The sequence below is a fragment of the Sphingomonas faeni genome (genome assembly GCF_003053745.1).
In the GTDB taxonomy this organism is placed as follows: Bacteria; Pseudomonadota; Alphaproteobacteria; order Sphingomonadales; family Sphingomonadaceae; genus Sphingomonas; species Sphingomonas faeni.
This window is the reverse complement of the sequence record NZ_QAYE01000001.1, coordinates 169,633-1,050,751: the sequence shown is the minus strand read 5'-3', so window position 1 is coordinate 1,050,751 and position 881,119 is coordinate 169,633. Positions and strand designations below refer to the sequence as shown.

At 65.0% G+C, this 881,119-nt stretch carries 806 protein-coding genes, 11 tRNA genes and 2 pseudogenes (1 of these 819 cut by a window edge); 363 read left to right on the top strand and 456 right to left on the bottom strand.

Annotated features, from left to right (window positions below):
• Nucleotides 1-26: 26 nt before the first annotated feature.
• The 6 genes from tnpA to C8J25_RS04810 all read right to left on the bottom strand — a co-directional run bounded on the left by tnpA (nucleotide 27) and on the right by C8J25_RS04810 (nucleotide 8,841).
• Nucleotides 27-425, bottom strand: a complete 399-nt coding sequence (gene tnpA, locus C8J25_RS04835; protein WP_107952736.1) for an IS66-like element accessory protein TnpA — start codon at nucleotides 423-425, stop codon at nucleotides 27-29.
• A 156-nt stretch (nucleotides 426-581) separates the two neighbouring features.
• Entirely contained in the window at nucleotides 582-1,877 is a 1,296-nt protein-coding gene (locus C8J25_RS04830) for an McrC family protein (protein ID WP_107952479.1), read from the bottom strand.
• Nucleotides 1,874-4,477, bottom strand: a complete 2,604-nt coding sequence (locus tag C8J25_RS21035; protein ID WP_244186745.1) for an AAA family ATPase — start codon at nucleotides 4,475-4,477, stop codon at nucleotides 1,874-1,876. Before C8J25_RS21035 ends, C8J25_RS04830 begins: the two co-directional genes overlap by 4 nt.
• Before the next feature lie 487 nt (nucleotides 4,478-4,964).
• Complete coding sequence (locus tag C8J25_RS04820; RefSeq protein WP_244186744.1) at nucleotides 4,965-6,557, bottom strand: sensor histidine kinase; 1,593 nt, start codon at nucleotides 6,555-6,557, stop codon at nucleotides 4,965-4,967.
• Nucleotides 6,542-7,249: a response regulator transcription factor gene (locus C8J25_RS04815; protein ID WP_244186743.1), complete on the bottom strand. Its 708-nt coding sequence runs from the start codon at nucleotides 7,247-7,249 to the stop codon at nucleotides 6,542-6,544. Before C8J25_RS04815 ends, C8J25_RS04820 begins: the two co-directional genes overlap by 16 nt.
• Nucleotides 7,250-7,260: 11 nt before the next feature.
• The gene (locus C8J25_RS04810) at nucleotides 7,261-8,841 is read right to left on the bottom strand and encodes a DUF4153 domain-containing protein (protein WP_244186742.1); all 1,581 of its coding nucleotides are present in this window, start codon (nucleotides 8,839-8,841) and stop codon (nucleotides 7,261-7,263) included.
• A gap of 322 nt (nucleotides 8,842-9,163) precedes the next feature.
• Here C8J25_RS04810 and C8J25_RS04805 point away from each other — a divergent pair, with 322 nt between their 5' ends.
• The 4 genes from C8J25_RS04805 to C8J25_RS04790 all read left to right on the top strand — a co-directional run bounded on the left by C8J25_RS04805 (nucleotide 9,164) and on the right by C8J25_RS04790 (nucleotide 12,954).
• Nucleotides 9,164-9,784 carry an OB-fold-containig protein gene (locus tag C8J25_RS04805; RefSeq protein WP_107952471.1) on the top strand — a complete coding sequence of 207 codons (621 nt, stop codon included), beginning with the start codon at nucleotides 9,164-9,166 and terminating at the stop codon, nucleotides 9,782-9,784.
• Nucleotides 9,785-9,809: 25 nt separating this feature from the next.
• On the top strand, nucleotides 9,810-11,546 hold the full coding sequence (locus tag C8J25_RS04800) for a flotillin family protein (protein WP_244186741.1): 1,737 nt from the start codon (nucleotides 9,810-9,812) through the stop codon (nucleotides 11,544-11,546).
• Between the two features lie 4 nt (nucleotides 11,547-11,550).
• Nucleotides 11,551-12,246, top strand: a complete 696-nt coding sequence (locus C8J25_RS04795; protein WP_244186739.1) for a phytanoyl-CoA dioxygenase family protein — start codon at nucleotides 11,551-11,553, stop codon at nucleotides 12,244-12,246.
• 291 nt (nucleotides 12,247-12,537) lie between these two features.
• Entirely contained in the window at nucleotides 12,538-12,954 is a 417-nt protein-coding gene (locus tag C8J25_RS04790) for an HIRAN domain-containing protein (RefSeq protein WP_107952466.1), read from the top strand.
• Between the two features lie 24 nt (nucleotides 12,955-12,978).
• Here C8J25_RS04790 and C8J25_RS04785 read toward each other — a convergent pair whose 3' ends face one another.
• Nucleotides 12,979-13,737, bottom strand: coding sequence for a competence/damage-inducible protein A (locus C8J25_RS04785; protein ID WP_107952464.1), 759 nt, complete (start codon nucleotides 13,735-13,737; stop codon nucleotides 12,979-12,981).
• 51 nt (nucleotides 13,738-13,788) lie between these two features.
• On the opposite strand from C8J25_RS04785, the gene map reads away from it, so the two are divergent.
• A complete protein-coding gene (gene map / locus C8J25_RS04780) occupies nucleotides 13,789-14,616 on the top strand; it encodes a type I methionyl aminopeptidase (protein ID WP_056062665.1) in 828 nt (275 codons plus the stop codon).
• Nucleotides 14,617-14,618: 2 nt separating this feature from the next.
• Here the strand turns inward: map and C8J25_RS04775 are convergent, their stop codons facing one another.
• The gene (locus tag C8J25_RS04775) at nucleotides 14,619-15,017 is read right to left on the bottom strand and encodes a DUF1842 domain-containing protein (protein WP_107952729.1); all 399 of its coding nucleotides are present in this window, start codon (nucleotides 15,015-15,017) and stop codon (nucleotides 14,619-14,621) included.
• 200 nt (nucleotides 15,018-15,217) lie between these two features.
• Here C8J25_RS04775 and purL point away from each other — a divergent pair, with 200 nt between their 5' ends.
• The 5 genes from purL (at nucleotide 15,218) to bfr (ending at nucleotide 20,538) form a co-directional block, all read left to right on the top strand.
• Nucleotides 15,218-17,446: a phosphoribosylformylglycinamidine synthase subunit PurL gene (gene purL, locus C8J25_RS04770; protein ID WP_107952727.1), complete on the top strand. Its 2,229-nt coding sequence runs from the start codon at nucleotides 15,218-15,220 to the stop codon at nucleotides 17,444-17,446.
• Nucleotides 17,447-18,258: 812 nt separating this feature from the next.
• A complete protein-coding gene (locus C8J25_RS20635) occupies nucleotides 18,259-18,420 on the top strand; it encodes a hypothetical protein (RefSeq protein ID WP_167397657.1) in 162 nt (53 codons plus the stop codon).
• Nucleotides 18,417-19,667, top strand: a complete 1,251-nt coding sequence (locus C8J25_RS04765) for a DUF418 domain-containing protein (RefSeq protein WP_107952462.1) — start codon at nucleotides 18,417-18,419, stop codon at nucleotides 19,665-19,667. Before C8J25_RS20635 ends, C8J25_RS04765 begins: the two co-directional genes overlap by 4 nt.
• Nucleotides 19,668-19,748: 81 nt before the next feature.
• Nucleotides 19,749-19,919, top strand: a complete 171-nt coding sequence (locus C8J25_RS21030) for a (2Fe-2S)-binding protein (protein WP_082441433.1) — start codon at nucleotides 19,749-19,751, stop codon at nucleotides 19,917-19,919.
• 103 nt (nucleotides 19,920-20,022) lie between these two features.
• Nucleotides 20,023-20,538 carry a bacterioferritin gene (gene bfr / locus C8J25_RS04755; RefSeq protein WP_056486959.1) on the top strand — a complete coding sequence of 172 codons (516 nt, stop codon included), beginning with the start codon at nucleotides 20,023-20,025 and terminating at the stop codon, nucleotides 20,536-20,538.
• A gap of 70 nt (nucleotides 20,539-20,608) precedes the next feature.
• Here the strand turns inward: bfr and C8J25_RS04750 are convergent, their stop codons facing one another.
• The 10 genes from C8J25_RS04750 to secG form a co-directional block, all read right to left on the bottom strand.
• The gene (locus C8J25_RS04750) at nucleotides 20,609-21,049 is read right to left on the bottom strand and encodes an Hpt domain-containing protein (RefSeq protein WP_056062651.1); all 441 of its coding nucleotides are present in this window, start codon (nucleotides 21,047-21,049) and stop codon (nucleotides 20,609-20,611) included.
• An 84-nt stretch (nucleotides 21,050-21,133) separates the two neighbouring features.
• Complete coding sequence (locus tag C8J25_RS04745; RefSeq protein ID WP_279628722.1) at nucleotides 21,134-21,352, bottom strand: sulfurtransferase TusA family protein; 219 nt, start codon at nucleotides 21,350-21,352, stop codon at nucleotides 21,134-21,136.
• A gap of 5 nt (nucleotides 21,353-21,357) precedes the next feature.
• Nucleotides 21,358-22,743 (bottom strand): ribosome biogenesis GTPase Der, encoded by a 1,386-nt coding sequence (gene der, locus C8J25_RS04740; RefSeq protein WP_056062647.1) that lies wholly within the window; start codon nucleotides 22,741-22,743, stop codon nucleotides 21,358-21,360.
• 195 nt (nucleotides 22,744-22,938) lie between these two features.
• Nucleotides 22,939-24,264 carry an outer membrane protein assembly factor BamB family protein gene (locus tag C8J25_RS04735; protein WP_107952460.1) on the bottom strand — a complete coding sequence of 442 codons (1,326 nt, stop codon included), beginning with the start codon at nucleotides 24,262-24,264 and terminating at the stop codon, nucleotides 22,939-22,941.
• On the bottom strand, nucleotides 24,261-25,001 hold the full coding sequence (locus C8J25_RS04730) for a tetratricopeptide repeat protein (RefSeq protein ID WP_107952458.1): 741 nt from the start codon (nucleotides 24,999-25,001) through the stop codon (nucleotides 24,261-24,263). Before C8J25_RS04730 ends, C8J25_RS04735 begins: the two co-directional genes overlap by 4 nt.
• 72 nt (nucleotides 25,002-25,073) lie before the next feature.
• The gene (gene panB, locus C8J25_RS04725) at nucleotides 25,074-25,934 is read right to left on the bottom strand and encodes a 3-methyl-2-oxobutanoate hydroxymethyltransferase (RefSeq protein WP_056062638.1); all 861 of its coding nucleotides are present in this window, start codon (nucleotides 25,932-25,934) and stop codon (nucleotides 25,074-25,076) included.
• A gap of 48 nt (nucleotides 25,935-25,982) precedes the next feature.
• Nucleotides 25,983-26,417: a hypothetical protein gene (locus tag C8J25_RS04720; protein WP_244186737.1), complete on the bottom strand. Its 435-nt coding sequence runs from the start codon at nucleotides 26,415-26,417 to the stop codon at nucleotides 25,983-25,985.
• A 213-nt stretch (nucleotides 26,418-26,630) separates the two neighbouring features.
• Nucleotides 26,631-29,057 carry a TonB-dependent receptor gene (locus tag C8J25_RS04715; RefSeq protein ID WP_107952454.1) on the bottom strand — a complete coding sequence of 809 codons (2,427 nt, stop codon included), beginning with the start codon at nucleotides 29,055-29,057 and terminating at the stop codon, nucleotides 26,631-26,633.
• Nucleotides 29,058-29,336: 279 nt separating this feature from the next.
• Entirely contained in the window at nucleotides 29,337-30,971 is a 1,635-nt protein-coding gene (locus C8J25_RS04710; RefSeq protein ID WP_093399282.1) for a CTP synthase, read from the bottom strand.
• An 84-nt stretch (nucleotides 30,972-31,055) separates the two neighbouring features.
• Nucleotides 31,056-31,451: a preprotein translocase subunit SecG gene (gene secG / locus C8J25_RS04705; protein ID WP_056050855.1), complete on the bottom strand. Its 396-nt coding sequence runs from the start codon at nucleotides 31,449-31,451 to the stop codon at nucleotides 31,056-31,058.
• 246 nt (nucleotides 31,452-31,697) lie between these two features.
• On the opposite strand from secG, the gene C8J25_RS04700 reads away from it, so the two are divergent.
• The 8 genes from C8J25_RS04700 (at nucleotide 31,698) to eda (ending at nucleotide 39,112) form a co-directional block, all read left to right on the top strand.
• Nucleotides 31,698-32,042 (top strand): MarR family transcriptional regulator, encoded by a 345-nt coding sequence (locus C8J25_RS04700; protein WP_107952723.1) that lies wholly within the window; start codon nucleotides 31,698-31,700, stop codon nucleotides 32,040-32,042.
• Nucleotides 32,017-32,388 carry an SH3 domain-containing protein gene (locus tag C8J25_RS04695; RefSeq protein WP_244186734.1) on the top strand — a complete coding sequence of 124 codons (372 nt, stop codon included), beginning with the start codon at nucleotides 32,017-32,019 and terminating at the stop codon, nucleotides 32,386-32,388. Before C8J25_RS04700 ends, C8J25_RS04695 begins: the two co-directional genes overlap by 26 nt.
• The gene (gene argC, locus C8J25_RS04690) at nucleotides 32,385-33,308 is read left to right on the top strand and encodes an N-acetyl-gamma-glutamyl-phosphate reductase (protein WP_107952452.1); all 924 of its coding nucleotides are present in this window, start codon (nucleotides 32,385-32,387) and stop codon (nucleotides 33,306-33,308) included. Before C8J25_RS04695 ends, argC begins: the two co-directional genes overlap by 4 nt.
• 45 nt (nucleotides 33,309-33,353) lie before the next feature.
• Nucleotides 33,354-34,817: a glucose-6-phosphate dehydrogenase gene (gene zwf, locus C8J25_RS04685; RefSeq protein WP_056486098.1), complete on the top strand. Its 1,464-nt coding sequence runs from the start codon at nucleotides 33,354-33,356 to the stop codon at nucleotides 34,815-34,817.
• A 49-nt stretch (nucleotides 34,818-34,866) separates the two neighbouring features.
• Nucleotides 34,867-35,571: a 6-phosphogluconolactonase gene (pgl, locus tag C8J25_RS04680; RefSeq protein WP_056062623.1), complete on the top strand. Its 705-nt coding sequence runs from the start codon at nucleotides 34,867-34,869 to the stop codon at nucleotides 35,569-35,571.
• Nucleotides 35,572-35,573: 2 nt separating this feature from the next.
• The gene (gene edd, locus C8J25_RS04675) at nucleotides 35,574-37,388 is read left to right on the top strand and encodes a phosphogluconate dehydratase (RefSeq protein ID WP_107952450.1); all 1,815 of its coding nucleotides are present in this window, start codon (nucleotides 35,574-35,576) and stop codon (nucleotides 37,386-37,388) included.
• Nucleotides 37,389-37,535: 147 nt separating this feature from the next.
• Nucleotides 37,536-38,504: a glucokinase gene (glk, locus tag C8J25_RS04670; RefSeq protein WP_107952448.1), complete on the top strand. Its 969-nt coding sequence runs from the start codon at nucleotides 37,536-37,538 to the stop codon at nucleotides 38,502-38,504.
• Nucleotides 38,501-39,112, top strand: a complete 612-nt coding sequence (eda, locus tag C8J25_RS04665; RefSeq protein WP_107952446.1) for a bifunctional 4-hydroxy-2-oxoglutarate aldolase/2-dehydro-3-deoxy-phosphogluconate aldolase — start codon at nucleotides 38,501-38,503, stop codon at nucleotides 39,110-39,112. Before glk ends, eda begins: the two co-directional genes overlap by 4 nt.
• A gap of 187 nt (nucleotides 39,113-39,299) precedes the next feature.
• Here the strand turns inward: eda and mltG are convergent, their stop codons facing one another.
• From mltG to fabD, 6 genes are all read right to left on the bottom strand, one after another.
• Complete coding sequence (gene mltG, locus C8J25_RS04660) at nucleotides 39,300-40,268, bottom strand: endolytic transglycosylase MltG (RefSeq protein WP_107952443.1); 969 nt, start codon at nucleotides 40,266-40,268, stop codon at nucleotides 39,300-39,302.
• 71 nt (nucleotides 40,269-40,339) lie between these two features.
• On the bottom strand, nucleotides 40,340-41,602 hold the full coding sequence (fabF, locus tag C8J25_RS04655) for a beta-ketoacyl-ACP synthase II (protein WP_056486113.1): 1,263 nt from the start codon (nucleotides 41,600-41,602) through the stop codon (nucleotides 40,340-40,342).
• A gap of 121 nt (nucleotides 41,603-41,723) precedes the next feature.
• Nucleotides 41,724-41,960 carry an acyl carrier protein gene (locus C8J25_RS04650; protein WP_031393971.1) on the bottom strand — a complete coding sequence of 79 codons (237 nt, stop codon included), beginning with the start codon at nucleotides 41,958-41,960 and terminating at the stop codon, nucleotides 41,724-41,726.
• Between the two features lie 77 nt (nucleotides 41,961-42,037).
• On the bottom strand, nucleotides 42,038-42,775 hold the full coding sequence (gene fabG, locus C8J25_RS04645; protein WP_107952719.1) for a 3-oxoacyl-[acyl-carrier-protein] reductase: 738 nt from the start codon (nucleotides 42,773-42,775) through the stop codon (nucleotides 42,038-42,040).
• Between the two features lie 11 nt (nucleotides 42,776-42,786).
• Nucleotides 42,787-43,206 carry a GxxExxY protein gene (locus C8J25_RS04640; protein ID WP_107952441.1) on the bottom strand — a complete coding sequence of 140 codons (420 nt, stop codon included), beginning with the start codon at nucleotides 43,204-43,206 and terminating at the stop codon, nucleotides 42,787-42,789.
• A gap of 27 nt (nucleotides 43,207-43,233) precedes the next feature.
• A complete protein-coding gene (fabD, locus tag C8J25_RS04635) occupies nucleotides 43,234-44,193 on the bottom strand; it encodes an ACP S-malonyltransferase (protein ID WP_107952439.1) in 960 nt (319 codons plus the stop codon).
• A gap of 199 nt (nucleotides 44,194-44,392) precedes the next feature.
• Between fabD and C8J25_RS04630 the strand changes: the two genes are divergently transcribed.
• The 4 genes from C8J25_RS04630 (at nucleotide 44,393) to rplI (ending at nucleotide 46,176) form a co-directional block, all read left to right on the top strand.
• Complete coding sequence (locus C8J25_RS04630; RefSeq protein ID WP_107952717.1) at nucleotides 44,393-44,749, top strand: RcnB family protein; 357 nt, start codon at nucleotides 44,393-44,395, stop codon at nucleotides 44,747-44,749.
• A gap of 157 nt (nucleotides 44,750-44,906) precedes the next feature.
• Entirely contained in the window at nucleotides 44,907-45,341 is a 435-nt protein-coding gene (gene rpsF / locus C8J25_RS04625) for a 30S ribosomal protein S6 (protein ID WP_056050884.1), read from the top strand.
• Nucleotides 45,342-45,343: 2 nt separating this feature from the next.
• Nucleotides 45,344-45,568 (top strand): 30S ribosomal protein S18, encoded by a 225-nt coding sequence (gene rpsR / locus C8J25_RS04620; protein ID WP_031393978.1) that lies wholly within the window; start codon nucleotides 45,344-45,346, stop codon nucleotides 45,566-45,568.
• Nucleotides 45,569-45,579: 11 nt separating this feature from the next.
• Entirely contained in the window at nucleotides 45,580-46,176 is a 597-nt protein-coding gene (gene rplI, locus C8J25_RS04615) for a 50S ribosomal protein L9 (protein ID WP_107952437.1), read from the top strand.
• 422 nt (nucleotides 46,177-46,598) lie between these two features.
• Here the strand turns inward: rplI and C8J25_RS04610 are convergent, their stop codons facing one another.
• The 3 genes from C8J25_RS04610 to recR all read right to left on the bottom strand — a co-directional run bounded on the left by C8J25_RS04610 (nucleotide 46,599) and on the right by recR (nucleotide 49,675).
• Nucleotides 46,599-48,050, bottom strand: a complete 1,452-nt coding sequence (locus C8J25_RS04610) for a DNA recombination protein RmuC (RefSeq protein WP_107952435.1) — start codon at nucleotides 48,048-48,050, stop codon at nucleotides 46,599-46,601.
• Between the two features lie 455 nt (nucleotides 48,051-48,505).
• Nucleotides 48,506-49,030: a peptide deformylase gene (def, locus tag C8J25_RS04605; RefSeq protein ID WP_107952433.1), complete on the bottom strand. Its 525-nt coding sequence runs from the start codon at nucleotides 49,028-49,030 to the stop codon at nucleotides 48,506-48,508.
• Nucleotides 49,031-49,078: 48 nt separating this feature from the next.
• A complete protein-coding gene (gene recR / locus C8J25_RS04600) occupies nucleotides 49,079-49,675 on the bottom strand; it encodes a recombination mediator RecR (protein ID WP_056420182.1) in 597 nt (198 codons plus the stop codon).
• 52 nt (nucleotides 49,676-49,727) lie between these two features.
• On the opposite strand from recR, the gene fmt reads away from it, so the two are divergent.
• Complete coding sequence (gene fmt, locus C8J25_RS04595) at nucleotides 49,728-50,654, top strand: methionyl-tRNA formyltransferase (protein ID WP_107952430.1); 927 nt, start codon at nucleotides 49,728-49,730, stop codon at nucleotides 50,652-50,654.
• On the top strand, nucleotides 50,651-51,391 hold the full coding sequence (gene truA, locus C8J25_RS04590) for a tRNA pseudouridine(38-40) synthase TruA (RefSeq protein WP_107952428.1): 741 nt from the start codon (nucleotides 50,651-50,653) through the stop codon (nucleotides 51,389-51,391). Before fmt ends, truA begins: the two co-directional genes overlap by 4 nt.
• Nucleotides 51,392-51,460: 69 nt before the next feature.
• Here the strand turns inward: truA and C8J25_RS04585 are convergent, their stop codons facing one another.
• The 11 genes from C8J25_RS04585 to dapA form a co-directional block, all read right to left on the bottom strand.
• A complete protein-coding gene (locus C8J25_RS04585; RefSeq protein WP_107952426.1) occupies nucleotides 51,461-52,657 on the bottom strand; it encodes a class I SAM-dependent RNA methyltransferase in 1,197 nt (398 codons plus the stop codon).
• Nucleotides 52,654-54,132 carry an NAD(P)H-hydrate dehydratase gene (locus C8J25_RS04580; protein WP_107952424.1) on the bottom strand — a complete coding sequence of 493 codons (1,479 nt, stop codon included), beginning with the start codon at nucleotides 54,130-54,132 and terminating at the stop codon, nucleotides 52,654-52,656. Before C8J25_RS04580 ends, C8J25_RS04585 begins: the two co-directional genes overlap by 4 nt.
• A complete protein-coding gene (locus C8J25_RS04575) occupies nucleotides 54,129-54,497 on the bottom strand; it encodes a hypothetical protein (protein ID WP_244186732.1) in 369 nt (122 codons plus the stop codon). Before C8J25_RS04575 ends, C8J25_RS04580 begins: the two co-directional genes overlap by 4 nt.
• Nucleotides 54,498-54,516: 19 nt before the next feature.
• Complete coding sequence (ilvD, locus tag C8J25_RS04570) at nucleotides 54,517-56,238, bottom strand: dihydroxy-acid dehydratase (protein WP_107952422.1); 1,722 nt, start codon at nucleotides 56,236-56,238, stop codon at nucleotides 54,517-54,519.
• Between the two features lie 323 nt (nucleotides 56,239-56,561).
• Nucleotides 56,562-56,912: a response regulator gene (locus tag C8J25_RS04565; protein ID WP_093399563.1), complete on the bottom strand. Its 351-nt coding sequence runs from the start codon at nucleotides 56,910-56,912 to the stop codon at nucleotides 56,562-56,564.
• Nucleotides 56,913-56,971: 59 nt separating this feature from the next.
• Nucleotides 56,972-59,353, bottom strand: a complete 2,382-nt coding sequence (locus C8J25_RS04560) for a hybrid sensor histidine kinase/response regulator (RefSeq protein WP_107952420.1) — start codon at nucleotides 59,351-59,353, stop codon at nucleotides 56,972-56,974.
• A gap of 547 nt (nucleotides 59,354-59,900) precedes the next feature.
• Entirely contained in the window at nucleotides 59,901-61,949 is a 2,049-nt protein-coding gene (locus C8J25_RS04555; protein WP_107952418.1) for a M13 family metallopeptidase, read from the bottom strand.
• A 175-nt stretch (nucleotides 61,950-62,124) separates the two neighbouring features.
• Nucleotides 62,125-64,203 (bottom strand): M13 family metallopeptidase, encoded by a 2,079-nt coding sequence (locus C8J25_RS04550; protein WP_107952415.1) that lies wholly within the window; start codon nucleotides 64,201-64,203, stop codon nucleotides 62,125-62,127.
• A gap of 136 nt (nucleotides 64,204-64,339) precedes the next feature.
• Nucleotides 64,340-64,870 carry a DUF2062 domain-containing protein gene (locus tag C8J25_RS04545; RefSeq protein WP_425275450.1) on the bottom strand — a complete coding sequence of 177 codons (531 nt, stop codon included), beginning with the start codon at nucleotides 64,868-64,870 and terminating at the stop codon, nucleotides 64,340-64,342.
• A 24-nt stretch (nucleotides 64,871-64,894) separates the two neighbouring features.
• Complete coding sequence (smpB, locus tag C8J25_RS04540; RefSeq protein WP_055879372.1) at nucleotides 64,895-65,377, bottom strand: SsrA-binding protein SmpB; 483 nt, start codon at nucleotides 65,375-65,377, stop codon at nucleotides 64,895-64,897.
• A 159-nt stretch (nucleotides 65,378-65,536) separates the two neighbouring features.
• Nucleotides 65,537-66,421 carry a 4-hydroxy-tetrahydrodipicolinate synthase gene (dapA, locus tag C8J25_RS04535; RefSeq protein WP_107952711.1) on the bottom strand — a complete coding sequence of 295 codons (885 nt, stop codon included), beginning with the start codon at nucleotides 66,419-66,421 and terminating at the stop codon, nucleotides 65,537-65,539.
• A 102-nt stretch (nucleotides 66,422-66,523) separates the two neighbouring features.
• Between dapA and C8J25_RS04530 the strand changes: the two genes are divergently transcribed.
• The 4 genes from C8J25_RS04530 (at nucleotide 66,524) to C8J25_RS04515 (ending at nucleotide 70,461) form a co-directional block, all read left to right on the top strand.
• Nucleotides 66,524-68,509, top strand: a complete 1,986-nt coding sequence (locus tag C8J25_RS04530) for a lytic transglycosylase domain-containing protein (protein ID WP_425275444.1) — start codon at nucleotides 66,524-66,526, stop codon at nucleotides 68,507-68,509.
• 90 nt (nucleotides 68,510-68,599) lie between these two features.
• Nucleotides 68,600-69,076, top strand: coding sequence for a transcription elongation factor GreB (greB, locus tag C8J25_RS04525; RefSeq protein ID WP_107952411.1), 477 nt, complete (start codon nucleotides 68,600-68,602; stop codon nucleotides 69,074-69,076).
• 229 nt (nucleotides 69,077-69,305) lie between these two features.
• Nucleotides 69,306-69,686 carry a DoxX family protein gene (locus C8J25_RS04520; protein WP_107952409.1) on the top strand — a complete coding sequence of 127 codons (381 nt, stop codon included), beginning with the start codon at nucleotides 69,306-69,308 and terminating at the stop codon, nucleotides 69,684-69,686.
• Nucleotides 69,687-69,696: 10 nt separating this feature from the next.
• Nucleotides 69,697-70,461, top strand: a complete 765-nt coding sequence (locus C8J25_RS04515) for an NYN domain-containing protein (protein WP_107952708.1) — start codon at nucleotides 69,697-69,699, stop codon at nucleotides 70,459-70,461.
• Nucleotides 70,462-70,583: 122 nt separating this feature from the next.
• Here C8J25_RS04515 and C8J25_RS04510 read toward each other — a convergent pair whose 3' ends face one another.
• From C8J25_RS04510 to C8J25_RS04485, 6 genes are all read right to left on the bottom strand, one after another.
• Complete coding sequence (locus C8J25_RS04510; protein WP_107952406.1) at nucleotides 70,584-72,092, bottom strand: MATE family efflux transporter; 1,509 nt, start codon at nucleotides 72,090-72,092, stop codon at nucleotides 70,584-70,586.
• A 473-nt stretch (nucleotides 72,093-72,565) separates the two neighbouring features.
• Nucleotides 72,566-75,358, bottom strand: coding sequence for a valine--tRNA ligase (locus C8J25_RS04505; RefSeq protein WP_107952404.1), 2,793 nt, complete (start codon nucleotides 75,356-75,358; stop codon nucleotides 72,566-72,568).
• A gap of 134 nt (nucleotides 75,359-75,492) precedes the next feature.
• Nucleotides 75,493-76,056, bottom strand: coding sequence for a DUF2497 domain-containing protein (locus tag C8J25_RS04500; protein ID WP_167397656.1), 564 nt, complete (start codon nucleotides 76,054-76,056; stop codon nucleotides 75,493-75,495).
• Nucleotides 76,057-76,091: 35 nt separating this feature from the next.
• The gene (locus C8J25_RS04495; RefSeq protein ID WP_107952402.1) at nucleotides 76,092-77,621 is read right to left on the bottom strand and encodes a TolC family outer membrane protein; all 1,530 of its coding nucleotides are present in this window, start codon (nucleotides 77,619-77,621) and stop codon (nucleotides 76,092-76,094) included.
• 10 nt (nucleotides 77,622-77,631) lie between these two features.
• On the bottom strand, nucleotides 77,632-78,285 hold the full coding sequence (locus C8J25_RS04490) for a protein-L-isoaspartate O-methyltransferase family protein (protein WP_107952704.1): 654 nt from the start codon (nucleotides 78,283-78,285) through the stop codon (nucleotides 77,632-77,634).
• A 343-nt stretch (nucleotides 78,286-78,628) separates the two neighbouring features.
• Nucleotides 78,629-79,651 carry a helix-turn-helix domain-containing protein gene (locus C8J25_RS04485; protein ID WP_107952400.1) on the bottom strand — a complete coding sequence of 341 codons (1,023 nt, stop codon included), beginning with the start codon at nucleotides 79,649-79,651 and terminating at the stop codon, nucleotides 78,629-78,631.
• 220 nt (nucleotides 79,652-79,871) lie between these two features.
• Between C8J25_RS04485 and C8J25_RS04480 the strand changes: the two genes are divergently transcribed.
• Nucleotides 79,872-79,945, top strand: a tRNA-Cys gene (locus C8J25_RS04480).
• Nucleotides 79,946-82,034: 2,089 nt separating this feature from the next.
• Nucleotides 82,035-82,553: a general stress protein gene (locus C8J25_RS04470; RefSeq protein WP_146173293.1), complete on the top strand. Its 519-nt coding sequence runs from the start codon at nucleotides 82,035-82,037 to the stop codon at nucleotides 82,551-82,553.
• 204 nt (nucleotides 82,554-82,757) lie between these two features.
• Here C8J25_RS04470 and C8J25_RS04465 read toward each other — a convergent pair whose 3' ends face one another.
• From C8J25_RS04465 to C8J25_RS04450, 4 genes are all read right to left on the bottom strand, one after another.
• Nucleotides 82,758-82,994 carry a hypothetical protein gene (locus C8J25_RS04465; RefSeq protein WP_107952394.1) on the bottom strand — a complete coding sequence of 79 codons (237 nt, stop codon included), beginning with the start codon at nucleotides 82,992-82,994 and terminating at the stop codon, nucleotides 82,758-82,760.
• A 197-nt stretch (nucleotides 82,995-83,191) separates the two neighbouring features.
• Nucleotides 83,192-83,419 carry a hypothetical protein gene (locus C8J25_RS04460; RefSeq protein WP_082441427.1) on the bottom strand — a complete coding sequence of 76 codons (228 nt, stop codon included), beginning with the start codon at nucleotides 83,417-83,419 and terminating at the stop codon, nucleotides 83,192-83,194.
• Nucleotides 83,419-83,610: a hypothetical protein gene (locus tag C8J25_RS04455; protein ID WP_107952392.1), complete on the bottom strand. Its 192-nt coding sequence runs from the start codon at nucleotides 83,608-83,610 to the stop codon at nucleotides 83,419-83,421. Before C8J25_RS04455 ends, C8J25_RS04460 begins: the two co-directional genes overlap by 1 nt.
• Nucleotides 83,611-83,749: 139 nt before the next feature.
• A complete protein-coding gene (locus C8J25_RS04450; protein ID WP_107952390.1) occupies nucleotides 83,750-84,154 on the bottom strand; it encodes a BLUF domain-containing protein in 405 nt (134 codons plus the stop codon).
• A gap of 273 nt (nucleotides 84,155-84,427) precedes the next feature.
• On the opposite strand from C8J25_RS04450, the gene C8J25_RS04445 reads away from it, so the two are divergent.
• The gene (locus tag C8J25_RS04445; RefSeq protein ID WP_107952388.1) at nucleotides 84,428-84,751 is read left to right on the top strand and encodes a hypothetical protein; all 324 of its coding nucleotides are present in this window, start codon (nucleotides 84,428-84,430) and stop codon (nucleotides 84,749-84,751) included.
• Nucleotides 84,752-85,129: 378 nt separating this feature from the next.
• On the opposite strand, the gene C8J25_RS04440 is transcribed toward C8J25_RS04445, so the two are convergent.
• Complete coding sequence (locus C8J25_RS04440) at nucleotides 85,130-85,570, bottom strand: (deoxy)nucleoside triphosphate pyrophosphohydrolase (RefSeq protein ID WP_107952386.1); 441 nt, start codon at nucleotides 85,568-85,570, stop codon at nucleotides 85,130-85,132.
• A 31-nt stretch (nucleotides 85,571-85,601) separates the two neighbouring features.
• On the opposite strand from C8J25_RS04440, the gene C8J25_RS04435 reads away from it, so the two are divergent.
• Entirely contained in the window at nucleotides 85,602-85,805 is a 204-nt protein-coding gene (locus C8J25_RS04435; protein WP_056062427.1) for a Flp family type IVb pilin, read from the top strand.
• 126 nt (nucleotides 85,806-85,931) lie between these two features.
• A complete protein-coding gene (locus C8J25_RS04430; protein WP_107952702.1) occupies nucleotides 85,932-86,105 on the top strand; it encodes a Flp family type IVb pilin in 174 nt (57 codons plus the stop codon).
• Nucleotides 86,106-86,205: 100 nt separating this feature from the next.
• Here the strand turns inward: C8J25_RS04430 and C8J25_RS04425 are convergent, their stop codons facing one another.
• From C8J25_RS04425 to C8J25_RS21265, 4 genes are read right to left on the bottom strand one after another with little or no spacing between them, the layout of a single operon-like run.
• Nucleotides 86,206-87,153, bottom strand: a complete 948-nt coding sequence (locus tag C8J25_RS04425) for an acetyl-CoA carboxylase carboxyltransferase subunit alpha (RefSeq protein ID WP_056062425.1) — start codon at nucleotides 87,151-87,153, stop codon at nucleotides 86,206-86,208.
• A 31-nt stretch (nucleotides 87,154-87,184) separates the two neighbouring features.
• Nucleotides 87,185-88,084: a tyrosine-type recombinase/integrase gene (locus tag C8J25_RS04420; protein ID WP_279628716.1), complete on the bottom strand. Its 900-nt coding sequence runs from the start codon at nucleotides 88,082-88,084 to the stop codon at nucleotides 87,185-87,187.
• Nucleotides 88,081-89,916: a serine/threonine-protein kinase gene (locus C8J25_RS04415; protein WP_107952384.1), complete on the bottom strand. Its 1,836-nt coding sequence runs from the start codon at nucleotides 89,914-89,916 to the stop codon at nucleotides 88,081-88,083. The genes C8J25_RS04420 and C8J25_RS04415 overlap by 4 nt, the downstream gene beginning before the upstream one ends.
• Nucleotides 89,900-90,034 carry a hypothetical protein gene (locus C8J25_RS21265; protein WP_258191373.1) on the bottom strand — a complete coding sequence of 45 codons (135 nt, stop codon included), beginning with the start codon at nucleotides 90,032-90,034 and terminating at the stop codon, nucleotides 89,900-89,902. The genes C8J25_RS04415 and C8J25_RS21265 overlap by 17 nt, the downstream gene beginning before the upstream one ends.
• A 103-nt stretch (nucleotides 90,035-90,137) precedes the next feature.
• On the opposite strand from C8J25_RS21265, the gene C8J25_RS04410 reads away from it, so the two are divergent.
• The 3 genes from C8J25_RS04410 to C8J25_RS04400 are packed head-to-tail and all read left to right on the top strand — an operon-like array spanning nucleotide 90,138 to nucleotide 91,938.
• Nucleotides 90,138-90,701 (top strand): shikimate kinase, encoded by a 564-nt coding sequence (locus C8J25_RS04410; RefSeq protein WP_107952381.1) that lies wholly within the window; start codon nucleotides 90,138-90,140, stop codon nucleotides 90,699-90,701.
• Nucleotides 90,698-91,798, top strand: coding sequence for a 3-dehydroquinate synthase (gene aroB, locus C8J25_RS04405; protein WP_107952379.1), 1,101 nt, complete (start codon nucleotides 90,698-90,700; stop codon nucleotides 91,796-91,798). The genes C8J25_RS04410 and aroB overlap by 4 nt, the downstream gene beginning before the upstream one ends.
• On the top strand, nucleotides 91,798-91,938 hold the full coding sequence (locus C8J25_RS04400; protein WP_082444318.1) for a DUF2256 domain-containing protein: 141 nt from the start codon (nucleotides 91,798-91,800) through the stop codon (nucleotides 91,936-91,938). Before aroB ends, C8J25_RS04400 begins: the two co-directional genes overlap by 1 nt.
• 85 nt (nucleotides 91,939-92,023) lie before the next feature.
• Here the strand turns inward: C8J25_RS04400 and C8J25_RS04395 are convergent, their stop codons facing one another.
• From C8J25_RS04395 to radA, 7 genes are all read right to left on the bottom strand, one after another.
• A complete protein-coding gene (locus C8J25_RS04395; protein ID WP_107952377.1) occupies nucleotides 92,024-92,353 on the bottom strand; it encodes a DUF423 domain-containing protein in 330 nt (109 codons plus the stop codon).
• Entirely contained in the window at nucleotides 92,350-94,113 is a 1,764-nt protein-coding gene (locus C8J25_RS04390) for a monovalent cation:proton antiporter-2 (CPA2) family protein (RefSeq protein WP_107952375.1), read from the bottom strand. Before C8J25_RS04390 ends, C8J25_RS04395 begins: the two co-directional genes overlap by 4 nt.
• Nucleotides 94,113-94,556 carry an iron-sulfur cluster assembly scaffold protein gene (locus C8J25_RS04385; RefSeq protein WP_107952373.1) on the bottom strand — a complete coding sequence of 148 codons (444 nt, stop codon included), beginning with the start codon at nucleotides 94,554-94,556 and terminating at the stop codon, nucleotides 94,113-94,115. The genes C8J25_RS04390 and C8J25_RS04385 overlap by 1 nt, the downstream gene beginning before the upstream one ends.
• Nucleotides 94,553-95,134, bottom strand: a complete 582-nt coding sequence (locus C8J25_RS04380; RefSeq protein WP_107952371.1) for a CvpA family protein — start codon at nucleotides 95,132-95,134, stop codon at nucleotides 94,553-94,555. Before C8J25_RS04380 ends, C8J25_RS04385 begins: the two co-directional genes overlap by 4 nt.
• A gap of 67 nt (nucleotides 95,135-95,201) precedes the next feature.
• Entirely contained in the window at nucleotides 95,202-95,753 is a 552-nt protein-coding gene (locus tag C8J25_RS04375) for a YkgJ family cysteine cluster protein (RefSeq protein WP_107952698.1), read from the bottom strand.
• Between the two features lie 48 nt (nucleotides 95,754-95,801).
• Entirely contained in the window at nucleotides 95,802-96,134 is a 333-nt protein-coding gene (locus C8J25_RS04370) for a hypothetical protein (RefSeq protein ID WP_107952368.1), read from the bottom strand.
• A 365-nt stretch (nucleotides 96,135-96,499) separates the two neighbouring features.
• Nucleotides 96,500-97,870 (bottom strand): DNA repair protein RadA, encoded by a 1,371-nt coding sequence (gene radA / locus C8J25_RS04365; protein WP_093399340.1) that lies wholly within the window; start codon nucleotides 97,868-97,870, stop codon nucleotides 96,500-96,502.
• A 103-nt stretch (nucleotides 97,871-97,973) separates the two neighbouring features.
• On the opposite strand from radA, the gene C8J25_RS04360 reads away from it, so the two are divergent.
• Entirely contained in the window at nucleotides 97,974-99,125 is a 1,152-nt protein-coding gene (locus C8J25_RS04360; protein WP_107952366.1) for a glycosyltransferase family 4 protein, read from the top strand.
• A 138-nt stretch (nucleotides 99,126-99,263) separates the two neighbouring features.
• Here C8J25_RS04360 and C8J25_RS04355 read toward each other — a convergent pair whose 3' ends face one another.
• Both C8J25_RS04355 and C8J25_RS04350 read right to left on the bottom strand, forming a co-directional pair.
• The gene (locus C8J25_RS04355) at nucleotides 99,264-99,557 is read right to left on the bottom strand and encodes a DUF2218 domain-containing protein (protein ID WP_107952364.1); all 294 of its coding nucleotides are present in this window, start codon (nucleotides 99,555-99,557) and stop codon (nucleotides 99,264-99,266) included.
• Entirely contained in the window at nucleotides 99,554-100,141 is a 588-nt protein-coding gene (locus tag C8J25_RS04350) for a PadR family transcriptional regulator (RefSeq protein ID WP_107952362.1), read from the bottom strand. Before C8J25_RS04350 ends, C8J25_RS04355 begins: the two co-directional genes overlap by 4 nt.
• Nucleotides 100,142-100,447: 306 nt before the next feature.
• Here C8J25_RS04350 and C8J25_RS04345 point away from each other — a divergent pair, with 306 nt between their 5' ends.
• From C8J25_RS04345 to C8J25_RS20630, 4 genes are all read left to right on the top strand, one after another.
• A complete protein-coding gene (locus C8J25_RS04345; protein WP_107952360.1) occupies nucleotides 100,448-101,767 on the top strand; it encodes a replication-associated recombination protein A in 1,320 nt (439 codons plus the stop codon).
• Complete coding sequence (locus tag C8J25_RS04340) at nucleotides 101,764-102,105, top strand: MmcQ/YjbR family DNA-binding protein (protein WP_107952357.1); 342 nt, start codon at nucleotides 101,764-101,766, stop codon at nucleotides 102,103-102,105. The genes C8J25_RS04345 and C8J25_RS04340 overlap by 4 nt, the downstream gene beginning before the upstream one ends.
• Nucleotides 102,089-102,964 (top strand): hypothetical protein, encoded by an 876-nt coding sequence (locus C8J25_RS04335; protein ID WP_208622494.1) that lies wholly within the window; start codon nucleotides 102,089-102,091, stop codon nucleotides 102,962-102,964. The genes C8J25_RS04340 and C8J25_RS04335 overlap by 17 nt, the downstream gene beginning before the upstream one ends.
• Before the next feature lie 632 nt (nucleotides 102,965-103,596).
• A tRNA-Thr gene (locus tag C8J25_RS20630) sits at nucleotides 103,597-103,676 on the top strand.
• A gap of 45 nt (nucleotides 103,677-103,721) precedes the next feature.
• On the opposite strand, the gene C8J25_RS04330 is transcribed toward C8J25_RS20630, so the two are convergent.
• Nucleotides 103,722-103,949: a hypothetical protein gene (locus C8J25_RS04330; protein WP_107952356.1), complete on the bottom strand. Its 228-nt coding sequence runs from the start codon at nucleotides 103,947-103,949 to the stop codon at nucleotides 103,722-103,724.
• A gap of 335 nt (nucleotides 103,950-104,284) precedes the next feature.
• Here C8J25_RS04330 and C8J25_RS04325 point away from each other — a divergent pair, with 335 nt between their 5' ends.
• Nucleotides 104,285-104,710 carry a hypothetical protein gene (locus C8J25_RS04325; protein WP_107952354.1) on the top strand — a complete coding sequence of 142 codons (426 nt, stop codon included), beginning with the start codon at nucleotides 104,285-104,287 and terminating at the stop codon, nucleotides 104,708-104,710.
• A gap of 202 nt (nucleotides 104,711-104,912) precedes the next feature.
• Here C8J25_RS04325 and C8J25_RS04320 read toward each other — a convergent pair whose 3' ends face one another.
• The 25 genes from C8J25_RS04320 to C8J25_RS04190 all read right to left on the bottom strand — a co-directional run bounded on the left by C8J25_RS04320 (nucleotide 104,913) and on the right by C8J25_RS04190 (nucleotide 129,147).
• A complete protein-coding gene (locus C8J25_RS04320) occupies nucleotides 104,913-105,299 on the bottom strand; it encodes a hypothetical protein (RefSeq protein WP_107952352.1) in 387 nt (128 codons plus the stop codon).
• Nucleotides 105,300-105,303: 4 nt separating this feature from the next.
• Nucleotides 105,304-105,774 (bottom strand): hypothetical protein, encoded by a 471-nt coding sequence (locus C8J25_RS04315; protein ID WP_146173292.1) that lies wholly within the window; start codon nucleotides 105,772-105,774, stop codon nucleotides 105,304-105,306.
• Nucleotides 105,775-105,776: 2 nt separating this feature from the next.
• Nucleotides 105,777-106,127 carry a hypothetical protein gene (locus C8J25_RS04310; protein WP_146173291.1) on the bottom strand — a complete coding sequence of 117 codons (351 nt, stop codon included), beginning with the start codon at nucleotides 106,125-106,127 and terminating at the stop codon, nucleotides 105,777-105,779.
• Nucleotides 106,128-106,138: 11 nt separating this feature from the next.
• Nucleotides 106,139-106,819, bottom strand: coding sequence for a hypothetical protein (locus C8J25_RS04305; RefSeq protein ID WP_107952346.1), 681 nt, complete (start codon nucleotides 106,817-106,819; stop codon nucleotides 106,139-106,141).
• Nucleotides 106,816-107,088 (bottom strand): hypothetical protein, encoded by a 273-nt coding sequence (locus tag C8J25_RS20255; RefSeq protein ID WP_146173290.1) that lies wholly within the window; start codon nucleotides 107,086-107,088, stop codon nucleotides 106,816-106,818. The genes C8J25_RS04305 and C8J25_RS20255 overlap by 4 nt, the downstream gene beginning before the upstream one ends.
• Before the next feature lie 16 nt (nucleotides 107,089-107,104).
• Entirely contained in the window at nucleotides 107,105-114,478 is a 7,374-nt protein-coding gene (locus C8J25_RS20250) for a beta strand repeat-containing protein (protein ID WP_146173289.1), read from the bottom strand.
• A gap of 7 nt (nucleotides 114,479-114,485) precedes the next feature.
• On the bottom strand, nucleotides 114,486-116,126 hold the full coding sequence (locus C8J25_RS04280; RefSeq protein WP_107952340.1) for a phage tail protein: 1,641 nt from the start codon (nucleotides 116,124-116,126) through the stop codon (nucleotides 114,486-114,488).
• Nucleotides 116,119-116,565 (bottom strand): DUF6950 family protein, encoded by a 447-nt coding sequence (locus C8J25_RS04275; protein WP_107952339.1) that lies wholly within the window; start codon nucleotides 116,563-116,565, stop codon nucleotides 116,119-116,121. Before C8J25_RS04275 ends, C8J25_RS04280 begins: the two co-directional genes overlap by 8 nt.
• Nucleotides 116,566-116,590: 25 nt before the next feature.
• Nucleotides 116,591-117,262: a hypothetical protein gene (locus C8J25_RS04270; protein WP_107952338.1), complete on the bottom strand. Its 672-nt coding sequence runs from the start codon at nucleotides 117,260-117,262 to the stop codon at nucleotides 116,591-116,593.
• The gene (locus C8J25_RS04265) at nucleotides 117,262-117,756 is read right to left on the bottom strand and encodes a hypothetical protein (RefSeq protein ID WP_146173288.1); all 495 of its coding nucleotides are present in this window, start codon (nucleotides 117,754-117,756) and stop codon (nucleotides 117,262-117,264) included. Before C8J25_RS04265 ends, C8J25_RS04270 begins: the two co-directional genes overlap by 1 nt.
• A gap of 131 nt (nucleotides 117,757-117,887) precedes the next feature.
• The gene (locus C8J25_RS04260) at nucleotides 117,888-120,230 is read right to left on the bottom strand and encodes a hypothetical protein (protein WP_107952336.1); all 2,343 of its coding nucleotides are present in this window, start codon (nucleotides 120,228-120,230) and stop codon (nucleotides 117,888-117,890) included.
• Nucleotides 120,231-120,237: 7 nt separating this feature from the next.
• A complete protein-coding gene (locus tag C8J25_RS20245; protein ID WP_425275449.1) occupies nucleotides 120,238-120,537 on the bottom strand; it encodes a phage tail assembly protein T in 300 nt (99 codons plus the stop codon).
• Between the two features lie 29 nt (nucleotides 120,538-120,566).
• The gene (locus C8J25_RS04255; protein WP_107952335.1) at nucleotides 120,567-121,022 is read right to left on the bottom strand and encodes a hypothetical protein; all 456 of its coding nucleotides are present in this window, start codon (nucleotides 121,020-121,022) and stop codon (nucleotides 120,567-120,569) included.
• A gap of 1 nt (nucleotide 121,023) precedes the next feature.
• Nucleotides 121,024-121,443, bottom strand: a complete 420-nt coding sequence (locus C8J25_RS04250; protein WP_107952334.1) for a phage tail tube protein — start codon at nucleotides 121,441-121,443, stop codon at nucleotides 121,024-121,026.
• Between the two features lie 54 nt (nucleotides 121,444-121,497).
• A complete protein-coding gene (gp17, locus tag C8J25_RS04245) occupies nucleotides 121,498-121,860 on the bottom strand; it encodes a tail completion protein gp17 (protein ID WP_107952333.1) in 363 nt (120 codons plus the stop codon).
• A 7-nt stretch (nucleotides 121,861-121,867) separates the two neighbouring features.
• A complete protein-coding gene (locus tag C8J25_RS04240) occupies nucleotides 121,868-122,320 on the bottom strand; it encodes an HK97-gp10 family putative phage morphogenesis protein (protein WP_107952332.1) in 453 nt (150 codons plus the stop codon).
• Entirely contained in the window at nucleotides 122,317-122,640 is a 324-nt protein-coding gene (locus tag C8J25_RS04235; protein ID WP_107952331.1) for a phage head closure protein, read from the bottom strand. Before C8J25_RS04235 ends, C8J25_RS04240 begins: the two co-directional genes overlap by 4 nt.
• Entirely contained in the window at nucleotides 122,637-122,954 is a 318-nt protein-coding gene (locus C8J25_RS04230) for a head-tail connector protein (RefSeq protein ID WP_107952330.1), read from the bottom strand. The genes C8J25_RS04235 and C8J25_RS04230 overlap by 4 nt, the downstream gene beginning before the upstream one ends.
• Before the next feature lie 77 nt (nucleotides 122,955-123,031).
• Nucleotides 123,032-124,201, bottom strand: coding sequence for a phage major capsid protein (locus C8J25_RS04225; protein WP_107952329.1), 1,170 nt, complete (start codon nucleotides 124,199-124,201; stop codon nucleotides 123,032-123,034).
• Nucleotides 124,201-124,839: an HK97 family phage prohead protease gene (locus C8J25_RS04220; RefSeq protein ID WP_107952328.1), complete on the bottom strand. Its 639-nt coding sequence runs from the start codon at nucleotides 124,837-124,839 to the stop codon at nucleotides 124,201-124,203. The genes C8J25_RS04225 and C8J25_RS04220 overlap by 1 nt, the downstream gene beginning before the upstream one ends.
• Nucleotides 124,840-124,848: 9 nt before the next feature.
• Nucleotides 124,849-126,126, bottom strand: a complete 1,278-nt coding sequence (locus C8J25_RS04215) for a phage portal protein (protein ID WP_146173286.1) — start codon at nucleotides 126,124-126,126, stop codon at nucleotides 124,849-124,851.
• Nucleotides 126,127-126,151: 25 nt separating this feature from the next.
• Nucleotides 126,152-127,816 carry a terminase large subunit gene (locus C8J25_RS04210; RefSeq protein WP_107952326.1) on the bottom strand — a complete coding sequence of 555 codons (1,665 nt, stop codon included), beginning with the start codon at nucleotides 127,814-127,816 and terminating at the stop codon, nucleotides 126,152-126,154.
• A gap of 199 nt (nucleotides 127,817-128,015) precedes the next feature.
• On the bottom strand, nucleotides 128,016-128,420 hold the full coding sequence (locus C8J25_RS04200) for a hypothetical protein (RefSeq protein WP_107952324.1): 405 nt from the start codon (nucleotides 128,418-128,420) through the stop codon (nucleotides 128,016-128,018).
• Nucleotides 128,420-128,674, bottom strand: coding sequence for a hypothetical protein (locus tag C8J25_RS04195; RefSeq protein WP_107952323.1), 255 nt, complete (start codon nucleotides 128,672-128,674; stop codon nucleotides 128,420-128,422). The genes C8J25_RS04200 and C8J25_RS04195 overlap by 1 nt, the downstream gene beginning before the upstream one ends.
• Entirely contained in the window at nucleotides 128,674-129,147 is a 474-nt protein-coding gene (locus C8J25_RS04190) for a hypothetical protein (protein ID WP_146173285.1), read from the bottom strand. The genes C8J25_RS04195 and C8J25_RS04190 overlap by 1 nt, the downstream gene beginning before the upstream one ends.
• Nucleotides 129,148-129,384: 237 nt before the next feature.
• Here C8J25_RS04190 and C8J25_RS20240 point away from each other — a divergent pair, with 237 nt between their 5' ends.
• Nucleotides 129,385-129,669, top strand: a complete 285-nt coding sequence (locus C8J25_RS20240) for a hypothetical protein (protein WP_146173284.1) — start codon at nucleotides 129,385-129,387, stop codon at nucleotides 129,667-129,669.
• On the opposite strand, the gene C8J25_RS21360 is transcribed toward C8J25_RS20240, so the two are convergent.
• From C8J25_RS21360 to C8J25_RS04155, 10 genes are all read right to left on the bottom strand, one after another.
• Complete coding sequence (locus C8J25_RS21360; RefSeq protein WP_167397655.1) at nucleotides 129,632-129,898, bottom strand: HNH endonuclease; 267 nt, start codon at nucleotides 129,896-129,898, stop codon at nucleotides 129,632-129,634. The genes C8J25_RS20240 and C8J25_RS21360 overlap by 38 nt on opposite strands.
• A 109-nt stretch (nucleotides 129,899-130,007) precedes the next feature.
• A complete protein-coding gene (locus C8J25_RS20620) occupies nucleotides 130,008-130,256 on the bottom strand; it encodes a hypothetical protein (protein WP_167397654.1) in 249 nt (82 codons plus the stop codon).
• Nucleotides 130,257-130,309: 53 nt separating this feature from the next.
• Nucleotides 130,310-130,693, bottom strand: coding sequence for a hypothetical protein (locus tag C8J25_RS20235; protein WP_146173283.1), 384 nt, complete (start codon nucleotides 130,691-130,693; stop codon nucleotides 130,310-130,312).
• A complete protein-coding gene (locus C8J25_RS04180; RefSeq protein ID WP_107952320.1) occupies nucleotides 130,690-131,190 on the bottom strand; it encodes a TIGR02594 family protein in 501 nt (166 codons plus the stop codon). The genes C8J25_RS20235 and C8J25_RS04180 overlap by 4 nt, the downstream gene beginning before the upstream one ends.
• Before the next feature lie 22 nt (nucleotides 131,191-131,212).
• Nucleotides 131,213-131,545 carry a hypothetical protein gene (locus tag C8J25_RS20615; RefSeq protein ID WP_167397653.1) on the bottom strand — a complete coding sequence of 111 codons (333 nt, stop codon included), beginning with the start codon at nucleotides 131,543-131,545 and terminating at the stop codon, nucleotides 131,213-131,215.
• Nucleotides 131,546-131,906: 361 nt separating this feature from the next.
• Nucleotides 131,907-132,194, bottom strand: coding sequence for a hypothetical protein (locus tag C8J25_RS04170; RefSeq protein ID WP_107952318.1), 288 nt, complete (start codon nucleotides 132,192-132,194; stop codon nucleotides 131,907-131,909).
• Nucleotides 132,194-132,424 carry a hypothetical protein gene (locus C8J25_RS04165; protein ID WP_107952317.1) on the bottom strand — a complete coding sequence of 77 codons (231 nt, stop codon included), beginning with the start codon at nucleotides 132,422-132,424 and terminating at the stop codon, nucleotides 132,194-132,196. The genes C8J25_RS04170 and C8J25_RS04165 overlap by 1 nt, the downstream gene beginning before the upstream one ends.
• On the bottom strand, nucleotides 132,424-132,693 hold the full coding sequence (locus C8J25_RS20230) for a hypothetical protein (RefSeq protein WP_146173282.1): 270 nt from the start codon (nucleotides 132,691-132,693) through the stop codon (nucleotides 132,424-132,426). Before C8J25_RS20230 ends, C8J25_RS04165 begins: the two co-directional genes overlap by 1 nt.
• The gene (locus C8J25_RS04160; RefSeq protein ID WP_107952316.1) at nucleotides 132,690-133,166 is read right to left on the bottom strand and encodes a hypothetical protein; all 477 of its coding nucleotides are present in this window, start codon (nucleotides 133,164-133,166) and stop codon (nucleotides 132,690-132,692) included. Before C8J25_RS04160 ends, C8J25_RS20230 begins: the two co-directional genes overlap by 4 nt.
• 272 nt (nucleotides 133,167-133,438) lie before the next feature.
• On the bottom strand, nucleotides 133,439-134,284 hold the full coding sequence (locus tag C8J25_RS04155) for a hypothetical protein (protein WP_146173281.1): 846 nt from the start codon (nucleotides 134,282-134,284) through the stop codon (nucleotides 133,439-133,441).
• 360 nt (nucleotides 134,285-134,644) lie between these two features.
• Here C8J25_RS04155 and C8J25_RS20225 point away from each other — a divergent pair, with 360 nt between their 5' ends.
• The 4 genes from C8J25_RS20225 (at nucleotide 134,645) to C8J25_RS04135 (ending at nucleotide 136,807) form a co-directional block, all read left to right on the top strand.
• Entirely contained in the window at nucleotides 134,645-135,226 is a 582-nt protein-coding gene (locus tag C8J25_RS20225; RefSeq protein WP_146173280.1) for a hypothetical protein, read from the top strand.
• Nucleotides 135,227-135,407: 181 nt separating this feature from the next.
• The gene (locus C8J25_RS04145) at nucleotides 135,408-135,617 is read left to right on the top strand and encodes a hypothetical protein (RefSeq protein ID WP_107952313.1); all 210 of its coding nucleotides are present in this window, start codon (nucleotides 135,408-135,410) and stop codon (nucleotides 135,615-135,617) included.
• 95 nt (nucleotides 135,618-135,712) lie between these two features.
• Nucleotides 135,713-135,976: a hypothetical protein gene (locus C8J25_RS04140; protein WP_107952312.1), complete on the top strand. Its 264-nt coding sequence runs from the start codon at nucleotides 135,713-135,715 to the stop codon at nucleotides 135,974-135,976.
• 45 nt (nucleotides 135,977-136,021) lie between these two features.
• Nucleotides 136,022-136,807, top strand: a complete 786-nt coding sequence (locus C8J25_RS04135; RefSeq protein ID WP_107952311.1) for a DNA-methyltransferase — start codon at nucleotides 136,022-136,024, stop codon at nucleotides 136,805-136,807.
• Between the two features lie 2 nt (nucleotides 136,808-136,809).
• Here C8J25_RS04135 and C8J25_RS04130 read toward each other — a convergent pair whose 3' ends face one another.
• Entirely contained in the window at nucleotides 136,810-137,187 is a 378-nt protein-coding gene (locus tag C8J25_RS04130) for a hypothetical protein (protein ID WP_107952310.1), read from the bottom strand.
• A 245-nt stretch (nucleotides 137,188-137,432) separates the two neighbouring features.
• Here C8J25_RS04130 and C8J25_RS21355 point away from each other — a divergent pair, with 245 nt between their 5' ends.
• From C8J25_RS21355 to C8J25_RS04095, 7 genes are all read left to right on the top strand, one after another.
• Nucleotides 137,433-137,597 carry a helix-turn-helix transcriptional regulator gene (locus tag C8J25_RS21355; RefSeq protein WP_107952309.1) on the top strand — a complete coding sequence of 55 codons (165 nt, stop codon included), beginning with the start codon at nucleotides 137,433-137,435 and terminating at the stop codon, nucleotides 137,595-137,597.
• Between the two features lie 11 nt (nucleotides 137,598-137,608).
• Nucleotides 137,609-138,589 carry a hypothetical protein gene (locus C8J25_RS04120; RefSeq protein ID WP_107952308.1) on the top strand — a complete coding sequence of 327 codons (981 nt, stop codon included), beginning with the start codon at nucleotides 137,609-137,611 and terminating at the stop codon, nucleotides 138,587-138,589.
• A 24-nt stretch (nucleotides 138,590-138,613) separates the two neighbouring features.
• On the top strand, nucleotides 138,614-138,835 hold the full coding sequence (locus C8J25_RS04115; protein ID WP_107952307.1) for a hypothetical protein: 222 nt from the start codon (nucleotides 138,614-138,616) through the stop codon (nucleotides 138,833-138,835).
• A 115-nt stretch (nucleotides 138,836-138,950) separates the two neighbouring features.
• Nucleotides 138,951-139,328 carry a hypothetical protein gene (locus C8J25_RS04110; RefSeq protein ID WP_107952306.1) on the top strand — a complete coding sequence of 126 codons (378 nt, stop codon included), beginning with the start codon at nucleotides 138,951-138,953 and terminating at the stop codon, nucleotides 139,326-139,328.
• A complete protein-coding gene (locus C8J25_RS04105; RefSeq protein ID WP_107952305.1) occupies nucleotides 139,328-139,783 on the top strand; it encodes a helix-turn-helix transcriptional regulator in 456 nt (151 codons plus the stop codon). Before C8J25_RS04110 ends, C8J25_RS04105 begins: the two co-directional genes overlap by 1 nt.
• 146 nt (nucleotides 139,784-139,929) lie before the next feature.
• Nucleotides 139,930-140,277 carry a hypothetical protein gene (locus C8J25_RS04100; protein ID WP_107952304.1) on the top strand — a complete coding sequence of 116 codons (348 nt, stop codon included), beginning with the start codon at nucleotides 139,930-139,932 and terminating at the stop codon, nucleotides 140,275-140,277.
• 57 nt (nucleotides 140,278-140,334) lie between these two features.
• Nucleotides 140,335-140,811, top strand: coding sequence for a hypothetical protein (locus C8J25_RS04095; protein WP_107952303.1), 477 nt, complete (start codon nucleotides 140,335-140,337; stop codon nucleotides 140,809-140,811).
• Here C8J25_RS04095 and C8J25_RS20220 read toward each other — a convergent pair.
• Nucleotides 140,783-141,091, bottom strand: coding sequence for a hypothetical protein (locus C8J25_RS20220; RefSeq protein WP_146173279.1), 309 nt, complete (start codon nucleotides 141,089-141,091; stop codon nucleotides 140,783-140,785). The two genes, C8J25_RS04095 and C8J25_RS20220, sit on opposite strands and share 29 nt — an antisense overlap.
• 94 nt (nucleotides 141,092-141,185) lie before the next feature.
• On the opposite strand from C8J25_RS20220, the gene C8J25_RS04090 reads away from it, so the two are divergent.
• Nucleotides 141,186-141,443, top strand: a complete 258-nt coding sequence (locus C8J25_RS04090) for a helix-turn-helix transcriptional regulator (protein WP_107952302.1) — start codon at nucleotides 141,186-141,188, stop codon at nucleotides 141,441-141,443.
• Here C8J25_RS04090 and C8J25_RS04085 read toward each other — a convergent pair.
• Both C8J25_RS04085 and C8J25_RS04080 read right to left on the bottom strand, forming a co-directional pair.
• Nucleotides 141,426-142,577 carry a site-specific integrase gene (locus C8J25_RS04085; RefSeq protein WP_244186725.1) on the bottom strand — a complete coding sequence of 384 codons (1,152 nt, stop codon included), beginning with the start codon at nucleotides 142,575-142,577 and terminating at the stop codon, nucleotides 141,426-141,428. The genes C8J25_RS04090 and C8J25_RS04085 overlap by 18 nt on opposite strands.
• Nucleotides 142,578-143,117: 540 nt before the next feature.
• Nucleotides 143,118-146,141, bottom strand: a complete 3,024-nt coding sequence (locus tag C8J25_RS04080) for a TonB-dependent receptor domain-containing protein (protein ID WP_244186724.1) — start codon at nucleotides 146,139-146,141, stop codon at nucleotides 143,118-143,120.
• 294 nt (nucleotides 146,142-146,435) lie between these two features.
• On the opposite strand from C8J25_RS04080, the gene C8J25_RS04075 reads away from it, so the two are divergent.
• The 6 genes from C8J25_RS04075 to nagE all read left to right on the top strand — a co-directional run bounded on the left by C8J25_RS04075 (nucleotide 146,436) and on the right by nagE (nucleotide 154,752).
• Nucleotides 146,436-147,410 carry a glycosylasparaginase gene (locus C8J25_RS04075; RefSeq protein ID WP_107952694.1) on the top strand — a complete coding sequence of 325 codons (975 nt, stop codon included), beginning with the start codon at nucleotides 146,436-146,438 and terminating at the stop codon, nucleotides 147,408-147,410.
• Nucleotides 147,411-147,424: 14 nt separating this feature from the next.
• A complete protein-coding gene (locus tag C8J25_RS04070) occupies nucleotides 147,425-148,207 on the top strand; it encodes a copper homeostasis protein CutC (RefSeq protein WP_107952299.1) in 783 nt (260 codons plus the stop codon).
• An 81-nt stretch (nucleotides 148,208-148,288) separates the two neighbouring features.
• Entirely contained in the window at nucleotides 148,289-149,365 is a 1,077-nt protein-coding gene (locus C8J25_RS04065; RefSeq protein WP_107952298.1) for an SIS domain-containing protein, read from the top strand.
• Nucleotides 149,362-150,504 carry an N-acetylglucosamine-6-phosphate deacetylase gene (gene nagA / locus C8J25_RS04060; RefSeq protein WP_107952297.1) on the top strand — a complete coding sequence of 381 codons (1,143 nt, stop codon included), beginning with the start codon at nucleotides 149,362-149,364 and terminating at the stop codon, nucleotides 150,502-150,504. The genes C8J25_RS04065 and nagA overlap by 4 nt, the downstream gene beginning before the upstream one ends.
• 52 nt (nucleotides 150,505-150,556) lie before the next feature.
• Nucleotides 150,557-153,052 (top strand): phosphoenolpyruvate--protein phosphotransferase, encoded by a 2,496-nt coding sequence (gene ptsP / locus C8J25_RS04055; protein ID WP_107952296.1) that lies wholly within the window; start codon nucleotides 150,557-150,559, stop codon nucleotides 153,050-153,052.
• Complete coding sequence (nagE, locus tag C8J25_RS04050) at nucleotides 153,049-154,752, top strand: N-acetylglucosamine-specific PTS transporter subunit IIBC (protein ID WP_107952295.1); 1,704 nt, start codon at nucleotides 153,049-153,051, stop codon at nucleotides 154,750-154,752. Before ptsP (C8J25_RS04055) ends, nagE begins: the two co-directional genes overlap by 4 nt.
• 140 nt (nucleotides 154,753-154,892) lie before the next feature.
• On the opposite strand, the gene galA is transcribed toward nagE, so the two are convergent.
• Nucleotides 154,893-157,802, bottom strand: a complete 2,910-nt coding sequence (galA, locus tag C8J25_RS04045) for a beta-galactosidase GalA (RefSeq protein WP_107952294.1) — start codon at nucleotides 157,800-157,802, stop codon at nucleotides 154,893-154,895.
• 22 nt (nucleotides 157,803-157,824) lie between these two features.
• On the bottom strand, nucleotides 157,825-158,562 hold the full coding sequence (locus C8J25_RS04040) for a GntR family transcriptional regulator (protein ID WP_056062350.1): 738 nt from the start codon (nucleotides 158,560-158,562) through the stop codon (nucleotides 157,825-157,827).
• Between the two features lie 251 nt (nucleotides 158,563-158,813).
• On the opposite strand from C8J25_RS04040, the gene C8J25_RS04035 reads away from it, so the two are divergent.
• The 9 genes from C8J25_RS04035 (at nucleotide 158,814) to C8J25_RS03995 (ending at nucleotide 173,307) form a co-directional block, all read left to right on the top strand.
• On the top strand, nucleotides 158,814-161,135 hold the full coding sequence (locus C8J25_RS04035) for a beta-N-acetylhexosaminidase (protein WP_107952293.1): 2,322 nt from the start codon (nucleotides 158,814-158,816) through the stop codon (nucleotides 161,133-161,135).
• The gene (locus C8J25_RS04030) at nucleotides 161,135-163,720 is read left to right on the top strand and encodes a beta-mannosidase (protein ID WP_107952292.1); all 2,586 of its coding nucleotides are present in this window, start codon (nucleotides 161,135-161,137) and stop codon (nucleotides 163,718-163,720) included. Before C8J25_RS04035 ends, C8J25_RS04030 begins: the two co-directional genes overlap by 1 nt.
• A complete protein-coding gene (locus tag C8J25_RS04025; RefSeq protein WP_107952291.1) occupies nucleotides 163,717-166,251 on the top strand; it encodes a glycoside hydrolase family 3 C-terminal domain-containing protein in 2,535 nt (844 codons plus the stop codon). The genes C8J25_RS04030 and C8J25_RS04025 overlap by 4 nt, the downstream gene beginning before the upstream one ends.
• Nucleotides 166,252-166,262: 11 nt before the next feature.
• Complete coding sequence (locus tag C8J25_RS04020) at nucleotides 166,263-167,693, top strand: glycoside hydrolase family 125 protein (protein ID WP_107952692.1); 1,431 nt, start codon at nucleotides 166,263-166,265, stop codon at nucleotides 167,691-167,693.
• The gene (locus C8J25_RS04015) at nucleotides 167,690-169,987 is read left to right on the top strand and encodes a GH92 family glycosyl hydrolase (protein ID WP_107952290.1); all 2,298 of its coding nucleotides are present in this window, start codon (nucleotides 167,690-167,692) and stop codon (nucleotides 169,985-169,987) included. Before C8J25_RS04020 ends, C8J25_RS04015 begins: the two co-directional genes overlap by 4 nt.
• A gap of 18 nt (nucleotides 169,988-170,005) precedes the next feature.
• Nucleotides 170,006-171,928, top strand: a complete 1,923-nt coding sequence (locus C8J25_RS04010) for an alpha-L-fucosidase (RefSeq protein ID WP_107952690.1) — start codon at nucleotides 170,006-170,008, stop codon at nucleotides 171,926-171,928.
• 40 nt (nucleotides 171,929-171,968) lie between these two features.
• Nucleotides 171,969-172,262, top strand: a complete 294-nt coding sequence (locus C8J25_RS04005) for a DUF1330 domain-containing protein (RefSeq protein ID WP_056487012.1) — start codon at nucleotides 171,969-171,971, stop codon at nucleotides 172,260-172,262.
• Between the two features lie 128 nt (nucleotides 172,263-172,390).
• Entirely contained in the window at nucleotides 172,391-172,678 is a 288-nt protein-coding gene (locus C8J25_RS04000; protein ID WP_107952289.1) for a hypothetical protein, read from the top strand.
• A gap of 77 nt (nucleotides 172,679-172,755) precedes the next feature.
• A complete protein-coding gene (locus tag C8J25_RS03995) occupies nucleotides 172,756-173,307 on the top strand; it encodes a glycine zipper 2TM domain-containing protein (RefSeq protein WP_107952288.1) in 552 nt (183 codons plus the stop codon).
• A 110-nt stretch (nucleotides 173,308-173,417) separates the two neighbouring features.
• Here the strand turns inward: C8J25_RS03995 and C8J25_RS03990 are convergent, their stop codons facing one another.
• The gene (locus tag C8J25_RS03990; RefSeq protein ID WP_107952287.1) at nucleotides 173,418-175,544 is read right to left on the bottom strand and encodes a prolyl oligopeptidase family serine peptidase; all 2,127 of its coding nucleotides are present in this window, start codon (nucleotides 175,542-175,544) and stop codon (nucleotides 173,418-173,420) included.
• A gap of 58 nt (nucleotides 175,545-175,602) precedes the next feature.
• On the opposite strand from C8J25_RS03990, the gene C8J25_RS03985 reads away from it, so the two are divergent.
• Nucleotides 175,603-177,018 (top strand): MFS transporter, encoded by a 1,416-nt coding sequence (locus C8J25_RS03985; RefSeq protein ID WP_107952286.1) that lies wholly within the window; start codon nucleotides 175,603-175,605, stop codon nucleotides 177,016-177,018.
• A 341-nt stretch (nucleotides 177,019-177,359) separates the two neighbouring features.
• Here C8J25_RS03985 and C8J25_RS03980 read toward each other — a convergent pair whose 3' ends face one another.
• A complete protein-coding gene (locus C8J25_RS03980; protein WP_107952285.1) occupies nucleotides 177,360-179,099 on the bottom strand; it encodes a DUF885 domain-containing protein in 1,740 nt (579 codons plus the stop codon).
• Nucleotides 179,100-179,224: 125 nt separating this feature from the next.
• On the opposite strand from C8J25_RS03980, the gene C8J25_RS03975 reads away from it, so the two are divergent.
• Nucleotides 179,225-180,049, top strand: coding sequence for an alpha/beta fold hydrolase (locus tag C8J25_RS03975; protein ID WP_107952284.1), 825 nt, complete (start codon nucleotides 179,225-179,227; stop codon nucleotides 180,047-180,049).
• A 168-nt stretch (nucleotides 180,050-180,217) separates the two neighbouring features.
• Here the strand turns inward: C8J25_RS03975 and C8J25_RS03970 are convergent, their stop codons facing one another.
• Together C8J25_RS03970 and eno are read right to left on the bottom strand one after the other, a co-directional pair.
• The gene (locus C8J25_RS03970; protein WP_055878455.1) at nucleotides 180,218-180,544 is read right to left on the bottom strand and encodes an FtsB family cell division protein; all 327 of its coding nucleotides are present in this window, start codon (nucleotides 180,542-180,544) and stop codon (nucleotides 180,218-180,220) included.
• Between the two features lie 156 nt (nucleotides 180,545-180,700).
• Nucleotides 180,701-181,981, bottom strand: coding sequence for a phosphopyruvate hydratase (gene eno, locus C8J25_RS03965; RefSeq protein WP_107952283.1), 1,281 nt, complete (start codon nucleotides 181,979-181,981; stop codon nucleotides 180,701-180,703).
• A gap of 175 nt (nucleotides 181,982-182,156) precedes the next feature.
• Here eno and C8J25_RS03960 point away from each other — a divergent pair, with 175 nt between their 5' ends.
• The 5 genes from C8J25_RS03960 to C8J25_RS03940 all read left to right on the top strand — a co-directional run bounded on the left by C8J25_RS03960 (nucleotide 182,157) and on the right by C8J25_RS03940 (nucleotide 184,165).
• Nucleotides 182,157-182,645, top strand: coding sequence for a hypothetical protein (locus C8J25_RS03960; protein ID WP_056062308.1), 489 nt, complete (start codon nucleotides 182,157-182,159; stop codon nucleotides 182,643-182,645).
• A 4-nt stretch (nucleotides 182,646-182,649) separates the two neighbouring features.
• The gene (locus C8J25_RS03955; RefSeq protein WP_244186722.1) at nucleotides 182,650-183,003 is read left to right on the top strand and encodes a phage holin family protein; all 354 of its coding nucleotides are present in this window, start codon (nucleotides 182,650-182,652) and stop codon (nucleotides 183,001-183,003) included.
• The gene (locus tag C8J25_RS03950; protein WP_056062302.1) at nucleotides 183,000-183,272 is read left to right on the top strand and encodes a hypothetical protein; all 273 of its coding nucleotides are present in this window, start codon (nucleotides 183,000-183,002) and stop codon (nucleotides 183,270-183,272) included. Before C8J25_RS03955 ends, C8J25_RS03950 begins: the two co-directional genes overlap by 4 nt.
• Before the next feature lie 104 nt (nucleotides 183,273-183,376).
• On the top strand, nucleotides 183,377-183,856 hold the full coding sequence (locus C8J25_RS03945; RefSeq protein ID WP_107952281.1) for a PLP-dependent aminotransferase family protein: 480 nt from the start codon (nucleotides 183,377-183,379) through the stop codon (nucleotides 183,854-183,856).
• An 81-nt stretch (nucleotides 183,857-183,937) separates the two neighbouring features.
• Nucleotides 183,938-184,165, top strand: a complete 228-nt coding sequence (locus tag C8J25_RS03940) for a DUF4170 domain-containing protein (protein ID WP_056051043.1) — start codon at nucleotides 183,938-183,940, stop codon at nucleotides 184,163-184,165.
• A 405-nt stretch (nucleotides 184,166-184,570) separates the two neighbouring features.
• On the opposite strand, the gene C8J25_RS03935 is transcribed toward C8J25_RS03940, so the two are convergent.
• The 5 genes from C8J25_RS03935 to carA all read right to left on the bottom strand — a co-directional run bounded on the left by C8J25_RS03935 (nucleotide 184,571) and on the right by carA (nucleotide 190,667).
• Nucleotides 184,571-185,221, bottom strand: a complete 651-nt coding sequence (locus C8J25_RS03935; RefSeq protein WP_107952280.1) for a rhomboid family intramembrane serine protease — start codon at nucleotides 185,219-185,221, stop codon at nucleotides 184,571-184,573.
• Nucleotides 185,222-185,226: 5 nt separating this feature from the next.
• Nucleotides 185,227-185,703, bottom strand: a complete 477-nt coding sequence (greA, locus tag C8J25_RS03930; protein WP_056052861.1) for a transcription elongation factor GreA — start codon at nucleotides 185,701-185,703, stop codon at nucleotides 185,227-185,229.
• Nucleotides 185,704-185,778: 75 nt separating this feature from the next.
• Nucleotides 185,779-189,111: a carbamoyl-phosphate synthase large subunit gene (carB, locus tag C8J25_RS03925; RefSeq protein ID WP_107952279.1), complete on the bottom strand. Its 3,333-nt coding sequence runs from the start codon at nucleotides 189,109-189,111 to the stop codon at nucleotides 185,779-185,781.
• Nucleotides 189,111-189,347, bottom strand: coding sequence for a hypothetical protein (locus C8J25_RS03920; RefSeq protein WP_107952278.1), 237 nt, complete (start codon nucleotides 189,345-189,347; stop codon nucleotides 189,111-189,113). Before C8J25_RS03920 ends, carB begins: the two co-directional genes overlap by 1 nt.
• A gap of 3 nt (nucleotides 189,348-189,350) precedes the next feature.
• Nucleotides 189,351-190,667 (bottom strand): glutamine-hydrolyzing carbamoyl-phosphate synthase small subunit, encoded by a 1,317-nt coding sequence (carA, locus tag C8J25_RS03915; RefSeq protein WP_107952277.1) that lies wholly within the window; start codon nucleotides 190,665-190,667, stop codon nucleotides 189,351-189,353.
• Between the two features lie 140 nt (nucleotides 190,668-190,807).
• On the opposite strand from carA, the gene C8J25_RS03910 reads away from it, so the two are divergent.
• The 6 genes and pseudogenes from C8J25_RS03910 (at nucleotide 190,808) to C8J25_RS03885 (ending at nucleotide 197,924) form a co-directional block, all read left to right on the top strand.
• Nucleotides 190,808-191,260 (top strand): GatB/YqeY domain-containing protein, encoded by a 453-nt coding sequence (locus C8J25_RS03910; RefSeq protein WP_107952276.1) that lies wholly within the window; start codon nucleotides 190,808-190,810, stop codon nucleotides 191,258-191,260.
• A 211-nt stretch (nucleotides 191,261-191,471) separates the two neighbouring features.
• Nucleotides 191,472-191,795, top strand: a pseudogene (locus C8J25_RS03905) (GIY-YIG nuclease family protein); the annotation flags it as partial.
• A gap of 83 nt (nucleotides 191,796-191,878) precedes the next feature.
• Entirely contained in the window at nucleotides 191,879-193,741 is a 1,863-nt protein-coding gene (dnaG, locus tag C8J25_RS03900) for a DNA primase (RefSeq protein WP_107952274.1), read from the top strand.
• Complete coding sequence (gene rpoD / locus C8J25_RS03895) at nucleotides 193,741-195,768, top strand: RNA polymerase sigma factor RpoD (protein ID WP_056051057.1); 2,028 nt, start codon at nucleotides 193,741-193,743, stop codon at nucleotides 195,766-195,768. The genes dnaG and rpoD overlap by 1 nt, the downstream gene beginning before the upstream one ends.
• Nucleotides 195,769-195,875: 107 nt before the next feature.
• On the top strand, nucleotides 195,876-197,375 hold the full coding sequence (locus tag C8J25_RS03890) for an AbiV family abortive infection protein (RefSeq protein WP_167397651.1): 1,500 nt from the start codon (nucleotides 195,876-195,878) through the stop codon (nucleotides 197,373-197,375).
• Between the two features lie 9 nt (nucleotides 197,376-197,384).
• Nucleotides 197,385-197,924, top strand: coding sequence for a pseudouridine synthase (locus C8J25_RS03885; protein WP_107952272.1), 540 nt, complete (start codon nucleotides 197,385-197,387; stop codon nucleotides 197,922-197,924).
• 989 nt (nucleotides 197,925-198,913) lie between these two features.
• Here C8J25_RS03885 and rplS read toward each other — a convergent pair.
• Both rplS and trmD read right to left on the bottom strand, forming a co-directional pair.
• A complete protein-coding gene (gene rplS, locus C8J25_RS03880) occupies nucleotides 198,914-199,306 on the bottom strand; it encodes a 50S ribosomal protein L19 (RefSeq protein ID WP_031395442.1) in 393 nt (130 codons plus the stop codon).
• Complete coding sequence (gene trmD, locus C8J25_RS03875) at nucleotides 199,303-200,034, bottom strand: tRNA (guanosine(37)-N1)-methyltransferase TrmD (RefSeq protein ID WP_107952688.1); 732 nt, start codon at nucleotides 200,032-200,034, stop codon at nucleotides 199,303-199,305. Before trmD ends, rplS begins: the two co-directional genes overlap by 4 nt.
• Before the next feature lie 108 nt (nucleotides 200,035-200,142).
• Here trmD and C8J25_RS03870 point away from each other — a divergent pair, with 108 nt between their 5' ends.
• Nucleotides 200,143-201,048 (top strand): NAD(P)/FAD-dependent oxidoreductase, encoded by a 906-nt coding sequence (locus C8J25_RS03870; protein WP_107952271.1) that lies wholly within the window; start codon nucleotides 200,143-200,145, stop codon nucleotides 201,046-201,048.
• Nucleotides 201,049-201,075: 27 nt separating this feature from the next.
• On the opposite strand, the gene rimM is transcribed toward C8J25_RS03870, so the two are convergent.
• From rimM to ffh, 3 genes are all read right to left on the bottom strand, one after another.
• The gene (gene rimM / locus C8J25_RS03865) at nucleotides 201,076-201,642 is read right to left on the bottom strand and encodes a ribosome maturation factor RimM (protein ID WP_107952270.1); all 567 of its coding nucleotides are present in this window, start codon (nucleotides 201,640-201,642) and stop codon (nucleotides 201,076-201,078) included.
• 294 nt (nucleotides 201,643-201,936) lie between these two features.
• The gene (gene rpsP, locus C8J25_RS03860) at nucleotides 201,937-202,365 is read right to left on the bottom strand and encodes a 30S ribosomal protein S16 (RefSeq protein WP_056062272.1); all 429 of its coding nucleotides are present in this window, start codon (nucleotides 202,363-202,365) and stop codon (nucleotides 201,937-201,939) included.
• A 67-nt stretch (nucleotides 202,366-202,432) separates the two neighbouring features.
• Nucleotides 202,433-203,989: a signal recognition particle protein gene (ffh, locus tag C8J25_RS03855; protein ID WP_107952269.1), complete on the bottom strand. Its 1,557-nt coding sequence runs from the start codon at nucleotides 203,987-203,989 to the stop codon at nucleotides 202,433-202,435.
• 389 nt (nucleotides 203,990-204,378) lie between these two features.
• On the opposite strand from ffh, the gene C8J25_RS03850 reads away from it, so the two are divergent.
• The 4 genes from C8J25_RS03850 (at nucleotide 204,379) to C8J25_RS03835 (ending at nucleotide 209,218) form a co-directional block, all read left to right on the top strand.
• Nucleotides 204,379-206,004, top strand: a complete 1,626-nt coding sequence (locus tag C8J25_RS03850) for a putative bifunctional diguanylate cyclase/phosphodiesterase (protein WP_107952686.1) — start codon at nucleotides 204,379-204,381, stop codon at nucleotides 206,002-206,004.
• A 293-nt stretch (nucleotides 206,005-206,297) separates the two neighbouring features.
• Nucleotides 206,298-207,545 carry a tRNA (N(6)-L-threonylcarbamoyladenosine(37)-C(2))-methylthiotransferase MtaB gene (mtaB, locus tag C8J25_RS03845; RefSeq protein WP_107952268.1) on the top strand — a complete coding sequence of 416 codons (1,248 nt, stop codon included), beginning with the start codon at nucleotides 206,298-206,300 and terminating at the stop codon, nucleotides 207,543-207,545.
• The gene (gene ftsY, locus C8J25_RS03840) at nucleotides 207,542-208,477 is read left to right on the top strand and encodes a signal recognition particle-docking protein FtsY (protein ID WP_056051078.1); all 936 of its coding nucleotides are present in this window, start codon (nucleotides 207,542-207,544) and stop codon (nucleotides 208,475-208,477) included. Before mtaB ends, ftsY begins: the two co-directional genes overlap by 4 nt.
• Nucleotides 208,478-208,591: 114 nt before the next feature.
• A complete protein-coding gene (locus C8J25_RS03835) occupies nucleotides 208,592-209,218 on the top strand; it encodes a septation protein A (protein WP_279628720.1) in 627 nt (208 codons plus the stop codon).
• A gap of 119 nt (nucleotides 209,219-209,337) precedes the next feature.
• On the opposite strand, the gene C8J25_RS03830 is transcribed toward C8J25_RS03835, so the two are convergent.
• The 7 genes from C8J25_RS03830 to C8J25_RS03800 form a co-directional block, all read right to left on the bottom strand.
• Nucleotides 209,338-209,952 carry a superoxide dismutase gene (locus C8J25_RS03830; protein ID WP_107952266.1) on the bottom strand — a complete coding sequence of 205 codons (615 nt, stop codon included), beginning with the start codon at nucleotides 209,950-209,952 and terminating at the stop codon, nucleotides 209,338-209,340.
• Nucleotides 209,898-211,082 (bottom strand): energy transducer TonB, encoded by a 1,185-nt coding sequence (locus tag C8J25_RS03825; RefSeq protein ID WP_167397650.1) that lies wholly within the window; start codon nucleotides 211,080-211,082, stop codon nucleotides 209,898-209,900. Before C8J25_RS03825 ends, C8J25_RS03830 begins: the two co-directional genes overlap by 55 nt.
• 186 nt (nucleotides 211,083-211,268) lie before the next feature.
• Nucleotides 211,269-212,066, bottom strand: coding sequence for an SDR family NAD(P)-dependent oxidoreductase (locus C8J25_RS03820; RefSeq protein WP_107952264.1), 798 nt, complete (start codon nucleotides 212,064-212,066; stop codon nucleotides 211,269-211,271).
• Nucleotides 212,067-212,081: 15 nt separating this feature from the next.
• Complete coding sequence (locus C8J25_RS03815; protein WP_107952263.1) at nucleotides 212,082-212,846, bottom strand: SDR family oxidoreductase; 765 nt, start codon at nucleotides 212,844-212,846, stop codon at nucleotides 212,082-212,084.
• Nucleotides 212,847-212,962: 116 nt separating this feature from the next.
• On the bottom strand, nucleotides 212,963-214,006 hold the full coding sequence (locus C8J25_RS03810; protein WP_107952684.1) for a phosphotransferase family protein: 1,044 nt from the start codon (nucleotides 214,004-214,006) through the stop codon (nucleotides 212,963-212,965).
• A 17-nt stretch (nucleotides 214,007-214,023) separates the two neighbouring features.
• Complete coding sequence (locus C8J25_RS03805) at nucleotides 214,024-215,106, bottom strand: Zn-dependent alcohol dehydrogenase (protein ID WP_107952262.1); 1,083 nt, start codon at nucleotides 215,104-215,106, stop codon at nucleotides 214,024-214,026.
• Between the two features lie 130 nt (nucleotides 215,107-215,236).
• Nucleotides 215,237-216,520: an acyl-CoA dehydrogenase family protein gene (locus C8J25_RS03800; RefSeq protein ID WP_107952261.1), complete on the bottom strand. Its 1,284-nt coding sequence runs from the start codon at nucleotides 216,518-216,520 to the stop codon at nucleotides 215,237-215,239.
• A 156-nt stretch (nucleotides 216,521-216,676) separates the two neighbouring features.
• Between C8J25_RS03800 and C8J25_RS03795 the strand changes: the two genes are divergently transcribed.
• On the top strand, nucleotides 216,677-217,921 hold the full coding sequence (locus C8J25_RS03795) for a TetR/AcrR family transcriptional regulator (protein WP_107952260.1): 1,245 nt from the start codon (nucleotides 216,677-216,679) through the stop codon (nucleotides 217,919-217,921).
• A gap of 106 nt (nucleotides 217,922-218,027) precedes the next feature.
• Nucleotides 218,028-218,432: a hypothetical protein gene (locus C8J25_RS03790; RefSeq protein WP_107952259.1), complete on the top strand. Its 405-nt coding sequence runs from the start codon at nucleotides 218,028-218,030 to the stop codon at nucleotides 218,430-218,432.
• Between the two features lie 10 nt (nucleotides 218,433-218,442).
• Here the strand turns inward: C8J25_RS03790 and C8J25_RS03785 are convergent, their stop codons facing one another.
• The 3 genes from C8J25_RS03785 to C8J25_RS03770 all read right to left on the bottom strand — a co-directional run bounded on the left by C8J25_RS03785 (nucleotide 218,443) and on the right by C8J25_RS03770 (nucleotide 221,846).
• On the bottom strand, nucleotides 218,443-219,744 hold the full coding sequence (locus C8J25_RS03785) for a spinster family MFS transporter (RefSeq protein WP_107952258.1): 1,302 nt from the start codon (nucleotides 219,742-219,744) through the stop codon (nucleotides 218,443-218,445).
• 662 nt (nucleotides 219,745-220,406) lie between these two features.
• The gene (locus C8J25_RS03775) at nucleotides 220,407-221,138 is read right to left on the bottom strand and encodes a hypothetical protein (protein WP_107952256.1); all 732 of its coding nucleotides are present in this window, start codon (nucleotides 221,136-221,138) and stop codon (nucleotides 220,407-220,409) included.
• Nucleotides 221,139-221,231: 93 nt separating this feature from the next.
• On the bottom strand, nucleotides 221,232-221,846 hold the full coding sequence (locus C8J25_RS03770; protein ID WP_107952255.1) for a glutathione S-transferase family protein: 615 nt from the start codon (nucleotides 221,844-221,846) through the stop codon (nucleotides 221,232-221,234).
• A gap of 74 nt (nucleotides 221,847-221,920) precedes the next feature.
• Here C8J25_RS03770 and C8J25_RS03765 point away from each other — a divergent pair, with 74 nt between their 5' ends.
• From C8J25_RS03765 to C8J25_RS03745, 5 genes are all read left to right on the top strand, one after another.
• Nucleotides 221,921-223,498, top strand: coding sequence for a class I adenylate-forming enzyme family protein (locus C8J25_RS03765; protein ID WP_107952682.1), 1,578 nt, complete (start codon nucleotides 221,921-221,923; stop codon nucleotides 223,496-223,498).
• Nucleotides 223,495-224,274, top strand: a complete 780-nt coding sequence (locus C8J25_RS03760) for an acyl-CoA thioesterase (protein WP_107952254.1) — start codon at nucleotides 223,495-223,497, stop codon at nucleotides 224,272-224,274. Before C8J25_RS03765 ends, C8J25_RS03760 begins: the two co-directional genes overlap by 4 nt.
• Nucleotides 224,275-224,400: 126 nt before the next feature.
• Nucleotides 224,401-224,904 (top strand): EF-hand domain-containing protein, encoded by a 504-nt coding sequence (locus C8J25_RS03755; protein WP_167397649.1) that lies wholly within the window; start codon nucleotides 224,401-224,403, stop codon nucleotides 224,902-224,904.
• 68 nt (nucleotides 224,905-224,972) lie between these two features.
• On the top strand, nucleotides 224,973-225,692 hold the full coding sequence (locus C8J25_RS03750) for a response regulator (RefSeq protein ID WP_107952252.1): 720 nt from the start codon (nucleotides 224,973-224,975) through the stop codon (nucleotides 225,690-225,692).
• Between the two features lie 10 nt (nucleotides 225,693-225,702).
• Nucleotides 225,703-227,055, top strand: a complete 1,353-nt coding sequence (locus C8J25_RS03745; RefSeq protein WP_244186720.1) for a sensor histidine kinase — start codon at nucleotides 225,703-225,705, stop codon at nucleotides 227,053-227,055.
• 120 nt (nucleotides 227,056-227,175) lie between these two features.
• Here C8J25_RS03745 and C8J25_RS03740 read toward each other — a convergent pair whose 3' ends face one another.
• The 4 genes from C8J25_RS03740 to C8J25_RS03725 form a co-directional block, all read right to left on the bottom strand.
• Complete coding sequence (locus C8J25_RS03740; RefSeq protein ID WP_107952251.1) at nucleotides 227,176-228,465, bottom strand: MFS transporter; 1,290 nt, start codon at nucleotides 228,463-228,465, stop codon at nucleotides 227,176-227,178.
• Nucleotides 228,465-230,597: a M3 family metallopeptidase gene (locus C8J25_RS03735; protein WP_107952250.1), complete on the bottom strand. Its 2,133-nt coding sequence runs from the start codon at nucleotides 230,595-230,597 to the stop codon at nucleotides 228,465-228,467. Before C8J25_RS03735 ends, C8J25_RS03740 begins: the two co-directional genes overlap by 1 nt.
• Before the next feature lie 106 nt (nucleotides 230,598-230,703).
• Entirely contained in the window at nucleotides 230,704-230,886 is a 183-nt protein-coding gene (locus C8J25_RS03730) for a hypothetical protein (RefSeq protein ID WP_107952249.1), read from the bottom strand.
• Between the two features lie 47 nt (nucleotides 230,887-230,933).
• Nucleotides 230,934-231,650 carry a Crp/Fnr family transcriptional regulator gene (locus tag C8J25_RS03725; RefSeq protein WP_107952248.1) on the bottom strand — a complete coding sequence of 239 codons (717 nt, stop codon included), beginning with the start codon at nucleotides 231,648-231,650 and terminating at the stop codon, nucleotides 230,934-230,936.
• Nucleotides 231,651-231,781: 131 nt separating this feature from the next.
• On the opposite strand from C8J25_RS03725, the gene gntA reads away from it, so the two are divergent.
• Nucleotides 231,782-232,468: a guanitoxin biosynthesis heme-dependent pre-guanitoxin N-hydroxylase GntA gene (gene gntA, locus C8J25_RS03720; RefSeq protein ID WP_107952247.1), complete on the top strand. Its 687-nt coding sequence runs from the start codon at nucleotides 231,782-231,784 to the stop codon at nucleotides 232,466-232,468.
• Entirely contained in the window at nucleotides 232,461-233,048 is a 588-nt protein-coding gene (locus C8J25_RS03715; RefSeq protein WP_056051138.1) for a DUF1989 domain-containing protein, read from the top strand. Before gntA ends, C8J25_RS03715 begins: the two co-directional genes overlap by 8 nt.
• A gap of 9 nt (nucleotides 233,049-233,057) precedes the next feature.
• Here the strand turns inward: C8J25_RS03715 and C8J25_RS03710 are convergent, their stop codons facing one another.
• The 9 genes from C8J25_RS03710 to C8J25_RS21260 form a co-directional block, all read right to left on the bottom strand.
• Complete coding sequence (locus C8J25_RS03710; RefSeq protein WP_107952246.1) at nucleotides 233,058-233,729, bottom strand: cell wall hydrolase; 672 nt, start codon at nucleotides 233,727-233,729, stop codon at nucleotides 233,058-233,060.
• Between the two features lie 190 nt (nucleotides 233,730-233,919).
• Nucleotides 233,920-234,162, bottom strand: coding sequence for a helix-turn-helix transcriptional regulator (locus tag C8J25_RS03705; RefSeq protein ID WP_107952245.1), 243 nt, complete (start codon nucleotides 234,160-234,162; stop codon nucleotides 233,920-233,922).
• The gene (locus C8J25_RS03700; RefSeq protein ID WP_055879935.1) at nucleotides 234,159-234,401 is read right to left on the bottom strand and encodes a hypothetical protein; all 243 of its coding nucleotides are present in this window, start codon (nucleotides 234,399-234,401) and stop codon (nucleotides 234,159-234,161) included. The genes C8J25_RS03705 and C8J25_RS03700 overlap by 4 nt, the downstream gene beginning before the upstream one ends.
• A 446-nt stretch (nucleotides 234,402-234,847) precedes the next feature.
• Entirely contained in the window at nucleotides 234,848-235,033 is a 186-nt protein-coding gene (locus C8J25_RS03695; RefSeq protein WP_055879933.1) for a hypothetical protein, read from the bottom strand.
• The gene (locus C8J25_RS03690) at nucleotides 235,030-235,830 is read right to left on the bottom strand and encodes a hypothetical protein (protein WP_055879931.1); all 801 of its coding nucleotides are present in this window, start codon (nucleotides 235,828-235,830) and stop codon (nucleotides 235,030-235,032) included. Before C8J25_RS03690 ends, C8J25_RS03695 begins: the two co-directional genes overlap by 4 nt.
• 84 nt (nucleotides 235,831-235,914) lie before the next feature.
• Entirely contained in the window at nucleotides 235,915-236,127 is a 213-nt protein-coding gene (locus C8J25_RS03685) for a hypothetical protein (RefSeq protein ID WP_133018850.1), read from the bottom strand.
• A 50-nt stretch (nucleotides 236,128-236,177) separates the two neighbouring features.
• Nucleotides 236,178-236,531: a hypothetical protein gene (locus C8J25_RS03680; RefSeq protein ID WP_133018849.1), complete on the bottom strand. Its 354-nt coding sequence runs from the start codon at nucleotides 236,529-236,531 to the stop codon at nucleotides 236,178-236,180.
• Nucleotides 236,532-237,713: 1,182 nt separating this feature from the next.
• The gene (locus C8J25_RS03670) at nucleotides 237,714-238,118 is read right to left on the bottom strand and encodes a MerR family transcriptional regulator (RefSeq protein ID WP_235525811.1); all 405 of its coding nucleotides are present in this window, start codon (nucleotides 238,116-238,118) and stop codon (nucleotides 237,714-237,716) included.
• Between the two features lie 41 nt (nucleotides 238,119-238,159).
• The gene (locus C8J25_RS21260) at nucleotides 238,160-238,285 is read right to left on the bottom strand and encodes a hypothetical protein (RefSeq protein WP_279388701.1); all 126 of its coding nucleotides are present in this window, start codon (nucleotides 238,283-238,285) and stop codon (nucleotides 238,160-238,162) included.
• On the opposite strand from C8J25_RS21260, the gene C8J25_RS03665 reads away from it, so the two are divergent.
• The 6 genes from C8J25_RS03665 (at nucleotide 238,284) to C8J25_RS03645 (ending at nucleotide 245,629) form a co-directional block, all read left to right on the top strand.
• Nucleotides 238,284-238,850 (top strand): cation efflux transmembrane domain-containing protein, encoded by a 567-nt coding sequence (locus C8J25_RS03665; protein ID WP_243644042.1) that lies wholly within the window; start codon nucleotides 238,284-238,286, stop codon nucleotides 238,848-238,850. The two genes, C8J25_RS21260 and C8J25_RS03665, sit on opposite strands and share 2 nt — an antisense overlap.
• Nucleotides 238,851-238,869: 19 nt before the next feature.
• Nucleotides 238,870-239,205 carry a hypothetical protein gene (locus C8J25_RS20215; RefSeq protein WP_146173277.1) on the top strand — a complete coding sequence of 112 codons (336 nt, stop codon included), beginning with the start codon at nucleotides 238,870-238,872 and terminating at the stop codon, nucleotides 239,203-239,205.
• Between the two features lie 65 nt (nucleotides 239,206-239,270).
• Nucleotides 239,271-240,536 carry a TolC family protein gene (locus C8J25_RS03660; protein WP_107952241.1) on the top strand — a complete coding sequence of 422 codons (1,266 nt, stop codon included), beginning with the start codon at nucleotides 239,271-239,273 and terminating at the stop codon, nucleotides 240,534-240,536.
• The gene (locus C8J25_RS03655) at nucleotides 240,533-241,702 is read left to right on the top strand and encodes an efflux RND transporter periplasmic adaptor subunit (protein ID WP_055879912.1); all 1,170 of its coding nucleotides are present in this window, start codon (nucleotides 240,533-240,535) and stop codon (nucleotides 241,700-241,702) included. Before C8J25_RS03660 ends, C8J25_RS03655 begins: the two co-directional genes overlap by 4 nt.
• Nucleotides 241,703-241,705: 3 nt before the next feature.
• Complete coding sequence (locus tag C8J25_RS03650) at nucleotides 241,706-244,939, top strand: efflux RND transporter permease subunit (protein WP_107952240.1); 3,234 nt, start codon at nucleotides 241,706-241,708, stop codon at nucleotides 244,937-244,939.
• Between the two features lie 3 nt (nucleotides 244,940-244,942).
• On the top strand, nucleotides 244,943-245,629 hold the full coding sequence (locus tag C8J25_RS03645; protein ID WP_055879907.1) for a ZIP family metal transporter: 687 nt from the start codon (nucleotides 244,943-244,945) through the stop codon (nucleotides 245,627-245,629).
• 243 nt (nucleotides 245,630-245,872) lie between these two features.
• On the opposite strand, the gene C8J25_RS03640 is transcribed toward C8J25_RS03645, so the two are convergent.
• Entirely contained in the window at nucleotides 245,873-246,061 is a 189-nt protein-coding gene (locus C8J25_RS03640; protein ID WP_041394287.1) for a hypothetical protein, read from the bottom strand.
• Nucleotides 246,062-246,240: 179 nt separating this feature from the next.
• Between C8J25_RS03640 and C8J25_RS03635 the strand changes: the two genes are divergently transcribed.
• A complete protein-coding gene (locus tag C8J25_RS03635) occupies nucleotides 246,241-246,456 on the top strand; it encodes a hypothetical protein (protein WP_055879905.1) in 216 nt (71 codons plus the stop codon).
• Between the two features lie 56 nt (nucleotides 246,457-246,512).
• On the opposite strand, the gene arsH is transcribed toward C8J25_RS03635, so the two are convergent.
• From arsH to C8J25_RS03610, 5 genes are read right to left on the bottom strand one after another with little or no spacing between them, the layout of a single operon-like run.
• Nucleotides 246,513-247,271, bottom strand: a complete 759-nt coding sequence (arsH, locus tag C8J25_RS03630; RefSeq protein ID WP_055879901.1) for an arsenical resistance protein ArsH — start codon at nucleotides 247,269-247,271, stop codon at nucleotides 246,513-246,515.
• Nucleotides 247,271-247,594: a YnfA family protein gene (locus tag C8J25_RS03625; RefSeq protein ID WP_055879898.1), complete on the bottom strand. Its 324-nt coding sequence runs from the start codon at nucleotides 247,592-247,594 to the stop codon at nucleotides 247,271-247,273. The genes arsH and C8J25_RS03625 overlap by 1 nt, the downstream gene beginning before the upstream one ends.
• A complete protein-coding gene (locus tag C8J25_RS03620; RefSeq protein ID WP_055879895.1) occupies nucleotides 247,591-248,877 on the bottom strand; it encodes an arsenic transporter in 1,287 nt (428 codons plus the stop codon). Before C8J25_RS03620 ends, C8J25_RS03625 begins: the two co-directional genes overlap by 4 nt.
• On the bottom strand, nucleotides 248,877-249,305 hold the full coding sequence (gene arsC / locus C8J25_RS03615; protein ID WP_235525809.1) for an arsenate reductase (glutaredoxin): 429 nt from the start codon (nucleotides 249,303-249,305) through the stop codon (nucleotides 248,877-248,879). The genes C8J25_RS03620 and arsC overlap by 1 nt, the downstream gene beginning before the upstream one ends.
• Nucleotides 249,306-249,316: 11 nt before the next feature.
• Nucleotides 249,317-249,649, bottom strand: a complete 333-nt coding sequence (locus C8J25_RS03610; RefSeq protein ID WP_082463432.1) for an ArsR/SmtB family transcription factor — start codon at nucleotides 249,647-249,649, stop codon at nucleotides 249,317-249,319.
• A gap of 628 nt (nucleotides 249,650-250,277) precedes the next feature.
• Here C8J25_RS03610 and C8J25_RS03600 point away from each other — a divergent pair.
• The 3 genes from C8J25_RS03600 to C8J25_RS03590 all read left to right on the top strand — a co-directional run bounded on the left by C8J25_RS03600 (nucleotide 250,278) and on the right by C8J25_RS03590 (nucleotide 254,736).
• The gene (locus C8J25_RS03600) at nucleotides 250,278-251,192 is read left to right on the top strand and encodes an HNH endonuclease (protein ID WP_107952238.1); all 915 of its coding nucleotides are present in this window, start codon (nucleotides 250,278-250,280) and stop codon (nucleotides 251,190-251,192) included.
• Entirely contained in the window at nucleotides 251,189-252,931 is a 1,743-nt protein-coding gene (locus tag C8J25_RS03595; RefSeq protein WP_107952237.1) for a class I SAM-dependent methyltransferase, read from the top strand. Before C8J25_RS03600 ends, C8J25_RS03595 begins: the two co-directional genes overlap by 4 nt.
• A 410-nt stretch (nucleotides 252,932-253,341) precedes the next feature.
• Complete coding sequence (locus C8J25_RS03590; RefSeq protein WP_107952236.1) at nucleotides 253,342-254,736, top strand: MBL fold metallo-hydrolase; 1,395 nt, start codon at nucleotides 253,342-253,344, stop codon at nucleotides 254,734-254,736.
• A gap of 456 nt (nucleotides 254,737-255,192) precedes the next feature.
• Here the strand turns inward: C8J25_RS03590 and C8J25_RS03585 are convergent, their stop codons facing one another.
• Together C8J25_RS03585 and C8J25_RS03580 are read right to left on the bottom strand one after the other, a co-directional pair.
• Entirely contained in the window at nucleotides 255,193-258,660 is a 3,468-nt protein-coding gene (locus tag C8J25_RS03585; protein WP_107952235.1) for an ATP-binding protein, read from the bottom strand.
• The gene (locus tag C8J25_RS03580) at nucleotides 258,660-259,913 is read right to left on the bottom strand and encodes a metallophosphoesterase family protein (protein ID WP_107952234.1); all 1,254 of its coding nucleotides are present in this window, start codon (nucleotides 259,911-259,913) and stop codon (nucleotides 258,660-258,662) included. The genes C8J25_RS03585 and C8J25_RS03580 overlap by 1 nt, the downstream gene beginning before the upstream one ends.
• A 240-nt stretch (nucleotides 259,914-260,153) precedes the next feature.
• On the opposite strand from C8J25_RS03580, the gene C8J25_RS03575 reads away from it, so the two are divergent.
• The 3 genes from C8J25_RS03575 (at nucleotide 260,154) to C8J25_RS03565 (ending at nucleotide 264,604) form a co-directional block, all read left to right on the top strand.
• Complete coding sequence (locus C8J25_RS03575) at nucleotides 260,154-260,381, top strand: hypothetical protein (RefSeq protein WP_107952233.1); 228 nt, start codon at nucleotides 260,154-260,156, stop codon at nucleotides 260,379-260,381.
• Nucleotides 260,378-262,816, top strand: a complete 2,439-nt coding sequence (locus C8J25_RS03570) for an AAA family ATPase (RefSeq protein WP_167397647.1) — start codon at nucleotides 260,378-260,380, stop codon at nucleotides 262,814-262,816. Before C8J25_RS03575 ends, C8J25_RS03570 begins: the two co-directional genes overlap by 4 nt.
• A 129-nt stretch (nucleotides 262,817-262,945) precedes the next feature.
• On the top strand, nucleotides 262,946-264,604 hold the full coding sequence (locus C8J25_RS03565) for a VRR-NUC domain-containing protein (RefSeq protein WP_107952231.1): 1,659 nt from the start codon (nucleotides 262,946-262,948) through the stop codon (nucleotides 264,602-264,604).
• Between the two features lie 61 nt (nucleotides 264,605-264,665).
• Here the strand turns inward: C8J25_RS03565 and C8J25_RS03560 are convergent, their stop codons facing one another.
• The 5 genes from C8J25_RS03560 to C8J25_RS03540 form a co-directional block, all read right to left on the bottom strand.
• A complete protein-coding gene (locus C8J25_RS03560; protein ID WP_107952230.1) occupies nucleotides 264,666-265,133 on the bottom strand; it encodes a hypothetical protein in 468 nt (155 codons plus the stop codon).
• Between the two features lie 931 nt (nucleotides 265,134-266,064).
• Nucleotides 266,065-266,778: a hypothetical protein gene (locus tag C8J25_RS03555; protein ID WP_055879866.1), complete on the bottom strand. Its 714-nt coding sequence runs from the start codon at nucleotides 266,776-266,778 to the stop codon at nucleotides 266,065-266,067.
• Between the two features lie 19 nt (nucleotides 266,779-266,797).
• Nucleotides 266,798-268,063 carry a tyrosine-type recombinase/integrase gene (locus C8J25_RS03550; protein ID WP_055879864.1) on the bottom strand — a complete coding sequence of 422 codons (1,266 nt, stop codon included), beginning with the start codon at nucleotides 268,061-268,063 and terminating at the stop codon, nucleotides 266,798-266,800.
• 160 nt (nucleotides 268,064-268,223) lie between these two features.
• A tRNA-Leu gene (locus C8J25_RS03545) sits at nucleotides 268,224-268,308 on the bottom strand.
• Between the two features lie 57 nt (nucleotides 268,309-268,365).
• Nucleotides 268,366-269,802 carry a YifB family Mg chelatase-like AAA ATPase gene (locus C8J25_RS03540; RefSeq protein WP_244186716.1) on the bottom strand — a complete coding sequence of 479 codons (1,437 nt, stop codon included), beginning with the start codon at nucleotides 269,800-269,802 and terminating at the stop codon, nucleotides 268,366-268,368.
• Between the two features lie 889 nt (nucleotides 269,803-270,691).
• On the opposite strand from C8J25_RS03540, the gene C8J25_RS20210 reads away from it, so the two are divergent.
• The gene (locus C8J25_RS20210; protein ID WP_146173276.1) at nucleotides 270,692-271,039 is read left to right on the top strand and encodes a hypothetical protein; all 348 of its coding nucleotides are present in this window, start codon (nucleotides 270,692-270,694) and stop codon (nucleotides 271,037-271,039) included.
• An 866-nt stretch (nucleotides 271,040-271,905) separates the two neighbouring features.
• On the opposite strand, the gene C8J25_RS20610 is transcribed toward C8J25_RS20210, so the two are convergent.
• Together C8J25_RS20610 and C8J25_RS03520 are read right to left on the bottom strand one after the other, a co-directional pair.
• Entirely contained in the window at nucleotides 271,906-272,067 is a 162-nt protein-coding gene (locus C8J25_RS20610; RefSeq protein ID WP_167397646.1) for a hypothetical protein, read from the bottom strand.
• Nucleotides 272,068-272,817: 750 nt separating this feature from the next.
• A tRNA-OTHER gene (locus tag C8J25_RS03520) sits at nucleotides 272,818-272,888 on the bottom strand.
• 78 nt (nucleotides 272,889-272,966) lie between these two features.
• On the opposite strand from C8J25_RS03520, the gene C8J25_RS03515 reads away from it, so the two are divergent.
• From C8J25_RS03515 to C8J25_RS20195, 6 genes are all read left to right on the top strand, one after another.
• Entirely contained in the window at nucleotides 272,967-273,314 is a 348-nt protein-coding gene (locus C8J25_RS03515) for a hypothetical protein (RefSeq protein WP_107952225.1), read from the top strand.
• 104 nt (nucleotides 273,315-273,418) lie between these two features.
• On the top strand, nucleotides 273,419-273,682 hold the full coding sequence (locus C8J25_RS03510) for a hypothetical protein (protein ID WP_107952224.1): 264 nt from the start codon (nucleotides 273,419-273,421) through the stop codon (nucleotides 273,680-273,682).
• Nucleotides 273,683-274,185: 503 nt separating this feature from the next.
• Nucleotides 274,186-275,211, top strand: coding sequence for a hypothetical protein (locus C8J25_RS20205; protein ID WP_146173275.1), 1,026 nt, complete (start codon nucleotides 274,186-274,188; stop codon nucleotides 275,209-275,211).
• 139 nt (nucleotides 275,212-275,350) lie between these two features.
• Complete coding sequence (locus C8J25_RS03505) at nucleotides 275,351-276,268, top strand: hypothetical protein (protein WP_107952223.1); 918 nt, start codon at nucleotides 275,351-275,353, stop codon at nucleotides 276,266-276,268.
• A 515-nt stretch (nucleotides 276,269-276,783) separates the two neighbouring features.
• Nucleotides 276,784-277,182, top strand: coding sequence for a hypothetical protein (locus C8J25_RS20200; RefSeq protein ID WP_146173274.1), 399 nt, complete (start codon nucleotides 276,784-276,786; stop codon nucleotides 277,180-277,182).
• A 366-nt stretch (nucleotides 277,183-277,548) separates the two neighbouring features.
• Nucleotides 277,549-278,148: a hypothetical protein gene (locus C8J25_RS20195; RefSeq protein ID WP_146173273.1), complete on the top strand. Its 600-nt coding sequence runs from the start codon at nucleotides 277,549-277,551 to the stop codon at nucleotides 278,146-278,148.
• 101 nt (nucleotides 278,149-278,249) lie between these two features.
• On the opposite strand, the gene C8J25_RS03495 is transcribed toward C8J25_RS20195, so the two are convergent.
• The gene (locus C8J25_RS03495) at nucleotides 278,250-278,495 is read right to left on the bottom strand and encodes a hypothetical protein (RefSeq protein WP_146173272.1); all 246 of its coding nucleotides are present in this window, start codon (nucleotides 278,493-278,495) and stop codon (nucleotides 278,250-278,252) included.
• Nucleotides 278,492-278,836 carry a DUF6626 family protein gene (locus C8J25_RS20190; protein ID WP_146173271.1) on the bottom strand — a complete coding sequence of 115 codons (345 nt, stop codon included), beginning with the start codon at nucleotides 278,834-278,836 and terminating at the stop codon, nucleotides 278,492-278,494. Before C8J25_RS20190 ends, C8J25_RS03495 begins: the two co-directional genes overlap by 4 nt.
• Nucleotides 278,837-278,922: 86 nt before the next feature.
• On the opposite strand from C8J25_RS20190, the gene C8J25_RS20185 reads away from it, so the two are divergent.
• Together C8J25_RS20185 and C8J25_RS03485 are read left to right on the top strand one after the other, a co-directional pair.
• Nucleotides 278,923-279,702 carry a hypothetical protein gene (locus C8J25_RS20185; RefSeq protein ID WP_146173270.1) on the top strand — a complete coding sequence of 260 codons (780 nt, stop codon included), beginning with the start codon at nucleotides 278,923-278,925 and terminating at the stop codon, nucleotides 279,700-279,702.
• Nucleotides 279,703-279,915: 213 nt separating this feature from the next.
• Nucleotides 279,916-280,803, top strand: coding sequence for a DNA N-6-adenine-methyltransferase (locus C8J25_RS03485; protein WP_107952219.1), 888 nt, complete (start codon nucleotides 279,916-279,918; stop codon nucleotides 280,801-280,803).
• A gap of 168 nt (nucleotides 280,804-280,971) precedes the next feature.
• Here the strand turns inward: C8J25_RS03485 and C8J25_RS03480 are convergent, their stop codons facing one another.
• Complete coding sequence (locus C8J25_RS03480) at nucleotides 280,972-281,550, bottom strand: recombinase family protein (protein WP_107952218.1); 579 nt, start codon at nucleotides 281,548-281,550, stop codon at nucleotides 280,972-280,974.
• A 579-nt stretch (nucleotides 281,551-282,129) separates the two neighbouring features.
• Between C8J25_RS03480 and C8J25_RS20605 the strand changes: the two genes are divergently transcribed.
• The 4 genes from C8J25_RS20605 to C8J25_RS03465 are packed head-to-tail and all read left to right on the top strand — an operon-like array spanning nucleotide 282,130 to nucleotide 284,100.
• Nucleotides 282,130-282,303, top strand: a complete 174-nt coding sequence (locus tag C8J25_RS20605; RefSeq protein WP_167397645.1) for a hypothetical protein — start codon at nucleotides 282,130-282,132, stop codon at nucleotides 282,301-282,303.
• A 39-nt stretch (nucleotides 282,304-282,342) separates the two neighbouring features.
• The gene (locus C8J25_RS03475; RefSeq protein ID WP_107952217.1) at nucleotides 282,343-282,648 is read left to right on the top strand and encodes a helix-turn-helix transcriptional regulator; all 306 of its coding nucleotides are present in this window, start codon (nucleotides 282,343-282,345) and stop codon (nucleotides 282,646-282,648) included.
• A complete protein-coding gene (locus tag C8J25_RS03470) occupies nucleotides 282,638-283,561 on the top strand; it encodes a reverse transcriptase family protein (RefSeq protein WP_107952216.1) in 924 nt (307 codons plus the stop codon). The genes C8J25_RS03475 and C8J25_RS03470 overlap by 11 nt, the downstream gene beginning before the upstream one ends.
• 41 nt (nucleotides 283,562-283,602) lie before the next feature.
• A complete protein-coding gene (locus tag C8J25_RS03465) occupies nucleotides 283,603-284,100 on the top strand; it encodes a hypothetical protein (RefSeq protein WP_146173269.1) in 498 nt (165 codons plus the stop codon).
• A 236-nt stretch (nucleotides 284,101-284,336) separates the two neighbouring features.
• Here the strand turns inward: C8J25_RS03465 and C8J25_RS03460 are convergent, their stop codons facing one another.
• Nucleotides 284,337-285,998, bottom strand: a complete 1,662-nt coding sequence (locus C8J25_RS03460; RefSeq protein ID WP_107952214.1) for a recombinase family protein — start codon at nucleotides 285,996-285,998, stop codon at nucleotides 284,337-284,339.
• Nucleotides 285,999-286,298: 300 nt separating this feature from the next.
• Between C8J25_RS03460 and C8J25_RS03455 the strand changes: the two genes are divergently transcribed.
• The 10 genes from C8J25_RS03455 to dapE all read left to right on the top strand — a co-directional run bounded on the left by C8J25_RS03455 (nucleotide 286,299) and on the right by dapE (nucleotide 294,614).
• Nucleotides 286,299-286,601: a hypothetical protein gene (locus C8J25_RS03455; RefSeq protein ID WP_244186714.1), complete on the top strand. Its 303-nt coding sequence runs from the start codon at nucleotides 286,299-286,301 to the stop codon at nucleotides 286,599-286,601.
• Nucleotides 286,602-286,688: 87 nt separating this feature from the next.
• Nucleotides 286,689-286,823, top strand: coding sequence for a 50S ribosomal protein L34 (gene rpmH, locus C8J25_RS03450; RefSeq protein WP_031393806.1), 135 nt, complete (start codon nucleotides 286,689-286,691; stop codon nucleotides 286,821-286,823).
• Between the two features lie 56 nt (nucleotides 286,824-286,879).
• A complete protein-coding gene (rnpA, locus tag C8J25_RS03445; RefSeq protein ID WP_244186712.1) occupies nucleotides 286,880-287,218 on the top strand; it encodes a ribonuclease P protein component in 339 nt (112 codons plus the stop codon).
• A 180-nt stretch (nucleotides 287,219-287,398) separates the two neighbouring features.
• Nucleotides 287,399-287,644, top strand: coding sequence for a membrane protein insertion efficiency factor YidD (gene yidD / locus C8J25_RS03440; RefSeq protein ID WP_056062193.1), 246 nt, complete (start codon nucleotides 287,399-287,401; stop codon nucleotides 287,642-287,644).
• On the top strand, nucleotides 287,641-289,347 hold the full coding sequence (gene yidC / locus C8J25_RS03435; RefSeq protein ID WP_107952212.1) for a membrane protein insertase YidC: 1,707 nt from the start codon (nucleotides 287,641-287,643) through the stop codon (nucleotides 289,345-289,347). The genes yidD and yidC overlap by 4 nt, the downstream gene beginning before the upstream one ends.
• Before the next feature lie 59 nt (nucleotides 289,348-289,406).
• Complete coding sequence (gene yihA, locus C8J25_RS03430) at nucleotides 289,407-290,024, top strand: ribosome biogenesis GTP-binding protein YihA/YsxC (protein ID WP_056052878.1); 618 nt, start codon at nucleotides 289,407-289,409, stop codon at nucleotides 290,022-290,024.
• A gap of 178 nt (nucleotides 290,025-290,202) precedes the next feature.
• Nucleotides 290,203-291,654 carry a S41 family peptidase gene (locus C8J25_RS03425; RefSeq protein ID WP_244186710.1) on the top strand — a complete coding sequence of 484 codons (1,452 nt, stop codon included), beginning with the start codon at nucleotides 290,203-290,205 and terminating at the stop codon, nucleotides 291,652-291,654.
• 152 nt (nucleotides 291,655-291,806) lie between these two features.
• Entirely contained in the window at nucleotides 291,807-292,820 is a 1,014-nt protein-coding gene (locus tag C8J25_RS03420; RefSeq protein WP_107952210.1) for a phosphatase PAP2 family protein, read from the top strand.
• A gap of 10 nt (nucleotides 292,821-292,830) precedes the next feature.
• Nucleotides 292,831-293,502: a glutathione S-transferase gene (locus C8J25_RS03415; RefSeq protein WP_107952209.1), complete on the top strand. Its 672-nt coding sequence runs from the start codon at nucleotides 292,831-292,833 to the stop codon at nucleotides 293,500-293,502.
• On the top strand, nucleotides 293,499-294,614 hold the full coding sequence (gene dapE / locus C8J25_RS03410) for a succinyl-diaminopimelate desuccinylase (RefSeq protein WP_107952208.1): 1,116 nt from the start codon (nucleotides 293,499-293,501) through the stop codon (nucleotides 294,612-294,614). Before C8J25_RS03415 ends, dapE begins: the two co-directional genes overlap by 4 nt.
• Nucleotides 294,615-294,833: 219 nt before the next feature.
• On the opposite strand, the gene C8J25_RS03405 is transcribed toward dapE, so the two are convergent.
• Genes C8J25_RS03405 through C8J25_RS03395 form a run of 3 tightly spaced genes read right to left on the bottom strand, consistent with a single transcriptional unit; the run spans nucleotide 294,834 to nucleotide 297,449 of the window.
• The gene (locus C8J25_RS03405; RefSeq protein WP_107952673.1) at nucleotides 294,834-295,460 is read right to left on the bottom strand and encodes a Smr/MutS family protein; all 627 of its coding nucleotides are present in this window, start codon (nucleotides 295,458-295,460) and stop codon (nucleotides 294,834-294,836) included.
• Nucleotides 295,435-296,793, bottom strand: coding sequence for a murein transglycosylase A (gene mltA / locus C8J25_RS03400; protein ID WP_107952671.1), 1,359 nt, complete (start codon nucleotides 296,791-296,793; stop codon nucleotides 295,435-295,437). The genes C8J25_RS03405 and mltA overlap by 26 nt, the downstream gene beginning before the upstream one ends.
• 11 nt (nucleotides 296,794-296,804) lie before the next feature.
• On the bottom strand, nucleotides 296,805-297,449 hold the full coding sequence (locus tag C8J25_RS03395; RefSeq protein WP_146173268.1) for a Tim44/TimA family putative adaptor protein: 645 nt from the start codon (nucleotides 297,447-297,449) through the stop codon (nucleotides 296,805-296,807).
• A 168-nt stretch (nucleotides 297,450-297,617) separates the two neighbouring features.
• Between C8J25_RS03395 and secB the strand changes: the two genes are divergently transcribed.
• Genes secB through trpS form a run of 3 tightly spaced genes read left to right on the top strand, consistent with a single transcriptional unit; the run spans nucleotide 297,618 to nucleotide 300,739 of the window.
• The gene (gene secB, locus C8J25_RS03390; protein ID WP_056062172.1) at nucleotides 297,618-298,130 is read left to right on the top strand and encodes a protein-export chaperone SecB; all 513 of its coding nucleotides are present in this window, start codon (nucleotides 297,618-297,620) and stop codon (nucleotides 298,128-298,130) included.
• Nucleotides 298,131-298,156: 26 nt separating this feature from the next.
• Nucleotides 298,157-299,722: a murein biosynthesis integral membrane protein MurJ gene (gene murJ, locus C8J25_RS03385; RefSeq protein ID WP_107952206.1), complete on the top strand. Its 1,566-nt coding sequence runs from the start codon at nucleotides 298,157-298,159 to the stop codon at nucleotides 299,720-299,722.
• 9 nt (nucleotides 299,723-299,731) lie between these two features.
• On the top strand, nucleotides 299,732-300,739 hold the full coding sequence (gene trpS, locus C8J25_RS03380) for a tryptophan--tRNA ligase (protein ID WP_107952205.1): 1,008 nt from the start codon (nucleotides 299,732-299,734) through the stop codon (nucleotides 300,737-300,739).
• Between the two features lie 231 nt (nucleotides 300,740-300,970).
• On the opposite strand, the gene dnaA is transcribed toward trpS, so the two are convergent.
• The 3 genes from dnaA to mutM all read right to left on the bottom strand — a co-directional run bounded on the left by dnaA (nucleotide 300,971) and on the right by mutM (nucleotide 304,097).
• A complete protein-coding gene (gene dnaA / locus C8J25_RS03375) occupies nucleotides 300,971-302,485 on the bottom strand; it encodes a chromosomal replication initiator protein DnaA (protein ID WP_107952668.1) in 1,515 nt (504 codons plus the stop codon).
• Nucleotides 302,486-302,923: 438 nt separating this feature from the next.
• On the bottom strand, nucleotides 302,924-303,187 hold the full coding sequence (gene rpsT / locus C8J25_RS03370) for a 30S ribosomal protein S20 (protein WP_031394736.1): 264 nt from the start codon (nucleotides 303,185-303,187) through the stop codon (nucleotides 302,924-302,926).
• A gap of 94 nt (nucleotides 303,188-303,281) precedes the next feature.
• Nucleotides 303,282-304,097 (bottom strand): bifunctional DNA-formamidopyrimidine glycosylase/DNA-(apurinic or apyrimidinic site) lyase, encoded by an 816-nt coding sequence (gene mutM, locus C8J25_RS03365; RefSeq protein ID WP_107952204.1) that lies wholly within the window; start codon nucleotides 304,095-304,097, stop codon nucleotides 303,282-303,284.
• A 56-nt stretch (nucleotides 304,098-304,153) separates the two neighbouring features.
• On the opposite strand from mutM, the gene C8J25_RS03360 reads away from it, so the two are divergent.
• The 8 genes from C8J25_RS03360 (at nucleotide 304,154) to C8J25_RS03325 (ending at nucleotide 312,263) form a co-directional block, all read left to right on the top strand.
• Complete coding sequence (locus tag C8J25_RS03360) at nucleotides 304,154-304,918, top strand: class I SAM-dependent methyltransferase (RefSeq protein ID WP_107952203.1); 765 nt, start codon at nucleotides 304,154-304,156, stop codon at nucleotides 304,916-304,918.
• 292 nt (nucleotides 304,919-305,210) lie between these two features.
• Complete coding sequence (ubiB, locus tag C8J25_RS03355) at nucleotides 305,211-306,743, top strand: 2-polyprenylphenol 6-hydroxylase (RefSeq protein ID WP_107952202.1); 1,533 nt, start codon at nucleotides 305,211-305,213, stop codon at nucleotides 306,741-306,743.
• A gap of 4 nt (nucleotides 306,744-306,747) precedes the next feature.
• Nucleotides 306,748-307,890 carry a hypothetical protein gene (locus tag C8J25_RS03350; protein ID WP_107952201.1) on the top strand — a complete coding sequence of 381 codons (1,143 nt, stop codon included), beginning with the start codon at nucleotides 306,748-306,750 and terminating at the stop codon, nucleotides 307,888-307,890.
• A gap of 10 nt (nucleotides 307,891-307,900) precedes the next feature.
• Complete coding sequence (gene coaBC / locus C8J25_RS03345; protein ID WP_107952200.1) at nucleotides 307,901-309,088, top strand: bifunctional phosphopantothenoylcysteine decarboxylase/phosphopantothenate--cysteine ligase CoaBC; 1,188 nt, start codon at nucleotides 307,901-307,903, stop codon at nucleotides 309,086-309,088.
• Nucleotides 309,085-309,522 carry a dUTP diphosphatase gene (gene dut, locus C8J25_RS03340; protein WP_107952199.1) on the top strand — a complete coding sequence of 146 codons (438 nt, stop codon included), beginning with the start codon at nucleotides 309,085-309,087 and terminating at the stop codon, nucleotides 309,520-309,522. Before coaBC ends, dut begins: the two co-directional genes overlap by 4 nt.
• Nucleotides 309,519-309,944: a hypothetical protein gene (locus C8J25_RS03335; RefSeq protein WP_107952198.1), complete on the top strand. Its 426-nt coding sequence runs from the start codon at nucleotides 309,519-309,521 to the stop codon at nucleotides 309,942-309,944. The genes dut and C8J25_RS03335 overlap by 4 nt, the downstream gene beginning before the upstream one ends.
• Nucleotides 309,941-310,708, top strand: a complete 768-nt coding sequence (locus tag C8J25_RS03330) for a HesA/MoeB/ThiF family protein (RefSeq protein ID WP_107952197.1) — start codon at nucleotides 309,941-309,943, stop codon at nucleotides 310,706-310,708. Before C8J25_RS03335 ends, C8J25_RS03330 begins: the two co-directional genes overlap by 4 nt.
• A 262-nt stretch (nucleotides 310,709-310,970) precedes the next feature.
• Nucleotides 310,971-312,263 carry an exopolysaccharide biosynthesis polyprenyl glycosylphosphotransferase gene (locus C8J25_RS03325; protein WP_244186708.1) on the top strand — a complete coding sequence of 431 codons (1,293 nt, stop codon included), beginning with the start codon at nucleotides 310,971-310,973 and terminating at the stop codon, nucleotides 312,261-312,263.
• A 24-nt stretch (nucleotides 312,264-312,287) separates the two neighbouring features.
• Here the strand turns inward: C8J25_RS03325 and galU are convergent, their stop codons facing one another.
• The gene (galU, locus tag C8J25_RS03320; protein WP_107952195.1) at nucleotides 312,288-313,160 is read right to left on the bottom strand and encodes a UTP--glucose-1-phosphate uridylyltransferase GalU; all 873 of its coding nucleotides are present in this window, start codon (nucleotides 313,158-313,160) and stop codon (nucleotides 312,288-312,290) included.
• Nucleotides 313,161-313,269: 109 nt separating this feature from the next.
• Between galU and wecB the strand changes: the two genes are divergently transcribed.
• Together wecB and wecC are read left to right on the top strand one after the other, a co-directional pair.
• Nucleotides 313,270-314,394, top strand: coding sequence for a non-hydrolyzing UDP-N-acetylglucosamine 2-epimerase (wecB, locus tag C8J25_RS03315; RefSeq protein ID WP_107952194.1), 1,125 nt, complete (start codon nucleotides 313,270-313,272; stop codon nucleotides 314,392-314,394).
• The gene (gene wecC / locus C8J25_RS03310; RefSeq protein WP_107952193.1) at nucleotides 314,378-315,697 is read left to right on the top strand and encodes a UDP-N-acetyl-D-mannosamine dehydrogenase; all 1,320 of its coding nucleotides are present in this window, start codon (nucleotides 314,378-314,380) and stop codon (nucleotides 315,695-315,697) included. Before wecB ends, wecC begins: the two co-directional genes overlap by 17 nt.
• Here the strand turns inward: wecC and C8J25_RS03305 are convergent.
• Nucleotides 315,654-316,673, bottom strand: coding sequence for a M48 family metallopeptidase (locus C8J25_RS03305; protein WP_244186707.1), 1,020 nt, complete (start codon nucleotides 316,671-316,673; stop codon nucleotides 315,654-315,656). The genes wecC and C8J25_RS03305 overlap by 44 nt on opposite strands.
• Nucleotides 316,674-316,877: 204 nt before the next feature.
• Between C8J25_RS03305 and C8J25_RS03300 the strand changes: the two genes are divergently transcribed.
• Both C8J25_RS03300 and C8J25_RS03295 read left to right on the top strand, forming a co-directional pair.
• Nucleotides 316,878-317,672, top strand: coding sequence for a metallophosphoesterase family protein (locus C8J25_RS03300; protein ID WP_107952192.1), 795 nt, complete (start codon nucleotides 316,878-316,880; stop codon nucleotides 317,670-317,672).
• A 199-nt stretch (nucleotides 317,673-317,871) separates the two neighbouring features.
• Entirely contained in the window at nucleotides 317,872-318,105 is a 234-nt protein-coding gene (locus C8J25_RS03295) for a hypothetical protein (RefSeq protein ID WP_176501462.1), read from the top strand.
• A gap of 605 nt (nucleotides 318,106-318,710) precedes the next feature.
• Here C8J25_RS03295 and C8J25_RS03290 read toward each other — a convergent pair.
• Nucleotides 318,711-319,307, bottom strand: a complete 597-nt coding sequence (locus C8J25_RS03290; protein WP_107952191.1) for an FKBP-type peptidyl-prolyl cis-trans isomerase — start codon at nucleotides 319,305-319,307, stop codon at nucleotides 318,711-318,713.
• 126 nt (nucleotides 319,308-319,433) lie between these two features.
• The gene (gene rpsU / locus C8J25_RS03285; protein WP_055878578.1) at nucleotides 319,434-319,640 is read right to left on the bottom strand and encodes a 30S ribosomal protein S21; all 207 of its coding nucleotides are present in this window, start codon (nucleotides 319,638-319,640) and stop codon (nucleotides 319,434-319,436) included.
• A 177-nt stretch (nucleotides 319,641-319,817) separates the two neighbouring features.
• Here rpsU and cysS point away from each other — a divergent pair, with 177 nt between their 5' ends.
• On the top strand, nucleotides 319,818-321,251 hold the full coding sequence (gene cysS / locus C8J25_RS03280) for a cysteine--tRNA ligase (RefSeq protein WP_107952190.1): 1,434 nt from the start codon (nucleotides 319,818-319,820) through the stop codon (nucleotides 321,249-321,251).
• 243 nt (nucleotides 321,252-321,494) lie between these two features.
• Nucleotides 321,495-322,433, top strand: a complete 939-nt coding sequence (locus C8J25_RS03275) for a D-2-hydroxyacid dehydrogenase (RefSeq protein ID WP_107952189.1) — start codon at nucleotides 321,495-321,497, stop codon at nucleotides 322,431-322,433.
• Here C8J25_RS03275 and C8J25_RS20180 read toward each other — a convergent pair.
• Nucleotides 322,427-322,591, bottom strand: coding sequence for a hypothetical protein (locus C8J25_RS20180; protein ID WP_162236723.1), 165 nt, complete (start codon nucleotides 322,589-322,591; stop codon nucleotides 322,427-322,429). The two genes, C8J25_RS03275 and C8J25_RS20180, sit on opposite strands and share 7 nt — an antisense overlap.
• Before the next feature lie 204 nt (nucleotides 322,592-322,795).
• Here C8J25_RS20180 and C8J25_RS03270 point away from each other — a divergent pair, with 204 nt between their 5' ends.
• Nucleotides 322,796-324,169, top strand: a complete 1,374-nt coding sequence (locus C8J25_RS03270; RefSeq protein WP_107952188.1) for a class II 3-deoxy-7-phosphoheptulonate synthase — start codon at nucleotides 322,796-322,798, stop codon at nucleotides 324,167-324,169.
• Between the two features lie 84 nt (nucleotides 324,170-324,253).
• Nucleotides 324,254-324,328, top strand: a tRNA-Glu gene (locus C8J25_RS03265).
• Nucleotides 324,329-324,707: 379 nt separating this feature from the next.
• On the opposite strand, the gene yghU is transcribed toward C8J25_RS03265, so the two are convergent.
• The gene (gene yghU / locus C8J25_RS03260; protein ID WP_107952187.1) at nucleotides 324,708-325,601 is read right to left on the bottom strand and encodes a glutathione-dependent disulfide-bond oxidoreductase; all 894 of its coding nucleotides are present in this window, start codon (nucleotides 325,599-325,601) and stop codon (nucleotides 324,708-324,710) included.
• Nucleotides 325,602-325,832: 231 nt separating this feature from the next.
• Nucleotides 325,833-329,138 (bottom strand): TonB-dependent receptor, encoded by a 3,306-nt coding sequence (locus tag C8J25_RS03255; protein ID WP_167397644.1) that lies wholly within the window; start codon nucleotides 329,136-329,138, stop codon nucleotides 325,833-325,835.
• Nucleotides 329,139-329,366: 228 nt separating this feature from the next.
• Between C8J25_RS03255 and C8J25_RS03250 the strand changes: the two genes are divergently transcribed.
• Genes C8J25_RS03250 through C8J25_RS03235 form a run of 4 tightly spaced genes read left to right on the top strand, consistent with a single transcriptional unit; the run spans nucleotide 329,367 to nucleotide 335,261 of the window.
• Entirely contained in the window at nucleotides 329,367-330,869 is a 1,503-nt protein-coding gene (locus C8J25_RS03250) for a tryptophan halogenase family protein (RefSeq protein ID WP_107952185.1), read from the top strand.
• Nucleotides 330,866-332,266, top strand: a complete 1,401-nt coding sequence (locus tag C8J25_RS03245; RefSeq protein ID WP_107952184.1) for a tryptophan 7-halogenase — start codon at nucleotides 330,866-330,868, stop codon at nucleotides 332,264-332,266. Before C8J25_RS03250 ends, C8J25_RS03245 begins: the two co-directional genes overlap by 4 nt.
• Nucleotides 332,263-333,780, top strand: a complete 1,518-nt coding sequence (locus C8J25_RS03240) for a tryptophan halogenase family protein (protein WP_107952183.1) — start codon at nucleotides 332,263-332,265, stop codon at nucleotides 333,778-333,780. Before C8J25_RS03245 ends, C8J25_RS03240 begins: the two co-directional genes overlap by 4 nt.
• Entirely contained in the window at nucleotides 333,777-335,261 is a 1,485-nt protein-coding gene (locus C8J25_RS03235; protein ID WP_107952182.1) for a tryptophan halogenase family protein, read from the top strand. Before C8J25_RS03240 ends, C8J25_RS03235 begins: the two co-directional genes overlap by 4 nt.
• A 195-nt stretch (nucleotides 335,262-335,456) precedes the next feature.
• Here the strand turns inward: C8J25_RS03235 and C8J25_RS03230 are convergent, their stop codons facing one another.
• Complete coding sequence (locus tag C8J25_RS03230; RefSeq protein WP_107952181.1) at nucleotides 335,457-336,497, bottom strand: cupin-like domain-containing protein; 1,041 nt, start codon at nucleotides 336,495-336,497, stop codon at nucleotides 335,457-335,459.
• Nucleotides 336,498-336,726: 229 nt separating this feature from the next.
• Between C8J25_RS03230 and C8J25_RS03225 the strand changes: the two genes are divergently transcribed.
• A complete protein-coding gene (locus C8J25_RS03225) occupies nucleotides 336,727-337,239 on the top strand; it encodes a pyridoxamine 5'-phosphate oxidase family protein (RefSeq protein ID WP_107952180.1) in 513 nt (170 codons plus the stop codon).
• 36 nt (nucleotides 337,240-337,275) lie between these two features.
• On the opposite strand, the gene C8J25_RS03220 is transcribed toward C8J25_RS03225, so the two are convergent.
• Nucleotides 337,276-338,508 carry a polyhydroxyalkanoate depolymerase gene (locus C8J25_RS03220; RefSeq protein ID WP_107952664.1) on the bottom strand — a complete coding sequence of 411 codons (1,233 nt, stop codon included), beginning with the start codon at nucleotides 338,506-338,508 and terminating at the stop codon, nucleotides 337,276-337,278.
• Between the two features lie 162 nt (nucleotides 338,509-338,670).
• On the opposite strand from C8J25_RS03220, the gene C8J25_RS03215 reads away from it, so the two are divergent.
• Nucleotides 338,671-340,446 (top strand): ABC transporter transmembrane domain-containing protein, encoded by a 1,776-nt coding sequence (locus tag C8J25_RS03215; protein WP_107952179.1) that lies wholly within the window; start codon nucleotides 338,671-338,673, stop codon nucleotides 340,444-340,446.
• Here the strand turns inward: C8J25_RS03215 and C8J25_RS03210 are convergent.
• Entirely contained in the window at nucleotides 340,443-340,781 is a 339-nt protein-coding gene (locus tag C8J25_RS03210; protein ID WP_107952178.1) for a TfoX/Sxy family protein, read from the bottom strand. The two genes, C8J25_RS03215 and C8J25_RS03210, sit on opposite strands and share 4 nt — an antisense overlap.
• Before the next feature lie 109 nt (nucleotides 340,782-340,890).
• Here C8J25_RS03210 and C8J25_RS03205 point away from each other — a divergent pair, with 109 nt between their 5' ends.
• Nucleotides 340,891-342,048 carry a saccharopine dehydrogenase family protein gene (locus C8J25_RS03205; RefSeq protein WP_107952662.1) on the top strand — a complete coding sequence of 386 codons (1,158 nt, stop codon included), beginning with the start codon at nucleotides 340,891-340,893 and terminating at the stop codon, nucleotides 342,046-342,048.
• Here the strand turns inward: C8J25_RS03205 and C8J25_RS03200 are convergent, their stop codons facing one another.
• The 3 genes from C8J25_RS03200 to C8J25_RS03190 are packed head-to-tail and all read right to left on the bottom strand — an operon-like array spanning nucleotide 342,049 to nucleotide 345,039.
• Entirely contained in the window at nucleotides 342,049-342,348 is a 300-nt protein-coding gene (locus C8J25_RS03200) for a hypothetical protein (protein ID WP_107952177.1), read from the bottom strand.
• Between the two features lie 31 nt (nucleotides 342,349-342,379).
• A complete protein-coding gene (locus tag C8J25_RS03195) occupies nucleotides 342,380-342,676 on the bottom strand; it encodes a hypothetical protein (RefSeq protein ID WP_107952176.1) in 297 nt (98 codons plus the stop codon).
• Nucleotides 342,677-342,726: 50 nt separating this feature from the next.
• Complete coding sequence (locus C8J25_RS03190) at nucleotides 342,727-345,039, bottom strand: ribonuclease R family protein (protein WP_107952175.1); 2,313 nt, start codon at nucleotides 345,037-345,039, stop codon at nucleotides 342,727-342,729.
• Between the two features lie 52 nt (nucleotides 345,040-345,091).
• Here C8J25_RS03190 and glpD point away from each other — a divergent pair, with 52 nt between their 5' ends.
• Nucleotides 345,092-346,567 (top strand): glycerol-3-phosphate dehydrogenase, encoded by a 1,476-nt coding sequence (glpD, locus tag C8J25_RS03185; RefSeq protein ID WP_107952174.1) that lies wholly within the window; start codon nucleotides 345,092-345,094, stop codon nucleotides 346,565-346,567.
• A 66-nt stretch (nucleotides 346,568-346,633) separates the two neighbouring features.
• Nucleotides 346,634-346,903 (top strand): hypothetical protein, encoded by a 270-nt coding sequence (locus C8J25_RS03180; RefSeq protein WP_056486616.1) that lies wholly within the window; start codon nucleotides 346,634-346,636, stop codon nucleotides 346,901-346,903.
• A gap of 666 nt (nucleotides 346,904-347,569) precedes the next feature.
• Here C8J25_RS03180 and C8J25_RS03175 read toward each other — a convergent pair.
• The 4 genes from C8J25_RS03175 to C8J25_RS03160 all read right to left on the bottom strand — a co-directional run bounded on the left by C8J25_RS03175 (nucleotide 347,570) and on the right by C8J25_RS03160 (nucleotide 352,961).
• The gene (locus C8J25_RS03175) at nucleotides 347,570-348,289 is read right to left on the bottom strand and encodes an SPOR domain-containing protein (RefSeq protein ID WP_107952173.1); all 720 of its coding nucleotides are present in this window, start codon (nucleotides 348,287-348,289) and stop codon (nucleotides 347,570-347,572) included.
• Nucleotides 348,289-350,013, bottom strand: a complete 1,725-nt coding sequence (gene argS, locus C8J25_RS03170) for an arginine--tRNA ligase (protein ID WP_107952172.1) — start codon at nucleotides 350,011-350,013, stop codon at nucleotides 348,289-348,291. Before argS ends, C8J25_RS03175 begins: the two co-directional genes overlap by 1 nt.
• Nucleotides 350,014-350,262: 249 nt before the next feature.
• Nucleotides 350,263-351,417: a DUF1501 domain-containing protein gene (locus C8J25_RS03165; RefSeq protein WP_107952171.1), complete on the bottom strand. Its 1,155-nt coding sequence runs from the start codon at nucleotides 351,415-351,417 to the stop codon at nucleotides 350,263-350,265.
• 2 nt (nucleotides 351,418-351,419) lie between these two features.
• Nucleotides 351,420-352,961 (bottom strand): DUF1800 domain-containing protein, encoded by a 1,542-nt coding sequence (locus C8J25_RS03160; protein ID WP_107952170.1) that lies wholly within the window; start codon nucleotides 352,959-352,961, stop codon nucleotides 351,420-351,422.
• Between the two features lie 219 nt (nucleotides 352,962-353,180).
• Between C8J25_RS03160 and C8J25_RS03155 the strand changes: the two genes are divergently transcribed.
• Complete coding sequence (locus tag C8J25_RS03155) at nucleotides 353,181-353,474, top strand: hypothetical protein (RefSeq protein WP_244186705.1); 294 nt, start codon at nucleotides 353,181-353,183, stop codon at nucleotides 353,472-353,474.
• Nucleotides 353,475-353,675: 201 nt separating this feature from the next.
• On the opposite strand, the gene C8J25_RS03150 is transcribed toward C8J25_RS03155, so the two are convergent.
• The 20 genes from C8J25_RS03150 to C8J25_RS03055 all read right to left on the bottom strand — a co-directional run bounded on the left by C8J25_RS03150 (nucleotide 353,676) and on the right by C8J25_RS03055 (nucleotide 377,987).
• Nucleotides 353,676-354,860 carry a deoxyguanosinetriphosphate triphosphohydrolase gene (locus tag C8J25_RS03150; protein ID WP_244186704.1) on the bottom strand — a complete coding sequence of 395 codons (1,185 nt, stop codon included), beginning with the start codon at nucleotides 354,858-354,860 and terminating at the stop codon, nucleotides 353,676-353,678.
• On the bottom strand, nucleotides 354,857-357,007 hold the full coding sequence (locus C8J25_RS21025; RefSeq protein WP_244186703.1) for an SPOR domain-containing protein: 2,151 nt from the start codon (nucleotides 357,005-357,007) through the stop codon (nucleotides 354,857-354,859). Before C8J25_RS21025 ends, C8J25_RS03150 begins: the two co-directional genes overlap by 4 nt.
• A gap of 234 nt (nucleotides 357,008-357,241) precedes the next feature.
• The gene (ftsZ, locus tag C8J25_RS03140; RefSeq protein ID WP_107952168.1) at nucleotides 357,242-358,819 is read right to left on the bottom strand and encodes a cell division protein FtsZ; all 1,578 of its coding nucleotides are present in this window, start codon (nucleotides 358,817-358,819) and stop codon (nucleotides 357,242-357,244) included.
• Nucleotides 358,820-358,932: 113 nt separating this feature from the next.
• Nucleotides 358,933-360,195 carry a cell division protein FtsA gene (gene ftsA / locus C8J25_RS03135; RefSeq protein ID WP_107952167.1) on the bottom strand — a complete coding sequence of 421 codons (1,263 nt, stop codon included), beginning with the start codon at nucleotides 360,193-360,195 and terminating at the stop codon, nucleotides 358,933-358,935.
• 1 nt (nucleotide 360,196) lies between these two features.
• Nucleotides 360,197-361,171 carry a cell division protein FtsQ/DivIB gene (locus tag C8J25_RS03130; protein ID WP_107952166.1) on the bottom strand — a complete coding sequence of 325 codons (975 nt, stop codon included), beginning with the start codon at nucleotides 361,169-361,171 and terminating at the stop codon, nucleotides 360,197-360,199.
• A complete protein-coding gene (locus tag C8J25_RS03125) occupies nucleotides 361,168-362,106 on the bottom strand; it encodes a D-alanine--D-alanine ligase (RefSeq protein WP_107952165.1) in 939 nt (312 codons plus the stop codon). The genes C8J25_RS03130 and C8J25_RS03125 overlap by 4 nt, the downstream gene beginning before the upstream one ends.
• Nucleotides 362,103-363,107, bottom strand: coding sequence for a UDP-N-acetylmuramate dehydrogenase (gene murB, locus C8J25_RS03120; RefSeq protein ID WP_107952164.1), 1,005 nt, complete (start codon nucleotides 363,105-363,107; stop codon nucleotides 362,103-362,105). Before murB ends, C8J25_RS03125 begins: the two co-directional genes overlap by 4 nt.
• 83 nt (nucleotides 363,108-363,190) lie before the next feature.
• The gene (gene murC, locus C8J25_RS03115) at nucleotides 363,191-364,609 is read right to left on the bottom strand and encodes a UDP-N-acetylmuramate--L-alanine ligase (RefSeq protein WP_107952163.1); all 1,419 of its coding nucleotides are present in this window, start codon (nucleotides 364,607-364,609) and stop codon (nucleotides 363,191-363,193) included.
• Nucleotides 364,606-365,748 (bottom strand): undecaprenyldiphospho-muramoylpentapeptide beta-N-acetylglucosaminyltransferase, encoded by a 1,143-nt coding sequence (gene murG, locus C8J25_RS03110; protein WP_056486645.1) that lies wholly within the window; start codon nucleotides 365,746-365,748, stop codon nucleotides 364,606-364,608. Before murG ends, murC begins: the two co-directional genes overlap by 4 nt.
• Nucleotides 365,745-366,926, bottom strand: a complete 1,182-nt coding sequence (locus tag C8J25_RS03105; protein WP_060526809.1) for an FtsW/RodA/SpoVE family cell cycle protein — start codon at nucleotides 366,924-366,926, stop codon at nucleotides 365,745-365,747. Before C8J25_RS03105 ends, murG begins: the two co-directional genes overlap by 4 nt.
• Before the next feature lie 71 nt (nucleotides 366,927-366,997).
• Entirely contained in the window at nucleotides 366,998-368,374 is a 1,377-nt protein-coding gene (gene murD, locus C8J25_RS03100; protein ID WP_107952162.1) for a UDP-N-acetylmuramoyl-L-alanine--D-glutamate ligase, read from the bottom strand.
• A complete protein-coding gene (mraY, locus tag C8J25_RS03095; RefSeq protein ID WP_056051331.1) occupies nucleotides 368,371-369,441 on the bottom strand; it encodes a phospho-N-acetylmuramoyl-pentapeptide-transferase in 1,071 nt (356 codons plus the stop codon). Before mraY ends, murD begins: the two co-directional genes overlap by 4 nt.
• A complete protein-coding gene (locus C8J25_RS03090; protein WP_107952161.1) occupies nucleotides 369,442-370,833 on the bottom strand; it encodes a UDP-N-acetylmuramoyl-tripeptide--D-alanyl-D-alanine ligase in 1,392 nt (463 codons plus the stop codon). It abuts the gene before it with no gap.
• Nucleotides 370,834-370,966: 133 nt separating this feature from the next.
• Nucleotides 370,967-372,382, bottom strand: coding sequence for a UDP-N-acetylmuramoyl-L-alanyl-D-glutamate--2,6-diaminopimelate ligase (locus C8J25_RS03085; RefSeq protein WP_107952160.1), 1,416 nt, complete (start codon nucleotides 372,380-372,382; stop codon nucleotides 370,967-370,969).
• A gap of 10 nt (nucleotides 372,383-372,392) precedes the next feature.
• Entirely contained in the window at nucleotides 372,393-374,111 is a 1,719-nt protein-coding gene (locus tag C8J25_RS03080) for a peptidoglycan D,D-transpeptidase FtsI family protein (RefSeq protein WP_056486659.1), read from the bottom strand.
• On the bottom strand, nucleotides 374,108-374,797 hold the full coding sequence (locus C8J25_RS03075; protein ID WP_060526689.1) for a hypothetical protein: 690 nt from the start codon (nucleotides 374,795-374,797) through the stop codon (nucleotides 374,108-374,110). Before C8J25_RS03075 ends, C8J25_RS03080 begins: the two co-directional genes overlap by 4 nt.
• A complete protein-coding gene (gene rsmH / locus C8J25_RS03070; RefSeq protein ID WP_107952159.1) occupies nucleotides 374,794-375,744 on the bottom strand; it encodes a 16S rRNA (cytosine(1402)-N(4))-methyltransferase RsmH in 951 nt (316 codons plus the stop codon). The genes C8J25_RS03075 and rsmH overlap by 4 nt, the downstream gene beginning before the upstream one ends.
• On the bottom strand, nucleotides 375,741-376,268 hold the full coding sequence (locus C8J25_RS03065) for a division/cell wall cluster transcriptional repressor MraZ (protein ID WP_243643328.1): 528 nt from the start codon (nucleotides 376,266-376,268) through the stop codon (nucleotides 375,741-375,743). The genes rsmH and C8J25_RS03065 overlap by 4 nt, the downstream gene beginning before the upstream one ends.
• A gap of 421 nt (nucleotides 376,269-376,689) precedes the next feature.
• Nucleotides 376,690-376,929 (bottom strand): hypothetical protein, encoded by a 240-nt coding sequence (locus C8J25_RS03060; protein ID WP_093399599.1) that lies wholly within the window; start codon nucleotides 376,927-376,929, stop codon nucleotides 376,690-376,692.
• Nucleotides 376,930-377,018: 89 nt separating this feature from the next.
• Nucleotides 377,019-377,987, bottom strand: coding sequence for a cysteine synthase A (locus C8J25_RS03055; RefSeq protein WP_107952157.1), 969 nt, complete (start codon nucleotides 377,985-377,987; stop codon nucleotides 377,019-377,021).
• A 210-nt stretch (nucleotides 377,988-378,197) separates the two neighbouring features.
• Between C8J25_RS03055 and C8J25_RS20600 the strand changes: the two genes are divergently transcribed.
• From C8J25_RS20600 to aat, 4 genes are all read left to right on the top strand, one after another.
• Complete coding sequence (locus tag C8J25_RS20600; RefSeq protein ID WP_167397643.1) at nucleotides 378,198-378,347, top strand: hypothetical protein; 150 nt, start codon at nucleotides 378,198-378,200, stop codon at nucleotides 378,345-378,347.
• Nucleotides 378,348-378,472: 125 nt separating this feature from the next.
• On the top strand, nucleotides 378,473-378,856 hold the full coding sequence (locus C8J25_RS03050) for a hypothetical protein (RefSeq protein ID WP_056060259.1): 384 nt from the start codon (nucleotides 378,473-378,475) through the stop codon (nucleotides 378,854-378,856).
• Nucleotides 378,857-378,963: 107 nt separating this feature from the next.
• Complete coding sequence (locus C8J25_RS03045; RefSeq protein ID WP_107952156.1) at nucleotides 378,964-379,686, top strand: ParA family protein; 723 nt, start codon at nucleotides 378,964-378,966, stop codon at nucleotides 379,684-379,686.
• Nucleotides 379,683-380,414, top strand: a complete 732-nt coding sequence (gene aat / locus C8J25_RS03040) for a leucyl/phenylalanyl-tRNA--protein transferase (RefSeq protein ID WP_107952155.1) — start codon at nucleotides 379,683-379,685, stop codon at nucleotides 380,412-380,414. Before C8J25_RS03045 ends, aat begins: the two co-directional genes overlap by 4 nt.
• A gap of 35 nt (nucleotides 380,415-380,449) precedes the next feature.
• Here the strand turns inward: aat and C8J25_RS21020 are convergent.
• The 5 genes and pseudogenes from C8J25_RS21020 to C8J25_RS03015 all read right to left on the bottom strand — a co-directional run.
• A pseudogene (locus C8J25_RS21020) lies at nucleotides 380,450-380,683 on the bottom strand (DUF2155 domain-containing protein); the annotation flags it as partial.
• Nucleotides 380,684-380,880: 197 nt separating this feature from the next.
• Nucleotides 380,881-381,273: an NADH:ubiquinone oxidoreductase subunit NDUFA12 gene (locus C8J25_RS03030; protein ID WP_056060269.1), complete on the bottom strand. Its 393-nt coding sequence runs from the start codon at nucleotides 381,271-381,273 to the stop codon at nucleotides 380,881-380,883.
• A 355-nt stretch (nucleotides 381,274-381,628) separates the two neighbouring features.
• On the bottom strand, nucleotides 381,629-382,057 hold the full coding sequence (locus C8J25_RS03025) for a DUF192 domain-containing protein (protein WP_208622510.1): 429 nt from the start codon (nucleotides 382,055-382,057) through the stop codon (nucleotides 381,629-381,631).
• A gap of 68 nt (nucleotides 382,058-382,125) precedes the next feature.
• On the bottom strand, nucleotides 382,126-382,701 hold the full coding sequence (locus tag C8J25_RS03020; protein ID WP_107952153.1) for a cold-shock protein: 576 nt from the start codon (nucleotides 382,699-382,701) through the stop codon (nucleotides 382,126-382,128).
• A 93-nt stretch (nucleotides 382,702-382,794) separates the two neighbouring features.
• Nucleotides 382,795-383,490, bottom strand: coding sequence for a regulatory protein RecX (locus C8J25_RS03015; RefSeq protein WP_341871517.1), 696 nt, complete (start codon nucleotides 383,488-383,490; stop codon nucleotides 382,795-382,797).
• 98 nt (nucleotides 383,491-383,588) lie between these two features.
• On the opposite strand from C8J25_RS03015, the gene C8J25_RS03010 reads away from it, so the two are divergent.
• Together C8J25_RS03010 and C8J25_RS03005 are read left to right on the top strand one after the other, a co-directional pair.
• The gene (locus C8J25_RS03010) at nucleotides 383,589-385,352 is read left to right on the top strand and encodes a fatty acyl-AMP ligase (protein ID WP_107952152.1); all 1,764 of its coding nucleotides are present in this window, start codon (nucleotides 383,589-383,591) and stop codon (nucleotides 385,350-385,352) included.
• Nucleotides 385,353-385,510: 158 nt separating this feature from the next.
• Nucleotides 385,511-387,883 carry a putative bifunctional diguanylate cyclase/phosphodiesterase gene (locus C8J25_RS03005; RefSeq protein ID WP_107952151.1) on the top strand — a complete coding sequence of 791 codons (2,373 nt, stop codon included), beginning with the start codon at nucleotides 385,511-385,513 and terminating at the stop codon, nucleotides 387,881-387,883.
• 15 nt (nucleotides 387,884-387,898) lie between these two features.
• Here the strand turns inward: C8J25_RS03005 and C8J25_RS03000 are convergent, their stop codons facing one another.
• Nucleotides 387,899-389,188, bottom strand: coding sequence for a M20/M25/M40 family metallo-hydrolase (locus tag C8J25_RS03000; protein ID WP_107952150.1), 1,290 nt, complete (start codon nucleotides 389,186-389,188; stop codon nucleotides 387,899-387,901).
• A 168-nt stretch (nucleotides 389,189-389,356) separates the two neighbouring features.
• Here C8J25_RS03000 and C8J25_RS02995 point away from each other — a divergent pair, with 168 nt between their 5' ends.
• Entirely contained in the window at nucleotides 389,357-390,028 is a 672-nt protein-coding gene (locus C8J25_RS02995) for a PAS domain-containing protein (RefSeq protein WP_107952149.1), read from the top strand.
• Between the two features lie 12 nt (nucleotides 390,029-390,040).
• On the opposite strand, the gene C8J25_RS02990 is transcribed toward C8J25_RS02995, so the two are convergent.
• On the bottom strand, nucleotides 390,041-390,496 hold the full coding sequence (locus tag C8J25_RS02990; RefSeq protein WP_107952148.1) for a universal stress protein: 456 nt from the start codon (nucleotides 390,494-390,496) through the stop codon (nucleotides 390,041-390,043).
• A 135-nt stretch (nucleotides 390,497-390,631) separates the two neighbouring features.
• Here C8J25_RS02990 and C8J25_RS02985 point away from each other — a divergent pair, with 135 nt between their 5' ends.
• The 5 genes from C8J25_RS02985 to C8J25_RS02965 all read left to right on the top strand — a co-directional run bounded on the left by C8J25_RS02985 (nucleotide 390,632) and on the right by C8J25_RS02965 (nucleotide 395,875).
• Nucleotides 390,632-391,984: a pyruvate dehydrogenase complex dihydrolipoamide acetyltransferase gene (locus tag C8J25_RS02985; RefSeq protein WP_107952147.1), complete on the top strand. Its 1,353-nt coding sequence runs from the start codon at nucleotides 390,632-390,634 to the stop codon at nucleotides 391,982-391,984.
• Between the two features lie 10 nt (nucleotides 391,985-391,994).
• Nucleotides 391,995-392,225 carry a hypothetical protein gene (locus C8J25_RS02980; protein ID WP_243644020.1) on the top strand — a complete coding sequence of 77 codons (231 nt, stop codon included), beginning with the start codon at nucleotides 391,995-391,997 and terminating at the stop codon, nucleotides 392,223-392,225.
• 44 nt (nucleotides 392,226-392,269) lie between these two features.
• Complete coding sequence (locus C8J25_RS02975) at nucleotides 392,270-392,611, top strand: acyl-CoA thioesterase (protein ID WP_107952653.1); 342 nt, start codon at nucleotides 392,270-392,272, stop codon at nucleotides 392,609-392,611.
• Nucleotides 392,612-392,626: 15 nt separating this feature from the next.
• A complete protein-coding gene (gene lpdA, locus C8J25_RS02970) occupies nucleotides 392,627-394,021 on the top strand; it encodes a dihydrolipoyl dehydrogenase (RefSeq protein WP_107952145.1) in 1,395 nt (464 codons plus the stop codon).
• Nucleotides 394,022-394,450: 429 nt separating this feature from the next.
• A complete protein-coding gene (locus C8J25_RS02965) occupies nucleotides 394,451-395,875 on the top strand; it encodes a hypothetical protein (protein WP_107952144.1) in 1,425 nt (474 codons plus the stop codon).
• 18 nt (nucleotides 395,876-395,893) lie between these two features.
• On the opposite strand, the gene C8J25_RS21015 is transcribed toward C8J25_RS02965, so the two are convergent.
• The 4 genes from C8J25_RS21015 to C8J25_RS02945 all read right to left on the bottom strand — a co-directional run bounded on the left by C8J25_RS21015 (nucleotide 395,894) and on the right by C8J25_RS02945 (nucleotide 398,957).
• Complete coding sequence (locus tag C8J25_RS21015; protein WP_244186702.1) at nucleotides 395,894-397,000, bottom strand: RcnB family protein; 1,107 nt, start codon at nucleotides 396,998-397,000, stop codon at nucleotides 395,894-395,896.
• Nucleotides 397,001-397,126: 126 nt separating this feature from the next.
• Nucleotides 397,127-397,621, bottom strand: coding sequence for a GAF domain-containing protein (locus C8J25_RS02955; RefSeq protein WP_107952651.1), 495 nt, complete (start codon nucleotides 397,619-397,621; stop codon nucleotides 397,127-397,129).
• Between the two features lie 172 nt (nucleotides 397,622-397,793).
• Nucleotides 397,794-398,219: an alternative ribosome rescue aminoacyl-tRNA hydrolase ArfB gene (arfB, locus tag C8J25_RS02950; protein ID WP_107952143.1), complete on the bottom strand. Its 426-nt coding sequence runs from the start codon at nucleotides 398,217-398,219 to the stop codon at nucleotides 397,794-397,796.
• A gap of 21 nt (nucleotides 398,220-398,240) precedes the next feature.
• Nucleotides 398,241-398,957 (bottom strand): RluA family pseudouridine synthase, encoded by a 717-nt coding sequence (locus C8J25_RS02945; RefSeq protein WP_107952649.1) that lies wholly within the window; start codon nucleotides 398,955-398,957, stop codon nucleotides 398,241-398,243.
• Between the two features lie 63 nt (nucleotides 398,958-399,020).
• On the opposite strand from C8J25_RS02945, the gene C8J25_RS02940 reads away from it, so the two are divergent.
• Nucleotides 399,021-399,752, top strand: coding sequence for a M15 family metallopeptidase (locus C8J25_RS02940; RefSeq protein WP_244186700.1), 732 nt, complete (start codon nucleotides 399,021-399,023; stop codon nucleotides 399,750-399,752).
• Nucleotides 399,753-399,909: 157 nt separating this feature from the next.
• On the opposite strand, the gene C8J25_RS02935 is transcribed toward C8J25_RS02940, so the two are convergent.
• Nucleotides 399,910-400,392, bottom strand: coding sequence for a hemerythrin domain-containing protein (locus C8J25_RS02935; RefSeq protein WP_107952141.1), 483 nt, complete (start codon nucleotides 400,390-400,392; stop codon nucleotides 399,910-399,912).
• 379 nt (nucleotides 400,393-400,771) lie between these two features.
• On the opposite strand from C8J25_RS02935, the gene rpoB reads away from it, so the two are divergent.
• The 4 genes from rpoB to C8J25_RS20175 all read left to right on the top strand — a co-directional run bounded on the left by rpoB (nucleotide 400,772) and on the right by C8J25_RS20175 (nucleotide 411,944).
• Nucleotides 400,772-404,926: a DNA-directed RNA polymerase subunit beta gene (gene rpoB, locus C8J25_RS02930; RefSeq protein WP_056051380.1), complete on the top strand. Its 4,155-nt coding sequence runs from the start codon at nucleotides 400,772-400,774 to the stop codon at nucleotides 404,924-404,926.
• A gap of 131 nt (nucleotides 404,927-405,057) precedes the next feature.
• On the top strand, nucleotides 405,058-409,344 hold the full coding sequence (rpoC, locus tag C8J25_RS02925) for a DNA-directed RNA polymerase subunit beta' (protein ID WP_107952646.1): 4,287 nt from the start codon (nucleotides 405,058-405,060) through the stop codon (nucleotides 409,342-409,344).
• A gap of 429 nt (nucleotides 409,345-409,773) precedes the next feature.
• Entirely contained in the window at nucleotides 409,774-411,057 is a 1,284-nt protein-coding gene (locus tag C8J25_RS02920; RefSeq protein ID WP_107952140.1) for a glycosyltransferase, read from the top strand.
• A gap of 92 nt (nucleotides 411,058-411,149) precedes the next feature.
• Nucleotides 411,150-411,944, top strand: coding sequence for a hypothetical protein (locus C8J25_RS20175; protein ID WP_146173266.1), 795 nt, complete (start codon nucleotides 411,150-411,152; stop codon nucleotides 411,942-411,944).
• A 29-nt stretch (nucleotides 411,945-411,973) separates the two neighbouring features.
• Here C8J25_RS20175 and C8J25_RS02915 read toward each other — a convergent pair whose 3' ends face one another.
• Together C8J25_RS02915 and C8J25_RS02910 are read right to left on the bottom strand one after the other, a co-directional pair.
• Nucleotides 411,974-412,759: a metallophosphoesterase family protein gene (locus tag C8J25_RS02915; RefSeq protein WP_244186698.1), complete on the bottom strand. Its 786-nt coding sequence runs from the start codon at nucleotides 412,757-412,759 to the stop codon at nucleotides 411,974-411,976.
• Between the two features lies 1 nt (nucleotide 412,760).
• Nucleotides 412,761-413,855, bottom strand: a complete 1,095-nt coding sequence (locus tag C8J25_RS02910; RefSeq protein ID WP_107952138.1) for a catalase family protein — start codon at nucleotides 413,853-413,855, stop codon at nucleotides 412,761-412,763.
• Between the two features lie 122 nt (nucleotides 413,856-413,977).
• Here C8J25_RS02910 and C8J25_RS02905 point away from each other — a divergent pair, with 122 nt between their 5' ends.
• The 5 genes from C8J25_RS02905 to C8J25_RS02880 all read left to right on the top strand — a co-directional run bounded on the left by C8J25_RS02905 (nucleotide 413,978) and on the right by C8J25_RS02880 (nucleotide 418,867).
• A complete protein-coding gene (locus tag C8J25_RS02905; RefSeq protein WP_107952137.1) occupies nucleotides 413,978-414,652 on the top strand; it encodes a fumarylacetoacetate hydrolase family protein in 675 nt (224 codons plus the stop codon).
• Between the two features lie 44 nt (nucleotides 414,653-414,696).
• Nucleotides 414,697-416,316 carry an OFA family MFS transporter gene (locus C8J25_RS02900; RefSeq protein WP_107952136.1) on the top strand — a complete coding sequence of 540 codons (1,620 nt, stop codon included), beginning with the start codon at nucleotides 414,697-414,699 and terminating at the stop codon, nucleotides 416,314-416,316.
• 59 nt (nucleotides 416,317-416,375) lie between these two features.
• Nucleotides 416,376-417,269: an SDR family oxidoreductase gene (locus C8J25_RS02895; RefSeq protein ID WP_107952135.1), complete on the top strand. Its 894-nt coding sequence runs from the start codon at nucleotides 416,376-416,378 to the stop codon at nucleotides 417,267-417,269.
• A 246-nt stretch (nucleotides 417,270-417,515) separates the two neighbouring features.
• The gene (locus tag C8J25_RS02885; RefSeq protein WP_107952133.1) at nucleotides 417,516-418,649 is read left to right on the top strand and encodes a PepSY-associated TM helix domain-containing protein; all 1,134 of its coding nucleotides are present in this window, start codon (nucleotides 417,516-417,518) and stop codon (nucleotides 418,647-418,649) included.
• A complete protein-coding gene (locus C8J25_RS02880) occupies nucleotides 418,646-418,867 on the top strand; it encodes a hypothetical protein (RefSeq protein WP_107952132.1) in 222 nt (73 codons plus the stop codon). Before C8J25_RS02885 ends, C8J25_RS02880 begins: the two co-directional genes overlap by 4 nt.
• 63 nt (nucleotides 418,868-418,930) lie before the next feature.
• Here the strand turns inward: C8J25_RS02880 and C8J25_RS20890 are convergent, their stop codons facing one another.
• Nucleotides 418,931-419,587 carry a hypothetical protein gene (locus C8J25_RS20890; protein ID WP_208622493.1) on the bottom strand — a complete coding sequence of 219 codons (657 nt, stop codon included), beginning with the start codon at nucleotides 419,585-419,587 and terminating at the stop codon, nucleotides 418,931-418,933.
• Between the two features lie 112 nt (nucleotides 419,588-419,699).
• On the opposite strand from C8J25_RS20890, the gene C8J25_RS02870 reads away from it, so the two are divergent.
• Nucleotides 419,700-420,365: a response regulator transcription factor gene (locus C8J25_RS02870; protein ID WP_107952131.1), complete on the top strand. Its 666-nt coding sequence runs from the start codon at nucleotides 419,700-419,702 to the stop codon at nucleotides 420,363-420,365.
• A gap of 166 nt (nucleotides 420,366-420,531) precedes the next feature.
• Nucleotides 420,532-421,932, top strand: coding sequence for a sensor histidine kinase (locus tag C8J25_RS02865; RefSeq protein WP_107952130.1), 1,401 nt, complete (start codon nucleotides 420,532-420,534; stop codon nucleotides 421,930-421,932).
• Between the two features lie 2 nt (nucleotides 421,933-421,934).
• On the opposite strand, the gene araD1 is transcribed toward C8J25_RS02865, so the two are convergent.
• Together araD1 and C8J25_RS02855 are read right to left on the bottom strand one after the other, a co-directional pair.
• Entirely contained in the window at nucleotides 421,935-422,930 is a 996-nt protein-coding gene (gene araD1, locus C8J25_RS02860; protein ID WP_107952129.1) for an AraD1 family protein, read from the bottom strand.
• Nucleotides 422,931-423,093: 163 nt separating this feature from the next.
• Nucleotides 423,094-424,416, bottom strand: coding sequence for a sugar MFS transporter (locus tag C8J25_RS02855; RefSeq protein WP_425275438.1), 1,323 nt, complete (start codon nucleotides 424,414-424,416; stop codon nucleotides 423,094-423,096).
• Nucleotides 424,417-424,552: 136 nt separating this feature from the next.
• On the opposite strand from C8J25_RS02855, the gene C8J25_RS02850 reads away from it, so the two are divergent.
• Both C8J25_RS02850 and C8J25_RS02845 read left to right on the top strand, forming a co-directional pair.
• On the top strand, nucleotides 424,553-425,698 hold the full coding sequence (locus C8J25_RS02850; RefSeq protein ID WP_107952128.1) for an aldose epimerase family protein: 1,146 nt from the start codon (nucleotides 424,553-424,555) through the stop codon (nucleotides 425,696-425,698).
• 24 nt (nucleotides 425,699-425,722) lie between these two features.
• On the top strand, nucleotides 425,723-427,513 hold the full coding sequence (locus C8J25_RS02845) for an IlvD/Edd family dehydratase (protein ID WP_107952127.1): 1,791 nt from the start codon (nucleotides 425,723-425,725) through the stop codon (nucleotides 427,511-427,513).
• Here the strand turns inward: C8J25_RS02845 and C8J25_RS02840 are convergent.
• The 5 genes from C8J25_RS02840 to C8J25_RS02820 all read right to left on the bottom strand — a co-directional run bounded on the left by C8J25_RS02840 (nucleotide 427,507) and on the right by C8J25_RS02820 (nucleotide 433,456).
• The gene (locus C8J25_RS02840) at nucleotides 427,507-427,968 is read right to left on the bottom strand and encodes a MaoC family dehydratase (protein WP_107952126.1); all 462 of its coding nucleotides are present in this window, start codon (nucleotides 427,966-427,968) and stop codon (nucleotides 427,507-427,509) included. The two genes, C8J25_RS02845 and C8J25_RS02840, sit on opposite strands and share 7 nt — an antisense overlap.
• Nucleotides 427,968-429,887 carry an acetyl/propionyl/methylcrotonyl-CoA carboxylase subunit alpha gene (locus C8J25_RS02835; protein WP_107952125.1) on the bottom strand — a complete coding sequence of 640 codons (1,920 nt, stop codon included), beginning with the start codon at nucleotides 429,885-429,887 and terminating at the stop codon, nucleotides 427,968-427,970. The genes C8J25_RS02840 and C8J25_RS02835 overlap by 1 nt, the downstream gene beginning before the upstream one ends.
• Nucleotides 429,888-430,046: 159 nt before the next feature.
• A complete protein-coding gene (locus C8J25_RS02830; RefSeq protein WP_107952124.1) occupies nucleotides 430,047-430,529 on the bottom strand; it encodes a nuclear transport factor 2 family protein in 483 nt (160 codons plus the stop codon).
• A 4-nt stretch (nucleotides 430,530-430,533) separates the two neighbouring features.
• Nucleotides 430,534-432,135 carry a carboxyl transferase domain-containing protein gene (locus tag C8J25_RS02825; RefSeq protein ID WP_107952123.1) on the bottom strand — a complete coding sequence of 534 codons (1,602 nt, stop codon included), beginning with the start codon at nucleotides 432,133-432,135 and terminating at the stop codon, nucleotides 430,534-430,536.
• A gap of 154 nt (nucleotides 432,136-432,289) precedes the next feature.
• Nucleotides 432,290-433,456 (bottom strand): isovaleryl-CoA dehydrogenase, encoded by a 1,167-nt coding sequence (locus tag C8J25_RS02820; protein ID WP_107952122.1) that lies wholly within the window; start codon nucleotides 433,454-433,456, stop codon nucleotides 432,290-432,292.
• Nucleotides 433,457-433,564: 108 nt separating this feature from the next.
• Here C8J25_RS02820 and C8J25_RS02815 point away from each other — a divergent pair, with 108 nt between their 5' ends.
• Nucleotides 433,565-434,458, top strand: coding sequence for a LysR family transcriptional regulator (locus C8J25_RS02815; RefSeq protein WP_107952121.1), 894 nt, complete (start codon nucleotides 433,565-433,567; stop codon nucleotides 434,456-434,458).
• 44 nt (nucleotides 434,459-434,502) lie between these two features.
• On the opposite strand, the gene C8J25_RS02810 is transcribed toward C8J25_RS02815, so the two are convergent.
• Nucleotides 434,503-434,578, bottom strand: a tRNA-Ala gene (locus C8J25_RS02810).
• An 83-nt stretch (nucleotides 434,579-434,661) separates the two neighbouring features.
• On the bottom strand, nucleotides 434,662-434,988 hold the full coding sequence (locus C8J25_RS02805; RefSeq protein WP_031395784.1) for a TIGR02300 family protein: 327 nt from the start codon (nucleotides 434,986-434,988) through the stop codon (nucleotides 434,662-434,664).
• Between the two features lie 99 nt (nucleotides 434,989-435,087).
• Between C8J25_RS02805 and aroA the strand changes: the two genes are divergently transcribed.
• Together aroA and cmk are read left to right on the top strand one after the other, a co-directional pair.
• The gene (gene aroA / locus C8J25_RS02800; protein WP_107952120.1) at nucleotides 435,088-436,422 is read left to right on the top strand and encodes a 3-phosphoshikimate 1-carboxyvinyltransferase; all 1,335 of its coding nucleotides are present in this window, start codon (nucleotides 435,088-435,090) and stop codon (nucleotides 436,420-436,422) included.
• Between the two features lies 1 nt (nucleotide 436,423).
• Complete coding sequence (cmk, locus tag C8J25_RS02795) at nucleotides 436,424-437,059, top strand: (d)CMP kinase (protein ID WP_056486788.1); 636 nt, start codon at nucleotides 436,424-436,426, stop codon at nucleotides 437,057-437,059.
• 347 nt (nucleotides 437,060-437,406) lie between these two features.
• On the opposite strand, the gene C8J25_RS02790 is transcribed toward cmk, so the two are convergent.
• A complete protein-coding gene (locus C8J25_RS02790; RefSeq protein ID WP_244186695.1) occupies nucleotides 437,407-437,571 on the bottom strand; it encodes a hypothetical protein in 165 nt (54 codons plus the stop codon).
• Between the two features lie 277 nt (nucleotides 437,572-437,848).
• Between C8J25_RS02790 and rpsA the strand changes: the two genes are divergently transcribed.
• The 3 genes from rpsA to C8J25_RS02775 all read left to right on the top strand — a co-directional run bounded on the left by rpsA (nucleotide 437,849) and on the right by C8J25_RS02775 (nucleotide 440,204).
• Nucleotides 437,849-439,567 (top strand): 30S ribosomal protein S1, encoded by a 1,719-nt coding sequence (gene rpsA / locus C8J25_RS02785; protein ID WP_056060414.1) that lies wholly within the window; start codon nucleotides 437,849-437,851, stop codon nucleotides 439,565-439,567.
• 174 nt (nucleotides 439,568-439,741) lie between these two features.
• Nucleotides 439,742-440,020, top strand: coding sequence for an integration host factor subunit beta (locus C8J25_RS02780; protein WP_056060417.1), 279 nt, complete (start codon nucleotides 439,742-439,744; stop codon nucleotides 440,018-440,020).
• Between the two features lie 100 nt (nucleotides 440,021-440,120).
• Nucleotides 440,121-440,204, top strand: a tRNA-Leu gene (locus C8J25_RS02775).
• A gap of 7 nt (nucleotides 440,205-440,211) precedes the next feature.
• Here the strand turns inward: C8J25_RS02775 and C8J25_RS02770 are convergent.
• From C8J25_RS02770 to C8J25_RS02760, 3 genes are read right to left on the bottom strand one after another with little or no spacing between them, the layout of a single operon-like run.
• On the bottom strand, nucleotides 440,212-441,288 hold the full coding sequence (locus C8J25_RS02770; protein WP_107952119.1) for a patatin-like phospholipase family protein: 1,077 nt from the start codon (nucleotides 441,286-441,288) through the stop codon (nucleotides 440,212-440,214).
• Nucleotides 441,285-442,298, bottom strand: a complete 1,014-nt coding sequence (locus C8J25_RS02765; RefSeq protein ID WP_208622492.1) for an SDR family oxidoreductase — start codon at nucleotides 442,296-442,298, stop codon at nucleotides 441,285-441,287. The genes C8J25_RS02770 and C8J25_RS02765 overlap by 4 nt, the downstream gene beginning before the upstream one ends.
• A 5-nt stretch (nucleotides 442,299-442,303) precedes the next feature.
• Nucleotides 442,304-442,969 carry an HAD family hydrolase gene (locus tag C8J25_RS02760; protein ID WP_146173264.1) on the bottom strand — a complete coding sequence of 222 codons (666 nt, stop codon included), beginning with the start codon at nucleotides 442,967-442,969 and terminating at the stop codon, nucleotides 442,304-442,306.
• 547 nt (nucleotides 442,970-443,516) lie between these two features.
• On the opposite strand from C8J25_RS02760, the gene C8J25_RS02755 reads away from it, so the two are divergent.
• The 4 genes from C8J25_RS02755 (at nucleotide 443,517) to C8J25_RS02740 (ending at nucleotide 446,153) form a co-directional block, all read left to right on the top strand.
• Entirely contained in the window at nucleotides 443,517-444,689 is a 1,173-nt protein-coding gene (locus C8J25_RS02755; RefSeq protein ID WP_093400153.1) for a zinc-dependent alcohol dehydrogenase, read from the top strand.
• 80 nt (nucleotides 444,690-444,769) lie between these two features.
• A complete protein-coding gene (locus C8J25_RS20885; RefSeq protein WP_208622491.1) occupies nucleotides 444,770-445,228 on the top strand; it encodes a hypothetical protein in 459 nt (152 codons plus the stop codon).
• 83 nt (nucleotides 445,229-445,311) lie between these two features.
• Entirely contained in the window at nucleotides 445,312-445,827 is a 516-nt protein-coding gene (locus C8J25_RS02745; protein WP_107952117.1) for a ferritin-like domain-containing protein, read from the top strand.
• A 74-nt stretch (nucleotides 445,828-445,901) separates the two neighbouring features.
• On the top strand, nucleotides 445,902-446,153 hold the full coding sequence (locus C8J25_RS02740; RefSeq protein ID WP_056060437.1) for a hypothetical protein: 252 nt from the start codon (nucleotides 445,902-445,904) through the stop codon (nucleotides 446,151-446,153).
• 48 nt (nucleotides 446,154-446,201) lie between these two features.
• Here the strand turns inward: C8J25_RS02740 and C8J25_RS02735 are convergent, their stop codons facing one another.
• On the bottom strand, nucleotides 446,202-448,301 hold the full coding sequence (locus C8J25_RS02735) for a phosphocholine-specific phospholipase C (RefSeq protein WP_107952116.1): 2,100 nt from the start codon (nucleotides 448,299-448,301) through the stop codon (nucleotides 446,202-446,204).
• 346 nt (nucleotides 448,302-448,647) lie between these two features.
• Between C8J25_RS02735 and C8J25_RS02730 the strand changes: the two genes are divergently transcribed.
• The 5 genes from C8J25_RS02730 (at nucleotide 448,648) to C8J25_RS02710 (ending at nucleotide 453,014) form a co-directional block, all read left to right on the top strand.
• On the top strand, nucleotides 448,648-450,084 hold the full coding sequence (locus C8J25_RS02730) for an NAD-dependent succinate-semialdehyde dehydrogenase (protein ID WP_107952640.1): 1,437 nt from the start codon (nucleotides 448,648-448,650) through the stop codon (nucleotides 450,082-450,084).
• A 167-nt stretch (nucleotides 450,085-450,251) separates the two neighbouring features.
• On the top strand, nucleotides 450,252-450,542 hold the full coding sequence (locus C8J25_RS02725) for an I78 family peptidase inhibitor (RefSeq protein WP_146173263.1): 291 nt from the start codon (nucleotides 450,252-450,254) through the stop codon (nucleotides 450,540-450,542).
• Nucleotides 450,535-450,927, top strand: a complete 393-nt coding sequence (locus tag C8J25_RS02720) for a hypothetical protein (protein ID WP_244186693.1) — start codon at nucleotides 450,535-450,537, stop codon at nucleotides 450,925-450,927. The genes C8J25_RS02725 and C8J25_RS02720 overlap by 8 nt, the downstream gene beginning before the upstream one ends.
• 171 nt (nucleotides 450,928-451,098) lie before the next feature.
• Nucleotides 451,099-452,583 (top strand): ABC transporter substrate-binding protein, encoded by a 1,485-nt coding sequence (locus C8J25_RS02715; protein WP_244186691.1) that lies wholly within the window; start codon nucleotides 451,099-451,101, stop codon nucleotides 452,581-452,583.
• 5 nt (nucleotides 452,584-452,588) lie between these two features.
• Nucleotides 452,589-453,014, top strand: a complete 426-nt coding sequence (locus C8J25_RS02710; protein WP_107952114.1) for a DUF4112 domain-containing protein — start codon at nucleotides 452,589-452,591, stop codon at nucleotides 453,012-453,014.
• A gap of 135 nt (nucleotides 453,015-453,149) precedes the next feature.
• Here the strand turns inward: C8J25_RS02710 and C8J25_RS02705 are convergent, their stop codons facing one another.
• Nucleotides 453,150-454,604, bottom strand: a complete 1,455-nt coding sequence (locus C8J25_RS02705; protein ID WP_244186689.1) for a L,D-transpeptidase family protein — start codon at nucleotides 454,602-454,604, stop codon at nucleotides 453,150-453,152.
• Between the two features lie 170 nt (nucleotides 454,605-454,774).
• On the opposite strand from C8J25_RS02705, the gene C8J25_RS02700 reads away from it, so the two are divergent.
• The 10 genes from C8J25_RS02700 to C8J25_RS02655 all read left to right on the top strand — a co-directional run bounded on the left by C8J25_RS02700 (nucleotide 454,775) and on the right by C8J25_RS02655 (nucleotide 464,875).
• The gene (locus tag C8J25_RS02700) at nucleotides 454,775-455,500 is read left to right on the top strand and encodes an endonuclease/exonuclease/phosphatase family protein (RefSeq protein WP_107952113.1); all 726 of its coding nucleotides are present in this window, start codon (nucleotides 454,775-454,777) and stop codon (nucleotides 455,498-455,500) included.
• Between the two features lie 35 nt (nucleotides 455,501-455,535).
• Nucleotides 455,536-457,824 carry a patatin-like protein gene (locus tag C8J25_RS02695; protein ID WP_107952112.1) on the top strand — a complete coding sequence of 763 codons (2,289 nt, stop codon included), beginning with the start codon at nucleotides 455,536-455,538 and terminating at the stop codon, nucleotides 457,822-457,824.
• Nucleotides 457,825-457,907: 83 nt separating this feature from the next.
• Nucleotides 457,908-458,255: a lipopolysaccharide assembly protein LapA domain-containing protein gene (locus tag C8J25_RS02690; RefSeq protein WP_107952111.1), complete on the top strand. Its 348-nt coding sequence runs from the start codon at nucleotides 457,908-457,910 to the stop codon at nucleotides 458,253-458,255.
• A complete protein-coding gene (gene pyrF, locus C8J25_RS02685; RefSeq protein ID WP_056060463.1) occupies nucleotides 458,252-458,926 on the top strand; it encodes an orotidine-5'-phosphate decarboxylase in 675 nt (224 codons plus the stop codon). Before C8J25_RS02690 ends, pyrF begins: the two co-directional genes overlap by 4 nt.
• Before the next feature lie 176 nt (nucleotides 458,927-459,102).
• Entirely contained in the window at nucleotides 459,103-459,735 is a 633-nt protein-coding gene (locus C8J25_RS02680) for a phosphoribosylanthranilate isomerase (RefSeq protein ID WP_107952110.1), read from the top strand.
• Between the two features lie 97 nt (nucleotides 459,736-459,832).
• On the top strand, nucleotides 459,833-461,074 hold the full coding sequence (gene trpB, locus C8J25_RS02675) for a tryptophan synthase subunit beta (protein ID WP_107952109.1): 1,242 nt from the start codon (nucleotides 459,833-459,835) through the stop codon (nucleotides 461,072-461,074).
• A gap of 160 nt (nucleotides 461,075-461,234) precedes the next feature.
• Nucleotides 461,235-462,047, top strand: a complete 813-nt coding sequence (gene trpA, locus C8J25_RS02670; protein WP_107952108.1) for a tryptophan synthase subunit alpha — start codon at nucleotides 461,235-461,237, stop codon at nucleotides 462,045-462,047.
• Complete coding sequence (accD, locus tag C8J25_RS02665) at nucleotides 462,044-462,895, top strand: acetyl-CoA carboxylase, carboxyltransferase subunit beta (RefSeq protein ID WP_056486848.1); 852 nt, start codon at nucleotides 462,044-462,046, stop codon at nucleotides 462,893-462,895. The genes trpA and accD overlap by 4 nt, the downstream gene beginning before the upstream one ends.
• 115 nt (nucleotides 462,896-463,010) lie before the next feature.
• Nucleotides 463,011-464,330, top strand: coding sequence for a bifunctional folylpolyglutamate synthase/dihydrofolate synthase (locus tag C8J25_RS02660; RefSeq protein ID WP_107952107.1), 1,320 nt, complete (start codon nucleotides 463,011-463,013; stop codon nucleotides 464,328-464,330).
• A 68-nt stretch (nucleotides 464,331-464,398) separates the two neighbouring features.
• Entirely contained in the window at nucleotides 464,399-464,875 is a 477-nt protein-coding gene (locus C8J25_RS02655; protein WP_244186687.1) for a DUF6628 family protein, read from the top strand.
• Between the two features lie 7 nt (nucleotides 464,876-464,882).
• Here the strand turns inward: C8J25_RS02655 and C8J25_RS02650 are convergent, their stop codons facing one another.
• Nucleotides 464,883-466,214 (bottom strand): MFS transporter, encoded by a 1,332-nt coding sequence (locus tag C8J25_RS02650; RefSeq protein ID WP_107952106.1) that lies wholly within the window; start codon nucleotides 466,212-466,214, stop codon nucleotides 464,883-464,885.
• Between the two features lie 87 nt (nucleotides 466,215-466,301).
• Nucleotides 466,302-466,733 carry a response regulator gene (locus C8J25_RS02645; protein WP_056060487.1) on the bottom strand — a complete coding sequence of 144 codons (432 nt, stop codon included), beginning with the start codon at nucleotides 466,731-466,733 and terminating at the stop codon, nucleotides 466,302-466,304.
• 120 nt (nucleotides 466,734-466,853) lie between these two features.
• On the opposite strand from C8J25_RS02645, the gene C8J25_RS02640 reads away from it, so the two are divergent.
• A complete protein-coding gene (locus C8J25_RS02640; protein WP_107952105.1) occupies nucleotides 466,854-468,434 on the top strand; it encodes a pseudouridine synthase in 1,581 nt (526 codons plus the stop codon).
• Entirely contained in the window at nucleotides 468,434-468,976 is a 543-nt protein-coding gene (gene rsmD, locus C8J25_RS02635) for a 16S rRNA (guanine(966)-N(2))-methyltransferase RsmD (RefSeq protein WP_056060491.1), read from the top strand. Before C8J25_RS02640 ends, rsmD begins: the two co-directional genes overlap by 1 nt.
• 33 nt (nucleotides 468,977-469,009) lie before the next feature.
• Here the strand turns inward: rsmD and C8J25_RS02630 are convergent, their stop codons facing one another.
• The 26 genes from C8J25_RS02630 to rpsJ form a co-directional block, all read right to left on the bottom strand.
• Nucleotides 469,010-470,269 carry an MFS transporter gene (locus tag C8J25_RS02630; RefSeq protein ID WP_107952104.1) on the bottom strand — a complete coding sequence of 420 codons (1,260 nt, stop codon included), beginning with the start codon at nucleotides 470,267-470,269 and terminating at the stop codon, nucleotides 469,010-469,012.
• A 172-nt stretch (nucleotides 470,270-470,441) separates the two neighbouring features.
• Complete coding sequence (locus C8J25_RS02625; protein WP_167397642.1) at nucleotides 470,442-471,788, bottom strand: sensor histidine kinase; 1,347 nt, start codon at nucleotides 471,786-471,788, stop codon at nucleotides 470,442-470,444.
• Complete coding sequence (locus C8J25_RS02620) at nucleotides 471,785-472,477, bottom strand: winged helix-turn-helix domain-containing protein (protein ID WP_056050249.1); 693 nt, start codon at nucleotides 472,475-472,477, stop codon at nucleotides 471,785-471,787. Before C8J25_RS02620 ends, C8J25_RS02625 begins: the two co-directional genes overlap by 4 nt.
• A gap of 441 nt (nucleotides 472,478-472,918) precedes the next feature.
• On the bottom strand, nucleotides 472,919-473,569 hold the full coding sequence (locus tag C8J25_RS02615) for an adenylate kinase (protein WP_107952628.1): 651 nt from the start codon (nucleotides 473,567-473,569) through the stop codon (nucleotides 472,919-472,921).
• Nucleotides 473,570-473,621: 52 nt separating this feature from the next.
• Complete coding sequence (gene secY, locus C8J25_RS02610) at nucleotides 473,622-474,986, bottom strand: preprotein translocase subunit SecY (RefSeq protein WP_055872627.1); 1,365 nt, start codon at nucleotides 474,984-474,986, stop codon at nucleotides 473,622-473,624.
• Nucleotides 474,987-475,432: 446 nt separating this feature from the next.
• Nucleotides 475,433-475,975 (bottom strand): 50S ribosomal protein L15, encoded by a 543-nt coding sequence (gene rplO / locus C8J25_RS02605; protein ID WP_056047631.1) that lies wholly within the window; start codon nucleotides 475,973-475,975, stop codon nucleotides 475,433-475,435.
• 120 nt (nucleotides 475,976-476,095) lie between these two features.
• The gene (rpmD, locus tag C8J25_RS02600) at nucleotides 476,096-476,272 is read right to left on the bottom strand and encodes a 50S ribosomal protein L30 (RefSeq protein ID WP_055872633.1); all 177 of its coding nucleotides are present in this window, start codon (nucleotides 476,270-476,272) and stop codon (nucleotides 476,096-476,098) included.
• A 6-nt stretch (nucleotides 476,273-476,278) separates the two neighbouring features.
• Nucleotides 476,279-477,073, bottom strand: coding sequence for a 30S ribosomal protein S5 (gene rpsE / locus C8J25_RS02595; RefSeq protein WP_060524133.1), 795 nt, complete (start codon nucleotides 477,071-477,073; stop codon nucleotides 476,279-476,281).
• Nucleotides 477,074-477,076: 3 nt separating this feature from the next.
• Complete coding sequence (rplR, locus tag C8J25_RS02590) at nucleotides 477,077-477,433, bottom strand: 50S ribosomal protein L18 (RefSeq protein WP_031393749.1); 357 nt, start codon at nucleotides 477,431-477,433, stop codon at nucleotides 477,077-477,079.
• Nucleotides 477,433-477,966: a 50S ribosomal protein L6 gene (rplF, locus tag C8J25_RS02585; protein ID WP_056047628.1), complete on the bottom strand. Its 534-nt coding sequence runs from the start codon at nucleotides 477,964-477,966 to the stop codon at nucleotides 477,433-477,435. Before rplF ends, rplR begins: the two co-directional genes overlap by 1 nt.
• Nucleotides 477,966-478,361 (bottom strand): 30S ribosomal protein S8, encoded by a 396-nt coding sequence (gene rpsH, locus C8J25_RS02580; protein ID WP_031393751.1) that lies wholly within the window; start codon nucleotides 478,359-478,361, stop codon nucleotides 477,966-477,968. The genes rplF and rpsH overlap by 1 nt, the downstream gene beginning before the upstream one ends.
• 10 nt (nucleotides 478,362-478,371) lie before the next feature.
• Nucleotides 478,372-478,677, bottom strand: a complete 306-nt coding sequence (rpsN, locus tag C8J25_RS02575; RefSeq protein WP_056015537.1) for a 30S ribosomal protein S14 — start codon at nucleotides 478,675-478,677, stop codon at nucleotides 478,372-478,374.
• 65 nt (nucleotides 478,678-478,742) lie between these two features.
• Nucleotides 478,743-479,306, bottom strand: a complete 564-nt coding sequence (rplE, locus tag C8J25_RS02570; RefSeq protein ID WP_082441396.1) for a 50S ribosomal protein L5 — start codon at nucleotides 479,304-479,306, stop codon at nucleotides 478,743-478,745.
• 52 nt (nucleotides 479,307-479,358) lie between these two features.
• Nucleotides 479,359-479,676 carry a 50S ribosomal protein L24 gene (gene rplX / locus C8J25_RS02565; protein WP_056047623.1) on the bottom strand — a complete coding sequence of 106 codons (318 nt, stop codon included), beginning with the start codon at nucleotides 479,674-479,676 and terminating at the stop codon, nucleotides 479,359-479,361.
• Nucleotides 479,676-480,044, bottom strand: coding sequence for a 50S ribosomal protein L14 (gene rplN, locus C8J25_RS02560; protein ID WP_031393755.1), 369 nt, complete (start codon nucleotides 480,042-480,044; stop codon nucleotides 479,676-479,678). The genes rplX and rplN overlap by 1 nt, the downstream gene beginning before the upstream one ends.
• A gap of 267 nt (nucleotides 480,045-480,311) precedes the next feature.
• Entirely contained in the window at nucleotides 480,312-480,584 is a 273-nt protein-coding gene (gene rpsQ / locus C8J25_RS02555) for a 30S ribosomal protein S17 (protein ID WP_031393756.1), read from the bottom strand.
• A 10-nt stretch (nucleotides 480,585-480,594) separates the two neighbouring features.
• Complete coding sequence (rpmC, locus tag C8J25_RS02550) at nucleotides 480,595-480,801, bottom strand: 50S ribosomal protein L29 (RefSeq protein ID WP_055872644.1); 207 nt, start codon at nucleotides 480,799-480,801, stop codon at nucleotides 480,595-480,597.
• A 4-nt stretch (nucleotides 480,802-480,805) separates the two neighbouring features.
• Nucleotides 480,806-481,240: a 50S ribosomal protein L16 gene (gene rplP / locus C8J25_RS02545; protein WP_031393758.1), complete on the bottom strand. Its 435-nt coding sequence runs from the start codon at nucleotides 481,238-481,240 to the stop codon at nucleotides 480,806-480,808.
• Between the two features lie 15 nt (nucleotides 481,241-481,255).
• Nucleotides 481,256-481,963 (bottom strand): 30S ribosomal protein S3, encoded by a 708-nt coding sequence (rpsC, locus tag C8J25_RS02540; protein WP_055872646.1) that lies wholly within the window; start codon nucleotides 481,961-481,963, stop codon nucleotides 481,256-481,258.
• Nucleotides 481,963-482,340, bottom strand: coding sequence for a 50S ribosomal protein L22 (gene rplV / locus C8J25_RS02535; protein ID WP_056047621.1), 378 nt, complete (start codon nucleotides 482,338-482,340; stop codon nucleotides 481,963-481,965). Before rplV ends, rpsC begins: the two co-directional genes overlap by 1 nt.
• Nucleotides 482,340-482,615, bottom strand: a complete 276-nt coding sequence (gene rpsS / locus C8J25_RS02530; RefSeq protein WP_031393761.1) for a 30S ribosomal protein S19 — start codon at nucleotides 482,613-482,615, stop codon at nucleotides 482,340-482,342. The genes rplV and rpsS overlap by 1 nt, the downstream gene beginning before the upstream one ends.
• Before the next feature lies 1 nt (nucleotide 482,616).
• Nucleotides 482,617-483,456: a 50S ribosomal protein L2 gene (gene rplB, locus C8J25_RS02525; protein WP_055872649.1), complete on the bottom strand. Its 840-nt coding sequence runs from the start codon at nucleotides 483,454-483,456 to the stop codon at nucleotides 482,617-482,619.
• A 4-nt stretch (nucleotides 483,457-483,460) separates the two neighbouring features.
• Entirely contained in the window at nucleotides 483,461-483,775 is a 315-nt protein-coding gene (locus tag C8J25_RS02520) for a 50S ribosomal protein L23 (protein WP_056047618.1), read from the bottom strand.
• Nucleotides 483,768-484,394: a 50S ribosomal protein L4 gene (gene rplD, locus C8J25_RS02515; RefSeq protein ID WP_056047616.1), complete on the bottom strand. Its 627-nt coding sequence runs from the start codon at nucleotides 484,392-484,394 to the stop codon at nucleotides 483,768-483,770. The genes C8J25_RS02520 and rplD overlap by 8 nt, the downstream gene beginning before the upstream one ends.
• Before the next feature lie 2 nt (nucleotides 484,395-484,396).
• Nucleotides 484,397-485,143, bottom strand: coding sequence for a 50S ribosomal protein L3 (gene rplC / locus C8J25_RS02510; protein WP_107952103.1), 747 nt, complete (start codon nucleotides 485,141-485,143; stop codon nucleotides 484,397-484,399).
• A 288-nt stretch (nucleotides 485,144-485,431) separates the two neighbouring features.
• Nucleotides 485,432-485,740, bottom strand: a complete 309-nt coding sequence (gene rpsJ, locus C8J25_RS02505) for a 30S ribosomal protein S10 (RefSeq protein WP_007406109.1) — start codon at nucleotides 485,738-485,740, stop codon at nucleotides 485,432-485,434.
• Nucleotides 485,741-486,081: 341 nt separating this feature from the next.
• Between rpsJ and C8J25_RS02500 the strand changes: the two genes are divergently transcribed.
• A complete protein-coding gene (locus tag C8J25_RS02500) occupies nucleotides 486,082-486,705 on the top strand; it encodes a hypothetical protein (protein ID WP_107952102.1) in 624 nt (207 codons plus the stop codon).
• Nucleotides 486,706-486,955: 250 nt separating this feature from the next.
• On the opposite strand, the gene tuf is transcribed toward C8J25_RS02500, so the two are convergent.
• From tuf to C8J25_RS02475, 5 genes are all read right to left on the bottom strand, one after another.
• Nucleotides 486,956-488,149 (bottom strand): elongation factor Tu, encoded by a 1,194-nt coding sequence (gene tuf / locus C8J25_RS02495; protein ID WP_031393767.1) that lies wholly within the window; start codon nucleotides 488,147-488,149, stop codon nucleotides 486,956-486,958.
• A gap of 213 nt (nucleotides 488,150-488,362) precedes the next feature.
• Entirely contained in the window at nucleotides 488,363-490,459 is a 2,097-nt protein-coding gene (gene fusA, locus C8J25_RS02490) for an elongation factor G (RefSeq protein WP_056047600.1), read from the bottom strand.
• A 147-nt stretch (nucleotides 490,460-490,606) separates the two neighbouring features.
• Nucleotides 490,607-491,077, bottom strand: coding sequence for a 30S ribosomal protein S7 (gene rpsG / locus C8J25_RS02485; protein WP_055872660.1), 471 nt, complete (start codon nucleotides 491,075-491,077; stop codon nucleotides 490,607-490,609).
• A gap of 49 nt (nucleotides 491,078-491,126) precedes the next feature.
• The gene (gene rpsL / locus C8J25_RS02480; RefSeq protein ID WP_010164594.1) at nucleotides 491,127-491,498 is read right to left on the bottom strand and encodes a 30S ribosomal protein S12; all 372 of its coding nucleotides are present in this window, start codon (nucleotides 491,496-491,498) and stop codon (nucleotides 491,127-491,129) included.
• Nucleotides 491,499-491,925: 427 nt separating this feature from the next.
• Nucleotides 491,926-492,924: an alpha/beta fold hydrolase gene (locus tag C8J25_RS02475; RefSeq protein WP_244186684.1), complete on the bottom strand. Its 999-nt coding sequence runs from the start codon at nucleotides 492,922-492,924 to the stop codon at nucleotides 491,926-491,928.
• 181 nt (nucleotides 492,925-493,105) lie between these two features.
• Between C8J25_RS02475 and C8J25_RS02470 the strand changes: the two genes are divergently transcribed.
• The 3 genes from C8J25_RS02470 to nusG all read left to right on the top strand — a co-directional run bounded on the left by C8J25_RS02470 (nucleotide 493,106) and on the right by nusG (nucleotide 494,469).
• Nucleotides 493,106-493,182 (top strand) — tRNA-Trp (locus tag C8J25_RS02470).
• 539 nt (nucleotides 493,183-493,721) lie between these two features.
• On the top strand, nucleotides 493,722-493,919 hold the full coding sequence (secE, locus tag C8J25_RS02465; protein ID WP_056047594.1) for a preprotein translocase subunit SecE: 198 nt from the start codon (nucleotides 493,722-493,724) through the stop codon (nucleotides 493,917-493,919).
• A 13-nt stretch (nucleotides 493,920-493,932) separates the two neighbouring features.
• On the top strand, nucleotides 493,933-494,469 hold the full coding sequence (nusG, locus tag C8J25_RS02460; RefSeq protein WP_055872668.1) for a transcription termination/antitermination protein NusG: 537 nt from the start codon (nucleotides 493,933-493,935) through the stop codon (nucleotides 494,467-494,469).
• A 309-nt stretch (nucleotides 494,470-494,778) separates the two neighbouring features.
• Here nusG and C8J25_RS02455 read toward each other — a convergent pair whose 3' ends face one another.
• The 3 genes from C8J25_RS02455 to C8J25_RS02445 are packed head-to-tail and all read right to left on the bottom strand — an operon-like array spanning nucleotide 494,779 to nucleotide 497,307.
• The gene (locus C8J25_RS02455) at nucleotides 494,779-495,372 is read right to left on the bottom strand and encodes a hypothetical protein (protein ID WP_107952100.1); all 594 of its coding nucleotides are present in this window, start codon (nucleotides 495,370-495,372) and stop codon (nucleotides 494,779-494,781) included.
• 11 nt (nucleotides 495,373-495,383) lie between these two features.
• On the bottom strand, nucleotides 495,384-496,541 hold the full coding sequence (locus C8J25_RS02450; RefSeq protein ID WP_107952099.1) for a M48 family metallopeptidase: 1,158 nt from the start codon (nucleotides 496,539-496,541) through the stop codon (nucleotides 495,384-495,386).
• Nucleotide 496,542: 1 nt separating this feature from the next.
• Complete coding sequence (locus C8J25_RS02445) at nucleotides 496,543-497,307, bottom strand: hypothetical protein (RefSeq protein ID WP_244186683.1); 765 nt, start codon at nucleotides 497,305-497,307, stop codon at nucleotides 496,543-496,545.
• 575 nt (nucleotides 497,308-497,882) lie between these two features.
• On the opposite strand from C8J25_RS02445, the gene C8J25_RS02440 reads away from it, so the two are divergent.
• The 7 genes from C8J25_RS02440 to rplL all read left to right on the top strand — a co-directional run bounded on the left by C8J25_RS02440 (nucleotide 497,883) and on the right by rplL (nucleotide 502,613).
• Nucleotides 497,883-499,124 (top strand): EAL domain-containing protein, encoded by a 1,242-nt coding sequence (locus tag C8J25_RS02440; protein WP_107952098.1) that lies wholly within the window; start codon nucleotides 497,883-497,885, stop codon nucleotides 499,122-499,124.
• Nucleotides 499,114-499,398: a hypothetical protein gene (locus C8J25_RS02435; protein ID WP_107952097.1), complete on the top strand. Its 285-nt coding sequence runs from the start codon at nucleotides 499,114-499,116 to the stop codon at nucleotides 499,396-499,398. The genes C8J25_RS02440 and C8J25_RS02435 overlap by 11 nt, the downstream gene beginning before the upstream one ends.
• 172 nt (nucleotides 499,399-499,570) lie before the next feature.
• Nucleotides 499,571-500,002, top strand: coding sequence for a 50S ribosomal protein L11 (gene rplK, locus C8J25_RS02430; protein ID WP_056047586.1), 432 nt, complete (start codon nucleotides 499,571-499,573; stop codon nucleotides 500,000-500,002).
• Between the two features lie 4 nt (nucleotides 500,003-500,006).
• Entirely contained in the window at nucleotides 500,007-500,699 is a 693-nt protein-coding gene (gene rplA, locus C8J25_RS02425) for a 50S ribosomal protein L1 (RefSeq protein WP_056047582.1), read from the top strand.
• A gap of 324 nt (nucleotides 500,700-501,023) precedes the next feature.
• Entirely contained in the window at nucleotides 501,024-501,494 is a 471-nt protein-coding gene (locus tag C8J25_RS20595) for a GFA family protein (RefSeq protein ID WP_167397641.1), read from the top strand.
• A 164-nt stretch (nucleotides 501,495-501,658) separates the two neighbouring features.
• Complete coding sequence (gene rplJ / locus C8J25_RS02420; RefSeq protein ID WP_055879768.1) at nucleotides 501,659-502,174, top strand: 50S ribosomal protein L10; 516 nt, start codon at nucleotides 501,659-501,661, stop codon at nucleotides 502,172-502,174.
• 64 nt (nucleotides 502,175-502,238) lie between these two features.
• Nucleotides 502,239-502,613: a 50S ribosomal protein L7/L12 gene (rplL, locus tag C8J25_RS02415; RefSeq protein ID WP_056047577.1), complete on the top strand. Its 375-nt coding sequence runs from the start codon at nucleotides 502,239-502,241 to the stop codon at nucleotides 502,611-502,613.
• A gap of 465 nt (nucleotides 502,614-503,078) precedes the next feature.
• Here rplL and C8J25_RS02410 read toward each other — a convergent pair whose 3' ends face one another.
• Both C8J25_RS02410 and C8J25_RS02405 read right to left on the bottom strand, forming a co-directional pair.
• A complete protein-coding gene (locus C8J25_RS02410) occupies nucleotides 503,079-504,497 on the bottom strand; it encodes a hypothetical protein (RefSeq protein ID WP_107952096.1) in 1,419 nt (472 codons plus the stop codon).
• Nucleotides 504,498-504,783: 286 nt separating this feature from the next.
• Nucleotides 504,784-506,055 carry a Xaa-Pro dipeptidase gene (locus tag C8J25_RS02405; protein WP_107952095.1) on the bottom strand — a complete coding sequence of 424 codons (1,272 nt, stop codon included), beginning with the start codon at nucleotides 506,053-506,055 and terminating at the stop codon, nucleotides 504,784-504,786.
• 132 nt (nucleotides 506,056-506,187) lie between these two features.
• On the opposite strand from C8J25_RS02405, the gene C8J25_RS21255 reads away from it, so the two are divergent.
• The 3 genes from C8J25_RS21255 (at nucleotide 506,188) to C8J25_RS02390 (ending at nucleotide 509,205) form a co-directional block, all read left to right on the top strand.
• Nucleotides 506,188-508,569, top strand: a complete 2,382-nt coding sequence (locus C8J25_RS21255; protein WP_279628712.1) for a hypothetical protein — start codon at nucleotides 506,188-506,190, stop codon at nucleotides 508,567-508,569.
• 89 nt (nucleotides 508,570-508,658) lie between these two features.
• The gene (locus C8J25_RS02395) at nucleotides 508,659-508,889 is read left to right on the top strand and encodes a hypothetical protein (RefSeq protein ID WP_056047557.1); all 231 of its coding nucleotides are present in this window, start codon (nucleotides 508,659-508,661) and stop codon (nucleotides 508,887-508,889) included.
• A 28-nt stretch (nucleotides 508,890-508,917) separates the two neighbouring features.
• Nucleotides 508,918-509,205: a hypothetical protein gene (locus C8J25_RS02390; protein WP_107952094.1), complete on the top strand. Its 288-nt coding sequence runs from the start codon at nucleotides 508,918-508,920 to the stop codon at nucleotides 509,203-509,205.
• Between the two features lie 116 nt (nucleotides 509,206-509,321).
• Here C8J25_RS02390 and zwf (C8J25_RS02385) read toward each other — a convergent pair whose 3' ends face one another.
• The 5 genes from zwf (C8J25_RS02385) to C8J25_RS02365 all read right to left on the bottom strand — a co-directional run bounded on the left by zwf (C8J25_RS02385) (nucleotide 509,322) and on the right by C8J25_RS02365 (nucleotide 515,590).
• Nucleotides 509,322-510,821 (bottom strand): glucose-6-phosphate dehydrogenase, encoded by a 1,500-nt coding sequence (gene zwf / locus C8J25_RS02385; RefSeq protein ID WP_244186681.1) that lies wholly within the window; start codon nucleotides 510,819-510,821, stop codon nucleotides 509,322-509,324.
• Between the two features lie 83 nt (nucleotides 510,822-510,904).
• Nucleotides 510,905-512,452, bottom strand: coding sequence for a cation:proton antiporter (locus tag C8J25_RS02380; RefSeq protein ID WP_167397640.1), 1,548 nt, complete (start codon nucleotides 512,450-512,452; stop codon nucleotides 510,905-510,907).
• 247 nt (nucleotides 512,453-512,699) lie between these two features.
• Entirely contained in the window at nucleotides 512,700-513,248 is a 549-nt protein-coding gene (locus C8J25_RS02375) for a cytochrome b (RefSeq protein ID WP_107952091.1), read from the bottom strand.
• 21 nt (nucleotides 513,249-513,269) lie between these two features.
• Nucleotides 513,270-514,055, bottom strand: coding sequence for a SapC family protein (locus C8J25_RS02370; RefSeq protein ID WP_107952090.1), 786 nt, complete (start codon nucleotides 514,053-514,055; stop codon nucleotides 513,270-513,272).
• Nucleotides 514,056-514,117: 62 nt separating this feature from the next.
• Entirely contained in the window at nucleotides 514,118-515,590 is a 1,473-nt protein-coding gene (locus tag C8J25_RS02365) for an FAD-binding oxidoreductase (RefSeq protein WP_244186679.1), read from the bottom strand.
• 187 nt (nucleotides 515,591-515,777) lie between these two features.
• Between C8J25_RS02365 and C8J25_RS02360 the strand changes: the two genes are divergently transcribed.
• From C8J25_RS02360 to C8J25_RS02350, 3 genes are all read left to right on the top strand, one after another.
• Nucleotides 515,778-516,149, top strand: a complete 372-nt coding sequence (locus tag C8J25_RS02360) for a hypothetical protein (RefSeq protein ID WP_244186675.1) — start codon at nucleotides 515,778-515,780, stop codon at nucleotides 516,147-516,149.
• A gap of 376 nt (nucleotides 516,150-516,525) precedes the next feature.
• Nucleotides 516,526-518,220 carry a DEAD/DEAH box helicase gene (locus tag C8J25_RS02355; protein WP_107952088.1) on the top strand — a complete coding sequence of 565 codons (1,695 nt, stop codon included), beginning with the start codon at nucleotides 516,526-516,528 and terminating at the stop codon, nucleotides 518,218-518,220.
• 5 nt (nucleotides 518,221-518,225) lie between these two features.
• Nucleotides 518,226-518,744 carry a thioredoxin family protein gene (locus C8J25_RS02350; protein ID WP_107952620.1) on the top strand — a complete coding sequence of 173 codons (519 nt, stop codon included), beginning with the start codon at nucleotides 518,226-518,228 and terminating at the stop codon, nucleotides 518,742-518,744.
• A 583-nt stretch (nucleotides 518,745-519,327) separates the two neighbouring features.
• On the opposite strand, the gene C8J25_RS02345 is transcribed toward C8J25_RS02350, so the two are convergent.
• The 7 genes from C8J25_RS02345 to C8J25_RS02310 form a co-directional block, all read right to left on the bottom strand.
• A complete protein-coding gene (locus tag C8J25_RS02345; protein ID WP_244186673.1) occupies nucleotides 519,328-519,888 on the bottom strand; it encodes a glutathione S-transferase family protein in 561 nt (186 codons plus the stop codon).
• A gap of 216 nt (nucleotides 519,889-520,104) precedes the next feature.
• A complete protein-coding gene (locus C8J25_RS02340) occupies nucleotides 520,105-520,974 on the bottom strand; it encodes a dienelactone hydrolase family protein (RefSeq protein ID WP_107952087.1) in 870 nt (289 codons plus the stop codon).
• Nucleotides 520,975-521,008: 34 nt separating this feature from the next.
• Complete coding sequence (locus C8J25_RS02335) at nucleotides 521,009-522,073, bottom strand: MBL fold metallo-hydrolase (protein ID WP_107952086.1); 1,065 nt, start codon at nucleotides 522,071-522,073, stop codon at nucleotides 521,009-521,011.
• A gap of 454 nt (nucleotides 522,074-522,527) precedes the next feature.
• Nucleotides 522,528-523,205 (bottom strand): DUF1013 domain-containing protein, encoded by a 678-nt coding sequence (locus C8J25_RS02325; RefSeq protein WP_055873545.1) that lies wholly within the window; start codon nucleotides 523,203-523,205, stop codon nucleotides 522,528-522,530.
• A 99-nt stretch (nucleotides 523,206-523,304) separates the two neighbouring features.
• The gene (locus C8J25_RS02320) at nucleotides 523,305-524,327 is read right to left on the bottom strand and encodes a glycosyltransferase family 4 protein (RefSeq protein WP_107952084.1); all 1,023 of its coding nucleotides are present in this window, start codon (nucleotides 524,325-524,327) and stop codon (nucleotides 523,305-523,307) included.
• A 161-nt stretch (nucleotides 524,328-524,488) separates the two neighbouring features.
• Entirely contained in the window at nucleotides 524,489-525,373 is an 885-nt protein-coding gene (locus tag C8J25_RS02315; RefSeq protein ID WP_107952083.1) for a UDP-2,3-diacylglucosamine diphosphatase, read from the bottom strand.
• 356 nt (nucleotides 525,374-525,729) lie between these two features.
• A complete protein-coding gene (locus C8J25_RS02310) occupies nucleotides 525,730-526,761 on the bottom strand; it encodes an NAD(P)H-quinone oxidoreductase (protein ID WP_244186671.1) in 1,032 nt (343 codons plus the stop codon).
• Nucleotides 526,762-526,833: 72 nt separating this feature from the next.
• Here C8J25_RS02310 and C8J25_RS02305 point away from each other — a divergent pair, with 72 nt between their 5' ends.
• The 14 genes from C8J25_RS02305 to C8J25_RS02240 all read left to right on the top strand — a co-directional run bounded on the left by C8J25_RS02305 (nucleotide 526,834) and on the right by C8J25_RS02240 (nucleotide 541,218).
• Nucleotides 526,834-527,028 (top strand): DUF1192 domain-containing protein, encoded by a 195-nt coding sequence (locus C8J25_RS02305; protein WP_107952081.1) that lies wholly within the window; start codon nucleotides 526,834-526,836, stop codon nucleotides 527,026-527,028.
• Nucleotides 527,029-527,171: 143 nt separating this feature from the next.
• On the top strand, nucleotides 527,172-529,490 hold the full coding sequence (gene clpA, locus C8J25_RS02300) for an ATP-dependent Clp protease ATP-binding subunit ClpA (RefSeq protein ID WP_107952080.1): 2,319 nt from the start codon (nucleotides 527,172-527,174) through the stop codon (nucleotides 529,488-529,490).
• Nucleotides 529,491-529,775: 285 nt separating this feature from the next.
• Nucleotides 529,776-531,461 (top strand): GGDEF domain-containing protein, encoded by a 1,686-nt coding sequence (locus tag C8J25_RS02295; protein ID WP_244186669.1) that lies wholly within the window; start codon nucleotides 529,776-529,778, stop codon nucleotides 531,459-531,461.
• 61 nt (nucleotides 531,462-531,522) lie between these two features.
• A complete protein-coding gene (locus tag C8J25_RS02290; protein WP_107952079.1) occupies nucleotides 531,523-531,720 on the top strand; it encodes a hypothetical protein in 198 nt (65 codons plus the stop codon).
• Between the two features lie 73 nt (nucleotides 531,721-531,793).
• Nucleotides 531,794-532,033 (top strand): exodeoxyribonuclease VII small subunit, encoded by a 240-nt coding sequence (locus C8J25_RS02285; RefSeq protein WP_056060585.1) that lies wholly within the window; start codon nucleotides 531,794-531,796, stop codon nucleotides 532,031-532,033.
• A 13-nt stretch (nucleotides 532,034-532,046) separates the two neighbouring features.
• Nucleotides 532,047-532,937 carry a polyprenyl synthetase family protein gene (locus tag C8J25_RS02280; protein WP_093396812.1) on the top strand — a complete coding sequence of 297 codons (891 nt, stop codon included), beginning with the start codon at nucleotides 532,047-532,049 and terminating at the stop codon, nucleotides 532,935-532,937.
• Between the two features lie 22 nt (nucleotides 532,938-532,959).
• Complete coding sequence (gene coaD / locus C8J25_RS02275) at nucleotides 532,960-533,466, top strand: pantetheine-phosphate adenylyltransferase (RefSeq protein WP_056060588.1); 507 nt, start codon at nucleotides 532,960-532,962, stop codon at nucleotides 533,464-533,466.
• 223 nt (nucleotides 533,467-533,689) lie between these two features.
• The gene (locus tag C8J25_RS02270; protein WP_056060592.1) at nucleotides 533,690-534,418 is read left to right on the top strand and encodes a peptidylprolyl isomerase; all 729 of its coding nucleotides are present in this window, start codon (nucleotides 533,690-533,692) and stop codon (nucleotides 534,416-534,418) included.
• Nucleotides 534,419-534,425: 7 nt separating this feature from the next.
• Nucleotides 534,426-535,451 carry a tRNA preQ1(34) S-adenosylmethionine ribosyltransferase-isomerase QueA gene (gene queA, locus C8J25_RS02265; protein WP_107952078.1) on the top strand — a complete coding sequence of 342 codons (1,026 nt, stop codon included), beginning with the start codon at nucleotides 534,426-534,428 and terminating at the stop codon, nucleotides 535,449-535,451.
• 8 nt (nucleotides 535,452-535,459) lie between these two features.
• The gene (locus tag C8J25_RS02260; RefSeq protein WP_244186667.1) at nucleotides 535,460-535,915 is read left to right on the top strand and encodes an EF-hand domain-containing protein; all 456 of its coding nucleotides are present in this window, start codon (nucleotides 535,460-535,462) and stop codon (nucleotides 535,913-535,915) included.
• Nucleotide 535,916: 1 nt separating this feature from the next.
• Complete coding sequence (gene tgt, locus C8J25_RS02255; RefSeq protein WP_107952076.1) at nucleotides 535,917-537,065, top strand: tRNA guanosine(34) transglycosylase Tgt; 1,149 nt, start codon at nucleotides 535,917-535,919, stop codon at nucleotides 537,063-537,065.
• Nucleotides 537,062-537,259, top strand: a complete 198-nt coding sequence (locus tag C8J25_RS02250; RefSeq protein WP_197978314.1) for a hypothetical protein — start codon at nucleotides 537,062-537,064, stop codon at nucleotides 537,257-537,259. Before tgt ends, C8J25_RS02250 begins: the two co-directional genes overlap by 4 nt.
• Before the next feature lie 8 nt (nucleotides 537,260-537,267).
• A complete protein-coding gene (locus tag C8J25_RS02245; RefSeq protein WP_107952075.1) occupies nucleotides 537,268-540,099 on the top strand; it encodes a M16 family metallopeptidase in 2,832 nt (943 codons plus the stop codon).
• Between the two features lie 51 nt (nucleotides 540,100-540,150).
• Complete coding sequence (locus C8J25_RS02240) at nucleotides 540,151-541,218, top strand: cell wall hydrolase (RefSeq protein ID WP_425275437.1); 1,068 nt, start codon at nucleotides 540,151-540,153, stop codon at nucleotides 541,216-541,218.
• Between the two features lie 291 nt (nucleotides 541,219-541,509).
• On the opposite strand, the gene C8J25_RS02235 is transcribed toward C8J25_RS02240, so the two are convergent.
• The 12 genes from C8J25_RS02235 to uvrA form a co-directional block, all read right to left on the bottom strand.
• Nucleotides 541,510-541,740, bottom strand: a complete 231-nt coding sequence (locus tag C8J25_RS02235; protein ID WP_056060610.1) for a hypothetical protein — start codon at nucleotides 541,738-541,740, stop codon at nucleotides 541,510-541,512.
• 105 nt (nucleotides 541,741-541,845) lie between these two features.
• Nucleotides 541,846-542,058 (bottom strand): cold-shock protein, encoded by a 213-nt coding sequence (locus C8J25_RS02230; protein WP_031394996.1) that lies wholly within the window; start codon nucleotides 542,056-542,058, stop codon nucleotides 541,846-541,848.
• A 278-nt stretch (nucleotides 542,059-542,336) separates the two neighbouring features.
• Nucleotides 542,337-542,750, bottom strand: coding sequence for a glycine zipper 2TM domain-containing protein (locus C8J25_RS02225; RefSeq protein WP_156362209.1), 414 nt, complete (start codon nucleotides 542,748-542,750; stop codon nucleotides 542,337-542,339).
• 77 nt (nucleotides 542,751-542,827) lie between these two features.
• Entirely contained in the window at nucleotides 542,828-543,268 is a 441-nt protein-coding gene (locus tag C8J25_RS02220; protein ID WP_107952073.1) for a DUF3597 domain-containing protein, read from the bottom strand.
• Nucleotides 543,265-544,596 (bottom strand): hypothetical protein, encoded by a 1,332-nt coding sequence (locus C8J25_RS02215; protein ID WP_146173261.1) that lies wholly within the window; start codon nucleotides 544,594-544,596, stop codon nucleotides 543,265-543,267. Before C8J25_RS02215 ends, C8J25_RS02220 begins: the two co-directional genes overlap by 4 nt.
• Nucleotides 544,563-544,805: a hypothetical protein gene (locus C8J25_RS20165; RefSeq protein WP_146173260.1), complete on the bottom strand. Its 243-nt coding sequence runs from the start codon at nucleotides 544,803-544,805 to the stop codon at nucleotides 544,563-544,565. The genes C8J25_RS02215 and C8J25_RS20165 overlap by 34 nt, the downstream gene beginning before the upstream one ends.
• Before the next feature lie 547 nt (nucleotides 544,806-545,352).
• Entirely contained in the window at nucleotides 545,353-545,682 is a 330-nt protein-coding gene (locus tag C8J25_RS02210; RefSeq protein WP_107952071.1) for a hypothetical protein, read from the bottom strand.
• A gap of 106 nt (nucleotides 545,683-545,788) precedes the next feature.
• Nucleotides 545,789-546,082 carry a type II toxin-antitoxin system RelE/ParE family toxin gene (locus tag C8J25_RS02205; RefSeq protein ID WP_244186665.1) on the bottom strand — a complete coding sequence of 98 codons (294 nt, stop codon included), beginning with the start codon at nucleotides 546,080-546,082 and terminating at the stop codon, nucleotides 545,789-545,791.
• A complete protein-coding gene (gene relB / locus C8J25_RS02200) occupies nucleotides 546,060-546,236 on the bottom strand; it encodes a type II toxin-antitoxin system RelB family antitoxin (protein WP_107952070.1) in 177 nt (58 codons plus the stop codon). The genes C8J25_RS02205 and relB overlap by 23 nt, the downstream gene beginning before the upstream one ends.
• Nucleotides 546,237-546,395: 159 nt before the next feature.
• Entirely contained in the window at nucleotides 546,396-546,836 is a 441-nt protein-coding gene (locus tag C8J25_RS20160; protein WP_146173259.1) for a hypothetical protein, read from the bottom strand.
• The gene (locus tag C8J25_RS20155; protein WP_146173258.1) at nucleotides 546,833-547,516 is read right to left on the bottom strand and encodes a hypothetical protein; all 684 of its coding nucleotides are present in this window, start codon (nucleotides 547,514-547,516) and stop codon (nucleotides 546,833-546,835) included. The genes C8J25_RS20160 and C8J25_RS20155 overlap by 4 nt, the downstream gene beginning before the upstream one ends.
• 196 nt (nucleotides 547,517-547,712) lie before the next feature.
• Nucleotides 547,713-550,601 carry an excinuclease ABC subunit UvrA gene (uvrA, locus tag C8J25_RS02195; RefSeq protein WP_107952069.1) on the bottom strand — a complete coding sequence of 963 codons (2,889 nt, stop codon included), beginning with the start codon at nucleotides 550,599-550,601 and terminating at the stop codon, nucleotides 547,713-547,715.
• Between the two features lie 215 nt (nucleotides 550,602-550,816).
• On the opposite strand from uvrA, the gene C8J25_RS02190 reads away from it, so the two are divergent.
• Nucleotides 550,817-551,638 (top strand): energy transducer TonB, encoded by an 822-nt coding sequence (locus tag C8J25_RS02190; RefSeq protein WP_107952068.1) that lies wholly within the window; start codon nucleotides 550,817-550,819, stop codon nucleotides 551,636-551,638.
• Between the two features lie 102 nt (nucleotides 551,639-551,740).
• A complete protein-coding gene (locus C8J25_RS02185) occupies nucleotides 551,741-552,337 on the top strand; it encodes a hypothetical protein (RefSeq protein WP_107952067.1) in 597 nt (198 codons plus the stop codon).
• Nucleotides 552,338-552,402: 65 nt separating this feature from the next.
• Here C8J25_RS02185 and C8J25_RS02180 read toward each other — a convergent pair whose 3' ends face one another.
• The 12 genes from C8J25_RS02180 to C8J25_RS02125 form a co-directional block, all read right to left on the bottom strand.
• Nucleotides 552,403-553,554 (bottom strand): GGDEF domain-containing protein, encoded by a 1,152-nt coding sequence (locus C8J25_RS02180; RefSeq protein WP_107952066.1) that lies wholly within the window; start codon nucleotides 553,552-553,554, stop codon nucleotides 552,403-552,405.
• A gap of 1,078 nt (nucleotides 553,555-554,632) precedes the next feature.
• A complete protein-coding gene (gene lpdA / locus C8J25_RS02175; RefSeq protein WP_107952065.1) occupies nucleotides 554,633-556,039 on the bottom strand; it encodes a dihydrolipoyl dehydrogenase in 1,407 nt (468 codons plus the stop codon).
• A gap of 95 nt (nucleotides 556,040-556,134) precedes the next feature.
• A complete protein-coding gene (locus C8J25_RS02170; RefSeq protein ID WP_279628711.1) occupies nucleotides 556,135-556,422 on the bottom strand; it encodes a GIY-YIG nuclease family protein in 288 nt (95 codons plus the stop codon).
• A gap of 94 nt (nucleotides 556,423-556,516) precedes the next feature.
• On the bottom strand, nucleotides 556,517-557,764 hold the full coding sequence (gene odhB / locus C8J25_RS02165) for a 2-oxoglutarate dehydrogenase complex dihydrolipoyllysine-residue succinyltransferase (RefSeq protein ID WP_107952064.1): 1,248 nt from the start codon (nucleotides 557,762-557,764) through the stop codon (nucleotides 556,517-556,519).
• Nucleotides 557,765-557,890: 126 nt separating this feature from the next.
• Complete coding sequence (locus C8J25_RS02160; protein WP_107952063.1) at nucleotides 557,891-560,827, bottom strand: 2-oxoglutarate dehydrogenase E1 component; 2,937 nt, start codon at nucleotides 560,825-560,827, stop codon at nucleotides 557,891-557,893.
• Nucleotides 560,828-560,910: 83 nt separating this feature from the next.
• A complete protein-coding gene (gene sucD / locus C8J25_RS02155; RefSeq protein ID WP_056047458.1) occupies nucleotides 560,911-561,795 on the bottom strand; it encodes a succinate--CoA ligase subunit alpha in 885 nt (294 codons plus the stop codon).
• 55 nt (nucleotides 561,796-561,850) lie between these two features.
• Complete coding sequence (locus tag C8J25_RS02150) at nucleotides 561,851-562,147, bottom strand: GIY-YIG nuclease family protein (RefSeq protein WP_341871516.1); 297 nt, start codon at nucleotides 562,145-562,147, stop codon at nucleotides 561,851-561,853.
• A 75-nt stretch (nucleotides 562,148-562,222) separates the two neighbouring features.
• A complete protein-coding gene (gene mdh / locus C8J25_RS02145; protein WP_107952062.1) occupies nucleotides 562,223-563,185 on the bottom strand; it encodes a malate dehydrogenase in 963 nt (320 codons plus the stop codon).
• Between the two features lie 127 nt (nucleotides 563,186-563,312).
• Entirely contained in the window at nucleotides 563,313-564,404 is a 1,092-nt protein-coding gene (zapE, locus tag C8J25_RS02140; RefSeq protein WP_107952061.1) for a cell division protein ZapE, read from the bottom strand.
• Between the two features lie 97 nt (nucleotides 564,405-564,501).
• Nucleotides 564,502-564,957, bottom strand: a complete 456-nt coding sequence (locus C8J25_RS02135; RefSeq protein WP_107952060.1) for a PaaI family thioesterase — start codon at nucleotides 564,955-564,957, stop codon at nucleotides 564,502-564,504.
• A gap of 182 nt (nucleotides 564,958-565,139) precedes the next feature.
• A complete protein-coding gene (locus tag C8J25_RS02130) occupies nucleotides 565,140-565,922 on the bottom strand; it encodes a succinate dehydrogenase iron-sulfur subunit (RefSeq protein ID WP_107952059.1) in 783 nt (260 codons plus the stop codon).
• A gap of 133 nt (nucleotides 565,923-566,055) precedes the next feature.
• Nucleotides 566,056-566,637: a ClpP family protease gene (locus C8J25_RS02125; RefSeq protein WP_107952058.1), complete on the bottom strand. Its 582-nt coding sequence runs from the start codon at nucleotides 566,635-566,637 to the stop codon at nucleotides 566,056-566,058.
• 129 nt (nucleotides 566,638-566,766) lie between these two features.
• On the opposite strand from C8J25_RS02125, the gene C8J25_RS02120 reads away from it, so the two are divergent.
• On the top strand, nucleotides 566,767-567,018 hold the full coding sequence (locus tag C8J25_RS02120) for an AbrB/MazE/SpoVT family DNA-binding domain-containing protein (RefSeq protein ID WP_107952057.1): 252 nt from the start codon (nucleotides 566,767-566,769) through the stop codon (nucleotides 567,016-567,018).
• 7 nt (nucleotides 567,019-567,025) lie between these two features.
• A complete protein-coding gene (locus C8J25_RS02115) occupies nucleotides 567,026-567,343 on the top strand; it encodes a type II toxin-antitoxin system PemK/MazF family toxin (RefSeq protein WP_107952056.1) in 318 nt (105 codons plus the stop codon).
• A gap of 100 nt (nucleotides 567,344-567,443) precedes the next feature.
• Here C8J25_RS02115 and C8J25_RS02110 read toward each other — a convergent pair whose 3' ends face one another.
• Genes C8J25_RS02110 through sdhC form a run of 4 tightly spaced genes read right to left on the bottom strand, consistent with a single transcriptional unit; the run spans nucleotide 567,444 to nucleotide 570,329 of the window.
• Nucleotides 567,444-567,716: a hypothetical protein gene (locus tag C8J25_RS02110; protein ID WP_107952055.1), complete on the bottom strand. Its 273-nt coding sequence runs from the start codon at nucleotides 567,714-567,716 to the stop codon at nucleotides 567,444-567,446.
• Nucleotides 567,716-569,533, bottom strand: coding sequence for a succinate dehydrogenase flavoprotein subunit (gene sdhA, locus C8J25_RS02105; RefSeq protein ID WP_107952054.1), 1,818 nt, complete (start codon nucleotides 569,531-569,533; stop codon nucleotides 567,716-567,718). Before sdhA ends, C8J25_RS02110 begins: the two co-directional genes overlap by 1 nt.
• Nucleotides 569,533-569,919: a succinate dehydrogenase, hydrophobic membrane anchor protein gene (gene sdhD / locus C8J25_RS02100; protein ID WP_056484571.1), complete on the bottom strand. Its 387-nt coding sequence runs from the start codon at nucleotides 569,917-569,919 to the stop codon at nucleotides 569,533-569,535. Before sdhD ends, sdhA begins: the two co-directional genes overlap by 1 nt.
• The gene (sdhC, locus tag C8J25_RS21005; protein ID WP_263816927.1) at nucleotides 569,919-570,329 is read right to left on the bottom strand and encodes a succinate dehydrogenase, cytochrome b556 subunit; all 411 of its coding nucleotides are present in this window, start codon (nucleotides 570,327-570,329) and stop codon (nucleotides 569,919-569,921) included. Before sdhC ends, sdhD begins: the two co-directional genes overlap by 1 nt.
• A 267-nt stretch (nucleotides 570,330-570,596) precedes the next feature.
• On the opposite strand from sdhC, the gene C8J25_RS02090 reads away from it, so the two are divergent.
• From C8J25_RS02090 to C8J25_RS02075, 4 genes are all read left to right on the top strand, one after another.
• The gene (locus tag C8J25_RS02090; protein WP_107952610.1) at nucleotides 570,597-571,940 is read left to right on the top strand and encodes a methyl-accepting chemotaxis protein; all 1,344 of its coding nucleotides are present in this window, start codon (nucleotides 570,597-570,599) and stop codon (nucleotides 571,938-571,940) included.
• 109 nt (nucleotides 571,941-572,049) lie between these two features.
• Nucleotides 572,050-573,366, top strand: coding sequence for a methyl-accepting chemotaxis protein (locus tag C8J25_RS02085; RefSeq protein WP_244186664.1), 1,317 nt, complete (start codon nucleotides 572,050-572,052; stop codon nucleotides 573,364-573,366).
• Nucleotides 573,367-573,575: 209 nt separating this feature from the next.
• Nucleotides 573,576-574,265: an SDR family NAD(P)-dependent oxidoreductase gene (locus tag C8J25_RS02080; protein ID WP_107952051.1), complete on the top strand. Its 690-nt coding sequence runs from the start codon at nucleotides 573,576-573,578 to the stop codon at nucleotides 574,263-574,265.
• Nucleotides 574,255-575,190 (top strand): 50S ribosomal protein L11 methyltransferase, encoded by a 936-nt coding sequence (locus C8J25_RS02075; protein WP_107952050.1) that lies wholly within the window; start codon nucleotides 574,255-574,257, stop codon nucleotides 575,188-575,190. The genes C8J25_RS02080 and C8J25_RS02075 overlap by 11 nt, the downstream gene beginning before the upstream one ends.
• 241 nt (nucleotides 575,191-575,431) lie before the next feature.
• Here the strand turns inward: C8J25_RS02075 and phhA are convergent, their stop codons facing one another.
• The gene (gene phhA / locus C8J25_RS02070; RefSeq protein WP_107952049.1) at nucleotides 575,432-576,310 is read right to left on the bottom strand and encodes a phenylalanine 4-monooxygenase; all 879 of its coding nucleotides are present in this window, start codon (nucleotides 576,308-576,310) and stop codon (nucleotides 575,432-575,434) included.
• 22 nt (nucleotides 576,311-576,332) lie between these two features.
• Here phhA and C8J25_RS02065 point away from each other — a divergent pair, with 22 nt between their 5' ends.
• Complete coding sequence (locus C8J25_RS02065; protein WP_107952048.1) at nucleotides 576,333-576,998, top strand: TIGR02117 family protein; 666 nt, start codon at nucleotides 576,333-576,335, stop codon at nucleotides 576,996-576,998.
• A gap of 237 nt (nucleotides 576,999-577,235) precedes the next feature.
• Here the strand turns inward: C8J25_RS02065 and C8J25_RS02060 are convergent, their stop codons facing one another.
• Both C8J25_RS02060 and C8J25_RS02055 read right to left on the bottom strand, forming a co-directional pair.
• Nucleotides 577,236-577,514 (bottom strand): hypothetical protein, encoded by a 279-nt coding sequence (locus C8J25_RS02060; protein WP_107952047.1) that lies wholly within the window; start codon nucleotides 577,512-577,514, stop codon nucleotides 577,236-577,238.
• Complete coding sequence (locus tag C8J25_RS02055) at nucleotides 577,515-578,519, bottom strand: glycerophosphodiester phosphodiesterase (protein WP_107952607.1); 1,005 nt, start codon at nucleotides 578,517-578,519, stop codon at nucleotides 577,515-577,517.
• 141 nt (nucleotides 578,520-578,660) lie between these two features.
• Between C8J25_RS02055 and C8J25_RS02050 the strand changes: the two genes are divergently transcribed.
• The 6 genes from C8J25_RS02050 (at nucleotide 578,661) to C8J25_RS02025 (ending at nucleotide 586,521) form a co-directional block, all read left to right on the top strand.
• The gene (locus C8J25_RS02050; RefSeq protein WP_082441359.1) at nucleotides 578,661-579,224 is read left to right on the top strand and encodes a 2Fe-2S iron-sulfur cluster-binding protein; all 564 of its coding nucleotides are present in this window, start codon (nucleotides 578,661-578,663) and stop codon (nucleotides 579,222-579,224) included.
• Nucleotides 579,221-580,201 carry an FAD binding domain-containing protein gene (locus C8J25_RS02045; RefSeq protein WP_107952046.1) on the top strand — a complete coding sequence of 327 codons (981 nt, stop codon included), beginning with the start codon at nucleotides 579,221-579,223 and terminating at the stop codon, nucleotides 580,199-580,201. The genes C8J25_RS02050 and C8J25_RS02045 overlap by 4 nt, the downstream gene beginning before the upstream one ends.
• A gap of 2 nt (nucleotides 580,202-580,203) precedes the next feature.
• Nucleotides 580,204-582,435, top strand: coding sequence for a xanthine dehydrogenase family protein molybdopterin-binding subunit (locus C8J25_RS02040; protein WP_107952045.1), 2,232 nt, complete (start codon nucleotides 580,204-580,206; stop codon nucleotides 582,433-582,435).
• 208 nt (nucleotides 582,436-582,643) lie between these two features.
• Entirely contained in the window at nucleotides 582,644-584,848 is a 2,205-nt protein-coding gene (locus C8J25_RS02035; RefSeq protein WP_107952044.1) for a xanthine dehydrogenase family protein molybdopterin-binding subunit, read from the top strand.
• A 145-nt stretch (nucleotides 584,849-584,993) separates the two neighbouring features.
• On the top strand, nucleotides 584,994-585,917 hold the full coding sequence (locus C8J25_RS02030) for an XdhC family protein (RefSeq protein WP_107952043.1): 924 nt from the start codon (nucleotides 584,994-584,996) through the stop codon (nucleotides 585,915-585,917).
• A complete protein-coding gene (locus C8J25_RS02025; protein WP_107952042.1) occupies nucleotides 585,904-586,521 on the top strand; it encodes a nucleotidyltransferase family protein in 618 nt (205 codons plus the stop codon). Before C8J25_RS02030 ends, C8J25_RS02025 begins: the two co-directional genes overlap by 14 nt.
• On the opposite strand, the gene C8J25_RS02020 is transcribed toward C8J25_RS02025, so the two are convergent.
• The 4 genes from C8J25_RS02020 to C8J25_RS02005 all read right to left on the bottom strand — a co-directional run bounded on the left by C8J25_RS02020 (nucleotide 586,496) and on the right by C8J25_RS02005 (nucleotide 591,449).
• Nucleotides 586,496-587,704 carry an ABC transporter permease gene (locus C8J25_RS02020; protein WP_107952041.1) on the bottom strand — a complete coding sequence of 403 codons (1,209 nt, stop codon included), beginning with the start codon at nucleotides 587,702-587,704 and terminating at the stop codon, nucleotides 586,496-586,498. The genes C8J25_RS02025 and C8J25_RS02020 overlap by 26 nt on opposite strands.
• Before the next feature lie 163 nt (nucleotides 587,705-587,867).
• On the bottom strand, nucleotides 587,868-588,524 hold the full coding sequence (locus tag C8J25_RS02015) for an ABC transporter ATP-binding protein (protein WP_243643425.1): 657 nt from the start codon (nucleotides 588,522-588,524) through the stop codon (nucleotides 587,868-587,870).
• Between the two features lie 70 nt (nucleotides 588,525-588,594).
• Nucleotides 588,595-589,977 (bottom strand): efflux RND transporter periplasmic adaptor subunit, encoded by a 1,383-nt coding sequence (locus C8J25_RS02010; RefSeq protein ID WP_107952040.1) that lies wholly within the window; start codon nucleotides 589,975-589,977, stop codon nucleotides 588,595-588,597.
• On the bottom strand, nucleotides 589,977-591,449 hold the full coding sequence (locus C8J25_RS02005) for an efflux transporter outer membrane subunit (RefSeq protein ID WP_107952039.1): 1,473 nt from the start codon (nucleotides 591,447-591,449) through the stop codon (nucleotides 589,977-589,979). Before C8J25_RS02005 ends, C8J25_RS02010 begins: the two co-directional genes overlap by 1 nt.
• 640 nt (nucleotides 591,450-592,089) lie before the next feature.
• Here C8J25_RS02005 and otsB point away from each other — a divergent pair.
• Genes otsB through C8J25_RS01990 form a run of 3 tightly spaced genes read left to right on the top strand, consistent with a single transcriptional unit; the run spans nucleotide 592,090 to nucleotide 596,047 of the window.
• Nucleotides 592,090-592,869, top strand: a complete 780-nt coding sequence (gene otsB / locus C8J25_RS02000) for a trehalose-phosphatase (RefSeq protein ID WP_244186663.1) — start codon at nucleotides 592,090-592,092, stop codon at nucleotides 592,867-592,869.
• A complete protein-coding gene (locus C8J25_RS01995) occupies nucleotides 592,866-594,662 on the top strand; it encodes a glycoside hydrolase family 15 protein (protein WP_056060739.1) in 1,797 nt (598 codons plus the stop codon). The genes otsB and C8J25_RS01995 overlap by 4 nt, the downstream gene beginning before the upstream one ends.
• Nucleotides 594,659-596,047 (top strand): alpha,alpha-trehalose-phosphate synthase (UDP-forming), encoded by a 1,389-nt coding sequence (locus C8J25_RS01990; RefSeq protein WP_107952038.1) that lies wholly within the window; start codon nucleotides 594,659-594,661, stop codon nucleotides 596,045-596,047. Before C8J25_RS01995 ends, C8J25_RS01990 begins: the two co-directional genes overlap by 4 nt.
• A 123-nt stretch (nucleotides 596,048-596,170) precedes the next feature.
• Here C8J25_RS01990 and C8J25_RS01985 read toward each other — a convergent pair whose 3' ends face one another.
• On the bottom strand, nucleotides 596,171-597,244 hold the full coding sequence (locus C8J25_RS01985) for a mechanosensitive ion channel family protein (protein WP_167397639.1): 1,074 nt from the start codon (nucleotides 597,242-597,244) through the stop codon (nucleotides 596,171-596,173).
• Nucleotides 597,245-597,357: 113 nt separating this feature from the next.
• Here C8J25_RS01985 and C8J25_RS01980 point away from each other — a divergent pair, with 113 nt between their 5' ends.
• The 3 genes from C8J25_RS01980 to C8J25_RS01970 all read left to right on the top strand — a co-directional run bounded on the left by C8J25_RS01980 (nucleotide 597,358) and on the right by C8J25_RS01970 (nucleotide 600,483).
• Nucleotides 597,358-598,098 (top strand): phosphocholine cytidylyltransferase family protein, encoded by a 741-nt coding sequence (locus C8J25_RS01980; RefSeq protein WP_107952036.1) that lies wholly within the window; start codon nucleotides 597,358-597,360, stop codon nucleotides 598,096-598,098.
• A complete protein-coding gene (locus tag C8J25_RS01975) occupies nucleotides 598,095-599,207 on the top strand; it encodes a hypothetical protein (RefSeq protein ID WP_107952035.1) in 1,113 nt (370 codons plus the stop codon). Before C8J25_RS01980 ends, C8J25_RS01975 begins: the two co-directional genes overlap by 4 nt.
• Nucleotides 599,208-599,358: 151 nt before the next feature.
• Entirely contained in the window at nucleotides 599,359-600,483 is a 1,125-nt protein-coding gene (locus tag C8J25_RS01970) for a CDP-alcohol phosphatidyltransferase family protein (RefSeq protein ID WP_107952034.1), read from the top strand.
• Nucleotides 600,484-600,716: 233 nt separating this feature from the next.
• Here the strand turns inward: C8J25_RS01970 and asnB are convergent, their stop codons facing one another.
• Nucleotides 600,717-602,645 (bottom strand): asparagine synthase (glutamine-hydrolyzing), encoded by a 1,929-nt coding sequence (gene asnB, locus C8J25_RS01965; protein ID WP_244186662.1) that lies wholly within the window; start codon nucleotides 602,643-602,645, stop codon nucleotides 600,717-600,719.
• A 114-nt stretch (nucleotides 602,646-602,759) separates the two neighbouring features.
• Here asnB and C8J25_RS01960 point away from each other — a divergent pair, with 114 nt between their 5' ends.
• The 8 genes from C8J25_RS01960 to C8J25_RS01925 all read left to right on the top strand — a co-directional run bounded on the left by C8J25_RS01960 (nucleotide 602,760) and on the right by C8J25_RS01925 (nucleotide 609,201).
• On the top strand, nucleotides 602,760-604,112 hold the full coding sequence (locus tag C8J25_RS01960) for a lipopolysaccharide biosynthesis protein (protein ID WP_107952033.1): 1,353 nt from the start codon (nucleotides 602,760-602,762) through the stop codon (nucleotides 604,110-604,112).
• An 86-nt stretch (nucleotides 604,113-604,198) separates the two neighbouring features.
• Nucleotides 604,199-604,660: a DUF2141 domain-containing protein gene (locus C8J25_RS01955; RefSeq protein WP_107952032.1), complete on the top strand. Its 462-nt coding sequence runs from the start codon at nucleotides 604,199-604,201 to the stop codon at nucleotides 604,658-604,660.
• An 85-nt stretch (nucleotides 604,661-604,745) separates the two neighbouring features.
• A complete protein-coding gene (locus C8J25_RS01950) occupies nucleotides 604,746-605,837 on the top strand; it encodes a diacylglycerol/lipid kinase family protein (RefSeq protein ID WP_146173257.1) in 1,092 nt (363 codons plus the stop codon).
• Nucleotides 605,834-606,742, top strand: coding sequence for a hypothetical protein (locus tag C8J25_RS01945; RefSeq protein ID WP_107952030.1), 909 nt, complete (start codon nucleotides 605,834-605,836; stop codon nucleotides 606,740-606,742). The genes C8J25_RS01950 and C8J25_RS01945 overlap by 4 nt, the downstream gene beginning before the upstream one ends.
• Nucleotides 606,739-607,503 carry a nucleotidyltransferase family protein gene (locus C8J25_RS01940; RefSeq protein ID WP_107952029.1) on the top strand — a complete coding sequence of 255 codons (765 nt, stop codon included), beginning with the start codon at nucleotides 606,739-606,741 and terminating at the stop codon, nucleotides 607,501-607,503. Before C8J25_RS01945 ends, C8J25_RS01940 begins: the two co-directional genes overlap by 4 nt.
• A 93-nt stretch (nucleotides 607,504-607,596) precedes the next feature.
• Nucleotides 607,597-608,367, top strand: coding sequence for a 4-hydroxy-tetrahydrodipicolinate reductase (gene dapB, locus C8J25_RS01935; RefSeq protein WP_107952028.1), 771 nt, complete (start codon nucleotides 607,597-607,599; stop codon nucleotides 608,365-608,367).
• Between the two features lie 4 nt (nucleotides 608,368-608,371).
• Entirely contained in the window at nucleotides 608,372-609,073 is a 702-nt protein-coding gene (nth, locus tag C8J25_RS01930; RefSeq protein WP_107952027.1) for an endonuclease III, read from the top strand.
• A gap of 51 nt (nucleotides 609,074-609,124) precedes the next feature.
• Nucleotides 609,125-609,201: transfer RNA gene (locus C8J25_RS01925), tRNA-Arg, on the top strand.
• A gap of 4 nt (nucleotides 609,202-609,205) precedes the next feature.
• On the opposite strand, the gene C8J25_RS01920 is transcribed toward C8J25_RS01925, so the two are convergent.
• Nucleotides 609,206-610,297, bottom strand: coding sequence for a site-specific integrase (locus C8J25_RS01920; protein ID WP_208622503.1), 1,092 nt, complete (start codon nucleotides 610,295-610,297; stop codon nucleotides 609,206-609,208).
• On the opposite strand from C8J25_RS01920, the gene C8J25_RS01915 reads away from it, so the two are divergent.
• Nucleotides 610,250-610,987: a DNA adenine methylase gene (locus C8J25_RS01915; RefSeq protein ID WP_208622489.1), complete on the top strand. Its 738-nt coding sequence runs from the start codon at nucleotides 610,250-610,252 to the stop codon at nucleotides 610,985-610,987. The genes C8J25_RS01920 and C8J25_RS01915 overlap by 48 nt on opposite strands.
• A gap of 108 nt (nucleotides 610,988-611,095) precedes the next feature.
• On the opposite strand, the gene C8J25_RS01910 is transcribed toward C8J25_RS01915, so the two are convergent.
• The 20 genes from C8J25_RS01910 to rpiA form a co-directional block, all read right to left on the bottom strand.
• Complete coding sequence (locus tag C8J25_RS01910) at nucleotides 611,096-612,997, bottom strand: coiled-coil domain-containing protein (RefSeq protein WP_107952025.1); 1,902 nt, start codon at nucleotides 612,995-612,997, stop codon at nucleotides 611,096-611,098.
• On the bottom strand, nucleotides 612,994-613,509 hold the full coding sequence (locus C8J25_RS01905) for an ABC-three component system middle component 2 (RefSeq protein WP_107952024.1): 516 nt from the start codon (nucleotides 613,507-613,509) through the stop codon (nucleotides 612,994-612,996). Before C8J25_RS01905 ends, C8J25_RS01910 begins: the two co-directional genes overlap by 4 nt.
• Complete coding sequence (locus C8J25_RS01900) at nucleotides 613,506-614,507, bottom strand: ABC-three component system protein (protein ID WP_107952023.1); 1,002 nt, start codon at nucleotides 614,505-614,507, stop codon at nucleotides 613,506-613,508. The genes C8J25_RS01905 and C8J25_RS01900 overlap by 4 nt, the downstream gene beginning before the upstream one ends.
• A gap of 79 nt (nucleotides 614,508-614,586) precedes the next feature.
• A complete protein-coding gene (locus C8J25_RS01895) occupies nucleotides 614,587-614,829 on the bottom strand; it encodes a YozE family protein (protein WP_107952022.1) in 243 nt (80 codons plus the stop codon).
• Between the two features lie 350 nt (nucleotides 614,830-615,179).
• Entirely contained in the window at nucleotides 615,180-615,371 is a 192-nt protein-coding gene (locus tag C8J25_RS01890) for a DUF6771 family protein (RefSeq protein WP_107952021.1), read from the bottom strand.
• Nucleotides 615,371-615,592 carry a hypothetical protein gene (locus tag C8J25_RS01885; protein ID WP_107952020.1) on the bottom strand — a complete coding sequence of 74 codons (222 nt, stop codon included), beginning with the start codon at nucleotides 615,590-615,592 and terminating at the stop codon, nucleotides 615,371-615,373. Before C8J25_RS01885 ends, C8J25_RS01890 begins: the two co-directional genes overlap by 1 nt.
• A 315-nt stretch (nucleotides 615,593-615,907) precedes the next feature.
• Nucleotides 615,908-617,725, bottom strand: coding sequence for an AAA family ATPase (locus C8J25_RS01880; protein ID WP_167397638.1), 1,818 nt, complete (start codon nucleotides 617,723-617,725; stop codon nucleotides 615,908-615,910).
• Between the two features lie 260 nt (nucleotides 617,726-617,985).
• Nucleotides 617,986-618,699, bottom strand: coding sequence for a replication protein A (locus tag C8J25_RS01875; protein WP_107952018.1), 714 nt, complete (start codon nucleotides 618,697-618,699; stop codon nucleotides 617,986-617,988).
• Between the two features lie 295 nt (nucleotides 618,700-618,994).
• Nucleotides 618,995-620,128, bottom strand: a complete 1,134-nt coding sequence (locus C8J25_RS01870; RefSeq protein ID WP_167397637.1) for an acyltransferase family protein — start codon at nucleotides 620,126-620,128, stop codon at nucleotides 618,995-618,997.
• Nucleotides 620,129-620,525: 397 nt separating this feature from the next.
• Nucleotides 620,526-620,996: a YaiI/YqxD family protein gene (locus C8J25_RS01865; protein ID WP_107952597.1), complete on the bottom strand. Its 471-nt coding sequence runs from the start codon at nucleotides 620,994-620,996 to the stop codon at nucleotides 620,526-620,528.
• A 167-nt stretch (nucleotides 620,997-621,163) separates the two neighbouring features.
• Complete coding sequence (locus C8J25_RS01860) at nucleotides 621,164-622,933, bottom strand: DEAD/DEAH box helicase (RefSeq protein ID WP_056055171.1); 1,770 nt, start codon at nucleotides 622,931-622,933, stop codon at nucleotides 621,164-621,166.
• Nucleotides 622,934-622,989: 56 nt separating this feature from the next.
• Entirely contained in the window at nucleotides 622,990-624,162 is a 1,173-nt protein-coding gene (locus C8J25_RS01855) for a BaiN/RdsA family NAD(P)/FAD-dependent oxidoreductase (RefSeq protein ID WP_279628709.1), read from the bottom strand.
• Nucleotides 624,163-624,677: 515 nt separating this feature from the next.
• A complete protein-coding gene (locus tag C8J25_RS01850) occupies nucleotides 624,678-624,860 on the bottom strand; it encodes a hypothetical protein (protein ID WP_055881387.1) in 183 nt (60 codons plus the stop codon).
• On the bottom strand, nucleotides 624,860-625,327 hold the full coding sequence (locus C8J25_RS01845; protein WP_107952016.1) for a GreA/GreB family elongation factor: 468 nt from the start codon (nucleotides 625,325-625,327) through the stop codon (nucleotides 624,860-624,862). Before C8J25_RS01845 ends, C8J25_RS01850 begins: the two co-directional genes overlap by 1 nt.
• Before the next feature lie 4 nt (nucleotides 625,328-625,331).
• Nucleotides 625,332-626,075 carry an HAD-IIB family hydrolase gene (locus C8J25_RS01840; RefSeq protein ID WP_107952015.1) on the bottom strand — a complete coding sequence of 248 codons (744 nt, stop codon included), beginning with the start codon at nucleotides 626,073-626,075 and terminating at the stop codon, nucleotides 625,332-625,334.
• Nucleotides 626,072-626,887: a Cof-type HAD-IIB family hydrolase gene (locus C8J25_RS01835; RefSeq protein ID WP_107952014.1), complete on the bottom strand. Its 816-nt coding sequence runs from the start codon at nucleotides 626,885-626,887 to the stop codon at nucleotides 626,072-626,074. Before C8J25_RS01835 ends, C8J25_RS01840 begins: the two co-directional genes overlap by 4 nt.
• On the bottom strand, nucleotides 626,884-627,867 hold the full coding sequence (gene gnd, locus C8J25_RS01830; RefSeq protein WP_107952013.1) for a phosphogluconate dehydrogenase (NAD(+)-dependent, decarboxylating): 984 nt from the start codon (nucleotides 627,865-627,867) through the stop codon (nucleotides 626,884-626,886). The genes C8J25_RS01835 and gnd overlap by 4 nt, the downstream gene beginning before the upstream one ends.
• Nucleotides 627,868-627,994: 127 nt before the next feature.
• Complete coding sequence (gene tal / locus C8J25_RS01825) at nucleotides 627,995-629,119, bottom strand: transaldolase (RefSeq protein WP_107952012.1); 1,125 nt, start codon at nucleotides 629,117-629,119, stop codon at nucleotides 627,995-627,997.
• Nucleotides 629,119-631,209 (bottom strand): transketolase, encoded by a 2,091-nt coding sequence (tkt, locus tag C8J25_RS01820; RefSeq protein WP_107952011.1) that lies wholly within the window; start codon nucleotides 631,207-631,209, stop codon nucleotides 629,119-629,121. The genes tal and tkt overlap by 1 nt, the downstream gene beginning before the upstream one ends.
• A gap of 69 nt (nucleotides 631,210-631,278) precedes the next feature.
• Nucleotides 631,279-631,959 carry a ribose-5-phosphate isomerase RpiA gene (gene rpiA / locus C8J25_RS01815; protein ID WP_107952010.1) on the bottom strand — a complete coding sequence of 227 codons (681 nt, stop codon included), beginning with the start codon at nucleotides 631,957-631,959 and terminating at the stop codon, nucleotides 631,279-631,281.
• Between the two features lie 408 nt (nucleotides 631,960-632,367).
• Between rpiA and C8J25_RS01810 the strand changes: the two genes are divergently transcribed.
• The 7 genes from C8J25_RS01810 to C8J25_RS01775 all read left to right on the top strand — a co-directional run bounded on the left by C8J25_RS01810 (nucleotide 632,368) and on the right by C8J25_RS01775 (nucleotide 647,050).
• Complete coding sequence (locus C8J25_RS01810; protein WP_425275448.1) at nucleotides 632,368-633,603, top strand: efflux RND transporter periplasmic adaptor subunit; 1,236 nt, start codon at nucleotides 632,368-632,370, stop codon at nucleotides 633,601-633,603.
• A 6-nt stretch (nucleotides 633,604-633,609) separates the two neighbouring features.
• Entirely contained in the window at nucleotides 633,610-636,888 is a 3,279-nt protein-coding gene (locus C8J25_RS01805; RefSeq protein ID WP_107952008.1) for an efflux RND transporter permease subunit, read from the top strand.
• Entirely contained in the window at nucleotides 636,885-638,471 is a 1,587-nt protein-coding gene (locus C8J25_RS01800; protein ID WP_107952007.1) for an efflux transporter outer membrane subunit, read from the top strand. Before C8J25_RS01805 ends, C8J25_RS01800 begins: the two co-directional genes overlap by 4 nt.
• 74 nt (nucleotides 638,472-638,545) lie before the next feature.
• The gene (locus C8J25_RS01795) at nucleotides 638,546-641,200 is read left to right on the top strand and encodes an EAL domain-containing protein (protein ID WP_107952006.1); all 2,655 of its coding nucleotides are present in this window, start codon (nucleotides 638,546-638,548) and stop codon (nucleotides 641,198-641,200) included.
• A gap of 240 nt (nucleotides 641,201-641,440) precedes the next feature.
• Nucleotides 641,441-642,166, top strand: coding sequence for a haloacid dehalogenase type II (locus tag C8J25_RS01790; RefSeq protein WP_107952005.1), 726 nt, complete (start codon nucleotides 641,441-641,443; stop codon nucleotides 642,164-642,166).
• 118 nt (nucleotides 642,167-642,284) lie between these two features.
• Nucleotides 642,285-644,390, top strand: a complete 2,106-nt coding sequence (locus C8J25_RS01785) for a hybrid sensor histidine kinase/response regulator (RefSeq protein WP_208622488.1) — start codon at nucleotides 642,285-642,287, stop codon at nucleotides 644,388-644,390.
• 773 nt (nucleotides 644,391-645,163) lie between these two features.
• Nucleotides 645,164-647,050 (top strand): ribonucleoside-diphosphate reductase subunit alpha, encoded by a 1,887-nt coding sequence (locus tag C8J25_RS01775; RefSeq protein ID WP_425275435.1) that lies wholly within the window; start codon nucleotides 645,164-645,166, stop codon nucleotides 647,048-647,050.
• A gap of 139 nt (nucleotides 647,051-647,189) precedes the next feature.
• Here the strand turns inward: C8J25_RS01775 and C8J25_RS01770 are convergent, their stop codons facing one another.
• Nucleotides 647,190-647,450 (bottom strand): DUF2171 domain-containing protein, encoded by a 261-nt coding sequence (locus C8J25_RS01770; protein ID WP_107952002.1) that lies wholly within the window; start codon nucleotides 647,448-647,450, stop codon nucleotides 647,190-647,192.
• A 56-nt stretch (nucleotides 647,451-647,506) separates the two neighbouring features.
• Between C8J25_RS01770 and C8J25_RS01765 the strand changes: the two genes are divergently transcribed.
• The 3 genes from C8J25_RS01765 to C8J25_RS01755 are packed head-to-tail and all read left to right on the top strand — an operon-like array spanning nucleotide 647,507 to nucleotide 650,211.
• Entirely contained in the window at nucleotides 647,507-647,710 is a 204-nt protein-coding gene (locus C8J25_RS01765; protein WP_107952001.1) for a hypothetical protein, read from the top strand.
• Between the two features lie 60 nt (nucleotides 647,711-647,770).
• Nucleotides 647,771-648,826 (top strand): ribonucleotide-diphosphate reductase subunit beta, encoded by a 1,056-nt coding sequence (locus tag C8J25_RS01760; protein WP_107952000.1) that lies wholly within the window; start codon nucleotides 647,771-647,773, stop codon nucleotides 648,824-648,826.
• A 5-nt stretch (nucleotides 648,827-648,831) separates the two neighbouring features.
• Nucleotides 648,832-650,211 (top strand): ATP-binding protein, encoded by a 1,380-nt coding sequence (locus tag C8J25_RS01755; RefSeq protein WP_107951999.1) that lies wholly within the window; start codon nucleotides 648,832-648,834, stop codon nucleotides 650,209-650,211.
• Here the strand turns inward: C8J25_RS01755 and C8J25_RS20590 are convergent, their stop codons facing one another.
• From C8J25_RS20590 to C8J25_RS01740, 4 genes are all read right to left on the bottom strand, one after another.
• Nucleotides 650,212-650,364: a hypothetical protein gene (locus C8J25_RS20590; RefSeq protein WP_167397636.1), complete on the bottom strand. Its 153-nt coding sequence runs from the start codon at nucleotides 650,362-650,364 to the stop codon at nucleotides 650,212-650,214.
• A 52-nt stretch (nucleotides 650,365-650,416) separates the two neighbouring features.
• On the bottom strand, nucleotides 650,417-650,800 hold the full coding sequence (locus C8J25_RS01750) for a thermonuclease family protein (RefSeq protein ID WP_107951998.1): 384 nt from the start codon (nucleotides 650,798-650,800) through the stop codon (nucleotides 650,417-650,419).
• A gap of 92 nt (nucleotides 650,801-650,892) precedes the next feature.
• Nucleotides 650,893-651,906, bottom strand: a complete 1,014-nt coding sequence (locus tag C8J25_RS01745; protein WP_107951997.1) for a cupin-like domain-containing protein — start codon at nucleotides 651,904-651,906, stop codon at nucleotides 650,893-650,895.
• Complete coding sequence (locus tag C8J25_RS01740) at nucleotides 651,906-652,589, bottom strand: SapC family protein (protein WP_107951996.1); 684 nt, start codon at nucleotides 652,587-652,589, stop codon at nucleotides 651,906-651,908. The genes C8J25_RS01745 and C8J25_RS01740 overlap by 1 nt, the downstream gene beginning before the upstream one ends.
• A 323-nt stretch (nucleotides 652,590-652,912) precedes the next feature.
• Between C8J25_RS01740 and C8J25_RS01735 the strand changes: the two genes are divergently transcribed.
• The 5 genes from C8J25_RS01735 (at nucleotide 652,913) to C8J25_RS01715 (ending at nucleotide 664,118) form a co-directional block, all read left to right on the top strand.
• The gene (locus tag C8J25_RS01735) at nucleotides 652,913-655,906 is read left to right on the top strand and encodes a TonB-dependent receptor (RefSeq protein WP_208622501.1); all 2,994 of its coding nucleotides are present in this window, start codon (nucleotides 652,913-652,915) and stop codon (nucleotides 655,904-655,906) included.
• Between the two features lie 63 nt (nucleotides 655,907-655,969).
• A complete protein-coding gene (locus C8J25_RS01730; protein WP_107951995.1) occupies nucleotides 655,970-657,511 on the top strand; it encodes a tryptophan halogenase family protein in 1,542 nt (513 codons plus the stop codon).
• A 16-nt stretch (nucleotides 657,512-657,527) separates the two neighbouring features.
• Nucleotides 657,528-659,480, top strand: coding sequence for a sialate O-acetylesterase (locus tag C8J25_RS01725; RefSeq protein ID WP_107951994.1), 1,953 nt, complete (start codon nucleotides 657,528-657,530; stop codon nucleotides 659,478-659,480).
• Nucleotides 659,481-659,556: 76 nt separating this feature from the next.
• Complete coding sequence (locus C8J25_RS01720) at nucleotides 659,557-662,217, top strand: glycoside hydrolase family 3 C-terminal domain-containing protein (protein WP_244186658.1); 2,661 nt, start codon at nucleotides 659,557-659,559, stop codon at nucleotides 662,215-662,217.
• A complete protein-coding gene (locus C8J25_RS01715) occupies nucleotides 662,214-664,118 on the top strand; it encodes an NPCBM/NEW2 domain-containing protein (protein WP_341871515.1) in 1,905 nt (634 codons plus the stop codon). Before C8J25_RS01720 ends, C8J25_RS01715 begins: the two co-directional genes overlap by 4 nt.
• A 130-nt stretch (nucleotides 664,119-664,248) precedes the next feature.
• On the opposite strand, the gene C8J25_RS01710 is transcribed toward C8J25_RS01715, so the two are convergent.
• From C8J25_RS01710 to C8J25_RS01675, 8 genes are all read right to left on the bottom strand, one after another.
• The gene (locus C8J25_RS01710) at nucleotides 664,249-665,814 is read right to left on the bottom strand and encodes a glycoside hydrolase family 43 protein (protein WP_107951992.1); all 1,566 of its coding nucleotides are present in this window, start codon (nucleotides 665,812-665,814) and stop codon (nucleotides 664,249-664,251) included.
• Nucleotides 665,811-666,833, bottom strand: a complete 1,023-nt coding sequence (locus C8J25_RS01705; protein ID WP_107952587.1) for an alpha/beta hydrolase — start codon at nucleotides 666,831-666,833, stop codon at nucleotides 665,811-665,813. The genes C8J25_RS01710 and C8J25_RS01705 overlap by 4 nt, the downstream gene beginning before the upstream one ends.
• A 55-nt stretch (nucleotides 666,834-666,888) precedes the next feature.
• Nucleotides 666,889-669,243, bottom strand: coding sequence for a glycoside hydrolase family 95 protein (locus C8J25_RS01700; RefSeq protein ID WP_107951991.1), 2,355 nt, complete (start codon nucleotides 669,241-669,243; stop codon nucleotides 666,889-666,891).
• Nucleotides 669,244-669,250: 7 nt separating this feature from the next.
• Nucleotides 669,251-670,789, bottom strand: a complete 1,539-nt coding sequence (locus tag C8J25_RS01695) for an alpha-N-arabinofuranosidase (RefSeq protein ID WP_107952584.1) — start codon at nucleotides 670,787-670,789, stop codon at nucleotides 669,251-669,253.
• Between the two features lie 186 nt (nucleotides 670,790-670,975).
• On the bottom strand, nucleotides 670,976-672,427 hold the full coding sequence (locus C8J25_RS01690; RefSeq protein ID WP_208622487.1) for a family 43 glycosylhydrolase: 1,452 nt from the start codon (nucleotides 672,425-672,427) through the stop codon (nucleotides 670,976-670,978).
• Nucleotides 672,428-672,440: 13 nt separating this feature from the next.
• Complete coding sequence (locus tag C8J25_RS01685) at nucleotides 672,441-673,145, bottom strand: acetylxylan esterase (RefSeq protein ID WP_107952582.1); 705 nt, start codon at nucleotides 673,143-673,145, stop codon at nucleotides 672,441-672,443.
• Between the two features lie 26 nt (nucleotides 673,146-673,171).
• Entirely contained in the window at nucleotides 673,172-674,092 is a 921-nt protein-coding gene (locus tag C8J25_RS01680) for an alpha/beta hydrolase (RefSeq protein ID WP_107952580.1), read from the bottom strand.
• A 34-nt stretch (nucleotides 674,093-674,126) separates the two neighbouring features.
• Nucleotides 674,127-675,782 (bottom strand): carboxylesterase/lipase family protein, encoded by a 1,656-nt coding sequence (locus tag C8J25_RS01675; protein ID WP_107951989.1) that lies wholly within the window; start codon nucleotides 675,780-675,782, stop codon nucleotides 674,127-674,129.
• A gap of 219 nt (nucleotides 675,783-676,001) precedes the next feature.
• Here C8J25_RS01675 and C8J25_RS01670 point away from each other — a divergent pair, with 219 nt between their 5' ends.
• The 7 genes from C8J25_RS01670 to C8J25_RS01640 all read left to right on the top strand — a co-directional run bounded on the left by C8J25_RS01670 (nucleotide 676,002) and on the right by C8J25_RS01640 (nucleotide 687,465).
• Nucleotides 676,002-678,563 (top strand): glycoside hydrolase family 9 protein, encoded by a 2,562-nt coding sequence (locus C8J25_RS01670; protein WP_107951988.1) that lies wholly within the window; start codon nucleotides 676,002-676,004, stop codon nucleotides 678,561-678,563.
• An 8-nt stretch (nucleotides 678,564-678,571) separates the two neighbouring features.
• Nucleotides 678,572-680,215, top strand: a complete 1,644-nt coding sequence (locus C8J25_RS01665) for a glycoside hydrolase family 43 protein (RefSeq protein ID WP_107952578.1) — start codon at nucleotides 678,572-678,574, stop codon at nucleotides 680,213-680,215.
• 150 nt (nucleotides 680,216-680,365) lie between these two features.
• Nucleotides 680,366-681,514, top strand: a complete 1,149-nt coding sequence (locus C8J25_RS01660) for a glycoside hydrolase family 43 protein (RefSeq protein ID WP_107952576.1) — start codon at nucleotides 680,366-680,368, stop codon at nucleotides 681,512-681,514.
• Nucleotides 681,514-682,959, top strand: a complete 1,446-nt coding sequence (xylB, locus tag C8J25_RS01655) for a xylulokinase (protein WP_107951987.1) — start codon at nucleotides 681,514-681,516, stop codon at nucleotides 682,957-682,959. The genes C8J25_RS01660 and xylB overlap by 1 nt, the downstream gene beginning before the upstream one ends.
• Nucleotides 682,960-682,965: 6 nt before the next feature.
• Nucleotides 682,966-684,276 carry a xylose isomerase gene (gene xylA / locus C8J25_RS01650; RefSeq protein ID WP_107951986.1) on the top strand — a complete coding sequence of 437 codons (1,311 nt, stop codon included), beginning with the start codon at nucleotides 682,966-682,968 and terminating at the stop codon, nucleotides 684,274-684,276.
• Between the two features lie 113 nt (nucleotides 684,277-684,389).
• The gene (locus C8J25_RS01645) at nucleotides 684,390-686,519 is read left to right on the top strand and encodes a right-handed parallel beta-helix repeat-containing protein (protein WP_208622486.1); all 2,130 of its coding nucleotides are present in this window, start codon (nucleotides 684,390-684,392) and stop codon (nucleotides 686,517-686,519) included.
• A 145-nt stretch (nucleotides 686,520-686,664) separates the two neighbouring features.
• The gene (locus C8J25_RS01640) at nucleotides 686,665-687,465 is read left to right on the top strand and encodes a FadR/GntR family transcriptional regulator (protein ID WP_107951985.1); all 801 of its coding nucleotides are present in this window, start codon (nucleotides 686,665-686,667) and stop codon (nucleotides 687,463-687,465) included.
• A gap of 9 nt (nucleotides 687,466-687,474) precedes the next feature.
• On the opposite strand, the gene uxuA is transcribed toward C8J25_RS01640, so the two are convergent.
• From uxuA to C8J25_RS01615, 5 genes are all read right to left on the bottom strand, one after another.
• Entirely contained in the window at nucleotides 687,475-688,647 is a 1,173-nt protein-coding gene (gene uxuA, locus C8J25_RS01635) for a mannonate dehydratase (RefSeq protein WP_107951984.1), read from the bottom strand.
• Nucleotides 688,648-688,755: 108 nt separating this feature from the next.
• Nucleotides 688,756-689,553 (bottom strand): FadR/GntR family transcriptional regulator, encoded by a 798-nt coding sequence (locus tag C8J25_RS01630; protein ID WP_425275434.1) that lies wholly within the window; start codon nucleotides 689,551-689,553, stop codon nucleotides 688,756-688,758.
• 103 nt (nucleotides 689,554-689,656) lie between these two features.
• Complete coding sequence (locus C8J25_RS01625) at nucleotides 689,657-692,275, bottom strand: glycosyl hydrolase 115 family protein (protein ID WP_244186654.1); 2,619 nt, start codon at nucleotides 692,273-692,275, stop codon at nucleotides 689,657-689,659.
• A 261-nt stretch (nucleotides 692,276-692,536) separates the two neighbouring features.
• A complete protein-coding gene (locus tag C8J25_RS01620; RefSeq protein WP_107951982.1) occupies nucleotides 692,537-695,803 on the bottom strand; it encodes a TonB-dependent receptor in 3,267 nt (1,088 codons plus the stop codon).
• Between the two features lie 511 nt (nucleotides 695,804-696,314).
• Nucleotides 696,315-697,067: a dienelactone hydrolase family protein gene (locus C8J25_RS01615; RefSeq protein WP_107951981.1), complete on the bottom strand. Its 753-nt coding sequence runs from the start codon at nucleotides 697,065-697,067 to the stop codon at nucleotides 696,315-696,317.
• Nucleotides 697,068-697,308: 241 nt separating this feature from the next.
• Here C8J25_RS01615 and C8J25_RS01610 point away from each other — a divergent pair, with 241 nt between their 5' ends.
• The 5 genes from C8J25_RS01610 (at nucleotide 697,309) to C8J25_RS01590 (ending at nucleotide 704,225) form a co-directional block, all read left to right on the top strand.
• Complete coding sequence (locus C8J25_RS01610; RefSeq protein WP_107951980.1) at nucleotides 697,309-697,641, top strand: hypothetical protein; 333 nt, start codon at nucleotides 697,309-697,311, stop codon at nucleotides 697,639-697,641.
• 55 nt (nucleotides 697,642-697,696) lie between these two features.
• On the top strand, nucleotides 697,697-698,959 hold the full coding sequence (locus C8J25_RS01605; RefSeq protein ID WP_107951979.1) for a TolC family protein: 1,263 nt from the start codon (nucleotides 697,697-697,699) through the stop codon (nucleotides 698,957-698,959).
• Nucleotides 698,956-700,110 carry an efflux RND transporter periplasmic adaptor subunit gene (locus C8J25_RS01600; protein WP_107951978.1) on the top strand — a complete coding sequence of 385 codons (1,155 nt, stop codon included), beginning with the start codon at nucleotides 698,956-698,958 and terminating at the stop codon, nucleotides 700,108-700,110. The genes C8J25_RS01605 and C8J25_RS01600 overlap by 4 nt, the downstream gene beginning before the upstream one ends.
• A gap of 3 nt (nucleotides 700,111-700,113) precedes the next feature.
• A complete protein-coding gene (locus C8J25_RS01595) occupies nucleotides 700,114-703,338 on the top strand; it encodes an efflux RND transporter permease subunit (protein ID WP_107951977.1) in 3,225 nt (1,074 codons plus the stop codon).
• A gap of 233 nt (nucleotides 703,339-703,571) precedes the next feature.
• Complete coding sequence (locus C8J25_RS01590; protein WP_107951976.1) at nucleotides 703,572-704,225, top strand: outer membrane protein; 654 nt, start codon at nucleotides 703,572-703,574, stop codon at nucleotides 704,223-704,225.
• Nucleotides 704,226-704,307: 82 nt separating this feature from the next.
• On the opposite strand, the gene C8J25_RS20585 is transcribed toward C8J25_RS01590, so the two are convergent.
• The 7 genes from C8J25_RS20585 to C8J25_RS01565 form a co-directional block, all read right to left on the bottom strand.
• Nucleotides 704,308-704,481: a hypothetical protein gene (locus C8J25_RS20585; protein WP_167397635.1), complete on the bottom strand. Its 174-nt coding sequence runs from the start codon at nucleotides 704,479-704,481 to the stop codon at nucleotides 704,308-704,310.
• A 294-nt stretch (nucleotides 704,482-704,775) separates the two neighbouring features.
• Nucleotides 704,776-706,095 carry a sensor histidine kinase gene (locus tag C8J25_RS01585; protein ID WP_208622485.1) on the bottom strand — a complete coding sequence of 440 codons (1,320 nt, stop codon included), beginning with the start codon at nucleotides 706,093-706,095 and terminating at the stop codon, nucleotides 704,776-704,778.
• Nucleotides 706,092-706,766 (bottom strand): response regulator, encoded by a 675-nt coding sequence (locus C8J25_RS01580; protein ID WP_107952569.1) that lies wholly within the window; start codon nucleotides 706,764-706,766, stop codon nucleotides 706,092-706,094. Before C8J25_RS01580 ends, C8J25_RS01585 begins: the two co-directional genes overlap by 4 nt.
• A 160-nt stretch (nucleotides 706,767-706,926) precedes the next feature.
• Entirely contained in the window at nucleotides 706,927-711,450 is a 4,524-nt protein-coding gene (locus C8J25_RS01575) for an AAA domain-containing protein (RefSeq protein WP_208622484.1), read from the bottom strand.
• Between the two features lie 21 nt (nucleotides 711,451-711,471).
• Nucleotides 711,472-712,383 (bottom strand): hypothetical protein, encoded by a 912-nt coding sequence (locus tag C8J25_RS20880; protein ID WP_208622483.1) that lies wholly within the window; start codon nucleotides 712,381-712,383, stop codon nucleotides 711,472-711,474.
• Nucleotides 712,380-713,555 carry a M48 family metalloprotease gene (locus tag C8J25_RS01570; RefSeq protein WP_146173256.1) on the bottom strand — a complete coding sequence of 392 codons (1,176 nt, stop codon included), beginning with the start codon at nucleotides 713,553-713,555 and terminating at the stop codon, nucleotides 712,380-712,382. The genes C8J25_RS20880 and C8J25_RS01570 overlap by 4 nt, the downstream gene beginning before the upstream one ends.
• A 704-nt stretch (nucleotides 713,556-714,259) precedes the next feature.
• Nucleotides 714,260-714,352: transfer RNA gene (locus C8J25_RS01565), tRNA-Ser, on the bottom strand.
• A gap of 285 nt (nucleotides 714,353-714,637) precedes the next feature.
• Here C8J25_RS01565 and C8J25_RS01560 point away from each other — a divergent pair.
• Together C8J25_RS01560 and C8J25_RS01555 are read left to right on the top strand one after the other, a co-directional pair.
• Nucleotides 714,638-715,420: a DUF1134 domain-containing protein gene (locus C8J25_RS01560; RefSeq protein ID WP_107952566.1), complete on the top strand. Its 783-nt coding sequence runs from the start codon at nucleotides 714,638-714,640 to the stop codon at nucleotides 715,418-715,420.
• A gap of 182 nt (nucleotides 715,421-715,602) precedes the next feature.
• Nucleotides 715,603-715,950: a hypothetical protein gene (locus C8J25_RS01555; protein WP_107951974.1), complete on the top strand. Its 348-nt coding sequence runs from the start codon at nucleotides 715,603-715,605 to the stop codon at nucleotides 715,948-715,950.
• A gap of 129 nt (nucleotides 715,951-716,079) precedes the next feature.
• Here the strand turns inward: C8J25_RS01555 and pyrC are convergent, their stop codons facing one another.
• On the bottom strand, nucleotides 716,080-717,129 hold the full coding sequence (gene pyrC / locus C8J25_RS01550) for a dihydroorotase (RefSeq protein WP_107951973.1): 1,050 nt from the start codon (nucleotides 717,127-717,129) through the stop codon (nucleotides 716,080-716,082).
• A gap of 133 nt (nucleotides 717,130-717,262) precedes the next feature.
• On the opposite strand from pyrC, the gene ygfZ reads away from it, so the two are divergent.
• On the top strand, nucleotides 717,263-718,000 hold the full coding sequence (gene ygfZ, locus C8J25_RS01545) for a CAF17-like 4Fe-4S cluster assembly/insertion protein YgfZ (protein ID WP_244186652.1): 738 nt from the start codon (nucleotides 717,263-717,265) through the stop codon (nucleotides 717,998-718,000).
• Nucleotides 718,001-718,005: 5 nt separating this feature from the next.
• Here ygfZ and C8J25_RS01540 read toward each other — a convergent pair whose 3' ends face one another.
• The 8 genes from C8J25_RS01540 to queG form a co-directional block, all read right to left on the bottom strand.
• Nucleotides 718,006-718,818, bottom strand: a complete 813-nt coding sequence (locus C8J25_RS01540; RefSeq protein ID WP_107952564.1) for a shikimate 5-dehydrogenase — start codon at nucleotides 718,816-718,818, stop codon at nucleotides 718,006-718,008.
• 610 nt (nucleotides 718,819-719,428) lie between these two features.
• Nucleotides 719,429-720,550 (bottom strand): OmpA family protein, encoded by a 1,122-nt coding sequence (locus tag C8J25_RS01530; protein WP_107951970.1) that lies wholly within the window; start codon nucleotides 720,548-720,550, stop codon nucleotides 719,429-719,431.
• Between the two features lie 119 nt (nucleotides 720,551-720,669).
• Nucleotides 720,670-721,173 (bottom strand): DUF2793 domain-containing protein, encoded by a 504-nt coding sequence (locus C8J25_RS01525; RefSeq protein ID WP_107951969.1) that lies wholly within the window; start codon nucleotides 721,171-721,173, stop codon nucleotides 720,670-720,672.
• A 22-nt stretch (nucleotides 721,174-721,195) separates the two neighbouring features.
• Nucleotides 721,196-723,364, bottom strand: a complete 2,169-nt coding sequence (locus C8J25_RS01520) for a phage tail protein (RefSeq protein WP_107951968.1) — start codon at nucleotides 723,362-723,364, stop codon at nucleotides 721,196-721,198.
• A gap of 1 nt (nucleotide 723,365) precedes the next feature.
• Nucleotides 723,366-723,680: a hypothetical protein gene (locus C8J25_RS20875; protein ID WP_208622482.1), complete on the bottom strand. Its 315-nt coding sequence runs from the start codon at nucleotides 723,678-723,680 to the stop codon at nucleotides 723,366-723,368.
• Nucleotides 723,681-723,849: 169 nt separating this feature from the next.
• Nucleotides 723,850-725,103, bottom strand: a complete 1,254-nt coding sequence (locus tag C8J25_RS01510) for a DNA-packaging protein (RefSeq protein WP_107952562.1) — start codon at nucleotides 725,101-725,103, stop codon at nucleotides 723,850-723,852.
• Nucleotides 725,104-725,222: 119 nt separating this feature from the next.
• Entirely contained in the window at nucleotides 725,223-725,900 is a 678-nt protein-coding gene (locus tag C8J25_RS01505) for a hypothetical protein (protein ID WP_107951967.1), read from the bottom strand.
• Nucleotides 725,901-726,081: 181 nt separating this feature from the next.
• Complete coding sequence (queG, locus tag C8J25_RS01500) at nucleotides 726,082-727,260, bottom strand: tRNA epoxyqueuosine(34) reductase QueG (protein ID WP_107951966.1); 1,179 nt, start codon at nucleotides 727,258-727,260, stop codon at nucleotides 726,082-726,084.
• 44 nt (nucleotides 727,261-727,304) lie between these two features.
• Between queG and C8J25_RS01495 the strand changes: the two genes are divergently transcribed.
• The 4 genes from C8J25_RS01495 to msrB all read left to right on the top strand — a co-directional run bounded on the left by C8J25_RS01495 (nucleotide 727,305) and on the right by msrB (nucleotide 731,394).
• On the top strand, nucleotides 727,305-728,231 hold the full coding sequence (locus C8J25_RS01495) for an ABC transporter ATP-binding protein (RefSeq protein ID WP_107951965.1): 927 nt from the start codon (nucleotides 727,305-727,307) through the stop codon (nucleotides 728,229-728,231).
• Nucleotides 728,228-729,463, top strand: coding sequence for an ABC transporter permease (locus C8J25_RS01490; RefSeq protein ID WP_107951964.1), 1,236 nt, complete (start codon nucleotides 728,228-728,230; stop codon nucleotides 729,461-729,463). The genes C8J25_RS01495 and C8J25_RS01490 overlap by 4 nt, the downstream gene beginning before the upstream one ends.
• Before the next feature lie 141 nt (nucleotides 729,464-729,604).
• Nucleotides 729,605-730,843, top strand: coding sequence for a cytochrome P450 (locus C8J25_RS01485; RefSeq protein WP_107951963.1), 1,239 nt, complete (start codon nucleotides 729,605-729,607; stop codon nucleotides 730,841-730,843).
• Between the two features lie 62 nt (nucleotides 730,844-730,905).
• Nucleotides 730,906-731,394, top strand: a complete 489-nt coding sequence (gene msrB / locus C8J25_RS01480) for a peptide-methionine (R)-S-oxide reductase MsrB (protein WP_244186650.1) — start codon at nucleotides 730,906-730,908, stop codon at nucleotides 731,392-731,394.
• Nucleotides 731,395-731,765: 371 nt separating this feature from the next.
• Here the strand turns inward: msrB and C8J25_RS01475 are convergent, their stop codons facing one another.
• The 4 genes from C8J25_RS01475 to C8J25_RS01460 all read right to left on the bottom strand — a co-directional run bounded on the left by C8J25_RS01475 (nucleotide 731,766) and on the right by C8J25_RS01460 (nucleotide 736,883).
• The gene (locus tag C8J25_RS01475) at nucleotides 731,766-732,389 is read right to left on the bottom strand and encodes a CHAP domain-containing protein (protein ID WP_107951961.1); all 624 of its coding nucleotides are present in this window, start codon (nucleotides 732,387-732,389) and stop codon (nucleotides 731,766-731,768) included.
• 137 nt (nucleotides 732,390-732,526) lie between these two features.
• On the bottom strand, nucleotides 732,527-734,404 hold the full coding sequence (locus C8J25_RS01470) for a M1 family metallopeptidase (protein WP_107951960.1): 1,878 nt from the start codon (nucleotides 734,402-734,404) through the stop codon (nucleotides 732,527-732,529).
• A 206-nt stretch (nucleotides 734,405-734,610) separates the two neighbouring features.
• Nucleotides 734,611-736,059, bottom strand: a complete 1,449-nt coding sequence (locus C8J25_RS01465; protein ID WP_341871514.1) for an MFS transporter — start codon at nucleotides 736,057-736,059, stop codon at nucleotides 734,611-734,613.
• A complete protein-coding gene (locus tag C8J25_RS01460; protein ID WP_107951959.1) occupies nucleotides 736,056-736,883 on the bottom strand; it encodes an SDR family NAD(P)-dependent oxidoreductase in 828 nt (275 codons plus the stop codon). The genes C8J25_RS01465 and C8J25_RS01460 overlap by 4 nt, the downstream gene beginning before the upstream one ends.
• A 133-nt stretch (nucleotides 736,884-737,016) precedes the next feature.
• Between C8J25_RS01460 and C8J25_RS01455 the strand changes: the two genes are divergently transcribed.
• Complete coding sequence (locus C8J25_RS01455; RefSeq protein ID WP_056484752.1) at nucleotides 737,017-737,805, top strand: SDR family NAD(P)-dependent oxidoreductase; 789 nt, start codon at nucleotides 737,017-737,019, stop codon at nucleotides 737,803-737,805.
• Between the two features lie 156 nt (nucleotides 737,806-737,961).
• Here the strand turns inward: C8J25_RS01455 and C8J25_RS01450 are convergent, their stop codons facing one another.
• On the bottom strand, nucleotides 737,962-740,217 hold the full coding sequence (locus tag C8J25_RS01450; protein WP_107951958.1) for an NADP-dependent malic enzyme: 2,256 nt from the start codon (nucleotides 740,215-740,217) through the stop codon (nucleotides 737,962-737,964).
• A 220-nt stretch (nucleotides 740,218-740,437) separates the two neighbouring features.
• On the opposite strand from C8J25_RS01450, the gene mutS reads away from it, so the two are divergent.
• Together mutS and C8J25_RS01440 are read left to right on the top strand one after the other, a co-directional pair.
• A complete protein-coding gene (gene mutS, locus C8J25_RS01445) occupies nucleotides 740,438-743,017 on the top strand; it encodes a DNA mismatch repair protein MutS (protein WP_107951957.1) in 2,580 nt (859 codons plus the stop codon).
• A gap of 368 nt (nucleotides 743,018-743,385) precedes the next feature.
• Entirely contained in the window at nucleotides 743,386-744,345 is a 960-nt protein-coding gene (locus tag C8J25_RS01440) for a cation diffusion facilitator family transporter (protein WP_107951956.1), read from the top strand.
• 6 nt (nucleotides 744,346-744,351) lie between these two features.
• Here C8J25_RS01440 and C8J25_RS01435 read toward each other — a convergent pair whose 3' ends face one another.
• A complete protein-coding gene (locus C8J25_RS01435) occupies nucleotides 744,352-744,999 on the bottom strand; it encodes a hypothetical protein (RefSeq protein WP_107951955.1) in 648 nt (215 codons plus the stop codon).
• A gap of 121 nt (nucleotides 745,000-745,120) precedes the next feature.
• Between C8J25_RS01435 and C8J25_RS01430 the strand changes: the two genes are divergently transcribed.
• Nucleotides 745,121-745,567 (top strand): hypothetical protein, encoded by a 447-nt coding sequence (locus tag C8J25_RS01430; RefSeq protein ID WP_107951954.1) that lies wholly within the window; start codon nucleotides 745,121-745,123, stop codon nucleotides 745,565-745,567.
• Nucleotides 745,568-745,628: 61 nt separating this feature from the next.
• On the opposite strand, the gene C8J25_RS01425 is transcribed toward C8J25_RS01430, so the two are convergent.
• Nucleotides 745,629-746,945, bottom strand: coding sequence for an Nramp family divalent metal transporter (locus tag C8J25_RS01425; RefSeq protein WP_107951953.1), 1,317 nt, complete (start codon nucleotides 746,943-746,945; stop codon nucleotides 745,629-745,631).
• A 317-nt stretch (nucleotides 746,946-747,262) separates the two neighbouring features.
• Nucleotides 747,263-747,886, bottom strand: a complete 624-nt coding sequence (locus tag C8J25_RS01420; RefSeq protein ID WP_107951952.1) for a DNA-3-methyladenine glycosylase family protein — start codon at nucleotides 747,884-747,886, stop codon at nucleotides 747,263-747,265.
• A 60-nt stretch (nucleotides 747,887-747,946) separates the two neighbouring features.
• Between C8J25_RS01420 and C8J25_RS01415 the strand changes: the two genes are divergently transcribed.
• Nucleotides 747,947-748,264, top strand: a complete 318-nt coding sequence (locus C8J25_RS01415; protein ID WP_107951951.1) for a 2Fe-2S iron-sulfur cluster-binding protein — start codon at nucleotides 747,947-747,949, stop codon at nucleotides 748,262-748,264.
• A 162-nt stretch (nucleotides 748,265-748,426) separates the two neighbouring features.
• On the opposite strand, the gene rlmB is transcribed toward C8J25_RS01415, so the two are convergent.
• Nucleotides 748,427-749,170, bottom strand: coding sequence for a 23S rRNA (guanosine(2251)-2'-O)-methyltransferase RlmB (gene rlmB / locus C8J25_RS01410; RefSeq protein WP_056055070.1), 744 nt, complete (start codon nucleotides 749,168-749,170; stop codon nucleotides 748,427-748,429).
• Between the two features lie 161 nt (nucleotides 749,171-749,331).
• Between rlmB and C8J25_RS01405 the strand changes: the two genes are divergently transcribed.
• The 7 genes from C8J25_RS01405 (at nucleotide 749,332) to C8J25_RS01370 (ending at nucleotide 759,637) form a co-directional block, all read left to right on the top strand.
• Nucleotides 749,332-749,418, top strand: a tRNA-Tyr gene (locus C8J25_RS01405).
• Between the two features lie 185 nt (nucleotides 749,419-749,603).
• Complete coding sequence (locus C8J25_RS01400) at nucleotides 749,604-752,000, top strand: glycogen/starch/alpha-glucan phosphorylase (protein WP_208622500.1); 2,397 nt, start codon at nucleotides 749,604-749,606, stop codon at nucleotides 751,998-752,000.
• The gene (glgB, locus tag C8J25_RS01395) at nucleotides 751,997-754,159 is read left to right on the top strand and encodes a 1,4-alpha-glucan branching protein GlgB (protein ID WP_107951949.1); all 2,163 of its coding nucleotides are present in this window, start codon (nucleotides 751,997-751,999) and stop codon (nucleotides 754,157-754,159) included. The genes C8J25_RS01400 and glgB overlap by 4 nt, the downstream gene beginning before the upstream one ends.
• Before the next feature lie 90 nt (nucleotides 754,160-754,249).
• The gene (gene glgC, locus C8J25_RS01390; protein ID WP_425275447.1) at nucleotides 754,250-755,509 is read left to right on the top strand and encodes a glucose-1-phosphate adenylyltransferase; all 1,260 of its coding nucleotides are present in this window, start codon (nucleotides 754,250-754,252) and stop codon (nucleotides 755,507-755,509) included.
• Nucleotides 755,510-755,720: 211 nt separating this feature from the next.
• Complete coding sequence (gene glgA, locus C8J25_RS01380; RefSeq protein ID WP_107951946.1) at nucleotides 755,721-757,166, top strand: glycogen synthase GlgA; 1,446 nt, start codon at nucleotides 755,721-755,723, stop codon at nucleotides 757,164-757,166.
• Nucleotides 757,163-758,782, top strand: coding sequence for an alpha-D-glucose phosphate-specific phosphoglucomutase (locus C8J25_RS01375; RefSeq protein WP_107951945.1), 1,620 nt, complete (start codon nucleotides 757,163-757,165; stop codon nucleotides 758,780-758,782). Before glgA ends, C8J25_RS01375 begins: the two co-directional genes overlap by 4 nt.
• 18 nt (nucleotides 758,783-758,800) lie before the next feature.
• The gene (locus C8J25_RS01370; RefSeq protein WP_107951944.1) at nucleotides 758,801-759,637 is read left to right on the top strand and encodes an HpcH/HpaI aldolase/citrate lyase family protein; all 837 of its coding nucleotides are present in this window, start codon (nucleotides 758,801-758,803) and stop codon (nucleotides 759,635-759,637) included.
• Between the two features lie 138 nt (nucleotides 759,638-759,775).
• Here the strand turns inward: C8J25_RS01370 and C8J25_RS01365 are convergent, their stop codons facing one another.
• The 5 genes from C8J25_RS01365 to C8J25_RS01345 form a co-directional block, all read right to left on the bottom strand.
• On the bottom strand, nucleotides 759,776-760,066 hold the full coding sequence (locus C8J25_RS01365; RefSeq protein WP_107951943.1) for a plasmid stabilization protein: 291 nt from the start codon (nucleotides 760,064-760,066) through the stop codon (nucleotides 759,776-759,778).
• Between the two features lie 66 nt (nucleotides 760,067-760,132).
• A complete protein-coding gene (locus C8J25_RS01360) occupies nucleotides 760,133-760,714 on the bottom strand; it encodes an ABC-type transport auxiliary lipoprotein family protein (protein ID WP_107951942.1) in 582 nt (193 codons plus the stop codon).
• Between the two features lie 8 nt (nucleotides 760,715-760,722).
• Nucleotides 760,723-761,688 carry an MlaD family protein gene (locus tag C8J25_RS01355; protein ID WP_056484780.1) on the bottom strand — a complete coding sequence of 322 codons (966 nt, stop codon included), beginning with the start codon at nucleotides 761,686-761,688 and terminating at the stop codon, nucleotides 760,723-760,725.
• Nucleotides 761,688-762,596 (bottom strand): ABC transporter ATP-binding protein, encoded by a 909-nt coding sequence (locus C8J25_RS01350; protein ID WP_107951941.1) that lies wholly within the window; start codon nucleotides 762,594-762,596, stop codon nucleotides 761,688-761,690. Before C8J25_RS01350 ends, C8J25_RS01355 begins: the two co-directional genes overlap by 1 nt.
• Entirely contained in the window at nucleotides 762,596-763,705 is a 1,110-nt protein-coding gene (locus C8J25_RS01345; protein ID WP_056061063.1) for an ABC transporter permease, read from the bottom strand. Before C8J25_RS01345 ends, C8J25_RS01350 begins: the two co-directional genes overlap by 1 nt.
• A 62-nt stretch (nucleotides 763,706-763,767) precedes the next feature.
• On the opposite strand from C8J25_RS01345, the gene C8J25_RS01340 reads away from it, so the two are divergent.
• Nucleotides 763,768-764,472, top strand: a complete 705-nt coding sequence (locus tag C8J25_RS01340; RefSeq protein WP_244186648.1) for an HAD family hydrolase — start codon at nucleotides 763,768-763,770, stop codon at nucleotides 764,470-764,472.
• A 260-nt stretch (nucleotides 764,473-764,732) separates the two neighbouring features.
• Here the strand turns inward: C8J25_RS01340 and C8J25_RS01335 are convergent, their stop codons facing one another.
• The gene (locus C8J25_RS01335; RefSeq protein ID WP_243645430.1) at nucleotides 764,733-765,296 is read right to left on the bottom strand and encodes a TetR/AcrR family transcriptional regulator; all 564 of its coding nucleotides are present in this window, start codon (nucleotides 765,294-765,296) and stop codon (nucleotides 764,733-764,735) included.
• 122 nt (nucleotides 765,297-765,418) lie between these two features.
• Here C8J25_RS01335 and bdcA point away from each other — a divergent pair, with 122 nt between their 5' ends.
• Together bdcA and C8J25_RS01325 are read left to right on the top strand one after the other, a co-directional pair.
• Complete coding sequence (gene bdcA, locus C8J25_RS01330) at nucleotides 765,419-766,132, top strand: SDR family oxidoreductase (protein ID WP_107951939.1); 714 nt, start codon at nucleotides 765,419-765,421, stop codon at nucleotides 766,130-766,132.
• A 19-nt stretch (nucleotides 766,133-766,151) separates the two neighbouring features.
• Complete coding sequence (locus C8J25_RS01325; protein ID WP_208622481.1) at nucleotides 766,152-766,805, top strand: NADPH-dependent F420 reductase; 654 nt, start codon at nucleotides 766,152-766,154, stop codon at nucleotides 766,803-766,805.
• Between the two features lie 271 nt (nucleotides 766,806-767,076).
• Here the strand turns inward: C8J25_RS01325 and C8J25_RS01320 are convergent, their stop codons facing one another.
• The 3 genes from C8J25_RS01320 to C8J25_RS01310 form a co-directional block, all read right to left on the bottom strand.
• Nucleotides 767,077-768,345 carry a DUF445 domain-containing protein gene (locus tag C8J25_RS01320; protein WP_243643970.1) on the bottom strand — a complete coding sequence of 423 codons (1,269 nt, stop codon included), beginning with the start codon at nucleotides 768,343-768,345 and terminating at the stop codon, nucleotides 767,077-767,079.
• Between the two features lie 456 nt (nucleotides 768,346-768,801).
• Complete coding sequence (locus tag C8J25_RS01315) at nucleotides 768,802-772,023, bottom strand: efflux RND transporter permease subunit (RefSeq protein ID WP_107951937.1); 3,222 nt, start codon at nucleotides 772,021-772,023, stop codon at nucleotides 768,802-768,804.
• 4 nt (nucleotides 772,024-772,027) lie between these two features.
• On the bottom strand, nucleotides 772,028-773,218 hold the full coding sequence (locus C8J25_RS01310; RefSeq protein ID WP_107951936.1) for an efflux RND transporter periplasmic adaptor subunit: 1,191 nt from the start codon (nucleotides 773,216-773,218) through the stop codon (nucleotides 772,028-772,030).
• 207 nt (nucleotides 773,219-773,425) lie between these two features.
• Here C8J25_RS01310 and C8J25_RS01305 point away from each other — a divergent pair, with 207 nt between their 5' ends.
• A complete protein-coding gene (locus C8J25_RS01305) occupies nucleotides 773,426-774,166 on the top strand; it encodes an SIMPL domain-containing protein (RefSeq protein WP_107951935.1) in 741 nt (246 codons plus the stop codon).
• Between the two features lie 214 nt (nucleotides 774,167-774,380).
• Here the strand turns inward: C8J25_RS01305 and C8J25_RS01300 are convergent, their stop codons facing one another.
• The 3 genes from C8J25_RS01300 to C8J25_RS01290 form a co-directional block, all read right to left on the bottom strand.
• A complete protein-coding gene (locus C8J25_RS01300) occupies nucleotides 774,381-774,638 on the bottom strand; it encodes a GlsB/YeaQ/YmgE family stress response membrane protein (protein WP_056484797.1) in 258 nt (85 codons plus the stop codon).
• Between the two features lie 93 nt (nucleotides 774,639-774,731).
• Nucleotides 774,732-775,031, bottom strand: a complete 300-nt coding sequence (gene sciP / locus C8J25_RS01295; protein ID WP_056061087.1) for a CtrA inhibitor SciP — start codon at nucleotides 775,029-775,031, stop codon at nucleotides 774,732-774,734.
• Between the two features lie 103 nt (nucleotides 775,032-775,134).
• Nucleotides 775,135-775,362 (bottom strand): hypothetical protein, encoded by a 228-nt coding sequence (locus C8J25_RS01290; protein WP_056061089.1) that lies wholly within the window; start codon nucleotides 775,360-775,362, stop codon nucleotides 775,135-775,137.
• 195 nt (nucleotides 775,363-775,557) lie between these two features.
• On the opposite strand from C8J25_RS01290, the gene mnmA reads away from it, so the two are divergent.
• Nucleotides 775,558-776,679, top strand: coding sequence for a tRNA 2-thiouridine(34) synthase MnmA (gene mnmA / locus C8J25_RS01285; protein WP_107951934.1), 1,122 nt, complete (start codon nucleotides 775,558-775,560; stop codon nucleotides 776,677-776,679).
• 14 nt (nucleotides 776,680-776,693) lie between these two features.
• Nucleotides 776,694-776,942 (top strand): UvrB/UvrC motif-containing protein, encoded by a 249-nt coding sequence (locus C8J25_RS01280; protein ID WP_107951933.1) that lies wholly within the window; start codon nucleotides 776,694-776,696, stop codon nucleotides 776,940-776,942.
• Between the two features lie 179 nt (nucleotides 776,943-777,121).
• Here the strand turns inward: C8J25_RS01280 and C8J25_RS01275 are convergent, their stop codons facing one another.
• Genes C8J25_RS01275 through pdxH form a run of 3 tightly spaced genes read right to left on the bottom strand, consistent with a single transcriptional unit; the run spans nucleotide 777,122 to nucleotide 779,474 of the window.
• On the bottom strand, nucleotides 777,122-777,913 hold the full coding sequence (locus C8J25_RS01275) for a PhzF family phenazine biosynthesis protein (protein ID WP_107951932.1): 792 nt from the start codon (nucleotides 777,911-777,913) through the stop codon (nucleotides 777,122-777,124).
• Between the two features lie 38 nt (nucleotides 777,914-777,951).
• Complete coding sequence (locus C8J25_RS01270) at nucleotides 777,952-778,899, bottom strand: cation diffusion facilitator family transporter (RefSeq protein WP_056484804.1); 948 nt, start codon at nucleotides 778,897-778,899, stop codon at nucleotides 777,952-777,954.
• Nucleotides 778,896-779,474, bottom strand: coding sequence for a pyridoxamine 5'-phosphate oxidase (gene pdxH / locus C8J25_RS01265; RefSeq protein ID WP_107951931.1), 579 nt, complete (start codon nucleotides 779,472-779,474; stop codon nucleotides 778,896-778,898). The genes C8J25_RS01270 and pdxH overlap by 4 nt, the downstream gene beginning before the upstream one ends.
• Before the next feature lie 112 nt (nucleotides 779,475-779,586).
• Between pdxH and ku the strand changes: the two genes are divergently transcribed.
• The 4 genes from ku (at nucleotide 779,587) to C8J25_RS01245 (ending at nucleotide 786,908) form a co-directional block, all read left to right on the top strand.
• Nucleotides 779,587-780,468, top strand: a complete 882-nt coding sequence (gene ku, locus C8J25_RS01260; RefSeq protein ID WP_107951930.1) for a non-homologous end joining protein Ku — start codon at nucleotides 779,587-779,589, stop codon at nucleotides 780,466-780,468.
• A gap of 112 nt (nucleotides 780,469-780,580) precedes the next feature.
• Entirely contained in the window at nucleotides 780,581-783,106 is a 2,526-nt protein-coding gene (gene ligD, locus C8J25_RS01255; protein WP_107951929.1) for a DNA ligase D, read from the top strand.
• A gap of 309 nt (nucleotides 783,107-783,415) precedes the next feature.
• Complete coding sequence (locus C8J25_RS01250) at nucleotides 783,416-785,854, top strand: circularly permuted type 2 ATP-grasp protein (protein WP_107952555.1); 2,439 nt, start codon at nucleotides 783,416-783,418, stop codon at nucleotides 785,852-785,854.
• A 151-nt stretch (nucleotides 785,855-786,005) separates the two neighbouring features.
• On the top strand, nucleotides 786,006-786,908 hold the full coding sequence (locus C8J25_RS01245; protein WP_107951928.1) for a transglutaminase family protein: 903 nt from the start codon (nucleotides 786,006-786,008) through the stop codon (nucleotides 786,906-786,908).
• 117 nt (nucleotides 786,909-787,025) lie between these two features.
• Here the strand turns inward: C8J25_RS01245 and C8J25_RS20580 are convergent, their stop codons facing one another.
• Nucleotides 787,026-787,169, bottom strand: a complete 144-nt coding sequence (locus C8J25_RS20580) for a hypothetical protein (RefSeq protein ID WP_167397634.1) — start codon at nucleotides 787,167-787,169, stop codon at nucleotides 787,026-787,028.
• A 94-nt stretch (nucleotides 787,170-787,263) separates the two neighbouring features.
• Between C8J25_RS20580 and C8J25_RS01240 the strand changes: the two genes are divergently transcribed.
• The 7 genes from C8J25_RS01240 (at nucleotide 787,264) to C8J25_RS01210 (ending at nucleotide 792,050) form a co-directional block, all read left to right on the top strand.
• Nucleotides 787,264-788,205 carry a DnaJ C-terminal domain-containing protein gene (locus tag C8J25_RS01240; RefSeq protein WP_107951927.1) on the top strand — a complete coding sequence of 314 codons (942 nt, stop codon included), beginning with the start codon at nucleotides 787,264-787,266 and terminating at the stop codon, nucleotides 788,203-788,205.
• Between the two features lie 82 nt (nucleotides 788,206-788,287).
• Nucleotides 788,288-789,163: a YihY/virulence factor BrkB family protein gene (locus C8J25_RS01235; protein ID WP_247599659.1), complete on the top strand. Its 876-nt coding sequence runs from the start codon at nucleotides 788,288-788,290 to the stop codon at nucleotides 789,161-789,163.
• A 23-nt stretch (nucleotides 789,164-789,186) separates the two neighbouring features.
• Nucleotides 789,187-789,978: an enoyl-ACP reductase FabI gene (gene fabI / locus C8J25_RS01230; protein WP_056054995.1), complete on the top strand. Its 792-nt coding sequence runs from the start codon at nucleotides 789,187-789,189 to the stop codon at nucleotides 789,976-789,978.
• A 9-nt stretch (nucleotides 789,979-789,987) separates the two neighbouring features.
• On the top strand, nucleotides 789,988-790,248 hold the full coding sequence (locus C8J25_RS01225; protein ID WP_107951924.1) for a DUF4160 domain-containing protein: 261 nt from the start codon (nucleotides 789,988-789,990) through the stop codon (nucleotides 790,246-790,248).
• Nucleotides 790,217-790,471, top strand: coding sequence for a DUF2442 domain-containing protein (locus C8J25_RS01220; protein WP_208622480.1), 255 nt, complete (start codon nucleotides 790,217-790,219; stop codon nucleotides 790,469-790,471). The genes C8J25_RS01225 and C8J25_RS01220 overlap by 32 nt, the downstream gene beginning before the upstream one ends.
• Complete coding sequence (aroC, locus tag C8J25_RS01215) at nucleotides 790,468-791,535, top strand: chorismate synthase (RefSeq protein WP_107951923.1); 1,068 nt, start codon at nucleotides 790,468-790,470, stop codon at nucleotides 791,533-791,535. The genes C8J25_RS01220 and aroC overlap by 4 nt, the downstream gene beginning before the upstream one ends.
• A gap of 56 nt (nucleotides 791,536-791,591) precedes the next feature.
• A complete protein-coding gene (locus C8J25_RS01210; RefSeq protein WP_107951922.1) occupies nucleotides 791,592-792,050 on the top strand; it encodes a hypothetical protein in 459 nt (152 codons plus the stop codon).
• Nucleotides 792,051-792,107: 57 nt separating this feature from the next.
• Here C8J25_RS01210 and C8J25_RS01205 read toward each other — a convergent pair whose 3' ends face one another.
• From C8J25_RS01205 to C8J25_RS01185, 5 genes are all read right to left on the bottom strand, one after another.
• Entirely contained in the window at nucleotides 792,108-793,397 is a 1,290-nt protein-coding gene (locus tag C8J25_RS01205) for an adenylosuccinate synthase (protein WP_056061123.1), read from the bottom strand.
• A gap of 30 nt (nucleotides 793,398-793,427) precedes the next feature.
• The gene (locus C8J25_RS01200; RefSeq protein WP_107951921.1) at nucleotides 793,428-794,528 is read right to left on the bottom strand and encodes an ATP phosphoribosyltransferase regulatory subunit; all 1,101 of its coding nucleotides are present in this window, start codon (nucleotides 794,526-794,528) and stop codon (nucleotides 793,428-793,430) included.
• Nucleotides 794,525-794,878: an endonuclease domain-containing protein gene (locus C8J25_RS01195; RefSeq protein WP_244186646.1), complete on the bottom strand. Its 354-nt coding sequence runs from the start codon at nucleotides 794,876-794,878 to the stop codon at nucleotides 794,525-794,527. The genes C8J25_RS01200 and C8J25_RS01195 overlap by 4 nt, the downstream gene beginning before the upstream one ends.
• Nucleotides 794,879-795,003: 125 nt before the next feature.
• Entirely contained in the window at nucleotides 795,004-796,581 is a 1,578-nt protein-coding gene (serA, locus tag C8J25_RS01190) for a phosphoglycerate dehydrogenase (RefSeq protein ID WP_107951920.1), read from the bottom strand.
• Between the two features lie 126 nt (nucleotides 796,582-796,707).
• Entirely contained in the window at nucleotides 796,708-797,862 is a 1,155-nt protein-coding gene (locus C8J25_RS01185; protein WP_107951919.1) for a phosphoserine transaminase, read from the bottom strand.
• A 234-nt stretch (nucleotides 797,863-798,096) separates the two neighbouring features.
• Here C8J25_RS01185 and C8J25_RS01180 point away from each other — a divergent pair, with 234 nt between their 5' ends.
• The gene (locus C8J25_RS01180; protein WP_107952548.1) at nucleotides 798,097-798,750 is read left to right on the top strand and encodes an extensin family protein; all 654 of its coding nucleotides are present in this window, start codon (nucleotides 798,097-798,099) and stop codon (nucleotides 798,748-798,750) included.
• Nucleotides 798,751-798,796: 46 nt separating this feature from the next.
• A complete protein-coding gene (locus tag C8J25_RS01175) occupies nucleotides 798,797-799,681 on the top strand; it encodes an LOG family protein (RefSeq protein WP_056484830.1) in 885 nt (294 codons plus the stop codon).
• A 139-nt stretch (nucleotides 799,682-799,820) separates the two neighbouring features.
• On the opposite strand, the gene C8J25_RS01170 is transcribed toward C8J25_RS01175, so the two are convergent.
• Nucleotides 799,821-800,540 (bottom strand): c-type cytochrome, encoded by a 720-nt coding sequence (locus C8J25_RS01170; protein ID WP_107952546.1) that lies wholly within the window; start codon nucleotides 800,538-800,540, stop codon nucleotides 799,821-799,823.
• Nucleotides 800,541-800,686: 146 nt separating this feature from the next.
• On the opposite strand from C8J25_RS01170, the gene C8J25_RS01165 reads away from it, so the two are divergent.
• Complete coding sequence (locus tag C8J25_RS01165) at nucleotides 800,687-801,589, top strand: prephenate dehydratase (protein WP_107951918.1); 903 nt, start codon at nucleotides 800,687-800,689, stop codon at nucleotides 801,587-801,589.
• Nucleotides 801,590-801,732: 143 nt separating this feature from the next.
• On the opposite strand, the gene C8J25_RS01160 is transcribed toward C8J25_RS01165, so the two are convergent.
• The 3 genes from C8J25_RS01160 to C8J25_RS01150 form a co-directional block, all read right to left on the bottom strand.
• Nucleotides 801,733-803,043 carry a sensor histidine kinase gene (locus C8J25_RS01160; RefSeq protein WP_056485281.1) on the bottom strand — a complete coding sequence of 437 codons (1,311 nt, stop codon included), beginning with the start codon at nucleotides 803,041-803,043 and terminating at the stop codon, nucleotides 801,733-801,735.
• Between the two features lie 97 nt (nucleotides 803,044-803,140).
• The gene (locus tag C8J25_RS01155) at nucleotides 803,141-803,806 is read right to left on the bottom strand and encodes a response regulator transcription factor (protein ID WP_056061146.1); all 666 of its coding nucleotides are present in this window, start codon (nucleotides 803,804-803,806) and stop codon (nucleotides 803,141-803,143) included.
• A gap of 23 nt (nucleotides 803,807-803,829) precedes the next feature.
• Nucleotides 803,830-804,144, bottom strand: a complete 315-nt coding sequence (locus tag C8J25_RS01150; RefSeq protein ID WP_056061812.1) for a hypothetical protein — start codon at nucleotides 804,142-804,144, stop codon at nucleotides 803,830-803,832.
• A 121-nt stretch (nucleotides 804,145-804,265) separates the two neighbouring features.
• Between C8J25_RS01150 and C8J25_RS01145 the strand changes: the two genes are divergently transcribed.
• The gene (locus C8J25_RS01145; protein WP_107951917.1) at nucleotides 804,266-806,047 is read left to right on the top strand and encodes an ABC-F family ATP-binding cassette domain-containing protein; all 1,782 of its coding nucleotides are present in this window, start codon (nucleotides 804,266-804,268) and stop codon (nucleotides 806,045-806,047) included.
• Between the two features lie 98 nt (nucleotides 806,048-806,145).
• Nucleotides 806,146-806,388, top strand: a complete 243-nt coding sequence (locus C8J25_RS01140; RefSeq protein ID WP_082452997.1) for a hypothetical protein — start codon at nucleotides 806,146-806,148, stop codon at nucleotides 806,386-806,388.
• 43 nt (nucleotides 806,389-806,431) lie between these two features.
• Here C8J25_RS01140 and C8J25_RS01135 read toward each other — a convergent pair whose 3' ends face one another.
• From C8J25_RS01135 to C8J25_RS01115, 5 genes are all read right to left on the bottom strand, one after another.
• A complete protein-coding gene (locus C8J25_RS01135; protein WP_107951916.1) occupies nucleotides 806,432-807,235 on the bottom strand; it encodes a DUF815 domain-containing protein in 804 nt (267 codons plus the stop codon).
• Between the two features lie 62 nt (nucleotides 807,236-807,297).
• Nucleotides 807,298-809,241, bottom strand: a complete 1,944-nt coding sequence (locus C8J25_RS01130) for a tetratricopeptide repeat protein (protein WP_244186644.1) — start codon at nucleotides 809,239-809,241, stop codon at nucleotides 807,298-807,300.
• Nucleotides 809,242-809,311: 70 nt separating this feature from the next.
• Nucleotides 809,312-810,670 carry a PEP-CTERM-box response regulator transcription factor gene (gene prsR / locus C8J25_RS01125; RefSeq protein WP_107951914.1) on the bottom strand — a complete coding sequence of 453 codons (1,359 nt, stop codon included), beginning with the start codon at nucleotides 810,668-810,670 and terminating at the stop codon, nucleotides 809,312-809,314.
• Complete coding sequence (gene prsK, locus C8J25_RS01120) at nucleotides 810,667-812,706, bottom strand: XrtA/PEP-CTERM system histidine kinase PrsK (RefSeq protein ID WP_244186643.1); 2,040 nt, start codon at nucleotides 812,704-812,706, stop codon at nucleotides 810,667-810,669. Before prsK ends, prsR begins: the two co-directional genes overlap by 4 nt.
• A 19-nt stretch (nucleotides 812,707-812,725) precedes the next feature.
• Nucleotides 812,726-814,114: a TIGR03013 family XrtA/PEP-CTERM system glycosyltransferase gene (locus tag C8J25_RS01115; protein ID WP_056061161.1), complete on the bottom strand. Its 1,389-nt coding sequence runs from the start codon at nucleotides 814,112-814,114 to the stop codon at nucleotides 812,726-812,728.
• A 161-nt stretch (nucleotides 814,115-814,275) separates the two neighbouring features.
• Between C8J25_RS01115 and C8J25_RS01110 the strand changes: the two genes are divergently transcribed.
• Nucleotides 814,276-815,364: a mannose-1-phosphate guanylyltransferase/mannose-6-phosphate isomerase gene (locus tag C8J25_RS01110; protein WP_107951913.1), complete on the top strand. Its 1,089-nt coding sequence runs from the start codon at nucleotides 814,276-814,278 to the stop codon at nucleotides 815,362-815,364.
• Between the two features lie 448 nt (nucleotides 815,365-815,812).
• A complete protein-coding gene (locus C8J25_RS01105) occupies nucleotides 815,813-817,627 on the top strand; it encodes a DUF885 domain-containing protein (protein ID WP_107952541.1) in 1,815 nt (604 codons plus the stop codon).
• A gap of 478 nt (nucleotides 817,628-818,105) precedes the next feature.
• On the opposite strand, the gene C8J25_RS01100 is transcribed toward C8J25_RS01105, so the two are convergent.
• The 8 genes from C8J25_RS01100 to C8J25_RS01065 form a co-directional block, all read right to left on the bottom strand.
• Nucleotides 818,106-820,409, bottom strand: coding sequence for a glycoside hydrolase family 3 C-terminal domain-containing protein (locus tag C8J25_RS01100; RefSeq protein WP_107951912.1), 2,304 nt, complete (start codon nucleotides 820,407-820,409; stop codon nucleotides 818,106-818,108).
• Between the two features lie 86 nt (nucleotides 820,410-820,495).
• Nucleotides 820,496-824,035 carry a hydantoinase B/oxoprolinase family protein gene (locus tag C8J25_RS01095; protein ID WP_107951911.1) on the bottom strand — a complete coding sequence of 1,180 codons (3,540 nt, stop codon included), beginning with the start codon at nucleotides 824,033-824,035 and terminating at the stop codon, nucleotides 820,496-820,498.
• 8 nt (nucleotides 824,036-824,043) lie between these two features.
• On the bottom strand, nucleotides 824,044-825,105 hold the full coding sequence (locus C8J25_RS01090; RefSeq protein WP_107951910.1) for a PLP-dependent cysteine synthase family protein: 1,062 nt from the start codon (nucleotides 825,103-825,105) through the stop codon (nucleotides 824,044-824,046).
• Entirely contained in the window at nucleotides 825,102-827,138 is a 2,037-nt protein-coding gene (locus C8J25_RS01085) for a M3 family metallopeptidase (RefSeq protein ID WP_107951909.1), read from the bottom strand. The genes C8J25_RS01090 and C8J25_RS01085 overlap by 4 nt, the downstream gene beginning before the upstream one ends.
• Before the next feature lie 10 nt (nucleotides 827,139-827,148).
• On the bottom strand, nucleotides 827,149-828,555 hold the full coding sequence (locus C8J25_RS01080; RefSeq protein ID WP_107951908.1) for an L-serine ammonia-lyase: 1,407 nt from the start codon (nucleotides 828,553-828,555) through the stop codon (nucleotides 827,149-827,151).
• 55 nt (nucleotides 828,556-828,610) lie between these two features.
• On the bottom strand, nucleotides 828,611-829,489 hold the full coding sequence (gene nudC, locus C8J25_RS01075) for an NAD(+) diphosphatase (RefSeq protein ID WP_107952538.1): 879 nt from the start codon (nucleotides 829,487-829,489) through the stop codon (nucleotides 828,611-828,613).
• 5 nt (nucleotides 829,490-829,494) lie between these two features.
• Nucleotides 829,495-830,847, bottom strand: coding sequence for a serine hydrolase domain-containing protein (locus tag C8J25_RS01070; protein WP_425275433.1), 1,353 nt, complete (start codon nucleotides 830,845-830,847; stop codon nucleotides 829,495-829,497).
• On the bottom strand, nucleotides 830,844-831,893 hold the full coding sequence (locus C8J25_RS01065) for an A/G-specific adenine glycosylase (protein WP_425275432.1): 1,050 nt from the start codon (nucleotides 831,891-831,893) through the stop codon (nucleotides 830,844-830,846). Before C8J25_RS01065 ends, C8J25_RS01070 begins: the two co-directional genes overlap by 4 nt.
• 26 nt (nucleotides 831,894-831,919) lie before the next feature.
• Between C8J25_RS01065 and C8J25_RS01060 the strand changes: the two genes are divergently transcribed.
• The 7 genes from C8J25_RS01060 (at nucleotide 831,920) to C8J25_RS01035 (ending at nucleotide 840,649) form a co-directional block, all read left to right on the top strand.
• The gene (locus C8J25_RS01060; RefSeq protein ID WP_107952531.1) at nucleotides 831,920-832,483 is read left to right on the top strand and encodes a DUF721 domain-containing protein; all 564 of its coding nucleotides are present in this window, start codon (nucleotides 831,920-831,922) and stop codon (nucleotides 832,481-832,483) included.
• Entirely contained in the window at nucleotides 832,483-833,148 is a 666-nt protein-coding gene (locus tag C8J25_RS01055) for a thioredoxin domain-containing protein (RefSeq protein ID WP_107951907.1), read from the top strand. Before C8J25_RS01060 ends, C8J25_RS01055 begins: the two co-directional genes overlap by 1 nt.
• Nucleotides 833,149-833,174: 26 nt before the next feature.
• Complete coding sequence (locus tag C8J25_RS01050; RefSeq protein ID WP_107951906.1) at nucleotides 833,175-833,915, top strand: thioredoxin domain-containing protein; 741 nt, start codon at nucleotides 833,175-833,177, stop codon at nucleotides 833,913-833,915.
• 254 nt (nucleotides 833,916-834,169) lie between these two features.
• Nucleotides 834,170-837,556, top strand: a complete 3,387-nt coding sequence (locus C8J25_RS01045) for a chromosome segregation SMC family protein (RefSeq protein ID WP_107951905.1) — start codon at nucleotides 834,170-834,172, stop codon at nucleotides 837,554-837,556.
• A gap of 33 nt (nucleotides 837,557-837,589) precedes the next feature.
• Complete coding sequence (locus C8J25_RS20575; RefSeq protein WP_167397633.1) at nucleotides 837,590-837,766, top strand: hypothetical protein; 177 nt, start codon at nucleotides 837,590-837,592, stop codon at nucleotides 837,764-837,766.
• A gap of 218 nt (nucleotides 837,767-837,984) precedes the next feature.
• Complete coding sequence (locus tag C8J25_RS01040; protein WP_107951904.1) at nucleotides 837,985-839,229, top strand: putative DNA modification/repair radical SAM protein; 1,245 nt, start codon at nucleotides 837,985-837,987, stop codon at nucleotides 839,227-839,229.
• A gap of 34 nt (nucleotides 839,230-839,263) precedes the next feature.
• Nucleotides 839,264-840,649: a UdgX family uracil-DNA binding protein gene (locus C8J25_RS01035; RefSeq protein WP_107951903.1), complete on the top strand. Its 1,386-nt coding sequence runs from the start codon at nucleotides 839,264-839,266 to the stop codon at nucleotides 840,647-840,649.
• A 94-nt stretch (nucleotides 840,650-840,743) separates the two neighbouring features.
• On the opposite strand, the gene C8J25_RS01030 is transcribed toward C8J25_RS01035, so the two are convergent.
• Complete coding sequence (locus C8J25_RS01030) at nucleotides 840,744-841,541, bottom strand: aldo/keto reductase (RefSeq protein ID WP_107951902.1); 798 nt, start codon at nucleotides 841,539-841,541, stop codon at nucleotides 840,744-840,746.
• Between the two features lie 80 nt (nucleotides 841,542-841,621).
• Between C8J25_RS01030 and C8J25_RS01025 the strand changes: the two genes are divergently transcribed.
• A complete protein-coding gene (locus tag C8J25_RS01025; protein ID WP_107951901.1) occupies nucleotides 841,622-842,254 on the top strand; it encodes a DedA family protein in 633 nt (210 codons plus the stop codon).
• On the opposite strand, the gene C8J25_RS01020 is transcribed toward C8J25_RS01025, so the two are convergent.
• The 13 genes from C8J25_RS01020 to C8J25_RS00960 all read right to left on the bottom strand — a co-directional run bounded on the left by C8J25_RS01020 (nucleotide 842,245) and on the right by C8J25_RS00960 (nucleotide 851,761).
• Nucleotides 842,245-842,952, bottom strand: coding sequence for a DJ-1/PfpI family protein (locus tag C8J25_RS01020; RefSeq protein WP_107951900.1), 708 nt, complete (start codon nucleotides 842,950-842,952; stop codon nucleotides 842,245-842,247). The two genes, C8J25_RS01025 and C8J25_RS01020, sit on opposite strands and share 10 nt — an antisense overlap.
• A gap of 278 nt (nucleotides 842,953-843,230) precedes the next feature.
• The gene (locus tag C8J25_RS21000; RefSeq protein WP_244186642.1) at nucleotides 843,231-843,533 is read right to left on the bottom strand and encodes a DUF2306 domain-containing protein; all 303 of its coding nucleotides are present in this window, start codon (nucleotides 843,531-843,533) and stop codon (nucleotides 843,231-843,233) included.
• A gap of 439 nt (nucleotides 843,534-843,972) precedes the next feature.
• Nucleotides 843,973-844,491, bottom strand: coding sequence for a hypothetical protein (locus C8J25_RS01010; RefSeq protein ID WP_107951899.1), 519 nt, complete (start codon nucleotides 844,489-844,491; stop codon nucleotides 843,973-843,975).
• Nucleotides 844,492-844,553: 62 nt separating this feature from the next.
• Nucleotides 844,554-845,090 carry a demethoxyubiquinone hydroxylase family protein gene (locus tag C8J25_RS01005; protein ID WP_107951898.1) on the bottom strand — a complete coding sequence of 179 codons (537 nt, stop codon included), beginning with the start codon at nucleotides 845,088-845,090 and terminating at the stop codon, nucleotides 844,554-844,556.
• On the bottom strand, nucleotides 845,087-845,569 hold the full coding sequence (locus C8J25_RS01000) for a disulfide bond formation protein B (RefSeq protein WP_056061213.1): 483 nt from the start codon (nucleotides 845,567-845,569) through the stop codon (nucleotides 845,087-845,089). Before C8J25_RS01000 ends, C8J25_RS01005 begins: the two co-directional genes overlap by 4 nt.
• Before the next feature lie 20 nt (nucleotides 845,570-845,589).
• On the bottom strand, nucleotides 845,590-846,978 hold the full coding sequence (locus C8J25_RS00995; protein ID WP_107951897.1) for a S41 family peptidase: 1,389 nt from the start codon (nucleotides 846,976-846,978) through the stop codon (nucleotides 845,590-845,592).
• Between the two features lie 307 nt (nucleotides 846,979-847,285).
• Nucleotides 847,286-848,464 (bottom strand): murein hydrolase activator EnvC family protein, encoded by a 1,179-nt coding sequence (locus C8J25_RS00990; protein WP_244186641.1) that lies wholly within the window; start codon nucleotides 848,462-848,464, stop codon nucleotides 847,286-847,288.
• 3 nt (nucleotides 848,465-848,467) lie between these two features.
• A complete protein-coding gene (locus C8J25_RS00985) occupies nucleotides 848,468-848,890 on the bottom strand; it encodes a 23S rRNA (pseudouridine(1915)-N(3))-methyltransferase RlmH (RefSeq protein WP_056061222.1) in 423 nt (140 codons plus the stop codon).
• A gap of 18 nt (nucleotides 848,891-848,908) precedes the next feature.
• On the bottom strand, nucleotides 848,909-849,316 hold the full coding sequence (gene rsfS / locus C8J25_RS00980; RefSeq protein ID WP_056061225.1) for a ribosome silencing factor: 408 nt from the start codon (nucleotides 849,314-849,316) through the stop codon (nucleotides 848,909-848,911).
• Nucleotide 849,317: 1 nt separating this feature from the next.
• Nucleotides 849,318-849,932 carry a nicotinate-nucleotide adenylyltransferase gene (locus C8J25_RS00975; protein ID WP_107951895.1) on the bottom strand — a complete coding sequence of 205 codons (615 nt, stop codon included), beginning with the start codon at nucleotides 849,930-849,932 and terminating at the stop codon, nucleotides 849,318-849,320.
• Nucleotides 849,929-850,216, bottom strand: a complete 288-nt coding sequence (locus C8J25_RS00970; protein WP_107951894.1) for a type II toxin-antitoxin system RelE/ParE family toxin — start codon at nucleotides 850,214-850,216, stop codon at nucleotides 849,929-849,931. Before C8J25_RS00970 ends, C8J25_RS00975 begins: the two co-directional genes overlap by 4 nt.
• Entirely contained in the window at nucleotides 850,213-850,446 is a 234-nt protein-coding gene (locus tag C8J25_RS00965) for a CopG family ribbon-helix-helix protein (RefSeq protein WP_146173255.1), read from the bottom strand. Before C8J25_RS00965 ends, C8J25_RS00970 begins: the two co-directional genes overlap by 4 nt.
• A 52-nt stretch (nucleotides 850,447-850,498) precedes the next feature.
• Complete coding sequence (locus C8J25_RS00960) at nucleotides 850,499-851,761, bottom strand: glutamate-5-semialdehyde dehydrogenase (protein WP_107951892.1); 1,263 nt, start codon at nucleotides 851,759-851,761, stop codon at nucleotides 850,499-850,501.
• Nucleotides 851,762-851,838: 77 nt separating this feature from the next.
• On the opposite strand from C8J25_RS00960, the gene C8J25_RS00955 reads away from it, so the two are divergent.
• Nucleotides 851,839-852,948: a DUF3667 domain-containing protein gene (locus tag C8J25_RS00955; protein WP_107951891.1), complete on the top strand. Its 1,110-nt coding sequence runs from the start codon at nucleotides 851,839-851,841 to the stop codon at nucleotides 852,946-852,948.
• Between the two features lie 164 nt (nucleotides 852,949-853,112).
• Here the strand turns inward: C8J25_RS00955 and C8J25_RS00950 are convergent, their stop codons facing one another.
• The 7 genes from C8J25_RS00950 to ruvB all read right to left on the bottom strand — a co-directional run bounded on the left by C8J25_RS00950 (nucleotide 853,113) and on the right by ruvB (nucleotide 862,427).
• Nucleotides 853,113-853,490 (bottom strand): hypothetical protein, encoded by a 378-nt coding sequence (locus tag C8J25_RS00950; RefSeq protein WP_235518258.1) that lies wholly within the window; start codon nucleotides 853,488-853,490, stop codon nucleotides 853,113-853,115.
• Nucleotides 853,491-853,553: 63 nt separating this feature from the next.
• Entirely contained in the window at nucleotides 853,554-855,542 is a 1,989-nt protein-coding gene (ftsH, locus tag C8J25_RS00945; protein ID WP_107951890.1) for an ATP-dependent zinc metalloprotease FtsH, read from the bottom strand.
• A gap of 100 nt (nucleotides 855,543-855,642) precedes the next feature.
• Nucleotides 855,643-856,608, bottom strand: a complete 966-nt coding sequence (gene tilS, locus C8J25_RS00940) for a tRNA lysidine(34) synthetase TilS (protein ID WP_107951889.1) — start codon at nucleotides 856,606-856,608, stop codon at nucleotides 855,643-855,645.
• A gap of 193 nt (nucleotides 856,609-856,801) precedes the next feature.
• On the bottom strand, nucleotides 856,802-857,725 hold the full coding sequence (locus C8J25_RS00935; protein WP_107951888.1) for a tetratricopeptide repeat protein: 924 nt from the start codon (nucleotides 857,723-857,725) through the stop codon (nucleotides 856,802-856,804).
• Nucleotides 857,726-857,820: 95 nt separating this feature from the next.
• Nucleotides 857,821-858,789, bottom strand: a complete 969-nt coding sequence (locus C8J25_RS00930; RefSeq protein ID WP_107951887.1) for a helix-turn-helix domain-containing protein — start codon at nucleotides 858,787-858,789, stop codon at nucleotides 857,821-857,823.
• A gap of 108 nt (nucleotides 858,790-858,897) precedes the next feature.
• Nucleotides 858,898-861,171, bottom strand: coding sequence for a phosphoenolpyruvate--protein phosphotransferase (gene ptsP / locus C8J25_RS00925; protein ID WP_107951886.1), 2,274 nt, complete (start codon nucleotides 861,169-861,171; stop codon nucleotides 858,898-858,900).
• Nucleotides 861,172-861,401: 230 nt separating this feature from the next.
• The gene (gene ruvB / locus C8J25_RS00920; protein ID WP_056061260.1) at nucleotides 861,402-862,427 is read right to left on the bottom strand and encodes a Holliday junction branch migration DNA helicase RuvB; all 1,026 of its coding nucleotides are present in this window, start codon (nucleotides 862,425-862,427) and stop codon (nucleotides 861,402-861,404) included.
• Between the two features lie 53 nt (nucleotides 862,428-862,480).
• Here ruvB and C8J25_RS00915 point away from each other — a divergent pair, with 53 nt between their 5' ends.
• Nucleotides 862,481-863,389: a 2-hydroxyacid dehydrogenase gene (locus C8J25_RS00915; RefSeq protein ID WP_107951885.1), complete on the top strand. Its 909-nt coding sequence runs from the start codon at nucleotides 862,481-862,483 to the stop codon at nucleotides 863,387-863,389.
• Nucleotides 863,390-863,625: 236 nt separating this feature from the next.
• Here C8J25_RS00915 and ruvA read toward each other — a convergent pair whose 3' ends face one another.
• From ruvA to C8J25_RS00890, 5 genes are all read right to left on the bottom strand, one after another.
• Nucleotides 863,626-864,225, bottom strand: a complete 600-nt coding sequence (gene ruvA, locus C8J25_RS00910; RefSeq protein ID WP_107951884.1) for a Holliday junction branch migration protein RuvA — start codon at nucleotides 864,223-864,225, stop codon at nucleotides 863,626-863,628.
• A gap of 82 nt (nucleotides 864,226-864,307) precedes the next feature.
• Nucleotides 864,308-865,222, bottom strand: coding sequence for a hypothetical protein (locus C8J25_RS00905; protein WP_146173254.1), 915 nt, complete (start codon nucleotides 865,220-865,222; stop codon nucleotides 864,308-864,310).
• Between the two features lie 329 nt (nucleotides 865,223-865,551).
• A complete protein-coding gene (gene ruvC / locus C8J25_RS00900; RefSeq protein WP_056484899.1) occupies nucleotides 865,552-866,058 on the bottom strand; it encodes a crossover junction endodeoxyribonuclease RuvC in 507 nt (168 codons plus the stop codon).
• A gap of 201 nt (nucleotides 866,059-866,259) precedes the next feature.
• Complete coding sequence (locus C8J25_RS00895; RefSeq protein WP_107951882.1) at nucleotides 866,260-867,003, bottom strand: YebC/PmpR family DNA-binding transcriptional regulator; 744 nt, start codon at nucleotides 867,001-867,003, stop codon at nucleotides 866,260-866,262.
• 29 nt (nucleotides 867,004-867,032) lie between these two features.
• Complete coding sequence (locus C8J25_RS00890; protein WP_107951881.1) at nucleotides 867,033-867,578, bottom strand: DUF1003 domain-containing protein; 546 nt, start codon at nucleotides 867,576-867,578, stop codon at nucleotides 867,033-867,035.
• A gap of 112 nt (nucleotides 867,579-867,690) precedes the next feature.
• On the opposite strand from C8J25_RS00890, the gene C8J25_RS00885 reads away from it, so the two are divergent.
• Nucleotides 867,691-869,154, top strand: a complete 1,464-nt coding sequence (locus C8J25_RS00885) for a helicase HerA domain-containing protein (RefSeq protein WP_107951880.1) — start codon at nucleotides 867,691-867,693, stop codon at nucleotides 869,152-869,154.
• A gap of 4 nt (nucleotides 869,155-869,158) precedes the next feature.
• Here the strand turns inward: C8J25_RS00885 and C8J25_RS00880 are convergent, their stop codons facing one another.
• The 5 genes from C8J25_RS00880 to C8J25_RS00860 all read right to left on the bottom strand — a co-directional run bounded on the left by C8J25_RS00880 (nucleotide 869,159) and on the right by C8J25_RS00860 (nucleotide 871,259).
• On the bottom strand, nucleotides 869,159-869,602 hold the full coding sequence (locus C8J25_RS00880) for a nuclear transport factor 2 family protein (protein ID WP_107951879.1): 444 nt from the start codon (nucleotides 869,600-869,602) through the stop codon (nucleotides 869,159-869,161).
• Nucleotides 869,603-869,682: 80 nt separating this feature from the next.
• Nucleotides 869,683-869,982, bottom strand: a complete 300-nt coding sequence (locus C8J25_RS00875) for a DUF1294 domain-containing protein (RefSeq protein ID WP_244186640.1) — start codon at nucleotides 869,980-869,982, stop codon at nucleotides 869,683-869,685.
• On the bottom strand, nucleotides 869,979-870,407 hold the full coding sequence (locus tag C8J25_RS00870; protein ID WP_107951877.1) for a hypothetical protein: 429 nt from the start codon (nucleotides 870,405-870,407) through the stop codon (nucleotides 869,979-869,981). The genes C8J25_RS00875 and C8J25_RS00870 overlap by 4 nt, the downstream gene beginning before the upstream one ends.
• An 86-nt stretch (nucleotides 870,408-870,493) precedes the next feature.
• Nucleotides 870,494-870,736 (bottom strand): DUF2312 domain-containing protein, encoded by a 243-nt coding sequence (locus C8J25_RS00865; RefSeq protein WP_197942503.1) that lies wholly within the window; start codon nucleotides 870,734-870,736, stop codon nucleotides 870,494-870,496.
• A 214-nt stretch (nucleotides 870,737-870,950) separates the two neighbouring features.
• Complete coding sequence (locus C8J25_RS00860; RefSeq protein WP_107951876.1) at nucleotides 870,951-871,259, bottom strand: DUF1244 domain-containing protein; 309 nt, start codon at nucleotides 871,257-871,259, stop codon at nucleotides 870,951-870,953.
• 80 nt (nucleotides 871,260-871,339) lie between these two features.
• Here C8J25_RS00860 and pyk point away from each other — a divergent pair, with 80 nt between their 5' ends.
• From pyk to C8J25_RS00840, 4 genes are all read left to right on the top strand, one after another.
• Nucleotides 871,340-872,803 carry a pyruvate kinase gene (gene pyk / locus C8J25_RS00855; protein ID WP_107951875.1) on the top strand — a complete coding sequence of 488 codons (1,464 nt, stop codon included), beginning with the start codon at nucleotides 871,340-871,342 and terminating at the stop codon, nucleotides 872,801-872,803.
• Between the two features lie 554 nt (nucleotides 872,804-873,357).
• Nucleotides 873,358-875,412 carry a carbon starvation CstA family protein gene (locus tag C8J25_RS00850; protein ID WP_107951874.1) on the top strand — a complete coding sequence of 685 codons (2,055 nt, stop codon included), beginning with the start codon at nucleotides 873,358-873,360 and terminating at the stop codon, nucleotides 875,410-875,412.
• Complete coding sequence (locus tag C8J25_RS00845; RefSeq protein ID WP_107951873.1) at nucleotides 875,409-875,597, top strand: YbdD/YjiX family protein; 189 nt, start codon at nucleotides 875,409-875,411, stop codon at nucleotides 875,595-875,597. The genes C8J25_RS00850 and C8J25_RS00845 overlap by 4 nt, the downstream gene beginning before the upstream one ends.
• 5 nt (nucleotides 875,598-875,602) lie before the next feature.
• Complete coding sequence (locus C8J25_RS00840) at nucleotides 875,603-876,112, top strand: biliverdin-producing heme oxygenase (RefSeq protein ID WP_425275446.1); 510 nt, start codon at nucleotides 875,603-875,605, stop codon at nucleotides 876,110-876,112.
• 2 nt (nucleotides 876,113-876,114) lie between these two features.
• Here C8J25_RS00840 and C8J25_RS00835 read toward each other — a convergent pair whose 3' ends face one another.
• Nucleotides 876,115-876,417 (bottom strand): polyhydroxyalkanoic acid system family protein, encoded by a 303-nt coding sequence (locus tag C8J25_RS00835; RefSeq protein ID WP_107951871.1) that lies wholly within the window; start codon nucleotides 876,415-876,417, stop codon nucleotides 876,115-876,117.
• A gap of 9 nt (nucleotides 876,418-876,426) precedes the next feature.
• The gene (locus C8J25_RS00830; RefSeq protein WP_107951870.1) at nucleotides 876,427-876,846 is read right to left on the bottom strand and encodes a VOC family protein; all 420 of its coding nucleotides are present in this window, start codon (nucleotides 876,844-876,846) and stop codon (nucleotides 876,427-876,429) included.
• A 366-nt stretch (nucleotides 876,847-877,212) separates the two neighbouring features.
• Between C8J25_RS00830 and lnt the strand changes: the two genes are divergently transcribed.
• Nucleotides 877,213-878,745 carry an apolipoprotein N-acyltransferase gene (lnt, locus tag C8J25_RS00825; protein ID WP_107951869.1) on the top strand — a complete coding sequence of 511 codons (1,533 nt, stop codon included), beginning with the start codon at nucleotides 877,213-877,215 and terminating at the stop codon, nucleotides 878,743-878,745.
• A 58-nt stretch (nucleotides 878,746-878,803) separates the two neighbouring features.
• Nucleotides 878,804-880,021 (top strand): methionine adenosyltransferase, encoded by a 1,218-nt coding sequence (gene metK / locus C8J25_RS00820; RefSeq protein WP_107951868.1) that lies wholly within the window; start codon nucleotides 878,804-878,806, stop codon nucleotides 880,019-880,021.
• A 302-nt stretch (nucleotides 880,022-880,323) separates the two neighbouring features.
• Here the strand turns inward: metK and C8J25_RS00815 are convergent, their stop codons facing one another.
• Nucleotides 880,324-881,119, bottom strand: the 3' portion of a protein-coding gene (locus C8J25_RS00815; RefSeq protein WP_107951867.1) for an AI-2E family transporter. Its footprint extends 281 nt past the window's final position; the window shows 796 of its 1,077 coding nt (coding positions 282-1,077); its start codon lies beyond the right edge, outside the window; its stop codon occupies nucleotides 880,324-880,326.

Genomic DNA, 881,119 nt, shown 5'->3' with positions numbered 1-881,119 from the left:
TATCCGCGTCGATGTCGGCTGCGGGATCATCGGGTCAGCACGCCGATCACGCGCGACAGCGCCTCGGCGTCGACCGTGCCGTCGACGGTCAGTCGTACACCCGAAGGCAGCTCTATGCCGATCTGCCCCGCGGTCCGGGCGTCCGCTGACGCCTCGACGGGCGGCGCCGGCAGCATCATGGGCGGCTCGCTGATTTGGACTTCGGCAAATGCGGTCTGAGGCCGGGCCGGCACTCCGCTCAGTGCACCCGACATCGCCTGGCGCCGCCAGGTGTAGATCGCGCCGCTGCCGACCTCGTGACGCTCGACCGCCGCCCGGACCGACCCATCCGGCCCAAACGCATCGCGCAGGATCGCCAGCTTCTCCTCGACCGTCCAGCGGCGCCGGCCCGACACCCGCCCGACAATCTCGATACGACCACTCATACGACCGGTCGTATGAGTGGTCGCTACATCTGCAGCTGGTTCGATAGTCTCGTCCGACATCACGGCCCCGTTCAAAGAGCTGCCATCAACCCGTTGAACGCTCCGCCTACAAGGCGGCCCTCAGACCGCGCTTACGATAAAGCCCTGGTTCGGGCCTTAATTGCCGATATTTAATGCCGTTAGCGCGTCAGCGACCTGCCGTCCCGCTTCACGCCCACTTCGTGCGACGTCGACGGTTACGATGCTCAGGGTGTCGCTGCCGCCGCGCACTGCATAGCGCTGCGGTTCGTCGTCTGCGTTAACGCCAGCATGCCATGGGTATAGTAAAATCAGGTTCGAACAGTCGTAGAGCCTGCCGTACGCAATCATTTGATAGACGTCGGCTTGCGATACACCTTGCTTCGCGTCGTCGATGCGTGAGCTCAACCGTTTCCACTTTGTATCGATAATTGCGACGACGACGACGCCGCGCTTAATCAGGATGTCGGGACGCGTTTGAAAACGGTCTTTCCCCAATTGCCCATCACCATCCAATTCGGTGAGACAAAAGCGTAAGCCGCCTTGAGCTACGACACGCAACCCTGTCCCGAGCAGCTCTTTGGCCAAGACGCGTGCAATGTAGGCTTCAAATAGCACATGCATCTCGAAGAGCAGCGCGGTGCCTTCCTCCTTACCTGCGCTGGTCGTCTGGAAGCGATCTCCGAGCAGCAGCCGTGCAAGATCAATAAGGGGGCGCCATCGTCGATCGCTACGATCGAGATGAAGCTGGCTCCAAGGCAAACTGCGCCGCCCTATGGAGGCAACTTCATCATAGGCGAAGGCCAACTCGCCGAGCCGGCGTTGCGTCTCGGCGCCACGGGCCAACGCGCGAAGGCGGGTTACAACAGCTTTCATAATCCGGTTGAGCGGGATGTCTCGTGACAGCTCGTCGTAGCGGCAGGCGAGACGTGTCGGATCCGTCGCCAGTGCGGTGAACTGTCGCATGATTGCGAGCCGTCCCCGTAGTGCTGGAAGATCTTCCTCTCGCAGTTGATAGCGGCGCGGCAAACCAGCGCGCGCTGCATCGATCAGCCGATCTGCGAACAGCCTGATTAGGCGTTCGAGAAGTGTATCATCCTGTTCGCCGAGCGCTGCCGCCGCGCCTGTCGCCACGGGTAGGTCATATACTTCAGCGAGCATGTGAACGAGACGGTCCCGAACGCCGGCATCGCTTTCGACACCATCGATCTTCGGTAAGATCTCCAGCTGGCAATCACCGGCTGAGATAAGTCCGACGACTTGTCGTGTAGCGATTTCCGAACCAGCGTGAACGAGTATGCGTGTTCCCTCTTCGCCGCCAAGATCGGAAGCGCGCGCTGCTGCAAGAAGAGCGTCCGCACGGCCAGGCGTGAGGTGTCCTTCGCCAATCCTGAGACGCTCCCATTCCCGTAGTCGAATAAGGTGGCGGGTCATGCGTTCAGCAGTGGCAGATCAAAGGCCGGTCGGATCGTCCAACGCCACCGTTCGTCGCGCTGATCCTCAACGCCAGGCGGGGGGACCAGAATCTTTCGCGTTAGGAAACGCCCTTGGCCCGTCTTTACTGCTTCTCCGTCGCCGAGCGCCTGTGCGACTTTTTCCCAGTCCTCGTAAAAATACTCTTGAAGCAGTGGAATGACCTTACGGCGCAAAACAAGGTCCACATCGTTTCTCGTGATGCAGGGCATGAAAAAGGCGTGGCCTATCTGATGCTCGCGATCATGGAGATACTCGATCCGGTCGTTTATTGCACCGAGCAGGGCAACAAGATCTATACCGGTTCGCTTGGCAGCTTCCGCAAGCTTTTCTGGTTCTGGCATCAACTCCTTGAAATCGAACCGACGCCGAAGTGCTGTGTCGAGCAGCGCGATCGAGCGATCGGCCGTGTTCATCGTGCCCAAGATATGAAGGTTTGCTGGCACGCCGAAATCGCCTGGCGAATAAGGCAGCTTTACAGTCAATGCATTGGGTCTGCCCAACCGTTTGTCGGGCTCTATCAGCGTGATTAGCTCACCAAACACTTTGGAGATGTTCGCGCGATTGATCTCGTCGATTACTAGCACAAACTGATCCGGCGTCCGGTTGTCTGACCCATCGTCCGCACCGCCCAAGAGCCGTTCGAGGGCAGCGTGCCGGATGCGCGTGTCGTCGATCTCATACAACGTCCGCATCGTGAACTTGCCGTCGATGATCAGATCTAGAGGAAGCGGCTCGTCGAGCGTGAGTAGCCACCGTACCTGCCGGCGCTGGCTATAAGTACCAAGATCGCTTCGTTCGAAATAATATTCACCAGTGACTTGGCCAATCGCACGGAATGCAGTGTTGCCGTACGGAACGATGACGATGTCTCCGTCTTTCATCGCGTTTCGAAAGGTCCAGGTTTGTCCGGTCTGGCTCGGCTGCTGATCGTCTGGATGTTGATCTGCGGCAAAGTGCACCTGCCACTCGTCTCTCATCGCGTCGAGGCTTGAGAAACGAGGATCGCTCCAATCGAGGTCGCCGCCCCAGCCGAGTGCTACGAACTTGCCGTCTATACATGCTTGGTAGACATCATCTTCAGTGCCAATTGCACCAAGCCCCATTTTCCAAAAGCGTCGGCCGGCCAGATTTCCATCGGCAGCGCTATGGTGTTCGGATACACGCTTGCGCGCCTGCTCCGCCAGAGTCGCTATTTCGCGAAAACGTCCTGGCCGGACATCTAGCCGGAACCCCGGCCCTCCCTCAGCAGCCTCGCCCTCCGACGGGGGACGTAGGCCCTCTACGAAATCCTCATATGCATAGGATTGATGGAAGGTGACGAACGCAATCTGCTTGGTGCCAACGAGACGCTCATACTCCACCATCAGCGCAGCGCGCGCTACTGGGTCACTATCGTCTAACTCCATGCCCGTGCACAAGCGAACCGCCTCACGCGCAGTGGCGTAGGTCTTGCCGGTGCCAGGCGGGCCGTAAAGGATAAGATTGGTAGGATCAGGAGACCACGCAACTGATGCCTCAGCCAGTGCGAACCGAAAGCTGGTTGCGGAGCTCATTGGTTTGCCGATCCGAGTAGGGGGAGCGAGGGCAGCCATTTCGAGGAATTTGCGCCCTTCGAGAGCCTGACAGATGTTTGGCCACCCGTCCTTTAGGCCGAGCGCTTCGTTTACTGCGCGCACCCCGATAGTCACCGAGGCATTACCCCGCGCTCTCGCCGGCTCAATAAACTCTTCCAATGCATGTCGCCGGATGCGATCGGCATCGCTCCCACCAGAAGATAGCCGATCGCGCCAATATGGTCGCGCAAGATACCAAGCGTAATCTTGCTCCTCCCGATCTAGCAGAAAGGCAATCAGTCTTATGGATTGTTCATTTTCCGGGAGGCGCCACACCGTCTCGTTGTTGGTATAGAAAAACCAAGTCCGGGGCTCAGAGATCTCTTCCCAATCTACGGCAACCGATAGTCCATCATTTCGGTTCTGGGTTATCGTGCCTATGGCTCGGATGACCATCGAAGAAACGCCCGCACCGTTGGTTTCAAACGGTGGTTCGACCGAGCGCGACCGGTAATCCCGCATCACGATTCGATCACCAGGCTGCATCTCGCGAACTTTCTGGCTGTAGCGACCTTCGTAAACGAGCGACCATTCCCCTCTCTCGATAAAACCAGCGAGTCCATCTTGGTCACCGTGGCGAGCCGTAACGAGCCACACAGCTTCTTTCTGTGCATCTTCAGCATCGGGAACCGCAGGCTTGCCAGCAGCAAAGTCCCGGTAATTACGCAGCGCCGCCGCCATGCCCGTCAACCGACTTGACGGATTGCGCGATCCGCTCGGCAGGAGAATGGGCAGCGGTTCTCCGGGCGAGAGCGTCCGGCCTAGCGTTTGAAGCCGATTAAGAGCGCCTGCCAGTTCGTCCGCAGCGAAAGCATCGTCGAGATCGTTAGAAGCGTATCCCAGCGTCGTTAGCGCGCGTTCGATCCGCGTAGCTAACGAGCGACGGAGTGTCACTGTGGAGATGCCTTTAAGGCCCAGCCACTCCCCAAATGCTTCACGCTTCACGTTCGATCTCTCCTAGTTCGAGCATTCTGCCGTGGTGGCAGCCGTCACGGCAAACAGGGTCTGGATGCGTGGATACGAGATGGTGTCCGCAGCAATGGCAAGAGGTAGAGCTCTCGAAGCATCAGGGCGGGTGTCATCACCATGCCCTCATAGCGCCAACCAGCCTCTGGTTATATCAGGGTAAATTCGGGGCTATGGTCGAACCTTAATCATAGTGGTGATCGTTCCGCGCCTCGTTCGCAGGCAAGCACGACTAGTCGCAGCGATCTCGAGGCGTGCCGAATCCCGGTATCGTGCTGGTATCGCAGATACGTCGGTTTTGGCGTTTCGATGCCTATAATGCCGACAACAACCGACGGTTTTCTGCGGTTTTTGCCAGAAACGGTCGCATTCGTAATGCGGGGGCAAGGTGATCGATTAGCCCAAGAGCCCAGCCCAGGATTATTTTGGATGTTTGGCTTGTGGGTATAGTTTCGCTCGTCGTTTACTAATGCGCCAACGGAAGACGGATAACAAAGGTAGTTGCCTCGCCATCTAATATACTTAGACTGCCCTTTTGAACTTCAATCAGAGAACGGGATATTGCGAGTCCGAGGCCGGTCCCACCGGTATCTCGCTTCGTTGTGAAGAAAGGCTCGAACAGCCGTCCCCGATCGGCGAATGGAACACCGGGCCCGTCGTCATTCACGCGGACTTGCAATTGAGTATCCGTGATCGACAACTGGATCGTCACGGATTGGGCACCAGCCTGCCTACTGTTTTCCAGTAGAGTCCCGAGTACGACTTCCAAGGTCGTTGCTGGCACAGTTACAAAAGCCAGCACGTCCGAGCCCACGATTTCGATAGAGAGACCAGCCGTTCGCGAAGCATCTGCGACCCGCGTGACTACCTGGGCGGCATCGGTTCTTTCTTCACCCGGCTCAGCCATGTCGGCGCGTGCGAGATCGAGCAGCCGCGTTACCAGCAACGCGAGACGGCGGGCGTCCGCATCGGCGTTAGCCAGGAAGCGACGCCGGTCTTCCTCCGCCATGTCCGGGTGATCCTGAAGCAATTCCACCGCGCCGCGGATGCCGGCGAGCGGGGTCTTGAACTCGTGGCTGACCGCATGGGCGAAGTCGCGCAGATAGCGCGAACGACGCTCGATCGCCGCCGCCATCACCGCGAAATCGGCGTAGAGACCCTGAATCTCGATCGCCGCTGTCGGTGGAGGCTCTGGGACGCGACCGCGGCCGCTTGAGACTGCGCGTGTTACTGCGCCGAGCTGTTCGATCGGGCGCGTGACGCCGCGGGAGATGACGCCGCTCAGCACCACCAGCAACCCGAAGATCGCAGCGATCCCCAGCGCTATCTTGCCGCGGTCTTCATACAATCCCCGGAACAGCGCACGGGCGGAACGCGACAGCAGGAGCACGCCGACCACGCGATCGCCGACGATGATCGGGCGTGCGTAATGGACGCGGATCGCTGCGGCTCTGGACAGCCATTCGAAGCGGTACGTCGCGCGGTATGCCCCGTTACGGCGGAGCACGGTCGTGGCGCGGCCAGCAAGTGCAACGGCAACTTCGGGGAGTGCGGCGTAGCTGCCGACGGCCGAACTCCCGGCGACGATGGTGCCGTGGCGATCAAGGAGGATAATCGAGGCCAGCGTGGTGGACCGGGTCGCGTCCATTATCGGCGAAAGCCGCGCGCCAACGGTGACCGCATCGGGCGATGGTTTCGCGCCGGCCGCGACCGGTGGTCGTTCCACACGGATAGGCGTCGTGCTGAGGTCGATACCGGAAGATGGCGCATCCACGCTGTAGGGATGGTTCCCGGCTGAAACCTCGTGATGCGCAACCCGACCCGGCGGGGCGGCAGGCCAGAGCGCCGCCCCCGTCGCGGACAGCGCTGCACCCTGCGCGACCAGTTCCGCCTCGGTTTGCCGAACGAGCGTGTTCTCATAGACGCGCAGGAACACCGCGCCGAAACCCGGGAGCGCGGCGACCAGGAACAATGTCGCGAACAGGATCGTCCGCAAGCGCATCCGGGGCCAGTGGCGTTTCGCCCAGTCCTTGGCCCTGCCGATCACGCGCCCGTGCACGATCCGAGGCGATAGCCGATCCCGGCGCGCGTCTCGATCAGGTCGTCGGCGCCGGCTTTCGCGAACTTGCCGCGCAGGTTGCGGATGTGGCTGTCGATCGTCCGGTCGGTGACCGCGAAACCGGGGCCGTGCAGCCGGTCGATGATCGCGTCGCGGCTGAACACGCGGCCCGGCATCGATGCAAGCAGCCGGAGGATCTGAAACTCGGTAACGGTCAGCGCGATCTCGATCTCGCCCCATAGCGAGCGCCAGCCTTCCAGGTCGAGCCGCAACCGGCCATGCGACAGATCGCGCCCGTCCTCGGTGTTCGGTGCCCGCGCAGAAGTACGGCGCAGGATCGCCATGACCCGCGCTACCACCTCGCGCGGCGAAAACGGCTTCACCACATAGTCGTCGGCGCCGAGTTCGATGCCGAGCACTCTGTCGATCTCGTCGTCGCGGCTCGACAGGAAGAGGATCGGTATGTCCGCCCTGCCCTCGCCACCACGAAGGCGTCGACACACCTCCAGCCCGTCCATCCGCGGCATGTTGATGTCGAGCACCACAAGGTCGGGCGCATGCGTCTCGACAAGCGCCAGCGCGGCTTCGCCGTCCGCCGCCTCGATCGCGCCGAGCCCGGCCTTGTCGAACGCGAACACGAGCAGCTGGCGGATATGAGGATCGTCATCGACGACCAGGATAGTGCGGGGCATCGGGCACAGGATCATTGTTGGGCGCCCGGCGTCAACGGCTTTGGTGCCGGCGTGACAGGCGCGGGCATCTGCGGTGCTGGAGCGGACGGCGCTGCTGACGGAACCTCAACCATAGGAGGTGGCAAGATCACCCCGTCGCAGCGCCGTCCGTCCGGTGCGGGCCGCAAACGCGGCGCCTTGGTGCCGAACATCCCGCGGACGATCGCAAGCCGTCTCGCGTTGCGCGGCGTCCACAGGCGCCAATCGGCCTGCGCATCTGCCGTTTCGGTCTGATTTTCCCACCGCAAATACGTCAGACGTTCGCGCAGCCGCGGCTCGCGTGCATGCTGCTCCAGCGTCGCCAGCGACACGAGCGACGACGACCCCAGCCGTGCCATATAGCAAAGGTCGAGCGGCGGCCCCGCCCTACCCTTTGCGAGCGCTGTGCGGACATTCCACGCGGCTGCAACCGCGCCAAGATCGATGACGCTCGCCGTCACCAGCACCGTCGCAGCCGCCAGCGCATTGGCATTGATCAGCCATGACGCCGACCTATCCGCAAGCAATCGCCAGCCGATCAGCGCCAGCCCCGTGGCGACCAGGCCCATCCATGCGAGCGCCGACAGTCGCAACACCGTCATCCCGTAGGCGTCGACATAATCGAGCGTTCGCAGTGCACTCGACGCCACCAGCAGCAGGTTCTGCACGATCCAGACCGTCACCAGTCCTCGCACCAGCGGGCTCGCCGCGGCTGCGCTGCCCGGACGCAAAGCCAGCAGCACGAACACGCCGGCGAGCGCCGCGGTCACGATCAACGAATACGCGCCCCGATGCGCATAGTCCGCCATCGTCACGCCCGCAGGCAGTCCCGCACCGCTCCACAGGAACGCGATGTCGAGCGCATTCTCGACTGCGAAAATCGCATTGAACGTCACAAGCGAAAGGATCAGCGTCGCCACCCCCGGCTCGAATGCCATGCCGATCGAGCGTTCGTCGATACGCGATGCCCGCGTCGTGCGCCGACTTGGCCGCAAGCTTGCCCAGATCGTAACCAGCACACAGAGCCCGAACATCGTCCGCCATGTCACCGCCCACGGATCCGGCAGCACGATCCGCGAAAATGCCCGACCGATCAGCGGATTAGCGTTCGCGAACAGCCCAAGGAAAACCACGCCGCCCACCAAGGGCAACGCGACGACAGCCCCGATCGCGCGAATGCCGCCGGAGGACGGACCTCGACGCTGGCGGACCATCGACAGGCGCGCAGCATCCTTCAGCGGCGCAACGGCGGCGGACATCGCGTGCCAGCCAAGCCTGCGCATCCAGGCGAGCGCATCGTCGAACCCGTGGCGCGGCAGGAGTGCGGCAAGCGAGACAGCCGTCCAGAACAAAACCCATCCGAGGAAGCTTGGATCGTCGACGAGCACCGCCGCCAATCCGGCGCCGGCGACCAACGCCAGTCGCGCCGATCCGTCATTCCAGATCGCTCGTCGCGTCAGCAACAGGGCGGTGATCCAAGCGAAAGCGAACCCACCCACCACCGCGCCATTGCCATCAGCGATTAGTATCTCCGCCAGGACGATCAGCGCCAGGGCAGCGCCGATCTTGGTCATCAGTCTTCCATCACGGTTCATCTTCGCGCTCCCCGATTGTCGAGGACAGCTTTGTCGTGGTTCCGTGAGCGTCGGATCGCGAGGTTCGTGTGCAATCCGTTCGCTTGTCGTGCAGATCCTGTGCAGAGGATGAATCCAAACCCGGCCGGTTTCTCGCGACTTGCGTTGCGAACGCCTCGGGGTAGGACTAGCCTCGGTCCGGGGGGTATCGACGCATGGAGTGCAAAGACCGGATCGGCCGGCGTTTCGTAACGAAGCGTTGTCGTCTGTCCGTTACCCGTTCGCCGATGCGGAACCAGATTCCTCACCTTCGCTACGGCCCATGTTCGCGATCTTCCTGACGCCCGCCTACGCGCCGTTCGCGATCGCGTTTGTCATTATGATCGGAATCGGGCTGATAGAGGCGATCGGCCTTGGGCTCGGGCATCTCGATCTCCACGCGGACGTTCATGCCGAAGCGGATGGCGGCGGCGTGCTCGACTGGCTCGGGCTCGGCCACGAACTACCGATCCTTATCTGGCTCACCTCTTTGCTCGGCTGCTTCACGCTTTCAGGGATTGCCATTCAGCAGGGCGCGACAGCATTGACCGGCGACCCGCTGCACTGGAGCCTCGCCTCGGGTCTCGCCTTGATCGCCGGCAGCCTGCTCAACACGATTGCCGCCAACGGCCTCGCTCGAATCATGCCCGGCTTCGAAAGCAGCGTGATCTCGACCGACGACTTCCTTCGCCGCCGCGGTACGATTCTCGAAGGCACTGCCCGCCGCGGATCGCCTGCCCGCGCGAAGATCGTCGACCAGCACGGCCAAGCGCATTTCATCATGGTCGAGCCGCATGACGATGCCGACGCGATCGCCGCCGGTGAGACCGCGCTGATCGTCCGCCGCGACGGCAAACTCTTCTACGCACTGCCTGAGGCCAACGCGCTTCTGCGGTCGATCTAACCAACGCATAACCGGGGAGGGTTTTATGCCCGCACAGCTTCTGAACGTCCTGATCTACGCCGGCATCGTGCTGTTCGCGCTCGTCGTGATCGGCATTATCCTGACCCGGCTCTACCGCCGCGCGACCAAGGACGTCGCGCTGATCCGCACCGGCTTCGGCGGCGAGAAGGTCGTGCTCAACGGCGGCATCATGGTCATCCCGGTGCTCCACGAACTGATGCAGGTCCGCCTGACCACCGTGAAGCTGGAGGTGTCGCGCCTCAACAAGGATGCGCTGATCACGCTCGACAAGCTGCGCGTCGACGTCGTCGGGCTGTTCCACATCAAGGTAAAACCCGACGCGGAGTCGATCGCCGCAGCCGCGCAGACGCTCGGAGATTCGGTCAACAGCCCGGATGCGGTGAAGTCGCTGCTCGACGGCAAGCTCGTGTCCGCGCTGCGCTCGGTCGCCGCGACGATGACGATGGAGCATCTCCACGCCAACCGCGCCGATTTCATCCAGAAGGTGCAGGAGGCGCTGATGACCGATCTGGACATGAACGGCTTCCAGCTCGAGTCCGTCAGCATCACGCATTTCGACCAGACCGCGTTCGAGCATTTCAACGAGAATAACGCGTTCGATGCTGAGGGGCTGACCGTGCTCACCCGGACGATCGAGGAGCGCAAGAAGATCCGCAACGACATTGTCGCGACCAACCGCGTCGAGATCGAGCAGCGTAATCTCGACGCCAACAACCAGTCGCTCGAGATCGCGCAGGCCGCCGAACAGGCACGGCTGACGCAGGAACAGACGCTGTCCGCCCGCCGTGCCGAACAGGCGACCGCGATCGCCACCGCCGAAGCCGAGCAGACCCGCCTTGCGGAAATCGCCCGCATCACCGCGGGCCAAGCGCAGACGGTCGCGCAGACCGAAGCCGACAAGGTTATCCAGACCGCGACAATCGCCCGCGACGGAGCGATTCAGACCGCAACGATCGAACGCGACCGCACGATCGAAATCGCGCGCATCACGACCGCGGTGCAGACCGCGCAGAAGTCCGAAGAGGAATCGACCGCGACCGCCGCCGCCAACGAAGCGCGTGCACTCGCCGTCCGTGCGGAGGAAAGCGTCGCTACCGCCAAGGCAACCGAGATCGCCAACCGTAACAAGAACGTCGCGGTGATCGCCGCCACCCAGCGCGCGCAGGAAGAGGCCGTCGGCATAACCGTCGCGGCGACCGCGGAGAAGGAAGCTGCCGAGGCTCGCGCGAGCGCCCTGCGCACCGAAGCGACTGCCGAAGCCGATGCAGAGAAGGCCCGCGCGGAAGGTCGCGAGGCAGCGTTCAAGGTCGACGCGGCAGGTCAGGCATCGCTTAATGAGGCGACCAACCTGCTGAGCGACGCACAGACTGCGCTGCTGATCCGTCGCGCTATGCTGGAAGCACTGCCGGCGATCATCGCTGCGGCCAGTAAGCCGATGGAAAACATCGATAAGATCAGCATTCTCGATGCCCGAGGGCTACACGGTGACGGCGGCGGCGATGGAGCGCCCGCCGGCGGTCAGGGCAATCTCGCCGATGCCGCAGTGGCGGCGGCGATGCGCTACCGCGTCGGCGGCCCGCTGATCGACGGACTGATGGCGGAACTCGGGATGACCGGCAGTTCGTTGAACGGCATGCTTGCTGGGAGCAGCGCGGGTGCGACGCCCGCCCGAACCTCCTCCACCGATGCCCATAAACAGCCCGCTGCGCTCAACGGCGGATCGAGCAACCCGCCGGTCTGATCGAATGAACGCGAGGGCCCAGCCCCTGGAAATCGACCTGCACTTCGAGGAAGACGGCGCGCAGATGTTCGCCGGTGCTTTGGATACCGCCGCATGTCTTGCGATCGAACAGGCGATCGCAGACCTACCGAGCGACGTCCCAGGCGTGAGGATCGGGTCCGCCCCTGCCCTGCGCGCCATGCTCGCGGTCGACGGTCCCATTGGCAGCATTGCCGCATCGGCGTTGGGCCCAGATGCGCGCGCCGTTCGAGCCGTGCTGTTCGACAAGACGGCAGCCCGGAACTGGGCGCTCGGCTGGCATCAGGATCGCACGATCGTGGTCGATCAGCGCGCTGACGCCGATGGGTTCGGTCCCTGGACGGTCAAGGCTGGCCTCATTCAAGTCGAACCGCCATTTGAGATCCTAGAGCGGATGGTCACGATCCGCGTCCACCTCGACCCGGTCGACACGACGAATGCTCCGCTTCGCATCGTGCCCGAATCTCACCGGCTCGGCCGCTTGACGGAAGCAAGCATCAAGCGTGTCGTCGAGGATCGTGGCGAGCGCTTGTGCCTTGCGAACCGCGGCGATGTCTGGCTCTACGCGACGCCGATCGTCCACGGCTCACGCGCCGCCGATCCACCGCGTCGCCGACGCGTGCTCCAGGTCGATTATGCGGCCGTCGATCTGCCTGCGCCACTCAGCTGGCGCGGACTGTGAAAGTCCGCTCGGCCTGCCGTTCTCGGCCAAATCCGCGTATCGTACCCGTATCGTAAACAGCGCTTTCTGCCCCTCAATCCGAAAATCAAAGGGCAGAAATCAACGCTTTTCCGCCCTTTTCGAGTCACGCCCCTGCAATCGCACTGCAGAGGTCCGGGGTTCGATTCCCCGTGGCTCCACCACGCGGCACAGCACGTCGACGAGCATCCAACACGTCGCGTGCGTAAGCTGCACGCCGCGTCCGCCATGCGTGCGCCTTTCATGCGCGCAGTTACCACGCTATCGTGGGGCATGGACGAATTGACGTGCAACGTGGTCGGCATCGACTTCCCGAACGCGGACAAGAGCAAGAGTAACCGCCGGATGGAGTTGATGCTCTGCACTCCCGGCGAACCTGTCGACCTACGCCGCGAGCCGAAGAACCCGTATGATACGAATGCGGTGGCGGTGTTCAGCCAGCGCGGCGTGCAGATGGGCTATCTGTCCGCCGAACGTGCGCCGCTGATCGGGCGACGGATGCAGGAGAAGGAGCATGTCGCCATATTCCAGGCCCTGGTGGGCAGCTACGGCTATGTCCGCATCCGCTTCGGCGGCGGCGCACCGACACTGCCGGACCCCGAGGCATCCACGCCATCACGGTCTAGCCCAGCGTCGTTCGACCCGGACGCCTGCTTTCCCGACCCCGAGGGTCCCGAATGGGGCGCGTGACGCATCACCCCCGAATGGGATGAACTAGATACCCTGCGCGGTGACCACTCGCCCGGTCGCTTCGAGATCGCGCGTCAGGTCCGCGAGGCAACGATCGACCAGCGCCTCGTCCGAACTCCGCACGACGAAATTCGCGCCCGTCCTGCCGTCGCGAAAGAACGGATAGCTCCCGATCGCGACGCCCTCATGCGTCTTCTCCGCGTCGCGCAAGATATCCGCGACCTCGCTCTCCGCGACCCAGCAGCCGATCGTCTTCGACACCACCGGCCGCCCGCCCTCCAGCGTGCCGGTCAGCGCATCGAGCATCCCCGCGGTGATGTGCGGCACGCCCGCCATGATGAAGATGTTGCCGATCCGGATCCCCGGCGCACCCGACACCTTGTTGTCGATCAGGTCCGCCCCGACCGGCACCCGCGCCATCCTTGCGCGCGCCTCGGTCAGCCCGCCGCGCGTCGCGTAATATTCCTCGAGCACCGCCATCGCCCGCGGGTGATGCTCGACCGCGACACCCAGCGCCTCGGAGATTGCATCCACTGTGATGTCGTCGTGCGTCGGCCCGATCCCGCCCGTCGTGAACAGGTAATCGTTGCGCGCGCGCAGGATGTTGACCGCTTCGACGATCGCCTCGGTCTTGTCGGCGACCACGCGAACCTCGGCGAGGCGGATGCCCTGCACGTTGAGCCAGGCCGCGATCTGCGCGACGTTCTTGTCCTGCGTGCGGCCCGACAGGATCTCGTCGCCGATGATCGTCAGCGCGGCCGTCCAGATGCGTTCCTCTGTCATGCCCCTCGCATAGCCTCGCAAAACCGCGCCCGCCACGCTATATCGCGCGTCATGACCGAATATGTAACCGTAACCTCGGACCAGCCCGACGCGCGCACCGGCGCCATCAAGCTCCACGGCCCCGCCGCCTTCGAAGGCATGATGAAGGCAGGGCAACTCGCTGCCGAGACGCTCGACATGATCGTCCCGCACATGGTGCCGGGCGTGACCACCGCCGAGATCGACCGACTGATCTACGACTTCATCGTCGCCGGCGGCGGCGTGCCCGCGACGCTCGGCTACCGCGGTTACACGCACAGCGTCTGCATCTCGATCAACCACGTCGTCTGCCACGGCATCCCGAGTGAGAAGACGCTCAAATCGGGCGATATCGTCAACGTCGACGTCACGCCGTTGCTGGACGGCTGGCACGGCGACACGAGCCGGATGTACCTGATCGGCGACGTCCCCATCAAGGCGCGGCGCCTCGTCGAAGTCACCTACGAATGCCTGATGATCGGCATCGAGCACGCCAAGCCCGGCAACCGCATGGGCGACGTCGCCAACGCGATCCAGCGTCACGCGGAGAAGCACCGCTACGGCGTAGTCCGCGATTTCTGCGGACACGGCGTCGGCCGCCTGTTCCACGACGCGCCCGAGGTCGTCCACGTCGGCAAGCCCGGCACCGGCCCCGAGCTTCGCCCCGGCATGATCTTCACGATCGAGCCGATGATCAACATCGGTCGCCCCGACGTGAAGCTGCTCGACGACGGCTGGACCGCGGTCACGCGCGACCGCTCGCTGTCCGCGCAGTTCGAGCACTCGATCGGCATTACGGAAGACGGCTGCGAGATCTTCACGCTCAGCCCCAAGGGCTACACGCAGCCGCCTTACGTATAACGTCAGCTTGCGGAGACGTTCTTCACCGTACAGTCGGTGATGACGTGGCCGCTATATTCGAACGAACCCTTGCCGTTCCAATCTTTCGCCACGGCAAGCGCGGCGCTGAAGTGGGCGAGATACGATCCGATCCCCGGCGGTGGAACCGACACGACATATTGACCGGTGACGTGCACGAGCAAGGTGTCTTGCCCGAACCCGGTGTGCAGGATCGCACCCGTGACATGGGGAATGACGGTCGTGCCGTAAGGTGGTGGCAATGCTTGCGTGATTTGCGCCGATCCGGAGATTTGTCCGGTCGGTGCATTAACGCCGAGATCGAGATGAAGCGTCGGCGCGCCTGCAAATCCGCCATGCTTGACGTCCAGCTTTACTTGGTAATATCCAACCGGCTCGGTCATGAGTATTTCCTCCTCCGGATCCATCCTGATCCGTTACTGGAGTTCCTCACGGGACGACTGTCGAGTCCAGCGGGATTGGGTCCGAAACGAACCGGTCGAGACGCGTATGGACTGGCCCCGAAACCTTTTGCGCGGCTCTGCCGCAGGAATCTGACGTACAAAGGGTGACGCGGACCGCCGGCACCGCTATCTGCCGCCCCATGACCGAGATCACACCGCAGATCGTCGCCGACCACGGCCTGTCCCCAGAAGAATATGAGCGCGTCCTGCGCGCCATCGGCCGCGAGCCGAACATGGTCGAGCTCGGCATCTTCTCGGTGATGTGGTCCGAGCATTGCAGCTACAAATCCAGCAAGATCCACCTGATGAAGCTGCCCACCAAGGGCCCCCGCGTCATCTGCGGCCCCGGCGAGAACGCCGGCGTCGTCGATATCGGCGACAATCAGGCGGCGATCTTCAAGATGGAGAGCCACAACCACCCGTCCTACATCGAGCCGTACCAGGGTGCTGCGACCGGTGTCGGCGGCATCCTGCGCGACGTGTTCACGATGGGCGCGCGGCCGATCGCCAACCTCAACGCGCTCCGCTTCGGCCGCCCCGATCATCCCAAGATGCGCCACCTGATCTCCGGCGTCGTCCACGGCATCGGCGGCTACGGCAATTGCGTCGGCGTCCCGACCGTCGGCGGCGAGGTGAACTTCCACAGCGCGTATGACGGCAACATCCTGGTCAACGCGATGACCGTCGGGATCGCCGATCAGGACAAGATCTTCTACTCGGCGGCCAGCGGCATCGGCAATCCGATCGTCTATGTCGGCAGCAAGACCGGCCGCGACGGCATCCACGGTGCGACGATGGCCTCGGCCGATTTCGGCGAGGATTCGGACGCCAAACGCCCGACCGTCCAGGTCGGCGATCCGTTCACCGAGAAGCTGCTGATCGAGGCATGCCTTGAGTTGATGGCGACCGACGTCATCGTCGCGATCCAGGATATGGGCGCCGCGGGCCTTACCTCGTCCGCGGTCGAGATGGCGTCGAAGGGCGGCGTCGGCATCGAGCTGACGATGGACGACGTGCCGCAGCGCGAGACCGGCATGACGCCGTACGAGATGATGCTCTCGGAATCGCAGGAGCGCATGCTCATGGTCCTCAAGCCCGGCCGCGAAACCGAGGCCGAGGCGATCTTCAAGAAGTGGGAGCTCGATTTCGCGGTCATCGGCCGCGTCACCGACACCGGCCGCATGGTGCTGACCTTCAAGGGCGAGACCGTCTGCGACATCCCGCTCGGCCCGCTCGCCGACGAAGCGCCACTCTACGATCGCCCGCACGTGCCCACGCCCAAGCCCGCGCCGCTCGCCAACGCGCCGCACAGCAGCGACATCGCCGCCGACCTGCTGACGTTGATGGGCTCGCCGGACGTCGCCTCGCGCCGCTGGATCTGGGAGCAATACGACCACATGGTCGGCGCCGACACGGTGCAGCGCCCCGGTGGCGACGCCGCAGTCGTCCGCGTCCACGGCACGCAGAAGGCGCTGGCGATGACCACCGACTGCACGCCGCGCTATTGCTTCGCCGACCCGGTCGAGGGCGGCAAGCAGGCGGTCGCCGAAGCCTGGCGCAACCTGACCGCGGTCGGCGCGCTGCCGTTGGCGGTCACCAACTGCCTCAACTTCGCCAACCCGCAACGCCCCGAGATCATGGGCCAGATCGTCGGCTGCCTCGAAGGCATGAGCGACGCCTGTATCGCGCTCGACTTCCCGATCGTGTCGGGCAACGTGTCGCTTTACAATGAATCGAAGGCAACGGGCGGCGGCTCGGCCATTCTGCCGACCCCGGCGATCGGCGCGATCGGCCTGCTGGCGGATTGGCAGAAGAATGCGACGATCGCGTTCAAGGGCTCGGGCGACATCATCCTCGCAGTCGGCACGCGCGGCGGCCATCTCGGCCAGTCGCTCTGGCTGCGCGAATGCCACGGCCGCGAACAGCTCGACGCCGGCCCGCCGCCGCCAGTCGATCTCGCCGCCGAACGCCGCGTCGGCGACCTGATCCGCGAAGCGATCAGCCTGGGTCAGCTGACCGCAGTGCACGACGTCTCCGACGGCGGCATCGCGGTGACGCTCGCCGAGATGGCGCTCGCCGGCGGCATCGGCGCGATGATCGATCGGAAACAGCCGTTCGACTGCGCCCGCTCGTTCTTCGCCGAGGACCAGGGCGTCTACATCGTCACGGTCGACGATCATTCGCTGCTCGACTTCCTCGGCGCGGCGCATGCGGCGGACGTCGAGGCCGAACCCCTGGGTCGCACCGGCGGCAAGCGCCTGATCTTCGAACGCCCCGACCGCGACGACGTGATCGCGTTGGATACGTTGCGGACGGCGCATGAGGGGTTCTTCCCGAAGCTGATGGGGGTCGACGCCGCGCTGGCTTAAGGCAACGCGACGGCGGGCGAACTAGAACGCAGCCTCCTGCCGGCTACCGGCTACCGGCTACCGCTGCTTGCCACTGCCTGCCCCCACGAGCGCCACCCCGGCGAAGGCCGGGGCCCAGTTGGGAAGTCCGAGGTAACGGAGCACGGCGCTCATCATCGCCGTTCCCCAACTGGGCCCCGGCCTCCGCCGGGGCGGTGGATTGCGAGCGGGAATAGCTACAAAACACAGAATGTTTCCCCGCGAAGGCGGGGACCCAGTCTGGGCTCCCGCCTTCGCGGGAGAACAAGGATGCGAGAGATGTCGTCCGATCGAGCTAAAGCAGAGCTCGGCGACCTCCCCCTCTCCGTCATCCCAGCGAAAGCCGGCATCTCCCGCATCGGGCCACAGCGCTCGCCAACAGCAATACCCCAGCTTCCCCTAGAGTAACGGGAGAGGCGGGCGGCTCGGAGGACAACAGGCGAGGTGCGGCAAGGCATCGCGTAGAAACGACAGGCGGCCCAGTTCACCGACCGGATAGCGGATCCACCAAAACGACACGCCACGCTACCTAAGATACCCGTCAAACCGCCCTGTCCTACACCACCGCGATATGCCAGCGTCGAACCATGACCGCATTACTCTCCTACCGCGCTACCAAAACGCCGAGCCCGAACCCGAGTGTCGATCGAGCACTGCCCAGGTCCGTCCGACCCAGCCAACGCCGTCCGCTCCCAAAGTGCAGCCGAACGCGCCCCTGTCATCGCCCAACCCCTACAACGCCCCCGCGAAATCCTGCGCCAACGTCTGCACTTCGTGCACTTCCGGCGTTCCGCATGACCCCCGCCTTCTCCAAAATGGCCATGCCCGACGTCCTCCACGGCGCCGACGCGACGACCATTGCCGACGTCGAAAGCCCCGCATTCCCGCCAGCGCAACGCTCCCGCGAAATGCTGCGCCAGCGTCTGCACTTTGTGAACTTCGGGCGTTCCGCATGACCCCCACCCCCACCAGAATCGCCACGCTAGACCTCATCCGAGGCGTCGCCGTCATGGGCATCCTCGCCGCCAACATCGCCGCGTTCGGCTTCCCCGAATTCGCTTACATGACCCCCGCCTCAATGGGCGCGCCCAGCACGCCAGACCTGATCGCCTGGACCACCACCTTCATCGTCATCGACGGCAAGATGCGCGGGCTGTTCTCGTTCCTGTTCGGCGCGTCGATGCTGCTGGTCATCAATCGGGCCGAGGCGAATGACGAAGACCCGGCGACCGTTCACCTGCGCCGCATGGCGTGGCTGTTCGTGTTCGGGATCGCGCATTTGTACCTGCTTTGGTGGGGCGACATCCTCGCGCATTACGCGCTGGTCGGCGCGCTCGCCTACATGTTCGCGCGGTTGCCGGTCCGCTGGCTGATCGGCGTCGGGCTCGTCTGCATCGCGCTCCAGACGGTCGAACTGACGACGATCGTCGCCTACACGTTCGACCTTCACGCCGCCGCGCACCGGCCCGGCGCAACGGTGCGGATCATCGCCAACTGGCAATCGCTGGCGGATCAGTTCGGCCAGCCCTCCCCCGCCGGCGTCGCGCGCGAACTGGCCGTCGGGCGCGGCGGATGGAGCGATCTCGTCGCGTGGCGCTGGCAACACGCGGTCGGGCCGATCACGTCGCTGACTGCCACCGGCCCGGAAACGCTCGGCTTCATGATGCTCGGCATGGCCGGGTTGCGATCCGGCTTCCTGACCGGCGAATGGTCACGAAAGCGCTATGCCATCGTAGCCGCCACCGGCGTCACGATCGGCTGGGCCGCCTATGCCGCCATCGCGTCCTTCGACATCGCCCATGGGTTCGACGCACGGTACGTCGCCCTGTCGTGGCTGACGCTTGCAACCCCGCTGAGGCCGCTCACGATCATCGGCTATGCGGCCTCGATCATCCTGCTCGCACGACCCGGCGGCTGGCTGACGACTCACGTCTCCGCGGCAGGGCGCATGGCGTTCTCCAACTATCTAGGCACGACGCTGATCTGCACCACGATCTTCTACGGCTACGGCTTCGGACTGTACGGCGACCTCTCCCGCGCACAGCTCTATCTAGTCGTCGTGCCGATCTGGCTGCTGATGCTCCTCTGGTCGACGCCGTGGCTCGACCGCTTCCGCTACGGTCCGCTCGAATGGCTATGGCGCAGCCTCTCCCGCTTCGCATGGCAGCCGATGCGTGGTTCGGCATTCACGGCCAGCCGATGACGCTATTTGCGAATAAGACGCAAAAGGGCTTGCGAGTGGTTCGCATTATCCGTATCCCGTGCTTACAGCTAGGGAGTTCCCATGGTCGTCTGCGTTTGCAATGCCATACGAGAATCCGACGTCCGCAACTGCGCACGCGGCGGTTGCACTACACCGTGCCAGGCCTTCCGCTCGATGGGCCGGAAACCGAAATGTGGCCAGTGCACGTCGATAGCGCGAGCGATTATCGACGAGGAACGCGCCGCTGCATAAGCGTCGCAACAGCTAAGAAAGCCCGGAAAACCGCCATTTTTGGGGGTTGTGCTAATCTGTGTCAGCCCGCTACATGCTCCTCAGAGGTGACGGAGATATGGCCATGCGCGGCGACCCACAAGTAATCGAATTCCTGAACGAGGCGCTCAAGAACGAGCTGACCGCGGTCAACCAATATTGGCTCCATTACCGAATGCTCGAGCATTGGGGCGTCTACAAGCTCGCCCAGTACGAGCGGATGGAATCGATCGACGAGATGAAGCACGCCGACTGGCTGTCGGAGCGCATCCTGTTCCTCGATGGCCTGCCGAACTTCCAGCTGCTCGGCCGCCTTCGCATCGGCGAGACCGTCGAGGAAGTGCTGAAGTCGGATCTGGCGCTCGAAGTCGAGGCTACCGTCCAACTCAAGGGCGCGATCTCCTACTGCGAAGAGGTCAAGGACTATATCAGCCGCGACCTGTTCGCCCGCATCCTCGCCAGCGAGGAAGAGCATGTCGACACGCTCGAGCGCCAGTTCGAGATGATCGCGCGGATGGGCATCCACAACTACATCCAGCTCAACTCGATCTCGGAACATGATTCGCCCAAGGCCGGGGCTGCGCCGTATCTGAAGGGCTGATCCACCTCCCTGTCATCTCGCTGAAGGGTGAGATGACAGGGCTGCATTGTCCGCCAGTCTGGCGACGAATTTATTCCCCGCCGAACCCGGTCGGTACGGCGCGACGGCCAAACCCACCGCCCGCAACAGGCTTGCGCACTGCGACCGGATTGGCCTCGCGCTCCAGCAGCGTCAGCGTCTCGACGAACAGCGGCCGCAACCGGACGATATGCTCCAGCGCCTCATCGGGCGTGTCCTGCATTTCCAGGCAATCGCGCGCAATCGTCTCGATCGCCTCCGCCAGATCGGCAAGCGGCTCCGCCCCGAACTGCCGCGCTTCACCCTTGAGCGTATGCGCGGGGATCACCATCGCTGCCGCATTGAGCGCACGCATCGCCGCTTCGATCGCAGCAACCGACTTCACGCCGTCCTCACGAAAATATCCGAGGATGCGGCCAAATCCCGCGCCCAGTTCGTTGCGAGCCTGCACGAACGCAGGCCAATTGATCAGGGTGCTTCCCTCGAACGCCACTGTCGCCTTCTCCCGTTAAGCAAATAGCGCCATGAAGGTCAGAGCTGTATCATACATAACCTAGGTAAACACAGTGTTGTGATACTAACGACAAGTTACGACAAAGGTTGAATTAGATACATTCAAAACGATCTCTATTGTTGCATTGGCGGACGCCGAGACCGCCGCGATTTCGGTCGGGGCTTGAGGGTCGTCCGCTATCACCTCGACGCGGGTCGCACCGTCGCGCAACGCGCGGGCGAGCCGCACCGCAGGCCAAGGACAACGCATGCCCCTGGCGTCGATACGGACCTCGCCCGACACCACGCCTAGTGGCCGCCGCCGCCCTTGCCGTCGTCGTACGGATTCTTCGGCGCGCGGAACATCAACCGGACGGGAACCGCGCCGAAGCCCAGATCCTTGCGCATCGAATTGACCAGATAGCGCTCATAGCTTGCCGGGAGCTGATCGACGCGCGTGCCGAAGATGACAAAGCTGGGCGGGCGTGTCTTGACCTGCGTGACGTAGCGCATCTTGATCCGCTTGCCGCCCGGAGCCGGTGGCGGAGTCGCCTCGATCGCACGCTCGAACCAGCGGTTGAGCTCGCCGGTGCCGACACGCTTCGACCACGCGTCGCGCGTGTCGAAACAGGCCTGCAGCAACTGGTCGATGCCCTTGCCGGTCGCGCCCGAGACGGTCATCACCGTGACGCCCTTGACCTGGCTCAGGCCGTCTTCAAGCGCGCGCTTGACGCCGTTGAACAGCGACGACGCGCTCTCGGCGATGTCCCACTTGTTCAGCGCGATGACGAGTGCGCGGCCTTCCTGCAGCACCTTGTCGGCGATACGGAGATCCTGTGCCTCAAGACCCAGCGTGGCGTCGAGCAGCAGCACGACGACCTCCGCGAAGTCGACCGCGTGGAGCGCGTCCTCGACCGACATCTTCTCGAGTTTGTCCTGCACCTTGGCGCGCTTGCGCATACCGGCAGTGTCGATCAGGCGCACTTTCCGCGCCTCGCCACCGGTCGGATGCCAGTCGTAATCGACGCTGATCGAGTCACGCGTGATGCCGGCTTCGGGGCCGGTGATCATGCGATCTTCACCGAGAATGCGGTTGACGAGCGTCGACTTGCCCGCGTTCGGGCGGCCGACGATCGCGAGCTTCAGAGGGCCCTCATATTCATTATCGGGCTGTTCCTCGGGCGGCTCTTCCTTGCCTTCGAGTAGCGGGAGCAGGCCTTCGAACAGGTCGCCCATGCCTTCGCCGTGCTCAGCCGACAGCTGGACCGGGTCGCCGAAACCGAGCGCGAGCGATTCGAGGATACCGTCTTCGCCTGCACGACCTTCGGCCTTGTTGGCAACGAGAAGGACGGGAACGTCGGCGGTGCGCAGCCAGCGCGCGATCTCTTCGTCGAGCGGGACGATACCGGCGCGCGCGTCGAACAGGAACAGCGCGACATCGGCTTGTTCGACGGCGGCTTCGGTCTGCTGGCGCATCCGGCCGGGCAACGTTTGCGCGTCGTGGTCTTCATAGCCGGCGGTGTCGATGATGCGGAATTCGAGGCCGATCAGCGATGCGTCGCCTTCACGGCGATCACGCGTAACGCCGGGGCGATCGTCGACCAGCGCGAGCTTTTTGCCGACGAGGCGGTTGAAAAGAGTCGACTTGCCGACATTTGGGCGGCCGACGATCGCGACCACGGGGAGTTTGGACATGGCGTGCCCTTAGCGCGGGAACACGCTGGCGTCACTAAGTCCCTCGCCCCCCTGGAGAGAGGGAGGGATGAGCCTTAGGCGACGGAAGGGTGAGGGGTAGTTGGCGCGAGCGATCCTAGCCTCACTCCCCTCTCCCTTCCCACCGCAAGCGCGGCGGGCCCCTTCCCTCTCCCCGAAGGGGCGAGGGAGTCTACGTCACCTGTACGCGGTGACTTTACCCTTCTGGTCGAGCGTATAGAGCGTCGAGTTCGCCACGATCGGGGGCAGCGAGAAAGGCGTTTTCGTTTCGATCGTCGAGCTCACCGTGCCATCGGTCGGCGAAACGAAATTGATCTCGCCGCGCGAGTTGGTCAGGATGAGGCGGTTGCCGGCCAGGATCGGACCGAACCAAGTGACCGCGTTGCTACGCTTCTTCTCGTTCTGGAACCGCTTCAATTGAGCGATCCAGCGCGCCTTGCCATTCGAACGCGACAGGCAAACGAGCTTGGCATCGTCGGTGACCACGAACAGCCATTCGCCCGCAATCCACGGCGTTGAGATGCCGGCGAAGTTCTGCTCCCACAGACGCTGTCCAGTCGACAGTTCGAGCGCAACCATGCGACCGCCCTGCCCGACCGCATAAACGCGCCCGCCGTCGATGACCGGTGCGGCGTCGATGTCCGACAGGCTCGACACCGACGTCGTGATCGAGGTGCGCGACAGCGCATCCTGCCACAGGATACGGCCGTTCTCGTAGCGATAGGCGCTGAGCTCGCCGCTGGAGAAGCCGGCGACCACGGTGCCCTGGCTAACGGCGGGTGCCGCGACGCCGAACACGCCCTGCGTCTCGAGCGTGCCCGACTGGACCCACTGGACCTTGCCGTCGGTCTGGTTGAGCGAGAAGACCTGATTGTCCTGCGTGAGGACATAGACTGCGCCATTGGCGACGGTCGGCGAACCACGGAGCGGAGCGCCGGGCTTGGCGCGCCAGAGAATCTTGCCGTCCGCTGCGCTCATCGCGACGACGTCGCCGACACCGTCGGTGGCGTAAAGCTTGCCGTCGTCATAACTGACGCCGCCGCCGAAGCGTGCCGCCTTGTTGAGCTTGCCCTCGGTGATCCCCGCGCTCCACAGCGCGGCGCCGGTATCGGCGGTGAAGGCATGGATCGTCGCGGTAACGTCGGTGACGAACAGCTTGCCGTCGGCGACGACCGGCGCCGCGCCGAGACGTTCGCGATTCGAGCCGCCGTCGATCCCCGCCTGCCAGAGACGCTTGGGCTGGTCGCCAAGCGCGAGTTGGCCCATCGACTTGGCGGGGTTGCCGCCGGGCTGGGCCCAGGCGTCGTTGACCGCAGGCGCAGGCAACAGGACCTGGACGTCGGCGATCGTCTTGTCGGTCTCGACCTCGTTCTCCGACACCAGGATCGACACGCGGTCGCCGAGCGTCGGCGTCTTCTTGTTGCCGCCGCCCTTGAAAATCCCGCAACCGCTGAGCGCCACCAGCGCGGCGACGGCGACCGTCACCCGATATGTCTTCATCATTGCGCCTTGGTATCCTCGTTTGATGCAGCCGGAGTGATCACCCTGGCAGTAGCGCCCGTGCTGGCAACAGCGTCCACACCCAGTACGCCCGCCATCTGAACCGCGCGTTGACGGATCGTCTCGGGCACGCCGGTATCACGCGCGACTTGGCCGAACATGGTCCCCGCCTGGTGGCGCTGGTTCATGCGGAGATAGGCGATCGCGACCATTTCGCCCGCGCTGCCGAGCCACGGACCACCGGGCACGGCCAGCGGCCGAAGCCGCTCGACGACGACCTGGGGCTTCAGCGTATCGAACTCGGCCGAGGTCTGGCGAACCAGCGCGAGATCGCGGAACGGCTTTGCCAGCGACGTATCCGCAGCGATCGAACCTAGTTTGGCAGCCGCCCCCTTCAGGTCGTCCTTCTGGAGGAGGACGTCGGCCTGCGTGAACAGCGCAAGCGCGCGGTAGCCGTCGCGGTTCGACTTGGCGAGTTCGGCGAGCGGCCTCGACGCGGCCGCGGCGTTGTTCGCGCCGAGCGAATCGTAAGCGGCCTGAAGCTGCTCGCCCTCGACGCCGGCGGCCTCGCCATTGTGATGCTGCCAGTAGAGAAAGCCGGCGAGAGCCGCGAGCGCGGCGACGACGCCGACCACGACCCATTTGCCCCAGTTCGTCCAGAACCCGGCGAGCTGGTCGCGTCGGAGTTCTTCGTCGACCTCACGCAGGAATGCTTGATCGGTTTTCGGCGGGAGGGCCAAGGAATGCTCCGGAAATAGTGAGGGGGTGGGCGGCGCGGACCTTAGCCGCGCCGGAACCGAAACGGAAGCGGATCAATCCTTGGGTGCGTAGACCTGCTCAGCGCCCGGAAACGCGCGCGATCGGACATCGTCCGCATAGGTCTGCGTCGCGGAGGAAATCGTATCGGCGATGTCGGCGAACCGCTTCACGAACTTCGCGGTACGTTCGAACATCCCCAGCATGTCCTCGGTCACCAGCACCTGACCGTCGCACTGCGCGGATGCACCGATGCCGATCGTCGGGCAAGCGATGGTGTTGGTGATCTCGATCGCGATCGGCTCGACCACGCCTTCGATCACGAGCGAGAATGCACCTGCCTCTGCGATACCCTGCGCGTCGGCGACGATCTTGGAGGCTTCCTCGGGCGTCCGGCCTCGGGCGCCGTAGCCGCCGAGCACGTTGACCGCCTGCGGTGTGAGTCCGACATGCCCCATCACCGGAATGCCGCGCTCGGTCAGGAACTTGACGGTAGGCGCCATCGCGATACCGCCTTCGAGCTTCACCGCCGCTGCGCCGGTCTGCTTGAGCAGATACGCCGCGCTCTCGAACGCCTTTTCGGGCGAAGCTTCGTAGCTGCCGAACGGCATGTCGATCACGACCACCGCATGATAGCTGCCCCGCACCACCGCCGCGCCGTGCGCCGCCATCATGTCCAGCGTTACGGGCACGGTCGAGGGCAAGCCGTAGATTACCTGCCCCAGGCTGTCGCCGACCAGCAGCATGTCGCAGTGCGGGTCTAGCAACTGCGCGGTCCGCACGGTGTAGGCGGTGAGCATGACGAGCGGCGTCTTGCCCTTCTGGCGGCGGATCGCGGGGATCGTCAGGCGCTTGAGCGGCGCGGGCGTCGGGTTGGCGCGACTCGTCGCGGTGTCGAGGGTGTAGGTCGTGGACATGGCGGCGCTAATAGCGTGCGGCGTCACGCTCGCCCAGTGTCGTGCGCGTCATACTGCCCAACCCTTCAGCCGCGCATGGCCGACGAGCCAGAGCGTGAAGGCCGCGACCGCGATGATGACGAAAGGCAAGCCGAGCGTCTCGCTCGCGCCCTTGTGCGCGACGATGTCGGTCGAGGCGAACAGCCAGCCGAACTGCGCGATCGTCGCGACCAGCGATGCGATCAGAAACGGACGGGCACTGGCACGCCGCATGAACAGGAGCACCGCACCGATCAGGCCGGTAAGGACAGCGACGGCGAACAACGGATCATACCAGTTGGGCAACGCCGCATAGAGCGCGCGGTCATAGGCGCTGGACTGCCCCATCGCGTCGGCGCCGAGCCTAAGCTGTTGCAGGCACATGAAGCAGCCGACGAGCCCCCAGAGAACGAGCACGCCTGTCGTCATGCGAAACCACAAGGGCCCCTGTCGTACGAAGAACATGTCGCCGCCCCTGCCAGTTTCTTGGCAACAGACTGCGCGCAGTGGAGGCTACGCGCAAGAGCATGCGGGCATGCGGCAAGATGTCTTGGATCCGGAACCGGAGGGACATCGGGAGCTTCCGACTGCGACGTCCCTCCGGGCCGTATTCAACACCTATCGCGCCCAACCTGAACGCGTCGTGACGCAACGCGGGTGACGAAACGAGTGTCGCGATCAGAACGATCGCGACACGGTCAGGCCGTAGGTGCGCGGATCGCCGGGCTGCCCGACGACCAGGCCGGTGCTGCCGGACTGTAGCGCGAGCACTTCGTAGTAGTTGTGGTCGAACGCGTTACGCAGCCAGCCGAACACGTTCCAGCTGTCCTTCGCCTTGAATCCCAAGCGGAAGTTGCTGAGCGCATAGCCCTTGATGTCGGTGTAGAGCGAGCGCGACGGGTTCGACGAGAAGGTCGACCGGTAGCTGCCGTCATAGCCGAGATACACCTGACCATCGACGCCGCCGATCGTGGCCGGCAGGTCGTATTCGGCGCCGTAGGAAAACGCCCATTTCGACACGCCGGGCAGGCGCTGGCCGGAAATGTCGCAATTGGCCGGGCTGACCGTCCCCGTCCCTGCCGGACCAGGCAGGCTCGTCGCGGTAGGGGCAGAGCCTCCCGATAGCTCAGGCGGGCACGGCGCGTCGACGAACTTCATGTATTTCGCGTCGGTATAGGCTCCGTTCGCGTAGACGCTGAACCGTTCGGTGGGGCGGAAGGCCGAATCGAACTCCAGACCGCGAGTCCGCACCTTGCCGGCATTGGCGAGATAGCCGCGCAACACGCCGAGCTGGCCGTTGGTGACGGTCGCCTGGTAATCGCTGATCTCGGTCCAGAAGCCGGCGAGGTTAAGCGTCAATCGACGATCGAGGAACTGCGTCTTCAGGCCGAGTTCGTAGTGATTGACCTTCTCGGGCTTCACCGTGGCGGCCGATAGGATCGGATTGTTGCTACCGTCGAGCGGCAGGCCGGACAGGTTGATCCCGCCGGATTTGTAGCTCCGCGCGTAGGTCGCATAGGCGTGGATGTCGGAGGTCACGGTGTAGGCCGCCGTGATATCGCCCGACAGGTTCCAATTGTCGAAATCGGGCTGATAGCTCTGCGGCGCGAGCACGCCGCGCTGGTCCGCGGTCAGCGCCGTACCGGTGCCGTTGGTGACGACCGAGACATAGTCGCCCTTCTTTTTGTCGTAGTTGAGCCGCAGGCCCGGCGCGATCTGGAACCGGTCGCTGACGTTCCAGGTCAGCTTGCCGAACAGTGCGGCGCTGGTGTTCTTGAAGCCGATGGTGTTGCGCGCGGTCAGGCCGTTCAGTGTGGCCGGATTCTTTCCGCCCGTGCTGGTCGGGTTGAGCAGGAACGCGCTGGCCGCGGGCCCCTGGACCTGCAGGCCCTGCGTATCGATCGTCTGGTAGAAATAGAACGCGCCGAGCACGTAATCGAGCGTGTGCTTGCCGTTCGAGGCGATGCGCAGCTCCTGGCTGTATTGCGTCTGTTGCGACGGATTGGCGGACACGGTGGTGATGGGCAGGCCAATGAAATCGCGATCGTTCGACGGATCCCAATGCCAGAACCGCCACGCGCTGACCGAGGTGATCGTCGCCGCGCCCAAATCCAGATTGCCGAGCAGCGAGACGCCGCCCAGTTCCTGCTTCGCACGCAACGGCGTGTCGACATCGGTCACCCGGTCGAACGCGTTGGTCGACGGTACGACATAGCCTTGTGCCGCAGCGAGAGCGGCATATTGCCGGATCAGCGGCCGCTGAGTCGCGCCAGTACGGACATAATATTGGACGCAACAATCGGGGTTCTGCTGGCCGTAATCGCCCGACAAGGCGAAATCGAGCGTCTCGGTCGGCTTCCAGTAGAGCTGTCCGCGGACGCTCTTGTTGTCCTGCGCGTTGAGGTTCTTGCCGGTCACGACGTTGTGGATCGTGCCGTCGCGCTCGGTCACCGATGCAGACAACCGGATCGCGAGCTTGTCGGGGATCAGGGGGCCCGACACCGACGCCTTGGCCTGGATGAACTGATAGTTGCCCGTCGTGAGCTCGATCCGCGCCTCGGGCGTAAAGCTGGGTTTCCGCGTCGTGATGTTGATCGCGCCGGCCGTGGTGTTCTTGCCGTAGAGCGTGCCCTGGGGTCCGCGAAGGACCTCGATCCGCTCGGTATCGGTGAAGTCGAACGTCGCCGAGGCGATCCGGCTGTAATAGACCTGGTCGACATAGATGCCGACGCCCTGCTCGATCCCGTCGTTGGTCAGGCCGAACGGCGCGCCGAGGCCGCGGATGTTGGCGGCGGAATTGCGCGGGTTGGTCGAGTAGAATTGCAGCGTCGGCTGAAGCTGCGTCAGGCGGCTAACGTTGTAGGCGCCGGTCTCGGCGAGCGCGGTACCGCCGATGACGGACATCGCGATCGGGACCGTCTGGATCGTCTCGGCGCGACGACGCGCGGTGACGACGACATCGCCGCCACCGCCCTGCTGCTGGTTGCCGAGACGACCATTGGCCTGTGCGTCAGCCTGCTCGCCAGCGGCCGTCTCCGGCGGAACGGCCGGCGTTGATACGGTAGCGGCCTGACCGGCAAGCAACAGCGCAAGCGTAAGCGACATGAATGTTTTCCCCTGAACCTCGCCGCGCAAAGTCTAGCAATTCAGGGGATATTCAATGCGAGCATGTCTTGGGTGGCGGAAAGCGCGGCTTCGTGGCGTTCGTGGTTCAGACTTTCAGGCCGGAATGCGGAATTCAGGCTCAGGATCTGATCCTCCCCCGCCAGGGGGAGGTGGCACCGAAGGTGACGGAGGGGGAGGACCACGAAACAGAGGTTCGCTTACCGCCCCCTCCGTCTGGCAAGAGCCAGCCACCTCCCCCTTGCGGGGGAGGATCGAAAGTTAGACCAGGCGGCTCTGCTTGACCGCGGCTTCGATGAAGCTGGCGAACAGGGGATGCGGGTCGAACGGCTTGCTCTTCAGCTCAGGATGGAACTGGACGCCGACGAACCAGGGGTGGTCGGGGCGTTCGACGATCTCGGGGAGCGTGCCGTCGGGTGACATGCCGGAGAAGACGAGGCCGCCCTGTTCGAGCGCTTCCTTGTACCCGGTGTTGACCTCGTAACGGTGACGATGGCGCTCCGAAATCTCGGTGCCGCCATAGATCGACGCGACCACGCTGTTGCCGGTGAGCTTCGCGTCATAGGCGCCGAGCCGCATCGTGCCGCCCATGTCGCCCTCGGCCGCACGCGTTTCGAGGCCTTCGCGGCCCATCCATTCCGTGATCATGCCGACCACCGGCTCGTCGGTCGGGCCGAACTCGGTCGACGATGCATTGGGGATGCCGGCGAGATCGCGCGCGCCCTCGACGCAGGCCATCTGCATCCCGAAGCAGATCCCGAAATACGGGATCTTCCGCTCGCGCGCGAACTTCACCGACGCGATCTTGCCCTCCGCGCCACGCTCGCCGAACGCGCCGGGGACGAGGATCGCGTCGCACGGCTCGAGCTGGCCCGCGATGTCGCTTTCGGCATTCTCGAACAGCTCGGCGTCGATCCAGCGGACGTTGACCTTCACCCGATTCGCGATGCCGCCATGGACCAGCGCTTCATTGAGCGACTTGTATGCATCCTGGAGCCCGACATATTTGCCGACCACGCCGATCGTGACCTCGCCCTGAGGATTGGTCAGGCGGTCCATGATCTCGGTCCAGCGCGACAGGTCGGGCGCCTCGGCGGGTTCGATCCCGAACGCGCGCAGCACTTCGATGTCGAGGCCTTCGCCGTGATACTGAAGCGGCACTGCATAGATGCTCTTCGCGTCGAGCGCGGGAATGACCGCGCTCGCGGGGACGTTGCAGAACAACGCGATCTTGGCGCGCTCCGACGGCGGCAGCGGGTGTTCGCAGCGGCACACCAGCACGTCCGGCTGCACGCCCAGCGCCGCGAGTTCGCGGACCGAATGCTGCGTCGGCTTGGTCTTCAGCTCACCCGCAGCCGCGATGTACGGCACCAACGTCACGTGGATGCTGATCGCGTTGCCGCGACCTTCCTCGTTCTTCAGCTGGCGAATCGCCTCGATGAACGGGAGCGATTCGATATCGCCGACGGTGCCGCCGATCTCGCAGAGGATGAAATCGATGCCGTCGGTCTCGGCGCGCGCGAACGCCTTGATCGCGTCGGTGACGTGCGGGATGACCTGCACGGTCGCACCGAGATAATCGCCGCGACGCTCGCGCGTGATGATCTGCTGATAGATGCGGCCCGAGGTGACGTTGTCCGACTGGCGCGAGGGAACGCCGGTGAAGCGCTCGTAATGGCCGAGGTCGAGGTCGGTCTCGGCACCGTCGTCGGTGACGTAGACCTCGCCGTGCTGATACGGCGACATCGTGCCGGGATCGACGTTAAGATACGGATCGAACTTCCGAATCCTGACGGTATATCCGCGTGCCTGGAGGAGAGCGGCAAGCGATGCCGCCATGAGACCTTTACCGAGCGACGAAACCACGCCCCCGGTGATGAAAATGTACCGAGCCATGGGAAGAGTCTCGTAGCGTGTGTTGAGGACGAACGACAAGCACCCGCGGATCACGCAGGGTGCTTTTATCGGCGAAAGGAGTATTTAGTTGGCTAGCGGGACCGCGCCGTTGTCGGCTGGCTTGGTCGTGCCGGCGGGAACGCCGGCATTCTCGGCGCCACCGGCGAACGGAGCCGCATCACCCTTGGGCTGCGCGGTCGGAACGGCCGTTGCCGCCGCCGGGGTGCGGGCGAGCGACGTGTCGATCGTGGTGGTGCGGTGATTCGCCGCGAGAACCGCGAGCAGGATCGAGAACAGCACGAACATCGTCGCCAGGACGCCGGTCGCGCGGGTCAGGAAATCGGCCGCGCCGCGGGCCGACATCAGACCCGACGGACTGCCGCCCATGCCCAGACCGCCGCCTTCCGAACGCTGCATGAGGATCACCGTGACGAGGGCGGCCGCGATGATCGCGTGGATGACGAGCAGAAAGGCGAACATTGCGCGGAAAACCCCGGAACTTTTGCGAAGGCGCGCACATAGGCGACGTCGCGGTTTCGATCAACCGGGCGATCGACCGTGGCGCTGCCTCCGCATATCGCAAGCCAATCGCAAAACTACGGAAACATGACGTCCGGGCGGCGTTGTGAACCCGTAATGACGCTCATGACTGGGTATCGTGCACATAAATTCAGATGGCGGATCAACGCTGTGGCATCAATGGCAGCCAATACCTTATCGACCTGGATGACCGCTCTGGTGGATTACGTCCGCTCGGGTGAACCCGATCTGACCAATCGTCAGATGGCGCTTCTTCTGCTCGTTTATCTCAAACCGGGGCCGCACACGGTGCGTGGCCTTGCCCGTGCGCTCAACGTATCGAAGCCTGTCGTTACGCGCGCCTTGAACAGATTGGGTGCCCTCGGCTATCTGCGCCGGCAACGCGACGATAGCGACAAGCGCAACATCTTCGTCGCGCGCACGACCGAAGGGGCAGATTTTCTTGAAGAGTTCGGGCAATTCATCGGCGACGGCCCCGCCCCAGCCGGCGCTGGCAGTGGATCTGGTGGCCGGGCAGCCGCTCACGCTTGAGCCGTTCGACGACCAGGCCCGCACGAGCTTTTCGCTGACGGGCCGCTCGGTCGACCTCGACCCGCGTACGCACGCGGTTCGCCGCGATATCGCCGACATTCGCCTCGCCGAATACGTATTCGCTCCACACTATGCCGTGCCGATGATACGGCCCGTCGCGCGCACAGCTTTGTTGCGCAGCGGACGAGACGAAGCGAGCGATACGATGGTCGACCTCAAGCCCGGCGACAGTTTCGAAGTGCTGGAAATTGCCGGCGTTTCCGCCTGGGGCGTTGCGCGCCCGAGCGGGCTGGTCGGGTATGTTGCGGCGGAAGCACTCGATCTTTCGGCAACAGACACAGCATGACTACAGTCTTCATTGATGGCGCCGTCGGCACTACCGGCCTTGAGATCCGTGAACGGCTTGCCGGGCGGACCGACATCACGCTGGCGTTGCTGGCGGAGGATCGGCGCAAGGATCCGGCGGCACGGCGAGAGGCGCTCAACGATGCCGATTTCGTCATCCTCTGCCTGCCGGACGACGCATCGCGCGAAGCCGTCACGCTGATCGACAATGCGCGCACCCGCGTGATCGACGCATCGAGCGCACACCGGGTCGCTGCCGGCTGGACCTACGGCTTCCCCGAACTGCCGGGCCAAGCGGAGAAGATCTCGACCGCGATGCGCGTGTCGAACCCCGGCTGCTACCCCACCGGTTTCCTCGCGCTCGTCGCGCCTCTCGTCTCGGCCGGTCTCATCCCCGCCGACATCCCGCTGAGCGTCAACGCGACCTCGGGTTACTCCGGTGGCGGCAAGGCGATGATCGCGGCGTTCGAGAATGGCGAGCCGGCGACGGCCTTCCGGGCCTACGCACTAGGCCTCGCGCACAAGCATATCGCCGAGATGACGCAGCATGCGGGCCTAACGCACGCGCCTATCTTCGCGCCTGCCGTGGCGAACACCTATCGCGGCATGGTCGTCGAAGTGCCGTTGCACCTCCACGCCCTGCCCGGCCGCCCGACGCTCGCGGCGATCGAAGACGTACTGCGCGCTGCGTTCGATGGCTCGAAGCTAGTCTCGGTTGCCCCCGGCGACATCGGCTCTGTCGATATCGAGGAGAACGCAGGGACCGATCGGCTGACGCTGCGGGTCTGCGGCAATGACGCTGTCGGTCATGCGCGGCTGGTCGCGACGCTCGACAATCTGGGCAAGGGTGCCGGCGGTGCCGCGGTCCAGAACCTCAACATCATGGCCGGGGTCGATCCCGTAGCCGGCCTCGTTTTCTAGGACCGGCGTTTTCCGCCCGGTCCATCGCCAAATCCAGGAGCTTTCATGCACCGTAATCCCGTAGCCAAGCTGCTCCTGTTCGGCGCGACCGGCGATCTCGCACAGCGCATGCTGCTGCCGTCGCTCTATGGCCTGCACGCCGATGGGTTGCTGCCCGAGGAACTGACGATCACCGGCGCCGCGCGTCACGAGCATGACGACAAGGATTACCGCAAGTTCGCCAAAAAGGCGCTCGACGAGTTCCTGCCCGAGGATCGCAAGGACGAAGGCGCGATCGGGACGTTCCTCGACCGGATCTTCTATCAGCCGACCGACCTGTCAGACCCTGCGAGCTTCCAGCCGCTGGCGGACAAGATCGGCGATATCTCCGGCGGTCTGGCGATCTACCTGTCGACCGCGCCGTCGCTGTTCGAGGCCGCAATCGAGGGACTGCACAAGGTTGGGCTTGCTGGCGAGACCGTCCGCGTCGGCCTCGAAAAGCCGCTTGGCTACGACCTGGAGACGAGCCGCGAGATCAACGATTCGGTGGCGAAGGCTTTTCCGGAGGACCGGACCTATCGGATCGATCATTATCTCGGCAAGGAAACCGTCCAGAACATCCTCGCGCTGCGCTTCGGCAACTCGTTCTTCGAGCCGGTGTGGAACGCGCAAGGGATCGACAACGTCCAGATCACGATCTCGGAGACCGTCGGGCTCGAAGAGCGCGCAGGCTATTACGAGACCGCGGGTGCGTTGCGCGACATGGTCGCCAACCACATGCTCCAGTTGCTCGCGCTGATCGCGATGGAGCCCCCCGCGCGCTTCGAGGGCACCGACGTCCGCGACGAAAAGTCGAAGGTGTTCCGCTCGCTGCGCATGATCAAGCCCGAGGAAGTGCCGCACGTCACGGTCACCGGCCAGTACGGCGAAGGCGCGGTAAAGGGGAAGTTCGTCAAGAGCTACTCCGACGAACTCGGCCAACCGTCTACCACCGAGACGTTCGTCGCGATCAAGGCGCATGTCGACAACTGGCGCTGGCAGGGCGTGCCGTTCTACCTGCGCACCGGCAAGCGCATGGCCACGCGCCGCAGCGAGATCGCGATCCAGTTCAAGGCGGTCCCGCACTCAATGTTCGCAGGGCGTGGCGGGTTGCTCCAGCCCAACATGCTGATCATCCGCCTGCAGCCGGAGGAATATATCCAGCTGCTGGTGATGGCGAAGGAGCCGGGGCTCGACCGCGAGGGCGTCCGCCTCCGCGAAGTGCCACTGAACCTGAGCATGGATGCCGAGTTTGCAGGCTCGCGCCGGCGGATCGCGTATGAGCGGCTGCTGCTCGACCTGATCGAGGGCGACCAGACGCTGTTCGTGCGCCGTGACGAGGTCGAGGCGCAATGGACCTGGATCGATGCGATCCGCGAGGGCTGGAAGGCCAACGCGATGAAGCCCAAGAGCTATGCCTCGGGTAGCTGGGGCCCGTCGGCCGCGATCGCGCTGACCGAGCGCGACGGCGTGACCTGGCAGGACGACTGAGTTTTCGGGGAGGGAACACCCCTCCCAAAGGTTTTCAAGGAAAGATCGAATGACCGAAATCGAATGGTGGGAATATGACGACGCGGGCGAGCTCGCCAACGCGGTCGCAGGCGATATCCAGTTCGTCATTGAGAGCGCACTCGACGCGCGCGGCTCGGCGGTGATCGCACTGGCGGGCGGCAAGACGCCGTTCGCTGCGTACGAGAAGCTGGCGCAGGCGAAGCTCGACTGGAAGAAGGTCACGATCATCCCCGGCGACGAGCGGATCGTGAAGCTCGGCGATCCACTGTCCAACGTGACCGCGCTGGCGAAGATCTTCCTCCCCAAGGGTGCGCGCGTGAAGCCGATCGTCCCCGAGGCGATGTCGGACTACAAGGCTGCCGGTCGTTCGGCGGATGCGCTGATGCAGGACCTGCACTGGCCGCTCGACTTCTGCCTGCTCGGCATGGGCGGCGACGGACACACCGCGTCGATCTTCCCCGGCCCGGATTACGACGAGGCGCTGAGCGGTCCCAAGGAACGTCGTGCACTGGGTGTGATGCCCGATCCGCTCCCGCCCGAGGCGCCGCTGGCCCGCGTGACGCTCTCGGCGGCGGCGATCGCTTCGTCGAAGGCGCTGATGATCATGATCACCGGCGACGCGAAGAAGAAGGTCCTCGAGCAGGCGATCGAACAGGGACCGTCGTCGTCCTACCCGATCGGCCGCGTACTGGCTGAGGTCGAGCTGCCGGTCGACGTGCACTGGGCGCCGTGACGATGCTCAACGCCGTCGTCTCCGCGGTGACCGACCGGATCATCGAGCGCTCGCGCGACAGCCGCGCCGCCTACCTCGCGCTGATCGAGCGCGAGGCGGCGGCGCAGGTTCGGCGTCCCGGTCTCGGCTGCGCGAACCTCGCGCACGCCTATGCCGGGACCGAGGAAGATCGCGACGCGATGAAGGCCGATGCCGGCATGAACATCGGCATCGTCACCGCGTACAACGACATGCTGTCGGCCCACGCCGTCTACTATCGCTACCCGGAATTGATGAAGGTCTGGGCGCGTGAGGCCGGTGCGACCGCGCAGGTCGCGGGCGGCGTGCCGGCGATGTGCGACGGCGTGACGCAAGGGTATCCGGGCATGGAGCTGTCACTGTTCAGCCGCGACACGATCGCGCTGAGCACGGCCATCGCGCTGAGCCACGGCACGTTCGAGGGCGCGGCGCTGCTCGGGATCTGCGACAAGATCGTCCCCGGCCTGCTGATGGGTGCGCTGCGCTTTGGGCATCTGCCAATGGTGCTGATCCCAGGTGGGCCAATGCCGACCGGCTTGCCTAACAAGGCGAAGGCGGCGGTGCGCGAGAAATTCGCGGAAGGCCTAGTTGGGCGCGACGAGCTGCTCGAGGCCGAGATCGGCGCGTATCATTCGAAGGGCACGTGCACTTTCTACGGCACGGCGAACACCAACCAGATGATGATGGAGGTCATGGGCCTCCACATGCCCGGCGCGGCGTTCGTCAATCCGGGCACCAAGCTGCGCCAGGAGCTGACGCGGGCGGCGGTGCATCGGTTGGCGAAGATCGGTGCCCGCGGCGATTCGTACCGGCCGCTCGGGCATTGCGTCGACGAGAAGGCGATCGTGAACGCCGCGGTCGGCCTGCTCGCGACTGGGGGCTCGACCAACCATCTGCTCCATGTGCCGGCGATCGCTCGCGCGGCGGGGATCATCATCGACTGGGAGGATTTCGACCGCCTCTCCTGCGCGGTACCGCTCATCGCGCGCGTTTATCCCAACGGCTCGGCGGACGTGAACGCGTTCGAGGCGGCGGGCGGCATGCCCTATGTGATCCGCGAACTGCTCGGCGAAGGGCTGTTGCACGGCGACATCATGACGATCGGTGGCGAGGACCTGTCGGCCTATGCGAAGACCGCGGTGGTCGAGGGCGATACGCTCGGCTGGCGCGATACGCCGGACAGCGGCGACGAGACGATCCTGCGCCCTGCGACCGCGCCGTTCTCGCCGGATGGCGGCATGCGGATTCTTGCGGGCAATATCGGCCGCGCGTGCATCAAGGTGTCGGCGGTCGAGCGCGAACGCTGGATCGTCGAGGCACCCGCAATGGTGTTCGACGACCAGCTCGACGTGATCGAGGCGTTCAAGCGCGGCGAGCTGGAGAAGGACGTCGTCGTCGTCGTCCGGTTCCAGGGGCCTCGAGCGAACGGCATGCCGGAACTCCACAAGCTGACGCCGCCGCTGGGCGTGTTGCAGAATCGTGGGTTCAAGGTGGCGCTGGTCACCGATGGGCGGATGTCGGGCGCGAGCGGGAAAGTGCCGTGCGCGATCCATTGCTCGCCTGAGGCGCTGCTCGATGGTGCGATCGGGCTGATCCGTGATGGCGACATGATCCGGGTGGACGCGGTCAACGGTACGCTCGAGGCGCTCGTCGATGCGGACGTGTGGGCGACGCGTGAGATGGTGGCGATACCGCCACCGGTTAGCGGCATGGGCCGCGAGCTGTTCGGCATGTTCCGCGGGCTTGCCGACGAGGCCGAGAAGGGCGCGTCGGCAATGCTGGCGGGGGCTGGGCTTTAGAACGTCACAGGAACCGCCGTCGCCTCAGCCACACCCCCGTCATCCCGGCGAAAGCCGGGACCTCGCTCCACGGGGACGGAGTGTGCGGCTTGAGATCCCAGCTTTCGCTGGGATGACGGGGGACAATAATAATAGACGGAGGACGATATGGAAATCGTAGCGGCAGATATCGGCGGAACGCACGCCCGCTTCGCGATCGCCGAGGTCGAGAACGGCCGCGTCGTGTCGCTCGGCGAGCCGGCGACGCTGAAGACCGCGGACCACGCATCGCTCCAGACCGCGTACCAGGCGTTCGAGGCGGGGCTCGGACGCCCCCTCCCCCGCGCGCTCGCGATCGCAGTCGCGTCGCCGGTCGCGAACGACGTCATCCGGCTAACGAACAACCCGTGGATCATCCGCAAGTCGCTGATCACCGAGCGTCTGAAGGCCGACCGGTGGGTGGTGGTCAACGATTTCGGCGCGGTCGGTCATGCCGTCGCGCAGGTGCCGAGCAGCGACTTCATCCATCTCTGCGGGCCCGATACGCCGCTGCCGTCGGAGGGCATCACGACGATCTGTGGCCCCGGCACCGGACTCGGCGTCGCACAGCTGCTGCGGCGCAAGGACGGCTATCAGGTCCTTGAGACCGAGGGCGGGCATATGGACTTCGCGCCGCTCGATGGGATCGAGGATGCGTTGCTCAAGCGGCTGCGCAAGACCTTCACGCGCGTCTCGGCCGAGCGCGTCGTCGCAGGGCCCGGCATCGTCGCGATCTACGAGACGCTTGCTGCACTAGAGGGCCGCGCGGTTCCCAGCCATGACGACAAGACGATCTGGACCGAGGCGATCGACGGGACCGATTCGATCGCGCTTGCCGCGCTCGACCGGTTCTGCCTCGCGCTCGGCGCGGTCGCGGGCGATCTGGCGCTGGCACAGGGCGCGAAGGCAGTCGTGATCGCCGGCGGCTTGGGCTTCCGGATCAAGGATCGCCTGATCCGCTCGGGCTTCGACCAGCGGTTCGTCGCCAAGGGCCGCTTCCAGGGCATGATGGCGGCGATGCCCGTCAAGCTCATCACCCATCCCCAGCCCGGCCTGTTCGGCGCCGCGGCCGCCTTTGCACAGGAACATACGCAATGACCGCCACTATCGCAGACATCATGCAGACCAGCGCCGTCATCCCGGTGCTGGTGATCGAGGACGCCGCCCTCGCCCGTCCGCTCGCCGAGGCACTGGTCGCGGGCGGCCTGCGCGTGCTCGAGGTGACGTTGCGCACCGGCGCCGCGCTGGAGGCGATCGCCGAGATGAAGAAGGTGCCGGGCGCGATCGTCGGCGCAGGTACCGTCGTCAACACGCAGCAGTTCGCGCAGGTGCGCGATGCGGGCGCGGAATTCATCGTCTCGCCAGGGCTGACCGAACGACTCGCCACGCCGATCATCGAGAGCGGCATTCCGTTCCTGCCGGGGATCGCCAACGCGGCGGATATCATGATCGGGCTCGACCTGGGTCTGACGCACTTCAAGTTCTTTCCGGCCGAGGCGAATGGCGGGTTGAAGGCGCTGAAGGCCCTGGCCGCGCCGTTCTATCAGTGCAGTTTCTGCCCGACCGGTGGGATCACCGAGGCGAGTGCGCCCGAATGGCTGGCGTTCAAGCCGGTGCTGTGCGTGGGCGGGAGCTGGGTGACCGGCGGGACGATGGCGGAGATCGAGATCAAGGCACGTGCGGCCAACGCGTTGCGCCAGTCGTGATGCTGTTCGGTCTCGTTGCTTTGGTAGCGTTGTTTTGCTTTGCCAAAGCCGTGATCGATTTCAAGCAGCGGCGCTTTTGGTGGGGCGCAGCGGGTATAATGGCAGGGATCATCGCGATCTCTGCCATTATACCGGTGCAGCCGGTTAGCGTCACTATACCTGTCGCTCGATAGGAGCGACGGGCGGATCACATCTCGCCGCGGGTTTTGCGGATGGCGTACCATTTCTTCACGTTGGCGTTGTGTTCGGCCAGCGTGTTCGCGAACACGTGGCCGCCGGTGCCGTCTGCTACGAAGTAGAGCGCGTTGGTCTGCGCCGGGTCGAGCACCGCGTCGATCGAAGCGCGGCCTGGGTTGGCGATCGGGCCGACCGGCAGGCCGGCTTCGGCATAGGTGTTGTAGCCGTTCTTCGCGTGCAGTTCCGATCGCAGGATGCGGCGGCCCAGCGGGCGGCCCTTGGTGATCGGGTAGATTACCGTGGGGTCCGCCTGAAGCGGCATGCCGCCCCGCAGGCGATTGCCGTAGACCGCGGCGACGGTGCGGCGTTCGGACGGCTTGCCGGTTTCCTTCTCGACGATCGAGGCGAGGATGATCGCCTGTTCGGGCGTCGTCACCGCGATGCCGGGCTTGCGCGCGGCCCAGGCGGTCGCGAGGTAGGTCTTCATCGCCGACTGCATCCGCGCAACGACCGACGCGCGGGTGTCGCCGGCCTGGAAGGCATAGCTGTCGGGCAGGATCGAGCCTTCCGCCGGAACGGGCACCGTGCCGGTCAGGCCATCCGCCTTCGCCAGCGCGTCGTGGACGAGGACCGACGGATAGCCTTCGGGGACGACGACGAGGCGCTGGACGACCTTGCCGCCCTGCATCAGCTTGAGGATGTCGGACTGGCTGGTGTGTGGCGCGATGCGGTATTCACCGGCCTTGATCGGGTCGCCCGAGCCGAACACGCGGGCGTACAGACGGAAGCGCCGCGCCGAGGGGATCGCGCCGGCCTTTTCGAGTTCGGTGGCAGCGCCGGCCAGCGTGCTGCCTTCGCCGATCTGTACGGTCAGCGTGCGCGGTGCCGGGCCGGCGCCGCCCCAGCCTTGGACGACAAGGAACAGCGCGACGACTGCTACCAGGCCGACGATGAATCCGAAACAGCCGACCTTGCGCATTGGTACTCCTTGGATCCCCGCGAAGGCGGGGACCCAGTCTGGGCCCCCGCCTTCGCGGGGGAACAAGGTTTTTAGCGGACCTTCGTCATCACCAGCGACGCATTCGTGCCGCCGAAGCCGAACGAGTTGTTCAGCACCGCGCGGACTTCACGCTTCTTGGCGACGTGCGGGACGAGGTCGACCCCCACGCAGCTGTCGCTCGGATTGTCGAGGTTCAGCGTCGGCGGGACGATCTGGTCGCGCAGCGCGAGGATGCAGAAGATGCTCTCGACCGCGCCGGCACCGCCGAGCAGATGGCCGATCGCGGACTTGGTCGACGACATCGACAGACCCGAGATCGCATCGCCGAACAAACGGCGCACCGCGCCCAGTTCGAGCTCGTCACCGAGCGGCGTCGAGGTGCCGTGCGCGTTGATGTAGTCGATGTCCTCAAGCGCGAGGCCCGACTTCTTGATCGCCATCTGCATCGAGCGGAACGCGCCATCGCCTTCCGGATGCGGCGCGGTCACGTGGTACGCGTCGCCCGACAGACCGTAGCCGATCACTTCGGCATACATCTTCGCGCCGCGCGCCTTGGCATGTTCGTACTCCTCGAGCACCAGCACGCCGGCGCCCTCGCCCATCACGAAGCCGTCGCGGTCCTTGTCATACGGACGCGAGGCCTTTTCTGGCGAATCGTTGAAATTGGTCGACAGCGCGCGGGCCTGTGCGAACCCGGCGATGCCGAGCGGGCAGACGGTGCCCTCAGCGCCGCCCGCGAGCATCACGTCGGCGTCGTCCATCGCGATCATCCGCGCGGCATCGCCGATCGCGTGCGCGCCGGTCGAGCAAGCGGTGACGACCGCGTGATTCGGACCGCGCAGGCCGTATTTGATCGAGACCTGACCCGAAATCAGGTTGATCAGGCGACCATGGACGAAGTGTGGCGAGACGCGACGCGGGCCCTTTGTATGGAGCACGATCGATTCGCTCTCGATACCTGGCAGACCGCCGATGCCCGAGCCGATCGACACGCCGGCACGCCAGCTTTCTTCGAGCGTCATTTCGGTCAGCCCGGCGTCTTCCAGAGCCTGGCCAGCGGCGTCGATGCCGTAGATGATGAACGGATCGACCTGGCGCTGGACCTTGTGATCGACGCGTTTGGCGGGATCGAAGCCATATTCGTGGTCGGCCGGCTTCACCTCGCAGGCGATGCGGCACACCTGATCCGACGCGTCGAAGCGCGTGATCGGGCCCGCGCCCGACTTGCCGGCGAGGATATTCGCCCAGGCCGTTTCAACATCCGCCCCCAGAGGGGTGACCAGGCCTAGCCCGGTTACGACGACACGCCGCATGGCTTCAAACTCCGTCTGCTCTCAAAACGAAACGGCTCCCCGCCCTCTTTGCCCAAGGACGGGGAGCCGCTCAAATCACACCCTTCAGGGCAGGTCCAAAGGTTTGAACCCTAGACCCTGATCAGGCCTTGTGCTCGTCGATGTAGGTGATGGCGTCCTTAACGGTCGCAATCTTCTCGGCGGCATCATCGGGGATCTCAACACCGAACTCTTCCTCGAACGCCATGACGAGTTCGACGATGTCGAGGCTGTCTGCGCCCAGGTCGTCGATGAAGCTCGCGTCCTCGGTCACCTTGTCGGCTTCGACGCCGAGATGCTCGACGACGATCTTCTTCACGCGGTCAGCTGTCTCGCTCATGGTAGTTCCCTCTTCAAATCTGGGGGTTTTCGGTATTTCCTGAACGCACCTAGAACGCGGCAGTTCAGCGCGCAAGTTCAGATCATCGCCATCCCGCCGTTCACGTGCACGGTTTGTCCCGTGACGTAGCCGGCTTCACGGCTGGCGAGGTACACGATCGCCGCGCCGATGTCTGCGCCTTCGCCGAGCCGACCGGCAGGAATCTTCGCGGTGAGCGCGGTCTTCTGCGCGTCGGGCAGCGCGTCGGTCATCGGCGAGGTGATGAAACCGGGGGCGACGCAGTTGACGGTGATGCCACGGCTGGCGAGTTCCTGCGCCATCGATTTCGACATGCCGATCAAGCCGGCCTTCGATGCCGCATAGTTCGCCTGGCCAGGGTTACCGGTGACGCCGACGATCGAGGTGACCGAGATCATCCGGCCGAACCTTGCCTTCATCATCGGCTTGGCGGCGGCGCGCATGAGGCGGAACGCGGCTTCGAGATTGACGCGGATGACGCTGTCCCACTCGTCGTCCTTCATCCGCATCGCCAGATTGTCGCGGGTGACGCCGGCGTTGTTGACAAGGATGTCTAGCTTGCCGAGCTTTTCCACCGCCTGGGGGACCAGCGCGTCGACCGCGGCTGCGTCGGAGAGGTTGCAGGGGAGCGCGACGTGATCACCGCCGAGGCTGGCGCGGAAGGCTTCGAGCTTGTCGGCGTTGGAGCCGGATACGGCGAGGCGCGCGCCTTGGGCGGCAAGGGCCTTGGCGATCTCGGACCCGATCCCGCCGGATGCCCCGGTGACGAGGGCGGTCATGCCTGTGAGGTCGAACATTTTGGTCTCCATCAGATTTTGTTCACGCGAAGGCGCGATGGCGCGAAGGGGGTGTAGCCGTTGACGACCCGACGGAGCCCCTCCTTCAGCGTTTCGCCTCCGAAGTTGATCAGCAGCCCCAAGGGCTGTTTGGTTAGTCGCAGATAGGTCAGCAGTTGCTTTGCATGAACGGCATTCAGTCGCTCGACCGATTTGATTTCGACGAGCAGCCGGTTGCCGATGATGAGATCGATGCGGAATGCAGCATCGAAGCGCAGCCCTTCGAAATCGATCGAAACAGAGCGTTGCCGCTCGACTTCATATCCCAGACTGGCGAGCTTGCTAGCCAAGACAGTCTCGTAGACGCTTTCAAGCAATCCAGGCCCAAGCTCCCGGTGGAGGCGAAGCGACACATCAATAACGTGGGAAGCGGCAGCCTCAAGATCCATCATCTTCGCGCCTTTGCGCCTTCGCGTGAATCACATCTTCTTCACGAGTTCCTCGATGTCGTCCATCGTGATGACGCTCGTCGTTTCGGCGTCGGGGGTGATACGTTTGACCATCGGGCTGAGCACCTTGCCGCCGAATTCCACGAAGTGGTCGACGCCCGCCGCGTGCATCGCCAAAACCGATTCGCGCCAGCGGACCATGCCCGTGACCTGTTGCACCAGAAGGTGACGGATCGCGCCGGGGTCGGCGACGGCAGTTGCGTCTACGTTGGCGAAGACGGGGACGAGGGGCGCGCGGAGGTCGGCGTCTAGAAGCGCGGCTTCCATAGCTTCGGCGGCGGGCTGCATCAGGGGGCAGTGGAAGGGGGCGGATACGGGGAGCAATACCGCGCGCTTGGCGCCGAGGTCCTTGGCGAGCGTGATCGCCTTTTCGATGGCGAGGCGGTGGCCGGAGATGACGACCTGCGAGGGGTCGTTGTCGTTGGCGACGGTGCAGATGAGTTCGGGGCCACCTTCCGCGAGGATCGCGTCAACCGCGGCGCCGGCGATGACCTGCGCCTTTTCGAGATCGGTGCCGAGCAGCGCGGCCATTGCGCCCTCGCCTACCGGAACTGCCGCCTGCATCGCACGGCCGCGGAGTTTCAGGAGGCGGGCAGTGGTCGAAAGGTCGAGCGCACCGGCGGCACACAGCGCGGTATATTCGCCGAGGCTGTGGCCTGCGACATAGTCGGCCTTGTCGGCGAGGCGGATGCCGCCTTCCTTCTCGGCGACGCGCAGGGTGGCGATCGCGTTCGCCATGATTGCGGGCTGTGCGTTCTCGGTGAGGAGCAGGTCGTCGGCGGGCCCTTCGCTCATCAGGCGGAACAGGTGCTGGCCGAGCGCCTCGTCGACTTCGGCGAAGACCTCGCGGGCGGTGGCACTGGCGTCGGCGAGCGCCTTGCCCATGCCGACAGACTGGCTCCCCTGACCGGGGAAGATGAACGCGCGCATGGCCTCTCCTCTGTGTTTGGTTTCGTTCGAGCGCGGGGCCTATAAAGGTGCGTGCCGAGTTGCAACCTGAACAAACCTCGCGGCCTTGCGACAATATGCGACCATTTCACCGACCTTGCGACAAGCGCCTGCGACAATCGGCTCCCAGATTATGAACGACGCCGCAGCAACGGCGCCGTGTTTCAAACGGGAGATTATCATGAAGACGTTCATCCTCAGCGCGCTTGCCGCCACCCTCGTCGCCAGCCCACTCCTCGCAGCCGCTCCGGCCGAAGCGCAGCAGCGTCGCGAAGTGACCACCGTGCGCCACAACGACAATGGCCGCACCGTCGTCACCAAGCGCACCGTCGTCCGTACGCCGCAGTATCGCAACTGGCGCGCCGGCCAGCGCTTCGATCGTCGCCAGGCGCAGAACTACCGGGTCATCACGACGTACCGCAACTACCGTCTCGCACCCCCGCCCCGCGCGCATCAGTGGGTTCGCTCGGGTCGTGACGCGATCCTGATCGACGGCCGCGGCAACGTGATGCAGGTTCGTGGCGGCGCGTTCCGGTAAACCTGAACACCTTGCCTTTGCCTGATAATCGGCTAAGGCGCTCTGCAACCGGGGTGAGAGATTCGCGTCTCTCGGCCCTGTTTGCATTCTAGACGACAGCCGGAGGGGTGCACGCATGGGGCGTGTATCAGCGATCGGCCAAGACGAAGGACAAGACATGGCTCTTTACGAGCACGTGTTCCTTGCGCGCCAGGATCTGGCACAAGCGCAGGTGGACGCACTGGCGGAAATCGCCACCAAGATCGTGAACGACAACGAAGGTCGGGTCGTAAAGACCGAGAACTGGGGCCTGCGTTCGCTGGCGTACAAGATCGCCAAGAACCGCAAGGCGCACTATGTCATGCTCGAGATCGATGCCCCGGGCAGCGTGATCGCAGAGCTGGAGCGCCAGACCCAGATCAACGAAGACATCATCCGTTACATGACGGTCAAGGTCGACACCCTCGAAGAGGGCCCGACCGTGATGATGCGCAAGCAGGATCGTGACCGCGAGCGTCGTGGCGACCGTGAAGGTGGCCGTGAGGGCCGTCCCGATCGTGGCGATCGTCCGGACCGTGGTCCCCGTCGTGACCGCGAAGAGGGAGCTGAATAATCATGGCACGTCCATTCTTCCGCCGCCGCAAGAGCTGCCCGTTCTCCGCCAAAGACGCTCCCCGGATCGACTATAAGGACGTCCGGTTGCTGCAGGGCTTCGTGTCCGAGCGTGGCAAGATCGTCCCGTCGCGTATCACTTCGGTGGCCGCAAAGAAGCAGCGCGAACTGGCCCAGGCCATCAAGCGTGCGCGTCATCTGGGCTTGCTGCCCTACATCGTTAAGTAAGGAGCGCCCACATGGACGTCATTCTGCTTGAGCGCGTCGAAAAGCTTGGTGCTATCGGCGACGTGGTGAAGGTCAAGGACGGTTACGCACGTAACTTCCTGCTTCCCAACAAGAAGGCGCTTCGTTCGAACGAAGCCAACCGCAAGGTGTTCGAGTCGAACCGTGCGAAGATCGAATCGGACAACGCATCGCGTCGCAGCGATGCCGAGACCGAAGCGAAGACCTTCAACGACGCGACCGTGACCCTGATCCGTCAGGCGTCGAACACCGGTCAGCTCTACGGTTCGGTCGCGGTTCGCGATCTGGTCGATGCGCTGGTGGCCGACGGTCACAAGGTCGGCAAGTCGGCGATCGTGCTCGACAAGCCGATCAAGGCGATCGGTGTGTATACCGTCAAGGTATCGCTGCACCCCGAGGTGTCGGTGGCCGTCAAGGTCAACGTCGCCCGCTCGCCTGAAGAGGCCGAGATGCAGGCTTCGGGCGTCGACGTGATGTCGTCGATGTTCGAGCGCGACGAGGCTGGCTTCGTCGAGGATTACGATCCGAACGCAGAGCCCGGCGCTACCGCCGAAGCACCGCGCGACCAGGAGGACGAAGCGCAGGGTTGATCCCTTCGCTACCCTTCTAGCCGATACTGAAAAGGCCCGCCCGGAGTGATCCGGGCGGGCCTTTTCTTTTGTGCTTTTGCGGTGGAGGTCAGGGGCAGGTTACGCAGGCGCCGATCATGGCCGCGAAGGGGATGAGGGCGCAGAGGATGGGGACTAGGTGTTTCATGACCGGGTGACTCTTGGGGATGTTATCCGGTTAATGCGCGGGATTGGGAAAGGTTGCCGGGAGGTGAATGAATTTTGTACCGATCGGTTTTGGGAAATTGACTCTGCGGCATTTAAAAGTTTGCCGCTCCTCTCGGTATCTCACCCCGGCGAAGGCCGGGGCCCAATTGGGGGACGCAGATGGTTTGCGTTGCGGTTCATTATTGCCACCTTTCCAATTGGGCCCCGGCCTTCGCCGGGGTGGGATGGTGGTGGGGTCAGCTCTCAACGACCTCCGGCTTCTCGATCAGCGCAGGCCCCTCGCCTAGCGCCAGCGCGTCTACCGAGGACACATCCTCAAGATCCCGCGCACCCGTCTCGATGTTCAGGTCGCGGAACTTGCGGCCCGTCACCATCAGGCGGCCGTTGAACGAGTTGGTGAAGCCGTTGAAGTTCTTCACCGCGCTGTTGAGACCGACACCGACCTTCCGCAGGTCGTCCGCAACCTTGGCAAGGCGATCGTGCATTTCCTTGCCGAGTTCGCCGATCTTTCGTGCTTCGTTGGCAAGCTTTTCCTGGCGCCAGACCGCCGCGACCGTGCGGGCGATGGCGATCAGGTTGGTCGGGGTAGCGAGCAGCACGCGCTTTTCGAAGGCGAAGTCCCAGAGCGTCGGGTCGTGTTCGAGCGCCGCGGAGAGGAAGTGCTCGCCGGGAACGAACATGATGACGTAGTCGGGCGTGTCGGCGAACTGGCTCCAATACGCCTTGTTGCCGAGGCCGTTGACGTGTGCGCGCATCGACGCCGCGTGGGCAGCCAAGCCGATCAGGCGCTCGGCGTCGTCGACCGCGCCGAATGCGTCCTGATACGCGTTGAGCGAGACCTTTGCGTCGATCACCAGTGCGCGGCCGCCGGGGACGCGGATGATCGCGTCGGGGCGGAGGCGGGCACCGTCGTCGCCTACCGCTACCGAAACCTCGGTCTGGAAGTCGGTGTGCTCGCTGAGCCCGCAGGTTTCGAGGACGTTCTTGAGCTGCTGCTCCCCCCAGCGGCCGCGGGATTTGGGGGCGTTGCGGAGGGAGTTGACGAGCTTGGCGGCTTCGGTGGAGACCTTTTCCTGGCCGAGGCGCATCTGTTCGATCTGGCCCTTGAGGTCGCCGAACGCATCGCGGCGCTCGGCTTCGACCTTGGCGACGCCTTCCTCGTAGCGTTGTAGACGGTCGCTGACGGGTTGGAGCATCGACTTGAGGTTGAGGCCGGCGGATTCTTCGGACTGGCGGAAGCGAGCGTCGGCGCGTTCGAGGAAGGTCTTCTGCGCGTCGCTGAGCAGCTTGTTGGCGACGTCGCCGAACTGCGCGGCCATGACATCCTTCGCCTCGCGGAGTTCGAGCAGGCGGGCTTCGAACGCCTCGCCTTGCGCTTTCAGCGTGGCGATTTCGGTGCGGGCGGCGTCGCGGTCGGTGCGGATCGTGGCGAGGTCGAGGCGCAGGCGATCGGTGTCGGTGGCGCGTTCGGCGTTCTGTGCGCGGAGGGTTGCGAGATCCTGCATCGCGGCGTTGCGTTCGCGTTCGACCGCGTCGCGCGCGGTGCGGATTAGGTCGGCGTCGGCGAGCTTGGTTTGGGCGACGGCGAGTTCGCTGGCTAGGGTGGCGGCTCGGCGGGAGGCTAGCAGCCAGCCGAGGAGGATGCCGGCGGCTAGCGCGAGGACGGCGATGATGGCGAACTCAGCCATTTTGCACCCGCGAATTTAGCTGGAAGTGCACAAAGTGCAGACGCTGGCGCAGCATTTTCTCAGGGGAGAATGTGCGCCCGGGCGGCTGGGTTCGGGAAAGAGATGGAGACGTCATGCTTGGAACATACGTCGAACGGTTGATGTAGGACAATCGGAATATTATGTTCTCCCGCGGAGGCGGGAGTCCAGGGTTATGGGCGGTGGCGTTTGTGATCCTGGGCCCCCGCCTTCGCGGGGGAACTAGAAAGGGGGCGCTCCAACACCCTCGCCGAACAGTACCACCCCGGCGGAGGCCGGGGTCCAATTGGAAAGGTTTCAATAACGAGGGACTGCGCTCAGTTGGCGACGTTCCCCAATTGGGCCCCGGCCTTCCCCGGGGTGGTTATGTATTGGGTGAGTAAGCCGCGCTTTCAGGGACGCACTCTCAGCATAGAAAGCAGCGACGCCCCCGCCTCTCACCCCAGCTTGCGCTGCTTCGCTAGCTTCTTCAGCACCATGTCGCGCTTGAGGCGGCTGATGTGGTCGATGAACAGCACGCCGTCGAGATGGTCGATCTCATGCTGCATGCACGTCGAGAGCAGGCCGTCGAAATCCTCCTCATGCGCAGCACCGGTCTCGTCGAGCCACTTCACGCGACACCGCGCCGGGCGCGCGACTTCAGCGTACTGCTCCGGGATCGACAGACACCCTTCGTTGTACGTCGACATCTGGTCGCTGACCGACAGGATCTCGGCGTTGATGTACGCCTTGGGGTTCTTGATCGGCTTGTCGTCCTCGTCCTTCTCCTCCTGGAGGTCGATGACGAGGACGCGCTGCTGCACGCCGACCTGGGTCGCGGCGAGGCCGATGCCGTTGAAGTCGTACATCGTCTCGATCATGTCGGCGACGAGCGTGCGGGTGGAGTCGTCGACCGTCTCCACCGGCTCGGCAACGAGGCGCAGGCGGGGATCGGGGACTTCGAGAACGGTCATGACGGTCATAGCGCGTCCGCTAAGGTACGCGTGGGCATCACGTCAAGCCGATGGGCGTCAAGCCATTGGCCTTCTGGCCCTTAATGCCTGCGCCAAGGTGCCCTCGTCGAGATAGTCGAGTTCGCCGCCCACCGGCAGGCCGTGTGCGAGTTGCGTGACGCGGACCGGGAAGCGTTCGATGCGCTCGGCGATGTAGTGCGCGGTGGTCTGGCCTTCGAGCGTGGCGTTCATCGCGAGGACGACTTCGTCGATGCCGCCGGCTTCGATGCGGCGGACGAGGCTGTCGATGCTCAGGTCTTCGGGGCGGATGCCTTCCAATGCGGACAGGCGGCCGCCGAGGACGTGGAAGCGGCCGGGGAACAGGCGGGACCTATCCAATGCCCAGAGATCGGCGACCTCCTCGACGACGCACAGCGAACGCTGGTCGCGGCGCGGGTCGGCGCAGATTGCGCAAGGGTTGGTGGTGTCGACGTTGCCGCAGGTGGTGCAGTTCTCCAACCGCTCGTCGACCGCGGTCAGCGCCTCGCGCAAGGGACCCAGCGCCGCGTCGCGCTTCTTGAGCAGATGGAGCACGGCGCGACGTGCGGACCGGGGGCCGAGGCCGGGGAGCCGGGCCAGCGCCTGCGTCAGCGCCTCGATCTCGGGGGATGCCATAGGGAACAGATAGGGGGTTGCGCGGCTCCCCGCCAGCGTGTTCGAGAGGGGCATGTGGATCATCTTCATGGGAACGCCGGACTTCGCAGTGCCGGTGCTGGAGGCCCTCGTCGCGGCGGGGCATGACGTGGCGGCGGCGTATTGCCAGCCTGCCCGGCCAGGGGGGCGGCGTGGGCGCGAGCTGGTGCCGTCGCCGGTACAGGTTCGGGCGGAGGCGCTGGGGATCGAGGTGCGGACGCCGGTGTCGTTCAAGGCGTCCTTGCCGGAGGGGCTGGAGGCTCGCGACGCGTTTGCGGCTTTAGGCGCGGATGTTGCGGTGGTCGCGGCCTATGGCCTGATCTTGCCGCGCGCGGTGCTGGAGGCACCTCGGTTCGGTTGCGTTAACGTGCATGGGTCGCTGTTGCCGCGGTGGCGCGGGGCGGCGCCGGTGCAGCGGGCGATCCTCGCGGGCGATGCCGAGACGGGCGTCGGGATCATGCAGATGGAGGCGGGTCTGGATACCGGGCCGGTTCGGCTCGAGGGTCGGACGCCGATCGTCGGCAAGACCGCGGGGGATCTGACGTCCGAACTCTCCGCGATGGGGGCTCGGTTGATGGTCGAGGTGCTGGGCGATCTCGACGCCTACCCTGCCCGGCCGCAGCCCGAGGAGGGCGTTACCTATGCCGCCAAGATCGACAAGGCCGAGGCGCGGATCGATTTCGAGCGGTCGGCGGTCGAGATCGAGCGGCTGGTGCGGGCGATGAACCCGGCGCCGGGGGCGTGGTTCGAGCATGCCGGCGAGCGGGTGAAGGTGCTGGCGGCGGACGTGTTGCCGTTCTCGTTCCTTGGGTGCGAGGGGCTGACGGTCAATGCCGAGCTGACGATCGGGTGTGGCGACGGGGCGATCCGGCCGACCTTGGTGCAGCGCGCCGGGCGTGGCGTGACCTCGGCGGAGGAGATGCTGCGCGGGTTTCCGATTCGCTCGGGGACGCAGCTTTGACGCGGTTCGCGTTGACCGTGGAGTTCGACGGGCGGCCGTTCATGGGCTGGCAGCGGCAGAAGCACGGGCCGAGCGTGCAGGCGGCGCTGGAGGCGGCGGTGCTGAAGATGACCGGCGAGACCGCGTCGGTGCAGGCGGCGGGGCGGACCGATGCAGGGGTGCACGGGATGGCGATGCGGGCGCATGTCGATATCGCGAAGCCGCTCGCGGCGTTTCGATTGATGGAGGGGCTGAATGCGCTGGTGAAGCCGGCGCCGGTGTCGGTGTTGGCGTGCGAGGTGGTCGACGACGATTGGCATGCGCGGTTTTCGTGTGTCGGGCGGTCGTACGAGTATCGGATCGTCAACCGGCGCTCGCCGCTGACGTTCGAGGCTGGGCTGGCTTGGCAGGTGCCTCAGCCGCTTGACGCTGATGCGATGGCGGAGGCGGCGCGGGCGCTGGTCGGGCGGCATGACTTCACGACGTTTCGGTCGGCGCATTGCCAGGCGGATAGTCCGGTGCGGACTTTGGACCGGCTCGAGGTGGTGCGGGAGGGGGAGCGGCTGTTCGTCTATGCGGCGGCGCGATCGTTCCTGCATCATCAGGTGCGGTCGATGGTCGGGTGTCTGGCGTTGGTGGGTATGGGGCGTTGGGCGGTTGGCGATGTTGCTGCCGCGCTCGAGGCTAAGGATCGGGCGATGCTGGGGCTGAATGCGCCGCCTGACGGGTTGTTCTTCGTGAGTGCGGTTTACCCCTAAGTTTGTATCCCCGCGAAGGCGGGGACCCAGTCTGGGCCCCCGCCTTCGCGGGGGAACAATCTTCTTCGGTTAGCGGACGAACTTCGCGGCGAGTTCGACATGCGTTGACCAGCGGAACTGACCGACCGGCTGGACCCAGTCGATCCGCCAGCCCGCATCGCACAACTCCTTGGCGTCCCGCGCGAAGCTCGCCGGATTGCACGAGACATAAGCGATCACCGGCGTCTTGCACTCCGCTAGCGCAGTAGCCTGCTCGCGCGCACCGGAGCGGGGCGGATCGATCACCACCGCATCGAAGCGGTCAAGCTCGGCGACCCTCAGCGGCCGGCGGTAGAGATCGCGGTGCTCCGGGTACACCGGCCGCTGGGTGCGGTGCGCGGCGGCCTTTAGCGAGCCGAGCGCGTCGCGCGCGCCTTCGGCCGCATAGACCTTGGCGGGGATCGCGAGCGTGAATGTTCCGAGACCGGCGAACAGGTCCGCGACCGTCGCGGGCTTGCCGATCGCTTCGAGGACGGCGGCGGTGAGTGCGGCCTCGCCATCGGGCGTGGCTTGCAGGAACGACGCGGGCGGGAGCGGTACGGGGACGCCGCCCAAGGTGATCGTGACCGCGTCGGGCTCCCACCGCGTCTCGGGTCCGAGACCGTCGTCGAAGGCCACGCGGGCGATCTTGTGATCTTCGCAGAACTTGGTCAGTGCCTCAGCGGCAGGAAGGCCTTCGGGCGCGAACCCGGTGATCAGGATGTCCGCGCCCTGGTCGGCGAGCGTCAGGTGGATGTCGGCGCGGCGGCGGAAGTTGAGGCGCTTGAGCAGCTGGCGCAAGGGCTGGACGAGCGCGAACAGGCGCGGATCGAGGATCCAGCATTCCTTGATGTCGACGATCGTGTGCGCCTTCTCCGCCGTGAAGCCGAGCGTGATCTTGCCCCCCTTGGCCTCGGCGTGAAGCGTCGCGCGGCGGCGGCTGCGTTCGGGGGAGATGTGGGGTGGGCGGATCGGGGCCGCGAGGTCCTGGCCGTCGAGCGCGGAGGCGATGCGGTCGGTGACGAACTCGGCATAGGCCTGGTCGTCGAGATGCTGGAGTTGGCAGCCGCCGCAGGTCGGGAAATGCACGCAGGGGGGCGTCTGGTGATGCGGGCCGGGGATCACGGTGCCGTCGGCGGCGAGCGTGTCGCCGGGGGCCGAGAAGGCGGCGTGGCGTCCGTCGGCGGTCATGCCGTCGCCGCGCGCTGCGACGCGGACGATCATGTCGATATTCGATTCAGAGGTCATAGCGATGCTCTGGCGGACCGGAGTGCTTCCGCCAAGTCGTCGGCGATGAAAGCCGCGCCCAATCGGCGGGCAGCGTCACCGTGGAGCCACACTCCGGCGCAGGACGCGTCGAGCGGATCGAGCTTGGCGGCGAGCATCGCGCCGATCGCGCCGGCGAGGACGTCGCCGGTGCCGGCGGTGGAGAGCCAGTCGCTGGCCCCTTGCGCGATGCGGACGCGGCCGTCGGGCGCGGCGATGACGGTGTCGGCGCCCTTGAAGACGACGATCGCGTGGGCGCGGGTGGCGGCGTCGCGGGCTCGGGTGATCTTGTCCGCGTCGGATTTGCCGAAGAGCGCGTCGAACTCGCCGGCATGCGGGGTGAGTATGACGGGGACGTCCAATGCCTTGATCCGGTCGGGGTCGAGCAGGCGGAGGGCGTCGCCGTCGATGATCAGCGGGTGGCCGGAGGTCAGCGCGGCTTCCAGGCGAGCCTTGGCGGTGTCGTCGCGGCCGAGACCGGGGCCGATGACGAGTGCACCGATCCGGTCGTTGGCGAGCGCATGGGTTGAGAACGGTGCGCGAACGAGCGCGTGCGGGGGGCCTTGGCTGTCGCCGAGCAGGGTTACGTAGCCGGCGCCGGCGCGCATCGCGGCGAGGGCTGCGAGATCGGAAGCGCCGGACATGGTGCCGGCGATGATCGCGACCATGCCTCGGGTGTATTTGTGCGAATCGGGGCCGGGGGTTGGGAGGAGTGGGGCTTTGAGAACTTCCGCTTGGCTGGCAGTCGGAACGCTGATGTCGAGGAGGCGGATCTGACCGCAATAGCGCGCGGCGGGTTGGAGGAGGTGCGCTGGTTTTGCCGCGCCGAGCGCCAGGGTGAGGTCGAAGACCGGCGGCGTGCTGAGCGTCTTACCCGATTCAGTGGCGAGACCGCTGGGCAGGTCGACAGCGATGCTTAACTGCGCGGCATCGGCGAGTGCACGAAGACACTCGACCACAGACCGTTCCCCCGCGGACGCGGGGGCCCAGGATAGGCGGCTAGAAGTGCCCTTGGGATTTAGCTGGGCCCCCGCGTCCGCGGGGGAACTGCTTGAATGGGGAGCGGTGGCGAGCGGGCGGGTCAGGCCGGTGCCGAACAGCGCGTCGACCAGGATCGGCGCGGGTTTTGCCTCCGGCAGCGTTTCGACCGGGCCTAGCCACCCTGCCCTCGCCGATTTCGCCGCATCCGTCCTGGGTTCCGACAGCGCCGCGACGCGAACTGGCACACCCAGTTCCGCCAGCACTCGGGCTGCGACATAGCCGTCGCCGCCGTTGTTGCCGGGGCCGCAGAGGATCAGGACTTCGTTCGTACCCGCGAGCCGGCGGACTACCTCGGCAATCGCGGTGCCGGCGCGCTCCATCAGCGTTTCTACCGAGACGCCGGTGGCGATCACCGCATCCTCCGCTGCGCGCATTTCGGCGGCGGTGAGGACCGGCTGGCCTTCGATGCCGATCATGAGGGCTTCGTCGTACCCTTGACGGTGGCCGGGAGGCGATAGCGGTTGCCGCCGAGCGCGACCTCGATGCCGTCCGTGCCCGTGATCGTGACCTTCGCGACTTCGGCGCCGTCCGCGGCTATCACGCCGCGACCGTCCTGCGTTACCAGCAACCGACGGAAGGCTCCGTCGGGATGGCGGATCGTCAGGACTAGGCCGTTCTTGCCCTGCGCCTGCTCGATCGTGCAGGTCGACGCGAACGCGGTGTCACCCTGCGCGCAGGGGATGCGGGTGTCGCTCGCCGTTTCGGTGCGCTGCTTTGCCGCGACCTGTTCGCTGCCCGGCTGCCCCCGCCCGCACGCTGCGAGCGGGAGCGAGAGAAGCATCACAAGGCACCGGGTTTGCTTAGATATCCGCGTAGACATGGGTTTCGGCTGCCGCTCCAGGGTGCGTGACGGCACCCTTGTACGCGGGGCCGACGGTCTTCGCATAGCGCCAGAGTGCACCCGACCCGTAATCGTTGGTGCGCGGCACCCACGCGGCGCGGCGCGCGGCCATCACGTCCTCGGGAACGTCGAGGTCGATCGTCCCAGCTTCGGCGTCGATGTGGATGATGTCGCCGTTCTTGACCAGTGCGATCGGGCCGCCGTCCGCTGCTTCGGGGCCGACATGGCCGATGCAGAAGCCGCGCGTGCCGCCCGAAAAACGCCCGTCGGTGATCAGCGCGACGCTCTCACCCATGCCGAGGCCGTAGAGCGCGGCAGTGGTCGACAGCATCTCGCGCATGCCGGGGCCGCCCTTGGGGCCTTCGTAGCGGATGACGATGACTTCGCCTTCGTTGATCTCGCGGTTTTCGACCGCGGCGAAGGTGTCCTCCTCGCAATCGAACACTCGCGCCGGGCCCGAGAACTGGAGGCGGTGCATGCCCGCGACCTTCACGATCGCGCCATCGGGGGCGAGGCTACCGCGCAGGCCGACGACGCCGCCGGTGGGCGTCAGCGGGGTCTTGATGTCGTAGATCACCTTCTGGTCGGGGTTCCACGTCACCTGGCCGATGTTCTCAGCCAGCGACTTGCCGGTCACCGTCAGGCAATCGCCGTTGAGGAAACCGCCGGCGAGCATCGTCTTCATCAGCATGTAGACGCCGCCGGCCTCGTACATGTCCTTGGCGACGTACTTCCCACCGGGTTTGAGGTCCGCGATGTACGGCGTTGTCTTGAAGATCTCGGCGACGTCGAACAGGTCGAACTCGATCCCGGCTTCGGACGCCATTGCGGGGAGATGCAGCGCGGCGTTGGTCGAGCCACCGGTCGCGGCGACGACGCGGGCGGCGTTGATGAACGCCTCGCGCGTGCAGATGTCGCGCGGGCGGATATTGTCGGCCAGGCACTCCATGACCTGCGCGCCCGCCGCCACGGCGATCTGTTCGCGCGTGGTGTAAGGAGCCGGCACCATGTTGCTGTTCGGGATCGACAAACCGATCGCCTCGGCGACGCAGGCCATCGTGTTTGCGGTATACTGCCCGCCGCACGCGCCGTGGCCGGGACAGGCGACCTTCTCGATCGCGTGGACCTCGGAGAGCGGGCACGCGCCGGCGGCGTATTTGCCGACGATCTCGAACACGTCGACGACGGTGACGTCGCGGTCCTGATAGCGGCCGGGCAGGATCGAGCCGCCATAGACGAACACCGACGGGATATTGAGGCGGAGCATCGCCATCATCATGCCGGGGAGCGACTTGTCACAGCCCGCGAACCCGACGAGCGCGTCGTAGCAATGACCACGGACTGAGAGCTCGACCGAGTCGGCGATGACTTCGCGGCTCACCAGCGAGGCCTTCATGCCCTGATGGCCCATCGCGATGCCGTCGGTGACGGTGATCGTGTTGAAGCGGCGCGGCATGCCGCCGCCCTGGATGACGCCGGCCTGCGCGGCATCGGCCTGCGCGTCGAGCGTGGTGTTGCAGGGCGCGGAATTGTTGCCGGCGGACGCGAGTGCGACGAACGGGCGCGCGATCTGCTCCTCGTCGAGGCCCATCGCGTAGTAATAGCTGCGGTGCGGGGCGCGCTCCGGGCCGACGGAGACGTGGCGGCTCGGCAGGCGCGATTTATCGAATGTGCGGGTCATGGCGAACGCCTATGTCGCGGGAGAGGGTATTTGCGCAAGAGAGTTGCGTCGATTTTTGCGCCTGGATGCGGCGCAGTGTTTTGGATGAGACCGAAACCGGTCACCTCCCCGGCGAAGGCCGGGGTCCAATTGGAAAGGCCATGGTGACTGACGACCGACCGTCGTTACTGCCGTCCCCCAATTGGACCCCGGCCTTCGCCGGGGGGGGCGTCTTATGCGCGAAATATCTGTGCCAGACTCTCGCACGTATATTTACACAGCTTGGGCCTCACCCTTCCCACCGCTTTGCGGCGGGACCCTTCCCTCTCCTGGTCGAAAGGAAATCAGAGGCCTTCGAGGGCCTTAGCGACGCCGTCCATCGTGAAGGGCTTCTGCAATCGCGGGCGGTCGCGAAATTCTGGCGCGACGCCATCATCGCCGCCGCCGGTGGCGAAGACGAACGGGACGCCCTTTGCCGCCAGCGCCTCGGCGACCGCGGTGCTCTTCTCGCCGCCACGCAGGTTCACGTCGAGGATCGCGCCATCGACGCCGCCCTCTTCGATCCGCTTGAGCGCATCAGCGACGGTGTCGACGGAGCCCGCCACACCCTTGTCCAGCACTTCGAGAAAATCCTCGAGCATCATGGCGATCAACGGTTCGTCTTCGACGATCAGAATCTGCTGGGGAGCGGTCATGTCATGCGCATAGTCGGGATTGTTACGACTTGCCAACATCTTGTTCGGGTCAGCCCGGTTTAGGCTCGGTGCGTCGCCAGCACGTCTCGTGCCGCTTCGGCCAGTTCCTGGACCGAGAAGGGTTTCGGCAGGAACGCGACGTTGTCGAGGTCGATCGACTTGCGCAGCTGCTCCTCGGCATAGCCCGACATGAACAGGATCGGCAGGTCGGGGAATTTCTCGCGCGCGTGGCGGACCATCGTCGGGCCATCCATCTGCGGCATGACGACGTCGCTGATGAGCAGGTCGGGGCGGCCGTGTTTCTCCAGCACTTCGAGCGCGATCTCGCCGTTTTCCGCGGTCAGCACTGTGTATCCCTGCCGCGTCAGCGCGCGCTCCGCGACGGCGCGGACCATGTCCTCGTCCTCGACCAGCAGGATCGTGCCCGTGCCCCACAGGTCGACGGGCTTCGGCGCGGGCTTGATGACCACGGGACGAGTCGCGGCGGGCGCCGAATGGACCGGCAGGTACATCGAGAAGGTCGCACCCTGCCCCGGCTTGCTGTCGGCGAAGATGTAGCCGCCGGACTGCTTGACGATGCCGTAGACGGTCGAGAGGCCGAGCCCGGTGCCCTTGCCGAATTCCTTGGTGGTGAAGAACGGCTCGAAGATCTTGGGCAGCACGTCGGGCGGGATGCCGGTGCCGGTGTCCTGGACGATCAATGCGGTATAGTCGGCGACTGGCAGGATATCCGACGCCATCTCGCGCACTTCGGATGCGGGGACGGCGCGCGTCGTGATCGTCAGCACGCCGCCACCGCGCGCGTTCGCCGAGACGATCGCGTCGCGCGCGTTGACCGCGAGGTTGACGACGACCTGCTCGAGCTGGCCGGGATCGGCGCGGACGGGGCCGAGATTGCGGCCATGCGTCATATCGAGGCGGACGTTCTCGCCCATCAGCCGCTTGAGCAGGTTGGACACCTCCGACACGACGTCGGGAAGCTGGAGGATCTGTGGGCGGAGCGTCTGCTGGCGCGAGAAGGCGAGCAGTTGGCGGGTCAGGCTGGCGGCGCGGTTCGAATTGGTGCGGACCTGCTGGATGTCGTCGTAATCGCTGTCGCCGGGCGAATGGCGCATCAGCATCAGGTCGCAATGGCCGATGATCGCGGTCAGGATGTTGTTGAAATCATGCGCGACGCCGCCCGCGAGCTGGCCGACCGCCTGCATCTTGGTGGCTTGCGCGACCTCACGCTTCAGGCGGCTTTCCTCGCTATTGTCCTTGAGGCTGAGCAGCACGGCCGCGTCGCCCAATCCGCGCGCGCCGGCGATGGTGAGCGCGACCGGCTCGTCGGGGTGGTCCTTGAGGCGGACCGCCATGTCGGCGGAGTGCGTAGCGCCGTTCGCGAACTTGCGGATCGCATCGGCGACCGCGGCCTTGTCTTCGCGGACGACGAGATCGCCCGGATAGAGCGGTGGGGCGACCGCATTGACGCCGGCGGCGCGGAGGAACGAGTCGTTCATCTGCAGGAAGCGGCCGTCGCGATCGACCAACGCCATGCCGAACGGCATCATGCTGACGAGGCTGCGGACGTGCGCGGAGGCGCTGGCGCCGAGTGCGGGGGCGTTCTCCTCCTCGTCGAGCAGCGCGACCAGCACGGGGGCGTCGTCGCCGTCGAGGAACGGGATTTGGAGGACGCGAAGTGGCGTACCTTCGAGGCCCTCGCGTTCGAAACGGACGAGACCGCGGCTGTCGGTGATGAGGAAGCGGGCGAAATCGCGACCTTCGATCGAGTCGTATTCGTCGCCGCACGCCCTCGCGCGGAGGACACGGTTGGCGGTGCGGACGCGGCCGTCGGGGGAGAGCAACGCGGCCATGATGCCGCTGCCGCCGAGCCGGTCGCCGGTCGGGCCGGTCAGCAACGCAGCCAGCGTCTCGGCGAGGTCGTGTTCCTGCGCGGTGACGAAGCGCCAGACGAGCATGTCGGCGTCGTCGCCAGCGCGCGCGATCTGCGCGGAAAGGCAGACGCCGCGGGCATTGAGGCGGTCAACCTGCGCGGTGCCGTCGCGCCAGGCGGAGCGGCCGGCGTCGGCGAGCGCTGCGTTGCCGGCTTCGTCGAGCGGCAGGCCGGGGGGTGTCGGGAAGCCTTCGAACAGCGCTTCGTAGGCGTCGTTCGCGCAGACGAGCCGCCCGGCGCGGTCGGTGATCGCGAGCGCGTCGGTGCCGGCTTCGGCGACGGTGCGGGTGAGGTCCCAGTCGACCGGGCGCGGCGCGTCCTTGGCGACGGGATTGAGCAGGCGCCATGCGATCAGCGCGCCGATGACGATGACGGCCGCGGCGAAGAACCCGGCGGCGGCGATCCAGCTGCCGACGAGCAGCAGCACGATCGCGGCGGCGGCGACGCCCGAGGCTATGGCGACGAATGCTGCGTTGCGGGCGGGGGTGGGTAAAGCGAGCGATGCCATTGCGGGGAGTCATCCGCTGTTGCGGGGTTGGGCGTCAAGCGGGATGCGGTGGTGTTGGGGGGGTACTCGTATCGCAGGCGACCGTTCCCCAGAAGAAATCGCCACCCCGGCGAAGGCCGGGGCCCAGTTGGAACGGTGGTAGTAACGATGCGCCGAACGCCGTCAGCAACGTCCCCCAACTGGGCCCCGGCCTTCGCCGGGGTGGTCGTCTTGGATGGGGGCCGCAGGTCACTCCCCCACCGCCCCCCGCGCAAGCAGGGGTCCAGGGTTACGGGCGGTAGCGTTTTTGATCCTGGGCCCCCGCTTTCGCGGGGGAACTGGGTGTCACCGCCCCGCGACCGACGGCGGTCTTTCTGCTCCCCTCCCTGGAAGGGAGGGGTTGGGGGTGGGTCGGCCCGTTGGCGGACGATGCCCTCCCCAAGCGGCCGACCCACCCCCTGCCCCTCCCTGCCAGGGAGGGGGGATCGTTGGGGCCTGGGCTGCCTTGAGCGCTTTCCTCAGAAAGACGCGCCCAGTTTCCGCTCCCCCCGCTATCCGAGGGAAACTCTTACCAGATCCGAACGCGCTGCTCCGGCGTCAGGTACAGCTTCTGCCCTGGCGTCGGCTTGTACGCCGCGTACCAGGGGTCGAGGTTGCGCACGACCCACGCGCGCTGCTGCGACGGCGAGTGAGGATCGGTCAGCAAACGGTTGCGAAGGTTGGCTTCGCGGTAGTTGCGGCGCCAGACCTGCGCCCAGCCGAGATAGAAGCGCTGGTCGCCGGTGAAGCCGTCGAGGACGGGCGCGGTCTTGCCGCCGAGCGCGGTGTGGTACGCGTCGTACGCCACCGTGAGACCCGCGAGATCGGCGATGTTCTCGCCCATCGTGAGCTGACCCTTCACGTGCATCCCGGGGAGCGGTTCGTACGCGTCGTACTGCGCGCCGAGCTTGCCGGTCAGCGCCTTGAAGCCGGCGATGTCCTTGGCCGTCCACCAGTCGGTGAGCTGGCCCTTTGCATCGTATTTCGAGCCCTGGTCGTCGAAATGATGGCTCAGCTCGTGGCCGATCACCGCGCCGATGCCGCCGTAGTTGACCGCGTCGTCGGCCTTCGGATCGAAGAACGGCGGTTGCAGGATCGCGGCGGGGAAGACGATCTCGACCATGCCGAAATTGGCATAGGCGTTCACCGTCATCGGCGTCATGCCCCACTCCCAGCGCTGCAACGGCTTGCCGAGCTTGGAGATATTGTCCTGGTGCTGCCATTCGTTCGCGCGCCATTCGTTGCCGAACGCATCGCCGGACGTGATCGTCAGGCCGGAGAAATCTTTCCACTGGCTCGGATAGCCGATCTTGGGCGTGAACGCGGCGAGCTTGGCGTGCGCCTTCACCTTGGTCTCGGGCGCCATCCATTCGAGCTTGTCGATCCGGCGGCCCATCGCGGCGAGCACGTTCTTGACGAGCTTGTCGGCGGCGGCCTTGGTCTCGGGCGGGAAATACTGCGCGACGTAGAGCTTGCTGACCTCGTCATCGAGCGCGCCCGAGGTGAACTGGACGCCGCGCTTCCAGCGAGCTTCCTGCTCGGGCGTGCCGCCGAGGACGGTGCCGTAGAACGCGAACTGCTCGGCGTCGAACGCCTTGGGGAGGACGTCCGCATAGCCGTCGAGCGAGCGGAGGATCAGCTGGTCCTTGAGGACGCCGATCGGCGCGGTCGAGACGAGCTTGGCGATGCCGGTGATCGCGGAGGGCTGGGCGACGATGACGGTCGGGACGGGCGTGCCGATGCCCTTGAAATATGCGGCGAAATCGAAGCCGGGGGCGTGCTTGGCGAGATCGGCGACGGTCATCTTGTTGTAGGTCTTGGTGGCGTCGCGGCTGTCGACGCGGGTCCAGCTGACCTTGGCGATCTCGGCTTCGAACGCGAGCAATGCGGTGGCGCGGGCTTCGGCATTGGGTTCGCCGGCGAGGCCCAGCATCTTGACGATGTGCGCGCGGTAGGCGTTGCGCGCCTCGACCAGTTTCGGGTCGGTGCTGAGGTAGTAATCGCGGTCGGGGAGGCCGAGGCCGGACTGGCCTAGCGAGAGCGCGTATTGCTCAGGGAGCTTGTCATCCTGGCCGACGCCGCCGCCGAACGGGCCGCCGATCCCGGCGCGGTCTGCCTCGGCGAGGAGAGCGGGATAGCCGGCGCGGTCCTTCAGCGCGGCGATCTTCGACAGCCACGGCTTGATCGGGGCTAGGCCCTTGCCCTCGATCGTGCCGGTGTCGAGGAAGGTCGCGTAGGCGCGGCCGATCTTCGAGTTGGGGTCCTTGGCGGCGGTGTCTAGGATGCCGCGGGTGCGCGTCTCGGAAAGGTCGGAGAGGAGATTGAACGAGCCGTAGTTCGACTTGTCGGCGGGGATCGGGGTGTTCTTGGACCAATTGCCGTTGGAGAAGGTGTAGAAGTCGTCGCCGGGCTGGACGGTCTTGTCCATGCCCTTCTCGTCGAAGCCGAACGTTCCGTATTGCGCGCCGGTCGGGGCTGCGGGAGCGGCTAGCGTTGGCTCAGCCGTTTGCGAGATGGCGGCGGTGACGCCGGTGATGGCGGTTGCGGCGAGCAGGCCGGCGACGATGAAGGACTTCATGGGGTTCTCCTAGAATTTCGTTGGCATCACCCACCAACACGCCTCCCCGGCGAAGGCCGGGTCCAGTTGGAAAGGTCTCGGTAATGGGGGACAGTCCGCCGTTACGTCTGTCCCCCAACTGGGCCCCGGCCTTCGCCGGGGTGGTGCAAGGTCGGGGTATGCGGCGGGGTCGTCGTTACCAGATGCGGACGCGGTTGGCGGGGGCGAGGTAGCTGGCCTCGCCCGGCTTGGCGCCGAACGCGGCGTACCAGGGGTCGAGGTTGCGAACCGTGAGGACGCGCTGGTGGCCCGGCGAATGCGGGTCGGACAGCAACGCCTGCTGGAGCGCGGCGTCGCGGAACTTGCTGCGCCAGACGCCCGCCCAGCCATAATAGAAGCGCTGGTCGCCGGTGGTGCCGTCGATGATAGGCGCGGGCTTGCCGCCGAGCGACTTGTGATACGCGTCGTAGGCGACCGTCAGGCCCGCCAAGTCGGCGATGTTCTCGCCGAGCGTCAGGCCGCCCTGAATGTGCTGGCCGGGGAGCGGTTCGTACGCGTCGTACTGCTTCACGAGCGCATCGGTGAACACCTTGAAGCGCGCGACGTCCTGCGGCGTCCACCAGTCGGTGAGCTTGCCGTTGAGGTCGTATTTGCGGCCCTGGTCGTCGAAGTGATGGCTGATCTCGTGGCCGATCACCGCGCCGATGCCGCCGTAGTTGACAGCCGGGTCCGCCTTCGGATCGAAGAACGGCGGTTGCAGGATCGCGGCCGGGAAGACGACCTCGTTCATCGTCGGGTTGGCGTAGGCGTTGATCGTCATCGGCGTCATGAACCACTCGGCCCGATCGATCGGCTGGCCGAGCTTCTTCAGGTCGCGGTCGTATTCGAACGCGTTGGCTCGCGCGACGTTACCGACGAGATCCCCGCGCTGGATCTGGAGCGCGGAATAGTCGCGCCACTTGTCTGGATAACCGATCTTCGGCGTGAAGGCGGCTAGCTTGGCGAGCGCCTTGGTCTTGGTCTCGGGCGCCATCCATTCGAGGTTCCGGAGACGCTCGCCCATCGCCGCGATGACGTTCTTCACGAGATCGTCGGCTGCAGCCTTCGACTCGGGCGGGAAATACTTCGCGACATATTGCTGGCCGATTGCCTCGCCCATCGCGCCCGACACGGTCGAGACGCCGCGCTTCCAGCGGACCTGCTGCTCCGGCGTGCCCGACAGCGTGGTGCCGTAGAACGCGAAGTTGGTCTTGTCGAAATCGCTCGACAGATACGGCGCGTACGAACGCAGCACCTTGAGCATCGCATAGTCCTGGAGGACGTTGACGGGCGTGTCGGCGAAGACCTTCGCCTCGCCCGTCACCGCGCTCGGCTGCGCGACGAGGTAGAACGGACGACCGTTGACGCCCATCGCGGTAATGTACTGCGCCCAGGGGAAGCCCGGCGCCTTTGCAGCGAAGTCGGCGGCGGTCCATTTGTTGTAGGTCTTGTCGGCGTCGCGGCTCTCGATCCGCGTCCAGTGCGCGGTCGCGAGGCCCTTCTCCATGTTGAACACGGCGGCAGCGCGGGTGGCGGCGTTGGGCTCGCCGGCGAGCGTGAGCATCCGCGTGAGATACGCCTGGTACGCGGTACGGATCGTGGCGAGCTTGGCGTCGTCCTTGAGGTAATAGTCGCGGTCGGGGAGGCCGATGCCGCTCTGGCCGAGGCTCACGACGTAGGTGGTCGGATCCTTGTCGTCCTGCTGAACGCCGACGCCGACGAGACCACCGACACCCATGCGCTGGAGCTTGGCGATCTCGGTGACGAGCGCGGTCTTGTCCTTGGTCGCCTTGAGCGCGGCGAGCATCGGCTTGACGGGGGTAGCGCCCTTCGCGTTGACCGCGGCCTCGTCCATGAAGCTGGAATAGAAATCGCCGACCTTGTCGCCGGGCGTCTTTGCGGAGACGTCGAGAATCGTGCGGGTGCGTTCGAGCGACAGGTCCTGGAGGACGTGGAACATGCCGTAGGACGAGCGATCGGCGGGGATCGGCGTGGTCTTCACCCAGCCACCGTTCGCGTAATCGAAGAAGTCGGTGCCCGGCGTCACGCTGGTATCGCGGCCGGCCATGTCGAAGCCGAAATCGCCGATCTGCGGCTTGTTGGCATCCTTGGCGGCAACGGGGCCTTTCGCAGCCTTGGCGAGCGTCGGCGACGGCGCGCCGGGGCCCGGTCGCGTCTGGGCAAAGGCCGAGGCAGCGGACGCGAGCAGGATCACGGTAACAATCGACTTACGCATCAAGGAACCTCGATAAGGACTTCAGGATGCGTGTGTTTTACGCCGATAGGACGGTCCGTCAATTCGGCTAGATCAAGAATAGTGACGATTGTTACGACTTGTGATCGTTGTGACGTTGGTCGTGACGATGGTCGCGTCAGCGATCGTGCCGGTGCCGCCATTTGCGCGCAATCCACAACCGCCAGCCCAGCGCGCTGAGCGCATAGCCGCCAACCGAACCGACGATGGTTATGATAAGTAGCCCCAGCGCGGTGGCGGGGCCGGCCTGCATCAGCCACGGGATCCACTCGGTCTGCGCCGCGGCCTCCGCGACCGGCTGGCCGGGGACATGCTCGTCCAGCCGCAGCAGCGACGAACCGATCCAGTACGCGGCGATCCACAGCGGCGGGGTGGTCAGCGGGTTGGTGATGAAGGTGGTCAGCGCCGCCGTCGGCACGTTGGCCCGGAACGGCAGCGCGAAGATCGCGGCAACGGGCGTCTGCGCGACCGGGATCAAAATGCCCGCGACCATTCCAAGCGCGACGCCGCGCGGCACCGAGCGGCGGGTGAAACGCCACAGTTCGGGTGCGAGGACACGGTGCGCGACGGGACGGAGAAGGCGGTTCCGCTCCATCGATTCGCGGGTCGGCAGATTGCGACGCGACCACGCCGCGAGGCGCGCGAACAGACCGACCGGCGTGCTGGACACAGCCTATCCGCGATCGCGCATGATGCGGCCCTGCTCGCGCTTCCAGTCCTGTTCCTTCACCGAATCGCGCTTGTCATGGTTCTGCTTGCCCTTGGCGAGCGCCAGTTCGATCTTCGCGCGGCCCTTCGAATTGAAATAGATCATCAGCGGCACGAGCGTCATGCCCTGGCGCGCGACCGCCCCGAACATCTTGTTGATCTCGCGCTCGTGGAGCAGCAATTTGCGCGGCCGCTTAGGCTCGTGGTTGAAGCGGTTGCCGTGGCTGAATTCGGGGATGTTCGAATTGACCAGAACGACGTTCTTGCCCTTCACCTCGGCATAAGCCTCCGCGATCGAGCCTTCGCCGCCGCGCAGCGCCTTCACCTCGGTGCCGGTGAGCGCGATGCCCGCCTCGAACACCTGCTCGATATAATAATCATACCGCGCGCGCCGGTTCTCGGCGACGATCTTGGTCTTCTCGAAGGTCGGGGGTTTGGGACGTGCCATGGGACGCGCGATGTAGGAGGTCGGAGGGCTTAGGGGAAGCGGTGGGGTGCTATTGGCTGAAACAATCGCTGTTCTCCTGCGAATGCAGGAGTCCAGGGTAACACGCGGCTGTGTTCGCGATCCTGGGCTCCTGCTTTCGCAGGAGAACACGCAGGGGGTTCAGGCCAGGTCGGCGTGTGCCAAGGCAGCGTCGACCGCAGCGCGCGAGGCCTCACCGGCGGGGGTCATTGGCAGGCGGAGCGTCTCGGGGAAGCCCGCCCGCACCTTGGTCATCGCATACTTGACCGGGCCCGGCGAGGCGTCGGTGAACAGCGCTTCGTGTAGCGGATAGAGTTGGTCCTGATACGCCAGCGCCTTGACGAAATCGCCGGCCTGGCACGCCGCCTGGAACTCCGCGCAGAGCTTCGGCGCGACGTTGGCGCTTACCGAGATGCAGCCGGTGCCACCCATGACGTTGAACGCCAGCGCCAGATCGTCATTGCCCGACAGCTGGCAGAAATCCGGGCCGCATGCCGCGCGGTGCTGAGAAACGCGGGCGAGGACGCCGCTGGCATCCTTCACCCCGACGAACACGTCCGGGAACGCCGCGACGATCCGCGCCAAGGTCGCCGGCTGGATGTCCGTCACCGTCCGCGCGGGGACGTTGTAGAGGATGATAGGCAGCGGGGTCGACGCCGCGAGCGCCTCGAAATGGCGGAAGATGCCCTCCTGCCCCGGCCGGTTGTAATAGGGCGGCACCATCAGCGCGGCGTCGGCGCCGGCGTCCTTCGCGGCGCGCAAATTGGCGGATGCGACGCGCGTGTCGTTCGAGCCCGCGCCGGCGATGACGGGCACGCGGCCCTTCGCCTGATCGACGCACACGCGGACGACGTGGAAATGCTCGTCGTACGACAGGGTCGCCGCCTCCCCGGTCGTCCCGCATGCGACCAGCCCCGACGAGCCCTCGACGATCTGCCATTCGATGAAGTCGCGGTAGGCGGCTTCGTCGAAGCTGCCATCGGCGGCGAACGGCGTGACGAGCGCCGGAATAGATCCTGAAAACATGCGGTGGCCTGCGGTCCTGTTGCGCCGGATGTCTTGCAAAATCCGGATTTCGTTCAGGACAGATACGGGTTCGGGGCGTATGCTGTCCACATGGTAGCATCGATGTTTAAAACGAGCCTTCTCCTTGCAGTCGTGGCGGGGACGGTCGCCGCGTCGGGAGGCGGGCAGCAGACCCTGGATCGCTACAGCACGCAGTTGGCTAACATGGGCCCCAATGCGCAGCCGATGGCAACGGATGGCGCGATCGCCTCGACCATTGCGCAGTGGCGGGCGTTGCAGCAGACGGATGCGTTGCCGTTCGACAGCTATGCGGGCTTCCTGATGGCGCATCCGGGCTGGCCTAACGAGACGGCCAACCGGCGTGCGGCGGAGCGCAAGGCGGTGACCGGATCGCCGACCAGCGTCGTTGCGTTTTTCCGCCGCTATCCGCCGCAGTCCGCGTCGGGCGGTGTCGCGTATGCGCGGGCTTTGCAGGCGACCGGCGCGCGGGATCAGGCTTATGCGGCGGTGCGGACGGCGTGGCGGAGCGCCGGCCTGACGCCGACCGACGAGGCGATGGTGGTGTCGGGCTTTCCGGGCGCGCTGACGCCGGACGACCAGGATGCGCGGATGGATGCGCTGTTGTGGGCGGGCCAGACCGGCGTGGCGCAGCGGCAACTGGTCTGGACGAGTGCAGCGCGGCGGCCGATCTTCGAGGCGCGGCTCGCGTTCCGGACGAATGCGCCGAACGCGTCGGATATCTCGGCGTCGACGCAAACCTTGTATGCGAACGACGCGGGCTATGTCGCAGACCGGGCGCAGTGGTTGCGCAATTCGGGGGCGAGCCCGTCGGCGCGGGCGTGGTTGGCGCGGCCTCGGTCGCTGGTGACACGGCCGGGCAATGCCGCTGAGTGGTATGAGGTGCTCGTCACCAACGCAAACGGCGCGGCGAACGACGGGCAATATCAGGTCGCCTACGACATCGCGCGGCAGATCGACGATGCGTATCCGTATGGCGCGGACATCGCGGCGAAATCCTATGCCGAGCGCGACGAATATACCAATCTCGCCTGGCTCGGCGGACGGGTGGCGATGAAGCAACTCGGGCGGCCGGCAGATGCGATGACGCTGTTCGACCGGTATGCGCGCGGCTCGCGCTCGCCGCAGGTGCGGTCGAAGGGATATTACTGGGCGGGTCGCGCGGCGGAGGCGGCTGGCTTGGCGCCTCAGGCGGCGGCGTTCTACGGCCAGGCGGCGGGGTACCGCGATCAATATTACGGGCAGTTGGCGAACGAGCGCACCGGGCGCGCGTTGGTCGCGCCGCCGTCGGTCGCCTCGATCGTCGTGGATCCATCAGTGCGCGCGGCGTTCGATCGGCGCGAGACGGTGCGGGCGGTCAAGTTCCTCGGTCAGATCGGCGACTGGCAGGACCAGACCGCGTTCGTCCGCCAGATCGCGGCGGACGCTACGACCGATACCGATCATTTGCTCGCCGCCGAGCTTTCGAAGAGCATCAACCGGCCGGACCTCGGCGTGATGGTCGGGCGGAGTGCGCTGGCGAACGGCCTCAGCGATTATTCCGCGGTCGGCTTCCCGATGGTCGCGGTGCCGGCGGGGTACGAGGATAACTGGACGATCATCCACGCGATCTCGCGGCAGGAGAGCCAGTTCGATCGTGCCGCGGTGAGCCACGCCGGCGCGCGCGGGCTGATGCAGCTGATGCCGGCGACCGCGCGCGAGCAGTCGGGGAAGATCGGCCTCGCGTACAACCAGGCGGCGCTGACGACCGATCCGAACATGTCGATCATGCTCGGGTCGAGCTATTTCCAGCGGGTCTACGCCAATTACGGCAGTTATCCGCTGGCGGTGGCGGCGTATAATGCGGGCGGGGGCAACGTGAACAAATGGCTCCGCGCGAACGGCGATCCGCGGACCGGGACCGTGGACATGGTCGATTGGGTCGAGGCGATCCCGTACCAGGAGACGCGCAACTATGTGCAGCGGGTGCTGGAGAATGCGGTGGTGTACGACCTGCTGAACCCCGCGCGGGCGAAGAGCCGGGGGGCGGCTCGGTTGTCGTGGTATCTGGGGAAGAACCGGCCGGGTTGAGGTCGCGCTACCTCATAAAATTGTTCTCCCGCGAAGGCGGGAGCCCAGACTGGGCTCCCGCCTTCGCGGGAGAACATGGTAGGGCACCGCATGGATCGCCCCAACTACATCACCCCTGCCGGCTACACCATTCTTCGCGAGGAATATGAGCACCTGCTCGCTGGCGAACGGCCGAAACTGGTCGAGGTCATCTCGTGGGCGGCAGGCAACGGCGACCGGTCCGAGAACGGCGATTACATCTACGGCCGCAAGCGCCTGCGCGAGATCGACCGGCGGCTCGGCTGGCTGTCGAAGCGGATGAAGGCAGCGAAGGTCGTCGACCCGGCGGCGCAGGAAGATCGTTCGCGCGTGTGGTTCGGCGCGTGCGTGACGGTCGCGGACGAGGATGACGTCGAGCGGATTTTGACCTTGGTAGGCGACGACGAAACCGACGCGAGCAACGGGCGGATCGGCTGGAACTCGCCGTTCGCACGCGCCTTACGCGGCGCTGCGGTCGGTGACGTGCGGCGGGTAGACCTCCCCGCCGGCGAGCGCGAATATGAGGTGATGGCGATCGAGTATCCGTAATTTGCGATCCTCCCCCGCCAGGGGGAGGTGGCTGGCGCTTGCCAGACGGAGGGGGAGGTAAGGGAAACCGCTGTTCCGTGTCCTCCCCCTCCGTCACCTGCGGTGCCACCTCCCCCTGGCGGGGGAAGATCGTGAGTTGCCGGCGAACGATCCGTTTCGATTTACGCGAATTGACCTCCGCCCGTGCCCGTGGGACATTTCGTTTACGCAACGACTCCGAAGATACCCCATGCCGATACCCGCCACCTGGTCCGCCCGTCTGCTCAGCGTCATGCGCATCGTCGTCGCGCTGGTGTTCTTCAGCCACGGCATCTCGAAATTCTTCGGCCTGCCGCCCTTCCCGATGCCGATGAACCCGCTGCTGACGGTCGCCGGCGCGCTCGAAGTCGTCGGTGGCGGGCTGCTGATCATCGGCCTGTTCACGCGGCCGGTCGCGTTCGTGCTGTCGGGCATGTCGGCGGTCGCGTATTTCATGGCGCACATGCCGAAGGGCCCCTTCCCGATCGCCAATGGCGGCGAGGCGGCGGTGCTCTACTGCTTCGTGTTCCTGTACCTCGCCGCAGCCGGTGGTGGCGCGTGGAGCGTGGACGCGGCGCGCGCGCGGGGCTAACCTTGCGCGCATGATCGATACCACAACGCGCAATGTCGCCCTCCTGATCGACGCGGACAATGCGTCCGCGGCGACCCTCGACCCGGTGCTGACCGTCCTTGCCGAGCTCGGTACGGTCAACGTCCGGCGGGTCTATGGCAACTGGTCAAAGCCCGCGCTGAAGGCGTGGAGCGACATGTCGATCAAGCACGGCATCGAGCCGCAGCAGCAGTTCGACCTGACCAAGGGCAAGAACGCGACCGACATGAAGATGACGATCGACGCGATGGACCTGCTGTTCCGCGGGCGCATCGACGGCTTCGGGATCATGTCGTCGGACAGCGATTTCATGCCGCTTGCGACGCGCATCCGCCAGGACGGCATCCCGGTATACGGGTTCGGGACGAGCCGCACGCCGGAAGGGTTCCGCCAAGCGTGCACGCGGTTCATCGACGTGGGTGCGCTGAACGAGACGTCGCAGGCTATGCCCACGCCGGCGCCTGCTCCGGTGGCTGGCGAGAAGCCCGCTACGCCGGCGCCGGCCGCTCGGCCGAAGACCGCGCAACCGATCGACGAGCAGGTGATCAAGTTGCTGATCGATGCGTATAATGCGGTGAAGCGGGACGAGAAGGGGTATGCCAGCGTTGCCGAACTGGGGCAGTTGGCGGGGAACCGGTCGAGCTTTGATGCGCGTAATTACGGGTTCAACCGGCTGTCGGACCTGATCGAGACGATCCCGAACTTCCAGCACGAGCGGCGCGAAGGTGGGCGTTCGTTCGTGAAGCGGTTGCGGTAAACCTTCTCCCCTCACTGAAAGGGAGGGGTCGGGGGTGGGTCGGCTTCCGCATATCCGAACCGTGGAGACACGAGCCGGCCTACCCACCCCCCTCCCTTTCAGGGAAGGGAGCGCGTTTGGCCTCACCCGGTAGGCTGCAACCGCCCGCCCGGCTCGCTCAGCCCGTGCGCCTGTTCCTCGCTGTCATCCGGGACGACCAGCGCGCCCTTTCGCCAATTCCCGTAGCGGTAATACCCGACTGCGATCGCCAGCGTTGCGAGCGACCCTAGCGGAAAGCTCCACCACAACGCGTCCGCGCCGAGCCACGGTTTCGCCACCAACGCAAAACCGATCCGCACCGGATACAGCGCGACGATCAGCGCGATCAGCGGTGCGATCACCGCGCCGTTCGCACGGACGGTCGAGAACAGCACCATCGTCGCGCCGAACAGGATGAAATTCCAGCTCGCGATCAGCTGGATATGTCGTGCGATCGGCAGCGCGGGGCTCGCGCCACCGATGAACAGCGTCATGACCGGACGATCGAAAAGGATGACCACGCCGACCATCGCACCGGTCAGCGCAATGTTGAAGAGCAGGCCGTACTTCGTGATGTCGCCGACGCGGTCCCAGCGGCCTGCACCGATATTCTGCGCCGCCATCGAACTGACCGCCGCACCGATCGCCAGCGCGGGCATCTGGATATAGGTCCAGAGCTGCTGCGACACGGCATAGGCGGCCGCGGTATCGACGCCGAGCCGGTTGACCAGCCCGACCATCGCGAGGCCGGCGGTCGACATGACGAGCATCTGCGCACCCATCGGCAAGCCTTTCCGGACGATCGTGCCGGTCAGTGCGCGCTCGGGGATGAGGTAGCGGAGTTCGTTGCCGCGTAGCCGCAATGGCAGGTCGCGCTTGTAGATGTAGATAATCAGCCCGAGCAGCGAGACGTGGCTGGCGATCAGCGTCGCCATTGCCGAGCCGGCGATCCCCATTTGCGGGAACGGCCCGATACCAGCGATCAGCAGCGGGTTGAGGCCGCTGTCGAGCAGCGCGCTGAGCAGCATGAACCAGAGCGGCGTCATCGAGTCGCCGGTGCCGCGCAGGCCCATCATCAGCAGCACCATCATCATCGACGCGGGCAGCCCCAGGAAGATCACGCGCAGGTACGCGAGCGCGAGCGGCATCGCGTCGCCGGGGGTGGCGAGCAAGTGAAGGATTTCGGGCGCGAACACCCAGCCGAGCGCGGCGATCACGATCGCGCCGCCTAGGACCAAGCCGACCGCGGACCCGAACGCGCGGCGTGCGCCCTCCAGATCGTGGCGGCCGAAGCTCTGGCCGACAAGGATCGTCGCCGCCATGCCGAACCCGAACACCGCGCCGAAGGTGAGGAACATGATGATGTTCGCGTTCGACGTCGCGGCGAGTGCGCCTTCGCCTAGGTAGCGGCCGACCCAGATCGCGTTGATCGAGCCGTTGAGCGATTGGAGGATGTTCGAGCCGAGCGTCGGGAGCGCGAAGGCGAGGAGCGTACGGCCGATGTGTCCGGCGGTGAGATCGCGCTGGTTGGGTTTACCGCGGCGTTCGGGCTTTGCGCTGGAGGGGTCGCGGGGAACTGCGCGGGTCTCGACGTCGGGTGGAAGGTCGCTCACACAGTCTCTCCGTCAGGCCGAACTCGGTCCGGCAACCACCGGCGAACGGGCAGGCGCCTTGTCATGTCGAGTGCCTAGTCGCGGAGTGAACTCCGGAACAAGCCGGTAGGTCCCACGCGTGAACCAAGCGCGCCGTGTTTCCCCGCGAAGGCGGGGACCCAGACTGGGCTCCCGCCTTCGCGGGAGAACAAGATCGCGGTCGGATACTTTGCACGGCAGAGCCACCCCGCCTCGAACCGTCACCCCAGCGAAAGCCGGGCGTATCCCGTTATCGGCCGGCCGGGGTGGTTACTCACTGGGATACTCCAGCTTTCGCTGGGGTGACGGGTTGGGTTTGAGTGAGACGGCTGTACGACACACATTCCCCTCCCGCTTGCGGGAGGGGTCAGGGGAGGGCGCGACGTACGTACTGGCGTCCGGCTTTTGAGGCACGCCCCTCCCCCAGCCCCTCCCGCATGCGGGAGGGGAGTAGGTCAGCCCAGGCGGCCGAGTGCAGCCTGCAACCGGGCGGCTTCGGCGGCCTTGTCGGCGTGGTCGGCCTTGGCCTTTTCCACCGCTTCCGGCTTGGCACGTTCGACGAAGCTTGCATTGCCCAAGCGACCCGACAGCGCGTCGCGCTCCTTCTCTGCCGCCGCGATCGCCTTGGTCAGGCGGGCGCGTTCGGAGTCTAGGTCGATGACGCCTTCGAGGGGCAGGACGAACGTGGCCTCGTCGACCACGACCTGCGCCGCGCCGCCGGTGGCTTCGCCTTCGGCGTGCGTGACGCGGGCGAGACGCGCGAGCGCTGGCGCCTGGCGTTCGAGCCGCGCCAAGGTTGACGCATTAGCATCGCGGACGTGGAGCGGCAGGCGCGCGCCTGGCGGGACGTTCAGTTCATTCCGCGCGGTGCGGATTTCCTGAACCAGGCGGATCAGCCAGTCGACTTCCTTGCTCGCCTCGGGATCGAGCGCCCGCGCGTCCGCCATTGGCCATTGCGCGACGATCAGGTCGTGATCGCGCGGGCCCATCGCGTGCCACAGTTCCTCGGTGATGAACGGCATGAACGGGTGGAGCAGGACCAGGATCTGGTCGAGCACCCAGCCTGCTACCGCCTTCGATTCATCGTCGATGACGCCGCGCTCGTCGCCGACCATCTGCGGCTTGATGAGTTCGAGATACCAGTCGCAGAAGCGGCTCCACGCGAACTGGTAGATCGCGTTGGCGGCGCCGTCGAAGCGGTAGTCGGCAAGTGCGAGGTCGACCGTCTGGACGGTCGCGATCGTCTCGGCGATGATCCACTTGTTGACGGCGAGGTCCGCGCGCGGCGCCTCCAGCGTCGTGCTGGCGACGATGCCGTTGGCCTGCGCGAAGCGGGCGGCGTTCCACAGCTTGGTGGCGAAGTTGCGATAGCCCTCGACGCGCTTCTCATCCATCTTGATGTCGCGGCCCTGGCTCTCCATCGCCGCCATGAAGAAGCGCAGCGCGTCGGCGCCGTAGGTGTCGATCAGCCCGAGCGGGTTGACGACGTTGCCCTTCGACTTCGACATCTTCGCGCCGTCCGCCGCGCGGACGAGGCCGTGGAGATAGAGCGTGCGGAACGGCACGTCCTTCATGAAGTGCAGCCCCTGCATCATCATCCGCGCGTTCCAGAAGAACAGGATGTCGAAGCCGGAGACGAGGACGTCGTTGGGGTAGCGACCGCCCAACTGCTTCTGCCCCCTCTCCCCTGCGGGGAGAGGGTCGGGGTGAGGGGTCGTACCGGACGCTGCGCTGCTTGGCTGCCCCTCACCCTGGCCCTCTCCCCGCAGGGGAGAGGGAACGGCACCCTCCTCAGGCCAGCCGAGTGTGGCGAAGGGCCAGAGGGCGGAGGAAAACCACGTGTCGAGCACGTCGGGATCGCGCGTTAACGTCACGCCCTCACCCGCAAGAGCCTGCGCTTCAGCCTCGGTCTCGGCCACGTACGGCGTACCGTCGGGTCCGAACCACGCCGGGATCTGGTGACCCCACCACAGCTGGCGCGACACGCACCAGGGCTGGATGTTGTCCATCCAGTTGAAGAAGGTCTTCTCCCAGGTCTTCGGGACGATATCGATCGCGCCGGTCTGGACCGCCTCGATCGCGGGCTGGGCGAGCGTCTTCGCGTCGACATACCATTGGTCGGTCAGCCACGGCTCGATCACCACGCCCGAGCGGTCGCCATATGGCGTCTGGATCGTCCGTGGTTCGGCATCGTGCTCTTCGCCGTCCTTGTCGACGTGCGCGATGAGGAAGCCTTCGTCCTTCAGCCGAGCGACGACGGCCTTCCGCGCCTCCGCCGTCGTCAGTCCGAGCAGTTCGGCCGGGATTAGCCCGTCCGACACTTGGACGACACGCGCCTTCGCATCGAGCATGTTGAGCATCGACCCCGCGGCCATCCCTGCCCGCTTGCCGACCTCGAAATCGTTGAAGTCGTGCCCCGGCGTGATCTTGACCGCACCCGAGCCGAGTTCCGGATCGGCATGGTCGTCGGCGATGATCGGGATCAGGCGTCCGGTGATAGGCAGCTTCACCTGCTTGCCGATCAGCGCGGTGTAGCGCTCATCCGCGCCGTTCACGGCCACCGCCATGTCGGCGAGCATCGTTTCGGGCCGCGTGGTCGCAACCTCGATGAAGCCCGATCCGTCTTCGAGCGGATAGCGCAGATGCCAGAAGCTGCCCTTGATCTCGCGCGTCTCGACCTCGAGATCGCTGATCGCGGTGCCGAGGCCGGGATCCCAGTTCACCAGGCGCTTGTCGCGGTAGAGGAGCCCCTGCTTGTGGAGGTCGACGAACACCTTCAGGACGGCCTTCGAGAAGCCCTCGTCCATCGTGAAGCGCTCGTTCGCCCAGTCCATCGAGCAACCGAGCCGGCGGAGCTGCTGCGTGATCTCGCCGCCGCTCTCTTCCTTCCACGCCCAGACCTTGGCGACGAACTCCTCGCGCGTCATGTCTGTGCGCTTCTGCGGGGGATTGAGCGCGCCCATCTGGCGCTCGACCACCATCTGCGTCGCGATGCCGGCGTGATCGGTGCCGACCACCCACAACGCATCCTTGCCCTTCAGCCGCGCGTGACGCGTGAGGATGTCCTGCAGCGTGTTGTCGAGCGCGTGGCCGATGTGCAGCGAGCCCGTGACGTTGGGCGGCGGGTTGACGATCGTCCACGGCTCGGCGTTCGGACGGTCGGGGCGGAACTGGCCGCTCGCCTCCCAATGCGCATACCAGCGCGATTCGATGGAGGCCGGGTCGAAGGTTTTGGGAAGCTCGCTCATGCCAATGGCCTTAGCGAGCGTGTCGGGGCTAGGCCAGCCTTGGGAAGCGTGTGGGATTTGGAATCGGCGTTGCCGCGCTTCAACCGGCCTACCCACCCCCAGCCCCTCCCTTTCAGGGAGGGGAGCAGGTTGGTTTAGGGCTGCTGGTTCATGATCTTGGCGATTTCGCGCGAGACCATGTCCTCGACCATGTTGGGAAGGTTGGCGTCGATCCACTCGCGCAGCATGGGGCGAAGCATTTCGCGCACCAGGCCCTCAAGCGTGCCGTCATTGCCTGTCTCGGGTTTTACCATCATCCGCGTCAACGCCTCGAGCGGCGCGCGCGTTGCAGCGGCGGTGTGGCGCGAGACGATCGGCTCGGCCGCAGCATCGGTGGCCGGCTGCAGCTTGGCACTCGGCGCGACCTTCGGCGGCGCCATTTGCGGCGCGGCGTGGCGTGGTTCGGGCGGGGTATCGGCGGCATTGAGCACCGGGGACTTGGGCGGACGCGGCGTACGATCGGGCATGGGGTCGCTCAGTTCGAGAATCTCGTCGTCGTCATGGTCGCCGTCGAAATAGGCGGGATCGAGATCGACCGGCGCGGACGTCGCACGCGCAGGGCGACGCGACCGGCCCGGCGTGTCGCCCTCTTCCGCGATGATGCGTTTAATCGACGAGAGGATTTCCTCCATCGACGGCTCGCCGTTGACATCCCCCATCCGGACCATCCCAAACCCCGTTGCCCCGCGCGCCCCTATTGGCGGCTCGGCGCGTCCTTACCTGTCGTCAAGGCGGGGTTCCTGTCAACCGGCGTATCGAGCAACGGGTCGGACTGCGCCTGAACCGTGGCGTTCTGCGCGGGCGACTGCGCGGTGCGAGTGGCGACCGGCACGGGCTCGCCGTCGCCGCCGAAATCCCAGATCTTGTGGCGGACGCGGTTGTAGTTCGCGACCGGATCGTAGAGCACGCCGCCGTCGAGCCCGAGGTCGCGCGCCTCGGCCTGGCCCATGGCCGCCAGCAGCGCGAAGCCTGCGACATACGCATCGCGCCGCGCGGTCACGAGCGTGACCTGGCTGTTGAGCAATTCCTGTTCGGCATTGAGGATGTCGAGGATCGTGCGCGTGCCGACGCTGTTCTCGGCGCGAACGCCTTCGAGGCTAAGCTTGTTCGCGTTGACCGCGGTTTCGGATGACTGGATCACCTGCTCCGACGAGCGCCAGATGGCAAAGGCGGAGCGCGCCTGCGCGATGACGTTGCGCTCGGTCGCGGTGACGTTCTCGATCGCGCGCGACTGGTACGCCTCGGCCTGGCGAACCTGTGCGGCGGGGCGCCCGCCCTGGAACAGCGGCAGGGTCAGCGACAGCCCGGCCTGCACCGACTTGTTCACGTTGGGGAAGGTGATGGCGCTGCCGTCGGCATTCGACGCGGAGCCGAGATAGTTGGTGTAGCTGGCGCCCCCGACCGCACTGATCTGCGGCAGGCGGCTCGCGCGGGCGACGCCGACATCGTAGCGGGTCGCGTCGCGTTCCTTCGCGGCGGCGATCAGCACCGGGTTGTTGTCGATCGCCACGGTGACGGCCGAGGCCGGGCTGTCGGGGAGATGCGGCAGCGTCGGGGGGGCATCGAGCGAGCCGGGTGGCGTCCCGACGAACTGGATATAGCTTTCGCGGCTGGATATCAGATTGGCTTGCGCGGACTGGAGCTGTGCGCGGGCGAGCGCGAGGCGCGCTTCGGACTGCGCCACGTCGGTGCGCGTCAGGTCGCCGACCTGGAAACGGTCGCGGCTGGCCTGGAGGTTGACGTCGAGCACGCGGACGTTCTGCGTGTTCAGGCCAACGATCGCCTCGTCACGGATCACGTCCATGTACGCAGCGACGACGTTGGTGAACAGGTCGGCTTCGGTGCTTCGCAGCGTCGCGCGGCCTGCCTCGACGCGGGTCTTGGCCGCGGCGACCGAGTTGCGGACCTGCCCGCCCTGGTACAGCGGCACCGAGACATTGGCGCGCGCCGCGACCTGACGCGGCAAGGCGGTGAAGCTGTTCGCCGCGGTAACGACGAATTCGGTATAGTCGCCGGTGGCGTTGACGGACGGAAGTCCGGACGCGCGCGCAATCGGGACGTTCTCGTCAGTGGCACGCAGGGTTGCCCGCTGCGCCGTGATCGTCGGGTTGGTGTTGTACGCCTTGACCAGCGCCTCTCGCAGCGTCTCCGCGTGAAGTGGTGCAGCGCTATACGTCAGCGCAACACTCAGGAGCAGACTGCGGAGAAGTGCGGCGCGGGCCATGGTTTTCTGCTCAGAACCGGAAGGGTTTGGGGGCGTCGAAGCCAGGCAGGCTCACGCATTCGACATCGACGAACGCCGAGAGCGCAAACCCGCCATCGGTCTTGCGGCCCGATGCGAGCCGGGTCAGTCCGCGCTCGGCGATCCCTGCGGTCACGCGACCGCCCGACTTGACCTGCGCGACCAACGCGTCGGGCACGGTCTCGATCGCCCCATCGACGATCAGCACGTCATAAGGCGCGCCGGCGGCGTGGCCGTCCTGCATCGGTGCCTCGACGAGTTCGACGTTACCGGTTCCAGCAAGTGCCTCGCGGGCGATCGCCAGCAAGGCAGAATCGCTCTCGACCGCGACGACCGAGCCGACGATCTCGGCCAGCACCGCCGCGGTATAGCCGGTCGCGGCACCGATCAGCAGGACGCGGTCGGTCGCGGTCAGATATGCTTCGGTGAGCAGACGGCCGGTCGCCATCGGCAGGTTGGCGTAGCGTCCGCGTCCCAGCGGGATCGTCGCGTCGCGGTATGCGAGTGCGCGGACGTCGGCGGGCATGAACGCCTCGCGCGGCACGCGTGCCATCGCCGCCACGACGCGCTGGTCGTTCACCGCGTTGGTGCGCAACTGGCTCGCCACCATAGCGTGACGCATCGTATCGAACGCTGCGGGAGCCATGGACACGGTAGTCCCGCCGATCTCATGGGTATCGGCTGCGAGCGAGGGAGTATCGAGAGTCGTCGTCGTCATGGCGCATCCTGTCGCACAACTGTTTTAGCCACGCAATACACTTGTTTCGGATCGCTCCGATATCGCGCGGCCGGATATGGTCCGTCTGTTATCGCGTGGGCGCGGCAACGCCAAGCATCGGTTGGTCGGATTTCGCCACGTTTCACACGGGCGTCGGCGGCGCGCCCGCGGGGGACCGGGAGACGCCCCGCCCGCCCGTGTGACACCGAGATGCCGCGAACGGGGCGTCGAGGGCGCACGAGAAATCCCGGCAACACCTCTGCGCCCGTCCTTAGCACCCGATCGCGGAACCGTCCCGCGAAATGACCCGCTGTTGCGTCGCGCGGGTCGAGTCGCGCGGCTGCGCATCGCGGGCCGGCGCCTTTTCGATGTCGTGCAGCACCTGCGTCGGCGATCCCAGCACAGCGTTCCGCGCCTTGAGGCTTGCCTTCAGGAACGGCTTGGTCAGCGCCATGAACCGTCGCGGGGTCATTCCCAGGAACGTCGCCGAATCGCGCAGGAAATGTGAGGCATCGAAATACGAGCGGTCGATCGTCGTATAATCTGCCTCGCCGCCGGCCATCATCAGCCGGACGAACGACCGCAGGAACCGTGCGCGCAAGAGGAGCATCTTGGGCGGGAACCCGAAATGGCGCACTGACAGGCGGCGCAGCGCGTGCGTCGGGATGTCGAGTTGCGCGGCGGCGGACGCGATGTCGGTCGGGCCATCGGTCGCGAGTATCTCCATCAACTGCCGGATCTGCGGCGCATCGGCATGCGGCAACCCCAGCCGCGCGAGCAACATCGCATCGAGGATCGGTGCGACGGCGGCATCATCCGGGGCGCCCTGCAAGCCCGCCACCAGATCGCGCGTGAAGGCCTTGCCGAGCACGTCTTCCAGCGGCACGATGCGATTGCGGAAATCGCCGGCCGATCGCCGGAACAATCGCGCCCATCCCAGCGCGCTGATCCCGAAGCCGATCATCACGCCGCCATGCGTCACCGCCTTCAACGCCTGGTTGGTCGGCCCGAACAGACTGGCCGCAGGCAGCGGGTCGTAGGTCCGCCGGCCAATCGAGACCGCGATCGGCCCCGCATCGATCGCGATCCGCACGTTGGCGGTCGCCGGCAGGAACCAGTCCACCTGCCCCGCTTCGCTACCCGTGTCGGTTCGATAGACGTGATAGCCGGTGATATAGTCGGCGAGCGCGGCGGCGGGCCGGTCATACCGGATTGCCATGCCGGACGGCATCGCGAACACCTCGTCATCGACACCCGTCGTATTCGTGCCGCCCGCAATCCTGTCCGTCTTCAAGCGCCCGCCCCTAAAAGCCATTAACGTCCTTGCACTTAACCCTAAGCAAAGACGCTGACGTGTGCGAGTCACGATACGAGGCCAGGGACGGTAGCGCGCGCCGAAAACCGCCTGCGGCGACGTGCGAGTCGAGGCTAACCAGATTATTCCGCTGCGGACCGCAACTGCCGGTTGACCGCAGCGGAAAAACGAAGCATTTGCGCCGCCTTCACGCAATCGGGGCCCGATGGCGGAGTGGTGACGTAGAGGACTGCAAATCCTCGCACCCGGGTTCGATTCCCGGTCGGGCCTCCAAATTGTCTAACCGTTATCTTTTAGACACTTGCGTTGTCTAACTAGGCCTCATCGCGGATTCGGTTCACCGTTGCGGACGGGAATGTCTGAACGGAGAGGGAAGCGGACATTACCGGGGGTGCTCGCAACCCATTGCCCCCATGGCATTTTCAATCCACTTATCCCGAGTAGTTTGGGCGCTGCTCTGATTGTATTTGCCATCGCCTCCCTCACTTTAGGATCGCACGAGAAGTCGAGCGCAAGCCTACTGTTCCCGGTCGCGTCTAGCCATCGGACTTCGGCACCGTCAAAATCAGTCGAGAGTTCCGAGCATTGGGGTTGGTCATTTAGCGATAACGTGCCGTTTGGTCGGAAAGGGCTCAGGTTGTCCCGGAACTGCGCGAACGCCGTCACGTGCACACGACGTAAACTACGCTCGACGGTCCAGTCGCTGTATTGCCCCAACCAGTAGCCATGCTCGATCCAAACACGCCCGTCAGATGACGCGATAATTTTAACGTTATCACAGCGACCACAGAAGGGGCCGGGTCGATTTTCCAAGGTGATGAGTTGGCCATCGGGCGATGGAGGAGAGCGCGGCGGTGGTGCGAAATACGAGCAGCCTGCGAGGCCAATAAGAAGAAACGGCCACAATAGGCGACGGATGCATCTGAGAGCGGCCATAAAGCTAATATTGCTACAGCGAACGAATGTCCGCAATTGGGCGCTTCCTGCCGTGAAATTCAGAGCCGGGGTGGGTCCAACTCAGTCTGACCACGACAAGAGTGCGATCACGAAGAACAATTCTTGAAGTTGCTCCGCTTCTATCGGGCCGAACTCTCCGATTTTTTGTCGATCTTGCGCGCGATCCGTCGCCATTCGTACTTGGTATGGCATTCGGATTTACCGGTTGACTTGCGAACCAAGCACGTTCGCCCTTCTGACGACATAGCGAAATTGGGCGGTTGGACGCCGGGCCCGATCGGATTGAAGAGCACCCGCGGACTCGGCGCGGCGTTCGCGCGGATGCCCTGTGACAAGGCTGGCATCGCGGCGAGTGTAATCGCTAGAACTGCAAAACCAGTCTTCGACATGACGTACCTCTCTGACAAAATGCTTCGTTGAGTCGATATCGAACCAACCATTGTCTCTCGCTATGAGCAACGTTTAGCGCACGTCGAAATGGTCAGGTCAAGGCTTGTGAGGCGTAGATCGGTGGCGTGAATGGGCGATAGCGGCCGTCGACAACCACGAAGAACGGTTAGCCATCGTACGCGTCACAGGAGGGATATCTGTCGGCGGTTCCGACCAAGTTAGACAGACTAGGCTATTGCAGTGACTATTTGACCCAAGGCCCGGTCAGGCCTCCAGTGACTGTCGATTTTAATCGCAGACCGCCCAGGCTCTCATAACGAGCAGCAGGCAAATAGCCGCATAGGTCGCCCCCCACTTAGCTCGAATGGCGTTGCCTGTCTTCGAGAAGCGCCTCCGGCTCAACGGCGTTCCGTCATGGTGATCGTACGCATTTTTCCATAGATCGAAATGCCAGCATTCACCCTGGTGCCGGGGGCGATCGTCCAGACAGCGCGTCGCGACCCTTGTCATTTTAAAATGCCGGGCCTCCGCATCCAGGACCGGCAGCCCCGCGGAGCATGGCCGCAGCGGCGTTTCGATCTGGATGAACCGCAAAGTTTGTCCTGTTGTTCGTGGCCCAGCCTGAACAACGTTCGGACCCTGTGGCTGCGCCTTAAAGCTTCGCCGTGCGTTGAACCGGCGAGGAGATGACCATGATCGACGATCCGAAAACCGACGACTCAACCCCCGCCGAAGAGGCAGAGGAGATGGAAAAGGTACAGGAGGACGCCGCCAAGGAGCGTAAGGAAAACGGTGGCTACCAGTAGGCTTCGACATCCTGCCGGCAATCGCCTTACCCTCCTTGGGCAGCGATTGCCGCCGCCCTACCCGTCCGACCTAGCGACGCGATTCTAGTCGGCCACCTTACCCGCACCATTCGAAGTTAACGCGCCGCTAACTCTCAATTTCCGGAACGTTAGGCCTTCGACGCGGCTTTTACGCTCATCTACAACCCTGTCCCCGACTGGAACTGATGATGAGCACGAACCTGGTATCCGCGGTTTTCGATAATCATGCAGACGCCGAGCGCGCCGTGGCCGAGCTTCGCGCGGCTGGTATCAACGACAGCGCGATCTCCATCGTTGCCCAGCATGACGGCAAGAACACCACGACGGACGGCAACGGCGACACGCAGGAGTTCGTCGGCAAGGTAGCGGCCGGCGCCGGGATCGGCACGCTGCTCGGCATCGCCGCCCTCGCCATTCCGGGAGTCGGCCCCCTCGTCGCCGCTGGCGCGATTGCATCCGCCGCCATTCCAGGCGCTGCGATCACGGGCGCGGCGCTTGGCGGTGCCGTTGGCGGACTAGAAAAGGTTATGACCGATCACGGTGTCAGCCGCGTCGATGCCAGCTACTATGAAGGCCGTATCAATAAAGGCGGCGTGTTCGTTTCCGTCGATACCAGCGCCGCCGGGATCAATGCCGAAGACGCTGCCGACGTCCTCTATCGGTCGGGTGGGCACACATCCACGCGGACGAAGGTTTCAATGGCGTAATCGCCGACGTCTCCACACCGATCTAGCTGAAGGGGCGTTCCGATAACGGGACGCCCCTTCTGTTTTCGCTTGATAGATCGGTCATCCTGCCCTGCTCCAGACGCATTCTTGCGCCCTCGCGCCAACTTCTAACGTATCGACAATCCCATCCGATACTGCCGCCGATACGGCCCCACCGAACCGCCGCATGACGGCCAGCACCGTCTAGACCGCCATCCAATCGCTCTCGGCATCGTCGATCGCGGCAAAGGCGTCACCATCGGCCTGTTGCTTGCGCAAATGCGCGCGCACCGCCTCCGGATCGCCGTTCTTGGGAAAGGTCCGATCGGCACGCGCAGCATCGGCGATACCGTCGACCCAATCGCCGCGGTCGCGCTGCGTCAGCAGCCACTTTCCAAACGCGGGCTTAGGCTCCTGCTGGTCGTCGTTGTAATCGGCCATGATCGTGTCCTCGAATCGTTGGACCGCTCATCGCATCGGATTGATGTTCCTGCAATGTTCTTACGAGTCCAACTGGATCAGATTTGGCTAGGGAGACGCCACGACCGGCAACCGACAAGCCCGAAGGAAAGCTGCGGTCGGAGATGCGGTCCCCCAGCACGGGCGACCGACATCTCCCAAGTCACCTCGGCGTGCGCCTAGTTCACGCCCTGTTTGCGCGCGCCGACGATCATGCCCTTTGCGATCTTGCGCACGGCTTCATCGTCCTTGGTACCGTCGGTCGCCGGATCGCCGAGGTGGTCGAGGCTCTGTTCCATGAAATCGAGGAGCCCGGCGTGCCGCGCTTCGACATATTCCATGAGTTTGAACAGCAGATGCTCCGTGGCAATCTCGCGCTGGCGGGTCTGTGTCGCGTCGTCGGACATCACGACGCCTCCGTCGGCGTTGGCGCGCCCAATTTCTGCGCGACTCGCGCGACTTCTTCGTCTTTCGGCTCCTCCGGCAGTTCTTCGCCCGGCAAGAGTGCGTCATCGGGAATGCCCGGAGCCGTGCCGGCAATCGGTTCGTCGATGGCACGCTCGTTCGCGCCGTCCGTGATCTTCTCTCTCGCTACCATGTCAGTCTCCTCCGTTGCGTTCAAACGCACAACCAACGGTACGGAGCCACGTCATGACTACGGATCGTAGATAAGGAAGACCTAGAGATCGATGGCTTGGCGCGGCGCATGCAATCTTAAGCCGCCGGCATCGAGTGCTTCAGGCGGCGTGCTTCTTGGCGAACTCCGCAAAATACGCGTGCATGGTGGAATCGGCGATGGGCGCGATCAGCCTAGCCACATCTTCTGCAACTGCACCGTCACCGCACAAGGGTCTGCTAAGCTGATGGCCCATTGCCCAGTCGGGAAAGCTGCGCTTGGCAATCGGGCGATTGTCGAGTGTCACGGCGGCGAAGTGGCGTCCGTCGGCCTTGATACGGTCGTATGTCTGCACAACCGCATCCGCCGGTCCTTCGAGCGCCTGCAGGAACCGACGTCCGCCAACAACCAACAAGCCCGTCACGCCGACCGCCGCATTGTTACGGCGCGACGCGCGCAGCACACCCTCGAGCTCGGCCTTCGATAGCTCGGAGCGGGCGGTACTGATGTAGATGAGACGTATCAACGCGAACCCCTTCGAGTCCGACGTAACCGCCGAATCTAAACGTCAAATAAACAGGAATTGCGGCGGTGTGATCGGGATCGATCAGCGCAATTCTCCGTAGAAACATCGGTCCCGCACCGTCATCCGACCCACCGGACATGGTCACTTCCGACAGAAATCGAGTATCGACCACGGCGCGAATGGCTGTTTCTCGGTATCACGCCAGGCTCGAGACGATACGCGTCGCACGGCCTCATCCTTGCTTTTGATGCCGATCTCGGCTGTTGCCCGGCGATGGATATTCCCGCGCTGTATCATTCGCTTATTCTCTGGATCGGAGACGGCACCGGCCTGCCCGACGCGATCCTCCATATCCATGCCGGGCTCATCATCCTCATGCTCGTACGGCTCGTCAGCGGCCGGTCGTTGGGGACGCTCATCCCCTTGCTGGTCGTCGTTCTGGCGGAACTTGGCAACGAGACGCTCGACTACCTCAACTACGGCATGCGCTGGGCCGACACGCTTTCGGATATCGGCAACACGATATTCTGGCCCTTGGTCATCAGCCTGGGCGTGAGATTGCGCCCCATGGTGCGACGGGATCAGAGCGTGCGGTAAGAAACGCGGTGGTGAAATCCGACGGTGCATCGCGGTGGTTGGACCGAAGTAGGTGCATGGAGCCGGATCGTTCGAGATCGGCGTTCCGTCATCGACGGAAACGGCTCGCTCGAGAAAAGGGAATAACGCGCGCGAGCCGCAGTCCGGATGGCCGAATACGGTCTTGGGACGTAGCCGGCTCGAATTTTATGCGCCTGCAAGCGTCCGGGATCAAGCGCTTTTTTGAACTCGGAGTATGCCGACCCGCCTTGGTGACGAGCCAAAGATTACGACGAGCCGACATACCCGCCCATCAACCAACAAACGGACGTGTCGGACGCATTGTTATTGGCATTTGAATGCTTTGCAGCTTGTCCAGTCAACGAAGACGTGTCAGGATCAGAGCAGTGCATCCAATAGGCCGATCAACGGGCGATCGGCAGGGGGCATCGGTAGTGCGTGCATCTCGTTCGGCCTCACCCAGCGCAGCGCGGTCGCTTCGAGCGCGCGCGGCACGCCGGTCCATTTGCGTGTGATGTAGAGCAACAACAGCAAATGGCGATCGCCGAGCGGCGCGCTGGCGAACGTCGCGGGCGCGAGGCAGGCGTGCGGCACCGTGATCGCCAACTCCTCCTCGAGTTCGCGGATCAGGGCAGCCTCGGGAGTTTCGCCAGGCTCGATCTTGCCGCCAGGGAACTCCCAGAGGCCGGCAAGCGACTTGCCTTCCGGACGTTGCTGCAAAAGCACGCGGCCTTCGAGATCGACCAATGCGGCCGCTACTACCGGCAGCAGCAACGACGCGGCAGGGATCGGTCCCGATACGGACGGATCGTTGGTCATTCCTTAATTTCCCCGCGATTAAACCGCACCCATGAGCCCTATATCCGTCGCGACGCATGCCGTCATCCGAACGATCGCGCGCGTGATGCGCGAAAGACGGGGGGCGACCGCGATCGAATACGGGCTCATCATCGCGCTGGTCGTGATCGCGATGATCGCCGGCCTCACCGCGCTTGCCGATACGACGACGGGCATGTGGGGCAACGTCAACTCGAAGGTCGCCAACGCGCGCTGATCCGCAAAAGAAACGGCGCCCACCTTAAACCTTTCTCAACCAACCACTTGTATCCCTCAAATCGCTGATCCGGTCCGTCCGGTGCAGCCGGGTGACACAGAAGCAATCGAAACGATGGAGACCGGAATGACGACGATCCGCAAGTTTTTCAAGAATTCCAAGGGTGCGACCGCAATCGAATACGGCCTAATCGCTGCACTGATCGCAGTTGCCGCGATCGCAGCGATGCAGGGCCTCGGCACCAGCCTGACCAAGACGTTCAACAACGTCTCGACCAAGCTGAACACCTCGACCACGTAACCATCGCGCTGGAGAGCGGCGCATGCGCGACCGCTCTCCGGCACGACTTGCGAGTTCAAAGGGCGGCGGAACCTCGGTTCCGCCGCCCTTTGTGCGTGGGTCAGAGACGGCCCATCTTGAGGAACTTGGCCTGGCGGTCCTTGCGAAGTTCGCTCGGTGTGAGCGGGGCAAGGTCCCTGAGCGCAGACGACAGCGCATCAGCAAGCGACTCGATCGCGGCTGCACGGTCGCGGTGCGCCCCGCCCAGCGGCTCGGGTACGATATCGTCGATCACGCCGAACGACTTCAAGTCCTGCGCGGTGATCCGCATCGCTTCGGCGGCCTCGGGGGCCTTGTCGGCAGTGCGCCACAGGATCGACGCGCAGCCTTCCGGACTGATCACCGAATAGATCGCATGTTCGAACATCAGCACGCGGTTGCCCGCGGCCAGCGCGACCGCGCCGCCCGATCCGCCTTCGCCGACGATCGCCGAAACGATCGGCACGCCGGCGTTGAGACACGCTTCGGTCGAGCGGGCGATCGCCTCGGCCTGGCCGCGCTCTTCCGCCTGGATGCCCGGGAATGCGCCGGAAGTGTCGACCAGCGTGATGATCGGCAGGCCGAATCGGTTGGCGAGTTCGACAAGGCGAATCGCTTTCCGGTATCCCTCGGGCTTGCCCATGCCGAAATTGTGGCGGAGGCGGCTGGCGGTGTCGTCGCCCTTCTCGTGGCCGAGCACCATGATCTTACGCCCGCGGAACGTCGCGAAGCCGCCGATGATCGCCTGGTCGTCGCCGAAGGCGCGGTCGCCGGCGAGCGGCACGAACTCGTCGAACAGCGCGGCGACGTAATCCTTGAAGTGCGGGCGTTCCGGATGGCGGGCGACCTGCGTCTTCTGCCACGGGGTCAGGCGCGCGAAGGTATCCTTCAGCAGCTTGTCGGACTTCGCCTGCAAACGGGCGATGTCGGCGGCGAGGTCGACGCTGCCTTCGGCGGCGGTGTCGCGGAGTTCGTCGATCCGGCCCTGGAGTTCGGCGATCGGTTTCTCGAAGTCGAGGAAGCTTGGCATCAGCGGCGGTTACGGCGCGGGCGCGTCCGCGTCAACGCGGCGGCAAGTCCGCCAGCGGGTGGCGGGTGTTGACGAGCTCGACGAGGCGGCTCGAATCGACGTGCGTGTAGATCTCGGTGGTGGCGATATCGGCGTGGCCGAGCATCGATTGCAGCGCGCGCAGATCCGCACCGCCGGCGAGCAGATGCGTGGCGAAGGCGTGGCGCAGGACGTGAGGGCTGACGCGGTCGGGGGGAATACCTGCCTCGGCGGCGATCGCCTTCACGAGCTGATACAGGCGGATGCGCGAAAGATGGCCTTTGCCCGAGGGGAACAGCCAGAGTCGGTCGGTCGCGACGTGGGTGCGCCAGACCGCGACGGCGGCGCGCGCTCGGTCGGAGATCGGGACGAGCCGCTCGCGCCCGCCCTTGCCGCGCAGAATCAGGAATGGGCGATCGGGGTGAACGGCGTTGCGCGGCAGGCTGACGAGTTCGGTCGCGCGCAGGCCGGAGCCGTAGAGAAGCTCGAACAACGCGGAGAGTCGCAGGTCGTTGGGGTCGAGCGGGTCGCGAGCGGCGCGTTCGGCGATCGCGGCGAACAGGCGGTCGACGTCGGCGTGGCTAAGTATCTTCGGCAAGGTGCGTGCTGTGCCCGGCCGCGGGAGCGCCTTGCCGGGATCGTCAGCGCGGTGGCCTTCATCGGCGAGGAACGCGAAGAAGCGGCGGAGCGAGGCGGACTTCCGGCCCACGGTGGAGCGAGACAAGGCCGACCACCCGCTCGCCAGCTTGGCCAGCGCGTCCGCATCCGCGTCGGCCAATCCGCCTTCCAGCGCCTGCGAGGCAAGCGTCAGGTCACTGCGATACGCCGCCACGGTGTTGGCTGCGGCACCGACCTCCGCGGTCATCATTTCCAGGAACCGGTCGATCAGCGCGCGATCGCTACCGTGGCTCACGCGCGCGCGATTGCCTCGGCCGCGATCATCCGCGCCTCGCCGTCGAGACCGACGCCGCGCAGAGCGCCGACGATACGGTACAGTGCTTCCGGGGGGATGTCCTTCCAGCTCCCCGCCTGCATGCCGACCGCCGCGAGCAGGACGACCGTCCCGGCCTGGCCGTCGCGTGCCGCACGATCGAGCGCGCGGGTCCAGGCATTGTCCGCGCCGATCCGGACACCGAGCGACTGTGCTGCGCGCTCGATATCGCCTTGGTTGAGACGACCGAGGCCTGCCAACCCTGCGAACAACATGCGCTGCTTCAACGCCGAATCGCCTTCGCCACCGGTGTAGGACGCAAGGTCGGAATAGCTAAGGCGGCGATACGCGTCGGGATCGCTGAGCATTATCATCGCCCAGGCGTCGCTGCCGGCGGGTACCGAGCCCAGCCAGCGTGCTGCGGTGCGATCGAGCCCCGCAGACAGCATTGATGCGACCAGAAGATCGGCTTCGGCCTTCGCCAGCGCCGGGTTCATCCGTGCCGCCGCCCGCGCGGTCAGCACGAGCCGCGCATAGCTCGGGCGCGCGTTCGCACCGCCCCACAGCTGACGCAGCGCGGTGAGCCGCGAATCCGGGTTGCGATCGGCATAGGCCGTCTGGAGATCATTGGCGGTCGCGGTCGCGCCACTCTGCGTATCGTCGTCAGTCGCCGCCGCAGCGTAGAGATCGACGAGCGCGGCACTGGACAACACCCCCTGGCCCGCCGCAGCCTCGGCCGGGGCCAGTCGATCGCCGAGCGCAACGGAGGGCGACAGCGCCTGCCAGTATTTCACCTGCGGACCCGCCGTGCCGTACAGTTCGTCGGGTACCGTAACGCCGGTCGCCATCGCGAGCCCGAACCGCCACGCGGTCAGCCGGTCGACGCCGTCCCATTCGATCGTCACGGCCTGGCGCCCCTGCGCCCCCGCACCGACGACTTTCTGCGCCAGCAGCAGGTCGACACCGCTAGCGACGTTGCGGCGCTTGGCGGTCGCGATCAGCGGGCTCGCCTGCGCGGGATTGCCCGACAGCCCGGCGCACATCGCTTGCGCCATCGTCCAGCCGCGCGCCGGGGCGTAGCGCATCGCGCCCGTCACCAGCGGGCACAGGCCTGCCGGATCGCCCGTTGCCAACGCGGTGTTCATCGCGACCTGATAGAGTTTCGGCGTGTAATTGTCGGTGTCGACGTTCTGCGCGACCGCTCGCGCGGCAACCGATTCGCCCATACGCAGCAACAGCCACGCGCGCTCGGCAGCGAAGTCCGCGCCGTTCGTGCGGCTGGGCGTGTCGACATGCGACACCAGCGCACGCCGCAACAGGATCGACATCCAGCGCGACGGCAGCGGCGCACTGAGGCGGCGCATCAGCGTCTCGACATACTGGCCGTCCGCTTCACCGAAGGCATCGGTATCGAGACCGCCTCCGCTAGCCGTAACCGGACCGACCGTCGCGAGCGAGCGCCGTGCGGACGCCGGCATCTCGTATTGCGCAAGCACGGCCGGATCGACCGGCGCAGGCGTCGCGACAGGGGGCACCAGCGGCGCGTCGCCCGGCGTCGTGGGCGGCAGCGGCTGGATCATAGCGCCCGGTTGCGCGGGTGCCGGAGCCGGAGCGGTCGGTTGCGCTGGATCGGTCGGACGTGCCGCCTGCGTACCGGCAGGCGGTGTCGATCGCGGTGCGGGCGCAGGCGTCGGCTCGCCGAACCCCGGCGGCAGGATCGATTCGGGGCGATCCTGTCCGATCGCCGGTGCCAGCGCGACCAAGGCTCCGACGGCAACCGCCGCCGCTAAGGATACCTTAAGAGAGGTTCGCAAGCGTCACGGCCTTTTCGACGTGGCTCTGCGGACGCTCGGTCGCGCGGCCTGCCAACAGGAACAGGCCGCCGACCACGACCACAAGAACGACGACGACCGAGACGATGAAACGGGACATGCGACGTAACCTTGTAGTGGACGGGGGTAGTGAACGATCAGCGAAATATCGCGCGCCAAGAGCTTTTGCCCTCGCGCGGTGCCGCTGTATAGCGCGGGCTACGATGTTGCAAAGCCACAACCCTTCCGGCGGACCCTCGGGCGGTCGCCGCCCTGCCCCGATCGATCGCCCGATCGTGCTCGTCGGGTTGATGGGCGTCGGCAAGACCACCGTCGGCCGCCGCCTCGCGCTGCGCATGAACCTGCCGTTCGTCGATGCCGACCACGAGATCGAGGCTGCGTCGGGCATGACCGTCGCCGAGATCTTCGCCAAATACGGCGAGGACTATTTCCGCGACGGCGAGCGCCGCGTGATCGCGCGGCTGATCGACGGTACGCCCAAGATCATCGCGACCGGCGGCGGCGCGTTCATCAACGACGACACGCGGGCGCTGATCTTGCGCGATGCGGTGTCGGTGTGGCTTAGCGCGCATCCCGACATCCTGGTCGAGCGCGTCGGCCGCCGCGACAGTCGCCCGCTGCTCCGCAACCGCGATGCGGGCAAGGTGCTCACCGAACTGGCACGCGTGCGCAACCCGATCTACGCGCAGGCCAACATCCATATCGTCAGCAACAAGACACCGCACGAAGCGACCGTCGCTGCAATCCTGAGAGCGCTTGGCCGATGAAGACCGTTACCGTCGAACTGGGTGCACGGACCTATCCGATCCATATCGAAGCAGGATTGCTCGCGCGGGCGGGTGAGTTCCTTGCGCCGCTTGCGAAGGGGCGGCGGGTGGCGATCGTCACCGACGAGAATTTGTCGGTTCACCTCGCGACGTTGCAGGCTTCGCTGACTGCGGTGGGAATCGCGTCCGAGGCGATCGTTCTGGCACCCGGCGAGGGCAGCAAGAGCTGGGCGACGCTGGAAATGCTGTGCGACCGGCTGCTCGAACTCGGCGTCGAGCGCGGCGATCACGTCGTTGCGCTGGGCGGCGGCGTGATGGGGGATCTGGTCGGGTTCGCCTGCTCGATCCTCAAGCGCGGGTGCAACTTCGTGCAGATCCCGACGAGCCTGCTCGCGCAGGTCGACAGCTCGGTCGGCGGCAAGACCGCGATCAACACGAAGGCCGGCAAGAATTTGATCGGCGCGTTTCACCAGCCGGTGATGGTGCTGATCGATCCGCAGGTGCTCGACACGCTGCCGATCCGTGAGTTGCGCGCTGGCTATGCCGAGGTCGTGAAATACGGCTTGATCGACGACTTCGCGTTCTTCGAATGGTGCGAGGCGAACGGCGCGGCATTGCTCGCAGGCGATCTGGCGCTGCGCGAATACGCGATCGCGCACAGCGTTTCGGCGAAGGCGCGGATCGTCGCGGCGGACGAGCATGAGACGAACGGCATCCGGGCGTTGCTCAATCTCGGGCACACGTTCGGGCATGCGCTGGAGGCGGAGACCGGGTTCTCGCAGGCGTTGATCCACGGCGAGGGCGTCGCGGCGGGCTGCTCGCTGGCGTTCGGGTTCTCGGCATCGCAAGGGATTTGCTCGGGGCAAGATGCTCAGCGAGTAGCGGCGCATTGGCGCGACGTCAGACTTCCCGACGGTCTGGCTGCTGCGAAGGTTGGCGCAAGCGGTGCGCGGCTTGTCGACCACATGCGGCACGACAAGAAGATGGCGGCGGGCACCCTCCCCTTCCTGCTCGTGCGCGGGATCGGCCAGGCGTATCTCGACAAGACCGTCGACCTCGCCGACGTCGAGACCTTCCTCGACGCGCAGCCCCGCTGATGCCCAACGGTGTCGCCAAGCAAAACCTGCCGACGAAGGTGTGTCCGGCGTGCGAGCGGCCGTTCACGTGGCGGAAGAAGTGGGCGCGAGACTGGGACAGCGTGATCTACTGCTCCGACGCCTGCCGGAAGAAGCGGTAGCGCTCCGAAGACCAGCAAGAAGCTTGTTCACCCGCGAAGGCGGGTGCCCAGTCTGGGCACCCGCCTTCGCGGGTGAACAACGAGGTCAGGTGCGGGCCGCGCTCCAAGCCAGCCACAACCACCCACCGATCAACAACGCCCCACCGATCGGCGTAATCGCGCCGAACCAGCGCGGCGCGCCCAGCGCCATCGCGTACAACGTTAACGCGAAGATCGCCGCACCGATCACGAACAGCCAAGCTGGCCCGCGCGCCTCCATTCGAATCGCGACCAGCGCCGCAACCACGTGGACAAGCTGATACTGCGCGCCGGTCTTCAGCCACTCCGCCGCCGACCCGCTCGCGCCGTGCGCCCCGAACGCCCCCGCCGCGACCGCGATCGCGCCGGACAGCGCCGCCAAGATAGCGATAATCATTGCGTATCGTTCCCCCAGGGAAAGCGTTTCGCGGTCTCGGCACGCGCCGCGCGCATGTCGCCGGAGTCGATCTGCAACTGCAACCGCTCCTTGTCCCGCGCCCGGTATTGCTCCTCCGCGCGATCGATATCGGCCGGCGCGATCTCGAGCCCGCGCATGACCAGGCGCGCCATCTTCACCGCGGACTCCATCACTTCGCGCACCACCGCGGTCGCCGACGTGTTCTTCAACTTGACCAGCGCGCGGCGATCGAACGCGCGGACGTAGATCGCGGCGTCCGGGAATGCCTCGTGCACGCCCTCGATCGTGTCCGGATCGAGCTGGTCGCCGTCCATGCAGAAGCAGATGATCTCCGCCTCCGCTGCGCCAGCCTGTCGCAACAAGTCGAGCCGCGTGCCGTCGCCGTAATAGACCTTCGCGCCGAACTCGCCGGCGATGTCGATCATCTCGATATCGGTGTCGATCAGCGTCACCGGGATGTCCTGCGCCAGCAGCATCTGGCCGACCGTCTGGCCGAACCGCCCATAGCCGACGATGATCGCGTTCGCGCCGTCGACCTTGGGGCCGTCGCGTTCCTGCCCCTCGGCGATCGGCTCGGTCCGGAAGCGCCGCGTGATCCCCATCAGGAACGGCGTCGTCGCCATCGACAGCGTGATGATCGCGCCGAACAGGCTGGCCGCCTGTGGTTCGATCAGCAGCCCGGCCTGCGCCTGCGCGAACAGCACGAAGCCGAACTCGCCGCCCTGGCTGAGCAGCAGACCAAGCGCGAACGCCTGCCGCCACGTCATCTTGAACGCCATGCCGATCAGCATGATGACGCTGGTCTTGGTCGCGATCAGCGCGGCGGCCATCGCCATCACGAAGAACGGGCGTTCGGCGATCGCGCCCAAGTCGAGCACCATGCCGACCGCCAGAAAAAACAACCCGAGCAGGATCGATCGGAACGGCTCGACGTCTGCCTCCAGTTCGTGACGATACGGACTGTCCGCGAGCATGACGCCGGCGATGAACGCGCCGAGCGCAGTCGACAGCCCGAGCCATTCCATGATGGCGGCGCTGGCGATGACCGTGAACAGGCCGGCAAACACGAACATCTCGCGCTCGCCGAGATTGCCGATCAGCCGGAAGAACGGCCGCAGCAGATAGCGCCCGGCGACGACGAGCCCGACGACCGCCAGCACGGTGTAGAGCGCAAGCAGCCAGCCTGGCGGCGCGTTCGCGTCGGCCGGGTTGCGGCTCATTGCCGCGACGATCGTGATCAGGGGGACGATCGAGAGGTCCTGGAACAGCAGGATCGAGAAGGCGCGCTCGCCGAACGGCGTCTTCATCCGGCCGGACGAGCGCAGCATCGGCAGGACCTGTGCAGTCGACGACAGCGCGAGCGGAAGGCCCAGCGCGAGCGCGGCGGGGAGCGAAAACTTGGCGCCGATCCACACGATCGCGGTGATCGCGAGCCCGCAGACCACGACCTGCAACGCGCCGAGACCGAAGATCTCCTCCTTCATCTTCCACAGCCGCGACGGATTCAGTTCGAGCCCGACGATGAACAGCAGCAGCGTGATGCCGAGTTCGGCGAACCCGAGCTTCGACTCCGCGTCGCCGACCAGACCCAGCACATGCGGCCCGACGACCGCACCCGCGACCAGATACCCCAGCGTCGCGCCGAGCCCGAGCCGGCGGAACAGCAGCACGAACATCAGCCCGAACCCGAGCAATACGACGCCGTCGCGGAGCAGCGACGGGGCCGTACCCTCCGCCATCAGACTTTCGCCTTTGCAGCGGTGTCGGCAGCCTCGGCAGCCGCTTCCGATGCCGCTTCGAACGCCAGCCGGATCGACGGGTGGCGCGCGGTATAGTCGAGCGCGGGGGTGAAGATATCCATCCCCGGCCAATCGGGCGCATCGCCCTCGCGTGCAAGCCACGCCGTCAGCGCGTCGCGCGTCGCGGCGAGTTCGGCGGGGGTGCGACCGAGAATGTTCGACGCCAGCAGCGACGACGATGCCTGGCCGAGCGCACAGGCACGAACCAGCAGGCCGACCTCGCTGACCCGCCCCTCGTCGTCGACCGCGACGTCGATCGTCACGCGGCTGCCGCAGATCGGCGAGCGTTTCTCCGCGGTCGCCATCGGCTCGGGCAGGCGTTCATGGTGCGGGATCGTCGCGGCGAGGCGCAGGATCTCGGCGTTGTAGAGGGGCGCGCTCATGGTTTCGGCTCGCTAGCACTATCGGATCGGGAGGGATCGGATTTGGAAGGCGGCGTGGTTGCGCCGAAAACGGGCTTGCCGCGGCGGCGGCGGTCGACGAAATCGGCGATCCCCGCGCTGGTCGCGTTGAGCAGCGGATAAGTCCGCGATATCGTCATCCAGCCGGGGCGCCGCGACGGGCCGCCGCTCATCGTGTCGATGACGAGCGTCGCGAGCAGGAAGACGAGGCTGGCGAGGATAAGCCCCTTCAACGCGCCGAACCCGAAGCCGAGCGCCCGGTCGACTGGCCCCAAGATCGACGTCCGGGTCCGCGCGCCGATCGCGTTGGCGACCAGCCGCCCGCCGATATACGTCACGCCCGTGATGATCGCGAACGCGAGCACCGCCGCACCACCGACGGTACCGACCATCGGCGACAACGCGGCGGCGAGCGGGATGTGGAACAGCTTCAACATCGCCACCATCGCCACCCAGGCGAACATCGACAGCACTTCGGTGACGAACCCGCGCACGAGCCCCAACACCGCGGACCCCGCGACGGCGATCAGGACGACGATGTCTAGGGCGGTGAGGTTCATGGTCTCTGGAATAGGGACGTGCGGTGCGAACCGCTAGTGCGCGCGGCGACCGACGCGCTCTAGTGGTTCAACCGAACATACCGTAGCGCTCGCGCCACGCGGCGACTTCGTCCTGCAGCTGCGCGGGTGCAGCCTCGCCCGATAGGACGAAGCGAGCGACGTCGGTGTCTGGATGCATCAGCATTTTCCTCGATCCGTCGCTGAACCAGACCGGGACCAGCTGGTCGCACACGCTGTCGAGCACCGCGGCCGCCATGCCGTTCGCGATCGCGTCGCTGCCGGCGAGGACGCGGACATTGATCGAGACGCCTTCGAGGCAGTTCTGCGGTTCCTTGACGAAATTGAGCGACACGAGAAGCCCGGACCGGTCGGGCCGTGCCCCGTCAGGCAGGCTCGCGACCCGTCGCCACACGCAGAACCAGGTGCGACAGATGCGCGGGCGGACGGCGTGGATGCCGCACCCCTTATTGGAGAGGTGGATGCACGGCGTTCCCGCGGGCTTGGCGAACTCGGGCGTAGTCACCGTCAGTTCGGTGCAGCACGCGGTACAATCGCCGCACGCTCGATCGGGCAGGATCGGCCCGAGCAGCGCGGTTTCCACGTCGGTATGGGGTTGCATCTGCGTGCGCGCATCCGGCGGGGTCGGGGCGTCACGCCGATCCACGGTTCAATTTCCTTCGGAATCCACCGTGAAGACCATCGGCTTGCCCCGCGACATCGGCTCCCATCCCGCGGCCAACGCCGCCCGCACGCCGCGAGCGATCGTCGCGTCGTCGATCTGCAGCCGGCCGCGCGGCAACCCTTTTAACAGGCGTTTCGGCGCGGGGAACTCGAGCAGGGCTTCGCGTTTGGCGTCGTCCTGCAACAGCGAGATCGTCATGCCCTTCCAGCCTTCGGCATCCGTATGCTGCGGTTCGCGCTGGAGGTGCCAGTCGTATCGGGTGCCATCGACCTCGACGGTACCGGTATTGCTTTTCGTGTTCGCCATGCCGGCGGCCATAGCATGGCTGTCGCGAGAGGCCATGCGTTCGCCGCTTGGCCGAACCTGCCCGCCACGATGACGTCGTGTGCGGCTCGATCGACCTATGACCGATAACGGCCCTCACCACCCCACCCCGGCGGAGGCCGGGGCCCAATTGGAGAGGTCGTGGTAACGAAGCGCAGCGGCCGCCAGCAGCGTTTCCCAATTGGGCCCCGGCCCCCGCCGGGAAGGTGACTAGCCGGGACGTTAACAACGAACCGGAGCTATCCCCGTCGTAAAGGTATGCCTGACCCACCACCGTCACAAACGCTACCTTGTTCTCCCGCGAAGGCGGGAGCCCAGTCTGGGTCCCCGCCTTCGCGGGGAAACAAGGTTTGAAACGCCTACCCCCGCCCCATCATGTGATCGACGAACGACGCCAGCGTCTTGAACCCCGACAGCTTCATCCCGCTCTTCTCCCCCGTCATCGACGCCGGCACCAATGCGCGTTCGAAACCGAGCTTGCTCGCTTCCTTCAACCGCAGCGGCCCATGCGCGACCGGGCGGATTTCGCCCGACAGCGCGACTTCACCGAACGCCACCGCATCGACCGGCACGGGCCGCTCCGACATCGCGGAAATGAGCGCCGCCGCCACTGCGAGGTCCGCCGCCGGGTCCTGCACCCGGTACCCGCCGGCGATGTTGAGATAGACCTCGGCGTTGGAGAAGCTCAGCCCGCACCGCGCCTCCAGCACCGCAAGAATCATCGCGAGACGCCCCGAATCCCAGCCGACCACGGCACGTCTCGGCGTAGCGCCGGACGCCAGCCGCACGGTCAGCGCCTGAATCTCGACCAGCACGGGCCGCGTCCCCTCCAGCGCCGGGAACACCGTTGCCCCCGTCATCGCATCGTCGCGGTGCGTCAGGAACAGCGACGACGGATTGCCGACCTCCGCCAACCCTTCGGTCTGCATCGAGAACACGCCGATCTCGTCGGTCCCGCCGAAGCGGTTCTTGATCGCGCGGAGGATGCGGTATTGGTGGCTGCGCTCGCCCTCGAACGACAGCACCGTGTCGACCATATGCTCAAGCACGCGGGGGCCAGCGATCGAGCCGTCCTTCGTCACGTGCCCGACCAACACCACGGCGGTGCCGCGTTCCTTGGCGAACCGGATCAGCTCCTGCGCCGACGCACGCACCTGGCTGACCGTGCCGGGCGCGCCCTCGATCAGGTCGGAGTGCATCGTCTGGATCGAATCGATCACCAGCATCGCAGGAGGCCTGGTCTGCAACGTGGTCAGGATGTCGCGCGTCGAGGTCGCCGCCGCCAGTTGCACCGGCGCGTTGCCCAAGCCCAGCCGCCGCGCGCGCAGGCGGACCTGGTCCGCAGCCTCCTCGCCCGAAACATATGCGACCGACTGGCCGGCCAGCGCCATCTTCGCCGCCGCCTGCAACAACAGCGTCGACTTGCCGATCCCCGGATCGCCGCCGATCAGTGTCGCCGAACCCTCGACGAACCCGCCGCCCAGCGCACGATCGAGTTCGGCTATCCCGGTCGCCATCCGATCGGGCAGCTTGATCTCGGCATCGAGCCCGACGAGCTGGATCGCCCGCCCGCCGGTCTGGAGATTGTGCTTCGAATGGAACGGGGTGGCGGCGGTGTTCGCCTCCTCGACCAGCGTATTCCATTCGCTGCAATCGGCGCATTGCCCCGCCCAGCGGTGCGATACCGATCCGCAGGCCTGACACACGTAACGCTTCTGGGGTTTCGCCATGCCGCCGATGTACGAGAACGATACGGGAACATCAATGGGGCGCACGTGCGACAAGTTGCGGATTTAGTGGCGCTTCGGGAAACCCGGCGTTATCCGCGCGACGATGCAAGCCACCGACCTGCGCATCGCCCTGTTCAGCGGCAACTATAATTACGTACGCGATGGCGCAAACCAGGCGCTCAATCTGCTCGTCGGCCATCTCCTGTCGAAGGGCGCGACGGTACGTGTCTATTCGCCGACCAATGCCAAGCCCGCCTTCCCGCCGACCGGCGATCTGGTCGCGGTGCCGTCTTTGCCGCTGCCGGCGGGGCGTGGCGAATACAAGATGGCGCGCGGGCTGCCTGCCGCGATCCGGCGCGATCTGGATGCGTTCGCGCCGAACATCGTCCATGTCTCGGCACCCGATTTCCTCGGCCACCGCGCGATCAGCTATGGCCATCGCAACGGCATCGCGACGGTCGCGTCGCTGCACACCCGGTTCGAGACGTATTTCCGCTATTACAAGATGGCGTTCTTCGAGCCGATCATGGTGAAGATCCTGACGCGCTTCTACAACCGCGTCGACGAAGTGCTGGTGCCCGGGCGCGGCATGGCGGAGATCGTCCGCGACTGGGGCGTGACGACGCCGACCGCGATCTGGTCGCGCGGGGTAAACCATGACCGCTTCACGCCGACGCGCCGCGATCTCGAGTGGCGGCGCGCGCGCGGCATTGCCGATGGCGAGGTTGCGGTCGGGTTTCTCGGGCGGCTGGTGAAGGAGAAGGGTCTCGACGTCTTCGCCGACGTGATCCGGACGCTGGAACAGCGCGGCGTGCCGCACAAGGTGCTGGTGATCGGCGAAGGACCCGCGCGCGACTGGTTCGCCGCCCGCGTGCCGGGTGCGGTGTTCGCAGGGTTCCTGTCGGGCGACGATCTGGGACGCGCGGTTGCATCGATGGACGTGTTCTTCAATCCGAGCGTGACCGAGACATTCGGTAACGTGACGTTGGAAGCAATGGCGGCGGGTGTGCCGGTGGTCGCGGCGCGGGCATCGGGCGCGGTCGGGCTGGTCGACGACGGGGTCACCGGGTTCCTCGTGCCGCCGACGGACATCGGCGGGTATGCGGATGCGATCGCGCGGATCGTGTCCGAGCCGGGTCTGCGCGAGACGATGGGCTGGGCCGGGCATGACAAGGCCGCCGGGTATCTGTGGGATACGATCAACCAGACGGTGCTGGATACGTATCTCGAGGTGATGGCGCGGCGCGGTAAATAATGCCCTGACCTGCCCCCCTCCCTGAAAGGGAGGGGTTGGGGGTGGGTCGGCTTCCGCATGTTCAGGCGTAGATGGCTCGAACCGGCCTACCCACCCCCAGCCCCTCCCTTTCAGGGAGGGGAGCAGGTTGCACTATGCTTAGGGCGCGGTCACCCAGTCGAACGTCAACGGCGCTTCGCGGAAGGCGAAGCGGTCGAGGTGGCTCGATACCACCTCGCGCATCCGATCGACGTCGTCGCCCTCCGGCACCGTCAGCGCGACGTCGAGCGTTTCGCTGTCCGCACGCATCTCCAATACCGCGCCGTTCGGGAACGCGATGCGGCCCTCTTCCTTAGAGAAGGTGACCTCCATCTTGTGGCTCCAGTGCTTGGCGAGCTGCTGGAGATACTTGCTGGCCGAATGCGTCGGCACCCTCGCGACCGAGACGCTCACTTCAAGCGCTCGATCTTCTGCGCCGCCTCGTCGAGCAACGCCGCGACTTCGTGCAGCGTATCCTCGTTGACGTCCTCGCGCATCAGCCGGTGCTGGAGCACCTGCCGCAGATTGCCCATCGCCCGCCGGATCGGCGCGCCATCGGTCCGCTCGGACTCCGCCCCGACCGCAGCCAATCGCGCGAACAGGCCGTCCACTACGGCCGCATTCTCGGCCAGATGCGCGCGACCCTCGTCGCTCGCCGCAAAGCGCTTCTTCGCGCCTTCCGACTGCTGCTCCTCGATCAACCCCATCTCGTCGAGCATGCTAAGCGTCGGATAGACGACGCCCGGGCTCGGCGCATAGCCACCCCCGGTCAGCCCCTCGATCTCGCGGATCAGGTCATAGCCGTGGCGCGGCGCATCCGCGATCAGCTTCAGCATCACGAGTTTCAGCTCGCCGCCATCGAACAGCCGCCGCCGACCACCGGGGCCGCCGCGTCCGTGTCCATGTCGACCGTGGCCTTCGTGACCCGGCCGACCCCGGCCTTCGCCATCAGCCCGCGGGCCACCGGTCCAGGCTCCATATCCCATACCAAAACGCATTTGAGTGTTCTCCGATATATCTTCATTTATGATCTGAGATATATCGCAGAATGTTTCCAGTTCAAGAGGTGTGGCGAAAAGATTCGCCTTTCGCCCGTTTGTCATCCCCGCGGAGGCGGGAACCCAGACCCTCGGACCGGGCGAGCCTCCAATGCCGTCAGCCAATATGGATCCCCGCCTTCGCGGGGATGACGACGCTCGTGACGGCGACGATGCTTGGGAGGAAGACGGTACGTCTCGGGATGACGAGCGCACTGGAATGGCGGACGGATGGGCAAACCGGCCCCCCGACCCTATCTTGCCCGAATGGCCGATCTCTTCGCGGGCTTCGAACCCGCCGTCCCCACCGAAACGCATCCCGAAAACGCGCCGCTTGCCGACCGCCTGCGCCCGCGCACGCTAGGCGAGGTGGTAGGGCAGGATCACATCACCGGTCCCGAAGGCGCGATCGGGCGGATGGTGTCGGCCGGGCGATTGTCCTCGATCATCCTGTGGGGCCCGCCAGGCACCGGCAAGACGACGATCGCGCGCCTGCTCGCCGACGCGGTCGACCTGCGGTTCGTCGCGATCTCGGCGGTGTTCTCCGGCGTCGCGGACCTTAAGAAATCGTTCGCCGAAGCGCGCGAGCACGCCAAGATCGGCAAGCGGACCTTGTTGTTCGTGGACGAGATCCACCGCTTCAACCGCGCACAGCAGGACGGTTTCCTGCCGTACGTCGAGGATGGCACGGTGACCTTGGTCGGCGCGACCACCGAGAACCCCTCGTTCGAACTCAACGCCGCGTTGCTCAGCCGCGCACAAGTGCTGATCCTCGAACGGCTCGGCCGCGGTGCGCTCGAACAGTTGCTCGACCGCGCCGAGACGGAGACGGAGCGCCCCCTGCCCCTGACTCCGCCCGCCAAGGATGCGCTGATCGCCAGCGCGGATGGCGATGGCCGCTTCCTGCTCAACCAGGCGGAGACGTTGTTCTCGGTCAACCTGCCCGAGCCACTCGATCCCGCCGGGCTGTCGAACTTCCTGCAACGCCGCGTCGCGGTGTACGACAAGGACCGCGAGGGGCATTACAACCTGATCTCCGCGCTCCACAAATCGATCCGCGGGTCCGACCCGCAGGCCGCGCTCTATTATCTCGCGAGAATGCTCACGGCGGGCGAGGAACCGCTGTTCCTGCTCCGCCGGCTGACGCGCGCCGCGGTCGAGGATATCGGACTCGCCGACCCGCAGGCGCTGGTCCAGTGCATCGCCGCCAAGGACACCTACGACTTCCTCGGCAGCCCCGAAGGCGAACTCGCGATCGCGCAGGCCTGCGTCTATCTCGCCACCGCGCCCAAATCGAACGCGGTCTACAAGGCGCAGAAGGCGGCGTGGAAATCGGCGCGCGAGACGGGCTCGCTGATGCCGCCAGCATCGATCCGCAACGCGCCGACCAAGCTCATGCGCGATATCGGCTACGGCAAGGGCTATGCGTACGATCACGACGCGGAGGATGCGTTTTCCGGCTCGGATTACTGGCCCGACGAGATGAGCGCGCAGACCTTCTATACGCCGACCGAACGCGGGTTCGAGAAACGCCTGTCGGAACGGCTCGCCTATTGGGATGCCCTGCGCGCGGAAAAGCGGCCGTGAAGGATTGGGCTGCGGTCGCGGACTATGCACTGTCGCTGCCCGAGACCGAGGCGTCGACGTCGTACGGCCAGCCCGCGATCAAGACGCGCGGCAAGATGTTCGTCAGCACCGGCCATGTCGATGGCAGCTTCCACGTCCGCAGCCCGCATGACGAGAAGGCCGTCCTGATCGCGACCGATCCCGACAGTTTCTGGCAGACGGCGCATTATGAAACCTGGCCCGGCCTGCTGGTCCGCTACGGCACGCATGATCCCGAGCGCGTCGCCTGCGTGATCGCCCGCGCATGGTGGGATCAGGCATCCGCCAGGCAGCGGAAGGCGTATGGCGATCGCCCCTGACCGCTTCGGCCATTTCGCCGCGATCGACTGGTCGGGCGCGGTCGGTCCCCGGCAATCCGGGATCGCCTTGGCGATCTGCGTGCGCGGGGCCGCTGCACCGACGCTGATCGCAGCCGAGGGCGGCTGGTCGCGCACTGCCGCGCTCGACTGGCTGGCGAACGCGATGCCGCCGGATACGCTGGTCGGGCTCGATCTCGGGCCATCGCTTCCGTTCATCGACCAGGACGCCTTCTTTCCCGGCTGGGCCGAGAGTCCGGCAGATGCGCGCGCTCTGTGGGCGCTGGTCGAACGGATCTGCGCGGACGATCCGCATCTGGGGGCCAGAAGCTTCGTCGACCATGACGAGGTCGCGCGGCATCTGCGTCGCCACGGCGGGCGCAAGGGCGAATTCTTCGAAGGGTCCGGCCGTCTCCGCGTAACCGAGGAGGCACAACGGCGGCAAGGGCTGAGCCCGACCAGCAACCTCAATCTCGTTGGCGCGGCGCAGGTCGGCAAGTCGAGCCTGACCGGGATGCGCGTGCTGCACAGGCTGGCCGGCCACGTACCGGTCTGGCCGTTCGATCCGGCGCCGTCGCAAGGTCCGCTGATCGTCGAGATCTACACCACGATCGCCGCACGCGCCGCCGGCATCCGCAAGGGGCTCAGCAAGATTCGCGATGCCGCGGCGCTCGACGTGGCACTGGCCGCGATCGGCAGCGACCGGCATGCACCGCTTGCGCGCTACGACGACCACGCCACCGACGCTATCCTCACCGCCGCCTGGCTCCGCGCCAACGCCGATCGCCCCGAACTCTGGCACCCGGCGGCGATGACATCGCATATCGCGCAAACCGAGGGCTGGACCTTCGGCGTATCTTGAAGCATGGGGTCGCGACGCACCGGGCAGCGCCCGACGCAAGGGCCGGTTTAGCTCAGTTGGTAGAGCGCCAGTTTTGTAAAGCTTTGCTCTGGCCTTCGTCCGGTCGAGTAAAGCGGCAGAAAACCGCCGTTTCTTTGCTGTGCCTCGAAGTCGGTTTGTTGTCAAGGACACCGAAAGGACACTGAAACGCGATGCAAGGTCTTACATGCGGTTTCTGCAAGACACCGATCACCGGAACCCGCGCGAAGAAATACTGCAATAGCGTGTGCGCTGCCGCCCCTCGCAAAGCCGGTGCGGCGGAGATCGCGGGATGGCTGGCGGGAGAGATCGAAGGCCACACGGGCGCGTCACAGAAGCTGAAGCCATGGGTGCGGGAGTATGTTCTAGAGCAAGCGGATTACGCCTGTTCGGAATGCGGTTGGAACGAACGGCACCCCGACGATAACCGCCCGTTGGTCGAAGTCGATCATACGGACGGCGATGCATCGAACTCGCGCCCGTATAACCTACGCGTCCTGTGCCCGAACCATCACGCGATGACATCGACCTTCAGACGGCGAAACGCGACATCGACGCGGAACCGAACGCCAGCGGTTGCGGTGCTGCACTAGGGTTGATAATGGCGCGCTATCGCAGGCGTCGCATAGTGATCGATTGCACCGATTTTGTAAGTCGGAATACCACACCGTGGGTTTGAATCCCACCGCCTGCTCCCCCACTGCTCTGCGCTAAAGTTCGAAACCGACTGGCGGCACCGTTACCGCCGCACGGTCGGCACTGGCGAAATCGTCGCCACCCCTTTCTTCAAACAGCGCTTGCAGACCAGCCGCCGCTTCGCCCTGTCCACATGCTGCGGAATGCCGCCGAACATGGCGAAGACATTCTGAAACGGGACATTGATAATCCGCCCGCACTCGCACTGAATCCGCATATCGGCGCGGTGCGATGCGTAATCCAGCGTCGTAAAGTAAGCTTGGTCGCCCATAGGGCATATGAGAACAAAACGGGACCAAACGCAAGTGCTGTGGTTTGTGTGCCGCGCCCCACCACGCCGAAATGATTTTTCGTTCCGGTTTTACCCCCTTGCGTTTCACGAACACGGCTGAAGTCCACGCGTCGCGAATACGCCGTTCGGCCAACCCGCACCCGAATAGGACGAATCGAGCCTCGAACAAAAGCGTCAACCACTTGTCGTTCTCGTAGTTTTGTCACAATGTCTTGGGGTTGCGTTCGGGGGCGGACCCAATCGCTGGTAGAACAACCGGCGAGTTTGACGCTCAAAACACCTGTTCCGGTGAAAGGCTGTGCTGTGCCCTACGAATGCGGTTTCCCTTATTCGATCACTTTGCCTTCGCCAGCTACTTCGGCTGCTTGTTCGGCTACGCCAGTCCGTATGGCTGTTATTATGGTTATGTTGACGGTGCGGTCAACTATTATCGCGTGGTCGTTGCGATGGTCGTTGTCTGCGATGTTCCGTTGGCTGCTTACTCTGCACCTAACTGCGGTCTTATGTTCATTATTAGGTTCGATGGTCGATCCTGCGGTGGCTGCGGTGATTGCGCCATGAGAACCAACGAACCCGATGTTGCAAAGGCGTATATCGCTAAAGGCCAATATGGCTTTGCGTTTGGCGTTATGGTGCTGCGGCTCGTTGCTGTGGTGGCGATTGGCGTCTGCACCTCCACAGCCCTGCCCAAGACGATCACAGCCGCGTCAACCGCGTGGACGGCGCTTCACGCCCCCTAGTCGTCTATCCCGCGCTCTGACATCGCAGCCGCCAAGGCATCCTGCCACGGATCGCCCGCTTCGGCTGCGCTGGCAAGATAGGATGCGCGCAACTGCTTATCGTTCATTTTCGCGATTAGGTCTTGGAACTCTAACGCGGTTGCCTCGTGTTCGTGGTCCTGCATCACTCACCTTCCCGTTCGGTCTGAATCAACGCCCCTCGTTACGGCTTGTTCAGCCATGATCGCAGCGTGTCCTTAATCACGGTTAGCGCCCGCGACTTCGCCGCTTCGACCAGAGCAACCGCCCCTGCCCCTACGCCAAGCCCGGTGCCGAAGGCTTCCGTTAGGCCGGTGACATGCTCGAAGGCGTAGACCCCCGAACCCAACACAGCGATTGCCGATATCGATAGGTTGTAGACGGCAAGCTTGTTCTTGCTTTCCGACCAGATGAAAATGCGCACGAGGATGCAACCGACCACCGCGACGATAACGCGGGTCGGGATGTCGATCCCGGCGACGGTTGCTGTTCCATCGGCTGCATAAGCCGCAGTGGAGAATAGCGCCGCTGTTAGGAAGATCGCAGTATTGCGAAGAGCGCGGATACTCACCCGCTTAAACTTTCGAAAAGGCAAAGATCGCTGCTACGATGGCTACAAGGCCGATGCTGATAGAAAGTCGAACCGCCTTGTTCCGGTTGCGATCTACGGTGCTTACGCGAAGGTTGTAGATTAGGAACCAAGACATAACAGGAATCACGATAATCGCGTCCATGATATTCTTGATCGTTAGAAGGGTCGTTAGCGTGTCGGCGTTCACTTCGCCCCAAGCCATCTTATAGACGACTTCCATTATACAGCGCCCGCTTGCGCCCGTCGCGGCTAGCAACGCCATGACATGTTCCCAGCTTTCGCTCTTTCCCTTGTTCGCCACGATGTTTCGAGCCGCTACCGATACGGTGTAGAACCCGACCAATGCGATTAGCATAAGGCTGAAGAGCGCGAAGCCGTAACCCCACCCGCTGCCGTTGAAGCTTGGCGGGTAAGGGCTTTCAGCCATCTTGTAGATTATTTCACGCGGCTTCACGATTAAGCTTCCGGTGCGTCTTCTACCGGCTCGTTGACCGCTACCGGTTCCACGACTTCCGTAATCGCAACGCCAGCGGCATTGTAAAGATTGGGAAGAATATTGACGATAGCGTCAAGGTGAACGCGAATGCTCGCATTCTCTGGGTATTCGTCACCATTAAACGCATTGGCCAGCGGCACTAGCGAGTTATAGAACGAACGGCCACACTCGTTGTTTAGCGCGCTCTTCAGCGGTTCGAAGAATGCTTCTTTCTCTAGACGCTCTGCTTCCGCAGCTTCTGCGTCGGCGGCTGCAACTGCGGCACGCATTTCTTCGATCTGTTCGGGGGTGTATGATGTTCTTTTAGCCATGATGTATTTAGTTAGATACCCGTGACATCAACCGCTAGAATGCCACCGTTCGCTTGAACTCCATCGGCGTAGCAGTTGCCCTTAATCTCTTCGATATAGTAGCCGTCCGTTACAGAGCGGCAACCGGCGCTAGAACCATTGAACGCAACATCGCCAATATCACCACCGGATGAACCGGCTGGCGCTCGAAAAGATCGTATCATTGTTCCATACTTCATGAACGCGTATGTTCGACCACCCGGAAGCGCCCTACCCTCTGAAATCCCATCGTAGAGGTTCGTAACAGGGTGTTGAGCGATGATGCATAGCGGGCGGTATCCGGTCGAGTAGGTCAACCTACCTTGATCGTCTGTTATCTCGATACCCGCGCCACCGATCTTCGGAAGCTTTCTGAACATTCGAAACAGGTAATAGGTAACCACATGCGAGCCGCCGCGCGCGTTCACATACAACGATGTGATATCGTTGAACCCGACCACGCCCGGAATAACAGGCGCGGTCGTGCATGATAGCGCATAGGTGTCAAACGCGGGAAGCTTATCCTTAAAGCCGAGAGACCACGAACCGCCATAGGTTGGGTCGCTGATATCTCCCGTCGTAATGGTGCCCTTATCGACTAGGGCATAGTTCGATAGTTCAGAATCGAACTGGATTGTTCCCCTATCGTTGTAGCACTGAAAGCCAGCGGTCATAGGAGCATCACGCTAATGCGGGCGTTGTAATCACGATTGTTGCGCTTATTCCACGCAACGGTTCCCGTGTTACTAATCGTTACCTCTGGCGCAAAACCAAAGGTCGTATCAACAACCGGAACGGCAACATTCGTAGTGCTGGCAAGCATTGGAATGTTGACCGAACCGGAGTTGTCGAACGAACCGATATCAATCGCGCGTGGTAGAAGTGTGCTGGTATCAACGATTAGAACACCGTTGCTGTCCCAGACTTGAAGTCCTGAAGCCATATAGTATTTAGATGGCTTACCAGACTCCGAGCCTCACACGCATAGTTCCGTTAGCGTCATACACCCGGATTTGGTTAGTCTCGATTTCGGTGCGTGCGCCCGACTTGTTCAGACCAACCCGCAACTTACCAGCGAACACGGCTTCCCCGGAATCTACCGATAGCGCGGTAGTGTAACCGTTGTTCGCGCCGGGAGTGAGTAGCCGGATTTGGCTAGCCGCAAGATCGATATTAGACGAACCGGTTTGGCCATCCGCGCGAACGCTTACGATAGCCCGACCATCACCCGCCGAAACTTCCTGCGTAAGGTAGGCTTTAACCTTCCCGTCGATACCCGCCACTACGCTTTCGCTCTGCGTTACCCGTGCCGCAACCGCATTTAGAACAGCGCTGCCCGATCCGGGCGAATACGGGTTGTATTCGTCCTGATTAGGTCGTGCCAGACCGATGTAAGGACGCCAGAACCAAGCGTAGCTGTCACTCTGCCCCGCTACCGTGTCACTCTTCGATAGCGTCATGACAAGCTGCACAGCGTCGGAAGGTGCCTGCACGCTCTTGAAACCGAGCGGCGCAAACCCTGCGGCGGTGTTGCCCCCGCCCCCGGTCCACTGTTGACCCGAGTAGCTTACGCCAGCGCTGGAACCGTCTGCACGATACCATTCCGCTATGACTTCGTTCAAAGCGCGGTGCGAAGCCGACTGCACATAGATGCAGTAGTATGCGCCGCCCGTGATCGTCATGCGCTCGCTATGCCAACGCCCTTTCGTATCACCGCCAGCGCGGTTGCTCTGGTAGACACCCAAGACATTCTCGCCAACCGGGTGCCAGTTATCGCCCGCGAAGTTGACCGCCCAACCAAACACACCACCGCCGTAGTTCGAAGTAGACCAACCCGCTGTATTAGCGTTGGGGAAGATCGTGTTAGACAGTTGGTTACCACCCGCGAACGCGCGTGCTTCAAGCGTCGTCGCACGGCTCGCCAAAGCCTGCTGATTGCTCGCAACCGTGCTTGTCAGGGTAGAGATGTTCGCGGTGTTGGTGTTGCTCAAAGTCAGTGCAGCACCGCCCTGAATCTCGCCAGAGGTAGCGGGACGAACGCGGAGCGAATACCAGCGAAGATACTTCGGATCGACACCGCGAAAACCATCTTCCCAACCGTGCATACCGTAGAGGGTTGCTGCCGTCCCAATGTTGTTATTGTTCGTGAACATCTTGGACCAAGTGCGCACGGAACCCGCGCCCGTGTTGCTGCTAACAACGCCGTTCGTGTCGGGTTCGGACGCGAAGTGGTAGTTGAATACGCCGCTTACCGACATACCAGCGCCCGACCATGTTCCGCCGTCTAGCATAACGGTAGCTTCGACAACCCAAACACCATTGTGAATGGTGAAGGATTGCTGGAAACCGCTGTTCACATTGGGAACATCGTTAAGCGTCCGAATGCAATACGCACTGCCGTAACCCGGCTGGCGTTCAAAGCGCCAGTTACCGCCAGCCGTCCAAGTCGAGTAGCCAACCGGGTAGCTTGCCGCATTGGTCCAGTTCGCAAACTTGTCATTGATCGTAAACGAACTACCAGAGTAGCTAGACGAAATCGTAGCCGAAGTAGACGCCGATGCAGCCGAAGACGAAGCGTTGTTTGCGGATGTGCTGGCGTTCGACGCCGAAGTAGAAGCCGCGTCCCGATACGATGCCGCGTTGGAAGCTGCCGTGGTCGCGGTGGAAGCCGATCCCGAAGCTGCATCTGCCTTGGTCGAAGCCGTAGACGCGGAAGTCGCAGCCAAAGTTGCGCTTGCGCCCGCGTTCACTTCGCCGGTTACATCTACCAGTTCCAGCGCCATAACGCGGACAAGCGTAGAAGTGGTGCCCGAACCGTAGTTGATAATCAACTCGGGCTTTACCCAAGGATTATTGATTACATCCGCACCATCGAAGATCGCTTCAACCCATGTAAAGCCGTTCGCTGGCGTCGGACGATCCGCCGCAGCGTAGCTAATACGATTGCCGGTTGGTGCCTGCGTGGCATACGAACTAATGCGAAGCTGAACCGCAGACGCGATGCCGCTAATGTTCCCGACTTTGGCGCGGACCTTCCACTTCCCGACCTTGTTTGCAACACAGGTCTTCCACGAAACGGTTCCGTAGTTTGCCCCATCATTGTTACGGATCGTCCAAACACCACTGACATTCTCGAAGGTGCCGATTGGAACGGTCGAACCGCCATCGCCACCAAAGAACAACTCCTTCTGCTCGAAGGTCGTCGGGTGCATGTTCAGCGCCGTTGCGATAGCGGATAGGTTCGAAGTTTGAGCCGCGCTCGCGCTCGTGCCTGCGTTGGTCGCAGCGGTGCCAGCCGTTCCAGCGGAGGTGTTCGCTGCGTTTGCCGATCCCGCTGCGCCGTTTGCCGAGCCTGCCGCTAGACCAGCTTGGGTAGACGCGGTGTTAGCCGAGCCAAGGGCATTGGAAGCGCTTGTGGAGGCGTTAGAAGCCGAAGTGGCGGCTTGCCCTGCGCTCGTGCCCGCATTGGTCGCAGAGGTGTTCGCAGCGCTTGCGCTCTGCCCTGCCGCGTCTTTCGAAGCGGAAGCTGTGGAAGCCGATCCAGCCGAAGCGGTCGCACTGTCCTGCGCTGCGCGCTGTGCTTCCACATCCTCGATATACAGCAACGCCACTTCGGTTGGCGCTCCGCTAGAGCGATACATGACACGCATAAACGCGGTGCCCGTGGCCATAACAGCGGAACCGCCAACCCCATTGGTGGAGATGTCGCGAGATAGTTCTTTGAAGCCATCGGCAACCGTGAAGTTTGCGATCTGCTGAACAAGAACCGTGTTGCCTGCCAGTAGGTTTCCGTTGATATCCCAATAGGTGACATAGAGATTATGGCCTGCGGACTGTGAACCATCCGCAGTAAGTCGAACACGCGCATACGCACGGTAGCGCTTACCGTCTTGAACACGCATCGGCGCAACCGGGTGAACATGATATGCTCCCGAGTTGATACGAAGTTGACCGTTTACGGTCGTGAAGTTCGTATCATTCGACAAGCGAAGCAAAGGCGCGGTGTTGTTATAATCGTTATAGCTCCAAAGCGACATAGCCGCGCCGGGGCTTCGGCCATCATTCACATTATCAGCCGCACTATCCTTCGCAGTCGTAGCGCTTACGGTTGCAGACGAAGCCGCGCTATTGGCGGAACCAAGTGCATTCGATGCCGAGGTAGACGCCTGCGAAGCCGAAGTTCCAGCGTTGCCAGCGGAGGTGCTTGCAGCCGTTGCCGATCCCGATGCCGCCGAAGCCGACTGGCCAGCCTCGTTGGCCTTCGTGGTAGCTGTCGAAGCCGATCCAGCCGCAGCCGTTGCGCTTCCCGCTGCGTTCGTCTCGCCGGTAACATCCGCGAGTTCCAGCGCCATCACGCGGACGAATGTATCTGTTACCCCCGGCCCGTAGTTGATGACGATTTCGGGACGAACGAACGGGTTCGCGTTTACATCGGGTGCATCGAATACAGCTTCTACCCAAATGAAGCCGTCCGCTGGCGTTGCGCGTCCCGCACCTTGATAGCTGCTACGCGAACCGGGAACCGGAGCCTGTAGAGTATATCCAGCAAGACGGATTTCAACGCTCGAAGCGACGCCTTGAATGTTGCCAACGCGTGCGCGAACCTTCCACTTATTAGCAGGCTTGTTCACAACACAGGTTTTCCATGTCAAAACATCGTATGAGTTGCTGCTAGTGTTGCGGAAGACATTAACACCACCCGAGTTTTCGAGGGTCGCGCCGGGTGTCAAAGAACCACCGTCGCCGCCGAAGAACGAGATACCTTGCTCGAAGGTCGTCGGGTGCATGTTCACAGCGGTCAACACCGCAGCGGCTTGCGAAGACGAAGCTACGCCAGCCTGCGTGGTTGCGGTGTTCGCACTGCCAAGAGCGTTCGAAGCCGAGGTAGATGCATTGTTGGCATAGGTGCTGGCGTTACCCGCGCTTGTCGAAGCGTTGGTTTCGCTAGTCTTCGCAGCGGAAGCCGACTGGCCAGCTTCGTTAGCCTTCGTGGTGGCAGTTGACGCACTGGTAACGGCTGCGGCGGCTTGCGCTGCGGCTGTGCTGCTTTCCGTGATGTCTTCGACCAAGATAAACTGATACTGGAAGATGGTCGTAGCCGGGGCGGAAGCCGTGGTGTTCGTTGCGACATTGGCGCGAAGCCATACGCCGCCGTTAGCAATCGCGGCGGTCCCGTCGATAACGACGCTAGTATCTGTCCACGAGGTAGTAGCCGTTATACCGACGCTTACAGAAGCGCTTGGCGTGTAGCCATAGTTCGAGTTCAGAGACATAGCGTAAAGAACCGGTGCCGATCCTGCCGCCGCTGCCGTCACACGCGCGCGAGTGCTAACGCGATACTTCCGACCAGCTACAAGACGAATAACGCCGAAGTTTGCAGCGTTTACGCTTGCACCCGGTCCAACCGAGACTTGAAGAACGCGACCGATGCCAGAAACAGTCTGGTAGGAGAATGTCGAGTCCGCCGCCAACGAAGTGTTAGTGGCAGGATTGCCGCCAAAGTTTGCGGTGAAGAATCGACCATCTAGATTGAAATCGGAAGGCATCAACGCCGAAGCCGTCAAGGTCGCAGCGCCAAAGCTAGATGCTGCGCTTACAGCACTCAAGTTTGCAGCGGTTGCCGAGTTGCCCGCATTCGTGGCGGAAGTTCCCGCATTAGTCGCGCTCGTGCCAGCCGCAGTAGCACTGCCACCGGCTTGGCTTGCGGAAGTTGCCGCGTTCGTTGCCGATGTTCCAGCGGCGTTCTTTGAACCCAAGGCATCGCTAGCCGACGAAGACGCCGCGCTGGCACTAGTGGAGGCTTCGCCCGCCTTGGTGCCTGCGTTGGTTTCCGAAGTCTTTGCAGCCGAAGCCGACTGGCCAGCTTCCGTGGCCTTGGTCGTAGCGGTCGAAGCCGATCCAGCCGCAGCGCTTGCGTTCTTTGCGGGTGCCATACCGTCTGCACCCAAGACACGCACCGACAAGATACGAACCGCAGCCGATCCAGCCGCGCCGTTGTCGAAGTCGAAACGCAATCTAGTGGTAGTCGAGCCAAGCCAATCTGCTGAAGCAACGGAAGGCGCGCTATTGATATCGAAGATAAGCTGTGCGCGCTCACCAACCGCTACATCGGCCAAAGACTTGTTAAGCGCGGTTACTACATAAGTCCCCGACTCCCCATGATTGGCGTTGTTCCAATACATGTTGGCTTCCCAGTTTCCCGCAGTGCGTGCAGTTACGCGAACGAAATCGACAACTACGCGGGTGTATCGGCTACCGAGGATCGAAACGGTTGGCGTAACGAAGATTGGATCGGTGCCAGTGTTCGTAAGCAACGCACCATTCGCACCAGCCGTAAGCGTTGCACCGCCAGCACCGAAGCCGTTCAATGCTGAACCGGTGAAGTCCCATGCGTAGGCGACATCGAGATAGGACGCGCCCATAGCCGCAGAAGTTGCCGCTACATTCGCTGTGTTCGCAGCCGTGGCGGAGTTACCCGCCAGACCAGCTTGCGTGGTTGCCGTTCCTGCGCTCGTGTTCGCAGCCGTTGCCGATCCGCCTGCCGCTGTCGCACTGTTCGCCGCCTGCGAGGCCGAAGCCGCCGCAGCGTTCTTCGAGCCTAGAGCGTTGGACTCTGATCCAGCCGAGTTGCTAGCGGAAGTGCTAGCCTCCCCTGCCTTGGTGGAAGCGTTCGTTTCACTGATCTTCGCAGCCGAAGCCGACTGGCCAGCGGCATTCGAAGAAGACGATGCGGCGGAAGCACTGTTGCTCGCCGCTGTCGCGCTATCGCTGGCATTCTGTGCCTTGGTGGTAGCGGTGTTGGCAGAGCCGGTAGCCGAAGTGGCAGACGATCCAGCTTCGCTGGCCTTGGTCGTAGCAGTCGAAGCCGATCCAGCCGCAGCGGTTGCCGAGGTCTGCGCATTGTAGACTTCCGTGATATCGAGGAAGCGGAACGAAGCAATCTGCAACACACCGTCAAAGGACGCGATGTTGCCAGATGCGGCGGTTCCCGAAGCTACCACATACGGACGCGAGTAAACGACATTGACATTCTGTGCTAGAAGTGCCGAACCATCGAACTCGTGATAAAGGGTGGTCCACACACCAACGGTAGAAAGGCTATTACGAAGCCCGCCTGCATAATCCGTGGCATAAGCGAACGAACTATTATTAGCGCGCTGTGCAAGTGAAACGGTCGTGCCGGTCGTGGTGTTCACGCTTACAAGATTGACTATCGCTTCAGCGCGATATCTACGCCCTGCAACGGGTTGGAAGTAACCAACCGTGCTAACGCGCCCGCCGTATGCGCTACCGTTCGCGTTCATCTGGTAGATGACGCCATACTTTGAATCGGTCGGGAAACTATTGCTCGCGTCTGCGGTAATGCTGCTTACATTCTGCCCGTCATTGGCGCGCGTGAAGAACTGCCCAAGGCGCGAGAAATCGGACGGGAAAAGCTGTGCAGCCGTTCGCGTGGTGTTGGTGAAGGTCGAGGTCGCGTTAGTCGCGCTCGTGGCGGCTGCGTCTCGTGCAGTCTGTGCGGCGGTCTGTGCGGTCTGCGAAAGGCCCTTGGCGGTTTCTGAAGCCGTCTGTGCGGTCTGCGCATTGGTGCGAGCCGTCTCCGCAGCCGTCTTGGCGCTTTCCGCCGCAGTCTTCGCCGTGTTCGCGCCAGCTAGCGCCGTTTGAGCATCGTTCTTCGCACCCGTCGCCGTGTTGGCGTTGGTTAGCGCAAGCGCTTGTGCTGCCTGTGCGGCGTCTCGTGCCGTCTTGGAATCCGTGAAGGCTTGGCTCGCGTTGCTTGCTGCCGACTGTGCCACAGCCTGCGAAGCTGCCGCCGCTTCCGCGTTAGCCTTCGATGATGCCGTGTCGCCGTAGACGGTCTGAAGGTCGCTGATATCCCCTAGCAACTCCGTAACCGGCACGATCTGGCCAGCCGTGTTCTTCAGTGCATCTACCGCCGTCTGTGCGTTGCCCTTGGCGTTACCGATGTCGTTTAGGACTTCGGGAACCGGCTTATCCCCGATGTTCGTCCACTCGGGAGCGCCAACGGTTGCGTTATCGTCGGGGCGGTCGTCGCCAATGATATCTACCCAAGGCGTCTTAATCTCTGCCGTGATAAGGTCGATTTCATCGTAAGGACCGAAGACGCCAGAGATCATGCGATAGCGGGCGCGAACTTCGACTTCCGCGCCGGGTGCGTTCGAAGTAAAGGTAGTAACGCCGATAGCGGGATCGAGGGATTCCGCTACTACACTCCATGTTCCGCCGACGATGCGGCTTTCAATCTGTATGCCCGAAACGCGCCCGGAAGTTTCAGGCGTCCATCTTACGGTAATCTCACTTACTTGGCTCATATTGTATTTAGCCGCCAACCCCCGTGTAGGCGGTGCTAGTCGCGCTCAAACCTTCAACCGATACCGTCATGCTGGCATCGTATCCGGGTGGTCGAATGGTGGAGGGTAGCGGCTTCTCTTCGCGATCCCACGCGTAGACTTCGCTCGATTCTTCTCGAAGCGTCATCTGGTAAAGCATATCGTGAACTTCCTTCTGTTCCTGAACACGGAACAGCTTGCGGTTCCAACCCTGTGCGGGAAGGCTCAAAGACACGAGGGAACCGACTTGAACCGCGAAGGCGCGCGGTCCGAAGGTTGCACTGAAGAAGCCCGGTGTTTTGGCTTCGCGCATAAGGAACTGTTTTGCGATGCGCTGGCACTGCTCTGCGCTCGATACACAGCCGAAATCGAGGGATAGGGTGCGGTCGATACCATCCGGTAGCGGATCGGTTTCGATAGCCCCCCAGTCGGCAAGCTGGAACTGTTGCGAGGGATCGGCAAAGCGCCCGCGTGCGATGTTGTATGTCTCGCGCGACGGACCAGCCGGAACCCACGAGTAAGGAGCGGGTGCCCCTGTGCCGCCTACTAGATCATCGGCGTTGAAGTTTTGCTTCGGCCCTAGCGTGTCATCATAACCGCCAACCATGCCATACAAGCCGCCAACATCGGTAAACTTGCACGAACCCATTGCAGCGGTAACCGCGCTGATAACGCTTTCGTGGCTATCGGAAGTCGAGAAGATACCATCGCAGTAGTAGCGCTGCGTGGTTGCACCTGTCTGAAGAAGCACGCGCTCTTCACACACATTCGCGTAGGTTCGGAAGTTGTCGAAGTTGATGCGGTTCGACGGGATGCCCATCCCCCACATCGCCTTACCGTTGATCTTCCAACCGATGACATAGGTTAGCAGGCACAGTGCCGGGTTACGCCCTAGCTCTATGCCGTCGCGTCGATACTCCCATGTAGATTGGTCCGTGATGCGGTGCGGCCCGCTGCCGCCGTTCGTGCTATCAAGGCGTGGATCGTAGACCGGGCAACCTTCGACCAGCGTAGTAAGCTTCGAGGGAATGCCGCTAGGCCATGCCTTGCTATCGAACTTCCAATCAATCGCCAGATAGGCGCAACCGGTAAAGGTAGCTGAAGCGTTCCAGTAGCTACCGGACGCCAGCGCGAAGCCCTGCCCTGCCTTACCTTCCGTTACGGCTCGAATAGAAGTGATGCCGTCGCCATGAAGGAGAAGCGAGCCGTTCGACCATGTTAGTTCTTCTTCGGTGTAAAAGGAGTTGACCGCGTTAAGGCGATGGCTCGCAAGCGCGATCACCTGTGCGTAGCGATCCTTCTTCTTCCCGTAGAACTCGTAGAAGCGAAGGTCATTGCCTGCCGCTGTCTTACCGAAAACGATTTTACGCGGTGCAGTCGGGTTGATGCTGGCGGATAGACGGTCTGCAAGCGAGTTGCTTAACGATGGCGCTTTGCGGAAGAGCGAGCTTACCGCCGATAGGCCGATAGACAGACCAACGCCGATAACCGCCGATGTTACAGCGGCGATAGCTGCACTCGAAGCAATGCCAGCACCAAGACCAGCGATAGCGCCCGCGATAGGTGCAGCGAAAACTACGATAGCGGCTGCGATTGCGACAAGCGCAACGATCTTTACAACCTTACTCACCTTCGTTCGCCTCCAAGCTGAAGGGAACCGTGAAGGCGTATTTGCAATCCTTGGTCGGCATCGCGACTAGGCGTTGAAGCCCCTGCTCTTCACCGACGAAGTAGGAGAACTGCCCGACACAGATGCCGGTAGTGGTCGCATCTCGCATGACGACATCGCCACGCTGCGCAAAGTGCGGCGACTTCGTTTCACCGAACTTCGCCTTCATCGTTTTAAGAAGCGTGCCGTCGCCGTATTCGCGTAGAGCTTCAGCGGCACCTAGCCGCGTGTCATACTTCCCTCGAAAGTCTGCGACGACATCCGCGCCGGTCATCGCCTTTACGCAATCGGCTGCGAACAACGCGCAATCGTGCGTGCCCCACTGAAAGGGTTCTTCTTCTACGCGGTCAAGGTAAGTTCGAAGGCGATCTTCCCAATCACTAAAACGGCTAATCTGCATGCAGTATTTAGCCGGGTCGGTAATACTACCTGTATTGGTCGATAGTCCCGCCTACATCGATCTTCCCGTTGCTGCCGTAGATCGGTGTAGCACTCGCCTTGGTTGGACCCGGATCACCGTTAGCAATCGATACTGCATGCGCCTGCGATGTATCAGCCGCATCATAACGCTGTTGATCTAGATAGCTTTGGTTGGTCGCATTCGAAATCTGCGCTTGGTGGCTTTCGATTGTCAGCATGAAGTTATGCGACTGGCCATCGTTCTGGATTTCGACCTTATCCATTGCACCACTCCGAATGCGGCGGAACTGCCACACGGGAGGCGCAAGCGGATCGGCGGAAGGCATGCGAAGCGTTCGCCAGATAGTAGCCTGTCTAGACTGGTATTCGTTCGGGAAGACCGATGCAGCGGCAATCGCTGTGCTTGGTGCAGTCGGCACCGCTAGGACGACGGTTAGTTCTTCAGAGCCGTTATAGCTAAAGCTGTTCTCGCCAATATCGACCATGACGCCTGCCGCCAGCGGATCGAAGGCGTTGCCGTCTAGCAGGCTGTCGCCGGTCCCGTTCGGCTGGATCGGGTGCGCGCCAGTCCACAGAAACGCGGTTCCGCTCTGGAACTCTAGCCGAGCGAGATAAGCGGTTCTGATCTGCGTAGCCCCGATGGCGTCGAGAATGTCGCCGGTCATTGCGTCGCGCATTAGATCACCTCGCGCGCGGTGAAGCTGCCGAGATCGGGAAGCTTGTTTGGATCGAGCGTGTAGCCGTAGCCGTCGCTGATACTTAAACGGAACTCGCCAGCCGGGCTGGCAAAGTTCACAGGCGTGGCGGCTGCGATGTTCGCGCGTAGCGACGGCTCGAAGGAGATCGTAACCCTACCGTTGGCATCCGCGCCCGCGTTGGCGTCTACGATGCGTAGAAGCTGCTTGCCGAGTTGGAAGAACTGGCCTGCTCGAAGCCCGCTAGAGGCGTTTGCCGCCCACCCGGCTACCGAGATGGCATCGTTGCTCGCATAGCCCTGTATGGCCAGCGTTCGGCCCGTAAGGCCACTCGTTAGCGCCTGTCTAGGACGGTAGGTGAAGGTTCCGATCTGCCCCTTCAGCGATAGAAGCCACCCGGTAAGGGCTTCCGCCTTTACATGGGACATGATTGGCCAAGACCATTCGAAGGCCCACTGTGCAGCGGTATCGACCACTTGCACCGCGTAGGTGAAAGGCGATTCAGTCGCGCTCTGGCGACGGTTAAGCGTTAGCCGCTGCGTAGCGGGTGCCTGCGAAGGAAAGGGAATGGGGTAAACAAGAGCCATGCCTTATTTACCCCATCGGGTTACATCGTGCGCCGTCCCAGCTTCTTCATGGTCCGGTTCGTTGCTTGCTCTGAAATCGTCGGGATAGCTTGCGCGATGCCTTCGATTACCATTCTGCGAACCGCAACCGGATCGTTGCTTGTGATCGATCCGATAGAGATCGACGGACCACGATTGTTGTCGTTCGCGCCAGCTACGCCGCGAAGTGCGGTGTTCGACATGACATTAGCGCTAGCGCCGATACGCACGACTTCCGGCCCACGCTCGCCCACGAGGTAATCCCCCGCCTGCGTCATGCCGCCGTTAGCGCGCTTGCCGCTGATACCCTTCATGATCCCGCCGAACACGGAACCCAAGATACCACCACCTCCACCATCGCCACCGCCGAAGAGCAAGTTACCAAGCGGCTTGATAATCGCTTGCTGGATCGCGATGCGCGCCAAGCCGGATAGAACCGACTTCGTGACATCCCCGAACATATCGCCCATCGACTTCGTGCCGTCGATGATACCCAAGATACCTTCCTGCACCTTCTCCAAGCCTTCAACTTGAATGCTTTCCATCTGATCGCTGATTTCACCAACGGTGCCCGGAAGCGAATCCATGTAAGCGGCAAGCGGCCCTTGGGTTTGCTTGTTCGCACCGTCTACGGCTTGCTGGCGAAGCTTCGGCAAGATTGCCTTGCGTGCGGCTGCGATGTCCTTCTCTGCCTGTGAAGCGTCCTTCGAAGCGATGATGGCGTCTAGGGCAATCTGCTCTTGCTGATACTGAAGATCGACAAGCTTTAGGGCAATCTTTCGACGCTCTGAAGTTGACCGGGCAAGCGCTGCCTGCCCTGCTAGGTCGTCTTGTTCGTTCTGTAGTCCTGCCTGCGTTACCGCCAGACGATCCCTAGCAATCTCTGAATCACGATCCCGCATCGCAAGATCATACTTCGCGTTGAAGATTTCCTGCTCTTTGGCGTGAAGTTCCTGCGCCTGAAGCGCCGTGTAGCGCTTCTTACCTTCCGCGATCTCTTGATCGGTGCCGGTATCGTGATCGATTTCCGATGCCCGATAGGACCAATCATTCTGTAGACGCTCCACCTTCGCATCTGCCTGTGCGGTAGGCGTGTTAGTAAGGTCTGCCTGCGCGTCTCGAAGTTCGTTTTCGAGGCCAAGGAACTCGCGCCGCCAAACCAAATCGATTTCTTCAGCCGAACGAAGGTGCGGAGAGCTAGCCGCCTTCGCGGCATGTGCAGGCTTTGGCTTCGTCCCGCCGCCAGTGCCCGGTAGATTCACATGCTCTGCGGGTGGAATCTTATAAGCCAGTTTAGAACGCCGTTCTGCACGCGCGATGTCTTGACGCTCCATCGCGATAGCCTGCATATCCATGTCGTTCTTATTGCGACCCTTACCGATGTTCTCGTTATACTTTTTGGTAAGGTAGTCATGGCGCGCTTGGCGTCCCGCATGCGTCTTGTTCAACTGCTCGCGTGCTTCCTTCGCTAGCCCGTCCGAGTCTTGCCCTCGAAGCTTTGCCGAGATCACGGTAGGGATATCAGAGTTAATGTTTACGCCATTGGCGACGGACATTAGCTTATTGACATCCATCTGACTGAAGAAGTTTGCTGCGGCTGCGGCTGCGGACATGAAGCTATTAGCAAGCGTCATAAGCGCGTCTGCGTTTTGCACGATAGCATTCGCCATCTGCGCATCTAGAATCATCTTCATTGTGTCGAGCTTGTCGTTTACGACGCCTGCGTTCTGAAGAACACTGTCTTCAATAACGATGCCGTATGCCTGCGCAGCGGCTGCGAGCGTGTCGAAGCCCTTGCTACCCTGCCCTAGCAGTGGCGTAAGGTCGGCTGCGCTCTTGCCCATCATGCCGGTTGCAGCGGCAACCCGCATCGAAACCGTAGGAAGCTTGGCTACACCGTCCATGAACTGGCGAAGTGCCGGGTCTACGCCTTGTGCAATATCGACGCCTAGCGCCTTGAACGAAGCCGCCATGGCCTTGTTACCGGACTGTGCGGCACCAAGATTCTTCGAGAACTTCCCAATAGCTGCATCTGCGTTCTCGACCGAGGAACCCGAAAGCTGCGCTGCGTAGCGGAACTCTTGGATAGTGCGGGTCGTCGCGCCCGTAGCGGTCGAGATGTCAACGATGGCGTCTGCATAGTCGAATGCCGCCATCGTCTGACTTGCAAGGAAGTCTACCGAGAGAACGCCGACAAGACCGCCAATAGCGCCCTTTGCGATGTTCATAGCGCCCGCAATCGCCTTGCCGGTTGCGTTGGACTGTGCAGCGGCGTTGCGCATGCCCGCTATGAACTGCGCACTTTCGAGCGCAAGATTGACGAAGAGAGAACCTAGATTAGCCATATGGTATTTAGGCTTCTAGGTCCGTAGGTTGATCGATATCGGGAAGAACGATAGTTTCAGGCACGACGCGAGAGCCGAAGAACTCTTCTAGTTTGACTTCCAGCGTTCGTGCAGCATCAGCCTCTAGCCTCTTACGAAGCGTTTCTTCGGGATCACGATCCAACCAGTTAGGCTGCGTAGAGTTAGCCTTGGTAACCGAACTGAAATAGAGCGCATACATTTGCGCCCATCGTTCATCTTCAGCCGGTGCGCCCCATGGCTCGAAGTAGTAATAAGCCTCCCACTCCAAGAGTTCATCGAGGCTTATACGCGCGTCAAGTTCCGCTACTGTGCAGCCTAGCGCGAGCGCGAGCCGGAAGAGGAACCGCCTTTCCGGCGTGATACGGAACTTTTTTTTTGCTCATTGTAGGCGACGGTTGGCGTTTCCAGAATCTGCATCTGGCGGAAGATGTGAGTAAGCGTCGGAAGGCTCAAATCTTCGAATGCGCTGTAGTCGTCCATCGAGAACATCGGGTTTAGCTCTTCGTCTACGATGGCGAAGAGAACGGACATAATCGAGTTATCGAGCGGGTAAGCGGCTGCAAGGCCCTCGCGCTCATCTTCCGGTTTGGCCTGATCGGCTTCGTAAGCGTCTACCAGTGTCTGGCGTTCGTTGATCGCTTCGATAGCCTGCATGCGGGTCTTCGCCGAAAGGGAGCGGACCAAGATTGTCCCGCCCCACTCTGGCACTTCGACTTCACGCGTAGGAACCGGGGCGGCAAGGATCGCCGCCCGTGATAGCAACACCGCCATATTAGACCGTTGCCGCTTCCGTAACAGCGCCCGTAATCTCCAACCCGGTTGCGAGTTCGGTTACGGTATCAACGCCGCCAGTGATTTCGTTCGTCAGAACAAACGCGCTGAAGCTGTAGGTCTTTGCCGTGCCGCCGAGAACAAGCTGAAAATCAGCCGAAGTGCCTGCGCTGCGTGCGGTGCGAAGCGCGGTCTGGCCAGCATCGCCCGGAATGTAGTTGAAAGTGAACTTGGGCGAACCTTCGTCCATCAGACCGATAAGCTTTTCCTTCGCGGAAGAATCCAGCGAAGTTGCATCGAGAACAGCGGCAGAACCACCACCGATGCCGGAAAAGTCCTTTAGCTCTGCAATATTGATGAATGTGGAACCAGACTTGATTTTAAGCTTGGTGCCCTTTGAAACGGAAGCGGATGTTGCCACGGTCGAAATACTCCTAATGAAATCTAGAAGTATTTAGTCTCGCGTGCGTTTTGGTCAGTCGGTTACGAAGAACTTGTAGAAGGTCATGACTCGATATAGCTGCGTCTGCGTGGTGTTATCTACGCTACCCTGCTCATTCATGTATGCGACGGCTTGAACATCGTTATCTTGCCACGCCTTGAGATTGTTACGGATGGTGCGCGCAAGCGTCTTCGCCTCTAGGAAACTCGTGCTGTAGACATCGATCTGAAAGTCCATGAACGAAGTATTCTCTATGTCGTCATTGATGTTTCGCGTCGGGTCCACATTAACACAGTTATAGATGACGGCAGGCGACTTGTAGCCAAGCGGTGCCGCCAGCGGATACACATTGACGGCAACCGTCTTCAGGCGCGCGAATAGTTTGGTTTCGAACATACAGTATTTAGACGCCGCGCTTGATAAGCTGGCGTTCTAGGACGCGCTTCATTGCATCTACGATGGCCTGCTTATTCTGCTCGAATGCTGTGCGGAAGAACGGGTTCGGCGCGTTGTGGATTGAACCGAACTCTACGAAGGCTGCGTGATACCCCTTCGCGACATAAACCGAGTTTTGAACCTTGTCCGTGCTGTCGCTCTTCGTTTTCTTGATCTTGATCCAGTTCTTAATCTTGTGGTGCGTCTCTGTGACGACTTGCCCACCCTTGCGAACACGGTTGACGCTCGCGCCTTCCGCCAACGGACCATCGGGCGCGGTGTCTCTGATCTTTTTGGCCAGCACGGAAGCGCCAGCACGGTTAGCGATCTGGCCTGCCTTGGTGGCTTCCGCCTTGGATAGGCTGGCCATGCGCGCTTCTAGCTGGCGGAAGCCCGATAGATTGGCGGAAAAGCCGCTCATGCGACTTCCTCGACCGTCAAGATTAGGACGGCACGACGCGGGGGCGGTTCGTCCACTGCAAGGATGTCGTAGAGCTTCCCGTCTACCTTGACGCGCTGCCCGGTCGTAATGCCGGTGCGGTAGCGGATAAGGAACCGAGCGATAGAGAACGCATCGCGCTGGCCTGCCCTAGCGGCGTCCGTGGTGCGCATTTCGAGGCGTTGGGCATATGTGGTGGCGATCACGCCGAATGCCTCTGTAACCTGTCCTAGCGCGTCCTGCGTCGGTGTCCCGCTCATGATTTCTATGCGTCGATCCAGCGCGCCCGCGTTGACGATCACAGCCGCCCCATCCAGAAAGGACGGCACAGACGATCCACCGCCAACATTGCGGCATCGTCGGCCCCTGCCCGGTCATCGAAGTGCGCGGACACGAAAAGCGAGATCGCGTGCTTCAGCGATTCAGGAACCGTAGGCGTGATCTTCTCGATAGCGCCGGTAACCGCGTTCAACTGACTGTAAGGACGAAGAACGCGCCCGGTCTTATACTCGACCATATCGATTGCCGAGCTAACCAGCATGTTAAGCGTAGCCGTATCGGTGTTTGGATCGATACGAAGCCATTCTTGAATCTGTTCGGGAGTAATGATTTCCATGTTGTATTTAGACTAGGCATGAAAAAACCGGGGAAGGTTGCCCTCCCCCGGTTCATTCACTGCACTAGGCTTAAAGATTAAGCCGAAACCTTCATCGCAACGAAAGCCGCCTTGTCCTTGACCATTCCGCCAACACGCTTGGTGCTGTAGAAACCGACATAGGGCTTCTTCGAATACGGGTCGCGAAGGGTGCGAATGCCGATACGATCTGCGATCAAGTAGCCAACCTTGATGTTGCCGAAGACAACCGGGAGCTTACCAGCGGCGACTGCATCCATATCCTCGACTTCGACAATATCGAAACCGCCGATGGTCTGCGGAGCGCCAGCAACCAACGAAGGCTGCCAAATGTAGTTACCGGTCGTGTCCTTCATGGTGCGAACCGAAAGCTGCGATGCCGAAGCCATGATGAACTTCGCACCCGGACGGTAAGCGGCAGGAAGTGCGTAGATCATCTTCAGGTATGCGTCACCCGAAGTAGGCAGACCAGCCGCAACGCCAGAGTTTACCGTGGTAAGACCCGTGGTCGTCAAGATGCCCTGCGGCTTGTTCACGCCGTCGCCGTTGATGAACGCTGCGTTCTCCTTCTTTGCGAAGGCGCGTGCGGTCTGATCGACCATGTAGCCGTCGAGATCGAAGACAACATCGTCAAGGGCGCGCTGCGAAGCATGCGGGTTGGCGTAGATTTCGCCCATCGGCACGCGGACTTCACCAAGCGTGTTGGTAGCCGTCTCGGGGCGTGCGTCGGTTTCACCAACCCAGCCGCTATCGAAGGTGCCGTTGCTGTTCAGGTAACGGTAGTCATCGCTGGAAACCTGAACCGAGGTAGCTTCGGCACGGATCGGCGAAAGCGTCTCTAGTGCGGAGTAGATACCAGCCTCGTAGGTGCGCGGCATCAGCAAGCCGCCAGTGGCCAGCCCAGTAGCATCGGTGCCGGTGATCGTGACTGCCTTGCGCTCTAGAGCCTCTAGCTCATACTCGCCTGCACCCTTACGCGCCCAACGGTCCCAAGCATTCTTATGCTCGACTTCAGCCGCGTTGACTTCGGAACCGTTCAGGTTCGGACGCTGCGACTTCTTCTGAAGGTCGGTAAGCTCGTCATTGATACGCGCAATCTTTTCGTTGATTAGCGTATCTACAGAACCCTTCGTGGCAAACTCGGAAAGCTTTGCTTCGTTGGTGTTCTTCAGTTCGTTAAATGCAATCTGGATACCTTCCAGAGTGTCTTTCATGTTGTCGTCGCTCATTATGCTCCTTGAATCGTTGACAGAAGTTGTTTGGCGACGCTCAAACTGGCCGCTATTTTGTATTTAGTCTCGTGGTAGGTATTGAGGCTTTCGAGGAAGGTTTTTGCTTCTTCGATCTGCATGCCGCGTGAAACTAGCTCGCGCTCAAACTCGTTTAGGTTCGTGAAAGACTTCACATCCGCGATGCGTGCCTTCGCATTGGAAGGGATGGTGACTACCGATACTTCGATAAGGTCTACCGCCTTCAGGGTGCGGGCGGGTTCGTCGGCACTCTTGCCGTAAACGACATCGCGGGCGATGTAGCCGATGCTCAAACCGGAGATCGCGCCAGCCTTCGAAGCCGTGTAGACATCGTTGCCCGCTGCGGTGTCGAGAAACACGCCTTCAGCCTTCAAGCCGTAGTCGTCTTCCTCGAAGTGCGTCCACTTGCCGATAGGCAGGCTGTAGAGATCGTGGTTCAGGAACATCAAAGGCGTTTCGCCCGACTTCAGAGAAGCCTTGAATGCGCCCTTCGTGATAACATCGCCGTGCGAGTCCACATTACCGAAGACCGCGCCATAACCACTAAAGGTCTTGGTGCCAGTCGCATCGTCGGAAGCAAACTTTACTTCTTCCAGTGTGAATAGTTTCTTTTCCATATATTGTATTTAGCTAATCGGTGCCGAGCCGGTGCCGGTTGGACCAAACAAGTTTGCGGAAGGCGTAAGCTTGTCGGCTAGCGGGTCGTTCGAACGCTCTAGGCCAGCGTGTTCGCGACACTCGTTAATCGTCATCAAACCGTTTTGACGCATCGCGCCGTAGTAAGCCGCGCGATCATTCGAAGATGCGAGGGTGATGGTGCGTGAATCGATAAAGACACGGTAGCCCGCGCGCTGCTCTTCGAGCGTAAGAAGCGACACTTCCGCCGACTGCATGAAGCGTTCGTAGAGTGGCGCTAGCGTGTAGGTGTAGTGCGCTAGAAACTTCTGCTCTACGCTGGCGTAGGATGCGCTACCGACGCTTTGCGCAATCATCATCGGGTCTACGCCCATGATGCGGCAAATCTCTTCTGTCTGGTATCGACGGCTTTCGATGAACTGCGCTTCGTTGGCGCTTGTCTGCATCGGCTGGAACTTCAGACCGTTACCAAGCACGGCTGTTCGATGCGCGTTAGCGATGCCCGCTTGCTGCGCATTCCATGCCGTCATAAGCGATGCGCGCTGTTCCGGGCTTAAATCATTGTCGGTTGTGAGTAGGCCAGACGGCTTCGAACCATTCTTGAAGAGTTGGCTACCGAAGTCTTCGAGATCACCCGCCAGACCGATGGCGCGAGCGGCGATATGCTGGATCGACATCCCATCGATAGCGTTCCACGAACTACCCTTAATGTGCCAGATGTTCGCATTCGAGTAGATTGGCTGATCTTTGACATTAAGGCGGTAGGTAACTTCCCCGAACGAAGGCGTAAGGATCGATACCGAACCCTGCGGCAACGGGATTAGTTCGATTGCGCGGCCCTTGCTGTCGCGGGATACGAACAAGAATGCGTTGCCGAGTAGCGCAAGGTGGAAGCCGATCCACTCGCGTAGCTCTAGCGATGTCATCCAGTTGTTAGGCTTGCGGGTAAGGAGATCGTAAAGCGGGTGATCGCGGGCGGGTTCGTGCCCACCGGTCGCGCTTGCCCGCTGAAGGACGCAAGGAACCTGTGCCAAGCCGAGAGCTAGGACACGGGCGCAAGCGAACACCGCCGAAATCTGGAATGCAGATACGGTGCCGTAGCCGGTGCCCGCTTCGAGATCGCCCCGAATGTCCGAACTGCTACGGTTCGGAAGTTCCATTACTTCGGTAGTAATGACTGTGGTAGATTTTGATTCTCTAGGTGCTAGACCTGTTGCGCGGTCTAGTGCCGCAAGCATGCTGAAGATTCCCATGTCGTATTTAGGCACGGGTAAGATATCGAGCGGCGCTAGCTCACATGAACATCAGGAAAGGCTCTTGCTTCGGCGCTTCTACAGCTTCCGACTGCGCATAAGCCATCAATGCGGCTACCATACCGTCGATTTTCAAGTGATCTTGACCGGTTGGCTTCGTTGGCGACTTTAGCGGCCCCATCTGGCGAACCGATATGTTCGATGCCATCCAGTTAAGACACGGGTTATCGTCGTGAACGATGTTGCCGTTCATCAACTCCGCTTCGAAATCGATCATTGGTGCGGTAAAGTTCTTCGCAGTCTGGCCAAACTCTACGCATTCGATGCCATCCGCCTCTAGCCGCTGCATCATTCCTGCCGCTTGCCAGCTATCGAACAACACAGATTGAACCTGATAGTCCTTCTTCAGCGCCCTAATCATGTCTTCAACGGCTGCGTGATCGCTCGCACTGCCTTCCGTGGCGTGGATCGCACCCGAGGCGATCCAGTCTGTATAGGCTTTGGCGTTCTTCGAGCGCTCTAGCGCCCCCTTGGGAAGGTAGAGGAACGGAACGATAGCGCGCTTACCGTCTGGTAGCTCTTGCACCACCACGATAGCGGTAATGTCCGTCTTGGTGGAAAGATCAACGCCGATCCATGTTCGCGCTGTGGACGATAGCAGAAGACCGGGACTAGCCGCACTTGCCCAATCGCGTTGGTTCAACCAACCCGTTGCGGTGTTCGTCCAAACATTAAGATACTTCGTCTTACATGTGGCTTGGTGCGAAGGACTCTGTAGCGCCTTCTCATACTCGCTACGAAGGTGGTCTTCGTCTACCGACACACCGTAGTTCGGGTTGGCCTTCTGCCAAACCTTGAAGTCCGTCCAATCGTCCTTCGGATCGATGGTGTAGATAAGCGCAAACTTGCGATCATCCTTCATCGAACCCGATAGAACCGCCTCGAAGTATAGCTGCTCTTGGCGGCATACGCCTGCCACATTGGTTCCGGCTGTGGAGATAATCAGCAATAGGGGATCGCTGCCCCTGCGCTTGCCCATGCCGGTGCGGAACGCGTTAAGCTGCGTGTCGTCTAGAGCTTGGTGGAGTTCGTCGGCAATGGCGATCCACGGTAGGCCACCGTCCTTCGTCTTCGCGATCACCGGCTTAAAGCTGGAACCCGTCGATGTCTGGTAGATCGAACGCGCCGCGACTTCGAGGCCGTAGAACTCCGCTAGGTCTGGCGTCATCTCGACCATTCGCTTTGCCGGAATGAACACGGCTTCCGCTTGCTGCATCGATGTCGCGCCGCTCAAACCTTCAGCGCCACCCTGATTTTCGGCGAAGGTCATGTAGAGGCCGATGATAGCGGCGATGGTAGACTTCGCGTTACCACGAGGAAGGAGAATGAAGGCTTCCCGATAGCGGCGAAGGCGTGTCTTCGCGTCCAACCATCCGAAGAGATTAGCGAAGATGAAAATCTGGAAAGGCTCTAGCTCGATAAGCTCGCCGGTAAGCGGCCCGATGACATGCGGCAGTAGTTCCGCAAACTCGCAGACATGTTCGACGCGTTCGGGCGCGTAGACGATATCCTTGCGCTTGAAATCGTCCAGATAGCGCGCGCAAGCCTGTCGAACTTGGATACAAGCGGGGATTTTGCGTGCTTTTACTGCCTTTGCGTAGGCAATAGCGCGCTCTGAATAGTGGTCTAGTGTAGGTTTTGGCACACAGTATTTACTCTATGGCCAGATTAGGTGCCCCCACTTCAGGCGAAACAGTATCTCTTCGCCGTCATCCGTGGTCTCAAACACCAAGATTGTGCCCTGATATAGTAGCTCGAAGGTGCTTATTTCGGTGTATTTGCTGCACCATTCCGCCACTTCGGCTGCATTTTCTGTGATCCAGAATCCTTTCTTGCGCATATTCTTATACCGGTCGCTTGCTGAAGCCGCTTGTCGGCTTGTCTTGCGAGTTGCCGCGCGCGAGCCGGGAGCGGTGGCCAGCGATCCCGAGTAGTTCGGCATACTGGCGAAGTGCGGTCATCATCGCAGCCGTTACCGGCTCACCCTTTGCCGCCATCCCCCTGAACTCCGCTTCAGCGGTGCAGTATCGAGCAAGGAAGGAGCTATCAGCTTCCACACCACCGCAAGCGAGGATGCGGGGAAGCTCCTCCTCCCAAACTCGTTTTGCCTCCTTCGTCAGATAGTCGGGAGCTACCGGGATATCGCGCGGCGGCGTCACTAGCTCTACGATGTCGCCGTGCCGATCCGCACGGTAGGTGCCCATAAGCGCCTTCTTCGCGGGATCGGCTACTTTGCGTCCGGTGCGCATCAGCTAGCGTTGTCCGCGTCTTCGCGCTTAATCATCTCGATAAGCTTCCCCGTGCGCTCGACATCGCTAGCGTAGGCTTTGACCTGTGCGCGGTATTTTTCCACCACTTGCCTAGCTTCCTCCAAAGCGGCTTCGCTTTCCTTTAGTGCGTTCTGCCAATAGGCGTGATTTCGCTTCGAGTATTCGAGTTGCTTTTGTAGCGTCTCGTTTACCCGTCCGTTTATGGTGCGGCTTGGTTCGCTGAAGATATCCATTACGAAGCCCTCGTGCCGCTATCGGACTGGCAAACGATTTTGTCTGCGTTGGAACGGCAAACGATTTTATCTTCGATCTTACCATCTAGGACTTCGTTTGCGTTGACACGATTTGCAAGGATGTCCGCTTCCTTAACCTTTGTGCGCACTGCATCTGAACAGGTCTTCGACATCGCCGCGCGAATGCCGTCTCTGATAGCCTGCGCATGGTTGTATGGATCGTCCCTACCGAGCTTCAGCGTAAGAACCTTGGCGGTTCCGTTGTCGTCGTAGAGAACGCGGATCGGTCGCCCCGTTCGCGGGTCTGGAACCATGGCGACGATGAACGCACCGCCACTGCTTGTAAGTTCTTCGTTCAACCACGCTTCATTAGGATGCGGCTTTGTAAGATGCTCTAGCTCGCGCTCTAGTCCCCACTTTTTGGTAAGGTAGTCGTTCGGCGTAGTAGTCTCTTTGTCGTAAAATCCGTTCATTTTGTGTAACTCCATCTTGTGTGTGGAGTATTTAGTTTCGGGAGCGCCCCAAGCGCGCCCGCCGAAGGCCATCTAGAACCCCAAAGTGTTATTCTGACAAATCAAGAAAAAGACTGGGCGGTGGTTGGGGTGCTTTTCCTTCAATAATGTTTTTACCCGCCCCCCTCTATCGTTCGATTCCTCTTGACTTTTGATAGATAGGAAGTGCTTCTTCACCCCAACTATCGAGGTCTTCCAATGCTCATTGCTCTAGCCATGCTCGCCACCATGGGCGAAGTTGCCGCCAAGCCGGTGCGTTCTACCTATGCTGTCGCCAAGCCTGTGGCGGAGGTGCAGCGCTGCCTACTGCTCGCATCGCCGCTAGATGTCAGGGTGGTAGATGATAGCCCGAAGGTGATGCTTGGCTTCGCTGCACTGTCGAACTTCAAAATGGTTATTACCTTGATACCTTCCGAAGGTGGCACGACTGCCGAACTTCGAGGCGCTACGAACGCTGAAGAGTTGGGTTGCCTGCAAGCGTAAGCCATCTGCCTAGCGCGGGATCGCTGGCAACGAACCGGACATCGTGGCCAGCACGAAGGTAACGCTGCTCTGCCTTTGCCTTCTCTGTGTTGCAGTCGAGGCAGGCAGGCGCGAGGTTATCGGGATCGTTGGTGCCACCCAAGGCCAGCGCTATGATGTGGTCGAGGATGGTAGCCGCAACGATCTGGCCTTGCGCCTTGTGGTATCGGCATAGGGGTTCAGCGGTCATCAGGCGTTCGCGTAAGCGCTGATAGCGTGCGCTGGTATCTCGCAGCCCTGCACTGCCGCCTTGCTTCTGTGTGGCCTTCCTAGCCACCCTGCCGAAGGTCTTTGGCTTATCAGGCATACGGCTCGAATGCTGGATAGTCTGCATACAGACGCCCAGACCATGTAAGGTGGTAAGCTGCCGCGTGATCGATATCCGCGAACCACAACCTATCACACCCGATGTTCTGCCAGCCGGTAGCTGTTCCGAGTAGCATGCCGTGGTAGTAGTCGCGATGGTATTGTAGGTCGTGGCGTTCCAGCCATTCATAGCACTGTCGCATGATAGCATAATCGGGATCGTCCCAATCATCTTCCGTCATGCTGCATGGTGCATCGTAAGGACCATAGGGGAACGGTCCATATCGTTCGCCCGTCATCGCTGCCTCAACCTGTTAGATTTAGGCCAACGCTTCTTTGGTGGATCGACATAAGCATGGTCTAGGTAGAGGTCGGCTTGGGTGTTGGCATAGTTCATCATTAGGGTGCTCATTCCACTGTTCGAATAGACTTCGACACAAAGGCTTTCGAGCTTCCCTTGATTGTTGCGGATCGTCTGCCCCATCTCTTCAAAGTGTGGCTTCTGCCAGTTACGGATAACGCAATCGGTTAGGCAAACATAACAGCGGTGGTAGCACCACACTTCCGGGTTCTCGATTACATTCATGCAGCCGCGACAATCCCCGCCACAGTCGAGCGATAGCCAATCATCCGGGTTGTCTAGGACGCGGGCGCATATGCCACAGGTCTTGCGCGTCATGCCTCGTTCTCGCTTACCGATCCCTTTAGCGTGGATCGCACGGGACTACCGGTAACAGCCACGCCAGTAGGCCAGCGTTGGGCAACGCATCTGGCCTTGGCGATCTTCGAGACATTGACGGCGTTCGCTTGGTTGCCACCGAGAACGAAGTAGGTCGTGTCATCCTCACCGACATAGAAGCCGACATGGCCACCACCGGGACGCGAGAACACCAACACCGCGCCGGGTGCCAGACGATCTGCCCGAAGGTTAGCCCCCCATGTGGACCACGCGGAAGCACGCACTGGAACCTTGGGCGGCGTAATACCCGCCTGCACCATGCAATGCGTAACGAAGGTGCCGCACCATGCGGTATCTTCGTCTACGACGCTGATACCAAGGGTCTTGGAACCAAGCCGCTTGATCCATCCCATGATGGTTGGGTTGTTCTTCGGTCCCGGAACTTCCGATACACCGATAAGGTTCTTTGCTACATCGAGCCATACAGGGTTAGCCATATGGTATTTAGACGGCGCGACATCATAGCTTCATCGTCATACAGTAGTGGACTGTATCGTCTTCGCTTTCGAATCTTATCGAACCATCGCGGGAGATATACCAAGGCGTCTGCGGGAAGCGCTGAAGGTAGCGGCTTCGAAGGTGCTGCTCATACATCCGCTTCGCATCATAGATTGACTCGTCTAGCTTGTGGCTTTTTACTTCGTCCAGCGTTCTACCTGTGACATCGGTCCACATGTTAGGGCTGCTTTTGATGGCGCGATAACTTTCAATCACCCTATCGAGCTTACGAAGATATTCGGCTATCTCCCTGTCGGATAGCGCTAGCTTACTCTGTTGCCACATCACAGCCACCCAACTTGGTTAGCGACCTTCACGCTAGTCGAACCCTGCGGATGAACGACAAAAGATATTGAGTTAGCGGCTAGAGACATAGCACCAACGGCAGAAGCTGCGGCACTAGTGGCAGAAGCTGCGGCTTGCTTGGCATTGTTCGACGCGCATACATTCTTATAGGTTTCGGTGTGAACCCAAACCCTATCGCATATGTGGTGGTGCGAACCACTGAACATCATCTTCCAAAGAACCCAATCTTCATCGTTACCGAACGCGAAGGTGTTCGATAGATACGATGTCTCGGGAAGATTCTTATCGATCCAGTCGCACATGCGCTGGATATCGGGAGTGTGCGTGATGCGGATTACTATCGGCTTCATCACTTACCCGCCGTCGATAGCAGGAAGTGCATTCGCCATTCATCGTCCGTGATAATGATGCGGCCATCATAGTCTAGCGTGTAGGCAACTTGCGGATTGGCGCGAAGGTATGAAGCCGCCAACCACATAGGTAGATGTGTTCCGTCAACGGGCGGCTTCGCAGCTTCTAGGCGTTCGTCTGTTACCGATAGTAGCCACTTCCACATATTGCGCTTGCTGCTCCATTCCTCTTCTGGCGTCATAGGACGGCCCTCGACCATTCTATGGTTTTTGAAGTCCCATGCCATCACTTCACCTCGAAGCGTGGTGCCACTTCTACCAATCCGCCTTCCTTGACGATGTTATGTGTCGCGAAGCGAACAAGGTAGTGCCCCGCGAACAAACAACTGAAGTGCCCGCCGACCATTGCGGCAAGGTCAAGCGCCGCCTGTTCCTCCTTCAATGTTGCGCGATAGTAGTAGGTAACAGGTTTCTTGCTGAAGTCCGCGTTCTCGATTTCGTAGACTGCGTTGGACATCACTTACCCTCCTTCTTCGAGGAAGTTGGATTGGCAACGAATGCGAGGAAGTCAGCTTGAACCGTAGCGTCTTCAAACACTACGCGTCCGCTGCGGTCGTCGTCATACATCGGGAACTTCGCGGTAGGAAAGCGGCGCTTGTAATCGAACAGATACGGACGGAGCGCCATACGCTCTGCCATTCCGTGTGCGCTACCTTCTACGAAGTCTTTTGCCTTGCTGGCCAGCGTTACAAACGCCTCGCCTAGTCTGTTCATAGTCGTGTTCATTCTGCATCCTCCCATTCGTTGTATGTGTCCTGCACTGTTTCATCTTCGAAGATCACGCGCCCACGGTCGGCAAGCTGATAGACCGGAAACGGTGCATCAGGGTTCAAGTCCCGGTAGTATTGCAGGAAGGCCGTAGCCTTACGGTTGCGCACACGCCGCGTGTAAGGCGTGTCTTCGACCACCACTTCAGGCGGTCGGACAAGCGCGCGAGGCTCTAGCGTGTATACCGCGTAGATGTTGGTCTTGAAGAAATCGTTCAACCGTGCCGCCAGCTTGTGTGCGTGTGCGGGATAGGCGAAGGTCGAGTTCAGATACTTGTAGTGGCCAAGCGGCTTTAGCTCGTCCTTGGTCCGTAGCTGGATCGGATCGCCGTTGCGGCAGATGGCGTATCGAGCTTCCGGTTCTACGACTTCGATAGATTGCCACTTGGCGTTCGTGTGTCGTTCGATGATCGGTGGTGAAGGTCTTGTCATACTGTATTTAGTTGGAAAGCTCGGATTTTAAGCCCGCATAAAAACTATTTTTCTGACGCGGGATGCTTCCTAATCGAGGTAACGAGTTCTCTAGGATGCGATATCGAGCGGAGCGGGTCGGGTTGCCCGCTTGGGCAAACTCTATGCAACACCTACTTCGTTTCCCGCTCGACTTCATCGGGTTGCTTCGAGTAGCCCAAGTGGGCAAACTCTATGCAACCTTATTTTACATATATTATATTAGTAGAGGATGCATAGAGTTTGCCCACCTTTCAGGCGTCAACCTTGATGTCTCCTGTGCGCCAATCGAGCTTGTCGCCCCCTCGACTTCCGCGTGATTGCATAACGAACCCGCCACCCAACGCATTGCCCTTCGAGGTCAACTTGTCGAAGTGGGGAAGCTTCGCGACAACCTGTTTCCCGGCTGCATTAGACACCAACATCGCGCTATCGAGTTCGTGCGCCTCCAAGCCTACCCGGTCTGCCATGATAACCTGTCGATCCGAGAACGGCGTTCCCTCACCTTCCGTCCCGATCCGTAGACAACCGATCATCATGTCATGCGCGGTGGCCAGTGGGATAATGTCGCTCACAAGCCAATCGTGGTAGGTCTGCCCGATCCGCTTATCCTTCAGCATGTCGCGCGCGTCCTTCAGCATGCGTGCTGGCGAACGGAACTGCGCCCGCCCTGTCCAGCATGGCAAACTGATTTGGCTGCTCTTCGGCGTGGTAATCTGGATCGTGCAAGAGAACCGTAGCGCCGCGCGATCTTCCCGAACGCGCTGCTTCCCCTTGGGTGGCTTCGGTGCCCCCTTGTCATCGATCCCAACTTCTACGGTCTTCAGCTTCGATATGGGTAGCGCGACGATTGGCGCGGATTGCTTGAAGGGTGCCCGGTAGTCGAACTTGGCGGCTAGGCGCTGAAGATACGAAGGGTCGTTCTGCGCGAGTTCCACGAATGCCCGGTAGATGCCTTCGTTCGACAAGATCGCTGTAGAATCGTTGGCGACGGTTATCGGCGTTACCGATCCGATCCCGACATCGCGGCCCATCGTAATGGGAGGCGGCGGTAGATCATCTGCGAAAGGCGTGGATAGGCTGCGGTTTGCGTAAGTCATGGTGTTGTTTCCTCTTGGTTGAAACGAGATAGTCAATCTCGCCGTGCGGTATTTAGTCAGAGGCCATGGTAGCGCGTCGTGCCCACCTTCCGCATTATTCATCGAACAAAGAAAAACCCCCAAGCCACTGAAGACTTGGGGGTTCACTCAACCTTTGGAAAAACACGGAAGGAGACTAACCCTCCCGCGTAGTATTTAGCCACAAAGGCCATTCGAGCGCCATATCTTTCGACTAGGTTCAAGAATATCAAACTATTTTATTAAGTCCGCACTTATTCACGCATTCCGTTAGCTAAATAATAGGCGTGAGAAGTTCTCAACCAACTTCCTCGCATTTTGTTCAACTATCGGGAGAACCCAATGACTATTAGAAATACCTACCGTTCGGAATACTCTGCTCTAATCAATGCTATCCATCGTTGCCATAATCCATTCCATGAAGCTTACCCGAGCTACGGCGCGCGCGGCATTATCGTTGCCGATGTATGGCGCGGATACGACGGCTTCGAGCGCTTCATAGAACATATCAAGCCGAAGGCTTCGCCCGATCTGTCGCTAGAGCGGATCGACAATAACGAGGGATACATCCCCGGCAATGTCGAGTGGGCAACCCGCAAGGCACAGCAACGAAACATGCGGACAAGTCGGTATTCGTCCGATGTTCAGGACGCCATCGCGAAAGCCGCTGAAGAATCCGGTCTTGCTCTGAACACCATTCGCGGTCGAGTGGATCGCGGTTGGCCTTTGAGTGATCTCACACAGCCGCGCCGGATACCGCCAAACCGCAACGCCATCCCGGCACATGTCAAAGCTGCGAACGACATCCGTAACGCGAAGATCATTCGACTTCTCGAAGAAGGACACACCCGCCGCCAGATTGGCGTCATCGTTGGCCTTTCGCACAACCGGGTTGGCAAAATCATTATGGAGCTTCGCAAGTGAACCGCCTTGATGCAGCCATTGCAGCGTATCTGGCGACGCATGAAGAGCCGGGGAACATCGTTACCCCAGCGATCCAGCAAGCCCCTGTAGGGCGCTCTAAAGGCCCCTCTACGGCACGCGCTCGCTTCAGCGGGTCTAGCTCGAAATACGGACGCTTCACGCCCGGTAAGGGGAAGCTGTCATGATCGAACGGCACACCATCAGACACGAGATATCAGACAAAATGCTCGAAGATTGGTTTGCGTCAAACATCCCAAACTCGAAGATAGTGTGGCGCATTCCACATTACCCCCAAGCATTCTTTACCGTCACAACGCCTGATACACTCGATTTAGCCGAGCTTTACTTTGCGAATGAAGACGATGCTCTGCTTTTCAAAATGCGTTTCTAACCAAGTCAGGCGCTACCGGGACTAAATACACTGTGGCTAACTCCCACTTGTTGTGTTCCCCGGTAGCCCCTGCAAGCTACCGGGGATTACCTAAAATGATTTCAGACGAACACGCCGCCAGTATCGCCCTAGCCCTTCTAGAGGCAGGCGTAGAAGGCGCAGATGTCATCGCAGCCTATGTGGACCAGCAAACCGCGCTTGGTGATCTCACCGACCGCCAGCTTATCAGCAAGGCCCTAGAACGGTCCGACGCGGCGGCAGAGATGGCAGAGCGAGTGCGCACCGCACACGGTGCCCTAGTGCAAGACAACAAAACCATTTGGGCACGGTTGGAGGCGCTAGAACGGCACGCTCGATAGCCGATTAATATATTCCCGAGCTTCCCGCTCTGATACGATGTCTTCATGCATGGTTTTCTTCCGCCCGTTCCCGAAGCCAATCTTATCGATGGTGACTGTCTCGACCTACTACGCGAGATACCGGACGGTTCGGTAGATTTGGTGTTGGGTGATCTTCCCTACGCTACTACCCGCTGCGAATGGGATAAGCGCATTCCCATGGCACCCCTTTGGGATGAACTTCGCCGTGTCATCACGGACAAAGGCGCTATCGTGATGTTCGCCAGTCAGCCATTCACAACGGACCTGATTAACGCGGGGCGCGATCTCTACAAATACTCTTCGGTCTGGAAGAAGACCAACACCACCGGCTTCTTGAATGCCCATGACAAGCCGCTGAAGGCCCACGAGGACATCTTGATTTTCTCGAAGGGCACTACCTGTAGCGCAAAGCGATCCGCGCGCCGGATGACATACAACCCGCAAGGCGTGACGATGCGGGAAGGTATGAAGGTCAAGGACAACCGCGCATCGGTCCGCTTCCTTGGTCGCAACACCCGCCAGAATGAAGGCGCGACCTACACGGCTATGGAGAACTGCCCGACATCGGTTCTCGAATACTCGAAGGACGGGAACGCCCACCCGACACAGAAGCCGGTAGCGCTCCTTACCTACCTAGTGAACACCTACAGCAATCCGGGCAATCTCGTGCTTGATCCCACCATGGGGAGTGGATCGGCTGGCGTGGCTGCTCTTGGCTGTGGTCGTCACTTCGTCGGGTTCGAACGCGATCCCGAGTTCTTCGACATCGCGGAACGCCGCATAGCCGAGTGCGTGCGCGGAAGCCTGTAAGGCTAAACTGATTTTAGTTCGCCGCCATGCTTCAGCATGAAGTTCACAGCGTCGTTCTCGTGTGTGAACGCCACCCGGTAGATACGGGTAAACAGGTCGTCGGTCGTGTTGTCATCGATGGCGTGACCTTCCAAGACGATCCCGCCTTCGAGCGGTCCTAGAACCTGCGTCAGCGCGTCGTCATCGATTTGCATGAACATCGGGTCGTTATCGACATTGGCGTAGTAGATGCTTTCAAGCGCCGCGAAGCCTCCCGACTTCTCGACTTCGCTAGCAAGCTCACCTGATCCTAACCTATCGTTGTCCCAAAACGATATCGTGATATCCGCGCTCGTCTCGAACTCTTCGCCAAGGTGAATGTTTGCCGTCCGTATCGTCATTATGATGTCTCGTGCTGCATGCGCCTACCGTCTAGATACCCAGCGCAAGACGAAGCCGCAAGCATGTTCCCCGAACTTTATTTTTAGTCAAGTTAATAGCCGGTAGGATCGTTCGTATTGATTATGATTGCGGTGGCGGTAATCTATGAACGATCCAAACTTTCTTTTTAGCCTTGACAAGTTTTATATTTACAGCGTCGGTTAGCGATCTTTATCTAGGCTTATCCAACACGGAGAAAGCTTACATGACAACACTTACTATCAAGGAGGTCGCAGCCCGAACAGGCGTAAGCCAAAGCACGATCCGAACACTTGTGGCGAGAGGTCGTTTCCCAGCACCAAAGCGACCATCTCCCCGCCGTATCTTCTGGATCGAAACTGACATCATCGCTTGGCTATCAAACCTGTAAGGATTACGACTATGAACCGCCCCGATACCCGTATCTACGATACGATCTTTTCACCGAACACGCCGAACGAAACGCCTTCTTATCTTCGGACTGAAGCGCCGATTGCAGAGCAAAACTCGCAGCAACTGCTTCTATACAAGGGCAAGGACGGCTACCGGGTAATGATCCCTTTCCCCGACCAGTTCGCCACCCCCAAGGCAGACGCGTTGAAGCTCGTGCGAGACATCGCCGCTGCGTTCACGCCAGACCGGGCAAGCGCCTCTACGATCACTCCGCCAGAGTTCAGCAAGCCCCGCCCCATTCTGACTGTGAACAAGCCTGTAGCGCCCGTCACGGTCACGCCAGCGCCTGTGGAGGCACCCAAGGCCGTTATCACGCCTGAAGCCGCCCCTGTGGCTGCTACCGCCCCTGTGTCGGCTGGAACCGACACCTCCCGCTTGGTCTCGACTGCATCCCGTTGGCGGAAGCTCGAAATCAAACCCGGTTTCACCTACAACTTCCGCGTAAAGCCACGGTATCCCGACCTTGTTGAACGCATCGTCAAGCTTCGTAATCGCCAAATGACTTTTGCCCAAATCGCCGGGGAGCTTGGCGTAGAAATCGGCAAGATTGGCGTCATCGTCTACGCGGTAGAGAAGTATGCCGCGCGTTACGATGCGCTTCAGAAGCTGCTCGCTGCCGAAGAAGCGCCGGTTGTCGCAGCGCCCAAGGCTATGCCGCTTCCGATCCGCCAGTCGAGGCCCGTTCGCGATGTTAAGCCGGTCGAACCCGTTAGCGAACCAACCGGGCGCTTCGGCTTCTCCGAGAGCGAACACGAACTTCGCACCCTGATTAAGAGCTACCGTCGCCGCAAGCTTCCCTACACGAAGATTGCCAAGCTTACGGGTGCCCATCGGGATCGGATCGCGGATTATCTCTTGGCAGATGATTTCTTCGATGAAGAAGTTCGTATTCAGGCGGAGTGCCGCCGCGCCGGTCGCATGCGGGATTGACCCGTGCGGGCGATCCCAACGCTAGTGCGGGCGATCCTCGATAAGCACGGGATCGCCTACACCCCAATGCGCGGCGGGAAGCATGACAAGCTGAAAACCATTTTAGGTGGCCAGAAGGTCGTCTTCGTCATGTCTCGAAGCCCGAGCGATAGCCGCGCTCTTACCAACCAATACCACCAGACCCGGCAAAAACTGATTTCAGCCGGTGTAGCGTGGCAAGAGTGCAAAGAGCTTATTCACGACTGAACCGAAGGCATCGCGGGTGTTCCTCCAATGTTTTTCTTGTCAAGGAAAATGAAGTTTTCTTGACAGATAGACTGCCGCGAGACTAAATAGTCTCAACAAGATTGGAGACGCCGACATGGCAAAATATGATTTTCACCAACTGATTGTAGCGGCACACGAAGCGGCTCTTGAAGATACGCTAACCGACGCAATGCGCCTTGAGATTCTTGAGCAAGCGCAAATCATCAGAGCCGATCCAGATGCGTGGATCAATGAATGGAAAATGCCCAACGGAGGCTACTGTCATCCGTTAAATGCGAAAAACTCCCATGATGAAGCATACAGGCAGACCCATTCGCACATGATGTATTTTCGTAAGAAGAACCTTCCGAAGCTCGAAGCATACACTACCCGCTTTCCCGACAACGGCATTACGGTTGACGATTGGACGGGACAGTTCATCTTTCCAGATGACGACACGAAGATTCACTTTATGATGGCGACACCAAACTAATGACCGAATATCTTACCCTAACGGAGGTTGTCGCGCTGCTTCCAGTCAGCCGCGCAACCTTCTTCCGCACCACCCGCAACGATCCAAACTTCCCCAAGGCCGAGAAGATCGGTGCGCGGGAAGTTTGGCACAAGGACGAAATAGAAGAGTATGCTGGCCTGAAATGGTATGCGGTCGAGCTACCCGAAGAAGAACACGCCGATTACGACGATATCAATAGCTTCAATATCGATTTGTATGAACGCGAAACCGAACTCTACATATACAACCGGATGGCGGATGCGATAGCGGCAAAAATGAGTGCAGACGCCCCTATCCGTCTTGTAGACATCTCCCATCTGCGCAAGCAAATCGAAGCCGTCTTTGCCGCCCGCGAAAGCGAGGATGCAGACGACATCGCCGCTCGTGAAGGCGATCTTGACTACGCCTACTGCTCTGAACACGAGGAAGCGTAAGACGGTCAACCAAGCCACGAGGGTAAATACTCCACACACAAAGCGGAGTTTTACCCCATGGCTACCATCATCCTCTACTCTATCATCGCCTTTGCTCTTGGCTGCAAAGCCTCCACGGTTATCGAAGACACCAAGGCGAAGCGCTAATGGCTATCAGCGTTGCCAGTGCGAAGGCGAAGGGTCGCCTCTTTCAGCAAAAGGTTCGGGACGCGTTTCTTCGCCTGCACCCTACCCTCACCCTAGACGATGTTCGCTCGTGCCCCATGGGCAGTGGCGGTGCAGACCTTCAGCTATCGGCTGAAGCGAAGCGCCTTATTCCCTTCGACATCGAATGTAAGAAGCGCGCCAAAATCGGTTTGGTCTACGATGCCCTGATTCAGGCGCGACGGTCAAAGGACCGAACCCCACTGGCGGTGGTCGAAGCGGACCGTAAGCGCCCCCTTGCCGTGATGTATCTAGATGACTTCATGGTATTGCTCGCTTCTAAAACTTGACAAGAAACTTCAATGAGAGGAACGGCGAACTACCAGCCCTCGAAAGGAGTTCGCCCCTTGTCGTTTCTAGAAAAGCTTAATGCCCTCATTGACCCGAAGCTGAAGGAAACCTTCGAGCGCAAGGCTTACGATCCCGCGAAGGATCGCAAGTGGCTCGTTGGTCGGCTCGAAGCCTCGAAGACACAGTTTGGTTCGACCGAAACCACGCGCGGCGGTGGCGCGAAGTGGTGGAAGCTGGCGAACGGCGTTGTGGCGTTCAGCCCTACCCGCTCTGACAAAATGCCTTTGGTCGTGAATGGCCAGACCACGCTCTTCATCCCGAGCGAGCATTTTGTGACATTCGTAGATCACATGATCGCAGCCGTTAACGCGGGTGAGTTCGACAAGGAACTAACCAGCGACACCACCAACGGCACCACCGTCAAGGTTAGAGTGCCTCGCAAGGCCAAGGAACCGGGTGCAGAGCCTACAGGGTGGTCTGCCGAGCGCCGCGCGAAGTTCGATGCTACGATGGCCGCGCGCAAGGCCGGTTAAACGGCACCACATTATTCGAGCCTACCGGACCCGCATCGTTGTCACAGACGGTGCGGGTTTTTTCGTCCCATCGAAACCGGAACAGAAACATGTCATCCGGTGACATCGTGGCTTCGTAGTGGCGGATACGCCCCCGGTAGATCGTCGGGTTGATCGTTGCGTTGATGCCGACTGATACGCACCACTGGCGAACCGCGCTAACATCGATGTCATGATCTAAAATCATTTTGGCACCTCGAAGGTTGATGCCGCTGTATGAATCAACGCGCGAGCGGTTCAAAGTTCAATCTTTGTCAAGGCTATAAGACTTGAACCTAGTCCACTAAAAACTTGACATTTGGAGGCTACGAGGAACGCGTGCTAGGTGGTTCCGCATGAACTTCGAGAAGCGACAAAAAGCGGCTTTGGATGCCGCACAACGCCAAGCCATCTTCCGGGCAAACGCCTACAAGGAAGAAGGTTGGGTAACGATGCGGGAAGCTTGCGCGATCATGCGTTGCGGCAAGGACAAGCTCTACAAGCACATCAGGGAGAAGCCCGAAGGCTTCCCCACGATTATACGGTTCGGCGGAACGAACCTGTTTAAGCGTGAGGAAGTCGATTCGTGGATGGCATCACGCGCCTTGTGGTGACGGCATGCCGAGCTTATCGGCAACGCCTGCCTTGGTGGCGACTTCGATAAGCTTGGCTTCCCATGCTGCGAAGGCATCGCGCTTTTCGTCTAGCATGTCGTAGCCATCGTAGATTTCGATCAAGCCCCGCTTCTTATGGTTTAGGCAGGCTTCCGCGACTTCGAGCGGAATCTTCAACCGGGTGGTGTTAGAGCGGAAGGTGCGACGGAGATCGTGCGGCGTGAAGTGTTCGACATCGCACCCGCCTAGCTCTTCCATCTTCAACCGGATGCGCTCGATAACCTTTGGCCAGCCTGCCGTCATCGGACCGTTATCGAGGCGTGTAGAAGCTACCAGCCATTCCGAGTTGATCCCGGCGATAAGCGCCCGCCCCCATGCCGCCAGCGGCACGCGATGCGTAAGAGAGTTCTTCGTCCGTGCGCCGGGGATCGACCACAAGCCGTCTTCGAACTCCGACATCTTGCCTTCGAGGACTTCGTTCCTGCGTGCCGCTGTAAGGAGCAAAAGCCCTAGCGCGCGCCGGTAGATGCCCCCTTCGAGCGCCAGAGCCTGTAGGAACAAGGAAAGCTCATTACCCGATAGGAAGCGCGTGCGGTGCTTCTGCGCATAGTAGGAACCGGAAAGGGTGCGGCTTGGATCGTCGGCAAGGCCAACGCCTGCCTTCTTCCCGCGACGGCTGGCACACCAACTGAAGAACACCTTCATCTCTGCCGCCAGCCGGTTCGCTCGCGTGGTGGCTGTCTCGCCCTTCGTCTCGACAATCTCCCATAGGTCATCGTCGGTAACGGTGTGGATCGGCTTCGAGTGAAGCGCCGCCATATCGCGGGTGTAGATTTCCACCTTCTCTTTGATCGTGCCTGCCTTCAGCACCTTGCGTTCGCCCGAACGGACATAGGCCATGTAGAGCGCGTGCGCGTCCGCTACGGTCATTCCTGCCGCTGCCTGTGCCTTTGCATCGGCGCGTGGATCGATCCCGGCTTCTACCATCACATTGAACGCTCGTGCGGCTGTGCGCGCGTCTGCGATGTTGACCTTTGGGAAGGTGCCCAAGACCTTTTTGAAGACGAACGCCGTGCCCTGCACCTTGCGCTTGTAGCGCCATGTTTTGACGCCCCCGGCTGCATCGATGGTCAAGCCCGGTGTGATCGGATCGGTTAGCGCGCCCTCCTTCAGATTGTCGAGCGTGCGCGGTGTGAACGGTTGAACAGTAGCCATTGTATTACCTCCAAGCGGAGGTTTGGAGCGGACACCGGGAGGACACCAGACGGGCGACTGATACGGACCAAACCCGACCGAATCAGATAAAACCTTGCCAAGCTCCTTGTTGGTGGCACTCCATCCCTTCGCGCGCGCCACCGGTAAAAGTGGCTGTTTTTGAGGGACTTACGCCAAGGCTTCGCTTCGTTTGCTCGAATCGGGCGGGTGCCCGTCATCGAGTTTGTAAACTGGATGTCGCGGGTTCGATTCCTGCAACCGGCACCATTTTTTACAGGCACTTACGCGTAGCTGACAACATAGCTCTTCGGCTTGATTGAGCCTTCCCGCGTCGCATCGCCCCATATCGTCTGAGCTCCAACACCAACATCGCCGAACATAAAAAATCCCCCGCGCCCGAAGGCACGGAGGATCTTCGGCGTCCGTGGCTCGCGTCGACCGACACGAGCCAGAGTTGGATCAGAACCGGACGGTTGCACCCACCGCCAGGTTGCGGCCGAGCGAGTCGTAGCGCTGTGGGATCGTGTTCGTGCGCGCGAGGGCGACGTTGTACGAGTCCGGAACGATCGGCGCGCTCTTGTCGAGCAGGTTGTTCGCAATCAGGCGCAGCGAGAACTGCTTGTCGATCGCGAAGTTGAGCGCGAGGTCGAAATAGCTCTTTGGCGACACCCGGTAGTAGCTGGTCCGCGCGCGCGCGTCCGTGCCACCGATCGCCGGATCACCCGAATTGTCCGCGTTGGTCAACGACCCGACATAGCGCCAGTTGAACGACGCGCTGAAGCCGCGGTCAAGCGTGGTGTAGGTCGCGCGCAGGCCATGCGACCATTTCGGGATCAGCTGGCCACAACCGTTGCCGTAATACCCGGCGCAGTTGCGCTCCGGCTGGACCGGCGAGTCCTGACCGCCCGCGAACGTCGTCAGCGACCCGTTGAAGTTCCAGTCGATCTTGCCGGCGCTGGCGAGGTCGAGCGTGTACTGCGCCTGGAAGTCATAACCGCGTGCGATCGACGTGTAATAGTTCGTCGTGCCCTGGCGGATGAAGCCGGTGGTGGGATTGCTCCCGGCCGTCGAATACAGCGTGCCGGTGCCCGGATTCCGAACGATCCCCTGACAGAAGAACGCGTCGCCGTTCGAACGCTGGCAGCCATCGGTGTAATAGCTGAAGTCGTTATAGCCGAGCGAGTCGTTGATCTTGATCTGGTAGCGATCGACCGAGAACACCAAGCCCTTCACGAACCGCGGCTTCACGATCAGGCCGTACGTCTGCGTGTAGGCGGTTTCCGGATCGGCGGTATACCCGCCCGAGCGCACGGTGCACGCCGCCGAGCCGTTCGGCGCGGTGCCGTTGCTGCACAACAGCGTCTGGCTGCCGTAGAGCGCATCCGACAGGCCGGTTGCACGGCACACTTCGCGCGACGCGATCGGCGCGCCGTAGGTCACGCCGTTGGCGCCGTTGACGACCGTCGGTGCGCAGAAATCGTTGAACGTGCCTGCGCCGCCCGACGCGAAATCGACGTTGGTCGCCTGGCGGATTTCGGTCACCGTCGGCGCGCGCTGCGCCTTGTTGAACGAGGCGCGGAACGTCAGGTCGCTGACGGGGGCGTAGATGCCCTCGACCTTCCAGGTGTTGAACGTGCTCGGGTTGCTGCTGTACTTCGACACGCGGTAGCCGCCGTTCACCTGCAACAGGTCGGCGAAGCGCTTGTGCTCGACCAGCGGCGCCTGGACCTCGATATTGGCCTCCCAGACGTCCTGCTTCAGGTAGCTGTCGGTGCCGCCGAGGCCTGCACGATACACGCTGTCGGCGGTCGATTTCAGCGTATCCTTGCGATATTCCGTACCCAGCGCGATCGCGACGCCCTGCTCGGCGAACGGCGAGGTGATGCCGTATTTGCCGAGATCGCCGGTGACGTTGGCCTGTACGTCGTACAGCGTGCCGGTGGTCGCCGCCGTGCCCTGGTCATACAGATAGTCGATGAGGGCCGGATTGGTGTTGCCCGCGCTGAACGCGTCGAAGGGAACGCAGGCAGGATCCGTGGTCGTTGCGCAGGTCGGTGCGGCGCGGGTGCCACCTACGTTGATCGAGTTCCGCAGGTTGGTCGCGTTGACGAAGCTCGGCGTGTAATCCTGGTGGTTGCGGGCATAGACGCCGCCGACGTCATAGGTCCAAGCGCTGCCGACCTTGCCGCGGACGCCGCCGGTCAGGCGAACACCGGTGTTCAGATACGCATCCGGCTGATCGTTGCCCTCACCAAGACGATAGCGCAGGTCGATAGGCGCGGTCGCCACCGTGCCAGCCGCAGCACCGCAGATCGCGGTTGCCTGCGACGTCGACAGGAACGGGTTGTTGCAGTTCACCTGGACGGAGCCACCGGCGATCGCCGGGTAGTTGTTGTACGACTTGTCGCGGAACCAGATGCCCGACGCATACAGCTCGGCGTCGGGCGCGATGTCGAGGCTGACGAAGCCGCCGGCGTTCACGCGCTCGGATGGGCGCTGATACGCATAGTTGCTGAAATAGTTCGAGGCGTTGCCGGCACCCGGACCGAACGGCACGAAAGTACGCGTGCCGTTCGGGTTGTTGACGAGCTGCGCGTTGGCGTTCGCACCGCTGAGCGGCGTGATGAGGCCGCTGGTCGAGCTGCTCGGCGTCAGGCCGCACGACAGCGGCGCGTTCAGGCTGGTCTGCGTCAGGTAGCAGCCCGAGTTGGACCGTGCCGACAGCAGCACCTCGTCGGTATGCTTGTAGTTGACGAAGCCGTTGATCCGCAGCGCGCCGTCGAACAGCTTCTTGCCCGCGGTCAGCGTGACGTCGGCACGACCGCCATCGTTGGTCAGGCCGCGCGGGCTGCTGAAGCCCGACGAACGCGCCAGCGACGACACGACCGTGTCCTTGTTGTTGTGGTTGTAGAAATTATAGTTGCCGTCGAGCTGGATGCCTTCGAAATCCTTCTTCAGGACGAAGTTGACGACGCCCGCGACCGCGTCCGACCCGTAGACGGACGAGGCGCCGCCGGTCAGCACGTCGACCCGCTCCAGCAGCGACGGCGGGATGATACCGACGTCCTGGCCGTTCTGCGTGCCGAGGCGCTTGCCGTCGATCAGGACCAGCGTGCGCTCGAACCCGAGGCTGCGCAGCTTGATGCGCTGGCGACCGTCGGAGTCGTTATAGGTCTGCTGGCTGTCCGGCGCGATCTGCGGCAGGCGGTTCAGCACGTCCTCGACGTTGACCGCAGCCTGGGCGCGAATGTCCTGCGCGGTGACCGACGTGATCGGGGCCGCCGACGTCATGTTCGGACGCTGGATGCGCGACCCCGTGACGACGATCGTGTCTTCCTTCGGCATGTCGCGATCGACGGCGGTGGTTGCGGTGGTGGCATCCGCCTCGACCTTGGCTTCGGCGGGCGTGCTCGCGGCAGCCTGGGCGGGCGTCACGGCCTGCGCGGGCACGTCCTGTGCGAATGCCGTGGTAGCGGAAAACACGAGAGATCCGACGAGCGCGATCCGCGAAACAGAATGGCCGAAGTTCATACCTACCCCTAAAAAAGCCCGGTTGCGTGATAGCGCTATACCGGTTGCCCGTACTGGTTTGGTCAAAACACGTCGCCAGTCAATGCCGAAGCAATACCGGTCTAGAACATTTGCGTTGGAATGTTGCAAATCGGCGTCACTACTGGCGGTCGCTATCTCGTTGCGATAGCGTGTCCACAAGAACGCAAGGGGGATCTGATGGAGAACACGCGACGGTCGTTGCTCGCCGGCTTGGGCGGCCTGGGCATGATACCATTCGTAGCGACTCGGGCGGCTGCCCGATCGGGCGCCGCGACGGACGCTCCGGCGACGGGCGCGATGGTCCTGTCGACCTGGGACTTCGGCGCCGCCGCCAACGCAGTGGCCTTCGCGGAACTCGCCAAGGGTGGATCCCTGATCGACGCGGTCGAGGCCGGCGCGATGGTGCCCGAGGCGGATCCGACCAATCATAGCGTAGGCTATTCCGGCTATCCCGATCGCGACGGCCACGTCACGCTCGACGCGGTCATCATGGACGATGTCGGCGGCGTCGGTGCCGTCGCCGCGCTGGAGAACACGGTGCATGCGATCTCCGTCGCGCGTCGCGTGATGGAGCGGACGCCGCACACCTTTCTCGTCGGCGAGGGTGCGACGCGGTTCGCGCGCGACCAGGGGTTTCCGCAACAGTCGCTGCTCACCCCGGAATCGGAAAGGGCATGGCGCGACTGGCTCAAGACCGCGAAATACCAACCCGAAGCCAATAGCGAGAACCGCATCACGCGCACGCCCGGCGGCGCGCTGGATCATGACACGATCGGCCTGCTCGCGCGCACGGCCGACGGGCGGATGGCGGGTGCCTGCACGACCTCCGGCATGGCGTTCAAGATGCGCGGCCGGGTCGGCGATTCGCCGCAGGTCGGATCGGGGCTGTACGTCGAGGCAGGCGTCGGCGGTGCCACCTCGACCGGACTGGGCGAGGAAGTTACCCGCGTAGCCGGCTCGGCCCGCGTCGTCGCGTCGATGCGCGGCGGGTCGACGCCGCAACAGGCGTGCGAAGAGGTGGTCCGCCATATCGCCAAGCTGCGCGGCAATGCGATCCGCGGCGTCCAGGTCGGCTTCCTCGCGCTCGATACCAAGGGCAATGTCGGTGCGTTCTGCCTGTTGCCGGGCTTTACCTATGCAGTCACCGACGCGCGCGGCAAGACGACGGTGCTGAAGGCGCGGTCGCTGTTCCAGGCGTGAGCGTCGCGGAAGACATGGATCGTGGTTCGCGAACGATGCTCGAAGTCTGCGTCGAGGATCTGCACGGTATCGACGCGGCGATCGCTGGCGGGGCGGACCGCATCGAACTATGCGCGGCGCTCGGCGTCGGCGGCCTCACCCCCCCCGCGTCGCTGATCCGGGCAGCGGCGGCGGCGTCGGAGGCCTCCGGCGTACCCGTCCACCTCCTGGCCCGGCCACGCGAAGGCGGCTTCGTCTATACGCCGCGTGAGCAGGCGCTGATCGCCGACGACATTCGCACCGCAGCCGAAGCTGGATTGGCGGGAATCGTCATCGGTGCGCTCGACGCCGACCACCGGCTCGACGTGCCCGCCCTCGCCGCTTGGGTCACCCACGCCCGATCGCTGGGCGATGCTCGCGGACGCCCACTCTCGCTGACGCTGCACCGCGCCTTCGATCTGTGCCGCGACATGCCCGACGCACTGGAGTCCGCCGTCACGCTCGGCTTCGACCGGATCCTGACCTCGGGCGGCGCCCCGAAGGCGATCGACGGGGTAGAAATGCTGGCGGCATTGCACCGACAAGGCGCCGGTCGGATCATCGTGCTAGCGGGAAGCGGGGTCTCGCCGGAGACCTTGCCCGCGATCCTCGCGACCGGCGTCCGCGAAGTCCACGCTTCCTGTCGCACGCCCTCGACGACCGTCGCCGATCCCGCCGAACTACGCTTCGGCTTCGCCTCGCCAGAACGCGCAGCGACCAACCGCGACGCGGTAGAGCGACTGGCGAACATGGTGGCCGGACATCCGACGCTTGAATAATACCAATCCATAACTTACTCAAACCGGTCTGGGTCGGGGGGCCTCTCGCTCCTCGCCGAACGCCAATCGAAGCGAGCCGCCATGCACGACGCCACCCCGCCTCCGCTAACACCGCCTCCCATCGCGGAAACCGCGACGCTGATGTTCCGCGAGGCTGCGGAATCGTCCGAGGCCGTCGCGCGGATGCTCGCGACCAACGCCGCGGCGTTCGCGGCGCTCGGTGCGCGTCTTCGTAGCGCCCCGCCCGCCGTCGTCGTGACCTGCGCGCGCGGCTCCTCCGATCATTCGGCGGTGTACGGCAAGTATCTGATCTGGACGAAGACCGGCATCCCCGTCGCCGCCGCGGCGCCTTCGGTCGTGTCGATCTACGACGCACCGCTCGGTGCGCGGAATACACTGTGCATCGCGGTGTCGCAGAGCGGTCGCAGCCCAGACCTGCTCGCCGCGGTCGCCGCGCAGAAGGCCGCCGGCGCGCATGTCGTCGCGTTCGTCAACGACGAGACCTCGCCGCTCGCCGAAACCGCCGACACGCTGATCCCGCTGTGCGCCGGACCGGAAAAGTCGGTCGCGGCGACCAAATCCTATATCTGCTCGCTCGCCGCCTTCGCCGCTTTGACCGCGGAATGGGCCGACGACGACGCATTGCGTAGCGCCGTTGCGTCCCTCCCCGCCGACCTCGCACGCGCCTGGGCGCTCGACTGGTCGGTCGCCGTCGCACCGCTGCGCACCGCGACCAATTTGTTCGTGATCGCGCGCGGCATAGGCTTCGGCATCGCCAACGAGGCGGCGCTGAAGATGAAGGAAACCTGCGCGCTGCACGCCGAATCGTTCAGCTCGGCCGAGGTCCGCCACGGCCCGATGCAACTGGTCGAGGACGGCTTCCCGTTGCTGGCGCTCGCGACCTCCGACGCGGCAGGCGACGGCGTACGCGATGCGGCGCGCGAGTTCGCCGAGCGTGGCGCAGGCGTGTTGCTCGCCGATGCCGGTCTCGATGGCAGCAGCGACGACGGCGTCCTGCCCGCGTTGAAAGCGCATCCGGCGATCGAGCCGATCCTCATGATCCAGAGCTTTTATCGCATGGTCAACGCCCTCTCGCTTGCTCGCGGGTTCAACCCCGACGCACCGTCGCATCTCAGCAAGGTGACGCGCACGTTATGACGATCTTCCGGTTTTCGAATGGCCATGTGGTCACCCCCGCGGGCGTCCTGAACGAGGCGACGATCGTCGTCGAGGACGGTCGCATTACGCATATCGGCGACGCAGCCTCCGGTCAGGCTGCGGATCACGCGATCGATCTCGATGGCGGCTGGCTGATGCCGGGCTTCGTCGATACGCAGGTCAACGGCGGCGGCGGCGTGCTGTTCAACGATACGCCCACGGTCGAGGGCATCGCCGCGATCGGCGCGGCGCACCGCCCGTTCGGCACCACCGCGTTCCTGCCGACGCTGATCAGCGACACGCCCGACGTGATCGCGCTAGCGCTCGACGCGGTCGACGCGGCGATCCTCGCGGGCGTCCCCGGCGTGCTCGGCATCCATATCGAGGGCCCGGTGATCAGCCCGGCGCGCAAGGGCATCCACGACCCGACGCGCTTCCAGGATCTCGACGACGACCTGCTCGCGCTGCTGACCCGCCCCCGTCTCGGCCAGGTCATGGTGACGCTCGCCCCCGAGCGCGTGACCGCGGCACAGATCGCGACGCTGACCGCCGCCGGCGTGCTGATCAGCATCGGCCATAGCGATGCGGATCACGCCACCGCGAGCGCCGGGATGGCCGCCGGGATCACCGGCGTGACGCATCTGTTCAACGCGATGTCGCCGCTGGTCCACCGCGCCCCGGGCGTGGTCGGCGCGGTGCTCGACGACCAGGCGGTGTATTGCGGGATCATCGTCGACGGCTTCCATGTCGACGACGCCGTGTTGCGGATCGCGTTGCGCGCGCGGCCGCACGACCGGTTCATGCTGGTATCCGACGCGATGCCCTGCGTCGGTGCGGCCGAGAAGTCGTTCGTGCTGCAGGGCCGTGAGATCCATGTCGAGAATGGCCGCTGCGTCGGTGCAGACGGCACGCTGGCAGGCTCCGATCTCGACATGGCGGGTGCGGTCCGCAACACCGTCGACCGGCTCGGCGTCGCACCCGAAATCGCCGCGGCGATGGCAGCGACCTATCCGGCGGCGTTCCTGCGGTTGTCGCAGGAGCGCGGCACGTTGCAGGTCGGTCGCACGGCCGACTGGGTCGTTCTCACGCGCGACCTGCATCCGGTCGGCACATGGATCGGCGGGGCGAGCGCGGCCTGACCGCCTCATCCCTGCTTTTGAGCCCATCCCTTCTGGTATCGAGAACGCACCCATGGCCTCCATCCTCCTGACCGCGCCGATGCAGGGCTGGGCAACGCCGATCGACGAAGTCCCCGACGCGGTGTTCTCGGAGCGGATGCTGGGTGACGGCGTCGCGATCGATCCGACCGGCGACTGCCTCTACGCTCCCTGTGCCGGGACCGTACTGACGCTGTTGCCGAGCGGCCATGCGATCACGATCGCCACGCCCGAGGGTGCGGAGATCCTGATCCACATCGGCCTCGACACGGTCGCGCTCGGCGGACGCGGCTTCACCCCGTGCGTCGCCGTCGGCGACACGGTCGAGCGCGGTGCACCGCTGATCCGCTTCGACCTCGATCTGCTCGTGCGCGAGGCTCGCGCGGTCGTCACGCCGATCGTCATCGTGAACCCCGACCGGTTCAGGATCGTCCACGCCGTCTCCAGCGAACTGGTCGCGGTCGGCGATCCGCTGATGACGCTCGAACCCAGCGATGCGGTCGCACGCCGCGAAACGAACCAGGACGCCGCGACGCACACACGCACGGTCGTCGTGCCCCTCCCCCACGGTATCCACGCTCGCCCCGCCGCCCGCCTAGCGGCCACCGCCAAGCGCTTCGACGCCGACGTGACGCTCGCATCCGGCGACAAGACCGCCAACGTCCGCAGCCCGATCGCCCTGCTCGCGCTGGCGATCCGCCGCGACGAGACGATCGTCGTGACAGCGGCAGGTGCAGACGCCGCGGCCGCGCTTGCCGCGATCTGCGACCTGATCGAGAGCGGCATGGACGAGCCCGCCGAAGCCCCGGTCCGTGCGCCCACCGTCGCCCCCTCGCCAGCGCGCCCCGCAGCCGACGGCGCGCTCACTGGCGTCACCGCGGCACCCGGCCTGGCAATCGGCCGGGCACGCTGGTTCCGTCCCGCCGACTTCGTCGTCCCCGAACACGGCGAAGGCATCGCCGTCGAGGAGGCTCGCTTCGATGCGGCCGTCACCACGCTGTCGACTCGGTTCGCGGACCGTGCCCGCACCGCAACCGGTCCCGAACGCGCGATCGTCGAGGCGCATGCGGCGATGCTCGACGATCCCATGCTCCACGAGACGACGCGCAGCGGCATCGCGCGCGGCGAGAGCGCGGGCCATGCCTGGCGCGCCGCGATCCGTCCGCAGGCCGACGCGTTGCGCACCAGCACCGACCCGCGGCTCGCCGAGCGCGCCGACGACATGCTCGATCTCGAACGCCAGTTGCTCGCGCTGATCGCCGGCGTCGAGACCACGCCGCTGTCGTTCCCGCCCGACACGATCCTGCTCGCGGACGATCTGCTGCCGTCGCACGTCCTGTCGCTCGACCGCGCGAACATCGTCGGCTTCTGCGTCGAGCGCGGCGGCCCGACCTCGCACGTCGCGATCCTCGCCGCGACGATGGGCCTCCCCGCGCTGGTCGCGATCGGGGCGCCGTTGAACGCCGTCACCGACGATACGCCCGTGATCCTCGACGCCGGCGAGGGCCTGTTGCGGATCGATCCCGACGCCGACACAATCGTCGCCACGCAGGTTCGAATCGTCCAGGCGCAGGTCCGCCGCACCGAAGCGCTCGCGCGGGCTGGCGAACCCTGCCGCATGGCCGACGGTACCCGGATCGAGGCGTTCGCCAATCTCGGCGCGCTCGGCGACGCGCATCTCGCGGTCGAGAACGGCGCGGAAGGCTCGGGCCTGTTGCGCACCGAATTCCTGTTCCTGGAACGCGACGCCGCGCCGACGGTCGCCGAACAGACCGCCGACTACCAGGCGATCGCCGACGCGCTCGACGGCCGCCCGCTGATCGTCCGCCTGCTCGACATCGGCGGCGACAAGCCCGCGCCGTATCTGCCAATGGCGCCGGAAGAGAACCCCGCACTCGGCCTGCGCGGCATCCGCGTCGGCCTCGCATACCCACAGATCTTGGAGGATCAGGTCCGTGCGATCCTGTCGGTAAAGCCAGCCGGGCAATGCCGGATCATGGTCCCGATGATCGCTAGCCTCGACGAACTGCGCGCCGTCCGCGCGGTGGTCGACCGCGTCGCCGCGGAGATCGGCATCGTCGACCGCGTCCCCGTCGGCGTGATGATCGAGACCCCCGCCGCCGCCGTCACCGCCGATTTGATCGCTGGGGAGGCCAATTTCCTGTCGGTCGGGACCAACGACCTGACGCAGTACACGCTGGCGATGGACCGCGGCAACGCGGCCGTCGCGAGCGGAATCGACGGGTTGCACCCCGCCGTCCTCCGGCTGATCGCGCAAACCTGCAAGGGTGGCTCGGTGCATGGCCGCTGGACTGGCGTGTGCGGAGGCCTGGCCTCCGACCCGCTGGCCGTCCCCATCCTGATCGGGCTCGGCGTCACCGAACTTTCGTCCGCGCCGGCCTTGGTGCCCGAGATCAAGGCGCTGGTCGCCACGCTGACGATGGAGGCGTGCCGCACGCATGCCGCCGCCGCGCTGCAATGCGGGTCCGCCGCCGACGTCCGCTCGCTCGCCCGGGAGTTCACCGCATGAAATCGATCCTCGAAGCCCTCCAGCCGCTCGGCCGCGCGCTGATGCTGCCGATCGCGGTGCTGCCGATCGCCGGCCTGCTGCTTCGTCTCGGCCAGCCCGATCTGCTCGACATCGCCTTCATCAGCGCGGCCGGCGACGCGATCTTCTCGCATCTCGGCCTATTGTTCGCGATCGGCGTCGCCACCGGGTTCGCGCGCGACGGCAACGGTGCCGCGTGTCTGGCCGGCGTCGTCTGCTTCCTGGTCGCGACCGAAGCGGGCAAGGTCCTGATCACCGTCGCACCCGAAGTGTCCGCAGGGCTGACCGGCGTCTCCGCGGACCTCGCCATCGCGGCGTGGAAGGCCAAGGCGATGGCGCGGCTCGACGTGCCGATCGGCATCCTGTCGGGGCTCGCGGGCGGGACGCTCTACAATCGCTATTCGACGATCAAGCTGCCCGAATATCTCGCTTTCTTCGGCGGACGCCGGTTCGTGCCGATCGTCAGCGGCGTGGCAGGCCTCGTGCTCGCGGCGGTGTTCGGCTTCGGCTTCTCGCTACTGAGCCAGGGCGTCGACCAGTTGAGCGTCGCGATCACCGGCAGCGGTGCGGTCGGCGTGTTCGTGTTCGGGCTGCTCAACCGCCTGCTGCTCGTCACCGGGCTGCACCATCTGCTCAACAACATCGTCTGGTTCGTCGCCGGCGATTACCACGGCACCTCGGGCGATCTGCGCCGCTTCTTCGCAGGTGATCCGTCGGCAGGAATCTTCATGGCCGGGTTCTTCCCGGTGATGATGTTCGGCCTGCCCGCCGCGTGCCTCGCCATGTACCATTCGGCCAAGCCCGAGCGCCGGAAAGCGGTCGGCGGCATGCTGCTCAGCCTCGCGCTCACGTCGGCGCTGACCGGCGTCACCGAGCCGATCGAGTTCAGCTTCATGTTCCTCGCGCCCGTGCTGTACGCGGTGCACGCGGTGCTGACCGGCCTGTCGATGGCGCTGATGGACCTGCTCGGCGTCAAGATGGGCTTCGGCTTCTCGGCGGGGCTGCTCGATTACGTGCTGAACTTCGGCAAGGCGACGCGACCGCTCGTCCTGCTGCCGGTCGGCGCGGTGTATTTCGTGCTGTATTACGGGCTGTTCCGCTTCTTCATCCGCAAGTTCGACCTCGCGACCCCGGGGCGCGAAGCCGAAACTGTCGCTGCGGTAGCGCCCCCCACGGCGGGCGGGCGCGGTGCGGCGTTCGCGCAGGCGCTCGGCGGCGGGGCGAACCTGACCACGGTGAGCGCGTGCACGACGCGGTTGCGGTTGATCGTCGTGGACCAGTCCGCGGTCGACGATGCGGCGCTGAAGGCCCTCGGCGCACGCGGTATCCTGCGCCCGTCGAACTCCGCACTCCAGGTCGTACTCGGGCCGATCGCCGATGTCGTCTCGATGGAAATCCGTGACGCGCTGGCGCTGGGTGGCGATGTGGCGATCAAGCCTGCCGCGCCCGTAGTGTCGGATACGATCAGCCTGTCGTCCACAACTGAGAGCGCGCTCGGCGGGGCGGCGAATGTCCTTGGCGTCAGCCGCCATACCGGCCGACTGCGCGTCCAGCTGGGCGATACAGCGCTGGCCGACGATGCGGCGCTGGCAAAGCTCGGTATCCGCGCAATCGCCCGCCCCGCGCCAGGCCACCTTCACGTGCTCGCGACCGACGCGGTCCTGACCAAGCTGGCCCAGTAACCCGCTGATCCTCCCCCGCCAGGGGGAGGTGGCTGGCACTTGCCAGACGGAGGGGGAGGAAAGGGAAACGCCTGTTGCGTGTCCTCCCCCTCCGTCACCTTCGGCGCCACCTCCCCCTTGCGGGGGAGGATTTAGCCGCATCAGCGCGCCCGCGGCTCCAGCGACACCGGCCCGACGACACCCGAAACCCCCTCCGCGGCCGCTTCCACCACCAGCACGATCTGGCGCACGCCGCCGCCCGCCGGCAACCCCGCCTCGATCGGCCCAGGCCCCACCCCAGTCTTCGACGCGAGCCGCCGGCCATCGACCCACAGCTCGGCCTTCCCCGCGATCGACGCGAAACGGATCATACCGCCCTCCGCACCGATCCGCCGCCACGGCGTCACGCTCGCGCGGTAGAGCCGCCAACGCCCCTCCGCCGCAGCCTGGACCGGCGTGCCGCTCCGCACGAACGCCCAACTGTTATTATCCCCATCGATCGGCGCCAGCGCCGGATCGGGCCGCGCAGCGAACGCCGGCGAACGACGCCACTCCCGGATCGCCTGCCCGCCATAGGTCGCGGCCATTTGCGCGCGCGGTACGGTCGCTGCCCGGTCGATCACCAGCCGCGCCGGCTTCAATCCCGGCGCGGTCGCGGTCATCACGATCCGTCCTCGCCCCGTCTTCGCCTGCACGATCACCTGTGCGAGCCCGTTGAACAACGATCGCGCATTGCCCTTCTCCGGCTCATGGCTGTTCGGATCGCCGTTGCCGACACCGATGATCGCCGCGCCCTCGACCGAGAATTGCGTCGGCAGGTTCGCGGTCGGCACGTGACGCCCGGCGGCATCGATCGCGTCGATCGTCACCGGCTGCGTATCCTCGTCGTCGCCCGCCATCACGGTCCGCGCCGGGGTCAAGCGCAGCGCAACCGGCTTGCCGACGGTCTCGTGCGCGGCCGTCGCGACGACCTTGCCGCCGCGCATCGCGACAACCTCGATCCGCCCCGGCGCATAGGGCACGCTGAACTCGTTGCCCATGATCCGGTCGACCGCCTGCTCGCCAACCTTCCGCCCGTTGAGCCGCAACTCGACGCGCTCGGCATTGCTCATCACCAGCACCACGATGGGCTGCCCCTCGCGTCCCGGCCAAGTCCAGTGCGGCGTCAGGCTGACGACCGGCGCGTCATCGACCCAATGCGCACGATGAATATCGAACGCAGTCTTCGGGAACCCGCACAAGTCTAGGATGCCGAAGAAACTGGAGATCGTCGGCCATTCATGCGGCGTCGGTTCGCCGTGATAATCGAACCCGGTCCACACGAACCCGCCCGCGACGAACGGGCGGTCGGCGATCTTCTTCCACGTCGCGCGATGCGTATCGCCCCAGCTCGCCGCCTCGACGTCGTAGGACGACTGGACATGCGCGGCCGGATCGCTCGCGAACGCGCCGCGCGTTTCATAGGCGCTGGTATCCTCCGAACTCGTCATCGGCTTGGTCGGATTAAGCTGGTGAAACCGGTCGTAGTCGCCCTGATAATAGTTGAAGCCGACGACGTCGAAAATGCTCGACACGTTGATCGGATCGAAGAACGCGCCGTTCATCGCGCCCGTCACCGGTCGGGTGTCGTCGAGCGCATGCGCCGCGTGCGCCATCCGCCGGAGCATCTCGACGCCCGCCTCGGTGCCCTGCATCGGCTCCTCGTTGAACACCGACCACAGGATCACGCTCGGGTGGTTGCGGTCGCGGCGGACCATCCATTCGAGCTGCGCCATGTAATCGGGCGCGGGATTGAACTGCCGGTTCTCGTCCATTACGACGAACCCCATCGCGTCGCACAGGTCGAGCAGTTCGGCGGCCGGCGCGTTGTGCGAACAGCGGATCGCGTTGCAGCCCATCGCCTTCAGCCGCTCCAGCCGCCAGCGCAGCAGCGCATCGGGGATTGCGGTCCCGACGCCGGCATGATCCTGGTGCAGGCACACGCCCTTCAGCTTCACCGACTTGTCGTTGAGCAGGAAGCCACGGTCCGCATCGAACCGGATCGTGCGGAAGCCGACCGGTATCCGCCGCTCGTCGACGATCACCCCGTCGCGCAGGACGTGCGTCACGACGGTATAGAGCGTCGGCGCCTCGATCGACCAAAGGCGCGGCGCAGCCATGGCCAGCGTCAATGCCGCAGTCGCGCGCTCCAGCGGCAGGACCGTCGCAGCCGCCTGCGCGCCCGCCACGCGCTTGCCCTCGGGATCGAGCAGCGCGACATCCACCGTGACGCCGACCGACGCGCGATCGATGCTGCCCAGCTTCACTTCGACCGGCACGCTCCACGCGCCATTCGCGGCCCGCCTCGGATCGCAGTGCACGCCGTCCGTCACGATCGCCACCGGCGCACGGCGGATCAGCCACGCATGGCGATAGATCCCCGCGCCCTCGTACCACCAGCCCTCCATCGCCTGCGCATCGACGCGCACCGCGATGACGTTGAGGTCGTCGCCGAACCGCGCGAACGGCGTCAGGTCGATCTCGACGCTGTTATACGCCGACCAGTTGTGCGCGACGACGCTGCCGTTGACCCACACCGTGGCGTTGGTCGCGATCCCGTCGAACTGCAGCCCGATCGTCTTGCCACGGTCCGCCGGATCGAGCCGCAGCGTCCGCCGGTACCAGCCGATGCCCCGCGCGCGAAAGCCCTGCGACACGCTTGCGGTCTTCACGAACGGCTGCGCGGAGGCCCAGTCATGCGGCAACCGAACCGACTGCCAGTCGGAATCGTCATACGCCATTGCCGCAGCGCCGAGTGCGTTACCCGCCTTCACGCTCAGATACGTCGCGTTGTGGCCGTCGGGCGCAGGCGCGATCACGTCGCCCTCGTGGAACAGCCACCCGCGCTCGATCAGCGTCCGCGATGGGTCCTGCACCAGCGCGCGCGACGGCAGGGTTCGCGACGGCTGCGGCATCGGCAGCGCGCCGGCACTGCCCTGCGCCTTGATAGCCGCGAAACCGGCCTCGATCGGCCCCACGACCAAAGAAGCACCGGCGCCCGCCGTGCCAACAAGAAGCTCACGTCGGTTCATTGGGCACTCTCGGTAGTGGAGGTCAGATATCGGCGAGTTCGGCGACGAAGTCGTACGCATCGCCGCGGTAATAGGAGCGCGTGAACTCCGCGGCCCGGCCATCGCGCAGGAAGCCGCGGCGCTCGATCAGCAGCCCGGCATGGCCCGCGTCGACGCCCAGCATCCGTGCATGCTCGCCCCCGAACGGCACCGCGCGCAGGCGTTGCAGCGCGCGCACCGGCCGGCTGCCGGCATTCTCGAGCGCGGTGTAGAGCGAGTCATCGACCACCTCGACCGACGGAAGGCAATATCCCGCGATCGTGGAGAATTCGAGCGCCATCGCCTCTTCGTCGGCATAGCGGATGCGGTTGAAACGGAACACCGCCGCCCCCGGCGACAACCCCAGCGCCATCGCTTCCTCCGGGTTCACCTGCCCCGCCGAGCGCGAAATCCAGCTGCTGCTCGACGTCCGCCCGCGTGCCGCCATGTCCTCGCTGAACGACGACAGCTTCGAGAAGCTCTTCTCGACGCGTCCGGCGACGAACGTCCCCGCGCCGCGCCTGCGCGTGAGCAGCCCCTCCTCGACCAGTCCGCCGATCGCCTTGCGCACGGTGATCCGCGATACGTCGTACTCGATCGCGAGATCGCGCTCGGCCGGGATCGCATTGCCTTGTACCAACAGCTTCTCGCCGATCGCGTTGCGGATCAGTTCCTGCAACTGGAGGTAGAGCGGCGATGGATTTCCCTTGCGAAAGCGTCCGATGTCATCGGAAAACGCCATGTATTCCCCCTCCGACCGGCAGCTCAAAGCGAGCCTTGCCGCGTCCCTTATGGTAGCGTAGCCAAGGACCGCGTGGTCGGCAACCAGACTAAATCCATGGGCCATATTGGTATGTCCCCTGACCGCCCCACGTCCGATCCCCTGTCAGAGCAGGACAAGCTTGCTGTCAAATGACGGGCTTGTGTCTGGACTTATATTGGTTACATTCCTCGACCAGCGGCCGTCAGGAGCCGATACAGGGAGCAGTCGACATGCGTGCAACCGCGAACCGAAATGCCGGGCGCTGGCTGACGGCGACGGCGCTGCTTCCCGCCGCTTTCTGCGCGGTCCCGGCCCAAGCGCAGGACCGCCTGCCACTGGTACCGCAACCTTCTGCAATCACGCGTACCACCGGCAGCTTCATGATCGCCAACGGTGCGACGATCACAGCCGATCCTTCCGACACCGGTGCCGCCGCCGCAGCGCTTCTGCTCATCGCGCATGTGAAGACCGAGCGCGGGCTGGCTCTCCAGACGTCGCCTAACGGCAATATCCGTTTCGTTCGCGACGCCGCGATCAAGGGCGCCGAAGCGTACCGGTTGACCGTCGATGCTTCGGGCGTGAAGATCACTGCGTCGGGCGACGCCGGGCTTCTCTACGGCGCGATGACGCTCGCCCAGCTCATCAGTCCCGATCGCGCGTTCGGCCGACCCGTGCGCATCCCGGCGGTCACGATCGACGACGCCCCCCGCTTCGGCTGGCGTGGGCTGATGGTCGACACCGCGCGGCATTTCCAGTCGCTGCCCTCGATCTACGCGATCGTCGACCAGATGGCGTCGGTGAAGCTCAACACGCTCCACCTGCACCTGTCTGACGACCAGGGCTGGCGGTTCGAGGTGAAGGCCTATCCCAAGCTGACCGAGATCGGCAGCATCCGTACCAGCCCCTCGACCGGCGAAGCACCCGGCACGCGCGTCGGCGGTTTCTACACGCAGGACGAACTGCGCAAACTGGTCGCCTACGCCGCCGAGCGCGGCATCGTCATCGTCCCCGAGATCGACCTGCCCGGCCATGCACAGGCGCTCGTCGCAGCCTATCCAGACCTCGGCGTGATCGGCGACACGCCCCAGGTCAGCAACGCATGGGGCGTCAACCCGTACCTCTTCAACCCCGGCCCCAAGGGCATCGCGTTCGTCAAGACGGTGCTCGACGAACTGATGGCGGTGTTCCCCGGCACCTACATCCATCTCGGCGGCGACGAGGCGGTCAAGGACCAGTGGGAACGCAGCCCCGAGGTGCAGGCGCAGATGGCGAAGCTCGGCATCAAGGACGAGAACGGCCTGCAAAGCTGGATGATCGACCAGTTCGGGACCTATCTGGCGAGCAAGAAGCGCCGCCTGATCGGCTGGGACGAGATCCTCGAGGGCGGCCTGCCCCAGTCGGCCTCAGTAATGTCGTGGCGTGGTGAAAAGGGCGCGGTCGACGCCGCGAACCAGAATCACGACGTCGTGCTGTCGCCCGCACCGACGCTGTATTTCGACAATCTGCAAAGCGATCGCCGCGACGAACCACCCGGCCGGCTCGCGATCCAGTCGCTCGCAACCGTCTATAACTACGAGCCGATGCCGACGGGCATCTCGGCGGACAAGGCGCAGCACGTGCTCGGCGCGCAGGCCAATCTGTGGAGCGAGTACATCGTCACGCCGTATCAGATGCAGCACCTGATCTTCCCGCGCGCCGCTGCACTCGCGGAAATCACCTGGTCGGGCAAGGACAAGCGCGATTTCGCCGGCTTCCTCGACCGGGTCCAGCCGCAGATCCGGCGCTGGCGCAAGTCGGGGCTGGAGGTCGCGGACAGTGCGTTCGCGGTCGGCTACACGCTCGACGGCACACGCGGCGATGCGCTCCGCACCAACAAGGCGAAAGTCGTGCTCGCGACGCAGGCGCCGTACGGCACGATCCGCTACACGCTCGACGGCAAGGTGCCGACCGCGCGTTCGACCGCCTACACCGCGCCGCTTTCGGTAAAGCCCGGCGTGTCGATCCGCGCCGCTGCGTTCGATGCGAGTGGCCAGCCGGTCGCTGAGCCGCGGCTGTTCGAGACCGGGCGCCAGGCGCTGCTGACCCGCACCGCGTCCGACATGATCGCATGCCCAGGGGGGTCGCTCGGCCTGCGCCTGCCGCTGACGTCGGAGGCGCAGGGCAATGCGCCGGTGTTCAACGCCGACATCTTCGATACCTGCACCGCCTACCCGGCCGCGCCGATGGATGTCGCTAAGGGGTTCACGATCGATATCGCCCGCCTGCCGCGCAACTGGGGCCTCGCGCATGACGTCACCAAGGTCCGCCAGCATTACAACGTGACGCCGCACGGCGAGCTGATGGTGCTGGTCGGCTGCACCGTGAAGGGTGCGAAACCGGTGATCGCCGGCACCTTCCCGCTGCCCGATCCGAAGACCGCGCCGACCCGCTTCAGCGTCAGGGGGACGTTGCCGACGATCACCGGAGACCGCGACGTCTGCCTCCAATTCACCTCCCCCACGTCCGACCCGTTCTACGCGGTCGAGCGCATGACCCTGTCGGAGACACGCTGATGCGTCGCTGGTTCGTCCTTCCCCTGATCGCGCTCGCCGCGCCCGCCTTCGCCTCGCCCAAGACCATCGTGCCGCTCGACGGCGCGTGGCAGGTGCGGATCGATCCGACCGACACCGCCGCGATTGCCGCGCACAAGCGCGAGGCCACTTGGCTGCCCGCGGCCGTCCCGGGATCGGTGCAACAGGACCTGATTGCCGCGCACCGCGTGCCCGATCCGTTCAAGGGCACCAACGAGGCGGCGATCCAGTGGGCGGGGCTGACCAAATGGCAGTTCCGCCGGGTGTTCGACGTCACCCCGGCGATGATGCAGCGCAATCACCTCGACCTCGTGTTCGACGGGCTCGATACGTTCGCGACGGTCAGCGTCAACGGCAAGGTACTCCTCACCACCGACAACGCGCACCGGCGCTGGCGCGTGGATGCGCAGCCGGTGCTGAAGGTCGGGCGCAACGAGGTGCTGGTGACGATCGCCTCGCCGATCCGCACGCTCCAGCCGATGGTGCTCGCCGAGAAGAACCCGCTGCCCGGCGAATATGACAGCGCGTTCGGCGACGAACCGAAGGGCAAGCAGACCTCGCCCTACATTCGCAAACCCAAATACAATTACGGCTGGGACTGGGGTCCCCGCATCGTCAACACCGGCATCTGGCGTCCGGTCCGGCTGGAGATCTGGGACGACGCGCGGATCGAAACGCTCCGCGTCGACCAGGAAGCACTGACGCCGACCGAAGCACGGCTGTCCGCCAAGCTCGACATCGCCGTCGAGACGCCCGGCGTCGCGACGATCCGCGCCGCGGTCACCGGGCCGGACGGCAAGACGGTCTCGGTCGACCGGACGGTGACGCTCGTTAAGGGCACCAACGCGGTCTCGATCCCGCTGGTGATCGCGGATCCGAAACGTTGGCAGCCGGTCGGTTACGGCGCACAACCGCTCTACACCGTTACCGCCTCGTTGGGCGGCGCGGAGCCGACTCCCGAGGACAGCGTGACGAAGCGGATCGGCCTGCGCACGGTCGAGCTCATCCGCAAGGACGGCAGCTTCGGGTTCAAGGTCAACGGCACGCCGATCTTCGCCAAGGGCGCGAACATCATCCCGTTCGACAGTTTCCCGGCGCGCGTCACGCCTGCCTATATGGAGACGATCCTGAAGGGCGCGCGCGACGCCAACATGAACATGGTCCGCATCTGGGGCGGCGGGACCTATCTGGACGACGCGTTCTACGACATCGCCGACCGGATGGGCCTGATGGTATGGCAGGACTTCATGTTCGGCGGCAGCGTCACGCCGCCCGACGCCGCTTTCCGCGAGAACGTCCGGATCGAGGCCGAGGAACAGGTCGCGCGGATCGGATCGCATCCCTCCGTCGTGCTGTGGGCCGGCGGCAACGAGGTCCTGTCGGGCTGGGAAAACTGGTCGGACCGGAAAGCGTTCAAGAAGGCGGTCGGTGCCGACGAGCAGGAGCGCATCGGCGCCGGCATGGCCGTGCTGTTCGACCGCGTGCTGCGCGAAGCCGTGACGCGCAACGCCCCCGGCACGCCCTATTGGCCAGGCTCGCCCTCGACCAATTACGAGGGCCCCGTCGACACCGACAAGGACGGCGACCGCCATTTCTGGGACGTCTGGTCGGGCTCCAAGCCGGTCGAGAACTATCTCGACAGCTGCCCGCGCTTCATGTCCGAATACGGCTTCCAGTCGATGCCCGACCTGTCGACGATCCGCGAATTCGCCGGCAAGGGTACGCTCACCGCGGACAGCCCGGTGATGAAAGCGCACCAGAAGTTCCTCGCCGGCGAAGGCAATGAGCGGCTGATGATGTACCTGCGCGATCGGTTGCGGCCGGCGCGCGATTTCGCCGATCTCGTGTACCTGACGCAGGTCAACCAGGCCGAGGCGATCCGCATCGCCGCCTCGCATCACCGCGCCTGCCGCCCGGTGACGATGGGTTCGCTCTACTGGCAGCTCAACGACGTCTGGCCCTCGATCAGTTGGGCGAGCATCGATCATGCCGGCCGGTGGAAGCTGCTCAACTACGCCGCCCGGCGGTTTTTTGCGCCGCAAGCGATCGTCGTCGAGCGGAAAGACGGCGCGACGCGTATCTCGCTGATCTCCGACGCGACCACGCTGGTCGACTCACGCTGGCGGGTGCGGACGATGACGATGGACGGCAAGGTGTTGAAGGACACCACCGCCGCGCTGATGCTCGAGCCGCTCTCGTCGAGACTGGTCGCGACGCTGTCCGACGATGCGCTGTTCGGGGCTGCTGCCCCCACCGCCAGCTACGCGGTCGCCGATCTGCAGCTCGATAACGGCGGCACGAGCCGGGCGATCATCGAGCGCGCCCTGCCCAAGGACATGGCGTATCCCGACCCCGGCCTGAGCGTTCGCTGGACCGGCACCGACGTGAAGATCACCGCGACAAATCTGGCCCGCGCGGTCATGCTCGATTTCGGCGCGGTCGCGGCCCAGCCGTCCGACGACGGCTTCGACCTGTTGCCGGGCGAAAGCGTCACCATCCATGTCGTCTCCGACGCCTCCGCCGCCACCTTGCGAAAAGCGCTTACCTTGAGGACCCTCGCCCGATGATCTGGCTCCTGCTCGCGTCCGCCGACCCGGTGGCGACCGCCGTCGCGCAAATGTCGCTCGAACAGAAAGCGGCGCAGTTGCAGAGCACCGTGCCCGCCGATCCAAAAGCCGGCCTGCCCGCCTATGACTGGTGGAACGAAGGGCTTCACGGCCTCGCGCGCAACGGCCACGCGACCGTCTTCCCACAGGCGATCGGCATGGCCGCGACCTGGGATACCGCGCTGGTCGCGAAGATCGGCGACGTCGTCGCGACCGAGGCGCGCGCGCGCTTCAATGCGCAGGACGTCGGCGCGAACCGCAAGATCTACGAAGGGCTGACGATCTGGTCACCCAACATCAACATCTTCCGCGATCCACGCTGGGGCCGCGGCCAGGAAACTTACGGCGAGGACCCGTATCTGACCGGTCGCCTCGGCGTCGCGTTCATCGGCGGGTTGCAGGGCCCCGACCCGCTCCACCCCAAGGTCATCGCTACCCCCAAGCATTTCACGGTCCACAGCGGCCCCGAAGCCGGACGCGACAGCTTCGACGTCGATCCCAGCCCCTATGACCTGGAGGCGACCTACTTCCCCGCATTCCGCCTCGCCGTCACCGAGGGCAAGGCGCAGTCGCTGATGTGCGCGTACAACTCGATCCACGGCGTCCCCGCCTGTGCATCGTCGGCGTTGATGGTCGACCGGCTGCGGCGCGACTGGGGGTTCAAGGGCTTCACCGTGTCGGACTGCGACGCGGTGTCGAACATCAGCCTCTACCACCACTACCGCCTCGACGCCGCGGGCGCCGCCGCCGCCGCGATACGAGGCGGCACCGACCTCAATTGCGGCAGTGCCTATGCCGCCCTCCCCGCCGCCGTCCGCCAGGGCCTCGTCACCGAAGCCGAGGTCGACACCGCGTTGATCCGTTCGCTCGAAGCCCGCCGCGCGCTCGGCACCGTGTTCGGCGCCGCCAATCCGTGGCGCAGCATCGGCACCGACCAGGTCGACACCCCCGCCCACCGTACGCTCGCGCTCGACGCGGCACGGAAGTCGATCGTCCTGCTCAAGAACGACGCCAACCGCCTGCCATTGAAGCCCGGCAGCCGGATCGCGGTGATCGGCGCGGACGCCGACGATCTCGGCGTGCTGCAGGGTAATTACCACGGCACCGCGGTCGCCCCCGTCACCCCGCTGGAGGGCATCCGCAAGCAGTTCGGCGCCGCCAACGTCCGCTACGCGCAAGGCTCGTCGCTAGCCGACGGTGCAGCCGTGCCCGTCCCCGAGACCGTCTTCGCCGGCCGCCTGAAGACCGAGTATTTCGCCGCCCAGGCTGGCGTCGGCGCACCGACCCTGACGCGCACCGATCGCCACATCGACATCGACCACAACCGCGCGAGCCCCACGCCCGGTCTCGCCAAGACGTTCGGCGTGCGCTGGACCGGGACCTTCACGCCCCCCGCCGCCGGCACCTATCCGCTGGTCGTCGACGTCCCCGCCTGCTGGAAGGATTGCGCGACGCACGACGCGGTCCGGCTCTGGATCGGCGACCGCCAGCTCTCCGCCGGCGAGGTCAAGAAGGGCCGCGTCGAGGTCACGCTCACCAGCGACGGCAAGCCCGTCCCGTTCCGCCTCGAACTCGATCATCGCAGCGACGACGAAGGCGTCCGCCTGCTCTGGGCCCCCCCCGCACAGCCGTTGCTCGACCAGGCCGTCGCCACCGCGCGCGACGCCGACGTGATCGTCGCGGTGATGGGCCTGTCGCCCGATCTCGAAGGCGAAGCACTCTCGGTCAGCGTCCCCGGCTTCGTCGGCGGCGACCGCACCGACATCGGCCTGCCTCCAGCGCAGGTCCGCCTGCTCGAAGCATTGAAGGCCACCGGCAAGCCCATCGTCCTCGTCCTCACCAGCGGCAGCGCGGTCGCGGTCGATCCGGCATCGGCCGATGCGATCCTCGCCGCCTGGTATCCGGGCCAGGCCGGCGGCACCGCGATCGCCGAGACGCTGGCGGGGCTCAACAACCCGTCGGGCCGCCTCCCCGTCACCTTCTACAAGACCACCGGCGACCTGCCCGCGTTCACCGACTACACCATGAAGGAGCGCACCTACCGGTACTTCACCGGCACGCCGCTCTGGGGTTTCGGCCACGGCCTGAGCTACACGAACTTTGCGTACTCGGTGACAAAGCCATCCCTCAGCGTCGCCGCCGGACAGCCGCTCACCGTCACCGCCAAGCTGTCGAACGCCGGCAACCGCGCCGGTGAAGAAGTCGTCCAGGCCTACCTCGTAGCGCCCGCGGCCAAGGCCGGCGGCCCGACCACACCCGTCCTCCAGCGCCAGCTCGTCGGCTTCGGCCGCGTCGCGCTCAAGCCCGGCCAGTCACGCACCGTGCCGCTCACGATCGATCCGCGATCGATGAGCAGCGTCGCACGCGACGGCACGCGGACGATCGTCCCCGGCGCCTACCGCCTTTATATCGGCGGCGGCCAGCCCGGCGACGGCGCGGGCCAATGGAGCGACCTGACGATCACCGGCACGACGGTGGAGCTGCCCAAGTGAGCGCCACGACCATGGACCGCCGCACCGTCATGGCGGGCGGTGTAGCCGGGGGCCTGGCGCTCGTCGGCACGCCCGCCTTCGCCGCCCGCCCCTCGCTCCCCAGCAAGCGCCCCGCGCTCGCCAACCGCAACTTCACCAGCCGCTCGGTCGAACGCGAGATCGCGCGCGTCTCGGCCCGGATCGGCGACCCGAAACTCCGCTGGATGTTCGGCAACTGCTATCCGAACACGCTCGACACCACCGTCCGCATGTCGACGATCGGCGGCGCCCCCGATGCGTTCGTCATCACCGGCGACATCCCCTGCCTCTGGCTCCGCGATAGCTCCGCGCAGCTTCGCCCCTATCTCCATCTCGTCCGCGAAGATCCGGCGCTACGCACGCTCTTCCGCGGCCTGATCGCACGCCAATCGCGCTCGATCCTGATCGACCCCTACGCCAACGCGTTCATGGAAAGCCCGACGGCGAAGACCAACCTCAGCTGGGCGCTGAAGGACCAGACCGAGATGAAACCCGGCGTCGCGGAGCGCAAATGGGAGATCGACTCGCTCTGCTATCCGATGCGCCTCGCCTACGGCTATTGGCAGGCGACGCGTGATGCCACGCCGTTCGATGCGACCTGGGCCGAGGCGGCGCGCGCGAGCATCCGCACCTACCGCGAGCAACAGCGCAAGGACGATCGCGGCCCCTACAGCTTCCTGCGATCCTCGAACCGCAACACCGAGACGATGGCGCTCGAAGGCTGGGGCAATCCCGCCAAGCCCAACGGCCTGATCCAATGCGGCTTCCGCCCCTCGGACGATTCCTGCGTCTACCCGTATCTGATCCCGTCGAACCTGTTCGCGGTCACCACCCTGCGCGAACTCGCGGTCGTCGCGAACGAAGCACGTCACGACACGGGGCTCGCCGCTGATGCCACCGCGCTCGCGAATGAAGTCGAGGCGGCGCTCGTCGCGCACGGCCGGATGCGCCTGCGCGACGGCAGCGAGGTCTGGGCGTACGAGGTCGATGGCTTCGGCAACGCGGTCTTCATGGACGACGCCAACGTGCCGTCGCTCTCCGCGCTCGCCTATATGGGCTGCGTCCGCGCCACCGATCCGCTCTGGCGCCGCACCGCGCAAGCCGCCTGGAGCGACGCCAACCCCTATTTCTTCAAGGGCGCCAAGGCCGAGGGGATCGGCGGACCGCATGTCGGGCTCGGCCATATCTGGCCGATGTCGCTGATCGTCCGCGCGCTGGCGGGCGCCGACGACGCGACTGTCCGCGCGTGCTTGCGTATGCTGCGCGACACCGACGCCGACACCGGTTTCATCCACGAGGCGTTCGACAAGGACGATCCCGCCAAGTTCACGCGGTCCTGGTTCGCCTGGGCCAACGGGCTGTTCGGGGAACTGATCGTTCAGCTTGCGAACACCCGCCCCGCACTATTGGCGAGCTCCTTATGAAGATCACCCGACGCGCCCTGCTCGGCTCCAGCGGTGCGCTCGCACTCACCGGCGCGATCCCCGCCGCCGCACGGTCCGCAAAGGCCGCGCCCAACCTCTGGATCGGCACCGGCGGAGACGGCCATACCTATCCCGGCGCGACGATGCCGTTCGGGATGGTGCAGGTCAGCCCCGACACCGATACCGAGAATTGGGCGAACTGTTCGGGCTATCATCACGGCGACCCGACCATGATGGGCTTCTCGCACACGCATCTGTCGGGCACCGGCATCGCCGACCTGATGGACGTGCTGGTCGTCCCCGGTCGCGGCGCGGTCAAACTGCTGCCCGGCGCACCCGACAAGCCCGGCGAAGGCTATCGCCAGACTTACACGCAGGAAGTCACCGAGCCCGGCTATTACGCCGTCACGCTCGGCAACGGCGTCCGCTCCGAACTGACCGCGGAGACGCGCGTCGGGTGGCAGCGTCACCACTTCCCCGCCGGCCCCGGCCACCTTCTGGTCGACCTCGGCAACTACCGCGACAGCCGCCCCGGCGAAGGTCCGCTGATCGACGAGAGCCGGATCGAGCTCGATACCGACGGCACGCTCACCGGCAGCCGCCGCACGTTCCGCTGGGCGAAGGGGCGCCGCATCCATTTCGCGATGCACGTGTCGCCAAAGCCCGACCGGATCACGCTCTACGCCGACACGCAGGGCGTCAACGGCGCGATCGTCACCGCCGACCGCGTCCGTGCGGTGCTGCATTACGATAACGCGGGTGCCGCACCGATCGTCGTCCGCACCGCCGTCTCCGCGGTCGACATGGCCGGCGCGCGCACCAACCTCGCCGCGTCCTATTTCCGCGAGTTCGACGTTGCGCGACGCCAGGCTATCCGCAACTGGGCGGACACGCTCAAGGTCGTGAAGGTCGAGGGCGGCAGCAACGACGCCCGCGTCATCATGACCACCGCGCTCTACCACGCGATGATCGCGCCGACGCTCTTCTCCGACGTCGACGGCCGCTATGTCGGGCTCGATCGCGAAGTCCACAGCGTCCCCGCCGGCGAGCAGGCGTACAGCACCTATTCGACCTGGGACACGTATCGCACGCTCCACCCGCTGCTGACTTTGGTCGCGCCCGATCGCGCGAAGTCGCTGGTCCGCGACCTGATCCGCCAGACGCAGCAAAGCGCGTACGGCCCGCCCTGCTGGCCGCTCCAGGGAGTCGAGACCGGCACGATGATCGGCTGGCACTCGGTCGCGATCATAGCCGAGGCCGCGGCAAAGGGCATCGACGCCGGCTATGCCGCAGCATGGCCCGCGATCCGAACGCGCGCGTTCGATCCCGCCGCGCCCGACCTCGTCAACAGCCGCGCGCGTGGCACCTATATCGAGCGCGGCTACCTACCCGCGGACGTCGTCGACGAGTCGGTCAGCCGGACTCAGGAATACGCCTATGACGACTGGGCAATGGCGACGCTCGCGCAGAAGGCCGGCGCGAAAGAAGACGCCGATCGCCTGCGTCTCCGCAGCCGCAACTACCGTAACGTGCTCGATCCCGCGATCGGCCTCGCGCGGCCCAAACTCGCCGACGGCAGTTGGCTGACGCCCTACGACCCGATCCAGCTCGGCCACACCAAGCGCTACCGCGATTATACCGAAGCGAATGGCTGGCAGACGACGTTCCTGAACCAGCACGATCTCTACGGCCAGATCGCGCATTTCGGCGGCGACGCGAAGTTCGCGAGCCGGCTCGATGCGCTGTTTGCCGCGCCGTCGACGCTGCCCAAGGACGCGCCGCCGGACATCTCCGGCCTGCTCGGCCAATATGCGCACGGCAACGAACCCGACCAGCACGTGCCGTATCTCTACGCCTATGTCGGCCAGCCGTGGAAGACGCAGGCGTTGGTCCGCAAGCTGCTCGACACGATGTACCGCAACGCGCCCGACGGAATCATCGGCAACGACGATTGCGGCCAGATGAGCGCGTGGTTCGTGATGTCCGCGCTCGGCTTCTACCCGGTCGATCCGGTCGCGGCGGTGTACGTGTTCGGCTCGCCGCTGTTCACCCACGCCGAAGTCCGCGTCGGCAAGGGTCGCAAGCTGGTCGTCGAAGCCCCCGGCAACCGCGCCGACACGCCCTACGTCGCGGCGGTCCAGTGGAACGGCAAGCCGTGGACGAAAAGCTGGATATCGCATGCCAATCTCGCGGCCGGCGGCACGCTCCGCTTCACGATGTCCGCCACGCCGAACTCTGCATTCGGCGCGAAGCTCGCCGACCGACCGCCCTCGTTCGGCCAGCCCGCTGCCTGATACCCCCCGGAGACGATGATGACCGAAGTTTCCCGCCGCCTGCTGCTCGCCTCGGGTCTAGCCGCCACCGCCACGCCCGCGATCGGTGCCGGCCGCGACACCGCGCCGAAGCCTTGGGGCGCGACGCCCTCGAAGCGGCAACTCGCCTGGCACGCGCGCGAGCAATATGCGTTCGTCCATTTCTCGATCAACACCTTCACCGATCGCGAATGGGGCTATGGCGACGAGGATCTGAAGCTCTTCGACCCGACCGACTTCTCGCCCGACCAGATCGTCGCCGCGGCCAAGGCAGGCGGCATGCGCGGGATCATCCTGACCGCCAAGCATCATGACGGCTTCTGCCTCTGGCCGACGATGCTGACCGAACACTGCATCCGCAACAGCCCCTACAAGGACGGCAAGGGCGACATCGTCGGCGAGATGGAACGCGCCACGCGCCGTGCCGGGCTCGATTTCGGCCTCTATCTCTCACCCTGGGATCGCAACCACGCCGACTATGGCCGCCCGGCCTATGTCGAGTATTTCCGCAAGCAGGTGGTCGAACTCTGCACCCGTTACGGCACGCTGTTCGAATTCTGGTTCGACGGCGCGAACGGCGGCGACGGCTATTACGGCGGCGCGCGCGACACGCGGAAGATCGACGCGCCCAAATACTATAACTGGCCGTCGATCGTCGCGCTGGTCCACGAGCATCAGCCGATGGCCTGCACCTTCGACCCGCTCGGCGCGGACCTCCGCTGGGTCGGGAACGAGGACGGCGTCGCCGGCGATCCGTGCTGGCCGACCATGCCGAACCATCCCTATGTCCAGTCCGAGGGCAATTCGGGCGTGCGCGGTGCGCCCCTTTGGTGGCCCGCCGAGACCGACGTCTCGATCCGGCCCGGCTGGTTCTACCACGCCGACGAGGATTCGAAGGTCAAGACGCCCGCGCGCCTCATCAAGCTCCACGACGAGTCGGTCGGTCGCGGCACCAACCTCAACCTCAACCTGCCGCCCGACCGCCGCGGTCGGCTCGCCGATATCGACGTCGAGACGCTGAAGTCGTTCGGCGCTGCTCAAGCCGCGACCTTCGCCACCGATCTCGCCAAGGGCGCCGTCGCATCCGCCAGCCACGCCCGCGGGAAGACCTATGCGGCAAGCACGGTGCTCGACGGCAACCGCGACACCTACTGGTCGACGCCCGACGCCATCACTACGCCGACGCTGACGCTGGACCTCCCGCCGGGCCAATCGTTCGACCTCATCCGCCTCCGCGAGTATCTCCCACTCGGCATCCGCGTGACCCGGTTCGCTATTGATGCGGAGATCAACGGACGATGGGAAAAGCTCGCCGAGCATTCGGGCATCGGCCCCCAGCGCATCGTCCGCCTGGACACGCCGACCGCCCCCCGCCGCCTCCGCCTGCGCATCCTCGAAGGCACAGCCTGCCCCGCGATCAGCGAAGTCGCGCTCTTCCGTCAGGTCGCGCCCGAGCCCGTCGCCCAGGTCCGCAACACCGACACGACCACGGTCGTAACCAGCCGCTGGTCGATCGTCACCGCGACCGCACCGGGTGCCAAGGCGCTGCTCGACGACGACAGCGCGACCGCCTGGACCATGCCCGCACCCGCGCCCGGCACACCCGCCTCGGTCACGATCGACCTCGCCGCGAGCGAAACGCTCGCCGGCTTCGTCCTGATCCCGTCCCGCGCGGTGATGGCAAAGACCGCCCCGCCGAAAGGCTACCGGGTCGAGGCAAGCACCGACGGCAAGACCTGGCAGGACATCGCCAAGGGCGAACTCCCCAACATCGCCTACGCGCTCGCCGCCCAGCGGATCGCCTTCGCCCGACCGACCACCGCGCGCTACCTGCGCTTCTCGTTCGCCGAGACCGCGATCCCCGCACAACGGCTGGCGATCGCCGGCCTCGGCGCGTTCAGACCGAAACCAGGCGCATTATGACGGGCACAGGTATATCTGCCGCCGCAGAAGGAGAATCCAGATGACCGCCTATGTCGTGTTCGTGCGCAACGAAGTCACCGATGCCGAAGAGATGAAGCAATACCAGGCCAAGGCACCCCTCGCCCGCGAAGGCCGCACGCTGAAGCCGCTGGCGTTCTACGGTGCGGTCGAGACGCTCGAAGGTCAGGCTGTCGAGGGCGCCGTGATCCTCGAATTCCCGGACGTGGCCGAGGCGCATGCCTGGTATGACAGCCCGGCCTATCAGGACGCGTTGCAGCACCGTCTAAAGGGCGCCGACTACCGCGTGTTCGTGATCGAGGGCCTCCCCGGCTAACATCGGGCCACTGATCCCCGGCTGGCGCGCCCAACCTGTACGCCAGCCAACAACCCCGTTCAGGAACGATGTCTCTCGATAGCCGTATCAACGGCACATCCCGATTGTCGGGTTCGAGAGGACATCTCATGAAGTTTACACATCTCATCGCTGCCGGGTTGGCCTTCGCGACACTCGGCCTCGGCGCCGCCGCTCCCGCAGAAGCACAGCGCGGGTACAGCCAGCAGTATCGCGACAACGATCACCGGGGCGACCACCGTGGCGACCGCCGCGACTATCGCCACAACGACCATCGTGGCGATCGTCATGACGACCGCCGCTGGCGTGGTCGCGATCATGATCGTCGCAACTGGAACAACAACCGCCGCTGCCGCACCGAATGGCGCCACAACCGCCGCGTGCAGATCTGCCGCTGATAAGTCTTGAAATTGAGTGGGCGGTGGCGCGATGCTGCCGCCCACTCTCGTTGTGACCTCTTAGAAGGACCCGGATCATGAAGCGTTTTCTCGGTACGGCTGCACTGATCGCCGCTACCTGCCTCTCAGCCGCCACCCCCGCACTCGCGCAGTCGCAAGCCGACGACGCGCGTTTCGCCGCCGCCCAGTCGCGCCTCGACAGCGAATTGCAGATCTTCCGCCAGGAATTCGATCGCTACCAGTCGGTCCGCGGCAATCGTGGCGGCTACGCGCCCCAGGGCGGCTATCGCACCGCGCCAGATCGCAGCGGCGGCTACCAGGAAGCGTATCCGGACGAGCGCGATGAAGGCAATTACGATCCCTCGCGCTACTATCGCGCCGGCCCGAACTATCAGGAGCGCACGCTGTCGACCAACGACCGCGTCTATGCGGGTCAAGACGGCAAATATTACTGCAAGCGCAACGACGGCACGACCGGGCTGATCATCGGCGCGGCCGGTGGCGGCATCCTCGGCAACGTGATCGACGGCGGCCGTTCGCGGATCGTCGGCTCGCTGCTGGGTGCAGCGGCAGGTGGCCTCGCCGGGCGTGCAGTGGAGCAGAACAACAGCCAGGTCCGCTGCCGCTGAACCAAACTTCGTCATCCTGACGAAAGTCAGGATCCAGAGCCACGAGCATAACGCTTCGTGGCTCTGGATCCTGGAGCAAGTCCAGGATGACGTAGTTATTTGGCCGCCCCCTACTTCGCCGGCCCGACCAGCTTCTGCGTAAAATACGTCATCTGCAAAGCCTGCAACCGAGCCCCCTGCTCGATATCCGCATCGCCCGAATGCCCACCCGCCGTGTCCTCATAGTAAAGATACGGAAGCCCATATTCCTTCAACCGCGCCGCGAACTTCCGCGCATGCTGCGGCCCGACCCGGTCGTCCTTGGTAGTCGTCCAGATATACGGCTCCGGATACGCCATGCCCCTCTTGATGTTCTGATACGGCGAGATCGTCTCGAGGAAAGCCTTCTCCGCCGGCACCGTCACCGAGCCATATTCGTCGACCCACGACGCCCCTGCCGCAATCCCCTCGTACCGGATCATGTCGAGCAACGGCACCTGGATCGTCACAGCCTTCCATAGGTCCGGATGCTGATTGAACTCGACCCCCATCAGCAACCCACCATTCGACCCGCCATAGATCCCCAGCTTGGCCGGACTCGTCAGCTTCCGCGCGAACAGGTCCTTCGCCACCGCGGCGAAGTCGTCATAGATCACCTGCCGCTTCGTCTTCCGCCCAGCGTCATGCCATTTCGGCCCGAACTCGCCGCCGCCGCGAATGTTGGCGAGCACGTACGACCCGCCCCTTTCCAGCCAAAGCTTGCCGGTGCTCCCCGAATAGCTCGGCGTCATCGACACCTGGAAACCGCCATACGCTGTCATGATCGTCGGCGTCGTCCCGTCGAGCGTGATGCCCTTCTTGTGGACCACGAAATACGGCACCTTCGTCCCGTCCGTGGACGTCGCCTCGAACTGCTCGACGACGTCGTTCGACGCATCGAACTTCGCCGGCAGCGTCTTGATCGGCTTCGGCGCAGCCCCCGTCGCTGCATCAAGCGAATAGAGCGAGGTCGGCGTCAGGAACCCCGTCACCGTCAGATACGCATCGTCGCTACGATCGGTCGTGCTCGCGACATCGATCGAGGCATTGTCGGGCAGCGCGATCGGCTTGGCCGTCCAGCCCCCCGCCCCATGCGTGTAAACCGACGCACGACCGCGGACGTTGTCCGACACGACCAGCAACAGCTTCGACCTGGTCAGCGCCATCCCGTCGACCGACTGGCGCGGCCCCGGCGCAAACACGATCGTCGGGTTAATCGTCCCCTTTTCCACCTCGGCGAGTGGCGCGGAAGCAACCGCCCCCTCGGGGATCTTGCCCCAAGGATCGCTGGTCGAGAAGATCACCTGCCCGTCGATCATCCCCGCCGGAAACGTCCGGTCGGGCAGCGCGAGAGGCCGCGTGCCCGCCGGCGTCCACACCAGCTTGTCCGCGCCGAAGAACGTCTTCCGTCGCTGGATCACCACCAGCCGGTTGCCCTTCTCGTCGGTCAGCACGTCCGCACCGGTCGGCCCCTGGTCGGTCGCCGCCCCGCGATACACCTCGGTCGCGGCGGTCAGCGGCTGGCCGCGCTTCACCTGCTTCAGCACGAACGCATAGCCCGACTGCGTCGTCGTCCCCGCCCCCCAGTCGCGCGCGACCAGCAGCGTATCCTTGTCGACCCAGCTCGCATCCTGCTTCGACTTCGGCAGCATGAATCCGCCCTCGACGAACGCACCGGTCGACAGATCGAACTCCCGATACGTCACCGCATCCTCGCCGCCCTCCGACAGCGCGACCAGGCACAACCGCTCCTCGGGCTGGAGACAGGTCGAACCCTTCCACACCCACTGCTTGCCCTCGGCCTTGCCCAGCGCATCGAGATCGAGCGCGGTCGTCCATTTCGGCGTCGCGCTCGCGTAATCCGCCGCACTCGTCCAGCGCCAAAGCCCATGCGGATGCTCGGCATCGCGCCAGAAATTATAGATCCGCCCGAACATCTGGTTCGGCATCGGGATGCGATCCTTCGCCGACGCGATCGCCAGCGCCTCGGCATAGAAGGTCTTGTAGCGCGGATCGTTCTGGAGCCGGGGGAGCGTCTTCGCATTCTCCGCCTCGACCCAGGCCAACGGCTTCGCGCCATCCTTGTCCTCGAGCCAGATATACGGATCGGCAGTGTTCGTTTTGGTCATCGGTGCGACTTGGGCAAGCGCGGCACCGCCCGCAAGTCCGGCGCCACCGCTCAATATCGTCGCCGCAAGCATCGAAGCCAGAACCCGCATCACCGTATCTCCCTGATTTGCTTGGCGCGATACATGCCGAGGTCTATCGCGGTCCGCAATGCAACCGGACCAGATATCGGCGGCCGACGGCCTGCCCAAGCCCCGCCGCTTCGTCGCCATCGCCGCGATCTCGGCAGGCACTGCGCTCACCATAATCGACGGCGGCATCGCCACCGTCGCACTCCCCACAATCGCGCGCGATCTGAACGTCGGCAGCAGCGCGGTGGTGACCGTCGTCACGGTGTACCAGCTGATCCTGGCGATGGCGCTGCTCCCGTTCTCCGGGCTCGGCGACCGCATCGGCCTGAAGCGCATGTACCAATACGGCCAGCTGCTCTTCACCGTAGCGACGTTGCTCTGCTTCTTCGCCAAGAGCCTGCCGTTCCTGCTCGTCGTCCGCGCCGCGCAGGCCCTGGGCGCCGCGGCGGCACTGAGCGTTTCGTCGGCGCTGATCCGCTCGATCTACCCGACCAAGCAGCTCGGTCGCGGCCTGGGGATCAACTCGGTCGTCGTCTCCAGTTCCGCGGCACTCGCCCCGACGATCGGCGGCCTCGTCCTCGCCATCGCCCCCTGGCCCTGGGTGTTCGCCAGCGCAGTCCCGTTCGCGATCGCGTCGCTCCTACTCGGACGCGCGCTACCCGAACCGCGAAAACACGACGAACCCTTCGACGTCCTTGGCGCGGTGATGTGCGCGGCAATGATCGGCCTCGTCATCGGCGGCGCGGAGAGCGCAGTCCACGGCGACAGCCCGATCGTCTCCGCCGCGATCGTCCTGACCGGCGTCGTGATCGGCTGGTTCTTCGTGAAGCGCGAGCAAGGCGAGACCAAGCCGATCCTGCCAATCGACCTGCTCGCGCGGCCGGTGCTCGCGCTGTCGGCGATCGGTGCCTACACCGCGTTCATCGCGCAGATGACGCTGCTGCTCTCGACCCCGTTCCGCCTGACGCACGCCTTCGGTTTCAGCGCGGCGGAGGTCGGCGCGGCGATCGCGCCATGGCCGCTGGCGAACATGTTCGTCGCGCCGCTCTCCGGCTGGTTGTCGGATCGCTACCCGGCAGGGCTGCTCGGCGGGATCGGCATGGGCGTCTCGATCTGCGCGCTACTGCTGATCGCGTACATGCCGGCCGACCCAGGGTATTTCGACATCGCATGGCGGATGGCGTTGTGCGGCTCGGGGTTCGGGATGTTCATGGCGCCGAACGCGCGCCTCATCATCGGCTCCGCCCCCCGCGAACGCGCCGCAGCGGCGGGCGGCCTCGTCTCGACGGTCCGCCTGGTAGGCCAGACCACCGGCGCCACCCTGGTCGCCGCCCTCCTGGCCATGGGCGTAGGCGCCGGCATGACCCCGCCGCTCGTAGCCGCCGGTCTAGCGCTAGTGGCAGGCCTATGCAGCCTAAGCCGCCTCCGCCCCTCGATCCGCAACCCGCCGACCGAGGAAACGCAGGACGTCCAACCCGCCCAGCAGACGCGCTAACTGCTGCTCCCTCTCCCCTCCGGGGAGAGGGTCGGGGTGAGGGGCAGCCAAGCAGCGCTCCGCCCGGAACAGCCCCTCACCCCAGCCCTCTCCCCGGAAGGGGGAGAGGGAGCAGGAGAAGAATGTTCACCCTGCTATTCCTCCCCGGCAAGGGGAGGGGGACCGCCGCTCGCAGAGCGGGGGTGGAGGGGGATCACCCGGAGCGTACCGCTTCGAAGAACGAATACGGCAACCGCTGACAGCCACAGGTAGCAACCCGAGCATTTACGACCGCAACTCTCGGGGTGAGCCCCCTCCACCAGCTTCGCTGGTCCCCCTCCCCGTTCCGGGGAGGATACCCCTCAGAAAGCAGCCGTCGCCTTAGCCTCCCCCATCATCGCCGCCCGCACCAAGGGGATCGGCGGTCCACCATAACTCAGAAACTGATCATGGAACGCCTTCCAAGCCTTCCGCCCACCCCGCGTCGCAGTCCAATCCGCCCGCAACTTCCGGATCATCAGCTTACCCATCGTGTAGTTCAGATACGCCGGATCATACGTCCCCCGAGCCGCCTGCTGCTTGGCGTTCCCCTCGTCCTGGTAACACTCGTCGACGAACATCCGGAACGACTGCTCCTGCGTCATCCCCTTCGCATGCATGCGGATCGCCGACAGATACCGGCAATCCCGCAGCAGCGCGTTAGAGATCTGCCCGACATGCGTCTCGGGATCGCCGTTGTTGAGCCCGGCCTCCCACATCATCTCCTCGGCATAATGCGCCCACCCCTCGGCAAACGCATACCCCACGAACAACCGCCCGAAGAGCGACGGCGAGCGGTTCGCATGCAGGAACTGGACGAAATGCCCCGGCATCACCTCGTGCACCGACGTGAACAACAGGTCGTTCTTGCCCGGCACGAACGCGTCCTGCACCGCCTTGGTCCACGTGGGATCTGGCGGCGAGATATAGTAGATCGACGGCACGCCCTTATCGAACGGCCCCGGCGGATCGATATACGCCGAGTTCTGCCGGTTGTACGGCGGCGATTCCTCGACCAGCGCCTGCTCGGTCCCCGGGATCGTCAGCAGGTCGTGATCCACGACGAATTTCCGCAACGTTGGGATCTGCCGCCGCGCCTCTGCAACCGGCCCACCGACCGGCTTGTTCGCGTTCATCTTGTCCATGCAAGCGAGGATCGTCTGCCCCTTGGCGAACGCCCCGCACGCCTGCGCCAGCGCCGCCTGGTTGCGCTTGAGGTCGGCAACACCCGCCGCCTCGAGCTGGTCGAGCGGCGTATCGACGCCCTCGGTCATCGCCACCATCCGCGAGAACTTGTCCGCCCCGAGCGCAAAATCCTGCGTCGCGGAAGCGCGCTGGCCCTCGGTCCACGTCCCCAGATCGCGCATCGCCTTCGACGCCGCCTGCGCCGCGTCGGTGAGCTGCTTCTGCGCTGCGGCATCCTTCACGCTTGCAAACGCCTTCACCGCGTCGCCCGCATAATAGTCGGCAAAGCCGTTGAACGCCGCCGTCCCGTAACTGACGTAGCTCAGCGGCATCGGCGTCTTGAGGTTCGCCTTGATGTTGCCCGCCGCCGCCGGGATCTTCTGCAGGAACGCAGTCAGCGCCTTCATCCGGGTCGGCGCATCGGCATAGTTGCGCGCGATATACGTGTTCGGATCGAGCCCCGCGCTGACATACCAGGCCGGATTGTGATGCGGCTGGTCGGCATCCTCTAGCCAGAACAGCTTCCCCTTGGCGACCTGCACCAGATAGTCGCGCTCGAACGCCTCGGCGGGTTTCAGGTCCTTGAACGCCCCCGCCTTGTCAATCGCGCCATGCAGGAAGTCCGCCTGCCGCTTCAGCCCCGCCGCGCTCCAGTCGCCCAAGCCGCCGTCATATTCGTGCTTGCCCTGATAGACCGCGTTCGCCGGATCGATCTTGAACCAGCCGTCGATGAAGCCATCGCGGAACCCCGCCCAGTCGCCCTTCGCAGCGGTCGTCGGCGCCGCAGGAGCCTGCGTGTTCGACGCGGTCTGCGCAGGACCGCACGCGCTCAAGGCGAGGACTGCGCCAAGCGCCGTCGTCATAAGTCCGATCCGCATCCTGTCTCCAATTCCGATTCGTCTGGGACCATGCTGCCAGTCGAAGCTTCGGTACGCCAGCATGCGGAACGGCGCGCACGATGAGCCGTTGAACGTGCATCTGCCAAGACAGACCGGAGACTTGCATGCCCTACGTAAAAACCCGTGACGGTACAGACATTTACGTCAAGGACTGGGGCACGGGTCGCCCGGTGATCCTCACGCACGGCTGGCCGCTCAACGCCGACAGCTGGGACGCCCAGGCGATGGCACTCGCGCACGCCGGCTTCCGCGCGATCGCGTATGACCGCCGCGGCTTCGGTCGCTCGGGCCAGCCCTGGACCGGCTACAACTACGACACGCTGACCGACGATCTGGCCGACGTGATGGAAGCCACCGGCGCGAACACCGACGCGACGATCGTCGGCTTCTCGATGGGTGGCGGCGAGATCGCGCGCTACATGAGCCGCTACGAGGGCAAGGGCGTGGTCGCGGCCGGGCTGATCTCGTCGGTCGTGCCGTACATGCTCAAGACCGACGACAACCCGGACGGCGTTCCCGAAGAGACGCTGGCCAGCATCGGCGCCGGTATCGAAGACGACCGCCCGGCGTTCTTCAAGACCTTCCTCCAGCAATTCCTCGGCGTCGGGTTCATCACGTCGCCGGTCAGCGACGAGGTCGTCGACTGGGTCTGGAGCCTCGCGATGCAGGCGGGCCTTCACCCGACGCTGGAATGCGCCAAGGCGTTCGGCCACACCGATTTCCGTCAGGATCTGGCCGCCTTCCGCGTACCGACGCTGGTCGTCCACGGGACGAGCGACAAGACCGTCCCGATCGACGCCACCGGCCGCGCCGCCGCCAAGGGCATCGCGGACTCGCAGCTGGTCGAATATGACGGCGCCCCGCACGGCCTGACGATCACCGAGAGCGATCGCTTCACCAACGACCTGCTGACGTTCCTGGGTCGGTAAACTCCAACCGACCAAACTTCTTGCCCCTCCTTGGAAGGGAGGGGTCGGGGGTGGGTCGGCTTCCGCATATTCCATCGGTGGCGGCTCAAGCCGGCCAACCCACCCCCAGCCCCTCCCTTTCAGGGAGGCGAGCAGAAGACCCCTCCCTTTCAGGAAGGGTGCAGAAGCTCAATTCCCCAGCGGGACGATAACCTCGTCCGGATGCGCGACGTTCAGCTCCTTGCGGACCATCTCGTCGACCATATCCGGGTTCGCATGATCCGGGTTCAGCAACGCCACCCGGTTCTTCAGCACCTCGCGCTTGCGATCGAGCGCGGCATAGTCCTGCTCGCGCTTCGCAAGCTGGCGCTTGTAGTCGCCATACGCGAACATCCCGTTCGGCCCAAGCACGGCATACGCGCCGAAGAACGCCATCAGCGTCAGCCCCAGCGCCGGCCACGCGGCCTTGCGCATCGTCTTCCGCAACTTGCTGGTCTTCGTCGTCACGCGTGCCATGTCGTCCTCCGGTACTCCAAACCCACTCCGTCGCCCCGGACTTGTTCCGGGGTCCACCGTTCCGCGCAATCAAGTCTGTAGATTATGCGGGACCGTGGATGCCGGAACAAGGCCCTCCTGAGCTAGTCGAAGGGCCCGGCATGACGGATGGGGCAATCACCCCCCGATCAGGATGTCGCGACCCGCGTACCGCGCCGCATCGCCCAGCTCTTCCTCGATCCGAATCAGCTGGTTGTACTTCGCCAACCGGTCCGACCGCGCGAGGCTGCCCGTCTTGATCTGCCCGCAGTTGGTCGCGACCGCCAGATCGGCGATCGTCGAATCCTCGGTCTCGCCCGAACGATGCGACATCACCGCGGTATACTTCGCCCGCTGTGCCATCGACACCGCCTCCAGCGTCTCGGTCAGCGTGCCGATCTGGTTGACCTTCACCAGCAGCGAATTCGCGATACCCTGGTCGATCCCACGCTTCAGGCGCTTCGGGTTGGTCACGAACAGATCGTCGCCGACCAGCTGCACCTTGTCACCGATCAGGTCGGTCAGCGTCTTCCAGCCCTCCCAATCGTCCTCGCCCATGCCGTCCTCGATCGAGAAGATCGGGTAGCGCCGCGTCAGGTCCGCGAGATATTCCGCCATCTCGGCACTCTCGAGGATCCGGCCCTCGCCCGAGATGTCGTACTTGCCGTTCTTGTAGAACTCGGTCGCCGCGCAATCGAGCGCGAGCATCACGTCCTCGCCGGGCTTGTACCCAGCCTTCTCGATGCTCGACATGATGAAGTCGAGCGCTTCGGTCGTGCTGCCGATGTTCGGCGCGAAGCCACCCTCGTCGCCGACGCTGGTCGACAGGCCCTTCTCGCTCAGGCCCTTCTTCAGCGTGTGGAAGATTTCCGAGCCGCAACGCACCGCTTCGAGGATGTTCGACGCGCCGACCGGCACGACCATGAATTCCTGGAAATCGATCGGGTTGTCGGCATGCTCGCCGCCGTTGATGATGTTCATCATCGGCACCGGCAGCAGATGCGCCTGCACGCCGCCGACATAGCGGTACAGCGGCAGGCCACGCGCCTCGGCCGCGGCCTTGGCGACGGCGAGGCTGACACCCAGGATCGCATTCGCGCCCAGCCGGCCCTTGTTCTCGGTGCCGTCGAGCTCGATCATCGCGCGGTCGAGGTCCGACTGGTCCTCCGCGTCCATGCCGAGCACGGTATCGGTGATCTCGTCGTTGACCGCATCGACCGCGCCGTCGACGCCCTTGCCGCCCCAACGGGTCTTGTCGCCATCGCGGCGCTCGACCGCCTCGTGTGCGCCGGTCGACGCGCCCGAGGGCACGGCGGCGCGGCCGAAGCTGCCGTCTTCGAGCAGCACGTCGACCTCGACGGTCGGATTGCCGCGGCTGTCGATGATCTGGCGTGCATGAAGGTCGATGATTGCGGTCACGTAACGATGCTCCTACAAATCCCGGTGCCGGGTCGTTCGCGCCGCCTCTACCGTCTCACGCCATATCGGGCAATCGCGCGGACATCCGAGAATAGTGTCGTGCAATCGCGCGACGGTTCGGGAACCGTGCTCCAACGACGGTGTTGAGGGCGTAACAATTCTGAAAGGGACCGTCATGGCCGACTCCAGCGTAAACGACACCGTCAACGACCTGAAAACGACCGCGAACGAGGTCGGGACCGAGCTCAGCAAGACGATCGATAACGGCGATGTCTCGGCCAAGGCCGGCGACGCCAAGCAGGCGATCAAGGACGGCGCCAACAAGTACACCGCGCAGGCGACCGACAAGGTCCGCACCTTCGCCGAAGACGGCAAGGCACGTGCGAGTGGTGCTCTGGAGCAGGTCGCGCAGTTGCTGACCGACGCCGCCGGCCAAGTCGATGAGAAGCTCGGCTCGCAGTATGGCGGCTATGCCCGCAGCGCCGCCGACAGCGTCTCGGGTTTCGCCGACCAGGTGAAGGCCAAGGACATCGACGAGCTGTTCGACGACGCGCGCGAACTCGTGCGGAAATCGCCGGCCATCGCGGTAGGTGCAGCCGCCGCCATCGGCTTTGTCGTCGCGCGACTGGTGCAGTCGGGCGTCGATGCCAACTCGAAGGTCTGACGCCTTGGTCGATCCACTGACGTTCGCGACCGGCGAGGACGAGAGCATCGCGTCGATCGTCGGTCGCCTGGCGACCGAGACGAAGAGTCTCGCGACCGCGGAAGTCGCTGTCTACAAGGCGAAGTTCGGCGAGACGGCGAGTGCGTACAAGTCGGCCGCGATGTTCTTCGCGGTTGCCAGCGTGCTGGCTCTCGCCGCGCTGATCGCACTGCTGGTCGGTGCGATCTTGACGGTGGCGACGCTGGTGGGGCCAGGATGGGCGACCGCCATCGTCGTGGTGGCCGTCCTCGCTGTGGCGGCGATCCTGGCGATGATCGGCAAGTCGAAGCTTCAGACGAAGAGCGAGCCCGTATCATGACATCCGCCAAAGTCGCCGCCGCAGAGATCGAATCGGCCCTCGCCCGCCAGCGCGTCATGATGACGATCGGGCAGTTGCAGGACCGGCTCAATCCGCGGAAGCTCGCGCTGAACGCCAGCCGCGACGTCGCCGATGCCGGCACCGCCGCGCTCAGCGCCAGCGTCGAGACCGTGAAGCGCAATCCGGGGCCGACCGCGGGGTTCGCGGCCGTCGCCGGACTGTTCCTCGCGCGTCACCGGATCGTCGGACTGTTCCGCCGCGGGCGGTGACCGCGCTGACTACGGTCACCGTATTGAAACCTAGAAGTCCCGGCTCGCGTTGAACCCTCATTGCATTGAACGGCGAGCAGCTTGCCACCAGAAGGACATTTTCCATGACCGACGCAAAGACCACCGCCAACGAAGCCGCCCACGAGACCGAGAGCCGTCTCCGCGAAGGTCTCGACACCGTCCGCGAGACCGCATCGAAGGTCTATCACGACGCCGGCGACAAGGCCTCGGAGGTTCTCGAAGTCTCGCGCGAGAAGACCAAGCGCGTCGTCAACAACCTCGAGTCCAACCCGCTCGGCATCCTCGTCGGCGGCCTCGCCGTAGGCGCGCTCGCCGGTGCGCTGCTCCCGCGTTCGGCGCGCGAAAAGGAACTGCTTGCCCCCGTCGGCAAGCGCCTCAGCGAGACGCTCGTTGCGGCAACTGCGGCCGCGAAGGATGCAGGCCGCTCGGAACTAGGCGAACTCGGCCTGACCAAGGACAATGCGCGCGACCAGGCCAAGGGCTTGCTCGAAGGTATCGTCAAGGCCGTCACGACGGCCGGTGCCGCAGGTGCGAAGGCGGTTTCGCAAAAGCCTGCCGTTTGAGAAGATAGGGCGTCTAAAGGTTCAAACCGCGGGTCGAACACGCTAGGGAGGCGGCACCCCCCTCCCTAGGAAAGCAAGCGCATGAGCAAGCTCCACCTCGTATTCGGCGGCCGCGTCAGCGACCCGCGCACCCTGGATTTCAACGATCTGAGCAAGATCGAGTTCGTCGGCGTATTCCCCGACTACGCCAGCGCCGAGAAGGCGTGGCGTGCTGCGGCGCAGCGTACCGTCGACGATGCCGAGATGAAGTTTGTGGTCGTGCACCTCCACCGGATGCTCGAGCCGAACCTGGGAGCGACTGTAGCCTGAACTACTCCGGAGCCGTCATTCCCGCGGAGGCGGGAGCCCATACTGGCTGTCGTAGCAATCTGATCGCAACGACATAGGCAATGGATCCCCGCCTTCGCGGGGATGACGGCCTCGAAGCAACGGCCCCCATCCCTCTCCCGCTCGGGAGAGGGAGAGACGCCAAAGGCGGCGATGGGTGAGGGCAAGCCAAGCAGGACTATGCGTGTCAGCTTGCGCGGCCTCTCCAAATAACGGCCCAGGCGGCAGCCTCTTCCCCACCCCCGTTCGTGCTGAGTAGAGACCGAGTAGCTCCGCAAGGAGCGTATCGAGGGCTCGTATCGAAGCACAGGTCCCGCGCACCAACCCATCCTTCGATACGCCGCTTCGACAAGCTCAGCAGCTACTCAGGACGAACGGTGTGGCCGCTCAAGCAGCCCGGTAATGCCAGAGCAACAACGGCCGAGCCAGCATCAGCCCCGCCAAGAACCCACCGATATGCGCGCCGATGGCAATCGGCCCGCTAGCCCCAACCGAAGCCCCAAACCCAGCCAGCCCCATCAGCAACTGGATCCCGATCCACGCGGCGGCAAGCCATACCACATGCACGACCCCAGCCGGCACAGGCCCGATCGCCTGCGCCCGCCGCTCGCCATACAACAGCGCGTAAGCCCCAACGACCGCCGAAATCGCGCCCGAAGCACCAATCATCGGTGCGGCGGAGTCAGGCCCGAACGCCCAATGCCCAGCAGCAGCCGCATACGCGCCCAGCACGTACAGCACGACCAATCCGACCGTCCCCAGCGCCTTCTCGACGAACTGCCCGCAATACACCAGCATCACGAGGTTCAGCGCGATGTGCGCCCACCCGCCATGGATCAACGTCGCGGTCAGCGGCGTCGCCCAGGCAGGCACCACGAACATGTGCTCGCTCGGAATACCGAGATCGGTCATCCGCAACGGAATGAACCCGGCGTTCACCGCCCAGTAGCCAAGCGATCCGCTCAGCACCAGAAATCCCGAGACGATGACCGTCACGATCGTGATGATCGCCGTCGCCCGCGTCTCGAAGAATTGCATAGGGCTCAGATGAACTCGATCTTGGAGACGACGTAATAGCGCTCACCGGCCGGCACCGTGACCTCGACCTCTTCGTCGAGCTTGCGCCCGATCAGCCCGCGACCCAGCGGCGAATTGTACGAGATGCGGCCCGTCTTCGCGTTAGCCTCGGTCTGGCCGACGATCTGATACTTCACCGGCTTGTCGTTCTCGTCGAGCAACGTCACCGTCGCACCGAACACGACCTTGTCGCCCGACAGGTCCTTCGGATCGATGATCTGCGCGCGGCTCAGCTTGTCCTCGATGTCGGAGATCGATGCCTCGACCTGGCCCTGACGCTCCTTCGCGGCATGATATTCCGCGTTCTCGCTCAGGTCGCCGTGCGCGCGCGCCTCTTCGATCGCGTCGACGATCGTCGGACGTTCGGCTTTCAGGCGCTTCAGATCCGCGCTCAGCGTCTCATAGCCTTCCTGCAGCATCGGCATCTTTTCGACGGTCGCCATCATCTCGTCCCCAAATCCATTTCCCCGCGCGAGGCCCTGTACCAGCCCCGCCCACACATCATTCTCATGTCGGGATCAGTCGTGCGACTGCGAATAATAGGATTGCAGCGGCCGTACTTCAAGGCTGTGCGTCGAAAGCTTGGCGATCGCCTTCGCCGCTTCGAGCGAAGCGGGCGCGGTTGTGAAGTACGGAATCCGCTGGCCTAGCGCGGAAGCACGGATCGGCTGCGAGTCCTTCAGGCTCTGCCACCCCTCGGTGGTGTTGAAGATCAGCGCGATATCGCCGTCCTTGATCCGGTCGACGATATGCGGCCGCCCCTGGGCCACCTTGTTGACCTTCTCGACCGGCAAGCCGGCAAGCGCGAGATGATCCGCGGTCCCTCCGGTCGCGACGATCGAGAAGCCGGTATCGACCAGCGCCTTCACCGGCTCGACGATCATCGCCTTGTCGCCGTCCTTCACGCTGACGAAGACATTGCCCTTGGTCGGCAGGATCGTCCCCGCGCCAAGCTGTGCCTTGGCGAAGGCGATCGTGAAATCGGGATCGATTCCCATGACTTCGCCGGTCGACTTCATTTCCGGTGACAGCACCGGATCGACGCCGGGGAACTTGTTGAACGGGAACACCGCCTCCTTCACCGCATAATAGTCGATATGCCGGTCGATCTTGGGAAGGTTGACCAGCTTCTCGCCCGCCATCACGCGCGCGGCGATCTTGGCGATCGGCGCACCGATCGCCTTGGCGACGAACGGCACGGTGCGCGACGCGCGCGGGTTGACCTCGATGAGGTAGACCAGGCCGTCCTTCACCGCGAACTGGATGTTCATCAGGCCGACCACCGACAAGGCATGCGCGAGCGCCACCGTCTGCCGCTCGATCTCGGCGATGATCTCCGCCGACAGCGAATAAGGCGGGATCGAGCACGCAGAGTCGCCCGAATGGACGCCCGCCTCCTCGATATGCTGCAACACGCCCGCGACGACGACATCGGTCCCATCGCAGATCGCATCGACATCGACCTCGATCGCATCGCGCAGATACTGGTCGATCAGCACCGGCGAGTCGCCCGACACCTGCACCGCGGTCGCGATGTAATGTTCGAGCTGCCCGATCGTGTCGACGATCTCCATCGCCCGTCCGCCGAGCACATAGGACGGCCGCATCAGCACCGGATACCCGATCCGCTCCGCCGCCGCGACCGCCTCGTCCCGGCTCCGCGCGAGGCCATTGGCCGGCTGCAACAACCCGAGCTTGGTGATGAGCGCCGCGAACCGCTCGCGATCCTCCGCCAGATCGATCGCGTCCGGCGTGGTTCCCAAAATCGGAATGCCGGCAGCCTCGAGCGCCCGCGCGAGGTTCAGCGGAGTCTGCCCACCGAACTGCACGATCACGCCCACCAAAGTGCCGTTCTGCTGCTCGACATGCAGGATCTCCAGCACGTCCTCCGCGGTCAGCGGCTCGAAATACAGCCGGTCCGACGTGTCGTAATCGGTCGACACCGTCTCCGGGTTGCAGTTGACCATGATCGTCTCATAGCCCGCGTCCGCGAGTGCAAAGCACGCATGGCAGCAGCAATAATCGAACTCGATCCCCTGCCCGATCCGGTTCGGCCCGCCGCCCAAAATCACGATCTTCTTGCGATCGGTCGGCTCGGACTCGTTCTCGGGCTCGCCGAAGCTCGGCGCCTCGTAGGTCGAATACATATACGGCGTCTTGGCGTCGAATTCGGCCGCGCACGTATCGATCCGCTTGAACACCGGCCGCACGCCGAGCTTCAGGCGATGCTGGCGCACCTCCTCCTCGGTCACGCCGCCGGTCATCGCCTTGACGACCTCGTGGATCAGCCCCGAGCCGCGCGCGATCCCGCGGTTCATTCCGCGCAGATTGGCGGATTGCAGCGCCAGCCACGCAAGCCGCTTGTCGCTGAACCCCATGCTCTTCAGGCGGCGCATACCGGCCGCGTCGATCGGCAGGCCGTCCTTCATCACCTCGGCCTCGGCCGCGATGATCTCGGCGATCCGCTCCAGGAACCACGGATCGTACTTCGCAATCGCGTGCACCTCGGCAACCGTGAAGCCCTCGCGCAAAGCCTGCGCCGCCACCAGCAACCGGTCCGGCGTCGCAACGGCCAGCGCCGCCTCGATTTCCGCACGCGGCGCACCGACCAGATGATCGACCTGGTTGAACCCCGACAAGCCCGTCTCGAGCCCGCGCAACGCCTTCTGCATCGATTCGTGGATGTTGCGACCGATCGCCATCACCTCGCCGACCGACTTCATCGCGGTGCCGAGCGTGTTCGACGCGCCCTTGAACTTCTCGAACGCAAACCGCGGGATCTTGGTCACGACGTAATCGATCGTCGGCTCGAACGCGGCAGGCGTAGCCCCCGTAATGTCGTTCTCGATCTCGTCGAGCGTATAGCCAACCGCCAGCTTCGCCGCGACCTTCGCGATCGGGAAGCCGGTCGCCTTCGACGCCAGCGCGGACGAGCGCGAGACACGCGGGTTCATCTCGATGACGACCAGCCGGCCGTCCTTCGGATTCACTGCGAACTGGACGTTCGAACCGCCTGTTTCGACACCGATTTCGCGCAACACCGCGATCGATGCGTTGCGCATGATCTGGTATTCCTTGTCGGTCAGCGTCAGCGCCGGCGCGACCGTGATCGAGTCGCCGGTGTGGACGCCCATCGGATCGACATTCTCGATCGAGCAGATGATGATCGCGTTGTCGTTGCGATCGCGCACCACCTCCATCTCATATTCTTTCCAGCCGAGCAGCGATTCCTCGATCAGCACCTCGGTAGTCGGCGACAGATCGAGCCCGTTGCGGACGATCGCGATGAACTCCTCGCGGTTGTACGCGATGCCGCCGCCCGAGCCGCCCATCGTGAAGCTCGGCCGGATGATCGACGGAAGCCCCGTCTTCTCAAGACCTTCGAGCGCTTCCTCGACAGTGTGTGCGATCGCCGAGCGCGCGCTTTCCAGCCCGATCCGGTCCATCGCGTCGCGGAACTTCAGCCGGTCCTCCGCCATGTCGATCGCATCGGCATCCGCCCCGATCATCGTCACGCCGAACTTCTCCAGCGTACCGTCATGGAACAGCGCGAGCGCGGTATTCAGCGCGGTCTGCCCGCCCATCGTCGGCAGGATCGCGTCCGGGCGTTCCTTCTCGATGATCTTGGCGACGATCGCCGGCGTGATCGGCTCGACATAGGTCGCGTCGGCCAGCTCGGGATCGGTCATGATCGTGGCGGGGTTCGAATTGACGAGGACGATACGATAGCCCTCCTCCTTCAACGCCTTGATCGCCTGCGTGCCCGAATAATCGAACTCGCACGCCTGGCCGATGACGATAGGTCCTGCGCCGATGACGAGGATCGAGGAGATGTCGGTGCGTTTTGGCATTATTGTCCTTGCGCGAAATGCGCGGTCCCGAGTTTCATAAGTTGCTCGAAGGCTTCCTTAGAAAGCCTCAAGCTCTGAGATCGCTTTCCGACAAACTTACGATCTTTCGATCCGTACGTGTCGATCTGAACGAATTTCTCGCCTTCGAAATCTAGCAATATGATGGAGGCATCCACGTCGCCCTGCGGAGAAGAGCGCTCCGGCTCGTAAATATTAAGCGCGCGGACAGTTGCCATCAGTCAGCTTCCCTCAATATTCCGCAAAGAGCTCACAAAGCGCTCGAACAGATACAGGCTGTCCTGCGGCCCCGGGCTCGCTTCCGGATGATACTGCACGGAGAACGCCGGCTTGTCGGTCAGCTCCAGCCCCGCATTCGACCCGTCGAACAGCGACACGTGCGTCTCGCGGACGTTCGCCGGCAGGCTGTCGCGCTCGACTGCGAAGCCGTGGTTCATGCTGGTGATCTCGACCGCGCCGTCGGACAGGCGCTTGACCGGGTGGTTGGCGCCGCGGTGGCCCTGGAACATCTTGGTCGTGGTCGCGCCGACCGCGAGGCCGAGCAGCTGGTGGCCGAGGCAGATGCCGAACAGCGGCTTGCCCGTCTCGAGCAGCTGGCGGATCACCGGCACGGCGTAGTCGGCGGTCGCGGCGGGATCGCCGGGGCCGTTCGACAGGAAGATGCCGTCGGGATTGAGAGCCATCACGTCGTCGAAACTGGCGGTGGCGCTTACGACGGAGACCTTGGCGCCGGCCTCGACGAGGTTGCGGAAGATGTTGCGCTTAGACCCGTAATCGATCGCGACGACATGCGGGCGAGCCTTCTGCTCCCCTTCCGCAGAGCGGGAGGGGTTGGGGGAGGGCATGGCCTCGGGCGGGGTCGGCGCTGATTGGCCAGCCCCTCCCCCGACCCCTCCCGCAAGCGGGAGGGGAGCAGAAGCGCCCTCTCCTGCTTGCGAGCTGTCCCCGTAGCCGAAGCCCAGCTTCCAGACACCGCCGGGAGCATCCTCACCCCAGCCATAATGCATCTCGGTCGACACGTCCTTGGCGAGGTCCATGCCCTCCAGCCCCGGCCACGCCCGCGCCATCGCCAGCAACGCCGGCACTTCGAACTCGCCGCTCGCCGAATGCGCGATGACCCCATTGGGCGCACCCGCCACCCGGATACGCCGCGTCAGCGCGCGCGTGTCGACGCCCGAAAGGCCGATCCGCGCATGCCGCTTCATCCAGCCATCGAGCCCCTCGACCGCACGAAAACTAGACGGCTGCGTCACGTCCTCGCGGACGATGATGCCGAGCGCGTGCGGGTCGTCCGCCTCGACGTCGTCGGGATTAGCGCCGACGTTGCCGATGTGCGGGAAGGTGAAGCAGATCATCTGCCCGGCGAACGACGGGTCGGTCAGCACCTCCTGATAGCCGGTCATCGCGGTGTGGAAGCACACTTCGCCGACCGCACTGCCCTCTGCGCCGAACCCGCGACCCCAGATCACGTCGCCATTGGCGAGGACGAGGACGCCTGTTGCACCGGCAGGCATGGCTATAGGCTGGGCGTCGGCCATCAGGCTGGGCACTCTCTTTACGTTGACGATGTCGCTAAGTGGTGTCCGCTAAGGCCGGCGTGCCGCAGCGTCAATCTGTTAAACGGGCGGCGGACGCGCTATCCCGTCGGGCTATCCCGAACCGCCTGAAAGACCAGTACATGATTCGCGACGACATCAAGGCAGCGCAGCTGACCGCCATGAAGGCCGGCGACAAGCAGAGCCGCAACGCTATCTCGTTGATTCAGGCCGCGATCAAGAACCGCGACATCGAGGCGCGGACCGGCAAAGCCCCCGAGAGCGACGACGCGCTGGTGGTCGAGGTGCTCCAGAAGATGGTCAAGCAGCGCCGCGAGTCGATCGAGATGTTCTCGAAGGGCGGCCGCCAGGAGCTCGCCGATGCGGAGACCGCCGAGGTCGCGGTGATCGAGCGCTTCCTGCCGCAGCAGATGAGCGAGGCGGAAACGTCGGCGGCGATCGAGGCGATCAAGGCGGAACTCGGCGCGACCGGCATGAAGGACATGGGCCGCGTGATGGCCGAACTGAAGGCGCGCCACGCCAGCGAGCTGGACATGAGCAAGGCGAGCGGCTTGGTAAAGGCAGCGCTGTCGTAAATGGATAAAGGCGAGCCCCTTCTTCCTCCCCTCCCGCAAGCGGGAGGGGACCGAGGGGTGGGCACCTTCTTCGCCGCTCCCGCTCGCAACCGGCCTCATTCTTTTGCCGTTCGTTTCGAGCGAAGTCGAGAAACCCTGAAAACGGGCGGATCACTCGTTCCAACCCTCTGATACCGGTCGACCACCACCCCCAATTTTGGTACGACGACAGATGGTCTTCTGGACATACATGCTGCGATGCGCCGACGGCCTGTATTACACGGGCCACACCGATAATCTGGAGCGGCGTATCGGTCAGCACGACGCAGGCGGCCATTGCGGTTTCACCTCGTCAAGGCGTCCGGTAAACTTGGTCTGGAGCGAATACTTCCCCTCACGCCTCGAAGCGCTGGAGGCCGAGCGCATCGTCGGCGGCTGGTCGCGCGGCAAGAAGGAGGCGCTGATCGCGGGGAACTGGTCGCTGGTCTCCCATCTCGCGCGTCCCCCCAAGGAGAGGGCTTTCTCGACTTCGCTCGAAACGAACGGTGGGGTGGGTGATACGACCGTTCCGTCGAGCTTAGCTACCGCTGAAACACCTAAACCGTTCGTTTCGAGCGAAGTCGAGAAACCGCTCACCCCATGGCCCTAACCCCACAATTCCTCGACGAGCTCCGCGCCCGCACCTCGCTCTCGGCGCTCGTCGGCAAGACCACCAAGCTCACCAAGGCCGGTCGCGAGCACAAGGGCTGCTGCCCGTTCCACAACGAGAAGACCCCCTCGTTCTACGTCAACGACGACAAGGGCTTCTACCATTGCTTCGGCTGCTCCGCGCACGGCGACGCGATCAAGTGGATGACCGACCAGCGCGGCCTCCCCTTCATGGACGCCGTCAAGGAGCTCGCGCAGGCCGCCGGGATGGACATGCCCGCGATGGACAGCCAGTCCGCCGCCAAGGCCGAACGCGCCAAGGGCCTGCACGAGGTCATGTCCGACGCCGCCGACTGGTTCACGGAACAGCTCAACGGCCTCCCCGGCACCGACGCGCGCGCGCTACTCGACCGCCGCGGGATCAGGCCCGAGACGGCGCGCGCATTCGGGATGGGGTTCGCTCCCGACAGCCGCGGCAAGCTCAAGACCGCGCTGAAGGACTACGGCGACCCGATGCTGGTCGAGTCCGGCATGCTGATATCGGTCGAGGGAAAGGACCCCTACGACCGGTTCCGCGGCCGCCTGATGATCCCGATCCGCGACCCCCGCGGGCGGACGATCGCGTTCGGTGGTCGCGTGCTCGACGGTGGCGAGCCGAAGTACCTCAACTCCCCCGACACTCCGCTCTTCGACAAGGGCCGCACGCTCTACAATCTCGACAAGGCCGCCCCCGCCTCGCGCAAATCCGGCCGCGTGCTGGTGGTCGAGGGATACATGGACGTCATCGCGCTCGCGCAGGCAGGGTTCGGCGAAGCGGTCGCCCCGCTCGGCACGGCGCTCACCGAAGCACAACTCGAACGGCTGTGGCGGATGGTCGACGTCCCCCTGCTCTGCTTCGACGGCGACGGCGCCGGCCAGAAGGCGTCCCTCCGCGCCGCACACCGCGCGCTCCCGCTGCTCGCGCCCGGCCGCAGCCTCGCCTTCGTGACGCTCCCGCAAGGCCAGGACCCCGACGACCTCGTCCGCGCCGGCGGCCCCGGTGCGTTCGAGGCGCTTCTCAAAACCCCCGAACAGCTCGTCGACCGGCTCTGGGCGTCCGAAGTCGCCGCGGAGGCACTCGACACCCCCGAACAGCGCGCTGGCCTCAAGCGCCGCCTCCACGAACTCGCGGAAGGCATCGCCGACCCGTCGGTGAAGCAGCAATATCATTCCGAGTTCAAGAACCGCTTCTACGAGCATTTCAAACCCGTCCGCGCGCCCTTCGTGCCCCGCGGCGAACGCCCCAAGGGCGGCTGGAAGCCTCCCGCCGCGCCGGTCACCGAAGACGCGAAGGCCTTCCTCGCCACCGGCATCGACCGCGTCTTGGCCAAGGCGGTGCTCGCCGGCCTAATCCGCCACCCGGTCGAGATCGCGCGTCACATGGAGGTGCTCGGCTCGCTGCAAATGATCGACGGCGCGCTCGGGCGATTGTTCGAAGCGGTCGTAGATGTTGCACTTGAGGACCAGAAGCTTGATAGCGGGCGCTTGCTCACCATATTGGCGAGGTCCGGTTTCAATTCAGTCGCGAGTGACCTGTTGAGAGCCGATACGATGCCCTATTCGTTCACGCAGACCACGGCCGATCCAGCCCGCGTCCGTGCCGACCTCGACGAGGCGATCGCGATCATGGTCGCCCGCCCTGAGGTAGACGCGGCACTCAAGCAGGCGACCGCGGCGATGCAGACGCACTTCACCGAAGATGCGTTCGAACGACAAGTGGCTATGGTAAGAGAGAAACAGGCGTTGGAAGTCCGACTTGCAAATCTTGTACAGTCGAACGAAGACGCCCGAGCGTTGGGTACCGAGGGCGATTGATGGCTAAGGCGAACATGGCGGAACCCGCCGAGACGAACGAAACCGGCGATGCGCCGCTGATCGACATGAACGATGCGTCGATCAAGAAGGTCATCGCGCGCGCCAAGAAGCGCGGCTACATCACCTATGAGCAGCTCAACGAAGCGCTGCCGCAGGGCGAGATGTCGTCCGACCAGATCGAGGACATCAGCGCCGCGCTGAGCGAGATGGGCATCAACATCGTCGAGAACGACGAAGCCGGCGAGGACGGCGAGACCGAGCCCGCCAAGGACGACGAGGACGAGCCGGAGGCCGCCGACGCGGATGCCGACACAGGCCCCGCGATCGAGAAGAAGAAAGAGACGATCGATCGCACCGACGATCCGGTCCGCATGTACCTGCGCGAGATGGGCGCGGTCGAGCTGCTCAGCCGCGAGGGCGAGATCGCGATCGCCAAGCGCATCGAGGCGGGTCGCGACACGATGATCCTCGGCCTGTGCGAATCGCCGATCACCTTCAACGCGATCATCGACTGGTCGACCGCGCTGAACGAGGGCACGATGCAGCTGCGCGAGATCATGGATCTCGACGCGATGCTGTCGAAGGACCCCGCGCCCGAAGCGATGGCCGAGGACGGCGAAGCCGACGATGGCGAGATCAGCGAGAAGAACGCCGGTCCCTCGTTCAAGGAAGAGGCCGAGCCCGAAGAGCCGTCCGCCGACGAGGACGAGGACGGCGAGCGCCGCGCCCCGCGCGCCTCGGACGACGAGGAGGAGGACAACACCCTCAGCCTCGCGCAGATGGAGGAACAGCTCAAGCCGATCGCGCTCGAGCGGTTCGCCAGCATCACGGCGCTCTACAAGAAGTTCAGCAAGATCCAGCAGAGCCGCGTCGACGCAATGGGCATCGGCGGCGATTTCTCCGCGGCCGACGAGCGCAAGTATCAGAAGCTGCGCGAGGAACTCACGGCCGAGGTTGAAAGCGTCCAGTTCCACAACGCCAAGATCGAATATCTGGTCGATCAGCTCTATGCCTATAACCGTCGCCTGACCGCGCTAGGCGGCCAGATGCTGCGCCTCGCCGAGCGCCACAAGGTGCCGCGCAAGGACTTCCTCGATCGCTATATCGGTCACGAGATCGACGAGAACTGGCTGACGACGGTCAACAAGGTCGACAAGAAGTGGACCGCGTTCGTCGCCAACGAGGGCGAAGCGGTCGAGCGCATCCGCGCCGAGATCGCCGACATCACGCAGCAGACCGGCATGGCGCTCACCGAGTTCCGCCGGATCGTCAACATGGTCCAGAAGGGCGAGCGCGAGGCGCGTATCGCCAAGAAGGAGATGGTCGAGGCGAACCTGCGGCTGGTGATCTCGATCGCCAAGAAATACACGAACCGCGGCCTGCAGTTCCTGGATCTCATCCAGGAGGGCAATATCGGCCTGATGAAGGCGGTCGACAAGTTCGAGTATCGCCGCGGCTACAAGTTCAGCACCTACGCGACGTGGTGGATCCGCCAGGCGATCACCCGCTCGATCGCGGACCAGGCGCGGACCATCCGCATCCCGGTCCACATGATCGAGACGATCAACAAGCTGGTCCGCACCAGCCGCCAGTTCCTCCACGAGCAGGGCCGCGAACCGACCCCGGAGGAGATGGCCGAGCGCCTCTCCATGCCGCTGGAGAAGGTGCGCAAGGTGATGAAGATCGCCAAGGAGCCGATCAGCCTCGAAACGCCGATCGGCGACGAGGAGGATTCGCATCTCGGCGACTTCATCGAGGACAAGAACGCGATCATCCCGGTGGATGCCGCGATCCAGGCGAACTTAAAGGAGACGGTCACGCGGGTGCTGGCGTCGCTCACCCCGCGCGAAGAGCGCGTGCTGCGCATGCGCTTCGGCATCGGCATGAACACCGATCACACGCTGGAGGAAGTCGGCCAGCAGTTCTCGGTCACCCGCGAGCGCATCCGCCAGATCGAGGCGAAGGCGCTGCGGAAGCTGAAGCATCCGAGCCGGTCACGGAAGATGCGGAGCTTCCTCGACCAGTAAGCGGTCTGAAAGTTGCTGACAGAGAGACGGGCTGCGGGCAATGTACCGCAGCCCTTTTTTCTGCTGAAACGGGCACAATGATGCCCCGATTTCGGCAAAGGATAGAAATGAGTGAAAACTTACTTCGCAACCGGCAACATTGCTTAGATCACGCTCAAGGCTTCGTGACCGCAGCCGAACGCATTGTCGCGACGGGTTTTTACCATATTGTGTATCATTTGAGCCTGCTAGCGCTCGAAGAAGTTGGCAAGTCCAGCATGATCGCAGGTATGATCGCGAACGCCGGAAGAGCCGACGACGGGTGGCTTACGAAGGCTTTTGGAAACCATGAACGCAAACTTCAGTGGGCTATCTGGTCGCCATTAACAAAAATTGATCCTGCAGATTTCGAGAATGCACGTAACTTTGCTGAGCGCGCGCACGCAATGCGTCTTGCTTCACTTTACGTTGATCCCAAAGCTGAAATCGCCGACATCCCAGCGCGCGATGTTGTAACGGCGGATGATGCAGCAAACGCGCTAGCGCTAGCTAAAGTACGTTTAGAACTCGAGTGCGCCCGCGGCTCTCCAGACCCCCTCAACTGCGCTACCGATAAAGATCTTAACTGGTTCCTTGACACGATGGCAGATGCTGACCGAGCAGGTCAGTTGCTCAGCAAGCCTTTTGTCGATCGCTATAATGAGTTTGATGGCAATGCTCGAGAATGGATCGAATGGGCACGTGAAGAATTTGATCGCCACGAAAAAGAATCACAGGCACTTATACAATCCGAACTAGCCAAACCAGCTATTCCCGTTGGAAAGTCTAAGCCAAAATGGCGCGCGAGTACGACGGTATACTCGTCATCTCACTCACTGCGGCCTAAAGTTCTTCAGCACTGGAACAAAAATATTGACGTAGTTCAATTAATTTGGACCGGTAAAAAGAATCAGTTTACGGTTCAGGTCAATCTCAACGATAACTTACCGCTACCTACGCTTGCAGCGCGGGCTGTATCACTCGCAAAGCTCGTAACGGCCTGCTTGAATATTGGCTCGATTGGCTATTTTTGGTTTCAGCAATCGGGCTTTGAGCGCCGTATGTTTGACGAAGTCCGAGACCTTGAGAATAATCGGCGAATAGATTTCGAACCGAAATGCAGTTTTTGGGACGACTCCAAGGCGGTGGCTCTTACCGATGAACATATTGACCATGCTACCCGCTGCATGATGGCGTTCGCCCCCTTGTCCGAGGAGGATGCTCAGTCGATCTTTCGTCCGTACTACGACGGCCTTGCTTTGATGGCAAAATCAGACATCTTCTATGATTTTGATACGACCGCTCGGCGAGCCTTTACTGGAAGCCTAGCTGGTGCCTTCGCAAAATATGAAAACTGGAATGGAAAAGACGAAGACTTTCGGGCCTGCTATACGAAAGCTTTTGAACCCATTATCAAAGCCGAAGAAGACAGAAATCAGATGTTCAAGGTGCTGACCCTCGAAGGCGATCCAAATGAGACCTCACTAGCGAACCTGCGCTTAGCAAAACAATTAGCGGATTTATATCTTATAACGGTGAGCAAACGTACCTGGAAGACCATACTTGGCAGTGGTCAAGCAGCGCAATAAAGCCCTGACATGCCCCGGGTAATCCTGTTCAACAAACCGTACGACGTGCTCAGCCAGTTCACCGACGTGAACAGTCCGACCCCGCGCGCGACGCTGTCGCAGTTCGTCGATGTGCCGGGCGTCTATCCGGCGGGGCGGCTCGACCGCGATAGCGAAGGACTGTTGCTGCTGACCGACGACGGCCGCCTCCAGGCGCGGATCGCGGACCCGAAGTTCAAGCTGGCCAAGACCTATCTCGTGCAGGTCGAGGGCGATGCGGGCGAGGACGCACTCGATCGGATGCGCGACGGCGTCGTGCTGAAGGACGGCCCTGCCCGCGCCGACGTCGAGCGGATCGCCGCGCCCGACCTCTGGCCGCGCGTGCCGCCGATCCGGGTCCGCGCGAGCATCCCCGATTGCTGGCTGAAGATAACGATCCGCGAAGGCCGCAACCGGCAAGTCCGCCGCATGACCGCCGCGATCGACCACCCGACGCTGCGGCTGGTCCGGTGGAGCATCGGCGACTGGACCGTGGCGGGTCTGGAGCCCGGCGCGTGGCGCGACGCCTGACGAGCGCTTGAGGCGGGCTCACGGCCGCCTGCGGGCTACCTTAGACGCGTATGCCCCACAGGTACGCCCTTCCGGCGGCAGCGTTCGTGATTACAAGCGGAACGCTCCCCACCCACGCCGTCATCCTGACGAATTTCAGGACCCAGAGCCAAGCAGCGCGGCGTTCGTGATCCTAGGCCCTGACTTTCGTCAGGATGACGGAGAAGGGCATGTTCACGCGGAGGCGCTAAGGCGCGAAGAGAAGCAGCTTATTTAGCGCACTTGCCCGGTCTTCTCTTCGCGCCTTAGCGCCTTCGCGTGAATCCATTCCTTGAGCTACGCTCCGTGGCGCAATGTGATCATAAGTCCCGAGATAGGGTTTCCCGCCCGCGCAGGGAGTGCGTCGCGTGACGCGCCGAAATTGCATGGTGGCCCGACGAAAACTCCCTCCCCTTCAGGGGAGGGTCGGGGTGGGGCATGTCCACGCGAGCGCGCTCCATGTGGCAAGGCCTCGTGCGGTCCATACAGAGACCATCCCAATCCGCCAGCAAGACGTGTTTCCCCGCGAAGGCGGGGACCCAGACTGGGCTCCCGCCTTCGCGGGAGAACAAGGAAGCGGGCGCGCAAGAACAAGGAAGCGGCAGGCAGCCTGTGCAGGACCACGCGTCCCTGTCCGACCCGACAACCACCCCCGACGCCCCGAGGGACGGAGAAATCGCGCAGACACCACGGCCGCCGCTGGCCGACGTGCTAATCCGCTGTCCTACACGCGCCTCGAAGCCCACCCTCAGCGGATGCCCAGCCCCGCCCCTATCCCGCATGCATCACCCTCGGTCCAAAACGCCCCTATCGACCCCCATATCGGGCGATGTGCAGAACGCTGTGAGACTGTGAACTTCGTGCACTTCCGCACTGCAGCATCGGCGCAAGACACTGATTTCACGCGCACAACGAAAAAGGGCGCGGGGACCATCGCCCCCGCGCCCTTCTCCAACTCGAACAGTCCCCGATTACTCGGCGGCTGCGGTGCCCTTTGCAGGGCGCATGTCGCGACGCTCGGCGATACGCGCTGCCTTGCCGGTGCGGCCACGCAGGTAATACAGCTTGGCGCGACGCACGGCGCCCTTGCGGACGACTTCGATCGAATCGACGTTCGGCGAGTAGAGCGGGAAGACGCGCTCGACGCCCTCGCCGAAGCTCATCTTACGCACGGTGAAGTTCGAGCCCATGCCCTTGTTCGAGCGCGCGATGCACACGCCCTCGTAGTTCTGAATACGCGTGCGCTCGCCTTCGACGACCTTCACGCCGACCTTCAGCGTGTCGCCGGGGCGGAAATCGGGGATCGTCTTGTTGGCCAGGAACTTCGCGATGTTCTCGGCTTCGATCGTCTGCAACAGGTTCATGTCTCGTCCTCGTGTCGCTGCGCGCCAGAGGGCGACTGGACCCGAACGCCCTCATGGCGCTCCCAAAGGTCCGGTCGCCGTGACCGTGTATCGATCTCCGCGCGGCGTTTGCGCCATGCAGCGATCTTCGCATGATCCCCCGATCGCAGCACCTGCGGGATCGCGCGCCCTTCCCATATCTGAGGTCGGGTATAGTGCGGATATTCGAGCAGCCCCGTTTCGAAGCTCTCGTCATCCCCACTAGAAGCCGCGCCCATTACGCCGGGCAGCAGCCGAATGCAAGCATCCAGCAGCACCAGCGCGCCCATCTCGCCCCCCGACAGGATGTAGTCGCCGATCGAGACCTCCTCGATCTCCCGCGCCTCAAACAGCCGTTCGTCGAACCCCTCGAACCGGCCGCAGAGAATGGTGACGCCGGGGCCCTGCGCGAGCTGGCGCACCCGCTCCTGCGTGAGAGGCTTGCCCCGAGGAGTCATGGCCAGCACCGGCCGCCCGTCCGCAACGCTGTCGATCGCCGAGGCTACGACGTCGGCCCGCAGTACCATCCCGGCCCCGCCCCCCGCCGGCGTATCGTCCACCGACTTGTGCTTGTCCGTCGCAAAGTCCCGGATCTGCACCGGCGAGCAGGACCACCGCCCCTCCCCCAGCGCCCGCCCGGCAAGCGACGTCCCCAGCGGCCCCGGAAACATCTCCGGATACAGCGTCAATATCGTGGCAGCGAAAGTCACAGCGTCCAATTCTCTATGCGGTTGCGCCAGCGTGCGGCGCCGAATGCGTCCAGCACCTATACGGATCGACGCAGTGGAACAATTACGCTGGCGAGACGCTCGCGGCGGATGGACGATTGCATCATCATCGGCGCCGGCCCGGCAGGCCTGACCGCAGCCATCTATCTCGCGCGCTTCCACCTCTCGATCCGCCTGTTCGATTGCGGCAGCAGCCGCGCTGCGCTCATCCCGTGCACGCACAACCATGCCGGCTATCCTGAAGGCATCCGCGGCACGGACCTGCTCGCCCGGATGCTGGCACAGGCGGAAACCTATGGCGCAGTCCGAGAGGGCGTGCGGGTAGACGCGATCGAAGTCGACGACGACGGCTTCACCGTACGGCTCGGCGATCGCCGCGCGCGAGCCCGGAGCGTACTGCTCGCCACCGGAGTCGTGAACAACCGCCCCGACATGCCCGACGCGATCCACGACGAAGCGCTGGAGGCCGGGTTGCTCCGCTACTGCCCGATCTGCGACGGCTACGAAGTCACCGACAAGCGCGTAGGCATCATCGGCACCGGCGACCACGGCATGCGCGAGGCACTGTTCCTGCGGGGTTATACGAAGGACGTGACGCTGATCGCCCCCGAGGGAAGCCACGATCTCGATCCCGCCTGCGAAGCGGCACTAGACGATGCCGGGATCGTCCGCGTCGGAGGCCCCTGCGGCAACTACGCGATCGAGGACGACAAGCTCGCACTCGACACGGTCGACGGACGGTTGTCGTTCGACAGCATCTATCCAGCGCTCGGATCGATAATCCGTTCGGAACTCGCCGTCGCAGCGGGCGCACGCGCATCCGAGGACGGTTGCCTGGAAGTCGACTCCCACCAGCGAACCTCAATCCCCGGCCTGTTCGCGGCTGGCGACGTGGTGAAGGGTCTCGACCAGATCAGCCACGCAATGGGCGAAGCTGGCGTTGCCGCGACGACGATCCGCAACATGCTCGCCGAACAGCGACCACTTCGGCGGTAATCGCTACCCAACTTGGGAGAACAAGGCTTATTCAGCCGCGAACGAAGCCTCTACGATAAGCCGGTCGGCATCCCATTCGGGAACGGCTTCGGGGCGCATCGGAATCATGAAGCGCTTGCCGGGCTTGTCGTCCACGGGCGAACGTTCGATCTCGATCACGTCGCCCGCACCGAAATTATCGATCGCGACCACCCGTCCGATCGCCTCGCCATCGGTCGAGACGACATCGAGCCCGATCACATCCGTGTGATAATATTCACCGTCTTCCAGCGGCGGCAACGAAGACCGAGGCACCGTCAGTTCGGTCCCGCGCATCGCCTCGGCGGCGTTGCGATCGGTGACCTCGGCGAAGCGCGCGATCATCCCGTTATTGCCGTTGCGCGCGGACTTCAGCGACAATGCACCATTGTTGAAGCTCTTATAGCTCCCGAAATTCTCGGCGAAGACCTTCAGCCGCACTTCGCCACCGATGCCGTGCGCACCGATGACGACGGCGAGCGTGACGTCAGCCTTGCGCGGAACCTTCGTCAGGACCGGGGGTGTCGTCGGCGCCTTCGGCGGGGTCGTCGGCGGAGACGCCTTGGTTGGTGGCATCTTCGATGTCCTCGGGTGCGGGGGCTGTGCGGGGGTCGGATTCGGGGGCCATCATGCGCTCCTGTTCGGGGTTACCTACAGGAGAACGCATGAACGGCCGATCGGGTGCGGTTGCGCGCCCGTAGTCGGAGCGGGAGATGCCTCCCACCCTACGTCACCCCGGACTGGTTCCGGGGTCCATTGGTCCGCGTATCCAATGCTCTCGGATACGCGGACGGGTGGATGCCGGAACGAGCCCGGCATGACGGAGAAGGGGCAAACGACTTCGTGCCGCCCCAATCCAGAAGCGCCGTCTTACGAAGCGGCTTCTTCAGTCTCGGCAGCGGCAGGAGCCTCTGCTTCGGCAGCAGGTGCCGCCTTCGCAGCGGCCTCAGCCTCGGCAGCTTCAGCCGCCTTGGTCGCACGCTCTTCAGCGCGCTCGGTGGCCTTCTCACCGGGCTTGCCCTTGTTCGGGTTGTTGCGGGCCGAACGCTCGAGCACGCCAGCCTGGTCGAGGAAGCGCGCGACGCGGTCGGTCGGCTGCGCGCCTACGCTCAGCCAATGCTTCGCGCGATCGGCGTCGAGCTGCACGCGCTGCTCGTTGTCCTTGGCGAGGAGCGGATTGTAGTTGCCGATCTTCTCGATGAAGCGGCCATCACGCGGCGAACGCGCATCGGCAACGACGATCTTGTAGTAAGGACGCTTCTTGGAGCCACCGCGCGCGAGGCGAATGTTGATTGCCATGATATTTTCCTTCGTTTTCTAGATAGATCCCCCGGCGCGAGCCGAAGTGTCGTGGTTGGATAAGAGGTTATTTCTTCTTCAGAAAATCGTCGAAACCGGCAGGCATCTGCGGCATCTTGGGGCCACCAAGCCCCGGCAGACCGCCGCCGCCCATACCGCCGCCGCCGCCCGGCAGGCCACCAGCGCCGGCCTTGTTGAGCATGTCGCCCATCTGCGGCCCGCCGATCGCATTGCCGATGCCGCCGAGACCACCGCCCATGCCGCCCTTGCCGAGCATCGCCATCATGCCCTTCATGCCGCCCATCTTCTTGATCTTCTTCATGGCGGTCGACATTTCGAGGTGCATTTTCAGCAGCTTGTTGACCTCCTGGACGGTCGTCCCGGAGCCCTTGGCGATGCGGATCTTGCGCTTGGCGTTGATCAGCTCGGGCTTGTTGCGCTCCTTGATCGTCATCGAACCGATCATCGCGTCCATGTGCACCAGCACCTTTTCGCCACCGACCGACGCGACCGCGCCCTGCGCCTTCTTCATGCCGGGGATCATCCCCGCCAGCGCGCCGAGCCCGCCCATCCGCTGCATCTGCGCCAGCTGGGCACGCAGGTCGTTCATGTCGAACTGACCCTTGGCCATCTTGGCAGCCATCCGCTCGGCGTCTTCGGCCTGGATCGACTCCGCAGCGCGCTCAACCAAGCTGACGACGTCGCCCATGCCGAGGATGCGACCAGCGACGCGCTCGGGATGGAACGCCTCGAGTGCATCGAGCTTCTCGCCGGTGCCGGCGAACTTGATCGGCTTGCCGGTGACCGCGCGCATCGACAGCGCCGCGCCGCCGCGGGCATCGCCGTCCATGCGGGTGAGCACGATACCCGTCAGCGGCACCTGGTCGCTGAAGTTCTGCGCGACGTTGACCGCGTCCTGACCGGTCAGCGAGTCGACGACGAGCAGGATCTCGGCCGGGTTCGCGACGTCGGCAACCGCCTTCATCTCGTCCATCAGCGCCTGGTCGACATGGAGTCGACCCGCGGTGTCGAGCATCAGGACGTCATAGCCCTGCAGCTTGGCGGCCTGCATCGCACGCCGCGCGATATCGACGGGTTGCTGGCCCTGCACGATAGGCAGCGTCGCGACATCGATCTGCGTGCCGAGCGTCGCGAGCTGTTCCTGCGCGTTCGGGCGATTGACGTCGAGCGACGCCATCAGGACCTTCTTGCGCTCGCGACCCGCCTGTCCGAAATTGGCCTGTCCCGCCGCAAGCCGCTTGGCGATCTTGGCGGTCGTGGTCGTCTTGCCCGAGCCCTGGAGGCCGACCATCATGATGACGGCCGGCGGCGTGACGCCGAGCTCCAGCTCTACGGCATCCGAGCCGAGCATCTCGACCAGCGCATCGCTGACGATCTTGACGACCTGCTGCCCCGGCGTGACCGAGCGCAGGACGTTCTGGCCAATCGCCTTCTCGGTCGCCTTCTCGACGAACTCGCGCGCGACGGGCAACGCGACGTCGGCTTCGAGCAGCGCGACGCGCACCTCGCGCATCGCCGCGCGCACGTCCGCTTCGGTCAGCGCACCCCGGCCGCGAAGGCGGTCGAAGACGCCGCCAAGTCGATCGCTCAGGCTTTCGAACATCGAAATACTCCCATACACCGCTACCAAACGCAAAAGCGCCGGCGGGCGAAACCTCGCCGGCCAGCGTGCATCCTTGGATGCTCGTCCAATGCGCCCCGTAACGGAACGTGATGCGCCCACTACTGGAAACCGGGTGGAAGCGCAAGACTGGTCCCGGCTTGCCCTGATTCCTCCGTCACCCCGGACTTGCTCCGGGTCTACCGTTCCGCGTCATCTATAACCGCAAAGCGCGCGGAACGCTGGATGCCGGAACAAGCCCGGCATGACGGATGCCTGCAGCCAATCGCGCCCGCGGCTCGTCCCGTCCCGCCTATACGGCTTCTTAACATATCCTACACGTGTCGCATGCCACACCGCCACCCAAGCAAGAGACCGAACAGGCCAACCCCATGACCGTAAAGTCGGCGGCGACATTTTCGCTCCGCAACATCAGTCGGGAATTCATGACCGGCGCCGTCACGGGCGCCGCACTGCTTCTATTCGTCGGCACCGCCGGCACCGCGGTCGTCAAGGCACTGGCACATTGGCACGGCAGCGATGCGGTAATCGATCACGGCCTGGTCGCAGCGCTGTTGCTGAACGCGGCGCTGATCATGTTCGGCTGGTTCCGATACCGGGCCCTGTCGGAAGAGCTGAGTATTCTGTCCGACGCCGGCCGCCACGCTCACGCGCTGGCGCAACGCGATCCGCTCACCGGCTTGCTCAATCGCCGCAGCCTGTCCGAAGACGGCGCGGCACTGTTCGCCAGTACGCGCCGCCGCGGCAAGGCAATGGCCATGCTGACGATCGACATCGATCACTTCAAGAGCGTCAACGATCTGCACGGCTATGCGGTAGGCGACCTGTTGCTCGCTCATGTCGCGGAAACGATCGCGGCGATCGCGCCCGGTACCAGCCTGCTCGCTAGGCTGGGGGCAGATGAGTTCGCCTGCGCATTCGTCTTCGACTCCGCGCACGAGAACGTCGCCGACCGGATCGCCGAGCGCATGGTCGCAGGCATCGCCTTGCCGTTCCGCACCAATGGCGCGGACATCCACAGCAGCGTCTCGATCGGTATTGCCCGGTCCGATCGCGACTGCGCCTCGGTCGACGCCTTGCTGCGCAACGCCGACATCGCGCTCCACGCGGCCAAGACTGCCGGGCGCAGTCGTCATGCGTGGTTCGACACCTCGATGGAGCGATCGCTGCAACTGCGCGGCGAACTCGAAGCAGGTCTCCGCAGCGCGATCCCGGCGCAGGAGGTCGTTCCGTATTTCGAGCAACAGGTCGATCTGACCACCGGCCTCATCACCGGTTTCGAGGTGCTGGCGCGCTGGGAACATCCGACGCGCGGCATGATCGCGCCCGACGTGTTCATCCCGATCGCGGAGGAAACCGGGCTGATCGGCGAGCTTTCGCTGTCGATCATGCGCCAGGCATTCGCCGCCGCGCGCGACTGGGACGCCGGGCTCACCTTGTCGGTCAACGTCTCACCGCTGCAGTTGCGCGATGCGTGGCTCGCGCAGAAGATCATCAAGACGCTGGTCGAGACTGGCTTTCCCGCCAGCCGGCTCGAGATCGAGATCACCGAGAGCGCGCTGTTCGACAACCTTCCCCTCGCGCAGTCGATCGTCGGCAGCCTGAAGAATCAGGGCATCCGCCTCGCGCTCGACGATTTCGGCACCGGCTATTCGAGCTTGGCGCATCTGCGGGCGCTGCCGTTCGACCGGATCAAGATCGACAAGAGCTTCGTCTCGTCGATCCTGGACAATCCGGAGAGCATGGCGATCGTGAACACGATCGTGCGGCTGGGGGACAGCCTCAACCTGCCGACCACCGCGGAAGGGATCGAGGATGCCGCGATCGAGGAGCGCCTGCGCGGCATGGGTTGTGCGAAGGGTCAGGGGTATCTGTACGGGCGCCCGCTCGGTGCGGCGCAGGTCCGGCGCTTGCTGGCGGAAAAACGCTTGCTGGCCCAGCGCCCCGACCGGAGCGTGCCACCGCCGCGCGGCATTGCGCCACGTTTGGCGGGCTAAGGCCCATTCACAAAACACCACCCCGGCGAAGGCCGGGGCCCAGTTGGGAAGGTTGCAGTTACAACGCACCGTCCTTCCCAATGATCGTCCCCCAACTGGGCCCCGGCCTCCGCCGGGGTGGAATAGGTAAATGGTCGCTCCCCGATCCGTTCTCCTGCGAACGCAGGAGCCTAGAACCAAGCAGCGCTCCGTCCGGTACCCTAGGCTCCTGCGTTCGCAGGAGAACACGATGTCGGCCGCCCCCAACGAGCAAACCGTGGACTTCCCCCCCCACCCCTCCTAAATCGCGCCGCATGCCATCTGCCCCGCAGCCAGAGGTCATCAGCCTCGGCTGCCGCCTCAACATCGCCGAAAGCGAGACCATCCGCGCGCTCGTCGCCGGGCGGGACATGGTCGTGGTCAACAGCTGCGCCGTCACCAATGCCGCGGTGAAGGCAACGCGCGTCGCGATCCGCCGCGCCAAGCGCAACCGCCCCGAGGCCCAGATCGTCGTCACCGGCTGCGCCGCGCAGATCGACCCGGCGAATTTTGCGGCTATGCCCGAAGTCGACCGCGTCGTCGGCAATGCGGACAAACTGACGTCGCAAGCCTGGGGGACTGACGCTCCGGTCGTCGTGTCCGACATCATGCAGGTCCGCGAGACCGCGCCGCATCTCGCCGCGAGCTTCTCCGCCCACGCTAGAGCGTTCGTCGAAGTCCAGAACGGCTGCGACCACCGCTGCACCTTCTGCGCGATCCCGTTCGGCCGCGGCCCGAGCCGCTCGGTCCCCGCCGGCGCGGTCGTCGACCGGATCGCCGGTCTCGTCGACGCAGGCCACCGCGAGATCGTCCTTACCGGCGTCGACCTGACCAGCTACGGCCCCGACCTCCCCGGCGCGCCGACGCTAGGCCACCTCGTCGAGCGCATCCTGCACCACGTACCCGCGCTCGAACGCCTGCGTCTCTCGTCCCTAGACGGCATCGAGATCGACGACCGCCTCTTCGCGCTGCTGACGACCGAGCGCCGCATCATGCCGCACGTCCACCTGTCGTTGCAGGCCGGCGACGACATGATCCTCAAGCGCATGAAGCGCCGCCATTCGCGAGCCGAAAGCGTCGCGCTCGTCGAGCGTCTCAAGACCGCCCGCCCCGACATCGCAATCGGCGCGGACCTGATCGCCGGCTTCCCGACCGAGGACGCGACGATGTTCGCCAACACGCGCGCGCTGATCGACGACTGCCACATCGTCCACCCGCACATCTTCCCTTATTCGCCCCGCGCCGGCACCCCCGCCGCGCGCATGCCGCAGGTCGAGCCCGAAGTCCGCCGCCAGCGCGCCGCCCTCCTCCGCGACGCCGGCGAAATCGCGCGAGCGAACTGGCTGCAAACGCTGGTGGGAACATCGCAGGATCTGCTCGTCGAACGCCCCGGCGACCGCGGCCATATCGGCAATTTCGCAGAAGTCCTGCTGGACGAACCTTCCATACCCGGCGACATCGTCCGCATCACGATCACCGGCGCCACGGCCGACCGCCTCAGCGCAACACGAGAACCATCATGAGCACCACCCCAACCTGGCACGACAAGCTGATCGGCGGCTTCAAGCGCACCTCCGACCGGCTCGTCGGCAACCTCGCCGGCCTCGGCGGCGCGCGGCTCGACGATTCGACGCTCGACGACATCGAGGAAGCACTGATCGCCTCCGATCTCGGTCCCGAGACTGCCGGCCGCATCCGCCGCCGCCTTTCCGAAGGCAGCTTCGAACGCAACATGGAGGAGCTCGGCATCCGCGTGATCGTCGCGGAGGAGGTCGAGAAGGTCCTCGCCACGGTCGCCAAGCCAATCGAGATCGACGCCTTCCCGCGCCCTCAGGTGATCCTCGTCATCGGCGTCAACGGCTCGGGCAAGACCACCACCATCGCCAAGCTCGCGCACCTGTTGATGGAACAGGACTACGGCGTGATGCTCGCCGCCGGCGACACCTTCCGCGCCGCCGCGATCGGCCAGCTCCGCACCTGGGCCGAGCGAGTCGGCGTGCCGATCGTCACCGGTCCCGAGGGCGGCGACGCGGCAGGCGTGGTCTGGGACGCGGTCAAGAAGGCGACAGAGACGGGCATCGACGTACTGATCGTCGACACCGCCGGCCGCCTCCAGAACAAGCGTGAACTGATGGACGAGCTGGCGAAAATCCGCCGCGTGCTTGGCCGGATAAATCCGGAGAGCCCGCACGACATCGTCCTGGTGCTCGACGCGACGACCGGCCAAAACGCGCTCCAGCAGATCGAGGTCTTCAAGGAAGTCGCCGGCGTCACCGGCCTCGTGATGACCAAGCTCGACGGCACCGCGCGCGGCGGCGTTCTCGTCGCGGCGGCCGAGAAATACGGCCTGCCGATCCACGCGATCGGTATCGGCGAGGGCATGACGGACCTGCGTCCATTCGATGCGAACGAGGTCAGCCGGATCATCGCAGGTGTGGAGAGCGTTCGGAAGTAACGCCTTCCCATTCGCTCTGTGCCCCTCTTTTTCCGTTCGTCCTGAGCGTAGTCGAAGGACCGGCCCGTTTGTGGCAATGTCCTTCGACTACGCTCAGGACGAACGGTATTCTGGATTGATCTCGTGACCCCAACCAAGCCCCCCCTATCCCCCGGCCTCCGCATGGCGGTCGACTACGGCCCGCTCGCGGTCTTCTTCGCGGTGAACTTCCTCACGCCCGGCCTGCCGATCGTCCGCGTCGTCGCCGCGACCACCGCGTTCATCATCGCCACGATCGCCGCGATGATCGTGTCGAAGGTGAAAACCGGCCATATCTCGCCGATGCTGTGGCTGTCGGGTGCGCTGATCGTCGTGTTCGGCGGGCTGACGATCTATTTCCACGACCAGCGCTTCATCCAGATGAAGCCGACGATCATCTACGCGATGTTCGCGGCGATCCTGACGTTCGGGCTCGTCACCGGGCGACCGCTGCTTCAGTCGCTGCTCGGCACCGCGTATCCCGGCCTGTCCGCCGATGGCTGGCGCAAGCTGACGCGAAACTGGGCGGTTTTCTTCGTGTTCATGGCGGTGCTGAACGAAGCGGTGTGGCGCAACACGACCTGGGATTTTTGGGTCGGCTTCAAGCTCTGGGGTGCGATCCCGCTGACGTTGCTCTTCGCCTTCGCCAACATCCCGATGCTGCTGAAGCACGGATTGCAGACGGGCGACAAAGCCGTGACCGACCTGCCGCCCGAAGGGTAACTCTACTTCCCTCCCGTTTACGGGAGGGGTCTGGGGAGGGGCGTGCCGCACTAACCGGACGCCAGTACGTACGTCGCGCCCTCCCCAAGCCCCTCCCGCAAGCGGGAGGGGAATTCAGGTCAGCCAGCGACCTTCGCGTAGCGCTCGCCGACGACGTCCCAGTTCACGATGTCCCACCAGGCCTTCAGATAGCCCGGACGATCGTTCTTGTACGTCAGGTAATAGGCGTGCTCCCACACGTCGTTACCGAGCAGCGGCGTGCCGGGCTCCTTGGCGTCGTCCATCAGCGGGTTGTCCTGGTTCGGCGTGCTCGTTACCTTCAGCTTGCCGCTCGCATCCGCGATCAGCCATGCCCAGCCCGAGCCGAACTGCCCCGCACCCTTGGTGTTGAACTCTTCCTTCAGCTTGTCGAGGCTGCCGAAGTCGCGATCGATCGCCTCGGCGAGCTTGCCCGACGGCGCCTGGCCGTTCTTGGCGGCCATCGTCTTCCAGAAGAAGTCGTGGTTCCAGAAGCCACCGCCATTGTTGCGGACCAGCGGCGGCTGCGACGAGATCATGCCGAGGATGTCCTCGATCGACTTGCCCGCCAGCGCGGAATCCTTCTCGACGCCTTCGTTCAGCTTGGCTGTGTACGCCGCGTGATGCTTGTCGTGATGAAACTTCATCGTTTCCTGGTCGATCACCGGCTCGAGCGCATCGTAAGCGTAGGGCAGCGGTGGGAGTTCGAAAGCCATGGGGGTTCTCCTTTATGGGGTCGGACGCTCAACGCCCGCAGGCTCCAAATGCTCCCCGCGAAGTCGTTACGCAAGCGTACCAGGCATAACCCAGCGGTTGCCTGATAGGCGGGTTGCGGTGGATCGAACAGGACGGGCGGTGCGCCGGGCGCGCGCGCCGTCGGTCCCATGCGAAATTTCACCCGGTCGACGCAGCCGGTATAGCCGGTCGCGGACGGCACGCGCTTGGCTATCGCCAACAGCTGCACCGCCTGTGCGCCGAACTCTTCGGCGGGTTGCGCCGCGAGCACATGGACGTTGCCCGTCTGGCCCCATGGCGCGACGTCATAGCCGATGACCGCCCATCCCTCGACCGCGCGACGCCGGAACATCTCGGGATAGGTGAGCACCGGCCCGACGGCCCATTCGGCCTTCGCCGGACAGGTCGCCCCGGCCGTACGGAAGCTGGCTTCCTCGGGCATCGGCGGCGCTGGCATCGTCCCGGCACCGACCCGATACGGATATTGGCATCCTACCCGAGCACCCGGCGCGAACCGCGAATCCCCGACGGCAGCCATCGACGCCGCTACCAGTGCCGCATTGCCGTTGCCCGCCACCAGCTTCAGGTGGATCGGCTTGCCGGCGTCGTCGATATCGAAGCCGATCATGCTCCAGCTAGGCCGACCGCGCTGCTTCGGAATCGCGTCGAAGTCCGGAAAGGCACGGTTGCGGACCTGCGGTGCAGGATCGTAGCAGGTCGAACCGACCGGCTTCACGCGCGCCCACATCTCCGCGGTCGGCCTCTGTCCGGGGAACATCGTATAGGTCATCACCGACGCCATCGGCGCAGCGGCGACCGGTTGCGGCGCGGGTACGAAGGTCAGGCTGCACTCGGCATGTGCGGCACCGGGTGCAAACTGACTGACTGCCAGCGCGGGAGTCAGATCCTCGCTCGCAACGACATACCCCTTAGCGATACGCTTGATGTCGAGCGGACGGCCGGTCTCATCGATAGTGAAACTGTACGTAATCGGCTTCATGCCGTTACCCGGCGTCGACCACCCCGACGCCGGCATCGCAGCAGGCGGTCGGGTGAAGACCACCGGAATTCCGGCACAGCGGACGTCCTGCGCCGTCCAGGTGATGAACATGAGTCCGCTGGGTCCGCCGCTGGGTGCGGCATGAGGAAACTGGAAGTTGATGATGGGCGGCGGAACTTGTGCTGCCGCGGAGAGCGTAGCGGCCGGTAGAATCGACAGGACGGATCGTAACAGCCTCATCGCGTGCGCTCCCCAATATCCTGCCGCATCGTGACGCTTGCGCGTTACAATCGCAAGTCAGGCAGCGGTCTTGCCATACTCCTGCCGCGTCACCGGGTGGCTGGACGAGAGACCACCATCGACCGCGATCGCCTGGCCATTGACGTAGCTGGCGTCGTTGGAGGCGAGGAACAGCGCGACCTTGGCGAGTTCCTCGGGCTGCGCGCCGCGGTGGAGCGGGTTGAGGCGGCCGACGCGCTCCATCTTGTTCGCCTCGCGTGCGTAGTCGAACACGGGCTTCGTCATGCCGGTCTCGGTGAGGCCAGGGCAGATCGCGTTAACGCGGACGTTCGAGCCGGTGAGTTGTTGCGCAGAGACGGCAGCGAGGTTGATGACGCCGGCTTTCGACGCCGAATATGCGGGCGAGCCGGCGCCGGAACGGATGCCGGCGACGCTGGCCGTGAGGACGATCGCGCCCTTCCCTCGCTCGGCGATCCGCGGCGCAGCGTGCTTGATCGCGAGGAACGGACCGATCAGGTTGACGCGCAACACCTCGGTGATGAGCGCGACGTCGGTGTCGAACAGGTTCGCCATGCCGCCCGAGATCCCCGCATTGGCGAACATCACGTCGAGCCCGCCGAAGCTGTCGCAGGCGAGCGCGATCGTGCGGATCACGTCCTCTTCGAGCCCGGCGTCGATGCGGATCGCCTTTGCCGTGCCGCCGGCCTGCGTGATCAGGTGTGCGGTTTCGTCCGCGCCCTCGGTCTTGTCGGCGACGATGACCTTGCCCCCTTCGCTCGCGAACAGGAGTGCGGCGGCACGGCCTATGCCGGAGCCTGCGCCGGTGACGATGATGGATTTGTCCGTGAAGCGCATCGCATGGTCCTTCGGTTAGATCGTGACGCCGCCGTCGATGACCATCGTCTGGCCGGTCATAAAATTGCTTGCCGACGACGCCAGGAAGACGACCGCCCCCGCGATCTCTTCCGGCTCACCGATCCGGCGGAGCGGCACGCTGGTGTTCGCCGCCTCGATCCGCTGCGGGTCTTCCCACAAGGCGCGCGCGAAGTCGGTCTTGATCAGGCCGGGCGCGATGCTATTCACGCGGACGTTGGACGGGCCGAACTCGACGGCGAGGTTGCGCGCGAGCTGCATGTCGGCGGCCTTGCTGATGCAGTACGCGCCGATCACCGGCGAGCCGCGCAGACCGCCGATCGAGGAAATGATGATTATGCTGCCGCTGCGGCGCTCCAGCATCTCGGGCGCGACCATCTGGATCAGCCAGTGGTTGGAGACGATGTTGTTGTCGAGAATCTTGCGGAACTGGTCGTCGGCGATGCCGGCTTGGGGGCCGTAATAGGGGTTCGAGGCGGCGTTGCAGACGAGGATGTCGATCCGGCCGAACTTGGCTCGCGTTTGGTCGACGAGGTGCTGGAGGCCGGCCTTGTCGGAGATGTTGGCGGCGATGGCGATTGCGGTGCCGTCGCCGTGCTTGGCGTTGAGCTCCGCGGCGACGGCATCGCAGGCGTCCTGCTTGCGGCTGGAGATCACGATCTTGGCGCCGTGCTCGGCGAGTTCGCGCGTCGACGCGAGGCCGATTCCGCGCGACGATCCCGTGACGATGGCTACCTGCCCCGTAAGATCAAATTGCGACACTGACTTCTCCCCTCCCGCTTGCGGGAGGGGTCGGGGGAGGGCCCGATCTTTCCGCAACGTTTCAAACCGAGGCCAGGTCAGCCCTCCCCTAACCCCTCCCGCAAGCGGGAGGGGAATCAGGCGCCCGCCTTCACCGCGAAGCCCCAGGCAGCATCCGCCAACCCGTGGATCTTCGCGACCGTCTTCTCCGCCTGCGCGCTCGACGCGGTGCCGTCGATGATGCGCTTCTTGATGCCCTGGACGATGCCGGTCAGGCGGAAGAGGTTGTAGGCGAAATACCAGTTGAGATCGGGGACGCCGTCGCGACCGGTGGCGGCGCAATAGCGTTCGACCACCTGCTCGATCGTCGGAATGCCCGTCTCCGGACCGGTCATGCCGAGCACGCCCGAGCGCCCCTCGGGTTCGGTCACCCAACTCATCAGCAAATACGAGAAGTCCGCCAGCGGATCGCCCAGCGTCGACAATTCCCAGTCGAGCACCGCGATGACCTTGGGCTCCGACGGCGCGAAGATCATGTTGTCGATGCGGTAGTCGCCGTGGACGATCGAGGTCCGCGTCTGCTCGGGGAGCGTCCGCGGCAACCATTCGATCAGGCGCTCGACCGACTCCATATGCTCGGTCTCGGCCGCGCGATATTGTTTGGTCCAGCGGCCGACCTGGCGCTCGAAATAATTGCCGGGCTTGCCGTACTCGCCGAGCCCCGCCGCCGCGTAATCGGTGTTGTGGAGCGCGGCGAGCGTGTCGACCATTGCCTCGTAATGTGCGGTGCGCTCGGGCGGAGTCGCGCCGGGCATCGCACCGTCCCAGATCGTCCGGCCTTCGACCATCTCCATAACGTAAAAGGCCGAACCGATGACCGCCGCGTCCTCGCAGAGACCATAGGGCCGAGGCACCGGGAAGCCGGTTGGATGGAGCCCCGCGATGACGCGATATTCGCGGTCGACGGCGTGCGCGCTCGGCAGGATCGGGCCGAACGGTTTCCGGCGCAGCACATAGGCGCGATCCGGCGTGTCGAGGCGGTAGGTCGGGTTCGACTGGCCGCCGGCGAACTTCGCGTAGGTCAGCGGACCGGCATAGCCGGGCACGTTGGCGGTCATCCACGCGCTAAGCTTGTCGAGGTCGAGACGGTCCTTGTCGCCGACCTCGATCGTGCCGACCATGCTGGTCGATGCGTCGCTCACGAGAAGGTGATCACGCTACGGGTCGTGTCGCCGCGGCGGAGTTCGTCGAACGCGTCGTTGATCTGCTCCAGCGGCATCCGGTCGGCAATGATCGTGTCGAGATCGAGCAACCCGCGCATGTAGAAATCGACCAGCCGCGGGATGTCGACCGGGAAGCGGTTCGAGCCCATGAACCCGCCCTGCAACCGCTTGCCCGACAGCAGGTCCATCGCCGACAGCCCGACCTTCTCGCCGAGCGGCATCATGCCAAGGATCGTCGCGGTGCCGCCGCGACGCAGGACCTTAACCGCTGTCGCCGCCGATTGCGCACGCCCGACCGCCTCGATCGCATGATGCACGCCGCCCTTGGTAATCGCGACAACCTCGTCCGCTGCGGTCTCGGACAATGCATCGATGCTGTGCGTCGCGCCGAGCTTCTCCGCCATCGCCCGCTTTTCCGGGACGGGATCGAGCGCGATGATCTTCCCTGCGCCTGCGATCTTCGCCGCGTTCACCGCAGCGAGCCCGATGCCGCCGCAGCCGACCACGCAGACCGTCTCGCCCGGAGTCACGTCAGTAGTGTTGAACACCGCCCCTGCCCCGGTGGTAATCGCGCACCCAAGCAACGCAGCGCGGTCCATCGGCATGTCGCGGTCGATCGCGACGCACGCATGCTCGTGAACCAGCATCATTTCCGCGTAGGCGCTGAGGTTGAGCATCTGCGCGATCGGCCGGTCACCGAGCATGAGGCGCGGTGCGGCCCCCTTCGGACGGCGCACGCTGGCGTCGATGCACAGCGACATCCGGCCGGTGACGCAGAACTCGCATTGACCGCAGAAGGCCGAGAGACACGTCACGACATGGTCGCCGACTTTCACGCCGCGAACCTCGTCGCCGACTGCCTCGACCACGCCACAAGCCTCATGGCCAGGAATGGTCGGCATCGCATGCGGATAGGCGCCGTCGACGAAATGCAGATCCGACCGGCACACGCCGACCGCGACCGTGCGGATCAGCACTTCGTGCGCCGTCGGCTTCGAGACGGTGACATCCTCGATGCTGAGCGGGGTGTTGGCTTCGAAAAGGACTGCGGCTTTCATGGGTAGGTGCGCTCCGAAACAAGGCCGTCATCCTAACGAAAGTCAGGACCCAGAGCCAAGATCGCTACCCTTGTGGCTCTGGGTCCTGGGTCGAGCCCAGGATGACGAAGAAAGAAGGACGAACAAGGGTTTACCGGCTCACCCCGACATCCCCGCTGGAAACGCCGCCCTTACGGAAGTCGCCGTATTTCCCGAACTCGTTGCGCGCGATCGAGCGATTGTGAACCTCGTCCGGGCCATCCGCGAACCGGAGAGTCCGCATCGCCGCCCAGTCGTGCGCCAATCGGAAATCACCCGACACCCCGCCGCCGCCATGCGCCTGGATCGCATCGTCGAGGATCCGCAGCGCCATGTTCGGCGCCGCCACCTTGATCATCGAGATCTCGATCTGCGCGGACTTGTTACCGGCCTTGTCCATCATGTCCGCCGCCTTGAGGCAGAGCAGCCGAGTCATCTCGATGTCGATCCGCGCGGTCGCAATGCGCTCCTCCCAGACCGAGAAGTCCGCGATCCGCTTGCCGAACGCGACGCGGTCGAGCAGCCGTCGCGCCATCGCCTCGATCGCAGTCTCGGCGACACCGATCGTGCGCATGCAGTGGTGGATACGGCCCGGCCCGAGCCGCCCCTGCGCGATCTCGAATCCGCGGCCCTCGCCGAGCAGCACGTTCTCGACCGGCACGCGGACGTTCTCGAGCACCACCTCGCCGTGGCCGTGCGGCGCGTGATCATAGCCGTAGACCGACAGCATGCGCTTGATCGTCACGCCGGGCGTATCCATCGGCACGAGGATCTGGCTCTGCTGCTGATGCCGCGAACCCTCGAACGACGTCTTGCCCATCACGATCGCGATCTTGCAGCGCGGATCGCCGACGCCGCTCGACCACCATTTGGTGCCGTTGATGACGTAGTGATCGCCGTCGCGGACCATCGACGTCTCGATGTTGGTCGCGTCCGACGACGCCACCGCGGGCTCGGTCATCAGGAACGCCGAGCGGATCTCGCCGCGCATCAACGGCCCGAGATACGCCTCCTTCTGCTCGCGCGTGCCATAGCGGTGAAACACCTCCATGTTGCCGGTATCGGGCGCCGAACAGTTGAAACACTCGCTCGCCCAGCTGATCTTCCCCATCTCTTCCGCGCATAACGCATATTCGAGATTGGTGAGCTGCGTGCCTTCGAACGCGAACGAATCGTCGACATGCTTCTGGCCGGAATGCGGCGGCATGAAGAAATTCCAAAGGCCCGCGGCCTTCGCCTTCTCCTTCATCTCCTCGATCACCGGAATCACCTTCCAGCGCTCGCCCTCATGCGCCTGCTGGTCGTAATCAGCCTGTCGCGGGCGGATATTCTGGTCGATGAAATCCCGGACCCGATCCCGGAAATACGTCTCTCGTTCGCTCAGCGTGAAATCCATGCGGGCTCTCCGTTCGTCGTCGCTTTGGAGGCGGGTTAGACCATACCGCACATTCGGTAAAGCGTGGGGAGGGTCCCGGAAAGCATGTTTTCAACTCCGCCCTGAAACGGCCTAAAAAGCACTGTATCTTCAAATCGAAGCTGTTAGGGTGTTTCGATGAAGGTTCCGGCAGAGGCCAGCGACGAGAGCGAACAGGGGACCAAGCGCTTCCGTGCGAAGCGTGACGCGATCCTCGCCGCGGCGGCAGAAGCGATCAACGAACAGAGTGCCAAGGGCATGACGTTCGCGGACGTGGCGCGGCGCGTCGGGCTCAACACGACGAGCGTTACCTATTATTTCAAGCGCAAGGAAGACCTCGCAGCGGCGGCGTTCGAGAACACGCTCGAATCGCTGATCGCGATGCTCGACGTCGCGGCGGAAGAAGCGACGCCGGAGGACCGTGTTCGGCGCTATCTCGCGCTCAACATGGACCGGCTCGGGCGGATTCAGCGCGGCGAGGAGAAGGCGTTCGCCGTCCTCTCCGATCTGCGCGCGACCGAGGAGCCGATGCGCGGCCGGCTGATGGCAGGCTGGCGCGAAGTGTTCCGCCGTACGCGGCTGTTGTGGGGACCGACCTCGTCGCGCGCGCAGACCGATCTCAACGGCGCACGCGCGCATGTGCTGCTGGAGAACACGTTCTGGCTGCCGATCTGGCTGACGCGGTACGAGCCCGACCAGTACGGCCGCGTCGAGGAACGGCTGATGGACGTATTCGCGCACGGCATCGCGGGCAAGGACGCCAAATGGTCGCCGACCCTGCTCGATCTCAGCCATGACGAGGCCGAGCCGGGGCGCGAGGCGTTCCTGCTCGCCGCGACGCGCCTGATCAACGAACTCGGCTATCGCGGCGCCTCGGTGCAGAAGATCGCATCCGAGCTGAACGTCACCAAGGGCAGCTTCTACCACCATCTCGATGCGAAGGACGACCTCGTCATCGCGTGCTACCGCCGCAGCTTCGACACGATCGCCGATGCGCAGAGCCGCGGCGAGGCCGAGGGCGGGAGCTACTGGCACAAGCTGTCCAGCACCGTCGCAACCTTGCTCGACGTGCAGTTCGCCGAACGCGGGCCGTTGCTGCGCACCACCGCACTCAGCGGCCTGCCGGTCAGCGTGCGCAACGCGATGGTCGATCGCTCGAACGGCATCGCGCGGCGCTATGCGGGCATGATGATGGACGGCATCGGCGAGGGTTCGATCCGCGCGGTCGATGCTCTGATCGCGGCGCAGGCGTTGATGGCGCTCCAGAACGCGGCGTTCGACATGCGCAAATGGGCGTCGACGATGCCGCGCGAGCGGGCGATCGCGATGTACGCCTCGACGCTGATGTTCGGGCTGTTCGACGATCGGATGGCCAAGGCCTGACGCCGGTCGCGACGACGACATCGGCCGCGACAATCGCACTCGTAACGGTTTGGTTACGCGGCGTTAACGCCCAGAGGCCGATCCCGACACCTCCACGGAGGGCGTCATGCACACGATCACGACCGATCTCGACACCGGCATCATCGAGGTCGAGGCGTCCGGATTCTGGACGATCCCGCATGTCGAGGGCTTCCTCCGTGATCTGGACGGCGAGGCGCGACGCGTGCTGGCGACCGGCAAGCGCCACATGCTGCTCGGCAATTTCTCGCGGTCCGCGATCCAGCCCCAGGAGGTGGTCTCTATGCTCCAGCGCGTCGCTTTGACCATCCCGCTGAAATCGCGGAAAGTCGCCTTGTTCACCGACGGCAAGCTCGCGCGGCTGCAGGTGAAGCGGATCGTCGCGGTGCGCGACGACATGGCGGTGTTCGATGACCGGACAAGCGCGATGACATGGTTGTTGGCGGATGCGTTGGCCCACCCTGCCGCGGCCGCCGCCCCGCCGTCAGCCTGACGCGAGGGGACTACCTCGCACCATCCTCCGCGCGCTTCAGCAGAACCCCGGCGCGCCAGTAGTGAAACAGCGCCCACGGCGTCATCAGCACGATGATGATCAGCGCATAGCGCAGCGAATCCTCGCCGAAGCCGGGCTTCAACAGATCGCTCAACCACCCGACCATCGTCGGCCCCAGCCCCAGCCCGACCAGATTGATGACCAGCAGCGTGATCGCCGCCCACATCGCACGGATCTGCAACGGCGCAAGGTGCTGGATCAGCGCAAAGCTTGGCCCAAGATACGAATTGGCGAAGATCAGCGAGACGAAATAGCTGCCGATCGCGACTACCGGCGCGTCGATCAGGTAGAATGCGAGCGCGAACGGAAGCGACAGGCCCTTCATCACGAGGACGACCCAAGCCTGGACGTGGAGCCCGTGACGCTTGGCGAGCACGTCGGCTATCTTGCCGCCTGCGAGCGCAGAGATCGCGCCGAACAACGCACCCGGCAACGCGATGTAGCGTGAGATATCAAGCATCGAGATGCCAAGTGATCGCTGGATATAGCTCGGTCCCCAGCCGGTCAGCGCGTAGCCGATCATCGAGGTCAACGTCACGCCGACCACCAGATGCCGCGCCGGTGCACTCGCCCACATCGACGCAAACCCCTGCGCGACGCTCGGCATCGGCTTCGCCACTGCGCGCGCCGCATCGGACAGGCCGCGGCGGGGCTCGACCATGAACAGGCGGACCAGCAGGGCGAGCACGATCCCCGGCAGACCGACGGTCATCATCGCGATCCGCCAGCCATAGCTATGCGCGACGACTCCGCCGATCAGCGTCCCGAACCCTGCACCGAGCACCACGCCGAGCGAATACACGGCCATCGCGCTCGCGCGCTTCTCGGGCGGGTAGAGATCGGCGATGATCGAATGGCTTGGCGGGCTCGACCCCGCCTCGCCGATGCCGACGCCGATCCGGAACAGCATCAGCTGCGTGAAGTTCTGTGCGAGCCCGCACAGCGCGGTCATCGCGCTCCAGATCGTCAGGCTGGCGGCAATGATGCTGCGACGGCTGGTCCGATCGGCCAGCCGTGCGACCGGAATGCCCAACGTCGCATAGAAGATCGCGAACACGAGTCCGGACAGCAGCCCGAGCTGCGTATCGGTCAGCAGCAGGTCCGCCTTGATCCGCTCGAGCAGGATCGCGAGAATCTGGCGGTCCATGTAGCTGAAGAAATAGGTGAAGGTGAGCAGCGCGAGCGTCAGGCCCCGCCGCTTCATCGCCAATGCGTCGGCGATCTCGGGATGGGACTGATACGCTGCGGCCATCGGCAATACCTCGAAGTCGAAACAGGCCTTACGCTAGGGCAATTGAGGCGTACCAGACAAGCTAAAGCTGTATTCCTGGCCGACCTGCGACGAGCCAACGGCATGTGTATGACGAGCGACATACCGCTGCGAAGCAATGTCTTATGGGTTTGAAGGCGTTACCGGTGTTTCGTGAGAAGGACGGCGGAAGATGCGTCCTCGTTTGGGTCGCTCTTCCGCCTTATCCCCTCTCCAACGTCGTGGCCGGGCTCGTCTCCGCGTCATCAGTGGAGCGGAGCGTCCGGGCAATCTGAATACCGGGTATGCGGCTCCCCTCGCATAGATTCGCGACGTTGCAAAGCGTATTTTCCTTATCGCTCCCGCCAGGGATGGAATCCCTCGTGGCGTCCAGCTTGCCCGCCACGGCCCCTGCCTCGCCTCCCACGCAACACAATCGCTGGAGCATTCCGAAGACTGACTTATTTAATCGGCCCCCGCCAAACGCGGCGAGATCCCACTGCTTCTAAAAGAAGCCCGGTCCGACCTCACGATCAGGGCGAGTGCGGCTTGGCCGGCGGCGATCGCCGCGTACGAGAGGGAAAGGCAATCAACGACAGCATCAAGCCCAGCACCGACGAAGCGAAGAATCCGCTGCTCGGGCAGACGGCGGTGAAGGCCGGACGTTAGTCGCTGATCGTCCACCCCAGCCGCGGATCGCCACCGCGAACGGGTTGGGCGGCAGCCAATCTTTGGGCGAAACTGCCATCAGCTACGTAGGCTGGTGGAGCGGCCATCGCGGCCGGTGGACTATAGGCCACGGTCGCGTAGGATGGCGACACTAGGGCCGGACCTCGCGCGAACGACGCGGCAGCGGGCGGGATCAGCGGTGCGTACCGGGCCATCCGTATCGCTGGACGCGCGATCCGGGTCGCCTCGCCGGTGAACGCGGTGAACTGGCGCCCTTCCTCGAACACGGCGTTGTGCCCGGTGACGAACGCCCCCGCGACGACACCGCCGACGATGATCGTCCCGATCGTCTCGCCGGTCCGGCCATCTCCGGCGGCGTGATAGCGACCAACGACGGGTACGCTACGACCGCCGACTTCGACCGAGCGCAGTTCGATATCGAGCTTGCCGGATTTGCCGAACGCGCCCTTGCCGGTCCTGAAGGTGACCGCGCCGACGCCGGGAGCCCCGCGCGGGATCAACACCGCGCCATCGACGATCACGTCCCGCGCGACCGATACAGCGACGGTTTGCCCGACGCGTGCGCGATCCGACGCGATCTCCTCGTCCAGGCGCAATACCATCTCGGTATGCGCCGGCACGACGATCGCCGCATCCGTCGGCGCTTCCTGCGCGGATATGGCGGTGGGTAGCGTGCACAATGCCGCAACGACGATCAGCTTGTGCACTCGGTTTCTCCCCTGCGGGCACGGTCTGTCCCGCGCCGGAGATAGCCGAGGAAGGACTTCTATCGTGTGAAACGAGTTGGTTAACTGTGCGGTTTACGCTTGGGCACTCGGTCGGGCGGAAGCACGGGCATGCCATGCCCTCAGATGTTCGAGATCGTCGGGCATCGCGACGCCGACGAACTTGGCGAAGTCGATCGTCGTGAGCAGGACGATATCGGCAATCGTGTAGCGCTCGCCATCGAGCCAGTCGCGACCGTCGAGCGCGTGATCGAACTCCGCCATCGCCGCCAGCACGCGCGGACGCTGGCTCTCGCCGAACTCGGTATATTGCGGCTGGACGATCCGCGCGGTCCAGGGATGCGTGTGCAGCCATACCATCGACAGCGGCGTCATCAGCCGCAGTTCGATCCGCCGCGTCCACATGTCGATCTCGGCGATATTGTGCGCGCCGTGGCCGAACAACGGGGGATCGGGATGGAGGACTTCGAAATACCGGCAGATCGCGACGCTCTCGGTCAGCACGCGACCATCGTCGAACGCCAGGGCCGGCGTCTGGCCGAGCGAATTGACTGACAGGAACGCGTCCGACCGGTGTTCGGCCTTCGGGATCGAGATCTGCGCCATCGGCACGCGGATGTGCTTTTCCGCCAGGAAGATGCGGACGCGGCGCGGGTTGGGCGCTGGCAATGCGCTATCGTAGAACAGCAAGAGCGTCTCCTCGGCATCTGTTTTCGAATATACCGTATGGCATTGCCGGACGCGTTCGCCTAGCGATGCGTCGCATGACGACCGCTGCAGACATGCTCGCCACGGGCTTTGCCACCCTCCCCGATTTGATCCGTGCGCACGCGTTGGAACGCGGAGATCGGACGGCCGTCGCCGACGCGCAGGGCGGTATCGACTATCGAACGCTCGACGCGACGATAGACCGGGTGGCGGCGGCGTTGCAGCGCGACGGGGTCGCGCCGGGGAGCGCGGTGGCGATCGTTGCCGCGCCGACGACGGACTATGCGGCGGTATTCCTTGGTGCGGTACGCGCGGGGTGTGTCGCGACGCCGATCGCACCGTCCGCGACGCCGGCGGCGATTGCGGCGATGATTGCGGATAGCGGCGCGCCGTTGGTGTTTCTCGATGCGGAGAATGCGCGGGCGTTGGAAGGGCAGCGCCTAACGGCCCGCATAGTGTTGTTTTCCCGCGAAGGCGGGGGCCCAGGCTGCGCTACCGCCTTCGCGGGAGAACAATCTTTTGATGCGTGGCTTACGCCTCCAGAGACCAAGCCTGCCCCCGTCGCGATCGCCCCCGAAGACCCGTTCAACATCATCTACTCGTCCGGCACGACCGGTACGCCCAAGGGCATCGTCCAGAGCCACGCGATGCGCTGGGCGCACGTCTCCCGCAACACGGCGGCGGGGTTCGACACCGCGGTCACGATGATCGCCACGCCGCTCTATTCGAATACGACGCTGGTCAGCTTCCTGCCGACGCTCGGCTGGGGCGGCACCGTCGTGCTGATGGGCAAGTTCGATGCGCGCGCCTATCTCGAACTCGCGCAGCGATACCGCGCGACGCACACGATGCTCGTCCCGGTGCAATATCAGCGGATCATGGCGCTGCCCGATTTCGACAGCTTCGACCTGTCGACGTTCCGTTTCAAGACCAGCACCAGCGCGCCCTTCTCTGCGGCGTTGAAGGCCGACGTCGTCGCGCGCTGGCCGGGCGTACTGGTCGAATTCTACGGCATGACCGAAGGCGGCGCGAGTTGCGCGCTGAACGCCACCGCCAACCCGACCAAGCTGCACACCGTCGGCCAGCCGATGCCGGGGCACGAAATCCGCCTGATCGACGATGACGGCGTCGAGGTAGCGCCCGGCGAGATGGGCGAGGTCGTCGGCCGCAGCCCGGCGATGATGAACGGCTATCACGGCCGCACCGAGGCCACCCGCGACGCCGAATGGCATGACGCCGACGGCAACCGCTACATCCGCCACGGCGACGTCGGCCGGTTCGACGAGGACGGTTTCCTGACGCTGATGGATCGGAAGAAGGACCTGATCATCTCGGGCGGGTTCAACATCTATCCATCGGATCTGGAAGCGGTAATGACGCAGCACCCGGCGGTGGCGGATTGCGCGGTGATCGGCGTGTCATCCGAGGCATGGGGTGAGACGCCGGTAGGCTTCTACGTGCGACGCGATGGCGTAATCGAGGATGCCCCCGCCATCCTCGCCTGGGTGAACGGCCAGCTCGGCAAGACGCAACGCCTGTCCGCGCTCCATGTCGCCGACGAGCTACCCCGCAGCGCGATCGGCAAGGTGCTCAAGCGCGAACTCCGCGACAGGCTCGGAGCTGCCGCCGCATGACCAGTCTGAAACAGGCGATCGACGCGCTGGAACCGATCGAAGGCGGCGGCTGGCGCGGGACGGTGCCCGAGAATTGGTTGCAGGGCCGCACCGCTTATGGCGGCTTCTCCGCCGCGCTCGCGCTGCATGCCGCGCAGAAATCGGACGTCGACCTGCCGCCGCTGCGGTCCGCGCAGGTGTCGTTCATCGGCCCCCTCTCCGGCGACATCATGATCCGCGCGAGCCGGTTGCGGCGCGGGCGCAACGCCGCGTTCGTCCAGGCGGATGTCGAGAGCGAGGCCGGGCTCGGGCTGCGCGCGACGTTCGTGTTCATGGGCGCGGTCGCGTCGCGCGTCGATCACCAGACCGGCGCCGCGCCCGACTTCCCAATGCCCGGCCCCGATACGCGGACGTTTCGCGGGACCAGCGCGGTCGCGTTCTCGCGCAATTTCGACCTGCTCGATCGGCGCGACGAGGGTGTCGGACCGGCGGAATGGCTGCGCTGGGTGCGGCTGGCCGAGCGTGACGGTCTCGATCCGATGGTCGAGCTCGTCGCGGTCGCGGATTGCCTGCCGCCGTCCGCGCTGAAACTGCTGGGTGGCCCCGCCCCGCTCAGTTCGATGACGTGGCTGCTCAACATTCTTGGTCCGCAGCCGGTGACGCGCGATGGCTGGTGGCTGCTCCGCGCGACCACCGACTACGTGCGCGAGGGCAGTTCGAGCCAGCAGATGGCGATCTGGAACACGGACGGCACACCGGTCGCCGAACAGATGCAGAGCGTCGCGATCTTCGCCTAGTCCGACTAGCACGCCCCTGACATATCTTGCGACACATTGGTGGAGGGGCGGCAAAACCCTGCGACAACCGGGGTTTAGAACGACGGTCATTCGATGGGAATTCGTCCCACTCCGCTGGAGACCGACATGCGCAAGACCGTACTCACCCTGATGCTCGCCGCCAGCGCGATCACGTCCGCCGCTAGCGCGCAAACGCCTACCACTCCACGACCGCCGATGCGCCAGGATGCGAACCAAGACGGCGTCGCCACCCGCGCGGAAGCGATCGCGCAGGCCGACGCTCGCTTCGCGCAGATGGATACAGACCATGACGGCCGGATCACCGCCGGCGAGATGCGCGCCTATCGCGAGGCGCTGCACGACCGGATGGTCGCCAGCGGTCGCGATGTCCCCGTGCCGCCGCCGGGGGGGCGCAAGCATGACGGCATGGGCCGCCGGATGGATCCGAACGGCGACGGCAGCGTGACGCGCGAAGAGTTCGAGGCGCGCGCGCTCAAGCGGTTCGACCGGATGGATGCCAATCACGACGGCACGATCGACGCGACCGAGCGCGCCAACGCCGCCGAGATGCGCCACGTCGATCGTCGCGAACGCCGCGACGGCGTGACCCCGCCCGCGCCTGCTCGATAATTTGGAGGAGGGGCGGCATCGGGCGTCGATGCTTCCCCTGGACAGCCGCCATGCTAGACACTGCCCCGATGGGAGATATGCCGCACCTGCTGCTCGTCGACGACGAGCGCTCGATCCGCGAGCCGCTGGCCGTGTACCTCACCAAGCAGGGGTTTCGCGTCACGCAGGCGGGCGATGCGGAGGCGGCGCGGACGCGGCTGACGGCGTATGCGATCGATCTCGTCATCCTCGATATCATGATGCCCGGCGAGGACGGCTTGTCGCTGTGCCGCCACATCGCCGCGACCAGCGACGTGCCGGTGATCCTGCTGACCGCGCGCGCCGAGGAGACCGACCGGATCGTCGGACTCGAGATGGGCGCGGACGATTACGTCGTGAAGCCGTTCTCGCCGCGCGAACTCGCGACGCGCGTGAAAGTGATTTTGCGCCGCGCGACGGCGGGCGGATCGCGCCAGCATGCGCCGGAGAGCAGCTCCTACGGGTTCGCCGGCTGGGTGCTGAAATCGGGCGAACGTGCGCTGATCGACCGCGAGGGCGTGTCGGTGCCGCTGTCGACCGGGGAGTATAACCTGCTGCTCGCGCTCGTCACGCGCCCACGCCAGGTGCTGACCCGCGACCAGTTGCTCGATCTGACGCAGGGGCGCGAGGCGGCAGCGTTCGACCGCGCGATCGACAACCAGATCAGCCGGTTGCGCCGGAAAATCGAGGCGGATGCGAAGACGCCCGAGCTGATCAAGACGGTCTGGGGCGGCGGCTATACGCTGGCGGCCGAAGTCACCCGCCTGTGATCGGGTCCGTATGACGCGGTTCAAGCCCTGGCCGCGCAGCCTCGCCGGCCAGATGGCGCTGCTGATCGCGCTCGCGCTGTTCGTCGCGCAGGTCATCAACTTCGCGCTGATCCTTCGCGATCGCATGGAGTTTCGTCTCGCGCAGGCGACACGTCCGGTGGCGACGCGGATCGCCGATGCGCTCGACCGGGAGGCGCATGCCGGACGGCCGCTGACCGCCGATCGCGGGAGGGTGCGCCGCGTCGCTGCGGATCCGATCCCGCAGGCCGCGTACGAGCGCCACCCCGAAGTCGCCGTCGAACTGCGCCGCCAGCTCGCCGAACAAGGCGTGCGGGTCGGCCGGATCGACACCGGCCTGCGTCCGCAGTCGGACCGCGACTATGATGACGACGACCGTCACGGTGCAGGCAACCGCCGCGGCGATCGTGATGGCACCGCGCTGTTGATCGCGGTCGAACAGCCCGGGCGCGGCTGGCTGACGGTCACTGCGCCATGGCCGCAACCGGGGTCTCGCCTGCTGATCGCGTTGCTGACCCAGACCGCGATTCTCTACATCATCGTGCTGCTGCCCGTGCTCTGGATCGTCCGGCGGCTGTCGCGCCCGTTGCGCAACCTGCGCTTCGCGGCGGAACGCTTCCGGCCCGGCGAGCCCGGCACGCCGATGCCCGCCGAAGGCCCCGACGACGTCGCCGCGCTGATCACCGCCTTCAATGCGCTGCGGCTGCGCGTGACGGGAATGCTCGACGAGAAGGACCGGATGCTCGGCGCGATCGGCCACGACCTGCGCACGCCGCTGGCAGCTCTGCGGGTCCGCATCGAATCGGTGGAGGACGATACCGATCGGGCGCGGATGATCGATACGGTGGCGGAGATGAACCGCACGCTCGACGACATCCTGTCGCTGGCACGGCTCGGGCGGCCAAGCGAACCGCTGACCGACGTCGACCTTGCGGCGCTGGTCGATGCGGTGGTCGAGGATTTCCGCGATATCGGCAGCGACGTCAGCTTCGTCGAGACGGAGCGGCTGCGGATGCATCTGCGCCCCTCGCTGATCCGCCGCGCGGTCCGCAATCTGATCGAGAATGCGATCAAATACGGCGTGTCGGCTGAGGTGCGTGTCGAGGCGGGGGCGAAGACCGTGGCGATCGTCGTAGCGGATCAGGGGCCCGGTATCCCGGAAGATCGGATGGGCGACGTGTTCGACGCCTTCACCCGGCTAGAGAGCTCGCGCAATCGCGAGACGGGAGGGATCGGCCTTGGTCTGGCGCTGGCCCGCGCGATCGTGCGGGAAGCTGGTGGCGAGATCCGCTTGGTCAACCGTCCGGCTGGCGGCCTCGACGCGATCATCGAGCTCCCGCGCTAGTTCCTTCCCCCTCTCCCCTCCGGGGAGAGGGTCGGGGTGAGGGGCAGCCAAGCAGCGCATCACCTGGAACAGCCCCTCACCCCAGCCCTCTCCCCGCAGGGGAGAGGGAGCAGCGCGCGCCTAGTCCTCGACGATCTGACTGTTCGTCCGCGTGTCCTTCATGCGCAAATACACGACCAGCGACACCGCGATCATCGCCGTCACGTACCAGTAGAAGCCGCGTTCGAAGCCCGCGCCCTTGAACTTCAACGCGACGAACTCTGCGGTCCCGCCGAACAGCGTATTCGCCAGCGCATAGGGCAACGCGACGCCCAGCGCGCGGATATGCGCCGGGAACAGCTCCGCCTTCACGACCGCGTTGATCGACGTGTAGCCCGTCACGATCACCAGCGCCGCCATCACCAGCAACCCGGCATAGATCGGGTTGGTCGCGGTCTCCAGAGCCGCGAAGATCGGATAGGTGAACAGCACGCCGGCAATACCGAACCCGACCATCAGCGGCTTGCGCCCGATCTTGTCCGAAAGCCCGCCCGCGATCGGCTGCAGCAGCATGAACACGAACAGCGTCGCGGCGTTGATCTGGCTTGCCACTTCGCGGCTGAACCCGCTGGTGTTGACCAGGAACTTCTGCATGTAGATCGAGTAGGCATAGAAGGCGAGCGTACCACCCGCGGTCAGCAGCATCACCGTGATCGTCTCGCGCGGATGCTTGGTGATCAGCTGGATGAAGCCTGACTTCGGCTTGCCGTCGCCCGCATCGGCCTTGGCATTCTCGAAGCTCTGCGTCTCGGCAAGGCCACGACGGATGTAGAACACGACCACGGCGAGCACCGCGCCGATCGCGAACGGGATGCGCCAGCCCCAGGAATCGAGCGCAGCCTCGCTCATCGTCGACTGCAGGATCAGCAGCACGCAGATCGCGAGCAGCTGGCCCGAGATCAGCGTGACGTACTGGAACGACGAGAAGAACCCGCGGCGGTTCTTGCCCGCCATCTCGGTGAGATACGTCGCCGACGCGCCGTATTCGCCGCCGACCGACAGCCCCTGCATCAGCCGCGCGATCACCAACATCGTTGGCGCGAAGACGCCGATCGTCTCGTATCCCGGCGTACACGCGATGATCAGCGAGCCCGCGCACATCAGCGTGACCGACACCGTCAGCCCGGCCTTGCGACCATGGCGATCCGCATAGATCCCCATGATCCACGCGCCGATCGGCCGCATAAGGAAGCCGACCGCGAAGACCGCCGCCGTGCTGAGCAACTGCGCAGTGCGATCGGTCGACGGGAAGAAATGCGGTGCGAAATATAGGGTGAAGGCGGAGTAGACGTACCAGTCGAACCACTCGACCAGGTTGCCGGTCGATCCACCGATGATCGCCTTGAGGCGCGTTTTCTGATCGGGTGCCATTACTTCGTCCCCTGCGGAGCTTGTGTCGGAAAGCCGCGCTTCTTGAGCAGCGCGTTCACGTCGGGATCACGCCCCCGGAACGCGCGATACGCCTCGGCGCGATCGGTCTCGTTGCCGGTCGACAACAGGATCTTCGCGAACTTGTCGGCGGTCGCCTTGTCCCACGGACTGCCCGCCTCCTCGAATGCCGCGAAGGTGTCGGCGTCCATCGTCTCGGACCAGAGGTAGCTGTAATAGCCCGCCGAATAGCTGTCCGACGCGAACAGGTGCTGGAACTGCGGCACGCGGTGGCGCATCACCAGCTGCTTCGGCATGCCGATCTCGGCGAGCGTCGCGGCCTCGAACTTGTCGGGGTCGATCACGCCGTCGGGAACGGTATGAATCTTCATGTCGACGATCGCCGACGACAGATATTCCGCGGTCTTGAAGCCTTCGTTAAACTTGCTCGACTGCTCGATCTTGTCGAGCAACGCCTGCGGCATCGCCGCCTTGGTCTGGTAGTGCCGCGCATATTTGTCGAGCACGTCGCGGGTCAGCAGCCAATGCTCGTTCACCTGGCTCGGATATTCCACGAAGTCGCGCGGCGTACCCGCCAGCCCCGGATAGTAGACGTTCTGGAGCATCGCGTGGATCGCGTGGCCGAACTCGTGGAACAGCGTCTGCGCATCGTCGAGGCTGATCAGGATCGGCTCGCCGGGCGCGCCCTTGGCGAAATTGTTGTTGTTGGACGATAGCACGAGCTGCGCCGGGGTTAGGCCTCGTTGCCCACGGTAGGTGTTCGCCCACGCACCCGATCGCTTGCCGGTCCGCGCGAAATCGTCGCGGTAGAACAGCCCTACGTCCTTGCCGTTCTTGTCGGTCACGCTCCACACGCGCATGTTCGGCTCGAACACGGGAACGGTGCCGGTGATCTCCTTGAAGTTCAGCCCGTACAACCGGTTGGCGGCGTAGAGCGAACCCTGGATGATGTTGCCGAGCTCGAAATACGGCTTCAACTGCGCCTGATCGAGGTCGTACCGCGCCTTGCGGACCTTCTCCTGGTAGAAGCGGTAATCCCACGGCTCGATCGTCAGCGAAGTGCCGGCGACCTTCTGCATGTCCGCGACTTCCTCGGCCACGCGCGCCTTCGCGGCGGGCCAGACGCGCATCATCAGGTCCATCGCCGCAGCGGGGGTCTTCGCCATCGTGTCCTGCATCCGCCAGTCGGCATGCGTCTTGAACCCGAGCAGATGCGCGCGGTCGGCGCGCAGTTTTACGATCTGCGCGATGGTCGCATTCGTGTCGTTCGCATCGCCATTGTCGCCGCGATTGACGAACGCACGCCATACCTTCTCGCGGAGCGCGCGGTCGGTGGCGTAGGTCAGCACGGGATCGACCGCCGAGCGCGTGTTGACGATCGCGAAGCCCGGCAGCTTCCGCTCGGTCGCAGCGGCCTTGGCGACCGCCTTCACGCTATCGGGAAGCCCGGCGAGTTGCGCCTCGTCGGTGACCGAAATCGCCTTGCTCTCGTCGGCGAGCAGCTTCTCGCCGAACGTCGAGAACGCGGTCGCGAGCTGCTGGTTATACTGCGAAAGCTGCGTCTTCTGCGCGTCGGTCAGCTTGGCGCCCTGACGCACATAGCTGTCGTAGATCCGCGTCACGAGCCGGATCTGCTGTGCGTTCAAGCCGCTGGAGTTGCGGCCTGCGTAGATCGCCTGGATGCGCGCGAACAGCGGCTTGTCGAACGTGATCGCGTCCGATGCCGCGGAGAATTTGGGCGACCATTCGCGGTCGAGCTTCTGATACGCCGGGGTGTTCATGTTGCCGGTCATCACGCCGAACAGCGTCATCACCTGACCGTAGCGCTTGCCGGCCAGTTGCATCGGCACGATCGTGTTGGCGAAGGTCGGCTTGGCCGGATTGTCGGCGATCTTGCGGTATTCCGCGGTCCGTTCGGCGAGCGTCGTCTCGAATGCCTGCGGGAACAGCTCGGGGCGAACCTTGTCCCAGGGCGGCACCCCGCCCAGCGGACCAGTCCAGTCGGCCAGCAAGGGGTTCGCGGCGGGTGTCGTGGACGTCGCACCAGTCTGCGCGACGATCGACGTAGACGCCATCAACGCAACGGCGCTGGCGGCGAGGTATAGAAACTGCACATGGATCTCCCGGTCAATGTACCGGGTAGCATAGTGATAAAGTCAGACGGAGGAACCCGTGAGGGTCATTTGACCCCTGCCCGCTCCTTTCGACCAAGCGCGCCGCCTACTCCAGCGGCAGTTGGTCGGTCGACTGGGTGGCCGCGCGTTCCGCAGCAGCGATCAGTCTGCGGCCGGTCTCCGCGGCGGCCTCCGGAGTCATCGCGATGGCGAGTCCGTCGGGCCCATCCAGCGTGACCACGCCATTCTCCGCCGACGCTACGCCCGCGATGGTTTCGGGCTTCAACATGGCTACGCTCCCGGTTCACGGCCCCGTCCGCGTACTGCCCATCGCAGTCAGTCGCCTCTGGAGCCGTACAGATATTGTGGTTCGAACTCAGCAACGGCTGCAAGTGCTTTACGATCCAGGATATTTACTTCGCCAGCCTTGAACGTCAGCAGATTTTTCTCACGCAGCGCTCTCAGCACGCGGTTGACGTGCACCCCGGTCAGCCCGCTCGCCTCGGCCAGATCGGGCTGAGTCATCGGCAGCATATAGCGTCCCTCCGCCGCCATCCCGACCATCTCCAGCCGCGCATTCAGTTCGCAGAACAGATGCGCGACCCGGCCTTCCGCGCCGAGCCGCCCCAGCCGGAAGATCCACTCGCGGTGCATCGCCGCATCGAGCAGCGTGCTGAACCACAGCTTCTGCGTCAGGTGCGGATAGCGCTCGGTGATCGACTGCAACGTACGATGTTCGAAGCAGGCGATCTTGACCGGCCCAAGTGTGGCGATGTCGTGATCGAGCCTCTTCATCGGGAAGGCGTGAAGATCGACGAAATCGCCCGGCACGTGCACCGCGACGAGCTGACGCTGGCCCTCGCGGTCGTCCATGTAGCGGCAGACGAACCCCTCGACCAACAGCGTGCTCGTCTCGATCAGGTCGCCGGCACGCACGATCTGCTTGCGCGCAGCGACATGCCGGACGGACTCGATGCCATCCTCCAGCACCTGCTTTTCTTCGCTGCTCAACTCATGGCGGCCACGCCCCATAAGGAATTTTTCCGAGATCATCGACGCCCCTTCATCATGCGGCCTCGTACCGCCCTGCGCGGTAGAAGAACAGATCGGGATTCGTACTGATCAATATCAAAGGTTATGCCGGATGCGAAACATTGCCGCGGTTCGCGGGTTCCTCCCCGACCATGTATCAGCCAATATTTCAGAACGACCACCCGCTCGCGCGCAAGTTCATCGAGACTGTGCGGGCGCCGCAATTCCCCTGCGTCGGCGCAAAATCGGCGCTCGCCAAGGGACAGATGGACATTCTCGTCGCCCGCGACGTGCGATCCGCTTGGGATGACATGAGAATTTCTCCGGCACTCGGCGAGACGGTCCGCAAATACCGCGAGGATCGCGCGATCTTCCGGACGCTGATCGTATTGTTCGAAGCCCCTGCTTTGCTATCGGAAGAGGAGTTCGAGGCACATCTTTGGGCCCGCGCTCAGTCACTTAGCGACAAGGATGAGTGGCTCGGCTATCGCCCCGACCCGTCGGTCAGCAGCGATCCCGACGATCCGCATTTCTCGCTGAGCTTCGCCGGCGAGGCGTTCTTCGTGGTCGGTCTCCACCCGAATGCAAGCCGGCCTGCGCGGAAATTCGAGTCGCCGGCGATGGTGTTCAACCTGCACGATCAGTTCGAGGTGCTGCGCGACCAGCAGCGTTACGACAAATTGCGCTCGTCGATCCTCGCGCGCGATCTGGAATATGCCGGCTCGATGAACCCGATGCTGGCGCGCCACGGCGAATCGAGCGAGGCACGGCAGTATAGCGGACGCGTCGTCGACGAATCCTGGAAATGCCCTTTCAAGCGAGGCGAAGCCCGTGGCTGACATCAAGACGATCCCCCCGCGTTCGGGGGCAGGATTCACGCTCGACAAGGGGCAGACTCTGACAGTGATCGATCCGGAAGGCCGCCAGGTGTCGGACTTGCTCGCCTATAACCGCGCCGACGTTCGCGAGGCGATCTCGTCGGGGCGGACGCTCGATTATGCGAGCCGGCTGTACCTGACGACCGGCGACCTGCTCTATTCGAACCGCAGCAACGTGATGCTGGAGATCGTTTCGGACGATGTCGGGCGGCACGATTTCCTGCTGACGCCATGCTCGAAGGAAACGTTCGCGATCATCTATGGCGATACCGATCCGCATCGCGGCTGCTTCGGCAACCTCGCCGAAGCGCTGGCGCCTTGGGATATCGAACCCGACCAGATCCCGGTCGCGTTCAACTGCTTCATGAACGTCCCGATCAATGGCGAAACGGGCACGTTCACGGTCGAACCGCCGCTGAGCAAGGCCGGCGACACGATCGTCTTCCGCGCTGCCATGGACCTCGTCATCGGCATGACCGCCTGCTCGGCGCTGCAATCCAATGGCGGCAGTTTCAAGCCGATCCAGTACCGGATCGACTGAACGGACTGGCTAGCGACGCTGATAGAAGATGTGCGACTCGACGGTCGCCACCTTGACGAGCGAGCTACGCCAGTACGGCACCAGCCAGTCGGTATGGTAATGCGTCGCGCGGCCGACCGGCGTATAGACGTAGCCGTTCATCGCCCGCAGCGCCGCGTGCCTCGCCTGTTCCCAGCCCTCGTGCTCGGGCCGCCGTGTCTGCGATCCGTCGCAGGTGAACGAGAACTGGCATCCCGTCTTGCGGTTCGCACCTTGGTAGACGACCCCGCAGACCGTCTTGGGGAAGCCCCGCGCGCCGACGCGGTTCAACACGACCTGGATGACGGCGCGCTGTCCGTCACGGTCGGCGCCAGCCTCATACAGCGCGACGGTGGCGAGGCATTCGGTCGCCTGGAGGCGCGCCGCAGGACCGCCGCGAAACCGGAACGGCTCCGCGCGCTTGCGTTTGTCGGCAACGATCGGGACCAGCGCATTGGACGCGCGCGCCTGCGCCATCGTCAGCCGGGGCTTGCGGTGATCCGTGGTGGTTTCGGTCGGCCAGGGCAGATCGGTCAGCGATCCGAAGATCGCCGCGAACGCGACCACTGCGCCGAGTAGGAGAAGCCAATGCTCCGACGATGGCCTAAGCCCGGATCGATTGCGCCGCCGCGATGAGACATATCGGGCCGGTCGCTTTGCCATCCCGCGTCCTTACCGGCGAAATTTTAGCAAGGAAACGATCACTGTGCCGCTCGTCCCGAAGGTCGACGCGCGATCGTTGGAAAGAGATGGTGCCCCTGGCCTCCGCCGATTTTCGCCGATCATGATATTGTTTTTCCTGCGTTTTCATAGCTGGTAGATTTACGAAGTGCCCCCTTAAGTGCCCCCATCCTCAGGGGCGTAGGGGGCACGCTGCTAGCCGTTCACGCATCCAATCATCGATGTCGGCCTGCCACCAGCCGCTGGCTTGCACGGTCAGCTTCACTTGCTGAGGGAACGTACCGGCCGCGACCATGCGGTAGATCGTCGATCGACCAAGGCCTGTGGTCTTCATCACGTCAGGTACGCGCAGGAAGCGACCGCCGGAGCTGGCCGCGCCGCGTTGTCTGGCGGTAGCGAGGGTCATAGCGGTCATGCGGCTTCCTTGAGGCAATCGTGTTCAAATAGGCGGGCGAGTACGGCGCGAAGCCTGCGTGCATGGGGGAGGAGCCGTTCGCCCCTTCCCTCGCGGGCGGCCGCTGCAGACCTGATGTCGGCATCGGACGCGCCACGCTCGCCGCTGATTTTGTAATTAAGGGCGCGAACGGTGGTGCAGAGTTCGTCTGCACGGCGGCCCTTACCCATCAACCCCACTGCGGTATCCAGGCCCATCATCCGCACGACCTCGATAGGGAATGCTACCTGTTCCCGCCTTAAGGCACTCCCAGCTGAAGTGCGGCCCTGTTCCCGAATTGGGGAACAGGCAGCTAGCTGCTTCGATGGTTCATTCACGTGAGTTTCAACAGTCGCTGCAGTGCTCATCATGAATATCCCACTGGTGGAGATTCGGCTGCCATTGCGGAGCGATCGTCGCGGCGATCACACCCATCGACACGCCGCCCCCCCCTCATGAACAGAGCGATCCCGACGTCGTGAGGGATTGGCTGCGCGATCATGCGCGGCGGTCCGATACGCGGAGCCTGCCGGTTGTCGTTGGCTGCAATGGAAGCCGCTGCGGGAGCGGCTACAGGCTTGGCGTTTATCATCAGATGCGTTCCGGCAAGGCGGTGGCGTTCTCGGAAGCGCGTTCCGAGCGATGGGGTAGGGCGGATGTGTCGAAATTAGCGGGTGCGCTTGGCCTTGGGCGGTCGCAGGCGCGGCTTACTGGTCACGCGGTACGCCTCGACCAGTAGCGTCAGCCACCAGCGGACCAATAAGACCTGGAAAACCTCGCCGATCGGACGGGGCTTCGGCACCGTCTCCAGCGGAGCGTAGAGGTCGGCCGGTTCGCGAGGCATCGCGATCATGCGGAAGCTCCGCCTTCTGGTGTGTGCCAGACCGATCGCAGAACCGCGGAGACGTCGATCGCGATCATGGACTTTGCGCCATCCGCGCGCGCCAGTTTGCCTGCGTCGGGACCCCATCTGAAGCGGTAGTCGTCAGTCTCTCCAACCCGCCAGAAAAAGGTCAATTCCTCGGGGGATGCAACGCCGTCGGGCGCATAGCTCACCTCGGCCTGCTCGGTGATGTTCACATAGGGATCGAGGTGGCGGCGAAATTCCTCGCGCGGCATCCCTTCCCACAACTCCATGACGCGCACCGTTACCTTCTGCGCGCCGTGGATTTCAGCGGTCCACGGCACGATCTCGGCCCAAAGCTCGTCTTCCATGGAAATATTATCGGCCGCTTCTGCGGCAATCCGTGGGTTCGTTTCTGGGTCGAAGCCGGGGGCTTCAACTATGTCGCGATACCCCCAGCGCTTCACCCTGCGGGCGATCACGTTGCGCTCGATCATGTCGAGCGTCCACATGGCGTGAACTTCGTCGCGAGTCGCGCCGCGACCATCGAAGAACGCAATAGCGTCGCGATAGACCTTGCAGACCGACAGCATCCCTTTGATGCTGACGCCAAGGATGCGGAGTTGGTTCATGATCGCGGCGATGTTCGCCTCGTACCATTCGAACCGCAACTTAAAGCCGGTGCCCGTTTTCGGAGCGTCGATCGGGCGCAGCACGCCGCCCCTAACCCAGAACGTCATGACGTCCCTAGGGATTTCAGCCTTGGCCATGATATCGCCGCGTAGAATCGGCTTTTTGGTTGGCATCGGCCATCCTTGTTTTCGACTGGCTCTCATTCCTAAGTGACTAAAGATCACTCCGCAAGCGACGATTTGGAAAGCCGGTGCCTGTCACGCTGCATTCTGCCAAAGGGGATCGAGCCGCGCTTCTGCTATTGGGCCGTCTTCGCCCGCCGTGCCGCGGTCTAGGTCTCCGTCTTTCAAGTCCGGATCGCCTGCGGCTTGGTTAAGCAATCCAAACAACGCTTCGATCAGATTGCCGATCCGGATGCCGTCGACGCATTCGAGCGCAGCCGGCGCAACCGACTTAGCGACGGCGAACACTTCGCCCTCCCTTACCAAGCTATCTGCGGCCTTCCGTTGCAACGCGGCCCTCACGCTGCCATGCCCTTTGGCAAACGCTGGCCGGCCTTCTCCATTTCCCCACCGACGTCGACGATCTCGGTTGCCTTGGTCCGGACCATCGTAAGCAACGACGCAATTGCACCCCAAAGCTCGTTATCGATCAGGAAGGCGTCGGCGTGCTGATGACGCATAATTCCACGCTGCCGCTCGATCAAAACCTCGACGCCAAGTATCAGCGCGTTGATCGAGTCTCCGCCCTCTTGGACGTCGCTGGAACCGCTCATGACTATGTCGCGGTCGGCCATTTCGATCAAAGGGACGTCGGCGACATCAATTTCGGGTGCACGGGTTCGCACACCCCTATAAGGGGCTTCAGCAGCCATATTCGATCTCCACTCGATCGGTTGTGGTCAGAGCTGGCGCGAGGGTCCTAAGCCTTGCGTCAGCTCGTCATATCTGGCATCAACTATTAACCATGTCAATTGTTGGCACCAACAAAAGAGGTCGCGGAAGGCCGCAAGTGGGTTCGACACCCATCAACTTGCGCTTGGCTCCTGATCAACTCGCCGCGCTGGATGCATGGATCGACCGCCAGCCGAGCCTACTTTCTCGTCCCGAGGCAGTGCGCCAACTCATGATGGCACAGCTCGCCAACTCATGATGGCACAGCTCGCCACAGCCGACTGACGCAGATTTGAATTTTGCATCATCCGCACAGGATGGAACAGCCCTTAACCCCGGCTTAGGTTTCGTCGGAAGCCGCTCGAGCCTGTAGCCGCCGCATGACAAAGGCATCTCGCGAAGCCAGCACCTCGAAGAAGCCACCTCTCAATGGTTGGCTCGAGATAGGCATCGTGCTTGTCACTATGACGATCTCGTTCTTCGTAGCTTACGCCTGCCTGCTACCGTAATTTTCTCTGGATCAGCCAGCCGCGAACGTCGACAATCGGTCCTTGATGGCCCGGCCGGTTGGGGCCGGCGAGACCCATAAGTCGCCATTCAGCCCCCCCCACGCCCCGCTGCCCAACCGCGGACGTTCGTTCACGTCGGTTCATAGAAGTCGGAGGGACAGCCGACGAAGCTGGAAACGGCGAGAAGTGGGACAAAGCGGTCTTTGAAGTCGTCGGGCGCGAACGGCGGGATCGGATAGAAGCAGACGCTCGCAGCAGGGGGTCTCCAGACGGCAAACGCTCGGATGTGGCCGCCTCGGCAGCGCCTTTAGGGTAGGTGCGATCGGACCGGTTTTCCGCGTTGCCCGTCGTTAGCAACCACTCTCGTTGAACTGTTCACAGGCGCCCACCCGTTTGTTGAACATACGCGGACGATGCTGCTGAGGGTGTTGTGTACATCAGCACCGGGCTTCAGGTTTGGGTATAGACGTCACCCCATATCCGCCCAAGAGCGATCGGCAGCTTTCCCAGTTTGCCGTGAAAATTCGCAATTTCGAGAATTTCAAATTGGGAAAAGATTTTGAGAAAGCGCACCCGTCTGCGGCTGTCAGTCGGATCGACGGGTCAGGTTTCCCGGTCGACGTTCCCTTTTGAGAGTTGGTCAGTCGCAAGGCGTTATGCGGAAGGGGCAAGTGCTTCGATTATCCGGCAGTCGGCGACGGTGTTGCGGCTACAGGAATCTATCAGCGCGTCGAGTTCACCAGCAAGTGCGGTGAGGTCTGCGATTTTGCGCCTGATCGCGTCGCGGTGTTGGTTGGCAACGACATCGACAGCGATGCACGACTGATCGCGGTGATCGGCAAGCCCCATCAACTCGCGCACCTGGTCGATTGAAAAGCCAAGATCCCGCGCACGCCGAATGAAGGACAGGCGGCGCAGATGCGTGCCCTCATAGGTCCGATAGTTACTCGCCGATCGCGCAGGTGCCGGCAGCAAGCCAATCTGCTCATAGTAGCGGATCGTTTCGACCTTCGTACCGGTCGCACCGGCCAGTTTTCCGATCGTCAGTTTCTCAGACACAGCGCTTGACCCTCTAGCGACTAGAGGGTGCATATAGGCTGTCAGATCGATTCCATCGAGGTGGCGAACATGGCCTGCACAAGCTGCGCGTCCGACAAGGCGGGCACTTTCAACGACCCCAAGTGGCGGCGGGCGCTATGGATCGCGCTCGCCATCAATGCCACCATGTTTGTTATCGAAATCGTTGCCGGCATCACGGGCGGATCAAAGGCGCTACAAGCCGACGCGCTCGACTTTTTCGGGGATACGGCGAACTACGCGATCAGCCTTGGCGTTGCCGGGATGGCGATAGCCTGGCGCGCGCGCGCGGCCATGTTGAAGGGGGCGACGCTCGCTTTGCTAGGCGTCTATGTCCTGTTCGCGGCGGGATGGGGAGCGCTCCACGACGCAACGCCCCATGCCGAGATTATGGGCGTGGTCGGCATCGCGGCGCTGATCGCGAACCTTGTCGTCGCGGTCATGCTGTACCGCTTCCGAAGCGGTGACGCGAACATGCGGTCCGTGTGGATTTGCTCGCGCAATGACGCGATCGGCAACATCGCCGTCGTACTGGCCGCAGGCGGCGTGTTCGGCCTCAACAGTGCGTGGCCTGATCTTGCCGTCGCCGCCTTGATGGCGGTGTTGGGAATATCGGGCGGTTTTCAGATCATGCGGCAGGCGCGCGCCGAAATGCGTAGCGAGCCCTCACCCGCCCCCGCTACTTACCAGCAGTCGTTACATGGCAGTCGGTAAGCTGCTAAGGCGCGGGCCGATGCACCGCCTTTCCGCCCTGTTCCTCAGTTTCATGCTCGTGCTTATGCTCGGGCTTGGATCAGTTGCGCATGCGACCGAAGGCGTGATGTGCGTTGATACCACAGCGGTCAGCTCCCTCGATCATTGCGACGGTGATGCCGACCAAGTGCCGGCAGACGCCGACAAGGCGTATCCTCACCATCATGGCGGTTGCCACGGCCATCATGTCGGCGTGCCGATCGCGTCCGATTCAACCGGACCAGCTAGCAGCGTTCGTATGACTGCATCGCTGTGGCGCAATGCGCCCAAGGCCCCGGTAGCGTCGGACCCAGCCCTACGTCCTCCCCAAGCCTGACCAACGCCTAATTCCGCCGGGAAAGCCCGTGCGGACGCCCAAGGTTCGTCAGGAGTCCGTTACCCATGCACCGTTTTATTGCGGCCTTATTGGCCGTGGCGTCGTGCGCGTCGATCGCACAGGCGCAGTCAGCCGATCCAACATCGACCAGTCCCCCGCTCACTCTTGAGCAGGCGCTTTCACTTGCCGGAGCCAGCGCCCCCAGCCTTGAGGCCGCCACGGCTGGCGTCCGGGCAGCAGAAGCAGGCCGCACGGTTGCCGGCTATCGGCCGAACCCGTCGATCGTCGCCGAGACCGAGAACATTGCCGGCAGCGGTCAATATCGCGGTCTTCGCAGCGCGGAGACAACGGCCGGTCTGGCACTACCGATCGAGCTGGGTGGCAAACGATCGGCACGGATCGCCGTCGCCGATGCGATTGGTAATCGAGCGCGGATAGGCACGGCATTGGCCGAGGCTGATTTACGGCTTGCCGTCACTCAGCTCTACATCGAAGCGACAGCAGCGGAACGCCGACTTGTGACAGCGCGCGAGCAGGCCGGCATCGCCCGTGAGGCATCGCGCGCAGCCGGTGTCCGTGTTCAGGCGGGGCGAGCATCGCCGCTCGAACAGCAGCGCGCCGATGTATTGCGGATCAACGCCGAAACAGCTGTGGAGCGCTCAGAACGGCTTGCCGAGGTTGCGCGGAGCAATCTTGCTCGACGGATCGGCCAACCTCTCACAGGACCCTTGGATTTGGCGTGGTTCGGCCGTGTCGAGGGCTTTGGTCCAGCGCGGCCGATCGAGACCGCAGGGACGTTGGCATTGGCGGCGACGCGCGCGGACGTGACAACGGCAGAGGCACAGGTGCGGCTTGCCAGGTCGCAGCGCATTCCCGACGTGACACTGAGCGCAAGCGCACGCCGGCTTGAGGCTACGAACGACGTGGCAGCAGTGTTCGGGCTGTCGATCCCGTTTCCGCTGTTCAACAACGGTAAGGCGGCAGTGGCGCAGGCGCGGGCGCAGACCGATCAGGCGCAGGCGCTACGTCGCGTCGCCGAGCTGGATACCGCGCAGGATATCGCAAGCGCACAGGCGAACGTCGCGAATGCTGCGACGACCGCTCGTAACGCCAGCGGGCCGGCATTGGCATCGGCAAGCGAAGCCGCTCGTATTGCCAGGATCGGCTACCGGGAGGGCAAGTTCGGGCAGCTCGATTTGCTCGATGCCGAACGTACCCTGTCCGAAACACGAACCGCCGCGATCGATGCGCTCGCCACCTATCACGACGCCAAGGCACGCCTCGAACGGCTCGTTGCCGCAGCGCCCTCGCTCGAGGAAACCAATCAATGACGAAGATTATCATACGGGCGCTCGCGCCTGTGACCCTGGCTATCCTCCTTGCCGGGTGCGGCGGGGGTGGCAACAGCGAGGCCGGTGAGAAGGCCGGAGCCGAGAAGACCGAAGGTGCCGAGGCCGGCGAAGCCAAGGAGGGTCCAAAGGATATCGTCACCCTGTCCGCGCAGCAGATCGCGGATGCCGGGATAGAGGTTACGCGACCTACAGTAGGCGGCGTGGCCGGAGCGATCGAGCTATCGGCAACGATCGAGGGCGATCCTCAGGGTGTGCAGGTTGTCTCCACCTCCGTAGGCGGTCGGCTCGTTTCCCTCACCCGCAATCTTGGGCAGTCAGTCAGCCGGGGGGACCCGCTGGCTATCATCGAAAGCCGGGAAGCGGCATCACTGAAAGCGGAGGTAGAAGCCGCGCGCGCGCGTTCCGCACTCGCCCAATCGAACCTTCGCCGCGAACAGCGTTTGTTCGCTGAACGGGTTTCGCCAGAGCAGGATCTGGTCGCAGCGCGAACGGCCGCAACGGAGGCCAGTATTGCCCTTCGCCTGGCGCAGCAGCAGTTGTCAGCGACGGGCAGCGGAGGCGGCGCGCTCAACCGCATCGCGGTCCGCTCGCCGATCGCCGGCCAGGTCATCGCGCGATCGGCGACCCTCGGGCAGGCCGTCGCGGCCGATGCAGAGCTGTTCCGTGTCGCCAACCTGTCGAAGGTGACTGTCACCACATCACTCGTCCCCACCGATGCCGGTCGGGTAAAACCTGGCGTGCGTGTCGAAGTGACGGCACCGGGGCGGCGTCAGGAGGGGCGCGTCACGTTCGTGTCCCCCATTCTGGACGAGACGACGCGATTGGTGCCGGTGATCGCTACCCTCGACAACGCCGGCAGCACATGGCGTGTTGGTGAGACGGTCAACGTATCGATCCTTGTTCCTGCGACCGGGGACCGCACCGTCGCCGTGCCATCGGCCGCAGTGCAGATGATCGAGGACAAGTCGTTCGTGTTCGTCCGGACCGCGACAGGTTTCCGGGCAATTCCGGTGACGCTTGGCCGCACCAATGGCGGGCAGGTCACCGTAACGGCAGGCCTTACCGGCTCGGAGCGCATCGCTTCCACCAACAGCTTCACGCTCAAAGCCGAACTCGGCAAGGGTGCGGGCGGGGATGAGGACTGAGCCATGATCGGTCGCATCGTCACCCTCTCCGTCGAGAAGCGCTGGCTCGTCCTGCTTCTCACCATCGCGGCTGCATTGCTCGGGATTGGCGCGCTGCGTCAGCTTCCGATCGACGCCGTACCCGACATCACCAACAACCAGGTGCAGATTAACGTCGTTGCTCCTGCCCTCTCCCCCGATCAGATCGAGAAGCAGGTTGCGTTCACGGTCGAAACCGCGCTCGCGGGCATTCCCGGCCTTGAATATACCCGCTCGCTAAGTCGCAATGGCTTTGCCCAGATCACAGCGGTTTTCGGTGAAAAGACCGATATCTACTTTGCGCGAGCGCAGGTCGCGGAACGTCTGCGAACCGCTGAGGAGGACCTTCCCGAAGGTGTGAACCCCGAGATGGGGCCGATCGCCACGGGCCTCGGCGATATCTTCATGTGGACGGTCGAATATCGCGAGCTGGACCAAGTTCACCACCGCAACGGCGAACCCGGCTTGCAGCGCGATGCCAGCTATATCACCCCCGAGGGGGATCACCTTGTCAGCGACGCCGACAAGGCGACCTACCTGCGCACCGTGCAGGATTGGATCGTCACGCCGCAGCTCAAAAGCACGGCCGGGCTTGCTGGCGTCGACTCCCTTGGTGGCTACACCAAAGAATATCTCGTTATTCCGGACATACAGCGCATGGCGGCAATGCGGCTGACGCTTCAGGATCTCACCACCGCCCTTCAGCGCAGCAATACCAGCGCGGGCGCTGGCGTGGTCAACCGCAACGGCGAAGGGTTAGCGGTTCGATCAGATGGGCGTGTCCGCAACGCCGACGAGCTGGCCCGTACCGTCGTTGCCACGCGCGAGAGCGTTCCGATTCTCCTCAACCAGATCGCGACCGTTCGCACCGGGCAGGCGCTACGCATGGGATCGGCGTCGGAAAACGGACATGAGGTTGTCGTCGGCACCGCGGTCATGCGGATCGGGGAGAATAGCCGCACGGTGTCGACGGGCGTTGCCGAACGGCTGACGCAGATCGGCCGCTCGTTGCCGGTCGATGTTGTCGTGAAGCCGGTTATGAACCGGACCGAGCTGGTGAACTCCACGATCGCCACGGTTGCCCGCAACCTTGCCGAGGGTGCGGTGCTAGTGATCGTCGTTCTGTTTGCGCTGCTTGGCAATTTCCGCGCGGCGCTGATCGCGGCCTGCGTCATTCCGATCACGATGCTGTTGACCAGCATCGGCATGTTGAAGGCGGGTGTTTCGGCCAATCTGATGAGCCTTGGCGCGCTCGACTTTGGTCTGATCGTGGATGGCGCGGTCATTATCGTGGAGAACGCATTACGGCGTTTGGGCGAGGCGCAGCATGGTCGGGGTGACGTGCTGACGATCGAGCAACGTCTCGGGATTGTCGCGGCATCGGCGCGCGAGATGATCCGGCCATCGGTGTACGGGCAGGCTATCATCATCCTTGTCTATGCGCCGTTGCTCACCTTCACGGGCGTCGAAGGCAAGATGTTCGAGCCGATGGCGCTGACGGTCATCATCGCGCTGGTGTTCGCCTTCATCCTGTCACTGACCTTCATACCGGCAGCGATTGCGATCTGGCTCAGCAAGCGGGTCGAAGAGAAGGAAAGCCGCGTCGTCACATTCCTCCGGCAGCGCTACGAGCCGGGACTCGATGCGGCAATGCGCCGGCCCACCCTCACCATCGGCGTCGCGATCGGCGCGCTGGCGCTTGCCGGTGCCGCTTTCACGACATTGGGGCAGGAGTTCTTGCCGCAGCTCGATGAGGGCAACATCCTCGTGCAGGCAGTCCGCATCCCCGGCACGTCGGTCGATCAGAGCCAGGCGATGCAGTTTCAGGTGGAAAAGGCGCTCGCCAAGGCACCGGAGGTACGGTTTGCCTTCTCCCGCACTGGCACGTCTGAAATTGCATCGGACCCAATGCCGCCTAACGCGACCGACACCTTCGTCATCCTGAAGCCGAAGAAGGAGTGGCCCGACCCCGGCCTGTCCAAGGAAGAGCTGGTGGAGCGGCTTGAAAAGCGTCTCTCTACCCTGCCGGGCAACGCCTATGAGATCACCCAGCCGATCCAGATGCGGTTCAACGAGCTGATTGCAGGCGTACGCGGCGATATCGCGATCAAGGTATTCGGCGACGATTTTGGCGAGATGAACGCGACCGCAGATCGGATCGCCGGCATCCTGCGAAAGACGCGGGGTGCAGCGGACGTGCGGGTTGAGCAAACCGAAGGCTTGCCGATGCTCGATATCCGACCGAACCGCACTGCCATGTCCCGCGTCGGGGTAACGGCCGGTGACGTGCAGGACACGGTTGCCGCAGCCATTGGCGGCCGACAGGCGGGCGTGATCTTTGAAGGCGATCGTCGTTTCCCGGTCGTGATCCGGATGGCGGAAAGCTCACGATCCGATCTGACGGCGGTTGCTCAGGTCCCGGTACCGACCGGCAGTGGCGGCTTCGTACCGTTATCGACTGTGGCGGATATCGCCGTGGTCGATGGTCCCAACCAGATCAGTCGCGAGAACGGCAAGCGGCGTGTCGTGGTGCAGGCCAACGTGCGCGATCGAGACGTGGCCGGCGTTGTGGCTGATGCCCGGTCAGCCATCGACGCTCAGGTGAAATTGCCGGCCGGCACGTACCTCGAATGGGGCGGTCAGTTCGAGAACCTGGCATCCGCCCGCGATCGGCTCAGCGTTGTGGTGCCGATCTGTTTCGTGGTCATCATGTTCCTGCTCTACGGCGCGCTAGGCTCCGTCAGGGATGCGTTGATCGTGTTTACCGGCGTTCCGCTGGCGTTGGTCGGAGGCATCCTTGCGCTGGTGCTAAGAGGCATGCCGTTCTCCATTTCAGCGGCAGTCGGCTTCATCGCGTTATCAGGTGTCGCGGTTCTCAACGGGCTGGTCATGGTGTCGTCCATCCATGATCTGATGCGGCAAGGCATGGATCGTGCGGTAGCGGCGCATCAAGGCGCTCTGGCGCGGCTCCGGCCGGTTGCGATGACGGCTCTCGTTGCGTCGCTTGGCTTCGTGCCGATGGCGCTTGGTCATGGTGCTGGAGCAGAGGTGCAAAAGCCGCTGGCGACCGTCGTCATTGGTGGTCTGATATCCGCAACTCTGCTCACCTTGTTCGTGCTGCCGACGCTCTACGCTCGTTTCGGACGGCGCGAGTTGCCAGTCCCATCAGGGGGACACATCGAACTGCCGCCTTTGGCTCATGACAGCGCGAGGGCCTAAGCTATGCAGGCCGTTGCCTTCACTCTCATTCCCGTCGTTGCCGTACTGATCGGTTCGCTATTCGCGGTATCGAGACGGCCAAGTGATGCCTTCGTAAGCGCCATGCAGCACTTGGCGGCAGGCGTTGTGTTCGCCGCAGCGGCAGCCGAGATCCTGCCCCAGGTGATGCACGAAGGTTCACCGATCGCGACATTCACTGGCGGCGCGCTTGGCATTCTCGTGATGCTGTCGCTCAAAGCTCTTGAGGGTCGCGCCAGTGGACCGATCGCTATGCTCGGGGCAGTTGCAGTCGATATCCTGATCGACGGGCTTGTTCTCGGATTAGCGTTCGTCGCTGGCGGGAAGGCCGGCGTGTTGCTGACGATCGCGTTGACGCTGGAGGTGCTGTTTCTCGGACTGACCGTAACGACCGAGTTGGGTGAGACGATCAAGTCCAAGGCACGTATCATCGGGATTACGATGGGGATCGCGTTGTTGCTGCCGATCGGCGCGGCGATAGCGACGCCTGTTGCGACGTTTCCGCCCGTCGTCATCGCCGGGTTTCTCAGTTTCGGTCTGATGGCGCTGCTCTACCTCGTGACGGAGGAGCTATTGGTCGAGGCGCACGAGAAGCCTGACACCCCGCTTATCAGCGCGATGTTCTTCATCGGGTTTCTGGGATTGCTCCTGATTGAGGAGGTATTGGGCTGACCGCTCGACGTGGAACGTCCTGGACCGATGATGATAATGCCGAGCTTCGTCGGCGTATCGAGGCCAGGCAGACGCTGGCGGTAATCGCGCGCGAGATGGGACGAACGATGGATGCGGTTCGGGGGAGAGCCTCAACCTTGCGGGTAACTCTTCGCTCGTCGCAGCGACCGTGGCGGGACGGCGTGCCGCGCCGAGTAGACGTAGACTAGAAAATAGGGGCGGTTGCCCGCCCCTATCCATCCTTTAGCCGTGCTTCATGCCGCCCTTGGCATGATCGCAGCAGTCAGCAGCCTTGGCTTTTGCGCCATCCTTGCAGCAGTCCGCACCGTCCTTGCAGCACGCCATGTCGGCGCAGCAATTGGCGACAGCGGCGAATGCGCCAGTCGACAGGGTGAGGGCGAAGGCAGCGCTGATGAGCTTGAACTTGGTCATGATATTCTCCGAAATTTACGTGTGATGGTGTTCGACGTCACACGGTTTGCGGAGGGGGTGTGGCCGGAGCGTATGCCATGCCCAAAAGGCCGGTCTGTGGAGCCGGCCAAGGCGATAGACGGGAGGACGGAACCAGCCCGATATGCTCGACGGTTTCGCCGGCAACAGCAACGCACGGTATGGCGCAGGCCGACGCAGGGGCCTTTTTGATGGGAGCGCCTGCTGATTTGCTGGCGCAGTCCATCATCGCGGAAGCAGCCGGAGGCGCGGCCATCGCCATCGTCTCGCAGATCGGGCCAAGCCGGACCAGCAACATCACCGCCAGGACGAAAAACGCCATGGAATGCAATATCTTGGATAGTGGGCGAGCCCGGCGTTTCATCGGATGCATCTAGAAGCACCCTCAGTCATGTACAATGCCGCAGGAGCGGTTTGCCACACTAAGCGGACTTTACTCGCCTTTCCGGTACGTTGGCGAGGTTGCGATGCTCGAAAGGTCCGTGGCGCTATCGATCGGCACGCCTGCCTCCTTTCGCTCGGAATAGCGATCGACCAGTTGGGCGGTGTGCGGGCGTAGCAGGACCGTGAAGCGTACCAATTCTTCCATCACGTCCACGATCCGATCATAGTAGGCCGAAGGCTTCATTCGATCGTTTTCTTCGAACTCGGCAAACGCCTTCGCGACGCTGGATTGGTTGGGGATCGTCACCATTCGCATCCAACGGCCGAGGACGCGCAGGGTGTTCACGCTGTTGAACGACTGCGACCCGGCCGATACCTGCATGACGGCGAGCGTGCGGCCCTGCGTCGGGCGCATCCCCCCCATCGACAGCGGCAGGTGATCGACTTGCAGCTTCATGATCCCGGTAATCTGGCCGTGCCGCTCGGGGCTGCACCACACATGCCCTTCCGACCACATCGACAGTTCGCGCAGTTCGTGGACGGCCGGGTGATCGTCGCCCGTCACTTGGTCGGGTACCGGCAGGGTCGAAGGATCGAAGATCCGCGTTTCACAGCCGAAGAATTGCAGCAGGCGAGCAGCTTCTTCCACACACAGTCGCGAGAACGACCGCTCCCGCAGGGAGCCGTAGAGCAACAGGATGCGCGGAGGCGGATCACCAGCGCCCAGCCCAAGGGCAGGACGATTGAGCGAATAGCGCCGATCGAGCGCGGGCAGATTATCAGGATCGGAGATAGTGCGGAGCGGCATCAGGCAGTCCTTGGGCCAAGCAGAATGATACAGGTGCCGATCAGGCAGAGTGCCGCTCCACCAGCATCCCAGCGATCGGGCCGCACCCCTTCGACAGCCCACAGCCAGATCAATGATGCGCAGATGTAGACGCCGCCATAGGCCGCATAGGCCCGCCCCGCTGCATCGCTATCCACCCGTGTCAGCAGCCAGGCGAACAGCATAAGCGAGACCACGCCTGGAGCCAGCCACAGGGGAGATTTGCTCAGCCGCAACCATGCCCAAAAGGCGAAGCAGCCCGCGATTTCCGCGAGCGACGCGGCCAGATATACGAGTGCCGTCATACCATGCTGATCCTGATCGCGAGTGCCGTGAGTGTCACCAGCAGCACCGGGATCGTTAGTGTCGCACCAACCTTGAAGTAATAGCCCCAGCCAATCCGAATGCCCTTTTGTCCGAGGACGTGCAGCCAGAGCAGCGTCGCGAGCGAACCGATCGGCGTGATCTTCGGGCCAAGGTCGCACCCGATCACGTTGGCGTAGATCATCACTTCCTTGATCGGGCCCGTGGCGTGCGTCGCGTCGATCGACAGCGCGCCAACCAGCACGGTCGGCATGTTGTTCATCACCGATGACAGCAGCGCGGCGATGATGCCGGTGCCGAACGCCGCACCCCACACGCCGCCTTGCGCGGTGCGATCGAGCAAGCTGGCAAGGTGGTTGGTCAGGCCAGCATTCCGAAGACCGTAAACGACCAGGTACATGCCGAGCGAGAAGATCACGACCTGCCAGGGCGCACCGGCCAGCACCTTGCGCGTCTGGATGACATGGCCGCGCGCGGCGATGACGAGCAGGAGGACCGCGCCGGCAGCGGCAACGGCGCTGACCGGCACGCCGATAGGTTCGAGCAGGAAGAAGCCGGCGAGTAGCAGGGCCAGAACGACCCAGCCTGCCTTGAACGTTGCAGGATCGCGGATTGCGTCAGCAGGCGTACGAAGCTGCGCCACGTCATAGCTTGCCGGTATGTCGCGCCGGAAGAACAGCAGCAGCGCAACCAATGTCGCGGCGATCGACGCCAGATCGACGGGCACCATCACCGAAGCATAATTGGCAAAGCCGATCCGGAAGAAGTCGGCCGACACGATGTTGACGAGGTTGGAGACGATCAACGGCAGACTGGCGGTATCGGCTATGAACCCCGCCGCCATGACGAACGCCAGCGTCGCCTTGTCCTTGTATCCCAGCGCACGCAGCATCGCGATGACGATCGGCGTTAGGATCAGCGCTGCGCCGTCATTGGCGAACAGCGCCGACACAGCCGCGCCGAGCAGCACGATCAGCACGATCAGCCTGCGACCATGCCCCCGGCCCCAGCGCGCGACGTGGAGCGCCGCCCATTCGAAGAACCCGGCTTCATCGAGCAACAGGCTGACGATGATGATCGCGACGAATGTCGCGGTCGCGTTCCAGACGATACCCCACACCACCGGCACGTCGGCGAGCGAGACGACCCCGACGAGCAGCGCGATCGCCGCGCCGCCCGTCGCGCTCCACCCGATGCCAAGGCCCTTCGGTTGCCAGATGACGAGCGCGATCGTGGCGACGAAGATAGCGAGCGCGAGCAACATCAGGCGACGCGCTGGCCCGAGGCGTCCACGACCTGTTCGCCGTCCTCCTTGGCAAACGCACCCTGTTGCGGCTCAGGCAGTAGATCGAGGACCGCTTCGGACGGACGACACAGTTTCACGCCAAGCGGCGAGACGACCAGCGGCCGGTTGATCAGGACCGGATGCGCCATCATCGCGTCCACCAGCGCTTCGTCGGACAACGACGTGTCGCCCAGGCCCAACTCCGCATAAGGAGTCCCCTTCTCACGCAGCAGATCGCGGGGCGTGATCCCAGCGCGATCGATCAGTTCGACCAGCAGCGCGCGCGCAGGCGGTGTCTTCAGATATTCGACCACATGCGGCTCGATGCCGGCATTGCGGATCATCGCCAGCGTGTTGCGCGACGTGCCGCATTCGGGGTTGTGATAGATCACGATATCGACGGCCACGGGACGTCCTTTCAGCAGCATGGGGTGAGTTCGGCTAGGAGTGGCGCACATAGTTCGGGTGAGCCGGCGCAGCAGTCTTTGACGAGGAACAGGGTCAGTGCGCGCAGCCCGTCCAGATCGGCGCGGTAGACGATCGAGCGGCTATGTCGTTCGGAACGGACGATGCCGGCACGCGCGAGAATGCCAAGGTGCGCTGACATAGTGTTTTGCGGCACGTCGAGCTGACGGGCGATTTCGCCGGCCGCCATTCCATCTGGTTCGTGCCGGACCAGTAGGCGAAACACGTCGAGGCGTGTGCCTTGTGCGAGAGCGCTAAGTGCAGCAATGGCCGTATCGTTTTCCATATATCCAGCATAAAGGATATGTCAGAGTTGGCTAGTTTGAGATTTCCGAGGCCAACCTTCTAAATTTACGATCCCGTTTGAGAATCGGCTGATGGCAGCGGTGTGCAGAAAACGGCCGTTTTCCGAACACCGCATACGGGCCGGCCAGAGCCGGCTTTTGCCGCGGGCCGATGTTCATCAACCGGTTCGGAAAACAATGTGCAGGAAAGGCCTACGTACGTCAGCTATCCGTACCGAGGTGCTAGATATCTGCCCGTTGGCAATGGCCCATCGCCAATCGTCTCGCTGCTGCTGCCCAGTGACCTCAGGAACGACGGTGTTCAAGACGGGTTACCAGACACGCTCGGTTGCAAGGATAGGCGACCGCCGATCGCTTTGGCCTCGTCGAATAACGGGTTCCGTCCGAAGCTGCCATTCGCAATTCGCGTCACGAACGGCTTGAGTTGGTCGAGAGCTGCCGTCAGCGGCGTGGCGGCGCGGACCCAGAACCGGACGTTCGAGGCCGCATCTGGACTCCCCGAAAGCGGCCGTTCGTTCAGCAGCAGCGTGTTCCACGATCGCTGACCGTTGACCGTTGAACGTTGTTAGCAAGGTTGCTCCAACCCGAGAACCGCGTCACGATCCTGGCATGAAGGGTGTGTTCGAAATCAGCGGTGCATCGCGCTACGACGACATGATCGCGGAGCGGTACCATTTCCCACGCATCTACCTGCGCGCAGCCGAAGCATGCGTCGGCGATTGGATCATCTACCGCGAAACCGGCTCGGCGGGTGGGCGCAAGGCCTATGTGGCGGCCGGCCTGGTGCGCAGCATCGACCCTGATCCCGCCGACCGCACGCTCTTTTACGCCCGCATCAGCGACTTCATCGAGTTCGATCGTCCCGTGCCGTATCGCGATCCCGACGGCCGCTTTCTTGAGAGTATGCTGCGCGAGCTGGACAACCCCGCCGTCGTTGGTCGGACGCTACGCGGTCGATCGGTTCGAGCCATTGATGATGCTGACTTTGCTGCCATCGTGAACGCCGGCTTGGTCGACACGCTATCGCCCGAACACGCGATCCGGCTCGAACTCGATCCCCGCCACATCGACGCCTTCACGGCCGCATTGCTGGCCTCACCGCCCGACGAGCGGCGCGTGGCGCAGCTACTGGTCAACCGCAAGGTGCGCAGCGCCGCCTTCCGCGGCCACGTGCTCGATGCATATGACAACCGTTGCGCGGTGACGGGGCTGCGTATGGTCAATGGCGGCGGAAAGGCCGAAGCTCAGGCCGCGCATATCTGGAGCGTCGCAGATGGCGGGCCGGACGTAGTGCAGAACGGCATTGCTCTGTCCGCGACCGCGCACTGGTTGTTCGACCGTTACCTCATCAGCCTCGACGACGAGTGCCGGCTGCTGGTGTCGCACAACAAGGTGCCGTCCGAGCTCATTCGGCTGTTCCCACAACCGGGCGAGCGCGTTCGCCTGCCGGTCGATCCACGGCTCCACCCGCGCGCGGACTATGTCGCCCGACACCGTGCTCGCTTCGCAGGCCTCGACGCTTGAGCAGCTACCTGGACGTCATCGCTGCCTATGACGGCCAAGCCGACATGCTGGCCGAGCGGTATGAGGCGGTATCGTCCGAGCGGATGCTGGCTGAGGTGTTGCCGGTCATCCCTAGCGGCAGCGACAGCAAGCTGGCGCTCGACGTCGGCGCCGGCACAGGACGTGACGCGGCCTGGCTGACCTCGCTCGGCTATTCGGTTGTGGCGGCCGAGCCTGCTGCCGGTATGCGCCTCATCGCAGCCGAGAAGCATAGAAGTCACGGCATCCGGTGGGTGAGCGATGCCCTGCCCTCGCTCGACCATGTCCATGGGCTTGGGCTCGCCTACGATTTCGTGCTGCTGTCAGCCGTTTGGCAGCACGTCGCGCCTGCCGATCGGCCCCGTGCCTTCCGCAAACTCGCCACTCTGTTGAAGCCGGGCGGTGTGCTGGTGATGACGCTGCGCCACGGTCCCGCCCCGTCCGGTATGCAAATGCACCCGACCTCAACCGCCGAAATCGAGGGGCTGGCCCGGGCGCATGGGCTGGAGGTGTTACGGGTTGCGACGTCCAGCGATCAGGGCGGACGCGCCAGTGTGACCTGGGACGTAATGGCGCTGCGCATGCCTGATGACGGCACCGGCGCGCTTCCGCTGGTGCGCGGGATCGTCCTGTCCGACGAGAAGTCGTCCACCTATAAGCTGGCGCTCCTCCGGGCCGTGGCGCGCGTCGCCGATTATGCGCCTGCTGCGGCTACGCCGGTGCCCGATGGCCGCGATGCAGTTGAGGTGCCGCTAGGCTTGGTCGCACTGAACTGGCTGAGAATGTACCTGCCCCTGGTTCGGGCGAGGCTCCCGCAGATGCCGGGTAATGTCGGCATGGAGCGACTGGGCTTCGCCAAGGACGGGTTTGCAGCACTGCTCGCGCTCGGCACGGCACCGGTCGAGCTACGGGTTGGTGCGGTCTTCGCCGGCGAGCAGGCCCACGCCATCGCTTCCGCGCTGTCCCGGGCTGCTCACACAATCACCAAGATGCCGGCGACCTTCACCCGCTATCCCAACAGTGACATGCAAGTGTTCGGCGTCAGCCGCGGGCGGCGGGGCGGTGCATCCGCAACCGTGCTCGACCTTGAGACGCTGCGCGGCTGGGGCCTGATCGAGGTGCCGGGCCACTTGTGGCGGGCTATGTCGCGGTTTGGGTCCTGGATCGAACCCATGCTGGTCGCTGAATGGTCCCGCCTCATCCGCGTCTATGCCGACCGTATGGGTCTGGCGGTCGCGCCCGGCGCTGCAGAAGCCGCCCTGGCGTGGGTAGAGCCGGTTCGCACCACCGCTCTTGGTCGCAACGTGGTCCAGCGGCTGCTCGGTCGCGGGCAGCCGATCGAGTGCGTCTGGACGGGACGCCCCCTCAAGCCGAACAGCTTCGACATCGACCACTGCCTGCCATGGTCGGTTTGGCCATGCGGGGATCTGTGGAACCTGATGCCGGCGCACACCCGAGTTAATCAGCACGAGAAGCGCGACCGCCTACCATCGGCCGCTGCAATGGCAAATGCGCGAGATCGCATCATCGGCTGGTGGGAGGCAGCCTATCTGGAGGATGACGCGCTTCGACCGCGTTTTCTGCGTGAGGCCGCTGCGGCACTGCCACTAAACGATGCTGTAGGGACCACAGCTGTCTACGATGCGCTGGACTGGCGACGCCTGCGACTATGGCAGGACCAGCAGGTGCCGCAGTGGACACCTGCGAACGCGTTGACCTGACCGACCCACGACACGACATTCAGCCGTCATTTCGGGCTCCCCATCTTCAGACATCCGTTCATGTTCGCCCGACGTCTCGACCAGCGTTGGAGGTAATGCCGAGAAGTGGGACAATTTTGCCGTTCACCGTGCTGTCGGCGAACGGCAGCTTTTGCAAGTTCCGGTCACTTAGCGCCGTTCCCGCGCTTTCCGCTTTCTACCATTTATTTCGTCTTCGGCGGGTCGGCCGGATTCGATTCAGCGTTCACGGCAGGCATAACGATGTCGAATAAAGAACCGGATTGAGAAACCGTGGCGGAGCAGGCGCAAGGTGCCATCGCCATCTACAATCTCTCCGGGCCCGCAAGAATCTCAGCCGACATTTGCCTGCGATAAGATGGCAACGCACGCGCATTGCCGTATTAGGAACCATGACATCTACGTTTCTAGCGATCCCGCTACCCCGCAAGGGAGAAAGCTTCCTGCTGCGCACGACTTACCAAGACCGTGACGTGGCAATCCTGGTCGACACGGGTTGGCACCTCGGAAAGGGTGATCTCGACAACTCGCTTGACACCTTTTTGAATGGCCAGATGCCGGATCTTCGTAAGATCGATCGCCTAATCCTCACACATGAAGACGCCGATCATTGTCAGGGTGCCCCGCAATTCATGGCACGCTGGCTGCGCACCGGCCGGAGTATCGACGAGGTCTGGTTGCCCGCATTATGGGCTCCAGCCGGCGCCGGACCGCGCCGCTCGAAATGGGTTCGTAGTCGCATCGTCAAGGGGGCATTCGAGGCGGCACCTGAGATCGCAAGCGCCGCGCGTGAATATGCTCGTGAACGGAATGATGCGCGTGATCGCGGCCCGTTATCGGAAAATTTGGAACGCGAACACCTCGCAAATGCCGTCCGCTACGCGGCGTCCGCGAGCGGCCTGTTTGATGGCCTGTTTCCGCTCAGAGAGGACGAGCGCCCGGTCGAGCGCCTCGAAAAAGCGCATCAGATCGAAGACGCGAATGCGCCGGGCTTTCCAGCAACGCTCACGCTCGCACTTTTTGGCGACGCCCCAGGCTGGAGCAGTCGTGAAGGCACGGCATCCAGTCTGGCCATGGACTTGCGAGAGCGCGGCGAGCTGCCGAACGCGCATTCGCACGAAGCCCTCGCGATGATGCTGGCGCACAATGCGCTTGATACACACGAGCGTATCTCGAAGACGGTCGCAAGCTGCATCGCTTTCGGCATTCCAGTCCGTTGGTTCGATTTCGACCAGTTTGAGAACAATCGCAAAAAGCCGGGAGGCGGCGCGCGCGGCGGGGATCGCGGCTTCCTAACCCCGATCAACGCGGTCGAGGTGCTGCCAAGTCCGCGCTTAGTGTCGCCGCAGTTGATTTTCTACGCGCTGACCCTGTCGCGCGCGAACCGTGAGTGCTTGGCCTACCTCCGCCACGAAGACGAAAAGGAGCCGGCGGTGCTCTTCACCGCCGATTCACGCCTCACTACTCACGGCAAACCTTTTCCTAGACCCGCAACAGGCTTGCCGGTCCGGCAAAATCTGATTGTAACCGCCCTGCATCACGCATCGAGCCACAACCAGCAAGGTTACGCCATCATTGACGCCTGGGTGGGCAAGCGGAAACGGCCGATCCTGGTTCGAAACGGTGGTCACAAGGTTACGGCTCCTGCTGCGGGATTTCTTGCCAACCCAAACAGGTTATGTGTGCGATGCATCGGCAGTTCGTTGCCAGACGTTCCGGTTCGTGTCGAAGCAACTAACGGGCGTTGGCGCATGCCTAATCATCCTAGGGCTTGCGGCTGCCAATAGGTGCGGCCGCTCGAGACAATCCATAGACGAGCTACCTCCGCGACGTCGGCTGCGGCAAGCGCTTGAGGCAGCGGCGTGGCCGACGACGGTAACTGAGCGAATGGTTGCTTTTGGGAATCGTTCGTCCGCCTCGCCAGTCTCCAGCTTCGGGAAGTGTTGCTGCCTGATGAGCTTGCTTGAAGCGAATGGCAGGCGTCCCGTCACGAGTGGTCGTTCACGGCCCGCTGCTGCTTGTCGTGAACTGGTCTCCCGCCGTGGCCGTAGCGACCGCCAGACCCACAAGCGGCCGTTCCGACCATCCTTTTCACTTTCCAACTTCCGCCACTCACTCATGCAAATCGAGCTCCGAAATTTGTGCTTTCGGAAATGAATGCCACGGGACCGGCGACCATCGAATGACGGCAGAGGCAATCTCGGCTTTCCCCGTACCGTCCTGCCACCTATTTCCCGAAACCGCTATGCGGCGATCGCGCCGATTGGTTCGATCGTGTGAAGCCTGAAGCCATCTGATCCCACCGCGCCCCGCGCGACGTCGATGAGATGGGCGTGATGGCTGAACACGATTACCTGGCTATGCGCAGCCGCAGCGGCGAGCACCCGGAGGAGCGCACCTGCCCGACCATCATCGGCGGTGATCAGCAGATCGTCGCAGATGATCGGCAACGCCCCCGCGCCGGCGCGGCCTTCGATCGAGCCCAGCCGAAGGGCAAGGTATAGCTGGTCGCGCGTTCCCTCGCTGAGCGCTTCGACGCCGACCTCTCCACCATCAAACCGCTGCGCTAGGATTATCGGACGGTCGTCATTGCCATAGCCGACGGTCAGCCCCGTGAACGCGCCGCCAGTCACCTCTGCGAACAACACGCCTGCTCTCGCGATAAGCGGCGCCTGATTGGTTGTACGGTGCCGGTCGAGCATCCAGCGAAGCAGCGCGCCCGCGCTCGCTGCCTGGATGTGCTCCTCCGCCGCCTGGGCCAGTGCTGCAGTCGTGTCGAAAACCGTCTGCTGTGCTTCGGCCGCGGCGCTCTCGCTTGCCGCACGGCCGGCCTCCTCGTCCGCAGCGTTCAGCGTTCGACCGACAATTTCCCGCTCGGCGGCCACTTCGCGACGGCGGTCGTCAATCCGGGCACGCGCGCTCGAGGCGTCCTCGACAGACAAACCAGCAATCTCGGCTGCCAACGTATCGAGCCCGGCGCCATTGTCGGCGCCGGCGAGCTCGTTGAGCGCTTCGCGTTCCGTTACACGAAGAAGATCTCGCCGCGCCACGTTGGCGACAATCGCCTCCAGGTTGGCTTCGTCTGTCGTACCGGCGGCCTGCATCAACGCATCGATCGCGCCGGCAATGCCGTCGAGCCGACGCTCCGCGTGGGCGAGCTCCCCCGTGATGCGCGCGTGGTCAGATTCAAGGCCCGCCAGCGTGTCACGCGCCCGGATCGCTGCGCGCAACGACGCCGCAAGCTGGCGCACGTGCTCGACCGTGTCGGCTGAGCCGGTAGCCTGCAGCGCAAGAAGCACGGTTGCCAATTCGGTATTGAACGCCGATCGGTCCCGCTCAATGCCGTCGATCTGCCGAACGATCGACTCTCGTGCCCCGGTCTCCTCGCCAACATGGGCGATAGCTTCGAGGGCATCGGCGAGCACGGTGTTACTGGCATCGGCAGGAAGCGCCGCCTCGCTGGCCAGTCCTGTCCGTTCCTGATCGAGCGCGACCCGTGCACGTCCTAGATCGGCGACCTCCATTGCGAGCTCGTTTGCTGCACGTTCAACCGTGGCAAGGTCAGAGAGCAGCCGATCGCGGTTGCCTGCGGCGGTCGTCAGCGCAGCGGCATGCCCGCTCGCGAGTCTCGCCAGTTTAGTGTCGTCCGCTGTTGCGACAGGCCCCCTCGCTGCTGACAGAGCAGTTGCGATCGCAGTCCGCGCTTCCCCGAACCGAGCCGTCATTTCCTGTAGAGCGAGTTCCGCGGACGCCGCGTCGCGATCGGCTTCCAGCGCTGCCGACCTCTTCGTGAGCCACCCGGACAGGTCCGCCGGTGCGATGGCGCGCTTAAATCCAATCGTTTGCAGTCGTTCGGCCCAGCTTTGTTCGACCAGCGACAGTGTCGCCTGATATTGGTCCTCCCGCAGATGCGTCGCCGCCATCAGGGCCCTCGCTTCATCAAGCGCAACATTCGTCAGGACAAATTCCGCTACGCGGGCAGCTTCGGCATCGCGCCGGTCGGCCAGTTGATCGGTCTCTGTGATGCGTCCGGCAAGCGCGTCTCCGATCCCGTCGTCGTCTCCGATATGCGGCACCACCAGCCGCTCGCGAACTTGGGCGACGAGTGCGTCGCGCTGCTGCCGTGCAGCTGCAATCACGTCGGGTGTGGGAAGCGACCCGCCTGCGATCAGGCTCTTCAGCCTTGCCTCAGCCCGGATAGCGCTGGTTTGGGCGGTCTCGCCTTCTTTGCGCGCAGCGGCTGCGTCGTTCCTTGTCGCCTCGGCGCTACTACGCACCGAGGCAGCTTCCGCCTCGGTGGGTACGGCAAGCGTGCGCAGACTGGCTGTTGTTCCCTGCCACGGGGCAAGATCGGACAGGCGCTCGGCCGCAAGCGTCCGCTTCCGCCCGGCTTCCATCGTCGCTTCTGCCAGGCGGGTCTCCGCCTCGGCCGGCAAGAGCTGGAGCGCCGCGACCAGCTCGGCGGGGTCGACCGTCCCGCTTACCGTCGCAAGATCACGCTCGATCGCGGCCCGGTCGCGGACGATCTTGACCCGCTCTTTCTCAATTGCTGCCTCGCGCGTCTTGAACTCTCGAACGGCGTCGAGATGCGTGGCCGCACGCCTGCGCCACCCGGCAGAGGGGATCGGCTGTCCAGGTGCGATCCGCGCTTCGGCAAGCGCGGCAGCCAGCTTGGTGTCGATCCGGTCCAGCTCGGCGCGACGACGCTCCAGATCACCCGCAGCCTTGGCAATGACTGGCCGTCGCTCTTCGAGCGCCTCGATCCGTTCCTGTTCGAACAAAATGCTGCCGGGTCGTTCCACGCCTGCGATCGCCTGTTCGACGCGCGCCAAATCCACCTTTGCCTGAGACGCAAGTTCGGTGGCTGTAATGCGCTCGGCGCGGAGGGTCGCCAGCTGCGCCGCCACGTCCAGCGGCAGCGTTGGCAGATCTTCCAGCCCGCCCAGTTCGGCGCGTGCGGTGCTCAGCCGCGCAAAGGGCGAACGCGCCCTCCCCACCCGGTCCAAGCGCGCCTGCTCACGGTCGAGCGCTTCGGCTTCGTCGATCAGCGCCGTGCGGCGCGCCTCGGCGTCGGCGCGGCGCTGTCGGGCTTGCGTCCAGTCGGCATCGCTGATCGACGTCTGTCGCACCTGGGCCAGTGCCTCGGACCGCTCGCGCATCAAACGGTTCACCGGCGGGTTCTGCCCGCCGGGCTTGAACAACGCTGATGCTGCCTCGGTCAGCCGGATAAGCTCGCTGCCGATGTGCGAAACGCCCGTACCCGCCTCGAGCGTGATTCGGGCAACATCATCGCGACCGCCGATAATGCTGGCCCCACCCTCGCGCAGCTTGGTGTGATCCAGTCCGAACATGCGCTCGAACCCGGCACGATCGATTCCGCCGAGCAGCGGTGCCAGCGGATCGGTCTTGTAAGGCGTGCCGTCCGCGGCGAGCAGGGTGTCGCGATTGCCTTTGCGTCGGGTGACGTCGAGCAGCTTACCGTCGTGCTCTATCAATGCCCGCAGGCGAAGCTGCGCATATTCGTAGCGCCAGTTTTGCCGGCTTTGTCCGGGGATGCCGAACAGGAAGTCGCCGATGGCCTGCAACGCGGTCGACTTCCCCGCCTCGTTCGGGCCGACGACGAGATGCAGGTCGGGACCGCCATTGCCGAAGTCGAATACGCGATCCGCGAATCCGCCGTAGCGGACGAGTTCCAACCGGCAAAACCGCATCAGTGCGCGCCCTCGCCGAGGCGGGCTTCGACGAGCGCCTTGGCAGCGCGGATGAGTGCCGCACCGTCTCGGCTCCGCGCTGATGCAAGTAGCGGTGCCGTGTCGGGATCGCCGATTTCCGCCGGCAGCTTTGCCGTCAGCGGCGCGATGGCGTTCTCGATCGCGCGGAGGCAGTCCGGATCGTCTAGCGCCTGGGTCAGCATCTCCAGCAATTCGGGCGGCAGGCCGGTGGGTAGAACAGCGTCGTTAGCGATGATCTTCACCCGCTCGATCCAGAGCGCGTCGGAGACACCAGCGGCATGGCCGCGGACCTCAGCCTCGAACCATGTAGGATCGGCGCGGAGCCGCTGCGCAAGCGGACCATCGACCGTGATAGAGACCCGGGCGGCCAGCGGGCGACCGTCGGCGCCGAGAACGGCAGGACGCAGCTGCGCCTGGATCGCGGCCAGCGCCTCCATAGGGTCTGCCGCACCGATCGCGTCGACCCGGGCATGTGCCCAGCGGACTTCGTCCGTCGCGCGGTGTTCGACATGCACGATGGCACCTTCTTCAACCCGGACGACCACCGCGCCTTTGGCGCCGGTCTCGCGAATGTGGCGCCCTTGGGTGTTGCCGGCAAAAACGACGTGGGGGTGATCGGACCGGACCGCGTGATCGTGGACATGGCCCAGCGCCCAGTAATCGTGCCCGGCGGCCTGTAGCTCACCCAGACTGCACGGCGCGTAGTTGGCATGTCCCTCATGACCGTCGAGCGCGGTGTGTAGCAGCGCCACGTTGAGCATGCCTGGCGCTGGCGGGCAGTAGGTCGACGCTATGTTTTCGGTCGTTGCCGCTTCCTTGTAGCTGCGGCCGTGAACGACGACCCCGAGATCGTCGAACCGCACGCTCTCGCACTTCGCGCTCTTGAGCTTGTAGACGCCTTCCGGAGCGGTCAGGTGGCGGGTGACGCGGCTCTCGGCGTCGTGATTGCCGAAGGCGATCACGGAGCGGATGCCGGCCCTCGTCAGGCGCGCCAGCTGGGCGATGGCGAACTGGCCGGTCGACTGATCCTTCCAGGCCCCGTCGTACAGATCGCCGGCGATCACGACAAAGGCTGCGCCCTCCTCGATCGCGAGATCCACGACATTCGAAAACGCCTTGCGGGTCGCACCGCGCACCAGGCGCGAGAATGCCTCGTCGCTCCGCGACAGACCGTGCAGCGGACTGTCGAGATGGATGTCCGCTGCGTGGATAAAGGTGAGGTTGCCAGCCATTGATCAATGTCTACCATCTCGTGCCGTGAAGAGGAACGGTCGTAGGACAGACCAAGTCTTGTTCCTTTGCGACCCCCTTGTAGCCCCCCAATGCCGGACGCGACTTCGTCTTAGGCGGCAGTCGCTTCGACCACGCCATCTGTGGTGGTCCCAAGATCGCGAACGGAACGATCGTAGCGTTGCGATCGGGATAGGCTCGCCGGGCAATTGAGGGTAGATCTAGAAGCAGGGGAGCCAGGAATGTCCACAGCCGCTAATACGACCGACGATTCCGACGGGACGGTGGACGGAACGTCGAATGATGCCGTTCCAATCGTTCATAAGATATTTGGCGCTTTCGCTAATGCGCTGGCGGCGCAGCCCGACCGTGCAGCCGTCGCTGAGCGCCTGCGCAAAGCGCTGGTCACCGACGGTGCCCGGTCTGAGGCAGCCCTGCGGGCCGTCTTATTCGACGGGGGCGATTTGTGATTAAGATCAGCTCTCTCACCATCCGCGATTTTCGGGGCATACGCTCAATCACCCTCGACTTGGGTTCGAACAACTTCGCGGTTTGCGGTCCCAATGGAAGCGGCAAGAGCGGAGTCGTTGACGCGATCGAATTTGTGCTCACTGGCGACATTTCGCGCTTGGCGGGTAAGGGTACAGGCGGGCTTTCGGTCAAAGAGCACGGCCCCCATGTCGACAGCACTCCCGAGTATGCCTTTGTCGAAGCCGAAGTCGTTATTGCGGCGACAGGTAAGTCAGCGACGATCCGCCGGACGGTGAAACAACCAAAGGCGCCAACGGTCACGCCTGATGATCCGAGCATAAGAGCGGCGCTAGCAGAGCTGGCCGCTCACCCAGAATTTGTTCTCTCGCGCCGCGAGATAATCAAATTCGTGCTGGCCGAGCCAAGCGCGCGCTCGCAACTCGTGCAAGCGCTCCTTCGCCTCGACGAACTCGACACCGTTCGCGCTAATTTGACCAAGATCGCTAATGCCGAGGTTCGCGACGAAAAGGCGGCCATCCGACACGCTGCCGATGCTGGGTCTGATTTCGCGCTTGCTCTCGGAATTCCGAAAATCAGTTCCGCTCCTTTACTCATCGCGGTCAACACGCGCCGGACAACGCTTGGGTTGCCTCCGTTGAACGAGTTGACCGCCACGACCTCGGTCCGAGAAGGACTCCAACCCCCGACGAGTGCGGCTGGCGCGGCGGTCAACAAGACACGGATGCTGACAGAGCTTCGATCCGCACGCGAGCGCTTGGAAGGGCTCGCTACCGCAAAATTCGAAGATGCCCTGAGTGCCACGAGGGCTGCTGTTGGCACTCTCGAAGCCGATGTCAGCCTGCTTCAAGGGGCGAATCGCGAGAACATGCTACGGGCAGCATTGGCGCTGTACGATGACGAATGTCCGGTGTGCGGCACGGAGTTCGAGCTGGCCGAGTTCCAGACGACCGTGACCGCAAAGCTGGCCGCTTTGTCTGCCGCTACGGCAAAGCGCCAGCAATTGGAGAACGCACTGGATCCGATCGCGGATGCTCTCGATCAGGCGGCGTTGGCGTTCACGGCCGCTGCAAACTGGTCGAACGTCGCGAAGATTCCCATTCCGGTCGCGAAACTTGCCGCAGCGGCACAGAGCAAGGCAGCGGCTGCGGCTGCGCTTCGAAAGCTCTTGCCGATTGAGGCGACAAAGGAATTCCTCGCGACCGCCGGCGACATTTCCGGTCTGCGCGACGAGCTCGCCCACCTTGATGCAGCCGCCGCGCTTCTTCCCGATCCATCTACTCAGGATGCCGCGCGTGAATATCTCGTCATCGCGCAAAGCAAACTTGAGAGCTGGCGTAAATGCCGCAAGGCCGAGGTCAATGCCAAGACGCGTGCGGAGCTGACATCTGCCGTAAGCGCGACTTTTGGCGACGCAATCACAGACGGTCTTGAGGCGATTTTTGATGCAGTCAGGTCTCGATTTGGCGCGCTCTATCGCGCGATAAATCATGATGATGAAAGTGCCTTCGACGCCCGCTTCAAGCAGGTTCCGGGGCGGCTGGCCCTTGATGTGGATTTTTACGGCCGCGGGTTTTTTCCGCCAGGCGCCTATCACAGTGAGGGCCACCAAGACGGGATGGGCTTGTGCCTTTACCTAGCTCTCACGGATCACCTGCTCGGCCAGAGGTTTTCGATTGCGGTTCTGGATGACGTGCTGATGTCTGTTGACTCCGGGCATCGGCGCGAATTCTCACGCCTACTCAAGACCGAATTCCCCCACACTCAGTTCATCCTCACTACGCACGATCCTATATGGCTCAAACACATGGCAAGCGAGGGCTTGGTGGGTCCGAAAGGGAGCGCTCGCTTCCGCAAATGGGACGTGGATCATGGGCCGGCGGAGTGGGACACCAAGAATGTTTGGGCCGAGATCGACAGTTATCTGGCGCTAGATGATGTCCCAGCGGCAGCTGGTGCGCTCCGACGCTATCTTGAATACCTCGGTGAAGAGGTTTGCCATCGACTGCGCGCAAGAGTCGAGTTCCGTGCCGATGCTCAATTCATGCTCGGCGACACGCTACCCCACGGTCTGGTCGCGCTCGGCGATGCCTACAAGCGGGGGCGGGTTGCGGCAGGCAAGTGGAACAAGCCGGAGCGCGTTGAGGAGATCAAAGCGCTCGAATCGGCGTTTGTCGATGCCCGGACCGCCGCCAATGTCGATCAATGGCAGGTGAACACGGCAGTCCATTACAACTCTTGGGCAAACCTTTCGAAACCGGATTTTATTCCGGTCGTCGACGCATATCGTGCGTTAGTCGCAAATTTTCACTGCGGAGACTGCGGCGGTCTGCTGCGGGTCTCACCCGAGCGCGGGCCAAAGGAAAGCGTTCGTTGCAGCTGCGGTACGGTTCTTATCAGCCTCGTCGAACCCTAAGCCAAAGGTGAGCTAGCGTAGCCGCAGCGATGAGTTTCAACCACTCAGTACTTTAGGCATCAAGGCTGATGCGATTCTGCGGCATCGTGCCGTGCCGGAGCATCGAGATGGAAGCGGGAGAGTTAATTCATGAAAGGTCTGCTCGACCGGCTGTTCGGCCCACCTAAGGCTGAAGTCGCGCCAGAGCCGATGGCGTCGCCGGAGCGCCTTCGAGTCCACGAATTCTCCGAACGGCTGATCACGATCGATGCGATCGACTTCGTTGGACAGTTCGCCAGGTCACCGAACGGCCAGTTTCGGCTGATCTGGTCGGATCGCAATCCGGAAGGGACCATCGGCGGCTATCGCACCGAAGGGCATGGGTGCTGGGCCTTGCTCGAACACGACCGCTTGATCTGTGAAGGCCGGTTGGAGCGTCCGCAGGACGGGAAGGTCGCGAACGACGGCACCTTCGTACTCAACGATTGGATGTTGGGCGAAGGGCTCAAGGGGCGGTTCGTCGCCTTTCGGCGGGACGGGACTGCGATCCTGGCGCGCGACATCGCCGCCAACCTGATGAGCAATGGCCTGTCGAACGACGGCCAGTTTGCCATCTGCCAAACCGCGAACGCGCCTGGCAGCGCGGATAGCTGCTTCTACATGCTGTTCGACCTGACGGCCGCGGTCGAGATCGCGCGGTGGGAGCCAGAGACCGGCTGGGCCGATGGCTATGAGTTCGACACGGTTGCGCGGCAGTTGTTTCTGACCCGACGCGATGCCGAGCGGGTAGGCTATCACTTCGGCGGCACGATGATCGACCGCGAAGGCTGGCAGGCACGTCGCGTTGCCGCCGGCGACCTTATCGTCATCCGATTGCTGCTCGCGGATGCCAGCCAAGTGCGCGATGCCGATTTCGTTGCGCGGATCATCGCGGGGCTTAATCGCGCCGCCCAGGATAATGACGTCCATGTCCGCGCTCGCGCCTTGCGCATTCGCGGTGAATTGCTCGAAGAAACCGGGGACGGGGCAGCGGCGCTCGTCGCCTACGACGAGGCGCTCGCGCTCGACCCACAGGTTGGCGTGACGCGACGAGCGGACAAACTGCGCAAGGCACTGTCGCCAGGATCTGTGCCGGATCGCAAGCTCAGCAAGTTCGAGCGACAGGCCGAACGCGTCGGGATCGCGCATGAGGTGATCACTCTCCACTGCGGCGAGCCCAAACTATGGCGGCATGGTCCCGAGGGCACATGGGCGAGTGTCGAGGAAGCAGCACTCGCCCACTATGTGGCACAGGGCTGGTCGGGTGCGGCGGCCGAAGGCGGGCTGATGCTCACCCTGATCAAGGCCGCGTCCTTCGCGCGGCTCCAGCCGCGCAACGCTGACACCTATATCGAAGCGCTCTATGCGCAGAATGTTGCCTTCGACGAGGATCGCTTCACCCGCGGCGCGCTGATCGACGCCTGCGGACGAGCAACCACCGCGCAAATCAGCCGCAACTGGGCGCTGATCGCCGCCACCGCCGGGGAGACGCCCGCCTTCTATCCGCGAGTCCGCTGGCATCATGTCAGCGGCCTTTTCGACGCACTCGGCACCGAGCGGCTGGCAGCGATCGCGCGGCTCTTCGCCGACGCGCCGTACGATTTGCGCGCCGGCTGGCCTGATCTGACGCTCTGGCGGGACAGGGAGGTTCGGTTTGTCGAGGTTAAAGCGCCGTCAGACTCGATGCACGCCAGCCAGACGCGGCTAATCACGACCATCCTCAAACCGCTCGGCTATCAGGTCACGCTCGCCGAGGCGCGGCCCACCTGACGGCGGAGCTTTTCGAGTGCGATCGTTGACGCTGGGTCGGCGCGGCGATTTGCGTGCCGCGTCAGTAGTAGCGGCTGTAGTCCGCGGCGAGACCTGTCTGCTGCGCAATATTGTCGAGCGCGGCTTTGGTGATCGGGATCAGCGCGCGCATCCGTTCGGGATCGTCCCAGTAGGCACTGCCATGCTTGCCGCCGTGGAACAGGTTGTTGCGGACGATCTTGGCGAGCCGGATCACCTTCGCAAGGTCGCTGGGTTTGTCGTCGAAGCGAACTTCGGCGAAGTCGAGGCCATTCTGGCCCACGACCTGCCGCTGCGGTTTCGCGTCGATCAGCTTCTGGCCTGCGGAAGTCAGCGTATATCGGTCCTGCCAATCGACAATAAACTTCTCCCAGCCGGGCATGGCGCGTGCACCGACCTTATCGTCCTCGAGATAGGGCGCCTCTTTCAGCGCGAACTCGAAGCGCGAAAACCAGTAGAAAAAGTCGAATGCGAGGTCGCGCAATTCCTGGGATATCTCGTCGTGACGCATCTAGCCTGTCCTTGGTTCGCGTTGGCACTTAGCTGTCGATCACTTGAGCTGAACGAACGGGCGCTTATGCCGGTTTGGCGCTCCAAAGCAGTCGTTCCGCTATCCACCAATTTCGTCGGTTCCAAGTTGCACACCCTCATACGGCGCAAGCCCCCCGCCTCGCCCGTTAGCTTGCCATGTGCCTTTTGATGCAGTCGGGGTATCTGATGCGCGGCGGAATAAACACCTGGCCCCCACGGCGCCATGATTCATCCTGCGGTGATGCGAACCGATGCACCCGCAACCCCCATTTAACACGCTTATCCCCCCGCCTCGCCCGCGTACTTTCTGTGTCGCAAAAGGTGCAATCCCAGACCGGCCGGAAGCCGGCCCAGGTCCTGGGGCGCGCGGCGTTTAGAACCGGCGCGGCGTGGGTGCAGTTTGGTGCACTTTGGTTGTGGCCGGGGTACAGCTTGTGGGGAGTGGGAGTCGCGAGGCGTTTGGGCAAGGCCCCGGCACCCCAGCGACACTGGCACCCCGGCCCCGCGTGTCGAATCAATCCCCTCACCTCGCCCCCCCCTCCTAGGCCGCCTCGTGGCTCTCTCGTCTCATTACCCCAAATACCGCGCAAGAACCCCCGCCTCGCCCGCGAGCTTTTTGTGTGGCTTTCGATGCAGTCGGCGGGATTGATGCAGCACGGCGTGAAACCGTGGCTTCCACGGCTGGTCTGGGTCGTCCGGCCTGTTGCGTTTTGATGCACCTCGAGCGTTTCAGCAAGCCCGACGTGCGTTGCCGATCTGGCACCGATTTTGCGCATCCTCCCCAGGATGCACGGGACGGCGCAAGCCGGCACGCTCACCCGCGGTCGCTGGATGTTGAACCTGTTGGGTTCGGGGCCTCGGGGCTTGGTGGAGCAGGAAATCTGCGCACGCCAACGGCGTTCCTATTATATTTAACCTTGTAGGGTCGGGTTCTGACCACCCAGTGAATTCGCGTTACAGAGGTCGACGCGACGGCCTAGCGAAGCGAGAGCTTTCGCGAGAGGGGACTCGTTGCCGGCACGGAATGCCGCCAGGTCCTCGGCCGAGATCGTCGCCAGCATCGCCGCGGTTTCCTCCTCGTTGGCCTTCCTACGGGTTACCTCGTCGTCCGGCATCGGCCCCTTGCCCATCATCCGGCGGACCATGTCGGCCGCTTCCTTCGGTAGGCCAAACCAATACGCGTTGGTCACCTGCTTCACCTGGGGACCGAAGGCGTCGGGGTCTTCGATCGGTTCGAACCGCCGGATCCAGTTGATGAAACCGTGATCCTTGAGACGCGCGAGCGCGCTGACGATCGCGCCGCGCGAACGGCGCAACCGATCGGCCAGCGTTGCGATGGCGGGTTCGAGCCTACCCGTCTTGAAGTCGATCATTCGCATCAGCTCGCGCAGCACGTCGACGCCGATCGCGCCCAGCGGACCGTTACGCTTGCCCGCGATCTTGTGCTTTCGGTCGTAGGTTTCGGCAGCGCGCATGCGCGCGTTGCGTTCTGCCTTGTTGAATGGCCTCCAGTACCGCTGCTCGCGCTCGCCGGCGCGATAGCTGCTGCGGCGTACGGGTTGCCCTGTGCGATGCCCCTTCGCGGCTTTACCGCCGACGATCTTGAAAAGGGAGCGCGCGGTCATGCCACTGCCCCCTCCAGGATCAGGCGTGTTGCCTGAGCCCCGCAAGCAACGATTCCAGCGGCGCGAGGTCCTGGACCAGCATATCCGCCCATTCCTGCGCCAGCTCGCGCCTGCGCGGCATGTATGCCGCACGATTGTACGCGGCCTCGACGGTGTTGCCCGGCACATGTGCCAGCATCAGATCGATGATCGCGCGATCCCCGACTCTGCTCTCCACGCCCGCCAGCTCGTTCATCACCGTGGAGAACGTCGACCGCCAGCCGTGCGGAACGTGGATCCCCGTAAATCCAGCCTCGCGATACGCCTTGCTCAGCGTGCTGTCGCTGAGCGGCCTTCTGGGATGGCGCACGCTGCGAAAGATCAGCGGCCCCTTCCCCGCAAATTCCATCGCGACCTTTATCGTCTCGACCGCCTGGCGCGACAGAGGAACGATGAACTCGAAGGCTGCATCCTCCTTCTGATCCACCACCAGTTTCATCTTGGCGGCAGGAATACGCCACTGCGGCTCCGGCCCGTCCAAGCCCTCGAATTCCTTCGGCTCGGCCATCCGCAGCACGCCCGACCGTACCGCTGTAAGCGACAGGAAACGCGACGCGAGCTTGGTTAGCGGATGGGCTGGCTGCTGCTCGACCTTGCGCAGCACGATACGCGCGGCTTCGACGGTCCGTACGGCTGGCTGCTTGCCACGCTTGATCGGTGACAACGCGCGTTGCGCGACCGCAGCGGGATCCGCCGCGACGATGCCGCTCCCGATCGCGCGGGCAAACACCTCCGAGATCCGCTGTCGGATACGATGTGCCGTCTCGACCGCCCCGCGTTCCTCGACCGGACGGAGAACCTTCAGCACCAGCGGCGTAGTGATCGCGTCGATCGGCAGATGCCCGAGCTTCGGGTAGACGTCCTGCACGAAGCTGTTCTTCACGTTCTGCGCATATCGCTTCGACCAGGTCGCGTCCTGGCTGGCTAACCAATCCTCGGCGATCGTCTTGAACGTGGCACCGACGCGCGCAACCTGCGCCGCAGCCTGCTGCACCTTGTGGACGGAAGGGTCGATGCCCTCGCGCAATAGCTTCGCCGCGTTCTCCCGCATGGCGCGCGCCTGGATCAACGTCGTGTCCGGATACGAACCGAACACCAGACGCTTCTCCTTGCCGCCAAAACGGAATTTCATGCGCCAGCTGCGGTAGCCGCTCGGCATAATAAATAAATATAGCCCGCCGGAGTCGCCCAGCTTGTAAGCCTTCTCCTTCGGCTTCGCCTTCTTGATAGCCGTATCCGTCAGCATCCGGTGCCCCCAAGCACGGAAACCAGTGCCCCCGAAGTGCCCCCAAACAATCGTCGCTGCATTGGGTAACAATGGGACGCGACGGGACCGCGTACAACCCCGCAAAACCAACGAAACCCGCCCCTTTTGGGACGGGTCGGGATGCGTTGGAATTAGTGGTTGGTGCCCCTGGCCGGAATCGAACCAGCATGCCTTGCGGCAACCGATTTTGAGTCGGTCGCGTCTACCAATTTCGCCACAGGGGCAGCGGCGGGTTGGCTAGACGAAGCTTTCGTCCGCCGCAAGCAGGTTTAGTTGCGTCTTTAATTGCGGGGCGGCTGGCGGCGGTAGCTTAGCGCTTCGGCGACGTGAATACGGCCGACCGTCTCGCTGCCCGCGAGATCGGCGATGGTGCGAGCGACGCGGAGGATGCGCGTGTAGCCGCGCGCGGTCAAACGCATCGCTTCGGCGGCCTGAGCGAGGAGTTTGCGACCGGCTTCGTCGGGCGTGGCAACCGAGTCGAGCAGCGCGCCATCCGCCTCTGCGTTCGTGCGTACCGGATGGTCGCGGTATCGCTCAGTCTGGATTGCGCGGGCGACGGATACGCGAGCGGAAACCTCGGCCGAGCCCTCGGTCGGCGGCGGGAGAATCAGGTCGGCGGCGCTGACCGCCTGGACGTCGATGTGCAGGTCGATTCGGTCCAGCAACGGGCCGGACACCTTCGCCTGATAGTCCGCTGCGCATTTCGGGGCTCGCGCGCAGGCGAGGCTCGCATCGCCCAAGTGGCCACATCGGCACGGGTTCATCGCGGCGATCAATTGTACGCGCGCTGGGAAGGTCACGTGTGCATTGGCACGGGCGACGCTGACCGTACCCATCTCCAGCGGCTGGCGAAGCGAATCGAGGACGGCACGCTGGAACTCCGGGAGTTCGTCGAGGAAGAGCACGCCGAGATGCGCGAGACTGACCTCCCCCGGCTTCACCTTCAGCCCGCCCCCGGTAAGTGCCGCCATCGACGCGGAATGGTGTGGAGCACGAAACGGACGCGTGCGGGTCAAGCGCCCACCGGAGAGCGTGCCGGCCACCGATTGGACCATCGACACTTCGAGCGCTTCGGCGGGGTCGAGCGGCGGCAGAATACCGGGCAGGCACGAAGCCATCAGCGACTTGCCGGAACCCGGCGGGCCTACCATCAGCAAATTATGCGATCCGGCAGCAGCGATCTCTAGCGCGCGCTTCGCGGTCTCCTGCCCTTTCACCTGACGCAGGTCAGGACCATGATCAGCGTGCTCGGCTATGCCGGGCTTGGGTGGGCTGAGCAGGCCGTGGCCTTTGAAGTGATTGAGCAACGAAAGCAGATCCGGCGCGGCGATGACCTCGATCTCGCCCGCCCAGGCCGCTTCCGAACCTTGCGCGGCGGGGCAGACGAGCCCCTTCCCCACCTCCGACGCGTGCAATGCCGCCAGCAACACGCCCGGCGACGCGGTGATGCGGGCATCGAGCCCGAGTTCGCCGACGATGACATAGTCCGCCAGCGCCTCGGCATCGACGACGCCCATCGCCGCCAGCAACGCCAGCGCGATAGGAAGATCGAAATGCGACCCTTCTTTCGGCAGATCGGCCGGCGACAGGTTCACCGCGATGCGCTTCGGTGGCAGCGACAGCCCCATCCCGGCGATCGCGCCGCGCACCCGCTCACGGCTTTCGCCGACCGCCTTGTCCGCAAGGCCGACGACGTTCGTAGTTGACGCACAGTGCAAGGCGAAAAACAGCCATTTTTACCGATTTTTGCCGCTCAACAGCATCCGTAGAACGGGGACGTTATGTAAAGGAAACGCAGGTTTCTCGTGGGACTGCCGCACATTCGGAAACGCACGATTGCGGACGTTAACACCGGGCGTATACTCGCGCTGATGCTCCTTTACCGGTCCCTTCGCCCTTTGATCGTTTTCGCACTTCTGAGTGCCTGCGCATCAACGAGCAGAGAGGTGCCGCCATGCTGGCGCGCAGCGGATTTTAAGCAGGGTGAGGGCTTCCACGGCAGTGTCTTCATCCTCGCCGGATATGATACACGATCAATGATCTTCCCGGTCGGCTGCGACGGGGGAGTTACCGCCGATCTACCAGAGGGTGTGGCTCTTCCCGGCTACAGGGGAGCGGATTCCAGCGCTCCTTCCGAACGTCTCTTCTACGAGGCTTGGGTGGAGGGAAAGGTGGAAGGGACCGCGTTTGGGAGGCCAAGCGTTCGGCTTACTCGCGTTGTGGAGCCGCAACAGAAAGCGCCCCGCTGGCTTGTCGGGGACATTCGCTAACCTTCCTATCTTGGACATTCCGCGACGATTGACGCACAGTCCGCGCTCCGCAGCCTCGTTCTAAGTCCCTGTGTTCGCGCGTAAATCTCCCGATGTCCCGCAGTTCGATAATTTTCGTAGTTGACGCACAGTGCAAGCCGGTTTTCCGCCATTTTCACCGATTTCTAACCCTCCACAGCACCCCCGAAACAGGGTGATTATGTTAAGGAAGCGCAGGTTCCTCGTGGGACTGACGTATGTCTGAAAACGCCCACTTCGAGCCGTTCAACATTCACATTACGCAGCGTGAAAGCGGAAGAGGCATTCTCGTTTACCGTTCTCCGCTAGATACCTGCCGATGCTTACGACTGCTTACAGGATTGGAGCGGCGATTCTGTTCGTCGCATACGTATTTGCAGCCCTGTTTTTAATACAGGTGTGCCTCGCTGGGGGTGTTCTAGTGATTGTTGGAACTGCCGGGATATTTGGCAAGGTTCGTGACCAAATAGGCGGACTGGCCTTTCTGATTTCTGGATTGACACTGCTTCTTTCACCTCTCATCGCGCTGATAGGAGCGAGGTATAGCCTCGCAGCTTTTGCCAATGGTGATGGTCGTTCCATTTTACGCGCCGCAGCAATTGGGCTCTGCGGCAGCGCAATATTCTTCATAGCGAATCACGTTTCACCGCGAATCCCCGGACTCTAAACGGCTCTGCAAGCGTGGAAAGCGCACCAGCCGCCTATCCTCGTCTGACCCTCACAACAAAGCAGACGGTCGTCTATCCTCCCATTCCGGCCATTCCGCGACGGTCGGCGCACAGTCAGCATTCCGCAGGCCTGATTCTAAGTAGCTGTATTACTGCGCATCTTTTCAAATGTCCCGCAGTTCGATAATTTTCAAGGTTGACGCACAGTGCAAGGCGGAAGTCAGCCATTCCTTGCGATTTCTGCCCCTCCACAGCATCCCAAAAACCGGATGGTTATGTTAAGGACGCGCGGGTTTCTCGCCGGACTGCCGCATGTCTCAAAACGCCCAATTGCGGTCGTGCGAGCATGTGCTACGCCCGTGCCCAGATGACCAATGTTCGCTACATATCAATCACAGCAGCGGCGTATGCAGCGACGTTCGTAATAGTTTCCCTTATCCTACGCTCATGGCCGCCCTACCCAGCATACGTCACCGCATTGATGATGATCGGGGGCGCGATCGTCTTCGCATGGGCGGGGACGGGACGAATCCAGCAGATAGTCGGGGCTGACCCATCGGAGTTCACTGCGGCAAGCATATTCCACGCGATGCTAGTCACCATCCTGATTGGGGGCGCTGTCTACATTCGCCTTGGACCCGGGCTTTAAGCAGATTGGGAACGGCAATTTCCTCCCCAAAGCGGCCATTCCGCTTACGCCCACTTTCTGCCTTTCGAGGCAGTATTCAGCCGCACTGATTGCGGAGATTCGTTCAGGGGCTCACGGTTGGATAATGAACACGCTCTGGATTGGCATAATCATGTCCGCGCCGCTTCTCGGATTTCTGCTAGGGTCTATCCGGAGCAACCGCAGACGCTGGGCAACCTACGTCGTTTTACTATTGTTGCCCGTGCTGCCGATGACGCTTTTCATGGCATTCACCCCACCAGCGCCGCCCAGCTTTTTAGCGTGGTGGGGTGCCGCTATGGTGATGATCAGTCCGGTCATCATCATTTGGGCAATCTTGGCGACGGTTGGCTTTGCCACTGCCCGCTGGAATGTCCGCTAACTCAGGTTACGGCTCGAAAGCAGCCCCTCCACTTTCCTTCCCAAAACAGCCCTAATTCGCCGTGAGGTCTTTGCTGCACTTCGAACAGCACCGGCGCGGCCACGGATGGCTAATTCCGACGAAGCCAAGCCGCGTTGTGAACGGAGATGTGCCGCACTCAGGACAGCGGAAAAGCCATAGGAAGGCTGCGCCGTGGGCTAGCCACAACGCCATTCCGGGCAGGGCTCCAATGAGACCCAGGCGGATGAACGGCCAGAAGAGCCAAAGCGGCGAAGTAACGAACACGAGCATCGTCCACCCCGTGAACAGCCATGCTTTGCGGTAGAGCGTCATAAGTGCACCGTAGGTGATAGGCGGTTGCCAACCAATGGCTGCTTCCCTCGATTGTCGCCAAAAGCAGCCCGTCCGCTTTCCTCTCATTTCGGACATACCTGCGACCGTTGACGCACAGTCGGCAATCCGTTGGCCTGATTCTAAGTAGCTGTAATCCAGCGCAGTTTTCCAGATGTCCCCCAGTTCGATAATTTTCGTAGTTGACGCACAGTGCAAGGCGCAAAACAGCCGTTTCCGGCGATTTTCGCTACTCACCAGCATCCCCAAAACTGGGTGGTTATGTTAAGGAAGCGCGGGGATGTCATGGGACTGCCGTATGTCTGAAAAGCGCCCAATCTTTGCCGTTGCCCGGTCCGATTGCGCTTCCCGATTGCAGACGATCGTCAGGCTGGGATTGCCAGCGGCAGGCCTCGAACCCGCAACCTCCGGTTGTGACCGGTGCTCCCGCCAATTGAGCTACGCTGACGATCCACGATACCACTTCCGCATCGTTGTCGCAAAACGCCCACTAGCGGACATTCGCTGTGTGTGAGACGCTGGGTCTATGAGGATTGAGCCCTTCTTTGCGGCAGTGCTGTTGTCCGCCTGCGGTGCTGCTGAGAATCTGCAACAGGCCACCACGATGGATATGATCGAGCGGCAGGTGCGTATGCCCAAAGAGGCGTTGGCCCTTACCCGCTACAGCAGGTTCTACACCGCAGCTAAGTCCGGTGAGGTTATCGGGACTTACGTGGCGTCGGCGCACAACGATCTGCCGGTCGGGCAGAGGCGTTGGGTAAAGGACATCTATCATCTCCCTGCAATCGACGACGGCGGATGCTTTATCGTCAACGTCATTTTCGATCCGAAGACGAACCGGGTGACGCAGGCCTTCTGCAACGGCGTGGCGTGATGTCCGCTTTCCCTCCCACTTAGGACATTCGCGTTCCGCATGCTCCGTTCTCGGGCTTCTCTCCCCCTCAGCGTAATGTGCGTGAACACTTGGAAACAGGTTGTATGACTAAAATCACTGACGATCCCGCGACGCTATCATGGAGTGCGTTACATGAACTGGAACGCCTCCAGATCGCTGCGCTTGTCATTACGGGCGCGCGGCTGGCTGACATCGGCGCGCAGGGGATCAGGAAGATGCGCAATGCCGGTAGTGACAGTGGCAAGGCTTACGAACAGCTAAAGGCTGAAACCGAAGACCGCTTGGGTGTTGTGCAGTTTTTGATCGACATGCTTGGCTATGATCCGACCAGCGTTGATCGAACGTGAAACAGTTACCCTGCCCCACACACTTAAACTCAATAGGTCCAAAAGGATTGTATGGCAGAAAATGCGCTCTGGGGAAGCAGGAGCGATCGTTCAGCAACGGCCAGTAGTCGCCAAATTGCGCCGGGCAGGCGCCTTTACGTTCGTTTCGAAGCGTGACCGATACCGGCCCGACACCGCCGCCAGGCGGCGCATTCGATCCACCGGCACGAGTTGTCTTGCTGATCGTTGTTTCGACGACGTTCCGTGTCTACGCTTTCACATGCCAATGACGAATCATGACGAAGCCTACGAGAAACATCCGACCGCGTTGTCGGAGCAAGTGCTGAACATGCTTCGGTTTGCTGAATTTAAAAATGCCGCCATATTCTGTGTCAACCCGCTAGCTCCAAACGACGACCTCGGGTTTTACGCAATTAATCAATTTCTTTCGTCGCCGGATCGGATTCATAAATTAATGACCAAAGCTAAATGTTCTTTTCTTCAATCACCATGCCGGAGGTTTTATGAAACAACGTCGTAGAATCTTCAGGTCCAATCTATTTCCATGTTTAATTTCGGCATCTGCCATGCTTCTAGCAGGCTGCAACAATGATGCTGTTACCGCTACGTCGGAAAGTGTAAGCTCTATAGAGAGTCTTCAGAATGATTTAGCGTCTGCGTTCGATGATCCGAATGTTAAAGGTTGCATTGCAGCAAGTTTATCACTCGACAAATATATTAATGCTGTTTCTGATTTGGAAGATTCGAATCGCGAGCAGTATGGAGCGATCGCTGCACAAAGTGGCGCAAATCAGTCGGTATTGTTCTATGGTGCTGTGGTGCAATATGGTAGCGAATTGAGTGCAGGTGCCTCGAACGCCGAGCGCTCATGTAAATCAGCGGCTAATCGGCTAAATAGTTTTGCAGACGGAATACGTGGTTTTTCAGACCTCGCTGATGTCATACGACACTGTGGTGAACGAGCATCCATAGTCAGCACTCTTGATCATGCCCCAATAGATGTAGTAAATGGGTGGAGGGAAAAGGGACCGGGACTTAAGAACTGCCGATCCGAGGTTTCCGATATTGCTCTACTGCATGGTATTAAGTTTGTTGCCGGTAATACAAAAACCCTAAGCGAGAATTCAGGCGCCATCACTACAAGTAGCCAGAAATCTACAGAGCAAGATAATTCAAATAATATTGTCATTTCGGCACCTGAGGAAACGGATCGCTCTAAAATCGATAGTGCCTTGGCTGATTCACAGATCGAAGATGACAAAACCTGCAAGCGCGACCGAACTTTCTTCGAATCATTAAATCCTTCTGGTCGTCGCCAAAAACTTGAAGGTTTGGGTCTATCAAAGGTTACCTTTGACTACCTCGATCCATACTTGCGCAATATGGAGAAAACCTATCAGGAATACGAAGATCGCCTTGTAAACGCCAAATCGAGTAAAGAATGCAGTGAGATTGCCGTATCTGGAGCAAACGCTATGAATGATGCCGGAATGAAGTTCTCCAACGCGAGCTATGGCGCCCCCGGCTAACGTCGCCGAAAATGCGACGTTCCGGCCTAATTCTACCGCGCCCGAAAGCCGACGTGCTGGCGTTGCAGAAGGGTTCCCTTTCACGACGCGTTGAACGTTGTGACTGGGCAAGCGATCCAATCCTTTGCATGATCGATAAATGTTTAAAGGCCTTAATCGCTACATAGTCGTTGCCTTCCTTCTGCTGGAAGCGATCTTGTTCGCCCTGTTCCTCTACGACAGCGGCTCCTTGTCAGGGACAAGCAACGAGCAGGCACGTCACTTTGGGCAGCACTATGCCGCTCAGGCACAACTGCAGGTCAAACGCACGTGCGCGCGATCGAATTTGCCAGCCGACTGTGTGCTCCCCATCCTACAGTCCACGCGAGAGGATCAACGGGCCGAGAGTAATCTCAACTGGCAACGACAGGCGGCACGGTGGTCTTGGTGGACATTGGTCATCGCGCTGGGACAGACGCTGGTGGGGGCTATAGGCCTTGTGGCTTTGTTTCGATCCATGCGGCAGACCGAACTCGCCTTAGGAGCAGCGACTGACGCCAACTTGATAGCGCGGGAATCGCTCTACTCGGAGAACCGGCCTTGGCTCCACGTCGAGGCGGTTACTTTCGAACACATGACTTCCACAATGGGACAGGGACGCTCCATGCTCGCCGTGTTTACCGTGAAGGTCACCAACATAGGGACGACGGCTGCTATAAATGTCTCGGCTAGGGCTGGGTTAGCGCCGAGACCCCAGGATGCCATCGAGAGGTTCAGCGGTTCTATGGGTGGAGTAGGGTTGGCGACCGTCCTGCCGTCTGGTCATGAGTCCGCCGATCTGTTCGAGGTGACTACGATCGACGAGGCGATCGACGAAGCGAGCGGCTCCTGCTGGTTGGCCGTCGAGGTGGGATATTCGGGTCCGGGAGGCGCTAACAGGCACGTGATCAAGGAAATCTGGATTGTTGCGAGTAGCATCCACAAAGGCACGCCCACAACGCTCGGGCGAACAGCCTTAGAAAGCAATCAGGTTATCGTGCCGACAACTAAATTGGGGATAACGGTTGAGATGACGTGACGCTCGTGCCGCGAAGAAGTGAGTTTAGCCATCTAGATTACAAAGAACGCTAGTTGCCGTCGCACCTGTCGCAAAAGGGTTCCCTTCCGCAGCGCTCACCGTCCCGCCATAATATCAAAGGCTTTTCTTCTGCAAAAGACCGTCGCGGAACGTCGGCTTGGCAAGGCTACTTCCCAATTACCGACCTTCGACGTCGGCGTAGATTCTACGCCAACTTCGGTCCCGGCAAGTAAGACTTTTCGTGCAGCAGCCCTACCGCTGCACCTTTCTACGTTGATCAGGACCGTTGCGGGCACACACTAACGCACATCGGCGAACGTGGCGCCTGTCCGCTGGCGAAACCGGCAGGCGAGCTTTATGAGCAACGAATCGGGAGCGCGGTCACGCGTCGTAACTACGGAAACATGGAGGGACGAGCCATGATTATAGTTGGACTTACGGAGTCCTCGGCTCGTTTTATTACGGGTCTAATAGCAGTGTTGATCGTCATGGCGTTCTTCGGGTGGCTCTCACAAATGACCGGCATCAATCCGTTCATTCTAATAGGAATATTGCTACTCGCTATCGTTGGTTTAGTAGTGATCCCTATAATGGGCGCGCGGCCTAAAAAACAACGGACGGCGAGTGAGGAGCAACGCTGCTTATTTATTCGCGAGAATGGCACAAGATGCATAAGGGAAAAGGTATCATCTACTACTCTTTGTAAGCATCATACAATTTACGTTGAGCGTTATGGCACCAAGCCCGTTCGCAAAGAAGTGGCGACCATCGGGTCGGTGCGTGTGAAGAGAAGCCAGTGCGGTTTTATTAAAGATGATGGTTCAAAGTGTAAGAAGTTAAAGCCAGTTAGCATACAACGTTGCGATTACCACTTGAGGCTGGAAAATGGCGTGGGCAATCGTGCCGCCTCATAACACACCCGAACGACCGCGAACTTTGCGGTCATAATCCTCTTAGTCGACCGCGAACATCGTTCGCTGGTTCCGCTCTTGCTCCTGGCGTCCAGACGCCAGGACGCGGCCCACGGTGAGGCGCCTTCCGCTACGCGAGTTGGCAACCGTTCCCTTGAGATGCTGAAAACATCAACCAACCGCGCGGTGATGGCCCCAGCGCTGTTCGTGGAGGTCTGTCGATCGCACTTCCTAGATCAAGGCCACGGGAGGATGACGGCAAGAAGTTTTGCCATTGCGTTTGCTTTTTCACGCCGAACCATCGAAGTTCGCCCGTGCTGATTATCGGCATCCGTCAACGGGGTAACGATGCAAAACCGAACCACAGCAGTGCTGATCGCCATCATTGTTCTACTGGTGGGCGCTCTTGCATTTATGCTGGGCCAACGTTCGCGGGATAACGGGTCACCTACCGCAACGAGTTCGGTTCTGCCCGCGACGCCTCAACCCACCTTAAAGGCACCGCCGATGCCCGTGCGCCGACCTGAAGCGCCCGCACCAACGCCCTCGCCCGACGCCGCCCCCTTAGTCCTGAACGCTGGAGAACTGACACCGCTGAAAGGTGGAAAGCCCTTCACCGAAAAGTTTGACGATACATCGTTGACGTTCCTGCCAACGAAAGATTTTCGAAAGCTCATCGCTTATCGGAATGAAGCAATCGATCCAAAATCGGATGGCACCTGCACCAAGGTCTACACGATGCACGAGAAGGTCGGGAAGATCGACTACGCTTGGGATTTCGTCATTAAGTCTTTTAGAACGTGGAACGACAAAGAAGGCCAGCAGGAATACATGATTGATGAAACACTCCTTCCGCATGCGTTCCAAGGATCACTCCATGACATCGTTCGGGAAGGCCGCACCGTCACAGTCGAAAAGCAACGATGCGGTATGGGACAGGTTGAGTCATTCGTTTCGATAAAGCCGTAAGCGAGCGATTGAAGCTCATGTAGCCCGATCAGCCGATAAACATCGGTTGGCCAGAGAAAGTAATAGATTATATGCGGGACCGGCCCGCCGTAACGATATTTCTACTGCTCTCCACCCAATGGTTCACAGCGGGCGCACGTGATCGTTGTCACACGACCTTTGACGATCATGAATGTGCCGGAGGAAAAATGCTGACCGCACTGCTCGCATGGCCGGTCTATCGGTTTGTCGTTGTCGTTGTCGTTGTCGTTGTCGTTGTCGTTGCACGCGACGCGGGCCAGCCTAGTTAGCAACGCGTGACGGGCTGCTGGCGACGCGAGCAGGGTGAAAAGATCATCAGATGTCATGAACATAGCTCCGACGCCGCTGTGAATGGATGGGGACGAAAACGCTGGGGGTAAGAGCGACGCGCTCTTTCGCCTTCCAGCATTACAGCCGAAGCGATCCACGCCGCCCGTAGCTTGCGGCGGCTGTCATAAAGCACAGGGTCGCCGTCTAACGGCGGAAGGATAGCGTTCAGCACACCCACCAACGACGACAACGCCGCCAAGTCCGGCACCGACTTCGCTGCAATTATTTGAGAAAGGTATCCATCGGACTTTCCCAAAAAGTCCCGTGAAAACCCCCGCTGGCTTTTGCACAATCCGAGTTCCAGCAAAATATTATATATATCGGTCAAAGTGCTCATAGCGGCTCCTGTAAAGATGTATTTATAGATATTGATTTGTCACTGATCAATTTCGTTAAATATACCATCATTTAACGGAGCGAGACATGAATAGGAATTATGACACGCAACGCCAGGGCGTTGCCCTGCCGATGCATTCGAAATGGCGTATTGATACTGGCAAAGGATTGATCGCACCGGAGATTGAAGAACTTCGGCGAAACACCCTGCAAGCCTACATGCAATTTGGGCGCGTTCCGGCTGACCGCCTCATGTGGCTTACCATAATTAGCGCGGCAATAGTCGTCACTCCGGGAAATCATGCTTCACATTTAGCTTCGGCAGTGCGGGAGACTGAAGAAAAGATCATTGCACGGTGTCGGCGGCGGTTACCGGGCTTACGAATTCGCGGAGTTCATGAAGTCGATTTACTCACGCCCTCGTCGCACATGGGCACTCACAAGGTGAAGATGTTGAAATCGCTTGGCGTGGACGCTGCCTTCGGACGCGATGCTGGCAACATTGGTCATGATGACGACCGTGATAGCCAACATCAATCGTCAACGCGCATTCTCCTTCCGCACTTCCACGCCGTCGTCGACCGCCGTGAGCATTCGGCGGCGAGAGTGGCCGACGAGTTCCGATCAGCATTTCCGGGAAGCTGGCGCACTCTGGCTAAGTCTCTTTACTCCCACCAGACAGTGACCTTTAATCTTTCCAATCTAGCGGGATACTCTACCAAGATGAAAGTCGCCTACAATGACAGCATGGGTGATAGGAATACGAAGTTCTTCAATCTTTACGAACCAGAGTGGCGTGATAGTATCATCGCTACACTCCAGACATTCGGGACCCAACGACTACTCTATCAGTATGGTCGTTCGTAGTGGCTGTCTTGTTCTTAACTACTGCCGCTAATTTTGGCAGTTTTCTGCGGCTCAGGGCGGCATCTGCCCCCATCTGGGCGGCAAATTTTACAGCAGCTTTCTTAGAGGTTTTTTTTCAGTCTCCTGCGCACAGCCAGGCTGCGCCTGGGGGCATGGAGCCGACTTACCGCACCGTTTGGCGAAGCGAAGGTAATATGTGATACGCGGCGTATCATGTTCGACCAATTGCGCGATCACCGCTTATCCCAAGGCCTCCCGCAGGATGCGCTCGCAGCGCAACTGGGTGTCACGAGGCTTGCAGTTCACCGAATAGAAAAGGGCGTGGGCACGCAAAGGCTTCTGCAGCAGGTGATGAAGGAGACAGGATTCCGCCTTTCAGGTATTGGGCGAGGGGCGACGTTGGCAGAGCAGCTAAGCACGGCACGACGAAGGCGCGGTTGGACACTCGAACTCGTCGCCACCAAAGCCGGTCTTACGGCGAAAACAGTCGCCTCGATCGAGCGTGGCGAAGGAAGTGCCGCCAGCGTGATGAAGTTGGTTAGAGCAATCGCGCCGAACTGGAAGAAAACTGAACCTCCCCGTTCATCCTGGGCATTTGATCACACAACGATGGGCGAGCGAGATAAGCGTTTTACACCAAGTTGGTTTTTCGCTCTGGTTACGAAGGCATTCGGGCCAGTTGATTTAGACCCCTGTGGGCACTTAGCGTCGTCCGTAGTTGCACGACGGCGCATCATCCTACCAGAGGATGGTCTAGAAGCATCGTGGACCGGCTATGATTTCATCTGGTTAAATCCGCCTTATAGTGCGGCAGTAGTCTGGATGGAAAAAGCGATGGACGCGGTGATATCCGGGGACTGTAAAAAGCTGGTCATGTTACTTCCAGTTAGAACGGACTCTCAAACTTATCAACAGAAAGTCGCCCGTCACTGTGACACGTTATTCCTCGCGCAACGCATGCGCTTTGAGTCAACTGAAGGTCTTGCCTACGCTGCACCATTTTCATTGATGCTCTGCATATTTGGCGCGACCGAACTTGAGTTAGCTTGTTTCACCGAGTCATGCCCGAACGTTCGGATGCGTGCTTACGCAGGCAGGTGACAACGAAGTCACAGGCTGGAACGAGAAAACCAAGCCCGTGCCTGCGCCGCGCTTACCGATTGCTGTTTTGTTCCTGACGCATCGATCAAGCGCTTGGCGAACTTGTCGGTATAAGTGCCAGCACAAAAGGGACAGATTTCTCGGCTGTCAGGGAGGCGCGTCATAGCCTTAAAGGACAACGCAATAGCGCTTCACTGTGGATTTGCTGATCTGGAATTCGACAGCAGTTCGAGCGATGCTGGCGTCGTTGGCGCGCCGCCAATCGCTGACGACTGAGGCCTCTGCCGCTGCTGGACGACCGAGAGACGGCTTCCCGCGATGGGTCAATCCAGTCTTGGCCAAGGAGGCGCGGGCTGCTGCGCGCCCACTCTCGCACCGTTCCTTGATCCGGTGCCTTTCAAGGTCCGCGATCTGAGCGAGGACTGCGACGATTATCTCGCCGACCCCTTTGCCGATCGAGCCGATCCCCTGAACCTCAATTCGGACGCCCTTGTCGAGCAGGCGTCGAACAGTCGCTTGCACGTCCAAAGCGTCCCTGCCGAGGCGATCGAGTGCGAAGAGGTGCACTTCGTCCCCCTCTCGCACATATTCGATCAACTTCGAGAAGCCGGGACGATCAGCGGCCAATGTGACTCCGCTCACCCCCTCGTCAAGGAACTCACGGGCGAACCCGCCGCCCATGGCTTGACGCTGCGCGTCCACTGACTGATCCGCCGTGCTGCACCTGTAATACGCGACACGCGACATATCATCTCCTATTGGCTCAAAAGATACTATCACATTTCTGAGCTAGGCCCAATAGCGGCGGAGTTATCTTCTGGCCCGCCCCGAGAGCCGGATTTTGGCTGGCTCTCAAGGAATAAGTTCTGACCCAAGGGCCTTCGGTCGTGGGGGATAATAGTCGTGGACGTATAGTCCCCATCGTCACGCGATCACGGGGTGGACGATGACATTCTCGACGCCTTTGGGGACCGGGTTTGTGCGCGACGGAAGGCGCCTGGACGCGGCGACCCATTCCCTAACGAAAACGCCCGTCACAGTAATTTAGTTCGCTATCAGCGAACTTTCTTCTGGACAATGAGTTTGGTGTGGTTCACACATCGTTCGTCGAGGTTTGCAAGGGGACTGCTGTCACACATTGCGGGGCAACCCGTGCGGAGGGTCGAAAGCCCTCTATTTATTGGTCCGGTCATGCGTGCGTGAGCGGCCCGCGCGGCCCCGATGGCGGGGACCGCGCAGGTGATCAGGGTTAAAGCGTTCCTCCCCCACCTTCTTAGCCGGATGGCAGCGCCACCAATTGGTGGTTGGCGAAGAAGGAGAAAGTCGATGACCAATCGGGACCGAGACGGGGAACGCAGGCGGTTGAAACCTAAGAAGCAGCGGAAGTGGGCGAAGCCTCTGGTAAGCCCACAGATGCTGAAGTTGATCTTCGCGATTGGGCCGGGGGTGGCCAAAGGCCTCCAACTGCTCATTGAACTGGTGAAACTCTTCAAGGGATGATCCGCCACCCTGCATTACAGGATTTGGATAGGAAATTCGATGTTGGGTGAAGCGCTCCGGCTGATCCGTGTTTATCACGACCTGAAACAGAAGCAGGTTGCTGAACGTCTGGATATCTCGACCTCGTATCTCTCGGAGATCGAAAAGGGGCACAAGGTGCCTAGTCTCGACCTGATCCAACGATATTCCGATGCCTTCGGTATACCCGCCTCGTCGATCATGTTTTTCGCAGAGCAGGTTGAATCTGGTGGGAGCTATGATCGGGCGCGGTCTTTCGTGGCGGGCAAGATGATCGGCTTGATGAAGTTCCTCGAAGCACGAGCGAATCCGGCACATGCCGACTAAACGCCTCTATCAGCTAAACCAATCGCCGCTGTTCAAGCTGGGCAGCAGGTCGAAGTTGGCGAAGCTGTTGGGCATGACGCCAGGCGCGCTTCGCGCGCTGGCGGCGGGCGATGGTCTCTACAAGGAGTTCGAGGTCGAGAAGAAGTCAGGAGGGAAGCGCGGTGTCGAAAACCCATGCCGCCCGCTGAAGCTGGCGCAGGCGACACTCGCGCGGCTGCTCGGGCGTATCCAGCCCCCGGATTTCCTTTTCTGCCCCGTAAAGCGACGTTGCTATGTGACGAACGCGGCGGCTCATCGTCACTCACGGATGGTCCAGTGTCTGGACATCAAGAAGTTTTTCCCGAGCGTCAGCCAGCGCCGGGTCTTCTGGTTCTTTGCCACGGTGATGAAGTGCCCACGCGATGTCGCCGGGCTGCTTGCTCAACTCGCTTGCTACAAAGGGCATTTGCCGACCGGGAGCCCGTTGAGCCCGATCATGGCTTACTTCGCTTACTATGACCTTTGGGCCGCGATCGACGCTCTGTGCAAGGCACGCGGCTACACCTTCACAGTCTACATCGACGACGTGACGATCTCGGGGACCCACGTGCCAAAGAGCGCGATCTGGGAAGTCCAACAAATGATACACGGGGCGGGTCTCCGTTATCACAAGCAGAAGACCTTCGTTGACAAGCCCGCTGAGATAACTGGCATCATTCTCAAGGACGGACAGCTTCTTGCCCCGTTTCGACAGCACCGAAAACTAAAAGACACACGAGCCGCGCTGCGCGCAGCCGACCCCGTTGACCGGAAGGCGTTGAAGTCTCGGTTGACCGGAGTGACCGCGCAAATCGGACAGATCGAGCGACAAAATCTCTGCGCGCCGCAACGCAAGGGAGGCTCGACTAAAATATATAGACTTTCCGAGGTCTGATATCGCACGATCCCTCACCACCTTGATGAGGATCAAAAACGATGATTACAGTATCTGCAGATATTTCGAAAAGTTTTGAATTAGCGATGAAATCGAATGGGGTGAATGGCGTAGAGATTGGGCTCTGTGCATTCTATGAAACACGTCAGGAAATCGATTCAGCGGCCAAGGCCTTCTCCTATGAGGACAATGTTGCTGTAGCGGCTCTCATGAATCGAGGTTTCACTTCCCGCGACGCAGCCGCATACGTGAACGCGGGCCTTGTTGGTGCTGTCCTGCATGATGCTAGACGTTCGGCAGAGGAGCAGAATGAACATCCGCACGAGATGCAGGTCGGCTTTTTCCGGCAGAGCGACGGCAGGATTTGGTCGGTTACCGCCGACATAGATACGCGCGTTGTTACGGCGGATCAGATTGAAGGGGACTTTCTCGTTGTTGCCACACGCGCTACGTCGATCGTAGACGGGAACCCTACCGATCGTGCTCGGCATCTGCTTACAGAATGCGACCGGCACGGCTCGCCAAGCATCGCATCGTGAACAGGCGAGCGCCTGGTTGACCGGGCGCTCGCGTCGTTTAAACTCTCCTCTTGCGCCATCGTTAAACGAGACTCTTTGGAGCTTATGAAAGCCGGTTCGTCTACTACCTACTGGCCAGCCAATTGCTTGATCTTCCTTACCGTAACAGATGGCTCAGCACGGTCCAAAAGGTAACAATCCGGAAAAAAGTTCAATCCCTGATAGTATCGCTTATGGTCCCTTTTCGTTCCTTGCCCTTACGCAGCCTCCTTCAAGCGGCGCTCTACGGCAAGTTCGGCAGGCGTAGAGTCCTTAGACGCCTTATGCAGGTTGAACCTCCACGAAGGCTTACCTTTCAGAATGGAAAATACCTGCGTGTTCCCGACCAGTGCCACACGCGCGACACGCTGGTTGTCGAACGTGATTTCCCGAATGATCGACCGCAAGGCCACAGCCACCTTGTTCCGATGGCGGGCGCGAACCTCTAAATCTGGATCGTATAGGAATTCGCGGTAACCGTTGATGCGGGACATATGCGCTTCGGCATCCGCCTTCCCGGACGCTCGGGTGACTTCCTCTGACAACATCTCGATTTCTCCGACCAGCCGCTTCGCTTCGGCCTCCGCCTCGTGTGCGATGGTCTCAGCCATATCGGACGGACGACGGGCGAACGAAGTCCACAGGCTCCTGGCGCTCGTCTCGGCGATGTCATGCGTCCGCCGCGCCTCCGCCAGCTTCGACATCATGAGGCCAAGATTCTCCCGGTCTGCAAACGACCGATCGTCCAAGGCCAGATGAAGGCAAGTGTCCAACATCGCTTTCTCAAAACCGAAGTAGCTTACGGTCGCGGTGTTCGTGCAAACCTTCCCGAAGCGTTCGTTCGAACAGCGCAAAATCGCTTCGTCATGCTTCAAGACGTATTTGCCATTCTGATACTGGCTTCCGGCTGGTCGCTTACGCTCGAACAGCATCCACGAACCGCAGTGGACGCACGACAGCTTACCCGCAAACAGGTTGCCTACGACGGTCGAACGCTTCCCGGCTGGTGTTTGGCGAGCGCTTGCGGCGTCCCTTACGCGGTCAAACTGGTCCTGTGCGATAATGCGGGGCAAGTGGTCTGGCCACGGGTCGCCATTCGCAACGCTCTTACCGTTCACCTTACTACGCGGCTGATATTCGCCGGTAACCTGCCGGTCGGACAGCAGGCGTGTGATACGGCTGCGGTTCCACTTCGCGGCCTTCGACCCGTTCAACGGTTGCCACGGCTCAAACTCCCGGTTGACGGTTTGGACGATTTGCAGCGAACCGACGCCGTCGTCCGCAAGTTGGAACACGCGACGAACTACGGCGTCCCGATCGCCACGGACACGCGCCTTACCGTCCGGTCCGACCTCCAACCAGCCCGGCAGGTTCTTTCCCATTGCCGCACCCGTGGCACGGGCGGTCGCCCGGTCAAGGTCATACCGTCGCTTCCCGCGCTGGCTCTTTTTCACGCTCTCTTCGTGCGCAACCTCTGCTTTTATAAGCAGCTTAATGACCTGCAACACGTCCAGCCGCGTTCCGGCCTCATAATACTCACTACCATCAACGACTGCGATAGTTACGCCGTTGCGCATACACAACTTTACGAAGTCGCTGGTCTCATCGTATCCCTCGCGCGATAACCGATCAACGCGCTCGACCAGCAGTATCGATCCGTGACGCAGGCCAAGCCTTACTTCCTCCTCAAATCCATATAGAGCCGAACCGATTTCACGATTTGCACCAGTGAACGCGGACCGTGCTTCGTCTATCAATTCTTCAGTTATGATCCAGCCGTTGCGTGCGGCATATTCGGTGCAATCCTCCCGCTGTCGCTGGATCGAAGTTCCTTCGGCTTGTTCATGCTTTGAGAAACGGTAGTAGGTGGTAACGTTCATGTGTGCCTCGTTTTTTCAACGAATGCGCCCTACGATAAAGTTATTTTGTCGGCGTTACATTCGTGACGCACTCATGTTGAATGCGGGAAGTCCTGGAATCAGTTGGACTTGCACTTCGACCGCGCGCGCTTCCAGCCCGAGATACGCCACCGTCGCTACGATCGCCGCCATGCCCGCTCCCCCGCGACACGACGTCACGCCTTATTCATACCCGATTTGCCATGTCTGCAAGGACGCGCGGCCGGAACTCTCCGATCACGCCGTCTTGTGAACCTAATACACCGGACCCACATGCCTTCCGTGAAAGCACTCCGCTCCCCCGTCCTCCGCTTCGGCCAGTTGGTGCTCGGGATACTCTTGATCCTGAGCGCGCCGCTGCTCGCACCGCTGCCGGGGCCTGCGGGGATATTCCTGTTCGCGGGTGGGATGGTTCTGGTTTTGCGCAATTCACGCTGGGCGCGGCTCAAATGGGCGCGGCTGAAGCGGCGCTGGCCACGAACCGGGCATTTTGTCGATCGGATGATGCGACGGCAGAGCGCGATGCGGCGGCACGAGCGCGCTCAGGCTGCCAAAAACACGACCGTTACGACGGGTGCGAATTGACTTACCGCCGCCCTTTCCGTAAGCGCTCAGCCATCAAGGCCGTCCCCGTGGCGGCCGTTTTCTATTTGATGACCTAGGGAATGACCAATGAAGCGGACCTTTCAGCCGAGCAACCTGGTACGCGCACGCCGTCACGGCTTCCGCGCACGGATGGCGACGGTCGGCGGCCGGGCAGTGATCCATGCACGCCGCGCACGCGGTCGCAAGAAGCTGTCGGCCTAACTATACTCGACAAGCGCCGCGATTTTCTTGCGGCGAATGCGGGGAAGCGCGCACCGATGCCAGGATTCGTCCTGCTGATGCGCCCCCGCGATGACGGTGACGAGACGATGCGAATCGGCTTCACCGTCACAAAGAAGATCGGCAACGCCGTCGTCCGGAACCGCATGAAACGGCGGTTGCGGGCGTTGGCGCGTGAGCTGTTGGCGGAACGTGGCGTTGCTGGGGCTGATCATGTGTTGATCGGGCGTAATGGCGGTGTCGAGCGGGACTTCGCGCTGTTGCGGACCGAGCTGGGTAAGGCGTTTCGCAAGGTCACGCCGCACATTGCTTCCGCGGCACCAGAGCACCCCACCACCCCGGCGAAGGCCGGCGCCCAGGTGGGAAAGCGGCCGTGATTCAACACCGCCATTCGTCAGCGATGTCCCCCAACTGGGCCCCGGCCTTCGCCGGGGTGGAAATGTCTCAATCGAAGCGGCTCTCTTGGCCTTTGTTCTCCCGCGAAGGCGGGAGCCCAGTCTGGGTCCCCGCCTTCGCGGGGAAACAATCTTGTGGCTTAGGCGAGCGTCGGTTTTGACATGCTAGCCCGCCTCCTCATCCTCCTCGCACGCGGCTGGCAACTCGGGCCATCGCTCGTCCTGCCGTCGAGCTGTCGCTACGATCCTTCGTGTTCCGCCTATGCAATCGAGGCCGTTGGGCGCTATGGCGCGCTCAAGGGGGGCTGGTTGGCGGCGAAGCGTATCGCGCGTTGCCATCCGTGGGGCGGGTACGGCCCCGATCCGGTCCCAGATATCGACAAGAAATTGAAAGACGCCGCCCTGTGAAAGACGACAAGCAGAATTTCGTGCTGTTCGCGGTGATCGCGGCGCTGATCCTGTTCGGATGGCCGCTGATCCAGGGTAAGTTCTTCCCGACCGCGAATCCGCCGGTCACGCGGATCGAGGGCGGCAAGACCAAGGCCGTCGCGAACCCCGCGGCCGATCCCGCCGCGGACGGTGCCGCCGCGATCGGCGATCGCAACGCAGTGATCGCTAGCACCCCGCGCATCCGCATCGAGACCCCTCGCGTATCCGGTTCGATCAACCTGAAGGGCGCGCGGATCGATGATCTCGTGCTCAAGGGTTATGACGAGACCGTCGCGAAAAATTCGCCGCCGATCCGCCTGCTCTCGCCCGCCGGCGCGCCCGACGCGTATTTCGCGAGCTTCGGCTGGCGTGCGCAGGGCCTCGCCCCGCCCGCCGCCGACGCCGTCTGGACACCCTCGGGCGCAACGACGTTAACGCCAACCACGCCGGTCACGCTCGACGCGACCAACGCCACCGGGCAACGGTTTCGCATCCAGATCGCGGTCGACCAGGATTACATGTTCACGGTCCGCCAGACCGTCCTTAACGCCGGCACCGCGCCCGTGCCCGTCGCCACCTATGGCCTCGTCAACCGGGTCGGCATCTCGAAGGATCCGTCGTCGATGACGATCCATGTCGGGCCGATGTCGGTCGACAATGGCGGCGCGCATTACCGTCCGAACTACAAGGACATCGACGAAGCCGCGCAGAAGTTCACGACGACCGGCGGCTGGCTCGGCTTCACCGACAAATACTGGCTGACCGCGCTCGTCCCCGACCAGGGCCAGGCGTTCGACGGTCAGTTCCGCGCGGGCGCCAACAAGGCGTACCAGGCCGACTACGCGCTCCAGCCCAGGCAGGTCGCACCCGGCCAGGCCATCACCCAGACGTCGCGCTTCTTCGCGGGCGCCAAGGAAGTCCGCCTGCTCGATCGCTACACCGATCAGCAGGGCGTGGCGAAACTCGATTACGCGATCGACTGGGGCTGGTTCCGGATCGTCGAGAAGCCGATCTTCTACTATCTCGACTGGCTGTTCCGCATGGTCGGCAACTTCGGCGTCGCGATCATCCTGTTGACCGTGACCATCCGCGGCCTGCTGTTCCCGATCGCGCAGCGCCAGTTCAAGTCGATGGCCGCGATGCGCGCGGTCCAGCCGAAGATGAAGGCGATCCAGGAGAAGCATAAGGACGACAAGGTCCGCATGCAGCAGGAAGTCATGGCGCTCTACAAGACCGAGGGCGTCAACCCGCTCGCCGGTTGCGCGCCGACGCTGTTGCAGATCCCGATCATGTACGCGCTGTACAAGGTGCTGATGCTGACGATCGAAATGCGTCACCAGCCGTTCGTCGCGTGGATCAAGGATCTGTCCGCGCCCGATCCGCTGACGCCGCTCAACCTGTTCGGCCTGCTGCCGTTCACGCCGCCGCACATGATCGCGATCGGTATTGTGCCGATCATCCTGGGCATCAGCATGTACTTCCAGTTCAAGCTGAACCCGACGCCGATGGACGACACGCAGAAGCAGGTCTTCAAGCTGCTGCCGTGGGTGCTGATGTTCGTGATGGCGCCGTTCGCGGTCGGCCTTCAGGTGTACTGGATCACGTCGAACTGCCTGACCATCATCCAGCAGAAGCTGTTGTACGCCCGCCATCCGGGCCTGAAAGTGCCGGTGACCAAGTGAACGACGTTCCCAACTTAGGTCCCGACCTCGAGCAGACCGACGCGCCGTTCACGCCCGAGATGCTCGAGCATGCGCGAAAGCTGTTCGCAGGCCATGTCGGCTTCCTGAAGTCGGCGCCGACGCTTGAGTTCCTGCCCGACGCGTCGGTGCCGGAAGTAGCGTTCGCCGGTCGCTCGAACGTCGGCAAGTCATCGCTGTTGAACGCGCTGACCGGGCGCAACTCGATGGCGCGCACGTCGAACACGCCAGGCCGTACGCAGGAGCTGAACTTCTTCGACGTCGGCGCCCCGCTCGCGTTCCGGCTCGTCGACATGCCAGGCTACGGGTTTGCCAAGGCTCCCAAGGACGTCGTCAAGAAATGGCGCTTCCTGATCAACGACTTTCTTCGCGGCCGCGACGTCCTCAAGCGCGCCCTCGTGTTGATCGACTCGCGCCACGGCATCAAGGACGTCGACCGCGAGATCCTGGAGATGCTCGACAAGGCCGCGGTCAGCTACCGCATGGTCCTGACCAAGGCGGACAAGATCAAGGCGTCCGAGTTGGTCGAGGTCACCGAGCGCACCGCGATCGAGGCGCGCAAGCGTCCGGCCGCACATCCCGACATCCTCGTCACGTCCAGCGAGTACGGCATGGGCATTCCCGAACTCCGCGCGGCGGTGGTCGAAGCGGTCAGCTAACGGTCTGAACGTTACAGGTGTGCCCATCCTACCCCGTCATCCTGACGATGGCGGAATAAGCTGACAGGTATACTGCCATCCGCACCCTCAAAATCCGCCGATATCGGATCAAACCTCGATTTGCCGCTGGCATCGCCCGACGAAATCCGTAGCCTTCGGGCAACGGGGAGATGTTGCGATGCGGGCACGGTTCGGGACAATGCTGGCGATGGCTGCGATGCTGTCGAGCTGCGGGGGTAGCGATGGCAACACGAACTCGACCGGTGGTGGTGCCGGTGGCGCCATTGGCGTTACGCCGACACCCACGCCGACTGCGACTGCGGGCTGTTCGTTGCGCGAGCGCCAGGACTGGGCCGCCGCACAGCTTCGCGAATGGTATCTGTTCCCCGATACGCTGCCCGCGACCTTGAGCCCCGCGGGGTACACGACCGTCGATAGCTATATCGACGCACTAACCGCAACCGCGCGAGCGCAGCGCAAGGATCGGTTCTTCACCTACCTGACGTCGATCAAGGAAGAGAACGCCTATTACGCCTCGGGATCGAGTGCTGGGTTCGGCATCCGGTTCGCACTCGACCAGACCGGCCAGCGCCTGTTCGCAGCGGAATCGTTCGAGGGCGCGCCCGCCCTTGCCGCCGGGATCGACCGCGGTGCCGAGATCCTCGCGATCGGTACGACATCGAGCAATCTACGCACCGTCAGCGCCATCGTCAGTGCCGAGGGCACGGCCGGGCTGACCACCGCATTCGGTCCCGACACGACCGGTACCGCGCGCGTGTTCCGCGTCTCGGACGCTGCCGGTACGCGGGACGTGACCGTCGCCAAGGCCGACTTCTCGCTGCTGCCGGTCTCGTCGCGGTACGGCGCGAAGATCATCGAGGATAGCGGTCAGCGCGTTGGCTACATCAACCTGCGCACGTTCATCTCCACGGCCGAACCCGCGCTGAAAACAGCGTTCGCGAATTTCCGTGCGCAGGGCGTGACGAAGGTCATCATCGACCTGCGCTACAATGGCGGTGGCCTCGTCGCGACGTCGGAGTATCTTGGCGACCTCCTTGGCGGGGGGCGATCAACGTCCGAGGTGTTCGACTATACGACGTTCCGCACGGAGAAGGCCTCGAACAACGAGACTCGCTTCTTCGCACCACAACCCGAGTCTATCGCGCCGACGCGGATCGCATTCATCGGCAGCGGCGGTACCGCATCGGCGAGCGAACTTTTGATCAATGCGTTCACCCCGTATCTGCACGGCAATTCCGCGCTGATCGGAACCAATACCTACGGCAAGCCCGTCGGACAGATCGCCCTCGACAAGCCCGCCTGCGACGATCGTCTGCGTGTGATCGCGTTCGCGACGCAGAACGCGGCGCGCAACGGCAATTACTTCGATGGCTTGGAGTCGACCGTCGAGGCGACCTGTCGCGCGACGGATGATATCAGCTTCCCGCTCGGCGACGCACGCGAGGCGTCCACGCGTCGCGCGCTCGATTTCCTGGCGGGACGCACATGCTCGGCGATCACGAGCGATGTCACCGCGCAGTCTGCACGGACTGCGGCAAGCACCCGCCAGGACTTGCTGATCCCCGCAGCGCCGACCACCGCCCAACGGATGGTTCCTGGCTCGTTCTAAAGCCGGCGATCGAGACCGTGAAACCGCAGCTATAGCGGGCGTCGTCCTACGGCAGGGCGACGCTCGTCGTTCGTTACCGTTCAGCCAAGCGAAAGCCGATCCAGCCGACGAGGGTCGCTTGTTCCCCCATATGTGATACGCGTTCGCCGACCATGAATGACGTTTCGATTGCAACTACCCCGCGGCTGCCCGCCGACATCCACCGCGGGGCGCTGCCCGCAAACGCCAGCGTGCCCGATTACGGTTGGTGGATCGGCGGTGGGATGATCCTCAGCCTGGCGATGTTGACGGTGATGATGCACGTCGCCGGCTTATCGATCGATCCGTACGACGCAGATAATATCCCGTTCTACGTCAGCGGAATCGTCCTGCTGGGGCTACGCTTCGGGCTCCGCGACCGGCCTTGGCGACATGCACGTGCAGTCGCCGACTGCGCCGAATATTACGGCGTCTTCACCATGTTGGCACTGATGGGCGCGGTGGCGAGCTATCCCGTCGCGGCGGTGACGCATGGGTTCCACGACGCCGCACTCCAACGGATCGACGCCCTGCTGCATTTCGACTGGCTCGCCTGGTATCGGCTTGTCGCCGCAACGCCGATCCTCCAATCGCTCGGTCTGGCAGCGTATCGCAGTATTTACCTGACGCCTGCGATCCTGTTCGCGGCCTTCGCGTTGACCGGCGACCGGGTGGCGGCGCACCGGTTCCTCGCGACATTCTGGCTGACCGCGATCGGCACGCTGATCCTCTACGCCTTCATGCCGGCGATAGGTCCATTTTCGTATCTGTGGCATCAACCAATCGCCTATATGCCCGAGAGCGAGCAATGGCAGCATGGGCTGATACCTGCACTACGCGATCACAGCGTGCGGGTGGTCGACCTCGGCCATTTGCGCGGCATCGTTTCGGCACCAAGCTTCCATGCCGCCGCCGCGACGCTCTACATCAATGCGGCGTGGCGCATGCCGCGGCTGCGCTGGCCGGTGCTCGCCCTGAATGCAGCAATGTTGATGGCGACACCCGTTGAGGGCACGCATTACCTGATCGACATCCTGCTCGGCACGATCGTCGCGCTGGCGGCGATCGCGACGCTGCATCACCTCATGCCGCGTAGCACCGCACGTCGAAGCGCCAATGGCGTTGCCGCGCCCCGCCCGCCCCGCTAGTCCACACCCCATGAAACTGATCATCGGCAACAAGGCCTATTCGTCTTGGTCGCTCCGCGGCTGGCTCGCCTGCAAACAATCCGGTCTCCCCTTCGAGGAGGTGGTCGTGCCGATGTACGACGCCGACTGGGAAAAGCGCCGCTCGGGCGACGAGTTCGCGCCGTCGTCGGGCAAGGTGCCGATCCTGTGGGATGGCGACGCGGTAGTGTGGGACAGCCTGGCGATCGTCGACTATCTCGCCGACAAGGTCGGGCGCGAGCGCTTTTGGCCCGAGGACAATGCTGCGCGCGCGATGGCGCGGTCGATGGCGGCTGAGATGCATTCAAGCTTTGCCGCGCTGCGTCGAAAGCACAGCATGAACGTCCGCCAGGTGTTCCCGGCAAGCACGCCCGACGACGACGTGCTCCTCGAATTGCAGCGGGTCATGGAGATCTGGGCACAGGCTCGCGCACGATTCGGTGGCGGCGGCGATTTCCTGTTCGGCCAGTTTGGGGCGGCAGATATAATGTTCGCGCCTCTGGTCACGCGGATCGTCACGTACCAGTTGCCGATCGCGCGGTTTGCGGCGGGGTATATGCGGGCGATGTTCGAACATCCGTTCATGCAGGACTGGATCGCGGCGGCGCAGGAAGAGGAATGGGTCCTCGAACAATTCGAGCAGCCGGTGCCCTCGACCGCATGATCGATCCCGTCGCGCTTACCCAGGCGCTGCTTCGCGCGGATAGCGTCACGCCTGCGCGCGGTACGGTGTTCGATGTGCTGGAGGCGGCGCTACTCCCGCTCGGGTTTGCGGTCGATCGGTTCACGGTCGGCGAGGCACCCGACGGCCCGGTCGAGAATCTGCTGGCCGTGCGCGGCGATGGACCGCGGCATCTGGCGTTTGCCGGCCATGTTGACGTCGTCCCCCCCGGCGAAGGCTGGACGGGGTCGCCCTGGTCCGGCGAGCTTCGCGACGGGCTGCTGTACGGACGTGGCGCGGTCGACATGAAGGGTGCAGTCGCAGCCTTCGTGGCCGCCGCGAGCCGGAGCTATGCCGGGACGCTCTCGCTCATCATCACCGGTGACGAGGAAGGCCCAGCCACCTACGGCACCGTTGCGATAATGGAGCGGATGGCTACGCGGGGGATCGTGCCCGACCTGTGTTTGGTCGGCGAGCCAACCTCGACCGCGCGACTGGGCGACATGGTGAAGATCGGGCGACGTGGCTCGGTCAACATCTGGATCGAGGTGCCGGGGCGGCAGGGGCACGTCGCCTACCCCCATCTCGCCGACAATCCGATCCCCCGGCTGATCGCCATCCTTGCGGAGATCGAAGGCGTGGTGTTGGACGAGGGCACCGACTGGTTCCAGCCGTCGAACATCGAGGTCACCGACATCACCGTCGGCAACCCGGCGCACAACGTCATTCCCGCCAAGGTTTCCGCGCGGTTGAGCATCCGGTTCAACGATCGCCACCGCGGGGCGGACCTGATCAAGCGTATCCGCGCGATCGCCGAGCGTCATGCGCCGAACGTGATAGTGACGGGGAAGGTGTCGGGCGAAGCGTTTCTTACCGAGCCGGGTGCCTTCTCGACGCTGTTGTCGGACGCAATCGTGGGCGCGACCGGGGTCATCCCGGAACTGTCGACCACCGGGGGGACGTCCGATGCGCGCTTCCTTTCGAAGCTTTGCCCTGTTGTGGAGTTCGGGTTGATCAATGCGACGATGCACAAGGTTGATGAGGCGGTCGCGGTCGAGGATTTGCGGACGCTGACGGATATCTATGAAGACGTAATTGCGCGGGCGCTTAACTAGCGCCCTCCCTGAAAGGGAGGGGTTGGGGGTGGGTAGGCCCGCTTGAGCCGCACCCGTACGCGTTCGCGGAAGCCGACCCACCCCCTGCCCCTCCCTTCCAGGGAGGGGGGAAGTAGATGTGCCGAAACCTACTCAAACTCGCAGGCTGCCGATCACCCTATGATTACCAAACTGCGGTAAAAATCGTGAGTCCCGGACCTCGTGAATCCGAACGCAGAGCTAGTCCCGTCCGCGCCTCAGGACGATGTACAGCGCGCCCTGCCCGCCATGCCGCGGATGCGCGCCACGTACCGCAGCGATCGAGTCGGCATGCCGCGAGCCAGCCAGCCAGTCGGTGACTGCGGACCGGATGGCGCCTCTCGCGTGCGGACGTTCGCTTTCGGGGCGGGGCGGCTTGCCCGTCACCAGCAGCAACACACGGTCGCCGCGAGCGATAGCCCGTCCCAGGCCGACGTCGAGCAGTGCGTGGGCGGACGCCAGCGTGTGGCCATGCAGGTCGATCGAACTGTCGGGACTCACCACACCCTGTGTGAGCCTCTTGTCCCAGCCGCCATCTAGCGTGTTGGCCGTGATGGGTTTGGCTACAGGCCGCGCAACCACGGGCTTTGCCCCCGCCCGCGCGGCGTACGGCGTGACCACGGTACGGACTAGCGGCTTCACCCGCCCCATCGGCGCTGGCGGTGCAGGCACGATCTTGCCGTTGGGACCGATGATCGGCTTGGGCGGAGGCGGCAGCGGCGGCGCACGCTCCGGAATACGCACGGCGACCGCACGCATCGGACGCACGCTCGCCATCACGCGCGCCCAGAGCTGCGCCTCATCAGGGTTGAGCGGACGGCCCGCCATATCGCGCTCCATTCGCCTGATTGAGCCGCGCGACGGTGCCGATTGGCAGCAGCAGGTACGCGGTGCCGCGTCCGGCCATGCCGCCGGCGGTCGCTTTGGCGGCCGCGCCAGCACCCCAGAACGTATCGAAACGATTGCTGCCCTTGATCGCGCCGCCCGTATCCTGCGCGATCCACAAGCCGCTCGCGTCCTGCCGGTCGAGCGACAGGAACACCGGCGCGCCGAGTGGCACGAACTTGACGTCGGCGGCCGCGCTCACCTGACCGGTGACCGGCAGGCCGAGTGCCCCCAGGGGTGCGCCCTCGAGTTCGCGGAAGAAGACGAAGCTCTTGTTCTCGCGCATGATCGCCTGCCCCTCGGCCGGGTGCGCGTGGAGCCATGCGACGATGCCCTGCATCGAGGTCTGGCCCGGCTGGAGCAACCCGCGCGACTTCATCAGAGCGCCGATACCGGTATAGTCACGGCCGTTCTGCGTCGCATAACCGATCCGCAGTATCTCGCCGTCGGGCAACCGCAGCCGCCCCGAACCCTGGATCTGTAGGAAGAACAGCTCGACCGGATCGCGCGCCCAGGCGAGGATCGGCGCCTTGCCCGACAGCGCGCCCTGCTCGATCGCGGTGCGATCGTAATAGGGCACCAAGTTGCTGCGATCAACGCGACCGCGAATCTTCTTGCCCTTGAGACTGGTCGAGAATGTGCCGAGATCGACGTCGATAAGGTCGTTCGGACGCGCGTAGATCGGCGCATAGCCGTCACGCCGCTCCAGCGAACCGGCGATCTCGGGCTCGTAATAGCCCGTCGCGAACGCCTTGCCGTCGCCGATCTGCGCGGCCTCAAACCACTGCGCAAAGAATGTCCGAGCATTGCGGCGATCGGTCGATGCCGCTGCGGTACAGGCCGGCTGCCAATCCGCGCCGCGCGTCAGCCCGGACGTGTCGTTGCGACGTACCAGCGACGGACAGCTTGTGACGAACGCCGCAAACGCCGCTTGCGCCTGCACATCGTCGATCAGCAGGCTCGCGATCGGTGGACCGGGGATCACGCCCGCAGCGGCGGCATTCAAAGGTTCGACCGCCGGGACGACCGGCGACGCTAGCATCGGCACAGCGCCAACGATCCGCGCCGGCGACTGGATACCGCGAATGTTCGGGGATGCACCGGTATCACGCGACGGATGCACGCGAACGGGTTCGTTTGGTCGATCATCCGACCGATCATCTGTTCGATCGACCGGTGGCGGACCCGACCGTGGCGGTTCGACACCACCGACGCACGCGCTCAACAGCGTCGCCATCAGCGTCGGCAGTCCCAGACCGCCGAGCCTTCCCCCCATGCCGCGACCCATCAGGCTTCGTCGGTGTCCGCAAGCTTCCAGTTCGGGTCGCTGCTCTTCAGCGTCCGTGCGAACGTCCAGACGTCATGCGTCTCGACCGCGTCGGTCAGCGACCCAGCAAGGACATTGCCCTCTGCGTCGCGCGTGACGGCTGCGATGTCTGCGTCGAACCGGACCGTGATACGCGCCTCGCGCCCGGTAAGGCTGGCGTCTGCGATCAGCGCACGCTCGATCGACACGAGACGATTGTCGAGCACTTCACCAGCCTCGCGCCGCGCTTCGATCGCCTCGACGAACGCCGCGCGGACATCGTCGACGGCGAGATCGGCCAGCGCGTCCTCGTCACCCTTCCAGAAAGCTTCGAGCACCATGCGGTACGCGGCCTGCGCACCTTCGAGAAAGCGCGCGACATCGAAACCGGGCTCGCCGGCGACGATTGCCCGCAGACCGGGCTCCGCCTTGGGCTCCAGGTTGCGATTGGCGACTTCGCGCGCATCCGGAACCGCTTCGACGGTTCGCGGCACGGCGGCGAGCGCAGGACGGTCCTCGGCCGCACGCGGTAAGGGCTGCTCATGCCCCGTCCGCTTGCCGAGCACGCTGTAGAGTCGCATCGCCAAGAAGCCTGCAACCATCGCGAGAAGAACTACGTAAAACAACCGTGCCTCCGATCTTCGCTTCAACATAGGGCAAACCCGCAGCTATTCAAACCCGCGCCCGTTGAAACGCCCCTTCGGCACTGCTACTCGCACCACCTCGATCGAACAGAACGCGCAAGCGGTCCGCTTCGGTCCCAATTTTCCGCTTATTCTCTAAGGACACGACGAATGGATGATCAGGACAACGGCTTCACCATGCCCGACCAGGCTCTCGCGAACGGTGAAGACACGGTCCCCGCTGCCGGGCTGATCTCGCAATACGTCAAGGACCTGTCGTTCGAGAACCCGAACGCGCCCGCCGTCTATCAGAACCAGACCCCGCCGGCGATCGACGTGCAGTTCAACATCGGCGCGGCTCAGGTCGGCGACGAAGTGCATGAGGTCGTGCTGAAGATCGACGTCCGCGCCGAGAGCGAGGGGCAAGTCGCGTTCATCGTCGATCTTTCGTACGCGGGCCTGTTCGGGCTGCGCAACATCCCGGCCGAGCATGTCCAGCCGTTCCTGCTGGGCGAAGCGCCACGCCTGCTGTTCCCGTTCGCACGCCGCGTGCTGTCGGATGCGGTCCGTGACGGTGGTTTCCCGCCGCTGCTGCTCGAGCCGATCGATTTCTCGCAACTGTATCTCCAGCAGTCCGAGCAGCAGGGCATCCAGCCTAATGTCGGCGATTTCGGTCAGGCCTGAACGAGACGGGGGCGGAGCGCGTTTAGATGAATCTTGCCAAGGCGCTGGGATCGGTCGGCGGGCTGACGCTCGCCAGCCGCATCCTGGGGCTGGTACGCGACTCGCTGTTCGCGCGGTTCGTTGGCGCGGGATTTGCGTCCGACGCATTCCTGATCGCGTTCCGCCTCCCCAACATGTTCCGCGCGCTTTTCGCGGAGGGCGCTTTCTCCGCCGCGTTCATCCCAATGTTCAACCGGAAGGTCGGCGACAAGGATGGTCGCGGGTTGCCCGACGGGATAGCGTTCGCTGAGGACGCGCTGTCGGTGCTGTTGCCGACGCTGATCCTGATGACCGTGCTGTTCGAGCTCGCGGCTTGGCCAATGACGTGGCTGCTGACCTTCGGGTTCAATGGCGCGAGCGCTGAGCGGTTCGACTATGTCGTCCACCTGTCGCGGATCATGCTGCCCTACCTGCCGCTGATCAGCCTGGTCTCGCTGCTCGGCGGCATCCTTAATTCGCTGCACAAGTTCTGGATCAACGCGGCCGCGCCGATCTTGCTCAATGCGACGTTGATCGCGGCGCTGTTGCTGTTCCACGAGCACCAGCCACTGCTGACCGCGCGCAACCAGGCGATCGCGGTGACGATATCGGGGGCGTTGCAGCTTCTGTGGCTGATCTGGGCGTGCCGCGCGTCCGGCGTGAAGCTCCGGCTCAAGCGTCCGCAACTCAACCCCGACGTGAAGAAACTGATGTCGCTGATCTGGCCCGCTGCGGCGGGTGCCGGCGCGGTGCAAATCAACCTGGTCGTCTCGACCGCACTTGCTGCCGCGCTGCTGCCGGCCGGCTCGGTCTCGTATATCTATTTCGCCGACCGGCTGAACCAGCTCCCCTTGGGCCTTATCGGCATCGGTCTCGGTACCGTCCTGCTCCCGACGATCTCGCGCCAGCTCGGTCGCGGCGAGGATGCGCAGGCGATGGCGACGCAGAACCGCGGCATGGAGCTCGCGCTGTTTCTCACGCTGCCCGCGACCGTCGCGCTGATCGTCTGCGGCGTGCCGATCGTCGGCGCATTGTTCCAGCACGGCAAGTTCGCGCTCGAGGACAGCGTGCTGACCGCGCAGGCCTTGGCCGCGTTCTCGATAGGCCTGCCCTCATACATCCTCGTGAAGGTCCTGACGCCGGGCTATTACGCGCGGTCCGACACGCGCACGCCGGTCCGCTATGCGACGATGTCTATGGTCGTGAACCTCGTCCTCAACCTCGCCTTCATCAAGCCGCTCGGCCACATGGGCCCGCCGCTCGCCACCGCGATCGCCAGCACGGTCAACGTCGCGATGCTGTATCGGACGCTGGTGCGGCGCGGGCACTTCACGCCCGACGCGCGGCTGCGCCGGCGGACGTGGCGGCTGCTGGTCGCCGCGCTGATCATGGGGGTCGTGATGTATTTTCTGAACGACCTGTTCCAGCCGTTCGTAACGGGGGCCAGCGTCGAGCGCTGGGGGGCGATGCTCGTGCTGGTCGCGACCGGCGGCGTCGTCTATGCGATCGCGACATTGCTCACCGGCGCGTTCCGGCTGGGCGACATCTCCACGCTTCTGCGTCGTTCCAAGTAAGGTTTCTCCATGCGCGTCCTGTCCGGCATCAAGCCCACCGGTAATCTCCATCTCGGCAATTACCTGGGGGCGGTGAAGCAGTGGGTGACGTTGCAGGACGACGTGGCGGCGCAGGGTGGCGAGTCGATGTTCTTCATCGCCGATCTCCACGCGCCGACCGAATGGATCGCGCCGGCGGAACTGTCGGCGCACACGATCGAGGTCGCCGCGACGATGATCGCCGCGGGGATCGATCCGGCGAAATCGATCCTGTTCAACCAGGCGCGCGTGCCCGCGCACAGCGAGATGGCTTGGCTGCTCAACACCGTCGCGCGCGTCGGCTGGCTGAACCGGATGACGCAGTTCAAGGACAAGGCCGGCAAGAACCGCGAGGGTGCGAGCGTCGGACTGTACGACTATCCGGTGCTGATGGCGGCGGACGTGCTGCTCTACAACGCGACGCACGTGCCGGTCGGCGAGGACCAGAAGCAGCACCTCGAACTCGCGCGCGACATCGCTACGAAGTTCAACGGCGACTACGGCGTCGACCTGTTCACGCTCCCCGCCCCGCTGATCAGCAAGGCGGCGCCGCGGATCATGTCGTTGCGCGATGCGTCGGCCAAGATGTCGAAGTCGAACCCGTCCGAGCAGTCGGTGGTCAAGCTGATCGACAGCGACGACACGATCGCCGACAAGTTCCGCAAGGCGAAGACCGATCCGGACGTGTTGCCGGCGACGGTCGAGGAACTAGGTGATCGCGCCGAGGCGCGGAACCTGCTGACGATCTATGCGGCGTTGGCGGATAGCGATGTGGCGACCGTGCTGGGCGAGTTCGGTGGGAAAGGCTTCGGCGCGTTCAAGCCTGCGCTCGCGGATCTGGCGGTGGCAAAGCTCGGGCCGATCCGTGACGGGATGGTGCGGTTGCTCGATGACCGCAGCGCGGTGACGGCGGTGTTGCAGGCGGGCGCGGAAAAGGCGCGCGGGCTGGCGGCACCGGTGCTCAAACAGACGCAGGACGCGATGGGGTTGCAGGTCTAAGGACCGCCCCCCGGTCCCGTCATCCTGACGAAAGTCAGGATCCAGAGCCATAAAGGGCGGCGTCCGTAACTCTGGATCCTGACTTTCGTTAGGATGACGGGGGAGTTTTTGGTGTGCCGGGTCACGCGGCTACATGCCGCGATATCGCGCACACAAGCTTGTTCCCCCGCGAAGGCGGGGGGCCAGACTGGGCTCCCGCCTTCGCGGGAGAAAAAGGAAGGGAGAGCAGGCCTAGCCTTCGAGCTCGCGCATCAGCACGCGCACCGCGGCATCGATATCGCGGTCCGAGTCGCGCAATTCCTCGATCTTGCGCACCGCGTGGATCACCGTCGAGTGATCGCGGCCACCGAATTTCCGGCCGATCTCGGGAAGCGAGCGAGTCGTCAGGCGCTTGGCTAGGTACATCGCGATCTGCCGCGGCCGTGCCACCGCCCGTGCCCGCCGCGCGGAAATCAGGTCCAGCGGCTTCAGCTCGAAATGCGCGGACACAAGCTTTTGGATCTCGTCGATCGTCACCCGCTTCTGCGCGCCACGGAGAACCTCGCCGAGCGTCGCCACCGCGAAGTCGAGGTCGATCGTATCGCCGGTCAGCTGGGCATACGCCACCACCCGGTTCAGCGCGCCCTCCAGCTCGCGGATGTTCGCGTGAATGCGTGCCGCCAGCAGGTCGAGCACGTCGGTCGGCACGCGCATGTCGGGCAGGTCAACCAGCTTCCGGTCGAGGATCGTCCGGCGCAGCGTCAGGTCGGGCGCCTTGATGTCCGCGACGAGACCGACCGACATCCGGCTGACGATCCGCGCCTCGACGCCTTCGAGCGCCTGCGGGCAGCGATCCGCGGAGATGACCAGCCGCTTGCCCGCCGCCATGATCTCGTTGACCGTGTGGAAGAATTCTTCCTGCGTCGCGTCCTTGCCGGCGATGAACTGGAGGTCGTCGATCAGCAGCAGGTCGGCGCCGCGCAGCCGCTGCTTGAACGCATGCGTGTCGCGCGCGCGCATCGACGCGACGAAGTCGTACATGAACCGCTCGGCGGACATGCACAGCACGATCGCGTTCGGGTTATGCTCGAGGAACGCGTGACCGATCGCGTGCATGAGGTGGGTCTTGCCCTGCCCCGTGCCGCTGTGGAGGAACAACGGGCTGAACCGGACGGGGCCCGGCTCGGCGAGCACCTTGGCGGCGTTGAACGCCACCTTGTTGGACGGATCGACGACGAATCGCGCAAAGGTGTAGCGCGGATCGAGCGGCGGACGTTCAGCGGGCACGCCGACCGGGGCCAACGTCACGACGGGCGCCGGTGCTGGCTTCAGCGACGGATCGACGCCGAACTTCATCGTCGCCTGCACAGGGTCCGCGACCGGCTTAGGAGTCGGCTTGGTTTCGAGCGGTAGCGGATCGGCAACGGGCTTGACCGGAATGGCGTCGGCCACCGGCTCGATCGCGAGCACGACGGGTGCGCGACCCGGCGCCCGGGTCTCGATCTGAACGGTACGGATGTTGGGCAGGATCTGCTTGAATTCGAGCACCAGCCGGTCGGCGTAGTGATTGCGGACCCAGTTGGTCATGAACGCCGACGGCAGCGCGAGGCGGATCGTGTCGCGGTCCTCGCCGGGGATCAGCTCGATCGGCTTCAGCCACTGTTCGAACAGTCGCGCACCCGCGGACTCCTTCAAGGATGCACGAACACGAGCCCAGGCCTTTTCGGCCTCGGTCGTGTGCGTTACTGATCCTTGCCACTTCGTCACGCGCACACTTCTCCGACCCCGCGAGATTGCTCGCGCGGGTGATATAGTCCCGACAGAAAATGGTCCCCCTGACGACCCCAAGGGTCATCCGGCATCTTCGCCCTGTTTGTTGATGCAGCGGTGGAAACCACCGTCGCTGTGAGCCCCGTTATGAAGCGATCGACGATCCTAGCAAGGCCCCGAGGCGTCACATTTTCGAAATAAAGCGGGTTGACTTGATCAAGCCGCGGAAATGCGTCGATATTTTTATAAGTCGCTGTCTTTACGCATTTTTTGCAATTTCCGCGATTGCGTGACGTGATTCTCGATCACACGAATCGTGGCGAATCCTAGGGTTATGCGGACTCCCCGCCGGTTCCCTTCGCAGACGCAAAAAACCCGCCGGGAAGGTCCCGACGGGTGATCAGCTTCGCCAATGATCTGGCAATGATCGGTCGCTCAGGCGAGCCCGGTCACGGCCTTGGTCAGACGCGCGAACTTGCGGCTCGCGGTGTTCTTGTGCAGCACGCCCTTGGCGACGCCGCGCTGCAACTCAGGCTGTGCCGCTGCGAGTGCGGTGGTCGCTGCGCCCTTGTCGCCCGAAGCCAATGCGGCCTCGACCTTCTTGATGAAGGTACGGATACGGCCGACGCGGTTGCCGTTCACTTCCGCGCGACGGTCGTTGCGACGGATACGCTTTTTCGCCTGCGGCGTGTTCGCCATGAAGCCCTCTGGATGTTCGAATGAATAAAAAGGGGCGCCGGATTGCTCCTACGCCCTCTCGAAGCCGCGGCCCTACCCACTTTGTCCTGGATCGTCAACCGCGTTGGCACTTCGGACACCAGAACGTCGAGCGCCCGCCCTCCGTCCGCCGCTTCACGGTAGCACCGCATTCGCACGCCTCGCCCTCGCGCCCATAGACACGCCATTGCTTGGAAAAATAGCCAAGCTCGCCGTCGGGCCGCACGTAATCGCGCAGCGACGAACCGCCCGCCAGGATCGCCGCGGTCAGCACTGTCCGAATCGCCTCGACGAGTCGCTCGAGTCGAAACAGCGAGATCCGCCCCGCCGCACGTGATGGCGCGATCTTCGCCGTGTGCAGCGCCTCGCACACATAAATGTTGCCGAGCCCTGCGACGATTCGCTGGTCGAGCAGCATCGTCTTGATCGACGCCCCCCGCCCTTCGAGCGCCTCCAGTAGGTAGGCCGCGGTGAGGTCGGGTCCGAGCGGCTCCGGCCCCATGCTGAGGAACGGCGGGTATTGAGCAATATCGTCAGTCGCCCACAGATCGAGAAAACCGAATCGCCGCGGATCGTTGAGCGCGACCGTCCGCCCCGCCGCCGTGCCGATCAGCAGATGATCGTGCGCGAGCAGTTCGCTCGGATCGACTCGCCAGCGTCCCGACATGCCGAGGTGGAACACCAAAGTATCGCCGCGATCGGTATCGATCAGCCCGTATTTGGCACGACGCCCCAGATGCGTGACGGTCGCGCCGGTCATTCGCTGGCGCAGGTCGACCGGGATAGCCTTGCGCAGGTCCGCACGGCGAGGCTCGACCGAGGTCAGGCGCTGACCCTTCAGCACGGGCTCCAGCCCGCGGACGGTGGTTTCGACTTCTGGTAATTCTGGCACGGTTTGCAGCTAGGTTGCGTTTGCTCGCGCCACAAGGCGCGGCTAGAGCGCAGGATATGAACGACTTGATCGCGCCCGCGCCCGCACTCACGCCCGATACCGTCTCCTTCGGCTACGAAGACATCCCCGCTACCGAGAAGACCGCCCGCGTCGGCGGCGTCTTCTCGAACGTCGCAGGCAAATACGACCTGATGAACGATGCGATGTCGGGCGGCATGCACCGCCTGTGGAAGGACCGCTTCGTCCGCCGCGTGAAACCGCGCGAAGGCGAGCAGATCCTCGACATGGCCGGCGGCACGGGCGACATCGCCCTCCGCATGGAACCGTCGGGCGCGTCGATCACGGTCGCCGACATCAACCCGCAAATGCTCGAAGTCGGCATGCAGCGCGCCCAGAAGCGCGGCATCGACGGCCTCGTCTGGACCGAAGCCAACGCCGAGACGCTGACCTTCCCCGACAAGTTCTTCGACGCCTACACGATCGCGTTCGGCATCCGTAACGTGACCGACATCCCCAAGGCCCTGCGCGAAGCCCACCGCGTCCTGCGCCGCGGCGGCCGCTTCTACTGCCTGGAATTCTCGACCACCGTGTGGCCCGGGTTCGCCGAGGTCTACGACGCCTATTCGCACAAGATGGTCCCGAAGCTCGGCCAGCTTTTGGCGCAGGACGCCGCCAGCTACCGCTACTTGATTGAGTCGATTCGCCGCTTTCCGGACATGCCCAAGTTCAAGGGCATGATCGCAGACGCTGGCTTCGTGCAGACGAGGGTCGAGCCTTTGCTGGGCGGCCTCGTCGCGATCCACAGCGGGTGGAAGATCTAGTGATCACGCGAAGGCGCGGAAGCGCGAAGAGTGGTTCACGCGGAGACGCGGAGACGCGGAGAGTAAATGGCCGCGAAGGCGCCAGGTTTCTCGCGCGTCAGCGCTATGCGACCTCTTTGCTGACGGTGAAAAGCCGCATTTGCGGCGAAGAACAACGCCTCTGCGCCTCTGCGCCTCTGCGCGAACCACTTCTTCTTTCTCTCCGCGGCTCCGCGTCTCCGCGTGAACCAATCTCTCTTCGCGCCTTCGCGCCTTCGCGTGAATATAACCCTTCTCAAGGCGCTCCCGCCCAGTGACCGCCTCAACCACCCACGTCTGGCGCCTCCTGAAATGGGGCCGCATCCTAGCCCGCCACGGCGCACTGCGCGGCATCGAGCGTGACCCGAACACGCCAGCCCCGGTCCGCCGCCTCGCGCGGATCGCGCGGTTCGGCGCGCGCGTGCCGGCGGTGCCGCGCTATGCCGATGCGTTCCAGGCGATCGGGCCCGCGGCGATCAAGCTTGGCCAGACGCTCGCCACCCGCCCCGATCTCGTCGGCGAGGACGCCGCGCAGGATCTGCTGAGGCTTCAGGACCAGCTCTCCCCCGTCCCTTACGAAACGATCCAAGCGGCGATGCTGGCGAGCTTCGGCAAGCCGTTGGAGACGTTGTTCTTGCGGATCGAACCGATCCCGGTCGGCGCTGCGTCGATCGCGCAGGTTCACCGCGCGGTCACCACCGATGGCCGCCAGGTCGCGGTCAAGGTCCTGCGCCCCGGTGTGGAGGATGATTTCGCGCGCGCTATCGACACCTATAGCTGGGCCGCAGCGCAGCTCGAGGCGCTCAGCCCCGAGGCGATGCGCCTGCGCCCGCGCCTCACGATCGAGACGTTCAAGCGCTGGACCCTGCGCGAACTCAACTTCCGCCGCGAAGCTGCGTCCGCCTCGGAACTCGCGGAGGGCATGACCGCCGAGCCCGATTTCGTAATTCCCGCGATCGACTGGGCGCGCTCGACCGCGAAGGTCATGACGATCGAGTGGATCGACGGCATCAAGCTGTCCGACCGCCCCGCGCTCGTTGCCGCCGGCTACGACCTGCCCGCGCTCGCGCAGACATTGGTCCGCGCGTTCCTTCGCCAGGCGATCGCCGACGGCTTCTTCCACGCCGACATGCACCAGGGAAACCTGTTCGCGCTGCCCGGCAACCGCATCGCCGCGATCGACTTCGGCATCATGGGCCGGATCGACCGCCGCGCGCGCGTCTGGCTCGCGGAAATTCTCTATGGCCTGATCACCGGCAACTATAAGCGCGTCGCCGAGATCCATTTCGAGGCGGGTTACGTCCCCGCGCACCACGACGTCGCCGAATTCGCCACCGCGCTGCGTGCGGTCGGCGAGCCAATGCGCGGGCTGCCGGTCAAGGACATGTCGATCGGCATGATGCTCGACAGCCTGTTCTCGATCACGCGCGATTTCGACATGGTGACGCAGCCGCACCTGCTGCTGCTCCAGAAGACGATGGTGATGGTGGAGGGCGTCGCGACCAGCCTCAACCCCGACATCAATTTGTGGGAAGCCGCCGAGCCGTTCGTCCGCGACTGGATCCGCGGCGAACTCGGCCCAGAGGCGATGATCGCCGACCGCCTGATCGAGGATTTCCGTACGCTCACTCGCCTGCCAGAGTTGGTGCGGCGGATCGAGGCGCATTACCCCGCTCCCGGTGGCGCACCGCCGACGATGCCGTTGCGCGAGATCGAAGTGATCCGGATCGGTGGCGGCTGGCGTTATGGCCTCGTCGCGGTGCTCGCGGCCGCCGCCGGGGTCGTGACGACGCTGCTGTTTGGTTGAGGGCATGAAGACGCGTCGCGGCGCTCCGTTATGGACGGTCCGCGCGACCCGGTTCGCGGGCATGCCGTCGGCGCAGGCGCGGATCGGGCTCGTGCTGTTCCTGGTATTCCTGGTGGCCTGCCTCAGCGCGATCGTCTCGCCCGGCCCGCGGCCTAGCGTCGACGCAGGCGCCTCGACCTCGATCGCGTCGGACGCCCCGCCACCCGGACGGACCGACCTGCTGCTATACGATACGATCGTCGCCGGGGTGCGTGGCGGCTCGCCCTATTACGCCGTCGCCGCCGAAACACAGCGCATGGACCATTATCCGCTGAAGCCGTTCTTCGCGGTTCGGCTGCCGACCTTGGCGGTCGTTCAAGCCGCGTTGCCCTCGATACTGGTGAACCTGTTGCTGTTGTCATTGTGCGTCGGAACGATCCTCGCCTGGGTCACGCGGCTTCGTCCGGAAATGACCGGCCTGGTGCCGCTCGGTGTGGCTGGCTTGCTGGTCGTCGCCGGGCTTTCCGTGAACCTCGATCCCAGCTTCGTGGTGTTCCACGAGGTCTGGGCGGGGCCGTTGATCGCGCTATCGCTGGCGTTGCGCCGTCCAAGTCATTGGCTGCCCGCAGTCGCGTTCGGGCTGTCGGCGATGCTGATCCGCGAGACGGCGTTGCTGTACGTCGCGATCATGGCGGTGTTCGCGTGGCTCGAGGGCGAGCGGCGCGAGACGCTGGGGTGGCTCGGCGCGATAGGGGTCTTCGCGGTCGTCCTAGCAGCCCATGCGCACGCGGTGTCGCTCGTCAGCGGTCCGCTCGACCGCGTGTCGCAAGGGTGGAGCGGGCTCGAGGGGTTCGGGTTCTACGTCAGGCTTGCGACGATCTCGTCGGGGCTCGACATCCTGCCGCAATGGCTCGCCTCGCTTGTTCTTGGCACAGCGCTGTTCGGCTGGCTCGCATGGCGCGATGCGGTCGCGACGCGCGCGCTGGTCGTGTTCGCCGCCTATGCCGCGCTGATCTCGCTATTCGCGCGGAGCGACAATTTCTACTGGGCGCTGATGACCACGCCGGTGTTGCTGGTCGGGCTGGTGTTCGCGGTCGACGGCCTGCGCGACATGATCGCCGCCGCCAGCGATACGCGGCGCATTACGGTCACGCGTGTAATCCGCTAAAGCTGCGAGCATGAAACGCATCCTCCTGATCGTCGGTGGCGGGATCGCCGCCTACAAGGCCGCCGAACTGATCCGTCTGCTCAAGACGCGCGGGTACGCGGTGCGCTGCGTGATGACCGAGGCGGCACATCATTTCGTCACGCCGATGACGCTTGCCGCGCTCAGCGAGGACAAGGTCTACACGACGCTGTGGGACCTCAAGGACGAGGCCGAGATGGGCCATATCCAGCTCAGCCGCGAGGCCGACCTGATCGTCGTCGCGCCCGCCACCGCGGACCTGATGGCGCGGATGACGGCTGGTCTCGCGAACGACCTCGCGACGACGCTGCTGCTCGCGACCGATAAGCCAGTTCTCGTCGCGCCCGCGATGAACGTCCGCATGTGGGGCCATGCCGCAACCGCCCGCAACGTGGCGCAACTTCGTGCCGATGGCGTGACGGTGATGACGCCGGACGAAGGCATCATGGCGTGCGGCGAGTATGGCCCCGGCCGCCTGCCCGAGCCCCCCGCGATCGTCGCTGCGATCGAAGCAACGCTCGCCCCTGCCCCGCCGAAGCGCCTGGCAGGGCGCCACGTTCTCGTCACCGCCGGACCGACGCATGAACCGATCGACCCGGTCCGCTACATCGCCAACCGCTCGTCGGGCAAACAGGGTTTCGCGATCGCCGCGGCACTGGCACGGCTCGGCGCGCGCGTGACGCTGGTCGCTGGCCCTGTGATGCTACCGACCCCACACGGTGTCGACCGGATCGACGTCGAGACGGCGCGGGAGATGGCCGACGCAGTCGACCGCGTACTTCCCGCCGACGCCGCCGTCATGGTCGCCGCGGTCGCGGATTGGCACGTCGAACCCTCGCAGCAGAAGATCAAGAAGGGCGATGCCACGCCGACGCTGACGCTCGCAGAGAATCCCGACATTCTCGCAACCTTGGCGCGCAGCCCGCACCGGCCTCGCCTGCTGATCGGGTTCGCCGCCGAGACCGAGCGCGTGATCGAGCACGCCGTCGCCAAGCGCGTGCGCAAGACCGCGGACTGGATCGTCGCCAACGACGTATCGGGCGACGTCATGGGCGGCGCGGACAACAGCGTCCACCTCGTCACCGAAGCCGGCGTCGAGAGCTGGGAACGCCTGCCCAAGGACGCCGTCGCCGCCCGACTGGCGGAGCGCATCGCCGATGCGCTAGAAGCGGCGTCATGATCCGTATCGAACTGAAGCGCCTGCCGCACGGCGAAGGCCTGCCGTTGCCCGCCTATGCGACCAAGGGTGCCGCCGGGATGGACGTCGTTGCCGCCGAAGCGTTAACGCTCGCCCCCGGCCAACGCGCCGCCGTCGCGACCGGCTTCGCGATCGCCATCCCCGTCGGCCATGAGGTCCAGGTCCGCCCCCGCTCCGGCCTCGCGCTCAAGCATGGCGTCACCTGCCTCAACACGCCGGGCACGATCGACAGCGACTATCGCGGCGAAGTGAAGGTGATCCTCGCCAACCTCGGCCAAGAACCGTTCGCGATCGCGCGCGGCGACCGGATCGCGCAGCTTGTCCCCGCAGTCGTCCTCCGCGCGTCGCTCGACGAAGTCGCGACGCTCGACGACACCTCGCGCGGCGCGGGCGGCTTCGGATCGACCGGCCGATGATCGCCGCCCTCCTCCTCCTGCTCCAGGCTGCGGCGCCGCCGCTTCCGGTACCCGCCGCACCGACCACGCCGGTGGCCAGCACGCTGCCGCCACAGGACTGGAGCACGCTTCCGGTCCTGCGCATCCGCGGCCAGGCGACGACGCTCGCCAACACTTCGGCGTATGTGCACGGCGAGGTCGTCGCCGGTCGCTGCGCGCATGTTGTACGCACGACGCAAGGTTGGGCGCTGACCGTCGACCTGGCCGTGCTGATCAACCCCGACGGTCGCGTCCGCCGGGTGACGCCGCGCGCGATCGACTGTCCGACGGTCGAGCAATATGCCGCCGGCGTAATCCTGGGCGCGCGCGACTCGATCGACGTTGCGGGTCAGGACGCGGACACCTGGTACCGTACCAGCCTCACGTTTACCTGGGGCGCATGAACCTCTCAGACGACGAACTCGCCCGGTATGCACGGCATATCGTCCTCAAGGAATTCGGCGGCACGGGACAGGCGCGGTTGAAGGCGGCGACCGTCGCGATCGTTGGCGCAGGCGGCATCGGCTCGCCTGCGATCCAGTATTTGGGTGCAGCCGGCGTCGGTCGGCTGATCCTGATCGACGACGACAGCGTCGAACCCTCCAATCTTCAGCGTCAGACGATCTTCACGACCGCGGATACCGGGATTGCCAAGGTCGCTGCCGCCGCCGCCGCCGTTAGGGGGATCAACCCGCACGTTGCCGTCGAGACCCACCGTGCGCGCATCGACGTTTCGAACGTGGCAAACCTGCTCGCGGGTGCCGATGTCGTGCTCGACGGCTGCGACAATTTCGCGACGCGCTTCTGTGTCGCCGATGCCGCGCATGCCATGGAGATTCCGCTAGTCTCGGCCGCAGTAGGCCAGTTCGAGGGGCAGATCGCCACCTATCGCGGCTGGGAAGCGGATAAGCCGTGCTACCGCTGCTTCGTCGGCGAAGACCCTGAGCGCGCAGAGACCAGTTGCGCGGAGGACGGCGTTCTTGGCCCCGTCACCGGCGTGATCGGCAGCCTAGCTGCGCTTGAGGTACTACGGGCCATCGCGCCGTTCGGCGACGATCCGGCCGGCAAATTGCTGCTGATCGACCTGCTTGCACTGCGTTTTCGCACAATCCGCCTACCCAAGGATCGAGGGTGTACGACTTGCACCAAAAGCGGGACTTCGCGGTGAGTTAACCGCAAGTTTTTATTTCCTCGCACGCAAAATTGGAAAAATAACAACTAAACTTTCGTGATCGTCGAACAGTAGTTCTTTTGCATTGCGGCATTTCGCGGTATCACTTTGCGCAGGGGGGACTGCGCGTGCGTCCGACAAGTTCATGAATGTGGAGAGCGGCGTTTTGAGCCGCGCTATGGCGCCGTCGCGCGGGAAAAAACCTGCGCGGACTTGGCGCCCAAGCGCGTCCTCGCTGCGCGTTCGGCTGATCCTCGGCATGCTGACGGTAGATACCACGTGCATTATTGCCAGTTACCTCGCGGCGGCCGGTTTGCGCGGCGTATTCGCGAACGACACCGCCTGGATCGTAATCCTCGCGATGCTGATCCCGGTCTTCATCATCACCACGCTGAATAATGACAGCTATGCAGCCGCAAATTTGCGCGATCCTTTTCGATCAGTAGCGCGTGGATTACAGGCCTATGCGCTCGCAATCTGCGCAGTCGTGTTCATCGCTTTCTGCCTAAAGGCGAGCGATACGTTCCCGCGTCTCGTCGTTGCACTGGGTTCGGCATTTGCCATTGTTTCGTTGGCACTAGGACGGTTCCTGTTCGTCCGGCACATGCCTGCGATCATCGGCGGAAACCCCTTCAGTATCGTCCTTCTGTACGATTCCGGTCAGCCGATCCCACGCGGCGACTTCTCGGTCGTCATCGCCGCGGATTCGTATTTCGACCCCGATCATCATGATCCCGTGATGTACGACCGCCTTGCGCAATCATTGTCGGGTGCGGATCGAGTGATCGTGGCGTGTAGCCCCGAGCGTCGTCTTGCTTGGGCACAAGCGTTGAAGGGCGCGAACATCCAGAGCGAGATCTTTATGCCGGAGTTGAACGTGCTCGCGCCGCTCGGCATCAGCGCGCACGGCGACACGCCGACGGTCATCATCGCCAACGGTCCGTTGGTCCTGTTCGATCGCTTCGTAAAACGCAGTTTCGACGTGATGCTGGCAAGCTGTGCGCTGGTGACGCTGATGCCCGTCTGGATTCTGATCGCGCTGTCGGTGAAGCTCGACTCGCGCGGACCGATCTTCTTCAGCCAGATCCGGATCGGTCGCAGTAACCAGATGTTCCGCCTGATGAAGTTCCGGAGCATGCGAGTCGATCACAGCGATGGCGCAGGCGCACGCTCGACGTCACGCGACGACGACCGGATCACGCGCGTCGGCAAGATCATCCGCAGCACCAGCATCGACGAACTGCCGCAGCTGCTGAACGTCCTGAAGGGCGACATGAGCATAGTCGGCCCGCGTCCGCATGCACTCGGCTCGCGCGCTGCCGATAAATTATTCTGGGAAGTGGACCAGCGATACTGGCATCGCCACGCGGCAAAGCCTGGCCTGACCGGACTCGCGCAGGTTCGCGGCTATCGCGGCGCGACGCTGTACGAGGACGATTTGCGCAACCGGCTCCAGGCTGATCTGGAGTATCTGGAGCATTGGTCGATCTGGCGAGATATCAAGATCATCGTCCTGACCTTCCGCGTCCTGCTGCACCGGAACGCCTTCTGACGTTCCGGTGAGCGGGCTGATCGTTCAGCCTGCCAGCAGACCCTTGGCGAACTCGCGAACCACCGGTCCGATGTCGTCGCGCGCCAATGCGATCGCCAGATTGGCCTGGATGTATCCGGCCTTGTCGCCACAGTCGTAACGCTGGCCGTCGAAGGTGAAGCCGTGGAACGGCTGGTTGCCGATCAACTGCGCCATCGCGTCGGTCAACTGGATCTCATCGCCAGCACCCTTTTCCTGCGTCTCCAAGATCCGCATCACCTCGGGCTGGAGGATATAGCGCCCCGGGATCATCAAGTTCGACGGGGCGGTGCCGCGCTTGGGCTTTTCGACGAGCGCGGTCACCTCGGTGAGTCGCCCATCGATCGCACCCGGCGAGATGATGCCGTATTTGTCGGTTTCCGAATCGGGCACTTCGAGCGCGCCGATCACGTTGCCGCCGACCTGATTATACGCCTCGACCATCTGCTTCATGAAGCCGGGCTTGCCGACCATCAGCTCATCGGGGAGCAGGACCGCGAAAGGCTCGTCGCCGACGATCTCGCGCGCACACCAGACGGCATGGCCTAGGCCGAGCGGTTCCTGCTGGCGGACATAAACCGGCGAGCCGGGCTTCATCCGAATATTGCTGATCGCGTCCAGCGACTTGCCGCGCGACCGCATCGTATCCTCGAGCTCGTACGAGATGTCGAAATGATCCTCGAGCGCGCTTTTGCCGCGCCCTGTCACGAAGATGATCTGCTCGATCCCAGCCTCGAGTGCTTCCTCGACCGCATATTGAATCAGCGGTTTGTCGACGACGGTGAGCATTTCCTTCGGCATGGCCTTGGTGGCCGGAAGGAAGCGCGTACCTAGTCCTGCGACCGGAAATACGGCCTTGCGCAGCGGCTTTATGGTCATTCGATGCTCCCTTTGATCTCGCGGGACCGTCTACCGATCGTTACGCCTGCGCGCAAATTGTCGCATTGAATTAGCGCGTCGTTAAAGACGTTGATCTAGGGACTGCATCATGCCCAAAGTTCTCGTCATCTTCGGCACGCGACCCGAAGCGATCAAACTCTTCCCGGTGATCCGCGCGCTGAGTGCGATCCCCGGCCTGACCGTCCGCATTTGCGTCACCGCGCAGCACCGCGGATTGCTCGATCAGGTGCTCGCAATCGCCGACCTTGTGCCGGATATCGATCTCGACCTGATGGAACCGGGACAGACGCTCGATCGCCTCACCGCGCGGCTGCTGGTCGGGCTCGGCGACGTCATGGATGCAGAGCAGCCCGACCTCGTCATCGTGCAGGGCGACACCGCCACCGCGATGACGGGTGCGCTTGCCGCCTATTACCGCAAGGTGCCGGTGGCGCATGTCGAGGCCGGGCTGCGGTCGGGCGACATCTACCACCCCTGGCCCGAGGAGGTGAACCGTCGCATCGTCGCGCCGATCGCCACGCTGCATTTCGCGCCGACCGACACCGCCGCGGAGGCGCTGCGGCGCGAGACGATCGCCGAGGACACGATCCACGTCACCGGCAACACGGTGATCGATGCGCTGCACTGGACCGCGCACCGCGTCGCGGCGGACCCGTCGCTCGCCGCAGAGCTCGACGCGATCGCCGCGCGCTTCGCGGGCAAGCGGATCATCCTCGTCACGACTCATCGCCGCGAGAATTTCGGCGACGGCATGGCCGCCATTGCGCGAGCGATCGGGCGGATCGCGGAGCGCGACGACGTCGCGGTTCTGTTCCCGGTCCACCCGAACCCGAACGTCGTATCGGTGATGGACGACATCCTCGGTACCCGCCCCAACGTCGCGCGGATCGAACCGCTCGATTATCCGCACTTCGTCCGCGCGCTCGGCATGGCGGACATCGTCCTGACCGATTCGGGCGGCGTGCAGGAGGAGGCGCCTGCGCTCGGCAAGCCAGTCCTCGTGATGCGCGAGACCACCGAGCGTCCGGAGGGCGTCGCAGCCGGCACCGCCAGGCTGATCGGCACCGACGAGGACCGCATCGTTTCCGAAATCTTCACCCTGCTCGACGACACGTCGCGCTACTCCGCGATGGCCCGCGCCCATAACCCGTTCGGGGATGGCCATGCCGCCGCCAAAATCGCAAAGGTCGTTGCGCATGCTGTCGGACTCTAACCTCAATGTCGTCGTCCTCGGACTCGGCTATATCGGCCTTCCCACCGCAGCGATCATCGCGCGGACGGGGGCGCAGGTGCTCGGCGTAGACGTTACCGCATTGGTCGTGGAGACGGTCAATTCCGGTCGCGTGCACATCGAGGAGGTCGATCTGGACGGCCTCGTCTCGGGTGTGGTCGCGCGTGGCACGTTGCGCGCCTCGACCGCGATCGAGCCCGCCGACGTGTTCGTGATCGCGGTACCGACTCCGTTCGACGCCGATCACGCACCCAATATCCGCTATGTCCTCGACGCCGCGACGACGATCGCGAGCGTGCTGAAGGCGGGCGATACGATCATCCTCGAATCGACCTCGCCGGTCGGCACTACCGAGAAGGTCCGCGACCTGCTGGCAAGCCTGCGCCCCGACCTGCGCGTACCGGGCAAGACCGGCGACCAGGCGGATATCGCGATCGCCTATTGCCCGGAGCGCGTGCTTCCCGGCCGCATTCTGGTCGAGCTGATCGACAACGACCGGGTCATCGGCGGGATCACGCCGCGGTGCGCGCGAAAAGCCCTGACCTTCTACCGTCGCTTCGTCCGCGGCGCCTGCGTGACCACGACCGCGCGCGCGGCGGAAATGACGAAGCTTACCGAGAATGCGTTTCGCGACGTCAACATCGCGTTTGCCAACGAACTTTCGCTGATCGCCGACACGATGGGCGTCGACGTATGGGAAGTGATCCGCCTCGCCAACCGTCACCCGCGCGTCAACATCCTCCAGCCGGGCCCCGGCGTCGGCGGGCATTGCATCGCGGTCGATCCGTGGTTCCTGGTGCATGCCGCCCCCGACCAGACGCCGCTGATCCGCACCGCGCGCGAGGTCAACGACGGCAAGACCGACCACGTCATCGCGCAGGTCGCCGCCCTTGTCGAGGCGTCACCCGACGCTACGGTCGCGTGCCTCGGCCTCGCGTTCAAGGCGAACATCGACGACTTCCGCGAGAGCCCTGCCCTCAAGGTTGCCGAAGCCGTGGCGCGGCAGTTCGGCGACCGGGTGCGGATCGTCGAGCCCTATGCGCAGACGCTGCCGGCCGTGCTGGCGGATACCGGCGCGACGCTAATCGACGTCGATACCGCGATCGAGACGTGTTCGATAATGATCGTACTGGTCGACCACGACGTATTCAAGTCGATCCCGCTCGAAGAGCGCATCGACAAGGCGGTGCTCGACACGCGCGGTATCTGGCCGGACCAGCCGCGCGCGTCACTGCCCGCAGTCAGCGCAACGGCACGTTTCGAGTCGCAACGACTGGCGGGATGATCGGCCGCGTCGAGGTCGACGCGATATCGCGCGCGGCGGCTTCCAGCGCTTCGGCGCGCGCCTTGGACGAGGCGTGCGTGCGACTGCGGAACAGCCCGCCGTCGATCGCGCCGCCCTTGCTTCGCCAGAATTTCGGGGCCGACATCGGATCGTAACCGGCGTTCGCGAGCAGATAGATGCCGAGCAGATCCGCCTGATCTTCGGTCTCGCGGATCAGGCGGCCGTTGCGACCGAGTTCCGCCAGAAGGCCCCGATTGATCTTCGCCGCATCCAGCCGCGCACGGTGACGCAGGATGTTGTGCGACAGTTCATGCGCGACGACGACCGCGATCTCCTCGTCGGTATAGCCTTCGAAAAACCGCTCGCCGAGCTGCACGATCGCGCCGTCCGCGCTCGCATCCAGGCCACTACCGAGCAGGATCTCGAACCGCGACCGGCACCCGGCTACCGGGTCGATCGTAATCGGCAAGCGCTTGCCGTCGCGCAGCACCGTCAGTCGCACCGGCTTTCCGACCGGCGCGTCGGTGATGATCGCTTCCGCAGCATCGCGCACTGCCGCGCTTTCCGGCGTATCGGCAGACGGCAAGCCGGGTTGCGGCCTATCGTCGATCGCGACGATCGAATCGTTGGGGCGAACCCCGGCGCGGTCGGCTGGACCGCCAGCGACGACCGCCTCGACACCGATCGTCGATTCGAACCCGAACGTTGCCGCCGCAGCCTTGCGCGCGCCGGGGCCATATTGCGTCAGCGCATGGATGGGCATGCCGATCTGCGGCTGGAGGCGATCGCACAATGCGGCGTTCGCGGTGGTCAGCCGATACGCGATCGTCGCCAGTCGGAGATCGGCAGCGCGCAACGTGTCGAAGAACGCAGCCGTCGGCGCCGCATCCGCTACGGGCATCGGTGCGGCAGGCAAAGCCGTGGGTGCGGCGGCCGTGAGCATCAGGAACGGCGCGAGGCGAGAAATGATCGACATGGCGTTCCCATAGCCGTCGTGCGCCGCCGCGTCATGCTGCACGACCGCAAGCCCGGCGCGCCCTGTCGCGGCGTCACGTCGCCCCCTTCACGGCCATGCGTTGCGACGCCTGTCGGAACATCCTATGCGATCGTATGCGCCCGCGCGTTCGAGTGACGCGTTCGATCAGGTCCCGTACATCTTCCTCCCCACATCGATTGCAGCATGATTTCAAAGCTTTTCAAGTCCCGTAGCGTTGCCAAGCCGACTCAACCACAGGTCCCTCCTGGTCGCCGCGTCTATGCCGTCGGCGACATCCACGGCCGTGCCGACCTGCTCGACGAACTAATTGGGCTGATCGAAGCCGACGAACGCGACCGCGGGGCAGCGGAAACGACCTTGATATTCCTCGGCGACATCGTCGATCGGGGGCCCGCCTCGGCGGCGGTGATCGATCGGTTGCGCGGGCTGGCCCATGCTCGCCCCGACCGCCCCGACGTCCGCTTCCTGCTCGGCAATCACGAGGAGATCTTCCTCGGTGCGCTCGACGGCGAACCTAAGGCGCTCCGGTTGTTCTGCCGCATCGGCGGGCGCGAAACCGTGCTGAGCTACGGCATGGAGGCCGCGGAATATGAGCGGCTCGACTATGAAGAGCTGGTGCAACGCCTCGAAACGCTCGTTCCAGACGAACACCGCGAGTTCTTGCGCAAGTTCGAGGACATGATCGTGATCGGCGACTACGCGTTCGTCCATGCAGGCGTACGTCCCGATACACCGCTCGACCTGCAGCGAACATCGGACCTGCGGTGGATTCGCGATCCCTTCCTCGATCATCGCTCGACGTTGGAAAAGACGATCGTCCACGGCCACACCATGACCGACGAGATCGAGCGACGCGGACACCGAATCGGCATCGACACCGGCGCCTATGCATCGGGCCGCCTGACCGCGCTGGGCATGGAGGGTGCCGAAACCTGGGCGCTTCAGACCGGCACCACCATCGGACCGAAGACGAACTGACGCGTCTCACCGCGAATATCATGCGGTTTGCACGCGAACGCTTTCTTCGTGGCGCACCTCGGCTATAGAGAAACAGCGGAAGTGTGTGTTGCACTGCCGCAACAGTGCGATCCTCTTCGCGTTGTTATAAAGGGCCTTAGTTGCGTTGGGTAAGGTTATATGCCATTGCCTGCCGCGACGAGCACAAAGGGAGTTCATCATGCGTCTTGGGAAGTATCTCCTGACCGCAGCAGCAGCCACGATGGCAGTTGCTCCGGCCATGGCAGCACCGGCAAATCTGTCGGTTGCACATTCGGTCCGTTCGGGTTCGGTTTCGGCTGACAAGAACGAGCTCGCTGGCGGCGGCATCATCGTTGCGGTTCTCGCAGCAGCTGCAGTTATCGCCGGTATCGTTATCGTTGCAGACAACGACGACGATTCGGACAGCAACTAAGTCTTACGACTTTAGTTCGAGAAATAGCGGTCTTCGGGCCGCTATTTTTTTGTCTGCCGTTCTGAGGACAGGCGGGCCAGCGCGTGCCGAAGTACAATATGCTCCCGTGTCACGCCTGGAACTGAGCTCCCGATCAGCTCGGATACCGTCGATGGCCAAAGGCGTCCGGTAGGCTCCGGCTGGGCTATTCCGTGCAAAGCGGACTAGAACCCGCACTTTCTCAGAATGGCTGAGCATGAGGTGGCATCGGCTTTAGCCGCCGGGCGCCGAAACAATACCTGCAATAGGGTATCGCCGCGCGAGTTATCCGAAGGACGGCTGAACTCACCGACCTTGCAGCACGCGACTGCCGGGCTCATCAGCCCGAAGCCCTCTGCGCCCCCTCCCCAGCGGAAGCTCGCACCCCCAGAGCAGTCGATCCCGTACGGAATCAGGCCAGCCATCTTGTCGGCAGACGGCTTGTCCCGCTGGCCGACCGCGCAAGTTCACGCATAATCGGCGCGACGCATCGCCTAAATGCAAAACGCGCCGCGCAATGAAGCGAGACGCGTTGCAAATCCGATATTCAATCGCGGTACGGGTTCGACCCAATACCGCTGCTCCGCTTACTGCGATGGCGGCGTCTGCGCGCCACCGGGCATGCCGCCCGGCGCACCGCCTGGCATGCCACCAGGAGCGCCGCGACCCATCTGGGCCTGCGCCTGCATCTGCTGGACCACGCTCTGCGGCAGGAAATCGAGCAACTCGACGTCGAACACCAGCGTCGAATTCGCCGGGATCGGGCCGGTGGCCTTGTCGCCATAGCCAAGCGCCGGCTTGATCCAGAAGCGGTACTTCGACCCCTTCGGCATCAGCTTCAGCGCCTCGGAGAAACCGGGGACCACGCCGGTGACGGGCATCGGCGTCGGCTGCTGCGACTTGTCAAAGGTCGTGCCGTTGAGCAGCTTACCCTCGTAGTTCACCAGCGCGACGTCGGCGTCGGTCGGCTTGGCCGCACCGGGCTTGCCGGGCGCGATCACCTTATACTGCAAACCGGATGCGGTAACGACCACGCCCCGCGCGCGCGCATTACGGGCCAGGGGATCATCACCCTGACGCGCCAGCGCAACCGCGGCGATCAGCGCGAGCGCGATACCGACCCATAGGTAGACGAGGTAGCTGCGCTTGGTTGGCTGCAGCGGCACTGCGGTGACGGTCGACATCGGTTCGGGCCCCGGTCATCTGGTCACGCCGGAGCGCCGCGCGTGCCTTTGGAAAGCAATTGGGGTGCCGATCACGACACCCCGAACTATCGACCCACCCGCTCGCCGGGTACGGCCGACAAAATCTTAGCGTGCGCCGTCGCGCTCTGCGCGCTTGCGGTCGAGCTTGCGCGAGCGACGGATCGCTGCTGCACGCTCACGTGCGCGCTTCTCGGACGGCTTCTCGTAATGCCGGCGCAGCTTCATCTCGCGATACACGCCCTCGCGCTGCAGCTTCTTCTTAAGCGCGCGAAGGGCCTGGTCGACGTTGTTGTCGCGTACGATGATCTGCATAAACCCGATAAGCTCCGGACGAATATATTTTTGCCGTCGCGAACAGGTCCGCGCCGCATGAACTGGGGCCCCTATCAGCGGAGCGCCGTCTTTTCAAGCCAAACCACTTGTTCCGGCGGGTCTGCCCGACATGTGAGCGCCTTTGCGGGAGGGCCCATGCAGCGCTAAGAGCAGGCCATGACCCGTATACCCCTGACACTGTATAACAGCCTCTCGCGCCAGCTCGAGACCTTCCAGCCGATCGATCCGACCGATGTCGGGCTCTACACCTGCGGGCCGACCGTCTATAATTATCAGCATATCGGCAACATGCGCGCCTTCCTGTTCGCGGACACGCTGGGTCGCGTGCTGCGGTGGAAGGGGTGGCCGACGACCCACATCATCAACATCACCGATGTCGGCCACCTGACCTCCGACGCCGATGTAGGTGACGACAAGATGGAGAAGGCCGCCGCCGCGCAAGGGCGCTCGATCTGGGAGATCGCAGCCTATTATACTGACGTGTTCAAACGCGACGTCGCGCGCCTCAACATCGTGCCGCCGGCGCGTTGGGCCGTCGCGACGGATCATATCGCCGAGATGATCGCGTTCGCCGAACAGATCACTCCGAAGCATTGCTACTTGCTCGACAGTGGGCTGTACTTTGATGTGGCGACCGTCCCGGACTATGGCCGCCTCGCACGAGCCGGCAACGACGACATAGAAAGCCGGATCGAACCGGTCGCCGGCAAGCGCAACCCACAGGACTTCGCGATCTGGCGGGCCTCTGCTCCTGGCGAGAACCGCCAGATGGAATGGGATTCACCCTGGGGTCGCGGCGCGCCGGGCTGGCATCTCGAATGTTCGGTGATGAGCAAGCATTACCTCGGCGAGCATTTCGACATCCACACCGGCGGGATCGACCACCGCGAAATCCACCATCCCAACGAGATCGCGCAGAACCAGGCGCACTGCGATTGCGCGGATACCGGCGCGAGCGTCTGGATGCACAACAACTTCCTGGTCGAGCGTGCGGGCAAGATGTCGAAGTCGACCGGCAAGTTCACGACGATGCAGACGATCGTCGACCGCGGCTTCCACCCCCTCGCCTACCGGCTGATGTGCCTCCAGGCGCATTATCGGAGCGAGCTAGAATTCTCCTGGGAGAATTTGGCCGCGGCGGCGATCCGCCTGAAGCGCATGGTGCAAGCGGTCGAGACGTTGCGCGCTCGCGAGCCCGGCGGCCCGTCGGGTAGCGCGCATGCCTATGCCGACCGGCTGGAGGAGGCGGTCTCGGACGATCTCGCCACGCCGCGCGCGCTGCCGATCCTCGACGAACTTCTCGCGGACAAGCGGGTAGCGCCGGCGGACCGTGTCGCTGCGCTGGACGATTTCGACGCGGTACTGGGGCTGGACCTGGCGACGATCAGCCGCGAGGACCTGCGGATCCGGCCGATAACGGCGACCATCGACGAGGATGCGATCGCCGCACGGCTGGCGGATCGCCGCGATGCGCGAGCCGCGAAGGACTTCGGGCGATCGGATGCGATCCGCGACGAACTCGCCGCCGCGGGTGTCGAGGTGATGGACGGCGACTCGTTAGGCTGGGACTGGAAGATCGCAGTGGTGTGAACACGCCGTGCAGGTCCAGGAACTGAGGCCACAGGGAAAATCTGATCGTCATTCCCGCGGAGGCGGGAACCCATACTGGCAAGCCTTACGGTTAGATCGCCAGCCTTTGAGCATAGGGATTCCCGCCTGCGCGGGGATGACGAGAGCATTGTGGCAGCGTGTTACTGCAGGGGAACGCGGGACCGATCCGTCGCTGACCCCGGCACAACTTGACATGCCCCGCCGCACGCCGATGTTCTCCGGATGAAAGCCGTCCTCCCAGCCGCCGCCCGCCCGCTCCTCGAACCGCAACTGCCCGCTGACCTAGACCTCGCCTGGTTCGCCAAGCCGGACGAAGCCAACGCGATGATCACAGACGCGGATATCGCCTGGGTGGACATGCAGCCGACCGAACTCGTCGCCGACGCGATCCGCCATGCCGGGCCGAACCTCAAATGGGTCTCGACGATCTATGCCGGGCTCGACGCGTTCCCGCTCGACATACTGCGTGAGAACGGCGTCACTTTGACCAATGGTGCCGGCATCAACGCCGTCGCGGTCGCCGAATATGCGGTGATGGCGGTGCTCGTCGCCGCCAAGCGCTTCGATACCGTCGTCCGCGCGCAGGACCGTCATGAGTGGCTGAAGGACGCGCCCGGCAAGATCGAACTCGCCGGAACCAAGGCACTTGTCATTGGCTATGGCACGATCGGCAAGATGATCGGCGACCGATTGAGCGCGTTCGGGGTCGAGGTCACCGGCGTAACGCGCACCGGCCGCGATGGCACGATCACGCCCGACGCTTGGCGCGATCGGCTCGACGCGTTCGACTGGGTGATCCTCGCCGCGCCCTCGACAGACGCGACGCACGCGATGATCGGTCGCGAAGAATTACAGCGGATGAGGCCGTCCGCCTGGCTGATCAACATTGCGCGCGGCGACATGATCGACGATCATGCGCTGATCGCGGCGCTGACAGACGGTTCGATTGCCGGGGCCGTGCTCGATCCGACCAGCCCGGAGCCCCTGCCCGCGGATCATCCGCTTTGGTCGACGCCTAACGCGATCGTCACGATGCACCTATCGGGCCGTAGCCAGACGACGATGTTCGCTCGCGGGGCGACGCTGTTCCTCGACAACCTGGCCGCGTTCCTCGCCGGTCGCCCGATGAAGAACGTCGCCGATCTCGACGCTGGTTACTGACCGGTCTGGGTCGTGGCCGGGCGAGGGCTGCGATTGTAGCTCTTGATTCCGCGGCGACGAAGTTTGTCGGCGCGGCGACGACGCGAGTACATGATCAGGATCGGTACGCCGACCAAGATGCCCCCGCCGATAATCGAAAGTGCGATGATGATACGCATTGGCATGTCCATGTCGGGACCATGCCGATTGGACAGCGAAGACGCCATATATTTTTTAATCCGGGATGAATGGATTTAGCCACCACATCCGGTTGAACTGACCTGTGCAGCATTTCGCCGCTGTCGGCCAAGCTTTACTTCGTTGCGCAAAAAGGCGTTTTCGCGCATTGCCTTCGTCACAATTCACCAATCGGACGACATGATATGGCCGCGAACTGGGCCCCCGACAGCTGGACGCGTCACGAAGCACGGCAGCTCCCCACCTATCCCGACGCCGCAGCGCTGACCGCCGCGACCGATCAGCTGGCCACGTTCCCGCCGCTCGTCTTCGCCGGTGAAGCGCGCAACCTGACCGCGTCGCTCGCCGAAGTCGCGGCCGGCAAGGCGTTCCTGCTGCAGGGCGGCGACTGCGCCGAGTCCTTTGCCGAGCATAGCGCGAACAACATTCGCGACACGTTCCGCGTCATCCTGCAGATGGCCGTCGTGCTCACCTTCGCCTCGAAGCTCCCGGTCGTGAAGCTCGGTCGCATGGCCGGTCAGTTCGCCAAGCCGCGCTCGACCGATACCGAGACGATCGGCGGCGTCGAGCTGCCCTCGTACCGCGGCGACAACGTCAACGACATCGCCTTCACCGCGGAATCGCGCGCGCCCGATCCGCAGCGGATGATTCGCGCCTATTCGCAGTCGGCGGCGACGCTCAACCTGCTGCGCGCGTTCGCACAGGGAGGATATGCGAACCTGCATCAGGTCCATCGCTGGACGCACGACTTCATGGGCCGCAGCCCGTGGTCGAAGAAATACGCCGAGACCGCGGACCGGATCGGCGAGGCGCTCGAGTTCATGGCCGCCTGCGGAATCGATCCGGAGACCGTGCCGCAGCTCGCGCAGACGCATTTCTACACCAGCCACGAGGCGCTGCTGCTCCAGTACGAGCAGGCGCTGACCCGGCAGGATTCGCTGACCGGCGACTGGTACGACACCAGCGCGCACTTCCTGTGGATCGGCGATCGCACGCGGTTCGAGGGCTCCAGCCACGTCGAATACCTCCGCGGCATCGGCAACCCGATCGGCATCAAGTGCGGCCCGAGCCTAGAGCCCGACGCGCTGCTGCGGATGCTCGACACGCTCAATCCCGGCCGCGTACCCGGCCGGATGACGCTGATCACGCGCTATGGCTACGACAAGATCGAGGCGAACCTGCCCCGCCTGATCCGCGCCGTTACGCGTGAAGGCCATCCGGTAGTCTGGAGCTGCGACCCGATGCACGGTAACGTCGTCAAAGCCGCCAACGGCTACAAGACGCGCCCGTTCGACCGCATCCTCGCCGAAGTCCGCGGCTTCTTCGCGGTCCACCGCGCGGAAGGCACGCACGCCGGCGGCATCCATGCCGAGATGACCGGCCAGAACGTGACTGAGTGCACCGGCGGTGCGGTCGACGTGACCGAGCAGTCGCTGGCGGATCGCTACCACACGCACTGCGACCCGCGCCTCAACGCGAGCCAGAGCCTGGAGCTCGCCTTCCTGCTCGCCGAAATGCTCAACGAGGAAATGGCCGAGCGCAAAAAGGTCGCCGCCTGAAGAAAAAGCTGCGGGCGTCCAAGAATGTTCGGCAACCGTCTTGACGCCTGCCACCCCATTCCGTAGACGCCCGCTTCTGCTAACGGCCCCTTCGTCTAGCGGTTAGGACGACGCCCTCTCACGGCGTAAGCACGAGTTCGATTCTCGTAGGGGTCACCAGCTACTGCTTTCGTGGCGGAAGTGTGCAGCGAACCTCACTATCCGCGCGTGCATAAGGGCTTTGCCCTTACCCGTTGATACCTTCGACACGTATTTCAAAACGAAACGTTTTCGTGTCGAGTGGGAAACCGATCGATCGATGGCCCGCGTCTCACCGCTGCAACAGTCCAGACCGGCCGCCTGCGCGACATCATCGAACGCTTCACCGCCGGTGATCAAGCGCGAAGTCGGACCCGCGCAACGCGTCATTGAGGGCATGGCGGGCGGCTAAGCAAAACCGACCCGGATCGACGCCGAGGGAGGCATCGATTCGGATCGAGCTGAGTGCGTCTCAAAGGCGGTGACCTAGTATCGATTGCTCAGCGCCTCTGAGGAAGCGTTACCTCGCGGCGTTGTCGGCCGCTGCGGCGTCGAGCTTGTCCTGCGTCCGCGTATCGAAATCGCCGGCGTCGTGGCGCTCGGGGAGCTGACTGGAAGGATCACCCATCACGCGGTTGACCATCCGCCCACGCGCCACGGCGGGCCGCGCGGCGATCAGATCAGTCCAGCGCAGGACATTCTTGTAGTCGTTTACCTGAAGGAACTCGGCAGCCTCGTAGACCAGTCCCTTCACCAGAGCACCGTACCAGGGCCACACCGCCATGTCGGCGATCGAATATTCGTCGCCGCCGACATACTCGCTTTCGGCCAGGCGCCGGTCGAGAACGTCGAGCTGCCGCTTCACCTCCATCGCGAAGCGGTCGATCGCATATTCGATCTTGACCGGCGCATACGCGTAGAAATGCCCGAACCCGCCGCCAAGCATCGGCCCCGCCCCCATCTGCCAGAACAGCCACGAGAGCACCTCGGCGCGCTTGGCGACATCGGTCGGCAGGAACGCACCGAACTTCTCGGCGAGATAGAGCAGGATCGAGCCGGACTCGAAGACCCGAATCGGGCTTGCCCCACTGCGATCGACCAGCGCCGGAATTTTCGAGTTCGGGTTGGCCTCGACGAAGCCGCTGCCGAACTGGTCGCCGTCCATGATCTTGATGAGCCAGGCGTCATATTCGGCACCCGTATGACCAGCAGCGAGAAGCTCCTCGAGCATCACCGTCACCTTCACCCCGTTGGGCGTCGCCAGCGAATAGAGCTGCAGCGGATGCTTGCCCACCGGCAGTTCATTGTCGTGCGTGGCGCCGGCGATCGGGCGGTTGATGCTGGCGAACCGGCCTCCGCTCTCCTTGTTCCAAGTCCAGATCTTCGGCGGCGTGTAATCGGCGGTCTCGGTCATTAGGATTCTCCGCGTGGGGGTTATTCCTTGTCGGCGCCGTGAGCCGTTGCGGAATATGACGCAAGCGCGGAGTACACCTGGTGAGCTGGTTTGCACGTGATCCGATGGCCGCCGCAGTGCCGCCACCACACCGCCATGCCGCGCCGCGGACGCAACAAGGGGCGCCCCGTACGATCGGGACGCCCCAAACGATTATATCAACCCGACCGGACCAGCCGGCCGGTTATCGCCTTACTTGATCGCGACGCGGATCGAGAAGGTGAAGCGGCGATCGTTGATGAACCAGTTGCGTGGTCGCGTCAGCAGGTTGTCGTTGATGACGTACGACGTCCGCGTCACCGAGTTCGTCAGGTTCACGCCCTGGAAGCCCATCCGCACCGCCGGCGTGATCGCATAGAAGACCGACGCATCGAGCTGCCCGTACGACTCCGCATAGACCGGCGCGAACGGCGTGATGACATCGCGGATCGTCAACAGGTTCCGCGACCGCCAGTTATACGCGGCGCGCAGTTCCAGGCCATTGCGCTGATAGAACGGCCCGATGTTGAACTGGTACTTCGACAACCCCTGCAACGGCAGCTTCCCGGTATCGACGGAGGAAATGATCCCCGCCGTTACGTTCGGATCGTTCGGGTCCAGCTGTTGCTGCGATACACCCGTCGAATGCACATAGGTGAAGTTCGCCGAGAGCCCGAGCCCGCCCAGCGCTGACGGCAGGAAGCCGTACGTCTGCTGATAGCCGACCTCGAACCCGCGCACCTTGCCCGTATCCGCCGAGTTCAGCGGCGTCGTGACGATGGCATCGAACGTCGAGCCATTGTTGGTGAACGACAGGCGCTGCGTCCCGACCGACTGTACACCGTACAGATTCTTCGCGAACGCCGAGAAGGTCAGCTGACCCACGCTCGAAAAATACCATTCCGCGGTCAGATCGTAATTGTCGGCGCGGACCGGCTTGAGGTTCGGGTTGCCGACGTCGAAGATCGCCACCGGACCGCCGTTGAACAGGATCGTCTGGTCGCTGGTCGTCAGGCCGATATTATAGAACGACCGGGTCTGCCCGAAATCGGGCGGTGCGACGCTTTTGTTGAACGCCGCGCGGAATTGCAGGCCACCCCCTACCGCCAGCTTCACGTTGAAGCTCGGCAGAAAGTAGTCATAGGTCAGCTTGGTGTCGTTCGGCACGAGATTGCCGTTTTGGAACGCCACTGCCGCTGCGCGGGTCGCGTCCGGCAACGCACAGAACCGCGAGATTGCAGTGCCGCTGGCGGGTGGAACGCAACTGAACGATTGGTTCGGGAACGAGAAGAAGCCCGACGAGATACGCCGTGTCTTGGTGTAGCGCACGCCGACATTGCCGCTCAAATTCCACCCGTTCGACAAATCGTTGCCGAAGCGGACTGCGAGATAGGCGGCGTTGTTACGCTCGCTGACCGGATTGACCTCGCCCGGACGGAACGGCGTCCCAGCAATCACGCCCGAACGCTGCGCCAGCGGCACCCAACCATCCGCGCCCGAATTGGTCGATGTGAAATTACGCCATTCGTGCGCGATCTGGCTGATCTGCTGGACCGCGGCGCCGTAATCCTGAAGCTGGCTGCCCGGATAGAATACACGGCCACCGTTGGACGCGTCATTAGCCTGCCCACGGAAGAAATTGTCGTAGGTGAAGGCCTGTTGCGGCCCCGGCGCGCCAGCGTCGCGGGTCGTCGGATTGCCATCGATCGGGCGGTCGAACCATACCGATCCGCCGGTCGACCCCGGTGCGGTCATGCTGCCATCGCCGCCGCCCCAGATCTCGCTCAACACGCCCCAGTTATACGCGGTCGACCGCGCTTCGTTCTGACGATCGGAGAAGCGATAGCCGGCGCGGATCGACGTCAGCCAGCTTTCCTCCGGGAACGAATAGTCCAGATCGATGCGCGCGGCGTCTTCGTTGCCCTTGCTGTCCTCGACATGGTCCATCGCCGACCGGTAGAAGCTGTTATACGGGTCCGCGTAGCTCGGATGCGCCGCATTCTGGTAGTTGTTGGCGCCGTTGGTAACGGGAATGAAGTTCACATAGGCCGGGTCGCTGCCGTTCAATCGAATGTCGGCATTCTGGTAGGTCGTCCCCCAGACGGTAAGATCGGTAACGTTTACCTTCGACCAGACGTGCTGGTAATCGACGGTCACGCCCAGACGCGTCGTTGGCTGCCACTTGAAGTTGAAGCTGGCGTCGTTGGTGATGTAACGTGCCGTGTTGCCGCGCGCGATGTTGTTGCTCTGCAAGCCATTGGTCGGCGTACGCATGTCGCTACCCTGATCGGCGCGATAGCCGTTCGGACCGGTGATGAGACCGCTGGTGAACGCATTGTCGTCGTCATACGCGAAGCTCGTGCCGGGGAATGGCTGGGAGTCCCCCGCGGTCAAAACGTTGTCGGTAGCGACTTCGATCGAGTTCTCGGTCCAGGCCTCGCGCGAATCCGCGCGCAGGAACTGCGCGGTCGCGGTCATCTTCTCGTCGTTGCTCCGCCACTGACCAGCCGCCGAGTACCCGTAGCGCGTACGGTTGAATTCCTGGCTGCGGATCGCCGCACCGCGCGGCACGTACACGGTCGTCCCGACGTTCGGAAGGTTGTTGGCGCCGAGCGGCTGTAGCAGGTCGCCCCCGCTCGTGAGTACCCGTTCGCCCCAGTTCGAGATCTGGACGCTGTCCGCGCGTGAGCGAACCTGCGATCGCACGAAGCTGCCGAGCAGGCCGAACTGGCCGATACCGGTGTGCCAGCGATCGCTGGCGAGGACAGAAACGGTCGGCGACGACTTCTTGACGAAGTCTCCATAGTTGTTCTCCAGCGTGCCGCCCAACGACAACCCGGTGGAATCGAACGGCAGGCGAGTCCGCAGATTGACGGTACCGGCAATGCCCCCTTCGATCATGTCGGCCGACGGGCTCTTGAACACGTCGACGCCGCCCAGCAATTCCGATGGGACGTCAGCGAACGACAGGCCACGACCGTTGTTCGCACTGAACGAATCGCGGCCGTTGATCTCGGAGCGCGTGTAGGTGAGACCGCGAACGACGACACCCGACCCTTCCGTCGAGAAGTGGTCCGGATCGACGCCAGCGGAAAAGTGGCTGATCGACACGCCCGGGACGCGCTGCAACGCCTCGGTCACCGAACGGTCCGGCAATGCACCGATATCTTCGGCTGAAATCGAATCCACGACGACTTCGGAATTCTTCTTGATCGCCTGCGCGCTTTGCAGGCTGCGACGAATACCGGTGACTACGATGTCCTGGTTGGCGGCCTCACTCTGCGGTGTCGCAGTCGATTGCTCGGCCTGAGTCGGCCTAGCACCGCCCGAGGGAACCTGCGCGTTTGCGGAAGGCTGCGCCTGCCCCGAAACGGACGTATCAGCACTGGCCGCCGCGGCCCGATCTGAAGGTGCGGTACGGTCAAGCGCCGCCGCCGTCGGCGTGCTCTGCGCTGGAACCGGCTCAGCTTGCTGGGCCTGCAACGCTTGCGGTGCGGCTGCCAGGCAGAGCGCGATCAACGATGCCCCGCCTTTCAATGCACCAACACGACGAGACGCAACTAGGATATTCGCAGTGGTCATGACGTTTGGCATCCCCTTTACAGATAGCGCTATCATTTGTTGGCGCGCTTTATCTGCGGAGCGAGGTAGCGTCACACGAATGTAACAGCTACATAAAAGGTTAAGAACGCTCGGAAATGAGCGCGTAGTTGCTGAGATACAACACAGAGAGGATGAGGATTGGCCATGAGCGCCCGCATACAAGTCGTGATCGTTGGTGGCGGTACCGCCGGGTGGATGACCGCCGCAACACTGGCGATGAGTTTCGCCGGGCGACTTGCGGACGTGACCCTGATCGAGTCGGAAGACATCGGAACGGTCGGCGTTGGCGAAGCAACGGTTCCGCACATCCGATTCTTCAATCAAAGATTGGGTATCGACGAAGCCGACTTCATTCGTCGTACAAATGCGACGTTCAAGCTTGGCATCGAATTTCGCGATTGGGGCCGTATCGGCGACAGCTACATTCATCCCTTTGGTGATTTTGGGCACGACATCGATGGCCTGCCTTTCCACCAGTATTGGGCCCACGCGGCGCGCGGTGGCGTTGACGGCTTACCGACGCTGGAAGACTGCTCGCTGCCGATCGTCGTCGCGCGCGACAATCGTTTTACGCCGCCGCTTGAGGATCCGCGCTCGATCGGGTCGACCTATTCCTACGCCTATCAGTTCGATGCGACGCTCTACGCGGCCTATCTACGCGACTATGCCGAAGCGCGCGGCGTCGTCCGGATCGAAGGACGCGTCGATGCGGTCGAGCAGAAGGACGATGGTATCGGCGCGGTTCGCCTTGCCGATGGTCGACGGATCGCGGGTGACCTGTTCATTGACTGTTCCGGCTTTCGCGCACTCCTGATTGATGGCGCACTCAAGGTTAAATATGAGGATTGGTCGCACTGGTTGCCGTGCGATGCCGCATGGGCCGTTCCCACCGCCAATGCCGGTGCGTTGACGCCGTACACCCGGGCAACCGCGCGTGAAGCAGGATGGCAATGGCGCATCCCGCTCCAGCATCGAACGGGGAACGGCCACGTCTTCTCTACACGGTTCACCGATCCGGAAGCCGCGCGTGCCGTGCTGATCGATAACCTTGAGGGCGAGGCAGTTGCCGAACCGCGCATGCTGCGCTTTCGGACGGGCCGGCGGCACCGCCAATGGGTCGGGAATTGCGTCGCGATCGGCCTGTCCGCGGGGTTCCTCGAACCACTCGAATCGACCAGCATCCACCTGATCCAGCTTGCGATCGGCAAGCTCATCGAACTGTTCCCATCCGGTGGCGTGTTCGATCCCGCCGATGCGGCCGAATTCGACCGCGCGATGGCATTGGAATATGACCGGGTCCGTGACTTCCTGGTGCTGCACTACTGTGCCACGGAACGCGACGACACGCCGTTCTGGCGCTACATGCGAACCATGACCCTGCCCTCGTCGCTGACCGAGAAGATCGCCGAATTCCGCGAGCGGGGCATCGTCGCATCGTATCGGGAGGGCATGTTCCTGCCGGCCAGCTGGCTTGCCGTCTATTACGGCCAGCGCATCATGCCGGGCCGCGTGAATCCGCTGATAGCCAATACTCCCACGGCGACGTCGCGGGATCACGTCGCAAGGGTTGCCGCGGCTTGCGCAAGCGCAGCCAAAGCGATGCCCTTGCACGAAGCCTATATCGCACGAATCAAGGCCGCGGCATGAGCCAGACCGTCGCAATCCTCGGCGCGAACCTGTGCGGCTGGATGGCCGCAGCGGCGCTCGCCCGTCGCCTGCCACGTGACCGCTACAGCGTCGTCGTGATCGACGATGGCACGACAGGCGACGGACTCGGCGATTTCGCACCAGTGATCGCGGTGCCGCCGGCGCTCGGCGGGTTTCATGCCGATCTCGGTATCGAGCCGACGGCGCTTGTCCGCGCAACCGGTGGAAGCCATGCGCTCGGAGTCGCGTTCGGTGGCTGGCGCAAGGACGGTGCCGCGGCGTTCCTGTCCTACGGCGAAACGGGTGCGCCGCTTCAGGGTATCGCGTTCCACCAGCTTGCCGGGCGGCTGCGCAAGGACGGGATCCATGTCCGTCTGGCCGACTATGCCGTGTCTGCGGTTGCCGCACAGGTCGGCCGGTTCGCTCTCGAAGCCCCGATCGCGCATGCGTTGCATCTGCTGGTCGACCCCTACACCGCAGTGCTCCGCGCGGCCGCGATGAACTTCGGTGCGTCGTGCACGAACGCACCGTTTGCCGACGCGCAAATCGACGCAAGCGGCATCGTCGAGACGCTGAAATTGGCGGACGGCACCGATATCGCACCGCTACTCGTGCTGGACTGTTCCGGCAGCAGCGCGCGCATCGCGAGCCGGACGGCACCGGCATTCGAGGATTGGTCGGCTTGGCTGCCGTGTGACCGGACGTATACGCAAACGCTGCCAGCAACGGGCGCCCCGCCACCCTATACGCAAGTCGATGCGCAGGGTTCGGGCTGGACCGCGACCTGGCCGCTCGGTGGCGCCGACGTGCGTTTGACCTGCGCCGCCAGTGGCGAGGGCACACCGTTCCGCGCCGGGCGCCGCGTCGAGGCCTGGCGCGGCAACTGCATCGCCATGGGCGCCGCTGCCGGTCTTATCGAGCCATTGCACCCAACAGCCCTGACAGTGCTGCTGCGGTCGCTGGCGCAGCTCATCCAGCTTTGGCCCGCAGAACGCCGAGCGCCGGTGGAAGCCAAGGCGTTCAATCGATTTACGGCAAACGCCATGACGGGCGCCCGCGACTTCGTCATCGCCCAGAAGGCCGCTGCCCGCGGCTCAAACGCGATCGGGGACGTGCGCAGCGAACCGGTGCTTCCCGATGCCATCGAAGCAAAACGCACCCTGTTTGCCGCACGCGGACGTCTGCCGATGTTCGACGACGAACCGTTCGAAGAGGAAGACTGGGCCGCGATGTTCGACGCGATGGGTCTCGTGCCACGGCGCTACGACGCGCGCGCCGACGCGCTGCCCCTGGCAACGATCCAACAGCATTTCGCCGATCATCGCGCGCGGATCATCGCGCAGGTCCGTGCGCTTCCGCCTTACGCGCACGCCATGGCCGAACTGGCTGCCGCATGACGCTGGGTTCACCTGTCCGTCGCATCGTCATCGTCGGCGGCGGTACCGCGGGCTGGATGGCGGCCGCCGCACTGGCACGACTGATCCCGACGGGGGCCAGCGTGACGCTGATCGAGTCCGATACGATCGGCACCGTCGGTGTCGGCGAAGCGACGATCCCACCAATCCGGGCCTTCAACGCGATGCTCGGCATCGACGAAGCGGCGTTTCTGGCGGCGACGGCAGGCAGCTTCAAGCTCGGCATCGAGTTCGTCGACTGGGGTGCGATCGGCGAACGCTATCTCCACCCGTTTGGCGGGTTCGGCTTCGATATCGAGGGAGTCCGCTTCCACCAACATTGGCGACGTCGCCGAGCCGCAGGCGTGGTCGAGGACATCGACGCCTACTCGCTGTGCGCGGTCGCCGCGCGGGCCGGGCGGTTCGCGCCCCCCTCGCCCGACCCGGCATCCATATTGTCGCAGATGGCGCATGCCTATCATTTCGACGCCGGCCTTTACGCTCGGTTCCTACGAGGTCGTGCGGAACGCGACGGCGTCACCAGGATTGAGGGCGAGATCGGCGATGTCGTGCTTGACGGCCCTACCGGACACGTCCGTCATGTCATGCTCGGGGGCGACCGCCGGATCGAAGGCGACCTGTTCCTCGACTGCTCCGGCTTCCGCGGGTTGCTGATCGAGCAGACGCTCGGTGCCGGTTACGAAGACTGGACGCGCTGGTTGCCCTGCGACCGCGCCGTCGCGATGCCGACCGCCAATATCGGCACCGCGATCGCGCCGTACACCCGCTCGACCGCGCAAGCGAGCGGCTGGCAATGGCGCATTCCGCTGCAACACCGCACCGGCAACGGCTATGTCTATAGCAGCGCACATTGCTCGGACGACGAGGCCGCCGCGACCTTACTCGACGGTGTCGACGGGCCGCCGCTTGCCGACCCTCGCGTTCTTCGCTTCACAGCCGGGCGGCGCCGAAAACAGTGGATAGGCAACGTCGTCGCGCTTGGCCTAGCCTCCGGCTTCACCGAGCCGCTCGAATCCACCAGTATCCATATGGTGCAGACCGGCATCTCGAAGCTGCTGGCGTTGTTCCCCGACCAGGGTTTCTCACCGGTCGAGATCGATACCTATAACCGTCTTGCCGAGACGCAGTTCGACCAGGTTCGCGACTTTCTCGTGCTTCACTATCATGCGACCCGCCGGACCGACTCTCCGTTCTGGCGCGAGGCCGGGGCGCGGGCGATTCCCGATAGTCTGGCCGAGAAGATTGCCCTGTGGCGACGTCGCGGACGGCTGTTCCGATGGGAGGACGATCTGTTCGCCGAAGCAAGCTGGGTCGCTGTGCTACTGGGTCAGGGCATCGTCCCCGAGGGCTGGGACCGTCTCGCCGATGCGGTCGACGCCCGCGACGTAGATGCACGGTTTGATCGGTTGCGCGCGATGTTCGCCGACGCCGCAGCCCGGATGCCGCGTCACGAAGACTATCTCGCCCGTACCAGCCCGACGCGCGTGCGCGCATGACCGACGCTCTACGATCTGTGACGATTGTCGGTGGCGGTACCGCGGGCTGGATGGCGGCGGTCGCGTTCGGACGGCTGCTTGGCCCCGCCGGCACGCGCGTGACGCTGATCGAGTCCGACGACATCCCCACGGTCGGCGTCGGCGAAGCTACGATCCCGCCGATCCGTACTTTCCACGCGATGCTCGGGATCGACGAGGACGCCTTCCTCCGCGCGACCGGCGGCAGCTACAAGCTCGGCATCCGCTTCGAAGGCTGGACGCGTCCAGGCGAGTCCTACGTCCACCCGTTTGGCCAGATCGGTACCGACATCGCCGGCGTGCCGTTCGCGGCGCAATGGTTGCGCGCACGGCATGCGGGCCTCGCAGTCCCGCTGGGTGCCTATTCACTCGAGGCGCGCGCGGCGGAGGCCGGCCGCTTCTCACGCCCGATTGCCAATGGCGACTCACCCCTGTCACGGATCGGCTATGCCTATCATTTCGACGCCGGGCGCTACGCCGCGTTCTTGCGCACGCAATCCGAGGCATACGGCGTCGTCCGCCATGAGGGGCTGGTCAAACGCGTCGAGCGCGGCCCGGCGGGAATCGCGGCCGTCCATCTCGCAGACGGTAGCCGCATCTCCGGCGACCTGTTCATCGACTGCTCCGGCTTTCGCGCCCTCTTGATCGAAGGCGCGATGGAGGCAGGATGGATTGACTGGTCCGAATGGCTGCCCTGCGACCGCGCCGTCGCAGTACCCTCGGTTGCCGACGCCGTACCGCTGCCGCTCACCCGGGCGATAGCCGAGCGTGCCGGCTGGCGCTGGCGTATCCCGCTGCAGCACCGCACCGGCAACGGCCATGTCTTCTCCAGCCGCCACATGAGCGAGGACGAGGCGACCGCTATGTTGCTGGCCGGGGTGGAAGGCGAGACGCTTGCCGACCCGCGCGTGATCCGTTTCGCGACGGGCCATCGGAATCGCTTCTGGAGCGGCAACTGCATCGCCTTGGGTCTGGCGGCGGGGTTCATGGAGCCGCTTGAATCCACCAGCATTCATCTGGTGCAAAGCGGATTGCAGCATCTGCTCAGGATGCTGCCTGTGGGCCGCCCGGCCGCTGCGACCGTCGAGCGCTACAACCGGATCATGACCGCGGAATTCAGTCGCATCCGAGACTTCCTCGTCGCACATTACCATTTGAATGCGCGCGCCGAACCCTTCTGGCGCGACCGCGCAACTGCAGCGATCCCGGAGGGGCTAGCCGAAAAGCTCGCATTGTTTCACGCTGGCGGCCGCATCTTTCGAGAGGCCGACGAACTGTTTAACGAAACCAGCTGGCTCGCTGTGTTGACCGGACAGAACGCCCCCGTCTCAGGCTACGATCCGATCTGCGACGGCATACCGATCGAGACCGCCGCCAATCGATTGGCGCAGATCGAACGCGTAGTCGCTACTTCACTGACGCATATGCCATCCCATGCCCATGCGCTCGCCAGGTTGGCGTAAACCAGTATCGGCTGATGCCCATGCCGCTCACCGTCGTTGCGGCCGCGACTAAACTCGACCGACACCGCTTGCGTTTCGATGGTCCCAAACGTGTACGCAAGACGTCCGGTCGTTCCGAGCATCGTCGATGACGGCGACAAGGCGACCAACTATAGCCCGCCGCCTGCCTGGGCCGCCTTCATTGGCGGCACTCGGTCAGCGTCGCTGGAGCGCTTTCAACAGATAGCCGCGGATCCGCTCGGTACGATCTGGCGAGGCTGGGCCGAGCACGCCACGCGCTGCCGTGGGCAGATGATCGCCAGCCGCGGCCGCATCGTCGCCGAACACATAATGCTCGAACCAGGCTCGCCACCCCGCCTTCTCCGCCGGTGGACGATCGCGCACCGCCATCATCGCATGGACCATCGCGTGAAACGCCGAAACCGTCGGATCGAAAGCCCACCAGTAATTGCACAACACGTTGAGCGTCCCGAACGCCTGGACGTGATGCCACCAGATCGCCGGGATGAATAACGCATCGCCCGGTCCTAAATCGGCGACCAATGCATGCCGCAGCGCCTCGGTATATCGCGGAAACTGGTGCAGGTCCGGCGCCAACGGATCGACCATGCTGGACGGCGGCCCCGCCAGCGTCCGGTCGAGTGGTCCGATATACAGATTGCCGACCTGGTCCGGCGGGAACAGCGTGAAGCGGCGTCGGCCGGCGACTACGCAGGCAAGGTTCGTCGAGCCGTCATAATGTGTCGCGGTCTGCGATCCGTTGCCGATCCACAGCCTTGGCGTCGCTCCGCCCAGCGGCAGGTTGATCGGATTGGCTGCCAACCACCCCGGCAAATGCTCAGGCGCGGTTGCCGCGTTGGCATACAGGAAATGCCGCTTCTCCTCGGGCACGCTGGACAGTCGCAACAATTCGCTCAGCAAGACCGCCAAGGGGGCCTTCTCGCGGTGAAAGTTGAAGCCTTCCAGATTATCGCCGCGATAGAAGAAGCGGCCTTCGAATTCAGGACCGCCGATCAGCACGTCCATCGGCTTGCCGCCATCACCGAGGCCGGCCAGATACGTTGCGGTCGCGTCATCGCCACCTTCCGCCGCCCGCACGCTGGCCCAATGCGAAACCTGCCCGCGCAACACCACCGGGGTAGCGCGTCCCGCTACTTCGGTAGCGAAGGTCTGAGCGTCGACGACGGCGCGCTCTTCGACGCGAACGTTCGTTACGGCGGAATGACTACTCTCCATAGTCCTGCAATAGCAGTAAGATGCGCCTCACCAAATCCTGTTTGAGGCATGGATCGGCAAAACGCATTCACCGTATTTTTGTGGTGCCGCAGAACCGCAGCGATCGTCGACATGGCCCGTTGGTCGCGGTTTTATCCAGCAACAGCGCGTGTGCCGACCGCAGATCCTGCGCAACCAACCCCCGCCCCGCCCGTTCTCAGTGGCAATCCAAGCTAATAGGAGAATAACGATGGCCGACAAGGATACCCCGCAGGAAGTCGCAGCGAAGTTCATCGAGAAGCTGAAGGCCAGCCCGTTCGTGATGATCGGCCTGCATGACGGCCAGCAGTCGGGGAGCCAGCAGTCGGGGAGCCAGCATTCCGAGCCGATGACCGCGCAGATCGACGACGATCAGCCCAACACGCTGTTCTTCTTCGCCGGCCGCGACAACCGTATCGCCAAGGGCGGCGCGGCGATGGCGCAGTTCGTCGGCAAGGGCCATGATTTCTTCGCGTGCATGGCCGGCGACGTCTCGACGTCGAACGACCGCACGCAGATCGACAAGCTCTGGAACAACCAGGTCGAGGCATGGTTTCCGGGCGGCAAGGAAGACCCCAACCTGACGCTCCTGCGCTTCGACATCGACAGCGCCGAGCTTTGGGAAACCGACATCTCGATCGGCGGCCGCCTCAAGATGCTGTTCGGCGGCACGATCCGTTCGGACGAGTCGAGCAGCCACGCGGTGGTAAACTCGATCGCCTAACGACTGCGGGCAGCCTGCGAGGGCTGCCCGTTTTCCTCACCCGTTCGCGGTGATGAACTCCTCCACCACTGGCGCGATTTTGTCCCGCCAGCGCGAGCCGTTGAAGATGCCGTAATGGCCAGCACCTTCCGCCATCAGATAGCGCTTCTTCTCGTCGGGTAGCGCAGTCGCCAGTGTCAGTGCCGCCTTGGTCTGCCCCAACCCCGAAATATCATCGCGCTCACCCTCGACCGCGAGCAACCCAATGTCGGTGATCGCCGCCGGATCTACCAGCCTACCGCGATGCGTCATGATACCACGTGGCAGCGCGTGGTTCTGGAACACGACATCGATCGTCTGGAGATAGAATTCCGCGGTCATGTCGCAGACCGAGCGATATTCCTCGTAGAAATCCTGGCTCTGCGACGCGCTCTCGCCGTCGCCTTGGACGAGATGCTTATACATCTCCCAATGCGAGACCATGTGGTTGCCCAGATTCATCGACATGAACCCTGCAAGCTGGAGGAAGCCGGGATACACCTTCCGACCCGCACCCGGATAATTGCCCGGCACCGTCGCGATCACGTTCTGCTCGAACCACGCATGCGGCCGCTCGGTCGCCAGCGTATTGACCGCAGTCGGCGCCTCGCGCGTGTCGACGGGACCACCCATCATCGTCAGCGTCTTGGGACGGCACGGGTTCTTGTCTGCGCTCATCAACGCGATAGCAGCATAGCAGGGAACCGAGGGCTGGCAGACGGCCAGCATGTGCGTGCCCCCCTGCCCTTCGTTCGCGCCGATCCTCTCCAGATATTCGATCAGATAATCAATGTAATCGTCGAGATCGAACCGCCCCGCCGAGAGCGGCACGCTGCGCGCATCGCGCCAGTCGGTGATGTAGACGTCGGCGAACGGCAGCATCCGCTCGACCGTCCCGCGCAGCAAGGTCGCGTAATGGCCCGACATCGGCGCGACGATCAGCAGCTTCGGACCGTCCTCCACACCCTCGCGCACGAAGCGCTTCAGCTGCCCGAAGTCCTTCCGCAGCACGATCTCCTCGCGCACCGCGACCTCACGACCGTCGATCGTCGTCGTATCGAGCCCGAACGCCGGCTTGCCGCGAGTGGCATTCGCGTGTGCGAACACTTCGAGCGCCGAGGCGACCACCGTGCCGCCGCCCAAATAGGCGAACGGGTTTGCCGGATTGTTGAGCATATCCGCGCCAAAGCTCGCCATCTTGCTGGCGCCGGCCATCATCGAACGCTGGAATTCATAGGCATCGTAGAGCATGCGGTATCCTCTCGCCTCATCGGGCTTTGCACAATGGTAACGCAATTTTGCCGCAGTGCAACGCGCGATCGACCGACGCTCCGTCTCGCGCGACCGGATCACCGCGCTCGGCGACGCCCGGTTCTCGTTGAGCGCCACCCCCGCCACTGCTAGGCACCGCGCATGGCCAAGCCGATACCCGAAGAGAAGACGTCCCGCCGGATCGGCGATCTCGCGATGGTGTGGCGTCATGCCTCCCAATATCCTCGCCAGATCGCTTTTGCGGGGCTCGCGCTGATGATGACCTCGGCGGCGACGATCGGCATTCCCTACGGATTCAAGCGCGTCATCGACCGCGGCTTCGGCCCCGGCGCGGGCGGGTCGGTCGCCAACTCCTTCCACTATTTGCTGATGATCGTCGTGGTGCTCGCGCTCGCGACCGCAGTGCGCTTCTACTACGTGTCGTGGCTCGGAGAGCGCGTCGTCGCGGATATCCGCACCAACGTGCAACGCCACCTGCTCCGCCTGACGCCCCGCTTCTTCGAGGAGAACCGCCCGTCCGAGATCGCCTCGCGCCTGACCTCGGATACGGCGCTGATCGAACAGGTCGTCGGCAGCACGGTGTCGATTGCGCTCCGCAATACCTTCACCGGCATCGGTGGGCTGATCTACCTGTTCGCGATCTCGCCGAAACTCGCGGGCATGCTGATGATCGGCATCCCGCTGATCATCCTGCCGATCGCGCTGCTCGGCAAGCGCGTACGCAACTACTCGCGCACGTCGCAGGACCGCGTTGCCGACGTCGGCTCGATCGCGACCGAGACGCTCGGCGCGATGAAGGTTGTGCAGGCATTCGGGCAGGAAGACCGCGAGGCGATCCGCTTCGGAGACGCGGTTGCCGCGACGTTTGCGGCGGCGCGCGCGCGGATCATGTTGCGGGCGGTGATGACTGCGATCGTCATAGGGCTCGTGTTCGGGTCGATCACGCTGGTCCTGTGGGAAGGCGCGATCGACGTCGCGGCGGGGCGGATCAGCGGCGGCGCCATCGCTGCGTTCGTGCTGACCGGAGGGATCGTCGCGGGCGCGTTCGGCGCGTTGACCGAAGTCTATGGCGACCTGTTGCGCGGCGCCGGTGCGGCCGGACGCCTGTCCGAGCTGCTCCGCGAAAAGCCCGAGATCGCCGCGCCCGCCAACCCGGTTGCCCTACCCCAGCCGCGACGCGGCGCGCTCGCGTTCGAGGGGGTGCAGTTCCACTACCCGACGCGCCGCGACGTCGCCGCGCTTAACGGCTTCTCGCTCGACGTGAAGCCGGGCGAGACGGTCGCCGTCGTCGGTCCTTCGGGCGCCGGCAAGACTACTCTCTTCCAGCTGGTCCAGCGCTTCTACGACCCCGACGCCGGCCGCGTGACTCTTGACGGCATCGACCTGCGCGACGCCGACCCGGCGGAAGTCCGCGCCCGCATCGCGATGGTCCCGCAGGAGACGATCATCTTCGGCGCCTCCGCGCGCGACAACCTCCGCTACGGCGACTGGTCCGCGACCGACGACCAGCTCTGGGCCGCCGCCGAAGCCGCCAACGCCGCCGAATTCCTGCGCAAGCTGCCCGAAGGCCTCGACACCTTCCTCGGCGAAGGCGGCGCACGGCTGTCGGGCGGCCAGCGCCAGCGCGTGACGATCGCGCGTGCGCTGCTCCGCGATGCGCCGATCCTGCTGCTCGACGAGGCGACGAGCGCGCTCGATGCCGAAAGCGAGCGCCTTGTGCAGGAAGCGCTCGAACGACTGATGGCGAACCGTACCACGCTGGTCATCGCGCACCGCCTCGCCACCGTACGCGCGGCCGAGCGGATCATCGTGATGAGCGACGGACAGATCGTCGAGGAAGGCTCGCACGCGTCGCTGATGACCAACAGCGGGCTCTACGCGCGGCTGGCGAGCCTGCAGTTCAACGAGGCCGCCTAGACCTTTTTGGGCTTGGGCTTCTTCGGTTTCGGCATCGGCAGTTCGGCGGTCGAGATGCGGATGAGGTCCGCCATCCACTCCGCGTCGTCCCAACGGTCAGCATCGACCACCAAGCACGGTTTCGCACCAGGATACGGCGGCGCTTCGTCGATCGCACCGGCGAACGCGCGCCCACCCGGGGTCGGCTTGAGGAAGAGTTGGTCGTCGCAGATCATTGCGACCATCCTGCCGTCACAATAAACGCCGTATTCGCCGAACATCGGCTTCGCGGAAACGTCTCCCGCCGCGGCGAGCTGGTCGATCAGGAACGCGACGGTATTGCGATCGGATGCCATTCGCCGAGGTTGGCAGATCGGCGCGCGTTTGGCGAGGCACGGGCTCCGATGGCGTTTTGCTTGCGATGGCAAGAGCGCGAGCGCAAACCTGGGGAAACAGGAGGTGGATATGCGCGACTTCGATATCATCGTGTACGGTGCGACCGGCTTTACCGGACGGCTGGTCGCGGAATACCTCGTCCAGACCTACCCGAGCGGGATCCGCTGGGCGATGGCAGGCCGCTCGCTGTCCAAGCTCCAGGAAGTCCGCGACTTGATCGGTGCGCCCGGCGACACGCCGTTGATTGCCGCCGACTCGGACGCCCCCGCCAGCTTGCGGGCGATGGCGGAACGCGCCGCCGTCGTCATCTCTACGGTCGGCCCATACCAGCTTTACGGCTCCGACCTTGTCGCAGCCTGCGCCGCAACCGGCACGGGGTATGTCGACTTGTGCGGCGAACCCGCTTGGATGCGCCACATGATCGATGCGCACGAGGGCGAGGCTACCCGTACCGGCGCCCGGATCGTCTTCTCGTGCGGGTTCGACAGCATTCCGTTCGACTTCGGCGTGCTGACCTTACAGGACGCCGCCAAGGCAAAATACGGTATCCCGGCACCCCGTGTAAAAGGCCGCGTGCGGAAAATGCAGGGGACGTTCTCCGGCGGCACCGCGGCGAGTGTCAAGGCGACGCTTGCCGCCGCGGCGCGCGATCCCGGCATCGTCAACCTGCTGACCAGCCCGTTCGCGCTCACACCTGGTTTCAGCGGACCGCACCAGCCGACCGGGCTGATCCCGGAATACGACACGACCATCTCGGCCTGGGTCGCGCCGTTCGTGATGGCGCCGATCAACACCAAGAACGTCCACCGCACCAATTTCCTGCTCGGCGAGGCGTATGGCGCAGACTTCGTCTATGACGAGATGATGGTCGCAGGGCTGGGCGATCTCGGCAAGGTCGCGGCCGAGGCGATCGCCAAGTTCAATCCGTTCTCGGGCGACAAGGGGCCGAAACCCGGCGAAGGCCAGTCGAAGGAAGAGCGCGATGCCGGCCATTACGACCTGCTGTTCGCGGGCATCATGCCCGACGGCGAGCGGATCGACACGGTCGTAACCGGCGACCGCGATCCCGGCTATGGATCGACCAGCAAGATGATCGCCGAGGCTGCACTGTGCCTCGTCCAGGACGTGGAAGGCGATGGCGGCATCTGGACGCCGGGTGCCCTGATGGGGACAAAACTGCGCGATCGGCTGGTCGCGAAGGCGGGGCTGACCTTCACGGTCGGCTGATCAACCGCGAAAGAACCGCGTGGCGATCCAGGCGATCAGCACCGACACGAGGATAGCGATCGGCACGACGAGACGTCGGCGCCGGTCGGCTGCGGCGTAATGCGCGTCGAGATCGAAATAGAAGCGGCCGGGTGCACCTTCACGGACGATGCCCCGTGTGCGTAACCGATCGAACGTCGCCTGCTCCTGCGTGTCGCGAGGTAGAAACGCGATCGCATCGTCGGTTGCGATCGCGTGTCGCGCCAGGAACAGCGCCGGGATGGCGCCACGGATCCGATGCGGCCGCAACGCCATCGGCATGCCGGATGGGCTCGGATTTACCGGCGAGAGTTTATTCGGCAAGCGTGAAGACCGTCGCCGCCGCCGCAACGCTTGCAGCGACGCCCGATACCCCGACGATCGCTGCGGCTCGAAGTCGCACCGAAGCGCGAAATGCGCCGAGCTTTCGCGCATCGAGATGATAGCGCCCGGCCCCGTCGTCGACGATCGCGCCATAGCCGCGAAGTTGGCGGAATATTCGCGCGTCCTTCGCTACATAGGCGATTGCCCGATCAGCCGTCGTGGCCCGTGCCGCGACGAAATCCTTGACGATCCGTCGACGCGATCGGCCTAGAATAAGTCCCCGCATACTCTTCCCCCCGCGCCGATCTCGCATAGCGCGGGGGGTTTGCGCAATTCCTAACGTCGCTTGCCTTGGTGGCGGATGTTCGCCGGGCGACCGCGTCGCTTGATCTCGCGCACCGGCTTGCGTCCGCCACGGGGAGGCTGGGCCGCACCCTTCCCCTCGGGCATCTCGAAGCGGAGGGCACCCGACACGGGGTTCGCCTCCGCCAGCCGCAGCTCCAGCGTCTGGCCCTGCGCGAAGACGTCGCCGCTATGCTCGCCGGTCAGCGTCCGCGCGCCCTCGTCAAAGCGGAAATACTCGCCGCCGAGATCACGCACCGGCATCAGGCCGTCGCCGCCGATCCCCTCGACCGTCGCGAAGAAGCCGAAATTGGTCACGCCGGTGATCCGCACGTCCATCACTTGGCCGACGCGCTCCGACAGGAACGCCGCGACATAGCGATCGGTGGTGTCGCGCTCGGCCTCCATCGCGCGGCGTTCGAGCCGGCTGATGATCTCGCCGACCGACTCCATGTTGGCCGCATCGTCCGCCGGCAACCCGCCCTCGCCGAGGCCATAGGCGGACACCAGCGAGCGGTGGACGAGCAGATCCGCATAGCGCCGGATCGGCGAGGTGAAGTGCGCGTAGCTGCCGAGGCTGAGGCCGAAATGCCCGTGATTGCCGGGCGCGTAATAGGCCTGGGTCTGGGTGCGGAGGATCTGCTCCATCACCTGCGGCCGGAAATCCGCATCGCCGATCCGCTCGATAATGTGGTTGAACGTGGCCGGACGGACGACCTGCCCGAGCGCGAACGGCACGTCGAACGTCTCGAGATAATCCTTCAGCGCGGCCAACTTCTCGCGGCTCGGTGGCTCGTGGATGCGGTACATCACCGGCGCCTTCTTCGCCTCCAGCGCCTTGGCTGCCGCGACGTTGGCGGCGATCATGTAATCCTCGATCAGCCGGTGCGCGTCGAGGCGTTCGCGCGGGGAAACCGACATGATGCGCCCCTTCTCATCGAGTACGACGCGCCGTTCTGGAAGGTCCAGATCGAGCGGCGCACGCGCATCACGCGCCTTGGCAAGTGCGTGCCAGCAGGCCCAGAGCGGCTGTAGCACGCTCAGCATATCTCCCCTCCCGTCTACGGGAGGGGTCGGGGGGGGCGCTTCATGACCCCTAGCCGGGTCGAGCGCGGCACCGCCCTCCCCCGCCCCCTCCCGCAAGGCGGGAGGGGAGGAGGCGTCGATGATCGCCTGCGCCTCTTCATACGCAAGGTTCGCGGCGATCCTCACGACCGCGCGCGTGAAGCGCCAAGACTTCAGCGAGCCATCCTTGCCGATCCGCAGATGGCACGCGAGCGCTGCACGGTCCGCGCCTTCCTTCAGCGAGCACACCTCGGCCGAGAGAATTTCGGGCAGCATCGGCACGACCCGGTCGGGGAAATACACCGAGTTCCCTCGCCGCCGCGCCTCGCGGTCGACCTCGGACTTCGGCCGCACATAGAAACTGACGTCCGCGATTGCGACGATCGCCTTCCAGCCGCCGGCATTCGCAGGATCGTCGTCCGCTTCCGCCCACACCGCGTCGTCATGATCGCGCGCATCCTCCGGATCGATCGCGACGATCGGCAGGTCGCGCAGATCTTCACGCCCCTCCCCAAGCGGCAGCTTCGAGACCCGCTCCGCTTCGTCGAGCGCCTCCTGCGAGAACACGTCCGGGATACCGAGCTTGTGGATCGCGATCAGCGAGAAGCTCCGCGCGGCAAACGGATCACCCAGCTTCTGCACGACACGCGCGGCGATCTTGGGCGGCTTCCCCGCCAATTCCGCTAGCACGAGATCACCCGGCGCCGCACCGCCCGCATCCGCCACGGCGAACTCACGCCGCTCGCGCTTGTCGACGCCCGTCAGCCAGAGACGTCCGGCCTCTTCGCGCAACACGCCAAGCACCTGTTCGGATGCCGGCGCGAGCACCTTCATCGGATGGGCGATCCAGCCGTTTCCGGCCTCCTCGGTCCGCGCGAGGATTCGCTCGCCGACGCCGAGTGCACCACGCTTCCGCTCGCGTACGCGAAGCCGTGGCGGCGGCACGCCCTCCGCCTCCCAACGCTCTGGCACCGCCCAGACGTTGCCGCCGTCGTCGACGTCCGCGATCCGCAGCACCGTCACCTTCGGGATGCCGCCCATCTTGTGGAATGCGCGACCGGGCGCGCTGTCGATCAGCCCCTCGTCGGCCATGTCCTTCAACAGCGCTTTCAGCCCCATCTTGTCCTGCGCGCTGAGCCCGAAGCCCTTGGCGATCTCGCGTTTGCCCGCGGGCACGTCGGAAGTGGCGATGAAGTCGAGGATCTGCTCGCGCGTCGGAAGACCGGCTTTTGGTTTGTACATGGTACAGAGATAGTCGGTAGGCCCGCCATTACCAAACGGCTAAGCTACGGGCATGACGCAAAGTTACGACATCCTCATCGTCGGCGGCGGCATCAACGGCGCCGCGATCGCCCGCGAGGCGGCACTGAACGGCTTGTCGGTCCTGCTCGTCGAGAAGGGCGATCTCGCCGGTGCGACCTCGTCCGCCTCGACCAAGCTGATCCACGGCGGTCTGCGCTATCTCGAATATTATGACTTCAAGCTTGTCGCCGAGGCGCTGCGCGAACGCGAACGCCTGGTGAAGGCCGCGCCGCACATCATCCGCCCGATGCGTTTCGTCCTGCCGCACGAGAATGCGGTACGGCCCTGGTGGATGGTCCGTCTCGGCCTGTACCTCTACGACTGGCTTGGCGGCCGGATGACGTTGAAACGCTCTCGCGGCCTGCGCGGGAGCGATACTACCTACACCGCACCGCTGAAGAACGGCGCGCGCGGCTTCGTCTATTCCGACGCGTTCGTCGACGATTCCCGCCTTACGGTGCTAAATGCGATGGACGCGCACGACAACGGCGCAGAGATCGCAGTCCGCACCGAACTCGTCACCGCCCGCCGCGACGGCGCATCGTGGCGCGCAACGCTGTCCGACGGACGTGATGTCTCCGCGCGGGCGCTTGTTAATGCCGCCGGCCCGTGGGTCGCCGAATTGCTCGGGCGGCTCGGCATCAACGCCAGCGCCGGCGTCCGGTTGGTCAAGGGCAGCCACATTGTCGTGCCCCGACTGTACGAAGGCGACCACGCGTATATTCTGCAGCTCGCCGACCGCCGCATCGTCTTCGCAATCCCGTATCAGGGCCAGACCGAGATCGGCACGACCGACATTCCCGTCGACCGCCCCGAAGACGCGGTGATCGACGCGGGCGAGATCGCGTATCTCTGCGACGCCGCGAACCAGCATTTCACGCGCCAGATCACGCCCGCCGACGTCACCTCGACTTGGTCCGGCGTACGCCCGCTCTACGACGACGGCGCCAGCGAGGCGAAGGCGGTCACGCGCGACTATGTCCTCGAACTCGACACGCTCGGCGATACGGGCGCGGCGCCTCTGCTGTCCGTGTTCGGGGGCAAGATCACGACGGCCCGCCATCTCGCCGAGGAAGCGCTCACAAAGATCGCCCCCGCGCTGGGTACGACCGTCCGCCAGATGACTCGCGACCGTGCTTTCCCCGGGGGCGCCATCCCACCTTTCGCGACCTATCTCGCGCAGGTCCGCGCGCGATGGCCGTTTCTCGGGGATGCCCGTAGCGAACGGATGGCGCATGCTTACGGGGCGTTGCTCGATGACATGCTCGCCAGCGTCACCGACGCAGCAGGCCTCGGCGCGGACCTTGGCGGCGGCCTTACCGAGATCGAGGCGCGCTGGATGCACGATCGCGAATGGGCGAGGATACCCGAAGATGCATTGATGCGTCGCAGCAAGATCGGACTGACCTTGAGCCAGGCGGAGACGGACGCATTCGGGGCATGGTGGACCAAGACATTCTCCTCGTAAGCGTAGGGGCTTGCATGTTTTAGGATTGAGCATATCCTCGCGGCATATCCATCGAGGAAACCTCCAATGGCCACATACCCGGACCTCCAAACCGATCCCGAGGACAAGAACCTGGTGATCCTGCAAAGTCTGATTTGTCTGTTGCGCGAGAAGAACATCCTGTCGCGCGCGGACATTGAGGAACTGTGCGACACGGTAAAACGCCGCGCGAGCGATCATGCGAGCGATCCGCTTCCCTGCCAGATGAACGGCGCGCGTGCAGCCGCTACCGAAGTCGCGCAGATTGGCGATTACATCGGCCGCAAGTACGGCGGAAAGCACCGCCGTTCGATCTGAGTCCATGCGTTGCGCGCGTGACGGCGAAGAATGGTCTTTTTGCGCGGTTTGCGTTTGATGAAGCGGGTACCTGACGAATCTGGTGGGGACGTGAGTTTCGCGATGCCGAACGTTACGGGTTGGACTGCAACCTGCGGCGTTGACTGCTCGTGAAGAGCGACACGCGAGTTTTCGGGACGCGATAGTTAGCGGTCCTCGAATATAGTATCACAGGCCGTACGATGAGACCGGATGCCGAAGAACCGTTCGACGCCGTGTTTGTTGTACGGGGCGTTCCGTCACTTCACCAAAAGTGCTAATTACCGGCGCTATTACTACCATCACGTGCATAGTTGCGACCCGCAGTCGGTGCGACCACCATCATCGCTATCTCTCCCGGTGTCGGCCACCGCCGTCCCGGTAAGTCTGCGATAGCTAACTGTCGACGTGACAGGCTCCATGAACTGGCCCCCGTCTCAGACCAAAAGTATGGCCTTACTCCTGGTAGCGCCCCTTCTTTGAGGGAGCTGATCGCCGGAGTTTGACACCCCGCGCCGTCCGAGGCCGCGAGGCTCGCAGGCAGCTGACCGGCGCGTTGGCAACCGCAGTATCATTGAGGCGCAAAGCAGGCGAGCAACCGCTAGCGCGATTGCTGCGAGCCTCGCCTTCGCTCACCGCTTCGCCCGATCAGCTTGCGACGAAGCACGTCTCGCCGGCGACGCGCAACCGGCCGCAGATATCCGCTGCCTGATTCGCGCTGCCTGCGTTCACGCGCAGGCGATACAGGGTGCGGCCGCCGGCTGCGACCGGCTGGACCGACTTGCCAAGTGCGCCGACATACGCAAACCGCTTCGAAAAGTTCGCCCACGCCGCGTTGGCGACAGCCTCGCTAGGATAAGCACCAAGCTGGACCAGCGACCCACCGGTAGCCGTGCTAGCACCATTGGGCTTCGATGGCGCCAGGGGTGCCGCAGCAACCAGTCGACCACCCGAGGCCGGAACCTGCGCGACCGCATTGCGACCTGCGGCGTCATCGGGCTTGGCCGCAACCGCACGCTTGCCCGCGACCGGTGCTTCCGGCACGCCGCGCAGGTCGATCGCGCCGTTGCCCGATTTGCCCGCGCTGGTCGCGATCGCCGAGTCGCCCTCGCCCTTGACCTTCAGGCCGCCGGCGTCGTCGGGCTTGACCTTATAGTCGCCCTCCTGCGCGGCGATCATCTGGCCGTCGCCTGTAGGCGCGCGCTGTTGCAGCTTGTAGATGCCGAAGATGATCGCCGCGAGGATGGCCAGGCCGAGTACGACGAGCGCGATCACGCGGCCGATGCCAACGGTTTCCTGCTCGTCCGGCTCGACGGTTTCGAGCCAAGGGAGCCGGTCTTCCTCGCGCAGATCCATATCTTCTGCCATCACTTCATCTCCGAAACCGCTTCGACACCCATGATGGCGAGGCCGTTATGAATAATCTGCCCTATAGCAGACGCCAGGAAAAGCCGTGCCGCGGTCGCCTGTGGATCCTCGATCACCAGGAAACGACGGTCGGGCCGGTCGTTTCCGACATTCCATAGCGCGTGGAACGCTGCCGCCAAGTCGTAGAGATAGAACGCAATTCTGTGTGGTTCGCGCGCGGTCGAGGCGATCTCGACGAGCCGCGGAAACTGCGCTGCAAGCTGTACAAGCGCCAGTTCGTCCGTATCAAGCCGGGACAGATCGGCGGAAATAGGCGTGATTCCCGCCTCTTCCGCGCGCCGATGCAGCGATGCGATGCGGGCATGCGCGTACTGGACGTAGAAAACCGGATTATCCTTCGACGCCTCGACCACCTTGGCGAAATCGAAATCCATCTGTGCGTCCGACCGCCGCGTCAGCATCGTGAAGCGCACGACGTCCTTGCCCACTTCGCGCACGACATCCGCCAGCGTGACGAAATTGCCCGAGCGCTTCGACATCTTGACCGGCTCGCCGTTGCGCAGCAGCCGGACCATCTGGACGAGCTTGACGTCGAACCGCGTCTTGCCGCCGGTCAGCGCCGCCACCGCCGCGACGATCCGCTTGACCGTGCCGCCATGATCCGCGCCCCAGATGTCGATCAGCTGATCGGCACTCTGGCTCTTCTGGAAATGATAGGCGAGATCGGCGCCGAAATAGGTCCACGACCCGTTCGACTTCTTGATCGGACGATCCTGGTCGTCGCCGAACTGCGACGAGCGGAACAGCGGCAGCTCGACCGGCTCCCAATCGTCGGGCGTCTCGCCCTTCGGTGCTTCGAGCACGCCGTCATAGACGAGATCGCGCGAGCGCAGTTCCGCCTCTGCCGCTTCCGGCTTCCTGGCAGCCTGGAGTTCGGCCTCGGACGCGAACACCTCGTGCTCGATCCCGAGCAAAGCCAGATCGGCGCGGATCATCACCATCATCGCGGCGACCGCCTGCGTGCGGAAGATGACCAGCCATTCGCTCTCAGGCGCGCCGACATAGCGGTCGCCGAACTCCTTCGCGAGCGACTGGCCGACGGGGACGAGATAGTCGCCGGGGTACAGGCCCTCGGGGATCTCGACGGTCTCGCCCAGCGCCTCGCGGTAGCGAAGGTGGACCGAGCGCGCGAGCACGTCGACCTGACCGCCGGCATCGTTGACGTAATATTCGCGGATCACCTTGTGCCCGGCAAATTCAAGCAGGCTGGCGAGCGCATCGCCGACCACCGCGCCGCGGCAATGCCCCATGTGCATCGGGCCGGTCGGGTTGGCCGAGACATATTCGATGTTGACCGTGATCCCGTCGCCCTGCTTCGATCGGCCGTAGTCGGCGCCCGCCTCGGGGATGGCGGCCAGTTCGGCGCGCCAGGCGTCGTCGGTTAGCTTCATGTTGATGAAGCCGGGTCCCGCGACGCTCGCCGAGGCGACGTCCTGGAGTTTCGACAGTTCGGCGACCAGCGCATCGGCGAGGACGCGCGGATTGGTCTTGGCGGGCTTGGCGAGGACCATCGCGGCGTTGGTCGCGAGATCGCCGTGGCTGGTGTCGCGGGGCGGCTCGACCGTGACGTTCTTGCGATCGAGACCAGCCGGCAGCGTGCCCGCCGCGGTCAGCGTGTCGAGCGCCGCATCGATATGCGCGGCGAAACGGGTGTATAGCGTCATGGCAGTCCCGGTACGTCAAGGAAACGCGCGCTCTAGACCATCGCGGCGCGGCGCTCAATTTTAATCCCTTTGAGGGATATTCCTTAGCGCCCGCCCGGGTCCATCCGTTACATTCGGAAGAGATTCCCGTTCCCTCGCGGACGCGGTGGCCAAGCTAAACCACATTCACCGCCCGAGATCCTGGGCCCCCGCGTTCGCGAGGGAACAGAAGTGTATTGAGACGATAAGCTTGGGAAACGGAGACGAACCTCAAGCCCGCACCAGCCCCTCGATCGCGGCCGTCTTCGCGGTCGCCGGAAACAGGGCCGCCATCGCGCGTGCCGGCTCGACGCCGAAATGCGACGACACGGCGCCGCCAATGAATGCGTCTAGCTGCATCGTCGGTTTCAGGTCGCGCGCCTCGTACAGAGCGGCAGGCGCGAGCCCGGGCCAGTCGGACACCACCCTGCCCCCCTTCACGGCGCCGCCGAACAGCATCGCAGAGGTGCCGGTGCCGTGATCGGTGCCGCCAGTGCCGTTGACCGCGACGGTCCGTCCGAACTCGGTCGCGATCAGCACCATTGTGTCCGCCCATAACGGCCCGAGCCCCGCCTGTAGCGATGCGACCATCGCGTCGAGGCCTTTCAACTGCGCGGTCAGCCGACCGCGTTGGCCGGTGTGCGTATCCCAGCCGCCGGTCTCGATCATCGCGATCCGCGCGCCGGTGTCGGGCTTTAGCAACCGCGCGGCGAGCGCGCCGGTCGCAGCCGCATTGCGCCCGCCGTCCTGCGCGAGATCGCTGGTGAGTTGCCGCGTCGCCATCGCCTCGCTCCACAGGCCGTGCAGTTGCTGGTCGCCGTCGTAGAGCATTGCGACGCGTTGCAGCAGGTCGTCGGACGCGTCGGGCAGGCTCGACGGTGCATAGGATGCCACCTCGCGCCGGCCCCGCAACGCCATCGGCACGGTCGCCGCGACCGCGATCGCGCGCGCCTCGTCCGCCGGCAGCACGCCGAGCAGCCGGTTGAGCCAGCCGTCGCGGACCTGATACGCGCTGACCCCACCCGTTTCGAGCACGTTCTGGCCATCGAAATGCGAGCGGTCGCGATAGGGCGACGCGATCGCGTGCGCGAACAGCGCCTGGCCTTGTTTGTAGAGCCCTGCACTCGCGGTCATCGCCGGGTGCAGCGTGAACATGCCGTCAAGCTTGGCGCCCGACGCAAAGTCCGCCGCGAGCTCGCCGCGCACGCCTGCAAAGGCCGGATCGCCGACCGCGCCGATCGTGCCGAGACCATCGGCCGCGCCGCGCTGGATGATGAATACGAACCTTTTGTCGGTGGCGGCGCGCGCAAATGCGATACGCGGCGCGAACGCGGAGGCCAGTACGCCGAGCGTACCGGTCGAGAGAAAGGAACGACGGTCGAGCATGACTATCTCCGCAGCGATTCGGGGGCGACGAGCAACAGGGCGAGCGCCTGCGCGGGGCTTTCCGCGCGCGACAGGCCCTGCGCGGTGGAGGGGCTGAGCGAGGCGGGGAACAGGGTCGGCGCCAACGCCCGCGCATCGACCGGCCCGGCGCGCGCTGCGAACCGCTCCGCCGCCTCGACGCGCCGCAGGATCGCGTCGGGCCCGGCCCAGGCTGCGGCGACGTCATCGTAGCCGATCGGCTGCCCCGGCTGCCAGATCGGCTGGCCGAGCTGGTTCATCATCCCCACCGTAACGCCGGGCTGAACCGTCGTCGTGCCGAGCGCGCGCTGGGTCGAGACATACCATTCCCATGGCGACTTGAACTTCACGGGTTGCGCCACCCATGCCTCGGGCGACGCGACCAGCGCGCGGTACACCGTCGGCAGGTCACCGCCCGATTTCAGGAACGCCGTCTTCAGCCGCGCGACCATCGCCGGCGGCGGCGTATCGCCCGCGAAATGTCGCGCGAGCTTGGTCGCGATGTGCGTCGCGGTCGCGGGGTGGACGGCGAGATCGGACAGCACCGCCTGCGCCTGGGCCTCCCCCGCCGCGGGATAGAGCTTGCCCATCACGGTGCGATCGCCGGGCTGATGAACGTCGTCGAGGAACAGGAAGCTGCCCGCGCGCGAATCATCCTGGATGCGTGCTCCGGGACCGCGCCCGATACCCGCGACCGTCCAGCCGGTCATCGCGCGCGCGAACTCGGTGACGTCGGCCTGGCTGTAGCCGCTGCGGACGCCGAGCGTGTGCAACTCCATGATCTCACGCGCGAGATTTTCGTTCAGGCCGGTGCGGCGTTTGGTTTTCCGAACGGCGAACGGACTGTCCGGGCCGATCGACACCGCCTGGTCCAGATACAGCAGCATCGCCGGATGTCGCTCGACCGCGTTCAGCATGTCGGCGAACGTGCCGAGCACATGCGGGCGGATCGCCTCGAACTCCATCGGCCCGGCAAGCGCCATCACCTCGAACTTCTCTGTCGAGACCGCGAAATGATTCGCCCAGAAATGCACGAGGCGCTCGACGAACGGTGCGTCGCCGGTCAGCGCCGCCATCGTCCGCGCCGCGACCGCCGCGCCATAATCGTTGCGGCTCTGCTTGCCGATGACTTGTCGCGCTTCCTGTCGTGCGGCCGCGACTGGATCGACCGCCCCCGGCCCCATGGGGGCCTGCGCCATGCCGGAGGGTGAAACGCCCGGCGACATGGGTGCGGGGCTCATCGCGCCGGACATCGTTGGAGCGACGACCGCGGGTTTCCCGTCCATGCCGAGCGCGGCTTTCGGCGTGCGCGGACCGAATTGCGCCCTGATCGCCTTTTCCTGCGCATAATAGGCGACGAGACCTGTCGAAATGCCCGCCGTCGCGGGCGCGCTCGCGATGACCGGTGGCCGTGGCTCGAACCGGTCGCACTGCGTCAGCACCCACTTCGCCGGATCGCCGGCGATAGTATCACCCGGCCTTGCGCCGAGACCGAACCGATTGAGCGCGATACTGGAAGCAGACACGACACTTCTCCTTCGTGCGCGAGTGTACGCGGCAAATGTCGTGGAAGTATGTCACCCGCCGCGCTGGTCGCACGTAAGGGGCCGTTCACCATTGCAGTTGATGCAATCGCGACGGATCGGTTTGCAATTGCAACTCATGCTGCACCGCAATATTTCTGTGACTCGAGAGTTGGGTGAAGACCTGATCCGGCTCGACGCACCACCGCGGGAGACACGATCATGCGCAATACTTTCAAGATCATCGCAGCAGCAGCGGCCGCCCTCACCTCGACGATCGGCATGGCCGCCGACGCAAAGCAGAGCTTCGTCCATGAGGGCAGCACGTACGTCTATACCTCGACGCAGGACCATGGCCGCCAGGTCATCGACGGCCGTCGCTATCCGTCGGGCCAGAAGTTCCACCTGATCGTTCGCGGCGACCGCGTATCGGGTGTCTCGGCCGGCGTCCCGGTCGCGTTCAAGACCAACGAGGCCAATGGCGCGGCTGGCGGCATCGCTTCGGTTACGCGTTGAGCTGACTTCGTTGTAAGACGGCGTGACGGCGGTCGGACTTCGGTCCGGCCGCCGTTTTGCGTTTGAGTGAGCCGGCAACTTTTACTCCCATCCCTGGAAGGGAGGGGTTGGGGGTGGGTCGGTTCCCGTAGCACGGAACGGACGCGGCACGAGCTAGCCCACCCAATCCCAGCCCCTCCTTTCCAAGGAGGGGAGCAGAAGTCAGAACCCCTCGGGCAAGTCGATCGGGCCGACCAGTTCGCGGTAGCGCGATACGGCATATCGGTCCGTCATCCCCGCGATAAAGTCCGCGATATGCCGGCTGCGGTCGGGATCCTCCGAAGGCAGCCGCTCGCGCCATTCCTCGGGAATCGTCAGCGGGTCGTCATGGTAGACCGCGAACAGACCGGAGACGATCCCGTGCGCCGCATCCGCCGCCGCGAGTTGGCGCGGGTGGTGATAGAGATTGGCGTACATGAAGCGCTTCAGGTCGCGCTCGGCCTCGCGCATCTCGGGCGAGAAGCCGACCAGGCACTGCCCCGCATCGCGAACGTCGTCGACGCTGGTCACGCCACTCGCCGCGATCCGCTGACGGGTTTCGGCGATCAGGTCGTTGACCATCGTCCCGATCTGCGTGCGGACGAGCTCACCGACCAGGCGCTTCGGCTCGATATCGGGGAAGCGCCGCCGCACGTCGTCCCAGCCGCGCGCGACCAGTGGCACCGCCAGCATCTGGTCGAGCGTCAACAGCCCTGCGCGAAGACCATCGTCGATGTCGTGATTGTCGTAGGCGATATCGTCGGCGATCGCCGCGACCTGCGCTTCGAGGCTGGAGTAGCTGGTGAGCGCGAGTGGGTATTCCGCATCCGCCGTCGCCAGCGCCCAACCCGGATGCCGCACCGGGCCGTTGTGTTTAGCGAGGCCTTCGAGCGTTTCCCAGGTCAGGTTCAGCCCGTTCCATAACGGATAGGGCCGCTCGATCGTCATCAGCGTGCGCAGCGTGTGGCCGTTGTGATCGAAGCCGCCCTGCCCCCCTTCCTCGATCGAAGGCATCAGCGCCGCCTTCAGCGCGTCCTCACCGGCATGGCCGAACGGCGGATGGCCGATGTCGTGTGCTAGACAGAGCGCCTCGGTAAGGTCCTCGTTCAGCGCGAGCGTCCGCGCGATCGTTCGGCCGATCTGCGCGACCTCGAGGCTGTGCGTCAGGCGGACGCGAAAATGATCGCCATCGGGCGCCATGAACACCTGCGTCTTGTGGCGCAGTCGACGGAAGCTGATCGAGTGGATGATCCGGTCGCGGTCGCGCTGGAAAGCATCGCGGGGGCCACGGACGGACCCGTTCTGTTCCTCGTGAAGCCGTCCTTTGCTGCGCGCCGGGTCCGATGCCCAGGGCGCGCGGTAGCTCACTTCGACGGCAACTTCGTTATGATCTCGCCCGCATCGCTGGTGAAGGTGAACGTCGGGACGCCTTCCTTGGCGAGCTGATTGACGAAGGTGCGGGCTTCCGAATCGGTCTTGAACGGGCCGGCGAGGACGCGGTTGGTCGCCTTCCACGGCGCGGTCCAGCCCCCGCGAGCGCCGAACACGGTCGGTGCCTTGGCCTTCGCTTTCTTCCACGCCTTGGGCAGGTCGCCCTCGGTCGCGCCGGTGGACACCTGGACCCAGGTCCGCGCAGGATTAGCACGCGCAATCCGCTTTTCCTCGGCCGCAGCCTTGTCGGCGGCGAGCTTCTCGGCGGCGGCGGCCTTCTTCTCTGCGAGCGCCTTCTTGTCGGCGATGGCCTTTTTCGCCGCGGCCTTCTTGTCGAGCGCGGCCTTCTTGTCGGCCGCGAGCTTGTCCGCAGCCAGTGTCCTGGCCGCGACCGCCTTGGCCGCTGCGTCCCGCTCGGTCTTGGCTTTCGCCTCGGCCAGCACGCGCCCGGAATCATCCGGGACGGGGATTGCCGCGGGGGTCACGACTGGCGCGGGATGCATCGGCGCGACGTCGAGCTCGGACGCGGGGATCGACAGGCCCGCGACGATCCGCGCGAGGATCGAGTCCTCGCTCGCTGCCACCGCGTGGGTGCGTGGCGGTACGGAAACGGACGTTGGCGACGTGGAGAAGCCGGGCGTTGGCGTGCTGCTGGCGGTCTGGACGGGCGAAGATGGCTGAGCGGGTGCCTGCTGGATTGGCGTCGGCAGGGCCAAAACCGATGGCGCCGCGGCTGCCGAGGCTGCGGGCGCATTCGCCGCACGGGTCGGATCGGTTCGCGCTTGTCCCACCGGAATTGCCGCCATCTGCGTCGTGACGTTCTGGGGAAGCGTTCCCGTCGTCGATGGCGCCGGGACGGTACGAGCGACAGACGATGGGCTAGGCTGGATACTGGCCGAGACTACCGAGTTCGTTTCCGCAGCCGGATTGGTGCGAATGTCCTGAGCCACAACGTTCGGTGCTGAATAGCTTGGTTGCGAAGGCTGAACGGTACGCGCCGGGAGCGGCTGCACCGTCTGCATCGGCGCTGCTGCGAGTTGGACGGGGGCAGCGTACGGGGTCCGAGCTGGAACCGTGGTGAGCGTACGTGGCGCGGTGGTCGGCGGGACCGGTGCCGACGTCGTCACGGGCACTGGTGTTGACGACGGTCGCGTCACTGCTGCCATCTGGACACGGTCTCGGCTCGAGCGGCGATCGCGCTTGTCCTTCTTGCCGGTTGCCGCAGCGACTGCGGGTTGCGGCGTTACGGCTGCCAGCATTACCGGTGCGGTCGGATCTGCGGCGAGAATGCCCAAGGGTGGTGCCATCCGTGCATCCGCGAGGCGTGCCGGCGTCGCGTGGACTTCACCGAAATGTACCGCAAAGGCGCGGTCGCTTGCCGGAAGGTTGGGCAGGCGTTGAAAGAAGGGTTGCAGGCCTTGCGCCGTACCTGCGGGCATCATCGTGGTGGCGATCTTCTCCGCGCCGGCGACATCGCCGTTCATCGCGAGGATGAACGCGCGGGATCGCCATGCGCCGCGATCGCTCTTGAGCAGGAGCGGATTGAGCTGCTGGACCGCGAGCTCGGGCTTGCCCGAGATGCCGAGTGACAACGCATAGCGCCGTGTCGTCTCGTCGTCGGGCGCATCGCGGAGTGCCACGCGGTAGTCGCGCTGCGCCCGATCCTGCTGGCCGATCAGGTCGTAGGCCAGGCCGCGGTCGGCGGCGAAGTTGCGCGGGTCGAGGCCGAGACCTTCCGCCTGCGCATAATAGCGGAGCGCTTCGCCCGGACGCTCGGACCGGACGAGGATCGACGCCATCCCCGCCTTGGCGCGACCATCACGCGGGTTCACCTTTTCCGCGCGCGCGAACAATGCCGCGGCACCGCTGAGATCGCCGAGGCCCATCGAAAGATCGCCGGCCTTGATCAGCGCGTCGATGTTGCGGGGGCTGCTCGCGAGCTGGCGCATCACGTCGCCGAGCTTGTCGGCGTCGGTCGTGCCGGGGATCGCCTGCACGACGGCTTGCGCGGACGCGGCGGCTGGCACGGCCGCAAGCACGAGGGCCAGCGCGGCGGTCAGGAGATGATGGGAGGACCGGGTCATGAGGATCATCTGTCTAGACGCCAGCCCGACCGAACCGGCAATGTCTCGCACGCATGCGCGCGGCGAACTGGGCTGGGGCGGCGACGAATGCAGGGTTTTGCGTACGCAAGCGCGAAAGCCCTGCTCGACATGCCCTCACTCGTCGCCGCCTCTGGCGTATCCCCCTCTCCCGATGGGAGAGGGGAGGTTAGGGCTGGATCGTGCAAGATATTGATAAGTCGAGACGTTCCCGACTTACTGGTTGTTCTGACGATGCAGGAAGCGCGGGATGTCGAGCGGGTCCTGGGGGGCCGCTTCGCCGTCTTCCTTCGCAGCACCGCGTGCCGCGTTCGACATGCGCTCGAACAGCGTACCGCCGAGCTTCACGCGCGGTGCGGCCGGCACCGCCTCGGGGGCAGCCTCGGCACCCGGAGCGAGCCAGCGGCGACGTGCACCACCCTCGTCCGCAGCCGGCGTCGGCACCGGAACAGCCGGCGCGATCGGTGCGCGAGCGGGCGGCACCGACGATGCCGAAGCGGGACGCGCGATCGGACCACGACCGTAAGGCTCGTCGCCATACGTGCGCGGTGCGGGCGCCGGCTGCGGTGCAGGAGCAACCGGCGCAGGCGCGGCCTGCGGCACCATCGTCTCGGCACCGAGCACCAGCTCGTCATCCGACTTCGACGCCACCGGCTCGACTTCCGACGACGCGTTCAGGTCGAGCGGCTCTTCGTCAGCAGACGAAGCAGCAGGCGCGGCCGACGAAGCGGCAGGCTCGCTCGGACGGAACGACGTATTCTCGTCGGTCTTGCGCGATCCGAAGCTGAACGAGCGGGTCGGCTCGGGTGCAACCTCGGGCGGGCGCGCATCGGCGTCGATCCCGGTCGCGACGACCGAGACGCGGATCTTGCCCTCCAGCTCCTGGTTGAACGCCGAACCCCAGATGATGTTCGCATCGGGATCGACCAGGTCGCGGATGTGATTCGCGGCTTCGTCGACTTCGAGCAGGCGCATGTCGTCGCCACCGGTGATCGAGATGATGACGCCCTTCGCGCCGCGCATGCTGACGCCTTCGAGCAGCGGGTTCGAGATCGCCTTCTGTGCAGCCTCGAGCGCGCGGTTGTCGCCGCTGGCCTCGCCGGTGCCCATCATCGCCTTGCCCATCTCCTGCATCACCGAGCGGACGTCGGCGAAATCGAGGTTGATGAGGCCCGGCATCACCATCAGGTCGGTGATGCTGCGGACGCCCTGCTGGAGCACCTCGTCCGCCATCGTGAACGCTTCCTTGAAGGTCGTGTTCGCGTTGGCGATGAGGAACAGGTTCTGGTTCGGAATGACGATCAGCGTGTCGACATACTTCTGCAGCTCGTCGATGCCGCCCTCGGCCGACTTGGCGCGACGATTACCCTCGAACGCGAACGGCTTGGTCACGACGCCCACCGTAAGGATGCCCATGTCGCGCGCCGCCTTGGCGATGACCGGCGCCGCGCCCGTGCCCGTACCACCGCCCATGCCGGCGGTGATGAAGCACATGTGCGCGCCTTCGAGCATCTTGGCGAGCTGGTCGATCGTCTCTTCGGCGGCCGCGCGGCCGATCTCGGGACGCGAACCGGCGCCGAGACCTTGCGTGATCTTGGTCCCCAGCTGGATCCGCTGCGGTGCGGTCGACTGCTTCAACGCCTGCGCGTCGGTGTTCGCCACGAGGAAGTCGACGCCCTGGACGTCGGCCCGCATCATGTTGGCGATCGCGTTGCCGCCCGCGCCGCCGACGCCGATCACCGCGATGCGGGGGGCCAGATCGTCCACTTCGGGACTAAGGAATTCGATGCTCATCGCCGTTCTCCGCACAACCCGGTAGATACGCTACGGCCGGGCCCCTGATTAATCTGTGTGCACCAACGTCACGGCCTGTTCCAGCCGAAATAACGCCAGCGCCCTCGAAACTCTTAATAATTCGCGCGTGCCGCCTTAATCAACTTGCGCATCATGCCCATACCCTTTGGCCGATGCACCGTCGTCCGCTGCGGCGCGAGCCCGCGAAGGTCGATCGGGTTGGTCGCCGCATAGAAGGCCAACCCCGCTAGCGTCGCGAACGCCGGTCCGCCATGCGCTTCCGGCAGCGCGGTCAGGCCACGCGGTCGACCGATCCGCACCGACCGTCCGAGCGCCTGTTGCGCATAGTCGGCGATGCCCTTCAGCTCGGCACCACCGCCGGTCAGCACGACCTGACGCCCGACCGGCCCCTCGAACTTCAGCTTGGTGAGCGCATTGCGCACTTCACCCATCTGATGCTCGAGCCGCTGGCGGATCACGCCGATCAACTGCGCCTTGGTGATCTGAGCCCCCTCGCCCGCGCCGTCCTCGGCGGAGATCGGCATGACCGGGATCATGTCGTGATTGTCGCGGGGGCTGGCGTTGGCCGAGCCGTGGAAGCATTTCATCCGCTCGGCATTCTGCCGCCGCGTGCCGAACGCACTGGCGATGTCGTCGGTAATGTCCTGCGCGCCGATCGGGATCGAGGTCAGCCCGACCAGCATACCCCCTGCGAACAGCGACACGTTGGTGATCCCCGCCCCCATCTCGACCAGCGCGACGCCAAGCTCGCGCTCCTCGTCGCTGAGGCACGCGAGCCCGGTGGCGACCGGCGAGGCGATGATCGACTTCACTTCGAGATGCGCGGACCGCACGCAAAGATCGAGGTTGCGCACCGGCGATCCGTCCGCGGCGACGACATGGATATGCACGCCAAGCCGATCGGCATGCAGACCGAGCGGCGTCTTCACCCCCGTCAGCCCGTCGAGCGTATAGAGCGCGGGTTGCGCGTGCAGCACCATGCGACCCTGCGGATCGATCGAGTTGCGCCCCGCGGCGAGCAACGCATCGATATCCTGTTGCTCGACCCGGTGGCCGCCAAGCTCGAACTCGACCTCGGCGACGTCGGACACGAGCCCGCCGGCCGAGAACCCGACCCAGACATTCTCGATGTTGATCCCCGCGATCCGCTCGGCCTGCTCGACCGCTTCGCGTACCGCCGCCTCGGTCGTCGCCATGTCGGCGATATAGCCGCGCTTGACGCCCCGGCTCTCGCGCTGGCCGGTGCCGAGCACGATTAACTCGCCGCCGTCCCCCTTCTGCGCGATCATCGCCGAAACCTTCGACGACCCGATATCGAGCGCCGTGATCAGCCCTTCCGGTGCCACCTTCGCCATGTCATCCCTCCCCGCCCGTTACGTTCGCGCCCGCCGTTTGCGACGGAGTATTCGTAGTTTCGCCTGCCGCCGGCGCGCTTGCCCCCGCGCTGGCAGGTGCCGGCACGTCGACGCTGTGCGCCAGGCTCGCACCCGGCTTGCGCGCGACCAGCTTGGTCGGATCGCGCATGTCGAACCGGATCCAGCCGCGCCCCAGCAGCGGCCTCGCCCCATCCAGTTCGGCGAACTTCACCAGCGCACGAGGCGCACCGTCTTCGGGCAGCGCCAACGTCTCGCCGCTCTCGAACGTGAGGTCCCAGCGCCGATTGCCGACCCAGGTCGCCGCCTTCACGCGCGGCTTCAGCGCGGGCGCGGCGGCGAGAAGCGTCTGGTACGACGCCTCCTGCCGATCCGCGCCCGGCCCGATCACCAGCGGGAGGTTCGGGATCGCGTCAGGCTGGACCGGCTCCAGCAGCACACCCGACGAATCGATCAGCGTGAGTTGGCCATTGTCCTGCCACACCGCGGCGGGGGTGCGCTCGACGATATCGACCAGCATCGTGTTGGGCAGCCGCCGCGACACATGCGCGTCCGCGATCCAGCCATAGCGCAGCAGTTTCTGCCGCACCGCCTCCAGGTCGACCGACAGCATCGACGTCTGGTTCTGCTTGTCCTCCAGCGCGACCGCATAGACTGACATGCGGTCCATCCGCTTGAGGCCGGTGACCTCGATCTGCTCGACCTTGAAGCCCGCGCGCCCCGCCCCCTCGGCCACCGCCGCGCCGATCATTCCCGGGATGCCGACCCACGTCGCCGCCGCGATGGCAACCGCACCGCCCGCGCCCAGGATTGACCACGTCGCGATTTTCCGGAGCGTATCCTCGCTGACCGGGAGCATCCCGACCAGCCGGTCCATGACCGACACCTTCTTGACCGCGACTTTACGTCGCGGGGCGGGCCGCTTGGGGGGCGGACCGCGCTTGATCGTACGGCTCATGGGGAAGGATGGTCCTGAAGCGCCTCATCGACGATCGCCTGAACCAACTCGGCATAGCTCATGCCGATATGCCGCGCCTGTTCGGGGACGAGGCTCAGCGGAGTCATCCCCGGCTGCGTGTTCACCTCGAGCAGGAACAGCCCATCGACGCCACGCTCGTCATCCCAGCGGAAGTCCGACCGCGACGCGCCCTTGCAGCCGAGCAGCCGGTGCGCTTCGAGCGCAAGGCTCTTGCACGCGTCGGTGATCTGGTCGGGGATCTCCGCCGGGCAGACGTGGACCGTCATCCCGTCGGTGTATTTCGCGTCGTAATCGTACCAGCCGCTCTTGGGCTTCAACTCGGTCACGCCGAGCGCCTTGCCGCCGAGTACCGCGGTCGTCAGCTCACGCCCGCGGATATACGGCTCGGCAAGGAGTTCCTCGAACTCGCCCCACGGGCCCACGCTGTCGCGCGCGATCGGATTGCCGTAATTGCCGCTGTCCATGACGATCGCCACCCCGACCGACGAACCCTCGTTGACCGGCTTCAGCACGTACGGCCGCGCCATCGGATCGCTCTCGAACAAGTCCGCCGACTTGACGATCCGCCCACCTGGCATCGGCACGCCCGCGGGAACGAGCAGCAGCTTGGTCAGCACCTTGTCGATCGCGATCACCGACGTCGCAAGCCCGGAATGCGTATACCGCAGGCCCATCAGGTCGAGCAGACCCTGCACCGAACCGTCCTCGCCAGGCGTCCCATGCAACGCATTGAACACGAGATCAGGCTTCGCCTCGGCGAGCTTAGCGGCGACATCTCGCCCCATATCGATCCGCGTGACCCGGTGCCCGAGCGACTCCAGCGCATCCCCACAGCCGTTGCCCGACATCAGCGAAACCTCACGCTCCGCCGACCAGCCGCCCATGAGCACCGCGATGTGAAGAGATGCACTCACTGCTCCCCTCCCGCCTGCGGGAGGGGTCGGGGGAGGGGTTGATGCGAGATGCCGGTATCCAGGCCGCCCTCCCCCGACCCCTCCCGCAAGCGGGAGGGGAGATATTCACCAACCCGCTGGATTTCCCATTCCAACGTCACCCCCGAATGCGCCTTCACTCTGTCCCGTACCTCTTCACCCAGCGCCTCGATCTCCGCGCTCGACGCGGACCCGAGGTTCAGCAGGAAATTACAATGCTTCTCGCTGACCTGCGCATCGCCGCGAGTCAGCCCCCGACACCCGGCCGCGTCGATCAACGCCCAAGCCTTGTGCCCCTCGGGATTCTTGAACGTCGACCCGCCAGTGCGCGAGCGAAGAGGCTGCGAAGCCTCGCGCTCGGCCGCGATCCGGTCCATCTCCGCACCGATCACGGCTGGCTCGCCGGGCGTACCGGAGAATACGGCTTCGACCACGACGGCTCCCGCGGGCAGGTCCGAATGACGATAGGTGAACCCGAGCTTCTCAGCGGACCAAGTCTCGACCGAACCGTCGCGCGTAACAACGGTAGCCTCGACCAGAATATCGCTGACATCGCGACCATAAGCTCCCGCGTTCATCCGGACCGCTCCGCCGACAGTACCCGGAATCCCACGCAGAAACTCAAGCCCGGCAATCCCAGCATCCCGCGCGGCACTGGCAACGGAGATCCCCATCGCCCCCGCACCCGCACGAACGCGACCATCCTGCACCGTAACCTTCGCCATTGCCTTGGGCAGCCGCACGACGACCCCCGGCACGCCACCGTCCCGCACGATTAAGTTCGAGCCAACGCCAACGGGCAGGACTGGAGTCGAAGGATCGAGATCACGCAAATACGCGGCCAGATCGTGCGCCGTATCGGGTCGCACTAGCGTCTTCGCCGGCCCACCAGTCCGAAACCATATGAAAGCCGCCAGCGAAGCCCCTGCCTCGACCTTGATTCCCCTCCCGCTTGCGGGAGGGGTTAGGGGAGGGACTGACATAGCCGCGCCCGTACCGTCGGGGGAGGCCGAAGCCCCTCCCCCGACCCCTCCCGCAAGCGGAAGGGGAGCAGAAGCGCGAGCGCTCACGCCAGCACCTTCGCGCGCTGAGCCGCGATCGCATCGGCAAGCCCAGCCGCCCACTTGGTGATATCGCCAGCCCCTAGGCACACGACCATGTCATCAGCCTCGATCGTCGCCGCCAGTTCCACCGCCAGCGCGTCAGCGTCAGCAACCACACCCGCGAACCGGTGCCCGCGCCGCTTCAACCCCTCGACCAGAGCCGCCGCATCGACGCCCTCCACAGGCGCCTCGCCCGCCGCGTAGACCGGCGTCACCAGCACCCGATCCGCGTCGTTGAACGCAGTCTGGAAATCCTCCATCAGATTGCCCAACCGCGAATAGCGATGCGGTTGGACCACTGCGATCACGCGACCCTTCACGCCCTCGCGCGCTGCCGCCAGCACGGCCCGAATCTCGACCGGGTGATGCCCGTAATCGTCGATGATCGTGACGCCAGCCACTTCGCCGACCTTGGTGAACCGCCGCTTCACGCCGCCGAACTTGGCGAACCCCTGCTGGATCGTCGCATCCGCAATCCCGAGCTCCAGCGCCACCCCGATCGCCGCCAGCGCATTCTGGACGTTGTGCCGCCCCGGCATCGGCATCTCGATTCCCATGATCGTCCGCGTCGCGCCATCCCGTTCGCGCACCACGCAATCGAAGCGGTTGCCGCCCGGGATCGGCGTAACCTCGACGCCGCGCACATCCGCCTGCGCCGAGAAACCGTACGTCACGACCCGACGATCGCGCACCCGCGGCAGGATCCCCTGCACCTCCGGATGATCGAGGCACAGCAACGCCGCGCCGTAGAACGGCACGTTCTCGACGAACTCGACGAAGGCATCCTTCACTGCGTCGAACGATCCGTAATGATCGAGATGCTCGGGATCGATGTTCGTGACGACCGCGATCGTCCCGTCAAGCCGCAGGAAGCTGCCGTCGCTTTCGTCCGCCTCGACCACCATCCAGTCGCTCGCGCCCAGCCGCGCGTTCGAGCCGTACGAGTTGATGATCCCGCCATTGATCACCGTCGGATCGACCCCGCCCGCATCGAGCAGAGCCGCCACCATCGAGGTCGTCGTCGTCTTCCCATGCGTGCCCGCCACCGCGACGGTCGACTTCAACCGCATCAGTTCGGCCAGCATTTCAGCGCGCCGCACCACCGGTACGCGCGCATTCAACGCCGCCTCGACCTCCGGGTTAGAGCGCACGATCGCCGTCGACACGACCACCACCGCGGCGTCGCCGATGTTCGACGCAGCGTGACCGATCGCGACCGGAATGCCCTTGTCGCGCAATCCCTGCACGACATAGCCCTCGGCCACGTCCGATCCCTGCACGCGGTAGCCGAGGTTCTTCATCACCTCGGCGATGCCCGACATGCCGATCCCGCCGATGCCGACGAAGTGGATCGTGCCAATATCCGTAGCGACACCCTTCATGCGAACTGCGCCTTGGGCTTCGAGGGCGCACCGACAGGGATGCGCGACAATGGCGCGTCGAGGCTCTCGACCAGATCGGCCAGATCGCTCGCCGCATTCGGCCGCCCGCAACTCCGCGCGCGGCCCGCCGCATTCTGCAACGCCGCCGGATCGAGCCCGAGTTTCTGCATCTGCTTGGCCAGTTCCACTGCGGTAAAGTCTCCCTGCGCGATCGTCCGCGCGCCGCCCGCCCGCGTGATCTCGCGCGCGTTCACGGTCTGATGATCGTCGGTCGCCCCCGGCAACGGCACCAGGATTGCAGGACGCCCCGCCGCGGTCAGTTCCGAAATCGTCGACGCCCCAGCGCGTGCGATCACCAGATGCGCCCAGGCCAGCTGCTCGGGCATATCCGGCAGATACGTCGCCAGCTCGGCCGGAATATGATGCTCGGCGTACTTGGCGCGGACCGCATCGATATCCTCGATCCGCGCCTGATGAGTCACCTGCAACCGCCGCCGAAACGTCACCGGCAGCATCGCCAGTCCGTCAGGCACGACCTGAGACAGGATGCTCGCCCCCTGGCTGCCACCGGTCACGAGCACGCGGAAAATCCCATCCTCCTCCAGCAACGGATACGGCCGCGAGCGCAACGCCAGCACCGCCTCGCGCACCGGGTTGCCGACCAGATGCGCCTTGCCCAGCAGCTTCGGTGCGAGGCGCTCGGTCGGCTCGGACGAGGTCGCGATCGCGTCCACGCGCCCCGCGACGAAGCGGTTCACACGCCCCAGCACCGCGTTCTGCTCGTGCACCGCGGTCGGAATCTTGTCCGCGAACGCCGCCAGCAACGCTGGCAATGCAGGGTATCCGCCAAAGCCGATCACTGCGGCGGGCTTGAACGTCCGGTACAGCTCGCGCGCCATCGCCCGCCCGCGCCACATCTCCCGCGTGGCCCGAGCCCAGCCGAGCGGCCCGCCGGTAAAGCGCCCAGCCGGCAGGACATGCGTCTGGATGTCCTCGAACAGCCCCGGAAAGCGTACGCCACGCGCATCGCTGACCAGCGCGACACGGTGGCCGCGCTTGGTCAGTTCAGCCGCGAGCGCCGCTGCCGGGACCATGTGTCCACCCGTGCCACCGGCTGCGAGGACGTAATGCTTACTCATTCACCACTCCAGCGGACGACATAGGGGCTCCGCGTGAGAAACGGATTGCGCCGGGTAAACGCCAGCAGCAACCCCATGCCGACCGACAACGCGATCATCGACGACCCGCCATAGCTGATGAACGGCAGCGTCATACCCTTCGATGGCGCGAGGCCCGTGTTCACCGCCATGCTGACCAGAGCCTGCGCGCCGAACTGCGTGGCGAGGCCGGCGGACGCGAGCAATTTGAATTCGTCCTGCTCGTCCAGCAGCTTGACGAACACGCGCACCACGATCGCAAGGAAGATCACGGCGATCACCGAGCACGCGATCAAGCCGAATTCCTCGCCGATCACCGAGAAGATATAGTCGGTATGCGCCTCGGGCAGTCCAAACTTCGCCGCACCCGCTCCGGGACCGGTGCCGGTCCAGCCGCCCGCGGTCAGCGTATTATGTGCGGCATTCGTCTGGAAATGGTCGCCCGCGCCCTCGCCCTCGACACCCGGAAACAGGAACGCATCGATCCGCGACCGCGCCACGCCGTAGAACACATACGCTGCGATCAGCCCCGCCGGCGCCATCGCGACGAGGCCGAGCATCACCTTGGCCGGCGTCCCCGCGATCATCAGCAGCGCCATCCAGACCGAGCAGAAGATGATCGTCTGCCCGAAATCGGGTTGCAGCATCAGCAGCACCGCGACGCCCGCGGTCATCGCGCCGGTGATCAGCACGGTCGGCAGCTCGGCATCCTTCGCACGCAGCGACAACAGCCACGCGACGGTGACGATGAACAGCGGCTTCAGGAACTCCGATGGCTGGAACTGCGCGAACCCGACGCCGAGCCAGCGCCGCGCGCCGTTCGCCTCGACCCCGATGAACGGCGTCACCATAAGCATCAGCACGAACAGCGCGCACCCGCCGATCGCCATCCGCCGCGCCATCGAGACGGGCATCATCGACACGCCGAACAGCACGGGGAGCGACACGCCGACCCACATCAACTGCCGCCAGAAATAGTAGAGCGGCGCGATCTTGTGATGCTCGCCCGAATAGCGAACCGCGCTCGCCGGCGATGCGGCGGCGACCGCAATCAGGCCGATCGCGATCAGGAACAGCGTCAGCAGCAGCAGCATCCGGTCGATATCCCAGAACCACGTGCCGAGCGGCGACTGATCGCCCCGCCCGCCGCGCCGCTTCATCTTCGCGACGATGCTGGTCTTCGGTGTGCCCATATCGGCCCTAACGTCGATCCTTCCAGCGCGAATATCGGTCATGCCAGCGACTCCACCGCGGCGCGGAACGCGGCCCCGCGCGCTTCGTAATCGCGAAACTGGTCGAAGCTAGCACAGGCTGGGGATAACAAGACAGTGTCGCCGGGCTTGGCGTTTGCGGCGGCGGCCCGGACGGCAGCGTCGAGCGTGCCGACGTTCTCGACGGGCATGAAGTCTTTCAGGATTTCGGCGAATTTCGGGCCGGCCTCGCCGATCGTGTAGGCATGGACGACGTGGCCGAAGGCGGGCTTGCAGGCGTCGAGGTCATCGCCCTTCGCACGGCCGCCGACGATCCAGTGGACCCGGTCGAACGCGGCCAAAGCCGGTGCGGTGCTCTCGGGATTGGTCGCCTTGCTGTCGTCGACATAGGCGACGCCGGCGTACGAGGCGATCTGCTCCATACGATGCGGCAGGCCCGTGAAGCTCGTCAGGCCGCGGTCGATGTCGACTTCGCTGACGCCCAGCGCCTTGACCACAGCGATCGCGGCGAGCGCATTCTGTGCGTTGTGCGGGCCCTGGAGCGTCGGCCAATCGCTCTGATCCATGCACACGCCCGGAGCGATCTTGGTGAGATGCTCGCCCTTCCCCGACAACCCGCGCGCGATCTCGGCGGACAGCGTGTCGCCGATGCCGATGACGGCGTCATGCTCGGCCGATTGCATCGCGAACAGCCGCGCTTTCGAGGCGGCATAGCCTTCGAAGCCGTCATAGCGATCGAGATGATCCGGCGTGATGTTGAGCAACACCGCGACGTCGCAATCGAGCTTCTGCGTCAGGTCGATCTGGTAGCTCGACAGTTCGAGCACGTAGACGCCGCCCTCAGGGAGCGCTTCCTGTTCGAGGATCGGCAGGCCGATATTGCCGCCCATCAGCGTGGGGACGCCGGCAGTCTTGAGGATGTGGTGGACGAGCGCGGTGGTGGTCGACTTGCCGTTGGTCCCCGTGATGCCGACGACCTTGTGCGGGGGGAGGTCTGCGCGGGCCTGCGCGAAGAGTTCGATATCGCCGATGACGGGCACGCCCGCTGCACGTGCGGCGGCGGCTAGCGGGTGCGTGTTGAGAGGCACTCCTGGCGATACGACTAAAGCGTCAAAGCCCGAGAGATCATCGAGCGGCGCGACTTCTAAAAGCCCTCTCCCCTCCGGGGAGAGGGTTGGGTGAGGGGCCGTTCCAGGCGCAGCATTGCTGGGCTGCCCCTCACCCCAACCCTCTCCCCGCAGGGGAGAGGGAGCGAAGGCGGCGCGCTTCGCCTCGTCGGAGTCCCACGCGACGACCTGCGCACCGCCAGCCACCAACGCCCGCACAGTCGCAGCCCCGGACCGCGCCAACCCCAGCACCGCATAGCGTTTCCCGCGCCAGGCCTTCGCAACGATCACCGCAGCTTCAACGTCGAAAGGCCGACCAGCGCCAGCACCAACGCAATGATCCAGAACCGGATCACCACCGTCGCCTCGGCCCAGCCAAGCTGTTCGAAATGATGGTGGATCGGCGCCATCCGGAACACGCGCTTGCCGGTGCGTTTGTAGAAGAAAACCTGGATGATCACCGACAGCGCCTCGATCACGAACAGCCCGCCGATGATCCCCAGCACGATCTCATGATGCGCGACGACCGCGATCGTCCCCAGCGCACCGCCCAAGGCCAGCGAACCGGTATCGCCCATGAACACCGCGGCCGGCGGCGCATTGAACCACAGGAACGCGAGCCCCGCGCCAACGATCGCCCCGCAGAATATCGCCAACTCACCCGCGCGAGGGACGTGCGGAATGCCGAGATAGTCCGCGAACTTCACGTTGCCGACCAGGTACACGATCACCATGAACGCGACGCTGGCGATGATCACCGGCATCGTCGCCAGCCCGTCGAGCCCATCCGTCAGGTTCACCGCATTACCGAACGACACGATCGTGAACGCCGCGAACACCGGGAAGAACCAGCCGAGATCGAGATACATGCGCGACGTGAACGGCAAATACAGATGCGGCCCGTTCTGCGACATGATGATCGTCGCGGCGACACCGGCGATGATGAACTCGAGCAGCAACCGCGTGCGCCCGCTGATCCCCGCAGTGCTCGCCTTGCGCACCTTGTCATAGTCGTCGAGGAACCCGATCGTGCCGAAGCCGAGCGTCACGAACAGGCACGCCCAAACATACGGGTTGCTCAGGTCCATCCACAGGAAGATGGCGAGGCACATCGAGGTCAGGATCATCAGCCCGCCCATCGTCGGCGTCCCGCGCTTCGACAGATGCGACTGCGGGCCGTCGGCGCGGATCGGCTGGCCCTTGCCCTGCCGCACGCGCAACCAGCCGATGAACTTCGGCCCGATGATCAGGCCAATGATCAGCGCGGTCGCGACCGCGCCACCGGTCCGCACCGTCTGATACCGGATGAGGTTCAGCAGACCGGGAAATCCCAGATGCTCGGCGAGCCAGTACAACATTCAGTTAATCCCGCCTTTGAGGCCAGCCTGGAGACCCGCTACGACGCGCGCGAGGCCAACCCCGTTCGATCCCTTGACGAGCACGACATCGCCGGGCGCCAGGATCGTCCGTAACGACGCGAGCGCGGCCGCAGCGTCGCCCACATGGACGGTTTCGATCTGTCCCTCAAGCACCTGCGCTAACGGTGCCATCGCTTCACCGACGAGCAGCGCCATTTCGACGCGCGCGGCAAGGATCGGCTCGGCGAGAGCGGCGTGATAGTCGTCGGAGCCCTCGCCCAGCTCGCGCATCTCGCCGAGTACCGCGATGTGACGACCGGGCTCATGGCCAAGGACGCTGAGCGTCGCGCCCATCGAAGCGGGGTTGGCGTTGTAGCTCTCGTCGATCACCAGCGCCTGCCCGTCGCCGACGGTCACCAGCGACCGCGCACCGCGACCTTGCAGCCCACCAAGTTCGGCCAGCGCGAGTCCAGCCAGCCCGAGATCACCCCCGGCCGCTCGCACGCACGCAAGAACGCCAAGCGCATTGGACACCCAGTGCGCGCCGGGCTGCGCGATCGTGAAGCTCAGCTCGTGCTCGGCCCCCTGCCCCATCCGCGCGGTGACGAACGTCCCGCCAGTCGGCAGCCGCATCGCCTCGATCGCGCGGACATCGGCGCCCTTCTCGCTGCCGAACGTCACGATATGCGCGGCATGGGGTACGGCGTGTCCGAGCAGCCGATCGCGGTGCGGGCTGTCATAGGGGACGATCGCGGTCCCGTCCGGTTCGAGCCCGGCAAAGATCTCCCCCTTGGCATCGGCGATCGCGCTCTCGTCGGGAAAGAACGCGGTATGCGCAGGCGCGATCGCCGTGATCATCGCGATATGCGGCCGGACGAGTTGGGTCAGCTCGGCGAGCTCACCGGCGTGGTTCATCCCCATCTCGAACACGCCGAACTTTGCGTCGCGCGGCATCCGGGCGAGGCTCAGCGGCACGCCGGTGTGGTTGTTGTAACTCTTGACCGACCGGTGGACGTTGCCGGGGGCGGCGCGGTCGAGGCAGGCGAAGAGCGCCTCCTTCGCGCTGGTCTTGCCGACCGAGCCGGTGACGCCGATGATCTTCGCACCGCTCCGAGCCCGACTTGCCCGCCCAAGCGCCTGCAACGCGACGAAGCTGTCGGCGACGAGAACGTGCGGATGGTCGCAAGGCTCGGACACGATCGCGCCCGTCGCGCCTTGGGCGAAGGCTTGGTCGAGGAAGAGGTGGCCATCGCTGGCCTCGCCCTTCATCGCGATGAAGAGATCGCCGGGACCGACTTCGCGCGAGTCGAAGGCCACGCCAGTGACGGCGAAGTCGCCAGACGCCACACCACCGGTAGCGGCTGCGATCTCCGCCGAAGTCCACAGGCTCACTTCCCCCCCTCCCGCAAACGGGAGGGGGTCGGGGGGTGGGCGCGCGCTATCGACGAAGGGCAACGTTGGCCGAACCCGCGAGCCCACCCCCGGCCCCTCCCGCTAGCTAGAGGGGGGAAGAAGATAGCCTCCCTCACGCCACGCACTCCCGCGCGACGGTCACGTCATCGAACGGCAGGACCATGTCGCCGACGATCTGCCCCTGCTCATGCCCCTTGCCGGCGATCAGGACGATGTCTTCGGGCCCAGCCTCGCGCACCGCTGCGCCGATCGCCGCCCGCCGGTCGCCAATCTCTTCAGCCCCCCGCGCGCCCTTCAGCACGTCGCAGCGGATAGCCCGCGCGTCCTCGGTCCGAGGATTGTCGTCGGTGACGATGACGCGGTCGGCGTGTTGCACCGCGACCTGCCCCATCGTCTCACGCTTGCCGGTATCGCGATCGCCGCCTGCCCCAAATACCACGATAAGTTTGCCGCCTGCGTGCGGCTTGAGCGCAGCGATTGCCGCTTCGAGAGCGTCGGGAGTGTGGGCGTAATCCACGTAGACCGGCGCACCCGACTTCGCGATCACGGCGCGTTCCAGCCGCCCGCGGACCGGCTGCAACCGCGCGAGGTTGGCGATCGTCGCGGCCACGTCGCCGCCGGTTGCGATCACCAGCCCGGCTGATACCAGCGCGTTCGCCGCCTGGTACGCGCCGATCAGCGGCAAGGTGACCTTGTACGTCTGGCCGTCGGCCTCGATCGTCAGTCCCTGCCCCAGCAAGGTCGGATCGCGGCCGACCAGCCGCAGCGTCTCGCCCTGCGTTCCGACCGTCACCAACCGATTGCCACGCTCCCGTGCCAAGTCGATCACCCGTGCCGATTGAGGATCGTCGGCCCAGACAACCGCTGCGCCGTCGGTCGAGAGCACTTCAGAGAACAACCGGATCTTGGCCGTAAAATACGCCGCCATGTCACCGTGATAATCGAGGTGATCACGGCTGAGGTTCGTGAACGCCGCCGCGGCCACCTTCAGCCCCTCGGTCCGATACTGCGTCAGCCCGTGGCTCGACGCTTCGAACGCCAGATGCGTCACGCCTTCGCGCGCGAGCCCCGCCACGTTCGACAGGAACGTCACCACGTCCGGCGTGGTCAGCCCGGTCGTCACCCGCTCGTCGGCGGTCGTCACGCCCAGCGTGCCGATCGATGCCGCATGGAACCCCGCCATCCGCCACAACTGGCGGGTCATCTCTACGCACGATGTCTTCCCGTTGGTCCCGGTGATCGCGACCGACGTCGTGGGGAACGGCGCGAAGAACCTCGCGGCCAGTTGCGCGAACCGCTCGCGGGGATTGTCATCGGCGATGTACGCGGCGCCCTCGACCGTCAGCCCCGGTCGCGCAACCACCGCGATCGCGCCGGAGCGGATCGCGTCCTCGATATAATCCTCGCCATTCACGCGCGCGCCTTCGAACGCGCCGAACACCGTGCCCGGCGCGACCTTGCGGTGATCGATCGCGAACCCCGTCACCTGCGCCTCTTCCGTCCCGTCGGTCAGCGCTGCGAGTTTCATGCAATAGTCCTCATTGCCCGGTCGGCTGTGTACGCGACGGGTCCTGCCACAAAGTCGGCAGGATGTCAGACACGTCGATGTCGCGGTGCGCGTCGGGCACCACGCCCAGGATCGCACCGACGCGCGAGATCGTCCGGCCGACCACCGGCGCGGTGTTCCACGCCGCAGTCTTCCACCCGGCGGTTTCCTTCGTGCCGAGCGGCGAATCGAGCATCGCCAGCACGACATAGCGCGGCGCATCCATCGGGAACGCCGCGGCAAACGTCGCGACGTTGCGCGAATGATCGTAGCCGCCCGAAACCGCCGCCTCGGCCGTGCCGGTCTTGCCACCGACGCGATAACCCGGCGCATCGCCCTTGCGACCAGTGCCGCGCTGCACGATCAGCCGCAGCATCTGCCGCATCCGCGCGCTCGTCTGCTCGCTGATGACGCGACGACCGGCAACCGCATGCCCCGGCGCGACCTTCAGCAACGTCGCCGGCCGCCAGATCCCGCCATTGACCAAAGCCGCATACGCGCTCGCCAGATGCAGCGGAGTCACCGCGATGCCGTGGCCATAGGCGGTGGTCATCGTCGTCGTCCGCGCCCAGTATTTCGGCCACAACGGACGGCCCTTCTCGCGCAGTTCGATATCGGGCTTGGTGTCGAAGCCCAATTTCTTGAACATCGCCTGCATCTTCGCGGGTCCGACCTCGTCCGCAACCCGCGCGGTGGCGATGTTCGACGAATAGATCAGCGTCTCGGCCATGTTGAGCCAACGCTTAGGATCGCCGCGCTCGTCATGGATCGTGAAGCGCCCGACCTGGAGCGGATGCGTCGCATCAAAACGCCGCGCGAACGATGTGACGACACCCGTGTCCATCGCGGTCGCCATCGTGATCGGCTTGAACGTCGAGCCGAGCTCGAACACGCTCTGCGTAGTAATGTTGCGGAGCTGTTCGCTGCCCGACATGCCGACGCGGTTGGGATTGAACGTGGGCAACGAGACCATCGCGATCACTTCGCCAGTCGCGACGTCGAGGACGATGCCGCCCGCCCCTCGCGCGGAAAACGTCGTCATCGCGCGGCCGAGTTCGCTCTCCATCGCCGCCTGGACGCGGTTGTCGAGCGACAGCGCGACCGGCGTGCCGTTGAGCGCCGGATTGGTCAGCCGCTCGTCGAGCACGCGCTCCATCCCGCTCATGCCGTGGCCCGCGGTCGACAGGAAGCCGAGCGCATGCGCCGCCATCGTCGACTGCGGATACAGCCGCTGCGTATCGCGGTCGAACACGATCGCGGGCTCGCCGATCGCATTGACCTGCTCGACCAGCGCCGGCGACGCGCGCCGCTGGAGATAGATGAAGCTCTTGCCCGACGTCAGCAGCGCATAATAATGCGCCTGGTCACCCGCCTCGGGCATCAGCGCGGCGAGCTTGCTGGCGATCTCGGTCGGATCGCCGATCAGCTTTTTCGGGTGTACCGCGATCGTCCACGCATCGATCGTCCGCGCGAGCGGCGCGCCGTTGCGATCGACGATGTCGCCGCGTGCCGCGATCGCCGCCGAGCGCGCCTGCGGATCGGCGAGCGACGCCTGTACCGCCAGCATCCCGAGTCGACCGACCACCACCAGCACCGCCGCTCCGAACAGGAACATCAGCATCATCAGGCGCGTGTGCGCCGTCGCTACCAGTGCATGACGCTGGTTGGCGCTACGTTGCTGCGAGACGGGCCGGGCGACCAAGGCGGTCACCGCCGCTTACGGCTCTCGGAGCGGGCGCCGCTCATGATGTCACCCAGCGTCGTGTCGGACAGGAGCTTGCGGTCGAGCATCGCAACCGCCTGCGGCCGGACCTTGGCCACTGCTGCGAGGCGCTCTGTCTTGGCGGCGCGGACGAGCGCGGCCTCCGCGGAGCGCGGCGTCGATACCGACGCGCGGATCACGACCGGCTTCAGCGCGGTCTTCGACGCGGCCTGGATCGCGACGTTCATCGCGCGCGGTGCGGTAACCTGCGCCATCTGCACCGGAGCAAGCTTCACCACGGCAGGAGCAGCGGTAACCGGCACGATCGAGGTGGAGACGACGGACCCCGCCCCCGACGGCACCAGCAGCGCGGCGGTCTGGACCCCGTCCGCGCGCAGGCTGTTGACGTCGAGCGCCGCGAGCGCGGCCTCGCTCACGACGAACTGGCCCGCCGTCGGTGCCGACAGCGCCAGCGTGTCGCCATTCCAGCGCTCGAGCTGCGCCAGATTGCCCCGCGTATCGAACTCGGTCTCAAGCGCGCGGATGTCGCGCTGCGCCGAGCGGATCTGACCATTGACCGCCTCCAGCTTCTTGCGCTCGGCGGCGACCTGCAGCGACACGAGGTAGAAACCGAGCACGACGGCCACGCAGCCCCCGAACCAGCCCACACCCTTCATCCGATACGCCGCCGTCATGTCGTCACCTCTTCCGTCCAGGGTAAAGCGGCTGTCCGCCGCGCCGTCCGTAATGTCGCCGAGCGCGCGCGCGGGTTGCGTGCGATCTCGGCCTCGCCGGCGCGAACACCGCGGCCGACATGAGAAAAACTAGGTTCCGCAACGGCTTTCACCTGCGGAAGATGACGGGAACCTGAAGGCGAGCCGCCGGAGCGCGTGCGCAGGAAGCGCTTCACCATCCGGTCCTCGAGGCTGTGGAACGTCACGATCGCGAGCCGGCCACCGGGTTTCAGCACGCGCTCGGCCGCCAGCAGCCCGTCGGCGAGTTCGCCAAGCTCGCGGTTCACGTGGATCCGGATCGCCTGGAACGCCCGCGTCGCGGGGTCCTTCTTGTCGTGCGCCTTGTAGCCGAGCGCGCGGCGGACGATGTGCGCCAGCTCGCCGGTCCGCGTCAGCGGGCGCGCCGCGACGATCGCGCGGGCCACGCGACGCGACTTGGGCTCGTCGCCGTACTGATACAGCACGTCGGCGATCTCGTTCTCGTCCGCCTCGTTGACGAAATCCGCCGCCGACATGCCGGCCTGCGCCATCCGCATGTCGAGCGGGCCATCCGACTGGAACGAGAAGCCGCGCTCGGCCTGGTCGAGCTGCATCGACGACACGCCGATATCGAGCGTCACGCCGTCGACCGGCGCGAGGCCACGCGTCTCGAGCTCGGACGCCATCGCCGAGAAGTCCGCGGCGATCAGCGTCAGGCCTTCTTCGGCCTCTTCCATCGCGCGACCATTGGCGATCGCGTCGGGATCGCGGTCGAACGCGACGATCCGCGCGCCCGACTTGAGCAACGCCAGCGTGTAGCCGCCCGCGCCGAACGTGCCGTCGAGCATCGTCTCGCCGGGCTCGGGGGAAAGCGCGGCCAGGACTTCGTCGAGCAGAACGGGGATGTGCGGAGCGTCGGGGGAACTCACAGCTGCACCCCCTTCTCGGCCATGTAGAAGCGCGCCATCTCCTTGACGACGGGGGGCATGCCGTCGGTGGCGATCAGCGTCGCGGGGTCCCAGATCTCGATGTAGTCGAGCACGCCGTAGAAGAACGCATGGCCCTTGATGCCCGCATAGAAGCGCGGGAACGCGGGCATGATGAAGCGACCGGAGCCGTCGAACGGCACCGCTTCGCCGGACGCTGCGGCGCGCTTGATGTTGTAGTCGTACTCGCCGTTCTCGGACGTGTTCTCGGATTCGCGGCGATCGAGGCGCTCGGCGAGAATGTCGACGTAACCGGGATCATACGCGACCAGACAGCGATTCTTCTGATGCGCGCCGATGATGATGGTCCCGCCGTCCTTGCCGTTCGCCTTGGGCGCATTTGCCGAGAGCATCGTGCGGAGTGCCGAGGGGATGGCTACCCGGCCCTTGTCGTCGACAAGGCCGATACCGTCTCCCTGATAGCGACCCCGTACCGACACGCCAAAACCCTTCGAACTGGCGCGCACGCTTCACCGCTTCGAAAGACAGCCATCGCTACCTTTCGACCGCGTTTTCAGCGAACGATGAAAATGCCCCTGTATTAACCTCCATCTACCATAGCGCTTCGGGGACGCAACGGGATTTTTGGGGATCGGACGGATTTCACCGCAATTGCGATGCTCAGTCTGGGGGGATTTGCGGGCAGACTGGATGTGAAAGTGCTGCCGACTGTTTTGACTACTGGGGATATCCGGGATGAAGTGCGGAAGCTCCTCAGATGGTCGAAGCCAACGCACGCCAGATGTTACCAAGGGGTAACGCTCTCCCCTCCCTGGAAGGGAGGGGTCGGGGGCGGGTCGGCCCGATCGAGCCACTCGCGTTCAGGTATGCGGAAAACCAACCCACCCCCAGCCCCTCCCTTCCAGGGAGGGAGCAAGGAGGCAGCAGTTACTGCGCGGGTGCCTGCGCGTTGGCGCTCGGCGCCACGCCCATTTCCGCGAGCGGCTCGCCCGCTCCGGCGGCTTCGGTAACGTTCGAGACGCCCATGTTCGCCACCACGTCGGCTTGCGCGGTCCCCGCGGTCGCGACCGGCCGCTCGCGATTCGTCGAACCGATAATCGCGCTCGCGAGACCGATCAGCAGCACGACCGCGGCGAGGCCGATCATGCCGACCTTGATGCGCTGCATGGTCTGGGAAGGTTCGTGGGGTAACTTCATCTTGCCCTACCTCGATACCCGACTGCCGCGCTTCTGTCGATTCTGGGGAACCGGACCGCTCAAGCCAGACCCTTCGCCTGGCGCCATTCGGGATCGTACAGCGTCGAAAGATAGCGGAATCCGGTATCGCACAGGATCGTCGCGATCCGCTTGCCGGGCCCCAGGTGCTTGGCCAGCGCCACTGCACCGGCGACATTGATCCCGGACGACAGCCCGAGGCAGAGCCCCTCCTCGTCGAGCAGGCGACGGACCCAGGCATAGCCCTCCTGGTCGGAAATCCGGAACTGCGTATCGATCGGCGCTCCCTCCAGATTGGCGGTGATACGCCCCTGCCCGATCCCTTCGGCGACCGAAGATCCTTCCGCCTTCAACTCGCCATGCGCGTAGTAATTATACAGCGCCGCACCGTGTGGATCACTGAGCGCGATGCAGACGCTCTCGTCCTTCGCCTTGAGCCCCAGCCCGACCCCGGCGATCGTGCCGCCGGTTCCCGCCGCGCAGGTAAAGCCGTCGATCCGCCCGCCCATCTGCGACCAGATTTCCTCCGCGGTTCCGACGATATGCGCGCGGCGATTGGCGGTGTTGTCGAACTGGTTTGCCCAGATCGCGCCCGGCGTTTCCTCGGCGATGCGCCGCGACGTGTGGACGAAATGGCATGGCGACGAGAATGCCGCGGCCGGCACCAGCACCAGTTCGGCGCCGAGCGCGCGCAACGTATCCATTTTCTCGCGACTCTGCGTCTCGGGCATGACGATGATCGTCTTGTAGCCCTTGGCGTTCGCCACCAGCGCGAGGCCGATCCCGGTATTGCCCGCGGTGCCCTCGACGATCGTCCCGCCGGGTTGGAGCAAGCCGCGCTGCTCCGCATCCTCGACGATGAACAGCGCCGCGCGATCCTTCACCGATGCCCCGGGGTTGGCGTATTCGCACTTGCCGAAGATATCGCAGCCGGTCGCCTCGCTGGGCCCTTTCAGGCGAACGAGCGGGGTATTGCCGATCAGGGCGAGCGTGTCAGGTGTCGTGTGCATGCCCGCTATGTGGCGTGACGCCTCGCCCGGAGCAAGCGAGCGAAAGTTTCGGGCGTTAAATGCCTCCTCGCGAAATCCGGGGATTGATGACGCACTTTTCATTCAAGGTTCATTCCCTCGAACATATGATCCATGTTAAGAGTGGCGCGATCAATGCTGACAAAGCTAACATCGATTGGAGCAGGGTTCGTGGACAAATATCGGCATGCCTTGGCTCTGTTGACGGAAGCTTCGGACCTGATGGAGACCGTCGGCGATACCCTGATAGCAGCGCACATCGCGACTCCGCTGGCGATGGTCGAAGACCGTCTCCATCCCCCAGGCGATGTCGCGAAGCAGGATCGTCCACTACGCGAATGACGCGAACCGTCCGATCCAACACTCGTCCCACCCCGTTCGTCGCTTCCCTGTCCGTCGCGACGCGATGGTACCGCAAACCATAAGCCTTGACGCTCCATGCTGCATGCGCGAAGCGAGGTCCCGCTATGAAAATCCTCCCCATGACCGCCGTCGCCGCGCTGCTCGTGCTGGCAGCCTGCAACTCCAAGCCCGCTACGCCCGAAGTGCTGGATAGCAATCCCGATCCGATGGCGAACACGCTCGCCAACGCCGCGCCGGTCGAGCTGCCGCCTGCGATCAAGTCAGAGAAGACGCTGCGCTGCAAGGACAACAGCCTGCTCTACGTGACGTTCTTCCAGGGCGACAAGCAGGCCGTGGTCAAGACCAAGAAGGACGGCCCCGCGACGACGCTGAAGTCGGACGTTGCCGGTTCGCCGAAGACCGCCGAGGGCGGCTGGTCGATGACCGGCGATGAATCGAGCGTCACGCTGACCGCACCGGGCAAGTCGGCGCAGATTTGCCACGCGTAAGTTTCTACGTTTACGAATGACGAAACGGCCGGCGGATCATCCGCCGGCCGTTTTTCTTTGCGCCGCACACCCTTGCCCTGATCGCCGCAGACCGGCACGCTAGTCTGATGGCAACCGTTGCGATCTACAGCCTCAAGGGCGGCGTCGGAAAGACGACACTTTCGGTGAACCTGGCGTGGTGCGCCGCGACATTGTCAGCGCGCCGCACGCTGCTCTGGGATCTGGATCCGCAGGCGGCGTGCACCTGGGTGCTCGGCGGACCCCATGGAGCCGGGGGTAAAGTCGACCAAGCGCAGGCGATGTTCTCGAAGGACGTCGCGGTCGCCAAGCAGGCGCGGCCGACCGCCTACCCGCATCTCGACCTGATCGCCGCCGACGCGTCGCTACGCGGCCTCGACCAGCTGTTCCATGAAATGGACAAGAAAAAGCGGCTCGCCAAGCTCCTGTCCGAGCTTGCCGCCTACGACCGCGTGATCCTCGACTGTCCGCCGGGGCTGACAGAGACCGCGGACCAGGTAATGCGCGCGGCCGATCTTATCGTCATTCCAGTGATCCCCTCGCCGCTCTCGACCCGCGCGTACGACGCGGTGGTCCAGCATCTGGGCGGCCGCACGCCGCTGCTGCCGGTCCACGTGATGGTCGATAAGCGCCGTGCACTGCATGCCGAGGCGCTGGCCCGCCACCCCGACTGGCCGGTGATCCCGATGGCGAGCAACATCGAGTCGATGGCGGTCAAGCGCGCGCCGGTCGGGGTTTTCGCGCCGAAGTCCGCCGCGGCGCAGGCGTTTGCGGACCTCTGGCGCCGGATCGAACACCGGCTCACCGCATGAGCGACGTTTTAGACCCTCAACTCGTGCTCGGCGCCTATTCGGTCGGCGTGTTCCCGATGGCGGACAGCCGCGACGCCGCCAGCGTATACTGGGTGGAGCCGCGCCGCCGCGCGGTCCTGCCGCTCGACGGGTTCCAGCTCTCGCGCTCGCTCAGGAAGACGATCGCCGCGGACCGGTTCCAGGTCACCGTCGACACTGCGTTCGAACGCGTCGTGCAGCTCTGCGCGGAGAGCGTCGAAGGTCGCCCCGAGACGTGGATCAACGACGGCATAGAGCGCGTCTTCCAGACGCTGCACGCGATGGGGTTCGCGCATTCGGTCGAATGCTGGGACGGCGGCAAGCTGGTCGGCGGGCTCTACGGCCTGTCGCTCGGCCGCGCTTTTTTCGGTGAAAGCATGGTCAGCCGCGCCACCGACGCGTCAAAGGTCGCGCTCGCGCACCTCGTCGCGCGGCTGCGGACCGGCGGGTTCACGCTGCTCGACTGCCAGTTCCAGACCTCGCATCTCGCCTCGCTCGGAGCGGTCGAGATCGAGCGCGCGGATTACGTCGCGTTGCTGGGCGCCGCGCTCGATGGAGCGCTCAAGCCATCCTCCGGCGGCGGGGTATCCTCGGCAGCCGGCGATTTCCGCGCGCTCGATCGCTTGGCCGGCAAGGCTTCGGCGGGCGGCGCAGTATCGGGGCCGGTCTCCGGGAAGGTCATCGCGCAGCTCTTGGTCCAGACGTCGTAGATCGGATGCTGGACCGCGTTTAGCGCGGGGCGTTCCTTGTACAGCCAGCCGGAGAAGGTCCGGCGCCAATGCGTGTCGACGCCGCGCACCAGTACCTGCACGAACGCGCCGGTCAGCTGCTCCTGCTCCCACGGCGCGGTCTGCTCGCACGCGCGCAACCGCAGCACGACGTCGCCCATGCGCGTCGCCTGGCCGGGCTTGAGCCTCACTTCGCGGGTTTCGCCGTTACGTTTGTTGAGCAGACCGAGCACCGCGACGCGCTGCGCCATCGGCGTGCCGCCATTGGCGATCGCGGCGGCGCCGGTATCGATCGTCTCGATCGAGGAATTGCCCTGCTCGTCAGCGCCCGGCAGGTCCTGCTGGACCGCGGCTACCTTCGTCGCGGGCGTAGTGATCGCCCGGTATCCGAACCAGCCGCCCACCGCCAACGCCACGACCAACACGGCCGCGGCGAGCCAGCGCATGATCACCCTTCGGGCGTCCAAGCTTCGTAATCGCCCGTCGCGGCGGCACGGTGGCCACCCTTTTCGAGCGCACCGGCAGGACGATAGGCGAGCGCGGTACCGGTCATGTTCGGCACGGCAGGCTTCTGCCAGGCACGGATCGGCGGCAATGCGCGATCGGGCACGTCGTCGACCTGGTGATGCAGCCAGCTAAACCACGCCGGCGGCACGCGGCTCGCGTCGGTCGCGCCCTGGTAGATCACCCAGCGGCGCGGGTTGCCGGCGGTGTCCTTACCACCTTCGTAATAGACGTTGCCGAGCGCGTCCTCGCCCTTCTTCGCCATGCTGCGCAAGCCGAATTTGGTGCCGAGGGTGGCGCCGTTCCACCACGTGAAAGTCGATGCGAGAAAGCCCATGACTGGCGCTTACCGCGAGTGGGGGCGGGCTTCAACCTCGATCGTTGGGAGAAGGCGTCGCGCGACATTCTAAACGATCCTCCCCCTGGCCGGGGGGAGTTCGTCGTTTAACGCTTTTGCCTGCAACGGTTCCTGCTTCCTTGTTCTCCCGCGAAGGCGGGAGCCCAGTCTGGGTCCCCGCCTTCGCGGGGAAACACTTGGCTGGAGACGTCGGCTAGTCACATATTCCACCCCGGCGAAGGCCGGGGCCCAATTGGGTAACGTCGCTAACGAAGCGCTGTTCGCCGTTACAGCGACCTTCCCAATTGGGCCCCGGCCTTCGCCGGGGTGGTGCCATCGATCGAACGGTTCGCGCCTACTTCGCGCTCTTGTCCCACGTCACCAAATCGCCCTCAGCAATCCCCAGCTCCGAAGCGCGGCCGCCCATCAGTTCCAGCACCGCGCCGACCGGCTCGCCCGAGGGAATGGGCTGTTCCGAAAACGGCACGGTATTCTCGGCGATCCGCGCGATCGTGCCGTCGGCGCGGATATAGAGGATGTCGAGCGGGCTCGGCGTATTCTTCATCCAGAAGTTCGCCGCCACGGGTTCGCCACCCTTGGCGGGATACGGCCAGAACAGCATGCCGCCGTCGGGCGTCAGGTCGGTGCGGAACATCAGTCCGCGCGCCTGCTCGGCCTCTGTCTTCGCGCTCTCGACCTGGAACGCGTGCGTCCCGTTCGCGCTCTTGATCGTCAGCGGCAGCGTGACGACCACGGCCACGTCCGAGTCTGCGCCGCTATTCATGTACGCGACACCCCCGGCGCCGACGCCCAGCGCCAACACCCCGGCCAACACCGCCTTCGCAACGAAATTCATCCAGGATCCTCTTCGACCGCGACGGCAAGCGGCCCTTTACGCCCTTCGACGACGCGCGCGCGGAGCGGCTGATCGGGTTCGACCGTCTCGATCCCGGCGCGGCGCAGCGTTTCCATGTGGACGAAGATGTCGCTGCCATCGGCACCCCGTACCAGAAAGCCATAGCCCTTCAACCGGTTGAACCATTTCACCGACGCTGCCTCGAACGGTCCCGCCGCGTCGATCATCGCGATCGGATCGATCCGATCGGGCGAAACCGGCGTCCGGACCTGCTCCTCGACCGCGTTGGTCAGATCGATCGAGAGGATCTCGCGCGCCTGGAACCCGCGGCCGCGTTGGACCGACAGCGTCTCGACGCGCGCGCCTTCGGGGAGGCTGCGGCGGCCGTGCGCCTGCAGGACGGAAAAGTGCACGAGGATATCGCCGACGGTCTCGTCGTCCGCCACCGCGAAGCCGAACCCGCGCGTGACGTCGAACCATTTGATAACGCCGCCGATCGCGCGCGTTTCGGCCGCGCCAACACCCTCAAGCGTCGTCGTTCCCGCTTCCACTGGCCCCACCTCTACCGGCATGTCAGCACCTGCTGCGTGTCGTTACGCATTGTTACACCCCTGAACGCCTTGCTAGCACGGTTCGTCGCAGTCGCAATGAATCCGTTGCGACGCTCAGTCGAAATCCATCGATTCGGGGCTGTCGGACGGCGGTGCAGCAACAATTTTGCGTGCCAGATCGAACCGGTGCCCAGCCCGCAGCATCGCCGCGAGCTGTTTCTCATGAAGTTTTCGGTCGCCGTCCCCGGTGCCGTAAGGGCCGATTCGTTTCCGTCGTGCGAAGGCGAGTGCCGATTCGACGGCGCGGTCGGCGATTGCGGGCGCGACGGACTCCGCATCGCCTTCATCGATACCGGCCTCGCGGAATGCGCCGGCGACTCTGCGAGCGCCCAGCCCGCGTCGCTGCATCGCAGCAGCGCGTTGCTCGGCAAAGGCCCGGTCATCGACATAGCCGAGATCGGCCATCCGCTGCGCCAGTTCGCCGGGCTCGGCCAGCGCCGCGTTGGTGCCTCCGTCCCAGCCCCGTTCGCGGATCTTCCGCATCAGGTAATCGGTCAGGCGGCCCCGCGTCGTTGCGAACCGCTCGACATAGCGTAGCGCCATCTGCTCCAACGCCGCAGCGTCGAGCGGTTTCGGCGCAGGACGCTCGCGGGATCGCTCCTTGCCGCCGCCCTTCCCGCCGCCTTTGCCCCAGCCCTTGCCGCCGCGCCGCTTCGTGCCGCCGCTATCGTCGAACGCGCCGTTTTCCTGGTCGCCGGCATCCAGCGACGGGGGAAACGCGTTGCTTTCGCTGTGGCTATCATCGGTCACGCCATCATTGTGCCACACTGGCACCCGAAGTTGAACGGCTAGACTGAAGATAGGCGTGGTGTGTTCGAGCGCCGCGACGAACCAAGGCAGGAACTGCGATGACGACCGACACGGCTAACAAGGACGGCATGACCGTAGCGGCACTCGTTGCGACGCCGACCCAGGACGCCCTGCCGCGCCGCTTCGCCGATTTCGGCACCTTGGGCGAAGCGCTCGATTATGCCGCCAGCGGTAACCGTGGGCTTAACTTTCACGACGCGCGCGGCACCTTGTCGCAGCCCTACCCCTATTCGCAACTCCGTACCGACGCCCGCGCGATGGCCGATCGGCTGATCGCCGCCGGTGTTGCCCCTGCCGATCGCATCGCGCTGGTCGCCGAGACCGGTCCCGAGTTCGCCGCGCTGTTCTTCGGTGTCGTCTATGCCGGCGCGTGGCCCGTGCCGTTGCCGCTGCCGACCTCATTCGGCGGGCGCGATTCGTACATCGAACAGCTCCGCGTCCAGCTTGCGAGTTGCGACCCGAAGATGCTGATCTTCCCGCCCGAACTCGCGCAGATGGCGGGCGAGGCCGCGCGCCTGTCGGGCACCGTCGGCATCGACTGGTCCGAGTTCGCGACCCGCGAGGCACCCGCGGCAACGCTGCCCGAGGCGAAGCCCGACGACATCGCGTATCTGCAATATTCCAGCGGCTCGACGCGCTTTCCGCACGGCGTCGTCATCACGCACGCCGCGCTGCTCAACAACCTCGCCGCGCATAGCCACGGGATGGAGGTCTGCGACACCGATCGCTGTGTCTCTTGGCTGCCCTGGTATCACGACATGGGGCTGGTCGGCTGCTTCCTCTCGCCGATCGCCAACCAGGTCTCCACAGATTACCTTAAGACTGAGGATTTCGCGCGCCGTCCGCTCGCCTGGCTCGATCTCATCAGCCGCAACGAAGGCACAACGCTCAGTTATTCGCCGACCTTCGGCTACGATATCTGCGCGCGCCGTATGTCGTCGCAGACCAAGGCGAGCGACCGTTTCGACCTGTCGCGCTGGCGGGTCGCAGGTAACGGCGCCGACATGATCCGTCCCGACGTGATGCAGTCGTTCGTCGACGCGTTCGCTGACGCAGGCTTCAAGGCGAGCGCATTCCTGCCGAGTTATGGTCTCGCCGAGGCGACGCTTGCGGTCTCGCTGATGCCGCCGGGCGAAGGCATCCGCGTCGAACTGGTCGAGGAAACGCAGCTTTCGGGCGGCTCGCGCGGCGGGGACCGTCCTCAGCGCTACCGGGCCATCGTGAACTGCGGCAAGCCGGTCCGCGACATGCGAATCGAGATCCGTGAAGAGGACGGTACGCCGCTCCCCGAGCGTGCGATCGGCAAGGTGTGGTGCAGCGGCAAGTCGGTGATGGTCGGCTATTTCCGCGACGACGCAGCGACCGAGGCGTGCATGGCGGACGGTTGGCTCGATACCGGCGACATGGGCTATATGTCCGACGGCTACATCTACATCGTCGGCCGCGCCAAGGACATGATCATCGTCAATGGCAAGAACCACTGGCCGCAGGACATCGAATGGGCGGTGGAACAGCTCCCCGGCTTCAAGGCCGGCGACATCGCCGCGTTCGCGATCACGACGCCCGGTGGCGAGGAGACCCCCGCCGTGCTGGTCCAGTGCCGCAGCTCGGACGAAGCCGAACGCCTGCGCCTGCGCGACGAGATTCGCGAGCGCGTTCGTTCGGTGACGGGCATGAACTGCCTGATCGAACTGATCCCGCCGCGCACTCTACCACGCACCTCGTCGGGCAAGCTCAGCCGGGCCAAGGCACGCAACCTGTACCTCAGCGGCGACATCAAGCCGTACGACATCGCAGCCTGAGACCGTCCTGCCTATGAGCAGACGGCGTAAGCCCGGCCACGGCTGACATGTGAATCGAGCTGTGGCAGGAGCTTGCGCGATCATGCGCATTATCCCCAAACCGAACTTAATTACACTCACCGCGGGCAATACGAACCATCTGCTAACCAAGCTGATCTATGACTGACGCCGTGAGTCTTGCACCGCCTTCTCCGTCACGCCGCGTGACCGTCGACATTCCCACGTTGCTGGGAGTTCGCGGCGGTGGGCCGGATCATGTCGAGTGGAGCCGGATCCGCGCCGCACAGCTGTTCGCGGGGCGCAAGATGGCGCTGGTCCTGCTGGCTGCGAATATCGCGGCGGTACTGGTGACCGGGTTCCTCGTCCGCGATACCGTCCCCGCATGGCAGATCGCTACATGGTCCGCGCTGCTCGTCGCAATCGCCGTTGCGGTCGGATTCCGTCGTCTGGCCGTCCACCACAACGGTGAAAGCCAGGCAAGCGTTCGCGATCTGCGCAAGACCGGGTGGGAGGGCTTGGCGCTCGGTCTCGGCTGGTCGTGCGTGCCGATCCTGTTCTGTACGCATGCGCCATCTGGCACGACCGCCGGGCTCGGGATCACGCTGACCGTCTTGATGACTGCCGCGGCGTTCGCGATGGCACCGCTGGCGCTCGCGACGCTGGTATTCCTGGGGTATCTCGGCGCGTCGATGGTCATCCAGCTGCTGATCGCCGGCACGACCTCGGCGGCATTCGGGATCCTGGGCTTTACCCTGTTGCTGATGGCGGGATGCATCAGTCGCGCCCGCGCACTCGTCCTGATCCGCGCCAACGAGATCACGCTGAACGAGCGCGACGAGACCGTCAGCCTGCTCCTGCGCGAGTTCGAGGATACCGGGGCGGACTGGCTGTGGGAGACCGATGCCATGCGTCGCATCGTCCGCGCGTCGCCTCGGTTTGCGGTCGCGTGCGGGCTGGAACCCGGTGCTATCGACGGCATGCCGTTGCTCCAGTTGCTGGCGGGGCCAAGCTGGGACAGCGGTGAATTCGCGCCCGAACTGCGAACGCTGGCGGAAAAGCTGCGGCGACGCGAAAGCTTCCGCGACGTCAGCCTGCCGGTGACGATCGACGGCCAGGCTCGCTGGTGGGACATTGCCGCCTCGCCTCGATTTGGCGATGATGGCGAATTCTACGGATTTCGCGGCGTAATATCCGACATCACTGAGCTTCGTGCATCGGAAGACCGGATCAACCGGATGGCCCGCTTCGACGTGCTCACCGGATTGCCCAACCGGTTGATGATCAACGAAACGCTCGTCAGGACGATGGGTGAGGCCGACCGTTGGGGCGGCCGGTATGCGTTCATGATGCTCGACCTCGATCGGTTCAAGGCCGTCAACGACACGCTCGGCCACCCGATCGGTGATCGCCTGCTGGGGCGCGTGTCCGAGCGGCTGGAGGGCTTGATGGCGGACGGTAATTTGTGTGGACGCCTCGGCGGCGACGAATTCGCCGTGATCGTGCGCGATGCGACCGATGCCGCAGCGATCGACGACCTCGCGCGGCGCATCATCGAGATTCTGTCGCAGCCCTACGACATCGACGCGCATACGCTGTACATCGGTGCCAGCGTCGGCATCGCGATCGGCCCGCGCGACGGACGCACCGCGGAAATGCTCGTCCGCTCCGCCGATTTGGCGCTCTACCGTGCCAAGGACGCCGGTCGGGGAGTGTATCGCAGCTACGAGCCCGAGCTGCACGTGAAGGCCGAGGAGCGACGTATTCTCGAAATGGCGCTGCGGACGGCGCTCGAGAATGGCGAGATGCACCTTGAGTATCAGCCGGTCGTCGATGCACGCGGCGAAAGGCTGGTCGCGTTCGAGGCGCTGTTGCGCTGGACCAGTCCGCGGTTCGGCATCATCGCCCCCGAAAAGTTCATTCCGCTCGCCGAGGACGCGCGCCTGATCGCGCCGATCGGGGCGTGGGCGCTGAGGACGGCGTGCGAGGAAGCTGCGGAATGGCCGTCCGACATCCGCGTTGCGGTCAACGTGTCCGCCGACCAGCTCCAGAATCCCAATTTCGTGACGACGGTCGCCTCCGCGCTGGCGAACACGGGACTGTCCTCGGATCGCCTCGAACTCGAGGTTACCGAGAGCATGTTCCTGACCGAGGCGCTGGGCGCCACCAAGGTCCTGGAACGACTGCTCGATCTCGGCGTCCGTCTCAGCCTCGACGATTTCGGCGTCGGCCATTCGTCGCTGGGGTATCTCAGTCGTACGCGGTTTTCGTCGATCAAGATCGACCGGAGCTTCGTGCGGGACGCCGCCGCCGGGACGCGCGAAGCGGTTGCGATCGTCCATGCGGTGATCGCGCTCGCCCGGAGCCTCGACATCGACACGACGGCGGAGGGCGTCGAAACCGAAACTGAGCACCTCATGGCGCAGGCGTTCGGTTGTACCAACGTCCAGGGCTTTTATTTCGGTCGCCCGATGCCCGTCGAACAAGCGCGCGCGCTTGCGAATGGTCGCTGGAAAGCATCGGCCGCCGCCTAGGTGACCGATGGGCGGTTACCGGGTCGGTCGGCGGTCGCGTCCGGCGAAGCTGACGAGGCTTTCCGCACCCGTCGCCGACAAAGCAGACACGCCGACGAAATTGTCGTCCACCGGTACCTGCGTCAGGACCGTCCCGGTCCCGGTGACATCGCGAGTCTCCGCCCAGCTCTGCGCATCGTTGCGACGCCACCGCACGCGATAGCCGGCGGCGCCCGATACCGCGGTCCACTTCACCGTCGTGTCGCGGGACAGGGCGCCTGCGATCGACACGTCTTCGGGTGCCGCGGGGGCGCTGGCGATCCGCGACAGCGTGGCGACGTTGATCGCGGTCACCTTGGCGAGATACGGGAAGTCCATGCCCTCGATCGTGTCGCCGTAGACCAGGCCCTTTTCGGTGCGCAGGTCCTGATGCTGGCGATCCCAGTTCTCGGCCGCGACCGAGAACCGAACCGCGGGGTAGCCGAGCTTCAGGAACGGCTCGTGATCGCCGCCACGGCCGAACCGGTCCGGCCGGCGATCGATCATCACGTCGAGGCCGCCCGGGATGTCGCGCGCGATACCGTCGATCGCCTTGGCCAGCGCGCGGCTGGGCCCGTCATCCTCGCCGCCCTCGGCTCGGCGGCCCTGCTGGGCGACCAGATCCTCCGACGCGCGGATGCCTTCGGAGAACACCCGGACCTTGTCAGCGAAGCGTACGCCGCCCTGCCCGACCGTGTTGCCGACGATGTCGTTGTTGAGCATCGCCGAGACCTGCCAGCCGCGCGCCTTGGCGGTATCGGCGAGCAGTTCGGCGCCCCACAGGCCCTGCTCCTCGCCCGAGAACACCGCGTAGACGATCGTCGCGTCGAACTGGCGTTGCGACAGCAGTCGCGCCGCCTCCAGCACCAGCGCGACGCCCGAGGCATTGTCGTTGGCGCCGGGCGCATCGGAGGTGACGTTCATCACGTCGGTCACGCGGCTGTCGATATGCGCACCGACGATCACGACGCGATTCGGATCGCGGCCCTTCTGGATGCCCAGCACATCCTCGACCACCACACCGGTCGGTGCGCGTGGTCCGGTAAAGCGGCGCGAGATGCGATCGACGGTGATGCAACCGCCACACGTCGCCGCGATTTCCTGGAACCGGCTCGCGGCCCAGTTTCGGGCGGCACCGATACCGCGTTTCGGGTCGGTGGTGATCGACACGGTGTGACGCGTACCGAAGCCGACCATCGCAGTGACGTCTGCCTTCAGGCGAACCGGCGACGGAGCAGGATAAGGGGCGGCGGCGGCAAGTAGCAGCGGGACGGCAAAAATAGGCATGAGCGGATCGTGGCCTGATCTCGCGCCGCGCTCAAGAGGGGAGCGTCACAATCGTTCCCAGCGGGCAATTTTGTGTGCCGACAAGATGTTATCCAAAATGAACCGATCAAATGTTTGAGACTTTTTAAGCCAACCGCTATTACATGATCGAGAGTGCGAGGACCTGAGATGATCATTGGCCATTCTGTTTCGGACGGCGACGGCGTTATCCTCGCGATAGACGAACCGGTCGCGACGGTGCTGCAACGCACGCAGAAACAGCTTGTGGGCCTGTCCTATCTATCGATCACACACCCCGACGACGTCGCGCGTAACCTGAGCCACGTTGCCGCATTGCAACCCAATGGTAATTCAGCTCGCATCCGGAAGCGTTATATCGGCGGCGGCGGCGATATCATCACGCTGGAAGTCCAGGTTTCGCGGCTCGGCAACGGCCAGTCGGGCAGACTTATCGGCACGTTGTGCACGGCACCTACCCTGGCAGACCATGTCGGTGGCGATGGCATGCCGCATCATCTTTGGCGCCGAGCCAAAGACTTACTGAGTGTCATCCGTGCTCGCGACACCGTGCTCGGCTCGGACCTGTTCGCCGATCATGCCTGGACCGCGTTGCTGATCGTGTACGTCGCCGAAGCCGAAAGCCGGATCGCCAGCGTCGACATGGTTGCCGACCAGTTACGCCTGTCGCGGTCGACGCTAGGTCGGTGGATTCGCGTGTTGCAGGCCAAATCCCTGATCGAACCGCCGGATACCGATCGCGACGCACTGCAGCTGACCCAGACAGGCATCCAGAGCGTCGAGCGTTTGCTCGCTACGCAGCCGGCGATGGCCGTCAACTGACGCTTGCCGCCATCAACTGAGCCGATCGATCGCCTCTCGAGTCAGTGATCCGGGGATGATCATTACCGGTACGGGCAGCGCCCCTGCGTCCGTGCCCGCGAAATGCGCAATCAGCTTGCCCGGAGCACCGGTTGCGGCGGCGCCCAGCACCAGCGCGGCAATATCGGGGTTTGCGGCAATCATCTCGCGGATAATCTTCGCGCTTTCGCCCTCGCGCACGGTTATCGACGGGCGCAGCCCGGATTCCTCCAGCAGCGTGCCCGCAGCACCCGCGACCAGCCCCTCGGCGTGCAGCCGCGCTTCTTCCTCGATCGTCGCCTGGACGCCGCCGAACGCGATGAACTCCTGTGGTGGGATCACCGTCAGGATTTCGACGCCGCCGCCGGTCTTGACTGCACGTCGTGCAGCAAAGCGCAGGGCGATGCCTGCTTCCGGACTGTCGTCGATAACCACCAGATAAATGCGCATTTTCGCCCCCGTTATGGGACGTAGGTGGCCCGAAGCCGCGCACGACGCAAGACCACGCACTTGTGCCGACGGGGTTGACCCGAGCGGACGAGGGCGCGAGTAGGCATGCCGTTACGTCACGCCCTGGGGAAATCCATGTCGATCGAGATCAAGATGCCTGCGCTGTCCCCGACCATGGAGGAGGGTACCCTCGCCAAATGGTTGATCAAGGAGGGCGACGTCGTGAAATCCGGCGACCTGATGGCCGAGATCGAGACCGACAAGGCGACGATGGAATTCGAAGCCGTCGACGAAGGCACCGTGGTCAAGATCCTCGTCGCCGAGGGTACCGACAATGTGAAGGTCGGCACGGTCATCGCGATCATCGCGGAAGAGGGCGAGGACGCGTCTTCGGTTTCATCCGCGCCTACCAAGAGCGACACGCCCGAGCCGGCCGCGAAGGAATCGGAAGCGAAGCCCGATCCGACGGACCCGAACAAGACCGGCACCGAGGCCAAGCCGGTCGAGCGGACCGAGGTTTCGGCCGAAGATCACGGCCGTCCCGACGATGCCGGTCCGGCCAAGCCTGCCGCCAGCGGTGACCGCGTGAAGGCGAGCCCCCTCGCCCGCCGCCTTGCCGCCGACAAGGGCATCGATCTCGGCGCCGTGTCGGGTTCGGGGCCGAAGGGTCGTATCGTCAAGGCCGACGTCGAGAGCGCGAAGCCGGGTGCTGCGCCTGTGGCTGCGAAGACCGACGCTGCTGCGCCGACGGCTGCCGCTACTCCGGCCCCTGCCGCGAAGCCTGCGGCCGTGCCGGACATCCCGCACGAGGCAACGAAGCTCAGCAACGTGCGCAAGACGATTGCTCGCCGCCTGACCGAGTCGAAGCAGACCGTTCCGCACATCTACCTCACCGTGAACGTCCGTCTCGACGCGCTGCTCAAGCTGCGCGGCGAGCTGAACAAGAGCCTCGAATCGCGCGGCGTGAAACTGTCGGTCAACGACCTGTTGATCAAGGCGCAGGCCGTCGCGCTCATGCAGGTCCCGACCTGCAACGTGATGTTCACGCCGGACCAGCTCATCACCTTCCAGCGCGCCGACATCTCGGTCGCGGTGAGCACGCCGTCGGGGCTGATCACGCCGATCATCGTCGGTGCGGACACCGCCTCACTGTCGTCGATCTCGACGCAGATGAAGGACCTTGCGGGCCGCGCCCGCGACGGCAAGCTGAAGCCCGAGGAATATCAGGGCGGCACCGCCTCGATCAGCAACATGGGCATGTTCGGCATCACGCAGTTCGATGCGGTCATCAACCCGCCGCAGGCGATGATCCTCGCGGTCGGCGCGGGCGAGAAGCGCCCGGTCGTGATCGGTGACGAACTAGCGGTCGCGACGGTCATGTCGGCCACCGGCAGCTTCGATCACCGCGCGATCGATGGTGCGGACGGCGCGCAGTTCATGAAGGCGTTCAAGCACCTCGTCGAGAACCCGCTGGGCATGCTCGCCTGAGATGGGCCTGGTGTCGTCGTTCAGGTCGCTTTCGGGCACCACCATCGAGATCCTGCACATCCTCGGCGGGCTCGTGGCGGCGGTAGCGATGACCTGGGCGGCGGCATGGTCCTACCCGCTTGGGCAGGACGTGATCTGGTCTTGCGGCGCCGCAGCGATGGTCGCGACCGTACTGATGGGGGTGGGCCCGTTGCGCCGCGCCCGGCGTCTCGACCGAACGACCCGCAGGAGTGAAGCGTGACCGACCTGCCCCCCACCACCGCACCGACGATCCGCGTCACCGCGATGCCCGCCGACGCCAACCCGTATGGCGACATCTTCGGCGGCTGGCTAATGGGTCAGATGGATCTCGCCGCCGGCTCTGTCGCATCCAGGCGGAGCGGCGGTCGTGCCGTCACGATCGCAGCGGACGCGATGAAATTCCACATGCCTGTCGTCGTCGGCGACGAGGTGTCGGTTTACGCCCACCTGATCGCGGTCGGCCGCACCTCGATGACGATCGAAGTCGAGGCCTGGCGCCGTGCTCGCCACAGCAACGACAGCTGCAAGGTGACCCAGGCGCGCTTCATTTTCGTAGCGGTCGGCGACGATCGCAAACCGCGGCCCGTGCCGCCCGAAACCAACTGAATCTAAGGATTTTCCGTGGCTGATACCTATGATCTCGTCATCCTCGGCTCGGGCCCCGGCGGCTATGTCGCCGCGATCCGCGCGTCGCAACTCGGCCTAAAGGTCGCGATCGTCGAGCGTGAGCGCTTGGGCGGCATCTGCCTCAACTGGGGCTGCATCCCAACCAAGGCGCTGCTCCGCACGTCGGAAATCTACCATTACATGCAGAACGCCGAAAGCTATGGCCTGAAGGCGGACAATGTCGGCTTCGACCTCGCCAAGATCGTCGACCGCTCGCGCAAGGTCGCGGGCCAGCTGAACGCGGGCGTCAAGGGCCTGATGAAGAAGAACAAGGTGACCGTCGTCGAGGGCGTCGGCACCGTCACGGCCAAGGGCAAGTTGAGCGTCAAACAGGGCGACAAGACCGTCGAACTTGAAGCCAAGAACATCATCGTCGCGACCGGCGCGCGCGCGCGCGACCTGCCGTTCGCCAAGGCCGACGGCAAGCGGATCTGGACCTATCGTCACGCGATGGTGCCGACCGAGATGCCGACCAAGCTGCTGGTCATCGGTTCGGGCGCGATCGGCGTCGAGTTCGCCAGCTTCTACAACGACATGGGCGCCGACGTGACGATCGTCGAGATGCTTCCGCGGATCCTCCCCGTCGAGGACGAGGAAGTCTCTGCGTTCATGGACAAGGCGCTGTCGAAGCAGGGCATCAAGCTGCTGACCCAGACCGGTCTTGAGGGTCTCGCGCCCTCGGCGAACGGCGTCACCGCCAAGATCAAGGCCAAGGACGGCAAGGTTTCGGAAGAGACCTTCAGCCACGCGATCATCGCGATCGGCATCGTGCCGAACACCGAGAATATCGGGCTCGAGGCGCTCGGCGTCGAAACCGACCGCGGGCATATCAAGACCGACGGCTATGGCCGCACCAACGTCGACGGCATCTGGGCGATCGGCGACGTCACCGGCGCGCCGTGGCTCGCGCACAAGGCGAGCCACGAGGGCATCATCGCGGTCGAGAAGATCGCGGGCGGTTCGCCGCACCAGATGGACAAGGCCAACATCCCCGGCTGCACCTATTCGCGCCCACAGGTCGCGTCGGTAGGCATGACCGAGGCGAAGGCGAAGGAAGCGGGTTACGAGCTGAAGGTCGGCAAATTTCCCTTCATTGGCAACGGCAAGGCGATCGCGCTGGGCGAGGCCGAGGGCTTCGTGAAGACCGTGTTCGACGCAAAGACCGGCGAGTTGCTCGGCGCGCACATGGTTGGTGCGGAAGTGACCGAGCTGATCCAGGGCTATGTCGTCGCGCGCCAGCTCGAGACGACCGAGGCCGAGCTGATGGAAACGGTGTTCGCGCATCCGACGCTGTCCGAGATGATGCACGAGAGCGTCCTCGCGGCGTACGGCCGGGCGATCCACTACTGACCTTGCGATCCTCCCCCGCCAGGGGGAGGTGGCACCGAAGGTGACGGAGGGGGAGGGTACGAAGCAGGGGTGGTTGCTTACCTCCCCCTCCGTCTGGCAACTGCCAGCCACCTCCCCCTGGCGAGGGAGGATTTGAAGTTGGTACGCCGCGCTTTTCCGTCATCCTGACGAAAGTCAGGATCCAGGATACCGCCCGCAGCCCGTTGTAACTCTGGATCCTGACTTTCGTCAGGATGACGACGTGTGATGGCAGGCATGCTAACGGCCCTGTGCCAGCGACATCCGGCCGACCGACCGATCCGGGCAAACCATCCCGTTTCGGCCCTATCTCTCTTGACCGCCGCGCATGACGCACCGAAAGGTCGCGCCAGCCATCAGGTCCGGCTGGAAGGATCTCGCGGCTAAGACCTCAACGTGCAGGACCCGCGAATGCCGATCGAACCTGCCGCTCGCACCCAACAGCGCTACATCGCCATAGCCGCAGCCGCGCTGTGCATCGCATCGCTCGCGCTGTTCTGGCCGGGCACGGCGATGTACGACACCGTTGCGCAATACCGGCAGGTCCTGTCGGGAGTGTACGACGACTGGCATCCGCCGGCGATGGCGCGGGTCTGGGCGCTGCTCGCTGCGTTCGGGCCCGGTGCGACGCCGATGCTGATCCTGCAACTCGGTACCTATTGGCTGGGCCTCGGACTGATCGCAGCCGCGCTAGCCCGGCTCCAGCGCTCGCGTAGCGCCATCGCCATCCTCGCGACGGGCTTGCTGCCGCCCTTCCTCGGCTGGCAGGGCGTCGTTCTCAAGGACGCGCAACTCGCCGGTGCGCTACTTGCGGCGGTCGGGATCATCGGCTGGTGGCGGCTTGCGCGCCGTCCGCTGCCCGGTGCGATGTTGGCTCTGGTGGCGCTGCTGCTCGCCTACGCCGTGCTCGTCCGCGCAAACGCCGTCTTCGTCGTCGTCCCCCTGCTCGTCACTCTCGTCCCGCGCCCGATCCACCCTGTAGCAAAGCTTGCAACCGGCCTTCTCGCGATGGTGCTCGTGCTCGGCGTCGCGCCTGTCGTGAATCACCGACTCCTCCGCGCGCAACCTAGCGGCGTCGAGGCGACCCAGGCGCTCTACGACCTTGCCGGCATTGCCGCGCGCGTCCCGACCAGCGACACTACAGGCCTCACGCAGTCAGAGGCTGCGACCGTGATCGCCCGGGGTTGTGCGAAACCGTTCTTCTGGGATCCGCTCGGCGACGAGGCGCATTGCGGGACGACGATGGCGCCGCTGCGTGCGTTGCCGACCGCGACGCTGTACGTCACGCTGGCGTCGGCGGCGCTGCATCATCCGATCGCCTATGCCGGACACCGCCTTGCGCACCTGAACTCGACCGACCGCTGGCTGGTCCCGTTCCACTGGCCGAGCGCAGCACCGCCCGCCGCATCCGAGCCGAACACGCTCGGGCTCGCCAATCCCGGTGCCGGCGCGCGCGCGTGGGAGGCGCTGACCGCGGTCGTCGTCGAGACGCCGCTCGGCTGGCCGATCGCCTGGATCGTCGTCGCGATCGCCGCGCTTGCCGTGAGCCTGTCGCGTCCACGCGATCCGGTCCGCGATCTCGCTGCCGCGCTGCTCGTGTCCGCGCTGGCGCTCGAAGCGAGCTTCGCGGTCCTGAGCATCGCGTCGGACCTGCGCTATCACCTGTGGCCGATGATCGCGACCGCGGTGGCGGTCGCGCTGCTCGCCGATCGCGCGCCGCCGCGAAGGATACTCGCGATCGGCGCGAGCGCGCTCGTCCTGGTCGTCGCCAGCGGGACCGCTGCACGCGTCACGCTGCCCCAGCCGGCGCAGACCTATGCAGGCATGCTAGGCTGAGGCCTCCCAAACCGCAGGTCAGCGCCGCCGACGCACCATCCTGCGCGGACGGGACACGGTGTCGTAATATTCGGTCGTGGTGGTCGTCGTAGTCACCGGCACGGATTGCACGATCACGGTCGTCGAACCGGCAGGATACGCCTGGCCGCTGGTCGTCGTCACCGTCGTAACGCCGTCGGGAGATGTCCAGGTGCCGCCCGGTGCCACGGTATAGCGACCCGATTGCGGGTATCCGGCATCATAGGACGGCCGTGGCGGCGGGTAGTCGGCCGCATAGGACGGCGCGGCATAGTCCGGGGCATAATCGTCCGCATCCGCTACGTAGGCAGGCGGCGTTGCATAACCGGCGCCATAATCACGAACCGGCGGCGGCGGAGCGCGGCGACCGCGATCTTCGGCCTTGTCGATCGCATAGCCGGTCGCAGCACCGACTCCTGCACCGATCAACGTCCCGCCGAGTCGATTGCCACGACCGCCAATGACGTTGCCGGCGACGCCGCCCGCGACTGCGCCAATCGCGACGCCACCCAGACCCGTGTCACGGCGGGGCGCCGGGCGATCTGCGTTGGGCTGGACGTAGCCGCGGTCGCTCGGGCTCGCATAGACATTGTCGTTGCGCGCATAGGCGCGTGGATCGGCTGCGACGTAGCCTCCACCGCCGGCACGATCCCAGTCGATGTTGCTCGTCGTATCGTAGACCGACCCTCGCGCGTCGATCAGCACCGCATCGTCGTAGTAACGCGTCCAGTTATAGCCTGCGGGTGGCTGCGCGAGGCCGTAGTTCGACCAGTCGCCGATGTAGAAGCGCGGTGCGTTCCAATAGGCGGGTACGGCCCAACCGCGATGCGGGCGGCGATAGCCGGCCCAGCCGCCGGGGGCATTGGCACCCGCCCACCAGCGCCCGCCGATCTTACTGCCCCAGCGCGAGGACCGCAGCGCAGCGACCGGCCGTGTCGGCGCCTGCACGACGGGCATCTGCGCGGCGATCGGACCAGGACGGCCGGGATGGGCCATCGGCGCCTGCATCGCAGCGCCGGGCGCGGGATAGCTTGCGCCGGGACGTTGCGCGTCCGCGACACCGCCCGCCAACACCAGCCCCGCGCTCGCGATCAAAAGCCTCCGCATGTCCGTCTCCCTGGTTTGCCACCCGATCCAGCGCAAACGCTGGAAATCTTAACGCGTTGCTTACCAAGTGTGCGGGGGAGTCGCCAGAAGGCGTGCTGTCCCGAAACGGGGCGCGTCGGACCGGTCTTAGATCAGCCGATCGGCGAGCAATGCCGCCAGCGCCTCGCACCCTGCCGCGTCCTCGGCATCGAACCGCGCGGGTTCGGGGCTGTCGAGGTCGAGCACTGCGATCAGTGTGCCGTCCTTCGTCACCGGCACCACCAGTTCGGAGCGGCTGGCGGCATCGCAGGCGATGTGGCCGGGGTAGGCATGGACGTCCTCGACCAGTTGCGTCTTCAGCGTCGCGGCGGCGGCCCCGCAGACGCCCTTGCCGACCGGGATGCGGATGCACGCGACCTTGCCCTGGAAGGGGCCGAGCACGAGTTCGCCCCCCTGCGCATCGGGTACGAGACGGTAGAACCCCGCCCAGTTAAGGTCGGGGAGATATTCCCACACGAGTGCGGCGGCGTTGGCCATGTTGGCGATCGGATCGGTCTCGTCCGCGGTCAGCGCGTCGAGTGCGGCGAGCAGGTCGCGGTAGAGATCGGCCTTGGTGCCGGCGGAGATATCGAACTGGTACATGGTGTCTTCCTTGGTCGGCATCTTGATGGAACTAGCACGCTCCAAAATCCGTCATCCCGGCGAAAGCTGGGGTCTCCATGTTGGCGGCCGCTGTCCCTTCCTCAAGGATACCCCAGCTTTCGCTGGGGTGACGGGCTTTGATAGGCCGGTGAGAGCGGCAGAGCGCCGTTACTCAGTCGTCGCGGACTTTCCCCCGCCCCGCCTTCACGCCGCTTCGCACCTTCTTCGTGTCGACCCGCCGCGCCTTCGCCGCCTTGGACGGCTTGGTCGCGCGGCGTGCCTTGGGGACGATCGTCGCTTCCTTGATCAGCGCTACGAGGCGTTCGCGGACTTCCTGGCGGTTGAGCAGTTGTGACCGCGAGCCCTCGCTGCGCAGTACCAGGACGCCGTCGCGCGTGAGGCGCGATCCGGCCAGCACTGCGATGCGGTTCTTCACCGCCAACGGAAGGCCGGGCGAGAGGCCGACGTCGAAGCGCATGATCACCGCGCTGTCGGTGGTGTTGACGTGCTGACCGCCGGGGCCGCCCGAGCGCGTGGTGCTCTCGATCAGTTCACTGTCGTCGATCGAGATCGATCGGGTGATCGGGATCGCGACCATCAGCCCCTGCCCTCAGCCCGCTCAGTCGTCAGTAGAGTCGGGCGTCGTAACTTCGGCAACCGGTGCGGCATTGGCAACCGGAGTCGCCTCGTCAGCGAAACCAGCCTTGGCGAAGCGCTCGGGCAACGGCGCTTCGGCGAGCACGTCGGGCTTGCCCGGACGCGGCACGATCAGGCGCTGTGCATGGAGCATCATGCCGAGGCCGTCCGCCTTGCCGTACACGCCGTCGCCGACCACCGGCGCACCGAGGCCGCTCGCAGCATGCACGCGAATCTGGTGCGTGCGGCCGGTCTCGGGCAGGAACTCGACCAGCGAGCGACCATCCTTGATCTCCAGCACACGCCATTTAGTGCGCGACTTCTTGCCGTCGGCGTCCTCGACCATCCGCCAGCCGGTCTCGGCAGTGCTGACCTTGCCGAGCGCCATCTCGATCAGGCCGGACGTGCCGTCGACCACGCCATCGAGCAGCGCGACGTAGCGCTTCGAGACGAGGCCCTGCTCGAACGCCTGCTGCAACCGGGCATGCGCCTTGGGGTTACGCGACAAAAGCAGGCAGCCGCTCGTGTCGCGGTCGAGCCGGTGCACCGCCTTAGGCCAGCGCTGGAAGCCGAACTTTAGGCTTTCGAGATGATTTTCGAGGCTCAGCGAGCCATCACGGGGCGGATCGACCGGCAGCCCTGCGGGCTTGTCGATCACCAGGGCCTCGCCGTCGAGGAAGAGTACGCGTTCACCATGCATGGCGTCGCCCTTGCCATCATTAGCGCCTGCGTGCCAGAGCCCGCGTCGATGTTGCACCGCACGATGGCCCTCGCGCTCCTGTTCGCCCCCACGATCGCGGAAGCACAATTGTGCGAGGGGCAGAGCGCGGCGATCGCACCGGACGGTCGTGCGTTCGGGCATTTGCCGTATGGCGATGCGCCCGAGACAGAGCTGGTGACGCTGCCGTCGGCGTATTCGGTGGGCAATCCTTGCGTGGTACGCGCCGACATATTGCCCGACCTCCTGCGGCTGTTCGCGGCGGCGCAGGGCGATCCCTCGGTAATGGGCCAGCTTCGTGCGCTGTCGTGCCAGCGGTCTATCGCGCGCCAACGCAGCGTCTTCTGTCGCGGCGAGACGAGTAGTCCGGCCGACCGCGCGATCTCGGTCGCGCCGCCCGGGTATAGCGAGCATTCGACCGGCTATGCGCTCGACTTCGCGGTGCGTCCTGCGAACGGGTGTCCAGATGCGGAGGCGTGCATGGCCGCTACGCCTGCCGCGCGCTGGCTGCGGCTGAACGCGCCGCGGTTCGGGTTCGAGCAGAGCTTTCCCGGCGGCAACAAGCAGAACGTGAAGTGGGAGCCGTGGCATTGGCGCTGGGTCGGGGCGAGCGAGAGTACGCCTGGGGCGGCGAAGGCGCGGTTCGTGTTTGCACGGGCTCGGCGGGAGTATCCGGCGGACCCGGGGGTGTTGCCGCTGGTGGTGAAGGTTACGGTTCAGCCGCCGTTACCGGTGGCGCCGGTGGTGGTCGTGCCGTCGAAGAAGAAGCGACGGTAACGCTCTTCCGATACTCCCCCGCCAGGGGGAGGTGGCACCGAAGGTGACGGAGGGGGAGGAACACGCAACAATCGTTGCTCTTACCTCCCCCTCCGTCTGGCGAGTGCCAGCCACCTCCCCCTGGCGGGGGAGGATCGATTCAATTCATCGCCACCAATCAGTGCAGCACCAGCCCACCCGGGCGCACGACGCCATCACGCAGCGCATGATCGTACAGCAACTCGGTCTCCAGCTTCACCTGATGCGACAAGCGATCGAGCATCGACTCCGTCTGCACGCCGAACGCGGCCCAGTCCTTCGGCGAGATCGTCGGCAGCCAGCGGCCGATGAACGCCTTCCAGTCCGAGCGGAGGATGTCGAGGTCCTCTTCCATCATCGCGATCGCATCGGCCGAACAATGCGCCTCCATCGCCACGACGGTGCGATCGATGACCTCGTCCTCAACGCCGAGGTGGTCGGCAACTGTGACGGCAAGTTCGATCAGCTTGCGCGAGGCGAGCGCGCTCTGGGTGCTCGGCTGCCTCGCGAGCAGGACGAGGTCGGCGCACTGCCCGGCGATCTTCTCGTGATCGTCGATCAGCCGTGTCCAGTTCGCACGGTCCTGGTCGGATACTGTCCGTGCTGCGATCCTGTCGTTCATGACGCCGCCTACTCCTTGCGAGGGCCACCCGGTGATACTGGAAATACGCTTAAGATCGTGTCTGGGATGCAGATAGCGTCGGTTGGCGTCTAGTAGCTATAGTATTTCCGGCAGTGCGACCGTGTCGAAACGACCGTTTGACGCCGGCCCCTTTGACATGACGCCGCGGCGCGCCTATATCCGCATCTCACCACAGCATCCGGGAAATGACATGCCGTCGCGCAGCGTGTCGATCGTATTGGATACCGAGGTTTCATACGCTGAGAGCCGCCGCACCTGATGCGCGCGGCCTTTTTGCGTGAACGTGCGTCCCGCTTGGGGGTTCCCAAGCACGAAATTACGACTGATCCGTCAGTTTTTATAGGGCGAAACAAAACCTATGGCTTCCAAGGCGATCGAACACGGCACTGCAAAGCGCCGTATCCGCAAGGTTTTCGGCAACATCCACGAAGTCGTGCAGATGCCGAACCTGATCGAAGTCCAGCGCGAGAGCTACGAGCAGTTCCTCCGCTCCGACAAGTCGATCGGCCACGTCTCGGGTCTCGAGAAGACGCTGCGCAGCGTGTTCCCGATCCAGGATTTCGCCGGCACCGCCTATCTCGATTTCGACGACTACGTCCTTGAGCCGCCGAAGTTCGACGTCGAGGAATGCCGCCAGCGCGGGATCACCTACGCTGCGCCGATGCGCGTCACGCTGCGCCTGACCGCGTTCGAGGTCGATCCCGATACCGAGGCCAAGTCGGTCATCGATATCAAGGAGCAGGACGTGTACATGGGCGACATGCCGCTCATGACCGAGAACGGCACGTTCTTCATCAACGGCACCGAGCGCGTCATCGTTTCGCAGATGCACCGTTCGCCGGGCGTCCTGTTCGATCACGATCGCGGCAAGACGCACGCATCGGGCAAGTACCTCTTCGCAGCACGCGTGATTCCGTATCGCGGTTCGTGGCTCGATTTCGAGTTCGACGCGAAGGACATCGTCAACGTCCGCATCGATCGCAAGCGCAAGCTGCCCGTCACCGCGCTGCTCTACGCGCTCGGCATGACGTCGGAAGAGATCCTCAACTATTTCTACAACCGCGTGACGTTCGTCCGCGGTCAGGGTGGCTGGATCGTTCCGTTCCAGGTCGAGAACTGGCGCGGCCAGAAGCCGATGTTCGACATCGTCGATGCGAAGACCGGCGAAGTCGTGTTCCCGAACGGCCAGAAGATCAGCCCCCGCGCTGCGAACAAGGCGTTCAAGGACGGCCTCACCGACCTGTTGATCCCGACCGAGGAAATCTTCGGCCGCTATTCGGCCTATGATCTGATCGACGAGTCGACCGGCCGTATCTACATTGAAGCCGGTGACGAAGTGACCGCCGAGAACCTCGAACTGCTCGACCAGGCAGGCATCGAGCGCCTCGACCTGCTCGACATCGATCACGTCGCGACGGGTCCGTGGATCCGCAACACGCTCAAGGTCGACAAGGCCGAAGAGCGCGAGCAGGCACTCAGCGACATCTACCGCGTGATGCGCCCCGGCGAGCCGCCGACGCTGGAGACCGCCGAGGCCTTGTTCTCGGGCCTGTTCTTCGATCCGGATCGCTACGACCTGTCGGCCGTCGGCCGCGTGAAGCTCAACATGCGTCTCGACCTCGACGTCGAGGACACCGTGACGACGCTGCGCACCGAGGACATTCTCGAGGTCATCAAGACGCTCGTGAACCTCAAGGACGGCAAGGGCGAAATCGACGATATCGACAACCTCGGTAACCGTCGTGTCCGTTCGGTCGGCGAGCTGCTCGAGAACCAGTACCGCGTCGGTCTGCTCCGCATGGAGCGTGCCGTGAAGGAGCGCATGTCGTCGGTCGACGTCTCGACGGTCATGCCGAACGACCTGATCAACGCGAAGCCTGCGGTTGCCGCGGTCCGCGAATTCTTCGGCTCGTCGCAGCTGTCGCAGTTCATGGATCAGACCAACCCGCTGTCGGAAGTCACCCACAAGCGTCGCGTGTCGGCACTTGGACCAGGTGGTCTGACGCGTGAGCGCGCCGGCTTCGAAGTCCGCGACGTTCATCCGACGCATTACGGCCGCATCTGCCCGATCGAGACGCCGGAAGGCCCGAACATCGGTCTGATCAACTCGCTCGCCAGCTTCTCGCGGGTGAACAAGTACGGCTTCATCGAGACGCCGTACCGCAAGGTCGTCGACCACAAGGTCACCGACGACGTCGTCTACCTGTCGGCGATGGAAGAGGCCAAGCACACGATCGCGCAGGCCAACGCCGAGCTCGATTCGTCGAACGGCTTCGTCGAGGAGCTGGTGTCGTCGCGTCAGGCTGGCGAATTCCTGATGGCACTGCCCGACAACATCACGTTGATGGACGTCAGCCCCAAGCAGCTCGTCTCGGTCGCCGCATCGCTCATTCCGTTCCTGGAAAACGATGACGCCAACCGCGCACTGATGGGCTCGAACATGCAGCGTCAGGCCGTGCCGCTCGTCCAGGCCGAGGCGCCGTTCGTCGGCACCGGTATGGAAGAGACCGTGGCACGTGACTCGGGCGCCGCGATCTCGGCGAAGCGTGCGGGCATCGTCGATCAGGTCGACGCGGCGCGTATCGTGATCCGGGCGACCGGCGAGATCGATGCCGGCAAGTCGGGCGTCGACATCTACACGCTGATGAAGTTCCAGCGCTCGAACCAGTCGACCTGCATCAACCAGCGTCCGCTGGTGAAGGTGGGCGATGCGGTCCGTGCCGGCGACGTGCTCGCCGACGGCCCGTCGACCGAGTTCGGCGAGCTGGCGCTGGGTCGCAACAGCCTCGTCGCGTTCATGCCGTGGAACGGCTACAACTACGAGGATTCGATCCTGATCTCCGAGCGGATCGTGAAGGACGACGTGTTCACGTCGATCCATATCGACGAGTTCGAGGTGATGGCGCGCGACACGAAGCTCGGGCCTGAGGACATCACGCGCGATATCCCGAACGTCGGCGAGGAAGCGCTTCGCAACCTCGACGAGGCGGGCATCGTCTATATCGGTGCAGAGGTCGAGCCGGGCGATATTCTCGCTGGCAAGATCACGCCGAAGGGTGAATCGCCGATGACGCCGGAGGAGAAGCTTCTCCGTGCGATCTTCGGCGAGAAGGCCAGCGACGTGCGCGATACGTCGCTTCGCCTGCCGCCGGGCGTGTCGGGTACGGTCGTCGACGTTCGCGTCTTCAACCGTCACGGCATCGACAAGGACGAGCGCGCGATGGCGATCGAGCGCGAGGAGATCGAGCGCCTGAAGAAGGATTCGGACGACGAGCGTTCGATCCTGAACCGTGCGACCTGGTCGCGTCTTCGCGAGATGCTGCTCGACCAGACCGCCACCTCGGCGCCGAAGGGTGTCAAGAAGGGCGTCGTGATCGACATGGATCTGCTCGACAGCGTCGACCGCCACGAGTGGTGGAAGTTCGCGGTCGCCGACGACAAGGTCCAGAGCGATCTGGAAGCGGTCAAGATCCAGTATGACGACGCAGCCAAGCTGATCACGGACAAGTTCCATGATCGTCGCGAGAAGCTGGAGCGTGGTGACGAGCTGTCGCCGGGCGTGCTGAAGATGGTCAAGGTGTTCGTCGCGGTGAAGCGCAAGCTGCAGCCGGGCGACAAGATGGCCGGCCGTCACGGCAACAAGGGCGTCATCAGCCGCATCCTGCCGGCGGAGGACATGCCGTTCCTCGCCGACGGTACGCCGGTCGATATCGTACTGAACCCGCTGGGCGTGCCGTCGCGCATGAACGTCGGTCAGATCTTCGAGACGCATCTGGGCTGGGCCGCACGTGGCCTGGGTCAGTCGATCACCGCGGCTCTCGAGACGTGGCGTGAAGAGAATCCGGACGCCAAGCCGGGTGCGATGCCCGAGGCGGTCCGCGATCGCCTCAAGACGGTGTACGGCGAGCAGTATCACGCCGAGATCGACGCCCGCACGGGTGACGAGATCGTCGAGCTCGCCAAGAACCTGAAGGGCGGCGTGCCGATGGCGACGCCGGTGTTCGATGGTGCCCGCGAAGCCGACGTCTCGGCGATGCTGGCGCTGGCGGGCCTCGACACGTCGGGTCAGTCGGACCTGTTCGACGGCCGCACCGGCGATCAGTTCGATCGCAAGGTGACGGTGGGCTACATCTACATGCTGAAGCTCCACCATCTGGTCGACGACAAGATCCACGCACGGTCGATCGGGCCGTACTCGCTGGTCACGCAGCAGCCGCTGGGTGGTAAGGCGCAGTTCGGTGGGCAGCGCTTCGGCGAGATGGAGGTCTGGGCACTCCAGGCCTACGGCGCGGCGTACACCTTGCAGGAAATGCTGACGGTGAAGTCGGACGACGTCGTCGGCCGCACCAAGGTCTACGAGGCGATCGTCAAGGGCGACGACACGTTCGAGGCCGGCATCCCGGAGAGCTTCAACGTGCTCGTCAAGGAAATGCGCTCGCTCGGCCTGAATGTGGACCTGAAGCAGTCGGAGCCCGGCTTCGACAGCGACGGCATCCAGATCGCGGCGGAGTAAGCCTCAACTCCTCCCCTCCCGCTTGCGGGAGGGGTCGGGGGAGGGCCTGTCCCCGCAGGCGCCACCCCGAGAGGCTACGACATCCCCTCCCCTAGCCCCTCCCGCCATGCGGGAGGGGAATGGAGAATAAAATGAACGAGATGACCCCCTTCGCCAATCCGGTCGCCAAGACCGAGACGTTCGACCAGATCCAGATCGGCATCGCGTCCCCGGACAAGATCCGTTCGTGGTCGTTCGGCGAGATCAAGAAGCCCGAGACCATCAACTACCGCACGTTCAAGCCCGAGCGTGACGGCCTGTTCTGCGCCCGCATCTTCGGTCCGATCAAGGACTACGAGTGCCTGTGCGGGAAGTACAAGCGCATGAAGTACAAGGGCATCGTCTGCGAGAAGTGCGGCGTCGAGGTTACCGTCTCGAAGGTCCGCCGCGAGCGGATGGGCCATATCGAGCTCGCCGCCCCGGTCGCGCACATCTGGTTCCTGAAGTCGCTGCCGTCGCGCATCGGCCTGCTGCTCGACATGCAGCTGAAGCAGCTCGAGCGCGTGCTGTACTTCGAGGCGTACATCGTCATCGAGCCGGGCCTGACCCCGCTCGAGAAGTATCAGCTGATGACCGAGGACGAGCTTCTCGACGCACAGGACCAGTATGGCGAGGACGCGTTCTCGGCCGGTATCGGTGCCGAAGCGGTCCGCATCATGCTCGAATCGCTCGACCTCGTCGGTGAGCGTACCGCGCTGCTCGAAGAGCTTGCGGTCACCAAGTCCGAGCTGAAGCCCAAGAAGATCATCAAGCGCCTGAAGGTCGTCGAGAGCTTCATCGATTCGGGCAACCGCCCTGAGTGGATGATCCTCGAGGTCGTTCCGGTCATCCCGCCCGAGCTGCGCCCGCTGGTGCCGCTGGACGGTGGTCGTTTCGCGACGTCGGATCTGAACGATCTGTATCGCCGCGTGATCAACCGCAACAACCGCCTGAAGCGCCTGATGGAGCTGCGTGCGCCGGACATCATCGTCCGCAACGAGAAGCGCATGCTCCAGGAGGCCGTCGACGCATTGTTCGACAATGGTCGCCGCGGTCGCACGATCACGGGTGCCAACAAGCGTCCGCTGAAGTCGCTGTCCGACATGCTCAAGGGCAAGCAGGGCCGCTTCCGCCAGAACCTTCTGGGCAAGCGCGTCGATTATTCGGGTCGTTCGGTCATCGTGACCGGGCCGGAACTCAAGCTGCACCAGTGCGGCCTGCCGAAGAAGATGGCACTCGAGCTGTTCAAGCCGTTCATCTACGCGCGTCTCGATGCGAAGGGTCTGTCGATGACCCTGAAGCAGGCGAAGAAGTGGGTCGAGAAGGAGCGCAAGGAAGTCTGGGATATCCTGGACGAGGTGATCCGCGAGCATCCGGTCATGCTGAACCGTGCGCCGACGCTTCACCGTCTCGGCATCCAGGCGTTCGAGCCGGTTCTGATCGAGGGCAAGGCGATCCAGCTTCACCCGCTGGTCTGCTCCGCGTTCAACGCCGATTTCGATGGCGACCAGATGGCCGTGCACGTCCCGCTGAGCCTCGAGGCCCAGCTCGAAGCGCGCGTCCTGATGATGTCGACGAACAACATCCTGTCGCCTGCCAACGGCAAGCCGATCATCGTCCCGTCGCAGGACATGGTCCTCGGTCTCTATTATCTGTCGATGATGAAGGAGAACGAGCCGGGCCAGGGGATGCTGCTCGGTGACATGGCCGAAGTGCACCAGGCGCTGAACGCTCAGGCGGTCACGCTGCACACCAAGGTCATCAGCCGCGTTCCGCAGACCGACGAGAAGGGCAAGCAGTACCTTAAGCGGTACGAGACGACCCCGGGCCGCATGCTGCTGGGCGAGTGCCTGCCGCATAGCCACAAGGTGCCGTTCGACACCGTCAACCGCCTCCTCACCAAGAAGGACGTGGGCGACGTGATCGACGAGGTCTATCGTCACACCGGCCAGAAGGAGACCGTGCTGTTCGCCGACGCGATCATGTCGCTCGGCTTCCGCCACGCGTTCCGCGCCGGCATCTCGTTCGGCAAGGACGACATGATCATTCCGGACGCCAAGGTTGGTCTGGTCGACGACACCAAGGCGCTCGTGAAGGACTTCGAGCAGCAGTATCAGGACGGTCTGATCACGCAGCAGGAGAAGTACAACAAGGTGATCGACGCCTGGAGCCGTTGCGGCGACCAGGTCGCGAACGCCATGATGGACGAGATCCGTGCGGTGAAGGTCGACGAGGAGACCGGCCGTGAAAAGCCGATCAACTCGATCTACATGATGGCTCATTCGGGTGCTCGTGGTTCGCAGGCGCAGATCAAGCAGCTTGCCGGTATGCGTGGCCTGATGGCCAAGCCGTCGGGCGAGATCATCGAGACGCCGATCATCTCGAACTTCAAGGAAGGCCTGACCGTCCTTGAGTACTTCAACTCGACCCACGGCGCTCGCAAGGGCCTCGCGGATACGGCGTTGAAGACGGCGAACTCGGGTTACCTGACGCGCCGTCTGGTCGACGTGTCGCAGGATTGCGTCATCATCGAACCGGATTGCGGCACGACCCGCGCTCTGGAGATGAAGGCCATTCTTCAGGGTGGTTCGACGATCGCAAGCCTCGGCGAGCGCATCCTCGGTCGTACGACCGCGGAGGACATCGTAGATCCGAAGACCGGCAAGGTCGTCATCCCGTCGGGCACGCTGCTCGACGAGCCGATGATCACGACGATCGAAGGCCTCGGCACGCAGTCGTGCAAGATCCGCAGCCCGCTGGTCTGCGAGTCGAAGATCGGCGTCTGCGGCAAGTGCTACGGGCGCGATCTCGCCCGCGGTACGCCGGTCAACATCGGTGAAGCTGTCGGCGTCATCGCCGCGCAGTCGATCGGTGAGCCGGGCACGCAGCTGACGATGCGTACGTTCCACATCGGTGGCGCGGCGCAGCTCAACGAAACGTCGAACCTCGAGGCTCACGCTGACGGTACGGTGCAGTTCCGCGATCTGCGTATCATCGTCGACCAGCGTGGCCGTCGCGTGGTGCTCAGCCGCTCGGGCGAAATCGCGATCGTCGACATGGACGGCCGCGAGCTCTCGGTCGATCGTATCCCCTACGGTGCGTACGTGCTGTTCGACGATGGTCACATCGTGTCGCGCGGCGATCGGATGGCCGAGTGGGATCCGTTCACCATGCCGGTGATCACGGAGAACCCGGGCACGATCAAGTATGTCGACCTGATCGAGGGCAAGACGCTCACCGAGCAGACCGACGAAGCCACGGGCATCGCCCAGCGCGTCGTGATCGAATATCGTGCGGCGACCAAGTCGAAGGAGGATCTGCGTCCGCGCATGACCCTGCTCGACGAGACGTCGGGCGAGACCGGTCGTTACATGCTGGCGATCGGCGCGACGTTGTCGGTCGAGGATGGCGCACAGGTGTTCGGCGGCGACGTCGTGGCCCGCGTCAGCCGCGAGAGCGCCAAGACGCGCGACATCACCGGTGGTCTGCCGCGTGTTGCCGAGCTGTTCGAGGCGCGCATACCCAAGGACTCGGCGATCATCGCCAAGATCTCGGGCCGCGTCGTGTTCGGCAAGGACTACAAGGCGAAGCGCAAGATCGGCATCCAGCCCGAGGATGGCGGCGACGTCGTCGAGTATCTGGTGCCGAAGTCGAAGGTCATCGACGTCCAGGAAGGCGATTACGTCAAGCGCGGCGATAACCTGATCGGCGGCTCGCCCGATCCGCACGACATCCTCGAGACGATGGGCATCGAACCCCTCGCCGAGTATCTCGTGTCGGAAATCCAGGAGGTCTATCGTCTCCAGGGCGTGAAGATCAACGACAAGCACATCGAGACGATCGTTCGTCAGATGCTGCAGAAGGTCGAGATCACCGACGGCGGCGACACCACGCTGCTGAAGGGCGAGCAGGTCGATCGCGAGGAAATGGACGCGACCAACGAGAAGCTCGAGAAGAAGCAGACCCGCGCACAGGGCAAGCCCATCCTGCTCGGCATCACCAAGGCGTCGCTGCAGACCCGCAGCTTCATCTCGGCGGCATCGTTCCAGGAGACCACCCGCGTCCTCACCGAGGCAGCGGTCCAGGGTAAGCAGGACATGCTGATGGGCCTGAAGGAGAACGTGATCGTCGGCCGGCTCATCCCGGCAGGCACCGGTGCAGGCCTCAACCGCCTACGTGTCGTGGCCAACAGCCGCGACGCCGCGATGCGCGTCCAGCAGCGCAAGATGGCGGAGGTGTCGATCGTGGCACCGATGTCGGCTGCCGACGAGCACGCCGCCGAGTTGGCACGTTCGCCGCGTGATGCAGGCGGCGCAGGCGAGGATCCGCTCGCAGCGGTCGTCACCTCGGGCACCGGCACCGACGCGGATGCCGGCGAGTATCTGAACGAAGCCGAGTAATCGGTTTCGTCAGACGCCTTCCGCGCTGACTGAAGAAAAGGCCGCCGTCCGGGACACCGGGCGGCGGCCTTTTTCGTTTTGGAGCGGGAGCGCGTATTGGGGCCGATCGACGTTCAACGTTTTCAAGCCAGTGTTGGTGCGCGCCGTACTGAACTCATGTCGTCACCCCGGACTGGTTCCGGGGTGCACGGTTCCGCGAACCAAAACGTTCGGATTTTGCCGCACCGTGGATGCTGGAACCAGTCCGGCAAGAAGGGGGAAAGCTGGTCTGGCGGTTTGGACTGACGGTTGGTCTTGGCCTCCAGCGCATGCATGCAACTGTGCACCACGGCGCCGGTAATTTCGCCGCAACAAAGGAGTCGCATTCCCGCTGTACGGCTGCGGCGGGTGCTGTCGAAATTAGCGGCCGGGAAGGACAACACAGAGCCGATGCGAAAGATCGTTCTCGCCACGATCGGCTCGCTCGGCGACCTGCATCCCTTCATCGCGATCGGCCTCGCGCTGAAGGCCAGAGGGTTCGCGGTCGTGCTGGCGGTCCCTGCCGATCACGTCGTCAAGGTCGAAGCCGCAGGCCTCACCGGCATCGCGATCGTCGGCGGCTTCGATGCGCTGACCGAGACGTTGGGCATGCCGCCCGACCAGGTCGCAAAGCGGATCATGTCGGATCAGACCTATCTGATGAACCGGATCCTGATGCCGTGGCTAGCCAATAGCACGACGGCGCTGGACAACGCGATGGAGGGCGCGGTCGTACTGGTCGCCTCGCTGTTCGTGTTCGCCGCGCCGATAGTCGCGGAGACGCGCAGCGTGCCGCTGGTCAACGTCCTGCTCCAGCCGATGGCGACCTTCTCCGCCTATGCGCCCCCCCGCACGCCCGACTTCGCGATGATGGCCCACGCACCGACCGGACCGATCGGTCGCGCCTGGAACCGGTCGGTGTACCGAGTCATGCGCGGCGTGCTGCGACATCGGTATGGACGCCCCGTCGATGCGGTTCGCAAGACACGCGGCCTGCCGCCGTCACGCCAGGCGTTGCTGCTCGAGACGCCCGCGAGCGCAGACCTGACCTTGTGCTGCTATTCGTCGGCCATCGCGCCGCGCCAGCCTGACCTCCCCGACATCGCGCGCGTCACCGGCTTTGCGATATTCGACAGCGATACCGGCGCGCCCGAAAGGCTCGATCCCGCCCTCGAGTCGTTCCTCGCCGCCGGTCCGCCGCCGCTGGTCTTCACGCTAGGATCCTTCGCCATTTTTGCGCCAGGCGACTTCTACGCCACAGCAGCGGCGACCGCGCGAGCACTTGGCCTGCGCGCAATACTGCTGACCGGCAGCGATGATCAGGCAGCAGCGAGCGAACACGTCCATGTCTGCCGCTATGCGCCGCACTCGCTGCTTTTCCCGCTAGCCTGCGCGATCGTCCATCACGGCGGAGCTGGCTCCACCGGCCAGGCGCTACGGGCAGGCAAGCCGCAACTCGTCGTCTCGCATATGGGCGATCAATACGACAACGGGCACCGCATCCAATCGATCGGCGTCGGCAAGACGCTGTCGTCGAAACACTTCACGATAGCGCGTGCTGGTGCCGCGATCACCGCCATCCTGACCGACCGGATGCGCGAGACGGCCGCGCAGGTCGGCGCGCAGGTTGCGCTGGAGAACGGCGCAGAGGCTGCCGCGGACGCGATCGCGGCGCTCGTCGATGAGCGCGGCTGACTTCGTCGACAGTTTTCAGGGATCATGGTGACAAAAAGATCATCGACGCCGGGCGTTGCCGTCGCGCGCTCGCAGGTCTAGGCGGACTGCCGATGCGGTCGGCGTACCATCCTTCGTCGATCGAGACGCGCGGTTCGACCCGACGGCGCAGCGCCGCGCTGGTCCTGACGGTCATCGCGCATATCCTGATTATCCTGCTGCTCGCGCGTCTGGCCCCATCCTTGCCGACATCGCGACTGGCGTCCCCCACCGCGACAACGTTTCAGATGCTGCCTGATCGAGGGATACCGGCACCAGCGCAACATACTCCCTCGGTCGTAAAGGCCAGACCGGCCAGCCGTGGGCATCCATCGAGAACGCCAACGCCGCCATTGGTCCTGAAGGAGACGAAAGCACCTAGTCCAGCGCCGTCGGGCAAGTTGACGCTTCCGATCGAATTGCTTGGTGGGGATGAGTTATTCAAGGCTGCCGACGTAGCGAAGCTGCCGAAACATCCCGAAGACCAACTGGCGAAGGTAGAAAAAGAGATCCCGCCGCCGCCGAAGAAGAAAAGTTCTTCCGTGTATGGGCCGGGCGCTGGACCAAACGGTGCTCCGGTCTACGAGATGGTCGATTGGTATCGCGCGCCTACACAGGCGGAAATGGATGGCTATATGCCACGCCGCTCGCCCGGCAGTTGGGGAAGAGTCACGTGCCTTACGGCACCGAACTACCATGTCGAAAACTGTCGAACGGACGGAGAATATCCGCTCGGATCGGGAATGGCCCGTGCCATGCGCCAAGCGGCTTGGCAGTTTCGCGTGCTGCCCCCGAAAAAGGATGGCAAACCCATGATCGGGGTATGGATGCATATCACCATCTATCAAACCGAAAATGGCTTGAGATAAACGGACTATCGAATGCGTGACTGAGACCGTTAGGTCATCGAGGTAATCGAATGCTTCGCCTCGTCCGACAGCGTTCGCGCCAGCGTCTCGAACCGGCCACCCTCAACCCGGATCTCGTTGAACGCAGGCGGACTGCCGCGCGTGCGCTTCGACAGCGTACCGGCGCCGATCATCCGGATGATCCGCCCCGCCCGCTCGACTGGCACGTCGAACGGGTCGTGGACGTGCCCCGACAGCACCGCGTGGGCCCCTGCTTCAGCCAATGCCGTCAGCGCCTCGTCGCCGTTGCGTGTCTTGGCGGTCCCGGTCGTCCCCCCCTCGATCAGCGGATGATGCGCGCCAATTAGGATGAGGTTACCCTTCGGCACGTTCGCAATCATCGCCAGCGCACGCTTGAGTGATCCGGAACTCACGCGCCCCTTCGACCAATTCCACCGCCACTGCGCCCGCGCGGTCGTCTTCAGCGGCACGACCGTGACACCAGGAAGCTGAAGCGGCTTCTCGATCATCTGCTCGACAGCGGCATAGCGCTGGTACGGCGCGAGCAGCCGCCGGAACGGGTCCCAGTAATAGGGGATGTCGTGATTGCCGACTTCCAGCGTCACCGGCACGCCTAGCGAGCGCAGCCAGTCGCCACCCTGCTGAAACTCGTTCTTTGTCGCGCGCATCGTCAGGTCGCCGGTCATGATGACCGCGTCCGGCTTCTCCTCGGCGACGCGTTCGGAGAACCAAGCGATCGCCGCCGGGTCCTCCGCACCGAAATGCACGTCGCTGACGTGGAACAGCTTCAATCCGGCACCCCCCATACCCGTCATGTCAGGCGAGTTCGGACAGCTTGGCAGGCTCGTGCATCGGGCAACCGTTGAACTTGCCGCGGAAGTCCGCCGACTGCTTGTACGTGTCCCTGCGCGTGCGGTTCACCCCGCCGAGTGGCTGATGCGCGGTGATGCCGTGCCAGATGCTGTACGACAGCGCGTCGTCGGTATGGTCGGTAACGCCCTGTTCCCACGACAGCTGCGCCGGCACTTCGAGCGTGCCGACCGTCACGAACGGGCTCTGCTCCTCGTCCCAGACCACCGAGGCGTCCTCGATCGGCATCTTCTCGAGATCGGTGTTGAGCTGCACGCGGAACTCCCATTTGCCACAATGCTCGATCATCTCCTCGCGGACGACCTCGCGCAGAGCATCCGGGCGCGCGGTGATGTCGACCAGATCGCCGGTCAGCCGCGTCAGCTCGGGCGATACCGGAAACAGCGCAACCTTCGCGATATAGTCGCCGAAGCGGAACGGCGTCTGCGAGTAGTAGGTCTCGCCGAGCGGATGGACGGGCTTGGCACCGCCGAGCGTGGTCAGCGTCGCCGACTGGCCGCCGACTGCTTCGAGCGCGGACTCGACGACGCGGAAGGTGGCGGACATCGCCTTTTTCACACCTTCGAAGCGGTCGGTGGTCTTCGCGAGCAGCTTCAGGTTCTTGGCGAAGGCCTTCGGGTCGGAGGCCGAGAAGGCGGGACCGTTGACCATGATGAAGTCTTGCGTCGTGTCGCCTTCCGACCCCGGCAGGCGGGCACCGTCGACATCGAGGATCTTCAGCGCGAGACCACGCGGCAGGCTGATGCTGTCGTCGAGGATATCGCCGGCGTTGGTCGAGATCCGGATGATCGCCTCGTGGCGGCCGGGCGTTGCGAAGATACCCTGTGCGAGTTCGGGCGGCAGATTGTCGGCGATCGTAAAGGTACCGCGCGCGATGCCATGCGCCTTGGCATGGACCGAGCGGACCGCATGGCCATAGTCCTGCGACGTCGTCTCCAAGATCTCCTGGAACGACTCCTTCATGCCCTGCAGAGTCTCCTGCTCGTCGGGAGCGATCGTTTCGACGGACGGATCGAAACGAACGGGCTGGTTGCTGGGCATTGGGGTATCTCCGGTTAGTGCCTAGCCGTAACCCGTTGAGTCGGCAGACGTTCCGGTTCGTTGCCGCGAGCGGCCGTTGCAAAGCATGCGTCCGCGGTCGATGAGAGCGCGAAGGAGCCATCATGCAGATTCCAACGATCACCGCGCCGACCGTCGCCATCGCCGGCACGTCCGACCGCTTTTCCGTCCGCCGGATCTTCTGCGTCGGGCAGAACTATGCCGACCACGCCCGCGAGATGGGCTCCGACCCCGACCGGCAGGAACCGTTCTTCTTCTCCAAGCCCGCCGATGCGGTCGTCGCGAACGGCAGCACGCTGCCCTTCCCGCCCAAGACCGAAGACCTGCACCACGAAGTCGAGCTCGTCATCGCGCTCGGCGCTGGCGGCAAGAATATCGTGGTCGAGGATGCCGCTGCGGCGATCTTCGGTGCGGGCATCGGCATCGATCTCACGCGGCGCGATCTCCAGGCGGCGGCGAAGAAGGCCGGGCGCCCGTGGGACATGGCGAAGGGCTTCGATCGCTCCGCACCCGTCGGCGCGCTCACGCCGGGCGTACCCGCCACCAAAGGCAGCATCGCACTCGCGATCGACGGCGAGACGCGCCAGTCCGGCGACCTGTCGATGATGATCTGGAGCGTGCCCGAGATCATCGCGACGCTGTCCACATTCGTCGAGCTGGCGCCGGGCGATTTGATCTTCACCGGCACCCCCGCCGGTGTCGGACCGATCCAGCGCGGGCAGACCGTGCGCGCGACGATCGACGGGTTCGAAACACTGGAGGTGACATTCGCCGCGTGATCGCCCATCGTCAGGCGCATAAACGATACTAAACAGGGGGTTGCATGCCGGACACGAGAGACCTGGGCGCGGAGGGCTTTCTCAGCAGGGCCCGAACCGTCGCCGCACCCGGCTTCAACCGGTGGCTGGTGCCCCCCTGCGCGCTCGCGATCCACTTGTGCATCGGCATGGCGTACGGGTTCAGCGTGTTCTGGTTGCCGCTGTCGCGCGCGATCGGGATCACCGATCCGGTCGCCTGCCCGAACCTCTCGCTGCTCGGCGCACTGACTACCATGACCTGCGACTGGCGGGTCAGCGACCTCGTCTGGACGTACACGCTGTTCTTCGTCGTGCTCGGTGCCGCCGCGGCGATCTGGGGCGGCTGGCTTGAAAGCGCTGGCCCGCGGAAAGCGGGTGTGGTCGCCGCATTCTGCTGGTGTGGTGGCATGGGTATCGCCGCGATCGGCATTTCCACGCATCAGCTCTGGCTGATCTGGCTCGGGTCGGGCGTGATCGGCGGGATCGGGCTTGGGCTCGGCTATATCTCGCCCGTCTCGACGCTGATCAAATGGTTTCCCGACCGCCGCGGCATGGCGACCGGCATGGCGATCATGGGCTTTGGCGGCGGCGCGATGATCGGCGGACCGCTCGCCGACCTGTTGATGAAGCATTTCGCTAGCCCGACCGGCGTCGGCGTCTGGCAGACGTTCCTGGTGCTCGCCTGCGTCTATTTCGTGTTCATGATGGCCGGCGCGATCGGCTACCGCGTGCCCGCCGAGGGTTGGGCACCGGCGGGCTGGACCGCGCCGACCAGCGCAAAAGCCTCGATCAGTCGCTTCAACGTCGCGCTGTCGGACGCACACCGCACGCCGCAATTCTGGCTGGTGTGGCTGGTGCTGTTCTTCAACGTCTCCGCGTCGATCGGGATCATCGGCATCGCCTCGCCAATGCTGCAGGAGCTGTTCGGCGGACGCCTGATCGACGCGCCCAGCGTGTTGTTCACCGCGTTCGACGACGACCAGAAGAAGGCGGCGGCCGCGGTCGGCGCAGGCTTTGTCGGCGCGATCAGCCTGTTCAACATCGGCGGGCGCTTCTTCTGGGCGTGGCTGTCCGATCGGATCGGGCGCAAACCCTTGTTTGCAACGATCCTTGCGGCAGGCGCGGTGCTCTACGGTTTCGCCGCACCGGCGCTGGCTGGCACGACCTTGGGCCTGTTCATCCTGGTCTTCTGCATCCTCGCCTCGATGTACGGTGGTGGGTTCGCGACTGCGCCGGCGTATCTCGCTGATCTGTTCGGGACCAAGTATGTCGGCGCGATCCATGGGCGGTTGCTGACCGCCTGGTCGACTGCGGGCGTGGTCGGGCCGTTGCTCGTCGCGAACATGCGTGACCGCGCGATCGCGGCGGGTGTGCCTCGCAGCGATATCTACCCGCCGATCTTCTGGGTTCTGGCGGCGATGCTGGTCGCCGGTTTCGTCGCGAACCTGTTCGTCCGGCCGGTTGCCGCGAAGTTCCACATGGCGGCGGACGACCGGCCGATCGCGGTCGACACGGTCGCTGGCGGTACGGCTGCTGCGGCAACCGGGACGTCGCCGATCGTCGTCTTTGCGTGGCTGGCGGTCGGGCTGCCGATCCTCTGGGGGATCTACATGACGCTATCGAAGGCGTTGATCCTGCTCAAATAGGACGCAACCTATCCGCACCGACATGGGTTGCCCCTGCTCAATCTTCACAGGAGCAACCCATGGCCGACCGGCTCACGATGCAGGATCCGCGCACGCAATATCCGCAGCCCCCCTTCCCGCAACAGCCGCAGGAAGCCCCGGGGATCGCGTCGAAGGTGGACCCGAAGCCCGATCACGGCGAGACCAGCTACAAGGGCTCGGGCAAGCTGTCGGGGCGCAAGGCGCTTATCACCGGCGGCGATAGCGGCATCGGTCGTGCCGCTGCGATCGCCTATGCCCGCGAAGGCGCCGACGTCGCGATCGTTTATCTCCCCGCCGAAGAGGCCGACGCGAAGGAAGTCGTCGCGCTGATCGAGGCGGAAGGGCGCAAGGCGCTTGCGCTGCCCGGCGACGTGAAGGACGAGTCGTTCTGTCGTGCGGCCGTGCAGCAGACGGTGGATGCGTTCGGCGGTCTCGACGTGCTGGTCGTCAACGCCGGGCGCCAGCAGACGCGGCCGACCGTGGCCGACATCTCGACCGACGATTTCGACCAGACGATGAAGACCAACGTCTATGCCTTGCACTGGTTCGTGCAGGCGGCCGTCCCGCATCTTCCCGTCGGTGCGGCAGTGGTCACGACGGCGTCGGTGCAGGGCTATGATCCTTCGGACAATCTGCTCGACTATGCGACCACCAAGGCGGCGATCGTCGCGTATACCAAGGGTCTCGCCAAGCAGCTGATCGAGAAGGGCATCCGCGCCAACGTCGTCGCGCCGGGGCCGTTCTGGACGGTGTTGCAGCCTAGCGGTGGCCAGCCGCAGGAGTCGGTCGAGACGTTCGGGTCGAAGAGCCATTTCGGCCGTCCGGGCCAGCCGGTGGAGATCGCGCCGGTATATGTGCTGCTCGCCTCGCAGGAGGGCAGCTATATCACCGGTGAAGTCTACGGCGTTACCGGCGGCGCTGGGGTAGCCTGACCCCCTTATCCTCCCCCGCCAGGGGGAGGTGGCACCGCAGGTGACGGAGGGGGAGGAGCGCGCAACAGAGGTTTCCTTGCCTCCCCCTCCGTCTGGCAAGTGCCAGCCACCTCCCCCTGGCGGGGGAGGATTGCTTGGTAGGACCCCTAGCGCCAACGCCGCTATTGCACATCGTTATCAAATCTGTACCTGTGTCCCGGTGACCGTCCAGCAGATCATACCCCTTATCGAAACCGCTCCGCGCGCATGACCCGCCGCACGATCAAGACCTGGTACCTCGTCCACAAATGGACGAGCCTGATCTGCACCGTGTTCCTGCTGATGCTGTGCGTGACCGGCCTGCCGCTGATCTTCGACGAGGAAATCGACGGCTGGCTCGACCCGCCCGCGCCGATGGCGACGCTGCCAGCCAACACGCCGTCGCTGTCGCTCGACACCATTCTGGCGAGTGCGGCAAAGGCCGCCCCCGGCGAAATTCCTCTCTACATCAGCTTCGACGACGAACGCCCGATCGTCTACGTCACGACCGGCCCGACGCCCGATGCCGCCCCCGCGGCCATGCATTTCCTCGCGTTCGATGCGCGCACCGGCACTAAGATGCCGCCCTATGTTCCCGGCGTGATGGCGTTCATCCTGAAGCTACACACCGACATGTTCCTCGGCTTCTGGGCAGAAATCTTCCTCGGCGTGATGGGCCTGCTATTCTTCGCGGCGATCGTCTCGGGCGTCGTGCTCTACGCACCGTTTATGGCCAAGCTCGACTTCGGCACATTGCGTCGCGGGCGTAGCAAGCGGCTCGGCTGGCTCGACCGCCACAATCTGCTCGGCATCGTCACGCTCGCCTGGGCAAGCGTCGTCGGCGTGACGGGCACGATCAACACCTTCGTCGTGCCGATCACCGGCATCTGGAAGGCGAACGGCCTCGCTGAGATCATTGCCAGCGAAGCGCGCACGCCATTGCCGGCCCAACGCGCCTCGGTCCAGGCCGCGCTCGAAGCCGTGCAGCGCGAGGCGCCCGAGATGAAGCCGCAGTTCATCGCCTTCCCCGGCGTCGTCTTCAGCAGCCATCATCACTACGCCGTCTTCCTGAAGGGTGCGACGCCGCTGACGTCGAAGATGTTGCTGCCCGGCTTCGTCGATGCCGCGACCGGACGGCTCGACGCGGTCGTGCCGATGCCGTGGTACATGCAGGCGATGCTGCTCGCACAGCCGCTGCATTTCGGGAATTACGGCGGCCTAGCGATGAAGATCGTCTGGGCGCTCTTCGACATATTGACGATCATCGTGCTCGGCAGCGGGCTGTATCTTTGGCTGCGTCGTCGCGGCGGTCCGAGCGACCAGCGCGTCCGCGAAGTCGTGATGGCGGGAGAAATCGCATGACTCACAAGACCAACGGCCAGATTTTCGCACTGCCGATCCTGCTCGGCGTGTCGACCGTCGCGGGGCTCGGCGCCGGCCTGATCGGTGACGGCGTCTGGGATGTCGGCGCAGGCCTGCTGCTCGCGCTGCCGCTGGTCGTGACCGGCCGCTATTGGGTCCGCCCGCCCGAACCAGTGCTGCGCCGCCAACAGCTGCAAACGGCACCGATACGCCGATAACGCGGAGCCGGCATGATACCGGCTCCGCGCTAGTGTCTGATCGCCGTGGTGCGGCAGACGGCGTCAGGTCGCCGGGGTAGCCTGCCGGGCCGGTGCGGTTGTCTGCGCCCCAACCGGAGGAGCAACGGGTGCGGGAGCGATCGCACCGTTAGCCATTGGCGGCGGCGGGGGCGCCATGCCGGCAGGCGGCGGCGGAGGAGCACCCGGACCGCCGGGACCACCGGGACCGTCCGGCCCACCAGGCCCATCATGACCCGGACCGTCGCGGCCAGGGCCACCAGGACCATGCGGGCCACGCGGCGGGCCACCGACCGGTCCGAGTGCGGTCACCTTGCCACCGGGGGCGACCAGGAACGAGGCGTGGACGAAGCCATCCTCGAACCAGCCCTGGATCGTCACGGGCTGACCGGCCGCGACCAGATTGCTGCCATCGCCTTCCCGACCGAGATCGACCAGCGCGCGACCGGTGCGGTCGGCCATCACGAACTTGTTGCCGTAGGTCTCCGCGACGGTGCCGCGGATCGTGACGATGCCGTCGGACTGGAGCGAACGGATCGCGGTTGGCGTGGCGGGCGCCATCGTCACGCTCGGGCGGGTCGCGGCGACGGTGACGGCACCGGCTGCACCGCCGACCACCAGCAGACCGGCCGCGGCGAGTGCGAGGCGGTTGCGGCGGAGATTGAAGCGCTTGTTCGGCGCGATATGGGAATGTTCGGTCACGTACGTCGTTCCTCTCATTGGTTGACGAATCACCGTCTAGGCGCACGCTGCCGACGCCCGCTGAACCAAGCCGTTCAGTTTCCGTTGTGGTCATCGACATAGGAACACACGCATGCGGGTATTATTGGTCGAGGACGATGCGGCGATCGCCGACGGGCTGGCGCGAGCTTTGCGTGCGGAGCATTTTGCGGTCGACGTCGCGACTAATGGCGAGGATGGCGGCCATCTCGGCGCGACCGAATTGTACGACGCGGCGGTGCTCGACCTTGGCCTGCCCAAGCGCGATGGATTATCGGTCTTGCGCGACTGGCGCGCGGCAGGACGCGACTTGCCGGTGTTGATCCTTACCGCCCGCGACGGGTGGTCGGAAAAGGTCGAGGGGTTCAAGGCGGGGGCCGACGATTATGTCGTGAAGCCGTTCCGTGTCGAGGAGGTGGTCATGCGATTGCGCGCGCTGGTCCGTCGTGCGGCCGGTCATGCGGCGGCGCGAGTCACGTGCGGACCGCTGACGTTCGACGCGCAACTTGGCACGTTCGAGCTGAACGGCCTGCCGCTGAAGCTCACCGCTTTCGAGTGGCGCGTGCTGTCGGCGCTAATGCTCCGCCGTGAAGTCGTCATCGAACGCGCAGACCTGATCGAGCGGGTGTACGAAGGCGACGCGGACGTGGATTCGAACTCGATCGAGGTCATTATCGGTCGGTTGCGGCGCAAGATCGGTCCGCAGATGATCGAGACGGTGCGTGGACGCGGGTATCGCCTGACGGCGGACGGTTCGTGATGAAGGTTATGCAAACCACATCCACCACCCCGGCGAAGGCCGGGGCCCAATTGGGGGACGTGGCTAACGGAGCGATGCCCGTCACTATAAAAACCTTTCCAATTGGGCCCCGGCCTTCGCCGGGGTGGGGTTTGGCGGGATCGTTCTGGCGCCAGGCAAATCTGCGATGATCCGATTCCGCATCGTCCCCCGCTCCCTCTTCGGCCGAATGCTAGCGATCGCCGCGCTGTCGACCGGGACCGCGCTCCTGTTCGCGGGCGTGACGATCGGCCACGTCCTCGAACGCTTCGTCACCCGCGGGCTCGACGAGCGGCTCGATGCGCAGGTCGCGGTGCTGGCACGTGCAGTCCGCCCCGACGGCTCGCTAGACCGGATGCGCGCGATCGACCTGCCCGAGTTCGGCGAACCCGGGTCCGACTGGTCATGGCAGGTCGAAGGTCCCGCCGGTCGCTTCGATAGCGGCACTACTCCGCCCCCAACCGTTTCGAAGCCGGCCCCAACCATTCCACCGCCGCCGCCCGCTCAACCTCGCAATGACGAGCGCCCGCTTCCACCCGGCCCCGGCGAGCATGAAGACCTTCAAATCCACCCTGGCGAAGCGCGCGACCTGAGCGGCGAGCGGCTCCACTCGCGAACCATCGACGTCGCTACGCCGCGCGGCACGGTAATGATCACAGCGATCGGCCCTCGCCGGATCGTCGAGGAGCCGCTGCGCGAGGCGATGATCCCACTGCTCGGCTCGCTCGCCTTGCTTGGCGCCGGACTCGCGCTGGCGACGCTGGTGCAACTGCGCTTCGGCCTGCGCCCCCTGCGCGATCTCCGCACCTCGCTCGCCGCCGTTCGCGCCGGCACCGAGCGCCACGTCCCCGAGGACCAGCCCGGCGAACTGCAACCGCTCGTCACCGAACTGAACGGGCTGATCGACCAGAACGCGGCCGGGCTCGCCCACGCCCGCCAGCACGTCGCCAACCTCGCGCATGGCCTCAAGACCCCCCTCGCCGCGCTTTCGCTCAAGCTCACCGAAGCGAACGCCGACGCAGACGTCCGCGACATGGTCGACCATATCGATCGGCGAGTCCGCCATCACCTCGGTCGCGCTCGCGCGGATGCGACCGGCGGCGCGCGCACTCGGACGCCGATCGCCCCCGCCGTCTCCGATCTCGTCGCGGTGTTGCGCCGCATCCACGCCGATCGCCCGATGACGGTCGACATCGCGATCCCCGACGACCTTGCCGTCGCAATCGACCCGCAGGACTTGGACGAGATGATCGGCAACCTCCTCGACAACGCTTGGCGTCACGCGCGCGCCGCGCTTTCGATCGCTGCGAACCCGATCGACGGCACGGTCACGCTGGAAATCGCCGACGACGGCCAAGGTCTCGACGACACGGCGATGGCGCAAGCAGTCCTGCCCGGCCGTCGTCTCGACGAACGCGGCGACGGTCACGGCTTCGGCCTGTCGATCACCCGCGAGCTCGCCGAACTGAATGGGGGCACGATGACGCTCGACCGTTCCCCCGTCCTCGGCGGCCTGTTAGTCCGCCTGACGCTACCGCAGCGCGGCTGACCTCACAGCGCGCGGACGACGACCGGCGACGGCGGTGCCTTGGCCAGCGTGTTGCGCAACGGCAGCGTGAACGGCGCGGCCTCGATCTCGAAAACGTCGCCCTCCTGCGTCGTCACGCCTTCGCTGAACGACAACGTTGCCGTCCCGAAGAAATGGACGTGGACGTCGCCGGGTCGGCGAAACAGGTCGTATTTGAAGTGATGCGCCTCGAGATTGGCGATCGTGTGCGACATGTTCGCCTCGCCCGAGAGGAACGGCTTCTCCCATAGCAGCGCACCGTTGCGGTGGATGCGGCTCATGCCCTCGACATGGTCGGGAATTGGGCCGGTCAGCAATTCCGGACCCAACGCCGCCTGTCGCAGCTTCGAATGCGCGAGCCAGAGATAATTGTGCCGCTCCGTTACATGATCGCTGAACTCGTTGGCGAGGCACAAGCCGAGGCGGAACGGTGTACCGTCAGGACCGATCAGATAGATGCCGGCGAGTTCGGGCTCCTCGCCGCCGTCCTGCGCGAAGGCGGGGCTGGTGAGTGCGCCGCCGGGCCCGACGAGACCCGATCCGTCGCCCTTGTAGAACCATTCGGGCTGCTGACCCGTCTCGCCCGCCGCGGGCTTGCCGCCTGCAACGCCGTCGAGAAACATGCGCATCGAATCCGTCAGCGTTTCGGCTGCAGCCGCAGCGCGGTGCATCTTGTCGCGCCCTTCCGCGGAACCGAGATGCGTCAGTCCGGTGCCGGTCATGATGAGATGAGCGGGATCGCCATGATCGATCGGCGACAGCAGGCGGCCGGCGGCAAGTTCGGCGGCGATGTCGACTGCCGCGCCGGTCCCGCAAGCCCGAACCGCCGTCGCAAGATCGGTGCCCGCCGCGATCGCGCGCGCTGCAAGTTCGCGGACGCTGTCCACGCCCAGGACGAGGCTCGCACCCTCGTCGGTAGCGGCGATCACCGACCGCGTGCCGTCCGCTGCGCGATGCTGCAATAGGCGCAAACTGCTCACTTCTACTTCTCCTGCTAACGAGCGAAGGACATACCTGATTACTCCGACTGATTACAGCCGCTAGCGATGCCGATCGTGCTACTTTCGACCTTGCTCAACTACGCAACAGACACCAACCGGTCGGCTAATTGTCAGACCACGAAAATCCGAGAGTTTTGGCCTTTTAGCGCGCCGCTTGTTCCGGCAACGCGTTGGTCGTCCGCGATCCCCACACTGCGTAGAACAACACGTAGAGTTCGCACGCTGCGGTCAGCAGGAACGAGTTCTGGAGACCGTAGGTATCTGCGAGCCAACCCTGGACGATGACCAGTGCGCCGCCTGCGATCGCCATGATGAGCAGGCCGGAGCCCTCTTCGGTCAACGGCCCGAGCCCCTTGATGCCGAGCGTGAAGATCGTCGGGAACATGATCGAGTGGAACAGGCCGACGGAGATCAGCGCCCACATCGCGACGTGCCCTGTGGTGAAGGTCGCGATAAGCATCACGACGCAGGCGCCGATGCTCGCGAATGCCAGCACGCGCTCGGCAGGGATCGTGCGCATCACGACGCTGCCGATCAGTCGGCCGACCATCATCCCGCCCCACAGGATAAACAGGTAATGCGATGCCTGCTCGTGCGTCAGGTTGCCGATGTTCGGCTGGCTGACGAAGTTGATGAACAGGTTGGCGACGCCGATCTCGGCTATCAGATAAATGAAGATCGCCGGGATACCAAAGACCAGATTGCGGTGCGACCAGAGCGACTGGCCCTTGCGATCCGCCTTCGCCGACCGCTGCGTCGCAGATCCCATCGCGGGCAGCGGAAAGCGCGCGATTACGATCGCCAGCACGACCAGCACGGCCGCGACGATCAGATAAGGCAGCACCACCGATTGCGCATCGGCAATCCGCTCGGCCTGCGTCAGCACCGCGGTCGAACCGGCGGCGGCAGTGCCCGAGGTTGAACGTCCCAGGATCAGGTACCCGCCGAACAGCGGCGCGAGCGTCGCACCGGCGGAATTGAACGCCTGCACCAAGTTGAGTCGCGATGACGCTGTCTCGGGCGGACCGACGACGGCGACGTAGGGATTCGCCGCAACCTGCAGCAGCGTGATGCCACTCGCGATCACGAACAGCGCGACCAGCGTGACGCCGTAGGAGGGCAGCCGCGCGGCGGGCACCATCATCAATGCGCCGACCGCCATCAGGCCGAGCCCGAACACCATCGCGCGTTGATAGCCGACCCGCTCGATCAGCTTGGCCGACGGGATCGAGGCGAAGAAATAAGCGATAAACCAGACGCTCTCGATCAGCGTGGTCTGCGTATAGCTGAGGTCGAACACGCTGCGCAGATGCGGCAGCAGCGTGTTGTTGATGACCGTGATGAAGCCCCACATGAAGAACAGGCTGGCGAGCAACGTGAGCGCGGATCGATAGCTCGGCGCGCCTCCCGCGGCATGCACCGCTCCTGCGTCAACGGGCTTTTGCGTCTGTATCGGCATCGCCATAGTCGTTTCATCCTCCGTGCCGTGTCGGTGACCGCAACAGTCTTTTCCCGCAAGGCTTGCCCAGAAATATATTGTCCGACTATATAGCCACACAAGGCGCGTCAACGGCGTCGGGCGAATAAGGACGGGAACCGGAATGCGCGCAATCACAAAGTCGGGGATCATCGTGGCAACCTTGCTGGCAGCGCTTTCCGCGCCCGCAGCCGACGCGGCAGAGGCGAAGCGCACGCCTGCCGGTACGCTCAAGGACGGTACCGCGATCGAGGCCGTGACGCTCAGCAACGCGCATGGCGTCTCCGCACGGATCCTGTCGTACGGCGCGACGCTGCAATCGCTGATGGGCCCCGACCGCAACGGCAAGATCGCCGACGTGATGCTCGGCTATGACGATCTCGCCTCCTACGTCGATCATCCCAATTTCTTTGGCGTGACGGTCGGCCGTTTCGCCAATCGCATCGCTGGTGGCCGCTTCACGCTGGACGGCAAGGCGTACCAGCTGCCGCTCAACGACAAGGTCAATTCGCTGCACGGCGGCGGCAAGGGCTTCGACAAAGTCGCCTGGAAGATCGTCTCGGCGACGAACGGCCCGACCGCGACGCTCGTGCTGGGCTACCGCAGCCCGGACGGCGATTCCGGCTATCCCGGCAACCTCGACGTGACCGTAACCTATACGCTCGACGAAGCCGGCAATCTCGGCATCGCGTATGACGCGAAGACCGACAAGCCGACGATCGTGAACATGACCAATCACGGCATCTTCGATCTCGGCGGGGAAGGTTCGGCAATGGGCGCGTACGGCCACCGGCTGACGATCCCGGCCAAGGCGATCACGCCGGTCGACGACAAGCTGATCCCGACCGGTACGCTGCAGCCCGTCGCCGGCACGGTCTTCGATTTCCGAAACGGCCGCATCGTCGGCGAGGGCATCCGCGACGGCCGCGACCAGCAGATCCGCTACGGCCATGGCTACGATCACAATTTCGCGCTCGATAAAGGCTTGACCGCCAAGCCCGAACTGGCTGCGCGGCTGGAGGATCCTGTCTCGGGCCGCGTGCTCGAAGTCCTGACGACCGAGCCCGGCGTGCAGTTCTATACCGGCAATTTCCTCGACGGGACGTTCATCGGCAAGAAGGGCCATCTGTACCGGATGGGCGACGGCATCGCGCTGGAGCCGCAGAAATTCCCCGATGCGCCGAACAAGCCGAACTTCGTCTCCGCACGCGTCGATCCGGGCAAGCCGTATCATCACGCGATGATCTACCGCCTTTCCGTCGCCCGCTGATATTCGATCTCCAGAAAGCTCCTTATGACCGACATGCCAAAACTGCGCTCGCGCGCGTGGTTCGACAACCCCGAGAACATCGACATGACCGCGCTCTATCTGGAGCGGTACCTGAACTTCGGGCTGAGCCTGGAGGAACTGCGCTCGGGCAAGCCGATCATCGGCATCGCACAGACCGGCAGCGACCTGAGCCCCTGCAACCGCCATCACCTCGTGCTCGCCGAACGGCTGCGCGAAGGCATCCGTGAAGCTGGCGGCATCGCGCTCGAATTCCCAGTCCACCCGATCCAGGAGACCGGCAAGCGCCCGACCGCCGGGCTCGATCGCAACCTCGCGTACCTCGCGCTGGTCGAGGTCTTGTACGGCTATCCGCTCGACGGCGTCGTGCTGACGATCGGCTGCGACAAGACCACGCCAGCGTGTTTGATGGCGGCGGCGACCGTGAACATCCCGGCGATCGCGCTATCCGTGGGCCCAATGCTCAACGGCTGGCACAAGGGCGAGCGGACCGGCTCGGGGACGATCGTGTGGAAGGCGCGCGAGCTGCTCGCGACCGGCGCGATCGACGACGAAGGCTTCATCAAGCTCGTCGCGTCGTCGGCGCCCTCGACCGGCTATTGCAACACGATGGGCACCGCGACGACGATGAACAGCCTTGCCGAAGCGCTCGGCATGCAGCTGCCCGGCTCGGCCGCGATCCCCGCGCCGTATCGTGACCGCCAGGAGGTCGCGTACAAGACCGGCAAGCGGATCGTCGACATGGTTTCGGAAGATCTGAAGCCGTCGGACATCCTCACCAAGGAGGCGTTCCACAACGCGATCGTCGTCAATTCGGCGATCGGCGGATCGACCAACGCACCGATCCATCTCGCCGCGATTGCGCGCCACATCGGCGTCGACCTGCCGATCGACGACTGGCAGACGCACGGCCACAAGGTGCCGCTGATGGTCAACCTTCAGCCAGCGGGCGAATATCTCGGCGAGGATTACTATCATGCCGGCGGCGTGCCCGCGGTGGTCGCCGAGCTGATGAAGCAGGGCCTGATCCACGAAGACGCGATGACCGCGAACGGCAAGTCGATCGGCGATAACTGCCGGACCGCGACGATCGAGGACGAGCGCGTCATCCGGCCGTTCGCGACGCCGTTGCTGGAGGATGCCGGCTTTATCGTGCTGCGCGGCAATCTGTTCGACTCGGCGATCATGAAGACCAGCGTGATCTCGCCGGAGTTCCGCGAGCGGTATTTGAGCAACCCGGACGATCTGGAGGCATTCGAGGGCCCCGCGGTCGTGTTCGATGGGCCGGAGGATTATCATCACCGGATTGACGACCCCTCGCTCGGGATCACCACCGACACGTTGCTGTTCATGCGTGGCGCGGGCCCAATCGGGTATCCGGGTGCGGCCGAGGTCGTCAACATGCGGCCGCCGGCGTATCTGATCCGTGAGGGCGTCCACGCCCTCCCCTGCATCGGTGACGGGCGCCAGTCGGGGACGTCGGGGTCGCCCTCGATCCTCAATGCCTCACCCGAAGCGGCGGCGATGGGTGGCCTCGCGTTGATTCGGACTGGTGACCGGGTTCGGATCGATCTCGCCAAGGGTTCGGCCAACGTGCTGATCTCCGACGAAGAACTCGCCGAGCGCCGCCGTGCGCTCACCGAGGCGGGTGGCTATGCCTATCCACGTTCGCAGACGCCTTGGCAGGAAATCCAGCGCGCCACCGTCGGCCAGATGGAAACCGGTGCGATCCTCGAAGGTGCTGAAAAATACCAGCGGATCGCGCAGACGATGGGGCTACCGCGCGACAATCACTGAGGAGGACTTGCGCGCCGCTCGATCAGGGCGGTGCGCAGGCATTGGCAGACGATCTCGTCGCGCTGGTTGATGAGGCGGTGCGTGAAGGTGACGATGCCTGCGTTCGGGCGCGACTTGCTGGGTTTCAGGTCGGTAACTTCGGTCTCGCAGCGCATCGTGTCGCCGATGAAGACCGGCTTCGGATTCACGAGCTTGTCGTAGCCGAGATTGGCGACGAGCGTCCCGAGCGTCGTCTCGCCGACCGACAGCCCGACCATCAGCGCGAACGTGAAGGTGCCGTTGACGAGGATCCGGCCGAACTCGCTCGCCTTCGCCGCCTCGATATCGAGATGCAGCGGCTGCGGGTTGTGCGTCATCGTCGAGAACAGGAGGTTGTCCGTCTCGGTCACCGTGCGGCGGATCTCGTGCTCGATCCGGTCGCCGATGCTCCAGTCGTCGAAATAGCGGCCTGCCATCAGGAATCCTTCTCGATGCGGACGAGCATGGTGCCTTCGGTCACCTGCTCGCCCTCGATTGCGTTGAGGTCCGCGACTATGCCGTCGAAGGGCGCGGTCAGGGAGTGTTCCATCTTCATCGCCTCGAGCGTGACCAGCTTCTGGCCCTTGGTGACGGTGTCGCCGGCCAAAACGTCGACCGCGATGATCCGGCCGGGCATCGGCGACAGGATTGCGCCGTCCGCTGCTCCGCCCGCTAGATTACCTCCGCTTCGTGCTGCGGAGAAGCGATGGGGCCACCCCTTTTCCACGATCAGTATCTCGTTACCGTTCGACCAGAGGAGTGAGCCGACGCCCAAGCGCGTCGATCCGATCCGAGAACTGCGTAGTTCGCCGTCCGCAAGCATCCAGATCAGGGGATTGGCGGGCGCATTCATTCGGAAACCGAGCATATCGGTCCAGACATCGTCCAGTTCGCCATCGTACTTGTGCGGCGCTATCGCGACGTCCGTTCCGCCTGCCTGTTTGAAAATGTTGATCGCACCCATCTCCAACAGCGGATCCGACATTTCGACACCGACAACCAATGACTCCAAGTTTTTCGCAATAAACCCGGTATCGATTGAAGCATCGAAAACCTCAGGTCGGCGCAGCAGCGCCGCAAGAAATCCTGCATTGTTCTTTACCGGCCAAGTCAGCACTGAGTCGCAGGTAAATGCCAAACGCTCCATCGCCTCCGCACGCGTCGTGCCTTTGGTGATCAGCTTTGCGATCATTGGATCGTAGAAGGGCGAAACGGTATCCCCTGCCCGAACACCAGTTTCGATCCGCGCGACCGTATCGTCGAGATGAAAGTTATCCAACGTCCCGGTGCTTGGTAGAAAACCGGTCACTGGATCCTCGGCATAGAGCCGCGCTTCCATCGCCCAGCCGTTGATGGCCAGTTCGTCCTGACGCTTCGGCAAAGGCTCGCCGGACGCGACGCGGAGTTGCCATTCGACGAGGTCCTGGCCGGTGATCTCTTCGGTAACCGGATGCTCGACCTGCAACCGCGTGTTCATTTCCATGAACCAGATGCGGTCGGCGCGCAGGCCTTCGCTGGCGTCGGCGATGAATTCGATCGTGCCGGCGCCGACGTAATCGACCGCCTTGGCGGCCTTGACCGCGGCGGCGCAGATGGCGTCGCGGGTGGCGGCGTCCATGCCGGGTGCGGGGGCTTCCTCGATCACCTTCTGGTGGCGGCGTTGGAGCGAGCAGTCGCGTTCGAACAGATGGACGACGTTGCCGTGGCGGTCGCCGAAGACCTGCACCTCGATATGGCGCGGCGAGAGGATGTATTTCTCGATCAGCACGTCGGTGTTGCCGAACGACGAGGCCGCCTCGCGCTGGCACGAGACGAGCGAGTCGGCGAACTCGGCGGCCGTATCGACGCGGCGCATGCCCTTGCCGCCGCCGCCGGCAACCGCCTTGATGAGGACGGGGTAGCCGATCGAGTCGGCCTCCGCCTTCAGACGTTCGGGGGACTGGTCCTCACCGAGATAGCCGGGCGTGACGGGTACGCCGGCAGCGATCATGCGCTGTTTCGCGGCGTCTTTGAGGCCCATCGCGCGGATGCTGTCGGGGTTCGGACCGACCCAGATGAGCCCGGCGTCGAGCACGGCCTGGGCGAAATCAGCGTTCTCCGACAGGAAGCCGTAGCCGGGGTGGATCGCCTGGGCGCCGGTCGCCTTCGCGGCGGCGACGATGCGGTCGCCGACGAGGTAGCTTTCGCGCGCGGGGGACGCACCGATGTGGACGGCTTCGTCGGCCTGGCGGACGTGGAGCGCGTTCGCGTCGGCGTCGGAATAGACGGCCACGGTGCGGATGCCGAGCGCCCTTGCGGTGCGGATGATGCGGCAGGCGATCTCGCCGCGATTGGCGATCAGAAGGGACTCGATCATCGATTCGCTCCGCGGAAGTGCACAAAGTGCAGACGCTCCAGCGATGTGCACATCGGGCTCGAAAGCCCCTCGACGGCAGCAAGATCGGCGGAAAGGATCGACTGTTTCGTCATGGTGATCCCGGCATAAGCCGATGCGGGCAGTGTAGGACAGGCCATGTCAGTTCGCGCAACCGGTGGTGCGCTTCGACCAGGTGAGGTTGGCGATCTTCCAGCGCCCGGCTTCGCGGACCATGTCGAAATGGTCGGTGCCGCAATGCGCGACCTTGTCGTCGATCGTGAAGACGTAGGGCGACCAGACCATCGCGATGTCGCCGTCGATGTCGACCGCGGGATCGGTCAGGCGCTCGGCGTAGCGCTCGGGGCCGGGCTTGATCGATGCGGCGAACTCGGGCCAGCCCATGCGGCGGACCGAGCGTGTGCCGTCGGCCTTTTCCTCGGCGACGGTGGCGCCGCCATCGGCGCGGACCTGGGCGAGAATAGCCTGCCCGTCGCGCGCGGCGAGCGCGGCGAAGAGCGCGTCGATCGGGACCATGACGCCGGCCTCTTCGGTCATTGCCGCGGGCGGCAGGCCGGTGCCCTTGACGATCGGCTGGACCGGGGTGACCTGACCGGCGGCGAGCAGAAGTGACAGCAGGATCATCGGGTTACATCCTGAACACGCCGAACGCGGGGCGTTCGGGGATGGGAGCATTGAGCGTCGCGGCAAAGGCCAAGCCAAGCACGTCTCGCGTTTGGGCGGGATCGATGATGCCGTCGTCCCAGAGGCGCGCGGTGGCGTACCAAGGGTTGCCCTCGTCCTCGTATTTCTGGCGGACGGGCGCCTTGAAGGCTTCAGCCTGTTCGGGAGTCCAGCTTTCCGCGTCGCGGTGGACGGTGGCGAGGACGGAGGCCGCTTGCTCGCCGCCCATCACGCTGATTCGGCTGTTGGGCCAGGTAAACAGGAAGCGTGGCGAATAGGCGCGGCCGCACATGCCGTAATTGCCCGCGCCGAAGCTGCCGCCGATCAATACCGTGATCTTCGGGACGGTCGCGGTGGCAACGGCGGTGACGAGCTTTGCGCCGTGCTTGGCGATGCCCTCCGCCTCGTACTTGCCGCCGACCATGAAGCCGGAGATGTTCTGGAGGAACAGCAGCGGGATGCGGCGCTGGCAGGCGAGTTCGATGAAATGCGCCCCCTTTTGCGCGCTCTCGCTGAACAGCACGCCGTTGTTGGCGAGGATCGCGACCGGGATGCCCCAGATATGCGCGAACCCGCAGACGAGCGAGGTGCCGTAGAGCGCCTTGAACTCGTGGAACTCGCTGCCGTCAACGAGGCGCGCGATGACCTCGTGGACGTCGTAGGGCGCGCGGACGTCGCTCGGGACGATTCCGTACAGTTCTTCGGGCGCGAACTTCGGCGGCTTGGGCTGCTGGAGGTTCACCGCGGTCTGCGCCTGCGGTTGCAGCGTCGAGACGATGTCGCGGACGATCGTCAGCGCGTGCTCGTCGTTCTCGGCGACGTGATCGACTACGCCCGAGCGGCGGCCGTGCGTGTCGGCACCGCCCAGTTCCTCGGCCGAGATCACTTCGCCGGTCGCGGCCTTCACCAGCGGCGGGCCGGCAAGGAAGATCGTCCCCTGCCCGCGGACGATGATCGTCTCGTCGGACATCGCGGGAACGTACGCGCCACCCGCGGTGCAGCTGCCCATGACGCAGGCGATCTGCGGGATGCCGAGCGCGGACATGTTGGCCTGGTTGAAGAAGATGCGGCCGAAATGATCGCGGTCAGGGAAAACCTCGGCCTGGTGCGGCAGGTTCGCGCCGCCGCTGTCGACGAGGTAGATGCAGGGGAGCCGGTTCTCCTGTGCGATTTCCTGCGCTCGCAGGTGTTTCTTGACGGTGAGCGGGTAGTAGGTGCCGCCCTTCACGGTCGCGTCGTTGCAGACGATCATGCACTGGCGGCCGGCGACGCGGCCGATGCCGATGATCAGGCCGGCGCCGGGGACTTCGTCGTCGTAGAGGCCGTTGGCGACGAGCTGGCCGATTTCGAGGAAGGGCGAGCCGGGGTCGAGCAGGCGTTCGACGCGGTCGCGCGGGAGGAGCTTGCCGCGGGCGGTGTGGCGCTCGCGGGACTTGGCGTTGCCGCCTAGCCCGGTGCGGGCGACGTCCTCGCGGAGGGTTTCGGCGAGGGCGCGGTTGTGGGTCGCGTTCGCGCGGAAGGTTTCGCTGTCGGGGGACAACGCGGAGGTGAGGACGGGGGCGCTCACTTGCCCCTCTCCCCTTGGGGGAGAGGGAAGGAGGAGCGCAGCGACGGGAGGGTGAGGGCACGTTCGAGGTGCGCGCGTGCCCTCACCCTCCCACCCGGCTGCGCCGTGCGGGCCCCTCCCTCTCCCCTGCAGGGAGAGGGGTTCAGTGCAGCAGTCACTGCGCCACCTTGGGAGCAGCACCTATCAATTCACGACCGATCAGCATGCGGCGAATCTCGTTCGTCCCAGCGCCGATGTCGAGCAACTTCGCGTCGCGCATGAACCGCTCTACCGGCCAGTCCTTGGTATACCCTGCCCCGCCGAGCGCCTGGATCGACTCGAGCGAGACCTTCACCGCGCTCTCGCTCGCGAGCAGGATCGCGCCCGCCGCGTCGAACCGCGTCGTCTTGCCCGCATCGCACGACTTCGCCACCGCATAGACGTACGCGCGCGCCGAACTCAGCGCGACGTACATGTCGGCGACCTTCGCCTGGATCAGCTGGAACTGGCCGATCGCCGTGCCAAACTGCTTCCGCTCGCGCACATACGGGATCACGACGTCGAGGCAGGCCTGCATGATGCCGAGCTGGATCCCGGCCAGCACCGCGCGCTCATAGTCGAGGCCCGACATCAGCACGCCGACGCCGCCATTCTCGGGACCCATGACGTTCTCGAACGGGACTTCGCAATCGGTGAAGACGAGCTCCGCCGTGGGAGACCCACGCATACCCATCTTGTCGATCTTCTGGCCGATCGCGAAGCCCGGCATGTCCTTCTCGATCAGGAACGCGGTGATCCCGCGCGAGCCTTCGCCGGTCTTCGCATAGACGACCAGCGTGTCAGCATAGGCCGCGTTGGTGATCCAGAACTTCGTGCCGTTGAGGACGTAGCCGGTGTCGGTCTTCACCGCCTTGAGCTTCATCGAGACGACGTCGGAGCCAGCGCCGGCCTCGGACATGGCGAGGCTGCCGACATGCTCGCCCGACACAAGCTTGGGGAGATACTTCGCCTTCTGCTCGGGATTGCCCCAGCGGCGGATCTGGTTGACGCACAGGTTCGAATGCGCGCCGTAGCTGAGCCCGATCGACGCGGACGCGCGCGAGACTTCCTCGACCGCGACGACGTGTTCGAGATAGCCGAGGCCGAGGCCGCCAAACTCTTCCTCGACGGTGATGCCGTGGAGGCCGAGTTCGCCCATCGCCGGCCACAGCTCGCGCGGGAACCAGTCGTCGGCGTCGATCTTCGCGGCCAGCGGCGCGATCTTGTCGGTGGCGAAGCGGTGCGTGCTCTTGCGGATCATGTCCGCGGATTCGCCGAGCGCGAAATCAAAATCGGGTATCATGCAGCCTCTCCAGACCTTGTGTTGCCGGCATGATACTCGGTCGCGGCCCTCTAGAGAAATTGATACGACCGAACACATGCGATAGATCGTGTCTATGGTCGTACCGCGATGATCGAACGCTATGTGTTGCGCTATTTCCTGGCGGTTGTGGACCAGGGCAATTTCACGCGTGCCGCCACGCAGTGCCGAATCTCGCAGCCGACGCTGTCGGTCGGGATCGCCAAGCTGGAGGCGTCGCTCGGGCAGACGCTGTTCCTGCGGACCAATCGGCGGATCGAACTCACGCCCTCGGGCACGCGGTTCGCGGTGCATGCGCGCCGGATCGAAGCCGAGTTCGCTGCCGCCGAGCGGGATCTGCAGGACACGGCTCCGACCAAGCTCGTCCGTCTAGGGATCGCGACGACGCTGCCGCCGTCCTGGATCGCGGCCGCGCTGGGCCGGGCGCGCCGCGCCTCCACCACCGAACGCCTCGAAGTCGTCGAGGGACGGAGCAGCGAACTCGTCGCGCTGCTCGATCGCGGGCGGATCGACGTGATGCTCGGCGCGATCGGCGACGATGCGCGCGGTCGCGTGCTGTTCGAGGAAGGATTCGCGGTCGCGGTGGCGAACGACCACCGACTGGCCGGACGCGCCACGCTCGCGGTCGCCGACGTCGCGGAGGAAACGATGATCGTCCGCCGCCACTGCGAAGCGCTGGCCGAGACGAGCCGCTTCTTCACCGCCCGCGGCGTCCGCCCGTTCATGGCCGCGCGTACCGTCAGCGACGACCGCGCGCTGACCTATGTCCGCGCAGGGCTAGGAATGACGGTCATGCCGTTGAGTTTTGCGAGCGAAGGCATCGCGATGATTCGGTTGACGGGCTTCGACCCGACGCGCCGCATAGGCGTGCTGGTCGCGAACGATTCCGCCTCGCGGATCGAGGGAAGCGTCATGGTCGCGGCGATCGAGGAGGCGTTCAGGGACCTGCACGCGGCGGGAGCCGGTGCCGACGATCTCGACTGACGCTGTATAAGAAGTAGTCCCGGCGGACCGGTCATCAACGGAAATGGTGGAGCCGAGGGGGATCGAACCCCTGACCTTTCGCATGCCATGCGAACGCTCTCCCAGCTGAGCTACGGCCCCATTCCCGTTGGGAGGCGGGTCACTAACCGGACCCGCCCGGGTTGGCAAGCGGCGTAAATGCCGCCTGCCAAAAATATTTAAACTTAACGCTCGTGCTCGTCCTGCGGCGTCTCGACGCCGAGGTCGTCGTCGCCGCCCAGATCGACTTCGTCGTCCGCCGACGGCTCTTCGTCCTCGCCGGTGATCGAGGCGATGTCCTCTTCCTCGTCACCCTCGAGATCCGCGTCGGGCTTCTTGGTGTCGGGCTTGGCGACCTCGAACGGCAGCGGCTGCTTCGACTTCAGGATGGGCTCGGGCTCCCACGCATACCCGCATTCGATGCAGGTCACGGGGTCGGCTTTTTCGAGGTCGTAGAAACGCGTCGCGCATTTCGGGCACGAACGCTTCGTGCCCCATTCCGGCTTGATCATGCCGATAGAACCTTTCGGATGAATGGATTGCGGGGGGATACCCTCGCAAAGTGGGCGCGCCTTGCCATAGCGCAAGGCCACTGTCAAAAGCCCGGCCCCATGGCACACCCCCTCCCCCAGCCGCTCGACGTCGTCGCGCGCGGTCCTTTGACCGGTTCGATCGCGGTTCCCGGCGACAAGTCGATCAGCCACCGCGCGCTGATGTTCGCGAGCTTAGCTGTCGGCACCAGCCGGATCGAAGGGCTGCTGGAGGGCGAGGACGTGCTCGCCACCGCGGCGGCGATGCGCGCGATGGGCGCGACGATCGAGCGTGGCGAGGACGGCATCTGGACCGTAGACGGCGTCGGCGTGGGCGGCTTGCTCCAGCCCGAGACCGCGCTGGAGATGGGCAATTCGGGGACGTCGACGCGGTTGCTGATGGGCCTCGTGTCGAGCCATCCGATCACCTGCACTTTCACCGGCGACGCTTCGCTGTCGGGTAGGCCGATGGGGCGCGTGACCGAGCCGCTGTCGCAGATGGGGGCGGACATCACGTCTTCGCCCGGTGGCCGCTTGCCGCTGATGGTGCGCGGGATGTGCCCGGCGGTGCCGATCGAATATACGCTGCCGGTCGCGTCGGCGCAGGTCAAGTCGGCGATTTTGCTGGCGGGGCTCAACACGCCGGGGATCACGCGGGTCATCGAGCCGGTCGCGACGCGCGATCATAGCGAGCGGATGCTGACGGGGTTCGGCGCGAAGCTGACCGTCGAGGAGACGAACCAGGGCCGCATCATTTCGATCACCGGCGAAGCGGAGCTGAAGCCGCAGGATATCGTCGTGCCGGGCGATCCGTCTTCGTCGGCGTTCTGGCTGGTGGCGGCGTCGATCGTGCCGGGGTCGGATATCGTCGTGCGCAATGTCGGGCTGAACCCGACGCGGATCGGGATCGTCACGGCTCTGCGGATGATGGGCGCGGATATTACCGAGCTCGACCCGCGCATCGTCGGTGGCGAGCCGGTCGCGGATCTGCGCGTGCGACATGCCCCGCTGACTGCGATCGGAGTGCCGGTCGATCTCGCGCCGAGCATGATCGACGAATATCCGGTGCTGTTCGTCGCCGCAGCCTTCGCGACCGGCACGACCGTGGCGCGCGGCGCGCATGAGTTGCGGGTGAAGGAATCGGACCGGATCACGACGATGCGGATAGCGCTCGAAGCGTGCGGGGTTCCTTGCGAGGAGTTCGAAGACGGCATGGCAATCACTGGGTCGGGCGGCGCGGCGATTCGCGGTGGCGCTCGGATCGCCTCGAAACTCGACCACCGCATCGCAATGAGCATGGTGGTGGCTGGACTTGGGAGCCGCGAGCCCGTCACGATTGACGATGTATCGCCGGTGGCGACGAGCTATCCCGTGTTCTTCCGGTCGCTCGATGCGCTGACCGGCCGGGGGAATTGAGATGATCATCGCAGTCGACGGTCCGGCAGCATCGGGCAAGGGCACGATCGCGCGCGCCTTGGCCAAGCACTACAAGCTGCCATATCTCGATACCGGGCTGCTCTACCGCGCGGTTGCGTTGAGCGTGGCGCGGATGGGGCTCGATCCGGAGACGGAAGCCGATGCGGTCGCGGCGTGCGATTTCAGCGATGCGCTGTTGAGCGATCCGGCGTTGCGTGATGACGATATCGGCGCGCTGGCGTCGGTTGTGTCGGCGCATCCGCTGGTGCGGGCGGCGTTGCTGCACCGGCAGAAGCGGTTTGCGGCGCAGGAGGGTGGCGCGATTTTGGACGGGCGCGATATCGGCACGGTGATCGCGCCGGATGCGGATGCTAAGCTGTTCGTGAAGGCTACGCCGAATATTCGGGCTCAGCGGCGGCATGCGGAGTTGCAGGCTCGGGGTGGAACGGCGAGCAAGGATCGTGTGCTGGCCGATATTCGGGCTCGGGATGCTCGGGATAGTGGCCGGTCTACCGCGCCGCTGGTGATGGCGGCGGATGCTGCGTTGCTGGATACGAGCTTTTTGTCGATCGAGGCTTCGGTGCAGCGGGCGGTTGCGTTGGTGGAGGCGCAGCGGGCGAAGAAGGTTTCGGTTTAGGCCACACCTACCCCCCCGGCGAAGGCCGGGGCCCAATTGGAACGTCAGCAGTAACGAAGCGCAGTCCTTAGTTAGCATCGTCCCCCAATTGGGCCCCGGCCTTCGCCGGGGTGGTTGCTCTGTTGGGGCAAGCTAACGCATCCCAACATTGTTTCCCCGCGAAGGCGGGGACCCAGACTGGGCTCCCGCCGTCGCGGGAGAACAAGGGAGCAGGCGCTATCACCAGTTGTGACCCCCGCCGCGCACAGCGCTGTTACCCCTCCCCTAAAGCGCAGTAACCAGCGCCACCGCCCCGAACACCACCCCCGGGAAATTCGCCACGACGATCGGCCAGTCCCGCTTGTCCTTCAGAAACCCGTACACGCGCAGTTCACCATCGTCGCGAACGGCTGGACCACCGATCCCTTCTGACCGGCAAGGTTCAGCATGATCTGGTCGATGTACGACAGGTACATCACGATCGCCGTCACCGTGGCGACCCAGCCCAGCACGAGAATGCCGCGTTCGTTCAAATCTTCGCTCCTGTTGTGAGCGCCCCCTAACGAACCGCCGGCGAACTTGCTCCGAGACGGGGTTTCGGCTATACGGAACCGTCCGGCGAGCGATGCTCGTGGAGGAAGGCGCGGAGACCCTCGAGTCTCACGCGCCGTTTTCGCATTCAGCGTCTACGTCCTCCGCAGCCTCGTGCCGTCCGGATGCTGCGTTCGACGTTCGGTCGTCGCGGCAACGAAGGCCAAGACCAGCGGACCCAACCGCTTGGCCGGAAACAGACTAGGATTACTGAATTCTATGGCAACCCAGGTAATGCCGACCCGCGACGATTTCGCGGCGATGCTGAACGAAACGCTCGGCGACGCCGACAGCTTCGAGGGCCGCGTGGTGCATGGCACCGTGACCGGCATAGAGAACGACATGGCCGTCATCGACGTCGGTCTGAAGTCGGAAGGCCGCGTGCCGCTTCGCGAATTCGCAGCGCCGGGCCAGAAGGCTGACCTCAAGGTCGGCGACGAAGTCGAAGTCTATGTCGACCGCGTCGAGAACGTCCACGGCGAAGCGATGCTCAGCCGCGATCGCGCCCGTCGCGAAGCCGCATGGGACAAGCTGGAAACCGAATTCTCCAAGACGACCCGCGTCGAAGGCGTGATCTTCGGTCGCGTGAAGGGTGGCTTCACCGTCGACCTGAACGGCGCCGTTGCCTTCCTGCCCGGTTCGCAGGTCGATATCCGCCCCGTGCGCGATGTCACCCCGCTGATGGATATCCCCCAGCCGTTCCAGATCCTGAAGATGGACCGCAAGCGCGGCAACATCGTCGTGTCGCGTCGTGCCGTTCTCGAAGAGACGCGCGCAGAGCAGCGTTCGGGCCTGATCCTCAGCCTGGCCGAGGGCCAGATCATCGACGGCGTCGTCAAGAACATCACCGATTACGGTGCGTTCGTTGATCTCGGCGGCATCGATGGCCTGCTGCACGTCACCGATCTCAGCTACAAGCGCGTCGGTCACCCGAGCGAAGTCCTGAACATCGGCGACACCGTCAAGGTGCAGATCATCCGCATCAACAAGGACACCCAGCGCATCAGCCTCGGCATGAAGCAGCTGGAGAGCGATCCCTGGGATGGCGCGATGGTCAAGTACCCGGTCGGCGCGAAGCTCACCGGCCGCGTCACGAACATCACCGAATATGGTGCGTTCGTCGAGCTGGAAGCGGGCATCGAAGGCCTCGTCCACGTGTCGGAAATGTCCTGGACCAAGAAGAACGTCCATCCGGGCAAGATCGTGTCGACCTCGCAGGAAGTCGACGTCATGGTCCTCGAAGTCGATTCCGAGAAGCGTCGCATCTCGCTCGGCCTCAAGCAGGCTCAGGCCAATCCTTGGGAGGCATTCGCTGCCGCTCATCCGATCGGTTCGACCGTCGAAGGCGAAGTCAAGAACGCGACCGAGTTCGGTCTGTTCATCGGCCTCGACAACGACGTCGACGGCATGGTCCACATGTCCGACATCGCATGGGGTGTCTCGGGCGAGGACGCGCTCAACCTGCATCGCAAGGGTGAGACCGTCGAGGCCGTCGTGCTCGACATCGACGCCGAGAAGGAGCGTATCTCGCTCGGCATGAAGCAGCTCGAGCGCGGCGGGCCATCGGCCGGCGGCATCGCAGCAGCAGGCGACAAGCTGAACAAGAACGCGATCGTTACCGTGACCGTTCTCGAAGTCCGCGACGCGGGTCTCGAAGTGCAGCAGGGCGACGATGGCGCGACCGGCTTCATCAAGCGCACGGATCTGGGTCGCGATCGCGACGAGCAGCGTCCGGAGCGTTTCCAGGTCGGCCAGAAGTTCGACGCGATGGTCACCGGCTTCGATCGTTCGAAGAAGCCGACCTTCTCGATCAAGGCCATGCAGATCTCGGAAGAGAAGCAGGCTGTCGCTCAGTACGGTTCGTCGGACTCCGGCGCGACGCTCGGCAACATCCTGGGCGAGGCTCTCAAGGCTCGTACGGACGCCGAGAAGAAGTAAGTGTTAAGAAAAGCCTAACGGCATATCGATGAAAACGCCCGGCATGTCTCGAACATGCCGGGCTTTTTGTTGTCATATCCACTTTGGTTTTTGACTGTTCGGTAATAAGTGCTAATGCCTCGCAGGTTGACCTGTATCAATCTGCAAGTGTTTTTTAGATGGGCGGGGGCTCGAATGATCCGATCTGAACTAGTCCTTAAGATCGCCGAGGCGCATCCGGACCTACAACCTAACGAAGTGGAGCTGATCGTCAGCACCTTCTTCGATGAGATATCCAAGCGACTGGCCGCCGACGGTCGAGTCGAACTGCGCGGTTTCGGTGCATTCTCCACGCGTGCGCGCGATGCACGGACCGGCCGCAACCCGCGTACCGGCGAAGTCGTCGAGGTTGAGGCCAAGCGCGTGCCCTATTTCAAGCCGGGCAAGGAAATGCGCTCACGTCTGAACGTGTGAGCGGTACCATTGCGCGGGGCCGTAGACAGTCGAAGAATATGCTGCCGGCCTGGCAAGATGGGTTGACGCTGCGCGCGACCTCGTCTTGTTGGGCGCGTGTGCGGACGTGGCGAAACCGGTAGACGCAGGAGACTTAAAATCTCCCTCCCTAGGAGTGCGGGTTCGAGTCCCGCCGTCCGCACCAATCCTGTCTACCTCACCGGACCTGCCTGACCGCTCATCGGTTGGCGCTGGGTTGCTGGTAATCCGATATTGGCGATGTTGAAGCCGGGAACGCCGATCGACAGCGTTCCGGCCTTTACCCCCTCGACGGCCAGCATCGCGGCGCGACGGCCGGCCGACCAGCGCTGTTCGATCGTGGGGCCTGAGAAATCCAGCGCCTTGCCGGCGACTTCATCGGCCTGCTCGGTATAGGCGAGTCGGACCAGCGACAGCGCAAAGTCCTGGCGGCCGGCATGCGCCGCCTGCCATCGTTCGATCGTGCGGCGGGATTGTGCGGCGAAGATCAGGTCCTGCATGCGGCTCGTCGCCTCGCCCAACGTCGTCGGGCGCGGACCGTTGAGCGGCAACAGGTCGACCGCGATGCAGAGTGTTGGTCGCGGTAGCGGTTCGCTGAGGACCGGGTCGAGCGGCAGGTTCGCGGACAGGCCGCCGTCGACCAGCCAGCGGCCATCGATCTCGACCGGCGGGAAGGCAACCGGCAGCGCGGCGCTGGCACGGATATGATCGGGTCCGATCTGCATCGCGGCGCTGTCGAATACGACATCGTTGCCGGTTTCGAGATCGACCGCAGTCGCGGTGTAGCGGCACGGGCCGGCATTGAGGCGCTCGAAGTCGACCAGCTTTTCCAGTGTCGTGCCAAGCTGGTCGGTTTCGAAGATCGACGACTGACTGTCGCTCCAGGGCGTGAAGGCGGAGAGCATGGGGCCGAAGATGCCGGGGCGACCGAGCGTTGCGGACCAACCGACCGCGTTCGTCCGGCGGCTGGTTTCGAGGGCACTCAACCAAGGGAGCGCCGCGGCGCCAGACGATGCGGGTCGCCAGAACGTTCGCAACGTCTCGATGCGGCGGTCGGGCGCGGAACCGGCGATGAGGGCCCCGTTGATCGCGCCGATCGAGGCGCCGATGATCCAGTCCGGTTGGAGATCATGCTCATGCAGTGCTTCGTAGACACCCGCTTCGAATGCGCCGAGCGCGTTGCCGCCGCTGAGGACGAGCACGACGTCGAAGTCGCGCAAGGCCCCTGCCCGTTCGGCGTCGGGTGTCACCGGCTGGTATCCTTCGGCCGGCTGAGGGCAACCGCGATCCCGGCTCCGACGACACCGAGCACCAAGATGGCGGGATGGAGTTTCTGCGCCTGCAACACGGTGCTCGATTTCCGCGCGTGGACGTCCTGGCTGCCGCGCAGCGCATCGACGCGCGGCTCATAAAGGTTGTCGCGGCGCGCCGGGTCGCCGGGATCTTCCGGCTTCTGCTGCGCGACGGTGCCGACCAGTTCCATGATCTTGTCGCTCAACCGCGGCGCGGCGCGCGAAAGGAGCGAGGACAGCAGCCCCCCGCCCCCGGCATACAGCGTGCGCCGCGGTGTTCCGCAGGCGAACAGCACCGCGTCGGCGACGACCGACGGTGCGTAGAGCGGCGGCGGCAGGCGGGGCGGCTGGTCCATGAAGTTGCGCGCATGCTCGGGAAACGGCGTGTCGATCGCGCCCGGCTTGATGAGGGTGACGGAAATGTTGGCCCCCTCCTGCTCCAGTTCCATCCACAGCGTGTCGGTCAGCGCCTGCACAGCATGCTTGGTCGCGCAATACGGCCCCTGCTCGACGATCGCACGGTCGCTGAGGATCGAGCCGACGTTGATGATGGCTCCGCCACGCGCGCGCAGATGTCGCGCGGCCACCAGCGATCCGTGCAGCACCCCGAAATAATTGACGTCGAATACCCGGCGGTGATCGGCGACCGGAACTTGCTCGAGCGTGCCGTAGGTGCCGGTGCCGGCGTTGTTTACCCAGCTGTCGAACCCGCCGAACGCTTCGATCGCGACGGCGGCGACACGCTCGACGGCGGCCATGTCGCTGACGTCGGCGACGCAGATCGCTATGCGTCCGCCATCGGCCGACAGGCGATCGCGCAGGGCCTGCAGTGCTGCTTCGTTCCGCGCCGTCGCGACGACGGCGGCCCCGCGGCGCACGGCCTCTTCGACGATCGCGAGACCGTTGCCGCTGGTTGCGCCAGTGACGACGATGATCTGATCGCGAAGGGGTTTCAGGGTGATGGCCATGTCGATCAGCGTCCCAGCGGCGAGGTTGCGTAGCCGGCGAGCAGGGCCGCCACGTCGTCGTAGATCGCGATCGCGCCTGCCGCGTGCAGTTGCTCGTCGTTGAACTTGCCTGACCGGACCGCGACCGCAGCGATCCCGCACTTGGCCGCCGCCTCGATGTCGTAGGGCGTGTCGCCGACGACGATCACCTCGGCGGGGTCGATCCCCGGCAGCTTCTTGAGCGCGGTTGCGAAGATGTCGGGCGCGGGCTTGGTTTTCTCGACGTCGTCGCTGCTCGTCGTCGCGGCGATCAGGTCGCGTGCGTCGAGCAGGTCTATGTAATGGTCGAGTTCTGCCTCGGAGGCGGAGGATGCCAATACGACGTGCTGCCCCAGGCCATGCGCGTGGGCCAGCAGGTCGTGCGCCTGCGCGAACGGCTTGGCGGTCTCCAGGTATTTCGCCTTGAAGATCGCGCCGTGCGTGTCGCCGAGCTTTTCCTGCTGCGCCTCGTCCGCGTCGGGCAGCAGCGTCGGCACGAGCATGTCGGTCCCCTTGCCGATCTGGTCGTGGATCGCCTGGCGGTCGAACGACGCGCCGACGGTCGCGAACGCCTCCTCCCAAGCGAGGACGTGCATGTCGTTGGTGTCGACCAGCGTACCGTCGATATCGAAGAGAATGGCTTTGATCTGCATGAGGTTATCCCGGATCTGAAATCGTGCACCCGCCCGTTGGAACGCCGCGGCGCCGGGCAAGGCGTGGCGGGCGAACGGCGTCGGCAGACTGCGATAGCGTTCTAACGGTCCACACTCCGAATTGGCCCCGACGTCCGCAAACTTGGCAGGCAATCGCCGTTGCGCAGAGGAAGCCGCAGCATCAATGTCGCAACCGCAACGATGTCGCTGAGCGATCGAGCTCGACAAGTCCTTACGATCTATGGACTTTCATTGAGGTATCTCGATTTAGTTTAAGTTCATCGATATTGATCATAATCAGCACAAAATTTTAACTGCGGATATTGGCGTGACGCAGGAACGATGACGCCACTTTGATCGCTATACTCCCCAGGATATGTTCACGCTGACGGCGGCGACGCGGAAACGTCGCGGCCGAGACTTCGTGGCGACAGTGCATAGTGTTGATGATGATCAGGTGGCGTTTGCGCCATTGCCGAGTCGTGTCTGACGCGATGTTCCTGTCGTGCGTGAGCACTAGCTGCAATTCTATGACGGAGATCTTCTGATGCGCGCACTTGTTTGGCATGGAAAAGGCGATGTTCGGGTCGATACTGTTGCAGACCCCGAGATCAAGCATCCGCGCGATGCGATCATCAAGGTTACGGCCTGCGCGATCTGCGGGTCCGATCTTCACTTGCTCGACGGATACCAGCCGACGATGCAGGCGGGCGACATCCTGGGCCACGAGAACATGGGCGTCGTCGTCGCGCTCGGCTCCGAAGTCACCAATTTGAAGATCGGCGACCGCGTCGTGGTGCCGTTCACGATCAGTTGCGGCGATTGCTTCTTCTGTCGCAAGGGGCTGTTCTCGGCGTGCGAGCGGACCAATCCGAACTCCGAGATGGCGATCAAGGCGATGGGCCATTCGCCCGCCGGCCTGTTCGGGTTCAGCCACATGCTGGGCGGTTATTGCGGCGGCCAGGCCGAGTATCTGCGCGTGCCGATGGCGGATATCGGCCCGATCAAGGTGCCCGACAGCGTCACCGACGAGCAGGCGCTGTTCCTCTCCGACATCTTCCCGACCGGCTACATGGCCGCCGAGAATGCGCAGATCGAACCGGGCGATACCGTGGCGATCTGGGGCTGCGGTCCGGTCGGCCAGTTCGCGATCCGCTCGGCGCTGATGCTAGGCGCGGGCCGTGTGATCGCGATCGACGAGGTGCCCGAGCGCCTCGCGATGGCCGAGGCCGGCGGTGCGGAGACGATCAACTTCGCCGAGGTCGACAGCGTCTATGACGAGCTCCAGTTCCGCACCAAGGGCCGCGGCCCCGACAGCTGCATCGATGCGGTCGGCGCCGAGGCTTCGGGTCATGGCGCGATGGATGCGGTGATCGACAAGGTGAAGGCGGCGACGTTCCTCGCCACCGACCGCGTGCACGTGCTGCGCGAGGCGATCATGAGCTGCCGGATGGGCGGCACGGTGTCGATCCCCGGCGTCTATGTCGGGATGGGCGACAAGATTCCGATCGGCGCGATGATGAACAAGGGGCTGACGATCAAGACCGGCCAGACGCACGTCCAGGCCTATACCAAGCCGCTGCTCGCACGGATCGAGGCGGGCGATATCGACCCTAGCTTCGTCGTGACGCACCCGGCCAGCCTCGAGGATGCGCCCGAAATGTACCAGAAGTTCCGCGACAAGCAGGACGGCGTCATCAAGGTCGTGCTCCGGCCGTAACCCCTCCCCGGCCCGGTCCGCTCCTGACGAGCGGATCGGGTCGATTTGTTTTGACCCGCTACATTCAGAAGGACGTACCGATGAGTGACAAGGTTCATACTCCCGTTCCCGGCAATCCAGCGAGCAAGGGCGCACCTGACGGCATATCGGACTCGCCCCGCGGCAACGATGATGTTCACGGCCGCAGCGAGGGCGGCGAAAGCGGCGGCGGGTCCTACCCCAATCCGCACGCCGGCAAGACCGAGACGAACACCGGTTTCATGGCGCATGGCGGCCAGACCGACATCGCCTATCACGGTGGCGGTCAGGCCGGCGAAGACGGCGGCAGCGCGGCCAATGGCGTCGCAGGCTCGGGAGGTGGTGACCGCACGACGATCGCCGCCGACCCCGATGCGGATCGCGAACCGCATGCGATCGCTGCCGAAGGTCGCACGATCGAGGTCGTCGAGACGTCTGGCATCCCCGAGGCCGAGGCCAACGGCAAGATCGGTACCGATGCCGACTACGAGGACGAGCAGAAGCAGCCCGGCGCCGGCTGAGGTCGCCGCGCCCAAGTCTGCATTTCCCGCAATTCAAAACCAGCCGCCGCGCATTCCGCCGGTGAGCCCATAAGGATGATCCCATGTCTGCACCCGAAGATCTCCAGGAAATCTACACCGACGAGCTGAAGGATCTGTGGTCCGCGAACGACCAGATGAAGAAGGTCCTGAAGAAGATCACGTCGAAGGCGAGCGACTCGTCGCTGAAGGAGATGCTGACCAAGTCGCAGGCGGATATCGAGACGCATACCGACCTGCTCAAGGACCTGATCGCGTCGAACGACGAGAAGGTCTCGAAGGAGCATTGCAAGGGCATGGAAGGCCTCGTCGCCGAAGCCACCAAGCATGTGCTCGAGGAAGGTCCGGAGAAGGGGCCGCTGCTCGATGTGATGATCATCGCGCAGTATCAGCGGATGACTCATTACGGGATCGCCGGGTTCGGCACCGCGACGGCGTACGCCAAGGCGCTGGGTCTCAAGGACGACCACAAGAAGCTGAGCGCGGCCACCAAGGACATCTACGGTGGCGACGAATATATGACGAAGCTCGCCGAGACGACCGTCAACATCGACGCCGAAGACGAAGACGAAGACGAATGACGTCGAATGCCCGCCGGCATGCAGTCGGCGGGCATCCGCATCCCATACAGTGCTGGACGGAAGAGACGAGATCCATGACGACCTATCCGCTGAGTGAGCCAGCCACGATCTACCGCACCGACAAATCGGGTGGGGAGCGGAAGAGCGTTGCGCGCGGTTCTTTGGCCGATTGTGCCGACATCCTGGCCGGTTGGTCGTCGGAGGATCGCGCTACGGTCGAGATCGAGGTGGACGACATGGCACTGCGCTATGGATCGGACGAGATCGAGGAGCTTCTCCAGTTCCTGCGCGAGGAAGACGCCGATCGGAAGTCTCCCGCCGGATGACGCGTTAGCGGCTTTGCGGTCGTATTGGCCTCGGTGGACCGACCAGGTCTATGCGTGCGCGTCAGGCGGAAATGGATCGCTGCACGTGATCCGGCCCGACGCATCGACGCGACCGGACACGCGACGCCGAAATCGGGGAGCCGTGGCAGTGGTAACCGTGACGTCGTACCAGCCGAAATTGTCGCGGAGAGGCCAGCGATAGCGGGTTTCGGCCAATGGCATTACCTTGGGCGACGTACCGAGCGCCGCAACGCTCGCCACCAGACCATGATCGCGCTGGCTCCCTGGCAGTCGCAGAACGAGGTCGTCCGCGGTGGTGATCCACTGCATCCGGTACAGGTGCGCTGGATCGTTTCCGCTGCCGGCGAAATGGCGGTGGAAGCCGTTCGGGCCGAGCACCCACAGATCGTAAAGGCCCGCGTCGTCGAACGGCCAGTGCCCGTCCAACGCGTGTCCGGGCTCGACGGTGAAGCGGCGCGGCGGTTGGGCCAGGGCGGTGCGGTCGTAGACGTGGAACACCGCCGCCTGCGTCCCTTCCGTTTCAAAGCGTAGATGGAGCGCGCGATCGGCGATCCTCTCGCTGACGGCCAAGGCATAGGGCAGCGGACGGGCGCGGCGGATGCCGGGTTCCTGCCATGGGTGCAGCGACCCGGCTGGCGCTTGGGGGCTTATCTGCTTGGGGATCGCCGCGGCCCGGACGGCATCGGGCCGTGGATCGGGCATCGCGGCGAACGGCGCAGGGTCGGCCGCGGTGAAGTCGAACGCGGACGTCAGATCGCCGCAGACCGCGCGGCGCCACGGAGCGATGTTGGGTTCGTGAAAGTCGAACCGGCGTTCGAGGAAGCGGATCACCGAGGTGTGATCGAACACCGGCGAGTTGACCCACCCGCCCCGGCTCCACGGCGAGACGACATACATCGGCACGCGTGGGCCCAGCCCATACGCCCGGCCGCGATAGGCGGGCAGATCGAGCGCGGCATCGCTTTTGCTCGGGTGGAGGTGATAGCCGCCATCGAGATCGACCGTCGAACCGCCGAGCAGCGTGCCGTCGGCGGCGTGCGAGGGTGGCGCCGGCGGCGGGACGTGATCGAAGAAGCCGTCATTCTCGTCGAACATCACGAGCAGCACGGTTCGCGCCCAGACCTTGGGGTCCGCAGTCAGTGCGTCGAGCATTTCGGCGGTATAGGCGGCGCCTTGCGCAGGGCTCGACGGACCGGGATGCTCGGAGCCTTTCGCGGTGGCGATGACGTAGGACACTTGCGGCAGTCGCCCGGCGAGCACGTCGGCGCGCAACACGTCGAGCCCGCGGGTCGTCAGCGCGCGCTCCCGTAAAGCGGCATCTCCACCACCCTGGTGCGCATCGCGGAACGCGGCGAAGCCGACCAGCGGGTTGTCGGTGAAATTGTCGGCCATGTCCTGGTAGATGCGCCAGTCGACACCCTTCGCCTGCAACCGCTCGACCACCGTCGTCCAGCGATACGGATCGGCAGCGCCGCCGTCCGCGGGAAAACTGTCGTGCGAATTGCCGATCGCAGGACCGCCCAGCGTGCCGCCGGGATCGTTGGTGCCGCTCCACAGGAACAGGCGGTTGGTGTTGGTCCCGGTCTGGACCGAGCAATGATACGCGTCGCAGACGGTGAACGCCTCCGCGAGCGCGAACTGGAACGGGATGTCCTCGCGTCGATAATGCCCCATCGCGCGCTGGCTCTTGGCTTCGGGCCAGTGCGCCATCCGCCCCTCGTCCCAGCCGCGTTGCGCGTCGGGCCAGCTATGCGGCGTGCCCTCCATTCGCATCAGGTCGAAATTCGTCCGCGTGGCGAGGTGGAACGGCAGGACCGTCCTAGCGCCGCCGGGGGCGGTTCGATCGCTCTGGTACCAGACCGGCGCCGGCTTCGTCGCATCGGCCTCCGACGGGACGGGGATCGGCAACCGGTCCGCAAACCCGCGGACACCGCGCAGCGACCCGAAATAATGATCGAAGCCGCGATTCTCCTGCATCAGGATGACGACGTGCTCGACATCCATGATCGAGCCCGTCTTCACCTCGGGTGCGATCGCCGCCGCCCGCGCGATCGCCGCGGGAAACGTGGACAGCGTCGCACCGGACAGGCCGGCGGCGAGCAGCGTGCGACGAGAAACTTCTGTCATGGCCACGATCCGAATGATGAACGCGCACGATCTGCAAAAGCGCGGGATCGCACAAGGTACTGCGCGCCTGCTCCGTATTCCCGATGCGTGTCATGTACGTGACACGAGGCGTCGCCCTGCCGGGCCTTCCGCACCTGTGATAGGCACGACGTTCACATCGCTCCGGTTGAGCCTGTGGACCCGCTGCCATATGCTGCGGTCGCCATGCCGGGCGCTCCCGGCATTTCGCTCGATCGATCCGGCGATTGCCACGTACGATCTCGATTGCGCCTTGGGTCTTACCGCGGCGACGATCGACGACGACATGACGGTTCAGCCGAACGCGACGCCAACAACGGAGACGATTATGACCACCGCCTATGACACCAAGCTCGGGCTCTACATCGCCGGCGAATGGCTGAGCGGCGACGGTCGCGACACTCGCGACGTGCTGAACCCGGCGACCGGTGCGGGACAGGCGGCACTGCCGCTCGCCAATGCCGCCGACCTGGATCGCGCGCTGGAGGCGACGCAGCGCGGCTTTATCGCATGGCGTGCGACCCCGCCGGAAAAGCGTGCCGCGATCCTGGTCCGGACCGCGCAACTGCTGCGCGAACGCGGCGACCATATCGCGCGGATCGCAACGCTGGAGCAGGGCAAGATCCAGGCCGAGGCGAAGGGCGAGGTCGCGTTTGCCGCCGCGCTGCTCGATTTCCACGCCGCCGAGGGCCTGCGCGTCTATGGCCGCGTGCTGCCCCGCCCGTCGGGTACGCGGAGCCTGGTCCTGCACCAGCCGGTCGGCCCGGTGGCGGCGTTCTGCGCGTGGAACTTCCCAATCATGAACGTCGTGCGCAAGATCGCACCGGCGGTTGCTGCCGGCTGCTCGATCATCATCAAGCCATCCGAGGAAACCGCGGGTAGCGCGGTCGAGGTCATGCGCTGCTTCCAGGACGCCGGATTGCCCGGTGACGTCGCGCAATGCGTGTTCGGCGTGCCGGACATGGTGTCGCGCCATCTGCTGGCCTCGCCGATCACGCGGAAACTGAGCTTCACCGGATCGGTGCCGGTCGGCAAGGCGCTGATGAAGCTGGCCGCCGATACGATGATGCGGACGACGATGGAGCTAGGCGGGCACGGCCCGCTGCTGGTGTTCGACGATTGCGACCTCGAGAAGACGCTCGATACGCTGGTCGCGCACAAGTTTCGCAACGCCGGCCAGGTCTGCGTCGCGCCGACGCGCTTCCATGTGCAGGATGGCATCTACGACCGGTTTGCCGCCGGTTTTGCCGAGCGAACGCGCGCGCTGAAGATCGGCGACGGCATGGATGCGGCGAGCCAGATGGGCCCGATGGCCAATGCCCGCCGTCCCGATGCGATCGCCGAGCTGGTCGGCGACGCGACGGGGCACGGCGCCAAGCTGCTCGCGGGTGGCGACTATGGCGGCCAGGGCGGGTTCTTCTTCCAGCCGACCGTGCTGGCCGACGTCCCCCTGTCGGCGCGCGCGATGAACGAGGAGCCGTTCGGCCCGGTCGCCCTGCTGAGCCGGTTCGCGACGGACGAGGACGCGGTGACCGAAGCCAACCGCCTGCCGTTCGGGCTGGCGGCGTATTGCTTCACCGAGAATGGCCGCCGCCAGAACATGCTCGGCGACGCGATCGAGGCGGGGATGATCGCGATCAACAACGTCCGGCTGAGCTATCCCGACAGCCCGTTCGGCGGCGTGAAGGAGAGCGGTCACGGTTCCGAGGACGGTCCGGAGGGCATCGCCGCGCATCTGGTCACGAAGGCCGTGCATATCAGCTGACCGGGCGGTGCAAGGCCTTCCGCGGACGGTCGGCCTTGCACGCCGTCGCACTGGATACCGGGCGCGCTGTCCGTCCGTTCGATCAAGGCTATCCGTCGTCGGCACCGTCTACCGTTCAGGTTCGACGCGCTAGTCAGGGCGCGGCTTACGGTGACGGGGATGTGACGATGACGACGATCAAGGGAAGCATGCTGGTGTCGATGCTCGGGCTGGCGTGCCTCGGAGCCTGCGCCTCGACCGGCACGAACGACCGGCTAAGGACGGGACTATGCCGCGCCGATGCCGCCGCGGCGCTCGTCGGGCAGAGCGCGCCTGACGACACGGATATTCTTCGCCGGACGGGAAGCGCCATGGTCCGTCGGCTCGCACCGGGCGATCCGATGACGCGCGATTACCGGCAGGAGCGCGTGACGGTCATCATCGCGGACGGCCGGGTGGTCTCCGCATCCTGTGGTTGAGCGTGGAGCCAGGCGGCGGGCGGCATTCCTGGCATTGGCGGGGACGATCATCACGGGTTGCACGGCGCATGTCCCGGTCGAAGGTCCGATAGCGCTTGGCCAGACCGCGTTCGTCGACGGACCGAAAGTGCGCGCGGACCGAGTCATCGAAGACAGCCGCTGCCCGGTTGATGCGCAATGCGTCTGGGCGGGGCGGCTCGTGGTGCGCGCGACCGTCATGGGCGGCGGCTGGTCCAGGCAGATCGATCTGACGCTCGGCATGCCCGTCAACGTCGCGGACGGCGCGCTGACCTTGGTCGCGGCCAGCCCGGCGCGGCGGGCGGATGCTCGTCCCGCAAAGGACAGCGCCTATCGCTTCACCTTCGCATTCCGAGGCGGCCGGTAACGTTGCGAGGCGTTTATCGGGTGGTACGCGGTGCCCTCTGCGTTGCCCCGCGGGACGTCCGGGCCTACACGGTCGACGATGCTGACGTCGACGATCCACCAGATTCTTTTGCTGCGATCGGATCAAGGCGGTCGACCCGGTTTGCGACCGGGCGCTGAACGCAGGCGACGCATGCGACTTACGGCGAGCGTCGCGCTATTCGCCGGATGCGCGATGCTCGCCGCGTGTGATCGGCGGCCGGATACCGGCGCGGTGGTCGTCAGCGCGATCGGCGGGGTCCCGCATGTCGCCGATGCAAGCCGGGTCGCGCTCGATACCCCTGCCCGCCTGCTGATGGACTCGACCGCGCAGGGGCTGGTGCGGTTCGATGCCGCGGGACAGATCGAGCCTGGGATCGCCGAGCGCTGGATCGTGATCGACGGCGGGATGAGCTACATCTTCCGCCTGCGCGAGGGCGACTGGGGCGACGGTACCCCTGTCACCGCCGAGCAGGTCGTGACGATGCTAAGGCGACAGATCGGCGGCCCCGATACCGCACGGGCGGCGGCGGGCGCACGCAATCCGCTCGCGCCGTTCCTGACCGCGATCGACGAGATCGTCGTGATGACGCCGCAGGTGATCGAGGTGCGGCTGTCGCGGCCGCGCCCCGACCTGCTGAAGCTGTTCGCGCAACCCGAACTCGCGTTGCTGCGGCTGCGTCCGACCGGTGGGACCGGGCCGTTCCGCGTGGCACATCGCGGTCGTGCGCCGCTGCTACGGCCTGCGTTCGATCCGGGTCAGGCCGATCCCGACGACCAGCGCGAGGCAAAGCCGCAGGAGGATGTCCGGCTGATCGGCGAACGTGCGGCGCGGGCGATCGCGCGGTTCGCCAATCGCGACTCCGATCTGGTGAGCGGGGGCAGTTTCGTCGACTGGCCGTTGCTGGCGGTAACCAGTATCGCGCCGGCGAACATCCGCGTCGATCCGGCTGTCGGACTGTTCGGCCTGGCGATCGTCCGGCGCGACGGGTTCCTGGCCGATGCCGCCAACCGCGCCGCCGTGTCGCAGGCGATCGACCGGTCGGCGGTGACGGCGGCGGTAGCGCCGAACTGGGACCCGGCGGACCGTATCCTGCCCGATATCCTCGACTCCGCCTCGCTGCCGCAGGTGCCGGCATGGACGCTGTTGACGCAGGACGAACGCCGCGCCGCCGCGCGCCAGCGGGTTGCAGGCTGGAAACAGCAGATTCCGGGTCCGATCGAACTGCGGGTCGCGCTGCCCACCGGGCCGGGGGCGACGTTGCTGTATGCGCAGGTCGCGGCGTCGCTGATGGCGATCGGGATCGTTCCCCGGCGAGTCGGGATCGACGACCCGGCAGAGCTGAAGCTGGTCGATGCGGTCGCGCCCTATGACAGCGCGCGTTGGTATCTCGCCGCGGCGTGCGTTGCATGTGGCGATGCGGCGCGGACGGCACTGGAGGCGGCACGCGAGGCGCCGACGCTGGCCGAACGCGGTGCCAGGATCGCCGCCGCCGATGCCGCGATGAACGAGGACGTGGCGTTCATCCCGCTGGCGCGGCCTCTGCGATGGTCGCTGGTCTCCACGCGCCTCAGCCAATGGCAGGCGAACACCCGCGCGTGGCACCCGTTGAACCGGTTGCGCCCCGATACCAACTAGGGTCGATGAACCCGCGCACCACCCGCATCGCCCCCGGCGAGATCTTCCAGACGCTGCCGCTCGGCACGGACGCGTTGTCGGTGCGCCGCCGGGTCGAGGCGATGGAGCGCGTGATGGAGGGGTTGTTCGTCATTCCCGGCACCAACCGCAAGGTCGGCATGGACGTCATGCTGGACCTCATCCCGTTCGCCGGCAGCACGATCGCGGCGGCAGTCGGCGCGTGGATGGCATGGGAAGCGCGCAACATCGGCATGTCGAAGATCCAGATGGCGCGGATGTTCGGCAATGTCGGAATCGACTGGGCGTTCGGGATGATCCCGTTCGTCGGCGCGATCCCCGACTTCTTCTTCCGCTCGAACACGCGCAATTTGCGGATCATCAAGCGCCATCTCGACAAGCATTATCCTTCGACGACGACGCTTCAGGGGTAAGACGCTCTATACGAGTCATTCCCGCGGAGGCGGGAACCCATACTGGCTGACTGCACGAATAATTTCGAATGACAGCCGATATGGATCCCCGCCTGCGCGGGGATGACTACCAAAGGCATAGATTAGGTCAGGCGGTTACGGCCCGACGTCGGCATCGCGTGCCGCCGGCTTGTAGCTAGCACTCGTTCCAAGCCCCAGCGCGACTGCGACGCGGTCGTTCCAGCCATAGGGATCGGCGCGGATCACCGGCTCACCCGCGTCGTCGAACAGCACGGTCTGGTACAACAGCCGCACCGGTATCTCCTTCGGCAACTTGACGAACGTCTCCTTGCCGGTCGCGCGGGCGGCGTGCCACTGATCGGTCACGCCCTCGTCCTTTGCGAGCAGCTCGGCGAACCCAAGCGCATCCTCGACGCGGACGCAGCCATGGCTACGCTGGCGCTGGATCTCGGCGAACAGCTGCTTCGCGGGCGTATCGTGCAGATAGATCGCGTGATCGTTGGACATGTCGAACTTGACCAGGCCGAGCGAGTTCTTCGGCCCCGATTGCTGGACCAGCCAGCCATTTTTCCACGCGAGGCTGTTCGCGCGCAGATACCCGGCGCCCTTGCCCGCCATCTCCTTCTTCTCGACGGAGCGCGGCACCGTCCAGGTCGGATTGGCGACGAGGCGGAAGATCGGCGACCCAAGCTGCGGCGTTTCCTTGTCGGGCTCGCCGACCACCACCTTGCGGCTGTCGACCAGCTTGCCGTCGCGCCAATAGCTCAGCCGTGCCGCCGCGAGATTGACGTCGATCCGCGTGGTGGGCGCATTGCGATCGAGCCAGCGGAGCCGCTCCATGTTGACCGCGATCGCGCGCGCCCGGTCCGCATCGGACAAATTGAGGATGCCGAGCGCCGCGCTGCCGATCATGCCGTCCGGCTTGATGCCGTAATCGGCCTGCATCTTCTTGATCGCGAGGATCATCGCCGGGGTCAGGCGATCACCTTGCGCCGCCGCCTTGTCGAGATAATCGAACGCGACGAGCTGGTGCGCGATCGCAGGCACACGCGGATCGGCTTCGCCCGGCTTGATCGGCTTGCCCGTGTCGGGGATCGCGGACGCCGGAGTCTGCTCCCATTTCGGCGTCGCGAGATAGGCCTTCGATAGGCGCGCGTAATTCTCGTCCTGCGGCGCCAAGCCGGAGAGCCACTTGCCGACATCGCCGGCTTGAAGCGCCGCCGCGAGCCCTCGCCCAACATCGACCTGCGGGCGGGACACGGTGTAGACGTCGAACAACTTGGTCGGATCGGTCGCGCCCTGCGACAGCGCCTTGCCATATGCCAGCGCAGCCTTGGTAAACGCGTCGTCGCCGGCACCGGGCTGCGCGCTCGCGTCGAAGCTCATCCGGTCGAGACCGTGAGCGCCGCGCGCCGCGATCGCCTTGCGCAACTGCCCGGCCGTGGTCGTGGTCCACCCGGTCGGCGCACCCGCGGGAGCCGCCGCCTCCGCGGGCTGCTGCGTGTTCGAGGCGGTCGTCGTCTTCACCTCGCACGCCGAGAGTGCACACGTCATCGCCAGCAGCGATGCACCGATTAAACCAAGACGCACCAGCAATTCCCCCACAATCTGGACATACAACGCTCGGGTGTCGATCTCCGCTCCACGACGGAGGAGCGGAGACGTAATTCTTCCACAAGATCGACCGCCCGTGCCTTTTGCATGGCGCACACCGTCATTCTGCAACCCGGATCGCGCCCGTCGCGTTATAGGGCTCACGCATGATCAAGGTCGCCAGCTACAATATTCACAAGGGCATCGGGCTCGACCGTCGGCGTAATCCCGAACGCGTGGTCGAGGTGTTGCGCGAGGTCGATGCGGATGTGATCGCGCTGCAGGAGGCGGACCGGCGGTTCGGGGCCAAGGCGTGCGTGCTGCCGCATCATCTGCTGGAGGAGCATAGCGACTGGAAGCCGGTCGACTTCGGCCTGCGCGCGCTCAGCATGGGCTGGCACGGCAACGTCATCCTGGTGCGCAAGTCGGCGCGGGTGGTCGATAGCGAGCCACTCCACCTCCCCTCGCTCGAGCCACGCGGGGCGGTAATGGCCGACGTCCAGTTCGCAGGCGGCATGTTGCGCGTGCTTGGCATGCATCTCGATCTGTCCGGCTTGTGGCGGCGCAAGCAGGCCGCCGCGATCATGAACCATGTCGATACCTGCGCGCAGGCGCATCCGACGGTGATGATGGGCGACCTCAACGAATGGAGCGCGGGCGCCGGGTGCCTGCGCGATTTCGGCCGCGACTATGCGTTCGCCGAGACGGGAGCGAGTTTCCATTCGCGGCGCGCAGTCGCTCGGCTCGACCGGATCATGGTGTCGTCGGACTTGAACGTGGTCGAGTGCGGCGTGCATGCCAGCCCGGCGGCGCGGAAAGCCTCGGATCACCTGCCGATCTGGGCTATTCTGGAGGCGACAACACCGACGAACCGAACCGGGGCCACCGGATAAAACCCCCAGAGATACCGTCGGCATGAGGATGTAGAATGCGCGAGAAGGAACTGCGACTGGCGCTCGTCTGCTATGGCGGGATCAGCCTTGCGGTCTACATGCACGGCATCACCAAGGAGATCTGGCGGCTCGTCTGCGCCAGCCGCGCCTTCCACGACGGCGACACGCCGAAGGGCGGCAGCGAGGGCGTGTATCACGCGCTGCTCCAAGAGATCGAGGCGCATGGTGCGATCCGCGTCCGCGTGCTCGCCGACATCATCGCAGGCGCCAGCGCGGGCGGGATCAACGGCATCTTCCTCGCACAGGCGATCGCCACCGGGCAGAGCCTCGACCCGCTGACCGACCTGTGGATGACGTCGGCCGACGTCGAGGCGCTGATCGATACCGAGGCGGCGCCGAAATCGCGATTCTCGAAGGCGTGGGCAATGCCGCTCGCGTGGATGGCGGCAGGGCGTAGCACCGACAAGGTCGACGCGCTCGACGATCCCACACGTGAAGAGGTGCGGACCAAGCTGTCGCATTTCATCCGCTCGCGCTGGTTCGAGCCGCCGTTCGGGGGGAAGACCTTCACCAACCTGCTGCTCGATGCGTTCGACGCGATGGCAGCGAGCGAGCGCGGGCCGCGCCTGTTGCCGCCGGGCCAGCCGCTCGACCTGTTCGTGACGGTCACCGACTTTTCGGGGCATCCCGAACGGTTGCAGCTCAATTCACCCGCCGAAGTGGTCGAGACCGAGCATCGCCTAGTGGTCGACTTCACCGACAATGGCGGTGCGTGCGATACGCTCGCGCCGCCCGCGGAACTGGCGTTCGCAGCGCGCGCGACGTCGAGCTTCCCAGGCGCCTTCCCCCCGTTCACCGTCGCCGAACTGGACGGTGTTCTTAAGGATCGCGCGATCAACTGGCCGGAACGTCCTGCGTTCCTTGCGCGCGTCCTGCCCCGCCATACCGCTGCCAACGCAGCGGAAAGCGCGGTGCTGATCGACGGATCCGTGCTCGCCAACGCGCCGTTCCGGCCCGCGCTCGACGCGCTCAAGGAGCGACCGGCGCGGCGTCAGATCGACCGGCGCTTCATCTACATAGACCCCTCGCCCGACATCAAGCTGCGGCTCAACCGCGGTGGTGGTACGCCCGGCTTCTTCCAGACGATCATCGGTGCGATCAGCGACATTCCGCGCCAGCAACCGATCCGCGACAATCTGGAGGCAATTGCCGAGCGCTCGGCACGGATCGACCGGATGCGCGGTATCCTCACCGCGATCCGACCCGAAGTGGAGGCGGACGTCGAGTCGCTGTTCGGCCATACGCTGTTCCTCGACCGGCCGACCGCGCCGCGGCTGATCGCGTGGCGGCGGCGCGCGCAGAAGGCGGCGGCGGCGAGCTCGGGCTATGGCTTCGTCGCTTACGGCCATCTGAAGCGCAGCGCGGTGATCGAGACGCTGGCGTTGCTGTTGTTCGATGCTGGGGAGCACCACCGACCCCGGCGGCTGGCGCAGATCCGTACGGCGATCGTCGCGCATGTCGCCGCCTCGGGGGCGGACCAGCTCGGGTCGGGGCATGCCGGCGGGGCCAGCGCCGCGTCGATCACGTTCCTGCGGACGTTCGACATAGGCTTTCGCATCCGCCGGCTGCGGCTGATGGCGCGGCGCCTGTCCGAAGTGGAGACAGCCGTCGACGAGCCCGAACTGGGGCCGATGCGCGACGCGATCTACGAATCGCTGTCGCCGTATCTCGACCGGTTGCGCGCCGAGATGCATGCCGGGCTGCACGACGCGGTGCGAGCGATGCGCGGCGATGCGACCGCAGTGCTGGAGACGCTCGGCCGGACGTTCGACCTGGAGCGCCTCGATGCGGAAACCGACCAGCGGCTGGCGGAGGCGTTCGCCGCACTCGCCAAGCCGACACGACGGACGCTGTTGCTGGCCTATCTCGGTTTCCCGTATTTCGACACCGCGACGCTGCCGCTGTTGCAGGGCGAAGGGCTCGACGAGTTCGATCCGATCAAGGTCGACCGGATCGCGCCAGACGATGCGACCTCGATCCGCTCCGGCGGCGCCGAGGCGACGTTGAAGGGGATCCAGTTCGGCACGTTCGGCGCGTTCTTCAGCCGTGCCTACCGCGAGAACGACTATCTCTGGGGGCGGCTGCACGGGTCGGAGCGGATGATCGACATCACCGTCTCGACGCTGCCCTCGACCGTGCGGATGAAGCCGGGCCGGGTGGCGGCGATCAAGCGCGCCGCGTTCCTCGCCATCCTCGACGAGGAGGAACCACGGCTCACCGCGATCCTGCCGCTGATCGCGCAGTTGCGGACGGAAATCGGCTAAAGCTGGCCAAAACGCCGATGTGGCGGTAGCTCTGCGTTTCCAACCGCGTTTCGACGCGATGGGGTATGATAAAGGGTCGCCGCATGCAGTTCCTGAAAATCCTGTTCTGGTGCCTGCTGGCGTTCATCGCCGCGGTCTTCACCATCAGCAACTGGAACGCCGTCCAGATCCAGCTCTGGGGCGGGCTGATCGCGGACGTGAACCTGCCGCTGCTGCTGTTCGTGACGTTCCTGATCGGGTTCGTGCCGACGATGCTCTACAATCATGCGATCCGGTGGCGGCTGCGCCAGCGGCTGTCGACCTGCGAGCGCGAGTTGCTGGAACTGCGCACGCCGCGACCGGAACCGGTGACGTTCGTGCCCGCCGAGACGTCGGCAACGATCGCACCGATTGGCACGCCGACCGCTACGCCCCCGGGGTCGCTCCTGTGAGCAACCGGATCTACGTCGCACTCGACACGCCCGACCTCGCCCGCGCGAAGGCGATGGCGACACGCGTCCGCCACCATGTCGGCGGGATCAAGCTAGGGCTCGAATTCTTCTGCGCACACGGCCAGTCCGGCGTGCATGCAATGGCGGAACTCGGCCTGCCGATCTTTCTCGACCTGAAGCTGCACGACATTCCGAACACCGTGGCCAAGGCGGTGCAGGCCTTGGGCGCGCTGAAGCCGGCGATCCTGACTGTGCATGCGAGTGGCGGGCGGGCGATGCTGGAGGACGCGAAGGCTGCCGCCCCGCTTGGCACGAAGGTGATCGCGGTGACGATGCTGACCAGCCTCGACGCGACCGATCTCGCCGCGACCGGCGTCATCGGCAACGCGCACGACCAGGTTTCGCGGCTGACTGAACTCGCCTGCGAGGCGGGAGTCGACGGCATCGTCTGCTCGGGCGCGGAGGTTGCCGCGGCGAAGGCGATCTGGCCCAAGGGCTTCTTCGTAGTGCCCGGCGTGCGCCTTCCCGACGGCCAGGTCGGCGACCAGAAGCGCGTCGTCACCCCGCGCCAGGCGATGGACGCCGGCGCCTCGATCCTGGTCGTTGGTCGCCCGATCACCCAAGCCGAAGACCCAGATATCGCAGCCCGCGCGATTGGCGCGACGCTTTAGCTGCACGCGTAATTTACGATCCTCCCCCGCCAGGGGGAGGTGGCAGGCACAGCCTGACGGAGGGGGAGGAAAGGGAAGCCGTCGTTGCGTGCCCTTTCCTCCCCCTCCGTCACCTTCGGCGCCACCTCCCCCTGGCGGGGGAGGATGATCAAGCTCCTGCTCCCCAAGGAACCCGAATGACCACCGCCAAGATCTGCGGCCTCTCCACCCCCGCCACGCTCGACGCCGCGATCAAACACGGGGCGAGTCATGTCGGGTTCGTGTTCTTCCCCGCCTCCCCGCGCCACGTGACGTTCGCGAAAGCCGCCGAACTCGCCGCACGCGTACCGCGGCACGTTGCGAAGGTCGGCGTGTTCGTCGATCCGGAGGACGACATGCTTGAACAGGCGGTCGGCTCGGCGACGCTCGACGTGCTGCAACTCCACAAGGTGGCTCCAGCGCGCGCCGCCGCGATCCGCGCGAAGTTCCGGATCGAGACCTGGGTCGCGGTCGCGGTTCGTACGCGCGGCGATCTCGATGCGGCGCATGGCTTCGTCGGAGTCGCCGACTGCATCCTGTACGACGCGAAGACGCCGGACTCGGCGGCGTTGCCCGGCGGGATGGGCTTGCGGTTCGACTGGGACCTGCTCGACGGGTTCCGGCATCCACTGCCCTGGGCGCTGTCGGGCGGGCTCGATCTGGCCAATGTGGCAGAGGCGATCCGGCGGACTGGGGCGGAACTGGTCGACGTTTCGTCCGGAGTCGAAAGCGAGCCCGGCACCAAGGACGAAACGAAGATTGCGGCGTTCCTCAGGGCGGTCGCCGCCTGAGTTGTTCACCCGCGAAGGCGGGTGCCCAGACTGGATCCCCGTCTTCACGGGGATACAAGGGCTTGGCGCACCGTACCGAGGTGCTAAAGCGCTCCGTATGAACGCTCCTACCCTCGCCCCCAACTCCTACCGCGCCCAGCCCGACGAGCGCGGCCATTTCGGCGATTTCGGCGGCCGCTATGTCGCCGAGACGCTGATGCCGCTCGTCCTCGAACTCGACGAGGCGTACCGCGCCGCCAAGGCCGACCCCGCCTTCAAGGCGCAGTTCGACGATCTGCTCGAACATTATGTCGGCCGCCCGAGCCCGCTTTATTATGCCGAGCGCCTGACCAAAGCTTTGCGCGAGTCCGCCCCCGAGGGCATGGGCGCGCAGGTCTGGTTCAAGCGCGACGAGTTGAACCACACAGGCGCGCACAAGATCAACAACTGCATCGGCCAGATCCTGCTCGCGATGCGGATGGGCAAGACGCGGATCATCGCCGAGACCGGCGCGGGCCAGCACGGCGTCGCCACAGCTACGGTCTGCGCGCGCTTCGGCCTGCCCTGCGTGATCTACATGGGCGCGAAGGACGTCGAGCGTCAGGCGCCCAACGTGTTCCGCATGAAGCTGCTCGGCGCTGAAGTCCGCCCCGTGACTAGCGGCGCGCACACGCTGAAGGACGCGATGAACGAGGGCATGCGCGACTGGGTCGCGAACGTCCACGACACCTTCTACATCATCGGTACCGCCGCCGGCCCGCACCCGTATCCCGAGATGGTTCGCGATTTCCAGAGCGTGATCGGCACCGAGGCGCGCGCGCAGATGCTGTCGCGCGTCGGTCGCCTGCCCGACATGCTGGTCGCGGCGATCGGTGGCGGCTCGAACGCGATCGGGCTGTTCCATCCGTTCCTCGACGATGCCGACGTGCAGATGCTCGGCGTCGAAGCAGCGGGTCATGGTCTCGACAAGCAGCACGCGGCGAGCCTCGCGGGCGGCTTCCCCGGCGTGCTCCATGGCAACAAGACCTACCTGTTGCAGGACGAGGACGGCCAGATCACCGAGGCGCATTCGATCTCGGCCGGGCTCGACTATCCCGGGATCGGCCCCGAGCACGCCTGGCTACGCGATATCGGCCGCGTCCAGTATGACAGCGCGACCGACACCGAAGCGCTCGACGCGTTCCAGCTGCTGTGCCGGACCGAGGGCATCATCCCCGCGCTCGAACCATCGCACGCGATCGCGACCGTGACCAAGAAGGCGCGCGAGATGCGGCAGGACCAGATCATCCTCGCCAACCTGTGCGGCCGCGGCGACAAGGACATCTTCACCGTCGCCGAAGCACTCGGGGTCGCGATATGATCGCCGCATCCTTCCCCCCTCCCGCACGCGGGAGGGGCCGGGGGTGGGCTCGCGCTCACACCGGCCGGACCACTGGTTCGAGTCCCTCTATCGCCAACCGCACCACCAGCGGAGGCCGGGTGCCCACCCCCAGCCCCTCCCGCTTGCGGGAGGGGGGCAAGTGAGCCGGCTCGCTGCCACCTTTGCGCGCACCGCCGCCGCCGGTCGCGCCGCGCTTGTCGCGTTCGTCACCGCGGGTGATCCGACCACCGAGGCTACCGGCCCGATCCTCGACGCGCTCGTCGCGGGCGGGGCGGATGCGATCGAGCTCGGCATGCCGTTTACCGACCCCATGGCCGACGGCCCGGCGATCCAGGCGGCGAACATCCGCAGCCTCGCGCAAGGTACGCGCACCGCGGACATCCTCGCCACGGCCACCGCGTTTCGCGCGCGGCACCCGGACGTGCCACTGGTGTTGATGGGCTACGGCAACCCGATGCTCCGGCGTGGCGCGGACTGGTTCGCCGAGGCGGCTGCCAACGCCGGCGTCGACGGCGTGATCTGCGTCGACGTGCCCCCCGAGGAGGACGATGCGCTCGGCCCGCAGTTGCGTGCCGCCGGGATCGACCTGATCCGCCTTGCCACCCCCACAACCGACGCCGCGCGGCTACCGACCGTGCTCGATGGTGCGAGCGGGTTCCTCTATTACGTCTCGGTCGCCGGCATCACCGGGCTCCAGCAGGCACAGCAATCCTCGATCGAGGACGCCGTCGCCCGCTTAAAGGCACAGACCAACATCCCGATCGCGGTCGGCTTTGGGATCCGCACGCCCGAGCAGGCGGCGAACGTCGCGCGCGTCGCGGACGGCGTCGTCGTCGGTTCGGCGATCGTCGAACTGGTCGCGCAGCACGGTGCCGCTGCGGCCGAGCCGGTCCGCGCCTATATCAAGTCTCTCGCCGACGCCGTTGCCTCGGCCCGAAAGGTCTCCGCATGAGCTGGCTCAACAGCGTCCGCAACGTCCTGCCCTTCGTCGCGAAGCGCGAGACGCCCGAAAATCTCTGGCACAAGTGCAAGGGCTGCGGGCAGATGGTCTTCACCAAGGAACTAGAGGACAACCTGTATGTCTGCCCGAAGTGCGATCACCACGACCGCATCGGGCCGAAGATCCGCTTCGCGCAGCTGTTCGACGAGGGCAGCTGTTCGGAACTTCCGGCGCCTAAGGTCCCCGAGGACCCGCTGAAATTCCGCGACCAGAAGCGCTATACCGATCGCCTCAAGGCCGCGCGTACCGACAACAGCGAGCAGGACGCGCTCATCAACGCACGCGGCGCGATCGACGGCCACCGCGTCGTCGTCGGCGTCCAGGATTTCGGCTTCATGGGCGGCTCGATGGGCCTCGCAGTCGGCGAAGCGTTCGTGCGCGGCGTCGAGGCGGCGATTGAGGACCGGGTTCCCTACGTCATCTTCACCGCGAGCGGCGGTGCGCGCATGCAGGAAGGCATCCTCAGCCTCATGCAGATGCCGCGCAGCACGGTCGCGATCCAGATGCTTCATGACGCCGGCCTGCCGTATATCGTCGTGCTCACCGACCCGACCTCAGGCGGCGTGATGGCGGCGTATGCGATGCTCGGCGATGTCCAGATCGCCGAGCCCAAGGCGACGCTCGCCTTCACCGGCCGCCGCGTGATCGAGAGCACGATCCGCGAGAAGCTGCCCGAGGATTTCCAGACGAGCGAATATTATCTCGAACATGGGATGATCGACATGGTGGTCCACCGCAAGGATCTGCGCGAGCAGCTAGGTACGGTGATCGGGTATCTAAGCGCGCGCGAGGCCGCGTAATCTCTACTCCCTCTCCCCTACGGGGAGAGGGTCGGGGTGAGGGGCAGCCCAACAGTGCGCCGCCCGGTACTACCCCTCACCCCAGCCCTCTCCCCGGAGGGGAGAGGGAGCCAGAATGCCCGACCACGCCGTTTCTTCCTCGCCCGCAGTGCAAGCGCAGCTCGACCGATTGACCGCGCTGTCGCCCGGCGCGGACATCCTAGGTCTGGAGCGTATCACCGCGCTCCTGAGCCGCCTCGGCAACCCCCACCTTAACCTCCCCCCGGTGTTCCACGTCGCCGGCACCAACGGCAAGGGCTCGACCTGCGCGTTCCTGCGCGCCGCAATCGAAGCCGCCGGTCACAGCGTGCACGTCTATTCCTCGCCGCACCTCGTCCGCTTCAACGAACGCATCCGCCTCGCGGGCAAGCTGATCGACGACGAGTTGCTCGCCGCCTTGCTGTCGGAAGTGCTCGACCACGCTGCCGATCTCCAGGCGAGCTTCTTCGAAGTCACCACCGCCGCCGCCTTCCTCGCCTTCGCGCGCACGCCCGCCGCTGCGACGATCGTCGAAGTCGGTCTCGGTGGCAGGCTCGACGCAACCAACGTCATTCCGAACCCGGTCGTCACCGGCATCGCCGCGCTCGGCATCGATCACCAGTCGTTCCTTGGCGACACGCTGCTGGAGATTGCCGGCGAGAAGGCAGGCATCGCCAAGCCCGGCGTGCCGCTGGTCACGATGGACTATCCAAAGGCCCTCCGCGCGAAGATCGCCGCGGTCGCCGATGCCGCCGGCGCACCCGTGTTCGCCCGCGGCACCGCCTGGAGCAGCGAAACCGCACGCTCGACCGTCCGCTACGAGGACACCGGTTTTTCGGTCGTCACCAACCGCCCCCGCCTCGTCGGCGCGCACCAGTCGCGCAACCTCGCGCTCGCGATCGCCATGCTCCGTCACCAGGGCGCGCTGCACATTCCCGAAGCGGCGATGCGCGCTGCCGCCGACTGGGCGCACTGGCCTGCAAGGATGCAGCGATTGTCGGATGGCCCGCTGCTCGCGCGATTGCCCGAGGGCAGCGAGCTGTGGCTCGACGGCGCACATAATCCGAACGCCGCGCAACCGGTCGCGCGCTCTCTGCGGACGCTCGCCAAGGGCCGCCCGGTGACGCTGATCCTCGGCATGCTCGCGAACAAGGATGCGGACGCCGTGATCCGCATCCTGTCGCCATCGGTCGGCCATGTCATCGCCATCCCCGTCCCCGGCCACGCCCATCACGCGCCCGAGGCACTTGCGACGCTCACCCGATCGTTCGGAAAGACCGCCGGAACAGCCGCCACGCCCAGTGAAGCGTTAGCCTCGATCGCCACACAAACCGACCCGCCGCAACTCGTGCTGATCGCCGGTTCGCTCTACCTCGCCGGTGAAGTGCTCGCCGCAAACGACCAACCGCCGGACTGAGCTCTTATTGCTATTGACTATCAATAACCAACGGGCGACTTTGTGGATACCACCACGGAGTCGCGTGAATGACCGATACCCGCCCCAATTCGACGACCAACTCGACGGCCGCCTCGACACAGACCATCGCCAGCGCGACCTCGCTGCTGCCCCACGCGCTACCGCCTTGTGAAAACGCACGAATCGCCTTGTTCGCGATGCGCCGGATGGGGGCGCACGGGCTCGCCGATGCCCGCGCTTCGCACACGATGTTCACTGCGTTCGGGCAAGGCTTCCGTCGCCCGCTGGTGCTGCTGAGGGCGCTGATGGCGGACCTTGCCGGTACTTCGGCAGGTACGATCGCGATCGCCCCGTGCTGCTGCGCGCGGATGACGCCGGCGGAATCGGCGATGCTGTCGGTGCTCGCGCGCGTCGAAACTGCGCCCGAGATCGCACGCTATCTTATGGCCGACCTGCTCGGCGTCCGTCGCATCGACGGCGTCCTCGCCAGCGCCGCCGCGGTCGCAGCGGCGTTTGCCGACGAGGGACGCCCGATCACGGTGTAGCGGTGGGCTAGACCGGATCGCCGGCGCGGGCGTCGCCTTCACCCTCGACGCCCGCGCTGCCGATCGAACGGTCGATCATCCCAGACCGGCTCATCCACCAGAACAGGACGATGCCCGGCAGCGCGAGGGCGGTCGTCAGCAGATAGAAATCGACATAGCCGAATGCCTCGATCGAGGCACCGGCAGTGGTGCCGGTGACGATCCGTCCGACGATGCTTGCCGCCGCGGAGATCAGCGCGAACTGCGCTGCGGTGAAGCGCAGGTCGCACAGAGCCGAGAAGTACGCGATCACGACGACGCCGCCAAAACCGCTGGAGGCATTCTCGAAGCCGATCGCCGCCGCCATGCCGAGGTTCGAGTGCCCGGCCGCCGCCAGCGCCGCGAACGACAGGTTCGAGACGCCCATCAGCACCAGCGACAGCAGTACCGATCGCTTCATCCCCATCCGCGCGTACAGGATGCCACCGATGAAGATGCCCACCAGATAGGCAACGAAGCCGATCCCGACATCGTAGAACGCGATCTCGTCGCCGGTGAAGCCGAGGTCGTCGAACAGCAACCGCAGCGTCAGATTGGCGAGCGTGTCGCCGACCTTGAAGATCAGGATGAAGGCGAGGACGATGAACGCCCCTTCGCGCGAGAAGAACTGGACGAACGGCCCCCAGATCGCGCGAAAGCCCTCGGCGAGACCGCGGCGTTCGATCGGCGGACGGCGTCGTTCGGGCTCGCCCAGCGCCAGGCCCGCCAGGACCGCGGGCAATGCAAAGACGACGCACGCCAGATAGGCCGCGTTCCAGCCGGCGCGTTCGGCGACCACCAGCGCCAGCGCACCTGAGCCTGCCGAGCCGATCCGCCAGCCATATTGGCTCATCCCCGATCCGACGCCCAACTGGCGCGGTTCGAGCGTCTCGATGCGGAACGCGTCGATCACGACGTCGAAAGTTGCGCCAGCCGCACCGACGAGGATCGCTGCGGTCGCTGTCGCTGCAATGCTCGCGGCAGGGTCGACCAAGGCGAGATTGATCACCGCCGCGACGACAAGCGCCGCCGTCACGATCAGCCAAGAGACGCGTTGACCCAGTCTACCGATGATCGGCAGCCGGACGCCATCGACCACCCACGCCCACAAGAACTTCAGGTTGTAGACGAGGAAGGCGAGGCTGAACGCCGTCACCGTCTTCTTGTCGATACCGCTGGCCGCGAGCCGCGTCGTCAGCGTCGCGCCGATCATCGCATACGGAAAGCCCGAGGATATGCCGAGCGCCAAAGCTCCCAGCGGCGCCTTCTCCGCATACGGCCGGAAGCCGTCGCTCCAGCGCTTTCCTACGGTTCCGTTCATCGCACTTACGCTCCCCACTCGCTTGCGCGAACCCTAACGGGAAATCGCGGATGCGCTACCCGTCAGGCGATGGAGCGTGGGGAAACGTCACGCCGTCCGCGGAAACAACGTGAAGCCCGACGGCACGCGCGTCGGCTTACCACCACCGAGCATAGCCTCGATCGCCTCGATCGCGGCGATCAGGTCGCGTGGCATGTAGGGCTTGGCCATGCAGCCGGCGGCGAGCGTGGTCGCCTCGACCGGGCAGCTTCCGGTCACGAACATCACCGGCACGCCCCGAGCCTGTGCCGCGCGCGCAACGTCGATACCGGAACCATCCGCCAGGTTCACGTCGACAAGCACCAGGTCGATCACAGTGTCGCTCGCCAAAATCGGCAAGGCTTCCGCGACCCGGTCGATCGTCGCGACGATCGTGAACTTCGCGTCGGTCAGGAAATATTCGGTGTCGAACGCGACCAGCGGTTCATCCTCGACCACGAGGAGCCGGACAATCTGCCGCTTCTTCTTCCCGAACAACATTGCCGAAAGGCCCCCGGACGCGAACGAAAGGTCGTTACGCTCGCGAGTTCTAACGCACCGCCGCACGAACGGTCGCAAATATTTTCGCGCTGGACGCCGATCCATAGTATCAGCCGCGCCATGACGACTTCAAAAGACGATAACCCGACTGCCAGCCCGTCGAACGACGCGCCCGCAACTTCCCCCGAAACGCCGGCCGCACCGATCAAGGGCGACCGTATCGCCAAGCTGCTCGCGCGCGCCGGGATCGCCTCGCGCCGCGATATCGAGCGGATGATCGCCGAAGGCCGCGTCGCGCTCAACGGCTCGACGCTCGACACGCCAGCTACCATCCTGCGCAACCTCAACGGCGTGACGGTCGACGGCGACCCAGTCGAGGCTCCGAGTTCGGCTCGGCTGTTCCTGTATAACAAGCCGACCGGGCTGCTCGTCACCGAGCGCGATCCGGCCGGACGCACGACGATCTACGACCGCCTGCCGCAGGATCTTCCGCGGCTGGTGCCGGTCGGGCGGCTCGATCTCAACACCGAAGGCCTGTTGCTGATGACCACCGACGGTGGGCTCAAGCGCCAGCTCGAGCTGCCCGCGACCGGGGTCGAGCGTGCTTATCGCGCGCGCGCTTACGGCAACATCACGCAGCCGCAGCTCGAGGAACTGATCGAGGGGATTGAGATCGAGGGCGTACGCTATGGTTCGATCAACGCGAATATCGAGCGTCGGACTAGTGCGAACGTATGGATCGAGATGATCCTGACCGAAGGCAAGAACCGCGAAGTCCGCCGCGTGCTGGAGCATCTTGGGTTGCAGGTCTCGCGGCTGATTCGGACGCGTTACGGCCCGTTCGTGCTCGGCGACCTGCCGCCGGGGCAGATCGGCGAAGTGCTCCAGCACGACGTCGTCGCGTTCCAGAAGGAACTCGCGAAGGGGCGGCCCGAGGGTCCGGGCGCGCGCGCGAATATCGGGATCAGTGCAAGTGCCGGTGCCGGGGCAGGAATCGGCGCGCGGTCTAGTCAGCGTGGCAGCAACGCGCCGCGGCCTGCTCCGGCGGCACGGCCGGCGCCTGGTGCTCGTCCGGTTTCGGGTGCGCGCCCTACTGCTGGCGTGCGTGCGCCGGTTCGCAGTCCGTATGCGGCGCCTGCAAGCTCGGGCTTTTCTAGCGGCGCGGTACCGACCGATCGGCCTTCGCGACCGGCGCGTCCGGAGCGGATCCGTCCGACCGCGGCGATGCAGCGCGGCGACGTCAACGATCCCTGGGCCCGGCCCGATACACGCAACGCCGCGCGGCCGAGCGGGACGCATCACGCCCGGCCGACGAGTGGCGAGACTACCAAGCCGTATGTGCGGCAGGAGCGTGCGGATCGCGGCGAGGAACTGAGCACGAGCCCGAAGATCAAGCATTTCCGCGCCGCCAAGCCACCGCGGGAGCGTGCTGCGCCGTCGCGAGTCGGTGCGGGCGCTACCGTGCAGCGTCAGGAGCAACCGCGGGGCTTCCGTCCGCAGGCCGACGATTCGCGGGGGCGTAGCTCGCTCGACAAGCGCGCGGCGCGGAGTGCCAGCGGGCGTCCGGGCGCCGAGCCAAGGCCGGTGCGATCGGAGGGTCCGGCGCGGCCTGAACGCGGTAGTCGTCCTACCGCACCTGGGAAGGGTCCGTCTGGAGGGCGCGGTCATCCGCCCCGTGCACCACGTGGAGGGAAGCGCTGATGCGGATCATCGCAGGACTGTACCGCGGCCGTCAGATCGCCGCACCGAAGGGTGACACCACCCGTCCCACCGCCGACCGAATGCGCGAGACGTTGTTCTCGATGCTGACGAGCCGCGTCGGGAGCTTCGAAGGGTTGGCGGTCGCCGATCTGTTCGCAGGCTCGGGCGCGCTCGGGATCGAGGCGCTCTCGCGTGGCGCGGCGACGTGCATGTTCGTCGAATCGGACAAGCTGGCGGTCGACGCGCTGAAGGCGAACCTCGCCAAGCTGGAGATCCGCGGTGATGTCCGCGCGACGTCGGTGATGGCGCTCGGGCCCGCACCGGCGCCGCTCGACGTGATCCTGATGGATCCGCCCTATAACACCGGCGCCGGACTGGTCGCGCTCGACAAGCTGTCGCGGCTTGGGTGGGTCGGACCGGCGACGTGGATCAGCCTGGAGACAGCGAAGGCCGAGGTCGTCGAACTCGCCGGCTTCGAGGTCGACGCCACGCGCGTGCACGGCAAGGCGCGGCTGACACTCTTGCGGCCAGTCTCCGCGTAAAGGCATGCTCTCCCGCAGAGGCGGGAGAGCATTCTACCTTTCGGTCGTGCGGCCGAGGATCAACAGCCCGCCAAGGCTAAGCACCCCGGCCGCCATCAGATACCCGCCGACCAGCCACAACCCATGCGGGGCCAGTGCCTCCGCGACGATCGGCGCCAGCGCACCGCCCAGCACGCCGCCAAGATTGAACGTCATCGACACGCCGGTGTAGCGCACCCCCGCCGGAAACAGGCTCGGCAGCCACCCGCCGAGCGGGCCGTAGGCGAACCCCATCACGAACAGCGCGCCCGACAGCCACAGCCATACCGTGAACAGCGATCCCGCGCCCAGCATCGGCCCCATCAGTGCGCCGACGCCGATGCACCCTGCGAACCCGATCGCGAGCATCCGTGCTGCTGAATGCCGATCCGCCAGCACGCTCGCCACGATCACGCCACCTGCCAGGAACCAGATCGCGACGAGTTCGACCCCGAGGAACGCCTCGCGCGAATAGCCGAGCGTCTTCGTGCCGTAGCCAAGTGCGAAGGCGGTCGCGAGGTAGAACAGCGCGAAACATGCGATGACGCCGAACGTGCCCGCTAGCGTTGCGCGCAGGTGCTGCGTCAGCAGGGTCGCGATTGGTACCTTCGGGAGCGCTTCAGTCGCCTCGGCTTCGAGGAACGCTGGCGTCTCGGTCAGCTTCAGGCGTACCCACAGACCGAGCCCGACGAGGATCGCGCTGAGCAGGAACGGGATCCGCCAACCCCAGGCCAAGAACTGTGCCTCGTCGAGCACGAGTCCGATGATCAGGAACAGCCCGTTCGCGGCGAGGAAGCCCACCGGGGCACCGAGCGGCGGGAACATGCCCCAGGTGTTCTTGCGGTGCGGCGGCGCGTTCTCGACCGCCAGCAACGCCGCCCCGCCCCATTCGCCGCCAAGCCCGAGCCCCTGCCCGAGCCGCATCAGGCACAGCAGCGCGGGGGCGATCCAACCGACCTGCGCGTACGTGGGGAGGAAGGCGATGCCGACGGTCGATCCGCCCATCAGCAACAGCGATGCGACGAGGGTGGACTTGCGCCCGATCCGGTCGCCGAAATGCCCGAACACGATCGCGCCGACTGGGCGCGCGACGAAGGCCAAGCCAAATGTGGCATAGCTCAGCAGCAACTGCGCCGAGGCGGACTGCCCCGAAAAGAACAGCGGCCCGAACACCAGTGCCGCGGCGGTCGCGTAGATGTAGAAATCATAGAACTCGACCGCGGTGCCGACCAGGCTGGCGGCGAGGATGCGGCGGTGGGAGGCAAGGGTCGTCATGGACACGGTCTCGCCGGGGAGGCGGTTCCGGTCAACCGATTGCGGCTTACAATCCTCCCCCGGCAGGGGGAGGTGGCGCGTAGCGACGGAGGGGGAGGACACGCAACCGAGGTTAGCCTTTTCTCCCCCTCCGTCTGGCAAGCGCCAGCCACCTCCCCCTTGCGGGGGAGGATCAGATTGGGAGGACGATCCGCGCCACGAGGCCGGGGGCGTTGTCGGCGAGTTCGAAGTGGCCATCGTGGAGCCGCGCCACCGCCTCGATCAGCGCCATGCCGAGTCCTGCGCCTGGGGTCGAGCGGGCGCTATCGAGGCGGCCGAAGCGCTTCAACGCCTGGGCGCGGTCGGAGGCGGCGATGCCGGGGCCTCGGTCCTCGACCTGGATCGCGACGCCATCGGTGCGGTGGACGATCCGCAGCGTGACTTCGCCACCACCGGCGCCGTGGCGAAGCGCGTTGTCGATCAGGTTGGTAATCGCCTGGCTAATGAGTTCGCGGTGCAGCTTCATCGGCGGTGCGCGGTCGTCGATCGCGATCGTGAAGACGAGGCCGGCGTCCTCCGCCACTGGCGCGTAGAGTTCGCCGATCTCTTCGAGCAGGTTCGCGGGCGATACCTCAATGAAGCGGTCGCGCGACACCGAGCCCGAGCGGCTGATCTCGATTACCATCGTCAGCATCCGCATCACCAAGTCGGTTTCGACCAGGAGGCCGCCCAACGCCGCTTCCCGAGCGTCGGGGTCGGCGATCAGCACCGCCTGCTCGGTCTTGGTGCGCAGGCGTGCGAGCGGGGAGCGGAGGTCGTGTGCGAGGCTGTCGGTGACGATCCGCAGTTCGGCCATCACGCCTTCGAGCTTGCCGAGCATGACATTGAGGCGGGCGGCAAGGCGATCGAAGGCGTCGCCACCGCCTGCAATCATATCGACACGGCGGGACAGGTCGCCTTCGCCCGCCGCCTCGATTGCCTTGGCGATGCCATCGAGCCGGCGGCTCACGTAACGCGTGAGAACCAGCCCGCCGACCACGCCGAGCGCGAGCGACAGGAACACGGCGACGGCCAACGCGCGTTCGATCGCGCGTTCCTCCGCGGCAATCAGGTCGAGATTGCGACCGGTCAACAGCCAGTAGCTGCCGAGGGGGTGGAGCGCATACCCGGTCTCGCGCGCCGACCAGAGCTCGTCTGCACCGAGTCGTGCGATGCGAAACTGCGTGATGCGAAGCGGGACCGCGAGGCGCTCGGGCGCGATGCCGACGACTGCCCTGCCCTTCGGGTCGACTACCGCGAGGACGAGCGACACGTCGCCGGGGACGACTGCGCTGTCGATCGCCTGACGGATCGCGGGGAGGCCGCCGTTACGCCAGACCGCGCGCAGGGCTTCCGATTGTTCGGTGGTCTCGCGCCGGATCGCGTCGATCGCATCCGCGCTGGTGGTCTTCCAGACGAAGCCAACCAGCGCGAGATTGGATATCAGTGCCAGCGCGATCGAGAGCAGCGCGATTCGGGCTGTTACCGAAAGGCGAATCACCCTTCGACGGCGAGCCGGTAGCCTGCGCCGCGGACCGTGTGAAGGATCGGCGTCGGGAACCCTTCCTCGAGCTTGCGACGGAGACGACCGATATGGACGTCGACGACGTTCGAGCCCGGGTCGAAATGATAGTTCCAGATCTTCTCGAGCATCATCGTGCGCGTGACGACCTGGCCGGCATGACGGGCAAGGAATTCGAGCAGGTTGAACTCTCGCGCGCCGAGCGGGATCGAGCGGCCGGCGCGGGAGACGGCGCGGGCGAGCAGGTCGATCTCCAGGTCACCGACCGAGAGCTTGGTCTTCTGCGGCTCGGTCGCGGCGCGGTCGGAGCGGCGGAGCATGGCCTCGATGCGTGCGGAGAGCTCCGCGAACGAGAAGGGCTTGCACAGATAGTCATCGGCACCGGCCTTAAGCCCATCGACACGGTCGTCGACGGCGGCAAGTGCCGATAGAATCAGGACCGGCGTGGCGATACCGGCGGCACGAATCGCGCTGACCATCGACAGGCCGTCGAGACCGGGCAGCATACGGTCCGCGATGATGAGATCGAAGATGCCTTCGCTTGCCAGGAACAGGCCGTCGCGGCCGTCTGCACAGGCCTCGATTGCATGGCCGGCCTCAGCCAGGCCCTTGGCAAGATAGGCGGATGTCGAGGCGTCGTCCTCGACGATCAGGATCTTGCGGCTCAACGCGGTATCACCTTCCCTGCCACCGATTTCGGTCGTCATCTCCTGCCCTTATAAACGGAAAGGCCGGCGGAAAGAACCCTTCCCGCCGGCCCCCACGGTACCCCCGGGAGTGACGGGCACCGATCTCTGGAAACTCATGCGACCGTTGCTGGCCACGTGGTCGTTCTAGGATCGGGCGGGGGTCAGGGCGATGACCGAGGGGTGACAATTTCGTCATGTTGATGTTGTTGCGGGGCTCGATACGAAACCGTCCCAAAAATCTACCCAACCCCTACCCCGTCATCCCGGCGCACGCCGGGACCCATGGTTGCGGAGTGGGGAGTGGTAGCACGCTCTCGCTTGGTCCACCGTATCCGTGGGTCCCGGCGTTCGCCGGGATGACGGATGAGGGGGCGAGGGCGCGACCCATAACTGGGGCCCCGCCTCCGCGGCGGAACACACCTACTTCTTGTCGAGGATCGCCGCGATCGCCGCACCGACATGCGCGATATCCGCCATGCCGTCGACGCGGTGGACCAGGCCCCGTGCGTCGTAGATCGGCAGGATCGGTGCCGTCTTCGCGCGGTATTCGGCCATGCGGTTGTGAACCGTTTCGGCGTTGTCGTCGGGACGGCGCTTGAACTCGGTCGAGCCACAGACGTCGCAGACGCCGGCAACGACCGGCTTCTTGTAGCGATCGTGATAGCCCGTGCCGCACTTGGCGCACGTGTAGCGGCCGACCACGCGGTCGATCAGCGCAGCTTCGTCGACGCCCAGTTCGATCACGTAGTCGAGCGTGCGACCACGATCGGCGAGCAGACCGTCGAGCGCCTCCGCCTGAGCAGCCGTCCGGGGATAGCCGTCGAAGATGACGCCATTCGCCGTGTCCGGCTGGTCGAGACGCTCGCCGATGATGCCCGACACGATCTCGTCCGACACGAGACCACCGGACTCCATCACCGACTTCGCCTGAAGCCCGACCGGCGTTCCGGCGGCGACGGCTGCCCGCAGCATGTCGCCGGTCGAAAGCTGCACCATGCCGCGCTCGTTGACGAGCGTGGCGGCTTGGGTGCCCTTGCCCGCGCCGGGCGGTCCAAGAAGGATGATATTCACGAAACGCACTCCCCTCGTTCGTGCAGGATTTTTACCGCGTTAGACCCGCAGCTTAACGAAGTCGATTGCCCTTGAGCTTCGCCTTCTTGATCAGGTCGCCATACTGGTGCGCCAGCAGGTGCGACTGGATCTGCGTCACCGTGTCCATCGTCACGTTGACGACGATCAGCAGGCTGGTGCCACCGAGGTAGAACGGAATCTGCAACGCGGTCACCAGATATTCCGGCAACAGGCAGATAATCGTCAGATACGCCGCACCGATCACGGTGATGCGCGTCAGCACGTAATCGAAGTAATTCTCGGTGTTCTTGCCTGGGCGGATGCCGGGGATGAACCCGCCATTGCGCTTCAGGTTGTCGGCGGTTTCCTCGGGGTTGAAGACGACCGCGGTGTAGAAGAACGAGAAAAAGATGATGCCGGCACCGTACAGCAGCATGTACACGGGCGAACCGTGCTGCAGGTACTGGTTGAGGGTAATGATGAAATCACCCCACTTCGATTCACCGGCAACGCGCTGGCCGGCGAACTGCGAGATCGTCAGCGGCATCAGCAGCAGCGACGACGCGAAGATCGGCGGGATGACGCCGGCGGTGTTGATCTTCAGCGGGAGATGGCTGCGATCGGCCTGCATGCCGCGCTGGGTCTGGCGCTTGGGATACTGGATCAGGATGCGGCGCTGCGCGCGCTCCATGAAGCAGATGAACAGGATCAGCACGACCACCGCAACAACGATGCCGATCAGCTTGATCGGGTCGAGCGAGCCCGAGCGACCACCTTCGAGCAGGTTGACGAGCGTGACGGGGAGATGCGCGACGATGCCGGCCATGATGATCAACGAGACACCGTTGCCGATGCCGCGGCTAGTGATCTGCTCGCCGAGCCACATCAGGAACATCGTACCGCCGATCAGCGAGATCACCGCGGCGACGCGGAACATCATGCCAGGCTCGATGACCGCCTGGATGCCCTGAGCGGCGCCGAGCGTCTCAAGGCCGACGGCGATGAAATAGCCCTGCACCGCGGTCAGGCCGACGGTGCCATAGCGCGTGTACTGGTTGAGGCGCTTGCGACCCGATTCGCCGTCCTTCTTGATGGCGGCGAGCGTCGGCGACAGCGAGGTCGCGAGCTGCACCACGATCGAGGCGGTGATGTAGGGCATCACGCCGAGCGCGATCAGCGACATGCGGCTGAGCGAACCACCCGAGAAGGTGTTAAAAAAGTCGAGCACGCCGCCCTGCGTCTGCTGCGAGAGCAGTCCGAGCGCGGTCGGGTCGACACCCGGCAGCGGGACATAGCTGAGCAGGCGGAAAATGATCAGCGCACCGATCGTGAACCACAACCGCTTCTTGAGGTCGGTCGCCTTCGCGAATTTCGAAAGGCTGATGCTTTGCGCCATCTGGTCGGCTGCGGATGCCATGCGTGTGATCGTCCTGGAAACAAAGAAGGCGGGATGCGTTGTGACCGCCCCCGCCGCTCATATAGGCGCACGGGCGCGCTTGTCTAATGGCTAGGTGGCCTAAGTGCCCACTCCGTTCGTCCTGAGTAGACGCTGAGCTTGTCGAAGCGGCGTATCGAAGGACCCGCTCGCTTGGGGCAAATCCTTCGATACGGGTCTTCGGCTTCGCTCAGCCCCTACTCAGGACGAACGGGATGAGGGTCGCGAAATACCCAAATTCCGTTCGTCCTGAGCGTAGTCGAAGGACATTGCCCCGAGTGACGTACCCTTCGACTTCGCTAAGGGCGAACGGAACAAGGGTGCGCTCCCAGTAAACGGAAGCGGGGTATTAATCGCAACCGATAAACGCGAGCCCCTGCAAACGAAAAAGGGGCGGGTGCATCAACACCCGCCCCCTTTAGTCCGGCTTAAGCCTTGAACGACGCCTTGTGCGCCGCACGCTCCTTGTACTTCACGCCCTTCTTGGCGGCAGCCTTCTCGGCTGCGGGGACGAAGTGGATCACCTCGACCTTGCCGCCGATCTTCTCGACCGCTTCGATCGCGCCCTTCGACGCACCGTCGACGGTGAACGAGAGGACCGTGGTCAGCTCGCCCTTGGCGAGGAGGCGGACGCCATCCTTGCCGCCGCGTGCCAGGCCAGCGGCCTTCAGCGCGTCGTGGTCGAGCGTGGCGTTGGCCTCGATCTTGCCGGCATCGACCGCGAGCTGGATCGCGCCGAGGTTGACCTCTGCGAAGTCCTTGCGGAAGATGTTGTTGAAGCCGCGCTTAGGCAGACGCATGTGCAGTGGCATCTGGCCGCCTTCAAAGCCGGCGATGGACACGCCCTCGCGGCTCTTCTGGCCCTTCTGGCCGCGGCCTGCGGTCTTGCCCTTGCCCGAGCCGATGCCGCGTCCGACGCGCATCTTGGACTTACGGGCACCTTCGTTATCGCGGAGTTCGTTGAGCTTCATGGTAATGCACTCGCTTTCGCTTGTTACGCGCTGGTTTGAAATCGCCGGGTTCGAATCCGGAAATAAGGAAGGGGGCCGTTAGCCCCCTTCCCGGTATTTGTCACTAGGTAGCGTGAAGGCTCAGCCTTCGACCGACACCATGTGCTGCACCTTGCGGATCATGCCGCGGACCTCTGGGCTGTCTTCCAGCTCGCGGGTCTTGTGCATCTTGTTGAGACCGAGACCGATCAGCGTTGCGCGCTGATCCTTCTCGCGGCGAATCGGCGAACCGGTCTGCGTGATCTTGATGGTTGCCATGATCGCTTACTCCGTGATCGCAGCTGCATCGGCCTCGGCGGTCTTCGAACCACCATGGCCGAGCAGGTCGGCGATCTTCTTGCCGCGACGCTGTGCGACGGCCTTGGGCGAGGTCTGCTCGCCAAGGGCCTCGAACGTGGCGCGGATCATGTTGTAGGGGTTCGACGTGCCGACCGACTTGGTCACAACGTCCGCAACGCCCAGCGATTCGAAGACTGCGCGCATCGGGCCACCGGCGATGATGCCCGTACCCTGAGGCGCCGACCGCAGCGTGACCTTGCCGGCACCGAAGTGACCGTTGCCGTCATGATGCAGCGTGCGACCGTCCTTCAACGGAACGCGAACCATCTTCTTCTTGGCAGCAGCCGTCGCCTTCGAGATGGCTTCCGGCACTTCGCGTGCCTTGCCATGACCGAAGCCTGCACGACCCTTGCCGTCGCCGACGACGACGAGCGCTGCAAAGCCGAAGCGCTTACCGCCCTTGACCGTCTTCGAGACGCGGTTGATGTGCACCAGCTTCTCGATCAGCTCTTCGCCGCCATCGTCCGCACCGGGACGACCACCACGATTGTCGCGACCGCGACCGCCGTCGCGACCACCGCGGTTGCCGCCTGGGCCCCCGCTGCGGTTGCCGCCGGGGCCACCACGACCGCCACCGCCGCCGCCACCGGGACCGCCGCGACCGCGACCGCCACCGTTGTTGCCCTGGTAGCCAGTGCTCTGCGGAACGTTCTGAGCCGTGACGTCCTGTGCGGTCGTCTCGGGAGCGATTACTGCCGGCGTGTTGTTTTCGTCAGCCATGTCTTAGAACTCCAATCCGGCTTCGCGCGCGGCATCGGCAAGAGCCTTCACGCGACCGTGGTAGAGGAAGCCGCCGCGATCGAACACGACCTGAGTCACGCCCGCTGCCTTGGCAGCCTCGGCGACGCGCTTGCCGACCGAAGTCGCCGCGTCGATGTTGGCGCCGGACGTGCCGCGCACATCCTTCTCCAGCGTCGAGGCCGATGCGACCGTCGTGCCAGCGGCATCGTCGATCACCTGGGCATAGATGTGCTTGCCCGAGCGATGCACCGACAACCGCGGACGGGTGCCTGCACGTGCGCGGAGCGCGGTACGGTTGCGGCGACGCCGCTTGGCGAAAAGAGAAAGTCCCTTGGTCATTACTTCTTCTTCCCTTCCTTGCGGAAGATGAACTCGCCGTCGTACTTGATACCCTTGCCCTTGTAAGGCTCGGGCTTGCGCCACTGACGAATTTCCGCGGCCAGCTGACCGACCATCTGCTTGTCCGAACCCGAGATCTCGATCGTCGTGTTGTCGGGGGTCTTGACTTCGATCCCCTCCGGCACGTCGATGTTGACGTCGTGGCTGTAGCCGAGCTGCAGCTTGAGGTTGCGACCCTGGGCTGCGGCACGATAGCCGACACCGGTGATCAGCAGCTTCTTGGTGAAGCCTTCCGACACGCCGGTGACCAGGTTCTGCACCATGGTCCGCTGCATGCCCCAGAACGCGCGAGCGCGCTTGGTGTCGTTGGCCGGCTGCACCGAAATGCCGCCGTCTTCGATCGTGTAGCTGATCTCGTCGCGAAGCGGCATCTTGAGGGTACCCTTGGGGCCCTTCATCGTCAGCTGCTTGTTCTCGATGGTCGGCGTAATGCCCGCCGGTACGGTGACCGGCTTCTTACCAATGCGGCTCATCAGAACACCTCCGCGAGGACTTCGCCGCCGACGTTCTGCTCGCGCGCTTCGGAATCCGAAAGCACGCCGCGGGGCGTCGAGACGATGGTGATGCCGAGGCCGTTACGGACGCGCGGGAGTTCCTGCGAGCCGGAATAGACGCGACGGCCGGGCTTCGAGACGCGCGCGACATGCTTGATCGCAGGCTGGCCCTCGAAATACTTCAGCTCGATGCGAAGGCCGGCCGCGGGGCCCATCTGCTCTTCGCTATAGCCACGGATGTAGCCTTCGCGCTGCAGAACGTCGAGCACGCGGACGCGCAGCTTCGACGCCGGCGTGAGGACGGAGTCCTTCTTCGCGCGCTGGCCATTACGGATACGGGTGAGCAAATCACCCAGGGGATCGGTCACTGCCATGATTTAGTCCTTACCAGCTCGACTTCGTGACGCCGGGGATGAGGCCCTTGTTGGCCAGATCGCGCAGCTGAATACGGCAGAGCCGGAACTTACGGTAATAGGCGCGCGGGCGACCGGTCAGCTCGCACCGGTTACGGATGCGGGTCGGGTTCGCGTTGCGCGGCAGTGCCGCCATCTTGAGGCGAGCGATCAGACGCTCACCATCGTCGAGCGTCTTGTCCGCTGCGATAGCCTTCAGCGCCGCGTACTTCGGGGCATACTGCTTGACCATGCGCTTGCGGCGCTCGTTCTTGTTGACTGAACTCAGTTTCGCCATCGACTTAAGTTCTTTCTTTCCTGAAGCGCCGCCCGTGACACGAGGTCAGGGGCGGCGGTTGGTAGTTAAGCTGCCTTCTTCTCGTCGGCAGCGTCGTCTTCGATCGGGAACGGGAAACCGAACAGACGGAGAAGCTCGCGAGCCTCGTCGTCGGTCTTTGCGGTCGTCGTCACGATCACATCCATGCCGCGGACCTTGTCGACCCGGTCATAGCTGATTTCTGGGAACACGATCTGCTCCTTGATACCGCAGGCATAGTTGCCACGGCCATCGAAGCTCTTCGGGTTGAGGCCGCGGAAATCGCGGACGCGGGGAAGAGCGATCGTGATGAAACGGTCGAGAAACTCGTACATGCGCTCGCGGCGAAGGGTTACCTTCACGCCGATCGGCATGCCTTCACGCAGCTTGAACTGAGCGATCGACTTCTTGGCCTTCGTCACGACAGGCTTCTGGCCGGCGATCAGCTCCATTTCGGAAGCAGCCTGGTCGACCTTCTTCTTGTCCTGCGTGGCTTCGCCGACGCCCATGTTCAGCACGATCTTGTCGAGCCGCGGGATCTCCATGACGTTCTTGTAACCGAACTTCTCGGTCATCGCCTTGATGATCGTCTCGTCGTACAGCTTGCGCATGCGCGCAACGTAGACGGCCTCGGTGCCGGTGTTCTCAGCGCCAGTGTTCTGATCAACCATTGATCTTCTCCCCGGTCTTGACGGCGACGCGGACCTTCTTGCCGTCCTGCTCCTCGAAGCGAACGCGGGTCGGCTTGCCGTCTGCGGTCACGTGCGCGACCTTCGAAACGTGCATCGGTGCTTCCTTGCGGATCAGGCCACCCTGCGGGTCACCCTGAGTCGGCTTGGTGTGGCGCACGGCGATGTTGACGCCCGATACGACGACCTTGTCGGTCTTCGGCATGGAGACGGTGACTTCACCGGTCTTGCCCTTGTCCTTGCCGGACAGGACGATGACCTTGTCACCCTTCTTGATACGCTGCGACGCCATTACAGCACCTCCGGCGCGAGGCTGATGATCTTCATGTGCTTCTTGCCGCGCAGCTCGCGAACGACTGGGCCGAAGATACGGGTGCCGATCGGCTCCTCGTTCTTGTTGACCAGCACCGCGGCGTTGCCGTCGAAGCGGATGACCGTACCGTCTGCACGGCGGATATCCTTGGCGGTACGCACGATCACCGCGCGGTGAACGTCGCCCTTCTTAACACGGCCACGTGGCTGCGCTTCCTTGATGCTGACGACGATGATGTCGCCAACGCCTGCAACACGACGCTTGGAACCCCCAAGCACCTTGATGCACTGCACCCGCTTCGCGCCGCTGTTGTCAGCGACGTCGAGATTGGACTGCATCTGGATCATGGATCCGTATCCCTTCTCTGTCTCTGGGGTCGATACCGACCGAACCCCGCCTAAAAAATCACCCCGCCACGGACGAACCGCAGCGGGGAGGAGCGGCCGCTTAGCCGTTCCCGTTTACGAAAACAAGAGCGCAGGAGGTTTCCCCCCTGCCCTCTTAACTCAAACCCGTCACCCCAGCGAAAGCTGGGGTATCCCTGTTCGAGCCGATCGCTCTTCACCACGAGATCCCAGCTTTCGCTGGGCTGACGGGGTTTGGAGCGTACCAGTTCAGCCCTCGGCCGAAGCCCGCTCTGGCGTCGCGTGGGTGTTGACCCGCTCGATCACCTTCCAGGTCTTCAGCTTCGAGATCGGTGCGGTCTCTTCGATCCGCACGGTCTCGCCCTGCTTGAACTCGTTGCTCTCGTCATGAGCATGATACTTCTTCGAGCGACGGATGATCTTCCCGTAGAGCGGGTGCTTCACCTTACGCTCAACGTTCACGACCACCGTCTTGTCGCCCTTGTCGGACACGACCAGACCGGTCAGCACGCGCTTCGGCATGATACGTTCCTTACTTCGCGGCTTCAGCGCTGGTGCGCTGAGCCTGCAGGGTCTTGATGCGAGCGATGTCGCGGCGGACCTCACGAACGCGGCTCGGCTTTTCGAGCTGGTTCGTGGCGGCCTGGAAGCGCAGGTTGAACTGCTCGCGCTTCAGTTCGCCGAGCGACTCCGACAGCTGGTCGTCGCTCTTGGTCTTCATGTCGTCGATACGAGCCATGATCTTACTCGCCTCCCAGATGCGAGGTGTCGCCCAGGCGGGCAACGACCTTTACCTTGATCGGCAGCTTCATGGCCGCCCGCTCGAACGCCTCGGCGGCGATCTTGCCGTCGACGCCGTCGAGCTCGAACAGGATCCGACCCGGCTTGACGCGAGCGGCCCAGTATTCCGGCGCGCCCTTGCCCTTACCCATGCGGACTTCGGCTGGCTTTCCCGAGACCGGAAGGTCTGGGAAAATGCGGATCCACAAACGCCCCTGGCGCTTCATGTGACGCGTGATCGCGCGGCGGGCCGCCTCGATCTGGCGTGCGGTGATCCGGTCGGGTTCCATCGCCTTGAGGCCGTAGGAGCCGAAATTGAGCGAAAAGCCACTCTTGGCGTCGCCCGAAATCTTGCCCTTGAAGGCCTTCCGGAACTTGGTCTTTTTTGGTTGCAGCATGTCTGTTCCTGCCCCTTAGCGACGATCGTCGCGCTGCGGCCGCACGCCGGAGGTCTGAGCCTCCATCATGATGCGGTCGTACGACGTCGGATCGTTGCCGAGAATCTCGCCCTTGAAGACCCAGACCTTCACGCCGCAAACGCCGTAGGACGTGTGCGCCGTAGCCTCGGCATAATCGATGTTCGCGCGCAGCGTGTGCAACGGAACCCGACCCTCACGATAGCTCTCCGACCGTGCGATCTCGGCGCCGCCGAGACGGCCACCGCAGTTCACCCGGATGCCCTCGGCACCGAGACGCATCGCCGACTGGACCGCACGCTTCATGGCGCGACGGAAGGCGATACGACGCTCGAGCTGATCGGCGATGCCCTGCGCGACGAGACGCGCATCGACTTCCGGCTTGCGGATCTCGACGATGTTCAGCGACACGGTAGACGACGTCATCTTGCCGATCGTCGAACGCAGCTTCTCGATGTCCGCACCCTTCTTGCCGATGATCACGCCGGGGCGTGCAGCAAAGATGGAGATGCGGGCCAGCTTTGCCGGACGCTCGATGACCACCTTGGAGATCGCGGCCTGCGGCAGCGTCTTCATGATGAATGCGCGGATCTTGAGATCCTCGAGCAGGAGCCGACCATAGTCGGCGCCTTCGGCGTACCAGCGGCTATCCCAGGTACGGTTGATCTGCAGACGCAGACCGATGGGGTTGCTCTTCTGACCCATTATGCTTCTTCCTGCTCGCGCACGACGATGCGCAGACGGCTGAATGGCTTGAGAATGCGGGTCGACTTGCCGCGGCCGCGGGTAGCGAAGCGCTTCATCGTGATCGACTTGCCGACCGAAGCCTCGGCGACGACGAGTGCGTCGACGTCGAGGTTATGGTTGTTCTCGGCGTTGGCGATGGCCGAGGCCAGCACCTTGCGCGCTTCGATCGCCATGCCCTTGGTCGAGAAGGCGAGGATGTTCATCGCATCGCCGACCTTCTTGCCACGGATCAGCGCAGCCACGAGGCCGAGCTTCTGCGCGGAACCACGGATCTGCGTACCGACCGAAAGCGCCTCGTTGTCCGCGACCTTGCGCGGGCTGACTTGCTTAGACATCAGCGCTTGCCCTTCTTGTCGGCGGAGTGGCCGGGGAAGTAGCGCGTGGGCGCGAACTCACCGAGCTTCATGCCGACCATGTCTTCGTTGACCGAGACGGGCACGAACTTGCGGCCGTTATAGACGTTGAACGTGAGACCCACGAACGACGGCAGGATCGTCGAGCGACGCGACCAGGTCTTGATCGGCGAACGCGCGTTGGTGTCCTGGGCGGTTTCTGCCTTCTTGAGCAGATGAAGGTCCACGAAGGGGCCCTTCCAGACTGAACGAGCCATGTTAGCCCTTCCTCTTCGTCGAATGACGCGACCGGATGATCATCTTGTCGGTCGACTTGTTATGACGCGTGCGCGCACCCTTCGTCGGCTTGCCCCAAGGCGTAACCGGATGACGGCCACCCGAGGTACGGCCTTCACCACCGCCGTGCGGATGGTCGACCGGGTTCTTGGCGACGCCGCGCGTCAGAGGACGGATGCCCATCCAGCGCGAACGGCCTGCCTTGCCCAGGTTCTGGTTCTGGTTGTCGGGGTTCGAGACCGCGCCAACCGTCGCCATGCAGTCGCTGCGGATGTAGCGCTGCTCGCCAGAGTTCAGGCGGACCATCACCATGCCCTTGTCGCGACCGACGACCTGCACGTACGTGCCGGCCGAACGGGCGATCTGGCCACCCTTCATCGGCTTCATCTCCACGTTGTGGACGATGGTGCCGACCGGCATCTGACCGAGCTCCATGGCATTGCCTGGCTTCACGTCGGTCTTCTTGGCCGCGAGGACCTTGTCGCCGACGGCCAGACGCTGTGGCGCCAGGATGTAGGCGAGTTCCTCGTCCGGGTACTTGACCAGGGCGATGAACGCGGTGCGGTTGGGATCATACTCGATCCGCTCGACGGTGCCTTCGACGTCCCACTTGCGACGCTTGAAGTCGATGTAGCGGTACTTCTGCTTGTGACCGCCGGCGATGCCGCGCGAGGTCACATGGCCCTTGTTGTTACGACCGCCGGTCTTGTGCTTACCTTCGGTCAGCGCCTTGACGGGGCGACCCTTCCAGAGCGACGACTTGTCGACCAGGATGAGACCGCGGCGTGCCGGCGATGTCGGATTATAATGCTTGAGTGCCATGGCCTCAGATCCCCGTCGTCACGTCGATGGACTGACCGTCCTTCAACGTCACGATTGCCTTTTTCATGTCGGAGCGCGAGTAGTTCGTGCCCTTCCACTTCTTGGTCTTGCCCTTCTGGACGAGCGTATTCACGCCGACGACGTTTACGTCGAACAGCGCCTCTACGGCCGCCTTGATCTCGGGCTTCGTGGCATCATTCGACACCTTGAACACAACCGCGTTGAACTCCGACAGGGTCGTCGTCTTCTCGGTGATGTGCGGGGCCAGGATAACGTCGTAATGACGATTATCGATGCCCGCCTTCTGCTTCTTAGCCATGGAAGCGCGCCTCCAGCTTTTCGACAGCGGCGCGCGTCAGCACCAGCGTGTCATGCTTCAGGATGTCGTAAACGTTCGCGCCGGCAGCCGGCATTACGTTCACTTCGTACAGGTTGCCCGCAGCGAATGCGAAGCTGGTGTCGACCATGTCGCCGTCGATGACGAGCGCACGCTTGCCGAAGCCGAGCTTTGCGAGATCGCCCTGCAGCGTCTTGGTCTTGCCACCCTCGACAGCCAGGCTGTCCATGATGACCAGCGAACCCGCCTTGGCGTGGCTGCTGAGAGCCATCCGCAGGCCGAGCGAGCGAACCTTCTTGTTCAGCGACGGGTTGAAGTCACGGACGCGTGCGCCGTGAGCCTTACCACCACCGATGAACACAGGTGCGCGACGATCGCCGTGACGAGCCGTACCGCCACCCTTCTGGCGACCGAACTTCTTGCCGGTGCGTGCGACGTCTGCGCGCTCACGGGTGCCACGAGCCGTCTCGCGACGCTTCTCGAGCTGCCAGGTGACGACACGGTGCAGGATGTCGGCGCGCGGATCGAGGCCGAAGACCTCGTCGTTGAGCTCGATGTCCGCTGCGTCAGTGCCGGCGAAAGATGAAACTTTGATCTTCACGCTCAGCCCTCCTGGCCGTCGGCTGCAGGTGCGTCGGTCGTTTCGGCCGGCGTGTCTGCTGCGGTGTTGCTGTTTGCGGTCTTGAGACCGGCGGGGAACGGTGCGTCGGCGTGGCGCGCGACCTTCACCGAGTCCTTGACGAAGAGCCAGCCGCCCTTGGAGCCAGGAACCGAACCCTTGACGAACAGGAGACCACGCTCGACGTCCGTCGATACGATCTCGAGGTTCTGCTGGGTGCGATACTTGTCGCCCATGTGGCCGGCCATCTTCTTGTTCTTGAAGACCTTGCCCGGATCCTGGCGCTGACCGGTCGAACCGAGCGAACGGTGCGAGACCGACACGCCGTGGGTTGCCCGCAGACCGCCGAAGCCCCAACGCTTCATGCCGCCCTGGAAGCCCTTACCCTGGGTCTTGCCCTGGATATCGACGATCTGGCCTGCAACGTAATGGTCGGCCGAGATTTCGGCGCCGACGTCGAGCAGGCCGTCTGCGTTCACACGGAACTCATGGACGACAGCCTTGGGCTCCACTTCGGCCTTGCCGAAATGGCCGCGCTGCGGCTTTGGGACATTCTTCGACTTGGCGACACCTGCACCAAGCTGGACGGCAGTGTAGCCGTCACGATCCATTTCGCGAACGGAAACGACCTGATTGCCTTCGAGTGCCAGAACGGTGACCGGCACGTGCCGACCATCTTCCTGGAACAGGCGGGTCATCCCCATCTTCTTCGCGATCACGCCAGTACGCATGATCTTGTCCCTTCCTAGACAGAGGCCCCGTCGGACTATTCCTCGGGGGCTTGCGGACCATGTCCGGAGCGAGCTCCATGATGCGTCCACCTGACCCCATCCCCGGCAAATGCCCTGAATGGAGTCGGTTCAACCCGGTAAATACGAAACGTGCCCCCGTCCCGGGCTGGTGCTCCTGCGAATGCGGAAGCGTGACGGGGGACGCTGCCCCGTCGGTTTTCACCGACGGCGGTATCCCAATGTCGAACGGCGCGGGACCGTTACCGGTCGACCGCGCCGCGCCAGCCCTTAGGCGAGCTTGATCTCGACGTCAACGCCAGCGGCGAGGTCCAGCTTCATCAGCGCATCGACCGTCTGCGGCGTCGGCTGGACGATATCCAGCATACGCTTGTACGTGCGCACCTCGAACTGCTCGCGCGACTTCTTGTCGATGTGCGGGCCGCGGTTCACGGTGAACTTTTCGATGCGCGTCGGAAGGGGAATCGGACCGCGGATGAGCGCGCCGGTGCGGCGTGCGGTGTCGGCGATGTCGCCAGTGGCCTGATCGAGCACACGGTGATCGAACGCCTTCAGACGAATGCGGATATTGCTGTCCATAGTCCCTACCGATGCGAAAGAGCGGGCCCGTTTCCGGGCTCTTGCTGGTTGATGTTTAAACCGAAGGCGGGCCATTACGGGAGAGTCGGCGAAAACGCAACTAGGGGGCATGCGATTTTCGCAGACCGAAAATGACGCGCCCGTCAGGATGACGCCGCTAAAGTGACCCTTGCCTCAATGAGCAAATCGCCTAGACTACCGTTTGGCTTCTGACAGGAGCAGGCCGCCCGCAAGGCGAAGTCCTCACCGACACTGTCTAAAGACCAGTTTCACCATAGTCTGTCCAAGGTCATGGGAAGCGTTAGCGGGCGACGTTTCTTTTATGGCCAAGGGAACAGGCCATGACGAAGCAATATCACACCCTAGAGGGCCTCAAGCGCGCTGCGGTGAAACGCAGAAAGGCGAAAGGCTGCACCCACCACGCGGCGCTCGAACTAGAGGCGCGCGACGCAGGTTTTAACGATTACCATGATGCTCGCCATGCCTTTGAGCGGAGAAAACCGGACTCGGCTATGTCCGGCCTCACAACCGGCCGTATTTTCCACCAAGGGAATTTAGAGATCCTAGAAATGGCGCCGAAACTTGCCGCGGCGTTAAAGCATCAGCGGGATCTGGATATTGCAGATGCCGGTCTGCATGCGCCGGAACCCGAAATCAATCACCGCGGGGTCGTCGTCTCAAGCCGCTACGGTTCAAGTCGTGAGCTCGCGACAATGAGCAGTATTCTCGATGCCCTACCCGACAGAGCTCGGGATCGTATCGAAAGTATCTGGTGCGACTCTGGGGCTGGCGCCTGTTATACTGTGGCAATCCGCCCAGACCAGTGGCTCGACTTTCTTCCAGACTTTATCCGTGAGACAACGATGTCGGTTGCTGGCGGGTTCAACTCGCTAACGGTCGAAGATCATTCACACCATGTCTATTTCGATCCCGATTGGGACGAGGACGAATATATTTCTGACTGACTAAGTAATTTGCCAGACAGGTAGAACTCAAGCCTAGACGTTGAAATTGTCGGTTCGTCCGATTCACCACCATTAGCGAAATGGGTAACTTTAATCTCGATCGGCCGCGGTGACCGGGTTGAGTACGGTAGACAACCCAACTGTCAGCGAACCGCTCTGCAGGTGAACCGTCCCCTCCCCAAACACTGAAAAGCCCGGCCTCTCTCGCGAGAAGCCGGGCTCTTCGATTAACTCCCGAAGGAGAAGATGCTTACTTGTCGATCTGGCTGACGACGCCTGCACCGACGGTGCGGCCGCCTTCGCGGATCGTGAAGCGCTGGCCCACGTCCATGGCGATCGGTGCGATCAGCTTGATGCCGAGCGACACGTTGTCGCCTGGCATGACCATCTCGGTGCCCTCAGGCAGCTCGACGGTGCCGGTCACGTCCGTCGTACGGAAGTAGAACTGCGGGCGGTAGTTGGCGAAGAACGGCGTGTGACGGCCACCCTCTTCCTTCGACAGCACGTACACTTCCGAGTTGAAATCGGTGTGCGGCTTGATCGTGCCTGGCTTGCAGAGCACCTGGCCACGCTCGACTTCGTCACGTGCAACGCCGCGGATCAGCGCGCCGACGTTATCGCCAGCCTGGCCCTGGTCGAGTAGCTTGCGGAACATCTCGACGCCCGTGACCGTGGTCTTGCGGACGGTCGGGTGGATGCCGACGATCTCGACTTCCTCGCCAACCTTGACGATGCCGGTCTCGACGCGGCCGGTGACGACCGTACCACGACCCGAGATCGAGAAAACGTCCTCGATCGGCATCATGAACGGCTTGTCGAGCGGACGCTCTGGCTGCGGGATGTAGTCGTCGACGGCCTGCATCAGCTCGGTGACGGCGTCGGCGCCGAGCTTCTGGTTCGAACCCGACAGGGCGCAGGTAGCCGAACCCTTGATGACGGGGATGTCGTCGCCCGGGAAGTCGTACGAGCTGAGCAGCTCGCGGATTTCCATCTCGACCAGCTCGAGGATTTCCTCGTCGTCGACCAGATCGACCTTGTTCATGAACACGACCATTGCGGGCACGCCGACCTGGCGTGCGAGCAGGATGTGCTCACGGGTCTGTGGCATCGGGCCATCGGTCGCCGAAACGACGAGGATCGCGCCGTCCATCTGGGCTGCGCCGGTGATCATGTTCTTCACATAATCGGCGTGGCCCGGGCAATCGACGTGCGCGTAGTGACGGTTGGCCGTCTCGTACTCGACGTGTGCGGTCGAGATCGTGATACCGCGCTCGCGCTCCTCGGGAGCCTTGTCGATGTTGGCGAAGTCGACGGCGGTACCGCCGGTCGTCTCTGCCAGAACCTTCGTGATCGCAGCGGTGAGCGACGTCTTGCCATGATCGACGTGACCGATGGTGCCGATGTTGAGATGCGGCTTGTTCCGCTCAAATTTTGCCTTGGCCATTGTTTCCTACCTTCTGATTCGTATTCCGGTGCCACCCCGGGAACCGCGCGAACGCGGCCCAATAGCGGCTGTTAAAGCGTTGCGCCAGCCCCTGCTTGGGGAGAGGCCGACGCGGAAGTGAATTCCGCGTCGTCGAACTTCGGTCGCTGACCGAAGCCGGCCGGCCTTTCGGCGTCTCCGAGCCAGGAAAACCTGGCTCGGTGCGCCTCGGGCTTACGCCAGCTTAGCCTTCACCTCGTCAGCGACGTTCTGCGGCACTTCGTCATAGTGCGAGAACTGCATCGAGTACTGCGCGCGGCCCTGCGTGAACGAACGGAGCGAGTTCACGTAGCCGAACATGTTCGCCAGCGGGACCATCGCCTCGACCGTCTGCGCGTTGCCGCGGCTGTCGGTGCCCTGGATCTGGCCACGACGGCTGTTCATGTCGCCGATGACGTCGCCCAAGTAATCTTCCGGGGTGACGACCTCGACCTTCATGACCGGCTCGAGCAGCGTGATGCCCGACTTCTGTGCGACTTCGCGCATCGCGCCACGTGCACAGATTTCGAACGCCAGTGCCGACGAGTCGACGTCGTGATACGCGCCGTCATACAACACGATCTCGAAATCGATGATCGGGAAACCGACCAGCGAACCCGACGCAGCGGTTTCGCGGAAGCCCTTCTCGATCGCAGGCAGATATTCCTTCGGAATGTTGCCGCCCTTGATCTCGTCCTTGAACGTGATGCCCGAACCGCGCTCGCCCGGCGTGACCTTGACCTTCACGCGACCGAACTGGCCGGTACCACCCGACTGCTTCTTGTGCGTGTAGTCGACGTCGACCGGCTTCTTCAGATACTCGCGATATGCGACCTGAGGAGCGCCGACGTTCGCCTCGACCTTGAACTCACGCTTCATGCGATCGACCAGGATCTCGAGATGAAGCTCGCCCATGCCCTTGATGATGGTCTGGCCCGACTCCGGGTCCGACGACACGCGGAACGAAGGATCTTCACGTGCGAGACGATTGAGCGCGACGCCCATCTTCTCCTGGTCGGCCTTGGTCTTCGGCTCCACCGAAAGCTCGATCACGGGCTCGGGGAATTCCATCCGCTCGAGAATGATCGGTGCGTTCATTGCGCAGAGCGTGTCACCGGTCGTGGTATCCTTGAGACCCGCGAGAGCGACGATGTCGCCAGCGAAAGCCTCCTGGATGTCCTCACGGCTGTTCGCATGCATCAGCAGCATGCGGCCGACCTTTTCCTTCTTGTCCTTGACCGAGTTGGTGACCTGGGATGCGGTCTCCAGCTTGCCCGAGTAGATACGGGCGAAGGTCAGCGTACCGACGAACGGATCGTTCATGATCTTGAACGCCAGTGCCGAGAACGGAACGTCGTCCGACGAAGGACGCTCGTCAGGCGTTACGCCGTCGAGCTTCAGACCCTGGATCGCGGGAACGTCGAGCGGCGAGGGCAGATAGTCGACGACGGCGTCGAGCAGGGGCTGAACGCCCTTGTTCTTGAACGCCGAACCGCAAACGACGGGGACGAACGCCATGCTCAGCGTACCCTTGCGGATCAGCTTCTTGAGGTCGGCGACGCTCGGCTCGTTACCTTCGAGATAGGCCTCCATGAGGGCATCGTCCTGCTCGACGGCCATCTCGATCAGCTCGCTGCGATACTTCGCGGCCTTCTCGACCAGATCCTCGGGGATCTCGGCATATTCGAACTTCGCACCCAGGCTCTCTTCGAGCCAGATGATCGCACGGTTCTCGACGAGATCGACGAGGCCCTTGAAGCCGCCTTCCATGCCGATCGGAAGATACAGCACGGCCGGACGCGCACCGAGACGATCGATGATCGAGTTCACGCAGAAGTAGAAATCGGCGCCGGTGCGGTCGAGCTTGTTGACGAAGCACATGCGCGGCACGCCGTACTTGTCGGCCTGACGCCACACGGTCTCGGACTGCGGCTCGACGCCGGCAACGCCGTCGAAGCATGCAACCGCGCCATCGAGCACACGGAGCGAACGCTCGACTTCGATCGTGAAGTCGACGTGGCCAGGCGTATCGATGATGTTGATAAGGTGCTCTTCGCCCTTACCTTCTTCGGCGCGCCACTTGCAGGTGGTCGCAGCCGACGTGATCGTGATCCCGCGCTCCTGCTCCTGCTCCATCCAATCCATCGTCGCGGTGCCTTCGTGCACTTCGCCGATCTTGTAGGACTTGCCGGTGTAATAGAGGATACGCTCGGTCGTCGTCGTCTTACCGGCGTCGATGTGCGCCATGATGCCGATGTTGCGGTAACGGTCGAGCGGATGGCTGCGGGCCATGATCGTGCTTCCTTAAGGATATGGGGAGCCGAACGTGCCGGCTCCCCAATATATAGGTGTTTGCATGACAGGCGAAAGACCGCCCGTCACACGGATAGCAATGCTAGGCTTCAAAGCCCGCTGTTACCAGCGGCACGAAGCCCGCTGTTACCAGCGGTAGTGCGAGAATGCACGGTTGGCTTCGGCCATCCGGTGCGTATCTTCACGCTTCTTGACCGCGTTGCCACGGTTGTTGGCGGCATCCATCAGCTCACCCGACAGCCGTGCGGCCATCGTGTTCTCGCTGCGCGAACGCGCCGCACCGATCAACCAGCGAATCGCCAGCGCCTGTGCACGCTCGGGACGAACCTCGACCGGCACCTGGTACGTTGCACCACCGACGCGGCGCGAACGGACTTCGATGCCCGGCTTCACGTTGTTCAGCGCATCGTGGAAAACGCCGATTGGGTCACGCTTGGCGCGCTGCTCGACGGTTTCGAATGCACCGTACACGATCAGCTCTGCGACGGACTTCTTGCCGTCCAGCATGACGCTGTTCATGAACTTCGACAGAACCTCATCCCCGAACTTGGGATCAGGCAGGATGACCCGCTTTTCGGGACGACGACGACGTGCCATTTTGTATTCCTTCTAAACTTCAGCCTTAGTGATCAGATGACTGATCGGCTTACTTCGGACGCTTGGCGCCGTACTTGGAACGCGACTGACGCCGGTCCTTCACACCCTGTGTATCGAGCACGCCGCGCAGGACGTGATAGCGAACACCGGGAAGATCGCGGACACGACCGCCACGGATCAGGACAACCGAATGCTCCTGAAGATTGTGGCCCTCGCCCGGGATGTAGCTGATGACTTCGCGCTGGTTGGTCAGGCGAACCTTGGCCACCTTGCGCAGAGCCGAGTTCGGCTTCTTCGGGGTCGTCGTGTAGACGCGCGTGCAAACGCCACGCTTCTGCGGATTTGCTTCCATCGCAGGGACCTTCGACTTGGCCTTCTGCGGATCGCGGCCCTTGCGGACCAGCTGGTTGATCGTCGGCATTGAAGCCTTCACCTTTCAAGTGGTTACTTTGCTGGAGCCATGAGGCGCCTGAGAATACAAAAAGGACCATAGGAACGCGGGAGCGCCCCTCAGGTCCTGGAATGCATCCAGCAATGTTCAAGCATGCCCGGCGGGAAACACTCCCGAAGAACAGGCCGCGCCTATAGGTCAGGACGGGGGTGAGGTCAACGGGGCGGAATCGGTTTGGGTGGGGGTAGGTTATTGGTTTCTTGGGGGTGGATGCATCCGCGACGAGTGACCACCCATAGCTGGTGACCACCCCTCCTGATCCTCCCCCGCCAGGAGGAGGTGGCACCGAGGGTGACGGAGGGGGAGGAACACGCAACATACGTTGTCGCCCCCTCCCCCTCCGTCTGGCAAGGGCCAGCCACCTCCCCCCTGCCGGGGGAGGATCAAGAGGTTCCGGCTACCGCGAACGCGTCCCAAGCACCGCCAGCAGCACCTTCTCGAATCGCGCGGGGTCCTCGACCTGCGGCGAGTGACCCAGCCCCTCCAGCATAACCAGGTTCGCATTCGGCATCTGCTTCACCGCGCGCGGCGCGACCATTGGCACCGGTTCGAGGAACTTGCGCAAGTTCGCGGGGGCCTGCGCCCGGCCGAACGCGGTCTTGTCCAGCGTGCCGATGATCAAGGTGGTCGAAGGTGTGATCCGGTACAGCTCATGCGCGATAGGTTGCGTCTTGATCATCTCGCTCGTCTTGGCCTGCGCGAGCGCCACGATATCGCGCCCTGCCCCCTGATACATGCCCGCCTGCATCCAGACCCAGCGATCATAGGACGGCTTCCACACACCGTGATAATAGTTCTCGAGCTGATACGCCTTGATTGACGCATAGCTCGTCTTCTTCTCATTCGCCCACAGCGTATCGACATCGGTATAGGGCACGCCCTCCTCGCCGCGATCCTTGAGGCCGAGCGGATTGACGAGCACCAGCTTCTCGACCGACGCCGGGTAGAGAATGGCGTATCGCATCGCGAGCATGCCGCCCATCGAATGCCCGACGAACGTGGCCCTCGTGATGCCGCGCGATTCGAGCAGCCGCTTGGTGAAGGTCGCCAGCATCTCGAAACTATACTGTGCCGCGCGGGGCTTGGACGATTTGCAGAAGCCGATCTGGTCGGGGACGATCACGCGGTAGCCGACCTCGCTCAGCGCCCGCGCAGTGCTGCCCCAGGTCGCACCGCAGAAGTTCTTGCCATGGAGCAGCACGACCGTGCGACCATTGGGGCGCTGCGGCGCGATATCCATGAACGCCATCTGCGCAGGACTGCCGACGATATCGACTTCCATCGCCTGGACCGGCCACGGATAGGTGAAGCGTTCGAGCTGAGGCCCCAGGTCCGGCACCCGCGGAACTGGCCCCGCCCCCATGAGCAACGCCGCGACCGGCAGCGCCAGCATCATCAATCCCGCCTTCATAGTAATACGCTTCCCACATCCAACGAGACGGCTTTAAGGTTAACGGGCAAATCACACATCGCGCAACGCATCATCCTTACGATGATCGCTGGGAATGCTTGAAGGACGAATTGCACGCGAGACGCTTGCCCTTCCCGAAAACGCTGGGTAAGGGGCGCGTCCGTGTAGGAGTGTAGCTCAGTTGGTTAGAGCGTCGGTCTCCAAAACCGAAGGCCCTCGGTTCGAATCCGAGCACTCCTGCCACCCCCTTTAAATTCCCTGCAAAAATCGCGGCGATTTCACTCGCCGCTTTAGTGCGTCCATCACGATTGCAGAAATTGCATTCCATAATGCAATTTTCGCAATTGATCTATGATGTGCTGCGATGCACAACGATCGGGCCTTTCAGGCATCCTCTCCTAAAAACTTTTATGGCCGGTCTTGTACCGGCCTTTTTTTTCGCCTGCGTTCGGCGTACACCTCGGTTGCCGTCGTCAAGCCGAACGATAAATAGAAACCGTGGGAGCGGAGCCGCCGGTCAAACCGGCACCGGCAAGACGATCGTGCGGGGGATCGAGTGACCCAAGCGCTCTCCCCCGCCACTTCTCCCCGCCACCGCCGTGCTGCTTTCCTCATGGCGCCCGCCCCTCTCCTGCCGCGCACTTGCTTTCACCACGGGCGGAAGCTATCTGCCGCGCTTCCGACAGCGAGGACGGACCTGCCGCCGCGGCCCTTCACAGGGAGCGGCTAGTGGGTCTATGCCTCGCATCTCAGTTTCTCAATCAGCGGGTTCGAAGAACATCGTGGCGAAGACGTCCCCCCTCGAATTCATCCAGCAGGTCCGCAACGAGACCGCGAAGGTCACGTGGCCGACGCGTCGCGAGACGGTCATGACCGGCGTGATGGTGGTGATCATGACGACGATCCTCGCGCTGTTCTTCCTGGGCGTCGACTCGATCCTGCAAGCGATCGTCTCCGCCCTCCTCAAACTCGCTCAGTAAGCAAGGTTCCGTCATGGCGCGCTGGTACATCATTCACGCCTATTCGGGCTTCGAGGGCAAGGTCCGCGACTCGATCATGGCCGAGGCAACCCGGATGGGTCTCGAACAGCTCGTCGAGCAGATCGAAGTCCCGACCGAAACCACCACCGAAGCCCGTCGCGGCAAGAAGATCGCGGTCGAACGCAAGTTCATGCCTGGCTACGTGCTCGCCAAGCTGAACATGAACGACGACGTGTATCACCTCGTGAAGAACACGCCGAAGGTGACGGGCTTCCTCGGCAGCATGGGCAAGCCGCAGGCGATCAGCGAGGCGGAAGCCACGCGGATGCTGAACAGCAAGGAAGAAGCCGCCGCTGCGCCCAAGCAGAAGGTCAAGGTCGACTACGAGATCGGCGATCAGGTCAAGGTCCTCGACGGCCCCTTCGCGACCTTCAACGGGCTTGTGGAAGAACTCGACTTCGACCGCAGCCGCGTCAAGGTTTCGGTGTCGATCTTCGGGCGCGCTACGCCTGTCGAGCTCGAATTCGAGCAGGTCGAGCGTAGTAAGTAAGCCGCAGAGCGGCGCTTACGGCCGCACGTGATTAGCTAACGGCTAATCACGAGACGGTCTCGACCGGCCGGCGGGCCAACGGCCCGGCCGACGACGCGGGATTTACTCCCGCGTCGCGCCTTTGAGAACGCAAACCGCTCCTCACACCCCGCTCCGTTATCCTGACGAAAGTCAGGATCCAGAGTTAAGGAACGCTACGCTGCTTGGCTCTGGATCCTGACTTTCGTCAGGATGACGGAAAGCGGCGGACGCATCATCCAGACGAATGCCGTCAGGCATGGCAACGCCTAGCCTAAAGGCACACACACCTCAAAACCGCACGCTATCCGCCACCACCCGAGCTGCCGCAACGCTACGGTCGTAGTAATACAAGCTCGGCGCCTCGTACGTCACCAGATACAGCTTGCCGCCAATTACCGCACCGCGTGCTTCGCCACGCCGTTGCAGCGTCTCGTTCTGCTTCGAGAAGGTGTAGGTGAAACGCACGCCCTTGTTGCCGGCGAACTGGATCGGCGCGATCGTGTCGATCGCCATCGACGATGCGTCGCGCGCGATCCGATAGCTGTTTTCGAGCAGCACCGGGATATCGGTGATCAGCATCGTCGCCGAGACCTTCGGCAACGGCTTGTTCTTCTTGTCGACCTCGCGGAACAGCGGCCTGCCGGACTCAATGCCGCCATAGAAGCTGAGATCGTTCAGTTCGTCACCGTCCTGCGTCCAGGTTTCGGCGTTGCGACCGGGGCGCTCCGAGAGCTTGTTCCACTCCGCGCCCGGCTGCACGGTCATCGCCGACTTGGCGACCGCGATGCGCTGGCCGGCCGGGATGAGCTTGTTGCCGGCCGCGACGGGGGCTGCGCACGCGAGCGTTGCGACCGCGGCGAGCAGGGCGAGTTTCTTGGACATGGTCGTCCTCCTTACGAGATCAGCGTGGCGATGAGCGCGGCGTCGGTCGCGGCCGGCTTGAGGCGGAGATACGTCGCGAGCGCGGCCTGGCCTTCGGCAACCTGCTGGCTACGCAGCAACGCCAGCCCGAGGCCGCGATACGCCTCGGGTGGCGCGTCACCCTTGCCGATCGCCTCCTGGTAGAATTGCGCGGCGCTGACGAGATCGCGCGGATTGCCGCGCTCGCGATACAGATCGCCGCGGGCGCACAGCAGCGGCGTCGTCCAGCCGCTGCCTTCCGCCAGATTGGCAAGCAGATACTCGCTGCCGCCGAAATCGTTGAGCTTGATCTGGTCGTTGAGGAAGACCGGCAGCCACTTCGCCATCGCGGCCTGGTGCGTGTCGACGACCGCGGGCTTGACGTCGGCAGCTTCGATCGACGCGGCGCGCAGATAGGTAGCGCGTGCGAGGTTGGTGGGGTGCGAGGCGAAGAAGCCGGCGACGTATTTGTGCTGCGCCCTGCCCTTGCGGCCTATTGCGGTGGCATCCGCCTCGCCCATGAGATGGTCCCAGACGTCCGCCGACGCTGACGATGGATAGCGCGAACGCGTGAGATACTGGAAGCCCATCATGTCGGCTTCACGCTCTTGCGCGCGATCGAATGCGTAGAACCCGCCGATAGTATTATAGCGAATGTCACCGCTATTGCGGACGAGGATCGATGCCCACGCCATAAGATCCGACCCGCCGCGCCGGTTTTTAAAGTCCATAAGCGAGTGCCGCAGTTCGAAATGACCGAACTCATGGCCAAGAATGGAGCCTAGTTCGGCTTCATTCCGAACGCGAAGCAATAGCCCCGACCAGACAGTCAACGTTCCGTTCGGGCTCATCGTCGCGTTGAATGCCGGGATTTCGTCAATGTAGATCCGCACAGACTTGCAGCGATCATCGCCAACAGTGCGGCAAAGTACGCCACGAACATACGCGTTGAGGGCGGTATCCCTTATAACCGACCGGGACTCGCGAAGACGCCGTTCGTCTTCATCGGCCTCCATCCATATCCCGCGCTCGTCGACCGTCGTCGGGGTATAGGCTTGCATGTAGGTTGGTAGCGGCGGTCGCTTGTCGGCGGCGAGCGCAGACGTACCGATCGCGCTGGCGAGCAAAAGCCCGACCATTGGAATCCGCATGTCAGTGCGCCGAAGCGATGGCGGGCGCGGCGGCGATCGGAGCCTCGACCGGCTTCCCCGGGAACCCCTCCAGCAACTGCCTCACGCGCTTGTCGGCGCCCTCCGCGTCGCGGACATCCCCGCCCATCTGCATGTCGGCGTTCAGCCAGACCAGTTCTCCGGTGCGAAGATCGACAAGCCCGGCAAAGCCCTTGTGGACGCCCGCGGTGATCGGAACGCGTGCCATCGCCGCAAAGACTTGCAGCACCTTCCGCCCGGTCGAACCGAAATGATCCTCGGTGGTAATAAACAGCGCGTAGTCAGCCGCCTCAAGACCGGGAAGAGTCCGAACGTCGGGGCCGAGCCCCCATTCGAACTGGTCCTTGCGCTTCTTGGTCGGCAGGCGGTTGCCCTTGAAGAACTGATACTCGATCACCGACGACGCGACCGCGCCGAACAGTTCCTGATACTCCGCGACCTTCGCCGAACCCGCACCGACCGGCTCGACATACCCGACGACACTGTTGCCGAGGCCGGTCTGCGCCTTGGCGAGCGCGGTGGCGATGTTCTCCTTCGCCTGATCGGTCCAGTCGGCATTCGGCTCGTACATCCCGCCCGTCGACTGCGCGCCGACCCGGATCGACGGCCGCATGAGGACGATCCGCGCGGTGCCGGGCGCAAGGACAAAACCAGGTTTTAGTCCCGTCTTCTCCTGCGCATACGCAGGCGCGATCGCCGAAACCGCCAGCATCAGCGCGACCAGCGTCGCACGGCACAAAGTGATCATATCCACCCCTGTTATCGGATGCCCCCATCCGATTCCCGGTGATACTAGAGTTGGAAGCGTCAATCGGCAGAGAATTATTCGGTTCAAAATGAGTGCTTTCAAGTCCCCGCCCCGTCGCGCTCATCTCATCCGCATGATCTGCACGTCACACCCGTCCCGGCCATTCAATAAGGTCTTGGCCGATATGATCGCTGGGTAGAAAGCGATGCACCGAACATGACCGGCGTTGCTTCAATCCTTTTACTTGCGCCGCAATATCATTCGGCAACGAAAATATATTTCAGTCGCGATATGTCGGACGGGTCACCCCAGCTGTCATAGATTTGTTCATTATCATTGAGTTGGCTCGCGTCCTCGTTATTGAGCCCAACCATATAATCCGCGTTAAGACTCGATTAACCATCATCAATCATATAGCGCTAACACTTGTAGGACAGTCCACGTATAAGACGTTGCATAGTTGCCAGTACGCTTTCGCATATGACGACCGGCGTATTCGACAAACTCTATGTACCCCATGACCAGCTTGACTTGCATGCAACCGTATTCAGCGATCCGCCTACAGGAAATGACTGATGCCCTTGACGAACACGGCCCTGAAAACATCGTCCTTGCGTGGCGATCACTTACGCTCGGCCAGTGCGGGGAGTCGTCTTTCCCCGGATTTACCCGGGGCCGGTCATCGCATCTTGTTTCTCGATCTTGAAAATGCGGCTCACAACGGCGTTCATCGTGAACTCGAAGAGATGGGCCACAAAACCGCGTGGATCGGCATGGCCAGCGAAGAACGTGCCGGGCTGGCGTTTCAACCGGATCTGATCGTGATGAACCCGGATGCCTCGATCGGCAATCGTCACGCGTTCATCGCCTTATTGGACAAAGAACAGTTTTCCGGGACGCTGACGCTGTTACGGCCAAGCGTGCATTTCCCCGACGCTATCGCCCTCGCAGAACAGTCCGGCATCGGTCATGTCGACTGGCTCGACACGCCCTATTCCGCGCAGGACATCGTCGACCGCCTGGCCCATATCGTCCGGCAACCGCATGACGGCGACACCGGCGACCGTCATTTCCTGTCGTGGTTGATCCAGCAGGGCCGGTTGCTGCCCAACCTCACGCATGAATTTCATGAGAAGCGCAGCCTGCACGACGACGGCATCGCCGGCTACGAAACACTTACGCGGTTGCGCAATCGGCCGTCGCTCAACCCCGAGCACATCTTCGCACCGTCGACGATCCTCTCGCTGGAGGTCGCCGCGACGTCGCTTGCGGTGGAAGCGGCTGCCCGCCTGCTCGCGGCGCTGGAGGCCGAGGGCAGGCCTGTGCCTATCGCGGTGAACTGCAGCGCCGCCGTGCTCGCGCATCCGGATTTCCTCGCCGCGATGCCGATCCTGCTGCGACGCCACAACGTCGCCCCCGGCATGCTCGGGATCGAACTCACCGAGATCAGTTATTCAGGACTCGACGGCCGCCTGCTGGAAAATATGCGCGAGCTTGGAACGCTGGGCGTACCCATCTCGCTCGACGATTTCGGCAAGGGCGCGACCAACTTCGATCGCATTTCGGACCTGCCGGTCTCCGAGGTCAAGATCGACCGGAAGATCTTCCAGAAGTGCCGCAAGGGCGAGTTCCCGCCTTCGCTGCTGAAGGAAATCATTGATTATTGCCGAAGCCGGTCGATCGGAACCGTGATCGAGGGCATCGAGACCGCAGACGATCTCGTCTTGGCGAAATCCCTCGGTGCCGATTGTGGGCAAGGCTTTTACTGGGGAAAACCCGTGCCGATTGAATCGATCGTACCCCATCATGGTGCCTGACAACCGGTTCGGTCGCTTTATCGGCCGGACGCTCGACGAAGCGGAGCCCGTCGCTGCAAATCCGGTCGAAGGCGAGCGGCCGTCGATGCGGCTCGAACTCCGCGAGGTCGAGGGGCTCGACCTTTCGCCACCGCTCGTACTCGCGGGGTCCTGGGCATGGCTGCTGTTCCATGAGGCTGGTGGACTGATCAGCTATTCCGACGGCTACGCAACGCGGTCGGCTTGCCATGCCGCGGCCAAGCAGATCGCCTGGCCGGTCGACGTCTTCGAATAAACCGCGGTGGATCGCGCAGGCCTCCCAGGCCTCCAAGCCACGACGCGAACGCCGGTTGCCGCGCCCCGCGTTTTCGGCTATGCGCGCCGGCTTCCACCTTCATTGATGGAATTTGCGGGAGGCTGTCGCGAGACGGCCGCCATCACCGCTAGGCTCACATAAAGAGAGTGACATGGCTAAAAAGATTACCGGATACATCAAGCTGCAGGTCCCTGCAGGCGAGGCAAAGCCCGCGCCGCCGATCGGGCCTGCACTGGGTCAGCGCGGCGTGAACATCATGGAGTTCTGCAAGGCGTTCAATGCCGGCACGAGCGAATTGAAGAAGGGCATGCCGATCCCGACCGTCATCACGGTCTATGCGGATCGCTCGTTCTCGTTCGAGACCAAGACCCCGCCAGCATCGTACCTGATCAAGGAGGCCGCTGGTCTCAAGTCGGGTTCGAAGGAGCCGGGCAAAGTCGTCGCCGGCACGATCAAGCGCAGCCAGCTGAGCGAGATCGCCACGACGAAGATGAAGGACCTCAACGCCAACGATATCGACGCTGCGACGAAGATCATCGAAGGCAGCGCCCGCGCAATGGGCCTCGAAGTGGTGGAGGGCTGATATCATGGCTAAGCTGAGCAAGAAGCAGAAGGCCGTCACGGTCGACCTCGTCAAGCTGCACGGCATCGACGAGGCCATCGGTCTCGCACGGTCGGGCGCCACGTCGAAGTTCGACGAGACGATCGAAGTCGCGCTGAACCTGGGCGTCGATCCGCGTCACGCAGACCAGATGGTTCGCGGCGTCGTCACGCTGCCCAAGGGCACCGGCAAGACCGTCCGCGTCGGCGTGTTCGCCCGCGGCGCGAAGGCTGAGGAAGCCCTCGCAGCAGGCGCAGACGTCGTCGGCGCCGAGGACCTGATGGAAATCATCCAGGGTGGCACGATCGATTTCGATCGCTGCATCGCGACCCCGGACATGATGGGCATCGTCGGTCGCCTCGGTAAGGTGCTGGGTCCCAAGGGCCTGATGCCGAACCCGAAGCTCGGCACGGTGACGATGAACGTCGCAGCCGCGGTTCAGGCAGCCAAGGGCGGCCAGATCGAATACCGCGTCGAAAAGGCCGGCATCATCCACTCGGGCATCGGCAAGGCGTCGTTCCCGGCGGAAGACCTGCGCGCGAACTTCGACGCACTGGTCGACGCGGTGGTCAAGGCCAAGCCGACCGGCGCCAAGGGCAAGTACGTCCAGAAGGTCGCGATCTCGTCGACCATGGGTGCAGGCATCAAGGTCGACACGACCGAGGTTGCTGGCGCGTGAGCCGCACGTGGCTAGCGCAAGCTAGCCACGAGACGGCGAAAGCGCGGCCGGCGCGGGCAACCACGACCGACGAGGACGGGATTTACTCCCGTCCTGCCGCTAAAAGTTAAGAAAGGCCGGGAGCGATCCCGGCCCTTTTTGCGTGCGGGCCATACCGGTCGTTCGGCTAAGATCGCCCTACCCCACTCCGTCATCCTGACGAAAGTCAGGATCCAGGGTTACAAACGTCGCCCCTCTCGGCTCTGGATCCTGACTTTCTTCAGGATGACGGAGGTCGTGTGAAAATACGTGAACCGCGCGCCATTATGGTCCACGTCATGACGCATGATCGGAGCCTCCTGCCACTGTGGCGCAGTAACGCTGTCCGCCGACCTACCGCCTGAATGGGTAGCCGACTGCAACTGCTCGATCTGTCGCAGCTACGGAGCACTGTGGGCCTACTACCGGGCAAGTGACGTGCGCATCGCGGCATCCGTTCCGATCGACGTCTACAGTTGGGGTGCCAAGACATTGCGCTTCCATCGGTGCAGCGAATGCGGATGCGTGACGCACTGGACGAAGGTCGACCCCGCGATCGACCGGATCGGCATCAATGCCCGCCTGATGCCGCCCGACATCCTGGCGGCGGCCCGCATACGCAGGCTCGACGGCGCGGATACCGGGCTTTACCTCGACGTCTGCCCCTCTCCGCGATTGACTCCACCGCAATTTCCGCTAAGGCGCGGCTTCGTTCGGCGGGCTTGCTCGTCGAACTCCGTCCGAGACAGTGGGTGCAGCGGGTTTGCCGATGCTTAATCTCCCACCTAGACGGGGAATGAGATTTTGTCGGCCCATCTGCGCGCCGCCCCTCTCCCATGCCCCATCGACGAGACACCCCGGAAGCGCGGGTTTGTCTGCGCCTCCGGTTAGTAACCGGGTCCACTGCGCAAACGGTGAACTCGTAAAACGTGGAGAATGGCATGGATCGTGATCAAAAGACCGCGGCCGTAGCCGAGCTGAACCGCACCTTTTCCGAGGTCGGCGTCGTCGTTGTCACGCGCAACCTCGGCCTGACCGTCGCACAGTCCACTGTGCTGCGGAACAAGATGCGCGACGCCGGCGCGACCTACAAGGTCTCGAAGAACAAGCTTGCCAAGATCGCAATGGACGGCACCGACTACAGCTCGCTGGGCGACATGCTCACGGGTCCGGTCGGTCTGGCCAGCTCCATCGATCCCGTCGCGGCCGCCAAGGTGGTCGTGGAATTCGCGAAGACGAACGACAAGTTCGAAATCGTGGGTGGGGCGATGGGCGCGACGACCCTCGACGTCGACGGTGTGAAGGCGCTCGCAACGCTGCCCTCGCTGGACGAACTGCGTGCCAAGATCGTTGGCCTCATCGTGGCACCTGCCACGAAGCTGGCAACGATCACGCAGGCTCCGGCAGCGCAGCTCGCGCGCGTGCTTTCCGCCTACGCGGAGAAGGAAGCCGCCTGATCTTGCAGGCCTTTCGTTACCTTTTTGAACTGATGGGGCATGAGCCCCGAGATGGAGATTTATCATGGCAGACCTGAACGCGCTCGTTGAGAGCCTGAGCGAACTGACCGTTCTCGAAGCAGCTGAGCTTTCGAAGCTGCTCGAAGAGAAGTGGGGCGTTTCGGCCGCAGCAGCGGTCGCAGCACCGGCAGCAGGCGGCGGCGCCGCTGCTCCTGCAGCAGAAGAGCAGACCGAATTCGACGTCATCCTGACCGGCGACGGTGGCAAGAAGATCAATGTCATCAAGGAAGTCCGTGCGATCACCGCGCTCGGCCTGACCGAAGCCAAGACGCTGGTCGAGTCGGCTCCCAAGGCCGTCAAGGAAGGCGTGTCGAAGGACGAGGCAGCCAAGATCAAGGCTCAGCTCGAAGCCGCTGGCGCGACCGTCGAGGTCAAGTAAGCCGCAGCGGGAGAGACGCTTCAGCCACGCTGAAGCGCACTCCCCGCAAGGCCGGCCGGCGGCATTTATGCCGACCGACGAAGCAGGGGCTTTGCCCCTGCTGGCCGCAGCTAAGAAAAAAGGGCGGCCCCAGCGATGGGGTCGCCCTTTTTTTGTTGTGCTGGAATATCGCGTTGCTCATTCCAGCAGAGCTCGCTTCACGCCGGTTCCGATGCGCATCCAAGGTTCCGCAACCAGTCGCGCGCGTAGTGATGGGCGTCGGACCAAAGCAGTCAGCCTTCTGCGGCATAGCTGCGCTGTCCAGCCTCCGCCGCAACTGCGGCATTGTTCTCCCGCGAAGGCGGGAGCCCAGTCTGGGTCCCCGCCTTCGCGGGGAAACAAGTTTTACGTGTACGCCCGGTGTTACCGCTCGAAGCAAGGACATGACCGGGTGTCGAAGGTCAGCACGCCGCGCGAGCCCCTCACCTACCGATCGAACGTCACCGCATGCGGCCGCGCGGCAACCGTCGTGTACATCCGTGCAGGCGCATCGAGCCAGAACGGCGCCAGCTTCGCTGAGTCGACGCGCTCAATGCCAACCACCCACGCCCGCGTCGCCTGCGCCTCGTCGCCAGCCGTCACGTACAGGATGTTGGTCGCGACGACGGGCACGAACATCGGCCGGTTAGCCGCGGTCATCGTCCGGATCGCCTCGCGGGCAACCGCCGTGACGGTGCGGATGGTTCGCGTTTCGCCCGGCGCCAGCGCGAACGGCGGGGCGACGGGCCGCACGACGGGCGCCGCATTGAACTGCGCAAGGTCCTGATCCTGATCGGCGTGTGCGGTGAGCAACGCGACGCCGGTGCGGATCGCTTCGGCCGATGCGGTGCCCGTGTTGGTTACGACGAGTTCGCACTCGACGGTTGCGCTGAGCAGGTTGAGACCGGCGCGCAACGGGCGCAGTTCGCAGGTCAGCCGGGCACGCGCGGCGACTGGCGGCGTGGGCGGCACCTTGCCCCTCGGTTCAAGGAATTTGGGTGCGGCCATTGGCACGGCAGCCACGGGTGCAATCGCAGATGCGGTAGCAGCGGTGACGGCCGCCGGGGTTTCGGCCGGTTCGGAGACGACCGGCCTGGAGGCGACTGGCTGAGGGGCAATAGGCTGGGCGACGACCGGCTTCACCGCAACGGGCGGCGGAGTCGGCTCGACATAGGCTTCGGGTTCGGCACTCTCGTACCGGTGGCTGCGCGGCTTGCGGCGGAGCGCCCACAGCGCGCCGAGCACCACGACAATCGCCGTCAGCGAAAGCCACAGCGGCATCGTGCTGCCCTCTTCCGGCGTCGAGAGCGTGGATTCCGGGGTTGGGGATGGCGTCGTTGCCGGCACCGACGCGGGGGGCTGCGGCGCGGAGGATTGCGGCGCCACCTCGGTGGTCGGGGTCTGCGATGGCGACGATTGAAGAGCGGGGTCGGGCGTGGGCGTGGCGACGGGCGCCGGTTCGGCCGATGTCGGCGGACGCGTTGGCTCGTCGTCCGAAGCGCGTGGTCGGGTCGTTTGTTCCGGCGTCGTCCGGGTGGTTGCTCGTTCGCGCGTGGGCGCTTCGGTCGTCGGGCGCTCGGCGCCTGCACGTTGCGTGGTCGCACGATCCGTGGCGGGCTTTGCCGCAGCGCTCGATCGCGGGGTGCGACGTGGAGCGGGCGTGGTGTTCGGCAGGACGATCGTCGGCGCGGCGGGCACCGGAATCGCGGTGGCGTCGGGGTTCGCCTGCGTGCCGGGGGTCTGAAGGCGCTCCAGGCCACGCACGGGTGCGGCCGGCTCGGTTTGCGCGGCCGCCGGAGTCGCGGTGGCGGCCAGGACGGTCATGGTGGCGAGCAGGGCGGCCAGCGCCCCGCGATCGGTCGTCATCGTCGAAATCCCCTGCGCGCGGTCGTCGCGGCGTTGTGGGCGGGGGAGGCTGAACGTGACCCGACGGCAACCCGTGATGCGACGAGTTGCTTCTGGGTAGCGGTGAAACGTTAGTGGCGTGTGAGCGGCTGGGCGTCGGTTGACTGCCCCCCCCCCTTGCCAGCGGCGGGCGTAGCCGCAGGTGTCCGAGGCCGAGAACACAGATCAGGGTGCTTCCCTTACCTCCCCCTCCGTCTGGCAAGGGCCAGCCACCTCCCCCTTGCGGGGGAGGATCAAGACGCCTCGTTTATTTCGGCGATACGACCACTGCGCCGCCCTTCATCACGAAGGCGGGGTGTTCCAACTGGCGGACGTCGGCGAGCGGATCGCCGTCGACCGCGACGAAATCGCCGAACCGGCCTGGCTGGATCGCACCGACGTCCGCGGTTCTCGCTAGAGCGATCGCGGCGCTGGAGGTGGCGGCCTGGATCGCCTCCAGCGGCGTCATGCCCCATTCGACCATCTTGGCGAACTGGAGCGCGTTGTTGCCGTTGGGGTAGACGCCGCCGTCGGTGCCGAACAGCATCTTCACCCCGGCGGCGTGCGCGGCGCGGAAGGTCTGGCGCTGCTTGAGGCCGACCTGACGTTCCTTTTCGAGGCTCTCGGGAAAAACCCCGTTCTTGGCGCCCTCGGCAAGGATATAGTCGTCGTCGTAGATATCCATGTCGAACCACGCCCCGCTCGCCTTGGCCAGCTTGAACGATTCCGCGTCGGCGAGGCTGGCGTGTTCGATCGTGTCGACGCCCGCGCGCAATGCGTCGTTGATCCCTTCCGCGCCGTGCGCGTGGACCGCGACCTTCATGCCGAGCATATGCGCTTCCTCGACGATCGCCTTGATCTCGGCGAGGCTGATCTGTTGCGCGCCGACGGCGTCGGTCTTCGAGAGGACGCCGCCCGTCATGCAGACCTTCACCACCTCGGCACCGTATTTGCGGATCGTCCGCACCGCGCCGCGAAACTCGTCGGGGGTGTTGGCGATCTGCGGGTGCGGCACCTGGATCGAAGGCGGGAATTCGGTCGCGTCGCAGTGGCCGCCGGTCGCGCCAAGCGCGTAGGTGGCGGGGACGATGCGCGGACCGGGCACATAGCCGCGCTCGATCCCCTGCTTCAGCGCGACGTCGTCGTAATTGGCCGAGCCGACGTTACGGACGGTGGTGAAGCCTGCGTCGAGCGTCTTCCGTGCATTGGCGACGCCGACGACGGTCCAGAAATTGTCGGTAAACTCAAGCTGCCGATAGCCGCTGAGCGTCGGGTCACTGGTCAGATGGACGTGCATGTCGATCAAGCCGGGGAGCAACGTGCGCTCGCCCAGATCCACGCGTTCGGCGCCGGCGGGCACCGCGTCGCCCTTGCGCCCAACCGCGGTGATGCGGCCATCGACGATCGTCACCTGCGGGTTGTCGACGCGCTTGCCGGCAAGGACATCGATCATGTGCGCTGCGGTGACGACGACCGTTTTGGCATCGGCATTGGCGGCGGTCGTCGCGAGTAGCGTCGCGATGAGAATGCGCGCGATCATGTAGGTCCCCTTCCCCGTGTTACGCGCTGTGTGCGGTACCGCGGGCGATCGGGCAAGTGCCGCGTCTTGCCCTATTATCGACACCGGTACAGGCCATCTGTGATGCTTCCGACGACGAGATCGCCCGTGATGATGCTTCGATTTCTTCCGTTCTGCGCGCTGGCTGCTGCGCTGGTGCCCTTGGCTGCGCGCGCCGATCCGGCACCGTTCGACCTGACCGGGCCCAGCCTGCGCGTCGGCGTGACGCATGGGACGACGACGTTGCCGATCGCGCAGGTGCCGAGACTCGCGACCGGCGACCGCGTGTCGATCGCGGCGGACCTGGCCGTTGGCAAGAAGGACGATGGCGCGCGCTATCTGCTGGTCGCGGCGTTCCTGCGCGGGGCGACCGAGCCGCCTCCGAAGTCGTGGTTCTTCAAGGCGGAGACGTGGAAGGCGAAGAAGAACGCGCTGGCGTTGACGGTACCGGAGGGCGCGCGGCAACTGGTGGTGTTCCTGGTGCCGGAGAGCGGCGGGTTCGATGCTGTCGTGTCGGCGGTGCGCAAGCAGCCGGGGGCGTTCGTGCGCGCGGTGCAGGATCTCGACCAAGCGTCGCTGGATCGGGCGCGACTCGATGCGTTTCTCGATGGGATCCATGCGCTGGAGCGGACGCGGCCGGAGCGGATCGAGGCGGTCTCGCCGTTGTTGTCGCGCAGCCTGGCGATCAAGCTGAAGGCGGAATGCCTCGATCTCGCGGCGGACCTGCAAGCCTCCTGCCTGACGCAGAGCCGCGATTCGCTGGTGCTGGCGGATGGGCAGAGTTCGACGCTGGCGGATACTCTGGTGGGTGCGCCGACCGATCTGGCGCTGCAGCTGAGCGCGACGCCGGAGGGCGGGCTTGGCTATTACAGCCCGTATATCGGCGTGGTGCGCGATCTGGCGAAGATCTTCGGCGCGTTCCAGACGACGCAGTTCCGCTATATTCCGGCACTGGCGAGGGCGCATGACGATCGGCTGGCGCTGCTGCTGAACGCGGCGCCGTCGTTCGCCAGCCCGAAGTCGGTCATGGTCGTGGCAATGCCGGTGATCGAGACGGGTGCGCCGCAGACGCCCACGATGCGGCGCGCGGAGTCGGACCGGCTGGTCTGTGCGGCCAAGCCCGATCTGGTGCTGCCGGTCGAGGGGGCACCGCTGATCTATGCGACCAAGTTCGCGCACGACATGAGCTTGCGGGTGACGACTCCGCAGGGGGGCGTGGTGGAGTTGCCCGTTCAGGCCGATGCCGAGCGCGGGGGTTATGTGCTGGATCAGGTCGGGATGCAGACTGCAGGCTTGAGCAGCGTGACCGATGCGACGTTGCACGGCCGCTGGGGCTTCACGCCGTTCGATGGACCGCGGTTTCGGTTGCAGGTGCCGCGTGCGGGCGGGTGGACGATGGTCGATACCGATCCTGAGAACTTGGTGGTTGGGCGCGACAATTCGGTGGCGCTCGCCGGGCCGACGCCGAGCTGCGTCGAGGCGGTGACGCTAGTTGGAGCCTCGGGCGAGGTGCCGCTGGCTTGGACGACGACTGGCGACCGGATCGGACTGACGCTGCCACTCGCGAAGACCGCGCCGGGGAAACTGACGCTGCTGGTCAAGCAATACGGGGTCGAGGCGCCGGACAAGATCGCGCTGACCGCGCTCGCCGAGGCGGGGCGGATCGATGGCCTGACGCTGTATGCCGGCGATGCGTCGGGGACGCTGAGTGGGACACGGCTCGATCTGGTGGCATCGATGACGATCGACGGGGCCGCGTTCAAGCCGGGCGACGTCGTGCGGGCGGACAAGGCGGATCGGCTGGCGCTGGTGGCGGGTACGGTGCCGACGTTCGCGGCGGGCCAGGCGAAGACGGCGCTCGTGACGCTGACCGATGGACGGAAGCGGTCGGTAAAGTTCACCGTCGCGGCGGCGCGGCCCAAGGCGACGCTGATCGCGAAAAGCGTGGTCGTGCCACCCTCCCCTGGCCTGCCGGTGGTGCTGGCCGGCGATACGGCGATCGCGCAGGATGCCCGCCTGACCTTCTCGTTGCGTGCCGAGGGAACGCGATTTTCTGCGGGCGACAGTGTCGAGATCGCGACGGCGGATGGCGCGATGACGACCAATGTCACGTCGGGGCGCGGGCTGACGGTGCAGGACGACCGGATCGCTGTAGTGTCGATGGAGCCGGGTAAGGCGCTCGGGGTTTCCGCGCATGGGCCGCTCAAATGGCGACTGGTGCAAGGCGGCGTTGCGGGGGATTGGGTGCCGCTCACGACGCTGGTGCGGACGCCGACGTTGGCTGGGGTCGTGTGCAAGGAGACCTGTACGCTGACCGGGACCGACCTGTTCCTGATCGAGTCGATTGCGGCGAATGCTGGGTTTGCCGACGCGGTTCGCGTGCCGGACGGGTTCACCGGGGCTTCGCTCGCGGTGCCGAAGCCGGTCGGCGGGACGCTGTTCCTGCGGGTGCGGGACGATCCGGGCGTGACGGCGTCGATCGCAGTCGGTTCGTAGCGTTCGCCATTTCACACGCGACCTAATCGTGATCATCACTGGCCCGTTTGCGGTGGCGGCGGGCGGGCGATTGTCGCTATGGGGCGCGGATGACCGCATCGGATCTCCAGAGCCTGTTCGTCACCAACCTCGTCCGGTACAATAGCGGCGACCGGCGGCGGTGGCGGCTGATCGTCGGCGACGTGAAGGTCTACAGCCTCGCGACGCACGCGCATTGCAACTGGGCAGTGACGCCGTCGGGCAGCGCGAGCGAGGTCGACGCGGTCGAGCGGCTGGCGGACCGGCTGCGCGAGGATCATCCGATTATCACCGCCGGCTGACGGCTTTTTATCTACGCAGGAGCATCACATGGCGAAGCAATATTGGGCGCAGATCATCGAACTCGATGAGGAAATGACCGCCGCGACGATTCCGGGCGCGACCGACCACGAGGATGCGGCGGATTCGCTCGTGGCGGATTTCGTCGGCGCGATGGGCGGCGAGATCACCTCGGGCGCAGTTCGCGTCTGGGTGCAGGGCGGGGTCGAGAAGGTCTATGACTGGAAGGCGGACTTCACGATGCCCGACATGGAAGAGATGGGCGACGAGGACGAGATGGAGGTCGAGGGCGAGATCGAGCTGACCGAGCGGGTTTGACCCTGCTCCCCTCCCTGAAAGGGAGGGGTTGGGGGGGGGCGGCCTGTTGGCGGACGTCGTCCGTCCCGAGCGGCCGACCCACCCCCCTGCCCCTCCCTTTCAGGGAGGGGTGAAAGTCAGGGCACCGTCTTCCCCGCGGGCGCGAGTTCGTGCCAGCTGTGGTCATCGTGCGCCAGTAGTGCATCCGCCGCGGCCGGGCCGAGCGTACCCGCCTCGTACGGCTCGGGCATCCCGGCATCATGCGCCCAAAGGTCGAGGAAGGGTTGCACCGCGGCCCAGCCCGCCTCGATCGCATCTGCCCGTTGGAACAGCGTCTGGTCGCCGACGAACAGGTCGTAGATCAGCGACTCGTACCCGGTCAGGTGGCCGATATCGAATTCGTCGGCATAGCGGAAATCGAGCGCGATCGGCGCAGTCGCGACTTCGAGACCGGGACGCTTGATGTTGATGTCCATGCTCAGCCCCTCGTCGGGCTGGATCTGGATGATCAGGCGGTTGGGCGGCAGCATGTCGGCGGCAGCACCGGGGAACGACGCGAACGGGACCGGCTTGAAGGTGATCGCGATCTCGGTGTCGCGACACGTCATCGCCTTGCCGGTGCGCAGGTAGAACGGCACGCCCGCCCAGCGCCATGTGTCGACCATCAGCTTCAGCGCGACATAGGTCTCGGTCCGGCTGTCCGGCGCCACGTCGGGCGCGGCGGTGTAGGCGGGGACATCCACCCCCTTCACCTTACCCGCGGTATATTGCCCGCGGACGCCGTTGCGCTTCGCCTTGCCGGGCGAATAGACGCGAACGGCCTTGAGCACCTTGCCCTTTTCGTTGCGAATCGCCTCGGCATCAAAGCTCGCGGGCGGCTCCATCGCGACCATCGCGAGCAGTTGGAACAGGTGGTTGGGGACCATGTCGCGCAGCGCGCCGGTGCCGTCGTAGAACTTGCCGCGGGTGCCGACGTCGACCGTCTCGGCGGCGGTGATCTGGACGTGCGCGATGCAGTCCGAATTCCAGACGCGCTCGATCATCATGTTCGCGAACCGCGCGGTCATGATGTTCTGGACGGTTTCCTTGCCGAGGAAATGGTCGATCCGGTAGACCTGCGCCTCCCCGACCTTGGACAGGATACGCGCGTTGAGCGCCTGTGCGGACGCCAGGTCATGCCCGAACGGCTTCTCGATCGCGATCCGGCGGAACGCGTGCGGCGCTTCCGCCATCAGGCCGTGCTCGGCGAGCTTGTCGACGATGTCGCCGAAAAACTTGGCCGGCACCGCGAAGTAGAACGCGACGTTACCCTTCACGCGTCCCTTCAGTTGTTCGTAAACTTCGTCTTTCGTGAAATCGCCCTGGAGATAGCCGACGCGGTCCTTGAGCCGTGCCCAGGCGTCGCCTTTCTCGCCTGCCCCCTCGCCGCCCTTCGCGTCGAAAGTGCCGAGCACCTCACGCAGCGACTGGTCGTTGCCTTCGTCGATGCCCACGCCGAGCACGTGGAAATCGTTACCGACCAGCCCGAGCCGGGTCATGTTGATCAGTGCCGGCATCAGCAGGCGGCGGGTCAGGTCACCAAATGCGCCGAAGATCACAAGCGTCGTCGGCGGTGCGGGCTTTACGGACTTGCTCACGAATTCGCCTCGGACATGCATCGACCCTTTCTACGGTGGTTCTCTGAAACAGCGTAGCGTGTGTCGATGTTCCCCGCACGCCCTCAGGTCGCCGTGAGGATGTTGTCCCCGAACGCACGCGCGTCGACCTCCGCCCAGTCGAGTTCCTCCTGCAGGCGGCGATAGACATCCTCGGCCACCTCGCCCTTGTCGCGCATTTCGTGGAGCACGACGCGCTGGCAGGCGATCATCTCCAAGTGAAGTTCGTCGAATTCGGAGGTCGCCTGTGGATCGTCGGCCTCCGCGGTGACCTTGCCCGCCGCGCCGTAGCGGAACCGCAACGCATCCGCCGCCGCGCCTTCGCGTGCTGGCAGGACGGCTAGCCCTGCATCGATCAGTCGCTTGCGCGCCGGGGCGATCTCGTCGGCAAGCCCCGTGTCCGCGCCGAGATCGAGACGGCGGATCAACGGGCCGAGCGTGAGCCCTTGCAGCACGAGCGTGCCGATAACGACGCCGAACGCCGCCAGCACGATCAGGTCGCGGCCCGGCACCGATCGTGGCAGCGCGAACGCGGTCGCCAGCGTCAGGAGGCCACGCATACCCGACCAGGACAGGATGATCGACGCGTTCCAGGGGGGCGGCTTGGGCAGCCAGGACGGCGCGTAGCGGTTGGCGATCACGCCCTCGACGAACCGCACGAAGAACACCCACGCGATGCGCGTGACGAGCACGGTCGCCAGCACCGCGGCGGCGAACCCGATCGCGGGCCAGCGCTCGGCGGCGGGCAGGCCGGCCAGCACGTCGCGCGACTGAAGCCCCATCAGCGCGAACGCGATGATGTTGAGGACGAGGACCGCCGCCGACCACACTGCCGCCCCCTGCAACCGATCGCGTGCGGGCTGGCCGATCGGGCGGCGCTGCGACACGATCATACCGAACGTGACGACCGCGAGCACCGGCGAGATATGCAGCCGCTCGGCGAGCAGCCAGATGCCGAATGTCACCGCGAAATCGGCGAGGCTAGCGCCGAGCGTCCGCGCGAACAGCGGCGTCACGCGGAGATACAGCCATGAGGCGATGACGCCGAGGACGATCCCGCCCGGCACCGCCGCCGCGAGCGCGAGCGGCGTCACTGGGGTGTCCGAATGCGTCGCGAAGGCCACCGCGAGGCCGAACAACAACAGTGCCGTGGCGTCGTTGAGAAGGCTCTCGCCTTGAAGCAGCAACAGGCCGCGGCGGGGGATGCCGACTTCGCCGAGCACCGCTTCCGATGCGGCGGCATCGGGCGGTGCGACGATCGCTCCCAAGGCGAACGCGGCGGCTAGCGGTAAACCGCCTAGCGTGACACCGACTAGCGCGACCGCTGCGGCGGTGACGAGTACGGCGAACACGGCGAGGCTCAGCAGTGGGAACCAGTGTCGCCGCAGGGCGCGCGGGCTGGTGTGATACGCGGCGTGGAGCAACGCAGGTGCGATGAACAAGGCCAGCGCTAGGTGCGGCTCGACCGTGATCTTCGGCGCGAACGGCAACGCCGCAAAGGCGATCCCGGCCACCGCCAGCAAGGTCGGGTACGGCACGTTCAGCTTGCGCGCCAGGACCAGCAGGACCAGCGCGGCAAGCAGGATGACGTCGAGACTTTCGAATAATTCCACGGGCACGCAACGGGTGGGAGGAGAGGACGGGCCCACCGCATCGCGCAGGCCAAAAAAAACCACCCCGTGCATGTCGCACGGAGTGGCCTAGGTTCAGGGAGGAGGGACGCTAGAAGCGTCCCGTACGGCGCCGCGAAAGGGGGGGACACGATGCCGTACAGGATCTAAATGGGTGAGCGCCGTTTTGGTTCAACCCTTGTTGCACCGCACACGCAATTTTTTTGACGCGGATGCGATGACGGGCGGTTCAGCGACGTCTTAGTACCGGGGCGATCCGCATCAGTACGGGATCACGAAGCAGCAGGTGATGGCGCAGCGCAGCGCCGATATGCAACACCACCAGCGCAAGCATTACCCAGCCGAGTACGCCGTGCGCGCTGTGACCGAAATGCCCTGTCGCCTTCGAGACGGGTAGATACGGTACGGTGAACAAGCCGAAGATGCTCACACCGCCGGGCTTGCCGCCGCCCGACACCATCATCCAGCCGGTCATCGGCAAGCCGAGCATCAGTGCGTATAGCAAAATGTGGGAGCCATGCGCCAGCGCACGCTCCCACACCGGCGTAGAGGCGGGGAGCGGCGGCGGGCGGTGCGCCAGCCGCCACGCGATCCGCGCCGCGGTCAACGCAAGGATCGCGAGGCCGAGCGCCTGATGCGCGCCCATCCAGCTTCGCAGCGCCGGGACCGAGTCGTGCAGCAGCCCGACCGCGAGGTTGAGGATGACCAGCAGCGCGATCGTCCAGTGAAACCAGATCGCTACGCTCGAATATCGATCCGGACGATCCTGCGCTGCCATGGTCAACTCCTCGGATCAGGGTCAGACGTTGAACTGCGCCGGGGCGGGCATCTGCTGCTGCGGGGTCATGCCGAGCTGGGCCTGGCGCGCGAAGATGTCGCGCATCAGGGACAGCGAGAACAGGTGTGCGTACAGCAGCGGAAGCATGCCCGACTTGCTCATCTTGCGCAGCGCATCGCCGCGCAGGTCGATCAGCTTTTCCTCGTTGATCATCTGGAAGCCGCGATAGACGAACGGCTGGTCGGCGCCGTCGGGCTGGATCGTGACTTCGCCGTCCATCAGCAGCTCGAGCTCGCGCAGCTCGTTCATGAAGTTCTGCGTGCGCGCGCCGGCCTGTTCGAACGACTCGTTGAAGCCGAGGATGTTCTTGGTCAGCTCGGTCGGCTGGCCGTTCTCGAACAGCGCATCGCCGTCCTCGAAATCACCGATCGCCTGCGAGGTCGGGTCGAAGCAGAGCGACAGCTCCTGTGCTTCCGGGTGCAGGCGGGCGAGCATGTACGGGTAGCGACGGACATAGGCGGGGACGTAGAACGTGTTCTCGGTCAGCTTGCCGTCTTCGCCAACGAACACGTTGACGCCCTCGTTCAGGCCCATCAGCGCGAGCGGGATCGCGTCGTCACCGACCGAGAAGACGATAGGCATGTGGCGCTGGACCAGCGGAAACTCGTCGACGGTGATCGGGATCGCATGCTGGCCAACCAGGAACGGCGCACTGTCCTGCGGGCGGACCTTGTAGTTGGCGTGCGTGTCGCTCGAAAGCGGCTCGAGGCCATTATAGAAAAGCGGAAGCTGGGCGGTGCTGGCCATGTTACTCTCCGGATCGGTCGGTCGAAATGCCGGTGGCTCATGCCACCGATTGGGGCGAGGCTCTATGGTGCGCCGGGCGGGCGTGCAAGTGTGACGAGCTTGCCGGGGTTGAGGATGCCAAGCGGATCGAGCGCGGACTTGATCGTCCTGAGCGCGGTCATGCGGGCGGGCGACGAGAGGCGTTCGAGTTCGTCGCGCTTCATCTGGCCGATGCCGTGCTCCGCGGAGATCGAGCCACCGGCCGCCGTCACTAGGTCGCCGACAAAGCGGGTGACGACCGGCGCGTCCTCGGCATACCAGTGCGCGGAGTCGGTGCCGGGCGCGGCGCGGACGTGGAAATGGACGTTGCCGTCGCCGAGATGGCCGAAGCCGCTCGCGTGCGTGCCGGGAAAACGCGCGTCACATGCCGCCGCCGCATCGATCATGAAGCGCGGCATCGTCTCGACGGGAATCGAGATGTCGTGCTGCGTCGCGGGGCCGAGCGCGCGTTCGGCGGCGGACAGCGAGTCGCGGAGCAGCCAGAACGCGGTGGACTGGGCTTCGCTCGTGCCGATCGTGGCGTCTTCGATCGCGCCGTCCTCGAGCGCTTTGCCGAGCAGGCGTTCGAGCAACGCGGCGGGGGACTCGCCTTCGGTGGTGGCTGAGGTGGCCTCGATCAGGAGGTGCCAGGGGTGGCGGCCGGCGAGTGGCGCTCGGGCGTTCGGGAGGTGCGCGATGGCAGCGTCGAGCGACTCGGCGGGGAGGATTTCGAAGCTCTCGATCGCGCCGGTCTTCGCCTGCATCGTGCGCAGGAGTTTCAGCGCGGCCTGGGGTGACGCGATGCCGACCCAGGCGGTGCCACGCGCTGCGATCGCAGGGGCGAGACGCAACGTGGCGGCGGTGACGATCGCCAGCGTGCCCTCTGCGCCGATGAAGAGCTGGTCGAGGTCGTAGCCGCGGTTGTCCTTCTTGAGCGCGGACAGGCCGTCGTGGATCGTCCCGTCGGCGAGCACCGCCTCGACGCCCGCGACGAGGCCGCGCATCGTACCGAACTTGAGCACCTGCGTGCCGCCGGCGTTCGTCGAGACGAGCCCGCCGATCGTCGCCGTGCCGCGAGCACCGAGCGTCAGCGGGAAGCGCCACCCCTGCCCTTGCGCGGTGCCGTCGAGTTCGGCGAGGATCACGCCGGCCTCAGCGACGGCAAGCCCGGCGTCGGTGTCGAGGCTGCGGATACGGTTCAGGCGACGCAGCGACAGTATCAGCGCGCTGCCGTCGGCGGGAGCGGTCGCGCCGCCGACCATCGAGGTGTTGCCGCCTTGCGCGACCAGCGGCACGCGGTGCTCGGCGGCGGCCGCGACGATCAGCGCGACTTCGGCGGTCGAGGCCGGTGCGAGCATCGCAGGCGCGGCACCATGGAAGCGGCCGCGCCAATCGTGCAGCCAAGGTTCGATGTCGGCGGGGTCGGTGACGATCGCCTTTGCGTCGAGCCGCGAGGAGAGCGATTCGAGCATCGCCGTCTGCGAAGGCGTCAGGACTGCTGACTGAATTTCGGCCATGTACGCGGCGCTAGACAAAATTCATCGCGCGTTCAACGACAGGCGCTAACGATTACGTCAGCATGATCCAGACACCATGATTCACCCCGCGATACCCGCCACTTTGCTCGCGCTCGCGAGTCCCTTCGTTGTGGCATTGCGCGATGTACCGTCGTCCGGGCAGTCTTCGGGATTCGAGCTTGATGGCATGCAGATCGCCCAGGTCTCGATCCACGAACGCATCATCATCCGTGTGCCCCGGATGAGCCGAGCCCCCGTCCGCACCTATGCGCCGCCGACCGAGTGGAAGGAGCATAAGGGCCCCAAATGCATCGCTGTCGACGAGATCGCGGGTGCGATGCTCAACAAGGATGGCGCGGTCGATCTGGTGATGGACGACACGACGCGGCTGCGCGCGCGGCTCGACGGCGACTGCAAGCCGCTCGATTATTATTCGGGGTTTTACTTGAGGCCGGGCTCGGACGGAATGATCTGCAAGGATCGCGACGCTATCCGGATGCGCTCGGGTGCACGATGCCAGATCGAGGGGTTCAAGAGCTTGCGGGCCAAGAAGAAGTAGGGCGGTCGCTTCGGCGCGCAACTCACTGCCTGTTCGCCCCATCCTATCAAAGTTCGACAAGCGCCAGCATCCGACAAGCACCTCCCCGGCGAAGGCCGGGGTCCAGTTGGGTGACGTCCGCCAACTCTGCGTTGCCGTTCGTTACTGCGACCTTTCCAACTGGGCCCCGGCCTCCGCCGGGGTGGCGCATCCGGTGAATAGATGCACCAGCACGTCGTTCAGAGTATGCGGACGCCACGGGTAATTGGTATTTTCCCGTCCAAGACCCCCTCCCCGCCCTCGATTCACCGCGTTTCCTTGACATTTGTCGCTAAATCGGCGAGCGCCGGAACGCTTGAGGGCAGTGCATTTCACCCTCTATTTACCGGACATTTGCATGAGTTTTGCCGATCTCGGCCTCTCCGACGAACTGCTGAAAGCAGTCACCGACTCCGGCTATACCGAGCCGACCCCGATCCAGGCCGGTGCGATCCCGTCCGTGCTGATGATGCGCGACATCATCGGCATCGCCCAGACGGGCACCGGCAAGACCGCGTCGTTCGTGCTGCCGATGATCGACATTCTCGCGCATGGCCGCAGCCGCGCGCGGATGCCGCGCTCGCTGATCCTCGAGCCGACGCGCGAACTCGCCGCGCAGGTGGCGGAGAATTTCGAGAAATACGGCGTCAATTCGAACCTCTCGATGGCGCTGCTGATTGGTGGCGTGTCGATGGGCGACCAGCTCGCCGCGCTGGAAAAGGGCGTCGACGTGCTGATCGCGACGCCTGGCCGGCTGATGGACCTGTTCGGGCGCGGCAAGATCATGCTCAACGGCTGTTCGATGCTGGTGATCGACGAGGCGGACCGGATGCTCGACATGGGCTTCATCCCCGACATCGAGGAAATCTGCACCAAGCTGCCCAAGCAGCGCCAGACGTTGCTTTTCTCGGCGACGATGCCGCCGCCGATCAAGAAGCTGGCGGACAAGTTCCTGACCAATCCCAAGACGATCGAGGTGTCGCGCCCGGCATCGACCAACCTCAACATCAAGCAGTATCTGGTGCCGGTGCCGAGCCAGACCGCCAAGCGTGACACGCTGCGCCGTATCCTCGCGCAGGAAGAGGTCACCAACGCGATCATCTTCTGCAACCGCAAGACGACGGTGCGCGACCTCAACAAGGTGCTGAAGCAGGCGGGCTACAAGTCGGGCGAGATCCACGGCGACATGGAACAGCCGCAGCGGCTGGCCGAACTGGAGCTGTTCAAGACCGGCGCGGTGACGATCCTCGTTGCGTCCGACGTCGCGGCGCGCGGGCTCGACATCAAGGGCGTGTCGACGGTGTTCAACTATGACGCGCCTTGGCATCCGGACGACTATGTCCACCGGATCGGGCGGACGGGGCGCGCCGGGGCGACGGGGACGGCGTACACGTTCGTGGCGCCGGACGATGCCGAGAATATCGTCAATATCGAGAAGCTGACCGGGCAGACGATCGAGCGACTGAAGGTCGCCGAGCCGAAGACGGCGCCGGTTGTTGCTGCGACCGAAGACGATGGTACGGCGCGGCGTGCACGGCCGCGTCGCGGCGCGCGGTCCGAGACGTTTACGCCGGTGCCGGTTGCGGCGGCGGCTGCCGAAGAGTCGGATCGGCGAAGTACGCGGCGGGTGCCACGGGCGGATACGGTGGCCCCGGCGATCGTCGCCGAAGTGCTCGCTGCGGCGGAGCCGGTTGCGGCCGCCAAGCGTCCTCGCTGGGAGCGTACGCCGATCGACGAGCCCGTGCCTGCGGTGAAGCCGCGCGTTGCGGAGCCGGCACGGGTCGAGCCGGTGCAGGTCGAACCGGCGTATGTCGAACCGGTTCGCGCGACGCCCGTTCGGTCTGAGCCGGTACAGCCGGAGCCGGCGCGGTCGGAGCCGGTGCGGTCGGAACCTGTTCGTTCGGAAGCGGCAAAGGTAGAGCCGCCGCGGACGGAGCGCATTCCTGCGGATCCAACCGGTGGTCGCCGCCAACCGGTCGCCGATACGCCGGCGGATGGTTGGAACGGACCATTCCCGAGCTTCCTGAATGCCGTGATCGGAGGATATGAATGATGTCGATGCGCCGTCTCGCCGCGCTTGCCTTGCTCGCGACTGCCGTGGCCGCTCCCGCTGCGCCCCGCGCGAAAGTCGTGGCGCCGCACGTCAACACGACGAGCTTCGAAAAGCTGCCGCAGCCCTTGCCGCTGCCGTATAACGAGTCGGCGAACGCCAATGCACAGGTTGCGGCGGCGCGGGCGCGGGCGCTGAAGACGCACAAGCGGTTGCTGATCGATCTCGGCGGCAATTGGTGCCTCGACTGCCGACTGCTCGCGGGGACGATCGACCTTCCGGAGATGAAGCGCTTCGTCGACAGCAAGTTCGTGGTGGTGACGGTCGACATCGGCCGGTTCGACAAAAACGGGCAGATCGCAGCGGGTTACGGCATCAAGGGGCGGCTCAAGGGCGTGCCCGCGGTGCTGGTGGTCGATCCGCGGACCAACAAGCTGTTGAACGCCGGGCATGAGACGGAGCTGGCGGATGCGCGGTCGATGGGGCCGCAGGCCTTGGCCGATTGGCTGGCGAAGTGGGCAGCCTGATCGGAATTTGAGAGTCGGCGTGCGCTGATTGACGCCTGGCGACTGACGCCGAGATCCTTGGCCGATCTGGGTCGTGGTGGGCGTTGCCTCGCCGAGGCCGGCTCGATTGGGTTTCGATCGACGATCAACGATCGGTGCCACGTCGTGGGGGAGTGGTTCCTGCCTGCCAGAACCGGGGTCGATAGACGGTATTAGCTGGCCGGTAGCCTTCTGGCCACGGCGGCGGTCACGCGGTCCGAGCCGCAAGCGCGTTTCCCCGCGAAGGCGGGGACCCAGTCTGGGCTCCCGCCTTCGCGGGAGAACAAGGGGGCGGTAGCGATGCTGTTGGTCCGCAGGTACGGGGCCTGTCGGATCATGGCCGTGCCAATCCCGGGTGGTGGAACGAGTTTGCAACCTTCGAACTCGCAATTCGCAATCGGTTCTCCCAGAAATCCAATTGCAACACGCCCCGTGCGGGCCAATAGCAGCGTCATCCTGACGAAAGTCAGGACCCAGGATACCAAAAGTTAGCGCCTGCGACTCTGGATCCTAACTTTCGTCAGGATGACGGGTTGAGTGACCGGTCGCACGCCGTCGGTCGAACCTAGGCGGCGACAGCGATCAGGGCGTCGTCCAGATCTCCAGCCCGCTTGTACGCCGGGCGTTCTGTCAGACGGGCAGCATAGTCGGTGAAGGTCGGGCGCTTAGGTAACCAGCCGAACTGCATGCCCCAGATCACTTGCGATCCGACATAGACGTCGGCGGCGGTGACGCGGTCGCCGGCGATGTACGGGTGCGCGGCAACTGCCTGTTCGAGCACGTCGATGACGCGGTCGAGGCTGCCATAGCCGATCATCCGCTGTTGCGCGGCGTCCGGCACTACACCGAGCGCGCGGTTACCGACGGCCGCTTCGACGGGGCCAGCAGCGTAGAAAAGCCAGCGATAATAGTCGGCGCGTTCGTCATCGCGTGGCGCGAGGCCGGCTTCGGGGAATGCTTCGGCGAGATAGGCGCAGATCGCAGCGCATTCAGTGATGGTCTTGCCGTTGTGGACCAGCGCGGGGACCTTGGCCATCGGGTTGATCGCGCGATACGCGTCGGCCTTCATCGATTTGTCGTAGTCGAGGACGACTGTCTCGTACTCGGCGCCGACCTCTTCGAGCATCCAGCGCGCGATGCGACCGCGCTACATCGGGTTGGTGTATAGGGTCAGGGCCACGCGACTCTCCTTGAGAACGAATCGTGAACGATGGTCTCATGGAGCAGGGGTGCGGTCAAGGTCGTGCAGAATGTTTCCCCGCGAAGGCGGGGATCCAGACTGGGCTCCCGCCTTCGCGGGAGAACAAGGAGGAGGGGCGCCGTACAGTGGAGCCCCCTCACCTCACACCAGCGCTTTGTCGAACAGCGCGAGCATGCGGGCCCAGGCCTTGTCCGCCTGGGCTGCGTTGTAGACCTTCGAGTCGGGCGGGCACCAGCCGTGCATGGTGCCAGCGTACACCTCGATCTCGGCTGGGAGTTTCGCCGCGGCAAACGCGGTGCGGAGCGTGTCCTTCTCGGTCGGCGACCGCGCGTCGTCGTTGGCGGCGATCGCGATGAGGTATTGCGCCTTCATCTGCGGGATCAGGAGGTGCGGGCTGTCGGGCTTGTCGGTGACGAAGCCGCCGCCGTGGAACGTCGCGCCTGCGCGGATGCGGTTCGCCACGGCTGCAGCGGTGCGCATGACCATCGGGCCGCCCATGCAATAGCCGGTGGTGGCCAGCCCACGCTTGCGATCGACCTGCGGTTGTGCGTCGAGGAAGGCGGTGAAGGCTTTCGCGTCGCGAACCGTCCCTTCGGACGTGAGGGCTTCCCGGAATGGAGCGATGCGACTTTTGACTTCGGGTTGGTCGTAGGATTCGTCGGGCTTCAGGAACGGCGCCTTGGTCGAGCGGTAGAACTGGTTGACGACCAGTACCGCGTAGCCCGATTGCGCGAGGCGGTCGGCCATCTGGCGGAAGGCGGGGCGCAGGCCCATGATGTCGGGCCAGACCAGCACGCCGGGGTGCTTGCCGGTGGCGGGTGCGACGAAATAGGCGTCGGCCTTGCCGTCGGGCGTGGTGATCGAGACGTCGCGGCCCTTGATGACCGCAGCGTTTGCCGGTGCAGGGAGCAACATCGTCAGGCCCATCGCACCGGTCATCATGCCGAACTGGCGGCGCGAGACTCCGGCCAGATAGGCTTCGTTATCGTCTGCGGTATGCTCGTCGCACATGGGGCTATCCTCTCGAATTTGGCCGCATGCTAACTCAGGCGGCGCGCCACCACCATACGCCATCTTGGATGTCGCGGGTCGCGCGGCCTTCGACTTCGAGGCGGCGGAGATGCGCGAGGGCTTCGCCGGTCGCCATGCCGAGCACGTCCTGCCCGATCGCGCGACGGAACAGGCGGCCGAAACAGTCGACGGCGCGGCGGGGTTCGGCGAGGAAGACGGCGAGTTCGTCGAGCCGTTCGCGGTGCTCGCGGTCCATCGCGTCGAGGCGGGTGTGGAGGCCGGTGAACGGGTCGCCGTGGCCTGGGAGGACGAGCAGGTCGGCGGGCAGCGTCTTCAGCTTGGCGATCGAGGCGAACCATTCGCCCAGCGGGTCGGCGTTCGGTTCGGTGACGCCGAGCGAGACGTTGGGGCTGATCCGGGGGAGGACCTGATCGCCGGCGATGACGATGCCGCCGGCTTCGTCGTAGAGGCACGCGTGTTCGGGGGAGTGGCCGGAGCCGGTGACGACGCGCCAGTCGCGGGTGCCGATGGTGAGCGTGTCGCCGTCTTCGATGCGGGTGTAGCTGAGCGGGAGCGGGGTGATGATTTTCCGAAAGCCGGCCCAGCCCTTGGCGGTGGCATGGTCGATCTGTTCTGCGGCCCAGCCTGCGCCGCGCCAGAAGGTGAGCATTTCGTGTGGGACGGAGTCGCGGGCGTCGGCGGCGAGCATGCGCGCGGTCAGCCACTCGGCGCGGGTCATGATGAGGGGAGCGGCATGGTGATCGCACATCCAGCCGGCTAGGCCGATATGGTCGGGGTGGAAGTGGGTGCCGATCATTCGCGTGATGCGAACGTCCGCCTTGGGGCCTTTGAAGATGGCTTTCCAGGCGTCGCGCGCGGCAGCGGTGTTCATGCCGGTGTCGACCAGCGCTTCGCCGTCGGTGTCGGCGAGGAGCCAGCAGTTTACGTGGCGCAACGGGCCGGGGATGTGGAGGCGGACCCAGTCTATGCCGGGGGCGACCTGCATCGTGCCGCCTACTTCAGGTTCTGCGCCACCAAACGGGTAGGTCAGCCCTTTGTGGCTGGTCGGCGCGAAATCGGTGTCGGGTGCGGTTGCCATCCGTTGCGGTTAGCAACTGGATGTGGCCGGAGATAGTGCTGTAGGGCAGCTGACCTTCTCTCGATCCTCCCCCGCCAGGGGAGGTGGCACCGCAGGTGACGGAGGGTGAGGACACGGAACAAGGGTTGGCGCTTGCCTCTCCCTCCGTCTGGCGAATGCCAGCCACCTCCCCCTGGCGGGGGAGGATCAGGTTGGTTGGGTGTGCATTATTTCGCGCGCGTTTCGTCACGCTGGATCTGTTCGACATGTCTCCGCTTGAAACGGAGGACGCTTGTTTCCCCGCGAAGGCGGGGACCCAGACTGGCTCCCGCCTTCGCGGGAGAACATGGAGGCGCGGACTGTTCGACATCACTGCCGCCGCCTTGTGCGTCGGCTAATCTCGCTAGCCGTATCGTATGCGGAGAACGCGGGGCCGCCCCCCTGCCCCCTCCCGCTTGCGGGAGGGGAAGTGCGGTCAACGCTTGAAGGGGTCGTCGAAGAGCGGCTTGACGGGCAACACGCCGCCGTCTGCCACGAACTGGGCGTCCGCGGCCGCCTGGGTGCGCTCGGCGCGGAGCTGCTGGAGGAGCACTTCGCGGTCGCCTTCGAGGCGGGTGTCGGTCGGCGCTTCCATGCCGGCTGCCTTCGCCGCCTTCGCCACGGCTGCGTCGAGTTCGCGCTGCGAGGTCAGGCCAAGCGTGACCGGGTCCTTCGGGGTGATGTTCGCGATGTTCCAGTGGCTGCGGTCGCGGATCGCGGCGATCGTCGTGCGGGTGGTGCCGATCAGCAGCGAGATCGCGCCGTCGGTGATCTCCGGGTGGTTGCGGATGATCCACGAGATGCCGTCGGGCTTGTCCTGGCGCTTCGAGACCGGCGTGTAGCGCGGGCCCTTGGTGCGGCGGACCTGCTCGGGGCCCTTGATCATCTTGAGCTGGTAATCGGGATCGGCGGCACCCTTGTCGATCTCGTCCTGCGTCACTTCATGTGCGCGGACGGGATCGCGACCGGTGAGCTTGGTCGAGGTGGTGTCGTCGGCGATCGCCTGTATCTCGAGAATATGCAGGCCGCAGAAGTCCGCGATCTGCTCGAAGCTGAGCGCGGTATTGTCGACCATCCAGGCGGCGGTCGCGTGGGGCATGAGCGGCTGGGCCACGGCGGAAACTCCGTAAAAATAGAAAGGGCCGCCCCTTTCGGAGCGGCCTGACATGAGAGAGACTTAGTGCGCGCGGGGGCAACAGGCAAGCGAACAAGCTCAGGCGGCCATGAGCTTTCCTTCGAGGGGGACGAGCGCGTGGAGGAACTGGCGTGCGCTGGCGGGCCAGCTGTAACGCGCGGCATAGGCGGCGCAGGTGACGCTTTCGCGGGTCAGCGCGGTAGCGATCGCAGTGTCGAGGTCTTCGTGCATCGCGCCGACGCGGTCGTCGAGCACGTCGATCGGCCCGGTGACCGGGTACGCCGCGACGGGCGTTCCGCAAGCCAGCGCTTCGATCATGACGAGGCCGAACGTGTCGGTGCGGCTTGGGAAGACGAGGACGTCGGCGGTGCGGTAGGCGGCGGCTAGGTCAAGGCCGGAGCGCTGGCCGAGGAAGACGGCGTTGGGGAAGCGGCGGGCGAGCGTGGCGCGGGCGGGGCCGTCGCCGACGACGACCTTCGTTCCGGGATGTGCGGAGGACAGGAACGCCTCGATGTTCTTCTCGACCGCGACGCGCCCGACATAGAGGAGGATCGGGCCGGGCAGCGCCGTCATCTCGGGATCGCGCGCGCCGTCGAGACCGAACTGGGCGAAGTCGACGCCCCTGCCCCATTCTCGGACCTGATGCAGACCTTGCTTGGCGAGCGTGGCGGCAACCGACGGCGTGGAGACCAGGATCGATTGCGCGGGGCGGTGGAACCAGCGGATGTAGCGCCAGATCCAGTCCGGGTTCGCGCCGGTGCGGGCGGCGATATAGTCGGGGAACTGCGTGTGATACGCGCTGGTGAACGGGAGCGCGCGGGCGAGGCACCAGTTGCGGGCGGCGAGGCAGACGGGCCCTTCGGTGGCGAGGTGGATCGCATCGGCGCCGAATGCGGCGAGCATGCGGCCGACTGCGCCCGAGCGCGCGAAGGCGAGGCGGATCTCGGGGTAGGTCGGGCATGGCATCGAGGCGAAACGTTCGGGGGAGACCACCAGAACCTCATGGCCGACGGATTCGAGCTCGCGCTGGACCGACTGGAGGGTGCGGACGACGCCGTTGACTTGCGGGCTCCAAGCGTCCGTGACGATTGCGATACGCATCGGCTTATCCTTTCTTACCCCTCTCCCATCGGGGAGAGGGAGGGGCCCGGCCGGCGCAGCCGGGTGGGAGGGTGAGGGCACGCTTCACTCGCGTTGTGGACTTGCCCTCACCCGCGCCGCTGACGCGGCTTGCCCTCTCCCCGTCGGGGAGAGGGTTTAAGTTAGGCAGCTAGGCTTATGACCTTGTCGCGTTCGCGGGCGGCGATTTCGTCGCCCCAGTGAAGAAGTTCCATGCGGCCGTCGAAATGCTCGACCAGCGCCGTGCAGCCTTCGACCCAGTCGCCGTCGTTGTAATAGGCGATGCCGGCGATCTCGCGCATTTCGGCGGTATGGATGTGGCCGCAGACGACGCCTTCGACGCCGCGGACGCCGGCCGCGTGCGCGACGACTTCCTCGAAGTGCGAGATGAAGGCGACTGCGTTCTTGACCTTCGCCTTGGCGTGCTTCGACAGCGACCAATAGGGCATGCCCATCCGCCGCCGCACGCCGTTGACCCAGCGGTTAAGGCCCATCAGCATCGTGTAGGCCGCGTCGCCGATATGCGCGACCCAGCGGTGTGCGAGCGTGATCGCGTCGAACTCGTCGCCGTGGAGGACCAGCAGGCGGCGCCCGTCCGCCGTCTCGTGGATCGCGTTGCGGCGGATCGAGATGCCGCCCAGGTCGAGGCCGGAATATTGCCGGAACACCTCGTCGTGGTTGCCGGGGATGTAGACGACGCGGGTGCCGCGCTTGGCGCGCTTGAGCAGGCGCCAGATCACGTCGTTATGCGCGGCGGGCCAGTAGAATTTCTTCTTGAGCCGCCAGCCGTCGATCATGTCGCCGACGAGATACATCGTCTCGCTGTCGACGTGATCGAGGAAGTCGTTGAGCATGCCCGCGTTGCAGCCGCGCGTGCCGAGATGGACGTCGGAGATCCAGATCGTACGGTACTGGCGGCGCTCGACGACCGGCTCGGGTACGGCGGGCCGGGAGTGGATGAAGTCGGCGATATCGGTGATATCGGCGCCAACGAAGCTAGATGGCGAAAACGTCGTGATGGCGTTCATGAGCCTGCCCCCGCAAAACTATCCTTGTCGCGAGTATTAGGCGAGTATTGTTACAGGGTGGTCGCAGTCTGGTGACTGTTCCAAGTCATGGGCGAGGATAGATTGTTTTCCCGCGAAGGCGGGAATCCAGACTGGGCTCCCGCCTTCGTGGGAGAACAAGCTTTTGTTCAGGTAGCGCTTCGAGGAGACCACCCCGGCGAAGGCCGGGGCCCAAATGGGGATGCTGAGTAACGACGCGGTGTGCTTCGTTACAACGACCTTTCCACTTGGGCCCCGGCCTTCGCCGGGGTGGTTGTGGGGTACGCTGGTCTTTTAACGGGATACCCCAGCTTTCGCTGAAGTGACGGTACGCCCCGTCATTCCATCGTCAGTACGATCTTCCCAACATGGTCGCCGGCTTCCATTCGCGTGTGCGCCGCCGGTGCGTCGGCGAAGGCGAAGGTGCGGTCGATAACCGGCTTCAGCTTGCCGGCCTCGACGTGTGGCCACACCGTCCGTGCGAGTTCGTCCGCGACCAGCGACTTGAATGCGGTGTCACGCGGGCGGAGCGTGGAGCCGGTCAGCGTCAGGCGGCGGCGCATGATTTCGAACAGGGGCACCGTTGCCATCATGCCGCCCTGGACCGCGATCGACACGTGGCGGCCGTCTTCGGCGAGGCATTGCAGGTTGCGGGGCACATAGTCGCCGCCGACCATGTCGAGCACCGCGGCGACGCCCTTGCCGCCGGTGATCTGCTTCACGCGCTCGACGAAATCCTCCGACTTGTAGTCGATCGCGTGCGTCGCACCGAGGCTGAGCGCGGCTTCGCACTTCGCCTTCGAGCCAGCGGTGACGATGATGTCGATGCCGAAGACGTTGCACAGGGCGATCGCCATCGTGCCAATGCCCGAAGTGCCGCCGTGGACGAGGACGGTGTCGCCCTCCATCGCGTAGGCGCGCTCGAAGAGGTTGGTCCAGACGGTGAAGAGCGTCTCTGGCATCGCCGCCGCCTCGACCATCGTCAGCGCCTCGGGGACGGGCAAGCACTGGCCGAACGGCGCGACCGCGTATTCCGCATACGCACCGCCCGAAATCAGCGCGCAGACGAGCTGGCCGATCTGTTCGTCGCCGACGCCTTCGCCGACCGCGACGATCGTGCCGGAGATCTCCATGCCGAGGATCGAGGGGGCACCCGGCGGGGGCGGATACTTGCCCTGGCGCTGCATCACCTCGGGGCGATTGACCCCGGCGGCCGCCACCTTGACCAGCACCTCGCCCTGCCCCGGCTGGGGCACGGGACGGTCGACGAGGACCAGCACTTCGGGACCGCCGGGCTGTTCCGGATCGATCGCCTTCATGACGTCGGGTACACCTAAGTTACTGGACTGGTTTTCGGGTATCGCGGTCATCGCTCGTCACGTCCCTTTAGATTTCCGCGCCTTATTGACATCACTCTGGTGCGGGTCAACGTTACAGAAACTATGGAACCGGACGACACCCCCTCCCGTCCCGACGATCTGCTCGACGCGCTCGTGCGACAGGACCTCGATCCGTTGTCGGTCGCCGAGCTCGATGCGCGGATCATCGTGCTGCAGGGCGAGATCGCGCGCTGCCAGCTGAAGAAGGACCGCGCGGTCAGTCACCGCGCCAGCGCCGACGACCTCTTCAGGCGGTGATCGCGCTGCCCGCCTCCACAAGCGTCGCATTTAGGCAGCGCAGGAACGGACGGGGCCGGGTTCAAGTGCTTGATGCGACCGATATCAGTTCCGACATAGTGGCAAAGGGCTCGCGGTCTCGCGGCCCGACAGGAGTATTGTAAATGCCATCATTTGCACCCGCCCTCGAGACCACGCTGCACAAGGCGCTCGAGGCGGCATCGTCCCGGCGTCACGAATATGCGACGCTGGAGCATCTGCTGCTCGCGCTGATCGACGACGAACATGCGTCGAAGGTCATGACCGCGTGCAACGTCGAGATCGGCGATCTGAAGAACACCGTCTCGCATTACCTCGACAGCGAACTCGACGCGCTGAAGGTCGATGCGGCGACCGATCCCTCCCCCACCAGCGGGTTCCAACGCGTCGTCCAGCGCGCGATCCTGCACGTCCAGTCCTCGGGCCGCGACGAAGTGACCGGCGCCAACGTGCTCGTCGCCTTGTTCAGCGAGCGCGAGAGCTATGCCGTCTATTTCCTGCAACAGCAGGACATGAGCCGCCTCGATGCGGTCAGCTTCATCAGCCACGGTGTCGGCAAGGGCGGGCAGCAGGCGACCGAGGCATCCACGCCAAAGGGTGCGGACGACGAGAAGCCGACCAAGGGACAGGAGAAGGGCAAGACGGAAAGCGCGCTCAAGCAATTCACGGTCGACCTCAACGAGAAGGCCAAGAACGGCAAGGTCGATCCCCTGATCGGGCGCGGGCCGGAGGTGGATCGCACGATCCAGATCCTGTGCCGCCGGTCGAAGAACAACCCGCTCTATGTCGGTGATCCCGGCGTCGGCAAGACCGCGATCGCGGAAGGCCTGGCGCGCAAGATCGTCGAGGGCGACGTGCCCGACGTGCTGTTGCCTGCCGTCATCTACTCGCTCGACATGGGCGCGTTGCTGGCGGGGACGCGGTATCGTGGTGACTTCGAGGAGCGCTTGAAGGCGGTCGTCAACGAGCTCGAGAAGCTGCCAGACGCAGTGCTGTTCATCGACGAGATCCACACCGTGATCGGCGCCGGCGCGACCAGCGGCGGGGCGATGGATGCATCGAACCTGCTCAAGCCCGCGCTGTCGGGCGGCACGATCCGGTGCATCGGCTCGACGACGTACAAGGAGTTCCGCAATCACTTCGAGAAGGACCGCGCTCTGCTGCGGCGCTTCCAGAAGATCGACGTGAACGAGCCGACGATCGAGGATACCATCAAGATTCTTGCCGGCCTGCGCTCGGCGTTCGAGGATCACCACAACGTCAAGTACACCCCCGATGCGATCAAGTCGGCGGTGGAGCTGTCGGCGCGGTACATTAACGATCGGAAACTGCCGGACAAGGCGATCGACGTGATCGACGAGGTCGGCGCGATGCAGATGCTGGTGCCGCCGAACAAGCGCAAGAAGACGATCACGCCGAAGGAGATCGAGCAGGTCATTGCGACGATGGCACGGATCCCGCCGAAGTCGGTCTCGACCGACGACAAGCTGGCTCTGGCCACGCTCGAGACGGATCTGAAGCGCGTGGTGTTCGGGCAGAATGCTGCGATCGAGAAGCTGTCGTCGGCGATCAAGCTGGCCCGTGCGGGCCTCCGTGAACCGGAGAAGCCGATCGGCAACTATCTGTTCACCGGGCCTACCGGTGTCGGCAAGACCGAAGTCGCCAAGCAGCTCTCGACGATCTTGGGCATTCCGCTCCAGCGGTTCGATATGTCCGAATATATGGAGCGGCATTCGGTCAGCCGTCTGATCGGTGCGCCGCCGGGCTATGTCGGGTTCGACCAGGGTGGTCTGTTGACCGATGCGATCGACCAGAATCCGCACTGCGTGCTTCTGCTCGACGAGATCGAGAAGGCGCATCCGGACCTGTTCAACATCCTGTTGCAGGTGATGGATAACGGGCGGCTGACCGACCAGCATGGCAAGTCGGTCGATTTCCGCAACGTCATCCTGATCATGACGACCAATGCGGGCGCCAGCGACATGGCGCGCGAGACGGTCGGCTTCGGCAACCTGTCGCGTGAGGGCGAGGACGAGGTGGCCGTGACGAAGATGTTCACGCCCGAGTTCCGCAACCGTCTCGATGCTGTGGTGCCGTTCGGGTATCTGCCGACCGAAGTGGTCGCGCGGGTGGTGGACAAGTTCATCCTCCAGCTCGAACTCCAGCTGGCGGACCGTGGCGTCCATATCGTCCTCGACGACGAGTCGAAGGCGTGGCTCACCACCAAGGGCTACGACAAGTTGTACGGCGCACGGCCGATGGGTCGCTTGATCCAGGAGAAGATCAAGCAGCCGCTCGCGGAGGAACTGCTGTTCGGCAAGCTGGTGCACGGCGGCGAGGTGACGGTGAAGATGAAGGACGGCGCGCTGTCGTTCGCGATCGAGCCTGCCGCGCCCAAGAAGCCCAAGAAGAAGGGCAAGACCGAGACGGTCGACGCCAGCTGACGATTATCAACCTGGTTCAGCGAGAGCTGGACCAGGTTTGATTTGAGGTGGCTGGATGAACAGCACTCCAAATTCTACCAATCCTCTTTCGGCTCGCGCCCGGTTCTGTCGTTGAGACACGATCGGCGGTAAGAACGAAGCGACTTCACGAAGCCGATAGCGTGGTTCGAATTGCGAGCCAAATCGGCATAAATCGATCCAGTATGGTCGAAATCCGATTGATTACGCCGTCGTACGGGCGCCTCTTTACCATTAATTGGCGAAGGCGGCTTAGACGGTGTCTGCATGACGTTCGGGTTTCGTATCACTTGGCTCATCGGCATCGTTGCGACGGCGTTGGCGATGCTCGGTGCTGCACCGGCCGAGGCCCGGACCGGGCAACTGCTCGATGTCTGTATTATGCGGGCTACCCCAGGGCTTTCCGTACCTGCCTTGTTTCGAACGCCTTCACGGTTCGACTGCACCACCCCCCAGTCGGCCTATGGTTCGGGCGATTTCTGGGTTCTGTCGCAGGTTTTGCCGACGAACCTGACGCACATCCCTGATCTGCGTGCCCTCACCGCGAGCGTCTGGCAGGATCGCGTCACACTCTTCGTCCTATACGCAGACGGCGCGATCCGCCGGACCGGGTTCACCAGTCGCACGTCAGGCCGTCATCTCATGATCGGCGCAACCCTGTCTCTGACGCTGCCGCCGCACGTTGCGCGCCCCGTCCGCCTACTTTGGCACGTCGAGGGTTCGGCGAATTTGCGGGGCGTCGTACTCGGGCCGACACTCGCAACGGCCGGGGAAGTCGCAGAGAGCGAGATCATCCTGTCGGCGTTGTATGCAAGCTTCGGCGGGATGGCGATCGCGTTGATCGTCTACAATCTCGCATTGTGGGGGGCGCTTCGACAGTCGTTCCAGCCGGTCTATTGCCTGCTGGTGCTGTGCTTGCTCGGGTACGCCTTTTCGTCGTCGGCCGCGCTGGGCCAGCTTGTGCCGTCGCTCGACAACAACGTCCGCTTGAAGCTCAACGTATGCCTGTTGGCGATCTGTGCGGGCATGGTTCTCGTCTTCGCGCGTGCTTTCTTCGAGCGCACGGTGTTCGACGGCTGGCTGCGCCCCGCCAGCAACGTGGCGCTCGCGACGCTCGCTACTGCCGGGATTGCGTTCGCGATCCTGGCACCGTGGCAGATCTACTGGCTCGATCGGTTGCTGACGCTCAGTTACATTCCGCTGATCGCGCTGGTGCCGCCGGTGCTGTACCGAGCCTGGCGGGTCCGCAGCAGCTACCTCTGGATGTTCACGCTCGCCTGGGGCGCGCCCATCGTCTTTGCCAGCCTGCGGATCGCCGGTGCACTGGGGCTGATGTCGTGGAGTTTCTGGATCGATAACTCCACGATGATCTCCATGATGCTGGAGGCGCTGTTGTCCAGCCTGGCGATCGCGTACCGGATCCGGCTGCTCAGCGTCGAACGCGACGACGCGCGCGAACAGGAGATCGCGGCGCGGTTGCTGGCGGATACCGAACCGCTGACCGGGCTGCTCAATCGCCGTGCGTTCCTGGATCGCGCGATCGGACGGTCGGGCGATCAGATGCTGCTGATCGCCGACGTCGATCACTTCAAGCACGTCAACGAGACGATCGGCCACGATGGCGGCGACGAAGTCCTGAGGGTCGTGGCGCGGGTATTGCGCAACGCGGTGCCGCCCGACGCTCTGGTCGCGAGAATCGGCGGCGAGGAGTTCGCCATCCTCATCGACGCGACGACGCCCGTCCTGCCCGACACGATCCTCGAACGATTGCGCAGCCAGCGCATGCCGTTCGACATGGCGATAACCGCGAGCATCGGCTGCTGCACGGGGCCGTTGCTGCGCGAATCGGACTGGAAGGCGCTGTATCGCAGCGCCGATCGTGCCTTGTTCGCAGCCAAGGGCGCCGGGCGCGACCGGTCGCGTGACGCAGGCATACTGCCGATTGCCGCTTAAACCCGGTTCGCTTGCGAAACGGCAACGTGTGAGCCATGATCGCACGCCTGGGAGATCGACGATGCGGAACCGGAAACTTGTGCTGGCGGTGGCGGGGCTTGCGCTCGTGACGCTCGCCGTGCGTCATCCGACCGCCGAGTTCAGGCTGCTCACGCACGAAAAGAGCGACCCGTCGCCGCATAGGATGCAGGCCGTCGTTGATTTCGGACTGGTCGGTGTCTCGGTCTTGTACACCTGGACCGTCAACCGCCTGCGGTAAGTGCGTGCCGCATATCCGGCGCCCTCTCGCGCGTCCTTGACCCTCGTCGCGTGCCTGCGCCATAGCGACGGACATGGACACGCCGATCGAAGACCTCGCGTTCGAGGATGCACTGAAGGAACTCGAGCTTATCGTCGGGAAGCTGGAAAGTGGCGACACGCCGCTTCAGCAGGCGATCGAGCTGTACGAGCGCGGCAACAAGCTGCGCCAGCGTTGCGCCGACCGGCTCGATGCGGCGCAGGCACGGATCGAGGCGATCCGGCTCGACGGCGACGGCAAGCCTGCCGGCGTCCGCCCGTTCGCGGCGGGCTGACGCGGTGAGCGGGATGCCCGTCACGCTTGATGCCGCGCTTGCCGAGGTCTCCGCGGAGATCGACCGGCAATTCGACCAGCTGCTGACCATTCCGGACGATCCGCGCGGTGACCTGTATCGCGCGATGCGGCACGCGGCGATCGGTGGCGGCAAGCGGTTGCGGCCGTTGCTGGTGTTCGCGACTGCCAATCTGTTCGACGTGGCACGCGAATGTTCTGCGCGTGCGGCGACGGCGATCGAGGCGATCCACGTCTATTCACTGATCCACGACGATCTGCCGTCGATGGACGACGACGACATGCGCCGCGGCAAGCCGACCGTGCACAAGGTGTTCGACGAGGCGACCGCGATCCTGGCGGGCGATTGCCTGCACGCGATGGCGTTCGAGATCCTGGCCGATCCGGCGACGCACGCCGATCCGTTCGTCCGGATCGAACTGGTCATGGACCTCGCGCGGGCTTCCGGGCCGAACGGCATGGCCGGTGGCCAGAAGATGGACATCGAGGCTGAGAATACGCGCTTCGACCTCAATACCGTGACCCGGTTGCAGCAGATGAAGACGGGTGCACTGATCTCGGCGTCGGTCGAGGCCGGTGCGATTCTCGGGCGGCTGCCACCGGAGGGCCGCGTTGGCCTGCGTGGCTATGCGCATGACCTGGGGCTGGCGTTCCAGATCGCCGACGACCTGCTCGATGCCGAGGGCGACGAGGCGGTCGTGGGCAAGTCGCTGCGCAAGGACGAGGTTGCTGGCAAGGAGACGTTCCTGTCTCTGCTAGGGCCCGAACGCGCGCGCGAACAGGCGCGGATGCTCGTCGACCAGGCGGTCGCGCACCTGCACAGCTATGGCAAGGAAGCCGACCTGTTGCGGGATATCGCCCGTTTCGTGCTCGAACGCGACCGCTAAGTCTACCACCGGGGAGTTCAACATGACCGCACGGATTGGCGTTTACCCCGGGACCTTCGATCCCGTCACACTGGGTCATATGGACATCATCCGGCGCGGCGCGAAGCTGGTCGACCGGCTGGTGATCGGGGTGACGACCAATCCGTCGAAGTCGCCGATGTTCACGATCGAGGAACGGATGGCGACGGTGCGCCGCGAGGTGGCGGACGTCGATGGCGATATCGAGGTGGTCGCGTTCGATTCGCTGCTGATGGATTTTGCCGAGCGGCAGGGGGCGAAAGTGATCGTCCGCGGACTCCGGGCCGTCGCCGATTTCGAATATGAATATCAGATGGCGGGGATGAACCAGCAGATCAATCCGCGCGTCGAGACGGTGTTCCTGATGGCCGACGTCGCGTTGCAGCCGATCGCGAGTCGGCTGGTGAAGGAGATCGCGCTCTACGGCGGGAATATCGCCAAGTTCGTGCCGGAGTCGGTGCGCGAAGAGGTGGTTGCGCGGGTCGAGAAGATCGGCCGCAAGGGGAGCTGACCTCCTTCGCCCCCCCCCTGGAAGGGAGGGGTTGGGGGAGGGTCGGGTTCCGCGTGCGGCACGGTTTGTGGCTCGAGCTGGCCTACCCACCCCCGGCCCCTCCCTTCCAGGGAGGGGAGCAGTTCGGTGTCGGCTGCTCTGCACGTTCAGATTGGCGCAAGCGGGGATTTGCTCTAAGTGGCGGCAGCCTGGTTGCGCCGGGCCTCTTTCGAGTGGGAATTTGATGCGCTTTTTCGTCGGAATGTTCGCGTTGCTCGGGTGCCTGGTCACGGTACCGGCTGGTGCAGCGCAGAAGAAGGAAGTCGTGGCGCCTGCCGTTCGCGCGACCCCGCCCCTGACCACGGATACGCAGAACCTGCTGCTGCTCGATCTTTCGACCGGCGGGCGCGTCACGATCTGGCTGCGGCCCGACGTCGCGCCGCTGATGGTCGAGCGGATCAAGACGCTGACCCGCCAGCATTTCTATGACGGCCTCGCGTTCCACCGCGTGATCGATGGGTTCATGGCGCAGGGTGGCGATCCCAAGGGCGACGGCACCGGTGGCTCGACGCTCCCCGACGTGAAGGCGGAGTTCAATTACCTGCCACACGTCCGCGGTGCCGTCTCGGCGGCGCGGTCGGACAAGGAGGACAGCGCGAACAGCCAGTTCTTCATCGTCTTCCAGCCGCGGCTGAGCCTCGACAAGAAATACACCGTGTTCGGCCGCGTGCTCGACGGGATGCAGTATGTCGACGCGATCGAGCGCGGCGAGCCGCCGGCAAACCCGTCGCGGATCGTCCATGCCTATATCGCGGCGGATAACCCTCCGGCGTATATGGCTGGGCCGCCCGCCCCGGCGCTCGGTGCACCGGTGACGTTGCCGGGCACGGCTTCGGGGCCTGACGCTGCCAAGCCAAAGCTCGCGCCGGCCGCTCGCAAGGCGCCGGTAAAGAAGGCTCCTGCAAAGAAGTGACTCCACGTTGAACGTCGACCTTTTCGACTTCGACCTGCCGACCGACAACATCGCGCTCCGCCCCGCGGCGCCGCGCGATGCTGCCCGGATGCTGGTGCTCGAAGGTGATGCGACCCAGGATGCGGGCGTGTCGGATTTGCCGTCGTTGCTGCGGCGTGGCGACATGCTCGTGTTCAACGATACGCGCGTGATCCCGGCGCAGCTCGACGGGCGGCGCGGCGATGCGAAGATCGGCGCGACCCTGCACAAGCGCGAGGGGCCAAGGCGGTGGCGCGCGTTCATCCGCAACGCGCGGCGGTTGCGTGATGGCGATGTGATCGAGTTCGGCAACGGTGTCAGCGCAGCGGCGGTTGATCGCGAAGACGATGGGAGTTACGCGCTGGTCTTCGCGGGCGACGAGCCGGTCGAGCTGCTGCTGGAGCGCGCGGGCCACATGCCCCTGCCCCCGTATATCGCCGGCAAGCGCCCCACCGACGAACGCGATGCGGACGATTACCAGACGATGTTCGCGTCCGAGCCGGGAGCGGTCGCCGCGCCGACGGCGGCGTTACACTTCACGCCGAAGCTGATGGCGGCGCTGGAGGCGGCGGGGATCGGTCATGCGACGCTGACGCTGCATGTCGGCGCGGGCACGTTCCTCCCCGTAAAGGCGGCCGACACGACCGAGCACAAGATGCACGCCGAATGGGGCCGGATCGATGCCGCCACCGCCGATCGGCTCAACGCGGTCCGCGCGAACGGTGGTCGCGTGATCGCGGTGGGGACGACGTCGCTGCGGCTGATCGAGAGCGCGACCGGCGAGGACGACGTGATCCGCCCATTCGACGGCGACACCGCGATCTTCATCACGCCGGGATACCGGTTCCGCGGCATCGACGGGTTGATGACCAATTTCCACCTGCCGCGCTCGACCTTGTTCATGCTCGTGTCGGCGCTGATGGGGCGCGAGCGGATGCAGGCGGCGTATGCGCATGCGATCGCCGGGAAGTATCGCTTTTACAGCTATGGCGACGCCTCGCTTCTGCTGCCATGACGGGCGGCATGCTGCTCGCCCTTGCTCTTCTCCAGGCCATTACCGCCGCACCGCCGCCCGTGGGCACGCCGCAGCCGCCCGCGACGATCTTCGCCGAGCCGGCTGCGCTGTTCATCGCCGCGTGCGACGTGAACGGTGATGGCCGCGTGACGCAAGCCGAGCTGACCGCGGGCGTCGCGCGGAGCTATGCCACCGCCGAGGGTGCAGCGACCGGATCGATCGGGTACATCGCCTTTGCCGACTGGGCGCAGGCGTGGCTCGGCGATCGCAATGCGTTGCCGAGCCCGTTCGAAGTCGATCGCGACGGCGACAACCGGATCACGTTGGCCGAACTCCAGGCGCGGTTCGCGCAGTTCTTCGCGCGGTTCGACCGCGACAAGGATGGCGTGCTGACTCGCGCCGAACTCATCACCATCCGCGGCGCGCCGGCCGGCGATCGCTACGGCATCCGCAAGAAACGTTGATATGACTCGTCCCCGCTTCGACTTCACCATCTCCGCCACCGACGGCAAGGCGCGTACCGGCGTCATCGCGATGCAGCGCGGCGACATCCGCACGCCTGCGTTCATGCCGGTCGGTACCGCCGCTACCGTCAAGGGGATGAAGCCCGCCGACGTCGTTGGCGCAGGCGCGGACATTATTCTCGGCAACACCTATCACCTGATGCTGCGGCCGGGTGCCGAGCGGGTTGCGCGGCTGGGTGGTCTGCACGCGTTTTCGGGGTGGTCGAAGCCGATCCTCACCGACTCCGGCGGGTATCAGGTTATGAGCCTCGCGGACCTGACCAAGCGCTCCGAGGAAGGCGTCTCGTTCAAGTCGCACCTCGACGGCACGCGACATCTGCTGAGTCCCGAGCGGTCGATCGAGATCCAGCGGCTGCTCGGCTCGAACATCGTCATGGCGTTCGACGAACTCGTGCCGACGACGTCCACGCGGGAAGTCCAAGCGGCGGCGATGGAGCGTTCGATGCGCTGGGCCAAGCGATCGCGCGCGGCGTTCGATGCGGGCGAAGATCATGCCGAGAACAACGCGATCTTCGGGATCCAGCAGGGTGCGCTGAACGAGGGCTTCCGCAAGTCGTCTGCGGATGCGCTGATCGATATCGGCTTCGATGGCTATGCGGTCGGCGGGCTGGCGGTCGGCGAGGGCCAGGAGGCGATGCTCGGCTGCCTCGACTTCGCGCCGGACCAGTTGCCGGTCGACAAGCCGCGCTATCTGATGGGCGTCGGCAAGCCGGACGACATCGTCGGCGCGGTCGAGCGCGGGATCGACATGTTCGATTGCGTGATGCCCACGCGGTCCGGCCGCACCGGCCAGGCCTTCACGCGCACCGGCCCAATCAACATCCGCAACGCGAAGTTTGCCGAGGACATGGGGCCGCTCGATCCCGCCTGTCCTTGCCCGGTCTGCGCGACCTGGGGGCGGGCGTATCTGCATCATCTCGTCCGTTCGGGCGAAATGCTTGGCGCGATGCTCATGACGGAGCATAACATCTGGTTCTACGAAACGCTGATGGCGGATCTGCGGGCGGCGATCGCCTCGGGCACGCTGACGCAGTTCGCGAATGATTTCCGTGGCGTGTATGCCCGGAAGAGTGAAGGAGAGCCCAAGTGACGATCAAGATCGACAGCGACACCCCGAACGAAATCCTCGCCGCCGCCAAGGAGGCGAAGCTGCAGGCCGAAGCCGCCGCGCATAACGCCGCCGAGAAGGCCAAGAGCTGGCCGCTCGCGAAGATCGGCCTGGGCGTCGGCATCGGCTCCGCGGCGATCGCGGGCGCGGTACTGTTCGCGAACCGCAACAAGTAAGGATCCCGATGCGCCTCCTCCGCTCCGCTTTGCTGCTGACCGCAGCTTCTTTCCCGGTAGCGGTGGGGGCGCAGACCGCACCTGCCCCGACGCAGGTCTCGGTGAAGCCGATCGCCTATACCGAACGCACCTTGCCGAATGGCCTGCGGGTGTATGCGATCCGCGACACCGGCACGCCGAACGTGTCGGTGCAGGTGTGGTACGACGTCGGCTCGAAGGACGACCCCAAGGGCAAGTCCGGGTTCGCGCACATGTTCGAACACCTCATGTTCAAGTCGACGCGTAACCTGGTGTCGGAGCAGATGGACCGGCTGACCGAGGATGTCGGCGGCTACAACAATGCGTCGACCAACGACGACTATACCAATTATTACGAAGTGATTCCGGCCAACCACCTCCAGCGACTGTTGTTCGCGGAGGCAGACCGGATGGCGAGCCTCGTCGTCGAGCCCAAGAGCTTCGGCTCGGAGCGCGACGTGGTGAAGGAGGAACTGCGCCAGAGCACGCTGTCGCGGCCGTATGGCAAGCTGTTCTCGCTCTATTATCCGGCGATTGCTTATTCCACGCATCCCTATGCGCGTGGGACGATCGGCAGCCTGGAAAATCTGGAAGCCGCCGGGATCGACGACGTCCGGGCGTTCCACGCTACTTATTATCGGCCGGACAATGCGATCCTCGTCGTCTCGGGCAATTTCGACCCGGCGCAGTTGAACGGCTGGGTCGACCAGTATTTCGCGGGGATAAAGAAGCCGAGCGCAGCGATCCCGCGGGTAACTGTCGCCGAGCCCGCACGGACTAAGGCTGTGGCGCGCACCGTGTACGAGCCGAACACGCCGCTGCCTGCGGTGCTGGTCAGCTATCATGTGCCGGCGGACCGCGATGCGGATATCGCCGCGTTGACGGTGCTGAAGGCGGTGCTGGCGACGGGCGAAAGTTCGCGGCTGTACGAGAGCGTCGTGTACCGCGACCAGCTCGCGCAGTCGGCCGAGGCGTTCCTGGATACCAAGCAGGCGACCGGCAACATGGTCGTCTACGCGATCCTCGCGGGCGGCAAGACGGTCGAGGCGGGTGAGGCTGCGTTGAAGCGGGAGGTCGCCCGGTTCCGCGATGCGCCGGTGACCGCGGCCGAACTCGCGGAGGCGAAGAACGAGATCCTGACCCAGTCGATCCAGTCGCGCGAGACCGCCGAGGGCAAGGCGAGCACGCTGGCGTCGGCGGTGCTGATCGATGGCGATCCGCAGGCGGCCGACAAGCAATTGGCGGCCATCGCGCGGGTGACGGCGGCGGATATCCAGCGCGTTGCGCGGAAATACCTCGGCGACAACCAGTCGGCGACGATCCGGTACATGCCACTCGCGGCCAAGCCTGCCGGCGGTGTCGCGGATGCGATCACGGTTGCGCCGACGGTGCAGGTCGCCGACCTGAAGGCGCCGGCAAATATCGAGATCGTGACGCCTGCGCCGAAAGGGCATCGGGTCCAGCCGCCTGCGCCGAGCGCACCGGTATCGCCAACGATCCCGCAGCCGTTGGAGACGCGGCTCGCCAACGGCATGCGGCTGGTGACGGTCGAGCGGCACGACCTGCCGATCGTCACCGCGTATCTCGTGACTGCCGGTGGTGCAGCGACCGATCCGGCAAATCGTGCGGGTGTCAGCAGCCTGTCGGCGGACCTGCTCACCAAGGGTACGAAGACGCGGTCGGCGACACAGATCGCGCGTGCGGTCGAGGGGCTCGGCGGGGCAATCGGCAGTTCGGCTGGCAGCGATGGCGCGGCGGTCGACGTGACGGTGAAGTCGGACCAGCTTGCGCCGGCGATTGCGATCCTCGCCGACGTCGCGATCAACCCGGCGTTTGCGCCCGAGGAGATCGAGCGCGCGCGAACGCAGCAGGTCGATGCGGTGACGCTGGCGTTGAAGGATCCGGCCCAAGTCGCAGGTCTGGTTGCGGATCGCGCGGTGCTCGGGGCGTCGCCCTATGGTGCGCCGAACGGGGGCACGCCGCTGTCGCTGAAGGCGATCACGCGGGCCGATATCACGGCGGCGTATGCGCGGAGTTTCCAGCCGGGCCAGGCAACGCTGATCATGGTCGGCGACGTCACCGCGGCGCGGGCAAAGGCGCTGGCGGAGTCGCAGTTCGGTTCTTGGAAATCCGTCGGCGGGGCAACCGTGAGCGCGCCGCAGGTCGAGTACCCGAAGCCTCGTGTCATCGTCGTCGATATGCCGGAAGCGGGTCAGGCGGGCGTCGTGGTTGCGCGTCCTGCGATCGCGCGGTCGGATACACGCTATTATCCGCTCGCAGTCGGCAATACCGTCTTGGGCGGCGGCTTCTCGTCGCGGCTGAACCAGGAGATTCGGATCAAGCGTGGGCTTGCGTACGGCGCGGGCAGCGGGCTCGATGCGGGGAAGACGCAGGGCACGGTCGCGGCGCGGACTCAGACCAAGAACCCGACCGCTGCCGAGGTGGTGACGCTGATTGCCGCCGAAATGACGCGGATGGGGGCGTCTCCCGTGCCCGCTGCAGAACTCGACACGCGTAAGGCCGTGCTCGTCGGCAATTTCGGGCGCGGGATCGAGACGACGTCGGGCGTTGCCGGGATTTTGGGCGCCTATGTCCAGAACGGCGTGCCGCTCGGTGAACTCCAGCGCTATACCGGTGCGGTCGGCGCGGTCGATCCGGCGGCCGTGCAGGCGGCGGCGGTCGCGCTGCTCGATCCGAAGGCGGCGAGCATCGTCGTGGTCGGTGACGCCAAGCAGTTCATCGAACCGCTGCGCAAAGCCTATCCGAACGTCGAGGTCATCCCCGAGGCCGCGCTCAAGCTCGACACCGCAACCTTACGGTAAGCGCTTGTTGCTACGGTGACCGTCCGTCCCGCGGTGGGACGGACTGAATCCGTGCGCGATCGGTCCGGCCAGATCGGCTATGCACGGCTCGACAGGCAGGTACGAGGAAAGCGATTGCGCGTTAGGTTGCAGACGGTTCGGTTGATGAAGCGCATCTGGGCGGCGATGGTCGTTACGGTGCTGATCATCGGCGCCGGGATTTCTGCGCACGCAGCGCTCCGGGCGATGTCGGCGCGTGAAGCGGCGAGCGAGCGCGCGAGTGCCGCATCCTTGGTAAAGGTCTCAGCCCCCGCCCCTGCGTCGGCTGAGCAGGAGATCGCCGCCCCTGCGGCGGGTGTTACGGGGACCATCGACCTGCCCGATCTGCCGATCCCGGCCGGTGCGACGCTCGACGCGGGCATTGTTCCCGCACGGCCCTTCTCGATGGCACCCACATCGGCACTGGACCGCGACCGTGCGCTGCAATGCCTCACCGCGGCGATCTATTACGAAGCCGCATCCGAGCCCGATGCCGGCCAGCAGGCGGTCGCGCAGGTCATTCTCAACCGCGCCCGGCATCCTGCCTTCCCGGGAACGGTATGCGGCGTGGTGTACCAGGGCTCCGAACACGCAGGCTGCCAGTTCAGCTTCGCCTGCGATGGCGCGATGACGCGGGTGCCGGCGCGTGCCGCATGGGTCCGCGCCGCGCGTGCGGCCGGCATGGCACTCGCCGGCTATGTGTACGCGCCGGTCGGGTTGGCGACGCACTATCATACCTATGCTGTGACGCCTGCGTGGAACCGGAGCATGGTGATGACCGACGTCGTCGGGGCGCATTTCTTCCATCGGTGGAAGGGGTATTGGGGTACTTCGGCTGCGTTTAACCAGCGCTACGCTGGCGGCGAACCGGTGCCCGGGCCGCATCTGTCCGTGCAACCGATTGCGCCGCCGACACCGCAGATGATCGCGGCTGCCACGGCCGGGGCTGTCTCCGTCCCGGTACCGGCTACGGTGGTGGCGACCGTTGCGCAGGCCAAGCCCGCTACTCAGGCTCCGGCAATACCGGCTCCTTCCAACATGCTGCCGCCAGAATCGCAGATCCTCGACCGGTGGAAGGATTCGGGCAAGCCGCTGAAGTAAGTCGTCGCGACGGTTTCCATAGTATCGCGTCAGCGGTGTTCATGCTTTCTGGCAGCCAACTTGCTGGATGAAAAAGTTGGTTCGCGCAGAGGCGCAGAGGACGCGGAGGTGGTGCGTTCTGGGTAAGCTGCGGACGTCGCATTTGATTTCGGGAACCTGCGGTTCAGCTAGAGCTCCGCGGTCTCTGCGCCTCTGCGCGAAAACGGCGTCTCTGAAAGCAACAAAGAAAAACCCGAGTGCATCGCTGCACCCGGGTTTTTCCTCAAATAAATCGAACCTCGGAGATCCAGCCTATTCGGCGGGGACCATCGACGGGGTGCCGATCATCATGCGCTCGCCACCGGGAGGTGCAGCCTCACGAGCGGCGCGGAGGATCTGGGTGCGTTCGGCACGCGAGGCCATGTCGTCCCAGGCCTTTTCGGCGCGGCGGCAGCGATCGCGGACGTTGTCGAGGAGGGCTGCATCGCCGTTGCGACGCTCTTCATCAGCGCGGGCCCGGTAAAATTCTGGATTATCGGCCATGCTGGTGCGCTCCTGCGGGAAATTTCAAAGGGGTGATGCGGCGACCATGATGGCCGCCGCATCGCAACCGAGATCAGGCTGGCGGACCGTAATCCGCCAGCGAGATCAATCGGCTGGCTGGAGGTTCACGGCCGACTGCTTGCCACGCTTGTCGGGCTCGAGCTCGTAGGTGACGCGCTGGTTCTGGTTCAGCGTCGGCATGCCGGCGCGCTCAACCGCGGTGATATGCACGAATGCATCGTTGCCGCCGCCATCCGGCGCGATGAAGCCATAGCCCTTGTCGGCGTTGAAAAACTTGACGGTTCCGGTGATAGCCATGAAGTGGCTCCTTCTTAGTAGAGAGTAACCCGACGTTCGGGCGACCCGTGCCGCGGAGCAGGGAAAGAAGGAGAAAGGTGCCGCAAAGCGCCAAGAACCGTCGATATGCGACTGTAGCTGAGCGCTATATGGGCCAAGACCGCCCGAATTGCAAATCTTGCCGGTAAAATGGGTCAAGAACTGCGTCGATTATCGCAGATAATATTTTCGCGTGCGCCGCCATCGACGACGATAATTTAGATCGACCGGCGCAGATATTTCGGCGCCGGCCGAGGGATTTAACGGCAGCGGGTGTCGTTGCTGGAGCGATCCACCGCACGCCCTGCGAGCGCGCCGCCGGCTGCACCGAGCACGGTACCGAGTAGGCCCGAGCCGCCGGGCGCGATGACGTTACCGAGCACGCCGCCCGCGACTCCGCCGACGATCAGGCCGGTGGTGCCGTCGTTGCGGCGACAATAATATCGGCCGTCATTGCCACGATAGACGCGGTCGTTGCGCGACAGGCGGCGCTCACGATAGCGTGCATCGTCGCGGTAATAACGACCGGCGTCGTAGCCGCCGTATGCGGGGTCGACGCGGTTATAATCGTAGGAGCGATAGCGCGGGTCGACGCCGTAGCGGCTGCCTCCGTCGCCGACGCAGCCGGCAACCATGGTAGAGGCGGCCAGCAGGCCCAGCATCGCAACGCGCATTTCGTGTCCTTTCAGTGGGTTGATACTGAATGCGTAATGATCGGCGCCGGGGTTCGGTTGCCAGCGCCGAAACACCGTTAGTCCTTGAGGTTGGCGGGCACGGTGCCGCCGTTCTTTTCCAGCTCGCGCATCACGGCCTTGATCAGCCACATGTTCATCTCCGCGCTGCCGTCCTTCGCGCCGGTATAGCCGAGCTCGGTGGCGAGTTCCTTGCGGTTGTCGAGGCTCGAATCGAGGTCAAGCAGTTTCATCAGGTCGACGATCGACGTGCGCCAGTTGAGATCCGAGCCCTTCTTCGAGGCGATGCCCGAGAGGACGGCCTCGACGTCGACTGCCTGGGCGGGCGCTGCCTGCGGAGTCGGTGCGGCGGGCGTTGGCGTCGGCGCGGGCTGGGCTGCGGTGGTCTGCGGCGCGGGCGCTGGTGCGGGCGCGTCGGCCTTGGGCGTACCGAAATGGCCGCTGCCGAGCGGGCCGTGCTCACCGAAGATGGCGGACTTGATCTTGCTGAAGATGCTCATGGGGGTACTCCGTTGACTATGCGTATGGCGGGAGAACGCCCGGTGGCGGATTTGGGTGCAGCGTCCGCAGGCGTCGGCGTCAGATTGGGTGCGGTGTGCGATTGGCCGGGCGACTGGCCGGGACCGGCGCCGGACGAAGCGGCGTTACCGGGTTCTGGGTCAGGCGTTCTCGGGCGATCCGGATCGAAATTACGGGCCAGCGCAGCGACGCGTGCCATATCGGTCGCGGCGACCGCATCGACCTCGTCATCCTCGATCAGCCCGCAGCCCACCGCATAGCCGATGAACCAGCTGTCGCGATCGGCGCCCTCGACGACGACGCGCTCGGCGGTCTCGCGGTCGTACGGCGCATCGAGGATGATCGCCTCCTCCCGGGAACATTCGCGGCTGTAACCGTCGTCGCCGAAAGTGCCGCCATTGCCTTCGTCGAAGTCGCTCAGGGGCGGGAAGCGGGTGCGCCAGGCACTGGTGAATTCGTCCCACCAGACCGGACATTCGCCGTCGGGTCCGCCCGGTTCGACGGCCGGAAGTGCAGAAAGTGCAGACGCTGGCGCAGGTTTCGGAGGCGCAGGTTTGGCGACAGGTTCGGGTGCGAGACTGAGCAACCCGGCGGCCTCGGCGCGCGCCCATTGCTCGGCGGTCCAGCCGGCGCGGGCGGCGGGATCGAGATCGGCAACGTCGATCTCCGACGCGAGGCCGGCGTTGCTGCGGAGCCAGCGGTCCGCGCGGGCCAGCGCCACGATCGGCGCCATCCCCTCCCCTGCGTCGGACGACCGGACACGCTCGCCGAGGAACAGGCCGGCGCGGGCAGGCCCTGCGTCGCGCTCGACCACGTCGAGGAACGCGTCGAACTCGGTCGCGATCAGGCGTGCGGCGGCATTGGTGGTCTCGCTCTCCTCGGCATGGCGATCGAGCCGGGCGAGCAGCGACATGGCGAGGCGGTTGTCGAAGCGGTGGCGTTCGATCACGTCGCCGTCGGGCTTCGTAAGACGCTCGATCTGGCCGACCATCGCGCGACAGAACAGCGCCTCGGCGACGATCGGCCGCGCGACGAGCTTGGCGGCGTCCCAGCCGAGCGCGAACGCCGCGCCCGCTGCGCGACGGCGCAGGCTGTACGCGGCGCGTGGTGACAGGCCGACGCTGGCGGTGGCCTCGTCGACGGTGGCGCCCTCGGCGATGCGTTCGAGGAAGACGCGCTGGCGTTCTGGGGACCAGCCGTCGATGCGCTGGCGATTTTGCCGCGTGAAGGAGTCGATGGGCGGCGCGTCGACACCCTGTTCATGGAGAGCGGCGGTCACTTGCGCATGGTCCGGGCGAGTGCGGTCCATCGGTCGCGGTTGGCGGCGATCTCGGGCGATACGGGCAGGCGGTTGCCGATCCGGCCGGCGTCTACATGCGCTTGCCAGGCCATGACGTGACGGACCGCGTCTGGGAGGTGGTCGGGGATTGGGGGTTCGTAGCGTGGCTTTGGTGCGGGGATCGCGCGCGTGGCGATGTAGCATGGGCGTGGAACGGCCGGGGTGGGTGCGTTTGCCATGGTCGATCCTCGTTGCGGAGAGGACCGATCAGGTATGCCGGATCGGGGTGTGTAGGACAGCGGTTTCGGGGGGGGCCTCGTCCTGACGCCCGCCCTCGTCATCCTGACGAAAGTCAGGACCCAGGGTTAAGGGGTGTAGCACTTTGGCTCTGGGTCCTGACTTTCGTGAGGATGACGGAAGGGGGATGAGGGCGTGGCGTGGGTGATGGAACCAGTGCTCATCAATCTCGAACACGCGTAGCGCGCGATCCGACGCCCTCCTTGTTCTCCCGCGAAGGCGGGAGCCCAGTCTGGATCCCCGCCTTCGCGGGGACACACGCTTGCTTGCTCGAAAGAGTACCCGCCGAAACCAGTCCAGGTGACGGAGCGAAGGGGTGACGTCAGGATAGACCTAGACCGTTGAGCATTCCGATCGTCCCCCGCAAGGGGGAGGTGGCACCGCAGGTGACGGAGGGGGAGGACACGCAACGAAGGTGATCGCCCCCTCCCCCTCCGTCTGGCAAGCGCCAGCCACCTCCCCGTTGCGGGGGACGATCAGGAAGGCGGGTCAGCCGAGCGTCGAACCGCGATCCGCGGCGAACGACGGGGCCGGGCCGGTGGCGGGGCGGAGCGACTCGCGCTCGGCCTTGGTGGGGACCGCGGTGGGATCGGGGCGGAAGGCGTCCGGCGCGCGATCGGTCGCACCCGGGCGGGGCTTGTCGAGCGCGAGATCGGGCGCGGCATGCTCGGCGGGGTTGGCCTTCGAGCGTAGGAACACCGCCAGCAACGCACCCCCGAGACCGATCGCCGCGGCCCCGATCGACAGCGCGTTAATGCCGAACGTCTTGGCGTTTGGCTTGGGGCTGGGGGCGGGCTTGTGCGGGTGAGGCTTGGTCATGGGAATGTCCTTTGATGCAGCCTCGGAAACGGACGGTCGGTGGCAGGGGTTCCGCCTTGCGCTGGCGACGCCGATCCGTCGGGGCAACAACGACGGTTGCAGGGCTTCAAGGATATTGCTGGCGAGCGTGGAGGACGGCGAGGATCTCGATCGTCTCAGTGACGCGGTAGACCAGCAGGTAGTTGGGATGGATTACCGCTTCTCGCGTGCCGGCAACGCGACCGGGACGGTAGAGATAGGGATGCTCGGCGATCCGGTTCGTCGTGTGAAGGATCGCCGCGCCCAATCGGCTCGCGGCATCGGCATTTCGATCAGCAATGTAGGTCGTGATATCGCGCAGCGCCTGACGGGCCTCTGGCCGCCAGTTCAGTGGAAGATCAGCGATGCCGGGCGCGCTCAATGATGGCCTGCATTTCAGCCATGACTATGTCGTGGGGAATGCTGGGCTCCTTGGACGCCATCGCACGCTCGACCTTGGCGCGGAACCATGCGTCATACGCTGCGGCGTCCTCGCTGGTCGCGAACTCCGACTCGATGGGGGTTAGATTAGCCATGTAACCAAGATAGCACTTTTGCTGGATAGCGAAAAATTACTAAACGCAAGAAACCTACAATCTAGCATAGATACCCGAGGCCAATCTCGATCGAAGTTTATTTTACCATAAAGATGGCTATGCCGAAGCGCATCTCGGATCAGTTTCGTGACCCAGCCTTCAAGACGAACCAAACACATCATGACGTACGTCTATAGCAACCTCCCTATAGGCTCCGTCAACATAATATAGTATAATAGGATTTACCCTAGTCACACGATAAACTACCAATGTAGCCAGTGTTACAAGTAGAGGGTGGCCAGATGGTATGATGTAGATCTTTGTCCAAACGCGACTACGAAGAAACTTAACAGCTTTTTTGGATAATTCCTTAACAGTTTCTTTAACATTTTCTTGACTCAGATCAACGTTCCCCTCCGAAAAATAAAACGTTTCACCCTTTAGTATATCGACGGGTAGAGCATGCATTCCCGCATTAACGACAAACGTGAGTTCGCCGCTGAGCTCCTCCTCGGTAACGCGAGATAAAGCTGCTTCAACCTGACGTTTTGAATAGGTTAAGCACAGCTCAGCCATTGCTGTTTCGAGATCGGATTTCACTGTGGGGTCGCCTGTTTTTCGTTTGTGGAATTGAGGGCCATGACATGATCCCTGTCTTCACGTATCAACAATGCAAGAGGACTTGACTGATCCATTTGAAAAAGCGGCACAGTTGCCCGCCGAGACGCAAAAGTACTCATTGTAAGAAAATAATAATCATCAATTATATAAAAGGAATAATGGGGCAGCGTCTTTTGCTTGAAAAGCTCAATATTAACACCTTTGCTAACTAGATCGTCGACGATCCGCGTTAGCTTCCGATATTCTGCCCGTACGTCATCATCTGAAAATCCTGTATTCAGAGCCACCAGTCGCCTGACGTCAGCGTCGTCCGCGTCAACACAATACACCCGAACGCGAATAGACCCTGCCCTTGATACTAATATCCCAATATTATCTTTAAGAAATCTATCAGAATAAGTGACGCCAACATCCAACGTCTTCGCAGAATCCAACACCTTAGCGGGGATACAGGTTTTTGAGTCTCTAAAGAATTTTAGAATTCCGGACTCGCGCAAAGTCTCGTTTGCTATGACGTTGTCGGATACGTCTTTGTAAAATCTGGACCTTACTCGAAAATCAGTATAATATTGAGTTATTCCAGCGATGAGTAGCGCAAGCCCAATATTGTTCAATGTGTCATCAAACTTGGCCCCCGCGAACTTCCATCCTTCGGTCATCTCGTTATTTCCGAGAACTAACATAACCAAAGACAGGATTATTAGGAATGCTGTGAACCACGCGTTCGCGGCATCCGTTCGCATAAGTGGCTGAGATTGCGTATCCATTGCGTTCTCATAAACGAAGAGCGTGTTATCAACCACCCAGTGTTTGCGCTTCCAATCGTTGACGATAAGGACCTTCTTACATGGCTCCTCAGTCCACCCGCTTCTCCAGCAACGGCGCCAGATACTTCCCCGTAAAACTCCCCTTGGCCTTCGCGACCTTCTCCGGCGTGCCCTCGGCGACGATCTCGCCGCCCTTGACGCCGCCTTCCGGCCCCAGGTCGAGGACCCAGTCGGCGGTCTTGATGACGTCGAGATTGTGTTCGATCACGACGACCGTGTTGCCTTGCTCGACCAGCGCGTGGAGGACTTCCAGCAGCTTGCGCACGTCCTCGAAATGGAGGCCGGTGGTGGGTTCGTCTAGGATATACAGCGTGTTGCCGGTGGCGCGGCGCGAGAGTTCCTTGGCGAGCTTGACGCGTTGCGCTTCGCCGCCCGAGAGCGTCGTCGCCTGCTGGCCGACCTTGACGTAGCCGAGGCCGACCTCGACCAGCATCGCCATCTTATCGCGGATCGGGGGGACCGCCTTGAAGAACTCGGCGGCGTCCTCGACCGTCATGTCGAGCACGTCGGCGATCGAATGGCCCTTGAACTTCACCTCGAGCGTCTCGCGATTGTAGCGCGCGCCGTGGCAGACGTCGCAGGTGACGTAGACGTCGGGGAGGAAGTGCATCTCGATCTTTAGCACGCCGTCGCCCTGGCACGCCTCGCAGCGGCCGCCCTTGACGTTGAAGCTGAAGCGGCCGGGCTTGTAGCCGCGCGCCTGCGATTCCGGCAGGCCGGCGAACCAGTCGCGGATCTGCGTGAAGCTGCCGGTGTAGGTGGCGGGGTTGCTGCGCGGGGTGCGGCCGATCGGCGACTGGTCGATGTCGATGACCTTGTCGAGATACTGGAGGCCGGTGATCTTGTCGTGCTTGCCCTGGACGATGCGCGCGCCGTTCAGCTCGCGCGCGGCGGCGGCGTAGAGCGTGTCGATCGTGAAGCTCGACTTGCCCGAGCCGGAGACGCCGGTGATGCAGGTGAAGGTGCCGAGCGGCAGGCTGGCGGTGACGCCGCGCAAATTGTTGGCGACCGCGTTGTGGACGGTGAGCTTCTTGCCGTTGCCTTTCCGTCGCGTGGTTGGGACCGGCACCTCGCGCGTGCCGTTGAGATAGTCGGCGGTGATGCTGCCCTTCGACTTGAGGATCTGCTTCAGCGTGCCCTGCGCGACGACCTGGCCGCCGCGGACGCCGGCGCCGGGGCCCATGTCGATGATGTAGTCGGCGGTGCGGATCGCGTCCTCGTCATGCTCGACGACGAGCACGGTGTTGCCGAGATCGCGCAGACGGCGGAGCGTCTTGAGGAGCATGTCGTTGTCGCGCTGGTGCAGGCCGATCGAGGGCTCGTCGAGGACGTAGAGCACGCCGGACAGGCCGCTGCCGATCTGCGACGCGAGGCGGATGCGCTGGCTCTCGCCGCCGCTGAGCGTGCCGGAGGTGCGGTCGAGGTTGAGGTAGTCGAGGCCGACGTTGTTGAGGAAGCCCAGACGCTCGACGATCTCCTTGAGGATGCGTTCGGCGATCGCGTTCTGCTGGTCGCCGAGGTGCTGCGGCATGTCGGTGAAGAACTGGAGCGCGTCGACCACCGAGAGATGCGTGGCGTAGGAGATGTCCTTCATCGCGATCTTGACCGCGAGCGCTTCGGGTTTCAGGCGCGCGCCGCCGCAGACTTCGCAAGGGGCGGCGGACTGGTACTTGCTCAATTCCTCGCGCATCCAGGCGGAATCGGTCTGGAGCATGCGGCGGTTGAGGTTGCCGATGACGCCCTCGAACGGCTTGGAGACGTCGTATTTCTTCTTGCCGTCGATGAAGGTGAGCGTGACGGGCTTGCCCTTCGAGCCGTGCAGGATCGTGCTCTGGACCTCCGGCGGGAGGTCGGACCAGGGCGTCTCGATGTCGAACTTGAACTCGCGCGCGAGGCTGCCGAGGACCTGCATGTAATACGGGCTCGGCGGGTTGGATTTCGCCCAGGGGACGACCGCGCCCTTCTTGATGCTGAGCATGTGGTTGGGGACGACGAGGTCTTCGTCGAACAGCAGCTTCTCGCCGAGGCCGTCGCAGGCCGGGCATGCGCCTTGGGGAGCGTTGAACGAGAACAGGCGGGGCTCGATCTCGGAGATGGTGAAGCCGCTGACCGGGCAGGCGAACTTCTCGCTGAAGACGATGCGGCCGTCGGGGGCGTTGTTGCCGAGGATTTCGGACTTGGGGGTGTGCGGCTCGACCGGGTCGGCGGGGTCGACATAGGCAAGGCCGTCGGCGAGTTTCAGCGCGGTTTCGAAGCTTTCCGCGAGGCGCGTGGCGATCTCGCCACCCACGACGAGACGGTCGACGACGACTTCGATGTCGTGCTTGTACTTCTTGTCGAGCGCGGGGGCTTCGTCGATGTCGTGGATCGTGCCGTCGATGCGGACGCGCGCGAAGCCCGCCTTCTGCCACTCGGCGAGTTCCTTGCGGTACTCGCCCTTGCGGCCGCGGACGACGGGGGCGAGCAGGTACAGACGCGTGCCTTCGGGGAGCGCCATGACCCGGTCGACCATCTGCGACACGGTCTGCGCCGCAATGGGCTCGCCGGTGGCGGGCGAGTACGGGATACCGACGCGCGCCCAGAGGAGGCGCATATAGTCGTAGATTTCGGTGACGGTGGCGACGGTCGAGCGCGGGTTGCGCGACGTCGTCTTCTGCTCGATCGAGATCGCGGGCGAGAGGCCCTCGATGTGGTCGACGTCGGGCTTCTGCATCAGTTCGAGGAACTGGCGGGCGTAGGCGGACAGGCTCTCGACGTAGCGGCGTTGGCCCTCGGCGTAGATCGTGTCGAACGCCAGGCTCGACTTGCCCGAGCCCGAGAGGCCGGTGATCACCGTGAGCGTGTCGCGGGGGATGTCGATGTCGACGTCCTTGAGGTTGTGCTCGCGCGCGCCGCGTACGGAAATCTTTGTCAGCATGAGGCTGGTTCTACTTCTGTTCTGATCGGGAGACTAGTGGGAGAGATAGGAATGCATGAGGCCGGGTGCCAGTTCATCGGTGATGATCGATTGCGCGACCGATTGCGCGACGGGCGATCGAGGCGTCGACACGGCTTGCAACCGGGCGGCGGATTTTAGAGAACCGGCGAACGGGACGGGGTGCAAGGGGATGATGCGATGACGAGTATTTTCGGATGCCGCTGATGCTGGGGCTTGCCGCCGCCGCGGCGCTGGCCGAACCGACCGCGGCCGCGCCGCTGACACCGGCGAGCAAGTGGAACGTCGATTATGGCGCGACCGCCTGCATGCTCGGTCGCACCTATGGCACGGGCAAGGCGGAGACGATCCTTGCGCTGCGCCGGCTGCCACTGGCATCCACGCTCGAGCTGATGGTCTACACCAATGATCGTAGCGTGACGATGCGGTTGGGCCAGGCGAAGATCGGCATCGTCGGCGGGGGATCGGATGACAGCCGGTACGAGAGTTATCCGACCCAAGCCTCGGGCAAGCGGATGACTCGCATGCAGGTCGATGCCACGTTGTTCGAAACGCTGCCCGCCGATGCCGTGCTGCGCATCGCCCCGGACAAGATGCCGGGCTGGGCGTTCGCGATGCCAAGTGCGAAGGCCGCGTTCGAGGCCCTGGCCAAATGCAATGATTCGACGGCCAAGCAGTGGGGCATCGACCCGACCGAGCGCGCGAAGATCGCCCAGCCTGCCAAGGCGACGACGCGGCCCGAATACTGGATCGGGCCCGACGATTACCCGAGGACGATCGTCGGCAAGGGTGCGCAAGGGACCTCGACGGTCCTGTGGACGATCGGCCTCGACGGGCGGGTTGCGGATTGCCGGCCCGTGGTGACGAGCGGCGAGGTCGAACTCGACAAGGCGGCCTGTAGCGCGATCATGCGGCATGCGCGCTACACACCCGCGCTTGGCTTCGACGGCAAGCCGATGGTCAGCCACGCGACGCAAAAGGTGACGTGGCGATTGCCGGGCGCCTGGTCCGGCAACTGATCGACCATCACGGGTGGAGAGGCCAAGCCGCCGGGGTTGCACTCCGGTATCGGTGTATTATCTTGTTCGTACACACTGACGCGGAATGGCACAGAGGACGACATGGGCAAGAAGAAGGACGAGCGAAAGCGGCGCGAGCGCGAGGCCGAGATGGCGGCGGCTCAGGGGCACTCAAGTACTGGGCATGAGGGCCATGAGGGCCATGCGCATGACGCGCAGAAGCATGACGGGCATAACCATGAGGGCCGGAAGCATGAGGGTCGCAAGCATGACGGCGGGGCGCCGTTTGCGGGGATCGCTGCGACGATCGCGCGGCAGATGGGGACGCCGGTCGGACGGCAGATGATCGCGGCGGGGCTGATGGCCGCGGCGACGGCGATCTCGAAGCATGACGCGAAGTCGAGCGCTCGGCCGACGCCGCCTACGCCGCCGACGCCCCCTGCCCCGCCTTCCCCTGCCTCGTCCTCGGCACAGGCTGAGCCTGCAGCGTCGAAGGTCGAGCCGGACGTGGCGACGGAGTCGACCAAGCCGCAGGGTAATGGTCCGTTTGCCGGGGAGACGCGGGAGCCGCCGCGGGGCGAGGCGAACGCGCTGCCGCCGGAGTTCGCCAAGGTGCTGGACTCGGTTACGGTGGGGTTGGAGCGATTGTTCGTCGGGTTCGGCAAGCCGACCGCGAAGAAGGACCCGCCTGCCGCTTGAGTGTGCAGGGCCGCGACGCCGCGGGCGGCGTTTCGGCCCTTTCGGGGCGATCCAATACGCCCGGCTCAGGCTGCCTTTATGTAGATGGCAGGTTGGCGGCGGTCGCCCTTTGCGAGGTACATCGCGCGGTCGGCGGCGGCGATGAGGTCGACGATCGGGGTGTCGGATTCGCCCTCGACGACGCCGATGCTGACGCCGAGCGTGCCATGGGTCGACGTTCGCGGCGCCATGGTCTGCGCGAACCGGGTGGCGATGCGATTGCCGATCATGCTGGCCTGCTCGGTCGGCACATCGGGCAGCACGCAGACGAATTCGTCGCCGCCCCAGCGGACGAGGTAGCCTTGCCGGCCCAGGGCTTCTTGGGTGATCTCGGCGAAGGTGCGGAGCGCAGCGTCGCCGGCGGCGTGGCCTAGCGTGTCGTTGAGCGCCTTGAAGCGATCGAGATCCAGCATCATCAGCGTCAGGGTGCGCGGCGCAAGACGGCCCGTGAAGGTCTGCGCGATGCGGTCCAGTCCGGCGCGGTTGAACGCGCCGGTGAGCCAGTCGCGCTCCATCTGATCGAGCAGCAGGTTCTGGCCGCGCTCGGCCTGGAGGATCAGCAGCGAGAAGGCGCGGAAGATGATGAAGGCGATCTGCCCCGCCGCGAGCCATGCGCCGAAGTCATCATGACGGCCGGTCAGTTGCGTGCCGATGCGGTCGCCGTAAGCCAGCCAGGCGCGACCGAGGAACATCGGCACGGTGACCGCGAACAGCGCGGCGACGATCCAGCCGGTCTGTAGCGACTCCCGGCGTGCGAGACGGATGGCGACGATCACCACGACGAGGTCGAACCCGGCGCGGATGACGCTGAGATAGGCGACGCGGAGGTGGAAATGCGCCGGGTCGTGGGTGAACCACAGGGGCAGGCCGACGATCGCGGCGATCGCCAGCAGGGACGTCAGGCGCGCGTCGGGGCGGCTGAACTTCACGACCGCGCCGGCAATCAGCGCATAGCCCATCACCACCGCGGGGTTGCCGATGCTGGGCGCCCAGGGGAGACCGATCCGATCATTGAGCACCGCCATCAGCGCGCCGCACCCGGCGATCAGGTGGCCGGCGCCCCATAGCCCTGCCCACGACCCGAACCGACCGGTTGCCAGCGGGATGAGGTGGATGAACCCGGCGATCAGCAGGCCGAAGCCTGCGACGACGTAGAGAGTAGAGAGATCGAGTGCCACGGAGACCTGCTTGTTCGTTCGTTGCGCGGTTTAATAGGTTGGCTTTGCTAAGGATTGGTTCCGGTTGGGGGGGCGGGGGCGGAAGTTTCCGGGTTTTGGTTTTGGGTGGGTTGGGGGTGGCGCGACGAGGGGCCGGGTAGCGTCGAGGTGATGAGCGATGCGGAAGGCGGATGTGGTGGCTGTGCCAAGGATGTTTCCCCGCGAAGGCAGGGACCCAGACTGGGCTTTCGCCTTCGCGGGAGAACAAGAAGGCGGGCGGTATCGTTTGGGCGGGGTGGTTCTGACTTGACCGGCGTTGTCGGGCGTTGCCGGGCATTCGTGCACGCTATTCCGATTGCGCTCAGGTGTTGCGCTCCCTCCCCGCGTCATCCCGGCGGACGCCGGGACCCATGGTCGCGGGCCGGGTAGAGATGGGGGGATGTCACCGGGTTCGCCGTAACCGTGGGTCCCGGCGTTCGCCGGGATGACGGATGGGGTGTGTGGGTGGATGAGTTTGAGGGGGGCCGGAGCTTAGGGCTTGGACTGGGTGATGCGGTCAAGGACCTTGCAGATCGTCTGCTCGGGGTGGTCCACGCTGCCACTTGGTCGCGCCCCTCCCTTCTACCCTCCTACCCTCCTACCCTTCTACCCTCCTACCCCTCCCCCGTCATCCCGGCGGACGCCGGGACCCATGGTCGCGGACTGGATGGTGATGGGAGAATATCACTGGGTCCACCGTGACCGTGGGTCCCGGCGTTCGCCGGGATGACGGAAGGGGTGGGTTGGGTTTTGCGGGTGGACGGGGCGTGGGCGAACTGGCGAACTGGCGAACTGGCGAACTGGCGAACTCGGGCAACATCCATTCCCCGATCGAACTCAACCTTTGCCCCCCTGCCTGCGCCTTCGCCGCCCTCGCGCTGCACCTTCAACTCTCGCGCTGCAACGCAGAGAGGGCGCCGGTGGATTGCCACTGACGCCCTATCGATCTTACTTCGGATGTGAAGCCCTGCTTGGCCGGACAGGGGCAAAGCCCCTGTCGTCGGACGGCGCTGGAGCGCCGCCGGCCGGGCGAGCCCTTTCGATCCACATCTAGCACTTGCTAGATGTGGATGGGCTTGCCTTGCACCGCCATCGCGGCCTCCTTGATCGCCTCGGCATGCGTCGGATGCGCATGGCAGGTGTAGGCGATGTCCTCGCTGGTCGCGCCGAATTCCATCGCGATGGCAGCTTCGGCGATCAGCGTTCCCGCCAGCGAAGAAACGATCCAGACGCCGAGGACGCGGTCGGTCTTGGCGTCGGCGATGATCTTCACGAAGCCGTCGGTGTCGCGGTTGGTCTTGGCGCGGCTGTTCGCGGCGAACGGAAACTTGCCGACCTTGATGCCACCAGATTCGGCGGTCTTGTCGCGCGCCGCCTCTTCGGTGAGGCCGACGCCAGCGATCTCGGGCATCGTGTAGACGACGCTCGGGATGACGTCCTCGTTGACGATGCCGGTCTGGCCGGCGATGTTTTCCGCCACCGCGACGCCCTCGTCCTCGGCCTTGTGCGCCAGCATCAGGCCGGGGATGCAGTCGCCGATCGCCCAGACGCCGTCGACCTTCGTGCGGAACGAGTGGTCGGTTTCGATCTGGCCGCGCTTGTTGAGTTCGAGGCCGATGGCTTCGAGGTTGAGGCCGTCGACGTTCGCCTTGCGCCCGATCGAGACGAGCACCGCGTCGGCGGTCAGCGTCTCGGATGCGCCACCGGCGGCGGGCTCGACGGTCACGGTCGCGACGCCGTCAGTGACGGTGACGCCGGTGACCTTGGTCGAGAGCTTCAGCTCCATGCCCTGCTTCTTGAAGAGCTTGGCGGTCTCGCGGCGGACTTCGCCGTCGAAGCCGGGGAGGATCTGGTCGACGAACTCGACGACCGTGACCTTCGCGCCGAGACGACGCCAGACGCTGCCCAGTTCGAGGCCGATCACGCCGCCGCCGATGACGACCATGTGCTCGGGGACCTTGGGGATCTCGAGCGCGCCGGTGCTGTCGACGACGGTCTTCTGATCGACCGTGACGCCGGGGAGCGGCATGACCGACGAACCGGTGGCGATGACGATGTTCTTCGCGGTGACCTTCTGGCCGGCGATCTCGACGGTGTGCGCGTCCTGGAATGCGGCCTTGCCCTTGAGCCAGGTGACCTTGTTCTTCTTGAACAGGAATTCGACGCCGCCGGTCAGTTCCTTGACGGCCTTGGCCTTCTCGGCGTGCATCTGGTCGAGGTTCAGCGTGACGCCCTGGAAGTCGATGCCGAACTTCGTCATGTGGCCGCCCTTGGCCTCCTCGTAAATCTCGGAGGCGTGGAGCAGCGCCTTGGACGGGATGCAGCCGACGTTGAGGCAGGTGCCGCCGAGCGTCTCGCGCGATTCGGCACAGGCGGTGCGCAGGCCGAGCTGCGCTGCACGGATCGCCGCGACGTAACCGCCGGGGCCCGCACCGATCACGAGGACGTCATAGTCGTAGTCAGCCATTCTTCATCTCCGTCGTTCTCCTGCGAACGCAGGAGCCCAGGGTTACGGGAGGCGCCGCTTGTTACCCTGGACTCCTGCGTTCGCAGGAGAACGGGTTAGAAGAGCGTCTCGTACAAATCCTTCCAGTGCGGGTTGGTCTGTTCGATCAGGTCGATCTTCCAGGCCCGCTTCCATTTCTTCATCTGCAACTCGCGTTGCCGTGCAGATTGTATGTCGTCACTCGTCTCGAACCACACAAGGAGGATGCAGCCATGCGCCTTGGAGAAGCCGTCGATCAGGCGGTTGCGGTGTTGGTAGGCTCTGGCGAGCAGGTCGCTGGTGACGCCGAGGTAGAGCGTTCCGTTGCGGCTGCTCGCCATCAGGTAGACGAAACCGGGCGTCACGTTTTCCTGCGTACGCAGGAATCCAGGGTTACGGAGGGTGGTGTCCGTGACCCTGGGCTCCTGCGTTCGCAGGAGAACGAGGAGCCGTTTTGAGTCAGAGGTCGATCAGGATGCGCGTGGGATCTTCGATCGCGTTCTTGAGCGCCACCAGGAACGTCACGGCTTCGCGGCCGTCGATCAGGCGGTGGTCGTAGCTGAGCGCGAGGTACATCATCGGGCGGATGACGATCTGGCCGTTGACGACGACCGGGCGCTCCTCGATGCGGTGGAGGCCGAGCACGGCGGACTGCGGCGGGTTGATGATCGGGGTCGACATCAGCGAGCCGAACACGCCGCCGTTCGAGATCGTGAAGGTGCCGCCCTTCATCTCGTCCATCTTGAGCGCGCCTTCCTTGGCGCGCTTGCCGAAGTCGCCGATCGTCTTCTCGATCGTCGCGACCGACATCTGGTCGGCATCGCGGATGACGGGGACGACGAGGCCGCCCGGCGACGAGACCGCGACCGAGATGTCGGCGTAATCGTGATAGACGATGTCGTCGCCGTCGATCGATGCGTTGACCGAGGGGATGTCGCGCAGCGCCATCGTCGCGGCCTTCACGAAGAAGCCCATGAAGCCGAGGCGGACGCCGTGCTTCTTCTCGAACAGGTCCTTGTACTTGGCGCGCGCCTCGATCACCGCGGTCATGTCGACGTCGTTGAACGTCGTCAGCATGGCCGCCGTGTTCTGTGCTTCCTTGAGGCGCTTGGCGATCGTCTGGCGGAGGCGCGTCATGCGGACGCGCTCTTCGCCGCGACCCGAAGCGGCGGCGGGGGCTGCTGCCGGAGCGGGTGCTGCGGCGGGCGCAGGCGCCGGCTTGCTCGACGCGGCGGCGGTCACGTCTTCCTTGGTGATGCGACCGTCACGGCCGGTGCCCTTGACGGTGCCGGGATCGACGCCGTGCTCGAGTACCGCGCGGCGGACCGACGGGGAGAGCGCGGCGGGCGAGTCGCTGGTGCCGGCGCCGGGCTGGTCGCCGTAACCTGCGCCGGACTCGTCCTTGGCGGGAGCGGCTGGCGTTGCCGTCGCGGCGGGCGCAGGCGCAGGGGCCGAGGCAGCGGCGCCGTCACCGGAGTCGATCGTGGCGAGCATCGCGCCGACCTGCACGGTGTCACCGACGGCGACCGCGTGCTGGCCCATGACGCCGGCGACCGGCGACGGGACCTCGACCGAGACCTTGTCGGTCTCGAGGCTGGCGATCGGCTCGTCGACCGCGACGGGGTCGCCGGGCTGCTTCAGCCACTCGCCGAGGGTGGCTTCGGTGATCGATTCACCCAGGACGGGGACGGTGACTTCGGTTGCCATTTTCTCGTTTCCTCCACCCCGGCGTAGGCCGGGGTCCAGTTACGAAACGCTGAGTGGCCGGCGTTTCGCTCAATTACATCTACCATCCCAATTGGGCCCCGGCCTACGCCGGGGTGGTAGAAAAACTTAGTTTGCGCGGGTGCGGCGGATTTCGTCGCGGACGGAGTGGCCGAGCGCGTCGGCGACGAGCGCGCCCTGTTCGGCCTGGTGACGCTTCATCAGGCCGGTCGCGGGCGAGGCCGAGGCGTTGCGCCCAGCGTAGCGCGCGCGCTTCACGCGGGAGTCGACCGTTGCCAGCGCCTCCTCGATCAGCGGCTCGACGAAGAACCAGTAACCGTTGTTCTTCGGCTCTTCCTGCGCCCAGACGATCTCTTCCAGGTTCGGCATCCGTGCGACGCGCTCGGCGATCGGGTTGCCGGGGAAGGGATAGAGCTGTTCGACGCGGACGATCTGCGTGTCGGTGTCACCCGCCGCATCGCGTGCCTCGATCAGGTCGTACGCGACCTTGCCGGTGCACAGGACCAGACGCTTCGTGTCGACGTCGGCAGCCGGATTGGTATCCGACAACAGGCGGCGGAAGTGGCTGTCGCCCTGGAAATCCTCGGCGTTCGAGACCGCTAGCTTGTGACGGAGCAACGACTTCGGCGTCATCACGATCAACGGCTTGCGGAAGTTGCGGTGCATCTGCCGGCGAAGCAGGTGGAAATAGTTCGCCGGGCTGGTGCAGTTCGCGACCTGGATGTTGTCGTCGGCGCACGACTGGAGGAAGCGCTCGGGACGTGCCGAGCTATGCTCCGGCCCCTGCCCTTCATAGCCGTGCGGCAGCAGCATCACGAGACCGTTGGCGCGAAGCCACTTCGACTCGCCGGACGTGATGAACTGATCGATCATGATCTGCGCGCCGTTGACGAAATCGCCGAACTGCGCCTCCCAGAGGACCAAGGTCTTCGGGTCGGCGAGCGCATAGCCATATTCGAACCCGAGCACGCCATATTCGCTGAGCGGGCTGTCGAGCACCTCGAAGCGGCCGTGCTCGATCTCCTGCAACGGCACGTACTTGTGCTCGTCGGTCTGGTCGACCCAGACGGCATGACGCTGCGAGAAGGTGCCGCGACCCGAATCCTGGCCGGACAGACGGACGCCGTACCCTTCCGAGAGCAGGCCGCCGAACGCGAGTGCCTCGCCGGTCGCCCAGTCGAAGCCCTTGCCCGACTTGAACATCTCGCGCTTGGCATCGATCACGCGGTTGAGCGTCTTGTGGATCTTCACGCTCTCCGGGATCGTCGTCAGCGTGCGGCCAAGCGAGTCGAACAGCTTCGTGCTGAGACCCGTCTCGACGTTGCGGCGTGCCGACGCGCCGTCAGTCGGCGCGCTGAGGCCAGTCCAGCGACCGCCGAACCAGTCCGCCTTGTTCGGCTTGTACGACGACCCGGCTTCGAACTCACCCTCGAGGCGGAGCGTGAACTGCTTCACGTTCTCGTCGATCCAGGGCTGGTCGATCACGCCTTCCTTGATCAGGCGATCGCCGTACACCGACGACACGCCGGGGTGCTTGCGGATGATGTCGTACATCAGCGGCTGCGTGAAGGACGGCTCGTCGCCCTCGTTGTGGCCGAAGCGGCGATAGCACCACATGTCGATGACGATGTCGCGATGGAACTTCTGGCGGAATTCCATCGCCATCTTGGTGGCGAAGGTGACCGCCTCGGGATCGTCGCCGTTGACGTGGAAGACCGGCGCCTGGACGCCCTTGGCGACATCCGACGGGTAGGGCGACGAGCGCGCGAACTGCGGCGAGGTCGTGAAGCCGACCTGGTTGTTGATGATGAAGTGGACGCAGCCGCCAGTGTTGTAGCCGCGGATGCCCGAGAAGCCGAGGCACTCCCAGACGATCCCCTGCCCTGCGAACGCGGCGTCGCCGTGGATCAGCACGGGCAGGCTGGCGACATGGTCCTTGAGGTCGTTGTTGAGCGTCTGGATCGCGCGGGTCTTGCCGAGCACGACGGGGTCGGCGGCTTCGAGATGCGACGGGTTGGCGACGAGGCTCATGTGAACCTTGTGGCCGTCGAACTCGCGATCGGTGCTGGTGCCGAGGTGATACTTCACGTCGCCCGAACCGCCGATGTCGTCCGGGTTGGCCGAACCGCCGGCGAATTCGTGGAAGATCACGCGCAACGGCTTGGCCATCACGTTCGCCAGCACGTTGAGGCGACCGCGATGCGCCATGCCGATGACGAGCTCGCGCACGCCCATCTGGCCGCCATATTTGATGACGCTCTCAAGCGCGGGGATCATCGATTCGCCGCCGTCGAGCCCGAAGCGCTTCGTGCCGACATACTTCTTGCCGAGGAATTTCTCCCACTGCTCGGCCTCGATCACCTTGGTGAGGATCGCCTTCTTGCCGTCGATGGAGAATTCGATCGCCTTGTCCTGGCCCTCCATGCGCTCCTGGAGGAAGCGGCGCTCCTCGACGTCGGAGATGTGCATGTATTCGAGGCCGACATTGCCGCAATAGTTCTTGCGCAACGTGTCGACGAGTTCGCGGATCGAGACCCATTCGAAGCCCATCGTGCCGCCGAGATAGACCTTCCGGTCGATGTCGGCGTCGGAGAAGCCGTGATATTCGGTCTTCAGATCCTCGGGCATCTCGCGCTTGGAGAGGCCGAGCGGATCGAGGTTCGCGGCGAGATGGCCACGGACGCGGTAGGTGCGGACGAGCAGCTGCGCGCGGATCGCGTCGGCGGCGGCCTTGGCGATCTCTTCCTTCGAGACGGGCGCGGGTGCCGCTGCGGCGGGGGCTGGCTTGCCGCCCTTTGCTGGCTTGGGCGCGGGCTCCATCTGGGTCGGATCGAGCGCTGCGGTCAGGTCGTCCGTCGTGGTGAGCGGCCAGCGAGCGCTCTCCCAGCTCGGGCCCTGCGCGGAGCCTTCGAGACCCTCGAAGAACGCGCGCCAACCGGATTCGACCGAGGCCGGGTCCGCGTTGAACTTGGCGTAGAGCGTCTCCACGAACGCCGGGCTGACGCCGGCTGCGATATCGCTGAAATCCTGGCCTTCGTAGCCCATCACAACCGTCCTCTTTGTGTCCCCGCGAAGGCGGGGACCCAGACTGGGCCCCCGCCTTCGCGGGGGAACAATCTTACTCTAACTTAACCCTTCAACACGCTCAGCAGCGTCTCGCCGAGCAGGCTGGGGCTTTCCGAGACCTTGATCCCGGCAGCTTCCATCGCCGCGATCTTGCTCTCCGCGTCGCCCTTGCCGCCCGACACGATCGCGCCGGCATGGCCCATGCGGCGGCCCGGAGGCGCCGTACGGCCGGCGATGAAGCCTGCCATCGGCTTCGACCGACCGCGCTTGGCTTCGTCGCGGAGGAACTGTGCCGCCTGCTCCTCGGCGTCGCCGCCGATTTCGCCGATCATGATGATCGACTGGGTCTCGTCGTCGGCGAGGAACAGCTCGAGCACGTCGATGAAGTTCGTGCCGTTGACCGGATCGCCACCGATGCCGACCGCGGTCGTCTGACCAAGGCCTGCGTTCGACGTCTGGAAGACCGCCTCATAGGTAAGCGTGCCTGAACGACTGACAACGCCGACCGAGCCCTTCTTGAAGATCGAGCCGGGCATGATGCCGATCTTGCACTCGCCGGGGGTCAGCACGCCGGGGCAGTTCGGGCCGATGAGGCGCGACTTGGAGCCCGACAGCGCGCGCTTGACCTTGACCATGTCGAGCACGGGGATGCCCTCGGTGATCGCGACGATCAGCTCGATCTCGGCGTCGATCGCCTCGAGGATCGAATCGGCGGCGAAGGGGGGCGGCACGTAGATGACCGACGCGGTCGCGCCGGTCATCGCCTTGGCTTCGGCGACGGTGTTGTAGACGGGGAGGTCGAGGTGGGTCGTGCCGCCCTTGCCGGGCGTGACGCCGCCGACCATCTGCGTGCCGTATTCCAGCGCCATCTTGGTGTGGAAACTGCCGGTTTCCCCGGTCATGCCCTGAGTGATGACCTTGGTGTTCTTGTCGACGAGGATGCTCATTCTATCTCCAGTCCGGTCCGCCCCGGCGAAGGCCGGGGTCCAGTTGGGAAGGCGGTCATGGTAACGCGATACGATCGTACAGGTCATCCCAAGCAGGATTGAACCCTTCGATCTCACGCACTTTCCAGGCCCGCTTCCACTCCTTCATTTGCAGCTCGCGCTGCCGTGCCGCTTCCCATTCACCGCAGGCCTCGTACCAGACGAGGATCTTGCAGCCATAACGCTTGGTGAAACCGCCGAAACCGTTGCGGTGCTCCCACACACGCTTCGGCAGGTTTACGGTCGAACCGAGGTAGATCGCACCGTTGGGGAAGTTGGCCATGATGTAGACGAACGCTTGTTCTCCCATCATTTCGGCTTTCCCAACTGGACCCCGGCCTTCGCCGGGGTGGTGGTTACTCCTTTTGGTTCGTCACCTCACCTCAAATCAATTCAGCGAACCATCGATACCCTTGCAGGCGACGATCAGCTCCTTGACCGCATCGACCGACACGGTGAGGTTCTGCTTGGCCTCATCATCAAGCTTGATCTCGACGATCTTCTCGACGCCGCCAGCACCGATCACCACCGGCACGCCGACGTACAGATCGGTAAGCCCGTACTCGCCCGACACATACGCCGCCGCCGGCAGCACGCGCTTCTGGTCGTACAGATACGCCTCGGCCATCGCGATGCCGCTGGTCGCCGGCGCGTAATAGGCCGAGCCGGTCTTCAGCAGTGCGACGATCTCGCCGCCGCCGCCGCGCGTGCGCTTGACGATCGCGTCGATCTTTTCCTGGCTCGACATGCCCATCGCGATGAGATCGGGCACCGGGATGCCCGACACCGTCGAGTAGCTGATGACCGGGACCATCGTGTCGCCGTGGCCGCCGAGCACGAAGCTGGTGACGTCCTTGACCGAAACCTTGAACTCGTCGGCGAGGAAGTGGCTGAAGCGCGCCGAGTCGAGCACGCCGGCCATGCCGACGACCATGTGGTGCGGCAGCCCCGAGAACTCACGGAGTGCCCAAACCATCGCGTCGAGCGGGTTGGTGATGCAGATCACGAATGCGTTCGGGGCGTTATTCTTGATGCCCTCGCCGACGGCCTTCATGACCTTGAGGTTGATGCCGAGCAGGTCGTCGCGGCTCATGCCGGGCTTGCGTGCCACGCCTGCCGTCACAATGATGACGTCCGCGCCGGCGATGTCGGCGTAATCGTTCGAGCCGGTGATCTGCGAGTCGAAGCCTTCGACCGGGCCGCACTGCGACAGGTCGAGCGCCTTGCCCTGGGGGATGCCCTCGGCGACGTCGAACAGGACGATATCGCCAAGGCCCTTGAGTGCTGCGAGGTGCGCGAGCGTACCGCCGATGTTACCGGCGCCGATCAGCGCGATCTTCTTGCGAGCCATTCCAATCCGTCTCCGTCTGATGTGCGGGGTGATTGGTGACGCCGGTTACGCGCATTATCCCGCTACGGCAACCGCTAAAAGGACAAAAGCGGGTTGTTATTGCAACTAGTTCGCATGTGCAATAAGCCTAGAGATGGCCTTCGGCGAGATAATCCTCGGAGCGCATCTCTTCGAGGCGGCTTATCGTGCGGTCGAATTCGAACCTGCCATCGCCGCTTTCGTAGAGGTCGCCGGGTTGCGCATCGGCGGCGGCGAGGAGCTTCACCTTGTGCTCGTACAGCGCGTCGATCAGCGCGACGAAGCGCGCCGCCTCATTGCGGTTCTCGGGGCCGAGCTTGGGGATGCCGACGAGGATGACGGTGTGGAATTTCCGCGCGATGGCGAGGTAGTCGGCCACGCCGCGGGCTTCTCCGCACAACTTCTTGAAGCTGAACACCGCGACGCCCTTGAGCGACTTGGGCACCCGGAGCGTGCGGCCCTGGACGATCAGGTCTTCGGCGGGGACGTGCTCGCTGTCGTCGGTCGAGAAGTCGGTGAGGCGGAAGAATGCGGCGGAGAGTTGCGCGGTCGCCTCGGGGCCGTTGGGGACGAGCCATGTGTCCTGGCTACCGAGCCGGTCGCGGCGATAGTCGACCGGGCCGTTGAGCGGGAGCACGTCGAGGCGGTGCTCGATGGTCGCGATGAAGGGCAGGAAATGCTCGCGGTTGAGGCCGTTCTTGTAGAGATCGGCGGGCGGGCGGTTCGAGGTCGTCACGATCGTCACGCCGGAATCGAGCAGCGAGGTCACCAGCCGCGACAGGATCATCGCGTCGGGGCTGTTGGTGACCATCATCTCGTCGAACGCGAGCAGGCGGGTTTCGTCGGCGATCGCGGTGGCGACGGGGACGATCGGGTCGCCGACTTCCTTGCGGCGCTCGGCGGCAATGCGCGCGTGGACCTCGAGCATGAACTCGCCGAAATGCACGCGGCGCTTCTTCTCGACGGGCGCGTTGGCGAAGAACAGGTCCATCAGCATAGACTTGCCGCGGCCGACACCGCCCCAGAGGTAGACGCCGCGGGGGTCTGGTTTCTTGGAGAAGCGGGCGAAGAAGCCGGTGGATTTGGGGGTGGCGAGTTCGGTGGCGAGAGTGTTGAGGCGCGCGGCGGCGGCGGCCTGTTCGGGGTCGGGGCGGAGTTCGCCTGAAGCTACGAGTGCCTCATAGGCTTTGAGTACCGTCATTTCCGTTCCCCCGCGCAGGCGGGGGCCCAGGCCCCCAGGCGTTGTGTATCTGACTCCTGGACTCCCGCGTGCGCGGGAGAACAGCAAGATGCCGGTGCTATCTGGCAGTCGGCTTGCGGATCGTGGCCGAGAAGGCGGCGATCTTCGTTTCGTCGCCCCCTTGCACCACGAGGCCCCGGAGGAACAAGAGGCGGCCGGTTTCCTTGAGGACCTCTACCTGCGCCTCGATCGGCTCGCCGATGCGACCGCCGCCGATGAACTGTGTGTTGAGATCGAGCGTGACCGCGGTGCCGGCGGTGATCAGACCGAAGCCTCTTGCGGCTGCGAACAGCGCGACGTCGATGAACGCGAGGAGCGCGCCGCCATGGACGTTGTTCTGGAGGTTGGAGTGGCGATGCTCGGGGGTGATGCGGACGCGGACGGTGTGGCCGTCGACGCGGTAGAGCATGGGGCCGAGGAGCGTGTTGAAGCGGGTGGGGTCGGAGAGCGACCAGCTGCGCCAGCCTGGGTTGGCTGGGTCTTCGGCTTCTACGAAATGCGGCTTGTCAGTCATAAATTCCGTTCGTCCCGAGTAGGCATCGAGCTTGTCGAGATGGCGTATCGAAGGACATGTACCTCGATACGAGCTCTCGACTACGCTCGATCTCTACTCGGCACGAACGGGGTGGAGGGAAGGCAGGTCTTACCCCCCCCCCAAAGTCGGGAAAGGTAACGCCCCTCCCCCAACCGAAGGGATCAGACGATCCGTTCGGCTTCCATCTTCTTGATCTCGGCGATCGCCTTGGCGGGGTTGAGCCCCTTGGGGCAGGCGTTCGCGCAGTTCATGATGGTGTGGCAGCGGTACAGGCGGAACGGATCTTCGAGTTCGTCGAGGCGCTCGCCGGTCATCTCGTCGCGGCTGTCGGCGAGCCAGCGATAGGCCTGCAACAGGATCGCCGGCCCCAGGAACTTGTCGGCGTTCCACCAATAGCTCGGGCACGAGGTCGAGCAGCAGGCGCACAGGATGCACTCGTAGAGGCCGTCGAGCTTCGAGCGGTCTTCCGGCGACTGGAGGCGCTCCTTGCCCGAGGGCGGCGGGGTGACGGTCTGCAGCCACGGCTTGATCGACGAGTACTGCGCGTAGAAATGCGTGAAGTCGGGAACGAGGTCCTTGATCACGTCCATGTGCGGCAGCGGCGTGATCTGGACCTCGCCCTTGCAATCCTCGATCGCGGTGGTGCAAGCGAGGCCGTTCTTACCGTTGATGTTCATCGAGCACGAGCCGCAGATGCCCTCGCGGCACGAGCGACGGAAGGTGAGCGAGGAATCCTGCTCGCTCTTCATCTTGATCAGCGCGTCGAGCACCATCGGGCCGGTATCGTCGAGATCGAGCGCAAACGTATCATAGCGCGGGTTCTCGCCGCTGTCGGGATCGTAGCGGTAGACCTTGAACGATTTGAGACGCTTACCCCCGCTGGTCGAGGCGTGCTTGACGCCCTTCTTGACGACGCTGTTTTTCGGGAGCGAGAATTCGGCCATTGCGAGCGGTCCGTCCGTGGTGTGATTATAGGTTGTCAGAGCCGATACATGACAGGGGCTCTCCCCGCAAATCCTTAGCTTCGCGGGTGCAACATGCGTCACACCCGCTCTCGCGTCGCCTGCGCGTGCCGGGTCAGATGATGTCGAGAATCAGGCCGAGGTCGCGGGCTTCCTCGGCCTCGATGTACCAGTTGGAGGGGGCCTTCTTCTTCAATTCCTCGAGCGACACCTTCGAGCCCTCGACGATTGCGCGAAAACCTTCCTCCTGGATGTTGATCGAGTCCTCGATCTCGTGGAGCTTCGCCTTGAGCGTGTAGGACAGCGTGTTGAGCGGGCCGTTGAGCTCGATCGTGCTCTGCATCTGGCGCTCGTGGATCATGATGCGGCTGTTGCGGGTGAGGAAACGGCTGTCGACCGGGAAGGCGGACATGAAGGTCGCGCCGGCGGAATAGACCGCGACCTTGCCGAGGAAGAGCGTCTCGCGGCCGGTGTATTCGCGGAGCAGGCGGATGTTGTCGCCCATCGCGCGGGCGACTTCGGGGTCGCCGCCGAGCGTGGTGATCGAGACGACCAGCGGGCCTTCGGTGGGCGCGGCGACGAGTTGCGACTTGAAATTGTCGTACATTGCGTCGTCGACGGGGCCGTGGAGGTGGATGTGGGGGGCGGCCAGCAGTGGGTAGTTGCGGGCGTTCGAAGCGGGGGATGTGTCGGTCATGCCGCGGCAAACTTTTGCGGGGGCGGTGGGTTCCGGATGGGTTGCGGCATATCAACATTTCGGCGCACTTGTTCAAACATTGTTAGTACAGTTCTGCGGTGGTATCTTCGTGGTGAAGAGGAACTGAAGATGCGGACGTCGTTGCGGAAGATGGGCAACTCCACGGGGATGATCGTGCCCCGATCGATCCTGGGGGCGATCGGCGCCACGACCGGGGCGGCAATGGATTTGCGCGTCGAGGATGGAAAGCTGATCGTGACGCCCGCCGAACGCGTCGCGCGCGATGGTTGGGCGGAGGCTGCGGCTGGGCTTGTGGCGACCGGTGAGGAACTGGAGTGGCTTGGACTTAGTGTTGCCGACGACGCGAAGCTGACGTGGTGACCTGCGCGTGAAGCGCGGTGAGATCTGGCTCGCTGCGCTCGATCCTACGGTCGGGAGCGAGATCCAGAAGACGCGGCCTTGCCTGGTCGTTTCGCCGGACGAGATGAACGATCATCTGCGGACCGCGATCGTCGCGCCGTTGACGACGGGGAGCCATCCGGCGCCGTTTCGGGTCGCCGTGACGTTCAAGGGGACGAGCGGGCTGGTGTTGCCGGACCAGATGCGGACGATCGATCGGGGGCGGTTGATCAAGCGGATGGGGCGGATCGATGCGCGGACGCTTCGCGCGGTGCTAGATGTTTTGGGGGAGATGTTTGCGGTCTGAAGTGTCCACGCCCGTTCTCCTGCGAACGCAGGAGCCCAAGATCACAAATGCGGCGCTCCGTAACCCTGGGCTCCTGCGTTCGCAGGAGAACGGGCGTGGGTCAACTAGCCTTGGTTGTGCGCTTGTACTGGAGGATCCAGCCTACGAGGCCGCCGGGGACTCCGCCAACCAGCGAGAAGAGCGCGTAGAAGGTGATCGCTATCTTCTGAGGTTCTTCGCCGACACCGCGAGGTTCGATGGCGAAGACGTAGATCGCGGTCAGCAGCGCGACGACCACCGGCCATAGGAAGCCGGCGATCATCGGTTGGAAGCGCGTCAGGAGCCCCACCGCGACGGGCACGAGGAACCCGATCGCGATGATGGCCCAGGTCATTAGTATACCCGCTTCTTGGGCTTGATGTAGTCGATGTCGTCGGTGAGCGTGTAGTCGTGGACCGGGCGGAAATCGATCTTGGTCTCGCCGCCCTTGCCGCCCCAGCCGTTGAAGGTGGTGATGGTGTGCTTCATCCAGTTCGCGTCGTCGCGCTCGGGGAAATCCTCGTGCATGTGGGCGCCGCGCGACTCGGTGCGGTTCGCCGCCGAGTTCATCGTCACGACCGCCTGGCCGATCAGATTGTCGAGCTCCATCGTCTCGACCAGATCGGTGTTCCAGATCATGCTGCGATCCTTCACGGCGACGTCGGTCATCCGGTTGTAGATGCCGGCCATCTTCTCGACGCCCTGGTTCAGGAGTTCGGTGTCGCGGAACACCGCGCAATGCTTCTGCATCGTCTGCTGCATGTCGAGACGGATCTGCGCGGTCGGCGAACCGCCCGACGCATTGCGGAAGTGATCGAGACGCGTCAGCGCGAGGTCTTCCGAACCCTTGGGCAGCGGCGCGTGTGCCGTGCCGGGCTTCAGCGTGTCCTTGATCCGCAGGCCGGTCGCGCGACCGAACACCACGAGATCGATCAGGCTGTTCGAACCGAGGCGGTTCGCACCGTGGACCGAGACGCACGCCGCTTCGCCAACCGCGAACAGGCCGGGGACGACCGCGTCGGGGTTACCGTCGACGAGGTTGACGACCTCGCCGTGGAAGTTGGTCGGGATGCCGCCCATGTTGTAGTGCACCGTCGGCGTGACCGGCAGCGGCTGGCGCGTCAGATCGACGCCGGCGAAGACCTTGCCGGTCTCGGTGATGCCCGGCAGGCGCTCGGCGAGCACCTTGGGATCGATGTGATCGAGATGCAGGAAGATGTGGTCGCCGTTCTTGCCGACGCCGCGGCCTTCGCGCATTTCGAGCGCCATCGAGCGGCTGACGACGTCGCGCGAGGCGAGGTCCTTCGCCGATGGGGCATAGCGCTCCATGAAGCGCTCGCCTTCGGAGTTGGTCAGGTACCCGCCCTCACCGCGTGCACCCTCGGTGATGAGCACGCCTGCGCCGTAGATGCCGGTCGGGTGGAACTGGACGAACTCCATGTCCTGGAGCGGCAGGCCGGCGCGGAGCACCATCGCGTTGCCGTCGCCGGTGCAGGTGTGCGCCGAGGTCGCCGAGAAATAGACGCGGCCGTAACCGCCGGTTGCCAGCACGGTCTGATGGCTGCGGAAGCGGTGGATCGAGCCGTCCTCCATGCACAGCGCGATGACGCCGCGGCAGACGCCGTTCTCCATGATCAGGTCGAGCGCGAAATACTCGACGAAGAAATCCGTGTTGTACTTCAGGCTCTGCTGGTACAGCGCGTGGAGCATCGCGTGCCCGGTACGATCGGCGGCGGCGGCGGTGCGCTGGACCGGAGGGCCCTCGCCCATATTCTGCATGTGGCCGCCGAACGGGCGCTGATAAATCGTGCCGTTTTCGTTACGGCTGAACGGCATACCGGCATGTTCGAGCTCGTAGACCGCCTGCGGGGCTTCGCGGCAGAGATACTCGATCGCGTCCTGGTCGCCGAGCCAGTCGGAACCCTTGACGGTGTCGAACATGTGCCAGGTCCAGTGATCCGGCGAGTTGTTGCCGAGCGAGGCGGCGATGCCGCCCTGTGCGGCGACGGTGTGCGAACGGGTCGGGAAGACCTTCGTGATGCACGCGGTCTTCAGGCCGCTCTCGGCGATGCCCATCGTCGCGCGCAGGCCGGAGCCGCCGGCACCGACGACGACCGCATCATAGGTATGATCGATGATCTTGTAGGCAGCGCCAGTTGTAGAATTTGGCATTACGCGGGGGCTCCGGAGAAGGCGACCTTCAGGATCGCGAACAGGGCGATGCCGCCCAGCGTGAAGGTGAACAGGTTGAGGAGGATCATCGTCACGACACGGCTCTCGCCGTGCTGGTAATCCTCGATCACGACCTGAAGACCGAGACGGAAGTGATAGAACACCGACAGGATCAACAGCGCCATCGGCACCGCGACCCAGGCCGATTGCAGCCAAAGATGGACCGCGGCGTAATCATAGCCGGGCATCCGCGCGACCGAGATCATCAGCCACGCCATGAGGAACAGGTTCGAGCCCGCCGTCAGGCGCTGCTGCCACCAGTGATGCGCGCCGTGCTTGGCGCTGCCCAGGCCGCGGACGCGACCGATTGCCGTACCCGAACCCATTACTTGATCCCCATGTAGAGCCAGAACACGACCGTCAGCGCGACGGACGCGACCATCGTCGCGATCGCGCCCATCTTGTTCCGCTTCAGTTCGTAGCCGGCGCCGATATCGAGCACCATGTGGCGGATGCCGGTCATCATGTGCTGGAACAGCGACAGCGTCAGCCCGACCGCGATGATATAGCCGAGGATGTTGAGCCGGCCGGTGTCGGTGGTGAACACGTCGACGAAGGTCGCGTAGGCCTGATCACCCGAGGCGATCGCAGCGAGCCACCAGACGAGCAGGATGCTGCCGACGGTCGCCATCCCGCTGCCGGTCACGCGGTGCAGGATCGAGACCAGCATGTGCGGGCCCCATTTATAGACCTGCAGATGGGGAGAAAGCGGGCGTGCCGGGTTGCGCGATGCCAAGGGCGGAGTCCTCGAACCAGAAGATGACGAACCAAGATCAGCTTGGTCCAGAATATATAGATTGAGCGACCTATTAGCCACCGCGTGCTGCGATGCAACCCATTGGGGCCGGTCCGATAACCCATGACACCACGCGCGTGATGCCGTGCGGGACACGATGGCCATGCACGTGACGTGACGTCGATCCCTAACCAGCCCTTAAGACATGGCGTGTAGCGATGGCGTCGTACATTCGATCCGGAGTTCACCGTCTTGACCACCAACGACCTGCCGGCCCCCGGCTCGATCGCGGCCTCCGTCGACCTGATGGCGCGGCTGCGGGTGTTCGATTTCGACGGATCGCTGACCGGAGCGAGCCGCGAAGTCTGGGCCGCGCTGGCGCCCGAGATCACGCATGTATCCAGGGCGTTCTGGGAACAGTGGCTGCAGTGTTTTTCCGACGAACGGATCTGGGCGCCGCACGAAACCGACCAGATGATCGAGATCGGTTGCACGTTCCTGCGCAATCGCTTTCTGGACACGAGTGGACGCGCCTGGATCGAATCGATCGAGCGGTCGGTCGCGACGGCCTATGTCGCCGACGTATCGCCGATGGCGCTGCTGTCGATGATCAGCGCGAGCGACCGCGCCGCGCTGGACGTGCTGATGCGCCGGGTCGATCGGTCGGATCCGAAGCTGCCGGTGTTCATCGACACGCTGATGCGGCTGTCGGCGCTGGAGGGCGAGATCACCGTCGCGATCTATAACCGCTACCAGATGCATACCGCGCAGGTCGCGCGCGATACGCTGGCGGCGGAGTTCCGCGACGGCATCGCGGCGATGGTCGAGACCGCGACCGACGAGGGGCATATGCTGCGCGAACAGGCGTTGCGGAGTTCCGCCTCGACGCGTGCGGTGCTCGGCAAGGCGAGCGAAGTCGCGGCCGCCGCTGAGCAGTCCGCGGTCGCGATGCGCGAAGCCGCGCAGACCGCCGCCGGCCTGATCCGCGCGATCGAGGATGCGCGGACCGAGGTGGAGGCCGCGGCGGAGATCGCCAACCGGGCATCGGCGCAGGCTGGCCAGGCGGTCGGCATGTCGGAAACGCTGAGCGATCATGCGAAGTCGATCGAGTCGATCCTGGGGCTGATCCGCGACATCGCCGGGCAGACCAACCTGCTCGCGCTGAACGCGACGATCGAGGCGGCGCGCGCGGGCGATGCCGGGCGCGGCTTCGCGGTGGTGGCGCAGGAGGTGAAGAGCCTCGCCAACCAGACCGCGCGGGCGACCGACGACATCGCTGCTAAGATCGCCGCGATCCAGTCGGCAACGCGCTCGACCGTAGAGACGAATGCGTCGATCAAGTCGACCGTCGCCGAGGTGCAAGAAAGTGCCGACCGGATCCGCTATGCGATGGAGGCGCAGGCGCAGACGGTGACCGCGATCACCGCGGCGGTGGACGAGACCGCACTCGCGGCGGATTCGATGTCCAACACGATCGCCGCGATCCGCGAGGATACCGAGACGGTCGCGACCGAAATCGACGGCGTGGGTCGCGGGTTCGACGTGCTCGACGGGCGGCTGAGCAACCTGAAGAACAGCGCGGGCGATTTCGTCGCCAGGGTCGCCGCCTGACGGACCCTTGGGAGGGGCAATGATCGAGCATCGGGACACGACGGCCGGTTTGGCCGGGCAAACTATCGAGCTACACCCAGTCCGGGACTGGGGTGGCGATCAGCGCCCCTTGCGCGAACACATCCGCGATTATGACTGGGATCACGCGATCGGGCCTGCGTGCGTGAAGCTGTGCGAACTCCTCGAACCTGCCGACCGCCGCCGGATCGCGGTATCCTTCTGGCAGCATTATCTGTCGTTGAAATCGGCCCGTCATGTCGTGGCCAAATTCCCGCCCGAACGGCTCGAGCAGCGGATCGTGGTAAGCACCGACTACGTCCTGATGAAATATGGCGCTCCCACGGACGACGCGTGGAAGGCGATGGCGATCAGCCATGCGGAGTATACGCGCCGCGCAGGCATTCCCTTGCGCGCGCTGCTGTCCGCCCTCGCCTTTGCGCACAGCGTGACGCTGACCCTGCTCGCCGACCGTCTCGGCGCGGACGTGCAGGCGATGCGGATCATGGGCGATGTGGTGCAGCGGCTGGCACTGGTCGAGGCGGACATCATGGCGTCGTATCTCGGTACGAGCGACGCGGAAGCGGCGCGGATCGAGCGCCTGGCGCGCGCATCGGACTTTCGCGGCAGTATCGCCGCATCGATCGAGCATACGGCGGCGCTCGGCACCCGGATCCGGGTGCAGGCTACCGGCGCATCGGCTTCGACACGCGGCATGCTCGGTCGGGCGAGCGAAGTCTCGGCGTCGGCCGAACAATCCGCGCTGGCGATGCGCGAGGCGGCCCGGACCACTGCCGGCCTGATTCGTGCAATCGAGGATGCGCGGATCGAAGTCGAGGCTGCAGCCGAGATCGCCGACCGGGCCAGCGCGCAGACCGGCGAGGCAGTCGAGACATCTGCGGCGCTCAGCGAGCATGCGAAATCAATCGAGTCGATCCTTGGGCTGATCCGCAGCATCGCGGGACAGACCAACCTGCTTGCGCTGAACGCGACGATCGAGGCGGCGCGCGCGGGCGATGCCGGACGCGGCTTTGCGGTGGTGGCGCAGGAAGTGAAGTCGCTCGCCAGCCAGACCGCGCGGGCAACCGACGACATCGCCTCGAAGATCGCCGCGATCCAGGCGGCGACTGCGGCGACGGTCGCGACTAATGCGGGGATCAAGGGGACCGTCGGCGAGGTGAAGGACAGCGCCGACCGCATACGGCATGCGATGGAGGCACAGGCGCACACGGTGACCGCGATCACCGCGGCCGTCGACGAGACCGCGCTGGCCGCGGATGCGATGTCGTCCACGATCGCGACGATCCGGGCTGATACGGAGGCGGTGGCGATCGAGATCGACCGGCTGGGTCACGCGTTCGGCGAGGTGGACGACCAGCTTGGCGTGCTGCGCGGTGCGGCGGACGGGTTTTCGGCTAGCGTGGCGTGAGGGCGGTCTAAGGAAATAAGGTAGAGTGGTTCACGCGGAGGCGCGGAGACGCGGAGGGTCTGGCGGAACCGGAGGTTCTTTAAAACTTTCGTTGGGGGGCACTTCGCCCGATCGACACGCACCCTCTCCGCGCCTCCGCGCCTCCGCGTGAACCCAATCCTTTGCTAGGGCTTGATGACGGATACGGCCTGCGGCGCTAGGGTAATCGCATGACCATTCTTCTTACAGGCTCGAGCCGGGGCATTGGCGCGGCCATTCATACGGCGCTGACCGACGCTGGCGCTTCCGTCATCGGGCATGGGACCGCTAGCGGTATCCCGGCCGACTTCAGCGATCCTGCGGGGCCGACTGCGTTGTGGAACGCTGCGCTGGAGCAGGCGGGCGGCACGATCGACGTGTTGATCAACAATGCTGGCGTGTTCGAGGCGGCAACGCTCGGCGATGACGACTGGACCGCGCAGTGGGAGCGGACGATGCGGATCAACCTGACCGCGTCGGCCGAGCTTTGCCGGATGGCGGTGCTGCATTGGCAATCGCGCGGGTTCGGTGGTCGGATCGTCAATATCGCGAGCCGGGCGGCGTATCGCGGGGATTCGCCGGCGCACTGGCATTATGCCGCGTCGAAGGCGGGGATGGTGGCGATGACCAAGACGATCGCCCGGGGGTATGCTCGGGAGGGCATCCTCGCCTTCGCGGTGTGCCCGGGGTTCACGATGACCGGGATGGCGGAGGACTATCTGTCGAGCCGTGGCGGCGATGCGTTGCTGGCGGATATTCCGCTCGGCCGGGTCGCGGCGCCGGAAGAAATCGCGGCGGCGGCGAAGTTTCTGGCGTTGGAGGCGCCGGCTTCGATGACGGGCTCGGTGATCGACGTGAACGGGGCGAGCTATGTCCGATAGTTGGAAGCTCACCCTCCCCTGCACGCGGGCGGAGGCGGAGGCGATCGATGCGAGTGGTGAGCTCACGATCGACGGCGTGTTGATGACGACCGAGGAGATCGAGGATGATGTCGAGTCTTGGCGGCTCGATGCGTATTTCGAGCATGAGCCGGCGGCGGATACGGTCGCGGCGGTGCGGGCGCTGGTGCCGAGTGCAGCGGGGGCCGAGATCGCGGTCGAGCGGTTGGGCGATGCGGACTGGGTGACGATGAGCCAGGCTGGGCTCGAGCCTTTGTCGGTCGGGCGGTTCTTCGTGCATACCGGCGCGCATGCGGGCGCGGTGCCGGCGGACAAGCGGGCGTTCCTGATCGAGGCTAGCCGGGCGTTCGGGACGGGGCATCACGAGACGACCAGCGGGTGTCTGGCGATGCTCGACGGGTTGGCGGATGCAAGGTTTGCGAACGTGATCGATATCGGGACGGGGACGGGGTTGCTGGCGTTTGCGGCGGCGCATCTTTGGCCTGAGGCCAGGGTGATGGGGACGGATATCGATCCTGTCTCGATCGATGTGACGGCTGAGAATGCGGCACTTAATGGGGTCGAGGGGATCGATCTGGTGGTTGCGGACGGTACGCTGGACGATGCGATCGTGGTTCGCGCGCCGTATGATCTGGTGATCGCGAATATTCTGGCGGGGCCGCTGGTGTCTATGGCGCCGGAGATTGCGTCTATTTCGGATGTCGGGGCGACGATCGTGCTGGCCGGGTTGTTGGAGACGCAGCGGGCTGGGGTCGTGGCGGCTTATGAGGCTTGCGGGTGTTCGCTCGAGGCGGTCGACCGGCGGGGGGATTGGAGTGTGCTTCGGCTGAAGGCTGGGGCGGTTAGGTTCGTGGCGGAGGGGCCGTTCGATCCTAAGGGACGTGATGGGTGGGCGCTGGATATTTGAGCGTTGCGGATATTTGAGTAACTGCCCTCCCCCCAGAAGAGTGTTCCCCCGCGAAGGCGGGGGTCCAGTCTGGGCCCCCGCCTTCGCGGGGGAACATCCTTTGGGGAGGGTTGCACTCCCCCATCTCTGCCGCCACCCCGGCGGAGGCCGGGGCCCAGTTGGGCGAACCCTTGCGATAGAACCGCACCGCTATCCCAACTGGGCCCCGGCCTTCGCCGGGGTGGTGGCTTCTAGAGGATCCTTATGCGGTCTCAGCGGATGCCTTCGACTTCGCGTAGTCCTGCGTGCCTTCGGTCAGCACCACATCGCCCGGCTCGATCCGCGCGACCGGGATATCCGGGAGCGCCTTCAGTTCCTCGTACAGCGGCGCGAAGTCCGTCTCTACCGTCAGCCTGAGCAACTCCTCGAAGCTCGGGATGACGAAGTAGTTCTGCTGGAAATCGTCGATCCGGTACTCGGTGCGCATCACGCGGGCCAAGTCCAGCGCGATGCGGTTGGGGCTTGGGTCGTCCAAGGCAAACCGCGTTTCTGCGTAGCTGGAGACGATGCCCGAGCCGTAAATGCGGAGGCCTTCGGGTTCCGCGATCAGGCCGAACTCGACCGTGTACCAGTAGAGCCGTCCCAAATATTTCAGCGCGTCGAGCCCGAGCGCACGCTGGCCACCGCGGCCGTAGGCGGCGAGGTAGTCGGCGAAGACGGGGTCGGCGAGCATCGGCACGTGGCCGAACACGTCGTGGAAGACGTCGGGTTCCTGGAGATAGTCGAGCTGGTCGGGGCGGCGGATGAAGTTGCCCGCGACGAACCGCCGGTTCGCCATGTGGTCGAAGAACACGTCGTCGGGAACGAGGCCGGGGACCGCGACGACCGACCAGCCGGTGAGCTTCGTCAGGCGCTCGGACAGTTCCTCGAAATCGGGGATGCCGGGTTTCGACAGCTTCAGCACGTCGAGCCCGCGCAGCCAGGCGTTCGAAGCGCGGCCGGGCAGCAGCTTCGACTGGCGCGCGAACAGCGTGTCCCAGGTCGCGTGATCCTCAGCGGTGTAGTCCGCCCAGTTCTGCGGGATCGTCCAGTCGGGAGCGCCTTCGGGTGGGGTGCTCAGCACATGTGTGTCATTGGCCATGCGGCTGGTCTAGCATGACGGAATGAAGACGGAAACGCGTTGGGTTACATGGATTTTACGGGCGATCGCGGCGGTGTTCGGGGTGGTCGCGAGCTATGCGGTGGCGGGGCTGGTCGGCGGGTCGATCCCCAGCAATCGCGGCTGGCGGGCGCCGGCCGGGGGCGTGCATATCTTCGTCGAGAGCAACGGCGTGCATACCGGGATCATCGTGCCGAAGGTTGCCGCTGGGGTGGACTGGCGCGGGGTGGCTCGGGCGGAGGATCTTCGCGACCCGCGCTATGGCGCGTTCGATCATGTGGCGTTCGGGTGGGGGGAGAAGACGTTCTACCTGGAGACGCCGACCTGGGCGGACGTGAAGCTGCGAACCGTGGTCGGCGCGGCGTTCGGCACTACGCGGACGTTGATGCATGTCGATCATCTGCCGAGGCCGCGTGCGGGCGATGGGGCTCGGGAGATCGTGGTGACGCCCGCGCAGTATCGGCGGTTGGCGGCGTATATCCGGGCTAGCTTTCGCGATGGGGGTGCGCGGTACCGGGGGTATGCGGGGTATGATGCGTTTTATGAGGCTAACGGTCGGTATAGCGCGGTGCGGACTTGTAATGCGTGGACGGGGAATGCTCTGCGGTTTGCGGGGGTTCGAGTTGGGCGGTGGACGCCGTTTCCGGTTACTGTGATGGGGTGGTTTTAGGGGGTGTCGTGAACCCCACAGCTTGTTCTCGCGCTTCCTTGTTCTCCCGCGAAGGCGGGAGTCCAGACTGGGCTCCCGCCTTCGCGGGAGAACAAGGGAGTCAGGGAACATTGGCGTGGGGCACCACCCCGGCGGAGGCCGGGGTCCAGTTGGGGGACGTTGCTGACTGAGCGCAGCGCTACGTTACTTCTGTTTCCCAACTGGGCCCCGGCCTTCGCCGGGGTGGTAGAAGGAAGCTCAATTCCCGGCGCGGTAGCCTTGGTATTGGCCGCATTCCGAGCGCTGTGGGTCGCGCTTGCAGCGCTTGGCGAGTTCCTTGCGCTGTTTGCCTTCTTTGGCTTCCTGCTTGCGCATCTTCTTGCCGTAGTTGCGGTCCGATTCTTCCTGGCTGGTCGTGGTCCAGTCGACCGCCTTGCCGGCGACCTGGAATGGTGCCTTCACGATCGAGGTTGCGGTGCTGATGCAGCCACTTACGATGAACGGCAGCACCGCGAGTACGGGAAGAACCTTACGCATTTACTTTACTCCTGCACGCGCCCGGTCGCGCGCTTCTGCCCCATATAGCGGAAAGTCGGTGAAGAAACCGTCGATACCTTGTGCAAGGCCTGCGTCGATCTCTGCGGCGATGTCGCCGTGGGCGGCGGGGTCGGTGCCGCGGCGGAAGCGGGTCGGTTCGAAATAGTTTTCGGCGCGGTAGGTCCAGGGGTGGACGCGTAGCCCCGCGGCGTGCGCGTCGGCGACCAGCGTGGTGGGGGTCGCGTCGGTCCAGAGCATGCTCTTGTTCGGGCCGATGCCGTAGGCGTAGGCCGCGACCGCTTTCAGGCCTTCGGGCGTGATCATCGCCTTGTAGCTCGGCTGTGCGCCATCGGCGGGACCGCCCTCGCCGTCCATGAGCTGGATCAGGCGGACTTTCGTCATCTTGTGGAGGCGCCGGAGGTTGGCGACCTCGAACGACTGGATGAACACCGGCGCTTTCGCCGAATCCCAACCGGCCTCGCGCAGTTCGGCGACCAGTTTCGCGTCGGTTGGATGGCCGATCTTGGCGAAATAGGTCGGATGCTTGGTCTCGGGGTAAATGCCGATCGTCCGGCCCGTCTCGGTCGTGCGGCGCTTGGCGAGCGCGATGATCTCGGCGAGCGTCGGGATTGCGAATTGGCCGTCAAAGGCGGTGTTCGCCGGGCGGAGCTTGGGCAGGCGTTCCTTCGCGCGCAGCGTCTTCAGTTCGGCGAGCGTGAAGTCCTCGACGAACCAGCCGGTCATCGTCTGGCCGTCGATCGTCTTGGTGGTTTTCCGCGCGGCGAATTCGGGATGGTCGGCGACGTTGGTCGTCTCCGCGATGTTGTTCTCGTGCCGCGCGACGAGGACGTCGTCCTTGGTCGGCACCAGATCGGGCTCGATGAAGTCCGCGCCCTGGTCGATCGCGAGCGAGTACGCCGCCAGCGTGTGCTCGGGCCGCAGACCGCTCGCGCCACGGTGCGCGATGACGATCGGGGGCGACAATCGGGGAGAAGCTGGCGTCATCGCAACAGCTTGCCCGCTCAGCGCTATGAACGCCAGCGTACCAACACGTGAGAGCTTGTCGCAATAGGAAACGATCGGTCGCATCGGCGTTGAGTCCTCGAAATCCGTACATTCCCGGCACATTCAACCAGGGGCACCGCCATGCATTTCACGATCAATGGTCAATCATATGACGCCGAGCCCGATATTCGCACGTCGGTGCTCGACCTGTGCCGCGAGCATCTCGGGCTGACGGGCTCGAAGAAGGGTTGCGATCATGGCCAGTGCGGCGCGTGCACGGTGCTGATCAACGGGCGCCGCGTCAATTCTTGCCTGACGCTCGCGGTGATGCACCAGGACGACGAGATCACGACGATCGAGGGCATCGGCCAGCCCGGCAACCTGCATGCATTGCAGGACGCGTTCGTGCGGCATGACGGGTATCAGTGCGGCTATTGCACGCCGGGGCAGATCTGTTCGGCGGTCGGCATGCTCGACGAGGTCAAGAAGGGCTGGGCCAGCCATGCGTCGGGCGACCTGACCGATCCAAAGTTCGACGATGCCGAGATTTCCGAGCGGATGAGCGGCAATCTGTGCCGCTGCGCCGCGTACCCGAACATCGTCGATGCGATCCGCGAAGTCGGTGGTGCCGAGCCAGCAGGCCGGACCGCGGACGAGAAGGACGCCGCGATGGAAGCCAATGCGCGTGGGGAGCTGGTGGCATGAAGACCTTCACCTACGAGAAGCCCGCGACGCCCGAGGCTGCGGTCAAGGACATCGATACGAGCGGCGCCAAGTTCATCGCGGGCGGCACCAACCTGCTCGACCTGATGAAGTTGCAGGTCGAGACGCCGGACAAGCTGGTCGACATCTCGCGGCTCGATCTCGCGAAGATCGAGGAGCGCGAGGATGGCGGGCTGACGATCGGTGCGCTGGTGCCGAACAGCGATCTCGCCGCTGATCGCCGCGTCGTCGCCAAGTACGAGGTGCTGAGCCGCGCGTTGCTCGCCGGCGCGTCGGGGCAGTTGCGCAACAAGGCGTCGACCGGGGGCAATCTGCTCCAGCGGACGCGGTGCTATTATTTCTACGACACCGCGGCTGCCTGCAACAAGCGCGAGCCGGGCAGCGGCTGTTCGGCAATCGGCGGCTTCAACCGCATCCTCGCCGTGCTGGGGACGAGCGAGCACTGCATCGCGACGCACCCGAGCGACATGGCGGTGGCGATGCGCGCGCTCGACGCGACGATCGTGACGCTGAAGGCGGACGGCGATCGTCGGCGGATCTCGATCCACGACTTCTACCGCCTGCCGGGTGATACGCCGCAGATCGAGAACGCACTCGAAGCGGGTGAACTGATCACGCACATCGAGCTGCCGGCGCCGGTCAAGGGCAAGCAGGAGTACCGCAAGGTGCGCGATCGTGCATCGTATGCGTTCGCGCTCGTCTCGGTGGCGGCGATCGTCGACGTGCAGGACGGCGTGATCGCGTCGGCCTCGCTCGCGTTCGGCGGGCTCGGGCCGATGCCGTGGCGCAACCCGGCGGTCGAGGCGGCTCTGGTCGGCAAGGCGCCGTCCGATGCCGTGTTCGAGGCTGCGGCGACCGCGCTGCTGGCCGATGCCAAGGGCTATGGCTCGAACGACTTCAAGATCCCCCTCGCCCGTCGCACGCTGATCGCGACGCTGCGCAACGTCACGGGAGCATAAGCATGTTTGGTCTTGGCACTACGAATAGCCTGACGATGGACAAGCCGCATCCGGACAGTCTTCTGGATACGGGCGTCCAGGGCGTCATCGGCAAGCCGCTCGACCGGATCGACGGTCCGCTGAAGGTCACGGGCACGGCGACCTATGCCGCGGAATACCAGTTCGCGAACATGGCGTACGGTGTACTGGTCGGCACGAAGATCTCGGCGGGCAAGGTCGTCTCGATCGACGTCGACGCGGTGAAGAGCATCCCCGGCGTGATCGACGTCGTCACCGATTTCGACCAGTTCATCCGCGTCTCGGCACAAGGTGGCGCGACCGATGCACCGACGCAGGGCGTGAAGGACATCGCGTTCTTCGGCCAGATCGTCGCGATCGTGCTCGCCGAGAGCTTCGAGGTCGCGCGCGATGCGGCGGCGCGGCTCCCGATCGAGTATGACGAGGCCGAAGGGCAGTACGACTTCGCCGCGCACCGCGACGAGACGCGGACGCCGCCGGACGACGCGACGCCGGCGCATTTCAAGCAGGGCGACGTCGACAAGGCGATGGCCGAGGCGGCGGTGACGATCGATTCGACCTATGTCACGCCGAGCCAGAATTCGGCGGCGATGGAGCCGCATGCCTCGACCGCGGTGTGGGAAGAGGACGGCTCGCTGTCGCTGTACGGCGCCTACCAGATGCCGACCTCGGATGCGCAGCAGCTGGCGAAGTCGCTGGGGCTGTCCGAGAAGAAGGTGCGGATCATCGCGCGCTATATCGGCGGCGGGTTCGGGTCGAAGCTTGGCATCGCGCCCGAGAGTGTCGCGGCGGCGATCGCGGCGAAGCAGCTTGGCCGTCCGGTCAAGGCGGTGATGTCGCGGCCGCAGGTGTTCGAGGCGACCGTGCGGCGGTCGAATACCGAGCAGCATGTGCGGCTCGCGGCGGACGCCGACGGCAAGTTGCTGGCGATCGGTCACGAGACGCTGACCTCGAACCAGCCGACCGAGGATTATTTCGAGCCTGCGGGTATCGGCACGCACCTGCTGTACGGCGGTGAGAACCGGCTGATCACGCATGAGGTGGTCGATGTGAACTTCGTGCTGTCGGGCTCGATGCGTGCGCCGGGCGAGGCGGTCGGGATGCTCGCACTCGAGGGCGCGATGGACGAGCTGGCCGAGAAGCTCGAGATGGATCCGATCGAGCTGCGCAAGCGCAACGATCCGAAGATCGACCCCGAGAAGGACGTGCCCTATTCGTCGCGCAACCTGACGCGTGCGCTCGACGAGGGTGCGAAGAAGTTCGGCTGGGACAAGCGCCAGAAGGCCGGCACGCGCCGCGAGGGCGAGTGGCTGATCGGCATGGGCGTCGCCTCGGCGGTGCGCGGCAACATGATGATGGAATCGTCCGCCAAGGTCGAAATCCATCCGGACGGCTCGGCGACGGTGTCGTCGGCGATGACCGATATCGGCACGGGCAGCTACACGATCCTGGCGCAGATCGCGTCGGAGATCCTGGGCATTCCGGTCGAGAACATCACGATGTCGCTGGGGGATACCAACGATCCTCCGGCCGCTGGTTCGGGCGGTTCGTGGGGTGCGGCGTCTTCGGGTACTGCCGTGTATCTGGCGTGCGAGATGCTGCGTGGGAAGCTGGCCAAGGCGGCGGGCGTCGACGAGGACGGCCTGACGCTCAAGGACGGCAACGCGATCGGCGACAATCGCTCGACACCAATCGGCGAGCTGGTCGGCAAGGGTTTCGAAGCTACCGGGCACATCAAGCCGGGCAAGCAGGAGAAGGAGACCTCGCAGGCCGGGTTCGGCGCGCATTTCGCGGAGGTCGCGGTCAACGTGATCACTGGCGAGACGCGGGTGCGGCGGATGCTCGGGTCGTTCGCGGCGGGGCGTGTGCTCAACGCGAAGACCGCGCGGTCGCAGTGCCTGGGCGGGATGACCTTCGGGATCGGCGCGGCGCTGACCGAGGACCTGATCCACGATACACGCACCGGCAAGCTGGTGAACCACGATCTGGCGGAATATCACGTGCCGGCGAATGCGGACATTCCGCAGATGGACGTCCACTTCGTCGACGAGCGCGACATCCATGCGAACCCGATCCACGCGAAGGGGATCGGCGAGCTGGGGATTTCGGGTGCGGGTGCTGCGGTGGCGAACGCGGTGTATAATGCGACGGGGATCCGGGTGCGCGAGTTCCCGATCACGCTCGACAAGCTGCTGGATCAGTTGCCGGCTGTTTGAGGGCGGAAGCTGAGCCGTCTCCTTCTAGTTCCCCCGCGAAAGCGGGGGCCCAGGAGCCACGCAGGATAACGCCCGTAACCCTGGATCCCCGCCTTCGCGGGGAAACGGGAAATGTTGCGGGCGTTTTCTTTCAGGCGCGGAAGGGCGGTTCGTCTCGTCAAACGCCCCTGCGTTACCCATATCCCTCCCTCCACCCGAGGACCGCAGAATGAACGAACACGTGATGGATGCGGCGTTTCGGCCGGGTGGTCTCGATCGCGCCAAGCAGGGCGTTCTCGGGCTCGGGCTCGACCGGATCGAGGGACCGGCTAAGGTTTCCGGGGTCGCGGACTATGCGTATGAGGGCACGCCCGACGGCATCGCGTATGCCGCGATCGTCGGCACGCCGGTCGGCAGCGGACGCATCCTTGGCATCGATATCAGTGCCGCCGAGGCGTTGCCTGGCGTCATCGCCATCATTCATAACGACCCGCGCATGCCGGCTGGCGAGGCCAACTCGCGCGCGATGCCGCTGTTCGATACCGACGTCATCCTGCACCTCGGCCAGCCGGTCGCGATCGTCGTCGCGGAGGACCAGGCGATCGCGCGCGATGCCGCGGCGCTGGTCGTGGTTCGTACCGAGGGGGGCGAGGATCGGTTCGACGTCGAGGCGCAGCCGGTCGACACCGCGCCGAAGATCGGCTTCCTGCCGCCGATCGACAACGGTGATCTCGACGCGGTGATGGCGGACGCGGCGGTGACGTTCGATCGGACCTACACGACGCCCGTGCATTTCCCGGCCGCGCTGGAGCCGCATGCGACGACGGCGTGGTGGGAGGGCGGCAAGCTCACCGTGCGCACCAGCAACCAGGTGATCGGCGGCGCGCGCAAGACGATCGCCAAGGCGCTGAAGATCGATGCGGACAAGGTGCGTGTCCTCGCGCCGTATGTCGGCGGTGGGTTCGGGGGCAAGACAGGCGTCGGGCCCGAGGCGATCCTCGCGGCGATCGCGGCGGAGGTCGTCGGGCGGCCGGTGAAGGTCGCCCTGCCCCGCCGCCAGACCGCGTATATGGTGCATCACCGCTCGCATACGACGCAGCGGATCCGGATCGCGGCCGACGCAAACGGCGTGATCCTGGGCATGGGGCATGAGAGCGTCGTCGCACAGAACGACGATGGCGAGTTTCTCGAACCGGTGCCGTTTGGGACCTTGCCGCTGTACCGGGGCGACGCGCGGCGGTTCAAGACCGACCTGGTGCGCGTCGACCTGCCCGCGAGCGGTGCGGTGCGCGCGCCGGGCGAGGCGGTGGGGACGTTCGGAGTCGAGTGCGCGATGGACGAACTCGCCGAGCAGCTTGGGATCGATCCGATCGAACTTCGGCGGCGCAACGAGCCCGAGACCGATCCGGTGAGCGGCAAGCCCTTCTCCACGCGGCGGATGCTCGATTGCTACACGCAAGGGGCGGAGCGGTTTGGCTGGCCGGCGAACGTGCCGGCGCCGGGGTCCGTGCGCGACGGCAAGTGGCTGGTCGGGATCGGCATGGCGGCGAGCTTGCGCGGCAACTTCACCGTCGAGGCGCAGGCGCGCGTGCGGCTGGAGGCGGATGGCCGCGCGACGGTCGAGTGCGACATGACCGATATCGGCACGGGGACGTACACCATCCTCGCGCAGACTGCGGGCGAGATGCTTGGGCTGCCCGTGGCGGAGGTGAACGTGCGACTGGGCGATACCGACTTTCCGCCGAGCGCGGGGTCGGGCGGGTCGTTCGGCGCTGGCAGCGCGTGTTCGGCGGTGGTGCTGGCGTGCGAGGATATCCTCGGCGAACTAGCGCTGCGGATGAACGCCGCGCCCGAGGATTTGAGCCTGCACGACGGGTGCGTGAGCGCTGGCGGACGATCGGTGAAACTAGCCGATCTGGTGCGCGGCGAACCGATTGTGGCGATGGGCAAGACCGGGCCGGGTGTCGAGAGCAAGCGCACCAGCCAGGCGAGCCACGGCGCGCACTTCGTCGAGGTCGCGGTCAACGCGGTGACGGGCGAGACGCGCGTGCGGCGGATGCTGGGCGTGTTCGATGTCGGGCGCGTGCTCAATCGCAAGACCGCGACGAGCCAGATCACCGGCGGGATGGCGTGGGGGATCGCCTATGCGCTGAGCGAAGAGGGCATCGTCGACACGCGGACGGGGGCATTCGTGAACCCCGATTTCGGCGAATATCATGTCGCGGTGAATGCCGACATTCCGCAGCTGGAAGTGCATTTCATCGAGGAGATCGACGACTCCGCGAACCCGGTAGGGGCGAAGGGCGTTGGGGAGTTGGGGATCTCCGGCGCGGGGGCTGCGGTGGCGAATGCCATCTACAACGCGACGGGGGTGCGGGTTCGGGACTTTCCGGTGACGCTCGACAAGCTGCTCGAAGGGTTGCCCGCCGTCTGATCCTCCCCAGCATGGGGAGGGGGACCGCGCCCGTTGGCGTGGTGGAGGGGGGCGACCCCGAGCGCAACGTCTGCGGCTGGCCCCCTCCGCCAGCTGCGCTGGTCCCCCTCCCCGCGTACGGGGAGGATTAGAAAGAGAACGAGACATGGCCGAAAACGATAGCGTACTCGCTGCTGCGAAGACCTGGAAGGGCGAGAAGATGGCGATCGCCACGGTCGTCTCGACCTGGGGCTCCGCGCCGCGGCCCAAGGGGAGCCATATGCTCGTCCATGCCGATGGGCGGTTCGAGGGTTCCGTCTCCGGCGGGTGCGTAGAGAGCGACATCCTCGCCACCGCCGCCGAGGTGATCGCGGGGGCGCCGTTCCAGGTGCGCAACTACGGCGTGGCGGATGCGGCGGCGTGGGAAGTCGGGCTGCCGTGCGGCGGCGAGATCGCGGTGATGGTGCAGCCGGTGTCGGCCGAAGGGTTCGATCCCGAACTGTTCGACCGGATCGCCGATGCGCGCGACCACGGCGATGCGCTGACGGTGACGACCGATCTCGCGACCGGGCACAGCGACGCTCGGCCGCTGGAGACGGGCGAGGTGTTCGTCAACCGCTACGATCCGCCGCGCCGGCTGCTGATCGTCGGCGCGGTGCAGATCGCGCAGGCGTTGGCGGGGCTCGCGCGCGAACTCGGAATCGAGACTATCGTGATCGATCCGCGCGCGCGCTTCCTGACCGAGGAGCGGTTTCCCGGCGTCACGCTCGACGATCGCTGGCCGGACGAGGCGATCGCCGCGCTCCGCCCCGGTCCCTCGACCGCGGTCGTGACGCTGAGCCACGACATCAAGATCGACGATCCCGCGCTGATCGCGGCGCTCGCGTCCGATGCCGCGTATGTCGGTGCGCTCGGCAGCCGCAAGAGCCACGCGGCGCGGCGCGAGCGGCTTGCCTCGGAGGGCGTTACCGCGGAGAACATCGACCGGATCGATGCGCCGGTCGGGCTCGACATCGGCGCGATCGGACCATCGGAAATCGCGCTGTCGGTCGCGGCGGCGATGATAGGAGCGTTCAATGATCGCCGCTGAAAACGTCTTCCTCATCCTCCTCGCCGCAGGCCGCTCGGAGCGGTTCGGCATCCCCAACAAGCTCGAGGTGCCGTTCCTCAACAAGCCGCTTGGGATGCACGTCGTCACCGCGTTCGAGAACATTCCGTTCAAGCGCCGGCTGGTCGTCACCGACGGTTGCAAGCTCGACTTCATCAGCCATCATTTCGAGGTCGTGCATAACGACGATCCGTCGTCGGGGATGTCGCAGTCTGTGAAGCTCGGCGTGCAGTGCGCCAAGGACGAGGGTGCGGAGGCGGTGCTGATCGCGCTCGCCGACATGCCGCGCGTGACCGCGGCGCATATCTACCGAATGCTCGATGCCGCCGACAGCGCGGACGCCGTTGTCGCGTCGAGCGATGGCGAGAAGCCGAGCCCCCCCGCCCTGTTCGGGCGCGATCGGTTCGATTTCCTGCTGACGCTGGACGGCGATGCGGGTGCGCGCGACCTGGTGAAGGCGGGGCGGCACGTCGTGACCGCGCCCGCCGAGCTGATCGATATCGATACGCCCGAGGATCTCGACCGGCTGCAGGCGCTGGTCCACGATCCCAAGGCGGCGATCACTCGTGCCTTAACGCGTCGATAGGGTTCATCGCCGCCGCGCGCCGGGCCGGGAAATAGCCGAAGACGACGCCGATCACCGCGGAGATCGCAAACGCGAAGATGTTGATCTCGGGTACGAACAGCCACTGAACCTTGATCAGCGGCGCGATGATCGCGATCGCGGCCTGCGCGACGATCAGCCCGATGACGCCGCCCAAGCACGAAAGCGCGATCGCCTCGACGAGGAACTGCAACAGCACCTCGCGCGCGACTGCGCCGATGGCGAGACGGATGCCGATCTCGCGCGTGCGCTCGGTCACCGACACCAGCATGATGTTCATGATACCGATCCCGCCGACCACCAGGCTGATCCCGGCGACCGCGGCGACGATCCCGGTGAGGAGGGTCGTGGTGCCGGTGAGCGTGTCCGAGATCTGCTTGGTGTCGAAGATGTTGAAGTCGTCGGGCTTGTCGCCGGTGATGGTACGGCGTTCGCGGAGCAGGTCGGTGATCCCGGCCTGAACGGTGCTGGTTGAGAAGCGCTCGTCGACGCCGACCAGCATCAGGCGGATATCGCGGTTGCCGGTGAAGCGCCGTTGGACCGCCTTGATCGGCATGACAACCGTGTCGTCCTGATCGCCGCCGAACCCGGCCTGGCCGCGCGTGGTCAGCACGCCGATCACGTCGCAGCTGATCGACCCGATACGGAAACGGTGGCCGACCGGATCGCCGCCGGGGAACAGGTTTTTCGAGACGGTATTGCCGATGATGCAGACCGCGGCACCGGCGCTTTCCTCGACCGGCGTCCAGCGGCGGCCCGAGGCGAGCGGCCAAGGCTGGACCTGGAAGATGGCGTCGGTGGTGCCGTTGATCGTGGTCGACCAGTTGGCGCCTTCGTAGATCGCGGTGGCGGTGGCGCTGGCTTGCGGCGCGACCGCGGTGACGCCGGCGATCTGGTTGGCGATCGCGGCGACGTCCTCGGGCTTGAAGTCGGGCGGACGCGGGCCGCCGCCGCCGCGCCCGAAGCCCTGGCCGGGGCGGACCTGGAGGATGTTGGTGCCGAGCGCGGAGATCGACTGCTGGACGGCGGCGGTGGTCGCCTTGCCGAGCGTGACCATCGTCACTACCGCGCCGACGCCGATGACGATGCCGAGGATGGTGAGGAACGACCGCAGGAGGTGGCGGCGGATCGAGCGGAGCGCGAGGACAAGGGTTGTGCCGAACATTATCGCGTCGCTCCGGGATCGAGAGCGCAGTCTTGCTGCTCCCCTTCCGCTTGCGGGAGGGGTCGGGGGAGGGGCTGACCAAACAGAGCGGACGCCAGTACGTACGTCGCGCCCTCCCCTGACCCCTCCCGCAAGCGGGAGGGGAATGCTTCGAGGGCGGCGCTCACGATTCCACGCTTTCGCCTTGGCGGTGCTGGCTTTCGATGCGTTCCACCAAGCCGTCCTTGAAGTGGACCACCGTCCTCGCGAAGGCGGCCATGTCGGGTTCGTGGGTGACCATCAGGACCGTGATGTTCTTTTCCGCGTTCAGCCGCGTGAGGAGTTGCATGATCTCGACCGAGCGTTCGCTGTCGAGGTTGCCGGTCGGTTCGTCGGCGAGCAGCACGTCGGGACTCGTGACCAGCGCGCGGGCGATCGCGACGCGCTGTTGCTGGCCGCCGGAGAGTTCGGCGGGGGTGTGGTCCCACCAGTCCGCGAGGCCGACCGTGTCGAGGCTCGCCATCGCCGCGTCGCGCCGCGCGCGCTTTTCGTCGCCGCGGTAGAGCAAGGGGAGTTCGACATTCTCCAGCGCGGAGGTGCGCGAGAGCAGGTTGAAGCCCTGGAACACGAAGCCGAGATACTTCCGCCGCAGCAGTGCGCGCTGGTCGCGGTCGAGCGTCTCGACGTGATGGCCGCGGAACAGGAATGTCCCGTCGCTCGGCACGTCGAGGCAGCCTAGGATGTTCATCGTCGTCGACTTGCCCGACCCCGACGGCCCCATCACCGCGACGAAATCGCCCGCTGCGATGTCGAGGTCGACGCCCTTGAGCGCCTGGAACATCGTCGCGCCCTGCCCGTACGTCTTGGTGACGCCGCGCAAGCTGATGAGCGGTTCGGCGATGAGCGGCGCGTTACTGGCCACCGCCCCCACCCTTGCTCGCGCCACCCGAGCGGCGTGGGCCGCCGCTGCGCTTGGCGTCGTCGCCGCCGCTCGCCAACTGCCCGGTGATGACCTGCGCACCGGGCTGGAGGTTGCCCGACAGGACTTCGGTCATCGTGCCGTTGGTGTCGCCGGTGGTGATCTGCACGGGCTGCGGCGTGCCGTCCGCGCCCTTGACGTAGATCGTCTGCTGCGCGCCGCGAGCGACCGTCGCGGTGCGCTCCGCACCGCCGCCACGACGCGGACGGAAGGTCAGCGAGCCGGCGATGCCGCCGCCTGCATCGCCGGACGCCGCGGTCGGCTTGAAGCGCAACGCGGCGTTGGGGACGAGCAGGACGTTGCGCTTGTCCGAGGTCACGATGTCCGCAGTCGCGGTCATGCCGGGGCGCAGCGTCAGCGACTGGTTACCCACCGTCAGGTCGGCTGCGTACGAAACGACCTGCCCGGTGGTCGAGGTCGCGGTGGTCGAGGTCGACGAGGTGGCCGAGCTGACCGTCAGGTTCGAACCGAGATCGACGCGGCTGATCGTCGCCGGGAAGGTCTGGCCGGGGAACGCGTCGACGGTGAAGCTGGCCTTCTGGCCGATCTTGACCTCGCCGACGTCGGCTTCGTCGATCGCGACCTCGAGCTTCATCTTGGTGAGGTCTTCGGCGATCACGAACAGCGTCGGCGTGTTGAACGACGAGGCGACGGTCTGGCCGGGATCGATCTGGCGCGCGAGCACGACGCCGGTGACGGGCGAGCGGATGATCGCGCGCGCGCGCTGCGTCTGGTTCTGCGCGAGGAGCGCGCGGCTGGCGACGACGTTGGCCTCGGCGACCTTCTGCGCGGCGACGGCGCGCGCGTAATCGGCGCGGCCGGTCTGGAGCTCGGTCTTCGACGGCACGCGACCACCCGACAGGCGCGAAACCTCTTCGAGGCGGTTCAGCTGCGCGCGGGATTCGGCGACGGTGGCCTGTGCCTGCGCGACCTGCGCCTGGTTCGCCGCGAGCTGCGCGCTGGTCTGGCGGATCTGGTCGTCGAGCTGTTCTGGGTCGATCAGCGCGAGCGGTTGCCCTGCGGTGACGCGGTCGTTGACGTCGACGACGACCTTGGTGACGAGGCCCGACAGCTGCGAGCCGACCGTGACCTGCGTGGTCGGGGCAAGCTTGCCGGTCGCCGAGACGCTGACAGTCAGGTTACCGCGCTGGGCTCCTTGCGTCGAATATTGCGTCTGCTCCTTGGCGCCGAAGCACTTGGCGAGCAGCAGGCACAGCAGGACCACACCGACCGCGATCACGACCCACTTTACGTAGCGTTTCCAGGGGGCCTGCGGCTTTACGCCGAGGAAGTCGTCGATCGATGCGTCGGCCATCAGCGTGCCTCTGGATTGGATATGGGCGCTTCGGGAATCACGGTGGAATCCCAGCCGCCGCCGAGTGCGGCATAAAGTGCGATCAACGCAGTGGCCGCGTCGGCGCGCGCCTGCGTTGCGCCGTTGCGGGCGGACAGGAGCGCGGTTTCCTGCTGGTTGAGCGTGGTGAAATCGGTGAGGCCGGTGCGGTACTGGCTGCGGCTGAGGATCGCGGAATTGTTCGACGCGTCGAGCGCGATCGCGAACTGGCGCTCGCGTTCCTGCGCGGTCTGGAGCGCGACGACGGCGTTCTCGACATCCTCCAGCGCGGTGAGGACGGTCGACTTGTAGAGCGCGAACGCACCATCGGCGGCGGCTGCGCTGGTGCGGACCTGGCTGCGCAGACGGCCGCCGTTGAAGATCGCCTGGGTCAGGCCGGCGAACAGGCTGCCGGTGATCGCATCGCCGATGTTGCCGATCGAGGTCGCGTTGGTGTTCAGATTGCCAGTGATCGCGAGCGCGGGATAGAGCTGCGCCTTGGCCACGCCGATCCGCGCGGTGGCAGCAGCGAGCGCGCGCTCGGCGGAGCGGATGTCGGGACGCTGGCGCAGCGTGTCGCCGGGGATGCCGACGCCGACTGCGGCGGGGCCGGTCGGGATCGCCTTGACCGGCGCCATCATCGTCCGGAGCGCGCCGGGCGCCTGCGCGGTCAGCACGCCGATGCGGGCGACGGCGGCGGCATATTGCTGGTCGAGGCTCGGGATCGTCGCGGCGGTCTGCGCGCGCTGGGCGCGGGCCTGTTCGGCGTCGACGCTGGAGACGAGCCCGGCCTGGACGCGGAAGCCGGCGATCTCGAGATTGTCGTCCTGGATCGCGAGCGAGGCGCGGGCGTTGGCGAGCTGCTGCTGGTACGAGCGGGCGAGGACGTAATTGCGCGCGACCTCGCTTTCGACCGAGATCAGGACGGTGGCGTAGTCGTAGCCGGACGCGGCGTATTCGGCGCGGCTGGCCTCGACGGTGCGGCGGATCTCGCCGAACACGCCGACCTGGTAGCTCGCACTGGCGCCGAGCGTGAAGCTATTAGCGCCGCCGCCGCCGGTATCGACGACCGTGCCGTCGGGCAGCGTGAACGAGCGTCCGCCGCCGCGGACGTTCTCGTTGCGCTGATAGCCGGCCGAGCCGTTGACCGTCGGAAGCAGCGACGCGCGGTTCTGGAGCAGGCTTTCGCGGGCCTGGCGGAGGCGGGCGACGGATTGTGCGAGGTCGAGATTGGCGGCGGCGGCCTGCTCGACGAGCTGGCCGAGGACGGGGTCGTCGAACTTCCGCCACCAGCGGGTGAGGTCTTCGGACTTGGTCTCGGGGGTGACCGAGTATGCGTCGGGGACGCCCAGCTCTGCGGCGGCCTTGGGGTGGTAGTCCGGGCCGACGGTGCAGCCGGCTAGCAGGACGGCCGCGGAGACGGGTGCGATGAGGAGGGCGCGGACGCGGGACATGGACGGCAGGCATGACCAAGGGGCTGGGGCTAGTCCAGCGGTTTTGTGTCGCGAGGTGTCGCAGGTGGGGTGACGGGAGGGTTGGCGGGGGAGCGGCTTCATCTAGCACCGGCACCGCGGACTTGCTCGGCTGCTATCCCGATGGGACGTATAGGCGCTGTTTAACGTGGACCACTCCCCGCTACTTTGTTCTCCCGCGAAGGCGGGAGCCCAGTCTGGATCCCCGCCTTAGCGGGGAAACAAGGTTTGCAGGCCTGAAACGGAGTGAGATGCGCATCCTTTAGCACCTCCCCGCTTTAGCACTACCCCGGCGGAGGCCGGGGCCCAGTTGGAACGTCTGAGGTAATAGCGCGCAACGTGCTTCATTGCCGTCCCCCAACTGGGCCCCGGCCTTCGCCGGGGTGGTAGGATGCGATGGGAAAATCAGAGTCCGCATCCTTCTTGTTCCCCCGCGGAGGCGGGGGGCCAGGGTTAGGGGCGCTGCGCTGCTGGGTCCTGGGCTCCCGCGTTCGCGGGAGAACACGAAGGCGCAGTTCCGCTGCCCCACCCAATCCGCCCCGCCCCCACCCCGAAAATCGAACCGCACCCGTTCCAATTTTGCAGTGCAGCGGAACGGAGCGGTGGCGCTAGGGGTTCAGGGATGATGCTAGCCGAACGCCAGCCCGCGACTGATGTCCTCGCGCCGCCCCTTGCCGTGCCCGACGCCGTGAGCCTGTTCTTCGATTTCGATGGGACGCTCGTCGATCTTGCCGCGACCCCGGATGCGGTTGTGGTGAGCCAGATCCTGCTCGATACGCTCGATACGCTCGCCGAGCGCTTTCCCGGTCGCGTCGCGATCATTAGCGGGCGCTCGATCGCGCAGCTCGACGCTATGCTCGGACGCCACGCGCACCTGTTCGCGGTCGCGGGCAGCCACGGGGCCGAGACGCGCACGCCCGACGACGGCCATGTCGCGGCCGAACGCCCCGCCTCGCTCGAAGCCGCCGCCGCCTCGTTCCGCGACTTCGCCGACGCCAATGGCCTCGTTTACGAAGCCAAGAGCCTCGGCGCCGGGCTGCATTACCGGATGGCGCCGGACTTCGAACCCGCCGCCGTCCGCCTCGCCGAAGACCTCGCCCTCACCCATGGCCTCACGCTCCAGCGCGGCAAGATGATGGTCGAACTGCGCACCCCCGGCGACAAGGGCGCAGCCCTCCGCGACCTGATCGCGGCGCCCGCGATGGTCGGCAGCGTGCCGTATTTCTTCGGCGACGACGTCACCGACGAGGACGGGTTCGAGGCGGCGCGCGATCTCGGCGGGGCGGGCGTGCTGATCGGTGAGCAACGGCCTACCGCCGCCACCTACCGCCTGAGCGACGTTGCCGCACTTCGCGACTGGATTGCTGCCATATTGGAAACACCCATGTTGGAAACACGATGACCGCACCTACCCAAAAAGCCGACATGAACCTGTGGCCGATTGGCAATTGCCAGGTCTCCGCGCTAATCGACAAGACCGGCACGTTCGTCTGGGGCTGCGTGCCCCGCGTCGACGGCGACCCGGCGTTCTGCGCGCTGCTCGGTGGCGATGCGCCCAAGACCGGGTTCTGGGCGATCGAGCTCGAAGGCGGCGCGAAGACGACGCAGGCCTATATCCGTAACACGCCGATCCTGGTGACCCGGCACGAGGACGAGGCCGGCAACGCGGTCGAGGTGATCGATTTCTGCCCGCGCTTCGTGCGCGAGGGGCGCACCTATCGCCCGACCAGCTTCGTCCGGATCGTCAAGCCGGTGGCTGGCTCGCCGCGCATTCGCGTTCGGATGCGCGTCGCGACGAACTGGGGGAAGCCGACCGAGCACACGCAAGGGTCGAACCACATCCGCTTCCTGATGGACGACCAGACGCTGCGGCTGACCACCGATGCGCCGGTCGGGCACATCGTCGGCGAGAACTGGTTCCGGCTCGAACGCCAGATGCACCTGTTCCTCGGTCCCGACGAGAGTTTTGCGGGCGTGCTGCACGAGGCGGCCGAGGCGATGCTGTCGCGGACCAAGGACGAGTGGCGGCACTGGGTGCGCGGGCTCGCGACGCCGGTCGAGTGGCAGGACGTCGTCATCCGCGCGGCGATCACGCTGAAGCTGTGCCAGCACGAGGAGACCGGCGCGATCGTCGCCGCGCTCACCACCTCGATCCCAGAGCATGAGGGGTCGGAGCGCAACTGGGACTATCGCTACTGCTGGATTCGCGACGCCTATTATACCGTGCAGGCGCTCAACCGGCTGGGTGCGCTCGACGTGCTCGAAGGCTATCTCGAATATCTGCGCAACATCGTCGATGCGTCGAAGGGTGGCCACGTCCAGCCGCTCTACGGAGTCGGTGGCGAGGCTACGTTGATCGAACGGATCGAAAGCGACCTGCCCGGCTATCGCGGGATGGGCCCGGTGCGCGTTGGCAACCAGGCGTACGAGCAGATCCAGCACGACGCGTACGGCCAGATCATCCTGTCCGACGTCCAGGCGTTCTTCGACAAGCGGCTGTTCCGGATGTCGAGCGAAGAGGATTTCAAGAGCCTCGAACTCGTCGGCGACCGGGCTTGGGAGACGTACGACAAGCCCGACGCGGGGCTGTGGGAGCTGCGCACCAAGGCGCACGTCCACACCTATTCGGCGGCGATGTGCTGGGCGGCGTGCGACCGGCTTGCCAACGCCGCCGAAGTGCTGGGGCTCGAGGATCGCCGGACGTTCTGGGAGGAACGCGCGAACACGATCCGTACAACGATCGAGCAATCTGCGTGGCGCGAGGATACGCAGCGTATCTCGGCGACGTTCGGTGGCGACGATCTCGACGCTAGCCTGATCCAGCTGCTCGACCTGCGCTTCTTCGCGCCCGACGATCCGCGCTTCCAGTCGACGTTGAAGGCGGTCGAGGAAGGGCTGCGGCGTGGTAGCCACATGCTGCGCTATGCGACCGAGGATGATTTCGGCTTGCCGCACACCGCGTTCAACGTGTGCACCTTCTGGCTGATCGAGGCGTTGCATGCGACCGGCCGGACCGCCGATGCCCGCGCGCTGTTCTGCGAGATGGTCGCGCGGCGGACGCCGGCCGGGCTGCTGTCGGAGGATATCGACCCGAATACCGGCGAGCTGTGGGGCAATTATCCGCAAACCTATTCGCTGGTGGGGCTGATCAACTGCGCGGTCCTGCTCAGCAAGCCGTGGAGTGCCGTCCGATGAGCCGCCTCGTCGTCATCTCGAACCGCGTCCAGTCGGTCGATGCACCCTCCGGCAACCAGGGCGGCCTCGCGGTCGCACTGCTCGCCGCGCTGCGCGAAAAAGGCGGCGTGTGGTTCGGCTGGTCGGGGTCGACCACCGAGACCTTCACGGGCCACATCAATTTCCAGCAGGGCAAGGGCGTCACCACCGCGACGATCGACCTCGAAGAGCAGGATTTCGACGAATATTATAACGGCTATGCGAACCGCACCTTGTGGCCGCTGTTCCATTACCGGATCGACCTGACCGAGTTCGAGCGCGACTTCTCCAGCGGGTATGCTCGCGTGAACAAGCGGTTCGCGGAGACGGTGCTGCCGTTGATCGAGCCGGAAGACCTTGTCTGGGTCCACGATTACCATCACGTCCCGCTCGGGCAGGAACTGCGCAAGCTCGGCGTCGAGAACAAGATCGGGTTCTTCCTCCATATCCCGTGGCCGCCGATGGCGATGCTGCTGTCGCTGCCGAGCCACCGCGCGCTGGTCGAATCGATGTTCGCGTACGACGTGATCGGCTTCCAGACGCAGGACTGGCTCGACAGCTTCCTTCATTACGTGACGAGCCAGCTCGACGGCGTGGTCGGCGAGGATGGCTGGGTGACGGTCGGCGATCGCACGATCAAGGCGATCACGACGCCGATCGGGATCGAGACGTCGGATTTCGAGAAGTCGGCGAACAGCGACGCGGCGCGGCACGCGAAAGAGCGGATGTACATGTCCGCGACCGGGCGCAGCCTGATCGTCGGGGTCGACCGGCTCGATTACTCGAAGGGTCTCGCCGAGCGGTTCGCTGGGTACGAGCGGTTTCTCGGGTCGCATCCGGACCGGCGTGGGCTGGTCTACATGCTCCAGATCGCGCCGCCGAGCCGCGAGAAGGTGGATACGTATCAGGAGATCCGCGCGAACCTCGATTCGATGTCGGGGCGGATCAACGGCGAATATTCGGACATCGACTGGACGCCGATCCGCTACGTCAACCAGGGCTTCCCGCGTGACGTGCTGGCGGGGATCTACCGCGCGGCACGTGTCGGCTTGGTGACGCCGTTGCGCGACGGGATGAACCTGGTCGCGAAGGAATATGTCGCGGCGCAGGACCCCGAGGATCCGGGTGTGCTCGTGCTGTCGCACTTTGCAGGCGCGGCGACGCAGCTGAAGGACGCGGTGCTCGTCAATCCGTACAGCCCCGAGGAGATGTCCGACGCGATCGACCGCGCGCTCAAGATGCCGCTGGCCGAGCGGAAGGAACGCTGGGAGAAGCTGATCGACAACGTTCGGAAGGAGGACGTGATGTGGTGGTGCGAGCTGTTCATCACTGCGCTGGAAGCGGTGCCGGAGCACGTCGAGGCCTGACCTTCTTGCCCCCCTCCCTGGAAGGGAGGGGTTGGGGGTGGGTCGGCCAGTTTCAGCCAATACACCTGGGACTGTGCGGAAGCCGATCCACCCCCGGCCCCACCCTTCCAGGGAGGGGGGAAGTTAGGGGCGGCCTACCGGATCGGGCGCCATCAGCAGGCGGTTGCGTGGGATGGCTTCGGGCATTTCCTCGCGAATATACTTCAGCAATGCCTCGCGGACATCGCAGCGAAGATCGAACGCGATCGCCGCATCCTTGGCCGTCATCAGCCCGCGCAACTCAATGCAGTCGGTCTTCACGTCGGTCACTTGGAGGTTGTAGAACCGCTTGTCCCAGCGTGGGTTCGAGGTAACGATCTCGCCCAGTTTCTCGCGCAGCCGCGGCACGTCCGCGGACGGATCGAGATACCAGAACACCGACCCCATCAACTGGCTCGTCTCGCGCGTCCAATTTTGGAAGCTCTGCTCGAGGAACTTCGACACCGGCACGACAAGGCGGCGTTCGTCCCAGATCTTGATGACCACGAACGTCAGGTTGATCTGCTCGACCCGCCCCCATTCGCCGTCGACGATCAGCACGTCGTCGATCCGGATCGGCTCGGTGAACGCCATCTGCACGCCGGCGATCAGGTTCTTCAGCGCAGGCTGGGCGGCGGCACCGACGACGAGGCCGGCGATACCCGCCGACGCCATCAGCGTGACGCCGATCGAGCGGATGCCGGGGACGCTGAGCAACATCAGGCAAACGCTGACGAAGATGATGAAGAACGTGCCTATCCGCCCGAGGATCGCCGCGCGCGTGCGTTTCCGGCGGGCGCGGAGATTGTCCTCGACCGAGATGTCGGCACGGATCTCGATGACGTCCTGGAATGCGCGGAGCGCCGCGACCGCGAGCCAGCCGAGCAATCCGGGGACGAGGAAGCCGAGCAACTGCTTCCACAGATCCTCGATGTCGTTGTCCATCGGCAGGATTCGCGAGACGAACGCGACCGCGACCGAGACGAACACCGCGCGCAGCGGGCGGCGGACGCGGGCGAGGACTAGGCCGTCGGTCTTGGCGGTCGAGCGACGCTGGGCGTGGCCGCCGATCCGCATCGTCAGCCAATGCGCGACCAGCGCGACGAGGACGGCCGCCGAGACGACGGCGACGCTCTCCAGCCAGACCCATTCGGGGGGTATGTGGAGCGATCTGAACATGCGCATCTTAGCGCAACGGCCAGGTTGGCATGCGAGTTCCGCTGCAGTGCAGCATAATCGCGCGATACATGGCAGCTTTTTTCCTGCCACACTTCGTGCGTAAGTCCGCGGCCATGAAGGCCATCATCCTTGCTGCCGGTCACGGATCGCGACTGCTGCCGTTGACGCTGACGACGCCGAAATGCCTCGTGCAGGTCGGTGGCCGCGCAATCCTCGATCATCAGCTCGACGCGGTGGCGGACGCCGGGTTCGAGGGGGCGGTGATCGTCGGCGGCTACCGGATCGACCAGGTCGCGGCGCATCTGGCGGCGCGCGACGATGGCGTACCCACCGAACTCGTGTTCAACCCGTTCTGGGCGATCGCCAACAGCATCGGTAGCGTCTGGGCGGCACGCGGATATCTGGAAGCGCCGTTCGCGCTGATGAACGGCGACACGCTGTTCGATGCCGCGATTTTGCGCGCGGCGCTTGCCGATAAGGGGGCGGGCGTGAAGCTGGTCATCGAGCCGCTGGTGACGCCGGGGCTCGACGACATGCTGGTCGAGGCGGATGGCGACGCTGTCGTCGCGGTCGGCAAGCATCTGGTCGGGCACCAGGCGACCGATCGATCGCTCGGGCTGATCATGTCGACCGGCGGCGGCGCGTATGTCGAGGCGTTGCGCGCGGTGATCGGCGAGGAGGATGGCATCCACGCCTATCATCACGCCGTCGTCCGGCGCGTTGCGGAGACCGTCGGCGTCCGCGCGGTGCGGGTCGCAGGGAATGTCCGCTGGCAGGAGATCGACCGACCCGAGGACATCGCGCTGTGGCAGCATGACCATGACGCGCCTGTGGGCGGCGCTTCGGGGTCATGACGCGGAAGGTCGCGTTCCTGTTTCTCGGCGAGACGCTGCTGATCCCGCATCTGTATCCGATCGTCGAGGCGCTCGCCGCGAGGTCGGACGTGCCAATCGAGCTTTGGGTGAGCACGTCGGTGCACGAGACGTTGCTGACGCGGTGGACGGCGCCCTTCCCTACCGTTCGAATCCGGCGGGCACCGGGGTTTCGCGCGGTTGCCGACGATGGGACCGGGCGCAATCCGGTGTTGCCGGCGAAGATACCGATGCTGCTGCGGCTGCTGCCGTATCTGCGCAGCGCGGCGGTCGTGGTTTGCGCCGAGCAGACGAGCCTGTGGCTGCCGCGGCTGTTTCCGATGCGCGCGAAGTTCGTGAAGACCTCGCACGGTGTCGGTTCGATGAGTGCGCGCGACGATCCGCGGCGGCGGGCGGCGGCGCTGACCTTGGTGCCGAGCGAACTCGAGCGGCGGACGTATCTCGACCGCGGGTTCGCGCCCGATCGGTTCGTCGCGACGGGGTATGTGAAGGCCGACTTCACGCACCGCACGCACGCCGCGCCACCGTTCGCGGATACGCGGCCGGTCGTCCTGTATACGCCGCATTGGCAGCAGCATCGCTCGTCCTGGTGGCGCTGGGGGGCGGAGGTGGTGCGGCGCATCGTCGCGGACGGGCGCTACAATCTGATCTTCGCGCCGCACCAGCGACTGGTCGAGCGCGCGCCCGAGGTGGCGGAATTGATGCGCGAGATCGGGAACTTGGCGCATGTGCACTGCGACATCGACGGGTTCGCGATGGTTGACGGGAGCTATACCGGCGTGGCGGACGTGTATCTCGGCGATACGTCGAGCCAGGTGATCGAGTTCCTGATGCGGCCGCGGCCTTGCGTGTTTCTGAATGCGGGGGGGGCTGCTTGGGCGGGCGATTCGAATTACGCGATGTGGGCTTGTGGGGAGGTTGTTGGCGACGTTGCGGATGTGGTGGCGGCGGTGGATCGCTCGGCATTACGACATGCGGGGTATGTGACGGTTCAGGCGGAGTTTGCTGGGCGGTCGCTCGGGGCTGTCGCCGGTGGTGCGGCGCGTGCTGCGGAGGAAGTACTTCGGCTACTGGAAGCCCCACCGGTCTAACAAGCAGTTGTTCCCCCGCGGAGGCGGGGGCCCAGGGTACCAACCGCAGCGCTGCTTGATCCTGGGCCCCCGCCTTCGCGGGGGAACTAGATACGATCGACAACCGTGAGCCCCCCTCGCTTTCACGACCAGATCGGGTAACGGGTGCGGCATGGTAGATTCGACAGCCCCTACGCCAGCGCTCCGGACCGTCCGGGCGAACGACACGCTGCTCTGGGGCATGACCAATGCCGAGCGGATCCGGCGGATCGGCGTCGCGCAGGGATTGGTCGCCGATGGCGACGGCGACACTGGCCCGGTAATCCTCGCCAACCTCGCCTATGCGTTCGACCCGATGTGGATCGCGTATCTGAAGACGCGGCCGGGTACCGTCGTGACTCGCACCGGCGTGCCCGTGCTCGCGCATGTCCGGGGTGCCGACGAGCGCGCGCGGATGACCGCGGCGATGCTCGGCGAGGCGCCGCTGGTGACCGGGCTGACGGTGATCGCCGCCGAGGCCGAGGAAGGCATCTTCAACGAGGCGTTGCGCAAGCGCGAACGCCCGTTCGCCGAACTGCTGACCCCCGCCGCGGTGTCGGCGATCGAGCGCGCGAGCTATGTCGGCGCGTACAAGGGCGTCACCGACCTGCTGACCAAGTATCTGTGGCCGGAATGGGCGCTCGCGATCACGCGGGTTTGCGCGCGCGCGGGGATCACGCCGAACCAGGTGACTGCGCTCGGCTCGGTGTTGTGCATCGTTGCGACGGTGGCGTTCTGGTATGGCTGGTTCTGGACCGGGCTTGCGACGGGCCTATTCTTCATGGTGCTCGATACCGTCGACGGGAAGTTGGCGCGGTGCACGATCACGTCGTCGAAGCTCGGCAATGCGTGGGATCACGGGGTCGACCTGGTGCACCCGCCGTTCTGGTGGTGGGCCTGGGCGGCGGGGTGCGCGCCGTACGGCCGGCCGCTCGAGGACGGCGTGTTCTGGGCGGTGATCGGGACGATGCTGTTCGGCTATGTCGCGCAGCGGCTGATCGAGGGGGCGTTCATCGTTCGGTTCGGGATGCATATCCATGTGTGGGAGCGGTTCGACAGCTGGTTCCGGCTGATCACCGCGCGGCGCAATCCGAACATGGTGATCCTGTTCGCGGGGCTGCTGGTGACGCGGCCGGACTGGGGGATCGTCGGGGTGGCGGCGTGGACTGCGATCTCGCTGGTGGTGCATCTGGTAAGGCTGGTGCAGGCGATGGTGCGCAAGGCCAGGGGTGAGGTGTTGGTGAGTTGGCTGGCTTGAGCGCTTCGCGGAATCGGATACCCGCTAACGCCGACTTCCCTCCCTTCCGTTCGTCCTGAGTAGCCATCGAGTAGCTGCTCTTGCAGCGTATCGAGAGGGCGTATCGAAGGACAGGTTGGCGCGCGGGACCTATGCTTCGATACGCGCCCTCGATACGCTTCTGACGAAGCTACTCGGTCGCTACTCAGCACGAACGGAAAGGGGGATGGCAGCTTGGTAGCGCGCGGGTCAGGTTACTCGGCGCGCAAAGGCTTGGGTCGCCCGATCCACCAGAGGCAGTAGATTGCCAGCGCGTACAGGAAGCGGCTGTGATCGCGCTTGCCCGCGCGGTGATCGGCGAACACCTTGTCGACCGCGCCGGCGCGCCAGATGCCTTGTTCGCGGACGCCGCTGTCGCGCCAGAGTTGCTCCGCATACGCGCCGAAATCGCCGGCGAACCATGCGGCCAGCGGCATCTGGAAGCCTTGTTTCCGTCGGTCGAGGATCCCTTCCGGCAACCACGGCGCGATGGCCTGGCGGATGACGTATTTGCCGACCTTGCCGTGCAGCTTCATGTCGGCGGGCATCGACAGCGCGAGGTCGACCATGCCCTGCCCCAGCATCGGCACGCGGACCTCTAATGAATGCGCCATGCTCGCGCGGTCGACCTTGGTCAGCATCGCGCCGGGCAGGTTGAGCGCGAGGTCCGCCAACCCGAACTGTTCGAGCGTGTCGGTCGAGATCGCGCCGGGATTGGGGAAATATTCCGCGACCAGCGCGGCGATCCCGCCCTCCTCCTCTGCGATGAACTCGGCGGAGAATATCTCGCGGCGGAAGGCTTCGTTCGTGATCTGCGTCTTGGCGAAGAACCGCGCGATGCCGTTCGGGAGTGCGGCGCTGCCGGTGGTTTTCCGCCAGCGCTGCAACACGGCGTTTGCATGCCGCGAGGGCAAGGTCGGGACCGCATCCAGCGCACGCGCCAAGCGACGCAACGGCGCGGGTAGTGCACCGATCCGCCGCTCGGTCGCGTGGCGCTTGTAGCCGAAGAACAGTTCGTCGCCGCCATCGCCCGACAGCGCGACCTTCACCTCCTGCGCGGCGATCTGGCTGACGTACCAGGTCGGCACCGCGGAGGGATCGGCGAACGGCTCGTCATAGCAATGCTGGACTTCGGGCAGCATCGCCTGCGCATCCGCCAGTTCCAGCGTGCGCGTGACGTGGTGGCAGCCGAGATGCCGCGCGATCGCCTCGGCGTGCGGCGATTCGTCGAAACGCGGGTCGGGGAAGCCGATCGTGAAGGTGCGCACGGGCCGATCCGAGACCCGCGCCATCGCCGCGACCACCGCCGACGAGTCTACGCCGCCCGACAGGAACGCGCCGACATCGACGTCCGCGACCACCTGCTTGCCGATCGTGTCGAGCCACTCGTCGCGGAAACGCTCGATCCACTCCGCCTCGGATCTGGGTTCAGAGGGATGATAGGCCGGCGTCCAATAGGCGCGCATCGTCGGCGGACCGCTCGCCTCGACGGTCATCACGTGGCCCGGCGGCAGCGTGCGGACCTGCGCGTAGATCGAGCGCGGGGTGCGGACATGGCCGAAGCTGAAATAATCGTGGAGCGCGCGGCGATCGACGTCGAACGCCATGCCGGGCAGCAACGTCAGCGTCTTCAGTTCGGAGCCGAACGCGAACCCGGCGGCCTGGTCGGTATAGTAGAGCGGCTTGATCCCGATCGGGTCGCGCGCGAGCGTCAGGCGGCGGGCGTGCGTATCCCACACCGCGACCGCGAACATGCCGTCGAGCCTTGCCCAGACGTCGTCGCCCCAGCGTTCGTAGCCGGCGAGGATGACCTCGGTATCGCCCGCGCTCTCGAATACGCGGCCGAGCGCCTGCAACTCGCGGCGCAATTCGCGGAAATTGTAGATCTCGCCGTTGAAGACGAGCGCATAGCGGTGGTCGGGTGAATGGAACGGCTGGTGCCCGCCCTCGATGTCGATGATGCTGAGCCGGCGCATCCCGAAGCCGAAATCGCCATCGGTCATTACGCCCTGGTCGTCGGGCCCGCGGTGCAGGATCGTATCGCACTGCGCGGTGATAAGGCGGGGCGAGACGACACCGCCACCTCGTGCGTAAAGGCCGGCAATTCCGCAGATGACGAACGATCCCTCGCATGACGGCAGCACCGCCGCCCGATCGCGCGGTCTAGGAGCCGACCGCCGCTTTGTCACCTATGGGGCACCCTAGTACCGCCGGACATCTTGCCGCCCTCGCCATCGCGCTCTAGGGGCCGGTCGCAGATGGTTCAGGACCCCGCGCCCATTCCGGTTACCACCGGCTCGACCGGGATTTTCCGGGCGGCGGCGCGCAACCTCGGCTGGCTGCTCGCCAGTCGCAGCGTGCTGGCGATCCTGTCGCTGTTCTATCTCGGATTTGCGACACGCACGCTGGGGGTGGTCGATTTCGGCCGGTTCGCGCTGATCTCGGGCGCAGCGCAGGCGCTTGCCACCTTCGTCGGCTTCCAGACGTGGCAGATCATCGTCCAGTACGGCGTCGAGCCGATCCAGCACGGCGACACGCCCAGGCTCGCGCGGCTGCTTCGGTTGTCGGCGATCCTCGACATGTGCAGCGCGCTGGTCGGCGCCGCGCTGACCGTGGCGATCCTGTTCGCGTGGAGCGACGGGTTCGGCATCCCGCCCGACCTGATGCGCGACACGCTGATGTTCGCGGTGGTGCAGCTGATCACGATCCGCTCCACCCCGCTGGGCATCCTGCGGCTACGCGACAAATTCTCGTTGTCGGCGGTGGCGGACAGCATGACGCCGATCATGCGCTTCGTCGGCGCGGGCGCGGCGATGATCTTCGAACCGACGATCCGTGGCTTCATGCTCGCCTGGGCGGTCGCCGAGATCGTCACCGCCGCGACCTACTGGATCATGGTCGCGAAAAGCGGTGACTTGCGCCTGCTCGCGAGCGGCCGGGGCCCGTGGCGGCAGGTGCGCGACGAGAACCCCGGCATCGTCCGCTTCTCGCTGAGCACCAACGCGAGTGCGACACTGGGCCTGTCGAGCAAGCAGATCCCGCTGCTGCTGGTCGGCGCGTCGATCGGCCCGGCGGCGGCGGGTGCGTTCCGGCTGGCGACTCAGTTGGCGCAGGCGCTCGCGAAACTGTCGCAGATGCTGTCACGCGCCGCCTTCCCCGAGATCGTCCGCGCGGTGCGCACTGCCGAGCCGTCGCGCCTGCGCCGCATCCTGATCCGGACGATGCTCGCCAGCACAGCGGCCGCGCTCGTCATCCTCGCCATCGTCGCGCTGGTCGGTGAACCGATCCTCAAGGTCGTCGGTGGCAAGTCGTTCGTCGGCGCGTACCCGGTGCTGTTGTGGCTCGCCGCCGCCGGGTGCTTCGACCTCGCCACCGTCAGCCTCGACACGGTGATGACCGCATTGCACCGCGCCGGCACGGTGTTCGCGATTCGCGCGGTCGGGGTGCTGTTGCTGTTCGTCACCGCGTTCGCGCTGATGCCGACCTATGATTCGACCGGAGTCGCAGCCGCGGTCGCGGTCGGTTCGGTCGCAGTGGCGATCCTGCTCGGGTTCGCCGCCGCGCGGATGACGCGGACGCCCTCCGGGCCGCAGGCGATCGACGGAGCGTAGCGCGCGAACGACGAACGCCCCGTTCGCGTCGCAAATGTCATCTGTGCGCCGCGCTCCGGCCATCTTTTCCGCGCTTAAGCCGTAGTATGAAGACTGCGGTTTCCCTTAGCCTGAGCGCGGCGGCGCTGCTGATGCCCATCTCGGCGCACGCTGCCGAGGCGTGCGAAGGTACGCCAGGCGGCGGCAATGCCAAGCTGATCGTCGAGGCGACGGCGATGCACAATGCCGTCGGCGAGGTCGCGTTCACCGTCTATCCCGATGACAAGAAACGGTTTTTGGCGAAGGGCGGCAAGCTGGTGCGGGCGCGTGTGGCGGCAAGCAGCCCTCGGGCGTGCTTCTGGCTGAAGCCCGGCCACTATGCGGTCGCACAATATCATGACGAGAATAGCGACCATGATTTCAACCGGACGCTGTTCGCGCCGAAAGAGGGATTCGGCTTTTCCAACGATGCGCCGACCTCGATCGGGCTGCCGTCTTTCGATGCGGCGCGCACGGCCTTGGCCCCATCCGGCACCGTCGTGCGTATGAAAATGCGGTATCGCCGGTGATCCGAAATCCGCTGGTTGCAGCGGAACGGAAATCTTCCTGACACAAATTTGTAGCGGTTATGTACCGCGACGGGTATCTTATATCGTGGCCGATGTTGTTTCGAACTTCCATGCCTTTGGCGGGCACCCTCTTTCGCCACCGGCGCCGCCGGCGTGGCTGCCCGAAGGCATGTTCGATCCGTCGGCATCCGAGCGGTACGGCGTGAGCCCGCGCGACGCGGCGGCGAAGATCCGTACCGGCATCATCTGCAACCCGAAAAGCCACCGCAACCGCAGCAGCGTCGAGGCGACCAAGCCGTTCCTGTCCGGGACCGTGCTGGCCGTGACCCCGCGCACGCAGGCCGAACTCGCCGAAGTGCTGACCGATTTCGCGCGCCACGGTATCGAGTTGCTGGTGATCGACGGTGGCGACGGCACGATCCGTGACGTGATGACCGCCGCCGCGCGAGTCTGGACCGGTGCAGCCCCCCGCGTCGCGATCGTGCCGTCGGGCAAGACCAACGCGCTCGCACTGGATCTCGGCATCCCCGACGACTGGACGCTCGACCAGGCGCTGACCGCGGCGCGCGGCGGCAACGTCAAGATCCGCAGCCCGATCGAGGTCGTCCGCAAGGATACCGGTGCGCGTCTGCACGGCTTCCTGCTGGGCGCGGGCGCGTTCGTCGACGCGACCGCGCTGGCGCAGCGCACGCATCGCGCGGGTGCCTTCAACGGCGTCGCGGTCGGTCTCGCACTGTGCTGGGCGATCCTGCAGACCCTGTTCGGGGGCGCGAACAGTTCGTGGCGCGCAGGCAACCGGATGCGGATCCGTTTCGAATCGCGCGGCGACGAAGGCGTTCATGCCGCGGGCAGGAATACGGACAGCGATCGCGCGCGCTATATCCTTCTCGCCTCGACGCTGAAGCGGATGCCGATCGGGATTAGACCCTTCGGCGTGCCACGCGCCGGGCTGAAGACCCTGCTGGTCGACGCTCCACCGCGCTGGCTCGCCGCTGCGACGCCGCTGATCGTCGCCGGATCGCCGGCCGCGTGGCTCGATCGCGCAGGGTATCACCGGATCGATTCGCCGAGCTTCGATCTGTCGATGGACTCGGGCTTCATCCTCGACGGCGAAGTCTATCCGGGCGGCGACCTGACCATCCGCGAGGCACGCGCGCTGCGTTTCGTCGTTCCGTGATCACGCTCGGCGACGTCGTCCGCCGCCAGTTGCATGTCCCGACCATCGCCGCCGTCCGCGACGTCGCGGCGATACTCGCAGGGGATGCGCCCGAGACCGCGGCGGTACTGTTCTACGGCTCCAACCTGCGCACCGGCGAGACCGAGGGCGTACTCGACTTCTACGTGCTGACCGCCGGCCCGCTCGAGCGGGGCCTGTGGCCGACCGTGAGCTATCGCGAGTTCGACCTGCACGGCGAGACGTTGCGCGCGAAAATCGCGACGATGCGGCTGGCGACGTTTGCCAAGGCGGCCGCCGCGCAGACGCTCGACACGACGATCTGGACGCGTTTCGTGCAACCCTCCGCGCTCGTCTGGGTTCGCGATCCGGCAACCGCGAACCGGGTAGCCATGGCGATCGGCGATGCGGCGAAGTCCGCCGGGCGCTTTGCCGCGGCGCTCGGCCCCCAGACCGGCACCGCCGACGACTATTGGCGGGCGCTGTTCCGCCAGACCTACGCCGCCGAACTCCGCGTCGAGCGCAAGGGCCGCGAGGGCCAGATCCTCGGCTTCGATCCGGGTCGCTACGCCGAACTCCTGCCGCTCGCCTGGACCGCCGACGGGATCGCCTATCGCGACGAAGCCGGCATGTTGAAGCCCGACCTGTCGCCAGCGCGTCGAAACGCGTTGCTGCGTGCGTGGGGCCGTCGCCGTCGTGCGGGCAAGCCGCTCAACGTCGCGCGATTGGTGCGGGCGGCGTTCACCTTCGAAGGGGCCGCCCGCTACGGTGTTTGGAAGGTCGAGCGGCATACCGGCGTCGCGGTGCCGCTGACCCCGTGGCGCGAAAAGCATCCGATCCTCGCCGCGCCCGGCGTGTTCTGGCGAGTCTGGCGGGCGCGTGCGCAAACCGGACCGAAAACGGTATGAGAGCGGATGGTCGCGGCTTCAACGCGCTGATCCTCGCCGGCTCGCGCGGCGGCGTCGATCCGGTCGCGGCCTATGCGGGCGTGTCGCACAAGGCGTTGATCGTGCTCGACGGCGAGACGTTGCTGGCGCGCGTGACGCAGGCGTTGCGAGAGGCTGGCGCAAGCACGATCGCCGTATCGGTCTCCGACGACGCAGTCCGTGCCGCGGCAAATGCGCTCGGCCTCATCGTGCTCGACGCGGCATCCGGTCCCAGCCGCAGCGTCCGCGACGGCATCGAAGCGCTCGGCGCGCCCTTATTGGTCACGACCGCCGATCACGCGCTGTTGCAGCCCGAATGGGTCACGCGTTTCCTCGCCGACGTCCCTCTACAGGCCGATGTCGGCGCGCTCCTGGCACGCCAGGACGTCATCGAGGCCGCCGCACCGGGCACGCGGCGCACCTATCTGCGCTTTGCCGACGGGGCGTGGTCGGGGTGCAACCTGTTCTACTTCGCAACCCCGCGCTCGGTCGCCGCACTCGATCTCTGGGCGCAGGTCGAGGCGGACCGCAAGCGGCCGTGGCGGATCGTGCGCCGGCTCGGGATAGGCACGCTGCTCCGGTATCTGTCGGGTCGCCTGACGCTGGTCGCGGCGATCGCGCATCTCGGTCGCCTTGCCGACCTCGACGCAGCCGCCATCGCCAGCCCGTTCGGCCTCGCCGCGGTCGACGTCGACAAGCCCGCCGATCTCGACCTGGTCCGGACGCTCGTCGAAAAAGCTTGAGCCGCCAACCGTCAGCGCCAATTCCGCGAAGAAATGCCTCGGCCTGCCGTTCGCCCCTGTTTCCGAAGGCCGGGTTGGTGCAAAGCGCCGCGCATGCAAACGCTCGCGCCCCAACCCGCCTCATCCGCCATCACGACGACCTCGATCGGCATCTATGGTAGCGCAGGACGCATGGGCCGCGCGATCGTCGAGGCGATCGAAGCGGCCGGCGCATCGCTCGCCGGCGGCGTCGATGCGCGCGAGGACCCGAACCCGCTCGCCCGGATCGCCGACGTGCTGGTCGACTTCTCGACGCCCTCCGCGGTCGAGGCGCATCTCACCGCCGCGCGTGCCGCTGGTACCGCTATCGTCATCGGTACGACCGGCCTGTCGCCACAGCACCAGTCGATGATCGACGACGCGGCCAAGGACATCGCGATCCTGCAGACCGGCAACACCTCGCTCGGTGTCACGCTGCTCGGCATTCTCGTCCGCGAGGCCGCCGCGCGTCTCGGGTCCGACTGGGACGTCGAGATCGTCGAGATGCACCACAAGCACAAGGTCGACGCGCCGTCGGGGACCGCGCTGCTGCTCGGCGACGCCGCCGCCAAGGGCCGCGGCACCACGCTAGCCGAACTCCGCGTCGACAGCCGCGCCGGCCTCGTCGGCGCGCGCACCGAGGGCACGATCGGCTTTGCGTCACTGCGCGGCGGATCGGTGATCGGCGACCACAGCGTGATCTTCGCGGGCGAAGGCGAGCGGATCGAACTCAACCATCGCGGCGACGATCGCTCGATCTTCGCGCGCGGTGCGGTGCGCGCGGCGATCTGGCTCGCGGGACAGCCCGCCGGACGCTACCGGATGGGCGACGTGCTCGGACTGTAAGGGCGTGAAGAAGGCCGACGTCATCGAGTTCTACGCGCGTCTGGCGGAAGCCGATCCGCACCCCGAGACCGAACTGGAGTTCGTCAATCCGTACACGCTGGTCGTCGCGGTCGCGTTGTCGGCGCAGGCGACCGACGTCGGCGTGAACAAGGCGACGCGCGCGCTGTTCCGCGAGGTCGACACGCCCGAGAAGATGGTCGCGCTCGGGCTCGACGACCTGAAGCGCCACATCAAGACGATCGGGCTCTACAACACCAAGGCGAAGAACGTCATCGCGCTCTCGCAGATGCTGATCGACGATTATGGCGGCGAAGTCCCCAACGACCGCGCCGCACTCGAACGCCTGCCGGGCGTCGGCCGCAAGACTGCGAACGTCGTCCTCAACGTCGCCTTCGGTGCGGAGACGTTCGCGGTCGACACACACATCTTCCGCGTCGGCAACCGTACCGGCCTGGCCCGCGGCAAGACCCCGCTCGCGGTCGAACTGAAACTCGACAAGGCCACCCCGCAACCGTTCCGCCTGCATGCGCATCACTGGCTGATCCTGCACGGCCGCTACGTCTGCAAGGCGCGGACGCCCGAATGCTGGCGCTGCATCGTCAGTGATCTGTGTGCGTACAAACCCAAGACCGCGCCGCCTAAGGGTAGATCGCTCGCGAGTCCGGCACCGGAGCCGGACATCGATCCGGCAACCGGCGAGGCCTGATCGCGAAAACGTCTGGCGCACCCCGGTTTGCTTTGCTAGGCGGACCGTCCGGCACCCGTAGCTCAGCTGGATAGAGCGCTGCCCTCCGAAGGCAGAGGCCACTGGTTCGAATCCAGTCGGGTGCACCAAAATTCATTTATTTTCTCCTGATTTCAATGCCTTAGCGGCATTTTTGGCTAACCTTTCTGCAAGGTTAGCCAAAAGCTTATTGGCGGCGGTGTCTGAAAGCGTGCGCTGGTCGGCGGCGGCGGTGTAGCGCGCGACCTCACTGTCAGTCGTGTGACCGGTCCAGGCCTTGATCTCTTGGTTTGAACATCCTGCCTCGGCGAATCGCCGCGCGGCTGCTTTACGGAGGCCGTGAGCGGAGCAATTCGGCAGGCCGGCCTCGTCGCACCACTGACGGAATTTGTTGCCGAAGCCCTTCACCGAGAACTGCTTGCCGAACTCGGTTACGACGAAGACCGCCCCGACTGTCGGGGTCGCCAGAATGGATTCCGCTAGGCCAGGCATAATCGGCAGAGACACGAATACCTTCGTCTTCTCCTGGGTAAGCTCAAGCCGGGTATCGCGAACGCTGCCGGGACCCATTTTTCGGGCGTCACCGCCGCGTTGACCGGTCCAGATCATTAGATCGAACGCTAGGCGTGCGACCGTACCGATCGGGTGGCGCTGTTCGTAGGCCGCAATCTCTTCTTCGGTCCAGCTGTGGAACCCGCCGCCGCTGACCTTGAAGGGTCGCGTGACGATGACCGGGTTCGTGCCAGCCATGCCGATGCGCATCGCGAACTTCATTAGCGCTGAAAGCCGCTTGCGGAGCATGTTCGCGGACGTCCGGTGCGGCAGGAGTTCCGCGAGCATCGCCTCAACGTGACGCGGCTGCAGCTCACGAACCATGATCTCGCCGTAACGACGCCCCTTTCGGGATCGCGAGCGCCAGCGCTCAAGCGTCCCGCGGTAGACGACCCGGGTGCGTTCGCCGGGATCGAGGAAATCCGGCGAGCGGTAATAGCGAGACAGCAGATCGTCGAACGTACCGACCGCGGCGCGGTTGGCGCCAGCTTCGATCTCCGGAGCGCTGACGCCGTCGTTGCACGCACGCAGCTCCGCTAGAAACGCGTCGGTCCCAGGCTCGTTCTTGAAATAGTATGTAGCGAAGCCTGTCCGGCGGTACCGGTAATGGGCCTTCCCATGCCGGTCGCGGAACGTGCTTACGTGCTTGGGTATGCCGAGCCGTTCGTCGGGATGGGTGGCATCTTCCTTCGCCGCCGATCGCGCCCGAAGGTCGAGGTCATCAACGATGTGTCGGGCGACGTCGTGACGTTCTTCCGCGTGCTTCAGCGGCACTATCCTTACATGATCGACATGCTGCGGTTCCGTGTGGCCAGCCGCGCGGAGTTCGAGCGGCTGAAGGCGACACCGGCCGAAACGCTGACCGATCTAGAACGAGCATGCCGCTTTCTTTATCTCCAGCGACTGGCATTCGGTGGTCGGGTGGCAGGCCGCTCGTTCGGCATCAGCACGACTACCGGCGCACGGTTCAACGTCGCAAAGCTAGAGCCAATGCTTGCCGACATCCACGAACGGCTTGCCGGAGTTATGATCGAGCAGCTCGGCTATTCCCAGTTCATCCGTCGGTACGATCGCGCCGGCATGCTGTTCTACCTCGACCCGCCATATTGGGGTTGTGAAAAGGACTATGGGCAGGACGTGTTCGGTCGCGACGACTTCGACCAGCTCGCGGCGCAGCTCGCCAGCATCAAGGGCAAGTTCCTACTGTCGATCAACGATACGCCTGGCGCGCGCGCGACGTTCGCCGCGTTTCATATGACCAAGGCCGACACGACCTACTCGGTAGGGCTAGGCAACAGCGGAAGAGCCGCTGAGCTGATCATCTCGAACTTCGACCCACGATGAAGGGCGGGCGGCCTTGTGTCGCCCCGCACCCGCCCCGCCACTTCGGGATTCTTCGTAAGGTTTAGTCCCCCCCCGCCAACGCCGGCGGGGGGGCGGCAAACCGACGGTCTACGCGGCTAACGACAGTATTACCGGCAGATCTCTCGGTGGGAAGAAGCCCGACCGGCCAACATTTGCCATGCCGGTAAATATCTCAACGTTCTGGCCAACTCTCACGGAAAGTGGTGGATCAGCGTTCTCAAGAATAAAGAATTGTCCAAGATGGCTGATTGACGCCAAATGCTCGTAGAATTTTTCAGCAAGCCCGGTAGCTTGTATGGCTATTTCATCTGGCTCAAGATCGCCGTATTTGACCTGAACGAGTGGTTCTCGGTAGGTCAGCAACGGTGTGTCGAGTATTAGAATGCCTGGATGCGGAAGATTTTTCTCGCGACAATATATTAAAGTTGCCACCTTAAAGGCCGCGTGAAGAATTGCCCTTACACCCTTCCCGTTAGCCGCACGTTCTTTTCCTCCAACTTCGATATCTTGACGCAAAGGATCAAAGCGCACGTTTGCCGCATCCGGAAAATTCCATGCGGAAAGTACAGATTGCACTGTTTTAGAAAATTCAAACGCCGTCGGACCGTCGATACCGACAGCTAGTTTTTCCCCCTTCTTGCGAGATAAAGGGACGTCAAGTTGCGAACGCTTCAACTCAAGACGGGCGCACTCGTCATAGACCGATAGTTGAGCATCCACTTCGGATTTTCGCAATGACAGCGCTTCATATGCCTGGCGAGCCAATGCTTCCTGGGGACGGGCGTCAGTAAGTTGACGCTCGATTTTTACGAGTTCGGTTTCGGCATTAGCTAGGCGACGGCGCAAACCTTCGGCCTCGGCGGAAAGCGATTGCTGAGTGAGTTCAAGATCTCGCCGTTCCAACGAGATCTTTCGAACTTCCGCAGCCGCTGCGCGGTGAGAACGAGCGATTTCCTCGGCTCCGTGTTTATGAATTTGTGCGTCCGCTGGCGCGCCGCAGACTGGGCACGACCGGCCTGCGATGGCCATCAATAAATACCCGCCTTCTTCCAAGGCCTCCAAACGCTGAATGTCGGACGTGTATATGGCAGCCAACTTCGCGAACCGACTGAGAGTCAATTCTAACTCCAAGAGCCGAGCAGACGTCGCCTCGACCATGTCTGCGGTTCTGCGCCGCTCGCTTACCAGCGCGTCAATAATATCTAAGCGAGATTTAAAGGTATCGTGATGAGAATTAAGGGCATCTTCCAGTGCAGAAAGTTGCTTTTGGACTGCCTCTCGAGCTGGAGCGTCCTCACCAAGCTGGTCCTTCAGACTCGCAATCCACTCATCGATGAGTGCGATTTGCGCCGTCTGCGAGGCCTTTCTTAGCTTCGGATCCTGCGTAGTCACTACAGCTGAGTCATCCCGGCCGGTGAGCAGGACTTTGAAGATATTTTTTTCCGCAGTTTCCCGGATCACCTGGCCGGAGAAAAGTACGGGACTACGTTCCGATATAATCGTTTCTTCCGAAACAAACATGTAAGGAGCAAGATTTCGGAAAGATAGCGACTCTTTCTCGCCATTCATGTTCTTGGCGACGACCTTGCCACTCATCCCGATTTTAGTCAGCAGGTACTGGGAAAGGTTATCTGGCCTCTTTGCATCATGTTGAGCTTGCAGTAACTGCCCTTCCTCGCCGGAAGGAGTGCTAGTTAATAAACCATCAAATATCTTGAAAGCGCCGCCTGACGCTGCTCGGTAGACGGTAACATGCTTTCCGTCGGGTAGGACCAGCCCCATCCATAGAGCGTCGTAATCCACGCGTTGCTCGATACCTGGCAGTGGTACCGATCCGCCAAACATGAAGTTCAGCGCCTTCAAGGCGAAAGACTTTCCCGTATTCGATGCACCGTACAGAACGTTAAGCCCGTTCACAAAATCTAAGTTCGCCGTTTCGACGTCCGGACCGGTAAACGCCAGATGCCGAAGTGTAATACCTTTCATCATGCGAAATCGCCGGGGCGTTCACTAAGGCCGAACTCAGCCGTCCACCGACCAACCTTAGCCTCTACTAAGGACGCAAACTCTTTCGAAGGTAGCTCGCGAACGTGCTCCGCAAGCCAACCGGCCCGTTGCTTTAGCTCAAGCGTGTACGGTGCCTGCAACATGTCAAGGAAACTCGGGGCGTCTTCGCTGGCAATAAAAAATACACCGTCCTCTTCGCTTGATACGTCTATCAAGTGAACTTCTTGCATCAGTCGAAGGCTTTGTTCTACAAGTCGCCTTCTGACAAACAGCTCCCCATCGCGTCCTGGCAACGCAGGATGAAGGCTCGAAGGGGCATGCTGGCCGCCAAGCCCTTCCAGATCGGCTGTATGTACGACGAGATGATCGAACCAGGTCATCTCCATCAGGTCACATGAACGAGGGTAGATAGCGTCCAGCAAAATCAGGGCGCGGATGCCGGTTTCCAGCGGACTGTTGAACAGCTCGGCTTCCTCTCCGACATGCTCCCTCATCGTGTCCACTTGAGCCGTCCCTCGTTGACGAAATGATGGCAAAGCCCCTGCTTCACCGGTACCCGTCCATATCGCCGCATGACACCCGAGGGAACGACGCTTTTCGCTTCCTTCATAACTGCTACCATTCGGGCGAGCGCGTCAGGATGCACCTCTCGATAGGCATCGACAACTCCGTGGTAGATGTCGTCATTGAACGTGTCTAACATTTCGGGAAACGTTGAATCTCGGTAATATCGCTTGAAGGCCGCGGCCTCGAAAAATCGAGTACGTTGGTCGCGGAGGTCATCCCCCCAGTCGGGGTCCGCTATCACATCAGTGGCATCAGCGAATGCGACCCCTCGACGCGCTCCATACGCTTGAACGAGTTCAGTAAGGTATGTTGCTTCCTCCAGCACAATCCCGTCGGGGGCTACGCCCCGCGGGGCCTCGCCTGGGTCCTCCCCAAACCATTTTACAAGAGCAGGCTTGATGTAAGGATCCTGCGTCAGTTTTACGGCATCCAAGGCAAAAACGTTTTTGAAATCGAATGCGTCCACCATCGCCTCGATATCATCAGTAAATGGCACTGACTTATTTTGAACTAGATGCGGCTCACAAACCTCCGCCCACCGCGATTTACATGCCGCTCGAAAGCGCTCCGGATGTGCTATATAAGTTTGTACGTTTCGAACCACACCTCTTGGCGCGACGAAGGTGTACGCTCGCGGCAAACGAAACTCGCCGGCTGCGGCGTGCATGAAGATTTTTCCAAGCTCCAAGATGGCGCTGGACTCGGATAGTCGCGTACTTAGCTGCTTGCACTGGAAATTATCCCAATCGCCCTCGTGACGTGCGCTGGTCGCGTACCCAACAACGTCGCGGCCCATGTCACCCGAACCGTTCCATCGCTCAGACTGCACGTAATCACGGGTTCGAAATAATAGCCAATCGGCAACAAAGGCCTCCAGCCTTTCATCCGTTAATCCTATTACACTGACGGCGTAATTAGTTCTCATTGCGTCGGCTTGGGGCAACGAATTTAAAAAAGAAAGAGCTTGTGAATACAATTAGGGAGCCGCTTATCTATCGGACTGGTTAATTTGCCCACGCGGTCCATTTCGTCTCTGCGTCCTCCAGGGCTTCCCAGTCGTCGCCACTGGCGCGGTTCGCCTGAAGCCACTTACGTGCCGCGTCGACGTCGCCGCCTCTCGGGAACGCGCGGTCGATCGCCGCGGCGTTGGCGAGTTGTCCGACGAAGCCACCGGCATCGCGCTGGGTTAGCAACCAGGCGCCGAACGCCACGCCCGGGGCATCTTCCTGTTCGTGGTCATTGGTCATCGATATCCTCCTTCGATCGTGTAGCGTGTTCCGACCTAGTGCATGTCGTAGGTCTAACCTCGTAGCCTTCGCTCGAACCGCTTCCAGTGCCGTTCGTCCCGACCGTATAGTGGGAAGGATGGCGGCAGCGGCGTCGGCACGATCCTGTTCGGCCTGCCGCCGCATATCGAACAGCGTAGGTATCGCGGCAGATTCTCGATCGTGCTGTTCACCCGCTTGAGAAAACACCAGCGGGCGAGAACGTCTCGATGTACGACGCCTTTGCGCCCGCAATGGCCACAGACAGCGCCGACATTCGCTTCATGCTTGGCAAAGTCGCCCAGCGTCCTGAAGCGCGCGTTGCCCATAGGTCACCAAGGCAAGGGGATCTGTGTCGCTTCGGCGTTCATCGGCTGAAATAGACCGCTATAAACATGCTGCGCGACTTCGAGTTGGGCAGCTGCCCGAAGGGTTTCCCCGGGCGCGGCAAGGCCGATCAGCGCCCAGGCCGGGGCGTCGTCGATCAACGAGGCGATTCGTTCCGCCGTGATCATGCCGCCCATCAGAGGTAGTCGGTTGAGTAGGTCGCGTACGGTGACAGGCCACGACGGGCGAACTCCGCTTCGATCGGCGCGAGCAGCGTCTCCGGCCCATCCTCCATCGCTTGAAAGTAGATCGTCTGCATCTCGCATGGGCGGATGTCGGGTAGGATCTCCGCGATCAGATTGTGCGTCTGGCTGAAAGGCTGTGCGCCGTGGCACATCGACTCGGGTGCATGTTCCATGCTCGACCTATAGCGGAACAGATAGGGAACGCCAAGCGCGGGCCCGTCGGTGGCGACGCAACAAAATTACGCGAAAGAAAATTACAAATCGACGGGGCACGCCCCGCCGCCCTCCGAACCTGCTACCCCGAGAAACACGCTATTCCCCCCGCCTCGCCCGCGGTCTTTTCTTGTCGCAAAAGGTGCGGTCGAATAGCCCCACACGATCGGCCTAGGTCCTAGGATGCAGGGTCGCGTGTACGTCTCTTGCGGCGGTGCAATATGGTGCAGCAGCACATCGATTTTTGAGCATCGCGCGACTGCTAATTTCCTTCATCACGTGCCGCCAACCTCGACGGCTTTCGTTAATCTTTCTTCGACGAAAAGGCGAAGTTCGTTCAGGTATTGGGCATCCCGTCTAAGTATTTCTTCAGTTAAGAGCTTACCATGCTCAACCTTGCGGTAAACCAGCTTTGTTTCCGACAAAACTGTGAAAATGCGGGACATGAGCTTCGCTCCGTCTACGCGTTGTAGCCAAGCCTCATTGCCGGTCACTAGCGGCAAAGAGGATGGATCTTTTCCCCCCATCAATTCTGATGCTACGGAAGATATCGCCTGCGTTACCGTTTCGGGGGTGATTTTTACTCCAATTAATTGAAGTAGTATTTCGGATATAGCGGCCGAGTGCAAAAGATAGTTTTCAATGCAGTATCGCGGCAAAAGTCTGAGCTTGCCGCTAGTACTTTCGAAAACCGCATCCACTGCATCTTGGCTAGCATTGTCTCGGTCCAAAGCAAACGACATACCTCCGCTCAAGGGAGCTACCGCCCTAGCTGTCTGCTCGAATATCCCCAATAGCGCCTTTTTCGTTGAGCCTTTACGCGAGAAATCACCCGTTGATGGCACACTAGCAATTGCTACGGAGCCGGGGATCGCCGTCGAATGGTACGCTAAGATTGCTCGAAAGCAATGCTCTTCCGTTGGGCCCTCAACCCACATGACGCTCTCGTAACCGAAGACATCCAGCATGCTAATACCTAAACGACTAGCCGCCGCTCTCATCGCGTTGACATCAGATCCCGCGATCCGGCGAACTTTTGATTCGTACTGATCGCGCTCTATAAATATGACGTGGTCGCTCGCAGAAGCTGAAATAGTGTCTGCAGAGTGTGTTGATATTATGTATTGATGCTTATTATATAGAAGCTTGAAAAGAGATATGAGCCGCTTCACGGCTGCTGGATGAAGAAAGCTGTTTATCTCATCTACAATAATTACGGCATCACTTGCCGTTATAACAGCTGTTAGTATTGCTATTACTTGTGCAACTCCGGTCCCACACTCATTCAAATCAAATGCCAACTCCTCTTCCGAGCTTTGCGGATCTGTTCTAATCAGTATCCGGTGAGATCCACCAGTGGGCGTGACAGCTATACTTCCAACGCTCGGCAATACTTCACGCACCCGTAACTGAATCTCGTCGAAAATTGCACGTCGACTACCTTGTAGAAAGGCGAGCACGTTAGGCAAATTTGACGCGTTCTCAGAAAGTAACTTCGAATCTGCTATCGCGGCGGTGCCAATGCTTAATCGTTGGGCGGCAAAGTAATATATGCCGGGAACGGCCGCATGATCGAAGAGCTGACCAATGGTGTTCTGCGTTCCGCTTTCCAACCCTACGAAGGTTGGCTCCCCCCCGACCATTCTGACTCTGCGAGCGTATTGATTTGGCTCGTCGGATAGCGTCCTAAAAAAGTCAGCTCTAGCCATTATTTCGGAATTTGGATGACGAATGCCAAAATACGTAATCTCGCTGTCTGATTTCAAGTACGTCAATAGCTCTGTTGGGTAGTTATTTATATTCTCGGATATCGGAATTAATATTTCGACGTTAGTAGCCGACAGTCTATCTAATAGCTCCCGACCATTTATCACTATATCGAGTTCTGTCCGAGATTGCTCAAGGTCACCGGGCCGGAATTTTGTGCCTGATTTGTGAGGCTTGCTTTGAAGCATAGGGCGCAAGGCTGATAGTAGCGCACTTTTCCCAGAATTATTTTCGCCAACGATCACATTGATCGTTGGCGAAAACTCGATCCACCCGGAATCGCTGAAGCTGGCATAGCTGAGAATCTTAGCTTGAGAGATACGCACAGGCGGCTCCGATTTCCGAATAAGCTGAGTCTACCTCTGCGCACTTAACGTCGGGATGCAACGACACATTCATCGCTATCAAGAAGCGTAGTCCTCGGTTTGACCATATCGAAAGCCGCGCATCCTCCCCAGGATGCATCGGGCCGGCGCAAGCCGGCACGGCCGCCAGCGGTCGCTTGACGTTGACCCTGTGGGGATCGGGGCCTCGGGGGCCTGGTGGAGTAGCAAACCTGCGCACGCCAACGGCGTTCCTTCTATATTTAACCTTGTAGGGTCGGGTTCTGACCACCCGGTGGAATCGCGTTATTGAGGTCAACGCGCCGCCCGAGCGAAGCAAGAGCTTTCGCGAGAGGGGACTCGTCGCCGGCACGGAACGCGGCCAGGTCCTCGGCCGAGATCGTGGCAAGCATGGCAGCGGTTTCTTCTTCGTCAGCTTTCCGGCGAGCAACTTCGTCGTCGGGCATAGGCCCCTTCCCCATCATACGGCGCACCATGTCCGCCGCCTCCTTGGGGAGACCGAACCAATAGGCGTTCGTGATCTGCTTTACCTGGGGGCCGAAGGCGTCAGGATCCTCAATCGGCTCAAAGCGACGGATCCAGTCGATGAAGCCGTGATCCTTCAGCCGCGCGAGGGCACTGACGATCGCTCCTCGCGAGCGCCGAAGCCGTTCGGCCAGTGTAGCGATGGCGGGCTCAAGCCGCCCAGTCTTGAAGTCGATCATGCGCATCAGCTCGCGCAGGACGTCGACGCCGATCGCGCCAAGCGGTCCATTACGCTTGCCGGCGATCTTGTACTTGCGATCGTACACCTCGGCAGCACGCATCCGCGCATTGCGCTCGGTCTTGTTGAACGGCCGCCAATAGCGCTGCTCGCGCTCGCCAGCGCGACAGCTGCTGCGACGGACTGGCTGACCGGTGCGGCGGCCCTTGCTGGCTTTCCCGCCTGCGATCTGAAAGAGCGAACGGGCGCTCACGACCGGTTAGCCAGTTTGTCCGAAGCCCGCAGGTTTGCGTGGCCGGTATCTTGTAGGTTAGCCAATCCAAAGTATTGAGTCGGTGAAGTTATTGGAGACCAGTCGGGTGCACCAAATTTCAATTCAGGTTAGCTAAAAGACCTGTCGCTACGATGACGGCAGGCGTGCGCTGGTCGACTGCCGCGCGCTGTACCGCGCAACGTCGCTTTAGGTCTTATGCGCGGTTCACGCGTTGATCTCTCGGTTCAAACAACCGGGTTCTGTGGATCGTCGTGCAGCGGCTTTTCGGGACCTGCTAGCGGAACTCCGTCTCGACGAAGATCGGGCCGGCCGTGGGGGTCGCGAGGATCGGCTCTGCCAGACCCGGCGCTTGCGCTGGCACAGGCTGTCGGATCACGCGGTGGCCTAGGCGCACCATCGGCTCTTCGACGGCATGAGACACGATTGCCGCGATGAGTATCGTCGCGCTCAGCACGACCGCGACGTAGCGTAATGCCGACCCCGGATCGCCCGCGATCAGGATCGTGCCGCACGCCAGGATCACCGGTCCGTGGAACAGGTAGACGGAATACGAGATGGTCCCGAACCACTTTGCCACACGCCGGTAAACCGAACGGCCTTCGACCGCGCGGCCGGTATCCGAGCCAGCGCCGACGACTCCCACGAACAGCAGCAGCGCACCAATATACCCTAAAGTCGGTGCCAGGTTGAAACCTGGGGCGCCGACCGGCGGGACCGTCATGAACTGGACGACCGGCACGATCGCGAGGAATAGGCCGCAGAGTATCCCCACCAGACGCACCGCGATCGCGTTACGCTCGAGCATCGCCAGTCGCAGCATCGTTCCCAGCAACATCAGCCCCAAGTTCAGCGGCAGGTCGGCGGGCAGCCGCTTGTCGACCAGATGCGACGCCAGTGCGAGCAACAGCGCTGCACCGAACAGCGCGACGATTCCTCCGGCCAGGACGAACGGCGCACGCAGCACCCCCCAGGCAACAAGGCAGGCCGCCAGCACGTAGAACGCCAGCTCCGTTGCGAGCGTCCAATAGGCGACGACGATATCGGGCTGACCGACATAATGCTGGATCATGGCCACATTGGCCACGATCGTCACCGCAGCGGGAGCGGGCGCGCCTGTCATATGCAGCACCAGCAGCGCGACGCCCAGCGACAGCCAATAGGCGGGATACAGGCGAAATGCGCGGCTGATCGCGAATCCGCGGACCGGATGATTGGTGCGAAAACTGAACGGAATGACGAACCCGCTGATCAGAAAGAACAGCGCGACGCCAAACCGCCCGAAGTGGAAGATGCCGTCGAACAGCAGCACGCCGGCCTGTTCGATGGGAAGGGGAAGCGCGTGCGTCGCGATGATGGTCTCGGCGAGGTGCTGAAACAGAACGAGCAGCGCCGCGAACCCGCGCAACATATCAAGCGTTTCGATCCGGCCTGAGCGAGGAAGGCGCGAGCCGTCTAAGGCGACTCGCCCCGTGGCAAATACTGTCATTACCCCCCGCCTCCAAAACACTTGTAAGCGGAGAAATCTCTTCTTGGGAACTTGATATTTTACAATGTCCCCGTAACGGATCGATTAGTTAAGATTGCGCTACCATCTGTTTCTTTTGGGCGTCTTTACGTACTTGCAAGCCATCGCAGCTCGCGTGGTTCGCCTGAACCGACTTACGTGCCGCGTCGATATCGTCATATTTTGGGAAGACTTGGTCGATCGCTGCAACGTTGGCGAGTTGCACAACGAAGTCGCTGGCCTCGCGCTGGGAGCGCAGCGACAGGCCCGCCGCCTGCGACGCCTGTCTAAGACGCTCTGGTTAGCGGCGCTTCAGCCGGACCAGCGCGGCATCGAGCGCGGACAGGAAGCTCGACCGGTCGGTCTTCGAGAACGGCGCGGGGCCGCCGATGATGTCGCCGCCCGCGCGCAGGTCGGCCATGATCGCACGCGTGGCGATGGCGCCGCCGATCGAGCCGGTGGTGAAGGGCTTGCCGGTGTTGGCGAGTACGGTCGCGCCGGCTTTCACGCAGCGGTCGGCGAGCAGGATGTCGGCGGTGATCACGACCGACTTCGCATCGGCCTGTTCGGCGATCCAGTCGTCGGCCGCGTCGAAGCCGTCGCTGACGACGACGCGCGAGATCAGCGGGTGGACGGGGATGCGGAAATGGCTGTTGGCGACGATCGTCACGGGGACTTCGTGGCGCCACGCGACCTTGTAGATCTCGTCCTTTACCGGACACGCATCGGCGTCGACGAGGATGCGGATGGTGCTGGAACATACGTTCGTCATCGTACACATCCCGAACCGCCCCACTCATTCCCCGTCATCCTGACGAAAGTCAGGATCCAGGATCAAGCAGGGCGGCGTTCGTTACTCTGGATCCTGACTTTCGTCAGGATGACGGAGTTCTTGAGGGCGACGCGCCCTCCCCCATTGGGAAGGACGCGCCGAGGCTCTCAGCTGCGCTCGCGATTGCCGCGGTACGGGGGCTTCCGCGCAGGAGCCGGCCCGCCACGCGGGGCCGCACGGTGCAGCGTCGAGCGGGGACCGCTCGCATTGCTGCGGCCACCGCCACCGCCGTCATGCCGCGCACCGCTCTCGGGCGCGCCCTGCATCGCCTCGATCGCGACGCCGCTCTCTTCCTCGCCAGCCTGCGCCGTACGCTGGATCGCCGCCGAGAACCGCGACGCTACGGCGCGTGGGATCTCGAACGCCGTCTCGTTCGGCCCGATCCGAATCGCACCAATCTCCGACTTGGTGATGTGCCCACGACGGCAGATCAGCGGCAGGATCCAGCGCGGATCGGCGTTCTGGCGACGACCGATGTCCATGCGGAACCAGACGGTGTCCTCGAAGCCCGCGCGCGGACCCTGCGAACGCTCGTCCTGAGTCGGCTGCTTGCTCTGGTCGATCAGGTCCTCGGCTTGCGGCATCGTCGCGCGGTGCATGTGTACCAGCGCCGCGGCGATATCTTCCGGCGTCTTTTCGGCCATCAGGCGGACGGCGAGTGCGCGATCCTCCTCCTCGACCTCGACCGGCTGCAACAGCATGCCGATCAGGCGCTCGTGATCGTTCTTGCGGATGTCCTCGGCGGTCGGGGCGTTGACCCACTCGGCGTTGATCTTCGCACCACGGAGCATCATCTCGACTCGACGGCGACGCGGGAACGGCACGATCAGGACAGCGGTGCCCTTCTTGCCCGCACGACCGGTACGACCCGAGCGATGCTGGAGCGTCTCGGCATCGCGCGGCAACTCGACGTGAACGACGAGGCTCAGCGTCGGCAGATCGATACCGCGAGCAGCAACGTCGGTCGCCACGCAGACACGCGCACGGCGGTCACGCAAAGCCTGAAGCGCAGCGTTACGCTCGTTCTGCGAATGCTCGCCCGACAGCGCGACGGCGGCAAAGCCCCGTTCGACCAGGCTCGCATGCAGGTGACGTACGTTGTCGCGCGTGGCGCAGAACAGCATCGCCGTCTCCGCCTCGTGGAAGCGCAGCAGGTTGATCACCGCATGCTCGATCTCGGACGGCGAGACCGTGACGGCCTGGTACGAGATGTCGCCATGGCCGCGATCCTCGCCGACGGTCGAGATCCGCAGAGCGTCCTTCTGATAGCGCTTGGCGAGCGCGACGATCGGCCGCGGCATCGTCGCCGAGAACAGCAGCGTGCGGCGCGCTTCGGGCGACGCATCGAGGATCTGCTCGAGGTCCTCGCGGAAGCCCATGTCGAGCATCTCGTCGGCCTCGTCGAGCACGGCGACCTTGAGGGCCGACAGGTCGAGCGCGCCACGCTCGAGGTGATCGCGCAGACGGCCCGGCGTGCCGACGACGATATGCGCGCCGTGCGCCAGCGAACGACGCTCCTTCGAGGCGTCCATGCCGCCGACGCAGGTCGAGATGCGCGCACCGGCCTTGGCATAGAGCCACATCAGCTCGCGGCTGACCTGGAGCGCGAGCTCACGAGTCGGCGCGATGCAGAGCACGAGCGGCTTGTGCGGCGCGGGCAGGCGCTGGACGCCGTCCTCGCCGGCTTCACCGAGCAGTTCGCCGGCCATCGCCAGGCCGAACGCGACGGTCTTGCCCGAGCCGGTCTGCGCCGACACGACGAGGTCGCGACCGATCGCATTGTCCTCGATCACATGAGCCTGGACGGGGGTGAGCGCGGTATAGCCGCGCGCTTCGAGCGCCTCGGAAAGAAGCGACGGAATATTTGTAAAAGGCATGTACGTCCTAATTGGTGGCCGGCTTACGCAACGGCAAGGCACTGGCGTGGTGGTCCCTACAGGACTTGACCCGCGGCCCACCCGCTCGCCCATGCCCATTGGAAGTTGTAGCCGCCGAGCCACCCTGTGACATCGACCGCTTCGCCGACTGCATACAGCATTGGTACGCGTTTGGCTTGCATTGTTTGCGATGACAGTTCCGCGGTGCTGATTCCACCCGCGGTGACCTCGGCCTTGGCATAGCCTTCGGAGCCATTCGGCGTGAATTGCCAGTGACTTAGCGCTCGCTCGGCGTCCTGGAGTTTCCGGTCGGTGAGCGTGGAAATCTCTCCGCCCATGCCCAGACGGTCGCTCAAAGTCTCTGCGAGTCGATCCGGGAGCGTGCTGCCGAGCAATTTTCGCAGAGTCGCGCGCGGCGTGGTACGCTTAGCGGCGGGGAGCCAACCGGACTCGCGATCGGGGAGGAAATCGATTCCGACAGGCTGGCCGTTGCGCCAATAGGACGACACTTGCAGGATCGCGGGGCCCGACAAGCCGCGGTGCGTGAACAGCGCGGCTTCGCGGAAGGCGGTCTTGCCGGCGGTGGCGACGACCTCGGCGGCGACTCCGGACAGTTCGCGGAACAGCGTCTCATCGCCGCCCAAGGTCAGCGGTACGAGCGCGGGGCGTGGCTCGACGACCTTTAGGCCAAACTGCCGCGCGAGATCATAGGCGAACCCGGTCGCGCCCATCTTCGGGATCGACGGGCCACCGGTGGCGATCACCAGCGCGGGCGCGGTGACGGTGCGACCGTCTAGCGACACTCGGTAGCGGCCGTCGGCATGTTCGACCCCGGTGACTGAACGACCGAGCGACAGGTCGACGCGGCCCTTGTCGCATTCATCGAGCAGCATATCGACGATCTGTCGTGCCGAGCCGTCGCAGAAGAGTTGGCCGAGCGTCTTCTCGTGCCACGCGATGCCGTAGGATTCGACGAGCGCGAGGAAATCCTGCGCGGTGTAGCGGCCGAGCGCGGACTTGGCGAAATGCGGGTTGGCGGAGATGTAGCGGTCGGCGGCGGTGTGAACGTTGGTGAAATTGCACCGCCCCCCGCCGGAGATCAGGATCTTCTTGCCCGCCTGGTCCGCGTGATCGACGAGCAGGATCTTCCGCCCTCGCTGGCTGGCGACGGCGGCGCACATGAGGCCGGCGGCTCCTGCGCCGAGGATTATCGCGTCGTATTCGGACAAGTGTAGCTCCGTGCGGCTTGGTTGGGCGAGCCGCTAGTCAAGAATGTTTCCCCGCGAAGGCGGGGACCCAGACTGGGCTCCAGCCTTCGCGGGAGAACAAGGGGTGGCCGCTGTAGCGTGTTCGGGCGGGGCCACATAGGTGGTGAGGCGTTCGTAAGTCTACGAAACCAATATGCCAGATCGCACCACCCCGGCGAAGGCCGGGGCCCAGTTGGGGGACGGCAGTGGCGCAAGTTGCGCCTCGTTACAGCGACCTTTCCAACTGGGCCCCGGCCTCCGCCGGGGTGGTGCCATTTGGGCGGGGTGGTGTCTCTCCCGGTGGTGCCATTCGGAGTGACGCCAAATGGAGAAGCCACAGCCTCCGAAGGTTAGTGGAGCACTACAACGCCCCTTCTGCTCCCTCTCCCCTCCGGGGAGAGGGTCGGGGTGAGGGGTAGCCAAGCAGTGCTCCGCCCGGAACAGCCCCTCACCCAACCCTCTCCCCGGAGGGGAGAGGGCTAAAGCATCCCCGATAGCTACCGCAGCTTAGCGATATTCAACGAGTCTTCCTTCGCCCGAACCTTCACCGACTCCTCACTCCGAGTCAGCGCCTTGGCGATCGCCTTCAACGCCATGCCCTTCTTCGCCAGCGTATGCAGCTTCTGGATCTCGTCCTGCGTCCACGCCTGACGATGCCGCTCGAATTTCGCTTCAGCCATCAGCCGTCATCCTTGTCGATCGCCAGAACCTCGATCGCGTCCGGCTTGTCCGCAAACGCGACCGTCTCGCCAACCGCAGCCCCCATCAGCGCACGCGCCAGTGGTGCCGAGAACGCCAGCCGGTCCTCGCCGGGCTCGGCCTCGTCGCCACCGACGATCGCGATTACGCGCTCAACCCCGTTCATCCGAACGCGAACGCGCGAACCGATCCCGACTTCATCATCCTCGGGCGAAGGCGCGAGTTCGGCGGTCGTCTGGCGCGTGTGCCAGTAGCGCAGGTCGCGCAGCAGCAGCTTGCGCGCCTCCTCGTCCGTCTCCGCCGCAACAGCCGCCTCGATCTCGGTCACCCGCTCGCCAAGCAACCGAAGCCCGCGCGCCGTGACCAGATTAGGCCCCGGCGCGATCGGCTGCTCGAACTTCGGCTCGAGATGTTCCTCGTCACTCTCGCGACGGAAGGCGACGCTCATGCCCTTACTTCAGGCACGCGACGATCCCGGCGATCGCCGCCAAAGTGCCGTCGACATTCTTCACCTTCACGACGTCCAGCCCGAGCTGCTCCGCCGGATAATCATTCCCGCCCGGGAAGATCGCGTCGCCGATGAACATCATCTTGTCGAGCGCAATGCCGCTCGCCTCGTTGAGCTTCTTCAGCCCGTACGCCTTGTCGACACCTTCACGCGTGATGTCGATCGAAGTCGCGCCGCCCATGTTAATCGACAGCCCCGGCAGGCGTTTCTGTAGATCCGCCTGGATCACTTTCCGCTTGGCGAAGTCCGGATCCCAGCTGTGCTTGGCATCGATCGGTGCTTCCTGACCGAGCGCGGAGAACGTGATCTGGCTGCCACGATCCTCGATCCGCTCGCCCCAGGTCTTCTCTGGCACAAAGCCGGTCGCCTCGAGCGACTCGTCGAACGCCTTGAGGATTTTGTGCTTCTCGTCGTCCTCGAACAGCTCGGCATACACCGCGCGCCATTCGCCATCGAACCGGTACAGCTTGGTGCCCGTCGTCGGCATCAGCCACAGCTTGGTACGATCCGCGCGCTCGGGCAGGCGCGACGCGACCTGCTTTTCGAACTGCGGCCAGTCGCCGCCCGAGATCACCGCGACATGCGCGACGTCTAGCAGGTTCGCCAGCGCCTCGCCCATCGGCTCCTGCAAGGGCTGTTTGCTCTCGGCCAGCGTTCCATCAAGGTCGAAGGCAACCAACTCTTTCATGCGGAAACTCCAGTAAGGATAAAGGTGTCGATCGCGTGCGCGACGCCGTCGGCATCGTTCGCGCTTGTAATCTCGTGCGCGACGTCGCGAACGGCTTGCGGCGCGTTGCCCATCGCGATCGCCAGCTTGGCGCGCTTGAGCATCGCGATGTCGTTGGCCTGATCGCCGATCGCCGCGGTCTCGGTCAGCGAGATCCCGAACGCGTCCGCCAGTTCCTCGATCCCGCTGCCCTTGTTGCCGGCCACGGGCGTGATGTCGAGATAATAGGTCTGCGACTGGACGATCGTCGCCTGCGTATCGAACTTCGCGGCAACCTTGGCATGCAGGTCGCGCAACAGGTCCTCGTCGTCGCTGACGAACGTGACCTTGTCCGCCTTGGCGAGCAGGTCGGTGAAGTCGGAGACGATCACCGGGTCCTGCGCGGAGGCCTTCTTCTCGCTGCCGACATGCCCGCCCTGGTCGGTGCTGGCATACCAGACGTCGCCTGCGAAGAACCACGTGTCGACCGGCGCGTCACCGATGATCTCCATCGCGCCGCGGACGACATCGACGTCGATCATGTGGTGCTCGATCACGGTGCCGTCGCGCTTGAACACGATGCCGCCGTTGAACGCGCCCATCGGCTCGTCGATGCCGAGCAATTCCGCGATCGGCATCATCCCCGACCGCGGCCGCGCGCTGATGATCGTGAAGCCGAGGCCCGCCGCCTTCAACCGCTTGACCGCATCGACGGTCGCGGGCGTGACCTTTTTCTCCTTGTCGACGAGCGTGCCGTCGACATCGGAGACCACCAGCTTGATATCAGCGCTCACTGCGGCATCTCGACATGACCGCCAAAGCCATAGCGCATCGCCGACAACAGCTTGTCACCGAACGTGTGGTCCACGCGGCTGCGATAGCGCGCATACAGCGCGGCGCTCAGCACGTTGGCCGGCACCTTCTCCTCCATCGCCGCGTCGATCGTCCACTGGCCCTCACCCGAGTCCGCGACGCTGCCGCTGAAGCCTTCGAGCGTGCCGTCCTTCGCCAGCGCGATCGCCGACAGGTCGAGCAGCCACGACGAGATCACGCTGCCGCGACGCCAGACTTCGGCGACGTCGGTCAGGTTGATGTCGAAGCGCTCCTCCTCGACGACATGCTCGCCCGATTTGCCCTTGAGGATGTCGAAGCCCTCGGCATAGGCCTGCATCAGGCCGTATTCGATGCCGTTATGGACCATCTTGACGAAGTGGCCGGCGCCCGAGGGACCCGCGTGGATATAGCCCTTCTCGGCGCGCGGATCGGCCTGGCCTTCGATGCGGCCCGGCGTGCGGACGATCGTTCCCATGCCCGGCGCGAGCGTCTCGAAGATCGGATCGAGCAGGTTGACCGTTTCCTTGTCGCCGCCGATCATCATGCAATAGCCGCGCTCCAGGCCCCACACGCCGCCCGACGTGCCGACGTCGACATAGTGGATGCCCTTCTCGGCCAGTTCCTTGGCGCGGCGGACGTCGTCCTTGTAGAAGCTGTTGCCGCCATCGATGATGATGTCGCCCGAATTCGACTTCGCGGCGATCGCCTGGACGGTGCTCTCGGTCGGCTCGCCGGCGGGGACCATGACCCACCAGATCGCCGGCGTGTCGAGCTTCGCATGCATGTCGTCGAGCGAATCCGCCCCGATCGCGCCATCGGCGGCGAGCTTCTTCACGGCTTCGGCATCGCGGTCGAACGCGACGACCTCATGGCCGTTCTTCATCAACCGGCGCGCGATGTTGCCGCCCATCCGGCCGAGGCCGATCAGTCCGATCTTCATGGGGAATTCCTTGCTTACCCCCTCTCCCCGCCGGGGAGAGGGTTGGGGTGAGGGGCAGTTGGGGAGGGCAGCGCTCGCGGCGCCCCTCACCCCGGCCCTCTCCCCAACGGGGAGAGGGAGCAGAAGTTCACGCCGTCGCGGGCTGCTTCTTGGCGATCGAGCCGAGCAGATCGTCGAACGCCTTGACGAACGAGGCGACGCCCTCCTCGACCAGCTTGCCGGTCACGCCATTGAGGTCGAGCCCCAGCCGCTCGGCTTCCGCCAGCGTATGCTTGGCGCCCTCGACGTCCTGCGTGATCGTCTCCGCCGCGGTGCCGTGGTCGCGGAAAGCATCCATCGTCTTCGGCGGCATCGTATTGACCGTGTCCTTGCCGATCAGCGTGTCGATGTAGAGCGTATCCGGGTAGCTCGGATCCTTCACGCCGGTCGACGCCCACAGCAGACGCTGCGGCTGCGCGCCCTTGGCAGCCAGCGCCTGCCAGCGATCCGACTTCAGGAAGTCGAGATACCATTGATACGCCATCTTCGCGTTGGCGATCGCGACCTTGCCGCGGACCGCCTTCAGCGCATCGGCGTCGGCATCGCCCTTTTCCAGACGCGCATCGATCTCCTTGTCGATCGACGAATCGATCCGGCTGACGAAGAAGCTCGCGACGCTGGCGATCTTGTCGATCGGCTGCCCCTGCTTGACGCGCTCCTCAAGCCCTGCGGCATACGCCTCGGCAACGCGGATGTAGGCGTCGAGCGCAAACAGCAGCGTGACGTTGACGTTGATCCCGCTCGCGATCGTCGAAGAGATCGCCGGACCACCCGCGAGCGTCCCCGGAATCTTGATCATCAGGTTCGGCCGGTCGACCATCCCCCACAGCTTCTTCGCCTCGGCGATCGTTGCATCGGTGTCGTCGGAAATGTACGGCGACACCTCGAGGCTGACATAGCCGTCCTTCGCGTCGAGCTTGTCGTAGACCGGCTTCAGCGTCTCCGCCGCCGCCTTGATGTCTTGGATCGCGAGATGCTCGTAGCGGTCGATCGTCGCCGCGCCGGCATGCTGCTTGTCGTACTCGGCCAGTGTCGAGTCATAGGCATCGCCGTGACCCATCGCCTTTTCGAAGATCGACGGGTTCGACGTGACGCCGGTCAGGCCGTCCTCGTCGACCAGCTTCTGGAGACCACCGGCCTCCAGGAACTTCCGGTCGACGAAATCGAGCCATACCGCCTGGCCGAAGCCTTCGAGATCGTTGAGCGCACCCATCACTTGGTCTCCATCACTTGGCGGGCGACCTTGACGACATTGTCGACGGTGAACCCGAACTTGTCCTGCAACTTCGCGAGCGGTGCCGAAGCCCCGAAGGTCGACATCGTCACGGTCGCGCCGTCGAGGCCGACATAGCGGTCCCAACCAATCGACCCGGCCATCTCGACCGCAACGCGCGCGCGCACTTCTCGCGGCAGCACGCTTTCCTTGTACGCGGCGTCCTGCAATTCGTAGCGATACCAGCTCGGCATCGACACGACCCGGCTCTTCACGCCGTCCGCAGTCAGCTTCTCGTGCGCCTCGACGACCAGCGACACTTCGCTGCCGGTCGCGATCAGGATCACGTCGGGCGTGCCATCGCTATCCGCGAGGACATAGCCGCCCTTTTCGAGCCCATCAGCGCTTGCGTACTTAGTCCGGTCGAGCGTCGGCAGGGCCTGGCGCGACATGATCAGCGCGGCCGGCGTGCTAGCGTCCTTGAGGACCGCCTTCCATGCCGCGACGACTTCGTTCGCGTCGCTCGGACGGATCGTGTCGAGACCGGGGATCGCGCGCAGCGTGGCGAGATGCTCGATCGGCTGGTGCGTCGGGCCGTCCTCGCCGACCCCGATCGAATCGTGCGTGAACACCCAGATCGCGCCGACTTCCATGATCGCCGACAGGCGCACCGGCGCGCGCATGTAGTCCGCGAACACCAGGAAGGTGGAGCCGTACGAACGCAAGTGCGACAGCGCCATGCCGTTGACGATCGCGCCCATGCCGTGTTCGCGGATGCCGAAGTGGAAGTTCCGGCCGGCGTAATTCTCCGCCTCGAACGAAGGCTGACCCTTGATGTCGGTCTTGGTCGACGGCGCGAGATCGGCCGAACCACCGATCAGCCACGGCACCTTCGCCGCGATCGCGTTGAGCACCTTGCCACCCGAATCGCGGCTGGCAACGCCCTTGGCATCCGCCTCGAAGGTCGGGATGTCGGCATCCCAGCCCTCGGGCAGCTCGTCCTTGAGCAACAGGTCGAGTTCGGCGGACAGCTCGGGATACGCGCTGCGATACTTGTCGGTCAGTGCGACCCACTCGTCGCGCAGCTTGGCGCCACGCTCGGCGATCGCACCGTTGAAATGCTCGATCACGCCGTCCGGCACGTAGAACGACTTGTCTTCGGGCCAACCGTAAGCCTGCTTGGTGAGGCGGATATTCTCCTCACCAAGCGGCTCGCCGTGCGCCTTCTCGCTGCCCGCCTTGGGGCTGCCGTAGCCGATCACCGAATGCACGACGATGAAGGTCGGCTTGTCGGTGGTCGCCTTGAACGTCTCGATCGCGCGGCTCAGCGCAGCGGTGTCGTTGGCGTCGTCGATGTGGATGACGTTCCAGCCATAGGCATCGAAGCGCAGGCCGACATCCTCGTCGAATGCGAGATCGGTCGCGCCCTCGATCGAGATGTGGTTGCTGTCGTAGATCCAGCACAGGTTGCTGAGCTTGAGGTGGCCGGCGAGGCTTGCGGCCTCGGCCGAGACGCCCTCCATCATGTCGCCGTCGCCACAGATCGTGTAGACGTCATGGTCGAACAGCGTGAAGCCGTCCTTGTTGTAGCGCGCCGCGAGCCAGCGCTCGGCGATCGCCATGCCGACCGAGTTGCCGCAGCCCTGGCCGAGCGGCCCCGTCGTGGTCTCGACGCCGGTAGTGTGGCGGTATTCGGGGTGGCCGGGTGTCTTCGACGACAGCTGGCGAAACTGCTCGATATCGGCGAGGCTGACGGCCTCCTTGCCGGTCTTGTTACCCTCGGCGTCGATCTCTTCGATCTTGGCGAGGTGGATCAGCGAGTAGAGCAGCATCGACGCGTGGCCGACCGACAGCACGAAGCGGTCGCGGTTGGGCCAGTCGGCGTGCTTGGGATCATAACGCAGGAACTTCGACCAGAGCGTGTAGCCGACCGGCGCCAGCGCCATGGGGGTGCCGGGATGGCCCGAATTGGCCTTCTGCACCGCGTCCATCGACAACGTACGGATGGTATCGATCGCCAGACGCTCGGGGGAGCCGTCCTCGTGCAGCATAGGGTCCGCCTTGGTAGGGGCGGTTGCGGTATCGGTCATGGAAGAAGCCTCGCTCTAGACGGTGACCGAACGCCGCGCATCCGATCTGGTTGCCAACATAGGATGCCTTTAGTCGGATGCACCCATCCGTTCCAGTCGCGTAACGACGCCATCGGTAGCAATATACGCGGCATCGACCTCGTCGAGGAACAGGCCGTGGCCGAGAATGCCGGGGATCGCGGCGAGCGTGGCGGCGGTTGCGCGGGGGTCGTCGAGGGTGGCGAAGTGGCAGTCGACGACGAGATTGCCTTGGTCCGTCCGGTAGTTGTCGCGGATCTTTGGGGCGGCGCTCATGTCCGTCAGCACACGCATCACATAGGCGCTGGCGAAGGGGAGCACCTCGACCGGCAGCTTGGCCGCGCCGATCCGGTCGACATGCTTAGAGCCGTCGGCGATCACGACCATCCGTGCCGAGGCTGCGGCGACGATCTTTTCGCGCAGCATCGCCCCGCCTGCGCCCTTGATGGCGAAACACCGCGAGTCGATCTCGTCCGCGCCGTCGATCGTGAGGTCGACATGGGCGATGGTGGCGAAGTCGAGGATCTCGATGCCGAGTTCGCGGGCGAGTTTGCCTGAGGCTTCGGAGGTGACGACTGCGTGGATTTGCAGGCCTTGGGCCACGCGATCGCCGAGCGCCTGGATCGCGAACGCGGCGGTGGAGCCGGTGCCGAGTCCCACGAGCATCCCGTCTTGAACTTCTACCACGGCAGCAACGGCGGCGGCCTTCTTGTCATCATCGATAGAAGCCATCGGCCCACACCTTTCGTCATGCCGGGCTAGTTCCGGCACCCACCGCTCAACGCCCTCGCGACAATTTGGTTTGGAGGACTCCCACACAAAGCACCACCCCGGCGAAGGCCGGGGCACAGTTGGAAAGGTCGCAGTAACGACGGACCGCGCTCTTTTAGCACCGTCACCCAACTGGGCCCCGGCCTCCGCCGGGGTAGTACGATGTTCATCTGGGTGCTGCATGGGATTACAGGAGCGCACTCCTCCTTGTTCTCCATCGAAGCGCAACGGACGCAAAAAACACCCCCAACCAATCAAACAGGTTACTCTTTCTTCCCTATTTCTACCGCCTGCTTTTCAACTGACATACTTCTGGTACATCCTCGTGGTTTAGCCCGACCAACACATGATCGCGGATTACCAAACTTGATAGCCACACGATTTTCTGCGCGGCAGTGCGCCTTTCTGCTGGTGCCCGCACTGGCGCTCGCGGCCTGCTCCGGCGGGAACGACAAGGCCCAGGGCAAGGCGGGCCGCGGCGGCCAACCGGGCCAGGGCACGCCGACCGTCGGCTATGTCGTCGTCCAGCCGACCAGTGTCGCGATGACCACCGAACTCAGCGGCCGCACCACCGCGTTCGAAAGCTCGGACGTCCGCCCGCAGGTCACCGGCATCATCCGCCGCCGCTTCTTCACCGAGGGTACGCTCGTCAAGAAGGGCCAGCCGCTCTACGAGATCGACCCGCGTCTCTATCGCGCCGCCGCCAACGAAGCGCAGGCCAACCTCCAGAGTGCGCGCGCCAACCAGCAGGCGCAGACCATCCTCGCACAGCGCTACAAGCCGCTCGCCGAGATGGAGGCGATCAGCAAGCAGGATTACACCAACGCGGTCGCCACCTCGCGCCAGGCCACCGCCTCGGTCGCGCAGACCCGCGCCGCGCTCGAGACCGCACAGATCAACCTCAAGTTCACGACCGTCCCCGCCCCAATCACCGGGCGCATCGGCCGGTCGCTGTTCACCGTCGGCGCGCTCGTCTCCGCGACGCAGACCGATCCGCTTGCGCAGATCCAGCGGCTGGACCCCATGTTCGTCGACATCCAGCAATCCTCGGGCGACCTGCTCGCGCTGCGTCGGTCGCTCGGCCAGAACGGCATCGTCGCGACCCGCGCCGAAGTCCGCCTCACGCTCGAGGACGGCAGCGAATATGGCGCGACGGGCAGCGTCGAGTTCGCCGAAGCGCTGGTCAATACCGAGACCGGCACCGTGACGCTGCGCGCCCGCTTCCCCAATCCGCAAGGACTGCTGCTCCCCGGCATGTTCGTCCAGGCCAAGTTCGCGCAGGCGATCAACCAGCGCGCGTTCCTCGTCCCGCAGGCGGGCGTCTCGCGCGACGCGAAGGGCAATGCGACGGTTTATGTCGTCGATGCGAACAACAAGGCGGTGCAGAAGAAGATCAAGGCGGACCGCACGCAGGGCGCGTTCTGGGTGGTCACCAGCGGGCTCAACCCCGGCGACAAGATCATTACGCAAGGGTTGTCGAAGATCGCGCCGAACCAGGGCGTGAAGCCGGTGCCGGAAAACACCGCGCAGAAGATCGAAGCGCCCAAGGGCACCTCTGATGACGGGTCCTCCGGTGGCGACTCCAGCCAGAAAAAGGCCGGCTAAGCCCTTATGTTATCCCGTGTCTTCATCGATCGCCCGATCTTCGCCTGGGTGCTCGCGATCATCGTGATGCTTGGCGGCATCGGTGCGATCATGAGCCTGCCGATCGCGCAATACCCCGACGTCGCGCCGCCGCAGGTGACCGTCCGCGCGTCCTTCCCAGGCGCCAACGCGCAGACCATCCAAAACAGCGTCACGCAGGTCGTCGAGCAATCGCTGACCGGCATCGACGGGCTGATCTATTTCAGCTCGTCCTCGTCGTCGCGCGGCTCGGTGACGATCACCGTGACGTTCGAGAAGGGCACCGATCCCGACATCGCGCAGGTCCAGGTCCAGAACCAGGTTCAGCAGACGCTGTCCCGCCTCCCCACGCAGGTCCAGCAACAGGGCCTCGTTGTCCGCAAATCGAACCCCGACAACCTCCTGATCGTCGGCGTCTATGACGAGACCGACAAGCTGACCAACCAGGACGTCTCGGACTATCTCGTCTCGAACCTGCAGGACCCGCTCGGCCGTATTCCCGGCATCGGCGACAGCAACGTGTTCGGCGCGCAATACGCGATGCGGATCTGGCTGAACCCGAACAAGCTCGCCAGCTACCAGCTGATCCCGAGCGACGTGACCACCGCGATCCAGGCGCAGAACACCGAAGTCGCCGCCGGCGAACTCGGCGGGCAACCCCAGCCCGACACGCAGATGCTCAACGCGACCGTCACCGCGCAGTCGCGCCTCCAGACGCCCGAGCAGTTCGCCAACATCATCCTGAAGACGACCAACGACAGCGCGGTCGTCAAGCTGCGCGATGTCGCCCGGATAGAGCTGGGTGCGGAGAACTACAACGCGCGCAGTCGCGTCAACGCGCATCCCGGCGCAGGCATCGCGGTGCTGCTCGCGCCGGGCGCCGACGCGCTCAAGACCGCCGAGCTGGTCAAGGCGTTCGTCGCCAAGTCCGCCAAGAGCTTCCCGCCCGGCCTGAAATTCGCCTACGCCAACGACACGACGGACTTCATCAAGCTGTCGATCGACGAGGTCGTCAAGACGCTGATCGAGGCCGTCATCCTCGTCGTCATCGTCATGTTCGTGTTCCTGCAAAGCTGGCGCGCGACGCTGATCCCGACGATCGCGGTCCCGGTCGTGCTGCTCGGCACGTTCGGCGTGTTCTATCTCGCAGGCTTCTCGATCAACACGTTGACGCTGTTCGGGCTGGTGCTCGCGATCGGCCTGCTGGTCGACGACGCGATCGTCGTGGTCGAGAACGTCGAGCGCCTGATGGAGGAAAATCCCGAGATGACGCCTCGGGAGGCGACGATCGAATCGATGAACGAGATCACCGTCGCGCTGGTCGCGATCGCGCTGGTGCTGTCGGCGGTGTTCCTGCCGATGGCGTTCTTCGGCGGCTCGACCGGCGTGATCTACCGCCAGTTCTCGCTGACGATGGTGTCGGCGATGGTCCTGTCGGTGCTGGTCGCGCTGATCCTCTCGCCGGCCCTCACCGCGACGCTGCTCAAGCAGAAGAAGAAGGACGCCGACGGCAACACCGAGAAGAGCTGGGGCGAACGCAAATTCCCGAAAGTGGCGCACTTTTTCACGCGCGCTGGCGACAAGTTCAACAGCGGGTTCGAGAAGGGCACGCAGAAATACACCGGTGCGGTGCAGTCGGTGATCGACCGCAAGTGGCTGTTCCTGCTGATCTACGCAGTGATCGTCGCGGTGCTCGCGGTGCTGTTCCTGCGGCTACCGACGGGCTTCCTGCCGACCGAGGACCAGGGCTCGGGCATCGTCCAGTTCCAGCTTCCCGCCGGCGCCACGCAAGGTCGCACCTTCGCGCTGCAAAAGCAGATCGAGCAATATTACTTCACCAACGAGAAGGCCAACGTCCGCACGATGTTCACCGTCAGCGGTGGCGGCGGTGGCGGCGCGAGCGGCCAGAATACGGGCCAGGGCTTCGTCTCGTTCGCGCCGTGGGAAGATCGCCACGGCAAGGAGAACACCGCCGAAGCAATCACCGGTCGCGCGTCGAAGGCGTTCGCCGGCTTCCGTGACGCACAGGTCTACTCGCTGGTACCACCAGCCGTGCGCGGTCTTGGTTCGTCGAACGGCTTCACGATGGAGTTGCAGAACGCCGGCGGGCTTAGCCAGATCGAGTTCAACGCCGCGCGCGACAAACTGCTCGCGCTCGCGCGTGCCGACTCGTCGCTGACCGCGATCCGCCTCACCGAACTGCCCGACGTCGCCACGTTGCGCGTCGATGCCGACCAGCAGAAGCTCTCCACGCTCGGCCTCACCCAGGCGAACGTGAACTCGACGCTGTCGACCGCCTGGGGTGGTCAGTACGTCAACGACTTCATCGACCGCGGCCGTGTGAAGCGAGTCTATGTCCAGGGCGACGCGCAGTTCCGCGCGCAGCCGTCGGACCTGAGCCAGTGGTTCGTCCGTGGCACGAATGGCCAGATGGCACCGTTCTCGTCGTTCGCGAAAACCAGCTGGGGCCAGGCACCGACCACGCTGTCGCGCTTCAACGGCATCGCCTCGTACGAGATCCAGGGGTCGGGCGCGGCCGGCGTCAGCTCGGGCGATGCGATGAACCGGATCGCCGAGCTTGCGGGGCAGATCCCCGGCACCTCGGTCGCATGGTCGGGCCTGTCGTATCAGGAACGCCTGTCCTCGGGCCAGGCACCGATCCTCTACGGCCTGTCGCTGCTGGTCGTGTTCCTGTGCCTCGCCGCGCTGTACGAGAGCTGGTCGATCCCGATCGCGGTGCTGCTCGTGATCCCGCTCGGCCTTGTCGGCGCGATCCTCGCGGTGACGCTGCGTGGCCTGATCAACGACGTCTATCTCCAGATCGGCCTGCTGACGACGATGGGTCTGGCCGCGAAGAACGCGATCCTGATGATCGAGTTCGCCGAGCAGGAGGAAAAAAAGGGCAAGCGCGTCATCGAAGCGGCGCTGTCCGCGGCGAAGATCCGGTTGCGCCCGATCCTGATGACGTCTTTCGCGTTCATCCTCGGCGTGTTGCCCTTGGCGCTGTCGACCGGTGCGGGCGCGAACAGCCGCATCGCGATCGGCACGGCAGTGGTCGGCGGCATGCTGACTGCGACGATCCTCGCGATCTTCTACATCCCGCTGTTCTTCGTCCTCGTCCGTCGCGGGGCGCGTGATGGCATCGCCAAGCTGCGGGGCAAGCCGACCGGCTTCCAGGGCCATGATGACCATGGATCCGATGGCGACCACAACGAACCATTGGGTCCGCCCGAACCACAGGGCCCTCACCGGCCGGAGCCCGCATGATGCGCTCGCTAGTCCTGATCCTCGCCGCCTCGACCGCGCTCGCCGGCTGCTCGCTCGCGCCGAAATACGCGCGAACCGAACTTCCCGTCCCGCCGTCGCTTCCGGTCGGCGACGCGTATCTGCGGCAATCCGAAGCGACGTTGCCCGCGATCACGTACCGCGACGTCTTCAAGGACCCGCGACTCCAGCAGATCATCGTCCAGGCGCTCGCCAACAACCGCGATCTCCGCGTCGCCGCCGCCAACATCGCCTCGACCCGCGCGCAGTACCGCATCCAGCGCGCCGACCTGTTGCCGCAGCTCGATGCGAGCGGCCGCTACACCTATTCGGGCGGCGGCAACGGCACCAGCAACACCGTTACGAGCGGAACGGGCGGTACGGGAACAGGCGGGACCGGAACGGGAACCGGGACCGGGACCGGTACAGGCGGCACCGGAACAGGCACCGGCACCGGCACCGGCACCGGATCGGTAGTCAGCTCGTCGAGTTCGAACAGCGCCTTCTCGGTCGACCTCGGCACGACCGCGTTCGAGCTCGACCTGTTCGGCCGCATCCGCTCGCTGACCAGCGCCGCGCTCGATCGCTATTTCGCGACCGAAGCCGCCGCGCGCGCCACCCGCCTGACGCTCGTCGGCGACATCGCCGATGCGTGGCTCACCTACGCGTCGGACCAGAGCCTGCTCAAGATCGCGCAGGACACGGTGGCGAGTTCGCAGCGCAGCGTCACGCTGACCAACGCGCGGCTGCGCGGCGGCGTCGCGCCGCGCACCGATCTCCGCCAGGCGCAGCAGATCCTGTTCACCGCCCAGTCCGACCTCGCGCAGCAACGCACCGCGCTCGCGCAGGACGTCAACGCGCTGCAACTGCTCGTCGGCGCGCCGGTCGATGCCAGCCTGTTGCCCGCCTCGATCGAGCAGGCCCTACCGACCGTCGCCACGCTGCCGGCGGGGCTCGACAGCAGCATCCTCCTGCGCCGTCCGGACGTCGTCGAGTCCGAATACCAGCTACGCGCCACCAACGCCGAGATCGGCGCGGCCCGCGCGGAACTGTTCCCGAAGATTTCGCTGACCGGCATCCTCGGGTTCGCCAGCACGTCGCTCACCTCGCTGTTCAGCGGCGGCGCGTTCAACTATTCGGTCGCGCCCTCGGTCAGCTATCCGATCTTCCGTGCAGGGGCCGGGATCGCCGGTGTCGCCTATTCGAAGGCGCAACGCGACGCTGCGCTCGCGACCTACGAAAAGACGATCCAGACCGCGTTCCAGGAAACCGCCGACGCACTGGCGCGCCAGGGGACCATCGCCGAACAGATGAAGGCGAACCAGAACTTCTCGGAAGCGGCCCTCGACACCTACCGCCTCTCCGACGCGCGCTATCGCGGGGGGATCGACACCTTCCTCAACTCGCTCGACGCACAGCGCTCGCTCTACACCGCGCAACGCAACCTCGTCGCGACGCAGCTCGTCGGCGCCAGCAACCGCGTGACGCTGTACCGGGTACTTGGCGGCGATTCGACGCTTGAAGCCACCGCCGACGGTCCCCAACCGGTGACGATGAGCGGCGCACCGCGGGCGGAAACCAACTAACACGCTGGACGGGCAAAGTTTTTGGTTCGGTCGATCTTACCGTATCAGCAACTAATTCCAGTCAGAACGGCTGGATGTACGCCCCCCTCCCCGTCGCGGATCGCCGCGCGCGCGATCGATCGCCAGCCCCCGCCGTGTTCGGGCTCGGCGAGGATGCGCGCGAGCAGGTTGCCGAACTCCTCGATCGCAAGCTCGCGCAGGTCGCGGAAACCTGGCCGATCGCGATCGCCACGCAGATGGTCGCCTGTGCCCTCCTCGTCGCGCTTGCGCTGATCGCGCCGCCCGCCGCCGGTCTTGGCACCATCGTCCCGTCGATCAGCATCCATGCCGCGATCCTGGCGGCGCTGTCCGCAGGCATGTTCGGCGTGCTGCGGCTGCCGGGATTGCGCGAATGGCCTGCCTATAAGCGCAACCGCGCGCTTACCGTTGGCGTCGCCGGCGTCGCCGCGCTGTCGCTGTCACTACTGTGGACCGTCGCGCGTGCACCGTCAGGGTCGCTGCAACTTGCGTGCTGCGTCGCGGTGCTGGGGATGATCGCGGTTACGGCGGTTAGCGTCCATGCGGTCCGCGCGGCGACGCTCGGCCTCGGCGTCGGGATCGTCGTGATGCTCGCGGTCTGCGCGGGGATCGGTATGCCGCTGCTGGTCGCGATCCTGTTCCTCGGCAGCCTGGGAATCGTCGCGCACCGCCTCGCGCGGATCGACGTCGCGCAGGAACTGAGCCGCGCCGAGGACGCGAGCGAAGGCCGGCTCGCAATCCGGATGGTCGCCGAATTCGAGGACCAGGGTACCGGCTGGTTCTGGGAAGCCGACCGCCAGGGCCGCCTGACCTACCTGTCCGCCAAGGTGACCGACGAACTCGGCCTCGCCGACGACGCGGTCGGGCAACCGCTCACCGACCTGTTCCGCATGGACAACGACGCGCCCGGCACCGAACGGACGCTCGCCTTCCACATCGCCTCGCGCACGTCGTTCTCGGACTATTCGGTGTGCGCCGCGACCTCGCCCGATTGCGAACGCTGGTGGTCGATCTCGGGGAGGCCGGTGGTCGACGACCTCGGGCGCTTCCAGGGTTTCATCGGCTCGGGCCGCGACCTGACCGAACAGCGCAAGTCGGAAGCCGAGATCACGCGGCTGGCGCTGTTCGACGGACTCACCGGGCTCGCGAACCGCCAGCGGATGCGCTCGTCGCTCGACAAGACGCTGGCGCAGAAGACCGGTCCGTACCGCGCGACGTCGTTGTTCCTGATGGATCTCGATCGGTTCAAGGCGGTCAACGATACGCTGGGCCACCAGGCGGGCGACACGCTGTTGAAACAGGTCGCGCAACGGCTCCAGCGCGGGATCGCCGATGCGGGGCTGGTCGGGCGGCTGGGCGGCGACGAGTTCCAGGTCGTGTTGCCCGGCATCGCCGACCGCGATACGCTCGCCGCGCTGTCCCGCGAAGTCATCGCCTCGCTGTCCGAACCCTATTTCATCAGCGGGACGTCGGTCACGATCGGCTGCTCGATCGGCATCGCGATCGCACCCGACGACGGCGACGATGCCGAGACGCTCGTCCGCAACGCCGATCTCGCGCTGTACGCCGCCAAGGCCGATGGCCGCGGCGTCCACCGCTTCTATTCGGACGACATGCTGACCGGCGCGCGCACGCGGAAACTGCTCGAGGACGATCTGCGCGCGGCAATCTCGGATGGCGCGTTCCACCTCTGCTACCAGCCGATCGTCAGCACGAAATCGGCGCAGATCGTCGGCTACGAAGCGCTGATCCGTTGGGATCACCCGACGCGCGGGCTCGTCTCGCCCGCCGACTTCATCCCGGTCGCGGAGGAATGCGGGCTGATCGAGGCGATCGGCGAATGGGTGCTGCGGACCGCGTGCCTGGAGGCAGCGCGCTGGCCCGGCTCGGTCCGCGTCGCGGTCAACGTCTCGCCGATCCAGTTCGCCAACCCCGCTCTGCCCGCGCTCGTCACCAGCGCGCTCGCCCAGTCTGGCATCGCCGCAGGCAGACTCGAACTGGAGATCACCGAAGGCGTATTCCTCGACGAGACGCGCTCGTCGGAACAGATGTTCAAGGCGCTGAAGGGGATCGGCGTGCGGCTTGCGCTGGACGATTTCGGCACCGGTTATTCGTCGCTCGGCTACCTGCGCAACGCGCCGTTCGACAAGATCAAGATCGACCAGTCGTTCGTGCGTGGCGCCGCCGAACCGGGCAACCGCAACGCGGCGATCATCAAGGCGATCGTCACGCTCGCCGACACGCTCGGCATGGAGACGACCGCCGAGGGGGTCGAGGTGCAGGACGAGATCGACCTGATCCGCGACCTCGGGTGCAGCCATATCCAGGGCTATGTCTATGGCCGCCCGGTCCGCGCGGACGAGGCTTTGCGGCAATTGGAGGTCGAGAACGGGACCGCCACCGCCAGCGGCTTCAAGGTGACTCGCGCGCCGCGTACCAAGATGCTGCGTTCCGCGCGGATTTCGATCGACGGGGTCCCGGGCGACGTCCGCATCCGCGACATCTCGACCTCGGGCGCGATGCTCGATGGGCTCCGGATCGCCGGCAATCCCGACGGCGTCGAACTGGAGATCGAACTGGTCGAGCACCAGATGTTCGCCGCCCGCATCCGCTGGGCCCGCGCCGGCAAGGCGGGAATCGAGTTCCACGAGGCGTTCAACCTGGAACGGCTGAACCAGGGCCACTCCGCGCGTCTTCGCCGGACTGGGTGAGTTAGCTGAGAACAATAAAAATCCACCACCCCGGCGGAGGCCGGGGCCCAGTTGGGAAACGTGGATTGGCGAACGCCGTCCTTCGTTATTACGACCTTCCCAACTGGGCCCCGGCCTCCGCCGGGGTGGGTCAACGTAAGGGACCGAGCGTAAGAATCCCCGCTCAACGACGGCCTGCGCAAAGGCCCGGAAGTCCCCCATTCCCGGGAACCAACCGCCGCCTCCCACCGTCTCACCCTCATGGTACATCGCGCCCCGATCAAAGCCCTCGCGTTCGACGTGTTCGGCACCGTGGTCGACTGGCGCTCCGGCATCGCGCGCGATGCCGCCCCGATCCTCGCGCGCCTCGGCCGCACCGATATCGACTCGCACCGATTCGCCGACGGCTGGCGCAAACGCTATCAGCCGGCGCTTGAGGAGGTCCGCAGCGGACGGCGGCCCTTCGTCATTCTCGACACGCTCCACCGCGAGGCACTTGAAGACCTGCTCCGTCACCACGGCGTCGACCCGGCCACGCTGGACGCGGCCACGCTCAACGACCTGACCCACGCCTGGCACCGTCTCGACCCATGGCCAGACTCGGTCGAAGGCCTGACCCGCCTCAAGACCCGCTACCCGATCGTCACGCTCAGCAACGGCAACATCGCGCTAATGCTGGAAATGGCCCGTCGCGCCGGTCTCCCGTGGGACGCGATCCTCGGAGCGGAAGTTAGCCGCGTCTACAAGCCGCTCCCCGAATCCTACCTCGCCACCGCGCGGTTTCTCGACATCGCTCCCGGCGAACTCTGCCTCGTCGCCGCGCACCACAGCGATCTCGCCGCGGCGCGCGCCGCTGGCCTGCAAACCACCTATGTCGACCGCCCGCAAGAATATGGTGGCCGACCCGCACCCGACGCGGATGCCGTGCAGGATTGGGACCATAGCGTCGACAGCCTGACGTGTCTGGCGGACGAACTGTGCCGATGACCCGGCGACCTGCCCGCGAACCGGTAGAAACCTTCGATGCGTCGCCGTATCGACCGGCCGTATCGAACGCGCACCGGCGTAAAATTCGGCCCGGCGTGCGACCCGGCAGGAATTTGAGATGACCACACAGACGGCCGAGGCCGATTTCCTGACCGGTGGCGGCGAAATGGCCGCGATGATCCGCGCGCATGATTGGTCGTCGTCCCCGCTGGGGCGGATCGAGCACTGGCCGCAGTCGCTCCGATCGATCGTCTCGTTGATGCTCGCCTCCGAATTCGCGATGTGCATCGCCTGGGGGCCCGAGCTCGGCTTCCTGTACAATGATCACTACGCGCGGATCCTGCACGACAAGCATCCTGCGGCACTCGGCAACCGGCTGCCCGACATCTGGGCCGAACTCTGGCCCGACATCAGTCCGCTCGTCGACAAGGCGCTGGCGGGCGAAGCCTCGTTCTTCGAGAATCTGCCGCTCGTCACCAACCGCAAGGGCTATGACGAGCGCACCTGGTTCACCTTCTCCTACTCGCCAGTCCGCGACGAAAGCGGCGCGATCGCTGGCATGTTCTGCTCGACCTATGAGAGCACCGATCAGGTCCAGACGGAACGCGCGCTGCGCGACGAGCGCGAGCGGATGAGCCAGATGTTCGCGCAGGCGCCGACCTTCATGGCGATGTTGCGCGGGCCCGAACACCGGGTCGAGTTGACCAACCCCGGATACGACAAGCTGATCGGCCACCGCGAGGTGCTCGGCCGCACCGTTGCGGAGGCGTTGCCCGACGCGGTCGAACAGGGGTTTGTCGACCTGCTTGATCGTGTGTTCGCGAGCGGCGATGCGTTCACCGCGAGTGGGATGCTGTATGCGGTCCAGGCGGAGCCTGGCGGCGCGGTCCACGATCGCTACGTCGATTTCGTTTTCCAGCCGATCCGAGACGCAACCGGGACGGTGGTCGGCATTTTCGTCGAGGGCGCCGACGTCACCGATCGCAAGCGGCTCGAACGCGACCTGCAATCGCTAAACGCCGACCTCGAACAGCGCGTGCGCGATCGCACCCAGGAACTGATCGAGGCGCAGGAGGCACTCCGCCAGGCGCAGAAGATGGAGGCGGTCGGGCAACTCACCGGCGGCATCGCGCACGATTTCAACAATCTGCTGCAAGGCATCACCGGCAGCCTGGAGATCGTCCAGCGGCGCGTCGCACAAGGGCGGGTGAGCGAACTCGATCGCTTCATCACCGGCGCGACCACCGCCGCCAACCGCGCCGCCTCGCTCACTCACCGCCTGCTGGCGTTCTCGCGTCGCCAGCCGCTCGATCCGCGTCCGGTGAAGGTCAACCCGCTGGTCGCCTCGCTCGAGGACCTGCTTCGCCGCACCACCGGCGAGCAGATCGAACTCGAGTTGGTGCTCGCCGGTGGCCTGTGGACGACATTGTGCGATCCCAACCAGCTCGAGAATTCGCTGCTCAACCTCGTCATCAACGCGCGCGACGCGATGCCGCATGGGGGCAAGCTCACGATCGAGACGTGCAACGCGCACCTCGACGATCATTTCGCCGCCAGCCAGCGTGATGTCCGGCCGGGCCATTACGTCTGCATCTGCGTGTCCGACACCGGCACCGGCATGTCCGCCGACACGATCGCCAAGGCATTCGAGCCGTTCTTCACCACCAAGCCGATCGGCCAGGGGACCGGGCTCGGCCTGTCGATGATCTACGGCTTCGCGCGTCAGTCCGAAGGCTATGCGAGGATTTATAGCGAGCTCGGCCACGGCACGACGATCAAGCTGTATCTGCCGCGCCATTACGGCGAAGCGGGGCAGGACGAGGCGCTGCCGGGGCTGACGCAGGAGCACGTTACCGATGCTGGCGAGATCGTGCTGGTGGTCGAGGACGATTCGGTCGTTCGCGCGCTGATCGTCGAAGTGCTGGGCGAGCTCGGTTACCGGGCGGTTGAGGCGCATGACGGCCCTGCCGGACTCGACAAGCTGCGGACGATGGAGCGGATCGACCTGCTTGTGACCGACATCGGCCTGCCCGGACTGAACGGTCGTCAGGTCGCCGATGCGGGTCGTGCGCTGCGTCCGGGGCTCCGCGTGCTGTTCATGACGGGCTATGCGGAGAATGCCGCGCTGGCGTCGGGTTTCCTGGAGCCTGGGATGTCGATGATCACCAAGCCTTTCGCGATGGAGGCGTTGGCGACGCAGATCCGGACGATGATCGAGGGCTGAGGCGGACAGGACGCGCCGACCAACCGCCACGACCCCGGCGGAGGCCGGGGCCCAAGTGGAAAGGTGGTCGTAACGGCGCGCATCGTTCAGTTGGCAACGTCCCCCAACTGGGCCCCGGCCTTCGCCGGGGTGGTGTGGTGGTAATGGCTTGCTCGGATTATTCGCAGCCCAGTCTTTCGATCCTCCCCCGCCAGGGGGGGGGGTGGCGCCGAAGGCGACGGAGGGGGAGGACGCCGCAACAGCGGTAATCACTTTCCTCCCCCTCCGTCTGGCAAGTGCCAGACACCTCCCCCTGGCGGGGGAGGATCGTCAGGCTAACCCGCATCTGGTCCCCCCCCCCCCCCCCCCCCCCCCTCCGAAGCAACATTTGCCATCTTCCCCGCCAAAATAATTTTTCGTTCCCGCTTCGCCCCCTTGCGCTTCACGAACCCCGCAGAAGTCCACGCGTCGCGAATATCCCGCTCGGCCAACCCGCGCCCGAACGCGACGAACCGAGCCCCCGGCCACCCCCGCACCCCCTTGCGTCTCTTCGCGCTTTGGCACAATCTCTTGGGGTTGCGTTCGGGGGCGGACCCAATCGCTGGTAGAACAACCCTCGCATAGCCATATGCGATATGACCGTAAGCGCGCCTTCCACCGCCGCGATGGTCACTTTTTGTTCTCCCGTTAGGGGCCGTCCGATGGTAGCATGGCGACAGGCGACCGATTCGAACGAATACAGAACACTAGGAGCGGTTTCGATGGATTTCAGAGACAGCAGCCGGGATAGCGACATGACCACAGACACGATCGAACAGACCACTGCAACGCCCGCCGCCGAGGCTCCCAAGGCCCCGCGCCAGGCGCAGGACAGCCACTCCGTGCGCGCGCAGATCTACCCGGTCGAGGTCGATCACAGCCGCGACGCGCTCCTGACCGAATTCGGCAAGGATACGCTCAAGGATCGCTATCTGCTCCCGGGCGAGAGCTACCAGGACCTATTCGTCCGCGTTGCGTCGGCCTATGCCGACGACGCCGGCCACGCACAGCGCCTCTATGACGCGATCTCGAAGCTCTGGTTCATGCCCGCCACCCCCGTTCTGTCGAACGGCGGCACCGGTCGCGGCCTGCCGATCTCGTGCTACCTCAATTCGGTCCCCGACAGCCTCGGCGGCATCGTCGACACCTGGAACGAGAATGTCTGGCTCGCCTCGCGCGGCGGCGGCATCGGCACCTATTGGGGCAACGTCCGTGGCATCGGCGAGCCGGTCGGCCTCAATGGCAAGACCAGCGGCATCATCCCGTTCGTCCGCGTCATGGACTCTCTGACGCTCGCGATCAGCCAGGGCTCGCTGCGCCGCGGGTCGGCCGCGGTCTATCTCGACGTCTCGCACCCCGAGATCGAGGAATTCCTCGAAATCCGCAAACCCTCGGGCGATTTCAACCGCAAGGCGCTGAACCTCCACCACGGCGTGCTGATCACCGACGACTTCATGGAAGCCGTCCGCAACGGTGAGGAATGGCACCTGCGCTCGCCGAAGGACCAGGCGATCCGCGCCACCGTCGACGCGCGCTCGCTGTTCCAGAAGCTCGTCGAGACGCGTCTCCAGACCGGCGAGCCCTACATCGTCTTCGCCGATCACGTGAACAAGGCGATGCCCAAGCATCACCGCGAACTCGGCCTCAAGGTCTCGACCTCGAACCTGTGCTCGGAGATCACGCTGCCGACCGGCAAGGATCACCTCGGCAACGAGCGTACGGCCGTGTGCTGCCTGTCGTCGCTGAACCTCGAAACCTGGGATCAGTGGAAGGACGAGAAGGGCCTGATCGAGGACGTCATGCGCTTCCTCGACAACGTCCTGCAGGACTACATCGACCGCCACGAGCCCGGCATGGAACGCGCTGCGTATTCCGCAGGTCGCGAGCGCTCGGTCGGGCTCGGCGTGATGGGCTTCCACAGCTTCCTCCAGGCACGCGGCATCCCGTTCGAGGGCGCGATGGCGAAGTCGTGGAACCTGCGCATGTTCAAGCACATCAGCAGCCAGGCCAACGAAGCCTCGATGCAGCTCGCGATCGAGCGCGGCCCCTGCCCTGATGCCGCCGACGTCGGCGCGATGGAGCGGTTCAGCTGCAAGATGGCGATCGCCCCGACCGCGTCGATCTCGATCATCTGCGGCGGCACGTCGGCGTGCATCGAGCCGATCCCCGCGAACATCTACACGCACAAGACGCTGTCGGGCAGCTTCTCGATCAAGAACCCGTATCTCGAAAAGATGCTGAGCGAGAAGTCGAAGAACTCGGACGCCGTCTGGAACTCGATCCTCGAGCAGGGCGGCTCGGTCCAGCATCTCGACTTCCTCTCGGTCGAGGAAAAGGACTGCTACAAGACGTCGTTCGAGATCGACCAGCGCTGGCTGCTAGAGCTGGCGGCGGATCGCACGCCCTATATCGACCAGGCGCAGTCGCTGAACCTGTTCATCCCCGCGGACGTCGAGAAGTGGGACCTGCTCATGCTCCACTTCCGCGCGTGGGAGCTCGGCATCAAGTCGCTCTATTACCTCCGCTCGAAGTCGGTCCAGCGCGCGGGCTTCGCCGGCGGCGTCGAGGCCGACAACACCATCGACCTGCGCCAGATCGACGTCGAGTCGAAGGATTACGATGAGTGCCTTGCCTGCCAGTAAGGCCTCTCGGCGTTCAAGCGTGACCCCGGCCCGTGAACCACGGACCGGGGAGCGCCTGACGCAAAAAACCCCGGCCCGCGCGAAGCGGACCGGGGTTCGGGTAGGCTATGCGGCGCGTATCGAACGCACCGCGTTCGCGTCAGGCCTCTTCTTCGAACGTCACCGCCACGTCGGCGTTGGCGGAAAGCCGGACCTTGCCGTCCTCGATATCCGCAACCAGCCCGAGCGAGATGAAGTGATGATGCCCTTCATGGCTGCCCTTGCCCTCGACGACCTGCGCGCCGGAGTCCTTCTTGGTCAGCTTGATGCGGTTGCCTTCGACCTTGTCGACGGTACCGACATGGACGCCGTCCGCGCCGATGACTTCGGCATGTTCCTGGATCTTGGTTGCATCGACCATGGTCGTTCTCCTGTTTGGGGTTCGGGTGCTGAACGCGCGCCGCGCGAGTTGGTCGCATGACGTATGGTTCAGCTATCATGTTCGTGGTCGCGGCCGTGCTCGGAATCGTCGGCGTCGCGATGCTGCTCCGTCTCCGCTCGCCGAGCATCACCGAACCCCAGACCTACGCGTTCCGCATGATCGGCATCATGCTCACCTCGGGCGCGATCGTCCTCGCGATGTCCGCCGCCGCGATGTGGCAGTGGAGCACCGAGACATGAAACACGCGACCTGATCCCACCAGTTTCCCGATATAAAACCCATCTCCCGAAAGGCCTACCATGTCCCTCCTTCACGCCTCCAAGCAGTACAAGCCGTTCGAATACCCCTGGGCGTTCGAGTTCTGGAAGCGCCAGCAGCAGCTCCACTGGCTCCCCGAGGAAGTGCCCTTGGGCGAGGATTGCCGCGATTGGGCGCAGAAGCTCAGCGATCACGAGCGCAACCTGCTCACGCAGATCTTCCGCTTCTTCACGCAGGCCGACGTCGAGGTGCAGGATTGCTACCACGAGAAGTATGGCCGGGTGTTCAAGCCGACCGAGATCAAGATGATGCTGACCTCGTTCAGCAACATGGAGACGGTCCACATCGCCGCCTACAGCCATCTGCTCGACACCATCGGCATGCCCGAGAGCGAGTACGGCGCCTTCCTCGAATATGCCGAGATGAAGGAAAAGCATGACTACATGCAGCAGTTCACCGTCGACAACGACGAGGACATCGCGCGCACGCTGGCCATGTTCGGCGGCTTCACCGAAGGCGTCCAGCTGTTCGCATCGTTCGCGATGCTGATGAACTTCCCGCGCTTCAACAAGATGAAGGGCATGGGCCAGATCGTCACCTGGTCGATCCGCGACGAGAGCCTCCACTGCGAGGGCATCATCAAGATGTTCCACACTTTCTGTCAGGAGCGCCAGTGCCTGACCAAGGCGGTGAAAGACGACATCGCCGACGTCTGCCAGACGACGATCCGCCTCGAGGACAATTTCATCGATCTCGCCTTCGAGATGGGCCCGGTCAACGGCATGACCCCCAAGGAGATCAAGAAGTACATCCGCTTCATCGCCGACTGGCGCATGACGCAGCTCGGCCTTAAGCCGATCTACATGATCGACGAGCACCCGCTGCCCTGGCTCGCCCCGATGCTCAACGGCGTCGAGCACGCCAACTTCTTCGAACAGCGCGCAACGGAATATTCGAAGGCCGCGACCAAGGGCCAGTGGAACGACGTCTGGGACTCGTTCGACAAGCGCCAGACCGCGAAGAAGGGGCCGATCGCGAATGTGGACCTGAGTGAGGTTCGGGATATGTTCTCGATGGATGGCGTGGCGGCTGAGTGATTTAAGTGCAGATCTCAGACATTACAAAAGCAGAAGCTGACGAGATTTTAGCTCGTTCAGAGAGCCACTTTTTTGATTTTAAATCAAAACGGATTGCACCTGCAAAACTGCCTCGAGCTCTTTCCGCCCTCGGTAATGCCGAGGGCGGTGAGATTTACGTCGGAATAGAAGATTCTTCGGTTACAGGACAGCGCTGGGACGGCTTCCCCATTCCTGAAGATGCGAATGCAATAATTGCGGTATTACAAGATCTTTTCCCAAATGGGGAAACGTACTCTTACAGTTTTTTAAAGTGTTCAGGCTATCCCGGACTTGTTCTTTCATGCGAGGTTTTTAAAAACCAGTTTATCTGGAAGGACACCCAGGGGGATATTTATCTTCGACGGGGCGCACAGAGTCTGAAGCAGGACACATTTGAGAAGCAGGAACGACTTAGATTAAATAAGGGCATATCTTCTTACGAAGACTCTAAAGTAGACATGACAATCTCAGAACTTTCTAGCTCTGACGCATTTACCGCATTTTACGAAGTCATTGTTCCCCGGGCCGAACCCAACGCATGGCTACGCAAGCAAAAGGTGATTCGCGATGACCAGGCAACCGTCGCTGGATTGATTCTATTTTCAGATGAGCCACAAGCAGTCTTGCCAAAGGCCGCAATTAAGATTTCGCGCTACAGAACATCTGATGAACCAACGCGTGCGACTCTAGAAGGACAGCCGTCGACCATCGAAGGATGTGCTGTCGTCTTAATAAAAGACGCTGTTGATAAGATAGTTGAAACCGTTGAACGCATACCAGTTATGAAGGACTCTGGACTGAAATCCGTTCAGTATCCAAGAAACGCGATCCATGAAATAATAACAAATGCTATTATACATCGCGACTACAGTGTTAATGATGATGTCCACGTAAGAATATTTGATAATAGAATTGAGATTTATAGCCCAGGCCCTCTACCTGCGCATGTTACCGTTGAGAATATTCTCGACGAAAGATTTGCCCGGAATCAGAAAATTGTTCGATTAACTAACAAGTTTCCAGATGCACCGAATAAGGACGTAGGAGAGGGACTAAATACAGCATTTGAAGCAATGAGGGAGCTTCAACTGAAAGACCCGGTAGTTGTTCAAATAAATAATGGCGTGTTGGTCACGTTAAAACACGAAAAGTTGGCGGAGCCTGAACAGGCTATCATCAGCTACCTTCGTGATAACGATGAGGTCAACAATTCGAAGGCTCGCGCGGTAACGTTCATCGGCTCTGAAAATAAAGTAAAAAATATTTTCAGAAAAATGATGACGGCAGGAATACTAGAGCGGATACCCGGCCGATCACAGGCAAAGACCGGTTACACAAAGGGGCCTAACTTTCCTGATGCTTAGCTAGCGTACCTGCTCGACCGGGATCATCGACGACCGATCCCGCGCCTGCCTCAGGCCGAGCTCGATCTTCGCGCGTTTCCAGCTTTCATAGCCATGATCGACCGTACCGTGATCGGCTTCCAGCTTTTCGAACTCATCGACGTGCGTGGCCATGGATTGACCATAGCGCAATATCGGCTTTCGGGTAAGCCTAGCCCCATCCGCATCAAGGCGAGCGTTTGCCACCGCCATAACGTCGCGCGAGGCCATGGCTGACCAGGACCGCCCCCAGCGACTCCCCGCCCCTCTCGACGATGCGCAGTTTGCGACCGTAGCGGTCGACGTCGCGCTTGATCGGGGTCAGCGTGAAGGGGCCGGCGTTGAGGAACGGGTGCATCTTCAGCGTCGCCGCCTGCCCTAGGCGCGCTTCGCGGGCGCAGCGCGGCGGGTGGCTCTTCGGCGTGTCGATGTCGGTGATGTGGATCTTGGTGCCCGCCATCCAGACCGTGTGGCCGTCGACCATGCAGTCGATCGGCTTGGCGTGGCTGCAGATCGTGAGGCGCGCGGGGACCGCCTTGCCCCCCGACAGCGCGGACGCCGCTGCCGCCATCGTCGACGCAGCACGGGCAACACTTGCCGCGACTGAAGTTCGTCGCCGATCGCACGTACGAACTCCACACGACCGCACATTCCCCCGCACTCTCAACCGCCGCGCAGCAGGCGCATCACCAGTGTTCGGATACGCCCGTAAGTCTCCTTCGACGCGCCGAGCACGCCGTGGCGTTCGGGCGGGAGAAACGCGAGCGGGTGGCCATCGGGGCGGAACACGTAATGATCGAACCACGCGCGCCAGGCTGCGCGCTCGGCCGGCGGGCGTTCGGCGATCGTCAGCAGCGATAGCAGCATCGCGGTGTAGGGCTGGTCCGGTCCTGCGCTGAACCCGTCCCACCAGAAATTGACCAGGACGTTGACGTCGCCGAGCGCCTCGACCTGATGCCACCAGAGTTTCGGCACGTAGAGCGCGTCGCCGGGCTCCAGCTCGACGACCAGTGCGCGGGCTCGGGCGTTTTCGAAGCGGGGGAAGCACGGGTCGCCGGGCTCGCTGCCGACCGCGAGGCTGATCGGCTGGCCGGCGAGCGTGTGGTCGATCGGTCCGACATACAGGTCGCGGATCGCGTCGGGCGGGAACAGCGTGAAGCGCCGCCGCCCCGCCGCGACGCACGCGACATTGTCCATCGTGTCGTAATGGCAGGCGACGGTCGACGCGTGGCCGACCCAGAACCGGGGGCGCACCGCGGGCGGTACGAACGGCAGGCGGGTGGTCTCCTCGATACCGGGGAAATACGTCTCCGCGGTCATCGATCCCATGTACATGCTCGCCCGGTAGGGGTCCGCCGCGCTGTCGAGGATTCGCGTCAGCGCCTCGCCGAACGGCACCGAACTGCGCTCGAAATTGAACCCGGCGAGCGTCGCGTCGTAATTATAGCGTGCGCCGATCTCGGGCTTGCCGACGAACACTTCCGCGAGCTTGCCGCTATCGAAACGGCGAAGCTGCGCCACCACGCCGTCCAGCGCCGCACTCGGCGTCGGCGCGCCCGACAGCATCGGCCAATCCCGCGCCGCGCCGCGCAGCACCGCGGGCTCGCAGCGCGCCATCACCTCGGCCTGGAAAGTTTCCGGATCGCGCAACGCGTCGGCGGGCGGCTCGTGCAGCATCAGCCGATGTCCGCCAGCCGGTTGTTGCGGATCCGGCCGAGCGTCCGCAGATGGCGGATCGACCCGGCCTGCGCATAGGCGAGTTGCAAATCGCCGCGGCGAAACAGGTCGAGCACTGTGGCATCGGGCAATGCGTGCAGCGCGTCGAGGCTGATCGTGTAGAGCCCTTCGAGCGTCAGATGTTCGCCGTCGTCGAAGCTCATCGTCACGTCGATCGGCTCGAGCAGGCGATGCGCGAGGAAACGCTCGATGAGCGCGTCGGTCTCGGGAATGCCCGACTGGAGGACGTGCAGCGCCTGCTGAATGCGCTTGAGTGGTAGCGCTGCCTCACCGTTCATGTCGAACAATAGTTGGCCGTCTGACCCCGCAAAGACACCGTGTTCGCGGTCGACGACCAGTTGCCCGTCGGTGATGTAGAAGCCCTGGCGTTCGAGGTCGGCGGGTCGATAGTCAGGCAACGCCCCCTTCACTGCCATCAGGTTGCGGCCCGGCTCCAGGCCCATCACGACGCCTGCGTAGAAGGCGCCGGTCTCGGGGTGTTTCGTGAACAAAATCGCATAATACGGGGCAGCCTGGAGAAATTCGTCCGCGACGATCTGCGCGAATTGCCGCTCTCCGTCATGCGCGCGCGATACGCGCAACGCCGCGTGCTGCGCATGGCTCAGCATCTCCCAGATCGGCATCCATCTCTCTCCGTACAGTCTTCTTGCCCGAGAGATCGCACATGGCGCCCCGGTTGCAAAGCCTCGCCGCGACCACTCATACAAATGCTTGCATTGATTGTTAGCCTGAGTATTGTGAGCGCTACCGTAGATGATCGAGACGGTGCGGAAACGCGCATGATTCGATCATCGAAGTAACTTTGTCGTGAACGCCTCTCACAAGAAGGGCGGTGCGGCGCCGCATGAGGGGATGTTTGACCGTGACCACCACTACGCGCGCTTTCGGCTTTCGAGGACTGGCCCACCCATCGAGCGCACTCGCCTGCGCGACCAGCGTACTGGCGATGATGTGGTCGATCCCGGCAATGGCGCAGGATCAGGGCAATCTTCAGAACAGCACGACCACGCAGCCGTCCGCGCCGCAGCCAGCCGTACCGACGACCGCGAACACCACGACCGCGTCGGAAGCCGGACAGCCACAGGATCTGGCCACCGCACCGGACGCGTCGCAGGGTAACACCGTCCAGGGCAGCGCACCGCAGAGCGACGACATCATCGTCACCGGCCTGCGCGGATCGCTCCAGCGCAACCTCGACCTGAAGCGCACCTCGTCGGGCGTCGTCGACGTCATCTCGGCCGAGGACATCGGCAAGTTCCCGGATTCGAACGTCGCAGCGTCGCTGCAGCGCCTGCCAGGCGTCTCGATCCAGCGCTCGGGTTCGCGCGGCGAGCCGACCGGTATCACGGTTCGCGGCTTCGGCGGCGATTTCAACACGACGCTGTATGATGGCCGCCGTATCTCGACCGCGACCGGTACTCGCCAGATCGACTTCAGCACCGTCGGCGTCGATTTCATCGGCCAGTTGAGCGTCTTCAAGACGCCCGACGTCACGGTCGCATCGAGCTCGATCGGCGCGACGGTCGATATCGCGTTCCCCAAGCCGTTCGACCATCCCGGTTTCCGCCTTGCCGCCACCGGATCGGGTTCGATCCAGGATCGTGCAGGCAAGATCGTGCCGACTGCCGGCCTGTTGATCAGCAGCACGAACAATGACGAGACGTTCGGCGTGCTGGCCGACGCGATCTACACGCGCCGCGATACCGAGACCAATCGCGTGTATGTGTCGGGTTGGCCGGGCGGCAATTTCGCGCCCTGCCAGCTTACCGGTAATGCCGGGGCCGCAAACTGTGCGCCGACCAGCGATCCGAAGTCGGCAAACTACGCCAATCTCAACAATCGCCAGAACCTGCCCGGCTGGTTCCCGCAGCAATATGGCGCGGAACAGCAGCGCGTGAAGGACGAGCGCGTCGATGGACGCGTCGCGTTCCAATATCATCCGACCGACGACTTGATGGTCACGCTGGACAACAACTTCTCGCGCCAGACGATCAACCAGGACAATTACGCGTTCGGCGTATGGTTCAGCCAGGGCGATCTGCGCAACGTCACGCTCGACAAGAACGGCACGGCGGTCGACTTCACGCAGGCCGGCAGCCCGACCGATTTCACGGCAGCGGAAAACAAGCAGATTCTGCAGACCAACCAGACCGGCCTGAACGTCAAGTATGACGTGACCGAGCACCTGACGCTCGAAGCAGACGGCTCCTATGCTAAGAGCTGGCTCAATCCCGGTAACGTGATCGGCAGCAAGAACGGCGACATCGGCTACGGCAACGCGCTCGGCAACGTCCTGCGCTTCAAGGTCGACGGCAAGAGCAGCGACGCCTTCCCGACGATCAGCAACTTCGGCCCTGCGGGCGATGGCGCACGCTGGGCCGATCAGTCGGTGATCGGTACGCACGTCACCGTCAACCAGACGCAGCATAATACCGATGAACTCGCCCAGTTCCGCGGCAACGCCACCTGGAAGCAGGACAATTTGACGCTCAAGGCCGGTGGCCAATATTATCAGGACACCTTCAACTTCCGCAACCAGAGCACGTTCACCAACAATTTCTGGCAGGCCTATGCCGGTTATGGCGGACCATCGGGGCGGACGACGGGCGTTTCGCCGGTCCCCGCGAACATCTACCAGGGCTCGATCAGCCTCGACAACTTCATCCCTGGCTTCAACGGCAGCCTGCCGCCGTCGGTGTTCGTGTTCAGCCCGACCGCGTATCAGAACTACCTGACGAGCCTGGGCAACCCGTACGCCAAGAACATTCCGGGCTTCAATTATCCGAGCCCGACGAGCGGCGATGGACTACTTGGCTTCCGCGGTAATTTCGACGAGGCGGTCGATCCGGGCAGCGTGCTGAACGTGCGCGAGCGGACCTGGTCGCTCTACTTCAGCGCGAACTTCAAGGCGGACGTCGGCGGCATGCCGTTCACGATAAACGCAGGCGTCCGCAACGAAACGACGAACCTGCGCGCGACTGGGCAAGGTCGCCTGCCGACCTCGATCACGACGAGCACCGCCGATCCGTCGTTGCTCGGCATCCCGACCTACACCGCAATCGTGCCGAACACGACCAACAGCTCGTATTCCTACCTGTTGCCCAGCCTTGATGCGAAGCTGGAAATCACCAACACGCTGCTGGTGCGCTTTGACGCGTCACGTACGCTGACCCGCCCGAGCCTCAGCGTGCTCAACCCGGTGCTGAACGTCGGCAACGGCCAGCGCGTCGGCGCCCTGACGGCCAGCGGCGGCAACCCGAATTTGAAGCCGTACCTGGCGGACAATTTCGACGTCGCCGCCGAATGGTATTATCAGCGCAACTCGTATTTGTCGGTCGACTTCTTCCTGAAGAACGTCAGCAACTTCATTATCGGTGGCGTGACCCGGCAGTCGATCAACGGACTGATCGATCCGACGACGGGCATTCTGGCGAGCTTCGCCGTATCGCAACAGGTCAACGGACCCAACGCGACCGTCCGCGGTGTCGAACTGGCGTGGCAGCAGGTGTTCGGCAACTCGGGCTTCGGGTTCCAGGCCAACGCAACCTTCGTCAACACCAACCGGCCCTATGACGACAAGAACATCTCGCAGACTGGCTTCGCGGTCACCGGGTTGGCGAATTCGGCGAACTTCGTCGGCTTCTATGACAAGGGTGGGTTCCAGTTCCGCACCGCTCTCAACTGGCGCGACAAGTATCTGCTTCAGTTCGGCCAGAACCAGAACACCGGCGCCTTCGGGTCGGAGCCGACCTTCGTCGACCAGAGCTTCCAGGTCGATCTGTCGACGAGCTACGACATCAACAAGCAGTTCAGCGTCTTTGCCGAAGCGTTGAACGTCAACAACAACCAGCAGAGCACGCACGGGCGCTACGACAACCAGTTGCTCGACGTGTTCGATTACGGCCGCCGCTACACCGCAGGCGTCCGCTTCCACTTCTGATCCCCCTCCCACTGGCGGAGCACGACCTGTTCGTGCTCCGCCTTTTTTCGATTACGCTGCACCATGCACGAAATTCAGAACATCGTTATCGTCGGCGGCGGCACCGCAGGGTGGCTGACCGCGGGCGTCATCGCGGCCAAGCACCAGGCGCGGCGCCAGCACGGCTTCACCGTCACTCTGGTCGAATCGCCCAACGTGCCGACGATCGGCGTCGGCGAAGGGACGTGGCCGACGCTGCGTTCGACGCTCAAGAAAATGGGCGTGTCGGAAACCGAACTGTTCCGGCAATGCGACGCGTCGTTCAAGCAGGGCGCGCGGTTCAATCGCTGGACCACGGGTGCGCCGGACGACGGTTATTATCACCCGCTGATGCTCCCGCAGCACTTCGGGCAGGTGAACCTCGCACCGCACTGGCTCGCGGACGAGGGCAGTGCGACGTTCTGCGACACGGTCACGCCGCAGGGCCGGATCTGCGACGAAGGGCTCGGCCCCAAGACGATCGCGACGCCCGAGTATGACGGCCATGCGAACTACGCGTATCATCTCGACGCAGGGAAGTTCTCGCACTTTCTCCAGCGGCATTGCTGCGACACGCTCGGTGTCCGCCATGTAAAGGCCGACGTCACCGAGGTCCGGCTCGACGAGAGCGGCGACATCGCCAGCCTTGATACCGAACAGGGCGTTTCGATCGCGGGCGACCTGTTCATCGATTGCACCGGGTTCGCCGCGCTGCTGATCGGTGGCGCGATGAAGGTGCCGTTCCGCAGTTGCACCGACATATTGTTCTGCGACACCGCGCTGGCGATGCAGGTGCCCTACGACGTGCCCGACGCGCCGATCGCAAGCCACACGATCTCGACCGCGCAATCGGCTGGCTGGATCTGGGACATCGGCCTGCCGACGCGGCGCGGGGTCGGTCATGTCTTTTCGAGCAGCCACATCAGCGCGGACGCCGCCGAGCAGGAGTTGCGCGACTATATCGGCCCCGCCGCGCGCGACCTGACCTCGCGCCGGCTGGCGATCCGTGCCGGCCACCGCGAGCAATTCTGGGTGCGCAACTGCGTCGCGGTCGGGCTCGCCGCGGGGTTCCTCGAACCGCTGGAGGCGTCCGCGATCGTCCTGATCGAGCTGTCGGCGAAGATGATCGCCGAGCAGATGCCCGCGTGTCGCGAAGTGATGGACGTCGTCGCGCACCGCTTCAACGACACGGCGCACTATCGATGGGGGCGGATCATCGACTTCCTCAAGCTGCATTATGCGCTGACGAAACGGACCGACACCGCGTTCTGGCGCGACAATGTCCGGCCGGAATCGATCCCCGACCGGCTGGCGGGGTTGATGGAACTCTGGCGATTCCAGTCGCCCTGGGTCCATGACGAATTCGATCGCGCCGAGGAGGTCTTCCCGTCGGCGAGCTATCAATATGTGCTGTACGGCATGGGCGCGCGGACCGCGGTGATGCCGGGGTCGATCGACGACGATCTCGCGCTGGCTCGGCGCGCGCGGCACGACAATCAGGTGCAGACGCAGCGGTTGGTGAGCAGCCTGCCGGGCCACCGCGAGCTTATCGACCGTATCAAGCGCCACGGCCTCCAGCCGATCTAGCCGTCAGGGGAATAGTATGCGGACCGTCACAGCGTGCCTGGCCATCGGCGCGATCCTAATCATCGGCGCGACCGCCGCGTCGGCGGCACCGCGCCTCGACGGCGTCATGGGCGATCACGCGGTGATCCAGCGCGGGCAACCTATCGTCCTGACCGGACAAGCAGCGGCGGGCGAGACCGTGATGATCACGCTGGCGGGGCGCAGCGTCACCGCCAAGGTTGCGCGCGACGGCAGCTTTTCGGCGAGCCTGCCCGCCCTCCCCGCCGGCGGTCCGTACGACCTGACGATCGCCGCCCCCAGCGGTGCGGCCGTCCTGCGCGATATCCTGGTCGGCGACGTGTTCCTGTGTTCGGGCCAGAGCAACATGGAACTCCGCGTCGAGCAGGGACAGGGCCTGTTCCCCGACGCGCATCCGGAGGTCGACGACAAGCTCCGTCTGCTCACAATCGCCAAGGTCTCCGCCGCCGCGCCGGTCGCGCGATTTGCCCAACAGCCGGCGTGGACGGTGTCTGGCCCGACCACCGCGCCCAGCTTCTCGGCCGCGTGTTTCTACATGGTCCAGGCGCTGCGCCGTACGTCCGGCGTACCGATCGGTGCGGTGCATTCGAGCTGGGGCGGGTCGCGGATCAGCGCATGGATGAGTGATCCTGCGCTGCGCCAGGCCGGGCTCGCCGCCCCCGCCGACCTGCTCGCGCTCTATGCCCGCGATCCCGCCGCCGCAAACCGGCAGGCATCGACGATCTGGGAAAGCTGGTGGCGCACCGGCTCGGGCGACGCCGCCGGCCACGAGCCGTGGCAGCCGGACGCCGCGCTCGACTGGCATCCGGTGCCCGCGATGACCAATTTCGAGACCTGGGGCGTGCCCGCGCTCGCCAATTACAACGGCATGATCTGGTACCAGCACGAGGTCCAGCTGACCGCCGAGCAGGCACGGGGCCCCGCGACGCTGGTGCTGGGCATGGTCGACGACGCTGACCGTACCTGGGTCAACGGCGTGGGCGTTGGTGGCAGCAGCCTCGCGTCGCAATCGCGCGTCTACGCGCTGCCCGCCGGTAGCTTGAAGGCCGGGCGCAACGTCATCACCGTCAACGACGACGACGTCTATGCCTATGGCGGGATGACCGGCCCGGCGGATTCGATGCGGCTGTCGTTCGCCGACGGGAGCAGCGTACCGCTCGGCACCGGCTGGCGCTATGCGGTCGCCAAGCGGCTCGCAGGCGCCGCACCGCGCGTGCCGTGGGACGACATCAACGGCGCGGGCACGCTCTACAACGCGATGATCGCGCCGCTCGGTGCTACGAAGTTCGCCGGGATGGCCTGGTACCAGGGCGAGTCCGACACCGGCATTCCCGGTTACGACCGCCGGATGACCGCATTGATCGCGGACTGGCGCCACCGCTTCGGCACGTCCGAGACCGGGTTCGGCATCGTCCAGCTCGCCAATTACGGCAGCCCGGCGATCGCGCCGAGCGAGAGCGGCTGGGGCGACGTCCGCGATGCGCAGCGCCGCGTCGCAGCGGCGGACCCGCATGCCGGCATCGCCGTCGCGCTCGACCTCGGCGATGCGCTCGACATCCATCCCGGCGAGAAGCACGAGGTCGGGCAAAGGCTCGCGCGTGTGATGCGCGCCGCGGTCTACGGCGAGAAAATCGCGCCGTCCGGCCCTGCGGTCGCCGATGCGCGGCGTAGTGCGGATGGCGGCGTCACGGTGCGGTTCAGCGGCGTGACGGGCGCGCTGCATGCCCGCAGCGCCGCGCAGGCGATCGGCTTCGAACTGTGCGGCGCGGCGGTCGGCACCTGCCGCTACGCTCCGGGCAAGGTCGCGGGGTCCGAGGTGACGCTGCCCGGCGATGGCCAACCCGTCACACGCGTCCGCTACGCCTGGGCCGACGCCCCGGCGACCAACCTTGCCGACGACGCACCGCTGCCCGTCGGCACGTTCGAAGTGCCGGTCCTGCCGGCGCGGTAAGCTCTGAACGGGTGCGAAGAACAAGAACGGCCGCCACAGCGCGCCGCAACGGGAGAGACTGACGATGCGCATGACCATGAAGGCGAAAGCCCTGGCGACGGCCGGGCTCGCGCTCGCATTCTCCCCGGCGATCGCGCGCGAGCCGGCCGCCGCGCCGAGCCAGCGGACCGCGACCGATCCCGCCGAGCAGATGGCGCGGACGATGGTGTCGCGGATGACGCTCGACGAGAAACTGCCGCAGTTGCTCAACGTCGCACCCGCGATCCCGCGGCTCGGCGTGCCCGCGTACAACTGGTGGACGGAATCGCTGCACGGCGCGCTCGGACCGCTCGCGACCACCAATTTCCCCGAGCCGATCGGCCTTGCCGCGAGCTTCGACGCGCCGATAGTCCACGACGTCGCGGGCGCGATCAGCGCGGAGGTGCGCGGGCTGCACACGCTTGGCCGCGAGACCGGCAGGAACGGGCATATCGGCACCGGGCTCGACACTTGGTCGCCCAACATCAACATCTTCCGCGATCCGCGCTGGGGCCGCGGGCAGGAGACGTACGGCGAGGATCCGTTCCTGACCGCGACGATGGGCGTCGCGTTCGTGACCGGGATGCAGGGCCCCAACCCCAATCGCCCGCAGGTGATCGCCACGCCCAAGCACTTCGCGGTCCACAGCGGGCCCGAGGGCACGCGCCATCAGGCCAACGTCTACATCTCCGCTCACGACCTGGAGGACACTTACCTCCCCGCCTTCCGTGCCGCCTTGGTAGACGGGCACGCAGGCTCGGTGATGTGCGCGTACAACCGCATCGACGGCCAGCCGGCCTGCGCCAGCGACCTGTTGCTCAAGGAGCATTTGCGCGGCGCGTGGGGCTTCAAGGGCTATGTCGTGTCCGATTGCGACGCGGTGAAGGACATCGCCGACAACCACAAATACGCGCCCGACAGCGCCGCCGCGGTCGCCGCCGCGATGCGCGCGGGCGTCGACAACGAGTGCAACGGCGAGACGCTGGGCGATACCGCGGGCCTGGATACCCGGTACCGCGAGGCGCTGAACCGCGACCTGATCACCGAGGCGGACGTCGACCAGAGCCTCGTCCGCCTGTTCACCGCGCGGTATCGTAACGGCGACCTGCCCGGACTTGCCGGCGCCCCCAAGGCTTTGCCGACCAGCGTGGTCGGGGCGCCCGAGCATCGGAAATTGGCGCTGGCCGCGGCCGAACGGTCGATGGTGCTGCTCAAGAACGACGGTATCCTGCCGTTTAAGCCCGGCGTGAAGCTCGCCGTGATCGGCCCGCTCGGCGATGCGACGCGCGTGCTGCGCGGCAATTATTCGTCGCCGCTTTCGGGCGCGCCGGTATCGGTGCTGGAGGGGCTGAAGACCGCGCTCGGTGCGAGCCAGGTCATGCTCGTGCCGTTCGGCGAGTCCGTCACGGACGGCGACCGTGTGCCAACGTCCGCGCTGCTCACGCCCGACGGCAAGCCCGGCCTGCTCGCGCGGTACTTCAACCCGACCACGCCGATGCCCGCGCAATATGCCCGCGGCACGCGCGAGAAACTCGTCGCCGCCGCCAAGTACCAGGCGCAGCCGGTGGTGACCCGCATCGAGCCCGACGTCGGCGATCGCAACCTCGATCTCGCGCGCGTCACCGACGTCCACCGCACCGAATGGACCGGCTTCCTCGTGCCCCCCGAAAGCGGCACCTACCGCGTCGGCCTGTCGGGGTCGGGCGGCACGCTGACGCTCGACGGCAAGATGATCTCCGACCGGCGCAAGGCTCGCTGGAACGACCTGCCCGGCATGACGACGCTGAAACTCGAAGGCGGCAAGCGCTATGCGATCCGCGCCGAGGGCAGCGGGATCAACCTGGTGTGGAAGCGCGTGTCGGATGCGCCGTCCGTCGAGCTTCGTCGCGCCGCTGCCGCGGCCGACGTGCTGGTCGCGGTCGTCGGCCTCACCTCCGACCTGGAGGCAGAGGAAACCGGCGTGACGGTGCCGGGCTTCTCGGGCGGCGACAAGACCACGCTCGACCTGCCCGCGGACCAGATCGCGATGCTCGAACAGGCCAAGGCCACCGGCAAGCCGGTCGTGCTCGTCACGATGAACGGTAGCCCGATCAACCTCGCCTGGGCGAAGGACAATGCCGCGGCCGTGCTGGAGGCGTGGTATCCGGGCGAGACCGGCGGGACGGCTGCAGCGAACATCCTGACCGGACGGACTAACCCGTCGGGCCGCCTGCCGCTCACCTTCTATCGCAGCGTCGCGGACCTGCCGCCGTTCGGCGATTACGCGATGAAGGGCCGCACCTATCGCTACTTTGCGGGCACGCCGGTCTATCCGTTCGGTCACGGGCTCAGCTACACGAAGTTCGGCTATGCGCCGCTGACCGTCACGCCCGCCCACGGCGGCGCCGAGAACGGCCTGCGCGTCACCACGCGGCTGACCAACCAGGGCGACCGGCCGGGCGAGGAGGTCGCGCAACTCTATCTCGACTTCCCCGATCGGCCCGGCACCCCGCGGATCGCGCTGCGCGGGTTCCAGCGCGTCGCACTCCGCCCCGGCGAAGCGCGCAGCGTGACCTTCGATCTGTCGCCGCGCGATCTCAGCTCGGTGGCGCTCGACGGAGCGCGCTCGGTCGCTGCCGGCACCTACCGCGTGACGGTCGGCGCGGGGCAGCCCGGCACGGGGGTCGCAGGGCAGACCGCCAGCTTCACGGCGCGCCAGTCGGCGGAGCTGCCGAAGTGAGCCGCATCCGCACCCTCGCGACGCTCGGCACCGCGCTGGTCGCCCTCTGCACGCCGATCGCGGCACTGGCGGATCCGCTGACCCCGACGGGCAAATGGAGCGCCAACACCGATGGCTCGGCCCCGGTGCCGCCGATGGGGTGGAGTTCGTGGAACGCCTTCAACAGCGACGTGGACGAGGAGAAGGTGCTCGCCTCCGCGCAGGCGCTGATCGACACGAAGTTGCGCGACATCGGCTATCGCTACGTCAATATCGACGATGGCTGGTGGCTGAAGCGTCGCCAGCCCGACGGCCGGCTGCTGATCCGCACCAGCCACTTCCCGTCCGCCGCGACCGGTGCGGACACGAGCTTCCGCCCGTTTACCGACCGCCTCCACGCGATGGGCCTCAAGGTCGGCATCTATTCGGACATCGGCCGCAACACCTGCGGCCAGATTTACACCCCCGATTTCAAGAACCAGCCCGAAGGCAGCGTCGCGGAGCGCGAGGTCGGGCTGTACGGTCATGTCGACCAGGACATCCGGTTGTTCTTCGCCGAATGGAACTTCGATTTCCTGAAGGTCGACGGCTGCGGCGCGCGCGGCCTGCCGGTGGACGCACCGCGTGTGAAGTCCGGCCTGTACCGCGCGCTGACGCCACTCGTCGACATGCAGTCGCTTGGTGGAACGGACATCGCCGGTATCCGCGGCCTCTACGAACAGGTTCGCACGGCTCTGCACACGCACGCTGGCGACCGCGCGTACGTCTATTCGCTGTGCCTGTGGGGCGCGGGCGACGTGCGGGCGTGGGGCAAGGACGTCGGCAACACGTCGCGCACCAGCGACGACATCCAGCCGGTCTGGCCGCGGATGCTGACCAACCTCGACACCGTCACGCACCGCGCGCTCTATGCGCATCCGGGATCGTGGAACGACCCCGACATGCTGTTCGTCGGCACCGGCGATTTCGACGCGGCGCACAGCGCGGAGGCACGCTCGCACTTCGCATTGTGGGCGATGCTCAACGCGCCGCTGATCATCGGCTACGATCTCCGGAAACTGACGCCGGACCTGCTCGGGATCTTCGGCAACGCGGATATCGTCGCGCTGAACCAGGACACGGCGGGCAACCAAGCGGTGCTCGCCTACGACTCGTCGGAGGTGCAGACCTTCGTCAAGACGCTCGCGGACGGCAGCAAGGGCGTCGCGCTCTTCAACCGCACGGCCTCGCCCGCCAAGGCGGTGCTGACCGCCGAGCAGCTCAAGATGCTGCCGACCGCCGACGTGCGCCTGAAGGACCTCTGGACCAAGAAGGAGCAGAGCTTCCGCAAGGAGATCGCGGTGACGCTCGCGCCGCACGAGACGCTGATCTTCCGCGCGACCGGCATGCGGCGGTTGCCGGGCGGACTGTACCTTTCGGAGCAGACCGGCAGCATCAATCCGGCAACCGACGGCGTGGTCGTGCCGCAGCCGGATCCGACGATCTACCAGTCGATCACGCCGTGGACGGGCACCCGCGGCGGCGGCGAGCACCCGCAATATGGCGGATGGGGCGGCGCCGAAGCCGACCGCGCACCGTATGGCAAGCTATTGCGCGTTGCCGGCACCGACTTCGACACGGGGATCGGCGTGCTCGCAAACTCCCGTCTCGAAGTCCGCAACCAGGGTTACGCACGGTTCGCGGCCAAGGTCGGCATCAACGATTCCGGCCAGCCGCGCTCGGGCACGACGGTGTTCGAGGTCTGGGGCGACGGTCGCCTGCTCGCCAAGTCCCGCCCGATGGGGTTTGGTGAGGCAGCGGTCCCGCTGGAGGCGAAGGTGACGGGTGTACGGATCGTCGAACTTGTGGCGCGGGGGAGTGGTGCGGCGAATGCCGGGGCGCCGCAACCTGCAACATGGGCGGACGCTGCGCTCTACAAATAGCGATGGGAGAGGCCACACCCTCCCCGTTCGCCCCGAGCGCAGTCGAAGGGTACCTTTCCACAGGCGTGAACGCCCGTTGAGGGCGGTGCTTCGACTTCGCTCAGCACGAACGGAAGGGTGTGAAAGGACGCTAACGCACCCGCTCCGGCCTACCCGGCGGCAACGCAGAAAGCGTGAACCGGTCGACATCTAGCCACCCGCGGCTCGCCGTCGACGCGTAGCAAAACACCGCAAGCTGCTCGCCCTGAAACGTCCCCGTCCGCCAAGCAAACGCGAGCGGGAAGTCCCCACCCAATCCGGTCCAGCGCCGCCCGTCCACACTATACGCCACCCGCGCAAGGTCGGTCGTGAAGTCCATGTCGGTCCGCAACCACAGCGCTTCCGTCCGCAGCAACGGCGCGGTGGCGCGATTCTCCGTCCGGGCACCGGCGACCGTGTCTTCGGTCACCTCCATCGCCAGCGTCGCCTTGCCGCCTGCCGCGCCCTGCACCGTGATATTCCCGCTGAACTGCCCGAACGTCCCGAAGCCACAGCGATCCCCCTGCGCCAGATGGCGGATGTCGAGCTTCACCTCGGCCCGGCTCGCCGGCCCCTGCCCCTTCTGCACCAGCGTATTGCGCGCGCTCCAGAACCCGGTCGCGATCGTCGGCTTCAACCGCAGCCACCCCGGCCGCTCGGACAACGACCAGCGCGAAGGCTCCGGATTGTGGTTCCACTGCCACTGCAACCCGAGCGTCGGTTTACCGAAATCGTCAGACGTCGCCGGCTCCGCGAACGCCCCACCCAGAATCGGTTTGGCAGCACGCGGCGGCACGCGACCTGGCGCCTCGCGCATCCCCCATACCGGCCAGTCGTCCTGCCAGAACACCGGGCTGAGGTTCGTCATCCGCCCGATCGCGCCGCTATCCTCCATCACGAAGCCGAACCAGCGACCATCGGGTAGGTCGACCAGCGCGCCTTGGTGCCCACCCGTCTTGTCGTCGATCTGGTCGCGCGTTTCCCACGGTCCGAACAGGCTGCGCGACCGCGACACGGTCAGCCCCAGCCGCGGCGGCAGCGCGTTGAAGAGGTAGTAATACGCACCGCGCCGAATGATCTTCGACCCCTCCGCGCCCTTGATATAATGCACCTTCTGCGACGCGGTGACGTGCGCCAATTGCTTGTCGAGCGTCAGCAGCGTGATCGTGCCGTCCGCGGTGCTCGCGGTCGCCAGGTACGCGCGCCCGTCCGGTTCGATGAACAGCCCCGGATCGAACGCCTCGCGCTCCAGTTCGTGATAGCGCCACGGCCCGCGCACGTCCTTCGCGTACCAGATCCGCGTCTTCTGCCCGACCGGCGTATTGGCGAGATAATAGGTGCCGGCATGATAGCGCAAGGACGAGGCATAGAGCCCGTGCCGGTACGCGTTGCCACCCTTCAGATCATATTCGGGCTTGCCCTCCAGCCGATCGACGAGGTGCGAGGCGAGCGTCCAGTTGACCAGATCGCGGCTGTGCAGGATCGTGATGCCGGGCGTGTTCGCGAACGTCGTCGTGGCGAAATAATAGTCGCTGCCGACGCGGATGATGTCGGGATCGGGATAGTCCGCGAACAGCACCGGATTGCGGAAGCTCCCGTCGCCCTGGTCCGATCGCCACACCTGTGCCGACGCGGCGGTCGCCAGCAGCCCCAGCGCGACCGCCACCGCGACCCTCATTTGCCGAACGCCAGCGCGCGCGAGAAGAACGGCATCATCGTGTCCTGCACGCGCCCTGCGACGCCGCTGGTGTGATCGCCCGGATATACCTCGAAGCTGTTCGCGATCCCGTAGCTGTCGAGCGCGGCGTGAAGCTTGCCGGCATCGTCCTTCAGCCCGTCGCGGTCGCCGACGTCGATCCCGATCGCCGCATAGCGCCGCAGATTGCCGAAATATTGGTCGAGCATCGCCAGCGGCGCATTGGCCGCCCAGCGCGCCAGCACGTCGGGTTGCGCCACGCCGTCCTTGACCGGGAGATCGAGATACAGCGGCGGCGCCTTGGGGTTGGGCGACCACGCCGCGGCGGTCGCGAGTTGCGCGCGCTGCCCCCATGACAGGGTCGCGCTGTCCGCCGGCGAACGCAGCGCGCGGATCGCCGTCTCGGTTGCGGCATCGGGCGTGCCGAGCGCGCGCGTCGACAGGCAGCACGGGCTCATCATGTAGAGCGCGCCGAATGTTTCGGGATGCTTCATGCCGATCCGCGCGGTGCCGTAGCCGCCCATCGAATGTCCCGCGAGCCCCCGGCTGCGGCGGTCCGCGATCGTCCGGTAATGGCCGTCGACATAGCCGACCAGGTTGCGCGCGACGAACGTCTCGAAATCGCCGACCGTCACCGAACTCGAATAGAAGGACCCGTTATGCGCGGTCTTGCTGTCGGGGATCACGACGATCATCTCGCGCGCGCCCTTCGCGAACGCGCCCTCGATCGTCTGCGGCACGTGGATCTCGCCGATCCACTGCTCCGCGCCGATCGAATAGCCGTGGAGAGCATAGACCACCGGATAGCGCCTCGTCGAATTGGCGCGATAGCTTGGCGGAAGGATGACGAGTACCGCCCGGTCCGGACTCTCGCCTTCGAGATTGCCTTCGATCGCGGGCGAGTGGACGGTGATCCGCTCGATCGTCACCGGCTTCGCACCAGCAACCGGCGGCGGTCCGGGCGTCTTGACCTGCGCCGAAGCAAGGCCGGTCGACAGCATCAACGCAGTGCCGAGTGCGACGAGAAGCTTGTTCACGGACATCCCCTTTTGTTGTTCACGCGCGCGCGAGGGCGTTGCCGCGCAGCCTCACCGCTTTCCCCGGGGTAAGCATCACTTCGACCCGTCGCGTGCCGTGCCGGATCACGCGACGCCCCGGTATCTCGCTGCGGACCACCGCCTCGACCAGTTCGCCCCCCTGCCAACGCAGGTCGACCGAACACCGTCCGCGCGCGCGCAACCCTGTGACGGACCCGGTCGGCCAAGCGCTCGGCAGCGCGGGCAACACTAAAATCTCGTCGCCGCGGCTCTGCATCAGCATCTCCGCAATCGCGCGCGTACCGCCGAAATTGCCGTCGATCTGGAACGGCGGATGCGCGTCGAACAGATTGGGATAGGTCCGCTCGGGGCCCAGCAGGAACGCCAAGATCCGGTGCGCGTGATCGCCGTCGCGCAGCCGCGCCCACAGGTTCGCACGCCACGCGGTCGCCCAGCCGGTCGATTCATCGCCGCGCAGTTCGAGCGACCGCCGTGCCGCCTGTGCCAGCGCAGGCGTGCGGTCGAGATCGATCTGGTCGCTCGGGAACAGGCCATAGAGATGCGAGACATGGCGGTGGTGTGGCTCTGGCGCAGCCGCGTCCCAGTCGCATTGCCACTCCTGAAGCTGACCTTGCGCGCCGATATGATCGGGTGCGAGCCGCGCGCGCGCCGCCGCGACTTCTGCCGCAAACGGTGCATCGATCTTGAGCAGTGCCGCCGCCTGGCCGACCTGGTCGAACAGGTCGCGCAGGATCTGCATGTCCATCGCCGGCCCCGCGCAGATCGACGCGCCCGCCGGATGGATGTTCTCGGGCGACAGCGACGGATTGGTCACCAGCGCGCCGGTCGCCGGATCGGTCTGCAGCGTATCGAGGAAGAACAACGCCGCCCCGCGCATCAGCGGATAGACCGAGCGCAGATAGTCGAGGTCGCGCCCGTAATCGTAGCGATCCCACAGATGCGTGCACAGCCACGCGCCGCCGGCCGGCCACAGCCCCCATTGCGCCCCGTCGATCGGCGCCGTCGCGCGCCACAGATCGGTGTTGTGATGGCACACCCACCCGCGCGCACCGTACATCGTCCGCGCCGTGCGCTCTCCCGTGATCGCCAGTTCGCGCACCATCTGCACCAGCGGCGCGGTGCACTCGGCCAGCGCGGTCACCTCCGCCGGCCAATAGTTCATCTCGGTGTTGATATTGACGGTGTATTTGGATTCCCACGGCGGCTTGATCGCGTCGTTCCAGATACCCTGCAAATTGGCCGGCTGCGTCCCCGGTCGCGATGACGCGATCAGCAGGTAGCGCCCATAGTCGAAATACAACGTCGCCAGCGCCGGGTCGTCGCCGGCGCGATTGGCACGGACGCGCTCGTCGGTCGGCTTGTCTGCCGCCGCCGTACGTCCGAGGTCGAGCGTCACGCGACGGAACAGCGCACGATGCGCGGCGCTCGTCTCGGCCCGGATCCGCTCGACCCCACGCCGGCTGGCACGATCGAGCGTGGCGAGTGTCGCGGCTTCCGGGTTGCCGCTCACATCGTCGAACCGGCGATAGCTGGTCGCCATCGCCACCAGCACCGTGACCGCGCGCGCTCCGGTGATGCGAACGCGGTTGCCACCTTCCGAGACGACACCACCCACCGTCGAAACCCGCGCCCGCGCCACGAACCGCAACCGCCCCGCAATCCCCGCCCGCTCGCCATTATGGCCGGCGAGCGTCACCGTCGCACCGTCGATCGAGACGCTCGCGCCAAGCTGCGGCGACTGGAGCCCCACCAGCAGGTCGAACGGCCGATCGCCGACAAGGTGCACCGCGATCACCTGATCCCCGGGCGACGCGAAAACGTCGCGCCGAAACCGCGTGCCGCCCATCGTGAAACTGGTGGTCGCCACCGCCGCATCGAGATCGAGCTGCCGGACATAGTCGCCGACAGCCCCCGACCCGCCGGGCATCTCCAGCATCAGGTCGCCGACCGGCTGGTACGCCATCTGAGTCTTGGGCAGGCCCATGACCTGCGCATTGGCGAGCGCCTGCGCCTCGGCGAACTTGCCCGCGTCGATCAACCGCCGCACCTCGGGCAGCGCCGCGTGCGCCGCCGGGTTGACCGGATCATACGGCCCCCCGGTCCACAGCGTATCCTCGTTCAACTGCAACCGCTCGCTGGCGGTCCCCCCGAACACCATCGCGCCGAGCCGGCCATTGCCAACCGGTAACGCCTCGGTCCAGGCGACCGCGGGCTGCCGATACCAGAGCCGCGGACCATCTGCCGGTGCCGCCGCCCACGCCTGACTCGGTCCGGCACCGGGTCCGGCAAGCGCAGCGACGGCGACCGCCGCTGCGCCTTCCAGCATGTCACGACGCGTGGGTTCGACGGTCATCGCCCGATCAGCGGAGATCGAGGACCAGCACCGACTTCGCCGGCACCGTCAGCGTCAGATTGCCGCCCGTCACCTGCGCGCCCGCGAACGGCTGCGGCACGACCGTATCCGGCGCGTCGAAACTGTTATGCGCGTCCATCGCGGTGCCGGTGATGATCCGCCCGCTTGCCTGCGTCGCCTGCAATCCGGCGAGCGATACCGACAGCGGCATCGCGCGGTTCGGGTCGAGATTGACCAGCGCGACATGCACCTGCCCAGCCGCATCGCGCACCGCCGACGCGCTGACCGCAGGCACCGCCACCTCGTCCTTGTGATACCAGGGCGACGTCACCTGGATCGGCAGCGAGGTCGCGCCCTGCCACGGCTTGTAGAGGTCGAACACCCAATAGGTCGGCGTCTTCACCATCTTCGCGCCGTCGGTGAGCAGCATCGCCTGCAACACGTTCACCATCTGCGCGATCGCCGCCATCCGGACCCGGTCGGCATGATGCGCGAAGATGTTGAGGTTGAGCCCGGCGACTACCGCATCGCGCAACGAATTCTGCTGCTCGAGGAAACCGGGATTGCTGCCCGGCGTCGGATCGTACCACGTGCCCCATTCGTCGACCGCGAGCATCACGCGCTTGGCCGGATCGTACTTGTCCATGATCGCCGAATGCTTGGTGATGAACTCCTCCATCTCCAGCGTGTGGGACATGGTGGACGCCCATTCGCGCTCGGGAAAGCCGATCGCCGCGCCCTTGTCCTTCCAGTCCTTGTCGCGCGGGCGGGTGTAGTAATGCAGCGCTAGACCATCGATGTTCTTGCCGGCGATCCGCATCATCGCCTCGGTCCACTCGTAGTTCGAGTCGCTCGGGCCGCTCGCGATCTTGAGCATCGGGCCGTTCGCGGACTTGGCGAACTGCGCATAGCGGTTGGTCAGGTCGGCGGCATATTCGGCGCGCATGTTGCCGCCACAGCCCCACAGCTCGTTGCCGATGCCGAGATACTGGATCTTCCACGGCGCGGCATGGCCGTTGCGTTCGCGCTCCTTGGCCAGCACGGTCGTGCCTTTCGCGGCGGTCATGTACTCGACCCATTGCGCGGTCTCGGACGGCGGTGCGCTGCCAACGTTGGCGGAGACGTAGGTGCTGGCGCCAAGGCGGTCCATCAACCCGAAATATTCGTGCGTGCCGAATGCGTTGTCCTCGTTGACGCCGCCCCAGTTGGTGTTGACCTTGGTCGGGCGCGACTTGGTCGCACCGATCCCGTCACGCCAATGATATTCGTCGCCGAAACACCCGCCGGGCCAGCGCACCATCGGCACGTTGATCGCCTTCAGCGCGTCCAGCACGTCGCGACGATAGCCGCCGTCATTGGGGATACGCGAGCCCTTGCCCACCCAGATCCCGCCATAGATGCCGTGTCCGAGATGCTCGGCGAACTGCCCGAACACGTCGCGGTGGACGACCGCGCCTGGCTTGTCGGCCTGCAACGTCGCCGTCACAGTCGGTGCCGCAGCGTCCTGCGCAACCGCGGGCATCGCGATACTTGCGCCCGCGAGCATCAGCGGCGCGAACGTCAGCGCGGCGAGCGCGCGCTTGAGGCCGCGCGTCTGGCCGGAACCCGACTGTGAAGTGCGGTGCGTCAACAGGTCCATACTCTCCCTTTCGGCCACCATGAGGCAGCCCCATCTTTTCGATACTTGTAGGAGTAGTTCAATCTCGGCCGGCGTCAACGTCGACCGGGTCGACTACGGCCGCTTGAAGGTCCAGCGCCCGGCTGGGCTGGCCGGATCGAACGTGGCGAGCGTCGGGGTGCTCGCGCCGATCGCGACCAATGCCAAGCCTGCACGGCGGCCCGGTACGGACTTCGGCATGATGCGGTAGGTGCCGTCCGTGAGTTGATCGATCCGCCACATCTGCTCGGTCGCGCCCGTGAACGCGGGCACCGTCTCGACCTCGCCCTTTGCGGTGGCGGCGAGCACCCGCGTCGTCCCGGCAATGGTGATCGTGTAATAGGGCGCACCGAAATACCCCCCGCCCCCCGCTGCCGGCGCGATCGTCCACAATTGGTGCGGGCGGTTCATATAGTCGGCGAGGTCGACACGGATGCGGCCCTGCGGCCAACCCGCCGAATCCTGCGCCAATGTCTGGGCGGGGATCGGGCTGACGGGGTCGGTCGGCTTGGCCATGAAGGCGCGACGCGGGTCGAACGCGATCCTGACGACATCGGTCGCGAGGCCGAGCGCATAGCCGCTGCGTTCGGACGCGACTTCATAGGTGCCGGGGACGACGTTCTCCCCCGCGACCGGCCAGCCGTCGGTCCAGCGGAGCGGCTCGATCCCCAACACGCTGCGGCCGCTGCGATCCATGTCCGCCTCGTAATGCATCGAGAATTTCTCGACCCCGCCGTCCAGCTCGATCAGCCCGAAATGACCGGGGCCGATGTTGCGACCACGCGCGCTGACGACCAGCTTGCCGCCGCCGCGCAGCAGCGGCGTCCCCATGTGATCGACATACGGCCCGAGCGGACTGCGCGATCGGCCGACGCGGATATGGTAGGTCGAATTGGGCCCGTCGCAGCACGTCCCGTGCGTCCCGAGCAAATAATACCAGCCGTCGCGGTGCATCATCGCGGTGGCCTCCATGTCGATCGCGACGTCGACCGGCTGATTGCCTGCGACGCGCAGGCCCGTCTTGGGATCGAGTTCGATGATGCGGATCGGCCCGAAATAGGTGCCGTAAGTCAGCCACAAATGGCCGTCGACGTACAGGAATGCAGGGTCGATCGCGTCGGCGGTCTCCACCCCGTCGCTCGACGCGACCACGCCGACGTCGTGATATTCGAACCGCGGCGATGTCGGATCGAGCGACAGCGTCCACATGATCTTGACCTGGCTTGCATGCCCGCCGGACATACCGCCGCCACCGACCGCATAGGCGACGTAATAGCGATCGCCGATCTTGATCACGTCGGGCGCGACGCCGCCGCCGGGGCGCTCGGGACCGCTGCGCCACGTCCAGCCGTCGTCTGAGACCAGGCCTCCGCCACGCGTGCCGAACGTATAGTATTTGCCGTCGGACTCGGTGACCGTCGACGGATCGTGGATGAACGTCTCGCCCTGCAACTGCGCGGCGGCGGGCGACGCGCCGGCGGCCAGGATCGCGGACAGCCCGAGAGCGGCGGCGGCAAGACGCGTCATGAGGGTCTCCATGCTAGCGGACATCGGTCTTGAGGTCGGTGATCGGGCGGCCGGTCTCGTCGACGAAGCGCACGCAGAAGTCGCTCAGGCCGGGGCCGTTGATCACCGCGCCGCGCAGGACGTTGCGGCCCTTGCGCAGCGTCACGCGGTCCGACAGCACGTCGTCCATCACCATGCGGCGATCGTTGAACAGCCCGGCCGTCTCCTTGCCGTTCAGCCACCAGATCGACGCCGAGTTCGACCCGACCGCGAGCCGCACGTCGCGCATCTCGCGCGGGCTGTCGACGATCGTCACCGCCCAGAAGATCACGCCGTAGGTCGGCTTGCCGAGGCCCTTGGCGAAGCTGAACAGCTTGACGTCGAACGCGCCGGAATCGAGTGCGTGCCAGCGTAGCGGTTGGGCCGCTTTCACGACTTGGCCGTCGCGCGGGATCGCCGTGAACTGGCCGGGGAAATACTGCGTGGTCAGCGCCTGCCGGACATAGGTGGCGGTGAAGCCCGTATTGCTGCGGTTGGGCTTGTCGATCGGCTCGAGCAACAGCCAGCGACGCAGGAACCCGTCGCTGTCGGGCGTAGTGGGCCCTTGCATCACGGGTTGGAAATACGGTGCAAGGCCCGTCGCCGATGCCAGCGCCGAGTCCTGTCCGTTCGCCCCGGAGGACATTCCGGCCAGCGCCCCAAGCGCCAACCCGATCGCCCGAACCCTCGTGAAGCGCATAATACCCGTCTCCCCCTGCATCATCGTCATCGCCGTACGAGCATGCCGTTGGCGTCGAGCCAGTGCATGAAATCCTCGAACCAGCCGGTGCTGGTCGTGCCTTTCTTTCCCAGCCCGAAGCCGTGCCCGCCTGCCTGGTACAGGTGGAACTCGACCGGCTTCCCCGCCTTCTGCCAGGATTCGATCAGGCCGAATCCCTTGTTCGCGAACAGCGGGTCGTTGGCGGCGAGCACCGCGAACAGCGGGGGGGCGTCGGTCGGCACCTTCACCGCCTCCATCGATCCATAGATCGGCGCGATGAAGGCGAGATGCGTGTCGGGGGCGGCCAGCGCGGTCGCCATCGTCGTCATCGCCCCCGCCGAAAAGCCGACCATGCCGACGCGGGCGGGGTCGATTTTCCACTCGGTCGCGCGCGTCCTCACCAAAGCAACCGCGGCTCGCGCATCGGCAATCTGGTCGCCGAGGCCGGCGATCGCCTCGTCCGGGCTCATCCGCCGCTGCGGTTGCGCGGCACCCGCGAACATGGCCGTAACCGATTGCTCGAACCCACCCATGTCCGCCGGCGTCGGCTTCAGGCGGTATTTCAGCACGAACGCCGCGATGCCGCGGTCGGCGAGCGCCTTCGCCACGCGCCAGCCCTCGTTCTCCATCGACAGCATGAGAAAACCGCCGCCCGGCGCGACGATCACCGCCGCTCCGGTCGCCTTGGCCGGATCGGGCAGGAACGGCGTCAGCGTCGCGGACGTGACGTTGCGCGTCATCGCGACGCCGTACTGCTGGAACCATGCCTCGGGCGCGGCCTGCCCTTTCACGCCGCCGGTGTTGAGCGGGATCGCGGTCGGCTCGGCAGGAGGCGCCGTCGCGGTCATCCGCGCGTCCTGCGCCAGAACCGGCGTCGCCAATGCCAATGCGCTCGCCAACAACCCAAATCCGATCGACCAACGCATCGCCTTCTCCCCCAGAGTGTACGTCACACCATTCTCACGACAACAGGATACGCCGCGCGGCACCCTCGGGATCGTCGACCATGCGGCTCGTGGTATCGAACACCATCGTCTGGCAGCGCTGCGGATCGCTTGGCGTCCAGGCGAGGCCGGGCTGGCTCGGATTGCCGGTTCGCGCGAAGTTCGCCCACGCAGTCGCCATCGTACGCGCGAGCCGTCGTGCGTCTGGCGTGTTGCCGGTTCCCTGGTCGCACAGTTGCGTATTGTCGAAGCAGAAAGCGAGGTCGGCCGTGTGCCACGCACCCGCGACGCCACCCAATTGCGGCGACTGCCACTGGAACAGATATTGGTACACCGGCGCGCCGCGCTGTGCGTGTTTCAGCCGCACCATGTCCTGCACGCGGTTGCGGTTCTGCAGGCCCTGCACGCCGTACGCCAGCGTCCGCACCGCCTTTTCAGGATGCGCCTGCTGCATCGCCGCGATCAGCCGCCCGGCCTTGTCGCCACCCATCTGCGTGGTGAGATCGGTCCGCCACTGCACCTCGCTCGGATTATAGCCCCAGCGCATCCCCTCCTCGCTGACGTTGCCGATCATCACCGGCACGTCGCGCGACACCTCGGGCGCGATGTCCGAGTACGAGCGGACGTCGATCACCTTGCCGTCGAGCGTCGGGTTCCAGCCCACGCGTGGCGTCAGCGAAGGCCCCATCGGCCAGCGCGGGCCATTGATCTCGGTCGCGACCTTGTTGCCCGCCTCGAACAGCGGCTTCCACGCGATCCGCTGGAGCGCGCCCAGATCCTTCGGCCCGATGTTCAGTTCACGCAGCACGCGCCGCGAGAAATCGCGCGACTGTTCGGCGGTCGGCAGCGACCCGCCGCCGCCCGACTGCACCGCGGCACGGTGGATCAGGCCCTTGCCGGTCGCCATGCCGAGCAACGTCGTCACCTTCGATCCGCCGCCCGACTGGCCATAGATCATCACGGTGTCGGGATCGCCGCCGAACCGCACGATGTTCTCCTGCACCCAGCGCAGCGCCGCGACGCAATCGGTCATGCTGACGTTGACCGACGTGTCGTACGCCGCGCCGCCGACCTCGGTCAGGTCGAGGAACCCGAGCACGTTGAGCCGGTGGTTGATCGACACCTGCACCACGTCGTGATGCCGTGCCATCTGCGCGCCGTCGTGCGAGGCGAGTTCGTACGACGATCCGAACGCGAACCCGCCGCCATGGAAATACACCATCACCGGCCGCTTGCCAGACAACGATGGCGTCCAGACGTTCAGCTTCAGCATGTCCTCGCCAATGAACCCGTCAGTCCATTGCTGGAGGAACGTGTGCTCGACCGCGCTGAAATCATGCAGCGTCTGCGGGCAGTTCGCGCCGTAGGACAGCGTGTCGCGCGACTCGGTCCAGCGCTGCGGCGGCTTGGCGGGCAGCCAGCGATTCTCGCCGCCGGTATCCGCGCCGTAAGGCACGCCCTTGAAGGTATAGACTCCGTCCGAGACATAGCCGCGGACCGGACCGTATTGCGTCCGCGCGATCGCCGATTGCGGCGTGGAGCAGGTGCCGGTGCGCGATGCGGAAGATGCAGGCGCAGCACGCGCGCGACCGATCGCGGGCAGCATCAGCCCCGCCCCGGTGGCGATCGATGCAAGCATCGCACGACGACGATCGACGGTTGGCCCGGTCATCCTCTTCTCCCTATCGATTGCGTGCAGGCTGTTCTCCGACGTCCCGAAAACGGAACCGTCGCGTGCCCTTTGCAACCTCGTATGGACAATAGGGTGATACCGCTACCCTGTCCATACAGCTACGGCGACAGCGGGTGGCGTATGCGGCTGTTAGCGCTATAGTCGCGGGAATAGCAGGCGAATCCAACGCCGCATGACGATACCGGAGAGGAAAAAACCATGGCGGCCAAATCCGCAATCTGCCTGATCGCGACCCTGCTCGCGGGCGCCGTACCCGCGATCGCTCAGACAGGCCCGCGCGCCGCGTCGACCGACCTGACGCTCAACGCCGCCGGCTATTACGAGGCGCCGGCCGCCAACGTCCTCGTATTCTCCAACTGGTATGACGGCCTGTTCGCCGATTCGAAGATCAGCGGCGTGGAAATCATCCAGCAGGGCGAACGCATCGCCACCAACGGCGACGTCCGCCTTTCTTCCACGCCGGGCCAATGGGACGCGATCGGGCGCCTCGTCGACCGCAAGATCGACGCCGCAACCGGCGCGATCACCGTCACGCTCGAATATCCCGACTATAAATGGCGCTACCGCGTGCGCTCGGAAAAGCGCGGCGGCGCGGTCGCCGTGTCGGTGATCCTCGACCAGCCTGTGCCGGCCGCGCTCGCGGGCAAGGCCGGGTTCAATCTCGAATTCCTTCCCGCCGCCTATTTCCACCACAGCTATATGGCGGACGGCGTCAGCGGTGCGTTCCCGATCTACCCAGCCGATGCGATGATCCAGACGCCGCAGCGCAATGCGGCAAGCGGTCGCGCGGAGGGCCCCGGCGCCGAACCGACCGCGATCGCCAAGGGCAGTCGCTTCGTGCTCTCACCCGAGGATCCGGCACGCCGCGTGACGATCCGCTCGACCGCCGAAGTGCAGTTGTTCGACGGTCGCAACCAGGCGCAGAATGGCTGGTTCGTGCTCCGCTCGCTGCTGCCGGCCGGGCGCACCGGCACCGTGCTCGAATGGACGATCCAGCCCAACAGCGTACCGGGCTGGCTCCGTCCCCCGGTGATCGCGCATTCGCAGCTCGGCTATACGCCCGACGCGCGGAAGGTCGCGACGATCGAGCTCGACCGCAACGATCGCCGCCTGCTGCCGGCGCGCCTGCTCCGCGTCGGCGAGGATGGCAGCATGACGCCCGTGCCGACCGCGCCCGCCAAGCGCTGGGGCGACTATCTCCGCTACAGCTATCTGCAACTCGATTTCAGCGCGGTCCGCCAGCCCGGCACCTACGTGCTCGACTATGGCACCACGCGCACCGCACCGTTCCGGATCGCCGCCGACGCCTATGCCGGCGCATGGCACCCGACGCTCGACGTCTATTTCCCGGTCGCGATGGACCATATGTTCGTCAACGAGGGCTACCGCGTCTGGCACGGCGACGCGCATCGCGACGACGCGCGGCAGGCGCCGACCGACCACGAGCATATCGATCTCTATGCGCAGGGGCCGACCACCGACACGAAGTTCAAGTCGGGCGAGCACATCCCCGGCCTCGCGGTCGGCGGATGGTTCGATGCGGGCGACTATGACATCCGCACCCAGTCGCAATATCAGGTGATCCGCTCGCTGGTCGACAGTTGGGAGCGCTGGCACCCGATGCGCGATACGACCGCGATCGACTGGACGCGGCGCAAGACCGAGATCCACGTCCCCGACGGCACGCCCGATCTCGTCCAGCAGATCCGCCACGGCACGCTGCAACTCGTCGCGCAGTTCGACGCGGTCGGCCACGCGATCCACGGCATCGTCGAGCCCGACGTCGCGCAGTACACGCACCTCGGCGACGCCTCGACCAAGACCGACGGGCTGGTCTACGATCCCGCGCTCAAGCTCGGCGAGGAAACGGGCGGCCGCAGCGGGACGCCCGACGATCGCTGGGCGTTCACGACCAAGGCCTCCGCATTGAACTACGGCTCGGTCGCCGGGCTCGCGGCGGCATCGCGCGCGCTTGCCGAAGTCGATCCGGCACTGTCGAAGAAGGCGCTCGGCATCGCAACGTGCACCTGGGCGGAGGAACAATCGCACGCGCCCGACCTGTACCAGCACGGCAACACCACCGGCGGCCCGCTCGATGCCGAGCGTTTCTCCGCCGCTGTCGAGCTGCTCCGCACGACCCGCGATCAGCGCTACGCCGCCGCGGTCCAGTCCCTTTGGCCGGCGATGGAAAAGACGTTCATGTTCAACCTGCGCGATGCGGTTGCCGCCATCCCATTCATGCCGCCAGCCTATCGCGCGGCGATGATCCCGGCGGTGCGCGCCTATGCCGCCTCCGCCGAGACCGCGGCGAAGGCCAACCCGTTCGGCGTGCCGATCACCACCGGCGGCTGGGCGGGCAGCGGCACCGTGCTCGGCTATGCGATGAACGCTTACACGCTGCACAAGGCGTTCCCGGAGATCATGCCCGCCGACGCGGTGTTCCGCGGGCTCGAGTTCCTGGTCGGCAACCACCCCGCATCCGACGTATCGTTCGTCTCGGCCGTCGGCACCGTCTCGAAGGAAGTCGCCTACGGCAACAACCGCGCCGACTTCTCGTTCATCGCCGGCGGCGTGGTGCCGGGCGTGCTGATCATCAAGCCGGATTTCCCCGAGAACCATGAGGACTGGCCGTTCTTCTGGGGCGAGAACGAATACGTCATTCCCGAAGGCGCGATGTGGATCGAACTCGCCCAAGCCGCGCAGGAACTCGCCGCGGCGCCTGCATCGAAACCAGCCCAGACAGCCAGCGCAACCAAGTGAGAACCGCCATGAAAATCCAGAAATTCGCACTGCTCGCCGGTCTCGCGCTCGGAACGCCGGCGTTCGCCAGCGACGCACCGCGGTTCAGCAGCTTCAGCTATGACGGGCACACGCAGGAGAAGGTCAGCGTCGGCCCCGACCAATATCGCAACCCGATCCTGTCGGGCTATTATCCTGACCCGTCGGTGACGCGCGTCGGCGACGACTATTACCTCGTCCTCTCCTCGTTCGCGCACTACCCCGGCCTGCCGATCTTCAAGTCGAAGGACCTGGTGAACTGGACGCAGATCGGAAATGCGATCGACCGGCCGGAGCAACTCGACTTCACCGGTATGCGCACGTCGCAGGCGGTGTTCGCACCCGACATCTCGTACCACGACGGCGTCTTCTACATCGTCAACACCTGCGTCGAGTGCAAAGGCAATTTCGTCATTACCGCGAAGGACCCGGCGGGACCGTGGTCGAGCCCGACATGGCTGCCGTTCGAAGGCATCGACCCGTCGATCTACTGGGAGGGCGACAAGGCGTATATCGTCAACAACCGCGCGCCCGCCGAGCCGCCGCGCTACGACGGCCACCGCGCGATCTGGATCCAGGAATATGACTGGCGCGCGGGAAAGATGGTCGGCGACAGCGCGCAGCTGATCAACGGCGGCGTCGACATCTCCAAGAAGCCGGTTTGGATCGAGGGCCCGCACATCTTCCGCAAGGACGGCTATTATTACCTGACCGCAGCCGAGGGCGGTACCAGCGTCAACCATTCGCAGGTCGCGCTGCGCTCGAAGTCGCTGCGCGGACCTTACGTCCCGTTCGCGGGCAATCCAATCCTGACTCAGCGCGATCTCGACCCGGCCCGGGCCAACCCGGTCACGTCGACCGGCCATGCCAAGCTCGTCGAGACGCAGAACGGCGACTGGTACGCGACCTTCCTCGGCGTGCGGCCATACGAGGGCGACTATTACAATATCGGCCGCGAGACGTTCTTGTTACCGGTAACATGGAAGGACGGCTGGCCGATCATCCTGCCGAAGGGCCAGCCGGTCCCGTTCGTCGGCACCAAGCCCAAGCTGCCTGCAAGCCCGCCCAGCCGCATCCCGACCAGCGGTGACTTCGGCTATGTCGACAGCTTCGACGGTAGCAAGCTGGCGATGCAATGGGTCGGCGTACGTACGCCCAAGACGCCCTTCTACCGGCTCGACCACGGCGACCTGATTCTCGACCGCGGCGGACACATCGGCGACCTCTCCAAGGTGCCCTCGTTCGTCGGACGCCGCCAGCAGCATCACGTCGCGACGATGTCGACGACGGTCCGCTTCACCCCCGACACCGATGGCGACCGCGCAGGCCTAGTCGCAATGCAGAGCGACACAAACTATCTGTTCTTCGGCATCACCCGGATCGCCGGCAAGCCCGTCGTCGCGCTCTACACCGCCGACAAGGGGAAGGAACAACTGGTCGCCTCCGCACCCGTCACCGGCACGGGCCCCGTCACGCTGACGATCCGCGCGAACGGCGGCACGATGGCGTTCGATTATGACGGCGCCGGCGGCCAGAAGACCCTCGCGCGCGACGTCGATGCGCGCATTCTCAGCACCAAGACCGCAGGCGGCTTCGTCGGCACGCTGGTCGGTCCCTATGCGTGGAGGAAGTGAGTCGAGTACGTCCACAGGCGACTAAGGTCATGTCGACAGTCGTCCGCCCGGCGTGCTAAGAGTTGACACGTTTCGTACGGTAGCGCTACCCAAACACATCGAAGCTCGACACCACATCAGATGGTGAACATTAGGAAGGACCACGGACCGATGCGTTTCAGCCTCGCGCCTACGCTCGTCATTGCCGCACTTGCCGCAACGGGGACTATCGCCCTCGCCCAGACCAATGGGGGGAACGCACCCTCGACGCCCGGGGCTAAAACCACGTCCGCCGGCAAGGAACCGCGCAGCCCCGACGGCAAGCGCTATCTGTCGCAGCCGCTGGTCACCAGCATCTACACCGCCGATCCGTCGGCGCACGTCTTCGGCGGCAAGATCTACGTCTATCCGAGCCACGACATCGACGTGAAGATCCCGGACGACGACCTCGGCAACCAATATGCGATGCGCGATTACCGCGTCCTGAGCATGGACCGCATCGGCGGCCCGGTGAAGGTCAACGGCGTCGCGCTCGACGTGAAGGACGTGCCCTGGGCGTCGCAGCAGATGTGGGCCCCCGATGCCGCCTACAAGAACGGCACCTATTATTTGTACTTCCCGGCGCGCGACAAACAGCTCGACAAGAACGGCCTCGGCACGTTCCGGATCGGCGTCGCCACCTCGAAGAGCCCGGTCGGCCCGTTCAAGGCCGATCCCAAGCCGATCGCCGGCAGCTTCTCGATGGACCCTGCGGTGTTCACCGACGCGAACGGCGCGAGCTACATGTATTTCGGCGGCATCTGGGGCGGCCAGCTCCAGCGCTGGAAGGATGGCAAGTTCGACGCCAACGGCTCCGACACCGATCTCGGCAAGGACGACCAGCCCGCGCTCTCGGGCAAGATCGCCAAGCTCAATCCCGACATGAAGAGCTTCGCCGAGACGCCGCGCGACGTCCAGATTCTCGACGAAGCCGGCAAGCCCGTGCTCGGCGGCGACCATGAGCGCCGCTTTTTCGAGGCGTCCTGGGTCTTCACGCGCGGGGGCAAATATTACTACACCTACTCGACCGGCGACACGCACTTCCTGAACTACGCGACCGGTGACAACCCGTACGGCCCGTTCACGTACAAGGGCCATATCCTGAAGCCGGTACAGGGCTGGACCAGCCACCATTCGATCGTCGAGTGGAACAAGAAATGGTGGCTGTTCTATGCGGACACGCAGATGAGCAACAAGAACCACCTCCGCAACGTCAAGGTGACCGAACTGAAGTTCGCGCCCGACGGCTCGATCCCGACCATCGATCCGTTCGTCAACTGATGTTCCTCGGAATCGATATCGGCACCTCGGGTGTCAAGGCCGTGGTGCTCGACCAGCATGGCAGCGTGGTGGGCCAGGGTACCGCCGCGCTGACCGTGCAGCGGCCGCATCCGCTCTGGTCCGAACAGGATCCGGACGCTTGGTGGAAGGCGACGATCGCCGCGGTGCAGGCGATCGACCCGAGCGTCCGCCGCTCGGTGCGCGGCGTAGGGCTTGCCGGCCAGATGCACGGCGCGACGTTGCTCGACGCCGACGACCGGCCGCTCCGTCCCGCGATCCTGTGGAACGACGGCCGCTGCTTCGCCGAATGCGAGGCACTGGAGCGCGCCGTCCCCGATCTGCGCGCGATTTCGGGGAACATCGCCATGCCCGGCTTCACCGCACCGAAGCTGCTGTGGGTGCGCGAGCATGAGCCGGAGGTCTTCGCGAAGATCGCCACGGTGTTGTTGCCCAAGGACTATGTCCGGTTGCTGATGACCGGCGACAAGGCATCGGACCTGTCCGACAGCGCCGGCACGTTGTGGCTTGACGTCGGCCGCCGCTGCTGGAGCGACGAGATCCTCACCGCCTGCGGGCTGACGCAGGCGCAGATGCCGGCGCTGTACGAGGGCACGGAGATCACCGGCACGCTCACCGCCGAGGTCGCTGAGCTGTGGGGCATGCCGCAGGTGCCGGTCGCCGCGGGCGGCAGCGACAATGCTGCGGGCGCAGTCGGCGTCGGTGTCGTCAAGGACGGCGATGCGTTGCTGTCGCTCGGCACGTCGGGCGTGATCTTCGTGGCGACCAACGACTTCCGCCCCAATCCGGCGCGTGCGGTCCACGCCTTCTGTCACGCGCTTCCCGGGATGTGGCACCAGATGTCGGTCCATCTGTCGGCGGCGTCGTGCATCGACTGGGTCGCACGGATCACCGGTGCCGCCGGTGCCGCCGACCTGTTCGCGCGCGCCGAGGCCGCCGGCCCCGCCAGTGGCCCCGAGATCTTCCTCCCCTACCTCTCGGGCGAGCGCACGCCGCATAACGATCCGGAGGTGCGCGGTGCGTTCCTCCGCCTCGACAACGACACCGATGCCGGTCGCCTGTCGCAGGCGGTATTGGAGGGCGTGGCGTTCGCGCTCGCCGACGGTCTCGACGTGTTGCGGGAGGCCGGCACGACGGTCGAGCGCCTCGCGGTGATCGGCGGCGGTGCCCGTTCGCGCTATTGGGGTCAGGTGATCGCCGCGGCGATGGAGGTCGAACTCGTCTATCTACAGGGCGGCGAGGTCGGCCCCGCGCTCGGTGCCGCACGCCTCGCCCAGCTCGGCGTCGACGGCGGCGACCCCGCTGAGATCTGCGTCGCGCCCCCCGTCTCGCACACCATCGTCCCCGACCCTGCCCTCGTCTCGGCGCTCGCCGAAAAGAAGGCCGCGTTCCGCCAAGCCTATTCCCGCATCACCCCAAAATCGTAGGAAGCTTTGATGTCCGACTTCTTCGCCGATATCCCCCAGATCAAATATGAGGGCCCCGACAGCACCAACGAGCTGGCGTACCGCTTCTACGACAAGGACAAGATGGTCCTCGGCAAGCGCATGGAGGATCACCTCCGCTTCGCCGCGTGCTTCTGGCACACCTTCTGCTGGCCGGGCTCCGACGTGTTCGGCGGCGGCACGTTCGATCGCCCGTGGCACCGCGGCGCAAACGACAGCGCCGCCGCGGCGATGAAGCGCGAGGTCGCGTTCGAGTTCTTCAAGACGCTCGACGTGCCCTATTACTGCTTCCACGACGTCGACGTGATGGCCGACGCCGCCAACATCACCGAGCACCGTAAGTTCTTCGCCGAAGCGGTCGATCATCTCGAACAGCTCCAGGCCGCGTCGGGGCGGAAACTCCTGTGGGGCACCGCCAACCTGTTCAGCCACCCGCGCTTTGCCGCTGGCGGCGCGACCAACCCCGATCCTGAAGTGTTCGCGTTCGGCGCGATGCAGGTCCGCGATGCGCTCGAGGCGACTCACCGTCTCGGTGGCCAGAACTACGTGCTGTGGGGCGGTCGCGAGGGCTACGAGACGCTGCTCAACACCGACATGAAGCGCGAGCTGGACAATTTCGGCCGCTTCCTGAGCCTGGTCGTCGAGCACAAGCACAAGATCGGCTTCACCGGCACGATCCTGATCGAGCCGAAGCCGTTCGAGCCGACCAAGCACCAGTACGACTTCGACACCGCGACGGTGTATGGCTTCCTCAAGCGCTATGGCCTGGAGAACGAGGTCAAGGTTAACATCGAGGCGAACCACGCGACCCTCGCCAGCCACACGTTCGAGCATGAGATCGCGACCGCCGCGGCGCTCGGCATCTTCGGCTCGATCGACGCCAACCGCGGCGATCCGCAGAACGGCTGGGATACCGATCAATTCCCGAACTCTGTCGAGGAATTGACGCTCGCCAATCTCGAGATCATCCGCGCCGGCGGGTTCACCACCGGCGGCTTCAACTTCGACGCCAAGGTGCGGCGCCAGAGCATGGACCCGGCCGACCTGTTCTACGGTCATGTCGGCGCGATCGACGTCGTCGCGAAGGGGCTGCTCAATGCCGCCAAGCTGATCGAAGACGGCCGCATCGATGCGATCAAGACCAAGCGCTATGCCGGCTGGGACGGCGAATTCGGTGGCGCGATCGGCGGGCTCGACCTCGCCGGCATCGCCGACCTCGCGATCGAGCGCGGCATCGACCCGAAACCGGTCTCGGGCCAGCAGGAGCGGATCGAGAACCTCATCAACCGCGTCCTGTAATTAACGACCGCCCGATCCTGCGCTCCGGCGTGGGATCGGGCATGTCCCGAGAGGGCGGAAATGCGCGTCGGCTGCCGGCGCTCGCGGCATTCTGACCGACCGGGAGAGACGCGATGCCGACCCTGACACGTGCGGTATCGGCGATGATGCTGATGGCGACGGGATTCGCGACCCAGCCATCCTCCGCGCTCGCGCAGCTTGCGCCACAACCGACCTTTCCCGTGATCGCGCCGCCCCCCGCAGCGCCTGCGCGCCATCACATCGTCATTCCAAACCGCCCCGCTCCCGTACCGGTCGTGCTCCACCTGTCGCCGAACGGATCGGACGCAGGCGACGGATCGACCGCGCATCCGTTCGCGACGCCCGCGCGCGCGCAGGCCGCGGTGCGACGTCTCAATCCGGATCACGACGTCACCGTGCGGATCGCGCCGGGCACCTATCGGCTGACCGTACCGCTCCGCTTCACCGCCGACGATGGCGGCCAGAACGGCTTCACCGTCCGCTGGGAAGGCGAGCCCGGCACGCGTCCGATCCTGTCGGGCGGCATGCCGATCGACCGGTGGCGGCTCGCCGATCGCGCGAAGGGCATCTGGTCCGCCGCCGTGCCGAAGGGCGCCGACCCGCGGCAACTGACGGTGAACGACCGGCTCGCCAGCCGTGCCCGCATCGAGATCCCGCGCTCCGCCGTCACGTTCCAGACCTGGGGCCTCGACATCAAGGACCCGGCGTGGCGCGAACTCGCCTCGCTCCCCGACCAGCGCCGTATCGAGATCGAGGGCATGAGCTGGTTCACGCATCGCCACGCCGTCGTCGACCGGATCGAAGGCGGATCGCCCCAAGGAAACCGGATCGTCATGCAACAGCCGGGCTGGCGCAATAACCTGATCGGCTACGACACCATTGCTCGGCCGGTCTCGGCCGAGGTCGCGCGCCTGTTCCTGGTCAATGCGCTCGCCTTCTTGCGCGAGCCTGGCCAATGGTATGTCGAGCCCAAGGCGGGGCTGCTCTATTACAAGCCGTTGCCGGGCGAGGACATGCGCCGCGCCAAAGTCGTGATGCCGATCCTCGAACGGCTCGTCTCGATCGGCGGCAGCTATGATCGACCGGTCCGCGACCTCCAGTTCCGCCACCTCGCGTTTCGCCACACCAGTTGGCTGCAGCCCTCAAGCCCGCAAGGCTATGCGAGCCAGCAGAGCGGAGCCTATCTGGCGGGCGACGTGACCGGTTATCCCGCCGACCCGATCCGCGATTGCAGCTGGGGATGCACCGCGTTCGAGGCGATGCGCAACCGCTGGAACCAGCAGCCCGCCGCAGTGCAAGTGGCCGCCGCGACCCGTATCGTGTTCGACGACGACCAGTTCTCGCAACTCGGGCAGGTCGCGCTCGGCATTGGCAACAATCCCGACGCGAACGACGGCGGCGTCGGACTGGGCGCGGCGGCGATCGAGGTGACGCGCAACAGCTTCAGCGATCTCGCCGGCGGTGCGATCATGGTCGGTGGCATCCGACCCGACGCGCACCATCCCTCGCGCCCCGAAATGGGGCTGCGCGACATCCTGATCCGCGACAACCGGATCGCCGGCGTATCGCGCGACTACAAGGAGCAGTCGGCGATCCTCGTCACCTATGCGTCGGGGACGGTGATCGCGAACAACGACGTGTCGGACGCGCCGTATGACGGGATCGACATCGGCTGGGGATGGGGCACGAACGACCTCGGCGGCAGCGCGGAATATTGGCGACAGCAGCGCGGCTACTACGACCAGCCGGGCAATCTGGTCTACGATACGCCGACGACGCTGCGCGACACGGTCGTCGTCGGCAACCGCATGACCCGGGTCAAGCAGTGGTTTCCCGATGGCGGCGCGATCTATCATCTGTCCGCCGATCCGGGCGCGCTGATCGCCGACAACTACATCGCCGATGTCGCGGGTGCGGGCGGGATCGCGATCTATCTCGACGAGGGATCGCGCTACGTCACGGTCCGCAACAACGTGATCGACCGCGTCGGCGGCGTCTGGCTGAACCTGAACTCGCAGGATTTCATCGCGCCGAAACGCACCGCGCTGGACAATCTGGCGATCGGCAACTGGTATAATTCCGGCCGGCTCCAGGGGTCGTGGACCGACTATCTGAACAACCGGTCGGTCGACAATATCAAGGTCGAGGGCGATGCCTGGCCAGCCGCCGCGCGCAGCGTGATCGACCACAGCGGGGTCCGGCCGGAGGACAAGCAGCCCTGACGATCGCGGCCACCCACGCGTATCGCACTATGCCGAGGTGTGTCGATTTCGGCCCGAATCCGCGCCTTCTGAGCCCCAGGACAGAAAATCTCTTATCGTCTCGCGATTGTCACGCGGCTATCACCTTGGCGATGGGAGCTTACCAATGACGAACCTCAATCCCGATCAGACGAGCCCGTCGTCGGATACGCCAATCGCGTCGGACTCGGCGATACCGTCGGAAAGCGCGACGCCGCCACGCCCGCCACGCGGTACGGGACGGCGGCTGCACGGTGCGATCGCGCACAAGCTGGGCACCGCGATCCTGTCGGGCGAGTATCTCCCGGGCGATACCTTGTCGGGCGAAGTTGCGTTTTCGGAGGCGCTGGACGTGTCGCGCAGTGCCTACCGCGAGGCGGTCCAGGTGCTGATGGCGAAGGGATTGGTCGAAAGTCGACCCAAAACCGGCACCCGCGTGTTGCCGCGCAGTCGCTGGAACCTGCTCGATCCCGACGTGCTCGCCTGGGCCTTCGCGGGCGAACCCGACATCGACTTCGTCCGCGGCCTGTTCGAGCTGCGCGCGATCGTCGAGCCTGCCGCTGCCGCGCTGGCCGCCGAGCGACGCGATCGTGCCGACCTTGCCGTGATGAAGGAGTCGCTCGCCGCGATGCGCCGCCACACGCTGGCCACCGAAGCCGGCCGTGCCGCGGACCGCGAATTCCACAACGCCGTGTTGCAGGCGACCCGCAACGACGCGCTCGTCGTGTTGAGCGCGAGCATTGGCGCGGCAGTAAGCTGGACGACGCAGTTCAAGCAGCGCACCCGTTCGCTACCGCGCAACCCGATCCCCGATCACGTCCGCGTGTACGAGGCGATCGCCGCGAGCGACCCTACCGCCGCCAACGCGGCGATGCGCAAGCTCGTGGACCTGGCGCTCGACGATACGCAGCTGGCGATGACGCGGTAAGCTTGGTTCCTACGCGGCGCCCCGGCCATGCGCGATACCCGTTTCCAGTCCGCGCAGTTCCGCCAGCCCGCGCAGCCGGCCGATCAGCGAATAGCCGGGGTTGGTCCGCTTGTTGAGATCGTCCACCATCTGGTGCCCGTGGTCGGGGCGCATCGGCAGCGACCGGCCCGTGCGCGCCTGCAACGCGACCAGCTCGGTCATGATCGCGGGCATGTTCGCATCGCCCTCCAGATGCGCCGCCTCGTGAAACGCGCCACCGGGTTCGCGCTGCACCGATCGCAGATGCACGAAGCCGATGCGTTCGCCGAGCCGACGGACCATCCCCGGCAGGTCGTTGTCCGCGCGCACGCCGAACGATCCGCTGCAGAAACACAGCCCGTTGGCGGCCGATGGCACGGCGGCGAACAGCGCGCTGACGTCCGCCTCGGTACTGACGACGCGGGGCAGGCCGAAGATCGGAAATGGCGGATCGTCGGGGTGCACCACTAGCCGGATGCCCTCGGCCTCGGCGACGGGACACACCGCCTCCAGGAACGCGACATGGTTCGCACGCAGGCGGCCCGCGTCGATATCGGCATAGGTCTCGATCTGCTCGAGCAACTGAGGCGAACTGAAGCTCTCCTCGCTACCCGGCAGCCCGGCGATGATCGTTCGCTCCAGCGTCGCACGCGCGGCATCGTCCATCGCCGCGAACCGCTCGGCGGCGATAGCGACGACATCGGCTGGGTAATCCCGCTCGGCGTCCGGGCGGCGCAGGATGTAAATGTCGTAGGCGGCCAGCGCGTGCAGCTCGAACCGCAACGCGCGCGCGCCGTCCGGCAACGCCCAGCTCAGGTCGGTCCGCGTCCAGTCGAGCAACGGCATGAAATTATAGGTCACGACCTCGATGCCCTGCCCCGCAAGATTCCGCAGGCTGGCGACATAAGCCTCGATCAGCCGATCCCAGTCGCCCGAACGCCGCTTGAGATCCTCGACGACGGGCAGGCTCTCGACCACTTTCCAGTCAAGCCCCGCTTCCTCGATCATCACGCGACGCGCGGCGATGGCGTCGACGGTCCAGACGTCGCCATTGGCGACCTCGTGCAGCGCCGTGACGATCCCGGTCGCGCCGGCCTGGCGGATGGCGTTTAGCGGCACCGGGTCGTTCGGGCCAAACCAGCGCATGGTCTGGGTCATCTTCATCGGCCGCTCATCCCCGTTTTTCCATGGCGGTGCAGCCACGTGCTCACACTGTCGATAGCAACGATCAAATTGGTCTGACAACCTATAAGCGCTTGGTCGCCATATGGATCAAATGGTCGGGACGCCGCCGTAACGCTGGCGAGTCGTCGCAAGTGCCAGTCGAGCCTGTTCCATCGCCATCTCCTCGGTCTGGAACAGGAGGTGGTCCATCACCGACGTCAGGTGCGCGCGCATCGCGCCCCGCGCTGCCGCCGCATCGCGCGCGCGCAAAGCATCAACGATTGCAGCATGTTCGGCCACCACCGGCCGCACCTTGGCGTTGCGCGCCTTGGCATGGAGAAGCGCGCATTCGGGCGAGGTCGAGCGCAAATGCCACAGATCCTCGATCGTCCGAACAACGCCCGAATTCCGCGTGGCCTTGGCGATCGCCATGTGAAAATCGCGATCGGCGATCTCGGTGACTTCGGTCAGCAAATTCTCGGTCGCCATCGCCTCGACCAGTCCGTCGAGCAGGTCGATCTCGGCATCGGTGATCTGGACCGCTGCGAGCGCTGCCGCCTCACCCTCGAACATGATCCGCGCTTCGGTCAGTTCGAACGCGGTGATCGCGAAACCCGGCTCTTCGCCCTGCCCCGGCAGCCGGCAGACATACGCGCCGGAGCCGACACGGACTTCGATAAAACCTTGCACTTCCAGTGCGATGAGGGCTTCACGCACCGCCGGGCGACTGGCGCCGTAATCGATCGCCAGTTCGCGTTCGGCGGGCAGCCGATCGCCGATCGCATAGGTGCCGGCGACCAGTTCCTCAAACAGTCGCCGCGCCAGCCGCTGGTACAAGCGGTCGTTCGCGGGAGCGTCGTATTTTCCGACCGCGAACAACGCGTTCTGGGAGGCGGGCTTTGCCACTGGACTTACCTCTAATGTCTGCGTATTGATGCTACTACGTCGCCCTTCCCAAGGAAACTGGCATCGTCGAATACACTAAGGGATCGCCGCGCGGTGCGTTCCGTCAGGCGACGGGAACCGCACCGAGATAGGACATCGGTACCGGGATGGTCGCAAGTACCAGCTTCTGGAGCACCATGTTGTCATCCAGCCGCCAGATCTTGATCGTATGACGGCCGCTAGCGACGTCACCGAGGCCTGTCGACAATTGTACGCCATTGTCACGCACCGCATCCGCCCAGCGCGCCTTGGCAATATTGTCCGTATCGCCTCCGGTAGGCTCGAGCACCGCACGCAGGACCTGAACCGCACCGCCGTCGATCGACACGCCGATGCGCGATCCGTCATGACCGAACGTGTCGAGCGTCGGCACGAGGTACAGCGTCACGGTCGCCGGTCCCGCCTTGGCCACGACGACATCGTATTCCAGACAGACGCCGTCACTCGCCAGCGTTGCAGGTCGACCTTGCGGCATCGCGATCATCGCACCTGCCGTACGACCCAGATGCGGGATCGTCGTCCAGCGCAGCCCCTTGCCGTCGCGTGCGCGACTGAACGCGGGTGCTTCGAGAGCGACGATACCGGCCTGCGTCGCGGGCGTCGGAACGAAGACCGGCTGCTGCCGACGCTTTGCCTCAGGCGTATCGGCGCCGACCCGGACGATGCTCGGCATGGTCTGTTTGGTGGGGTCGTTCCAGATGACATAGCTCATATGGACCTGCGCCATCATGCCGTCCCACTTACCGCCGTTGATACTGTGATACCGCTGCGTCAGTTCGCCGTCGCGCCCGAAAGCCGTTTCGACCTGGTCGGCAAAATAATTGGCACGCGCATCGTTCTTCGAGGCCAGCAGCCGGTTCCACGCGGTGCCGTAATACATCCGGTACAGGTTCGCGACCGCCGCCACGGGAAACTCGATCAACTGATGATAGGCGTCGCGCTGATCCGGCCGCAGCGTGGCGCGAACCGTAAGCATCCGTGCCTCCAGCGCGTCCCACTGCGCAACCATCGCGCCGAACTCGCCGCCATCGAGGCCCTTGGGGGTGACTTCGCTCAACGGGAAGCTGTCCTGGTCGATCAGTTCGGGCTTTCGGCGTGCGACATACTGGCTGTACTGCGTGACGATCTCGCCGATCGCGCGCGCCTGGTCCGGGCCGAACGTCGCCGTCGCCCACGCACGCGGATAATCGGCAACCGCAGCGGGGGTCATCGCATCCGGGTTCCAGGCCTGCGCCAGGAAGAACCCCAGCGGATATTCCATCGGCTTGATATCGCCGACGTTGACGATCCAGATCTGCGCCGCACCACGCCTGTACGCGAGGTCCATCTGCTGCCAGGTCTTCTCGATCTGGTTGGTGTTGATCCACTTGTAGTTGCGCGGACCGCCGACGTAATCGAAGTGATAATAGATGCCGTACCCACCTTTTCGCGGTGGTGCGGCGGGATCGGGCAGGCGACGGATCTGGCCCCAATTATCGTCCGAGAACAGCAACGTGACGTCGTCCGGCACCTTCATGCCGTGATCGTAATAGTCCTGCACTTCCTTGTAGAGCGCCCAGACCTGCGGCGTCTCGCTCGCCGGTTTGCCGGTGACGTCGGCGATGATCTGGCGCTGGTCGGCAACGACGCGTTCGAGCAGCCCGGTCGCGGTGCCCTCGGCCATCGCCTCGTCGCCGTCACCGCGCATGCCGACGGTCACGACGGAGTCGTAATGCTGGCCGCCGCACTGCGCCATCATGCGCTCGATCCCGCCGCGCCAGAATTTCCGCAGGTTGGCGCCGTTCTTGTCGTAATCCCATGCGCCGCCGGTGACGCCGCCATCTTCGTGACGATGCCATTCGGCCTGCGCGCGCAGCATCGGCTCGTGGTGCGAATTGCCCATCACCACGCCCATCGCGTCGGCCAGCACCATGCTCGCGGGGTCGTCGTCGGCGAACGCCTTGCCCCACATGGCGGGCCACAGATAATTGCCCTTCATCCGTAGCAGCAGTTCGAAGACGTGCACGTACATCGCCGCGTTCACGCCACCGAACGCCTTCTTCGCCCAGCCGCTGAGGCAAGGATCCTCGTCGTTGATGAAGAACCCGCGATAGCGGACCTTGGGCTGGTCGCGCCTGGAGCCGGCAGGGATCGGCACATCGCGCTGGCGACGGACGGGCACGTCCGCGAACCAGTGCCACGGCGAAACGCCGATCCGCTCGGACACGTCATAGGTACCGTACACCGCGCCCCGCCGGTCCGACCCGACGATCACCAGCGCACGCGACACGCCCGGCATAGGGTCGTCGACGACGATCTGCCGAAACGCTTCCCATTCGCCGTGCAGGTCGGCAGCCGCGATCTTGCCGGCCGCCACGAGACGATCGATGACGGCGCTGTGGCCAAGGACGCCAATGATAACCACCGGCCCCTGCACAACGCCGCTCGCGGCATCGATCAATCGCGCAGCGATGCCGCTGACCCTCTCCAAATCGGCCGCGAAATTGGTCGCGACATGCCGAACCGCGCTGTCGGCGTCGGCATCGATCATGACGGCTGCCGGAACGCCCTTTGCGATCAGGGGAAACGCGGTCCGCGGATCGGGCGCCGCATGCGCCTCGACAGTGAGCAAGGGCAGCGTCGCGAGCGCAGCGCCACATGCGGCACCACCCATCAGCGTACGGCGTGATACGGCCTGTGACATCGTCGTCTCTCCTGTCGTGAGCAGGCGGACAGCCCCATGTGAAACCCGCTGGCTTCGCTTGGCGGACCTCTCGTCGGTTATCCGTAGCCCGACCGCGCGCCCGTCGGGTCTTCGCGCGAAATCTCGCCGGCCTGCGCCTTTATCGTCGAACCGATCTTGCCGGATCATCGGTCGGCTTGTGCGATCGTAGACCCGGTCGGGACCACGTCTTGAGGTAGATACCGAAGGTGCGGTCGCATCACGACCGCACCGTCCGGTCTGCTAGAAGGTCCCGCGCAGACCGACCAGGAACTGACGGCCCGGCTTGTACTGCGTGAAGGTCGCATTCTCGAACTGGAAGTACGACCGCAGCGTCGCGTTCGTGAAGTTCGCGACGTTGACCGTCAGCTGGGGCGCCCCTGCAAAACCGAAGATCTTGTCGAGATCGAACGACGAGGAGAAGTCGTAGGTCGTATAGTCCGTACCGAACAATGCCGCCGCCGGAATGCCGTTCTGCGCCGCACCGCTGTTCTGCGATCCCTCGCGCGAGGTGGTCGACACCCGCAGCATCACGCCATGCTTTTCGTAATAGCCCGTGATGTTGTAGGTGAACGGCGCGACGCCGAACGCGGTTGCCGCACCCTTGCTGGTCTGGTCGACGACCGTCGCATTGGCGTTGAAGCCGAACCCGGTGATGCCGATAGTCTTAGTCAGGAAGTCGAGTGGCTGGACCCACTGGAATTCGAGCCCGTTGATGGTCAGCTTGTCCGCCACGTTGACCTGTGACGTGACCTGGACCTGCGCGGTGCCGGGGCCGCCGCGCGAGTTGATCGCGATCTGCTGCGTCGGGTTCAGCGTGTCGTAGGTGATCCCGTATTGCGACAGGTTCGAGAACGGAACCGTGCTGATAGCGGTGTTCGTGAAGCCCTTGATCGACTTGCGGAACGCATTGAAGCTGACCACGCCTTCGCGGCCGGTATAATATTCGAAGCCCAGATCGATGTTCGTCGACATGTACGGCTCGAGCGCCGGGTTGCCGATCGACGCCTGATCCGCCGATGGTGCGCCGAAGTTCACGCCCGGCAGCTGCGCCGACGGATCGGGACGCGTCATGGTACGCGATCCGGCGACGCGGACCACCGCGTGCTCGCTGACGTCGTAGGCGAAGGTCGCGGCGGGCAGCCACTTCGAATAGACGTTGCGCGTCGACACGATGCTGACGAGGTTCGGATAGCGGCTACCGTCCGGCAACGCGACGCCGGTCGCGGTCGTATTGCGGGGATCGGGCAACGACACGCGACCCGTGATCGTCTGGATCGTATTGACGTAGCGCACGCCGACGTTGAACCGCAGCATGTTGCCGCCAAGGTCCTGCTCGCCGTTCACCGTGGCGAACGCGGACTTCACCACTTCGCGAATGCCGCCGCCGCTAGCGCCCGTGGTGGACGCACCGCTTTCCGGCGAATTGTCGTGGTAGAAGTCATAGTTGGTCGCAGCCGCGAACTTCGGCCAGTCGACCGTCACGAAACCGGCCGGCCCTGGCGTCAGGTAGCTTGGGGCCGCCGAGTTGGGAACGAGCGAGCCACCATAGGTCACCGGGCCGGTCATGCCCGCGGTCGATCCGGTGCCGAAGCCCGGATAGGTCGGGTAGCCGGCCGGGATAACGCCCGGCGCATTGCGGCCTTCGCAGGGCGGCTGCGAATTCGGCGAGGCGACGAACACGCTGGGATTATTGCCGCAAACCGCGTTCTGGTACGCCTGGCTATTGTCGTTGCTGCTGATCCGGCGCGACACGTCGTCGAACGCGCCGCCGACCTTCAGGTTGAGGGCCGGCTTGCCCCAGGTCAGGTCGCCGCGCGCGCCCTTGCTCTTGTTGAGCCGCCGTTCGTCGGAGATGTTGACGCGGCTGCCGGGATTCCAGCCGAAGTTCGCAGGATCGTTCAGGTCCAGCGCGCTCTGGATCGTCGGGATGCCGCTGCCGTCGTTGGAATAGGTCACGGTGTTGCCGACACCCAGCGGGGTCGTCAGGCCGACCGACGGATTCTCGCGGTGGAAGGTCGAGCGCGCGTAATTGCCCTGCAGGTTCAGCTTGAGCGTGTCGGAGATTTCCCACTCGCCGCCGGGGTTGATGCTGAAGAGCTTCGTCGTCTCGGTGTACGGGCGGAATTCGTTGAAGAACTGCGCGTTGGCGAACGTCCCGCCGGTGACGACGCAGCCGATCGTGCAGTCGGCCTTGTCGAACGTCAGGTTGGTCGGGATGATCGCGCCGTTGCGGACGATCCACGCCATGTTCTCGCGCGTCAGGTCGTTCTTCTTGTAGCCGTACAGGCCATCAACGTAGAAGTGCAGCGTATCGGACGGCTGCCATTCGGCGCTGACGATCGCGTTGATACGGTCACGCGGACCGCGGATGCTGGTCGAACGCCCAAGCCGCGGCAGCAATGCGTTGTCGATCTGCTGGATCGTAGCACCGGGGTTGTTCGCGAGCAGGAAATCCTGATTGATTACCGTGCCGGCAACCAACCCGGCGCCGGCGCCAGCCGGGACCAACCCGGGAATGGTCCAGTTGCCGCCACCGGTGCCATTACAACTCGCATTGTTGGCACGGCACTGGGCGGCAAGTGTCTGCGCAGCGGTTGGCGTGTTCTGAACGCCGTTGGTCGTACCGGCGATGCCGTTGGGCGTCGTCAGCGCCGGATTGGTATAGCCAATCGTCTCGAACCCGCGCGTGTCGGTGAACAGGCGCTGGGCGGACACGCCTGCGAGGATACCGACCTTGTCACCGCGCCAGCTGCCGATCAGCGAGCCGCGGGCACCGATCCGGTCCTCGGGCGACTGCTTCGTCCCTTGTACGTTGTAGGCGAGGAACGAGGTCGCGCGATCGAACGGGCGTGCCGAGCGAAGATCGATGTTACCCGCCGCTCCGCCTTCAAGCAGGTCCGCGGTATAGCTCTTGTTGACCGTCAGCTTGGTGAACAGATCGGTCGGGAAGAAGCTGAGATCGACCGAGCGGTCGGTACCCTGCGCATCGGTCGCGCCCGACGACGCCACCGCGATCGTCGCGCCGTTGAGCGTGACGTTCGTGAAGTTCGATCCGAGACCACGGATCGCGACGTTCGTGCCTTCGCCGGTCACGTCGCGCGTGATGGTGATGCCCGGGATGCGGTTGAAGGATTCGGCGATATTGGTGTCGGGGAACTTGCCGATGTCCTCGGCGAAGATCGAATCCGTGAAGCCGGTCGCCGCGCGCTTGGCGTTCGTCGACTTGGCGAGGCTCGAACGATAGCCGGTGACGACGATGTCGCCGCTATCGGCCGCATCGATCGTGCCGGGGGTCTGGTCGGAGTTCGGCAGGGCCGCTGCTGGCGACGCGGCAGGCGCGGTCGGCCCGGCGGCGGCGGGCGCGGCACCTTGCGACGCGGCTGGTGCCGGGTCCTGCGTCGGCGGAATGGTCTGCGCCGCTGCAACGGTCGCCGACAGCGCTACCATCGTCGTCGCGCACAGGAGCGCAGCGCGCGTAAGACGAGGGGCCATTTTGAAAGGCGTCATGTTCAGGATCCTCTTGGAACCTCGCTGTCCGACTGGCGGCAGGAAGCGTCTCGTTGTTATGAATGCTTGAAGAAAGTCAGGCGCCGGGCGCTAGGTACTGCGCGACGTACTCCACCGGCTCGACCAACTGGCCGACGGGCATGCGACATCAATAGCGTTAAAAGCCATCCCCATTCCTCGTCACGCCCGTCTATGCGGGTCCGTTGATAGCGCTATCTCACCGCTATTGGTCGACGAGTCAAGATGGTTCGGTTAGGCCAATGTTACGTGGTCGGCTCTACCGGTTCGAGGCCTTGGATGGTCTTCAGCGGCTTTTCAGCCGGTTACGTCGTGGTACGACCGCCGAACGCGCATCGTCATCGTGTCGCGAATTCATAAATCGCTTCTGTCGGCGGGTTACGGACGAAACGTCGTAGAGAACGGCTCCGTCAGATCAGGGCACACCCGTCAGATAGTTGTCGTTCGATAGCGAGATCACGCGATCGCTGCCGGTACACAAGGCGCTGGACCCTCAGTCGGAGGCAGACAGAACCCGCTGGAACAATGCGAACATCCACCCGGTCGCCTGCGCGAACAGCGCCGCGTCGTACCGTGGTCCCTCGTCGCGCAGGAACGCGTGCGCGGCGTTGACCTCATGCCATTCATAGCGCGCACCGACCTCTTCCAGGCGCGTGCGGATGAGAGCCCGGCCGGCAAACGGCACATGCGGATCGGCGCGACCGAAGACGAACAGCGTCTCCGCCTTCAGGTCCGCCATCCGCGCGAGGCTGTCGTCATCCTTGCCGAGCCCGAGCGATCCCGCATGGATATCGGTCGGATAAAAGCATGCCGCCGCCAGCACGCGCGGATCGAGCGCGGCACGGTACGCCAGATGCCCGCCCAGGCACACGCCCACCGTCGCGAGCCGCCCCGTACAGGCCGCGTGCCCTGCCAGAAAATTCAGCCCGGCGGTCGCATCGGCATCGAACGCCGCAACCGGCTTGGCGATCTTCAGCGCGTTGCCGCGATCCGTACCGGCGGTATCGTACGCCAGCACGGTCCCTGGCGCTTCATACTCGTGATACACCTCGGGGACCGCGACACAGTAGCCGTGCCCCGCGATGTACGCCGCCAGTCGCCGGATCGGCGCGGTCACCTGATAGATTTCCGAGAACAGCAAAACCCCGGGAAACCGCCCCTCGATCGCCGGGCGAAACACATGGACCCGCATCACGCCGCCATCGGCCGAGGGCAGGTCGACGAATTCGTCACTGGAGATGATCATGGCACGGTATCCCGATAGAGCGGCCCAGCCGCGCTACCGCATCGCCGGGGCTCGTTCACGGGAAATTCGGCGTACGCAGCCAATGCACGCGAGTGTCGATGCTTCGATCGGAATTTGGCGAGATGGGTCCCGTCGATACCCGCCATGCCACGGATCTCGTATCCAGGCGTAACGCCTGCTTCGCCACCGCTTCACCACGATGCCCGTTACAGCGGCGCGAGCATCTGCTATTCGATCGGCGATGCGTAGGCTCCTGCCCTTCCTGGCCTGTCTGATGCTCGTGCTGACCACATGGGTCGGCGTGGCGCATGCGGCCGAGGTTGGTGGTTGCATCGAGACCAGCCAGTACGAAGCTGCTTTGCATGTCGATAGCGATGGCGATCAGGTCGCAGCCGATGCCGACAAGGGCTATCCGCATCATCACGGCAGTTGCCACGCGCACCATATGAGCGCGCCGGACTCCGACGCATTGGACGGCATAACCGGTCCAACCGGCGCCACGCTCGCGTCCTTCGACGGCGCGGCGCTGGTCGGGCGGAACGCCGATACTGCGCTGAGACCGCCCCGGGCCTGACACGTCGATCGGGTGCGCCGTGCGCACCTGCGTCTACTTCGTCAGGAGCATTCCCATGCATCGTATTTTCGCGGCTATCGTGGCCGCAGGCGCCTGCGCATCGTCGCTGCAGGCCCAGACCCGTCCGCCGGTTTTGGCGGAACCAGTCCTTACGCTCGCCGACGCGCTTGGCCGCGCCGGCGCGATATCGCCTTTCCAGGACGCCGCGTCCGCCGGCGTTCGAGCCGCCGAAGCGCAGCGCCGGGTCGCGGCGCTTCGGCCGAACCCGTCGATCGTGGCCGAGACCGAGAACGTCACAGGGTCCGGGATCTATCGGGGCCTGCGCTCGTCCGAAACGACGCTGGGGTTGGCGCTGCCCCTGGAACGCGGCGGCAAGCGGCAGGCCCGGATGGCACTCGCCGACGCGCAGATCGGCCGCGCAGGTATCGCAGCAGCGATCGCGCGCGCCGACCTCCGACTGCGGGTCACGCAGGCATACGTCGTCGGGGTAGCCGCGCAACGTCGTGTAGCGGTCGCGCGCGATCAGGTCGGGATTGCCGCCGAAGTGCTTCGCGCCGCCAAGGTGCGGGTGCAGACGGGGCGCGCCTCACCGCTGGAGGAACAGCGCGCAGACGTTGCGCGCCTTGCCGCCGAGGGCGCTTTGGAACGTGCGGACCGTTCAGCCGCCGTCGCCGGGACGAACCTCGCCCGGCTTATTGGAATGCCGGTCGGCGCGCTCGACGACTCCTGGTTCCAGCAGGTGGACGCGCTCGGCCCCCTTCAGCCATCCCGTTCAACGGGCACACTTATCGCCGCGGCGGCCCGCGCGGATCTCGACACCGCGACCGCGCAGGTGCGGCTTGCGCGAAGCCAGCGCGTGCCCGACTTGACGCTCAGCGCCAGCGCACGACGGCTTGAGCAGACCAACGACACCGCCGCCGTTTTTGGCGTCTCGATCCCGCTGACCGTCTTCAACGGCGGCCGATCGGCGGTTGCCGTCGCCGATGCGCAGCGCGACCAGTCGGATGCGCTGCGCCGCGTGGCGTTGCTAGATGCCGATCAGGACATCGCGACCACGCAAGCCGAGGCGGCAAATGCCGCGACCACGGCGCGCAACGCGACCGGGCCTGCGCTCTCCGCGGCCGTGGAGGCGGCGCGGATCGCGCGCATCGGCTACCGCGAAGGCAAGTTCGGGCAGCTCGACCTACTCGACGCGGAGCGGACGCTTCTCGACACACGGACGGCCGCGATCGACGCGCTTGCCGCCTATCACGACGCACGTGCGCGCCTCGAACGGCTGACGGCCGAAGCGCCGATTGCCAAGGACACCGACCGATGAACCGCACGATCCTGCGCGCGATCGCGCCTGCCGCTGCCGCCTTGGCATTCGCAAGCTGTGGCCCCTCCCCCGACCCGGCGCCCTCTGCCAATGCGGTGGCAGGCGAGGATGGCGAGAAGGCTTCCGGCGATCCCGCGGTCGCGACGCTGTCGGCACAGCAGATCGCCGACGCCGGTATCGAGGTCACGCGCCCGACCGTCGGCGGCGTCGCCGGCGCAATCGAACTGCCCGCGACGATCGAGGGCGATCCGCAGGGCGTCCAGGTCGTGGCCGCGCCCATCGGCGGCCGGCTGGTCTCGCTCACCCGCAACCTCGGCCAGTCGATCGGCCGCGGCGAGACGCTGGCGATCATCGAGAGCCGCGAGGCAGCCTCGCTCAACGCCGAGGTCGAGGCCGCCGGTGCGCGTTCGGCGCTCGCCCAGTCGAACCTCCGCCGCGAACAGCGACTGTTCGCCGAACGCGTGTCGCCCGAGCAGGATCTCGTCGCAGCGCGCACAGCCGCGACGGAGGCCGGCATCGCGCTCCGACTCTCAAGGCAGCAGCTGTCGGCCACGGGGGGCGGAGGCGGTGCGCTCAACCGCATCGCGGTGCGCGCGCCGATCGCCGGTCAGGTGATCGCCCGGTCGGCCACGCTCGGGCAACAGGTCGCGGCTGACGCCGAAATCTTCCGCGTCGCCAACCTCGCCAAGGTGTCGGTGACGATGTCGCTCGTTCCCGCGGATGCCGGCCGCGTCAAGCCCGGCGCGCGCGTGGAAGTGACGTCCGCCGGTCGTCGCCAGGAAGGCCGCGTGACCTTCGTCTCGCCGATCCTCGACGAGACCACGCGGCTCGTCCCCGTGATCGCGACGATCGACAATGCGGGCGGCCTGTGGCGCGTCGGCGAGAATGTCGGCGTATCGGTGCTTCTCCCCGCCAGCGGCGACCGCAGCATCGCCGTGCCCTCCGCCGCCGTGCAGATGATCGGTGATCGGCCGCACGTCTTCGTCCGTACTGCGAGCGGGTTCCGTGCGACGCCGGTGACGCTCGGCCGCACCAACGGCGGCGCGGTCACCGTGACCGCCGGCCTCACCGGCGAGGAGCGCATCGCCTCGACCAACTCATTCACGCTCAAGGCCGAACTCGGCAAGGGCGCGGCGAAGGACGAGGACTAGGCCATGCTGTCTCGTATCGTAACGCTCGCCGTCGAGAAGCGCTGGCTCGTCCTGCTGCTGACGCTCGCCGCGGCGCTTGCCGGCGTGTTCGCCATCCAGCGGCTGCCGATCGACGCCGTCCCCGACATCACCAACAATCAGGTCCAGATCAACGTCCGCGCGCCCGCGCTCTCGCCCGACCAGATCGAGAAGCAGGTCGCCTTCACCGTCGAGACCGCGCTCGCCGGCATCCCCGGGCTCGACTACACGCGGTCGCTCAGCCGCAACGGCTTCGCGCAGGTCACTGCGGTGTTCGACGAGAAGACCGACATCTACTTCGCGCGCTCGCAAGTGGCGGAGCGGCTGCGCACCGCCGAGGAGGACCTGCCGGACGACGTGGTGCCCGAGATGGGACCGATCGCTACCGGGCTCGGCGACATCTTCATGTGGACGGTCGAATACCGCGAACTCGACCAGGTCCGCCACCGCAACGGCGAGCCCGGCCTGCAAAAGGACGGCAGCTACATCACGCCCGAAGGCGACCACCTCGTCAGCGAACCCGACAAGGCGACGTATCTGCGCACGGTGCAGGACTGGATCGTCACCCCGCAGCTGAAAAGCACCGCGGGGCTCGCCGGCGTCGACAGCCTCGGCGGCTATACCAAGCAGTATCTCGTCGTCCCCGATATCCAGCGGATGGCAGCGATGAAGATCACGCTCCAGGATCTCGCCACCGCGCTCGAACGCAACAACACCAGCGCAGGCGCGGGGATCATCGACCGCAACGGCGAGGGTCTCGCGGTCCGTGCCGACGGCCGGATCCGCAACGCAGACGAGCTCGCACGCACCGTCGTCGCGACGCGCGAGAGCGTGCCGATCCTGCTCAGCCAGATCGCCACCGTCCGCACCGGCCAGGCATTGCGGATGGGCTCGGCGTCGGAGAACGGCCACGAGGTCGTCGTCGGCACCGCGGTCATGCGGATCGGCGAGAACAGCCGCACCGTCTCGACCGGTGTCGGCACGCGGCTACAAGAGATCGGCCGGGCCCTGCCCGTCGACGTCGTGGTGAAGCCGGTGCTGAACCGCACCGACCTCGTCAATTCGACGATCGCGACCGTCGCCCGCAACCTCGCCGAGGGCGCGGTGCTGGTCATCGTCGTGCTGTTCGTGCTGCTCGGCAATTTCCGCGCCGCGCTGATCGCCGCGCTGGTGATCCCGGTCACGATGCTGCTCACGAGCATCGGTATGCTAAAGGCCGGGGTGTCGGCGAACCTGATGAGCCTCGGCGCGCTCGATTTCGGGCTGATCGTCGACGGCGCCGTGATCATCGTCGAGAATGCCCTGCGTCGTTTGGGCGAGGCACAGCATGACAGGAGCGCGCCGCTGTCGCTCCGGGACAGGCTGGATCTGGTCGCCGCATCGGCGCGCGAAATGATCCGGCCATCGGTCTACGGCCAGGCGATCATCATCCTCGTCTACGCGCCGTTGCTCAGCTTCACCGGCATCGAGGGCAAGATGTTCGAGCCGATGGCGCTGACCGTCATCATCGCGCTGGTCTTCGCGTTCGTCCTGTCGATGACATTCGTCCCCGCGGCGATCGCGATCGCGCTCAGCCAGCGCGTCGACGAGACGGAAAGCCGGATCATCGGCTGGCTGCGTCGGCGCTACGAACCGGGCCTCGGCAAGGCGATGCGCCGCCCGAGCATCACGCTGGGCATCGCCATCGGCGCGCTGGCGCTGGCGGGCGTCGCCTTCACCACGCTCGGGCAGGAGTTCCTGCCGCAACTCGACGAGGGCAACATCCTCATCCAGGCAGTCCGCATCCCCGGCACCTCGGTCGACCAGAGCCAGGCGATGCAGTTCCAGGTCGAGAAGCTACTCGCGCGCCAACCCGAGGTCCGTTTCGCCTTCTCGCGCACCGGCACGTCCGAGATCGCGAGCGACCCGATGCCGCCCAACGCCACCGACACCTTCGTCATCCTGAAGCCGAAAGCCGAATGGCCCGACCCGAGCCTCGCCAAGGAAGCGCTGGTCGCGCGGATGGAGCAGCAACTCTCGACGCTGCCGGGCAACGCGTACGAGATCACGCAGCCGATCCAGATGCGCTTCAACGAACTGATCGCCGGCGTGCGCGGCGACATTGCGGTCAAGGTGTTCGGCGACGACTTCGGCGGCATGAACGCCGTCGCCGATCGCATCGCCGCGGTTTTGCGCAAGACCCACGGCGCGGTGGACGTCCGCGTCGAACAGACCGAGGGCCTGCCGATGCTCGACATCCGCCCGAACCGCATGGCGATGTCGCGGATCGGCGTCACCGCGGGCGACGTGCAGGACACCGTGGCCGCCGCGATCGGTGGACGCGAAGCGGGCATGATCTTCGAAGGCGACCGCCGCTTTCCCGTCGTCATCCGCCTGTCCGAAGCGTCGCGATCGGACCTTACCCAGGTGGCGCAAATCCCCGTCCCGACCTCGGCCGGCGGGTTCGTGCCGCTGTCGACCGTCGCCGACATCGCGGTCGTCGATGGACCCAACCAGATCAGCCGCGAGAACGGCAAGCGCCGCGTGGTCGTCCAGGCCAACGTCCGCGACCGCGACGTCGCGGGCGTGGTCGCCGACGCGCGTGCGGCGATCGATACGCAGGTGACGATGCCGCCCGGAACCTATGTCGAATGGGGCGGGCAGTTCGAGAACCTCGCCTCCGCGCGCGACCGCCTGATGCTCGTCGTGCCGGTCTGCTTCGCGGTCATCATGCTGCTGCTCTACGGCGCGCTCGGCTCGGTCCGCGATGCAGCGATCGTGTTCACCGGCGTGCCGCTCGCGCTCGTCGGCGGCGTCCTCGCGCTCGTGGTTCAAGGGATGCCGTTCTCGGTTTCGGCCGCGGTCGGCTTCATCGCGCTGTCGGGGATCGCCGTGCTCAACGGGCTGGTGATGGTCTCGTCGATCCACGACCTGATGGCTCGCGGCATGGACAGGGCACGCGCCGCGCACGACGGCGCGTTGGCGCGACTGCGACCGGTCGCGATCACGGCACTGGTCGCCAGCCTCGGCTTCGTACCGATGGCACTTGGGCACGGCGCCGGCGCCGAAGTGCAGAAACCGCTCGCGACCGTAGTGATCGGCGGCCTGATCTCGGCCACGCTGCTGACGCTGTTCGTCCTGCCGACGCTCTATGCCCGCTTCGGCGGCTGGACGGCGAGACTAGAAGGTTCGGATGCTCCGACGGTGCGAACGCAGACATCATCGGGATAGCTCTGCTCGCAATCTAGTCGCCGAGTTGCGGGATGAGGTCGGGCTCGGCGACGACGAGATCGCGGTAGACGCCGAACTGCGCCTGTTCCCGACACTGGCACGACGTCACTGCCGCGTTCCAGCGTGTAAAGTACCGTCCGCCCTCGCGCGCCTGGCCAACGCACAATGCCTGCGCAATTCTCGGCGGACAAAGTCTTCGTACGGTCTGATCCAGACCAAATGGAAGGCGTTCGATGAAGATCACATACCTGGTCACGAGTATATTCGCGGCGATGCCCCTGCCTGCCACGGCGCAAGTCCAGCAGCACGCACCGGAACCAACACAGATGGAGTCCCAGGACACGCCTGCTGAGCCGACATTCAGCGGCTTCAAGATCGGTGCTGATACCGACTGGAGACGAACAACGGTTCACTATGACCTGCCACTCCTATCCTCTGTCATCGATCGCAGGAAAGACGGCATTGGGTATAGCCTGCATTTGGGATACGATAACCAAGTGGGCCAAAGCTTCGTCATAGGGTCCGAAGTTGCGATTGGACGCAGCGATACCAATCTGTCGGCAGACGGTGCATTGGGCGTCTACACGCTGAAACCGCGCTGGTCGCTCGATGTTTCGAGCCGTGCAGGATTACTCGTCGAACCACAGATACTGCTGTACGGCCGCGTCGGCTATAGTTTGCTCCGGGTTCGCGAAAAGACCGATTTTCGCGCCGTCACGACCAGCGACGTGAAAGCCAAAGGTACCGAGAATGGCTTCCTGTTTGGCGGCGGCATCGAGACCGCCGTGTATTCCGGACTGTTCTTGCGGGCCGAATATAACAAGATCGACTATGGAAATGGTCTGACGACATCGAAGGTCTTGTTCGGCATCAACGCCGGCTTCTGATCCTCGTGCAACGACCCGTCGGCCCTTGGTGACACGCTGTGGCGATCACCAAGGGCCGACGGAAGAGGCTCATCGTGGCGGATCAGGCACACGTCCTTCGTCGCACGCCGGGGCGGTCATGCTTCCGCTGACGCTCGCAGTTCCGGATCCGGCTGTCGGTCATGTCCTGCATCGTCTTGTTGATCTCAGTGGCGAGGCGAGCCCGTTCCAAGGCCTCGACACCCTGCGCGTCACGGCGTTGCTGTTGCGTCAGCATGCTCCCCGTATAGTCCGGGACCCATGCGCCGCGCCAAAGCTGGCACAGGTATCGATATCCTGCGCCAGAGATACACGGCGCCGCTCCTCGAGCGTTGCACAACCGTTCAAGCCGACGACCAGTAAAATACTGGTCACGATCGGCACCAATATGCGCAGGATTGGCGTCAGAAAATACAATGTCATCATAGATACCCCGGATGTCTGCCGACGGCTTGTCCAGATCAGGTCTGATCTTGCCGATGCGGTCAGATGCGGGGCGAACATTGCGTGTGTATGGCTCGGCCAAGCACCGTTATCGATCGAGAAACTCGACCCGCACCACCGTGCCGTTCACCGGTGCCGCGAGGATCGACACGCGTCCGCCGTGCAGTTCGACCACCTGCCGCACTAGGTTCAGGCCGAGGCCGGCGCCCGTGGATCTCGGCTTCAGGCGGTGAAAGGGCTCGAACACGCGCTTGCGCTCCTCGATCGGTATGCCGATGCCGTCGTCCTCGACTTCGAACCCATGGCCCAGCACGCGGACGATCACGTGACGGCCACCATGCTCGATCGCATTCTGCACCAAATTCGTCAGCACGCGCTCGATCGGCCCCGCGTCGCCGCAGATCGTGCGCGGTTCCACGATCACCACTTCGATCGTGCGATCCGCGGCGATCAGTAGCGGCGCGAGCTCGGCGGCGACGCGTGTTACCAAGGATACGAGATCGACGTCGGCCTGCTCGCGGGCGACATCGAGACGCTGGAGATCGAGCAGTTGCTCGGCAAGATTGGCGAGCCGGTGCACATCGCTGCCAAGGCTGCGCGTCGCCGCCTCGTCCGCGCCTTCGACCTTGATCCGCAGGATGGCGATCGGCGTGCGCAACTCGTGCGCGGCCGAGGCGATGAAGCGTCGTTGTCGCTCATATCCCTCGTCGAGGCGCCGCAGAACGTCGTTGACCGCGCGAACCAGCGGCAGGATCTCGGTCGGCACCTGGTGTTCGCCCAGCCGCCAGCCGCGACGATGGGCATCGATCCGTCCCGCCTCCTCCGCGATCCGGTTCACCCCCGCGAGCGATCGCCTGACGATCCACGGCGTGACCACCAGCGAGACCAGCGCCAGCAGGACGATGACCAGGATGCTGAAGAGATTGAACGCGACGAGTAGCGAGACCGTCAGCTCGGTCAGCTTGCCGTGCGCGAGGATCGTCAGCTTGCCCGCCGGCGAAACCTCCTGTCGAATGACCGCGGACAACGCATAGGGTGGCGCCCGGTCCCGGATCTGCATGTAGGAAAGCCGGTGCAGCGCACCACCGAAATGCGCGTATGGCGGCGGTACCTGGCCAAGCGTGACGTTGCGCCCGCGATCGTCTTCAGCGACGAACCAGAGACCGGGCGTTTCCGCGCGCAATCGCGCCAGTTCCGGTGTCGGGCGCAACGTCAGTCGGCCATCGGCGTGGCGAACGATCGACTGCGCGATGACGCCGGTGATCGTCTCCTCGGTATACGCGACGTTGCTGCTCATCCGCATGAACACGAGGAGGATCACCGAGAGCATCATGGTCAGCGTCGCGAACTGGATCAGCATCGGCTTGACGATCAGCGCGCGCTTCAGCGACGGTGGCCGCGCGCTCACGACGACGCTTTCAACAAATAGCCGACGCCTCTGATCGCATGGATCTCGATTCCCGCACCCGCCTCGGCAAGCTTTCGACGAAGACGCGATATGTGGGAATCGAGCGTGTTCGACTGTACCTCGTCATCGAACCCGTACACCGCGTGCTCGAGCGACTCCCGCAGCACCGTTCTGCCGCGACGCTTGACCAAAGTCGCAAGGACGCGAAGTTCGCGCCGGACGAGGTCGAGCCTGACGCCTGCAACGACGGCCTCGTCGTTGGCGACATCGAAGACGAGCGCGCCGACGCGAATTTCCTCGACGGCCAAGTCCGCGGGGCGACGCCTGACCGCGCGAATGCGGGCGAACATTTCCTCAAGCGCGAACGGCTTGATGAGATAGTCGTCGGCGCCCTCGTCCAGTCCGGCAACGCGGTCCGATATTTCACCGCGCGCGCTCAGCACGATGATGGGAAGTCCGGGATTGCCGGCTCGCAGCGACGGGACCAGCGAGAGCCCGTCGCCATCGGGCAAGGTCCTGTCCAGCAGGACGAGATCATAGGCCACCGACCGCGCCGCCTCCCGGGCCATCGTCAACCGATCGACGTGATCGACGACAAAGCGTTCTCGGGTGAGAGAACGACACAATGCCGCAGCGAATTCGACTTCGTCTTCGACGATCAGGATTCTCACCAAGGGACCTTATGAAGACGGGCCGCGACGCCGAACCGCCGCTCTACGCGTTCCCACCAGAAGATCGCGCATCAACCTCCGATATGGTCCTGGTGTATTGCAGCAACATTGCGCTCGCCGTGACGGCCCGGTTCAAACAGCATCAGGTAAAAGACCTGCCTCAAGAGGTCTCGACATACCCCTTGCGCGTCTTTTCCAGCGTCAGCTTGTTCGCTTCGCGGGCGGCGCGTTCGGGCGTCTCGTAGGTCTTGACGACGGAACTGCCCTTGGTGCCGCGACGACCATAGACGACGGTGACGTCGGCGCCGTTCACCGCGATCTTCCAGAACTTGTCGGACGCCCCTTGCGTGAACTCGAACGTGGTGAAGCCTTTCGCAGACGTCTCTGTTGCAGGCGCTTCCGGGACAATGGACGGTACGGGTATGACCGGTAGCGGCAATGCCAACCCCGGCTCGAACGGATCGTCATCGACGGCGTTCTCGTCGCCGCGCAACGCGGCCTCGATCTGCGCTATCACCGCCTCGGGTTGGCGGAGCCACGCATGCGATGGAATATCGATCACCCGCCAGCCGAAGCGCCGCAGGATCGTCGGCTGGAACACGTAGCGATCGGCGATCGCATCGCCGGCGTCTCCATCGAGCAGGATGGCGAGCGCGTGGCTCCTGCCGTCGGGCGCGACGATCGCGAGATCGCAGCGGAAGCTGGCGCTGCCGACATATTCCTGGACGACATGGCCTCGCGCGCGCAGCGCCGCGGCAAGGGCATCGCGCAGCGGGTCCGGTGCCGGCGCGCGGGAAAAGACGCGCTGCGCTTCGGGATTGAGCGTGGCGAGAATGGCCTGGCCGTGCGGTCCGTCGCCCCGCGCCTGCGCTTCGGCGAACGACAGGAACGTCCGGAGCGCACGCGCGCCGTCGTTGTGCGTGTTCGTTATCGCCTCGGCGCGGATGGTGGACACGATCGCCATGTGATGCCGCGCGCGGCTGAAGATGACGTTGAGGCGCTTTTCGCCGCCGCGCTGGTTGATCGGGCCGAAGTTCATCGCCATCCGCCCAGCGCGATCGGGCGCGTAGCAGATGCTCAGCAGGATAATGTCGCGCTCGTCGCCCTGGACGTTTTCGAGATTCTTGACGAACAGCCCGTTCACCTGGCCGTCGTCTTCCCGGACATATTCCGCCTCGATCAGCGCGGCGAACGCCGGATCCTCCGCGGCAAGCGCATCGAGCGCGTTTTCGATTTCGGTCTGCTGCGCCTCGGAAAACGCGACGATACCGATGCTAAGCCCGGTTTCGCGGCCGAGCAGGTCGCGGACCATCGCCGCGATCAGGCGCGCCTCGGGAAGGTTCGCGCGCTTGTCGTACAGCCCGTCGGCGACCGGGTGATAACTGATCGCGCGCGCCAGCAGTCGATCGACGCTTTCGGTCGGCGCGCCCTCGTCGTCCGATCGCACCGCCGTCGGCGACGCGCCGGTCTCGGCGATCGTCCGGTCGGGAATGGTGACCAGCCGGCCATCGTAGAACGCCGCATTGGAAAAGCTGATCAGTGCTTCGGAGCGGCTGCGATAATGCCAGGCGAGCAACGTCGCGGGCAGGCTTCGCGCCGCCTGGGCGAGCAGACTGGCGGCATCGAGCAGGATTGCCATCGTCTGGCCGTCTTCTTCCGCCGTGACCTGCATCTCGTCCTCGTCGCGCGCGGCGGCGAAGAAGCTGGTGGGCGGCAGCTGCATCTCGTCGCCGACGACGACGATCTGCGGCGCGCGACTGAGCGCCGGCACCGCCTCCTCGATCGGGATCTGGCTGGCTTCGTCGAAGATCACGACGTCGAACAGGTCCGCCTGTAGCGGCAGCGTGTCCGATACCGATAGCGGGCTCATTAGCCATACCGGCTTCAGGTCGTTGACCACCACGCCGGTCTCGTCATCGGACAGGTCGCGGATCGAACGATAGCGCATGGTCTTGCCGAACTCGTGTTCCAGCTCGCGCCGCCCGGTCGCGTATATCTTCTTGGCTTCGCGCCCGGCTCCATCGAGCTGCGTCACCGATAGCGTCGATTGGCGGACGTGATCGCGGAACTTGCGCTGCGCGGTGGCGCGGATGCAGGCGGCGTTGTCGTCCTGGAGGATCTCGCCGGCACGCGCGGCCCGGCGCGCGCTCGACGCAAGTTGCGCGGCGTCGAACCGGTGCAGAGCCGGCTCGGCCCGCAACGCGCGGGTGATCGCCTCGTCGAGCACGAGCGCTTCGATACGCGCCGGATCGAGCGTCATCGTCCGCAAGGCAAAGGCCACCCGCGGCCCCGCTTGGTCCGCCGCCCGCAGCAGTGGCAACAGGTCGGGCAGGTCGTCGAGGCCCTCGCGCATGTCGCGCATCGCCTCGGCCAGCGCGCTCAACGTCATGGCCTGGCCATCGACGAGATGACGATCGCACAGCGCGGCAAGCGCTTCGATGGCGGTGGTAGCGCGCGCGTCCCGTACGAGCGTTGCGGCCGGATCCGCGGAAGCCTGCGCATGGGCGACCAGGCGGCGGACGAGCACCGGCGCGGCATCGTCGGACCACCTGTCACGCAGTGCGGCCAGCGCATCGGCATCGTCGGTTCCGAACCGCGCGTTCAGCGCTAGGCGCGCAGCGGCGTCCTCCGCCGCCGCGACTTGGCGTGCCACCAGCCGTTCGAGCACGACGGTGATGCTGGGTTCGATGGCATGCACCGAGAAATCGTAGCGATCGTGGATCGTGCGCTTGAGGCGGTTCCAGCTTCCGCTCAGGAACTTGAAAAAGCCCGGCTCCTGTCGACGCGCCTGATCCAGCGCGGCATCCGCGTCCTCGGGCGATAGCGGATCGGTCCAATGCCCTGCCGCGTCCGCCGCCGCGGCATGTTTCGACGCAGCTGCGGCACATGCGGCGCTGGCGTCGCGAAACTCGCGCGACGCGGCCGAGGTCGGGTCGAGCAGATCAAGGTTGCCCGCAAGGTTCGTCTGCACCGCTGCCGATGCCGATCGCACCACGACGAGCGCATCCGCCAGGCTGGTATCCCCCGACACCAGGGTGCCGTCGTCCTCCAGCATAGGATCGATCCGGTCGAACAGCTGCTCGCCCTCCGCGACCATCGCCGACACCTGCGCATAGCATCGCTCGTCGGCGACCGTCGCCGGGGACAGTCTGGCGAACGGATGCTCGGCGAGGCTGTCGAGACCAAACGCGTCGCTGACCGTCCGGTGGATGCGATCCGCCAAGGCACGATGTGCGTCCCATTCCACCAGTGTCGGCAAGCGCTCGCGGGTCGCGGGATCGGCCCCGATCGGCTCGGGCAGCGCGAGCATTCGGCGGATCATCGCCCGCAGCGTGACCGTCGAGTCCGTTGGTAGATGCGCCATCGCCCGATCGAACGCCGCGATCCGGCCGAGATGCTTCGACAGCGCCGCGACCGTCCGATCGCGGGTGGCGCGATGATGGTCGATTGCATCGTCGGCCTTGTTCCAGCTTTCGTAGCAATCCTTCAGATCGAGGACGAAGCTCTTCTTGTCCTCCTGCGAATCATGGATCAGGCACGCCAACCGGTCGAGCCCGGCCCGTTTCAACCGGTTGAACACCACGTCGAGCGCGGCGCGCTTCTCGCACACGAACAGCACGCGTTTGCCGCGCGCGGCATAGTCCGCGATCAGGTTGGTGATGGTCTGAGACTTGCCGGTGCCGGGCGGCCCCTGGATGATGAAGCTGCGCCCGGTCCGCGCCATCGAGACGGCCGCCTCCTGCGTCGCATCGGCAGGCACTACGCTCCACAGGTCGGACGGTGCGAGCGGCGGCGGTGGCGAGGCCTCGATCGGGCGCGGCTCGATCGAGAACACCGTGTCGAACGACGGCGGCGTAACCCGGTCGTCGATCAGCTGGGTATAGTCGCGCACCAGCGACATCTTCTTGTAGTTGAAATTCGCCAGCGTGACCTGCGTCAGGTCGATCTCCCACGAGAACCGGTGACCTTCGCCGCCGGCCAGCGCGAAGGACGTCGCTTCGGCCTCCGCCGCCATGCGATCGGGCCGTGGCGGCATCGCCGCCCCCACCGCAATCCGTTGGGGCAGCGGGCTCGGCTTCACGTATTTCTCGAACAAGGCGAGCCCGAGCGGCCGGTAATCGTCGCGATCGTAGCTGAACTCGGGTCGCGTAATCCCCTGGCTGCCGGACGTTGCGCCGCGACGACGCTGGAACACACGCAACCGCTGGACGGCCTTCTGGTGGATCAGCTGGATTTCCGGCTTGGTCTTCAACGCGAGCGCCACGCCGGGCTCGGTGCGCTGAATCTGCGCGAGCAGGTCCGCCTGGATTTCAGCAATCGACGTCTGCGACAGGTCGACCCGCTCGGGCAGCTGGATGTCGTAGAGTTGCCGCAGGTAATGGCGAAGCGCCGGATTGAACTCGGCCTCGGTGTCGGCAATCTGCAGCGAATATTGATCGCGCACGCCCTTCTGCTTGGCGACCTCGACCGGCAGCCACAGCAACGGCGACTGGATGCGCTCGTCCGGCGACTCCTTCAGATTGTGCCAATGCAGATAGGCGACGACGAGCCTAAGATGGCTGAAACCATATTCGGCGCGATCACGGCGCGTCTCCTGGATGACCCGGTCGAACGCCGACGGCAGATAGGGCTGGTCCTCGAACCGCAGCCATTTCGCGAGGCTGACCTTGCCGCCGCCCAGCACCTCGGCGGCGAACTTGCCATCTCAGGTGCAGAGCTGCTCGGCACGGATCGATTCGAGGCGTATCACCATCGGTACGCTGGCGACGGTCAGGTTCACCGTCGCTTGGGTCGGGCGGAAATGGATCAGCCGGTTGCGGCGCGAGAGATCGAACAGCCGATCACGCAGATGCGAGAGAACAGCCGCGCGGCGGCTCGGCACGCCGGTCGCCCCCGCCAGAACGCGGTTCACATCCAGCCCGACCGGCTGATCGCGATAGTCTTCCAGCCGGCTTGCCGCCGCCATCAGGTCGCTGGCGCGTTCGTGCCGGTTGAGCGCGGTCATCTCGCCGATCAGCGACGCGATCACCGGATGCAACGCGCCGTTGAGCCTGAACAGATTGCCCTGGTCGGCGGAGAAGCGCCTGACGTCGGTTTCGTCGTTGAAATCGAGCCCGCACGCGAGGCTGGCGAGGATCAGCCCGATCGAGAAAATATCGGTCTGCTCGTCGTGATGGCCGACCTGCTCCTCCCAACTCCGATAGCCGATCCGGTATACGGGATTCGCCGCTTCCCGCGGGTCGGCATCCGGCCTTTCCCCATCCGGGCTGCCGGCGCGCAGATCGTCGACTTGCGATCCCGTCTCGATGTCAGTTGTGACGCGGTATTCGCCGACCACCCGCAACGCCGACGAGACGCGCGGCTGCGCAGCACGGATGCCCGCTTCGTTCAGTTGCGGCGGACGCCCATCGGGGCGGGCGAGCGCGAGTTCGCCATCGCGATCGACCACCGCCTCGTCGCCAAGCTCCGCGACCAGTCCGCGCGCGTGCAGCGCGCCGACCTCGCGCATCAACGGCAGCACCGCGCGCAACAGATCCTCGGACGGCACGCTACCACCATCGGCGGCCAGACGCTGGCGCAGCGTAACAATAGGCTGCATCGAGACGGGCTGGGTCATGCGGAAACCTTGTCGAGCGGCGCCAGGAGGCGGGTGATCGCTTGGCGGTTCATCTTGAGATCGCGCTTGAGCGCCTCGCGAAACGCAGCGAGCCCGTCATAGTCCTGGGCGAGCCAGGCACCGGCCACGAGCATCGCATCGCGGTCGTCGGGATCGGCCATCGCCAGATCGAAGCTGAGCGCGATCAGATACTCGCGCGTTGCCGCATCGATCCTCGCCGGAGCCAGCGCGGCGGCGTCGATCAGTGTCTCGTCGGGTCCCCAGTCTGGGAAATAGCGCCGCAGTTGCGCCGCTACCGCCTCGCCCCCCGCCGCCGGGTCTTTAGCAAGCTTGGCGAGGACGGCGCGCGTCATCGCGGTCATGTCCTGCTGTCGCAGCAGGTCCAGCGTCGCGATCGACAGCGGCCCGCGGATGCGTTCGGTCAGCCATTCCTCCAGGTCGACGTCCGCCCGCCACCATTTGTCGAGCGCCTGCGCGCGCAGGAATATCTCCGGATGCGTGACGCCCTCCGCCACCGGCTTGGTCGCCTCGAGTTCGGCCGCCTGTCGCAGATACGCCTCGGCGTCGACGCTCAGCAAGCCGGTCATCGTCTTGACCAACGTCGCGATCGCGGGCGCGGTGGCGTTTGCGGCAACCGCGCCGCCGCGATCGGCATAGAGCTCGGTGGTGAGCCGGTAGATCCGCGCGGTCTCCGCATGGCTGGGGGCCGCGTTCGGATAGGCCAGCACATGATCGAGAACCGTGGTGGCGACGTGATAGATACCGCCGTCGATCGACCAGAGCTTGTAGTGCGCCAGTTCGTGACCGAACAACGCGACACGCTCCGCGCGCGACAGTTTTTCGAGCACGGGGCCGTACAGCACGAGGTGGATTTCGCCGGGCACATACCAGAGCGCCGCGTTCATCGTGCTGTCGGGCGCCTGATAGATCGTCACCGGCGCCTCGACCGCCAGCGCCGCCAGCACGGCGCGACAATCCTCGTAGATCTCGGGATGCACCGCGGCGTCGAGCCGGTAATTCTGCCGCAACAGCGTCGCCCGCACCTCTTCGACCTGCTCCCCACGCGTATCCTGCGCCATCGCCCACGCCCAGATCTCAGGCTCCGACGTGGTCAGGTATCCGACGACCGCCCGATGATACGCAAGCGGCTCGAGTGTTGGTACAACGGTCAAATTCAGTCCCCCGGCTGCCGACACCCTAGGTTCCTGCCAACGTTCGTCCAGCCACGTCTTTCCCGGACCGGACGTTTCCGGTGGGTAAGGGATCTGCGGGAGCTACCGGTTTTAATTTTCGGTTAGATTTAACGCGCTGATTTGCCGCAGCGTCGTTCCCTCACAACGATGCATGGTTCGAAGAAATCTGCGCCTGGAAACGTCCGGCAGTGCCGATCCCTCGACGAGGCAGCATCGCCAACGAATGGCGCGAAAACGTTCAAAAGAGCGAGTCAGCCAATAGCCGCCGTCTGATCACAAACTTTATAAGCATGCCCGAAAGACATCCGTCATTAGTCCTAGGCAATCAGTCGATGCAGTTACGGACATCCAACGGCAGTTCCGGTTACCCCGCGATAAATGGCGCCCTATAATAATTTCGGATGCCGGTTTGGTACCGCCACACTGTCTACGAGCACGGTAACCTCAAGGACGGCATTGACCACCCCAGTATGCGGCCCCGCACCTTAACTCTGTCCAGTGCTCGTAACCCCCGCTTCAAGCTTAGGCTCTCGAAGCAACGTCAGAAAACGGAGGGGACCAGAGTAGGCGTACGCCGCAAAACGATCACAGCCCTGCAATAGGTGGGCGTTACCAATAGCCGTCACCGCGGCATCTGAGACTCGGCGAGATCGCCAGCTAGCGGGTCGATGCGTTGGCAAAAATGGCGGAGACGGAGGGATTCGAACCCTCGGTACCAGTAAACCCGGTACGGCGGTTTAGCAAACCGCTGGTTTCAGCCACTCACCCACGTCTCCGGCTGCAGCAGATGCGGGGCTATAGCGAGGGTGGGCGGAAGGGGCAACGCCTGTAATGGCGTCCAGCGCGTTATTCGTCATTCTCTGCATTGAGCCACCTTTTCCTCCCGGCCTACCCGGCCATTCACTCGAATTAGCCCGAATTCGACAGGCACGCGCCCATCGTTCATTGCACGGCAACCCCTGCGCTGGTTAACTCGTTGCTTAGGGGTTAACCCGTGGCGCAGCGGTTGACGGCCCTGCTTCGGGGCGCCTTCTGTGTTTGCGATGGGTTTGGGGATCGACATGCGTAGCTTCTGGCTTGGCCTTGGTGCCATTGCGACGGCCGTTTGCGGGAGTGCCGTGGGTGGCGCGGCGAGTGCGTCCGCGCAAGTCCGCACGATCGATCCCAACCAAGCGATCGACGGCGATCTCGCGCCGCGCGCCTATCAGCCCCCCGCGCGACCGCAGGCGACCACGCAGCCTTCGCGCCAAGCCGCACCGGATCCCGTCTATCCGGAGACTCCGCTGCAGGACGTCCCGCCCGTAACGACGACCACTACCCGCCCCCCGGAAACGCGGGCCGAGGCGACGATGCAGGCCGCCGACACCTATGAGCGCGACGATCTGCTCGCGGCAGGCGAAGGCGTGTTCGGCAAGGGCGCCGCCGGGCTGGGCGGCCTCCTCGAAAAGATCCTCAAGGACCAGGGCCGGCCCAACGCGTACATCGCCGGGCGGGAGGCGTCGGGCGCGTTCATCCTCGGCGTCCGCTACGGCTCGGGGATCATGAGCCACAAGGTCGAGGGCCAGCAGCCGGTCTACTGGACCGGTCCATCTGTCGGCTTCGACGTCGGCGGCGATGCGAACAAGGTCTTCGTTCTGGTCTACAACCTCTACGACACCGAGGAACTCTACAAGCGCTTCCCTGCTGTGGAAGGCCGGCTCTACCTGGTCGGTGGTTTCGCCGCGACGTACTTGAGGCGCGGCAACGTCGTCTTGATCCCGATCCGCCTCGGCGTCGGCTGGCGCGCGGGCGTGAACGTTGGGTATATGAACATCACGCACAAAAGCAGGTGGCTGCCGTTTTAGGCGCAGTCGGGCAGCCGGCCACGCCCGGCTGACTCCGACAAGCCCGGCCGGCGGGGCAAGGCCCCGTCCGACGACGTGGGCTTTGCCCACGGCGCGCGCCCAAACAACGACTTCGCTTGTGACGCGACGCCAAAGCCACGCCCAAAAGTTGACGCCCCCACCAGGCACGCTACCCCCGGCAAATGGCAAAACCCGACCGCCTCGCCCGTCTAGACGCCCAGCGCGAAGACCTCGAAACCGACTACCGCGAAACGCTGATCGCAGCGCTCGAGAAAACCGCCGCGGGTTCGCTAGGCCTGTTCGACCGCACCCCGGATCGCCGCGTCCGCGCCGCGATCGCGCCGACGATCGACGCGCTCACGGAGATGGGCGGCGACATTGACTCCATGCGCGACCGCCTGATGCTCGAGCCGTTCGCGCTCCACCGCGACTTCTTCGCCGCGCGAGGCCCGGTGAGCGCCAGCGCAGTCGGCGAGCAGAAGGAAGCGCGGCTGTGGCTCGACCGGCTGAAGGCGGGCCTGCAGCTGTAAATCTCAGCCGCCCGTCATCCTGACGAAAGTCAGGATCCAGAGCCACAAACGTCGACATGCAGGGCTCTGGATCCTGGGTCGAGCCCAGGATGACGGAGCGTTGGGGACATACTGCGATCGAAGGTAATTTTACCCCTCGAAGCGCCACCCGACAGTGGTCCCCGCGAGAAACGGCACCACCGCCGTATCCCCTGCACCAATCGACGCCGGCACCTCGACGTCGCCGCGCACCAACGTCACCGTCCCCTCGTTCAGCGGCAATCCATAGAACCGCGCGCCATGCTCGGACGCGAACCCCTCGAACTTGTCGAGCGCGCCCTCCTCGTCGAACACGCGCAGATACGCCTCCAGCGCGAACGGTGCGTTGAAGATCCCCGCACACCCGCACCCGGATTCCTTTGCCCCGACGACATGCGGCGCGCTGTCCGTCCCCAGGAAGAACCGCGGCGACCCCGACACCGCCGCCCGCCGCACGGCCAACCGATGCGTCTCGCGCTTCAGCACCGGCAGGCAGTATGCATGCGGCCGCAGCCCCCCGTCGAACAGCGCGTTGCGATTGATCAACAGATGCTGCGGCGTGATGGTCGCCGCGATTGGATGATCAACCTCTGCCACGAACGCAGCCGCCTCCGCAGTCGTGATATGCTCCAGCACGATCTTCAGCCCCGGATAATCGCGCACCAACGGCGTCAGCACGCGCTCGACGAACACCGCCTCCCGGTCGAAGATGTCGATCGACTTGTCGGTCACCTCGCCGTGGATCAGCAGCGGCATGCCGATCCGCTGCAACGTCTCCAGCACAGCTGTCAGCGCGCGAATATCGGTGACGCCGTGCGCGGAGTTGGTCGTCGCATGCGCGGGGTACAGCTTGCACGCGGCGAACACGCCCTCGGCATAGCCACGCTCGAGCTCGCCCGGATCGGTGCCGTCGGTGAGGTAGCACGTCATCAGCGGCGTGAAATCGACGTCCCCATCTTTGCCACCGCCCAACGCCGCCATGATCCGCCCCCGATACGCCTCGGCGGCCTCGATCGAGGTCACCGGCGGGGTCAGGTTCGGCATGATGATCGCACGCGCGAACTGCCGCGCGGTATGCGCCGCGACCGCCTCCAGCATCGCGCCATCGCGCAGGTGGACGTGCCAGTCATCGGGGCGGCGGATCGTGAGGCGGTCGGTCATGCCGCCTTCCTATCGGCGCACGTGCCCCGACGCCAGACGGACCAGCCCGGGTTTTCATCGCGTCGACGGATGCGCGCTAGGGGTGAAACCATACCTTGGTTGGAAATCGCCGCGCACGCACTAGGTGGTACGGATGAACACTGATCCCCCCGGAACGATGCTCGCCGACCGCAGCGTGATCCGCGTCGCCGGCGAAGACGTACGCGGCTTCCTGCTGGGGCTGGTCACCGCCGACACGGCGCTGCTCACGCCGGACGCACCCGCCTGGGCGGCGTTGCTGTCGCCGCAAGGCAAGGTGCTGTTCGATTTCATCCTGTGGGCGGACGGCACCGACGTGCTGATCGACGTCGAGGCCGCGCAAGCCGACGCGTTGACGAAGCGCCTTTCGCTCTACCGCCTGCGCCGCGCGATCACGCTCGTGCCCGACGCGCTTGCGGTCCATTGGGCACCGGAAGGCGATCGCGGCGTCCCCGACCCTCGCCTTGCGGACCTGGGCCGCCGGTGGCTTGGGTCACCTGCCGAGCCGGCAGCCGACTGGCACGCGCACCGACTGTCGCTCGGCGTGACCGAAGGCGTCGGCGAACTCGGCGCCGGCGAGACGCTATGGCTCGAATGCAACGCGCGCGAACTGAACGGCGTCAGTTTCACCAAGGGGTGTTACGTCGGTCAGGAGAACACCGCCCGGATGCACCACCGCTCGAAGGTCAACCGCCGCCTGATCGTCGCGCCGTTCACCGAACCCAGCACGCGAACCCGCGTCACCTATCCCGAACTCGGCCTGATGGTCGAACACCGCCGCATCGGGTCACTGGGCGACGCGGTCATTCCCCCGTGGCTCGCCACCGCGCTAGCGGAAACACCTACCGACTGAGTCGCTTATGGATGCGCGCGCGCCCAGTCGGCCGCATCGGCCGCCTGCTCGGACGAAGGCGTCACGCCCGTATACAACACGAACTGCTGCAACGCCTGGAGCGTGGCCACCTCAGCCCCGGTGATGCAGCGCTTCCCCGCCTCGGCCGCGGCACGCAGGAACGGCGTCGCGGCCGGATATTGCACCACGTCGAAAGCCACGGTGCAGGCCGCAATCATCGCCTGCGGAAAAGCGAGCACATCGGCGTCCGGCCCGGTCATCCCGCGCGGCGTGGCATTGACGAGCAACGCCGCCTCGCTCTCCGGTTCGGCTGCCCAGGCGAACCCGTAGCGATCCGCGATCGCGCGTCCGGCCGCTTCGTTCCGCGCGACGATGGTGCCAGCGCGAAACCCGCTGTCGCCGAGCGCAGCCACGACTGCCTTGGCCATCCCGCCGGATCCCCGCACCACGAATGGCATCGCTCGATCGAGATCCGCGACCAGATCGACGACCGCGCCATAATCGGTGTTGTGCCCGGTCAGCACGCCGCCGTCGTTGACGATCGTATTCACGCTGTCGATCGCGCTGGTCGACTGCGCCAACCCGTCGAGCAGCGGGATCACCGCCTCCTTGAACGGCATCGAGATCGCGCACCCGCGAATGGCGAGCGCCCTGATCCCGCCGACTGCGGCATCGAGGTCGGTGGTCGAGAACGCCTTGTAGACGAAATCCAGCCCGGTCAGCTCGTAGAGCCGGTTTTGGAACCGCGACCCGAAATTCCCCGGCCGCGCCGACAACGACATGCACAGCCGCGTGTCCCGTCCGATCAGCGGTTTCATCTGCTTCTCCTCGTTCACTCAGCCCCAATATAGCGTCGATACGCCAGGGTGAAGGCGCGGGCGTCGCGACGACGCTCCCACACGGTATCCAGCCAGAAGATATGGTCACGCGAAGGCGCAAAGGCGCGAAGCTGTCGGACTCCGGGCGAGACGCTGCGCCCTGCCGGCTCAGGCACGAAAGCACTGAAAAAACTCAGGAAGCAAGGTAACCCCCCCCCCCCCCGCAAAACCCTCTTCGCGCCTTTGCGCCTTCGCGTGAACATATCGACGTTCCGCTCAGGCACTGCCGTATCGAACAGAAGATTTGTTCGCGTGGAGGCGTGGAGGCGTGGAGGCGTGGAGATGGACCGCACCGAGAAAGCGCACCCGCGCAAGCGGCCTACAATCATCGGCTTCGCCAAAAGCAGGATGGGCTGGAGGCGCGACCGCCTGCTCCGGCACTTACTCTCCGCGCCTCCGCGCCTCCGCGCGAACAAGATCAACATTCGCCCAATCCAAGAACCCGCGCGACCGGCCCCTGCCGAAAGCACAAAAGAAAAGGGAAGCCGGTTTGCACCGACCTCCCCAAACTTTATTCCGTAACCGACCCGAGAGCCGGTTGGCGAAAGTCTTACTGGCCCGAACCCGGACCGTAGGTGACTTCCACGCGACGGTTCTGCACTTCGCGAACGCCATCGGCGGTCTCGACGCGCGGACGGCTCTCGCCGAATGCTTCCGTCGAGATGACGCTGTCCGGGATGGCATGCGAAGACAGATATGCCTTCACGCCATCTGCGCGGCGCTGCGACAGACCGACGTTGTACGATGCCGAACCCGACTTATCGGCGTGACCTGCCAGCATGACCTGTGCGTTGCCGCACGACTGGTACTGCGTGACGGCGTTGTCGAGGATCGACGCTGCCTCAGGCGTGATGTCCGACTTGTCCCATTCGAAGAACACGATGAACGGACCAGGCGAGCAAACGACTTCGACCGGCGCAGGCGGCGGAGGAGGAGCGACTGGCTCAGGCGGCGGCGGCGGCGGCGGCGGCGGCGGAGCAGCAGGCTCGCCGAAGTTGTACGTCACACCACCAAGGATGCTGTGCGAACGATAGCGACCGTCGAACACGCGGTTCGAAACGTCGACCAGCTTGACGTTCTCGGCGTTGAAGAAACGATACTTCAGCGTCGCGTCGATGTGGTCGGTCAGCGGCGCGCGGATACCGGCCAGGCCCTGATACGCGAACACGGTGTCCGAGTCGTTCAGGAAGTCGCCGTTGTTGTTGAGAGCGTACTGCGCCTTGACGCGAGCAACACCAACACCGCCGCCGACGAAGCCCTGGATGCCATCGTCCGGACCGAAGTCCAGAAGGCCGTTCAGCATGAAGCTGAGCGCCGACGACGAACCACCAGCGTAGTCGTAGCTGTTTGCGCCAGCGTTGCCGCGAACGCCGGTGCGACCGAACACAGGCGTGGTCGTCGACGACGTGTAGCCATCAACGGTTGCCTTGCGGTAGCCGACTTCGGTTTCCAGACGGAAACCACCAAAGTCGTAACCCATGACCGCATCGACGTCATAACCATAGTCATGATCGACCGAACCGGCCTTATTCAGGTTGCCGATATCATAATCGATATCTTCAACGATCATCGCACCGCCTTCGACGCCAACGTACCACGACTTGTCGCGGGCGAGGGCGGGAGTGGCAAGTGCGGTGGAGGCGAGTGCCAGAACGACGGCAAGCTTCCGCATATAAATCCCCTTTCATGAGTGTCACACGGACATCGCAAACTCCCTATCCTCGGGCTTGTTTCCACGCAAGCTGACAAAAGTTAGAAGTGTTGCTGGAACGACACAGTTTTCAGGGTGTTCTAGACGGAAATCAATCCGTGCCCCCGCAATGCTACCAATATGGCACCAATCGTCGCTCTCGACTGCAGGTCGACGACGGTGCCACCCGCCGGGTCGGGGACCGCCGTGCGACGCGGCCCCACCACATCGACTCCGCCGATCGAGACCTTGGCTCCGGCCAGCACCCCCAGCGTCCACGCGCCCGCAGCGAACCGCACCGACTGTCCATCGGCAATGCTCCACACGGTCATGCCCTCGCGCGGCGTCAGAAACCGCCACCCACTTGCCGTCCAACCGGCGACAGACCGCGCCTGCCCGGCCCAGCCGCCGGTCGGTGCGGTCCCGACGATCCACGCGCTCCCCGCGGTCGGCGCGACCGGCGGCACATTGGTTCCCACCGCCGTCACGCTCGCCTGCACCGCGAGATCCAGCAATGTCAGCGCTTCGTTATGCGTCGTTTCCTTCTGCGCCTGGCCAGGCTGCAACAACGGCAATGCCAGACGTGCTGTGCGGTCGTCGCTCATAATTCGTTCCCCCGTTGGTGAATCACGTCGGTACGATCAGGCGCGGTACGATCAGTTCCGCCGCGAGCGACTCTCCGAACACACCACGCTGCCGGACTGCCATGCTTACGGAACCGACACGTTCCGCCGCCGCGACCGAAACAAACGGTTCCGCCACATCGACATCGCGCAAGGTTCCGCCCGCCGTCACGGTCACCCGGTACGCCTCGACCTCTTCGGCCAGCGGCGCATCGACCCCGTCGATCCAGCGCCACCCCGCCCTGCTCCGCCGCGTCCAGCGCACCGTCGCACTGCCATCGGCTTCCTCGGAGAACCGCAGATGTACAGGCGAAGGCGGCACCACCGAAGCCCCGTGCATCACGCACCGCGTCTCGACCGGCGCATCATCGCCGACTCCGGACGCGATCACGCGAACCTCACGCCCCAGCACCGACACCGGCAAGTCGAACGCCCGAGCCGCCCCCACCTCGAGCAACACGAACCGATCCCCAGTCATTTGCGCGCCAGTCGCAGCCTCGGTTCCCCGCCGCCCCCGCAGCAACCCGCTCAACCGCCATCGCGCCCCACCCAGCGGTTCCGCCCGCCCGAACTGCACCAGCTCGTTCCCCAGCAGAGCCAAATTCACGCCCCGATCAAGCGCCGCCTCATCGGCATCGCCCAGCTCCATGTCCGCATGCACAAGAACGACCTCGAACGCCCCACGCAGATCGACCAGCGTCGCCGGTGCACTGGATGCCACAACCGCAATCGTCCCGAGCACCCCAGGCGCAGCCGTCGCCCCGGCCGCCACCCAACTCACCCCATCATCAATACTGTAAAGCAAAGCCGCCTGCCGCCACGCCGCCCCAGCACCCGCCGCAACCACCGTCATCCGCGGCGCACGCAACGGAACCTCCTCCAACCCGGGAACCTCGAACGCGCGCACGATCGTCGCCCCGACGACCGCGTCCACCGCCCCCGAAACGCGCCCGCTCGTCGCAGTCGCCGGCAGCGAATGCGCCACCAGCGGCACCAGCCCCAGCGTCGTCACCATCCCCTCGATGCTGACATCGGACACCCGCCAAACGCCGCCCTCGCCGGAAACCGTCACGCAAGCCCCCGGCGCAATCGCCATCGCCTCGAACCCGGCCGCAATCGTCCGCCGCACCCGCCCAGCCTCAGCCTCAGCCCGCGCGAGTATCGCCTCCGCCACAGTCTTCGCCGCGCCCGCATCAAGCACCGCCGGTACCTCAACGCGATCGTCACGCACACCAGCCCCCGGCCGCCTCGCCCGTTGCACGCCCGCCTGGTAATCCCGCGCCGCATCGTAATACCCGACGGTCATCGTCCGCGGCACCGTCTCCATCGCCGCGACAGCTCGAGCCCGCCGCACGCCCCTCCCCTCAGCCGCAAACCCGTCGTCGGCCACAACGACAGTCGCCCCCGCGACATCGCGCATCACCAACCCGCCACCGACAGGCGCAAACCAGGCCCCCCCAGCCTGACCCAACATCTCCAAAACAGCCCGAACGCTCCCGCCGGACGCCGCAAACCCGCCCACCGCCAGCAGAGCCGTCCCCGAAACCTCCCCCGCCAGCGCCTTCGCGATCGTCGACACCAGCACCGGACCCTCGTCCGCAATCACCTCGAACGTCAGCGAAGGAATCCGATTCCCGAAATCCGCCAACTGCAGCATCTCGAAAACAGCATAAGCCGCCCCCCGATACGCCGGCGTCGCCGCCCCCTCCGCGGACGCGATCAACGGATCCACCGCCTGATCCTCACCCCCCAGATGCGGCCGGAACCCAGTCGCCGTCTTGAAGTCCCCCGCGGCCCCCCGCAGCAACTTCCCCTCAGCCCAGATCCGCCCAACGCCCAGAACAGCCCGAGCCGACAACAGCACCGCAAAAGACGCCGCATAGGAGTAGGTGGACGTACTCGGCTGCCCTTTGCCCGCGCGAGACGAAGCACGACTCTCGATCAGATCGGTCGCCCAGATCACCGTCCCCGCCACGCGCATCGTCCCGAACAGCTTCGGGATCTGCGCCCCGTAAGACGAAGTCTGCACCGCCAGCTCGACCAGCCGCGGCCCCTCCCGCCGTTTCGGCCCGAACAGCGCGTGATCCACGGACTGCCCGATCAACGCGCCGATCGCGCCCCCGATCGGCCCGCCCACCGCGCTCCCCACCGCGGTCAATACCAAGGTCGCCATGTCACACCCCCATCCGCCACACACCGATCAAGGGCCAAGGCGGCATCCCCGGCCGCTCCACCACGCGCCGCAAGCTCGCATCCGCATGCACGAACCCCGCCGCGGTCCTGATCCCCAGATGAACCTGCCCCGGCCCCTCCACCACCAGCTTGACCGCCCGCTGCGCAATCGGATTATCCAGATACGCCTCGCGCACCTGCGCCTCGTAACTCCGCGGCCACTCGCCAAACGCAGAGCCCCCGATCGCGCCCGCCGAAGACCGAGACAACACCGGCCGCGACTCATCGCGCCCGGATTTCCACCCGAACAATTTCATGCCGATCTCCTGAATTTCCCTCGCCCCTCCGGGGAGAGGGAGGGGCCCGCGCGCCCTCGCGCGTGGGAGGGTGAGGGGAGTGAGACTAAAACCAGCAGTCCCAACCACCCCTCACCCTCCCGTCGCAAGCGCTCCTCCTTCCCTCTCCCCGAAAGGGAGAGGGCAAAACCTAAAGCACCCGCACAGAAACCCGCGCCCGCGGCCCCAGCATCACCTCGGTCATCGCCCAAACCAGCGCATCCGCGCGATCCGGCGACCGCCCCGGCCCCTCATACCCCCCGCCCGCGATCAGCCCGCAAAGCTCGTCCTCCAGGTCCGGAAACGCCCCCACATGCCAAGCCCGCCCGCACTCGTACAAAGCCGCCACCGGCTCAGCCCGCGCCACCTTCCCCAGCGAAGCATGCACCAACTTCACCGGCATCGCCCGGTCAGCGCCGGAAAGAACGCTCCCCACCATAGTCCCCCCCTGGTTAGCCTCCGCGATCACCCGGTCCGCGCCATGCCGCTCGGCACATTCGGCCACAGCCCGAGCCCACCCCTCGGGAGAAGCCCCCGAAACACTGGCGTCCTCCAAGACATACCCAAACCCATCGACTCCGAGCGCAACCACCACGATCCCGCAGGCATCCCCCGGCCCCCCGGAAATACTCCCGGCCGGCGGATCCACCCCCACCACGACCCGCGTCAGCTCCGGCGCAAAAGCCACCCGCCGGGACTCCACCAGCGCCCGCGTCCACAAAGCGCCGGCAATATCCTCGATCAGCTCGCCATCCAGCTCCTGCCGCCCCAACCGAGTCCCCGCATACGTCGCGGTCACCGCCTCGACGAAGCTCACCGGCAGATGCGGATTGTCGCGCGTCCGCCCGCGCGTTTCGACCAGTCCCGGCAACGCCATCACGCGCCGCATCAACGCGACCGGTCTCGGCGTCGTCGTCACCAGCACGCGCGGCACCGTACCCAACCGCAAGCCCATCATCAGATTGTCCCAGGTCGCATCGCCGTAGCGCCACTTCGCCAGTTCGTCGCACCACGCCCAGCCATGCTCGGGCCCACGCAACGCTTCCGGCGCCTCCGCCGAATACGCATAGGCCTTCGCGCCATTGCCGAAATGCACTTCGCCGACCGCACTGCGCCACGTCAGCGCCTCGTTGTCGTGCGCCACCGCGATCAAGCCGCTCTCGCCCTGCACCATCACGCGCCGCACATCGTCGATCGTCGCGCCGACCAGCGCGATCCGCGCGGTCGGATCGTCGCGCGCGATCTGGCTGACCCACTCCGCGCCCGCCCGCGTCTTGCCAAAGCCGCGCCCCGCCCGGATCAGCCAGATCCGCCAGTCACCCTCGGGCGGATATTGCCCGTCATGCGCCCAGTGCCGCCACCGATCGCGCAGCTCGTTGCGTTGACCGACCGACAGCTTCCGCATGATCCCGGCACGGTGCACCACCGGCAGGTCGGCCAGCTCCGCCACCAGGTCGCGTTCGACCGGGGCCACCGGCGCCGGGTCGACCGCCCCCGGATCGCCTTCGCCGCTTCGCGAGCGCGTCAAGAGGCGAGCGCCTGGCGCCGCGCCAGCGAGTCCAGCAGCTTCAGCAATGCGGCATCGGTCTCCACCGACGTTGCCCGACAGGTCTGGCTGGACTGGCGCCCCCGCGCCTCTCGCGCGCGATGCTGGTTCAGCATCGCCAGCGCGAACTGGATCGCCGTCACGCTCGACAGCTTGATCAACCCCGCACCGGGCACCGCAGCCCCGCCCCAGATCTTTTCGCCGCCCACTTCTTCGACGGCACCCCCGTCTTCGACGGCATCAGCGTCGCCGACCGCCGCCGTCTCGTTGCCGGGCGCCTCCACACCCCCATCGCTCGGGTCGTCGTCGCCCTGCCCGCCAAGACGCCCATCATCGCGATCCAGAGAGGCGAGCGACGTCGCCAACAACAGTTCCTCCAACCGGTCATACCCGCGCGACAACGCTGCCTGCCATGCTGCGGCAAACGCAGGATCGTGCGAGCGGCGGTGATAGGCTCCGCCGAGCGACATCCCCACCACGACGACAGACGTGGTCACGTTGCCGGTCATCGCCAATTCCTCAAGAAACGTGGCTTGCCGCTCGAGTGTCCATTCCTTCGCCCGGGGTTTCCGGGCCACAAGAACCCGGTTCTTCCCACCCGTGATGACCATCCTGCCGACCTTCGCGTTCCCGGCCGCCTTGCTCTTGATCCCCATGCCGCGCCCCCGCTTGCCTGCACCGCACCGCCAAACGCAGAAAGCCGGCGACGACAAAGGCTCCCGCCCCGATCGTCCCGGCTTCCCGAAAGCCAGACCGTCCGGCCCGACTCGCTAGTTTTCGATGTTCCTGTTATGTGCCAGACGAGCGTGACGATGTCAAGATAATTAACCCGTTTGGTTACTTACTCGCGGGTAGATCGACCAGGGGCACGACACGATCCACCGCAGCCGCCCCCCACTCACCCAGCACGCTCTGATCGCCCTCGTCCGCCAACCGACGCCCGCGCTCGATGCCCCAGCGCGCGCTATCCAGCCGCCGCAATGCCCATATCGCCGCGCCCCGAACGACCGGCGAGTCGTCGCTCAACAGCCCGACGACGGCCTCGACGAGGCCAGGATCGCGACTGTTCCCCGCCGCCATCAAGGCATTGCGGATCATCTTGGCGCGGCCGATGCGCTTGATCGGTGAGCCCGCGAACACCGTGCGGAAGCTCGCATCGTCCAGCGCCAGGATGTCGGCAAGTTCCGGCGCGATCAGTTCCGCGCGAGGATGAAACGCCAGGTTCGCGTTGGCCGCGGCAGCGAACTTGTTCCAGGGGCACACCGCCAGGCAGTCGTCGCAGCCGTAGATGCGGTTGCCGATCGCGGCACGGAACTCGTGCGGGATCGGCCCGGCATGCTCGATCGTGAGGTACGAAATGCAGCGACGGGCATCAAGTTGGTAAGGCCGTGGGAACGCCGCGGTCGGGCACGCGGTCTGGCACGCGTCGCAACTGCCGCAGGTGTCGACGCCGCCCTTGTCCGGCTCAAGGTCGAGCGTTGTGTAGATCGCACCGAGGAACAGCCAGCTGCCATGCTCGCGACTGACAAGATTGGTGTGCTTGCCCTGCCACCCAAGCCCGGCCGCTTCGGCAAGCGGCTTTTCCATCACCGGCGCGGTGTCGACGAACACCTTCAAATCGAACGGCGGCAAATCGCGCCCTGCCTCCGCCGCCAGCCACCGCCCCAGCGCCTTCAACTGCCGCTTCACGACGTCGTGATAATCGGGGCCCTGCGCATAGACCGATATGCGCCCTACCCCGCCCTCGTCCGCCAGCCGGAGCGGATCGTCCTTCGGCGCATAGCTCATGCCGAGCGCGATCACGCTGCGCACCTCAGGCCAGAGGCCGGCGGGACTCTCGCGGTGGTGCTTGCGCTCCTCCATCCAGATCATGTCGCCGTGGCGGCCGTCCGCGAGCCACTGGTGCAGCCGTTCGCCGGCACGCGGCGCCGCCCCCGCATGCGCGATCCCGCACGCGACGAAACCCAGTTCCGCCGCTTTGGCCTTGAGCCTGTGTTCCAGCTTGTCTTGCGCCACGTCCGCCCGCTACCACGACGCCACCCTCGGTAGGAAGATTGCGCGTGAACGATGAATGGGCGGTCACCGCGAACGGGATCGTGAAGCGGTTCGGCGATCGGCGCGTGGTCGACGGGGTGGACATGATGGTGCCGCGCGGCTCGGTGTACGGCGTGCTCGGGCCCAACGGCGCGGGCAAGACGACGACGCTGCGCATGCTGCTCGGGATCATCGAACCCGACGAGGGATCGCGCACGCTGCTCGGCTACGACAATCCGCGCGATGCGAGCGACCGGGTCGGCTATCTCCCCGAGGAGCGCGGACTATATCCGGCGATGAAGGCGCGCGAGGCGATCGCGTTCCTGGGGGCATTGCGCGGGCTCGACTGGAAGACCGGGCGCGAACGTGCGGTGGTGCTGATGGAAGCCGCTGGGCTTGGCCATGCGGTCGACGAGAAGATCCGGAAGCTGTCGAAGGGCATGGCGCAATTGGTGCAGTTGCTCGGCTCGGTCGTGCACCAGCCCGACCTGCTCGTGCTCGACGAGCCGTTTTCGGGACTCGATCCGGTCAACCAGGAGCGGCTCGAGAAGCTGATCCTCAACGAGCGCGATCGCGGCGCGACGATCCTGTTCTCGACGCATATCATGAGCCATGCCGAGCGCCTGTGCGACCGGCTCGCGATCATCGCCGGCGGCAAGCGACGGTTCGAAGGCACGGTCGCTGATGCTCGCGGGATATTGCCGCAACGCGTCCACTACACGCCGCACCGCCCCGATCCGGCAATCCGCGGCGTGCTGCCATCGGATGCGGTAGCGGACGGGGACAGCTGGCGGTTCGAGCTGCCGAACGAAGGAATCGAGAGCTTGCTCGTGAGACTGATCGACGCGGGGTACGGGATTTCGGGGCTGTCGATCGAGCGGCCCGGGCTACACGAGGCGTTCGTCCGGATCGTCGGCCAGCACGGCGATGCGCCTGTGGAGAAGGCGGCATGAGCCGTTTCCGCCGGACGCTCCGCCAGACCTTCACGATCGCGCGCCGCGACTTCATCGCCACGGTGTTCACGCCGATATTCCTGCTGTTCCTGTTCGCACCGGTCATCATGGGATCGTTCGGCGCAATCGGCGGGATGGGCGCGGCGAGCGTCAGCGGCGGCGCCCAGGACAAGACGCGGATCATCGCGATCGTCCCTGCCTCCACCGCGCGACCGATCGACGAGGCCGACGAGCGTCTGCGCGGCATGTTCCGCGACGAGGAAGCCCCGCCCGAACTGTCGATCGTCGCGCCCAAGGCCGACCCGGCGGCACAGGCGCGTGCGGCGTTCGAGACGAAAAATGTCGATGCGTCGGCGGTGCTGTACGGCCCGCTCGATGCGCCGCAGATCCTGTACGGACCGCGCGGGCGTCGCTCGGCGGATTATCTCGGGCTGCTCGCACAGACGACGCTCGCCGCGCAGAAGCTCGGCGGCACGCTGCCGACGATCGCCGCGACCAAGACGCAGGTCACGCGCTCGACCACCTCTGTCGGTGGCCAGCACCAGTCGGCGTTCTTCGCGGTGTTCGGGATCTTCTTCCTCACGCTGTTCCTGTCGGGCCAGGTCGTCGGCACGATGGCGGAGGAGCGCAACAACAAGGTGATCGAAGTGCTCGCCGCTGCGGTGCCGCTGGAGTCGGTGTTCTTCGGCAAGCTGATCGGGATGTTCGGCGTCGCGGTGCTGTTCGTCGCGTTCTGGGGCACCGTCGTCACGCAGATCACCTCGCTGATGCCCGCCGCCGCGGCAGTCGCGCTGGGCGACCTGACGCCCGCGGTCGGCGGACCGATGTTCGCGCTGCTGTTCGCCGCATATTTCAGCATGGCGTATCTCCTGCTCGGCTCGGTGTTCCTGGGCGTCGGCGCACAGGCGACGACGATGCGCGAAATCCAGATGCTGTCGCTGCCGATCACGATCCTGCAGGTCGCGATGTTCGGTCTGTCCTCTGCGGCGGTCTCGCACCCCGGCAGCTGGATCGCCACCGCCGCCGAACTGTTCCCGCTGTCGTCGCCGTTCGCGATGGCGGGGCGTGCGGCGAATTCGCCCGAACTCTGGCCACACGTCGCCGCGCTCGCGTGGCAGGCGCTTTGGGTGACGATTTTTATAACGGTTGGGGCCCGCCTCTTCCGCCGTGGAGTGCTGCAATCGGGGAGTGCTAGGCCGTTCTGGCGGCGTAAGGCCAAGGTAGTCGCTTAACCGTTCTCCTGCGAACGCAGGAGCCCAGGGTAACGAACGCCATCCCTCGCGGTCCTGGACTCCTGCGTTCGCAGGAGAACGGAAACTATTGACATAAGTGTCAGCAAAGCCTCTCCTGCGGCAAAACAGGGGAGAGAAACGATGGCGACTCTGGTAAGAGACGTGGCGCAACAGACGGTCGATCCACTCGACGTGAGCCGCGCCGAACTCTACCGCGACGACCTCTGGCAAGCGCCGTTCGCTCGGCTCCGCGCCGAATCCCCCGTCCATTACGTCGAGCACTCCGACTACGGCCCCTATTGGTCGGTCTCAACCTACAAGGGCATCGTCGAGGTCGAGTCGCTCCCCGATCTCTACTCGTCCGAGGCCGGCGGGATCACGATCGCCGATTTCATCGCCGAGCGCGACGTGCGCATGCCGATGTTCATCGCGCGCGATCGCCCCGTGCATACCGGCCAGCGCCGCACCGTCGCGCCGGCCTTCACCCCCAGCGAAATGACGCGGATGTCGGGCGATATCCGCAGGCGGACGGCGGACATGCTGGATAGCTTGCCGTGGAACACGCCGTTCGACTGGGTCGATACCGTCGCGATCGAACTCACCACGCAGATGCTGGCGATTCTGTTCGACTTCCCTTGGGCCGACCGGCGGAAACTGACTTTATGGTCGGATTGGGCGGGCGATATCGAGATCGTGAAGAACGAGGAGCTGCGTGGCCAGCGGCTCGCATACATGTTCGAATGCGGGTCGTATTTCAAAGGCCTGTGGGATGCGAAGATCGACAAGGATCCGACGCCCGACCTGATCTCGATGATGATCCATTCGGACGCGATGAGCCACATGGATCACAACGAGTTCATCGGGAACCTCATCCTGCTGATCGTCGGCGGCAACGACACGACGCGCAATTCGATGTCGGCGCTTGCCTATGGCCTCGACAAGTTCCCGGAATCGCGCGCGAAGCTGGAGGCGGACCCGACGCTGATCCCCAACGCGGTCAGCGAGATTTTGCGCTGGCAGACCCCGCTCGCGCACATGCGCCGCACCGCGACGGCGGACGCGGAGTTGATGGGGCAGCAGATCAAGGCCGGCGACAAGCTCGCGCTCTGGTACATCTCGGCAAACCGCGACGAGAGCGTGTTCGGCGACGATGCGGACGCGATCGTGGTCGACCGCCCGAACGCGCGGCGGCACCTGGCGTTCGGGCACGGCATCCACCGCTGCGTCGGCGCGCGGCTGGCGGAGATGCAGATCGCGATCCTCCTGGAGGAGATGGCCGCCCGCCGGATGCGGATCAACGTGCTCGCCGAACCGACGCGGGTCGCTGCGTGCTTCGTCCACGGCTATCGGACGCTACCGGTCGAGATCAGCAAATACTGAGGGGGTAGTGTAACCTTATCGGGTGGTTCGGCCGTACCTATATCCGAACCATGGAGACGAACATGACCCAGGACCGTCGCGCTTTTCTCACGCTGGCCGGAACAGGCGTGGCCGGCTTCGCGCTCTGGGGGTGTTCGTCGCAACCCGCTCAGGCGGCCGAGCGGTTCGAGCTCAACCTGACCGACGCGCAGTGGCGGAAGAAGCTGTCGCCGGATGCGTATGATACGCTGCGGAAGGAGGGGACCGAGCGGCCCTATTCCAGCCCGCTGAATGGCGAGCATCGCGCGGGAATCTTCTCGTGCGGCGGGTGTGCGTTGCCGAATTTCTCGTCGAAGACCAAGTTCGAGAGCGGGACGGGGTGGCCGAGCTTCTGGCAGCCCTTGCCGAATGCGGTGCGGACGCGGGTGGATTCGACGATGGGGATGGGGCGAACCGAGGTGCATTGTCGGCGCTGCGGCGGTCATCTCGGCCACGTGTTCGATGACGGGCCGAAGCCGACGGGGAAGCGGTACTGCATGAACGGCGATGCGCTGACGTTCAAGGCTGCGTGAGGCCGTTCATTTGAACGTGCGCGGGGCGTATTGGAACTGAGCAGGTAGCGTGTTCCCCCGCAAAGGCGGGGGTCCAGACTGGGCTCCCGCCTTCGCGGGAGAACAAGAAGTTTAGTCGAACAGTGATCTCCCTAAGAAGACACCTCCCCGGCGAAGGCCGGGGTCCAGTTGGGGGACGCCGCTAACAATGGTGGCGGTCTGGCACTGCGACCTTTCCAACTGGGCCCCGGCCTTCGCCGGGGAGGTGCCGTTTGGGAGCCTGAAGCGCCTAACTGTCAGGGGGCGGTCGCGAGCGAAACGCTAGGCTGGCGACGTGGAATCGAATGCTGTGGGTACCGAACCGGGCCCCCCGCTCACCTCACAGGCAAACCTCAGTTCGCGTCGTTCACCAGCGTGAAGATCCCGCGCGGATCGGTAGGACCATGCTGGATCGTCGCAAGCTGAGCGGCATTGGCATGCTGCGTTGCAGACACGGTGTGGGTCGCACTCGCCATCTGGAACGACGGCTGCACCGGAGCATCGAGCGTATCGCCGGCAGGCGCGTGGCCCGAGTAGATGAAGCCCTTGGTCGGATAGGCCGAGGTGCCGAGGTCGCCCTGCGGACCATACCAGACCTTGACCATGCTCCAGTCACCGGCGGGCGAGACGTCGATCGCGCGGACGTTGGTCTCGATCGCGCCGGGGCGCGACCAGTTGGCATGCGTAAGGAGGACTTCGCGGTCGCTGACGACCTTCGAGACCATTGCGACATGGCCGACGCGCATCCGCGAGGTCGGCGAGAAGGCGAGGACCGAGCCGGCCTTCGGGGTGTGGCCACGCTCGTAGCGACCCTCGGCCTGGCTCCACCAGGTGTTGGCATTGCCGCGGATTTCGATGCCCGACACCGAGCGAGCGAACGTCACGCACTGCCAGAACTGAGCCGCAGCAGGGGTGGCCGTCATCAGGCCGCACGATACCACCAGCGCAAAACGCGCTGCTAACGCCTTGAAATTCATCGAGACCCCCCGGCCAAAACCCGTTTGTCGCATTCTGGCTACGGGAGGTTCGATTTAATTGGAACCCGTGCGGGAACCATATCCGACGAAGCGTGTTACCGCGCCGACCAACGCCCCGAATGGGCGCTCAGGGCGGCTCAGTTCATGAGTTTCCAACCGGTTATGCGGTCCACGGTGACCTGCGTGACCGCATGATAGCCCGGCCGCGCCTTGCCGTAGATCTCCATCGCCAGCTTGTGGCCCCAGTCGCCCGAGTCCATCAGCTGCTGGAACAGCGGCGCGACGAACTTCCGCCGGCCCTGCGAGGTGAGGAACTGCTCGGCTGAGGCGTCGGCGGGGGCATAGTGATTGGCGAGCGCGAGTTGCAGCCAGGCGAAGCGGATCTCCGCGTTGCCGGTGGTGTTCCAACCGAACGCGGTGTCGAGCGTCTTCAACCGCTCGGTCGGGAGTTTGCGCGGCAATTGCGTGATGAACCGCGTGATCTCCTGCGTTGTAGCCTTGCCGGGCACGCCCGAGACGGGACCACCGGCCGCATACGCCTTCGCCGCCGCATCGACAGCGGGGAACGCAGCCGACGTGACATGGACTGCGTTCGCCGGGATACCGGGTTGGTAGACCCACGCATCGACGCCGATCGTCTTGGCTTCGGCGGGGGTCAGCAGCTTCGACTTGAGGTCGGTCAGGAAGCCCGCGCTGGTCTGCGGCTGGAAGGCGTGGCGGTCGAAATAGCTGCGGAGATACGCGTCCCACCGGGCGCGTCCGACCTGTTTCTCGATCGTGCGGAGGAACGCCGCGCCCTTGTCGTAGGCGATCTGCGTCATGCCGTCGTCGGGATCGCGCGCGGCATCGAGATCGAGGTGGAGCTGCGTGTCCTTCGCGGCGGGGCCACCGGCGTCCTTCACCGCGGCGAGCATGTCGGTCCAGGCGAGGTCGGCCTCCATGTCGGCGCGGCGCTTGCCGTAGAGCGCCTCCATGATCCGGTTCTCGAAGTAACTGGTGAAGCCTTCGTTGAGCCAAAAATCGTCCCACGTCGCGTTGGTGACGAGGTTGCCCGACCAGCTGTGCGCGAGTTCGTGCGCGATCAGCGAGACGAGGCTGCGGTCACCGGCGATCGCGGTCGGTGTCGCGAAGGTGAGCGTCGGGTTCTCCATGCCGCCGAACGGGAACGACGGCGGCAGGACCAGCACGTCGTAGCGGCCCCAGCGATACGGGCCGTACAGCCCTTCCGCGGCGGCGACGAATTTCTCGAGTTCGCCGAATTCATACGCGGCCTGGGGCAGCGTCGCGGGCTCGGCCCAGATGCCGGTGCGCGGGCCGGTCGACTTGAACGCGATGTCGCCGACCGCGAGCGCGATCAGGTACGTCGCGACGGGCTTGTCCATCTTGTAGGCAAACGTGCAGCGATCGGCAGCGCAGGTCGGCTTGCCGGTCGCGAGCCCGCTCATCACCGCGGTGAGCTGCCTGGGGACGGCGATCTTCGCTTCCCAGGTTTGCCGAATGCCGGGGGAGTCCTGCGTCGGAATCCAGCTGCGGTTGAGGATCGCCTCGCCCTGGCTGAACAGGAACGGCTGCGTCTTGCCCGCGGTCTGCGCAGGGGTGAGCCATTGCAGCGCCTTCGCGTCGGGCGACGAGGCGTAGGCGATGCGGATTTTCTTCGCGCCGTTGAGCGTGACGGTCAGCGGTGCGCCGTGGATCTTGTCGACCGCGCCGACCGAGTAGGGGAGCGGCTTGCCGGCGGCGTCGGTGATGTTGACGATCTTCAGGCCGTTCTCGTCGAGCACAAGCTTCGCGCCCGGTTTCGCCAAGATGTCGAGCGTGGCGATCCCGCGGATGACGTGCGTGTCGAAGTCGGCGGCGAGATCGAGCGCGACATGCGTGACGCGCGCCTCGGCGGGGCGGGCGTAGCTGTGCGGGTCGTGCGCGTCGGGGGTGGTGAGGACCGGTGCGACCGTCTGCGCGACGGCGGGGGATGCGAGGACGAGACTGAGGGCGGTGGCTAGTGCGGGGATACGCATGGAAACTCCGATGTCGCCGTTCCAAGGGGAAGGCCAAGCCACCGCCCTAACGCGCAGCTCCGCTCGCTGGAAGAGCGGCGGTCACCGTCCTGCTCCCCTCCCTGAAAGGGAGGGGTTGGGGGTGGGTCGGCCTGTTAGCTGACGGAGCGATCGACAAGCGGCCGACCCACCCCCGGCCCCTCCCTTCCAGGGAGGGGGGGGGAAGATTAGGGTTCGCGTGGCGCTGCATCGACGCTCGGCGCGCCAGCTAGTCGCGCCAGCCGCGCCTCATGCTCGACCCGGCCAAACGGAAAGCGGGAGAAGAAGAACGCCGACACGCACGCCAGCACGATGTAGAGGCCGGCATAGATCAGCGTCAGGCGGTCGATCGTACCGGTCGGGACCGTTCCCGGCGTCGCCTTGGCCGGGAACCCCGCCACCGCAAGGATCATCCCCGCGAAGAATATCCCGATCCCGCTCGTGCATTTCTGGACGAAGAACGATCCTGCGAAGAACACCCCTTCCGACCGCCTACCCGTCTTCGCCTCCGAATCCTCGACCACGTCCGCCATCATCGACGCGCCGAGGATGAACCCGGTGACGTTCGACGCGGTACCGAGGATGAAGAACCCGAACAGCATCGGCAGCAGCGTGGACTCGCCGACCTCCGGGAAAACGCCGAGCATCCGCAGCCAATAGGGCGACGTGTTGAGCGCCGCGCCGAGCAGCACCGCGCCCATCGCCGCCTTGGGCTTGCTCCCCGTCCTGCCGAGCCGGGGCGCGGCGAGGAACGCGAGAAACACGCCCGAGAACAGCGCGATCGTCAGATAGACGAACACCGGCCCCTTGAAGCCCCAGACATAGGTGTAGAGGTAGTTCGACATCGCGTAGCTGATGCCCTGGATCGTGTACGCGCAGACGCCCGCTGCCATCAGAATCGCGAACGCGCGGTTCTTCACCGTCTGGCGCAATTCGGCGAAGGACTCGCGCAAGGTCTGCTTGGCGATCGGCGGGTTCGGCAGATGCCTGATCTCATGATGCGTGCCGAGCGCGGAGACGAGGATCGCGACGCCGATGAAGACCGCGCCCGCCAACGCGAAGCCGCCGTATCCGGCACGGTTGAGCAGGCCGTTCGGGAACGCCGCGGTCGGCGCGAGGAAATACTGGTACGCCGACAACAGCATCAGCAACCCGCCGACCCAGCCGAACAGATAGCGATACGCCATGATCCGGGTGCGCTCGTCATACCCCGACGTCAGTTCGGGCGTCAGCGCGACCGAGGGGACCTCGTAACAACTCACCGCGCTACGGACGATCACCGCCATCGCAAACAGCCAGACCAACGTTTGCGGCTCCGACATCACCGAGGGCGGGTTCCACAGCAGCAACCAGCCGATCATGATCGGCAGCGCGGACGCGTACATCCACGGATGCCGCCGGCCCCATTTCGTCCGCGTGCGATCGGAAAAGAAGCCCACCGCGGGATCGACGAACGCATCGATCAGCAGCGCCATCATGATGACGAGGCCGACGGTGGCGGAAGGAAGCCCGACGACCTGGTTGTAGAACAGCAACAGGAACGTACCGAACCCGGCGTCCTTCACCCCGTACGCGACCGCGCCGAAGCCGTAGCTCGCCATCGTGCCGTTGGAGAGGCGGCGGGCGGGTGCCGTCACTTCAGTTTGTCGAGCAGCGCGAACAGCGAAGGTTGCGCGGGGTCCCAGCTTGGCCGCGTGCCGATCGTCATGCCGCCATCGACGAGGATGTGCGTGCCGGTGATGAAGCTCGCGTCGTCGCTGGCAAGGAACGCGACCGCGGCGGCGATGTCCTCGCTGGTGCCGGGGCGGCGGATCGGCTGTGCGTCGGCGGCGATATGCGCGATCATCGCGTCGGCCTGCGACGTCTTGGCGGCGTCGAGTTCGAGCGTGCGCGTGAAGATGTTGGTGACGATGAAGCCGGGCACGACCGCGTTCACGCGGATCCTGTGCTGCGCGAGATCGGCGGCGGCCTGCTTGGTGAGGTGGAGCACGCCGGCCTTGGCGGTGGAATAGGCGGTCGGCGCGTAGCCGGTGCCGAGCGCGGACACCGACGAGGTGTTGACGATCGCGCCGCCGCCTCGCTTGGCCATCCGCGGTGCTGCGTAGCGGATGCCGAGCGCGACCGAGCGGAGGAGGAGTGCCTGGGTGCGGTCCCAGTCCTCAGGCGAAATCTCGCCGATCGGATCGCGCGAACCACCCGCGCCGGCATTGTTGAACAGGATGTCGAGCCCGCCCGCATCGTCGGCAGTCTGCATCAGCGCCTCGATGTCGCCGGCCTGGAGCACGTCGGTACGCTGGAACAGGATACGGCCGCCGGATGCGTCGGCGATCGCGTGGCCGCCGGCCTCGTCGATGTCGCCGATCAGCACGGTGGCGCCTTCGTCGGCGAGTCGCAGCGCGGTCGCCCGGCCGATACCCGACGCACCGCCGGTCACGACGGCCCGCTTGCCTGAAAACCTCACACGCACTCTCCTGCTCTTTTTTTGCGAGCATAGTATGGCTTCTGCACTCGTCAATGACAGCGCGTTCGAAAAACGGGTTTGCGGCAAGCGGCGCTCGGCGATACCAAGCGGCCAAACATTCGGAGGATGCGTGATGGATACGACCAACCTGTTCCGGCTCGACGGCCGCGTCGCGCTGATCACCGGCGGCAGCCGCGGGATCGGCAAGATGATCGCCGCCGGCTTCATCGCGCAGGGGGCCAAGGTGTATATCTCTTCGCGGAAGGCCGATGTGTGCGAGGCGGCTGCGGCGGAACTCGGGCCGAACTGCATCGCGCTGCCGCAGGACGTCTCGACGGTGGCAGGGTGCAAGGCGCTTGCCGCGCAGTTCGCCGAGCATGAGTCGAAGCTCGATATCCTCGTGAACAATGCGGGGGCGGCTTGGGGCGTGCCGTTCGAGGAGTTTTCCGAGGTCGGCTGGGACAAGGTCATGGACCTCAACGTGAAGTCGCCGTTTTTTCTGACGCAGGCGCTGCATGCGGCGCTGAAGGCGTCGGGATCACGGGAAAAACCGGCGAAGGTGATCAACATCACGTCGATTGACGGGCAGCGGCTGAACCCGTGGGAGACGTACAGCTATCACGCGTCGAAGTCGGCGCTGATCTATCTGACGAAGCGGATGGCGGCGCGGCTGGTGACGGACTCGATCAACGTCACCTCGATCGCACCGGGCGCGTTTGCGAGCGACATGAACAAGGCGGCGCGGGATCATGGGGATGCGGTGGCGCAGGGGATTCCGGCGAAGCGGGTTGGCGTGGACGAGGATATGGCGGGCGCCGCGATCTACCTCGCCAGCCGTGCGGGGGATTACGTGATCGGGGAGACGATTACCGTGGACGGCGGCCTGGTCCACGCATCGCTAGGGACGTCGATCGACGCGTAAGTCAATTCCCTCGCCCCTCCGGGGAGAGGGAGGGAGGAGCACTTGCGACGGAAGGGAGAGGGGCCGTTGGGATGAACCGTCCCGAGCCTCACTCCCCTCTCCCTTCCCACGGCAAGCGCCGCGGGCCCCTTCCCTCTCCCCGTAGGGCGAGGGAGATTAGCGGGCGATGCCACCCGCGGCGAGGACGGCCAGGGTTACCAGTTCGCTTGCGGTCGACGTCATCGGCGCAACCTGCACCGGCTTCTCCATCCCGATCAGCATCGGCCCGATCACCGAGTCCCCGCCCAGCTCCCGCAACAGTTTCGCCGAGATATGCGCGGATTGCAGCCCCGGCATGATCAGCACGTTCGCCGGCCCCGACAGCCGCGCAAACGGGTAGTTTGCGAGCTGCTTCGGGTTCAGCGCGACATCCGGCGCCATCTCGCCCTCATACTCGAACCCGACCTTTCGCCCGTCGAGTACCGTCACCGCATCGCGGATATTGTCGAGCCACTCCCCCTTCGGATTGCCGAAGTTCGAGTAGCTGAGGAACGCCACGCGAGGCTCATGCCCCATCCGCCGCGCGACCGCCGCGGTCTGTTCGGCGAAGTCGGCCAATTGCTCGGCGGTGGGACGTTCGTTGACCGTCGTGTCGGCGATGAACACCGTGTGACTCTTGCCGATGAGCAGATGAATACCGAACGGCGTCTTCCCCGCCGCCGGATCGATCACGCGATAAATCTGGCGCATCGTCTCGCCATAGGTGCGGGTAATGCCGGTGATCATCGCGTCGCCTTCGCCGAGCTGGAGCAGCAGCGCACCGAAGATGTTGCGGTCCTGGTTGACCATCCGCTCGCAATCGCGGCGCAGATAGCCGCGACGCTGGAGCCGCGAATACAGGAAGTCGACCATCCGCGGCACGAGCGGCGAGACGCGGCTGTTGTGGAGTTCGAAGCTCTCGGGGTCGGTAACGCCGAGCGCGCGCAACCGGTCGGGCACGTCGTCGCGGCCGACCAGCACAGGCGTGCCATATCCCCCTTCCTTGAAGGCGATGGCGGCGCGGAGGACGACCTCTTCCTCGCCTTCCGCGAAGATCACGCGCTTGGGATGCGCGCGGGCGCCTTCATACGCCATCGACAGGACCGAGGTGGTCGGGTTGAGGCGGGCACGGAGCGAGTGCCGATACGCTTCGATGTCGAGGATCGGCTTGGTCGCGACGCCCGAGGCCATTGCGGCCTTTGCGACCGCGACGGGGACGACTTCCATCAGCCGCGGATCGAATGGCGCGGGGATGATGTAGGCCGGACCGAAGCTGTGGCTAACGCCGTACGCGGCCGCGACTTCTTCCGGCACGCGTTCGCGCGCGAGTTCGGCGATCGCGTTGGCGGCGGCGATCTTCATCGCGTCGTTGATCCCGGTCGCGCGGACGTCAAGCGCCCCGCGGAAGATGAACGGGAAGCCGAGCACGTTGTTGACCTGATTCGGATAATCCGAGCGCCCGGTCGCGACGATCGCATCGGGGCGCGCGGCCATCGCCAGTTCGGGGCGGATCTCCGGCTCGGGGTTGGCCATCGCGAAGATGATCGGCGCGGGGGCCATGTCCTTGACCATCTCCGGCGTCAGCGATCCCGCCGCGGAGAGCCCCAGGAACACGTCGGCACCGACCAGCGCCTCGGTCAGCGTGCGCGTCTCGGTGATCGCGGCGTGCGCCGACTTCCACTGGTCGACGCCCTCGCGGCCCTGGTAGATCACGCCCTTGCGATCGCACAGGATGACGTTGTCGCCGCGCACGCCCATCGCCTTGACGAGTTCGGTGCACGCGATCGCCGCGGCGCCCGCGCCGTTGACGACGATCTTGACCTCGGACAGCTTGCGTCCCGTGAGCAGGCACGCGTTGATCAGGCCGGCGGCGGTGATGATCGCGGTGCCGTGCTGGTCGTCATGGAAGACGGGGATGTTCATCCGCTCGCGCAGCGCCTGCTCGATGATGAAGCATTCCGGCGCCTTGATGTCCTCGAGGTTGATCCCGCCGAAGGTCGGCTCCATCAGCTCGACCGCGTCGATGAAGCGGTTCACGTCCTCGGTCTTCAGCTCGATATCGATCGCGTCGACGTCGGCGAAGCGCTTGAAGAGCACCGCCTTGCCCTCCATCACCGGCTTGCTGGCCAGCGGCCCGAGATTGCCCATGCCGAGGATCGCGGTGCCGTTCGAGATCACCGCGACGAGGTTTCCCTTCGCGGTATAGTCGTAGACGGTCGCGGGATCGTCGTAGATCGCCTGCACCGGCACCGCGACGCCGGGCGAATAGGCGAGCGCGAGATCGCGCTGCGTCGCCATCGGCTTCGACGCAATGATCTCGATCTTCCCCGGACGGCCTTCCGAGTGGAAGAGCAAGGCTTCGCGTTCGGAGAATTGCAGCGTTTCGTCGGACATGGGCGGGGCCTCTCTCTGTGGCCTGTGTCTTTACGCAGACGATGCCGCTTCGTCACCCCGGACACTTCGCCCATGTTCTCCTGCGAACGCAGGAGCCCAGGATCAAGCAGCGCTGTCCCCTGGAACCCTGGGCTCCTGCGTTCGCAGGAGAACGGCGGCGGATGACGAACCCGCAAAGTTTCGCTACCCGCCCCTGATGTCGCACCCCGCCCCTACCCCCATGATGACGCAGTATCTCGGCCTGAAGGCGGAGGCGCAGGATTGCTTGCTGTTCTACCGGATGGGCGATTTCTTCGAACTGTTCATGGATGATGCGCGGGTCGCAGCCGGCGTGCTCGACATCGCGCTGACCGCGCGCGGCGAGCATGAAGGCAAGCCGATCCCGATGTGCGGCGTGCCTGTGCATGCGGCGACGGTGTACCTCCAACGCCTGATCAAGGCCGGCCACCGCGTCGCGATCGCCGAACAGGTCGAAAGCCCGGCGGAGGCGAAGGCTCGCGGTGGATCGAAGGCGCTCGTCGCGCGCGCGATCGTCCGGGTGGTGACGGCGGGGACGCTGACCGAGGAGGCGCTACTCGACGCGCGGAGCGACAATTGGTGCGTGGCGATCGGCGAGGCGGGCGGGTCGGTAGCTATCGCCGCCGCGGACGTCTCGACCGGGCGCTTCGAGATCGTCGAGGTTGCGGGTGACGCGGTCGAGGCGGAACTCGCGCGGCTTGGGGCTGCCGAGGTCGTGGCGTCTGAGGCTAGCGCTTTCGAGGAGGCCGCGACGACGCTGCGGCCGAAAATCGACTTCGACAGCGGCGCGGGCGAGGCTCGGCTCAAGCGACTGTACGGCGTGGCGACGCTCGACGGGTTCGGGCAGTTCGGCCGCGCGGGGCTCGCCGCGGCGGGCGGACTGGTCGCGTATCTTGAGCATAATGCGAAGGGCACGATGCCGTTTTTGCGCCCCCCGCGGATAGGCCGCGCGGCGGAGACGATGGCGATCGACGCCGCCACCCGCGAGAGCCTCGAGCTGACCTGCACCACCGGCGGCGTGCGCAAAGGCAGCCTGCTCGACGCGGTCGACCGGACCGTGACGGGCGCCGGTGCGCGGTTGCTCGGCGCGGACCTCGGTGCGCCGCTGATGGACAAGGCGGCGATCGATGCGCGGCTCGATCTAGTGCGACTGTTCCATGACGACCAAGCGGCGCGCGAGCGGTTGCGCTCGACGTTGCGGGCGCTGCCCGACATCGGCCGCGCGCTCGGGCGACTGGCGGCAGGGCGTGGCGGCCCGCGCGATCTGGGGCAGTTGCGCGACGGGCTCGACGGCGCGTGGAGCCTTGGCGAGCGGATGGATGCGATCGTCGATCCGCCGGTGCTGCTCCGGGACATCGCGCCAAGATTGCGCGGCCACGGCGCGCTGATCGACCTGCTCAAGCGTGCGCTGGTGCCGTCGCCACCGATCGAGGCATCGGACGGCGGCTATATCGCGGCGGGCTATGACGCCGCGCTCGACGACCTGCGCGATGCCGGCGCTGGCGGGCGGCGGGCGATTGCCGCGCTGGAGGCGGAGTTTCGGACTTCGACTGGGGTCACCGCGTTGAAGATCCGCCACAACGGCGTGCTCGGCTATCATGTCGAGGTTCCCGCGCGGGCGGCGGATCCGTTGATGAAGCCCGAGAGCGGCTTCACGCATCGCCAGACGCTCGCGGGCGTGGTGCGGTTCAATACGCCTGCGCTGCACGAGGTCGCGGCGAAGGTGTCGCAGGCCGGCGCACACGGGCTCGCGGCCGAAGCGGCGCATCTCGAGGAACTCACCGCGCAGGCTCTTGCGGGGCGCGAGGCGATCGCGGCGACGGCGGATGCGCTCGCGCGGTTGGACGTCGCAGCCGGGCTGGCGGAGCGCGCCGCGGAAGGCGCCTGGGCGCGGCCTTCGCTGGTCGATCACGCGTGCTTCGAGATCGAGGGCGGCCGGCATCCGGTGGTCGAAGCGGCGGTGGCGAAGTCGGGCGACCGGTTCGTCGCCAACGACTGCAATTTGTCGGAAAGCTCGCGACTGTGGCTCGTCACCGGCCCGAACATGGGCGGTAAATCGACCTTCCTCCGCCAGAACGCACTGATCGCCGTGCTCGCGCAGGCCGGGTCGTACGTGCCCGCGACCAAGGCCACGCTGGGCCTGGTCGACCGCCTGTTCAGCCGCGTCGGGGCGTCGGACAACCTCGCCCGCGGCCGCTCCACCTTCATGGTCGAGATGGTCGAGACCGCGGCGATCCTTGCGCAGGCAACGCCGCGATCGTTCGTAATCCTCGACGAGGTCGGGCGCGGTACGTCGACCTATGACGGGCTCGCGATCGCCTGGGCGGTGGTCGAGGCGATCCACGAAGACAACCGGTGCAGGTGTCTGTTCGCGACGCATTACCATGAACTGACGCGGCTCGCCGAGCGCTGCGAGGCGCTGTCGCTGCATCATGTCCGCGCGCGCGAGTGGAAGGGGGAGCTGGTGCTGCTCCACGAACTCGCCGACGGGCCGGCGGATCGGAGCTATGGGCTGGCGGTCGCGCGGTTGGCGGGGATGTCGCCGGTGACGGTGGCGCGCGCGAAGGCGGTGCTGGCGAAACTCGAGGCGGGACGCGCGAAGACCGGCGGGCTCGCGGCCGGGCTCGACGACCTGCCGTTGTTCGCCGCCGCTGCGCAGGTCGAGGAGGCTGCGTGCGACGTGCTGCGCGAGGATCTCGCCAAGCTGGATATCGACGCGATGAGCCCTCGCGATGCGCTGGACGCACTGTACCGATTGAAGGCGTTGGCGAACGAGGGATAGCCCTCCAACGATGTATAGCCCCCCGTCATGCCGGACTCGTTCGGCATCCACTGTTCCGCATGGGCGGGAGAACTGGGTACGCGGGACGGTGGACCCCGGCTTCCGCCGGGTTGACGGAGTGACGGGTGACGGAGCGGGTTTGCGGCGGAGTGAAGCTGCTCCCCTCCCTGAAAGGGAGGGGTTGGGGGTGGGTCGGGTTCCGCATGTCCTTGCCGTTGCGGCATAAACCGGCCGACCCACCCCCTACCCCTCCCTTCCAGGGAGGGGAGCCCGTCGTATTTTGGGAGCGCGGGAGAATATCTCTCACGTCCTAGTATCTCACGATACGTCAATGCTAGGCGGCGGCCGGATTTAGCGGAGCGCGGGCTTTGGGCGGACATCATCACGGGCACGACCACGGCCATTCGCATGGTCACTCACACTCCCATGGCGGGCATGGCCACAGCCACGCGCCAGCCTCGTTCGACCGTGCGTTCGCGATCGGCATCGGCCTCAACATCGTCTTCGTCGTCGTCGAGGCGATCGTCGGCCTGCGGATCGACTCGGTGGCGCTGCTCGCCGACGCGGGCCACAATCTGTGCGACGTACTCGGCCTCGTCGTCGCCTGGGGCGGCACGATGCTCGCGCGCACCGCACCAACCAAGCGCTACACCTACGGGCTGAAGGGCTCGACGATCCTCGCCGCGCTGGCCAACGCGCTGCTGCTGCTGGTAGCACTCGGCGCGATCGTGCTGGAGGCGTCGCAGCGCTTCTCCGATCCCGCCCCGACCGCAGGCCTGACCGTGTCGATGGTCGCGGGCATCGGCATCGCCGTCAACGCGTTCACCGCGTGGATGTTCGCGCGGGGGCGCAAGGGCGACGTCAACATCCGCGGCGCCTACCTCCACATGGCCGCCGACGCGCTCGTGTCGGCGGGCGTGGTGATCGCCGGCTTCGTGATCTGGCGCACCGGCCTTACCTGGATCGACCCCGCGGTGAGCATCGTCATCGCCGTCCTGATCTTCTGGCAAACCTGGGGCCTGCTCCGCGAGACCGTCGAGATGTCACTGTCCGCGGTCCCCCGCGGGATCGAGTTCGACCATGTCGACGATGCGCTCCGCGGCCTGCCCGGCGTGACCGAGATCCACGATCTCCACATCTGGCCGATGAGCACCACCGAACCCGTCCTTACCGCGCATCTCGTAATGCCCGCCGGCCACCCCGGCGACCAATTCCTCAGCGACGCCAGGACAATGCTCCACGACAAATTCGGCATCGGCCACGCCACATTGCAGGTCGAAACGGGCCACGGTCACGACTGCTCAATGGCCAGCCCCGACAAGGTCTGACGCGCGTCAGATGAAGTGGAAGTCCGCCTTTGCGCGGCTGGTTTCGCCTTCCAGCGCCTGGTCGCGGTAAGGCCCGTCGCGGTCGACCCAGTGCAGGAAGAGGTGCGCCGACCAGCCATTCGGGTTCGGCGTCATCCGGCCGTGGCGGTGGTGCACACCCTGGTACAGGACCGCATCGCCGACCTCCATCGCGATTCCCGCATATGGCTCCGCGCCGAAGTCGTCGGTAACGCGCGCGCTCGGCTCGGTCCGCACTGTGCCGACCTCCAGATCCCAGGGCGCACCGTCGCTGTAATCGAGCGTCAGCGACAGGCTGTGCTCGCACGCCTGGCGGTCCGAATGCACCATGCAGACGTCGCCCTCGCGGTAGATCCGGAAATAATCATAGGTCGGCAACAGGTCGCGCCCGACGAGCTGACTCACGATCGGCGTCAGTCCCCATAGAAACTGCAGCATCGGCGGATATTGCCGGCCATAAACCTCGAACGCGGCACGTTTCAGCAGATTGGGATGCTGCGTGACCTTGCTCAGATCGACCCGGTCCAGCGCCAGATCCTGCTTGAGCCGGCGCAGGAAAGCATCGGTCACCTCGACCGGTATCAGTCCGCGAAGATGCGCGAACCCGTTGTCACGATAGTTGCCGTCGACCTTCATCGCTCGATTGCTATCGGCCGGTGCAAACCGGTGCAAGCCCTCGGCCAGCCGCACGAGAGTCGAAGAATGAACTTTTACGGAGTGGCGCAAGTTACACCGGCATAGATCAGGAGACTATCCCATGAAGAAGCATCTTATCGCCGCGTTGATGTCGGTCGCCATCGCAGCGCCGGCCATGCTGCCGACCGCCGCGACCGCGCAGCGTTACGACGATCGCCGCGACAACAACGACCGTCGCGATCGTGACGATCGCCGGTACGACAACGACCGCCGCGGCAACGATCGCAACTGGCGTGGCGACGACCGCAACTGGGATCCGTCGAACAGCTATCGTGACGGCAAGTATCGCGAGCGCCGCCTCAGCCGCAACGACCGGATCTACCGTGGTCGCGACGGCCGCGCCTATTGCAAGCGCAACGACGGCACGACCGGTCTCGTGATCGGTGCCCTCGGCGGCGGTGCGCTGGCCAACCTGATCGGTGGCGGCACGCTCGGTACGCTGGCGGGTGCCGGCGGTGGTGCCTTGCTTGGCCGTTCGGTCGACCGCGGCAACGTTAAGTGCCGTTGAGCCTTAGCCGAAGCTAGACATGACGAAGCGGCGGCCGAGCGATCGGCCGCCGTTTTCGTACCTACAGCATGCCGTACAGAAGCGTGCCGTTCAGCCCGATGATCACCGCGGCGATCACCCAGGCGAGAATCTTCAGCCACGCCGGGCTCACGAGGTCGCCCATGATCGTGCGGTCGCCGGTGAACTTGACCAGTGGCACCACCGCGAACGGCAGTTGCAGGCTGAGCACGACTTGGCTGAGCACCAGCAGTTTCGTTGCGCCAGCGTCGCCCGACGCGCCGACCACGAACACGGCGGGCACGATCGCCAGCAGCCGCGTCACCAGCCGCCGCGCCCAGACCGGCATGCGCAGGTTGAGGAAGCCCTCCATCACGATTTGGCCGGCGAGCGTACCCGTCACCGTCGAGTTCTGCCCCGACGCGAGCAGCGCGACCGCGAAGAGCACACTCGCCGCACCCATCCCCAGCATCGGTGCAAGCAACTGGTACGCCTGGTCGATCTCGGCAACGTCGGTGCGCCCGGCAACGTGGAAGGTCGCCGCCGCCAAGATCAAAATCGCCGCGTTGATGAAGAAGGCGAGGCCCAGCGCGACCGTGCCGTCGATCGTCGCCATCGTGATCGCGTCGCGCTTGCCGGCCGTGTCCTTGGCGAACGCGCGCGTCTGGACGATCGACGAGTGGAGATACAGATTGTGCGGCATCACGGTCGCGCCGAGGATGCCGATCGCGATGTAGAGCATCGCCGGGTTGGTGACGATCTGCGTCGTCGGCACCAGCCCGCCGAGCACGCCCGCCCATTCGGGCCGCGCCAGGAACAGCTCGAAGACGAAGCAGCCGGCGATGATCACGAGCAGGGCGACGACGAACGCCTCCAGCTTGCGGAACCCGAAGCGTTGCAGCGCGAGGATCAGGAACACGTCGAGCGCGGTGAGAACGACGCCGTAGACCAGTGGCAAGCCGAACAGCAGCTTCAGCGCGATCGCCGTGCCGAGCACTTCGGCAAGATCGCAGGCGATGATCGCGATCTCGCAGAGGAACCAGAGCGCGACCGAGACCGGCTTAGAATAATGCGCGCGGCAGGCCTGGGCGAGGTCGAGCCCGGCGACGATGCCGAGGCGTGCGGAAAGCGCCTGGAGGACCATCGCCATCAGGTTCGACAACAGCACGACCGACAGCAACGTGTAGCCGAACGCGGAGCCGCCGGCGATGTCGGTCGCCCAGTTGCCGGGGTCCATGTAGCCGACCGCGACTAGATACCCCGGCCCCACGAATGCGAACAGCCGCCGCCAGAACGACGCGCCTTCGGGGACGACGACGGTGCGGTGGCTCTCGGCGAGCGAGTTGGCAAAGTCGGACGCGGGGAGATTGGGGGCTGACATCGGGGGCTGCTTTGCCGGAACGAGGGGGAGGGGACAAGGCGTGGCTGGCGAGTCGGGCGACAATGCGTTCACCTCCGTCCCGTCACTCCAGGGATATCTGGGGTATTCCGGTTGGCGGGTGTAGCCATTGGAATGGAGAAATGCCGGCTTTCGCCGAGCCGACGTGTGCGTGCGTGCACAACGAATATATGGGAAGCGCCTCCCCTCCCTGGAAGGGAGGGGCTGGGGGTGGGTCGGCCCGCTTAAGCCACCACCGTCCAAACATGCGGAACCCGACCCACCCCCGCCCCCGCCCTTCCAGGGAGGGAAGAAGGAGGTCAGATGACCTTCATGTCCGCCTGGTAATGATGCCACGCGAAGATCGCCGCAGCTCCCCGGTGCGGGCGCCAGGCCTCCGCCACTTCGCGCGTCAGTTTCTCGCTGGGGCGGGTTTCGTGGCCGAGAATGCGTCCAACCTCGATCTGGATCGCGAGGTCGCCGGCCGGCCAGATGTCCGTCCGCCCTTCCGCGAACAGCAGGTAGATCTCTGCCGACCAGCGACCGATCCCCTTCACGCGGACCAGCGCGGCGATCGCCTCCTCGTCGTCCTGGGGCAGGTCGGTCAGGTCGAGCCGGCCGCTCGTCACCTCGTCGGCGAGGCTGCGCGCGTAGCCGAGCTTCTGGCGCGACAGGCCTGCGCTCTTCAGCAATTCGTCGCTGGCGGCGGCGATCTTCGCCGGATCCCCTGCGCCGCCGACTACCGCGTCGAGCTTGTTCCACACTGCAGCCGCAGAGGCGACGCTCACCTGCTGCCCGACGATCGTCCGCAGCAACGTCGCGAAGCCGCGCTCGCTGATCCGGGGTGCGGGGTGGCCGGCATTGCCGACCGCGACCGCGAACGCCGGCTCGATTTCGCACAACGCCGCCATCGCGGTTTCGAGTTGCTCTGCGCTCAGGCCCATGATGCTTGATCCCTGGCGCGCGCAACGGCATGAACGCGCAGAAGTTTTTCGGAGAATGACATGCCCAAGCTTATCGTCGTGACGCGCGAAGGGGAAGAACGCGAGATCATCGGCGAGGCGGGCCTTTCGGTGATGGAAGTCATCCGCGACGCCGGGATCGACGAGATCCTGGCGCTGTGCGGCGGCTGTTGCTCGTGCGCCACCTGCCACGTCCATGTCGACCCGGACTTTGCGGCCAAACTGAAGCCGATGGGGCCGGACGAGGATGATCTGCTCGATTCGACGAGTGATCGGGATGAGTTTTCACGGCTGTCGTGCCAGATCGAGCTGACCGACGGGCTGGATGGCCTGATGGTCCGGATCGCCGAAGAGGACTGATTTCTCGAGTCCCTCGCCCCTACGGGGAGAGGGAGGGAGGCGCCCTTGCGCCGGAAGGGAGAGGGGCGTTGGGATCCAAGTCCCGAGCCTCACGCCCCTCTCCCTTCCCACCGCAAGGGCGCCGGGCCCCTTCCCTCTCCCCGTAGGGGCGAGGGAGTAATTTTACCGCGTGGTGATGGCGTAGAGCGCGATCGCCGCCGCATTCGAGACGTTCAGGCTTTCCACCTTCTCCGAGATCGGCAGTTTCGCCAGCTCGTCGCAATGCTGCTCGGTATTCTGCCGCATGCCCTCGCCCTCGGCACCGAGCACGATCGCGATCCGCTGCGTGCCCATCGCTTCCGACAGCGTCTGCGTCGCATGGCCCGTCAGCCCGATCCGCCAGAACCCCGCCGCCGCAATCTCCTCCAAAGCGCGCGCGAGGTTCACCACCCGAATCCAAGGCACGCTCTCAAGCGCACCCGAAGCCGCCCGCGCGATCGTCCCCGACTCCGGCGGCGCATTCCGGTCCGGCGTAATGATCCCCAGCGCATCGAACGCCGCAGCCGAGCGCAAGATCGCGCCGACGTTATGCGGATCGGTCACCCCGTCGAGGATCACCAGCGGGCGATTGTCGTCCTTGCCATGCTCGAGCAGGTCGGCAAGCCACATGTCCTCGAGCGGCTCGACCTCGATCACCACGCCCTGGTGCGGCGCATCGCCCGGCACCAGCCGTGCCAGATCCATCGCCTCGGCATAGGTCACCGGCACGTCGGCGGGCAGGTCGAACCCGGCCAGCGCCTCGCGCGTGCCGAGGATTTTGCGCACCGTGCGCTCCGGATTGGCGAGCGCCGCGCCCACCGCGTGCTTGCCCCAGAAGCGGGGGCGGCCTGCCGGTGCCTTGCTCGGCCTGTGTCCCTTGCGTGCCATATTCGCTCTCTATCGTGTCTGTGTATGCCGCGTCCTTGTCGGCATTCCGCTCCCGCGGCAACTATGAACCACGAAACTTCGCAAAACCTGCGTTGACACACCGGGCGCGCTTCGCCATTGAGCCGCCTCGCTTGAAAGAGCGGCGCTTGCAAAAGCGGCCTGGACAGGTGGCCGAGTGGTTAAAGGCAGCAGACTGTAAATCTGCCGGAGTTTCTCCTACGTAGGTTCGAACCCTACCCTGTCCACCACCGCCCCAGCGCGGTGATGGATCATCCCAAATTCAAAGCATTGATCGGCAACATTCTTTTCCTGCACGGGAAGGAAGTCCGCGTGACATCGGCTCGCGGGAGGCTAGGATCGCCGCGACCGTAACGATTTCGGAAACCGCGTGACCTCAGATCCTGCCGTACAGCCGCCCGTTCAAGCACCCGTCATCCAGGATCTGGCCGACTCGATCCTAGACACGCTGGTCCACCGCATCGGCAAGGATGCGCAGGCCGCCCGCCCCCATGACTGGCTCGCCGCGACGATCCTGACCGTCCGTAACGACATCGTCGAACGCTGGATGGCGTCCACCAAGGCGGCGCACGCGGCCGGCGCCAAGCGCGTCTATTATCTCAGCCTCGAATTTCTGATCGGCCGCCTGCTGCGCGACGCGGTGACCAACCTTCAGCGCAACGACGAGGTCACGCAGGCGCTGAAGCTCCACGGCGTCGACCTCGCCGAACTCGAAGAGATCGAACCCGACGCGGCGCTCGGCAATGGCGGCCTCGGCCGGCTCGCCGCCTGCTTCATGGAGAGCATGGCAAGCCTCGCGCTGCCCGCCTACGGCTACGGCATCCGCTACGTGAACGGCATGTTCCGCCAGCGGATCGACGATGGCTGGCAGGTCGAGATGCCGGAGAACTGGCTCGCGCACGGCAACCCCTGGGAATTCGAACGCCGCGAGAGCGCCTATTTCGTCGGCTTCGGCGGCGAAGTGACGGTAACCGAAGGGGGTCAGGTTCACTGGAGCCCGTCCGAAGCGGTCGAGGCCACTGCCGTCGATACCCCCGTGGTCGGCTGGCGCGGCAAACACGTCAACACGCTCCGCCTCTGGACCGCCAGCGCGTTCGATCCGATCAAGCTCGACCGCTTCAACGCTGGCGATTTCTCGGGTGCGCTTGCCGATCAGACGCGCGCCGAGACACTCACCCGCGTCCTCTACCCCAACGACTCCACCGCTGCCGGCCAGGAACTCCGCCTGCGCCAGGAGTATTTCTTCTCGTCCGCGTCGATCCAGGACATCGTCCGCCGCCACATTCAGTATTTCGGCGACATCCGCACGCTACCCGACAAGGCCGCCATCCAGCTCAACGACACCCACCCCGCGGTATCGGTTGCCGAGCTCATGCGCCTGCTGATCGACCACCACGAATTCGCGTTCGACGAGGCGTGGAAGATCACGCGCGCCACCTTCGGCTATACCAACCACACCCTGCTGCCCGAGGCGCTGGAGAGCTGGCCGCTGCCGCTGTTCGAGCGGCTGCTCCCGCGGCACATGCAGATCGTCTACGCGATCAACGCCAAGCTGCTGCGTGAGGCGCGTGGCACGGACGGCATCGACGACCGCGCGATCGCCGCGATCAGCCTGATCGACGAGGGTGGCGAACGGCGCGTGCGGATGGCGAACCTCGCCTTTGCCGGCTCGCATAGCGTCAACGGCGTCGCCGCGCTGCATACGCAGCTGATGAAGAAGACGGTCTTCGCTGATCTCCACAAACTCTACCCGACGCGGATCAACAACAAGACCAACGGCATAACGCCGCGTCGCTGGCTCCAGCAGTGCAACCCCGGCCTCACCACGCTGATCCGCGATGCGATCGGCGACGGCTTCCTCGACGATGCGGAAAAGCTCGTCGATCTGGATGTTTTCGCCGACGATTCCGGTTTCAGGGAGCGCTTTTCGAACGTGAAGCGTTCGAACAAGGTGGCACTGGCTAATCACATCAAGGAGACGATGGGGCTCCGCATCGACCCCGACGCGATGTTCGACGTCCAGATCAAGCGCATCCACGAGTATAAGCGCCAGTTGCTCAACATCATCGAGACCGTCGCGCTCTACGACCAGATCCGCAGCCATCCGGAGCGAGACTGGACGCCTCGCGTGAAGCTGTTCGCGGGCAAGGCGGCGTCTAGCTATCACAACGCCAAACTCGTCATCAAACTGGCGAATGACGTCGCGCGCCGGATCAACGCCGATCCGTCGGTCGGTGGCCTGCTCAAGGTCGCGTTCCTGCCCAATTACAACGTGTCGCTGGCGGAGAAGATCATCCCCGCCGCCGATCTGAGCGAACAGATCTCGACCGCCGGACTCGAGGCGTCGGGCACCGGCAACATGAAGTTCGCGATGAACGGCGCGCTGACGATCGGCACGCTCGACGGCGCGAATATCGAGATCAAGGACCGCGTCGGCGACGACAACATCTTCATCTTCGGCATGACCGCGGACGAGGTCGAGGCGAAGCGCGCCAACGGCTACGATCCGCGCAGCGTCATCGACGGCTCGAACGAACTCCGCCAGGCGGTCTCCGCGATCGCGTCCGGCGTGTTCTCGCCTGACGACAAGACGCGCTATGCCGGGCTGATGGGCGGGCTGTACGAGGGCGACTGGTTCATGCTCGCCGCCGATTTCGATAGCTATGCCACCGCCCAGCGCGCGGTCGACACGCGCTGGAACGACCGCGACGCATGGGTCGCCTCGACCGTCCGCAACGTCGCGCGGGTCGGCTGGTTCTCGTCCGACCGCACGATCCGCGAATATGCGCGCGAGATCTGGACGGTGATGTGAAGCCACCCGAAGGCGCCATCGTTGCCCTGCTGGAAGGGCGTCACGACGATCCGTTCTCGCTGCTCGGCGTCCACAGCGGCCCGACCGGCGTGTTCGCGCGTGTCTGGCTGCCCGGTGCGGACACGGCGGAGGCGCACGCGCTCGACGGCACCGCGCTCGGCACCCTCCCCCGCATCGACGATCGCGGCCTGTTCGAGGGTCCGATCGACGGCACGCAACAGCCAGTGAAATACCATGCGGAGGCGGGCGACACCTCGTGGTGGGTCACCGACCCGTACAGCTTCGGTCCCGTACTCGGCCCGATCGACGATTTGCTGATGGCGGAGGGCACGCACCGCCGCCTCCACGACAAGATGGGCGCCCACCTGATCGAGCACGAAGGCGCGCACGGCGTCCACTTCGCGCTCTGGGCCCCCAACGCGCAGCGCGTGTCGGTGGTCGGCGACTTCAACGACTGGGACGGCCGCCGCCACGCGATGCGCAAGCGCGGCGACGTCGGCGTGTGGGAGATCTTCATCCCCGACATCGCCGAATACCGCGCCTACAAGTTCGAGATCGTCGGCCCCGACGGCCAGTTGCAGCCGCTCAAGGCCGACCCGTTCGCGTTCGCGGCCGAACTCCGCCCCGCCAACGCCTCGATCACGCGCAAGCTCGCGCACGACTGGGCCGACACCGATCACCGCAAACACTGGTCGTCGGTCGATCCACGCCGCGTGCCGATCAGCATCTACGAGGTTCACGCCGGCTCCTGGGACCGCGACGCCGACGGCTGGTTCCTGACCTGGGACGCGCTCGCCGACCGCTTGATCCCCTACGTGGTCGAGATGGGCTTCACGCACATCGAATTCCTGCCGATCAGCGAACACCCGTACGACCCGAGCTGGGGCTACCAGACCACCGGTCTCTACGCGCCCTCCGCGCGCTTCGGCGACGTCGATGGCTTCGCGCGGTTCGTCGATGGCGCGCATCTCGCCGGGATCGGCGTGCTGCTCGACTGGGTCCCCGCGCATTTCCCGACCGACGCGTTCGGGCTGGCGAAGTTCGACGGCACCGCGCTCTACGAACACGAGGATCCGCGGCTCGGCTTCCACCCCGACTGGAACACCGCGATCTACAATTTCGGGCGGCGCGAAGTGACGTCGTTCCTCGTCAACAACGCGCTGTTCTGGGCCAAACGCTATCATATCGACGGCCTGCGCGTGGATGCGGTCGCGTCGATGCTGTACCGCGATTACTCGCGCAAAAGCGGTGAATGGATCCCCAACGAGGACGGCGGCCGCGAGAACTGGGAGGCGGTCGCTTTCTTGCGCGACATGAACCGCGAGATCTACGGCCAGCACCCCGGCGTCTTCACGATCGCCGAGGAATCGACCTCCTGGCCGGGCGTCTCGGCGCCGGTGAGCGACGACGGCAAGAGCGGCGGCTTGGGGTTCGGGTTCAAGTGGAACATGGGCTTCATGCACGACACGCTCCAGTACATGGCGCGCGATCCGCTGCACCGGAAGCACCATCACGGCGAGATCAATTTCGGCCTCGTCTACGCGTTCAGCGAGAATTTCGTCCTGCCGCTCAGCCATGACGAGGTCGTCCACGGCAAGGGTTCGCTGCTCACCAAGATGCCCGGCGACGACTGGCAGCAATTCGCAAACTTGCGCGCGTATTACGCGTTCATGTGGGGCTATCCGGGCAAGAAGCTGCTCTTCATGGGGCAGGAGTTCGCGCAGCGCCGCGAATGGTCGGAAGCCCGCGCGCTCGACTGGGACCTGCGCAACAGCCGCAGCCATGAGGGCATCCGCAATCTCGTCCGCGACCTCAACACCGTCTACCGCGAGAAGCCGGCGCTGCACGCGCGCGACTGCGAGGCGGAGGGCTTCGAGTGGCTGGTCGCCGACGACGCCGCCAATTCGGTGTTCGCGTGGTTGCGCAAGGCCCCCGGCGCGAAGCCGATCGCGATCGTCGCCAACATGACGCCGATCGCCCGCGCACCCTACCGCGTACCGCTGCCGCTCGACGGCCGCTGGTGCGAGATCATCAACAGCGACGCGCACGACTATTGGGGCAGCGGGCTCGGCAATCTCGGTGGCGTCGTCGCGAAGGACGGCGCGGCCTGGGTCACGCTGCCGCCGCTGGCGACGATCATGCTCGAATACGAAGGCTGATCGAGTTCGAAGACCGATCCGGCGCAACGACGGAACAACCGGCGGGTGACGGCGCGTTATACTGCTGAATATTAGGGAGAGACGGACATGGTGGAACGGCGGGGACAGCCATTGGCGCGCGACGCGATGGCGTATGTGCTGGCCGGCGGCCGCGGCAGTCGCCTGATGGAGCTGACCGATACGCGCGCGAAACCCGCGGTGTATTTCGGCGGCAAGGCGCGCATCATCGATTTCGCGCTGTCCAACGCGATCAACTCGGGCATCCGCCGGATCGGCGTCGCGACGCAGTACAAGGCGCATTCGCTGATCCGCCATCTCCAGAGCGGCTGGAACTTCCTGCGCTCGGAACGCAACGAGAGCTTCGACATCCTGCCCGCCTCGCAGCGGATCAGCGAGTTCCAATGGTACGAAGGCACCGCCGACGCGGTCTACCAGAACATCGATATCATCGAGAGCCACGCGCCCGAATACATGGTCATCCTGGCCGGCGACCACATCTACAAGATGGATTACGAGCTGATCCTGCAACAGCATTGCGAGACCGGCGCGGACGTCACCATCGCCTGCCTCGAAGTGCCGCGAATGGAAGCGGTCGGCTTCGGCGTAATGGCCGTCGATGAGCACGACAACGTCACCGCGTTCGTCGAGAAGCCCGCCGATCCGCCCGCGATCCCCGGCAACCCGGACATCGCGCTGGCATCGATGGGGATCTACGTCTTCACGACCAAGCTGCTGTTCGAGGAGCTTCGTCGCGACTCCGCAACCCCCGGATCGTCGCGCGATTTCGGCAAGGACATCATCCCGTACCTCGTGAAAAACGGCAAGGCGGTCGCGCATCGCTTCTCGGACAGCTGCGTCCGCTCGGGGCTCGAGGTCGAGGCCTATTGGCGCGATGTCGGCACGGTCGACGCCTATTGGGAGGCGAATATCGACCTCACCGACGTGGTGCCCAAGCTCGACCTCTACGACCGCAGCTGGCCGCTCTGGACCTATTCCGAGGTCACGCCACCCGCAAAGTTCGTTCACGCCGACGACGGCCGCCGCGGCGAGGCGGTGTCGTCGCTGGTCTCCGGTGACTGCATCATCTCCGGCTCCTCGATCCATCGCAGCCTGATCTTCACAGGCACGCGCGCGCACAGCTACTCGATGCTGGATCAAGCGGTGATCCTCCCGCACTGCGTGATCGGCCGCGGCGCGCGCCTGTCGAAGGTAGTGGTCGATCGCGGCGTCGAAATCCCCGACGGCCTGATCGTAGGCGAGGACGCGGAATCCGACGCCCAACGCTTCCGCCGCACCGACAACGGCGTAGTGCTGGTAACCAAATCCATGATCGACCGGCTGGCGACGTGATGACCAACGCAAATCCTCCCCGGCACGGGGAGGGGGACCGTTCGCCATCGGCGAAGGGTGGAGGGGGCTCACCGCAATCGTACCGTCTGCGACCGCGAGAGTACCGGCCGTCAACGCAAGCGTACCGCCTGCGATCGAGGGCGAACCGTCTGCGGAAGCCCCCCTCCACCATGCGATGCATGGTCCCCCTCCCCGTGCCGGGGAGGATTTGATGCGCGTCCTCTCCGTCGCCTCGGAAGTTTATCCCCTCATAAAAACCGGCGGTCTCGCAGACGTTGTCGGCGCGCTCCCGGCCGCGCTCGCGCCGCATGACGTCGCCCTCACCACCTTCCTCCCCGGCTACCCCGCGCTCGCCGCCGTCACCAAGCGCGCGAAAGTCGTCCACGGCTACACCGACCTGCTCGGCACCGAAGCCCGCATCCTCAAAACGAAGATCGGCGACCACCCGCTGCTGGTCCTCGACGCCCCCGCGTTGTTCGCCCGAGGCGGCGGCCCCTACGGCGACGCGACCGGCGCGGACTGGTCCGACAACTGGCGCCGCTTCGCCGCGTTCAGCCGCGCCGCCGCCGACCTCACCTCGGGCGCGGTCCCCGGCTACGACTTCGACGTCCTCCACGCGCACGACTGGCAGGCGGCGATGGCCCCCGCCTATCTCCGCTACGCACCCGGCCCCGGCGTCCCCGCCAAGACGGTCGTCACGATCCACAACATCGCGTTCCAGGGCCGCTACGGCCACGACATCTTTGCCGACCTCGCACTCCCCGACGAAGCCTTCGCGCTCGACGGCGTCGAATATTACGGCGGCGTCGGCTTCCTTAAGGCCGGTCTCGAAGCCGCCGACGCGATCACCACCGTCAGCCCGACCTACGCCGCCGAAATCCGCCGCGGCGAATTCGGCATGGGCCTCGAAGGCCTCATCAACGACCGCGCCGGCCGCGTCACCGGGATCGTCAACGGCATCGACCCCGCCGTCTGGAACCCGGAGACCGATGCGTCCCTCCCCGCCCACTACACCGCGCGCACGCTCGCCCGGCGCCGCACCAACAAGCGCGCGATCGAAACCCTGTTCGGCCTCGACGCCGGCGACGGCCCGATCTTCACCGTCATCAGCCGCCTTACCTGGCAGAAGGGCATGGACGTCCTCGCTGGCGCCCTCGACGAACTCGTTGTGCTTGGCGGCCGCCTCGCGCTGCTCGGCTCGGGCGATACCGAACTCGAACTCGCGTTCCTCGCCGCCGCCGAGCGTCACCCGGGCCGGATCGGCGTCCGCATCGGCTATGACGAACCCGTCTCGCACCTGCTGCAAGGTGGTGCCGACGCGATCCTGATCCCGTCGCGGTTCGAGCCCTGCGGCCTGACGCAACTCTACGGCCTCGCTTACGGCTGCATCCCCGTCGTCGCGCGCACCGGCGGCCTCGCCGACACCGTGATCGACGCCAACGAAGCCGCGATCGCGGCGGGTGTCGCCACCGGCGTCCAGCATGACGGCGTCACGCCCGAAGCGCTCAGCCACGCGCTACGCCGGACGATGGCCCTCTATGCACGCCCCGATCGCTGGTCCATGTTGCAGCGCAACGCAATGCGCGCGGACTTCTCGTGGGACGAGAGCGGCCGCCGCTACGCAGACCTTTACGCAAGCCTGACGGGGACCGCATGATCCGCACCGTATCGACAAAGCCGTATACCGATCAGAAGCCCGGCACCTCGGGGCTGCGCAAGAAGGTAAAGGTATTCCAGCAGTCGAACTACACCGAGAACTTCGTCCAGAGCGTGTTCGACGTCGTCGCGGACAAGGTCGGCGCGACGCTCGTGATCGGCGGCGATGGCCGCTTCCTCAACCGCGAAGTGATCCAGGTCGCGATCCGCATGGCGGCAGCGAACGGCTTCGGCCGCGTGATCGTCGGCCGCGGCGGGATTCTCTCGACCCCGGCGGCCAGCCACATGATCCGCAAGCGTGGCGCGATCGGCGGCCTCGTCCTCTCGGCAAGCCACAACCCCGGCGGTCCCGACGAGGATTTCGGGATCAAGTACAACATCGCCAATGGCGGCCCCGCCCCTGAGTCCGTGACCGACGCGATCAACGCGCGCACGCTCGAGATCGACCGCTGGCTGACCGTAGACGCCGACGACATCGACCTCGATACCGACGGCGAAGTCACGGTCGGCGATATGCCCGTCGAGGTCGTCGACCCGGTCGAGGATTATGCCGCGCTCATGGAGACGCTGTTCGACTTCGACGCGATCCGCAGCGCCAAGCTGACGATGGCGTTCGACGCGATGAGCGCGGTCACGGGGCCCTACGCGACCGAGATCCTCGAACGCCGCCTCGGCTTCGCGCCCGGCACCGTACGCAATGGCGAGCCCCTTCCCGATTTTGGTGGCCATCACCCCGACCCCAACCTCGTCCACGCGCACGCCTTGTACGAGACGATGATGGCCCCCGATGCACCCGATTTCGGCGCAGCGTCGGACGGCGACGGCGACCGCAACCTGATCATCGGCAAGCACCGCTTCGTCACCCCCTCGGACAGCCTCGCGATGCTGGCCGCCAACGCGCACCTCGCGCCCGGCTACGCAGGCGGCCTCAAGGGCATCGCCCGCTCGATGCCGACAAGCGCCGCCGCCGACCGCGTGGCGCAAGCGCTCGGCATCCCCGCCTACGAGACGCCGACCGGCTGGAAATTCTTCGGCAATCTGCTCGACGCCGGCATGGCGACGATCTGTGGTGAGGAAAGCGCCGGCACCGGCTCCGACCATGTCCGCGAGAAGGACGGCCTGTGGGCAGTCCTCCTGTGGCTCAACATTCTCGCCGTCCGCGGCGATAGCGTCGACACGATCGCCCGCGATCACTGGGCGAAGTTCGGCCGCAACTATTACGCCCGCCACGATTACGAAGGCGTCGAGACCCCGCGCGCCGACGCGTTGATGACCGCCCTGCGCGCTAGCCTCGCCGCCCTCCCCGGCCAGCAATTCGGCGACCTCACCGTCGAGACCGCGGACGAGTTCGCCTATACCGATCCGACCGACGGCTCGATCAGCCGCAACCAGGGCGTCCGCATCCTGTTCGAAGGCGGCAGCCGCGTCGTGTTCCGCCTGTCAGGAACCGGCACTACCGGCGCGACCTTGCGCGTGTACCTTGAACGCTACGAACCCGTCGGCGGTGATCTCGACCGCGACACCGGCGAGATGCTCGCCAGCATCGTCGCCGCGGCGGAGTCGATCGCGGGGATCGCCCAGCATACCGGCCGCACCGCCCCCGACGTCGTCACCTGATCCGCGACGGCCGCTAGCATGACGACCAGACGCCGCCGCAGCGCGCTCTACATGCCCGCCTCGAACGCCCGCGCCATCGACAAGGCGCGGACGCTCGATTGCGACGTCGTCATCCTCGACCTGGAAGACGCCGTAGCTCCTGACGAAAAGGCCGCAGCACGGGACCGCGTCATCGAGGCGGTCCGCGAAGGCGGGTTCGACGAGCGCGAACTGGTAGTCAGGGTCAACGGCCTAGATACCCCCTGGTATGCCGACGACATCGCGGCGATCCGCGCGGTAGGTTTAGCAGCGGTGCTTGTCCCCAAGGTCTCATCGGTCGCCGACTTGCTCACGGTCCGCGCATCGCTAGGCGAAGACGGCCCACCAATCTGGGCAATGATCGAGACCTGCGCCGCCATCCTCGCCCTCCCCGCCCTCTCCGCAGCAGCAGCCGAAACGCGCCTCACCGCGCTGGTCGTCGGCACCAACGACCTCGCCAAGGAGATGCGCTGCCGGCTCGGCACCGATCGCATGCCGCTGATCCCTGCGCTCACCGCAACGATCATGGCCGCCCGCGCCGCCGGCATCGTCGCACTCGACGGCGTCTGCAACGCGCTGGACGACCCGCCCCGCTTCGCCGCCGAGTGCGCGCAAGGAGCAACGCTCGGGTTCGACGGCAAGACGCTGATCCACCCGTCGCAGATCGATGCTGCCAACGCCGGCTTCGGGCCGAGCGAGGAGGAATTGGCATGGGCCCGCAACGTCGTGGCGGCGTTCGCGAAACCGGAGAATGCCGATAAGGGTGCTATCCGCCTCGATGGCCAGATGGTGGAACGTTTGCACCTTGCCAAGGCTGAAGCCACGCTCGGACGCTGAAGCGCTAACAAGCAGGTACCCAAACACCGTCCGTCACCCTGACGAAAGTCAGGATCCAGAGCCATGAAGCGCACCACAAGTAACTCTGGATCCTGACTTTCGTCAGGATGACAGAAGCGTCGGTAACGAACTCCGGCCTTACCCAGCCTTCTTCCGCCGGGTCTCCCAACCCTTCTTCGCAGCCGCAGACTTCGCCGCCGCGCTACGCCCAGCCGCCTGCTTCCCGCCCTCGTGCGAAGACGCATGCGTATCGGGCTTGCCGCGGCCCGAGCCGGACAGATTACCCCCGCCCGAATCCTTGTTCACCGCAGCCCAAGCCCGTGCCTCGGCTTCCTTCTCGGGAACGCCGCGCTCTTCATAGCCGTCCGCGATATGCGCGGCCTTGCGCTTCTGCTTGTCCCTGTACGCGCTCTTGTCGCCCTGTGGCATCGTCGCTCTCCTCGTCAGAGAGCGTCAACGCTCAGGTCGACGCCGCGTTTCAGAACGAAGGGGCGTTCAGCGACCGATCCAGTCCGCCACCTGCGTCGCGACCTGGTTCGCCGCTTGGTTGATCCCCGCCGCTGCCGAAGGCGCGTCGATCGCCGATACCGGTACGCGTGCCTCGAAGCGATGCTTCTCGACCGTCGTCTTGCCGACGCGGGTGAGCGACGCATCGAACGTCACGACCGCCTCGCGGGTCGTCGCATCGAGACCGAACGACCGCAGCTCGCCACCGAGCAACCCGCCGGGATCGCCGACCGACTGCGCCGTCGACAGCACCACCAGCCCGGTGCGCGCCGCGACGGTATCCGACACCAGCCGCGAGAACAGCCGCGCCGGGGGCTCGGCCCACTGCGCGTCGGTCACGTATGCGATCGAGGTCGGCGTCGCCTGCACCGGCACGCGCGCGGTGGCCAGCGACTGCGGCACGACCGGGACCTGGATCGTGATCGACTTCGCGGTCGCCGAATCCTGGTTCTGGCCGACCGGCACCGTCGACGCACTCGTCAGCGTCAGCAGCGTGGGGGGTGGTTTAGCGCCGAAGCTGATGCACCCGGCGAGTGGCAGCATCGCGATCAGGATGAGCGGTGTCTTCATGGCGTGCCTCACTTACCCTTGTAATCCGGGAGCTTCTGCTGCCCGATCAGCGAACTCGCACCCTGCTGGTCAACCTTCTCGGCGACCGACGACAGCGCCGCAGCGGTCGTGCGGAGGTCGCGGACCAGACGGTTGGCCTCCGGGATCGTCGTCTTGGAGAAGGCCTGCAAGCCTGGCCGTGCATCGCCGATCGCGGCGTTCAACGTCTCCGCGCTCTGCTGTGCGGAGGTGATCGCCTTGTTCAGGTTCGCCATCGCCGGCTTCACGTCCTCGGACAGCACGCCGTTGGTGGTCTTGGCGAGCACACCGAACTGCTGCGCGGCGTCACCCGCCTGCTGGATCGCGACCCGCGTCTGCGCGAGCGTCGCGGCGATCTCGGGCCCGCGATCGGCGAGCGCATCGGTCAGGCGGTTGGTGTTCTCGAGGATACCCGCGATCGACGCCTGGTTCCGATCGGTCAGCAAGCCGGTCAGGCGCTCGGTCAGCGTCGACAGACGCTCGAGCAACTGTGGTGCCGAGTTCAGGATCGCGCCCAAGCCACCGAGCTTGGTCGGGATCACCGGCACGCCGTACGGGCATTCGGTCGGCGTCTTCGTGTCGGGGCAGCCGATCGCCGGCGCACCCTTGCGCGCGCCATCGAGCGAAATCTGGCTGACGCCCGTGAAGCCGACGCCCGAGATCGACGCGGTCGTGCCCTGCAGCACCGGCGTCTCGTCGTTGACGCTGATCCGGACGCGGACGAACTGCGGATCGTTCTTCCACAGCGAGATCGTCTTCACCTGCCCCGACGGTACGCCCGAGAACACCACGGCAGAGCCGCGTGCGAGTCCGTCGACCGACTGGCGGAAGAAGATGTCGTATTCCTTCTCTTCCTTGCCGCCGATCCGCGCGATCCACACGGTGAACAGCGCCAGCAGGGCCAGCAGGATCAGCACGACGGCGCCGACTAGGACGTGGTTCGAACGGGTTTCCATCAGCGCGTCCTTGCTTCTGTCTCGGCGTATGTCGCGTCGGCGTCGTCCGGCGCGGACTGCTTGGACTGGACTTCGGTAGGATGTCGGGCTGCTTCTTCGTCGGCGCGCTCATGCGCCTCCTGAGTCGCGACCGCGGCACGGCCGCGTGGCCCCTTGAAATATTCCTCGATCCACGGATGATCGAGCGCGATCAGCTCGTCGATCGTCCCGACCGCGATGACCTTCTTGTCGGCCAGCACCGCAACCCGGTCGCAGATCGCATACAGCGTATCGAGATCGTGCGTGATCAGGAACACCGTCAGCCCCAGCGTCTTCTGCAACGACTGCGTCAGCCCGTCGAACGCCGCCGCACCGATCGGATCGAGCCCCGCGGTCGGCTCGTCGAGGAACAGCAATTCGGGATCGAGCGCGAGCGCACGGGCAAGACCGGCGCGCTTCTTCATGCCACCCGACAGCTCGGCGGGAAACTTGTTCGCGGCATCGGCGGGCAGGCCCGTCATCACCACCTTGTACGATGCGATCTCCGCGAGCAGCGCCGGCGACAGGTCCGGATAGAATTCGCGCAACGGCACTTCGACGTTCTCGGCCACCGTCAGCGTCGAGAACAGCGCACCGCCCTGGAACAGCACGCCCCAGCGCTTGCGGATCTCGGTCGCCTCGGTTTCCTCGCGGCCGATATTGGGCTCGCCGAACACCGTGATCTCACCCGCGACTGGCGTCTGCAGCCCGATGATCGAGCGCATCAGCACCGACTTGCCGGTACCCGACCCGCCGACCACGCCGAGGATCTCGCCGCGCCGCACGTCGAGGTCCAGCCCCTCGTGCACCACCGAATCGCCGAACGCGTTCTTCAGCCCCTTCACGGAGATGATGAAATCGTCTGTCGTGTTGTCCGTCTTGCGGGGCATCAGTCCCAACCCAACCAGGTGAAGAACACCGCGAAGAACGCGTCGAGCACGATCACCAGGAAGATCCCCTGGACGACCGCCGACGTGGTGCGCAGCCCGACCTGCTCGGCGTCCGACTCGACCTGCATCCCCTGGAAACAGCCCGCGATCGCGATGATCGCGCCGAACACCGGCGCCTTGATCAGCGAAATATACAGATCGGTGATCGGCACGACTTCGCGGATGCGCGCGATGAACGTCACCGGCGGTATCCCGAGCTGGACCCAGCACAACAGCCCGCCGCCGATGATCGCGATGATCGACGCATAGAAACCGAGCAGCGGCATCATCACGATCGCCGCGAGCACGCGGGGCAGCACCAGTGCCTCCATCGGCGACACGCCGATCGTCCGCATCGCGTCGATCTCTTCGGTGAGCTTCATCGTGCCCAACTGCGCCGCGAACGCCGAACCCGAGCGGCCGGCGACCATGATCGCGGTCATCAGCAGGCCGAGTTCGCGGATCGTCAGGCGGCCGACGAGGTTGATCGTGAACACCTCCGCGCCGAACTGCCGCAGCTGGACCGCGCCCTGTTGCGCGATGACCATGCCGATCAGAAAGCTCATCAGTCCGACGATGCCGAGCGCGGCGACGCCGACGACCTCGAAACGCTGGACCACGGCGTTGAACCGGAAGCGACGCGGGTGGCGGATGACGCTGCCGAACGCGATCGTCGTCGCGCCGAGGAACCCGAGCAGGCCGAGCATCGTCTTGCCCGACAGCACCACCGCGTCGCCGATCTCGCCGACCACGCGGGACAGCGCGCCGACCTTCGCAGGCCTAGCGGCGATCGGCTGGTCGGAGGCGACGACCTGGTCGAACAGCGCCTGGTCGTTCTCGTCGAGCCCATCGATCGTCGCATCGTTGCGCGCCGCGAACCGGTGAACGACCCACGCGCCGATCGTGTCGATCCGGTCGACCCCGCTCAGGTCGACATGCTTCACCGAAGCCGCATCGATCGCCTCGAGCCGATCGGGCAGATTGCCGATCTTTGCGAGCGACAGATCGCCGGTAAAGCGAAGCGTGCCGGTATCGGCACCGTCCTGCTGGAAATCGGCCATCGCGCTCATCGGGGGCACCTTTGCGGCAAAGTGACTGGATCGGCAAGATGAATGCGGCGTAAGCGACGACGATGATCGAAATGCCTTCCGCCTCCCCGTCCGTCCGTCTCGCGATCTACGACATGGACAAGACGATCACGCACGCGCCGACCTGGACGCCGTTCCTGCTCCACACCGCGAAGAAAGGCGGCGCACCGTGGCGGCTGGCGCTCGTCCCGTTCGCCGGAGTCGCCGCGCTCGGCTATGTCGGCAAGCTGATCAGCCGCGGCCGGCTCAAATACCTGATGCAGCGCATGATGCTCGGCAAGCGCATGACGCCGGCCGAAGAACGCCGGGCTGCCGAAGCCTTCGCCGACCGCGTGATGCGCGACGGCGTCTTCACCAGCGCCCGCGCGCAGATCGAGGCCGACCGCGCCGCCGGCTACCGGCTGGTCATGGCGACCGCATCGTACCGGTTCTACGTCGAGGCGATCGCCAAGCGACTGGACTTCGACGCGGTGATCGGCACCGAGAGCCTGCGCGACCGCGACGGCGTCCTGCTCGCCGGCATCGAAGGCGAGAATTGCTATGGCCCGGCCAAACTACGGATGATCCAGGCCTGGATGGACCGCGAAGGCATCGCCCGAGACGGCGCGCACGTCCGTTTCTATTCCGACCACGTCTCCGACGCCCCGACCTTCGAATGGGCCGACGAACCCTTCGCGGTGAATGCGCATGGGCCGTTGCGGTTGTTGGCGAAGGCCAAGGGCTGGCCAATGCCAGATTGGGAGCGGTAGCTCCCCTGGCGAGACCAGTGACAACGGCCAAAGCTTACTTGACTAACTAGCGCCTACACACGGCCGTTCAGGCCGGCAATCCGACCTCCGATAATGGCCATTCGTTAAGCGCGATCTTTCCCGTTTTTCCATCTCCGACGGGACATTTCGGGAAAGAGCGATCGGGAACAGATTTTGGGAAAGCAGGTTATCCGGACGACCGTAGGCGCGATCGCCCGGGCGACCCTCCCGCTACGGGTTTCTTTACGGGAACGTCGTGTTCACTTTTCCCTACCTTGCCTATTAAGCGCGAACGTCTGTTCAAGACCGACTCCTGCGAGACGGGCGGTTGCGAGCAGGCGATCAAAATTGTGCCCGTTACGGGCGCTGGCGGACAGCCCGGCCATTACGGTGCTCATATAATCTTGGATACACGCGGCTTGATCGGGATAACGGGCGGCAATGAATCGATAAATCGCCTCCTCCCCAGCCGTAATGAAAGCGCCAGCAGCGCCTTTTGCTTCTCGGTCGGCGCAGCGCGCACCCTCGATGACGAGGCAACCCGCCGCGCCGGGATCGGCTGCGTAGCGCCGGGCCGCCTCTTCCAGCACCGCCACGAGACATTCCGCGATCGGTCGGTCCGCGCTTAGCAGATCGGGCAGCGGGATCGCGCCCTGGGCGGCATAACGATCGAGGATGCGGCTGTAGAGGTCCGCCTTGCTACCAAAGGCGGCATAGAAGCTGGGCGGATTTATACCGATCGCCTGGGTGAGATCAGCGACGCTGACCGCATCGTAGCCGCGGGCGTGAAACAGGCGCTGGGCGGTCGCGACCGCTTCGTCCAAGTCGAACTGGCGCGGTCGGCCACGTGTGCGGCGGCTTTCTGTTTGCTCCACTACAAATACCTTGACGCGCGGGTTGAACCATTTATGTAGCGGATCGTAAGTTATGGATCAAGGAGGGTGCGATGGGTGCGTTCGAGGGAAAATCCGTTCTTGTGCTTGGTGGTAGCCGCGGAATTGGCGCGGCAATCGTTCGGCGCTTTGCCGCGGATGGCGCGACCGTGGTCTTCACCTATTCCGGCTCGCGAGACGCAGCCGAAGCGTTGGCGGCCGAGACCCGCGGCACGGCCGTGGAGACGGACAGCGCGGATCGCGACGCGGTGATCGCCCGCGTGAAGGACAGCGGCGCGCTCGACGTGCTGGTCGTCAATGCCGGCATCGCCGTGTTCGGCGACTCGCTGGAACAGGACCCGGACGCGATTGACCGGCTGTTCCGGATCAATGTTCACGCGCCGTATCATGCATCGGTCGAGGCGGCGCGCCAGATGCCCGAGGGCGGGCGCATCATCGTTATCGGATCGGTGAACGGCGATCGGATGCCCGTTCCCGGCATGGCGGCTTACGCGCTCAGCAAGTCAGCGCTGCAAGGGATGGCACGTGGGCTGGCACGCGACTTCGGGCCTCGCGGGATTACGATCAACGTCGTGCAACCCGGTCCGATCGACACCGACGCCAACCCGGCAGACGGACCGATGAAGGATCTGCTGCACGGCTTCATGGCGATCAAGCGTCACGGCCGGCCGGAGGAGGTCGCGGGAATGGTGGCATGGCTCGCCGGACCGGAGGCAGGGTTCGTAACCGGCGCCATGCACACCATCGACGGAGCGTTCGGTGCCTGATCCGTTGGAGCGCTCAACTATGGCCACCATCGGCATCATTGGTGCGGGGGAGGTCGGCAGCCAGATCGCCCGCGCCGCCATCGCGAACGGCTACCGGGTGGTGATCGCCAACTCGCGCGGACCGGAAACTTTGGCCCGCCTGGTCGCCGAACTCGGGCCCGACGCGCGCGCTGCGACCGCTGCCGATGCGGCCGAGGCGGGGGATTTCGTCGTGGTGGCGGTCCCCCTCAAGCTCGCCAACGACATGCCGGTCGAGCAACTGGCGGGCAAGATCGTGCTGGACACCAACAACTACATGCCGTGGCGTGACGGGCGCTACGCCGAGGTAGACGTCGGTGAGAAGACGGAGCACGAGCTACGGCAGGAACAGCTCCCCACCTCTAAGGTCGCGAAGGCGTTCACGCACATTCAGGCACCGCGCCTGTTCCTGTCGGCGCGGCCATCTGGCACGCCGGGGCGGCACGCGCTGTCGGTATCAAGCGACCACCCCGAGGCGGTGGAGCTGGTCACGCGGCTTTACGATCAGTTCGGCTTCGATACGGCAGATAACAGTCCACTTAGCGAGTCCTGGCGGAGCGGCCCAGGTCAGCCCGCATGGCACGCGCACGAACATCAGACGCTCCCTGAGTTGATCGTGAACCTTGCCAAGGCGAGACGGCTCCCGCCGAGGTAGAACGGCCGGCTCTGCCTTTCTCGAAACTCGATCCTTTTTGGGAAAGGCCGCTGCGTCAGACGACATCGGCTAACGGTATTTGCCCTCCAATCGGGACGGTCCGCCTTTCTCCCAACCCAGACATTCGACGTCGGCAAGCGCCGCCCAACTCGATCTGTTTTCGAACCCAACCCCTCCAGGTCTTGCTCAACCCACACAGCCACAAACGACCGGACGATACCTGTAAAACTGCCGTTCCGCGTGCGATCTAAAAGATCCTATGCTCTACCCATCATAGCAAAACATCGACGCTGTGGATCACCAGCCCGACCAGCCCGCCGACGATCGTCCCGTTCACGCGGATATATTGCAGGTCGCGGCCGACGGCGTTTTCCAGGCGGCGGGTGATCGTGTCGGCGTCCCAGCTGCGGACCGTTTCCGAGACCAGCTTGACGATGCCGTCGCCGTAATCCGCCGCCGCACCGACCGCCGCACGCCGCACGAACCGGTTGATCGTCCGCGACATGCGCGGATCGTGCTGCAACGTTTCGCCGAGTTGGCGAAGGATGTCGCCGAGCTTGCCGGCCATCGCCCGCTCGGGGTCGCGCGCGATCGCGAGGAGCGCACCGCGCGCCTGCTCCCACAGCCCGTCGAGCCAGCGCTGCATCGCCGGATTGTCGAGCAGGTCGTTCTTCATCGTCTCGACGCGCTCGCGCATCCGGCGGTCATATTGCAGGTCCCAGGCGAGCCGATCGAGCCCCTCCTCCGCCTTCAGGCGCAGCGGATGCTCGGGGTCCTCCGCCATCTCCGCGAGCAGCTTGTCGAAGCCGCTGATGAGCTTGTCCGCGACGGTCGTGTCGAGCCCGGTCCAGCGCAGGATCGAGCCGGCCTTGTCGTGAACCATCGCGCGGACGAGGTGGTCGTTCGCCGCCAGCGTCTTTGCCGCCCAGCGGATCGCGCTTTCGAGCAGCGGCGCATGGCGGCGCTCGGCGATCGCGGCCTTGAGCAACTGGCCGAGGATCGGCGACACCTCCGTCGCGCGCAGGCGCGCGCCGATCCCGGCCTTGACCATCCCGCCGAGCCGCGCCGGATCGAGACCCTCCAGCACCTGCGCGACCAGCTTCGACGCGCCCTGGCGAAAGCGCCCCCCTGCCCCCTCGGGCGGATCGGTCAGCCAGCGGGCGATCGCGCCGGCCACGTCGAGGCGGCGGGTTCGCCGGGCGATGACGACGGGGATCAGGAAATTCGCGCGGAGGAACTGCGCGAGCGTGTCGCCGATGCGGTCCTTGTTGCGCGGCACGATGGCTGTGTGCGGGATCGGCAGGCCGAGCGGATGGCGGAACAGCGCGGTCACCGCGAACCAGTCCGCGAGGCCGCCGACCATCGCCGCCTCGGCGAACGCGCGGACGAAGGCGAAGGCGGGGTGGACGGGGACGAGCGCGCGACTGACGAAGAACGTCGCGGCCATGAACACGAGCAGACCGGTCGCGACGATCCGCATGCGGACGAGGGCGGGCGGCGTTGCTTCGCTCGCCGGGCGCGTGCGGATTGAAACTGTCATGCCCGAAACAATCCCCCAGCGCGGGGATAGTTCACGACCGCCGCCGACGATCCGGCTTTCGCCCGGCGAGCGCTCGATTCAGGTGCGCTCGGCTGGTGGAATTTGGCCACCCCCGCGTGTGATTGGCTGGGTCCCGAGCGGTCCGCGCTCGACTGCCACCCGGCTTGCGACCGATGCCGGCATGACCGGCCCACGCTCAACCGCCGCGTGTTTGACTCGCCCGTGCTCGGCCATACGGCTCGCGCTGGTGACGTTCGTGCTGCGTTCGTCGAGGCGAGGCCGGCGCACGATGCTCTTGACCGGCCCGCGCTCGACTGGCCCTTGCTCGACCGGCCCGCATTCAACCGACCCATGCTCGACCCGACGGCTCGTGCAGGCGCCGGTTGTGCGGTATTCCGCGACGCCCCGCCATCGCGCGGAACTACGACGTCGTTCAACACGAGGGGTGCGATGGCGTCACTCGGCTGGCTGTGTGCCATCGCCGAGCTTGGGGGTTGCCGGTCCGAGCCGTGGACCCGACGGTCCGGCGAGCCCGATCACTTCGCTGCCGTCGTCGCCGGGTCGATAGGTGAGCAGGCTGCGGCCGAGGCGTGGGCCGATATACCGCTCGATCCCAACCGCGAGGCTGAACGCCGCGGGGACGATCAACAGCGTCAGGATGGTCGACAGGACGAGCCCGCCGATCACGACGATGCCCATCGGCGCGCGCCACGATCCGTCGCCGCCGAGCGACAGCGCGGTCGGGATCATGCCCGCGACCATCGCCACCGTGGTCATCACGATCGGCTGCGCGCGCTTGTGGCCGGCATCGACCACCGCGGTCCACACGTCGACGCCCTTGCCCATCTCCTCCAGCGCGAAGTCGATCAGCAGGATCGAGTTCTTCGCGACGATCCCCAGCAGCATCAGGATGCCGATGAACACCGGCATCGATACCGGATTGCCCGTCGCCCACAACGCGATCAACCCACCCAGCGGCGCCAGCAACAGCGAGCCCATGTTGACGAACGGCGGCAGCGCCCGGCGGTACAGCAGCACCAGCACCGCGAACACCAGGAACGTCCCCGCGATCACCGCCAGAATGAAGTTGTTGATCATCTCCGCCTGGAACTTCGACTGCCCCAGCACGAGTTTGTTCACGCCGGTTGGCAGGTTCGCCATCGTCGGCAGCGCATCGATCTGCTTCTGCGCGACGCCCGAGACGATACCCGGCGCGAGATCGGCGCCGATCGTCAGCTGACGCTGCTGGTTGACGCGGTCGATCTTGGTCGGGCCTGAGCCGAGCGTGATCTCCGCCACTAGGTTGAGCGGAACCGAACCACCCGAGGCGGTCGAGACCGGCAGGTTCTGGATCGTCGACAACTCGCTGCGTGCGCCCTGGTCGAGCGCCACGCGGATCGGAATCTGGCGATCGGACAGCGAGAAGCGCGCCGAGTTCTGGTCGATGTCGCCGAGCGTCGCGATCCGGATCGCCGACGACAGTGCCTGCGTCGTCACGCCGAGATTGGCGGCAAGATCGAAGCGCGGCTTGATGACGATTTCCGGGCGCTGCATGTTGCCGGCAACGCGCGGCGCAACCAGCGTCGGCAGCCGCGACATCTCGGTCACGATCTCCTGCGCGGTCGCGTCGAGCAGCTTGGGATCGTCGCCACCCAGCGTCACGCTCATGTCGCGCGTGCTGCCGCCCCAGCCATTCTGCGACCGGAACGAGACACGCGCATCGGGGATCGCCGCGAGCTGGGGTGCGAGGCTGCGCTCGAACTCCGTGCTCTTCATCTTGCGGTCGTCCTTGAGCGTCGCGGTGACGCGGCCGGCATTGACCGAGCCATTGGCACCGCTGCGCGCATAGACGGACTGGACGTCAGGCTGCGATCCGATCAGCGCCGCGACCTTCGTCACCACCGCTTCGGTCTGCGCGAGCGTCGTGCCCGGCACCATGTCGATCACCGCCATCGACGTGTCGTTGTCCTGCGCGGGCTGGAACGTCATCGGCAGCACCGCGAACATAACGATCGTCATGAGGAACGCGAACACGCCGAGCCCGAGCACCCAGAAGCGGTGATCGCGGAAGCGGCTGGTCAAGCGGTGGAACCCGCCGCGTGCCGCCGAGGCCTTCGCCTTGCCGGTCTCCAGCGTCCATTTCAGCGTCGCCATATAGCCGTCCATCAGGACGCCCTCGCCATGCACCGCGGGGCCGGCGGATTTGAGGAAATACGCCGCGAGCATCGGCGTGACGAGACGCGCGACCGCGAGGCTCATCAGCACCGAGGCGACCACCGTCAGGCCGAAATTCTTGAAGAACTGCCCCGAGATACCCGGCATCAGGCCGACCGGCAGGAACACCGCGACGATCGCCATCGTCGTCGCCAGCACGGCGAGACCGATCTCGTCGGCGGCGTCGATCGAGGCCTGATAGGCGGACTTGCCCATCCGCATGTGCCGGACGATGTTCTCGATCTCGACGATCGCGTCGTCGACCAGCACGCCCGCGACGAGGCTGAGCGCGAGCAACGTCATCTGGTTCAGGTTGAAGCCGAGCAGATCCATGAACCAGAAGGCCGGGATCGCCGACAGCGGGATCGCCAGCGACGAGATCACCGTAGCGCGCCAGTCGCGCAGGAACAGGAACACCACGATCACCGCGAGCACCGCGCCCTCGATCATCGCGTGGATCGCGCTCTCATACTGCATCTCGGTATATTTGACGCTGTTCGAGCGCAGCACGAAATGCACGTTCGGATTGCGCTTTTCCATCGCCGCGAGCTTCTTCACCGCCTCGTTGAAGACGGTGACGTCGGACGATCCCTTTGAGCGCTGGAAATCGAAACTGATCGTCTGGCGACCGTCGATCGCGGCACGGCTGCGTTGTTCGGCGTAGAGATCGCGGACCTGTGCGATGTCGGCCAATCGTACCGTGCGGCCATTGCCGACGCTGATCTGGGTCTGCGCGAGTGCGACCGCGTCCTTCGCGTTGCCGAGCACGCGGACCGACTGCTCGGACCCGGCGATCTCTGCGCGACCACCCGCCGCGTTCAGATTGACCTGACGGAGCTGTGCGTTGACCTGGCTTGCGGTGAGCCCCTGGCTTTGCAGCTTGAGCGGATCTAGGATGATGCGGATTTCGCGACTGACGCCGCCGTTGCGGTTGACCGCGGCCATGCCCGGGACCGACAGCAACTCCTTCGCGACGTTGTTGTCGATGTACCAGCTGAGCTGTTCGACCGTCATGTCCTTGGCGATCACGGAATAGCTGGCGAGATCGTTGTCGGTGGTGTTGGCGCGGAACACCTGCGGCTCGAGGATCCCCTCGGGCAGGTCGCTGCGGATCTGCGCGATCGCGTCGCGGACGTCGGTGACGGCGCGGTCGATCGGCGTGCCGATGCTGAGCTGGACGACGGTCTGCGACTGGCCCTCGGTGACGGTCGAAGTGATCTCGTCGATGCCCTGGAGCGAACGCACCGCCGCCTCGACGCGCTGCGTGACCTGCGTTTCGAGTTCGGTCGGCGCAGCACCCGGCTGGTTGATAACGACGATCGCGATCGGGAAATCGATGTCCGGATCGTTGTTTACGTCCATCCGCATGAAACTGACGATGCCCGCCAGGGTCAGCGCGATGAACAGCACGATCGGCGGCACCGGGTTGCGGATCGCCCAGGCCGAGATGTTGCGAAAGTTCATGAGCTCAGCTCGCTTTCTTCGTGACCGGCTTCACCTTCTGCCCGGGCGCCAGGAACCCGCCTGCAGACAACACTACTCGCTCGGTCCCGTCGAGTCCGCTGAGGATCGTCACGCCCGCGTCGGAGACCTGGCCGATCTTGATATCGCGGCGCACCGCCTTGCTATCGGCGCCGATGATATAGACGAAGCTACCCTTCTCGTCGCTCTGAAGCGCCGAATCAGGGAGCAGCGGTGCCTGGGTCGCACCGCCGACGATCGTCGCCGCAGCGAAACCGCCCGGCCGCAGCGCGGGGTCATAGGCGACCGCGATCCGCGCAATGCCCTGCCGGCTCTGCGGGTCGATCACCGGCGAAACCTGCCACACCTGGCCCGGGAAGCCCTGAGTCGTGCCGACCGGAACGACCGTCGCGCGCGCGCCGGCGTGGAGCCCGGCGAGATCAGCTTCGCTCAACTGTGCGCGCATTTCCATCTGGCCGTCCGCGGCCATGCGGAACAGCACGCCGGTACCCGCGCCGACGACCTGACCCGATTCGACGCCGCGCGTCAGCACGAGGCCGGCGGCGGGCGCACGGATATCGAGACGACCGTTGCGCGCGCGCGCCTCGCCGAGCGTCGCCTGCGCCACCTTCACGCGCGCGGCGGCGGCGTCGCGCGTCGCGGCCTTGCGCTGGAGATCGGCCTTCGAGATGAAGCCGCGATCGACGAGCTGCTTGGCGCGATCGAGTTCGGCTTGCGCGATCGTCTCGTCGGAACGGGCTACGCTGACCGAGGCGGCGAGCGAGGCGGCGGTCTCGGTCTGCACCGAGCGATCGACCGTCGCGAGCACCTGACCCGCGGCGACCCACTGGCCCGGCTCGACCAGCACGCGCGTGATCATCCCGCCCTCGCCTGCGACGCCGACCGGCATTTCGCGCCGCGCGGCGATCGTGCCGGTCGCGGAAATCGTGCGGTCGACGGTCTTGCGCCCCGGTACCATGACCGAGACGGTCGGCACCTGTTCGACGACCGGACCGGCAGCGGCGTCCTTCTTGCCGCCCTTGAACGCGAAGACGGCGCCGATGATCGCGAGCACGACGACGATAGCGATGATGATGTTGCGGCGGCGGTGCGACGGCGCGGTGTAATCGGGAAGGACAAGCTGGTCCTCGTGCTCGCCACCGTCAATCTGGCCGACGGTCTTCGTCTCGTAGTTCATGCGCGTCACAATCCCAATTTCGACCGGTCTTGTCTCGACCCGCTTCGCCATTCACCGGCTGTGTTATATGAATAGGTCACCGCGCTCAAGCCCTTTGGCTCATGCGGACCGCAGACATGCTTCGATTCCGATCTATCCGCAATGCCGTTCAGCTTGCGTTGAACTGTGTAGGACGACAGGCAGGCCGTGTCCCACCGGAGATAAACAATGAAGACAGCATCGTTCCTGAGCGCCCTCGCTACCGTCGCGATCGGCTTGCCTGCCGTCGCTGCCAACGCCCAGGCCGCGCCGACGACCGTCGAGCCCATGGTGCCCGCCGCCGGGACCGTTCTGGACGTGACCGCCGAGGGGCGGACGACTCGAGTGCCCGATCTGGCGACGATCCGCGCCGGCGTCGTATCCCAGTCGACGACCGCGGCGGCTGCACTCACCGACAATGCGCAGCGGATGGCGAAGGTGCTGGCCTCGCTCAAGCGCGCAGGCGTCGCGCCACGCGACATCGCCACCTCGAACGTCCAGCTTGCCCCGCAATATCGCTACGCCGACAACCAGCCGCCAGTGATCACCGGGTACCAGGCGACCAACACCGTCTCGATCCGCTTCCGCGACGTCGGGAAGTCGGGGACGGTCCTCGACGCGCTGGTGGCTGAGGGTGCGAACCAGATCGACGGGCCGAACCTGTCGATCGACAAGCCCGACGCGGCGCTCGACGAAGCTCGGACGGATGCGATCGCGCAGGCGAAGCGCCGCGCCGATCTCTACGCCAAGGCGGCGGGGCTGCGGGTGTCGCGGATCGTCTCGATCGCCGAATCGGGCCAGGATGCGGGTGGTCCGGCACAACCGGTGTTCATGATGGCGCGCGCGTCGATGGCCAAGGACAGCACGCAGATCGCACCGGGCGAGAAGGACGTGACGGTCACGCTGTCAGTACGCTTCCTGCTGAACTGACCCTTCGTTGCCCCCCTCCCTGGCAAGGGAGGGGTTGGGGGTGGGTAGGCTCGTTTGTGCCGCGACGTTTCGACACAGGGAACCGACCCACCCCCGCCCCCTCCCTTCCAGGGAGGGGAGACCGTCGGAATTGGCCCGCATGCTCGGGCACATCGAAAAAAGGGCCGCCCGGTCGCCCGGACGGCCCTTTATCTTCGCGTGACGATGCGAACTCTTAGCGGACGCTACCGCGACGCACGAGGTTCACGATCGCGAGCAGGACAATGGCGCCCAGCAGCGACACGATGAACGAGGTCAGCGTGAGCGGTGCGTTGTTGATCGAGCCACCCGACAGGATGAGGCCACCGATGAACGCGCCGACGATGCCGACGATGATGTTCAGGAAGATGCCCTGCTGCGCGTCGGTGCGCATGATCATGCTAGCGATCCAGCCGATGACGCCGCCGATGATCAGCCAAAGAATGAGACCCATGATGTTTTCCCTCCGTTGAACCCGTATCCGGGCGATGGCGGAAAGACGTGCGAACGGCGTTTTTTGTTCCGCTCGCGTTTTGAGTTTTGCCCCTCAATACTTTTGTTGGCGCTCGTACAATGACTTATAGTGCTGAATTCGCGTCACGCGCAGTCCGGGCATTCCCGACCGATCGATCGCTCGCTGCCATCCGGCGAACTCCTCGACCGTCAGGCCGTAGCGCGCGCACACATCGTCGACGCTCAGCAGTCCGCCATTCACCGCAGCAACGACTTCGGCCTTGCGCCGCACGACCCAGCGCGTGGTGCTGGGCGGTGGCAGGCTGTCCAGCGTCAGCTGCTCGCCCAATGGCCCGATGACCTTGCCGGGACGGATTTTCTGGTTCTCGATCATTTGAAACCTCTGATCGGGGCGGGGGGCCCCCTCTCGATACGCACACACGACCTGTAATCGCAGGTCTTGAAGATCGGCTGAAACGCCGCGGTAAACAGCATCTTCATTCCTCCTTCCAACGGGTCAACGCCGCAGCCATCGGCCCGTTGAACGCACCGTGGAGTGGCGCAAACAACTTCGGATCGATCGTGGCGCGAGCAAATCCCGCCTGCACCGCCGCTGTCGGGCTCGCTGCCTGTCGGGCGGCGATACCGACGATCAGAACGGCCAGGTCACCCGGAAGAACGGTGACCTCTGCGTCGCGATCGAAACGGGGAAAACTCAGGTCCAACGGGTCACTCGCTTCATTCTCGGAAGCCCCTGTCTAGGCCAAGGGGATGAAGACTGCGTAAAACACCCATCGCTAAGTGCTCGAATTGTTGCGCCGCAGCTTGCGTCGGTCGCATTTTTCCCTCGCTTCGGCCTAATCCAGGTTAATCGACGCATCTTTTTGCAACGCGGTGCCGCCGCGCTTATGTAGCGCCGCATGGATCAGACCGATTTTCAGCTCGGGGCCACTGCCGACGGCAGCATGGCCGGGAAGCGCATCGTCGTGGCGATGTCGGGCGGCGTCGACAGCTCGGTCGTCGCCGCGCTCGCGCACGCCACCGGCGCGGAGACGATCGGCGTGACGCTCCAGCTCTACGATCACGGCGAGACGGTCGGCCGCGCAGGCTCGTGCTGTGCGGGCCGCGATATCCGCGATGCGCGCGCGGTCTGCGACCGACTCGGCATCGCGCATTACGTGTTCGATCACGAAACGAGTTTTCGCGAGCAGGTGGTCGACAAGTTCGCCGACGAGTATCTCGCCGGTCGCACGCCGATCCCGTGCGTCCAGTGCAACATGGGGCCGAAGTTCACCGACCTGCTGAAGCTCGCGCGCGATCTCGGCGCGGACTGCCTCGCGACCGGGCATTACGTCCGCCGGGTCGAGGGGGTGGATGGCGCCGAACTCCACCGCGGTGCCGATCCCGCGCGCGACCAGAGCTATTTCCTGTTCGCGACCACGCAGACGCAGCTCGATTATCTGCGCTTTCCGCTCGGCGGCCTACCCAAGGCGCGCGTCCGCGAGATCGCCGCCGAACTCGGCCTCGGCGTCGCGGCCAAGCCGGACAGCCAGGACATCTGCTTCGTTCCCGACGGCGATTACGCTGGCCTCGTCAAAAAATTGCGCCCCGAAGCGGCGGAAACGGCAGGCGACATCGTCGATCTCGGTGGCGCAAAGCTCGGCGAACATCGCGGGCTGATCCACTTCACCGTCGGCCAGCGCCGCGGGTTGGAGATCGGGGGGAGTCCGGAGCCGCTTTATGTCGTGCGGGTCGAGCCTGAGACGAAGCGAGTCGTCGTCGGCCCCCGTCGCGCGCTCGCGGTCGAGGCGGCGCGGATGACCGACATCAACTGGTTGGGCGGCGACTTCGCCGGACCGCTGACCGCCAAGGTGCGGTCGATGGCGAAACCTGTCCCTGCCCGTCTGGTCGGCGACCGCGTGGTGTTCGATGCGCCCGAATACGGCGTCGCACCGGGCCAGGCCGCGGTGCTCTATGCGGGCGAGCGCGTGCTCGGCGGCGGCTGGATCGCGGACACCGAAGCGGCACTGGTCGCCGCCTGACGCGTTGAGCGCGGATGGATATCGAAGATCTTCGCCGCCAGATGGAAACCGCCGCCGCGGCGATGGACTTCGAAACCGCGGGCAAGTTGCGCGATCAGATCAGCGTGCTGCGCGGCGGTGGTGAGGTGGCGGACACCGCCGGGCTGACGCGCCAACAGCCGGGGGCCATGGGGCTAGGCACCAGCCAGCAGCGGATGACGCCGCCGCCCGGCTGGGTGAAACCGAAAAAGCCCGATCCGATGACCAAGGGGCGCAAGCGGTAGCACTTCTTTGCCCCCCTCCCTGGAGGGGAGGGGTTGGGGTGGGTAGGCCGGCTTGAGTCACGCGCGTTCGGAGAATGCGGAAGCCGACCCACCCCCGGCCCCTCCCTTCCAGGGAGGGGGGAAGCAACAGGAAGATCACCACGATGATCCCCCCGGGGGCATTGTCAGCCGCGCCTAAATCATGGCAGCAGGAAGGTGCCTTCGATCGTCGTCACGCACGATCCGCCCAGCACCACGCGGTCGCCGTCCAGACGACACGTCAGCTTCCCGCCGCGCGCACTCGCCTGATACGCCGTGAAGCTGTTCCCCAAGGTCGGCGCCCAATACGGCACCATCACCGCATGCGCCGAGCCCGTCACCGGATCCTCGTTGATCGCATAATACGGCGTGAACACGCGGCTGACGATGTCGGTCGCCTCGCCTCGCGCCGCAACAATCGCGACGATCGGGAACTTTGCCAGCGCCGCGTAGTCCGGCTTCAAGTCACGCACCACGGCCTCGTCGTCGACGATCACGAGCGCATAGCCCTTCTCGTGCCACAGCGTCTCGACCGGCTCGACGATGTTCAGTGCAGCGACGATCTCCGGGATCGCCTTCGGGCTCGGTCCCCAGGCCGGCAGTTCAAGCGTGTACCCGCTATCCGCCCGCGCGACCTCCAACATCCCAGCCTGCCGCGTTCGGAACCGCACCCGGTCGAGCGCGGTGTCCGACGACAGCACGAAATGCCCGCTCGCCAGCGTCGCATGACCACACAAGGCAACCTCTGCACCCGGCGTGAACCAGCGCAGGTCGAAATCGACACCCTCGTCGTCCGAAGCAACGATGAACGCGGTCTCGCTCAGGTTGTTCTCCTGCGCGATGTTCAGCAGCACGGCGTCGTCGAGCCACGCCGACAGCGGCATCACCGCCGCCTGGTTGCCGCCGAACGGCGTGTCGGAAAACGCATCGATCTGCGCGAACGGTATTCTCATGCCTGAATCCTCAAACGCGTTGCCGAATCTCGAACGGACTATACCCGCTTGCCGAACCAATGCGGCGTCACATCCGCCTCGACCAGCGGATTGTCGGTGTCGACATGCCCCTCGGGATCGAGGTGGATCAACACCTCGACCTTGGGGAATGCGGTGCGCAGGTTGCGCTCGACCGCCTCGACGATGTCGTGCGCGTGTTCCACGGTCAGGTCGCGCGCGACCTCCATGTGGAACTGCGCGAAATCGTGGCTGCCCGAGCGCCGCGTGCGGAAATCATGGATGCCGCGGATGCCGGGCTGGCGCGCGGCGACGTCGAGGAATTGCGCGCGGAAATCCTCGGGCCATTCCTTGTCCATCAACTGGTCGATCGCGTTCGACGACGCCTGGAACGCCCCCCAGGCGAGCCACAACGCGATGACGATGCCGAAGATCGGATCGGCGCCGCTCCACCCGACATATTGATCGAGCACCAGCGCGACGATCACCGAGCCGTTGAGCAGCACGTCGGACTGGTAATGGACATTGTCCGCGAGGATCGCGACCGAGCCCGTCTGGCGGATGATCTTACGCTGATAGGCGAGCAGGAACACCGTCGCCGCGATCGCGATCACCGACACGCCGATGCCGAACTCGGCGCCGGTGGTCGGCTGCGGATCGCCGAACGCGAGGATCGCGCGCCACGCGATGCCGACCGCCGACGCGGTGATCAACATCACCTGGAACAGCGCGGCCAGCGCCTCCGCCTTGCCGTGGCCGAAACGGTGGTCGTGATCCGCCGGAGTCGCCGCCAGCCGCACGCCGTACAGTGTGACCAACGACGCGAGCAGGTCGAGCGCGGTGTCGGCAAGCGAGCCGAGCATCGCCACCGAGCCCGTCGACCAAGCCGCAAAGCCCTTCAGCAGCAGCAGGAAACACGCCATCGCGACGCTGGCGAGCGCCGCGCGGGTTGCCAGGGGTATGACCTTGCGGCGTTCGTCCTGCGTCATGGGAACAGCAGCCCTTCGCTCCAGTTGCCGCCTTCGCGCGTGAACAGCCGGCGTTCATGGAGCCGATGCGCGCGGTCCTGCCACAGTTCGATGCGGTCGGGCGCGATCCGGTAGCCACCCCAATGCGGCGGGCGTGGCACGTCGCCACCCTCGAACCGCGCCTGCATTTCGGCGAAGCGATGCTCGAACGTCTCGCGCGAATCCAGCGGTCGCGACTGGTCCGATGCCCAGGCGCCCAACTGTGAATCGCGACCGCGCGATGCGAAATAGGCGTCCGACTCGGCGTCGCTGACCAGGGTCACGCTGCCCTCGATCCGGACCTGGCGGCGCAGCGACTTCCAATGGAAGAGCAGCGCGGCATAGGTGTTCACCGCGAGGTCGCCTGCCTTGCGGCTTTCGCGATTGGTGTAGATCACGAAACCATCGGGACCGTGACCCTTGAGCAGCACCATGCGCACCGAAGGCCGTCCCTCCGCATCCGCGGTGGCGAGTGCTACCGCGTTGGAGTCGTTGATTTCTGTCTTGCGCGCCTCGGCGTACCAGGCGTCGAACAGCGCGATCGGATCTTCGGACATGGCTGCGCCATAGCGAAACTTCGGCTCGAGCGAAACCGCATCAGGGAACGACTCTGCCCTGCCGACGATTGATGGATAATCGAATCGTTTCCGCAACGAAGGAACACGCAAGGTGGCAGCGCGCGCGTATTGGCAGGGGCAGATCCGGCTGGCCCTCGTCTCGATCCCGGTCGAGATCTATTCCGCGACCAAGTCCGGCGCGGCGGTGTCGTTCAAGCAAATCCACGAGCCATCGGGCCAGCCAATCCACTATGACAAGGTCGTCACTGGCGTCGGCCCGGTCGACGCCGACGAGATCATGAAGGGGTATGAGGTCTCGAAGGGCGAATACGTGCTCCTGGAGCAGGACGAGATCGATGCGGTCAAGCTGGAGTCCAAGAAGACGCTGGAGCTGACGCAGTTCGTCGACGCGAGCGAGATCGACGTGCTCTATTACGAGAAGCCGTATTTCGTCGTGCCCGCCGATGATCTCGCGGAGGAGGCGTTCATCGTCTTGCGCGAGGCGCTGAAGCGGACGAAGAAAGTCGGGCTCGGCCAACTTGCGATGCGCGGTCGCGAATACGTCGTGAGCCTCAAGCCATGCGGGCGCGGCATGGTGCTGGAGACGCTGCGCTATGCCGACGAAGTCCACAAGGCGCAGGGGTATTTCCGCGAGATCCCCGACGACAAGCCGTCCGAGGAACTGCTCGAACTGGCCGAAGCGCTGATCGAGAAGCGCAGCGCGGACTTCCATCCGCAGGAGTTCCACGATCGCTATGTCGACGCGCTGAAGGACCTGATCGAGCGCAAGCGCAAATCGAACGGGAAGAAGATCATCGAGGACAAGGACACGGGTGGGAAGACCGGGTCGAACGTGGTCGACCTGATGGCGGCGTTGAAGAAGTCGATGGAGAAGAGTGGGGGTAGTGCGGAGAAGGCGCCGGCGAAGAAGGCCCCCGCCAAGCGCGCGCCGGCAGAAACCGCTGCCAAAACGCCGGCCAAGAAACGTGCGTAAGCTCCCCTCCCTGGAAGGGAGGGGTTGGGGGTGGGTCGCTCACCATAATAGCGCCTCCCCCGCCAAGCAGCCGACCCACCCCCGGCCCCTCCCGCTTGCGGGAGGGGAGTAGATGGTCGACGATCCCCTCGCGCTCTACAATTCCAAGCGAAACTTCACCAAGACCGCCGAACCCGCGGGCACACTAGCCCCCGGCAACGGCAACTCGTTCATGGTCCAGAAGCACGACGCGACTCGCCTCCACTGGGACTTCCGCCTCGAAATCGACGGCGTCCTGAAAAGCTGGGCGGTCACCCGCGGCCCCAGCCTCGACCCCAACGAAAAGCGCCTCGCCGTCCGCACCGAGGACCACCCGCTCAGCTACGCCACCTTCGAAGGCACGATCCCCGCCGGCGAATATGGCGGCGGCACGGTGATGCTGTGGGACCGCGGGACGTGGTCGCCGATCAAAGGCAAGTCGGCGAAGGATCTCGATAAGGGCCACCTCCACTTCGTCCTCGATGGCGAACGGATGAAGGGCGAATGGTTGCTGATCCGCCTGAAGCCCCGCGCGAAGGAGAAGCGCGAGAACTGGCTGCTCCGCAAAATCGACGACGCCGCGGCCGGCGGTACCGACACGCTGGTGGAAGAAGCACTGACGAGCGTCTCGACCGGCCGCACGATGGCGGAGATCGAGGAAGGCAAATCCTCCCCGGCACGGGGAGGGGGACCAGCGAAGCTGGTGGAGGGGGCGGCCCGCAAGAGTACCGCTACCCGTAAAGCCATCGCCAGCGCCAAGCCCCCCTCCACCACCGAAAAAGCTAACGGCGGTCCCCCTCCCCGTGCCGGGGAGGAATTTCAGGACCTGCAACTGTGCACCCTCGTCGATGCCGTCCCCACCGGCTCCGCATGGCTCTACGAGGTAAAATACGACGGCTATCGCGCGCTGATCTCCGTCGCCAACGGCAAGGCCAAGGTCTTCACCCGCACCGGTCTAGACTGGACCGACAAGTTCGCAGCGATCGCCGCAGCGGCCGCCAAACTCCCCGTAAAATCCGCGCTGATCGACGGCGAGATCGTCGCGTTCAAGGACGGCCACCCCGATTTCTCGACGCTGAAGGATGCAATTTCCGCCGGCGGCGACATGACGCTGTTCGCCTTCGACCTGCTCGCACTCGATGGTGAAGACCTCACCGGCCTGTCCAACCTCGACCGCAAGGCGCGCCTGCAACCGCTGATCCCCGAGGACGAGGACCGTCTCCGCTACTCCGACCACGTGATCGGCGCGGGCGAGCAACTATTCGAGACGATGTGCCGGGAGGGCCTCGAAGGCATCGTCTCGAAACGCGCCGACGCGCCCTATGCCGGCAGGCGGACCAAGGCGTGGCTCAAGGTCAAATGCACGCACCGCCAGGAATTCGTGATCGTCGGCTGGCTGCCCTCCGACAAGAAACGCGGGTTCAAGTCGCTGTTGCTCGGCGTTCGCGAGGGCAAGGGCTATCGGTATGCGGGTAAGGTCGGCACCGGGTTCGACCAGGCGTTGATGGACGAAATTCGCGACAAGCTCGACGCACTTGATCGCAAGACCCCGACGGTCGAGGCCCCCAAGGCGGCGGTCCGCGGCGCGAAATGGGTGACGCCCAAACTAGTCGCGGAGGTCGCGTTTGCCGAGGTCACCCCCGACGGCGTGCTCCGCCATTCGAGCTTCATCGGCCTGCGCGAGGACAAGGCGGCGAAGGACGTCGTCGCCGAGATGCCCGCCCCGCTACCCGATGTGGAGGAAACCGCGGCGCCCGTGACCAGCATAAAGGTCAGCAGCCGGGACCGCGTGCTCTTCGACAAGTCGGACGTCACGAAGGGCGATCTCGCCGACTATTACGTCGCGGTCTCGGGGATCATGCTGCCGGTCGCGGGCAACCGCCCGATCAGCCTCGTCCGCTGCCCGCAAGGTCGATCACGTGCGTGCTTCTTCCAGAAACACGATGCCGGAAGCTTCGGCGACGCTGTCCACAAGGTGCCGATCCGCGAGAAGGACGGCTTGACCGAGGACTATCTGTATGTCGACGACGCGGACGGCTTGGTTGCCTGTGTGCAGATGGGGACGATCGAGTTCCACGGCTGGGGCTCGTCGAACGCGACCTTGGAGAAGCCGGACCGGCTGATATTCGATCTCGACCCGGACGAGGGGCTCGACTTCGGCGATACGAAGAAGGCGGCGGAGCATCTCAAGAACCAGCTGGCCGAACTGGGGCTGGTCAGCTTCCTGATGCTGTCGGGCGGCAAGGGCGTGCATGTCGTCGTACCGCTGACTCCGGACGCGGAATGGCCGGCGGTGAAGGACTTCGCGGATCGGTTCGCGCGGGCGATGGCGGGGGCGGATCCCGAGCGCTTCGTCGCGACGATGGCCAAGGCCAAGCGCAAGGGGCGGATCTTCATCGACTGGCTCCGCAACCAGCGCGGCGCAACGGCGGTGATGCCGTATTCGGCGCGGGCTCGGGCTGGGGCGCCGGTGGCGGCGCCGGTATCGTGGACCGAGTTGCGGGATATCGAGACTGCGGCGCGATGGGGCGTGAAGGATGGGGCTGCGTTGATCGAGAGGGCCGGGTCGCGGGCGCTGGAAGGCTGGGGTGTCGCGGATCAGGTGTTGCCGGATTTTTGAGCTGCCCCCTCCACTAGCACCACCCCGGCGAAAGCCGGGGCCCAGTTGGTGAACGCTACCTTCGGAGGGCAGCGCTCTGTTACGACCACCTTTCCAACTGGGCCCCGGCCTTCGCCGGGGTGGTGGCATTGGCGGATGCCGGTACCCTACCCTGCTGTTCCCTCGCAAACGCGGGGGAACAAGAGTAAGGCATGGCCCCCGCGACAATTTATGTTGCACCGCCGCGTCGAAAGGTGAAACACCGCCGCCTGTATTCGGGGGCTTGAGGCATTGGACACGGCGACGCACACCGCGCCCCTTTTCGACGCGATGATCCATGCCGAGCGCTGGATCACCGATTATTGCGCGCGCAGCACCGGCGCCGACGTGCTCTGCGAAGATGCCAACCCGGCCTGGGCAGCGATGTTTGCCGAGCTGGCGATGGTCGCCTCGGACGACCTTGGCCACATCCGTGAACGCGTCCAGCGGCATGCGGTCGACATCGGCACCGGCTTCCGCATCGCCGACGAACCCGATGAGCGCCCCTGGCCCGTCTCGCCCGTCCCGCTGCTGATCGAAGCCGGCGAATGGGCGGGCATCGAGCGCGGCGTCATCCAGCGCGCGACGTTGATGGAAACGGTCATCGCCGACCTTTACGGCGAAGGAAAGCTGGTCGCGGACGGCCACATCCCCGCTGCGCTGGTCACCGGCAGCCCGTTCTTCCTGCGACCGATGGTCGGGCTCGACCCACCCGGTGGCCGTCATCTCGATTTCATCGCGATCGACCTCGGCCGCGGGCCGACCGGCGAATGGCGCGTGCTTGCCGATCACCTCCGCGCGCCCGCCGGCGCCGGCTATGCGCTGGAGAACCGCATCGCCGTCAGCCGGACGCTTGGGGGGTTGCAGGATCGGCTCAACGTCCAGCGCCACGCGCCGTTCTTCGCCGCCTTCCGCGCCGGGATCGCGGCGATGTGCAAGCGGACAGACCCGCGCATCGGACTGCTCACCCCCGGCCGGTTCAACCCGAGCTATCCCGAGCAGGCGCACCTCGCGCGCTATCTGGGGCTGCTGCTGGTCGAGGGCGCCGATCTCGCCGCGCTCGAGGACAAGGTGTATGTCCGCACGATTGGTGGGCTTAAGCGGATCGATGCGCTGTGGCGGCGGCTCGACCCGCGGCTGCTCGATCCGCTGGCATTCGACACGCATTCGCAGATCGGCGTGCCAGGGCTGATCGACGCGTACGCCGCCGGCAACGTCGTGCTGTCGAACGCGCCGGGGTCGGCGGTGCTGGAGGCGCCGGCATTCTCGGCGTTTCTGCCGCAGTTGGCGAAGTCGCTGCTCGGCGAAGACCTGCTGCTGCCCAACATCGCGACGTGGTGGTGCGGGCAGGACGGCGCGCGGGCGCAGGTCGAGGCGAATTTCGATCGCCTGCTGATCGGTCCGGCGTTCCATGCGCGCCCGCTCGGCATGACCGGCGGCCCGGTCACGGGCGCCGACATCACCGACGAAGACCGGACGCGACTGCTCGCCGACATGGCGAACAGGCCGCAGGATTACGTCGGGCAGGAAGTTGTCCAGCTCTCGACGATGCCGGTCGTGGTCGGCGATGCGCTCGTCCCCCGCCCGTTTACTCTGCGCGTCTTCGCAGCGCGTAACGGCGATGGCGAGTGGACCGTCCTCCCCGGCGGGTTCGCGCGGATCGGCGAGCACCCCGACGCGCGGGCGGCGGTGATGGGCGAAGGGATCTGGTCCGCCGACGTCTGCATCTATGGTGCCGAGCCGGTCGCGCCGGTGTCGCTGCTGACCGCCGCGGACTCGCTTCAGGTCCGCCGCAATCCGGGGACGTTGCCAAGCCGGGTGGCGGACAATTTCTACTGGCTCGGCCGCTATCTGGAGCGCGGCGAAGCGCTGCTCGGCGCGATCCGCGTGATGCTCGGCAATTCGATCGACGTCGACGGGGGGGCTGTCCTGTCTCCTACCACGGTCGGCAAGCTGGTCGGGCTGATCGTTGGGGCGGGCAGCGCGCCGCATCCTCCGTCGCTGCGCCGCGCCGACCTGACCGCGCTCGCCCGCACCGCGATGGAGGATGAGCGCTGGCAGTCGATCCTGACGCTCAACCGCCACGCGCGTGAGATCGGCGAAGGCTCGCGCGATCGGTTGTCGGCGGACATGGTGCGGCTGCTCGAAGCGCCCTTCCCGACGCATCGCGGAATGCTGGAGCGGGCGGGGTCGCTGCAACGGCGCTACGCAGCGATCGCGGGGCTGTCGGCGGAACATATGGGCCGGACGGCGGCGTGGCGCTTTCACGATCTCGGGCGGCGGATCGAGCGGGCGATGGCGATGGCGCGCGCGATCCGGTTGTTCGGGATGCCGGGTGCGTCACCGGACGATCTGTCGGTGCTGCTCGACCTTGCGGACAGCCAGATCAGTTATCGTCAGCGTTATCCCACGGGGATCGCGCGGGTGCCGGTGATGGATCTGGTGGCGCTCGATCCGGGCAATCCGCGCAGTCTCGCGTTTTCGGCGGAGCGGATCGCGGCGCGGTTGGCGGAATTGCCGGTGCTGAGCGACGACGAGATGGCGGAGCCGCAACAGGCGCAGGCGACCGGGTTGCAGGCGATCGTGATGACCGCGACGGCCGCGGAGTTGGATGCGGAGACGCTGGGAGATATCGAGCGGCGTCTCGGCGCGGTGTCGGATGCGCTGGCGCGGCGGTATTTCCTGCAGGGGGCCGAGCCGTTGCGGACTAGCGGGCTGACGTTGGCGTGAGGGGCGTGACGCTGCAAATCCTCCCCGGTACGGGGAGGGGGACCATGCAGCGCATGGTGGAGGGGGCTCTCCACCAGCGCACCGTTCGTGGTGCCCCCCCTCCACCACCAGCAAGCTGGCGGTCCCCCTCCCCGTGCCGGGGAGGATTTTCATGATTTACGATATCCGCCACGTCACGACGTTCGACTACGGCGCGAGCGTGAAGTTCGCGCGGTGCAATCTGCGGTTGAAGCCGATCGACTGGCCGGGGCAGCGTCTGGATAGCTATGCGCTGTCGGTACATCCGGCCGGGCGTACCAGCGCGGCGCGGGCGGAGGCGGGGCTGGCCAACGTGACGCGATTGGTCGTCGACAGCCCGGTTCGCCACCTGACGATCGAGAGCCGGTCGCGGATGACGGTGGATCGGCTCGTGCCCGTGCCCGATACGAGCGATCCGACGCTGGGCGAAATCGCGACGATGGCGCGGGCCAGCACCGATCTCTCCGCGGCGAGCCCGGCGAATTACATCTATCCTTCGCCACTGATCCCGCTCGACCAGGCGATCGCCGACTATTGCGCAGTGGATCTCGACTCTTCGCGGGGGGCACTGGAGGCCGGGATCGCGCTCGCGCGGCGGATTCAGGTTGAGTTCGAATTCGATGCGGACGCGACGTTGGTCGATACGCCGCCGCACGAAGCGTTCCTCCAGCGCAAGGGCGTGTGCCAGGATTTCGCGCAGATCATGATCACGGGGCTACGCGCGGCAGGGCTGCCGGCGGCGTATGCGTCGGGCTATATCCGCACGATCCCGCCCGAGGGCCAGCCGCGGCTGGTCGGGGCGGATGCGACGCATGCGTGGGTCCTGCTGTGGTGCGGGCCGGTGCGCGGCTGGGTCGGGGTTGATCCGACCAACGGGATCTGGATGGCGAGCGATCACATCGTGATGGCGGTCGGGCGGGATTATGCCGAGATCGCGCCGGTCGACGGGGTGGTGCTCGGATCGGGCGCGCAGAACATGGATGTCAGTGTCGATGTTGCGCCTTTGGATGAGACGGAGCCGCCAATCGCTAGGTAGCATGGACCACGTTCGTCACCCCCGCGGAGGCGGGGACCCGTAAAGGCAAACGGGGGTACTTATCTCGCAGGCCTGCCACAATGGGCTCCCGCCTGCGCGGGAATGACGGAACGCGCGTTACTTCTCGTCGTGCGGGTTCGGATACGAGCCGCCGCCACTCTCGCCGCCCTTGTCCTTGGCCGGCGCGTCGTTCACACCGTCCTTCTCCTTCGCACCGTCGTCGTTCTTCGGCACGCCCTGCATCGGTTGTTTGTCGGTCATGATCGTTCCTCTCGTGCAACCAAACACCCCGCGCGCAATTGCGTTGCGCGGGCGATCCCCCCACATAGACGCGCAAGGTATAATGGGGACGTAAGTGGCCGATCCGTACAAGACTCTGGGTGTAGCGCGCGACGCGACCGAAGCCGACATCAAGAAGGCGTACCGCAAGCTCGCGAAGGAGCTTCATCCCGATCGCAACAAAGACAACCCGAAGGCGTCGGAGCGGTTCAGCACGGTCACCAACGCGTACGACCTGCTGAACGACAAGGACAAACGCGCGCGGTTCGATCGCGGCGAGATCGATGGGGACGGCAACCCGGCGTCGCCGTTCGGCTTCGGCGGCGGCGGCGGCGGCGGGCGGCCGCAGCCCGGCGGCGGCTTCCGCAGCGAAGGCTATGAGAGCGGCGCCGGCGGGGCCGATATGAGCGACATCTTCGAAGGGCTGTTCGGCGGCGCGCAGCGAGGCGGCGGCGGCGGGTTCTCCGGCGGCTTCGGTCGGCGCCCGCAGCCCAAGGGCGAGAATGCCGCGTATCGCCTGCAGGTCCCGTTCGTCGAGGCGGCGACGCTGGAGCCGCAGCGCGTGACTCTCGCAGACGGCAAGACGCTCGACCTGAAGCTGCCCGCCGGCGTCGAGACCGGCACGCAGATGAAGCTTGCCGGCAAGGGCGAGCAGGGTCCGGGCGGCGCAGGCGATGCGATCCTGACGATCGAGGTCCAGCCGCACAAGTTCTTCACGCGCGACGGCGACGACGTCCGCCTCGACCTGCCGATCACGCTGGCCGAGGCTGTGCTGGGCGGGTCGGTCAAGGCGCCGACGGTCGACAAACCGGTGATGCTGACGATTCCCAAGGGCACGACCTCGGGCAAGACGCTGCGCCTCAAGGGCAAGGGTTTTCACAAGAAGGGCGGCACGCGAGGCGACCAGTTGGTCACCCTGATGATCGACATTCCCGCGAGCGATGCGGCGCTGACGGCGTTCGTCGAAAGCTGGGATGGTCGCGAAGCGGGGAACCCGCGGGGGGCCATGGGCGTCTGAACCCGTTGTGAATGACAATACCCTAACGCCCGAAGCGCGCGCGCATGATCATGGTGCGACGCGCGCCCGTCTCACTCGTGGCATGGCGAAGGTCAGGCCAGGCAGCTACGCGTTCGAAATCGTCAAGCGGGCGGCCGTCGGCGTGTTCAACGACGGCTTCATCCACGCGGGGAACCTCGCCTATCTTGCCTTGATGACGGTATTCCCGTTCTTCATCGTCGCCGCCGCGATCCTGTCGATCTTCGGCCAAAGCGTCGAGACGGTGCGCGCGGTCGAGTCGTTCCTCAACGTCCTGCCACCGAACGTCGGCGACCTGTTGCGCAAGCCGATCGCTGATGTGCTCGCCGCGCGGACCGGGTCGCTGTTGTGGCTTGGTGCGCTCGTAGGTCTGTGGACGGTCGGCAGCTTCGTCGAGACGATCCGCGACATCTTCCACCGCGCCTACGGGATCAAGGCGACCGCACCGTTCTGGAAATCGCGGCTCGGCTCGTCAGCTGTGATCATTCTGTCGGTGGTAATCGCGCTGCTGTCGTTCCTGGTGCAGGGCATCCTCACCGCAGCCGAGCAGTTCATCTATCGCCTCCTCCCCTTCGCGCAGGACGCCGCCGGCTGGGTTGGTCTCTCCCGTCTTATCCCCGGCCTGCTCATGTTCGGCGCGCTGTACCTGCTGTTCTATTCGGTGACGCCGTCGCGCTATCGCTATTCGAAATGCCGCAAATGGCCGGGTGCGCTGTTCACCACCGCATGGTGGGTCAGCGCGACGGCGTTGCTGCCGGTGATCCTGTCGCGGCTTGGTGGTTACGACCTGACCTATGGCAGTCTGGCGGGCGTTGTCATCATGCTGTTGTTTTTCTACGTCATCGGGCTCGGGCTGGTATTCGGTGCCCATCTCAACGCGGCACTGGCGGAACCACCTGAAACCACGCTAGAGCAGCCTGCTACGGATATGCAGGTATAGGCGGGGACGGCGTGAACGGTTTGATGGCGGGCAAGCGTGGGCTGATCATGGGCTTGGCGAACGACAAGTCGCTGGCCTGGGGGATTGCCAAAAAGCTGTCCGAAGCGGGTGCGGAGCTCGCGTTCAGCTACCAGGGCGAGACGATGGAGAAGCGCGTCCGCCCGCTCGCTGAGCAATTGGGCGTGGCGCGGCTGTTCGATTGCGACGTGTCGGACATGGGTGCGCTCGATGCGACCTTCGACAAGCTCGCCGAGGAATGGCCGACGATCGACTTCGTCGTCCACGCGATCGGCTTTTCGGACAAGAACGAGCTGCGCGGGCGGTTCGTCGACACCAGCCTCGACAATTTCCTGATGACGATGAACATCTCGGTGTATTCGTTCGTCGCAGTCGCGCAGCGCGCCGCCAAGATGATGACCGAGGGCGGCGCGATGCTGACGCTCAGCTATTACGGCGCGGAGAAGGTCATCCCGCATTACAACGTGATGGGCGTGGCGAAGGCCGCGCTGGAGACGAGCGTGCAGTATCTCGCGGTCGATCTTGGTCGCGACAATATCCGCGTGAATGCGATCTCGGCGGGCCCGATCAAGACGCTGGCAGCGAGCGGAATTGGCGATTTCCGGCTGATCCTGAAGTGGAACGAGCTGAACTCGCCGCTGAAGCGCAACGTGACGATCGACGACGTCGGCGGCGCGGGGCTGTACCTGCTGAGCGACCTGGCTTCGGGTGTGACGGGCGAGACGCACCACGTCGACGCCGGCTACAACGTGATCGGCATGAAGGCCGAAGACGCCCCCGATATCGCTTTGGTATAGAGTTCAGCGATGCCTGTGATCTTCTCCGATCGCGGATTTCGCTTCCATTTCTACTCCAGCGAAGGCGATCCGCGCGAGCCGATGCACGTCCACGTCGCAAAGCGCGGCGAGGGCGATGCGAAGTTTTGGCTTTATCCCGAAGTGGCGATGGCCGATAACCGTGGACTGGATGCACGCACCCTGCGATGGCTCACCGAGCAGATAAGCCTTCGCAGGCCAGAGATCGTGAGCGCATGGCATGAGCATTTCGGTACGCCCGACGAGCGTTGAATTCGATGAGGACCAGATGTGGGTCCGGCTCGACGATGGCCGCACACTGGGTGTTCCGCTCGCCTGGTATCCGCGATTGCTGCACGGCTCGCCCGCCGATCGCGGCAAGGTCTGGATCAGTCCGAGCGGTTTGCACTGGGACGAGCTCGACGAGGACATCTCGGTCCAGGGCCTGATCGCCGGCCGCGGCGACATGACACGCACGAACCGCAACGCCGCATGAGCTTCAATACGTTTGGACGGCTGTTCCGCTTCACTACCTGGGGCGAATCTCATGGCCCTGCGCTGGGGGCGATCGTCGACGGGTGCCCTCCCGGCATTCCGCTGACCGAAGCCGACATCCAGCCTTGGCTCGACAAGCGTCGCCCCGGCACGTCGCGCTTCACCACGCAGCGGCGCGAGCCGGATACGGTGCGCATTCTCTCGGGCGTGTTCGACGGGCGCACTACCGGCACGCCGATCAGCCTAATGATCGAGAATGTCGACCAGCGCTCGAAGGATTATTCGGACGTCGCCAAGGCCTATCGCCCCGGCCATGCCGACTATGCCTATGACGCGAAATACGGGTTTCGCGATTTCCGGGGTGGTGGGCGCTCTTCCGCGCGCGAAACTGCGGCACGCGTCGCCGCCGGGGCGGTCGCGCGGCTCGTCGTGCCGCAGGTCCGCGTCCGCGCATGGGTCGAGGCGATCGGCGGCGACGCGATCGATCCGGCAAATTTCGACGATGCGCAGATCGACCAGAACCCGTTCTTCTGCCCCGACGCCGAGGCAGCGCTCCGTTGGGAAGCGCTCGTCGACGCGGCACGTAAATCAGGCTCGTCGCTAGGTGCGGTGATCGCCTGCGAAGCGACCGGCGTGCCAGCAGGCTGGGGCGCGCCGCTTTATGCCAAGCTCGATTCCGAACTCGCCTCCGCCTGCATGAGCATCAATGCGGTCAAGGGTATCGAGATTGGCGACGGGTTTGCCGCCGCCGCACTGTCGGGTGAAGCCAACGCCGACCCGATGCGGCCGGGCGTCGATGGCCCGGAATTCCTCGCCAACCATGCTGGCGGGATCGCCGGCGGGATCGCGACCGGCCAGCCAATCCGGCTTCGCGTCGCGTTCAAACCGACCAGCTCGATCCTCACCCCGGTCGAGACGATCAGCCCGACCGGCGAGGCCGCGACGATCGCCACCAAGGGGCGTCACGACCCGTGCGTCGGCATCCGCGGCGTGCCCGTAGTCGAGGCGATGGTGGCGCTCGTCCTGGCCGACCAGGCATTGCTGCATCGAGGCCAGTGCGGCTGACATCGGAACATAAGCAGGGCTTAAGCGCTTGCTCTTCAATAACATAGGAGAGCGAAATGCGTATTCTGACTTCGATCGCAGCGGCAGCGTTGATCGTTCCGGGCGTGGCACTGGCACAGACGGGCACCGGCGGCTCGATGGGCGGCACCACGGGTGGCACAATGAGCGGCGGCACCATGGGCGGCTCGACTGCGGGCAGCACGACCGGCGGCATGTCGACCGGCACGATGGATCAGGCCAACCCCTCGACCAGCACCCGTTCGACCACGACGACCCGCACGCAGCGTGGCACCAAGGCTCGCAGCCGTACGCGGGGCACGACGTCGGGCACCATGAGCGGCACCGGCACGACGGGCAGCACGATGTCCGGCACGACCGGCAGCACGATGGGCGCCGACACGATGGGCGGTACGACCGGCACTACGGGTACCATGGGCGGCACCACCGGCACGATGGGTGGCACGACCACCGGTACGATGGGTTCGACCACGGGCGGCACGACCACCCCGCGCTGATCCCGCCGTCTTAGAGTAACTGAAAAGCCGGGCGAGCGATCGCGCGGCTTTTTCGTATCAGTCCGAGAATGGATCGCGGACGAGGATCGTGTCGGCACGCTGCGGGCTGGTCGACACCAACGTCACCGGGCAGCGGATCAACTCCTCGATCCGGCGGATATACTTGATCGCCTGCGCGGGCAGGTCGGCCCAGCTGCGCGCACCCGCAGTCGTCTCCTGCCAGCCTTCCATCGTCTCATAGATCGGCTCGACCAGCGCTTGGTCCGCCGCATGCGCCGGGAAATAATCGAGCGTCTCGCCGCGCAGCTTGTAGCCGGTGCAGATCGACACGGTTTCGAACCCATCGAGCACGTCGATCTTGGTCAGCGCGATCCCGGTGATACCACCGACCGCTGCCGCCTGGCGCACCAGCACCGCGTCGAACCAGCCGCAGCGGCGCTTACGCCCCGTGACGGTGCCGAACTCATGACCACGGACGCCCAGGCGCTCGCCGGTCTCGTTCTCGAGCTCGGTCGGGAAAGGCCCCGAACCAACGCGCGTCGTGTATGCCTTGGCGATGCCGAGCACGAAGCCGACCGCGGACGGCCCAAGACCCGAACCACCAGCCGCTGCGCCTGCGATGGTGTTGGAAGAAGTGACGAACGGATACGTGCCGTGATCGACGTCGAGCAACACGCCCTGCGCGCCCTCGAACAGGATACGCTTACCGGCCGAGCGGGCGGCGTTGAGATCGCGCCACACGGGCTTTGCGAACGGCAGGACGAAGCCAGCGATCTCGCGCAGTTCCGCGATCAGGCGCGCGCGATCGATCGGCGGCTCGCCGAAACCCGCGCGCAGTGCGTCATGATGCGCGGTGAGGCGATCAAGCTGTGGCCCGAGATCGTCGAGATGCGCAAGATCGCACACGCGGATCGCACGGCGACCGACCTTGTCCTCATACGCAGGTCCGATCCCGCGGCGGGTCGTGCCGATCTTCCCGGCGCCGCTGGCGTCCTCGCGCAGACCGTCGAGGTCGCGGTGGAACGGCAGGATCAGCGCGCAGGTGTCGGCGATCCGCAGCGTCTCCGGGGTCGCGACGACGCCCTGTGCGCCGAGCCGTGCGATCTCGTCCTTCAGCGCCCACGGATCGAGCACCACGCCGTTGCCGATGAACGACGGCGTGCCGCGCACGATGCCCGACGGCAGCAGCGACAACTTGTACACGTTGTCGCCGACGACCAGCGTGTGGCCGGCATTGTGGCCACCCTGGAACCGCACGACCATGTCGGCACGCTCGGCGAGCCAGTCGACGATCTTGCCCTTGCCTTCGTCGCCCCATTGCGCGCCGATGACTGCTACGTTGGCCAAACTCTATCTCCTGAGGATTACGCGCAGCGCCTACAGCGCGCGGGGCTCGCCCGCCACCCATAGATGCGTGCAGACTTGTGCTTCGGGGGTGTCGCCAGCGTCCAGTGCGGCGACCGTGACCCAGCCCTGCGCGCGCATTGCTGCACCTTCGCTGGCAGGGGTACCGAACGGGAGGAAGAGGCGGCGGCGGTCGACGGTGGCGACACGCTCGACCAAGGCGTTGGCGAACAGCGAGAAGCCGGTGGCAGCTTCCTCGGCGCCGTTCTCGTGGACGATGGTGTAGGTGCCACCGCGGCCGACTTCGCGTGCGCTACCGTCGGCGAAGAGCGAGAAGCCGAGCCAGGTCTGGTATTCGAAGCCGTGCCGCTCGGTCGGGTCGAGCGTCAGCGCAACGCGGCCGTCAATCGCTTCAACAATGCGCGCGAGACCGTCGAGACGCGAAGCCAGCGCACCGGTCGTGTCGAACGCACGGAGGCGGTCCATCGCTTGGTCGAACGGCCCGGCGGCCTCGATCAGCGGAAGATAGTCGGGGGCGAGCGCGGCGACGGCGCCGGCATCCTTCGCATCGAGGCGGTCACGCAGGGTCGCGATCTGCTCAGGTGCGACGGGGAGCGGGCCGGCGGCGAGCGTCGGCACGAGGTCGGGCAGCGTGAAGTCGATCGACGCACCGGTAACGTCGGCGGCCGCGATCATGTCGACTGCCACTGCGACGAGTTCCTGCGCGGCGGCGACTGAGTCGAGCCCGATGAGTTCGCAGCCGATCTGGCGCGTTTCGCGGGCAGGCGCGAGCTGCGACGCACGCAGTTTCAGCACGGAGCCGGCATAGCTCAGGCGAACTGGGCGCGGGTGATGGCCCATCCGCGTGGCCGCAATCCGCGCGACCTGTGCTGTAATGTCAGGCCGGATCGCGAGCGTGCGCTGCGACACCGGATCGACGAAGCGCACTGCGTCGTGCAACCCGCCAGCTTTCAGTCGCATCTCAAGCCCATCGGCGAATTCGGCGAGCGGCGGATCGACGCGCTCGTAACCGTGGAGACGCGCCGCTTCGAGCACGCGCGCTTCCAGTGCCGCGGCCGAGTCGGCGAACGGGGGGAGGCGATCTCGGAAACCTTCGGGGAGGAGTGCGGTCACTTCGCAGACTCCGCCGTGAGGGCTGCCGAAATAACCTGCCAGACCCCGTCCATCCCGGACATGATCTCGGCGTTGCTGAACCGTATCACGCGATATCCCTGTCTTTGGAGCCAATCCGTTCGGCTTGCGTCGCGCGCTTGGTCACTATGCGTATCGCCGTCAACCTCGATGACGAGTTTCGCGTCGCGTGCGCAGTAGTCGGCGATGTAGGGACCGATGACGAACTGGCGGGTGAATTTGGTGTTGGCGATCTGCCGGTTACGGAGATGGCGCCAGAGTTTCGCCTCTGCCGGGGTGGGCTCCCGCCGCATCCGCTTGGCGCGATCCAAGAGTAGGTCGTCGACCTTCACTGCTCCCTCTCCCCTCCGGGGAGAGGGCCGGGGTGAGGGGCGCCGCGAGCGATGCCCCTCCCAACTGCCCCTCACCCAACCCTCTCCCCGGAGGGGAGAGGGCTTAAGCAAGAAGCCTAGCAGGGTTAGAAGTTAAGGCCCATTGCGGTCTTCACGCCTGGCAGCGCGCGAACCTTGGTCAGCAGGTCTGGGGTCACGGCTTCATCGACCGACAGGAGCAGCACCGCCTCGCCACCCGCAGACCGGCGCCCGAGATGGAACGTCCCGATATTCACCCCCGCCTCGCCAAGCGCAGTCCCAAGACGGCCGATGAACCCCGGCGCATCCTCGTTGACGACGTACAACATAGGCCCCGCCAGATCGGCCTCGATCTTGATCCCGAGCAGCTCGACCAAGCGCGGCGCCGAATCACCGAACAGCGTCCCCGCAACAGACCGCTCGCCATCCTCGGTCTTCACCGAAACGCGCAGCAGCGTGTGGTAATCCGCCTCGCGCTCAGTACGCACTTCGCGAACCTCGAGACCACGCTCGCGTGCGAGCACCGGTGCGTTGACCATGTTGACGGTCGCGGTTTGCGTCTGAAGATACCCCGCCAGCACCGCGCTCACGATCGGCTTGGCGTTCAGATCCGCCGCCGCGCCCTCGGTATGCACCGAAATCCGCGACACCGCGCCCGTCGTCAGCTGCCCGACTAGCGACCCCAGCTTCTCCGCCAGCGCCATGTACGGCTTCAACTTCGGCGCTTCCTCGGCCGACAGCGACGGCATGTTCAGCGCGTTGGTAACGCCGCCCGACATCAGGAAATCGGCCATCTGCTCGGCGACCTGGATCGCGACGTTGACCTGCGCCTCGGTCGTCGACGCGCCGAGATGCGGCGTGCTGACGAAGTTCGGCGTGTTGAACAGCGGCGATGCCTTGGCGGGCTCCTCGACGAACACGTCGAGTGCGGCGCCGCCGACCTGCCCCGAATCGAGCGCCGCCTTTAGCGCGACCTCGTCGATCAGGCCACCGCGCGCGCAGTTGATGATCCGCACGCCCTTCTTGGTCTTGGCGAGCGCCTCGGCCGAGAGGATGTTGCGCGTCTGGTCGGTCAGCGGCGTGTGCAACGTGATGAAGTCGGCGCGCGCGAGCAGCTCGTCGAGCGTGACCTTCTCGACGCCGATCTCGATCGCGCGCTCGGGCGTCAGGAACGGATCGAACGCGACGACCCTCATCTTGAGGCCACGCGCACGGTCGGCGACGATCGAGCCGATATTGCCCGCACCGATCAGGCCGAGCGTCTTCGACGTCAGCTCGACGCCCATGAAGCGATTCTTCTCCCACTTGCCGGCCTGCGTCGAAGCGTCAGCTTCCGGGAGTTGCCGGGCGAGCGCGAACATCAGCGCGATCGCGTGCTCGGCGGTGGTGATCGAGTTGCCGAACGGCGTGTTCATCACGACCACGCCCTTCGCCGACGCGGCGGGGATGTCGACATTGTCGACGCCGATGCCCGCGCGGCCGACGACCTTCAGGTTGGTCGCGTGCTCGAGGATTTCCTTGGTCACCTTGGTCGAGCTGCGGATCGCGAGCCCGTCATATTCGCCGATGATCGCGATCAATTCGGCAGGCGTCTTGCCGGTGATCTCGTCGACCTCGACCCCGCGCTCGCGGAAGATCTGGGCGGCGCGGGGATCCATTTTGTCGGAGATAAGGACTTTTGGCATGGGAATTCCTTCTTCTCCCTCTCCCCTCCGGGGAGAGGGTCGGGGTGAGGGGTGGTACGGGGAGGTGGCGTGCGTGGCAGCCCCTCACCCCAGCCCTCTCCCCTGAGGGGAGAGGGAGCGAGAATATTAAGCCGCCTTGGCGGTCGCGTAGGCCCAGTCGAGCCAGGGGCCCAGCGCTTCGATATCGGCGGTTTCGACGGTCGCGCCGCACCAGATCCGCAAGCCCGGCGGCGCGTCGCGGTAACCCGCCACGTCATAGGCCGCGCCAGCCTTTTCGAGCGCCGAGGCCATCGCCTTGATCAGCGCTTCGTCTGCACCCTCGACCGTGAGGCACACGCTGGTCTTCGACCGCGTTGCCGGATCGACCGCCAGATGGCCGAGCCAATCGCGCTCCGCGACGATCTTGTCCAAAGCCGCCGCATTCGCATCCGACCGCTTGATCAGCCCGTCTTCGCCAAGCGACTTTGCCCATTCGAGGCTGAAGATCGCGTCTTCGACGGCCAGCATCGACGGCGTGTTGATCGTCTCGCCCTTGAACACGCCCTCGGTGAGCTTGCCCTTCGAGACGAGGCGGAACACCTTCGGCAAAGGCCATGCCGGCGTGTAGCTCTCCAGCCGCTCGACCGCGCGCGGCCCGAGGATCAGCACGCCGTGCGCGCCCTCGCCGCCGAGCACCTTCTGCCACGAGAAGGTCGCCACATCGATCTTCGTCCAGTCGATGTCGTAGGCGAACACTCCGGAGGTCGCATCGGCGAACGAGAGACCCTCGCGATCGTCCGGAATCCAGTCCGCGTTCGGCACGCGCACGCCGCTGGTGGTGCCGTTCCAGGTGAACAGCACGTCGTTCGACCAGTCGACTGCGCCCAGATCGGGCAGCTGGCCGTAATCGGCGCGCACCACCGTGGGATCGATCTTGAGCTGCTTCACGGCATCGGTGACCCAGCCCTCGCCGAAGCTTTCCCACGCCAGCGCGGTGACCGGCTTGGCGCCCAGCATCGTCCACATCGCCATCTCGTACGCGCCGGTGTCAGATCCGGGGACGATGCCGATGCGGTGCGTGTTCGGGAGCTTGAGCAGCTCGCGCATCAGGTCGATGCTGTACTGGAGGCGAGTCTTGCCGATCTTCGAGCGATGCGAGCGACCGAGCGAATCGGTGGCGAGCTTGTCCGCGGACCAACCCGGAGGTTTCGCGCAGGGACCGGAGCTGAAAAAGGGACGCGCCGGCTTCGTAGCGGGCAGTGCAGGCGCATTTGTAGCGGGTGCGTAGGTCGTATCAGTCATGTATCTCTCCTCACAGAGAGCACGCGCGGCGTTGGGACCGCGTGGCCCGTCGCCGGCCCTAGCGGCGTTCGCAGGGGTGTCAACCGCGTTCCATTGCAAGCACGCGGCGGCGGGACTCGCCCCACCGTGCGCCAAACTCGCTCCGTCACCCCGGGCTTGTTCCGGGGCCCACCGTGCCGCACGGCCGTCGGCATGGGGGACAAGACGATAGACGGATGCCGGAACAAGCCCGGCATGACGAAGTGGTTGGGAGTCGTTTTCCTAGCCCTCACGCTTGCCGCCTGTGGACGCGCCGATCGCCCCACGGCGCCGACCAAGACCCGCCCAAACCTCTCCGTCCCAAGCAACCGCGAAACCGCGCAGTGCCTTGCCGACCTGCGTGAGCTGCACGTCTCGTTCCAGGTCCTCCCCGACCGCGAGACCGGGCCCGGTTGCGGCCTCGCCGGCACCGTGAAGCTCGTCGATATCGGCGTCCCCGTCGCCAACCTCACCGCAGTCCGCTGCGGCGCGGCGCGCGCGTTCATCGGCTGGACGCGCAACGCGGTCGCGCCCGCCGCGTACCAGATGCTCGGCAGCGAACTCGCGCGGATCGACAGCATGGGGAGTTACGCCTGCCGCAACGTCGTCGGCTCCGCGCGCAACACCAGCCGCCGCTCGGGCCACGCGATCGCCAACGCGATCGACGTCGGCGGGTTCGTGCTGAAGGATGGGCGGCGAATCACGGTGCTCAACGACTGGAACTCGTCCGACCCGCAGGTCCGCCAATTCCTCCAGACGATCCGCGCGTCGGCGTGCAAGCGGTTCGGCACGGTCCTCAGCCCGGACTACAACGCCGCGCACCGCAACCACCTCCATCTCGAAGACGACCGCGCCAATTTCTGCCGCTAGCGCACCGCTCTAGCCCTCCCCTCGCGTTTCCTCTAATCGCGCCTGAATGACCGATACACGAGTACCATCGCGCGTTTTTCCGAACGCCAGCCAGGATGCCGAGTCCGCTCGCGACTCCGTTTCCACACCCCAGACGCAGCACCCGCATTACCGGCTCGCCTTCCAGGACATGGATTTCCTGTTGCGCGAAGACCTGCGGCCGGTGCGGTTCCAGCTCGAACTGCTGAAGACCGAACTCGTCCTCGACGAGGCGAAGATCGGATCGACCTTCGTGTTCTACGGCTCCGCACGCATTCCCGAGCCGTCGAAGGCGCAGGCTCTGCTCAAGCTCGCCACCGACGAGAAGTCGAAGAAGATCGCCGAGCGGCTGGTCGAGAAATCGAAATATTACGACGTCGCGCGTGAGCTGGCGGCGAAGGTCAGCGTGCTGCCGCGCGACGAGCGGGGCTGGCGGCAGTTCGTGGTGTGTTCGGGCGGCGGTCCGTCGATCATGGAAGCTGCGAACCGCGGGGCGGACGACGTCGGCGCCGAGTCGATCGGGCTGAACATCGTCCTGCCGCACGAGCAGGCGCCGAACCCGTACGTCACGCCGTCGCTGTCGGTGCAGTTCCACTATTTCGCGCTGCGAAAGATGCACTTCCTGCTCCACGCCCGCGCGCTCGCGGCGTTTCCGGGCGGGTTCGGGACGTTCGACGAACTGTTCGAGCTGCTGACGCTGATCCAGACGGGCAAGATCCAGCCGATCCCCGTGCTGCTGTTCGGGCGCCAGTTCTGGGAGCGGGTCGTGAACTTCGACGCGCTGGTCGAGGAAGGCGTCGTCAGCGAGAAGGACCTGGGGATCTTCCGCTACGTCGAGACCGCGGACGAGGCCTGGGACGCGGTGCAGTCGTTCTACCGCGAGCGTGCGGAGAAGGAAGCCGCCGAGGGGTGAACCTCCCCGGGGGGAAGTACTCTTCTTCTCCCTCTCCCCCTTCCGGGGAGAGGGCTGGGGTGAGGGGCTGTTCCAGGCGCCGCACTGCTTGGCAGCCCCTCACCCCAACCCTCTCCCCGCAGGGGAGAGGGAGAAGTGATTACTTCTCCGAGCGAGCGCCCTTGCGAGCAGCCTCAGGATCCACCGACGGCGCACCCGACGCGGGCGTTCCGGTATTTGCGATGTCCGCAGTCGGCGCACCTTCTGTCGCAGCCGCTTCCGCCGCATTCGCCGCCGCCGGCTGATCCTTCGCCGCAGCATCCTTGCCAGCCGCCGGAGCAGCGCCAGCCGCAGGTGCCGCCGGCAACGGCAGGTTCGAGCCCTGCTGGTTCAGATACAGGATCACGTTCGCCCGGTCCTGCGCATTACCGAGCCCGGCGAACGTCATCTTCGTCCCCGGCGCGAACTTGCGCGGCGAGGTCAGCCACGCGTTCAGCTTGTCGAAGTCCCACTTGCCGCCGATACCGGCCAGCGCCGACGAGAAGGCGAAGCCGTTCTTGCCCTTGGCGATTTCCTCGCCGACCGTGCCGTACAGGTTCGGGCCGACGCCGTTCGCGCCGCCCTGGTTGATGGTGTGGCAGGCGGCGCATTTCTTGAACACTTCGGCGCCCTTCGCGGCGTCGGCGGTCGGTAGCAGCGAGGCGATCGGCACTTCGGCGGCGGCACCCTCGCCGCCCTCGGCGACGACGCCCTCGATCGCATAGCCCATCTTCTCGGGGCGCTCGCCGTGGAACATCATCCCGCCGACGATCGACAACCCGAGCGCCGCACCACAGCCTGCGAGCACCCAGCCGGCGATCGTATTGGTCCGATTGTCCATCTTGTGCATCCGCCCTGTTCTGTTTGGGATAGCCATAGAAAACGCGGGCGCGCACCGCAAGCCGCGCTTGAAGGGCGGGTGTATGGCGGACGGCGGCGCTTTACGCCGCTTGAACAGGCAGGCAGCGCGCTTTAGGCGCTCGGCGCATGGAAAACTTCGCCGCACCCGCCCGCCCGATCGTCGCGCGGATGACCGACGCCGCCGCCGCCGAGCCCGCGCGGGCGGTCGCGTTCCAGGGTGCGCCGGGCGCGAACAGCCATGTCGCCGCGGTCGAGGCGTTCCCCGACGGCCTGCCCCTGCCCTGCTTCGATTTCTCCGACGCGATCGACGCGGTGAAGGACGGCCGCGCCGATTGCGCGATCATTCCGATCGAGAATTCACTGCACGGCCGCGTCGCCGACATCCATTTCCTTCTCCCCGAATCGGGCCTCGTCATCACCGGCGAGCATTTCCTGCCGATCCGCCACGCGCTGATGGCCTGCGGCCCGCGCGACAGCATCCGCAAGGCGATGAGCCATCCGCAGGCACTCGGCCAATGCCGGCACTGGCTGAAGGCGCACGGGATCGAGCCGGTGAGCTATCCCGATACGGCTGGCGCAGCGGCGGTGGTGGCGGAGTTGGGCGACCCGACAATCGCCGCGCTTGCGCCGCCCGCCGCTGCGGGGCTGTACGGCCTCGATCTGCTCGCGACCGACATCGCCGATGCCGACCACAACACGACGCGGTTCGTGGTGCTGGCGCGCGGCGGCAAACCTCCCGCGGCGCAGGAGCCGGTCGGCGGCGCATGGATGACGACGCTGATCTTCGAGGTGAAGAACGTCCCCGCCGCGCTGTACAAGGCAGTCGGCGGGTTCGCGACCAACGGGGTGAACATCACCAAGCTGGAAAGCTACCAGCGCAACGGCAGCTTCTCCGCGACGGAATTCTATGCGGACGTGGTAGGGAAGCCCGGCGACGCGAACCTCGACCATGCGCTGGAGGAACTGGGGTTCCATTCGAAATGGCTGCGCGTGCTGGGCACGTATCGCCAGGCGCGATCGCGGGGGTGATGTGACACTGATCCTCCCCCGCTAGGGGGAGGTGGCTGGCCCTTGCCAGACGGAGGGGGAGGCAGAGGACAACGTGCGTTCCGTGTCCTCCCCCTCCGTCGCTTCGCGCCACCTCCCCCTTGCGGGGGAGGATCGAAACGACGTCAGTTCGCTGCCGGCAACCGCAACCGGACCAGCAACCCACCAAGGTCCTCGCTCTCCTCAAGCGCAACCGTCCCCTCATAAATCTCCGCCACGTCGCGCACGATCGCCAGCCCGAGCCCCGTCCCCGGCTTGCCCGTATCCAGCCGCACGCCGCGATCGAAGATACGCACCCGCTCCTCCTCCGGGATGCCGACGCCGTCGTCCTCGACCAGGAACTCGACGAAGCCAGACTGCGCGCCGACCGTCACGAACACGCTGCCGCCACCATATTTCGCCGCGTTCTCGATCAGATTACCGAGCATCTCGTCGAGATCCTGCCGCTCGACATGCACCTGCAACCCGCGAGGCCCGGTCACGTCGATCCGAACGTGCCGGTACAGCCGACCGACCGCACGCTCCACCGACTCCAGGCTCGGCCAAACATCCGCACGACTATGCGCAGACCCACGCCGCCCGACCGCCCGCGCCCGCGCAAGGTGATGATCGACCTGCCGCCGCATCGTCCGCGCCTCGCGGATGACCGTGTCGGCGAGGTCGTCCGACTGCGCCGTCGCCGCGTTCATGATCACCGTCAGCGGCGTCTTCAGCGCATGCGCGAGGTTGCCGGCATGCCGCCGCGCCTCCTCCGCCTGCCGCTCGTTATGCTCGATCAGCGCGTTCAGTTCCTCGACCATCGGCGCGACCTCGACCGGCATCGCGCTCGACACGCGGTTCGACTGACCCGCCCGCATCCGCGCGATCTCCTCGCGCACCCGCCGCAGCGGCCACAGCCCGTAGAACGTCTGCAGCGCCGCCATCACGATCAGCCCGAGCGCGAGCAGCGCGAAGCTGCGCACGAGCGTCCGCCGCAACGTCGTGATCTGCGCATCGAGCCCGTCCCGGCTCTGCGCCACCTGGAAGCGCCAATGCACCTTCGACCCGGGGATCACCGCGTCCCGCTCGACGACGCGAAGCTTCTCGTCCGGAAACTGCGTGCTGTCGTAGAAATGCGCGTTGCGGTCGTCATGCGTCCCGCCGAACGCGAGTCGCCGGTCCCATAGCGAACGCGACGGGAAATCCTCGCGACCCTTGCCCGACACCTGCCAGTACAGCCCCGAATACGGCTCGACGAACCGCTGGTCGGCCGCAGCCTCGCGCGAGAAGATCACCTCGCCGTCGGGGCCGATCTCGGACGAATTGAGCAGCGACCGCAGCACATATTCCAGCTGGTCGTCGAAATTGCGCGTCACCGCCGCCGACAGCACCCGGTCGAGCGCGAACCCGCCGCCGCTGAGCAGCACGCCGATCCACACCGCCGCGATCAGGATCATCCGCCGCGACAGCGATCCCTTGACTGCGGCGGGCACGCGGATCGGCCCGTCCGCTATCGGCGTGTCTGTGACCGGCGCGCTGTCCATCGTCAGCCGATCAGGCGTCCGGATCTTCGAGGCTGTAGCCAAGCCCACGGATCGTGGTGATCACGTCCTGGCCGAGCTTCTTGCGGATTCGCGTCACGAACACCTCGATCGTGTTCGAATCGCGATCGAAATCCTGGTCGTAGATATGCTCGATCAGCTCGGTACGGCTGACGACCTTGCCCTTGTGATGCAGCAGATAGCTGAGCAGCTTATATTCCTGCGCGGTCAGCTTCACCGGTTCGCCCGCGCGCGTCACCTTGCCGCTGCGCGTGTCGAGGCGGATGTCGCCCGCGGTCAGCTCGGATGAAGCATTGCCCGACGCACGTCGGATCAGCGCACGAAGACGCGCGATCAGCTCCTCGCTCTGAAACGGCTTGGCGACGTAATCGTCCGCGCCCGCATCGAGGCCCGCGACCTTGTCCGACCAGCTGTCGCGCGCGGTCAGCACCAGCACGGGCATCGTCTTCCCCTCCTTGCGCCAGCGATCCAGCACGGTCAGACCGTCGATTTCCGGCAGCCCGAGATCGAGCACGACCGCGTCGTAATTCTCGGTCGAGCCGAGAAAATGCCCTTCCTCGCCATCGACCGCGAGATCGATCGCATAGCCGGCCCCTTCCAGGGTATTCTTCAATTGCTGGCCGAGATTCGGCTCGTCCTCGACGATCAGAACGCGCATGACAATCCTCTCGATTACAGTGTTCAGCGACCCGTGCGGCCGACGATCTGGCCGTTACGGCCATCGACGTCGACCCAGATGACGGTTCCATCGCGCAGGAATTTCAGCGTGTAAATGGCGCTGCCCGAATCATAGTCCGAGCCGAGATACTGCGCACCCCGCATCGTCGGGATCACACGCGACTCGATCTCGCGCAAAGACGGCGCTCCGGTCTTGCGCGCCTGCAACGCCGACATCTGGTCGCTGCGGCGCTGCGGAGGCTCGCCCGCCAGCATGGGTGCGGCACCCATCAGGAACGGCGCAGCGGCCAGGGTTGCAAGGAAAAGCAGCATCTTCATGGCGGTGGCATAGCCCTTCCGCATTGAACAGCCTGTGAATGATCGCGACAGGCCGCCGACAGCACGAAGCCCGTGCGGTGTAACTTGCCTGCATCACTTCGCCCCCCTACGTGGCGCGAACATGGCAGCACCAATCTTAGCATTCGAAGGCCTCGGGCTCGTCCAGGGCTCGGGATGGCTCTTTCGCAATCTCGACATCCATATCGGACCGCGCAACCGGCTCGCGCTGATCGGCCGCAACGGCGCCGGCAAGACGACCTTGCTCAAATTGCTCGGCGGCAGCGTCCAGGCGGACGAGGGCCGCAGGACGATCGTCCCCGGCACCCGCGTCGTGATCCTCGAGCAGGAGCCCGATCTGCGCGGCTTCGCGACGTTGCGCGACTATGTGATGGCGGGCGACGATGCGCCGGTGAACTACGAGGCGGATTCGATCGCCGACCAGCTCGGCATCGACCTGTCGCGCGAGGCGGCCTCCGCCTCGGGCGGCGAGCGACGCCGCGCGGCGATCGTCCGCGCGCTGTCGCAGGACCCCGACGTGCTGCTGCTCGACGAGCCGACCAACCATCTCGACATCGGCGCGATCGAATGGATCGAGGACTGGCTCAAGCGCTTCCGCGGCGCGTTCGTCGTGATCAGCCATGACCGTACCTTCCTGACTCGCCTCACCAAGCAGACGCTGTGGCTCGATCGCGGCGCGATCCGTCGTGCGGAGATCGGCTTCGGCGGGTTCGAGGCGTGGACCGAGCAGGTCTATGCCGAGGAACAGCGCCAGGCCGAGAAGCTCGATGCGCGGCTGAAGCTGGAGGAGCATTGGCTGCTCCGCGGCGTCACCGGGCGGCGCAAGCGTAACCAGGGCCGCCTCACCAAGCTGCACGAGATGCGCGCCGAACGCGCCTCGATGATCGGACCGCAGGGCTCGGCGAACCTCACTACCGCGAGCGACGACACCAAGTCGAAGGTCGTGATCGACGCGAAGAACGTCACCAAGGTCTACGGCGACCGTACAATCATCGGCGACCTGACGCTTCGTGTAACCAGAGGAGACCGCATCGGCATCGTGGGCCGCAACGGTGCGGGCAAGTCGACGCTGTTGAAGCTGCTGACCGGTGAGATCCAGCCCGACAGCGGCTCGATCAAGCTCGCCCAGACCCTGGACGCGGTGGTGATCGACCAGCAGCGCAGTCTGATGGCACCCGAGAAGACGGTCCGCGAAGTCGTCGTCGACGGCGGCGAATGGATCGACGTGCTCGGCGTGCGGAAACACATCCACGGCTATCTGAAAGACTTCCTGTTCGATCCGAACATGGTCGACGCGAAGATCGGATCGCTGTCGGGTGGCGAACGCTCCCGACTCCTTTTGGCGCGCGAGTTCGCCAAGCCGTCGAACTTGCTGGTGCTCGACGAGCCGACCAACGATCTCGATCTCGAGACGCTCGATCTGTTGCAGGAAGTGATCGGCGATTACGACGGCACCGTGCTGATCGTCAGCCATGACCGCGACTTCCTCGACCGCACCGTGACGATCACGCTCGGGCTCGACGGCTCGGGCACGGTCGATGTCGTTGCGGGCGGCTACGAGGATTGGGAAAAGCGTCGCGTCTCGACGACCACAGGCAAGCGCGCTTCGAAGAAGATCGCGGCGACCGCCCCTGTCGCTGCCGCCCCCCGCGCGAAACTGACCTACAAGGACCAGCGCGACTACGAGATGCTGCCCAAGCGAATCGAGGAACTCGACGCGCAGATGGCAGCCGATGCGGTCAAGCTAGCGAAGCCCGACCTCTACATGCGCGACAATGCGACGTTCGCGAAGCTGACCAAGGCGATGGATGCTGCCCGCGCAGAAAAGGAGGCCGCGGAGCTGCGTTGGCTCGAGCTTGCAGAAATGGTTGAGGGAACTTCTTGAACTAGATTTAGCTGGACGTTTCCATCTTCAGTCAATACGGGAACCACCGTGCAATTGCTGCGTTGCGGCAGTTCTGTTTGTTTAATGCGGAGATGTATATGAAGCTCAAGGCCCTTACCGGCGGCGCACTTGCCGTTGCAATGATGACCACCTCGGTTGCAGCGTCGGCTGCTCCTGCCAGCCTGTCGGTTGCGAACGCACGCGTTGGCTCGGCAACGTCCGGCAAGAACGAGCTCGCAGGCGGCGGCGGCATCTTCGCCCTCCTGATCGTAGCTGGCGTCGCAGCGATCGGCGTTATCGCCATCGTCAACGACAACAACGACGATTCGGACAGCAACTGATGTTGCCGGGCCGGTGCTTCGGCACCGGCCCACCGTTTTGAGATTACAACGCCTTGCCAGCGCGACCGGCTAGATCGACGATATATTGCCACGCGACGCGGCCCGAGCGGCTGCCCCGACGCGTAGCCCAACCGGTGGCCTCGCCCGGTTCGAACTTCAGATCATGTGTCGCCGCATAGGCCGCAACGATTGCCAGATACCCGTCCTGATCAAGCGCATGGAAGCCCAGGCTCAGACCGAAGCGATCCGATAGCGCCAAATGATCGTCCGCCGAATCGCGCGGGTTGATCGCACTTTCCTGTTCGGCGATGTCCCGTGGCGCCAGATGTCGGCGATTGGCGGTCACCAGCAATCGGACATTGGCAGGCCGGGGTTCCGCCCCACCCTCCAGCATCGATCGAAGCGCACGCGCCTCGGCCGGAACGTCGAACCCGAGATCGTCGACGAACACGACGAACGCGCGCCTCACCTGCGCCAACGCCGCAAACAGCGTCGGCAGCCCGGCAAGCTCGGTGACCTCGACCAGCGCAATGTCGCCCCCCGAACCCTGCACGTCCGCCACCGCACTTTTGACGAGCGCGGACTTACCTGTTCCCCGCGCGCCCCACAGCAAGACGTCCTGCGCGGCACGCCCCGCCGCGAGATGGCGCAAATTGGCCAGCAGCGACGCCTTCTGGCGATCGACACCGATCAGCATATCCAGCGGCAACGGCGCAAACCCGCGCGCGGGCTGGAGCACTCCACCACGCCAGACATACGCAGGATGCGCGCGCGGATCGGCAGCCGGCGGCGGAGGCGGCGACAAGCGCTCAAGCGCGGCGGCGATGCGGTCCAGCGGATCGGTCATGCGCGGCTTCTGACGACACGCTACCCTGGAGGCAAGGGTTCCGACGGCAGGACCGGCAGCGTTCAGTCGAGCTGGCGGCGGTGGCCCGCGATTACCGCATCGCCCGGCGCGAGTCGGACCGCCTTGTCGAGCAGTTGGCGCGCACCATCACTATTCCCGCTCGCTGCGAGGGCGACGCCGTAAGCGTCCGCCGCGGCCGCGTTCATCGGCGCGAGGCTGTACGCGGCCTTGCCATAGCGCACCGCGATGGCGCCATCGTCGCTGCCGGCATAGGCGAGCGCCAAGTCGATCAAGACGCCACCATCGCGATTGCCGACCCGACGCCGCACCCCCTCAAGCGTCTCGATCGCCTTGTCCCAATCCCCGGACGCAACCTGCCAATGCCCTAGCAGGCGCAATCCGGTCAGGCTTTGCGGGTTCTGCGACAGATACAGCGCCAGCGAGGTCGCCGCGTCCTGCGCGCGCCCAGCGCGGCCAAGCGCATCGACCAGACGCAGCATCGTCGGTTCGTCGAACGACAGATCCGCCGCCCGCGCGTAGACGCCGGCCGCCTCGGGATAGCGCTCGGCAACGACCAATGCGTCCCCAAGTGCCAGTTGCGCGGCCGGCGCACCGGGGCCCGCCGCGACGAGCGCACGCGCCCGAGCGATCGCGCCGGTAGTGTCCCCACGCACGATCTGGCCGCGGATCACGCCCAGTACATAGGTCGGGTCGCTGGCCGCGGCATCGGCAACGGCCAGCAGCGCACCGACCGAATCGTCCGTGGCGAAGATCGCGGCAGGCGCAGTCCGCCCCCCCGCCGCACGATCGAGGAATTGCGCGGCGGTCTGCGTATCCCCGGCCGCCTCGAACGCCCGTGCGATCGTCGTCAACGAATAGCCGTCCGCATCGGCGCGCAGCCCGATCGGCCGCAGCACGCCCAACGCCGCCTGCGCATCCCCCGACCGGAACAACGCCGCCCCCAGCAATCGGCGCCCGGTAACGTTGAGCGGCTGGATCGCGACCAACTGTCGCCACGTGACCGCCGCCTGTTCGAATTTGCCCCGCGCATAGTAGAGACTGCCCGACAGCAGCATCGCACCCGGCAAGCCGGCAACCGCGTTCCCGGTTCGTTGCAGCAATCCGCGCGCCAGATCGATGCGTCCTGCGCGCGCGGCCAATACCGCCTGGAGGTACAGCGCCTGCGGGCTGCCCGGCCGCGCCAACAGCGCGCGACGCGTCGCCGCCAGCATGTCGGCATTCCGCCCCGCCTCGCCCAGCGTCGCCGCATATTCGATCAGCGCGGGGTGATAATAAGCGTCGCGCTGCAACGCTGCCTCGAACCACGGTAGCGCGGCAACGAGGCCGTAGCGGCTGCGGATCACCTCCCCCTGCAACGTCAGCGCCGCAGGTTCGCCCCGCGCCAGCGTCACCGCGCGCGCCGCCGCAACCGACGCGCCACCGACATCGCCCGCCGTCAACCGGATGCGGCCAAGATCCGTCCACGCGGCGCCATCGTTCGGCACCTGCTCGAGCAGCGCTCGAAGCACCGCCTGCGCCTCCACCGGCTTGCCTTGTGACGCCAGCGCCCGTGCCTGGATTCGCGCAGCGTACCCGGTATATCGCGGTTGCGCCTGCGCGGCCTCGTCGATCGCGCCATCGGGGTCGCCCTGCAGCAATCGCGCATGTGCCTGAAGCTGATGCAGGCGATCCGCGGGCAACCCCGCGTCGGTCGCCCGCGCCAGTTCCGCCTCCGCCGCAAGCCCGTCGCCCAGTTCGAGATACGCGCGCGCCAGTACCGCATGCGCGATCCCCAACGTCGGGGCAGCTTTGATCGCGGCCTGCGCGTTGGTCCGCGCGGCACTGTAGTTCCCTGCTGCCAGCGTCGTCAGGCTGTCGACCAGCGACCGGCGCGCATCTGGCCGTGGCGGACGGGTCGCGAGGGCGATCGCGATACCGACGATCAGCAGACACAGGACGCCGATCGCAACTAGGCGTGTATATCTCGCGGTAACGACGCCGCGCATTTTTAGGCGCCGACGCCGGCCCCGGCTCAGCAACGGATAACGATGCGTGTGCGTCGCCGCGGATCCGGTCTCAGGCATGGAGATCATAGCTTTTCAGGAGGTCGTACAAGGTCGGACGGCTGATTCCGAGCAACCGCGATGCGCCCGAGATATTGCCGTCGGCGCGCGCCAGCGCCTGGCGGATCGCCTTCCGGTCGGCAAGTTCGCGCGCCGCGCGCAGGTTGAGCGCCGCGGCCTCCTCGCCCTTGCCGTCTAGGTCGAGATCGGTCGCCGTGACGAGCTTGCCATCGGCCATGATGACCGCGCGCTTGATCCGGTTCTCCAGCTCGCGGACGTTGCCCGGCCAGCCCCAGCCGTCGATCGCGGCGCGCGCATCGGGGGCCAGGCCGGTGACGACGGGGTTCATCGTGCGAGCATAGCGCGTGACGAAGTGCCGCGCGAGCAGCACCGCGTCACCGGTCCGCTCGGCCAATGTCGGTATCCGCACGACGATCTCCGCGAGCCGATAATACAGGTCTTCGCGGAACCGCCCGTCCGCGACCATCGCGTCGACGTTCTGGTGGGTCGCGCAGACGATGCGCGTATCGACCGGGATCGCCTTGCGCCCACCAACGCGTTCGATCACGCGCTCCTGGAGGAAGCGCAACAGCTTCACCTGGAGCGCGAGCGGCACGTCGCCGATCTCGTCGAGGAACAGCGTGCCGCCCGCGGCCTGTTCGATCTTGCCCTCGGTGGTCTTCACCGCGCCGGTGAACGCACCCTTTTCGTGGCCGAACAGCTCGCTTTCGAGCAACGTCTCGGGGATCGCCGCGCAGTTGATCGCGACGAAATTCCCCCGCGACCGCGGCGACGCATCGTGCAGCCCGCGCGCCAGCAGTTCCTTGCCGGTGCCGCTCGCGCCGAGCAGCATCACCGAGACGTTGGCCGGCGCGACCCGCTCCAGCGTGCGCGTGACCACCGCCATCTCTGGCGAAGCGCTGATCAACCCGCCGAACCCGCCCGCGTCGATGCGCGCGGCAAGCCTGCGGTTCTCGGTCTCAAGCGCATGGACATGAAACGCACGGCTGACGATCATCCCGAGCGCATCGATGTCGATCGGCTTGGCATAGAAGTCCCAGGCGCCATCCGCGATCGCCTGCAACGCACTTTCGCGCGCGCCGTGCCCTGAGGCGACGATCACCTTGGTATCCGGCTTCATCGCGAGGATGTCGCGCATGGTCGCAAACCCTTCGGTGACTCCGTCCGGATCGGGCGGCAGGCCGAGGTCGAGCGTGACGACCGCGGGTTCATGCGCGCGCACCGCGTCGAGCGCCTGCGCCCGATCGCTCGCGACGACGATCTCATACCCCTCATACGCCCAGCGCAATTGCCGTTGCAGCCCGAGGTCGTCCTCGACGATCAGCAGGACGGGGCGTTCGTTACCGCTCACGCCGCCACCTCCAGCGCCGCGACTGCAGGCAGCAGGATGCGGAAACGCGTGCCCTCCCCCTCGCGGCTGGCAACGGCGAGCGCGCCGCCCATCGCGTGCACCAATTGCCGCGCCTCGAACGCGCCGATCCCGAAGCCGGCGGGCTTAGACGACACGAACGGCTTGAACAGCTGGTCACGGACGAAGCCTGGCGTCATGCCACAGCCATGGTCGATCACGTCGATCGCGACCTGTTCGCCGATCGTCTCGACCGTCAACAGGATGGGCGCATCCGCAGCGCTAGCCTCGACCGCGTTCTGGACGAGCTGCCCCAGCACCTGTTCGAGCCGCGCCGCGTGCCCCAGCGCGCAAGCCGGACCGCCGCGCGCGACGATCGGGTGCTGCGCCTTGCGGCCGGTCGCGACTCGTTCGACGATCGCAGCGACGTCGATCGGCTGGAGCGGTTCGCCGCGGACCGGCCCATGCTGCGAAAGGCGGGCGAGCAGCGCGTTCATGCGATCGGACGAGTCCTTGAGGGTGGCGACCATGTCGACGCGGAAGTCGGGGTTGTCCGCGTGCCGCTCGGCATTGCGGGCGACCAGCGTCAACTGGCTGACGAGGTTCTTGATGTCGTGCAGGATGAACGCGAACCGGCGGTTGAACTCGTCGAACCGAGCCGCGTCCGCCAGCGCCGCATGCGCGCGATCCTCGGCAAGGTAACTCGCTGCCTGCCGGCCAGCGACCCGAAGCAGGTCGAAATCCTCCCAGTCGAGCGCACGGTCGACCGGTGGGCGGGCCAGCACGATCGCGCCAACCAGCGTGCCGCCGTGCACCAGAGGCACGATCGCCCACGCCTCGGGACAGTCGCGGAGCCAGTCAGGAACGCTCGCCAAATCGTCGCTTGGCGCGGTACCGGCGCGGACGCGGTCCAGTTCGACGATGCGCGCATGCTGCGCGAGATACCGTGCCAGCGTCTCGTCGCGCGGACCATCTGCGGCTCCAACCCAGTTCCACGTCGCGCCCGGCCCCAGCGATGCCCCATCTGGGACCAGCAACAAGCCACCGGGCGAGTCGGTCAGGTCGGCAATCGACTTCACGACGCGACAATCGAGCGACTCGGCACAGGGATCGGGCCGACCTAGCGTATCGGTGAAGCGCTGCCACTCGGCGCGATAGTCATAGCGATGGCGAAACAGATGCTTGGCCACCTTAACCTTCGCCCATGCCCGCAGCCAGGGCGTCGACAGCAGCGCCACCACCATCGCGGTCGCGCCGAACACGATCGCCGTCTGAGCCACTCGCGCATACGGCCCGGCGAGGCTTGCGCCGATGGTCGTCGCGAGCGCGGTGATGCCGGCATAGAGAACCAGCGCGATCGCCGACAAGGCGCGCACCGCGATCGGTCGCGACAAGGCGAGCGTCCACTCGCCGCTGCGATGCACCCCGACGACCAGCAGCGCCGCGACGCCGATCATCACGACGCCCTGCGCGACGATCACGATCGGCGCTGCCACCATCCAGGCATAGGCCAAGGCAGACACCAGCAGGTCGATGCCCCACATCGCGGCAAGCGCCAGCATGACCAACCGGACGCCGCCCCGCGATACCGGCGCGGCCTGGTACAAATGATGCGTGAGGACGAGCGCGCTCACCGCCTCCATCATGCCCAGCATCGCACGTGCGGACGCGACCGCGGCGAACGCCTCGTCATGCACGACGGCCATTTCCAGGAACGCCAGCAGCGCGGCCGTCGCGGCAAGCGTCATCACCACCAGATACACCGCGTCCAGCGCGCGGTTGCCCGTGCGATCGCGGCGGACGAGTGCCAGCATGAACCCGAGCCAGGCGACATCGCGAACGCTCGCCGCGACGCGCGCAGCGATGTCCTGCGCGCCGATCCCCGCGACCGCTAGCGCCCACAGGCTCGTCGCGACCAACGCCGCCAGCAATGCCCGATGCGGCCAATGCCCGCTCGGCCGCCGTATCTGCCCAAGCGCCACCGCGCCGAACAGCAACGCGGCTAGCGCATGGCTCCACAGGACCAGGGTCGCGATCACGCGCGGTCAGCTACAGAAATCACCGCGCGCCCGCCGGCCACAACACCACGCGGAGAGTCTGCAACAGGATCAGCATGTCGAGGAACGGCGAATAATTCTTCGCGTAATACAGGTCGTATTCGAGCTTGTGGCGCGCATCCTCGATCGACGCGCCATACGGATAGTTGATCTGTGCCCAGCCGGTGATCCCGGGCTTCACCATATGCCGCTCGGCGTAGAACGGCAGCTGCTCCTCGAGCTGCTGGACGAACTGCGGCCGCTCCGGACGTGGGCCGACGAAGCTCATCTCGCCCTTCAGCACGGTCCAGGTCTGCGGCAGTTCGTCGATCCGCACTTTCCGGATGAAGCGACCGATCCGCGTGATCCGCGGATCGTCCTCCGCCGCCCAGACCGCCTTGCCCGCGACCTCCGCATCCTGCCGCATCGACCGCAGCTTCAGGATGTCGAAGCCCTCGTTGTAGAGCCCGACACGGCGCTGACGATAGAAGGCAGGGCCTTTTGACTCGAGCTTGATCGCGATCGCAGTGAGCAGGATGATCGGCAAGGTGACGACCAGCAGCAGTCCGCTCGCGACGATGTCGAACGCGCGCTTGAACACGCTCGACAGCATCCGGCTGGAGGCGAACCCGTCGGAGAAGATCAGCCAGGACGGGTTGACGCTTTTCAGGTCGATGCGCCCCGTCTCGCGTTCGAGGAAGCTCGATATCTCGCTGACCTGCACGCCCGTGGTGCGGACGCGGAGCAGATCCTTCATCGGCAACGCGTTGCGGCGTTCGTCGAGCGCCAGCACGACCTCGCTCGCATTCTGGTCGACGATATGCGCGGCGAGGTTGGGGATGTCGGCCCGCGGCATCGCATTCTGGACGACCGGCTCGACCTCACCCATGCGGACGAAGCCGGCGACGACGAAATTCACGCCGGGTTGTGCAGCCAGCGTCTCGATCCGCGCCGCGCGCGTGCCGGCGCCGAGCACGACGATCCGCCGCTTGAACGTCTCGCCGCCCAACGTCTTGCCGAGCACCGCGCGGACCGTCACGAGCAGGACGGTCGCGATCACCGTCGAGTAGAGCAGGTTCGATCGCCACAGCGCGAGCGGGGGCACGAGGAAGAAGATCAGCGACAGGAACATCACGCCCAGCGACAGCGCCACCGCCAGCCGCGCGGCAGCAAAGCGCAGCGACAGGAACGACGCGACGCCGTACGCCCCGACCGCGACCAGCGAGACCTGCAATGCGAGCGCAAACGTCAGCAACTGCGCGATCCGGGTATGGATCGGGCCGACCTCCATGCCGATCTGATGCGCGCGGACGATCCAGCCGATCTCCGCCGACGCGATCAGCAGCACCGCATCGACGAGGCCGAGCAGGAGGACCGCATAGGGTACGTAATGCTTGAAGAGCCGTATCATCGTCCGCTATCCCGACGCACCAGTGTAAACGCTTCCGACACCTGAACGCCACGTTTCGCAGTAAAACACCAAAAAAGCCTGAAGACTGCATGCCAATCCGATCATTCGGCGATTGGCGCGCGAAATTGCCACGTTATAGCTCGGCGCCAGCAGGAGGCTTCATGACCGCACGTAAGATCGTTCCCGTTATTCTTTCAGGCGGTTCGGGCACGCGCCTCTGGCCGATGTCGCGCCCCGAAATGCCCAAGCAGATGCTCGCGCTGACCGCGGAGGAGACGATGCTGCAACTGACCGCGGGCCGCGCGCTCGGCGATCGCTTCGCCGCACCGATCGTGGTCGCGAATGCGCGTCACGCGGACCTCGTCGAGCAGCAGCTTGCCGAGGCCGGAGCAACCCCGCAGGCGTTGATCCTGGAGCCGATCGGCCGCAACACCGCACCCGCCATTGCGCTCGCCGCGATTGCCGCGGGCGGCGGCGGCGACGCGTTGCTGGTGATGCCATCGGACCACGTTATCGGCGATGTCGCGGCATTCCATGCGGCGATCGAGGCGGCTATGCCGCTCGTCACGCAAGGGTGGCTCGTCACGTTCGGCATCTCACCCGACGCGCCCGAGACCGGCTATGGCTGGATCCAAATCGGCGACGAGCTCCAGCCCGGCGTCAACCGCGTCGCGCGATTCGTCGAGAAGCCCCCGCTGGACAAGGCGCGGTCGATGCTGGCGAGCGGCGATCATGCCTGGAACGGCGGGATCTTCCTGTTCCTCGCCGACGCCTATCTCGAGGCGCTCGCGCAGTTCGATCCAGGTATCCTGACCGCCACGCAGGAAGCGATGGACAAGGCACGTACCGAGGGCTCGCGGATCTACCCCGACGTCGTCGCGTTCGCCGCCTCGCCTGACGATTCGATCGATTACGCGGTCATGGAAAAGGCCGACCGGGTCGCGGTCGTGCCGGTCGCGATGGGCTGGAACGACGTCGGCAGCTGGGACGCGCTTCACGCGATCAGCGACACCGACAGTGACGGCAACGCTCACCGCAGCCACGGCGACGGCAACGTGCTGGCGATCGATACGAAGAACTGCTTCGTCCGCAGCGACGGCGTCAGCGTATCGCTGGTAGGCGTCGAGGACCTGATCGTGGTCGCGAGCGGCAACGACGTGCTCATCATGCCACGCGGTCGCAGCCAGGAAGTGAAGAAGCTCATCGAGGCTATGAAAACCGCTGCGAAGAACGCCGCGCCCACGAGCTGAGGTTAGACTAAACGATCGGTCCGGCTCCACGCCGGACCGATTGACCTACGGTTTCTTGCGGGTCTTTGGAACCTGAGACAGGCGTGTCAGCAACGTCGGGATGTCCTCGGTGATCATCGTGTCCGTGGGAGTCTGCCAGGACGAGCGCAATCTCTCGCCGACATCATGCAATCGTACGCCGGCTTCACGCCTGGATGTCTCGTCTCGCACGTCTACCTCACCTACGCATACACCCGACGGCATCCTTCGGGGGGGTAAGGACACCGCCGGGCTCTCGGGTCAAACCGACGATATCCGCGCTTGTTCCGGCAGTTTCCCGCGGTTTCGTCGTATGCGCATGTTTCGCGCCGGTTCTGGCCGCAGACGCGTCGAAATTCCCGTTTCCGAACCGCTGGCGGTCCGCGCGGAGATCGGCTTAGATGCGCGAAAGTTCACGGGAGAATTCGTCATGGATCGTCGCCAGTTCCTCGCATCGGGGGGCGTCGCCGCGCTCGCTACCACGCTGCTGCCGTCGTCGGCTTTCGCGCAGTCGAGCGGCGACACCGCGCTCAACGCCGATTTCGAGCGGATCTTCCAGGCGAGCGTCGCGCGGTCGCCCGAACTCGCGACGTCGCTGGGTCTCGACAAGGGGCCGCTCGCAGGTTTGAAGAGCCAGCTCTCGCCGCGCACTCCGGACAAGCGTGCACGCGACGTCGCCGAGACCAAGGCCGCGCTCGCCAGTCTCGCTCGCTACGACGGCGCAGGCCTGTCACCCGCCGCCAAGCTCAACCTCGAAGTCGTCCGCTATTCGCTCAACACGCAGATCGCCGCGCCCGAAAAATTCGCCATGGACAGCCCGATCCGCCCCTATCGGATCTTCCAGCAGGGCGGCGCCTATTTCCAGGTGCCCGACTTTCTCAACACCGCGCACACGATCAACGCCACCCCGGATGCCGAAGCGTATCTGTCGCGGCTCGACCAGTTCGGCACGGTGCTCGATCAGGAAAGCGCGATGCAGCAGGCGGAGGCAGCCCGCGGCCTGCTCGCACCCAGCTGGTCGCTCGACCTGACGCTCGGCCAGATGCGGAAACTGCGCGGCCAGCCGGCGGCGACGTCGAGCATCGTCCAGTCGCTGGTGAAGCGCGCGGCGGCGAAGGGCCTGACCGGCGACTGGCAGGCGCGCGCCGCCAAGATCGTCGACGCGAAAGTGTATCCCGCTCTCGACCGCCAGATCGCGCTGATTGAGCGGCTGAAGCCGACCACCAAGCCCGGCGACGGCATCTGGCGCGTGCCCAATGGCGACGCGATCTACGCGATGGCGCTGAACCAAGCGACCACCACGACGATGAGCCCCGACGAGGTCCATCGCATCGGCCTCGCACAGGTCGCGGAGATCACCGCGCAGCTCGACACGATCCTGAAGTCGCAGGGCTTCACGACCGGCACGGTCGGCGAGCGGCTCGCGAAACTGAACGTCACGCCGGACCAACTCTACGCGAACACCGCGGAGGGCCGCACCGAGCTGATCGCCGGGCTGAACGACGGTATCAAGGCGATGTACGCCAAGCTGCCCCAGGCCTTCTCTGAGGTGCCGACCCAGCCGCTCGAGATCCGCGCGGTCCCGGTCGAGATCCAGGACGGCGCATCGAACGGCTATTACAACCGCGCCTCACTCGATGGCAGCCGTCCGGCGATCTACTTCGTCAATCTGAAGGACGTCGGCGACTGGCCGAAATACACGCTGCCGTCGCTCACCTATCACGAGGGCGTGCCGGGACATCACCTCCAGATCAGCCTCGCACAGGAATCGAAGGACATCCCGACGCTGCGGAAAATCGGCTTCTTCTCGGCCTATTCGGAAGGCTGGGCGCTGTACGCGGAGCAACTGGCGGACGAACTGGGTGCGTATGCGTCGCCGCTGGAACGCGCCGGCTATCTCCAGTCGTTCTTGTTCCGCGCAACGCGTCTGGTGGTCGACACCGGCATCCACGCAAAACGCTGGAGCCGTGAGAAGGCGACCGACTACATGGTCGCGACGACCGGCTTTGCCCGGCCCCGGACGCAGCGCGAGGTGGAGCGCTATTGCACGCAGGCAGGCCAGGCCTGCAGCTACAAGGTCGGCCACATGGCGTGGACGCGCGCACGGATGAAGGCGAAGGCGGCGCTAGGCGACAAGTTCGACCTGAAGCAGTTCCACGATATCCTGAAGGAAGGCGCAATGCCGCTGACGATCCTGGAACGCCGCGTCGATGAGCGGATCGCGGCGCTCCGAGGGCGGGCTTGACATCTGTCGGTTGATCCTCCCCCGCCAGGGGGAGGTGGCACTGAAGGTGACGGAGGGGGAGGACACGTAACCCCGGTGATTCTTTACCTCCCCCTCTGTCTGGCAAGCGCCAGCCACCTCCCCCTGGCGGGGGAGGATCAGGTGGATCGATCGGGATCGCTTCGACCCTTCCCTCTCCCAACGAGAGAGGGGACGAATACGGTACGACGTAAGGCGGTCTTCGCCTGGCGACGGACCTTCACCCTATGCCGCTTTCCGGCAGCGTCGCCTCACCCGATCTGCGTCGGGTCAAGCACCCCGCTCCACACCCGTTCGTGCCGAGTAGAGACCGAGTAGCCCCCTTGGGCGTATCGAGGTCTCGTATCGAGGTACAGGTTCCGCGCGACAACCGGTCCTTCGATACGCCGTCTCGATACGCTTCTACGAAGCTGCTCGACGCCTACTCAGGACGAACGGAAGGAAGGTCAGCGATGACGAGTTACTTCCCCCCACGATCCAGCGTCTGCGCCGCAACCCGCACCGTCACCGTCTGCACGACATCCGCCGCCGACGTGGCCAGCATCACCTTGTAGTCGCCGCCAGCGATCTTCCATCCGCCGCTCGCGACATCGAACGTCGCCAACAACCGCGGATCCACCGTAACAGAAACAGCCTGCTCCGAACCAGGCGCGAGATCGACCTTGCGGAAAGCCCCCAGCCGCTTCGGCGCCTCCCAGCCCGCACCCGACACATAGACCTGCGCGACAGCCTTGCCCTGCACCGCACCCGTATTTTTCACCGAGAACCCGGCCCTGATGCCCTTGCCCTCGGCTGCCGCGGTCAAACCGCTCATCGCGAAATTGGTATAGGAAAGCCCGTACCCGAACGGGAACAGCGGCTTGGCGCCGGTCTTGTCGAACCACTTGTATCCGACCGCGGCGCCCTCGATGTCGTAATTGCCCATCGGATGCGAATCGCGGTCGAGCTTGGGATCACCCTCGAGCTTCGGCCGCGGGATCTGCGCGAGCGACGCCGGGAAGGTCGCGGGCAGATGGCCCGACGGATTGACCTCCCCGGTCAGCACCCGCGCAATCGCCTCGCCGCCAGCCGTACCCGGGTACCACGCCTCCAGCACCGCGCCGACCTTACCGAGCCACGGCATCACCACCGGGCCACCGGTTTCGAGCACGACCACCGTCTTTTTGTTCGCCCCCGCAACGGCGTCGATCAGCGTGTTCTGGCCAGCCGGCAGGTTTAGGTCGGGCACGTCGAACGACTCGCCCGTCCACTGCTCGCCGAACACGACGACGACGTCCGCATGCCGCGCCGCCGCGGCGGCCGCCTTCACGTCCTTGCCGTCGAGATACGTCACGGTCGCCCCGGTCCGCGCCTGCAACGCCTTCATCGGAGATGACGCGTGATAGGTCTTCGGCCCCGGGAACCCGCTCGGGAACTCATCCGCCACGATCAGGCCATTGGCCGGGGCATTATGCGAATAGACCTGCGAAGACCCGCCACCCGACAGCACGCCGACATCGGCATGCGCGCCGATCAGCAGGATCGACTTGGCCGTCTTGGCGATCGGCAACAGCCCCGCGGTGTTCTTGAGCAGGACGATGCCCTCCTCCGCATCCGCGCGCGTCACTGCAGCATGAGCGGCGTAATCGATCGTCGTCGCGCGATCGCCCGCCACGACCTTGTCGAACGCTCCTACGGAAAACATCCCCCACAGCACGCGACGCGCCATATCGGTCGCGCGCGCCTCGGTCACATGTCCATTGTTGACCGCCTCGCGCAGCGCATCGGCAAAATAGGCCGAGCGATCGAACGCCCAGCCCGATTGCTGGTCGAGCCCGGCATTGGCCGCCTCGCTGGTCGAATGCGTCGCGCCCCAGTCGGACATGACATAGCCCTTGAAGCCCCAGTCGCGCTTCAGCACCGTGTTGAGCAACCAGTCGTTCTCGCACGCATAATGGCCGTTCACGCGGTTGTACGAGCACATCACCGAGCCGGGCTGGCCGACCTCGTTGGCGATCTCGAACGCGAGCAGGTCGGACTGGCGTGCCGCCTGTTCGCCGATCTTGTGATCGATGTTGTTGCGGTTCGTCTCCTGCCCGTTGAACGCGTAATGCTTCATCGTCGATACGACGTGCTGCGACTGGATCCCCTTGATCTCGTGCCCGGTAATGATGCCCGCCAGCAACGGATCCTCACCGCCATATTCGAAATTGCGGCCGTTCCGCGGTTCGCGCGTCAGGTTCATCCCGCCCGCGAGCTGCACGTTGAAGCCCGACAGGAATGCTTCGTTGCCAATCATCGCGCCACCGGCCTGCGCGAGTTCGGGGTTCCAGGTCGCCGCGGTAGCGATCCCGGAGGGCAGCGAGGTACGCAGCCGCGGCGTCGGCCCGCGCTGGCTGGCGACACCGACGCCGGCATCGGTCTGCCACTGGCTCGGGATGCCGAGCCGCGGGATGCCGGGCACGATCCCGGCGGACGCGGGCAGGCCGTCCTTGGGATAGACCCAGTTCTTGATCGGCGTCTTCAGCCAGTCGGCATTGGTCGCGAAGTAACCAAAGGTGAGCTGCAGCTTCTCGTCGAGCGTCATCTCCTTGAGCAACAGGTCGACGCGTGCATCGGCGCCCAGCGCAGTGTTCATCCAAGGCCGCGCCTTGGGAGCCTCGGTCCGCGCCGCCGCCGCGCCAGGCGCGTTGTTGGTCGTCTGCGCCACGGCGGGCGCTGCGATCGCCAGCACCGATCCCGCAAGCAATCGGACGAACAGGGCGCGGGAACGGGATGCGGTCATGGCTTCACTTTCACGGTGATCTTGTGCGGACCGTGTGTGACGCGTCCGTCCCGTCGCTGCAACCAGTCGTCGTATCGGGCGGCGGATCAAATGGGTCCGAAACCACCGCCACCGGGTGTTTCGATCACGAACACGTCGCCCGGCCGCATATCGACCTTGGCGGTGGAGCCGAGCCGTTCGACACGGCCGTCTGCGCGCTCGACGGTCGCGGAGCCAAGTCCACCGCTTGCACCGCCCGCCACGCCGAACGGTGGGACGCGGCGGCGGTTGGCGAGGATGCAGGCGGTCATTTCCGCAAGGAACCGCACGCGCCGCGTCGCGCCGTCGCCGCCCTGGTGTGCGCCTGTCCCGCCCGAGCCGCGGCGGATCGAGAATTCCTCCAGCAACACGGGGAAGCGCGTTTCGAAGATTTCCGGGTCGGTGAGCCGGCTGTTGGTCATGTGCGTCTGGATCACGGACGCCCCGTCGAAGCCGGGGCTCGCACCTGCTCCTCCCGCAATAGTCTCGTAATATTGGTGCGTGTCGTTGCCGAAGGTGAAGTTGTTCATCGTCCCCTGGCTCGCGGCCATCGCGCCGAGCGCGCCGAATAGCGCGTCGGTGACGACCTGGCTCGTCTCGACGTTGCCGGCGACGATCGCAGCCGGATAGCGCGGATTGAGCATCGAGCCCTCGGGCACGCGGATCGTGACGCCGCGCAGGCAGCCGTCGTTAAGCGGGACGGCCTCGTCGATCAGCGCGCGGACGACGTAGAGCACGGCGGCACGGACGATCGAGACGGGGGCGTTGAAGTTGGTCGGGCGCTGCTCGCTGGTGCCCGCAAAGTCGACGACCATCGTCCCGGCTTCGCGATCGACTTGGACCGCCACGCGGACGACCGCGCCATCGTCCATTTCATAGGCGAACGCGCCGTCGTCGAGCGTTGCGATCAGGCGGCGGACCGCGGCGTCGGCATTGGCCTGGACGTGCTCCATATAAGCCGCGACGACGTCCGTGCCGTACTCGTTCGCTAGCCTTGTGAGACCAGTCGCGCCGCGTGTGCAGGCTGCTAACTGCGCGGCGAGATCGGCGATATTCTGGTCGATGTTGCGGGCGGGATAGGGATCGGTGGCGAAGACCGCGCGGAGTTCGGCTTCGAGGAAACGCCCTTCGTCGACCACCAGCACGTCGTCGAGCAGCACGCCTTCTTCCTCGACCGAGCGGCTTTCGGGCGGCATCGATCCAGGGGTGATTCCGCCGACGTCTGCGTGATGACCGCGAGCGGCTACGAAGAACGCGGGCGCATCACCGTCATCCGCGAAAACCGGCATGATGACGGTGATGTCGGGGAGGTGCGTGCCGCCACGATACGGCGCGTTGAGTGCGTAGGCGTCGCCGCGGCGGATACCGCGGCCGTCTGCGCCGCCGCCTCGCGCGTCGATGATCGTGCGGATGCTCTCGCCCATCGAGCCCAGATGGACCGGGATGTGTGGCGCGTTGGCGACGAGGTTGCCGTGCGCGTCGAACAGCGCGCAACTGAAGTCGAGACGTTCGCGGATGTTGACCGACGCGGCCGAGCGCTGGAGCGCGGCGCCCATTTCCTCGGCGATGCTCATGAACAGCCCGGCGAAGATTGCCAGCCGAACCGGGTCGGACTCGGTACCGATGCTGGCGCCGACGCGCGGGGCGGTGCGATCGAGGATCAGATTGCCGATCGGATCGACGCGCGCGCGCCAGCCGGGCTCGACGATGGTGGTCGAGACGCTGTCGAGGATGAGCGCGGGGCCATCGATGGCGTGTCCGGCGGGGAGGCCTTCGCGCGCCAGCACCGGCGTGTCGTGCCAAGCGCCGGCCATGTAGACGGGTGCGACCGACAGCGGCGCGGCCGGCTCTTCGGGGAACGCGACGAGCGCAGCGTCGATCGGCGGACTCTCGGCGATCGCCTCGGCGACGATCCGGTCGGCGATCAGCGGTGCTTCGCTGGCGAACCCGAACTGCGCGATGTGCGCGGCGTCGAACGCGGCGATCATCGCTGCCGGGTCGTCGAGATCGAGTTCGATGGTGTGGTCGGTCTGGCCTCGACGCAGATGTACGCGGCGTTCGATCCGAACGTCGTCCGCCATGACGCCCTGCGCCACCAAGGCGTCGCGCGCTGCTTCCGCCAGGCCGTCCAGCGCCTGCGTGATCTGGACATAGTCAGCGAACGCCGCGCCCGACGTCGCCTCTCGGAGAACCCGGCGATCGGCCAGTCCCATGCCGTACGCCGACAGCACGCCGGCCAGCGGATGGATCATCACCCGGTCCATCGCCAGCGCGTCGGCGACGAGGCACGCATGCTGCCCCCCGGCTCCACCGAAGCACGCCAGCGTATAACGCGTCACGTCATGCCCGCGCGCGACGGAGATCGTCCGGATCGCGTTCGCCATGTTCGCCACCGCGACCGCAACGAACCCTTCCGCCGCGACCTGCGGATCGAGCGGCAATTCCGCGAACCGGGCGGCCACCGCCTCGGCATCGAGCGGCTGGTCGCCTGCCGATCCGAACAGCGCCGGGAAGAATTCGGGGCGAACCTTACCGAGCATCACGTTGCAGTCTGTCACGGTCAGCGGCCCGCCGCGCCGATAACACGCAGGCCCCGGCACCGCGCCTGCGCTCTCGGGGCCGACGATCAACCGCTCGCCGTCGAACCGACAGATCGAGCCGCCGCCCGCCGCCACCGTGTGGATCCGCAGCATCGGCGCGCGGATGCGGGCGCCGGCGATCAGCGTCTCGGTGTCGCGTTCGTAGGTGCCGGCATAGTGCGAGACATCGGTCGAGGTGCCGCCCATGTCGAAGCCGATGATCTGTTCGAACCCGGCCTCGCGCGCGGTCGCGGCCATGCCGACGATGCCGCCCGCCGGCCCCGACAGGATCGCGTCCTTGCCGCGAAAGCTTGCGCCGTCGACCAGCCCGCCCGACGACTGCATGAACAGCGCGCCCTGCCCCAGCGCGTCGCTCAAGCCGGCGACATAGCGATCGACGACCGGCGATAGATACGCATCGACGACGGTCGTATCGCCGCGCCCGATCAGCTTGATCAGCGGCGCGACGCGGTGGCTGACCGAGATCTGCGTGAAGCCGATCTCGGTTGCGATTGCCGCCAGCGCCTCCTCGTGCGCCGTGAAGCGATAGCCGTGCATGAGGACGATCGCGACCGCGCGCAAACCGCTATCGAATGCAGCCTGCAAGCCCGCGCGCGCCGCATCCACGTCGAGCGGACGGAGCACATCGCCCTCCGCCCCGACCCGCTCGTCGATCTCAACGACATGCGCGAACAACGGCGGTGGCCGGTTCACGTCGCGCGCGAAAATATCGGCGCGCTCCTGGTGGCCGATCAGCAGCGCATCGCCGAACCCGCGCGTGATCGCGAGGCACGTCGGCTCGCCCTTGCGCTCGAGCAGCGCGTTGGTCGCGACTGTCGTGCCGATCCGCAGTTCGAGCGGCACGTCCGCCCCATCAGTCAGCCGCCGAATCGCCTCGACCGCGGCATCATCATAGCGTTCGGGATCCTCCGACAGCAGTTTGGCGGTGACGATCCGCCCGTCGGGCTGCCGCGCGACGACGTCGGTGAACGTGCCGCCGCGGTCGATCCAGAACTGCCATGTGGTCATCAGGTTACTCAGCCCAGAAATTGCGTCATCCGCGCCGCTGCCCCGGTCCACGCGACCCCGCGATCGCCGAGCCATGCATCGTCGTAATAGGTGCAGCCATAGCGGTCGCCACCGTCGCACAACAGCGTGACGATGCTGCCCGTCTCGCCCGCCGCCGCCATCTCCTCGACGATCTGCGCGCACGCCCAGAGGTTGGTCCCGGTCGAGCCGCCGACGCGCCGCCCGAGCCGGTCGGACAGCGCGCGCATCGCGCCGATGCTGTCGGCGTCCTCGACCGCGATCATCCGGTCGATGACGCTAGGCACGAAGCTCGGCTCGACGCGCGGCCGTCCGATCCCCTCGATCCGCGACGCGCATCCTTCCGGCAGCGCGGTGACCGAGCGATCCTCGAAATGCCGGTGGAACACCGAGTGCACCGGGTCCGCGACGCACAATTTCGTGTCGTGCCGGCAATAGCGGATGAAGCGCCCGATCGTTGCCGACGTGCCCCCCGTCCCTGCGCCGCAGACGATCCAGGACGGGCACGGATGCTCCTCCTCGGCCATCTGCGCGAAGATGCTCTCGGCGATGTTGTTGTTGCCGCGCCAGTCGGTCGCCCGCTCGGCATAGGTGAACTGGTCGAGATAATGCCCGCCGGTTTCGGCCGCGAGCCGGTGCGAGACCGCGTAGACGGTGCGCGGATCGTCGACCATGTGGATCTCGCCGCCGTGAAAGCGGATCGCGTCGAGCTTCGGCTTGGCGGTCGTCGCGGGCACTACCGCGATGAAGCGCAGCCCGAGCATTTTCGCGAAATACGCCTCCGACACCGCGGTGGATCCCGACGAGGATTCGATCACCGTCGTCTCCGGCCCGATCCATTCGTTGCACAGCGCATACAGGAACAGCGACCGCGCAAGCCGGTGCTTGAGGCTGCCGGTCGGATGCGAACTCTCGTCCTTCAAATACAGCACGATGCCGGGATACCGCGGCAAATCCACCCGAATGAGGTGCGTGTCGGCGGACCGGTTATAGTCCGCCTCGATCCGCCGCACCGCCTCCGACAACCAGCGCCGGTCGACGCGTTTCGTCACCCTTGCAGCCCGTGACGGACCAGCATCGCGGTCGGCTCAGGATCACGCCCACGGAACGCACGGAAGCTGTCCGCCGCGGGGCGGGTCGCACCCCGCGCAAGCACTTCCTCGCGGAACCGGTCGCCCGTCTTGCGATCGACCAGGCCAGCTTCCGCGAACGCCTCGAAGCCATCCGCTGCCAGCAATTCCGCGTAGAGATAGCTATAATAGCCCGACGCATAGCCGCCTGCGAAAATGTGGCTGAACGCGTGCGGGAAGCGGTGCCATGCGGGCGGGCGGATCACCGCCACCTCGTCGCGCACCGCCTCGATCACCTCGATCGGATCGCTGCCCATCGTGCCGAGATGCAGCAGCAGGTCGAACAACGCGAACTCGACCTGGCGCAGGATGAACATCCCCGCCTGGAAATGTCGCGCCTTCACCATCCGCTCGAACAGGTCGGCGGGGAGCTTCTCGCCGGTCTTGTAGTGGCCGGACATGCCGGTCAGCACGTCCTTGTCCCAGGCGAAATCCTCCATCAACTGGCTCGGCAGCTCGATCGCGTCCCATTCGAAGCCGTTGGTGCCGGCGATGCTCGGCCGGTTCACCTTGGTGAAGAGCAGGTGGATGCAGTGGCCGGTCTCGTGCAGCAGCGTCGTCACGTCGTTGTGGCTCAGCAGCGACGGCGTCTCGCCACCATCGGGCGCAAAGTTGCAGACGAGATACGCGACCGGCACCGTCACGGTATTGCCGTCGTGCAGCCGCGGCCGCGCCTGCGCCATCCACGCGCCGCCACGCTTGCCGGTACGCGCGTGCAGGTCGAGGTAGAGCCCCGCGAACACCGTCCCGCTCTCGTCCACCACGTCAAAGAACCGCGCGTCCTCGTGGTACAGCGACACGTCGTCGCGCTCGACGAGCTTGATGCCGAACAGGCGCTGCATGAGCGTCTGCCAGCCCTCCATCACGCGCTCGACCGGGAAATACGCCTTCACCACCTGCGCATCGACGGCATAGCGATCCTGCCGCAACCGGTTCGACACGAAGCCCGCATCCCAGGGCTCGAATTCGGCGATCCCGAGATGCTCGGCGGCGAACGTCTTCAGCTCGGCAAGGTCACGCTCCGCCGCCGGCTTCGCGCGGCGCGCCAGATCGCGCAGGAACGCGATCACCTCGGCGCCATTCGGCGCCATCTTGGTCTCCAGCGACCACGCGACCGGATCGGTGAAGCCGAGCAGCTTGGCGCCCTCGTGCCGCAGCTCGAGGATACGTGCGATCCGCGCGCTGTTGTCGAACTCGCCTGCGTTGGGCCCTTGGTCCGACGCGCGTGTCGCGAACGCGCGGTACATGCGGGCGCGGAGGTCGCGGTTCTCGGCAAACGTCAGCACCGCGTTGACGCTCGGCTGTTGCAGCGTGACCAGCCAGCCAGCCTGCCCCTTCGCCTTGGCGGCATCCGCGAACATCGCCTTGTCCGCGTCCGAAATCCCCGCGAGGTCCGCCTCGTCCGTCACCAGCTCCGACCACGCGTCGGTCGCGTCGAGCACCGCGCTGCCGAACTCGTTCGACAACCCCGACAGCTCGACCGAAATCTCGCTGAACCGGTCCCGTGCCTCTGGCTCCAGCGCCACGCCCGACAGCGTGAAGTCGCGGATCGCCTGCTCGACCGCGACCCGGTCCTCGGTCGCCAAGTCGGCAAATTCAGGCGACACGCTCAACGCGACGAACACCTCGTACAAATCGCGGTTCTGGCCGACCTTCATGTCGTTCTCGACGAGCCGCTTCTGCCCTTCCGAATAGGCCAAACGCAATTCGGGCGTGTCCGCGACGCCGTGCAGGTGCGAAACCGCCGACCAGATCGCCCCGATCTCGGTATTCGCGCGCTCGTACGGCAGCCACGCGCCGGCGAAATCGGTCGGCCGCGTGGTCGTCAGCGCCTCGACCATCGCCTCGTGCCGCGCGATCGCCTCGTCCAGCGCCGGCGCGATCTGGTCGGGCGAGAGCTCCGCGAAACGGGGCAGCGACAGCGTATCGAGAAGCGGGTTCGTCGGGGCAGTCATGGGAAATCCTTCAGCATTCGACGACGTTGACGGCCAGGCCACCAAGCGACGTCTCCTTATATTGCGAGCGCATGTCCTCACCGGTCTGGCGCATCGTCTCGATCACCGCATCGAGGCTGACGATATGGCGACCGTCGCCGCGCAGCGCCAGATAGGCGGCGTTGATCGCCTTGATCGCGCCCATCGTATTGCGCTCGATGCACGGGATCTGGACCAGCCCGCCGATCGGATCGCAGGTCAGGCCGAGATTGTGCTCCATGCCGATCTCGGCCGCATTCTCGATCTGCGCGTTGGTCCCGCCGAGCGCCGCGACCAGCGCGCCGGCCGCCATCGAACACGCCACGCCGACCTCGCCCTGGCACCCCATCTCCGCCGCCGAGATCGACGCCCGCTTCTTGTAGAGAAAACCGATCGCCGCCGCGGTCAGCAGGAAGTCGTGCGCGCCCTTCGCCGTCGGGTCCTTGGTGAAGGTCTCGTAGAAGCGCAGGACCGCCGGCAGCACGCCCGCCGCGCCGTTGGTCGGCGCGGTCACGACGCGGCCACCCGCAGCATTCTCCTCGTTCACCGCCAGCGCATACAGGCTCACCCATTCGAACACCGCGGACGGATCGGCGGCAGTATCGCGTGCCTGCAACCCCTCGAACAGCGCCTTCGCCCGTCGCGGCACCTTCAGCCCGCCCGGCAATATGCCGCCCTGCCGACACCCGCGATCGATCGACGCGAACATCGCACCGCGGACGGCATCGAGAAACGCATCGGTCTCGCTCTCAGGCCGCCACGCGATCTCGTTCTCGCGGACGATATCGGCGATCGTCATCCCCGTCGCGTCCCCGGTCGCGAGCAGTTCCGCCCCCGACGAGAACGGCCGCGGCAACAGGATGTTCGCCTTGACCGGCCCCGACCCCGCCTCGACGATCGCGCCGCCACCGATCGAGAAATAGGTCCGCTCGACACTGCGCCCGTCACCGAACGAGGCGGTAAACGTCACTGCATTCGGATGCCCCGGCAGGAAGGTCTTCGAATGAAACAGAAGGTGTTGGCTCTCCTCGAACCCGATCTCCACCCGCTCTGCCAGCATCAGCCGCCCGCTCGACCGGATCGCCGCCAGCCGTACCGGGATCAGGTCGGGATCGATCGTCTCGGGCTGCGCGCCACTCAAGCCGAGCATCACCGCACTGTCGGTCGCATGCCCGCGCCCGGTCAGCGCCAGCGATCCGTACAGATCGACGCGCACGGCCACCGGCTTCTCGTCCGCGACCAGATCGGCGAACAACCACGCCGCACGCATCGGCCCGACGGTATGCGAACTCGACGGCCCGATCCCGATCGTGAACAGGTCGAGGATGCTGATCGCCTGGTGGCAATCGGGGCGAGCGCGGGTCTGCTCGTCCGGGCGATCAAAGGTCAGCGGAGTCATGCATCGCCGTTACGAGACTATACCCCGCGCCGTCCATCCGAAGCTGACGCAGCGCCTATTCCCCCGCCCATTCCTTGAGCAGCGTATACGCGATCGCATAAGGCGGCGGCGCGACGAAAGGCCCCTCTTCCCCCCGCAGCACCGCGCGCACCATCTCCCGCGGCACCCACATCGCATCCTCGAGCTCGTTCACGTCGAGCGTGATCGCATCGTCCTCCGCCTCCGCAACGCAAGCCATCATCAACGAAGACGGAAACGGCCAGGGCTGGCTCGCGACATAGCGCACCTTGCCGACCCGAACGCCCGATTCCTCGAGGATCTCGCGCGCAACCGCCTCCTCGATCGACTCGGCCGGCTCGACGAAGCCGGCGAGTGCAGAATACCGCCCCGCCGGCCACCCCTTGCCGCGCCCCAGCAACGCCCGCCCGTCATGCTCGGCAATCATGATCACCACCGGATCGACGCGCGGGAAATGCTCGGTCCCGCAGTTCGGGCACTTCCGCGCCCACCCGGCGCGGAACATCTCGGTCGGCGATCCGCACTTCGCGCAGAACCCATGCCGGACATGCCAGTCGATCACACTGCGCGCGCCAGCGTACGTGGCCGCCTCTCCGGGTGCGAGCGCGGCCAGCACCGCCATCAGCGCGGGCGACCGCATCGCTGGCGCATTGTCGACGCGCATGCCCGCCAGCAGCGCCGCGAAATGCGGCCGCCCGCTCTCGTCGAGCCCAAGCAGGATCGGCTCGGCATCGTCGGGCATGTCCGCCATCGACGTCCAGGCGAGATGCCCGTCGTCGGTCGTGCCCGGCAACAGCCCATCGAGCACCAGCAACCGTGCACGCCAGTCGCGCTGCGCCGCCGCCAGCCCTTCGGGATCGTGCCGCAAAGCATCCGACCGGTCGAGCGTCCCACCGGTAAACCCAGGTGCCTCCATCACGCTCATCGGCGCAACCTCGCCGCATCCTGCAGCAGCGCCGCGACCACCTGTTGGCGGAGCGGGATCCGGTCCGCCGGGAAGTAATTGACCATCACGTTGCCGCGCGAATGCTTCGCCGGATCGACCCATGCGATCGTGCCCGCCGCACCACCCCAGGCATAGGTGCCCTTGCCCGGCCCGTTCGGCGTATCCGCGAGCACCACGGAACCGCCCGCGCCGAAGCCCATGTTGCTCCCCTGCGTTCCCCCGGTGCCGCCGCCAACTCCGCCGAACACGACGCCTGCCGGCAACAGGTTCGACGTCGCCAGCGCGATCGTCTCGGGCTTCATCACGCGCACGCCGTCGAGCATGCCGCCGTCCTGGATCATGTGCAGGAACCGATCGTAATCGCGCGCCGACATCACCAGCCCGGCGCCACCATAGGGAAAGCTCGGGCGCTGCAGGAACACCGACGTCGCCGCCGGATCGAGCGGCGTCCGCGTGTCGCCGACAAACGCATAGTTGGTCGCCAGCCGGCCGACCTCGCTCTGCGGCACCTGCCAGAAGCTCGACCGCATCTTGAGCGGCTCGAACAGCCGCGTCTGCACGAACCGCTCGAAGCTCATGCCGCTTGCGACCTCAATCACGCGGCCCATCACGTCGAGCCCAATCGAGTAGCTCCACTTCGTGCCCGGATCGGCGATCAGCGGCAGCGTCGCGACGCGGTTGGCGAATTCCTCGAGCGATTTCGGCCGAACGGGCCGCATCTTCTCTTCCATCGCCGCACTGACCGACAGCGGCAGAATCCCGAGCCGCTCATATTCCTTGAGCAGCGGCCCCTTGGTGACGATCGTGTAGCCGAGCCCGGCGGTATGCGTCAGCAGGTTGCGGATCGTGATAGGCCGCGTTGCCGGCCGCGCGGCGATCGACGTGTCGGGGCTGGTCGCGACCTTCATGTCCTTGAACGCGGGGATGTATTTGCTGACCGGATCGTCGAGGTTGAGCTTGCCGTCCTCGATCAGCATCATTGCCGACATGCCGGTGATCGGCTTGGACATCGAATAGACGCGCCACAGCGAATCGGGGCCTGCCGCCGGAGCATTCGGCTCGTCGCTGATCTTGCCCGCCGCCGGGAACAGCGTCGGACCATCACCAGCCCCGAACGCACCGACGATCCCCGGCATTTTGTTCTGCGCGACATAGCTGTCGAACAGCGCTGACGTGGCAGGCAGCAGCGCGTTGACCGGGATCGTCATCCGCGGCGTCGGCCGAGCCTGCGGTCTCATTTGCGGACGCGGTTGCGCCTGCTGGGCATAGGCCGTGGCGGCGGCCAGCGCGGCAAGTCCGCCCGTCGAAATCCAGTGCACCAGTTTCACGCAGCTCTCCGTATGGTCTTGCCGGCCTTGGCGAAAACGGTCGGGAGGCCGGCGGTATCCAGCTCGTCGATCGGCCACCATTCGCTTGCCGTTGGAACGCCGGGTTGATGCGCCTCGACCGTCGCCACCGCAAGCGTCAGTTGCAGATCGAAATGCGTAAATCCGTGTGCGACGGTGACGTCCAGCATCCGCCAGTCCGCCTGCGCCGGCGCGTCCTCGAAACCGGGGAGAGCATCACCCCAGGGCCCGGTCGGAAACGCGCGCATCCCGCCCAGCAAACCCTTGTCCGGACGCCGCACCAGCAGCACCTGCCCGTCGCGCTCCAGCCAGAAGATCGTCCCGTACCGCTGAGGCTTGGCCGCCTTCTTCGCCTTCACCGGCAACCGCTCCGGCGCGCCCTGCTTGAGGCCTTCGCAAAACGCGCGGATCGGACACAGCAGGCACTTCGGCGCGCGCGACGTGCAGGTCCCCGACCCCAGATCCATCATCGCCTGCGCAAAATCGCCCGCCCGAGCATCCGGCGTAATCGAATCCCCCGCCAATCGGATCGCAGGCCGCGCCGCCGGCAAGGGAGTCTCGATCGCAAACAGCCGCGCGACCACCCGCTCGACATTCGCATCGACCACCACCGCCCGCTCGCCAAACGCGATCGCCGCCACCGCCGCCGCGGTATACGCACCCAGCCCCGGCAGCGCGCGCAGCTCCACCTCGGTCCGCGGAAACACGCCGCCATGCTCGGCGACCACGGCCTTCGCCGCCTTCACCAGATTGCGCGCTCGTGCATAATAGCCAAGCCCCGCCCAAGCCGCCATCACATCGGCGTCGTCCGCCGCCGCCAGACTCGCGAAATCCGGCCACCGCGCGGTCCACGCGAGGAACCGCGGCGTCACCGCGGCCACCGTCGTCTGCTGCAACATCACCTCGGACAGCCACACCCGGTACGGATCGACCGCCTCGCCCGGCTTCGCGCGCCACGGCAGGTCGCGACGATGCGCGTCATACCAGTCGAGCAGGGCCCCGGAGACCGAAGAGCGCTTGGCGTTCACGCGTCGCCTATGGCATGGGTTCGCAGATGAGCAAGCCGCCCGTTTCTGTGCCTAAATCTGCGACGCCCAAGCCGGCGACGAAGCGCATTAAAGGCAGGACCGATCCCGACGCCCCGCGAGAGAACCGCTCGCGCGCGGTCGCCGAGCTGTTGCCCGCGATCGGCGGCGCGGCATTCCGGCGATTCGGCTTCGTCCAGTCCTCGATCGTCAGCCGCTGGCCCGAGATCGTCGGCGCCAAACTGGCGGGCGCGAGCATCCCCGAATCGATCCGCTTCCCGGTCGGCAAGAAGCAGGACGGCGTCCTCACGCTTACCGTCCGCGGCGCGCACGCCCCGATGATGCAGCACATCGCACCCGAGATCATCGAGCGCGTGAACCGCTTCTTCGGCTATGCCGCGATCGTGAAGGTCGCGATCCGCCAGGGCGAGGTCGCCGCCCCCGTCCCGCGCAAAGCGCCGCCTTCGATCCGCCCGGTCCCCGTCGATCTCGGTATGAGCCTGAAGGGCATCGCCGATCCGGAACTGCGCGCCGTTCTCGAATCCCTCGCCGCCGGCGTCGCCTCGACGCACGGCTTTCCCAGGATCAACTGATGCGCGTCCTCCTTGCCGTCTTCGCCCTCTTCCTGCTGACCGGCGCCGCCCCCAAGCGCGACTGGTCGCAAACCGCGCGCATTCTCCCCTCGGGCGCCTACCTGATCGGCAACCCCGCCGCGCGTGTGAAGCTCGTCGAATACGCCAGCTACACCTGCTCGCACTGCGCCGACTTCTCGGTAAAGTCCGAACCCGTGCTCAAGCGCCAGATGATCGCGTCGGGCTCGACCAGCCTCGAAGTCCGCAGCTTCATCCGCGACCGGCTCGATCTGGCCGCGGCGATCCTCGCCCGCTGCACCGGCCCGAAAGGCTTCTCCGCCACCTCGTCCGCGATCTTCGCCGCGCAACCGCAATGGCTCGAGCGCGGGATCGAATACCAGCAGGGCAACGCCGCGCGCCTGAACATGTACCCCGCCGCCGCCCAGATCCGCGCCAACGCAGACGGCTCCGGCCTGACCGCGTTCGTCAAGGCACGCGGGCTGTCGGACGCCGCGATAAACGCGTGCTTCGCCAACCAGCCCGAGATCGACCGCATCGTCAAACTGACCGCCGACGCGCCGAAGGAGATCGACTCCACGCCGACCTTCTACCTCAACGGCAGACTCGTCCCGCATGTCGGCTGGGAACAGCTCGAACCCGCGCTCCGCAAGGCCGGCGCCCGTTAATTCACGTGATCCACTGGAGTAACCCGATGAAGTTCCTGACCACGCTTGCCGTCCTGCCGCTCGCGCTCGCCGCCTGCTCGAAGAACGATTCGACCGGTAATGTCGATGCGCCCGCCGCCGCGCCGGTAGCAGCCGCCGCAGCCCCCGCCGGCCAGAACTGGACCGAGACGGTCGTGAAGACCCCCGAGGGTTACCTGATGGGCAACCCGAACGCACCGATCAAGCTCGTCGAATACGGCGCGCGCTCGTGCCCGACCTGTGGCGCGTTCGGTCGCGAAGCGTACAAGCCACTGACCGAGAAGTACGTCTCGACCGGGAAAGTCAGCTTCGAATTTCGCGACTTCCTCGTCCACGGCGCACCCGACGTGGCGCTGACGCTGCTCGGCCAGTGTGGCGGCGTGGCGCCGTTCTTCCCGATCCTCGAGCAGATGTACGGCAACCAGATCGCCTTCCTCGACAAGCTCCAGGCGATGACCCCCGACCAGCAGAAGGCGCTCGCCAACCAGCCGCCGACGGTCGTCGCGACCAAGCTCGCCGAGCAGATGGGCGCGATCGATTTCGTCAAGCAGCGCGGGATCCCGGAAGCGAAGGCACGTGCCTGCCTCGCGGATCAGGAGCAGCTCGAAGTGATGGCCAAGCCGACCGAGAACGCGATGCAGGCCGGGACGGTCACGGGCACGCCCACGTTCCTGATCAACGACAAGAAGCTCGATCAGGTCGTGAGCTGGGACCAGATGGAGAAGGCTCTGAAGGCCGCTGGGGCGTAAGCTTCGCCGTCAAACGCTGCACTAGCTCTGCTTAGGACGAAGGCTCACTCCACTGCCGTTCGTCCTGAGTAGCCGTCGAGTAGCTGCAACGCAGCGTATCGAGACGGCGTATCGAAGGACAGGTTGGCGGGCGGAACCCTGCTTCGATACGAGCCCTCGATACGCTCCTGACGGAGCTACTCGGTCTCTACTCAGCACGAACGGATGAGGTAAGGCGAGGCGCGAAACACTCAGTCGTCGGGGGGGCGCAAGAAATGCAGATCAAGCGCCTCCGCATCACCGGCTTCAAGAGCTTCGTCGACCCAGCCGACCTCCGCATCGAACCCGGCCTGACCGGCGTCGTCGGCCCCAACGGCTGCGGTAAATCCAACCTCCTCGAAGCGCTCCGCTGGACGATGGGCGAGGCCAGCGCCAAGTCCCTGCGCGGCGCCGGCATGGAAGACGTCATCTTCGCCGGCACCGCAACCCGCCCCCCACGCGACTTCGCCGAAGTCTCGATCCTCGCCGAGATCGCCGGCGACGAGCGCGAGATCGTCCGCCGGATCGAGCGCGGCGCCGGCTCCGCCTACCGGATCGATGGCCGCGACGTCCGCGCAAAGGACGTCGGCCTGCTCTTCGCCGACGCCGCGACCGGCGCGCACTCCCCCGCGCTCGTCAGCCAGGGCAAGATCGGCGCGGTCATCGCCGCCAAACCCGCTGATCGCCGCGCCATGCTGGAGGAAGCCGCCGGGATCGCCGGCCTCCACGTCCGGCGGAAGGACGCCGAGGGGAAACTCCGCGCCACCGAAGCCAATCTCGCCAAGCTCGACGAGATCATCTCCGACCAGGACGCGCGCGCCACCACGCTGAAGCGCCAGGCCCGCGCCGCCGAACGCTACCGCCTCATCTCCGCGCAGATCCGAGTCGCCGAGGCACGCACGCTCTTCGCCCGCTGGCGCGAAGCCGCCACCGCAGCCGATGCCGCCAAAGCCGAAGCCAGCGCCGCAGAAACCCGCGTCCACGCCACCGCCGAAGCCGAACGCGCAGCCGCCGCAGACCAGCACCGCGCGATCGAAGCCGTCTCAACCGCGCGCACAGCAGCGCTCGCCGCGCGCGACCTGGTCGGCGATCTCGCCCACCGCCTCGCCGCGCTCAAGACCGAGAAGGCCAGCGTCGAGCGCAGGATCGCCGACCTCACCGACGCCCGCGCCCGGATCGCCGACGACCGCGCCCGCGAAGGATCGCTCGCCAGCGACGCCGCCGCCGCGCTCGCCCGCCTCGCCGACGAGGCCAAGACGCTCGACACCGCGATCGCCAACGCCACCGCCGCGATCCCCGATCTCGACGCAGCACTGGCCGAAACCGAACGCAGCGCCCGCGACGCCGAAGTCTCCCTCGCCCAGGCGCTCGCCACGCAAGCCCGCGACGCCGCCGAAGTCCGCGTCGCCAGCGCAGCCCTCGCCGCCGCCCGCACCCGCGCCGACCGCGCCGATCGTGACGCTGCGCAGATCGCCGCCGCCCTCCGCGCCCTCGGCGACCCCGTTCCGCTAGCCGCAGAGCGCGAAACCGCCGCCGAAGCCCGACGCGCCGCGACCGCCGCCGCCGAGTCCGCTCGCCAGGCCATCACCCAGGCAGACACCGACGAAGCCGCCGCGACCAGCGCGCGAGACGCCGCCGAAACCGCTCGCGCCACCGCCCGCGCAGACCTCGCCGCGATCGACAGCGAAGTGACCGCACTCACCAAGGCAACGCAGCGCAGCGGTCGCGACCGGCTGCTCGACCATGTCTCGGCCAGCACCGGCTACGAACGCGCACTCGCCGCAGCACTCGGCGACGATCTCGACACCGGCCTCGATGCATGGGCCGGCGCCAAGCCTCGCGAAGACGACCCCGCCCCGCCCGCCGACGCCGAACCGCTGGCAAAGCATGTCGACGCGCCCCCCGCCCTCGCCCGCCGGCTCGCGCAGGTCTTCGTCGTCGACACCGATGGCCAGCAACACCTCGCCGTCGGCCAGCGCATCGTCACCCGGGACGGCCAGCTCCGCCGCTGGGACGGCTTCACCGCAACCGGCACCGGCGCGGCCGCCGCCGAACGCCTCGTCCGCCGCAACCGCCTCGCCGCGCTCCAGGCCGCCCGCCCCGCCGCAGCCAAAGCGCTGGACGACGCCGAACGAACCCGCGCCGCGATCGACGAGCGGGTCGCCCGAGCTAGAGGCCAGTCGCAAACCGCCCGCGCCGCCCTGCAACGCGCTGAAACCGACACGCGCGACGCCCTCCGTCAAGAAGACCGCGCCGCCGCCGCGCTCGAACGCCTCGCCACCCAGCGCGCCGACCTCGACGTCCGCGCGCACCGCATCGCCGACGACGTCGCCGACGCGCACGCCGACCGCACCCGCGCCGAAGCCGCGATGGCCGCCGTCCCCGACGGCACCGCCAACGCGGGTCAGGTCGCCGCGCTCCAATACGACGCGGAACGTGCCCGCGCCGCCGTCGCGCAGGCCCGCGCCGATCGCACCACGCTCGACCGCAGCATCGCCACCCACCGCGAACGCCTGTCTGCGGCGCAAGCCGACACCCGAAGCTGGCGCGCGCGCGCCGGTGAAGCCGCCAAACGCATCGCCGCCATGGACTCGCGCGAAACCACGCTCGCCACCGACCTCGCCGCGATCGCCGCTCGCCCTGCCGCGCTCGACGCTGAAATCGAGACGCTCGACGCCGAACACCAGGAAGCGCGCACAACCGCCGACGCGCTCCTCGCCACCGAACGCACCGCGGAGACCGCCGCCCGCACCGCCGACGACGCCCACCGCGCCGCCACCGAAGCGCTCGCCGTCGCCCGCGAAGCCCGTGCCGGCGCGATCGCCCGCGTCGAAAACCACGAAGCGCGCCGCCTCGATCTCGGCCGCCTCTCGGGCGAGCGCTTCCAATGCCCCGCCCCTGTCCTCCCCGAACGCCTCGGCTTCGCGGTCGCCGACGTCCGCGCGCCAACCGAAGAGTCCGCCACGCACGACCGCCTCACCACCGACCGCGAACGCATCGGCCCGGTCAACCTCGTCGCCGAAACCGAACTCGCCGAACTCGAAGAGTCCGCGCGCGGCAACGCGGTCGAGCGCAACGAACTCGGCCAAGCCGTCAACCGCCTGCGCGGCTCGATCGGCACGCTCAACCGCGAAGGCCGCCAGCGCCTGCTCGCCGCGTTCGAGGCGGTCAACGGCCATTTCCAGCGCCTCTTCACCACGCTCTTCGACGGCGGCGCCGCGCACTTGGAACTGATAGACTCCGACGACCCGCTCGAAGCCGGCCTCGAGATCATGGCGCAACCACCCGGCAAACGCCTCCAGTCGCTCACCCTCCTGTCGGGCGGCGAACAGGCGCTGACCGCGGTCGCGCTGATCTTCGGCCTTTTCCTGACCAACCCCGCGCCGATCTGCGTCCTCGACGAGGTCGATGCCCCGCTCGACGACGCCAATATCGAGCGCTTCTGCGATCTGCTCGACCGCATGTCGCGCGACACCGTCACGCGCTACCTCGTCGTCACGCACAACGCCGTCACGATGAGCCGCATGCACCGCCTGTTCGGCGTGACGATGATCGAACGCGGCGTCAGCCGGCTGGTCTCGGTCGACTTGCAAGCCGCGACCGGACTCATTGCAACCGCGTAGGGAGACAATCCCCGTGCGCGACGTTGACCCTCGATGTTCCTCGACGAATCCAGCATTTGGCCGCGCAAGGAGGACCTGCCCCCCCGCAAGCCCGTGTATCGGCACGAGAAGGCGCTCACCCGCCTGATCTTCGTCTATCTCTTCCTGTTGCTGCTCCTCCCCGTGAGCCTCGGCGGCATGGTCGACCTGGTCCGCTATCTGTTCGGCTGACTTTCGGGTGTCCTACACAACCCGATCCTGCCACCGTCGTGAGTCCGCAATCGTCCACGTCAGGGCCTAAGTGCAGACATCGGCAAAATGCTCCCAGCGTCTGCACTTTGTGCACTTCCAGCATCGGAGCCGACCCGAAAGGCGGCCAGTACAACGACATAGCGACAAGTTGATCTCCATCACTCGACACCCCTTTTCGCGGAACGTAAGACGAACGAATGGCCCAACTCGACACCCGCGAAAAGCTCGAGATTCTCGCCGACGCGGCCAAATACGATGCCTCCTGCGCATCGTCCGGCACGACCAAGCGCAATTCGAAGGACGGCAAGGGGCTCGGCTCGACCGAAGGCATGGGCATCTGCCACGCCTATGCGCCCGACGGCCGCTGTATCTCGCTGCTCAAGATCCTGCTGACCAACAGCTGCATCTTCGACTGCCATTATTGCATCAACCGCAAGAGCTCGAACGTCCGCCGCGCCCGCTTTACGGCGAAGGAAGTCGTCGATCTCACCATCGCCTTCTACAAGCGCAATTATATCGAGGGGCTGTTCCTTTCGTCCGGCATCATCGCATCGTCGAACTACACGATGGAGCAAATGGTCGAGGTCGCGCGGAGTTTGCGCGAGGACCACCATTTCCGCGGCTACATCCACCTCAAGACGATCCCCGACGCCGATCCCGAACTCGTTCACCAAGCCGGGCTGTACGCCGACCGCGTCTCGATCAACGTCGAACTCCCGACCGCAAACGGCCTGAAGCGCCTTGCCCCGGAAAAGGACGGCGTCCGCATCGAGACCGCGATGGCGGAGGTGAAGGCCTCGATCATCGACGGCAAGGACGCCAAGGCCAAGTACAAGTCCGCGCCTCGCTACGCCCCCGCCGGCCAGTCGACCCAGATGATCGTCGGTGCAGACGCCGCGACCGACGGCGACATCGTCCGGAAGGCGTCGACCCTGTACGACCGCTTCGGCCTGCGCCGCGTCTATTATTCCGCGTTCAGCCCCATCCCCGATGCAAGCGCAGTGTTGCCACTCCAACGCCCGCCGCTGATGCGCGAGCACCGACTATATCAGTCCGACTGGCTGATGCGCTTCTACGAGTTCCAGCCGCACGAAGTCGTCGCCGCCGCCGACGACGCAACCGGCATGCTCCCGCTCGACATCGACCCCAAGCTCGCCTGGGCGCTCAAATTCCGCGGATCTTTCCCGGTAGACGTCAACCGCGCCCCCCGCGAAATGCTCCTCCGCGTCCCCGGACTCGGCGTAAAGGCAGTCAACGGCATCCTGACCAGCCGCCGCTGGCGCCGCCTGCATTTGGCGGACATCGCCCGCTTGACCGTGTCAGTCGCCAAGCTCCGCCCCTTTATCATCGCCGAAGACTGGCGCCCGGTGGTTCTGGCGGACAGAGCCGAACTCCGCCCCATCGTCGCCCCGAAACCCAAGCAAATGGAAATGTTCGCGTGACGCCGACGCATTCCTCCCTGTGCTGGGGAAGATTATGCGCGTCGTAACCCTTTCCGAACCCGACGACTTTGACGGCTGGCGCGACGCCGCGCGTGGCCTGATCGCCGAAGACGTCCCCCCCGACGACGTCGTCTGGCAAGTCGGCGACGAGCCGGTCGACCTGTTCGCAACCGTGGCGGAACCCGCCCCTGCCCCGCCCCCCGGCGCGTTCTCCGTACCCCGCGCCTTCATAGACCTAGCCCGCAGCGCCATCCTCGGCAGCGACCCAGAGCGGTTCGCCCTGCTCTACACGCTGCTTTTCCGCCTCCGCCGCGAACAAAAACTGATCGAGGACCGCGCCGATCCGCTCGTCCGCCGCCTCGACCGGATCGCCAAGGACGTCCGCCGCGACATCCACAAGATGCGCGCCTTCCTTCGCTTCCGCGAGGTCGAGGAAGACGGCGGAACCCGCTTCGTCGCGTGGTTCGAGCCCGACCACCACATCGTCCGCGCAAACGCTGCCTTCTTCGTCAACCGCTTCGCCAGCATGCGCTGGTCGATCCTGACGCCCGAAGTCTCGATCCACTGGGACGGCAAGGCGCTCACCGAAGGCCCCGGCGCGAGCAAGGCCGACGCGCCCGACGGCGATCCGACCGAGGAAGTCTGGAAGACCTATTACGCCAGCATCTTCAACCCAGCCCGCGTGAAGATCGGCGCGATGCTGAAGGAGATGCCGAAAAAATACTGGAAGAACATGCCCGAGACCGCGCTGGTGCCAGGCCTGCTGGCAGCAGCGCAAGCGAGAGAAAGTGGGATGATTGCGAAAGCGCGCGACAACGTCGGCGGCAACAGCATGATCGCATGGGAAGCGCTACGCGACGAGGCCGCCGGTTGCACCCGCTGCCCGCTCTACAAGCCCGCGACGCAAACCGTGTTCGGCGAAGGCCCAGTCGACGCCCCACTGATGTTCGTCGGCGAACAACCCGGCGACCAGGAGGATATCGCCGGACGCCCGTTCGTCGGCCCCGCCGGCCAGATGTTCGACAAGGCGATGGCAGAGGCGGGAGTCGACCGCTCGCGCGCCTACGTCACCAACGCAGTAAAACACTTCAAATTCGAACAACGCGGCAAACGACGCATCCACGCCAAGCCCGGCGCCGGCGAGATCGACGCCTGCCGCTGGTGGATCGAGCAGGAGCAGATGCTGATCAAGCCAAAGGTCACGGTGGCGCTAGGCGCCACCGCGGCCCGGTCGCTGTTCGGCAAGGTGATGACCATCGGCCGCGAGCGTGGACGGGCATTGCAGCTGCCGGATGGTGGGGAGGCCTGGATCACAGTGCATCCAAGTTACCTGCTGCGGCTGCCGGACCCAGCGCAGGCGGCAGAAGAATATGCGCGATTTGTCGAAGATTTGCGCGTCGTCGGCCGACGAATTGCTTGATCCTCGAAGGAGCAAATCGCACGCTCTTTTCCTCCGTCATCTTGATGAACGTCAGGATGACGAGCTCGTCAGTCGAATCGCTTCCTCACCCTCATTACATACTGTTCGGTTCTGGTCCCAGCCGGCCCGCAGGATCGTCGAGCGCTTCAATCGCGGCCATGTCCTCGTCATCCAGCGTAAGATCCAGCGCCGCGAAATTGTCCGCGAGATGCTCGGCATCCGACGCCTTCGGGATGACCGAAAAACCATTCGCCAAATGCCACGCCAGGATGACCTGCGCCGCACTCCGACCATGCTTGTCCGCGATCCGGACGATCGCCGCGTCCTGCAGCAACGTCTTGCCCTGCCCCAGCGGGCTCCAGCTCTGCGTCACGATGCCATGCGCTTCATGATACGCACGCTGCTCGCGCTGCTGGAAGTTCGGGTGGAGTTCGATCTGGTTGACCGCCGGGGTCACGCCGGTTGCGGCGACGATCGCATCGATATGCTCCGGCAGGAAGTTCGACACGCCGATCGACTTGGCCTTCCCGGCATCACGCAGCGCGATCATCGCCTTCCAGGCTTCTACATACTTATCCTGCTTCGGCACCGGCCAATGCATCAGGTACAGGTCGACCGATTCGACACCGAGCAGAGCAAGGCTCTCGTCCATTGCTGCCTCGGCATCGCCCTGCCGGTCGTTCCAGAGCTTGGTGGTCAGGAACGCGTCGGAGCCCTTGTAGCCGTCACCGACGCCGCGTTCGTTCTCGTAGATTGCGGCGGTGTCGACCAGCCGGAAGCCGATATCGAGCCCGGAGCGGACAATCGCCGCGGCCTGGCTGTCGGGGATCTGCCACGTGCCCATGCCGAGCTGGGGCATTGTGCGACCGTCGTTGAGTGTAAGATCTGTCATGCCGCAAACAGCGCACGACACGGCCCGCGGTTCCGATTGGCTCTTCCCTTCCGCGCCAGGTTCGCGCAATCGACCGACCCATGTTCGAAAAGATCCTGGCCGTGCTGGCCACCTTCACGATCGGCGTCATCTCGTCGGGTGGCTATGTCGGCATCGCGCTGCTCATGGCGATCGAAAGCGCGTGCATCCCGTTGCCGTCCGAGATCATCATGCCCTTCGCCGGCTATCTCGTCTCGACCGGGCGATTCGACCTGTATCTCGCCGCGACCGCGGGCGCGATCGGGTGCAATCTCGGTTCGATCGTAGCGTACGAGATCGGCAAGCGCGGCGGCCGGCCGATGGCCGAGCGCTGGGGCCGTTTCGTCCTGATCGGACCGGGCGAACTCGACGCGGCGGACCGGTTTTTCGCCCGCTGGGGCTCGATGGCGGTGCTGATCGGCCGCCTGCTTCCCGTCATTCGCTCGTTCATCGCCTTCCCCGCCGGCGTCGCGCGGATGAAGCTGGTGCCATTCCACGTCTATACGTTCATCGGATCATGGCCGTGGTGCTTCGGGCTGGCGTGGGTCGGCATGAAGCTCGGCGACAAATGGGACAGCGATCCACGCGTGAAGGCCGCGTTCCACAGCGCCGACCTGCTGATCGGCGTCGTCCTGATTGCACTCGTCGGCTTTTACATATGGCACCGGGTGCGCGGACTGAAGCGTCACTCGTAAGTCTCTCTGGGGTAACCTCGGCGTTTCGCCAGCACGCGCAGATCGTCATCGCGCGTTGGCATAAGCTGCGCCGTTCTCCGCTTCACTGCGGCGAGGATGTCCGCGTCGGCCTTCTCCGGCGAGCCGCTGTCGAACGGCGGCGCAGGATCATATTCCAGGCTTAGCTGTACCGCCTTCGCATGCGCCTCGCCCCGGATCATCGCGGCCAGCGTCAGCGCAAAGTCTATCCCGGCGGTGACACCGCCACCGGTCACCCGGTTGCGATCGACCACGGTCCGCGCATCGACCGGGATTGCGCCAAACAGCGGCAGCATCTCGCGCTGCGCCCAGTGACACCCTGCGCGATACCCTTCGAGCAACCCTGCCGCACCGAGGATCAGCGATCCGGTGCACACGCTCGTCACCCACGTCGCCTCGGCGCCGACCGTCTGGACCCACGCAATCGCCTCGTCGTCGGCGATCACGCCGTTGGTTCCGAAACCGCCGGGTACGCACAGGATGTCAGCGCGCGGGACGTCGGCGAAGGTCGCGGTCGGCAGGATCGAGAAGCCAGCGTCGGTCGGGACCGGGTCGAGCGTCTTCCATACGAGATCGAGCCGGGCGTTGCCGAGCCGCGACAGGACCTGCGCGGGGCCGGTCAGATCGAGCTGGGTCACGTTTGGAAATAGCAGGAAGGCGATGCTCAGCGATTCGGTCATGCCGTTGCTCCTTGTGACAGGCTCTCACGATCGAAAAACGCGACATCGCGCCGAATTGGCTTAACTCGCTGACAAACAACGCGAGTCCGGCACTGTGCAAGGAGCGCGCTCAACCGAAGTGCAGAAAGTGCAGACGCTGGTGCAGCATTTTCGTCGGCACCCGACGCACCGAAGGGGCGGTTTTAGCAAACGCGCTTCGGGTGGCTGCTGACGTCATTCGCGCATCATGCCACCGCCGCTGCCTGTAGGACAGTTACGTCTGGAACAGCGCGCGGGTGTCAAGCGAACAGCCAAGTCCCGAGCATGCGCCCGAACGGGAAGGTGAACACGCCCGCGATGAGCAGCGCGCCGGCGACCATGCCGCGCACGCTGGTGCGGTGCCGTGCAAGGTTGTGGGCGCGGGCCGACCACCAGATGATCGGGACCTGGACGAGCGTGAAGATCGACAGGAGGTGGATGATGCCGAAACCGCCCGTGCTGGTCCGGATGCCGAACGAGGCGAGCGCGGTGGCGAGCATCGCAACGACCCAGATCGTGCCTAGCGCGCGGTGCGGACGGTCGCCGCGTTTGCGTAGGAGCATGATGGGGGTGAAGGCGAGCGCGACGAGGATGGTGGCGAGGTGGAACCAGACGATCGTCGGGACCTCAGGCCAGTGCGGGCGGCCGCGGATCAGCGCGGTCAGGACGGCGGCGAGAGGAGGGTTGCGGCGTAGGCGAGGAGTTTCTCGTAACCGTCGGCAGCGATCGGTCGCAGACGGGTTTTTCGTTTTCCCAGTGTTAGTGCCATTCGTCCCCCCTTGTATGTCCCATGGGGACGGTACGGGGTGCGCTGCGCGGAAGCCAAGGGGCATTCGTGCCGCCGACCGCGCCGGGGTAAAAACGTGCTCCCCTCCCTGGAAGGGAGGGGTTGGGGGTGGGTTGGTTGAATTAGGCGACTGGCGTTCCCGCCTGCGGAAGCCGACCCACCCCCGCCCCTCCCTTTCACGGAGGGGGAGTAGGGCGATATCGCTTGCGATGGTTTTATGGGAGAACCGGGACTTCTGCAGCCCGCGTCTTGTTTTCCAGACGGGACTCGCGAACCCGCTGGCCGAAGCAACCGGTGGCGCCGCCTGCGCCGACCGCGGAGCAGCTGCCGATCGTGTTGACGCCCGACCCGGCGTCCATCGTGCCCTGCGCCTTGGTCGCCCAGCTTGCGTTCTCGGGGGTTACGACGAATTCGCGGAGTTCCTTGGGGACGCGGTATTGCTCCTGCGCACTGCGGCGGACGCAGACGACGATTTCCTCGCCGTTCTGATTGGTCGGGCAGCGTTCGTTGCCGAACAACGTGAGGACACCGTTGATGGGTGCACTGCGCGAGACTTCGCCGGGGGACGAAATCGGCTTCGACCTGCCAGTAGCGCCGGGCAGAGCCGGCGCCAGCGTCGGTCCCTTGGCGGGTATCTGGGCCAGCGTTGGCGGCGCTACGGGGCGAGCAGGTTGCGCCGTCTGCGCCACAGCGGGTCCGGCGACGAGCAACGCCGCCGCAAAAAGCATTTTCATACGCATCACTCCCACAATCCGTACTTCAGTCACTGGCCGTATCTCATTGTACCGGCCGCATCTCAGATCCGCTTGGCGGTCGCGATCGCAACCTTGCAGCCGAGCCGGATCGCGGCACTCAACACCGGATAGCCCGGCGTCTCTTCCGCCCCCGCAGCAATCGCGGTCGCCTTGTGCTCGAGTTCCTCGGCCTGGAAATCCAGGATCGCTGCCGATAGCTCCGGGTCGCTGGCGCCAAGCTGAACGAGCTGCTCTTCGTAATGCTTGTCGATCTCGGTCTCGACCGCGGCCGTGCACGCCATCGCAGCCCGCGGGCTGATTGCGGCCGTTACTGCGCCCAGCGCGAAACCTGCGACCTTCCAGATTGGCTGCAACACCGTCGGGCGCACGCGGCGCTCGACGATCATCTTGTCGAAGAACGCGCGGTGGCGTTCCTCCTGCTGCGCCATGTGGTGGATCGAGCGCGCAGCCGGGTGTCGATCGCCGAGCACCGCAAGCTGGCCCGCATAGATGCGGATCGCGCCGTATTCGCCGGCCTGATCGACGCGGATCATCGAATTCGTCGCCCGCTTGGCGTCTCCTGGCTTCCAGCCGCTCATCTCGTCTTCCTCATGAGTGCGAATATGGTGAACGCACCGACGAGGGAAAAGATCGCGTTGAACCCGGCGAGCGAAATCCCGAGCAGCTTCCACTGCGGCGAATCGCAGCGCACCATCGGCGCGTTCATGATCGCGGCGAGGCGCTCGGCGGCGGTCGTACCGGCCATCGACACGGTCGTGGTGCAGGCGGTAAAGCCGTTCCACCAATGATATTCGACACCGGCATGCGCGACGCCGATCAGCCCGCTAAGACCGATCAACAGCCCGGCAATGATCACCAGCGAAGCCCGCAGCGAACGGCCGGGGACGAAAAACGCCGCGCCCGCGATCAGCACCGCGGAATAATGCGGCCAGCGCTGCCAATGGCACATCTCGCATGGGTACAGCCCGCCAAGATATTGCGAGCCGAGCGCGCCGAGCAGCAGGAACGCCGGCAGCAGCAGTGCGATGGCGCGCGCGATCTCTTCGTTCTTGGTCATGCCAAGCCCACGACGCACGCTCACTTAGTGGGCGCCTTGGTGGTGTCCGTGGGATCGGGCTTGATCGGGCGCGGCTTGGTCGCGGCGGCGACTTGCGTTGCCCCGCCAAGGCGCGCGACCGTCTTCAGCGCATAGTAGAGCTGGAAGTCGTCGATCCCCTGTTTTTTCAACTGGTCGGGGGTCTGCGAGAAGCGCGGATCGGTCTTGGTATCCTCCTCGAGCACCGCGTTGTCCGCCTTCACCTCGTTGATCAAATGCTTGCGCAGGTCGGCCTCGCGGAACACCGGGCGGGACTTGTAGTCGGGATCGGTGAGTTGCGGCACCTTGATGTCGGGCTCGATCCCGCCCTCCTGCACCGAGCGGCCGGACGGCGTGAAGTAGCGCGCAGTCGTCAGGCGGAGAGCGGTCTGGGGCCCGAGCGGGAGCACGGTCTGGACCGAGCCCTTGCCGAAGCTGCGCTCGCCCATGATCAGCGCGCGGTGGTGGTCCTGGAGCGCGCCGGCGACGATCTCAGACGCCGACGCAGTGCCGGGATCGGTGAGGACGACGACCGGCAGGCCGTGCGCGTCGTCGCCGGGCTTGGCGTAATAGCGCTCAATATCGGTCTTTTCGCGACCGCGCTGCGAGACAATCTCGCCATGATCGAGGAACGCGTCGCTGACTTCGATCGCCTGCGTCAGCAGCCCGCCGCCATTCTCGCGGAGGTCGACGACATAGCCGAGCGGACGATGCCCGAGCGACTTGTCGATCGCCATGATCGCTGCGCGGGTATCGGCGCCGGTGTTCTCGCTGAAGGTGTTGATGTTGATATAGCCGACGTCGCCGCGGACTTCCCATTTCACCGGCTTCTGGACGATGATCTCGCGCATCATCGTCACCTCGAGCGGCTTGTCGCGGCCCGGGCGGACGAGGCCGAGCGTGATCTTGCTGCCGGGCTTGCCGCGCATCTTGCCGACCGCCTCGTCGAGCGAATCGCCGTAGATCAGCTTGCCGTCGATATGCGTGATGTAATCGCCGGATTTCACACCCGCGCGGGCCGCCGGAGAATCTTCCTGAGGGGCGACGACCTTGATCGCGCCGTCCTCCATCTGCACCGTGAGGCCGAGGCCGCCGTAATTGCCTTCGGTCATGATCCGGAGGTTTTCGTAGTCGAGCGCGTCGACATAACTGGAGTGCGGATCGAGGCTGGCGAGCATGCCCTGGATCGCGCCCTTGATCAGCGTCTTGTCATCGACCTTGTCAACATATTCCGCCTTCGCGCGGTTGAAGACGTCGAGGAACTGGTCGAACTCGCGGTACGTGTCGGTATCGACTGCCGCCATCGCGGAGGTGGCCAATGGGATCAGCGTCAGCGCGCCGACGATCGCAGTCGCGGCAAGGAACGGGGTACGCAGTATAGGACGAGGCATCGATGGTCCTGCAACCTGAGAAATGACGTGTCGTACGGTCGTGACGGCGTAGCGTAGCGGAACGCTGGCGGCAACGCGCGCGCGGAGTGAGGGCGCTTGGGGGTTAATTGGGGCTGACTGGGGGCTTGGTCGTTAACGATCGCGTATTGGACCGATCCTCCCCCGCAAGGGGGCGGTGGCGCCGAAGGTGACGGAGGGGGAGGACACGGAACAGCGGTCGCCTCTTCCTCCCCCCTCCGTCCGGCAAGCGCCGGCCACCTCCCCCTGGCGGGGAGGATTGAAACCAGGCGACCATCAGGTTGGCCGATCAGCCCGATCCTATCAACGCGGCGACGTCGACAGACCGGCCCCGGCGGCGGAGTTCGACGGTGATGTGGGGGTCTTCGCTGGGGGCGGTGCCGATCGTTGTGCCCATCGTGACGCGGTTGCCGGGTTTTGCGATCGTCGAGGCAAGGCCGGTGACCAGGGTGGTCCAGCCGTCGGCGTGATCGATGATGACAATCGTCCCATAATCGCGGAAACGACGCGCGTAGCGGACCGTGCCAGCCGCAGGTGCGACAACGCGCGCGCGAGGGGCGGTGGCGAAGGTCAGGCCGCGCGATCGGACGCCCGAGTCCGAGACTTCTTCGAAACCGGTGACGAGCTTGCCCGCTACCGGTGTGCGGTACACGCCGCTCGGTGGTGCGGGGGGCGGTGTGCCGGGCGCGATCGGGCGGGGGATCGGACCGGCGAGGGCGATCAGGCTGGCCGCGGTCGCCTTGGCGTTGGTGGTGGCCACCATGCCATCGACGAGATCCCGCGCGCGTTCGCCGAGCGCCAGCGCGCGATCGGACTCGCTTAGCGCACCGCGGCCAAGCGACTGGCTGCGCTGGCGATGGCGCGCTTCGAGGGTGGCCAGCGCGATGCGGTCGCTCTCGAGGCGCGCGCGACCGTCCGCGAGCGCCTTGGCGGCTAGCGTGGCACTGGCTTGCAGGCGACGCGTCTCGGCGAGCTCGATCCGGATGGCTTCGGTGCGCTGGCGGACCACGGGAAGCGCGCTGCCAAGCAGCGCGCGGACGTGGACGAGGTCGTCGACCGACCCCGGCTGCGCGACGGCTACGATCGTCGGGCGGCGGGCGAGTGATTCCAACGCTGCGAGGAGCCGGGCGACGGGGGCTTGCGCGCGACCGAGCTTGGCGCGTTGATCGGACAGCAGGCGCTCGACTAGCGTTACGCGGGCACTAGCAGTGGCGAGGTTCGCTTCGGCGGCCGTCACGCGGGCAGCTAAAGCCTGTTCTTCACGGCGCGCCTTGTCGGCGGCGTTGCGCTCTTGGGTGGCAGCAGCGGCGAGTTCAGCAGCACGGCGAGCCGCGATCGCGGCATCGCGTTTGGCGGCGACCAGACGCGCCTGCTCGCTCGCGACCTCAGCCGTGTCGTTGGTCTGCGCGGTCACGCCGCCCGCCACCGCGAGCAGCGCCGCGACCGCCAGGCCCCTCCCCATCCTCATGCATCACCCTTCGCGGTGATAGGGGTGGTTGGCAAGGATGCTGGTGGCGCGGAAGAGTTGCTCGGCAAGCATCGCGCGCGCCAGCAGATGCGGCCAGGTCGCGCGGCCGAACGAGAAGAGCAGGTCAGCCTCGTCGCGCGCCGCGTCGTCGAAGCCGTCGGCGGCGCCGATCATGAACCGCGCCTCGCGCACGCCGTCGTCGCGCCACCGTTCGAGCTTTTGCGCGAACTGCGTCGAGGACAGCGTTTCGCCCTTCTCGTCGAGCAGGATGCGTTTGGTCTGCTCGCCGACCAGCGGGATCTTGCCGCCGGTGTCGGGGAGCTCGCTGACCTTGGTCGGCCAGACGATCCGCTTCAGATAGCGGTCGACGAGCTCGGCTTCGGGCGAACGCCCGATCCGACCGCGAGCGACGATGTGGAGCAGCATCGCCGCCTCGAAGTCGGTTCAGTCTTCGTCGGTGAAGGTCGGTACGGGTGGCGGCGCCGGTGCGTCGCCGAATGCCCACATCCGCTCCAGATTGTAAAAGCTGCGGACTTCGGGGCGGAACAGGTGGACGATGACGTCGGTCGCATCGATCAGCACCCAGTCGGCGGTCGGCAGGCCTTCGATTTTCACCGGACGCTTGAACTCGGCCTTGATCCGCTCGGCCAGCTTCTGCGCCATCGAGGCGACCTGGCGGGTCGAACGACCGCTGGCGATCACCATGTAATCAGCGATGCTGGTCTTGCCCGCGAGCGGGATCGAGATGGTCTCGACCGCCTGGTCGTCGTCGAGCGACGCGAGGATCAGGCGATGCAGCGCCTCAACCTCTTCGGGGTCGGTCGCGCGAGGGGCAGTAGGGGAAGTGGCCAAGTCAGCTCCTGGGTAAGACTACCGAGCCAGCAACGTGCTGGGCCCAGTCGGGATTTTCGGCGCGCAGGCCGGTTGCGGAGGTCGGGTCGGGTCGGAAGCGCAACAGCACGAGGGCCGGCAATCTCCACGTCGTCCAGCTCTTCGCATGGTCTGTGCGCCGTTGGAAGCGCCGCAGCCAACCCATCGCGGGGGCCGCGAGGGCGCGCCCGTCATATCCCGGACGCGCGATTACCGCAATCGGAACCTCGCGGGCGATCTGCCGCCAGTTCTTCCACCGATGGAAGTCGGCGAGATTGTCCGCGCCCATCAGCCAGATGAACCGGATCTTGGGGTAGCGGCGCTTGAGCTTGCGGATCGTGTCGAGCGTGTAACGGGTGTGGAGCCGCGCCTCGATATCGGTCGCGCGGATCGGCGCACGGCGGGCCATTTTTCGCGCCGAGGCGAGACGCGCGGCGAGCGGCGCCATGTCGTTCGCCGCGTCCTTGAGCGGGTTGCCGGGAGATACCAGCCACCACGCCTCGTCGAGCGCAAGCGCGTCGATCGCCGCGAGCGTGATGCCGCGGTGGCCACGGTGCGCGGGATTGAACGACCCACCGAGGATGCCGACGTTGGTCACAGGAACTGCTGTCGGTCACGCGCGACGTGAATGACGCGGACGATGAACAGGTCACCGTCCGCCAACCGATAGAGCAAGATGTAAGGCGTACCTGCGACCCGCCATTTACGCAGCCGGGTATTTGGCACCGCCGGCCCCGCGCCCGGGTAGTCCGCCAGAAATCTGGCTGCGTTTATCGCTGAGGTGCCAACCCGGCTCGCGGTATTCGGATCGATCTTGTCGAATTCGTCATCGATTGTCGCAACATCGGCCTGCGCGTCGCGCGACCATCTCACGCCCCTCATGCAGCGTTGGCGGTCTTATGCCGTTGCGCAAACCAGGCTTCCATTTCCTCCTGCGTGAGATAATCGCCCCGCGCGATCGAGTCCTCGCCGGCCTGAACGAAGTCCAGAAATTCGAGTTCCTCATCGACGCGACGCGCGATAGCTTCGGCGGCGATGGTACTAGCGTCGACGCCACGGCGCTGCGCCAGTGTCGCGAGTTTGTCGGCAACGCCGGGCTCGATCGCGATCATCAAGGTCGATGCGTTCGTCATGTCGCGAACATGCGCTTTCCACCTCTTACAATCAACCGCGCACCTGGCCGGTGCCGCGGCCGATCCATTTGTAGGTGGTGAGGCCTTCGAGCGCGACCGGGCCCCTGGCGTGGAGGCGACCGGTGGCGATACCGATCTCCGCGCCGAGACCGAACTCGCCGCCGTCGGCGAACTGGGTAGAAGCGTTCCAGAGAACGATCGCGCTGTCGACTGAGGTCAGAAAACGCTCGGCGACGGCGGCGTCTTCGGCGACGATCGCATCGGTGTGGTGCGAGCCGTGGCGGGCAATATGCGCTACCGCGCCTTCGAGTCCGTCGACGATCGCGACCGAGGCGATCGCGTCGAGATATTCTGTGTCCCAGTCGATTGCAGCGGCGGCAGCGATCTCTGGAACAATGGCGTGCGCGCCAGCATCGCCGCGTACTTCGCAGCCCATTGCAGCGAGACTTCGGATTAGGTTGGCCGCGTCCGCATAATCGCGGTCGATCAGCAGCGTCTCCATGGACCCGCAGACGCCCGTGCGGCGCATCTTCGCATCGACGACGACAACCCTCGCCATCGCGGCATCGGCCGACGAATGCACGAAGACATGGTTGATGCCGTCGAGATGCGCGAGGACGGGCACGCGCGCTTCGGCCTGAACGCGCGCGACGAGACTCTTGCCGCCGCGGGGGATGATCAGGTCGATCACCCCGTCAGCCTTCAGCATCGCGCCGACCGCCGCGCGATCGGTGGTCGGCACGAGCTGGACCGCGTCGACGGGCATACCGCCCGCCTTCAGCCCGGCGACCAGTGCCGCGTGGATCGCGCGATTGCTCTTCACGGCTTCAGACCCACCGCGCAGGATCGCCGCGTTGCCGGCCATCACGCATAGCGCTGCGGCATCCGCCGTGACGTTGGGACGGCTCTCGTAGATGATGCCGATGACGCCAATCGGCACGCGGACGCGTGAGAGCTTCAGGCCGTTCGGACGCTCGCTGGCGTCGATCACCTGCCCAACCGGATCCGCCAGCGCTGCCACGGCCGCGACACCGTCAGCCATCGCCGCTACACGCGCTTCATCAAGCCGCAACCGATCGAGCAGCGCACCCGACAGACCGGCCTCGCTCGCGCGCGTCATGTCCTCAACGTTCGCCGCAACGATCTCAGCAGATGCCGCCCGGATCGACTCCGCCGCCAATGCAAGCGCCGCGGCTTTAAGCGCCGGCGGCATCGCTGCTAGCACCAGCGCGGCAGAGCGCGCGCGCGCGCCCATTTCGGCGATCATTTCGGTCGGATTTTCTGCGTCGGCCATGGTCAACGCGGTACCATGCGAAGCCCCTCGCGCCAACGTCGCGAACTCGTTACGCTGCCGATATTGCAGGGGGACGCATGACTGGGGATATCGGAGCAGCGGCGGATATCGCGACGGGTACACTTGTCGGACGCATGTTCGAACCAAAGGCGGGGGAAGCGCATGGCACGCATACCGGCCACGGTGCGGAGGGCGCGCTATGCCTGAATTGCGGGACACGGCTACTGGGCGAGCATTGTCACGCCTGCGGCCAATCGGCGCACGTCCATCGGTCGCTCGGCGGGATCGGGCATGAGATCGCGCACGGGGTTTTCCATTTCGAAGGCAAGATATGGCGGACCTTGCCGCTGCTGGTGCTGCATCCGGGGGCGCTCACGCGGCGGTACGTCAATGGCGAGCGGGCGCGGTTCGTGTCGCCGCTGGCGCTGTTCCTGTTCACCGTCTTCCTGATGTTCGCGACGATCGGCGCGGTCGGTGGCGAAATGACGAAGGACTTCATCCGGGACGAGCGCACCGGCAAGACCTCCGACTATGCCCGCGAGGCCGCCAGGACTCGCGTCGCGTTGAATAAAGTCGAGGCGCAGCAGGAGGTTGCGAAGCGTGCGCCCGCTAAATATTCGGGAGAACAGCTTGCCACTCTCGATCGGCAGGCGAGCGCGCTGCGTACCACTGTCCGTGCGCTCGGGGTAGCCGCGGATATGCAGAATGGCGGGGCCAACGGTACGCTGGTTGACCTGGGCGACTTCAAGACCGGTTGGGAACGACTCGACCACGGGATCGCCAAGGCGAACGGCAATCCGGGCCTCATGTTCTACAAGCTGCAGACCAGCGCGTACAAATACAGCTGGGGCCTGATTCCGTTATCCGTGCCGTTCATGGCGCTACTTTTCCTCTGGCGACGCCGACATCACCTCTACGACCACGCTATCTTCGTGACCTATTCGCTGGCATTCATGATGCTGCTGACGATCGTGTTGATCATCGCGGGCGTGATCGGCGTCGCGGAGGGCTGGATCGTGATGGCGGCGATGTGCGTGCCGCCGGTCCATATGTTCGCGCAGCTTCGTGGGGCTTACGAGTTGCGGAAGTGGTCGGCGGCTTGGCGGACGGTGGCGCTGTTGACGTTCGCGTTCACGGTTTTGCTGGCGTTTATCGTGCTGCTGTTGCTGCATGGTTTGACGGACTGAGCGCGACTAATGAGCAGCCCCACATCGGGTTCGCGTTGAGCAAGATCGAAACGCCTGCGTGCGGGACATGCCCTTCGACTTCGCTCAGGACGAACGGAGAAAGGGGGATACCCTCAGCATCTCCACACTCTCGATACCCCCAAAATCTGACATTCAGAATATTCTCAGCGGCAGGGGTAGAGGTTCGCCAGGACGCGGGCGTAGCCGTCCTTGAGGGGGCGCTTCTGGTAGCTGGCGGGGAGTTCGTTCAAGCCGTCGAGCATGTCCATGATGCCGACCGACTCGCCTTCCGGAACGCAGGCGATCGGTGGCTTGCCGGCGGCGGCGCGGGCGGCGCGTTCTGCCTTCAACTGATTGGTCGCAGCCTTTGCTTCGGCCTTCAGCGCGGGGAGGTCGGGGGACATCAGTGCCATCGGGCCCTGGTCACGCAGCGCGTTAGCGCGGGCCAGGAAGGTGCCGACCGTCATCGCCGCGCTTGCCGGCATTGCCGCGCCGACCATGAGTAGCGCTGCGACTACAGCCTTGGAACGCGAATACGACATGGGCGGCCTTTCCGAGAAAAGACCGCCCATAGAGCTACTTAGGTGACTGTCCGGTGAACCGGATCACGCCCCCAAGGGGGTTGGTGTCCCGAACGGTCCCGACGGACGCCGGGTCTTGGGGATTGACGTGCCCGCACGCGGGACGGTCGACGCCTTCGCACCTGGATCCGGACGATCGAGATCTTCTCCGGCGATCAGCTTCTTGATCTCGTCACCGGTCAGGGTCTCGAACTCGAGCAGCGCGCCTGCCACGGTGTGAAGCTGGTCGACATGATCGCTCAGCACCTGCTTGGCGCGGTCGAGACCACCTTCAACGATCCGCTTGATCTCGTCGTCGATCAACTGCGCGGTCTGGTTCGACATACGCGACGGACGGCTCGACGAGTAACCGAGGAACGACTCGCCCTCGGGCTCGCCATATTCAAGCGGGCCGACCTTGTCGGACATTCCCCAGCGCGTGACCATGTCGCGCGCCAGACCGGTGGCGTACTGGATGTCGCCCGAAGCGCCCGACGACACCTTATCGTAGCCGAAGATGACTTCCTCCGCGACGCGGCCGCCCATCGACACGGCCAGGTTCGCGTACATCTTGTCGCGGTGATAGCTGTACGAATCACGCTCGGGCAGCCGCATGACCATGCCCAGCGCACGACCGCGCGGAATGATCGTCGCCTTGTGGATCGGATCCGAAGCAGCCTCGTGCATCGCGACGACCGCATGACCGGCCTCGTGATACGCGGTCATCCGCTTCTCGTCATCGGTCATGACCATGCTGCGACGCTCCGCGCCCATCATGACCTTGTCCTTAGCCTCCTCGAACTCGGCCATCGCCACCAGACGCTTGCCCTTGCGTGCCGCATGCAGCGCCGCCTCGTTGACGAGGTTAGCGAGATCGGCACCCGAGAACCCCGGCGTGCCGCGTGCGATGACTCGCGCGTCGACGTCGGGTGCGAGCGGCACCTTCTTCATGTGGACTTCGAGGATCTTGATACGACCCTCGATATCCGGCCGCGGTACGGTGACCTGGCGATCGAACCGGCCCGGACGAAGCAACGCGGGGTCGAGCACGTCGGGACGGTTGGTGGCGGCGATGATGATGATGCCTTCGTTCGCCTCGAAGCCGTCCATTTCGACCAGCAACTGGTTCAGCGTCTGCTCGCGCTCGTCATTGCCGTTGCCGAGACCGGCGCCGCGATGACGACCCACAGCATCGATTTCATCGATGAAGACGATGCACGGTGCGGACTTTTTCGCCTGCTCGAACATGTCGCGGACACGGCTCGCGCCGACGCCGACGAACATCTCCACGAAGTCCGAGCCCGAGATCGTGAAGAACGGTACGCCAGCCTCACCCGCGATGGCGCGGGCGAGCAACGTCTTGCCGGTACCCGGCGAGCCGACCAGCAAGGCGCCCTTGGGGATTTTGCCGCCAAGGCGCGCGAACTTGGTCGGGTCCTTCAGGAACTCGACGATCTCCTCGAGCTCTTCGCGAGCCTCGTCGATGCCGGCGACGTCCTGAAAGGTGACCTTACCCTCCTTCTGGGTCAGCATCTTCGCGCGGCTTTTGCCGAAGCCCATCGCGCCCGAGCCCGAGTTCTTCTGCATCTGCTTCAACACGAAGAACGCGATGCCGAGGAACAGCAGGAACGGCAGCGACTGGTACAGCAGCAGCGCCAGCATCGAGGGGCCCTCTTCGGGTTTCGCGCTGATCGAGACGCCCTTCTCGCGCAGCTTCGGCACGAGCGTCGAGTCCGGAATCGGATACGACTTGAACCTATCGCCGGTGGACAGCGTCCCCGAGATCATGTCGCGCGAGATGTTGACGTCCTTGACGGTGCCTTCATCGACCTTGTCCAGGAACGCCGAATACGCGATCGTGTTGCCACCCGACGCCGCGGTGCGGCCGTCGAACATGGTCACGAACAGCGCCAGCGCGAGCAGGATGCCGACCCAGATCAACAGGCTTTTCATCCAAGGATTGCCGCCGCCGTTTTCGGGACCGCCATTGCCGGGGCCCTGGGGCTTCTGACCGCGGTTGTCGTTGTCGCTCATGGGTGCACGATACCTTTCACCGCACAAGATAAGCGTGCGCAGGTTAATGGCAATGGAACAACGCGCGACTTGCGTTGATCAATGTGAACGGACGGGCGCGCTAAGCGGTTCTGCGCGGTGGCGCCTGTCGGAAGCGCCAGACGTCGCCGCGAACGCTGGCGATGATCCCGGCCTGAGTGGTCCGTTTACCGGCCATCAACGAGTCGAGCAGGCTTTCGATGTTGGCGGCCTCGGTCCATTCGGGCGCGACGATGCCGGCGTCGGTGCGGACCGTGCCGATCGCGCGGCGCGCGAGGCGGCGGAGAATTTCACGGGGCAGTTTCTCGACCGCGAGCTTCACTTCGCCGCCACCGACCTTGGCGCGTTCGGTCCAGATCCAGTCGACCATCGCGCGGACATCGGTGTCGGTCTCGGCAAGCGCCGCAGCGGCGCGCGCGAGGTTGGGCGTGCCGAGCCATTCGTTCTGGTCGAGCAACCGGCGGAAGCGGGTGCGATCGTGGCGGTCGTCGTGGTTCGAGGGATCGTCGAAGAACGGTACTTCCGCACGGCGGACGATCGCGCGGAGTTCGGCGCGGCGCCAGTCGAGCAAGGGGCGGATAACCGTGACGCCGTGGACTTCGGTGCGGGCGCGGACACCGGCGAGACCGGCTAAACCCGACCCGCGCGCGGCGCGCATGAGGAAGGTCTCGGCCTGATCGTCGGCGTGGTGGCCGGTGACGAGCGCCCCTGCCCCGATCGCACGGACGTGGTCGGTGAGGAGGGCGTAGCGCGTGGTGCGCGCCTGCGCCTGGATGCTCGCGCCGGTGATCGGTTCGCTGGGGGCGAGCGTGGCGTGGGGAATGCCGAGCGTTGCGCAATGCGCGGCGACCATGGCGGACTCTTCCACTGCTTCGGGGCGGAGGCGGTGGTCTATGCTGGCGACCGTGAAGCCGGAGGGGAGAGCTTCGTGCGCGAGGGTGAGCATCGCCATGCTGTCGGGGCCGCCGGAGACGGCGAACAGCGGGTTGGTGATGTCGCTGGCGAGGCGCGCAAAGTCGGCGGCGAAGCGGCGTCCTTCTTCGGTCATGCGGAGACAGTCCTGACCATGGAAAGTTCGCCACCCCGGCGGAGGCCGGGGCCCAGTCGGGAAACGTTGCTGATCGAACGCTGCGATCCGTTACTGCGACCTTTCCAACTGGGCCCCGGCCTCCGCCGGGGTGGGGCTGGTTTGCGAGGTGCAGACACGAACAGAAGGTCACGCTTAGCCATCAAGAGATCGCTTACTTGCACTTCGCCACGCTGCGGCCGGCGGCAACCTGCCCCTTCATCGTCGACGCCATCTTGGCGCCGTAGACGTCGTTCAGCTCGTCATACACCTTGCACGCATCCGCCGGCTTGTTGAGCTTGGTCAGCGCCTGGCCGAGATACAGCAGGCTGTCCGGCGCGCGCTCGCCCTCAGGCATCTTCTTGTAATTGTCGTAGAACGCCATCGACGCGAGGCTCGGCTTGCCTTCGTCGAGATACGATCGGCCGAGCAGATTCTGCGCATAGCTGGCACGCTTGCTCTTGGGGTATTCGGCGACGACCTTCTTCAGCTGGGCCTCGGCCTGCGGGTATTGCTTGGCCGCCCAGAGGCGATAGCCGTACATATACTCGTCTTCCGCCGGATCGCCGGTAGAGGGCTTTTCGACCGAGATCTTGGTCGGTGTGGTAGCGCCGGGCTTGCTCGCGGCTTCGGGGCGCGTGGTCGGGCGTGATGGACCACTCGACTGATCATCGGATTCGATCGGGCCACCAGTCCCCGCCCCCGTCGCGATCGGCGCGGGACCGGTCTCGAGCGTCTTCAACCGCGCGTCGTTCGAGCGGCGGTAATTGTCGAAGGCGTCCTGCAACTGGCGGGTGCGGTTCTGGTTCTGCTCGATCTGCTCGGTGAGCGAGGTCATCTGCTGTTCGAGCGACGTGACGCGCTGGTTGACGTCGGCAAGCGCACTGGTCGCGGGTGAGCCGGGCCCGGGGCCCTGCTCGCTCTGCGGCGCACGGACTTCGGGCTGGAGCATCTGGCCCGCACCGCCCGGGAAGACCTTCCGCTGGACCGCGCGCATTTCGCTTTCGAGCTTGCCGACGCGGCCCTCGACATTTTGTGCCTGTACGGCAGAGGGCAACAGCGCCGCGAGGCAGACGCCGACCAGAATTGACTTACGCATGGGCCACCCCCCCCGGTGGATTGGTTAATCGTCCGGGTATAGCTGCACTACCCATCCTGTCGCCAGCCTTAAGACCCTGCGATGGTCTGTCGTCGTCACGGATTGGGCGTTGCCGTAGCGGCGGGTGGTGGATTGGCGACTGCGTCGAGGTTGGCGCGCTGCGTTTCGCTCAGCGCACGACGCGGCGTACGAGGACGGCTGGCGGTGCGCGACCGCTCGGACGACCGGGTCGGCGTTGCTTCGGTCGCGGTGGGCGTGGCCTGAGGCTCAGGCGTGCCGGCGATCCGCGCGGCAATCGCCGGGGCACCCACGGACACGTCCTTGATCGCGCGTTCGCCGGTGCCGAGCGCAGGAGCCGCGGCGCCGTTGAGCGTAACCGCAAGCTTGTCTGCACGACCGATGTTGATCTTCGGATCCTTGGCATCCTTCGGCACGTCGAACTTCTCGCCGGGCTTCATCGTGCCCAGGTAGAGCGTCTTGTTGTCGGCATCGTAGACGCGCATCCACACCTCGTCCGAAGCGGTCAGCGTAACCTGCCCGTTGGCGGGCGTAGCTGGCGCGGGCACCGGTTGCGCGGTCTGCGCGGCAGGGTTCGGCGCGGTCTCGGCGATCGGCGTCGTGGTCGAGGCATTGCCCGATCCGCGGAACATGTCGGTGCCGTACCAGAGGCCGACCAGCACCAGCACCGCGATCGCGATGCCGAGCGCAACGATCGCGAGCCCGCGCGAAGGCACGCGCGACGGATCGGTCATCTCGTAGGGTTCGTATTCGGGCTTCTTGCTGCCGAGCTTGGCGACGTCGCTGCGGACGATGTTCGCGATCTGCACCTCGTCGATGCCCATCGCGCGTGCATAGGCGCGGCTGAAACCGACCGCATAAGTCGACGACGGCAGCGTGGAGTAATCGGACGCCTCGATCGCTTCGAGGTGACGCAACGGCACACGGGTACGCGTCGCGATATCCGCGACCGTCAGGCCCTGCGCCTCGCGCGCCTTGCGGAGAATGTCGCCAGCACGCTCTGGTTGAGCGGGTGCTGCGTTCTGGCCGGTTTCGACCTCGTCCATTCTTGTCTCCGAGCGCGGGCGCGTAGCGTTGCCCGCCATGGCACCCGTCTTTCAGAGGCCCTTAGCCGTGTCAACGCACCGAACGTCTTAACCGCAGCTTTCCGCGGATCAGACGATTTCGACGCCGTTTTCAGTCGCCCAGTTGGTCAGCACGCCGCGCATGTCGCGCGGCGGGTTGGCCAGCAGTCCTGTCATGTATGCGGTGAGCGCGGCGCGATCGAGCGAGCGCGTCATCGCCTTGATCGGGCCGACTGCGGCGGGGGTGATCGACAACCTCTCGATGCCGAGCCCGATCAGCGCCATCGCCTCCAGCGGACGCCCACCCATCTCACCACAGACCGCGAGGTCGACCGAGGCGTCGCGGACCGGTGCGACCAGTCGCGCGATGAAGCGCAGGATCGACGGGCTGAGCCAGTCGTAGCGCTCGGCGAGCTTCGGATTGGCGCGATCGGCGGCGAACAGGAACTGCGTGAGATCGTTGGTGCCGATCGACAGGAACTCGATCTTCGGCAGCAGGATGTCGAGCATCTCGGCGAGCGCCGGCACCTCGAGCATCGCGCCGTAACGGATCGCGAGCGGCATCTTGCGCCCGCGTCCTTCGAGCCAGGTTCGCTGCGCCTCGAACAGCGCGCGGGCCTCATCGAATTCCCATGGCTCGCTGACCATCGGGAACATCACGTTGAGCGTGCGGCCAGCGGCGGCCTCCAGCAACGCCCGCGCCTGCACCTTCATCAGGCCGTCGCGCTCCAGACCAAGGCGCAGAGCGCGCCAGCCCATCGCTGGATTCTCCTCGTCGGCGTCTTCCTTGTTGAGATACGGCAGCGCCTTGTCGCCGCCGATATCCACGGTGCGGAAGATCACCGGGCGATCGCCGGCCGCGTCGAGCACTTCGCGGTAGAGCCGCTGCTGGCGCTCGCGCTGTGGCAGCGTGGCGGAGACGAGGAACTGGAACTCGGTACGGAACAAGCCGATGCCGTCGGCTCCGGTGACGTCGAGCGCGGCCACATCGTCACGCAGGCCTGCGTTGACCATGAGGGTCAGGCGGTGGCCGTCCTTGGTGATCGGTGGCACGTCGCGCAAAGCCGCGAACGCCGCCTTGCGCTTCTGGCGCATCGCGAGGCGCGCCTCGAACGCTTCCTCCATCGCCGCCGAGGGCCGCGCGAAGACGTTGCTTTCCGCGCTGTCGAGCAACAGCATGTCGCCCTCCGCCACGAGGCGGCGGATGTCGCGGACGCGGCCGAGTACCGGCACGCCCATCGCGCGGGCGACGATCGTGACGTGCGCGGTGAGCGAGCCCTCCTCGAGGATCACGCCCTTCAGTCGCCGCTTGTCGTATTCGAGCAGTTCGGCCGGGCCGAGGTTGCGCGCGATGAGGATGGTGTCCTGGCGAAGACCCATCTGCGCGGCGGTACCCATCTGGCCCGAGACGATGCGGAGCAGCCGGTTCGACAGGTCCTCCAGATCGTGCATCCGGTCGGCGAGCAACGGATCGTCGATCTGGCGCATGCGCTGGCGGGTGCGTTGCTGGACGCGCTCGATCGCCGCCTCGGCGGTGAGGCCGGAGTCGATCGCCTCGTTGATGCGCCGGGCCCAGCCCTCGTCATACGCGAACATCTTGTAGGTCTGGAGTACTTCGACATGCTCGCCGCCGACGCCGAATTCGGCCTCGCGGGTCATCCGGTCGATGCCTTCGCGCATCTTGTCGAACGCCGCGTAGACGCGGTGGCGCTCGGCGTCGGTATCCTCGGCGACGGTATGCTCGATGTGGATACGCGGCTGGTGATAGACCGCGAAGCCCGCGCCCATGCCGTCGACGAGCTTCTGGCCGGGGATGCGCATCGCCGCGGTCGACTGCGGCCGATCCGCGCCGCCGCCGGTGGTGTCGATCAGCCCTGCGTTGGCGATCAGTTCGGAGAGCACCATCGCGACCGTCTGCAGCGCCTCGATCTCGACGTCAGCATATCTGCGACGGTCGGTGTGCTGGACGGCCAGGACGCCCACGGAACGCTCGCGGCGGATGATCGGCACGCCGGCGAAACTGTGGAAGCGATCCTCGCCGGTCTCGGGCTTGTAGGCGAAATCGGGGTGGCTGGCGGCTTCGTCGAGGTTGAGCACTTCGACATCCTCGGCAATGGTGCCGACGAGGCCTTCGCCGAGCGCGAGCTTGGTGACGTGAACGGCAGCCTGATCGAGGCCGCGGGTCGCGAACAGTTCGAGCACGCCCTCGCGCAACAGGTAGATCGAGCAGACTTCGCTGTCGATCGCGGTGGCGATGATGCCGACGACGGCGTTCAGCTTGGCTTGCGCGGAGGTGCGCGACGCCATCACGTCGTGAAGGCTGGTGAGGATTTCGCGGGCGGAGGCGGCGGCCGAAAGGGGCATTCGCGTTGGCTATCAGATGAAACGCTTGGGTGCCACGCAACAAAAGCAGTGTTGGGGTGAAGTTCGATCGATCTGGCGGTGGGGATTCTTACAAATGAGGTTGGTGCGGATCGCGGCGAGCAAATCTCATCGGCTACGGTTGCCCCCTCCTCCTTGTTCTGCCGCGAAGGCATGAGCCCAGTCTGGGTCCCCGCCTTCGCGGGGAAACACGGTAGCGCGTACGCAACCCGTTACGCGTCGAACAGGCCGTCCTGGCTGCCGGCTGGTGGGTTCAAGCCCAAGTGCTTCCAGCCGCCTGCATTCAGGAACCGACCGCGAGCGGTGCGCGCGATCAGGCCTAGCTGGATCAGGTACGGCTCGATCACTTCCTCGATCGTGTCGCGCGGTTCGCTGAGCCCTGCGGCGAGAGTCTCCACGCCGACCGGGCCGCCGCGGTAGATGTCGGCGATCATCATCAGATAGCGGCGGTCCATCGCGTCGAGCCCGAGCGAATCGACCTCCAGCCGGTTGAGCGCCGCATCCGCCGCACGCGCATCGACCGTCTCGTGCCCCGCGACATTGGCGAAATCGCGCACTCTTCGCAGCAATCGCCCGGCGATACGCGGCGTACCGCGGGCCCGGCGCGCGATCTCCATCGCTCCGTCCTTGGCGATGCCCAGTCCGAGCAGTCCCGCCGCTCGCGTGACGACGCGCTCCAGTTCCTCGACCGTGTAGAATTGCAGCCGCACCGGGATGCCGAAGCGATCGCGTAGCGGCGTCGTCAGCAACCCCTGCCGCGTGGTCGCGCCGATCAGCGTAAACCGCGGTAGGTCGATGCGGACGCTGCGCGCGCTGGGCCCCTCGCCGATCATCAGGTCGAGCGCACGGTCCTCCATCGCCGGGTAGAGCACCTCCTCGACCGCAGGCTGCAACCGGTGGATCTCGTCGATGAACAGCACGTCGCCGTCCTCGAGATTGGTCAGTAGCGCGGCGAGATCACCCGACTTGGCGATCACCGGCCCCGATGTGGCGCGGAACCCCACCCCCATCTCGCGCGCGACGATCTGCGCGAGCGTAGTCTTGCCGAGCCCCGGCGGGCCGAAGAACAGCACGTGATCGAGCGCATCGCCGCGCGATTTTGCCGCCTGGATGAAGATGCGCAGGTTCTCGCGCGCGGCCTTCTGCCCGACGAATTCGTCAAGCGTCTTCGGGCGCAGCGCGGCGTCGACGTCTTCGGGACGCTTGGCGGCGGTCAGGATGCGGTCTGTATCGGTCACATCCTGCGATAGCGCGCTCGCGGTGAAGGGGGCAAGGCGGCTATGGGTGTGGGATGACCAACGACACCTCGCACCCCGACTTGTATCTGCTGGGCGGAGCCTCGCCCGCGTTGGAGGCGACGCTTGCCGAGCGCTTCACGTTGCACCGCGAGGATCCGCCGGCAACGACGCGCGCGATCGTCGGTGGCGGGAGCAGCGTGGTCGATGCGGCGCTGCTCGATCGTTTTCCGGCGCTGGAGATCATCGCGATCCACGGCGTCGGCTACGACGGGATCAACCTCGCCGCGACCAAGGCACGCGGCATCGCGGTGACGACGACGCCGGACGTGCTGACCGACGACGTCGCGGACCTTGCGATCGGGCTTATGTTGGCGGTGCAACGGCGGATCGTCGCGAACGATCGCGCGGTGCGGGACGGCGGGTGGCAGGTCGGTCTCGCGCGCCGGGCTAGCGGGCGGCGGATCGGGATCTTCGGGCTCGGCCGGATTGGCAAGGCGATCGCCGAGCGCGCTGCGCCGTTTGCGAGCGCACTTCATTATGCCGCGCATTCCGCCAAGCCGGATTTCGCCGGCGTATTCCATGCCGACATCGCTTCGCTTGCGGCGGCGTGCGACGTGCTGATCATTGCCGCGCCTGGAGGCGAGGCGACGTCGCATATCGTGGATGCGGGTGTCCTCAGGGCACTTGGCGAGGACGGTATCCTCGTTAATATCGCTCGGGGTAGTCTGGTCGACGAACCGGCGCTGGTAGTGGCGCTTCAGGACGGGACGATCGCCGGGGCGGGGCTTGATGTGTTCGCCGACGAACCTGCCGTTCCCAACGCGCTCAAGGCGATGAACCAAGTGGTCCTGTCACCGCATCAGGGTAGCGCGACCGTCGATGGACGGGCTGCGATGGCGGCGTTGGTGGTTGCGAACCTCGATGCGCATTTCGGGAGGAAAGCGTTGCTTACGCCGCTCTAAGGACGAGGCGACCATAGTACGAATACCGCCCGAGTCATTTGCGTCATCCTGACGAAAGTCAGGACCCAGGGTTATTGGCGTTGCCGATTGCGGCTCTGGATCCTGACTTTCGTCAGGATGACGGACTAGTGACGGTCGATAGCGTTCTCCTGCGCACGCAGGAGCCCAGGGCAACGGAGCGCGAAGCTTGTCATCCTGGACTCCTGCGTACGCAGGAGAACGCTATCGACCGAACTCTAAGACTTAGACGCCTTGCGCAACGCCAGCCGGACCAGCGCATCGAGCGAGGCCCCAGCCCCCAGTTCCTCGTCCGCCGCCGCCACCGCGACACTCGCCTCGTTCGGGCGGAACCCGAGATTGAGCAGCGCCGACACCGCATCCGCCGACGCACCCGGCGCGGCATTGACCACTGCCGGCCCGAGCCCCAGCGCGATCCCGCCGACCTTGTCCTTCAACTCCATCACGATACGCTGGGCAAGCTTGGGTCCCACGCCGTTGGCGCGCGCGACCATCGCCTTGTCGCCACTGGCGATCGCGCGTGAAAGATCGACCGGCTCGAGCGCCGACAGGATCGCGAGCGCGACGCGGGCGCCGACCCCCTGCACGCCCGTCAGCAACCGGAACCAGTCGCGCTCGTCCGCGCTGGAGAACCCCACGAGCCGCTGGAAATCCTCGCCCACCAGCAATTCGGTGAACACGGTACAAGCCTCACCGATCGGGCCTAAGGCCGACAGCGTGCGCGCCGAGGCGCCGACCAGATAGCCGACGCCGCCGACGTCGATCACGGCATGGTCGATGCCGGTCGAGTCCAGCCGTCCTTTGAGATGCACGATCATTGGATCAGGCGGTAGAACATCGACGGCGCGACGTCATCCCGTCAAAGTACGGGCGTTCCGGCTCGATCGACGCGCACGTCGGTCAGGCGTTTGGTTGCGGACGACCCTGCTCGTTCGTCGGACGGTTCTGAACGGGCGCAGCGGCTTTCGCGGTTTCATGCAGCGCCTGGGTCGGCGCGCCGATCACCATCGCGCGGGCACGCAGGCTGGCGCGCAGGAATACGGTGTCGGACGCGATGAAGCGGCGCGGCGTCGTGCCGAGGAACGTGCCGGCATCGCGGAGGAAATGCGAGGCGTCGAAATAGCTGCTGTCGATCTTCGAATAGTCCGCCATGCCGTCGGTCCGGATCAGGCTGATGAACGATCGCAGGAACCGCGCGCGCCTCAGCAACAGCTTTGGCGGCATGCCGAAATGGCGCGTCGCCATGCGTCGCAGTTCATGCGTCGGGATGTCGAGGCGGTCGGCGACGTCCTTCATCTCGATCACGCCGTCGGTGACGGTCAACGCGGTGAACGCGCGGATCAGATCCTCGCGCGGATGCGGGCGGGTGAAAAACGCGCCGAACACCGCATCGAGCAGCGGCTTGATCATCGTGTCGTCGTCGAGCGCGTCGAGCCCTTCGACCAGCCGCGCTGAGAGGTCCGATCCCAGCGCCGAGCTGAGCGGCACGACACGGTTGTGGAATTCGCCCGCCGACCGCGCGGTGAGCCGCGACCAACCGAGCGCGCTGAGGCCGATGCCCACGGCGATCCCGCCATGCGTCTCGGTCCGGAAGGCGCGGCTGGTCGGACCGTAGAAGCTTGCGCGATCGAGCGGGCCGAAGCGATGGTTGCCGACCGACACGGTCAGCGGCCCGGCGTCGACCAGCACGGAGATCATCGCCGGTGCGGGTAGATACCAGTTCAGCATCGGCGCGCGGTCGTTCGAGGCGTAGATCGCATACCCCGTCAAATACTCGGACAGCGTCGGATCGGGCAGATCGTACCGCATCGTCATGCCCGCGGGCATCGCAAACGCCGAGGCCGGAACATTGTTGCTGTTCGTTCCACCTCGTACGTGTTCGACAAGCATCGCGTTGCCCTTAATCTAAATTAAACTTCATGGGCGCGCTGCCACAGCGGTACGGGCTTGGCTATAAAAACTTGATTGATGTGTAATTATAGCGGGTAGGCGCCGATCTCATTCAAAATGAACCAAGTTTTGTCCGAGCGGATATTGGCTTGGCCTTAGTTTTGGCGCTCGACGAACACTGGCGCGCGGCGTTGGATGCTAGGTCAGAAAGTGCCGCTTGACGTTGGTTTGGCCACGCAGCAGCGGTGGGGGGATCAAGCGCCTACGCCGCTGCGTCGCGCCAGTGCGGCGGCACTGGCAACGTGATGCGCATGGGTGATCGCGACCGCAAGCGCGTCGGCGGCGTCGGGGCCGGCGAGTTTCGCTCCCGGCAACAACACGGCCATCATCGCCTGGATCTGCTTCTTGTCCGCGCCGCCGGTGCCGACGACGCCCTTCTTGACGGTCGAGGGGTGGTACTCCCCGATATGCAGCCCCGCGCCGGCCGCTGCGAGTAGGACGACGCCACGCGCCTGGCCGAGCTTGAGCGTTGATTGCGCGTTCGTGTTGCCGAGCACTTCCTCGACCGCTGCGCCGTCGGGACGCTCGGTGCGGATGACGTCGATCAACGCGTTGTAGAGCGCGGTGAGGCGGCGGGGGAGCGCCATCGACGGATCGGTCTTGATCTGGCCGTTGGCGATATGGCTCAGGCGGTTGCCGTCGGCGCGAATGACGCCCCAGCCGGTGGTGCCGAGGCCGGGGTCTAGTCCGAGGATGATCATGCGCAGGTAGAAGGAGAAGGTTGGTTCGCGCGGAGGCGCGGAGGCGCGGAGGGGGTTCGTCCCTGTCTAGCGTCTCGCGTTAGGGGGACTTTCAGTTCTCCGGGCTGACCTACCGATATCAGGCCGCTGGCGCGGAGGACGTAGCCACGAAGCGCCACTCTCCGCGTCTCCGCGTCTCCGCGTGAACCCACCTTCTTCATCTCAACCGAGCGATTCCATGATCTCGTCGGAAATTTCGTAATTGCCCCAGACGGTCTGCACGTCGTCATCCTCGTCGAGCGCATCAATCAGCTTGAACAAGGTCGCCGCATCGTCCGCCTCAACCGCGACCATCACCTGCGGACGCCAGGCCAGCTTGGCGCCTTCGGCCTCGCCGAGCTTCGCCTCAAGCGCCTTGGCCACCTCGTGCAGGTCGCCCTGCGCGGTCCAGACCTCATGGCCGTCCTCGCTCGACGTGACGTCCTCGGCGCCAGCCTCGAGCGCGGCTTCGAACACCGTGTCGGCATCGCCCGCACTCGCCGGATACGAGATCAACCCGACGCGGTCGAACGCATGGCTGACCGAACCGCCCGCGCCCAAATTGCCGCCGTTCTTGCCGACCGCGACACGCACGTTGGTCGCGGTGCGGTTGCGGTTGTCGGTCAGCGCCTCGATGATCAGCGACACGCCGCCAGGGCCGAAGCCCTCGTAGCGGATCTCTTCGTAATTCTCGGCATCGCCGCGGCTCGCCTTGTCGATCGAGCGCTGGATGTTCTCCTTGGGCAACGACGCCGCCTTGGCCGCGTTGACCGCCGCGCGCAGGCGTGGGTTCATGTCGACGTCGGGCAGGCCCATCTTGGCCGCGACCGTGATCTCTCGGCTGAGCTTGCTGAACGCCGACGAGCGCTTCTTGTCCTGCGCGCCCTTGCGGTACATGATATTCTTGTATTTGGAATGGCCTGCCATCGGTGCCTCTTTAGCTGATGGCCCCGCTCTTAGGCGTCAGGCGCGGATTTCGCCAGACCGTCGATTTTCCGCTCGATCGCTTCGAGCCGGGCGAGCACGAGATGATCGATCTTGTGATGCACGCGCAGGATGTCGAGTTCGGCGCGCAGATTGGTCTCGTAATCGAGGCTGGCGGCCAGGCGATCCTTCGCCGATTGCCGGTTCTGGCTCATCATGATTACCGGCGCCTGGATCGCGGCCACGGTCGAGAGCAGCAGGTTGAGGAAGATGTAGGGATACGGATCGAACGCGCGCCCGAAATGCGCGAGGATGTCCGAGTTCAGCAGCATCCAGCCGATCAGCACCGCGCTGAACGCGATGATGAACCCCCACGACCCGCCGATTGCGGCGACGCGGTCCGACAGTCGCTCGCCAAACGTCGATCGCTCGTCGGAAACGTCGGCAGCGTCGCGGCTGACCGTTGTGCCCGCTTCGATCCCGGCGAGGACGCGACGCTCCTCGTCGTCGAGGTCGCCCGGCGCCTTGCCGAGCAGTCGCTGCGAGAGATCGGCGAGCAGGGATTGTTTCGTGGCCATGAGTCGCGACCTAGCCGGGATTGCGGATTATGCCAGCGCGCAAAGCCAGCGTTGCGACCGAACTCACAAAGACTCCTTGCTCCCATGCGCCCGCACCTGCCAAACGCGCGGCATGACGGTTAGCGTGAATATGGGCACCGACGGCAATGGTACTGCCGTCGGCGTCGACCTGGAGGAACTACTCGCCACCCGCCTGTTGGTGCAGGGCAATTCGGGCTCGGGAAAATCGCATCTGTTGCGCCGCCTGCTCGAGCGATCGGCGGGGCATGTCCAGCAGATCGTGATCGATCCGGAGGGCGATTTCGTGACGCTCGCGGGGCCTCATGGCCACGTCGTGATCGAGGCCGGCGACTATAGCGAACGCGAGATCGCACGGATTGCGACGCGGTTGCGCGAACATCGGACGTCCGCGGTGCTCAGCCTCGAAGGACTCGAGGTCGAGGGCCAGATGCGCTGTGCGGCGTCGTTCCTCTCAGCGCTGTTCGATGCGCCGCGCGAGCATTGGTATCCGGTGCTGGTGGTGGTCGACGAAGCGCAGATGTTCGCGCCGGTGACGGGCGGCGAGGTCTCGGAAGAGGTCCGCCGTGCCTCTTTGGCGGCGATGACCAACCTGATGTGCCGCGGGCGTAAACGCGGTCTCGCCGGCGTGATCGCGACTCAGCGGCTGGCGAAGCTTGCGAAGAACGTCGCGGCGGAAGCGTCGAACTTCCTGATGGGCCGCACCTTTCTCGACATCGACATGGCCCGCGCGGCCGATCTGCTCGGCATGGAGCGACGCCAGGCCGAAGCGATTCGCGATCTCCAGCGTGGCACGTTCATGGCGCTTGGCCCCGCGGTATCGCGGCGGCCGATCACGGTGAAGATCGGCGACGTCGCGACCTCCGCGCGCAGCGGCAGCCCCAAGCTCACTCCCCTCCCCAGCGTCGCGCCGATGGACCTGCAGGACCTGCTGTCCGAGCCAGTAGTCGACGCGCCCGAACTCGGCCTGATGTTTGATTCGCGCCCACGTCGCGTGCCGGCGGAGGAACTGCTCGACGGCATCGCCCGCCCACCCGAGCCACGCACCGCCGCCCCGCCGCCGCCCGAGAAGACTGACGACGAGGTCGAAGCGGTCTACGCCGACGTATTCCGCGCGATCGTCGAGGATCCGGAGTCGACGCTACGGCCTCCGTCGGTGCTATTCCAGGATTTCCAGGTGCGCTGTCGGATGGGCGGTCTCGCCAAGCCGCCGCTCGATCTCCCCGGCTTCGTCCGGCGCCTGAGTTGCGCCCGTGCAGGGATCTTCGACATGACCGACGAGGCATGGACGGCTGCGCTAGACGTGGCGAGCGGCCTCCCCGACGACATGCTCGGGGCGTTCCTGCTGGTCGCGCGTGCGGCACGTGAAGGCGAGCCCTGCCCGTCTGACGCGCGCATCGCAGCGACGTATGGTACGAGTTCGCTCGGCCGGGTGAAGCGTCTGATCGGCTACATAGAGAGCCGCGAACTGATCGTGTGCCGCACCGATCTCGCCGGCAAACGCTCGATCACGATCCCAGGGCTGGGCTGGACGACGCTGCCGGCGGAGGCGGCGTAGATCGTCATCCGCGGATCGGGGTGAACTGCAACGACACGAACTGCCAGTCGCCCTTGATCCGTCGCGCGACGAAGCCGGCCCGCAGCGCGCGCGTCTGCATCTGACCGTCCTTGCCGGGCATGGTGTAGGCGATCCGCATCGTGACGACACCGATCGTGCCAGCGGGCCGCGCGACGGTTTCGGTAATCGTCATCGGCGGTGCGGCTGATTTCTTGTCGGCTGCGTAGAACCCGATCACGCGCTCGCGGGAATCGACCTCACCGACGGGCGATACTTCCTGATATTCGGGCGCCATCATCGCGATCATCGCCGCCTGATCGAACTGGTTGCGGACCCGGACGAACGCCTCGGCACGCTGACCGAGTTTTTGGATGTCGACTTCAACCGATTGCGCCGCGACAGGAACACTAACCAATGATGCCGCCGCAATCCCCAGAAATACCCGCATTCTTGCCCCCCGATGCAATGTTGCATAACGGCAATACACCTAAGCTTCAGGTGCAGCAATGACGCTGCCGGTTGCCGAACCTAGAATGCGAACGCGATGGCGAGACCTGCGATGACGCCGACTTGTACCATCGCGATGAGCTGGAGCCGACCGACGAATGGTTGCTTCCGTGTCTTGTGCCGGTAGCGATTGCGCGCCCAGAACGCGCCCGGGCTGCCGCCAAGTGCCGCGAACCAGAGCAAGCGGGATTCAGGAATACGCCACGCGCCAGTCGATGATCGCCGCTTGTCGAGCGCGAACGCGGCGACCGTGATGACGTTGACCAGCACCAGAAAGAGGACGCCCATGACGACAGCAAGCGCAATATTCGGCGCGGTCAACGGTCCTCGCATCGGATGCGCATCTTTACCATGCTGACCTGTGCACGCTCGCCTGCATTCGCGCGCATCTTGACCATGTGGTCTTTCACGCCAATCTGGAATTCCGCCGGCCCGGTGACAGTGCATACCATCCCGTTGGCGACGCTGGCACACGCATCGACATATTGGCGTGCGTTAGTGATGACCGAGTCTTCAGCCGGACCGAGTCCCATCGAAACATAGCTCGATCCACCGAACAGCGCGGTACCAAGGCCGCCGAGCGTCTTCAGCTCCCATGCGGCGTGGCCGTCAGACGGTTTCGCCGTCTTCATACCGAGCTCGGTTGCGACCCGCTGGCAGAAGCTGGCGTTGGCCGCCCCCTCATCCGACTGGGCGGGGGCGGCCATAGTGGCCAGCGCAAGGGCGGCGAGAAAACGGATGGTCATAGCTGGACACTAATCCGCAACCGATGACAGTTCTGTTAAACACGTCAAAACCGACGCGTTTGGCCGTCTCACCGCCCTGGCGAAACTCAGATCATCCCCAACGCCTGGAGATATACCTCGAGGATCGCTTCCTCCTCCTGATACTCTTCCTTCTTCTTCTTCCGGATCGACAGGATTTTCCGAATCGCCTTCGGATCGTAACCGCGGCCCTTGGCTTCGGCCATCACGTCCTTGATGTCGTCCGAAATACCCTTCTTCTCTTCTTCGAGACGCTCGGCGCGCTCGATCAGCAGGCGCAGTTCGTCCGCTGCGACCGCGCCGCCGCCCATGCCGTGTTGCCGTTCGTCAGACATCGAAAATTCCCCACTCGCCAGCGCCCGCGCGCCGGTCAAAAGCCAATCAAGATACAAGCCCGCACCGGTGATCGCCGTCCGGAGACGTCCTGAATCATGCCGAATTGGGTGCGGGCCAGCGTCTAGGCGTTTACCGTGTTCGGCTCAAGCGACCCTGCGGGGGATCGTCGCGAATCCATTGCAGCCGTTCTCAGACCACCGCGTTCTTCGCGACGCTCGCCTTCATCCGTTCGAGCTGCTCAGGCGTCGCGTCACCCTGGTGATGCGCCTTCCACTCTGCGTACGGCATCCCGTAGACCGTCTCGCGTGCGGCATCCTTCGACAGACCGCCCGCTTGCTCGACCCAGTCGGACAGGCAGTTGCGGCAAAAACCGGCCAGACCCATCAGGTCGACGTTCTGCGCGTCCTCGCGGTGGCGGAGATGACGGATCAGGCGGCGAAAGGCCTGTGCCGCTACGGCATCGTCGAGCGTATCGAGCGAGTCGGTTTCGGGGTTCATTCATGTGCTCCGTGGTTGATCCCGCGGAGATAGGGTTTAAGGCCCGTCGCGGCAAAGACCTCCCCCAGGAAACGCACCGCATGACCCACGCCATTGCTCCCCGTTTGCGGAAAGTCCGCATCCTCGCGACGCTAGGCCCTGCCAGCAGCACGCCCGAGATGATCGCGACGCTATTCCGTACCGGCGCTGACGCGTTCCGAATCAACATGAGCCACGGCGACCAACAGTCGAAGATCGCCGTGATCCAGGCGATTCGCGCGCTGGAGAAGGAATATGGTCGCCCGTCGACCATCCTCGCCGATCTTCAGGGACCGAAGCTGCGCGTCGGCAAGTTCGATGGCGGCCGGACCGTGCTCGAAACCGGCTCCACCTTCGTGCTCGATCGCGACCCGACGCCGGGCGACGCGACGCGGGTGGAACTGCCACACGACGAGATCTTCGCGGCGATCGAGCCGGGCGCCCGCCTGCTGCTCGACGACGGCAAGCTCGTCCTTCGCGTCGTGTCGCATAGCCCGCGCGAGATTACGACGCGGGTCGAGGTCGGCGGCGCGTTGTCGAACAGCAAGGGGCTGAACGTCCCCGACGTCGTGCTGCCGATGGCGGCCCTGACCGAGAAGGATCGCAGCGATCTAGACTTCGCAGTCGACCAGGGCGTCGACTGGATCGCGCTGTCGTTCGTCCAGCGCCCGGAAGATCTCTGGGAAGCGCGCAAACTGATCGGCGGCAAGGCGGCGCTGATGGCGAAGATCGAGAAGCCGGCGGCGATCGAGCGGCTCGAGGAGATCGTCGAGGCCTGTGACGGCGTGATGGTCGCGCGCGGCGATCTCGGCGTCGAGCTGCCGCCGCAGCAGGTGCCGCCGTTGCAGAAGCGCATCGTCGAGGTCTCGCGCCGGATGGGCCGCCCGGTGGTGGTCGCGACGCAGATGCTCGAATCGATGATTACGTCCCCGTCGCCGACGCGGGCGGAAGTGTCGGACGTCGCGACCGCGGTGTATGACGGCGCGGATGCGATCATGCTGTCGGCGGAGAGCGCGGCGGGCGCGTGGCCGGTCGAATCGGTGGCGATGATGGACGCGATCGGCGTGTCGGTCGAGGGCGATCCCGAGCACGGCGACCGGATGCACTTCACCGTGATGAAGCCAGATCCGACGACCGCGGATGCGCTCGCCGAGGCCGCAAAGAACATCGCCGCGACGGTGTCCGCGGTGGCGATCATCTGCTTCACGACCTCAGGTTCGACCGCGCGCCGGATCGCGCGTGAGCGGCCTTCGGTGCCATTGCTGGTGCTGACGCCGAGCCATGAGACCGCGCGGCGGCTCGGGCTGCTGTGGGGGACGCATGCGGTGCATACGCGCGACGTCGAGTCGTTCGAGGACATGGTGGCGAAGTCGAAGCGGATGGCGTTGCGGCACGGGATGGCGAAGGCCGGCGACCGGGTGATCGTGCTGGCGGGCGTGCCGTTCCGGACGCCGGGCTCGACCAACGTGTTGCACGTGGTGCGGATCGTAGGCGATGAGCTCAAGGGGCATCATTCGCAGGTTTGAGTTTGGGGGGCTTGAACTGGCAGCGCGCGCGACTTGCCGGTCGTTGCCATGCAGGCACAGCCCGGTGATGGGGAAAGTGGACCCCGCCCCAACTGTTCCCCCGCGAAGGCGGGGGTCCAGGGTACCGGTGCGCTACGGTATTCCGCTGGGCCCCCGCGTCCGCGAGGGAACGGTCTTGGTGTAGGTACGTCCGCCTCGTATCAGCACTGCATTCAGGCTGGGGCACCAACGAACGCCACTCTGCCCGTCATGCCGGACCGTTCTGGCGTCCACCGTTCCGCATGCTGCGCGCGCTTTGCAGGCCAACCGTTCCGATCGAGAACGCGAACCGGCAGCGCGCTATCATACTACCAGCAACCACCCCGGCGGAGGCCGGGGCCCAGTTGGGGGACGTCGCTAACTGAGGTCGGCGCTCCATTATCTCGACCTTTCCAACTCGGCCCCGGCCTTCGCCGGGGTGGGGCTGTGCTGGCGTTAGTGCCTGCATCGGGGCTGGCGCTCCGCGCCTGAATACGCGATGCCGCGCAGACGGACCGCGCGGGAGGGCGAAGGCAATGACATTACGCGAGAAGATCGGCTGGGGCGCCCTCGCCCTGCTCGCAGCCTGCGCGCTGGCAGTCGTCGCGTTCGAGCGCGGCGAGCATGTCAACGCGTTGTGGATCGTCACTGCGGCGGTCTCGGTCCAGCTGTTCGCGTACCGCTTCTACGCGCGCTACATCGCCCGCCACGTCATGCAGCTCGATCCATCGCGGCAAACCCCCGCCCTTCGCCGAGCCGACGGCCTCGACTACGTCGCGACCGATCGCAACGTCCTATTCGGCCACCATTTCGCTGCGATCGCCGGCGCCGGCCCCCTAGTCGGCCCGGTGCTCGCTGCGCAGATGGGTTATCTTCCCGGCACGCTCTGGATTCTAGCCGGCGTCGTCCTCGCCGGTGCGGTGCAGGACTTCATGATCCTGTTTATCTCGATGCGCCGCGACGGGCGATCGCTCGGCGAACTGATCCGCATGGAGATGGGCGCGATCCCCGGCGTGATCGCGCTGATCGGTGCGTTCGCGATCATGGTCATCATCCTCGCCGTGCTCGCGCTGATCGTCGTCCGCGCGCTTGCCGGCAGCCCGTGGGGGCTGTTCACCGTCGCCGCGACGATCCCGCTAGCGTTCCTGATGGGCATCTACACGCGCTGGATTCGCCCCGGAAAGGTCGGCGAAGTCTCCGTTCTCGGCGTCATCGGACTGCTCGCGGCGATCGTCTATGGCGGGACGGTCGCCGCGTCGCCGATGCTCGCGCCGCTGTTCACGCTGACCCCGGTGCAGCTCTGCGTGCTGATGGTCGGCTATGGCGCGGTCGCCTCCGTCCTGCCCGTGTGGCTGCTGCTCGCGCCGCGCGATTACCTGTCGACCTTCCTCAAGATCGGCGCGATCGTCGCGCTGGCGATCGGTATCGCGGTCGTCGCGCCACCGCTGCGGATGCCTGCGCTGACCCCGTTCATCGACGGCAGCGGCCCGGTCTGGTCGGGCGGGCTCTTCCCGTTCCTGTTCATCACGATCGCATGCGGCGCGGTGTCGGGCTTTCACGCGCTGATCGCCAGCGGCACCACGCCGAAGCTCATCGCCAGTGAAGGCGACGCGCAGTTCATCGGCTATGGCGCGATGCTGATGGAAAGCTTCGTCGCGATCATGGCGCTGGTCGGGGCGTCGATCCTCGATCCCGGCGTGTATTTTGCGATGAACAGCCCGGCCGCGGTGGTTGGAACCGACTTCGCCTCGGCGGCGACCGCGGTCACCGCGATGGGCTTCCCGATCACGCCCGAACTGCTCGCGCAGACCGCGAAGGACGTCGGCGAAACCACGATCGTCTCGCGGACGGGCGGCGCGCCGACGCTGGCGGTGGCGATGTCGGAGATCTTCAGCCACCTCGTCGGCGGGCAGGCGATGAAGGCGTTCTGGTATCACTTCGCGATCCTGTTCGAGGCGCTGTTCATCCTCACCGCGGTTGATGCGGGGACGCGCGCCGGACGGTTCATGTTGCAGGATCTGATCGGGCTCGCGGTGCCGTCGTTCCGCAACGCCTCGGCGATCGTGCCGGGACTGATCGCGACCGCGCTCTGCGTGATCGCCTGGGGGTTCTTCCTGTATCAGGGCGTCACCGACCCCTTGGGCGGCGTGAACACGCTGTGGCCGCTGTTCGGGATCTCGAACCAGATGCTCGCGGCTGTCGCGCTGGTGCTGGCTACCGTGGTGCTGTTCCGGATGAAGCGGCAGCGCTACGCTTGGGTGACGATCCTGCCCGCCGCGTGGCTGTGCCTGTGCACGATCACCGCCGGGCTGATGAAGCTGTTCGCGAGCGATCCGAGGATCGGCTTCCTCGCGCACGCCTCGAAGTTCGCGGATGCGGCAGCGCGGGGCGAGTTGCTCGCGCTGGCCAAGACGATGGCGGAAATGCAGCGGATTGTGCTCAACGACCGAATCGACGCGGGGCTTTGCGCGCTGTTCCTGGCGGTGGTGCTGTCGATCGTCTTGTTTGGCATCCGTACCTGTCTGGCGGCGCTGAAGATCGACCGGCCGACGGTGACCGAAGTCCCGCCGCAGCTGGTGGCCGCGGAATGATCCGCGCACTCTACGCGAAGGCCCGCGAGACCGCGCTGCTGATGGTCGGCGTGCCGTCCTATGACGCCTACCGCCAGCACATGGCCGAGCGCCATCCCGACCACGCGCCGATGGACGAACGCGCGTTCTTCCGTGACCGGCAGGAGGCACGGTACGGCAGCAAGGGCGGGGGACGTTGCTGTTGACCGATGTGGTTTCCACCGTTGCGCGACTGCGGAGCGCGACGGCGAGCGATCACGACGCGGTCGATGCCGGGTTCGGGCGCTACGACCTGACCGATGCGGACGATTACCGCGCGTTCCTGATCGCGCATGCCAGGGCGTTGCCGGCGGTCGAGGCGTGGCTGGCCGCAATTCCGGGGCTGGCGGCGGTTCGGTCGCGGGGCGGCGCGCTTGCCGAGGATCTTGCGGCGCTGGGTGAAGATATGCCGACGCCGATGACGTTCGACGTCCCGGCGAGCGCTGCCGCCGGGTGGGGCGCGATGTATGTCGTCGAGGGGTCGCGGCTCGGCGGTATCATGTTGTCGCGGTCGGTGCCCGACGGGATGCCCTCGGCCTATCTCGGGGCGAAGCATCTGTCCGGCGAGTGGCGCGCGTTGCTTGCCGCGATCGACGACGAGCCCGCCGACGAGGCCTGGGTCGAGCAGGCCATCGTCGGCGCAAAGGCGGCGTTCGAGCTGTATCGACGCGCGCCGGCCTGATTTCAGCGCAGGAGCTTTGGTGCTTCCTTGCGGATCATGTCCTGGACCTTGCCCGCGAACAGGCCGAGGATGCCGGGCAGGTCGACGACAGCGTGGACGTTGGTCTCGAACACGGTGACCGCGCTCGCGATCGTCTGGCCCATCGCCTGGACGGTGAAGTGCAGCGTATCGCCATCCCAGCGCTGCTCAGTCACCGACCCGCCGGGGATCTTGTCGCTGATCTTGCCGATCCCCCCGTCGAGCCGCGCGCGGACCGCTGCCTTGCCGAGCTGATGAGGGACGTCGACGGTGATGGGAGTGCCCATGTCTATTCCTTAAGTCGCGAAAATCATGTCGTCGTTGGCGAACGCCTTGAACTCGAGTGCGTTGCCGCTGGGATCGAGAAAGAACATTGTCGCCTGCTCGCCGGGCTCGCCCTTGAAGCGGATGTACGGCGCGATCCCGAACCGGACGCCGGCGGCGGTGACTCGCTCCGACAGCGCAGTCCAGTCGTCCATCGTCAGGACGACGCCGAAATGCGGGACCGGGACGGCGTGGCCGTCGACCGCGTTCTCGACCGCGACGGGCTTGGCGGCGGGGTCGAGATGCGCAACGATCTGGTGGCCGAACAGGTCGAAGTCGATCCAGTGGTCGCTGGAGCGGCCTTCGCGGCAGCCGAGGGTGGCGCCGTAGAAGGTGCGGGCGGCGGTCAGGTCGTGGACCGGGAAGGCTAGGTGGAAGGGGCGTAGGGTCATTCGGGGAAGATAGGTCGGGAAGGTAGGTTCGTCGAGCCGGGGGATTGCGTGGGTGCTTTCACCTACCGGGACGGTGGCCCTCTCTTGTTCTCCCGCGAAGGCGGGAGCCCAGTTTGGGCTCCCGCCTTCGCGGGAGAACAAGCTTTGGGCGGGCGCCCTCCCCCTCACACTGCACCACCCCGGCGAAGGCCGGGGCCCAATTGGGGGACGTTGCTAACGGAGGGTAGCGCTTCGTTACGACCACCTTTCCAATTGGGCCCCGGCCTTCGCCGGGGTGGTTCTAGATGCCGTGAGGCGCTCCTCATCCCCCCGCCCCATCACACCGAAAACATTGCCCGGCCCCTTCCGCCACGCCATAGCACGAGCGTGAACCGTTACCCTGCCCTCGCCTGCCTCGTGCTCGGTGCGCTTGCCGCAACCGGGTTCGCTCCGCTCGATCTCTGGCCGCTGACGCTCGTCGCGTTCGCGCTGTGGATGAGGATCGTCCACGACGCACCGACCCTTCGCAGCGCACTGTGGCGCGGGTGGGTGTTCGGGGTCGGGCATTTCACCGTGAACAACAACTGGTTCCAGCATGCGTTCGACTTCCAGGATGCGATGCCGCCGGTGCTCGGGTATTTTGCCGCAGTCGGTCTCGCGCTCTACCTCGCGCTCTACCCGATGCTTGCGGCCGCGCTCGCCTGGCGGATCGCACGACGGCCCGGCGTCCCCGACGCGACGTTCGTGTTCGTCTTCGCCGCCGCCTGGATCGCGACCGAGTGGCTGCGCGCGACGCTGTTCACCGGCTATGCCTGGGATCCGCTGAGCGTCGTCTGGCTCCCCGCGATCGGCGTCGCGCGGCTGTCCGCGTGGATCGGGACCTATGCCCTGTCGGGTGTGACGATCCTCGCCGCGGGCGCGCTGCTGATGCTCGCGGTACGCCGTTGGACACTGCCAGCCGTCGCGCTTCCAGCGCTCGGTCTCGCAGCACTGTCCGCGCTCTGGACGAATGCACCGCCGCCCGCTCCCGGCACGCCTCTGGTCCGCGTGGTCCAACCCGACATTGGCCAGGAAGACCGCAGCGAGACCGACGGCGAGCGCGTCCTTACCGCGCTCGAAAAGCTGTCTGGCCAAGGCGGCGCTACTCCCCGCCTCGTCGTCTGGCCCGAGGGCGTCGTCCGTGATTACGTCGAGGACGGCTACCCGTTCTACGCCTATGGCTGGTCGAGCCCGCTCTACCTTCGCCGCCGCATGGCGCGGCTGCTGGGGCCCGACGACATCCTGTTGATCGGCGGCACCGCGCTTGAGTTCAACGCGAAGGATCAGATCTCCGGCGCGGCCAATTCGGTGTTCGCGCTCGATGCGCAGGCTCGGCTGCGTGGCCGCTACGACAAGGCGCACCTCGTGCCATACGGCGAATATCTCCCGATGCCGTGGCTACTGAAGCCGCTCGGGCTTGCGCGGCTCGTCCCCGGCGACATCGACTTCACGTCGGGCAAGGGTCCTGCGAACCTGACGCTGCCCGGCTTCGGTTCGATCGGCATGCAGATCTGCTACGAGATCATCTTCTCGGGTGAGGTCGTGGATCGCGCGCATCGTCCGCGCATCCTGTTCAATCCGTCGAACGATGCCTGGTTCGGCAAATGGGGTCCGCCACAGCATCTCGCCCAGGCCCGGATGCGCGCGATCGAGGAAGGGCTGCCGATCCTTCGCGCCACCCCCACCGGCATTTCCGCGATCATCGCCGCCGATGGCCGCCTCGTCGCGACCGTCCCGCACGAGACCGCGGGTGCGATCGAGCAGCTGATGCCGTCCGCGCTGCCCCCCACGCTGTTCTCGCGCGTCGGCAACGCGATAGCGGCGATCGTCGCCGCGCTGATGCTCGCAAGCGCGGTTGCCCTGCGCCGTCGCCAGCGCTAGGGTCATATAAAGCTTTCCTTATATGACGCTCGCTTCAGAGCATGGCAAAGAGGCCCGCATGCGCAAGTCTTTCCTCTTCACTTCCGAATCGGTCTCCGAAGGCCATCCCGACAAGGTCGCCGACCAGATCAGCGACACGATCGTCGACCTGTTCCTTGCCAAGGACCCGCAGGCGCGGATCGCCTGCGAGACGTTGACCACCACGCAGCTCGTCGTCCTCGCCGGTGAAATCCGCGGCAAGGGCATTTACGAGAACGACCAGTGGGCCGACGGCGTGCTCGAAGAGATCGAAGCGGCTGTCCGCAACACGGTCAAGGAAATCGGCTACGCGCAGTCGGGCTTCCACTGGGAGACCTTCCGCTTCGAGAACAACCTCCACGGCCAGTCCGCGCACATCGCGATGGGCGTCGACGAGAGCGGCAACAAGGACGAGGGCGCCGGCGACCAGGGCATCATGTTCGGCTACGCGACCGACGAAACCCCAGGCTTGATGCCGGCCACGCTGTATTACAGCCACAAGATCCTCGCCAGGATGGCCGAGGATCGCCACTCGGGCGCGGCACCGTTCCTCGAGCCCGACGCCAAGAGCCAGGTCACGCTGTCGTACGAGAACGAAGTGCCGGTCGGCGCGACCGCATTGGTCGTCTCGACGCAGCACGCGCCGGGCTATTGCGAGAAGGGCGACAACGCCGATCCCGCCAAGTACGCGGTGCTGCGCGACTATGTCATGGGCGTGTTCAAGGACGTGCTGCCCGACGGCTTCATCACCGACGAGACCGCGATCTACATCAATCCGACTGGCCAGTTCGAAATCGGCGGCCCGGACGGCGACGCCGGCGTGACCGGGCGCAAGATCATCGTCGATACGTACGGCGGTGCGGCCCCGCATGGCGGCGGCGCGTTCTCGGGCAAGGATCCGACGAAGGTCGATCGTTCGGCTGCGTATGTCGCGCGGTATCTGGCGAAGAACGTCGTTGCGGCCGGCCTTGCGCGTCGTTGCACGATCCAGCTGAGCTATGCGATCGGGATTGCCGAGCCGCTGTCGGTGTATGTCGACACGCATGGCACGGGCACCGTCGAGGAGGCCAAGCTCGAGGCGGTCCTGCCGAAGCTCGTTCGCCTGACCCCGAAGGGCATCCGCGAGCACCTCAAGCTGAACGCGCCGATCTACAAGAAGACGGCGGCGTATGGTCACTTCGGTCGCGAGCCCGAGGGTGACACGTTTACCTGGGAGAAGACCGATCTGGTCGACGCGCTGAAGGCTGCTGTCGCCTGATAGGGACACCTTTGCGGTTACGAAAAAGCCTCCCGCGGATCGGTCTGCGGGAGGCTTTTTTGTTGTTGTGAACTGAGCTTCCAGTCCCTCTCCCCGCCGGGGAGAGGGAGGGAGGAACCGCTTGGCGACGGAAGGGTGAGGGGCTTTGGAGGAGAGGGTCCGAACCTCACTCCCCCTCACCCTCCCACCCGGCTTCGCCGTGCGGGCCCCTCCCTCTCCCCGAGGGGAGAGGGTTATCGAGGACAAGGCGCGTTCCGCTCCCCGACCTGTCCTTCGATACGTCGCTTCGACAGGTTCAGCAGCTACTCAGAACGAACGGGGGAAACTTGAGCATGCCGCTGCTCGGTGAGGATCTGCCACGTCGTCAGGAACAGCGCCGCCACCAGCGGCCCGACGACGATGCCGCTGAGCCCCACGACCTCGATTCCACCCAACGTCGTCACCAGCACGATATAATCCGGAATTCCCGTGTCACGCCCGACCAGGATCGGCCGGAGTATATTGTCGGCCAGACCGATCACAACGACGCCCGAGACGATCACGACCACGCCCTGCCAGATCGCGCCCGTTGCCAGCAGATACACTGCGACCGGCACCCACACGATCGCAGGCCCGAGCGCGGGCAGCAGCGACGTCAGCGCCATCAGCAGGCCCCAGAGCAGGGCTGCCGGCACGCCGACGATCCAGAAGGTCAGGCCCCCGAGCGCACCCTGGACGAGCCCGACGATTACCGATCCCTTGATCGTCGCGCGCACCACCGCAACGAACTTGTCGACCAGCTTTGCCGCCACCGAATGCTCGAACGGCAGTGCGCGGCGGATTGCGGGGCCGACCTTGTCGCCGTCGCGGAGGAGGAAGAACGTGACGTAAAGCCCGACGCCGAACGACAGCAGGAACGCAGCGGCATTACGGCCGATCGACAGCGCTTGCCCTGCGATCGAGCGGACGCTGTTGCCGAGGATGTTGGACACCCGCGACTGCGCCTGTTCGAAGCTATTGAGCCCGGCCTTGTCGAGCGCACCCTGGATCCGGTTCGGCATCGCGTCGTGGATCTGCTGGAAATACGCGCCGAAGTTGATCTGGCCGCTTTGCAGCTTG

Bases quoted from the DNA above. Each gene is read 5' to 3' on its own strand.
- recR (WP_056420182.1), bottom strand. From the start codon at position 49,675: ATGGCATCCCCCGAGATCGAGGCGCTGACGCAGGCGCTGGCCCGGCTC.
- coaBC (WP_107952200.1), top strand. From the start codon at position 307,901: ATGAAACGCATCCTCCTGATCGTCGGTGGCGGGATCGCCGCCTACAAG.
- mltA (WP_107952671.1), bottom strand. From the start codon at position 296,793: ATGGGGGGAAGGCTCGGCGGTCTGGGACTGCCGACGCTGATGGCGACG.
- C8J25_RS04090 (WP_107952302.1), top strand. From the start codon at position 141,186: ATGAACTTCGAGAAGCGACAAAAAGCGGCTTTGGATGCCGCACAACGC.
- radA (WP_093399340.1), bottom strand. From the start codon at position 97,870: ATGGCGAAACCCCAGAAGCGTTACGTGTGTCAGGCCTGCGGATCGGTA.
- C8J25_RS04735 (WP_107952460.1), bottom strand. From the start codon at position 24,264: ATGATGAAGACATATCGGGTGACGGTCGCCGTCGCCGCGCTGGTGGCG.
- C8J25_RS04515 (WP_107952708.1), top strand. From the start codon at position 69,697: ATGATCGATACCACAACGCGCAATGTCGCCCTCCTGATCGACGCGGAC.
- C8J25_RS03505 (WP_107952223.1), top strand. From the start codon at position 275,351: ATGTTTAAAGGCCTTAATCGCTACATAGTCGTTGCCTTCCTTCTGCTG.
- nusG (WP_055872668.1), top strand. From the start codon at position 493,933: ATGGCGCGCTGGTACATCATTCACGCCTATTCGGGCTTCGAGGGCAAG.
- C8J25_RS04375 (WP_107952698.1), bottom strand. From the start codon at position 95,753: ATGCAACCCCATACCGACGTGGAAACCGCGCTGCTCGGGCCGATCCTG.
- aat (WP_107952155.1), top strand. From the start codon at position 379,683: ATGAGCGACGTTTTAGACCCTCAACTCGTGCTCGGCGCCTATTCGGTC.
- C8J25_RS20210 (WP_146173276.1), top strand. From the start codon at position 270,692: ATGCTTACGACTGCTTACAGGATTGGAGCGGCGATTCTGTTCGTCGCA.
- C8J25_RS04100 (WP_107952304.1), top strand. From the start codon at position 139,930: ATGGCTATCAGCGTTGCCAGTGCGAAGGCGAAGGGTCGCCTCTTTCAG.
- zapE (WP_107952061.1), bottom strand. From the start codon at position 564,404: ATGACGGTACTCAAAGCCTATGAGGCACTCGTAGCTTCAGGCGAACTC.
- C8J25_RS02920 (WP_107952140.1), top strand. From the start codon at position 409,774: ATGCGAAAGATCGTTCTCGCCACGATCGGCTCGCTCGGCGACCTGCAT.
- nagE (WP_107952295.1), top strand. From the start codon at position 153,049: ATGAAATCGATCCTCGAAGCCCTCCAGCCGCTCGGCCGCGCGCTGATG.
- ptsP (WP_107951886.1), bottom strand. From the start codon at position 861,171: ATGCCCCTTTCGGCCGCCGCCTCCGCCCGCGAAATCCTCACCAGCCTT.
- C8J25_RS02065 (WP_107952048.1), top strand. From the start codon at position 576,333: ATGAAGACGGAAACGCGTTGGGTTACATGGATTTTACGGGCGATCGCG.
- C8J25_RS01425 (WP_107951953.1), bottom strand. From the start codon at position 746,945: ATGTCAGCCCCCAATCTCCCCGCGTCCGACTTTGCCAACTCGCTCGCC.
- C8J25_RS01710 (WP_107951992.1), bottom strand. From the start codon at position 665,814: ATGAGGGTCGCGGTGGCGGTCGCGCTGGGGCTGCTGGCGACCGCCGCG.
- sciP (WP_056061087.1), bottom strand. From the start codon at position 775,031: ATGATCGAGAACCAGAAAATCCGTCCCGGCAAGGTCATCGGGCCATTG.
- C8J25_RS03250 (WP_107952185.1), top strand. From the start codon at position 329,367: ATGAGCGCCCGCATACAAGTCGTGATCGTTGGTGGCGGTACCGCCGGG.
- C8J25_RS04105 (WP_107952305.1), top strand. From the start codon at position 139,328: ATGACCGAATATCTTACCCTAACGGAGGTTGTCGCGCTGCTTCCAGTC.
- C8J25_RS01030 (WP_107951902.1), bottom strand. From the start codon at position 841,541: ATGACAGATCTTACACTCAACGACGGTCGCACAATGCCCCAGCTCGGC.
- C8J25_RS03555 (WP_055879866.1), bottom strand. From the start codon at position 266,778: ATGACCGCGCGCTCCCTTTTCAAGATCGTCGGCGGTAAAGCCGCGAAG.
- C8J25_RS04640 (WP_107952441.1), bottom strand. From the start codon at position 43,206: ATGATGGATCTTGAGGCTGCCGCTTCCCACGTTATTGATGTGTCGCTT.
- C8J25_RS01490 (WP_107951964.1), top strand. From the start codon at position 728,228: ATGAGCCGTTTCCGCCGGACGCTCCGCCAGACCTTCACGATCGCGCGC.
- C8J25_RS04025 (WP_107952291.1), top strand. From the start codon at position 163,717: ATGATCTGGCTCCTGCTCGCGTCCGCCGACCCGGTGGCGACCGCCGTC.
- C8J25_RS01510 (WP_107952562.1), bottom strand. From the start codon at position 725,103: ATGCGGAAGCTGTCGGTCGGTCAACGCAACGAGCTGCGCGATCGGTGG.
- C8J25_RS02280 (WP_093396812.1), top strand. From the start codon at position 532,047: ATGCCCGTCACGCTTGATGCCGCGCTTGCCGAGGTCTCCGCGGAGATC.
- rlmB (WP_056055070.1), bottom strand. From the start codon at position 749,170: ATGGCACGCAAGGGACACAGGCCGAGCAAGGCACCGGCAGGCCGCCCC.
- C8J25_RS03025 (WP_208622510.1), bottom strand. From the start codon at position 382,057: ATGAATAGCGGCGCAGACTCGGACGTGGCCGTGGTCGTCACGCTGCCG.
- glpD (WP_107952174.1), top strand. From the start codon at position 345,092: ATGACGCAAAGTTACGACATCCTCATCGTCGGCGGCGGCATCAACGGC.
- C8J25_RS01455 (WP_056484752.1), top strand. From the start codon at position 737,017: ATGGATACGACCAACCTGTTCCGGCTCGACGGCCGCGTCGCGCTGATC.
- C8J25_RS02755 (WP_093400153.1), top strand. From the start codon at position 443,517: ATGCGCGCACTTGTTTGGCATGGAAAAGGCGATGTTCGGGTCGATACT.
- C8J25_RS03890 (WP_167397651.1), top strand. From the start codon at position 195,876: ATGAGTGAAAACTTACTTCGCAACCGGCAACATTGCTTAGATCACGCT.
- C8J25_RS03600 (WP_107952238.1), top strand. From the start codon at position 250,278: ATGAAGGGTGTGTTCGAAATCAGCGGTGCATCGCGCTACGACGACATG.
- C8J25_RS01080 (WP_107951908.1), bottom strand. From the start codon at position 828,555: ATGACTCCGCTGACCTTTGATCGCCCGGACGAGCAGACCCGCGCTCGC.
- wecC (WP_107952193.1), top strand. From the start codon at position 314,378: ATGCTGTCGGACTCTAACCTCAATGTCGTCGTCCTCGGACTCGGCTAT.
- C8J25_RS04495 (WP_107952402.1), bottom strand. From the start codon at position 77,621: ATGGCCCGCGCCGCACTTCTCCGCAGTCTGCTCCTGAGTGTTGCGCTG.
- trpS (WP_107952205.1), top strand. From the start codon at position 299,732: ATGCGCGTCCTGTCCGGCATCAAGCCCACCGGTAATCTCCATCTCGGC.
- C8J25_RS01970 (WP_107952034.1), top strand. From the start codon at position 599,359: ATGGTAGATTCGACAGCCCCTACGCCAGCGCTCCGGACCGTCCGGGCG.
- C8J25_RS04040 (WP_056062350.1), bottom strand. From the start codon at position 158,562: ATGGCGTTTTCCGATGACATCGGACGCTTTCGCAAGGGAAATCCATCG.
- C8J25_RS02220 (WP_107952073.1), bottom strand. From the start codon at position 543,268: ATGAGCATCTTCAGCAAGATCAAGTCCGCCATCTTCGGTGAGCACGGC.
- C8J25_RS01775 (WP_425275435.1), top strand. From the start codon at position 645,164: ATGACCACAGACACGATCGAACAGACCACTGCAACGCCCGCCGCCGAG.
- C8J25_RS20635 (WP_167397657.1), top strand. From the start codon at position 18,259: ATGACCCCCGCCTTCTCCAAAATGGCCATGCCCGACGTCCTCCACGGC.
- C8J25_RS03485 (WP_107952219.1), top strand. From the start codon at position 279,916: ATGTTCGACCAATTGCGCGATCACCGCTTATCCCAAGGCCTCCCGCAG.
- C8J25_RS02655 (WP_244186687.1), top strand. From the start codon at position 464,399: ATGACCGATACCCGCCCCAATTCGACGACCAACTCGACGGCCGCCTCG.
- C8J25_RS02630 (WP_107952104.1), bottom strand. From the start codon at position 470,269: ATGACGACCCTTGCCTCCCACCGCCGCATCCTCGCCGCCAGCCTGGTC.
- greA (WP_056052861.1), bottom strand. From the start codon at position 185,703: ATGGCGACCGTCGAAAAGATGCCGATGCTGCAGGAAGGCTATGAGACG.
- C8J25_RS03210 (WP_107952178.1), bottom strand. From the start codon at position 340,781: ATGGCATCCGATCGCAATACCGTCGCGTTCCTGATCGACCAGCTCGCC.
- glgA (WP_107951946.1), top strand. From the start codon at position 755,721: ATGCGCGTCCTCTCCGTCGCCTCGGAAGTTTATCCCCTCATAAAAACC.
- C8J25_RS03750 (WP_107952252.1), top strand. From the start codon at position 224,973: ATGGGAGATATGCCGCACCTGCTGCTCGTCGACGACGAGCGCTCGATC.
- C8J25_RS01625 (WP_244186654.1), bottom strand. From the start codon at position 692,275: ATGTCACAGGCCGTATCACGCCGTACGCTGATGGGTGGTGCCGCATGT.
- C8J25_RS03805 (WP_107952262.1), bottom strand. From the start codon at position 215,106: ATGAAAGCCGCAGTCCTTTTCGAAGCCAACACCCCGCTCAGCATCGAG.
- C8J25_RS03820 (WP_107952264.1), bottom strand. From the start codon at position 212,066: ATGCGCTTCACGGACAAATCCATCATCGTCACCGGCGCAGGCTCCGGC.
- C8J25_RS02855 (WP_425275438.1), bottom strand. From the start codon at position 424,416: ATGGCGATGCCGATACAGACGCAAAAGCCCGTTGACGCAGGAGCGGTG.
- C8J25_RS03990 (WP_107952287.1), bottom strand. From the start codon at position 175,544: ATGCGGGTTCTGGCTTCGATGCTTGCGGCGACGATATTGAGCGGTGGC.
- C8J25_RS21260 (WP_279388701.1), bottom strand. From the start codon at position 238,285: ATGGTGGCATTGATGGCGAGCGCGATCCATAGCGCCCGCCGCCACTTG.
- C8J25_RS03910 (WP_107952276.1), top strand. From the start codon at position 190,808: ATGATTCGCGACGACATCAAGGCAGCGCAGCTGACCGCCATGAAGGCC.
- C8J25_RS03665 (WP_243644042.1), top strand. From the start codon at position 238,284: ATGTTTGTTATCGAAATCGTTGCCGGCATCACGGGCGGATCAAAGGCG.
- coaD (WP_056060588.1), top strand. From the start codon at position 532,960: ATGACCGCACGGATTGGCGTTTACCCCGGGACCTTCGATCCCGTCACA.
- C8J25_RS01560 (WP_107952566.1), top strand. From the start codon at position 714,638: ATGCGTAGCTTCTGGCTTGGCCTTGGTGCCATTGCGACGGCCGTTTGC.
- C8J25_RS03230 (WP_107952181.1), bottom strand. From the start codon at position 336,497: ATGGAGAGTAGTCATTCCGCCGTAACGAACGTTCGCGTCGAAGAGCGC.
- C8J25_RS02010 (WP_107952040.1), bottom strand. From the start codon at position 589,977: ATGGCCGACGCATCGATCGACGACTTCCTCGGCGTAAAGCCGCAGGCC.
- fabI (WP_056054995.1), top strand. From the start codon at position 789,187: ATGGCGGGCAAGCGTGGGCTGATCATGGGCTTGGCGAACGACAAGTCG.
- C8J25_RS01305 (WP_107951935.1), top strand. From the start codon at position 773,426: ATGAAGACAGCATCGTTCCTGAGCGCCCTCGCTACCGTCGCGATCGGC.
- C8J25_RS02225 (WP_156362209.1), bottom strand. From the start codon at position 542,750: ATGCGCGTTGCGATGCTGGGCCTGCTGGCCGCCTCTACCATGGTTGCC.
- rpsL (WP_010164594.1), bottom strand. From the start codon at position 491,498: ATGCCGACGATCAACCAGCTGGTCCGCAAGGGCCGCGATCCGCAGAAG.
- C8J25_RS03745 (WP_244186720.1), top strand. From the start codon at position 225,703: ATGACGCGGTTCAAGCCCTGGCCGCGCAGCCTCGCCGGCCAGATGGCG.
- C8J25_RS03695 (WP_055879933.1), bottom strand. From the start codon at position 235,033: ATGATCGCGATGCCTCGCGAACCGGCCGACCTCTACGCTCCGCTGGAG.
- C8J25_RS04035 (WP_107952293.1), top strand. From the start codon at position 158,814: ATGCGTGCAACCGCGAACCGAAATGCCGGGCGCTGGCTGACGGCGACG.
- C8J25_RS03195 (WP_107952176.1), bottom strand. From the start codon at position 342,676: ATGCGGGGACTTATTCTAGGCCGATCGCGTCGACGGATCGTCAAGGAT.
- C8J25_RS01865 (WP_107952597.1), bottom strand. From the start codon at position 620,996: ATGACGAACGTATGTTCCAGCACCATCCGCATCCTCGTCGACGCCGAT.
- C8J25_RS03030 (WP_056060269.1), bottom strand. From the start codon at position 381,273: ATGGGCTTTCTCGCATCGACTTTCACGTGGTGGAACGGCGCCACCCTC.
- C8J25_RS03335 (WP_107952198.1), top strand. From the start codon at position 309,519: ATGATCGCCGCCCTCCTCCTCCTGCTCCAGGCTGCGGCGCCGCCGCTT.
- C8J25_RS02805 (WP_031395784.1), bottom strand. From the start codon at position 434,988: ATGATCAAGCCGGAATGGGGCACGAAGCGTTCGTGCCCGAAATGCGCG.
- C8J25_RS04815 (WP_244186743.1), bottom strand. From the start codon at position 7,249: ATGCCCCGCACTATCCTGGTCGTCGATGACGATCCTCATATCCGCCAG.
- nagA (WP_107952297.1), top strand. From the start codon at position 149,362: ATGACGATCTTCCGGTTTTCGAATGGCCATGTGGTCACCCCCGCGGGC.
- C8J25_RS03995 (WP_107952288.1), top strand. From the start codon at position 172,756: ATGAAGCGTTTTCTCGGTACGGCTGCACTGATCGCCGCTACCTGCCTC.
- C8J25_RS20585 (WP_167397635.1), bottom strand. From the start codon at position 704,481: ATGCTGACGCAACAGCAACGCCGTGACGCGCAGGGTGTCGAGGCCTTG.
- smpB (WP_055879372.1), bottom strand. From the start codon at position 65,377: ATGGCACGTCCCAAACCCCCGACCTTCGAGAAGACCAAGATCGTCGCC.
- C8J25_RS00835 (WP_107951871.1), bottom strand. From the start codon at position 876,417: ATGGGCACTCCCATCACCGTCGACGTCCCTCATCAGCTCGGCAAGGCA.
- C8J25_RS00935 (WP_107951888.1), bottom strand. From the start codon at position 857,725: ATGCGTAAGTCAATTCTGGTCGGCGTCTGCCTCGCGGCGCTGTTGCCC.
- C8J25_RS04145 (WP_107952313.1), top strand. From the start codon at position 135,408: ATGATCGAACGGCACACCATCAGACACGAGATATCAGACAAAATGCTC.
- C8J25_RS04170 (WP_107952318.1), bottom strand. From the start codon at position 132,194: ATGGCATGGGACTTCAAAAACCATAGAATGGTCGAGGGCCGTCCTATG.
- C8J25_RS04165 (WP_107952317.1), bottom strand. From the start codon at position 132,424: ATGTCCAACGCAGTCTACGAAATCGAGAACGCGGACTTCAGCAAGAAA.
- C8J25_RS01105 (WP_107952541.1), top strand. From the start codon at position 815,813: ATGGATCGTCGCCAGTTCCTCGCATCGGGGGGCGTCGCCGCGCTCGCT.
- C8J25_RS04490 (WP_107952704.1), bottom strand. From the start codon at position 78,285: ATGGCTCCCGCAGCGTTCGATACGATGCGTCACGCTATGGTGGCGAGC.
- C8J25_RS20215 (WP_146173277.1), top strand. From the start codon at position 238,870: ATGCACCGCCTTTCCGCCCTGTTCCTCAGTTTCATGCTCGTGCTTATG.
- C8J25_RS01615 (WP_107951981.1), bottom strand. From the start codon at position 697,067: ATGATCATCTCCAGTGACGAATTCGTCGACCTGCCCTCGGCCGATGGC.
- C8J25_RS02780 (WP_056060417.1), top strand. From the start codon at position 439,742: ATGATCCGATCTGAACTAGTCCTTAAGATCGCCGAGGCGCATCCGGAC.
- C8J25_RS04230 (WP_107952330.1), bottom strand. From the start codon at position 122,954: ATGGAAATCATTACTCCCGAACAGATTCAAGAATGGCTTCGTATCGAT.
- C8J25_RS01860 (WP_056055171.1), bottom strand. From the start codon at position 622,933: ATGCCTTTTACAAATATTCCGTCGCTTCTTTCCGAGGCGCTCGAAGCG.
- C8J25_RS03690 (WP_055879931.1), bottom strand. From the start codon at position 235,830: ATGCCAACCAAAAAGCCGATTCTACGCGGCGATATCATGGCCAAGGCT.
- tnpA (WP_107952736.1), bottom strand. From the start codon at position 425: ATGAGTGGTCGTATCGAGATTGTCGGGCGGGTGTCGGGCCGGCGCCGC.
- C8J25_RS03785 (WP_107952258.1), bottom strand. From the start codon at position 219,744: ATGGCCGCAGCGTATCAGTCCCATCCCGAGATCGCCGACGCATTGGCG.
- C8J25_RS02905 (WP_107952137.1), top strand. From the start codon at position 413,978: ATGCAGATTCCAACGATCACCGCGCCGACCGTCGCCATCGCCGGCACG.
- rplL (WP_056047577.1), top strand. From the start codon at position 502,239: ATGGCAGACCTGAACGCGCTCGTTGAGAGCCTGAGCGAACTGACCGTT.
- C8J25_RS04720 (WP_244186737.1), bottom strand. From the start codon at position 26,417: ATGTTCTTCGTACGACAGGGGCCCTTGTGGTTTCGCATGACGACAGGC.
- C8J25_RS01375 (WP_107951945.1), top strand. From the start codon at position 757,163: ATGATCCGCACCGTATCGACAAAGCCGTATACCGATCAGAAGCCCGGC.
- C8J25_RS02990 (WP_107952148.1), bottom strand. From the start codon at position 390,496: ATGCGCATTTATCTGGTGGTTATCGACGACAGTCCGGAAGCAGGCATC.
- ftsA (WP_107952167.1), bottom strand. From the start codon at position 360,195: ATGGCGAAGGTGGCACCGGAAGGGCTGATCACGGCGCTCGATATCGGG.
- tilS (WP_107951889.1), bottom strand. From the start codon at position 856,608: ATGACCGAAGAAGGACGCCGCTTCGCCGCCGACTTTGCGCGCCTCGCC.
- C8J25_RS04610 (WP_107952435.1), bottom strand. From the start codon at position 48,050: ATGGCTGAGTTCGCCATCATCGCCGTCCTCGCGCTAGCCGCCGGCATC.
- C8J25_RS01250 (WP_107952555.1), top strand. From the start codon at position 783,416: ATGATCCATGCCGAGCGCTGGATCACCGATTATTGCGCGCGCAGCACC.
- C8J25_RS01095 (WP_107951911.1), bottom strand. From the start codon at position 824,035: ATGACCACATGGCAGTTCTGGATCGACCGCGGCGGCACGTTCACCGAC.
- C8J25_RS02080 (WP_107952051.1), top strand. From the start codon at position 573,576: ATGACCATTCTTCTTACAGGCTCGAGCCGGGGCATTGGCGCGGCCATT.
- C8J25_RS04225 (WP_107952329.1), bottom strand. From the start codon at position 124,201: ATGAGCGACGACAACATGAAAGACACTCTGGAAGGTATCCAGATTGCA.
- C8J25_RS01805 (WP_107952008.1), top strand. From the start codon at position 633,610: ATGTTATCCCGTGTCTTCATCGATCGCCCGATCTTCGCCTGGGTGCTC.
- C8J25_RS21000 (WP_244186642.1), bottom strand. From the start codon at position 843,533: ATGCTCCTACGCAAACGCGGCGACCGTCCGCACCGCGCGCTAGGCACG.
- C8J25_RS02710 (WP_107952114.1), top strand. From the start codon at position 452,589: ATGAACCCGCGCACCACCCGCATCGCCCCCGGCGAGATCTTCCAGACG.
- C8J25_RS01555 (WP_107951974.1), top strand. From the start codon at position 715,603: ATGGCAAAACCCGACCGCCTCGCCCGTCTAGACGCCCAGCGCGAAGAC.
- C8J25_RS03075 (WP_060526689.1), bottom strand. From the start codon at position 374,797: ATGACGGCGGCGTATCGGATGAAGGGTGTGGGCTGGTTCGGGGGCTGC.
- C8J25_RS03000 (WP_107952150.1), bottom strand. From the start codon at position 389,188: ATGCCTATTTTTGCCGTCCCGCTGCTACTTGCCGCCGCCGCCCCTTAT.
- yghU (WP_107952187.1), bottom strand. From the start codon at position 325,601: ATGACCGAGACCGCCGATTACACGCCGCCGAAGATCTGGACTTGGAAC.
- C8J25_RS20255 (WP_146173290.1), bottom strand. From the start codon at position 107,088: ATGGCTTCAGGACTTCAAGTCTGGGACAGCAACGGTGTTCTAATCGTT.
- C8J25_RS02350 (WP_107952620.1), top strand. From the start codon at position 518,226: ATGCGCCGTCTCGCCGCGCTTGCCTTGCTCGCGACTGCCGTGGCCGCT.
- C8J25_RS20580 (WP_167397634.1), bottom strand. From the start codon at position 787,169: ATGACCGACAAACAACCGATGCAGGGCGTGCCGAAGAACGACGACGGT.
- C8J25_RS04800 (WP_244186741.1), top strand. From the start codon at position 9,810: ATGCCCGCACAGCTTCTGAACGTCCTGATCTACGCCGGCATCGTGCTG.
- C8J25_RS02150 (WP_341871516.1), bottom strand. From the start codon at position 562,147: ATGATGGGAGAACAAGCGTTCGTCTACATCATGGCCAACTTCCCCAAC.
- C8J25_RS04000 (WP_107952289.1), top strand. From the start codon at position 172,391: ATGAAGTTTACACATCTCATCGCTGCCGGGTTGGCCTTCGCGACACTC.
- rplS (WP_031395442.1), bottom strand. From the start codon at position 199,306: ATGAACCTGTTGCAGACGATCGAAGCCGAGAACATCGCGAAGTTCCTG.
- C8J25_RS01590 (WP_107951976.1), top strand. From the start codon at position 703,572: ATGAAGATCACATACCTGGTCACGAGTATATTCGCGGCGATGCCCCTG.
- C8J25_RS02815 (WP_107952121.1), top strand. From the start codon at position 433,565: ATGATCGAACGCTATGTGTTGCGCTATTTCCTGGCGGTTGTGGACCAG.
- rpmH (WP_031393806.1), top strand. From the start codon at position 286,689: ATGAAGCGGACCTTTCAGCCGAGCAACCTGGTACGCGCACGCCGTCAC.
- C8J25_RS02440 (WP_107952098.1), top strand. From the start codon at position 497,883: ATGCCCTTGACGAACACGGCCCTGAAAACATCGTCCTTGCGTGGCGAT.
- C8J25_RS04775 (WP_107952729.1), bottom strand. From the start codon at position 15,017: ATGACCGAGCCGGTTGGATATTACCAAGTAAAGCTGGACGTCAAGCAT.
- C8J25_RS01910 (WP_107952025.1), bottom strand. From the start codon at position 612,997: ATGATGAAAGGTATTACACTTCGGCATCTGGCGTTTACCGGTCCGGAC.
- C8J25_RS20165 (WP_146173260.1), bottom strand. From the start codon at position 544,805: ATGGCAAACGCACCCACCCCGGCCGTTCCACGCCCATGCTACATCGCC.
- rplX (WP_056047623.1), bottom strand. From the start codon at position 479,676: ATGGCGTCGCAGCGTATCAAGAAGGGTGACAAGGTCATCGTCCTGTCC.
- C8J25_RS04335 (WP_208622494.1), top strand. From the start codon at position 102,089: ATGGCGATCGCCCCTGACCGCTTCGGCCATTTCGCCGCGATCGACTGG.
- C8J25_RS21025 (WP_244186703.1), bottom strand. From the start codon at position 357,007: ATGACCCGGTCCTCCCATCATCTCCTGACCGCCGCGCTGGCCCTCGTG.
- C8J25_RS02445 (WP_244186683.1), bottom strand. From the start codon at position 497,307: ATGATCACTTTGTGCCGTGCGACGCTGGTCGCGCTGATGCTGGCGGTT.
- C8J25_RS04460 (WP_082441427.1), bottom strand. From the start codon at position 83,419: ATGTCCGACGACGCGACACAGACCCGCCAGCGCGAGATTGCCACGGAG.
- glk (WP_107952448.1), top strand. From the start codon at position 37,536: ATGGAAATCGTAGCGGCAGATATCGGCGGAACGCACGCCCGCTTCGCG.
- pyk (WP_107951875.1), top strand. From the start codon at position 871,340: ATGACCCACGCCATTGCTCCCCGTTTGCGGAAAGTCCGCATCCTCGCG.
- C8J25_RS01165 (WP_107951918.1), top strand. From the start codon at position 800,687: ATGGAAAACTTCGCCGCACCCGCCCGCCCGATCGTCGCGCGGATGACC.
- C8J25_RS01245 (WP_107951928.1), top strand. From the start codon at position 786,006: ATGATTTACGATATCCGCCACGTCACGACGTTCGACTACGGCGCGAGC.
- C8J25_RS02375 (WP_107952091.1), bottom strand. From the start codon at position 513,248: ATGGCAGCGCAGGATCGTCCGGATCGATATTCGAGCGTAGCGATCTGG.
- C8J25_RS01960 (WP_107952033.1), top strand. From the start codon at position 602,760: ATGGTTCAGGACCCCGCGCCCATTCCGGTTACCACCGGCTCGACCGGG.
- C8J25_RS01450 (WP_107951958.1), bottom strand. From the start codon at position 740,217: ATGTCCGACGAAACGCTGCAATTCTCCGAACGCGAAGCCTTGCTCTTC.
- C8J25_RS02680 (WP_107952110.1), top strand. From the start codon at position 459,103: ATGACCACCGCCAAGATCTGCGGCCTCTCCACCCCCGCCACGCTCGAC.
- C8J25_RS01720 (WP_244186658.1), top strand. From the start codon at position 659,557: ATGAAGGCGAAAGCCCTGGCGACGGCCGGGCTCGCGCTCGCATTCTCC.
- rnpA (WP_244186712.1), top strand. From the start codon at position 286,880: ATGCCAGGATTCGTCCTGCTGATGCGCCCCCGCGATGACGGTGACGAG.
- C8J25_RS02315 (WP_107952083.1), bottom strand. From the start codon at position 525,373: ATGAACGCCATCACGACGTTTTCGCCATCTAGCTTCGTTGGCGCCGAT.
- C8J25_RS01470 (WP_107951960.1), bottom strand. From the start codon at position 734,404: ATGCGTATCCCCGCACTAGCCACCGCCCTCAGTCTCGTCCTCGCATCC.
- C8J25_RS21255 (WP_279628712.1), top strand. From the start codon at position 506,188: ATGCTTCGATTTCTTCCGTTCTGCGCGCTGGCTGCTGCGCTGGTGCCC.
- rplO (WP_056047631.1), bottom strand. From the start codon at position 475,975: ATGAAGCTCAACGAACTCCGCGATAACGAAGGTGCCCGTAAGTCCAAG.
- nudC (WP_107952538.1), bottom strand. From the start codon at position 829,489: ATGGAGGCACCTGGGTTTACCGGTGGGACGCTCGACCGGTCGGATGCT.
- C8J25_RS04360 (WP_107952366.1), top strand. From the start codon at position 97,974: ATGCAAGCCACCGACCTGCGCATCGCCCTGTTCAGCGGCAACTATAAT.
- C8J25_RS01915 (WP_208622489.1), top strand. From the start codon at position 610,250: ATGGGCCTTCCCATGCCGGTCGCGGAACGTGCTTACGTGCTTGGGTAT.
- def (WP_107952433.1), bottom strand. From the start codon at position 49,030: ATGACCGTCATGACCGTTCTCGAAGTCCCCGATCCCCGCCTGCGCCTC.
- C8J25_RS01035 (WP_107951903.1), top strand. From the start codon at position 839,264: ATGCGCGTCGTAACCCTTTCCGAACCCGACGACTTTGACGGCTGGCGC.
- aroB (WP_107952379.1), top strand. From the start codon at position 90,698: ATGAAGACCGTTACCGTCGAACTGGGTGCACGGACCTATCCGATCCAT.
- C8J25_RS01660 (WP_107952576.1), top strand. From the start codon at position 680,366: ATGCGTTTCAGCCTCGCGCCTACGCTCGTCATTGCCGCACTTGCCGCA.
- C8J25_RS04005 (WP_056487012.1), top strand. From the start codon at position 171,969: ATGACCGCCTATGTCGTGTTCGTGCGCAACGAAGTCACCGATGCCGAA.
- C8J25_RS02290 (WP_107952079.1), top strand. From the start codon at position 531,523: ATGCGGAACCGGAAACTTGTGCTGGCGGTGGCGGGGCTTGCGCTCGTG.
- rpsH (WP_031393751.1), bottom strand. From the start codon at position 478,361: ATGGCAGTGACCGATCCCCTGGGTGATTTGCTCACCCGTATCCGTAAT.
- C8J25_RS01745 (WP_107951997.1), bottom strand. From the start codon at position 651,906: ATGCTGCACGAGCCGCCCGCCGACGCGTTGCGCGATCCGGAAACTTTC.
- sdhD (WP_056484571.1), bottom strand. From the start codon at position 569,919: ATGGGTTCGGGTACGGCAATCGGTCGCGTCCGCGGCCTGGGCAGCGCC.
- C8J25_RS02435 (WP_107952097.1), top strand. From the start codon at position 499,114: ATGGTGCCTGACAACCGGTTCGGTCGCTTTATCGGCCGGACGCTCGAC.
- mraY (WP_056051331.1), bottom strand. From the start codon at position 369,441: ATGTTGTACTGGCTCGCCGAGCATCTGGGATTTCCCGGTCTGCTGAAC.
- C8J25_RS02295 (WP_244186669.1), top strand. From the start codon at position 529,776: ATGACGTTCGGGTTTCGTATCACTTGGCTCATCGGCATCGTTGCGACG.
- C8J25_RS01155 (WP_056061146.1), bottom strand. From the start codon at position 803,806: ATGCGCGTTCTGATCGTCGAGGACGAGCCGAATCTCGGCCAGCAATTG.
- C8J25_RS03480 (WP_107952218.1), bottom strand. From the start codon at position 281,550: ATGTCGCGTGTCGCGTATTACAGGTGCAGCACGGCGGATCAGTCAGTG.
- C8J25_RS04710 (WP_093399282.1), bottom strand. From the start codon at position 30,971: ATGGCTCGGTACATTTTCATCACCGGGGGCGTGGTTTCGTCGCTCGGT.
- rpsP (WP_056062272.1), bottom strand. From the start codon at position 202,365: ATGGCAATCAACATTCGCCTCGCGCGCGGTGGCTCCAAGAAGCGTCCT.
- C8J25_RS01850 (WP_055881387.1), bottom strand. From the start codon at position 624,860: ATGGCTGAAGCGAAATTCGAGCGGCATCGTCAGGCGTGGACGCAGGAC.
- C8J25_RS03660 (WP_107952241.1), top strand. From the start codon at position 239,271: ATGCACCGTTTTATTGCGGCCTTATTGGCCGTGGCGTCGTGCGCGTCG.
- C8J25_RS01995 (WP_056060739.1), top strand. From the start codon at position 592,866: ATGACCGCACCTACCCAAAAAGCCGACATGAACCTGTGGCCGATTGGC.
- C8J25_RS20230 (WP_146173282.1), bottom strand. From the start codon at position 132,693: ATGAACACGACTATGAACAGACTAGGCGAGGCGTTTGTAACGCTGGCC.
- rpsC (WP_055872646.1), bottom strand. From the start codon at position 481,963: ATGGGTCAGAAGAGCAACCCCATCGGTCTGCGTCTGCAGATCAACCGT.
- C8J25_RS02025 (WP_107952042.1), top strand. From the start codon at position 585,904: ATGATCGCCGCTGAAAACGTCTTCCTCATCCTCCTCGCCGCAGGCCGC.
- C8J25_RS20620 (WP_167397654.1), bottom strand. From the start codon at position 130,256: ATGACGGAAGATGATTGGGACGATCCCGATTATGCTATCATGCGACAG.
- C8J25_RS01310 (WP_107951936.1), bottom strand. From the start codon at position 773,218: ATGAACTACGAGACGAAGACCGTCGGCCAGATTGACGGTGGCGAGCAC.
- C8J25_RS03810 (WP_107952684.1), bottom strand. From the start codon at position 214,006: ATGGTCGGCACGATCGAGGTCGGCGACAAGGACCGTCTCGACCTCGAC.
- fabG (WP_107952719.1), bottom strand. From the start codon at position 42,775: ATGTTCGACCTCACAGGCATGACCGCCCTCGTCACCGGGGCATCCGGC.
- C8J25_RS01340 (WP_244186648.1), top strand. From the start codon at position 763,768: ATGATCGAAATGCCTTCCGCCTCCCCGTCCGTCCGTCTCGCGATCTAC.
- dapA (WP_107952711.1), bottom strand. From the start codon at position 66,421: ATGTTTTCAGGATCTATTCCGGCGCTCGTCACGCCGTTCGCCGCCGAT.
- purL (WP_107952727.1), top strand. From the start codon at position 15,218: ATGACCGAGATCACACCGCAGATCGTCGCCGACCACGGCCTGTCCCCA.
- C8J25_RS02405 (WP_107952095.1), bottom strand. From the start codon at position 506,055: ATGATCGCGCGCATTCTCATCGCGACGCTACTCGCGACGACCGCCGCC.
- C8J25_RS02060 (WP_107952047.1), bottom strand. From the start codon at position 577,514: ATGCGTAAGGTTCTTCCCGTACTCGCGGTGCTGCCGTTCATCGTAAGT.
- rplC (WP_107952103.1), bottom strand. From the start codon at position 485,143: ATGCGTACTGGCGTGATCGCGAAGAAGATGGGGATGACCCGCCTGTTC.
- C8J25_RS03575 (WP_107952233.1), top strand. From the start codon at position 260,154: ATGTCCACAGCCGCTAATACGACCGACGATTCCGACGGGACGGTGGAC.
- C8J25_RS03935 (WP_107952280.1), bottom strand. From the start codon at position 185,221: ATGCAATTCTTCGAGACGCGGGCGACGGCGATCATCACGATCGTGACG.
- rpsR (WP_031393978.1), top strand. From the start codon at position 45,344: ATGGCACGTCCATTCTTCCGCCGCCGCAAGAGCTGCCCGTTCTCCGCC.
- C8J25_RS02185 (WP_107952067.1), top strand. From the start codon at position 551,741: ATGGGCAAGAAGAAGGACGAGCGAAAGCGGCGCGAGCGCGAGGCCGAG.
- C8J25_RS04200 (WP_107952324.1), bottom strand. From the start codon at position 128,420: ATGCGCACCGGACGCAAAGTAGCCGATCCCGCGAAGAAGGCGCTTATG.
- C8J25_RS03220 (WP_107952664.1), bottom strand. From the start codon at position 338,508: ATGCTCTACGATGCCTATGAATTCCAGCGTTCGATGATGGCCGGCGCC.
- yidD (WP_056062193.1), top strand. From the start codon at position 287,399: ATGCTAGCCCGCCTCCTCATCCTCCTCGCACGCGGCTGGCAACTCGGG.
- C8J25_RS01980 (WP_107952036.1), top strand. From the start codon at position 597,358: ATGAAGGCCATCATCCTTGCTGCCGGTCACGGATCGCGACTGCTGCCG.
- eda (WP_107952446.1), top strand. From the start codon at position 38,501: ATGACCGCCACTATCGCAGACATCATGCAGACCAGCGCCGTCATCCCG.
- argC (WP_107952452.1), top strand. From the start codon at position 32,385: ATGACTACAGTCTTCATTGATGGCGCCGTCGGCACTACCGGCCTTGAG.
- map (WP_056062665.1), top strand. From the start codon at position 13,789: ATGACCGAATATGTAACCGTAACCTCGGACCAGCCCGACGCGCGCACC.
- C8J25_RS02305 (WP_107952081.1), top strand. From the start codon at position 526,834: ATGGAACCGGACGACACCCCCTCCCGTCCCGACGATCTGCTCGACGCG.
- C8J25_RS03300 (WP_107952192.1), top strand. From the start codon at position 316,878: ATGATTTCAAAGCTTTTCAAGTCCCGTAGCGTTGCCAAGCCGACTCAA.
- C8J25_RS03245 (WP_107952184.1), top strand. From the start codon at position 330,866: ATGAGCCAGACCGTCGCAATCCTCGGCGCGAACCTGTGCGGCTGGATG.
- C8J25_RS04550 (WP_107952415.1), bottom strand. From the start codon at position 64,203: ATGCGTAAGTCGATTGTTACCGTGATCCTGCTCGCGTCCGCTGCCTCG.
- C8J25_RS01025 (WP_107951901.1), top strand. From the start codon at position 841,622: ATGTTCGAAAAGATCCTGGCCGTGCTGGCCACCTTCACGATCGGCGTC.
- ygfZ (WP_244186652.1), top strand. From the start codon at position 717,263: ATGAACACTGATCCCCCCGGAACGATGCTCGCCGACCGCAGCGTGATC.
- C8J25_RS01485 (WP_107951963.1), top strand. From the start codon at position 729,605: ATGGCGACTCTGGTAAGAGACGTGGCGCAACAGACGGTCGATCCACTC.
- C8J25_RS02475 (WP_244186684.1), bottom strand. From the start codon at position 492,924: ATGATGCTGGCGCTGCCGGTCGCGGCGTTGCTCATGGGGGCGGGGCCA.
- C8J25_RS21015 (WP_244186702.1), bottom strand. From the start codon at position 397,000: ATGCGGAGGCTTTTGATCGCGAGCGCGGGGCTGGTGTTGGCGGGCGGT.
- C8J25_RS04140 (WP_107952312.1), top strand. From the start codon at position 135,713: ATGATTTCAGACGAACACGCCGCCAGTATCGCCCTAGCCCTTCTAGAG.
- C8J25_RS02130 (WP_107952059.1), bottom strand. From the start codon at position 565,922: ATGGCCGAATTCTCGCTCCCGAAAAACAGCGTCGTCAAGAAGGGCGTC.
- C8J25_RS02365 (WP_244186679.1), bottom strand. From the start codon at position 515,590: ATGGCCGAAATTCAGTCAGCAGTCCTGACGCCTTCGCAGACGGCGATG.
- galA (WP_107952294.1), bottom strand. From the start codon at position 157,802: ATGAACCGACGTGAGCTTCTTGTTGGCACGGCGGGCGCCGGTGCTTCT.
- C8J25_RS03985 (WP_107952286.1), top strand. From the start codon at position 175,603: ATGCAACCGGACCAGATATCGGCGGCCGACGGCCTGCCCAAGCCCCGC.
- C8J25_RS00905 (WP_146173254.1), bottom strand. From the start codon at position 865,222: ATGACGATGCGGTACGATCTGCCCGATCCGACGCTGTCCGAGTATTTG.
- C8J25_RS02885 (WP_107952133.1), top strand. From the start codon at position 417,516: ATGACCCGCCGCACGATCAAGACCTGGTACCTCGTCCACAAATGGACG.
- dapE (WP_107952208.1), top strand. From the start codon at position 293,499: ATGATCGATCCCGTCGCGCTTACCCAGGCGCTGCTTCGCGCGGATAGC.
- C8J25_RS01895 (WP_107952022.1), bottom strand. From the start codon at position 614,829: ATGACCAATGACCACGAACAGGAAGATGCCCCGGGCGTGGCGTTCGGC.
- C8J25_RS03755 (WP_167397649.1), top strand. From the start codon at position 224,401: ATGCGCAAGACCGTACTCACCCTGATGCTCGCCGCCAGCGCGATCACG.
- C8J25_RS02745 (WP_107952117.1), top strand. From the start codon at position 445,312: ATGTCTGCACCCGAAGATCTCCAGGAAATCTACACCGACGAGCTGAAG.
- C8J25_RS01885 (WP_107952020.1), bottom strand. From the start codon at position 615,592: ATGGAACATGCACCCGAGTCGATGTGCCACGGCGCACAGCCTTTCAGC.
- C8J25_RS03275 (WP_107952189.1), top strand. From the start codon at position 321,495: ATGAAAGCCGTCCTCCCAGCCGCCGCCCGCCCGCTCCTCGAACCGCAA.
- rplK (WP_056047586.1), top strand. From the start codon at position 499,571: ATGGCTAAAAAGATTACCGGATACATCAAGCTGCAGGTCCCTGCAGGC.
- C8J25_RS02645 (WP_056060487.1), bottom strand. From the start codon at position 466,733: ATGTTGTTCGGGAAGAAGAAGCGGCAGATTGTCCGGCTCCTCGTGGTC.
- C8J25_RS01235 (WP_247599659.1), top strand. From the start codon at position 788,288: ATGGCGAAGGTCAGGCCAGGCAGCTACGCGTTCGAAATCGTCAAGCGG.
- C8J25_RS20595 (WP_167397641.1), top strand. From the start codon at position 501,024: ATGATCGGAGCCTCCTGCCACTGTGGCGCAGTAACGCTGTCCGCCGAC.
- C8J25_RS01605 (WP_107951979.1), top strand. From the start codon at position 697,697: ATGCATCGTATTTTCGCGGCTATCGTGGCCGCAGGCGCCTGCGCATCG.
- C8J25_RS01320 (WP_243643970.1), bottom strand. From the start codon at position 768,345: ATGACAGTTTCAATCCGCACGCGCCCGGCGAGCGAAGCAACGCCGCCC.
- C8J25_RS03045 (WP_107952156.1), top strand. From the start codon at position 378,964: ATGGCAACCGTTGCGATCTACAGCCTCAAGGGCGGCGTCGGAAAGACG.
- C8J25_RS02125 (WP_107952058.1), bottom strand. From the start codon at position 566,637: ATGACCGACACATCCCCCGCTTCGAACGCCCGCAACTACCCACTGCTG.
- C8J25_RS04220 (WP_107952328.1), bottom strand. From the start codon at position 124,839: ATGGAAAAGAAACTATTCACACTGGAAGAAGTAAAGTTTGCTTCCGAC.
- C8J25_RS02870 (WP_107952131.1), top strand. From the start codon at position 419,700: ATGCGGGTATTATTGGTCGAGGACGATGCGGCGATCGCCGACGGGCTG.
- C8J25_RS01840 (WP_107952015.1), bottom strand. From the start codon at position 626,075: ATGAAAGAGTTGGTTGCCTTCGACCTTGATGGAACGCTGGCCGAGAGC.
- xylB (WP_107951987.1), top strand. From the start codon at position 681,514: ATGTTCCTCGGAATCGATATCGGCACCTCGGGTGTCAAGGCCGTGGTG.
- C8J25_RS02995 (WP_107952149.1), top strand. From the start codon at position 389,357: ATGATCATTGGCCATTCTGTTTCGGACGGCGACGGCGTTATCCTCGCG.
- rplA (WP_056047582.1), top strand. From the start codon at position 500,007: ATGGCTAAGCTGAGCAAGAAGCAGAAGGCCGTCACGGTCGACCTCGTC.
- C8J25_RS03290 (WP_107952191.1), bottom strand. From the start codon at position 319,307: ATGTCGACCGTCACCGCAGTGCCGCTGCAGCCAACCAAGCGCAGCTAC.
- C8J25_RS02715 (WP_244186691.1), top strand. From the start codon at position 451,099: ATGCGACTTACGGCGAGCGTCGCGCTATTCGCCGGATGCGCGATGCTC.
- C8J25_RS02395 (WP_056047557.1), top strand. From the start codon at position 508,659: ATGACCGCATCGGATCTCCAGAGCCTGTTCGTCACCAACCTCGTCCGG.
- der (WP_056062647.1), bottom strand. From the start codon at position 22,743: ATGTCCAAACTCCCCGTGGTCGCGATCGTCGGCCGCCCAAATGTCGGC.
- C8J25_RS03830 (WP_107952266.1), bottom strand. From the start codon at position 209,952: ATGGCTTTCGAACTCCCACCGCTGCCCTACGCTTACGATGCGCTCGAG.
- C8J25_RS04260 (WP_107952336.1), bottom strand. From the start codon at position 120,230: ATGGCTAATCTAGGTTCTCTCTTCGTCAATCTTGCGCTCGAAAGTGCG.
- C8J25_RS02310 (WP_244186671.1), bottom strand. From the start codon at position 526,761: ATGACCGCGATACCCGAAAACCAGTCCAGTAACTTAGGTGTACCCGAC.
- rpsA (WP_056060414.1), top strand. From the start codon at position 437,849: ATGGCAACCCAGGTAATGCCGACCCGCGACGATTTCGCGGCGATGCTG.
- rplE (WP_082441396.1), bottom strand. From the start codon at position 479,306: ATGCGCAAGCTGTACGACGAGACGATCATCAAGGCGATGACCGAGAAG.
- C8J25_RS02765 (WP_208622492.1), bottom strand. From the start codon at position 442,298: ATGGCCATCACCCTGAAACCCCTTCGCGATCAGATCATCGTCGTCACT.
- C8J25_RS03190 (WP_107952175.1), bottom strand. From the start codon at position 345,039: ATGTACAAACCAAAAGCCGGTCTTCCGACGCGCGAGCAGATCCTCGAC.
- phhA (WP_107952049.1), bottom strand. From the start codon at position 576,310: ATGGCCAATGACACACATGTGCTGAGCACCCCACCCGAAGGCGCTCCC.
- C8J25_RS03330 (WP_107952197.1), top strand. From the start codon at position 309,941: ATGAACCTCTCAGACGACGAACTCGCCCGGTATGCACGGCATATCGTC.
- C8J25_RS01180 (WP_107952548.1), top strand. From the start codon at position 798,097: ATGACGAAGTGGTTGGGAGTCGTTTTCCTAGCCCTCACGCTTGCCGCC.
- C8J25_RS00845 (WP_107951873.1), top strand. From the start codon at position 875,409: ATGATCCGCGCACTCTACGCGAAGGCCCGCGAGACCGCGCTGCTGATG.
- C8J25_RS20205 (WP_146173275.1), top strand. From the start codon at position 274,186: ATGAAACAACGTCGTAGAATCTTCAGGTCCAATCTATTTCCATGTTTA.
- rplJ (WP_055879768.1), top strand. From the start codon at position 501,659: ATGGATCGTGATCAAAAGACCGCGGCCGTAGCCGAGCTGAACCGCACC.
- C8J25_RS01800 (WP_107952007.1), top strand. From the start codon at position 636,885: ATGATGCGCTCGCTAGTCCTGATCCTCGCCGCCTCGACCGCGCTCGCC.
- C8J25_RS02820 (WP_107952122.1), bottom strand. From the start codon at position 433,456: ATGATACCCGATTTTGATTTCGCGCTCGGCGAATCCGCGGACATGATC.
- murB (WP_107952164.1), bottom strand. From the start codon at position 363,107: ATGTCAGTCCCTCCCCTAACCCCTCCCGCAAGCGGGAGGGGAATCAAG.
- C8J25_RS01475 (WP_107951961.1), bottom strand. From the start codon at position 732,389: ATGAATTTCAAGGCGTTAGCAGCGCGTTTTGCGCTGGTGGTATCGTGC.
- C8J25_RS03920 (WP_107952278.1), bottom strand. From the start codon at position 189,347: ATGGCAACTGTCCGCGCGCTTAATATTTACGAGCCGGAGCGCTCTTCT.
- C8J25_RS04350 (WP_107952362.1), bottom strand. From the start codon at position 100,141: ATGCGTTTTGGTATGGGATATGGAGCCTGGACCGGTGGCCCGCGGGCT.
- ruvA (WP_107951884.1), bottom strand. From the start codon at position 864,225: ATGATCGTGCATCTCAAAGGACGGCTGGACTCGACCGGCATCGACCAT.
- C8J25_RS03560 (WP_107952230.1), bottom strand. From the start codon at position 265,133: ATGCGTCACGACGAGATATCCCAGGAATTGCGCGACCTCGCATTCGAC.
- C8J25_RS01130 (WP_244186644.1), bottom strand. From the start codon at position 809,241: ATGCGCGGCGTCGTTACCGCGAGATATACACGCCTAGTTGCGATCGGC.
- C8J25_RS02840 (WP_107952126.1), bottom strand. From the start codon at position 427,968: ATGGCAGGCCGCTATTTCGACGACTGGAGCATCGGCGACCGGATCGAG.
- C8J25_RS03295 (WP_176501462.1), top strand. From the start codon at position 317,872: ATGCGTCTTGGGAAGTATCTCCTGACCGCAGCAGCAGCCACGATGGCA.
- mtaB (WP_107952268.1), top strand. From the start codon at position 206,298: ATGCCATCTGCCCCGCAGCCAGAGGTCATCAGCCTCGGCTGCCGCCTC.
- murG (WP_056486645.1), bottom strand. From the start codon at position 365,748: ATGAGTAAGCATTACGTCCTCGCAGCCGGTGGCACGGGTGGACACATG.
- C8J25_RS02055 (WP_107952607.1), bottom strand. From the start codon at position 578,519: ATGACGCCAGCTTCTCCCCGATTGTCGCCCCCGATCGTCATCGCGCAC.
- C8J25_RS03960 (WP_056062308.1), top strand. From the start codon at position 182,157: ATGGCCGACTCCAGCGTAAACGACACCGTCAACGACCTGAAAACGACC.
- C8J25_RS03225 (WP_107952180.1), top strand. From the start codon at position 336,727: ATGGCCGACAAGGATACCCCGCAGGAAGTCGCAGCGAAGTTCATCGAG.
- C8J25_RS01210 (WP_107951922.1), top strand. From the start codon at position 791,592: ATGCGTATTCTGACTTCGATCGCAGCGGCAGCGTTGATCGTTCCGGGC.
- C8J25_RS20605 (WP_167397645.1), top strand. From the start codon at position 282,130: ATGACCAATCGGGACCGAGACGGGGAACGCAGGCGGTTGAAACCTAAG.
- C8J25_RS02650 (WP_107952106.1), bottom strand. From the start codon at position 466,214: ATGAACGGAACCGTAGGAAAGCGCTGGAGCGACGGCTTCCGGCCGTAT.
- pdxH (WP_107951931.1), bottom strand. From the start codon at position 779,474: ATGTCCGAAGATCCGATCGCGCTGTTCGACGCCTGGTACGCCGAGGCG.
- C8J25_RS02245 (WP_107952075.1), top strand. From the start codon at position 537,268: ATGCGCCTCCTCCGCTCCGCTTTGCTGCTGACCGCAGCTTCTTTCCCG.
- C8J25_RS03105 (WP_060526809.1), bottom strand. From the start codon at position 366,926: ATGAAGCGGCGCGGCGGGCGGGGCGATCAGTCGCCGCTCGGCACGTGG.
- C8J25_RS01420 (WP_107951952.1), bottom strand. From the start codon at position 747,886: ATGGGCCTGAGCGCAGAGCAACTCGAAACCGCGATGGCGGCGTTGTGC.
- serA (WP_107951920.1), bottom strand. From the start codon at position 796,581: ATGCCAAAAGTCCTTATCTCCGACAAAATGGATCCCCGCGCCGCCCAG.
- rpmD (WP_055872633.1), bottom strand. From the start codon at position 476,272: ATGGCAACCATCAAGATCACGCAGACCGGTTCGCCGATTCGCCGCGAG.
- C8J25_RS02345 (WP_244186673.1), bottom strand. From the start codon at position 519,888: ATGCTCGAAGAGGTCGGCGCCGAGTACGAGACAGTCGTCCTCGACTAC.
- C8J25_RS01355 (WP_056484780.1), bottom strand. From the start codon at position 761,688: ATGGAAACCCGTTCGAACCACGTCCTAGTCGGCGCCGTCGTGCTGATC.
- C8J25_RS03130 (WP_107952166.1), bottom strand. From the start codon at position 361,171: ATGAGCCGTACGATCAAGCGCGGTCCGCCCCCCAAGCGGCCCGCCCCG.
- C8J25_RS20880 (WP_208622483.1), bottom strand. From the start codon at position 712,383: ATGACCCAGCCCGTCTCGATGCAGCCTATTGTTACGCTGCGCCAGCGT.
- C8J25_RS04630 (WP_107952717.1), top strand. From the start codon at position 44,393: ATGAAGACGTTCATCCTCAGCGCGCTTGCCGCCACCCTCGTCGCCAGC.
- C8J25_RS20885 (WP_208622491.1), top strand. From the start codon at position 444,770: ATGAGTGACAAGGTTCATACTCCCGTTCCCGGCAATCCAGCGAGCAAG.
- C8J25_RS04310 (WP_146173291.1), bottom strand. From the start codon at position 106,127: ATGGCTAAAAGAACATCATACACCCCCGAACAGATCGAAGAAATGCGT.
- tal (WP_107952012.1), bottom strand. From the start codon at position 629,119: ATGGGTGCGCTCAACGATCTCGAAGGCTTCGGCCAGGCGGTATGGCTC.
- cmk (WP_056486788.1), top strand. From the start codon at position 436,424: ATGATCATCGCAGTCGACGGTCCGGCAGCATCGGGCAAGGGCACGATC.
- C8J25_RS04380 (WP_107952371.1), bottom strand. From the start codon at position 95,134: ATGAACCTCACCGCCCTAGACATCGTCGTCCTGATCGCCGTCGCGGGG.
- C8J25_RS02235 (WP_056060610.1), bottom strand. From the start codon at position 541,740: ATGGCCGATAATCCAGAATTTTACCGGGCCCGCGCTGATGAAGAGCGT.
- C8J25_RS02900 (WP_107952136.1), top strand. From the start codon at position 414,697: ATGCCGGACACGAGAGACCTGGGCGCGGAGGGCTTTCTCAGCAGGGCC.
- C8J25_RS02865 (WP_107952130.1), top strand. From the start codon at position 420,532: ATGATCCGATTCCGCATCGTCCCCCGCTCCCTCTTCGGCCGAATGCTA.
- C8J25_RS02005 (WP_107952039.1), bottom strand. From the start codon at position 591,449: ATGTCCCGCGTCCGCGCCCTCCTCATCGCACCCGTCTCCGCGGCCGTC.
- C8J25_RS01040 (WP_107951904.1), top strand. From the start codon at position 837,985: ATGGCCCAACTCGACACCCGCGAAAAGCTCGAGATTCTCGCCGACGCG.
- C8J25_RS21355 (WP_107952309.1), top strand. From the start codon at position 137,433: ATGACAACACTTACTATCAAGGAGGTCGCAGCCCGAACAGGCGTAAGC.
- C8J25_RS01770 (WP_107952002.1), bottom strand. From the start codon at position 647,450: ATGGTCGATGCAACCAAGATCCAGGAACATGCCGAAGTCATCGGCGCG.
- C8J25_RS01010 (WP_107951899.1), bottom strand. From the start codon at position 844,491: ATGAAAATGCTTTTTGCGGCGGCGTTGCTCGTCGCCGGACCCGCTGTG.
- C8J25_RS03730 (WP_107952249.1), bottom strand. From the start codon at position 230,886: ATGTTGAAGCCCGAAACCATCGCGGGCGTAGCGTCGGCGGAGAATGGC.
- pgl (WP_056062623.1), top strand. From the start codon at position 34,867: ATGACCGAAATCGAATGGTGGGAATATGACGACGCGGGCGAGCTCGCC.
- C8J25_RS01175 (WP_056484830.1), top strand. From the start codon at position 798,797: ATGACCGATACACGAGTACCATCGCGCGTTTTTCCGAACGCCAGCCAG.
- C8J25_RS20180 (WP_162236723.1), bottom strand. From the start codon at position 322,591: ATGCGTATCATCATCGCACTTTCGATTATCGGCGGGGGCATCTTGGTC.
- edd (WP_107952450.1), top strand. From the start codon at position 35,574: ATGCTCAACGCCGTCGTCTCCGCGGTGACCGACCGGATCATCGAGCGC.
- dnaG (WP_107952274.1), top strand. From the start codon at position 191,879: ATGGCCCTAACCCCACAATTCCTCGACGAGCTCCGCGCCCGCACCTCG.
- fmt (WP_107952430.1), top strand. From the start codon at position 49,728: ATGTGGATCATCTTCATGGGAACGCCGGACTTCGCAGTGCCGGTGCTG.
- galU (WP_107952195.1), bottom strand. From the start codon at position 313,160: ATGACCATAAAGCCGCTGCGCAAGGCCGTATTTCCGGTCGCAGGACTA.
- C8J25_RS01110 (WP_107951913.1), top strand. From the start codon at position 814,276: ATGACCGCACGTAAGATCGTTCCCGTTATTCTTTCAGGCGGTTCGGGC.
- C8J25_RS04270 (WP_107952338.1), bottom strand. From the start codon at position 117,262: ATGCGCGACGCAATGACCGGCGACATTCTCGACGCCATCGGGGCTACG.
- C8J25_RS03165 (WP_107952171.1), bottom strand. From the start codon at position 351,417: ATGCTCGACCGTCGTTCCTTTCTCTCGACCGGTACGCTCGGCGTACTG.
- C8J25_RS01845 (WP_107952016.1), bottom strand. From the start codon at position 625,327: ATGAGCGTCGCCTTCCGTCGCGAGAGTGACGAGGAACATCTCGAGCCG.
- C8J25_RS02835 (WP_107952125.1), bottom strand. From the start codon at position 429,887: ATGATCGAGTCCCTTCTGATCGCCAATCGCGGCGAGATCGCCTGCCGC.
- C8J25_RS04715 (WP_107952454.1), bottom strand. From the start codon at position 29,057: ATGTCGCTTACGCTTGCGCTGTTGCTTGCCGGTCAGGCCGCTACCGTA.
- trpB (WP_107952109.1), top strand. From the start codon at position 459,833: ATGAACGCTCCTACCCTCGCCCCCAACTCCTACCGCGCCCAGCCCGAC.
- C8J25_RS02500 (WP_107952102.1), top strand. From the start codon at position 486,082: ATGACGAAGCAATATCACACCCTAGAGGGCCTCAAGCGCGCTGCGGTG.
- C8J25_RS04305 (WP_107952346.1), bottom strand. From the start codon at position 106,819: ATGACCGCTGGCTTTCAGTGCTACAACGATAGGGGAACAATCCAGTTC.
- C8J25_RS03350 (WP_107952201.1), top strand. From the start codon at position 306,748: ATGAAGACGCGTCGCGGCGCTCCGTTATGGACGGTCCGCGCGACCCGG.
- C8J25_RS04390 (WP_107952375.1), bottom strand. From the start codon at position 94,113: ATGGCGGAGGGTACGGCCCCGTCGCTGCTCCGCGACGGCGTCGTATTG.
- C8J25_RS02030 (WP_107952043.1), top strand. From the start codon at position 584,994: ATGGCCGAAAACGATAGCGTACTCGCTGCTGCGAAGACCTGGAAGGGC.
- C8J25_RS03465 (WP_146173269.1), top strand. From the start codon at position 283,603: ATGATTACAGTATCTGCAGATATTTCGAAAAGTTTTGAATTAGCGATG.
- C8J25_RS03270 (WP_107952188.1), top strand. From the start codon at position 322,796: ATGGCCGCGAACTGGGCCCCCGACAGCTGGACGCGTCACGAAGCACGG.
- C8J25_RS02895 (WP_107952135.1), top strand. From the start codon at position 416,376: ATGGCCGACCGGCTCACGATGCAGGATCCGCGCACGCAATATCCGCAG.
- C8J25_RS01060 (WP_107952531.1), top strand. From the start codon at position 831,920: ATGAGCAAGCCGCCCGTTTCTGTGCCTAAATCTGCGACGCCCAAGCCG.
- C8J25_RS01870 (WP_167397637.1), bottom strand. From the start codon at position 620,128: ATGTTGCGCGGGTTCGCGGCGCTGCTCGTTCTGTTTCAGCACCTCGCC.
- C8J25_RS20240 (WP_146173284.1), top strand. From the start codon at position 129,385: ATGCTCATTGCTCTAGCCATGCTCGCCACCATGGGCGAAGTTGCCGCC.
- rplB (WP_055872649.1), bottom strand. From the start codon at position 483,456: ATGGCACTCAAGCATTATAATCCGACATCGCCGGCACGCCGCGGTCTC.
- C8J25_RS00985 (WP_056061222.1), bottom strand. From the start codon at position 848,890: ATGCTGCTCCACATCGTCGCTCGCGGTCGGATCGGGCGTTCGCCCGAA.
- C8J25_RS01680 (WP_107952580.1), bottom strand. From the start codon at position 674,092: ATGCGTTGGTCGATCGGATTTGGGTTGTTGGCGAGCGCATTGGCATTG.
- C8J25_RS20590 (WP_167397636.1), bottom strand. From the start codon at position 650,364: ATGGCCACGCACGTCGATGAGTTCGAAAAGCTGGAAGCCGATCACGGT.
- bfr (WP_056486959.1), top strand. From the start codon at position 20,023: ATGCGCGGCGACCCACAAGTAATCGAATTCCTGAACGAGGCGCTCAAG.
- rpsQ (WP_031393756.1), bottom strand. From the start codon at position 480,584: ATGCCGAAGCGCGTGCTGACCGGTCTGGTCGTGTCCGACAAGGGCGAC.
- C8J25_RS03215 (WP_107952179.1), top strand. From the start codon at position 338,671: ATGGCCAAGCCGATACCCGAAGAGAAGACGTCCCGCCGGATCGGCGAT.
- C8J25_RS01765 (WP_107952001.1), top strand. From the start codon at position 647,507: ATGACGTATGGTTCAGCTATCATGTTCGTGGTCGCGGCCGTGCTCGGA.
- rpsU (WP_055878578.1), bottom strand. From the start codon at position 319,640: ATGCAGATCATCGTACGCGACAACAACGTCGACCAGGCCCTTCGCGCG.
- C8J25_RS00960 (WP_107951892.1), bottom strand. From the start codon at position 851,761: ATGGCCGACGCAGAAAATCCGACCGAAATGATCGCCGAAATGGGCGCG.
- C8J25_RS01225 (WP_107951924.1), top strand. From the start codon at position 789,988: ATGCCTGTGATCTTCTCCGATCGCGGATTTCGCTTCCATTTCTACTCC.
- C8J25_RS20155 (WP_146173258.1), bottom strand. From the start codon at position 547,516: ATGACCGAAGGATGGAAGTTCGCGGGGGCCAAGTTTGATGACACATTG.
- C8J25_RS01365 (WP_107951943.1), bottom strand. From the start codon at position 760,066: ATGCCACAGGGCGACAAGAGCGCGTACAGGGACAAGCAGAAGCGCAAG.
- C8J25_RS02410 (WP_107952096.1), bottom strand. From the start codon at position 504,497: ATGACGACCGATCGCGGGGCGCTGGCCGCCCTGCTCGCCACCATGACC.
- gp17 (WP_107952333.1), bottom strand. From the start codon at position 121,860: ATGTTCGAAACCAAACTATTCGCGCGCCTGAAGACGGTTGCCGTCAAT.
- aroA (WP_107952120.1), top strand. From the start codon at position 435,088: ATGGCACACCCCCTCCCCCAGCCGCTCGACGTCGTCGCGCGCGGTCCT.
- C8J25_RS00865 (WP_197942503.1), bottom strand. From the start codon at position 870,736: ATGGGCGGCGGCGCGGTCGCAGCGGACGAACTGCGCCTGCTGATCGAG.
- C8J25_RS20190 (WP_146173271.1), bottom strand. From the start codon at position 278,836: ATGAGCACTTTGACCGATATATATAATATTTTGCTGGAACTCGGATTG.
- C8J25_RS00830 (WP_107951870.1), bottom strand. From the start codon at position 876,846: ATGACCCTACGCCCCTTCCACCTAGCCTTCCCGGTCCACGACCTGACC.
- C8J25_RS03415 (WP_107952209.1), top strand. From the start codon at position 292,831: ATGAAACTGATCATCGGCAACAAGGCCTATTCGTCTTGGTCGCTCCGC.
- gnd (WP_107952013.1), bottom strand. From the start codon at position 627,867: ATGAAGATCGGACTGATCGGCCTCGGCCGGATGGGCGGCAACATCGCG.
- C8J25_RS01670 (WP_107951988.1), top strand. From the start codon at position 676,002: ATGGCGGCCAAATCCGCAATCTGCCTGATCGCGACCCTGCTCGCGGGC.
- C8J25_RS02370 (WP_107952090.1), bottom strand. From the start codon at position 514,055: ATGGCCAGCACCGCCCAGCTTCCGCTTTTCTATAATGGCCTCGAGCCG.
- C8J25_RS02390 (WP_107952094.1), top strand. From the start codon at position 508,918: ATGGCGAAGCAATATTGGGCGCAGATCATCGAACTCGATGAGGAAATG.
- C8J25_RS02915 (WP_244186698.1), bottom strand. From the start codon at position 412,759: ATGACGGGTATGGGGGGTGCCGGATTGAAGCTGTTCCACGTCAGCGAC.
- C8J25_RS04010 (WP_107952690.1), top strand. From the start codon at position 170,006: ATGACCGAAGTTTCCCGCCGCCTGCTGCTCGCCTCGGGTCTAGCCGCC.
- C8J25_RS04255 (WP_107952335.1), bottom strand. From the start codon at position 121,022: ATGGCGGTGTTGCTATCACGGGCGGCGATCCTTGCCGCCCCGGTTCCT.
- C8J25_RS01150 (WP_056061812.1), bottom strand. From the start codon at position 804,144: ATGAAGATGCTGCTTTTCCTTGCAACCCTGGCCGCTGCGCCGTTCCTG.
- fabF (WP_056486113.1), bottom strand. From the start codon at position 41,602: ATGCGGCGTGTCGTCGTAACCGGGCTAGGCCTGGTCACCCCTCTGGGG.
- C8J25_RS02660 (WP_107952107.1), top strand. From the start codon at position 463,011: ATGCCCGACCACGCCGTTTCTTCCTCGCCCGCAGTGCAAGCGCAGCTC.
- C8J25_RS01185 (WP_107951919.1), bottom strand. From the start codon at position 797,862: ATGACTGATACGACCTACGCACCCGCTACAAATGCGCCTGCACTGCCC.
- C8J25_RS02735 (WP_107952116.1), bottom strand. From the start codon at position 448,301: ATGACAGAAGTTTCTCGTCGCACGCTGCTCGCCGCCGGCCTGTCCGGT.
- C8J25_RS04410 (WP_107952381.1), top strand. From the start codon at position 90,138: ATGTTGCAAAGCCACAACCCTTCCGGCGGACCCTCGGGCGGTCGCCGC.
- C8J25_RS00860 (WP_107951876.1), bottom strand. From the start codon at position 871,259: ATGAACCCCGAAACCGACTCGCTCGATACGCTCGACGATGCCGTAGCG.
- C8J25_RS01435 (WP_107951955.1), bottom strand. From the start codon at position 744,999: ATGAAGGTCGACGGCAACTATCGTGACAACGGGTTCGCGCATCTTCGC.
- C8J25_RS01955 (WP_107952032.1), top strand. From the start codon at position 604,199: ATGAAGACTGCGGTTTCCCTTAGCCTGAGCGCGGCGGCGCTGCTGATG.
- C8J25_RS04810 (WP_244186742.1), bottom strand. From the start codon at position 8,841: ATGACCAAGATCGGCGCTGCCCTGGCGCTGATCGTCCTGGCGGAGATA.
- C8J25_RS02360 (WP_244186675.1), top strand. From the start codon at position 515,778: ATGCAGATCGCCCAGGTCTCGATCCACGAACGCATCATCATCCGTGTG.
- C8J25_RS20235 (WP_146173283.1), bottom strand. From the start codon at position 130,693: ATGACGCGCAAGACCTGTGGCATATGCGCCCGCGTCCTAGACAACCCG.
- arsH (WP_055879901.1), bottom strand. From the start codon at position 247,271: ATGCCGCTCCGCACTATCTCCGATCCTGATAATCTGCCCGCGCTCGAT.
- C8J25_RS03740 (WP_107952251.1), bottom strand. From the start codon at position 228,465: ATGGCACCCGATCAGAAAACGCGCCTCAAGGCGATCATCGGTGGATCG.
- C8J25_RS04070 (WP_107952299.1), top strand. From the start codon at position 147,425: ATGGATCGTGGTTCGCGAACGATGCTCGAAGTCTGCGTCGAGGATCTG.
- C8J25_RS00915 (WP_107951885.1), top strand. From the start codon at position 862,481: ATGACCAACGACACCTCGCACCCCGACTTGTATCTGCTGGGCGGAGCC.
- C8J25_RS03635 (WP_055879905.1), top strand. From the start codon at position 246,241: ATGGCGCAGGCCGACGCAGGGGCCTTTTTGATGGGAGCGCCTGCTGAT.
- rpsE (WP_060524133.1), bottom strand. From the start codon at position 477,073: ATGGCTGACGAAAACAACACGCCGGCAGTAATCGCTCCCGAGACGACC.
- C8J25_RS03005 (WP_107952151.1), top strand. From the start codon at position 385,511: ATGACTGACGCCGTGAGTCTTGCACCGCCTTCTCCGTCACGCCGCGTG.
- C8J25_RS01140 (WP_082452997.1), top strand. From the start codon at position 806,146: ATGAAGCTCAAGGCCCTTACCGGCGGCGCACTTGCCGTTGCAATGATG.
- rpmC (WP_055872644.1), bottom strand. From the start codon at position 480,801: ATGGCTCGTATCGACGACATGAAGACCAAGAGCGACGACCAGCTGTCG.
- C8J25_RS01730 (WP_107951995.1), top strand. From the start codon at position 655,970: ATGCACGAAATTCAGAACATCGTTATCGTCGGCGGCGGCACCGCAGGG.
- lpdA (WP_107952065.1), bottom strand. From the start codon at position 556,039: ATGGCTGACTACGACTATGACGTCCTCGTGATCGGTGCGGGCCCCGGC.
- C8J25_RS04330 (WP_107952356.1), bottom strand. From the start codon at position 103,949: ATGGGCGACCAAGCTTACTTTACGACGCTGGATTACGCATCGCACCGC.
- C8J25_RS00890 (WP_107951881.1), bottom strand. From the start codon at position 867,578: ATGGCCACGAAACAATCCCTGCTCGCCGATCTCTCGCAGCGACTGCTC.
- tkt (WP_107952011.1), bottom strand. From the start codon at position 631,209: ATGACCGATACCGCAACCGCCCCTACCAAGGCGGACCCTATGCTGCAC.
- C8J25_RS01520 (WP_107951968.1), bottom strand. From the start codon at position 723,364: ATGGCGACCTTGGTATTGACCGCGGTGGGGAGCGCGGTGGGCGGGCCG.
- C8J25_RS02940 (WP_244186700.1), top strand. From the start codon at position 399,021: ATGGCCCTCGCGCTCCTGTTCGCCCCCACGATCGCGGAAGCACAATTG.
- arfB (WP_107952143.1), bottom strand. From the start codon at position 398,219: ATGGTCGCGATCCCGATCACCCGATCGATCTCGATCGACGACAGTGAA.
- C8J25_RS03645 (WP_055879907.1), top strand. From the start codon at position 244,943: ATGCAGGCCGTTGCCTTCACTCTCATTCCCGTCGTTGCCGTACTGATC.
- rpoC (WP_107952646.1), top strand. From the start codon at position 405,058: ATGAACGAGATGACCCCCTTCGCCAATCCGGTCGCCAAGACCGAGACG.
- C8J25_RS04155 (WP_146173281.1), bottom strand. From the start codon at position 134,284: ATGACTTACGCAAACCGCAGCCTATCCACGCCTTTCGCAGATGATCTA.
- C8J25_RS03235 (WP_107952182.1), top strand. From the start codon at position 333,777: ATGACCGACGCTCTACGATCTGTGACGATTGTCGGTGGCGGTACCGCG.
- C8J25_RS02640 (WP_107952105.1), top strand. From the start codon at position 466,854: ATGACGACTTCAAAAGACGATAACCCGACTGCCAGCCCGTCGAACGAC.
- ptsP (WP_107952296.1), top strand. From the start codon at position 150,557: ATGGCCTCCATCCTCCTGACCGCGCCGATGCAGGGCTGGGCAACGCCG.
- C8J25_RS02210 (WP_107952071.1), bottom strand. From the start codon at position 545,682: ATGACCAAGCCTCACCCGCACAAGCCCGCCCCCAGCCCCAAGCCAAAC.
- C8J25_RS01360 (WP_107951942.1), bottom strand. From the start codon at position 760,714: ATGAAGACACCGCTCATCCTGATCGCGATGCTGCCACTCGCCGGGTGC.
- C8J25_RS01350 (WP_107951941.1), bottom strand. From the start codon at position 762,596: ATGCCCCGCAAGACGGACAACACGACAGACGATTTCATCATCTCCGTG.
- zwf (WP_056486098.1), top strand. From the start codon at position 33,354: ATGCACCGTAATCCCGTAGCCAAGCTGCTCCTGTTCGGCGCGACCGGC.
- yihA (WP_056052878.1), top strand. From the start codon at position 289,407: ATGCTCGAGCATGCGCGAAAGCTGTTCGCAGGCCATGTCGGCTTCCTG.
- aroC (WP_107951923.1), top strand. From the start codon at position 790,468: ATGAGCTTCAATACGTTTGGACGGCTGTTCCGCTTCACTACCTGGGGC.
- C8J25_RS04075 (WP_107952694.1), top strand. From the start codon at position 146,436: ATGATACCATTCGTAGCGACTCGGGCGGCTGCCCGATCGGGCGCCGCG.
- C8J25_RS01045 (WP_107951905.1), top strand. From the start codon at position 834,170: ATGCAGATCAAGCGCCTCCGCATCACCGGCTTCAAGAGCTTCGTCGAC.
- C8J25_RS03765 (WP_107952682.1), top strand. From the start codon at position 221,921: ATGACGACCGCTGCAGACATGCTCGCCACGGGCTTTGCCACCCTCCCC.
- C8J25_RS01530 (WP_107951970.1), bottom strand. From the start codon at position 720,550: ATGCGGAAGCTTGCCGTCGTTCTGGCACTCGCCTCCACCGCACTTGCC.
- C8J25_RS00970 (WP_107951894.1), bottom strand. From the start codon at position 850,216: ATGAGGGGCGTGAGATGGTCGCGCGACGCGCAGGCCGATGTTGCGACA.
- C8J25_RS00850 (WP_107951874.1), top strand. From the start codon at position 873,358: ATGACATTACGCGAGAAGATCGGCTGGGGCGCCCTCGCCCTGCTCGCA.
- C8J25_RS04400 (WP_082444318.1), top strand. From the start codon at position 91,798: ATGCCCAACGGTGTCGCCAAGCAAAACCTGCCGACGAAGGTGTGTCCG.
- otsB (WP_244186663.1), top strand. From the start codon at position 592,090: ATGATGCTAGCCGAACGCCAGCCCGCGACTGATGTCCTCGCGCCGCCC.
- C8J25_RS04275 (WP_107952339.1), bottom strand. From the start codon at position 116,565: ATGCAGATTAGCCGTTTTAGTGATTGGGAAGATCGCCTTCGAACTTAC.
- C8J25_RS03975 (WP_107952284.1), top strand. From the start codon at position 179,225: ATGCCCTACGTAAAAACCCGTGACGGTACAGACATTTACGTCAAGGAC.
- secB (WP_056062172.1), top strand. From the start codon at position 297,618: ATGGATGATCAGGACAACGGCTTCACCATGCCCGACCAGGCTCTCGCG.
- C8J25_RS03700 (WP_055879935.1), bottom strand. From the start codon at position 234,401: ATGATGGGCCTGGATACCGCAGTGGGGTTGATGGGTAAGGGCCGCCGT.
- C8J25_RS01700 (WP_107951991.1), bottom strand. From the start codon at position 669,243: ATGACCGTCGAACCCACGCGTCGTGACATGCTGGAAGGCGCAGCGGCG.
- sucD (WP_056047458.1), bottom strand. From the start codon at position 561,795: ATGAGCATCCTCGTCGACAAGAACACCAAGGTCATCACTCAGGGCATG.
- fabD (WP_107952439.1), bottom strand. From the start codon at position 44,193: ATGCGCGCGTTCATCTTCCCCGGTCAGGGGAGCCAGTCTGTCGGCATG.
- C8J25_RS04385 (WP_107952373.1), bottom strand. From the start codon at position 94,556: ATGAGCGCGCCCCTCTACAACGCCGAGATCCTGCGCCTCGCCGCGACG.
- C8J25_RS02270 (WP_056060592.1), top strand. From the start codon at position 533,690: ATGCGCTTTTTCGTCGGAATGTTCGCGTTGCTCGGGTGCCTGGTCACG.
- C8J25_RS00990 (WP_244186641.1), bottom strand. From the start codon at position 848,464: ATGAGGATGGGGAGGGGCCTGGCGGTCGCGGCGCTGCTCGCGGTGGCG.
- ilvD (WP_107952422.1), bottom strand. From the start codon at position 56,238: ATGACCCGCACATTCGATAAATCGCGCCTGCCGAGCCGCCACGTCTCC.
- C8J25_RS04065 (WP_107952298.1), top strand. From the start codon at position 148,289: ATGCACGACGCCACCCCGCCTCCGCTAACACCGCCTCCCATCGCGGAA.
- C8J25_RS01990 (WP_107952038.1), top strand. From the start codon at position 594,659: ATGAGCCGCCTCGTCGTCATCTCGAACCGCGTCCAGTCGGTCGATGCA.
- C8J25_RS01595 (WP_107951977.1), top strand. From the start codon at position 700,114: ATGCTGTCTCGTATCGTAACGCTCGCCGTCGAGAAGCGCTGGCTCGTC.
- C8J25_RS01370 (WP_107951944.1), top strand. From the start codon at position 758,801: ATGACGACCAGACGCCGCCGCAGCGCGCTCTACATGCCCGCCTCGAAC.
- C8J25_RS03495 (WP_146173272.1), bottom strand. From the start codon at position 278,495: ATGACATCTGATGATCTTTTCACCCTGCTCGCGTCGCCAGCAGCCCGT.
- C8J25_RS01610 (WP_107951980.1), top strand. From the start codon at position 697,309: ATGCGTAGGCTCCTGCCCTTCCTGGCCTGTCTGATGCTCGTGCTGACC.
- C8J25_RS03565 (WP_107952231.1), top strand. From the start codon at position 262,946: ATGAAAGGTCTGCTCGACCGGCTGTTCGGCCCACCTAAGGCTGAAGTC.
- C8J25_RS01085 (WP_107951909.1), bottom strand. From the start codon at position 827,138: ATGACTGCCCCGACGAACCCGCTTCTCGATACGCTGTCGCTGCCCCGT.
- C8J25_RS01505 (WP_107951967.1), bottom strand. From the start codon at position 725,900: ATGGGGATCAAGAGCAAGGCGGCCGGGAACGCGAAGGTCGGCAGGATG.
- C8J25_RS03850 (WP_107952686.1), top strand. From the start codon at position 204,379: ATGACCGTAAAGTCGGCGGCGACATTTTCGCTCCGCAACATCAGTCGG.
- C8J25_RS01740 (WP_107951996.1), bottom strand. From the start codon at position 652,589: ATGCCGATCTGGGAGATGCTGAGCCATGCGCAGCACGCGGCGTTGCGC.
- msrB (WP_244186650.1), top strand. From the start codon at position 730,906: ATGACCCAGGACCGTCGCGCTTTTCTCACGCTGGCCGGAACAGGCGTG.
- C8J25_RS04650 (WP_031393971.1), bottom strand. From the start codon at position 41,960: ATGAGCGAGACAGCTGACCGCGTGAAGAAGATCGTCGTCGAGCATCTC.
- C8J25_RS01940 (WP_107952029.1), top strand. From the start codon at position 606,739: ATGAGAGCGGATGGTCGCGGCTTCAACGCGCTGATCCTCGCCGGCTCG.
- metK (WP_107951868.1), top strand. From the start codon at position 878,804: ATGCGCAAGTCTTTCCTCTTCACTTCCGAATCGGTCTCCGAAGGCCAT.
- C8J25_RS03020 (WP_107952153.1), bottom strand. From the start codon at position 382,701: ATGCCGGTAGAGGTGGGGCCAGTGGAAGCGGGAACGACGACGCTTGAG.
- C8J25_RS04565 (WP_093399563.1), bottom strand. From the start codon at position 56,912: ATGACCGCTCCCCAGCAGATTCTGATCGTCGAAGACGAACCGTTGATC.
- C8J25_RS03305 (WP_244186707.1), bottom strand. From the start codon at position 316,673: ATGTCGATCATTTCTCGCCTCGCGCCGTTCCTGATGCTCACGGCCGCC.
- C8J25_RS01665 (WP_107952578.1), top strand. From the start codon at position 678,572: ATGAAAATCCAGAAATTCGCACTGCTCGCCGGTCTCGCGCTCGGAACG.
- C8J25_RS03870 (WP_107952271.1), top strand. From the start codon at position 200,143: ATGGACGATTGCATCATCATCGGCGCCGGCCCGGCAGGCCTGACCGCA.
- rpoB (WP_056051380.1), top strand. From the start codon at position 400,772: ATGGCTTCCAAGGCGATCGAACACGGCACTGCAAAGCGCCGTATCCGC.
- C8J25_RS04435 (WP_056062427.1), top strand. From the start codon at position 85,602: ATGAGCCCTATATCCGTCGCGACGCATGCCGTCATCCGAACGATCGCG.
- C8J25_RS01705 (WP_107952587.1), bottom strand. From the start codon at position 666,833: ATGCTGTCGACCGGCCTTGCTTCGGCGCAGGTCAAGACGCCCGGACCG.
- C8J25_RS04030 (WP_107952292.1), top strand. From the start codon at position 161,135: ATGCGTCGCTGGTTCGTCCTTCCCCTGATCGCGCTCGCCGCGCCCGCC.
- C8J25_RS03620 (WP_055879895.1), bottom strand. From the start codon at position 248,877: ATGTTGCTCGCGCTCGCTATCTTCGTCGCCACGATCGCGCTCGTCATC.
- C8J25_RS01100 (WP_107951912.1), bottom strand. From the start codon at position 820,409: ATGACCGCATCCCGTTCCCGCGCCCTGTTCGTCCGATTGCTTGCGGGA.
- C8J25_RS04395 (WP_107952377.1), bottom strand. From the start codon at position 92,353: ATGATTATCGCTATCTTGGCGGCGCTGTCCGGCGCGATCGCGGTCGCG.
- C8J25_RS03825 (WP_167397650.1), bottom strand. From the start codon at position 211,082: ATGTTCATCACCTGGACGGCGCAGGACGTCCGCTGTGCCGGAATTCCG.
- C8J25_RS04135 (WP_107952311.1), top strand. From the start codon at position 136,022: ATGCATGGTTTTCTTCCGCCCGTTCCCGAAGCCAATCTTATCGATGGT.
- C8J25_RS03590 (WP_107952236.1), top strand. From the start codon at position 253,342: ATGACATCTACGTTTCTAGCGATCCCGCTACCCCGCAAGGGAGAAAGC.
- C8J25_RS04530 (WP_425275444.1), top strand. From the start codon at position 66,524: ATGTTTAAAACGAGCCTTCTCCTTGCAGTCGTGGCGGGGACGGTCGCC.
- rpsS (WP_031393761.1), bottom strand. From the start codon at position 482,615: ATGGCTCGTTCAGTCTGGAAGGGCCCCTTCGTGGACCTTCATCTGCTC.
- C8J25_RS03460 (WP_107952214.1), bottom strand. From the start codon at position 285,998: ATGAACGTTACCACCTACTACCGTTTCTCAAAGCATGAACAAGCCGAA.
- sdhA (WP_107952054.1), bottom strand. From the start codon at position 569,533: ATGCCAAATTCTACAACTGGCGCTGCCTACAAGATCATCGATCATACC.
- rpiA (WP_107952010.1), bottom strand. From the start codon at position 631,959: ATGGCTTCTATCGATGATGACAAGAAGGCCGCCGCCGTTGCTGCCGTG.
- C8J25_RS01055 (WP_107951907.1), top strand. From the start codon at position 832,483: ATGCGCGTCCTCCTTGCCGTCTTCGCCCTCTTCCTGCTGACCGGCGCC.
- C8J25_RS02110 (WP_107952055.1), bottom strand. From the start codon at position 567,716: ATGACCTGGGCCATCATCGCGATCGGGTTCCTCGTGCCCGTCGCGGTG.
- C8J25_RS20175 (WP_146173266.1), top strand. From the start codon at position 411,150: ATGCGGTCGGCGTACCATCCTTCGTCGATCGAGACGCGCGGTTCGACC.
- C8J25_RS04830 (WP_107952479.1), bottom strand. From the start codon at position 1,877: ATGACCCGCCACCTTATTCGACTACGGGAATGGGAGCGTCTCAGGATT.
- C8J25_RS02695 (WP_107952112.1), top strand. From the start codon at position 455,536: ATGCGCGAGAAGGAACTGCGACTGGCGCTCGTCTGCTATGGCGGGATC.
- C8J25_RS21360 (WP_167397655.1), bottom strand. From the start codon at position 129,898: ATGACCGCTGAACCCCTATGCCGATACCACAAGGCGCAAGGCCAGATC.
- C8J25_RS03710 (WP_107952246.1), bottom strand. From the start codon at position 233,729: ATGGCAAAGCGACCGGCCCGATATGTCTCATCGCGGCGGCGCAATCGA.
- C8J25_RS03510 (WP_107952224.1), top strand. From the start codon at position 273,419: ATGACTAAAATCACTGACGATCCCGCGACGCTATCATGGAGTGCGTTA.
- C8J25_RS02725 (WP_146173263.1), top strand. From the start codon at position 450,252: ATGACGACGATCAAGGGAAGCATGCTGGTGTCGATGCTCGGGCTGGCG.
- C8J25_RS02335 (WP_107952086.1), bottom strand. From the start codon at position 522,073: ATGGCAACCGCACCCGACACCGATTTCGCGCCGACCAGCCACAAAGGG.
- C8J25_RS03725 (WP_107952248.1), bottom strand. From the start codon at position 231,650: ATGATCTCGGAAAAATTCCTTATGGGGCGTGGCCGCCATGAGTTGAGC.
- C8J25_RS03655 (WP_055879912.1), top strand. From the start codon at position 240,533: ATGACGAAGATTATCATACGGGCGCTCGCGCCTGTGACCCTGGCTATC.
- C8J25_RS03200 (WP_107952177.1), bottom strand. From the start codon at position 342,348: ATGCCGATGGCGTTGCGGCCGCATCGGATCCGTGGCGCCATCCCGGCG.
- C8J25_RS03625 (WP_055879898.1), bottom strand. From the start codon at position 247,594: ATGACGGCACTCGTATATCTGGCCGCGTCGCTCGCGGAAATCGCGGGC.
- ftsY (WP_056051078.1), top strand. From the start codon at position 207,542: ATGAGCACCACCCCAACCTGGCACGACAAGCTGATCGGCGGCTTCAAG.
- cysS (WP_107952190.1), top strand. From the start codon at position 319,818: ATGACCCGTATACCCCTGACACTGTATAACAGCCTCTCGCGCCAGCTC.
- C8J25_RS04180 (WP_107952320.1), bottom strand. From the start codon at position 131,190: ATGGCTAACCCTGTATGGCTCGATGTAGCAAAGAACCTTATCGGTGTA.
- C8J25_RS02050 (WP_082441359.1), top strand. From the start codon at position 578,661: ATGCATTTCACGATCAATGGTCAATCATATGACGCCGAGCCCGATATT.
- rpsG (WP_055872660.1), bottom strand. From the start codon at position 491,077: ATGGCACGTCGTCGTCGTCCCGAAAAGCGGGTCATCCTGCCTGATCCC.
- C8J25_RS04700 (WP_107952723.1), top strand. From the start codon at position 31,698: ATGACCGCTCTGGTGGATTACGTCCGCTCGGGTGAACCCGATCTGACC.
- C8J25_RS01675 (WP_107951989.1), bottom strand. From the start codon at position 675,782: ATGACCGGGCCAACCGTCGATCGTCGTCGTGCGATGCTTGCATCGATC.
- C8J25_RS04430 (WP_107952702.1), top strand. From the start codon at position 85,932: ATGACGACGATCCGCAAGTTTTTCAAGAATTCCAAGGGTGCGACCGCA.
- C8J25_RS03945 (WP_107952281.1), top strand. From the start codon at position 183,377: ATGACCGACGCAAAGACCACCGCCAACGAAGCCGCCCACGAGACCGAG.
- C8J25_RS01540 (WP_107952564.1), bottom strand. From the start codon at position 718,818: ATGAAACCGCTGATCGGACGGGACACGCGGCTGTGCATGTCGTTGTCG.
- C8J25_RS04500 (WP_167397656.1), bottom strand. From the start codon at position 76,056: ATGGGGGATGTCAACGGCGAGCCGTCGATGGAGGAAATCCTCTCGTCG.
- accD (WP_056486848.1), top strand. From the start codon at position 462,044: ATGAGCTGGCTCAACAGCGTCCGCAACGTCCTGCCCTTCGTCGCGAAG.
- greB (WP_107952411.1), top strand. From the start codon at position 68,600: ATGGATCGCCCCAACTACATCACCCCTGCCGGCTACACCATTCTTCGC.
- C8J25_RS02035 (WP_107952044.1), top strand. From the start codon at position 582,644: ATGAACGAACACGTGATGGATGCGGCGTTTCGGCCGGGTGGTCTCGAT.
- C8J25_RS01785 (WP_208622488.1), top strand. From the start codon at position 642,285: ATGACCACACAGACGGCCGAGGCCGATTTCCTGACCGGTGGCGGCGAA.
- C8J25_RS01645 (WP_208622486.1), top strand. From the start codon at position 684,390: ATGCCGACCCTGACACGTGCGGTATCGGCGATGATGCTGATGGCGACG.
- C8J25_RS02355 (WP_107952088.1), top strand. From the start codon at position 516,526: ATGAGTTTTGCCGATCTCGGCCTCTCCGACGAACTGCTGAAAGCAGTC.
- C8J25_RS01640 (WP_107951985.1), top strand. From the start codon at position 686,665: ATGACGAACCTCAATCCCGATCAGACGAGCCCGTCGTCGGATACGCCA.
- C8J25_RS20875 (WP_208622482.1), bottom strand. From the start codon at position 723,680: ATGAAATTGTTCGGGTGGAAATCCGGGCGCGATGAGTCGCGGCCGGTG.
- C8J25_RS01170 (WP_107952546.1), bottom strand. From the start codon at position 800,540: ATGGACAATCGGACCAATACGATCGCCGGCTGGGTGCTCGCAGGCTGT.
- C8J25_RS01750 (WP_107951998.1), bottom strand. From the start codon at position 650,800: ATGGCGGCAGCGGCGTCCGCGCTGTCGGGGGGCAAGGCGGTCCCCGCG.
- C8J25_RS02120 (WP_107952057.1), top strand. From the start codon at position 566,767: ATGCGGACGTCGTTGCGGAAGATGGGCAACTCCACGGGGATGATCGTG.
- C8J25_RS02760 (WP_146173264.1), bottom strand. From the start codon at position 442,969: ATGCAGATCAAAGCCATTCTCTTCGATATCGACGGTACGCTGGTCGAC.
- C8J25_RS03010 (WP_107952152.1), top strand. From the start codon at position 383,589: ATGACGACCGACACGGCTAACAAGGACGGCATGACCGTAGCGGCACTC.
- C8J25_RS04240 (WP_107952332.1), bottom strand. From the start codon at position 122,320: ATGAGCGGCTTTTCCGCCAATCTATCGGGCTTCCGCCAGCTAGAAGCG.
- C8J25_RS01985 (WP_167397639.1), bottom strand. From the start codon at position 597,244: ATGTTCAGATCGCTCCACATACCCCCCGAATGGGTCTGGCTGGAGAGC.
- C8J25_RS03940 (WP_056051043.1), top strand. From the start codon at position 183,938: ATGAGCAAGCTCCACCTCGTATTCGGCGGCCGCGTCAGCGACCCGCGC.
- C8J25_RS02160 (WP_107952063.1), bottom strand. From the start codon at position 560,827: ATGGGCTACGAAGGCCAGGATTTCAGCGATATCGCAGCCGGCGTCAGC.
- C8J25_RS03950 (WP_056062302.1), top strand. From the start codon at position 183,000: ATGACATCCGCCAAAGTCGCCGCCGCAGAGATCGAATCGGCCCTCGCC.
- C8J25_RS02215 (WP_146173261.1), bottom strand. From the start codon at position 544,596: ATGGACCGCACTCGCCCGGACCATGCGCAAGTGACCGCCGCTCTCCAT.
- C8J25_RS01280 (WP_107951933.1), top strand. From the start codon at position 776,694: ATGGATATCGAAGATCTTCGCCGCCAGATGGAAACCGCCGCCGCGGCG.
- C8J25_RS02340 (WP_107952087.1), bottom strand. From the start codon at position 520,974: ATGTGCGACGAGCATACCGCAGACGATAACGAAGCCTATCTGGCCGGA.
- rpsT (WP_031394736.1), bottom strand. From the start codon at position 303,187: ATGGCGAACACGCCGCAGGCGAAAAAGCGTATCCGTCGCAACGACCGT.
- pyrC (WP_107951973.1), bottom strand. From the start codon at position 717,129: ATGACCGACCGCCTCACGATCCGCCGCCCCGATGACTGGCACGTCCAC.
- C8J25_RS20200 (WP_146173274.1), top strand. From the start codon at position 276,784: ATGACCGGCATCAATCCGTTCATTCTAATAGGAATATTGCTACTCGCT.
- rplI (WP_107952437.1), top strand. From the start codon at position 45,580: ATGGACGTCATTCTGCTTGAGCGCGTCGAAAAGCTTGGTGCTATCGGC.
- C8J25_RS02985 (WP_107952147.1), top strand. From the start codon at position 390,632: ATGTCGATCGAGATCAAGATGCCTGCGCTGTCCCCGACCATGGAGGAG.
- C8J25_RS04575 (WP_244186732.1), bottom strand. From the start codon at position 54,497: ATGCTTCTCTCGCTCCCGCTCGCAGCGTGCGGGCGGGGGCAGCCGGGC.
- tgt (WP_107952076.1), top strand. From the start codon at position 535,917: ATGACTCGTCCCCGCTTCGACTTCACCATCTCCGCCACCGACGGCAAG.
- rplR (WP_031393749.1), bottom strand. From the start codon at position 477,433: ATGACCAAGGGACTTTCTCTTTTCGCCAAGCGGCGTCGCCGCAACCGT.
- C8J25_RS01135 (WP_107951916.1), bottom strand. From the start codon at position 807,235: ATGACCGATCCGCTGGACCGCATCGCCGCCGCGCTTGAGCGCTTGTCG.
- C8J25_RS01000 (WP_056061213.1), bottom strand. From the start codon at position 845,569: ATGACCAAGAACGAAGAGATCGCGCGCGCCATCGCACTGCTGCTGCCG.
- C8J25_RS21030 (WP_082441433.1), top strand. From the start codon at position 19,749: ATGGTCGTCTGCGTTTGCAATGCCATACGAGAATCCGACGTCCGCAAC.
- rplV (WP_056047621.1), bottom strand. From the start codon at position 482,340: ATGTCTAAGCAAGTCAGCCCGCGCAAGGTCGCGGACAACGAGGCGCTT.
- ffh (WP_107952269.1), bottom strand. From the start codon at position 203,989: ATGTTCGAAAGCCTGAGCGATCGACTTGGCGGCGTCTTCGACCGCCTT.
- C8J25_RS02190 (WP_107952068.1), top strand. From the start codon at position 550,817: ATGCCGCTGATGCTGGGGCTTGCCGCCGCCGCGGCGCTGGCCGAACCG.
- carA (WP_107952277.1), bottom strand. From the start codon at position 190,667: ATGGCCGACGCCCAGCCTATAGCCATGCCTGCCGGTGCAACAGGCGTC.
- rplF (WP_056047628.1), bottom strand. From the start codon at position 477,966: ATGAGCCGCATTGGTAAGAAGCCGGTCACCGTACCGGCGGGCATTACG.
- C8J25_RS03790 (WP_107952259.1), top strand. From the start codon at position 218,028: ATGCACACGATCACGACCGATCTCGACACCGGCATCATCGAGGTCGAG.
- uvrA (WP_107952069.1), bottom strand. From the start codon at position 550,601: ATGCTGACAAAGATTTCCGTACGCGGCGCGCGCGAGCACAACCTCAAG.
- C8J25_RS02955 (WP_107952651.1), bottom strand. From the start codon at position 397,621: ATGTACCAGTTCGATATCTCCGCCGGCACCAAGGCCGATCTCTACCGC.
- ruvC (WP_056484899.1), bottom strand. From the start codon at position 866,058: ATGATCATCCTCGGACTAGACCCCGGCCTCGGCACCACCGGCTGGGGC.
- C8J25_RS03405 (WP_107952673.1), bottom strand. From the start codon at position 295,460: ATGGCGGGCCGTCCGCTCAACCCTGATGAGGCGCAGCTCTGGGCGCGC.
- C8J25_RS01790 (WP_107952005.1), top strand. From the start codon at position 641,441: ATGGTACATCGCGCCCCGATCAAAGCCCTCGCGTTCGACGTGTTCGGC.
- C8J25_RS01905 (WP_107952024.1), bottom strand. From the start codon at position 613,509: ATGAGGGAGCATGTCGGAGAGGAAGCCGAGCTGTTCAACAGTCCGCTG.
- C8J25_RS02830 (WP_107952124.1), bottom strand. From the start codon at position 430,529: ATGATCCTGCTGTCACTTCTGCTCGCCGCCGGTCAGGTCACCCCGGTC.
- mdh (WP_107952062.1), bottom strand. From the start codon at position 563,185: ATGGCTCGCAAGAAGATCGCGCTGATCGGCGCCGGTAACATCGGCGGT.
- C8J25_RS01975 (WP_107952035.1), top strand. From the start codon at position 598,095: ATGACGCGGAAGGTCGCGTTCCTGTTTCTCGGCGAGACGCTGCTGATC.
- rimM (WP_107952270.1), bottom strand. From the start codon at position 201,642: ATGCCACCAACCAAGGCGTCTCCGCCGACGACCCCGCCGAAGGCGCCG.
- C8J25_RS04020 (WP_107952692.1), top strand. From the start codon at position 166,263: ATGGACCGCCGCACCGTCATGGCGGGCGGTGTAGCCGGGGGCCTGGCG.
- C8J25_RS00885 (WP_107951880.1), top strand. From the start codon at position 867,691: ATGACGGTTAGCGTGAATATGGGCACCGACGGCAATGGTACTGCCGTC.
- C8J25_RS20225 (WP_146173280.1), top strand. From the start codon at position 134,645: ATGACTATTAGAAATACCTACCGTTCGGAATACTCTGCTCTAATCAAT.
- ftsH (WP_107951890.1), bottom strand. From the start codon at position 855,542: ATGAGCGACAACGACAACCGCGGTCAGAAGCCCCAGGGCCCCGGCAAT.
- C8J25_RS03980 (WP_107952285.1), bottom strand. From the start codon at position 179,099: ATGCGGATCGGACTTATGACGACGGCGCTTGGCGCAGTCCTCGCCTTG.
- C8J25_RS02740 (WP_056060437.1), top strand. From the start codon at position 445,902: ATGACGACCTATCCGCTGAGTGAGCCAGCCACGATCTACCGCACCGAC.
- C8J25_RS04325 (WP_107952354.1), top strand. From the start codon at position 104,285: ATGCGGTTTCCCTTATTCGATCACTTTGCCTTCGCCAGCTACTTCGGC.
- C8J25_RS02975 (WP_107952653.1), top strand. From the start codon at position 392,270: ATGCCCGCCGACGCCAACCCGTATGGCGACATCTTCGGCGGCTGGCTA.
- C8J25_RS04560 (WP_107952420.1), bottom strand. From the start codon at position 59,353: ATGGCATCGCTCGCTTTACCCACCCCCGCCCGCAACGCAGCATTCGTC.
- C8J25_RS04470 (WP_146173293.1), top strand. From the start codon at position 82,035: ATGAGCACGAACCTGGTATCCGCGGTTTTCGATAATCATGCAGACGCC.
- C8J25_RS01690 (WP_208622487.1), bottom strand. From the start codon at position 672,427: ATGACGCGTCTTGCCGCCGCCGCTCTCGGGCTGTCCGCGATCCTGGCC.
- C8J25_RS04520 (WP_107952409.1), top strand. From the start codon at position 69,306: ATGCCGATACCCGCCACCTGGTCCGCCCGTCTGCTCAGCGTCATGCGC.
- C8J25_RS03885 (WP_107952272.1), top strand. From the start codon at position 197,385: ATGCCCCGGGTAATCCTGTTCAACAAACCGTACGACGTGCTCAGCCAG.
- C8J25_RS02880 (WP_107952132.1), top strand. From the start codon at position 418,646: ATGACTCACAAGACCAACGGCCAGATTTTCGCACTGCCGATCCTGCTC.
- argS (WP_107952172.1), bottom strand. From the start codon at position 350,013: ATGACGCTATACACCCGTTTCGCCGCGCATATCGATGCGGCGCTCGAC.
- C8J25_RS20185 (WP_146173270.1), top strand. From the start codon at position 278,923: ATGAATAGGAATTATGACACGCAACGCCAGGGCGTTGCCCTGCCGATG.
- mnmA (WP_107951934.1), top strand. From the start codon at position 775,558: ATGGATCAGACCGATTTTCAGCTCGGGGCCACTGCCGACGGCAGCATG.
- C8J25_RS03650 (WP_107952240.1), top strand. From the start codon at position 241,706: ATGATCGGTCGCATCGTCACCCTCTCCGTCGAGAAGCGCTGGCTCGTC.
- C8J25_RS02845 (WP_107952127.1), top strand. From the start codon at position 425,723: ATGACCGACATGCCAAAACTGCGCTCGCGCGCGTGGTTCGACAACCCC.
- C8J25_RS01325 (WP_208622481.1), top strand. From the start codon at position 766,152: ATGGCCACCATCGGCATCATTGGTGCGGGGGAGGTCGGCAGCCAGATC.
- C8J25_RS21265 (WP_258191373.1), bottom strand. From the start codon at position 90,034: ATGTCCCGTTTCATCGTCTCGGTCGTCGTCGTTCTTGTGGTCGTGGTC.
- C8J25_RS01525 (WP_107951969.1), bottom strand. From the start codon at position 721,173: ATGAGCGACGACCGCACAGCACGTCTGGCATTGCCGTTGTTGCAGCCT.
- C8J25_RS03580 (WP_107952234.1), bottom strand. From the start codon at position 259,913: ATGGCTGGCAACCTCACCTTTATCCACGCAGCGGACATCCATCTCGAC.
- rplN (WP_031393755.1), bottom strand. From the start codon at position 480,044: ATGATCCAGATGCAGTCCAATCTCGACGTCGCTGACAACAGCGGCGCG.
- C8J25_RS03760 (WP_107952254.1), top strand. From the start codon at position 223,495: ATGACCAGTCTGAAACAGGCGATCGACGCGCTGGAACCGATCGAAGGC.
- C8J25_RS02230 (WP_031394996.1), bottom strand. From the start codon at position 542,058: ATGGCTATCACCGGAACCGTCAAGTTTTTCAACGCCGACAAGGGCTAT.
- C8J25_RS04110 (WP_107952306.1), top strand. From the start codon at position 138,951: ATGGCAAAATATGATTTTCACCAACTGATTGTAGCGGCACACGAAGCG.
- C8J25_RS02945 (WP_107952649.1), bottom strand. From the start codon at position 398,957: ATGCATGGTGAACGCGTACTCTTCCTCGACGGCGAGGCCCTGGTGATC.
- C8J25_RS01415 (WP_107951951.1), top strand. From the start codon at position 747,947: ATGCCCAAGCTTATCGTCGTGACGCGCGAAGGGGAAGAACGCGAGATC.
- C8J25_RS03795 (WP_107952260.1), top strand. From the start codon at position 216,677: ATGAAGGTTCCGGCAGAGGCCAGCGACGAGAGCGAACAGGGGACCAAG.
- C8J25_RS01725 (WP_107951994.1), top strand. From the start codon at position 657,528: ATGCGGACCGTCACAGCGTGCCTGGCCATCGGCGCGATCCTAATCATC.
- C8J25_RS03050 (WP_056060259.1), top strand. From the start codon at position 378,473: ATGAAAATCCTCCCCATGACCGCCGTCGCCGCGCTGCTCGTGCTGGCA.
- mltG (WP_107952443.1), bottom strand. From the start codon at position 40,268: ATGCGCAAGGTCGGCTGTTTCGGATTCATCGTCGGCCTGGTAGCAGTC.
- C8J25_RS02520 (WP_056047618.1), bottom strand. From the start codon at position 483,775: ATGGCTAAGAAGCAGAAGGCGGGCATCGATAATCGTCATTACGACGTT.
- dapB (WP_107952028.1), top strand. From the start codon at position 607,597: ATGCAAACGCTCGCGCCCCAACCCGCCTCATCCGCCATCACGACGACC.
- C8J25_RS02045 (WP_107952046.1), top strand. From the start codon at position 579,221: ATGAAGACCTTCACCTACGAGAAGCCCGCGACGCCCGAGGCTGCGGTC.
- C8J25_RS03360 (WP_107952203.1), top strand. From the start codon at position 304,154: ATGAACGACTTGATCGCGCCCGCGCCCGCACTCACGCCCGATACCGTC.
- murC (WP_107952163.1), bottom strand. From the start codon at position 364,609: ATGAAGGGTGTCGCTACGGATATTGGCACGATCCACTTCGTCGGCATC.
- C8J25_RS03420 (WP_107952210.1), top strand. From the start codon at position 291,807: ATGAATGACGTTTCGATTGCAACTACCCCGCGGCTGCCCGCCGACATC.
- C8J25_RS01600 (WP_107951978.1), top strand. From the start codon at position 698,956: ATGAACCGCACGATCCTGCGCGCGATCGCGCCTGCCGCTGCCGCCTTG.
- C8J25_RS04455 (WP_107952392.1), bottom strand. From the start codon at position 83,610: ATGGTAGCGAGAGAGAAGATCACGGACGGCGCGAACGAGCGTGCCATC.
- C8J25_RS00965 (WP_146173255.1), bottom strand. From the start codon at position 850,446: ATGATCGCGATCGAGCCCGGCGTTGCCGACAAACTCGCGACACTGGCG.
- C8J25_RS00895 (WP_107951882.1), bottom strand. From the start codon at position 867,003: ATGGCAGGCCATTCCAAATACAAGAATATCATGTACCGCAAGGGCGCG.
- C8J25_RS04445 (WP_107952388.1), top strand. From the start codon at position 84,428: ATGGATATTCCCGCGCTGTATCATTCGCTTATTCTCTGGATCGGAGAC.
- C8J25_RS04370 (WP_107952368.1), bottom strand. From the start codon at position 96,134: ATGGCCGCCGGCATGGCGAACACGAAAAGCAATACCGGTACCGTCGAG.
- C8J25_RS02260 (WP_244186667.1), top strand. From the start codon at position 535,460: ATGCTGCTCGCCCTTGCTCTTCTCCAGGCCATTACCGCCGCACCGCCG.
- C8J25_RS01115 (WP_056061161.1), bottom strand. From the start codon at position 814,114: ATGATACGGCTCTTCAAGCATTACGTACCCTATGCGGTCCTCCTGCTC.
- C8J25_RS03470 (WP_107952216.1), top strand. From the start codon at position 282,638: ATGCCGACTAAACGCCTCTATCAGCTAAACCAATCGCCGCTGTTCAAG.
- C8J25_RS03515 (WP_107952225.1), top strand. From the start codon at position 272,967: ATGAGGATTGAGCCCTTCTTTGCGGCAGTGCTGTTGTCCGCCTGCGGT.
- mutS (WP_107951957.1), top strand. From the start codon at position 740,438: ATGATGACGCAGTATCTCGGCCTGAAGGCGGAGGCGCAGGATTGCTTG.
- panB (WP_056062638.1), bottom strand. From the start codon at position 25,934: ATGTCCACGACCTACACCCTCGACACCGCGACGAGTCGCGCCAACCCG.
- rpsN (WP_056015537.1), bottom strand. From the start codon at position 478,677: ATGGCGAAACTGAGTTCAGTCAACAAGAACGAGCGCCGCAAGCGCATG.
- C8J25_RS01620 (WP_107951982.1), bottom strand. From the start codon at position 695,803: ATGACGCCTTTCAAAATGGCCCCTCGTCTTACGCGCGCTGCGCTCCTG.
- C8J25_RS04345 (WP_107952360.1), top strand. From the start codon at position 100,448: ATGGCCGATCTCTTCGCGGGCTTCGAACCCGCCGTCCCCACCGAAACG.
- C8J25_RS01050 (WP_107951906.1), top strand. From the start codon at position 833,175: ATGAAGTTCCTGACCACGCTTGCCGTCCTGCCGCTCGCGCTCGCCGCC.
- C8J25_RS03425 (WP_244186710.1), top strand. From the start codon at position 290,203: ATGCGGGCACGGTTCGGGACAATGCTGGCGATGGCTGCGATGCTGTCG.
- C8J25_RS04555 (WP_107952418.1), bottom strand. From the start codon at position 61,949: ATGAAGTCCTTCATCGTCGCCGGCCTGCTCGCCGCAACCGCCATCACC.
- C8J25_RS03550 (WP_055879864.1), bottom strand. From the start codon at position 268,063: ATGCTGACGGATACGGCTATCAAGAAGGCGAAGCCGAAGGAGAAGGCT.
- odhB (WP_107952064.1), bottom strand. From the start codon at position 557,764: ATGGCAACCGAAGTCACCGTCCCCGTCCTGGGTGAATCGATCACCGAA.
- C8J25_RS02020 (WP_107952041.1), bottom strand. From the start codon at position 587,704: ATGTTCGGCACAACCCTTGTCCTCGCGCTCCGCTCGATCCGCCGCCAC.
- C8J25_RS03680 (WP_133018849.1), bottom strand. From the start codon at position 236,531: ATGGCTGCTGAAGCCCCTTATAGGGGTGTGCGAACCCGTGCACCCGAA.
- C8J25_RS01275 (WP_107951932.1), bottom strand. From the start codon at position 777,913: ATGAGAATACCGTTCGCGCAGATCGATGCGTTTTCCGACACGCCGTTC.
- ftsZ (WP_107952168.1), bottom strand. From the start codon at position 358,819: ATGAGCATCGAATTCCTTAGTCCCGAAGTGGACGATCTGGCCCCCCGC.
- fusA (WP_056047600.1), bottom strand. From the start codon at position 490,459: ATGGCCCGCAGCCATCCGCTCGACCGTTACCGCAACATCGGCATCATG.
- C8J25_RS00955 (WP_107951891.1), top strand. From the start codon at position 851,839: ATGACTGGGGATATCGGAGCAGCGGCGGATATCGCGACGGGTACACTT.
- murJ (WP_107952206.1), top strand. From the start codon at position 298,157: ATGAATCTTGCCAAGGCGCTGGGATCGGTCGGCGGGCTGACGCTCGCC.
- C8J25_RS01795 (WP_107952006.1), top strand. From the start codon at position 638,546: ATGTACGCCCCCCTCCCCGTCGCGGATCGCCGCGCGCGCGATCGATCG.
- C8J25_RS03060 (WP_093399599.1), bottom strand. From the start codon at position 376,929: ATGCAGCGCATCAAGGTCGGCATGATCGGCCTCGCCGCGGTCGTGCTG.
- C8J25_RS03610 (WP_082463432.1), bottom strand. From the start codon at position 249,649: ATGGAAAACGATACGGCCATTGCTGCACTTAGCGCTCTCGCACAAGGC.
- C8J25_RS02040 (WP_107952045.1), top strand. From the start codon at position 580,204: ATGTTTGGTCTTGGCACTACGAATAGCCTGACGATGGACAAGCCGCAT.
- C8J25_RS01145 (WP_107951917.1), top strand. From the start codon at position 804,266: ATGGCAGCACCAATCTTAGCATTCGAAGGCCTCGGGCTCGTCCAGGGC.
- C8J25_RS04195 (WP_107952323.1), bottom strand. From the start codon at position 128,674: ATGGATATCTTCAGCGAACCAAGCCGCACCATAAACGGACGGGTAAAC.
- ligD (WP_107951929.1), top strand. From the start codon at position 780,581: ATGGTCGACGATCCCCTCGCGCTCTACAATTCCAAGCGAAACTTCACC.
- dut (WP_107952199.1), top strand. From the start codon at position 309,085: ATGATCCGTATCGAACTGAAGCGCCTGCCGCACGGCGAAGGCCTGCCG.
- C8J25_RS03970 (WP_055878455.1), bottom strand. From the start codon at position 180,544: ATGGCACGCGTGACGACGAAGACCAGCAAGTTGCGGAAGACGATGCGC.
- wecB (WP_107952194.1), top strand. From the start codon at position 313,270: ATGCCCAAAGTTCTCGTCATCTTCGGCACGCGACCCGAAGCGATCAAA.
- C8J25_RS03205 (WP_107952662.1), top strand. From the start codon at position 340,891: ATGCGCGACTTCGATATCATCGTGTACGGTGCGACCGGCTTTACCGGA.
- C8J25_RS03175 (WP_107952173.1), bottom strand. From the start codon at position 348,289: ATGGCAGAAGATATGGATCTGCGCGAGGAAGACCGGCTCCCTTGGCTC.
- C8J25_RS00880 (WP_107951879.1), bottom strand. From the start codon at position 869,602: ATGCGGGTATTTCTGGGGATTGCGGCGGCATCATTGGTTAGTGTTCCT.
- tuf (WP_031393767.1), bottom strand. From the start codon at position 488,149: ATGGCCAAGGCAAAATTTGAGCGGAACAAGCCGCATCTCAACATCGGC.
- C8J25_RS04505 (WP_107952404.1), bottom strand. From the start codon at position 75,358: ATGAGCGAGCTTCCCAAAACCTTCGACCCGGCCTCCATCGAATCGCGC.
- C8J25_RS02850 (WP_107952128.1), top strand. From the start codon at position 424,553: ATGCGCGCAATCACAAAGTCGGGGATCATCGTGGCAACCTTGCTGGCA.
- C8J25_RS01270 (WP_056484804.1), bottom strand. From the start codon at position 778,899: ATGACGCAGGACGAACGCCGCAAGGTCATACCCCTGGCAACCCGCGCG.
- C8J25_RS02730 (WP_107952640.1), top strand. From the start codon at position 448,648: ATGACCACCGCCTATGACACCAAGCTCGGGCTCTACATCGCCGGCGAA.
- rpoD (WP_056051057.1), top strand. From the start codon at position 193,741: ATGGCTAAGGCGAACATGGCGGAACCCGCCGAGACGAACGAAACCGGC.
- C8J25_RS03085 (WP_107952160.1), bottom strand. From the start codon at position 372,382: ATGAAACTCGCAGCGCTGACCGACGGGACGGAAGAGGCGCAGGTGACG.
- secG (WP_056050855.1), bottom strand. From the start codon at position 31,451: ATGTTCGCCTTTCTGCTCGTCATCCACGCGATCATCGCGGCCGCCCTC.
- C8J25_RS01345 (WP_056061063.1), bottom strand. From the start codon at position 763,705: ATGAGCGCGATGGCCGATTTCCAGCAGGACGGTGCCGATACCGGCACG.
- C8J25_RS04585 (WP_107952426.1), bottom strand. From the start codon at position 52,657: ATGACCTCTGAATCGAATATCGACATGATCGTCCGCGTCGCAGCGCGC.
- rsmD (WP_056060491.1), top strand. From the start codon at position 468,434: ATGCGGATCATCGCAGGACTGTACCGCGGCCGTCAGATCGCCGCACCG.
- C8J25_RS04015 (WP_107952290.1), top strand. From the start codon at position 167,690: ATGAAGATCACCCGACGCGCCCTGCTCGGCTCCAGCGGTGCGCTCGCA.
- C8J25_RS04120 (WP_107952308.1), top strand. From the start codon at position 137,609: ATGAACCGCCCCGATACCCGTATCTACGATACGATCTTTTCACCGAAC.
- C8J25_RS04765 (WP_107952462.1), top strand. From the start codon at position 18,417: ATGACCCCCACCCCCACCAGAATCGCCACGCTAGACCTCATCCGAGGC.
- C8J25_RS02285 (WP_056060585.1), top strand. From the start codon at position 531,794: ATGGACACGCCGATCGAAGACCTCGCGTTCGAGGATGCACTGAAGGAA.
- C8J25_RS02910 (WP_107952138.1), bottom strand. From the start codon at position 413,855: ATGCCCAGCAACCAGCCCGTTCGTTTCGATCCGTCCGTCGAAACGATC.
- C8J25_RS03800 (WP_107952261.1), bottom strand. From the start codon at position 216,520: ATGGATTTCACGCTGAGCGAACGAGAGACGTATTTCCGGGATCGGGTC.
- C8J25_RS03585 (WP_107952235.1), bottom strand. From the start codon at position 258,660: ATGCGGTTTTGCCGGTTGGAACTCGTCCGCTACGGCGGATTCGCGGAT.
- C8J25_RS04580 (WP_107952424.1), bottom strand. From the start codon at position 54,132: ATGATCGGCATCGAAGGCCAGCCGGTCCTCACCGCCGCCGAAATGCGC.
- C8J25_RS04795 (WP_244186739.1), top strand. From the start codon at position 11,551: ATGAACGCGAGGGCCCAGCCCCTGGAAATCGACCTGCACTTCGAGGAA.
- C8J25_RS01695 (WP_107952584.1), bottom strand. From the start codon at position 670,789: ATGCTCGCGGGCGCAAGTATCGCGATGCCCGCGGTTGCGCAGGACGCT.
- C8J25_RS01685 (WP_107952582.1), bottom strand. From the start codon at position 673,145: ATGCGCTTCACGAGGGTTCGGGCGATCGGGTTGGCGCTTGGGGCGCTG.
- gntA (WP_107952247.1), top strand. From the start codon at position 231,782: ATGTATCAGCCAATATTTCAGAACGACCACCCGCTCGCGCGCAAGTTC.
- C8J25_RS02700 (WP_107952113.1), top strand. From the start codon at position 454,775: ATGATCAAGGTCGCCAGCTACAATATTCACAAGGGCATCGGGCTCGAC.
- C8J25_RS04190 (WP_146173285.1), bottom strand. From the start codon at position 129,147: ATGAACGGATTTTACGACAAAGAGACTACTACGCCGAACGACTACCTT.
- C8J25_RS01220 (WP_208622480.1), top strand. From the start codon at position 790,217: ATGAGCATTTCGGTACGCCCGACGAGCGTTGAATTCGATGAGGACCAG.
- C8J25_RS00950 (WP_235518258.1), bottom strand. From the start codon at position 853,490: ATGTCGTATTCGCGTTCCAAGGCTGTAGTCGCAGCGCTACTCATGGTC.
- C8J25_RS01890 (WP_107952021.1), bottom strand. From the start codon at position 615,371: ATGGGCGGCATGATCACGGCGGAACGAATCGCCTCGTTGATCGACGAC.
- C8J25_RS02450 (WP_107952099.1), bottom strand. From the start codon at position 496,541: ATGCGGATTCCAATGGTCGGGCTTTTGCTCGCCAGCGCGATCGGTACG.
- C8J25_RS04790 (WP_107952466.1), top strand. From the start codon at position 12,538: ATGGACGAATTGACGTGCAACGTGGTCGGCATCGACTTCCCGAACGCG.
- C8J25_RS02135 (WP_107952060.1), bottom strand. From the start codon at position 564,957: ATGACTGACAAGCCGCATTTCGTAGAAGCCGAAGACCCAGCCAACCCA.
- C8J25_RS01735 (WP_208622501.1), top strand. From the start codon at position 652,913: ATGATGTGGTCGATCCCGGCAATGGCGCAGGATCAGGGCAATCTTCAG.
- C8J25_RS20575 (WP_167397633.1), top strand. From the start codon at position 837,590: ATGTTCCTCGACGAATCCAGCATTTGGCCGCGCAAGGAGGACCTGCCC.
- rplP (WP_031393758.1), bottom strand. From the start codon at position 481,240: ATGCTGCAACCAAAAAAGACCAAGTTCCGGAAGGCCTTCAAGGGCAAG.
- C8J25_RS04425 (WP_056062425.1), bottom strand. From the start codon at position 87,153: ATGCCAAGCTTCCTCGACTTCGAGAAACCGATCGCCGAACTCCAGGGC.
- C8J25_RS03055 (WP_107952157.1), bottom strand. From the start codon at position 377,987: ATGCACACGACACCTGACACGCTCGCCCTGATCGGCAATACCCCGCTC.
- C8J25_RS01760 (WP_107952000.1), top strand. From the start codon at position 647,771: ATGTCCCTCCTTCACGCCTCCAAGCAGTACAAGCCGTTCGAATACCCC.
- relB (WP_107952070.1), bottom strand. From the start codon at position 546,236: ATGGCTAATCTAACCCCCATCGAGTCGGAGTTCGCGACCAGCGAGGAC.
- bdcA (WP_107951939.1), top strand. From the start codon at position 765,419: ATGGGTGCGTTCGAGGGAAAATCCGTTCTTGTGCTTGGTGGTAGCCGC.
- C8J25_RS00995 (WP_107951897.1), bottom strand. From the start codon at position 846,978: ATGCCTCGTCCTATACTGCGTACCCCGTTCCTTGCCGCGACTGCGATC.
- C8J25_RS03475 (WP_107952217.1), top strand. From the start codon at position 282,343: ATGTTGGGTGAAGCGCTCCGGCTGATCCGTGTTTATCACGACCTGAAA.
- C8J25_RS20250 (WP_146173289.1), bottom strand. From the start codon at position 114,478: ATGAGCCAAGTAAGTGAGATTACCGTAAGATGGACGCCTGAAACTTCC.
- C8J25_RS04465 (WP_107952394.1), bottom strand. From the start codon at position 82,994: ATGGCCGATTACAACGACGACCAGCAGGAGCCTAAGCCCGCGTTTGGA.
- C8J25_RS04160 (WP_107952316.1), bottom strand. From the start codon at position 133,166: ATGACAAGACCTTCACCACCGATCATCGAACGACACACGAACGCCAAG.
- rpsF (WP_056050884.1), top strand. From the start codon at position 44,907: ATGGCTCTTTACGAGCACGTGTTCCTTGCGCGCCAGGATCTGGCACAA.
- C8J25_RS02690 (WP_107952111.1), top strand. From the start codon at position 457,908: ATGCAGTTCCTGAAAATCCTGTTCTGGTGCCTGCTGGCGTTCATCGCC.
- C8J25_RS03180 (WP_056486616.1), top strand. From the start codon at position 346,634: ATGGCCACATACCCGGACCTCCAAACCGATCCCGAGGACAAGAACCTG.
- clpA (WP_107952080.1), top strand. From the start codon at position 527,172: ATGCCATCATTTGCACCCGCCCTCGAGACCACGCTGCACAAGGCGCTC.
- C8J25_RS02455 (WP_107952100.1), bottom strand. From the start codon at position 495,372: ATGTCCAAGAAACTCGCCCTGCTCGCCGCGGTCGCAACGCTCGCGTGC.
- C8J25_RS02965 (WP_107952144.1), top strand. From the start codon at position 394,451: ATGCCGATCGAACCTGCCGCTCGCACCCAACAGCGCTACATCGCCATA.
- C8J25_RS02015 (WP_243643425.1), bottom strand. From the start codon at position 588,524: ATGTTCCAGGCGCTCAAGGGCGTCGACCTCGACATCGCAGCGGGCGAT.
- C8J25_RS03155 (WP_244186705.1), top strand. From the start codon at position 353,181: ATGCGCAATACTTTCAAGATCATCGCAGCAGCAGCGGCCGCCCTCACC.
- C8J25_RS00930 (WP_107951887.1), bottom strand. From the start codon at position 858,789: ATGGACGAGGTCGAAACCGGCCAGAACGCAGCACCCGCTCAACCAGAG.
- C8J25_RS01300 (WP_056484797.1), bottom strand. From the start codon at position 774,638: ATGGGTCTCATTCTTTGGCTGATCATCGGCGGCGTCATCGGCTGGATC.
- C8J25_RS02320 (WP_107952084.1), bottom strand. From the start codon at position 524,327: ATGCGTATCGCAATCGTCACGGACGCTTGGAGCCCGCAAGTCAACGGC.
- C8J25_RS01315 (WP_107951937.1), bottom strand. From the start codon at position 772,023: ATGAACTTTCGCAACATCTCGGCCTGGGCGATCCGCAACCCGGTGCCG.
- C8J25_RS01430 (WP_107951954.1), top strand. From the start codon at position 745,121: ATGAAGAAGCATCTTATCGCCGCGTTGATGTCGGTCGCCATCGCAGCG.
- C8J25_RS01005 (WP_107951898.1), bottom strand. From the start codon at position 845,090: ATGAGCGGCTGGAAGCCAGGAGACGCCAAGCGGGCGACGAATTCGATG.
- secY (WP_055872627.1), bottom strand. From the start codon at position 474,986: ATGGCATCCGCAGCCGACCAGATGGCGCAAAGCATCAGCCTTTCGAAA.
- rpsJ (WP_007406109.1), bottom strand. From the start codon at position 485,740: ATGGACAGCAATATCCGCATTCGTCTGAAGGCGTTCGATCACCGTGTG.
- C8J25_RS04440 (WP_107952386.1), bottom strand. From the start codon at position 85,570: ATGACCAACGATCCGTCCGTATCGGGACCGATCCCTGCCGCGTCGTTG.
- C8J25_RS04785 (WP_107952464.1), bottom strand. From the start codon at position 13,737: ATGACAGAGGAACGCATCTGGACGGCCGCGCTGACGATCATCGGCGAC.
- C8J25_RS03705 (WP_107952245.1), bottom strand. From the start codon at position 234,162: ATGACCGCTATGACCCTCGCTACCGCCAGACAACGCGGCGCGGCCAGC.
- C8J25_RS02935 (WP_107952141.1), bottom strand. From the start codon at position 400,392: ATGAACGACAGGATCGCAGCACGGACAGTATCCGACCAGGACCGTGCG.
- uxuA (WP_107951984.1), bottom strand. From the start codon at position 688,647: ATGAAGATGACCCAGACCATGCGCTGGTTTGGCCCGAACGACCCGGTG.
- C8J25_RS01900 (WP_107952023.1), bottom strand. From the start codon at position 614,507: ATGAGAACTAATTACGCCGTCAGTGTAATAGGATTAACGGATGAAAGG.
- C8J25_RS03640 (WP_041394287.1), bottom strand. From the start codon at position 246,061: ATGACCAAGTTCAAGCTCATCAGCGCTGCCTTCGCCCTCACCCTGTCG.
- C8J25_RS01160 (WP_056485281.1), bottom strand. From the start codon at position 803,043: ATGATCCTGATCGCGGCGGTGTGGATCGGCGTGCTGCTCAGCGGCGGC.
- C8J25_RS04130 (WP_107952310.1), bottom strand. From the start codon at position 137,187: ATGACGATACGGACGGCAAACATTCACCTTGGCGAAGAGTTCGAGACG.
- carB (WP_107952279.1), bottom strand. From the start codon at position 189,111: ATGCCAAAACGCACCGACATCTCCTCGATCCTCGTCATCGGCGCAGGA.
- C8J25_RS00870 (WP_107951877.1), bottom strand. From the start codon at position 870,407: ATGACCATCCGTTTTCTCGCCGCCCTTGCGCTGGCCACTATGGCCGCC.
- C8J25_RS04805 (WP_107952471.1), top strand. From the start codon at position 9,164: ATGTTCGCGATCTTCCTGACGCCCGCCTACGCGCCGTTCGCGATCGCG.
- C8J25_RS02075 (WP_107952050.1), top strand. From the start codon at position 574,255: ATGTCCGATAGTTGGAAGCTCACCCTCCCCTGCACGCGGGCGGAGGCG.
- C8J25_RS01020 (WP_107951900.1), bottom strand. From the start codon at position 842,952: ATGACCGAATCGCTGAGCATCGCCTTCCTGCTATTTCCAAACGTGACC.
- C8J25_RS03240 (WP_107952183.1), top strand. From the start codon at position 332,263: ATGACGCTGGGTTCACCTGTCCGTCGCATCGTCATCGTCGGCGGCGGT.
- C8J25_RS03325 (WP_244186708.1), top strand. From the start codon at position 310,971: ATGCTGACGGTAGATACCACGTGCATTATTGCCAGTTACCTCGCGGCG.